General features: G+C 65.1%; 787 protein-coding genes, 9 tRNA genes, 6 rRNA genes, 2 other RNA genes, 11 pseudogenes, 3 CRISPR repeat arrays and 1 riboswitch (2 of these 819 running past the window's edge). Of the genes and pseudogenes, 431 read left to right on the plus strand and 384 right to left on the minus strand.

What is annotated here, in order from left to right:
- The 3 genes and pseudogenes from choX (CCZ28_RS16240) to CCZ28_RS16250 all read right to left on the minus strand — a co-directional run.
- Window positions 1-112 carry the beginning of a choline ABC transporter substrate-binding protein gene (choX, locus tag CCZ28_RS16240; protein WP_140219620.1) on the minus strand. Its footprint begins 812 nt before the window's first position, so only the first 112 of its 924 coding nucleotides appear in the window; its start codon is at window positions 110-112; its stop codon lies beyond the left edge, outside the window.
- Window positions 113-131: 19 nt separating this feature from the next.
- Entirely contained in the window at window positions 132-1640 is a 1509-nt protein-coding gene (gene betC, locus CCZ28_RS16245; protein ID WP_140219622.1) for a choline-sulfatase, read from the minus strand.
- Window positions 1641-1758: 118 nt separating this feature from the next.
- Window positions 1759-3105, minus strand: a pseudogene (locus tag CCZ28_RS16250) (methyl-accepting chemotaxis protein); the annotation flags it as partial.
- A gap of 224 nt (window positions 3106-3329) precedes the next feature.
- On the opposite strand from CCZ28_RS16250, the gene CCZ28_RS16255 reads away from it, so the two are divergent.
- Window positions 3330-4271 (plus strand): choline sulfate utilization transcriptional regulator, encoded by a 942-nt coding sequence (locus tag CCZ28_RS16255; RefSeq protein WP_140219626.1) that lies wholly within the window; start codon window positions 3330-3332, stop codon window positions 4269-4271.
- 70 nt (window positions 4272-4341) lie between these two features.
- On the opposite strand, the gene CCZ28_RS25155 is transcribed toward CCZ28_RS16255, so the two are convergent.
- From CCZ28_RS25155 to prlC, 7 genes and pseudogenes are all read right to left on the minus strand, one after another.
- Window positions 4342-5205 (minus strand): methyl-accepting chemotaxis protein, encoded by an 864-nt coding sequence (locus tag CCZ28_RS25155; RefSeq protein WP_437179229.1) that lies wholly within the window; start codon window positions 5203-5205, stop codon window positions 4342-4344.
- Window positions 5197-5982: pseudogene (locus CCZ28_RS25160) on the minus strand (MCP four helix bundle domain-containing protein); the annotation flags it as partial. The pseudogene CCZ28_RS25160 and the gene CCZ28_RS25155, both read right to left, overlap by 9 nt.
- 150 nt (window positions 5983-6132) lie before the next feature.
- Entirely contained in the window at window positions 6133-6522 is a 390-nt protein-coding gene (gene gloA2 / locus CCZ28_RS16265; protein WP_140219630.1) for an SMU1112c/YaeR family gloxylase I-like metalloprotein, read from the minus strand.
- Window positions 6522-7688 (minus strand): lactonase family protein, encoded by a 1167-nt coding sequence (locus CCZ28_RS16270; RefSeq protein WP_140219632.1) that lies wholly within the window; start codon window positions 7686-7688, stop codon window positions 6522-6524. Before CCZ28_RS16270 ends, gloA2 begins: the two co-directional genes overlap by 1 nt.
- 263 nt (window positions 7689-7951) lie before the next feature.
- Window positions 7952-8416: an anti-virulence regulator CigR family protein gene (locus CCZ28_RS16275; protein ID WP_140219635.1), complete on the minus strand. Its 465-nt coding sequence runs from the start codon at window positions 8414-8416 to the stop codon at window positions 7952-7954.
- 353 nt (window positions 8417-8769) lie between these two features.
- Window positions 8770-9042 (minus strand): YheV family putative zinc ribbon protein, encoded by a 273-nt coding sequence (locus CCZ28_RS16280; RefSeq protein ID WP_140219637.1) that lies wholly within the window; start codon window positions 9040-9042, stop codon window positions 8770-8772.
- A complete protein-coding gene (gene prlC, locus CCZ28_RS16285; RefSeq protein WP_205894595.1) occupies window positions 9039-11135 on the minus strand; it encodes an oligopeptidase A in 2097 nt (698 codons plus the stop codon). Before prlC ends, CCZ28_RS16280 begins: the two co-directional genes overlap by 4 nt.
- A 44-nt stretch (window positions 11136-11179) precedes the next feature.
- Between prlC and CCZ28_RS16290 the strand changes: the two genes are divergently transcribed.
- The gene (locus CCZ28_RS16290) at window positions 11180-11737 is read left to right on the plus strand and encodes a gamma carbonic anhydrase family protein (protein ID WP_140219641.1); all 558 of its coding nucleotides are present in this window, start codon (window positions 11180-11182) and stop codon (window positions 11735-11737) included.
- 215 nt (window positions 11738-11952) lie between these two features.
- On the opposite strand, the gene CCZ28_RS16295 is transcribed toward CCZ28_RS16290, so the two are convergent.
- Window positions 11953-12303, minus strand: a complete 351-nt coding sequence (locus CCZ28_RS16295; RefSeq protein ID WP_140219643.1) for a MerR family transcriptional regulator — start codon at window positions 12301-12303, stop codon at window positions 11953-11955.
- A gap of 71 nt (window positions 12304-12374) precedes the next feature.
- Between CCZ28_RS16295 and CCZ28_RS16300 the strand changes: the two genes are divergently transcribed.
- Window positions 12375-12800 carry a hypothetical protein gene (locus CCZ28_RS16300; protein ID WP_140219645.1) on the plus strand — a complete coding sequence of 142 codons (426 nt, stop codon included), beginning with the start codon at window positions 12375-12377 and terminating at the stop codon, window positions 12798-12800.
- Between the two features lie 101 nt (window positions 12801-12901).
- On the opposite strand, the gene aroE is transcribed toward CCZ28_RS16300, so the two are convergent.
- Window positions 12902-13717 carry a shikimate dehydrogenase gene (aroE, locus tag CCZ28_RS16305; protein WP_140219647.1) on the minus strand — a complete coding sequence of 272 codons (816 nt, stop codon included), beginning with the start codon at window positions 13715-13717 and terminating at the stop codon, window positions 12902-12904.
- Between the two features lie 4 nt (window positions 13718-13721).
- Window positions 13722-14651 carry an oxygen-dependent coproporphyrinogen oxidase gene (hemF, locus tag CCZ28_RS16310; RefSeq protein WP_140219649.1) on the minus strand — a complete coding sequence of 310 codons (930 nt, stop codon included), beginning with the start codon at window positions 14649-14651 and terminating at the stop codon, window positions 13722-13724.
- 116 nt (window positions 14652-14767) lie between these two features.
- Between hemF and CCZ28_RS16315 the strand changes: the two genes are divergently transcribed.
- The gene (locus CCZ28_RS16315; RefSeq protein ID WP_140219652.1) at window positions 14768-15745 is read left to right on the plus strand and encodes an NADPH:quinone reductase; all 978 of its coding nucleotides are present in this window, start codon (window positions 14768-14770) and stop codon (window positions 15743-15745) included.
- 158 nt (window positions 15746-15903) lie between these two features.
- A complete protein-coding gene (locus CCZ28_RS16320) occupies window positions 15904-19290 on the plus strand; it encodes a PAS domain S-box protein (protein WP_140219654.1) in 3387 nt (1128 codons plus the stop codon).
- A 3-nt stretch (window positions 19291-19293) separates the two neighbouring features.
- Here CCZ28_RS16320 and CCZ28_RS16325 read toward each other — a convergent pair whose 3' ends face one another.
- The 3 genes from CCZ28_RS16325 to CCZ28_RS16335 all read right to left on the minus strand — a co-directional run bounded on the left by CCZ28_RS16325 (window position 19294) and on the right by CCZ28_RS16335 (window position 22084).
- Entirely contained in the window at window positions 19294-19848 is a 555-nt protein-coding gene (locus tag CCZ28_RS16325; RefSeq protein WP_140219656.1) for an L-threonylcarbamoyladenylate synthase, read from the minus strand.
- A gap of 64 nt (window positions 19849-19912) precedes the next feature.
- Window positions 19913-20998, minus strand: coding sequence for a DNA-processing protein DprA (gene dprA, locus CCZ28_RS16330; protein WP_140219658.1), 1086 nt, complete (start codon window positions 20996-20998; stop codon window positions 19913-19915).
- A gap of 54 nt (window positions 20999-21052) precedes the next feature.
- Window positions 21053-22084: a LysM peptidoglycan-binding domain-containing protein gene (locus CCZ28_RS16335; RefSeq protein ID WP_140219660.1), complete on the minus strand. Its 1032-nt coding sequence runs from the start codon at window positions 22082-22084 to the stop codon at window positions 21053-21055.
- 231 nt (window positions 22085-22315) lie between these two features.
- Between CCZ28_RS16335 and def the strand changes: the two genes are divergently transcribed.
- Genes def through rsmB form a run of 3 tightly spaced genes read left to right on the plus strand, consistent with a single transcriptional unit; the run spans window position 22316 to window position 25123 of the window.
- Window positions 22316-22822 carry a peptide deformylase gene (gene def / locus CCZ28_RS16340; protein ID WP_140219662.1) on the plus strand — a complete coding sequence of 169 codons (507 nt, stop codon included), beginning with the start codon at window positions 22316-22318 and terminating at the stop codon, window positions 22820-22822.
- A 58-nt stretch (window positions 22823-22880) separates the two neighbouring features.
- On the plus strand, window positions 22881-23825 hold the full coding sequence (fmt, locus tag CCZ28_RS16345) for a methionyl-tRNA formyltransferase (protein WP_140219664.1): 945 nt from the start codon (window positions 22881-22883) through the stop codon (window positions 23823-23825).
- Window positions 23822-25123, plus strand: coding sequence for a 16S rRNA (cytosine(967)-C(5))-methyltransferase RsmB (gene rsmB / locus CCZ28_RS16350; protein ID WP_140219666.1), 1302 nt, complete (start codon window positions 23822-23824; stop codon window positions 25121-25123). Before fmt ends, rsmB begins: the two co-directional genes overlap by 4 nt.
- Here rsmB and CCZ28_RS16355 read toward each other — a convergent pair.
- The 3 genes from CCZ28_RS16355 to CCZ28_RS24750 are packed head-to-tail and all read right to left on the minus strand — an operon-like array spanning window position 25107 to window position 26785.
- On the minus strand, window positions 25107-25553 hold the full coding sequence (locus tag CCZ28_RS16355; RefSeq protein ID WP_140219668.1) for a bactofilin family protein: 447 nt from the start codon (window positions 25551-25553) through the stop codon (window positions 25107-25109). The genes rsmB and CCZ28_RS16355 overlap by 17 nt on opposite strands.
- Before the next feature lie 16 nt (window positions 25554-25569).
- Window positions 25570-25917: a hypothetical protein gene (locus tag CCZ28_RS24480; RefSeq protein ID WP_167509250.1), complete on the minus strand. Its 348-nt coding sequence runs from the start codon at window positions 25915-25917 to the stop codon at window positions 25570-25572.
- On the minus strand, window positions 25910-26785 hold the full coding sequence (locus CCZ28_RS24750) for a M23 family metallopeptidase (RefSeq protein ID WP_346764001.1): 876 nt from the start codon (window positions 26783-26785) through the stop codon (window positions 25910-25912). Before CCZ28_RS24750 ends, CCZ28_RS24480 begins: the two co-directional genes overlap by 8 nt.
- Window positions 26786-27094: 309 nt before the next feature.
- Here CCZ28_RS24750 and CCZ28_RS16370 point away from each other — a divergent pair, with 309 nt between their 5' ends.
- The gene (locus tag CCZ28_RS16370) at window positions 27095-27412 is read left to right on the plus strand and encodes a tetratricopeptide repeat protein (RefSeq protein WP_140219672.1); all 318 of its coding nucleotides are present in this window, start codon (window positions 27095-27097) and stop codon (window positions 27410-27412) included.
- Here the strand turns inward: CCZ28_RS16370 and CCZ28_RS16375 are convergent.
- The 3 genes from CCZ28_RS16375 to CCZ28_RS16385 form a co-directional block, all read right to left on the minus strand.
- Window positions 27403-27675 carry a PilZ domain-containing protein gene (locus tag CCZ28_RS16375; RefSeq protein ID WP_140219674.1) on the minus strand — a complete coding sequence of 91 codons (273 nt, stop codon included), beginning with the start codon at window positions 27673-27675 and terminating at the stop codon, window positions 27403-27405. The two genes, CCZ28_RS16370 and CCZ28_RS16375, sit on opposite strands and share 10 nt — an antisense overlap.
- Window positions 27676-27868: 193 nt before the next feature.
- Window positions 27869-28756, minus strand: coding sequence for a lysophospholipid acyltransferase (locus CCZ28_RS16380; RefSeq protein ID WP_140219676.1), 888 nt, complete (start codon window positions 28754-28756; stop codon window positions 27869-27871).
- Between the two features lie 105 nt (window positions 28757-28861).
- A complete protein-coding gene (locus CCZ28_RS16385; protein WP_140219678.1) occupies window positions 28862-29422 on the minus strand; it encodes a DNA-3-methyladenine glycosylase I in 561 nt (186 codons plus the stop codon).
- 356 nt (window positions 29423-29778) lie between these two features.
- On the opposite strand from CCZ28_RS16385, the gene glyQ reads away from it, so the two are divergent.
- Genes glyQ through CCZ28_RS16405 form a run of 4 tightly spaced genes read left to right on the plus strand, consistent with a single transcriptional unit; the run spans window position 29779 to window position 34096 of the window.
- Window positions 29779-30744 (plus strand): glycine--tRNA ligase subunit alpha, encoded by a 966-nt coding sequence (gene glyQ / locus CCZ28_RS16390; protein ID WP_058761351.1) that lies wholly within the window; start codon window positions 29779-29781, stop codon window positions 30742-30744.
- Entirely contained in the window at window positions 30744-32801 is a 2058-nt protein-coding gene (gene glyS / locus CCZ28_RS16395; protein ID WP_140219680.1) for a glycine--tRNA ligase subunit beta, read from the plus strand. The genes glyQ and glyS overlap by 1 nt, the downstream gene beginning before the upstream one ends.
- 3 nt (window positions 32802-32804) lie before the next feature.
- Window positions 32805-33347, plus strand: coding sequence for a D-glycero-beta-D-manno-heptose 1,7-bisphosphate 7-phosphatase (gene gmhB, locus CCZ28_RS16400; protein WP_140219682.1), 543 nt, complete (start codon window positions 32805-32807; stop codon window positions 33345-33347).
- The gene (locus CCZ28_RS16405; RefSeq protein ID WP_058778008.1) at window positions 33347-34096 is read left to right on the plus strand and encodes a lysophospholipid acyltransferase family protein; all 750 of its coding nucleotides are present in this window, start codon (window positions 33347-33349) and stop codon (window positions 34094-34096) included. Before gmhB ends, CCZ28_RS16405 begins: the two co-directional genes overlap by 1 nt.
- Before the next feature lie 387 nt (window positions 34097-34483).
- Here CCZ28_RS16405 and gyrB read toward each other — a convergent pair whose 3' ends face one another.
- Genes gyrB through dnaA form a run of 4 tightly spaced genes read right to left on the minus strand, consistent with a single transcriptional unit; the run spans window position 34484 to window position 40622 of the window.
- Entirely contained in the window at window positions 34484-36904 is a 2421-nt protein-coding gene (gyrB, locus tag CCZ28_RS16410) for a DNA topoisomerase (ATP-hydrolyzing) subunit B (RefSeq protein WP_140219684.1), read from the minus strand.
- Window positions 36901-38010 (minus strand): DNA replication/repair protein RecF, encoded by a 1110-nt coding sequence (gene recF / locus CCZ28_RS16415; RefSeq protein WP_058761356.1) that lies wholly within the window; start codon window positions 38008-38010, stop codon window positions 36901-36903. Before recF ends, gyrB begins: the two co-directional genes overlap by 4 nt.
- 10 nt (window positions 38011-38020) lie before the next feature.
- A complete protein-coding gene (gene dnaN, locus CCZ28_RS16420) occupies window positions 38021-39124 on the minus strand; it encodes a DNA polymerase III subunit beta (protein WP_058766998.1) in 1104 nt (367 codons plus the stop codon).
- 28 nt (window positions 39125-39152) lie between these two features.
- A complete protein-coding gene (dnaA, locus tag CCZ28_RS16425) occupies window positions 39153-40622 on the minus strand; it encodes a chromosomal replication initiator protein DnaA (protein WP_058761358.1) in 1470 nt (489 codons plus the stop codon).
- 524 nt (window positions 40623-41146) lie between these two features.
- Between dnaA and rpmH the strand changes: the two genes are divergently transcribed.
- The 21 genes from rpmH to glmS all read left to right on the plus strand — a co-directional run bounded on the left by rpmH (window position 41147) and on the right by glmS (window position 61247).
- Window positions 41147-41281 carry a 50S ribosomal protein L34 gene (rpmH, locus tag CCZ28_RS16430; protein WP_007160134.1) on the plus strand — a complete coding sequence of 45 codons (135 nt, stop codon included), beginning with the start codon at window positions 41147-41149 and terminating at the stop codon, window positions 41279-41281.
- A 12-nt stretch (window positions 41282-41293) separates the two neighbouring features.
- On the plus strand, window positions 41294-41695 hold the full coding sequence (gene rnpA / locus CCZ28_RS16435; protein ID WP_058761399.1) for a ribonuclease P protein component: 402 nt from the start codon (window positions 41294-41296) through the stop codon (window positions 41693-41695).
- Complete coding sequence (yidD, locus tag CCZ28_RS16440) at window positions 41688-41936, plus strand: membrane protein insertion efficiency factor YidD (protein WP_058761359.1); 249 nt, start codon at window positions 41688-41690, stop codon at window positions 41934-41936. Before rnpA ends, yidD begins: the two co-directional genes overlap by 8 nt.
- Before the next feature lie 2 nt (window positions 41937-41938).
- Window positions 41939-43654 carry a membrane protein insertase YidC gene (gene yidC, locus CCZ28_RS16445; protein WP_140219686.1) on the plus strand — a complete coding sequence of 572 codons (1716 nt, stop codon included), beginning with the start codon at window positions 41939-41941 and terminating at the stop codon, window positions 43652-43654.
- Between the two features lie 63 nt (window positions 43655-43717).
- The gene (gene mnmE, locus CCZ28_RS16450; RefSeq protein ID WP_140219688.1) at window positions 43718-45082 is read left to right on the plus strand and encodes a tRNA uridine-5-carboxymethylaminomethyl(34) synthesis GTPase MnmE; all 1365 of its coding nucleotides are present in this window, start codon (window positions 43718-43720) and stop codon (window positions 45080-45082) included.
- Between the two features lie 444 nt (window positions 45083-45526).
- Window positions 45527-47419, plus strand: coding sequence for a tRNA uridine-5-carboxymethylaminomethyl(34) synthesis enzyme MnmG (gene mnmG / locus CCZ28_RS16455; protein ID WP_140219690.1), 1893 nt, complete (start codon window positions 45527-45529; stop codon window positions 47417-47419).
- The gene (gene rsmG, locus CCZ28_RS16460; protein WP_140219692.1) at window positions 47419-48063 is read left to right on the plus strand and encodes a 16S rRNA (guanine(527)-N(7))-methyltransferase RsmG; all 645 of its coding nucleotides are present in this window, start codon (window positions 47419-47421) and stop codon (window positions 48061-48063) included. The genes mnmG and rsmG overlap by 1 nt, the downstream gene beginning before the upstream one ends.
- Window positions 48064-48071: 8 nt before the next feature.
- Window positions 48072-48866, plus strand: coding sequence for a ParA family protein (locus CCZ28_RS16465; protein ID WP_140219693.1), 795 nt, complete (start codon window positions 48072-48074; stop codon window positions 48864-48866).
- A gap of 9 nt (window positions 48867-48875) precedes the next feature.
- The gene (locus CCZ28_RS16470) at window positions 48876-49748 is read left to right on the plus strand and encodes a ParB/RepB/Spo0J family partition protein (RefSeq protein ID WP_140219695.1); all 873 of its coding nucleotides are present in this window, start codon (window positions 48876-48878) and stop codon (window positions 49746-49748) included.
- 146 nt (window positions 49749-49894) lie between these two features.
- On the plus strand, window positions 49895-50299 hold the full coding sequence (locus CCZ28_RS16475) for a F0F1 ATP synthase subunit I (RefSeq protein ID WP_140219697.1): 405 nt from the start codon (window positions 49895-49897) through the stop codon (window positions 50297-50299).
- A 17-nt stretch (window positions 50300-50316) separates the two neighbouring features.
- On the plus strand, window positions 50317-51180 hold the full coding sequence (atpB, locus tag CCZ28_RS16480; protein WP_058761367.1) for a F0F1 ATP synthase subunit A: 864 nt from the start codon (window positions 50317-50319) through the stop codon (window positions 51178-51180).
- A 139-nt stretch (window positions 51181-51319) separates the two neighbouring features.
- Window positions 51320-51577, plus strand: coding sequence for a F0F1 ATP synthase subunit C (gene atpE / locus CCZ28_RS16485; protein WP_003097235.1), 258 nt, complete (start codon window positions 51320-51322; stop codon window positions 51575-51577).
- A 55-nt stretch (window positions 51578-51632) separates the two neighbouring features.
- Entirely contained in the window at window positions 51633-52103 is a 471-nt protein-coding gene (locus tag CCZ28_RS16490; RefSeq protein ID WP_059228655.1) for a F0F1 ATP synthase subunit B, read from the plus strand.
- 12 nt (window positions 52104-52115) lie between these two features.
- Entirely contained in the window at window positions 52116-52652 is a 537-nt protein-coding gene (locus CCZ28_RS16495; protein ID WP_140219699.1) for a F0F1 ATP synthase subunit delta, read from the plus strand.
- Between the two features lie 18 nt (window positions 52653-52670).
- Window positions 52671-54215 carry a F0F1 ATP synthase subunit alpha gene (gene atpA, locus CCZ28_RS16500; RefSeq protein ID WP_140219701.1) on the plus strand — a complete coding sequence of 515 codons (1545 nt, stop codon included), beginning with the start codon at window positions 52671-52673 and terminating at the stop codon, window positions 54213-54215.
- Window positions 54216-54263: 48 nt separating this feature from the next.
- The gene (gene atpG / locus CCZ28_RS16505) at window positions 54264-55127 is read left to right on the plus strand and encodes a F0F1 ATP synthase subunit gamma (RefSeq protein WP_058761371.1); all 864 of its coding nucleotides are present in this window, start codon (window positions 54264-54266) and stop codon (window positions 55125-55127) included.
- A 30-nt stretch (window positions 55128-55157) separates the two neighbouring features.
- Window positions 55158-56534, plus strand: a complete 1377-nt coding sequence (gene atpD, locus CCZ28_RS16510) for a F0F1 ATP synthase subunit beta (RefSeq protein ID WP_140219704.1) — start codon at window positions 55158-55160, stop codon at window positions 56532-56534.
- 38 nt (window positions 56535-56572) lie between these two features.
- Entirely contained in the window at window positions 56573-56998 is a 426-nt protein-coding gene (locus tag CCZ28_RS16515) for a F0F1 ATP synthase subunit epsilon (RefSeq protein WP_140219706.1), read from the plus strand.
- A gap of 153 nt (window positions 56999-57151) precedes the next feature.
- Window positions 57152-58519, plus strand: a complete 1368-nt coding sequence (glmU, locus tag CCZ28_RS16520) for a bifunctional UDP-N-acetylglucosamine diphosphorylase/glucosamine-1-phosphate N-acetyltransferase GlmU (protein ID WP_140219708.1) — start codon at window positions 57152-57154, stop codon at window positions 58517-58519.
- A 33-nt stretch (window positions 58520-58552) separates the two neighbouring features.
- Window positions 58553-59344, plus strand: a complete 792-nt coding sequence (locus CCZ28_RS16525) for a DeoR/GlpR family DNA-binding transcription regulator (RefSeq protein WP_437179230.1) — start codon at window positions 58553-58555, stop codon at window positions 59342-59344.
- A 67-nt stretch (window positions 59345-59411) separates the two neighbouring features.
- The gene (gene glmS, locus CCZ28_RS16530) at window positions 59412-61247 is read left to right on the plus strand and encodes a glutamine--fructose-6-phosphate transaminase (isomerizing) (protein ID WP_140219711.1); all 1836 of its coding nucleotides are present in this window, start codon (window positions 59412-59414) and stop codon (window positions 61245-61247) included.
- Between the two features lie 18 nt (window positions 61248-61265).
- Here glmS and CCZ28_RS16535 read toward each other — a convergent pair whose 3' ends face one another.
- Entirely contained in the window at window positions 61266-61616 is a 351-nt protein-coding gene (locus CCZ28_RS16535) for an NADH:ubiquinone oxidoreductase (protein WP_140219713.1), read from the minus strand.
- 50 nt (window positions 61617-61666) lie between these two features.
- Between CCZ28_RS16535 and CCZ28_RS16540 the strand changes: the two genes are divergently transcribed.
- Complete coding sequence (locus CCZ28_RS16540) at window positions 61667-62623, plus strand: CobW family GTP-binding protein (protein ID WP_140219715.1); 957 nt, start codon at window positions 61667-61669, stop codon at window positions 62621-62623.
- A 65-nt stretch (window positions 62624-62688) separates the two neighbouring features.
- Window positions 62689-63717, plus strand: a complete 1029-nt coding sequence (locus CCZ28_RS16545; RefSeq protein ID WP_240795172.1) for an energy transducer TonB — start codon at window positions 62689-62691, stop codon at window positions 63715-63717.
- Between the two features lie 164 nt (window positions 63718-63881).
- Here CCZ28_RS16545 and CCZ28_RS16550 read toward each other — a convergent pair whose 3' ends face one another.
- The 4 genes from CCZ28_RS16550 to CCZ28_RS16565 all read right to left on the minus strand — a co-directional run bounded on the left by CCZ28_RS16550 (window position 63882) and on the right by CCZ28_RS16565 (window position 66681).
- A complete protein-coding gene (locus CCZ28_RS16550; protein ID WP_140219717.1) occupies window positions 63882-64364 on the minus strand; it encodes an acyl-CoA thioesterase in 483 nt (160 codons plus the stop codon).
- Window positions 64365-64424: 60 nt separating this feature from the next.
- On the minus strand, window positions 64425-65183 hold the full coding sequence (locus CCZ28_RS16555) for an SDR family NAD(P)-dependent oxidoreductase (RefSeq protein ID WP_058783812.1): 759 nt from the start codon (window positions 65181-65183) through the stop codon (window positions 64425-64427).
- Between the two features lie 53 nt (window positions 65184-65236).
- Window positions 65237-65638, minus strand: coding sequence for an SMI1/KNR4 family protein (locus CCZ28_RS16560; protein ID WP_140219720.1), 402 nt, complete (start codon window positions 65636-65638; stop codon window positions 65237-65239).
- A gap of 179 nt (window positions 65639-65817) precedes the next feature.
- Window positions 65818-66681, minus strand: a complete 864-nt coding sequence (locus CCZ28_RS16565; protein ID WP_140219722.1) for a Tim44 domain-containing protein — start codon at window positions 66679-66681, stop codon at window positions 65818-65820.
- A 271-nt stretch (window positions 66682-66952) separates the two neighbouring features.
- Between CCZ28_RS16565 and CCZ28_RS16570 the strand changes: the two genes are divergently transcribed.
- Window positions 66953-68713, plus strand: a complete 1761-nt coding sequence (locus CCZ28_RS16570; RefSeq protein ID WP_140219724.1) for a cation:proton antiporter — start codon at window positions 66953-66955, stop codon at window positions 68711-68713.
- Window positions 68714-68894: 181 nt separating this feature from the next.
- Here the strand turns inward: CCZ28_RS16570 and CCZ28_RS16575 are convergent, their stop codons facing one another.
- The 3 genes from CCZ28_RS16575 to CCZ28_RS16585 form a co-directional block, all read right to left on the minus strand.
- Window positions 68895-69323, minus strand: a complete 429-nt coding sequence (locus CCZ28_RS16575; protein WP_140219726.1) for an EamA family transporter — start codon at window positions 69321-69323, stop codon at window positions 68895-68897.
- Window positions 69324-69325: 2 nt separating this feature from the next.
- Window positions 69326-71494: a DNA helicase II gene (gene uvrD, locus CCZ28_RS16580; protein WP_140219728.1), complete on the minus strand. Its 2169-nt coding sequence runs from the start codon at window positions 71492-71494 to the stop codon at window positions 69326-69328.
- 154 nt (window positions 71495-71648) lie between these two features.
- Window positions 71649-72167, minus strand: a complete 519-nt coding sequence (locus CCZ28_RS16585; protein WP_017639168.1) for an Hcp family type VI secretion system effector — start codon at window positions 72165-72167, stop codon at window positions 71649-71651.
- Between the two features lie 344 nt (window positions 72168-72511).
- On the opposite strand from CCZ28_RS16585, the gene hexR reads away from it, so the two are divergent.
- Both hexR and CCZ28_RS24755 read left to right on the plus strand, forming a co-directional pair.
- Complete coding sequence (gene hexR / locus CCZ28_RS16590) at window positions 72512-73381, plus strand: transcriptional regulator HexR (protein WP_140219730.1); 870 nt, start codon at window positions 72512-72514, stop codon at window positions 73379-73381.
- 74 nt (window positions 73382-73455) lie between these two features.
- The gene (locus CCZ28_RS24755; RefSeq protein WP_140219732.1) at window positions 73456-73677 is read left to right on the plus strand and encodes a PA3496 family putative envelope integrity protein; all 222 of its coding nucleotides are present in this window, start codon (window positions 73456-73458) and stop codon (window positions 73675-73677) included.
- Here CCZ28_RS24755 and CCZ28_RS16600 read toward each other — a convergent pair.
- Entirely contained in the window at window positions 73607-74581 is a 975-nt protein-coding gene (locus CCZ28_RS16600; protein ID WP_140219734.1) for a LysR family transcriptional regulator, read from the minus strand. The two genes, CCZ28_RS24755 and CCZ28_RS16600, sit on opposite strands and share 71 nt — an antisense overlap.
- A 135-nt stretch (window positions 74582-74716) precedes the next feature.
- On the opposite strand from CCZ28_RS16600, the gene CCZ28_RS16605 reads away from it, so the two are divergent.
- The 8 genes from CCZ28_RS16605 to CCZ28_RS16635 all read left to right on the plus strand — a co-directional run bounded on the left by CCZ28_RS16605 (window position 74717) and on the right by CCZ28_RS16635 (window position 82300).
- A complete protein-coding gene (locus CCZ28_RS16605; protein WP_058761387.1) occupies window positions 74717-76132 on the plus strand; it encodes an acetyl-CoA carboxylase biotin carboxylase subunit in 1416 nt (471 codons plus the stop codon).
- Between the two features lie 13 nt (window positions 76133-76145).
- Window positions 76146-77951: a sodium-extruding oxaloacetate decarboxylase subunit alpha gene (gene oadA / locus CCZ28_RS16610; RefSeq protein WP_140219736.1), complete on the plus strand. Its 1806-nt coding sequence runs from the start codon at window positions 76146-76148 to the stop codon at window positions 77949-77951.
- A gap of 149 nt (window positions 77952-78100) precedes the next feature.
- The gene (locus CCZ28_RS24855) at window positions 78101-78232 is read left to right on the plus strand and encodes a hypothetical protein (protein WP_276613501.1); all 132 of its coding nucleotides are present in this window, start codon (window positions 78101-78103) and stop codon (window positions 78230-78232) included.
- Between the two features lie 210 nt (window positions 78233-78442).
- Entirely contained in the window at window positions 78443-79333 is an 891-nt protein-coding gene (locus tag CCZ28_RS16615) for a metal ABC transporter substrate-binding protein (RefSeq protein WP_140219738.1), read from the plus strand.
- Complete coding sequence (locus tag CCZ28_RS16620; RefSeq protein WP_140219740.1) at window positions 79330-80100, plus strand: metal ABC transporter ATP-binding protein; 771 nt, start codon at window positions 79330-79332, stop codon at window positions 80098-80100. The genes CCZ28_RS16615 and CCZ28_RS16620 overlap by 4 nt, the downstream gene beginning before the upstream one ends.
- On the plus strand, window positions 80100-80954 hold the full coding sequence (locus CCZ28_RS16625; RefSeq protein WP_140219742.1) for a metal ABC transporter permease: 855 nt from the start codon (window positions 80100-80102) through the stop codon (window positions 80952-80954). The genes CCZ28_RS16620 and CCZ28_RS16625 overlap by 1 nt, the downstream gene beginning before the upstream one ends.
- Entirely contained in the window at window positions 80954-81799 is an 846-nt protein-coding gene (locus CCZ28_RS16630; RefSeq protein ID WP_140219744.1) for a metal ABC transporter permease, read from the plus strand. The genes CCZ28_RS16625 and CCZ28_RS16630 overlap by 1 nt, the downstream gene beginning before the upstream one ends.
- A 66-nt stretch (window positions 81800-81865) precedes the next feature.
- Window positions 81866-82300: a CBS domain-containing protein gene (locus CCZ28_RS16635; RefSeq protein ID WP_140219746.1), complete on the plus strand. Its 435-nt coding sequence runs from the start codon at window positions 81866-81868 to the stop codon at window positions 82298-82300.
- Window positions 82301-82372: 72 nt separating this feature from the next.
- On the opposite strand, the gene CCZ28_RS16640 is transcribed toward CCZ28_RS16635, so the two are convergent.
- Genes CCZ28_RS16640 through CCZ28_RS16655 form a run of 4 tightly spaced genes read right to left on the minus strand, consistent with a single transcriptional unit; the run spans window position 82373 to window position 84639 of the window.
- Window positions 82373-83053 carry a GNAT family N-acetyltransferase gene (locus CCZ28_RS16640; protein WP_140219748.1) on the minus strand — a complete coding sequence of 227 codons (681 nt, stop codon included), beginning with the start codon at window positions 83051-83053 and terminating at the stop codon, window positions 82373-82375.
- Window positions 83050-83499 (minus strand): GNAT family N-acetyltransferase, encoded by a 450-nt coding sequence (locus CCZ28_RS16645; RefSeq protein WP_140219750.1) that lies wholly within the window; start codon window positions 83497-83499, stop codon window positions 83050-83052. Before CCZ28_RS16645 ends, CCZ28_RS16640 begins: the two co-directional genes overlap by 4 nt.
- A 17-nt stretch (window positions 83500-83516) precedes the next feature.
- The gene (locus tag CCZ28_RS16650) at window positions 83517-83993 is read right to left on the minus strand and encodes a GNAT family N-acetyltransferase (RefSeq protein WP_140219752.1); all 477 of its coding nucleotides are present in this window, start codon (window positions 83991-83993) and stop codon (window positions 83517-83519) included.
- A gap of 13 nt (window positions 83994-84006) precedes the next feature.
- Complete coding sequence (locus tag CCZ28_RS16655) at window positions 84007-84639, minus strand: FMN-binding negative transcriptional regulator (protein ID WP_140219754.1); 633 nt, start codon at window positions 84637-84639, stop codon at window positions 84007-84009.
- Between the two features lie 82 nt (window positions 84640-84721).
- Between CCZ28_RS16655 and CCZ28_RS16660 the strand changes: the two genes are divergently transcribed.
- A complete protein-coding gene (locus CCZ28_RS16660) occupies window positions 84722-86146 on the plus strand; it encodes a PLP-dependent aminotransferase family protein (RefSeq protein WP_240795173.1) in 1425 nt (474 codons plus the stop codon).
- A gap of 4 nt (window positions 86147-86150) precedes the next feature.
- Here the strand turns inward: CCZ28_RS16660 and CCZ28_RS16665 are convergent, their stop codons facing one another.
- Window positions 86151-87005: a LysR family transcriptional regulator gene (locus CCZ28_RS16665; RefSeq protein ID WP_140219758.1), complete on the minus strand. Its 855-nt coding sequence runs from the start codon at window positions 87003-87005 to the stop codon at window positions 86151-86153.
- Window positions 87006-87131: 126 nt separating this feature from the next.
- On the opposite strand from CCZ28_RS16665, the gene CCZ28_RS16670 reads away from it, so the two are divergent.
- Window positions 87132-88664 (plus strand): MFS transporter, encoded by a 1533-nt coding sequence (locus tag CCZ28_RS16670; RefSeq protein WP_140219760.1) that lies wholly within the window; start codon window positions 87132-87134, stop codon window positions 88662-88664.
- Between the two features lie 23 nt (window positions 88665-88687).
- Here CCZ28_RS16670 and CCZ28_RS24760 read toward each other — a convergent pair whose 3' ends face one another.
- From CCZ28_RS24760 to CCZ28_RS16685, 3 genes are read right to left on the minus strand one after another with little or no spacing between them, the layout of a single operon-like run.
- Window positions 88688-88897, minus strand: a complete 210-nt coding sequence (locus CCZ28_RS24760) for a DUF6434 domain-containing protein (RefSeq protein WP_140219762.1) — start codon at window positions 88895-88897, stop codon at window positions 88688-88690.
- Window positions 88898-88945: 48 nt separating this feature from the next.
- Window positions 88946-89752, minus strand: coding sequence for an amino acid ABC transporter permease (locus CCZ28_RS16680; protein ID WP_140219764.1), 807 nt, complete (start codon window positions 89750-89752; stop codon window positions 88946-88948).
- A complete protein-coding gene (locus CCZ28_RS16685) occupies window positions 89749-90576 on the minus strand; it encodes an ABC transporter substrate-binding protein (protein WP_140219766.1) in 828 nt (275 codons plus the stop codon). Before CCZ28_RS16685 ends, CCZ28_RS16680 begins: the two co-directional genes overlap by 4 nt.
- Window positions 90577-90676: 100 nt before the next feature.
- Between CCZ28_RS16685 and CCZ28_RS16690 the strand changes: the two genes are divergently transcribed.
- The 4 genes from CCZ28_RS16690 (at window position 90677) to CCZ28_RS16705 (ending at window position 95951) form a co-directional block, all read left to right on the plus strand.
- A complete protein-coding gene (locus tag CCZ28_RS16690; protein WP_140219767.1) occupies window positions 90677-91579 on the plus strand; it encodes a homocysteine S-methyltransferase family protein in 903 nt (300 codons plus the stop codon).
- 327 nt (window positions 91580-91906) lie between these two features.
- The gene (locus CCZ28_RS16695) at window positions 91907-93241 is read left to right on the plus strand and encodes a CitMHS family transporter (protein ID WP_140219770.1); all 1335 of its coding nucleotides are present in this window, start codon (window positions 91907-91909) and stop codon (window positions 93239-93241) included.
- A gap of 119 nt (window positions 93242-93360) precedes the next feature.
- Window positions 93361-94113, plus strand: a complete 753-nt coding sequence (locus tag CCZ28_RS16700; protein WP_140219771.1) for a TerC family protein — start codon at window positions 93361-93363, stop codon at window positions 94111-94113.
- A gap of 164 nt (window positions 94114-94277) precedes the next feature.
- Window positions 94278-95951 (plus strand): Na/Pi cotransporter family protein, encoded by a 1674-nt coding sequence (locus CCZ28_RS16705; RefSeq protein WP_140219775.1) that lies wholly within the window; start codon window positions 94278-94280, stop codon window positions 95949-95951.
- A 131-nt stretch (window positions 95952-96082) separates the two neighbouring features.
- Here CCZ28_RS16705 and ampC read toward each other — a convergent pair whose 3' ends face one another.
- A complete protein-coding gene (ampC, locus tag CCZ28_RS16710) occupies window positions 96083-97243 on the minus strand; it encodes a class C beta-lactamase (RefSeq protein WP_140219777.1) in 1161 nt (386 codons plus the stop codon).
- Between the two features lie 170 nt (window positions 97244-97413).
- Between ampC and CCZ28_RS16715 the strand changes: the two genes are divergently transcribed.
- Window positions 97414-98316 carry a D-hexose-6-phosphate mutarotase gene (locus CCZ28_RS16715; RefSeq protein ID WP_140219779.1) on the plus strand — a complete coding sequence of 301 codons (903 nt, stop codon included), beginning with the start codon at window positions 97414-97416 and terminating at the stop codon, window positions 98314-98316.
- A 390-nt stretch (window positions 98317-98706) separates the two neighbouring features.
- On the opposite strand, the gene CCZ28_RS16720 is transcribed toward CCZ28_RS16715, so the two are convergent.
- Together CCZ28_RS16720 and CCZ28_RS16725 are read right to left on the minus strand one after the other, a co-directional pair.
- Entirely contained in the window at window positions 98707-99690 is a 984-nt protein-coding gene (locus CCZ28_RS16720) for an asparaginase (RefSeq protein WP_140219781.1), read from the minus strand.
- Window positions 99691-99841: 151 nt separating this feature from the next.
- Window positions 99842-101296, minus strand: coding sequence for an alanine/glycine:cation symporter family protein (locus tag CCZ28_RS16725; RefSeq protein WP_140219782.1), 1455 nt, complete (start codon window positions 101294-101296; stop codon window positions 99842-99844).
- Between the two features lie 272 nt (window positions 101297-101568).
- Here CCZ28_RS16725 and CCZ28_RS16730 point away from each other — a divergent pair, with 272 nt between their 5' ends.
- Entirely contained in the window at window positions 101569-102357 is a 789-nt protein-coding gene (locus CCZ28_RS16730; RefSeq protein WP_140219783.1) for a helix-turn-helix domain-containing protein, read from the plus strand.
- Here CCZ28_RS16730 and CCZ28_RS16735 read toward each other — a convergent pair.
- Window positions 102354-103562 carry a GGDEF domain-containing protein gene (locus tag CCZ28_RS16735; protein ID WP_140219784.1) on the minus strand — a complete coding sequence of 403 codons (1209 nt, stop codon included), beginning with the start codon at window positions 103560-103562 and terminating at the stop codon, window positions 102354-102356. The two genes, CCZ28_RS16730 and CCZ28_RS16735, sit on opposite strands and share 4 nt — an antisense overlap.
- 316 nt (window positions 103563-103878) lie before the next feature.
- A complete protein-coding gene (gene aspA / locus CCZ28_RS16740) occupies window positions 103879-105312 on the minus strand; it encodes an aspartate ammonia-lyase (protein WP_140219785.1) in 1434 nt (477 codons plus the stop codon).
- 154 nt (window positions 105313-105466) lie between these two features.
- Between aspA and CCZ28_RS16745 the strand changes: the two genes are divergently transcribed.
- From CCZ28_RS16745 to CCZ28_RS16795, 11 genes are all read left to right on the plus strand, one after another.
- Complete coding sequence (locus tag CCZ28_RS16745; protein WP_140219788.1) at window positions 105467-106372, plus strand: LysR substrate-binding domain-containing protein; 906 nt, start codon at window positions 105467-105469, stop codon at window positions 106370-106372.
- A gap of 106 nt (window positions 106373-106478) precedes the next feature.
- Complete coding sequence (locus tag CCZ28_RS16750) at window positions 106479-107417, plus strand: 4-hydroxyproline epimerase (RefSeq protein WP_140219791.1); 939 nt, start codon at window positions 106479-106481, stop codon at window positions 107415-107417.
- Entirely contained in the window at window positions 107414-108529 is a 1116-nt protein-coding gene (locus CCZ28_RS16755; protein WP_140219793.1) for an NAD(P)/FAD-dependent oxidoreductase, read from the plus strand. Before CCZ28_RS16750 ends, CCZ28_RS16755 begins: the two co-directional genes overlap by 4 nt.
- Complete coding sequence (locus tag CCZ28_RS16760; protein WP_140219795.1) at window positions 108523-108759, plus strand: (2Fe-2S)-binding protein; 237 nt, start codon at window positions 108523-108525, stop codon at window positions 108757-108759. Before CCZ28_RS16755 ends, CCZ28_RS16760 begins: the two co-directional genes overlap by 7 nt.
- Complete coding sequence (locus tag CCZ28_RS16765) at window positions 108756-109991, plus strand: NAD(P)/FAD-dependent oxidoreductase (RefSeq protein WP_140219797.1); 1236 nt, start codon at window positions 108756-108758, stop codon at window positions 109989-109991. The genes CCZ28_RS16760 and CCZ28_RS16765 overlap by 4 nt, the downstream gene beginning before the upstream one ends.
- Window positions 109988-110779: an AraC family transcriptional regulator gene (locus tag CCZ28_RS16770; RefSeq protein ID WP_140219798.1), complete on the plus strand. Its 792-nt coding sequence runs from the start codon at window positions 109988-109990 to the stop codon at window positions 110777-110779. The genes CCZ28_RS16765 and CCZ28_RS16770 overlap by 4 nt, the downstream gene beginning before the upstream one ends.
- Window positions 110776-111696, plus strand: a complete 921-nt coding sequence (locus tag CCZ28_RS16775) for a dihydrodipicolinate synthase family protein (RefSeq protein ID WP_140219800.1) — start codon at window positions 110776-110778, stop codon at window positions 111694-111696. The genes CCZ28_RS16770 and CCZ28_RS16775 overlap by 4 nt, the downstream gene beginning before the upstream one ends.
- Window positions 111697-112334: 638 nt before the next feature.
- Window positions 112335-112829, plus strand: a complete 495-nt coding sequence (purE, locus tag CCZ28_RS16780) for a 5-(carboxyamino)imidazole ribonucleotide mutase (protein WP_140219802.1) — start codon at window positions 112335-112337, stop codon at window positions 112827-112829.
- A complete protein-coding gene (locus CCZ28_RS16785; protein ID WP_140219804.1) occupies window positions 112826-113908 on the plus strand; it encodes a 5-(carboxyamino)imidazole ribonucleotide synthase in 1083 nt (360 codons plus the stop codon). Before purE ends, CCZ28_RS16785 begins: the two co-directional genes overlap by 4 nt.
- A 128-nt stretch (window positions 113909-114036) precedes the next feature.
- Complete coding sequence (locus CCZ28_RS16790) at window positions 114037-114285, plus strand: GlsB/YeaQ/YmgE family stress response membrane protein (protein WP_140219806.1); 249 nt, start codon at window positions 114037-114039, stop codon at window positions 114283-114285.
- Window positions 114286-114452: 167 nt separating this feature from the next.
- Window positions 114453-115001, plus strand: coding sequence for a DUF3299 domain-containing protein (locus CCZ28_RS16795; RefSeq protein ID WP_140219809.1), 549 nt, complete (start codon window positions 114453-114455; stop codon window positions 114999-115001).
- A 38-nt stretch (window positions 115002-115039) separates the two neighbouring features.
- Here the strand turns inward: CCZ28_RS16795 and CCZ28_RS16800 are convergent, their stop codons facing one another.
- A complete protein-coding gene (locus CCZ28_RS16800) occupies window positions 115040-116011 on the minus strand; it encodes an IS110 family transposase (protein ID WP_140219811.1) in 972 nt (323 codons plus the stop codon).
- A gap of 273 nt (window positions 116012-116284) precedes the next feature.
- Window positions 116285-116662: a glutaredoxin family protein gene (locus CCZ28_RS16805; RefSeq protein ID WP_140219813.1), complete on the minus strand. Its 378-nt coding sequence runs from the start codon at window positions 116660-116662 to the stop codon at window positions 116285-116287.
- Between the two features lie 139 nt (window positions 116663-116801).
- On the opposite strand from CCZ28_RS16805, the gene CCZ28_RS16810 reads away from it, so the two are divergent.
- Window positions 116802-117473, plus strand: a complete 672-nt coding sequence (locus tag CCZ28_RS16810; RefSeq protein ID WP_140219815.1) for a uracil-DNA glycosylase family protein — start codon at window positions 116802-116804, stop codon at window positions 117471-117473.
- A 104-nt stretch (window positions 117474-117577) separates the two neighbouring features.
- Here CCZ28_RS16810 and CCZ28_RS16815 read toward each other — a convergent pair whose 3' ends face one another.
- The 20 genes from CCZ28_RS16815 to radC form a co-directional block, all read right to left on the minus strand.
- Window positions 117578-118099 (minus strand): hypothetical protein, encoded by a 522-nt coding sequence (locus tag CCZ28_RS16815; protein ID WP_140219817.1) that lies wholly within the window; start codon window positions 118097-118099, stop codon window positions 117578-117580.
- Window positions 118080-120491 (minus strand): N-acetylmuramidase domain-containing protein, encoded by a 2412-nt coding sequence (locus CCZ28_RS16820; protein WP_140219819.1) that lies wholly within the window; start codon window positions 120489-120491, stop codon window positions 118080-118082. Before CCZ28_RS16820 ends, CCZ28_RS16815 begins: the two co-directional genes overlap by 20 nt.
- 58 nt (window positions 120492-120549) lie before the next feature.
- A complete protein-coding gene (tssI, locus tag CCZ28_RS16825) occupies window positions 120550-122589 on the minus strand; it encodes a type VI secretion system Vgr family protein (protein WP_140219821.1) in 2040 nt (679 codons plus the stop codon).
- 27 nt (window positions 122590-122616) lie between these two features.
- Complete coding sequence (locus tag CCZ28_RS16830) at window positions 122617-123582, minus strand: serine/threonine-protein kinase (protein WP_140219823.1); 966 nt, start codon at window positions 123580-123582, stop codon at window positions 122617-122619.
- Window positions 123579-124310, minus strand: coding sequence for a PP2C family protein-serine/threonine phosphatase (locus CCZ28_RS16835; RefSeq protein WP_140219825.1), 732 nt, complete (start codon window positions 124308-124310; stop codon window positions 123579-123581). Before CCZ28_RS16835 ends, CCZ28_RS16830 begins: the two co-directional genes overlap by 4 nt.
- Entirely contained in the window at window positions 124310-127753 is a 3444-nt protein-coding gene (tssM, locus tag CCZ28_RS16840; RefSeq protein WP_140219827.1) for a type VI secretion system membrane subunit TssM, read from the minus strand. The genes CCZ28_RS16835 and tssM overlap by 1 nt, the downstream gene beginning before the upstream one ends.
- Window positions 127754-127767: 14 nt before the next feature.
- On the minus strand, window positions 127768-128655 hold the full coding sequence (icmH, locus tag CCZ28_RS16845; protein ID WP_140219829.1) for a type IVB secretion system protein IcmH/DotU: 888 nt from the start codon (window positions 128653-128655) through the stop codon (window positions 127768-127770).
- Between the two features lie 2 nt (window positions 128656-128657).
- Window positions 128658-129989 carry a type VI secretion system baseplate subunit TssK gene (gene tssK, locus CCZ28_RS16850; RefSeq protein ID WP_140219831.1) on the minus strand — a complete coding sequence of 444 codons (1332 nt, stop codon included), beginning with the start codon at window positions 129987-129989 and terminating at the stop codon, window positions 128658-128660.
- A 3-nt stretch (window positions 129990-129992) separates the two neighbouring features.
- The gene (tssJ, locus tag CCZ28_RS16855) at window positions 129993-130463 is read right to left on the minus strand and encodes a type VI secretion system lipoprotein TssJ (RefSeq protein WP_140219833.1); all 471 of its coding nucleotides are present in this window, start codon (window positions 130461-130463) and stop codon (window positions 129993-129995) included.
- Window position 130464: 1 nt separating this feature from the next.
- Complete coding sequence (tagH, locus tag CCZ28_RS16860; protein WP_140219835.1) at window positions 130465-131655, minus strand: type VI secretion system-associated FHA domain protein TagH; 1191 nt, start codon at window positions 131653-131655, stop codon at window positions 130465-130467.
- Window positions 131656-131669: 14 nt separating this feature from the next.
- On the minus strand, window positions 131670-131798 hold the full coding sequence (locus tag CCZ28_RS16865) for a type VI secretion protein (protein WP_140219837.1): 129 nt from the start codon (window positions 131796-131798) through the stop codon (window positions 131670-131672).
- 11 nt (window positions 131799-131809) lie between these two features.
- Window positions 131810-133309 carry a sigma-54 interaction domain-containing protein gene (locus CCZ28_RS16870; protein WP_140219839.1) on the minus strand — a complete coding sequence of 500 codons (1500 nt, stop codon included), beginning with the start codon at window positions 133307-133309 and terminating at the stop codon, window positions 131810-131812.
- Complete coding sequence (gene tssH, locus CCZ28_RS16875; RefSeq protein ID WP_140219842.1) at window positions 133306-135834, minus strand: type VI secretion system ATPase TssH; 2529 nt, start codon at window positions 135832-135834, stop codon at window positions 133306-133308. The genes CCZ28_RS16870 and tssH overlap by 4 nt, the downstream gene beginning before the upstream one ends.
- A gap of 15 nt (window positions 135835-135849) precedes the next feature.
- Window positions 135850-136860 (minus strand): type VI secretion system baseplate subunit TssG, encoded by a 1011-nt coding sequence (gene tssG, locus CCZ28_RS16880; protein WP_140219844.1) that lies wholly within the window; start codon window positions 136858-136860, stop codon window positions 135850-135852.
- Window positions 136824-138608 (minus strand): type VI secretion system baseplate subunit TssF, encoded by a 1785-nt coding sequence (gene tssF, locus CCZ28_RS16885; protein ID WP_140219847.1) that lies wholly within the window; start codon window positions 138606-138608, stop codon window positions 136824-136826. The genes tssG and tssF overlap by 37 nt, the downstream gene beginning before the upstream one ends.
- A 4-nt stretch (window positions 138609-138612) precedes the next feature.
- Window positions 138613-139017 carry a type VI secretion system baseplate subunit TssE gene (gene tssE, locus CCZ28_RS16890; protein WP_140219849.1) on the minus strand — a complete coding sequence of 135 codons (405 nt, stop codon included), beginning with the start codon at window positions 139015-139017 and terminating at the stop codon, window positions 138613-138615.
- Between the two features lie 6 nt (window positions 139018-139023).
- A complete protein-coding gene (gene tssC / locus CCZ28_RS16895) occupies window positions 139024-140502 on the minus strand; it encodes a type VI secretion system contractile sheath large subunit (RefSeq protein WP_140219851.1) in 1479 nt (492 codons plus the stop codon).
- Window positions 140503-140516: 14 nt separating this feature from the next.
- Window positions 140517-141011: a type VI secretion system contractile sheath small subunit gene (tssB, locus tag CCZ28_RS16900; protein WP_140219854.1), complete on the minus strand. Its 495-nt coding sequence runs from the start codon at window positions 141009-141011 to the stop codon at window positions 140517-140519.
- A 29-nt stretch (window positions 141012-141040) separates the two neighbouring features.
- Window positions 141041-142576 (minus strand): type VI secretion system protein TssA, encoded by a 1536-nt coding sequence (gene tssA / locus CCZ28_RS16905; RefSeq protein ID WP_140219856.1) that lies wholly within the window; start codon window positions 142574-142576, stop codon window positions 141041-141043.
- A 349-nt stretch (window positions 142577-142925) separates the two neighbouring features.
- Window positions 142926-143600, minus strand: a complete 675-nt coding sequence (radC, locus tag CCZ28_RS16910) for a RadC family protein (protein WP_140219858.1) — start codon at window positions 143598-143600, stop codon at window positions 142926-142928.
- 138 nt (window positions 143601-143738) lie between these two features.
- Here radC and coaBC point away from each other — a divergent pair, with 138 nt between their 5' ends.
- The 4 genes from coaBC (at window position 143739) to argB (ending at window position 148982) form a co-directional block, all read left to right on the plus strand.
- Entirely contained in the window at window positions 143739-144962 is a 1224-nt protein-coding gene (gene coaBC, locus CCZ28_RS16915; RefSeq protein WP_140219860.1) for a bifunctional phosphopantothenoylcysteine decarboxylase/phosphopantothenate--cysteine ligase CoaBC, read from the plus strand.
- Window positions 144955-145410: a dUTP diphosphatase gene (dut, locus tag CCZ28_RS16920; protein WP_140219862.1), complete on the plus strand. Its 456-nt coding sequence runs from the start codon at window positions 144955-144957 to the stop codon at window positions 145408-145410. Before coaBC ends, dut begins: the two co-directional genes overlap by 8 nt.
- A 45-nt stretch (window positions 145411-145455) precedes the next feature.
- Entirely contained in the window at window positions 145456-148005 is a 2550-nt protein-coding gene (locus tag CCZ28_RS24885; RefSeq protein WP_140219864.1) for a phosphomannomutase/phosphoglucomutase, read from the plus strand.
- A gap of 74 nt (window positions 148006-148079) precedes the next feature.
- Window positions 148080-148982 (plus strand): acetylglutamate kinase, encoded by a 903-nt coding sequence (argB, locus tag CCZ28_RS16930; protein ID WP_058762313.1) that lies wholly within the window; start codon window positions 148080-148082, stop codon window positions 148980-148982.
- 62 nt (window positions 148983-149044) lie between these two features.
- On the opposite strand, the gene CCZ28_RS16935 is transcribed toward argB, so the two are convergent.
- The 4 genes from CCZ28_RS16935 to pyrE form a co-directional block, all read right to left on the minus strand.
- Entirely contained in the window at window positions 149045-149896 is an 852-nt protein-coding gene (locus CCZ28_RS16935) for an urea carboxylase-associated family protein (RefSeq protein WP_140219866.1), read from the minus strand.
- Window positions 149897-149912: 16 nt separating this feature from the next.
- The gene (locus tag CCZ28_RS16940) at window positions 149913-150578 is read right to left on the minus strand and encodes a GntR family transcriptional regulator (RefSeq protein WP_140219868.1); all 666 of its coding nucleotides are present in this window, start codon (window positions 150576-150578) and stop codon (window positions 149913-149915) included.
- A 229-nt stretch (window positions 150579-150807) separates the two neighbouring features.
- Window positions 150808-151404 carry a DUF4124 domain-containing protein gene (locus tag CCZ28_RS16945; protein ID WP_140219870.1) on the minus strand — a complete coding sequence of 199 codons (597 nt, stop codon included), beginning with the start codon at window positions 151402-151404 and terminating at the stop codon, window positions 150808-150810.
- Between the two features lie 16 nt (window positions 151405-151420).
- Entirely contained in the window at window positions 151421-152062 is a 642-nt protein-coding gene (gene pyrE / locus CCZ28_RS16950) for an orotate phosphoribosyltransferase (RefSeq protein WP_058762317.1), read from the minus strand.
- An 80-nt stretch (window positions 152063-152142) separates the two neighbouring features.
- On the opposite strand from pyrE, the gene CCZ28_RS16955 reads away from it, so the two are divergent.
- Window positions 152143-152922: an exodeoxyribonuclease III gene (locus tag CCZ28_RS16955; RefSeq protein WP_058762318.1), complete on the plus strand. Its 780-nt coding sequence runs from the start codon at window positions 152143-152145 to the stop codon at window positions 152920-152922.
- Between the two features lie 53 nt (window positions 152923-152975).
- Here CCZ28_RS16955 and CCZ28_RS16960 read toward each other — a convergent pair whose 3' ends face one another.
- From CCZ28_RS16960 to CCZ28_RS25170, 3 genes and pseudogenes are all read right to left on the minus strand, one after another.
- Window positions 152976-153404, minus strand: coding sequence for a universal stress protein (locus CCZ28_RS16960; protein WP_140219872.1), 429 nt, complete (start codon window positions 153402-153404; stop codon window positions 152976-152978).
- Window positions 153405-153486: 82 nt separating this feature from the next.
- Window positions 153487-154086, minus strand: a complete 600-nt coding sequence (locus CCZ28_RS25165) for a methyl-accepting chemotaxis protein (RefSeq protein ID WP_437179231.1) — start codon at window positions 154084-154086, stop codon at window positions 153487-153489.
- Window positions 154075-154845, minus strand: a pseudogene (locus CCZ28_RS25170) (PAS domain-containing protein); the annotation flags it as partial. The pseudogene CCZ28_RS25170 and the gene CCZ28_RS25165, both read right to left, overlap by 12 nt.
- Before the next feature lie 213 nt (window positions 154846-155058).
- Here CCZ28_RS25170 and glyA (CCZ28_RS16970) point away from each other — a divergent pair.
- The 6 genes from glyA (CCZ28_RS16970) (at window position 155059) to purU (ending at window position 162572) form a co-directional block, all read left to right on the plus strand.
- Entirely contained in the window at window positions 155059-156312 is a 1254-nt protein-coding gene (gene glyA / locus CCZ28_RS16970) for a serine hydroxymethyltransferase (RefSeq protein WP_140219876.1), read from the plus strand.
- A gap of 79 nt (window positions 156313-156391) precedes the next feature.
- Window positions 156392-157642, plus strand: coding sequence for a sarcosine oxidase subunit beta family protein (locus CCZ28_RS16975; RefSeq protein ID WP_058768398.1), 1251 nt, complete (start codon window positions 156392-156394; stop codon window positions 157640-157642).
- An 11-nt stretch (window positions 157643-157653) separates the two neighbouring features.
- The gene (locus tag CCZ28_RS16980) at window positions 157654-157953 is read left to right on the plus strand and encodes a sarcosine oxidase subunit delta (protein WP_140219878.1); all 300 of its coding nucleotides are present in this window, start codon (window positions 157654-157656) and stop codon (window positions 157951-157953) included.
- Window positions 157950-160970, plus strand: a complete 3021-nt coding sequence (locus CCZ28_RS16985; RefSeq protein ID WP_140219880.1) for a sarcosine oxidase subunit alpha — start codon at window positions 157950-157952, stop codon at window positions 160968-160970. The genes CCZ28_RS16980 and CCZ28_RS16985 overlap by 4 nt, the downstream gene beginning before the upstream one ends.
- Before the next feature lie 14 nt (window positions 160971-160984).
- Entirely contained in the window at window positions 160985-161614 is a 630-nt protein-coding gene (locus tag CCZ28_RS16990) for a sarcosine oxidase subunit gamma (RefSeq protein ID WP_058768396.1), read from the plus strand.
- 100 nt (window positions 161615-161714) lie between these two features.
- On the plus strand, window positions 161715-162572 hold the full coding sequence (gene purU, locus CCZ28_RS16995) for a formyltetrahydrofolate deformylase (RefSeq protein ID WP_058763072.1): 858 nt from the start codon (window positions 161715-161717) through the stop codon (window positions 162570-162572).
- Window positions 162573-162998: 426 nt separating this feature from the next.
- Here purU and choV read toward each other — a convergent pair whose 3' ends face one another.
- The 4 genes from choV to choX (CCZ28_RS17015) all read right to left on the minus strand — a co-directional run bounded on the left by choV (window position 162999) and on the right by choX (CCZ28_RS17015) (window position 167344).
- Window positions 162999-164234, minus strand: coding sequence for a choline ABC transporter ATP-binding protein (gene choV, locus CCZ28_RS17000; RefSeq protein ID WP_140219882.1), 1236 nt, complete (start codon window positions 164232-164234; stop codon window positions 162999-163001).
- A 3-nt stretch (window positions 164235-164237) separates the two neighbouring features.
- Window positions 164238-165080 carry a choline ABC transporter permease subunit gene (choW, locus tag CCZ28_RS17005; protein WP_140219885.1) on the minus strand — a complete coding sequence of 281 codons (843 nt, stop codon included), beginning with the start codon at window positions 165078-165080 and terminating at the stop codon, window positions 164238-164240.
- A 109-nt stretch (window positions 165081-165189) separates the two neighbouring features.
- Window positions 165190-166125, minus strand: coding sequence for a choline ABC transporter substrate-binding protein (locus CCZ28_RS17010; RefSeq protein ID WP_140219887.1), 936 nt, complete (start codon window positions 166123-166125; stop codon window positions 165190-165192).
- 280 nt (window positions 166126-166405) lie between these two features.
- Window positions 166406-167344, minus strand: a complete 939-nt coding sequence (gene choX / locus CCZ28_RS17015) for a choline ABC transporter substrate-binding protein (RefSeq protein ID WP_140219889.1) — start codon at window positions 167342-167344, stop codon at window positions 166406-166408.
- A gap of 464 nt (window positions 167345-167808) precedes the next feature.
- On the opposite strand from choX (CCZ28_RS17015), the gene CCZ28_RS17020 reads away from it, so the two are divergent.
- Window positions 167809-168906 carry a GlxA family transcriptional regulator gene (locus tag CCZ28_RS17020; RefSeq protein ID WP_140219891.1) on the plus strand — a complete coding sequence of 366 codons (1098 nt, stop codon included), beginning with the start codon at window positions 167809-167811 and terminating at the stop codon, window positions 168904-168906.
- Window positions 168907-168971: 65 nt separating this feature from the next.
- On the opposite strand, the gene CCZ28_RS17025 is transcribed toward CCZ28_RS17020, so the two are convergent.
- The 3 genes from CCZ28_RS17025 to CCZ28_RS17035 all read right to left on the minus strand — a co-directional run bounded on the left by CCZ28_RS17025 (window position 168972) and on the right by CCZ28_RS17035 (window position 172343).
- Window positions 168972-169757 carry an N-acetylmuramoyl-L-alanine amidase gene (locus tag CCZ28_RS17025; RefSeq protein ID WP_140219893.1) on the minus strand — a complete coding sequence of 262 codons (786 nt, stop codon included), beginning with the start codon at window positions 169755-169757 and terminating at the stop codon, window positions 168972-168974.
- 26 nt (window positions 169758-169783) lie between these two features.
- The gene (locus tag CCZ28_RS17030) at window positions 169784-171538 is read right to left on the minus strand and encodes a GGDEF domain-containing protein (RefSeq protein WP_140219895.1); all 1755 of its coding nucleotides are present in this window, start codon (window positions 171536-171538) and stop codon (window positions 169784-169786) included.
- A 175-nt stretch (window positions 171539-171713) separates the two neighbouring features.
- Complete coding sequence (locus tag CCZ28_RS17035; RefSeq protein WP_140219897.1) at window positions 171714-172343, minus strand: thiol:disulfide interchange protein DsbA/DsbL; 630 nt, start codon at window positions 172341-172343, stop codon at window positions 171714-171716.
- A 202-nt stretch (window positions 172344-172545) separates the two neighbouring features.
- Between CCZ28_RS17035 and yihA the strand changes: the two genes are divergently transcribed.
- On the plus strand, window positions 172546-173184 hold the full coding sequence (gene yihA / locus CCZ28_RS17040) for a ribosome biogenesis GTP-binding protein YihA/YsxC (protein WP_140219899.1): 639 nt from the start codon (window positions 172546-172548) through the stop codon (window positions 173182-173184).
- Window positions 173185-173372: 188 nt separating this feature from the next.
- Here yihA and argC read toward each other — a convergent pair whose 3' ends face one another.
- On the minus strand, window positions 173373-174326 hold the full coding sequence (argC, locus tag CCZ28_RS17045) for an N-acetyl-gamma-glutamyl-phosphate reductase (protein WP_140219901.1): 954 nt from the start codon (window positions 174324-174326) through the stop codon (window positions 173373-173375).
- Window positions 174327-174585: 259 nt separating this feature from the next.
- Here argC and CCZ28_RS17050 point away from each other — a divergent pair, with 259 nt between their 5' ends.
- The 5 genes from CCZ28_RS17050 (at window position 174586) to CCZ28_RS17070 (ending at window position 177904) form a co-directional block, all read left to right on the plus strand.
- Complete coding sequence (locus CCZ28_RS17050) at window positions 174586-174795, plus strand: DUF1127 domain-containing protein (RefSeq protein WP_140219903.1); 210 nt, start codon at window positions 174586-174588, stop codon at window positions 174793-174795.
- Window positions 174796-174868: 73 nt separating this feature from the next.
- On the plus strand, window positions 174869-175189 hold the full coding sequence (locus CCZ28_RS17055) for a DUF2388 domain-containing protein (protein WP_058794409.1): 321 nt from the start codon (window positions 174869-174871) through the stop codon (window positions 175187-175189).
- Between the two features lie 102 nt (window positions 175190-175291).
- Complete coding sequence (locus CCZ28_RS17060; protein ID WP_140219905.1) at window positions 175292-175591, plus strand: DUF2388 domain-containing protein; 300 nt, start codon at window positions 175292-175294, stop codon at window positions 175589-175591.
- Between the two features lie 34 nt (window positions 175592-175625).
- Window positions 175626-175946: a DUF2388 domain-containing protein gene (locus CCZ28_RS17065; protein ID WP_058763100.1), complete on the plus strand. Its 321-nt coding sequence runs from the start codon at window positions 175626-175628 to the stop codon at window positions 175944-175946.
- A complete protein-coding gene (locus CCZ28_RS17070; protein ID WP_140219907.1) occupies window positions 175943-177904 on the plus strand; it encodes a DUF7844 domain-containing protein in 1962 nt (653 codons plus the stop codon). Before CCZ28_RS17065 ends, CCZ28_RS17070 begins: the two co-directional genes overlap by 4 nt.
- Window positions 177905-178051: 147 nt before the next feature.
- Here the strand turns inward: CCZ28_RS17070 and CCZ28_RS17075 are convergent, their stop codons facing one another.
- A complete protein-coding gene (locus CCZ28_RS17075; protein WP_140219909.1) occupies window positions 178052-179515 on the minus strand; it encodes a YdgA family protein in 1464 nt (487 codons plus the stop codon).
- Between the two features lie 266 nt (window positions 179516-179781).
- Between CCZ28_RS17075 and CCZ28_RS17080 the strand changes: the two genes are divergently transcribed.
- Window positions 179782-180447 (plus strand): nucleoside/nucleotide kinase family protein, encoded by a 666-nt coding sequence (locus CCZ28_RS17080; RefSeq protein WP_140219911.1) that lies wholly within the window; start codon window positions 179782-179784, stop codon window positions 180445-180447.
- A gap of 76 nt (window positions 180448-180523) precedes the next feature.
- A CRISPR array of direct repeats spans window positions 180524-181091; the repeat unit is 28 nt; unit sequence TTTCTAAGCTGCCTATACGGCAGTGAAC.
- A gap of 186 nt (window positions 181092-181277) precedes the next feature.
- On the opposite strand, the gene CCZ28_RS17085 is transcribed toward CCZ28_RS17080, so the two are convergent.
- A complete protein-coding gene (locus CCZ28_RS17085) occupies window positions 181278-181811 on the minus strand; it encodes a DUF924 family protein (RefSeq protein WP_140219913.1) in 534 nt (177 codons plus the stop codon).
- 202 nt (window positions 181812-182013) lie between these two features.
- Here CCZ28_RS17085 and CCZ28_RS17090 point away from each other — a divergent pair.
- Window positions 182014-182324, plus strand: a pseudogene (locus tag CCZ28_RS17090) (type II toxin-antitoxin system RelE/ParE family toxin).
- Window positions 182325-182329: 5 nt separating this feature from the next.
- Window positions 182330-182617 (plus strand): helix-turn-helix domain-containing protein, encoded by a 288-nt coding sequence (locus CCZ28_RS17095; RefSeq protein WP_140219915.1) that lies wholly within the window; start codon window positions 182330-182332, stop codon window positions 182615-182617.
- 16 nt (window positions 182618-182633) lie between these two features.
- A CRISPR array of direct repeats spans window positions 182634-183142; the repeat unit is 28 nt; unit sequence TTTCTAAGCTGCCTACACGGCAGTGAAC.
- Between the two features lie 130 nt (window positions 183143-183272).
- Here the strand turns inward: CCZ28_RS17095 and cas6f are convergent.
- The 8 genes from cas6f to CCZ28_RS17135 all read right to left on the minus strand — a co-directional run bounded on the left by cas6f (window position 183273) and on the right by CCZ28_RS17135 (window position 194529).
- Complete coding sequence (gene cas6f, locus CCZ28_RS17100; RefSeq protein ID WP_140219917.1) at window positions 183273-183833, minus strand: type I-F CRISPR-associated endoribonuclease Cas6/Csy4; 561 nt, start codon at window positions 183831-183833, stop codon at window positions 183273-183275.
- Window positions 183834-183835: 2 nt separating this feature from the next.
- On the minus strand, window positions 183836-184861 hold the full coding sequence (gene csy3, locus CCZ28_RS17105) for a type I-F CRISPR-associated protein Csy3 (RefSeq protein WP_140219918.1): 1026 nt from the start codon (window positions 184859-184861) through the stop codon (window positions 183836-183838).
- A 12-nt stretch (window positions 184862-184873) separates the two neighbouring features.
- A complete protein-coding gene (csy2, locus tag CCZ28_RS17110; RefSeq protein WP_140219920.1) occupies window positions 184874-185848 on the minus strand; it encodes a type I-F CRISPR-associated protein Csy2 in 975 nt (324 codons plus the stop codon).
- On the minus strand, window positions 185835-187151 hold the full coding sequence (gene csy1 / locus CCZ28_RS17115; RefSeq protein WP_140219922.1) for a type I-F CRISPR-associated protein Csy1: 1317 nt from the start codon (window positions 187149-187151) through the stop codon (window positions 185835-185837). The genes csy2 and csy1 overlap by 14 nt, the downstream gene beginning before the upstream one ends.
- Before the next feature lie 155 nt (window positions 187152-187306).
- The gene (cas3f, locus tag CCZ28_RS17120; protein WP_140219924.1) at window positions 187307-190552 is read right to left on the minus strand and encodes a type I-F CRISPR-associated helicase Cas3f; all 3246 of its coding nucleotides are present in this window, start codon (window positions 190550-190552) and stop codon (window positions 187307-187309) included.
- Window positions 190549-191517, minus strand: coding sequence for a type I-F CRISPR-associated endonuclease Cas1f (cas1f, locus tag CCZ28_RS17125; protein ID WP_140219926.1), 969 nt, complete (start codon window positions 191515-191517; stop codon window positions 190549-190551). Before cas1f ends, cas3f begins: the two co-directional genes overlap by 4 nt.
- Window positions 191518-191711: 194 nt before the next feature.
- Window positions 191712-192521: direct repeats of the CRISPR family, unit length 28 nt; unit sequence GTTCACTGCCGTGTAGGCAGCTTAGAAA.
- Window positions 192522-192653: 132 nt separating this feature from the next.
- A complete protein-coding gene (locus CCZ28_RS17130; RefSeq protein ID WP_140219928.1) occupies window positions 192654-193412 on the minus strand; it encodes an SDR family oxidoreductase in 759 nt (252 codons plus the stop codon).
- A 481-nt stretch (window positions 193413-193893) separates the two neighbouring features.
- On the minus strand, window positions 193894-194529 hold the full coding sequence (locus CCZ28_RS17135; RefSeq protein WP_140219930.1) for a glutathione S-transferase family protein: 636 nt from the start codon (window positions 194527-194529) through the stop codon (window positions 193894-193896).
- A 76-nt stretch (window positions 194530-194605) separates the two neighbouring features.
- On the opposite strand from CCZ28_RS17135, the gene CCZ28_RS17140 reads away from it, so the two are divergent.
- The 9 genes from CCZ28_RS17140 (at window position 194606) to CCZ28_RS17180 (ending at window position 215845) form a co-directional block, all read left to right on the plus strand.
- The gene (locus CCZ28_RS17140; protein WP_140219932.1) at window positions 194606-195196 is read left to right on the plus strand and encodes a TetR/AcrR family transcriptional regulator; all 591 of its coding nucleotides are present in this window, start codon (window positions 194606-194608) and stop codon (window positions 195194-195196) included.
- Window positions 195197-195234: 38 nt separating this feature from the next.
- Window positions 195235-195723 (plus strand): GNAT family N-acetyltransferase, encoded by a 489-nt coding sequence (locus tag CCZ28_RS17145; protein WP_140219934.1) that lies wholly within the window; start codon window positions 195235-195237, stop codon window positions 195721-195723.
- Window positions 195724-196056: 333 nt separating this feature from the next.
- A complete protein-coding gene (locus CCZ28_RS17150; RefSeq protein ID WP_276613594.1) occupies window positions 196057-197724 on the plus strand; it encodes a ShlB/FhaC/HecB family hemolysin secretion/activation protein in 1668 nt (555 codons plus the stop codon).
- A gap of 40 nt (window positions 197725-197764) precedes the next feature.
- Complete coding sequence (locus tag CCZ28_RS17155) at window positions 197765-212740, plus strand: hemagglutinin repeat-containing protein (protein ID WP_140219938.1); 14976 nt, start codon at window positions 197765-197767, stop codon at window positions 212738-212740.
- A complete protein-coding gene (locus CCZ28_RS17160; RefSeq protein ID WP_140219940.1) occupies window positions 212737-213342 on the plus strand; it encodes a hypothetical protein in 606 nt (201 codons plus the stop codon). The genes CCZ28_RS17155 and CCZ28_RS17160 overlap by 4 nt, the downstream gene beginning before the upstream one ends.
- A gap of 250 nt (window positions 213343-213592) precedes the next feature.
- Entirely contained in the window at window positions 213593-213910 is a 318-nt protein-coding gene (locus CCZ28_RS17165; RefSeq protein ID WP_140219942.1) for a hypothetical protein, read from the plus strand.
- A gap of 572 nt (window positions 213911-214482) precedes the next feature.
- A complete protein-coding gene (locus CCZ28_RS17170) occupies window positions 214483-215178 on the plus strand; it encodes a transposase (protein ID WP_140219944.1) in 696 nt (231 codons plus the stop codon).
- 102 nt (window positions 215179-215280) lie between these two features.
- Complete coding sequence (locus tag CCZ28_RS17175) at window positions 215281-215592, plus strand: hypothetical protein (protein ID WP_140219946.1); 312 nt, start codon at window positions 215281-215283, stop codon at window positions 215590-215592.
- On the plus strand, window positions 215573-215845 hold the full coding sequence (locus CCZ28_RS17180; RefSeq protein WP_140219948.1) for a hypothetical protein: 273 nt from the start codon (window positions 215573-215575) through the stop codon (window positions 215843-215845). Before CCZ28_RS17175 ends, CCZ28_RS17180 begins: the two co-directional genes overlap by 20 nt.
- On the opposite strand, the gene CCZ28_RS17185 is transcribed toward CCZ28_RS17180, so the two are convergent.
- The 4 genes from CCZ28_RS17185 to CCZ28_RS17200 form a co-directional block, all read right to left on the minus strand.
- Entirely contained in the window at window positions 215839-216795 is a 957-nt protein-coding gene (locus CCZ28_RS17185) for a DUF3829 domain-containing protein (protein ID WP_140219950.1), read from the minus strand. The two genes, CCZ28_RS17180 and CCZ28_RS17185, sit on opposite strands and share 7 nt — an antisense overlap.
- Complete coding sequence (locus tag CCZ28_RS17190; protein WP_140219952.1) at window positions 216792-218552, minus strand: J domain-containing protein; 1761 nt, start codon at window positions 218550-218552, stop codon at window positions 216792-216794. The genes CCZ28_RS17185 and CCZ28_RS17190 overlap by 4 nt, the downstream gene beginning before the upstream one ends.
- On the minus strand, window positions 218549-220261 hold the full coding sequence (locus tag CCZ28_RS17195; protein ID WP_140219954.1) for a molecular chaperone HscC: 1713 nt from the start codon (window positions 220259-220261) through the stop codon (window positions 218549-218551). The genes CCZ28_RS17190 and CCZ28_RS17195 overlap by 4 nt, the downstream gene beginning before the upstream one ends.
- 156 nt (window positions 220262-220417) lie before the next feature.
- Entirely contained in the window at window positions 220418-222991 is a 2574-nt protein-coding gene (locus tag CCZ28_RS17200; protein ID WP_140219956.1) for an autotransporter family protein, read from the minus strand.
- A gap of 374 nt (window positions 222992-223365) precedes the next feature.
- Here CCZ28_RS17200 and CCZ28_RS17205 point away from each other — a divergent pair, with 374 nt between their 5' ends.
- Complete coding sequence (locus tag CCZ28_RS17205; protein ID WP_346764002.1) at window positions 223366-224010, plus strand: alpha/beta hydrolase; 645 nt, start codon at window positions 223366-223368, stop codon at window positions 224008-224010.
- Window positions 224011-224030: 20 nt separating this feature from the next.
- On the opposite strand, the gene CCZ28_RS17210 is transcribed toward CCZ28_RS17205, so the two are convergent.
- From CCZ28_RS17210 to CCZ28_RS17225, 4 genes are all read right to left on the minus strand, one after another.
- Window positions 224031-224459, minus strand: a complete 429-nt coding sequence (locus tag CCZ28_RS17210; RefSeq protein WP_140219960.1) for an RDD family protein — start codon at window positions 224457-224459, stop codon at window positions 224031-224033.
- A 68-nt stretch (window positions 224460-224527) separates the two neighbouring features.
- Window positions 224528-225199 (minus strand): DUF799 domain-containing protein, encoded by a 672-nt coding sequence (locus CCZ28_RS17215; RefSeq protein ID WP_140219962.1) that lies wholly within the window; start codon window positions 225197-225199, stop codon window positions 224528-224530.
- Between the two features lie 10 nt (window positions 225200-225209).
- The gene (locus CCZ28_RS17220) at window positions 225210-225578 is read right to left on the minus strand and encodes a DUF4810 domain-containing protein (protein ID WP_074529062.1); all 369 of its coding nucleotides are present in this window, start codon (window positions 225576-225578) and stop codon (window positions 225210-225212) included.
- A gap of 14 nt (window positions 225579-225592) precedes the next feature.
- Window positions 225593-226261: a CsgG/HfaB family protein gene (locus CCZ28_RS17225; RefSeq protein ID WP_140219964.1), complete on the minus strand. Its 669-nt coding sequence runs from the start codon at window positions 226259-226261 to the stop codon at window positions 225593-225595.
- A 481-nt stretch (window positions 226262-226742) separates the two neighbouring features.
- Between CCZ28_RS17225 and CCZ28_RS17230 the strand changes: the two genes are divergently transcribed.
- Window positions 226743-227612 (plus strand): LysR family transcriptional regulator, encoded by an 870-nt coding sequence (locus CCZ28_RS17230; RefSeq protein WP_140219966.1) that lies wholly within the window; start codon window positions 226743-226745, stop codon window positions 227610-227612.
- 3 nt (window positions 227613-227615) lie between these two features.
- Here CCZ28_RS17230 and CCZ28_RS17235 read toward each other — a convergent pair whose 3' ends face one another.
- The 8 genes from CCZ28_RS17235 to CCZ28_RS17270 form a co-directional block, all read right to left on the minus strand.
- Entirely contained in the window at window positions 227616-228842 is a 1227-nt protein-coding gene (locus CCZ28_RS17235) for an aspartate aminotransferase family protein (RefSeq protein WP_140219968.1), read from the minus strand.
- Between the two features lie 27 nt (window positions 228843-228869).
- Window positions 228870-230156 carry a TRAP transporter large permease gene (locus tag CCZ28_RS17240; protein WP_140219970.1) on the minus strand — a complete coding sequence of 429 codons (1287 nt, stop codon included), beginning with the start codon at window positions 230154-230156 and terminating at the stop codon, window positions 228870-228872.
- Window positions 230153-230647, minus strand: a complete 495-nt coding sequence (locus tag CCZ28_RS17245) for a TRAP transporter small permease (protein WP_140219972.1) — start codon at window positions 230645-230647, stop codon at window positions 230153-230155. Before CCZ28_RS17245 ends, CCZ28_RS17240 begins: the two co-directional genes overlap by 4 nt.
- A gap of 3 nt (window positions 230648-230650) precedes the next feature.
- The gene (locus CCZ28_RS17250) at window positions 230651-231652 is read right to left on the minus strand and encodes a TRAP transporter substrate-binding protein (protein ID WP_140219974.1); all 1002 of its coding nucleotides are present in this window, start codon (window positions 231650-231652) and stop codon (window positions 230651-230653) included.
- Between the two features lie 108 nt (window positions 231653-231760).
- A complete protein-coding gene (locus CCZ28_RS17255; protein WP_140219976.1) occupies window positions 231761-232669 on the minus strand; it encodes an alpha/beta hydrolase in 909 nt (302 codons plus the stop codon).
- Between the two features lie 101 nt (window positions 232670-232770).
- Window positions 232771-233073: a HigA family addiction module antitoxin gene (locus CCZ28_RS17260; RefSeq protein ID WP_140219978.1), complete on the minus strand. Its 303-nt coding sequence runs from the start codon at window positions 233071-233073 to the stop codon at window positions 232771-232773.
- Window positions 233074-233165: 92 nt separating this feature from the next.
- Window positions 233166-233444 carry a type II toxin-antitoxin system RelE/ParE family toxin gene (locus tag CCZ28_RS17265; protein WP_058760161.1) on the minus strand — a complete coding sequence of 93 codons (279 nt, stop codon included), beginning with the start codon at window positions 233442-233444 and terminating at the stop codon, window positions 233166-233168.
- Window positions 233445-233669: 225 nt separating this feature from the next.
- Window positions 233670-234005, minus strand: coding sequence for an I78 family peptidase inhibitor (locus tag CCZ28_RS17270; RefSeq protein ID WP_140219980.1), 336 nt, complete (start codon window positions 234003-234005; stop codon window positions 233670-233672).
- 395 nt (window positions 234006-234400) lie between these two features.
- On the opposite strand from CCZ28_RS17270, the gene CCZ28_RS17275 reads away from it, so the two are divergent.
- Genes CCZ28_RS17275 through CCZ28_RS17285 form a run of 3 tightly spaced genes read left to right on the plus strand, consistent with a single transcriptional unit; the run spans window position 234401 to window position 238341 of the window.
- Window positions 234401-235864, plus strand: coding sequence for an alginate export family protein (locus tag CCZ28_RS17275; RefSeq protein ID WP_140219982.1), 1464 nt, complete (start codon window positions 234401-234403; stop codon window positions 235862-235864).
- A gap of 10 nt (window positions 235865-235874) precedes the next feature.
- The gene (gene mhpT / locus CCZ28_RS17280; RefSeq protein WP_140219984.1) at window positions 235875-237104 is read left to right on the plus strand and encodes a 3-(3-hydroxy-phenyl)propionate transporter MhpT; all 1230 of its coding nucleotides are present in this window, start codon (window positions 235875-235877) and stop codon (window positions 237102-237104) included.
- On the plus strand, window positions 237097-238341 hold the full coding sequence (locus tag CCZ28_RS17285; protein ID WP_140219986.1) for a thiolase family protein: 1245 nt from the start codon (window positions 237097-237099) through the stop codon (window positions 238339-238341). Before mhpT ends, CCZ28_RS17285 begins: the two co-directional genes overlap by 8 nt.
- 163 nt (window positions 238342-238504) lie before the next feature.
- Here the strand turns inward: CCZ28_RS17285 and CCZ28_RS17290 are convergent, their stop codons facing one another.
- From CCZ28_RS17290 to CCZ28_RS17310, 5 genes are all read right to left on the minus strand, one after another.
- Window positions 238505-239902 carry a sensor histidine kinase gene (locus CCZ28_RS17290; RefSeq protein WP_140219988.1) on the minus strand — a complete coding sequence of 466 codons (1398 nt, stop codon included), beginning with the start codon at window positions 239900-239902 and terminating at the stop codon, window positions 238505-238507.
- Window positions 239899-240579, minus strand: a complete 681-nt coding sequence (locus tag CCZ28_RS17295) for a response regulator transcription factor (RefSeq protein WP_058778954.1) — start codon at window positions 240577-240579, stop codon at window positions 239899-239901. The genes CCZ28_RS17290 and CCZ28_RS17295 overlap by 4 nt, the downstream gene beginning before the upstream one ends.
- A gap of 80 nt (window positions 240580-240659) precedes the next feature.
- Entirely contained in the window at window positions 240660-241211 is a 552-nt protein-coding gene (locus CCZ28_RS17300; protein ID WP_140219990.1) for a chorismate mutase, read from the minus strand.
- Between the two features lie 256 nt (window positions 241212-241467).
- Complete coding sequence (gene zapA, locus CCZ28_RS17305) at window positions 241468-241764, minus strand: cell division protein ZapA (RefSeq protein ID WP_205894596.1); 297 nt, start codon at window positions 241762-241764, stop codon at window positions 241468-241470.
- Entirely contained in the window at window positions 241761-242030 is a 270-nt protein-coding gene (locus CCZ28_RS17310) for a hypothetical protein (protein WP_058766094.1), read from the minus strand. The genes zapA and CCZ28_RS17310 overlap by 4 nt, the downstream gene beginning before the upstream one ends.
- Window positions 242031-242330: 300 nt before the next feature.
- Between CCZ28_RS17310 and arnB the strand changes: the two genes are divergently transcribed.
- The 9 genes from arnB to CCZ28_RS17355 are packed head-to-tail and all read left to right on the plus strand — an operon-like array spanning window position 242331 to window position 252804.
- The gene (gene arnB / locus CCZ28_RS17315) at window positions 242331-243479 is read left to right on the plus strand and encodes a UDP-4-amino-4-deoxy-L-arabinose aminotransferase (RefSeq protein WP_140221378.1); all 1149 of its coding nucleotides are present in this window, start codon (window positions 242331-242333) and stop codon (window positions 243477-243479) included.
- Window positions 243476-244465: an undecaprenyl-phosphate 4-deoxy-4-formamido-L-arabinose transferase gene (gene arnC / locus CCZ28_RS17320; protein ID WP_140219992.1), complete on the plus strand. Its 990-nt coding sequence runs from the start codon at window positions 243476-243478 to the stop codon at window positions 244463-244465. Before arnB ends, arnC begins: the two co-directional genes overlap by 4 nt.
- 14 nt (window positions 244466-244479) lie before the next feature.
- Window positions 244480-246459, plus strand: a complete 1980-nt coding sequence (gene arnA, locus CCZ28_RS17325) for a bifunctional UDP-4-amino-4-deoxy-L-arabinose formyltransferase/UDP-glucuronic acid oxidase ArnA (protein WP_437179179.1) — start codon at window positions 244480-244482, stop codon at window positions 246457-246459.
- Between the two features lie 11 nt (window positions 246460-246470).
- The gene (arnD, locus tag CCZ28_RS17330; RefSeq protein WP_140221380.1) at window positions 246471-247352 is read left to right on the plus strand and encodes a 4-deoxy-4-formamido-L-arabinose-phosphoundecaprenol deformylase; all 882 of its coding nucleotides are present in this window, start codon (window positions 246471-246473) and stop codon (window positions 247350-247352) included.
- Window positions 247349-248992 (plus strand): lipid IV(A) 4-amino-4-deoxy-L-arabinosyltransferase, encoded by a 1644-nt coding sequence (arnT, locus tag CCZ28_RS17335; RefSeq protein WP_140219994.1) that lies wholly within the window; start codon window positions 247349-247351, stop codon window positions 248990-248992. The genes arnD and arnT overlap by 4 nt, the downstream gene beginning before the upstream one ends.
- Window positions 248989-249330 (plus strand): EamA family transporter, encoded by a 342-nt coding sequence (locus CCZ28_RS17340; protein ID WP_140219996.1) that lies wholly within the window; start codon window positions 248989-248991, stop codon window positions 249328-249330. Before arnT ends, CCZ28_RS17340 begins: the two co-directional genes overlap by 4 nt.
- Window positions 249327-249728 carry a 4-amino-4-deoxy-L-arabinose-phosphoundecaprenol flippase subunit ArnF gene (gene arnF, locus CCZ28_RS17345; RefSeq protein ID WP_140219998.1) on the plus strand — a complete coding sequence of 134 codons (402 nt, stop codon included), beginning with the start codon at window positions 249327-249329 and terminating at the stop codon, window positions 249726-249728. Before CCZ28_RS17340 ends, arnF begins: the two co-directional genes overlap by 4 nt.
- Window positions 249725-251122, plus strand: coding sequence for a UDP-glucose dehydrogenase family protein (locus tag CCZ28_RS17350; protein WP_140220000.1), 1398 nt, complete (start codon window positions 249725-249727; stop codon window positions 251120-251122). The genes arnF and CCZ28_RS17350 overlap by 4 nt, the downstream gene beginning before the upstream one ends.
- On the plus strand, window positions 251122-252804 hold the full coding sequence (locus tag CCZ28_RS17355) for an ArnT family glycosyltransferase (protein ID WP_140220002.1): 1683 nt from the start codon (window positions 251122-251124) through the stop codon (window positions 252802-252804). Before CCZ28_RS17350 ends, CCZ28_RS17355 begins: the two co-directional genes overlap by 1 nt.
- A gap of 20 nt (window positions 252805-252824) precedes the next feature.
- Here the strand turns inward: CCZ28_RS17355 and CCZ28_RS17360 are convergent, their stop codons facing one another.
- The 3 genes from CCZ28_RS17360 to CCZ28_RS17370 all read right to left on the minus strand — a co-directional run bounded on the left by CCZ28_RS17360 (window position 252825) and on the right by CCZ28_RS17370 (window position 256290).
- Entirely contained in the window at window positions 252825-253691 is an 867-nt protein-coding gene (locus CCZ28_RS17360) for a hypothetical protein (protein ID WP_140220004.1), read from the minus strand.
- A 98-nt stretch (window positions 253692-253789) separates the two neighbouring features.
- On the minus strand, window positions 253790-254971 hold the full coding sequence (locus CCZ28_RS17365; protein ID WP_205894597.1) for a M20 aminoacylase family protein: 1182 nt from the start codon (window positions 254969-254971) through the stop codon (window positions 253790-253792).
- A gap of 11 nt (window positions 254972-254982) precedes the next feature.
- On the minus strand, window positions 254983-256290 hold the full coding sequence (locus CCZ28_RS17370) for an MFS transporter (RefSeq protein ID WP_140220006.1): 1308 nt from the start codon (window positions 256288-256290) through the stop codon (window positions 254983-254985).
- A gap of 267 nt (window positions 256291-256557) precedes the next feature.
- Between CCZ28_RS17370 and CCZ28_RS17375 the strand changes: the two genes are divergently transcribed.
- From CCZ28_RS17375 to CCZ28_RS17405, 7 genes are all read left to right on the plus strand, one after another.
- The gene (locus tag CCZ28_RS17375) at window positions 256558-257529 is read left to right on the plus strand and encodes a PstS family phosphate ABC transporter substrate-binding protein (RefSeq protein ID WP_140220008.1); all 972 of its coding nucleotides are present in this window, start codon (window positions 256558-256560) and stop codon (window positions 257527-257529) included.
- 94 nt (window positions 257530-257623) lie between these two features.
- On the plus strand, window positions 257624-259909 hold the full coding sequence (locus CCZ28_RS17380) for an ABC transporter permease subunit (RefSeq protein WP_167509251.1): 2286 nt from the start codon (window positions 257624-257626) through the stop codon (window positions 259907-259909).
- Window positions 259896-261608: a phosphate ABC transporter permease PstA gene (gene pstA / locus CCZ28_RS17385; RefSeq protein WP_140220010.1), complete on the plus strand. Its 1713-nt coding sequence runs from the start codon at window positions 259896-259898 to the stop codon at window positions 261606-261608. Before CCZ28_RS17380 ends, pstA begins: the two co-directional genes overlap by 14 nt.
- Window positions 261609-261630: 22 nt before the next feature.
- A complete protein-coding gene (gene pstB, locus CCZ28_RS17390; protein WP_140220012.1) occupies window positions 261631-262458 on the plus strand; it encodes a phosphate ABC transporter ATP-binding protein PstB in 828 nt (275 codons plus the stop codon).
- A gap of 58 nt (window positions 262459-262516) precedes the next feature.
- Window positions 262517-263242 (plus strand): phosphate signaling complex protein PhoU, encoded by a 726-nt coding sequence (gene phoU, locus CCZ28_RS17395; protein ID WP_140220015.1) that lies wholly within the window; start codon window positions 262517-262519, stop codon window positions 263240-263242.
- Between the two features lie 72 nt (window positions 263243-263314).
- Window positions 263315-264235 carry a response regulator gene (locus tag CCZ28_RS17400; protein WP_140220017.1) on the plus strand — a complete coding sequence of 307 codons (921 nt, stop codon included), beginning with the start codon at window positions 263315-263317 and terminating at the stop codon, window positions 264233-264235.
- 77 nt (window positions 264236-264312) lie between these two features.
- Window positions 264313-265212 carry a peptidoglycan DD-metalloendopeptidase family protein gene (locus CCZ28_RS17405; RefSeq protein WP_140220019.1) on the plus strand — a complete coding sequence of 300 codons (900 nt, stop codon included), beginning with the start codon at window positions 264313-264315 and terminating at the stop codon, window positions 265210-265212.
- Window positions 265213-265398: 186 nt separating this feature from the next.
- Here the strand turns inward: CCZ28_RS17405 and CCZ28_RS17410 are convergent, their stop codons facing one another.
- Window positions 265399-266202 (minus strand): AraC family transcriptional regulator, encoded by an 804-nt coding sequence (locus CCZ28_RS17410; RefSeq protein ID WP_140220021.1) that lies wholly within the window; start codon window positions 266200-266202, stop codon window positions 265399-265401.
- Window positions 266203-266551: 349 nt separating this feature from the next.
- Here CCZ28_RS17410 and CCZ28_RS17415 point away from each other — a divergent pair, with 349 nt between their 5' ends.
- Window positions 266552-267436, plus strand: a complete 885-nt coding sequence (locus CCZ28_RS17415) for a M23 family metallopeptidase (RefSeq protein WP_140220023.1) — start codon at window positions 266552-266554, stop codon at window positions 267434-267436.
- 187 nt (window positions 267437-267623) lie between these two features.
- Window positions 267624-269519 carry a sensor domain-containing diguanylate cyclase gene (locus tag CCZ28_RS17420; protein WP_140220025.1) on the plus strand — a complete coding sequence of 632 codons (1896 nt, stop codon included), beginning with the start codon at window positions 267624-267626 and terminating at the stop codon, window positions 269517-269519.
- 15 nt (window positions 269520-269534) lie between these two features.
- Here CCZ28_RS17420 and CCZ28_RS17425 read toward each other — a convergent pair whose 3' ends face one another.
- On the minus strand, window positions 269535-270899 hold the full coding sequence (locus CCZ28_RS17425; protein WP_140220028.1) for a hemolysin family protein: 1365 nt from the start codon (window positions 270897-270899) through the stop codon (window positions 269535-269537).
- A 146-nt stretch (window positions 270900-271045) separates the two neighbouring features.
- Window positions 271046-271813 carry a transcriptional regulator GlcC gene (gene glcC, locus CCZ28_RS17430; RefSeq protein ID WP_140220030.1) on the minus strand — a complete coding sequence of 256 codons (768 nt, stop codon included), beginning with the start codon at window positions 271811-271813 and terminating at the stop codon, window positions 271046-271048.
- 207 nt (window positions 271814-272020) lie between these two features.
- Here glcC and glcD point away from each other — a divergent pair, with 207 nt between their 5' ends.
- The 9 genes from glcD to CCZ28_RS17475 all read left to right on the plus strand — a co-directional run bounded on the left by glcD (window position 272021) and on the right by CCZ28_RS17475 (window position 282963).
- Window positions 272021-273520 (plus strand): glycolate oxidase subunit GlcD, encoded by a 1500-nt coding sequence (glcD, locus tag CCZ28_RS17435; RefSeq protein ID WP_140220032.1) that lies wholly within the window; start codon window positions 272021-272023, stop codon window positions 273518-273520.
- On the plus strand, window positions 273520-274566 hold the full coding sequence (glcE, locus tag CCZ28_RS17440) for a glycolate oxidase subunit GlcE (RefSeq protein WP_140220034.1): 1047 nt from the start codon (window positions 273520-273522) through the stop codon (window positions 274564-274566). Before glcD ends, glcE begins: the two co-directional genes overlap by 1 nt.
- 12 nt (window positions 274567-274578) lie before the next feature.
- Entirely contained in the window at window positions 274579-275811 is a 1233-nt protein-coding gene (gene glcF, locus CCZ28_RS17445) for a glycolate oxidase subunit GlcF (RefSeq protein WP_140220036.1), read from the plus strand.
- A 13-nt stretch (window positions 275812-275824) separates the two neighbouring features.
- Complete coding sequence (locus CCZ28_RS17450) at window positions 275825-276229, plus strand: heme-binding protein (RefSeq protein WP_058760429.1); 405 nt, start codon at window positions 275825-275827, stop codon at window positions 276227-276229.
- A 33-nt stretch (window positions 276230-276262) separates the two neighbouring features.
- The gene (locus tag CCZ28_RS17455; protein WP_140220038.1) at window positions 276263-278437 is read left to right on the plus strand and encodes a malate synthase G; all 2175 of its coding nucleotides are present in this window, start codon (window positions 276263-276265) and stop codon (window positions 278435-278437) included.
- A gap of 345 nt (window positions 278438-278782) precedes the next feature.
- Complete coding sequence (locus CCZ28_RS17460; RefSeq protein WP_240795305.1) at window positions 278783-280000, plus strand: Fic family protein; 1218 nt, start codon at window positions 278783-278785, stop codon at window positions 279998-280000.
- A gap of 88 nt (window positions 280001-280088) precedes the next feature.
- Window positions 280089-280361 (plus strand): DNA-directed RNA polymerase subunit omega, encoded by a 273-nt coding sequence (rpoZ, locus tag CCZ28_RS17465; protein WP_058760426.1) that lies wholly within the window; start codon window positions 280089-280091, stop codon window positions 280359-280361.
- Window positions 280362-280364: 3 nt separating this feature from the next.
- Window positions 280365-282524: a bifunctional GTP diphosphokinase/guanosine-3',5'-bis pyrophosphate 3'-pyrophosphohydrolase gene (gene spoT, locus CCZ28_RS17470; protein WP_140220042.1), complete on the plus strand. Its 2160-nt coding sequence runs from the start codon at window positions 280365-280367 to the stop codon at window positions 282522-282524.
- Between the two features lie 58 nt (window positions 282525-282582).
- Entirely contained in the window at window positions 282583-282963 is a 381-nt protein-coding gene (locus tag CCZ28_RS17475) for a RidA family protein (protein WP_140220044.1), read from the plus strand.
- Between the two features lie 155 nt (window positions 282964-283118).
- On the opposite strand, the gene katE is transcribed toward CCZ28_RS17475, so the two are convergent.
- Window positions 283119-285248 carry a catalase HPII gene (gene katE, locus CCZ28_RS17480; RefSeq protein ID WP_140220046.1) on the minus strand — a complete coding sequence of 710 codons (2130 nt, stop codon included), beginning with the start codon at window positions 285246-285248 and terminating at the stop codon, window positions 283119-283121.
- A gap of 283 nt (window positions 285249-285531) precedes the next feature.
- Between katE and CCZ28_RS17485 the strand changes: the two genes are divergently transcribed.
- The 4 genes from CCZ28_RS17485 (at window position 285532) to CCZ28_RS17500 (ending at window position 288866) form a co-directional block, all read left to right on the plus strand.
- On the plus strand, window positions 285532-286539 hold the full coding sequence (locus CCZ28_RS17485) for a methionine ABC transporter ATP-binding protein (protein WP_140221383.1): 1008 nt from the start codon (window positions 285532-285534) through the stop codon (window positions 286537-286539).
- Window positions 286539-287204, plus strand: a complete 666-nt coding sequence (locus tag CCZ28_RS17490; RefSeq protein WP_058760422.1) for a methionine ABC transporter permease — start codon at window positions 286539-286541, stop codon at window positions 287202-287204. Before CCZ28_RS17485 ends, CCZ28_RS17490 begins: the two co-directional genes overlap by 1 nt.
- 39 nt (window positions 287205-287243) lie before the next feature.
- Window positions 287244-288023: a MetQ/NlpA family ABC transporter substrate-binding protein gene (locus CCZ28_RS17495; RefSeq protein ID WP_205894683.1), complete on the plus strand. Its 780-nt coding sequence runs from the start codon at window positions 287244-287246 to the stop codon at window positions 288021-288023.
- A 66-nt stretch (window positions 288024-288089) separates the two neighbouring features.
- The gene (locus CCZ28_RS17500; protein ID WP_140220050.1) at window positions 288090-288866 is read left to right on the plus strand and encodes a MetQ/NlpA family ABC transporter substrate-binding protein; all 777 of its coding nucleotides are present in this window, start codon (window positions 288090-288092) and stop codon (window positions 288864-288866) included.
- Between the two features lie 67 nt (window positions 288867-288933).
- Here CCZ28_RS17500 and CCZ28_RS17505 read toward each other — a convergent pair whose 3' ends face one another.
- From CCZ28_RS17505 to CCZ28_RS17515, 3 genes are all read right to left on the minus strand, one after another.
- Window positions 288934-289491, minus strand: a complete 558-nt coding sequence (locus tag CCZ28_RS17505; RefSeq protein ID WP_140220052.1) for a DUF5384 family protein — start codon at window positions 289489-289491, stop codon at window positions 288934-288936.
- Between the two features lie 4 nt (window positions 289492-289495).
- Complete coding sequence (locus CCZ28_RS17510; protein WP_240795175.1) at window positions 289496-290053, minus strand: glycine zipper 2TM domain-containing protein; 558 nt, start codon at window positions 290051-290053, stop codon at window positions 289496-289498.
- Between the two features lie 156 nt (window positions 290054-290209).
- Entirely contained in the window at window positions 290210-291358 is a 1149-nt protein-coding gene (locus tag CCZ28_RS17515; protein WP_140221385.1) for an MFS transporter, read from the minus strand.
- A gap of 176 nt (window positions 291359-291534) precedes the next feature.
- Between CCZ28_RS17515 and CCZ28_RS17520 the strand changes: the two genes are divergently transcribed.
- Window positions 291535-291702 (plus strand): rubredoxin, encoded by a 168-nt coding sequence (locus CCZ28_RS17520; RefSeq protein ID WP_058760417.1) that lies wholly within the window; start codon window positions 291535-291537, stop codon window positions 291700-291702.
- A gap of 98 nt (window positions 291703-291800) precedes the next feature.
- Here CCZ28_RS17520 and CCZ28_RS17525 read toward each other — a convergent pair whose 3' ends face one another.
- From CCZ28_RS17525 to CCZ28_RS17535, 3 genes are all read right to left on the minus strand, one after another.
- Entirely contained in the window at window positions 291801-292076 is a 276-nt protein-coding gene (locus tag CCZ28_RS17525) for an HU family DNA-binding protein (RefSeq protein WP_058760416.1), read from the minus strand.
- 587 nt (window positions 292077-292663) lie between these two features.
- Window positions 292664-294223, minus strand: a complete 1560-nt coding sequence (locus CCZ28_RS17530; protein ID WP_140220054.1) for a SulP family inorganic anion transporter — start codon at window positions 294221-294223, stop codon at window positions 292664-292666.
- Between the two features lie 365 nt (window positions 294224-294588).
- The gene (locus tag CCZ28_RS17535; protein ID WP_140220056.1) at window positions 294589-295299 is read right to left on the minus strand and encodes a carbonic anhydrase; all 711 of its coding nucleotides are present in this window, start codon (window positions 295297-295299) and stop codon (window positions 294589-294591) included.
- A gap of 668 nt (window positions 295300-295967) precedes the next feature.
- Between CCZ28_RS17535 and CCZ28_RS17540 the strand changes: the two genes are divergently transcribed.
- Window positions 295968-297593, plus strand: coding sequence for a methyl-accepting chemotaxis protein (locus CCZ28_RS17540; protein WP_140220058.1), 1626 nt, complete (start codon window positions 295968-295970; stop codon window positions 297591-297593).
- Between the two features lie 44 nt (window positions 297594-297637).
- Here CCZ28_RS17540 and CCZ28_RS24860 read toward each other — a convergent pair whose 3' ends face one another.
- The 4 genes and pseudogenes from CCZ28_RS24860 to gloA all read right to left on the minus strand — a co-directional run bounded on the left by CCZ28_RS24860 (window position 297638) and on the right by gloA (window position 300244).
- Entirely contained in the window at window positions 297638-297760 is a 123-nt protein-coding gene (locus CCZ28_RS24860) for a hypothetical protein (RefSeq protein WP_257787163.1), read from the minus strand.
- 147 nt (window positions 297761-297907) lie between these two features.
- A complete protein-coding gene (locus tag CCZ28_RS25175) occupies window positions 297908-298612 on the minus strand; it encodes a methyl-accepting chemotaxis protein (protein ID WP_437179232.1) in 705 nt (234 codons plus the stop codon).
- A gap of 159 nt (window positions 298613-298771) precedes the next feature.
- A pseudogene (locus CCZ28_RS25180) lies at window positions 298772-299536 on the minus strand (HAMP domain-containing protein); the annotation flags it as partial.
- A 183-nt stretch (window positions 299537-299719) separates the two neighbouring features.
- Entirely contained in the window at window positions 299720-300244 is a 525-nt protein-coding gene (gloA, locus tag CCZ28_RS17550; RefSeq protein ID WP_140220062.1) for a lactoylglutathione lyase, read from the minus strand.
- Window positions 300245-300490: 246 nt separating this feature from the next.
- Between gloA and CCZ28_RS17555 the strand changes: the two genes are divergently transcribed.
- Window positions 300491-300682, plus strand: a complete 192-nt coding sequence (locus CCZ28_RS17555; RefSeq protein WP_058760409.1) for a CsbD family protein — start codon at window positions 300491-300493, stop codon at window positions 300680-300682.
- Between the two features lie 51 nt (window positions 300683-300733).
- On the opposite strand, the gene CCZ28_RS17560 is transcribed toward CCZ28_RS17555, so the two are convergent.
- Window positions 300734-301465 carry a glutathione S-transferase family protein gene (locus CCZ28_RS17560; RefSeq protein WP_140220064.1) on the minus strand — a complete coding sequence of 244 codons (732 nt, stop codon included), beginning with the start codon at window positions 301463-301465 and terminating at the stop codon, window positions 300734-300736.
- 188 nt (window positions 301466-301653) lie between these two features.
- On the opposite strand from CCZ28_RS17560, the gene CCZ28_RS17565 reads away from it, so the two are divergent.
- From CCZ28_RS17565 to CCZ28_RS17580, 4 genes are all read left to right on the plus strand, one after another.
- Entirely contained in the window at window positions 301654-302730 is a 1077-nt protein-coding gene (locus tag CCZ28_RS17565) for a glycosyltransferase (RefSeq protein WP_140220066.1), read from the plus strand.
- Window positions 302723-303760 carry a hypothetical protein gene (locus CCZ28_RS17570; RefSeq protein WP_140220068.1) on the plus strand — a complete coding sequence of 346 codons (1038 nt, stop codon included), beginning with the start codon at window positions 302723-302725 and terminating at the stop codon, window positions 303758-303760. Before CCZ28_RS17565 ends, CCZ28_RS17570 begins: the two co-directional genes overlap by 8 nt.
- Window positions 303757-304599, plus strand: a complete 843-nt coding sequence (locus CCZ28_RS17575) for a glycosyltransferase family 2 protein (RefSeq protein ID WP_140220070.1) — start codon at window positions 303757-303759, stop codon at window positions 304597-304599. Before CCZ28_RS17570 ends, CCZ28_RS17575 begins: the two co-directional genes overlap by 4 nt.
- A 128-nt stretch (window positions 304600-304727) precedes the next feature.
- Window positions 304728-305693 carry a YihY/virulence factor BrkB family protein gene (locus tag CCZ28_RS17580; RefSeq protein ID WP_140220073.1) on the plus strand — a complete coding sequence of 322 codons (966 nt, stop codon included), beginning with the start codon at window positions 304728-304730 and terminating at the stop codon, window positions 305691-305693.
- A 231-nt stretch (window positions 305694-305924) separates the two neighbouring features.
- Here CCZ28_RS17580 and gpmA read toward each other — a convergent pair whose 3' ends face one another.
- The 3 genes from gpmA to CCZ28_RS17595 all read right to left on the minus strand — a co-directional run bounded on the left by gpmA (window position 305925) and on the right by CCZ28_RS17595 (window position 308377).
- Entirely contained in the window at window positions 305925-306671 is a 747-nt protein-coding gene (gpmA, locus tag CCZ28_RS17585) for a 2,3-diphosphoglycerate-dependent phosphoglycerate mutase (RefSeq protein WP_058772319.1), read from the minus strand.
- 128 nt (window positions 306672-306799) lie between these two features.
- Window positions 306800-307027, minus strand: coding sequence for a hypothetical protein (locus CCZ28_RS17590; protein ID WP_027598119.1), 228 nt, complete (start codon window positions 307025-307027; stop codon window positions 306800-306802).
- Between the two features lie 360 nt (window positions 307028-307387).
- The gene (locus tag CCZ28_RS17595; RefSeq protein WP_140220075.1) at window positions 307388-308377 is read right to left on the minus strand and encodes an aldo/keto reductase; all 990 of its coding nucleotides are present in this window, start codon (window positions 308375-308377) and stop codon (window positions 307388-307390) included.
- A 101-nt stretch (window positions 308378-308478) separates the two neighbouring features.
- Here CCZ28_RS17595 and CCZ28_RS17600 point away from each other — a divergent pair, with 101 nt between their 5' ends.
- Window positions 308479-309393, plus strand: a complete 915-nt coding sequence (locus CCZ28_RS17600) for a LysR family transcriptional regulator (protein ID WP_167509252.1) — start codon at window positions 308479-308481, stop codon at window positions 309391-309393.
- A gap of 1 nt (window position 309394) precedes the next feature.
- On the opposite strand, the gene CCZ28_RS17605 is transcribed toward CCZ28_RS17600, so the two are convergent.
- The 5 genes from CCZ28_RS17605 to CCZ28_RS17625 all read right to left on the minus strand — a co-directional run bounded on the left by CCZ28_RS17605 (window position 309395) and on the right by CCZ28_RS17625 (window position 316594).
- The gene (locus CCZ28_RS17605) at window positions 309395-310984 is read right to left on the minus strand and encodes a gamma-glutamyltransferase family protein (protein ID WP_140220079.1); all 1590 of its coding nucleotides are present in this window, start codon (window positions 310982-310984) and stop codon (window positions 309395-309397) included.
- A 12-nt stretch (window positions 310985-310996) separates the two neighbouring features.
- A complete protein-coding gene (gene oxlT / locus CCZ28_RS17610; RefSeq protein ID WP_140220081.1) occupies window positions 310997-312262 on the minus strand; it encodes an oxalate/formate MFS antiporter in 1266 nt (421 codons plus the stop codon).
- A 437-nt stretch (window positions 312263-312699) separates the two neighbouring features.
- Window positions 312700-314064 (minus strand): c-type cytochrome, encoded by a 1365-nt coding sequence (locus CCZ28_RS17615; protein ID WP_437179180.1) that lies wholly within the window; start codon window positions 314062-314064, stop codon window positions 312700-312702.
- 11 nt (window positions 314065-314075) lie between these two features.
- Window positions 314076-315863, minus strand: a complete 1788-nt coding sequence (locus tag CCZ28_RS17620) for a GMC family oxidoreductase (RefSeq protein ID WP_058777868.1) — start codon at window positions 315861-315863, stop codon at window positions 314076-314078.
- Window positions 315863-316594 (minus strand): gluconate 2-dehydrogenase subunit 3 family protein, encoded by a 732-nt coding sequence (locus CCZ28_RS17625; RefSeq protein ID WP_140220085.1) that lies wholly within the window; start codon window positions 316592-316594, stop codon window positions 315863-315865. The genes CCZ28_RS17620 and CCZ28_RS17625 overlap by 1 nt, the downstream gene beginning before the upstream one ends.
- Window positions 316595-317149: 555 nt before the next feature.
- Between CCZ28_RS17625 and gabP the strand changes: the two genes are divergently transcribed.
- The gene (gene gabP, locus CCZ28_RS17630; RefSeq protein ID WP_140220087.1) at window positions 317150-318538 is read left to right on the plus strand and encodes a GABA permease; all 1389 of its coding nucleotides are present in this window, start codon (window positions 317150-317152) and stop codon (window positions 318536-318538) included.
- Between the two features lie 354 nt (window positions 318539-318892).
- Window positions 318893-319102 carry a DUF1127 domain-containing protein gene (locus tag CCZ28_RS17635; RefSeq protein ID WP_058760394.1) on the plus strand — a complete coding sequence of 70 codons (210 nt, stop codon included), beginning with the start codon at window positions 318893-318895 and terminating at the stop codon, window positions 319100-319102.
- A gap of 130 nt (window positions 319103-319232) precedes the next feature.
- Here CCZ28_RS17635 and CCZ28_RS17640 read toward each other — a convergent pair whose 3' ends face one another.
- Window positions 319233-319460, minus strand: coding sequence for a hypothetical protein (locus CCZ28_RS17640; protein ID WP_140220089.1), 228 nt, complete (start codon window positions 319458-319460; stop codon window positions 319233-319235).
- 307 nt (window positions 319461-319767) lie between these two features.
- Here CCZ28_RS17640 and CCZ28_RS17645 point away from each other — a divergent pair, with 307 nt between their 5' ends.
- From CCZ28_RS17645 to garD, 10 genes are all read left to right on the plus strand, one after another.
- A complete protein-coding gene (locus CCZ28_RS17645) occupies window positions 319768-320874 on the plus strand; it encodes an efflux RND transporter periplasmic adaptor subunit (RefSeq protein WP_140220091.1) in 1107 nt (368 codons plus the stop codon).
- A complete protein-coding gene (locus CCZ28_RS17650; RefSeq protein WP_140220093.1) occupies window positions 320871-321941 on the plus strand; it encodes an efflux RND transporter periplasmic adaptor subunit in 1071 nt (356 codons plus the stop codon). Before CCZ28_RS17645 ends, CCZ28_RS17650 begins: the two co-directional genes overlap by 4 nt.
- The gene (locus CCZ28_RS17655; RefSeq protein WP_140220095.1) at window positions 321938-324988 is read left to right on the plus strand and encodes an efflux RND transporter permease subunit; all 3051 of its coding nucleotides are present in this window, start codon (window positions 321938-321940) and stop codon (window positions 324986-324988) included. The genes CCZ28_RS17650 and CCZ28_RS17655 overlap by 4 nt, the downstream gene beginning before the upstream one ends.
- Before the next feature lie 223 nt (window positions 324989-325211).
- Complete coding sequence (locus CCZ28_RS17660) at window positions 325212-326153, plus strand: LysR family transcriptional regulator (protein WP_205894598.1); 942 nt, start codon at window positions 325212-325214, stop codon at window positions 326151-326153.
- 245 nt (window positions 326154-326398) lie between these two features.
- On the plus strand, window positions 326399-326563 hold the full coding sequence (locus CCZ28_RS24490) for a hypothetical protein (RefSeq protein WP_167509253.1): 165 nt from the start codon (window positions 326399-326401) through the stop codon (window positions 326561-326563).
- A 123-nt stretch (window positions 326564-326686) separates the two neighbouring features.
- A complete protein-coding gene (locus CCZ28_RS17665) occupies window positions 326687-328498 on the plus strand; it encodes an aminopeptidase P family protein (protein ID WP_140220097.1) in 1812 nt (603 codons plus the stop codon).
- Complete coding sequence (locus CCZ28_RS17670; protein ID WP_140220099.1) at window positions 328495-329535, plus strand: threonine aldolase family protein; 1041 nt, start codon at window positions 328495-328497, stop codon at window positions 329533-329535. Before CCZ28_RS17665 ends, CCZ28_RS17670 begins: the two co-directional genes overlap by 4 nt.
- A gap of 327 nt (window positions 329536-329862) precedes the next feature.
- Window positions 329863-330900 carry a LacI family DNA-binding transcriptional regulator gene (locus CCZ28_RS17675; RefSeq protein WP_140220101.1) on the plus strand — a complete coding sequence of 346 codons (1038 nt, stop codon included), beginning with the start codon at window positions 329863-329865 and terminating at the stop codon, window positions 330898-330900.
- Window positions 330901-331067: 167 nt separating this feature from the next.
- Window positions 331068-331286 carry a hypothetical protein gene (locus CCZ28_RS17680; RefSeq protein ID WP_140220103.1) on the plus strand — a complete coding sequence of 73 codons (219 nt, stop codon included), beginning with the start codon at window positions 331068-331070 and terminating at the stop codon, window positions 331284-331286.
- 20 nt (window positions 331287-331306) lie between these two features.
- The gene (garD, locus tag CCZ28_RS17685; RefSeq protein ID WP_140220105.1) at window positions 331307-332863 is read left to right on the plus strand and encodes a galactarate dehydratase; all 1557 of its coding nucleotides are present in this window, start codon (window positions 331307-331309) and stop codon (window positions 332861-332863) included.
- A 64-nt stretch (window positions 332864-332927) separates the two neighbouring features.
- On the opposite strand, the gene CCZ28_RS17690 is transcribed toward garD, so the two are convergent.
- From CCZ28_RS17690 to rph, 3 genes are all read right to left on the minus strand, one after another.
- Complete coding sequence (locus CCZ28_RS17690; RefSeq protein ID WP_240795176.1) at window positions 332928-334220, minus strand: hypothetical protein; 1293 nt, start codon at window positions 334218-334220, stop codon at window positions 332928-332930.
- A 277-nt stretch (window positions 334221-334497) separates the two neighbouring features.
- Window positions 334498-334860, minus strand: coding sequence for a DUF4870 domain-containing protein (locus CCZ28_RS17695; protein ID WP_140220107.1), 363 nt, complete (start codon window positions 334858-334860; stop codon window positions 334498-334500).
- A gap of 15 nt (window positions 334861-334875) precedes the next feature.
- Window positions 334876-335598, minus strand: a complete 723-nt coding sequence (gene rph, locus CCZ28_RS17700; RefSeq protein WP_058760384.1) for a ribonuclease PH — start codon at window positions 335596-335598, stop codon at window positions 334876-334878.
- 172 nt (window positions 335599-335770) lie between these two features.
- Between rph and CCZ28_RS17705 the strand changes: the two genes are divergently transcribed.
- Together CCZ28_RS17705 and gmk are read left to right on the plus strand one after the other, a co-directional pair.
- Window positions 335771-336631, plus strand: a complete 861-nt coding sequence (locus tag CCZ28_RS17705) for a YicC/YloC family endoribonuclease (RefSeq protein WP_140220109.1) — start codon at window positions 335771-335773, stop codon at window positions 336629-336631.
- 10 nt (window positions 336632-336641) lie between these two features.
- The gene (gene gmk / locus CCZ28_RS17710; protein WP_058766043.1) at window positions 336642-337262 is read left to right on the plus strand and encodes a guanylate kinase; all 621 of its coding nucleotides are present in this window, start codon (window positions 336642-336644) and stop codon (window positions 337260-337262) included.
- A gap of 19 nt (window positions 337263-337281) precedes the next feature.
- Here gmk and CCZ28_RS17715 read toward each other — a convergent pair whose 3' ends face one another.
- The gene (locus CCZ28_RS17715; protein WP_140220111.1) at window positions 337282-337881 is read right to left on the minus strand and encodes a LysE family translocator; all 600 of its coding nucleotides are present in this window, start codon (window positions 337879-337881) and stop codon (window positions 337282-337284) included.
- Window positions 337882-337990: 109 nt separating this feature from the next.
- Here CCZ28_RS17715 and CCZ28_RS17720 point away from each other — a divergent pair, with 109 nt between their 5' ends.
- Window positions 337991-338449, plus strand: coding sequence for an Lrp/AsnC family transcriptional regulator (locus CCZ28_RS17720; protein WP_140220114.1), 459 nt, complete (start codon window positions 337991-337993; stop codon window positions 338447-338449).
- A 62-nt stretch (window positions 338450-338511) separates the two neighbouring features.
- Here CCZ28_RS17720 and CCZ28_RS17725 read toward each other — a convergent pair whose 3' ends face one another.
- The 20 genes from CCZ28_RS17725 to CCZ28_RS17820 form a co-directional block, all read right to left on the minus strand.
- On the minus strand, window positions 338512-340005 hold the full coding sequence (locus tag CCZ28_RS17725) for an aldehyde dehydrogenase (RefSeq protein ID WP_140220116.1): 1494 nt from the start codon (window positions 340003-340005) through the stop codon (window positions 338512-338514).
- Window positions 340006-340109: 104 nt separating this feature from the next.
- Window positions 340110-340721, minus strand: coding sequence for a hypothetical protein (locus tag CCZ28_RS17730; protein WP_140220118.1), 612 nt, complete (start codon window positions 340719-340721; stop codon window positions 340110-340112).
- A gap of 80 nt (window positions 340722-340801) precedes the next feature.
- Window positions 340802-342172: an exopolysaccharide Pel transporter PelG gene (gene pelG, locus CCZ28_RS17735; protein ID WP_140220120.1), complete on the minus strand. Its 1371-nt coding sequence runs from the start codon at window positions 342170-342172 to the stop codon at window positions 340802-340804.
- A 1-nt stretch (window position 342173) separates the two neighbouring features.
- Entirely contained in the window at window positions 342174-343697 is a 1524-nt protein-coding gene (gene pelF / locus CCZ28_RS17740; RefSeq protein WP_140220122.1) for a GT4 family glycosyltransferase PelF, read from the minus strand.
- The gene (locus tag CCZ28_RS17745) at window positions 343694-344683 is read right to left on the minus strand and encodes a HEAT repeat domain-containing protein (RefSeq protein ID WP_140220124.1); all 990 of its coding nucleotides are present in this window, start codon (window positions 344681-344683) and stop codon (window positions 343694-343696) included. The genes pelF and CCZ28_RS17745 overlap by 4 nt, the downstream gene beginning before the upstream one ends.
- Window positions 344661-346034, minus strand: coding sequence for a PelD GGDEF domain-containing protein (locus CCZ28_RS17750; protein ID WP_140220126.1), 1374 nt, complete (start codon window positions 346032-346034; stop codon window positions 344661-344663). Before CCZ28_RS17750 ends, CCZ28_RS17745 begins: the two co-directional genes overlap by 23 nt.
- Complete coding sequence (locus CCZ28_RS17755; RefSeq protein WP_140220128.1) at window positions 346034-346549, minus strand: penicillin-binding protein activator LpoB; 516 nt, start codon at window positions 346547-346549, stop codon at window positions 346034-346036. Before CCZ28_RS17755 ends, CCZ28_RS17750 begins: the two co-directional genes overlap by 1 nt.
- A 22-nt stretch (window positions 346550-346571) precedes the next feature.
- Window positions 346572-350168: a tetratricopeptide repeat protein gene (locus CCZ28_RS17760; protein ID WP_140220129.1), complete on the minus strand. Its 3597-nt coding sequence runs from the start codon at window positions 350166-350168 to the stop codon at window positions 346572-346574.
- The gene (locus CCZ28_RS17765) at window positions 350149-352872 is read right to left on the minus strand and encodes a bifunctional glycoside hydrolase 114/ polysaccharide deacetylase family protein (RefSeq protein ID WP_140221387.1); all 2724 of its coding nucleotides are present in this window, start codon (window positions 352870-352872) and stop codon (window positions 350149-350151) included. Before CCZ28_RS17765 ends, CCZ28_RS17760 begins: the two co-directional genes overlap by 20 nt.
- A gap of 363 nt (window positions 352873-353235) precedes the next feature.
- Entirely contained in the window at window positions 353236-354348 is a 1113-nt protein-coding gene (locus CCZ28_RS17770; RefSeq protein WP_058760370.1) for a polysaccharide biosynthesis/export family protein, read from the minus strand.
- A gap of 286 nt (window positions 354349-354634) precedes the next feature.
- The gene (locus CCZ28_RS17775) at window positions 354635-355669 is read right to left on the minus strand and encodes a glycoside hydrolase family 5 protein (protein ID WP_140221388.1); all 1035 of its coding nucleotides are present in this window, start codon (window positions 355667-355669) and stop codon (window positions 354635-354637) included.
- A gap of 28 nt (window positions 355670-355697) precedes the next feature.
- Window positions 355698-356966, minus strand: coding sequence for a flippase (locus CCZ28_RS17780; protein ID WP_240795177.1), 1269 nt, complete (start codon window positions 356964-356966; stop codon window positions 355698-355700).
- Window positions 356967-357036: 70 nt separating this feature from the next.
- Complete coding sequence (locus CCZ28_RS17785; protein WP_140220131.1) at window positions 357037-358314, minus strand: hypothetical protein; 1278 nt, start codon at window positions 358312-358314, stop codon at window positions 357037-357039.
- Window positions 358315-358398: 84 nt separating this feature from the next.
- Window positions 358399-359139 carry a WecB/TagA/CpsF family glycosyltransferase gene (locus CCZ28_RS17790; RefSeq protein ID WP_140220132.1) on the minus strand — a complete coding sequence of 247 codons (741 nt, stop codon included), beginning with the start codon at window positions 359137-359139 and terminating at the stop codon, window positions 358399-358401.
- Window positions 359132-360007, minus strand: coding sequence for a glycosyltransferase family 2 protein (locus CCZ28_RS17795; RefSeq protein ID WP_140220135.1), 876 nt, complete (start codon window positions 360005-360007; stop codon window positions 359132-359134). The genes CCZ28_RS17790 and CCZ28_RS17795 overlap by 8 nt, the downstream gene beginning before the upstream one ends.
- Window positions 360008-360211: 204 nt before the next feature.
- Window positions 360212-362428 carry a polysaccharide biosynthesis tyrosine autokinase gene (locus CCZ28_RS17800; protein ID WP_140220137.1) on the minus strand — a complete coding sequence of 739 codons (2217 nt, stop codon included), beginning with the start codon at window positions 362426-362428 and terminating at the stop codon, window positions 360212-360214.
- Window positions 362429-362443: 15 nt separating this feature from the next.
- A complete protein-coding gene (locus CCZ28_RS17805; RefSeq protein ID WP_074529110.1) occupies window positions 362444-362881 on the minus strand; it encodes a low molecular weight protein-tyrosine-phosphatase in 438 nt (145 codons plus the stop codon).
- A gap of 157 nt (window positions 362882-363038) precedes the next feature.
- Window positions 363039-364448, minus strand: coding sequence for an undecaprenyl-phosphate glucose phosphotransferase (locus tag CCZ28_RS17810; RefSeq protein ID WP_140220139.1), 1410 nt, complete (start codon window positions 364446-364448; stop codon window positions 363039-363041).
- A gap of 469 nt (window positions 364449-364917) precedes the next feature.
- Window positions 364918-365130 (minus strand): hypothetical protein, encoded by a 213-nt coding sequence (locus CCZ28_RS17815; RefSeq protein ID WP_140220141.1) that lies wholly within the window; start codon window positions 365128-365130, stop codon window positions 364918-364920.
- 136 nt (window positions 365131-365266) lie between these two features.
- Window positions 365267-366475, minus strand: a complete 1209-nt coding sequence (locus tag CCZ28_RS17820; RefSeq protein ID WP_140220143.1) for a methyltransferase — start codon at window positions 366473-366475, stop codon at window positions 365267-365269.
- A 355-nt stretch (window positions 366476-366830) separates the two neighbouring features.
- Between CCZ28_RS17820 and CCZ28_RS17825 the strand changes: the two genes are divergently transcribed.
- A complete protein-coding gene (locus CCZ28_RS17825; protein WP_140220145.1) occupies window positions 366831-367694 on the plus strand; it encodes an isocitrate lyase/PEP mutase family protein in 864 nt (287 codons plus the stop codon).
- A gap of 3 nt (window positions 367695-367697) precedes the next feature.
- On the opposite strand, the gene CCZ28_RS17830 is transcribed toward CCZ28_RS17825, so the two are convergent.
- The 16 genes from CCZ28_RS17830 to lptM all read right to left on the minus strand — a co-directional run bounded on the left by CCZ28_RS17830 (window position 367698) and on the right by lptM (window position 386037).
- On the minus strand, window positions 367698-368897 hold the full coding sequence (locus CCZ28_RS17830; protein WP_140220147.1) for a glycosyltransferase family 4 protein: 1200 nt from the start codon (window positions 368895-368897) through the stop codon (window positions 367698-367700).
- A 320-nt stretch (window positions 368898-369217) separates the two neighbouring features.
- Window positions 369218-370306 (minus strand): glycosyltransferase family 4 protein, encoded by a 1089-nt coding sequence (locus tag CCZ28_RS17835; protein ID WP_140220149.1) that lies wholly within the window; start codon window positions 370304-370306, stop codon window positions 369218-369220.
- A 29-nt stretch (window positions 370307-370335) separates the two neighbouring features.
- Window positions 370336-371583: a glycosyltransferase family 4 protein gene (locus CCZ28_RS17840; protein WP_140220151.1), complete on the minus strand. Its 1248-nt coding sequence runs from the start codon at window positions 371581-371583 to the stop codon at window positions 370336-370338.
- Complete coding sequence (locus CCZ28_RS17845; protein WP_140220153.1) at window positions 371580-372578, minus strand: glycosyltransferase; 999 nt, start codon at window positions 372576-372578, stop codon at window positions 371580-371582. The genes CCZ28_RS17840 and CCZ28_RS17845 overlap by 4 nt, the downstream gene beginning before the upstream one ends.
- Before the next feature lie 27 nt (window positions 372579-372605).
- On the minus strand, window positions 372606-373136 hold the full coding sequence (rfaH, locus tag CCZ28_RS17850; RefSeq protein ID WP_140220155.1) for a transcription/translation regulatory transformer protein RfaH: 531 nt from the start codon (window positions 373134-373136) through the stop codon (window positions 372606-372608).
- 44 nt (window positions 373137-373180) lie between these two features.
- Entirely contained in the window at window positions 373181-375394 is a 2214-nt protein-coding gene (locus tag CCZ28_RS17855) for a polysaccharide biosynthesis tyrosine autokinase (protein ID WP_140220157.1), read from the minus strand.
- Window positions 375395-375451: 57 nt separating this feature from the next.
- Window positions 375452-376387 (minus strand): glycosyltransferase family 2 protein, encoded by a 936-nt coding sequence (locus CCZ28_RS17860; protein WP_140220159.1) that lies wholly within the window; start codon window positions 376385-376387, stop codon window positions 375452-375454.
- A 1-nt stretch (window position 376388) separates the two neighbouring features.
- Window positions 376389-377924, minus strand: coding sequence for a lipopolysaccharide biosynthesis protein (locus tag CCZ28_RS17865; protein WP_140220161.1), 1536 nt, complete (start codon window positions 377922-377924; stop codon window positions 376389-376391).
- Between the two features lie 19 nt (window positions 377925-377943).
- Window positions 377944-379116, minus strand: a complete 1173-nt coding sequence (locus CCZ28_RS17870; protein WP_140220163.1) for a DegT/DnrJ/EryC1/StrS family aminotransferase — start codon at window positions 379114-379116, stop codon at window positions 377944-377946.
- Window positions 379117-379160: 44 nt separating this feature from the next.
- Entirely contained in the window at window positions 379161-380474 is a 1314-nt protein-coding gene (locus CCZ28_RS17875) for a pyridine nucleotide-disulfide oxidoreductase (RefSeq protein ID WP_240795178.1), read from the minus strand.
- 1038 nt (window positions 380475-381512) lie between these two features.
- Window positions 381513-382223, minus strand: a complete 711-nt coding sequence (locus CCZ28_RS17880; protein WP_140220167.1) for an HAD family hydrolase — start codon at window positions 382221-382223, stop codon at window positions 381513-381515.
- On the minus strand, window positions 382220-383113 hold the full coding sequence (gene xerC / locus CCZ28_RS17885) for a tyrosine recombinase XerC (protein WP_140220169.1): 894 nt from the start codon (window positions 383111-383113) through the stop codon (window positions 382220-382222). Before xerC ends, CCZ28_RS17880 begins: the two co-directional genes overlap by 4 nt.
- A 15-nt stretch (window positions 383114-383128) precedes the next feature.
- Window positions 383129-383815, minus strand: coding sequence for a DUF484 family protein (locus tag CCZ28_RS17890; protein WP_140220171.1), 687 nt, complete (start codon window positions 383813-383815; stop codon window positions 383129-383131).
- On the minus strand, window positions 383812-384642 hold the full coding sequence (gene dapF, locus CCZ28_RS17895; protein WP_140220173.1) for a diaminopimelate epimerase: 831 nt from the start codon (window positions 384640-384642) through the stop codon (window positions 383812-383814). Before dapF ends, CCZ28_RS17890 begins: the two co-directional genes overlap by 4 nt.
- Before the next feature lie 12 nt (window positions 384643-384654).
- Entirely contained in the window at window positions 384655-385902 is a 1248-nt protein-coding gene (gene lysA / locus CCZ28_RS17900; protein ID WP_140220175.1) for a diaminopimelate decarboxylase, read from the minus strand.
- A 9-nt stretch (window positions 385903-385911) separates the two neighbouring features.
- Window positions 385912-386037, minus strand: coding sequence for an LPS translocon maturation chaperone LptM (gene lptM, locus CCZ28_RS17905; protein ID WP_007161378.1), 126 nt, complete (start codon window positions 386035-386037; stop codon window positions 385912-385914).
- Between the two features lie 171 nt (window positions 386038-386208).
- On the opposite strand from lptM, the gene cyaY reads away from it, so the two are divergent.
- Together cyaY and rnk are read left to right on the plus strand one after the other, a co-directional pair.
- Window positions 386209-386538: an iron donor protein CyaY gene (gene cyaY, locus CCZ28_RS17910; RefSeq protein WP_140220177.1), complete on the plus strand. Its 330-nt coding sequence runs from the start codon at window positions 386209-386211 to the stop codon at window positions 386536-386538.
- A gap of 190 nt (window positions 386539-386728) precedes the next feature.
- Entirely contained in the window at window positions 386729-387112 is a 384-nt protein-coding gene (gene rnk / locus CCZ28_RS17915) for a nucleoside diphosphate kinase regulator (RefSeq protein ID WP_140220179.1), read from the plus strand.
- Here the strand turns inward: rnk and CCZ28_RS17920 are convergent.
- Window positions 387109-387387, minus strand: coding sequence for a hypothetical protein (locus tag CCZ28_RS17920; protein WP_140220181.1), 279 nt, complete (start codon window positions 387385-387387; stop codon window positions 387109-387111). The genes rnk and CCZ28_RS17920 overlap by 4 nt on opposite strands.
- Window positions 387388-387442: 55 nt before the next feature.
- On the opposite strand from CCZ28_RS17920, the gene CCZ28_RS17925 reads away from it, so the two are divergent.
- A complete protein-coding gene (locus CCZ28_RS17925; RefSeq protein WP_140220183.1) occupies window positions 387443-388429 on the plus strand; it encodes a magnesium transporter CorA family protein in 987 nt (328 codons plus the stop codon).
- Window positions 388430-388532: 103 nt separating this feature from the next.
- The gene (locus CCZ28_RS17930) at window positions 388533-389408 is read left to right on the plus strand and encodes an NAD(P)-dependent oxidoreductase (RefSeq protein WP_140220185.1); all 876 of its coding nucleotides are present in this window, start codon (window positions 388533-388535) and stop codon (window positions 389406-389408) included.
- 8 nt (window positions 389409-389416) lie between these two features.
- Here the strand turns inward: CCZ28_RS17930 and CCZ28_RS17935 are convergent, their stop codons facing one another.
- Window positions 389417-390181 carry an endo alpha-1,4 polygalactosaminidase gene (locus CCZ28_RS17935; RefSeq protein WP_240795179.1) on the minus strand — a complete coding sequence of 255 codons (765 nt, stop codon included), beginning with the start codon at window positions 390179-390181 and terminating at the stop codon, window positions 389417-389419.
- A 343-nt stretch (window positions 390182-390524) separates the two neighbouring features.
- On the minus strand, window positions 390525-391919 hold the full coding sequence (gene argH, locus CCZ28_RS17940) for an argininosuccinate lyase (RefSeq protein ID WP_140220187.1): 1395 nt from the start codon (window positions 391917-391919) through the stop codon (window positions 390525-390527).
- 129 nt (window positions 391920-392048) lie between these two features.
- Between argH and CCZ28_RS17945 the strand changes: the two genes are divergently transcribed.
- The 8 genes from CCZ28_RS17945 to rsd all read left to right on the plus strand — a co-directional run bounded on the left by CCZ28_RS17945 (window position 392049) and on the right by rsd (window position 399221).
- Complete coding sequence (locus CCZ28_RS17945; RefSeq protein WP_140220189.1) at window positions 392049-393125, plus strand: sensor histidine kinase; 1077 nt, start codon at window positions 392049-392051, stop codon at window positions 393123-393125.
- Between the two features lie 4 nt (window positions 393126-393129).
- Window positions 393130-393876, plus strand: coding sequence for a LytR/AlgR family response regulator transcription factor (locus tag CCZ28_RS17950; protein ID WP_007161369.1), 747 nt, complete (start codon window positions 393130-393132; stop codon window positions 393874-393876).
- Between the two features lie 93 nt (window positions 393877-393969).
- Complete coding sequence (gene hemC / locus CCZ28_RS17955) at window positions 393970-394908, plus strand: hydroxymethylbilane synthase (protein WP_437179181.1); 939 nt, start codon at window positions 393970-393972, stop codon at window positions 394906-394908.
- A complete protein-coding gene (locus CCZ28_RS17960) occupies window positions 394905-395663 on the plus strand; it encodes a uroporphyrinogen-III synthase (RefSeq protein WP_140220193.1) in 759 nt (252 codons plus the stop codon). The genes hemC and CCZ28_RS17960 overlap by 4 nt, the downstream gene beginning before the upstream one ends.
- Window positions 395664-395680: 17 nt before the next feature.
- Window positions 395681-396856 (plus strand): uroporphyrinogen-III C-methyltransferase, encoded by a 1176-nt coding sequence (locus tag CCZ28_RS17965; protein ID WP_140220195.1) that lies wholly within the window; start codon window positions 395681-395683, stop codon window positions 396854-396856.
- Window positions 396853-398061, plus strand: a complete 1209-nt coding sequence (locus CCZ28_RS17970; protein WP_140220197.1) for a heme biosynthesis HemY N-terminal domain-containing protein — start codon at window positions 396853-396855, stop codon at window positions 398059-398061. The genes CCZ28_RS17965 and CCZ28_RS17970 overlap by 4 nt, the downstream gene beginning before the upstream one ends.
- A gap of 87 nt (window positions 398062-398148) precedes the next feature.
- On the plus strand, window positions 398149-398634 hold the full coding sequence (locus tag CCZ28_RS17975) for a disulfide bond formation protein B (protein WP_140220199.1): 486 nt from the start codon (window positions 398149-398151) through the stop codon (window positions 398632-398634).
- Between the two features lie 110 nt (window positions 398635-398744).
- Window positions 398745-399221, plus strand: a complete 477-nt coding sequence (gene rsd / locus CCZ28_RS17980; protein ID WP_140220201.1) for a sigma D regulator — start codon at window positions 398745-398747, stop codon at window positions 399219-399221.
- 11 nt (window positions 399222-399232) lie between these two features.
- Here the strand turns inward: rsd and CCZ28_RS17985 are convergent, their stop codons facing one another.
- Window positions 399233-399697, minus strand: a complete 465-nt coding sequence (locus tag CCZ28_RS17985) for a TIGR02444 family protein (RefSeq protein ID WP_140220203.1) — start codon at window positions 399695-399697, stop codon at window positions 399233-399235.
- A gap of 47 nt (window positions 399698-399744) precedes the next feature.
- Between CCZ28_RS17985 and CCZ28_RS17990 the strand changes: the two genes are divergently transcribed.
- The 3 genes from CCZ28_RS17990 to CCZ28_RS18000 are packed head-to-tail and all read left to right on the plus strand — an operon-like array spanning window position 399745 to window position 402876.
- Complete coding sequence (locus tag CCZ28_RS17990) at window positions 399745-401658, plus strand: ATP-binding cassette domain-containing protein (protein WP_140220205.1); 1914 nt, start codon at window positions 399745-399747, stop codon at window positions 401656-401658.
- Window positions 401658-402236 carry a mechanosensitive ion channel family protein gene (locus CCZ28_RS17995; protein WP_140220207.1) on the plus strand — a complete coding sequence of 193 codons (579 nt, stop codon included), beginning with the start codon at window positions 401658-401660 and terminating at the stop codon, window positions 402234-402236. The genes CCZ28_RS17990 and CCZ28_RS17995 overlap by 1 nt, the downstream gene beginning before the upstream one ends.
- Before the next feature lie 4 nt (window positions 402237-402240).
- Window positions 402241-402876: a LysE family transporter gene (locus CCZ28_RS18000; protein ID WP_140220209.1), complete on the plus strand. Its 636-nt coding sequence runs from the start codon at window positions 402241-402243 to the stop codon at window positions 402874-402876.
- A gap of 10 nt (window positions 402877-402886) precedes the next feature.
- Here CCZ28_RS18000 and CCZ28_RS18005 read toward each other — a convergent pair whose 3' ends face one another.
- Window positions 402887-403651 (minus strand): SDR family NAD(P)-dependent oxidoreductase, encoded by a 765-nt coding sequence (locus CCZ28_RS18005; protein ID WP_140220211.1) that lies wholly within the window; start codon window positions 403649-403651, stop codon window positions 402887-402889.
- A 100-nt stretch (window positions 403652-403751) separates the two neighbouring features.
- Between CCZ28_RS18005 and CCZ28_RS18010 the strand changes: the two genes are divergently transcribed.
- A complete protein-coding gene (locus tag CCZ28_RS18010; protein WP_140220213.1) occupies window positions 403752-404213 on the plus strand; it encodes a YaiI/YqxD family protein in 462 nt (153 codons plus the stop codon).
- Between the two features lie 6 nt (window positions 404214-404219).
- On the opposite strand, the gene CCZ28_RS18015 is transcribed toward CCZ28_RS18010, so the two are convergent.
- Entirely contained in the window at window positions 404220-406334 is a 2115-nt protein-coding gene (locus CCZ28_RS18015; RefSeq protein ID WP_140220215.1) for a putative bifunctional diguanylate cyclase/phosphodiesterase, read from the minus strand.
- Between the two features lie 295 nt (window positions 406335-406629).
- The gene (locus CCZ28_RS18020; protein ID WP_058760324.1) at window positions 406630-407184 is read right to left on the minus strand and encodes a DedA family protein; all 555 of its coding nucleotides are present in this window, start codon (window positions 407182-407184) and stop codon (window positions 406630-406632) included.
- Window positions 407185-407446: 262 nt separating this feature from the next.
- Here CCZ28_RS18020 and hemB point away from each other — a divergent pair, with 262 nt between their 5' ends.
- Both hemB and ppk1 read left to right on the plus strand, forming a co-directional pair.
- Window positions 407447-408469 carry a porphobilinogen synthase gene (gene hemB, locus CCZ28_RS18025; protein ID WP_140220217.1) on the plus strand — a complete coding sequence of 341 codons (1023 nt, stop codon included), beginning with the start codon at window positions 407447-407449 and terminating at the stop codon, window positions 408467-408469.
- Window positions 408470-408478: 9 nt separating this feature from the next.
- Window positions 408479-410707: a polyphosphate kinase 1 gene (ppk1, locus tag CCZ28_RS18030; RefSeq protein WP_140220219.1), complete on the plus strand. Its 2229-nt coding sequence runs from the start codon at window positions 408479-408481 to the stop codon at window positions 410705-410707.
- Between the two features lie 397 nt (window positions 410708-411104).
- Here ppk1 and CCZ28_RS24865 read toward each other — a convergent pair whose 3' ends face one another.
- From CCZ28_RS24865 to CCZ28_RS18055, 6 genes are all read right to left on the minus strand, one after another.
- Window positions 411105-411239 (minus strand): hypothetical protein, encoded by a 135-nt coding sequence (locus CCZ28_RS24865; RefSeq protein ID WP_276613520.1) that lies wholly within the window; start codon window positions 411237-411239, stop codon window positions 411105-411107.
- 382 nt (window positions 411240-411621) lie between these two features.
- A complete protein-coding gene (gene ppx, locus CCZ28_RS18035) occupies window positions 411622-413121 on the minus strand; it encodes an exopolyphosphatase (protein WP_140220221.1) in 1500 nt (499 codons plus the stop codon).
- A 112-nt stretch (window positions 413122-413233) separates the two neighbouring features.
- A complete protein-coding gene (locus CCZ28_RS18040) occupies window positions 413234-413965 on the minus strand; it encodes an amino acid ABC transporter ATP-binding protein (RefSeq protein WP_140220223.1) in 732 nt (243 codons plus the stop codon).
- On the minus strand, window positions 413952-414602 hold the full coding sequence (locus CCZ28_RS18045; RefSeq protein WP_205894684.1) for an amino acid ABC transporter permease: 651 nt from the start codon (window positions 414600-414602) through the stop codon (window positions 413952-413954). Before CCZ28_RS18045 ends, CCZ28_RS18040 begins: the two co-directional genes overlap by 14 nt.
- Window positions 414599-415264 (minus strand): amino acid ABC transporter permease, encoded by a 666-nt coding sequence (locus tag CCZ28_RS18050; RefSeq protein ID WP_140220227.1) that lies wholly within the window; start codon window positions 415262-415264, stop codon window positions 414599-414601. The genes CCZ28_RS18045 and CCZ28_RS18050 overlap by 4 nt, the downstream gene beginning before the upstream one ends.
- A gap of 13 nt (window positions 415265-415277) precedes the next feature.
- Window positions 415278-416060 carry a transporter substrate-binding domain-containing protein gene (locus CCZ28_RS18055; protein WP_140220229.1) on the minus strand — a complete coding sequence of 261 codons (783 nt, stop codon included), beginning with the start codon at window positions 416058-416060 and terminating at the stop codon, window positions 415278-415280.
- 264 nt (window positions 416061-416324) lie between these two features.
- Between CCZ28_RS18055 and CCZ28_RS18060 the strand changes: the two genes are divergently transcribed.
- The 5 genes from CCZ28_RS18060 (at window position 416325) to CCZ28_RS18080 (ending at window position 421757) form a co-directional block, all read left to right on the plus strand.
- Window positions 416325-417020, plus strand: a complete 696-nt coding sequence (locus CCZ28_RS18060) for a FadR/GntR family transcriptional regulator (RefSeq protein WP_140220231.1) — start codon at window positions 416325-416327, stop codon at window positions 417018-417020.
- A 355-nt stretch (window positions 417021-417375) separates the two neighbouring features.
- Window positions 417376-417702 carry a thioredoxin TrxA gene (trxA, locus tag CCZ28_RS18065; protein ID WP_058760317.1) on the plus strand — a complete coding sequence of 109 codons (327 nt, stop codon included), beginning with the start codon at window positions 417376-417378 and terminating at the stop codon, window positions 417700-417702.
- 226 nt (window positions 417703-417928) lie between these two features.
- Window positions 417929-419191 (plus strand): transcription termination factor Rho, encoded by a 1263-nt coding sequence (rho, locus tag CCZ28_RS18070; protein WP_140220233.1) that lies wholly within the window; start codon window positions 417929-417931, stop codon window positions 419189-419191.
- A 119-nt stretch (window positions 419192-419310) separates the two neighbouring features.
- Window positions 419311-420777, plus strand: coding sequence for a 4-hydroxy-3-polyprenylbenzoate decarboxylase (gene ubiD, locus CCZ28_RS18075; RefSeq protein ID WP_140220236.1), 1467 nt, complete (start codon window positions 419311-419313; stop codon window positions 420775-420777).
- An 11-nt stretch (window positions 420778-420788) separates the two neighbouring features.
- Entirely contained in the window at window positions 420789-421757 is a 969-nt protein-coding gene (locus CCZ28_RS18080) for a CDP-6-deoxy-delta-3,4-glucoseen reductase (RefSeq protein ID WP_140220238.1), read from the plus strand.
- Window positions 421758-421877: 120 nt separating this feature from the next.
- Here the strand turns inward: CCZ28_RS18080 and glpT are convergent, their stop codons facing one another.
- Window positions 421878-423218, minus strand: coding sequence for a glycerol-3-phosphate transporter (glpT, locus tag CCZ28_RS18085; RefSeq protein ID WP_140220240.1), 1341 nt, complete (start codon window positions 423216-423218; stop codon window positions 421878-421880).
- A gap of 195 nt (window positions 423219-423413) precedes the next feature.
- Between glpT and CCZ28_RS18090 the strand changes: the two genes are divergently transcribed.
- Together CCZ28_RS18090 and CCZ28_RS18095 are read left to right on the plus strand one after the other, a co-directional pair.
- Entirely contained in the window at window positions 423414-424439 is a 1026-nt protein-coding gene (locus tag CCZ28_RS18090) for a DUF5924 family protein (RefSeq protein ID WP_140220242.1), read from the plus strand.
- 44 nt (window positions 424440-424483) lie between these two features.
- Window positions 424484-424891 carry a flagellar basal body-associated protein FliL gene (locus tag CCZ28_RS18095; protein ID WP_140220244.1) on the plus strand — a complete coding sequence of 136 codons (408 nt, stop codon included), beginning with the start codon at window positions 424484-424486 and terminating at the stop codon, window positions 424889-424891.
- A gap of 9 nt (window positions 424892-424900) precedes the next feature.
- On the opposite strand, the gene CCZ28_RS18100 is transcribed toward CCZ28_RS18095, so the two are convergent.
- A complete protein-coding gene (locus tag CCZ28_RS18100) occupies window positions 424901-425356 on the minus strand; it encodes an EVE domain-containing protein (protein ID WP_140220246.1) in 456 nt (151 codons plus the stop codon).
- A gap of 181 nt (window positions 425357-425537) precedes the next feature.
- Between CCZ28_RS18100 and CCZ28_RS24495 the strand changes: the two genes are divergently transcribed.
- The gene (locus tag CCZ28_RS24495; RefSeq protein WP_167509254.1) at window positions 425538-425687 is read left to right on the plus strand and encodes a hypothetical protein; all 150 of its coding nucleotides are present in this window, start codon (window positions 425538-425540) and stop codon (window positions 425685-425687) included.
- A gap of 5 nt (window positions 425688-425692) precedes the next feature.
- On the opposite strand, the gene CCZ28_RS18105 is transcribed toward CCZ28_RS24495, so the two are convergent.
- From CCZ28_RS18105 to CCZ28_RS18120, 4 genes are all read right to left on the minus strand, one after another.
- Window positions 425693-426307 carry a 5-formyltetrahydrofolate cyclo-ligase gene (locus CCZ28_RS18105; protein ID WP_140220248.1) on the minus strand — a complete coding sequence of 205 codons (615 nt, stop codon included), beginning with the start codon at window positions 426305-426307 and terminating at the stop codon, window positions 425693-425695.
- A 10-nt stretch (window positions 426308-426317) separates the two neighbouring features.
- Window positions 426318-426495, minus strand: a non-coding RNA gene (gene ssrS, locus CCZ28_RS18110) — 6S RNA.
- Between the two features lie 79 nt (window positions 426496-426574).
- Complete coding sequence (locus CCZ28_RS18115) at window positions 426575-426883, minus strand: cell division protein ZapA (protein WP_140220250.1); 309 nt, start codon at window positions 426881-426883, stop codon at window positions 426575-426577.
- On the minus strand, window positions 426880-427110 hold the full coding sequence (locus tag CCZ28_RS18120) for a TIGR02449 family protein (protein WP_140220252.1): 231 nt from the start codon (window positions 427108-427110) through the stop codon (window positions 426880-426882). The genes CCZ28_RS18115 and CCZ28_RS18120 overlap by 4 nt, the downstream gene beginning before the upstream one ends.
- Window positions 427111-427208: 98 nt before the next feature.
- On the opposite strand from CCZ28_RS18120, the gene CCZ28_RS18125 reads away from it, so the two are divergent.
- From CCZ28_RS18125 to CCZ28_RS18140, 4 genes are read left to right on the plus strand one after another with little or no spacing between them, the layout of a single operon-like run.
- The gene (locus CCZ28_RS18125; RefSeq protein WP_140220254.1) at window positions 427209-427763 is read left to right on the plus strand and encodes a UPF0149 family protein; all 555 of its coding nucleotides are present in this window, start codon (window positions 427209-427211) and stop codon (window positions 427761-427763) included.
- A gap of 6 nt (window positions 427764-427769) precedes the next feature.
- A complete protein-coding gene (pepP, locus tag CCZ28_RS18130) occupies window positions 427770-429119 on the plus strand; it encodes a Xaa-Pro aminopeptidase (RefSeq protein WP_140220256.1) in 1350 nt (449 codons plus the stop codon).
- Window positions 429106-430287 (plus strand): 2-octaprenyl-6-methoxyphenyl hydroxylase, encoded by a 1182-nt coding sequence (gene ubiH / locus CCZ28_RS18135; RefSeq protein ID WP_140220258.1) that lies wholly within the window; start codon window positions 429106-429108, stop codon window positions 430285-430287. The genes pepP and ubiH overlap by 14 nt, the downstream gene beginning before the upstream one ends.
- A gap of 19 nt (window positions 430288-430306) precedes the next feature.
- Complete coding sequence (locus CCZ28_RS18140) at window positions 430307-431536, plus strand: 2-octaprenyl-3-methyl-6-methoxy-1,4-benzoquinol hydroxylase (protein WP_140220260.1); 1230 nt, start codon at window positions 430307-430309, stop codon at window positions 431534-431536.
- Window positions 431537-431593: 57 nt separating this feature from the next.
- On the opposite strand, the gene CCZ28_RS18145 is transcribed toward CCZ28_RS18140, so the two are convergent.
- Both CCZ28_RS18145 and CCZ28_RS18150 read right to left on the minus strand, forming a co-directional pair.
- Window positions 431594-432853 (minus strand): OmpP1/FadL family transporter, encoded by a 1260-nt coding sequence (locus CCZ28_RS18145; protein WP_140220262.1) that lies wholly within the window; start codon window positions 432851-432853, stop codon window positions 431594-431596.
- A gap of 149 nt (window positions 432854-433002) precedes the next feature.
- Entirely contained in the window at window positions 433003-433299 is a 297-nt protein-coding gene (locus CCZ28_RS18150) for an ArsR/SmtB family transcription factor (RefSeq protein ID WP_205894599.1), read from the minus strand.
- Window positions 433300-433642: 343 nt separating this feature from the next.
- On the opposite strand from CCZ28_RS18150, the gene CCZ28_RS24890 reads away from it, so the two are divergent.
- The gene (locus CCZ28_RS24890; RefSeq protein ID WP_346764004.1) at window positions 433643-433897 is read left to right on the plus strand and encodes a YeeE/YedE family protein; all 255 of its coding nucleotides are present in this window, start codon (window positions 433643-433645) and stop codon (window positions 433895-433897) included.
- 4 nt (window positions 433898-433901) lie between these two features.
- Window positions 433902-434327, plus strand: a complete 426-nt coding sequence (locus CCZ28_RS18160) for a YeeE/YedE family protein (RefSeq protein ID WP_140220264.1) — start codon at window positions 433902-433904, stop codon at window positions 434325-434327.
- A 50-nt stretch (window positions 434328-434377) separates the two neighbouring features.
- On the opposite strand, the gene cysQ is transcribed toward CCZ28_RS18160, so the two are convergent.
- Entirely contained in the window at window positions 434378-435211 is an 834-nt protein-coding gene (gene cysQ, locus CCZ28_RS18165) for a 3'(2'),5'-bisphosphate nucleotidase CysQ (RefSeq protein ID WP_140220265.1), read from the minus strand.
- Window positions 435208-435774 (minus strand): ADP compounds hydrolase NudE, encoded by a 567-nt coding sequence (nudE, locus tag CCZ28_RS18170; RefSeq protein ID WP_058779417.1) that lies wholly within the window; start codon window positions 435772-435774, stop codon window positions 435208-435210. Before nudE ends, cysQ begins: the two co-directional genes overlap by 4 nt.
- A gap of 63 nt (window positions 435775-435837) precedes the next feature.
- Between nudE and yrfG the strand changes: the two genes are divergently transcribed.
- The 5 genes from yrfG (at window position 435838) to CCZ28_RS18195 (ending at window position 441289) form a co-directional block, all read left to right on the plus strand.
- A complete protein-coding gene (gene yrfG, locus CCZ28_RS18175; RefSeq protein ID WP_140220266.1) occupies window positions 435838-436497 on the plus strand; it encodes a GMP/IMP nucleotidase in 660 nt (219 codons plus the stop codon).
- Window positions 436498-436566: 69 nt separating this feature from the next.
- Window positions 436567-437460, plus strand: coding sequence for a LysR family transcriptional regulator (locus CCZ28_RS18180; protein WP_140220267.1), 894 nt, complete (start codon window positions 436567-436569; stop codon window positions 437458-437460).
- A 93-nt stretch (window positions 437461-437553) separates the two neighbouring features.
- Window positions 437554-438369, plus strand: a complete 816-nt coding sequence (gene fdhD / locus CCZ28_RS18185) for a formate dehydrogenase accessory sulfurtransferase FdhD (protein ID WP_140220268.1) — start codon at window positions 437554-437556, stop codon at window positions 438367-438369.
- A gap of 16 nt (window positions 438370-438385) precedes the next feature.
- Window positions 438386-440710: an FdhF/YdeP family oxidoreductase gene (locus tag CCZ28_RS18190; RefSeq protein ID WP_140220269.1), complete on the plus strand. Its 2325-nt coding sequence runs from the start codon at window positions 438386-438388 to the stop codon at window positions 440708-440710.
- Between the two features lie 36 nt (window positions 440711-440746).
- Window positions 440747-441289 carry a nucleotidyltransferase family protein gene (locus tag CCZ28_RS18195; RefSeq protein ID WP_140220270.1) on the plus strand — a complete coding sequence of 181 codons (543 nt, stop codon included), beginning with the start codon at window positions 440747-440749 and terminating at the stop codon, window positions 441287-441289.
- A gap of 19 nt (window positions 441290-441308) precedes the next feature.
- Here CCZ28_RS18195 and CCZ28_RS25185 read toward each other — a convergent pair whose 3' ends face one another.
- The gene (locus CCZ28_RS25185) at window positions 441309-442184 is read right to left on the minus strand and encodes a methyl-accepting chemotaxis protein (RefSeq protein ID WP_437179233.1); all 876 of its coding nucleotides are present in this window, start codon (window positions 442182-442184) and stop codon (window positions 441309-441311) included.
- Window positions 442167-443201: pseudogene (locus CCZ28_RS25190) on the minus strand (methyl-accepting chemotaxis protein); the annotation flags it as partial. The pseudogene CCZ28_RS25190 and the gene CCZ28_RS25185, both read right to left, overlap by 18 nt.
- Window positions 443202-443629: 428 nt before the next feature.
- Between CCZ28_RS25190 and CCZ28_RS18205 the strand changes: the two are divergent.
- The 5 genes from CCZ28_RS18205 to CCZ28_RS18225 all read left to right on the plus strand — a co-directional run bounded on the left by CCZ28_RS18205 (window position 443630) and on the right by CCZ28_RS18225 (window position 453624).
- The gene (locus CCZ28_RS18205) at window positions 443630-444619 is read left to right on the plus strand and encodes an LLM class oxidoreductase (protein WP_140220272.1); all 990 of its coding nucleotides are present in this window, start codon (window positions 443630-443632) and stop codon (window positions 444617-444619) included.
- 294 nt (window positions 444620-444913) lie between these two features.
- A complete protein-coding gene (gene putA, locus CCZ28_RS18210) occupies window positions 444914-448882 on the plus strand; it encodes a trifunctional transcriptional regulator/proline dehydrogenase/L-glutamate gamma-semialdehyde dehydrogenase (RefSeq protein WP_140220273.1) in 3969 nt (1322 codons plus the stop codon).
- Between the two features lie 298 nt (window positions 448883-449180).
- Window positions 449181-450926: a type I secretion system permease/ATPase gene (locus CCZ28_RS18215; RefSeq protein ID WP_140220274.1), complete on the plus strand. Its 1746-nt coding sequence runs from the start codon at window positions 449181-449183 to the stop codon at window positions 450924-450926.
- Window position 450927: 1 nt separating this feature from the next.
- A complete protein-coding gene (locus CCZ28_RS18220) occupies window positions 450928-452253 on the plus strand; it encodes an HlyD family type I secretion periplasmic adaptor subunit (protein WP_140220275.1) in 1326 nt (441 codons plus the stop codon).
- A 3-nt stretch (window positions 452254-452256) separates the two neighbouring features.
- Window positions 452257-453624, plus strand: a complete 1368-nt coding sequence (locus tag CCZ28_RS18225) for a TolC family outer membrane protein (RefSeq protein ID WP_140220276.1) — start codon at window positions 452257-452259, stop codon at window positions 453622-453624.
- Window positions 453625-453646: 22 nt separating this feature from the next.
- On the opposite strand, the gene CCZ28_RS18230 is transcribed toward CCZ28_RS18225, so the two are convergent.
- The 4 genes from CCZ28_RS18230 to CCZ28_RS18245 form a co-directional block, all read right to left on the minus strand.
- The gene (locus CCZ28_RS18230; protein ID WP_140220277.1) at window positions 453647-454621 is read right to left on the minus strand and encodes a serine/threonine protein kinase; all 975 of its coding nucleotides are present in this window, start codon (window positions 454619-454621) and stop codon (window positions 453647-453649) included.
- 110 nt (window positions 454622-454731) lie between these two features.
- Window positions 454732-456621 (minus strand): PhoX family protein, encoded by a 1890-nt coding sequence (locus tag CCZ28_RS18235; RefSeq protein ID WP_140220278.1) that lies wholly within the window; start codon window positions 456619-456621, stop codon window positions 454732-454734.
- Window positions 456622-456686: 65 nt separating this feature from the next.
- A complete protein-coding gene (locus CCZ28_RS18240) occupies window positions 456687-457424 on the minus strand; it encodes a ComF family protein (protein WP_140220279.1) in 738 nt (245 codons plus the stop codon).
- A gap of 58 nt (window positions 457425-457482) precedes the next feature.
- A complete protein-coding gene (locus CCZ28_RS18245; protein WP_058768042.1) occupies window positions 457483-457779 on the minus strand; it encodes a hypothetical protein in 297 nt (98 codons plus the stop codon).
- A 112-nt stretch (window positions 457780-457891) separates the two neighbouring features.
- Here CCZ28_RS18245 and CCZ28_RS18250 point away from each other — a divergent pair, with 112 nt between their 5' ends.
- On the plus strand, window positions 457892-458593 hold the full coding sequence (locus CCZ28_RS18250; protein WP_140220280.1) for an alpha/beta fold hydrolase: 702 nt from the start codon (window positions 457892-457894) through the stop codon (window positions 458591-458593).
- On the opposite strand, the gene CCZ28_RS18255 is transcribed toward CCZ28_RS18250, so the two are convergent.
- Entirely contained in the window at window positions 458590-459426 is an 837-nt protein-coding gene (locus CCZ28_RS18255; protein WP_140220281.1) for an isocitrate lyase/PEP mutase family protein, read from the minus strand. The genes CCZ28_RS18250 and CCZ28_RS18255 overlap by 4 nt on opposite strands.
- 117 nt (window positions 459427-459543) lie before the next feature.
- Here CCZ28_RS18255 and CCZ28_RS18260 point away from each other — a divergent pair, with 117 nt between their 5' ends.
- A complete protein-coding gene (locus tag CCZ28_RS18260; protein ID WP_140220282.1) occupies window positions 459544-460128 on the plus strand; it encodes a cupin domain-containing protein in 585 nt (194 codons plus the stop codon).
- Here the strand turns inward: CCZ28_RS18260 and CCZ28_RS18265 are convergent.
- Both CCZ28_RS18265 and CCZ28_RS18270 read right to left on the minus strand, forming a co-directional pair.
- The gene (locus CCZ28_RS18265; protein ID WP_140220283.1) at window positions 460125-460547 is read right to left on the minus strand and encodes a DUF1810 domain-containing protein; all 423 of its coding nucleotides are present in this window, start codon (window positions 460545-460547) and stop codon (window positions 460125-460127) included. The genes CCZ28_RS18260 and CCZ28_RS18265 overlap by 4 nt on opposite strands.
- 71 nt (window positions 460548-460618) lie before the next feature.
- A complete protein-coding gene (locus tag CCZ28_RS18270; RefSeq protein WP_140220284.1) occupies window positions 460619-461953 on the minus strand; it encodes an MFS transporter in 1335 nt (444 codons plus the stop codon).
- A 164-nt stretch (window positions 461954-462117) separates the two neighbouring features.
- Here CCZ28_RS18270 and CCZ28_RS18275 point away from each other — a divergent pair, with 164 nt between their 5' ends.
- The 15 genes from CCZ28_RS18275 to CCZ28_RS18345 all read left to right on the plus strand — a co-directional run bounded on the left by CCZ28_RS18275 (window position 462118) and on the right by CCZ28_RS18345 (window position 479917).
- Window positions 462118-462441 (plus strand): thioredoxin family protein, encoded by a 324-nt coding sequence (locus CCZ28_RS18275; protein WP_140220285.1) that lies wholly within the window; start codon window positions 462118-462120, stop codon window positions 462439-462441.
- Between the two features lie 123 nt (window positions 462442-462564).
- Window positions 462565-464370, plus strand: a complete 1806-nt coding sequence (locus CCZ28_RS18280) for a phenylacyl-CoA dehydrogenase (protein WP_140220286.1) — start codon at window positions 462565-462567, stop codon at window positions 464368-464370.
- Window positions 464371-464556: 186 nt separating this feature from the next.
- Window positions 464557-466326: an acyl-CoA dehydrogenase C-terminal domain-containing protein gene (locus CCZ28_RS18285; RefSeq protein ID WP_140220287.1), complete on the plus strand. Its 1770-nt coding sequence runs from the start codon at window positions 464557-464559 to the stop codon at window positions 466324-466326.
- A gap of 359 nt (window positions 466327-466685) precedes the next feature.
- Window positions 466686-466844 carry a YqaE/Pmp3 family membrane protein gene (locus CCZ28_RS18290; protein WP_007159763.1) on the plus strand — a complete coding sequence of 53 codons (159 nt, stop codon included), beginning with the start codon at window positions 466686-466688 and terminating at the stop codon, window positions 466842-466844.
- A 232-nt stretch (window positions 466845-467076) separates the two neighbouring features.
- Complete coding sequence (locus tag CCZ28_RS18295) at window positions 467077-470610, plus strand: response regulator (RefSeq protein ID WP_140220288.1); 3534 nt, start codon at window positions 467077-467079, stop codon at window positions 470608-470610.
- A gap of 3 nt (window positions 470611-470613) precedes the next feature.
- Window positions 470614-471432, plus strand: coding sequence for a CheR family methyltransferase (locus tag CCZ28_RS18300; RefSeq protein WP_058760278.1), 819 nt, complete (start codon window positions 470614-470616; stop codon window positions 471430-471432).
- A 1-nt stretch (window position 471433) separates the two neighbouring features.
- Window positions 471434-472021, plus strand: coding sequence for a chemotaxis protein CheB (locus CCZ28_RS18305; RefSeq protein ID WP_140220289.1), 588 nt, complete (start codon window positions 471434-471436; stop codon window positions 472019-472021).
- The gene (locus tag CCZ28_RS18310) at window positions 472014-473210 is read left to right on the plus strand and encodes a hybrid sensor histidine kinase/response regulator (protein ID WP_140220290.1); all 1197 of its coding nucleotides are present in this window, start codon (window positions 472014-472016) and stop codon (window positions 473208-473210) included. The genes CCZ28_RS18305 and CCZ28_RS18310 overlap by 8 nt, the downstream gene beginning before the upstream one ends.
- 92 nt (window positions 473211-473302) lie before the next feature.
- A complete protein-coding gene (locus CCZ28_RS18315) occupies window positions 473303-474121 on the plus strand; it encodes an NAD-dependent epimerase/dehydratase family protein (protein WP_140220291.1) in 819 nt (272 codons plus the stop codon).
- Between the two features lie 10 nt (window positions 474122-474131).
- Window positions 474132-475010: an SMP-30/gluconolactonase/LRE family protein gene (locus CCZ28_RS18320; protein WP_140220292.1), complete on the plus strand. Its 879-nt coding sequence runs from the start codon at window positions 474132-474134 to the stop codon at window positions 475008-475010.
- Window positions 475011-475181: 171 nt separating this feature from the next.
- Complete coding sequence (locus CCZ28_RS18325) at window positions 475182-476441, plus strand: acyltransferase family protein (protein ID WP_205894600.1); 1260 nt, start codon at window positions 475182-475184, stop codon at window positions 476439-476441.
- Window positions 476442-476517: 76 nt separating this feature from the next.
- Window positions 476518-477690 carry a Fic family protein gene (locus tag CCZ28_RS18330; protein ID WP_140220293.1) on the plus strand — a complete coding sequence of 391 codons (1173 nt, stop codon included), beginning with the start codon at window positions 476518-476520 and terminating at the stop codon, window positions 477688-477690.
- A 66-nt stretch (window positions 477691-477756) separates the two neighbouring features.
- Entirely contained in the window at window positions 477757-478338 is a 582-nt protein-coding gene (locus tag CCZ28_RS18335; RefSeq protein WP_140220294.1) for a DUF4337 domain-containing protein, read from the plus strand.
- A gap of 137 nt (window positions 478339-478475) precedes the next feature.
- The gene (locus CCZ28_RS18340) at window positions 478476-478727 is read left to right on the plus strand and encodes a helix-turn-helix transcriptional regulator (RefSeq protein WP_059229708.1); all 252 of its coding nucleotides are present in this window, start codon (window positions 478476-478478) and stop codon (window positions 478725-478727) included.
- Complete coding sequence (locus CCZ28_RS18345; protein ID WP_140220295.1) at window positions 478727-479917, plus strand: type II toxin-antitoxin system HipA family toxin; 1191 nt, start codon at window positions 478727-478729, stop codon at window positions 479915-479917. The genes CCZ28_RS18340 and CCZ28_RS18345 overlap by 1 nt, the downstream gene beginning before the upstream one ends.
- Here CCZ28_RS18345 and CCZ28_RS24765 read toward each other — a convergent pair.
- A pseudogene (locus tag CCZ28_RS24765) lies at window positions 479914-480199 on the minus strand (topoisomerase DNA-binding C4 zinc finger domain-containing protein); the annotation flags it as partial. The gene CCZ28_RS18345 and the pseudogene CCZ28_RS24765 sit on opposite strands and share 4 nt — an antisense overlap.
- Window positions 480200-480457: 258 nt before the next feature.
- Here CCZ28_RS24765 and CCZ28_RS18355 point away from each other — a divergent pair.
- The gene (locus CCZ28_RS18355; RefSeq protein ID WP_240795180.1) at window positions 480458-483610 is read left to right on the plus strand and encodes a tetratricopeptide repeat protein; all 3153 of its coding nucleotides are present in this window, start codon (window positions 480458-480460) and stop codon (window positions 483608-483610) included.
- Window positions 483611-483616: 6 nt separating this feature from the next.
- Entirely contained in the window at window positions 483617-485392 is a 1776-nt protein-coding gene (locus CCZ28_RS18360; RefSeq protein WP_140220297.1) for a hypothetical protein, read from the plus strand.
- Window positions 485393-485566: 174 nt separating this feature from the next.
- Here the strand turns inward: CCZ28_RS18360 and CCZ28_RS18365 are convergent, their stop codons facing one another.
- The 5 genes from CCZ28_RS18365 to rpsU form a co-directional block, all read right to left on the minus strand.
- The gene (locus CCZ28_RS18365) at window positions 485567-486448 is read right to left on the minus strand and encodes a hypothetical protein (protein WP_167509255.1); all 882 of its coding nucleotides are present in this window, start codon (window positions 486446-486448) and stop codon (window positions 485567-485569) included.
- Window positions 486449-486606: 158 nt separating this feature from the next.
- Window positions 486607-486683 (minus strand) — tRNA-Ile (locus tag CCZ28_RS18370).
- A gap of 104 nt (window positions 486684-486787) precedes the next feature.
- A complete protein-coding gene (gene rpoD, locus CCZ28_RS18375) occupies window positions 486788-488641 on the minus strand; it encodes an RNA polymerase sigma factor RpoD (RefSeq protein WP_140220298.1) in 1854 nt (617 codons plus the stop codon).
- Between the two features lie 76 nt (window positions 488642-488717).
- Window positions 488718-490631, minus strand: coding sequence for a DNA primase (gene dnaG, locus CCZ28_RS18380; RefSeq protein ID WP_140220299.1), 1914 nt, complete (start codon window positions 490629-490631; stop codon window positions 488718-488720).
- A gap of 163 nt (window positions 490632-490794) precedes the next feature.
- Window positions 490795-491010, minus strand: coding sequence for a 30S ribosomal protein S21 (gene rpsU / locus CCZ28_RS18385; RefSeq protein WP_007159750.1), 216 nt, complete (start codon window positions 491008-491010; stop codon window positions 490795-490797).
- 206 nt (window positions 491011-491216) lie between these two features.
- On the opposite strand from rpsU, the gene tsaD reads away from it, so the two are divergent.
- Complete coding sequence (tsaD, locus tag CCZ28_RS18390; protein ID WP_058768025.1) at window positions 491217-492242, plus strand: tRNA (adenosine(37)-N6)-threonylcarbamoyltransferase complex transferase subunit TsaD; 1026 nt, start codon at window positions 491217-491219, stop codon at window positions 492240-492242.
- Between the two features lie 45 nt (window positions 492243-492287).
- On the opposite strand, the gene plsY is transcribed toward tsaD, so the two are convergent.
- Window positions 492288-492857, minus strand: coding sequence for a glycerol-3-phosphate 1-O-acyltransferase PlsY (plsY, locus tag CCZ28_RS18395; RefSeq protein ID WP_140220300.1), 570 nt, complete (start codon window positions 492855-492857; stop codon window positions 492288-492290).
- A gap of 105 nt (window positions 492858-492962) precedes the next feature.
- On the opposite strand from plsY, the gene folB reads away from it, so the two are divergent.
- Entirely contained in the window at window positions 492963-493316 is a 354-nt protein-coding gene (folB, locus tag CCZ28_RS18400) for a dihydroneopterin aldolase (RefSeq protein ID WP_058768023.1), read from the plus strand.
- Window positions 493313-493843, plus strand: a complete 531-nt coding sequence (gene folK / locus CCZ28_RS18405) for a 2-amino-4-hydroxy-6-hydroxymethyldihydropteridine diphosphokinase (protein WP_140220301.1) — start codon at window positions 493313-493315, stop codon at window positions 493841-493843. The genes folB and folK (CCZ28_RS18405) overlap by 4 nt, the downstream gene beginning before the upstream one ends.
- Before the next feature lie 229 nt (window positions 493844-494072).
- Here folK (CCZ28_RS18405) and CCZ28_RS18410 read toward each other — a convergent pair whose 3' ends face one another.
- From CCZ28_RS18410 to CCZ28_RS18460, 11 genes are all read right to left on the minus strand, one after another.
- Entirely contained in the window at window positions 494073-495200 is a 1128-nt protein-coding gene (locus tag CCZ28_RS18410; protein WP_140220302.1) for a multifunctional CCA tRNA nucleotidyl transferase/2'3'-cyclic phosphodiesterase/2'nucleotidase/phosphatase, read from the minus strand.
- Window positions 495201-495252: 52 nt separating this feature from the next.
- Window positions 495253-496794, minus strand: coding sequence for a SpoVR family protein (locus CCZ28_RS18415; protein WP_140220303.1), 1542 nt, complete (start codon window positions 496792-496794; stop codon window positions 495253-495255).
- The gene (locus CCZ28_RS18420; RefSeq protein ID WP_140220304.1) at window positions 496791-498062 is read right to left on the minus strand and encodes a YeaH/YhbH family protein; all 1272 of its coding nucleotides are present in this window, start codon (window positions 498060-498062) and stop codon (window positions 496791-496793) included. Before CCZ28_RS18420 ends, CCZ28_RS18415 begins: the two co-directional genes overlap by 4 nt.
- A gap of 76 nt (window positions 498063-498138) precedes the next feature.
- Window positions 498139-500061, minus strand: a complete 1923-nt coding sequence (locus CCZ28_RS18425; protein WP_140220305.1) for a PrkA family serine protein kinase — start codon at window positions 500059-500061, stop codon at window positions 498139-498141.
- A gap of 541 nt (window positions 500062-500602) precedes the next feature.
- Complete coding sequence (glpE, locus tag CCZ28_RS18430; protein WP_140220306.1) at window positions 500603-500929, minus strand: thiosulfate sulfurtransferase GlpE; 327 nt, start codon at window positions 500927-500929, stop codon at window positions 500603-500605.
- A complete protein-coding gene (locus tag CCZ28_RS18435) occupies window positions 500926-501747 on the minus strand; it encodes a symmetrical bis(5'-nucleosyl)-tetraphosphatase (protein WP_140220307.1) in 822 nt (273 codons plus the stop codon). Before CCZ28_RS18435 ends, glpE begins: the two co-directional genes overlap by 4 nt.
- Window positions 501748-501755: 8 nt before the next feature.
- Window positions 501756-502142: a Co2+/Mg2+ efflux protein ApaG gene (apaG, locus tag CCZ28_RS18440; protein ID WP_140220308.1), complete on the minus strand. Its 387-nt coding sequence runs from the start codon at window positions 502140-502142 to the stop codon at window positions 501756-501758.
- Window positions 502143-502175: 33 nt separating this feature from the next.
- Window positions 502176-502967, minus strand: a complete 792-nt coding sequence (gene rsmA / locus CCZ28_RS18445; protein ID WP_140220309.1) for a 16S rRNA (adenine(1518)-N(6)/adenine(1519)-N(6))-dimethyltransferase RsmA — start codon at window positions 502965-502967, stop codon at window positions 502176-502178.
- A gap of 88 nt (window positions 502968-503055) precedes the next feature.
- Window positions 503056-504051 (minus strand): 4-hydroxythreonine-4-phosphate dehydrogenase PdxA, encoded by a 996-nt coding sequence (gene pdxA, locus CCZ28_RS18450; protein ID WP_140220310.1) that lies wholly within the window; start codon window positions 504049-504051, stop codon window positions 503056-503058.
- 51 nt (window positions 504052-504102) lie between these two features.
- Complete coding sequence (surA, locus tag CCZ28_RS18455) at window positions 504103-505398, minus strand: peptidylprolyl isomerase SurA (RefSeq protein WP_140220311.1); 1296 nt, start codon at window positions 505396-505398, stop codon at window positions 504103-504105.
- Window positions 505379-508099: an LPS-assembly protein LptD gene (locus CCZ28_RS18460; protein WP_140220312.1), complete on the minus strand. Its 2721-nt coding sequence runs from the start codon at window positions 508097-508099 to the stop codon at window positions 505379-505381. Before CCZ28_RS18460 ends, surA begins: the two co-directional genes overlap by 20 nt.
- A gap of 119 nt (window positions 508100-508218) precedes the next feature.
- On the opposite strand from CCZ28_RS18460, the gene CCZ28_RS18465 reads away from it, so the two are divergent.
- Genes CCZ28_RS18465 through CCZ28_RS18475 form a run of 3 tightly spaced genes read left to right on the plus strand, consistent with a single transcriptional unit; the run spans window position 508219 to window position 510664 of the window.
- Entirely contained in the window at window positions 508219-509241 is a 1023-nt protein-coding gene (locus tag CCZ28_RS18465; protein ID WP_140220313.1) for an aminoglycoside phosphotransferase family protein, read from the plus strand.
- On the plus strand, window positions 509238-509903 hold the full coding sequence (gene murU, locus CCZ28_RS18470) for an N-acetylmuramate alpha-1-phosphate uridylyltransferase MurU (RefSeq protein WP_140220314.1): 666 nt from the start codon (window positions 509238-509240) through the stop codon (window positions 509901-509903). Before CCZ28_RS18465 ends, murU begins: the two co-directional genes overlap by 4 nt.
- Entirely contained in the window at window positions 509900-510664 is a 765-nt protein-coding gene (locus CCZ28_RS18475; protein WP_140220315.1) for a DnaJ domain-containing protein, read from the plus strand. The genes murU and CCZ28_RS18475 overlap by 4 nt, the downstream gene beginning before the upstream one ends.
- Here CCZ28_RS18475 and CCZ28_RS18480 read toward each other — a convergent pair.
- A complete protein-coding gene (locus CCZ28_RS18480) occupies window positions 510639-511667 on the minus strand; it encodes a DUF3530 family protein (RefSeq protein WP_140220316.1) in 1029 nt (342 codons plus the stop codon). The two genes, CCZ28_RS18475 and CCZ28_RS18480, sit on opposite strands and share 26 nt — an antisense overlap.
- Window positions 511668-511821: 154 nt before the next feature.
- On the opposite strand from CCZ28_RS18480, the gene rpe reads away from it, so the two are divergent.
- The 3 genes from rpe (at window position 511822) to trpE (ending at window position 514889) form a co-directional block, all read left to right on the plus strand.
- The gene (gene rpe / locus CCZ28_RS18485) at window positions 511822-512499 is read left to right on the plus strand and encodes a ribulose-phosphate 3-epimerase (protein WP_140220317.1); all 678 of its coding nucleotides are present in this window, start codon (window positions 511822-511824) and stop codon (window positions 512497-512499) included.
- Entirely contained in the window at window positions 512496-513176 is a 681-nt protein-coding gene (locus CCZ28_RS18490) for a phosphoglycolate phosphatase (protein ID WP_140220318.1), read from the plus strand. Before rpe ends, CCZ28_RS18490 begins: the two co-directional genes overlap by 4 nt.
- A 234-nt stretch (window positions 513177-513410) precedes the next feature.
- Entirely contained in the window at window positions 513411-514889 is a 1479-nt protein-coding gene (gene trpE / locus CCZ28_RS18495; RefSeq protein WP_140220319.1) for an anthranilate synthase component I, read from the plus strand.
- Between the two features lie 115 nt (window positions 514890-515004).
- Here the strand turns inward: trpE and CCZ28_RS18500 are convergent, their stop codons facing one another.
- Genes CCZ28_RS18500 through CCZ28_RS18520 form a run of 5 tightly spaced genes read right to left on the minus strand, consistent with a single transcriptional unit; the run spans window position 515005 to window position 521178 of the window.
- Window positions 515005-516729 (minus strand): acetyl/propionyl/methylcrotonyl-CoA carboxylase subunit alpha, encoded by a 1725-nt coding sequence (locus tag CCZ28_RS18500; RefSeq protein WP_140220320.1) that lies wholly within the window; start codon window positions 516727-516729, stop codon window positions 515005-515007.
- Window positions 516726-518330, minus strand: coding sequence for a 5-oxoprolinase/urea amidolyase family protein (locus CCZ28_RS18505; protein ID WP_140220321.1), 1605 nt, complete (start codon window positions 518328-518330; stop codon window positions 516726-516728). Before CCZ28_RS18505 ends, CCZ28_RS18500 begins: the two co-directional genes overlap by 4 nt.
- Window positions 518331-518339: 9 nt before the next feature.
- Window positions 518340-519146, minus strand: coding sequence for a putative hydro-lyase (locus tag CCZ28_RS18510; protein ID WP_140220322.1), 807 nt, complete (start codon window positions 519144-519146; stop codon window positions 518340-518342).
- Window positions 519143-519913: a LamB/YcsF family protein gene (locus tag CCZ28_RS18515; protein WP_140220323.1), complete on the minus strand. Its 771-nt coding sequence runs from the start codon at window positions 519911-519913 to the stop codon at window positions 519143-519145. Before CCZ28_RS18515 ends, CCZ28_RS18510 begins: the two co-directional genes overlap by 4 nt.
- 23 nt (window positions 519914-519936) lie before the next feature.
- Window positions 519937-521178 (minus strand): NRAMP family divalent metal transporter, encoded by a 1242-nt coding sequence (locus tag CCZ28_RS18520; RefSeq protein ID WP_140220324.1) that lies wholly within the window; start codon window positions 521176-521178, stop codon window positions 519937-519939.
- A gap of 256 nt (window positions 521179-521434) precedes the next feature.
- Between CCZ28_RS18520 and CCZ28_RS18525 the strand changes: the two genes are divergently transcribed.
- The 5 genes from CCZ28_RS18525 to CCZ28_RS18545 all read left to right on the plus strand — a co-directional run bounded on the left by CCZ28_RS18525 (window position 521435) and on the right by CCZ28_RS18545 (window position 526853).
- Window positions 521435-522097 carry a GntR family transcriptional regulator gene (locus CCZ28_RS18525; protein WP_140220325.1) on the plus strand — a complete coding sequence of 221 codons (663 nt, stop codon included), beginning with the start codon at window positions 521435-521437 and terminating at the stop codon, window positions 522095-522097.
- Between the two features lie 258 nt (window positions 522098-522355).
- Window positions 522356-522949: an anthranilate synthase component II gene (locus CCZ28_RS18530; RefSeq protein WP_058772631.1), complete on the plus strand. Its 594-nt coding sequence runs from the start codon at window positions 522356-522358 to the stop codon at window positions 522947-522949.
- Complete coding sequence (trpD, locus tag CCZ28_RS18535) at window positions 522950-523999, plus strand: anthranilate phosphoribosyltransferase (RefSeq protein ID WP_140220326.1); 1050 nt, start codon at window positions 522950-522952, stop codon at window positions 523997-523999. It abuts the gene before it with no gap.
- Entirely contained in the window at window positions 523996-524820 is an 825-nt protein-coding gene (gene trpC, locus CCZ28_RS18540; RefSeq protein WP_140220327.1) for an indole-3-glycerol phosphate synthase TrpC, read from the plus strand. The genes trpD and trpC overlap by 4 nt, the downstream gene beginning before the upstream one ends.
- Before the next feature lie 257 nt (window positions 524821-525077).
- On the plus strand, window positions 525078-526853 hold the full coding sequence (locus CCZ28_RS18545) for a BCCT family transporter (RefSeq protein WP_140220328.1): 1776 nt from the start codon (window positions 525078-525080) through the stop codon (window positions 526851-526853).
- Window positions 526854-526909: 56 nt separating this feature from the next.
- Here CCZ28_RS18545 and crp read toward each other — a convergent pair whose 3' ends face one another.
- Complete coding sequence (gene crp / locus CCZ28_RS18550; protein WP_027597530.1) at window positions 526910-527554, minus strand: cAMP-activated global transcriptional regulator CRP; 645 nt, start codon at window positions 527552-527554, stop codon at window positions 526910-526912.
- 207 nt (window positions 527555-527761) lie between these two features.
- On the opposite strand from crp, the gene CCZ28_RS18555 reads away from it, so the two are divergent.
- Window positions 527762-528184 (plus strand): OsmC family protein, encoded by a 423-nt coding sequence (locus CCZ28_RS18555; RefSeq protein WP_058769129.1) that lies wholly within the window; start codon window positions 527762-527764, stop codon window positions 528182-528184.
- A gap of 296 nt (window positions 528185-528480) precedes the next feature.
- Window positions 528481-529275, plus strand: coding sequence for an adenosylmethionine decarboxylase (gene speD / locus CCZ28_RS18560; RefSeq protein ID WP_058769149.1), 795 nt, complete (start codon window positions 528481-528483; stop codon window positions 529273-529275).
- A gap of 53 nt (window positions 529276-529328) precedes the next feature.
- Here speD and CCZ28_RS18565 read toward each other — a convergent pair whose 3' ends face one another.
- From CCZ28_RS18565 to CCZ28_RS18575, 3 genes are all read right to left on the minus strand, one after another.
- A complete protein-coding gene (locus CCZ28_RS18565; protein WP_140220329.1) occupies window positions 529329-530588 on the minus strand; it encodes a cation:proton antiporter in 1260 nt (419 codons plus the stop codon).
- 195 nt (window positions 530589-530783) lie between these two features.
- Window positions 530784-530975 carry a hypothetical protein gene (locus CCZ28_RS18570; protein ID WP_140220330.1) on the minus strand — a complete coding sequence of 64 codons (192 nt, stop codon included), beginning with the start codon at window positions 530973-530975 and terminating at the stop codon, window positions 530784-530786.
- An 86-nt stretch (window positions 530976-531061) separates the two neighbouring features.
- Window positions 531062-534568 (minus strand): bifunctional diguanylate cyclase/phosphodiesterase, encoded by a 3507-nt coding sequence (locus CCZ28_RS18575; RefSeq protein WP_140220331.1) that lies wholly within the window; start codon window positions 534566-534568, stop codon window positions 531062-531064.
- A 370-nt stretch (window positions 534569-534938) separates the two neighbouring features.
- On the opposite strand from CCZ28_RS18575, the gene CCZ28_RS18580 reads away from it, so the two are divergent.
- A complete protein-coding gene (locus CCZ28_RS18580; protein ID WP_140220332.1) occupies window positions 534939-535298 on the plus strand; it encodes a BON domain-containing protein in 360 nt (119 codons plus the stop codon).
- A 58-nt stretch (window positions 535299-535356) separates the two neighbouring features.
- Window positions 535357-535809, plus strand: a complete 453-nt coding sequence (locus CCZ28_RS18585; RefSeq protein ID WP_140220333.1) for a PA2169 family four-helix-bundle protein — start codon at window positions 535357-535359, stop codon at window positions 535807-535809.
- Between the two features lie 51 nt (window positions 535810-535860).
- On the opposite strand, the gene acs is transcribed toward CCZ28_RS18585, so the two are convergent.
- From acs to CCZ28_RS18630, 9 genes are all read right to left on the minus strand, one after another.
- A complete protein-coding gene (acs, locus tag CCZ28_RS18590) occupies window positions 535861-537804 on the minus strand; it encodes an acetate--CoA ligase (RefSeq protein ID WP_140220334.1) in 1944 nt (647 codons plus the stop codon).
- A 127-nt stretch (window positions 537805-537931) separates the two neighbouring features.
- Window positions 537932-539596, minus strand: coding sequence for a glucose-6-phosphate isomerase (gene pgi, locus CCZ28_RS18595; protein WP_140220335.1), 1665 nt, complete (start codon window positions 539594-539596; stop codon window positions 537932-537934).
- 169 nt (window positions 539597-539765) lie between these two features.
- Window positions 539766-540623, minus strand: coding sequence for a pantoate--beta-alanine ligase (panC, locus tag CCZ28_RS18600; RefSeq protein ID WP_140220336.1), 858 nt, complete (start codon window positions 540621-540623; stop codon window positions 539766-539768).
- On the minus strand, window positions 540620-541420 hold the full coding sequence (panB, locus tag CCZ28_RS18605) for a 3-methyl-2-oxobutanoate hydroxymethyltransferase (protein WP_140220337.1): 801 nt from the start codon (window positions 541418-541420) through the stop codon (window positions 540620-540622). Before panB ends, panC begins: the two co-directional genes overlap by 4 nt.
- 132 nt (window positions 541421-541552) lie before the next feature.
- On the minus strand, window positions 541553-542056 hold the full coding sequence (folK, locus tag CCZ28_RS18610) for a 2-amino-4-hydroxy-6-hydroxymethyldihydropteridine diphosphokinase (RefSeq protein ID WP_167509256.1): 504 nt from the start codon (window positions 542054-542056) through the stop codon (window positions 541553-541555).
- On the minus strand, window positions 542053-543444 hold the full coding sequence (locus CCZ28_RS18615; protein ID WP_140220339.1) for a polynucleotide adenylyltransferase PcnB: 1392 nt from the start codon (window positions 543442-543444) through the stop codon (window positions 542053-542055). The genes folK (CCZ28_RS18610) and CCZ28_RS18615 overlap by 4 nt, the downstream gene beginning before the upstream one ends.
- 861 nt (window positions 543445-544305) lie before the next feature.
- Complete coding sequence (locus CCZ28_RS18620) at window positions 544306-545721, minus strand: sigma-54-dependent transcriptional regulator (protein WP_058769137.1); 1416 nt, start codon at window positions 545719-545721, stop codon at window positions 544306-544308.
- A 115-nt stretch (window positions 545722-545836) separates the two neighbouring features.
- On the minus strand, window positions 545837-548785 hold the full coding sequence (locus CCZ28_RS18625; RefSeq protein ID WP_140220340.1) for a sensor histidine kinase: 2949 nt from the start codon (window positions 548783-548785) through the stop codon (window positions 545837-545839).
- A complete protein-coding gene (locus tag CCZ28_RS18630) occupies window positions 548769-548945 on the minus strand; it encodes a hypothetical protein (RefSeq protein WP_007159707.1) in 177 nt (58 codons plus the stop codon). The genes CCZ28_RS18625 and CCZ28_RS18630 overlap by 17 nt, the downstream gene beginning before the upstream one ends.
- A 104-nt stretch (window positions 548946-549049) precedes the next feature.
- Between CCZ28_RS18630 and CCZ28_RS18635 the strand changes: the two genes are divergently transcribed.
- Window positions 549050-549466, plus strand: coding sequence for a VOC family protein (locus tag CCZ28_RS18635; protein ID WP_140220341.1), 417 nt, complete (start codon window positions 549050-549052; stop codon window positions 549464-549466).
- On the opposite strand, the gene gluQRS is transcribed toward CCZ28_RS18635, so the two are convergent.
- Together gluQRS and dksA are read right to left on the minus strand one after the other, a co-directional pair.
- On the minus strand, window positions 549463-550353 hold the full coding sequence (gene gluQRS / locus CCZ28_RS18640; RefSeq protein WP_140220342.1) for a tRNA glutamyl-Q(34) synthetase GluQRS: 891 nt from the start codon (window positions 550351-550353) through the stop codon (window positions 549463-549465). The genes CCZ28_RS18635 and gluQRS overlap by 4 nt on opposite strands.
- A 68-nt stretch (window positions 550354-550421) precedes the next feature.
- Window positions 550422-550865: an RNA polymerase-binding protein DksA gene (gene dksA, locus CCZ28_RS18645; protein ID WP_058763290.1), complete on the minus strand. Its 444-nt coding sequence runs from the start codon at window positions 550863-550865 to the stop codon at window positions 550422-550424.
- A 290-nt stretch (window positions 550866-551155) separates the two neighbouring features.
- Between dksA and CCZ28_RS18650 the strand changes: the two genes are divergently transcribed.
- The 6 genes from CCZ28_RS18650 to deoA all read left to right on the plus strand — a co-directional run bounded on the left by CCZ28_RS18650 (window position 551156) and on the right by deoA (window position 557282).
- Complete coding sequence (locus CCZ28_RS18650) at window positions 551156-552331, plus strand: pyridoxal phosphate-dependent aminotransferase (RefSeq protein ID WP_140220343.1); 1176 nt, start codon at window positions 551156-551158, stop codon at window positions 552329-552331.
- Entirely contained in the window at window positions 552328-553035 is a 708-nt protein-coding gene (gene sfsA / locus CCZ28_RS18655; protein ID WP_140220344.1) for a DNA/RNA nuclease SfsA, read from the plus strand. Before CCZ28_RS18650 ends, sfsA begins: the two co-directional genes overlap by 4 nt.
- A gap of 107 nt (window positions 553036-553142) precedes the next feature.
- On the plus strand, window positions 553143-554405 hold the full coding sequence (locus CCZ28_RS18660) for a NupC/NupG family nucleoside CNT transporter (RefSeq protein ID WP_140220345.1): 1263 nt from the start codon (window positions 553143-553145) through the stop codon (window positions 554403-554405).
- 203 nt (window positions 554406-554608) lie between these two features.
- Window positions 554609-555532 carry a nucleoside-specific channel-forming protein Tsx gene (locus CCZ28_RS18665; RefSeq protein ID WP_240795181.1) on the plus strand — a complete coding sequence of 308 codons (924 nt, stop codon included), beginning with the start codon at window positions 554609-554611 and terminating at the stop codon, window positions 555530-555532.
- A gap of 13 nt (window positions 555533-555545) precedes the next feature.
- Window positions 555546-555959 carry a cytidine deaminase gene (locus tag CCZ28_RS18670; protein WP_140220346.1) on the plus strand — a complete coding sequence of 138 codons (414 nt, stop codon included), beginning with the start codon at window positions 555546-555548 and terminating at the stop codon, window positions 555957-555959.
- 12 nt (window positions 555960-555971) lie between these two features.
- A complete protein-coding gene (gene deoA, locus CCZ28_RS18675) occupies window positions 555972-557282 on the plus strand; it encodes a thymidine phosphorylase (RefSeq protein ID WP_140220347.1) in 1311 nt (436 codons plus the stop codon).
- A gap of 179 nt (window positions 557283-557461) precedes the next feature.
- Here the strand turns inward: deoA and CCZ28_RS18680 are convergent, their stop codons facing one another.
- Both CCZ28_RS18680 and CCZ28_RS18685 read right to left on the minus strand, forming a co-directional pair.
- The gene (locus CCZ28_RS18680; protein WP_140220348.1) at window positions 557462-558274 is read right to left on the minus strand and encodes a cyclic nucleotide-binding domain-containing protein; all 813 of its coding nucleotides are present in this window, start codon (window positions 558272-558274) and stop codon (window positions 557462-557464) included.
- 131 nt (window positions 558275-558405) lie between these two features.
- The gene (locus CCZ28_RS18685; protein ID WP_140220349.1) at window positions 558406-559953 is read right to left on the minus strand and encodes an AAA family ATPase; all 1548 of its coding nucleotides are present in this window, start codon (window positions 559951-559953) and stop codon (window positions 558406-558408) included.
- A gap of 153 nt (window positions 559954-560106) precedes the next feature.
- Here CCZ28_RS18685 and mrcB point away from each other — a divergent pair, with 153 nt between their 5' ends.
- The 3 genes from mrcB to CCZ28_RS18700 are packed head-to-tail and all read left to right on the plus strand — an operon-like array spanning window position 560107 to window position 563554.
- Entirely contained in the window at window positions 560107-562449 is a 2343-nt protein-coding gene (gene mrcB / locus CCZ28_RS18690; protein WP_140220350.1) for a penicillin-binding protein 1B, read from the plus strand.
- A gap of 11 nt (window positions 562450-562460) precedes the next feature.
- The gene (locus CCZ28_RS18695; protein ID WP_167509257.1) at window positions 562461-563228 is read left to right on the plus strand and encodes a tetratricopeptide repeat protein; all 768 of its coding nucleotides are present in this window, start codon (window positions 562461-562463) and stop codon (window positions 563226-563228) included.
- Window positions 563228-563554, plus strand: coding sequence for a YqcC family protein (locus CCZ28_RS18700; RefSeq protein ID WP_140220351.1), 327 nt, complete (start codon window positions 563228-563230; stop codon window positions 563552-563554). The genes CCZ28_RS18695 and CCZ28_RS18700 overlap by 1 nt, the downstream gene beginning before the upstream one ends.
- Window position 563555: 1 nt before the next feature.
- On the opposite strand, the gene CCZ28_RS18705 is transcribed toward CCZ28_RS18700, so the two are convergent.
- Window positions 563556-564020, minus strand: coding sequence for a DUF4124 domain-containing protein (locus CCZ28_RS18705; RefSeq protein WP_140220352.1), 465 nt, complete (start codon window positions 564018-564020; stop codon window positions 563556-563558).
- Window positions 564021-564416: 396 nt separating this feature from the next.
- Here CCZ28_RS18705 and CCZ28_RS18710 point away from each other — a divergent pair, with 396 nt between their 5' ends.
- From CCZ28_RS18710 to CCZ28_RS18755, 10 genes and pseudogenes are all read left to right on the plus strand, one after another.
- Window positions 564417-566141 carry an acetolactate synthase 3 large subunit gene (locus CCZ28_RS18710; RefSeq protein WP_140220353.1) on the plus strand — a complete coding sequence of 575 codons (1725 nt, stop codon included), beginning with the start codon at window positions 564417-564419 and terminating at the stop codon, window positions 566139-566141.
- A 2-nt stretch (window positions 566142-566143) separates the two neighbouring features.
- Window positions 566144-566635, plus strand: coding sequence for an acetolactate synthase small subunit (gene ilvN / locus CCZ28_RS18715; RefSeq protein WP_007159690.1), 492 nt, complete (start codon window positions 566144-566146; stop codon window positions 566633-566635).
- A 26-nt stretch (window positions 566636-566661) separates the two neighbouring features.
- A complete protein-coding gene (gene ilvC / locus CCZ28_RS18720) occupies window positions 566662-567678 on the plus strand; it encodes a ketol-acid reductoisomerase (RefSeq protein ID WP_017638576.1) in 1017 nt (338 codons plus the stop codon).
- Window positions 567679-567843: 165 nt separating this feature from the next.
- Window positions 567844-568698, plus strand: coding sequence for a CDP-diacylglycerol--serine O-phosphatidyltransferase (gene pssA / locus CCZ28_RS18725; protein WP_140220354.1), 855 nt, complete (start codon window positions 567844-567846; stop codon window positions 568696-568698).
- A 542-nt stretch (window positions 568699-569240) separates the two neighbouring features.
- Window positions 569241-570777 (plus strand): 16S ribosomal RNA (locus CCZ28_RS18730).
- A 96-nt stretch (window positions 570778-570873) separates the two neighbouring features.
- Window positions 570874-570950 (plus strand) — tRNA-Ile (locus CCZ28_RS18735).
- A gap of 6 nt (window positions 570951-570956) precedes the next feature.
- Window positions 570957-571032 (plus strand) — tRNA-Ala (locus tag CCZ28_RS18740).
- A gap of 332 nt (window positions 571033-571364) precedes the next feature.
- A 23S ribosomal RNA gene (locus CCZ28_RS18745) occupies window positions 571365-574257 on the plus strand.
- 158 nt (window positions 574258-574415) lie between these two features.
- Window positions 574416-574531: ribosomal RNA gene (gene rrf, locus CCZ28_RS18750) — 5S ribosomal RNA — on the plus strand.
- The 16S, 23S and 5S rRNA genes sit together here with 2 tRNA genes alongside, the layout of an rRNA operon.
- A gap of 237 nt (window positions 574532-574768) precedes the next feature.
- A pseudogene (locus tag CCZ28_RS18755) lies at window positions 574769-575982 on the plus strand (IS481 family transposase).
- A gap of 569 nt (window positions 575983-576551) precedes the next feature.
- Here CCZ28_RS18755 and uvrA read toward each other — a convergent pair.
- Window positions 576552-579386, minus strand: a complete 2835-nt coding sequence (gene uvrA, locus CCZ28_RS18760; protein WP_140220356.1) for an excinuclease ABC subunit UvrA — start codon at window positions 579384-579386, stop codon at window positions 576552-576554.
- A gap of 269 nt (window positions 579387-579655) precedes the next feature.
- Here uvrA and CCZ28_RS18765 point away from each other — a divergent pair, with 269 nt between their 5' ends.
- A complete protein-coding gene (locus CCZ28_RS18765) occupies window positions 579656-581044 on the plus strand; it encodes an MFS transporter (protein WP_140220357.1) in 1389 nt (462 codons plus the stop codon).
- A 25-nt stretch (window positions 581045-581069) separates the two neighbouring features.
- On the plus strand, window positions 581070-581612 hold the full coding sequence (gene ssb, locus CCZ28_RS18770) for a single-stranded DNA-binding protein (protein WP_140220358.1): 543 nt from the start codon (window positions 581070-581072) through the stop codon (window positions 581610-581612).
- Between the two features lie 54 nt (window positions 581613-581666).
- Here ssb and ssrA read toward each other — a convergent pair.
- Window positions 581667-582019, minus strand: a transfer-messenger RNA (tmRNA) gene (ssrA, locus tag CCZ28_RS18775).
- An 82-nt stretch (window positions 582020-582101) separates the two neighbouring features.
- Complete coding sequence (gene smpB / locus CCZ28_RS18780; protein WP_140220359.1) at window positions 582102-582578, minus strand: SsrA-binding protein SmpB; 477 nt, start codon at window positions 582576-582578, stop codon at window positions 582102-582104.
- Between the two features lie 173 nt (window positions 582579-582751).
- On the opposite strand from smpB, the gene CCZ28_RS18785 reads away from it, so the two are divergent.
- Both CCZ28_RS18785 and CCZ28_RS18790 read left to right on the plus strand, forming a co-directional pair.
- Window positions 582752-583186: a type II toxin-antitoxin system RatA family toxin gene (locus CCZ28_RS18785; RefSeq protein WP_140220360.1), complete on the plus strand. Its 435-nt coding sequence runs from the start codon at window positions 582752-582754 to the stop codon at window positions 583184-583186.
- A complete protein-coding gene (locus CCZ28_RS18790; protein ID WP_140220361.1) occupies window positions 583179-583484 on the plus strand; it encodes an RnfH family protein in 306 nt (101 codons plus the stop codon). Before CCZ28_RS18785 ends, CCZ28_RS18790 begins: the two co-directional genes overlap by 8 nt.
- Window positions 583485-583491: 7 nt before the next feature.
- On the opposite strand, the gene CCZ28_RS18795 is transcribed toward CCZ28_RS18790, so the two are convergent.
- The gene (locus CCZ28_RS18795; RefSeq protein ID WP_140220362.1) at window positions 583492-584028 is read right to left on the minus strand and encodes an outer membrane protein assembly factor BamE; all 537 of its coding nucleotides are present in this window, start codon (window positions 584026-584028) and stop codon (window positions 583492-583494) included.
- 94 nt (window positions 584029-584122) lie between these two features.
- Here CCZ28_RS18795 and fur point away from each other — a divergent pair, with 94 nt between their 5' ends.
- Window positions 584123-584527, plus strand: coding sequence for a ferric iron uptake transcriptional regulator (gene fur / locus CCZ28_RS18800; protein ID WP_140220363.1), 405 nt, complete (start codon window positions 584123-584125; stop codon window positions 584525-584527).
- A gap of 62 nt (window positions 584528-584589) precedes the next feature.
- On the opposite strand, the gene recN is transcribed toward fur, so the two are convergent.
- Window positions 584590-586257, minus strand: a complete 1668-nt coding sequence (recN, locus tag CCZ28_RS18805) for a DNA repair protein RecN (protein ID WP_140220364.1) — start codon at window positions 586255-586257, stop codon at window positions 584590-584592.
- 167 nt (window positions 586258-586424) lie between these two features.
- On the opposite strand from recN, the gene grpE reads away from it, so the two are divergent.
- The 9 genes from grpE (at window position 586425) to CCZ28_RS18850 (ending at window position 597255) form a co-directional block, all read left to right on the plus strand.
- Window positions 586425-586991, plus strand: coding sequence for a nucleotide exchange factor GrpE (gene grpE, locus CCZ28_RS18810; RefSeq protein WP_140220365.1), 567 nt, complete (start codon window positions 586425-586427; stop codon window positions 586989-586991).
- 93 nt (window positions 586992-587084) lie between these two features.
- A complete protein-coding gene (dnaK, locus tag CCZ28_RS18815) occupies window positions 587085-589010 on the plus strand; it encodes a molecular chaperone DnaK (RefSeq protein WP_058764350.1) in 1926 nt (641 codons plus the stop codon).
- A gap of 112 nt (window positions 589011-589122) precedes the next feature.
- Entirely contained in the window at window positions 589123-590256 is a 1134-nt protein-coding gene (gene dnaJ, locus CCZ28_RS18820) for a molecular chaperone DnaJ (RefSeq protein WP_058764348.1), read from the plus strand.
- Window positions 590257-590311: 55 nt separating this feature from the next.
- Complete coding sequence (gene dapB / locus CCZ28_RS18825) at window positions 590312-591118, plus strand: 4-hydroxy-tetrahydrodipicolinate reductase (protein WP_140220366.1); 807 nt, start codon at window positions 590312-590314, stop codon at window positions 591116-591118.
- 176 nt (window positions 591119-591294) lie between these two features.
- Window positions 591295-592431: a glutamine-hydrolyzing carbamoyl-phosphate synthase small subunit gene (gene carA / locus CCZ28_RS18830; RefSeq protein ID WP_140220367.1), complete on the plus strand. Its 1137-nt coding sequence runs from the start codon at window positions 591295-591297 to the stop codon at window positions 592429-592431.
- 21 nt (window positions 592432-592452) lie between these two features.
- Window positions 592453-593109, plus strand: a complete 657-nt coding sequence (gene leuE, locus CCZ28_RS18835; protein WP_140220368.1) for a leucine efflux protein LeuE — start codon at window positions 592453-592455, stop codon at window positions 593107-593109.
- A gap of 21 nt (window positions 593110-593130) precedes the next feature.
- Complete coding sequence (carB, locus tag CCZ28_RS18840; protein ID WP_140220369.1) at window positions 593131-596352, plus strand: carbamoyl-phosphate synthase large subunit; 3222 nt, start codon at window positions 593131-593133, stop codon at window positions 596350-596352.
- Entirely contained in the window at window positions 596349-596825 is a 477-nt protein-coding gene (gene greA / locus CCZ28_RS18845) for a transcription elongation factor GreA (RefSeq protein ID WP_058764336.1), read from the plus strand. Before carB ends, greA begins: the two co-directional genes overlap by 4 nt.
- Window positions 596803-597255, plus strand: a complete 453-nt coding sequence (locus tag CCZ28_RS18850; RefSeq protein WP_140220370.1) for a hypothetical protein — start codon at window positions 596803-596805, stop codon at window positions 597253-597255. Before greA ends, CCZ28_RS18850 begins: the two co-directional genes overlap by 23 nt.
- Here the strand turns inward: CCZ28_RS18850 and yhbY are convergent.
- The gene (yhbY, locus tag CCZ28_RS18855; protein WP_058764332.1) at window positions 597243-597554 is read right to left on the minus strand and encodes a ribosome assembly RNA-binding protein YhbY; all 312 of its coding nucleotides are present in this window, start codon (window positions 597552-597554) and stop codon (window positions 597243-597245) included. The genes CCZ28_RS18850 and yhbY overlap by 13 nt on opposite strands.
- Window positions 597555-598138: 584 nt before the next feature.
- Here yhbY and ftsH point away from each other — a divergent pair.
- From ftsH to pnp, 14 genes are all read left to right on the plus strand, one after another.
- Window positions 598139-600058: an ATP-dependent zinc metalloprotease FtsH gene (gene ftsH / locus CCZ28_RS18860; protein ID WP_140220371.1), complete on the plus strand. Its 1920-nt coding sequence runs from the start codon at window positions 598139-598141 to the stop codon at window positions 600056-600058.
- A gap of 7 nt (window positions 600059-600065) precedes the next feature.
- Window positions 600066-600923, plus strand: a complete 858-nt coding sequence (gene folP, locus CCZ28_RS18865; protein ID WP_140220372.1) for a dihydropteroate synthase — start codon at window positions 600066-600068, stop codon at window positions 600921-600923.
- A 3-nt stretch (window positions 600924-600926) separates the two neighbouring features.
- Window positions 600927-602264 carry a phosphoglucosamine mutase gene (gene glmM, locus CCZ28_RS18870; RefSeq protein WP_140220373.1) on the plus strand — a complete coding sequence of 446 codons (1338 nt, stop codon included), beginning with the start codon at window positions 600927-600929 and terminating at the stop codon, window positions 602262-602264.
- Between the two features lie 66 nt (window positions 602265-602330).
- Entirely contained in the window at window positions 602331-603089 is a 759-nt protein-coding gene (gene tpiA, locus CCZ28_RS18875) for a triose-phosphate isomerase (protein WP_140220374.1), read from the plus strand.
- Window positions 603089-603469, plus strand: coding sequence for a preprotein translocase subunit SecG (secG, locus tag CCZ28_RS18880; protein WP_140220375.1), 381 nt, complete (start codon window positions 603089-603091; stop codon window positions 603467-603469). Before tpiA ends, secG begins: the two co-directional genes overlap by 1 nt.
- A gap of 16 nt (window positions 603470-603485) precedes the next feature.
- Window positions 603486-603571: transfer RNA gene (locus tag CCZ28_RS18885), tRNA-Leu, on the plus strand.
- Window positions 603572-603656: 85 nt separating this feature from the next.
- Window positions 603657-603733 (plus strand) — tRNA-Met (locus tag CCZ28_RS18890).
- Between the two features lie 128 nt (window positions 603734-603861).
- Entirely contained in the window at window positions 603862-604320 is a 459-nt protein-coding gene (rimP, locus tag CCZ28_RS18895; RefSeq protein ID WP_058764318.1) for a ribosome maturation factor RimP, read from the plus strand.
- Between the two features lie 49 nt (window positions 604321-604369).
- The gene (gene nusA / locus CCZ28_RS18900; protein WP_058764316.1) at window positions 604370-605842 is read left to right on the plus strand and encodes a transcription termination factor NusA; all 1473 of its coding nucleotides are present in this window, start codon (window positions 604370-604372) and stop codon (window positions 605840-605842) included.
- Window positions 605843-605868: 26 nt separating this feature from the next.
- On the plus strand, window positions 605869-608433 hold the full coding sequence (gene infB, locus CCZ28_RS18905) for a translation initiation factor IF-2 (RefSeq protein ID WP_140220376.1): 2565 nt from the start codon (window positions 605869-605871) through the stop codon (window positions 608431-608433).
- A 132-nt stretch (window positions 608434-608565) separates the two neighbouring features.
- On the plus strand, window positions 608566-608949 hold the full coding sequence (gene rbfA / locus CCZ28_RS18910; RefSeq protein ID WP_140220377.1) for a 30S ribosome-binding factor RbfA: 384 nt from the start codon (window positions 608566-608568) through the stop codon (window positions 608947-608949).
- 2 nt (window positions 608950-608951) lie between these two features.
- Window positions 608952-609866 (plus strand): tRNA pseudouridine(55) synthase TruB, encoded by a 915-nt coding sequence (truB, locus tag CCZ28_RS18915; RefSeq protein ID WP_140220378.1) that lies wholly within the window; start codon window positions 608952-608954, stop codon window positions 609864-609866.
- Window positions 609867-609961: 95 nt separating this feature from the next.
- Entirely contained in the window at window positions 609962-610231 is a 270-nt protein-coding gene (rpsO, locus tag CCZ28_RS18920) for a 30S ribosomal protein S15 (RefSeq protein ID WP_140220379.1), read from the plus strand.
- Window positions 610232-610405: 174 nt separating this feature from the next.
- Window positions 610406-612508 carry a polyribonucleotide nucleotidyltransferase gene (pnp, locus tag CCZ28_RS18925; RefSeq protein ID WP_140220380.1) on the plus strand — a complete coding sequence of 701 codons (2103 nt, stop codon included), beginning with the start codon at window positions 610406-610408 and terminating at the stop codon, window positions 612506-612508.
- A 243-nt stretch (window positions 612509-612751) separates the two neighbouring features.
- On the opposite strand, the gene CCZ28_RS18930 is transcribed toward pnp, so the two are convergent.
- The gene (locus CCZ28_RS18930) at window positions 612752-613636 is read right to left on the minus strand and encodes a LysR substrate-binding domain-containing protein (protein ID WP_140220381.1); all 885 of its coding nucleotides are present in this window, start codon (window positions 613634-613636) and stop codon (window positions 612752-612754) included.
- 117 nt (window positions 613637-613753) lie between these two features.
- Here CCZ28_RS18930 and amaB point away from each other — a divergent pair, with 117 nt between their 5' ends.
- From amaB to CCZ28_RS18985, 11 genes are all read left to right on the plus strand, one after another.
- The gene (gene amaB, locus CCZ28_RS18935) at window positions 613754-615244 is read left to right on the plus strand and encodes an L-piperidine-6-carboxylate dehydrogenase (RefSeq protein WP_140220382.1); all 1491 of its coding nucleotides are present in this window, start codon (window positions 613754-613756) and stop codon (window positions 615242-615244) included.
- A gap of 26 nt (window positions 615245-615270) precedes the next feature.
- Entirely contained in the window at window positions 615271-616548 is a 1278-nt protein-coding gene (amaA, locus tag CCZ28_RS18940; RefSeq protein ID WP_140220383.1) for an L-pipecolate oxidase, read from the plus strand.
- 493 nt (window positions 616549-617041) lie between these two features.
- On the plus strand, window positions 617042-618163 hold the full coding sequence (locus CCZ28_RS18945; protein ID WP_140220384.1) for a branched-chain amino acid ABC transporter substrate-binding protein: 1122 nt from the start codon (window positions 617042-617044) through the stop codon (window positions 618161-618163).
- A 96-nt stretch (window positions 618164-618259) separates the two neighbouring features.
- Window positions 618260-619174 carry an ABC transporter permease subunit gene (locus CCZ28_RS18950; protein ID WP_059231854.1) on the plus strand — a complete coding sequence of 305 codons (915 nt, stop codon included), beginning with the start codon at window positions 618260-618262 and terminating at the stop codon, window positions 619172-619174.
- Window positions 619175-619177: 3 nt separating this feature from the next.
- Window positions 619178-620458 (plus strand): high-affinity branched-chain amino acid ABC transporter permease LivM, encoded by a 1281-nt coding sequence (livM, locus tag CCZ28_RS18955; RefSeq protein WP_058766933.1) that lies wholly within the window; start codon window positions 619178-619180, stop codon window positions 620456-620458.
- The gene (locus CCZ28_RS18960) at window positions 620455-621330 is read left to right on the plus strand and encodes an ABC transporter ATP-binding protein (RefSeq protein WP_058764293.1); all 876 of its coding nucleotides are present in this window, start codon (window positions 620455-620457) and stop codon (window positions 621328-621330) included. The genes livM and CCZ28_RS18960 overlap by 4 nt, the downstream gene beginning before the upstream one ends.
- The gene (locus CCZ28_RS18965) at window positions 621327-622043 is read left to right on the plus strand and encodes an ABC transporter ATP-binding protein (protein ID WP_058764291.1); all 717 of its coding nucleotides are present in this window, start codon (window positions 621327-621329) and stop codon (window positions 622041-622043) included. The genes CCZ28_RS18960 and CCZ28_RS18965 overlap by 4 nt, the downstream gene beginning before the upstream one ends.
- A 2-nt stretch (window positions 622044-622045) precedes the next feature.
- A complete protein-coding gene (lhpI, locus tag CCZ28_RS18970; protein ID WP_140220385.1) occupies window positions 622046-623770 on the plus strand; it encodes a cis-3-hydroxy-L-proline dehydratase in 1725 nt (574 codons plus the stop codon).
- 247 nt (window positions 623771-624017) lie between these two features.
- On the plus strand, window positions 624018-624776 hold the full coding sequence (locus tag CCZ28_RS18975) for an SDR family oxidoreductase (RefSeq protein ID WP_140220386.1): 759 nt from the start codon (window positions 624018-624020) through the stop codon (window positions 624774-624776).
- Window positions 624777-625080: 304 nt separating this feature from the next.
- Window positions 625081-626709 carry an ArnT family glycosyltransferase gene (locus tag CCZ28_RS18980; RefSeq protein ID WP_140220387.1) on the plus strand — a complete coding sequence of 543 codons (1629 nt, stop codon included), beginning with the start codon at window positions 625081-625083 and terminating at the stop codon, window positions 626707-626709.
- Between the two features lie 10 nt (window positions 626710-626719).
- The gene (locus CCZ28_RS18985; protein ID WP_140220388.1) at window positions 626720-627976 is read left to right on the plus strand and encodes a metallophosphoesterase; all 1257 of its coding nucleotides are present in this window, start codon (window positions 626720-626722) and stop codon (window positions 627974-627976) included.
- 4 nt (window positions 627977-627980) lie between these two features.
- Here the strand turns inward: CCZ28_RS18985 and CCZ28_RS18990 are convergent, their stop codons facing one another.
- The 5 genes from CCZ28_RS18990 to CCZ28_RS19010 all read right to left on the minus strand — a co-directional run bounded on the left by CCZ28_RS18990 (window position 627981) and on the right by CCZ28_RS19010 (window position 631340).
- Window positions 627981-628553 carry a HupE/UreJ family protein gene (locus CCZ28_RS18990; RefSeq protein ID WP_140220389.1) on the minus strand — a complete coding sequence of 191 codons (573 nt, stop codon included), beginning with the start codon at window positions 628551-628553 and terminating at the stop codon, window positions 627981-627983.
- 202 nt (window positions 628554-628755) lie between these two features.
- Window positions 628756-629370: an urease accessory protein UreG gene (gene ureG, locus CCZ28_RS18995; protein WP_140220390.1), complete on the minus strand. Its 615-nt coding sequence runs from the start codon at window positions 629368-629370 to the stop codon at window positions 628756-628758.
- Between the two features lie 10 nt (window positions 629371-629380).
- On the minus strand, window positions 629381-630052 hold the full coding sequence (locus tag CCZ28_RS19000; protein ID WP_140220391.1) for an urease accessory protein UreF: 672 nt from the start codon (window positions 630050-630052) through the stop codon (window positions 629381-629383).
- Window positions 630049-630549 (minus strand): urease accessory protein UreE, encoded by a 501-nt coding sequence (gene ureE / locus CCZ28_RS19005; protein WP_058764268.1) that lies wholly within the window; start codon window positions 630547-630549, stop codon window positions 630049-630051. The genes CCZ28_RS19000 and ureE overlap by 4 nt, the downstream gene beginning before the upstream one ends.
- Window positions 630550-630647: 98 nt before the next feature.
- Entirely contained in the window at window positions 630648-631340 is a 693-nt protein-coding gene (locus tag CCZ28_RS19010; protein WP_140220392.1) for a TetR family transcriptional regulator, read from the minus strand.
- A 116-nt stretch (window positions 631341-631456) separates the two neighbouring features.
- On the opposite strand from CCZ28_RS19010, the gene pcaQ reads away from it, so the two are divergent.
- The 3 genes from pcaQ to pcaG all read left to right on the plus strand — a co-directional run bounded on the left by pcaQ (window position 631457) and on the right by pcaG (window position 633828).
- On the plus strand, window positions 631457-632380 hold the full coding sequence (gene pcaQ / locus CCZ28_RS19015) for a pca operon transcription factor PcaQ (RefSeq protein WP_140220393.1): 924 nt from the start codon (window positions 631457-631459) through the stop codon (window positions 632378-632380).
- Between the two features lie 100 nt (window positions 632381-632480).
- Entirely contained in the window at window positions 632481-633206 is a 726-nt protein-coding gene (pcaH, locus tag CCZ28_RS19020) for a protocatechuate 3,4-dioxygenase subunit beta (protein ID WP_058764262.1), read from the plus strand.
- A 10-nt stretch (window positions 633207-633216) separates the two neighbouring features.
- On the plus strand, window positions 633217-633828 hold the full coding sequence (gene pcaG / locus CCZ28_RS19025; protein WP_140220394.1) for a protocatechuate 3,4-dioxygenase subunit alpha: 612 nt from the start codon (window positions 633217-633219) through the stop codon (window positions 633826-633828).
- Window positions 633829-633888: 60 nt separating this feature from the next.
- On the opposite strand, the gene coq7 is transcribed toward pcaG, so the two are convergent.
- The 4 genes from coq7 to hemJ all read right to left on the minus strand — a co-directional run bounded on the left by coq7 (window position 633889) and on the right by hemJ (window position 636246).
- Complete coding sequence (gene coq7 / locus CCZ28_RS19030; RefSeq protein WP_140220395.1) at window positions 633889-634536, minus strand: 2-polyprenyl-3-methyl-6-methoxy-1,4-benzoquinone monooxygenase; 648 nt, start codon at window positions 634534-634536, stop codon at window positions 633889-633891.
- Between the two features lie 39 nt (window positions 634537-634575).
- Window positions 634576-634917, minus strand: coding sequence for a histidine triad nucleotide-binding protein (locus tag CCZ28_RS19035; RefSeq protein WP_017642985.1), 342 nt, complete (start codon window positions 634915-634917; stop codon window positions 634576-634578).
- Window positions 634918-634997: 80 nt separating this feature from the next.
- Window positions 634998-635786: an SDR family NAD(P)-dependent oxidoreductase gene (locus CCZ28_RS19040; protein ID WP_140220396.1), complete on the minus strand. Its 789-nt coding sequence runs from the start codon at window positions 635784-635786 to the stop codon at window positions 634998-635000.
- A 34-nt stretch (window positions 635787-635820) separates the two neighbouring features.
- Window positions 635821-636246 carry a protoporphyrinogen oxidase HemJ gene (hemJ, locus tag CCZ28_RS19045; RefSeq protein ID WP_140220397.1) on the minus strand — a complete coding sequence of 142 codons (426 nt, stop codon included), beginning with the start codon at window positions 636244-636246 and terminating at the stop codon, window positions 635821-635823.
- 187 nt (window positions 636247-636433) lie between these two features.
- On the opposite strand from hemJ, the gene erpA reads away from it, so the two are divergent.
- Entirely contained in the window at window positions 636434-636784 is a 351-nt protein-coding gene (gene erpA / locus CCZ28_RS19050) for an iron-sulfur cluster insertion protein ErpA (RefSeq protein ID WP_058766943.1), read from the plus strand.
- Between the two features lie 18 nt (window positions 636785-636802).
- On the opposite strand, the gene CCZ28_RS19055 is transcribed toward erpA, so the two are convergent.
- Both CCZ28_RS19055 and CCZ28_RS19060 read right to left on the minus strand, forming a co-directional pair.
- Complete coding sequence (locus CCZ28_RS19055) at window positions 636803-637888, minus strand: anhydro-N-acetylmuramic acid kinase (RefSeq protein ID WP_140220398.1); 1086 nt, start codon at window positions 637886-637888, stop codon at window positions 636803-636805.
- Window position 637889: 1 nt separating this feature from the next.
- Window positions 637890-639329, minus strand: coding sequence for an OapA family protein (locus CCZ28_RS19060; protein WP_167509258.1), 1440 nt, complete (start codon window positions 639327-639329; stop codon window positions 637890-637892).
- 166 nt (window positions 639330-639495) lie between these two features.
- Between CCZ28_RS19060 and tyrS the strand changes: the two genes are divergently transcribed.
- From tyrS to rrf (CCZ28_RS19090), 6 genes are all read left to right on the plus strand, one after another.
- Window positions 639496-640695 carry a tyrosine--tRNA ligase gene (gene tyrS, locus CCZ28_RS19065; protein WP_140220400.1) on the plus strand — a complete coding sequence of 400 codons (1200 nt, stop codon included), beginning with the start codon at window positions 639496-639498 and terminating at the stop codon, window positions 640693-640695.
- A gap of 505 nt (window positions 640696-641200) precedes the next feature.
- Window positions 641201-642737: ribosomal RNA gene (locus CCZ28_RS19070) — 16S ribosomal RNA — on the plus strand.
- Window positions 642738-642833: 96 nt separating this feature from the next.
- A tRNA-Ile gene (locus tag CCZ28_RS19075) sits at window positions 642834-642910 on the plus strand.
- Between the two features lie 6 nt (window positions 642911-642916).
- Window positions 642917-642992, plus strand: a tRNA-Ala gene (locus CCZ28_RS19080).
- 331 nt (window positions 642993-643323) lie between these two features.
- Window positions 643324-646216 (plus strand): 23S ribosomal RNA (locus CCZ28_RS19085).
- A gap of 158 nt (window positions 646217-646374) precedes the next feature.
- Window positions 646375-646490: ribosomal RNA gene (gene rrf / locus CCZ28_RS19090) — 5S ribosomal RNA — on the plus strand.
- A gap of 454 nt (window positions 646491-646944) precedes the next feature.
- On the opposite strand, the gene mksF is transcribed toward rrf (CCZ28_RS19090), so the two are convergent.
- From mksF to mksB, 3 genes are read right to left on the minus strand one after another with little or no spacing between them, the layout of a single operon-like run.
- Window positions 646945-649746, minus strand: coding sequence for an Mks condensin complex protein MksF (gene mksF, locus CCZ28_RS19095; protein WP_140220401.1), 2802 nt, complete (start codon window positions 649744-649746; stop codon window positions 646945-646947).
- Window positions 649743-650432: an Mks condensin complex protein MksE gene (mksE, locus tag CCZ28_RS19100; protein WP_140220402.1), complete on the minus strand. Its 690-nt coding sequence runs from the start codon at window positions 650430-650432 to the stop codon at window positions 649743-649745. The genes mksF and mksE overlap by 4 nt, the downstream gene beginning before the upstream one ends.
- Window positions 650422-651684 carry an Mks condensin complex protein MksB gene (gene mksB / locus CCZ28_RS19105; RefSeq protein ID WP_140220403.1) on the minus strand — a complete coding sequence of 421 codons (1263 nt, stop codon included), beginning with the start codon at window positions 651682-651684 and terminating at the stop codon, window positions 650422-650424. Before mksB ends, mksE begins: the two co-directional genes overlap by 11 nt.
- A gap of 152 nt (window positions 651685-651836) precedes the next feature.
- Here mksB and CCZ28_RS19110 point away from each other — a divergent pair, with 152 nt between their 5' ends.
- Window positions 651837-652655, plus strand: coding sequence for an energy transducer TonB (locus CCZ28_RS19110; RefSeq protein ID WP_140220404.1), 819 nt, complete (start codon window positions 651837-651839; stop codon window positions 652653-652655).
- Window positions 652655-653107, plus strand: coding sequence for a ribosomal protein S18-alanine N-acetyltransferase (gene rimI / locus CCZ28_RS19115; protein ID WP_140220405.1), 453 nt, complete (start codon window positions 652655-652657; stop codon window positions 653105-653107). The genes CCZ28_RS19110 and rimI overlap by 1 nt, the downstream gene beginning before the upstream one ends.
- 13 nt (window positions 653108-653120) lie before the next feature.
- On the opposite strand, the gene CCZ28_RS19120 is transcribed toward rimI, so the two are convergent.
- Complete coding sequence (locus tag CCZ28_RS19120; RefSeq protein ID WP_140220406.1) at window positions 653121-653654, minus strand: hypothetical protein; 534 nt, start codon at window positions 653652-653654, stop codon at window positions 653121-653123.
- A 127-nt stretch (window positions 653655-653781) separates the two neighbouring features.
- Here CCZ28_RS19120 and otsB point away from each other — a divergent pair, with 127 nt between their 5' ends.
- Both otsB and otsA read left to right on the plus strand, forming a co-directional pair.
- On the plus strand, window positions 653782-654540 hold the full coding sequence (otsB, locus tag CCZ28_RS19125; RefSeq protein ID WP_140220407.1) for a trehalose-phosphatase: 759 nt from the start codon (window positions 653782-653784) through the stop codon (window positions 654538-654540).
- 1 nt (window position 654541) lies between these two features.
- Window positions 654542-655990: an alpha,alpha-trehalose-phosphate synthase (UDP-forming) gene (otsA, locus tag CCZ28_RS19130; protein WP_140220408.1), complete on the plus strand. Its 1449-nt coding sequence runs from the start codon at window positions 654542-654544 to the stop codon at window positions 655988-655990.
- A 212-nt stretch (window positions 655991-656202) separates the two neighbouring features.
- Here the strand turns inward: otsA and CCZ28_RS19135 are convergent.
- Window positions 656203-656279, minus strand: a tRNA-Met gene (locus tag CCZ28_RS19135).
- Between the two features lie 269 nt (window positions 656280-656548).
- On the opposite strand from CCZ28_RS19135, the gene CCZ28_RS19140 reads away from it, so the two are divergent.
- Complete coding sequence (locus CCZ28_RS19140) at window positions 656549-656848, plus strand: hypothetical protein (RefSeq protein ID WP_140220409.1); 300 nt, start codon at window positions 656549-656551, stop codon at window positions 656846-656848.
- On the plus strand, window positions 656848-657126 hold the full coding sequence (locus CCZ28_RS19145; RefSeq protein WP_140221395.1) for a helix-turn-helix domain-containing protein: 279 nt from the start codon (window positions 656848-656850) through the stop codon (window positions 657124-657126). Before CCZ28_RS19140 ends, CCZ28_RS19145 begins: the two co-directional genes overlap by 1 nt.
- A gap of 283 nt (window positions 657127-657409) precedes the next feature.
- Here CCZ28_RS19145 and CCZ28_RS19155 read toward each other — a convergent pair whose 3' ends face one another.
- Window positions 657410-658321: a MurR/RpiR family transcriptional regulator gene (locus CCZ28_RS19155; RefSeq protein WP_140220410.1), complete on the minus strand. Its 912-nt coding sequence runs from the start codon at window positions 658319-658321 to the stop codon at window positions 657410-657412.
- 226 nt (window positions 658322-658547) lie between these two features.
- Here CCZ28_RS19155 and CCZ28_RS19160 point away from each other — a divergent pair, with 226 nt between their 5' ends.
- The 16 genes and pseudogenes from CCZ28_RS19160 to CCZ28_RS24895 all read left to right on the plus strand — a co-directional run.
- The gene (locus tag CCZ28_RS19160) at window positions 658548-660485 is read left to right on the plus strand and encodes a bifunctional 5-dehydro-2-deoxygluconokinase/5-dehydro-2-deoxyphosphogluconate aldolase (protein ID WP_140220411.1); all 1938 of its coding nucleotides are present in this window, start codon (window positions 658548-658550) and stop codon (window positions 660483-660485) included.
- Between the two features lie 25 nt (window positions 660486-660510).
- Window positions 660511-661413, plus strand: a complete 903-nt coding sequence (gene iolE, locus CCZ28_RS19165; protein ID WP_140220412.1) for a myo-inosose-2 dehydratase — start codon at window positions 660511-660513, stop codon at window positions 661411-661413.
- Window positions 661414-661424: 11 nt separating this feature from the next.
- Window positions 661425-662240 (plus strand): 5-deoxy-glucuronate isomerase, encoded by an 816-nt coding sequence (gene iolB, locus CCZ28_RS19170; RefSeq protein ID WP_140220413.1) that lies wholly within the window; start codon window positions 661425-661427, stop codon window positions 662238-662240.
- 49 nt (window positions 662241-662289) lie between these two features.
- The gene (locus CCZ28_RS19175) at window positions 662290-663789 is read left to right on the plus strand and encodes a CoA-acylating methylmalonate-semialdehyde dehydrogenase (protein WP_140220414.1); all 1500 of its coding nucleotides are present in this window, start codon (window positions 662290-662292) and stop codon (window positions 663787-663789) included.
- Between the two features lie 13 nt (window positions 663790-663802).
- Window positions 663803-665740 carry a 3D-(3,5/4)-trihydroxycyclohexane-1,2-dione acylhydrolase (decyclizing) gene (iolD, locus tag CCZ28_RS19180; protein WP_140220415.1) on the plus strand — a complete coding sequence of 646 codons (1938 nt, stop codon included), beginning with the start codon at window positions 663803-663805 and terminating at the stop codon, window positions 665738-665740.
- A 229-nt stretch (window positions 665741-665969) separates the two neighbouring features.
- Window positions 665970-666140: a hypothetical protein gene (locus CCZ28_RS24500; protein ID WP_167509259.1), complete on the plus strand. Its 171-nt coding sequence runs from the start codon at window positions 665970-665972 to the stop codon at window positions 666138-666140.
- Between the two features lie 645 nt (window positions 666141-666785).
- Window positions 666786-668339, plus strand: coding sequence for a sugar ABC transporter ATP-binding protein (locus tag CCZ28_RS19185; RefSeq protein WP_140220416.1), 1554 nt, complete (start codon window positions 666786-666788; stop codon window positions 668337-668339).
- Window positions 668340-668382: 43 nt separating this feature from the next.
- Window positions 668383-669408 carry an ABC transporter permease gene (locus CCZ28_RS19190; protein ID WP_140220417.1) on the plus strand — a complete coding sequence of 342 codons (1026 nt, stop codon included), beginning with the start codon at window positions 668383-668385 and terminating at the stop codon, window positions 669406-669408.
- Window positions 669409-669619: 211 nt separating this feature from the next.
- Entirely contained in the window at window positions 669620-670729 is a 1110-nt protein-coding gene (locus CCZ28_RS19195) for a Gfo/Idh/MocA family protein (RefSeq protein WP_140220418.1), read from the plus strand.
- A 49-nt stretch (window positions 670730-670778) separates the two neighbouring features.
- Window positions 670779-672047 carry a DUF445 domain-containing protein gene (locus CCZ28_RS19200; protein WP_140220419.1) on the plus strand — a complete coding sequence of 423 codons (1269 nt, stop codon included), beginning with the start codon at window positions 670779-670781 and terminating at the stop codon, window positions 672045-672047.
- 277 nt (window positions 672048-672324) lie between these two features.
- Window positions 672325-673383: a UV DNA damage repair endonuclease UvsE gene (gene uvsE / locus CCZ28_RS19205; RefSeq protein ID WP_140220420.1), complete on the plus strand. Its 1059-nt coding sequence runs from the start codon at window positions 672325-672327 to the stop codon at window positions 673381-673383.
- Between the two features lie 616 nt (window positions 673384-673999).
- The gene (locus CCZ28_RS19210; protein ID WP_140220421.1) at window positions 674000-674917 is read left to right on the plus strand and encodes an aldo/keto reductase; all 918 of its coding nucleotides are present in this window, start codon (window positions 674000-674002) and stop codon (window positions 674915-674917) included.
- The gene (locus CCZ28_RS19215) at window positions 674918-676210 is read left to right on the plus strand and encodes an NTP/NDP exchange transporter (RefSeq protein WP_140220422.1); all 1293 of its coding nucleotides are present in this window, start codon (window positions 674918-674920) and stop codon (window positions 676208-676210) included.
- Between the two features lie 97 nt (window positions 676211-676307).
- Window positions 676308-677426 carry a metallophosphoesterase gene (locus tag CCZ28_RS19220; protein WP_140220423.1) on the plus strand — a complete coding sequence of 373 codons (1119 nt, stop codon included), beginning with the start codon at window positions 676308-676310 and terminating at the stop codon, window positions 677424-677426.
- A 206-nt stretch (window positions 677427-677632) separates the two neighbouring features.
- Window positions 677633-678586 (plus strand): GlxA family transcriptional regulator, encoded by a 954-nt coding sequence (locus CCZ28_RS19225; RefSeq protein ID WP_205894602.1) that lies wholly within the window; start codon window positions 677633-677635, stop codon window positions 678584-678586.
- A gap of 179 nt (window positions 678587-678765) precedes the next feature.
- Window positions 678766-679737 (plus strand): annotated as a pseudogene (locus tag CCZ28_RS24895) (winged helix-turn-helix domain-containing protein); the annotation flags it as partial.
- Between the two features lie 342 nt (window positions 679738-680079).
- Here CCZ28_RS24895 and CCZ28_RS24770 read toward each other — a convergent pair.
- The 4 genes from CCZ28_RS24770 to CCZ28_RS19250 form a co-directional block, all read right to left on the minus strand.
- Window positions 680080-680529, minus strand: coding sequence for a helix-turn-helix domain-containing protein (locus tag CCZ28_RS24770; RefSeq protein ID WP_140220425.1), 450 nt, complete (start codon window positions 680527-680529; stop codon window positions 680080-680082).
- 113 nt (window positions 680530-680642) lie between these two features.
- Window positions 680643-681230, minus strand: a complete 588-nt coding sequence (locus CCZ28_RS19240; RefSeq protein ID WP_140220426.1) for a DedA family protein — start codon at window positions 681228-681230, stop codon at window positions 680643-680645.
- A 179-nt stretch (window positions 681231-681409) separates the two neighbouring features.
- Window positions 681410-682132: a pirin family protein gene (locus CCZ28_RS19245; RefSeq protein ID WP_140220427.1), complete on the minus strand. Its 723-nt coding sequence runs from the start codon at window positions 682130-682132 to the stop codon at window positions 681410-681412.
- 163 nt (window positions 682133-682295) lie between these two features.
- A complete protein-coding gene (locus CCZ28_RS19250) occupies window positions 682296-683519 on the minus strand; it encodes an MFS transporter (RefSeq protein WP_140220428.1) in 1224 nt (407 codons plus the stop codon).
- A gap of 98 nt (window positions 683520-683617) precedes the next feature.
- Here CCZ28_RS19250 and CCZ28_RS19255 point away from each other — a divergent pair, with 98 nt between their 5' ends.
- Complete coding sequence (locus CCZ28_RS19255; RefSeq protein ID WP_140220429.1) at window positions 683618-684538, plus strand: LysR family transcriptional regulator; 921 nt, start codon at window positions 683618-683620, stop codon at window positions 684536-684538.
- Between the two features lie 37 nt (window positions 684539-684575).
- On the opposite strand, the gene CCZ28_RS19260 is transcribed toward CCZ28_RS19255, so the two are convergent.
- Entirely contained in the window at window positions 684576-684986 is a 411-nt protein-coding gene (locus tag CCZ28_RS19260) for a DoxX family protein (RefSeq protein ID WP_140220430.1), read from the minus strand.
- Window positions 684987-685282: 296 nt separating this feature from the next.
- On the opposite strand from CCZ28_RS19260, the gene CCZ28_RS19265 reads away from it, so the two are divergent.
- The 7 genes from CCZ28_RS19265 to CCZ28_RS19295 all read left to right on the plus strand — a co-directional run bounded on the left by CCZ28_RS19265 (window position 685283) and on the right by CCZ28_RS19295 (window position 692287).
- Window positions 685283-685708 carry a DoxX family protein gene (locus CCZ28_RS19265; RefSeq protein ID WP_140220431.1) on the plus strand — a complete coding sequence of 142 codons (426 nt, stop codon included), beginning with the start codon at window positions 685283-685285 and terminating at the stop codon, window positions 685706-685708.
- 105 nt (window positions 685709-685813) lie between these two features.
- The gene (locus CCZ28_RS19270) at window positions 685814-686335 is read left to right on the plus strand and encodes an antibiotic biosynthesis monooxygenase (protein ID WP_240795182.1); all 522 of its coding nucleotides are present in this window, start codon (window positions 685814-685816) and stop codon (window positions 686333-686335) included.
- Window positions 686332-687150, plus strand: coding sequence for an alpha/beta fold hydrolase (locus tag CCZ28_RS19275; protein WP_140220432.1), 819 nt, complete (start codon window positions 686332-686334; stop codon window positions 687148-687150). The genes CCZ28_RS19270 and CCZ28_RS19275 overlap by 4 nt, the downstream gene beginning before the upstream one ends.
- 52 nt (window positions 687151-687202) lie before the next feature.
- On the plus strand, window positions 687203-689044 hold the full coding sequence (locus CCZ28_RS19280; protein WP_140220433.1) for an amidohydrolase: 1842 nt from the start codon (window positions 687203-687205) through the stop codon (window positions 689042-689044).
- Between the two features lie 11 nt (window positions 689045-689055).
- Entirely contained in the window at window positions 689056-690651 is a 1596-nt protein-coding gene (locus CCZ28_RS19285) for an MFS transporter (protein WP_140220434.1), read from the plus strand.
- Window positions 690652-690697: 46 nt separating this feature from the next.
- Entirely contained in the window at window positions 690698-691321 is a 624-nt protein-coding gene (gene ycaC / locus CCZ28_RS19290; RefSeq protein ID WP_140220435.1) for an isochorismate family cysteine hydrolase YcaC, read from the plus strand.
- Window positions 691322-691375: 54 nt separating this feature from the next.
- A complete protein-coding gene (locus tag CCZ28_RS19295) occupies window positions 691376-692287 on the plus strand; it encodes a LysR substrate-binding domain-containing protein (RefSeq protein WP_140220436.1) in 912 nt (303 codons plus the stop codon).
- Here CCZ28_RS19295 and CCZ28_RS19300 read toward each other — a convergent pair.
- Window positions 692265-693506 carry an MFS transporter gene (locus CCZ28_RS19300; protein ID WP_140220437.1) on the minus strand — a complete coding sequence of 414 codons (1242 nt, stop codon included), beginning with the start codon at window positions 693504-693506 and terminating at the stop codon, window positions 692265-692267. The two genes, CCZ28_RS19295 and CCZ28_RS19300, sit on opposite strands and share 23 nt — an antisense overlap.
- A gap of 247 nt (window positions 693507-693753) precedes the next feature.
- On the opposite strand from CCZ28_RS19300, the gene CCZ28_RS19305 reads away from it, so the two are divergent.
- The gene (locus tag CCZ28_RS19305) at window positions 693754-694110 is read left to right on the plus strand and encodes a hypothetical protein (RefSeq protein WP_140220438.1); all 357 of its coding nucleotides are present in this window, start codon (window positions 693754-693756) and stop codon (window positions 694108-694110) included.
- Between the two features lie 149 nt (window positions 694111-694259).
- Here CCZ28_RS19305 and CCZ28_RS19310 read toward each other — a convergent pair whose 3' ends face one another.
- Window positions 694260-695231 carry an IS110 family transposase gene (locus tag CCZ28_RS19310; protein WP_140219811.1) on the minus strand — a complete coding sequence of 324 codons (972 nt, stop codon included), beginning with the start codon at window positions 695229-695231 and terminating at the stop codon, window positions 694260-694262.
- 708 nt (window positions 695232-695939) lie between these two features.
- Window positions 695940-696815, minus strand: coding sequence for a LysR substrate-binding domain-containing protein (locus CCZ28_RS19315; RefSeq protein WP_140220439.1), 876 nt, complete (start codon window positions 696813-696815; stop codon window positions 695940-695942).
- 104 nt (window positions 696816-696919) lie between these two features.
- On the opposite strand from CCZ28_RS19315, the gene CCZ28_RS19320 reads away from it, so the two are divergent.
- Complete coding sequence (locus CCZ28_RS19320; protein ID WP_140220440.1) at window positions 696920-698107, plus strand: MFS transporter; 1188 nt, start codon at window positions 696920-696922, stop codon at window positions 698105-698107.
- Window positions 698108-698214: 107 nt separating this feature from the next.
- A complete protein-coding gene (locus CCZ28_RS19325; protein ID WP_140220441.1) occupies window positions 698215-698502 on the plus strand; it encodes a hypothetical protein in 288 nt (95 codons plus the stop codon).
- A gap of 5 nt (window positions 698503-698507) precedes the next feature.
- Here CCZ28_RS19325 and CCZ28_RS19330 read toward each other — a convergent pair whose 3' ends face one another.
- The 9 genes from CCZ28_RS19330 to CCZ28_RS19370 form a co-directional block, all read right to left on the minus strand.
- Window positions 698508-699386, minus strand: coding sequence for a LysR family transcriptional regulator (locus tag CCZ28_RS19330; RefSeq protein WP_140220442.1), 879 nt, complete (start codon window positions 699384-699386; stop codon window positions 698508-698510).
- 168 nt (window positions 699387-699554) lie between these two features.
- Complete coding sequence (ychF, locus tag CCZ28_RS19335) at window positions 699555-700655, minus strand: redox-regulated ATPase YchF (protein ID WP_140220443.1); 1101 nt, start codon at window positions 700653-700655, stop codon at window positions 699555-699557.
- A gap of 42 nt (window positions 700656-700697) precedes the next feature.
- Window positions 700698-701282: an aminoacyl-tRNA hydrolase gene (gene pth / locus CCZ28_RS19340; protein WP_140220444.1), complete on the minus strand. Its 585-nt coding sequence runs from the start codon at window positions 701280-701282 to the stop codon at window positions 700698-700700.
- A gap of 34 nt (window positions 701283-701316) precedes the next feature.
- The gene (locus tag CCZ28_RS19345; RefSeq protein WP_058760669.1) at window positions 701317-701931 is read right to left on the minus strand and encodes a 50S ribosomal protein L25/general stress protein Ctc; all 615 of its coding nucleotides are present in this window, start codon (window positions 701929-701931) and stop codon (window positions 701317-701319) included.
- Window positions 701932-702054: 123 nt separating this feature from the next.
- Complete coding sequence (locus CCZ28_RS19350; RefSeq protein WP_017641089.1) at window positions 702055-702996, minus strand: ribose-phosphate pyrophosphokinase; 942 nt, start codon at window positions 702994-702996, stop codon at window positions 702055-702057.
- Between the two features lie 41 nt (window positions 702997-703037).
- A tRNA-Gln gene (locus tag CCZ28_RS19355) sits at window positions 703038-703112 on the minus strand.
- A gap of 25 nt (window positions 703113-703137) precedes the next feature.
- Window positions 703138-703998 carry a 4-(cytidine 5'-diphospho)-2-C-methyl-D-erythritol kinase gene (gene ispE, locus CCZ28_RS19360; protein WP_140220445.1) on the minus strand — a complete coding sequence of 287 codons (861 nt, stop codon included), beginning with the start codon at window positions 703996-703998 and terminating at the stop codon, window positions 703138-703140.
- Complete coding sequence (gene lolB, locus CCZ28_RS19365; protein WP_437179234.1) at window positions 703995-704609, minus strand: lipoprotein insertase outer membrane protein LolB; 615 nt, start codon at window positions 704607-704609, stop codon at window positions 703995-703997. Before lolB ends, ispE begins: the two co-directional genes overlap by 4 nt.
- The gene (locus CCZ28_RS19370; RefSeq protein WP_140220447.1) at window positions 704609-706333 is read right to left on the minus strand and encodes a tetratricopeptide repeat protein; all 1725 of its coding nucleotides are present in this window, start codon (window positions 706331-706333) and stop codon (window positions 704609-704611) included. Before CCZ28_RS19370 ends, lolB begins: the two co-directional genes overlap by 1 nt.
- Before the next feature lie 245 nt (window positions 706334-706578).
- On the opposite strand from CCZ28_RS19370, the gene hemA reads away from it, so the two are divergent.
- The 6 genes from hemA to CCZ28_RS19400 all read left to right on the plus strand — a co-directional run bounded on the left by hemA (window position 706579) and on the right by CCZ28_RS19400 (window position 711969).
- Complete coding sequence (hemA, locus tag CCZ28_RS19375; protein WP_140220448.1) at window positions 706579-707847, plus strand: glutamyl-tRNA reductase; 1269 nt, start codon at window positions 706579-706581, stop codon at window positions 707845-707847.
- Window positions 707844-708926 carry a peptide chain release factor 1 gene (prfA, locus tag CCZ28_RS19380; RefSeq protein ID WP_058773252.1) on the plus strand — a complete coding sequence of 361 codons (1083 nt, stop codon included), beginning with the start codon at window positions 707844-707846 and terminating at the stop codon, window positions 708924-708926. Before hemA ends, prfA begins: the two co-directional genes overlap by 4 nt.
- A gap of 3 nt (window positions 708927-708929) precedes the next feature.
- Window positions 708930-709760: a peptide chain release factor N(5)-glutamine methyltransferase gene (gene prmC / locus CCZ28_RS19385; protein ID WP_140220449.1), complete on the plus strand. Its 831-nt coding sequence runs from the start codon at window positions 708930-708932 to the stop codon at window positions 709758-709760.
- Window positions 709754-710509 carry a molybdopterin-synthase adenylyltransferase MoeB gene (locus CCZ28_RS19390; RefSeq protein WP_140220450.1) on the plus strand — a complete coding sequence of 252 codons (756 nt, stop codon included), beginning with the start codon at window positions 709754-709756 and terminating at the stop codon, window positions 710507-710509. The genes prmC and CCZ28_RS19390 overlap by 7 nt, the downstream gene beginning before the upstream one ends.
- Window positions 710502-711293 (plus strand): glutamate racemase, encoded by a 792-nt coding sequence (gene murI, locus CCZ28_RS19395; protein WP_140220451.1) that lies wholly within the window; start codon window positions 710502-710504, stop codon window positions 711291-711293. Before CCZ28_RS19390 ends, murI begins: the two co-directional genes overlap by 8 nt.
- 151 nt (window positions 711294-711444) lie before the next feature.
- The gene (locus CCZ28_RS19400; protein WP_140220452.1) at window positions 711445-711969 is read left to right on the plus strand and encodes an acyloxyacyl hydrolase; all 525 of its coding nucleotides are present in this window, start codon (window positions 711445-711447) and stop codon (window positions 711967-711969) included.
- A gap of 26 nt (window positions 711970-711995) precedes the next feature.
- Here the strand turns inward: CCZ28_RS19400 and CCZ28_RS19405 are convergent, their stop codons facing one another.
- From CCZ28_RS19405 to CCZ28_RS19420, 4 genes are all read right to left on the minus strand, one after another.
- Window positions 711996-713420 carry a cryptochrome/photolyase family protein gene (locus CCZ28_RS19405; protein ID WP_140220453.1) on the minus strand — a complete coding sequence of 475 codons (1425 nt, stop codon included), beginning with the start codon at window positions 713418-713420 and terminating at the stop codon, window positions 711996-711998.
- On the minus strand, window positions 713417-714361 hold the full coding sequence (locus tag CCZ28_RS19410) for a MerR family transcriptional regulator (protein ID WP_167509260.1): 945 nt from the start codon (window positions 714359-714361) through the stop codon (window positions 713417-713419). The genes CCZ28_RS19405 and CCZ28_RS19410 overlap by 4 nt, the downstream gene beginning before the upstream one ends.
- Complete coding sequence (locus tag CCZ28_RS19415) at window positions 714351-715322, minus strand: YbgA family protein (RefSeq protein ID WP_140220454.1); 972 nt, start codon at window positions 715320-715322, stop codon at window positions 714351-714353. The genes CCZ28_RS19410 and CCZ28_RS19415 overlap by 11 nt, the downstream gene beginning before the upstream one ends.
- A gap of 125 nt (window positions 715323-715447) precedes the next feature.
- On the minus strand, window positions 715448-716434 hold the full coding sequence (locus CCZ28_RS19420; protein WP_058760682.1) for an NAD(P)/FAD-dependent oxidoreductase: 987 nt from the start codon (window positions 716432-716434) through the stop codon (window positions 715448-715450).
- Between the two features lie 176 nt (window positions 716435-716610).
- Here CCZ28_RS19420 and CCZ28_RS19425 point away from each other — a divergent pair, with 176 nt between their 5' ends.
- Together CCZ28_RS19425 and hemH are read left to right on the plus strand one after the other, a co-directional pair.
- Window positions 716611-717519, plus strand: coding sequence for a TIGR01777 family oxidoreductase (locus CCZ28_RS19425; protein WP_140220455.1), 909 nt, complete (start codon window positions 716611-716613; stop codon window positions 717517-717519).
- Window positions 717516-718571: a ferrochelatase gene (gene hemH, locus CCZ28_RS19430; protein WP_140220456.1), complete on the plus strand. Its 1056-nt coding sequence runs from the start codon at window positions 717516-717518 to the stop codon at window positions 718569-718571. Before CCZ28_RS19425 ends, hemH begins: the two co-directional genes overlap by 4 nt.
- Before the next feature lie 22 nt (window positions 718572-718593).
- Here hemH and CCZ28_RS19435 read toward each other — a convergent pair whose 3' ends face one another.
- Window positions 718594-719859: a uracil-xanthine permease family protein gene (locus CCZ28_RS19435; protein WP_140220457.1), complete on the minus strand. Its 1266-nt coding sequence runs from the start codon at window positions 719857-719859 to the stop codon at window positions 718594-718596.
- Between the two features lie 2 nt (window positions 719860-719861).
- A complete protein-coding gene (gene upp / locus CCZ28_RS19440; protein ID WP_058760685.1) occupies window positions 719862-720500 on the minus strand; it encodes a uracil phosphoribosyltransferase in 639 nt (212 codons plus the stop codon).
- Between the two features lie 216 nt (window positions 720501-720716).
- Between upp and CCZ28_RS19445 the strand changes: the two genes are divergently transcribed.
- From CCZ28_RS19445 to CCZ28_RS19455, 3 genes are all read left to right on the plus strand, one after another.
- Window positions 720717-721271, plus strand: coding sequence for a hypoxanthine-guanine phosphoribosyltransferase (locus tag CCZ28_RS19445; protein ID WP_058760686.1), 555 nt, complete (start codon window positions 720717-720719; stop codon window positions 721269-721271).
- Window positions 721268-721738: a WbuC family cupin fold metalloprotein gene (locus tag CCZ28_RS19450; protein WP_140220458.1), complete on the plus strand. Its 471-nt coding sequence runs from the start codon at window positions 721268-721270 to the stop codon at window positions 721736-721738. Before CCZ28_RS19445 ends, CCZ28_RS19450 begins: the two co-directional genes overlap by 4 nt.
- A gap of 117 nt (window positions 721739-721855) precedes the next feature.
- Window positions 721856-722143, plus strand: a complete 288-nt coding sequence (locus tag CCZ28_RS19455) for a PA4642 family protein (RefSeq protein ID WP_058760688.1) — start codon at window positions 721856-721858, stop codon at window positions 722141-722143.
- A gap of 81 nt (window positions 722144-722224) precedes the next feature.
- Here the strand turns inward: CCZ28_RS19455 and CCZ28_RS19460 are convergent, their stop codons facing one another.
- From CCZ28_RS19460 to ahcY, 3 genes are all read right to left on the minus strand, one after another.
- Window positions 722225-724111, minus strand: a complete 1887-nt coding sequence (locus CCZ28_RS19460) for a DEAD/DEAH box helicase (protein WP_140220459.1) — start codon at window positions 724109-724111, stop codon at window positions 722225-722227.
- A gap of 183 nt (window positions 724112-724294) precedes the next feature.
- The gene (gene metF, locus CCZ28_RS19465) at window positions 724295-725131 is read right to left on the minus strand and encodes a methylenetetrahydrofolate reductase [NAD(P)H] (RefSeq protein WP_140220460.1); all 837 of its coding nucleotides are present in this window, start codon (window positions 725129-725131) and stop codon (window positions 724295-724297) included.
- 52 nt (window positions 725132-725183) lie between these two features.
- A complete protein-coding gene (ahcY, locus tag CCZ28_RS19470) occupies window positions 725184-726590 on the minus strand; it encodes an adenosylhomocysteinase (RefSeq protein ID WP_058766228.1) in 1407 nt (468 codons plus the stop codon).
- Window positions 726591-726612: 22 nt separating this feature from the next.
- Window positions 726613-726754: riboswitch (S-adenosyl-L-homocysteine riboswitch) on the minus strand.
- 151 nt (window positions 726755-726905) lie between these two features.
- On the opposite strand from ahcY, the gene CCZ28_RS19475 reads away from it, so the two are divergent.
- The gene (locus tag CCZ28_RS19475; protein WP_140220461.1) at window positions 726906-727301 is read left to right on the plus strand and encodes an acyl-CoA thioesterase; all 396 of its coding nucleotides are present in this window, start codon (window positions 726906-726908) and stop codon (window positions 727299-727301) included.
- On the opposite strand, the gene CCZ28_RS19480 is transcribed toward CCZ28_RS19475, so the two are convergent.
- The 12 genes from CCZ28_RS19480 to CCZ28_RS19535 form a co-directional block, all read right to left on the minus strand.
- Entirely contained in the window at window positions 727285-730059 is a 2775-nt protein-coding gene (locus CCZ28_RS19480) for a hybrid sensor histidine kinase/response regulator (protein ID WP_140220462.1), read from the minus strand. The genes CCZ28_RS19475 and CCZ28_RS19480 overlap by 17 nt on opposite strands.
- Before the next feature lie 93 nt (window positions 730060-730152).
- Complete coding sequence (purD, locus tag CCZ28_RS19485) at window positions 730153-731436, minus strand: phosphoribosylamine--glycine ligase (protein ID WP_140220463.1); 1284 nt, start codon at window positions 731434-731436, stop codon at window positions 730153-730155.
- A gap of 89 nt (window positions 731437-731525) precedes the next feature.
- Entirely contained in the window at window positions 731526-733118 is a 1593-nt protein-coding gene (gene purH, locus CCZ28_RS19490; protein ID WP_140220464.1) for a bifunctional phosphoribosylaminoimidazolecarboxamide formyltransferase/IMP cyclohydrolase, read from the minus strand.
- A 66-nt stretch (window positions 733119-733184) separates the two neighbouring features.
- Window positions 733185-733505 (minus strand): DNA-binding transcriptional regulator Fis, encoded by a 321-nt coding sequence (fis, locus tag CCZ28_RS19495; protein WP_058764995.1) that lies wholly within the window; start codon window positions 733503-733505, stop codon window positions 733185-733187.
- Complete coding sequence (gene dusB, locus CCZ28_RS19500) at window positions 733502-734494, minus strand: tRNA dihydrouridine synthase DusB (RefSeq protein WP_140220465.1); 993 nt, start codon at window positions 734492-734494, stop codon at window positions 733502-733504. The genes fis and dusB overlap by 4 nt, the downstream gene beginning before the upstream one ends.
- Before the next feature lie 156 nt (window positions 734495-734650).
- A complete protein-coding gene (locus CCZ28_RS19505) occupies window positions 734651-736051 on the minus strand; it encodes a DUF3426 domain-containing protein (RefSeq protein WP_140220466.1) in 1401 nt (466 codons plus the stop codon).
- 110 nt (window positions 736052-736161) lie between these two features.
- On the minus strand, window positions 736162-737037 hold the full coding sequence (prmA, locus tag CCZ28_RS19510) for a 50S ribosomal protein L11 methyltransferase (RefSeq protein WP_140220467.1): 876 nt from the start codon (window positions 737035-737037) through the stop codon (window positions 736162-736164).
- Between the two features lie 224 nt (window positions 737038-737261).
- Window positions 737262-738608, minus strand: a complete 1347-nt coding sequence (accC, locus tag CCZ28_RS19515) for an acetyl-CoA carboxylase biotin carboxylase subunit (RefSeq protein ID WP_140220468.1) — start codon at window positions 738606-738608, stop codon at window positions 737262-737264.
- Between the two features lie 16 nt (window positions 738609-738624).
- Window positions 738625-739089 carry an acetyl-CoA carboxylase biotin carboxyl carrier protein gene (accB, locus tag CCZ28_RS19520; RefSeq protein WP_058764986.1) on the minus strand — a complete coding sequence of 155 codons (465 nt, stop codon included), beginning with the start codon at window positions 739087-739089 and terminating at the stop codon, window positions 738625-738627.
- Between the two features lie 55 nt (window positions 739090-739144).
- A complete protein-coding gene (gene aroQ, locus CCZ28_RS19525) occupies window positions 739145-739591 on the minus strand; it encodes a type II 3-dehydroquinate dehydratase (RefSeq protein WP_058777378.1) in 447 nt (148 codons plus the stop codon).
- A gap of 116 nt (window positions 739592-739707) precedes the next feature.
- Complete coding sequence (gene dsbD / locus CCZ28_RS19530) at window positions 739708-741471, minus strand: protein-disulfide reductase DsbD (protein WP_140220469.1); 1764 nt, start codon at window positions 741469-741471, stop codon at window positions 739708-739710.
- A 56-nt stretch (window positions 741472-741527) separates the two neighbouring features.
- Complete coding sequence (locus CCZ28_RS19535) at window positions 741528-743147, minus strand: GGDEF domain-containing response regulator (protein ID WP_140220470.1); 1620 nt, start codon at window positions 743145-743147, stop codon at window positions 741528-741530.
- Between the two features lie 260 nt (window positions 743148-743407).
- On the opposite strand from CCZ28_RS19535, the gene CCZ28_RS19540 reads away from it, so the two are divergent.
- From CCZ28_RS19540 to CCZ28_RS19570, 7 genes are all read left to right on the plus strand, one after another.
- The gene (locus tag CCZ28_RS19540; protein ID WP_240795184.1) at window positions 743408-744430 is read left to right on the plus strand and encodes a DUF2333 family protein; all 1023 of its coding nucleotides are present in this window, start codon (window positions 743408-743410) and stop codon (window positions 744428-744430) included.
- Window positions 744430-744981, plus strand: a complete 552-nt coding sequence (locus CCZ28_RS19545; RefSeq protein WP_140220472.1) for an NUDIX hydrolase — start codon at window positions 744430-744432, stop codon at window positions 744979-744981. Before CCZ28_RS19540 ends, CCZ28_RS19545 begins: the two co-directional genes overlap by 1 nt.
- 158 nt (window positions 744982-745139) lie before the next feature.
- Window positions 745140-745484, plus strand: coding sequence for a translation initiation factor Sui1 (locus tag CCZ28_RS19550; RefSeq protein WP_140220473.1), 345 nt, complete (start codon window positions 745140-745142; stop codon window positions 745482-745484).
- An 85-nt stretch (window positions 745485-745569) separates the two neighbouring features.
- Window positions 745570-747483: an arginine decarboxylase gene (gene speA, locus CCZ28_RS19555; RefSeq protein WP_140220474.1), complete on the plus strand. Its 1914-nt coding sequence runs from the start codon at window positions 745570-745572 to the stop codon at window positions 747481-747483.
- 63 nt (window positions 747484-747546) lie between these two features.
- A complete protein-coding gene (locus tag CCZ28_RS19560; RefSeq protein ID WP_058764974.1) occupies window positions 747547-747801 on the plus strand; it encodes a hypothetical protein in 255 nt (84 codons plus the stop codon).
- Window positions 747798-748361 carry a lipocalin family protein gene (locus CCZ28_RS19565; RefSeq protein ID WP_140220475.1) on the plus strand — a complete coding sequence of 188 codons (564 nt, stop codon included), beginning with the start codon at window positions 747798-747800 and terminating at the stop codon, window positions 748359-748361. The genes CCZ28_RS19560 and CCZ28_RS19565 overlap by 4 nt, the downstream gene beginning before the upstream one ends.
- Before the next feature lie 16 nt (window positions 748362-748377).
- Entirely contained in the window at window positions 748378-748872 is a 495-nt protein-coding gene (locus CCZ28_RS19570) for a YbhB/YbcL family Raf kinase inhibitor-like protein (protein WP_140220476.1), read from the plus strand.
- A gap of 16 nt (window positions 748873-748888) precedes the next feature.
- Here CCZ28_RS19570 and CCZ28_RS19575 read toward each other — a convergent pair whose 3' ends face one another.
- Window positions 748889-749695 (minus strand): hypothetical protein, encoded by an 807-nt coding sequence (locus CCZ28_RS19575; protein ID WP_140220477.1) that lies wholly within the window; start codon window positions 749693-749695, stop codon window positions 748889-748891.
- A gap of 127 nt (window positions 749696-749822) precedes the next feature.
- Between CCZ28_RS19575 and pip the strand changes: the two genes are divergently transcribed.
- The 4 genes from pip to mdoH all read left to right on the plus strand — a co-directional run bounded on the left by pip (window position 749823) and on the right by mdoH (window position 755546).
- Window positions 749823-750788 carry a prolyl aminopeptidase gene (pip, locus tag CCZ28_RS19580; RefSeq protein WP_140220478.1) on the plus strand — a complete coding sequence of 322 codons (966 nt, stop codon included), beginning with the start codon at window positions 749823-749825 and terminating at the stop codon, window positions 750786-750788.
- Complete coding sequence (dtd, locus tag CCZ28_RS19585; RefSeq protein WP_140220479.1) at window positions 750785-751222, plus strand: D-aminoacyl-tRNA deacylase; 438 nt, start codon at window positions 750785-750787, stop codon at window positions 751220-751222. Before pip ends, dtd begins: the two co-directional genes overlap by 4 nt.
- A 168-nt stretch (window positions 751223-751390) precedes the next feature.
- Window positions 751391-752956 carry a glucan biosynthesis protein G gene (locus CCZ28_RS19590; protein WP_140220480.1) on the plus strand — a complete coding sequence of 522 codons (1566 nt, stop codon included), beginning with the start codon at window positions 751391-751393 and terminating at the stop codon, window positions 752954-752956.
- Window positions 752949-755546, plus strand: coding sequence for a glucans biosynthesis glucosyltransferase MdoH (mdoH, locus tag CCZ28_RS19595; RefSeq protein ID WP_140220481.1), 2598 nt, complete (start codon window positions 752949-752951; stop codon window positions 755544-755546). The genes CCZ28_RS19590 and mdoH overlap by 8 nt, the downstream gene beginning before the upstream one ends.
- Before the next feature lie 320 nt (window positions 755547-755866).
- On the opposite strand, the gene CCZ28_RS19600 is transcribed toward mdoH, so the two are convergent.
- A complete protein-coding gene (locus tag CCZ28_RS19600) occupies window positions 755867-756775 on the minus strand; it encodes a LysR family transcriptional regulator (protein ID WP_140220482.1) in 909 nt (302 codons plus the stop codon).
- A 69-nt stretch (window positions 756776-756844) separates the two neighbouring features.
- Here CCZ28_RS19600 and lysA (CCZ28_RS19605) point away from each other — a divergent pair, with 69 nt between their 5' ends.
- The gene (gene lysA, locus CCZ28_RS19605; RefSeq protein WP_140220483.1) at window positions 756845-758095 is read left to right on the plus strand and encodes a diaminopimelate decarboxylase; all 1251 of its coding nucleotides are present in this window, start codon (window positions 756845-756847) and stop codon (window positions 758093-758095) included.
- A gap of 28 nt (window positions 758096-758123) precedes the next feature.
- Window positions 758124-759491, plus strand: coding sequence for an ISL3 family transposase (locus tag CCZ28_RS19610; RefSeq protein ID WP_167509261.1), 1368 nt, complete (start codon window positions 758124-758126; stop codon window positions 759489-759491).
- Window positions 759492-759549: 58 nt separating this feature from the next.
- Here CCZ28_RS19610 and CCZ28_RS19615 read toward each other — a convergent pair whose 3' ends face one another.
- The 9 genes from CCZ28_RS19615 to ubiE all read right to left on the minus strand — a co-directional run bounded on the left by CCZ28_RS19615 (window position 759550) and on the right by ubiE (window position 765706).
- Complete coding sequence (locus CCZ28_RS19615) at window positions 759550-760260, minus strand: 16S rRNA (uracil(1498)-N(3))-methyltransferase (RefSeq protein ID WP_140220485.1); 711 nt, start codon at window positions 760258-760260, stop codon at window positions 759550-759552.
- Entirely contained in the window at window positions 760257-761054 is a 798-nt protein-coding gene (gene tatC / locus CCZ28_RS19620) for a twin-arginine translocase subunit TatC (RefSeq protein WP_140220486.1), read from the minus strand. Before tatC ends, CCZ28_RS19615 begins: the two co-directional genes overlap by 4 nt.
- On the minus strand, window positions 761051-761407 hold the full coding sequence (tatB, locus tag CCZ28_RS19625) for a Sec-independent protein translocase protein TatB (RefSeq protein ID WP_140220487.1): 357 nt from the start codon (window positions 761405-761407) through the stop codon (window positions 761051-761053). Before tatB ends, tatC begins: the two co-directional genes overlap by 4 nt.
- Window positions 761408-761416: 9 nt before the next feature.
- The gene (locus CCZ28_RS19630) at window positions 761417-761677 is read right to left on the minus strand and encodes a twin-arginine translocase TatA/TatE family subunit (RefSeq protein WP_140220488.1); all 261 of its coding nucleotides are present in this window, start codon (window positions 761675-761677) and stop codon (window positions 761417-761419) included.
- 27 nt (window positions 761678-761704) lie between these two features.
- On the minus strand, window positions 761705-762037 hold the full coding sequence (locus tag CCZ28_RS19635; RefSeq protein ID WP_058764950.1) for a phosphoribosyl-ATP diphosphatase: 333 nt from the start codon (window positions 762035-762037) through the stop codon (window positions 761705-761707).
- On the minus strand, window positions 762030-762431 hold the full coding sequence (gene hisI / locus CCZ28_RS19640; RefSeq protein WP_140220489.1) for a phosphoribosyl-AMP cyclohydrolase: 402 nt from the start codon (window positions 762429-762431) through the stop codon (window positions 762030-762032). Before hisI ends, CCZ28_RS19635 begins: the two co-directional genes overlap by 8 nt.
- A gap of 274 nt (window positions 762432-762705) precedes the next feature.
- Window positions 762706-764304: a ubiquinone biosynthesis regulatory protein kinase UbiB gene (ubiB, locus tag CCZ28_RS19645; protein WP_140220490.1), complete on the minus strand. Its 1599-nt coding sequence runs from the start codon at window positions 764302-764304 to the stop codon at window positions 762706-762708.
- On the minus strand, window positions 764301-764936 hold the full coding sequence (locus CCZ28_RS19650; protein WP_058764945.1) for a ubiquinone biosynthesis accessory factor UbiJ: 636 nt from the start codon (window positions 764934-764936) through the stop codon (window positions 764301-764303). The genes ubiB and CCZ28_RS19650 overlap by 4 nt, the downstream gene beginning before the upstream one ends.
- Entirely contained in the window at window positions 764936-765706 is a 771-nt protein-coding gene (gene ubiE, locus CCZ28_RS19655; RefSeq protein ID WP_058764943.1) for a bifunctional demethylmenaquinone methyltransferase/2-methoxy-6-polyprenyl-1,4-benzoquinol methylase UbiE, read from the minus strand. The genes CCZ28_RS19650 and ubiE overlap by 1 nt, the downstream gene beginning before the upstream one ends.
- Before the next feature lie 150 nt (window positions 765707-765856).
- Here ubiE and CCZ28_RS19660 point away from each other — a divergent pair, with 150 nt between their 5' ends.
- Complete coding sequence (locus tag CCZ28_RS19660; protein WP_140220491.1) at window positions 765857-766135, plus strand: polyhydroxyalkanoic acid system family protein; 279 nt, start codon at window positions 765857-765859, stop codon at window positions 766133-766135.
- 9 nt (window positions 766136-766144) lie between these two features.
- Here CCZ28_RS19660 and CCZ28_RS19665 read toward each other — a convergent pair whose 3' ends face one another.
- From CCZ28_RS19665 to CCZ28_RS19690, 6 genes are all read right to left on the minus strand, one after another.
- Window positions 766145-766516 (minus strand): gamma-butyrobetaine hydroxylase-like domain-containing protein, encoded by a 372-nt coding sequence (locus tag CCZ28_RS19665; RefSeq protein WP_140220492.1) that lies wholly within the window; start codon window positions 766514-766516, stop codon window positions 766145-766147.
- A 181-nt stretch (window positions 766517-766697) separates the two neighbouring features.
- The gene (gene hslU, locus CCZ28_RS19670) at window positions 766698-768047 is read right to left on the minus strand and encodes an ATP-dependent protease ATPase subunit HslU (protein ID WP_140220493.1); all 1350 of its coding nucleotides are present in this window, start codon (window positions 768045-768047) and stop codon (window positions 766698-766700) included.
- A gap of 19 nt (window positions 768048-768066) precedes the next feature.
- The gene (gene hslV, locus CCZ28_RS19675) at window positions 768067-768600 is read right to left on the minus strand and encodes an ATP-dependent protease subunit HslV (RefSeq protein ID WP_140220494.1); all 534 of its coding nucleotides are present in this window, start codon (window positions 768598-768600) and stop codon (window positions 768067-768069) included.
- Between the two features lie 101 nt (window positions 768601-768701).
- Complete coding sequence (locus CCZ28_RS19680; protein WP_140220495.1) at window positions 768702-769445, minus strand: SPOR domain-containing protein; 744 nt, start codon at window positions 769443-769445, stop codon at window positions 768702-768704.
- An 18-nt stretch (window positions 769446-769463) separates the two neighbouring features.
- Window positions 769464-771221: an arginine--tRNA ligase gene (gene argS / locus CCZ28_RS19685; protein WP_140220496.1), complete on the minus strand. Its 1758-nt coding sequence runs from the start codon at window positions 771219-771221 to the stop codon at window positions 769464-769466.
- A gap of 96 nt (window positions 771222-771317) precedes the next feature.
- Window positions 771318-773531: a primosomal protein N' gene (locus CCZ28_RS19690; protein ID WP_140220497.1), complete on the minus strand. Its 2214-nt coding sequence runs from the start codon at window positions 773529-773531 to the stop codon at window positions 771318-771320.
- Between the two features lie 157 nt (window positions 773532-773688).
- On the opposite strand from CCZ28_RS19690, the gene rpmE reads away from it, so the two are divergent.
- The 3 genes from rpmE to CCZ28_RS19705 all read left to right on the plus strand — a co-directional run bounded on the left by rpmE (window position 773689) and on the right by CCZ28_RS19705 (window position 776112).
- The gene (gene rpmE / locus CCZ28_RS19695) at window positions 773689-773904 is read left to right on the plus strand and encodes a 50S ribosomal protein L31 (RefSeq protein WP_140220498.1); all 216 of its coding nucleotides are present in this window, start codon (window positions 773689-773691) and stop codon (window positions 773902-773904) included.
- Window positions 773904-774731 carry a thermonuclease family protein gene (locus CCZ28_RS19700; RefSeq protein ID WP_140220499.1) on the plus strand — a complete coding sequence of 276 codons (828 nt, stop codon included), beginning with the start codon at window positions 773904-773906 and terminating at the stop codon, window positions 774729-774731. Before rpmE ends, CCZ28_RS19700 begins: the two co-directional genes overlap by 1 nt.
- A gap of 112 nt (window positions 774732-774843) precedes the next feature.
- The gene (locus tag CCZ28_RS19705; protein ID WP_140220500.1) at window positions 774844-776112 is read left to right on the plus strand and encodes a malic enzyme-like NAD(P)-binding protein; all 1269 of its coding nucleotides are present in this window, start codon (window positions 774844-774846) and stop codon (window positions 776110-776112) included.
- A gap of 197 nt (window positions 776113-776309) precedes the next feature.
- Here the strand turns inward: CCZ28_RS19705 and CCZ28_RS19710 are convergent, their stop codons facing one another.
- Window positions 776310-778736 (minus strand): penicillin-binding protein 1A, encoded by a 2427-nt coding sequence (locus CCZ28_RS19710; protein ID WP_140220501.1) that lies wholly within the window; start codon window positions 778734-778736, stop codon window positions 776310-776312.
- Between the two features lie 167 nt (window positions 778737-778903).
- On the opposite strand from CCZ28_RS19710, the gene CCZ28_RS19715 reads away from it, so the two are divergent.
- From CCZ28_RS19715 to CCZ28_RS19805, 19 genes are all read left to right on the plus strand, one after another.
- On the plus strand, window positions 778904-779968 hold the full coding sequence (locus CCZ28_RS19715) for a pilus assembly protein PilM (RefSeq protein ID WP_140220502.1): 1065 nt from the start codon (window positions 778904-778906) through the stop codon (window positions 779966-779968).
- The gene (locus CCZ28_RS19720) at window positions 779969-780562 is read left to right on the plus strand and encodes a PilN domain-containing protein (protein WP_140220503.1); all 594 of its coding nucleotides are present in this window, start codon (window positions 779969-779971) and stop codon (window positions 780560-780562) included.
- Entirely contained in the window at window positions 780559-781209 is a 651-nt protein-coding gene (gene pilO, locus CCZ28_RS19725; protein WP_140220504.1) for a type 4a pilus biogenesis protein PilO, read from the plus strand. Before CCZ28_RS19720 ends, pilO begins: the two co-directional genes overlap by 4 nt.
- Window positions 781206-781724 carry a pilus assembly protein PilP gene (locus CCZ28_RS19730; RefSeq protein WP_140220505.1) on the plus strand — a complete coding sequence of 173 codons (519 nt, stop codon included), beginning with the start codon at window positions 781206-781208 and terminating at the stop codon, window positions 781722-781724. The genes pilO and CCZ28_RS19730 overlap by 4 nt, the downstream gene beginning before the upstream one ends.
- 17 nt (window positions 781725-781741) lie before the next feature.
- The gene (gene pilQ, locus CCZ28_RS19735; RefSeq protein WP_167509262.1) at window positions 781742-783964 is read left to right on the plus strand and encodes a type IV pilus secretin PilQ; all 2223 of its coding nucleotides are present in this window, start codon (window positions 781742-781744) and stop codon (window positions 783962-783964) included.
- A gap of 5 nt (window positions 783965-783969) precedes the next feature.
- Window positions 783970-784488 (plus strand): shikimate kinase AroK, encoded by a 519-nt coding sequence (aroK, locus tag CCZ28_RS19740; protein ID WP_140220507.1) that lies wholly within the window; start codon window positions 783970-783972, stop codon window positions 784486-784488.
- Window positions 784489-784540: 52 nt separating this feature from the next.
- A complete protein-coding gene (gene aroB, locus CCZ28_RS19745) occupies window positions 784541-785635 on the plus strand; it encodes a 3-dehydroquinate synthase (RefSeq protein ID WP_140220508.1) in 1095 nt (364 codons plus the stop codon).
- Between the two features lie 18 nt (window positions 785636-785653).
- The gene (locus tag CCZ28_RS19750) at window positions 785654-787249 is read left to right on the plus strand and encodes an AAA family ATPase (RefSeq protein ID WP_140220509.1); all 1596 of its coding nucleotides are present in this window, start codon (window positions 785654-785656) and stop codon (window positions 787247-787249) included.
- 216 nt (window positions 787250-787465) lie between these two features.
- On the plus strand, window positions 787466-791914 hold the full coding sequence (gene gltB / locus CCZ28_RS19755) for a glutamate synthase large subunit (protein WP_140220510.1): 4449 nt from the start codon (window positions 787466-787468) through the stop codon (window positions 791912-791914).
- Window positions 791915-792004: 90 nt separating this feature from the next.
- Window positions 792005-793423, plus strand: coding sequence for an FAD-dependent oxidoreductase (locus CCZ28_RS19760; protein WP_140220511.1), 1419 nt, complete (start codon window positions 792005-792007; stop codon window positions 793421-793423).
- Between the two features lie 191 nt (window positions 793424-793614).
- Window positions 793615-794055, plus strand: a complete 441-nt coding sequence (gene cynS, locus CCZ28_RS19765) for a cyanase (protein ID WP_058762929.1) — start codon at window positions 793615-793617, stop codon at window positions 794053-794055.
- 96 nt (window positions 794056-794151) lie between these two features.
- The gene (gene hemE / locus CCZ28_RS19770; RefSeq protein WP_140220512.1) at window positions 794152-795219 is read left to right on the plus strand and encodes a uroporphyrinogen decarboxylase; all 1068 of its coding nucleotides are present in this window, start codon (window positions 794152-794154) and stop codon (window positions 795217-795219) included.
- A gap of 92 nt (window positions 795220-795311) precedes the next feature.
- Entirely contained in the window at window positions 795312-796325 is a 1014-nt protein-coding gene (locus CCZ28_RS19775; protein WP_140220513.1) for an Ldh family oxidoreductase, read from the plus strand.
- 94 nt (window positions 796326-796419) lie between these two features.
- Entirely contained in the window at window positions 796420-797961 is a 1542-nt protein-coding gene (locus CCZ28_RS19780; RefSeq protein ID WP_205894603.1) for an MFS transporter, read from the plus strand.
- A gap of 191 nt (window positions 797962-798152) precedes the next feature.
- Window positions 798153-798626 carry an RNA pyrophosphohydrolase gene (locus CCZ28_RS19785; RefSeq protein WP_007161635.1) on the plus strand — a complete coding sequence of 158 codons (474 nt, stop codon included), beginning with the start codon at window positions 798153-798155 and terminating at the stop codon, window positions 798624-798626.
- 111 nt (window positions 798627-798737) lie between these two features.
- Complete coding sequence (gene ptsP / locus CCZ28_RS19790) at window positions 798738-801017, plus strand: phosphoenolpyruvate--protein phosphotransferase (protein WP_058787896.1); 2280 nt, start codon at window positions 798738-798740, stop codon at window positions 801015-801017.
- 76 nt (window positions 801018-801093) lie between these two features.
- On the plus strand, window positions 801094-801876 hold the full coding sequence (locus CCZ28_RS19795) for a sulfite exporter TauE/SafE family protein (protein ID WP_140221399.1): 783 nt from the start codon (window positions 801094-801096) through the stop codon (window positions 801874-801876).
- Window positions 801877-801895: 19 nt separating this feature from the next.
- Window positions 801896-802708 (plus strand): prolipoprotein diacylglyceryl transferase, encoded by an 813-nt coding sequence (gene lgt / locus CCZ28_RS19800; protein WP_140220514.1) that lies wholly within the window; start codon window positions 801896-801898, stop codon window positions 802706-802708.
- 85 nt (window positions 802709-802793) lie between these two features.
- Entirely contained in the window at window positions 802794-803153 is a 360-nt protein-coding gene (locus CCZ28_RS19805) for a multidrug transporter (RefSeq protein ID WP_140220515.1), read from the plus strand.
- Between the two features lie 16 nt (window positions 803154-803169).
- Here CCZ28_RS19805 and CCZ28_RS19810 read toward each other — a convergent pair whose 3' ends face one another.
- The 6 genes from CCZ28_RS19810 to CCZ28_RS19835 form a co-directional block, all read right to left on the minus strand.
- Window positions 803170-803421 carry a YfhL family 4Fe-4S dicluster ferredoxin gene (locus tag CCZ28_RS19810; protein ID WP_058762937.1) on the minus strand — a complete coding sequence of 84 codons (252 nt, stop codon included), beginning with the start codon at window positions 803419-803421 and terminating at the stop codon, window positions 803170-803172.
- A 99-nt stretch (window positions 803422-803520) separates the two neighbouring features.
- The gene (coaD, locus tag CCZ28_RS19815) at window positions 803521-804006 is read right to left on the minus strand and encodes a pantetheine-phosphate adenylyltransferase (protein ID WP_058766192.1); all 486 of its coding nucleotides are present in this window, start codon (window positions 804004-804006) and stop codon (window positions 803521-803523) included.
- Window positions 804007-804105: 99 nt separating this feature from the next.
- Complete coding sequence (locus CCZ28_RS19820) at window positions 804106-805110, minus strand: hydrolase (protein ID WP_140220516.1); 1005 nt, start codon at window positions 805108-805110, stop codon at window positions 804106-804108.
- Window positions 805107-805676, minus strand: a complete 570-nt coding sequence (gene rsmD / locus CCZ28_RS19825) for a 16S rRNA (guanine(966)-N(2))-methyltransferase RsmD (protein WP_140220517.1) — start codon at window positions 805674-805676, stop codon at window positions 805107-805109. The genes CCZ28_RS19820 and rsmD overlap by 4 nt, the downstream gene beginning before the upstream one ends.
- A gap of 1 nt (window position 805677) precedes the next feature.
- Window positions 805678-807117: a M16 family metallopeptidase gene (locus tag CCZ28_RS19830; protein ID WP_140220518.1), complete on the minus strand. Its 1440-nt coding sequence runs from the start codon at window positions 807115-807117 to the stop codon at window positions 805678-805680.
- Complete coding sequence (locus CCZ28_RS19835) at window positions 807114-808475, minus strand: M16 family metallopeptidase (RefSeq protein ID WP_140220519.1); 1362 nt, start codon at window positions 808473-808475, stop codon at window positions 807114-807116. The genes CCZ28_RS19830 and CCZ28_RS19835 overlap by 4 nt, the downstream gene beginning before the upstream one ends.
- Before the next feature lie 202 nt (window positions 808476-808677).
- On the opposite strand from CCZ28_RS19835, the gene ftsY reads away from it, so the two are divergent.
- The 4 genes from ftsY to rpoH all read left to right on the plus strand — a co-directional run bounded on the left by ftsY (window position 808678) and on the right by rpoH (window position 812769).
- Window positions 808678-810075 carry a signal recognition particle-docking protein FtsY gene (gene ftsY, locus CCZ28_RS19840; RefSeq protein ID WP_140220520.1) on the plus strand — a complete coding sequence of 466 codons (1398 nt, stop codon included), beginning with the start codon at window positions 808678-808680 and terminating at the stop codon, window positions 810073-810075.
- Window positions 810072-810746 (plus strand): cell division ATP-binding protein FtsE, encoded by a 675-nt coding sequence (ftsE, locus tag CCZ28_RS19845; RefSeq protein WP_058762944.1) that lies wholly within the window; start codon window positions 810072-810074, stop codon window positions 810744-810746. The genes ftsY and ftsE overlap by 4 nt, the downstream gene beginning before the upstream one ends.
- Complete coding sequence (ftsX, locus tag CCZ28_RS19850; protein ID WP_140220521.1) at window positions 810743-811753, plus strand: permease-like cell division protein FtsX; 1011 nt, start codon at window positions 810743-810745, stop codon at window positions 811751-811753. Before ftsE ends, ftsX begins: the two co-directional genes overlap by 4 nt.
- A gap of 161 nt (window positions 811754-811914) precedes the next feature.
- Window positions 811915-812769: an RNA polymerase sigma factor RpoH gene (rpoH, locus tag CCZ28_RS19855; protein ID WP_058762946.1), complete on the plus strand. Its 855-nt coding sequence runs from the start codon at window positions 811915-811917 to the stop codon at window positions 812767-812769.
- 254 nt (window positions 812770-813023) lie between these two features.
- On the opposite strand, the gene mtgA is transcribed toward rpoH, so the two are convergent.
- Complete coding sequence (mtgA, locus tag CCZ28_RS19860; RefSeq protein ID WP_140220522.1) at window positions 813024-813725, minus strand: monofunctional biosynthetic peptidoglycan transglycosylase; 702 nt, start codon at window positions 813723-813725, stop codon at window positions 813024-813026.
- 68 nt (window positions 813726-813793) lie between these two features.
- On the opposite strand from mtgA, the gene CCZ28_RS19865 reads away from it, so the two are divergent.
- From CCZ28_RS19865 to CCZ28_RS19885, 5 genes are all read left to right on the plus strand, one after another.
- Entirely contained in the window at window positions 813794-814171 is a 378-nt protein-coding gene (locus CCZ28_RS19865; protein WP_140220523.1) for a DUF423 domain-containing protein, read from the plus strand.
- A 93-nt stretch (window positions 814172-814264) separates the two neighbouring features.
- Window positions 814265-814465, plus strand: a complete 201-nt coding sequence (thiS, locus tag CCZ28_RS19870) for a sulfur carrier protein ThiS (protein WP_140220524.1) — start codon at window positions 814265-814267, stop codon at window positions 814463-814465.
- A gap of 19 nt (window positions 814466-814484) precedes the next feature.
- Window positions 814485-815267, plus strand: coding sequence for a thiazole synthase (locus CCZ28_RS19875; RefSeq protein WP_140220525.1), 783 nt, complete (start codon window positions 814485-814487; stop codon window positions 815265-815267).
- 106 nt (window positions 815268-815373) lie between these two features.
- The gene (gene trmB, locus CCZ28_RS19880; RefSeq protein WP_240795310.1) at window positions 815374-816045 is read left to right on the plus strand and encodes a tRNA (guanosine(46)-N7)-methyltransferase TrmB; all 672 of its coding nucleotides are present in this window, start codon (window positions 815374-815376) and stop codon (window positions 816043-816045) included.
- A gap of 162 nt (window positions 816046-816207) precedes the next feature.
- On the plus strand, window positions 816208-817932 hold the full coding sequence (locus CCZ28_RS19885; protein ID WP_205894604.1) for a putative bifunctional diguanylate cyclase/phosphodiesterase: 1725 nt from the start codon (window positions 816208-816210) through the stop codon (window positions 817930-817932).
- Here the strand turns inward: CCZ28_RS19885 and CCZ28_RS19890 are convergent.
- The 9 genes from CCZ28_RS19890 to CCZ28_RS19930 form a co-directional block, all read right to left on the minus strand.
- Window positions 817929-818255 (minus strand): DUF3392 family protein, encoded by a 327-nt coding sequence (locus CCZ28_RS19890; protein WP_059229783.1) that lies wholly within the window; start codon window positions 818253-818255, stop codon window positions 817929-817931. The two genes, CCZ28_RS19885 and CCZ28_RS19890, sit on opposite strands and share 4 nt — an antisense overlap.
- Window positions 818256-818269: 14 nt before the next feature.
- Window positions 818270-819421, minus strand: coding sequence for a radical SAM family heme chaperone HemW (gene hemW, locus CCZ28_RS19895; RefSeq protein WP_140220527.1), 1152 nt, complete (start codon window positions 819419-819421; stop codon window positions 818270-818272).
- Window positions 819418-820011, minus strand: a complete 594-nt coding sequence (gene rdgB / locus CCZ28_RS19900) for an RdgB/HAM1 family non-canonical purine NTP pyrophosphatase (RefSeq protein ID WP_140220528.1) — start codon at window positions 820009-820011, stop codon at window positions 819418-819420. Before rdgB ends, hemW begins: the two co-directional genes overlap by 4 nt.
- 73 nt (window positions 820012-820084) lie before the next feature.
- A complete protein-coding gene (metW, locus tag CCZ28_RS19905) occupies window positions 820085-820705 on the minus strand; it encodes a methionine biosynthesis protein MetW (RefSeq protein ID WP_140220529.1) in 621 nt (206 codons plus the stop codon).
- Between the two features lie 5 nt (window positions 820706-820710).
- A complete protein-coding gene (gene metX, locus CCZ28_RS19910; protein ID WP_140220530.1) occupies window positions 820711-821850 on the minus strand; it encodes a homoserine O-succinyltransferase MetX in 1140 nt (379 codons plus the stop codon).
- A gap of 233 nt (window positions 821851-822083) precedes the next feature.
- Window positions 822084-824042, minus strand: a complete 1959-nt coding sequence (locus tag CCZ28_RS19915) for a dynamin family protein (RefSeq protein WP_140220531.1) — start codon at window positions 824040-824042, stop codon at window positions 822084-822086.
- A 131-nt stretch (window positions 824043-824173) separates the two neighbouring features.
- Complete coding sequence (locus CCZ28_RS19920) at window positions 824174-824767, minus strand: YggT family protein (protein WP_140220532.1); 594 nt, start codon at window positions 824765-824767, stop codon at window positions 824174-824176.
- Between the two features lie 9 nt (window positions 824768-824776).
- Window positions 824777-825595, minus strand: coding sequence for a pyrroline-5-carboxylate reductase (gene proC, locus CCZ28_RS19925; protein WP_140220533.1), 819 nt, complete (start codon window positions 825593-825595; stop codon window positions 824777-824779).
- A 9-nt stretch (window positions 825596-825604) separates the two neighbouring features.
- On the minus strand, window positions 825605-826303 hold the full coding sequence (locus tag CCZ28_RS19930) for a YggS family pyridoxal phosphate-dependent enzyme (protein WP_140220534.1): 699 nt from the start codon (window positions 826301-826303) through the stop codon (window positions 825605-825607).
- Between the two features lie 126 nt (window positions 826304-826429).
- Here CCZ28_RS19930 and pilT point away from each other — a divergent pair, with 126 nt between their 5' ends.
- Together pilT and CCZ28_RS19940 are read left to right on the plus strand one after the other, a co-directional pair.
- Window positions 826430-827464 (plus strand): type IV pilus twitching motility protein PilT, encoded by a 1035-nt coding sequence (gene pilT / locus CCZ28_RS19935; RefSeq protein ID WP_140220535.1) that lies wholly within the window; start codon window positions 826430-826432, stop codon window positions 827462-827464.
- On the plus strand, window positions 827464-828606 hold the full coding sequence (locus tag CCZ28_RS19940) for a PilT/PilU family type 4a pilus ATPase (protein ID WP_140220536.1): 1143 nt from the start codon (window positions 827464-827466) through the stop codon (window positions 828604-828606). Before pilT ends, CCZ28_RS19940 begins: the two co-directional genes overlap by 1 nt.
- Here the strand turns inward: CCZ28_RS19940 and CCZ28_RS19945 are convergent.
- From CCZ28_RS19945 to CCZ28_RS19955, 3 genes are all read right to left on the minus strand, one after another.
- The gene (locus CCZ28_RS19945; RefSeq protein ID WP_140220537.1) at window positions 828603-830048 is read right to left on the minus strand and encodes a UdgX family uracil-DNA binding protein; all 1446 of its coding nucleotides are present in this window, start codon (window positions 830046-830048) and stop codon (window positions 828603-828605) included. The genes CCZ28_RS19940 and CCZ28_RS19945 overlap by 4 nt on opposite strands.
- Entirely contained in the window at window positions 830049-831260 is a 1212-nt protein-coding gene (locus CCZ28_RS19950; RefSeq protein ID WP_140220538.1) for a putative DNA modification/repair radical SAM protein, read from the minus strand.
- A gap of 132 nt (window positions 831261-831392) precedes the next feature.
- Entirely contained in the window at window positions 831393-832160 is a 768-nt protein-coding gene (locus CCZ28_RS19955; protein ID WP_140220539.1) for a C40 family peptidase, read from the minus strand.
- 226 nt (window positions 832161-832386) lie between these two features.
- Here CCZ28_RS19955 and CCZ28_RS19960 point away from each other — a divergent pair, with 226 nt between their 5' ends.
- On the plus strand, window positions 832387-832791 hold the full coding sequence (locus CCZ28_RS19960) for an NINE protein (RefSeq protein ID WP_140220540.1): 405 nt from the start codon (window positions 832387-832389) through the stop codon (window positions 832789-832791).
- A gap of 48 nt (window positions 832792-832839) precedes the next feature.
- Here the strand turns inward: CCZ28_RS19960 and CCZ28_RS19965 are convergent, their stop codons facing one another.
- The 7 genes from CCZ28_RS19965 to gshB all read right to left on the minus strand — a co-directional run bounded on the left by CCZ28_RS19965 (window position 832840) and on the right by gshB (window position 838646).
- Window positions 832840-834117, minus strand: coding sequence for a dihydroorotase (locus tag CCZ28_RS19965; protein ID WP_140220541.1), 1278 nt, complete (start codon window positions 834115-834117; stop codon window positions 832840-832842).
- Entirely contained in the window at window positions 834114-835112 is a 999-nt protein-coding gene (locus CCZ28_RS19970; protein WP_058762969.1) for an aspartate carbamoyltransferase catalytic subunit, read from the minus strand. Before CCZ28_RS19970 ends, CCZ28_RS19965 begins: the two co-directional genes overlap by 4 nt.
- Window positions 835113-835127: 15 nt before the next feature.
- Entirely contained in the window at window positions 835128-835637 is a 510-nt protein-coding gene (pyrR, locus tag CCZ28_RS19975) for a bifunctional pyr operon transcriptional regulator/uracil phosphoribosyltransferase PyrR (protein WP_140220542.1), read from the minus strand.
- Window positions 835638-835639: 2 nt separating this feature from the next.
- On the minus strand, window positions 835640-836092 hold the full coding sequence (gene ruvX / locus CCZ28_RS19980; protein WP_140220543.1) for a Holliday junction resolvase RuvX: 453 nt from the start codon (window positions 836090-836092) through the stop codon (window positions 835640-835642).
- Entirely contained in the window at window positions 836089-836658 is a 570-nt protein-coding gene (locus tag CCZ28_RS19985) for a YqgE/AlgH family protein (RefSeq protein WP_140220544.1), read from the minus strand. Before CCZ28_RS19985 ends, ruvX begins: the two co-directional genes overlap by 4 nt.
- A 55-nt stretch (window positions 836659-836713) precedes the next feature.
- Window positions 836714-837592 carry an energy transducer TonB gene (locus tag CCZ28_RS19990; protein WP_140220545.1) on the minus strand — a complete coding sequence of 293 codons (879 nt, stop codon included), beginning with the start codon at window positions 837590-837592 and terminating at the stop codon, window positions 836714-836716.
- 103 nt (window positions 837593-837695) lie between these two features.
- Window positions 837696-838646: a glutathione synthase gene (gshB, locus tag CCZ28_RS19995; protein ID WP_140220546.1), complete on the minus strand. Its 951-nt coding sequence runs from the start codon at window positions 838644-838646 to the stop codon at window positions 837696-837698.
- Between the two features lie 222 nt (window positions 838647-838868).
- Here gshB and pilG point away from each other — a divergent pair, with 222 nt between their 5' ends.
- The 8 genes from pilG (at window position 838869) to CCZ28_RS20035 (ending at window position 851988) form a co-directional block, all read left to right on the plus strand.
- A complete protein-coding gene (pilG, locus tag CCZ28_RS20000; RefSeq protein WP_007161679.1) occupies window positions 838869-839276 on the plus strand; it encodes a twitching motility response regulator PilG in 408 nt (135 codons plus the stop codon).
- 40 nt (window positions 839277-839316) lie between these two features.
- Window positions 839317-839682 (plus strand): twitching motility response regulator PilH, encoded by a 366-nt coding sequence (gene pilH / locus CCZ28_RS20005; RefSeq protein WP_007161680.1) that lies wholly within the window; start codon window positions 839317-839319, stop codon window positions 839680-839682.
- 49 nt (window positions 839683-839731) lie between these two features.
- A complete protein-coding gene (locus CCZ28_RS20010; RefSeq protein ID WP_058762975.1) occupies window positions 839732-840268 on the plus strand; it encodes a chemotaxis protein CheW in 537 nt (178 codons plus the stop codon).
- 161 nt (window positions 840269-840429) lie between these two features.
- Window positions 840430-842460, plus strand: coding sequence for a methyl-accepting chemotaxis protein (locus tag CCZ28_RS20015; protein ID WP_140220547.1), 2031 nt, complete (start codon window positions 840430-840432; stop codon window positions 842458-842460).
- A 61-nt stretch (window positions 842461-842521) separates the two neighbouring features.
- Entirely contained in the window at window positions 842522-843370 is an 849-nt protein-coding gene (locus tag CCZ28_RS20020) for a CheR family methyltransferase (RefSeq protein WP_140220548.1), read from the plus strand.
- 11 nt (window positions 843371-843381) lie between these two features.
- A complete protein-coding gene (locus CCZ28_RS20025) occupies window positions 843382-850494 on the plus strand; it encodes an Hpt domain-containing protein (protein WP_140220549.1) in 7113 nt (2370 codons plus the stop codon).
- Entirely contained in the window at window positions 850487-851506 is a 1020-nt protein-coding gene (locus CCZ28_RS20030) for a chemotaxis protein CheB (protein ID WP_140220550.1), read from the plus strand. Before CCZ28_RS20025 ends, CCZ28_RS20030 begins: the two co-directional genes overlap by 8 nt.
- 11 nt (window positions 851507-851517) lie before the next feature.
- Window positions 851518-851988, plus strand: a complete 471-nt coding sequence (locus tag CCZ28_RS20035; protein ID WP_140220551.1) for a chemotaxis protein CheW — start codon at window positions 851518-851520, stop codon at window positions 851986-851988.
- Here the strand turns inward: CCZ28_RS20035 and CCZ28_RS20040 are convergent.
- From CCZ28_RS20040 to CCZ28_RS20050, 3 genes are all read right to left on the minus strand, one after another.
- A complete protein-coding gene (locus CCZ28_RS20040; RefSeq protein WP_140220552.1) occupies window positions 851985-852644 on the minus strand; it encodes an HAD-IA family hydrolase in 660 nt (219 codons plus the stop codon). The two genes, CCZ28_RS20035 and CCZ28_RS20040, sit on opposite strands and share 4 nt — an antisense overlap.
- Before the next feature lie 82 nt (window positions 852645-852726).
- Window positions 852727-853455 carry a 16S rRNA (uracil(1498)-N(3))-methyltransferase gene (locus CCZ28_RS20045; RefSeq protein ID WP_058766164.1) on the minus strand — a complete coding sequence of 243 codons (729 nt, stop codon included), beginning with the start codon at window positions 853453-853455 and terminating at the stop codon, window positions 852727-852729.
- Between the two features lie 13 nt (window positions 853456-853468).
- Window positions 853469-854869 carry an adenosylmethionine--8-amino-7-oxononanoate transaminase gene (locus CCZ28_RS20050; RefSeq protein WP_140220553.1) on the minus strand — a complete coding sequence of 467 codons (1401 nt, stop codon included), beginning with the start codon at window positions 854867-854869 and terminating at the stop codon, window positions 853469-853471.
- A 172-nt stretch (window positions 854870-855041) separates the two neighbouring features.
- Between CCZ28_RS20050 and CCZ28_RS20055 the strand changes: the two genes are divergently transcribed.
- The 7 genes from CCZ28_RS20055 to CCZ28_RS20085 all read left to right on the plus strand — a co-directional run bounded on the left by CCZ28_RS20055 (window position 855042) and on the right by CCZ28_RS20085 (window position 864865).
- Complete coding sequence (locus tag CCZ28_RS20055; protein WP_140220554.1) at window positions 855042-856640, plus strand: flavin monoamine oxidase family protein; 1599 nt, start codon at window positions 855042-855044, stop codon at window positions 856638-856640.
- Window positions 856641-856811: 171 nt separating this feature from the next.
- Window positions 856812-857366 carry a cytochrome b gene (locus tag CCZ28_RS20060; protein ID WP_140220555.1) on the plus strand — a complete coding sequence of 185 codons (555 nt, stop codon included), beginning with the start codon at window positions 856812-856814 and terminating at the stop codon, window positions 857364-857366.
- Between the two features lie 32 nt (window positions 857367-857398).
- Window positions 857399-857977, plus strand: coding sequence for a YceI family protein (locus tag CCZ28_RS20065; RefSeq protein WP_140220556.1), 579 nt, complete (start codon window positions 857399-857401; stop codon window positions 857975-857977).
- A gap of 350 nt (window positions 857978-858327) precedes the next feature.
- Window positions 858328-859518 carry an efflux RND transporter periplasmic adaptor subunit gene (locus CCZ28_RS20070; protein WP_140220557.1) on the plus strand — a complete coding sequence of 397 codons (1191 nt, stop codon included), beginning with the start codon at window positions 858328-858330 and terminating at the stop codon, window positions 859516-859518.
- A gap of 12 nt (window positions 859519-859530) precedes the next feature.
- A complete protein-coding gene (locus CCZ28_RS20075; RefSeq protein WP_140220558.1) occupies window positions 859531-862668 on the plus strand; it encodes an efflux RND transporter permease subunit in 3138 nt (1045 codons plus the stop codon).
- 1 nt (window position 862669) lies between these two features.
- On the plus strand, window positions 862670-864157 hold the full coding sequence (adeC, locus tag CCZ28_RS20080) for an AdeC/AdeK/OprM family multidrug efflux complex outer membrane factor (RefSeq protein WP_140220559.1): 1488 nt from the start codon (window positions 862670-862672) through the stop codon (window positions 864155-864157).
- Between the two features lie 120 nt (window positions 864158-864277).
- A complete protein-coding gene (locus CCZ28_RS20085) occupies window positions 864278-864865 on the plus strand; it encodes a YajG family lipoprotein (protein WP_140220560.1) in 588 nt (195 codons plus the stop codon).
- A 58-nt stretch (window positions 864866-864923) separates the two neighbouring features.
- On the opposite strand, the gene CCZ28_RS20090 is transcribed toward CCZ28_RS20085, so the two are convergent.
- A complete protein-coding gene (locus CCZ28_RS20090; protein WP_140220561.1) occupies window positions 864924-866084 on the minus strand; it encodes a 1-acyl-sn-glycerol-3-phosphate acyltransferase in 1161 nt (386 codons plus the stop codon).
- A 106-nt stretch (window positions 866085-866190) separates the two neighbouring features.
- Here CCZ28_RS20090 and CCZ28_RS20095 point away from each other — a divergent pair, with 106 nt between their 5' ends.
- From CCZ28_RS20095 to CCZ28_RS20105, 3 genes are read left to right on the plus strand one after another with little or no spacing between them, the layout of a single operon-like run.
- A complete protein-coding gene (locus tag CCZ28_RS20095) occupies window positions 866191-866373 on the plus strand; it encodes a CPXCG motif-containing cysteine-rich protein (RefSeq protein ID WP_140221401.1) in 183 nt (60 codons plus the stop codon).
- Entirely contained in the window at window positions 866373-866633 is a 261-nt protein-coding gene (locus CCZ28_RS20100) for a putative signal transducing protein (protein ID WP_140220562.1), read from the plus strand. The genes CCZ28_RS20095 and CCZ28_RS20100 overlap by 1 nt, the downstream gene beginning before the upstream one ends.
- Window positions 866634-866643: 10 nt before the next feature.
- Window positions 866644-867261 (plus strand): SOS response-associated peptidase, encoded by a 618-nt coding sequence (locus tag CCZ28_RS20105; protein ID WP_140220563.1) that lies wholly within the window; start codon window positions 866644-866646, stop codon window positions 867259-867261.
- A 15-nt stretch (window positions 867262-867276) separates the two neighbouring features.
- Here CCZ28_RS20105 and CCZ28_RS25195 read toward each other — a convergent pair whose 3' ends face one another.
- Together CCZ28_RS25195 and CCZ28_RS25200 are read right to left on the minus strand one after the other, a co-directional pair.
- Window positions 867277-867990 (minus strand): methyl-accepting chemotaxis protein, encoded by a 714-nt coding sequence (locus CCZ28_RS25195; RefSeq protein ID WP_437179235.1) that lies wholly within the window; start codon window positions 867988-867990, stop codon window positions 867277-867279.
- 144 nt (window positions 867991-868134) lie between these two features.
- Window positions 868135-869403 (minus strand): annotated as a pseudogene (locus CCZ28_RS25200) (HAMP domain-containing protein); the annotation flags it as partial.
- 145 nt (window positions 869404-869548) lie between these two features.
- Between CCZ28_RS25200 and CCZ28_RS20115 the strand changes: the two are divergent.
- A complete protein-coding gene (locus CCZ28_RS20115) occupies window positions 869549-870370 on the plus strand; it encodes a M48 family metallopeptidase (protein ID WP_140220565.1) in 822 nt (273 codons plus the stop codon).
- Window positions 870371-870536: 166 nt separating this feature from the next.
- On the opposite strand, the gene CCZ28_RS20120 is transcribed toward CCZ28_RS20115, so the two are convergent.
- Complete coding sequence (locus CCZ28_RS20120; protein WP_140220566.1) at window positions 870537-871538, minus strand: class I SAM-dependent methyltransferase; 1002 nt, start codon at window positions 871536-871538, stop codon at window positions 870537-870539.
- A 28-nt stretch (window positions 871539-871566) separates the two neighbouring features.
- A complete protein-coding gene (locus CCZ28_RS20125) occupies window positions 871567-872526 on the minus strand; it encodes a 2-hydroxyacid dehydrogenase (protein WP_140220567.1) in 960 nt (319 codons plus the stop codon).
- 96 nt (window positions 872527-872622) lie between these two features.
- Here CCZ28_RS20125 and CCZ28_RS20130 point away from each other — a divergent pair, with 96 nt between their 5' ends.
- Window positions 872623-873213, plus strand: a complete 591-nt coding sequence (locus tag CCZ28_RS20130) for an ACP phosphodiesterase (protein ID WP_140220568.1) — start codon at window positions 872623-872625, stop codon at window positions 873211-873213.
- Here the strand turns inward: CCZ28_RS20130 and CCZ28_RS20135 are convergent.
- Together CCZ28_RS20135 and CCZ28_RS20140 are read right to left on the minus strand one after the other, a co-directional pair.
- Window positions 873153-873953: a lysophospholipid acyltransferase family protein gene (locus CCZ28_RS20135; RefSeq protein ID WP_140220569.1), complete on the minus strand. Its 801-nt coding sequence runs from the start codon at window positions 873951-873953 to the stop codon at window positions 873153-873155. The genes CCZ28_RS20130 and CCZ28_RS20135 overlap by 61 nt on opposite strands.
- The gene (locus CCZ28_RS20140) at window positions 873950-874678 is read right to left on the minus strand and encodes a GNAT family N-acetyltransferase (RefSeq protein WP_140220570.1); all 729 of its coding nucleotides are present in this window, start codon (window positions 874676-874678) and stop codon (window positions 873950-873952) included. The genes CCZ28_RS20135 and CCZ28_RS20140 overlap by 4 nt, the downstream gene beginning before the upstream one ends.
- Before the next feature lie 225 nt (window positions 874679-874903).
- Here CCZ28_RS20140 and CCZ28_RS20145 point away from each other — a divergent pair, with 225 nt between their 5' ends.
- The gene (locus CCZ28_RS20145) at window positions 874904-875389 is read left to right on the plus strand and encodes an FKBP-type peptidyl-prolyl cis-trans isomerase (RefSeq protein WP_058768114.1); all 486 of its coding nucleotides are present in this window, start codon (window positions 874904-874906) and stop codon (window positions 875387-875389) included.
- 221 nt (window positions 875390-875610) lie between these two features.
- Here the strand turns inward: CCZ28_RS20145 and attM are convergent, their stop codons facing one another.
- The 5 genes from attM to cysZ form a co-directional block, all read right to left on the minus strand.
- Window positions 875611-876402 carry an AttM family quorum-quenching N-acyl homoserine lactonase gene (attM, locus tag CCZ28_RS20150; protein ID WP_167509263.1) on the minus strand — a complete coding sequence of 264 codons (792 nt, stop codon included), beginning with the start codon at window positions 876400-876402 and terminating at the stop codon, window positions 875611-875613.
- A gap of 134 nt (window positions 876403-876536) precedes the next feature.
- Window positions 876537-877985 (minus strand): NADP-dependent succinate-semialdehyde dehydrogenase, encoded by a 1449-nt coding sequence (gene gabD, locus CCZ28_RS20155; protein ID WP_140220571.1) that lies wholly within the window; start codon window positions 877983-877985, stop codon window positions 876537-876539.
- Window positions 877986-878036: 51 nt separating this feature from the next.
- Window positions 878037-879185, minus strand: coding sequence for an iron-containing alcohol dehydrogenase (locus tag CCZ28_RS20160; RefSeq protein WP_140220572.1), 1149 nt, complete (start codon window positions 879183-879185; stop codon window positions 878037-878039).
- A gap of 162 nt (window positions 879186-879347) precedes the next feature.
- Complete coding sequence (locus CCZ28_RS20165; RefSeq protein ID WP_140220573.1) at window positions 879348-880700, minus strand: sigma-54 interaction domain-containing protein; 1353 nt, start codon at window positions 880698-880700, stop codon at window positions 879348-879350.
- 46 nt (window positions 880701-880746) lie between these two features.
- Window positions 880747-881502 carry a sulfate transporter CysZ gene (cysZ, locus tag CCZ28_RS20170; RefSeq protein WP_140220574.1) on the minus strand — a complete coding sequence of 252 codons (756 nt, stop codon included), beginning with the start codon at window positions 881500-881502 and terminating at the stop codon, window positions 880747-880749.
- 302 nt (window positions 881503-881804) lie between these two features.
- Here cysZ and trxB point away from each other — a divergent pair, with 302 nt between their 5' ends.
- Complete coding sequence (gene trxB / locus CCZ28_RS20175) at window positions 881805-882779, plus strand: thioredoxin-disulfide reductase (protein ID WP_058760179.1); 975 nt, start codon at window positions 881805-881807, stop codon at window positions 882777-882779.
- Window positions 882780-882980: 201 nt separating this feature from the next.
- Here the strand turns inward: trxB and glyA (CCZ28_RS20180) are convergent, their stop codons facing one another.
- Both glyA (CCZ28_RS20180) and CCZ28_RS20185 read right to left on the minus strand, forming a co-directional pair.
- Window positions 882981-884234 carry a serine hydroxymethyltransferase gene (gene glyA / locus CCZ28_RS20180; RefSeq protein WP_140220575.1) on the minus strand — a complete coding sequence of 418 codons (1254 nt, stop codon included), beginning with the start codon at window positions 884232-884234 and terminating at the stop codon, window positions 882981-882983.
- 124 nt (window positions 884235-884358) lie between these two features.
- On the minus strand, window positions 884359-888552 hold the full coding sequence (locus tag CCZ28_RS20185) for a sensor domain-containing protein (RefSeq protein WP_140220576.1): 4194 nt from the start codon (window positions 888550-888552) through the stop codon (window positions 884359-884361).
- Window positions 888553-888763: 211 nt separating this feature from the next.
- Between CCZ28_RS20185 and ettA the strand changes: the two genes are divergently transcribed.
- The gene (gene ettA / locus CCZ28_RS20190; RefSeq protein ID WP_140220577.1) at window positions 888764-890428 is read left to right on the plus strand and encodes an energy-dependent translational throttle protein EttA; all 1665 of its coding nucleotides are present in this window, start codon (window positions 888764-888766) and stop codon (window positions 890426-890428) included.
- Between the two features lie 103 nt (window positions 890429-890531).
- Here the strand turns inward: ettA and CCZ28_RS20195 are convergent, their stop codons facing one another.
- Window positions 890532-890966: a TOBE domain-containing protein gene (locus tag CCZ28_RS20195; protein WP_140220578.1), complete on the minus strand. Its 435-nt coding sequence runs from the start codon at window positions 890964-890966 to the stop codon at window positions 890532-890534.
- A gap of 83 nt (window positions 890967-891049) precedes the next feature.
- On the opposite strand from CCZ28_RS20195, the gene CCZ28_RS20200 reads away from it, so the two are divergent.
- From CCZ28_RS20200 to modC, 4 genes are read left to right on the plus strand one after another with little or no spacing between them, the layout of a single operon-like run.
- Window positions 891050-891862, plus strand: coding sequence for a TOBE domain-containing protein (locus CCZ28_RS20200; protein ID WP_140220579.1), 813 nt, complete (start codon window positions 891050-891052; stop codon window positions 891860-891862).
- A 23-nt stretch (window positions 891863-891885) separates the two neighbouring features.
- Window positions 891886-892641 carry a molybdate ABC transporter substrate-binding protein gene (gene modA / locus CCZ28_RS20205; protein WP_140220580.1) on the plus strand — a complete coding sequence of 252 codons (756 nt, stop codon included), beginning with the start codon at window positions 891886-891888 and terminating at the stop codon, window positions 892639-892641.
- A 4-nt stretch (window positions 892642-892645) separates the two neighbouring features.
- The gene (gene modB, locus CCZ28_RS20210) at window positions 892646-893323 is read left to right on the plus strand and encodes a molybdate ABC transporter permease subunit (RefSeq protein ID WP_140220581.1); all 678 of its coding nucleotides are present in this window, start codon (window positions 892646-892648) and stop codon (window positions 893321-893323) included.
- On the plus strand, window positions 893320-894396 hold the full coding sequence (gene modC / locus CCZ28_RS20215; protein ID WP_140220582.1) for a molybdenum ABC transporter ATP-binding protein: 1077 nt from the start codon (window positions 893320-893322) through the stop codon (window positions 894394-894396). The genes modB and modC overlap by 4 nt, the downstream gene beginning before the upstream one ends.
- Here the strand turns inward: modC and CCZ28_RS20220 are convergent.
- Window positions 894388-895314 (minus strand): LysR family transcriptional regulator, encoded by a 927-nt coding sequence (locus CCZ28_RS20220; RefSeq protein WP_140220583.1) that lies wholly within the window; start codon window positions 895312-895314, stop codon window positions 894388-894390. The genes modC and CCZ28_RS20220 overlap by 9 nt on opposite strands.
- A 137-nt stretch (window positions 895315-895451) precedes the next feature.
- Here CCZ28_RS20220 and CCZ28_RS20225 point away from each other — a divergent pair, with 137 nt between their 5' ends.
- Window positions 895452-896345 (plus strand): DMT family transporter, encoded by an 894-nt coding sequence (locus CCZ28_RS20225; protein ID WP_140220584.1) that lies wholly within the window; start codon window positions 895452-895454, stop codon window positions 896343-896345.
- Window positions 896346-896380: 35 nt separating this feature from the next.
- On the opposite strand, the gene CCZ28_RS20230 is transcribed toward CCZ28_RS20225, so the two are convergent.
- Entirely contained in the window at window positions 896381-897763 is a 1383-nt protein-coding gene (locus tag CCZ28_RS20230) for an APC family permease (protein WP_140220585.1), read from the minus strand.
- 153 nt (window positions 897764-897916) lie between these two features.
- Between CCZ28_RS20230 and CCZ28_RS20235 the strand changes: the two genes are divergently transcribed.
- The 5 genes and pseudogenes from CCZ28_RS20235 to CCZ28_RS25210 all read left to right on the plus strand — a co-directional run bounded on the left by CCZ28_RS20235 (window position 897917) and on the right by CCZ28_RS25210 (window position 902676).
- Entirely contained in the window at window positions 897917-898681 is a 765-nt protein-coding gene (locus CCZ28_RS20235; RefSeq protein WP_140220586.1) for a LuxR family transcriptional regulator, read from the plus strand.
- Between the two features lie 87 nt (window positions 898682-898768).
- Complete coding sequence (locus CCZ28_RS20240; RefSeq protein WP_140220587.1) at window positions 898769-899239, plus strand: DUF1348 family protein; 471 nt, start codon at window positions 898769-898771, stop codon at window positions 899237-899239.
- Window positions 899240-899424: 185 nt separating this feature from the next.
- Window positions 899425-900339, plus strand: coding sequence for a glutaminase B (gene glsB, locus CCZ28_RS20245; protein ID WP_205894688.1), 915 nt, complete (start codon window positions 899425-899427; stop codon window positions 900337-900339).
- Between the two features lie 393 nt (window positions 900340-900732).
- Window positions 900733-901818: pseudogene (locus tag CCZ28_RS25205) on the plus strand (methyl-accepting chemotaxis protein); the annotation flags it as partial.
- Between the two features lie 153 nt (window positions 901819-901971).
- On the plus strand, window positions 901972-902676 hold the full coding sequence (locus tag CCZ28_RS25210; protein ID WP_437179236.1) for a methyl-accepting chemotaxis protein: 705 nt from the start codon (window positions 901972-901974) through the stop codon (window positions 902674-902676).
- Window positions 902677-902713: 37 nt separating this feature from the next.
- Here CCZ28_RS25210 and CCZ28_RS20255 read toward each other — a convergent pair whose 3' ends face one another.
- A protein-coding gene (locus CCZ28_RS20255; RefSeq protein WP_240795185.1) for a hypothetical protein crosses the window boundary here: on the minus strand, window positions 902714-903104 show its end. It continues 491 nt past the right edge of the window; the window shows 391 of its 882 coding nt (coding positions 492-882); its start codon lies beyond the right edge, outside the window; its stop codon occupies window positions 902714-902716.

Here is a 903104-nt window from a genome sequence, read left to right on the forward strand (position 1 = left end):
TCCAGCCCGGATCGGCCAGGCGAACGGTAGCGCAAGCCTGGTCCTCGGCGCGGGCCGACAGGCTACCCAAGGCGAGGCCCAGCGTGAGCGTAGCGATGATTCCTTGTTTCATGGCCGTGTTCCTTCGAGCTTCAGGGTTGGGGGTAGCGGGCACGACGCTCCAGGTCGTCGAGGTCGATGTGGTTGCGCATGTATTGCTGGCTGGCATCGACGAAGGGCTGGTGATCCCAGCTGGTCCGCTCGCCCTGCGCCAGGGCCGTGGCGACGAAGCGCCGCCGCCGCTGGCTGGCCAGGACCTCGCCGTGCAGACGCTCCAGGTCCCAGCGCTGGCGCACCTCCGCCTGGAAGGCGGCGAGCAACTCGGCGTAGTCGGGACTGCCGGCCAGGTTCTCGCGCTCCAGCGGATCGTTGTCCAAGTCGAACAGCAGTGGCGGGTCCAGTTCGCAATGGATGTACTTGTAGGCACCGCGACGGATCATCAGCAGCGGGCTGAGGGTGCCTTCGGCCAGGTACTCGCCGATGACCTCGTCGTGCCCGCCCTGGCCCTGCAGGTGCGGCAGCAGCGAGCGGCCATCCAGCGGCAGCTCGGCGGGCAAGGAGCCGCCGGCCAGCTCGACCAGGGTGGGCAGCAGATCCATCGTCGACACCGAGGCCTGCACTCGCGCCGGGGCGAAGCGGGCCGGAGCATGGATCAGCAGCGGCACCCGGGCGGCCATCTCGAACCAGTGCATCTTGTACCAGAGCCCCCGCTCGCCGAGCATGTCGCCGTGGTCGCCGGAGAAGACGATCACGGTATCCTCGGCGAGACCGCACTCCTCCAGGGTCTTGAGCAACAGCCCGACCTGGGCGTCGACATAGCTGCAGGCGCCATAGTAGGCCTGGCGGGCGTCACGGATCTTGGCCTCGGGCAGCGGCTTGTCCCAGAGATCGATCACCTTGAGCAGGCGCTGGCTGTGGGGGTCCTGCTCGGCCTGGGGGATGGCGTCGTCCGGCAGGGGGATGTCGACCTCGTCGTAGAGATCCCAGTACTCCCGGGGAATGGTGTAGGGATCGTGGGGATGGGTCAGGGAGACGGTCAGGCAGAAGGGCTTGGCATCCCCCCGGCGCACATGATCATAAAGATACTGGCGCGCCTTGAAGACCACCTCTTCGTCGAAGTCCAGCTGGTTGGTGCGCACGCAGGGACCGGCCTGCAGCACCGAGGACATGTTGTGGTACCAGCTCGGCCGTACCTCCGGTTCGTCCCAGTTCACCGCCCAGCCATAGTCGGCCGGATAGATGTCGCTGGTCAGGCGTTCCTCGTAGCCGTGCAGCTGATCCGGGCCGCAGAAGTGCATCTTGCCCGACAGCGCCGTGCGATAGCCGAGCCGGCGCAGGTGGTGGGCGTAGGTGGGGATGTCGGCAGCGAAATCGGCGGCGTTGTCATAGGCGCCGATCTTCGACGGCAGCTGGCCGCTCACCAGGGTGAAGCGCGAGGGGGCGCACAGCGGGCTATTGCAATAGGCCGAATCGAAGACCACGGCGCCTGCGGCCAGGCGCTGCAGATGCGGCAGCTTGATCGGCGAGTCGGCGTCGTACAGCGGCAGGATGGGCGCCGCCATCTGGTCGGCCATGAGGAAGAGGATATTCGGCTGTTGCACGGAGGTCTCCTGCCGGATCAAGTTGACTTATGGGTCCCATGATCGACAGGAGATATAACGCGGTAAAGGTCAGCCAGACTGATGCTTCGGATAAGACAGGCTTATCCGAAGCCGGGATTCATAGCTGGAACCGCGCGACCAGCTGATTGAAGGACATGGCCAGATTCGACAGATCCTGGCTGGAGGCACTGGTCTGGTTGGCACCGGCGGCGGTCTGGGTCGAAAGGTTCTGGATGTTGCTCAGGTTACGATCCACCTCGCGAGCCACCTGGGCCTGCTCTTCCGCGGCACTGGCGATCACCAGGTTGCGTTCGTTGATACCGGCCACCGCCTCGGTGATACGCACCAGGGCCTGATCGGCGGCCTGAGCCAACTGCTGGGTGTCCTGGGCGCGTGCTTGGCTGCTGTCCATGGCCCGTACGGCCTGATCGGCGGTTTGCTGCACGCCTCCGATCATGTCCTCGATCTCGCCGGTGGACGCCTGGGTGCGTGCGGCCAGGGCGCGGACCTCGTCGGCCACCACCGCGAAGCCACGGCCTTGTTCACCAGCGCGGGCGGCCTCGATGGCGGCGTTGAGCGCCAGCAGATTGGTCTGCTCGGCGATGCCGCGGATCACGTCCACCACCTTGCTGATGTCGCGCACCTGGCCAGCCAGGTGCTGCACGGTCTGGCTGGAGTCGCCCAGCTCGTGGGCCATGGCGTCGATGGCGCCCACGGCCTGCTGCACCTGGCCCCGACCAGTCTCGGCCGCCTGACTGGTTTCGCGCGAGGCGGCGGAGGTGGAGGTGGCGTTGCGCGCCACCTCTTCCACGGCACTGGTCATCTGGTTCACCGCGGTCGCGGCCTGTTGGATCTCATCGTTTTGCCGTACCAGGCCGCGCGAGCTCTCGTCGGTCACCGCGCTGAGCTCCTCGGCGGCCGAGGCAAGCTGGTCGGAGGCGCTGGCGATTTCTTGCAGGGTGTTCTTGAGATTGGCCTGCATACCGGCCAGGGCATCGAGCAACTGGCCGGGCTCATCACGCCGCTGGCTGACGATGGCCTGGGTCAAATCTCCCTCGGCAATACGACGGGCGCTACCCACGGCCTGACTGATGGGCTTGGTGATGGCGCGAGTAATGAGAACGCCCAAGCCGATGGCCATCAGCAAGGCCACCAGAATGCCGGATAGGAGCTGCATATTGACAAGATGGGCGCTGGCGTTGGCAGCCTGGGCTCCCTCGCCGATTTGGCGGTTGTTGGAATCCACCATGATCTTCAGTTCGTCCAGCACCCTTTGATAGTTGGTCTGGACCTCGCCATTGAGGAGGTCGCGGACCTTGCCCATGTCGCCCTGCTGCAGGCTGGCCTGGTACAGCGGCCAGTCTTTTTCCATCTGGTCCCAGGCCAGACGCTCGTCTTCTTCCAGCGGGGTGGCGCGATAGAGGGCGAAGGCCTTTTCGCTGGCCAGTTGATTGGCCTTCATGCTCTCGTGCACCGGGCCACGTCGCTGGCGTCGGCACCGACGGCGGTCAGGCAGACCAGGCGATAGATAAACAACTCCCAGAAGACGCTGCAAATTCGATAAACGGATTCGAGGACGCATCCTAGAGCAGTATTTTGTGAATTGGATCACAAAAATCTCCGAGTGGCGGTGCTTCCCCAGTGACCGGAATGGTTCTGGTTACCGCTCGCTCACCCTATAGTTATTCGATGAACACCCTGCCCCCCTCTCTGGATAGCCTGCGAATCTTCGCCACCGTTGCCCGGCGCCTGAGCTTCACCCTCGCCGCCGTGGAGCTGGGTACTACCCAGCCAGCGGTGAGCCAGCAGATCAAACGCCTGGAAGCCCAGCTGGATACCCGGCTGTTCGATCGTATCCATCGCGGCATCGTGCTGACCGCAGCCGGCCAACTGCTCCAGCACCATGTGGAGGCCGGACTCGCCAGCATCGACGAAGGCTTGCGCGCCATCACCGCCCAGCCGGCCCATGAGGTACTGCAGGTGGCGACCGACTTCGCCTTCGCCGCCTATTGGCTGTTGCCTCGTCTGCCACGCTTCCATGCCCGTCATCCCCAGCTGGACGTCAGCCTGATCACCAGTGATCGATTGCCGGCCGTGGGTGCCGAGGTGGATGTGGCCCTGACCTTCGGGGATGGCCGCTTCAAGCACGGCGAAGCCTGGCCGCTGTTTCGCGAAGAGGTCTTTCCGGTGTGCAGCCCGCGCCTGGTGGCGGATCAAGCGGTACCCGTGCCCCGCGATCAACTGTCGCGCTGGCCCTTGCTGCATCTGAAGGCGGCGCCCAACAGCCGCTGGTATGACTGGCCGGCCTTGCTGGCGGCTCTCGACTGCCCGCCGCCGGCCGGTAGTCCGAACGGCGCGGTACTCAGTTTCGACAACTACACCCTGGTGATCCAGGCCGCCATCGCCGGGCAGGGCGTGGCCATCGGTTGGCGGCACCTGGTGGACGACCTACTGGCCCAGGACCTGCTGTGCCGGCCCTGCGCGGGCGCGGCGACCTCGGACTACGGCTATTACGCGGTCCTGCCGGAGCGCAAGCGACGCCAACGGCTGCTGCAGCCATTTCTCGACTGGCTCCTGGAGGAATTGGAAACACCGCGCGAATCCCTGGCCGGGGCACGGCTGGCGACCTGAGCGACGCCCTCCCTCACCCTGGCCGTATCGACGGGCGCCGTTCGATAAGGCCGGGTAAAGCGTCTTTTCCTCACAGCCGAAAACGGCCCACCATCTGGGTCAGGCTGGCGGCCAGATCGGCCAGTTCGTGGCTGGCCCGGCTGGTCTGTTCGGCGCCTTCGGCGGTACGTAGCGCGGCATCCTGGATATTCACCAGGTTACGATCCACCTCGCGGGAGACCTGCGCCTGCTGCTCGGCCGCGCTGGCGATCACCAGGTTGCGATCATTGATCCCGACGACGCTCTCGGCGATCTGTTCGAGGGCCTGCCCAGCCGCAGCGGTCGAACGTTGCGAATCACCGGCCAGGGTCCGGCTCTGGCTCATGGCAGCCACCGCTTCGTCGGCACTGTTGCGGATGGCGACGATCATGCCCTCGATTTCACCGGTGGAATTCTGGGTACGATGGGCCAGGGCCCGTACCTCGTCGGCCACCACGGCGAAGCCGCGCCCCTGCTCGCCGGCACGGGCGGCCTCGATGGCCGCGTTGAGTGCCAGCAGGTTGGTCTGCTCGGCGATGCCACGAATCACCTCGAGCACCTTACCGATCTCGCGGGCCTGGCTGGCCAGACCATCGACCTTGTGAGTGGAGACCTGGATGACGCTGGCCATGGAGTTGATGGTGGCGATCGATTCTTGCGCCTGACGACGGCCAAGCTCGGCCTGCTCGCGGGCACCGCGCGACGCTTCCGAGGTGGACACCGCATTGTGTGCCACCTCTTCCACCGCGGTGGTCATCTCGGTCACGGCCGTGGCCGCCTGCTGAATTTCCGCGCCTTGCCGAGACAGGCTATGGGTACTGTCTTCGGTGGCCGAACTCAGCCCCTTCGCGGCCTGGGCCAGTTGGGTCGAAGCCCCGGTGATCTGCTGCAGGGTATCGCGCAGGCTACTTTGCATACCTTCCAGGGCAGTCAGCAGTTGGCCGGTTTCATCACGGGCGTCGCTATGCAGCGACTGACTCAGGTCGCCCGCGGCGATCTGTTGCGCATTACGCACCGCGCTGCGCAGCGGCGCGGCGATCAACCGCGCAATCAAGGCGCCCAGGCCCAATGCCAGGACGAAGGCCAACAGCACCGCCCCACCCAGTTGCCATTTCAGTTGCGCCAGGCCGCTGCTGGCCGTCGTCATGCTCACGGCAGATGCCTGGGCGTTGCCTTCGATGAGGATGTCCAGACCCGCCATCATCTGCCGGTATTTGGGAAAGGTCTCCTTGACCATGAGCGTGCGCGCCGAGAACAGATCACCGCGCCCGAGTTGCTCGACCAACTGATCGGCACTGCTCAGATACGCCGGCAAGGCGATGGCCAACAGTTGCAGCCCCTCGCGATCCCGGTCGACCAAGCCCGGACGCTTCTCGTAGGCGGCGAGAATCCGTTCCATGGTGGCGCGGTTGGCGGCCAGTTGCTTGATCAAGGCATCGCGTGCATTGGGATCGGTGCCGAAACCGGAGATCGACAGCAATTGGTACAGATCCCGGTTGTGCTCGATGGCACTGCTCTTGAGCGAACTGACCTCGCTGATCCCATGCAGATTGGTGAACACCGAGTTGAGCTGTTGGCCCAGACGCTCAGCGCCGATCAAACCTAATCCTCCCACCAGCAGGGTGATGAACGCACAACAGGAAAAGGCCAATAGCAGCTTGTTGGCCAACTTCAGATGAGAGAAGACCTTCATTTGACTTTCCTTAAGTCCAGAGAAGCAGTGATCGTCAAGTGACGAGCGGTATTTCACTGTTCCTATCGACCCCGTTCAGGCAACTGAAGAGCATTCCGCGCAGTGGCATAAAAAAGGCGCCAACCGGTCTAAACGGCGGCTTTCGTCTTACTATCCCTCGTAGATTTCCAGCGGTAAATCGTCAGGGTCGGCGAAGAAGGTAAATCGCTTGCCGGTCAGCTCGTCGGTGCGGATTGGCTCGGTGATCACCCCATGCCCTTGCAGGTGGGCGACGGCAGCCTCCAGATCGGCCACTGCGAAAGCCAGGTGACGCAGGCCCTGGGCCTCAGGACGCGAAGGCCGCGGTGGCGCATCGGGAAAGGAGAACAGCTCCAGCTGGGCATGGGTGCCCACCGCCAGATCCAGCTTCCAGGAGCGCCGGGCTTCGCGATAGGTCTCGGCGATCACCGGCAGGCCGAGGATCTCGGTGTAGAAATGTCGGGAGCGTTCATAGTCGGCGCAAATCAGCGCCACGTGGTGCAGACGGTCGAAGAGGGTCATCAAGGTACCGCGACGAATTTCAGGTCAGCCGGCGCCCCCACATCCAGGCTCTGCAATTCGTTGCCGAGCTTGCCGCTGTCGGGGTCGCGGGCGAAGACCTTGAGTTGGTTGGACTTCTGGTTGGCCACCAGCAGGAAGCGCCCGGAAGGGTCGATGGCGAACTCCCGCGGCGCCACGCCGTTGACCGGGTGTCGCTCGACGAAGGTGAGGGTGCCATCGGGATTCACCGCGAACACCGCCAGTTGGTTGTCGGTACCGCGGCTGGCGACGTAGAGGAAGCGGCCATCGCCGGACAGGTGCAGGGCGCCGGCATCGCGCTCGCCGGTGAATTCCTGGGGCGTCAGGCTATAGGTCTGCAGTTGGCGCAGCATGCCGTCCTGATGGGCGAAAGCCATCACCTGGCCGGACAGTTCCAGGGTCAGGTAGGCGTAGCGGCCATCGGCGCTGAACACCAGGTGACGCGGGCCGCTGCCTTCCGGCACCGGGACGAAGGGCGTCTCTGCAGCCACCAAGGGCCGCTCGGGCTGTTGCGGCACATAGCGATAGACGAACACCTTGTCCGCGCCAAGGTCCGGGGCAAAGACGAAGCGGCCATCCGGGGTGGTCACGGCGGCGTGTACATGGCTGGATTGCTGCCGCGCATGCTGCTCGCTGGGCTGGTGGAACTCGATCTGCGCCACCGGACTGAGCACCCCGCCGTCCTGGATCGGCAGTACCGCCAGAGAGCCTTCCGGCAGGCTGGAATAATTGGCCACGAACAGATATTTGCCGTCTTGGCTCAGGCTGGAATGGGTCGGTTCATCCCCCAGGCTCTTGACCTGGCTGATCTGCTGCAGACGGCCGTTGCCCGGCTCGAAGCGATAGGAGGTGACCCGACCTATGGTGTCGCCGGCCGAACCGCGACCGTTCTCGTTGACCGCGAACAGGGTACGGCCATCCCGCGACAGGGTGATGAAGGAGGGATTCGAGGCCTTGACGATCCGTAGCGGACCGTCGATACGGCCATCGCGGCTGTTGAAGCGATAGACGTACAGCCCCTGGCTACCACCGGTGGTGTAGCTGCCGACCAGCAGATTGAACAGACCCGGTTCGGCCCAAACGAAGGCCGCCTGCCCCATGAGCAGGGCGAACAGGGCCGGCAGCAGCAGACGGGGCAGAACTCTCATGGAAAATCCTTGGCGAGCGAATGGCGTTGAGACCGATGGAAGAGGGTCCGGTTTCGTACCCGACCAGGAGCCTGGCCAGATGCGCGCGGTCGCCATTCTACTGAAAACCAAGCTGGCACTGTGCCAGGGAGGTTTCCATCAATGTCCGCGGCGGGCCTCGGCAGACGCCCGAATCGGTCGGGCGCAGGCGAGGGTGCCCACGCCAGAGCTGCCCACCGCCTGCCGCACCGTTCGTCATCGGCGACGCAGGAAGATCGCTGGGGCTAGTCCAACACGCCCTGCAGGATGGCGTAGACCAGTCCGGTGCCGACGGCGATCAACACCACATCCGTGCCCAGCTGTCGCCATGCGTAGCCGGGATAGTCCGGCAGCTGCTTCACGATGCCAGGCGGCAGTGGCCGACCATAGCCGGGCGGCAACGGTCGACCGCGCTCCAGACGCAGCCCCGGCGGCAGGTCGCCGCCACGCCCGATCTGCCCGCGCAACGCCTCGAGACGCGCCCGCGCCGGCCCCAGGTCGCCTGGCCCCCTGGCCGCCGGCCCGCCATCAGCACGGCCCGGTGGCCCCTGATCGGGACCGTGCCCCTTGCCGTGTCCCTTACCCGGCTCCTGCCAGGCTGGACCTCGCGGTCCATGATCGTCGGGGCCACCGGGCCCACCCCCAGGCGGTGCGGCCAGCGCCAGGTTGCTGAACAGACAGAGCGTCGCGATGGACAGGGCAGTACGCATGGAGCCTCCTCGACTGGCGAAAGAGCGTATTCAGGACTTGGATTGCGGTTCAGCGTTGAAGACTCCCAGTCACGGCCAACTTCGCGTCCTGTGGATAAATCCGGGATAAAAACGGTATAAATCTCTGAGGAAAGTCCCTCGCCAGCTAATATCCCTTTAAAAATCTTTATATTTCAATGAATTAAAAAGATGATCGGCTGGCTAACGAATTCCGTTTTTGTGGATAACCTTTTGGGCCCGCGTTTTTCCAAGACGCTTTAGCCTTGCAGGTAGAGCATTATTTGCCTTCGTCCTGACAGAAAAAACCGCGCCAGGTCAGGTGCCGGGCGCGGTCTTCTACGGCGAGGTCCAGCCTAGTCCGGCTTCTTCAGCTTGGGATTGGGAAAGAACTGCACCGCCTGCACGGTGGGATCAGCCTTCTTGGGCTTGAGCGCACTGATATTGACCCGCGTCGGCAATTCCTTGGGTACCGAATTACCGCGTTCGTCCAGGGTGTCGCTATAGCCGCAGGACACGCACTCGCGATGCGGCGTGCCCTCCTGGGTCCACATCTTCAGGGTGTCCTGCGCCTGGCAGGCGGGGCACACGGCCCCGGCGATGAACCTCTTGCGGACCGGCTCGCTCACGCCGCCTCCTCACTCAGCCCGGAATGGCGGAGCAGGGCGTCTATGCTCGGCTCGCGACCGCGGAAGTCGACGAACAGCACCATGGGGGCCTGGGAACCGCCACGCGCCAGGATGGCTTCGCGGAAGGCGCGCCCGGTTTCGGGGTTGAAGACACCTTCTTCCTCGAACTTGGCGAAGGCATCGGCGGACAGCACCTCGGCCCACTTGTAGCTGTAGTAACCCGCCGCGTAACCACCGGCGAAGATGTGGGCGAAGCTGTTGGGGAAGCGGTTGTAGGCGGGCGGACGCACCACCGAGATCTCGTCGCGAATACCTTCCAGTACCTCGCGCACGCTACGTCCATCGCCGTGGCTGGCGTGCAGCTCGAAGTCGAACAGCGAGAATTCCAGCTGGCGCAGCATCATCAGGCCGGACTGGAAGTTCTTCGCCGCCAGCATCTTGTCCAGCAGCTCCTGGGGCAGCGGCTCACCGGTCTCGTAGTGACCGGAGATCAACGCCAGGCCCTCGGGCTCCCAGCACCAGTTCTCCATGAATTGGCTGGGCAGCTCCACCGCATCCCAGGCCACGCCGTTGATGCCGGAGACGCTGGCGTGCTCGACGCGGGTCAGCAGGTGATGCAGGCCATGGCCGAATTCGTGAAAGAGGGTGGTCACCTCGTCATGGGTGAGCAGCGCCGGCTTGCCGGGGCTGGCCGGGGTGAAGTTGCACACCAGGTAGGCCACCGGATCGATCAGCCGGCCCTGGGCGTCGCGGCGCTTGTCACGGGCGCCGTCCATCCAGGCGCCGCCACGCTTGTTGGCGCGGGCATAGAGGTCGAAGTAGAAGCGGCCGATGGAGCTACCGTTCTCCTTGATCTCGAACAGGCGCACGTCCGGGTGCCACTTCTCGAAGTCGCGCAGCTCGGCGATCTCGATGCCATAGAGCTTCTGTACGGTGGCGAAGAGGCCGGACAGCACCTTGTCCACCGGGAACCAGGCGCGCACCTCTTCCTGGGATAGCGCATAGCGCTGCTGGCGCAGCTTCTCGGCGAAGTAGCCGGTGTCCCAACTCTGCAGATCGGTCACGCCCTGTTCGGCGGCGAAGGCGCGCAGCTCGTCCAGGTCACGCTGGGCGAAGGGCTTGGAGCGTACGGCGAGGTCGCGCAGGAAGCCCAGCACCTGGTCGCTGCTCTCGGCCATCTTGGTGGCCAGGGACAGCTCGGCGTAGTTGGCGTAGCCCAGCAGGCGGGCCAACTCCTGACGCAGGTCGAGCAGTTCTTCCATCACCGGGCCGTTGTCGAACTGGCCGGCATTGGGGCCCTGCTCGGAAGCGCGGGTGGCGTAGGCGGCATAGACCTCTTCACGCAGGGCGCGGTCATCGGCGTAGGTCATCACCGCGTAGTAGCTGGGGAATTCCAGGGTCACCAGCCAGCCGTCCAGCTCCTTGGCCTGGGCGGCGGCGGCCAGTTGCGCCTTGGCCGATTCGGGCAGGCCGGCCAGGGCCGCTTCGTCGGTGAGGTGCTTGGTCCAGGCCTGGGTGGCGTCGAGCAGCTGGTTGGAGAACTTGCTGCCCAGCTCGGACTTGCGCGCCTGGATGGCGGCATAGCGCTGCTGTTCGGCCGGCGGCAGATCGATGCCGGACAGACGGAAGTCGCGCAGGGCGTGTTCCAGGGTGGTCTTCTGGCCGACGTCGAAGCCCTTGGCTTCTTCGCTCTCGGCCAGGCGGCTGTAGGCCTGGAACAGGTCCTTGTTCTGGCCGATCTCGGTGGAATAGGCCGACAGCTTGGGCAGGCAGGCCTCGTAGGCGGCACGCAGCTCGGCGCTGTTGCACACGGCATTGAGGTGGCCGATAGGGCTCCAGGCCTGACCCAGCCGATCGTTCAGCTCGTCCATCGCCAGTACCAGACCGGCCCAGGTGGGCTGCTCCTTCTGGGTCTCGAGCAGCTTGGCCAGGGCCGCGCGGTTCTCGGCGAGGATGGTGTCGATGGCCGGCTCGACGTGCTCAGGCTTGATGGCAGAAAAGGGCGGCAGGTCGTAGGACTGAAGCAGCGGATTGCTGGCGCTCACGGCGTTCCCCTCGGGGCGATGGCTTTGACAGGTATATATGGAGCCCATCCTAATAGGTCTCAAGACCCTTCCGACGAGAAAAGGTATCTATCGTGACCATAAGGACCTTCCAGGGTAAGACCCCGCAACTGGGCGAGCGCGCCTTCGTCGACGCCACCGCCGTGGTGCTCGGCGACGTGACTCTCGGTGCAGACAGCTCGGTATGGCCGCTGACGGTGATCCGCGGCGACATGCACCGTATCCAGATCGGCGCCCGCGCCAGCATCCAGGACGGCAGCGTGCTGCACATCACCCATGCCGGCCCCTTCAATCCGGACGGCTATCCCTTGCTGATCGGCAACGACGTCACCGTCGGCCACCAGGTGACCCTGCACGGCTGCAGCATTGGCGACCGGGTGCTGGTGGGTATGGGCAGCATCGTCATGGACGGCGCGGTGGTGGAAGACGATGTAGTGATCGGCGCCGGCAGCCTGGTCCCGCCGGGCAAGCGGCTGGAGAGCGGCCATCTCTACGTCGGTCGTCCGGTGAAGCAGATTCGCCCGCTGGAAGATAAGGAACGGGCCTTCTTCACCTACAGCGCCGGCAACTACGTGAAGCTCAAGGACCAGCACCTGGCGGAAGGCTATGGGGAAGAGGGGTTTAGCGTTTGATCGCGGCCATGGCGGTCCGCCGATGCGGCCGCTCCCGATGGGCTTCGGCGTTTTGCTGATCGCGGCCATGGGCCGCTCCTCCTACAGATTAGCTCGTAGCCGTAGGAGCGGCCCATGGCCGCGATGGGAGTTCCCTCGGCGAAACGTCACGACAGCGAATGGCCCTGGGTTGGCTGAGACATTTCCACCATCGAAGCCCAACATGCCCAAAGCCGCTAACCCCGCAGCGGACAGGACTCTCCCATCCGCGCCTGGAGCGTCTGACGCAAGACCTGCAATTCCTCAATACGCGCCTCGATGACCGCCACCTTGTCGCGCAGCAACCCTTGCAGATAGGCGTCGGGATCGGCGGCGCGCTCGACCTCTTCAAGGTTGGCGGCAATCTCCTGCAGGCTGAAGCCCAGGCGCTGGGCGGTACGCAGGTAGCCCAGCCATTCCACGGCCTCGGGTGGATAGTCGCGATAGCCGTTGGCCCGACGACGAGCCTTGAGCAGCCCCTGGCGCTCGTAGAATCTCAGGGTGTCGCGGGTCAGGCCGGTGGCCTGGGCGAGGGTGCCGATACGCATCCGTTCTCCTTGACCTTGGACCTTACTCCAGGGTCGACACTGGGCTTCCTCTCATTCAAGGAAGTCCGTCTATGTGGAATAGCTCTGCCTATCTGCGGCTAGTGCGCGTCAGTGCTCTCTATGATCTGCTGGTCACCGTGCCCTTCGCCACCCCCTGGAGTCTCGCCTGGCTGTTGCGGCAACTCGATGCCCTTGGGCAGACCTTGGGACTTGCGCCGCTGCCCGTTTTCCCTCCGGAAGCCCTGTTGCTGGGCAATCTGCTGGGTTCCGTGGTGTGCGTCTGGTCGGTGCTGCGGCTGGCCAGGCCTTCGCTGCTGCTAGGCCGCCATGATGCCGTGGCCAGGGGCCTGTTCGCCCTCTGGATGGCCTGGGCGCTGTCCCAGGGCGCCAGCCCCTTGCTGATGGCCTTTCTGGTAGTCGAAATCGGCTTCGGCATCGCTCAGGCGTGGCCGGTGTCTCCTGCCATCCGCCACGCTCAGGCTCAGTTGGCCTGCTGACCGTTGGGCTTCGGCGATAAGGCCGCCTCAACCCAACCTACGACGAAGCTCCCGTAGGTTGGGTTGAGCGCAGCGAAGCCCAACACCGCCAGACACCAACCTCACCCCAATTGCCGCCGCAACTCCGCCAGCACCGGGGCGCTGTCCGGGCGCACACCGCGCCAGAGTTCGAAGGCCTCGGCCGCCTGTTCCACCAGCATGCCGAGGCCGTCGAGGCTGTGGAATGCGCCTTCGTCCAGGGCCCAGCGATTGAAGGGGGTGAGGTCCTTGCCGTACATCATGTCGTAGGTCACCGTCTGCGGGCCGATCACCGCCTCCGACAGCGGCGGGCGACCGCCGCCCAGGCTGGCGGAGGTGCCGTTGATGATGACGTCGAAGGGCTCGCGCAGGGTGGAGAAGGCCGCGACCTCGATGACGCCCAGCTCGGCGAATTCCCGCGCCAGTTGCAGGGCCTTGAGTTCGGTGCGATTGGCCAGTACCAGGTGTCCGGGATTACAGGCCAGCAGCGGCTGAAGCACGCCGCGCACGGCACCGCCGGCGCCCAGTACCAGGACGCGCCGGCCTTCCAGTTGCAGGCCGGCATTGACCGTGAGATCCCGCACCAGGCCGGCACCGTCGGTATTGTCGCCGAGCAGGCGGCCATTGGCCTGGCGCTTCAAGGTGTTGACCGCCCCGGCGCGGCGCGCGCGCGGGGTGAGTTCGTCGCACAGCCGGTAGGCCTCTTCCTTGAAGGGTACCGTGACGTTGGCGCCCAGGCCGCTCTGGAAGAAGCTGCGGGCGCTTTCGGCGAAACCGTCCAGCGGCGCCAATAGGGGGCCGTAGTGCAGACGCTGGCCGGTCTGGTCGGCGAACAGGCTGTGGATCAGCGGCGACTTGCTGTGGGCAATGGGGTTGCCGAAGACGGCATAGCGATCCATGGGACTATCCTGCGGACGAAGGTTCGAGCGCGAGCCAGTCGCGGTCGGTAAGGAAGAAATCGGTCAGCCGCGCCTCGGGCGAACCCGGTTCGGGTTTCCAGTCGTAGCCCCAACGCACCTGCGGCGGCAGCGACATGAGGATGGACTCGGTGCGCCCACCGGATTGCAGGCCGAACAGGGTGCCGCGGTCGTAGACCAGGTTGAATTCCACGTAGCGGCCGCGGCGATAGGCCTGGAATTCCCGTTCGGCTTCGCTGTACGGCTGATGACGCCGGCGCTGGACGATGGGCAGGTAGGCGTCGACGAAGGCATCGCCGATGGCACGCTGGAAGGCGAAGCAGGTGTCGAAGTCCCAGTCGTTCAGGTCGTCGAAGAACAGCCCGCCGATGCCGCGCGGCTCGCCGCGGTGCTTGAGGTGGAAATAGCGATCGCACCAGGCCTTGTAGCGCGGATAGACGTCGGCGCCGAAGGGCGCGCAGGCGTCATGGCAGACCTGGTGCCAGTGCACGCAGTCGGCCTCGTTGCCATAGTAGGGGGTCAGGTCCAGACCGCCGCCGAACCACCAGACCGGCGCTTCGCCGGGCTTTTCGGCGAGGAAGAAGCGCACGTTGGCGTGGGCGGTGGGGATATGCGGATTGCGCGGATGCATGACCAGCGAGACACCCATCGCCTCGAAACTACGCCCGGCCAGTTCCGGCCGATGGGCGCTGGCCGAAGGCGGCAGGCTGTCGCCGTGGACATGGGAGAAATTCACGCCGCCCTTTTCCAGCACGGCGCCCTCGGCGATCACCCGGGTACGGCCACCGCCGCCGGTCGGCCGGGTCCAGGCGTCTTCGACGAAACGCGCCGCGCCATCCTCGGCTTCCAGTGCCGCGCAGATGCGCTCCTGCAGAGCGAGCAGATAGGCCTTGACGGCCTCCAGGGAGGGATTCATCGCGGAGAGTTCCAGACCAGCGGGGAGGGCAGAGCATAACACCGGCATCCGACCGGTTGACGCGGCCCGCGGTTGCGGCTTGGATGGAGGATCACGCCAACCAGGAAAACGACAACATGGCCCAGCGCATCCAGTTCAGCCAAACCGGTGGTCCCGACGTACTCGAACTCGTGGATTTCGAACCCGCCGCTCCCGGCCCCGACGAGGTACGGGTGCGCAACCATGCCATCGGCCTCAACTTCATCGAGACCTACTACCGCAGCGGTCTCTATCCGCCGCCGTCGCTGCCGTCGGGCCTGGGCACCGAGGGAGCCGGGGTAGTGGAGGCGGTCGGCAGCGCCGTGCAGCGTTTCAAGGCGGGTGATCGGGTGGCCTATGCCACCGGGCCGCTGGGTGCCTATGGCGAGGTGCATGTGCTGCCCGAGCGCCATCTGGTGCACCTGCCGGAAGCGGTGTCCTTCGAGCAGGGCGCGGCGGTGATGCTCAAGGGACTGACCGTGCAATACCTGCTGCGCCAGACCTATCCGCTGCAGGCCGGCGATACCGTGCTGTTCCATGCCGCCGCGGGCGGCGTCGGCTCCCTGGCCTGCCAGTGGGCCAAGGCCCTGGGCGTGCGCCTGATCGGCACCGCCGGCTCGGCGGAAAAGCTGGAGAAGGCCAAGGCACTGGGCGCCTGGGCAGTGATCGACTATCGAAAGGAAGACGTCCCGGCCCGGGTACGTGAACTGACCGACGGCGCCAAGGTACCGGTGGTCTACGACGGCGTCGGCAAGGATACCTGGGAGATGTCGCTGGATTGCCTGGCCCCGCGCGGCCTGCTGGTCAGCTTCGGCAATGCCTCCGGTGCGGTGACCGGGGTCAACCTGGGTATCCTCTCGCAGAAGGGCTCGCTGTACGTCACCCGCCCGACGCTGGGGACCTACGCCGCCTCGCCCGAAGCCCTGCAGGACATGGCCGACCAGCTGTTCGAGCTGATCATCGATGGCCGCATCCAGGTGGACATCGGGCGGCGCTATCCGCTGGCCGAGGTACAGGAAGCGCACCGGGCACTGTCGGCGCGAGAGACCAGCGGCTCGACGATCCTGTTGCCCTGAAACGAGGCCGCTGGCCATCCGTTTCGGTGAAATCGTGACGGCCATTAAGTTTCCTCACGCAAGGCGGCACGACGGGAACAAAAGCCTGTCTATTTCGGACAGTTGAACCCTCATGGGCTCGACACTCCTCACGAATCGGCCGGATCGCTGCCCTTGCCATGCCTACCTCCAGCCCCCTCGCCAGCCTGCTCGACGGTGCCACGGAAACGGCGCTGATCACCCTGACCCCCGAGGGACGGATCGGGCAGTGGTGTCCGGCCATTGCCCGATTGCTGGGCTGGAACGCCGAGGACAAGCTGGGCGAACCCATCGCCGGCCTTCTGGTGCCGGAGCCGCCCGTCGACCAGTGGCTGGTCACGCTCGAACGCTGCCAGAGCCAGGGCCTGCGCCATCGCGACGGCCATGTCGTGCGTCTCGATCTGCACCTGGTGCCCCTGCGCCGCGCGGAGATCGCGGTGGGTTGGCTGTTGCATGTCTGGCAGGCGCCGGCCAGCCGCACGCGCTTCGCCGCCCGCAGCAGCGCCGAACGGGATCTGGCGCAGCGCCTGCAAGCCCTGGGCGAGTGGTCGCGGCGACTCAGTGGCGCCCAGGATCTCGCCGCCGTCCGCCTGTGCGCCACCCAGGCCCTGCGGGATCTCGCCAACGATCCCCAGGCCCGACTGTCGGCGGCAACCGAGACCGCGAGCCTGATAGCCGATCCACACCTCATTCCCCTGGGCCCGTCAGCGCAGTCGTTGGGCTACCTGCAACTGAGCAAAGCCCCGGTCGATGCCGACACCCGCCTGTTGCTGGACCAGTTGGCCCTGCTGCTCGGCGCCCTGCTGGAGCGTCATCGTCAGCGCGAGCAGGTGCAGCAACTCGAACAGCGCCTCTCGCTGGAACAGGGCCTGCTGGCCAGCGTGTTGCAACAGGCGCCGCTGGGCATCTCCATCACCGAGGCGGGCAGCGAGAAGGCGGTGATGCTCAATGATCGCGTCAAGGTGCTGCTGGGCAAGTGTCCGCAAGGAGAGACGCTGGATGAGCGCTATCAAGCCATCGGCGCCCTGCATGCCAATGGCCAGCCCTATGCGGTGGACGACTACCCCACCGTGCGGGTGCTGCGCAGCGGCCAACCGGTGGCTCCCGAGCTGATGCGCTATCGCCGCCCCGACGGCAGTATCCGTTTGCTGGAAGTCTCCAGTGCACCGGTCCGCGCGCCGAACGGCAAGGTGATCGCCTCCGTTACCCTGTTCGACGATGTCCAGCAGCGAGTGGATGCCGAAAATGCCCTGCGCGAACATAGCGCACGCCTCGCCAGCCTGATCAACCAGGCGGCGGTCGGCATCTGCCAGACCGATGCCAGCGGGCGCCTGCTGCTCGCCAATCGGCGCTATTGCGAGTTGCTCGGGCGCCACGAAATGGGCGTGCTGGAGCAGACTCTGCAGGCCCAGACCCATCCCGATGATCGCGCAGCCCTGGAAAGCAGCCTGGCCGTACTGCGCGAGCGGGGTGACAGCTTCAAGCTGGACCAGCGCTTCCAGCGTCCCGATGGCGCGGTGGTCTGGGTCAGCCTGCACGGCTCGCCCCTGCAATCGGAAGTCGGCCAGGAGCTGTCGGTGAGCCTGGTGGTGGTCGACCTGACCCAGCGCAAGCAGGCCGAAGCCGCGTTGCACCTGTCCAACCAGCGCTTTCGCAATGCCGTGGAGGCGGTTCAAGGGGTGGTCTGGACGACCAATGCCGAGGGTTATCTGCTGGGTAACCAGCACGCCTGGAGCGAGCTGACCGGCCAGAGTTATGCCCAGTACCAAAAGGAAGGCTGGGCCGCCGCCCTGCATCCCGACGACGCGCCCCGCACCCTGCGCCGCTGGCGGCTGGCCGTACAACAGCAGGTGGACTTCCACGACGAGCACCGCCTGCGCTGCCGCGATGGCCAGTGGCGCACCTTCAGCGTGCGCGCCTTGCCGGTGCGCGAAGGCGGGGTGGTGCGCGAGTGGGTCGGGGTCCATACCGACGTCAGCGAGATGCGCATGGCGGAGCATCGCCTGCGGCGCCTGGCCGAGTTGCTCGAACAGCGCGTCCACGAGCGCACCGTCGAACGCGACCGCATGTGGCGGGTGGCCGATGACCTGCTCGGGGTGATCCAGGGCCAGCGCTGGCTCAGTCGCAATCCGGCCTGGGGTCGCGTGCTCGGCTGGGACGACGAGGAACTGCGCCACCAGCCACCCACGTCCCTGGAGCATCCCGACGATCCGCCGGTATTTCCGCGCCTGGCCGCCCTGCGCCATGGCGAGGCCCTGAGCGATCTACCCGGGCGCCTGCGCACCCGTGACGGTCACTGGCGCCACATGATGTGGAAGGCCACCGCCGACCATGACGGCCGCATCTATGTCTTCGGTCGCGATATCACCACCGAACACGAGGCATCCCTGGCCCTGCAGAACGCCGAAGCGGCGCTGCGCCAGGCGCAGAAGATGGAAGCCATCGGTCATCTCACCGGCGGCATCGCCCACGACTTCAACAACCTGCTCACCGGTATCAGCGGCTCGCTGGAGTTGCTCAGGCGCCGGCTGGATCAGGGACGCCACGACAATCTGCAACGCTACCTCGACACCGCCGAGCAATCCGCCACCCGCGCCGCCGCCCTGACCCACCGGCTACTGGCCTTCGCTCGCCGCCAGACCCTGGACCCGCGCCCGGTGGACGTGAACGAACTGATCCTGTCCCTGGAGGAGTTGTTCCAGCGCACCCTGGGCGAGCGGATCACCCTGCGCAGCCACCTCAGCCCCCAGTTGCCGCCCGCGCGGACCGATACCAACCAGCTGGAAAACGCCCTGCTGAACCTGGTGATCAATGCTCGCGACGCCATGCCCGAGGGTGGCCGCCTGACCCTGGAGACCGCGCTGGACCACCTCACCGACCTGGCCGCCGAGCACGAATTGGCGCCCGGCGACTATGTTCGCCTGACCATCGCCGATACCGGCAGCGGCATGCCCGCCGAGGTGGTGGACCGCGCCTTCGATCCCTTCTTCACCACCAAGCCCATTGGCCAGGGCACCGGACTGGGGCTGTCCATGCTCTATGGCTTCATCAAGCAGTCGGGCGGCCATGTCACTCTGGAAAGTGCGCCCGGCAGCGGCACCCGGGTCAGCCTCTGGCTACCCTGCGCCCCCGCCGAGTCGCCGGCCGCGGACCGCGAACCCCAGGCGGCCATCGCCCAGAGCCGTGGCGAACGGTTGCTGTTGGTGGAAGATGATGTCTCGGTACGGCTGCTGCTGCGGGAAATGCTCACCGAACTGGGCTATCGCGTCCGCACCGCGGCCAGCGCGTCGGCCGCCCTGACCCTGGTCGACGGCGGGCTGCCGTGCGATCTGCTGATCACCGATCTCGGCCTGCCCGATCTCGACGGCGGCGAACTGGCCGCGCGCCTGCGCGAGCGCTGCCCGGACTTGCCGGTGCTGTTCGTCAGCGGCCACGCCGAGCGCCCCACGCCCAATGGCGAACCGGCACTGGCCAAGCCCTTCCAGATCGAGGCCTTGGCGCGTCAGCTGCGTCAGTTGCTGGATTGAAATCTAGGGCCGGAACACCTTGCCGGTCACCAGATCGCGGATCACGCTGGGATTCTTGCGCCCGCCCAGCTCGCCGCTGAGGATGCCGTCCAGGCCGTCTGGAAAGTATTGCTGAACCCGCAGTCGCGAGCGCGCCGCCGGGCGTCCCGCCGGATTGGCCGAGGTGGAGATCAGCGGACCGGTCAAGGCACAGAGCTCACCTACCAGCGGATGCTCGGAGACCCGTAGCGCCACGGTGGCGTGGGCGCCGGTCACCCAACCGGGCAGGCGATTGTGGTGGGGTACCAGCCAGGTATTGGGTCCCGGCCAGGTACTGGCCAGCTTGGCCAGGGCCTCTTCCGGCAGGTCATGGAGCAGAAAGTCGAACTGGCGGATGTTGTCGGCGACCAGGATCAGCCCCTTTTCCATAGGCCTCCGTTTGAGCGTCAGCAGGCGATAGACCGCAGCCTGATCCCAGGGATCGCAGCCCAGTCCCCAGACGGCCTCGGTGGGATAGGCCAGCACGCCCCCCTCACGTACGACCCGCGCCGCCTGCCGCACTCGCCAGCTGTTGTGCATCGCCTTGCCTCCGCTAAATCCCTGAAGTCTACCCGAGCGCGGCGGCGTTGCCAGTCGTGTGCATTCAGCCCAGCCGACTCCAGCTGCCCTGCATCGCCGCGACCCGCCCCTCAAGCTCCAGCTCGGTCAGCCGCATCAGCACCTCGGGCAGCGCCAGTCCGCTGAGGTGGGTCAATTCCTCGCTATTGAGCGGACCGGCAGCGAGGTGCCGCAGCAGGACGTCATCCTCGCTCGGCGCGGGCGCCGCGACTGCGGGCAGGCTGCGCCATCCCTGCAAGGCCTCGAGGATATGTTCCACGCTTTCCACCAGTTGCGCGCCCTCGCGAATCAGCTGATGACAGCCGCGGGCGCCGGGATGATGGATAGAGCCGGGCAGGGCGAACACCTCGCGGCCCTGCTCGGCGGCCAGGCGCGCGGTGATCAGCGAGCCGCTGGAGGGGCTGGCCTCCACCACCAGGGTGCCCAGGCTGAGGCCGCTGATGATGCGATTACGCTTGGGAAAATTGGCCGCCTGGGGCGTGCAATCCAGGGGCAGCTCGGATACCAGTGCGCCGCCTTCGGCCAGCAGGCGCCGGGCCAGGCCCAGGTGGCGGCGGGGATAGAGCTGTTGCAGCCCGGTCCCCAGGACGGCCAGGGTAGCGCCCCCGGCATCCAGCGCGCCCTGGTGCGCGGCGCCATCGATGCCCAGCGCCAGGCCGCTGGTCACGCAGAAGCCGGCGGCGGCCAGGCTGTGGGCGAAGCGTCGCGCGTTGTCCAGGCCCTGGGCGCTGGCCTGGCGACTGCCGACCAGGGCCAGCTGGGGCTGATCGAGCAGTTCTACCCGGCCTTCGACGAACAGCAGCGGCGGCGGGTCGGCGATTTCGCCGAGCAGGGCCGGATAGCCGTCCTCGCCCAGGCAGAGCAGATGGCGGTCGGGCGCTTCGAGCCAGGCCAGGGCACGCGCCGCGCGTTCGCGGGTCTCGGCACTGCGACGGGCGTCGGCGGCCACGGCCGGTAGACGCAGGGTACGCCAGGCCGACGCCGGCGCACTGAGGGCCGCGGCGGCGCTACCGAAGGCCTTCAACAACAGCCGGTGACGCACCGCGCCGATCTCCGGCAGGGCGTGCAGACGGAGCCGAGCTTCCTGCTCGGCGGGGGAGAGGCTAGCCATGGGTGTCGTCCTTGAGAGTCGAAGGTCGCCGTCCTGGCGACCTGCAGAAAGCGCTTAGGGGTTGCGCACCTTGTCCATGATCGATAGTTGTCGCGTCGCCAGCAGGACCAGGCCGTAGCTGATCTTGTCGTAGGTGCGGAACACCATCAGCAAGCCGGCGCGCTCATCGGGAATCTTCACCTGCTCGCCGGTGATGCGGTCGCGTACCGTTTCGCCGGTCTTGTAGACCGCCAGCACGTTACCCTCCACCAGGCCATCGCGCGCGCCCTTGTTCAGGGTCACCACATCGAATTGGCCCACCTGGGTCACGCCCCGGGGCACGTCGAGAATCAGGCCACTGATCGGGCGATCCGGCGCACTGGGCATGAAGGAGGAGTTCACCAGCCGCTCTTCGGTGGGGAAGAGCCGGTCGCCGATACGGACCTCCTGGTTGGTCCGGGTCAGCCTGAGGGTGGCGATATCGCCTTCCTCAGCGACCAGCACGGCATTGCCGATGAAATCGCCATTGATACCGAGGAAGGCACCGGTCTTGGGATCGATATAAGTCTTGCCCTGCCGATAGATACCGAAGGCCGACACCCCCGGCTGCAGCTTGCCGCGCACATAGATGCGGTCGCCAGCGCCACTCACCACGCGCTCGGCGTTGCCGGCCACCACATAGGGCGCGCGTTGGAACTGCTCCACCGCGTCGAAGGCGCGGTTCTGCAGCAGGAAGCTGTTCACCGCTTCCAGCGGAATGGCCGGGACGGCTTCGGTGATGGGCGTGCTGCGCACCGTGGGCGACAGCTTGATGGTCCCGCGCGAGGCGCCGCGGTTGAGCTGCAGGCGAGGCTGGCCATCGACATAGCTCAGCACTAGCGTATCGCCAGGATAGATGAGGTTGGGATTCTTGATCTGCGGATTGGCCTGCCAGATCTCCGGCCATTCCCAGGGCTTGCTCAGAAACTTGCCGGAGATGTCCCAGAGGGTGTCGCCGCGTACCACCGTGTAGCTGTCGGGGTGATCCGGGCGCAGGGTGACAGCTGCATACGCCGACTGCAAGGCGCCCGCTGCGACCAGCAGCAGGGCGAACAAAGATTTCCTCATGCGCCGAATCCCTTTACACTCTTAGCCTTGAAGAACCGTCTTCACGCAAACGTCGGGGAATCGCCCCAGTCGTGCCCTGAGCGCCACCTCGAGTCGGCCCGGGCAGCGCAGGCGCTCATCCCCGTCGACCGACGTCATCCGCCCTCTGGAACTACCCAGATCCGGGTGGATACAACGCTGCGGCATCTTAGCAGCGCCCCTTGACTGTATTCCACAAGTGCCCTCAACGCCATGGCGATCCTAGACATCCTCGAATTTCCCGATCCCCGCCTGCGCACCGTCGCCAAGCCCATTGCCACGGTGGACGATGCCCTGCGCCAGACCATCGACGACATGTTCGAGACCATGTACGAAGCGCCTGGCATCGGCCTTGCCGCCACCCAGGTCAACGTCCATCGGCGCCTGGTGGTGATCGACATCAGCGAAGACAAGAGCGAGCCGCTGGTCTTCATCAACCCGGAAGCCGAGCCGCTCACCCAAGAACTGGGCGAGTATCAGGAAGGCTGCCTGTCGATCCCCGGCTTCTATGAAAAGGTCTGCCGCCCCGAGCGGGTCCGGGTGAAAGCCCTGGATCGCGACGGCAAGCCCTTCGAGCTGGAGTGCGACGGCCTGCTGGCGGTGTGCATCCAGCATGAGATCGATCACCTCGACGGCAAGCTGTTCGTCGACTACCTGTCGCCGCTCAAACGCGACCGCATCAAGAAGAAGCTCGAAAAGCAGCAGCGCCACAAGGCCTGATCGCCCTGGCGGACGGCGTCATCGGCGTCCGCCGCTCGCCCTTTCCGCCAGGTCCGCCATGTCCAGATCCCTTCGCCTCGTCTTCGCCGGAACTCCGGAATTCGCCGCCGTGCACCTGCAGGCGCTGATCGACTCCGGCTATCCCATCGCCGCTGTCTACACCCAGCCCGACCGCCCCGCCGGGCGCGGCCAGAAATTGGCCATGAGTCCGGTCAAGCAACTGGCCCTGGCCCACGGCATTCCCGTCGAGCAGCCACCGACCCTGCGCGATCCCGCCGCCCAGGCCACCCTGGCGGCGCTGGAGCCCGATCTGCTGGTGGTGGTCGCCTACGGGCTGATCCTGCCCCAGGCGGTGCTGGATATCCCGCGCCTGGGTTGCATCAATAGCCATGCCTCGCTGTTACCGCGCTGGCGCGGCGCGGCGCCCATCCAGCGGGCGCTGGAGGCGGGCGATGCCGAATCCGGCGTCACCGTGATGCGCATGGAAGCCGGCCTGGATACCGGGCCGATGCTGAGCAAGGTGACGACGGCGCTCACCGCCGAGGATACCGGTGGCAGCCTGCATGATCGCCTGGCTGCCCTGGGCGCCGCAGCGGTGGTCCAGGCGCTGCCCGGTCTGGCTGACGGCAGTCTGGCGGGCGAAGTCCAGAACGATGACCTGGCCACCTACGCCCATAAATTGAACAAGGACGAAGCCCGGCTGGACTGGGAACGTCCGGCCGTGGAACTGGAACGCCGCATCCGCGCCTTCGATCCCTGGCCGCTGTGTCATACCGCCCTGGCCGGTGAGCCGCTCAAGGTCTGGGCCGCCGAGCTGGCCGAAGGGCAGGGAGTACCCGGCATGGTGCTCGATGCCGATCGCAGCGGCCTGCTGATCGCCTGCGGCAAGGGCGCCCTGCGCCTGACCCGTCTGCAACTGCCGGGCGGCAAGCCCCTGGCCTTCGCCGACCTCTACAACGCCCGCCGCGAGCGCTTCGCGCCCGGCCAGGTGCTGGGCCTATGAACCCCCGGCTGGCGGCGACCCGCGCCCTGGCGGCGGTGCTCGCCGGCCGCGCTTCCCTGGGCAGCAGCCTGCCCGAGCAACTGGCCAAGGTGGAGCCACGGGATCGCGCCCTGGCCCAGGACCTGGCCTTCGGCACCGCCCGCTGGCAACCGCGGCTGTCGCTGCTGGCGGAAAAGCTGCTGCAAAAGCCCTTCAAGGCCGGCGACCGGGATCTCGAAGCCCTGCTGCTGATCGGTCTCTACCAGCTGTTCTACACCCGCATCCCGGCCCACGCCGCCATCGGCGAGACGGTGGGCTGCGTCGACAAGCTGAAGAAATCTTCGGCCAAGGGCCTGCTCAACGCCGTGTTGCGCCGCGCCCAGCGCGAATACGACAGCCTGCTGCCGGCCCTGGAACACGACCCGGCGGCGCGCCTGGCCCATCCGCGCTGGCTGCAGAAAGCCCTCAAGGCGCGCTGGCCGGAGCACTGGGAAGCCATAGCCACCGCGAACAACCTGCATCCGCCACTGATCCTCCGGGTCAATCGACGCCAGGGCAGTCGCGACGCCTATCTGGCCGAACTGGCCGCCGCTGGTATCGAGGCCGTACCCTGCACCTTCAGCGCCGACGGCATCCGCCTGTTGCAGCCCCAGGACGTCACCGCCCTGCCGGGCTTCGCCGCGGGTCGCCTGAGCGTGCAGGACGAAGCCGCCCAGCTGGCCGCCGAGTTGCTGGAGCTGGCGCCTGGCCAACGGGTACTGGACGCCTGCGCGGCGCCGGGTGGCAAGACCTGTCACCTGCTGGAGCGCGAACCGGGGCTGGCCGAGGTGGTGGCGCTGGACGCCGATGCCGGGCGGCTGCAACGCGTCGAACAGAATCTCGCCCGCCTGGGTCTCGCGGCCCGTACCCTGGCCGCCGATGGCCGCGCCGTGGCCGACTGGTGGGACGGCAAGCCCTTCCAGCGCATCCTGCTGGACGCACCCTGCAGCGCGACCGGGGTGATCCGCCGCCATCCGGACATCAAGCTGACCCGCCAGGCCGCCGACATCCCGCCCCTGGTGCAGTTGCAGGGCGAATTGCTCGACGCCCTCTGGCCGACCCTGGAGGTGGGCGGCATCCTGCTCTATGCCACCTGTTCAGTACTGCCGGAAGAAAACAGCGACAACCTGGCCGCCTTCCTCGCCCGCACGCCGGGCGCCCGCGAACTGGATATCCCCGCCCCCTGGGGGATCGCTCAAGCCCATGGCCGCCAGCTACTACCCCAGGCGGAAGGCCAAGATGGCTTCTATTACGCCAAACTGATCAAGATCGCTCGCTAGCTTCGGGCGATTGTGGCAGGAGGGCCGCCGCCGGCTGGGGTAACTCCAATACCGCAGCGCCTTCGTCGAGGCGGCGCAGGGTACCTTCCACCACGGCACCGTTCTCCATGCTCAACTGGCGATAGGTGATGTTGCCACTCACCCGGGCGTTGGAGTGCAGCTCGAGCAGGTGCTCGACCCGCAGGTCACCGATGATGGTGCCATCGATCAAGGCGTCGTAGCTACTCACGTCACCTTCCACCACGCCATTGACGCTGACTGCCAACAGGCTGGTGGTGCCCGGCTTGAAGCTGACGCGACCACGGATCCGGCCATCGACCTTGAGGCCATCGCTGAACTCCAGATCACCCTGGACCGACAGATTGTCGGCGATCAGGCTGGAAAAGCCATTCACCGCGGGGCGGGGTGCCGCCTTCTTTCGATTGAACATCCGTGCTGCTCTCCGATTAGGGTTTTTGATTCTGGCGGCGGAAAAAGGCCAGCTCCGCGGTCAGGCGCTCGATCTGCGCCAACAGGGCGGCATTGCGCTCGGTCAGCTGGCGCTCGGTGGCCGTGCCCAACTGCAGATCCACCGCCTGTTTCTTCAGGCTGTCGCGCAGTTGCTGATTCTCGACCTGCAGGCGTTGCCGTTCGGCCTGGTGCTCCCGCTGCATGCCGTAGCCGACGACCAACAGCACCAGGGGAAGCAGCAGGAGCAGCCCGAGTCCCAGCCAGCGAAGCAGACGCCGCTGCGGCGCCAGCTGCAGGCGCAGCTCGCCACGTAGCAGCTCGCGGCTCGACGCCCCCTTAGTCACGCGCCGAACCATCGACCTCAGGCTCCAACTGACCCAGGGCGAGGAAGCGCTGGGGATCGACGAACTGGCCGTCGCGCAGGACCTCGAAATGCAGATGAGGTCCGGTGGAGCGCCCGGTGGAGCCGACCGCACCGAGTGCCTGCCCCGGGGTGACTACCTGGCCTTCCTTGACGAAGATGCGACTCAGGTGGGCATAGCGGGTGGCCAGACCATTGCCGTGGTCGACCTCCACTTGATTGCCGTAGCCACCCAGGGCACCGACCGCCTGTACCCGGCCCCCGGCGGCGGCGCGGACCGGGGTCCCGGTGGGAGCGGCGAAATCGACGCCAGAATGGAAGGCCAGGTGACCATTGAAGGGATCGATCCGATTGCCGAACAAAGAGCCGAGGCGCGCATGCTCCACCGGACGCCACGAGGGAATCGCCATCAGCGCGGCGTTACGGCTGGCCACCCGGTTCAACAACTGATCCAGCTGCTGGCGCAGGCACAGCGCCACCTGTTCGCTCGCGGCGAGCTTACGTAATGGGGGACCCTGTTCGGCGCCGCTGGCATTGCAGGACCGGGGAGGCAGCCAGGCACCACCCTGGGCACCCTGGACCCGCGGTTCGGCCAGCAGCGCCGGCAGCAAGGCGGGATCGACCGCCGTCACCTGGTCGCGCAAGGTCTGGTTCTGTTCCAGCATGCGCTGCAAGGCCTGGGTATCGGCTTCCAGCGATTGGAGGCGGCCAACCAGCGTGCCCATTCGCTCCAGCGCCAGGGGATCGCTCACCGTCGACGAAGAGACCGGGATCGCTGTAGGCAGCGTCACGGCAGGCGACATCCGGCCACCGAACCAACAGCCCAGGGCGAAGGTAGCGAGGGAGCTCACTACCAGCAGCAACCAAGGCCCACACGCATGCCGCGGTTCGACGACGCAAGCACCCTCGCGCACGAGTTTGCGACTGGAGGAAGAAAACAATTTCATAGGATCCTGCGGCCATCCTGATGCCGAAAGATCCACCAGCTTAAGGTGAAACTCATCACAGAATGATGGCAAAAGGCCCATTCCAGACCAACTCGACCGTCCACCGGACATATGGCACCCGGCCCCCGGGTCGCCAGTCAGCCCTGGCGCCAGGCAGAATATCCGGCTCGCGGCTAGAAGTGGCCCCTCGTCATCCGTCTACCGGAGTTCGCCATGCTCGAATCCCTGGAAAAACTGCTCGCCCGTGGTCAGGACAATGCGCTGCTGAGATTCGGCCTGGGCAAGGGTTATCTGGATGCCGGCGAGCCGGAGCGGGCGGTCGAGCACCTGGCGCGCTGCGTGGAGTTCGATCCGACGTATTCGGCAGCTTGGAAATTACTGGGCAAGGCCCACGAAGGCAGCGGCGATCTGGCCGCGGCGGAGAGCGCCTGGATGCGGGGTCTGGAAGCCGCCCAGGCCAAGGGCGACAAGCAGGCGGAAAAGGAAATGACGGTCTTTCTCAAGCGGCTGGCGCGGCGCACTCAATCCTGATCGCGTAGGAACCTAAGGCCGGCTCCCTCGCTATCAGTGCGCATGACTTCCATGTCCACCTTGGGCGCTTCCACGGGCAGATCGAGCACCTGGCCGACTACCCGGGTCCCGCGCGGCAAGCGGGCCAGCTCGGGATGCACCACATAGACGCCCCCATCGGACAGGTCGCGCGTCTCACCGATGATCTCGCCATCCGGATAGGCGATCCAGAGCCGGCATTTGAAGGGGGTACGGGTGTAATGGCGCTGATCGCGCGAATTCATCGCCTGACTCCCTGAATAAAGGCTCCCTGAGGTCCAGGCAGCTTCCAGCAAAGGCGGATGACTGTCAGCCATACGACTGCCGAACGGTTCCGGCGGACCGCCGAGCGATCAGCCTGCGAGCACCGGTGCAGGCACTGCAGCCCTTCAGCCCAGCCCTGGAGGAATGGGGCTCAAGGACGCGGATCGCCTGGGTTCAGTACCACTTCGCCTCGCCATCCGGGCGATTCTTGAATCTCTTCATGCTCCACATGTACTGGGTCGGATAGCGCCGCACGTAGCCGGCCAGCACCTCGCTCATGGCCGCTACCGAGACCTCGGGATCCGGGTCGTACATGGCCGGGGGCGCCGCTTCCAGGATCACCTTGTAGCCGCTGCCGTCTTCCAGGCGCACCGCGTGGAAGAACACCCCACGCGCCTTGCCCCGGGCCAGCAGCGAGGGGACGAACTTGCTGGTCAGCGCAGTGGTGCCGAGGAAGGGCACGAAGAGCCCGGCGCTGCGGCTCGGCTCGGGATCGGCCGGGATACCCACGGCGCCACCGCGGCGGACTTCCTTGATCACGCTGATGATGCCTTCCGGGGTAGAGGGCGCCACCCGGTTGCCCAGTTGCACCCGCTGGCGCTTGAGCAACTCGTCCACCGCCTTCAGCTTGGGAGGTCGGTAGAAGATGATCGGCTTGGCATGGGAGCAGTAGAAGTGGTTGAGCAACTCCCAGTTGCCCAGGTGGCTGGTGATACCCACCACGCCATCGCCGGAGGCCAGGGCTTCCTGCAGCACGTCCATGCCTTCCACCTCGCGCACCAGGCCCAGGGAGCGCTGCGGCGACCAGATCCAGGCGCAGGCGCTCTCGGTCAGGGTCTTGCCGATGCCGCGCAGGCACTCGCGCGACAACCGCTCGAGGCCGGCAGCATCGAGTTCGGGAAAACAGTGGGCGAGATTGATGCGGGTGACGGTGCTGGCGCGGGTCGGCAGCTTCCACATGCACCAGCCGATGAATCCGCCCAGGCGCTGGACCAGGGGCCAGGGCAGCAGGGCGAAAAGGCGCAGGAAGGCGATTATCAGCGCGCCTTTGAATCTTTCCAAAAGAGGGGCTCCTGTCTGAATGCGCCGACAGTTTAGCGTCTACAGGCCCCGAAAACGTTAAGAAAACGTGAGGTCCTAGATGACTGACGGCCTTACATTCGGCCCTCACGCCGACGAATGGGCCAGCTCTGCATAGCGATCACAGTCAAGGGTATGGTCCATCACCAACCCCATGGCTTGCATGAAGGCGTAGCAGATGGTCGGCCCGACAAAGGTGAAACCGGCCTTCTTGAGCGCCTTGCTCATGGCCTCGGCTTCCGGGGTGATGGCCGGCACCTCGCTACGGTCGCGGAAATGATTGAGTTTGGGTACCCCACCGACGAAGGACCACAGCCAGCCGGCAGGATCTTCCAGCCTGAGCCAGGCCTGGGCGTTCTGCCGAGCGGCGCGCAGCTTGGCGCGATTGCGGATGATGCCCGGGTCCTGCATCAGTGCCTCGATCTCGGCGTCGGTCAGGCGCGCCAGCCGCTCCGGGTCGAAGCCGTGCAGCACCTCGCGATAGCGTTCGCGCTTCTTGAGGATGGTGATCCACGACAGACCCGCCTGGAAGCCTTCCAGCAAGAGGAATTCGAAGAGCACCGCCGGATCGCGCTGGGGCACACCCCATTCGCGGTCGTGATAGTCGATGTACAGCGGATCGGCGGTGCACCAGAAACAACGCGGCATGGCGACGGCTCGGACGAGGGCGGAAGGCGATACCTTAGCGCAATTGCCTGATCCGGGAGACGAGCCCAACGGCCTCGTCAGGCGTTTTTCCACGCTACCAGGTTACAAGCGTATCGCGGCCATGGCGGCGATAGACCGTAGGTTGGGTTGAGACGGCTCTATCGTCGAAGCCCAACATGGCCTGTGCCCCGAGCCAATGTTGGGCTTCGCTACGCTCAACCCAACCTACGACGGCCCATGGCCGCGATAAGGCGAGCAGGCAATTTCCCGCCGGGCAGCCCACACGCCCCATGCGGTCACCCCCGGCTTTCAGCTATACTCCCCGGCTTTTCGTCGCAGCCGAACGGGTATCTTTCGTGAGCCAGTCCAAGCCCACCGTGCGCACCTTCCAAGACTTGATCCTGGCCTTGCAGCAATACTGGGCCGAGCAGGGCTGCGTGGTACTCCAGCCCTATGACATGGAAGTCGGCGCCGGTACCTTCCACACCGCCACCTTCCTGCGCGCCATCGGTCCGGAGACCTGGAACGCCGCCTATGTGCAGCCCAGCCGCCGCCCCACCGACGGCCGCTACGGCGAGAACCCCAATCGCCTGCAGCACTACTACCAGTTCCAGGTGGTGTTGAAGCCCAATCCGGACAACTTCCAGGAACTCTACCTGGGCTCCCTGGCCGCCATCGGCCTGGACCCACTGGTGCACGACGTGCGCTTCGTCGAGGACAACTGGGAATCGCCGACCCTCGGCGCCTGGGGTCTGGGCTGGGAAATCTGGCTCAACGGCATGGAAGTCACCCAGTTCACCTACTTCCAGCAGGCTGGCGGTCTGGAGTGCTATCCGGTGACCGGCGAGATCACCTATGGCCTCGAGCGCCTGGCCATGTACCTGCAGGGCGTGGACTCGGTCTACGACCTGATCTGGGCCGACGGCCCCTTCGGCACCGTCACCTACGGCGACGTCTTCCACCAGAACGAGGTGGAGCAGAGCACCTACAACTTCGAGCACGCCAACGTGCCCAAGCTGTTCGAGCTGTTCGACTTCTACGAGTCCGAGGCCAATCGCCTGATCGCGCTGGACCTGCCGCTGCCCACTTACGAAATGGTGCTCAAGGCCTCCCACACCTTCAACCTGCTGGACGCCCGCCGCGCCATCTCGGTGACCGAACGCCAGCGCTACATCCTGCGCGTGCGCACCCTGGCCCGCAGCGTGGCCCAGGGCTACTTCAAGGCCCGCGCCCGCCTGGGCTTCCCGCTGGCCACCCCCGAGCTGCGTGACGAGGTCCTGGGTCGCGACGATGTCCAGGCGCTGCTCAAGGAGGGCGAATGATGAGCACCAACCTAGATTTCCTGGTCGAGCTGGGTACTGAAGAACTGCCACCCAAGGCGCTCAAGACCCTGGGTGACAGCTTCCTCGCCGGCATCGAGAAGGGCCTCAAGCAGGCTGGTCTCGGTTACGCCAGCGCCCGCGCCTATGCCGCGCCGCGCCGCCTGGCGGTTCTGGTCGAGGCCCTGCAGACCCAGCAGCCCGAGCGTAGCGTCAACCTGGACGGCCCGCCGGTACAGGCTGCCTTCGGTGCCGACGGCCAGCCGACCCAGGCGGCCCTGGGCTTCGCCCGCAAGTGCGGTGTCGACATCAGCGCCATCGACCGTAGCGGTCCCAAGCTGAGATTCTCCCAGAGCATCCCCGGCCAGCCGGCGGCCAGCCTGCTGCCCGGTATCGTCGAAGCCTCCCTGGCCGAGTTGCCGATTCCCAAGCGCATGCGCTGGGCCGCGCGCCGCGAGGAATTCGTGCGGCCGACCCAGTGGCTGGTGATGCTGCTGGGTGACGAGGTCATCGACTGCGAGATCCTCACCCGCCGTGCCGGGCGCGAATCCCGCGGCCATCGCTTCCACCATCCCGATGCGGTGCGCATCAGCGCTCCGGCCAACTACGCCGCCGACCTGCGCGCCGCCCATGTGCTGGCCGATTTCGCCGAGCGCCGCCAGCTCATCGAGACCCGCGTAGCCGAATTGGCCGCCGCGGAGCAGGGCAGTGCCGTGGTACCGCCGGCACTGCTGGACGAGGTGACCGCTCTGGTGGAGTGGCCGGTGCCGCTGGTCTGCGCCTTCGAGGAACGCTTCCTCGAGGTGCCCCAGGAAGCCCTCATCACCACCATGCAGGACAACCAGAAGTATTTCTGCCTGCTGGACGCCCAGGGCAAGCTACTGCCGCGTTTCATCACCGTGACCAACCTGGAAAGCAAGGACCCGGCGCAGATCGTCGCCGGCAACGAGAAGGTGGTGCGCCCGCGCCTCACCGACGCCGAGTTCTTCTTCAAGCAGGACCAGAAGCAGCCGCTGGAAAGCTTCAACGAGCGGCTGAAGAACGTGGTCTTCCAGGCCCAGCTCGGCACCGTCTACGACAAGGCCCTGCGCGTCGCCGCCCTGGCCGCCTTCATCGCCGAAGGTATCGGCGGTGACGCCGAGCGCGCCCGCCGCGCCGGCATCCTGGCCAAGTGCGACCTAGCCACCGAGATGGTCGGTGAATTCCCCGAAATGCAGGGCATCGCCGGCTATTACTACGCCAAGAAGGGCGGTGAAGCCGACGACGTGGCCATGGCGCTCAACGAGCAGTACATGCCGCGCGGCGCCGGCGCCGAGCTGCCGCAGACCCTGACCGGTGCCGCCGTGGCCCTGGCCGACAAGCTAGACACCCTGGTCGGCATCTTCGGCATCGGCATGCTGCCCACCGGCAGCAAGGACCCCTTCGCCCTGCGTCGCCAGGCCCTGGGCGTGTTGCGCATCCTCATCGAGAAGGGCCTGGAGCTGGATCTGCCAGCGGCCGTCGCCTTCGCCATCGCCGGCTATGGCGAGCGGGTCAAGGCCGAAGGTCTGCAAGAGCAGGTGCTGGACTTCATCTTCGATCGCCTGCGTGCCCGCTACGAAGACGAAGGCGTCGATACCGCGGCCTACCTGGCCGTGCGTGCCCTGCGTCCGGCGTCCGCGCTGGACTTCGACCAGCGCGTCCAGGCCGTGCAGGCCTTCCGTCGCCTGCCCGAAGCCGAAGCCCTGGCCGCCGCCAACAAGCGCGTTTCCAACCTGCTGGGCAAGTTCGAAGGCCAGGTCGCGACCCAGGCCGATGCCGCGCTGTTCGAGACCGACGCCGAGCGTACCCTGGCCACGGCCATCGCCGCCGCCGAGCAGGACGCCGCCCCCCTGGCCGCAACCCGCCGCTATCGCGAAGCCCTGGAACGCCTGGCCAGCCTGCGCGCGCCGGTCGATGCCTTCTTCGACGAGGTGCTGGTCAACGCCGAGGACGAACGCGTCCGCGCCAATCGCTATGCGCTGCTCGCCCATCTGCGTGGCCTGTTCCTCGGCATCGCCGATATCTCGGTGCTGGGCTAGGGCATGAAGTTGATCGTGCTGGACCGCGACGGTGTCATCAATGTCGATTCCGATGACTACGTGCGCAGCGCCGAGCAGTGGCAACCGCTGCCCGGCAGCCTCGCGGCCATCGCCCGGCTGAACCGGGCCGGCTGGCAGGTGGCCGTGGCCACTAACCAGTCGGGCCTGGCGCGCGGTTACTTCACCGCCGAGGATCTGGCGGCCATGCACGAGAAACTGCAGCGTCTGCTGGCGGAGGAGGGCGGTCGAGTCGATCTGATCCTGCACTGTCCCCATGGCCCGGAAGCGGCCTGCGATTGCCGCAAGCCACTGCCCGGCCTGTTTCGCGCCATCGCCGCCCACTATGGTCGCAACGAGCTGACCGGCGTGCCGGTGGTCGGCGACAGCCTGCGCGACCTGGAAGCCGGCGTGGCCCTGGGCTGCACGCCTTACCTGGTCCGTACCGGCAAGGGCGAGCGCACCCTGGCCAAGCCTTTGCCATCCGGCACCCGGGTCTTCGCCGACCTAGCCGCGGTGGCCGATCACCTGCTGGAGGAAGCGCCCTGATGCGGCTCTTGCGTACTCTGCTGTTCTATCTGCTGCTGGGCACCAGCGGTATCCTCTGGTCCTGCGTCAGCCTGCTGATCGCGCCCTTCCTGGCCTATCGCGCCCGCTATCGACTGGTGGTCAAGGCCTGGACGGGTTTCGCCGTCTGGCTGGCCAAGGTCATCTGCGGCATCCGCTACGAAATCGAAGGCCTGGAAAACGTCCCAGCGCAGCCCTGCGTGATCGTGGCCAATCACCAGAGCACCTGGGAAACCTTCTTCCTCTCCGCCCAGTTCGAGCCCACCTCCCAGGTGATCAAGCGCGAACTGCTGCGGATTCCCTTCTTCGGCTGGGCCTTCTCCCTGCTCAAGCCCATCGCCATCGACCGTGACAACGGCAAGCTGGCCCTGCAGCAGTTGACCGAGCAGGGCGGTCGCTACCTGGCCCAGGGTTGCTGGGTGCTGATCTTCCCCCAGGGCACCCGCATCGATCACGGTCAGATGGGAAAGTTCTCTCGCGGTGGCGCTGCCTTGGCCTGCAGCCTGAACGTGCCCATCCTGCCCATCGCCCACGATGCCGGCGCCTACTGGCCGAATCGCTCCTGGATCAAGTCGCCAGGCACCATCAAGGTCACCATCGGCCCGCTGCTCCATCCCCAGGGCCAGGATCCACGTGCCATCGTCGATCTCAACTCCCGTTGCTTCGCCTTCATCGAAGCAGCCCTCGCACCCAAGACTGGTGCCAACCCCGACCAGCGCTGCGTCGCCTGATCGCCAGGCCGCAAGGGCCTGGCGTTTGCTCTGGTTTTCCTCCGTTTTCCCACAGACTTATCCACAGCACTTGTACCCATTCCCGCGATCCCAGATCGGCGGTCGCTAGCGCGCATACCAGGAAATCCACAAGTACCGGCAAGCTTATTCCCAGGCTTATCCACAGGGCCTATCCTTATAGCCTGTGTCTCTATGCCGCATGGCACGGCCTCTTTGCTTGCACCAACGGATGTCGGCAAAAGGCACTGAGCAAAAATATCCACAGAACGTCTGGCTATAAGATGAGTGGCCTCATTGCGTAGGGAACGAAACGGCGACCCTGCCTACCGCAAATGTTTTCCACAAAAAAAGCCCCGCATCGCGGGGCTTGTGCATAACAGCTTTCGATCAGACGTCGAGGTTGGAAACCGCCAGGGCGTTGCTCTCGATGAATTCGCGACGCGGTTCCACCTGATCCCCCATCAGGGTATTGAAGATCTGGTCGGCGGCGATGGCGTCCTCGATGGTTACCTTCAACATGCGGCGCACGTTCGGGTCCATGGTGGTTTCCCACAGCTGATCCGGATTCATCTCACCCAAGCCCTTATAGCGCTGGATGTTGAATCTCTTGCTGGTCTCGTTCATCAGCCATTCCCAGGCTTCCTTGAAGGTGCTGACCGGGCGCCGGCGTTCGCCGCGCTTGGCGTAGGCACCTTCTTCCAGCAGGTTATCCAACTGGGCGGCCAGCTCGGTCACCAGGCGGTAATCGTTGCTGCCGAAGAAGTCCCGGTTGAAGGTGACGTAGCTGGACAGGCCATGGGCACGGGTCTCGACTTCCGGCAGCCACAGGCTGCGCTCGCGATCCTCGCGCAGGCTGATGGTATAGGTGGTGCCGTTACGCTCGGCGGACTTCAGGCGTGCCTCGAAGCCGGCCAGCCACTGGCGCATGGCTGCCTCGTCGCCCAACTGTTCCAGGCCCACGCGGGGCAGGTACAGCAGGTGCTCGCTGATGTCGGCCGGATAGAGGCGCGACAGGCGCTTGAAGGTCTTCATCACCTGGCGATAGCTGTTCACCAGCTTCTCGAGTTCCACGCCGGACAGGCCCGGAGCGTTCTCGTTGACGTGCAGGCTGGCTTCCTCGAGGGCGGTCTGGGTCAGGTATTCCTCCATCGCCTCGTCGTCCTTGATGTACTGCTCCTGCTTGCCACGCTTCACCTTGTACAGCGGCGGCTGGGCGATGTAGATGTAGCCGCGCTCGATCAGCAGCGGCATCTGGCGGAAGAAGAAGGTCAGCAGCAGGGTACGGATGTGCGAACCGTCCACATCGGCATCGGTCATGATGATGATGTTGTGGTAGCGCAGCTTGTCGATGTTGAATTCTTCGCGACCGATGCCACAGCCCAGCGCGGTGATCAGGGTGCCCACCTCCTGGGAAGAGAGCATCTTGTCGAAGCGCGCCTTCTCCACGTTGAGGATCTTGCCCTTGAGCGGCAGGATCGCCTGGGTACGCCGGTTGCGGCCCTGCTTGGCCGAACCACCGGCGGAGTCACCCTCCACGATGTAGAGTTCGGAGAGCGCCGGATCCTTCTCCTGGCAGTCCGCTAGCTTGCCCGGCAGGCCGGCGATGTCCAGGGCGCCCTTGCGCCGGGTCATCTCCCGCGCCTTGCGCGCCGCTTCACGAGCGCGCGCCGCGTCGATCATCTTGCCGACCACCGCCTTGGCTTCGTTGGGGTTCTCCAGCAGGAAGTCGGAGAAATGCTTGCCCATCTCCTGTTCCACCGCGGTCTTCACCTCGGAAGAGACCAACTTGTCCTTGGTCTGGGAGGAGAACTTGGGATCCGGCACCTTGACCGAGATGATGGCGGTCAGGCCTTCGCGGGCATCGTCACCGGTGGTGGCGACCTTGAACTTCTTCGCCAGGCCCTCGGCCTCGATGTAGTTGTTCAGGTTACGCGTCAGCGCCGAGCGGAAGCCGGCCAGGTGGGTACCGCCGTCGCGCTGCGGGATGTTGTTGGTGAAGCAGAGGATGTTCTCGTTGAAGCTGTCGTTCCACTGCAGGGCCACTTCCACGCCGACGCCATCGTCTTCGCGCTGCACCTGGAAATGGAACACCTGGTTCACCGCGCTCTTGTTGGTGTTCAGGTAGTCGACGAAGGCACGCAGGCCGCCTTCGTACTTGAACAGCTCTTCCTTGCCGGTGCGCTCGTCACGCAAGAGGATGCCAACGCCCGAGTTGAGGAAGGACAGCTCGCGAATCCGCTTGGCCAGGATGTCCCAGCTGAACTGGATGTTGTTGAAGGTCGCGGCCGACGGCTTGAAGTGCACCTGGGTACCGGTGCTGTCGGTCTCGCCGATCACCGCCAGGGGGGCCTGGGGCACACCATGCACATAGACCTGCTCCCACACCTGGCCGGCGCGGCGAATGGTCAGCCGCAGCTCTTCGGACAAGGCATTCACCACCGAGACGCCCACGCCGTGCAGGCCACCGGAGACCTTGTAGGTGTTGTCATCGAACTTACCGCCAGCGTGCAGCACGGTCATGATGACCTCGGCCGCCGAGACGCCTTCTTCCTTGTGGATGTCCACCGGGATGCCGCGGCCATTGTCGCGCACGGTGATGGATTCATCCATGTGGATGGTGATGCTGATTTCGCTGCAGAAACCGGCCAGGGCCTCGTCGATGGAGTTGTCCACCACCTCGAAGACCATGTGGTGCAGGCCGGTGCCGTCATCGGTGTCACCGATGTACATGCCGGGGCGCTTGCGCACGGCATCCAGTCCCTTCAGCACCTTGATGCTGGAAGAGTCGTAGGTATTGGTCTCGCTCATGCTTGGCTCCCGCTAGTGTGGGTCTGCTTGATATGGCCGTGTTCCACGTGGAACACGCTGACCTCTGTCTCCGGCCGCCAGGCGGCCTGTAGCGTCTCGCGCTCGACACAGGTGATGAAGACTTGGCACTCCAGTGCCTCCAGCAGCCGGCACAGGGCCAGCCGGTGTCCCTCGTCCAGTTCCGAGGGCAGGTCGTCGATGAGATAGACGCACTGGCCTCGCTTGACCTGGTTGACCAGCCGGCCCTGGGCGATGCGCAACGCGCACACCACCAGCTTCTGCTGGCCGCGCGACAGGATGTCCGCCGCATTGTGATTGCCGATGCGAATCCGCAAATCGGCCCGCTGCGGTCCGGCCTGGGTATGCCCCAGCTGCAGATCCCGCGCCAGGCTGTCCGCCAGCACCTCGCGCAAATCGCGCTCGCGATCCCAGCCGCGGTAGTAACTCAGGGTCAGGCCGTCGAGCTGGATAAGCTCGGCCAGCACCGCCGTGAATTCCGGCTTCAGCCGCTGGATATAGGCCTGGCGAAAGCCATCGATTTCGGCGCTGGCCAGGGCCAGTTCCTGATCCCAGGCAGCCTGGGCCGCAGGGTCGATTTTACCACGTCTGAGCCAGTGATTTCGCTGTCTGAGCGCCTTTTGCAGGCGTTGCCACAGTGGCAGGAAACGCTGTTCCTCGTGGAACACTCCCCAGTCGAGAAACTGCCGTCTGATCTTGGGGCTACCCTCCAGCAGGCGGAAGCCGTCCGGGTTGATCAGTTGCAGCGGCAACACCTCGGCCAACTGTGCTGCACTGCGGGCATTCTCGCCGTTGATGCGGATCTGGTAATCGCCACCGCGCTCGCGCTGGATGCCCAGGTTGCAGTCCTGCCCACCCGGCAGCCGCACCTGGCCGAACACCGTGCAACTGGCCTGCTCGTGCTGGATGACCGGCGCCAGCTTGGTACTGCGAAAGGAGCGTGCGAGTCCCAGCAGGTGGATGGCTTCGAGCAGGCTGGTCTTGCCGCTGCCGTTGGCGCCATGCAGCAAGTTGACCCGCGGCGAGGGCTGAAGCGCGACCGCCTGCAGATTGCGCAGGCGGTCGGCGTTGAAGCGGATCAGCGTCATCGACAGTCGATCAGAGGCGCATCGGCATCACGACATAGGAGGAATCGTCGTTGCCCGCCTCTTGCAACAGCGCACTGCTGCTGGAATCGGACAGGGTGATGCGCACCTGGTCGGTGGTCATCACGCCCAGCACGTCGAGCAGGTAGCTGACGTTGAAGCCGATCTCCAGGCTGCCGCCGTCGTAGTCGACCTGCAGCTCTTCCTCGGCCTCTTCCTGCTCCGGGTTGTTGGCCTGGATCTTCATGAAACCGTTTTCCAGCTGCAGGCGAATACCGCGGTACTTCTCGTTGGAGAGAATGGCGGTACGGCTGAAGGCCTCGCGCAGGTGCTGGCGCTCACCCAGGACCAGCTTGTCGCCATGGCGCGGCAGTACCCGCTCGTAGTCGGGGAACTTGCCGTCCACCAGTTTGGAGGTAAAGGTGAAGTCACCGGTGGTGGCACGGATATGGTGCTGACCCAGGACCACGTTGACCGGCTCTTCCGGCTCGGTGAGCAGGCGCGACAACTCCAGGATGCCCTTGCGCGGTACGATCACCTGGTGCTTCTCGGCCTGTTCCACCTCAGCTTCCAGCATGCACATGGCCAGCCGGTGACCGTCGGTGGCTACGGCGCGCAAGCGCCCGGTGCTGGCTTCCAGCAGCATGCCGTTGAGGTAGTAGCGTACGTCCTGCTGGGCCATGGCGAAGCCAGTGCGCTCGATCAGGCGGCGCAGGCGGCCCTGGGGAATGCTGAACTTCAGCGAGCCCGGGCCTTCCTCCACGGTGGGGAAGTCATTCGCCGGCAGGGTGGACAGGGTGAAGCGACTGCGCCCGGAACGGATCAGCAGCTTCTGCTCTTCGGTGCGGATGTCGATCAGCGCATCGGGTTGCAGACTCTTGCAGATGTCCATCAGCTTGCGCGCCGGCACGGTGATCTCGCCGGCCTCGGCGGCTTCTTCCAACTCGACCCGGCCAACCAGCTCGACTTCCAGGTCGGTACCGGTCAGCGACAGTCGCTGGCCTTCCACGACCAGGAGTACGTTGGACAGCACCGGCAGCGTTTGCCGACGTTCCACGACACCGGCCACCAGCTGCAGCGGTTTCAACAGGGCTTCGCGTTGAATGGTGAAATGCATGGTCAGGTCCTTGCCAGGGCCGCGTCCGTCAGGTCGTCAGGGTACGCAGCAGGTTCTTGTAATCCTCGCGAATATCCGCGTCGGATTCCCGAAGTTCGGCGATCTTGCGACAGGCGTGCAACACCGTCGTGTGATCGCGTCCGCCAAAGGCGTCGCCGATTTCCGGCAGGCTGTGGTTGGTCAGTTCCTTGGACAGCGCCATGGCGACCTGCCGCGGCCGGGCCACCGAACGCGAGCGGCGTTTGGACAGCAGATCGGCGATCTTGATCTTGTAGTACTCGGCCGCCGTGCGCTGGATATTGTCGATGCTGACCAGCTTGTCCTGCAGCGCCAAGAGATCCTTGAGCGATTCGCGGATCAGCTCGATGGTGATGTCGCGGCCCATGAAGTGGGCATGGGCGATCACCCGCTTGAGCGCGCCTTCCAGCTCGCGCACGTTGGAACGGATGCGCTGGGCGATGAAGAAGGCGGCGTCGTGGGGCAGGTCGACCTTGGCCTGGTCGGCCTTCTTCATCAGGATCGCGACCCGCGTTTCCAGCTCCGGCGGTTCCACCGCCACGGTGAGACCCCAGCCGAAGCGCGACTTGAGCCGCTCCTCCAGGCCATCGATCTCCTTGGGATAGCGGTCGCTGGTGAGAATCACCTGTTGTCCACCTTCGAGCAGGGCATTGAAGGTGTGGAAAAACTCTTCCTGCGACCGCTCCTTGCGAGCGAAGAACTGGATGTCGTCGATCAGCAGCGCATCCACCGAACGGTAGAAGCGCTTGAATTCGTTGATGGCGTTCAGCTGCAGCGCCTTGACCATGTCGGCGACGAAGCGCTCCGAATGCAGATAGACGATCTTGGCGTTCGGATTGCGCTTGAGCAGATGGTTGCCCACCGCGTGCATCAGGTGAGTCTTACCCAGACCCACGCCGCCATAAAGGAAGAGTGGGTTGTAGCCGTGCTTGGGATTATCCGCTACCTGCCAGGCCGCGGCGCGGGCCAGCTGGTTGGACTTACCCTCGACGAAGTTCTCGAAGGTGAAGGTACGGTTGAGATAGCTGGTGTGCTTGAGCGCACCTTCCACCTGCACGGTGCGTTCGGTCTTGACCGCCGGCTCGTCGGCCTCGGCCAGTTCCGCCGTCACGTCTTCCAGGGCGACACCCGCAGTGACGATATCCGACTGGATCGGCTGCGGTGCCTGCACCGGCGGCGGCAGCGGCGTGCTTTGGCTGCTGGGCGTCTGCGCCGGACGCGGCTTGTTGCTGCGCTTGCTACCTATCAATAAGGAAAGCACCGGGGCGATGCCGTCGTCGGCGTGCTCCTCGAGCAACTCGAGAACCCGGCTCAGGTATTTCTCGTTGACCCAATCGAGCACGAAGCGGTTGGGCGCGAACACCCGCAGCTCATCCCCTTCCGCTTCCACCTGCAGTGGCCGGATCCAGGTATTGAATTGTTGCGAGGGCAACTCGTCGCGCAGTACATCCACGCAACGTTGCCAGAGTTCGACCGACACAGCGTCTCCCGGGACTTTCGCGGCCCAGACGGGCCATGAGCAAACGCCCATTGTATCCCTCCCCACCCAGGTTATCCACATGACCGCGCAGTTTCCCCGTGAGAGCCATACGTGTCCCTTGCCCAGCCCAGGCTACCGTCAGCTCTGTGGATAACGCCGTCTGACCTCTCTGGACATCTACCGATTTTTCGCTGTGGATAAGCGCGATGTGTGTAACCCTCACTCTTATCCACAGCCTCTCTTCAGGCTAGCCACCCGTGCCCCACCTGTTGAAAACAGAGTTTCCGACCTCGCTCCAGCCAGAGCCCATCTGTCCTGGCACGATCTATCCACAGAAATCGGCTGCATCATACATATTCACTTCAACCATCTTTTAAAACCTTCTGACCTGTTGATTTTGTTTACGTGTTCTCTTGTCAATGGACGCTGGTTGGAAATTGACCTGTTCCGCGGCTTTCTCTAGAATCCCCGGTCTCTTTGCGCGGGGCGCTCATGCCTTGCCGCTTACACCTAGGTAAAAGTCCATGAAACGCACCTTCCAACCCAGCACCCTGAAGCGCGCCCGTGTCCACGGTTTCCGTGCTCGTATGGCAACCAAGAACGGCCGTCAGGTTCTGTCCCGTCGCCGTGCCAAAGGCCGCAAGCGTCTGGCAATCTGATTGCCCGGTCAGGTGGTGAGTCAGGGTTTCGGTCGGGACAGGCGCTTACTGAGCTCCCAACAGTTCCAGACGGTCTTTGACTCTCCCACCCACAAGGCATCCGGCAAGCACCTGCTGCTGCTCGCCCATGCCAATGGGCTCGACCATTCCCGTCTGGGACTGGTGATCGGCAAGAAAAGCGTCAAGCTTTCCGTCGAGCGCAATCGCATCAAGCGGGTCATCCGTGATTCCTTTCGTCTGAATCAGGACCGCCTCGGCAATTTCGATTTGGTCTTCGTCGCCCGCAAGGGACTTGGCGAGGTCGACAATCCGGAATTGCACGATCAACTGCTGCAACTGTGGAAACGCCTCAATCGCCAGGCGACCAAGGCCGTTGTCCAGCCAACCGACAGTCCCGACGGTGCTCATGCGTAAACCGGCCCTGCTGCTGATTCGCTTCTACCGTTATGCCATCAGTCCCATGATGGCCAGTCGCTGTCGTTTCTATCCGACCTGTTCCGGTTACGCCCTCGAAGCCATCGAGAGCCATGGCCTGCTGCGTGGTGGCTGGCTGACCACACGGCGTCTGTGCCGGTGCCATCCCTGGCATCCAGGCGGATACGATCCCGTTCCTCCCGCAAAGAACCCAGCCCCGACCTCTTCGATGGCCGAGTAAACATGGATATCAAGCGCCCGCTACTCATTGCCGCTCTGGCGATCGTGTCCTACACCATGGTTTTCCAATGGAACAAGGATTACGGCCAGGCCGAATTGCCCACGGCCAAGACGCAAACCAGCGTCCTGCCGGGTGATACCCCCAACGTACCCACGGATGTCCCGGCCGAAGCCAAGGCCGCTGCGCCGGTGGATAACGCGACTGCCAAACCGAGCACTGCGCTCATCAAGGTCCGGACCGACGTTCTGGATCTGGCCATCGACCCCCGCGGTGGCGATATCGTCCAGCTCGGTCTGGTGCAGTATCCCCAGCGCCAGGACCATCCCGACGTGCCCTTCACGTTGTTCGACAACGGCAACGGGCATCTTTACCTGGCGCAGAGCGGTCTGACCGGTACCGACGGCCCCGACGCCAACAGCGCTGGTCGTCCGCTGTACACCTCGGCGCAGTCCAGCTACGTGCTCGCCGACGGCCAGCAGCAACTGGTGGTGGATCTCAAGTACCAGGCGGGTGGCGTCGACTACCTCAAGAGATTCACCTTCCATCGCGGCCTGAAAGCCGATTGCACCGCGGTGGAAAAGGCTCAGAAGAAGATCAATTGCATCAACCCGGATGCCTACGAGATCCAGGTCAGCTACCTGATCGACAACAAGGGCGACAAGCCCTGGCAGGGCGTGCTCTATGCCCAGATCAAGCGCGATGACAGCAAGGATCCTTCGGCAACCACCGCCACCGGCGTGTCCACCTACCTGGGAGCCGCCGTCGGTACACCGAGCGAGCCCTACCGCAAGGTGTCCATGGGCGACATGGACAAACACCGCCTGCAGGAAAACGTGCAGGGCGGCTGGGTCGGTTGGCTGCAGCACTATTTCGTCACCGCCTGGGTGCCGACCAAGGACCAGCAGCACCAGATCTATACCCGCAAGGACGGCCAGGGCAACTACATCATCGGCTTTACCGGTCCCCAGCTGACCGTTGCGCCGGGTGGTGAAACCCAGACCTCCCTGACCCTGTATGCCGGACCCAAGATCCAGTCCTACCTCAAGATGCTGTCGCCTGGTCTGGAGCTGACCGTCGACTACGGCTTCCTGTGGTTCATCGCCCAGCCGATCTTCTGGCTGCTGCAACATATCCACAGCATCCTGGGTAACTGGGGCTGGTCGATCATCGTCCTGACCATCATCATCAAGATGCTGTTCTTCCCGCTGTCCGCTGCCAGCTATCGCTCCATGGCGCGCATGCGCGCCGTCGGTCCGCGGCTGCAGGCGCTGAAGGAACAGTACGGTGACGATCGCCAGAAGATGTCCCAGGCGATGATGGAGCTGTACCGCAAAGAGAAGATCAATCCGCTGGGTGGCTGTCTGCCCATCGTGGTGCAGATGCCGGTATTCCTGGCGCTGTACTGGGTGCTGCTGGAAAGCGTGGAGATGCGCCAGTCGCCCTGGATCTTCTGGATCACCGACCTGTCGGCCAAGGATCCCTACTTCATCCTGCCGATCATCATGGGCGGCACCATGCTCGTGCAGCAGATGCTGAACCCGGCACCGCCGGATCCCATGCAGGCGCGCGTGATGAAGATGATGCCCATCGTCTTCACCTTCTTCTTCCTGTGGTTCCCGGCCGGTCTGGTGCTGTACTGGATCGTCAACAACTGCCTGTCGATCCTGCAGCAGTGGTACATTACCCGGAAGATCGAGGCGGCCAGCAAGAAGGCCTGATCTCGCTCACCTTATCCACACGACGCCCCTTGATTGGGGCGTCGTGCTTTCTGGAGGATCGTCATGTCCCTGCCTTCCGACAGCATCGCTGCCATCGCTACCGCCACCGGCCGCGGCGGCGTCGGCATCGTTCGCGTCTCCGGGCCCCTGGCCGCCCCGCTGGCCAAGGCGATCTGCGGCCGCGAGTTGCCGCCGCGGCATGCCCACTACGGCAACTTCCTCGCCGCCGACGGCAGCGTGCTGGATGCCGGCATCGCCCTGTTCTTTCCCGGGCCGAATTCCTTCACCGGCGAAGACGTGCTGGAACTGCAGGGCCACGGCGGGCCGGTGATCCTCGATCTGCTCTTGCGCCGCACCCTGGAAGAGGGCGCCCGTCTGGCCCGCCCCGGTGAATTCAGCGAACGCGCCTTCCTCAACGACAAGCTCGACCTGGCCCAGGCCGAGGCCATCGCCGATCTCATCGAAGCCAGCACCGAACAGGCCGCACGCAATGCCCTGCGCTCGCTGCAGGGCGAATTTTCCCGCCGGGTGGAGAGCCTGGTCGAGCAGTTGATCCAGCTACGCATCTATGTCGAGGCGGCCATCGACTTTCCCGAGGAGGAAATCGATTTCCTCGCCGACGGCAAGGTGCAGGGACTGCTGGAAGGCGTGCAGGCCGAATTGCGCGACGTCCAGCGCGAAGCCAATCGCGGCGCCCTGCTGCGCGACGGCATGACGGTGGTGATCGCCGGCCGGCCCAATGCCGGCAAGTCCAGCCTGCTCAACGCCCTGGCCGGGCGCGAAGCCGCCATCGTCACCGACATCGCCGGCACCACCCGCGACGTGCTGCGCGAACATATCCACCTCGACGGCATGCCGCTGCATGTGGTCGATACCGCCGGCCTGCGCGATACCAGCGACCGCGTGGAGCAGATCGGCGTGCAGCGCGCCCTGGACGCCATCGCTACGGCCGACCGGGTGCTGCTGGTGGTCGACGCCAGCGCCCCGGAAGCCCGGGATCCCCAGGCGCTCTGGCCTGAGTTACTCAGCACCCGACCGCCGCTGGACAAGTTGACGGTGATCCGCAACAAGGCCGATCTCACCGGCGAGGCCACCGGCCTGTTCGAATCCTCCGGACCGGTGGAAATCGCCCTGAGCGCCACCGATGGCCAGGGCGTCGACGCCCTGCGCGAGCACCTCAAGGCCTGCATGGGCTTCGAGCAGACCACCGAGGGTGGCTTCAGCGCCCGGCGTCGCCATCTGGACGCGTTGCAACGGGCCGCCAGTGCGTTGGATCACGGCTATCGTCAACTCACCCTGGCCGGCTCCGGTGAGCTTTTGGCCGAGGACCTGCGCCAGGCGCAACAGGTGCTCGGTGAGATCACCGGTGCCTTCAGCTCCGACGATCTGCTCGGCCGCATCTTCTCCAGCTTCTGCATCGGCAAGTAATCCCCTATCTGCTGTTCCAGGCCTGTGCAACACAGGCCTTGTCTATCCTCATCCCTCCCTTCCAGAGCTCTGTTGATAACCCTGCCTGAGGTCTGCCCATAAATCGGTGCATGACCGGTTCATGGCTGCCGCTGTGGATAAGCCAGTAAAGGCTCCACAGGATGCTGAGAGCTTGTATTCATCCACAGCACAGGACACACACTAGGTTCAAGTTGTCCCCAGCCCAGAGCTGACAAGGGCTACATAAGCTTATCCACAGCGAAGGGCCTGCATATACATAAGCTCTATATCAGTCCTTTTAAACATTTCTTCCCTATTGTTTATATTGGGTGTCTCCGCCGCCGACTGGTCATTTTTTGGCCAGAGCCCCTTCTGCAAGCCGGGTCCAAGCCTTATACTTGCCGGCTTTCCTTTGAATTCCTGCCAACAGGCACGAGGTGCGTGGTGGACTTTCCTTCCCGTTTCGACGTCATCGTGATCGGCGGCGGCCATGCCGGTACCGAAGCGGCCCTGGCGGCCGCCCGCATGGGGGTGCGTACCCTGCTGCTCACGCATAATGTGGAAACTCTCGGCCAGATGAGCTGCAACCCCGCCATCGGCGGCATCGGCAAGAGCCATCTGGTCAAGGAGATCGATGCCCTGGGCGGCGCCATGGCCGCGGCGACGGATCTCGCCGGCATCCAGTTCCGCATTCTCAACAGCCGCAAGGGCCCTGCCGTGCGTGCTACCCGCGCCCAGGCCGATCGCGTGCTGTATAAGGCCGCCATTCGCTACACCCTGGAAAACCAGCCGAACCTGTGGATATTCCAGCAGGCCTGCGACGACCTCATCGTCGAGGGCGACCGCGTCGCTGGCGTGATTACCCAGATGGGCCTGAAATTCCATGCCGACAACGTGGTATTGACTGCGGGGACCTTCCTCGGTGGTCTTATCCACATAGGTCTGCAGAACCACAGCGGTGGACGAGCAGGAGATCCGCCGGCCATCGCCCTGGCTCAGCGCCTGCGTGAATTGCCGTTGCGCGTCTCCCGGTTGAAGACCGGCACGCCGCCGCGCATCGACGGCCGTTCGGTGGATTTCTCGGTGATGACCGAGCAGCCGGGGGATACGCCGCTGCCGGTGATGTCCTTCCTCGGCAATCGCGAGCAGCATCCCGCCCAGGTCAGCTGCTGGATCACCCACACCAACGCCCGCACCCACGACATCATCCGTGCCAACCTGGATAGATCGCCGATGTACTCGGGCGTGATCGAAGGGGTGGGGCCGCGCTACTGCCCGTCCATCGAAGACAAGATCCACCGCTTCGCCGACAAGGACAGCCATCAGGTCTTCCTTGAGCCCGAGGGCCTGACCACCCACGAGCTCTATCCCAACGGCATCTCCACCTCGCTGCCCTTCGATGTGCAGCTCGAGGTGGTGCGCTCCATGCGCGGCATGGAGAACGCCCACATCCTGCGGCCCGGCTACGCCATCGAATACGATTTCTTCGATCCGCGGGATCTCAAGTACAGCCTGGAAACCAAGGTCATCGCCGGGCTGTTCTTCGCCGGCCAGATCAACGGCACCACGGGTTACGAAGAGGCCGGTGCCCAGGGTCTGCTGGCCGGTGCCAATGCCGCGCTGCGCGCCCAGGGTCGCGAGGCCTGGTGTCCGCGCCGTGACGAGGCCTACCTCGGCGTGCTGGTGGACGACCTCATCACCCTGGGTACCCAGGAGCCCTACCGGATGTTCACCTCGCGCGCCGAGTACCGGTTGATCCTGCGCGAGGACAACGCCGACCTGCGCCTGACCGAGAAGGGCCGCGAGCTGGGTCTGGTGGACGACCAGCGCTGGGCGCTGTTCGAAGCCAAGCGCGAAGGCATCGCTCTGGAAGAACAACGTCTCAAGGCGACCTGGATTCGTCCGGGCACGCCCCAGGGCACTGCGGTGGCCGAACGCTTCGGCGCCCCGCTCAACCACGAATACAACCTGCAGAACCTGCTGGCCCGTCCGGAGATCGACTACGCCGGCCTGATGGACGCGGTGGGCGAGACGCCGGCCGAGGCCCAGGTCGCCGAGCAGATCGAGATCAAGACCAAGTACGCCGGCTACATCGATCGCCAGCAGGACGAGATCCAGCGCCTGCGCGCCAGCGATGCCGTGGCGCTGCCCGCCGAGCTCGACTACGCCGGCATCTCCGGCCTGTCCAAGGAGATCCAGCACAAGCTGGCCCAGGCTCGTCCCGAGACGCTGGGCCAGGCTTCGCGCATTCCCGGGGTCACCCCGGCGGCGGTCTCGCTGCTGCTGATCCACCTGAAGAAGCGCAGCGCCGGTCGCAGCCTGGAGCACAGCGCCTGATGGCCAGCGCGATCCAAGCCAAGGAACTGCGCCAGGGCGCCGAGACCCTGGGCGTGGCGCTCTCCGCCGAGGTGGAAGAGCGCCTGCTGGGTTACCTGGACCTGTTGGTCAAGTGGAACAAGGCCTACAACCTCACCGCGGTGCGCGATCCGGACGAAATGGTCTCGCGGCATCTGCTCGACAGCCTCAGCATCGTTCCCTACGTTACCGCAGGGAATTGGCTGGACGTCGGCAGCGGCGGTGGCATGCCGGGCATCCCCCTGGCGATCCTCTTTCCCGATTCGCGCTTCACCCTGCTCGACAGCAACGGCAAGAAGACGCGCTTCCTGACCCAGGCCAAGATCGAGCTGGGCCTGGCCAATCTCGAGGTGGTCCACGGCCGCGTCGAGGCCTTCCAGCCGGCCGCGCCCTTCACCGGCATCGTCTCGCGGGCGTTCAGCGCCATCGATGACTTCGCCAACTGGACGCGGCACCTGGGCGACGACCAAACACAGTGGCTGGCGATGAAGGGGCTGCACCCCGACGACGAACTGGCCAAGCTACCAGCGGACTTCCGGGTTGCGGCGGCGCACGTCCTCGCGGTTCCCGGTTGCCAAGGCCAGCGGCACTTGCTGATACTGCGCCGCACGATTGGAGAGGGGTAAGGCGGTACATGGCCAAGGTTTACGCGATAGCCAACCAGAAGGGCGGGGTGGGCAAGACCACGACGTGCATCAATCTCGCCGCTTCCCTGGCCGCCACCAACCGGCGCAAGGTGCTGTTGATCGACCTCGATCCCCAGGGTAACGCCACCATGGGCAGCGGGGTGGACAAGCACGCCCTGGAGCATTCGGTACTCGACGTGCTCACCGGCGGTTGCGGCCTGCTGGACGCCATGCACTTCTCCGAACACGGCGGCTACCAGCTGCTGCCCTCGAACCGCGACGTCACCGCCGCAGAGGTCGAACTGCTGGAACTGCCTGGCCGCGAAAGCCGCTTGCGCGACGCCCTGGCCCCGGTGCGGGACAACTACGACTACGTGCTCATCGATTGCCCGCCGTCGCTATCGATGCTGACCATCAACGGGCTGGTGGCCGCCGATGGCGTGATCATCCCCATGCAGTGCGAATACTTCGCCCTGGAAGGCCTGACCGACCTGATCGGCAGCATCCAGCACATCGCCCAGCGGCTGAATCCGCAGTTGAAGATAGAGGGCCTGCTGCGCACCATGTTCGATCCGCGCATCGGCCTGGCCAACGACGTCGCCGCCCAGCTCAAGCAGCATTTCGGCGATGAATTGTACGAAACCATCATTCCGCGCAACGTCCGCCTGGCCGAAGCCCCCAGCTACGGTATGCCCGTGCTGGTCTACGACAAGAGCTCGAAGGGGGCCGCGGCCTATCTGGAACTGGCCAGTGAGCTGGTCAAACGTCAGCGCAAGGCGGCTCGTACCGCCAAGACTGCCTAAGGAATTCCCATGGCTGTGAAGAAACGAGGACTGGGCCGCGGCCTCGATGCCCTACTCGGTGGCGCCAGCGTCAAGGTCCTGCAGGAACAGGCTGCCGCCACCCCGGTCAGCGAATTGCAATCGCTGCCGGTGGATATCATCCAGCGCGGCAAGTACCAGCCCCGCCGGCACATGGATCCGGTCGCCCTGGAAGAGCTGGCCAATTCCATTCGGGTCCAGGGCCTGATGCAGCCCATCGTGGTGCGCGCCATCGGCGAGGGTCGCTACGAGATCATCGCTGGCGAGCGCCGCTGGCGCGCCAGCCAGCAAGCCGGTCTGGAGCGTATTCCCGCATTGGTCCGTGATGTGCCCGATCAGGTGGCCATCGCCCTGGCGCTGATCGAGAACATCCAGCGACAGAATCTCAATCCGCTGGAAGAGGCCATGGCCCTGCAGCGGCTGCAGGACGAATTCGAACTGACCCAGGCGCAGGTGGCCGAGGCCGTCGGCAAGTCGCGCTCGGGGGTCACCAACCTGCTGCGTCTGCTGGCGCTGGCCGAGGAGGCCAAGGAACTGTTGGCCAAGGGCGAGCTGGAAATGGGCCACGCCCGCGCCTTGCTCGGTCTGCCGAAGGCACGCCAGGCCGAAGGGGCGCGGCACGTTGTCGCACGCGGCCTGACGGTCCGTCAGACCGAGGCCCTGGTGCGCCAATGGCTCAGCGGAGCGGAGTCCAGTGAAAAGGTTCCCGTGGTGGATCCCGATATCAGCCGCCTGGAGCAGCGTCTGGCCGAGCGTTTAGGCGCCAACGTACAGATTCGCCATGGCGAGAAGGGCAAGGGCCAGTTGGTGATCCGCTATACCTCTTTGGACGAACTTCAAGGCGTACTGGCGCACATTCGCTGACACAAATGGCTGTCAGCCTGGGCCGCAATCTGTCCGGGGTGGCTTGAACCACCCCTGGCGCGCCCCTATACTTTGCCCGCTTTTTGTCGGCACAAAGCATGCCAGTGAAAACAACTATTAAGCCGACACCAGAGGACTTCGAGCCGATGGACCGCCGCACGCCCAAACGCCTGCCTTTCCATCATCAGCCTGCCTTTCGCCTGCTGCTCGTCCAACTGGTGGTCGCGTTATGTGCCGCCGTTGTCTTGTTTTGCTTCGTCGGTAAGGTCGCCGGGTATTCCGGATTGTTGGGCGGGCTGATTGCCTGGCTGCCCAACCTGTATTTTTCGTTCAAGGCGTTCCGCTACCGCGGCGCCCACGCCGCCCAAGACATCGTCCGTTCTTTCTATTCGGGCGAGGCGGGCAAACTGATTCTCACGGCAGTGCTCTTTGCACTGACGTTTGCCGGGGTAAAACCGCTTTCGGCTCCTGCACTGTTCGGCGTCTACCTGTTGACGCTGATGGTCAATGCCGGCGCACCCCTGCTATTGAAAAAACCGACTAGACCTTAAAGGCATTCGAGGCACACATGGCAGCAGACTCCGCTTCGGCTTACATCCAGCACCACCTGCAGAACATGACCTTTGGTCTGGATCCGGTGAGAGGCTGGACCCTGGCCCACACCCCCGCCGAGGCCAAGGCCATGGGCTTCTGGGCCTTCAACCTGGATACCCTGGGCTGGTCGGTCGGTTTGGGCGTGATCTTCCTGCTCTTCTTCCGCAGCATCGCCAAGAAGGCCACCAGTGGCCAACCTGGTCGCCTGCAGAGCCTGGTCGAGGTCCTGGTCGAGTTCGTCGACGGTAGCGTCCGCGATACCTTCCATGGCAAGAACGATTTGATCGCCCCCCTGGCTTTGACCATCTTCGTCTGGATCTTCCTGATGAACATGATGGACCTGGTGCCGGTGGACTGGCTGCCGATGCTGGCCATGGCCATTGGTGGCGACCATACCTACTTCCGCGTCGTGCCCACCACCGATCCGAATGCCACCTTGGGCATGGCTCTGTCGGTGTTCGCCCTGATCCTGTTCTACAGCATCAAGATCAAGGGTATCGGCGGCTTTGTCGGCGAACTCACCCTACATCCGTTCAGCAGCAAGAACACCCTGGTACAGATCCTGCTGATCCCGATCAACTTCCTGCTCGAATTCGTCACCCTGGTCGCCAAGCCGATTTCCCTGGCCCTGCGACTGTTCGGCAACCTGTATGCTGGCGAGCTGATCTTCATCCTCATCGCCATCATGTTCGCCAACGGTCTGGCGCTGGGTGGTCTGGGGATCGTGCTGCAGTGGGCGTGGGCGGTGTTCCACATCCTGATCATCGTCCTGCAGGCCTTCATCTTCATGATGCTGACCATCGTCTACCTGTCGATGGCGCACGAAGAAAGTCACTGAGGAATGGCCCGCGGACGCTACTGACGGTGTCTGCGGGCGGTTCTGTCGTGAGTCCCGGGGGGCCCTGTCCACCGGGGGACTTGGGAAAACTCTTTCGCTTCAACCTTAACCAAGACGACTAAAAAAGTCGGGAGGAAAAATGGAAACTGTAGTTGGTTTGACCGCGATCGCCGTTGCTCTGCTGATTGGCCTGGGCGCTCTGGGTACCGCCATTGGCTTCGGTCTGCTGGGTGGCAAGTTCCTCGAAGGCGCCGCTCGTCAGCCGGAAATGGTTCCGATGCTGCAGGTCAAGATGTTCATCGTCGCCGGTCTGCTCGACGCCGTGACCATGATCGGTGTTGGTATCGCCCTGTTCTTCACCTTCGCTAACCCCTTCGTTGGTCAGATCGCCGGCTGATCACCCCCAGGGGTGTAGGCAGGACTGATGGACAACGAACGAGCGAGGTGTTGGCGTGAACATTAATGCAACCCTGATAGGCCAGTCCGTTGCCTTCTTCATCTTCGTGCTCTTCTGCATGAAGTACGTTTGGCCGCCGATCATCTCGGCGCTGCGTGAGCGTGAGAAGAAGATTGCCGATGGCCTTGACGCTGCCAACCGCGCGGCTCGTGATCTGGAAGTGGCACAGCAGCAAGCCAACCAGAAAGTGAGCGAAGCCAAAGGCCAGGCAGCCGAGATCATCGAGCAAGCCAACAAGCGTGCCGCCCAGATCGTCGAAGACGCACAGGCCAAGGCCCGTGTTGAAGGCGAGCGGATCAAGGCGCAGGCTCAGGCTGAAATCGAGCAGGAAATCAACAGCGCGAAGGACGCCCTGCGTGCTCGCGTCGGTCTGCTGGCCGTGGCCGGCGCCGAGAAGATCCTCGGATCGACCGTTGATGCCAATGCTCATGCCCAGTTGGTCGACCGACTGGCAGCGGAAATCTAAGCGAGGCCACCAATGGCAGAACTGAACACGCTGGCCCGGCCCTATGCCAAGGCGGCTTTCGAGTTCGCACAGGCCCAGCAGCAGCTGACCCAGTGGTCGGCCGCGCTTGGGCTGCTCGCCGCGGTATCCCAGGACGGGACCGTGCGCCAGCTGCTTCAGCAGCCGCAGTTGACCGCGGAAGCCAAGGCCGGATTGCTCATCGACGTATGTGGCGATCAGCTGGATGCACAGTCCCAGAACTTCGTTCGGACCGTGGCAGAAAACAACCGGATCGACCTGTTCCCGGCCATCGCCGAGATCTACGAGGCGTACAAGGCCGAGCAGGAAAAATCCATCGAGGCGGAAGTCACCAGTGCTTTCGCCCTGAGCGAAGAACAGCAAGACAAACTCGCCAAGGCTCTCAGCGCAAGGCTAGGTCGCCAGGTGCGACTAAATGCATCCGAGGATGCGAGCCTGATCGGTGGTGTGGTTATCCGCGCCGGCGACTTGGTAATCGATGGCTCCGTTCGCGGCAAGCTCGCGCAACTGGCCGAAGCGTTGAAACCTTGAGTTTGAAGGGGCAGTAGCATGCAGCAACTCAATCCTTCCGAAATTAGTGAAATCATCAAGGGTCGCATCGAAAAACTCGACGTGACCTCGCAAGCCCGCAACGAAGGCACCATCGTCAGCGTGTCCGACGGTATCGTGCGCATTTTCGGTCTGGCCGACGTCATGTACGGCGAAATGATCGAATTCCCCGGCGGCATCTACGGCATGGCGCTGAACCTGGAGCAGGACTCCGTCGGCGCCGTGGTCCTGGGTAGCTACCTGGGTCTGGCCGAAGGCATGAGCGCCAAGTGCACCGGCCGCATCCTGGAAGTCCCGGTTGGTCCGGAACTGCTGGGTCGCGTTGTCGACGCCCTGGGCAACCCCATCGATGGCAAGGGTCCGCTGAACGCCAGCGCCTCCGACGCCGTCGAGAAGGTCGCACCGGGCGTGATCTGGCGTCAGTCGGTCGACCAGCCGGTGCAAACCGGCTACAAGGCCGTCGATGCCATGATCCCGGTTGGTCGTGGTCAGCGTGAGCTGATCATTGGTGACCGTCAGATCGGCAAGACCGCCATGGCGATCGATGCCATCATCAACCAGAAGAACAGCGGCATCCGCTGCGTCTACGTGGCCATCGGTCAGAAGCAGTCGACCATCGCCAACGTGGTGCGCAAGCTGGAAGAGAACGGCGCCCTGCAGAACACCATCGTGGTGGCTGCCAGCGCGTCCGAATCGGCTGCCCTGCAGTTCCTGGCGCCCTACTCGGGTTGCACCATGGGCGAATACTTCCGCGACCGCGGTGAAGACGCCCTGATCGTCTATGACGATCTGTCCAAGCAGGCCGTGGCCTATCGCCAGATCTCCCTGCTGCTGCGTCGTCCGCCGGGCCGTGAAGCCTATCCCGGCGACGTGTTCTATCTCCACAGCCGTCTGCTCGAGCGCGCTTCCCGCGTCTCTGCCGACTACGTCGAGAAGTTCACCAACGGCGCCGTGACCGGCAAGACCGGCTCGCTGACCGCGCTGCCGATCATCGAGACCCAGGCCGGCGACGTGTCCGCCTTCGTTCCGACCAACGTGATCTCCATCACCGACGGCCAGATCTTCCTGGAAGCCGGCCTGTTCAACTCGGGCATCCGCCCGGCGGTCAACGCCGGTGTCTCGGTATCCCGTGTGGGTGGCGCGGCCCAGACCAAGATCATCAAGAAGCTGTCCGGTGGTATCCGTACCGCGTTGGCCCAGTACCGTGAACTGGCGGCCTTCGCCCAGTTCGCCTCGGACCTGGACGAAGCCACCCGCAAGCAGCTCGAGCATGGTCAGCGCGTTACCGAGCTGATGAAGCAGAAGCAGTACGCGCCCATGTCCATCGCCGAGATGTCCCTGAGCCTGTACGCCGCCGAGCGTGGTTTCCTGAGCGACGTATCCCTGGACAAGATCGGTAGCTTCGAGCAGGCCCTGATCGCCTACTTCAACCGCGATCACGCCGACCTGATGGCCAAGATCAACGTGAAGGGCGACTTCAACGACGAGATCGACGCCGGCATCAAGGCGGGAATCGAGAAGTTCAAGGCCACGCAAACCTGGTAAGCCGCGACGGGGGCGCCAGCCCCCGTTTGCCAACCCGATAGGTGTCACATGGCAGGCGCAAAAGAGATTCGCGGCAAGATCGCGAGCATCAAAAGCACACAGAAGATCACCAGCGCCATGGAAAAGGTTGCGGTCAGCAAGATGCGTAAGGCTCAGGCCCGCATGGCTGCCAGCAAGCCTTATGCCGAGCGCATCCGCGCTGTGATCGGCCACCTGGCCAACGCCAACCCCGAGTACCGCCATGCCTTCATGGTGGAACGCGAGGTCAAGCGCGTCGGTTACATCGTGGTCAGCTCCGATCGGGGTCTGGCCGGTGGTCTGAACACTAACCTGTTCAAGGCTCTGGTCCGCGACATGAGCGACCAGCGCGGCAAGGGTGTGGAAATCGATCTGGCGGTGATCGGGGCCAAGGGTGCCTCCTTCTTCCGCAGCTTCGGCGGCAACGTGGTCGCGGCCATCAGCCACCTCGGCGAAGCCCCGGCGATTGGCGATCTGATCGGCAGCATCAAGGTGATGCTGGATGCCTACCTGGACGGCCGTATCGACCGTCTGTACGTGGTGTCCAACGTCTTCGTCAACACCATGACCCAGAAGCCGACCATCCAGCAGCTGGTGCCGCTGGTTGCGACCGAGGGTGGTGAGCTGCAAGGCAAGCATTGGGACTACCTCTACGAGCCCGACGCCAAGACCCTGCTCGACGGTCTGCTGGTGCGCTACGTGGAATCCCAGGTGTACCAGGCCGTGGTCGAGAACGCTGCCAGCGAACAGGCCGCGCGGATGATCGCGATGAAGAACGCCACCGACAACGCTGGCGATCTCATCAAAGAGCTGCAGCTGGTCTACAACAAGGCTCGCCAGGCTGCGATCACCCAGGAAATTTCGGAAATCGTCGGCGGCGCCGCCGCGGTCTGACGGACAGCTTAAACATTCGAGGAACGCGAAATGAGTAGCGGACGTATCGTACAAATCATCGGCGCCGTGATCGACGTGGAATTCCCGCGCGACGCGGTACCGCGCGTCTTTGACGCCCTCAAGGTGCAGGGTGCCGAAACCACCCTGGAAGTTCAGCAGCAGCTGGGCGACGGCGTGGTTCGTACCATCGCCATGGGTAGCACCGAAGGCCTCAAGCGTGGCCTGGACGTGGGCAACACCGGCGAGGCCATCAAGGTCCCGGTCGGCGTCAAGACCCTCGGTCGCATCATGGATGTGCTGGGCAACCCCATCGACGAAGCCGGTCCCATCGGCGAGGAAGAGCGTTGGGAAATCCACCGCAAGGCCCCGTCCTATGCGGAGCAGGCCGGTGGTAACGATCTGCTGGAAACCGGCATCAAGGTCATCGACCTGGTCTGCCCCTTCGCCAAGGGCGGTAAGGTCGGCCTGTTCGGCGGCGCCGGCGTGGGCAAGACCGTCAACATGATGGAACTCATCCGTAACATCGCCATCGAGCACAGCGGTTATTCCGTGTTCGCCGGCGTGGGCGAGCGTACCCGTGAAGGGAACGACTTCTACCACGAGATGAAGGATTCCAACGTTCTGGACAAGGTCGCCCTGGTCTATGGCCAGATGAACGAGCCGCCGGGCAACCGTCTGCGCGTGGCCCTGACCGGCCTGACCATGGCCGAGAAATTCCGTGACGAAGGCCGTGACGTCCTGCTGTTCGTCGACAACATCTACCGTTACACCCTGGCCGGTACCGAAGTGTCCGCGCTGCTGGGTCGTATGCCGTCCGCGGTGGGCTACCAGCCGACCCTGGCCGAGGAGATGGGTGTCCTGCAGGAGCGCATCACCTCCACCAAGCTGGGTTCGATCACCTCCGTACAGGCCGTCTACGTCCCTGCGGATGACTTGACCGACCCGTCCCCGGCGACCACCTTCGCCCACCTGGACGCCACCGTGGTTCTGTCCCGTGACATCGCCTCCCTGGGTATCTACCCGGCAGTCGATCCCCTGGACTCCACCTCGCGCCAGCTGGACCCGAACGTGATCGGCCAGGAGCACTACGACACCGCTCGCGGCGTCCAGTACGTGCTGCAGCGCTACAAGGAGCTGAAGGACATCATCGCGATCCTGGGCATGGACGAACTGTCCGAGTCCGACAAGCAGCTGGTATCCCGCGCGCGTAAGATCCAGCGCTTCCTGTCCCAGCCGTTCTTCGTGGCCGAAGTCTTCACCGGTTCGCCTGGCAAGTACGTGTCCCTCAAGGACACCATCGCCGGCTTCTCCGGGATTCTGCGCGGCGACTACGATCACCTGCCCGAGCAGGCGTTCTACATGGTCGGCAGCATCGACGAAGCCATCGAGAAAGCCAAGAAACTGTAACTGCCGCGCCCGGCGACGGGCGCTCTTAGAGGCACGCTATGGCCAAGACAGTCCAATGCGACATCGTCAGCGCGGAAGGAGAGATCTTCTCCGGAGCGGTGGAGATGGTCATCGCCCACGGCCACCTGGGTGATCTGGGTATTACCCCGGGCCATGCGCCGCTGCTGACCGACCTGAAACCGGGCCCCATCCGCCTGGTCAAGGCAGGGGGCGCCGAGGAGGTGTTCTACATCTCCGGTGGTTTCCTCGAAGTGCAGCCGAATGTCGTCGAAGTGCTGGCCGACACCGCCAGTCGCGCCGCTGACATCGACGAAGCTGCCGCGGTGGCAGCCAAGCAGCGCGCTGAGGCAGCCTTGAGCGACAAGGGCACGGAGTTCGATTACACCGCTGCCGCCGCTCAACTTGCCGAGGCCGCCGCCCAGCTGCGCACCATCCAGCAGCTCAAGCGGCAAGCCAAGCGCTAAGCGCAAGGTTAGCTGTAACGACAAGGGTAGCTTCGGCTACCCTTTTCTTTTTCCACCTGGAAAGTTGCGCGAAAACCTTTGGATGGTCAGCGTTCAGGGGTGCCTTGCCGGCCAACGTCCAGCCTGTCATTTCTCCTTGTCCCCGAGGTTCCGATGTCCCTGGAAATCGTCATCCTGGCCGCTGGCCAAGGTACCCGTATGAGATCCACCCTGCCCAAGGTGCTGCATCCCGTGGCTGGCCGCAGCATGTTGGGACATGTCCTCGATCGTGCCCGCGAGCTGGAACCTGTGGGTATCCACGTCGTGATCGGCCACGGCGCCGACCAGGTTCGCCAGCAGCTGGCGGCGGACGACGTGAGCTTCGTGCTCCAGGCCGAACAGCTCGGTACCGGTCATGCGGTGGCCCAGGCGGCGCCGGCGTTGACGGCGGAGCGGGTGTTGATCCTCTACGGTGATGTGCCGCTGATCCAGACCGAGACCCTGCAGCGTCTCCTGCAGCAGGTGGATGATGACCATCTGGCACTGCTGACGGTGGAGCTGGACGATCCCACCGGCTATGGCCGTATCCTCCGTGATGCCGAGGGCCGGGTGACCGCCATCGTCGAGCATAAGGATGCCAGCGACGCCCAGCGCGCCATCCGCGAAGGCAACACCGGAATTCTTGCCGTCCCGGGCTGGCGGCTGATGGATTGGCTGGGCCGGTTGTCCAACAGCAATGCCCAGGGCGAGTACTACCTGACCGACGTCATCGCCCTGGCGGTGGCGGATGGCCTGACCATCGCCACCAGCCAGCCAGCGGATGCCATGGAAGTGCAGGGCGCCAACGATCGTCGGCAACTGGCCCAACTGGAGCGTCATTTCCAGCAGCGCGCTGCCGACCGCCTAATGTTGCAAGGCGTGACCCTGCTGGATCCGCAGCGCTTCGATCAGCGCGGCCAGGTCGAGGCCGGGCGGGACGTCTGCATCGATATCAACGTGATCTTGGAAGGCCGGGTGGTGCTGGAAGAGGGCGTGAGCATCGGTCCGAATTGCGTGATTAAGGACAGCGTGCTCAAGCGCGGTGCCATCATCAAGGCCAATAGCCACCTGGATGGCGTGGTGGTGGGAGAGGGCGCCGATGTGGGGCCCTTCGCCCGGCTGCGGCCCGGTAGCGAGCTGGGCGCCAAGGCTCATGTGGGTAACTTCGTCGAACTGAAGAACGCTCATCTACAGGATGGCGCCAAGGCTGGCCACCTCACCTATCTGGGTGACGCCAGCATCGGTCCAGGCAGCAACATAGGAGCGGGCACCATCACCTGCAACTACGACGGAGCCAATAAGTTTCGAACCGAAATAGGCGCGGATGTCTTCGTTGGCTCCAATAGCTCCCTGGTAGCGCCAGTCACCCTGGGCGCGGGGGCTACTACGGCTGCAGGTTCGGTCATTACTGCCGATGTACCGGCTGAAGCTCTGGCCTTGGGACGGGCACGCCAGGTCAACAAGACCGGCTGGCAACGACCGAAAAAAGCACCGAAGGCTTGACGACTGCTCGTCATTAGGTTTTGATTCGATCCAATATCTTTCGAATCGAAATTTATGACGCGTCGTAATACCGCTCAGCGCCGCCATGCCATCCTCGCCCAGCTCCAGCAGCAGGGTGAGGTGAGCGTCGATGAACTGGCCAGGCAGCTGGAGACGTCGGAGGTGACCATCCGCAAGGACCTGGCCGCCCTCGAGCGCAATGGCCTGCTCTTGCGTCGCTATGGCGGTGCGGTGGCCATGCCTCAGGAGCTACTGGCCGAGGTGCCGCCCCAGGCGTCGCCCTGGAAGCAGGCCATCGCCCGGGCCGCTGCCCAGCGGCTGCGCGAACATGCGCGGATCATCATCGACTGTGGCAGCACGACCGCCGCGCTGATCCCCCAGCTCGACCGCCGTCCCGGCCTGGTGGTCATGACCAATTCCCTGCAGGTAGCCACGGCCCTGCGCGAGCTGGAGCAGGAGCCCATGCTGCTGATGACCGGCGGGACCTGGGATCCGCACTCGGAATCCTTCCAGGGCCAGGTGGCCGAGCAGGTACTGAGATCCTACGACTTCGACCAGTTGTTCATCGGCGCCGATGGCCTTGACCCCGAGCGGGGCACCACGACCTTCAATGAACACCTCTCGCTATCGCGGGTGATGGCCGAGGTGGCGCGCGAGGTGGTGGTCATGGCCGAAGCGGACAAATTGGGCAGGCGAATTCCGAATCTGGAACTACCTTGGGAAAAGGTGGACGTCCTCATTACCGATGACCGTTTGCCGCCCGAGGCGGCTCAGGCAATCGAAACGCAGGGTGTGCAGGTCGTCCGCGCCGCTGTGGAAAACTAGACAATCAGGTCATCCACAGTCGACGCGGTCATGTCGCTGTGGATAAGACAGGCAACGGGAGGTAAGCATGTGTGGAATCGTCGGCGCCATTGCCGAGCGTAACATCACCGCCATTCTGGTCGAGGGCCTCAAGCGCCTGGAGTACCGCGGCTACGACAGCGCCGGCCTGGCACTGCTGGATGCCCAGGGTGAGCTACAGCGGCTGCGCCGTATCGGCAAGGTCAGCGAACTGGAGGCGGGTCTGCTCGCCGACCCCCTGGCCGGTCGCCTGGGCATTGCCCATACCCGCTGGGCTACCCATGGCGCGCCTACCGAAGCCAATGCCCACCCGCATTTCTCCCAGGGTGACGTGGCCGTGGTGCACAACGGCATCATCGAAAACCATGAAGCCTTGCGCACCCAGCTCAAGGCGAAGGGCTATGTCTTTACCTCCCAGACCGACACCGAGGTCATCGTTCACCTGCTGCATCTCAAGCTGCAGGACAGCGGCGACCTGACCAAGGCGCTGAAGGCAGCGGTTAAGGAGCTGCACGGTGCCTATGGCCTGGCCGCGGTCTGGCGGCATCAGCCGGATCGCCTGGTGGCGACCCGTAGCGGCAGCCCCCTGGTGATTGGTCTGGGGCTGGGTGAGAACTACCTGGCCTCCGACCAGTTGGCCTTGCGCCAGGTGACGGATCGTTTCGTCTATCTGGAAGAGGGTGACGTCGCCGAGATCCGCCTGGATCAGGTCAACCTGTGGGACGTCGACGGCCAGCCGGTGCAGCGGGAAACGGTGCAGTACCATGAAGGCAGCGAGGCCGCCGACAAGGGCGCCTATCGTCACTTCATGCTCAAGGAGATCCACGAGCAGCCCAGCGTGGTCCAGCGCACCCTGGAAGGCCGGCTGGGCGATGGTCAGGTCTTGCCAGAGGCCTTTGGCCCTTGCGCAGCCGAGCTGTTCGCCAAGGTCCGCCAGGTGCAGATCGTCGCCTGCGGCACCAGCTTCCATGCCGGCTCGGTGGCGCGCTACTGGATCGAAGAGTACGTGGGGATTCCCTGCCAGGTGGAAGTGGCCAGCGAATTCCGTTATCGCCGCGTCGCCGTCAGCCCGGACACCCTGTTCGTCACCATCTCCCAGTCCGGCGAGACGGCCGACACCCTGGCCGCCCTGCGCATGGCCAAGCAGTCCGGCTATCTGAGCAGCCTGGCGATCTGCAACGTAGCCACCAGCTCCCTGGTGCGCGAATCCCAGCTGAGCTTCCTGACCCAGGCCGGTCCGGAGATCGGCGTAGCCTCCACCAAGGCGTTCACCACCCAGTTGGTTTCTCTGCTGCTGCTGACCCTGAGCCTGGGACGCTGCCAGCAGCGGCTGGATGCCGGTATCGAAGCCGAACTGGTCTCCGAGTTGCGCCGTCTGCCGGCACGGCTGGACGAAGCCCTGGCCATGGACAAGATCGTGGAGAAGCTGGCGGAGTCCTTCGCCGAGAAGCACCACACGCTGTTCCTCGGGCGTGGCGAGCAATATCCGGTGGCGATGGAAGGCGCACTCAAGCTCAAGGAGATCTCTTACATCCACGCCGAGGCCTATCCGGCCGGTGAACTCAAGCACGGTCCCTTGGCCCTGGTGGATGCCGACATGCCGGTGGTGACGGTGGCGCCCAACAACGAGCTGCTGGAAAAGCTCAAGTCCAACCTGCAGGAGGTACGGGCTCGGGGTGGTCAGCTGATCGTCTTCGCCGACGAACGTGCCGGCTTCGAGGACGGCGAAGGTACCCGCATCGTGACCATGCCGCACATCCACGATGCCCTGTCACCGATCCTCTACACCATCCCGTTGCAGCTGCTGTCCTATCACGTCGCCGTGTTCAAGGGCACCGACGTGGATCAGCCGCGCAACCTGGCCAAGTCGGTCACGGTGGAGTAATAGGTTCCACGTGGAACTTCAGGGTACCCGCCAGGTGCCCTGATTCTGCTGGGTGCAGGCCATGGCTAGGAAGCGGCCGTCCCCGGGTACCCCGTAGTAGTGGATATCCTGCCGATAGGGTACGCCCGGTGAGCGGGCCCCCTGGCAGATGCCGATCTCGCCTACCGGACACCGCTCGACGAAGCGCACCTCGGTTTGTTGATCCTTGAGTTGCGGCTGGCAGAAGCCCTCGCGGAATAGCTTGGCGGGGATGTCGATATTGCTCTGGCAGATCTGTACGTCCACACTGCCCTGGCGACTGCGGATCACGCAGGCGTCGGCGAGCGCCAGTGAAGGCAACAGCAGCAAAGAGATCAATAGTCGCCGCATTCCAGCCAGCCTTTCGCAAAAAACGCCACTCTAGCATTCGACCTTTCGCCATGCGCCTAGCCGATATCAAGACTCATGTGATCGCCGGTCCCCTGGGTGCCGGCAAGACGACGCTGATCCGCCAGTTGTTCGCCCAGCGGCCCGGCGCTGAACGGTGGGCGATTCTGGTCAATGAATTCGGCCAGGTCGGTATCGACGCTGCGCTCATGACCCAGGACGACGAGGGGCTTAGTATCGCCGAGGTTCCCGGGGGCTGCCTGTGCTGTGTCCAGGGCGTACCCCTGCAGGTGGCCTTGACGCGACTGCTTAGGCGGGCGCAGCCCCAACGGTTATTCATCGAGCCTTCCGGCCTGGGCCATCCCGTCAGTCTGTTCCGACAACTCCAGGCGCCGCCCTGGACCGGGGTGCTGGCCCTGCAACCCCTGGTCTGGGTAGTGGATGCCCAGCACTTGCTCGAAGGGCAGTCTCTGCCAGAGGCTCAGCAGCAGGCGCTGGAGCAGGCTGGGCTTATCGTGCTCAACAAGAGCCAGGGATTGGATCGCTCGCCGCTACCCTCAGCCTTGCAGACCAGGCCGCTGTATTGGACCGAGCAGGGGCGGATCACGCTGGAAGACCTACCGCAGGCAATTGCCGCCGAGGGCTTGGCAGGAGCGCTGAGCGAGCCGCCAGCGGATACCACGCCACGTGAGCTGTTGCTGCCCAATCGTCCGCTACGTTTCTGTCGTACCCAGGAGGGACATCATGCCCTTGGTTGGCGTTGGCATCCCCGTCACCGCTTCGACGGACCGGCGCTATTGGCGGTATTGGCAGAGCTGCCGGGTCTCGTTCGGCTCAAAGCCTGTCTGCAACTGCTGGATGGCTGGCAGGCCTATAACGGTCTGGCGCATCCCGGCGACTGGGAGCCGACCCTCTGGCGCCGCGATAACCGGCTGGAACTGATTCTGGAGCAGATGCCGGATATAGAGGCCTTGGAAAAGCGTATCCGCGAGACCATTCGCGACATTTGAGGTTGCGAAATTTATCCAGTTAATGATAATGATTATTAAATTTACTTTCTCTGCGTATAGCTCCCATGGCGCCAACATCCCTTGCCAAGCCTGAACCCACCGTCATTGCCGCGCGTTCCGAGGGTGATGAAGTGGAGTCCATTCAGGGCCCGGTCAGGGCTGCGCTGACGGCCGATGTAGAGCCGGTCGCCGGCGTCAATGCCAAGCGTGGCGAACCCTCCGCGACCATCCTGTCTTTCCGCATGCCCGAGCGACACGAGGATATCGTGACGCCGGCCATGATGCCGGTAGGGGCCGCCGAGCCAGGCGAGCAGCCGCCGCGCGGCCGGGGTTGGGGCCTGGCGTCCGCCTTGTCGCTGATCATGCATGCCAGCATGGCCGCGGCACTGTTCTTCGTGGTTCAGGCCCCGCCGGAGCTGAAGATCGCCAAGGGTGACGAGCCCATGCAGGTCAGTTTCATCCAGTTGCCCAAGCCGGTACCGGAGCCGCCAGCACCCACCCCGGCACCGCCCGCTCCACCGCCGCCGCACCCTGAACCACCGCCACCAGAGCCGCCTAAGCCCGTGGAACCGCCGAAACCGGTGGAGCCGCCCAAGCCGGTGGTGGAAAAGCCCAAACCGAAGCCGAAACCCAAGCCTGTCGAGCACAGCCAGCAGAAGCCTTTGCCAAAGAAGGTCGAGCCCACGCCGGAACCGGCCGCTGAGGCCACCCCGTCGCCGACTCCAGCGCCTGCTGCTACGGCTGCGCCCAGTCAGCCCGCCCCGGCAGCAGCGCCTGCCGGTCCGCCGAAGACCGCTGGCATTCCTACCGGTAGTCTCGACGACGCCGATATCCGGCCGATCAAGATGACGGCGCCGGAATACCCGGAAATGCTGCGTAGACGCGGTGTTAGTGGCGAGGTGCGGGTGATGTTCACCGTTACCGCCGATGGCCGGTTGGCTGACATCCAGGTGCTGGAAGCTTCCAACAAGCAACTGGAGCGAGCGGTACTCGATGTGCTCGGTGAGTGGCGCTTCGCGCCGCGCGTCTCGGGTGGCCAGATTGTCCCGCGCAAGGCGACCAAGACCTTCAACTTCAAGATCCAACGCCGCTAGGCCAAGAAGCTCCTGGCCTGCACCGGGTTCGCGTCAACCAAGCTGCCAAGCAAGCCATGGGCGATGTCCTACTCGCCCATGGCTTGCTCATGGACAGGGCAAATCCTCTTGTCCTGCCAGGTGCGAATGCAACCGTCGAACGACGGCGACCTAGCCGCTAAAACTCAAAAGGTTTCCTTCAGTGCCTGGTAGCGCTCTTGCAGTTCCCGGCGGATCTGCCGGCGCTGTTGGGCCTGTACACAGCGGCGTTTCTCGTCCGCCGTTACCGGTTCGAGCTGGGGAACCTGGCAGGATTTACCATCTTCGTCCACGGCGACCATGGTGAAGAAGCAACTGTTGGTATGGCGTACCGAGCGCTGCTGGATATTTTCGGTGATGACCTTGATGCCGATTTCCATCGATGTGGTGCCGGTGTAGTTCACCGAGGCCAGAAAGGTCACCAACTCGCCGACATGGATGGGTTCGCGGAAGATCACCTGGTCCACCGACAGGGTGACCACATAGCGTCCGGCATAGCGGCTGGCGCACGCGTAGGCCACCTCATCGAGGTACTTGAGCAGGGCGCCGCCGTGGACCTTGCCGGAAAAGTTGGCCAGGTCCGGGGTCATCAGGATGGTCATGCTCAACTGGTGGTTGCCGGGTTCCATGGGCGAATCCTTGAGGGATAAAACCGGTAGACGGTGCGTCGGCGCCGTCTGTCACAGCCGTCAACGACCGGCCGACAGTCCGAAGTCGATCGGCAAATCGGCACCGGAGATGGCCGCCGCCTGGGGTTGGCAGAGGAAATAGACGAACTCGGCCACTTCCTCGGGCTGGATGAAGCGTGCGGTATCCCCTTGCGGATAGCGATTGAGCAGGTTGCGTCGATAGCCGGCGGGATCACCGCTGCCATAGCGGGCGGCCTGGAAGTCCAGCATGGGGGTATCGATGTCGCCAGGGGAGACGGCATTGACGCGTACCCCATCCCGGGCGAGCTCCACGGCCAGATTCTGGCTAAAGAATCGTACCGCGGCCTTGGCCGCGCCATAGGCCGCAGCGCCGGCGATGGGCTGGCGACCGGCGCCACTGGCGACATTGATGATGACGCCGCGGTTTTCCTTGAGGAAAGGAATGGCAGCCGAACACATGAAGAAGGTCGACTTGAGGTTGACCGCCATCACCAGGTCGTAATCTTCCTCGCTGAAGGTCTCCACTTCGCCTTCACGCCAGATACCGGCTGCGTTGATCAGGGCATCCAGGCGCCCGGTACGGGCCATCACCTTGCTGACCAGATTGCGACAACCCTCGGCGCTGGAGAGATCGGCGGTGACGCTGGAGTCCAGGCCGACGATGCCATTGAGTCCGTGCAGGCCCTCGGCATCGCGGTCGGCCGCGGCGACCCGCCAATGGCTCTGGGCGAAGCGTTGCGCCAGGGCACGGCCGAGGCCGCCCGCGGCGCCGGTGATCAGGACGACGGGAGTGCTCATGACGCATCCTCCGGAATGATGGCCTTATCCAGACCCAGACGAGGCGGGGTCGTTCAGCTTTCCAACCAGACGTCGCGGGCCCAGACCCATACCGAATCCCAGGATTCGTCGGTCAGGTCGCCATCTTCCCACAGCAGTACCTCGCCTTCCTGGCTGACGCAATAGTAGCCGTCTTCGCTGGCACAGAGGGGAATGTACTCTCGCGGCAGACCCTCGTCCCAGGCGGTCGCAGCGACTTCCGGCAAGTAGGTATGGGATTGCGGATCGGTGACGGTGACCGGCTCGATACGGCCGTAGACCACGTCGCTGACGGTCAGCAGGAACTCACGGAATTCCGGCGGCAGGCTGATGAGCAGCTCTTCCTCGATCTCGACCAGCAGGTCTTCGTCGGGCAGCTCCAGGGGCACCGGGACGGGTTCGTTTTCTTCACGCAAGCGTTCGATGACGTCTTCCATAGCAGGCCTCTCTCGAAATGCGCACCGGATGGAGTAGGAAGGAGGCGCGCAAGGTTAGCAGTTCAGTCCGGGATAACGGCAGCTTCCGTCCGGACTTGATAGCGGTTTCGCGAGATGATCGGCAACGCTACAGACGAAAAAGCCCGGCATAGAGCCGGGCTTTCGGTTGGGCAGTGGTATCAGGCGTTCTGACGGATACCGGCCAGCAGCCAGGGCTGGTTCTCGCCCGCCATGCGCTCCATGCGCCAGCTTTCGCTGAAGGGCTGGCCCTGGTCGAAGCGCGATTCCTTGGACACACCATTGAAGGTGATGGTGGCGATGGTCTTGCCCTGCAGGTCTTCCACTCCGTCCAGGGTGGCGTTCAGGTTCTCGATGTAGGTGGACTGGAAACCTTCGCCCAAGGCAGCGCGCTCGTCACGCAGCCACTGCAGCATCTGCGGGGTGACGAACTCGGCGATCTTGTCCATCTCGTTGGCGTCCCAGTGCTGCTGCAGGCTCATGAAGTGCTCGCGACCGGCGGCCACGAAGCGCTCGGCATTGAACCAGCTCGGCGCATTGATCACCGGTGCGGCACCAGCCGCGGCGCCACCGAACAGACCACCGTTGTTGTTGGGCTGGTTCGGCATCTCGCGCTGCAGGGGGGCATGGCCGGCGACAGCGGGTTGCGGACCGGCCTGCTGCTTGCGACGGGCAATCAGACGGAAGATGACGAAGGCGATGAGCGCCAGGATCAGGAAGTCGAAGAACTGGAAGCCTTCGAAGCCGTCACCCATGAACATGGAGGCGAGCAGACCACCGGCGGCGATACCGGCCAGCGGGCCGAGCCAACGGGAGGCACCACTGGCGGGGCGAGCGGCGGCAGCCGCTCCGGCACCGGCGGCAGGCGCGGCCATGCCCGGCTGCTGGGTCGGCGCGGCCTGGCGGGTCTGGTGGATGGGCGCGGCGCCAGCGGACTTGCCGGCGCCCATGCGTTTGGCATTGGCATCCAGGCTGAGCGTAAGGCCCAGGCAGAGGATCATGAAGAAGCTCATCAGGCGTTGCATGTGGTGTTCTCTCAGTGAAGAGTCTGGTGTTGGATACATCTTGCGCTGCCCGGTCAAGTACAGCCAGCGTGAATTGTTTCGGTATTTTGCCCTGTCGCGGTTGCTATGCCAGGAGCGGGCGCTGCCTCGTATGACGAGAAAATTTCTAGGCACATCAATCTATTACAGTTTTTTGCAGAATCCGTCACAAGAGGTTGCAGGTGCTAGTCTTGGATTCCAGTCAGCGCAGGTGTCGGGAGATTACCCGGCCCGTCAAAGGAGGGCCCGGCCGATGCATGCTCTAGCTTTCATCCAGGACATGGCGGTCATCATGCTGGTGGCTGGCGTGGTGACCATCCTCTTCCACCGCTTCAAGCAACCCGTGGTCCTCGGCTATATCCTCGCCGGCTTCATCATCGGACCCCACACCCCGCCCTTCGGTCTCATCCACGACGAAGAAAGCATCAAGACCCTTGCCGAGGTGGGGGTGATCTTCCTGATGTTCAGCCTTGGCCTGGAGTTCTCTCTGCGCAAGCTGTTCCGGGTGGGCGCCACGGCCTTCATCGCCGCCTTCCTGGAAATCAGCCTGATGCTCTGGCTGGGCTATCAGGTGGGCCAGCTGTTCGGCTGGTCACACATGGATTCGCTGTTCCTCGGCGCCATCCTGGCCATCTCTTCGACCACCATCATCGTCAAGGCGCTCAACGAGCTGAAGATGAAGCACGAGCGCTTCGCCCAGCAGATCTTCGGGGTGCTGATCGTCGAGGACATCCTCGGCATCGGCATCATCGCCCTGCTGTCGGGCCTGGCGGTGAGCGGTTCGGTGGAGCCGGGCGCGGTGGCCGCGACCCTGGGCAAGCTGAGCCTATTCATGATCGTGGCGCTGGTGATCGGCATCCTGCTGGTACCGCGACTACTGGCCTACGTGGCCAAATTCGACAGCAACGAGATGCTGCTGATCACGGTGCTGGGGCTGTGCTTCGGCTTCTGCCTGCTGGTGGCCAAGCTGGAATACAGCGTGGTGCTGGGCGCCTTCCTGATCGGCGCCATCATGGCCGAGTCGCGCCAGCTGCTGAAGATCGAAAAGCTGGTCGAGCCGTTGCGTGACATGTTCAGCGCCATCTTCTTCGTCGCCATCGGACTCTTGCTCGATCCCAAGGTACTGATCGAATACGCCTGGCCGATCACGGTGATCAGCGTGGCCGTGGTGCTGGGCAAGATCCTCGCCTGCAGCCTGGGTACCCTGATCGCCGGCAACGATGGCCGTACCTCGCTGCGCGTAGGGATGGGCCTGGCGCAGATCGGCGAGTTCTCCTTCATCATCGCTACCCTGGGGATCACCCTGGGCGTCACCAGCCACTTCCTCTATCCGGTAGCGGTGGCCGTGTCGGCGATCACGACGCTGCTCACGCCCTATCTGATCAAGGCCGCCGATCCGTTGGCCGTCTGGATCGGCGGTTGGCTACCGCAGCCGGTGCAGCGGGTGCTGGGCATCTATGGCGAGTGGTTGCGCAGCATCCAGCCGCAAGGCGAGAAGGCGGTGCTGGCTGGGATGATGAGGCGCATCCTGTTGCAGGTGGGTATCAACCTGTCCTTGGTCATCGCCATCTTCCTGGGCGGTGCCTATTTCGCCAATGGCCTGGCGGGGTGGCTCAGCGCCTGGATCCAGGATGCCGACCTGCAGAAGGCTTGCATCTGGGGCGGGGCGCTGCTGCTGTCGTTGCCTTGCCTGATCGCTGCCTACCGCAAGCTCAAGGCGCTGGCCATGCTGATGGCCGAACTCAGCGTGCGGCAGAATCAGGCCGGTCGCTACACCCAGCCGGTACGGCGCCTGGTCAGCGAACTGATCCCGTTGCTGTCGCTGGCCGGCATCCTGGTGCTGCTCGCCGCCCTGAGCAGCAATATCCTGCCGCGCGGCGAGTTGCTGCTGCTGATCGCAGTGGTGGCGGTGGTGGTGATCGCGGTGCTGTGGCGCTGGTTCATCCGCGTGCATTCGCGCCTGCAGATCGCCTTCATCGAGACCCTTGAGCAGGACAAGGGCGGACAGCACTAGGCCACATTTTCCTGCCCTTGGGCATTGCCGACAGGGGATCGAGGGGGCAGAATCGCTCTAAGTCGGTCGTTTGAATGAGCGTATCGATGGCAAGGGAATGCGCAATGCAGGAAATGGGCTTGGCCGCCTTCTGCCATCCGGCAATCTCCCACTGGTGGTCAGGCCTGTTTCCTGCGCCCTTTCAGGGCTTCCAGGCCAGCAGCAGAACGCCCCCGCCAATAGCTGCGATACCGCACCATTGGCGCAGATCCAGGCGCTCACCCAGTAGCGTCACGCCGAAGATGGCCACCAGCACCACGCTCAACTTGTCCACCGGTGCCACCAGCGAGGCCGGGCCCAGCTTGAGCGCCCGGTAGTAGCACAGCCAGGACAGACCGGTGGCCACGCCCGATAGCAACAGAAACAGGTAGGTACGGCCGCCAATGCTGGCCAGCGGTTGTACCTGGCCGGTGGCCGCGACGATGGCGGCGAGCACCACGACCACTACCAGGGTACGCAGCAGGGTGGCGAAGTCGGCGTTGACGTGCTCCACCCCCAGCTTGCCGAAGATGGCGGTGAGGGCGGCGAAGGCCGCCGCCAGCAGCGCCCAGAACAGCCAGGACGCGGTCATGGCTAGAGCGGCTCGAGCTTGGCGTAGCTCACCATCAGCCACTTGCTGCCTTCTGAGGTGAAGTTCACCTGTACCCGTGCATGGGCACCGGAGCCTTCGTAATTGAGGATGACACCCTCACCGAACAGGGCATGGCGCACCGGCTGGCCGAGGCTGAAGGTGGTTTCCGGGACCGGCGCCTGGGCGAAGGGGTTGGGGCGGTTGCCGGCGAAGGGCTGCTTGACCGCATTGGACAGCCGCACCTCCTGGATCAGGCCGTCCGGTACTTCGCGGACGAAGCGCGAGACTTTGTTGTAGGTTTCGCTGCCATAGAGCCGGCGGGTTTCCGCATAGCTCATCACCAGCCGGCGCATGGCGCGGGTGATGCCCACATAGGCCAGGCGGCGCTCCTCTTCGAGGCGGCCGGGTTCTTCCAGGCTCATCTTGTGCGGGAACAGCCCTTCTTCCATGCCAGCCAGGAACACCAGGGGGAATTCCAGGCCCTTGGCGCTGTGCAGGGTCATCAGCTGGACGCTGTCTTCGTGGCTGTCGGCCTGGGTATCGCCGGATTCCAGGGCCGCATGGTCGAGGAAGGCCGCCAGGGGCGTCATCTCCTCGTCGCCGCTGAAGTCGAAGGAGCGCGCGGCGCTGACCAGTTCTTCCAGGTTCTCCACCCGGGCTTGGCCCTTTTCGCCCTTTTCTTCCTTGTGGAAGGTGACCAGACCGGTCTGCTCGATGATCTGCTGCACCAGGTTGTGCAGGGACAGGTCCTCGGCCTTGAGTGCCAGGGTGTCGACCAGTTCGACGAAGGCATTGAGTGCCGAGGCGGCGCGACCCGACACGGCGCGGGCGCCGACCAGATCGTGCAGGGCCTGCCACAGCGAGGTGTTCTGGCCCCGCGCGGCAGTACGCAGCGCATCGACGGTCTTCTCGCCGATGCCGCGCGGCGGCACATTGATCACTCGCTCCAGGGCGGCATCGTCGTGACGATGCTGGATCAGCCGCAGATAGGCCATGGCGTTCTTGATCTCGGCGCGCTCGAAGAATCTCAGGCCGCCATAGATGCGATAGGGGATCTTCTCCCGCAGCAGGGCCTCTTCCAGCACCCGTGACTGGGCATTGGAGCGGTAGAGGATGGCCATCTCGCTGCGCCGGATGCCCTTCTTGAATTCGCTCTCGATGGTCTCGACGATGTAGCGCGCCTCGTCGTGCTCGTTGAAGCCGGCGTAGAGGGTGATGGCATCGCCTTCGCCGGTATCGGTCCACAGCTCCTTGCCGAGCCGGCCGAAGTTGTGGGCGATCAGGCCGTTGGCGGCCTTGAGGATGGTGTCGGTGGAGCGGTAGTTCTGCTCCAGGCGGATGATCTCCGCCGAGAAATCCTCGTTGAACTGCTGGATGTTCTCGATCTTGGCACCGCGCCAGCCATAGATGGACTGGTCGTCGTCGCCCACCACCATGAGGCTGGCGCCATTCTGGGCGAGCAGCTTGAGCCAGGCGTACTGGACGGCGTTGGTATCCTGGAATTCGTCCACCAGCAGGTGCTGGAAACGCCGCTGGTAGTGCGCCAGCAGATCCGGATTGTTGCGCCAGAGGTCCAGGGCACGCAGCAGCAACTCGGAGAAGTCGATCACCCCGGCGCGGGCGCAGGCCGCCTCGTAGGCTTCGTAGATGCTGCGCATGGTGCTGAGGAAGAGGTCACCGGCGGCCTGGATATGTTGCGGCCGCAGGCCTTCGTCCTTCTGGCCGTTGATGAACCATTGCGCTTGGCGCGCCGGCCAGCGCTGCTCGTCGAGACCCAGCTCGCGGATCACCCGCTTGACGATGCGCTGCTGGTCGTCGCTGTCGAGGATCTGGAAATTCTGCGTCAGGCCCGCTTCCTGCCAATGGGCGCGCAGCAGACGATGGGCCAGGCCGTGGAAGGTCCCCACCCACATGCCCTGCGGACTCATCCCCAGCAATTGCTCGATGCGATGGCGCATCTCGGCGGCGGCCTTGTTGGTGAAGGTCACCGAGAGGATGGAGTGCGGCGAGGCGTGCTCGACCTGGATCAGCCAGGCGATGCGGTGCACCAGCACCCGGGTCTTGCCCGAGCCGGCACCGGCCAAGACCAGTTGGCGACCCAGGGGCGCGGCCACGGCCTGGCGCTGGGCGTCGTTGAGGGAATTGAGCAGCAGGGAGATGTCGTCGTTCATCGCCGCATTCTACCGATGCGGCGAAAGGAGCGCCAAACCAGACGGATGGGAGGCGAGGGCGGTTTCAGGGGGGCGCAACAGCAGAGGGACCTCCGACCAGACAGGCTGGCCGGAGGCGGGGCAGAGGACCGAACAGGCCCACGCGGGCCTGCCGTCAGGCGGCGATCGGCGAACGCCAGTCGTCGGAGCCGGAGGTGCCGGAAACCTCGTGGGTCCAGACGATCTTGCGATAGGTGAAGTAGACGTCTTCCAGATGGGTGAAGTGCGCCATGCTCGGATCCTGGCAGTTCGGCATGCGCGACTGGACGTCGACGATGATGGCGTCTTCCAGTTCGATGGTGAAGTAGTGCTCCTGGGTGCCGGTGGCCGAGGTGCGGTACCACTCCAGACGGCACTTGCCCAGCCGCTCACCGGAGGTGAGGGCGTTGAAGATCAGCGGCGAGGCCTTGTCGAAGACCTTGGTGATCATCAGTGGCTTGTGCACACGCTGACCGGTGGGCTGGCCGGATTGGGGATCGCGGGGAATGATCACTTGGTGATTGAAGGCCTGGACCAGGATCTGGTCTTCGTGGCCTTCCTGGAAGATGTTGCCGACCGAGTCTTCGGTGAAGGTGCCGGCGGTGATCAGACCTTGCTTGGTGCCTTCGAGGGACAGATACGCGGGTGTTGGCATGGTGCTCTCCTTGCCTGGTTGATGGGCTTCATGGCCCGGGTGAGCCATACCAAGACAAGGCTCGTGCCAGATTCTAAAAATTCCTTTCCAATCAATTGGCTAGGAGCTCACTGGCGGGAGTGGCCAGGCCCACTGTGCGCGACTGCTCAAAGAGTTGCGCAGAAGCTTGCGCGCAAGAGGAGAAAAGCTGTCTGGTGCAAGGTAGTCAGGTGTCCAGATGACTACCGGAACGCCGTTTTCGATGCGAGAGGGGACGTGCTGAATCGTAATGACCAGAAGCCTTGCCAACGGTTATGTAGTATAAGTACGACGCACTACATCCGCCCGCTAGACGAGATACGCCTGTGAACCTCATGCAACATATTGCTCAATCCCGCCACCTGCTGCGCAAGTCGGAGCTCAAGGTCGCCGAGCAGGTCATGGTGGATCCGGCAGCCGTCATGCACAGCTCCATGGCCGATCTCGCCCACAACGTCGGCGTGAGCGAGCCCACCATCGTGCGCTTCTGCCGGGCCATCGGCTGTGATGGCTTCCAGGATCTCAAGCTGCGCCTGGCGCAGAGCCTGGCGGCGGGGGCCAGTTTTGGCCAGTTCGCCATCCACGAGAACGATGCGGTGGAAGACTTCAGCCTGAAGATCTTCGACACCACCCTGCATACGCTCATGGACGTGCGCGAGCGGCTCGACATGCGCGCCCTGGAGACGGCCATCGAGGCCATCGCCAATGCCCAGCGGGTGATGTTCTACGGCTTCGGCGCCTCGGGCTCGGTGGCCAACGACGCCCAGCACAAGTTCTTTCGCCTGCAGCTGAGCGCCACCGCCTATTCCGATCCACACATGCAGGCCATGTCGGCGGCGACCCTGACGCCTTCCGATGTGGCCATCTGCATTTCCCAGTCGGGGCGCTCCAAGGACCTGCTGATCACCGCCAACCTGGTGCGCGACAACGGCGCCGCCCTGATCACCATCTGCCCGGGGCAGACGCCGCTGGCCGATCTGTCCACGGTGAACATCGCCATCGATGTCCACGAGGACACCGATATCTATGTGCCCCTGACCTCGCGCATCGCCCACCTGGTGGTGATCGATGTGCTGGCCATGGGCGTGGCCATGTCGCGTGGGCCGGCGCTGGTCGAGCACCTGAAGAGTGTGAAGCGCAGCTTGCGCAGCCTGCGCCTGTCGTCGAAATCGACCAAGCACAGCGACACCCAATAGTCGTCTTACTGTCGCCAAACGGTCACCTGCAAGGGGGAAGCTGCCCATTCCGATCCCAGCCCGGAGGAATTGGCATGACCGCTCTCGTCCAGGAATCCAGCGTTCGTCTCGACAGCAAGACTCGCAGAAAGCTACAGGATCAACGGCGTATGAAGTTTCGCCGTGCCATCGAGGCGCGTGCCGAAGAGCAGCGGCTCGCGGTCGAACTCGATGAATCGCTGTTCCTCAATCAGCTGCTGGACGAACGCCAGGCGCAGCGCTTGCAGCAGGTTCCAGGGCGATACCTAACGCATTGATCAGGCTGCGCTGGCTGCGCAGGTAGTCGACGAAGGCCTGGGCCACCGGCGAGAGCGGCTTGCCGCGCGGATGGACCACGCACCAGGAGCGCCGCAGTGGCAGCTCGGCGACGTCCAGCTCGATCAGGCTGCCGGCGACCAGATCGCTGCGAATGGCCTGACGCGGCAGCAGGGCCAGGCCCAGGCCGGCGCGGACGGCTTCGCGTTGCGCCTCGAAGGCACCGATCTCCAGCTGCTCGGCGAAGTGCGCGCGCTTCTGCTTGAGGTAGTCCTCGCAGGCCTGGCGCGTGCCGGAGCCGGGTTCGCGGACCAGCAGGGGATAGGCCGTCAGCTCGCGTAGGGTCAGTCCCTTGCGCCCCGCCAGAGCATGACCAGGACGCGCCACGGCGACGATGGCATTGTCCAGCAAGGGCAGGAACTCCAGGTCCGAACCGCTCGGTACGACGGACATCAGGGCTACGTCCTCGCGATTTTCCGTCAGCCGCCGCAGCACCCGGACGTGGTTGCCCACGGTCAGCGCCAGGTTGACCTGGGGGTGGCTGTTGCGGAACTGGCTGAACAGATGCGGCGCCAGGTACTGGGCGCTGCTTTCCACACCCAGGCGCAACTGCCCGTGCAGGGCGCCGCGTAGATTCGACAACTGCATGTCCAGGCTGCCCAGCCGTGCGAACAGATCACGACCAGTCTGGCGCAAGGCCTCACCGGCCTCGGTGAGATAAAGGGTGCGATTGAGGTAGTTGAACAGCGGCGCGCCCACCACCTCTTCGAGCTGACGCACCTGCAGGCTCACCGCGGGTTGAGTTAGCGCCATGATGTCGGCGGCACGGCTGTAGGAGCGCGCCTCGCACACGGCTTCGAATACCTGCAGTTGGCGAAAGGTGAGCCGCATCAAGGGTTTACGCATGGGCTGGTGCCATCCATAAGTGGGAGCTTATGTAGTATCCAATAATTATTTATTTTCCATAAGAGAGACCCTGGCGTAGCGTCGAGACACGGCAATAAAAGCAGGCTGCAACAAGCCGTGAATAAGGAGCCAGGTGTGATCAAGAAGATACTCATCGCCAACCGGGGCGAGATCGCGGTTCGTATCGTCCGGGCATGTGCCGAGATGGGCATTCGCTCGGTGGCGGTCTATTCCGATGCCGATCGCCAAGCGCTCCACGTGAAACGTGCTGACGAAGCCCATGGCATCGGCAGCGATCCGCTCGAGGGCTATCTCAACCCGCGCAAGCTGGTGAATCTGGCGGTGGAGACCGGTTGCGATGCGCTGCATCCCGGCTACGGTTTCCTCTCCGAGAACGCCGAACTGGCGGAGATCTGCGCCCAGCGTGGCATTCGCTTCATCGGGCCGTCCGCCGAGGTGATTCGGCGCATGGGTGACAAGACCGAGGCGCGCCGCAGCATGATCGCCGCCGGGGTGCCCTGCACGCCCGGCACCGAAGGTAACGTGGCAGATCTGGCCGAGGCCCTGCGCGAGGGCGATCGCATCGGCTATCCGGTGATGCTCAAGGCCACCTCCGGCGGAGGCGGTCGCGGTATCCGCCGCTGCAATTCGCGCGAGGAGTTGGAACAGGCCTATCCGCGGGTGATTTCCGAGGCGACCAAGGCCTTCGGTTCGGCCGAAGTGTTCCTCGAGAAATGCATCGTCAATCCCAAGCACATCGAGGCGCAGATCCTCGCCGACAGCCATGGCAACACCGTGCACCTGTTCGAGCGCGACTGCTCCATCCAGCGGCGTAACCAGAAGCTGATCGAGATCGCCCCCAGCCCGCAGCTCACCCCCGAGCAGCGCGCCTACATCGGCGACCTGTCCGTGCGCGCGGCCAAGGCGGTGGGCTACGAGAACGCCGGTACCGTGGAATTCCTGCTCGCCGAAGGCGAAGTGTACTTCATGGAAATGAACACCCGGGTGCAGGTGGAGCACACCATTACCGAGGAAATCACCGGCATCGACATCGTCCGCGAGCAGATCCGCATCGCGTCCGGCCTGCCGCTGTCCTTCGCCCAGGAAGATGTCCAGCACCGCGGCTTCGCCCTGCAGTTTCGCATCAACGCCGAAGACCCGAAGAACAACTTCCTGCCGAGCTTCGGCAAGATCACCCGCTACTACGCACCGGGTGGCCCGGGGGTACGGACCGACACGGCCATCTATACCGGCTACGTCATCCCGCCGTACTACGACTCCATGTGCCTGAAGCTGATCGTCTGGGCGCTGACCTGGGAAGAGGCCATGGATCGTGGCCTGCGCGCCCTGGACGACATGCGCGTGCAGGGGGTGAAGACCACCGCGCCCTACTACGAGGCCATCCTGCGCGATCCGGAATTCCGCAGCGGACGCTTCAATACCAGCTTCGTGGAAAGCCATCCGGAGCTGACCCAGTACTCGATCAAGCGCAACCCGACGCACCTGGCCATCGCCATCGCCGCCGCCATTGCCGCCCATGCCGGTTTGTAAGGACGACAGAACAATGAAAACCATCCAGATCACCGACACCATCCTGCGTGACGCCCACCAATCGCTGCTGGCGACCCGCATGCGCACCGAAGACATGCTGCCGATCTGCGCCAAGCTCGACCAGGTCGGCTACTGGTCGCTGGAAGTCTGGGGCGGCGCCACCTTCGACGCCTGCGTGCGCTTCCTCAAGGAGGATCCCTGGGAGCGCCTGCGCCAGCTGCGCAAGGCTTTGCCCAATACCCGCCTGCAGATGCTCCTGCGTGGCCAGAACCTCCTGGGCTACCGGCACTACAGCGACGACGTGGTCGAGGCCTTCGTCGAACGCGCCGCGGCCAATGGCACCGACGTCTTCCGCATCTTCGATGCCATGAACGATGTGCGGAACCTGGAAACCGCCATCCGCGCGGTCAAGGCCACCGGCAAGCACGCCCAGGGCACCCTCTGCTACACCACCAGCCCGGTGCACACGGTGGCGGCCTTCGTCGACCAGGCGCGGCGCATGGCCGACCTGGGCGTGGATTCCATCGCCATCAAGGACATGGCCGGCCTGCTCACGCCCTATGCCACCGGCGATCTGGTGAAGGCGCTCAAGGAGGCCCTGTCGCTGGATGTGGTGGTGCATTCCCACGACACCGCCGGCGTGGCTTCCATGTGCCAGCTCAAGGCGGTGGAGAACGGCGCCGACCGCATCGAGACGGCGATCTCCAGCATGGCTTGGGGCACCAGCCATCCGGGTACCGAATCCATGGTCGCCGCCTTGCGTGACACCCCCTACGACACCGGGCTGGATCTGGAGCTGCTGCAGGAGATCGGCCTGTACTTCCATGCGGTGCGCAAGAAGTACCACCAGTTCGAGAGCGAATTCACTGGCGTCGACACCCGGGTGCAGGTCAACCAGGTGCCGGGCGGCATGATCTCCAACCTGGCCAACCAGTTGCGCGAGCAGGGTGCCCTCAATCGCATGAACGAGGTGCTCGAGGAAATCCCGCGGGTGCGCAAGGATCTGGGCTACCCACCCCTGGTGACCCCGACCTCACAGATCGTCGGCACCCAGGCGTTCTTCAACGTGCTGGCCGGCGAGCGCTACAAGACCATCACCAACGAGGTGAAGCTCTATCTGCAAGGCCGCTACGGCAAGGCCCCGGGCGAGATCTGCGAGCAGCTGCGCAAGCAGGCCATCGGTCAGGAAGAGGTCATCGACGTCCGTCCCGCCGATCTGCTCAGCCCCGAACTGGCGCGCCTGCGGGCCGACATCGGTGACCTGGCCCAGAGCGAAGAAGACGTCCTGACCTTCGCCATGTTCCCCGACATCGGGCGCAAGTTTCTCGAAGAGCGCGCTGCCGGCACCCTGGTGCCGGAAGCCTTGCTGCCCATCCCCAGTGCGGATGGTGTGGCGGCCGTGGGCGGCCAGGGCGTGCCGACCGCCTTCAGCGTCGACGTGCATGGCGAGACCTACCAGGTGGACATCACCGGCATTGGCCTGAAGACCGAGGGCAAGCGGCACTTCTATCTGTCTATCGACGGGGTGCCGGAAGAGGTGGTGTTCAAGGCCAGTGGCGACTTCGTCGCCGAGGGTGGCCAGCGGCGGCGCCAGGCGGAGCGTCCGGGCGATGTCAGCACCACCATGCCGGGCAACATCGTCGAGGTACTGGTGAAGGAAGGCGATCAGGTCAAGGCCGGGCAGGGCGTGCTGGTCACCGAAGCCATGAAGATGGAAACCGAGATCCAGGCGCCCATCGCCGGTACCGTTACCGCGGTACGGGTGGCCAAGGGCGACCGGGTGAATCCGGGTGAAGTTTTGATTGAAATCGAAGGCTGAGATCACTTCGATTTCCCTTGGGGGCCAAGAGGCCCCCTTTTTTATGGGGACTCTCTATCCGTTCGATTGATAAAAAGCACTAACACCTTCCGATAGGGTCTGCTATTAAATATAGCCATGGCTATAACGATCCCTTCGGAGGATTCGCGATGCTGAAGCAAATGAAGAGACGCGCTCTGCGTGGCCTGCTGGACCTCCTGCTCGACCAGCCTGCCCAGCAGCGCCCGGCACAGCCCAGCCAGGCGCGCCACCCCCAAGGCGCAGGGGTCCAGCCGCGCTAACGCCGTTCGCGCCCTTGCCCGAGGCGAGGGCGCACCAAGCCCCACCGATCCCATCCCAGGCCACTCGGCAATCGGCAGAGTGACCTTGTCTTGTCTCCCAACCCACAGCGAAGCGGGCCTTCATCCAAGGTTACAAAGTCTCCGCGCACTCTCGATAGGTTGTGCTATCTAATTTAGCCAAGGCTATACATTTGGCGAGAGGCGGAGCGGATGCTGAAAGAGACGAGACGCTGGGCGCTGGCGGGTCTGCTGGGATTGCTGTTGGGCAATGCCCAGGCCGCCGAGCCATTCAAGGTGGTGACCACCTTCACGGTGATCGCCGACATGGCGCGCAATGTGGCCGGGGACGCCGCCCAGGTGGAGTCCATCACCAAGCCCGGTGCCGAGATCCACAACTACCAGCCTACCCCGGGCGATCTGCTCAAGGCGCGCGATGCCCAGCTGGTGCTGTGGAATGGCCTGAATCTGGAGCTATGGTTCGAGCGGTTCTTCAGTCGTATGAAGGAGGTGCCCAGCGCTGTGGTTTCCCAGGGCATCACGCCCATTGCCATCGCCGAGGGGCCCTACGCCGGCAAGCCCAATCCGCATGCCTGGATGTCGCCCACGGCGGCCTTGGTCTATGTCGACAACATCCGCGATGCCCTGGCCGAACACGATCCGGCCAATGCCGACACCTACAGACGCAACGCCGAGGCCTACAAGGCGCGCATCACCGCGACCCTCGAACCCCTGCGCCAGCAATTACAGGCGATTCCCAAGCCGCGTCGCTGGCTGGTGTCGAGCGAAGGCGCCTTCAGCTACCTGGCCCGCGATCTCGGGCTCAGGGAGCTCTATCTGTGGCCGATCAACGCCGATGGGCAGGGCACGCCGCAACAGGTACGGCGGGTGATCGAAACGGTACGCGCCGAGCGCATTCCGGCGGTGTTCAGCGAGAGCACGGTCTCCGCCGCGCCGGCCGAGCAGGTGGCGCGGGAAAGCGGCGCGCGTTACGGCGGGGTGCTCTATGTGGATTCCCTCAGCGCTGCCGACGGTCCGGTCCCCACCTATCTGGAGCTGCTGCGGGTAACCACCGCGACCCTGGTGCAGGGGTTGGCGCCATGATCGCCCTCGACGGGGTCAGCGTGACCTATCGCAACGGCCACAGCGCCTTGCGCGATGCCAGCCTGGTGGTGCCTGGTGGCTCCATCACCGCGCTGGTCGGAGTCAATGGCAGCGGCAAGTCGACGCTGTTCAAGGCGATCATGGGCTTCGTGCCCCTCCGCAGCGGCCAGGTGCGGGTCGATGACTTGCCCGTCGCCCAGGCGCTCAAGCGCAATCGGATCGCCTATGTACCCCAGAGCGAGGACGTGGATTGGGACTTTCCGGTACGGGTGGAGGACGTGGTGCTCATGGGGCGTTACGGCCGGATGAATTTCCTGCGCCTGGCGCGGGCTGCCGATCACCAGGCGGTGGACGCCGCCCTGGCCCGGGTCGGGCTGACCGAGCTGCGCAAGCGGCAGATCGGTGAACTCTCCGGTGGCCAGAAGAAGCGCGTCTTCCTGGCGCGCGCCCTGGCCCAGGACAGCCGGGTGATCCTCCTGGACGAACCCTTCACCGGGGTGGACGCCACCTCCGAGCGCGCCATCATCGAGTTGCTCCAGGCGCTGCGTGCCGAGGGTCGCGCCATGCTGGTCTCGACCCATGACCTGGCCAGCATCGAGCGCTTCTGTGACCGTACCGTGCTGCTCAATCGCACCGTGCTGGCCCAGGGGCCGACGACCGAGGTGTTCACCCGGGAAAATCTGGAGCGCACCTTCGGCGGTGCCCTGCGCCTGTTCGACGGCGGTCGCCCGGCGTCGCAGCCGCCCCGGTGGCGGGAGCGGGCCTGATGGAGGTGCTGCTGGAGCCGCTGGCCTACGGCTACATGAGGAATGCCCTGGGTGCCGCCGCCCTGGTGGGCGGACTCTGCGCCTTTCTCTCCGCCTACCTGATGCTCAAGGGCTGGTCGCTGATCGGCGATGCCCTGTCCCATGCCGTGGTGCCGGGTGTGGCCGGCGCCTATCTACTGGGGCTGCCGCTGGCCCTGGGCGCCTTTGTCGCCGGTGGCGCGGCGGCGGGGGCCATGCTCGGGCTACGGCAATACACCCGGCTCAAGGAGGACGTCATCATCGGCCTGATCTTCAGCGCCTTCTTCGGCGGCGGCCTGTTCCTGGTGTCCCTGGCGCCAGTGGCGGTGGACATCCAGACCATCGTCTTCGGCAACATCCTGACCATCACCCCGGAGGCCAGTCGCCAGTTGCTGATCATCGCCACCCTTTCCCTGCTGGTACTGCTGCTCAAGTGGCGCGATCTGCTGCTGGTGTTCTTCGACGAGGGCCAGGCGCGTGCCTGTGGACTCAATCCCACGTTGTACCGGCTGCTGTTCTTCACCTTGCTGGCGCTGAGCACGGTGGCGGCGATGCAGACGGTAGGTGCCTTCCTGGTCATCGCCCTGGTGGTGACGCCGGGTGCCACCGCCTATCTACTCAGCGACCGCTTCGCGCGGGTGGTGCTGATCAGCGTGGCCATCGGCGTCGGCAGTGGCCTGCTGGGCACCTACCTCAGCTACTTCCTCGATGGCGCCACCGGTGGCTGCGTGGTGGTGCTGCAGACGCTGATCTTCCTGTTGGCCTTCGTGCTGGCGCCACGCCATGGCCTGCTGGCCAACCGGCGGCGGGCGCGGCAGACGGCGGAGGAGGGCTGATGGACTGGCTGCGACTGGTCCTGGAAGTCGACTTCATGCGCCAGGCGCTGCTGATGGCCGTGCTGGTGGCCGTGCCCACGGCGCTGCTGTCGTGCTTTCTGGTACTCAAGGGCTGGGCGCTGTTGGGCGATGCCATCGCCCATGCGGTGTTTCCCGGCCTGGTGCTGGCCTCGGCGCTGGGTGCGCCACTGGTGGCCGGCGCCTTCGTCGCCGGGCTGGGCTGTGCCCTGGCCACCGGTTACTTGAAGCGTCATAGCCGGGTGAAGCAAGACACCCTGATGGGGGTGGTCTTCTCCGGCATGTTCGGCCTGGGGCTGGTACTGCACGCCAAGTTGGCCACCGACTTGCACCTGGACCATATCCTGCTCGGCGATCTGCTGGGGGTGACCCCGGCGGCCTTCTGGCAGATGGCGGTGATCGCGGCCGTGGTGACGGTGGTGCTGGCCTGCAGTTGGCGCGATCTGCTGGTGCTGGCCTTCGATCCGGCCCAGGCGCGGGCGCTGGGTCTCCGGGTGGGTCTGCTGCACTACGGCTTGCTCGGGCTCATTGCCCTGACCGTGGTCGGTGCCTTGCAGACGGTTGGCATGGTGCCTGTGGTGGCGTTGTTGATCGCGCCCGGCGCCACGGCTTTCCTGCTCACCCGCTCCTTTGGTGGGATGCTGCTGGTGGCCACGACCTTGGCGGTGGCGGCGGCCGTAGGTGGCGTGCTGCTGAGCTTCGTCTGGGACAGCGCCCCGGCGCCGACGCTGGTGGTATTGCTGACCGCCGGCTTCCTGCTGGCCCTGACATGGCGTCTGTGGCGGGATCGACGTCGCTCGGACGATAAGGGTGTTCAATCGGCCTGATGTAATCGGCTCACTGGCCCTGCCAGGCGTTCCCGGTCACGCTCGCCTTCCCTCAGGAGAACAATCATGAAAACCGTCGCCCAGTTGCTCGCTGCCAAAACCCAGCAAACCGTCTACACCACCACGCCGGAAGCCTCGGTGCTCGAGGCGCTGCAACTGATGGCGGACAAGAACGTCGGTGCCCTGCCGGTGTTGCGCGGTAACGAACTGGTCGGCATCGTCAGCGAGCGTGACTATGCGCGCAAGATGGTGCTGCAGGGGCGCTCTTCCTACGCCACCCCGGTGAGTACCATCATGACCGCCGCGGTGATCATCATCCTGCCGCAGCAAACGGTCGCCGATTGCCTGGAGTTGATGACCGAGCATCGCCTGCGCCACCTGCCGGTGATGGGTAATGGTCAACTGATCGGCTTGCTGTCCATCGGCGACCTGGTCAAGGAAACCATGGTCGAGCAGGCCGAGTTGATCCGGCAGCTGGAAGGCTACATCCGCGGCGAATGAGCCTCCCCAGGCCAGCGCTGAGCGGCGCTGGCCTCCTCCGTGGTAAACCTCCTTCGCCCGCCCCGCTCCGGCCTAGACGGCCGAAGCGGCGACTACCGCCAGGGCGTTGCGTTGCCGGCCCTTGGTATCGAAGTTGTCCACGGCCAGCCAACGCCGGAAGCCGGCAGCCACCGCCGGCCATTCGTGGTCCAGCAGGCTGAACCAGGCGGTGTCGCGATTGCGGCCCTTGACCACCCGGTGCTGGCGGAAGAGGCCTTCATAGCGAAAGCCCAGGCGCTCGGCGGCTCTTTTCGAGCGGGCGTTGGCGGCATCGCACTTCCATTCCAGCCGGCGATTGCCCAGGGCGAAGGCTTCCTGCATCAGCAGATACACGGCCTCGGTGGCCAGGGGCGTACGCTGCAGGCGCCCACCGAAGGCGACATGGCCGATCTCGATGCTGCCGTGTTCGGGGACGATACTCATCAGGCTAAGCTGGCCCAGGGCGCGACCGTCGCGTGGGTCCACCACTGCATAGAACAGCGGATCGCGGCCCGGGGCCAGTCCCGCCAGCCAGGTCGCGAAGGCCGCCTGGTCGGCGAAGGGGCCGTAAGGCAGGAAGTCCCAGAGCGTCGGATCGGCCCTTTCGCCGGCCTGCAGCTCCAGCCAGAGATCGGCGCCATGGCGCGCCGGATCGAGGGGCTCCAGGCGTACGTACTGGCCTTGGAGTGGGCGAGGCTGGGGTGGGCGGGCAGGGCTCCAGGCGAGGGTGGTCATGGGCGCTCTCCCAAGAGCTGGCGGTACTGGATGAAGCCGGAACGGGCGGCGATACGGTCGTAGAGCTGGCGCCCCGGATAGTTGGTCTCCTGGGTGAGCCAGTGCACCCGGTCGCAGCCGTCCGCTTCGGCACGGGCATAGACGTGTTCGATGAGCTTGCGACCCAGGCCACCGCCACGATGGCCCTCGGCGACATAGAGATCCTGCAGGTAGCAGTAGTCGGTCTCGGTCCAGCAGGAGCGGTGATAGATGAAATGCACCAGTCCTAGCGGCCGTTCACCCTCCCAGGCGAGGGCGCCGTGGATGGGCTCATTCGGATCGAGCAGGCGCTGCCAGGTGCGGGCGTAGGTGATCTCCGGCAGGACGGTTTCGTAGAAGGTCAGGTAGGCCTGCCAGAGGTCGTGCCAGACGGCGTGGTCGTGCTGGGTGAGGGGGCGAATGGTCATGGGGGCTTTCCACAGGCTCAGGGTTCTTCGGGGGTAGAGATCGATGATGGCGTGGCGGCACAGAGGTGCTGGTATTGGAGATAGCCGGAGCGCTCTGCTAGCCCATCGTAAAGCCGTCGAGCGCTGCGGTTGGTCTCGTGGGTGAGCCAATGGACACGATCAGAGCGGACCTCGTCTGCCTGGCGATAGACCTCGGCGATCAGTTGCCTACCGATGCCTCTTCCCCGGCTGTCGGCGGCGACATAGAGATCTTCCAGGTAGCACGACAGCCCCTCCGTCCAACAGGAACGGTGATAGATGAAGTGCACCAGCCCCAGCGCACGGTCGTCCTCCCAGGCGAGGGCGCCATGGATGGGCTCGCGCGGATCGAGCAGGCGCCGCCAGGTACTGGCGTAGGTGGTCTCCGGCAGGACGGTCTCGTAGAAGGCCAGGTAGGCCTGCCAGAGGTCGTGCCAGGCGGCGTGGTCGGCCGGGGTGAGGGGGCGGATGATCATGGGTGGCTCCGCTTTAGGAAGGATCGCTCATCAGCTCGCCCAGGGCCCGCGCGCTGGGATCGGCGCTGGTGGCCAGGCCTTGGCGCACCCCCTCGCGGTCGGCGGCGTTGCGATTCTGGCTGAGCTTGGCGATGCCCTGAAGGCTGTCGATGGGCAGGCGCAGGCCGCGGATGGCGCGCAGCATGCCCTGCAGGTAATCCGCCGGGGCATCCGCTACCTGCCAAGGTTGGGCGCGGCGGGCTTCGTGCTGGTCGGTAAGGCGCTCCAGCAGCGGCAGCAGGCGCTCGGGCTCATCGAATACCTCCACCGTGCCGCGGGCATGTACCGCCTGGTAGTTCCAGGTCGGGACTACCCGTCCATGCTCTGCCTTGCTCGGGTAGAAGGCCGGGCTGACATAGGCCTGCGGACCCTGGAATACCGCCAGTACCCTGCCATCCTCGACCAGCGCCTCGGCCTGGGGATTGCTGCGTGCCAGATGGCCGTAGAGGGTGCCATAGGGGCCTTCGCTCGGGTCCAGCCAGAGCGGCAGGTGGCTGACCAAGGGACCGGTCGCGCTCTGGCTCATTAGCAGTGCCAGGGCGTGGGCCTGCAGGTGCTGATGCAGGCTGGGCAGGTCGTCGAGACGGAAGGCGGGATTGGGGTACATGGGAGCGATCTCTCCAGCGGTGTCTCGCCATGCTAAGGTCGGCTTTGGCTCTCTGTAAGAGCCAATTCCTGCCATTTTCAGGGTGCCAATCATGCTGGGTTTCGATCCTTCCGGTCTGCTGCTGGAACCTGGGCAGGGCCTGGCGCGGCAGCTCTACCAAGGCCTGCGCGGGCGCATCCTGGCCGGCGCGCTGGCGGCTGGCGTGCGGCTGCCGGCCAGTCGTGAATTGGCGCGGCTGCTGGGCGTCTCACGCAACACCGTGACCGTCGCCTACGAACAGCTGCTGGCCGAAGGTTTCCTCGACAGCCGCCCGGGTGACGGGACCTATGTCGCCGGCGCGACCCAGGCGCTGTCCGATCAGACCGGCACGCCACCGGTGGCGCCACAAGCCCCTGTCAGCGCGCCGTCCGGTGCACCACGCGCCTTTCAGGTCGGCATTCCAGCCATGGATCTGTTTCCCTTCGCCACCTGGGCACGGCTGCAACAGCGCTTCTGGCGCCATCCAGAGGCGGCGCTGCTAGGCTATCGCGCGCCAGGCGGCGAGCCCCGATTACGGCGGCTGCTTTGCGCCTATCTGCGCCAGGCGCGCGGACTGGTCTGCACGCCCGAGCAGATCCTGATCACCACGGGCGCCCAGCAGGCCATCGAATTGTGCGCTCGCTTGCTGTTGGCGCCTGGGGCGCTGGCGGCGATGGAGGATCCCGGCTACCGCGCGGCGGGCCTGGCGCTGCAGAGTGGCGGGGCGCGCTTGCAGGGGGTACCGGTGGATGGTGCGGGGCTGGTAGTGGACCGGTTGGCCCATCAGCGCGACTGCCGGCTGGTCTATGTCACCCCCTCGCACCAGTATCCCACCGGCGCCGTGCTCTCCCTGCCGCGGCGGCTGGCGCTGCTGGACTGGGCACGGCAAACGGACGGCTGGATCGTCGAGGACGACTATGACGGCGAATATCGTTATCAGGGTGCCCCGCTGGCGCCCCTGGCCGCGCTGGATCGCCACGGTCGGGTGCTCTATGTCGGCACCTTCTCCAAGATCGCCTTTCCCGGCTTGCGCCTGGGCTATCTGATGGCCCCGCCGGCCCTGGTGCCCGAACTGCTGGCCTTGCAGCGGGCCGGCATCCGCCATCTCGACAGCGCCACCCAGACGGTCATGGCCGATTTCATCGAGCAGGGTCACTTCCAGCGCCACATCCGCCGCATGAGACGCGCCGCCCGCAGCCGCCGCGACGCCCTGCTGGCCGGCTGGCCCCAAGTCACCGGTTGCGCCGTACCGAGTGTCCCCGTGGCCGGCTTGCACCTGTGCCTGCCGGTAGAGAGCCTGGCCCGCGAAGCCGAGCTGGTGGCCAAGGCGGCGGCGGTCGAGGTAGAGCTCAATCCCCTGTCGCGCTACTGGCTAGCCGAAGGCCCGACCCCGCCCGACGCCCGCGCCGGCTTGGTGCTGGGCTTTGCGGCGGTGCCGGAGGAACGGATCGGCGAGGCGCTGGCGAGGTTGCAGGAGGCCTGGAGCTAAGAGGCTAGCCCTGGCGCCGATGCTCACCGAAGGCGGCGGTGATGGCCCTCAGCGTCGCCCGGGTGCGGGGATCGGTCAGCGACGAGTGCAGCTCGATGGCCTGGGAGGGTATGGCGGGTAGCCCCAGGGCAGGGCCGACGTCCACCAGCGCGGCGGTCGCCAGTCGGCGGGGAAAGGCAGCCACCGCCAGGCCTGCTGCGAGTGCCGCGGCGACTGCCGAGGTACCGCCGACGAAGACGCTTGTCCAGGGAATGCCGGCCGCATCCAAGAGGCGGTTGGCCGGGTCTCGTACGGCGCACCGTGTCAGGTAGCTGGCGAGGCGCAGGGGTTCGCCGGGGCGCGGGGCGAAGTCCGCCGCGGCGTACCAGCCGAAGTGCTCGGGACCGAGCACCTCGCCCTGCCGGCTATCGTCGTCGCTGCGGATGATGACGGCATCGAACTCGCCCCTGTCGTAGGCGCCCAGCAGGGCCGGTGCGTCGTCCACCGAGACCTCCAGGGTCAGGCAAGGATCGAGCGCCTTGAGCCGCGCCAGCAAAGTTGGCACCTCGGGACCGAAGAGGTGGATGGCGATGCCCAGAGTGAAACGGCGGCTCGTCTGGTCGTTCAAGGCCGCGAGGGCCTGTTCGTGGGCGGCGAGAAAATCCCGGGCCCGCGGGAGGAAGCGTTCTCCGCCGACCGACAGTCGCACCTGGCGCGGCGTCCGCTCGAGGAGTCGTTCGCCCAGACGGTTTTCCAGCCGCTTGAGCTTGACGCTGAGGGCGCCCTGGGTCGAGCCGAGGACTTCTGCCGCCCGGGTGAAGCTGCGCAGCTCGGCGATGGTGACGAAGGCCTGCACCGCATCGACATCGAGACTCTTCACTCAGCCATCCTTTTTTGTTGTCACTGAAATAGCCAACCATACGATTGTTAAATAAATCGTGGGGCGGCATGTTCGCAACCTCTAGCCGATCGCCCTTGGCGGCCATTACCCGGAGGTCTTGCCGCGATGCCGTCCCTGTCTCTGTCCCGCAATGGTCTGGCGCTGATTGCCATCTGCCTGGCGGCCTTGATGCTGGGCCTGGAGATCACCAGCGTTCCCGCCATCCTGCCGCTGCTGGAAAGGGCGCTGCCGGCCAGCTTCCGGCAACTGCAATGGATCATGAACGCCTACACCCTGGCCATGAGTGCGGTGCTGATGGCGATGGGGACACTGGGCGATCGCTTCGGTCGCAAACGCATCTTCATCCTGGGCACCCTAGTCTTCGGGGCTGCCTCCCTGGCCTGTGGCCTGGCCACCACGGCGCCGGTACTGATCGTTGCACGTTTCCTGCAGGGCCTGGCCGCGGCGGCGATGCTGGCCTGCCAGATCGCCTTGCTGTCGCAGCACTTTCCCGCGGGCGCCGCGCGTGGCCGGGCGTTCGGCTGGTGGGGGATCGTCTTCGGCGCCGGGCTCGGTTTCGGGCCGATCGTCGGGGCTGCACTCGCGACCCTGGCGAGCTGGAGCTGGGTGTTCCTGATCCACGTGGGTCTCGCCGGGGTCACCGTCGCCTGTGCCCTGCGCGGGATCGAGGAATCGGCCAATCCTGTCGCGAAGCACCTCGATCTGGCGGGCATGCTCACCCTGTCCCTGGCGGTGTTCGGTCTCGTCTACCTGATCACCCAGGGGCAACTCGGCGCCGCCGCTACTCCGGCCGCACGACTGGGGTTGATCCTGAGCCTGGGTTGCCTGCTGCTCTTCGTCGTTATCGAGCGCCGTCGGGCCCAGCCTATGTTCGATTTCGCAGTGTTGCGCGTCCGGCGTTTCAGTGGCGCACTGCTGGGCGCCAGTGGCATGAATTTCAGCTTCTGGCCCTTCGTCATCTATTTGCCGCTCTATCTGCACGCCGTGGTGGGCCTGGACGCCCTTGCGACGGGTGGGATGGTGCTGGCCTACACCCTGCCCACCATTCTGGTACCACCGCTGGCGGAGCGCCTGTTGCTGCGCCTTGGTCCCGGCGTGGTCATTCCCCTGGGGCTTGGCCTGATCGGGCTGGGCTTCGCGCTGCTCAGCCTGGCGGTGACCCTGGGGGCTGGCCAGATACCAGCCCTGTTGCCCGGGTGCCTCCTGGCCGGTATCGGCGTGGGTCTGACCAATACGCCGGTGACCAACACGGCCACGGCGGCGCTACCCGTGGAACGCAGCGGCATGGCTTCGGGGCTGGACATGAGCACGCGGATCTTTGCCCTGGCGCTGAACATCGCGCTCATGGGCGCCATCCTGCTGGGCGGCGTCGCGGCGCACTTGGCTACGGCGGCGACCACGCTGGATGGCAGCGGACGCGAGTCGCTGGCGGCGGCCATTGCCGCCGGTAACCTCGGACTGGCACAGGCCCATGGGGTCGACCTAGCGCTGGCCCGCGCCGCGCTCGGCCAGGGAGTCGGTTGGGTGACCGGCTATGCCGCGGTCTGCGCCTGCGGCTTCGCGCTGCTGAGTTTTCTGTTGTTGCGCCCGGTAGGGAAGGGGCAGCGGAAGTGTTCGACGGCAGGTGGTGAGGCCTAACGCCGTCGAGATGCCGGAATGCTCTAGCGTGGATGCCGGCGCCTCCACTCGTCGACAACGTCGCCCAGGGTTTTGGGGGCATCGCTCCGTATCCACGCCATGAATTCACGGTCGAATCTGAAGGCTTCGCCACATTGCTCGATCATGAAGCGCCGAACGTTTTGGGTACTTTTGTAGTTCTCGTCGATAACAGTGGCGCGTGTCAGTAAGGCGCTATGCCAGTCCGTTTTCAAATTACTCACTCCCGTGACGAGTGGTTTGTCGGGACAGGGTTAGGCGCCCTAACGCCCCTGATACGCCTTCCCATAGTGCCTTTCCAGGCGCGCCTGCATGAACTCCATCGCCAGCGACATCAGCCAGTAGAGCACCGCCGCGGTGGTCAGCATCTCCAGGTAGCGATAGCTGGAGCGGCCATAGGACTGGGCGAGGAACATCACCTCCCAGACGCCCATCACCGAGACCAGGGAGGAATCCTTGAGCATGGAGATGAACTGGCTGGTGGTGGGCGGGATGATGCTGCGCATGGCCTGGGGCAGGGTGACGCGCCAGAAGATCACCCGCGGCGAAAGACCCAGGGCCAGGGCCGCCTCGCGCTGGCCGGGCGGCACGCCGAGCAGGCCGGCGCGGAAGATCTCGCTGAGATAGGCGCCGTAGTTCAGCGACAGGGCGAGGATACCGGCGCTGATGGCGCCTGGTACCACGCCGATCTGCGGCAGCCCCAGGTAGATCAGCAGGATCTGGATCAGCAGCGGGGTGCCGCGGAAGAAGGAGGCGTAGAAGGTGGCCACGCCATAGGCCAGGGCGCTGGACGACAGCCTGGCCAGGGCCGCGGCGAAACCCAGCAGCACCGAGACGGCGATGGAGCAGAGACTGAGGAACAGCGTCAGCGCCGCGCCCTGCAGGAAGCCGTTGGGCCCCAGCCGCCAGCCCACCAGGTTGGGCAGGCGTGGCCAGACGCTGGCGAACTTGAGATCGAAACCCAGGACGAAGACCACACCCCCGGCCAACAGTGCCAGCCAGGTCAGCCAGACGCGGGTACGAAAGCTCAGCAGGGGGCGGCGCTGGGGCGGGGGTGGTAGGTCACTCATGGGGCTTGGGTAATGTCCGCACCAATCCACTTCTCGGAGATGCGCTTCAAGGTGCCGTCCTGACGTAGGCCGTCGATGATCTCGCGCAGCTTGGCGGCGAATTCCGGATCGCCCTTCTCGATGGCCACGGCGTTGGGCTCGGCATAGAGCGGGGCGCCGGCCAGCTTGAACTTGCCGTCCTGGGCGATACGCGGCTGGGCGGTCACCAGGTTGGTCAGTACCGCGTCCAGGCGCTTGCCGGCGCCCAGGCCCAGGTCCTGGAAGGCGACGTTGTCGTCGGGGTAGGGCACCACCTGGACGTTGTCGAAGGGATAGCTCAGCGGCTTATCTTCCTGGCCCTCGATGGTCAGGTCCTTGTTCAGGTAGCTCTCGTAGGAAGAGGCGCTGGTGACGCCAACCTTCTGGCCCGAGAGATCCTTGGCGCCATGGATTCGCTCGTCACCGGCGTTGACCACGATGACCGCCGGCGAGGCGTAGTAGTTGACCGGAAAATCGAACACCTGGGCGCGCGCCTGGCTGGGCGTCATGGAGCAGATGCAGACATCGTAACGGCCGCTCCAGCGACCCGCGGCGATCACGTCCCAGGACGGCGTCTCCAGGCGCAGCTTGACGCCCAGCTTGTCGGCCACCGCCTTGGCCACGTCCACGTCGAAGCCTTCCAGCTGGTTCTGGGCATTGAGCTGGGAGAAGGGCGGATAGCTTTCCATGAGCACGTTGACCAGCTCGCCCTTGGCCTTGATGCGATCCAGGGTAGCGCCGGCCGTGGCCGAGGTGGCGACCAGCGCCAGGGTCAGGCCGAGGGCCGATAGCAGAGCGGTTCTCATGAGGGCGTCCTTTGCAAAGGGATAGAGGGCCTGGTATTAGAGAGATATGAGAACCGATATTGAACTCTGTTTTAGTTATAAGGAAAAGTGAAAAAACGCTATGGCCAAGATGAATCTCGTTCTTCTCGACGGTGGCATGGGCCGCGAGCTTCAACGGCGCGGGGCCCCTTTTCGTCAGCCGGAGTGGTCGGCCCTGGCGCTGAGCGAGGCGCCGGAGCAGGTGGAGGCGGTGCATCGCGCCTATATCGAGGCTGGCGCCCAGGTGATCACCAGCAACAGCTATGCGGTGGTGCCCTTCCATATCGGCGAGACCCGTTTCGCGGCCGAAGGCGAGTCCCTGGCCGCGCGCGCTGGCCAATTGGCACGGCAGGCGGTGACCGCCAGCGGCCAGCCGGTGCGGGTGGCGGGTTCCCTGCCGCCGTTGTTCGGCTCCTATCGCCCCGACCTGTTCGAGCCGGCGCGGGTGGACGAGGTGCTGCAGCCGCTGATCCGCGGCCTGGCGCCCCATGTCGATCTCTGGCTGGCGGAAACCCAGAGTTCGCTGGCGGAGGTACGTGCCATCGCCGCCGGGCTGCCGGACGACGGCAAGCCGCTGTGGCTGTCTTTCACCTTGAAGGACGAAGACGTCGACGAGGTGCCGCGGCTGCGTTCGGGCGAGCCGGTGGCCGAGGCGGCGCAATTGGCCGTGGAACTGGGCGCTGGGGCGCTGCTGTTCAATTGCAGCCAGCCCGAGGTGATGGCGGCGGCGCTGGACAGCGCCCGTGAGACCTTTGCCACCGCGGGTATCGAGATTCCCTTTGGCGCTTATGCCAATGCCTTCCCGCCCCAGCCGGAAGAGGCCACCGCCAACGACGGTCTCGATCCCCTGCGCCCGGACCTCGATCCGCCTGGCTACCTGAGCTTCGCCCAGGACTGGCAGGCGCGCGGTGCGAGCCTGATCGGCGGCTGCTGCGGCATCGGCCCGGAACACATCGCCGTGCTCGACCAGCGGCTGCGTGGCTGATGAGACCAGGCCACTTCGCCGCCCGAGCGCGGCTGCGTGGCCTGGTCCGTGCGCAGGCGCGAGTGACCGGCCATCTCTTCGGTGACATCCCGCAATATCCCCTGGCCACCACGCAAGGCTGGCGAAAGGTTGACCTCTTAGGATTCCTGCAAGACCCGCCCCCGTGAGCGGGCGACGTGCCTACAAAAATAACCAGGATCCTTGCCATGTCGTACCTGTCCCCCCGGGCGTCGCTGCACGCCTCCGTCCCCTGGATTTTCGCCCTCACCGCGCCCCAACGCCGCGGCTGAACCCTCTCCCTTTCGCGAAATTTCCAGAGGTATTCCCATGCTGACTTTCCTCGGCTTCGCCATGGTCATGACCTTCATGTACCTGATCATGACCAAGCGCCTCTCGCCGCTGATCGCCCTGACCATGGTGCCGATCGCCTTCGCCGTGCTGGCCTGGGCACTATCCAGCGAATTCGCCAGCCTCGGCCACGTCAAGCTCGACGCCCTCGGCCCGATGATGCTCGATGGCATCCGCAAACTGGCGCCCACCGGCGTGATGCTGCTGTTCGCCATCCTCTATTTCGCGGTGATGATCGACACCGGCCTGTTCGATCCGGCGGTGCGCTGGATCCTCCGGCTGGTCAAGGGCGATCCGCTCAAGGTGGCCCTGGGCACCGTGTTCCTGACCCTAGTGGTCTCCCTGGACGGTGACGGCTCGACCACCTACATGATCTGCGTGGCCGCCATGTTCCCGCTGTACAAGCGCCTGGGCATGAATCCGCTGATCATGACCTGCCTGATGCTGCTCTCCAGCGGGGTGATGAACCTGACCCCCTGGGGTGGCCCGACCGCCCGCGCCGCCAGTGCCCTGCACGTCGACCCGGCCGACGTCTTCGTCCCCATGATCGCGCCCATGCTGCTGGCCATCGCCTGGCTGTTCTTCCTGGCCTACCTCTATGGCCGCCGCGAGCGGGCGCGCCTGGGCATCCTGCAGATCGGCGAGACCGAAGGCGCCAACGTCACCGTATCCCAGTGCGAAGAGGCCCGCCGGCCGCAACTGCGCTGGTTCAACGGCCTGCTGACCCTGGCGCTGATGGCCGCGCTGATCGTCGGCGTGCTGCCGATGCCGGTGCTGTTCATGATCGCCTTCGGCATCGCCATGATCGTCAACTATCGCTGCCTGAACATGCAGAAGCAGCGCATCGCCGCCCATGCCGAGAACGTGCTGGCGGTGGTCTCGCTGATCTTCGCCGCAGGCATCTTCACCGGCATCCTCTCCGGGACCGGCATGGTCGACGCCATGTCCAAGGGCCTGCTGGCGGTGATCCCGGACGCCCTGGGGCCGTACATGGCGGTGATCACCGCCCTGGTCAGCCTGCCGTTCACCTTCTTCATCTCCAACGACGCCTTCTACTTCGGCGTGCTGCCGGTATTGGCCGAGGCCGCCGCGGCCTACGGCATCAGTCCGGTGGAGATCGCCCGGGCTTCCATCGTCGGCCAGCCCGTGCATCTGCTCAGCCCCCTGGTGCCCTCCACCTACCTGCTGGTGGGCCTGGCCAAGGTGGAGTTCGGCGACCATCAGCGCTTCACCCTGAAGTGGGCCACCGTGACCTGCATGTTCCTGCTGTTCGGAGCTTTGTTACTGGGTGTGTTTCCGCTGTACAGCCGCTAGAGTTTTACCAATTGTACGACTAGCCTTGCCGGCTGTTCGAAAACGGCGCGTCGTCCGGCGCGCCTTTTCTTTTAAAGCGCGCTGCTATTAGACGCGCCTTAGCGATGAGAGGATTTGCAATGGAGTGGTTGACCAACCCGGAAATCTGGGTCGCCTTCTTTACCCTGACGGCCCTGGAGATCGTCCTGGGCATCGACAACATCATCATGATCTCCATCCTGGTCAGCCGCATGCCCAAGCACATGCAGGCGCGGACCCGCTTCTTCGGCCTGGCCCTGGCCATGGTCACCCGCATCCTGCTGCTGCTGTCCATCACCTGGGTGATGCGCCTCACCGCCGATCTGTTCTTCGTCTTCGGCCAGGGCATCTCCGGGCGGGATCTCATCCTCTTCTTCGGTGGCCTGTTCCTCTTGTGGAAGAGCAGCGCCGAGATCTACCACGGCCTGGAAGGCGAGGAAGAGCAGGACGAGGACGCGCCGGCGAAGAAGGGCAGCGGCTTCATCGGCACCATCATCCAGATCGCCATCATCGACATCGTCTTCTCGCTGGACTCGGTGATCACCGCGGTCGGCATGGTCAGCCACGTCCCGGTCATGGTCGCGGCGATCATCGTCGCGGTGCTGGTGATGATGCTGGCGGCCGGTGCCATCAGCACTTTCATCGACAAGCACCCGAGCCTGAAGATGCTGGCGCTGTCCTTCCTGATCGTGGTCGGTACCGTGCTCATCGCCGAAGCCTTCGAAGTCCATGTGCCCAAGGGCTATGTCTACTTCGCCATGGCCTTCTCGCTGGCGGTGGAAGCCATCAATATCCGCCTGCGTGGCAAGGCCAAGGCGCGCGCGGCGGTCAAGCTGCGCAAGGAGCAGATCTGAGCCCAGCGGCGGAACCCGACTCGGTCCACGCCGCCTAACTCAGCAGGTCCCCGCGAGCCCGAAGGTGCCCTACCTTCGGGCTCGCGCGTCTGTGCAGGACGGTCATTAAACTTTTATGACAAGCTCGCCAGGAGTTCTTGGACACGCGCCGGGAGGGCGCCGCGATGCTGACACTGCTCAACCTGCTATCCGCCGTGTCCCTGCTGGTGTGGGGCACCCATATCGTGCGTACCGGCATCCTGCGGGTGTACGGCGCCAGCCTGCGCCGGGTGCTCAGCCGCAGCATGCAGCGCATGCCGCTGGCCTTCCTCTCCGGCATCGCCGTCACCGCCCTGGTGCAGAGCAGTAACGCCACCGCGCTACTGGTCACCTCCTTCGTCGCCCAGGGCCTGGTGCCCCTCACCCCGGCGCTGGCCATCATGCTCGGCGCCGACGTGGGTACGGCGCTGATGGCGCGGGTGCTGACCTTCGATCTCTCCTGGCTGTCGCCACTGCTGATCTTTCTCGGCGTGGTGTTCTTTCTCGGTCGCAAGCAGACCCGCGCCGGCCAGCTCGGCCGGGTCGCCATCGGCCTGGGCCTGATCATCCTGGCGCTGCAGCTGATCGTCGAGGCGGCTTCGCCCATGACCCACGCCGCCGGGGTCAAGGTGCTGTTCTCCTCGCTGACCGGCGATGAACTGCTCGACGCCCTGACCGGGGCGGTCTTCGCCATGGTCTCCTATTCCAGCCTGGCGGCGGTGCTGCTGACCGCCACCCTGGCCGGTTCCGGGGTCATCTCGCTCAAGGTGGCGCTGTGCCTGGTGGTGGGCGCCAACCTGGGCAGCGGCGTGCTGGCCTTGATGGGCGCGGCCAAGCAGGGCGTCGAGGCGCGGCGGGTGGCGGTGGGCAGCCTGCTGTTCAAGCTCGCCGGCTGCATCCTGGTGCTGCCGTGGATCGGCCTCTTGGCCGACTGGCTGCAGGGCTACGACTTTAACGACGCCGAGGTGGTGATCGGCTTCCACGTCGCCTACAACCTGGTGCGCTGCCTGCTATTCCTGCCCCTCACCGGGCCCCTGGCGCGCTTCTGCACCGCCATCCTGCCCTCCCAGGAGAGCGCCGAGACCATCCTGCGGCCGCGCCATCTGGACACCGCGGCGCTGGACACCCCGGCCCTGGCGTTGACCAATGCCTCCCGCGAGCTGTTGCGCATGGGCGACGTCATCGAGCAGATGCTGCAGCACCTGCTGGTGCTGGTCAGCGGTGCTGGCGACAAGCAACTGGCCCGCGAGGTGCGCCGCCTCGACGACGACGTCGACGCCCTCTACACGGCGATCAAGCTGTACCTGGCGCGCATGCCGCGCGAGGACCTCGACGAGCGCGACAGTCGGCGCTGGGCCGAGACCATCGAGCTGGCGATCAATCTGGAGCAGGCCGGCGATCTCATCGAACGCATGGCCAGCGACGTGGAGAGCAAGAAGATCGCCGCCCGGCGTTCCTTCTCGGCCTCCGGGGTGGAAGAGCTCACGTCCCTGCACCGGTTGCTGGTCGACAGCCTCAAGCTGTGCCTGTCGGTCTATCTCTCCGGCGACCTGGATGCCGCCCGCCGCCTGCGCCGGCTCAAGCAGCGCTTCCGCCTGTTGGAAAGACGCTACGCCCATGCCCACGTCGAGCGGCTGCACCAGCAGGTGGTGGAAAGCTTCGAGACCAGCTCCCTGCACCTGGGCCTGCTCAGCGACATGCGCCGGGTCAACTCGCTGTTCTGCAGCATCGCCCACGGCGTGCTGGAGGCGGCCGACGCCGGCTATGCCACCGAGCATGAATTGCCGATGGAAGGGCGGGACGAGGCGGGCGAGGCCTGAGGTTGGGTTGAGACAGCTCCATCGTCGAAGCCCAACATCGCCCGGGCCCCGAGACGATGTTGGGCTTCGCTGCGCTCAACCCAACCTACGGCGGCATCGGCGCGCCGCCATGGCCGCGATAGCACGTTCGCTTACTGCACCCGGCTATCGAGCTGCTGCAAAATCCGCCACGCCGCCTCGATCCGTGCCGGGATGGGGTAGTTGCGGTTGGCCAGGATCACTACGCCGATCTGGCGTTCCGGGATGAACAGCGCATAGGCGCCGAAGCCGTTGGTGGAGCCGGTCTTGTTCAGCAGCCGTGCGCCGCTGGCAGGCAGCGGCGGGTGCTGCCACTCCACCGGTTGCGGTTCCAGAGCCATCGCCGGGGTGTTGCCGGCCAGCAGCTGGGTCTTGGCCAGCGGATAGGCATAGGCCTCCCAGCCCAATCCCTGGGTCATGGGACCGCTGCGGTAGTAGCCCTGCTGGGTGGTGGTGATCGCCTGGGCCAGGGATTTCGGCAGGCGCGTGGGATTGAGGTTGGCTTCGACGAAGCCGAGCAGATCGCTCGCGGTGGTCTTGATGCCGTAGGCCTCTTCGGCATAGACCCCAGGATTGACCCGCAGTGGCTCGCCGTTCTTGCCGTGGCCCCAGGCGTAGTGCGCCTGTTCGGCCGTCGGCACCTGCAGATAGGTGTGGCTGAGGCCCAGGGGCGTCAGGAGGTGGCGCTGCAGCGCCGTGGCGAAGGGCTCGTCCAGACGCTGGGCGGCCAGGGCGCCGAACAGGCCGATGCTGGGATTGGAATAGAGGCGCCGGCTGCCGGCGGGGAAGGGCGGCTGGAAGGCGCGGTAGAAGGCCGTCGCCTGATCTTCCGTGGTGACGCTGTCGGGAAACTGCAGGAGTAGCCCGCCGGCGGTATAGGTGGCCAGCTGCAGCAGACTGGCGCGGCCGATAGGACTGCCGGCCAGGGCAGGACGCACCTTGGCCGCCGACTCGTCCAGGCGCAGGTGGCCGGTGACGGCGGCATAGGCGCCCAGGGTCGCGGTGTAGGTCTTGCTCAGGGAACCGATCTCGAACAGGGTGGCGGCGTCCACCGGCTGGCCGCTGCGGCGGTCGGCGGTACCGAAGTAGTAGAGCCGGCGCAGGCCTGGGGCGGTGATGCCTACCGCCAGGCCCGGGATGTCCTGCTCGGCCATGACCGTTTTGACGGCTGCCCGCACCTCATCGTCGAGGCTGGGAGCGGCCTGGGCAAGGAGGGGCAGTCCCAGCCCGAGACAGAGGCCGAACGCGAGGTGACGGCGGGGGATACCTGACATGGCCGGTCAATTCCTGAGCATAGGGGCTGGCAGTCTAGCCGAGCCTTGTCCGCTGGACCTGAGAACCGGACGACGCTGTGAGACTTTGCCGTCGCTGCGGTCTATGCCTGGCTGGAGCCCGGTCATGGACTGGACTACAGTCGCCTCTCACCTTTTCCAGGAGTCATCCTATGTCCGCTGCCCCCCTCGTCGAACAGATCCAACTGGGCAAACTGCCCGTCTGGCGCATCCGCGTCGGCCAGGCCGAAGCCCTGGTGGCCTGCCAGGGCGCCCACGTCCTGCGCTATGGCTTCGACGGCGAGCCGGACATCGTCTGGGGCAATCCGGAAGCCGTGTTCGAGCCCGGTACCCCGATCCGCGGCGGTATCCCGATCTGCTGGCCCTGGTTCGGCGACCTGCTGAAGAATCCGGCCGAGGTCCAGGCCATGTGCACCACCACGGCGGACGCCCCGGCCCATGGCCTGGCGCGTCAGGTGGCCTGGCAGGCCGGGGGCGTCGAGGTGGACACGGACCGCGTGCGCCTGGACTTCCACCACCGCACCTCCGCCGAGACCACCCCCGGTTGGCCCCATGCCACCGAATTGACCCTGAGCCTGAGCGTCGGCGAGCGCCTGGAGCTGACCCTGAGCGTGAGCAACCTGGAAGATCACCCGTTGGTGCTGAGCCAGGCGCTGCACACCTATTTCGCCGTGAGCGACGTGCGCGAGGTGGGCATCGAAGGCCTGGCCAACGCCGACTACTACGACTGCCTGGACGGCTGGACCCGCAAGCGGCAGAACGGCGAGCCGACCATCACCGCCGAGACCGACCGAGTCTATGTCGGCCTGCCAGCACGCCTGGCGATCCGTGATGCCCAGTGGCAGCGTCGGCTGTTCGTCGAGACCCGCAATAGCCATTCGGCGGTGCTGTGGAATCCCTGGATCGACAAGGCGGCGCGCCTCAGCCAGTTCGCCAACGACGCCTGGCCCGGCATGCTGTGCATCGAGACCGCGCGGGTGATGGACGATGTCTTGACCGTGGCGCCGGGGGCCACGGCGGAGATGGCGGTGAGCCTGTGGCGCGAGGCGCTGTAGGGGCTGGTTAGGCGCTAGGGGTTGCCCTCACCCCGGCCCTCTCCCTGAGGGAGAGGGGGCGCTCAGAAGGAGTTTGGTGCGAAGGGCTTGGGGCTGTCAGGCTTCAAGCGCACCCTCACCCCGGCCCTCTCCCTGAGGGAGAGGGGGCACTCAGATGGACTTCGGCGCTATGGGTTGGGGCTGTCAGGCTTCAAGCGCACCCTCACCCTGGCCCTCTCCCAGAGGGAGAGGGGATGCTCCGATAGGCTTTGGCGTGCTGGGTGTTAGCGCGTGCGCACGGCTCACGCCTGGCTTGGCAGGGTCACTGCCTTGCTGCGGCGTCTACCCAAGCGCCCCCTCTCCCCCTGGGAGAGGGCCGGGGTGAGGGAGCAGCCGGCACCTAGCCGACGATCACAGCTCCTCGCACAGATTACGCCCGACCCACTCGGCTGCCGCAGCCCGGTCCAGACCGGCGCCGAGCAGGGCGTGCAGCTTGCCCAGGGCAGCCTCACGAGTCATGCCACGACCGGAGATGACCCCCGCATCGGCCAGGCCGCTGCCGGCGGCATAGGTACCCAGTTCCACCGTACCCCGGGCACCTTGGCTGACCGCGACCACCAGGGTACCCGCGTCGCGCAGCTCGGCCAGGGCGGCAAGGAAGTCGGCGTCATCCGCCGGCCCCGTGCCGCTGCCGTAGCACTCCAGCACCAAGCCGTGCAGTCCGCTACCGGCCAGGCCGCGCAGGGTCGTGCCGTCTACCCCCGGAAACAGTGGCAGTACCGCGACGCGCACCGGTTGGCGCGGCTGGTCGAATCCCAGCGCTGCAGGCGACGCGACCAGGGGCTCGCCACTGCGCGGCCGTGCGCTTTCCACGAAGGCTTTCCAGCCGCTGCTGGCCTGCTTGGTGCAGCGCGCGGCGGGCAGGCGCTCGCCATGGAACTGCACCTGCACGCCCGGCGCTAGACCGCTGGCGAAGGCGGCGAAGCTATCGGCCAGGTTGCCGTCGGCGTCGCTGTCCGGCACGCCGGCCGGCAGCATGGAGCCAGTGAGCAGCACCGGAATGCGCAGTCCCAGCAGGCGGAAGGCCAGGGCGGCGGCGCTGTAGGCCAGGGTGTCGGTGCCGTGCAGCACCAGCACGCCGCGGCAGGCCGGATCGGCGGCGGCAGCGAGGATGGCCTGGGCCATGCGCTCCCAGGCGGCGGGATTCATGTTGGCGCTGTCGATCAACGGCAGCAGCTCCTGCAGCTGCCAGGCCGGCGTGCCCAGTTCCGGGCGACTCGCCAGCAGGGCATGGATGCGGGCCTCGAAACCGGCGGCGGGGGCCAGGCCGGCGGCGGTCTGTTGCATGCCGATGGTGCCGCCGGTGTAGAGGATGTGCAGGTAGGGAGCGCTCATGGGAATTCCTGGAGATCTGGCCGTGCAGGATTATCGCGGGGTCGTGGTTCGGGGGTTGTTGGGCTTCGGCGGTGGAGCCGCCTCAACCCAACCTACGGCAGTGCGTAGGTTGGGTTGAGCGCAGCGAAGCCCAACGTCAGCGCGGACTCGCTCAGTGCGCCTGGCGCGGCTGTGCGGCGCGGGCTTCGGCGACGGTGTCTTCCAGGCGATCCGGCGACGGCCAGGCCTGGCGATCCAGGTCCAAGTCGCGGAACTGCTCGGCGTCGAACACCGGCTGGTCGACACCGGCGCGGCGCTGGGCGTCGTAGTCGTTGAGCACGCGCATGCCGACCTTGATCAGCAGAGCCAGGGCGATCAGGTTGACGAAGGCCAGGCAGGTCATGGTGATGTCGGCGAAGGCGAACACCGTGGTCAGGTTCTGCATCGAGCCCCAGCAGATCAGCACCAGCACCAGGCCGCGATAGCCGAGCAGCACGGCCTTGCCGCGGCCGAGCAGGTAGCGCAGGCCGTTCTCGCCCAGGTAGATGTTGTAGAGGATGCAGGTGAAGACGAACAGCGACAGGGCGACGCTGATGAAGATGCGGCCCCAGTCACCGACCACCGCGGCCAGGGAGTTCTGCGTCAGGACGATGCCGTCGCCTTCGAAACCCGGGGTGTAGAAACCCGACAGCAGGATCAGCAGGGCGGTACAGGTGCAGATGACGAAGGTATCGAGGAAGACACTGAAGGCCTGCACCACGCCCTGGGCAGCCGGGTGCTTGACCGCGGCCACGGCGGCGACGTTGGGCGCCGCGCCCAGACCGGCTTCGTTGGCGAAGACGCCACGCTTGACGCCCATGGTGATGGCGGCGCCGAGCAGGCCGGCGAAGGCCGGCTCCAGGCCGAAGGCGCTCTTGACGATGGTCAGCAGGGTGCCGGGCACCAGGTCGATCTGGGTGACGATCACATAGAGGGTGACGGCGATGTAGGCCAGGGTCTTGATCGGCACCAGGATGTCGGAGACCGCGGCGATGCGCTTGATGCCGCCGATGAACACCAGGCCCAGCAGCACGGCGAGGGCGATCCCGGTGTACTGCACCGGCAGGCCGAAGGCGTTCTCCAGCGAATGGGTCACGGTGAAGGATTGCAAGCCGACGAAGGCGAAGCCGTAGGTCACCAGCAACAAGCCCGAGAAGATCAGCGCCATCCAGCGCTTGTTGAGGCCGTGCTGGATGTAGTACGCCGGACCACCCACATAGAGGCCGTCGCCGTCGGCGCGCTTGTAGACCTGCGCCAGGGTGCACTCGAAGAAGCTGCTGGCCATGCCGACCAGGGCAGTCACCCACATCCAGAACACCGCGCCGGGGCCACCCAGGGTCACGGCCAGGCCCACGCCGGCGATGTTGCCGGCACCCACGCGGCCAGCCAGGCTGAGCATCAGCGCCTGGAAGGAGCTCAGGCCGTCACCGCTGTTGCGCAGGGATTCCTTGAACACGGTGAACATGTGCCGGAAATGGCGGACCTGCACGAACCGCGAGCGCAGGGTGAAATAGCTGCCCAGGCCGACGATCAGCACGATGAGCACATGGCCGGACAGGAAGTCGTTGAGCATTTCTAGGTAGTGCATGGAGAATCCTCGAGCATGCTAGTGATGCCCCAAGGCCGGCTCGCACGCCGTGGGGCTATTATTGTGGGATAGCCATGCCAGAACCGCTTCCCGTCATGGGGATATGACCGGAATGGGCTCTGGCATGGATCGGTCCGCGCGGATCGGGCAGTGAATCGGACCGGGCGTCTAGGTTCGGCTATCCCACCGGCGTGGACAATTCCGCGCCTCGCTTCAAAATGGCGCGACTTGATGCTAGTTTTCCGGCCGTCTGTCAAGTTCGGGCAGGGTTCATGAGCGATTTTTCCGCCAATCTGCAACTGCTCTGCCGGCATCACCGCTCGATTGCCGCCGTCTGTCGCGCCGTGGGCATCAATCGCGCCCAGTTCAATCGCTACCTCAATGGCCAGAGCCGTCCGTCGCCCTACAACCTCCAGCGGCTGGCCGATTTCTTCGCCTTGCCGGCGGCCGAACTGCACCTGCCGCATCGCCAGTTCGCGGCCCGGCTGGGCGAGCCGGCTGGCGTCGAATCCGGTTGGGCCGGGCAGACCCTGGCGCTGCTGGCGAGTCGCCAGGAAGGCCTGGCGCGCTACCAGGGCTACTACCATGAGTACTATCCGTCGCTGTCCACGCCGGGGGTGGTGCTCTGTGGCCTGGTGCGGCTGTTCGAAGAGGACGGGGTCTTTCGCTACGTGCGCTTCGAGCGCCTGCGCCGGCAGGGCGAGGCCACCAGCCAGGCGCGCTTTCGCTACCTGGGCCTGGCCATGAGCCTGGAAAGCCGGCTGTTCTTCACCGACTACGAGTCCTTGACCGGCAACGAGCTGTCGCAAACGGTCCTGCTGCCCAGCGCGCGCAACCGCATCGACCGCCTCAATGGCCTCAAACTGGGCGTCAGCGCTTCCGACCGGCGCGAGCCGGCCTGTACCCGCGTGGTCTGGGAGTATCTCGGTACCCGCCCGCGCCGCGGGGAGGCCTATGGCCGCATCGGCCTCTACGACTGGCGGGACCCCAGGCTGGACGACGATCTGCGCCAACGCCTGGCCAGCGCGATGCTCGTCGACCGGGTCTATCGCCTGGGTTAGGAGATCCCCGCGGGGAGCGCCAGCTCCTCATCGCAGCGCTCCAGCCGCGCCTGATCGCGGCCGGCTTGCTTGGCCCAGTAGAGCTGGCGATCGGCGGCCTCGATGAAGGCTTCGACGCTGGTGTGATGAGGCCCAGCGCAGGCGCCGCCGATGCTGACGGTGACCCGTCGTCCGGCCCCGGTATTGCCCGGGTGGGGAATCTCCAGTTGGCGCACCGCGTCGAGCAGCCGCTGGATGATCTGGTCGAGGTCTTCATCCGCGGTCGGGTTATAGAGGACGGCGAATTCTTCACCGCCATAGCGCGCCAGGCAATCACCGGTGCGCAACTGTCCGGCGAGGGCGGCGGCGACCCTCCTCAGGCAACGGTCGCCGGCCGGATGCCCGTAGCGGTCGTTGAAGGCCTTGAAGTGGTCGACATCGATCATCAACAGCAGCAGTGACTGGCGGTGCCGACGCGGCAGCGCCGTGGCGAGTACCTGCATCAGCGCCCGGCGGTTGGCCACGCCGGTCAAGGGATCGGTCGCGGATTGCTGTTCCAGGATGCGATTGGTGGCCGCCAGCTCCTCGTTGTGCAAGCGGTCGCGTAGTACCAGCAGATAGCCCCGTCGCTGCGCCCGCTCCATCCAGAAATTCGCCAGCAGGGTGAAGAGGGTGGTGGCCAGGGCCAGGGTGAATACCAGGGAGGCTTCCAGGACCGGCAGGGCGTGGATATGGATCGCCAGACCGATGGCCAGCAGGGCGATGGCGCTGTGTACCGCAGCCTGGCGCAATGGCGGTGCGATGCAACTATTGGTGTAGAGGATCAGCAGCGGCAGGATCGCCAGCCAGAGGGCGCGATGGGCGGCATCGCTGGCGTCGACCTGCAGCAGGGGCGGGCCGTAGGCCAGCACGCTGGGCAGGATACCCAGCCACTCGCGTAGGGGATGCTCCGCCGGCAGCACGCGCAAGGTGAGCAAGACGCCGCTCCCGCCCAGTACCACCAGGAGGCTGTGGATGGTGACGGCCCAGAAGGTGTCCGTCAGCAGAATCCAGTCCCAGATCGAAAAGCAAGCGTAGGCCAGGATGGCCACTGTCAGGCTGATGCGTAGATGACGGCGCCGTGACCAGGCGATGTCGTGCTGATAGTGCTGTTCCAGCTCGGGCTCGAAGCGCAGGGCCCAGAAAGGTTGCTCCAGCGCTCGGGCGAGAGTGAGATTGAGAGGCATCGGCCGTACCTGGCAGAGGGATCTGGTTGGATCTCTTAAGCAGGGTCAGTCCCTTGGCGCCCGCGTTGGTTCCTGGCCAGGGTGAAGAAGGCGCCGAATGGTAGCCATTGGCTACCATTCGGTCTGTTTTGGGTGCTGTGGTCCTCAACCGCCAGCTTTGATCCGGCTCCAGGCCTGCTTTGGAAACCTTCGGCGGTCTGCAACGCTCAGGACATGCTAGGGGGCTCAGGTGGCCGGCAGCCGAACCAGCGCCTGCAAGGATTCACCGGGGTGGCAGCCTTTCGGTCGAGTAGGCTACTGCCCCTGAGCATTGCCGTCAGACCTTGGCCTTCAACGGCACCAGTCGCGGCGCGATCATGTTTTCCGGGCGCAGGATGTCGTCCAGGGTCGCCTCGTCCAGCAGATTCTCCTCGCGTACCAGTTCCAGCACGCCCCGGCCGCTTTCCAGCGCCGTCTTGGCGATGCGGGTGGAGGTCTCGTAGCCGAGGTAGGGGTTGAGCGCGGTGACCAGGCCGATGGAGTGCTCCACCTGGCGGCGGCAATGCTCCACGTTGGCGGTGATGCCGGTGATGCAGTGCTCGCGCAGCATGTCCATGGCGCGCTGCAAGAGGCGGATGGAGTCGAAGATCTTGTAGGCGATCAAGGGCTCCATGACGTTGAGCTGCAACTGGCCGCCCTCGGCCGCCAGGGTCAGCGCCAGGTCGTTGCCGATGATCTCGAAGGCCACCTGGTTGACCGCCTCGGGAATCACCGGATTGACCTTGCCCGGCATGATGGAACTGCCCGGCTGGCGTGGCGGCAGGTTGATCTCGTTGATGCCGGTGCGCGGACCGCTGGAGAGCAGGCGCAGGTCGTTGCAGATCTTCGACAGCTTCACCGCGGTGCGCTTGAGCATGCCGGAGAACAGCACGAAGGCGCCCATGTCCGAGGTGGCCTCGATCAGGTCGGCGGCGGGCTTGAGCGGCTGGCCGCTGATCTCCGCCAGGCGCTGCACGGCTAGCAGCTGGTAGCCGGGGTCGGCGTTGATGCCGGTGCCGATGGCGGTACCGCCCAGGTTGACCTCGGTGAGCAGCTCCGGCGCCAGGCTCTTCAGCCGCGCCAAGTCCTCGCCCAGGGTGGTGGCGAAGGCATGGAATTCCTGGCCGAGGGTCATGGGCACCGCGTCCTGCAGCTGGGTGCGGCCCATCTTCAGCACCTCGGCGAATTCCACCCCCTTGGCGGCGAAGGCGGTGATCAGGCTGTCCAGGCTGGCGAGCAGGGCGTCATGACCGAGCAACAGGCCCAGGCGGATAGCGGTGGGGTAGGCGTCGTTGGTCGACTGCGCCATGTTGACGTCGTTGTTCGGGTGCAGGTAGCGATACTCACCCTTGGCATGGCCGAGGATCTCCAGCGCCACGTTGGCGATCACCTCGTTGGCGTTCATGTTGGTCGAGGTGCCGGCACCGCCCTGGATCATGTCCACCACGAACTGGTCGTGGAATTCGCCGCGGATGATGCGCGAGCAGGCATCAACGATCGCCTGGTGTTTCTCTGCCGGCAGATGGCCGAGGCGGTAGTTGGCGTCGGCCGCGGCCTGCTTGACCATGGCCAGGGCCACCACCAGCTTCGGATAGTGCCCGAGCGGCACGCCGGAGAGGCGGAAGTTCTGCACGGCGCGCAGGGTCTGGATGCCGTAGTAGGCGTCGGCGGGGACGTCGAGAGTACCGAGGAGATCTTTTTCGAGGCGGACGGGTGATGCAGAGATGGACATGATGGCCTTGGGCTTCGATCAAGCGGCGAGCGCCGCGATGGCTTAGAATCTAGGCCTCTCAGCCGATCCCGGCCAATGCCGTTCCGCCAAGGCTCATGCCGGATCGGCATAACTCCCGGTGTGACCTCGCGCAAGTCGACGACGTATAGGTGCCATGAACATCGAATTCAAATGGCTGGAAGACTTCATCGCCCTGGCCGCCACCCACAGCTTTTCCCAGGCCGCCGAAAAGCGCTTCGTCACCCAGCCCGCCTTCAGCCGCCGCATCCGCGCGCTGGAGGAAAGCGTCGGCCTGACCCTGGTGGACAGATCCCATACGCCGGTCAGCCTCACCGAAGCCGGTCAGCTGTTTCTGGTCACGGCGCGCAGCGTGGTGGAGCAGCTGGGCGAGACGGTACGCCACCTGCACCACCTCGAAGGCGGGCAGGGCGAGGTGCTGCAATTCGCCGCCGCCCATTCCCTGGCGCTGGGCTTCTTTCCGCAGTGGATCGCCGGTCTGCGCGGCCAGGGCCTGGCGCTGGCCAGCCGCCTGGTGGCGACCAACGTCGGCGACGCCATCCACGCCCTGCGCGACGGCGCCTGCGACCTGATGTTGGCCTTCCATGATCCCGATGCCGCCCTGCAGATGGATCCGGAGCTGTTCCCCTCGCTGCACCTGGCGCACACCGCCATGCTGCCGGTCTGCGCCACCGATGGCGAAGGCCGGCCGCTGTTCCAGCTCGACGGGCAGAGCAGCGTGCCGCTGCTGGCCTACAGCGCCGGTGCCTTTCTCGGTCGCTCGGTGAATCTGCTCTTGCGCCAGCGCAAGTTGCGCGCCGTGACCCTCTACGAAACCGCCATGGCCGACAGCCTCAAGACCATGGCGCTGCAGGGCCTGGGCGTGGCCTGGGTGCCGCAGCTGTCGGTGGCGGCGGAACTGGCCCGTGGCGAGCTGGCGATCTGTGGCGATGCCGCCTGGCAGGTCAGCCTGGAGATCCGCCTCTATCGCTGTGCCCTGTTGCGCAAGCGACTGGTGCAGCAGGTCTGGCGGCATCTGGAGACGCAAAGCCACAGCGGCTGATCGGCGGTATTGAATTATGCTGATTTCGGCATTTCGATAGCCGACGTCCTGCAAGCCTTTTGCCGTCATCTGCGCGACACTGGAGCCTCTCTCACGGAGGTCAGCCATGCAGCGCATCCGCGTCATCGACTCCCACACCGGCGGTGAACCCACGCGCCTGGTGCTGGACGGTTTTCCCGAGCTCGGCCACGGCAGCATGGCCGAACGCCGCAGCCGCCTGGCTAGCGAGCACGATGCCTTCCGCCGGGCCTGCATGCGCGAACCGCGCGGCAACGAGGTGCTGGTGGGTGCGCTGCTCTGCGAGCCGGTATCGCCTGCCGCCAGCGCTGGCGTGGTGTTCTTCAACGAGGTCGGTTATCTCGGCATGTGCGGCCACGGCACCATCGGTCTGGTGGTGTCCCTGGCCCATCTCGGCCGGATCGGCCCGGGCGACCACCTGATCGAGACGCCGGTAGGGGACGTCACCGCCACCCTGCACGAGGACGGCAGCGTCAGCGTGCGCAATGTGCCGGCCTACCGCTACCGCCAGGCCGTACAGGTAGAGATTCCTGGCCACGGCGCTGTCAGCGGCGACATCGCCTGGGGCGGCAACTGGTTCTTCCTCTGTGCCGATCACGGCCAGCGCGTTGCGCCCGACAACCTCGACGGCCTGCTCGCCTTCAGCCTGGCCTTGCGCGGTGCTCTGGAAGCCGCCGGCATCACCGGCGCGCAGGGCGGCCATATCGATCACATCGAACTCTTCGCCGACGACCCGGACGGCGCCGACAGCCGCAGCTACGTGCTCTGCCCGGGCCGCGCCTACGACCGTTCGCCCTGCGGCACCGGCACCAGCGCCAAGCTGGCCTGCCTGGCGGCTGACGGCGACCTGGCGCCCGGTGCCGTCTGGCGCCAGGCCAGTGTCATCGGCAGTCGCTTCGAAGCCCATTATCAGCCCGGCGATGAAGGCCGCATCCTGCCGGTGATCCGTGGCCGTGCCCACGTCATGGCCGAAGCGACCCTACTGTTGGCCGAAGACGATCCCTTCGCCTGGGGTATTCCGGGGTGAAGAAGGTGGCGGACGTCCTCGTCGTCGGCGGCGGCATCGTCGGTGCCAGCTGCGCCGCGGCCCTGGCCGCGCGTGGCTGCCGCGTGCGGGTGCTGGACGCCGGCCTGCCCGGCGCCTCCGCCGCTGGCATGGGCCACCTGGTGGTGATGGACGACGACCCCGCCGAACTGACCCTGAGCGCCCGCTCCCTGGCGCTCTGGCGTGAGCTGGTGCCGCAATTGCCGAGCGCCGCCGACTACCGCAACTGCGGCACCCTCTGGCTGGCCCGCGATGCCGCTGAACTCGACCTCATCGAGCAGAAGCGTGCCCGATTGGATGCCCAGGGTATCGCCAACCAGCCGCTGGACGCTGCGGCGACCGCCGCCGCCGAGCCGGCGCTGACTGCCCTGGCCGGCAGCCTGCAAGTACCCGGCGACGGTCTGCTCTATGCCCCGGTGGTCGCCGCCTGGCTGCTGCAGCGCTCGCCACTGATCGAGTGTCAACGTGCCCGAGTGACTGCCGTCGAAGGTCAACGCGTGCGCCTGGACGACGGGCGCTGGCTGACCGCCGATGCCGTGGTGCTCGCCGCTGGCCTGCAGGCCGCGAGTCTCTGCCCGGAGCTGCCGCTGGTGCCCAAGAAGGGCCACCTGCTGATCACCGATCGCTATCCTGCGCAGATCCACCATCAGTTGGTGGAGATCGGCTACGGCGCCAGCGCCCATGCCAGCAGCGGTGCTTCGGTGGCCTTCAACGTCCAGCCGCGGCCCTCCGGACAACTCTTGATCGGCTCCTCGCGGCAATTCGAGCGCCCGGATAGGGACGTGGAGCCCGCCGTGGTCGGCCAGTTGCTGCGCCGCGCCCTGGACTTCCTGCCCGGCCTGACGCATACCTCGCTGATCCGCGGCTGGACCGGCCAGCGCGCCGCCAGCCCCGATGGCCTGCCCTTGATCGGCGCCCATCCCGACCAGCCGGGGCTGTGGCTAGCGGTCGGTCACGAAGGCCTGGGCGTCACCACCGCGCCCGCCACTGCCGAAGCCATAGTCGCCAGTCTGTTCGGCGAACAGCCGGGGTTCCACGTGGAACCCTTCGCGCCCAGCCGTTTCGTGACCACCCCGAGGAGCCAGGCATGCTGACCCTGACCATCGACGGCGAACGCCTGGAGGTCCGCCCCGGCAGCCTGCTCACGGCGGCCCTGGCCAAGAGTCGCGATCCCGCGGCGCGGCGCTCGGTAGGCGGTGAAGCCCGGGCGCCCTTTTGTGGCATGGGCATCTGCCAGGAATGCCGGGTGCAGGTCGACGGCGTACGCCGCCTGGCCTGCCAGACCCCTTGCCAGGACGGCATGCAGGTGGAGCGACTGCCATGACGACCCAACATTGCGACCTGCTCATCATCGGCGCCGGCCCGGCTGGTCTCGCTGCCGCGCGTGCTGCCAGCGGCCGGGGCTTGAACCTGACGCTGCTGGACGACAACCCCCTGCCAGGCGGGCAGATCTGGCGTGCCCGAGCGGGCCAGGTCGCCGCCGAAGTCGGCCAGCTGCCGGCAGACGTCACTCTGCTCACCCAGACCCGCGTCGCCGCTGTCCTAGGCACGCACCAGCTACTGCTGGAGGACGCGACGGGCAGCCGCCCCCTGACTTTCGACACCCTCATCCTCTGCACCGGCGCCCGCGAATTGCTGCTGCCCTTCCCGGGCTGGACGCTGCCCGGCGTGACCGGGGCCGGCGGCTTGCAGGCCTTGATCAAGGGCGGTGTCGAGGTCGCCGGTGAGCGCCTCGTCGTCGCCGGCACCGGGCCGCTGCTGCTGGCCAGCGCCGCCACGGCGCGCCAAGCCGGCGCACGGGTAGCCCTGGTCGCTGAACAGGCCGAACGCCGCGCCGTGCTCGACTTCGGCCTGGGACTCTGGCGCTGGCCGAACAAACTGCGCCAGGCGCTGACCCTGGCCACGCCCCGCTACAGTCCCGCTACCTGGGTCGAAGCCGCCCTCGGCACCGACCGCCTCGAAGCCGTGCGCCTGCGCCAGGGCGAACGGCGCTGGGAGATAGCCTGCGACCGCCTGGCCTGTGGCTACGGCCTGGTGCCCAATGTCGAACTGGCCCAGAGCCTGGGCTGCACGACCCTGGACGGCGCCGTGGCCGTGGATGACCTGCAGCGCACCGCTCAGCCGCACATCCTGGCCGCCGGCGAATGCACTGGCATCGGCGGCAACGAACTGGCCCAGGCCACCGGCCGCATCGCCGGCCTGGTCGCCAGCGACCAGCTCGAGGCCGCCCGTGCCGCGCAGCCTGAAGCCCGCGCCTGGCGCCGCTTTGCCGCCCAACTGGCGCAGACCTTCGCCCTCAATCCCGCCATCGCCCGCCTGGCCCGACCGGACACCCTGGTCTGCCGCTGCGAGGATGTTTCCCTCGGCGCCCTGGTCGGCCATGCCGACTGGACCCAGGCCAAGCTGCGCAGTCGCTGCGGCATGGGCGCCTGCCAGGGCCGCATCTGCGGCCAGGCCACCCGTGTCTTGCTCGGCTGGACGCCACCGGCCCCACGCTTTCCGCTGCAACCCACCCGTATCGACAGCCTCCTGACCCTGACCGAGGACGACGCATGACCCCCGCCGCCCACCTGGACGCCCTGAGCCGCGCCCGGCCCGCCGACCTGCCCGCGCTGCTCGCCAGCCTGAGCCTGGTGGCACCGCTGCTCGACGCCATCCCCGGCGTGGTGTTCTTCGTCAAGGATCTGGAGGCGCGCTATGTGCTGGTCAACCTGACCCTGGCCCAACGCTGCGGCTACGAGAGCGTCGCCGAATTGCTCGGCAAGACCGCCGAGGAAGTCTTTCCCGCGCCCCTGGGGGGCGCCTACGCCGAGCAGGATCGCCGCGTGTTGCGCGAAGGCCTGGCGCTGGACGACCAACTGGAGCTGCACCTCTACGCCGGTCGCACCCCCGGCTGGTGCCTGACCCGCAAGCTGCCGCTGCACGACGCCCAGGGCCAGCTGATGGGCATGGCCGGCATCTCCCACGATCTGCAGGCGCCGGCCGCCGATCATCCGGCCCACGCCAAGGTGGCCGAGGTCGATCGCTATCTGCGCGAGCACTATGCCCAGCCTCTTTCGGTGGGCGAACTGAGCCAGCGGGTGGGACTGTCGGTCTCCCAGCTGGAGCGCCAGTGCAAGCGCATCCTGCGTCTCACGCCCCAGCAGCTGCTGCACAAGGCCCGGCTCGACGCCGCCTCGCGCCTGCTGGCCCGCGATCTGCCCGTCACCGAGGTGGCCCTGGCCTGTGGCTACACCGACCACAGCGCCTTCAGCCGCCAGTTCCGCCGTCTCACCGGCCTGTCGCCCCGGCAATACCGCGACTCTCTCAAGCCCCGTTCCCGTCTGGAGGAAACCCCCGCATGAGCACTCCCCGCGTCAACTGGAGCGGCGTCTTTCCCGCCGTCACCACCCAATTCAACGATGACTTCTCGGTCAACCTGGAGAAGACCCATGGCGTGATCAGCAACCTGGTACGCGATGGCGTCTCCGGTCTGGTGATGTGCGGCACCGTGGGCGAGAACACCTCCCTGACCCTGGAAGAAAAGATCTCCCTGGTGGAGGTCGCCAAGGACGCCGCCGGCGGGCGCGTACCGGTGATCTGCGGCGTGGCCGAATTCACCAGCCTCAATGCCACCCGCACCGCCCAGGCGGTAGGGCGCGCCGGCGCCGACGGCATCATGCTCATGCCGGCCCTGGTCTACTCGGCCAAGCCCCACGAGACCGCGGCCCACTTCCGCAGCGTGGCCAGCGCCCTCGACCTGCCGCTGATGGTCTACAACAACCCGCCCATCTACAAGAACGATGTCACCCCGGACATCCTCATCTCCCTGGCCGACGTCGACAACATCGTCTGTTTCAAGGATTCCTCCGGCGACACCCGCCGCTTCATCGACGTGCGCAACGAGGTGGGCGACCGCTTCGTGCTGTTCGCCGGTCTCGACGACGTGGTGCTGGAGAGCATCGCCGTGGGCGCCGAGGGCTGGGTCTCGGGCATGTCCAACATCTTCCCCACCGAAGGCGAAACCATCTTCCGCCTGGCCAAGGCTGGCCGCTTCGCCGAAGCCATGCCGCTCTACGAATGGTTCATGCCGCTGCTGCACCTGGATGCCCGCCCGGATCTGGTGCAGTGCATCAAGCTCTGCGAAGAACTCGCCGGCCGCGGCAGCGCCCTGACCCGTCCGCCGCGCCTGGCTCTGCCAGAAGCGGATCGCACTTTCGTCGAACGCCTGATGGCCAAGGCCCTGGAAACCCGTCCGACACTGCCGGACGTAGGGATCTGAGGCCAGGCTTTATCCGGCCATGGCGGTCCGCCGACGCGGCCGCTCTGTATTAACCGCCATGGCCGCGAGAGACCGTAGGTTGGGTTGAGACGGCTCCATCGTCGAAGCCCAACATTGCCCGGGCTCCGAGACACTGTTGGGCTTCGCTGCGCTCAACCCAACCTACGGTGGCCTGTAGGAGCGGTCGCCGCAGCGAACCGCCATGGCCGCGATAGACACCAACGCCCTCATTCCACGCCGATCCACCCCCTCTCCCGTCTGCGGGAGAGGGCTGGGGTGAGGGCGCTCTCCCCCCGATCCCACCTCATTCACCCAGAAACCCGGCCACGTTTTTCGTCCCGTGCCGCCGTCCATACCCAAGACGTCACTCTCGGTCTTCCAGGCGACGGGAGATACCCGGTACAAGGGCACTGTACGCAACGCTTTCGTCTATACTAGGCCGCTCATTTCCCAAGCCACGTGGTAGAACGCACGAAAGCTACTGCGCTCGACCGAGCGGCGTTGAAAATCGTCTCAAAATGCTCATTTACCCGGCGTAAACTGCGCTTTTTCGACGATTTTCGCCTGGCTCGTCCTTCGCTCGCGACGCTTTCGCACGCTCTACCTCCGCGTGGCTTCTTCATTTCAGAGGCACGACGATGAGCGCACTCGTAGGCGTGATCATGGGCTCCAAGTCCGACTGGTCCACCCTGAGCCACACCGCCGACATGCTGGACAAGCTGGGCATTCCCCACGAAGTGAAGGTGGTCTCCGCCCACCGCACCCCCGATCTGCTGTTCCAGTACGCCGAAGAGGCGGCCGGTCGCGGTATCGAAGTGATCATCGCCGGAGCCGGAGGCGCCGCCCACCTGCCGGGCATGTGCGCCGCCAAGACCCACCTACCGGTGCTCGGCGTGCCGGTGCAGTCGTCCATGCTCTCGGGCGTCGACTCCCTGCTGTCCATCGTGCAGATGCCCGCCGGCGTACCGGTCGCCACCCTGGCCATCGGCAAGGCCGGTGCGATCAACGCCGCCTTGCTGTCCGCCAGCATCCTCGGCGGCAAGTATCCCGAGTACCAAGAGCGGTTGAACGCCTTCCGCGAAGAGCAGACCCGCACCGTGCTGGACAACCCCGATCCGAGGGACCAGGCATGAAGATCGGCGTCATCGGTGGCGGCCAGCTGGGCCGCATGCTCGCCCTGGCCGGCACCCCGCTGGGCATGAACTTCGCCTTCCTCGATCCGGCCCCGGACGCCTGCGCTGCGGCGCTCGGTGAGCACCTGCGCGCCGACTACGGTGACCAGAACCACCTGCGCCAGCTGGCTGACGAAGTCGATCTGGTCACCTTCGAATTCGAGAGCGTTCCGGCCGAGACCGTGGCCTTCCTCTCGCAATTCGTCCCGGTCTATCCGTCCGCCGAAGCCCTGCGCATCGCTCGCGATCGGCTGTTCGAGAAGTCCATGTTCCGCGACCTGGGCATCCCCACCCCGGCGTTCGCCGACATCCTCTCCCAGGCTGACCTGGACGCCGCCGTGGCCCGCATCGGTCTGCCGGCGGTGCTCAAGACCCGCACCCTGGGCTACGACGGCAAGGGCCAGAAGGTCCTGCGCCAGCCGGAAGACGTGGCCGGCGCCTTCGCCGAACTGGGCAGCGTGCCCCTGCTGCTGGAAGGCTTCGTGCCCTTCACCGGAGAAGTCTCCCTGGTGGCCGTGCGCGGTCGCGATGGCGAGGTGCGCAGCTATCCGCTGGTACACAACACCCACGAGAGCGGCATCCTGCGGCTGTCGGTGGCCAGCTCCGACCATCCGCTGCAAGCCCTTGCCGAGGACTATGCCCGTCGCGTGCTGGAGCAACTCGACTACGTTGGCGTGCTGGCCTTCGAATTCTTCGAGGTCGAGGGTGGCCTCAAGGCCAACGAGATCGCCCCGCGGGTGCACAACTCCGGGCACTGGACCATCGAAGGCGCCGAGTGCAGCCAGTTCGAGAACCACCTGCGTGCCGTGGCCGGCCTGCCGCTGGGCTCCACCGCCAAGGTCGGCGAGAGTGCCATGGTCAACTTCATCGGTTCGGTCCCCCCGGTAGCCGCTGTCACCGCCCTGGAAGACTGCCACCTGCACCACTACGGCAAGGCCTTCAAGGCCGGGCGCAAGGTCGGCCATGCCACCCTGCGCAGCGCCGACTTAGCGACCCTGCAGACCCGCATCGCCACCCTGGAAGCCCTGATCCAGGACTGATGCCAAACGGTTTCCGCATGCGGAAACCGTTTTTCCCTGAACCTCGACGGACCACCGACTGTCGGAGAGTACAACGACGCCTGCTGACGCGCGTCGTCCTACCAGCACTCAAACAGGGGATTCTTCACATGGGCATCATCGCAACCATCATCATCGGTCTCATCGTCGGCCTGGTTGCCCGCTTCCTCAAGCCGGGCGACGACAGCATGGGCTGGATCATGACCATCATCCTGGGCATCGTCGGCTCCGTGGTCGCCACCTACCTGGGCCAGGCCCTGGGCATCTACCAGGCCGGTCAGGGCGCAGGCTTCATCGGTGCCGTGGTCGGTGCCGTCATCGTGCTGTTCATCTACGGCATGATCACCAAACGTCGCTAAGACGGTGCTTCGCCTCGGCGAAGCCCTAGCAGCACAGGTTTCAGCCCTCGGAGTCGCCCGTCGACCCGGGGGCTTTTTTATGGACACCGCTCTGGCTCGCAGCGCAACACTGGACCCTAGGCCCGCCGCACCGCACACTCGATCTTTTGCGCCGCCGCTACCTGCCCATGTCCAGACTGCTCATCACCCTGCTGCTCGCCAGCCTGCCGCTGCTGACTCACGCCGCCAAGGGCGAACCGCCGGAAACCAACTGGCTCGACCTGCTCACCGCGGAAGACCGTCGAGCCCTGGAAACCATGCCCGAGATCACCCATGACACACCCGAAGCGCCCGGCGGCTTCGGCGCGCCGGGTGGACTCAAACAGAAGGACAGCCGCCTGCCCGCGGTAATGCACTCCACTCGTACCGTGGCGGCCTTGAATGGCAAGACCATCCGCCTGGGTGGTTTTCCGGTACCCCTGGAGACCGACGCCAAGGGCAATTTCCGCGAATTCTTCCTGGTGCCCTATCCGGGCGCCTGTATCCATGTCCCGCCGCCACCGCCGAACCAGATTGTGCTGGTGCGCTATCCCAAGGGCGTGCCGCTGCCGGATATCTACGAACCCTACTGGGTCATCGGCACCCTGCACACCGAGGCGGTCGACAACGACCTGGCCCAGGCGTCCTACACCCTGGATGCCAGCAAGGTACGCAAGGTCGAGGAGAGCGACCTTTAGATTGGGCTGAGACGGACGGTAGATACCGTCTTTGTTCCTCAGTGTGCAATCGCTAAAGCAGGGTCGAAAGGCTTGCCCGATTTGAGCACGCCATAGGCGATGGTCAGCAGCTTACGCATGGCGGCGCAGACGGTTTGTTTACCTCTTTTGCCCCTGGCTTTCAGACGCTCGGCTTGCGCCTTGATAGCCGGGTTGTAGGTCAGCGCCACGACAGCGGGTAGGTATAGCGCACTTCGTAAGCGGACTGATCCCATGCGCGAGAGGCAGGCATGGCCGCGCGCGAGACCGGATTCCTGTAGGCGTGGGTTCAAGCCAGCAAAGGCGGTAACGGCGCGGGCATTGGCGAAGCGGTCGATATCGCCGAGCTCCGCCAGGATCAAAGCGGCGGTCTTGTCGGCGATGCCGTCGATACTCACCAGCAGGTCGCGCTTACCACGTAAGTCTGGATCGTCGTCGATATGGCGTTTGATCTGTTCAAGCGTCCAGGCGATCTGCTCATCGAGCCGCTGCAAGACTGCCCGGATGGAGTCCTGGACTTTTTCCGGGCTGACCTCGAGCCGATTGAACTCCATCTGTCGTAGCGATTGGAGGTCCTCCAGGCGCCGGGTCAGCGCGCGAAGCGTGCGGATGGACACAGATTCCGGGTGCCAGTCTCGCAGACTATCCTCATGCCGCTGGCCATAGGTGGCGATCAGCTTGGCGTCGAGTTTGTCCGTCTTGCTGCGTTGCAACTGGCTTTGCGCATAGCGGGCGATCTGTGCTGGATTGAGCACTGCGATTCGGTAGCCCAGAGCATGGAAGTGCTCGGCGAGCGCTTCGTGGTAGATGCCCGTGGCCTCCATCACGATCCAAGCGCCTGGCTCGGCATGCTGTTGCAGCCAGTCTGCAAAGACCGCGAAGCCTGACGGGTCGTTGCTCAGCTTGCCCTTGGTCCGGTACTTGCCGTTGGACTGCAGGACCGCCAGATCGAAGCTGCGCTTGGCGATATCAACGCCCACCACTACGGCCATGATGTCTCCTCCTTCAGATGAGTCACGATCACGTCATCCCGTCCAACCTTGTGCAATACGAGCTCTAGAGGCTCTAGATACCGTTCGAACTTGGGGATGAGTGTGGCGGAGGCAGCCTATCTACGTTGCAAGCTCAAAGGCCTAAGGGTGGACACGGCTTGCCATCCTCCCCCGATGATCAGTCGGGGACTATGACCTCCTGAGGAGGCTGTAGTCGAGATACAAGGGTGGACAACGGCGCAGCCTTGTCCACCTCTGCATGTCTCCGAACCCTTAGGCCGCCGGCCGCTCGCCGTAACGCTGCTCCAGATAGGCGATGATGTCGTCCGACTCGTACATCCAGACGCTCTGATGGCCCTCGTCGATGCGCAGGCAGGGCACCTTCACCCGGCCGCCGCCCTGTTCCAGCTCGGCACGCAGCTGCGGGTCCTTCTTGATGTCCTTGAGGCGGATCGGCAGGTTCAGCCGATGCAGCGCCCGACGCGTCTTCACGCAGAAAGGGCAGGCCTGGAACTGATAGAGCGACAGATGCGCCAGCTCCGCCTCGATGGCAGCCTGGGCCTGCTCACTGCGCTTGAGCTTGCGTGGCCGGGTCACCAGATCCAGGCCGACGATCACCTGGCCGAGGCCGTTGCGTAGCAGATTGATCAACGGGATTCACCTTGAGGTCGTTCGAGCCGGGCAGTCTACCCTATCGCTTCGAGGCTGCCTTCCCGCCAGTCGTTACGGAACGTCAACCGCAGGGCAGAGCTCTACAGGAGGGATTAATTCCTCGATGGAGACCTGTTGCATGCCGCTGTCTTCCGCAGAGCGCGAGGCCTTCCGCCAACTCGCCGCCGATCTTCCGGGTGTCGATCTTCCGGTCTACGAACAATTCGCCAAGGACCCGCTGGACCCCATCATCGGCCTGGGCGATCCCGATGCGCCCCTGGGCTTCTTCGGCCGCGATCCGGGGCGGGACGAGGTCAAGTACGGCGAACCCTTCATCGGCAGCGGCGGCCAGATCGCCCGCAAGGTCCTCTACCAGCACCTGCACGGCCAACCCCCGGCCGACTTCGAAGCCACCCGCAGCCTGAGCCAGCAATTCTTCTGGGCCAACACCGTGCCCTACAAACCCCTGGGCAACAAAGCCTGGTCGGAACGGGTGAAGAAAACCTTCCATCCCTTGATGCGCCACCTGCTGGTGGAGCACTGGCATGGCACCCAGCTCATCACCTTCGGCCGCGAAGCCTTCCTCTGGTTCGGTATCGGCCAACCTAAGGAAGAACGCGCCCGCCTGGAAGCCTTCTGGAAGCACGAAGACCGCTTCGAAAACAGCATCGAGGTCACCCTGGAAACGGAGGAGGGCAACCGCAAGACGTTGACGCTCTATCCGCTGCCGCATCCGTCGCCTTTGAATCAGACCTGGTATACGAGGTTTCCAGGATTGTTAGAAAGTAGGGTTAATTTGCTTCTAAAATAAATAGTTTGTCAGAATATATTGCTTTAATAGATTATCTATCTCGCATTATTTTGACTTGGCACTATAGGTGCTTTACATTTAGGTTTCAAATATCTGACACTTTTCTATTGTTGGTTAGCTAACAAATCCTCAAAGCCTTCGAGCCGCGAAAGCGATCCAGTTTGGCTTTTGGAAATACCCAATATTTTATAATTTTTTCCTTTGTCGTTAATTATAATGCCGACCTCATAGTCGCTCTTCGACCCCCAGTCTTGATAGATAGAGTACTCTGTATTATTATTAGTAAATGCAATTTCATAATTTCCTTTAGGATCATTCGATTCTCCTGCTGCTCTTGTATAGCTGCTGAAGGAGAAATTTTTCCATGACTCGGAATCCTGCGCTTTAGGATAGGTGAGCTCTACGCTGTCTTGATTTCCATACCTATAGACAAGGTAGCTATTTTCAGGGCCTGCACAAATTGATGCGAGTTTTTTCTTTTGTGCTGTTTTAAACGATAGAATAATGCGTTCTTTCTGTAAGCATAGGCTGCTTTCTATGTAGGTGGGTTGATTTTTAGCAAGTGAGCTGTTGCAGAGGAGAGCTAGTATGAGACTCGCTGCAGCCTTAGCTTTTTTTGTATTCATTATAAAAAGCCTCTATATTCTTTGCGTAGTCTGGGTTTATTTCTTTCCAGTTTTTCCCGTTGTGCCCCTGTGCAATTGTTTCGAAGTTCTTGGTTCTTAGCCCCCTCAAAAGTACAGTATTGCTCTTTGCGAATTTCAAAAAAGCTTTGATGTGCTCGCCATCACCCATCGACATAGCCCTCGTAAAATCTTTGACAGTTTCATAACCTGCTGCTTTATGGTTAAAGCCCATTATCTGAAATTTACCCCAAGAAGAAGCTTGTAATGCGGCGTCTTTATTTAGTCGGTATGCACGAATTAGACGTTCGTACTGAAATCTCCCGGAAGGCCCGTATGTGTCTGCCAACTGTATCTTTTCTAATGTCTTGCTGTCTATGTAACTGCCATCCCTTAGTTTTTTAGCCCTCCTATAAGGGGAGCCATAAATATCGCTATGAGAGCTCTGCAAGGCTTCGTTTTGAGCCAGCCTCTTAAAATGATGGCGCTCATAGAGAATTGATGGGATTTTTTCCCCATCCATCTCAATAAATGAAGAGTGAGAGGACTCTTGTTTTGCAATTGCATATATCAGCCCAGGTTCGCATTCCAAGTCTGCCGCCGCCTCTCTAATGTCTTTGTCTTCTAAATGTTTTCCTTGATACTTTAGTAGAAAATCAAGCTCTACCTTTTCACCAAAAATAGTTACGATAGGATGAGTCCTAGGTTTAAAAAATTGAATCTCCAGGCCTAGGCCCTGAATGTGCCAGCACTTTGCCGGTGTAGATAGGTGCGCTATTGGACTCGCTTGCTTCCACCAAGATAAATTTTCTATTTTTTTCTTTTCCTCTTCCCACTCGATGTTTTCTGTTTGTGCATTAGGATTCAATAGCTCGTCTAAGGAGTTCCAGTTATCAGGATTCCAGTCCCACTCGCTGTCACATAGCACTATAACCTTCTGATGTTTCTGAGCTAACCAAGGCTTCGAAAGGAAATTTCTTAGCTCACTGGTACTGAGTATCCTGTCTTTGTTTTCATCGATGAGTTTGTAGAGGTTGGAAACCACAGGGTTTTGACTGCCTTTTTTAATTTCGTACTCATAGCGAAATTTTTCATCGGGCGTTAGAAGACTCAAAGCTTCCAAATGATAAGCAAGTCTAGATCTAGGAGTGGTTGAGTCCTGGATCGACGTATAACCCACCCACTCCCACGGACTATGCCGACTGGTAATAAAGTCCCGCTCACAAAGCCACCCTTCTATCGGTTGTCCTTCAGCGTTCGCCAACAGACCTTTCAGATGCCACCAGCGCTGTTCCGGCGTGTGAATACCGCCCTCATTTCGCGCGGGTACGACAATCTTGTCGGCAGCGGGCAGGGCATCCAGCTGGGCTTGACTGAGGATAAGGTCCACACCTACCTGAACGCCTGGATCGCTAATCAGCGGCGGATGACTGGCATCGATATCCGGGCGGTGGGTGATCAGCTTGCTGGCGCCGGCATGGATTTTCAGCAGGGTTCTTTCGCTGTCCGGCAAACGAGCAGCCCAGGCGCGGCTGCGGTCGATGAAGGCGGGGAGGTCATCGCAGCTGAAGGTTTCCAGGTGGATCTGCTGGCTGCCTTCATAGAGGCCGGGGTGGCCGAGCAGGGTGCCGGCCTTGATGGGGAAGGGCTGGTCGAGGACCACCACGGTGTTCTGGGCCTTAGGGGCTGCTTCTGGCTTGAGATAGCGCCTGGCGACATAGCCAAGTCCGACTTGGGTTCGTTCCGGTAGGGGCTTCAGGCCGTTATCGAGTACCTCGACGAGCCGGCACCAGTCGCCGTTTCCCTCGATACGGATCTGGCTGCCATTGTCTAGTTCGGCCTGGACGGGGGCTTGGCTGCGCGGCTCCTGGCGGACGTTGAGCTTGCCGCCCTGGGTCTGCACGCGGTAGCGGTCATTACCCCAGAAAGCCGGGCGGGTGAGTGCGGGGTCGGCCTCATAGCCGGCCCAGTCCAGCAGGTGCATGTAGAGACTGAAGAACACCAGCGAAGGCGGTGTCTCATTACCGCCGGGCAGTTGTGGCGCTTCCAGGCGGTGGCGGACCAGCACGAAGCTGGTGGAGTAGGTCTTGCCCTCGGCCGACGAGCCGTCGTCCGGTGCGAAGCGATGGACCTTGTCATCGATACGATAGGCAACCACCTCGCCATCGGCGATGCAGTGGATACATGATTGGTCCAGGTAGGCGGCGGTGCCTTCGTCAAAATGCACGCCGCCGTGCCAAAGGCCATTGCTGCCCAGCAAATAGGTACCGCCGTGAGCATGGGCCAATGCCTGTTGGTAGACCTGGGGATCGGTGACGTCCTGGCCGCCTTTCGCCTTGAAGGGGTAGGCCCAGTTTTCCACCTTGGGTTGTTGCGTAGTGGTGGGAGTGGTCATGTTGCTGTCCTTGGCAAAGGCCGCGTCGTTGCGGCCGGTCCTGTGAATGGCGTTGAGGTCATACGGAGAAGTCGAGCGAGCGCTGTGGCTTCACGTCTTCATGTTCGGTCTCGTTGGCGAGCGCCAATTGATTCGGGTCCCCAGCGATTCCCTGCTGGGTACTGCCCGGGGGCCGCGGCAGTTGCAGGGCGATGCCCGAGCCCCTGCCGGGGGAGCCGCCGGCATTGAGGCGGGCCACGGGGCCGACCAGGGTGATGCCGCTGGGGTCGAGCTTGATGAAGCTGCCGCCGGCGGTCAGGGTCAGTTCGGTACCGGCCTCGATGACCACCTTGTCACCGGCCTTGATATGGATTTCCTGGCCGGCTTCGACGAATTGGCCGGTGCCTAGCTTGAGGTGCTGGCTGCCGCCAATCAGCAGGTGGTCGCTGGCCTTGACCTCGGCCTTGCGCAGGCCGTGGACGAGGCGGTGCTCTTCGGCGTGCAATTCGCTGTGGCTGTTGCCGTGAATACGCTGGTGGCGTTCGTGGCCGATCTCGCTGTGGTGGTCGTGGCAGATGTGTTCGTCCCAATCGCGCTGGGCGTGGACGTGGATTTCCTCCTGGCCTTGGCGATCCTCGATGCGCAGCTCGTTGTAGCCCCCGCCGCCCGGACTGCTCAGGCTCTTGAAGCTGCTGCGGGTCTTGTCCTTGGGCAGCTCTAGCGGTGGACGATGCTCGGCGTGGTACAGGCAGCCAAGGATCAGCGGCTGGTCGGGATCCCCTTCGAGAAAGCCGACCAATACCTCCATGCCGATGCGTGGCACGGCCAGGGCGCCGTGGCGATTGCCCGCCCAACCGCTGGCGACGCGCAGCCAGCAACTGGTGCGCTCATCCGCCTGGCCTTCGCGATCCCAATGGAATTGCACCTTGACCCGGCCAAGGGCATCGCAGTGGATTTCTTCTCCAGCCGGACCGGTGACCACGGCGCTCTGTTGGCCGAGCAGCCGCGGTTTGGGATGGCGCGGCAAGGGCCGGAAGGGCAGTTGCCAGGGAATGGCATGGAAGAGGTTGCGATAGCCCTGGGTCCAGTCGGCGTCGTCCGGGAGTGTCAGCAACTGCGGGGTACCGAGACCTTCCTCCAGCACCTGGGGTTGGCGGCCCTGGTGTTCGATACGGGTGAGCAGCCACAGCTGGTTCCAGTCCGTCCGCGGATGCTCCGTCAGCGGCAGGAAGTGGCCGGTGGACAGGCTGGGTTGATCGCCCTGGCCCTGGGCCGTCTGGCTGTCGACGCGCAGGGCTTCCAGCCTACGGCTGCTGAGTTGCTTGCCACGGGTGCGGTCGTGGAAGCCGGCGGGAAAGACGTAGTGCTCCAGCGTCGGCTGCTGCTCGGCGTCGCTGCGGCTTTCCAGGCGCAGCCGCGGTTGCAGCGGATCCTGGTCGCGCAGGGTCAGCTGGGTGCTGCGGGTCTGCAGGCCGACCTGCAGGCGGCGGATGACCGGGCGGTCGGCGACCTGGCCGCTGCCTGGGTGATAGGCGGTGGCGTCCAGGCGCGGAAAACTGGTGGCGTCGTCGCCGAACACCAGCACGGCGCCCTCGGGCTGGTGTTCGAAGTGGTAGTGAATACCTTCTTCCTCGCACAGGCGATCGAGGAAGTGCAGATCGCTCTCGCCGTACTGCACGCAGTAGTCCCGCGCGGGATAGGGCGTCGGGCCCAGGGCGAGGCGATAGGCGCCTTCCAGGATGCCGTGTTCTTCGAGGAGCTGGCCGAGGATCTGCGGCACCGTGAGGTTCTGGAAGATGCGCGAGTTGGTGCGCTGCGCCAGATAGGCGAGCCGAGGGACCAGCTCTAGGCGATAGCGGGTCAGCCGCCGGCCCGAATCGCCCTGGACGATGGCGCCGAGCAGGCCATGGATGCCGGGCCCGCCGGGCGCGAGACCCAGCCAGGCTGGGCGATGCAGTAGCTGGGCGAGATCCCAATCGCTTTTTTCGCTGATGAGTTCGATCTCGAAGCGATAGGGCTCATTGAGCGCTTCCCAGCCCTGGAAGGCCAGGACCTGGAAATCATGGGCGAGACCCGGGAGGGTCAGGGTGAAGCGCGGGATATTGGCCGGGCTGAACATGGGGTGTCTTCCTGACAATGAAGGGTTTCACGTGGAACGCGAGAACAGTCGTCGCCATCCGCGAGACGGCGGCATCGCGCTCTGCCAGGCGGTGAGCCACTCGACGAGGTCCTGTTGGCGCTGTGCCGGATCGATCTCCAGGGCCTTGCGCAGGACCTGCCAGGCGGTGGTGGGCATGTCCGCTGGGCGCTCCGGCTCGATCCGCAGGTTGCGCGCCTGCTTGGCGCTGAGGCGGCGGTAGGGATGCTTGCCGGTGGCCAGCTCATAGAGCACGCAGGCGCAGGCATAGAGATCGCCGGCCGGGGTCAGCAGGCCTTCTTCGAGCAATTCGAGGGGGGCGTAGCGCACCGTCCAGGCATTGAAGCGTCCGCGACTCAGGCGCGGCAGGCCAGGCAGCAGGTCTTCGCAGGGCTGGCCGAGACCGAAGTCGAACAGGCGCAGTCCACTCTCGGTGAGGATCACGTTGCTGGGCTTGAGATCGCCGTGCAGCACGCCGTTGGCGTGGGCGAACCGCAGGGCGTCGAGCAGCGGCAGGGCGATTTCCTGCAGTTCGGTCCAGGCGAGCCCCTCGGGACGATCACAGAGCAGGGCGTCGAGGGTCGGGCCGCGCATCAGTTCGAGGGTGATGAAGGCTCGCTCGCTGTCGCGGTCGACCTCGAAGCCGTGCAGCCGGACGATATGCGGATGGCGTAGCCGTACGGTCAGGGCGAATTCGCCATAGAGCAGGGCATTGGCATCGCTGTACTCGGCGAAGTCGTCGTTGAGCACCTTGACCGCGACGTGGGGTGCCGGATCGCCGTACTGCTCACGCAACAGATCGCGCGTCCGGTAGACGGCGCCCATGCCGCCGACACCCAGCAGGGTTTCCAGCCGGTAGCGGCCGCCGAGCAGTTCGGGCAGGGGCGCCAGTTGGCGGATGACGGGTGTAGCCGTGGGCGGGGCGAAGGCGAAGTGGGTGAGGCCGTCGTCGACGGCGAGCTCCTGGCTGGTCATGCGACCTCCTGAGGGTGGATGACGATCGCCGTGAGGTTGTCCCGCGCGGGGCCCTGCAGCACGCCATCGAGCAGGCGCTCCAGCGTCAGGGTTGGCGACGGCAGGGAAAGGGCAGCACCCAGGGCGCGCTCTTCCAGGGCGCCGTGCAGGCCATCGCTGCTGAGCAATAGACGATCGCCGGGCAGCAGCTCGAAGCGCACGATGTCCAGCGCCAGTTCTTCCTGAGCGCCCAGCGCGCGGGTCAGGGCACGGGCGCCGGGATGGCGGGTCGCCTGGCGTGGGCTGAGGCCTTCGATCTCTATCAGGCGCTGCAGCAGGCTGTGGTCGCGGGTCAGTTGGTAGAGTTGGTTGCCGCGCCAGAGATAGGCCCGGCTGTCTCCGGCCCAGACGCAGGCGGCTTCGTCATCGGCGACCAGCAAGGCCACTATGGTGGTGCCAATCAGGCGCTCCATGCCGTCGGCGATCACCGTGAGGTCGCGGGTGAGCTGCCGATTCACACCGTGCAGCACCTGGCGAAGCTGTTCCAGGCGCTGGTCCAGGCTACCGTTCAATGGCAATTCGGCGAGCCGCTCGACCACCAGGCGACTGGCCAGTGCTCCCTCTTGGTGGCCGCCCATGCCGTCGGCGATGGCCCAGAGACCGTCGGCCGGGCGCTCCAGCAGGGCGTCTTCGTTCTGCGCCCGCACCTTGCCGGGATGGCTGCGGGCACCGCTCAGGGCCAGGCTCATCACAGCCGCTCCGGTAGCTTGAAGCCGCGCAGGGTGGCCAGGTCGAAGGGGTTGGGCGAGCGCTGGCTGGACAGCAGGTAGCCGGCATGGCGACCGTCCAGATCGGCCTGCACCAGCATCACGTCGCGGGCGCTGTGCTGTTGCAGCTTCAGGCGATCCAGCAGGCGGAACAGCGACCAGGCGCTGCCATCCTGTTCCAGGCCGACGCGGCGGCCGCCCAGCTCTTCCAGCACCAGGGTGGTTCTCAGGGCATCGTTCTGTGGCCAGCGGAAGGTGGCGGCGACGATGGGGCCGTGGCGGTATTCCAGGCGTTCCTTGCCGATGTTGAGATCGGCGCGGGTCAGACTCGGATCCAGCGAATAGGGCTCGAGCTTGAAGACGATGCCCGGCTCGGCCGGATTTTCGGCGAAGAAGCCGCGACGGATCTGCTGGGTGCGACTCATCTGGGCGAGGAATTCGCGCGACAGCGGCAGGCTGTGGCCGTCGATGGCGCGCGGACGGTAGGCGTCGCCGTCGCCGCGGATCACGAAGGGCTTGAGGTAGGTGTCGAAGAAGGTGTCGGCGGTGCCCTGGGCCTTGAAGAATTCGCGGAAGTCGACCAGAGAGACGTCGCTCTCGCTGTCGGCCTTGAACGGATAGCGCTTGTCCAGGCCGTTGCGATAGCTCGCCAGCAATTCGCTCTGGTAGCGACCGTTGAGGTAGTCGTAGGCGCCGGCCAGGATCAGGTTCCAGCTGTCGTCCACCAAGAGGCCGAGCCAGCCGTTGATCGGCGTGGGCAGGCGGCTGGACGCATTGCGCAGGCTGTTGAGGGCATCGCGGTTGCCGGCCATGCGGGCCTTGGCCAGATCGAAGGCGGCCTGTTCCGGAGCACTGGCATGGGCCAGGCCGGCCAATTGCTGCTGAAGGTCGTTGAGCGCGGCCATGACCGGAGCGAGATCGGCCACCGCGGCGCCCTGGTCGTCGAGCAGCCGATGCAGATTCTCGAAGCGGGTCTGCAGACTGCGGCGGGCGGTGTCCGGCAGGGGTTCACCGCCACCGGCCGTATCGCTGGCGACGGCGGCGAGGCGGGTGTTGTCGCGGACTTCCACCAGCACCTGCAGCAGCGGCGAATTGGCCGAGGTCAGCCCGGCCAGCAGGGTGGCGCCCTGGTTGGCATCGCCCACGGGTTGCAGGGTCACGCGGGCGAGGGCTTCGCTCCACTGGTTGGCGTAGTCGCGGAAGTAGAGCTGTTCGAGCTCCACTTGCAGCCGGCGCAGGTCCATGCCGGTGATGCCGTCGCCATCGCCCAGTACCCAGTTGTCGGCGGCCAGCTCGCGGATCGTGGCGAGGCCCTGGGTGGAGAAGGTCTGGGTGTAGCCCTGGCGGGTATAGAAGCCGGGGATGGGGTAGTCGGCGCCTTCGAAGGCCAGCGCCTGGGGGCCCAGGTGTTGGCTCAGGCGATAGACCGGCAGGCCGCTGGCCTGGTCGCGCAGGATGCGATAGACCACCGCGGCGAGGGATTCGCTGCGCAGCACCTGGCGTGCCTGGCTGACCAGTTGCGCATCCACCGGATAGCTGCCGAAGCCCTGTTCGAGCAGTCGGGCCAGGTGGGTATCCAAACTATTCTGGGTAAGGGCGTCGCCGGGATAGCGTTGCGACCAGTCCGCCGCGGCCCAGTCGCGCAGGGCGCGGGTATCGCGGCGCTCGGGTAGTTGCAGCATCAGGTAGGCGCGTAGGTGGACGATCAGGCGTTCGCGATCGTTGAGGCTGCCGCGAATGCGCTCCTCCAGTTGCACCTTGAGGCGGGGCAGCAGATAGGCATCCAGGGCCTGGCGATAGGCGGCCTCGGTGGTGGGGCGTACCGCGTCGCCCTGATAGAGCCCGGTGCGCTCGCGCAGGGGCGTGGCGCCGGCGGCGGGAAAGACCTGGGTACCGGCGTAGGCGTTGTCCAGCACTGGTAGCGCCGCGTGGGCATCGGCGCCGGCCTTGAGCTGGCTACGGGCTTGCAAACCGGTCTGCGCCAATTCGCGCAGGCGCTCCAGACGTTCATGGTTGCCACCGAAGCTAGTGGTCCAAAGTGCCGCGCCCAGGGCCAGGCCGGCGAGGGCCGCGGCATAGAGACCGCGTTGGGCCCAGCTGAGCCGGCGCACCTCGCGCTGGTCGAGGCCGGCCAGCGCGGCTTCGGGGAAGATCACCCGGCTGAACAGCTGGCGAATGAAGCGCGCCTGGCCACTGCGGTACTGGGGCAGCAGGGTGCTGGGTAGGCCGAGCTGATCACCGATGCCCTGGGTCTGGGCATCGAGATGTTGGGTCAGGGCCGGGGTACTGGTCAGGTAGAAACCACGCAACTGGGCCGCACGCTGGTAGCGGTTGCCGGAAAAGGCCAGCTCGACGAAGAGGATGAGGCCGTCGCCCAGACGTCCCAGCTGATGCGGGAAATCGAGGATCTGGCCGCGGCGCTGGCCGTCGCGCTCCTGATGGAGGCGCGGGATGACCTGGCTATTGAGTCGCCGCAGCAGTTCCTCGAATTCCTGGCGCAGGGTGGCGGTGTCGGTGCCGTTCTGGGCTTCGCGGAAGGTGGTCCCGAGCACCTGCTCGCTTTCCTCGCGGGAGAGGCCGTCGAAGAAGGCGCTGAAGCCGGAGAGACGATCCGCCTGGGTCAGCACCAGGTAGACGGGTACCTCCACCCGCAGTTCGCGGCTGACGTCCTGCAGCCGGGCGCGGACCTGGCGCGCCAGGGTTTCCAGCTCGACCTCATTGCCGCTGGCCAGACGCTCCACCGGCACGGTGACGAGGATGCCATTGAGCGGGCGGGTGCGGCGTTGGCGGCGTAAGAGCTGCAGGAGGGTCAGCCAGGCGCTGCCGTCCACCGGGGCGTCGCCCTGGGTCAGGTAGCGGCCGGCGGTGTCCAGCAGCACGCCCTGTTCGGCGAAGTACCAGTCGCAGTAGCGGGTGCCGCTGACATTCCGCGTCAAGCGGGAACGTTCCACGTTGAGCGGGAATTCCAGGCCGGAGAAATCCAGCAGCGAGGTCTTGCCGGCGCCTTCGGGGCCCAGCAGCAGATAGTGCGGCAGTTCGCGGCGCCAGCGCTGGCTGCGGCCACGGTAGAGACCGGCGCCGAGCAGGGTGCGGCGGGCGTCGCGGGCCCGGGATTGCAGTTCGTGGGCCTCGTCGTCGATGCGCTCGGCGCGCAGTTGGTCGTGCTGGCCTTCCTCGGTGGCGAGGCGCTGCCGGCGCCGGCGATTCTGCCAGCCTTGCAGCAGCACCATGATCAGGCCCCAGGCCAGGAACAGGCCGCAGAGGGTGGCCAGGCGATGGGTGACCGAGGCCCAGGGGCTGTGGCCGGCGAAGGCCAGCAGCGGGCCGACGGTCCAGATCAGGCCGCCCAGGCCGAGGGCGATGAGCAGGGTCCAGGTCCAGGCGCGGCGCAGGCTGCGCCCGAGTGCGATGATGAATCCTTTCATGACGGCCATCCGTGTCAGGCGTGGGGAGCGGTGGTGGGGGTCGCGGTGGCGGCAGGGCGACCGGGGTAGCCTTGCAGCAGGCTGTCGCGCTGCTGATCCAGTACCAGGCGGAAGCCGCCGTAGAGACTGCCCAGGCAGATCAGGGTGAAGAGGCCGACCAGCCACCAGGGCACCAGACGCACCAGGCGCCGCGGCCGGGCGTCCAGGCCCTGCCAGTGCGGCGACAGCTCGCGGGGCACGTCACCACGTAGCTGGCGAATCTGCCGGTAGAGGCTGTCGCGGATGGCTTCCAGTTCGAGCATGCCGCGCGGCAGGACGCGGTACTTGCCTTCGAAACCCAGGGCCAGACAGAGGTAAAGCAGTTCCAGCAAGGCCAGGTGCTTGGCCGGATTACGGCTGAGGCGCTCGAGCAGCAGGAAGAATTTCTCGCCGCCGAAGGTCTCGTTGTGGAAGCTGCTCAGCAGGCTGACTTGCGACCAGTCGCCGGCATTGCCCCAGGGGGTGGTGACCACGGCTTCGTCGACGGTGGTGCACAGGGCGTAGCGCGCGGCCATGACTTCGCCGCTGTCCATGCCTTCGGCCAGGGCGCGCTGTTCGAACCGGCGCAGGGTGGCGGCCAGGCGTTCCTTGAGCACGTGCAGGTCCTCGGCGGTGTAGCTCTGGCGCAGGCGCACCACGTCGGAGAGCAGCGGGGCGGCCGCGCCCACCAGGGGGTTGAGACTGAGATTCAGCGCCTCGCCCGGACGCAGGCGGGCGGCCTGGACCATGCGCTCTTCCAGCTGGGCGTAGCGCGGCGGTTCGGTGAAGTCGGTGAGCGGACTGCGCGGCGCGTCCGCGCCCTGGGCGTGGCGGCTGAGGACGACGGTCTTGTCGTCCCGGCCATAGTCGGTGGTGGTGTGCATGCTTAGCTCCTGATTGCCCAGAAGGCGAGGTCGAGGCCCGGGAAGGTGCCGGAGACATGGAAGGCGAAGCCGCCGGACTGTTCGAGCTGGGCGAGGTCGGCGGGGGTGAGTTCGAGGGCGAAGTAGGCCTTGTCGGTATGGAAAGGCAGCTGACGCGGCGCCACCGGCAGTGGCTTGAGCGCCAGGCCCGGCAGGTGCAGGTTGACCAGTTGGCGGATGCGTTCCACCGGCCCCACCTTGAGGTGTGCCGGCAGGCGCTGGCGCAGTTCCTCGGTGCTGCAGTCGGCCCCGGCGATGAGCACGAAGCTGGCCGTGGCCAACAGACCGTGGTCTTGCAGCGGCGACACCTGGATGCCGTACTGGCGTTGCTGCAACGGCAGTGGCAGGGCGTGCTGTTCGAGCACCATGGACAGCGCCTGGCGCAGGGCCTGGAACAGCGGTTCGAAGCTGCCGGCCTGGTCGGCATGGCGGTAGTACAGGTCCTGGCTGGGGCGCTTGTCCGCCGCGGCGAAGGTGGCCAGCTCGCCGTGCAGGGCGAGCAGCTCGCGGAACAGGCTGCGCGGGTGCAACTGTTCGTAGTCCAGGCAGTGCCGCAGCACCGCCTCGTGGCGGTTGACCAGTTGCAACAGCAGGAAGTCGCCGATTTCTGCGGTTCCCAGGCTGCCGGCCTGGCGCAGCCGCTGCGCCAGCACCTCGCCTCTATGGGCGAGCAGGGTGACAACCTCCTTGAGGCCTGCCAGCAATGGCTCTGCCGCGCGCACCTGGATGACGCTGGGGGTGAAGGCGGGGTCCAGTTCCAGGCTGCCGTCCGGCGCCGTCTCCAGGACGTGGCAGACCTGCAGGCGGACATAGGCGTCCAGCCGCGGATGGTCGTCGAGCAGCAGGCGGAAATCGGGACGGCCACAGGTGACCGCGCCTGGCTCGCCGAAGCCGGCATGGGAATCGGCAATCTCGCTGTCGACGCTGAGATAGCGGGCGATGATCTCGCCCTGGTCGGCCGGGCGGCTTTCCAGGCGCTGGCCACTGGTGAGCGGCAGGGCCAGCCACACCGCACTGTCGCGGCTGTTGGCGGGCACATCGAGGGCCAGGGGTTCGCTGTCGGCGCCCAGTTCGAACAGGGTGCCGTCGGGCAGGATGCCGCTGGCTTCGCTCACCACCACCTTGCCCATGGCGAGGAATTGGCGGTCGAGGGTCAGCTCGAAGAAGCCCCAGGCCGGCTCGCCCAGGCGCCGGGTACGGGTCTGCAATTGCTGGGCGAGATAGCGGTCGTTCTGCTGGAAGTGCTGCGGCCTTAGCAGCATGCCTTCCTGCCAGATCACCTTGAGCTGCTGCATGGCCTACTCCTTGGCTGCCGGCGCGGCCTGGATGCCGTCGGCCGAAAGCTGCAGGCGGACCTGGGCCAGGGCGTTGGGCTTGAGTTGGATGACCTGGCGCCACTGGCTTTCGCCCAGGTTGCGGTAGGCGCCATAGATACCGACGTAGCGGCTGTCGCCCTGCACCCTGAGCTTGAGTTCGCGAGTCTCACCCGGGCGCAGCTCGATCTCTTCCTCGGCGACCCAATCCGGCGCCAGGGCCTGCTTGGCGTTGTCGTAGAGGGGAAAGAAGTCGGCGTTCTCGAAGCCCACCGGATTCTTCAGTTCGATCAACCGCACCACCAGCGGCGAGGGGCGTCCGTTGAGATCCGGGTTGAGGTCTTCGCCGCCGTTCAGGGTGAGGTCCAGGCGGGTGGGGTCCGGGACTTTCTGGCTGGTGCAGGCGCCCAGCAACAGGGCCAGGCAGAGGGCGCCGAGGCGCAATAGGTTGGTCATGTCAGCGTCCTTGCTGGGTGGGGTTGAGGGTAGCGATGAGGCGCACTTGGTCGGCGTAGGCCTGGGCGAAGTCCTTGGCGAACAGCCGCTCGCGCCAGTCTTCGTCCTGGCGCAGGTCGCGGTACTGGCGCTGCCAGGCGCGCCAGAGCGTGGCGTCGCGGCTCCAGCGTGGGCGGCGGCCTTCGCGTTCGAGACGCGCCTCGCACTGCTCCGGCGCCAGTTGCTCGAGAGTGGCCAGCACCGCTTGGCGGCTGGCCGCGACCAGACCGACCTGATGGGCCTGTAACTCGCGACAGGCGCGCAACAGGGCTTGGTCCGCCGGCAGCTGACCGGCCGCGTTCGGGCGCAGCAGTTGGCCCAGGGCCGCATCGCCATCGGCGGCGAACTTGAGCGGGTTGTTGCCATTGCTCTGCACCGTGGTGAGCGGCAGGCGCAGTTCGTTGCGTGTCTCGTTGCGGGTACGCAGACAACCGTGCAGACCCTGGGCGGCCAGGCGCAACAGCCTGGCCGCTTCCAGGGCCAAGGCTTCGCGGGCGCCATCGTCGAGCGTGGACAGGTCCAGGCCGAGGGCGTCGCCGAAGCTCTTCCAAAAGGCCAGTGTCTGCCGCTGCGGTGCGGGTGCCGGACGCTCCATCGGCGCGGGCGCGGCCTCCCTGACCAGGGTGGGAACGCCGAGGCTGTCCAGGTCGACGCGGGCATAGTCGCTACGCGTGGTATCGGTGGCGAAGGGATCCAGGCCATCGAATTCGTCGAGTCCGTGGGGATCGCGGCGTTCCAGCGCTCGGAGCGGATCCAGTTCGAGAAAGGCATCGTCCGGGATCAGGCCATGGGCGCCGTCGGGCATGGTGAACTCATCGGTGAAGCCGGCCGGGTCGCGGATCAGCCGGGCGGCGAGGGCGAAGCTGCCGAGGGTGAAGGTCTGGCCGTGCTGGATGCGCCAGGGCTCGCCCTTGGCCAGGCGCTGGCCACCGCTGAGTTGGACGCCGTTGCTGCTCAGGTCGGTGAGGAAATAGTCGCCGTCGCTGTAGCTGATCCGCGCGTGCTGGTTGGACAGCAGGCGCTGCGGATCGGGCAGGTACCAGTCGCAGTCCTCGCTGCGGCCGATGAGTCCGCCGACGTGGCGAAAGGTCTTTTGGGTGAGCAGTCCGGGCGTGTGCTGACGGCTGCCGACCAGGTCGAATACCAGTTCCATGGTGACTTCCTGTCCTAGGTGAGGCGGTGGGGTGTCTGGGGTTCGCCCAGGGGGCGATAGTCCTGCAGGTCCTTGGGCGCCGAATGGCAGGCGGTCAGTGCCAGCAGGATCAGCAGCGATAGGGCGCGAAGCGGCAAAGGCATGGGGCTATCCCTCAAGACAGCTGCAGGTCTGAGCTGCGGATGCTCAGCCGCTGTAGGCGATAGAGCAGGGTGCGGCGCGGCAGGCCCAGTTCCTGGGCGGCCTGGGTCTGGTTGCCGCGGTTCTTGCGCAGGCAGTCCACCAGCAGGCCGCGTTCGAGCTGGTCCAGGCGCTCGCGCAGGGTCAGGCTGCTGGTGGCGGTGGCCAGGGTGGTGGGGCGGATGGCGAAGTGCTCCGGCAGCAGCTCGTTGCCGTCGCACAGCAGCACGGCGCGCTCCACCAGCCCCTTGAGTTCACGCACGTTGCCGGGAAAGGCATGGCCGGCGAGCAGGTCCAGGGCTGCACTGGACCAGCGGCAGCGTGAGCGCTGCAGGCAGGCGCAGGCCTGGTCGGCGAAATGGCGGGCCAGCAGCGGCAGGTCCTCGCCGCGCTCGCGCAAGGGCGGCAACTGGATGGGGAAGTGGGTCAGGCGGTAGTAGAGGTCTTCGCGAAAGGTGCCCTGTTCGACCAGGCGCAAGAGGTTGCGGTGGGTCGCCGCGACGATGCGCACGTCGACCTTATGGGTCTCGGCGCTGCCCAGCGGGCGCACCTCGCCTTCCTGCAACACACGCAAGAGCTTGGCCTGCAGGGTCAGCGGCATGTCGCCGATTTCGTCGAGAAACAGCGTGCCGCCATTGGCCGCATCGAACAGACCGGCGCGATCACGCTCGGCGCCGGTGAAGGCGCCTTTGCGATAGCCGAAGAGTTCGCTTTCCAGCAGATGTTCGGGTAGTGCCGCGCAGTTCTGCACCACAAAGGGCTGGGTGCGCCGCGAGCCGCGCTCGTGGATGGCGCGGGCCACCAGTTCCTTGCCGGTACCGGTCTCGCCGGTCAGCAGCACGGTGATGGGGGTGTGCAGTACCTTGCCGATCAGGCGATGCACCTGGCGCATGGCACCACCGTCGCCAAGCATGCCGAAGCCGTCGGCAGGCGTGCCTGCGGTTGCCGGGTGCGTTGGCCCTTGAGTCATAGGCAGCGCCTGGGCCCGCTCCAGCAACTGACTCTGTGCCAGGGCGAAGCGGCCAAGCGGTGCCAGTGTCTCGGCGTGGGCTTCCAGATCGCGGCGGGTACGACTGGCCTGGACCAGCAGACCTTCGATCTGGCCCGCGGGACCGCTCAGGGGTAGGCAACCCAGGCTGCGCCAGCCTTCGCCGGGCAGGAAGGCGGTGGCGTGCAGCAGCGGATCCAGTTCGCGCAGGTGCAGGCTGCGATTCTGCGTCAGGCAGTAGTGCAGCAGGCTTTCCTGCTCCAGGGGCAGCGTGGCACCACTCAGTGCGGAGCGGCCGTCCAGGCCTTGGGCGAGGAGTACCAACTGGGTATGGGTGGCGTCCAGGCGGTAGTACTGCACCAGATCGAGACTGGCCAGCAGGCGAATGCCTTCGACCAGCCCGAGCGCGAGTTGGGCAGTGTCTTCGCACTGGCCGAGTTCGATGAACAGCGGCAGGGCGTTGTCCGGCGTGGCGGGCAGGGTCATGCCGTCACCTCGCACTGCAACTCGCCAGCGGCGGAGACGTCGAGGTGTAGCTGGCGGAGCGTCCGGCCCTGGGCCAGGGCATCGAGCAGGTGGTCGGTCAGCAGTGGCAGCACCCGCTGCTCCAGCAGCAGATCGATCCGCCGCGCGCCGCTGTCGTCGTCCAGGCAGCGCGCCGCCAGTTCGTCCAGCAGGGCGGGGGCATAGCTGAAGGCGATCCGCCGTGCGGCCAGGCGCTCGCCGAGGCGCGCCAGCTTCAGCACCACCAGCTCGCGCAGCAGGACGCTATCCAGCGGGTAGTAGGGCACCACGCGCATACGCGCCAGCAGCGCCGGTTTGAAGTGCCGGGTCAGGGTGGGCCGGATCGCCTCGGTGAGGCTGGCCACGTCCGGTTGGGTATCGGCGCACAGGCGCTGGATCTCGGCGCTGGCCAGGTTGGAGGTGAGCAGGAAAAGCACGTTGCGAAAATCCACCAGGCGGCCTTCGCTGTCGGTGGCCTGGCCGCGGTCGAAGATCTGATAGAAGAGGTTGAGCACTTCCGGATCGGCCTTTTCCACCTCGTCCAGCAGCACCACCGAATAGGGCTGGCGGCGAACGGCTTCGGTGAGCAGGCCGCCCTCGCCATAGCCGACATAGCCGGGCGGGGCGCCGATCAGCCGCGAAACGCTATGTCTCTCGGCGAATTCCGACAGGTTGAAGGTGGTGAGAAAGCGCTCGCCGCCATAGAGCAGCTCGGCCAGGGCCAGGGCGGTTTCGGTCTTGCCGACGCCGCTGGGGCCGACCAGCAGGAAGACGCCGACCGGTGCCTCGGGGGCATTGAGGCCAACCGCAGCCGCGCGCAGGGCACGATCCAGGGCGACCACCGCCTGCTCCTGGCCACGTAGACGGCCGCGTAGATCGTTAGCGAAGCGAGCGATGCGCTGGTCATGCCGGCGGGCGAGTTGGTCGACGGGAAGACCGGTCCAGGCGCCGATCACCTCGGCCACCAGTTGCGGGCAGACCTCCAGGCTGACCAGGCGCTCGCCCTGCCGTTGCAACTGCGCCAGCTCGGCCTGGGTGGCGGCCAGTTCCTCGCCAGCGGCGGCGGCGCGCAACGCCAGGATGCGTTCGGCCAGCGTCCGTTGGCGCTCCCATTCCCTCTGCAGTGCGGTGACCGCGAGCCGATCGCTTTCACAGGCGGCGACGAGGCTATCCAGGGTGGCTTGTTCGACCGGCAGGCCGTGGCCGGCATCGCGCTGGGCCGCGCTCAGACTGCGCTCGGTAGCAGCCAGACGGGCCCGCAGCTGTTCCAGCGCGGCGGGCGGACTGGCCAGGCTGATGCGCACCCGGGCGCAGCAGGTGTCGAGCACGTCCACCGCCTTGTCGGGCAGCTGGCGACCGCTGAGGTAGCGCGCGGCCAACTCGGCCGCGGCCACCACGGCATCGTCGCGTAGATAGACGCCGTGGCTCTGGGCATAGGTCGGTGCCAGGCCGCGCAACACGGTGATGGAGGTGGCGACGTCGAATTCGTCCAGCTTCACCGGCTGGAAGCGCCGCGCCAGGGCCGGATCCTTCTCGAAATACCTTTTGTATTCGCTCCAGGTGGTGGCGGCGATGGTGCGCAATTCGCCGCGGGCCAGGGCCGGTTTGAGCAGGTTGGCCGCATCAGAGCCGCCGGCCTGGCCGCCCGCGCCGATCAGGGTATGGGCTTCGTCGATGAACAGGATGATCGGCTCCGGTGCCTGGCGCACGGCGTCGATCACGCCCTGCAGGCGGCGCTCGAACTCGCCCTTGACGCTGGCTCCGGCCTGTAACAGGCCGAGGTCGAGGGTCCGTACCTCTACCCGCCGCAGGCTCTCCGGGACTTCGCCGACGGCGATGCGCAGCGCCAGGCCCTCGACGATGGCGGTCTTGCCGACCCCGGCCTCGCCCACCACGATGGGGTTGTTCTTGCGCCGTCGCGAGAGGATGTCCACCAGTTGCCGGATCTCGGCATCGCGCCCCAGCACCGGGTCGAGACGACCAGCGCGGGCCTGGCCGCTGAGGTCGTGGGTGAAGCGGCTCAGCGGCGATTCGTGGGTGACGGGAGCCGCCAGCGGTTGCGCCGCCTTGACGAACTCCAGGAGCTGCATGGCATCCACCCGCTCCAGCAGGCGGCCATAGCGGGTACCCAGCTGGCGCTCGGGATGCCGCAGCAGGGCCAGCAAGAGGGCGGCGCTGCTGACCTCCTGCTGCTCCAGTTCCAGGCGGGCGAGCAGTACGGCGTCCTGCAACCACAGCAGCAATTCGGGCGCGAATACCGGATCGCCACCTTCACCCGTGCCGGCCCGGGGTTGCAGGGTGGCGGCGAACTCCGCGAGGTCGACTTCGGCGGCGCTCAGGGCGCGACCGAGCAAGCCGTCGCGGGATTCCAGCAGCACGGCGAGTAAGTCTTCGATGAGAATCTGCCGGCCGCCACGGCGGACACAGCGTTGCGCGGCCTGTTCCAAGTCCTGGCGCATCGCCGCGGACAGGCTGTTGATGAGGTGTTGCAGGTCCAGGGTGAGCATGTCGATCGTCCTTGATTAACGGTGGCAGGCCAGGGTGACCTGACCGTTGGCATGGGGGAGGCCGAGCCAGGTGGTCCAGCCGAGGCGGCAGGGGCTGGCGGCGCCGAGGCGCCATTCCCGGAGCGCCTCCCGGCGCAGGTGGAGGCGCAGGTCGTAGTCGAGCTGGTCGCGCAGGGTGAAGCGCAACAGGGCGCCCAGGGCGGCGTGCTGGCTGCCAGAGGGCAGGAAGCTGTGGAAGGCGTCCCAGTCCAACTCCAGCAGGTGCAGTCGGAACTTGCCGCCACGATCCCGTACCTGCGTGCCCAGCACCGCCGTCTGGCTGAGTTGGGCGCTGGCCCGGCCCAGATGCGTTTGCTGCTCGGCAGGAATGGCCACCGCACGTTCCAGGCACTGCTCCAGTTGCAGCGCGGGCTGCGCGAAGTAGTAGCGCAGCACCGCTTCGATCAGCGTCGCCGAATGCACCTTGAGACTGAGCAGGCCGAGATAGGGCAGCAGCCGTTTCCAGTTCAGTTCCGGTGCCTGGCGCAGGCTGCTGTCGCCCAGGCCGATGAGGCTGAACAGGCGGGCCGACAGTTCGTCGCGCGCGCCTTCGCGAAAGCGCGCGTGGTAGCGGTACTTGCGCCAGATCGGCAGCAGCAGCCGGTGCAGCCGGTGGTTGAACAGGTCGAGGAAATCGCGGGTAGTGCGGCCCTGTTCGCCATCGCCCAGGGCTTGCTCGCTGTAGAAGGCCGGCAGCGGTGAACCACTGCCCATCAGCGCGCCCAGATTGAGTTGCAGGCGGGCGCGCAGGCCATCGGCGTCCGCAACGAACTCCAGCCGCTCGATGTCGCTGCCGGGAAAGGCCAGGCTGGGATTGGCCTGGAACTCCAGCCGCTCATAGAGTTGCTCTTCAGCGAGCGTCGGCTCCAGGCGATGCAACTGCCGGAGCACCTGCCCGACGCCTTGGAACAGCGAGTACTCGCGAATCTCGCGGCACAGCGCCGAGCGATTCAGATCAGCGGCTGCTGACCCATGCGCGGTGTCCATAGATACACCTCTCCCTGCAGGCTGCGAACGCTGAGTTGATGGAAGGAGTTCAGACTGGCGTAGAGCGCGAAGAACTCGTTGAGCACACTGGCGAACAGGTACAGCTCGCCTTCGCTGCGAAAGCCGCTGGCGTCCATGTCCAGCTGGGTGGCGATGCCGCGGATCGGCAGGCCGCGATAGAGGCGATCCACCGGGCGGTGGCTGATGGCCTGCAGCGCGGCCAGGCGCTGGCGGCTGACGCGTTCGGCCTGACGGTCGTGCTGGCGGGGCAGGTCGTAGCTGGCCAGTACCGTACGCAGTGCTTCCACGTCGGTGAGCGACAGGTAGTTGAGCGACAGATTGGAGACCAGCTGCCACAGCCGGTCGCCGGACAGCACCGGGGCATGGCTGGCGGTCGGCGCGGCCAGATTGCGAAAGGCCAGGCCGCCCGGGGTGTTTTCGGTGGGCAGACAGAGATCGCCAGCGCGTAGGCGCAGCGGCAGATTCTGGTTGGTGCAGGTCAGTTCGATGGACAGGGTATCCGGCTCGTTGCCCGGGTCGCCGAAAGCCAGGTAGGTGTCGATGCCGCCATGCAGCAGGGCGGTGCGTTGGCGCACGGCGTAATGCGGCCTTCCGCCTTGGCCACCAAAGCTCAGGTCATGGGCGAAGGATTCGAACGGCAGGTACTCGCGGTGGCCGAGCCCACCCGGTTGCCAGCCGGTCACCCGCTCCACGGCGAAGACGCCCAGGTGCTCGCGACCATGGCCGGCAGGGAACAGCGGGTACTCGTCGCGTTTGCCGTCGAGGCGGATCGGCAGGGCATCGTGGCGGAATAGATTGACCACCGGGACGCAGTGCAGTCGCAGGTTGTCGCGGGTCGGCAGTCGCGGCTGCCGGGCGATCCGGCCGATGTCGAAGCGCAGTTCCAGGCCGCGGGCCTGGCGCCGCACCGCGCGGGGCAGCGTCTCCAGCCTGGCCAGGCCCTGCACACTGACGAAGAGGAATTTCTCCGGGAAGGCGAAGTATTCCTGCAGATGCCGATAGCCACGGAAGGCATTGGCTGGATAGGGCAGCAACGCCTCCTCCTCGCCAAAGCCCAGTGGTTGGACCTCATCGGTGGCCAGCGGCAGCAGGCGTTCGCGGCCCTGGTCGTCAATCAGCGGCTGCCCCTGGGCGTCGACCGGCACCAGGCTCAGGCCGGCCAGGTTATGCAGCAGCGCCAGATAGAGATCCTGGCTGAGCGTGCGGTCACCCGTCAGGTGCAGCGGTAGCTGGCTCAGTGCGAGATCGTCGAGGGTGCCATTGCCGGTGAGCGCTAGCCGTAGCGTCAGCAGTGCGCCGGTGCCCCGCGAGGCGAAGGTCAGGTCTTCCAGGCGCAACGGCTGGATTTCGAGGTGAGAACAGGTACGGAAGCGGCAGCTCACTTCGTCCAGCGGGCGGGACTCCACTTCCGTTCCACGTGGAACCTGAACGGCAACGCCCGGCGCGGGCAGCGGATCGAACTCAAGGATGGCGCAGCTCGGCAGCGGCCGTAGGTAATGCGGCCAGAGCAGGTTGAGCAATGAATGGGTCAGCTCCGGCAGTTCGTCATCCAACTTTTGCCGCAGGCGCCCGGTAAGGAAGGCGAAGCCTTCCAGCAGCCGCTCGACATCCGGGTCTTGGCCGCCCTGGCCGAGAAAGGGCGCCAGGGCCGGATTGCGCTCGGCGAAGCGCACGCCCAGCTGGCGCAGCTCGGCCAGTTCGCTCTGGTAGTAGTGATTGAAGGACATGGACCTATCCCTGGCTGACCTTGACCTGACCGCTGCCATCCAGGCGCGCGGTGAAACGAATGGGTCGCCGCTGACCGTCGAATTCGAGCTGGCCTTCCAGCGCGAAGGCCAGCGTCGTGCCCTCGCGTGGCAGCGGCAGCACCTTCACGCCAGACAACCGCGGCTCGTAGGTGGCGATGAAGCCCTCGATGGCCAGGCGCGCCCGCTGGAGCGAGTCATGCAGCGACAATCGCAGGTCGTTGAGATCGGGCAGTCCGTAGTCGGCGTGGAGGGGCACGCTGCCCGCCCGGGTGCTGAGCATCTTCGCCAGGTGATTCGCCACCGAGGTGCCAAGGGCGTCGGCGGATGAACCTTGGGCGTGCGGTGCACCGGTATCGGCGAGGCGTTCGAACAGACTGCCGTAGCTCATGGCCCGTTACTCCTTGTCCAGCTTGCCGACCAGTGAGAGGGTGAAATCGGCGCCCTGGTACTTGAAGTGGGGCCTCACGCTCAGGCCGACGCGGAACCAGCCCGGATTGCCCTCGACATCGCTGACGCGGATGCTGGCCGCGCGCAAGGGCCGGCGGCCGCGCACCTCGGCGCTGGGGTTCTCCTGGTCGGCGACGAACTGGCGGATCCACTTGTTGAGTTCCAGTTCGAGGTCGGTGCGCTCCTTGGTACCGCCCAGTTGCTCGCGCTGCAGTACCTTGAGGTAGTGCGCCAGGCGGCTGACGATGAACAGATAGGGCAGTTGGGTACCCAGCTTGTAGTTCAGCTCGGCGGCGCGGCCTTCCTCGCTGTTGCCGTAGAACTTGGGCTTCTGCGTCGAGCAGGCGGAGAAGAAGGCGGCGTTGTCGCTGCCCTTGCGCATGGTCAGGGCGATGAAGCCGGCATCGGCCAATTCGTATTCGCGGCGGTCGGAGATCAGCACCTCGGTGGGGATCTTGGTCTCGATCTCACCCATGCTCTCGAAGTGGTGCAGCGGCAGGTCCTCCACGGCGCCGCCGCTCTGCGGGCCGACGATGTTCGGGCACCAGCGGTACTTGGCGAAGCTGTGGGTCAGGCGGGTGGCGAAGGCGTAGGCGGTGTTGCCCCAGAGGTAGTGGCCGTGGCTTTGGGCGACGTTCTCGCGGTAGGCGAAGGTCTTTACCGGATTCTCTTCCGGATCGTAGGGCGTGCGCAGCAGGAAGCGCGGCAGGGTCAGGCCGACGTAACGGGCGTCTTCCTGTTCGCGAAAGCTCTGCCACTTGGCGAATTGCGGGCCATCGAAGTGATCCTTGAGATCTTTCAGATCCGGTAGGCCGGTGAAGCTCTCCAGACCGAAGAAGCGCGGCCCGGCAGCGGCGATGAAGGGCGCGTGGGCCATGGCCGAGACCGCCGCCACCTGCTGCAGGGTACGGATGTCCGGGGCGGTGGGATCGAAGTCGTAGTTGGCAATGATGGCGCCGACCGGTTCGCCACCGAACTGGCCGAACTCGGCGGTGTAGACGTGCTTGTAGAGTCCCGACTGGACGATATCCGGCGAATCCTCGAAGTCTTCCAGCAGGTCCTGCTTGGAGACGTTGAGCATCTCGATCTTGTTGTTCTCGCGGAAGTCGGTGCGGTCCACCAACAGGTGCAGGCCGCGCCAGGCCGCTTCCAGCGACTGGAATTCGGCGTGGTGCAGGATCTCGTCGACCTGGCGACTGAGCTTCTCGTCGATCTCGGCGATCATGCGGTCGACCAGCGCCTTCTTTACCGGTTGCTGGGCGTTGTGCGGCTTGAGCAGCTCTTCGATGAAGGCGGAAATGCCGCGCTTGGCCACGCCATAGCCTTCGTCCTGGGGTGCCAGGCGGGTCTCGGCGATGATGCGGTCGAGAATGCCGCTGTCGTAGGTGGCGTCGGCGGTACGGTGCTGGAGCAGGGTATCGGTCATGGTGGTCTTCCTGGTCAGACGTCTTGAGTCGGCAAGCCGAGTTCGCCGAGTACCGTGGCGCGGGCGACCGGATCGGCGAGTACCTGCTCGATGGCTTTGCGGAACGCCGGGGCGTTACCGAGCGGGCCCTTGAGCGCCACCAGGGCATCACGCAGATCCATCAACTGCTTGAGTTCCGGAACCTGCTGGACCAGGCGCGCCGGGCTGAAATCGGCCATGGCCTTGATCTCGAGCTGTACGGCCAGGTCTTCTTCGCTGCCGTCCTGCAGGCGGTTGGGTACCGCCAGGGTCAGGCCCAGCTGCTGCTTGGCCATGACCTCGTCGAAGTTGTCCTTGTCGACGGCCACTGGCCTACGGTCTTCGAGCTTGCGGTCGTCGGCGCGCTGGGTGAAATCACCCAGCACCATGAGCTTGAGGGGCAGCTCCAGTTCTTCTTCGGCGCTACCGGTGGCGGGCCGGACCGTGACATTGATGCGTTCTTTCAGGGCAACCGAGCCTTCTTTGGCCATGTCTTTCTCCTTGGGTGCGAGGGCGAGCCTCAGTCGAGCGCCGCTTCGAGATCGAGACGGCAGAGTCTTGGGCGCAACTGTTGCAGCTGCGCCCGGCTATCGGCGGTGACGGGTAGGGCTTCCAGGCACTGGCGGCGGGCCTGGAGGATCTCCAGCGCCAGTTGCGGCTCCCAGCGTGCCAGCAGGGCGCCGTGCTCGGCGTCCAGAGCGGCGAGTTGGAAATGCGCCAGTTCGAATTGGCGGGCCTGAAGCAACAGCTGGACGCTGGCCAGATCCCAGAGCAGACGCTGACGCTCGCCCTGGGCATGGAGCCGACCTTGTTGCAGGCGGCGCACGGCGGTCTTGAGTCCGCTGCCGCGCAGCTCCACCAGGGCTTCGGCGAGTGCGACCGTCCAGGCGTCCTGGCTCGACTCGTTGGCAAGGGCGGCGGGCTGGGGTGCGGTCCGGCTCGCCAGACCTGCCAGCCAGAGCCGGGTCTGGGTGTCGGCGAAGGGTTGACCGTCATGGAAGGCCAGGGCTTCGAGTCCGGGCAGCCGCTCCAGCAAGAGGATCAGCGGCCATTCGATCTCCCGGCAGCTGGCTTCGGCCGCCAGACTCTGCAGGCACTCCCAGGCCAGGCGCTGGCCGTCCAGCCAGAAAGGTGCCCGTGCCAGGCTGATTTCCAGTTCGCCCAAGAGCGTCGCGGCATCACCCGCGGCCTGGCGCTCCTGGAAGAATCTCAGGCGATCGGCCGGCAGGCCGCGCAAGCCGGTGATCCCCTGGGCATCGTGGGCGGGCAGGCTGTCGATGCCGCTCCACAGCAGCGCTCGATTCAGCCGCAGGGCGCGCGGATCGCCGGCACGCTGCCGCAACCACCAACCGCTCAGGCCACGGGCAGCTTCTTGCAACTGGCGCAGCAGACGATGGGCGTCCTTGTCCGATTCCACCGGGCCCTGGGTGAGCGGCTGAGCGGCGGGGGTGGATACGCTGGCCGGGGTGACGGCAGCAGGCGACGAGACGCTCTGCGCCTGGCGTCGCTGCTGTTCGTCCAGACGCCGAACCAGCGGCAGCAGCAGCGGTGCCTGATCGCCCAGCCGCGGTTGCAGCAACTGCTCCAAGCGGGCGAGCTGAGTGCTGAAGACCTCCAGCCAAGAGGCCTCAAGGCTGTTGAGCGTGGCGGTGTCGAAGAGGCCGTCCAACCGGCCGCACAGCCAGAGGCACGCCGCTGCGCGGGTACGGTCCTTGCGCGGATGCAGGACGTCCCAATAGCTTTCCACCAGCCGTTCGAGTAGCGCCAGCCCGGCCTGCAGTCCGGCCCAGCTCTGAGTCTGCTGCAGCGCCCAGGTCAGCCAGGCGGCGACACGCAGATCCTTGGATTGCTGCCGCAAAAACATCGTGGCCTGCTCCGCAGTGGCGGCCCAATCGGTCTTGAGGTCGCGGTGCAGCGCCTGGGTATCGTGGCAGGCCGTCTCGAGTCGCTCGAACTCCAGGCTATAACGACAGTCTTCGCCTGCGAAGTTGTCGGCTTTAATAGGCTGATCGGCAATACTTATATAATCGAGTGCGAGCGGGGGCAATAAAGTCATCCATGACCTCACTGAGTTTGAAGTTCTGATCCTTGAACTTCTCTTAGGTGAAACCTTTATGTGAAAGTTTTCGGCCGCCGCTGCGCAGTTAATGGCACAGCGGGGTGTGAGGCGCATCCTAAAGCGGATGCTGGCCTTTGGATAGCACGAAAAATGTGATGGATGCCCGATTTTTAACGAGGAAATAACGCTTAAAAATCAGATCTTTTAATGGGGTGACAAATTTTGTCCCAATTAAACTTTAAAAGTGACAGTTGGTGTCATTTGTATAAGGGCTGTATTTTTGACTGACGAAAACATGACATCTAGTTGCGCTGGCTTTAGTTGGCAATAAGTGACCCTTGCTGTCTCAGAGCCAGCCATATTCCGCCATGGACAGCGGCTCGCCATCCCCTACGATGAAATGATCCAGCACCCGCACATCCACGAAGCCCAGTGCCTCCTTCAACCGGGTGGTGAGCAGGCGGTCGGCCTGGCTGGGTTCGGCGACGCCGGAGGGGTGGTTGTGGGTCAGGATGACGGCAGCGGCGTTGTGGGCGAGGGCACGCTTGACCACTTGGCGGGGATAGACGCTGGCGCCGTCGATGGTGCCGTGGAACAAGACTTCGAAGGCCAGCACCCGGTGACGGGTGTCGAGGAACAGGCAGCCAAAGATTTCGTGGGGCTCATGGCGTAGGCGCGCCTTGAGATAATCGCGGACCTGCTGCGGGCTTTCCAGCGCCGAATCGCGCCGGAGGCCTTCGGCCAGGTGGCGCCGGCCCATTTCCAACACCGCCTGTAACTGGCTGTACTTGGCCGGGCCCAGCCCCAGGTGGCTGCTGAAGGCGGCGAGATCGGCCTCCAGCAAGGCCCTCAAGCTGCCGAATTCACCGAGCAACTGGCGGGCGAGGTCCACCGCGCTTTTGCCCGCCACGCCGGTGCGCAGGAAGATCGCCAGCAACTCGGCGTCGGTGAGCGCCTGGGCACCCTGTTCCAGCAATTTCTCCCGCGGCCGCTCCTGGGCCGGCCAATCCTTGATGCTCATGTACACCTCCTTGTCTGGCGCTGAACCTGCGTCCTGCAGGCGCTGTGCTATCTTAATCGGATCGTTTCCAGGCATCCGTGAACCGCGTTTGGCCACGTGATGCCCGTCCTAGACAGTTTTACAACGGATCAAGGCAATATGCAGCGGCTCCATCGTAAACGCATCCTGTTGGGCGTCGGAGGTGGCATCGCCGCTTACAAGAGCGCCGAGCTGGTGCGCCGGCTCAAGGATCAGGGCGCCGAGGTGCGGGTGGTGCTGACCCGCGGTGGGCGCGAATTCATCACACCGCTGACGCTACAGGCACTGTCCGGCCTGCCCGTGCATCTGGATCTGCTGGACCCGGCTGCCGAAGCGGCCATGGGTCATATCGAACTGGCCCGCTGGGCCGATCTGGTGCTGGTCGCCCCGGCCACCGCCGATATCATGGCCCGCCTGGCCCAGGGCGTGGCGGACGACTTGCTCACCACCCTGGTGCTGGCCACCGATGCCCGGGTCGCCCTGGCACCCGCCATGAACCAGGCGATGTGGCGCGATCCGGCCACCCAAGCCAATGCCGAGTTGCTGCGCAGTCGTGGCATCACGCTGTTCGGTCCGGCCAGTGGCAGCCAGGCCTGTGGCGACGTCGGTCCTGGCCGGATGCTGGAGGCCACCGAGCTGGCCCAACTCGCCGCGGATTGCTTCCAGCGCCTGGACCTGACCGGTCGCCATGTGGTCATCACCGCCGGCCCGACTCAAGAAAACATCGATCCGGTGCGCTATATCACCAACCACAGCTCCGGCCGCATGGGCTTTGCCTTGGCGGAAGCAGCGGCGGAGGCGGGCGCGCGCGTCAGCCTGGTGAGCGGTCCGGTGCACCTGGCAACGCCCGATCGCGTCGAGCGCATCGATGTGGTCAGCGCCCGCGACATGCTGGCCGCCTGCGAGGCGCTGATGCCCTGCGACGTGCTCATCGCCTCGGCGGCGGTGGCGGACTATCGCCCCGAGGTGATCGCCCCGCACAAGCTGAAGAAGGACCCCACCCGCGGCGACGGTCTGCTGCTGGAGCTGGTGCGCAACCCAGACATCCTCGCCACCCTGGCGGGGCGCCCGGATCGGCCCTTCAGCGTCGGCTTCGCCGCTGAGACCCAGAATCTGCTGGAGTACGCCCAGCGCAAGTTGCGCGACAAGAACCTCGATCTCATCGTCGCCAACGACGTGGCCAACCCGGCCATCGGCTTCAACAGCGAAGACAACGCGGTTACCGTGATCGACCGTGGTCTGCACGAGATCCGCTTCGAGCAGACCAGCAAGGGCAAGATCGCCCGCCAGCTCATCGCGCTGATTTCCATCCATTTGAAAGACACCGCCAAGACTCATGCATAGCCTTCAAGCCAAGATCCTCGACCCGCGCCTGGGGCGCGATTTCCCGCTGCCGTCCTACGTCACCCCCGGTTCGGCCGGCCTCGACCTGCGCGCCATGCTGCAGGAGGATCTGGTGTTGGAGCCGGGGCAGACCGCGCTGATCCCTACCGGGCTCGCCATCCACATCGCCGATCCGTCACTGGCCGCCCTGGTGCTGCCGCGTTCGGGGCTGGGCCACAAGCACGGCATCGTGCTCGGCAACCTGGTCGGCCTGATCGACTCGGACTACCAGGGCGAGCTCATGGTGTCCTGCTGGAATCGCGGCCAGACCACCTTCACGGTAAGCATTGGCGAACGTATCGCTCAGCTGATGCTCGTACCTGTGGTGCAGGCGCATTTCGATATCGTGGAGAGCTTTAGCGAGACCGAGCGCGGTAGCGGCGGCTTCGGTCACTCCGGTACCCGCTGACGCCAGGCAGGCAAGGCACGCCGTGACATAAAGGAGAAGAGCGGCATGGCAAGCAAGGAGCGATACAAGATCACGTCTCGCAACGCCGCGCTGCCCGGTTTGGGCGGCGGCCTGTTGCTGGCCTTGGCCGGGCTGCTGCTGGCCGCAGTAGTGCTGTGGTTCCTGGTGCTACAGCCGCAGGGCGAGCGCAACCAGGAGCAGCAGGCCGACCAGGCGCTGCAGGCTCAGGCCGCCTCGCTCAACCAGTTGCTGGTCGCCTTGACCCGTCGCCTGCAGGGCGTCGCCGGGGATGCCCTGGTGCTCCAGGCCTTGCAGGGCGACGATCCCACAGCTTGTACGGCGGCGGAAACCCAGTTGCGCGAGCGGCTGGGCGTGGTCGATGTGCTGGTCGTGCCGGCCGGCATGCGCCAGATCGATAACGACCGCCCCGGCCCACTCAACTACGCCGCCCTCGATCTGCTCAAGCGCCTGGAAAGCGGCCAGCGGACACCCCCGGAAGCCTATCGGATAGGCGATCGCTGGCTGGTCTATAGCGCCCAGCCCTTGCGCCGTGGCGATCAGCTGCTGGGCAGCGTCGTGCTGGTGGAAGACCTGGCGACGGTCCTGCAGGGCTGGGCCACGCCGCCGGCGAATATCGGCCACTGGCGCCTGCTGCAGCAATTCCCCGGTGGCGCCGTCCAGCAACTGGCCAGCGGCGGCGCGCCTGGCGACGCCGCGCTGAGCCGCCGCCTCGCCACGGGCAGTGCGCTCTGGACGCTGGAGCTGGCACCCGCTACGGAGATTAACGACGACCTGGCGCTGGGCGCTCCCCTGGTTGCCTTCGCCTTCGCCCTGTTCGGCGTGCTGGCGGGCTTTTGGCTGGTTTCCCGGGAAATGTCACGACGGCTCCGTGACGACGTCCGCACTCTGGCTGTCTATGCCGAGGAACTTGATTCCAATCAAACAGCCAAAAGCCCGGCCTTACGCCTAGCGGTAATGGAACCCGTGGCCAAGGCGATGGCTCGATTGGCCGGCCGACCGGCCGGTTCGTCGCCGGACCTCTATGCCACGGCACCCAGTGATGCCGTGGCCAAGACCCTGGCGGAGTTTGCCGACAGAGGCCGCCCTCAACAGAGCGAGCCGCTGTTCCAGACCACCGACATCCTCGACATCAGTATCCTCGACGAAGACCAGGATCTCCTGGGATTGGAGAAACCCCCGATGAGCACTACCCCGCAAGCCCCCCAACTCAACGCCAGCATCTTCCGCGCCTACGACATCCGTGGCGTGGTCGGTGACTCCCTGACCGCCGAAGCCGCCTACTGGATCGGGCGTGCCATCGGCTCGGAAAGCCTGGCGCGTGGCGAGCCCAACGTGGCCGTCGGCCGTGATGGCCGCCTGTCCGGTCCCGAACTGGTCGCCCAACTGATCAAGGGCGTGGCCGACAGCGGCGCCAATGTCAGCGACGTCGGCATGGTGCCGACCCCGGTGCTCTACTACGCGGCCAATGTGCTCGAAGGCAAGTCCGGCGTCATGCTCACCGGCAGCCACAACCCGCCGGACTACAACGGCTTCAAGATCGTCATCGCCGGCGAGACCCTGGCCAACGAATCCATCCAGCGTCTGCGCCAGCGCATCGAGACCGGCGACGTGGCCAGCGGCCAGGGCCAGATCAAGCAGGTCGACGTGCTCAAGAGCTACGCCGACTACATCCGCAACGACGTGGTGCTGGCCAAGAAACTCAAGGTGGTGGTGGACGCCGGCAACGGCGTGGCCGCGGTCAACGCGCCCCAGCTGATCGAATCCCTGGGCTGCGAGGTCATCCCGCTGTTCTGCGAGGTGGACGGCAACTTCCCCAACCACCATCCGGATCCAGGCAAGCCTGAGAACCTCGAAGACCTCATCGCCAAGGTCAAGGAAACCGGTGCCGACCTGGGCTTGGCCTTCGACGGCGACGGCGACCGTGTCGGCGTGGTGACCAACGAAGGCAAGATCATCTATCCCGACCAGCTGCTGATGCTGTTCGCCAAGGACGTGGTCTCCCGTAATCCGGGCGCCGACATCATCTTCGACGTCAAGTGCACCCGCCGCCTGAACAACCTCATCGCCGGCTACGGCGGTCGTCCCATCATGTGGAAGACCGGCCATTCGCTGATCAAGAAGAAGATGAAGGAAACCGGCGCCCTGCTGGCTGGCGAGATGAGCGGCCACGTGTTCTTCAAGGAGCGCTGGTTCGGCTTCGACGACGGCATCTACAGCGCCGTGCGTCTCCTGGAGATCCTCAGCCAGGAGAAGGGCAGCGCCCAACAGGTGTTCGATACCTTCCCGGTAGACATCTCCACCCCGGAGATCAATATCCAGGTGACCGAAGAGAACAAGTTCGGCATCATCGAAACCCTGCAGCGCGACGCCCAGTGGGGCGATGCCCAGATCACCACCCTGGATGGCGTCCGCGTCGACTACCAGAACGGTTGGGGCCTGGTGCGTGCGTCCAACACCACGCCGGTGCTGGTGCTGCGCTTCGAGGCGGAAACCCTCGAAGAGCTGGAGCGCATCAAGACGGTGTTCCGCAAGCAACTGCTGGCGGTGCAGCCGGATCTGAATCTGCCGTTCTGACCTCGGGTCAGCGGTAGCACAGAGGGCGCCTAGGTGCCCTTTGTCTTTTCTATGTCGACCTTGAGAGGTGAGCCATGACCCTGAGCCGCGAGGATGCCTCGCACGTCGCCGAGGTACTGTCCGAGGCGCTGCCCTATATCCGCCGGTTCGTCGGCAAGACGCTGGTGATCAAGTACGGCGGCAACGCCATGGAGAGCGACGAGCTCAAGGCCGGCTTCGCTCGGGACATCGTGCTGATGAAAGCGGTGGGCATCAACCCGGTGGTGGTGCACGGCGGCGGTCCGCAGATCGGCGATCTGCTCAAGCGGCTGTCCATCGAAAGCCACTTCATCGACGGTATGCGCGTCACCGACGCCCAGACCATGGACGTGGTGGAGATGGTGCTGGGTGGCCAGGTCAACAAGGACATCGTCAACCTGATCAACCGTCATGGCGGCAAGGCCATCGGCCTGACCGGCAAGGACGCGGGCCTGATCCGCGCCACCAAGCTCAAGGTCAGCCGGCAGACGCCGGAGATGACCAAGCCGGAGATCATCGACATCGGTCACGTTGGCGAGGTCACCGGGGTCAACACCGACCTGATCAACATGCTGGTGCGTGGCGACTTCATCCCGGTCATCGCCCCCATCGGCGTGGGCCAGGACGGCGAGTCCTACAACATCAACGCCGACCTGGTGGCGGGCAAGGTGGCCGAGGCGCTCAAGGCCGAGAAGCTGATGCTGCTGACCAACATCGCCGGCCTGATGGACAAGCAGGGCCAGGTGCTCACCGGGCTGTCCACCGAGCAGGTCAACGGCCTGATCGCCGACGGCACCATCTACGGCGGCATGCTACCGAAGATCCGTTGCGCCCTGGAAGCGGTGCAGGGCGGCGTGCAGAGCGCTCACATCATCGATGGCCGGGTACCCAATGCGGTGCTGCTGGAGATCTTCACCGACGTCGGCGTCGGTACCCTGATCACCAATCGCAAGCGCTGAGCCCTGCTCTCGCTAGCTGAAAACGGCGCCCACGAGGCGCCGTTTTCTTTGCTGGCCTGGACTCACTGCTCCCAGCTGGGCTTGGGCAGGGTCAGTCCGTGCTGGCCGTTGTAGGACGCCCGCTCGGGCGACGCCCAGCCTTCCAGTAGGCTGTCCTCGACCCGGTAGATCTCCACCCCCAACGGCCGGCAGACACTGAGCGGATCCTCGGCCTCGGGCCCCCACATCGCCAGCGACAGGTCGCCTCCCGGGCAGGTGGACAGGGCGCAGAGCACGTCGATCTCGGCGAAGAATTCCAGGTAGTCGCCAGGCTTGGCCGGGCAGGCCTTCATGAAATACAGGTCGTCGTGATTCAGGCCGGTGCACTGGAAGATGTTCAGCACGTCGTGCACGTCGAATTCGGTCAGTCCGTGGGGCAGCACCGCGCGGGTCAGATTCGAGTGGCAGTGGTGATGGAAATCCTCGCCAGTGAGCATCTTGTTGACGTAGGGATCGCAGCGAGTGCCGAGCAGGTCGTGCAGGCGGCCGCCGTGTTCGTCGATGCCGTAGCTGGCCAGGCTGTCGTCGGTGATGGTCAGCAGCGGGCGCAGGAAGGGTAGGTTCGACCAGAGGCGGTCGTAGGTGCTGACATGGGCGCCTTGCAACTGCCGGGTGCGCGCGGCCCACATCCGCTCGCGCGGGTCATGGGCGTTCCACACGTTGAAGTCGCCCACCTGGGGGCCGTGCGGGGTGGTGACGCGGAACAGGTGGCCAGCCGGGACCTTCCAGGCGCGACCGGTACGGATCGGGATCTCGAATTGCTCGATCAGGGTACGCGCCTCCTTGCGTTCACGCAGGCGCGCGTAGAAGGCCTGGTCGACCTGCAGGGCGGAGCCCTTGGTGGTCTGGTAGGCGGCGGGATAGTCCTTATACATGGGCGGGTCTCCTCGGTCAGAGTGGTTTGGCTGAACTCAACAGGTCCAGCAGTCGGTTTTCGGAATCCTCGAGGTAGCTGGCCATGGCCTCGGCTGCTTCGTGGGGGCGACCGGCACTGAGCAGGTCGTGGATCTCGCGGTCGCGCTCCAGCCAGGGGCGCTGGAAGTGTTCTTCATCGGGGGCGAGGGAAAACAGCAGGCGCATCTGGGCGGCGACGTTGGCGAAGAATTCATCGAGCAACGGACTGCGCAGCAAGCCGACGATGTGCCGATGGAACTGCAGGCTGTGGGTACCGCAGGCGCGCCAGTCTTCACGCGACTGCGCCAGCTCGGCCGCCTCCAGGGCGTCCAGCATGAGATCGGACTGATATTCGCGCAGCGGGCGGCTGCCGCGGATGGCCTGCAGTTCCAGGGTACGGCGTACCAGAAAGAGGTCGCGCACTTCCGCCAGTCCCAGGCGGCGCACCATCACGCCCTTGTGGCGCACATAGGTGGCCAGGCCCTCGCGGTCCAGTTGGTGGAGGGCTTCACGAATGGTGTTGCGCGAGGCGTTGTAGGCCTTCACCAGATCGGCCTCGACCAGGGCAGTACCAGGCAACAGGCGACCGCCGATGATGTCTTCGCGCATCTCCTGGAGCAGCTGCGCGCCCAGGGACAGTCCTCCCGCATCCTTGCCGCTCATGGGGCCTCGCCCACTGACGGCGGTTGTGCAGACTGCTCAGGTCTTCGCTGGATCATTGCTCGCTACCGCCAAGTCGCTATTCGATTGTTCAACAATGAGTTGAAGTTCAATTAGCACGGTGCGTGCCACATAGCTGGGGGCTGGCAGGGCGATTAGTCTTGAGGAAGGCCAGAAGGCGCATTGCCGCCCCGAGAGAGTGGACGGCTGGTGCCGAGGAGCGCTTGTAGAACTAGCGGGTCGTACCCTGGCTAGCTTCCAGCCGCTGCATGCGCGCCCGGTCGGCGTCGAAGGCGGCGATGGTGCTAAGACGCAGCTCGGCGTAGCGCTGCAGATCGGCCTGGAGGCGAACCTGATCGGCGGCGGCGGCATCGAGGCGTGCCTGCAGGTCGGCGGGGAGCGCCTGGCCATTACGCTGCTGCACCGCGGCCTGCTCCATCAATTGGTTCTGCAGCTGGTGCGCGGAATCCAGATTGGCTTTCTTGATAGCCACCAGGCCATCCAGCTCCGCCAGCTTGCGCGTCTTGGCGCGGTCGACATCCTCGACGCTGCTGTAGAGCTTGAGCAACTGGGCGTCGGCGGCGGCCTGCTGGCGTTCCCGCTCACGACGTTCCAGTTCCGCAGCGGGCAGAGCGGGGGCGACCTTGCGGATCACCCGGCCCTGTTCGTTGAGCACGTCGTAGCCCTTGCCGGCATACTCCGGCGGCACGCCCTGGCGATCGATGACCAGGGTCCCGTTGCGATCCAGATACCGATACAGCTCGGCCGCCGGACTGGCCAACGGCAGGGCGAGCAGCAACAGGCTGGCGATAGCGCGGCGTACCACCATGGCCGTCTCTCCTGGGCTAGATGCCGTATTGAGCGCGATAGTCCTGCACGGCCGGCAGATGCCGCTTGAGCTCGGCGTCCTCGGCCAGGTACTCGAGCACCTGATCCAGCGCCACGATGCTCAGCACCGGAATGCCGTAGTCACGCTCGACCTCCTGGATGGCCGACAGCTCGCCGCGCCCGCGCTCCTGGCGGTTGAGGGCGATGAGCACCCCGGCGGCGCTGGCACCCTGCGCCTGGATGATCTGCATGACTTCGCGGATGGCCGTGCCGGCGGTGATGACGTCGTCGATGATCAGCGCCTTGCCGGTCAGGGGAGCGCCCACCAGCAGGCCGCCTTCGCCGTGATCCTTGGCTTCCTTGCGGTTGAAGCACCAGGGCGTGTCCTGACCATGATGCTCGGCCAGGGCCACCGCGGTGGCGGCAGCCAGGGGAATGCCCTTGTAGGCCGGGCCGAACAGCACGTCGAAGGGCAGCTTGGCCGCGACCAGCGCATCGGCATAGCAGCGCCCGAGCTCGGCCAGCGCCGAACCGCTGTGGAACAGGCCGGCATTGAAGAAATACGGGCTGACACGACCCGATTTCAGGGTGAATTCACCAAAACGCAGAACTCCGCGCTCGATGGCGAAACGAATGAAATTACGCTGATACGCCTGCATATAAGTCCTTGCGCGGCTTGTATTTAGCTAAACCGGTTTAGCTCGGGTATCATACATCCACGATTTTTTGGGGGCCATTTATGCGGATCATCAGCTTGAACGTCAATGGTATTCAGGACGCTGTCGAGCGGGGCCTGTTGCCCTGGTTGAAGGCGCAGAATGCCGACGTGATCTGCCTGCAGGATACCCGCGCCTCTTCCTACGACATGGACGACCCGGCCTACGCTCTGGATGGCTACATCCTCTACGCCTGCGATGCCGAGGTCCCGTCCCAGGGTGGAGTCGCGCTCTACACGCGGGTCCAGCCGAAAGCGGTGATCAGCGGCCTGGGCTTCGAGTCGTGCGATCGCTTCGGTCGTTACCTGCAAGCGGACTTCGACAAGGTCAGCATCGCGACCCTGCTGCTACCGTCGGGCAAGCGTGGCGATGAGGACTTGAACATGAAGTTCAAGTTCATGGACGACTTCACCCACTACCTGAACAAGCAGCGCCGCAAGCGCCGCGAGTACATCTATTGCGGCTCGCTGTACGTGGCGCACCAGAAGCAGGACGTGAAGAACTGGCGCGACTGCCAGCAGATCCCCGGCTTCCTCGCCCCGGAGCGGGCCTGGATGGACGAGGTGATCGGCAACATGGGCTATGTGGATGCCCTGCGCGAAGTGAGCCGCGAAGGCGACCAGTTCAGCTGGTGGCCCGACAGCGACCAGGCCGAGCACCTGAACCTGGGCTGGCGCTTCGACTACAACATCCTCACCCCGGGCCTGCGCCGCTTCGTCCGCTCGGCGCGCCTGCCGCGGCAACCGCGCTTTTCCGAGCATGCCCCGTTGATCGTCGACTATGACTGGACGCTGAGCATCTAAAAGCCGCTACCCCATAAAAAAACCAGCCTGAGAGCTGGTTTTTTTATGGGCACTCACTTCACCAGGATCACCGGCAAAGGCACCTGATGCACCACCCGGTGGGCCACCGAACCCAGCAGTAGTCCGCTGAGCGACCCCAGGCCGCGGGTACCCATCACCACCGTATCGACGTCCAGGTGGCGCGCCATCTCGCCGATGGTCTCGGCGATGCCGCCGAAGCCCACGTGGGTCTGCGCCTCGATACCGGCGTCCAACAGCGCCGGACGCGCCTTGGCCAGGATGTCATCGGCCTTGTCTCTCAGACTGCCGCGCCACTCGCGCAGGATGCGGTCATCGAAGGGTGCGCCATAGATCTCCGGTTCGTTCTGCACGTTGAGTAGGTGCAGCTCCAGCGCCAGACCCGCCTTCACCAGGTCGAGGACGTAGCGCAGGGCGTTGTCGGCGCTGGGCGAACCGTCATAGGCAACCAGGATGTTACGCATGGCACATCTCCACGAGAGGGATATGCCTTCATGCTAGACCGTCCATGTCCGGGTTGCCTGATCCAGATCAAGGGGCGTGGTCTCAATGCCCTACCCAGTTGAGCGCCGCCTTGGGAATCACCTCGGATTCGTCCAGCTTGCTGGCGAACATGCTGACCGCTTCCACGGCGTCGCTGGCGCCATCGCGAATCTGCACGATCACCGCGCCGGCCTGGTCGGCCAGCTCGACGCCCTTGATCGCCCGGCCCTGGGTGGTTTCCATGCTGGCGATGGCCTGCTGTGTCTCGCCGAGAATCTTGCCGATCATCTCGGCGATCTCCGCCGTGGCACTGCTGGTGCGGCCCGCCAGTTGGCGTACTTCATCGGCCACGACGGCGAAGCCACGGCCCTGATCACCGGCACGGGCGGCCTCGATGGCGGCGTTGAGCGCCAGCAGATTGGTCTGGTCGGCAATGCCGCGGATGGTGTTGACGATGGCGGTGATCTGCTCGGAGCGCTGACCCAACTGGCCGATCACCTGGGCGGAGGCACTGACGGTCTGGGCGATCTCGCGCATCTCCTGGGTGGCGGCCTGGATGATCTGGGTGCCGTGCTCGGCGACTTTCTCGGTCTCGGCGGAGATATGGTAGGCGCGGGAGGCACTGCGGCCGTCGCTCTCGTGCTTTTCGACCCGCTCGCTGATGTCACTGGCGTACTTGACGACCTTGTAGAGCTTGCCGGCGGCATCGTAGACCGGGTTGTAGCTCGCCTCCAGCCACACCACGCGCCCGTGCTTGCCGAGGCGTTTGAATTGGCCGCGAAAGAATTCACCCGCGTTCAGCCGGCGCCAGAAATCACCGTACTCGCTGCTGTTGACCAGGCTCGGCTCGCAGAACAGCCGATGATGCTGGCCCTGGATCTCGCCGAGGCTGTAGCCGAGGGTCGCGAGGAAGTTGTCATTGGCCGCGAGAATGCGACCGTCCAGATCGAACTCGATACGCGCCAGGGCGCGATCCAGCGCCTTGAGCTTGCTCTGGGCTTCACTGTCGCGCTCGACCTGACGGGTGACGTCCAGGGCGTATTTCACGACCTTGACCACCCGGCCGCTGGCGTCGGGTATCGGGTTGTAGCTGGCCTCCAGCCACAGGGTACGCCCTTGGGCGTCGAGTCGCTGGAAGGTCCCGGAGACGAAATCGCCACGCCCGAGCCGATTCCAGAAGTCGCCGTAGTCGCGGCCCTGGACGATCTTCGGCGGGCAGAGTTGGCGATGGTGCTGCCCTACCAATGCATCGGCGCGGTAGCCCGTCAGCCGGAGAAAGTTGTCGTTGGCGCGCAAAATCGTGCCCGACACGTCGAATTCGATCACCGCCATGGAGCGTTCCAGCGCCTGGGTCAGCCCTTGGCTTGCACCCAGCTCGCCTTGCAACTGAGAAATAGTCTTCTTGTAGTGGGCGTTGAACATGGCAGAGCTCGCTGTTCTGGGGATATAGGACGACTTATCGGCCCTCACTAAGAAGACTTTATCGACGCCGAGGAGCGGTAAAAAAGGGGCACTCGACGGCTGTCGCAAACGCGCCGGCCTGCGGCGTAAACAGGCATCTTGGGGGAAGTTCCCAGGCCTACCATCGCCGCCAAGGGGGTGGTTTTCACCGCCACACAATTTAGGAGCGCCGCGATGTTCAGTAAGCAGGACCAAATCCAGGGCTACGATGATGCGTTATTCGCCGCCATGGGCGAGGAAGCGCGGCGCCAGGAGCATCACCTGGAGCTGATCGCTTCGGAGAACTACACCAGCCAACGCGTCATGGAAGCCCAGGGCAGCGTGCTGACCAACAAGTACGCCGAAGGCTATCCGGGCAAGCGCTACTACGGTGGCTGCGAGTACGTCGACAAGGTCGAGCAACTGGCCATCGAGCGCGCCAAGCAACTGTTCGGCGCCGACTACGCCAACGTCCAGCCGCACTCGGGTTCCCAGGCCAACGCCGCCGTCTACCTGGCCCTGCTGCAGGCCGGCGATACCATCCTCGGCATGAGCCTGGCCCACGGTGGTCACCTGACCCACGGTGCCAAGGTCAGCTCTTCCGGCAAGCTCTACAACGCCGTGCAGTACGGCCTGAATACCGATACCGGCCTGATCGACTACGACGAAGTCGAGCGCCTGGCCCAGGAGCACAAGCCCAAGATGATCGTGGCGGGCTTCTCCGCCTACTCCAAGACCCTGGACTTCCAACGCTTCCGTGACATCGCCGACAGCGTGGGTGCCCTGCTGTTCGTCGACATGGCCCACGTGGCCGGTCTGGTCGCCGCCGGTGTCTACCCGAACCCGGTGCCCTTCGCCGACGTGGTCACCACCACTACCCACAAGACCCTGCGCGGTCCGCGCGGTGGCCTGATTCTCTGCAAAGCCAACGCCGACATCGAAAAGAAGCTCAGCGCCGCGGTCTTCCCGGGTGCCCAGGGTGGCCCGCTGATGCACGTCATCGCCGGCAAGGCCGTGTGCTTCAAGGAAGCCCTTGAGCCCGCCTTCAAGACCTACCAACAGCAGGTGATCAAGAACGCCCAGGCCATGGCCGGCGTGTTCAAGGCGCGTGGCTTCGACGTGGTTTCCGGCGGTACCGACAACCACCTGTTCCTGGTCAGCCTGATCAAGCAGGGCATCACCGGCAAGGACGCGGACGCCGCCCTGGGTCGCGCCTGCATCACCGTGAACAAGAACGCCGTACCCAACGATCCCCAGTCCCCGTTCGTGACCTCGGGTCTGCGCATCGGCACCCCGGCCCTCACCACCCGCGGCCTTGGCGTCAGCGAGAGCGAGCGCGTGGCCGGCTGGATCTGCGACATCCTCGACCACCTCGGCGATGCCGACGTGGAAGCCCAGGTGGCGCGCCAGGTTGCCGAGCTGTGCCGGGATTACCCGGTCTATCGCTAATCCCGCCGTCCGGGCCTAGCCCCTATCCCACCCCTTTCCCCTTCGCCGGGAAAGGGGAGTCGTCTGTAGGAGTCTCCAGATGCAACGCTATTCCGGCTTCGGCCTCTTCAAGCACTCCCTGAGCCATCACGAGAACTGGCAGCGCATGTGGCGCACGCCGACGCCCAAGCCGGTCTACGACGTGGTCATCGTCGGCGGTGGCGGCCATGGCCTGGCCACCGCCTACTACCTCGCCAAGCAATTCGGCGTGAAGAACGTCGCGGTGATCGAGAAGGGCTGGCTCGGCGGTGGCAACACCGCCCGCAACACCACCATCGTTCGCTCCAACTACCTGTGGGACGAATCCGCGCAGCTCTACGAGCATGCCATGAAGCTGTGGGAAGGCTTGTCCCAGGACCTCAACTACAACGTCATGTTCTCCCAGCGTGGCGTCTACAACCTCTGCCACACCCTGCAGGACATGCGTGACTCCGAGCGCCGGGTCAGCGCCAACCGCTTGAACGGCGTGGACGGCGAGTTGCTCGACACCCGCCAGGTGGCCGAAGAGATCCCCTACCTGGACTGCAGCAAGAACACCCGCTATCCGATCCTCGGCGCCACGGTGCAGCGCCGCGGTGGTGTGGCCCGTCACGATGCCGTGGCCTGGGGCTTCGCCCGCGCGGCCGATGCCCTGGGCGTCGACCTGATCCAGCAGACCGAAGTCACCGGCTTCCGCAAGCAGGATGGCAAGGTGATCGGCGTGGAAACCACCCGTGGCTTCATTGGCGCCCGGCGCGTCGGCGTGGTCACCGCCGGTAACTCCGGCCACATGGCCAAGCTCGCCGGCTTCCGTCTGCCGCTGGAATCCCACCCGCTGCAGGCGCTGGTGTCCGAGCCGATCAAGCCCATCATCGACAGTGTCATCATGTCCAACGCGGTGCACGGCTACATCAGCCAGTCCGACAAGGGCGACCTGGTGATCGGTGCCGGTATCGACAGCTGGGTCGGCTACGGCCAGCGCGGCTCCTACCCGGTGATCGAGCACACCCTGCAGGCCATCGTCGAGATGTTCCCGATCCTCTCGCGGGTGCGCATGAACCGCCAGTGGGGCGGCATCGTGGACACCTGCCCGGATGCCTGCCCGATCATTTCCAAGACCCCGGTGGAGAACCTGTTCTTCAACTGCGGTTGGGGCACCGGTGGCTTCAAGGCTACCCCCGGTTCGGGCAACGTCTTCGCGGCGTCGCTCGCCGCGGGCGAGATGCATCCGCTGGCCAAACCCTTCTCCATCGACCGTTTCCACACCGGTGCGCTGATCGACGAACACGGCGCTGCGGCCGTCGCGCACTAAGGAGCCCGAGCATGTTGTACATCCGTTGTCCCCACTGCGGGGAGTTGCGCTCCGAAGAAGAATTCCACGCGGCCGGCGAAGCTCACATCGCGCGCCCCCTGGATCCCGAAGCCTGCAGCGACAAGGAGTGGGGCGAGTACATGTTCTTCCGTACCAACCCGCGCGGTCTGCGTCATGAACTCTGGGTGCACGCCTCGGGTTGCCGCCAGTACTTCAACGTCACCCGTAATACCGAGACCTACGAAATTCTCGAAACCTATCCGATCGGCGAGCAATCCCGCTTCACCGCCGAGCGAGGAGAGCGCACATGAGCCAGGTCCATCGACTCACCCAGGGCGGTCGCCTGGACCGCAGCCAGGCCATCACCTTCACCTTCAACGGTCAGACCTACCAGGGCTTCAAGGGTGACACCCTGGCCTCGGCCCTGCTGGCCAACGGTGTGGACATCGTCGGCCGCAGCTTCAAGTACTCCCGGCCGCGCGGCATCGTCGCTGCGGGCGCCGAAGAGCCCAACGCCATCATGCAGATCGGCGCGACCGAAGCCACCCAGATCCCCAACGTCCGCGCCACCCAGCAAGCCCTCTACCAGGGCCTGGTAGCCGCCAGCACCAATGGCTGGCCGAGCGTGAACAATGACCTCATGGGGATCCTCGGTAAGGTCGGCGGCAAGATGATGCCGCCCGGCTTCTACTACAAGACCTTCATGTATCCGCAAAACCTCTGGATGACCTACGAGAAGTACATCCGCAAGGCGGCGGGTCTGGGTCGTGCGCCGACCCAGGTCGATCCGGATACCTACGACAACTTCAACCAGCACTGCGATGTGCTGGTGGTCGGTGGTGGTGCCGCCGGCCTGGCTGCCGCTCTGGCTGCCGGTCGCAGTGGCGCCCGGGTGATCCTGGCCGACGAGCAGGAAGAATTCGGTGGCAGCCTGCTGGACAGCCGCGAGCGTCTCGATGGCGCGCCGGCGGTGGAGTGGGTGGCCAAGGCAGTTGCCGAGTTGCAGGCCCTGGACAACGTGGTGCTGCTGCCGCGCGCTACCGTCAATGGCTATCACGACCACAACTTCCTCACCATTCATGAGCGCCTGACCGACCACCTGGGCGATCGCGCCCCCCATGGTCAGGTGCGTCAACGCCTGCACCGCGTCCGCGCCACTCGCGTGGTGCTGGCCACCGGCGCCCATGAGCGTCCGCTGGTGTATGCCAACAACGATCTGCCGGGCAACATGGTGGCGGGCGCCGTTTCCACCTATATCCGTCGCTATGCCGTGGCGCCGGGCCAGCGTCTGGTGCTGTCCACCAACAACGATTACGCCTACCGCGTGGCCCTGGACTGGCTCGAAGCCGGTCGCCAGGTGGTGGCCATCGCCGATGCGCGTCCCAATCCGCGTGGCGCATGGGTCGAGGAAGTGCGCAAGCGTGGCGTGCGCGTCATGGGCGGCACCGCCGTCAGCGAAGCCCGCGGCAGCACCCGGGTGACCGGTGCCAAGATCGCCACCATCGACCTGACCGCCTTCCGTACCCTGGGTGCGGGCGAGTGGCTGGACTGCGACCTCATCGCCACCTCCGGCGGCTACAGTCCGGTGGTGCACCTGGCGTCGCACCTGGGCGGCCGTCCGCTGTGGCGTGACGACATCCAGGCCTTCGTGCCCGGTCCGGCGCCGCAGAAGCGCGTGTGCGCCGGTGCCGTGAATGGCGTCTTCTCGCTGGGCGACGTCCTGGCCGATGGCTTCGAGGCCGGCGCTACCGCTGCCGCCGAGGCTGGTGCCCAGGTGGTCAGCGGCGAACTGCCCCAGGCCGAATACCGTCAGGAAGAGCCGACCCTGGCCCTGTTCCAGGTGCCCCACGACAAGCCGTCCTCGCGGGCGCCCAAGCAGTTCGTCGACCTGCAGAACGATGTGACCGCCGCTGGCATCGAGCTGGCCTGCCGCGAGGGCTTCGAGTCCATCGAGCACGTCAAGCGCTATACCGCCATGGGCTTCGGTACCGACCAGGGCAAGTTGGGCAACATCAACGGCCTGGCCATCGCCGCTCGCGTGCAGAGCAAGGCCATCCCGGAAGTCGGCACCACCATGTTCCGCCCGAACTACACCCCGGTGACCTTCGGCGCCATCGCCGGTCGCCACTGCGGTGCCCTGTTCGAACCCAAGCGCTACACCGCGCTGCACGCTTGGCACCTCAAGCAGGGCGCGCTGTTCGAGGACGTCGGCCAGTGGAAGCGGCCCTGGTACTTCCCCAAGGCGGGCGAGGACCTGCATGCCGCGGTCAACCGCGAGTGCCTGGCCGTCCGCCGCAGCGTGGGTCTGCTCGATGCCTCCACCCTCGGCAAGATCGACATCCAGGGCAAGGACGCGCGGGAATTCCTCAACCGCGTCTACACCAACGCCTGGACCAAGCTGGACATCGGCAAGGCGCGCTACGGCCTGATGTGTAAGGAAGACGGCATGGTCTTCGATGACGGCGTCACCGCCTGTCTCGCCGACAACCACTTCCTGATGACCACCACCACCGGTGGCGCGGCACGCGTGTTCGAGTGGCTGGAGCTGTACCACCAGACCGAATGGCCGGAGCTGGAGGTGTACTTCACCTCGGTCACCGACCACTGGGCGACCCTGACCCTGTCCGGCCCCAACAGCCGCAAGCTGCTGGCCAAGCTGACCGATATCGACCTAGACAATGCCGCCTTCCCCTTCATGGCCTGGAAGGAAGGTCAGGTGGGTGGCGTACCGGCACGGGTGTTCCGCATCTCCTTCACCGGCGAGCTCTCCTACGAGATCAACGTGCCGGCCAACTACGCCATGGGCGTACTGGAGCAGGTGGTTGCCGCGGGCAAGGAGTTCGATCTCACCCCCTACGGCACCGAAACCATGCACGTGCTGCGGGCGGAGAAGGGCTTCATCATCATCGGCCAGGACACCGATGGTTCGGTCACGCCGCAGGACCTGGGCATGGGCTGGGCCGTCAGCCTGAACAAGAGCTTCTCCTTCATCGGCAAGCGCGGCATGCATCGCCAGGACTGCGTACGGGAGAACCGCAAGCAACTGGTGGGCCTCAAGCCGCTGGATGCCCGCGATGTCCTGCCGGAAGGCGCTCAGCTGGTGTTCGAGCGCAACCAACCGATCCCGATGGACATGGTGGGCCACGTCACCTCCAGCTACTACAGCGCGACCCTGGGTTATGGCTTCGCCATGGCCATGGTCAAGGGTGGCCTGAGCCGCATGGGCCAAACCGTCTATGCCCCGCTGGCCGATGGCCGCTACGTCGCTGCCGAGATCGTCTCGCCGGTGTTCTACGACCCCAAGGGTGAGCGGCAGAACGTCGCCTAACGAGGATTGCGCCCATGAACGACATCAATGTTTACGATCAATACTCCGCCAAGGCGCGCGCCGAGTCCCCGCTGTTCCACGCCGAGCTGAGCAAGCTGGCTGGACGGGGTCCGGCCAGTGCCGGGGTTACCCTGCGCGAGCGGGCCCTGTTGGGTCACCTGGTCATCCGTGGCGATGCCCATGACGAGGGTTTCACCGGCGCGGTGACCAGTGTGGTCGGTCTGGAAGTGCCCGGGCCGCTGGCGATCACCCAGAAGGGAGAGAGCTCGCTGCAGTGGCTCGGCCCGGACGAGTGGCTGCTGGTGGTACCCGGTGGCACCGAGTTCGCCACCGAGCAAGCCCTGCGCCAGGCGCTCGGTGAGCGCCATGTCGCCATCGTCAACGTCGGTGGTGGCCAGACGCTGGTCGAACTCAAGGGCCCCAAGGTCCGCGAAGTGCTGATGAAGTCCACCTCCTATGACGTCCATCCGAACAGCTTCCCGGTCGGCAAGGCGGTAGGTACGGTATTCGCCAAGTCGCAGCTGGTGATCCGCCACACGGCAGAAGACACCTGGGAACTGGTGGTGCGCCGCAGCTTTGCCGACTACGTCTGGCTGTGGCTGCAGGACGCGAGTGCCGAGTACGGACTGCGCATCGAGGCCTGATCGGTCGCTGCGTTCAGTCGCGCTCTATCGAACCCGACCTGCGTGATGCGCAGGTCGGGTTTTGTGGTTTTGGCTTCATCTCTATGCAAAGGAATTCATCATGAGCCGCACGCCCGATACCTGGATTCTCACCGCCCAGAGCCCGAGTCGCCTCGGCACCGTGGACGTGGTCACGCGCTATCTGTTCGAGCAGGGTTGCTACGTGACCCAGCATCACAGCTTCGATGATCGCGAAGCCCAGCGCTTTTTCATCCGGGTCGAATTCCAGGTGCCCGCCGACTTCAACGAAGGCCTGTTCCGGGTAGGGCTGGATCTGCGCTTCACGCCCTTCGACATGACCTTCGAACTGGTGCCGCCGGGCTATCGGGCCAAGGTCGCCATCATGGTTTCCAAGGCGGATCACTGCCTCAACGACCTGCTCTATCGCCAGCGTATCGGCCAGTTGCCCATGGATGTGGTCGCGGTCATCTCCAATCATCCGGATCTCGAGCCGCTGGCGGCCTGGCATGGCATTCCCTATCACCATTTCCCGCTCGATCCGCAGGACAAGCCGGCCCAGGAGGCCAAGGTTTGGCAGGTGTTGCAGGAGACGGGTGCTGAGCTGGTCATTCTCGCTCGTTACATGCAGGTGCTATCCCCCGAGCTCTGTCGACAACTCGACGGCTGGGCGATCAACATCCATCACTCCCTGCTGCCAGGCTTCAAGGGTGCGCGCCCCTATCACCAGGCTTATGCCAAGGGCGTGAAGCTGGTGGGCGCCACGGCGCACTACATCAACAATGACCTGGACGAGGGCCCGATCATCGCCCAGGGTGTCGAACCCGTAGACCATGCGCACTATGCCGAAGATCTGGTGGCCAAGGGGCGAGATATCGAATGCCTCACCCTGGCACGGGCCGTGGGTTATCACCTGGATCGGCGAGTCTTCCTCAATACCGGCAGGACAGTGGTGCTTTAAGGCGCTCGGTCGCCCTTGATGGTTCTGCCAGGGCCGCGTTGCGCCTGCCCTGGCAGAGGCCCCCTTCCTTCCGCTCGTCCGATCTCGCCTTCATCTTCCTATGCCGTTCCCGTCACTCGCATGGCGAGCGGCATCGTCCGCGCGCACGGTGGGAAAGCGCTCGCGCCTCGAGCGGCCGTGAATTGCGCTGGCAGCGGCTCTTCATCCCGTACCCCAAAGGTACCTTGCCCAAGACCAATGGAAGGCTAACGTCGCAACGCAGTAGTTCTGACGCAGGCGGACGCAGCAACGAACCTTGCGTTTTGCCAAGCGGATGAGGGAGCGGCTATCGCGAGATGGCTGGCCATCAAGTGGCCAAGAGAAGAGGACTTCGGTGTGGGGTTTTAAGCGCCCCAGCATGACAGGCTGGGGCGCTTGCGACGGCGATCAGCCCGCCTGGGACAGCTGCGAGCGAACTGCTGGCGGCGCGACGTCTTCTTCGCCGGCCTTTTCCAGATTCTTACCCAGCAGGGCGTGGTACAGCTCCTTGTCGCCCAGGATGCCGACGGCACGGCCATCGGTTTCCAGCACCAGCTTGTGGCCGGTGTGATAACGGATCTCGAGGGCATCGCGCATGCGGATGTCGGCCGGCGCCAGGGTCGGTTGACGCTGCAGGTTGCTGATAGGCATATCCGGGGTCCAGCGCTGCAGGGACAGGCTCTCGCCGCCGCGACGCAGTGCCTTGACTACCTGGCCATCCAAGGCCAGCCAGATGTCATGGCTGCGCTCCAGGCAGATCTCGTTACCTTCACGACCGCACTTGTCCAAACCACGCATCAGGCTGTAACCGCTGAGCACGTTGAGCGGGTTGGTGTGGGCGACGAAGGTCCGCACGTATTCGTCAGCCGGATTGAGCACGATATCCTCGGGGCGGCCGTGCTGGATGATGCGACCGTCCTTCATGATAGCGATGTTGGTGCCGATCTTCAGCGCCTCGTCCAGGTCATGGCTGACGAAGACGATGGTCTTGTTGACCTTGGCTTGCAGCTGTAGCAATTCATCCTGCAGCTGCTGGCGGATCAGCGGGTCGAGGGCGGAGAAGGGCTCGTCCATCAGCAGGATGTCGGCGTCCATGGCCAGGGCGCGGGCCAGGCCGACGCGCTGTTGCATGCCGCCGGAGAGGGAGTCGGGTTTCTTGTTGCGCCATTGCGTCAGACCGACCAGCTCCAGCTTCTCGTCGACCAGCTTCTTGCGCTCGGCAGCCGAACGGCCCTGCATTTCCAGGCCGAAGCCCACGTTTTCGGCCACGGTCAGCCAGGGCATCAGGGCGAACTTCTGGAACACCATGGCGATGCGGGTGGTGCGCATGTCCTTGAGGACGGCGGGGGAGCAGTTGGCGATATCCACCTGGCTGCCTTGATGCTCGATCAGCAGCTTGCCACGGCTCACGGTGTTCAGGCCGTTGATGCAGCGGAGCAGACTGGATTTTCCCGAGCCGGACAGGCCCATCAACACGCAGATCTCACCCTTCTGGACTTCCAGGCAGGCGTCCTCGACGCCCAGTACCTGGCCAGTCTCCTGCAAAATCTCGTTGCGGCCCTTGCCCTGGTCGAGCAGCTCCAGGGCACGCTTGTTCTGCTTGCCGAAGATGACATCGACATGTTCGAAACGAATAGCGGTCATGACTTATTTAACCTCGCGTGGGGCGGGTTGCTTGCACACCCGGTCGAGCAGGATGGCGATCAGGACGATGGACAGCCCGGCTTCGAAGCCCAGGGAGATGTCCGCGGTGTTGAGCGCGTTCACCACCGGCTTGCCCAGGCCATCGGCACCCACCAGGGCGGCGATCACCACCATGGACAGCGAGAGCATGATGCACTGAGTGATACCGGCACCGATGCTGGGCATGGCGTGCGGGAGTTCGATACGGGTCAGCAACTGCCAACGCGAGCAGCCAAAGGCCTTGCCGGCGTCCATGAGTTCGGCCGGGACATCCTGGATGCCCAGGTAGGTCAGGCGGATGGGGGCGGCCACGGCGAAGACCACGGTGGAGATCAACCCCGGCACTACACCCAGGCCGAACAGTGTCAAGGTGGGGATCAGGTAGACGAAGGTCGGCACCGTCTGCATCAGGTCGAGCACCGGACGCAAGCCGGTGTAGAACCAGGGCTTGTGCGCGGCGAGGATGCCCAGGGGAACGCCGACGGCGATGCAGACCAGCGTGGCGAACACCACCTGGGCCAGGGTTTCCATGGTTTCCTGCCAGTAGCCCAGGTTGAGGATCAACAGCAGGGCGGCGAGGGCGAACACGGTGAGTCCGATGCTACGTTGCAGCAGATAGACCCCGACCACCACCAGGCCGATGAAGGCCAGCGGGTGGAACCACATCAGGCCGGCGGTAAGGCCATGGATGAGGGTGGAGAGCACGTCGGAGATCTTGTCGAACACGCTGGCGCCGTGCAGCGTCAGCCAGTCGATGAAGTCGGCGATGTACTTGCCCAAGGGGAGTTTGTGATCTGTTAACAACATAGCGATGCCCGTCAGCTGGTCAGGATAAGGAAGGAGCGGAAAACTCCGCTCCGGCTGCGGCAGTTCCCACCCGAGCCGGCGTGGGACGGTCGAAGGTCAGTCTTGCTTTCTACAGGCCGGCGGCCTTTACGGCGGCGAGGCCCGGCTTGCCGTCACGTGTGGTCACTCCGTTCAGCCACTGCTCAAGCTGCTGCGGATGGGCCTTGAGCCAGACCTTGGCGGCGGCACTCGCCGTCTCTTTCTCGTTGAGGACCTTGTCCATGAGCTGGTTTTCCATGTCCAGGGTGAAGGACAGATTGGTCAGCAGCTTGCCCACGTTCGGGCATTCCTGGACGTAGCCCTTGCGGACGTTGGTGTAGATGGTGGCGCCGCCGTAGTTGGGACCGAAGACGTCGTCGCCGCCCGAGAGGTACTTCATCTTGAAGCGGGTGTTCATCGGGTGGGGTTCCCAGCCGAGGAAGACCACCCACTGCTGGCGTCGCTCGGCGCGCTGAACCTGGGACAGCATGCCGGCCTCGCTGGATTCCACCAGCTTGAACTTGCCCAGATCGAAGGTGTTCTTGTCGATCATGCCCTGGATCAGGCGGTTGCCATCGTTGCCCGGCTCGATGCCGTAGATCTTGCCGTCGAACTTGTCGGCATACTTGGCGATGTCGGCGAAGGTCTTCACCCCGGCGTCGTAGACGTAGTCGGGTACGGCCAGGGTGTACTTGGCGCCTTCGAGGTTGGCGCGTAGCGTCTCGACGCTGCCGTTGTCGGTGTAGGGCTTGATGTCGGCGGCCATGCTCGGCATCCAGTTGCCGAGGAAGACGTCGATATCCTTGTTCTGCAACGACTTGTAAGTGACGGGCACGGAAATCATGTTGGTCGTGGTCTGGTAACCGAGGGCGTTCAGCACCTCGCTGGTTACCGCCGTGGTGACCGTAATATCGGTCCAGCCAACGTCAGCAAAGCGGACCTTGTCACAAGAAGCTGGCTCGGCTGCCAGCACGGCCAGCGGCGCTGACAGCGCAACACTCAAGAGCCAACGGGAACGACCTTTCATGACAACTCTCCTTGAGTTTGGCGGGTGGCTTTTCGCTGAGCCCCGCGTGTATTTATCTGTAACCTATCCCCCCAGGCTCGCCTACCGCCTGCGTCGCTAGCAGTGTACGCGGCGTCGTAACCAGAAGCGGAAATGTCGCATCCAGCTTGAACTCCGTGAACCTCGGCACAGCCTGGAGGCAACGGTGGGAAATTTTCGTGATCCGCCTGGATGTCCCGGCGGGAAAACAGCGAGGGAATAGCCGAAACGGCACCTCTGCAAGGCTTGCCAAGGGTGATGGTCAATTGGCCAGGCCGGCCTTGACCGCGGCATTTCCCGGGTTGCCGCTGCGCGTATTGACGCCCTTGAGCCAGGCCTCCAGCTGCTCGGGGTTCTGCTTGAGCCAGGTGCGCACCGCACGCCGCGGATTCTCTTGCTCGTTGGCCACCCGATCCATCAGGGTGTTCTCCATGGCCGGGGTGAAGACCAGATTGCCGAGCAGTTTGCCGACATTTGGGCACTGTTGCGTGTAACCCTTGCGGACGAGGGTGTAGACCGTCGCACCGCCCTGGTGCGGACCGAAATAGTCATCCCCACCGTCCAAATAGGCCAGCTTGTACCTGAGGTTCATCGGGTGTGGCTCCCAGGCGAGGAAGACGATCCACTGGTTGTTCAGCAAGTGCTTCATTCGCACCTGATTCAGCATGCCCTGTTCGCTGGATTCGTCGAGCTTGAAGCCGCCCAGGCCAAAGGCATTGCTGGCGATCATCTTTTTGACCAGAGCGTTGCCATCGTTGCCCTTCTCGATGCCGTAGAGGGTGTGGTCGAAGCGATCGCCGAAGCGGGCGATGTCGGCAAAGGTCTTTACGCCGGCGTCGTAGACGTACTGAGGAACGGCGAGGGTGTAGCGGGCCCCTTCGAGATTGCTGTGCAGTCGCTCGATGCTGCCGTTGTCGATGAAAGGCTGGCTGACTTTCGCCTGCGCCGGCATCCAGTTCCCGAGGAAGACATCGACATCGTTCTGGGCCAGGGCGGTATAGCTGTTCGGCAGGGATAGCCGGATGACCTCAGTGTCATAACCGAGCGCGCCGAGGAGATAGCGCGCCATCGAGTTGGTGATCGCCAGATCGCTCCAGCCGACGTCGGCGAAGCGCACGTTATGGCAGCTTTCGGGTTCGGCGGCCCTAACGGTCGTGCACAGCAACAGACCAGACAGAACGATGCAAGAGGAGATCTTCATCCAGTACTCCATGGATAAGAAAGGTTGAAAACCTCACTGCTGCACTTACCGAGCCGTCTAGTACGGATATTTGCCGCTTGGCGCTGCAAGTAAGTAGAAGCGCGACAGGCGGTTGGGAGCCTGACCTAGAACCGTGCTCGCTGGGTCGAGTTGCCACATTTTGGCGCGTGTTCGTTACGTTGTGGTGTTACCGAAGTAGCAGACGTGGCCAAAGGCCATTGTCAAAAGGTCGGTCTCAGATCTGTTTGGTCGCAACTAAAAACCCTATTCAATCAAGGCCATTTCGCCCTGCGACGTAGCTTGCCCGGCGCAGACAGCTTCAGAAGTGAAAGGTTCTTCTCATTCCGGCATGGGATTTGCGACATAACTTATGTGTCCGCGACACATTGCCTGGCTCAGGCCATTTGCCGGACTTCAAAAGAGCCCAAAAAGGGCCTTCAGCCTGCGTGAAGGAGAGTCCTACCATGTCGCCCGTTCAGTCCCCGTCACAGCCTCGTGCCATGCAGTCCATTGGTTTCCTGCTACTGGATAATTTCACGCTCATCTCCCTGGCTTCGGTCGTGGAGCCGCTGCGCATGGCGAATCAGCTGTCGGGGCGGGAGCTCTATCGCTGGTGCACCCTGAGCCTGGATGGGCGTCCGGTGCGGGCCAGCGATGGTTTGCAGATCACTCCCGATAGTGCCGTGAGCGCAGCTCCGGTAATGGACATGGTGATCGTCTGCGGTGGCGTGGGGATCCAGCGGAGCGTGTCGCGCGAACACTGCACCTGGCTGCAGAGCCAGGCACGCCAGGGGCGTAAACTGGGCGCGGTCTGTACCGGTAGCTGGGCGCTGGCCCGTGCCGGGCTGCTCGACGGCTACGACTGCAGCGTGCACTGGGAGACCCTGGCGGCACTGCAGGAAGCCTATCCGCGCGTCGTGCTGAGCACGCGCCTGTTCACCATCGACCGTAATCGCTGCACGGCCTCCGGCGGTACTGCGCCGATGGACATGATGCTGCACCTGATCGGGCGCGAGCATGGCCGCGAGTTGTCCGCCGCCATCTCGGAAATGTTCATCTACGAGCGTATTCGCAACGAACAGGATCACCAGCGCGTCCCCCTCAAGCACATGCTGGGCACCAACCAGCCCAAGTTGCAGGAGATCGTGGCGCTGATGGAAGCCAACCTGGAAGAGCCCATCGATCTCGACGAGCTGGCCGTGTACGTGGATGTGTCTCGGCGGCAGTTGGAGCGACTGTTCCAGAAGTACCTGCACTGCTCGCCGTCACGTTACTACCTCAAGCTGCGTCTGATCCGCGCGCGGCAGCTGCTCAAGCAGACCACGCTCTCGATCATCGAGGTCGCGTCGGTATGCGGCTTCGTCTCCACCCCGCACTTCTCCAAGTGCTATCGCGAATATTTCGGTATCCCGCCGCGTGACGAGCGCCAGGGTCCGACCATCCAGCAGCCCATCGCCCTAATGCCACTGTCTCAGGAACTGTCCTTGATGCCAGCTTCCTCGGCGCTGGCGGCTCTGAGCCAGGCGCAGGGCGAATCGACTTTCGCCAGCGTACGGCTGTAGCGGTTCGATGGGGCTACGCCTATTCCGAAGCGAGTAGGCGGCCGTCTCTTTTGGGTTGAAAACGCTCAGCGACCGCTGGGCAGGCTGAGCAATAGAGCCGCTGTCTGCAGGTCCGGTTGGCCATCGAAACGTCCTGGCCGGTATTTCATCTGGAAGGCGCCGATGACGTCGCGGGTGGCAGGATCGAGCACGCCAGTGCGAGGCACTGCATAACCAATACGCGCCAGCTGGTCCTGGAACCACGCCGGTGGCGGCAGCACGCCGCCCAGGCTGGCCTGGCGCTGGGCGACCACGGCGGGGTCCGGCCAGTTGATCAGGCCGGCGGCGGCCAGCCGTGACCAGGGAAATAGCGGACCGGGGTCCTGCTTGCGCCCCGGGGCGATGTCGCTGTGGCCGACGATGGCCCTGCGATCCAGGCCATGCCGCTGTTCGATGTCCTTGAGTAGCGGAATCAGTGCCTGGATCTGGGCTTCGGTGAAGGGATACCACTGGCGCCCGGCTGGGGTGTCGCGAAAGCCCAGGTTGACCATCTCGATGCCGATGGAGGTGGAGTTGAGCCAGGTACGGCCTTCCCATTCGCTGGCGCCGGCATGCCAGGCGCGGCGATTCTCGTCCACCAGGCGATAGATGGTGCCGTCCGTATCGATCAGATAGTGGGCGCTGACGCCGGCCTGGGTCAGCAGCTTGAGCGACTGCTTGGAGTCGGCGGCGGTGTAGTGCAACACGATGTATTGCACCCGACTGTCCTGATCGCGGGAGGTGTAGTCGTCATTGATGCGTGGACCGCTGGCGCAGCCGGCCAGCAGCAGGCCACAGAGTAGCCAGGGAAGGAGCTTGAACGGGTTTCGCACGATTACCTCGCGAGCGGCGGAAGGGGTCAGGCTACTTCCAGGCGATCGCGTCCGGCGCGTTTGGCGCGGTAGAGCGCCTGGTCGGCACGCTCGAATACGGTATCGGCATCTTCGCCCGGCGCAAAGGCCGCAAGACCAGCGGACAGGGTAATGACCACGCGCTCGCCTTTGAAGTGGAAGGGGCAGGCCGCCACGGCGGCGCGTAGCTGTTCGAGCAGCGTAACGCCACCCGCGATGGGCGTGGCGCCCAGCAGTACGACGAATTCTTCGCCACCGAAGCGGGCGATGAAATCGGTCTTGCGCAGGCGGCGCTGCAATTCGCCACCGATGATCTTGAGCACCTTGTCGCCGGCCAGATGGCCATAGCCATCGTTGATGCGTTTGAACAGGTCCACATCGAGCACGGCCAACAGCAGGTCGCCACCTTGGCGTTGCCAGCGGGCCACCTCCAGCTCCAGGCGCTCGCTCCAGGCGGCGCGATTGGGCAGGCCGGTGAGTGGATCGCACAGCGCCTTTTGCCGCTGCTCTTCCAGATGGCCGCGATACTGTTGGGCTTCGCGCTCCATAGCGGTGACCCGTTGGGTAAGAGCGGTCAGGCGTTCGTTGGCTGCCTGCTCGCGGGTTTCCCGCAGGGACTGCTGGTCGGCCAGGCTGGACAGCAGGCCTTCGAGACGGGCATCCAGCGACAACTTGAGGCTGTCCAGATCGGTGGCGCCCTGGACTTCCGTCTGTAGCTCGTTCACCTGGCCACGCAGGGCATCGCCGAAGGCGCGCTCCTGGGTCTGGCCGTCCTGGCGCTCGACATGGACATCCTGCAGACCGGTCTGGAAGGCCGAAAGGCGCTCATTGAGTTGGCGCAGGTAATGCTGGAATTCGCTCTGACCGGAATGGTTGAGGGCGAGCACCAGGATCGACAGGTCATCAAGCACCGGGACCAGTTCGTACCAGTTCAGGCTGCCCTGGATCCGCTGGCGCAACTGTTCGGCCTGCGGCTTGTGGCTGTCGGGCAGGGCCAGGTCGTCGAGCAGGCGCAGCAGGGTGGCCTCGAGGTGCGGGGCGATGGCGCTGTAGCCAGGTTCGGGAACGGGTGGCAGGGCATAGGCGGGGTCGGCGGAGGCGGCCGGCTCCAGCGAGACAGGCGTGGACTCAGCGAGCGCGGGCTGTTCGGCGGGCGCTGATGGTTCCGTGACGGCTGGAGCTGTAGCGACCGAGGTCGCGGGCTCTGTTAGCGGAGTAGCGGAATTTTCGGGCTGATCGCCACGACCGCCGAGCAGCCGTTGCAGAAAACCGGGCCGCGCCGGTTGGTCGGGTTGCAGGGCATTCAAGGCTTGTTGCTGGAGCCGGCTGAACTCACCCAGCAGTGCAGGCAGCTCGCCCGGTTGCCCGGCCGCAGCCTGGGCACGCTTGGCGAACGTCTTGAGCGCCTTGCGCTGTTCACGCGGCAGTTCCAGGTTCAGGAGTAGCCGGCAGAGTTCGGCGAAGGCCTCAGCGACTTGGCGCGCCCGCGCTTCACGGCGTTGCTCGGAATCGAGCACCGTACGCTCCAGGCGCGGGATGAGCTTGGCCAGGTCGGCGTCGCTGTCGTCACGGCGCAGGATGTCGCGCAACTCGACCAGACATGCGTCCACTGCCGTGTCGTTGCCTTCGGCGGCCAGGCTGCTGCGCACGAGGCCCCGGCGCACCAGGTCGAGACGGTTTTCCCACCGGCTTTCCAGGCGCTCCAGATTTTCGAGGCTTTCGAGGTATTTGTTTTTCCAGCGTTCGACGTCCGCGCGCTCCATCCGCCTGCTCCATAGGCTCAAGGTGGCTAGAAGGCAGGCACGACGAGGCGCCTAGCCGACTTGATAGTCGCTAGGGTATCGACCGTTACGGGGAAAGTTTGTGCAGGACGACCGGAGGCCGCTTGGGAGGGACGAGCTGAGGAGTCGCCGCCGCAGGATGCGGCGGCGGCGGAGCTTACTTGGCGGCGCGTTCTTTCTGGATCAGGTAGTCGGCGACTTTCAGCGCCTCGTCCGGACCACCGGCGGAGCCCAGGTCGAAGCGGTACTTGCCGTCGACCACCATGGTCGGTACGCCGGTGATCTGGTAGGCCATGGCCAGCTTCTTGTCCTTTTCCACCTGACCCTTCACGGCGAAGGAGTTGTAGGTGCTGAGGAATTTCTCGCGATCCACACCCTGGGTGGCGAGGAAGTCGGCCATTGCCTCGGGGGTATCCAGCTTCTTGTGCTCCTTGTGGATGGCGGCGAAGACGGCGTCATGCACCTTGGCTTCCACGCCCATGGCTTCCAGGGTCACGAACAACTGACCGTGCACGTTCCAGATGCCGCCGAACATGGCCGGTACGCGCTTGAAGTCGACATCGGCGGGTAGCTTCTTGGCCCAGGCGTTGAGGGTGGGCTCGAAGGCATAGCAATGTGGACAGCCGTACCAGAACAGCTCCACCACCTCGATCTTACCGGGTGTGGAGGTGGGCACCGGGCTGCTCAATTCCACGTATTGCTTGCCGGCTTGGATGTCGTCGGCATGGGCGACCGCACCGAACAGGCTGGCGGCGGCGAACACGGCGGAGAAAAGCAGGTTGCGCATGGGGCTACTCCTAAAGAATGAGACGCCCACCAACCGGGCGTGACGAACTGCGGGCATTGTAGCCGGGCGCATCGCCACGCCTAGTCGCCCGCTCAGCGGACGCCGGCCATGTTCAGGCTTCGTTCAGGTTACCGGTGGGCAAGGCCCTCATCTGGCGCATCCGATATACTGCTGGCTTTGCCGCGCGGTCGCGAGTACGCCCATGTCCAGCTTCAAGAATCCCATCGTCGGTCTGTGCCAGCAGGCGTCCTTTCTCATCAGTGCCGCCAAGGTCGAGCAGTGTCCGACCGACAGCGGCCGGGAAGTCGCCTTCGCCGGGCGCTCCAACGCCGGCAAATCCAGTGCGCTCAATACCTTGACCCATGCGAGCCTGGCGCGTACGTCCAAGACGCCTGGACGTACCCAGTTGCTCAACTTCTTTTCCCTGGATGAAGAGCGGCGCCTGGTGGACCTGCCCGGTTATGGCTACGCCAAGGTGCCGATCCCGCTCAAGCAGCACTGGCAGGAGCACCTGGAAGCCTATCTGAGCAGCCGTCATTCGCTCAGCGGCGTGGTGCTAATGATGGACATCCGCCATCCGCTGACCGAGTTCGACCGTTTGATGCTGGACTGGGCCCAGGCCAGTTCCATGCCGCTGCACATCCTGCTGACCAAGGCCGACAAGCTGGCCTTCGGTGCCCAGAAGAATGCCCTGCTCAAGGTGCAGCGCGACGTGCGCCAGGGCTGGGGCGATACCGCCAGCATCCAGCTGTTCTCGGCGCCCAAGCGCCAGGGTGTGGAAGACGCCCAACGGGTGCTGGCCGCTTGGCTGGGCCTGGGCGAGCCCGCCGCCGAGGCATAAAAAAACTCCGGACTTCCATCGGGGGAGGGGAGAAGTCCGGAGTCCAAGTCTGGTCCGCCCAAGCGGGGGCCAGAATCTGCCAACACTAAACAGCAAAGGAGCAGAACGGCTATCCAAACCGTTCAGCTGTTCAGACGGGGCACCGTGAAAAAGGTTCGCCCCGGCCGAGAATAAAGCGCGTGTCCGGATCAGCGGCCGCTGGCGAGGCCCAGGCCCTCGTCGACACCCAGGTGCACGTTCATGCACTGGACCGCCGCCCCGGCCGCACCCTTGCCCAGATTGTCCAGGCGCGCGACCAGGGTCAGCCGCTCGGCGTTGCCGAAGACGAAGAGGTCGGCACGGTTGGTGTCGTTGCTGGCCTGGACGTCGAAGAAGCCATTGTCCAGCTCCTCCTCGGCCGCCACCGGTGCGACGCGAATGAAGGCTTCGCCCTCGTAGTGGCGCGCCAGGGCGGCCTGCAGGTCGGCAGCAGTGGTGCCGGGACGCAATTGGCTGGCGTGCAGCGGAATGGTCACCGCCAGGCCCTTGAGGAAGGGACCGACGATGGGGCTGAACACGGGAGCCGCGGCCAGACCGCTCTGCACGCGCATTTCCGGCAGGTGCTTGTGGCCCTGGGCCATGGCGTAGGGCCGCGGGCTCTGCAGGCGCGCATCGCCACCCGCTTCGTAGGCGGCGATCATCTGCTTGCCACCGCCGCTGTAACCGGTCAGGGAAAAGGCCGACAGCGGCGTCTCCGGGGCCAGCAGGCCGGCGTCCACCAGCGGGCGGGCCAGCAGGATGAAGGCGGTGGCGTGACAGCCAGGGTTGGCGATGCGCTTACTGGCGCGGAGCGCCTCGCGCTGACCCGGAGCCAGCTCGGGCAGGCCGTAGGTCCAGCTGCTGTCGGTGCGGAAGGCGGTGCTGGCGTCGATGATGCAGGTGTTCGGATTGGTGACCAGGCTGACCGCTTCACGGGAGGCGGCGTCGGGCAGGCACAGGAAGGCCACGTCGGCGGCATTGAGGAAGCGTGCCCGCTCGGCCGGGTCCTTGCGCTTGCTTTCGTCGATGCGCAGCAGCTCGATGTCCGGGCGACCGGTCAGGTAGTCCAGCAGACGCAGGCCGGTGGTGCCTTCCTGGCCGTCGACGAAAACTTTGAAGCTCATGGCGGTGCCTCTCGCGGATGGGCGCTGAAAAGCCGATTGTAGCGATTCGAGCAGTTCAGGGGTACGCCGGAGGTCAGGGATACAGCTGCATTCCGCGCGACCGGCGCAGTAGGGCGGGCCAGAGCTGTTCGGCCAGGTTTGACAGGTACAGATTGAAATCTAAATATTTTGTATAGATACAGTAATGCATGGCTGTAGGTGTTGCGCTTGCCTGTTACCGGTGAAGCTGGGTCTCCCTGCCGCTTCACTGGAATCTGCCATGGACCGCCTTTCGTCTAGTACTCCGTTCACCGGCCTGCGTACCTGCCGCCTTGGACTCGGCCGTCTGCTGGGGCTGTTGGCCCGCTGGCGGCACCGCATGGTTTCGCGTCGGCAGCTGCAGCAACTGGACAGCCGAGCGCTGGCCGATCTGGGGCTGAACCAGGCAGATCAGTATCGGGAAGGCGACAAGCCGTTCTGGCGGGAGTGAAATTCCGCGCCGGGATGCGACTTACTGGCGCTGACGGTAGTCTCACTCAGGCCTATCCAGACGGGAGTCATCCATGAAAACGCTACACCTGGGCGCCGCCGCGGCGCTGTTCTGCCTGTCCTCCGCCGCTTCGGCGTCGAGTTTCTATGTCACCACCGACATCATCGTCAACGCCATCGACGCGACCTCCGATGCCACCTCGGCCATCACCGGTTCGTTCAAGAACGACAAGCTGGTGCTCGAGGCGCGTGACGACGCCGCCAGTTTCGTCGGCAGTGCCGGCGATATTCGCGGGGTACGCCTGGAGGCGGCGCTGGATCATCTGCGCACCCAGGCGCCACAGCTGCGTCAGGCCAGCGATGCACAGCTGGCCCAGGCGATCCTGGCGATCTAAAGCGCAACACCGCGAAACGCTAGGCGCGCCGCTTGGCGGCTAGCCCGCGGCGGGGTGCTGCGTTAGCCTTGGCGACCATCTGCCACCGGAGGGTCGCCAACCATGTTTTTCCGCCGTTCTGCCGGGCTGCTGCTCGGTCTCTCTCTTGCCGCACCGGCGTTTGCCTTGGACTCCACCACCGAGAGTCTGGTCAAGACCCTCTATGGCACCAGCCAGCTCACCACCGCGCCCTTCCAGAACAAGCTGGTCCTGGCGGCGCGGGACGATGCCGCGACCTTCGTCGCCACCGACGGCGTCGTGCGTGGCGCGCAGCTGGAAGAAACCCTGAGAGCCCTGCGCGCGGCCGATCCCGGCTTGCACGCTTCCGATCGGGAACTCGCCCAGGCCATTCTGAGTCAGTAATCCGTTTCAATTCCGTGACATCCCTGGAGTATCCATGCGCCGTTCCCTGCTTATCGCCGCTGCCCTGACCCTGGGCGTTTCGAGCCTGGCTCAGGCCCAGACGCTGGTGGCCACCAGTAACATCGTGGTGCGGGCGCTGCAGCGCAGCATCGACTTCACCTCCGATACCACCACGTCCATCCGCGATGCCAAGATGATCCAGGCGGCGCGTGGCGATGCCGCCAGTTTCGTCGCCAGCAATGGCGACATCCGTGGCGTGCAGCTGGAAGAAGCCTTCCGCAGCCTGCGCGATCAGCTCCCGGCCGCCCGCGAGGCCAACGATCTGCAGCTGGCTCAAGCCATCCTCGCGCTGTGAACGGCCGTGCCGGCCGGCTGTGGGTGTGGCTGGCCGGCCTTGCGGCCGGGTTGGCCCTCGGTGGGGCCCAGGCCGCCCTGCGCCTCGAACTCGATACCCAGGGGCTGACGCCGGCCCAGGTCCAGGCGACCCAGCACCTGCTGGATGAAGCCCAGGCGTTGCTGCCACCGACATTCAAGGCGGCGCTGGATGAGCGTATCCAGGTGCACTGGAGTGATGAGTTATTGCAGGAGGCCTATGGCGAGGCCGACCGCTACACCCTGCAACTCAACCGCCGCCTGTTGCCGAGCCTGGTGGATGGCAGCGATACCCGGATCCAGACCGGGCGTCCCCACGGCACCCAGCATCGCGAGCTGCTGGCCACGGTGCTCCATGAGCTGACCCACTTCTACGACCGTGAGCAGGTCTGGACGCCTGCGCAGCGCCAGCTGATCCTGTACTGCGGTGGCCTGGACCTGACGTCCGACAAATTGCCGCTGAAATGCCAGGGGCAGGCCGGGCGCAGCTATACGCTGTCGGATGATCCGCGGCTGCTGGACCTGGCTGGTTGGCAGGTGAAGACCCGCAAGTACGGTAATCGCGAATCCAAGAATCTGTTCGTTGCCCGCAGTCCCGATCTCTATGAGCTCACCAACCCGAAGGAATTCGTGGCGGTGAACATGGAGTACTTCCTGCTCGACCCCAGCTACGCCTGCCGGCGACCGGGGTTGCAGCAGTATTTCGCCGAGCATTTTGGCTGGTCGCCGCCCCACGACGCCTGTCCCGGTCGCTATCCCTATCTCAACGCCGGCAACGACTTCGGCGAGGCGCCCCTGGGCTGGCTCGATCCGGAGCGGGTCTATGCGGTGGACTACCTGCTCGCCGAGGGTAACGAGAAGGTCATGAGCCGCTGGGGGCACAGCATGCTGCGCCTGGTGGTCTGCGCGCCCGGGCGGCCGCGTGGGCCGGATTGCCGGCTGGATCTGCAATACCATCTGGTGCTGTCGTTCCGCGCCTTCGTCAACGATGTCCAGCTCTCCAGCTGGCGCGGCCTGACCGGCTCCTACCCCTCGCGGCTGTTCGTGTTGCCGCTGGCCCAGGTGGTGGACGAATACACCAAGGTGGAGCTGCGGGGCCTGCAATCGGTCCCCCTCAAGCTGACCCGCCCGGAGATCGCCGACTTCCTCGAGCGCACGGCCCAGGTGCACTGGAGCTATGACGGCCAGTACTACTTCATCACCAACAATTGCGCGGTGGAGACCTTCAAGCTGTTGCACGATGGGGTACCGCGTTTGGCGGCTGCCCAGCTCGACGTCATCACCCCCACTGGGCTGATGGATGCCCTGAGGATCAAGGGGCTGGTGGATACCTCGGTGCTGGACGATCCGCGCGAGGCGCTGCGCCTGGGCTATCGCTTCGACAGCTTCCGCGAGCGATTCCAGGCGATGTTCAAGGTGGCCAAGGAGCGCCTGAGCCTCCCTCAGCCGGATGTAGAGGCCTGGCTGGCGCTGACCCCGCAACAGCGCCGCGCCTACTTCGCCCACGCCGACCTGCGCGGCAGTGCTGCCCTGTTGCTGCTGGAGCAGGCGGCCTATCGCCGGGCGTTGCTGCAGGCCCAGACCGAGCTCAAGGACCGCTACCTGGGTGAGGACGCGGTGGACAAGGCGCGCTTCGGCAAGGCCGGCAATGCCCTGGAACAGATCCTCAAGGACAGCGGCTACCTGAGCCGGCCCGCCGAATTGCTGGGTACCACCGGCTATGGCCTGCCGCAGCCGGGCGAATGGCAGCAACTGACCGCCGAGAGCCAGAAGCGCCAGGCCCAGCTGCGCAGCCTCAGGGACACGCTGAACAATGAGGTCCGCCAGCTGCTCTCGCCCGAGGCACGGGATGGCCTGGATCTGACCGAGGCCAACCTGGACCTGCTGGGCAAGCATCTGCGTGAGTTGAACAAGGCCAGCGGTGGCCTGGAGCTGAAGTAGGGCGGTTGGGGCTGTGTTGGGGCTTCGCTGCGCTCAACAGTGCCCAAGGCCTAGCTTGCACTATTGGGCTTCGACGATGAAACCGTCTCAACCCAACCTACAAGTCCCGTAGGTTGGGTTGAGCGTTATCGAAGCCCGACACTGCACTTAGCGCTTCGGCGCCTTGTTCTGGGGCTTGGCGGGAGGCGCCGGTGGCTGTGGTGGCTGCAGCAGGGCCAGCAATTGCTCCGGTGGGACTTCCTGGCCGTTGAGCAGCAGGCGACCCGCCGCGTAGTTCAGCGTGGCCACCAGATCCTTGCCTTCGGCTTTGAGCAGGCCGCTGTTCAGGCCGATGTTGGCCAGGGCTTCCGCGGTCGCCTGGGCCTGTTGCTGCATGGCAGGTTGCTCGCGCTGGCCACCGGCCTGGAACAGTACGCCGTCCACCAGGCTGCTGCGCGCCACCGCCAGGCGAGCGTCGAGCCGGGACAGCACCTGGGCACCGAGTTGCGCTGGCGGCAGGTCATAGGTCGTGGGCTTGTCCAGCGTCAGGTCGAGGCGCAGATGGTTGCTGCCGCTTGCCGTGTCGAAGCGCAGATCGTCCACCACCAGTTGCGGACGTGTCGCGAGGACGTCGCTCAGGTGCTGTTGCAGGGTCGCCTGGGTAGTGGGATCGAGGCCTTCGTCGGTATCCAGCGGCAGGTGCTGCAGCAGGGTATTCAGTTGGGCGAGAGCGGGGCTGTCGAGATGGCTGTAGCGGGCGCTCAGGGTCGCCTTGCCCAGCGTCTGGCCGGCCACGGCGAGGCGACCCAGGCTGGCGTCGAGCGTGCCGGAGAGCTGCTGGCCCTGTTGCTGAGTATCGCCCTTTAGCTGTAGGTCCTGCAATTGCACCTCTGGCTGGCCGGGCATGGCCAGGACCAGCCCCGTCAGGCGCAAGGCGCCCGGGCCGAGCCAGAAGCCATCGGCATTGCGGCGGTTGTCGCCGGTCAGGCTGAGGCCTTGCAGTTCCAGCTTGGTCCAGCCGTCGGGCGTGCGGACGTTGAAGCTGAAGTGCCCCACCGAGCCCTCCAGGCGGAACTGCTGGGCCTCCAGATCGGTACGGAAGCCGGCGTTCAGGCCGGAGAAGGCGACTGCGCCCTGGGGCTGGTCCATCTGCAGCGGGGCGACGATCAACTGGCCGTCGACCGCCCGGTCGTAGCCGAGCGTCGCGTCGAGCTGCACCGGCTCGGCGCCCTTGGCCAGGGTGAACAGCTCCGCCACGATGGGAGTGCGTATCAGGGTGAGGCGGTTGACCGCCATGACCGGCGCCAACTGCAGGGACTTCAGGCGCGTGAGCGGGAAGGGGCCGTGTTGGATCTGGTCTGCCACCCGCAGCACCTCGACCGGGGAGCGGTCTTCCGGTTGCATGCTCAGGCTAAAAATGGCGCTGCTGCTGAACAGGCCACGGTGGAACTCGGCCAGCTGGATCTGCGGGCGATACTCCGGCATCTCGGCTTGCAGGGCTGCCTGGGCCTGGCTTGCGGCCTGGCGCAATTCGCCTTCCAGGCGACCCCCGGTATACCAGGCGCCACCGACGCCGATGCCGACGGCCACCAGGGCAAGACCAGCCAGGGTGGTGAAAAGAGGTTTCTTCATGGGGCGACAAATCCCTTTGCAAAGGTCACGCGGGAATTGCCCACGCAAATCGGAAGCGAGTGTACGAAAGCGCCGAGCCAATGCCGAGGGGGATAACGGGTCCGCTACGATGGGTTTGTGATCCCTTTCCACTGCGGCTCGCCCTGAGTCGACGACTCAGGCAACGGGTGCTAGCGTGCCGCGGTCCCCTCTGCCGGAGAATCCGCCATGACCGCCCCTGTATCCCTGCCTGCCATCCCTTCGGTTTCGCTGCGGGAGGTGCTGGCATGAGCAGTCAGCGTCCGGTGGAAGGTCTGCAGCTACCGGCCGAGCTGCTGGCCCGCGCCGAGGCGCTGCTGGCCCGCGGTGGCCGGCGCCTGCTGGGCATCGCCGGCACGCCCGGCGCGGGCAAGTCGACGGTGGCCGAACTCCTGGCGGCAGCCCTTGGCGAGCGGGCCGTGGTAGTGCCCATGGACGGCTATCACCTGGCCAACCGCGAACTGGCCCGCCTGGGCCGCGCCCAACGCAAGGGCGCGCCGGACACCTTCGACGCCCGCGGCTATCGCGCCCTGCTGCAGCGTTTGAAAGACCCGGTAGCGGGCGAGACCGTCTATGCCCCGCTGTTCAATCGCGAGATCGAAGAGCCCATCGCCAATGCCATTCCCGTCCATGCCGACACCCAGTTGGTGATCAGCGAGGGTAACTACCTGCTGCTGACCCAGGCGCCCTGGAGCGATGTGGCCGAGGTGTTCGACGAATGCTGGTACGTGCGCGTCGACCCCGAAGAGCGCCGCGAACGCCTGGTCGCACGCCATATGCATTTCGGGCGTAGCCGCGCGGACGCCGAGGCCTGGGTGGAGAGCACCGATGAGCCCAATGCGCGGTTGATCGACGGGGACAGGGCGCGGGCGGATCTGGTGGTGGAGTGGCGGGATGGGGCGGGGAACGGGTAGGCCGAGAGAGATACGGGTGTTTGCTGCCTTTGCGGCAGTGAACACCGAGGGTATCGGCCCGGCTGATCATGGCGTATTTCTAAGCTGCCTATGCGGCAGTGAACTTGGCACCGCGCAGGTCGGCACCGCGCAGGTTTTTCTAAGCTGCCTATACGGCAGTGAACCTGGTGTCCTTCGGCCAGGGCTATCAGTCCATTTTCTAAGCTGCCTATGCGGCAGTGAACGACCGATCCGGTTGCAGCCACGGCCGACTTACTTTCTAAGCTGCCTATGCGGCAGTGAACGATTCGAATTAGCGCGCCCAGCCTCGGCGAATTTTCTAAGCTGCCTATACGGCAGTGAACTACGTCCGCCGCAAATTCCGCCGGCTCTTCAATTTCTAAGCTGCCTATACGGCAGTGAACCGAGGATCAGGCGGTAAAGCTCGGCATTCTCGTTTCTAAGCTGCCTATACGGCAGTGAACGCCGCCTGCTCCTCGCTGAGGGAGACGCCGCATTTCTAAGCTGCCTATACGGCAGTGAACGACTACTTCTTCTTCCAGCACGAGAAGCGCCATTTCTAAGCTGCCTATACGGCAGTGAACCCCAAGCTAAAGCTGCGCGGCCACGACGTAGATTTCTAAGCTGCCTATACGGCAGTGAACTAGAGCGTTTTCTGCATAACGCCTTGATATATCGAAGACTAACCGGATTTTCCTCGCAAAACCCTTTTTTCGTGCCTTTTTCCAAGTCATTGATTTTTATCGTTGTAAGGCGGGTATCAAAAAAGAGGGTATGAATGCAGCGTCATCCACCGAGACCGGACAGACGCTAGCCTGAACCCTGCCTGCTTAGAATCCGCCGCCTGCATCCAGCCACGTCTGCTCTTCCGCTGTATTGATCCGCCCTAGCGCCCGGTTACGGTGTGGAAAGCGCCCGAAGCGGACAATTACGTCCAGATGCGCCTGGGCATGGCTGCGGTAGTGCTCGATGCCTAGCGCCTCGAACAATTCGAGAGAGCGGCGCTGATCGGCCAGGGCTTCGGAATGCTCGAACGGCAGATAGAAGAAGGCGCGCAGCTCGGGTTCGATCTGTAGATCCAGGCCGGCAGCGATCGCCTGTTGGGCGTAATGCAGGGCCAGGGCGTCGGTGGCGAAGGTGTGGCCGCTGTGGCGGAAGATATTGCGTGGGATCTGGTCGAGCAGCAGGCAGAGGGCCAGGGCGCCTTCGGCCTTGTCGGCCCAGCTATCGAATTCGCGGCGGCTCGCGTTGAAATGCGCCGCCTCGAAGCGCGTACGGCATTCGGTGTCGAACTCGGCGCCGCCGCTGAACCATTTGCGTCTACCGGCGGAGCGCCAGAAGGTTACGACCTCCCGTGGTTGCATGCTGTCTTCCTCCGATCGATTCCGGCTCGCCTGGGCGGTGGCTCCACCAACAAGAATAGCCTGGGGACTTGCGCCCAACGACCGCTCGGTATGGTGAAACATAGCTATCCATGTACGGCTGCACCAGAGTGAATAGTGCGTCATTGACTCACATAGCGACCGCGGTATGATCGTGGTACGCCAATGACGCATGGATCGCGACATGATCTTTATCGAAACGCCGGTCTTCACCCGGCTCGTCAAAAAGTTGCTTGAGGATGATGCCTACGCTGCTTTCCAGCGCTGGCGCAAAACCCGACAGCAGGCGATGTCATCAAGGATACCGGTGGCCTACGCAAGATCCGTGTCGCCAGCGGTGGCCATGGCAAGCGTGGCGGCTCTCGGGTGATCTACTATCACTTCGCTGCCGATGCTCGCATTGCCCTGCTACTGATCTACCCCAAGAGCGAGAAGGACGACCTCTCAGTCGAGGACCGGAAAGCCTTGAAGGCCATGATCGAAAAGTGGAGATAGACAGCATGACCAAGTTCTTAGATGACCTCATGGAAAGCGTTACCCAAATGGACGAGATCGTCCGGGGTGAGCGGCAACCTTCCCGTGAGTTCCACGTCGATGCCTTGCAGATCAAGCAAATCCGCAAGAGCACCGGACTTAGCCAGGTGCAGTTCGCCAGGAAGCTCAATATCGACGTCGGTACGTTGCGTAACTGGGAGCAAAGCCGGCGCGAACCCACCGGCCCGGCGAAGGCCCTGTTGGTGGCGCTCAGGAACGATCCCGTGCATGTGCTGGCGGCGCTGGAGGCTTAGCCGTCTTGGGTGCTGGTTTCTGGGCTGCCTGCGCGGCAGTGAATCGATACTCGGTCGGTACGCCAGATGGCATGCGTTTCTAAGCTACCTGCACGGCAGTGAACGCTCCGAACATCCGAGACCGGCTCTACTGGTTTTTCTAAGCTGCCTACGCGGCAGTGAACCTGACCAGGGCGAGCAGGGCCTCCTCCTGGACTTTCTAAGCTGCCTACACGGCAGTGAACGTCATACAGCGCGGCGCCGCAGTTGCGTTCCCATTTCTAAGCTGCCTACACGGCAGTGAACCCGTTGAGCACCCAGACGCGCGCGCCCGGGACTTTCTAAGCTGCCTACACGGCAGTGAACACCCGTTTTCACAAGTATGCCGATGACGAAATTTTCTAAGCTGCCTACACGGCAGTGAACCCAGGGCGAAGCTGAAGAGCGGCCCCCGGAAATTTCTAAGCTGCCTACACGGCAGTGAACGGCAAGCTCGCCGCGTTCGTCTCCGCCGACAATTTCTAAGCTGCCTACACGGCAGTGAACTAGACCCCAAACCACCCAAGTCCTTGATTCCAAAGACTTAGGTGGTCTACTACCCTCTCCAACCCTTTTTTCTGCTCTCTTCGTAACCCCTTGATTTTAAAAGGTGCTTTTAGGTGCTCGAAAAAGAGGGTCAAAACCAGGGCACGGTGGCCGTGGTGCTCAGGCCGTAGCGGTTGAAGGTCCCTGGGAGGGGCGCGTCCAGCAGCGGACCGTGGCGGATGAAGAGGCGGAAGCGTTGGCCGTTGCCGCTGCTGCGCAGGGTGACGAAGGGCAGGGTGCTGCGTTTGGCGGCACTGTCGGGGATGCGCTGGCGCGCCTCTGCTTCGCTGAGGCCGTGGCGTTTCATCAGGCGGCGGCGGAGGCGGTCCGGGTTGCTGTCCACCTGGACGCGGTTGACCTGGCGCCAGCGGACCTGGGCCGGTATTGGCGCCGGCGCCCCCAGGTGCAGGTGGTCGCGCATGCCGGTGAGCCAGTCCAGTGCCAGCAGTCGGTCCAGGGCCTCGACCGGGCCATGCAGGCGCAGCCGGGTGCCCAGGGTCGGGCCGGCGTCCACTTCGGGAAAGCTGATGCCCACGTCGTCGCGCCGCAGATCGTCGAGCCCGCGGTGCAGTTTGGCGAACAGGGCGCTCATCAACTGGGTGGCGGGGAATTCCGGGTCCGGCAACAGCCGGAGGTCGAGGTAGTGGTCCATGGCTACTTCTCCTCGGCGGCCCCGAAGACGCCACCGCGGATCAGGTTGGCGATCACGAAGTGCTGCTGGTCGAGTTCCGGCACCTGGTCATGCAGCACCCAGTTGTCGAACAGGCTGTAGAAGTCGAGCTTGTCCTTGGGCTGGCGGTAGGCCTTGCCCTGGGAGGTGACGGAGCCATAGGGCTCGACGGCGATGGGGCCCAGCTCGCCCGCGCCGGGATACCAGGTATCCAGGGTGCGCAGGGCGTTGCCGATCTTCTGCGAGTGGATCGCCGCCACGTCCCGCACCTGATAGAGGGTCTTGCTCTTGCCGCCCTTGTCGCCGCGGTCGAGGATCAGTTCCTGGGAGGGGAAGACCTCCTGGCCGTCGCCGATGCGAACGAAGGCCACCACCTCCAGCAGCAGATGGCCTTTGCCGGCCAGGCCGTCGGCGATCACGGCGCCGAGGCTGTCGACCTGGGCGTCGGCGGTGAAGCTGCGCAGCGGCACGGCCAGGCCGTCGAAGCGCCAGCTTTGCGCGGCGGCGCCGTCCTGCAGGCGGGCGATGCGCACCTCGACGGCTTCGGCACCGACCCGGTTGCGCCAGAGGAAGCGGCCATTGGCCAGGTTGGCGGCGTAGCGCCGGCCCAGTTCGCTGAAGCCCTGAGCGCTCACGTAACCCTGGACGGTGGCCAGCAGCTTGGCCTGGTAGTCGACGTCGTTGCAGGCCGCGGGGGTACCGGCGCCGCCCAGAACGCGCAGGGTGAAGCGCACCTTGAGGGTGTCGGCCTCGGCGGGTAGGGCGGCGACGTCGACGGTCTGCAGGTTGGGCGCCTGGATGGAGGCGTCCAGCTTGGCCGGATCGCGGTCCTTGGTCTTGAGGCGGTTGGAGATGGTGCCGCGCACGGATTTCTCGCGGATGGCGATGGGCTGCCAGGCGCCGGCCTCCCGCTCGTTCCAGCGCCCGGCATAGAGCAGGGCATCCGAGGGGTCGAGCTTGCGTTCGAAGGCGAGGACGGAGGCGGTGTTCAGGGTAGCGATCTTGGCCATGGTCGGATGTCCTTATGCGAGGGCTTCGAGGTCGAGGAAGGGCGTGGTGCAGCGATACAGGCCGGCGTCGGGTTCGGCCTGGTGATACCAGAGCAATTGGCGGATGTCGGCGAAGCGGTGCGGGCTGCGCCATTCGCCGAGGCCGTAAAGGCTTTCGACGAAGTGGAAGGGCAGGCTGCGGTCGCGGGCATTGCGCACGCTGCCGGGCGGGTGGGCCGCCAGGGAGCGATAGCCCAGCGGGATGGGCACCAGCCAGCCGCTACGGGGGCGCAGGTGCCAGTCGGCCTGGGGCTCGCCGTGCTCGTCCTCGGTGCCGGGCGGATCGATGTTCAGGCGCGTGAGGTCGAGCAGGGCCTCCAGGCTGGTCAGGCCAGCGTCCTTGGCTTGCAGCGCGGCGGTGCGTTGGATGAGCAGGTCGTCGCGGGGGATCAGGGCGAAGCCGGGCAGCAGGCGGCGGGTGAGGCGACGGCTGAGCTGGAATTCTTCCTCGGCCGTGCCGGGCCAGAATTCCAGCAGTGGCCGCTGGCGCTCGCCCAGCGCCCAGGTCGGCGGCAGCAGGCTGCCACCGGCCAGACGCATGCCCAGCGCTATGTCCCAGGCCCGCTGGGCGATGGCGGTCAGGTCCAGCAGGCCGTCATAGAGGGCGTTGCCGGAGACCCCGATCAGCAGGCTGACGTCCAGGTGGATGCGCCCCTCTTCGACGATGGCGGCGGTGGCGCCGTCCTTGCCGACCGGATTGCGCGTCAGGTGGAACACTCGAGTGCGCTTGCCGGCCGGTACGGAGGTCTGCGCCTGGTGGTGGTGACAGACGATGGCCACCCCGGCGAGTTGGATGTCCAGCTCCTCGCGCAGCTTGAGTTCCAGGGCCTGGACGAAGCCGGTGAAGGCGGTGACCGCCGGAAAGCCCCAAGTCAGGGGGCCGGAGATGGCGTTGGCGTTCTGCACGCGCAGGCGCGGCAGCAGGAGCAGGGCTTCAGGCGCGTCCATCGTCGAGCATCTCCTTGAACAGCTTCAATTCGTCGTGCAGCACCCCGCGCCAGTGGTCGGCCTCGGCTTCGCCCAGGCGCAAGGTGTCGTGATCCAGTTTGGCGTTGAGCCAGTTGCCGAAGCGCTGGCTGGCCTGCGCCGGCCAGTCGCGCCACAGGTGGCTGCTGCGAAATTCCGCATCCGTATGGGCGCGCAGGGGGTCGAGCCAGTGCCGTTCGCTGTCATCCAGGCGGCAGTCAGGATGGGCGCTCCAACCGGGGGCCAGGACGGCGTTGCGGTTGGCCTCCAGCAGCTCGGCGGCGTACTGGTGGAAGGCGTCGGTGATGTCGCCGAGCAGGCGGGCGCGCTTGCGACGGATCTGCCAGTTGTTGTGGGCCGTCACCCGCAGGAAGTGCTGCAGCTCGGCCACCCGGGCGCGCAGAGACTTGTCGTTGCGATAGAGGAATTCGAAAGCCGAGTCGCGGCGCAACGGCGGGCGCAGGTCGAGGCTGCGCCAGGCGGGCGGTAGCGAGGCGAGTAGCCAGTTTTCGCCATAGCGTTCGCTGTTGAGCTGGCTGATGTTCTGCGGCTTGGTTCCGCCGAATTTCTGGATCGCCAGGTCGAGGTATTCGCAATAGCCCTGTGTGGCCGGTTGGCCGCTCTTGCGGGCTTCGCGCGCCGCCTTGGCGGTTGCGCCGAAACGATCCTCTCGCAGGCGTCGCTGCACCCGGTGCACCAGGCTGGTGGGGAACAGCGGCGCCAGCAGGTGATAGCCACCGTCCGGCAAGGGGAAATAGACCTGCTTGGCCAGGCTATGGGAGGCCGCTGGGCCACGGCTGGTAGTGATGGCGGCGAAGCTGGCGCACCAGGCCTGGGCCTGCTCGGCATCGTCGCTCAGAGCGGCGAGCAGGTCGGCGTCCTGTTCCAGCACGCGTTGCAGCAGGCTGCGCCCTTGATATTCCAGCTTGAGCAGCTTGAACACATCCAGGGCCGCCGCGTTGCCTACCACGTCGTCGTCCCACTGGCCGGCCAGGCAGTGGCTGGAGACCAGCCCCGGCAGGTCGACAGCGGCCGGTGGCACATGCAGGTTGCTGCCCCGGGCGTCCGGGTGGAGGGGCTTGAGGGTATGGGTGGCGAGCTGGATCTGGGCGACGCGCCGGGCGGCATCGGCGAGCCAGGTGTCCGGGCGGTGGGCGTCGAGCAGCGGCTGGCGCTTGGGATCGTCGGCGGCCAGCTTGTCGAGCTTGGCCTCCAGGCGGGTGCGGATGAAGTCGTGGATCAGGTCGCGCAGGGCGATGGAGGTGGATGTGCTACTCGTCGCCATGAAACCTCCTGTCTAGGCGAAAGCATACGAGTGTCGGAGGACAACCTGTCCTTCGAGTAGGGGCTGATCGGTCCAAAGCCGGTCAACGACCGGCCTGGCCTGCTGAATCAGCATCGCAAGGCCTGGGCAGACAAGTAAACCGCCGGTTCGCAAAATCATTTGCCACGAGCAAACCCCAACCATGGATGCCAACGCCAGGGCCGATCCGTCAGGGTGCCGCTGTCGTTGCGGTCGCAGTCGAGGCTGAGGCGGCCATAGCGCTGGGCACAGGCGCGCAGGCTGAGGCCTTGGCGTTCGGCCAGGGCGTGCAGTTCGGCTTCGTAGCCGGTATGGCCCCAGCTGTGGACGCGGGCGCCCAGGCTGAGGCGCATGTCCGTCTTGAGGTTACCCACCGGCCGCCAGGTGCCGTCCTCTTCGTCGCGTTGGAAGGTGAAGGGCGGTTCGTCGTCCAGGTCCGGCAGCAGGGCATAGTCGAGCTGGGGCTGTCGCTTGCGGAAGGGTTGGGCCTTTTGCAGCAGGCCGGTGAGGGCGGCTGGGCTTTGCCACCAGAGCGGTGCCGTATAGGCGGTCTTGCTGGCGCCTTCGCCCAGTAGCTCGGCGCGTAGCCGGGCGTGTTCCAGATCCACCAGGCGAGTCGTGGGTTGCAGGGCGGTGGCCTCCTGGATACGGGGCGCGGCATCGATGGCGAAGCCAGGGGAGGGCAGCAAGGCGTGCAGGTCATGGCTGGCCAGGCGCCAGGCCTTGGCCTCGAAGCCGGGGCGCTCGAAGGCGGGAGCGATCCCTTGTAGCGCCTTGAGGTTGTGCGAGAGCAGATAGAGGTTGTCCGCTGTGCAGGCGCAGGGGCGATGGCGGCGGATGCGGCCGGCCAGTTGGATGATGGAGCGCATGGACGATGGCTCGACGATGGCCCAATCGTAGTCGTGATCGCGGCCCACCTCGGCCACTGGCGAGGCGAGCACCACGAACAGGTGATCGGCTTCCGGGTAGCGGGCAAGAGACTCGCGGACCACGGGGTGCGCGAATACCGCCTGGGGATCATGGCGGCGCAGCAGGGTATCCAGCTGGCGTTCGATGGCCGAGCGCAGCAGCAGTGGAAAGCGCGAGTGATAGACGCACAGATGCAGGCGCGTGCCCGTGGGTGCATCCAGGGCGTGGAGTGCCTGGGCCAATTCGATCAGCGGATCGATGTTGGCCATTCGCAGCAGCCCGAAGCTGACGCGTCGACCGTCGGCGGCCGGGCTGTGATGGTGCTGGTGCAACTCGCTCATCCAGCCGGGCAACTGGGCGGCCAGTTCGGTACAGAGGGCGCCGCGTGCGCGGCTGCTGGCTTCGAGGGGTTGGATGCGCGCCCGGCGCCGCACGGGCTGCTGCCCCAGGGCCGCCAGGCGCCGGTCGATGAAGGCCGCGTGTTGGTGGGCGAAGGCGTCGCCGTCCGCTTCCTGGGCGCTACTGCAGCCGAATTCGTCGAACCAGGCGCAGCAGATGGCGGCCGAGGTGCCCGGTTCGCCGCGATGTTGGCGATAGGCGGCGCGGCCGGCGGCATAGGCTTCGAACAGGCCGCGCACCAGGGCCGGTGGCAGGGTGGCCGAGGACAGCAGCACGCGGCTGCCGAGCAGGCCGGCCCAGTGCACCAGGCGGGTCAGGGCCGGCAGGTCGGCCAGGTCGAAGTCGTCCGGTTCGTCCAGCACCAGGTCGGCGGTGAGCAGGCGCAGCATGGGCGCGATCTGCCGGCCGCCGCGGATGCTTTCGCAAGCTGGCATGAGGTGGTCGAGGGTACAGACCAGCACGGGCGCGCTGACCAGCCGGTGCGTCGGCGGATCGTGCTGTAGCCACTCCTTGAGCGGGCCGTCTTCCAGGTTGGCCGCGTAATGGACGTGGCTGTTGTCCAGCAGGGCGGCGGCCGACTCACTGCCTTGCGCGGCGGCGCGCCGCTCCTGGGCGTCCAGCTCGAACAGCTCGCGCACCGCTGGGCCGCCGACGCGGATGGCCAGGTCGTCCTCGTCCAGGCCGAGCTGTTGCCGATAGGCCTCGCCGGTCTGCAGGGTGAGGGTGCGCAGGCCGAGGGCGATGCTGAAGCGGGCACCGCGCTGCGGATCGGCCAGGGCATAGAGGATGCGACCGTTGGCGAGGGTCTTGCCGCAGCCGGTGGAGGCCAGGTTGACGCCGAAGAAGCCCTGCCGGGCCGCGGTGTCGCGCAGGCCGCTGGCCAGGTCGAAGGCGCGGTCCTGCCAGCGGAAGCGTTCCTCGGTGGCGCGGCGCTTGAAGCCCTTGTGCCGGGCGATGCGCGGCAGGCTACGTTCCAGGCGCGGCAACAGGCCAGCGATGCGCCGGGCGCCCTGGGCGACTCCGAGCAGGTGTTCGTCGAGGCGCTGCTTGAGGCGCCCGTCGCGGTCGGTGTTGGCGTAGGCGGGAAAGTCCGCCTCGCCCAGGCGCGGCTGGCTGGGCAGGCTCGAATAGTGGTGGTCGGCGAGCATCAGCACCAGGCGCGACAGATGCAGGAGATAGGGATCAGTCAGCAGGCGCTCGGCACCCGACAGCAGGCCCGGCCGTGCGAGTAGGGCCTGGGCACAGGCCGCGCTACGCCGGCGCCAGGCAGCGCTGACGAAGGGCAGGTGGCCCGCCGGAAATTGCCAGCAGGCCGCTTGCTCGGCCGGCGTCGCATCGCTACGGGCGCCGCACCAGTCGGCCGTGATCGGAATGGGTAGCCGCTTCACACCGGGCGTTGGCAGCGATTGAGTGCCGAGGGGCAGGCGATGGTGGCTGACGATCAACCAGCCGATCGCCTGGGCCAGGGGCGGTAGGTGTTGCTGGATGAAAGGGCCGGGCTGGGGCTGATGATCCGCCCGCAGCCGGGTGAGCCAATCCTCGGTGGGGCCGTCGGCCAGGCGTTGCAGCCAGTCCGCATCCCGGCTGCCGCTGCCGACGAAGGCTTCGAACAGGCGCAGCGATACCCACTCGTGGCGGTAGGCGTCGGCCAGGGGGCCCTTGCCGCGCAGCTTGGCCTGGAAGGCGGCGTTGGCCTTGCCGATGTCATGGAACAGGGCCGCCATTTGCGCCAGCAGCTTGATGTCCTCGCCGCTGTGCCAGTCGTTCTCGCCGTCCCGGCGCAGCACGTCGCGGCGGGTGGTGTTGGTCGGTACCGCGCCCTGGTCATTGAAGCGGCTGGCGTCGCCGACGATCCACAGCAGTTCGCTGTGATCGCGGCCCCGGATCCAGTGACAGGCCACGGCGGTGTTGCGGCGGGCGGTCTTCTTCAGCAGCTTGCGCAGGGTGTCCAGGCCGGCCTGGGTGATGGGCGTCTGCCAGGTACGTTCGCCGCGACGCTCGGCGAACTGGTCGAGGATGCGCCGGCTTTCCACCAGGGCGCGCTTGTCGCACTGGCTGATGAGCAGGACGTTCACGCGCCGATCTCCTCGGCCACCGCCTTCAGGGTGTCGATCATGAAGTCCAGGGCCTCGCCGCGGGTCAGGCGCTCCAGGCAGGCCTGGCGGAACTCCTGTTCCTCGTCGCCGCGCACGGCGCTGACGAAGGCCTGGGGCAGGATGCTGGCGTCCTTGACCAGATCGGCCACATCGAACACCAGACCGCCGCGGCGGGTCTTGCCGTGCAGCACCGCCAGGCCATGGGGCAGGCCGAGCACCCAGGTGGCGCTGGCGGCCAGGCCGTAGGCCAGGTAGTTGCCATGGTCGAGGAAGCGATTGGCCGGGTCGCTGCCGGAGCCGTGCTTGGCGCGGGTGAAGTCGCCATAGCCGACGGCCCGTGCCGCCAGGGCATAAAGCTGCTTGCTCAGGCGGGCTTCCTCGGTGAGCAGGAAGGTGTTGTCGGGCGCTGCCTGGATGGCGTTGCGCGATGCGGCCAGGGCCGCTTCCAAGGCCGCCGGATCGATCTGGAAGCCGGCCTCCTGCAGGGCACGCTCCTGCAGCCAGCCCAGGCGAATCCGCTCCAGGCGCGCCAGTTGGAAGGCCTTGGCCGCGGCCAGCCGCTTGGCTTCGTCGAACCAGAAGCCGACCCAGCGTTGCAGGTACTCGGTGGGGCGGTACTCGCTCTGGGGCGAAAACCAGGCCACTTCCACATCCATCTCGTTGGCCGAATACAGCGGCGTGCCGCCACCGCCGCAGAAACCCACCAGCACACCCGCCCGAGCCAGCTCGCGCATCGCCGCCTGGGTGATGGAAGTCCCTGTGCCGAGCAGCAGGGTAGTGGTATTGGCGATGGGAATGTTCCAGTACAGCGACTGCTGGCCCGCCTCGGTCACGTACTCCACCCGGCCGCCGTTCACCAGCACGCGGCAGTGCTGCAGGTAGTAGAGATTGGCGCGCTTGGAATGCAGGATCGACTTGAGATCGGAAGGGCTGAAATCGTCCATGACAGCGTCCTTGATGTCGGTGGCGGGCTGGCCGTCATCTTGGCGTGGCGGGTGGCTGGGCGGAACCCTTTTTTTGCGGCGCTTGGTGGGGCCTTTGAAATCAAGGGGTTAGGGGAGGGGATAAAAAGAGGGTCAGGCGGCGAAAAAGCGGGTGGAAAGCTGTTGTATCAAGGGGTTGGGCGGGAAATACTCTAGTTCACTGCCGTGTAGGCAGCTTAGAAAAGTGGCAATGCCCGCTTGCCGAGGCTCCAGAAGTTCACTGCCGTGTAGGCAGCTTAGAAAGCAGAGCGTGAGCCCGCCACGCCGGCTGGCAAGTTCACTGCCGTGTAGGCAGCTTAGAAAAGGCCGGGGTCCTTGCGGTACCAGGGATCAATGTTCACTGCCGTGTAGGCAGCTTAGAAATGGGCGGACATCGCGTCGGGATCGACGAAGCCGTTCACTGCCGTGTAGGCAGCTTAGAAATCGATGCGGCCGTCCTCATGCACAGAGATCTCGTTCACTGCCGTGTAGGCAGCTTAGAAAACCAGGTTTCCCCCGGCAGTATCTGGCCGTGAGTTCACTGCCGTGTAGGCAGCTTAGAAAAACACCGGGGACCAGTCGGCAGCGACCAACACCGTTCACTGCCGTGTAGGCAGCTTAGAAAAGGCGCTGGAGATCGACCTGCCACAGCAGTCCGTTCACTGCCGTATAGGCAGCTTAGAAAAGCAACACCGGCTACCGCTCGGCGGCCAGCAAGTTCACTGCCGTATAGGCAGCCTAGAAATTGTAGATCAGGCCGTCGATGGGCTGGGCCTCAGTTCACTGCCGTATAGGCAGCTTAGAAAATGGATCAGCAACGTAAGGGCTTCGGCGTCTTGTTCACTGCCGCGTAGGCAGCTTAGAAATCAACGCCGAGCAGTTGAAGGCGTTGCAAGACGTTCACTGCCGCGTAGGCGGCTTAGAAAATGGCCCGGCTGTTCTGGCGCGTCATCGACGGGTTCACTGCCGCGTAGGCAGCTTAGAAATTGCAGAACTCCCCAAGCAGCCGCGCCACTCCGTTCACTGCCGCATAGGCAGTCCGAATAGTCCGCTTGCGAGCCAGTCGTCTCGACCGGCTTCCCTGCAATGCCACGGCCCGTGGCCGTTCCACGTGAAACCTACCCCCTACCCACATACGGCATCTTGGTCGCCATCACAGTCAGGGTCTGGACGTTGGCATCCAGCGGCAGACTGGCCATGTAGCGGACGGCGTCGGCCACGTGTTTGACATCCATGCGCGGCTCCACCGCGGTGCTGCCATCGGCCTGCAGGACACCATTGGCCATGCGCTCGGTCATCTCGGTGGCGGCGTTGCCGATGTCGATCTGGCCGCAGGCGATGTCGAAGGTGCGGCCGTCCAGGGCCAGGGCCTTGGTCAGGCCGGCGACGGCGTGCTTGGTGGCGGTGTAGGGCGCGCTGAAGGGTCTTGGCGTATGGGCGGAGATGGAGCCGTTGTTGATGATGCGGCCGCCGCGGGGCGACTGTTCGCGCATCAGGGCGAAGGCCGCGCGGCTGCAGAGGAAGACGCCGGTGAGGTTGGTGTTGACCGCCCGGTGCCAGGCGTCCAGCTCCAGTTCGTCGATGGACACCGCCGGGGCGCCGACGCCGGCGTTGTTGAACAGCAGGTCGAGGCGGCCGTAGGTGGCGCGGATGCGGTCGAAGAGCGCCTCGACGCTGGCGGCATCGGTGACGTCGCAAGGGACCGCCAGGGCTTCGCCGCCCTGCTGGCGGGCTGCTTCCGCCAGGGCTGCCAGGGGCTCGGCACGGCGGGCGGCGAGGACCACGCGGAAGCCGTCCTGCAGCAGGCCGAGGGCGACGGCGCGACCGATACCCTGGGAGGCACCGGTGACGAGGGCGATGGGGCGAGCGGTGGTCATGGCTGGTCCTTGGAGGCCGGGAGGATGCCCAAGGCTAGCAGGTCGTGGTGATACAGACAGTCGCCTAGTGCGTGGGGCGGCCCTCACCCTAGCCCTCTCCCAGAGGGCGAGGGGATGGCTGGGTGGTTTGGGGAGGATTTGTAGGCAGCCGGTGGGTGCGGAGCTGGGTGGCCCTCACCCTAGCCCTCTCCCAGAGGGAGAGGGGATGGTTAGGTGGTTTGGGGAGGGTTTGTAGTCAGGCGATGGGTGCGGAGCTGGGCGGCCCTCACCCTAGCCCTCTCTCGGAGGGAGAGAGGATGGTTTGGGGGATAGGGATCGTGGCCAGACGGTGGCTAGGTCACTGCGAGCCGTCACCCGGTCCTCCCAGGGGATGGTTAGGTGTTCAAGGTAAGGTTTGTAACCGGCCGGCGACTATGGTGTCGTCAGCATTCTTCCTGGCGGCAGCGTGAGGTAATGGCCACAAGAATGAGGCTCGACCGGCTCACCGCAGGGCGAAGTCGGGCGGCACCAGGATCACCTGGCCGGATGGTCGCTCCCTCAGCCGGGTGAGATAGGCATCCAGACGTGGCCAGGCGGCCAGCCAGCGTGGCTCCGGCAGTCGTTCCAGGTAGTCCAGCATGGGTGCCAGCAGGGCATCGGCCAGCCCGAAGTCGGGCGTGCAGAGAAAGGCGTCTTCGCCCAGTTGGCGGTCGAGCACCGCCAGGGTCGCGCTGACCTCGGCGGCGGCGCGGTCATGCTCTTCTGCCGTGAAGTGCGGATCGGGGCGGGGCCCGGCGACGCGTAGCAGGTAGCGGCGGATCAGGCGGCTATCCACGGTGGTGAGCAGGGCGCTGGTCCAGGCGTCTTGCTCGGGATCGTCGAGGGGGTCGGCAGTGGGTAGCAGGTGCCGGCCGAGGTAATGGCAGATGGCGAGCGTCTCGAAGATGCGGTGCTCACCGTGCAGCAGCACCGGCACCTGACCGAAGGGATGCAGCGCCAGATGGGCTTCGCTGCGCCAGGCGATCGGTTGGCCGGCGGGCGCGAGGCCACAAGGGAGGTCCAGCCCCCGTTCCAGACTGTAGAGCCGCACGCTGCGTACCAGGCTGCTGAAGGCGGGACCGAAGAGATAGGGCGTCATGGTTCAGGCTCCTTGCAAAGAAGCCTGCATGCTGGCAAAGGGGACCTTATGTTCAAGAACATAATCTGGAGTCCCCATGGCCTGGCCCCTCGATCAACGCGAGCAGACGCGTCAGCGCATCCTCGATAGCGCCGCCCGCCTGTTCGCCCTGAAAGGCTTCGACGCCGTCGGCCTCGACGACCTGATGGCCGATGCCGGCCTGACGCGCGGTGCCTTCTATCATCACTTTCGTACCAAGACCGACGTCTACGACCAGGCCATCGGTCACGCCGCCCGGGTGGGCAGCGCCCGGCTCGACAGCCTGGGTGGCGCAGGCCTGAGCCACTTGATCGAGCACTATCTCAGTCGCGAGCATGCCGAAGGCGAGTCACTGCGCTGTCCGCTGGCCTTCCTGGCGGCAGACGTGACTCACCGAGAGGCCGCCATTCGCGGCAGCTATACCCGCTTCTTCGAGCGTTTCGTGCAGCGCCTGGAGCGTGATCTGCCAGGGCACTCGGCGCAACGCCGCCGCCGGGCGCTGCAACTGGCCACCACCCTGATCGGCGGCGTGGCCCTGGCGCGGGCGCTGGATGACGAGGATCTTGCCGAGGAGCTTTTGGCGGCCTGCCGCCAGAGCGGTCAGGGACTCCTGGCCGAGGACGAGGATTTGGCAGGCTCGGCCGGCTAGGGGACACTGGCGTCCCCCCCTGTCCGCCGAGGTAACCCATGCTTATCCGTCCGCTCGAAGCCGCCGATTTTGACCAGGTCTGGCCGCTCATCCAGCAAGTCGTGCAGGCGCAGGAGACCTATGCCTACGCTCCCGACATGACCCGCGAGGAGGCCTGGCGCCTCTGGGTAGAGATGCCGCGAGCGACCTACGTCGCCGAGCGCGAGGGGCAGATCCTTGGCAGCTACTACCTCAAGGCCAACGCCATGGGCCCGGGCGACCACGTCTGCAACTGCGGCTACATGGTCGCCCCCGCCGCCCGCGGCCAGGGCGTGGCCGGTGCCCTCTGCGAGCACTCGCTGCAGGTGGCGCGCGAGCTGGGCTTCCTGGCGATGCAATTCAACTCGGTGGTGGCGAGCAACAGCGTGGCGGTACGGCTGTGGCAGAAACACGGCTTCCAGATCGTCGGCACCCTGCCCAAGGCCTATCGGCATGGGAGCCTGGGACTAGTGGATTGCTATGTGATGTATCGGTGGCTTGGTGAATAATTATAGTTAAAATCTATTGAAATTCCTCATTAGGTGTCTTTTTTTCGAGTCGTAAAAATGGCGAAGTCAGAACCGGCGACAATTTTTGGACAAGCTGTAATTACTGAATTAGAGCGATGTTGATTTGAAAAGAAACTTGGAGTGAGTCTTAAGAAAGCACCTTTCATCATCATTTAGGTGCCGTCTGTCACTAGAAATAAGTTGTTACTATTTGACAATTGATTGAGTAGATTTATCGTTCCTCCCGCGTATTCGGCATCGGCTAGGCCAATATCTGGTCAGGGAACGATCATGCGTTTGTCATTCTTTCGCTCAGGTTTAGGCTTTGGCCTGATGTTCTGCCTGGCCAGTGCCCAGGCCCAGGTGGTCCCCACCAATCCCGGCGATACCGACCTGATCCGCAATCGGCAGGAGCGCTTGCTTCAAGAGCAGCAAAAGCGCCTGCAGGATCTCCAGGAGCTGCCAGGGGCAACCGTTCAACCGGCGCCCCCGCCGCCCACCGCCGAAGGGCGCTGCTTCACCATCCAGCACATTGAGCTCAAGGGCGCCGAGCATCTCTCCGCTCAGGACCAGGCAACCCTGACACAGCCCTATATCGGCCAATGCCTGGGTGTGAACCAGCTCAACGCGCTGCTCAAAACCATCACCGATCACTACATAGGGCGTGGCTACGTCACCAGTCGGGCCTACCTGCCGCAGCAGGATCTCGCCAAGGGCACCCTTACCATCCTGGTGGTGGAGGGCAAGCTGGAAAGCCTCAAGCCCGCGGCGGGCAGTGGCTTGACGCCCCGCGAGCTGATGCAGGCCTTTCCCGGTGCGCCGGGCGAGTTGCTCAACCTGCGCGAGCTGGAGCAGATGGTCGACCAGCTCAACCGCCTGCCTTCCAACCAGGTGCAGATGGACCTGGTACCGGGCAAGGCGGTCGGTGGCAGCGATGTCGAGGTCAAGAACACCCCGAGCAAGCCCTGGCGTGCCTCTCTGTCGCGCAACAATAACGGTCAGCGCAGCACCGGCGAACAGCAGTGGGGTCTGGGTCTGGACTGGGACGACCCGCTGGGCCTGGCCGATCAGTTGGTGCTGCGGGGCGGTCATGACGCGGTGAGCGACCACATCCAGCTGTCACGCAACGGCTACCTGGGTTACAGCCTGCCGTGGGGCTGGTGGACCTTCAACTACAGCTACAGCCGCAACGACTACCGCTCCCAGGCCAAGGCCAACGGCTTCGCCTTCCAGCAGAGTGGCGACAGCCAGAACCAGCAATTCAAGGCCGAGCGGGTGGTGCATCGCGACGCGGTGAGCAAGACGGCGCTCAACTCGGGGCTGTCGCTGCTGAGCACCAATAACTACATCGAGGACAGTCGCCTCGGGCTGAGCAGCAACCGTATCAGCGAGCTGCAACTAGGCTTCAACCACGGCCGGCGCTTCGGCAGCGCCTTCGTCAACCTGGATCTGGGCTGGCAGCGCGGCGTCGGCATCTTCGGCGCCCAGAGCGATCCCACCTCCGGCCCCGGCCAGCCCACCGCCCGCTACCGCAAGTACACGGGGACCCTGAGCTATCTGCAGAACTTCCAGCTGTTCGGCGAGAACCTCAGCTTCAGCAGCCTGGCGACCGGCCAATACACCGATGACGTGCTCTACAGCCCGCAACGGATGAGCCTAGGCGGCCTGGCCTCGATACGGGGCTTCAAGGACCAGTCGCTGTCGGGCGACACCGGCGGCTACTGGCGCAATGACCTGCGCTGGACGCGGGCGGTGACCTGGGGCTGGTTGCAACCGCTGTTCAGCCAGTACGGCATCGGCCTGGGCTATGACCAGGGCGTCATCCATCACGGTCGCTACAACCCCGAGATGCACGGCCGGCTGTCCGGCGACTCCCTGGAACTGTTCGCCCGCGGTCGCTACCTGTCCGCCAGCCTGACCTTCGCCCAGTCGCTTGAGCGCCCCGCGGCGCTGCCCGAGCGCGAGCACCCGGTCTATTTCAGCGTCGACCTGTTTCTGTAAATCACCCGTTTCGCTACACCGCACTACCTGAGGAGCTGACATGGACGTCCGCCAATTCGACTTTCTCGCCGCCCAACCCAGCGCCGAACTCAAGCCGCGTGACACCTTCTGCGGCATTTCCAAGCGCGCCTTGGCCCTGCTGCTGGTCAATGCCCTGTTCTGGCAGCCGATCTGGGCTCAGGCCGAGGGCATCGTGGTCAGCAACGGCAATGGCGCCCGGCTCGATCAGGCGGGTAATGGCGTCCCCATCGTCAACATCGCCACGCCCGGTGCCAATGGCCTGTCGCATAACCAGTTCCAGGACTACAACGTCGACAGCCGCGGGGTCATCCTCAACAACGTCACCGACCGCACCGGCAATACCCAGTTGGGCGGCATCATCGTCGGCAACCCCAACCTCCAGGGCCGGGCGGCCGGCGTCATCCTCAACGAGGTGGTGGGCGGCAGCCCCAGCCAGCTCAGGGGCTATACCGAGGTCGCCGGCCAGGCGGCGCGGGTCATCGTCGCCAACCCCTATGGCGTGACCTGCAACGGCTGCGGCTTCATCAACACGCCGCGGGTGACCCTCACCACCGGCAAGCCGATCCTCGACGGCAATCGCCTGGATCGTTTCCAGGTCGATGGCGGCAGCGTCACCATCGAAGGCAATGGCCTCAACGCCGACAACGTCGACCAGTTCGACCTCGTCACCCGCTCGGCCAAGATCAATGCCGAGCTGCATGCTCGCCAGCTCAACATCGTCGCCGGCCGCAACGACGTCGCCGCCGATAGTCTCGCCGCCACGCCGCGCCCCGCCAGCCCTGGCGACGCCCCGCAACTGGCCATCGACTCCTCCGCCCTGGGTGGCATGTACGCCAACACCATCCGCCTGGTCGGTACCGAAGCCGGCGTAGGGGTGAAACTGGCCGGCAACCTGGCCGCCAGTGCCGGGGATATCCAGCTCGATGCCAACGGCCAACTGACCCTGGCCCAGGCTGCCGCCAGCGGCAACATCGCCTTGAAAGGCCAAGGCGTCGACGCCCAGGGCCCGGTCTATGCCTGCGGGAACGTCAACGCCCGGAGTGGGGGCAATCTCACCATCCACCAGAGCGTGGCGGCCCGTAACGCCATCACCCTCAACGCTGCCGGGCAACTCACCAATGCGGGTGTCATCGAAGCCGGGGTAAATCCGGACAACAGCCGCAATGCCACGGGCGATGTCAGCCTGCAAGGCGCCGGGATCACCAACCGGGGCTCGGTGATCGCCAGCCGCAATCTCAGTGCCACCGCGTCCGATACCCTCGACAACACTGGCGCCACCCTGAGCGCCGGCAGCCAGGCGCAACTCCAGGCCAGCACCCTCGGCAACGCTCAGGGCCGTATCCAGAGCCAGGGCAGCCTGGCGGTACAGGCCGCCAGCCTCGATAACACCCAAGGCCTCGTGACCAGTGCGGGCGCGCTCACCGCGACCCTTGGGCAGACCAGCAATGGCAAGGGCGAGATTTCCAGTCAGGCGCGCCTGACGCTGCAAGGCCAAGGCCTCGACAACCGCCAGGGCAAGCTCATCGGTACCTCGGGCCTGGACCTGACCCTGAATACCCTGGACAACCGTAGCGGCACCCTCGTCAGTCATGGCGACCTCCAGGCACGCCTCAGCGGCACCTTGGACAATCGCCAGCAGGGCAACCTCCAGGGCGCCGGCAATACCACCCTGAGCTTCGGCCAACTGCTCAATGCCCAGGGCGTGCTCACCAGCGCCGCTGCCCTGAGCCTGAGCGGCAACCAGGTCAACAACGACGGTGGCCAACTCGGCAGCCAGGGCAACCTGACCGCCACCCTGGGTAGTCTCGACCAGCTCAATGGCCAGTTCATCAGCCAGGGCCAACTCAGCCTCATCGCCGACCGGCTGGGCAACACCGGCAACAGCCTGGTCGGTGGCCAGAACGGCGTCGAGTTGCGGGTAACCGCGATCGACAACCGCGTCGGCGAAGTGTCCAGCCAGAGCGGCAGCGTCAGCCTCACCGGGCAGAGCCTGCTCAATAGCGGCGGCAAGGTCATCGCCGGGAGCGATCTGACGGCCAGCATCACCACCCTCGATAACAGCGGTAGTGGCTTGCTGTCGGCCAAGCAAGGCTTGCGCCTGAGCGGCCAGACCCTGGCCAACGGCGCTGGCGGTGTGTTGAACGCGGGCGGTGACCTCCAGGCGACCCTGAGCGGCGCGCTGAACAATGCCGCGGGTAAGCTCCTCGCCCAGGGCGGCCTGACGCTCGGTAGCGCCAGCCTGAATAACCTCGGGGGCCTCCTCAGCGCCCAGGGTGCCCTGGCCGTGACGACCGGAGACCTGGGTAATACCCAGGGTCGCCTCGTCGGCCAAGCCGCCCTGAGCCTCACGGCCGCCAGCCTGGATAATCGCCAGGGCCTGGTGTCCAGCGTCGGCCAGCAGACCCTGACCGTCACCGGCGGCGCGGTGCAGAACGACGGCGGTCAGCTGGTTACTAACAGCGGCCTGACCCTCAGCAGCGCCAGCCTGACCAACGGCAGCGGCACCTTGAGTGCCAAGGGTGCCGTGAGCCTGACCACCACCGGGGCGCTCAGCAACGCCCAGACTGGTCGCCTGATCGGCAGCGACACCTTCAGCGTCACTGCCGGCAGCCTGACCAATGCCGGTCGCCTGGCCAGCGCCAAGGACCTGCAGGTCACCACTACCAGCCTGACCAACAGCGGCGAACTGTTCAGCCAGGCCGGCCTGACCCTGGACCTCAAGAATGGCACTCTGACCAACGCCGGCGGTGGTCTGATCACCGCCCCCGGCGCTCTGGTACTGAAGAACCTGGGCGATGTCCGCAATGCCGGCGAACTCAGCAGCGGCCAAGCCTTCACCCTGGCCGCCACCAGCCTGGACAACAGCAACGGCAAGCTGATCAGCAACGCCAGCCTGACCTTGCGCATTGCCCGCGCCTTGACCAACGCCAAGGGCAATCTATCTGCCGCCGGCCTGGATATCGCGGCAGCCAGTCTCGACAACAGCACCGGGGTGCTCACCAGCCATCAAGACCTGAAGGTGATGCTGGCGGGTGACCTGCTCAACGGCCAGGGCCAACTGCTCAGCGACGGTACCCTGGGCATTACCGCGGCCAACCTGGACAACCGCCAGGGCCTGGTTTCCAGCGCCGGTCAGCAAACCCTTACCGTCGCCAATGGCAAGGTTCGAAATGAGGGCGGCCAACTGGTCACCGACGGCGGCCTGACCCTCAGCAGCACCAGCCTGGATAACGGTGCCGGCACCCTCAGCGCCAAGGGCGCCGTGACCCTCACCACCGGCGAACTGAACAACGCTCAGCAGGGCAGCCTTGTCAGCGGCGGTCCTCTGGCGATAGCGGCCCAGCGCCTGGATAACACCACTGGCCTGATCTCCAGCGGTCAGGCCCTGCAACTGGACCTGAGCGGCGCCCTCGACAATACCCAGGGCCGCCTCCTCGGCCAATCCACCCTGGACCTCAAGGCCACTGGCCTGGATAACCGCCAGGGCCGGGTGTCCAGCGTTGGCCAACAAACCCTCGCGCTCACCGGCGCGGTGCAGAACGATGGCGGTCAACTGGTCACCGACAGCGGCCTGAGCCTCAGTAGCGCCAGCCTGGATAACGGCGTCGGCACCCTCAGCGCCAAGGGCGCCGTGAGCCTGAGCACTACCGGGGCTATCACCAACGCCCAGAATGGCCGCCTGATCGGCAGCGATACTTTCAACGTAGCCGCTGGCAGCCTCACCAACGCCGGTCGCCTGGCCAGCGCCAAGGACCTACAGGTCAGCATCGCCAGCCTGACCAATAGCGGCGAACTGTTCAGCCAGGCCGGCCTGACCTTGGACCTGCAGCACGGCAGCCTGACCAACGCCAGTGGTGGCCTGATCACCGCCCCGGGCGCCCTGGTACTGAAGAACCTGGGTGATGTCCGCAATGCCGGTGAACTCAGCAGCGGCCAGGCCTTCACGTTGGCGGCGACCAGCCTGGACAACAGCGGCGGCAAGCTGATCAGCAACGCCAGCCTGACCCTGCGCATCGCCCGTGCCCTGAGCAATGCCAAGGGCGCTCTGTCGGCTGCCGGCCTGGATATCGAGGCAGCCAGTCTCGATAACAGCGCTGGTGTGCTCACCAGCCATCAAGACCTGAATGTGACGCTGGCGGGCGATCTGCTCAACGGCCAGGGCCAACTGCTCAGCGAGCGAGCCCTGGGCATTGTCGCTGCCAATCTGGACAACCGCCAGGGCCTGGTCTCCAGCGCCGGCCAGCAGACCCTTGCCGTCACCAATGGCAAGGTGCAGAACGACGGCGGGCAACTGGTTGCCGATGGCGGCCTGACCCTCAGCAGTGCCAGCCTGGACAATGGCGCCGGTACCCTGAGCGGCAGGGGCGCCGTGAGCCTGACCACCGCCGGGGCGCTCAGCAACGCCCAGACCGGTCGCCTGATCGGCAGCGACGTCTTTACCATCAATGCCAACAGCCTGACCAACGCCGGTCGCCTGGCCAGCGCCAAGGATCTCTCGGTCACCACCGCTAGCCTGACCAACAGCGGTGAACTGTTCAGCCAGGCCGGCCTAACCCTGGACCTCAAGAATGGCAGCCTGACCAACGCCAGCGGTGGCCTGATCACCGCACCGGGTGCGCTGCTGCTCAAGAACCTTAATACGGTGCGCAACGCCGGTGAGCTCAGCAGCGGCCAAGCCTTTACCCTGGCCGCGACCAGCCTGGACAACAGCGGTGGCAAGCTGATCAGCAATGCCAGCCTGACCCTGCGCATCGCCCAGGCCCTGGCCAATGCCAAGGGCGCCCTATCCGCGGCGGGCCTGGACATCGAAGCCGCCAGCCTCGACAACAGCGCCGGCCTGCTGACCAGCCATCAGAATCTGCGAGTAACGCTGACAGGCGCCCAGGTCGACGGCCAGGGCCAGTTGCTCAACGGCCAGGGCCAACTGCTCAGCGACGGTACCCTGGACCTCACCGCGGCCGACCTGGACAACCGCCAGGGCCTGGTCTCCAGCGCCGGCCAGCAGACCCTTACCGTCGCCAATGGCAAGGTACGAAATGAGGGCGGCCAACTGGTTACCGACGGTGGCCTGACGCTCAGCAGCTCCAGCCTGGACAACGGCACCGGTACCCTCAGCGCCAAGGGCGCCATGAGTCTCACTACCGGCGTCTTGGATAACAGCCAGAAGGGCCGTCTGGTCGGTGGTGATCGCCTGACGGTCAGCGCCCTGCGCCTGGACAATACCGCTGGCCTGATCTCGGCGGCCAAGGGCCTGCAACTGACGCTGAGCGATGGCGTGAGCAATGGCCAGGGAAAACTCCTCAGCGAAGGTACCCTGGGCATCACTGCGGCCAACCTGGACAACCGCCAGGGCCTGATCTCCAGCGCCGGTCAGCAGACCTTCACCGTCACCGGCGGCGCTGTACAGAACGACGGTGGCCAACTGGTTACCGACGGCGGCCTGACCCTCGGTAGCGCCAGTCTGGACAACGGCACCGGTACCCTCAGCGCCAAGGGCGCCGTGAGCCTGACCACCACCGGTGCCTTGAGCAATGCCCAGGGCGGCCAACTGGTCGGCAGCGACCAGGTCAGCGTCACCGCTGGCAGCCTCACCAACGCCGGCCGCCTGGCCAGCGCCAAGGACTTGCAGGTCACCACCGCCAACCTGACCAACAGTGGCGAGCTGTTCAGCCAGGCCGGCGTCACGCTCGACCTGCAAAACGGCAGCCTGACCAACGCCAGCGGTGGCCTGATCACCGCCCCCGGCGCACTGCTCCTGAACAACCTGGGTACCGTCCGTAACGCCGGTGAACTGAGCAGTGGCCAAGCCTTCACCCTGGCGGCGACCAGCCTGGACAACAGTGGCGGCAAGCTGGTCAGCAACGCCAGCCTGACCCTGCGCATCGCCCGCGCCCTGGCCAATGCCAAGGGCACCCTGTCCGCGGCCGGTCTAGACCTCCAGGCCGGCAGTCTGGCCAACGCCGGCGGTACCCTGGTGAGCCGTGGCGCCCTGAGCGTGACCACCAGCGGTCTGCTAGACAACAGCGCCGACGGCCTGCTCAGCGCGGCCACCACCCTCGATGTCACGGCCGGCACCTTGGATAACGCGGGCGGTAGCCTGCTGGCCAAGGGTGCGGCGACGCTCACCACCGGGCAGCTCGACAACACGGCCAAGGGCCTGATCAACAGCCAGGCCAAGCTGACCCTCACCGCCGACCACCTGGACTCCAGCAATGGCGGCGAAGTCTCGGCCAAGGGTGACCTGCAACTGACCCTGGGTGAACTCAAGCAACAGGGCGGTCGCCTGATCGGCGAAAGTACCCTGGTCCTAGACCTGGGGCGTAGCGGCGGTACCGGCAACCTCGACAACACCGGTGGTCTCATCGCCAGCAGCGGAGCCCTGGGCTTCGCCCACCTGAATCAGGTCACCAACACCGGTGGCGAGATCAGCAGCGCCCAGTCTTTCGACCTCATTGCCCGGGCGCTGGATAACAGCAAAGGCAAACTCATCAGCCAGGGCCTGCTCAAGGTCCAGGCCGGCCAACTGACCAACGACGGTGGCCTGCTTTCCGGTTGGCAGGGCCTGACCGTCACCGGCGGCAACCTGAGCAACCGCCAGAGCGGCACCCTGTCGAGCAAGGCCGGCGACCTCACGGTCGCCCTCAGCGGCACCCTGGAAAACGGCGACAACGGCGCCCTGGTCAGCCAGGGTGCGCTCGCTGTCACCGCCGGCAACCTGAACAACACCGGTGGCTTCCTCTCCAGCAGCGGCGCCCAGACCCTGAGTGTGACCGGTACGCTACAAAACGGCACCAAGGGCCTGATCGACGCCGGGACGGGCCTGACCGTCAACGCCGGCCAGTTCAGCAACGCTGGCGGCCTCACCCAGGCCAAGCAGGCGCTGAGCGTCAACACCGGCAACCTGGATAACCGTGGTGGCACCCTCAATGGCCAACAGACGGTCACCCTCGACCTGCTCGGCGCCCTCACCAACACCAATGGCGCCGTACTGGCCCAGGGCGACCTGCTGCTCAAGCGCGCCACCCAGGTCAGCAATGCCCAGGGTCGTCTCAACAGCGGGGGCCTGCTGACCCTATTGGTCGGCGGCCTGGACAATAGCAATGGCGGCACCCTGGCCAGCCAGAGCGAGCTGAGCATCACCGCCAGCGGCCAGGTCAGCAATGGCGGCGACGGCCTGCTCGCCAGCCAGGGCGGGGCCCTGAGCGTCACCGCCGGCGGTCTCGACAACAGTGGCGGCACCTTGCAGAGCGCCACCGGCCTAACCCTCGCCACCGGCTCCGGCACGGTAGGCAACGCGGGCGGCAAGCTCCTTGCCCAGAACGGCGACCTCAGCATCACCGCCGGCAACCTGGACAACCGCGGCGGTATCCTGGCCAGCCTCCAGGGCGCCTTCATCGCCGGCATCGGCGGGCTGCTGGCCAACGGCGGCCAGGGCCAGACCGGTGGCACCATCCAGGCACAGCGCCTGGACCTCAACGCCGGGACCCTGAGCAACTACAACGGCAAGCTCACCGCCCTGGGCGGCGATGCCCTGTTCCAGATCGGTAGCCTGGACAACCGCAACGGCAGCCTCTACGGCAAGGGCCTGGTGCGCGTCCGTGGTGGCAGCTTCGATAACAGCGGTGACAACGACGGCCAGGTCTTCGGCAACCAGATCGACTTCAGCCTGAGCGGCGCCCTCAACAACCGCCTGGGCATCATCGAAAGCACCAGCACCCTGAGCCTGTCCGCCGCCAGCCTGGACAACACCAATGGTCGACTGCGCGCCCTGGGCAGTGGCGGTACCACGCTACTCAACCTCGGCGGCACCCTGGACAACACCAACGGCCGGCTGGAAAGCGCCAACCAGAACCTGCAACTCAACCTCGGCGGCCTCATCAACGCCAATGGCACCCTGCTGCACGTCGGCAACGGTACCTTCGGCCTGGGCCTGCCCCTGCTGCAGAACGCTGGCGGCAGTGTCGTCAGCAACGGCACCCTGACCCTGAACGGCAGCAGCTGGACCAACAGCAGCACCCTGCAGGTGGCCAACCTGGTGGTCAACGTCGACAACCTGACCCAGACCGGTAGTGGCCAACTGCTCGCCCGCAACAGCTTCAGCGGCAACGGCGGCAACTGGACCAACGACGGCCTCATCGCCAGTGGCGGCGCCTTCAACCTGCACCTGGGCGGTACCTACCAAGGGGCGGGCCGGCTGAGCAGCGCTGGTGACTTCACCCTGGGCGCCGGGCAATTGCTGCTCGACAACCCCAACGCGCGCTTGAACGGCAGCGGCACCACCAACATCAACATCGGCGGCCTGCTGCGCAACCGGGCGCGAATCTCCGCCGCCGGCGACTTCAACCTCAGCGCCGGACAGGTGGACAACCAGGGCACCTTGGGCGCTGCGGGCAACCTGTCGATCACTACCGCCAACCTGGCCAACCAGAACAGCAGCCTGATCTTCAGCGGCGGCAACATGGGGCTGTGGGTCGGTGACTTCACCAACCGCTATGCCGACGTCTACAGCCTGGGCGACCTGTCGATCGCGCGCTCAGGCGACGGCAGTTGGGCGAACAGCATCGTCAACCGCTCCGGTACCCTGACCAGCGACGGCAGTCTGTGGCTCGCGGCCAGCACCATCCAGAACGTCCATGACATCCTGGCCGTCAACAATATGGGCGTCTACACCGGCCAGATCACCGAGCTGCCCTGCGGCTATGGTGCCGGCGACTGCGACGGCGGCAAACGAAACCACGTCTGGCAGGTCCTGCAGCGTGACAAGCTCGAAGTGACCCAGGCCAGTGCCGCGTCCAGCATCACCGCCGGCCGCAACCTGATGGTGAACGGTGGCGACCTGCTCAACAGCAGCAGCACCCTCGCGGCCGGTGGCTCCCTCACCGCCAACGTCAACAACCTCTACAACCAAGGCGTCGAGACCGGCGATACCCAGACCACCCGGGTGTTCATTTCCGAGCGCACCCGCAAGGCTGGCGCTTGGTACGACACGGCCAACGATTTCAATGATCGCTACTGGTACCAGAGCCCCAACTACAATGCCCAGGACCTGAGCGGCCTGGGCGCGGCGATGAGCAAATTCATCGCCATGACCGAAAGCGAGCAGACCGCCTACCGCAAGACCGAACGGCTCTCCACCGGCGACCAGAGCTATGCCGCGGTCATCCAGGCTGGCGGTGCCGTCAACGTGCGGGCCAACAACAACATCGACAACAGCGTGGTGCGTCCCGGCTACACCTACGTCGGTGGTGGCCGCCGCACCGACACCAGCGCCCCGGGCACCGCCTACGCCACGGTCGTCACCCTCAACCCCCAACTACCCGCCAACCTGGCCCAACAGCAGGTCAATCCCACCACGCTTCCCGGCTTCAAACTGCCCACCGGGCAGAACGGTCTGTTCCGCCTCAGTGGCCAACAGAACAGTGACACGGACATTAAAATCGGCAGCCAGGTCCAGTGGCTGACCAGTAGCCAAGTCACCGTCGACAATCAGATCGGTGCCCAGAACACGACCTATACCGCGGGCCGTACCCAGGATACCTCCAAGGCCCTGGAGAGCAGTCAGGTAGCGGCTATCACCCCGCTGCAGGTGCAAAAACACACCAACAGTCCCCTGGCCAACCAGGTAGCGCTCGATGGCGTGATGTCCACGCAGCCCACTACTCAGACGCTGCTGTCCGCCCAGCTCGCCGCGCCCTCTACCCTGACTGGCAAGGTCGCGCTCGATAAGACGCCGCAAGCGGCCAAGGCGATGGATGCGACCACCAGCCAACAGCGCGAGGCCACCGTCGCCGAGGGATTGCTCAAGGACGTCAGTACCCAAGGCGTCACCACGCCCATGGTCTCCGTGGCCCTGCCCACCACCGTCGGCCATGACCTGCCGCACCGCTACCTGGTGGAAACCAACCCGGCGCTGACCGACCTCAAGCAATTCCTCAGCTCCGACTACCTGCTGGGCAACCTCAACTACGACCCGGACACCAGCTGGAAGCGCCTGGGCGATGGCCTCTACGAACAGCGCCTGGTGCAGCAGGCCATCGTCGCCCGCACCGGGCAGCGCTTCATCGACGGCCTGACCAGCGACGAAGCCCAGTTCAAGTACCTGATGGACAATGCCATCGCCAGCAAGCAGGCGCTGGGCCTCAGCGTGGGCGTCGGCCTGACCGCCGAGCAGGTGGCGGCCCTGACCCACGACATCGTCTGGATGGAAGACCAGGTGGTGAACGGCCAGCACGTACTGGTCCCGGTGCTCTACCTGGCCAACGCCAACAATCGCCTATCGCCCAACGGCGCTCTCATCCAGGGCAGCGACGTCACCCTGATCGCCGGCAACGACCTGAACAATGCCGGCACCCTCAAGGCCACCAACAGCCTCAGCGCCACGGCCACCAATAACTTGGTCAACAGCGGCCTGATCCAGGCGGGTGATCGGCTGAGTCTGTTGGCCGGCGATAACTTGACCAATCGTGCTGGCGGCATCCTGTCCGGCCGCGATGTCGACCTGACGACGATCCGGGGTGACATCCTCAACGAGCGTACCGTCACCAGCCACCAGAGCGCCTCGGGCGCCAACAGCTGGCGCGAGGACTTCGCCGACAGCGCGGCACGCATCGAGGCGGCCAACAACCTGACGGTGCAGGCCGGTCGTGACTTCAGCAACGTCGGTGGCGTTCTGAGCAGCGGCCGCGACCTGAGCATCACTGCCGGTCGCGACGTCAACCTGAGCAGTGCCCAGACCCAGACGGGCCGCAGCAGCGGTACCCAATTCAATACCTCCAGCATCACCCAGCTGGGCAGTAGCACGACGGCCGGCCAGAACCTCAGCATCCACGCCGGTCGAGACCTGAGCGCCACGGCCAGCACCCTCAGTGCGGGCAAGGATCTGGACCTGAGTGCCAAGCACGACCTGACCCTTAGCTCCGCCGTTGACGAAAGCCACAGCTACAGCACGAGCAAGAAGGTCACCAGCAAGGAAGACCACGTCAGCCAGCAGGGCACCAGCCTGACTGCTGGAGGCGCGGTCACGCTGAGTGCCGACCATAATCTCAAGCTCGTCGCGAGTTCCGTCACGGCCGGCACCGAGGCCTATCTCTATGCCGGCAAGGACCTGGACATCCTGGCCGCGACCAACAGCGACGACTCCTTCTTCTCCAAGACCAAGAAGGGCTCTTTCGGTCGCAAGAGCAGCCAGATGGCTGAAAGCTCCAGTGACCTTGCGGTTACCTCCTCTCTCTCTGCCGGGACCAAGCTCACTCTCTCTGCCGGGCAGGACATCAACACCCAGGGTGCACAGCTGTCCGCCAAGGGGCTGCTCCGCGCCGATGCTGGCCGCGACATCAATCTCGACGTGGCGGAAAACAGTGCCAGTAACGCGACGGCCACGTCGAAGAAAGGCTTCTTCTCCGGCAAGGCCAACAGCGCCTCCAGCAGCCAGACGACCGTCACCAGCACCACGCTCAACGCCGACAGCATCAAGCTCACGGCCGACAACGACATCAATCTCAGAGCGGCGGCGCTACGCGCGAACAATGCCGTACAACTGGACGCCGGGCGCGACATTACCCTCGGTACCGCCCAGGAATCGTCCTCCTCCAGCCAGGCCAGCAGTTCGAGCAAGCTGACGCAGCACTGGACCGGCTCCCTGACCCAGACGCAAAAAGCCCAGGGCAGCCAGGAGGCGTCCACCCAGGCCATCGGCAGCAGCATCAGCGCTGGCAGTCTGAACATGCACAGTGGCCGGGATACCACGATCAGTGGCAGTACGGTCGTTGCCGACAAGGACATCCGCATCGATGCCGGTCGCAACCTGAGCATCGTCAGCGCCCAGGATAGCGACGCCTCCAGTTCCAGCGGCAAGAATCGCAAGGCAGGTGAAATCGGAACCTGGTGGCAGGGCGCCACCGGCGTGGTCTCCACCAAGCAGAACAGCCAGGAAAACAGCACTCGCCAGGTCGGCAGCCAGATCGCTTCCCTGGGCGGCAACGTTTCCCTCAGCGCCGGTGAACACTACACCCAGACCGCCAGCCAAGTGGTCGCGCCCCAGGGCAACATCGCCATCGCGGCTAAGCAGGTCGATATCCAGGCCGGCTACGACACCCTCAGCGCGGATCACAGCGCCAGCTCCAACCGCACGGCGGTAGGGGGCTCGGTGAACATCCCCCTGGTGAACGCCGTTCGCGATATCCAGCAGATGAAGGCTGCCGCGGGCAAGACCAAGGATCCACGCATGCTCGCCCTGGCCGCAGTGAACGCCAGCATGAACGCCGGCGCGGCGGTCGACAGTGCACAGAGCCTGGCAAACGGCGAGCTGACCGGCATCAAGGTCAGCGTCAACCTGAGTAACAGCCAGAGCAAGCACCAGAGCCACGAGTCCGGCCAGAACGTGGTCGGCAGCAGTATCGCCGCCGGTGGTGACGTCAGCATCACTGCCAAAGGCGCGGGCAAGGACAGCCACATCAACATCGTCGGCAGCGACATCAATGCCGGGCGCGATGTGGCACTCAAGGCCGATGGCGATATCAACCTGGTATCCGCGCAAAACACTGCCGTTCAGGAGGGCAGCAACAGCAACAGCGGCTGGAGTGCCGGGGTTGGCTTCAACCTGGGGCAAAAGAACGGATTTACGATTGATCTTGCCGCCAACAAGGGCTGGGGCGACTCCAAGGGCCATAGTGTCACCCAGACCAACACCCACATCACTGCCGGCAAAGGCGTCCAGCTTGTCAGTGGCAACGACACCAACATCCGTGGTGCCGTGGTCAGTGGCGATCAGGTGCGTGCCGACGTGGGCGGTGATCTGAACATCGCCAGCCAGCAGGACCGCAACGACTACAAGTCGCGACAGCAGAGTGCCAGTGCAGGCGTCAGCCTCTGCATACCGCCGTTCTGCTATGGCGCCTCATCGGCCGGCGGGTCCGTCAGCCAGCAGAAGATCGAGAGCACCTACGCCAGTGTCATCGAGCAGTCCGGTATCAAGGCGGGTGACCACGGCTTCCAGATCAAGGTTGGCGGAAATACGGACCTTAAAGGCGCCAGCATTGCCAGCAGCGACAAGGCCGTCGCCGAAGGCAAGAACCGTCTTACTACCGGCACGCTGACGCATTCCGACCTCGAGAACAAAGCCGAATACAAGGGCTCCAGCATCAGCCTGAGCGGCAGCTACAGCACCGCTGCGCACGATAAGAAAGGCAACGTAATCAAGGATAAGGACGGAAAACCTGTCCAGGACGCCGCTACAAACCTAGGCACCCCCATCGCGCTAAGTGCCAGTGGCAAGGACAAGAGCACTACGTCTAGCGGTATCAGTGGTGGCGCTATCACCATCACCGACGAGGCGAAGCAGCAAGCGCTTACTGGGCAGACCGCTGAGCAGGCCGTTGCCGAGGTCAATCGAGACGTCTCCAGTGACAGAGACGGCAGTAACGCTCTCAAACCGATCTTCGATCGAAAGGAAGTCGAAGCGGGCTTTAAGATCACCGAGCAGTTCGTGCGGAACGTGGGCACCTTCTTGGAGCAGCGCTCGCTCGTCTCGACTGATGCCAAGAAGCAGTTGGCCGAGGAGAACGCCAAGCCTGCTGAACAGCGCGACCCAGCAAGAATCGCTCAGCTTGAGAACCTCATCCAAAGCAACGCCACCTGGGAGATTGGGGGGCTGGGGCGCACCTTGGTTTCCGCGATCAGTGGTGCGGCGGGGGGCAATGTCACGGGGGGTGGAGCCCAGCTGCTTCAGGGCGCCGCGGTAAGTTATCTCCAAAGCCTGGCCGCCGAACAGGTCAAGGGCATTGCCGATGAGTTGAAATCCGAAACCGCACGTGCGGCCTTGCATGCCATCGTCGGCTGCGCGGGCGCCGCTGCGCAAAGTCAGAGCTGCGGTGCCGGCGCCTTGGGCGGCAGCGTAAGCGTGGTGCTGAACAACCTGATCGATCAATTGAGTGATCAAACTGCCGAAGGCATGACGGATGCCCAGAAGCAGAATCGCCTGAACCTGATTGGCAGCCTAGTGGCGGGTATTACCGCTGCTGCGGGTGGCGAGGCTGCGGTCGCGGCGAATGCGGCGCAGATCGAAACGGGAAATAACTATCTACACCGCACCGAGGCGCAACGACAAGCTGTTCTGGAGCGTAGGCAGAAGGATGGCAGCTTAACGACGGATGAGGCTAAAGAGCTTGCTGATATCCGTAAGGTTGATAAGGCACGTGACCAAGCAATTCGAGATATTTGTACCAAAGGGAACAAATCTGATGGTGCGTGCTCGGCCTTGGTAGCCGAAGCCAAACAAGCGTTGGCGTCTTATGATGAGCCTATTAGCTACAGTCTTGCGTGGAAAAGCGTCTATCCAAAGGACGCAGCAAATGTAAGCAAGATCCTGGAAGGCCTCGATGAGGGGAACATCACACGTGATGGTGCTATAGCGGCGATAGCGAAGGAGTCAGGCAAGAGCTGGGATGAAGTAGCGGAGCGATATGACACGGTCATGGCGGTCCAGTCAGTTGTTGCCGCCTTGGCGGGAGCGTATGGTGGAGGAGGTGTTCTTGGCGGTGCAAAAAGTTCCGGTACATCGGGTGCAAAAGCGGCGCCTAAGACTGAAACTTACTTTAGAGTAGAAGGCGGTGGTTCAGGTTCAGCGACGAGCCAAAATCGCATTACTGTGAATGCGGATGGCAGTATTAAAATCAACCCTGGGTGCTCTGGGCAGCTTTGTGTAAGTGTAGGGAGTGCTGAGCATGCTAGCTACTTCTTAACTAACAAACGTCCGGATGGGTCGGTAGTAGTTTTCGAGGTAGATGCCGGCCTTCATAAGCAGATAATGGATAGTTCGATACCTCAGCGACCGGTTCCGGGCATTCCACGAGATCCATCGGCACCCAAAATCGTAGATCCGAACCAACCGGGTATTGCTTTAGAGCTGCCCAAGATATGGGAGTCGTTACTTGAAAAGCATTCAAGCAATGCACGTGTATACTCTCACGAAGAGTTTTTGAAGGAGTTTGGGAGATGACTTGGCGGCAGTCGTTGGTTGATGATTTATGGAGCGGCGAAAAAAGTATATGTTTTTTTGTTCATTCAGGGAAATGCTTCTGGGTTGCAGATGATAAGTTTAACTTTAGCTTGGATGCGGAGAGAGATTATCGGGCATACCTTGATAAGGGGCATATAAATCTGGAGCAATATACGTCAGCATGCATTTCGTTCAGAGGAGGGATTCTTAAGCTAACTGCTGAGAGTTTTTTGAAGTACTTAATGGCAGAGGGGCGGCAGGTGTTATCAAAGCAAGAGCTTAAAGATATTTTCACGTGCGGGCTTGGTTTGAGCGAATCTTTGTATGGAAAAATCGAGGGGTACTATTTTTCCGGAGCAGAATTAAGCGCGAAAGATTTTGGTGAGGCTAATGCTGTTGCCTCCAGGCTTCCGATGTTCTATGTGAATTTCGATCGAAAAATTTACATGCACATGGATTATGGTCGGGGGCATGAAGACTTGGCCTACTCAGACTGGTTCGCCAAGTGTTCGGACTTTTGTTATTTAGTGCCAGATAGGGAGAAGTATTGGGTTTTAGGGGGTATGGACTTTTGGAAATATAGGTTTTTACAGTTGATATAGGGTGGGAAAGCAACAGGGAGTGCTCTCGGCAATTTAGGAAGAGGCGTGCTGACAGAGGCTGATTTCGCTCAGAACAGAATAAATCTGATAAGCGTTGGGAGACGGAATAAAACGTGAGCTGAAGGGGGGCGACCAAGCTGGCCCAGTTGCGGTGCGCTTTTCGAGAACTGATCCTGCGTCAGCACGACCGGACTCGTTGGTAATTGACTACTCAATTGGTGGAGAGAAAATGCGTAAATGAGGCAGGGCAATGAGCATTGAGCAACAAGTGGAAATCTTAAATGCACTCGTGAAGATCATGCATGGCTCTGCGCATGGGCAGTATGACGAGATGTGCTGTGAATTTGGGTATGAGATTTATGATGGAGGATGGTCTGCAGACTCTAAATATTCGTTCGTTCGAGATGGCTTAATTGTCAGCGAGCTTTTAGATGATCCTGAAGATAGGGTTTCTGATTTTGTTCATAAATTACACGAGCTCATGAAGTCACATACGGGCGGTGACTGGAAAAAATTTGTGCTTGCTATTGGGCCTAGTGGTAAAGCGAATACGAAATTTATTTATTGATCAGGTGTAAAAGAAACTGGGACTGCTGTAGTTCCTCTGCAAGGAATTGTTTCCTTCGAGAGCGGAAAGACATTTGAGAGCCTCAATGCTTCGGAACAGAAAGGACCGAAAGCTATTCAGAAGCTTGGTTACGATGTTCACGTGTCCTTGTGGTCGAGTGAGAAAGGCATGTCTGGCCTACCTAATGCTGAGTTCAAAATTCAGGGACTAGAGAAGGTGAAATTTTGGTCGCATGATGGTCCTTCTGGTGAGAGCTGGCCAAGCTTGGCGGTCTGGATTAAAAAGGTTTGGATTGATGAAGAATAAAAATAGCCCCGGCATTTCCGGGGCTATTCGTTTCACTAGTGGTACTCACCAAACAGCTCCGCATGCCTCCGGATACGTTTCCGCTCGTTGACCTCAAGCCCGCCTGTTGTAATCAGTAGCCGCGTAGCTTGATCCCCGAATGCGTTGATCCCTGTTGTGGGACAGTTTCTAAGTGATCAAACTGCTGAAGGCCTGACGTGGGACAATAGGGGACAGACCACGTTTTATCGATTTAGGATTACGGAGCTCTATGGAGGGAGATCCTTATGCCACGTCGAGCACGCGTTTCTTTGCCAGGATGTTCACTTCATCTGATTCAGAGAGGTAACAATCGCTCAGCGTGCTTTTACGCTGACGAGGACTGTCTCTTTTATTTGGATGTATTGGTGGATCAAGCAAAGAAGCATGGATGTGCGATCCATGCCTGGTGCTTGATGACCAACCATGTTCATTTGTTGGTCACGCCCGAAAGCCCTGATAGTTCAGGGCTCATGATGAAGGGACTAGGGCAGCGTTACGTACAGTATGTGAATCGCACTTACCGCCGTAGCGGTACGCTGTGGGAAGGTCGCTTCCGCTCCTGCCTCATGCAGGAGGAAGCTTATGTGTTGGCTTGTTATCGATACATTGAGATGAACCCTATCCGCGCCTGTATGGTTGAGCACCCGGCGGAATATCGCTGGTCCAGCTATCGGGTTAACGCACAGGGTGAGCCTTCGGTGCTGGGTTGCTCCCACCCGCTCTACCAAGCGTTGGGTCGAGATGAGTTGCTCAGGGCTGAGGCTTATAGGGAGTTGTTCCGTTATCAGCTAGATCCAGGGCTAGTTGATCAAATACGTGCTGCGACGAATGGGAACTACGCACTGGGAAGTCCGAAGTTTTTAGCCGAAGTGGAGGCCGCGTTGGGGCGAAGAGTCACAAAAGGTAAGCCAGGGCGCCCTAAGAGCGCGTCCGATCTCTAGTAGAAAAACGTGGTCTGTCCCCTATTGGGTCATATAGAGTACAGTATTGGTGGTAATCGTCCGGTTGAGGTTGTTTTCTATAATAGGCCGGGAGGCTTTTAAATGAATGAAGATCAGATATATTTAAATATCTCTGAATTGCTTTTTAGTATCGCGCCTTCTGACGTGGCTGCAATTAAGATGTCTGCAGCGCTCTCTCCAGAAACAGGTTCTTGCAAGCTAGAGTACGATGCTGTAAGGCCGGATGGTTCTGTATTTTGGTTAGTGGGCGGAGGGGAAGTGAATAGTAAAATGTTAGACCTTTTGGTGGGTTTGCGTAGAATTTATTTGGATAGAAACAGTGACTGCCTTAAATGTATTGCTGAGCTTGACGTCGTGAAAGGAAAGATTAAAGTTGATTTCCTTTATTCCTGATATATGTGGGCTTGGTGAGCTTGGAAAGGCGCACGGGTACTCCACCGGCAGCCTGACTACCTCCGACATCAAGAACGAGGCGCGCTACGACGGCTCCAGTGTCACCCTGAGCGGTGGCTACCAGACCGGCGATCAAGGCTCCACCGTCGGTCGTGGCGCGGATGGCAACGCCCAGGCGGGCGCGCTGGGCAAACCCCTGATTCCTGATCTGTGGGGGAAAAACGTTGGGAGCACTATGAGGTGGCATCAGTAACGACTACCTACCTTGGCATTGTATTGAGCGAGCAACTGGTCATAGTCCTGTTGGACGATATGCAAGTCCATATCCAGCTGCACGGGTTTGGCTTTGGCGGACCACTGTTGTTGCAGGTTACCGAGGTGTTCCAGCCAGCGTTGCGAAAGAGGTTCTATATCCAGCCAGACGGCTTGGCTACCGCCTACCGAACTCAGGTGCGGGTAGGCCTGATGGTAGATGTGTGCAGCCTGCCAGATGTGCTGCAGTTCGTCTTGCATCATGGCCAGTTCTGTCGCCGTAATGGTGCCTTCGTCTACCTGGTCCATGGCACTACGCGCGAGGAGCATGAATTTCAGCGTGTACCAATGTTGGTCATGACCGAAGCGTTGCTCGATCTGGGCAAGCTGCTGTTCGCGTAACTGTAGTTGGGCCTTTTCGAAAGCTCGGCGAAAGGGAATCTCGGCTTGTTGCAGCGTGCGCAGGCGTTGCTCGAACGCTGCGTCCAGTTGCCTAGCGCGAGAGACGTCGATGTCTGGCGCGCGCTGGACATAGAAGGCTTCGATGGCTTCCGCCTCCGGGCGCAACGCGTCGAAGGCGGCGATATAGGCCCGTCCGGTCGCTTCCAGCGAGTTGGTGGGCACCTGGTCGGAGTCTAGATAGAAGAAGCGCAGGCATGCCGAAAGGTGCTGTCCACTATTGGGAGATATATGGGCAGAACCCATGTCGAAACCTGGAAAGTAAATAGCCGTCCTGCTTACTGGTCCTTGCTCGATGACTTGGCGCGAGAGCTTTTGGTACTTCGCTAGTCTGTCCTTGAATGTGGTGTCCATATAGGCCAGGCAAGGGCCGGAACGCTCGGTGCCAGCGGTGGCGTAGGACATCTCAAGAGGCTTGACCATGCCCTTGAGCAGCAAGATGACACCGAGAAAGAGGCCAACCGCGACGAGGAAGGTACGGGTGCTGATCATGGCTGCTCACCCTGTTGCGGGGGATACCACTGGGGTGGTCGGCAAGGCGTGTCCGTTTCGGCCCGTGCTGCGCACAGGCGTTCAGGCCAGGCTTGCAGGCCATAACCAGGGGGTACAGGACGATAGTTGGCGCTAACGGTCATCACCGTGATCAGGGAGGCCGCTAGGCCGATGGCGATGCCGAGCCATACTTCGCGCCGCACGGATGCCGGAGGCCCCGTTAACCATTGGACTGCTAGTTGTAAATGCCGGGTTCGGCTCAAGAGCGCCATGACCACAAGGATGGTGCTGTACACCAATAGGGGGCCGAGCCCCTGCACGAGATACAGCAAGCCTCCCAGCAACCCGCTCGGGAGGCTTTCGCGGATGGGCAACGGAGGTGGGCGACGCAGGCTCAGCCAGTGTCCGTAACGCTCCTGCAGCCGGGTATCGAGGCGCCAGTGGCCAAGACCGAGGGATCGGCAAAACCTGCTCAGTAGCCAGCCGAAGGTGCCTAGCACGATGGCGATGAGCACCCAGATCAGCAGGGTGTCATAGAGGTTGCCACCGAGCCGGTAGAAGTCGCGATAAGCGATGAAAGTGCTTGCGCTTAGGATCGCCAGTACCAGGGGTACGACCGGGGGGGTCCGATGTAGCGGTCTCCAGGTTCTGGGAGCGAGGCCCGGTAGCTCGACCAAGAGTTCGGGATAAAACTGCTGGGCAGTCTGCACGAGCTTTTCGCAAAGCGCCCAGTCCTCCGTGTTGAAGTGTGCAGCCATCTTCATCCGCTCATCTTCGGTCGCGGGTAGAAAGAGGAAGCGTGCTGCGCGCCTAGCGCTGGAGTCGCTTTTTTGGTTGGCGATGCGCTGTTGTTCCGCCAGGAAGATGCTCCGATGCTTGCGGGCCAGGAGTTGGCTCCAATAGCGGTCAGCGCAGCGCAATGGCGGGCGGGGCTGTTTCCAGCCCAGCTGATTGCTCAGGGCTTCAAACAGCTCGTCGGACCAGAAGGACGACTCGAGCAGCGTCTGGGCAATGCTGTCGTGCAGCCATTGGGCATTGTCTAGCGACTGCAACCAGGATTGCTTGCCCAAGTGTTGGCAGAGGTCGAGAAAGGATTGCGTATCGGCTCCGCGTAGAGACTCCGCCATTCCTGTCTGGGCGTAGCCCTTAAGGTTGCGCAGGACGTTTTGCAGCGCCTCTCGAGAGAGGTGATCATTTTGCCAGGGCGTAAGCCAATGAAAGTGGTTCGTGACCTGTTCGGTGAGCCTTGTGTTTTCGATATTGAACGCCTGGCAATGGTGGAGAACGATGTCTTCGAATTCCCTGGCGCAGGCGTAGCGTTGCGCCTGCTCGAGACGATCATCGAAGCAATTGGCATCCAGTCCGTCTGCCAGTCGCTCTGCGAGTTGCCAGGCCGGCGTAGGGCCTGCAGCCGGGATGGGGTCGGGCAGTGGCACCAATAGCGGCGCGCTGTCGGCTGTGTCGTCCTGACGCGCATCGGCCAGTTGCTCGGCAAGTTGCCAGGTAGGCGTAGGACCTGCAGCCGGGATGGGGTCGGGCAGTGGCACCAATAGCGACACGCTATCGGCTGAGCGATCAACTGTATCGTCCTGGCGGGCATTGGCCCATTCGAGTGCCTGCTCGTACGCCTCGCGCAACCGCTGGAAGCCCTCGGGGTCTTCGTCCGGGCGGTAGCGCTTGAGCAGGGCTGCGTATTGGCGCTTGATGGTACGCGCATCGGCCTCGTGCGAGATGCCCAGGACGGACCAGCAGCTCATTCGAAGCTACCCTTTTCCAGATGGTCCAGCTCTTCATTGAGGCGGAGCCGCAGGGTGCGAATCTCATGGGCATCTTGGTGTTCCAGGGTGTGGGTGAAATGCGTGGCCATGGCATCGATGCGCTGGCGCAATTCGCCGCGTCCTTCCTGGTACAGCCGCTCCAGACGAGCTAGCAACAGGGTGTTGGGTTGTTGCTCGCGCGGATGGATCTTGAGTTCGGCGAGCGCGGCGAGACGGGTCGCGATCTCCGCGGGTGACAGGACACCGGGATTGTTGGTGATGACGACCTGGCGCTTTTCCCCCGTGAGCGGGATATGGGCTTCGGCCTCGAGTAGGCCATTAGTGTCATAGGTGAAGCGCACGTCGACCTCCGCCTGGCCTGCCGGCAGGGGCGGAACCTGAACCTCCAGTTCGCCCAGGAAGATGTTTTCGCTGACTCTACGGCTCTCGCCTTGGTAGATCCCAAGCCGAACGTGCGTCTGCTGATCGCGTAAGGTGACTACGCGCTTCACCTTGCTTACGGGGACCACGCAGTTGCGCTCGATGATGGGTAGGTAGTGCCCGGACTCGTAGCCATAGCCACAGGCGACGCTGGTCTCGATGCCCAAGGAGTAGGGGCAGACATCGGTCAGGACCACTTCCTCCAGCGCGGCATCGCGTGCTTTCAGGCCAGCCTGGACCGCGGCGCCCAGCGCCACGGTTTCGTCCGGGTTTAGCTGGATGGACGGGAAGCGGCCGAACAGGCTGGCGGCCAGCCGCCGGATTAGAGGCATGCGGGTGGTACCGCCAACCAGCAGGATCTCGTCCAGCTCGCTGGCCTTGATCCGAGCATCGCGCAGGGCGGTCTCGATAGGGGCCCTTAGGCGGGCGAGCAGAGGCGCATAGAGGTTGGCCAACTGGGTCTGGTCGAAAGACTGTTGCCACTGCGCGTTGTCATGGCGGAGGGTGAAGGTGGCCTGGCTTTCCTGGCCGAGCGCCTTGCGCACGCGCTCGGCTTCGCGGCGGAGCCGACCGAACAGCTGCGGGTCGGCCAGATCGAGAGTGCTGGTCGGCTGGGGTACGTCGGCTTGCGCGGCGACGAAGGCCTGCACCAGGACGGTATCGAAGTCTTCGCCCCCCAGGAAGTTGTCGCCCGCACTGGCGCGCACCTCCATGACGCCGTCGAAGAGTTCGAGGATGGAAACGTCGAAGGTGCCGCCGCCCAGGTCGAAGACTAGGAAGGTACTGGTACTGTCGCGCTGGTGCAGCCCATAGGCCAGGGCGGCTGCAGTGGGTTCGTTGATCAGGCGTTCGACCTTGAGACCGGCCAGTTCGCCGGCGATGCGCGTGGCCTTGCGCTGGGCATCGTTGAAGTAGGCCGGGACGCTGATGACGGCTTCCTCGACCGGCTCGCCGAAATGTCGCTCGGCGTCTTCCCGTAGGCTACGTAGCACCATGGCCGAGAGTTCTTCGGGGCGAAACTCCCGATTGCCCAGGGTGGTGGTCCGGGCGCTACCCATGTAGCGCTTGAACAAGGCGGCGGTCTGGCGGGGGTGGGTCTGTAGGCGTTCGCGTGCGGCCCGGCCGACGATGATGCGGTCCTCATCATCCAGACCGACCACGCTCGGCGTGAGCAGCTCGCCTAGGGCATTGGGAACGAGGTGGGGGGCGCCATCACGCCAGACGGCAATCAGGCTGTTGGTGGTGCCAAGGTCGATGCCGACGATCATGATGCGGTCGCTCTCTGTGGAGCCGGCTTGGGGCCGGCGTCCCTACATGTGGTGAAGGACAGGCACGCGTGGCGTGTTCGAATGTCTGCCGGGACGTCTGTCGCGGTATGGCCTGCCCCGATGTTTGGTGAGCACAAGGGCAGGCCGTCACGGCACTCAGAAGTCGTAGCGTGCTTTCAGTACCATAGAGTTGGCGTCGTAGCCCGACTTCGCCTGATAGCCATAGGTGGCACCGAAGGTGAAGGCGTCGATGGCATAGTTGACTCCCAAGGTGCCTTCGTAACTGTCGCGGACGGGGGAGGCTCCGGTCACGATGAAGCTGTTGCCACCGCGCACGAAGGCCGAGGTCTGGCTGATGCGATCACCGATCAGGTCGTGGTAGGCCATCAGGGTTGCCTCGGGTTTGAGCGTGCCCTGGAACAGTGGCAGGTCTGCCGCGAGGCGCAGGCCGGCACCGACTTCACCCTGCTCGTATCTCTGGCTGCCGTTACGCAGCGCCGCCACCGAACCGTGCTCGGTGTAGGCATCCGTCTGCACGTTGGCGTAGCGCGCCGCGACGCGCGGTTCGAGGACCAACTGGCGATTGAGCTGGAAGGTGTAGCCGCTCAGGGCGTTGAGGGCTATCAGGTCGCCGTCGTAGTCGCCCTTGGCCTCGGTGCCGACGATGTAGCGCTTGCCTTCGTTGCTGCTGCGGCCATAGGACAGGTTGCCGTCGGTGAACCAGTTGCCCGAGGTCCAGGAGCCGTAGAGGGTGAACAGGTGGCTCTGGACGTTGGTCTTGTTGCCGTTGTCAGAGCCGACATTGGTGTTGGCGTAGCTGTAGGCCAGGCCCAGGGTGGTGGCGGGGTTGAGCTTGCCATCGGCACCGATGGCGATGCCTGAGGTGTTGGAGGAGTAACCAGCGATACCGTCCCGGGTGCTCTGATCGGCGCTACCGGTGAGGCCTTGGATCCAGATACCGGTGTCGGTGAGGACATCACCTGAGGAGAGACCGTTGCGCTGACCACTGAGACGACCACCGATAGCGGCGCTGGTCGCCGACTGACCGGCCAGGGCGGCACTGACGGCACCGCCGTTGCTTTCTGGAGTCAGGCTTTCGCTCAGCCGCGCCAGGGTTTGAGGCGAGGAAGTCGAGGTGAAGGCCTGGAAGAGCGGGTCGGTCGACGAGAGCGTGCCCAGCACGCCGTTCTTGAAGGCGTTCAGGGCGCGAACGTCGTTGGGCGAGGCGCCTGCCGCGCCGAGCTCCTGGCTTACCTGCTGGTCCGATTGGACGGTGACCACGGCCTTGACCGTCTTGTTGTCACTGGAATAGCTGCTGACCGCGAGCAGTGGGCTGCTACTGGCAACCGTCAGGCCGCTGTTGGTGACCTGATTGGCGCTGACCAGGGTGTACTGGGTACCGGCCGCGGTGGCAGTGAAGTTACCCGGCTCCGCTGTAAGCTGGATGCGTGAGCCATTGGCGAAACTGGCATTGCCGCCGACCGTCAGGTAGGGGGTCGTCGGCTGGGTGGCGTTGGACAGTTGCAGGCCCAGAGCCGCGCCGTTGGCGACCGCCAGGTTGCCGCCGATGCTGGCGCCCTGGGTGGTGAGGCCGAAGGTGCCGCTGTTGACGTTCACATCGGAGTCGATGTGATGGGCACCGACGAAGGTGGCGTTGCCGGCTACCGTGGTTCCGGTGACGCCCAGGATATCGCCCTGGATCTGGCCGCCGGTCCAGTTCAGGCTGGCGACATTATGGCCGGAGATGGCGGTACCGCTGGCGCTAGTGATGGAGCCGGCTTGCTGGTTGATTTCGAACGGGGAAGTCTGGGTATCGGTAGCCAGGATGGCGGTGCCGTCCGAATAGATGGTGCCCTGGTTGATCAGGCCGCGTGAGCCGCTGGGATTGGTGGTGGTGAAGTTGGCTTTTTCGATATGGATAGCCTGGGCATTCTGGCCGCGGGCATCGATGGTGCCGGTGTTGAGGATTTGATCGAAGGGACCTTCGAATAGCGATACAGCTTGCGAAGCCTGCCCTACGGAGGAGATCGTTGCCCGGTTTTCAATCGTGACACTCTTGTTGGCCGTGGCTTCGAAGTCGAACGCCTCAGCTTTCTCACCTTCCGCATGGATGGTTCCGGTATTGATGATCTTGCCACCAATGGATAGGTTTCCGGGGCCGTCAAATATCAATCCAGTAGAATCCTTGCCAAAAGCATTTATGGTTCCGTTGTTAATAACATCGCCGGCAATCTGAGCTCCGTGGATGTAGATGGCCTCGGGTTCGCCATAGCTAGTTGCAGTGGTTCTGGTGGCCGAAATCTTCCCGTTATTTATGACGGATCCGGAAATAATGGCATTGCCAACTTCGAAAATTTCCGCAGACCCGGCATTGCGCAGGTCGATATTGCCATTGTTTATTACATTGCCATTTATTTTAGATTGATTTTTATTGTTGTATTGGTAGTTTTGCACTCCAATTACAAAGGTCGTAAAACCATTTGCATCTAGAGAAATATTCGAGTTATTTACGACGTCGCCGACGATAGAGCTGTTGTCGACCTGAAAGCCTTGATCTCTAGCTGAAAGGGTAGCGGTCCGTGAACCTATGAGCTGGAGCGGGCCGCTGATCGTCTGGTTGGCGAACGTCCTGGGGCCATTGGATACATCGTAGTCCAGAGCGAAGGCGTGCTGTGCAAGGGTACCAATAACGATAGCGAGAGATGTTTTCTTGAATAGATCAGGTTTCATGGGTATGTCCTTAATAGTCATGAATACGAATTAAATTTCAGGATTGAATGTCTCTGGCTCCGAGGTCGAAAATCTCCATGAAGGCAAATAATTGGTGATGGATGGCGTGCTTGCATGAACTCTGGCGGAAGTAGAGGCGACCTAAGGGTTTCGCTACTCTTGGGTAGCGGTTGGCAAAAATTAGGGAACATTGGATGACGCACTACGGATTGGCCTTGCTGCTCGGCGTCTGCCTGAGCTTTGTCGGCTGCACTTCGCCCCAACAGCGATTGACCAACTTGGCGGCTAGTAGCGATCTGCAAGTCGAGAGCCTGGGCAACCCAGCGCTGCCTGTCCTTGGGCTGGTTCCGGCCCGGCCGCAGGCTGACGGTCGTATGCGTATCTATCTGGAGGGGGATGGCCACGCCTGGGCCACCGCGACCCAACCCAGCCTCGACCCCTCGCCGCGCAACCTGTTGGTGCCTCGCCTGGCCTTGGACGATCCCGGCTACGTCGCCTACCTGGGCCGTCCCTGCCAATACGTCAAAGGAACTGGCTGCACCATCGCTATCTGGACGTCGGCCCGCTTCGGTAGCGCGGTGGTCGCCAGCCTGCAGACAGCGCTGGACGAGCTGAAAAGGCGCTATGGCGTTCGGCAGTTCGAGCTGGTCGGCTATTCGGGAGGGTCGGCCATCGCACTGTTGCTGGCCGAGCGGCGCCAGGACGTGGTGGCTATCCAGACCTTGGCAGGTAATCTGGACCCCTATGCCTGGACGGCCATGCAGCATCTGCAACCGCTGTCCGAGTCGCTGGACCCCTTGGCCAAGCCCGAGGCCTTGCGCGCCATCCCTCAGCGGCATCTGGTGGGGCGCCTGGATACCGTGGTGCCCGCCGCGTTGGCCGATGGCTATCGACGCAAGGTGGGTGGCGACTGCGTGAAAGTGGTCGAGGTTGAAGCCGATCATGCCCAAGGTTGGGAGCAGGCCTGGCGAAGTTGGCGTGGCCAGCCGTTGCCGTGCACGTCGGGCGCGATCAGGTAGCTTGGATAGGTCCCTAGCTATCATGGGCGGGCCGACCGTTTTTCTTTGAGGACGACGGTATTGGCCAGCATGTCGCCCAGCCGCTTCCGGGAGCCGAAGAAGATGAAGATCCAGTCGAGGAAGCTTAAAAATGGGGTCGTGATATTACGCAGGAAGGACTGCAGCGGATTGCAATTTAAATAACTGCGCTCGTCGACCACGACGATACCCAGTAGTCTTTTCCCCAGGCTCTGGCCGTTCGGCAGGCTGTCGCTGAAGAGGTAATAGGCGACAGCCAGGATGAAGGCCAGTAACTGGTTGTATGTACCTATCCGGGGCAGGAAGAAGACAGCTTGCTGAACCAGGAAAAGGATCAGCACTATTACCAAGCAATCGATCAACTGGGCGGCGAGCCGGCTGCCCAGACTAGCCAGGTTTGCCGGTTTCACATAGGTCTCAGGAGTATTCATTCACTTGCTCCCTAGGCGCCCCGCGGCGCCTCTCGACTAGTTGTTGCGATCTATCCGTATGGCAAAGCTCAGCGCGCCGCCAGGTCCTTCCCATACAGCGGCGAATGCGGCCCTGGCAGGACGCCGTTCGGTCGCAGGGTGAGCAGGCGGACTCCGGCGATACCGGCCATTTCGTGACCACGGTCACTGACGGAGTTGATGATCTGGGTGACCGCGGCGGTGATCAGCATGCCGACCAGACTGCCACCGCTGTTCTGTTGCTGTTCGGCGGTGCTGGCGCCGGCTGCTCCTTCCCAGAGCAACTTGCCGCTGCGCAGGTCCACGAGCTTGGCGGTCACTACGACAGCGGTTTCGCTGCTGACCACGTGGTAGGAGGTGCCATAGCGGGTGACCTCGGTGTAGAGGGCAGCATCGGCGCCGAAGATCTCGCGCAGCTTGGGCAGCGGCGCGGCCTGCATCTCGTCCGGGTTGAGCAGACCGTTCTGTTTGAAGGTTTCGTCGACCAGGGCGACCGGCAGGACGTAGTAGCCGGCTTCGCCTAGCGGATAGCTGAGCTGGGAGAGGACGCTGTAGGTGGCCTTGACGTCTGGTGACTTGTTGATCGGCGGCAGGATGACCACCGAGGTGGGCTTGCTCTCGCGGAAGGCGGTGTAGTCATAGGCCTTCTGCTGGTTGGCGCAACCACCGAGCAGGGCGAGGGCCGCCAGCAGGGTCAGGGCTTTGAGGATGAGCTTGGGCATGGTCGGCTCCTTACTTCTTGGCCAGGTTGCGCATGAGGAAATCCATGTAGGCGGTCGATTCGGGGAAGAGGGTTTTCTCCGTCTCGAACTGCTGGCGGACCTGATCGGTCTTGCCGACTTCGGCGTAGAGCATGCCGAGCTGAGCGTGATAGCCCGGGGCGGGCGTCAGGCCGGCGGCACGGGCTTTCTGTAGCCCCGCCTCAAGCTCGGCAATTTGCTGCTCGGGCGCGCTCTGCTTGGTGAAGTGACCGTAGACCTGCTCCTGATAGCCTGGCCAGTAGTAAAGCGGGCGTGGCTGGCTGGCGGCGCAGCCACCGAGCACTGCTGAGGCGAGGAGAAGCGACATCATCGCGGCGCGAGGCCGAAATACGCTGTTCATGGTGGCTTCCTTGCTTAGGGGGCGGGGCGCCAGGCGCCACTGTCGATGCCGTTGACCAGCCTCGTCACGGCTTCACGGATGGCGAGGTCCAAAACCTTGCCGTTGAGGGTGGAGTCGTAGCTGGCGGTGCCGCCGAAGCCGATGATTTCGCGGTTGGATAGGCTGTATTCGCCTGCGCCCTGGACCGAATAGACGACTTCCGAGGTGCGCACGTCGACGATGTTCAGGTCGACCTTGGCGTAGGCGATCTGCGACTTGCCGCGCCCGAGGATGCCGAACAGCTGTTGGTCACCGACTTCCTTGCGGCCGAATTCGGTGACGTCGCCAGTGACTACGTAACGGGCGCCCTTGATCTGCTGGGCCTGCTTCGCGAAGCCGCTCTCCTGGGCGATCTCGGCCAGGTTGTCGCGATCGAGCACATTGAAGCGGTTGGACTGCTGCAGATGGGTGACCAGGATGGTCTTGGCCTGGCCACCGAGGCGATCCACGCCGTCGGAGAACAGCCCGCGCATGTAGCTGGAGCGGTTATCGAACTTACCTACGGCGATGGGCTGACGCACGCCCTGATACTGGGTATTGGCCGAGGTGACCTGCTGGACTTCCAGCGAGCGCGAGGATTCGGTGGCACAACCCATGAGGGTAGCCAGGCCGGTGGCGACGGCGAACATCAGTGTTTTTTTCATACATCCCTTGTGTTGAGCAGTGGCATAAGGGCGCCGAGACACGCCCTCCGCGTGGGCTCGACACGAATCTCGCTGACTCAAAAAGGGATGCGCGCCTCACGTAGCCGGCTTGCGGGCGTTTGGTCACGGTAAGACGCCGATGGATCTCCGGCAGAGAAGACTTGAAGGCCGGTCCTTGGCGAAGCGAGCATCCTTGCTGATCAAGTCAAAAGACTGACTCAAGTGTAACAACAGATTTGTGACACCTTTAACAGGCGGCTCGACGAACGTGAGACTGACACGTATCAGCGGTCCTTTCAGGAATCTGGTTTTCAGCGGCTGCCTAAGCCTAATTCCAGAGGCTCCTGTGGCGGAGACGGGCGAGTGCTAGCCGCCATCAGGTTCTTACACTGACTCGACAATAGCCAAGAGAAGGCCTGCCCACTAAGGAACGCAATTTGCGTGCTAGAGCCCATCAGCCTCCCGCCGTAACGAGCCCGCCATGCGCCATTTAGATACCGATGCCCTCGCTACCTTCATCGCGGTGATCGATCACGGTGGTTTCACGGCGGCGGCCGAGCGGATCGGCAAGACCCAGGCGGCGGTGAGTTTGATCGTCAGCCGGCTGGAGGAACGGGTGGGCAAGCGGCTACTGGAACGCAGTCGCAAGGGGGTGAGCCTGACCGCCCACGGCGAGATCCTGATGGGCTATGCGCGACGCATGCTGATCCTGGAAGACGAGGCGCTGTGCGCCCTGGAGTGCAAGTTGGAGGCGACGCGGGTGCGCATCGGCATGCCCGACGACTACCTGGACAGCCTCGGCGCCTGGCTGCTGCAGACTTTCGCGGCGCAGCATCCGGAGATCCAGGTGGAGATCCTCTGCGACTTTTCCAAACGCCTGGAGCCCCAAGTGCAGGTGGGCGATCTGGATCTGGCCATCGTCACCCGCGAGGCCGGGCGGCCCAGCGGCGAGCTGCTCTGCGCGGAAGCCCAGGTATGGTGCAGCATGGTGGGAAAACGTCCGGAACGGGAGCAGGTGTTACCGTTGTCGCTGTTCGCCGATAGCTGTCGTGCGCGACCCGGCATCCTCGCGGCGCTGGACGAGGCCGGGCGGCCCTGGCGCATCGTCTCGTCGTCGTCGCATCTGCCTGGGGTGCTGGCCGCGGTGCGCCTGGGCGCGGCGGTGACGGTACTGCCGGCCTCGGTGGTACCGGACGGCTGGCGCGTGCTGGGAGCGGCCGAGGGCTTGCCGCTGCTGCCGCAACTGGAGCTGGCGCTGCTGGTACCGTCCGGGGCTCGGCTGAGCACCCGGCGGCTGGCCAATTTCATCCGGGATCGCTATCAGGAGCGGCAGCGCGCCGCCATCGCCTGAGCCCTATGCCCAGGTCCGGGCCACGTCGGTGAAGGCTTCTTCCAGTTCTGCCAGGACCGCATCGGTGTGGGCGAAGGTCAGGTACAGGCGGCCATAGGCGACAGGCATCATCAGTACGCCACGGGCGCGCAGGGCGAAGTGCAGGGCACGGGTCCATTCGGCATCGACGCTGGTTTCGGCCTGGGCATAGTCGGTGGGCGCCTGGGCACGGTCCCAGGGGGTGAAGACGCTGCCATAGCCGCTGCTGGAAAAGGTCAGGCCCTGGGCGGCGAAGGTGCTGGCCAGCCGGGCGCGCAGGGCGTCGCCGCGGGCCAGCAGGGCGAAGTAGTCCTTCTTGACCAGCTGCTCGAGGGTGGCGAGCACCGCCGCGCAGGCTGGCGGATTGCCGCTGTAGGTGCCGGCGCGCACCACCTGGCCGCGCTCGAACAGCTCCATGATGGGCGGTTTGCCGAGCAGGGCGGCGACCGGAATGCCGCTGCCGATCGCCTTGCCCACCGCCGCCAGGTCAGCGTCCACGCCCAGATAGTGACCGGTAAGGCCGGCGTGCAGGCGAAAGCCCATCAGCACCTCGTCGAGGATCACCAGGGCGCCATTACGATGAGCGCGGTCGGTGACGTACTGCAGATAGCCAGGGGCTGGTTCCAGGCAGCCGGCATTGGCCAGCACCGGTTCCATGAGGATGGCGGCGATGTCGTCGTATTCGGCGAACAGTCGCTCCACGTCGGCGAAGTCGTTGTAGCGCAGCAGCAGCATGCCGTCGCGTTCGGGACGGGCGCCGGTCATGCGCGCGGCCGGTGACTGGGCGTTGCCGAAGGCCACCGGGTCGTACCAGCCGTCGTAGGCCGCGGCGAATTTGACGATGCGACCGCGACCGGTGGCGATGCGTGCGGTGCGGCAGGCCAGGTGCACGGCCTCGCTGCCGGTGTTGAGGAAGATCACCTGCGACAGGTCACCGCAACGGGCGGCCAGGGCGGCGGCGGCGGCTTCCTCGCGGGCATGGGCGAAGGAGGGCATGGGGCCCTCGGCCTGGGCCTGGGCGACCGCCTCCAGCACCTGGGGCGGGGCATGGCCGAGCAGGGTGGCGCCAAAGCCCATTGCGGTGTCGAGATAGCGCTGGCCACGGTCGTCCCAGAGGTAGGCACCCGCGGAGCGGGTGACCCGGAAGGCGTGGCCCTGGAGATCGGGCAGGGCGCGTCCTGCGCTGGAGATGCCACCCACGAGAAAGGTCATGACGGAGGTACTCGGATTGCGGGTTGATCAGTAACCGAGCAGGCGGGGTAACCAGCCGCTCAGGGAAGGGAAGAACACGAGCAGGGCGACGGCCACGGCGGTAGCGATCCAGAAGGGCACCAGGCGCCAGGAGACCTCGCCAATGGACAGCCGGGCGACGTTGCAGACCACGAAGATGTTGGTGCCGATGGGTGGGGTGAACAGGCCCCAACCGAGGGTCACGGTGAAGATCAGGCCGATCTGGTAGGGCTCGAAGCCGGCGGCCTTGGCGATGGGCACCAGGATGGGCGCGAGGATGATCATGGCCGGGCCGAGGTCGAGCCAGAAGCCCACCACCTTGAGCGCCAGCACGATCATCAGCATGGTCAGCAAGGGGCCGGTATGGAGGTCGACGATCCAGCCGGCCACGGTGTGGGGGACCTGCTCGACGGTGAGGATCCAGCCGAAGGGCATGGCCACCGCCATGATGATCATCACCGAGCCGGTGGTGACCACGGCTTCGTGGATCGCCGGCAACAGGTCGCGCCAGCGCAGTTCGCGATAGACCAGGGCGCCGGCGCCCAGGGCGTAGAGCACCGAGACGGCGGCGGCCTCGGTGGCGGTGGCGAAGCCGCTGACGATGGCGCCGAGCACCAGCACCGGCATCAGCAGCGCCGGCAGGGCGTAGCCGAGGTCGCGCAGCAACTCGCGCAGTGGCAGGCGCTCGTCGACCTTGGGGAAGTTCTCGCGTACCCCGACCACATAGGCGGTGACCATGAAGGTCAGCGCCAGCAGCACGCCGGGGATCAGGCCGGCGACGAACAGGCCGCCGATGGAGGTGTTGGTCAGCACGCCATAGAGGATGAGGATGACGCTGGGCGGCACGATGATGCCCAGGGTGCCGGAGGCGGCGGTGACCGCGGCGGCGAAGGCGCGCGGATAGCCACGCTCTTCCATGGCCGGGATCATCACTTTGGCCACCGCGCCGGTGTCGGCGGTGGCGGAGCCGGTCAGGCCGCCGTAGACGAAGGCGGTGGCCACGTTGACCAGGCCCAGGCCGCCGCGGAAGCGGCCGAGGAAGTGCTCGGCGATGCGCATGATGCGCCGGGTCAGGCCGCCGCGGTTCATCAGCTCGCCGGCCAGCAGGAACAGCGGGATGGAACTCAGGGTGGCGGAATCGGCGCCGCGGATGGTCTGCTGGGCGAGCCAGGCCAGGGGCATGCTCAGGTCGCCCACCAGCAGGGCGACGATGCTGGCGCCGGCCATGGCCCAGACGATGGGGATGCCGGCCAGCAGCAGCACGATGAATGCGAGGAACAGCGCGAGGACGGTCATGCCTGGGGCTCCCGACGGACGAGGAGGCGCCATAGCCGCAGCAGGGCGATGACGACGAGCAGGGCGGCCGCGCTGACCAGCGCCAGGGTCATCAGGCCGGAGGGCCAACGCAGCACCGGGGTGGGTACCCGACCGGAGCGTTCCAGCACCGCCCAGCCGCTGGTCAGCAACCAGAGGCTGACGCCCAGCAGCACCAGGCAGCCGAATACCTGCAGGGCGCGCTGGCCGGCTGGCGGCAGGAGCAGCAGGGCGCCGACGAAGCGCACGTTCTCGCCACGCAGCTCGGCCAGTACGCAGCCGATGAAGGTGACCCAGACGAAGCTCAGGGCGGCGATCTCAAAGGACCACTCGAAGCCGGGCAGGTGGAAGTAGCGCGCCACCACCCCGCCGGTGATGGCGCCGAAGGTGGCGAGGAACAAGAGGACGCCCACGGCCTGCAACAGGCGCTCGGGTCGCGAGGGACGGTGCGGGACGTGGGTCGGATCGCTCATGACTCAGCGGGCCTCGCGCGCGGCGCTGCGGGTCTGGTCGACGAAGGCCTGGCCCCATTCACCGGCGAAGCGGGTGTAGACCGGATCGACCAGGGCCTGGAAGGGCTCGGTGTCGACGCTGTTGACCTGCACGCCCTTGGCCTTGAGTTCGGCGAGGACCTTGGCGTAGGTGGCGTCCAGCTGGCCGCGATACCAGGTCACGGTGTCCTGCGCCGCCTTGCGTAGCGCCTCGCGCTGGGGCTCGCTCAGGCTGTCGTAGGTGTCCTTGTTCATGAACCAGTAGTTGGCCGACCAGATGTAGTTGGACAGCGACAGGTACTTGGCCACCTCGAACCACTTCTGATCGTAGAAGTCGCGCATTTCCGGTTCGACGCCATCCACCACGCCGGATTGCAGGGCGCTGTAGACCTCGCCGAAGGGGATCGACTGGGCCAGGGCGCCGAGTTGCTTGAGGGTGGCGAGGATCACCGGATTCGGCGGCGTGCGGATCTTCAGGCCGGCGAGGTCGGCCGGGGCGACGATGGGGTGCTTGCTGTTGGCGAACTGGCGGAAACCCGAATCCAGGGCGCCCAGCAGCACGTAGCCGTGATCCTGGCCGAGGCCCAGCAGGGCCTTGCCCTGGGGACCGTCGAGGAAGGCGTGGACGTTGGCCGCGTCGCGGAACAGGAAGGGCAAGGAGACCACGTTGAGGCGCGGATCGATGGCATCCACCGCGCCCCCCAGGCCGATGTCGATGGAGCCGTTGCCGACACCCTCGGCGATGGGGCCTTCGTCACCGAGCTGGCCATCGGGGAAGACCTTGACGGTCAACTCGCCCTTGGACTCGGTCTTGAGCTCTTCGGCGAAGCGCTGCACCGCCTGGTTGATCAGACTGTCGCTGCTGGAGGCGTGGGCCAGGCGCAGCGCACGGGCGGCGGAGGCGCTCTGCAGGTCGAGCAGACCCAAGGTGGTGGAGAGGGCGATGGCGAGCCAGCTGAGGCGCGCCTTGGTCCGGCGTTGCGGCATGATGCTGCTCCTGAAGGAGGGTGCCGGAAGTGGCGCCCCTGTTCAGGGATACTGCCAAGCTTTGCCGCTGCGCTGGATAAAGATGCGTAATGCTGTGATAAGCGGGCGTTAGAGGGTCCCGTGCTGCACTACCCAACGCAGCGAGGCCGCTAGCATGGGTCCGTGGCCGAGACCCGGCAGGGTCGCGAAGTGCACCGTCAGGCCCGGAATACGGGCGAGACGTTCAGCCAGGCGCGGGGTGGCATCGGCAGGGACCGCGCTCTGGAACTGCGCGGGCAGGTCGTGCTCGGCACCGCCTTGCAGCAGGATGAGTTCGGCGGGGTGTCCTTGCAGACGTTGCGCCAGGGCCCGGTCATCCTGGGGCAGGGCGTCGGGACTCCACCACAGCGAGGGGCTGACGGCGTAGCCCCGGGCGAAGGCGTCCGGCCGGGTGAGCAGGGCATGGAGCACGAACAGACCGCCCAGGGAATGACCCCAAAGCGCGCGCTGACCGCGATCGAGGGGCACCTGCTGCGCCACCGCCGGTTCCAGGCGGTCGAGCAGCCAGGCGAGGAAGACATCGGCACCACCAGTGGGCATGGCCCGAAAGTGCTCGCTGGTGGGCTTTGATGGGGTGTAGTCGTAGGCACGTCCGGGCCCGTCGATGCGCTTGCCGCCGGCATAGCCCACCGCCACCAACACCGGTGGCTGCGGACGGCGGGCCAAGTCGTCGAGCAACTCGGCGTTCAGGCCGCCCAGGGCGGCATTGCCGTCGAGCAGGTAGAGCACCGGATAGCCCGCCGCGGGCGCCGGGGTCGCGGGCCGGGCGATCCATACCTGGTAGTGGCGGGTGCCATCGGCGGAATCCAGCTGCACTTCGCTGAAGGCATAGCCCTGGCCGGGCTGAGCGAGGACGCTGGCGTCCATCGGTTGATCGATGGGACGGGCCTGGCCTGGAACAGCCAGGGCCAGCAACAGCGGCAGGACCAACCAGGCACGCAGCGGCGTGAGGCGAAGCGAGAGCGGCAGCAGGGACATCGGCGAACAAGACTCATTTTCAGTAGAGCCAGGCAGCCTACCGGGCTCCGCCCAGGGTCGCCATACTGGCCAGGTGTCTTCGCCGCCCAGGCCGCAAAAGATCAGGCGACCTGCAGAGGTTTTACCTGCGCACGGATCTGTTCACCTTTCGCTATCTCTGCCTTTCTCAGTTCATAGGTAGCCTGCAGGCCTACCCAGAAACCAGGGGTAGTATCGAACGCAGCGGCGAGGCGTAGCGCCATATCGGCCGTCACTCCGCGACGCTCCAGAACGACATCGTTTACGGTAGGGGCCGAGACGCCCAGGGCGCGGGCCAGCGCGGAAGCGCTTATGCCCATGGGTACCAGGTACTCTTCCCGCAGGATCTCGCCGGGATGAACCGGGCGCATTCCGTTGGTCAGCATGGCGTTACCTCTTTCACTATCATCTAGGGCTAGTGGGACGGGGTATTACGTTCGAGGCGAGTTACCGCGCCGGTGGCGTCTAGCCGACCCTTTTAGTGATAGTCGACGATCTCTACATTGACCGGCCCGTGTGCGGTCCACTCGAAACAGATGCGCCACTGATCGTTTATGCGAATGCTGTGCTGGCCTTTACGATCCCGCTCCAGCTGCTCCAAGCGGTTGCCGGGAGGAGACCTGAGGTCTCGCAGCTCAATGGCCTCGTTCAACATCGCCAGCTTCCGCGTCGCCACGGCAGCTATCTGGCTCCACTGCCGGTTCTGTCCAGTCGTAAACAGCTCTTCGGTATCGCTACAGCGAAAGCTGCGGATCATTGCAGCTCCTTAACGAGGCTCGTTAAGAAAATATTAACGCCTAACGTTAGGCGTTTCAACTGGGGTCTTGGCAAGAGAGTATCCGACAGTTGATACCCGGCGGCTCTTGCCGATCAATTGTTCACGCAGTACGCATTGGCCTAGCGTTGCGCCAGGGCTTCGGCTGCTAGCGGGACGCCGCGACCGGCGTGGCGGTGGCCGGCCGGTCGACGGTCACAGGTGCGCTCAGCCGCAGGTCGCAGTTTGCACCACCAGACTGGCGCTGGTGGTGATGGTCAGGCGCTGGGAGTTGAAGTCCATGGTCATGGGGTCCTGCGGACGCACCACGCGGACCACCTGGGCACCGGCGCGTTGACGGCTTTCTTCGGCGAGGGCCGGGGTCAGGGCCTTGCCCACCAGGTCCTGGACTGCATCGGAGTTGCAGCGGCCACTGCTGGTGGTGGTGGTGCTCGCGGTCGGCTTGGCGGCCGCTGGACTGTCCTGCGTTTCATGCGAGCCGCAACCGGCCAGCAGGCTGAAGAGGGCGGCGCCGGCCAGCAGGAGAGGGGTCTTGAAGCTCATGGGTTTGCCTTATCGATTCGTGAGAGAAGAAACCTTAACCCGTACGGGCCTCTGCATGGACCCCTCTAGGGTGGGCATTGTTACAAATCGCGATCCGGGCGACGTCGACGGCTATTGGAACCAGTCGTCTTCTCGATGAGAAAGTTAACAAATATAACGTTCGGTAATCGGCCAGATTTGGGTTGGATGGCTTGATCCATTTCTGCCATCGACCATCATCGAACTAGGGCCGCACGGCCCCTCACGGTGACGACAACAACAAAAAAGGAACACCCGCCATGTCAGCTCGCTATCCTATCGCGCCACCTCCTGACGATCCCCGATCCGTGCCCGCTAGGCCCTGATCCCTGCGCCCCCGTGGCGCCTTCCGCCTTCTTCGTCAGGATGGTCAACCCATGTTCGCATCGCGCTCGCCCCAGGCCTGCGCACGGGCCCGCTCGTGCCTTGCCTTTGCTTCCCTCAGCTCCCTGCTGCTCAGCCAGGAGGCCTTCGCCGAGCCTTCCACTACCCTGGAACGCGCCCGGCCCAAACCGCTCAACAGCCTGGAGGTGGCGCGGCCGCTGCCGCCCGGACCGCCGCGCTGGATCGAGAACTATCGCTTTCTCGACGAGCCGGCCAAGCGCACCGATCCCTTCGACGGGCTGCGCTACCAGCGCCTGGGCGACTCGGCCTGGCTGCAGACCGGCGGCGAGGCGCGCTACCGTTTCGACACCTACCACAATCCGGTCTTCGGCCGCCGTGGGGTGAACACCGACCACTACATCCAGCAACGCCTGCAACTGCACGCCGACCTGCACCTGTTCGACGATGCCCTGCGCACCTTCGTCCAGCTGGAGAACACCCGCGCCTGGAACAAGGCGCTCTATGGTCCCTACGACCAGAGCCGTACCGAGGTGCACCAGGCCTTCATCGATCTCAACACGCCGCTGGCCGGCGGCAAGCTGATGACGCGGGTGGGGCGCCAGGAACTGGGCTATGGCAACCAGGCCTTCGTCACCTACCGCGACGCCCGCAACATCCGCCTCAACTTCGACGGGGTACGCCTGGCCTGGACCCGCACGGATGGCTATCGGCTGGACGCCTTCGGCCTGCGGCCGGTGGTGACGGGGGAGGACAGCTTCGACGACGGCTCCAACAACGCGGTCAAGTTCTATGGCCTCTACGGCACCCTGCCACTCGCCGGGCCGCTCAAGCTGGATGTCTACGGCTTCGGCCTGGAGACCGACCAGCGCACCCTGGACGGCCGGACCGGTGCGGAAAAGCGCTATACCGCCGGCATCCGCCTGTTCGGTAACGCCGGGCCCTGGGACTGGAGCTGGGACCTGGCCGGGCAGGGCGGCCATCTGGCCGGGGCAGAGATCCGTGCCTGGGGCCTGAGCAGCGAGACCGGCTATCGCCTGGCCGGCGCCTGGAAACCGCGCCTGGCCCTGCGGCTGGACGCGGCCAGCGGTGATCACGGCCTGGGCGACGACCGCGTCGGCACCTTCGATCCGCTCTATCCGAAGAATGGCTTCTACGGCGATTCCGGCCTCACCACCCTGGCCAATCTCTATCTGGTCGGCCCGCTGCTGACCCTGGCGCCGCGCCCGACCCTGCAGCTGGAGAGCGGGCTGTTCGCTGTCTGGCGGCAGAGCACCGCAGACGGCGTCTACCTGCCGGGCATGACCACGGTGCCGGGCACCACGGCCAGCTCGGCGCGCAAGGTCGGCAACCTCTGGCGCAACAACCTGCGCTGGATGCCCATCGCCAACCTGACCCTGGACCTGGAATACAGCTACTTCCAGGCCGGCCCCGCCGTCCGCCAGGCCGATGGCGACGACACCAGCTTCTTGATGATCGCCACCACCTTCCGCTTCTGAGGAGTCCATCATGCGTCTGCTTTCCACCGCCCCGCCCGGGGCCCGCCTGACCCTCGTGCTGTGCTTCATCGTCGCCCTGCTGGAGGGCATGGACCTCCAGGCCATGGGCATCGCCGCCCCGGCCACGGTCAAGGCCTTCGGCTTCCAGCCGGGGCAGATGGGCCTGGTGTTCAGCGCCAGCATCCTCGGCCTCTTGCCCGGCGCCTTCATCGGCGGCTGGTGCGCCGACCGCATCGGCCGCAAGCGTGTGCTGATCGCCTGCGTGCTGATCTTCGGTGTGTTCTCGGTGGCGACCGCCCATGTCTGGAGTCTGGAGAGTCTGCTGCTGGCGCGGCTGCTCACCGGTATCGGCCTGGGTGGCGCCTTGCCGAATTTGATCGCGCTCTCCGCCGAGTCGGTAGGCGAGCGCGCCCGCGCCACGGCGGTCAGCCTGATGTACTGCGGCGTGCCCCTGGGCGGTGCCTTGGCAGCGGTGGTGGGGCTGCTGGACGTCGGCCGCTGGCAGACGGTGTTCTATGTCGGCGGCCTGGCACCGCTGCTGGTGGCGCCGCTGCTCGGCCGCTACCTGGTGGAGACCGCCGGCTTTCTGCGCAGTCGAGGCGGGCCTCAGGCGGGAGGCCCGCGCGGGGCCTGGCTGGGCGCCATCCCGCTGTCGACCACCCTGCTGCTGTGGCTGGGTTACTTCTTCACCCTCACGGTGATGTACATGCTGCTCAACTGGCTGCCCTCGCTGCTGGTGGGGCAGGGCTTCAGCCGGGGCCAGGCAGTAGGGGTGCAGATCCTCTTCAACCTCGGCGGCGGCATCGGCTCGGTGCTGTTCGGCCTGCTCATGGACCGCTGGCGGCCACGGCTGACGGTGCTGGCCATCTACCTGGGCATCCTGCTCGGCCTCGCCGGGCTGGGCCTGGCCAAGGCCTATCCGCTGGTGGCCCTGGCTGGTTTCGCCGCCGGGCTGTTCGTGGTCGGCGGCCAACTGGTGCTCTATGCCCTGGCGCCGCAACTCTATCCAGCGGCGGTCAGGGCGACCGGGACCGGCGCGGCGGTGGCCGTGGGGCGGCTGGGCGCCATGGCCGGCCCCCTGCTGGCCGGCCAGGTGCTGACCCTCGGCGGCGGCGCGGCGACCCTGGTGGTGGCCACCACCCCGGCGGTGCTGGTGGCGGCGGGCGCGGTGCTGGCCCTGCTGCAACGGCGGGCGCCGGCTGCGGCTGCCGCCACGGCTGAGGCTGCCGGCCATGCGTAACGGCCAGAGCACCCTGTACGACGATGTCCTGCTGCTGGATGGCGTACGCACTCCCTGGGCCGACCTGGGTGGCGCCCTGGGCCAGGTGTCGCCCACCGACCTCGGCATCGCCGTGGCCCGGGCGCTGCTGGCGCGGGGGCACGACGCCGGGGCGGTGGACTCGGTACTGGCTGGCTGCGTGGCCCAGGCCAGCTTCGACGCCTATCTGCTACCGCGCCACATCGGCCTCTACGCCGGGGTACCCGAGGTGGTGCCGGCGCTGCAGGTGCAGCGCGTCTGCGGCACGGGCCTCGAGTTGCTGCGCCAGGCCGGCGACCAACTGCAGAGCGGCCAGGCCAGCCGAGTGCTCTGTGTGGCGGCCGAATCCATGACCCGCAATCCCATCGCGGCCTATACCCACCGCAGCGGCTTTCGCCTGGGCGCGCCGGTGGAGTTTCACGATTTTCTCTGGGAGGCGCTCAAGGACCCGGCGGCGGGTCTGGACATGCTCGGCACGGCGGAGCGCCTTGCCCAACGCTTTGGCATCGTCCGTGAAGATGTCGACGCCTGGGCGCTGTGCAGCTTCGAGCGGGCCCTGGCGGCCCAGCGGCAGGGCTGGTTCCACGAGGAGATCGTACCGGTGGCGGCGGCACGCTTCGAATCCGCTGGCCTGGCGCCACGGGAGCTGCGCCTGCCGCGGGGCTGTGCGGTGGTGGAGCGCGACAGCCATCCGCGGGAGACCTCACTGGAGGCCCTGGCACGACTGACGCCGGTGCATGAGGGAGGCGTCCAGACCGCCGGCAACAGTTGCGCGGTGGCCGATGGTGCGGCGGCCGTGCTGCTGACACGGGGTGCGGATGCCGTGCCAGCGCGCGCCCTGGCCTGGGTGCGCGGCAGCTGCGTGGTGGGGGTGCCGCCCGAGGTCATGGGCAGCGGGCCGGTCCCGGCGATCCAGGGACTACTGGAGCGCGCCGGTCTGCCGCTGGCTGCCATCGACCGCCTGGAGATCAACGAGGCCCAGGGCGCCCAGCTGCTGGCGGTCCAGCGCGCCCTGGAACTGGACCCGGCGCGCCTCAATGTACACGGCGGCGCCATCGCCCTCGGTCATCCGCTGGCGGCTACCGGCCTGCGCCTGGCCATCACCCTGGCCCGGCAACTGCGCGCCGAGGGGCTGCGCTATGGCGTGGCGGCGGTATGCATCGGCGGCGGCCAGGGCATGGCGGTGTTGTTGGAGAATCCGGGGTGGCGGGAGCGGTAGGGGGGTTGGGCCTGGGTGTGTCGGGCTTCGCGGTGCCTAGCGCCAACCTAGGGGAGCGAGCGGTGCGCCGGAGCAGCCCCCTCTCCCCTGGGGAGAGGGTTGGGGTGAGGGTGGTGCAGCGCCTTGGTCTGGGTCTGTTGGGCTTCGCTGCGCTCAACCCAACCTACGGGGCCGCTTCCACGGCAGGGGTGACCAACGGCGGGAAGTGGATCGCCACCCTCAGGCCGTGGCCGCTGGCCGGGGTGGCCAGTTCGATGCCGGCGTCGTGGGCGGTGGCTATGTCGCGGACGATGGCCAGGCCCAGGCCGGTGCCGTGGATGCCCCGGTCGATGCGATAGAAGCGCTCGAAGATACGGGCACGCTCGGCCTCGGGGATGCCCGGGCCGTTGTCTTCCACTTCCAGGACGGTCGCCCCCGCCTGGCTGTGCAGCCGCACCGTGACCTGACCGCCACGCGGGGTGTATCTCAGGGCGTTATCCACCAGGTTGTCGAGCAGGTCGCGCAGCTGGAAGGCGTTGCCCAGGACCGTCTGCGGTTCCAGTTCGTAGCCCAGATCGATGCCATGGCAATCGGCCTGGGCCAACTGGCTGGGGATGGCATCGCTGACCAGTTCGTCCAGGCGCAGGGGTTCGCGTGGCGGACTCTCCAGCCGCGCGGTAGCGGCGCGGGCCAGGGTCAACAACTGGTTGGTCTGGCGGGTCATGCGTTTAGTGGCGGCCTCCAATTGCGCCAGGGCGGCGGCGCTCTCGGCATCGCCGGCGTGGCGCTGGCGCAGCCACTGGGTCAGGGTGCTGATGCCAGCCAGGGGGGTGCGCAACTGGTGCGCCATGTCGTCGAGAAAGGCGCGCTGGTTGCGCGCGCCCTCGCGGACCCGCAGCAGCAGGCCGTTGAGCGCGGCGACGAAGGTACTCAGCTCGCGCGGCGCCCCCTCTTCGCGCAGCGGGGCGAGGTCATCGTAGTGACGGCTGTCGAGCTGGCGTTCCAGGCGCTCCAGCGGGCGCAGGCCGCGGCGCACCGCCCAGAGCAACTGGGCGGCGATGAGCAGGGCGACGATCAGTTGCACCGCCACCAGGGTCAGCACCATGCGCTGCAGGGCGGCGGTGTGGCGACTCAGGGTCTGGGCGACGCTGGCCACCACGGGCTGGCCTGCGATATTGCCCAGTTGAGCGACCATGAACACCGAGCGCTCATTGATGCGGGCGCGCTGCGCCGTGGTGTGCCCGTCGCGCATCTCGTCGGTAATCGCCTGCACCGGCATGGCGCCGTCGCCGAACAGCAGCCGGCCATCCAGGGTGCGGACCGCCAGCCAGACGTGGTCATGGCTGTTGTGGCGTAGTAGGTACTCCGCTTCGGGGGGCAGCGATAACCGACCATCGCCGTCCACCCGCAGTTGTTCCAGCAGCAGGGTCGCGGAATCGGTCAGGTCACTGTCCAGGGCGCTGAACGCCGGCTTGCGGGCGAACTGATAGCTGACCACCGCGCCCCCGAGGTTGACCAGCAGCACCGGCAGCACCAGCCATTTCAGCAGGCGCCGGCGCAGGCTGCGGTCGGGCGTGCTCATGGGCCGCTGGCCTCCTCCAGGCGATAGCCGAAGCCACGCACGGTGCGGATGCCGACGCCCGAGTCGGTCAGTTTCAGCCGCAGTCGCGAGACGTAGACTTCCACGGCGTTGTGGGTCAGATCCTCGCTGCCCCAGGGCGCCAGGGCATCGATGATCTGCTGCTTGGAAACCACCTTGCCGGCCTGGCGCAAGAGGTGTTCGAGCACCGCCCACTCGCGGGCCGAGAGATCCAGCGGCGTCTCGCCGAGGCGTGCCTGGTGGGCGGCGGTGTCGAGGCGCAGGGCGCCCAAGCTGAGGTCGGCGCTGCTCTGGCCACCGGCGCGGCGGGCCAGGGCCTTGATCCGCGCCACCAACTCCGGCACGGCGAAGGGCTTGACCAGATAGTCGTCGGCGCCCACCTCGAAACCGTGTACCCGGTCGTCGATGGCGTCGCGGGCGGTGAGCAGCAGCACCGGCTGGTCGCTGCCACGCTGGCGCAGCCGCCGGACCACCTCGAAGCCATCCAGGCCGCCTGGCAGGCCGATGTCCAGCACCACCACGGCGAAGCGGGTGGTGCGCAGCCAGGTGTCGGCCTCGGCGCCGTTGCGCAGGAGGTCGACCTGCATGCCATGGCCCTCCAGAACGCGGCGGATACCGTCGGCCAGGGTGGCATCGTCCTCGACGAGCAGGATGTGCATGGGGAGAGTCCTTAGCGCCTGGCGATCCAGGCCATTGTCACTGCAGTTTGGCCGACGCGCCGCGGATTTTGAACTGGCGCTCAGCGCGGCAGGGCGCAGAAATCACCGAGCGCACGCAGCAGCGCCAGGCGATGGAGGTCGTCGGGCTGGGCCGTGGCGAGGTGGGCGGTCAGGGCCTGGTCCAGCTGCGCCGGACAGTCCGCGGCCGCGCGCAGTTCGCCGGTGGCAGCGAGCCCGGCGAGCAGGCGGGTTTGCAGGGTATCGAGGCGGGTCCTGAGTCCGGCCAGGTCCGGGGTGGTGGCCGGTAGCGGTCGCATGCCGCGCCGCCAGGCGTCGAGCAGACCGTATTGCACCAGCTTGTTGGCTTCCATCTGGGCAGCGAAGAAGGTCTGGGCGGTGGCTGGGCTGACAGCGGCACCCTGCGCGGCCTGGCTGACACTGTCGAGTACCTGGCGCTCGCGGGTCTCGTCGAGCACTGGCTTGCCGCTGTCATGCTTGCTGCGGGCGACCTGGTCGGCCACCGTCAACCGCTGCGCCATGGCGTCCAGCAGCTCCGGCAGGGGCGAGGGCGCGGCCTGGGCGCCTAGGGCGACGCTCAGGAGCGGGATGGCGAGCCAGCGAATGCCAGGCATGACGACCTCCAGGGCAGGGGAAAGGGCACCGAAGCTCGCACGGGGCGGCGGGGTGGTCAAGCTGGGCGGGAGGGGGCGGTTGGGGCGAGGGGCGCAAGTCCGGCGTAGGGTGGAAAACCGCAGAGCGTTTTCCACGCGGGTACCGTGCCTCCGTGGATGAGGCTGCGCCGTCATCCACCCTACGGAGTCCAGCGCAGGTCGGTAGCTTCGAGCGGCGCGGTTCCCTCACCCCAACTCTCTCTCGGGGTAAAGGGGGCTACGCCTCCTGCGACGCGCGGACCTCGGCGGTCAGCGCCTGGAGGCGGGCGTCGAGGGCGCTCAGGGCGCCGGCGTCGGCGGCGGTGTCCAGGCTCAGGCGCAGGGCGGCCAGCACCAGCAATTCGGTGGCGTCGCCGCGGCGGCGGTCACCCTGGATGGCGACCAGTTCGTCGCGCAGGCGGGCGGCGGCCTGTTGCAGCGCGGCGCGATCGCCTTCGGCGACCTTGAAGCGATAGCGACGCCCGAGCACCTCCACCTCGTCGTGGGCGCTGGCGATCGCGTCCGAGTTTTTCACTCGACGTCAGCCGGGACGGGCTGTTCAGCGACGGCGTGCGCGACCGGTGCGCCAGCGGCCAGCAAGGCCAGTAGGCCTTCCACGCGCTGACGGGTGCTGGCGCCGGCTTCTTCCTGCTCCAGCAGGCTCAGCTGCAGGGTGTCGTTTTCCTCGCGCGCGGCCGCCAGGGCCTGTTCCAGCTCTTGGGTCCGGGCGGTCAGGCGTTGGTTGCGCTGCAGCAGGTCGCGGATCGCGGTTTCCAGTTCGCTCAGGGTGTTGTCCAGCATGGGCGCGGTCGTCTCTCGTGTCAGGTTCGGGGCTGCCGGGAGCGGCAGGGGCTGCATTCTAGGCTTCTCGGCGACCACCGGCACCCCCTTCGTCGCAGGCTAACCCCTTGTTTTGCCAAGGGGTTCACGGGGGTGCACGACGAGCCGACCGGCTGTCAGGCAGTTGTCAGGTTGCGCTAAGGGGGCCGTAAGGCGTCTCGCTTTAGCCTGCGCTCATCCTGTCCGGTACCTCTGTGCCGGCGCCCCCTTTTTGGATGAGCCGCCATGACCGATCTGTCCCAGAGCTCTACCCCGCGTGTGGTGGATGAACCTTTCCTGCCGTTCTCCCGCCCCAGCATCGGCGCCGAGGAAGTGGCCGCGGTGAGCCAGGTGCTCACCTCGGGCTGGATCACCACCGGGCCCCAGGCCAACCTGCTGGAGGAGCGCTTCGCCGCCTCGGTGGGCGCTGCCCACGCGGTGGCCCTCTGCTCGGCCACCGCCGCCATGCACGTGACCCTGCTGGCACTGGACATCGGCCCCGGCGACGAGGTGATCACCCCTTCGCTGACCTGGGTCTCCACCGCCAACATGATCACCCTGGTCGGCGCCACCCCGGTGTTCGTCGACGTCGACCGCGACACCCTGATGGTCTCCGCCGAGCAGGTGGCCGCCGCCATCACCCCGCGCACCAAGGCCATCATTCCGGTGCACTACGCTGGCGCCAGTTGCGATCTGGCGCCGCTGCGCGCCCTGGCCCAACAGCACGGCATCGCCCTGATCGAAGACGCCGCCCACGCCGCCGGCACCCGCTACCAGGGCGAGCCCATTGGGATGCGCGGCACGGCCATCTTCAGCTTCCACGCCATCAAGAACCTGACCTGTGCCGAAGGCGGCATGCTGGTGACCGACGACGCCACCCTGGCCGAGCGGGTGCGCCGGCTGAAATTCCACGGCCTGGCGGTGGATGCCTTCGACCGCCACTCGCTGGGCCGCAAGCCCCAGGCCCAGGTGCAAGAGCCCGGCTTCAAATACAACCTCTCGGACATCCACGCCGCCCTGGCACTGGTCCAGCTGGATCGCCTGGGCGACATCAACAGTAGCCGCCGGCTGCTGGCCGAGGCCTACACCCAGCGCCTGGCGGCCCTGCCGGTCGCGCCCCTGACGCTGCCGGACTACGCCCAGACCCATGCCTGGCACCTCTACATCCTGCGCATCTGCCCCGAGCGCTGCGGGCTGGATCGCGAAGCCTTCATGGCCGGCCTCAAGGCGCGCGGCATCGGCACCGGCATCCATTTCACCGCCACCCACCTGCACCCCTGGTACCGCGAGCGCTGGCCCGAGCTGGCGCTGCCCAACAGCGAATGGAACTCCGCCCGGCTGTGCTCCATCCCGCTGTTCCCCGACATGACCCTCGCCGACGTCGACCGCGTGGTCGGCGCCATCGAAGACCTGCTGGAGAAAGGCGCATGAAGCCCTATGCCATCGACCGCGTATCCGTAGTGATCCCCGTCTACAACGAAGAAGCCAGCCTGCCGGAACTCTTGCGGCGTACCCGCGCCGCCTGCCGCCTGCTGGATTGCCAGGTGGAGATCATCCTGGTCGACGACGGCAGCCGCGACCGCAGCGCCGAACTGCTGCAGCAGGCTGCCAGCGAGCCGGACAGCCCGGTGGTGGCGGTGCTGCTCAATCGCAACTACGGCCAGCACTCGGCCATCCTCGCCGGCTTCGAGCAGGCCAGGGGCGACCTGATCATCACCCTGGACGCCGATCTGCAGAATCCGCCGGAAGAGATTCCGCGCCTGGTGCACACCGCCGCCCAGGGTTACGACGTGGTCGGCACCGTGCGCCAGCAGCGCCAGGATTCCTATCTGCGCACCCTGCCGTCGCGGCTGATCAACCGCGCCGTGCAGCGCTCCACCGGGGTCGCCATGCGTGACTACGGCTGCATGCTGCGCGCCTATCGCCGCCAGGTGGTGCAGTCCATGCTCGCCTGCCACGAGCGCAGCACCTTCATCCCGATCCTGGCCAACAGCTTCGCCCGCCACACCACCGAGATCGAGGTGGCCCACGCCGAGCGCGAGCACGGGGATTCCAAGTACAGCTTCCTCAAGCTGATCAACCTGATGTTCGATCTGCTGACCTGCATGACCACCACCCCGCTGCGGCTGCTCAGCTTGTTCGGCGGTGGCCTGGCGCTGTTCGGCTTCGCCTTCGCCGCGCTGCTGCTGTTCCTGCGCCTGACCCACGGCGCCGAGTGGGCGGCCGATGGTGTGTTCTCGCTGTTCGCCATCCTGTTCATCTTCACCGGCGCCCAGTTCGTCGGCCTCGGTCTGCTCGGCGAGTACCTCGGCCGGGTGTACCACGATGTCCGCGCCCGGCCCCGGTTCCACGTGGAACAAGTGATCCGCGCGTCCAATTTCTCCCCTTCGCCGGCGCCGCTGCGCCAGGTCCAGTGACAGGAATGCCCCTGATGAAAACCGCTATCGTCTTCGCCTACCACGACATCGGCTGCGCCGGCCTCGCCGCGCTGATCCAGGCCGGCTATCCCATCGCTGCCGTCTTCACCCATCCGGACGATCCGGGCGAGAACCGCTTCTTCGCCTCGGTCGCCCAGCTCTGTGCCCGCCACGGCATCCCGGTGCATGCGCCGGAAGACGTCAACCACCCGATCTGGGTCGAGCGCATCCGCGCCCTGGAGCCGGACTTCATCTTCTCCTTCTACTACCGCAACCTGCTCTCCGAAGAGGTGCTGGCCTGCGCCAAGCGCGGCGCCTACAACCTGCACGGCTCGCTGCTGCCGCGCTATCGCGGTCGCGCCCCGGCCAACTGGGTGCTGGTCAACGGCGAGACCGAGACCGGCGTGACTTTGCACCGCATGGTCAAGCGTGCCGATGCCGGCGCCATCGTCGCCCAGCAACGCGTCGCCATCGCCCCGGACGACACCGCCCTGACCCTGCACGGCAAGCTGCGCGAAGCCAGCCAGGAACTCCTGCGCGACGCCCTGCCGGGGCTGGCCGCCGGGACCCTGGAAGAGCGTGAGCAGGACGAAAGCCAGGCCAGCACCTATGGCCGTCGCAGCCCCGCCGATGGCGAGCTGGAGTGGAGCCGTCCGGCCACCGAGCTTGCCAACCTGGTCCGCGCCGTGACCCAACCCTATCCGGGCGCCTTCGGCTGGATCGGCGATCGCAAGCTGATCGTCTGGAGCGCCCAGGCCCAGACCGAACACCACGGCCAGGCCCCCGGCAGCGTGCTGAGCCTGGAACCCCTGCGTATCGCCTGCGGCGAAGGTGCCCTGGAAGTACGCGCCGGCCAGCTGGGCGATGCCGGGCTGTATCTCGCCGGCCCGCAACTGGCCCGCGAAGCCGGCCTGGTGGTCGGTGCCCGCCTGCATCGCCAGGAGCGCCGTGCCAAGCGTCGCACCCGGGTACTGATCCTCGGCGTCAACGGTTTCATCGGTAACCACCTGTCCGAGCGCCTGCTGGCCGATGGCGAGTACGAGGTCTATGGCCTGGACATCGGCTCCGACGCCATCGAGCGTCTCAAGGCCGATCCGCACTTCCATTACGTGGAAGGCGACATCTCCATCCACACCGAGTGGCTGGAGTACCACATCAAGAAGTGCGACGTGGTCTTGCCGCTGGTGGCCATCGCCACCCCCATCGAATACACCCGCAATCCGCTGCGCGTGTTCGAACTGGACTTCGAGGAAAACCTCAAGATCGTTCGCCACTGCGTGAAGTACGGAAAGCGCGTGATCTTCCCGTCCACCTCCGAGGTGTACGGCATGTGCCAGGACGAGCGCTTCGACGAAGACCGCTCCAACCTGGTGGTCGGTCCGATCAACAAGCAGCGCTGGATCTACTCGGTCTCCAAGCAACTGCTCGACCGGGTGATCTGGGCCTATGGCGCCAAGGGTCTGAAATTCACCCTGTTCCGTCCCTTCAACTGGATGGGCCCACGCCTGGATCGCCTGGATTCCGCACGCATCGGCAGCTCCCGCGCCATCACCCAGCTGATCCTCAACCTGGTGGAAGGCACCCCGATCAAGCTGGTCGACGGCGGCGCCCAGAAGCGTTGCTTCACCGACGTCGACGACGGCATCGAGGCGCTGTTCCGCATCATCGAGAACAAGGGCGGTCGCTGCGACGGCCAGATCGTCAACATCGGCAACCCGGACAACGAAGCGAGCATCCGCGAGCTGGCCGAGGAGCTCCTGGCCCAGTTCGAGGCCCATCCGCTGCGCCATGAATTCCCGCCCTTCGCCGGCTTCCGCGAAGTGGAAAGCAAGAGCTTCTACGGCGATGGCTACCAGGACGTGGCGCACCGCAAGCCCAGCGTGGAGAACGCCCGTCGCCTGATCGACTGGCAGCCGACCACCGCCATGGCCGCCACCGTCGGCAAGACGCTGGACTTCTTCCTGCGCGAAGCCCTGGCCCAGCGGGAGGCGTGATGAACCCTGTGATCCCGGCCAGCCTGCGCATCGACGTGGACACCTATCGCGGCACCCGCGAAGGGGTGCCGCGGCTGCTCGACCTGCTGGATGAAGCCGGGGTCAAGGCGACCTTCTTCTTCAGCGTCGGTCCGGACAACATGGGGCGCCACCTGTGGCGCCTGGTGAAGCCCACCTTCCTGTGGAAGATGCTCCGCTCCAAGGCCGCCAGCCTCTATGGCTGGGACATCCTCCTGGCCGGCACCGCCTGGCCGGGCCGGCCCATCGGGCGCGACCTCGGCCACCTGATGCGCGAGACCCGCGCCCGCGGGCACGAGGTTGGGCTGCACGCCTGGGATCACCACGCCTGGCAGGCCCATACCGGGCACTGGAACGTGGAGCGCCTGGGCGAGGAATTCGGCCGTGGCCTGCACGCCCTGGAAGACATCCTCGGCGCCAGGGTCGACTGCTCCGCCGCCGCTGGCTGGCGCGCCGATCCCCGCGTGGTGCAGGCCAAGGAGGCATTCGGCCTCAGGTACAACAGCGACTGCCGTGGCAGCGCCCTGTTCCGTCCGCGCCTGGGCAATGGCGGCCACGGCACGCCGCAGATCCCGGTGGACATGCCGACCTTCGACGAGGTGGTCGGCCCCGACCTCGCCGCCGGCGACTGGAACGACTATCTGCTCAAGCTGTTCCGTCCCGGTGCGCTCAACGTCTACACCCTGCACGCCGAGGTGGAAGGCATCGCCTTCGCCGAGGACTTCCGCGCCCTGCTCAAGGCGGCGCGGGAGCAGGGCGTCCTCTTCCTGACCCTGGGCGACCGCCTGCCGGGCGATGCGCGCCAACTGCCCGCGGGCAACTTGGTACGGGGCAGTCTGGCCGGGCGCCAGGGCTGGCTCGGAGTGCAGGCATGACCCGGCGTTGTCTGCTGGCGCTGCTACCGCTGGCCTTGCTGGCCTATGCGCTGCCGCTGGAATGGCGCGGCCTGTGGATTCCGGACGAGTCGCGCTATGCGCAGATCGCCCAGGAACTCTGGCGCAACGGCGACTGGGTGGTGCCGCATTTCCTCGGTCTGCCCTATTTCGAGAAACCCATCGGCGGCTACTGGACCCAGGCGCTGGCCCAGGCCTGGCTGGGCGATTCGCTGCTGAGCGTCCGCCTGGTGCCGTTGCTGGCGAGCCTGGCCACCGCCGCCTTGGTCGCCCGCCTGACCCAACTGATCTGGCAGGACCGCCTGCTGAGCCTGCTGGCCGGGGTGTTCTACCTGTCCTGCCTGGCCGTGGCGGGCCTGGCCACCTATGTCACCCTGGATTCCCAATTCGCCTTCTGGATGACCCTGGCGCTGCTCGCGCTCTGGCAGGCCCAGGCCGCCGAGACCCGTACCGCGGCCCTCGGCCAGTGGGCGCTGTTGGGGTTCGCCTGCGGCTGCGGTCTCTTGACCAAGGGCTTTCTTGCCCTGGTGTTGCCGGTGCTGGTGGCGGTGCCCTTCTTCCTCTGGCAGCGGCGTTTCGGCGAGCTGCTCTGGCGCGGTCCGCTGGCAGTGCTGGTGGCGGTACTGGTAGTGGCCCCTTGGGCGCTGCTGGTGGCCCACCGCGATCCGGACTTCTGGAATTTCTTCTTCTGGCACGAGCACATCCAGAGATTCGCCGGCCAGGATGCCCAGCACGAGCGGCCCTTCTGGTTCTATGCGCCCATCCTGCTGGTGGCCATCCTGCCCTGGGCCGGTTTGCTGCCGCGCACCCTCGGCGCGACCTGGCGCGAGCGGCGGCAGGTCGGCACGGCCTTCCTCGGCCTGGCCTTCGCCAGCCAACTGGTGTTCTTCAGCCTGAGCCGCGGCAAGCTGCCCACCTATCTGCTGCCGAGTCTGGCGGCGCTGGTGCCGCTGCTGGCGCGCAGCCTGCTGGACGGCTATCGCCGTGGCGACTTCGGCGCCCTGCGCCTGAACGGCCTGTGCAACCTGCTGCTGGGAGCGGCCGGCCTGGTGGCGCTGCTGGTGTTCGGCAATCAGCTCTATCACCCCGGCGAGGGCCTGACCCATGCCCTGGCCCTGCTGGCCCCCCTGGGCCTGGCGCTGGCCGGTCTCGGGGCGCTGCTCTGGCCGCGCCGCACGGTACTGGCCCCGGCCCTGGCGCTCTGGCTGATCCTGCCGCTGCTGTCGGTGGCGCTGCCGATCAGCGTGGTCGACAACAAGCTGCCGAGCACCTTCATCGAGTCCCAGCTCGGCCATCTGCAGCATGCCGGTCTGCTGGTGAGCAACGACCTCGGCGTGGCCGCCAGCCTGGCCTGGGCCACCGATCGCCAGGATGTGGTGGTGGTGGGTGGTCCGGGTGAACTCAAGTACGGCTTCGCCCGCGAGCCCGACAGCGGCCGGCTGATCCCCGAGCAGGAACTGGCCGCCTGGCTCGCCGCCCATCGCGATCAGGGACCGGTGGACATCCTGCTGCGGGTGGACGGCCCCAGTGACCGCCAGTTGCTCGACAGCCTGCCCGAGCCCGGCGAGAGCATCGCCAGCGAGCGGCTGGTGCTGCTGATCTATCCGCGGGTGGCGAAATGACCCTCGTCAACGGCCTGCTGATCGCCCTGGTGATCCTGCTCACCTGCGCCGGCCAGCTGGGCCAGAAGCGCGCGGTGACGGATGGTGGCGCCCTGGTCGAGCGGTTGCGCTCGCCCTGGTTGTGGGGCGCGCTGGTCTGCCTGGGTCTGGCCCTGCTGCTGTGGTGCGCAGTGCTGCAGCGAGTGCCGGTGGGCGTCGCCTATCCCTTGCTGTCGCTCAATACCCTGGCGGTGACCCTGGTGGCCCGCCTGGTGTTCGGCGAGGCGGTCGACGCCCGCGCCTGGTGCGGCTGCCTGTGCATCGTCGCGGGCGCCGCCCTGCTGGGAGGCCAGCTATGAAGGGGCTCTTCCCACTCGGCCTGAGCATCCTGCTCACCACCCTGGCGCAACTGCTGCTGCGTGCGGCCCTGGTGCGGCTGCCCGCCATGTCCAGCTGGCTGGGCCAGCCGACCGCGCTGCTCGACACGGCCGGCCTGCTGCTGGTCCTGGGCATCCTCTGCTATGGCCTGTCGTTGCTGGCCTGGCTGGCCGCCCTGGCGCGCCTGCCACTGGGGCGCGCCTATGCGGCGCTCGGCCTTTCCTACGTCTTCGTCCACCTCGGCGCGGCCTGGCTACCAGGCGCCGCCGAGTCCTTCACCCCCTGGAAAACCCTGGGCATCGTGCTGGTCGTGGCCGGCGTCGCCCTCGTCGGCGGGCCGCGGCCCACCGCCGCTCCCACCCTGAGGAATACCCTATGAACATCAGCGTTTTCGGCATCGGCTACGTGGGCCTGGTGCAAGCCGCCGTGCTGGCGGAAGTCGGTCACCAGGTGGTGTGCATGGACATCGACCGCGCCAAGATCGACAAGCTCAAGCGTGGCGAAGTGACCCTCTACGAGCCCGGTCTCGAAGACCTGGTGCGCAATAACCTGGCCGCCGGCCGCCTGGTGTTCACCCACGACGCCGCCGAGGCCGTGGCCCATGGCGCCGTGCAATTCATCGCCGTGGGCACCCCGCCGGCCGCCGATGGCTCGGCCGATCTGTCCGCCGTCTTCGCCGTCGCCGAGACCATCGCCCGGCTGCGCCGCGAGCCGCTGGTCGGCCAGCCGGTGTCGCGCGATCCGCTGCTGGTGGTGAACAAGTCCACCGTGCCGGTGGGCACCGGTGACCGCGTCCGTACCCTGATCCACGAGGTGCTGGCCGAAGAAGGCCGCACCCTGCACGTGGAGGTGGTCTCCAACCCGGAATTCCTCAAGGAAGGCGCCGCCATCGCCGACTGCAAGAAGCCCGATCGCATCGTGGTCGGCACCGACTCGGCAGTGGCGCGCGACGTGATGCGCGAACTCTATGCGCCCTTCAACCGCAACCATGACCGCATCCAGTGCATGGACCTGCGCAGCGCCGAGCTGGCCAAGTACGCCGCCAACAGCCTCTTGGCGGTCAAGATCAGCTTCATCAACCAGATCGCCGAACTGGCCGAGCGCGTCGGCGCCGACATCGAGGCGGTGCGCCAGGCCATCGGCGCCGATCCGCGCATCGGTCACCACTTCATTTATCCCGGTTGCGGCTACGGCGGCTCCTGCTTCCCCAAGGACCTGCAGGCGCTGATCCGCACCGGCGAGGAAAACCAGGTGGAGCTGGATCTGCTGCGCGCGGTGGAGGCGATCAACGTGCGCCAGAAGACCAAGCTGTTCGAGCGCATCCACACCTACTTCGATGGCGATCTCAAGGGCCGCACCTTCGCGCTCTGGGGGCTGGCCTTCAAACCCAATACCGACGACATGCGCGATGCGCCCAGCCGGGTACTGATGGAAGCCCTGTGGGAAGCCGGTGCCAAGGTGCGCGCCTTCGATCCGGTGGCCATGGCCGAGGCCCAGCGCCTCTATGGCCACGACGAGCGCCTGGCGCTGATGGGCACTCCCGAAGCTGCCCTGGCCGGCGCCGATGCCCTGGTCATCTGCACCGAGTGGCAGCAGTTCAAGGCTCCGGACTTCGACCTCATCGCCCAGCAGCTCAACCAGCCGGTGATCTTCGACGGGCGTAACCTGTTCGATCCGGAGCGCATGGAACGGCGTGGCTTCGAGTACTTCGCCATCGGTCGCGGCGCCCCCCTGAGCGGTCCCCAGGTCACCCGCCGCGTGGACGCCGCTTGATGGCAGCGCCCCTGGCCCTGACCCCGCAGGGCGGGCGCCTGGCCACCCTACCGGCGGCCAACCGGTTGCGACTGGAAAGCCTGCTGGTCGGCCTGGTCGCCGTGCTGATGTTCACCCTCGGCATCTGGAACCAGGCCCCCCAGGGCTTCGATGGACGCTGGGCGGTGTTCCTGGAGGAGATGTTCCGCCACGGCCCGGCCTTTTTCCCCACGACCTACGGTCAGCCCTATCCGGACTATCCGGCTACCGCCACCTGGCTGAGCTGGTTGGCTGCGCGGGCGATAGGGGCGCCCAACCATTTGGCCAATGTGCTGCCCACTGCCCTGGCCTCGGCCGGGGTGCTGGCGCTGACCTACCGGCTCTTGGCCGACACCCGCCGTGCCTGGGCGCTGCTCACGGTACTGCTGGTGGCCCTGACCCCGCAGTGGCTGGAAAAAGCCCGCGCGGTCTGCCTGGACCAGCTGGTCGCCCTGGTGGTGCTGAGCTGCTTCTACCTGCTCTACAGCGCCGACCGCGACGCTCGTCCCTTGCGCCGCCTGCTGGTGCTGCCGCTGTTCGCCCTGGGCTTCGCCATCCGCGGGCCGTTGGGGCTGATCGAGCCCTGCGGCGTGGTCTGTCTCTACTGGCTGGTGGTGGCCTGGGGTGAGCCGGCGTGGCGCCGCTTCGCCCTGCAGCGGCTGTTCGGCTACGGCCTGGTCGGCCTGGCGCTGCTCGTTCTCTGCTGGTGGACGCTGATCCAGCTGGCCCACCACGAGGGCGGCGCGGATTTCGCCGCCGAGGTCTGGCACATGCAGGTCAGTGGCCGCCTGGACGAGAGCGGCAAGCCGTTCTGGTTCTATCTGCAACTGGGGCTGTATCGCTATCTGCCGGTGGTGCCGCTGGCGCTGTTGCTGCTGGCTGCCCAGCACCGCAGCCTGCGCAGCTGGCCGGATACCGCCCAGCGCCGGCTGCTGCTGGGCCTGGCGGGCAGTGGTCTGCTGATCCTGATCGGCCTGTCCATCCCGCACTTCAAGCGGGCCTACTACGTGGTGCCCATGGTGCCCTTCCTGGCCGCCCTCGCTGCCCACGGCCTCCTGCGTGCGGAAAGCTGGTTCCGCCGGGTCGTCCCCGTCTACCTGGCCCTGGTGCTGGCGCTGCCGGGGCTGGCCCTGGTGGCGCTGCTGGTCTGCCGGCATCTCTGGCAACGCCACGGCTACTGGCCGGATGTCTCCCTGGCGCTGCTGGTAGCGGTCTTCGTCGTCCTCCAGCTCGCCGCCTTGATCGGTTGGCGGCGCCTGACCGGTACGCGCCGGCTGCTCGCCCTGAGCGCCCTGGCGCTGGCCGCCCAATGGCTGATGCTGGTCGCGGTGGTGGAGCCGGCCCAGGACCTGGAGTACGACAGCCGCGGCTTCGTGCAGCAGGTGGAAGGCCTGCGCCAGGAGCATCCGGGGCCGCTGGTGTTCTTCGGTCTCGGCCAGGACAGCTGGGCGATTCGCTACATCATGAACCTGGACCACGACGAGCAGCCGATCTTCGTCGCCCGGCCCCAGGTCGCCGACCTCGCCCATCTGCCGTCCGGCGCCTGGGTCATCCTGGCCCGCGCCGACCGCGACCTGCTGAGCGGCACGCTCCTGGCCAATCAGCAACCCGTGGTGGAGCGCCGCCTCAACGGCAATCCCTGCCTGGTGTACCGGTTGCCGTGAGGCCTCTGGAGCCGATCGCCCTAGCGGTCGGCTCCGGCTTCTCGAGAGAGCTCCAAGATGCGCTTACGCCCCTGTTCGGCGACCAGATAGTGGCCGTCACCCAGGGCGATCAGGGTCTGCGCCGAGCGCAGGTGCGACAGCACCGTGACCAGGCTGCCGTCGGGTCGCAGTAACAGGACGCGGGCGCCGTGGGTGGCGTCCTCGGTGATCCACAGGCCGTCGGCCGAGCACTGCACGAAACCGGGGGCGTCGAGTCCCGTGGCGACCAGGGTGTCCGCGCCCTGCGGCTGCCACTGCTTGACCCAGCCCTTGGCCTTCTCGGTATAGAACAGCCGACCATCGGGGCAGCGCGCTACTCCTTCGCCTTGCTCCAGCCCTTCGCGCAGCACCTTGAGTTCCCGACGCTCCGGCTGATAGCTGAGCAGGCGGCCCTGGGGCAGATCCTCGATGGCATAGAGGGTCTGGCCATCGGTGGCGACGCCCTCGACGTCAGTGCCGTCGAACAGGGCCTGGCGCTGGCCGTTGCGCAGGAGAAATACCGGCAGCGGTCCGCCTTCCTGGCTGACCACCAGGCCACCCTGGAACATCACCAGGCCATCGGGTTTGGACAGTTCGCCCAGGACCGGCTGGCGCTTGCCCGTGGGCAGCAGGCGCAGGAGACTGCCGCGGCGATTGGAGAATTCCTGGGTGACGAACAGGCTGCCATCGGCCGCCAGGGCCAGGGCACTGACCATGGGGATGTCCGTGGCGAATTCGCGGTAGCCCCAGCCCGCGGCGGCGCTGACCGGATGGAAATGCCGCCAGGCCGGATAGGCGAAGCCGAGCACGACCACGGCGACGCCCAGCGCCAGACCCTGACGCCAACCCAGGCGTGAAAAACGTCGCATGACGACCTCGCTAGCTATGAAGGGACTCCACAGCTTAGCGGGCAGGGAGTGAAGATTCCGTCGCCGGCCCGGGCGGCCGGCGCGGAAGAGGAGGCGCCTCAGGCGGTGAGGAAGGCCTCGGTCAGCTTGACCCAGTAACGCGCGCCGACCGGCAGCAGGGCGTCGTTGAAGTCGTAGGCCGGGTTGTGCAGGTTGGCGCTCGGGCCATTGCCGACGAACAGATAGCAGCCGGGCACCTGTTGCAGCACATAGGCGAAGTCCTCGCTGGCCGGAATGGGCGCGAAGGGGTGCAGGGCGTCGGCGCCGAAGTGGTCGATGGCCACCTGGCGGGCGAAGGCGGTGGGGCCGTCGTGGTTGACCAGCACCGGATAGCCGCGCTGGTAGTCCAGCTCGGCGGTGGCGCCGAAGCTTTCCGCCTGGGCGCGGACCAGAGTACCGATGCGCTGCTCCAACAGGTCGCGGGTGCTGTCCTGGAAGGCGCGGATGGTGAGTTTCATCTCCACCGCATCGGGGATGACGTTGGAGGCCTCGCCACCGTGGATGCTGCCGACGGTGACCACGGCGGTGTCCAGCGGTGCCACGTTGCGCGAGACCACGGTCTGCAACGCCATGACCGTGGCGGCGCTGGCGACGATGGGATCGACCGCCTTGTCCGGCACCGCACCATGACCGCCCTGGCCGCGGATGCGCAAGAGGGCGGTGTCGGAAGAGGCCATGGCGGCACCCTCGACGAAGCAGAACTTGCCGGTGGGTACGCCGGGCATGTTGTGCAGGCCGAACACCTGGTCGCAGGGGAACAGCTCGAAGAGGCCGTCCTGCATCATCTTCAGGGCGCCGCCCAGGCCTTCCTCGGCCGGCTGGAAGATCAGGTGCAGGGTGCCGTCGAAGGCGCGGGTCTCGGCCAGGCAGCGAGCGGCGGTGAGCAGGGTGGTGGTGTGGCCGTCGTGGCCGCAGGCGTGCATGCGCCCGGGGTGCTGGCTGGCGTAGTCGAGGCCGGTGGTCTCCAGGATCGGCAGGGCGTCCATGTCGGCGCGGATGCCCAGCACCTTGCTGCCGCTGCCGGCACGCAGGGTACCGACCACCCCGGTGCCGCCCAGGCTGCGATGGACCTCGTAGCCCCAGCCCTCAAGGGCGGCGGCCACCAGGTCGCTGGTGCGCTGTTCCTGGTAACCCAGTTCGGGATGGCGGTGGATGTCGCGGCGCAGGGCGACCATCTCCGGCAGGTAGCCGGCGATATGACGGGCGGTGGCGTCTTGATCCGCAGCGGTGGCAAGGCTCATGGCGATCTCTCTCAATCCAGGTGACGTTCGGGATAGCTCAGCAGTGCCACCCATCCTATCAGCAGCATGGCGATCAGGTACCAGGCCGGGGCGAGCGGACTGCCGCTGGCCTGGATCAGCCAGGTGGCGATGAACTGGGCGGTGCCGCCGAACAGCGTCACCGCCAGGGCGTAGGTCATGGCCAGGCCGGTGGCGCGCACCGGGCGCGGCAGGCCGGCGAGGATCAGCAAGAGCCCAGCGGTCATGTTGACGCTCATGGCGGTGATCACCACGAAGCGGGCGACGAAGGCCAGGCCCTGGGTGGTCGGGTCATTCAGCCAGACGAAGGCCGGATAGATACCCAGCACGGCCACCGCCAGGCTGACCAGGGCCACCGGCTTGTAGCGCCCGTAGCGATCCAGCAGCAGCCCGGCGGCCAGGGCGGCGGCCATCTGCACGGCGCTGGAGGCCACCCCGGCAAGGTAGGCGCTGGTCGCCGGCAGGCCGACGATACGGGTCATGTAGGTGGGCATGTAGAACTGCATCAGGTAGGTCAGCAGGGTGGCCGACATCACGATCAACAGGCCCAGGCCGAAGCGCCGCGGGTGCTCGCGCAGGAAGGCGCGCACCGGGCCGCCCTCGGTCGCGCCGGCGCCGCTCCAGGTCTCGTCCACCTGGCGACGGATATAGAGGCCGACCGGGATGATCAGCAGCCCGACCAGGAAGGGAATGCGCCAGCCCCAGGCGTGCAGGTCCGCCTCGGACAGGCTGCGGGTAAGCAGGGCGCCCAGGCCCGCGCCGAGCAGGGCACTGCCGCCCTGGCTGATCACCTGCCAGCTGACATGGAAGCCACGCCGGCCGGGGCTGGCGGACTCCAGCAGCAGGGTGGTGGCGGCACCGATCTCACCGCCGGCGGAGAAGCCCTGCAGCAGGCGTCCCAGCAGCAGGATCAGCGGTGCGGCGAGGCCGATCTGGGCGTGGGTCGGGGTGAAGGCGATCAGGGCGCTGCCCAGGCCCATCAACGAGATGGTCAGCAGCATGGCCTGCTTGCGCCCGTGGCGGTCGGCATAGGCGCCCAGCACCATGCTGCCCAGCGGCCGCATGACGAAGCCGACGCCGAACACCCCGACCGCCATCAGCAGCGAGCCATAGGGCGTATCCGAGGGGAAGTACAGCTGGCCGATGATGGCGGCGAAGAAGCTGAACACGGTGAAATCGAACATCTCCAGGCCGTTGCCGAGACTGGCGGCGGCGATCAGCTTGGCCCGCGAAAGATGGGCGACCGGCACGGCGCTCGCGCGGTCGGGCGGGGTGGAGGACGTCGGAAGGGCCTGGGCCATGAAGCGCTCCTCTGGTTCAGGTGAATGCTTAGCTATGCAAGTAGTGGTCCGGCTCGGCCAGCCCCTGTGCCAGAGGCGTTGGCAGGCAACGAGCGGAGGGTCCTTGCGCCAGCCTAGTGCACGGCGCTGCTGTCTGCCGCCTGACTGAACGCCTTCCCGCGGCTGGCGAGCCTTCATAAATCCGTCACAATGCCCGCCTAGAGTGCCAGCTCGCGCCTGCGCGTCGCCGGCCCAGGCCCGTCTTTTCCATCCCGCGAGGAATCCGGCATGCATCTCAAAGGCCCGCTGACCGCGGTGGCGCTCGTCCTGGCGCTGGGTGGCACGACCGCTCGGGCGGCGGACGTCGACCCGGCCATTCCCCAGTACCAGAAGGTGAGCGGGATCTCCGGCAACCTGTCGAGCGTGGGCTCCGATACCTTGGCCAACCTGGTCACCCTGTGGGCCGAGAGCTTCAAGCGCGAATACCCCAATATCAACATCCAGATCCAGGCGGCCGGCTCGTCCACGGCACCGCCCGCGCTCACCGAGGGCACCGCCAGCATCGGCCCCATGAGCCGCAAGATGAAGGATGCCGAGGTGCAGGCCTTCGAGCAGCGCTTCGGCTATCGCCCCACGGCGGTGCCGGTGGCCATCGACGCCCTGGCGATCTTCGTGAACAAGGACAACCCCATCCAGCACCTCACCCTGGAGCAGGTCGATGCGCTGTTCTCCAGCACCCGCCTCTGCGGTGGTCCGCGTGAACTCAAGACCTGGGGCGACCTGGGCCTGACCGGCGACTGGGCCAAGCGGCCGATCCAGCTGTTCGGCCGCAATTCGGTGTCGGGCACCTATGGCTACTTCAAGGAGGCGGCGCTGTGCCACGGCGATTTCCGCGCCAACGTCAACGAGCAGCCCGGCTCGGCCTCGGTGGTCCAGGCCATCAGCCAGTCGCTGGGTGGCATCGGTTATTCCGGCATCGGCTACCAGACCGCCAGTGTCCATACCGTGGCCCTGGCCAAGCCGGGCACCACCGACTATGTCGCCGACAACCAGGAGAACACCCTGTCCGGTCGCTACCCCCTGGCGCGCTATCTCTATGTCTATGTGAACAAGGCACCCAATCGTCCGCTCAATCCGCTGGAAGGTGAATTCCTGCGGCTGATCCTGTCCCGCACCGGCCAGGAAGCGGTGATCAAGGATGGCTACCTGCCGCTGCCGGCGCCGGTGGCGCAGCAGGCGCTCAAGAGCCTCGGCTACTGATCGGCGCGCGTCCGCCGCCCGTTCCGGGCGTGGCGCGCACGGCTGTCCATTCGCTGTAACCTTTCTGTCATAAGACGTGATTAGGCTCTGCGCCATGAAATCCCCGGTACCCCCGTCCATGCCCGACCCTCGCGGCCCCGCCCGGCTGGACTTCAACACGCCTGCATTGCGCCGGCGGCGCCGGTGGCGGGCCCTGCAGGATCGGCTCTTGCGCGGCTCCGTGCTGGTGGGCGGGCTCGCCGTCCTGGCCACCATCACCCTGATCTTCTTCTACCTGGCCTATGTGGTGCTGCCGCTGCTACGGGGCGCCAGCCTGGAAAGCCAGCCGCTGCCGCAGCCGGATTGGCTGGCCAGCGCCGGGGCGCCCTTGCTGCTGGGGCTCGACGAGCAGAATCGCATCGCCCTGCACCTGGCCGACAGCGGCCAGGCGACCTTCTTCACCCTGGCCGACGGCCAACCCGTGTTGCGTGAGCAACTGCCCTTGCCGCCTGGGGTATCGATCACCAGCCAGGCCCAGGACGCTCCGCGCAGCCTGATCGCCCTGGGCCTGTCCGATGGCCGCGTGCTGGTGGCGCACAAGCGCTATGTGTCCAGCTATCCCGAGGGCAGCCGGGTGATCACGCCCGAACTCGATTTTCCCTATGGCCGCGAACCCCTCGACCTGGGTGCCCCCGCGATCGCCCTGGACCGGGTAGCCATCGCCGGCACCGATGACCTGCTGGTGCTGGCGGGCGCCCAGGGCAAGCGGGTGACGGCCCTGCGCCTGGCGCGTCCCACCGCGCCACTGGGCGGTGGCGCGGCTTCCAAGGTGCGCATCGTCACCGCGCTCGCGCCGCTCAACGCCGCGGTCAAGGCGCTCTACCTCGATCCCCGTGGCCAGTGGCTCTACGTCCTCAATGGCCGTGCCCAGGCGGATGTCTTCAACCTGCACGACGGCAGCCTCAACGGGCACTACAAGTTGCTCGACACCGCCGACGACGAAGTCACCGCCAGCGCCCAGTTGCTCGGTGGCGTGTCCCTGCTGGTGGGCAGCGCCAAGGGCGGCATCGCCCAGTGGTTCCTGGTCCGCGGCCAGGATGGCGAGCCCGTGCTGAGGCACATCCGCAGCTTCCAGCTCGGCACTGCGCCCATCGTGCAGATCGTCCCCGAGCAGCGCCGCAAGGGCTTCCTGGCGCTGGACAGCCAAGGTTGGCTCGGCGTCTTTCACAGCACCGCGGGGCGCACCCTGTTGCGCGAGCGGATCGCCCCCGCCGCCGGCGTACTGGCCCTGTCGCCGCGGGCCGATCGCCTGCTGCTGGAGCAGGGTGGGCAGTTGCAGGGTTTCATCCTGACCAATCCGCACCCGGAGATCTCCTGGTCGGCGCTGTGGGACAAGGTCTGGTACGAAAACTACGAGGCACCGGCGCGGGTCTGGCAATCCAGCGCGACGACCACCGATTTCGAACCCAAGCTGAGCCTGGCCCCACTGACCTTCGGCACCCTCAAGGCGGCCTTCTACGCCATGCTGTTCGCCGCGCCCCTGGCCGTGGCCGCGGCCATCTATACCGCCTACTTCATGGCGCCGCGCATGAGGCGCACGGTCAAGCCGGTGATCGAGCTGATGGAAGCGCTGCCCACGGTGATCCTCGGCTTCTTCGCCGGCCTGTTCCTGGCGCCCTTCGTGGAAAACCACCTGCCAGGTCTGTTCAGCCTGTTGCTGCTCTTGCCGCTGGCCATCCTGGCGGCGGGCTTCGGCTGGGCGCGCCTGCCCCTGGCCTGGCGCGAGCGGGTGCCGGAGGGCTGGGAAAGCCTGCTCCTGCTACCGGTGATCCTGCTGACCAGCGCCCTGGCCCTCAGCCTCAGCCCCTGGCTGGAGAGCCTGCTGTTCGCCGGCGACCTGCGTCTCTGGCTGAACCAGGAACTGGGCATCGCCTACGACCAGCGCAATGCCCTGATCGTCGGCATGGCCATGGGCTTCGCCGTCATCCCCAACATCTTCTCCATCGCCGAGGACGCCCTCTACAGCGTGCCGCGCAGCCTGACTCTGGGTTCGCTGGCGCTCGGCGCCACGCCCTGGCAGACGCTGACGCGGGTGGTGCTGCTCACCGCCAGCCCCGGCATCTTCTCGGCGCTGATGATCGGCCTGGGGCGTGCCGTGGGCGAAACCATGATCGTGCTCATGGCCACCGGCAACACCCCGATCATGGACGCCAACCTGTTCGAGGGCATGCGCACCCTGGCGGCCAACATCGCCGTGGAAATGCCCGAGTCCGAGGTGGGCAGCACCCATTACCGGTTGCTGTTCCTGGCCGCCCTGGTGCTGCTCAGCTTCACCTTCCTGATGAACACCCTGGCCGAGCTGATCCGCCAGCGGCTGAGGAAAAAGTATGCGGCGCTCTGAGGTGCGGGCACCGCAAGGGCAGGGCGCCGCCAAGCGGCGCTCCCTGGGCCGCTGGCTACAGGGCGGCGCGCCCGGCATCTGGCTCAGCGCCGGCGCCGTGACCCTGGCCGTGCTCATGACCCTGGGGCTGATCGGCATCATCGCCGTGCGTGGCCTGGCGTACTTCTGGCCGGCCGAGGTGGTGCAGGCGCGCTATGCCCCGCCGGGCCTGCCGGAGCGGCTGGTGCTGGGTGAGGTGGTGCAAACCGAAACGGTACCCGTGGAGCGGCTGCGCAGCGCCGGGCTGCCGCTGCCGACGAGCGCTGGCGAGACCCTGACCCGCGAACTGTTCAAGGTGGGCAACCGCGACCTCTCTGGCAGCGACTTCGTCTGGCTGATCGGCAACTGGCTGCAGGATCGCCGTACCCCGGCCGAGGTACTGGTGCTGGAGCGCCGTGGCTGGGGCAACTTCTACGGCTATGTCGTGGCGGTGCGCGAAGACGGACGGCAGATCGCCACCGGCGCTGCGGCCTTGCCCGAACTCCAGCGCCGGCTGCAACGCACCCAGGCCCTGAGCGAGCGCCTGGAACGGCTGGAAAAGCACGACATCGGCAGCGTCAACCATGCCCTGGAGCGCCTGCGCCTGGAGGGCCGCGCCCTGCAACTGGACGGCCACCTCGATGCCGCCGCCCAGGCCGATCTCGCCAGCCGCCGCGCCGAGCTGGAGGCACGCTACGGCGAGCTGGAAGAGCAACTCGCCAGCCTGCGCCAGGAGCGCCGCCGCGACAGCGTGGTGGTGCGCGACGTCGAGGGTCGCACCCTGGAGCTGAATCTGGATCGCGTCGTACGCGCCTATCAGCCCAACGCCATGGGCCTGGGCGCCAAGCTCGGCTTCTATGGCACCAAGCTGTGGGAATTCCTCAGCGCCGATCCGCGCGAGGCCAACACCGAGGGCGGCGTCTTCCCGGCCATCTTCGGCACCGTGATGATGACCCTGCTGATGGCGGTGATCGTCACCCCCTTCGGCGTTATCGCCGCCATCTACCTGCGTGAATATGCCCGGCAAGGCCTGTTGACCCGCATCATCCGCATCGCGGTCAACAACCTCGCCGGGGTGCCGGCCATCGTCTACGGCGTCTTCGGCCTCGGTTTCTTCGTCTATGTGCTGGGCGGCTCCCTGGACCAGCTGTTCTTCCGCGCCAGTCTGCCCACGCCCACCTTCGGCACCCCGGGCCTGCTGTGGGCCTCGCTGACCCTGGCGATCCTCGCCATGCCGGTGGTGATCGTCGCCACCGAAGAAGGGTTGGCGCGGATTCCCCGGAGCATTCGCGAGGGCTCCCTGGCACTGGGCGCGACCCAGGCCGAGACCCTGTGGAAGGTGGTACTGCCGCTGGCCAGCCCGGCGATGCTGACCGGGCTGATCCTCGCCGTGGCCCGCGCCGCGGGCGAGGTGGCGCCGCTGATGCTGGTGGGGGTGGTCAAGCTGGCGCCGGCGCTGCCGTTGGACGGTAACTATCCCTATCTGCACCTGGAGCAGAAGATCATGCACCTGGGCTTCCACATCTACGACGTCGGCTTCCAGAGTCCCAATGTGGAAGCCGCCCGCCCGCTGGTCTACGCCACCGCGCTGCTGCTGGTGCTGGTGATCGCCGGGCTGAACCTGTCCGCCGTGTTCCTGCGCAACCGGCTGCGCGAAAAGTATCGGCTGCTGGAAGACTAGCGCCCGCGGCCGAGGAGAACCCATGCCTTCCGATTCCTCCATCTTCAGAACCGCCGCCGCCTACGCGGCCAGTGCCACGCCCGCGGCGAGCGAAGGTGGCGTGGCGCTGTCGGTGCCGCGGCTCAATCTGTTCTACGGCAAGAAGCAGGTCTTGCAGGACATCGCCCTGGAGATCCCGCGCCAGCGGGTCACCGCCTTCATCGGCCCCAGCGGCTGTGGCAAGTCGACCCTGCTGCGTTGCTTCAACCGCCTGAACGACCTCGTGGAAGACTGCCGCATCGAGGGCGAGATCCTGCTCGATGGCCAGAACATCTATGCGCGCGGCACCGAGATCGCCGAATTGCGGCGACGGGTGGGCATGGTGTTCCAGAAGCCCAACCCCTTTCCCAAGAGCATCTACGAGAACGTGGTCTACGGCCTGCGCATCCAGGGCATCAAGCAGAAGCGGGTGCTCGACGAGGCGGTGGAATGGGCGCTGCAAGCCGCGGCGCTGTGGGACGAGGTCAAGGACCGCCTGCACGAATCGGCCCTGGGCCTCTCCGGTGGCCAGCAGCAGCGCCTGGTGATCGCCCGCACCATCGCCGTGCAGCCCGACGTGCTCTTGCTCGACGAACCCTGCTCGGCGCTGGACCCCATCTCCACCCTCAAGGTGGAAGAGCTGATCCACGAACTGAAACAGCGCTACACCATCGTTATCGTCACCCACAACATGCAACAGGCGGCGCGGGTCTCCGATTACACCGCCTTCATGTACCTGGGCCAACTGGTCGAGCATGGCGATACCGATACCCTCTTCACCAACCCGGCGAAGCGGCAGACCGAAGACTACATCACCGGCCGTTACGGCTAGCTCCAGGCAGGCCGGTGCCCCACCCGGCGACTCGATCCTCTCAGGCAGGACTGACAGCATGATCAACAAAGACGGTCACACGCAGCACATCTCCCAGCAATACAACGTCGAACTGGAGGAGGTCCGCAGTCACCTGCTGGCCATGGGCGGTCTGGTGGAAAAGCAGGTCAGCGACGCTGTGCGCGCGGTGATCGACGCCGATGCCGGCCTGGCGCGCCAGGTACGGGCCATCGATGACCAGATCGACATCATGGAGCGCGGCATCGACGAGGAATGCCTGCGCATCCTCGCCCGGCGCCAGCCGGCGGCGTCCGACCTGCGCCTGATCATCAGCATCTCCAAGTCGGTGATCGATCTCGAGCGCATCGGCGACGAAGCCTCCAAGATCGCCCGCCGCGCCATCGAGCTGACCGAGGACGGCGAGGCCCCGCGCGGCTATGTCGAGGTGCGCCACATCGGCGAACAGGTGCGCAAGATGGTCCATCAGTCCCTGGACGCCTTCGCCCGCTTCGATGCCGAGCTGGCCCTGTCGGTGGCCCAATACGACAAGCTGATCGACCGCGAGTACAAGTCCGCCCTGCGCGAGCTGGCCACCTACATGATGGAAGACCCGCGCTCCATCTCCCGGGTGCTGAGCATCATCTGGGTCCTGCGCTCCCTGGAGCGGGTCGGCGACCACGCGCGCAACATCGCCGAGCTGGTCATCTACCTGGTCCAGGGCACCGATGTCCGCCACCTGGGCCTGAAGCGCATGGCCGAAGAGGTCAATCGGTCGCGCGAATGATCCATCCGGTCACTCCCCGGGTGGTGTCCCGGAGCCTCCTGCTATGCTGCAAGACTTGGCATGGAGTGACCGATGAGCAAGCTGAACGTACTGGTAGTGGACGATGCGCCCTTCATCCGCGATTTGATCAAGAAGGGCCTGCGCAACCTGTTTCCCGGGCTGACGGTGGACGAAGCTGCCGATGGCCGGCGCGCCCAGACGCTGCTCGGCAAGCAGCGCTTCGACCTCATCCTCTGCGACTGGGAAATGCCCGGCATGACCGGTCTGGAACTGCTGAGCTGGTTCCGTGCCCAGCCAGACCACCAGGGCGTGCCCTTCATCATGGTGACCAGCCGGGGCGACAAGGAAAACGTCGTCCAGGCCATCCAGGCCGGGGTGTCCGACTACATGGGCAAGCCGTTCTCCAACGAGCAGCTCGCCGCCAAGGTCAAGAAGGCTCTGCAACGCACCGGCAAGCTGGCCGAATTGCAGGCCAATGCCCAACCGCGCCCGGCGACCGGGTTCGCCAACGATTCCCTCGGCGCCCTCACCGGTAACCGCAGCGACGTGGTCCAGCCCAGCCCGGCTGCGGCTGCAGCGCCGGCTAGCTCCAGTGCCGGGCTGCTCACCGGCTCGCTGCCGCCGGCCGCGGCGACCAAGAGCAAGTCCTCCGCCAACTTCGGCCAGGGCCAACTGCGCCTGCCCGACGCCAGCATGGCCTGCCTGATCAAGGCCATCAGCATCAAGGAGGCGCTGCTGGTGGTGCGCCGGGGCGATCCCTTGCCCCAGGTGCTGGAAACCGCCGTGCTCGACCTGGAGCAGGGCGACGCGGGCAACGAGGTGGCCCGCCTCAATGGCTATCTGCATTCGCTCACGGCGGTGGAGCCCACCCCGGCCAGCGAATGGCTGCAGGTCAATTTCCGCTTCATCGACCGCGACCCGGCCAAGCTCGACTACCTGTCGCGGCTGATCGCCAAGGGCACCGCCCAGCGGCACTACGTGCCGGGCGCCTAGGGCAAGGCACGGCCATGAGGGGACTGGCACGCCGCCTGCTTGGATCCGCTCCACCGCGGATTTCTGACGCCCTGCCCATGCCCTTCGCTCGTCACCTGCTGGTCCTTGCGTTCGCCCTGGCGGGTCCCGTCGGGGCGGCGCCCATCTACAAGTACGTCGATGCCAATGGCGTGGTCACCTACACCGACAAAGCGCGCCAGGGCGCCAAGGTGATGACCTTCAGCGACGATCCCATCGAACGGCTGGACCAGCGGGTCAAGCTGCAGCCGCGGCACTATGCTGGCGGCACGGTGCTGGAGGTACGCAACGATAGCTTCCTGCCGGTGACCGTCACCCTGCGGCTCTCCGCCTTGCAGAACGTCAGCGGCGTGGGCGCTGCGCCCATCCGCAAGGTGCTGCCGGCGCGCAGCCTGACGCGCCTGGCCACCCTGATCGCTCCCGATCCGAGCCGGCCGCAGCGCTATACGCCCCAGCTCACCACCCTGATGGGCAGTGCCACGCCGGTCTTCGCGTCCGGCTTCGCCTATCCGCTGCCCTGGCTGGGCGGGCCCTTCAGCGTCAGCCAGGGCGCGAACGGCGGCTTCAGCCACAACACGCCCAAGAGCCGCTATGCAGTGGACATCGCCATGCCCGAGGGCACGCCCATCGTGGTCTCCCGCAGCGGCCAGGTGGTGGAGGTGGAAAACGACCAGGACGGGCGCGGCAATCATCCCTCCGGCAACTTCGTGCGCATCCTCCACGACGACGGCACCATGAGCGTCTACCTGCACCTGCAACGGGGCTCGATCAAGGTCACCGAAGGCCAATGGGTCCGCACCGGCCAGGCCCTGGCAGCGTCGGGCAACACCGGACGCAGCACCGGTCCGCACCTGCACTTCGTGGTCCAGCGCAATACCGGCGAGGCCGTCGAATCCATTCCCTTCCGCTTCGCCCAGGCGGTGGACAGCCTGCCGAACTTCGCCGTCGGCGGCCCCTGAGAGCCTGTTCAAAGGCTGCTGCGCGTCGGCCAAACGGCGTTGAAAAGCCCTTCGGAATGCTCATTTACCATCTGTAAACCCGGGCGCGGGTCCGATCCGCTTCCTCAGGGCTTTTCGTGGGGCCGCCTAGGCCTTGTTTGGCTCTAGCTCGCGAGCCTTTGAGCAGGCTCTGACCCTTGCCTAGTTTCAGCCCTGGGCGTCGAGGTATTCGCTGGGTGACACCCCCAGCACCCGGCGGAACATCCGGGTGAAAGCCGATGGCGAGGCGTAGCCCAGATCCAGGGCCACCCGCATCACCGGCTCGCCGGCGGCCAGGCGCGGCAGCGCCAGCATCAGCCGGGTGTGCTGGCGCCAGGTAGAGAAACTGGTGCCGGTTTCCTTGAGAAACAGCCGGGCCAGGCTGCGCGAGCAGAGGTGCAACTGCTGCGCCCAGGTCGCCAGGGCCGTGTCGTCGGCGGGGTCGGCATGCAGACTGGTCTGGATGGCGCGCAGCCGACGGTCGGCCAGCGCCGGCAGATGCAGCGCACTCTCGTCATGGAAGACCAGCTCCGCGAGCATCAGGGCGCGGACATGACTGCCCAGCTCCGCCTCGCCATAGGCGTGGTTACCCCGGCGCAGGCAGCGCAACAACTCCCGCAACAGCGGCGAGATGAGCACCATGCGAGTGGCCGATTGCGGTGCCGGCAGGCCACGTGGCAGTTCGATCATCACCACCTGCAAGGTGGCTTCGCCGTTGGCGCGTGCCTGATGCTCGATCCCCGGCGGAATCCAGATCGCCTGCTTGGGTGGCACGAACCAGGCGCCTTCCTGGGTGGTGACCTCCAGCACGCCGTTGACGGTGTACATCAGGTGCGCCTGAGCGTGGGCATGCGGTGGCCAGACCTGGCCATGGGCGAAGGTATTGAGCACGGACACCAGCGGGGTGGACGCTGACGCGGCGGGCGGACCCGCTACCGGGGTGCGGTACCGGTCGATTGTCTGTTCCTGCATAACGGCTGTCCGTTTCGGTTGGGCATCGACGAGGCGCAAGGGCCTAACCTGCAGCACTATGGCCGGAGCATCGTGCGTGCTCGTGAGAACGGCTTCGCGCACGTCGCGGACCTGTCTTTCCCGGGAGTGTCGCATAGAACGTCTGCCGCTTGGCTGCCAAGCCTGCAGAGCCGGTATCGCATTTGAACTACCGTCCGATCGGTGGCAGCGTGGCACAGGGATTTAGTGCCACGCTTTTTTATTCGCGACGATGCTTTGCCAGCGGCTTCACAAAGCCGCGCTTTGCTCATCGCCGCCCAGCCGGGGCTTTGTTAGGTTCGGTCCTTGCCCATCATGGTGGCCCTATGCCATGGACCGACGCCTGACCGCCCTGATCACTTGCCTGACCCTCGCCCTGGCCGCGCCCGCCGCCCTCCAGGCCGCCGAGACCGCGACCCTCACCAAGGCCGCCAAGAGCACCGCCCGCAAAGGGCAGGTCAAGCTCAAGGTACGCACGGCCAGTGAAGGCCGCATCTTCGAGGTGCGCAACGATTTCGACGTCCCCGTGCGCGTGGAGCTGCGCCTGCAGCGTACCGTCAACGTGGCCGGCGCCGAACGGCCGATCCGCCAGGTGGTGGAGCCGCGCTCCACGGTGCAGCTGGCGGTGATCCGCAAGCGGCAGCAGGGCTTTCCCATGCACTTCGACCAGTCGTTCAGCTACAGCCCGCAGCTACCGGTCGGGACCCTGCCAGCGGGTGCTGAAACCGCGCTGGACGCTACGGGTGGCGGCATCGGCTACGGCTATGCCTGGCCCTGGCGCCAGGGTATCTACTACGTGACCCAGGGCGCCGGCGGCGACTTCAGCCACAACACGCCCAAGGGGCGCTATGCGGTGGACATCGCCATGCCCGAGGGCACGCCCATCGCCGCTGCCCGCGCCGGTACGGTGATCGATGTGGAGAACGGTCAATTCGGCCATGGTCCCAGTCCATCCGGCAACTTCGTGCGCATCGCCCATGAGGACGGCAGCCAGAGTGCCTATCTGCACCTGCGCCGGGGTTCGGTCAAGGTACGCCCTGGTGAACGGGTCGAGGTAGGTACGCTGCTGGCGGAGTCGGGCAATACCGGACGCAGTACCGGGCCGCACCTGCACTTCGTGGTGCAGGCCTATGAGGGCGGCGACCTGGTCTCCATTCCCTTCCGTTTCATCCGACCTTTGGCGGCCCTGCCCAACATGGCATTGGGTGACCGTTAGGTCCTCTTGCGGACAGTTCTTGCCCCTATGAGCGTCAAGGCTCTAATCCGGCACTAAAAGCGTCGTCCTGGTCGGAAATTCATTGCCAGCAGTCAGGTCGGTGGCGTTATGCTATCACCTGTTTTTTGGCTCTAACTCTGCTGTATCACCAGCTGTCTTCCCGCCGTATCAGCTGTGGACGATGCCCATGAATGGATTCTTAACCGTCCTCTGTGCCTGCGGGCGCAGCGGTCTATTGTGGTTGGCACTGCTCGTCGCCAGTCCCTGTGGTGCCCAGATACTGACGCTCGACGATCCAACGCGCACCTACGATCCACGCGCCGTGCTGGAGATCCTCGAGGCACCGGCCAGCCTGAGCTTCGCCGAAGCGGCCGCTCGGCCGAGCGACTCGGCGCAGGGCTGGCATAAGCCCCGACTCCTCGAAACCCTGTTCTACGATGGCCGCCAGGGACTCTGGCTGCGCTTTCGCGTGCAGACCCGCGAGGACCAGGCCTGGTGGTTGATTCCCAGTTGGCCGGTGCTGGATCGCCTCGAGTTGCGGACCCGCAGCGCCGCCGGTGTCTGGAGCGCGCCGCAGCAGAGCGGTATCGCCCTGCCGGCCAGTGAACGAGCACTGCCGGGGCGCCAGGCGATGTTCGCCCTGGCGCCCACCGCTGGCGCCGTGGAAGAGGTCTACCTCCGGCTGGATTCCCGCGAAACCTTCGTGCTGCCGCTGCGCCTGGTGACACCTGCCGCCTACCTGACCGAAGCGCAGCGGGATGCCTGGCTGATCGGCAGTTTCTTCGGCTGCCTGTTCACCATCCTGCTGCTGACCCTCACGCTGTGGAGCTTCGGACGCCGCTCGGGCTTCGGCTGGTATGCCCTCTATCTGCTCAGCGTCATCGGCTACCAGGCGGTGACCACCGGGTACGGTGCCTGGCTGCTCTGGCCGGACAGCCCGGGCTTCGCCTTGCGCGCCCATCTGGCCTTTGCCGCCCTGTGTTTCCTGAGCGCCGGGCTGTTCGTCCGCTATCTGCTGAGTCTTTATCACAGCGAGCGCTGGATCGATATCGGCAACCGTCTGCTGATCGGTTACTGGTCGCTGGGCCTGGTCATCGCCCTGGTCTGGCCGAGTCTGCTGAGCTTCCAGGGCTTGCTCGGCATGATGGCGCTGAGTTGCCTGATCCTGCTCGGCACCACGGCGCACCTGGCGCTGCGTGGCAGTCGCATGGCCCTGTGGTTCAGCGCTGCCTGGGGGTTGCTGCTGCTGGGCAGCCTGGCGCAGCTGCTGGCCTTGACTGGCGTACTGGCGGCGGCAAGCCCGGCGCACTATGGCCAGTTGATCGGCTTCGCCCTGGGCTTCGTGATGCTCTCGTTGGGGCTCACCGAGGGGCTCAGCCTGCAACGCCGCGAGCGGATCGAGGCGCAGCGCCAGGCGCTGGAAGCCTCCGCGGCGCTGGCGCGGGAGCGCGAGGCTTCGTTCGTCGAACTGGAACTGCGGGTGGCCTTGCGCACCGTGGAGTTGCAGCAGGCCAAGGCCGCTCTGGAGCGACTGAACCGCGAGCTGCTGCACCAGAGCCAGACCGATCCGCTGACCGGGCTCAGCAATCGCCGGCATTTCGAACGGGTCTTCCAGCAGGAGATTCGCCGGGCCACCCGGGCGGAAGCGCCGCTGGCGGTGCTGCTGGTGGACATCGACCACTTCAAGGCGGTCAACGACACCCATGGCCATACCCTGGGCGACGAATGCCTGAGATGCGTGGCCGAGGTGCTGCGCCAGCATGCCCAGCGCGCGGGGGAGGCGGCGGCGCGCTACGGCGGCGAGGAATTCGTCATCGCCTTGCCCGGCAGCGATCCGTTGTCGGCCTACGGGGTGGCAGAGCGTATCCGGCAGGAAGTGGCGGCGCTGGAGTTGCAAGGCGAGCAGGGCATGCTGCGGCTCTCGGTCAGTATCGGCATCGCCGTAGCCGTGCCGAGCAATCTCGATCACGGCCTGGGCTTACTGGAAGATGCCGACCGGGCGCTCTACACGGCCAAGCGCAGCGGGCGAAATCGCGTCTGCCTGAGCGATGGTCTACCCGGGCTGTGGAGCAGCCGCGGCTGAGACCACCGCGCGCCGTCAGCGCTGTTCCGGCTGGCGCCGGCGCTTGTCCTGGGGGTCCAGCTTGATAACCTTGGCCAGCACGATCTTGGGGCCCTTCATCTTCTTGACGATGATGCGCAGGCCCTCGGCCTCCAGCACCGTCTCCTCTTCGGGGACGCGCTTCAGGCTGTCGTAGATCAGGCCGGCGAGGGTCTCGGCCTCGACGTGGTCCAGGTCGATACCGAGTAGCCGCTCGACCTTGAACAGCGGGGTATCGCCGCGTACCAGCAGCTTGCCCGGCTGGTAGGCGACCACGCCACGTTCGGTCTTGCGGTGTTCGTCCTGGATGTCGCCCACCAGCACCTCGAGCACATCCTCCATGGTCAGGAAGCCGATGACCTTGTGGTCGGCTTCCTCCACCAGCACGAAGTGCGCGCCACCGCGGCGGAACTGCTCCAGCAGCTCGGACAGTGGCATGTGCTTGGTCACCCGCTCCAGCGGATGCACCAAATCGTCGAGGTCGAAGGAGGCGGCTTCGCTGTCCAGACCGGCGATGGCCAGGAGCAGATCCTTGATATGCAGCACCCCGGTGAAGGTCTCGCTCTCTTCGTCGTAGACCGGATAGCGGCTGTACTTGGAGCGGCGAATCTGGGTGAGGATCTCGTCCAGGCTGGCCTTGCTGTCCAGGTAGATGAGGTCTTCGCGGGAGTTGGCCCAGTCCACCACCTCCAGTTCGCCCAGCTCCACGGCCGAGGCCAGCACGCGGCTGTCCGGGTCGGTGGCGCGGTTGGAGTGCAGGATCAGCTTGAGTTCGTCACGGCTGTAGTGGTGCTCGTGGTGCGCGCCCGGCTCGCCCTGGCCGGCGATGCGCAGGATGCCGTTGGCGCTGGCGTTGAGCAGCCAGATGGCCGGGTACATCAGCCAGTAGAAGAGGTACAGCGGCACCGCCGTCCACAGCGACAGCAGGTCGGGCTTGCGGATGGCCCAGGACTTGGGTGCCAGCTCGCCGACCACGATGTGCAGGTAGGAGATGATGAAGAAAGCGGTGAAGAAGGCGATGCCGTGGATCACCTCCGGACTCTTGACCCCGGCGGCGGCCAGCAGCGGTTGCAGCAACTCGGCGAAGGCCGGCTCACCGACCCAGCCGAGGCCCAGGGAGGCCAGGGTGATACCCAGCTGGCAGGCGGAGAGGTAGGCGTCGAGCTGGTGGTGCACCTTCTTGAGGATGCGCCCGCGCCAACCGTGCTTCTTGGCGATGGCCTCCACGCGGGTGGCGCGCAGCTTGACCATGGCGAACTCGGCGGCGACGAAGAAGCCGTTGAGCAGCACGAGGAAAAAAGCGAAGAACATGAGGCCGAGATCGGCGAACAACGTCGAGGAAAGACTAGTGGAAGGATCCATTAGGGCCGAGAGCTGGAAAAAGGTCGCTTAAGCATGGGGGCGGGGCAGAGCAGTTGCAAGATATTGCGTCCGACGGATGGTCGGGTGGTCATGCGCGGGACATGACAGACGCTCTGGCATGGGCCCTGGCACTCGCTGCCTTTCATCTAAGTCCAGCCCTCCAGACGCATGGTCGCCCGTACCAGGCGCTGCTCTTCCTGTTCGATCTCGCGCAGATTGTCCCTCACGCTGTGGATGTGCTCGCGGGCGGCGGCGTGCGCCTCGTCGGGCAGGCGCTGGCTCACGGCCGCATAGAGGCGGGCGTGCTGGGCATCGATCTCCTGGCGCTGCGGCGGGCGATGGTAGAGGTTGGCGATGCAGGCGAACACCGACCCCAGCAGCAGTTCGTTGAGCGATTGCAGGGTGTGCACCAGCACCGGGTTGTGCGAGGCCTCGCTGATCGCCAGGTGGAAGGCGTGATCGAGGCGGGCGTGGGCCTCGGCGGACAGGGTGGTCAAATCCTGAGCGGCGGCGCAGAGCTCGTCATAGCGCCGACCGATCAGCACCAGATCGGCGGTGGTGGCGCGCAGCGCGGCCAGGCGCGCCGCTTCGCCTTCCAGCAGGGCGCGCACTTCCAGCAGGTCGTAGAGGGTGCGTGGCTGGCTGCTGAACAGGTGCAGCAGAGGATTCTCCGCCGCCGGCGCGGCCAGGCGGGCGACGAAGCTGCCCTGGCCGTGGCGCGTCTCGATGATGCCGCGGGCGCGCAGCAAGCCCAGGCCCTCGCGCAGGGCGGTGCGGGAGACGCCGAGTTTGTCGCACAGGCGGCGCTCGGAGGGCAGCGGCTGGCCGACCTTGAGCACCCCGTCCACCACCAGGCGTTCGATCTGCTGGCTGACGTTCTCGGCGACGGGAAGGCGGGCGGTGGCGACGGACATGGTGGCTTCCTGCTGGTATGACCACGGGATTTTTGGCTAGTGAGCCACTGGTAGAAGAGGCCGTCAAGCCTCATGGGACGGCCTAGTCCTTTGGTCGAAGAGTTGCAAAAACTGGTATGACCAGTGGTCTGGGCAATGGACTCGCCGGCAAGTCTCGGGGTACAACGAAGCCTCTTCAGCCAGAACAACAACAATGGCGGTTACCCGATGAGCCTGGTCTACGATGAACGTCTCGACGGCGCCTTGCCCCGCCCGGACAAGGCGCAGCTGCTGCAGCGCCTGCGCGCCGAGCTGCCCGAGCACTGCCTGCTGCACGCCAGGGAAGACCTCAAACCCTACGAATGCGATGGCCTGGCGGCCTACCGCACCACCCCCTTGCTGGTGGTCCTGCCGGAGACGGTGGAGCAGGTACAGGCGACCCTGCGCCTCTGCCACGAACTCAAGGTGCCCCTGGTGGCACGCGGCGCCGGTACCGGGCTGTCCGGTGGCGCCCTGCCGCTGGAGCAGGGCGTGCTGCTGGTGATGGCGCGCTTCAATCGCATTCTGGAAGTGGACCCCGATGGCCGCCGCGCCCGGGTGCAGCCCGGGGTACGCAACCTGGCCATCTCCCAGGCCGCCGCGCCCCACGACCTCTACTACGCCCCCGATCCCTCGTCGCAGATCGCCTGCTCCATCGGCGGCAACGTGGCCGAGAACGCCGGTGGCGTGCACTGCCTGAAATACGGGCTGACCGTGCACAACGTGCTGGCGGTGGAGATCGTCACCTTGGAAGGCGAGCGCCTGACCCTGGGCAGCGCGGCGCTGGACAGCCCCGGCTTCGACCTGCTGGCGCTGTTCACCGGCTCCGAGGGCCTGCTCGGGGTGGTGGTGGAGGTGACCGTCAAGCTCCTGCCCAAGCCGCCCTGCGCCCGGGTGGTGATGGCCAGCTTCGCCGACATCGAACGCGCCGGCTCGGCAGTGGCGGACATCATCGCCGCCGGCATCATTCCCGGCGGCCTGGAGATGATGGACAACCTGACCCTGAGAGCCGCCGAGGACTTCATCCACGCCGGCTACCCGGTGGACGCCGCCGCCATCCTGCTCTGCGAACTGGACGGGGTAGAGGCCGACGTGGCCGCCGACATCGAGCGCGTCAGCGCCCTGCTGGCCGCGGCCGGCGCCACCGAGATCCGCCTGGCCCGCGACGAAGCCGAGCGGCAGAAATTCTGGGCTGGGCGCAAGAACGCCTTTCCCGCGGTGGGGCGGCTGTCGCCCGACTACTACTGCATGGACGGCACCATTCCGCGCCGCGCCCTGCCCGAGGTCCTGCGCGGCATCGAGGCGCTGTCGGCGGAGTACGGCCTGGCGGTGGGCAATGTCTTCCATGCCGGCGACGGCAACCTGCACCCGCTGATCCTCTTCGATGCCAATCGGCCCGGCGAACTGGAGCAGGCCGAGGCCCTGGGTGGGCGCATCCTCGACCTCTGCGTGGCGGTGGGCGGCACCATCACCGGCGAACACGGCGTCGGCCGCGAGAAGATCAACGCCATGTGCACCCAGTTCCAGCCGGGCGAGCTGACCTTCTTCCACGCGGTGAAGGCGGCCTTCGACGCCCCCGGCCTGCTCAACCCTGGCAAGAACGTGCCGACCCTGCATCGCTGCGCCGAATTCGGCGGCCTGCACGTGCACCACGGCCAGTTGCCCCACCCCGAACTGGAGCGCTTCTGATGGATAGCCTGGAATTGCTCCTCGACCAGGTCCGCGAGGCCCTGGTCCGCCGCCAGCCGCTGCGCATCCACGGCGGCGACACCAAGGCCCACCTGGGCCGCGCGGTGGACGGCGAGCCGCTGGACGTCAGCGGCCACCGTGGTCTGGTGCGCTACGACCCCACCGAGCTGGTGGCCACGGTGCGCACCGGCACGCCGCTGGCCGAACTCAACGCCGCCCTGGCCGAACAGGGGCAGATGCTGCCCTGCGAACCGCCCCGGCTGGGGGAGGGCGCCACCGTCGGCGGCACCCTGGCCTGCGGCCTTTCCGGTCCGCGGCGCCCCTGGGCCGGCAGCCTGCGCGATTTCGTCCTGGGCACCCGCCTGATCACCGGTACCGGCGAGCACCTGAGATTCGGTGGCGAGGTGATGAAGAACGTCGCCGGCTACGACGTCTCCCGGCTGCTGGCCGGCAGCCAGGGCTGCCTGGGGGTGATCACCGAGGTGTCCTTCAAGGTGCTGCCCAAGCCGCGTTGCACCCAGAGCCTGAGCCTGGAGCTGGACGCCGAGCGCGCCCTGCAGCGGCTGGCCGTCTGGGGCCGTGAAGCCCTGCCGATTTCCGCCGCCTGCCATGACGGCCAGCACCTGCACCTGCGCCTGGAAGGCGGCGAGGGGTCGGTGCGCTCGGCGGCCGATCGCCTGGGCGGTGAAGCCCTGGGCGAAGGCTTCTGGGACGAGCTCAATGAGCAGCGCCTGACCTTCTTCGAAGGGCCCGCGCCCCTGTGGCGGCTGTCGGTGCCGGTCAACACCCCCTTGCTCGACCTGCCCGGCACCCGCTTGCTGGATTGGGGCGGCGCCCAGTACTGGCTCAAGAGCGATGCCCCGGCCACGGTCGTGCGCGAGATCGCCGAGCGGGCCGGTGGCCATGCGCTCTGCTATGCCCCGGATGCCGAGCGCGAGGCCCAGCATCCGCTGCCGGCCGCGCTGCTGGACTACCACCGCCGCCTCAAGGCGCGCCTGGACCCCCAGGGGATCTTCAATCCGGGTCGGCTGTACGCCGGGCTGTAGGGGAAAGACGTCATGCAAACCAATCTGAGTCCTGCCGCCCGTGAACTGCCCCGCGCCGCCGACGCCGAGCGGGTGCTGCGCAGCTGCGTGCACTGCGGCTTCTGCAATGCCACCTGCCCGACCTACCAACTGCTCGGCGACGAGCTGGACGGTCCGCGCGGGCGCATCTACCTGATCAAGGGCATGCTCGAAGGCGGCGAGGTCAGCGAGAAGACCCGCGAGCACCTCGACCGCTGCCTGACCTGTCGCAACTGCGAGACCACCTGTCCCTCGGGCGTGTCCTACCACGAATTGCTCGATGTCGGCCGCGCCGAGGTGGAGCGCCGGGTGCCGCGGCCGCTTGGCCAGCGCCTGCTTCGCGCCGGCCTGCGCCAGGTGCTGCCGCAGCCGCGGCTGTTCGGTGCCCTGCTGAAAAGCGGCCAGGCGCTGAAGCCGCTGCTGCCGGCCAGTGTCCAGGCCAAGTTGCCGGCGCGCATCGCCGCCCCTGGCGTACGGCCGGCGCCGCGCCATGCCCGACGCATGCTGATCCTCGAAGGCTGCGTGCAGCCGGGACTGTCGCCCAATACCAATGCCGCCGCCGCGCGGGTGCTGGATCGCCTGGGCATCAGCCTGGAGGCCGCCCCCCGCGCCGGTTGCTGCGGCGCGGTGGATTACCACCTCAACGCCCAGGAGGCCGGTCTCGACCGCGCCCGGCGCAACATCGACGCCTGGTGGCCGGCGCTGCAGGCCGGCGCCGAAGCCATCATCCAGACCGCCAGCGGCTGCGGCGCCTTCGTCAAGGAATACGCCAGCCTGCTCAAGGACGATCCGGCCTATGCCGCCAAGGCGCGGGCAGTCTCGGCGCGCACCCGCGATTTGGTGGAGGTGCTGCGTGAGCTGCCGCTGGAAGAATTGCGCCTGACCAACACCCCGCGGCTGGCCTTCCACTGCCCCTGCACCCTGCAGCACGCCCAGCGCCTGGGCGGTGCCGTGGAAGGCGTCTTGCAGCGCCTCGGTTTTCCGCTGGCGCCGGTACCGGACGGCCATCTCTGCTGCGGTTCGGCCGGTACCTATTCGCTGACCCAGCCGGACTTGTCGCGCCGGTTGCGCGACGCCAAGCTCGAAGCCCTGGAGAGCGGCCGGCCGGAGGTGATCGCCACCGCCAACATCGGCTGCCAGAGCCATCTCGACGGCGCCGGGCGTACCCCGGTGCGCCACTGGATCGAAATCCTCGACGCGGCCCTGGCCGCCCCGACCCCCGCCTGACCCTGGAGGCCCCATGAAGACCAAAGCCGTGCTCACCCTCGCCGAGATCGACACCCTGCTGGCCGCCGGCCGCGCCGAAGCCGAGCGCCAGGGCTGGGCCGTGTGCATCGCCGTGGCCGACGACGGCGGTCATCCGCTGGCCCTGTTGCGCCTCGACGGCGCCGCGCCCAACAGCGCCTACATCGCCCCGGAGAAGGCCCGCAGCGCCGCCCTGGCGCGCAAGGAGTCCAAGGCGCTGGAAGAGATGATCAACAATGGCCGCACCGCCTTTCTCAGCGCGCCGCTGATGCAGGGCATGCTCGAAGGCGGGGTGCCCATCCTGGTGGACGGCCAGGTGGTGGGCGCCGTCGGCGTCTCGGGCGTCAAGGCGCCGGAAGATGCGCAAGTCGCGAAAGCAGCTATCGCGGCCCTCAACTGAATTCACAGCTTCACACTACTAAGGAAAGCCATCATGACCGACCGTACTACCCTGGGCCGCCTGCAGGTGGCCACCGAGCTGCAGCGCTTCATCGACGAGGAAGTGCTGCCCGGCACCGGGCTCGACACCGCCGCCTTCTGGTCGGGCGTGGACCAGCTGGTGCACGAGCTGGCGCCGCGCAATCGCGAACTGCTGGCCGAGCGTGATCGCCTGCAGGTGGAACTGGACAACTGGCACAGCGCCCATCCCGGCCCGGTGACCGACCTGGCCGCCTACCAGAGCTTCCTGGAACGCATCGGCTATCTGCAGCCGGTCCCAGGCCAGGTGCAGGCCTCGACCTCCGGCGTCGACCGCGAGATCGCCGAGCAGGCCGGTCCGCAACTGGTGGTGCCGGTGCTCAACGCCCGCTACGCCCTGAACGCCGCCAATGCCCGCTGGGGTTCGCTGTACGATGCCCTCTACGGCACCGACGCCCTGCCCGAGACCGACGGCGCCGAGCGCGGCAAGGGCTACAACCCCGCCCGTGGCGCCAAGGTGGTGGCCTTCGCCCGCCAGGTGCTGGATGGCGTGGCACCCCTGGCCGGTGGGTCGCACCAGGACGCCACCGCCTACCGGGTGCAGGACGGTCGCCTGGTGGTGGACCTCAAGAGCGGTACCAGCGAACTGGCCGATCCGGCCGCCTTCGTCGGCTACCAGGGCGATGCCGCCGCGCCCTCGGCCGTGCTGCTGCGCCATAACGGCCTGCACCTGGAGATCCAGATCGACCGCGACAGCGCCATCGGCAAGACCGACGCCGCCGGGGTCAAGGATCTGCTGATGGAGGCTGCGGTCAGCACCATCATGGACCTGGAAGACTCCATCGCCGCGGTGGACGCCGCCGACAAGGTGCTGGCCTATCGCAACTGGCTGGGTCTGATGAAGGGCGACCTGGCCGAGGAAGTCAGCAAGGGCGGTGAGACCTTCATCCGTCGGCTCAACCCCGACCGCGAGTACCAGGGCGCCAATGGCCAGCCGCTGACCCTGCACGGGCGTTCGCTGCTGTTCATCCGCAACGTCGGCCATTTGATGACCAATCCGGCGGTGCTGCTGGAAGACGGGCGCGAGATTCCCGAGGGCATCCTCGATGCCGTGGTCACCGTGACCATCGCGATGCACGATCTCAAGCGCCAGGGCAATTCCCGCAGTGGCTCGGTGTACGTCGTCAAACCCAAGATGCATGGTCCGGCCGAGGTGGCCTTCGCCGTCCAGTTGTTCGACCGCGTCGAGGCCCTGCTGGGGCTGCCGGCCAACACCGTCAAGCTGGGCATCATGGACGAGGAGCGCCGCACCAGCGTCAACCTCAAGGCCTGCATCCATGCCGCCGCGGCGCGGGTGGCCTTCATCAACACCGGCTTCCTCGACCGTACCGGCGACGAGATGCACACCGCCATGCTGGCCGGTCCCATGCTGCGCAAGGGCGACATGAAGACCTCCAAGTGGATCACCGCCTACGAGCGCAACAACGTGCTGGTGGGCCTGGCCTGTGGGCTGCGCGGCAAGGCGCAGATCGGCAAGGGCATGTGGGCCATGCCCGACCTGATGGCCGCCATGCTGGAGCAGAAGATCGGCCATCCCAAGGCCGGCGCCAACACCGCCTGGGTACCGTCGCCCACCGCCGCCGTGCTGCACGCCCTGCATTACCACCAGGTCAACGTCCAGCAGGTACAGCAGGAGCTGGAACGCAGCGACGTCGATGCCGCCCGTGGCGACTTGCTCGCCGGCCTGCTCAGCGTGCCGGTAGCCGAGTCGCCGGACTGGTCCGCTGAGGCCATCCAGCAGGAGCTGGACAACAACTGCCAGGGCATCCTCGGCTACGTGGTGCGCTGGGTCGACCAGGGCGTGGGCTGCTCCAAGGTGCCCGACATCCACGACGTCGGCCTGATGGAAGACCGCGCCACCCTGCGTATCTCCAGCCAGCACATCGCCAACTGGCTGCACCACGGCGTGGTCAGCGCCGAACAGGTGGACGAGACGCTGCAGCGCATGGCCAAGGTGGTGGACGGCCAGAATGCCGGCGACGCCCTCTACGAGCCCATGGCCGGCCACTTCGATAGCTCCTACGCCTACCGCGCCGCCCGCGACCTCATCTTCAAGGGCCGCGAACAGCCCAGCGGCTACACCGAACCGCTGCTGCACGCCTGGCGCCTGAAGAAGAAGGCGGGGGTCTAGGTCTGAGACGACAGGTGCCCAGGCTGATTGTGGATGGGCACCTGCTGAGTTAATTATCCGTCGCCACCGCCGAAATTTTGGATTCCGTGAACTTTGGCTAAACCTTGTCCAATGAGCTCCAATGAGCTCCAATGAGCTCCAATGAGCTCCAATGAGCTCCAATGAGCTCCAATGAGCTCCAATGAGCTCCAATGAGCTCAAAAAAGGCCAAGGGTAGACGGAAATCGCGCAATGGCAGTGAAAGAGGAGCTTCTCCAGGTACTGCGGGGGCGGGCGGATACCGAGCGTCCTTGGATGAGTTCCACTGAGTTGGCAGTACGCCTCGGTACGACTAGCTTGGCGACCGTGAAGCGTCATTTGGATGCTCTGGTTCGATCAGGTGACGTGCTACGGGCAGGACAGCGCCGGGGTACGCGCTATAGCCTGAACCTGGAATCGCACGTCGATCCTGCTGCTGAGGCACCACCTCCGGTACTGTCGGCAGCGCAGGCGTTGAAGAGTCAGCTCCTGCAACCGCTGGCGAGCCGTCAACCGGTCACCTATCAAGCCGACTTCGTGGTCGACTATGTCCCGAATCAAAGCTTCCTGCTCCCAGAAACGCTCGCGCACGCCCTGGCCGCCGAAGGCGGCATGCAGGGGCAACAACCAGCGGGTACCTATGCCCGGCGCGTCCTTGAGCCGTTGTTGATCGACCTGTCCTGGTCTTCATCGCGTCTTGAGGGCAACCCCTTCTCCCTGCTCGCGACCGAGGCGCTGTTCAGGAAGGGGACGGCAGACGGGGATCTGGATGCGGTGATGCTGCTCAACCACAAGGCGGCCATCGAATTCCTGATCGATGCAGTGCCCGAGTACGGTCTGACCTCTGGCGTGATCCACAACCTGCATGCGCTGCTGATGCAGGATCTGTTGATGGACAGCGCTGGCCTGGGAGTCATCCGGCACAAGATCGTCAGTATCTCGGGGACCACCTACTACCCCTCCCACGTGCCTACCCAGCTGCAGGAGATGTTCGAACTCATCCTCGGCAAGGCGCGACAGATCAACAACCCCGTTGAGGCCGCCTTTTTTCTCTGGGTAAACCTGGCTTACCTGCAACCCTTCGAGGATGGCAACAAGAGGACCAGTCGGCTCGCCGCAAACATTCCGCTGATGCTCTACAACTGCGCGCCCCTCTCTTTCCTGGATATCGAGGCGCAGGACTACGCCTACGCGATGATGGGGGTTTATGAACACCGCAACGTCGCCCTGGCGATCGAATTGTTCGAAAGCGTCTATCGGCGCTCGATCACCAAGTATGGCGTGCAACTAGCGGCCGTGGGCATTCCTGACCCTGTGCGCTTGCGGCTGCGCAGCGCACTTGGCGATGCGGTGGGAATGGTGGTGCGTGAGCGTCGATCGCTTGAGCAGGCTGTGGCCGCCGTTCAGCTAGCGAAGGCCGATGCCGTAATCTTTCGGCAAATGCTGGTCGAGGAGCTGCGCACCCTGGGCATGCACAACTGCGCCCGCTATCGGCTGACGATCAGCCAGACCCAGCACTGGATAGACGCTGGACGGCCCCAGTAGCCGACCACCGCCCCTTCCCTTGCCACTGGCGAATTTTTATACTGTCTGGTCCCCCGTTCCCGGGATCATCATCGCCACGAGGAAGACCATGGCCCGCGTTACTGTCGAAGACTGCCTGGATAACGTAGACAACCGATTCGAGCTGGTCATGCTCGCCACCAAGCGCTCGCGTCAGCTGGCCACCGGTGGCAAAGAGCCCAAGGTACCGTGGGACAACGACAAGCCCACCGTCGTCGCCCTGCGCGAGATCGCCGAAGGCCTGGTCGACGAAGAAGTCATCCGCCAGGAAGACATCGTCGAGGAAGAGCCCCTGTTCGCCGCTTTCGAAGTCAACGACGAAGCGGACGGCGAGGCCCTCTAAGCCATGGCCGCCGAGCCTGCGTATGGTGACGTCCGCCCGACCGGCATCGACCTGCTGGCCGAGCGTCTGGCGGACTACCTGACCCCCGACCAGGTCAATCTGGTGCGGCGGGCCTACTACTACGCCGAGCAGGCTCACGACGGGCAACGCCGCCGCAGCGGCGAGCCCTACGTCACCCATCCGTTGGCGGTCGCCAACATCCTCGCCGACATGCACATGGACCATCAGAGCCTGATGGCGGCCATGCTGCACGACGTGATCGAGGACACCGGCATCGCCAAGGAAGCCCTCGCCGGCCAGTTCGGCGAGACGGTAGCGGAGCTGGTGGACGGGGTCAGCAAGCTGACCCAGATGAAGTTCGAGACCAAGGCCGAGGCCCAGGCGGAGAACTTCCAGAAGATGACCATGGCGATGTCCAAGGACATCCGCGTCATCCTGGTCAAGCTGGCCGACCGGCTGCACAACATGCGCACCCTGGACGCCATGCCGCCGGACAAGAGCCGGCGCATCGCCAAGGAAACCCTGGAAATCTACGCGCCCATCGCCAATCGCCTGGGCATGCACGATTTCTACGTGGAATTCGAGGACCTGGGTTTCCGCGCCATGCACCCGATGCGCGCCGAGCGCATCCAGCGGGCGGTCAAGACGGCCCGGGGCAATCGCCGCGAGATCCTCGGCAAGATCCAGGAATCCCTGGCCAACTGCCTGGCCCGCGACGGCCTCGACGGCGAGGTGGTCGGCCGCGAAAAGCACCTGCACAGCATCTACCAGAAGATGCGCGGCAAGCGTAAGTCGTTCAACGAGATCATGGACGTCTACGGCTTCCGCATCATCGTCGACAAGGTCGACACCTGCTACCGGGTGCTCGGCGCGGTGCACAATCTCTACAAACCGTTCCCGGGGCGCTTCAAGGATTACATCGCCATCCCCAAGGCCAACGGCTATCAGTCGCTGCATACCACCCTGTTCGGCATGCACGGCGTGCCCATCGAGATCCAGATCCGCACCCGCGAGATGGAAGAGATGGCCAACAACGGCATCGCCGCCCATGGGCTGTACAAGGCCGGTGGCGACGAGCCGCGCGCCAGCCACCTGCGGGCGCGCCAGTGGGTGAAGGGCATCCTCGAGTTGCAGCAGCGTGCGGGCAACTCCCTGGAATTCATCGAGAACGTGAAGATCGACCTCTTCCCGGACGAGGTCTACGTCTTCACCCCCAAGGGCCGCATCATGGAGCTGCCCAAGGGCTCCACGGCCGTGGACTTCGCCTACGCGGTGCACACCGACGTCGGCAACAGCTGCATCGCCTGCCGCATCAATCGCCGCCTGGCGCCGCTGTCGCAGCCGCTGGGCAGCGGCGAGACGGTGGAAATCGTCACCGCACCCGGCGCCCGGCCCAATCCGGCCTGGCTCAACTTCGTGGTCACCGGCAAGGCACGCACCAACATCCGCCATGCGCTCAAGCAGCAGCGCCGCTCCGAGTCCATCAGCCTTGGCGAGCGCCTGCTGAACAAGGCGCTATCCGGCTTCGGCACCCAGCTGTCGAAGATCTCTCCCATGCGCATTCTCTCGGTGCTCGGCGAGTACAAGGGTGTGGTACTGGAAGACCTGCTGGAAGAGATCGGACTGGGTAATCGCATGGCCTACGTGGTGGCGCGGCGCCTGGTGTCCGGCAGCGAGCAGGAAGAGCCGCTGGAACCCCAGGCCAGCACCACGCCCCAGGGCCCGCTGGCGATCCGCGGCACCGAAGGCCTGGTGATCAGCTATGCCAAGTGCTGCACGCCGATTCCGGGCGATCCCATCGTCGGCCACCTCTCGGCCGGCAAGGGCATGGTCATCCATCTGGAAAATTGCCGGAACATCGCTGAGATTCGCCACAACAGCGAAAAATGCATCGTGCTCAACTGGGCCAAGGACGTCACCGGCGAATTCAGCGTCGAGTTGCGCGTCCAGCTGGAGCACCAGCGCGGCCTGATCGCCATGTTGGCCAATAACGTCACCGCGGTGGACGCCAACGTCGAGAAGATCGGCATGGACGAGCGCGATGGCCGGGTCAGCGTGGTTCAACTGGTGGTCAGCGTACGCGACCGGGTCCACCTGGCGCGGGTGATCAAGAAGCTGCGTACCCTCAAGGGCGTGGCCGGTATCACTCGGGTTCGCAGCTGAGGTTGCAGCGGTCACCACCGGCTTGCAGAATCGGGCCTTTCCCGCACAGGAGCGACCCATGAGCAAGCAAGTGATCCACACCGACAAGGCGCCCGCCGCCATTGGTACCTATTCCCAGGCGATCAAGGTCGGTGACACCGTCTACCTCTCCGGGCAGATCCCGCTCAATCCGGCCAGCATGGAGCTGGTGGACGGCTTCGAGGCCCAGGTGGTGCAGGTGTTCGAGAACCTCAAGGCCGTTGCCGAAGCCGCCGGTGGTTCGCTGGCCGATATCGTCAAGCTGAACATCTTCCTGATTGACCTGGCGCACTTCGCCACCGTCAACGAGATCATGGGCCGCTACTTCCAGCAGCCCTATCCCGCCCGCGCTGCCATCGGCGTGGCCGCGCTGCCCAAGGGTGCGCAGGTGGAGATGGATGGGGTGTTGGTGCTGGGTTAATTGGCGGTCTATCGCGGCCATGGGCCGCTCCTACGGTCGTGCCTGTACCTGTAGGAGCGGCCCATGGCCGCGATAACCAGATTCGCATCTGGCCACGAAGCCCAAGCAAGAAAGCCGACCGTCTCGCGACGGTCGGCTTTTTCGTGCCCGCTCGATCAGGCCGGAATGGACTTGATCTTCGGCATCCGCGCCCAGCAGCGATGCTTGGCGATGGCGGCGAAGAAGTCCTGCTGCACCGCCTTGAAGTCGCTACCGGTCAGCAGCGCCTCGTCGGGGCTCAGGTAGACCGCCTTGAGCAGCTGCTCGGCTTCACCGGTGAGGGCGATGGCCTTGAGGTGCTTGTAGGCTTCCAGCAGGTAGTGCTTGATCACGCCGTCGTCGAGCATGGCCTTGACGCTCTCGGCGCCGCCCGGCACATAGACCGCATCCAGCGCCACCGAAGGCATGCCCTCGGCCGAACCGTCCACGGCGACCTCGCTGCCATCGGCGGCCTTGACCGGGCCGGCGGTGGGGCCGAGCACCTTCACATGCGCGCCTTCGGCCTTGAGCGCTTGCTTGATGGCGTCCACTTCGCTGGCGATGACGCCATCACCCACCAGTACCGCCACCTTGAAGCCCTTGATGTTGCCGGACAGCAGGTTGAGCTGGCTCAGCGCCGGCGACTTGTCGATGGAGATTTTGCGCGGTTGTACGGTGGGTGCGGTCGGTGGGGTCACGCCGATCTTCTTGGCCACCTTCTGCGCCAGCTCCAGATCGATGTTGGCGAGGATCTCGTTGACCTGGCGCTCACGAATCCACATGCGCTCGACCTTGCCCAGCTCGAAGCTGTAGGCGTCGGCGACGTGGGCCTGTTCGGCCTCCGACAGGCTGTTGTAGAACAGCGTGGCCTGGGAGAAATGGTCGCCGAAGGACTCGCTGCGCTCGCGCACCTTGTAGCCATCGATGCGCTCGTAATAGCTCTCGAAGCCACCATCCTGGGGCGCCGGCGGGGTTTCCTTGGGCCAGCCGCCGTCGATGGAGTTGGGCTCGTAGGAGGCCCGGCCCTTGTCGATGGTCATGCGGTACTTGGCGTCGCGCTGGCCGTTATGGTTCGGCACCACCGGACGGTTGACCGGCAGTTCGTGGAAGTTCGGCCCACCGAGACGGCTGATCTGGGTGTCGGTGTAGGAGAACAGCCGGCCCTGCAGCAAGGGGTCGTTGCTGAAGTCGATACCGGGGACGATATGACCGGGGCAGAAGGCCACCTGCTCGGTCTCGGCGAAGTAGTTGTCCGGGTTGCGGTTGAGCATCAGCTTGCCCAGCGGCGTGATGGGCACCAGCTCCTCAGGAATGATCTTGGTGGCGTCGAGGATGTCCCAGTCGAACTTGTGCTCATCTTCCTCGGGAATGATCTGCACGCCGAATTCCCACTCGGGATAGTCACCGGCCTCGATGGCTTCCCAGAGGTCGCGGCGGTGGGCATCGGTGTCCTTGCCGGCCAGCTTCTGGGCTTCGTCCCATACCAGGGAGCGCACGCCACCGGCGGGCTTGAGGTGGATCTTGACGAAGACACCCTTGCCGGCGGTGTTGATCATGCGGAAGGTGTGGATGCCAAAGCCCTGCATGCTGCGCAGGTTCACCGGTATGGCGCGGTCGGTCATGGTCCAGAGCACCATGTGCGCCGACTCGGGCACCAGGGAGACGAAGTCCCAGAAGGTATCGTGGGCGCTGCCGCCGGTGGGGATCTCGTTGTGCGGCTCGGGCTTCACCGCGTGGACGAAGTCCGGGAACTTGATGGCGTCCTGGATGAAGAAGACCGGCATGTTGTTGCCGACCATGTCCCAGTTGCCTTCCTCGGTGTAGAACTTGATGGCGAAGCCACGCACGTCACGCACGGTATCGCCGGAGCCGCGCGGGCCCTGTACGGTGGAGAAACGCACGAACACCGGGGTTTGGTGGTTGGGATCGCGGAAGAGGGCGGCCTTGGTCAGGTCGGACCAGTCCTGGTAGGGCTGGAAGTAGCCGTAGGCACCGGTGCCCCGGGCATGGACGATCCGCTCCGGAATACGCTCATGGTCGAAGTGGGTGATCTTCTCCCGCATGATGAAGTCTTCGAGCAGGGAAGGGCCGCGGGTGCCGGCGCGCAGGGAGTTCTGGTTGTCGGCGATCTTCACGCCGTGATTAGTGCGCAGTGCCTGGCCGGTGGCGTCGGAGCGGAATTGCTCCAGTTGCTCGAGTTTCTTCGAGGTGTTCTGGCGATCCAGGGTGTCGGTACCGGCGAGTTCACTCTTGGGGGGCGTAGCCATGGAAAGTCCTCATCAGGCGCCTTTGCGGCGTTCTTTGCTACCCCTACGGGATGTGGGGCGAATTCAGGCAGTCCTGTAATGACTCGCCGCCGTGCGCCGGTGTTCCGTTCGGCTGAGGCGAAGCGACGGGCTGTTTCCTTGTGCGTCGGCTTCGCCCTGGCGCTGGCCATATGCCTTTATGGGCTTAACATCCGATAACAAGTGCTAAGCAGATATAAGCGCGCACGTTAAACTGCGCGCCGGGGTCACCCTCCTGTTGTCTGCTACCCACAAGGTTCCTGCATTGATCGAATTCCATGCTGTCCACAAGACGTACCGCACGCGCGGTCGCGAGGTCGCGGCGCTCCAGCCGGTCGACCTGAGGATCGAAGCCGGCGAGATCTTCGGCCTGATCGGCCATTCCGGCGCCGGCAAGAGCACTCTGCTGCGCCTGATCAACCGGCTCGAAGCCCCCAGTGGCGGCCGCCTGCTGGTCGACGGCGCCGAGGTCACCACCCTGGGCGCGACCGAGCTGCGTGATTTTCGCCGCCGCATCGGTATGATCTTCCAGCACTTCAACCTGCTCTCGTCCAAGACCGTGGCGGCCAATGTGGCCATGCCGCTGGAACTGGCCGGCGGCCGTTCGCGGGCGCAGATCGCCCAGCGCGTCGAGGAGTTGCTGGCGCGGGTCGGCCTGTCCGACCAGGCACGCAAGTACCCGGCGCAACTCTCCGGCGGCCAGAAGCAGCGCGTCGGCATCGCCCGCGCCCTGGCCACCGAGCCGAAGATCCTGCTCTGCGACGAGGCCACCAGCGCCCTCGACCCCCAGACCACCGCCCAGGTGCTGCAACTGCTGGCCGAGCTCAATCGCGAGCTGGGGCTGACCATCGTGCTGATCACCCATGAGATGGACGTGATCCGCCGCGTCTGCGATCGCGTCGCCGTGCTCGACGGTGGCGCCGTGGTGGAGCAGGGCACCGTTGCCGATGTCTTCCTGCATCCGCAGCACCCCACCACCCGCCGCTTCGTCTTCGAGGCCGAGCACCAGGACGAAAGCGACCTGGCCGACGCCTATGCCCATGTCGAAGGCCGCATCCTGCGCCTGACCTTCCGTGGCCAGGCCACCTATGCACCGCTCTTGGGCCACGTCGCCCGGGAGACCGGTGTGGACTACAGCATTCTCGGCGGCCGTATCGACCGCATCCGGGACGAGCCCTACGGCCAGCTCACCATCGCCCTGGTGGGCGGGGACCTGGACGCCGCCCTGGCCCGCTTCCACGCCGCCGACGTCACCGTGGAGGTCCTGCGCTGATGGACGAACTCTTCACCAACATCGACTGGGCCGAGATCGGGCAGGCCACGCTGGACACCCTGTCCATGCTCGGCTGGTCGATGCTCTTCACCCTCATCCTCGGTCTGCCGCTGGGCGTGCTGCTGTTCCTCACCAGCCGCCGCCAACTGCTGGAGCAGCCGCTGGTCTACGGCATTCTCTCCTTCGTGGTCAACGTGCTGCGCTCGGTGCCCTTCATCATCCTGTTGATCCTGATGATCCCCGTCACGGTCTGGCTGATCGGCACCTCCCTGGGCGTCGAAGGCGCCATCCCGCCGCTGGTGGTGGGCGCCGCGCCCTTTTTCGCCCGGCTGGTGGAGACCGCCTTGCGCGAGGTCGACCGCGGCATCATCGAGGCCACCCAGGCCATGGGCGCCAGCCTCTGGCAGATCGTCACCCGCACCCTGTTGCCCGAGGCCCTGCCCGGTCTGATCGCGGCCACCACCGTCACCGCCATCGCCCTGGTGTCCTACACCGCCATGGCCGGGGTGATCGGTGGGGGCGGCCTGGGCGACCTGGCCATCCGTTTCGGCTACCAGCGCTTCCAGACCGACGTCATGGTGGTCACGGTGCTCTTGCTGCTGGTGCTGGTCCAGGTACTGCAGATGGTCGGCGATAGACTCGTCGCCCATTTCAGTCGTCGCTGATCCCACCTGAAGGTTTGCATAAGGAAAATCCAGATGTCGCTGAAACGTACCCTGCTGTCCCTGGCCTTCGGCCTCGGTATCGCCACGGCTGCCCAGGCCGAGACCCTGACCGTCGCGGTCAATCCGGTCCCCCATGCGGAGATCCTGGAATTCATCAAGCCGCAACTGGCCAAGGAAGGGGTGGACCTGAAGATCAAGGTCTTCACCGACTACATCCAGCCCGATCGCCAGACCGATCAGAAGCAGGTGGATGCCAACTACTTCCAGACCAAGCCCTATTACGCCAGCTACCAGAAGAGCAATCCGAGCAGCGACCAGGTGCCGGTGGTGGCGGTGCACGTCGAGCCCTTCGGCGCCTACTCGCAGAAGATCAAGGACATCAAGGAGCTCAAGGACGGCGCCACCGTGGCCATCCCCAACGACCCGAGCAACTCCGGTCGCGCGCTGCTGCTGCTCGCCAAGCAGGGCCTGATCACCCTCAAGGACCCGAGCAATGTCACCGCCACCCCGCGTGACATCGTCGCGAATCCCAAGCACCTGAAGTTCAAGGAGCTGGAAGCCGCGACCCTGCCGCGCGTGCTGAACCAGGTCGACCTGGCGCTGATCAACGCCAACTACGCCCTGGAAGCCAAGCTCAATCCGACCAAGGATGCCCTCTTCATCGAGAGCGGCGAGTCGCCCTACGCCAACCTGCTGTACACCCGCGCCGACAAGGCCAACGACCCGGCCATCCAGAAGCTGGCCAAGGCCCTGACCACGCCCGAGGTGAAGCAATTCATCGAGCAGAAGTACCAGGGCGCCGTGATTCCGGCGTTCTGATTTCCCTGGCCAGCCGGTCCGCCATGTACGGGCCGGCGGCTACGTTCTTTCCTTTAGGAGACTGCCATGAAAAAACTGTTCGCCACCGCCGCCCTGCTGGCCGCCAGCCTGACCGCCCACGCCGCCGAGACCCTGACGGTCGCCGCCACCCCGGTGCCCCACGCCGAGATCCTCGAATTCGTCAAACCCCAACTGGCCAAGGAAGGGGTGGACCTGCAGATCAAGGTCTTCACCGACTACGTGCAGCCCAACCTGCAAGTGGCCCAGAAGCGCCTGGACGCCAACTTCTTCCAGCACCAGCCCTACCTGGACGAATTCAACAAGAGCCGCGGTACCGACCTGGTGACCGTCGCCCAGGTGCACGTCGAGCCCTTCGGCATCTATTCGCAGAAGATCAAGAAGCTCTCCGAGCTCCGCGACCGCGCCGTCGTGGCCATTCCCAGCGACGCCACCAACGGTGGTCGCGCCCTGCTGCTGTTGGAAAAGGCTGGCCTGATCAAGCTCAAGGACAGCGCCAACATCCTGGCCACGCCCAAGGACATCGTCGAGAATCCCAAGCACCTGAAGTTCAAGGAACTGGAAGCCGCGACCCTGCCGCGCGTGCTCAATCAGGTCGACTTGGCGCTGATCAACACCAACTACGCGCTGGAAGCCAAGCTCAACCCGACCAAGGACGCCCTGCTGCTGGAAGGCAAGGAATCGCCCTACGCCAACATCCTGGTCGCCCGTCCGGACAACAAGGACAGCGACGCCGTGCAGAAGCTGGCCAAGGCGCTGAACACCCCGGCGGTGAAGCAATTCATCGAACAGAAGTACCAGGGCGCCGTGGTACCGGCGTTCTGAGGTTAGGCTGAATGAGAAAACGCCGGCCTTGCGCCGGCGTTTTTCGTGGCGAGAAGGCGTGGCAGGGTCATTTGAACCAGTTACTCGCCTCTTTTTCCCGAGCAACACCTTCGCTCTGCATCAGCGCCTTGCCACCTTCGGAGAGGTTGCGGTTGGCGTCGGCGTTGGACTGCACCACATCGGTCAGGGCCGCCTGCTGACGCAATTCCTGATCGATGAAGTCGTTGCTTCGTTCAGTGCGGGCCTTGATCTGCGCCAGCTTGAGCTTGCGCTCTTCAATTTCCAGCTGACGCAGTTCGTCCTCGAAGCCCTGGTCACGCTGCTTGTCGGCCAAACGCTCGGTGTTGCGAGCCTGCTGGTCAGCCCGGGCCTGGGCGGCACGAGCGGCGGTAGCCCGTTGTTGCTCGGCGCGGGCCGCTTCGGCTCGGCGCTGTTGCTCCGCGCGCTGCCGCTCAGCCTGGGCCAACGCCGCTTCGTATTCGCGGCGCGCACGTTCGGCCTCTGCCTGACGCACCGCCTGCTGCTGTAGCTCCGCCTGGTGTACCGCGTTGATCTGGTCCTGGAGGCTCGCCGCCTGGACACTACCGCCAAGCAGCAGGCCCGCTATCAGAAGTTGGGCGCGCATGGGCTCACTCCTTGGCGGCAACCGGACAGGTCGCGTTCGGCTGGATACGGGTTTCCTGGGCATCGGTGGAGACCACGATGGCCGTGCCAGGGGTGAATTGGCAGCTCAAGCCGACCTGAGCTGAGTTGAAGGTCTCGCCGGCTTCGAGGTAGGTGATGGAAACACCTTCCACCAGGCGCTTGTCATTGACCAGAGAGCCAGCGGCAGCGCCTGCCACTCCGCCTGCCACGCCACCGATGGCGGTATTGGATCCACCACCCGAGCCAATGTTGTGGCCGAGCACGCCGCCGGCTACCGCGCCAAACACGGCGCCCAGAACCTGGGCCGACTGCTTGGCTTGGGCGTTGTCAACTTCGATCTTGGCGGGCATCACGGCCAGGATCTGGACCGTCTTGGCGGCTTGGCGCGAATTGACCTGACCGGCCTTGTATACGTTGGCGGCATAGTTTTCACCGGTTGCCTGGCAGCCCGTCAGCGAAGCCAACGCCGTGAAAATGCCTGCGACCACCCATCCGTTGTGTTTCATCTGCTTTTTCCCTGAAGTGGTTCGAACATACGGCAAGAGCTTGGGCTCCTCCGCAACTACGGTTCAGTCAGGGCAGGCACAACGGTCGCGAGCAGCTAATGATCGCTGACGGACGTCCATTCCGTTAAAGGCCTACCCTGGCTGTGATCAGGTTAACAGTAAAACCAAAGTATGGCAGCAAATCGCTCCGTCTTATGAAACGGACTCTGCCTGTACCGGCACGCTCCCCCGACGCCCAACGATCACCAGCAGTACCGCCGCCCCCGCCGCCATCAACAGCGGCAGGGCATGGCCGGTGAGCCATTGGCTGGCGGCACCGGTGACCAGCGGGCCGACCAGGCAGCCGAGGCCCCAGAGCTGGGCGATGCAGGCGTTGGCGCGGACCAGTTCAGCGTCACGATAGCGCTCGCCCACCAGGATCAGGCCCAGGGTGAAGAGCCCGCCGGCGGTGGCGCCGAACAGCACCAGCAGCGGCCAGACGCCCAGGGTATGGAGCAACAGGGGCAGGGCCAGGCTGACCGCCAGCAGGCCCAGGGTGCAGCCGACGAACAGGCCCTGGCGCGAGAGACGATCGGCGAGCAGGCCCAGGGGTAGCTGCAGCAGGGCGTCACCCACCACCACGGCGCTGACCATGTAAAGCGCCAACTGCTGGCCGAAGCCCTCGTTGAGGGCATAGACCGGCATGAGGGTGAGGATCATCGACTCGAAGCAGGCGAACAGCGCCACCGCCCAGGCGATGGCCGGGGCACTGCGGCAAAAGTCCAGCAAGGCACGCCAGGCCGCGGTATGGCCACCGGCCGCTGGAGCGCCCTGGCGGCCCAGCAGCAGGAGCGCACCGCCGAGCATGAGCAGGGCGCCTAGCCAGAAGCCCTGGTCGCCCTCGGTGCCGAGCGCGCCCAGGAGCAGCGGCCCGGCCAGTTGGCTGAGGGCGTAGGCGCTACCGTAGAGGGCCACCAGACGCCCGCGCCACCGATCGGTGATGATCTGGTTCATCCAGCTTTCACCGAGCACGAAGATCAGGGTGAGGATGGCGCCCAGGGCCAGGCGCAGGAGCAACCACAGCGGATAGCTGGGCAGCAGCGACAGCAGGATCAGGGAGCCGGCGCCCCCCACCAGGCACAGTCGCATCAGCCGTGGGGTGCCGATCCAGGTGGCCAGGCGTCCGGCCAGACTGGCACCGGTCAGGATACCGAGCGCGGGAGAGGCGGCCATGACGCCAATGGCGAAACTGCCGTAGCCCCAGCTTTCCAGGCGTAGCGAGACCAGCGGCATCGACAGGCCGATGGCCAGCCCCACGCTGATGACGCTGCCTAGCACTGCGAAATAGGTGGCCCAGGGCATGGGCGAGGAGGAGGCATTCATCGGCCCAAGCTTACCTGAACTCGACGGCTCAGCATCGCTGGCGAGAGGCCCGGTGCGGGGCGCGACGGCGGTCACGCCGGGTTCCGGTGCGGTTGGCCTTTGGCAGGCTTTCGCGTAGCGTGCGCCTTACCTGAAGCTGGTGAGAGAGATAAGCAATGCGGAAATGGCAGTGCATCGTGTGCGGCTATATCTACGACGAAGCCCTGGGCTGGCCCGATGACGGCATTGCCCCGGGGACGCGCTGGGAAGATGTACCCGAGGATTGGCTCTGCCCGGATTGCGGTGTGGGCAAGGGCGACTTCGAGATGATCGAGATCGGCTGATCGTCGACTGCCTGCCTTCGATAAATAGGTGGCCATAAAAAAAGGCATCGCACGAGCGATGCCTTTTGGCTGCAGCGGCCATCCTTGCCGTCTGATCCTCAGCCTTCGATGCTGTCCTTCAGTGCCTTGCCGGGCTTGAACGCCACCGTGTTGCTCGCACGGATCTTGACCGGCTCGCCGGTCTGGGGATTTTTCCCCATGCGGGCACCGCGATGACGCGGCAGGAAGGTACCAAAGCCGACCAACGTCACGCTGTCCTTGCGGTGCAGCGCATTCGCGATCTCGTCCAACAGCGTGTTGAGCACGGCGTTGGCCTGTTCCTTAGGAAGTCCGACTTTTTCAGCGATTACATTCGCCAATTCAGGCTTGCGCATAGCTACCTCTCGTGGAGTCATTTTTAGCGGTGCGGGCCTCGCATGGCTTTCCTGGCAAAACGATTCCCTCGCGCTAGAGGGCGGCCCGACACAAAGAGCGTTGGTGCGACAAAAGTCGAACCAGATGCCGTTATAAGGCAAAGTACGCACGAGCGAAAGTTAATTAGCAGACTATTAGCTGTTGGTAGGATGACTGACCCCGACTTCGCCAACTGCGCGGCATTTTAACCACCCTTTGTGGACGGTCTGTCCACCGTTTGGCGGAAGCCGGGCTTCCAGCGCGGGCTCGCCAAAGGCTCTAGCTGGCCGCTGTGAATGGTCCGACGAGGTGGTCTGGGGCGGGGCAAGGATGCACGGGCGGGGTGCGGTAGTCCGACCGCATCCTTCTCGTCAGACGAACGCAGCCGGAATGAGGACGAGAAGGAGTGCAGGCGTGGGATCGGCTGCGACGTCGGGTCACTGCCGGCGAAGGCCCGTATCGCGTTCCAGCGCAACCAGGCCTTGCCGAGCAGCGTAGCGGACACGGGCCGAGGCCCGAGCGAGAGAGCGACCGGAGTCCGGCGCCTGGGCTCCGGTCGCGACGCTGGTCAGGCTGGCGCCTGGACCGGCATCACCGGCTGGCTCGCGGGTGCCTGGCCTTCCAGGCGTCGTTCCAGCGCCTTGGGTTCGATCACCAGCCGCATGCCATTGCTGGCCTGGGTCCGGCCCCAATCCTCCAGCAATTCCATGCAGGCATGATCGATGTAGGAGACGCGATCCAGCGGTACGTGCAGGGTCGTCCCCGGCTTGATCTGCTCCAGTACCTTGGTCAACTGGGGTACGCGCAGGAAGGTGGCAGCGCCCACCAGGCGTAGTTCGGCTTGCTGCGGATCGTCTTCGCGGTAATTGAGGCTGATCTTCAGTTGCGCTGCCTTGACGGCCAGGAAGGCGATGGACAGTCCGAAGCCTACCAGCACGCCGGTCAGCAGATCGGTGGCGACGATCATCAGCGCGGTCAGCGCATAGATGGCCATGGGCGCCCGACCGTAGCGCTTGAGACCGGTCAGCGACTTGGGGTCGGCCAGCTTGACGCCGGTGAACACCAGCACGCCCGCCAGACTCGCCACTGGTACCAACTTGAGTACGAAGGGCAGGGCCGCGACGAAGGCCAGCAGCCAGAGGCCGTGGAAGATGGTGGAGGCGCGGCTGGTGGCGCCGGCCTGGACGTTGGCCGAGCTACGGACGATGACGCCGGTCATCGGCAGTGCCCCGACCGCACCGCACAGCAGGTTGCCAATGCCCTGGGCGCCCAGCTCGCGGTCGAAGTGCGAGCGTGGACCATTGTGCATGCGGTCCACCGCGGCGGCCGAGAGCAGGGTCTCGGCGCTGGCGATGAAGGCCAGGGCCAGGGCGGCCACCACCAATTCGGCATTGGCCAGCATGCCGAGGTCAGCGAAGGTCACCCAGTCGATGGCATCGGCCAGGTTGTTCGGTACCTCCACGCGGCGGATATCCAGTGCCAGCCAGAGACTGGCCAGGGTCGCCAGGGTCACGCCGATCAGGGCGCCGGGCAGGAAGCGCAGCGTCTGCGGCCGGAATTTCTCCCACAGCCACATGCTGGCGATGGTCAGCAGGCCGATCAGCGCTGCCTGGGCGCCGCTGCCGCTGCCGTTCCACTGACTGGCGGCCTCGACGGCGGCACCGGGGAAGGCCAGCAGGTTGGACAGGCCCGAGGCCGCGGGCTTGGCATCGAGCATCACATGCAGTTGCGAGAGCACGATGAGGATGCCGATGCCGGCCAGCATGCCGTACACCACTGCCGGTGAGGTGACGCGGAACCAGGCGCCCAGCCGGGTGAAGCCGGCGATGAGCTGCAAGAGGCCGGCGAGCAGCAGCACCGGACCCAGGGCCTCGATGCCATGGCGGTTGATCAGATCGAAGACCAGCACCACCAGGCCGGCGGCCGGACCGCTGACCTGCAGCGGCGAGCCGGCGAGAAAGCCCACCACCAGGCCGCCGACAATGCCGGTGATGATGCCTTTCGCCGGCGGCATGCCGGAGGCGATGGCGATCCCCATGCACAGCGGCAGGGCGACCAGAAACACCACGAGTGAGGCCAGGGCATCGCGCGACAGGCTGCGCCCCGGGGTCTGTTGATTGGCAAGCATGGTCCTAGTCCTCCAGCGACTCGGGATAAAACGGTGCCTAGGTTCTGTAAGAAAAGTGCCTGCGCTCGGTGATGCTTCGTTGAAAAACGCTTCGGAATGCTCATTTACCCTTCGTAAACTCCGCTTCCTCAGCGCTTTTCGCCTCGCCTGACCGTCGCTCGGCGACTTTTCATACAGAACTTGGCGTCATATCACGTCATATGACACGGTGCGGTTTCAGGCAGTTATCAGGTCGATGGGCAAGCCCCGTGGAGCCCCAAGCGAAGGCGCCCTGCGCGGTGCGCTTTAGTTATGTCGGCAGGACGAAGACCTGCCGTTCGGGCCGCCGCCCGGGCAGCAGCGCTGCGCCGGGCAGAGGCGCCGGATCAAGCCTGTTGCAGGCGCGGACGCGGGGTGGCGACCGGCATGTTCTCGCCGTCCAGCGGCAGGAAGCGTTCCTGCTGGGCATCGTAGGCCTTGATCTCGCTGGTCTCGATGGAATAGACCCAGCCGTGGATCTGCAGCTGGCCGCTGGCCAGGCGCGAAGCCACCGACGGATGGGTGCGCAGGTGGACCAACTGGGCGACCACATTCTCTTCGGTCAGAAAGCCCAGGGTGCCGCCGTGGCCGCAATCGCAATGGCTGTGGTCCTCGACCACGGTGCGGGCGACCTCGGCATGGCGCAGCCAGGCCTTTACGGTGGGCATCTTTTCCAGCGGGTCGGGGTTGAGTACCGCCTTCATGGCCCCGCAGTCGGAGTGACCGCAGATGATGATGTGCTTCACCCCCAGGGCGACCACCGCATATTCGATGGCGGTGGAAACGCCACCGTTCATCTGGCCATAGGGCGGCACCACGTTACCGACGTTACGGGTCACGAACAGGTCGCCCGGCGAACTCTGGGTGATCAGCTCGGGCACGATGCGCGAGTCGGCGCAGGTGATGAACATGGCCTTGGGCGCTTGCGCATTGGCGAGTTTCTTGAACAGCGCTTCTTGCTCGGGAAAGACATCCTGGCGGAAACGCTTGAAACCATCGACCAGTTGCAGGAGCGCCTCGTCGGGCGCGCCGTGGGTGGTATCCCTGTTGTCGCTCATCAGTTCTGACCTCTTCTCAAATACGCAATGGCAGCGGCAAGCGCTGGTTAGTGGCTAGACGCCCCCAGGCATCGCTTCGATACGCCCCGGCGCTGTTCAGGCTCGGGTGGCTTGGTTATCGGGCATTCCATCGCGTTCCGGGCGGCATCTTGATGCCCGCCTTCGCAGCTTGTGAAAACAACCTTAATCCACGCTGAAAGAATCTCCCGTGACCGACAACGCAGAAGATATTTCAAACTTATACTGAGATCATCCCGCCATTATCGCTACACGATCAAAGCATTTAGCACTTTTATCGGCACGAACCCGGCAGTTCGCCGCTGATTCGCTCCTTTCGCCGTGAAAAAAACGTGAATCGCGCTACTCGGAAAGATTCCTTTGTCGATCAGTGGCTTGCAGCGGATGTACGAAAATGTGAACGCCATGCCGCTGCTGGAACCTGGGTAACATTTCAGGCGTTTTGGCCCAGGCTGTGATCTGCGGCACAGTGTCGCAGATCACAGGGTTCGCCCGGCTTTCAATAGCACCTATGCCCTATGGGACAAGGGTTGCTCGCTTTTGCTGCATCGCCAGAGGTCGGCGCGGTTTGTCAGAGGTCCGACATTCGGCCTCAGGATTGGCGCGGCTTGGTCGATAGGGAGCTCTCCCGGCTCAACGGAAACACCCCCATGTCCTTTCGCAACTTCTCCATCGCCCGTCGTGCCACACTCGGATTCGCTTTCATCGGCTTCTTGTTGTTGCTGCTCGGCGGCACCGCCCTGGTCAAGATGAACGATATCCGCGCCTCGGGTCTCGCCATCGAAGAACGCGCCATGCCCCGCGTCGCCGCGCTCGACGAGCTGACCGCCCTGACCCTGCGTCTGCGGGTGCTCTCCTATCGGCTGTTGCTCAATCGCGAACCTGACATCATCGCCAAGACCCAGGCGCTGTTCCAGCAGCGCAACGGCCAGATGCGCGCCGCCCAGCAGCGTTATGAAGCCCTGATCCAGTCCCCGGAAGAGCGCACCGCTTACGGGCGCTACGGGCAACTGATCGCCCAGTACGACGGCCTGCAGCAGCGCATGCTGGCGTTTTCCGCGGCCAATCAGCTGGAGCCCTTGCGGCAACTGCTCAACGAAGACCTGCTGGCCAACTCCGACGCGGTCAACGCCGTGCTCAAGCAGCTCACCGATCTGGTCGACCAGCAGACCGCTGCCGCCAACGCCCTGGCGGCCACGGACTATCGCCACGCCATCCAGTGGCTGGTGCTGTTACTGGCCGCCACCGCGGTGCTGACCGTGGTCTTCGCCTGGCTGCTGATCCGCAGCATCACCCAGCCCATCGCCCGTGCCGTGCGGGCGGCCGAAGTGATAGCCACCGGCGACCTCACCGAAGAGATCCACAGCGAAGGTCGCGACGAGGCCGCGCGCCTGCTGCAGGCCATGAAGACCATGCAGGGCCAGTTGCGCCATACCCTGCAGGGCATCCTCGGCTCCGCTACCCAGCTGGCCTCGGCAGCCGAAGAGCTCAATGCCGTGACCGAGGAATCGAGCCGCGGCCTGCAGCGCCAGAATGCCGAGATCGAACAGGCCGCCACGGCGGTGAACCAGATGTCTTCGGCGGTGGAGGAGGTGGCGCGCAATGCCGTCAATACCTCCCAGGCTTCCCAGGAGTCCGCCGGCGTCGCTCGTGACGGTCGCGACCTGGTACAGGAAACCGTGGGCGCCATCGCCACCATGAGCGAGGACGTCCAGCAGGGCGCCACCTTGGTGGGCGATCTGGCGCTGCAGGTCAACGATATCGGCAAGGTGCTGGACGTGATCCGCAACGTGGCCGAGCAGACCAACCTGCTGGCGCTCAATGCCGCCATCGAAGCCGCCCGCGCGGGCGAGGCCGGTCGTGGCTTCGCCGTGGTAGCGGACGAGGTACGGGCCTTGGCGCACCGCACCCAGGAATCGACCCGCGAGATCGAGACGTCCATCGGCACCATCCAGCAAGGCACCGGTCAGGCCGTGGCGGCGATGCGCAGCAGCACCGAGCGCGCCCAGGCCACCTTGGAGGTGGCGCGTGGCGCCGGTAGCGCTCTGGAACGTATCCATGGCGCCATCGGTGGTATCAACGAACGCAACCTGGTGATCGCCAGCGCCGCCGAAGAACAGGCCCAGGTGGCCCGCGAGGTGGACCGCAACCTGGTGAACATCCGCGAGCTGTCGATCCAGACCGCGGCAGGTGCCGAGCAGTCCAATGCCGCCAGCGCCGAGTTGTCCCGACTGGCCATCGATCTCAATGGGTTGGTAGCGCGCTTCCAGCTCTAAGCCAACAGCGGCGGCGCACGGAGCGCCGCCGCCGGGTCACGGCTTCAGTTGGGGGACAGCAGTTGCAGCACCGCGGTCAGCGCCAAGAGCAGGCCGAACGGCGTGAGTACCGCGGAAAGCAACAGGGACAGCGCCTTGCCGGCGCCGGGACGCAGAGTGGTCGGCATGACGGTTCTCTCAAGCTCGGGAAGGAGTCGGGAGCCACAGGGCTCCGCAGGAGGAATTGTCGCCCAGCGGAGCCCCAGCGTCATGTCAAGAAAGTGCAAAGGTGCGTAAAGCGCAGCGTGATAAAAGGTCGCAGCCGGCGACGCCTGTCAGACCCGGAAGCGCGCCGCCAGGCCGTGAATCTCGCGGGTCAGCCCGGCCAGTTGGCGACTGGAGGCCTCGATCTGATCGGCACCCTGCTTGGAGGCGCCGGCCAGTTCGCGGATGTTGATCAGGTTGCGATCCACCTCGCGGGCCACCTGCGCCTGTTCTTCGGCGGCACTGGCGATCACCAGGTTGCGCTCGTTGATGTCGCCGATGGCGACGAAGATGCGTTCGAGGCTCTGGCCGGTGCGCTCGGTGGTTGTCAGGGTGGTGCCGGCCAGGGCGTTGCTGCGCTGGATGGCCGCCACCGCCGAGTCGGTACCGGTCTGGATGCTGTCGATCATCTTCTCGATTTCCAGCGTCGACTCGCGGGTGCGTTGGGCCAGGCTACGCACCTCATCGGCCACCACGGCGAAGCCACGTCCGGCGTCGCCGGCCCGCGCGGCCTCGATGGCGGCGTTGAGTGCCAGCAGGTTGGTCTGCTCGGATACCGCGCGGATCACGTCCAGCACCTTGCCGATCTGGGAGGCCTGTTGCGCCAGGCTGGCGATGACGGCTTCCCCTTCGTGGACCGTGGTCTGCATGTTGTGCAGCTCGCTGAGCACCTGGGCCACCTGGCTGCGGCTGCCGTTGGCCAATAGATCCGATTCGCGGGCGGTATCCGAGGTAGAAGCGGCGTTGCGCGCCACCTCTTCCACGGCGGTGGTCATCTCGGTCACTGCCGTCACCGCCTGTTCCAGCTCCTGTTGCTGCTGGTTGAGGGTGCGGTTGCTCTGGGCAGTGACCTGGCCCAGCTCCTGGGCGGCGCTGTCGAGTTGCTCGGCGGTACGGTTGAGCTGGGCCAGGGTATCGCGCTGGCGGGTCTGCAAGGTGGCGAGGCCGGCGAACAGTTGGCCGATCTCGTCGTGGCTGCGGACCTCGATGCGCTGGGTCAAATCACCCTCGCTCATGGCGGCGAAGTGCTCGCCGGCCTGGTACAGAGGCGCCAGCACCCGGCGGGCGATGAACCAGCCGGCGAGCAAGGCCAGCAGCAGGGTCAGGCCCATCAGCACCAGGGTGCCGAATTCTGCCTGCAGCACTCGGCTTTCGGACGCGGCGAGGGTCGCGTCGATACGGGCGTTGATCTCGTCGGTGAAGACCTTGCGCGTATCGGCGAAGGCGGTACTGGCATCTTTGGCGCCATCGCTGATGCGAATGTAGCCCGCCAGGTCACCGGCACGGCAGGCCTTGATCTGGCCTTCGACGATGACCTTATAGGCATCGAAGGCCTTGAGCATGGCTTCGATCTGGCCGCGCAACTTGGGGTCGTTGGCGCTCGCCAGCATGTCGGTGATCAGCCTGCGGGCGATGTCCAGGCGCTCCAGCGCCAGGGCGGTGCCTTTCTCGGCCTTGGCCGCATCGCCGTTGACCCGGTCGAGCATGGCGGTGTGGGAGTTGGCGCTCGCCCGGCTGATCCAGGTGGCGGCGTTGTTGACCTTGTCGAGCTGCTCCATGGTCAGACTATCCAGCTCGCGAAGCTGTTGGGCACTGGTACGAGCGCTGGTCCAGCCATAGAGGCACGCCAGCAGCAGACAGGCGACGAACACGCTGAGCACGCTGTACATCCCGGTACGAATTCTTGTTGTTTTGGACATGGCCTTCTTCCTGATGACGGCATACGGCGAAGGTGCAATACGCCTTTCGTATAGCTATTCGTCAGCAGTACGCGAAGACAGGCGCTATCGTCGACGGCCAAGAGCCAGTCGGTATGAGGAATGCGCCGAGAAGTTGTCTGATGTCTTGTAGGGATGGGCCCGACGACGTCGGGCCCGGAGGGATCAGGACAGCGGGGTGAACTGGATGACCTCGACCCAGTAGCCGTCCGGATCCTTGATGAAGGCGATTTCCTTCATGCTGCCGTCGGTCAGGCGCTTCTGGAAGGCCACGCCCAGTTGCTCGAAACGCTCGCAGGCGGCGCGGATGTCCGGCACCGCCACGCAGGTGTGGCCGAAGCCGCGCGGATCGCTGTTGCCGTTGTGGTAGCTGAACTCGGCATCGTTCTCGGTGCCGTGATTGTGGGTCAGCTCGAGGATGCCCGGGGTGGACTTGCGCCAGCGCTGGCGGGCTTCCGGATCGGTCGGCACCTGGGCGCGGTCGACCAGGGCGAGGAAGGTCAGGCTGAACTTGGCGTCCGGGAAGTCCTTGTGGTCGACCACGGTGAAACCCAGCACGCGGGTATAGAAGTCCAGCGAAGTCTCCAGGTTCTTGACCCGCAGCATGGTGTGGTTGAAGACGAACTCACGGGTGGCGGCGTCGGGCTGGGCGGTCACGCCCGGTAGGTTATCGAATTGGCTCAGCGACATCAGGATTCTCCGGTGAGGGTGTGGCAATTGGAGAGACGGCCCTGCGCAACGTTCCCGCAGGAAGCGGCGCCTGGCGCGGTCGCTCACGAAAAAGGCGGGAAGTCTAAAGGCTTCGGGAGTAGGTACCCAAACACACCTTGACATCTCTTGCCGCTGCGCTCTGCGACGAATGGTCGAAACCCCGACGCTAGAGCTGGAGTCGGATTTTACAAGCACACTGCCTGTGCGAATCGAAGGAGACTTGATATGAGCAGCACCAGCGACAAAATCAAGGGTACCGCCAAAGAAGTGGCTGGCAAGGTCAAGCAAGGCATCGGCGAAGCCACCGACAATTCGCGCATGAAAGGCGAGGGTCGCGCCCAGGAAGCCGAAGGCAAACTGCAAAAGAACGTCGGCAAAGGTAAAGAAGCGATCAAGAACACCGTCGATCGCGCCTAAGCCAAGGTTTCACGGAGAAGGCCGCCCCAGGGCGGCCTTTTCTTTTGCCCGTCAGGCCGGATCCAGCTCCGGATAGTGGCGGAAGATTCCTTTCTCGCTGAACGGCAGGCGTCGGGGCGAAGCCAGATAGGCGGCGATGTTCGGCAGGGCGGCTACACGCTCGGCCACGGCTAGTACCCGTGGAATCTCCGGGGCCAACCGGCGCATGGCGTTGGGGAAGGCGTAGGTCAGGCCGGCTACTACCTGGAACAGCGACAGGTCGACATAGGAACGGCGGTCGCCCACCAGCCAGGTATCGCCTGCCGGGTTGTAGCCGAGCACGCGCTCGAAATAGCTCAGGTAGGTACGGATGCGCTCGCCGGCGAAGGCCTTGGCCCGGCGTTGCGCCTCTGCCCTCTGCTCTTCGTAGGTCAGGGAAATGGCCACCGGGTGATGGACATCATGGGCTTCGGCGGTGAGATCGGTGATGGTCAGTTGCAGGCCATGCACCCAGAACTGCGACTCCTCGTCGGCGGGGACCAGATCCAGCCGCGGTCCGAGGAACTGCAGGATGTTGGCGACATGGGAGATGACCTCGTCGCCTGCCTTGAGAAAGGGCGGGGCGAAGGGTGGGCGGCGAGTCTTCTGGCCTTCCAGGTAGGCCTCCATGGCCGGTACGCCTAGACCCTCGCCCTCCGGGGCGTTGCCGACATCGAGATAGTCCGCGCCAGCCTCTTCGAGCGCCAGCCGGACGAATTCGCCGCGACCCTGGATGCTGGGCCAGTAGTGCAGTTCGTAACGCATGGGCACCTCCATCGTCTGCCAGATTGACCGATCCAGGAGTCGTGACCGCTTGGTCGGTTCGAAGGTTTGCCCGCCGCACGCCTTTGGCGACGAAGCGCACAACCAATTCCCATCCGTGAGACTCCTATCAACCAGCGACTGGCTCTTAGGACGGTGGAATGACGGGGCAACAGCGGGCGGACGGTTCCATGCGCATAGGCATTCTCTCTCACCTGAAGCACCCGGTGCGGCAGCCCTTCGCCGGCGGTCTGGAGGCCTTCACCTACGACACCACCCTGCAGTTGCGCGCGCGTGGTCATGACGTGACCCTGTTCGCCAGCTCGGCCTCGGCGCCCGAGCTGAACGTGGTGCCCATCCTCGACGATGGCAACTACGGCGCGGATGGCTGCCGCCGCAAGCGCAACGTGTTGAGCTCCGAGTATCTCGACGAGCACCACGGCTATCTCGACTGCCTGCAACGCATCGACAGCCATGGCTTCGACGTCATCTTCAACAATGCGCTGCACTATGTGCCGGTGACCATGTCCGGGTTGATCCGCACCCCGATGCTCACCGTGCTGCACACCCCACCGTTCTTCGAGCTGATCAACGCCATCGGCGAGCTGCATCGGCGCGGCGGAGGCCATTACTGCACCGTGTCCCAGGCCAATGCCGACAACTGGGCAGAGTTGGCACCGGCCTGCCACGTGATCCCCAACGGCATCGATCTCGACGCTTGGCGCCCGGGCACGGCGCCGGTGGGCGAGCATGCGCTCTGGTTCGGCCGGCTGGTGCCGGACAAGGGCCCGCACCTGGCACTGGATGCCGCGCGGGAGGCGGGGGTGCCCCTGCGTCTGGCCGGCCAGGCCACCGACGAGCGTTATTTCCGCCAGGAAATCGCCCCGCGGCTGGGCGAGCAGGCGGTCTACCTTGGCCACCTGGGCCGTACCGCCCTGGCGGCCGAGGTAGCCCAGGCCCGCGCCTGCCTGGTCACGCCCTGTTGGGATGAACCCTTCGGCCTGATCGTCGCCGAATCCCTGGCCTGTGGCACGCCGGTGGCCGCCTTCGCCCGTGGCGCCCTGCCGGAACTGCTCACCGCCGAGACCGGCGCCCTGGCCCCACCCGGCGACGTACCCGCCCTGGCGGTGGCCCTGCGCGAGGCCTTGTCGTTGTCCCGCGAGGCCTGCCGGGCGCGCGCCGAGGGCCAGTGGAGCCAACAGCTGATGATCGATCGCTACGAGTCCCTGCTCGCCGCTGTCGCCGCCGGTCGGGTAGCCCGTGGCTGAGCTAAGCATCGGTTACTACGCCCACCATCACGGCGCCGGCCACGTGACTCGCGCCCTGGCCATCGCCGCGGCCTTCGATGGCCCCCTGACCCTGTTCGGCAGTCGCCTGCCCGCGTCCGTGGACCTGCCCAATGTCGAGCTCTGCCCGCTGCCGGCCGATGTGGCGCCCGGCGTCGAAGGCGAGGCCTTCGCCTGCCTGCACTATGCCCCGCTGGGGGTAGCGGGCCTGCGCGAGCGCATGGGGCTGCTGGTGGACTGGTTCCGCCGCGCCTGGCCCTGCCTGCTGGTGGTCGACGTCTCGGTCGAGGTGGCCTTGCTGGCGCGCCTGTGCGGCGTCCCGACTGTCTATCTGCGCCAGCGCGGCAGTCGTTTCGATGCAGCCCATGAAATGGCCTATGCCACCGCCAGCCGCCTGCTAGCGCCCTATTCAGAACTCCTCGAAGAACCTGGCACACCGGCCGCCTGGCGCGCCAAGACCTGCTATGCCGGCAGCCTGTCGCGCTATGCCGGGCAGCCAATCATGCCTCAGCCTGAGCCCCGGACGGTCACGGTCATCGCCGGCCATGGCGGTACCGCCTTCAGCCGCGCGCGCCTGGCCGTCGCGGCGCGGGCCTGTCCCGACTGGCAGTGGACGGTCCTGGGCCCGGTAGCGGACGACGCCACGCCGGCCCTGGCCAACCTCAGTTTCGCCGGCAGTGTCGCCGACCCCGCGCCCTGGCTGACCAGGGCCGAGGTGGTGGTCGGCTCCGCCGGCGACAGCCTGGTGGCGGAGCTCGCCGATCTGCGCTGCCGCTTCGTCTGCCTGCCGGACGCCCGCCCCTTCGACGAGCAACTGTCCACCGGCCGGCTGCTGGCCGCCCAGGGCCTGGCGATCACCTGCGAAGCCTGGCCCGCCGACGGCGATTGGCCGGGGCTGCTGGCCAAGGCACGCCAGCTCGATCCCCAGCGTTGGTCTCAGGTGAGCGACGGCAAGGGTGCCCGCCGCGCCGCTGCCTGCATCCAGGCGGTCGCCAGGGAGGTGCTGGCATGATCGTCCTGACCCTGGTCCACGGCCGCGAGCGGCAGCTGGCCAACCTCATCCGCGGCCTGGAGCTGGCGCCCACGCCACCCACCGCCCTGGTGGTGGTGCAGATGAATGAGGCACCGCGCCCGCTGCACAGCGCGCACTTTCCGATCCAGGTACTCGGCGTCATGGGCGACGGCATCCTGCCCCTGGCCGCCGCGCGCAATACCGCCGTGGCCGCCGCGCCGGGTGAGGAACTGGTGTTTCTCGACGTGGACTGCATCCCCGCGCCCGACCTGCTCGACGGCTATCGCCAGGCACTGGCGGCGCGCCCCGAAGCCTTGCACCAGGGCTTCGTCCACTACCTGCCGGCCGGGGTCGCCGAAGGCGAGTGGACGCCGGCTGAACTGCTGGCCAAGGGCGTCGTACATCCTTTGCACCGGAATCGTCCGCCCGGTGCCGAGGTGCCCCATCCGCTGTTCTGGTCGCTGAACTTCGCCTGCCGCCGCGCCACCTTCCAGCGTATCGGCGGGTTCGACGAGGGCTATCGCGGCTATGGTGGCGAAGACACCGACTTCGCCTTTCGCGCCCGCGAGGCGGAGGTGCCCGTGTATCAGGCCGACGCTCGGGCCTTCCACCAGTACCACCCCACCTACCATCCGCCGCTCAATCACTTCGCCAGCATCCTGGCGAATGCCCGGCGTTTCCAGGCGCGTTGGGGGATGTGGCCCATGGATGGCTGGCTCCACGACTTCGCCGCTGCCGGCTACATTCACTTCGATGAAAGTCGCGGCATAGAGGAGCTCAGGGTGCCCAGCACCGCCGAGATCGCCGCCTGCCGGGATGCCTCCGGGTCGGGCTTCTGACGCCTTGGCGCAACCAACCCGGCCAACGCTACTCTGAAGGTAGGGCTTGTCTGAAAAGCCGCCGGGCGTAGGCACCTTCAGACAACCTCCAGGAATCCTTCCCGAGGAACGTTCGTCAGGAGCCGCCAATGTCCTTGTTCGCCTTCAGCCTGCGCGGTGTTTCGCCGTTCACTCTCATCAAGCGTGCCGTCCAGGAATTCGTCGCCGACGACATGCCCACCTATGCGGCGGCGCTGGCCTACCAGATGCTGTTCTCGCTGTTTCCCTTCCTGTTGTTCCTCATCGCCCTGATCGGCTTCCTGCACCTGCCGGACTTCTTCACCTTCCTGCGGGAACAGGCCGCCTACCTGCTGCCGGTCACCGCGCTGGACACCGTCAATCCCATCATCGACCAGTTGCAGACGCAGAAGGGCGGCCTGCTGTCCTTCAGTATCATCGTCGCGCTCTGGTCCGCCTCCGGCGGCTTCCGTTCGCTGATGACCGCCATGAACAGCGCCTACGACGTGGTGGAAAGCCGCCCCGCCTGGAAGCGCATTCCCCTGTCGGTGCTGCACACCATAGGCCTCGCCGGCCTGCTGCTCAGCGCCGCGGCCCTGATGGTACTCGGTCCCCAGGTGATGAACTGGCTGGCCGCCTACGTCGGTCTGGAAGACTACATGGTGACCCTCTGGGCGCTGATCCGCTGGCCGCTGGCGGTATTCATCCTGATGATCGCCGTGGCCGCGCTCTACTACGTCACCCCGGACGTGAAGCAGAGCTTTCGCTTCATCACCCCCGGCTCGGCGCTGGCCGTGGTGGTCTGGATCCTGGCGTCCCTGGGCTTCGGCTACTACGTGCAGAACTTCGCCAACTACAACGCCACCTACGGCAGCATCGGCGCCATCATCGTGCTGCTGCTGTATTTCTACATTTCCTCGGCGGTGCTGCTGTTCGGCGCGGAGATCAATGCGGTGATCGAACACCACAGCGAAGAGGGCAAGGAGAAAGGTGAGAAGACACCGGGTGACGGTGGTGTGGAAGCCGACGAGGAAATCCAGGCGGGTCAGGCGGAAGAAGAGGGCGTGCTGGGCGAGGCGCGGGTGGTGAGGCGCTAGATCGTAGGTTGGGCTGAGACGGCTTCATCGTCGAAGCCCAACATGGCCAGCACCCTGAGGCGAGACCTGTTGGGCTTCGCTGCGCTCAACCCAACCTACGGCGACCCGTGGCCGCGATAAGTCGGCAGTCCGTAGGGTGGATAACGGCATCAGTGTTATCCACCGCTTACGCCGCGTCCTCCCTGTGGAAAACCTTGCAAGGTCTCCACCGGAGGACGGACAAAAGATGCCTTACTTCGCCTTGCCCTGATTGGCCACCGCCGCCATCTTGGCGGCGACCTCGTCCGGGTCGGCCAGATAGTAGTGCTTGGTGGGCTTGAGGTTATCGTCGAACTCGTACACCAGCGGCACGCCGTTGGGGATATTGAGGCTGACGATGTCGCTGTCGGAGATATTGTCCAGGTACTTGATCAGGGCGCGCATGGAGTTGCCGTGGGCGACCACCAGCACGCGCTGGCCACTGCGGATGGCCGGGGCCAGGACTTCGTTCCAATAAGGCAGGACGCGCTCAACGCAGTCCTTCAGGCATTCGGTACGCGGCACCTGATCCAGCGACAGACCGGCATAGCGCGGATCGGCAGCCAGCGCCTTCTGCTCTTCGACGCTCTGCTCGGGCGGCGGCACGTCGTAGCTGCGGCGCCACACCAGCACCTGCTCCTCGCCGTACTTGGCCGCGGTCTCGGACTTGTTCAGTCCGGTCAGGCCGCCATAGTGACGCTCGTTGAGGCGCCAGTCGCTCACCACCGGCAGCCACATCTGGTCCATGCCTTCCTGGACGTGCCACAGGGTACGGACGGCGCGCTTGAGCACCGACACGTGGGCCACGTCGAAGAGGAAACCGGCGTCCTTGAGCGCCTGGCCGCCCTCGTGGGCCTCGCGGATCCCCTGTTCGGTCAGATCCACATCCGCCCAGCCACTGAAGCGGTTTTCCAGGTTCCACGCCGACTGGCCATGGCGGATGAATACGACTTGCGACATGCGACCTCCATCTTGGGATTCATTGTTTGGCTCACGCCTACGCGAAGCTGTGCCAAACATACCGCAGATGGAGGTTTCCGGCATGGGCATCACGGAATCCGTGATGCGTCCGGCACTCGTAGCGCGTCTCAGGCCGCCAGGGCGCGCCGGGTACGGGCGATGACTCGCTCCAGCCCGTCGGCAGCGCTGTACTGCTCGGGATAGAGGCGCTCGCTGCGACAGGCCACGCCGCGCTCGTCGACCACGGTGAAGCTGAAGCCGCCCTTGCGCGAAGCCGGGGTGGTGATGCAGTGGAACGGCGCGAAGGCCGCTTGGAGATGTTGCATGGCCGCGATGGCCTGGTTTTGAATGTTCATACGTCTATCCTTGGGATCCACGCTCAGTCGGCGCGGTGAAATAACTCCAGCAACCTCGTGCCCATAACGGCCGACGGCTGAATCTCTGGCTGGAGGAAGGCAGCGTGTGGGCGAGACGCCCAGGCATGCAGGTAAGTACTTGGGAAGGCAGGCAACCGGCCGGGCACGAGATTCAGAGGCCACGGCGGCAGATCCTGAACAATCGAGGGATCTTGCGATCCAGGTGACGCGGATTTCACGCTGTTCTGAGGAGCGGAAGGGCGTCCGGCGATTGGGGACAGCTTGGTACTAACCCGATCAAGCTAGCAGGATCGATGCCAAGAGCGCAAGCCCGTCGGTCGGCGACGGGCTTGGTGGTGCCTAACGCTCGACCAGTTGCATCCAGGCCGCCGGATAACGCGTCCCGGCCACGGCGTCCGCGGTGAAAAGGCTATCCAGCTCGGCCTTTTCGCCTGCGCTCAACCGCACCTCGAGCGCACCGAGATTTTCCAGCAGATAGTGCCGGCGCCGGGTGCCCGGGATGGGGACGATATCCTCGCCCTGGGCCAGTACCCAGGCCAGGGCCACCTGGCCGGGCGTCACGCCCTTGGCCTCGGCCAGGACCCGTACCCGTTCCACCAGTTCCAGGTTGCGCTGGAAGTTTTCGCCCTGGAAGCGGGGGCTCAGCCGGCGATAGTCGTCCGCGGCGAAATCCTCCGGTGACTTCAGGGCACCGGTGAGAAAGCCGCGACCCAGGGGGCTGTAGGCCACTAGGGCCACACCCAGCTCGCGGCAGGTGGTGAGGATGCCGTGCTCCAGCGGATCGCGGGACCATAGCGAGAATTCGCTCTGCAGGGCGGTGATGGGGTGTACCTGCTGGGCACGCCTGAGGGTGTCGCTGGACGCCTCGCTCAGCCCCAGGTAGCGCACCTTGCCGGCTTGGACCAGCTCGGCCATGGCGCCTACGGTGTCCTCAATGGGCACCTCGGGGTCGACCCGGTGCTGGTAATAGAGATCGAGATGATCGACCGCCAACCGGCGCAGACTGCCTTCCACCGCCTGGCGCACATAGTCGGGTCGGCCGTTCACGCCACGGCTGGTGGGGTCGGCGCTGCGCACCAGGCCGAACTTGGTCGCCAGGAACACCCGCTCGCGGCGTCCACGCAGGGCCCGGCCGATCAGTTCTTCGTTACGGTGCGGGCCATAGGCGTCGGCGGTATCCAGCAGGGTCACGCCCCGCTCCAGGGCGAGGTCCAGGGTGGCGAGGGCTTCGCTCTCGTCCGTCGCCCCATAGAACTCGCTCATGCCCATGCAGCCCAGGCCCAGGGCGGATACCAGGGGGCCGTTATAACCCAGTCGTCGTTGCAGCATGACGTGCGCTCCTCAGTGAATGACCCCTTCAGACTAGGTGTTGAGTGAGAGCGAACAAAGCTGGTATCAGGGCAGACAGTATTCAGCCTAGGTGAATAATCTTGGACCAACTGGCAGCCATGCGTGGCTTCGTGCGTATCGTCGAGCGCCGCTCCTTTACCCGGGCAGCGGCCGACCTGGGCCTGTCACCGGCGATGGCGACCCTGCTGGTGCAACAGCTGGAAGCTCATCTGGGGGTGACGCTACTGCATCGCACCACCCGCCGGGTCAGTCCGACCCTGGATGGCGCGGCCTACTACGAGCGTTGCGTACGCTGGTTGGCCGAGCTGGACGACATCGAGGGGGCTTTCAGCCAGCGGCGTCGCCAGCCCCGTGGTCGACTGCGCGTCGATCTGCCCGGCTCCCTGGGGCGGGTGCTGGTGATGCCCGCCCTGCCGGATTTCTGCCAGCGCTATCCGGACCTGGAGTTGGTGATCAGCGCCGACGACCGCCCGGTGGACGTGATCGGCGAGGGCATCGACTGCGTGCTGCGCAGCGGTCCCCTGCTCGACGAGGGTCTGGCCGCCCAGCCGCTGGGCGAACTGGTACAGGTGACCTGTGCCAGCCCGGATTATCTTGAGCGGCATGGCCAGCCGACGACCCTCGCCGATCTGGCCGAGCACCAGGGGGTGCACTATCGCTCCCAGCGCAGCGGTCGGCGGCTCCCCTTTGAGTTCGTGCAGGCAGGCGACGTGCTCTGCCCGGAAGTGCCGGGTCGGCTGGCGCTCAGTGGCGCCGATATCTATGTCGGCGCCGCCCTGGCCGGCCTGGGCCTGATCCAGGCGCCGCTCTATCACGTGGCGGCGGACCTGGCTGCGGGCCGGCTGTGCGAGGTCCTGCCCGACCAGCGCCCGCCAGGCCTGCCGCTGGCGGCGGTCTATCCCCTGACCAGCCAGACCTCGCCACGGGTGCGGGCCTGGGTGGAGTGGCTGGATGAGGTGTTCGCCGCGGTCGATCCGGCCTGGTTGCGGCGTTGAGCTAGTAGCCCGCCGCCGCCCCGTTGCTGCGCGGATCGAAGGCCCCTTCGAACAGCCCGTTGGCATGGCGTACCGCCGCGCCCGCGTGGCCCATGGTCTCGCTGAAGGGCGGCAGCAACTCGACCTCGTGGCCAAGGGCGCGCAGTTCTTCGATCACCGCGGCGGGGAAGCGATTTTCCAACTTGAGGTTGTCGCTGCTCTCGCCCCAGGTGCGGCCCAGCAGCCAGCGTGGCGCGGTGATCGCCTCCTGCAGGCGCTGGCCGAACACCGCATAGCGACTGAACACCGCCGCCTGGGTCTGGGGCTGGCCGTCGCCGCCCATGGTGCCATAGACCAGGGTACGGCCATCGGCCAGGCGGGCAGCGGCCGGGTTGAGGGTATGGAACGGCTGCTTGCCTGGCGCCAGGGCCAGGATGTGCGCGGGGTCCAGGCTGAAGGAGGCGCCGCGGTTCTGCCAGTTGAGGCCGCTGTCCGGCAGCACCACGCCACTGCCGAACTCATGGTAGATGCTCTGGATGAAGGACACCGCCAAGCCGTTGCCGTCGATCACGCCCATCCAGATGGTGTCACCCGGCCCCTTGCCACGCCCCCAGGGGCGAGCCCGCTGCGGATCGATCTGGCCGGCCAGGTCGGCGAGCCAGGAGGGCTCCAGGCAGGCCTGGGCATCGAGGGTCATGTGCGCCGGGTCGGTGATGTGCTCGTCGCGCACCTTGAACGCCAGCTTGGTGGCTTCCACCAGGGTGTGGACGTGGGCGCTGCCATCGGCCGTGCAGCCGCCGAGGCCGGCGTGATCGGCGAGGCCGAGGATCAACTGGGAGACCAGGCCTTGGGACGGCGGGGCCAGGTTGTAGACACTGCCCGCGCTGTGGGCGAGGTGCAGCGGCTTGACTCGCTTGGCACGATAGGCCGCAAGGTCGGCGGCGGTGACCGGGGCGCCCAGCGCGGTCAGGTCGGCAGCGATGCGGGCGGCCAGGTCGCCGCGATAGAAGTCGTCGAGGCCACGCTCCGCCAGCTGGCGCAGGGTGGCCGCCAGGCGCGGCTGGGTGAACAGGGCGCCTTCGGCGGGGACGGCGCCGTCGGGCAGAAAGGTCGCGGCGAAGCCGGGAAGGTCTTCCAGTTCGGCGCGCTTGGCCAGGGTCGCCAGGTGTTGGGATCCGGTCACCGGGATACCGGCCTCGGCGTAGTGGATGGCATCGGCCAGCAGGCGCGGCAGCGGCAGGCGCCCGCCGAATTCCGCGGCCACCTCCAGGGCGGCCTGCCAGCCGCCGACGGTACCGGCCACGGTGAGCGCGGCGCGCGGACCGCGGGTGGGGATGGCGCTCAGGTCGGCATAGGCGGCCAGGGTCGCGCCGCTGCCAGCCGGGCCGCTGGCGTCGAGGGCGATGGGCTCGCCCTCGGGCGGCACGATCAGCCAGAAGCCATCACCGCCCAGGCCGTTCATGTGCGGATAGACCACGGCGATACTGGCCGCGGCGGCGACCATGGCCTCCACGGCATTGCCGCCTTCACGCAGGACCGCCAGGGCGGACTGCGCCGCCAGGCTGTGGGGGGCGACGGCGATGCCGCGGGCGGCGACGGTGGTGTTGAGCATGGGGTTTCCTCGTTAGCGAGCGTGACGGGCCAGCCAGCGCTGGCGCAGGCGCTTGAGCACCAGCAGGGCCAGGGCGGCGGTGATGAGATCGAAGGCGATGGCGGTGGCGAATACCGGCAGCCAGCTGCCGCTGGACTGGTGCAGCAGGGCCGCGACCGGTCCGCCGAAGATCGAGCCGATGCCCTGGGCCATGTACAGGAAACCGTAGTTGGTGGTGGCGTGGCGGGTGCCGAAGGTGTCGGTGAGGGTCGAGGGGAACAGCGAGAAGATCTCTCCCCAACCCAGGAAGACGACGCCCGACAGCAGCACGAAGAGCACCGGGTTGTCACTGGTCAGCAGCCAGAGGGTCATGGCGATGCCTTCGAAGCAGAAGGCGAAGGCCATGGTGTTCTCGCGGCCCCAGCGATCGGAGATCCAGCCGAACAGCGGGCGGGTCAGGCCATTGCAGATGCGGTCGATGGTCATGGCCAGCGGCAGGGCGGCCATGCCGAACACCATCACCTCGGTCATGCCGAAGTCCTTGGCGAAGCTGGCCATCTGCGAGGTGACCATCAGGCCCGAGGTGGACATCAGGGTGAACATGAGGAACATCAGCCAGAATAGCGGCGTCTTGAGCATGGCCTTGGGCGCGATGTCCGGGGCCGTGCTGACCTCGGCTGCCAGGGCTTTGGCCGGCGCCGGCGGCTGGCGCAGGAACTGGGCGGCGAGCAGGCCGACGATGCCCAGCACCACGCCGAAGGTGACCAGGGTGGTCTCCAGCCCCAGGCTCTTCAGACTGTTGGCGATGGGAAAGGTGGTGACCATGGCGCCCATGCCATAACCGGCCGCCACGGCGCCGGCGGCGAGGCCGCGGTGATCGGGGAACCAGCGCACCATCAGCCCGACGACGCCGACGTAGACGATGCCGGTGCCGAGGCCACCGAGCACGCCGTAGGTCAGGTAGAGACTGGCGAGGCTGTCGGCGCGACTGGCCAGGATCCAGCTCAGGCCGCTGAGGGCGCAGCCACAGGCGATCAGCTTGCGGATGCCGAAGCGGTCCACCAGGAACCCCTGGACCGGGGAGAAGAAGGTCTGCAGGACGATCAGCAGTGAGAAGGTGACCTGCAGCGAGGCCAGCCCGGAACCTAGCTTGGCGCTCAGCGGGCCGGTGAACAGCGTCCAGACGTACTGGGGGCTGGAGATGGCCATCATGCAGAGGACGCCGGCGCACAGCTGGAACCAGCGCGAGGTGGAAGAGACGACGGGGGTCGAGGTCGCGATGAGCGGCTTGGTGGTCATCGGGTGCAATCCTGTCAGGGCAAGACGAAGTGAGGGCAGGATGGCTAAGGGATGCAGCGATCATCGTTATGGGCTGCGACTGCGGACACGAAAGTCGAGTCGGCCTGATTTCCCGAAAAAGTAGCACCCACGATGTCCGTCGGACTCGCGCCAAAATCCCAATGCATAGCGCGAAACGGACAGCTATGCAGTAAGCGTTCGGACGCTCTGGTGTCGAAGGCGTCCTGTCTGGTGGCCTGACGAGGGAAGGCTAGGCGTCTAGGACTCGGCTTGGCGAGCGCCTGGGGTGTGTACTGAGGGATGGCGTGGCACCGCCCAGGCGCGATCAGGATGGGCCGCGCCAGCCGCTACCGCTCGTCAGGTCTGGAAAAGCCCCTGGCGAGCGTGCGGTGGGATCGGCGACCGCGACCCGGCCCTACAGGGAACTGGGCATTGGTTCAGTGCGCCCCGGCCGGGGTATCGCCCCCGGCGGTCGCGGGTGCCGGTTGCCGATGGCCGAAGGCCTGGCCGAGATCGTCGCCGGAGGTGGTGCGGTTGTCGTCGGTGCGCCACTTGGCGACGTCGGCGGCGCTAACCGGCGGGGCGTCGTTGCCCCAGCTGGCGCGGATGAAGCTGACGACGTCGGCCACCTGGGCGTCGTCCAGGCGCCAGCCGAAGGGCGGCATGACGATCATCGAGGGCGCCGTGTGCAGGCCGGGCAGGGTGCCGCCCTTGAGCACTATGTTGATCAGCGAGCTGGCATCGGCCGTGCGCAACACTGGATTGCCGGCCAGGGCCGGGAAGACCCGGTCGTAGCCCTGGCCGTCGGTGCGGTGGCAGGCGGCGCAGTTGTCGACATAGACCTGGGCACCGCGGGCGCTGTCGTCGCCGCGCCAGAGGGCGGCAGCGGCGCGGCCATCCGGCTGGAAGGGCGCATCGTGCGGGTCCTTGGGTGGCAAGGTCTTGAGATAGCGGGCGATGGCGTGCAGATCGGCGTCGCTCAGGTACTGCAGGCTGTGCTGCACCACCTCGGTCATGCCGCCGAACACGGCGCTGTCGGCGGAGCGACCGATCTTGAAGAATTGCACCAGTTGCTCCTCGCTCCAGCGGCCCAGGCCGTCGCGCTGGTCGCCACGCAGGTTCTTGGCGATCCAGCCTTCCAGCGGCGCGCTGCCGGCCAGGAAATCCGCGCCATCTGCGGGGGATAGCGCCTTTTCCTGCATGGTCAGGGCGCGTGGCGTGTGGCAGGCGCCGCAGTGACCGAGGCCTTCCACCAGGTAGGCGCCACGCGCCACCACCGGGTCCTGGTCCGGGGCCGGCTGGAATTGCACTACCGCAGGGGCGAACAGCTGGCGCCAGATCGCCAGGGGCCAGCGCATGGACAGCGGCCAGGGGATGTCGCTGTCACGATTGGCCTGGGCGACCGGGGTCACGCCGTGCATGAAGTAGGCATAGAGGGCGTGCATGTCGCCCTCGCTGACCCGGGCGTAGGAGGGATAGGGCATGGCCGGGTAGAGGGTATGGCCCTCCTTGGCGATGCCCTGGCGGATGGCGGCGTCGAAGTCGGCGAAGCTGTAGTCGCCGATGCCGGTCTGCCGATCCGGGGTGATGTTGGTGGAATAGAGGGTGCCGATGGGCGTCTGCATGGGCAGGCCGCCAGCGAAGGGCTGGCCGCCCGGCGCGGTGTGGCAGGCCACGCAGTCACCGGCGCGCGCCAGGTATTCGCCTTTCTTGATCAATGCCGGGTCATTGTCGTCGGCGGCCTGGACGCCCAGCGTAAGGCCGGCGCCCAGCAGCAGGGTCGCGAGGGTACGGAGGATCATGGGCGCGTCTCTCATGCCTGCACCAGGGGGCCGGGGTTCTTCAGGTATTGCTCGCGGATGGCCCGCGCCGACCAGTAGGTCAGTGCCGCCACCAAGCCGGTGGGGTTGTAGCCCAGGCCCTGGGGAAAGGCCGAGGCACCCGGCACGAAGACGTTGTGCACGTCCCAGCTCTGCAGGTAGCGATTCACCGCGCTGGTCTTGGGATCGGTGCCCATGATGGCGCCACCGTTCAGGTGGGTGGTCTGGTAGCTGGCGGTGTTGAAGTGACCACCGAAATCCTTGACCGCGACGCTGATGTGCTCGGGATTCATGGCCTCGGCGATCTTCTTCATCTTGGCCGCCATGAAGCGGGTCATGCGGATGTCGTTGTCCTTCCAGTCGAAGGTCATGCGCAGCAGCGGCTGGCCATAGGCGTCGCGGTAGGTGGGGTCCAGGTCCAGGTAGTTGTCGCGATAGGACTGGTGCGCCCCGTGGGCGTCCATCGACAGCTGGTGGTTGTAGTAGCCGGCCTGGGCCTTTTTCCAGGCGCTGCCCCACTGCGGCGTGCCGGGCGGATTGGCCGCCCCGGCGATGGGTCGGGTGCCGGCCTGGTTGACCCACATGGGCGAGCCGCCGACGAAGCCGTGGGGGCCGTGGTCGAAGTTGTCGGCGTTGAAATCGTCCACCGCCACGCCATTGCCACCAGCGCCGATGAAGGGATTGGTGTGGTGCTGATCCTTGCGGAAGAAGGCCTTGATGGTGGCCATGTTCTGGTAGGCGAAGTTGCGGCCGACCACGCCTTCGCCGGTCTTGGGATCATAGGGCTGGCCGATGCCCGAGAGCAGCATCAGGCGCACGTTGTTGAATTGGAAGGCGGCGAGCACGACGATGTCGGCCGGCTGCTCCAGCTCCTGGCCCTGGGCGTCCAGGTAGGTCACCCCGGTGGCCTTCTTGCCGGTACTGTCCAGGTTCACCTTCAGCACATGGGCCTGGCTGCGCAATTCGAAGCGCGGTTCCTGCTTGAGCGCCGGCAGGATGTTCAGATTCGGCGAGGCCTTCGAATACATGTAGCAGACATAGCCGCTGCAATAGCCACAGAAGTTGCACGGGCCCATCTGGCAGCCGTAGGGGTTGGTGTAGGGCCCCGAGGTGTTGGCCGAGGGCAGGTTGTAGGGGTGATAGCCCACCTCCCGCGCGGCCTGTTCGAACAGCTGTGCCGAGACGGTGTTCTTCTGCGCCGGCAACGGGAAGTCGCTGGAGCGATCCGCGGCATAGGGATTGCCGCCCTTGCCGTCGCCCACCACCTGGCCCTTGATCGTCCAGGCGGTGCCCGAGGTACCGAACACCTTCTCGGCGAAGTCGAAGTAGGGCTCCAGCTCGGCGTAGCTGACGCCGAAGTCCTGGATGGTCATGCCCTCGGGAATGAATTTCTTGCCGTAGCGCTCCTCGTAGTGGCTGCGCAGGCGCAGTTCCACCGGATCGACGCGGAAGTGCACGCCGGACCAGTGCAGGCCGGCGCCGCCGACGCCATCGCCGGGCAGGAAGACGCCGAGCTGGCGATTGGGCAGGGCGACGTCATTGACGCTGTGGCGGATGGTGACGGTTTCCTTGGAGACATCGACGAACAGCTTCTTGCGGATGCTGTAGGTGAGTTCGTCGATCACCTGGGGATAGGAGCCATCGGGATAGGTGTCCCGGTAGCTGCCGCGTTCCAGGGCCACCACGTCCAGCCCGGCTTCGGTCAGTTCCTTGGCCATGATGGCGCCGGTCCAGCCGAAGCCGACGATCACCACGTTCTTTCTGGGCAGTACCTTGGCCATCAGCCGCGCTCCCCGCGAATGGATACCGGCGGCAGGGGATAGCGTTCGTCGCGCTCCACCCAGTCCATGAAGTCGGCGCGGGCACCGGGGAAATTCACCAGCTTCCAGCCGACCAGTTCCTTGTTGCCGCCATGCAGCGGATCGCAATAGAAGCCTTCCTTGGTGTTCTGCAGCAGCTGGGCGAAGAACAGCTTGGCCGGCACGCCGTCTAGCTGGGCATCACCGCTTTCCAGGGCCTTGAGTGCCTCGTCCTGTTGGGCGGGTGCGAGCTCGGCGAAGGGCTTGCCGTGTTGCTGACCCGTCCAGCGATCCACCGCGGCGATGCCCAGGCGATAGAGGTCCTGGGGCACCAGCCGACTCTGGTAGCCCATTTCCGGCGCGGCATCGGCGGCGAAGGGGCCCTGCATGTACCAGAGGCCACCGCGGGCATAGGCGGTCTGCATCTGGCGGTCGATGAACTCAGAGGCGCCGGCTTCCAGCGCCCCCGGCCCCAGCTCGTCCGCCGGAATCAGCCGGGCCACCGCCGCTTGCACGAAGGCCCATTCCTCTGCCGTGAAGAACACCGGCTGATAGTGATCCGCGCGTGGGCTGCTGCCGGGCTTGTCCACCGGCGTCGGGGCGGCGAGGGCCAGGCTCGGCGCGGCACTGCCGGCCAAGGCCACCACGGGAATCAGGCTCAGGGACTTGCGCAGGAAGTCGCGACGGGCCGGGACAGAGTCGTCTGCGGACATGCTTGGGGTCTCATCAGGGGCCCGACGTGGAACCGCAGGGCTTATGGTTAGCTAGCTAATCTGTTGGAATATTACCAACATCTCCGGGCGCCGGTTACATTTTGTCGCAGAGGTGCAGAGGCCTGGCGCCACGCCAAGTTCCCGACCCTGCGACTAAGACCCATGCCCGAACGCTTACCGAGGCGGCGCAGGGGAGCACCCTGGCGCGCTGGAACACCCAGAGCGGCTGTGGTCCAGTCGCCAGCCCGATTGGTCATTGCCAGCCAAGGCACCATGCGCGTGACAGGCCTAGGGTTACCTAAGGTTTCACCCAATGACGCCTCATATTGGTGCAAGTTGCACCAAGTGATACCTAATGAAGCAGGGCTGAGGTCTGGCGTCGTCAATAAAAAATGTACCTATTAGTCAAATATTTATTGCGATATTGAAAATAAGTGCCGTGTTTTCGCCCTTTTTCGCGAGGTCTTGCACCATTTGAGTTCGTGTTGTGCCGATTTCAGCGAGACTGGCGCGCATGTTGCACTTAGGAGGCTTTCCGTTGTCAGGTAACACCTTATGTCCAACGTAGAATGCAACCTTTCCCCGGAGCTCAAACCGCGCCATGTGACCATGTTGTCCATCGCTGGCGTGATCGGTGCCGGTCTGTTCGTCGGCTCCGGGCATGCTATCGCCGCGGCCGGTCCTGCCGTGCTGCTGGCCTACGCCCTGGCCGGTACCCTGGTGGTGCTGGTCATGCGCATGCTGGGTGAGATGGCCGTCGCCTCGCCCGATACCGGCTCCTTTTCTTCCTATGCCCAGCAGGGCATCGGTCGCTGGGCCGGCTTCACCATCGGCTGGCTGTACTGGTGGTTCTGGGTGCTGGTGATCCCACTCGAGGCCGTGGCCGCCGCCGCCATCCTCAATGCCTGGTTCCCGGCCGTCGCCACCTGGCAATTCGCCCTGGTAATCACCGGCATCCTGACCGTGACCAACCTGTTCAGCGTCGCCAAGTACGGCGAGTTCGAATTCTGGTTCGCCCTGCTCAAGGTGATCGCCATCGTCGCCTTTATCGCCCTGGGCGCGGCCGCCTTGGTCGGTGCGCTGCCGGGTCGCGAAGTCAGTGGCCTGAGCAATCTCATGGCCCATACCGGTGGCTTTATGCCCAACGGTTTCGGCGCGGTGATGGGCGCCCTGCTGACCACCATGTTCAGCTTCATGGGCACCGAGATCGTCACCATCGCCGCGGCCGAGTCCAAGGACCCGTCGCGGCAGATCAGCAAGGCCACCAACTCGGTGATCTGGCGGATCGCCCTGTTCTACCTGGTATCCATCTTCCTGGTGGTGTCCATGGTGCCGTGGAACGATGCCCAGCTGCCGCTCGTCGGTTCCTACCAGCGCGCGCTGGAGGTACTGTCGATTCCCCACGCCAAGCTGATCGTCGATTGCGTGGTGCTGGTCGCCGTGGCCAGCTGCCTCAATTCGGCGCTCTACACCGCCTCGCGGATGCTCTATTCCCTTGCCCGTCGCGGCGATGCCCCGGCCAAGCTGGGCCGCGCCTCCAGCGCCGGTGTACCGCGCGCCGCCGTGCTGGCCAGTACCGCCGTGGGTTTCCTGACCACCATCGCCAACTACACCATGCCCGAGGCGGTGTTCAGCTTCCTGCTGTCCACCTCCGGTGCCGTGGCGCTGCTGGTGTACCTGGTGATCGCGGTGACCCAGCTGCGGCTGAGACGCAAGCTGATCGCCCGGGGTGAACAGTTGGAATTCCGCATGTGGCTGTTCCCCTGGCTGACCTGGGCGGTGATCCTGTTCATCGTCGGTGCCCTCACCGTGATGCTGTTCAGCGAAGCCCACCGCTTCGAGATCATCGCCACGGGCCTGCTGGCCCTGGCGGTCATGGCCATCGGCACCTGGGTGGGGCGGCGTCAGCCCCAGGCTCCCGCGCTGGTAGCTGCGGCGCCTTGACGGCCAGGCGACCCCGGCAACTACGGTGCCGGGGTCGCACCCTGGTGGGGCAAAATTGGGGCGTGGTGCTGGACAGAAAGGGCGGTAACAGGTAGAACAGCACCTCTGTTTGCAAGGCTTCAGCGGAACTGTACAGGCCAAATTCTCTAGTCTGTTCCCTCTGGTAACCGAAAAATGCACTGTAATGGTGCTAAACGTTACAGAATGACCCATATTGCAGCAGTACAGTTGCAATTGTGTGCTGAGTGACCCGCGAACCTTTCCCTGGACTGTTACTGGTGGTAGCACTCGCCTGGCGAGACAATGGCGCCATTCGATGACCAGTACCCGTCATAAGCGGGAAGGAAAGCCACCATGGAACGCACCTTCAGTTCCTCGCTGTACCAAGCCGAACCCAGCACCCGCGTCCCCTTCGTTCTGCGCGTGCTCTCCACGCTGGCCACCTGGCAGCGTCGCATCGCCAGCCGTAACGAACTGGCTCGTCTCGACACCCGCATGCTGGCCGACGCCGGCATCACCGAGGCCCAGCGTTACCAGGAAATGCACAAGCCTTTCTGGCGCTAAGCCCGGCGGCTGCACAGCTTCCACGAACCCCGCTCCGGCGGGGTTTGTTTTGTCTGCGGCCTGACACCCGGACAGCAAAAAGCCCCGGCATGCCGGGGCTTTTTCGTTACCGCCCGCGTGGGGCAGGCCGTTACTGCATGTTGTTCTGATTGCGCGCGTCGACCTTGTTGGGCTTGTCGCTTTTGAAGGGCACCTTGGCGCCACCGTCCGCACCACCCTCGACGGTGGTCTTGCCCGGCACCGGCGCGGTGGCCGAGCCGCTGACCGCGGTGTTGCTCTTGGAGGTGTCGGCCGCGAAGACACCCGTGGCCATGGACAGCATCACAACAGCGGTAGAGGTAATCAGCAGCTTTTTCATGAATATCGGCCTCGTGGCTAGGAACCCGTGAATTCGTTGTTTGGCCCGCTCCGCGCGGCGGCGGGCCTCAGCTACAGACACACAGCTCTGTAGTGCACGTCTTAGTTGACTGCCGCCCGGAATGAGGGGTTCCAGGGTATTTGTGAACATTTTGTAGGCAGGTTGAGCGACGAGGGACTCGATGCGCAGCGGAATCGGCTACGGCGCTTCCCAAGTTCGGCCATGCGTCTGACAATTGCCCAGGCGAACCCTCTGCATCAGGTGTGGTCAGTTCGCGAGCGCTCCTCCTCTACCAATAAGGACAATCATGAGGGCTTCCCGCTTCGTCACCTGCAGTCCGGTCATCGCCCTGTGGGGGTTGGTCGCACTGTCAACGGGCTGCTCGCAGGAGCAGCCGCCTGCCCAGGAACTGGCACGGGTGGTGGTGACCCAGGTGAGTCCCGTGAACGATACCCAGCCCATCACCTTCACCGGCGATATCCAGGCGCGGGTCCAGACCCCCCTCGGTTTCCGGGTGAGCGGCAAGATCAGCGAGCGGTTGGCGGACGTCGGCAACCGGGTGCGTGAAGGCCAGGTGCTGGCGCGACTGGACCCCCAGGACCTGCGTAACAATCTGGCCGCCGCCCAGGCCCAGGTAGACGCCCAGGAAGCCCGCACGCGATTGGCGCGGGTGGATTTCGAGCGCCAGGCCGCGCTGTTGCCCAAGGGCTATACCAGCCGCAGCCAGTACGATCAGGCCCAGGCGACGCTCGACGGTGCCCGCAGCGCCCTGCAGGCCGCCGTGGCCCAGCGCGACGATGCGCGCAAGCAACTGGGTTACACCGAATTGCGCGCCAGTGCCGCAGGGGTGCTGACCGCTCGCCATGCCGAGGCGGGGCAGGTGGTGCAGGCCGGGGCGGCGATCTTCGACCTGGCAGTGAGCGGCGAGCGGGATGCGGTCTTCGATCTCTACGAATCCCTGTCCCGCGAATTGAAGCTCGGCCAGACCCTGCCCGTTTCCCTGCAGGCGCAACCCGCGGTGACCACCCGGGGCACCCTGCGCGAGATCGCCCCGACGGTGGCGGCAGCTACCGGCACGGTGCGCATCAAGGTGCAACTCGATCAGCCACCACCCGCCATGACGCTGGGCGCGGTGGTCAACGCCCAGGTGCCGAGCACGGCGGCGCAGGGCTTCGCCTTGCCCTGGACGGCGCTGAACGGCACCACCGACCAGCCGGCGGTGTGGCGCCTGGACGATGACGGACGGGTGAGTCTGCAACCCTTGCACATCGAGCGTTACACCCGTGACAGCATCATCGTCAGCGATGGCCTCAAGGCCGGCGACCGCATCGTGATCGCCGGGGGACAGTCCTTGAGTCCCGGGCAGCGCGTCGAGGTCGCCGAGCGCTCGACCTTCGCCGAGGTGCGCCCATGAAGCGCCTGCTGACGCTCTTGCTGCTGCTGGCGCTCAGCGGCTGCTCCGACGACGAGGCCCCGCCGCCGCCCGTGCGGCCCGTGGCGACCCTGACCCTGAAGGCGCCAGCGCCACAGCGGGAAGTCTTCGCCGGCAGCATCCAGGCGCGCTACGAAAGCGTGCTCGGCTTTCGCGTCGGTGGACGCATGACCCGTCGCCCGCTCGACGTGGGCGCAGCGGTACGCCGGGGCCAGTTGCTGGCAGCGCTGGACCCCACCGACCAGGACAACGCCCTGCGCAGCCGCGAGGGCCAGACCGCCGATGCCGAGGCCCAGTGGCGCGATGCCAAGGCGGATGCCCGGCGCCAGCAGCAATTGTTCGATCAAGGGGTTGGCTCGCGCTCCCAGCTGGATCAGGCCCTGACCCGGCTGCATACGCTGGAGGCCTCGCGCGAGCAGGCGCTGAGCGCCGAGCGCCAGGCCCGCGATCAGCGCGACTATGCCGAGCTCTACAGCGATTTCGACGGGGTGATCACCGCCTGGCAGGCCGAGGTCGGCCAGGTGGTGTCCGCCGGGCAGCCGGTGGTCCGGGTCGCCCGCCCGGACATCCGCGAGGCGGTGCTGGATCTGCCGGCCCAAGCCATTGGCCAGCTCGTACCGGAGCGCCAGATGACCGTCCGCATGGCGCTGGACCCGGAGGTCGCGGTGGTGGGCAAGGTCCGCGAGATCGAGCCCCAGGCCGATGCCACCACCCGCACCCGGCGCGTGCGTCTGACCCTGCTCGATCCGCCGGACGCCCTGCGCATCGGCAGCCTGGTACAGGGCGAGCTGGAGCTGCCCGCCGCCGAGGGCCTGGCGCTGCCGGTCCAGGCCCTGCGCCGCCAGGGCGAGCAGACGTCGGTCTGGGTGGTGGAGGGCCAGGGCCAACAGGCCCGCGTCCGCCAGCGCCCGGTCCAGGTCCTGCGCGAGGCCGACGGCCAGGCGTGGATCGGCAGTGGTCTGAAGGCCGGTGAGCGGGTGGTGGTCGCCGGCGTCAATAGTCTCGAGGAAGGGCAGCAGGTGAAGGATAGCGAGGGCGTGCGGCCATGAAGGGCTTCAACCTGTCGGACTGGGCGCTACGCCACCAATCCTTCGTCTGGTACCTGATGTTCGTCGCCCTGCTGATGGGCGTGTTCTCCTACATGAAACTGGGGCGTGAGGAAGATCCGTCCTTCGCCATCAAGACCATGGTCATCCAGACCCGCTGGCCGGGGGCGACCACCGAGGAGACCCTGCGCCAGGTCACCGAGCGGGTGGAGAAGAAGCTCGAAGAGCTGGATTCCCTCGACTACACCAAGAGCTTCACCCGGCCGGGGCAGTCCACGGTGTTCGTCTATCTGCGCGACACCACGCCGGCCAAGGCGATTCCCGACATCTGGTACCAGGTGCGCAAGAAGATCGCGGACATCCAGGGCGAATTTCCCCAGGGTATCCAGGGCCCGGCCTTCAACGACGAATTCGGCGACGTCTTCGGCAGCATCTATGCCTTCACCGGCGACGGCTTCAGCATGCGCCAGCTGCGCGATCAGGTGGAGCAGGTGCGCCGCGAGATCCGCAGCGTACCGGGTATCGGCAAGGTGCAGGTGCTCGGTGCGGAGAACCAGGTCATCTACTTGGACTTCTCCACCCGCAAGCTGGCCGCCCTGGGCATCGACCAGCGGCAGGTGATGCAGAGTCTGCAGCAGCAGAACGCCGTGACCCCCTCGGGCACCATCGAGTCCGGGGCCGAGCGCATCAGTGTGAGAACCAGCGGCGAATTCCGCTCCACCACCGATCTCGCCGCGGTGAATCTGCGCATCGACGACCGCTTCTACCGCCTCACCGATCTCGCCGACATCCGCAGCGGCTACGCCGATCCGCCGAGTTCGCTATTCCGCTACAACGGCCAGCCGGCCATCGGCCTGGCCATCGCCATGAGCAGTGGCGGCAACATCCAGACCTTCGGCGCGGCCCTCACCGAGAAGATGCAGGAGATCACTGGCGATCTACCGGTCGGCATCGGCGTGCACATCGTCTCCAACCAGGCGCAGGTGGTGGAGAAGGCCGTGGGCGGCTTCACCCGGGCGCTGTTCGAGGCGGTCATCATCGTGCTGGTGGTGAGCTTCATCAGCCTCGGCGTGCGCGCCGGCCTGGTGGTGGCGCTGTCGATTCCGCTGACCCTGGCGCTGGTGTTCGTCTTCATGGAGTACAGCGGCATCACCATGCAGCGGATTTCCCTGGGTGCGCTGATCATCGCCCTGGGCCTGCTGGTGGACGACGCCATGATCACCGTGGAGATGATGGTGACCAAGCGCGAGGAGGGCGAGTCGCTGCACCGCTCGGCGACCTTCGCCTACGAGTCCACCGCCTTTCCCATGCTCACCGGCACCCTGGTGACGGTGGCCGGCTTCGTGCCCATCGGCCTCAACTCCAGCAGCGCCGGCCAGTACACCTTCACCCTGTTCGCGGTGATCGCCGTGGCGCTGCTGTTGTCGTGGATCGTCGCGGTGTTCTTCTCGCCGGTGATCGGCGTGCACATCCTGCCCAAGCAGGTGAAGAAAAAGGATCACGACCAGCCCGGCCGCCTGGCGCGCTGGTCCGATGGCCTGCTGCTGGGCGCCATGCGCCATCGCTGGCTGACCATCGCCCTCACGGTGCTGCTGTTCGCTGCGGCCCTGTTCGCCATGAAATTCGTGCAGAACCAGTTCTTTCCGTCCTCGGATCGACCCGAGTTGCTGATCGACTTCAACCTGCCGCAGAACGCCTCCCTCGACGCCACCCGCGCGCAGATGGACAGGTTCGAGCAGACCCTCGCCGACGACCCGGACGTGGCTCACTGGAGTTCCTACGTCGGCCAGGGCGCGGTGCGGTTCTATCTGCCGCTGGACCAACAACTGGAGAATCCCTTCTACGGCCAGGTCATCCTGGTGGCCAAGGACCTGGAGGCGCGCAATCGCCTCTTGCCCAAGCTCAAGCAGCGGCTGCGCCAGGACTTCGTCGGCCTGTCCGGCTACGTCCAGCCGCTGGAGATGGGCCCGCCGGTGGGTCGGCCGATCCAATACCGCATCAGCGGTCCGGACGTCGCCGAGGTACGCCGCCAGGCCCTGGCGCTGGCCAGCGTGCTGGGCAAGAGTCCGCAACTGGGCGACTTCCTCTACGACTGGAACGAGCCGGCGCGGATGCTCAAGGTGGAGGTCAACCAGGACAAGGCGCGGCAACTGGGCTTCTCCTCTCAGGACGTGGCGCAGATCCTCAATGGCGTGGTGACCGGCACCCCGGTGACCCAGGTACGCGACGACATCTATCTGGTCAACGTGGTGGCGCGTGCCAGCGAGGCCGAGCGGCGCTCGGTGGAGACCCTGGAAAACCTGCAGATCATGACGCCCCAGGGCACCGCGGTGCCGCTCAAGGCCTTCGCCCGCATCGACTACGCCCTGGAGCAGCCGCTGGTGTGGCGGCGCGACCGCCTGCCCACCATCACGCTCAAGGCCTCGATTCTCGGAGACATCCTGGCGCCGGACCTGGTCAAGCAGTTGCAACCGGATGTCGATGCCTTCATCGCCAAGCTACCGCCGCGCTATCACGTGGCGGTGGGGGGCACGGTGGAGGAGAGCAGCAAGGCCCAGGGACCCATCGCCGAGGTGGTGCCGCTGATGCTGTTCCTCATGGCCACCTTCCTGATGATCCAGCTGCACAGCATCCGCAAGCTATTCCTGGTGGCGAGCGTGGCACCCCTCGGGCTGATCGGCGTGGTCCTGGGACTGATCCCCTTCGGCCAGCCGCTGGGCTTCGTCGCCATCCTCGGGGTGCTGGCGCTGATCGGCATCATCATCCGCAACTCGGTGATCCTGGTGACCCAGATCGATGCCTTCGAACGCGACGGTCGCTCGCCCTGGGACGCCGTGGTGGAAGCCACCCGGCACCGTCGCCGACCGATCCTGCTGACCGCCGCGGCCGCCAGCCTGGGCATGATCCCCATCGCCCGCGAGGTGTTCTGGGGGCCCATGGCCTACGCCATGATCGGCGGCATCGTGGCCGCGACGCTCTTGACCCTGCTGTTCCTGCCGGCGCTGTACGTCGCCAGCTATCGCATCCGCGAGCCAGGGCGTGAGGGCTGAGGGGGTAGGATGAAAGAGGGCAAAAAAAACGGCCCCCTGGTCGAGGTCTTCGCTGAAGACATCGGCCAGGAGGCCGCAAGGAGCTATCCAAGGAGCCACTGCCGGAGGGAAGGATCCAGCGGTCGAACGCCGAATCCACAGCAGCTCACTGCACCACTATCGGGCGTCCGACTTTTTCAATAAAGTGACGGCTTGACGAAACTCCATTGCGAAAAAGGCAATAATGGATATTTTCCAAGGCATGCGCATCTTCGTCCGGGTCGTGGATCTGGGCAGTCTCACGGCTGCTGCCAATACCCTCGACCTGTCCACCGCCCAGGTGTCGCGCCTGCTCGCCGAGCTGGAAAGCCATCTGCAGACCCGCTTGCTGCACCGCACCACGCGGCGGCTGGCGCTGACCGAGGCGGGTGAACGCTACCTCGAACGCTGCCGGCGCATCCTGCAGGACGTCGGCGAGGCCGAGGCCGAGGCCAGTGGGGCGCACCTCAAGCCCCATGGCCATCTGCGCCTGCACTCCATGACCGGCCTGGGCACCCAGCTGCTGGCGCCGCTGGTGTCGAGCTTTTGCGCGCGCTATCCCCAGGTGGAGATCGTCATGAACCTGTCGCAGAACCATCCGGCGCTGCTGGAGGACGGACACGACATCGCCATCACCCTGGATACCGAGCTGGCCGATTCGGATTTCGTCGCCCAGCGCCTGGGTGGGGTCTACAGCGTGGTCTGCGCCGCGCCCAGCTACCTGGCCAAGCACCCGGCGCCCAAGGTGCCGGCTGATCTCGCCGAGCACGATTGCCTGCGCCTGCTCGATCCGAATTTTTCCGAACGCTGGGTCTTTGCCGGCGAAGAGGGCGAGCAGCAGGTGGCGCCGCGCTATGTCTTCCAGGTCAATGTCGCCGAGGCCATGGCCAGGGTCGCGAGCCAGGGCATGGGGATCTGCCTGCTGCCCAGCTACATCGCCGTCAATTACCTGCGCGATGGCAGCCTGGTACGGCTGCTGCCCCACTTTCGCCTGCGCGAGCGCAACATCCATGCGCTCTATCCCTCCCGGCGTTTCCTCGACGCCAAGATCAAGACCTGGATCGACTTCCTCAAGGAAGAAATCCCCGCGCGCCTGCAACTGGAGAATCGGGTGATCGAGGATCAGCGCTACTGGGCCAAGGACTAGCAAGGTGTTGCACCGGTCAGCCGGCTGAGCGGTGAAGGTCGGCAGCAACCTTGCCTTGCTCATCGCGGCGGTTGATTCCTGCCTCAGGGTGCTCGTCTATCCACTGGAGACCAGCAAGGCCCTCGCTAGAGCGGTTATTACAGATTTCGCAATACTGAATTAGTTAGCATGCTATTTATTAGGTTGCGAACACTTCCTAGAATGGACCCGTACCCCGATGAACACATCCTTATAAGGAGTTCGACATGAAACGTTCTCTGACCGCTCTACTCTTGGCTGTCGCTGCCCTGTCTTCCGCTCAGTTCGCCTTCGCCGACGAGAATCCCAGCCTGCGTTACAAGCTGGTCAATCAGAATTACGCGGCAATGCAGCACTACCAGGACCAGTCCGCCGCCGACGCGCATCGCTGAGTCACCCCCGCTTTCGAAAGACCACCCCCCCTCTTTGCTCCTTTGGTCTTTCTCCGCCGCACCCTTGGGTGCGGCTTTTTTATATCTGCGGCACACTGAGCCTCTGACCTTGTCGAGGTGTTCATGACCGCCACTCCCGCTCAACGACTTGCCCGCCTGCGCGCCTTCCTGGCCGAGCAGGGCGCCGACGCCTGCCTGATCCCCAGCGCAGATCCCCACCTGTCCGAGTACCTGCCCGAATACTGGCAGGGACGCGCCTGGCTGTCCGGCTTCACCGGCTCCGCCGGGCTGCTGCTGGTCACCCATGACGCCGCCGGCGTCTGGACCGACAGCCGCTACTGGGAGCAGGCCACCCGCGAACTGGCCGGCAGCGGCATCGACCTGATGAAACAGGTCGCCAGCCAGCCCCAGGCCCATCTGCACTGGCTGGCTGCCCAGGTTCCCGCGGGCGGTACGGTGCTGGTGGATGGCCAGGTGCTGTCCCTGGGCGCCGCTGCCGCGCTACGCCAGGTGCTTGAGCCCAAGAACATCCAGCTGCGCACCGAGCGCGATCCGCTAGCGGCGATCTGGAGCGAGCGGCCGGAGCTGCCGACCGCGCCGGTCTTCGTGCATGCCCCGCCCTTTGCGCCCCAGGCGCGCACCGCCAAGTTCGCCCAGGTCCGCCAGGTTATGGCCGAGGCGGGTGCGGATTGGCATTTCATCTCCTCGCTGGACGACATCGCCTGGCTGCTCAACCTGCGCGGCGCGGATGTCCCCTACAACCCGGTATTCCTCGCTCATCTACTGCTGGGCCAGGACAGCTGCCAACTGTTCATCGATCCGGCCAAGGTCTCCGCCGAGATCCGCGCCGCGCTGGTGGCCGATGGCGTGACCCTGGTCGACTACGATCAGGCGGCTGCCGAATTGGCGCGCCTACCTGCGGGCAGCCGCCTATTGGTAGATCCGGCGCGGGTCACCCTGGGGCTGGTCGAGGCCGCGCCTACGGGTGTTAAGCGCCTGGAGCAGATCAATCCTTCCACCCTGCTCAAGGCCTGCAAGACTGCCGGGGAAGTGGCCCAGGTGCGCACGGCCATGGAAGAGGATGGCGCGGCGCTGTGCGTCTTCTTCGCCCGCTTCGAAGCGGCCCTGGCCCGCGGCGAACGGCTCACCGAGTTGACCGTGGACGACTGGTTGACCGAGGCGCGTGCCGCCCGGCCGAATTTCGTCTCCCTGAGCTTCGCCACCATCGCCGGTTTCAACGCCGGTGGCGCCCTGCCGCACTACCGTGCCACCGAAGAAGCCCATGCCGAACTCCAGGGCGACGGTCTGCTGCTGATCGACAGCGGCGGCCAGTACCTGGGCGGCACCACCGATATCACCCGGGTGGTGCCCATAGGCACGCCCAATGCGGCGCAGAAACGTGACTTTACCCTGGTACTCAAGGGCATGCTGGCGCTGTCGCGGGCGCGCTTTCCCGCCGGGGTCGCCGCGCCCATGCTCGACGCCCTGGCCCGCGAGCCGATCTGGGCGGCCGGCATTGACTACGGCCATGGCACCGGCCACGGCGTGGGCTACTTCCTCAACGTGCACGAGGGGCCCCAGTCGATTTCCTTCTATGCCACCATCACGCCGCACCATGAGCTGCGCGAGGGCATGATCACCTCCAACGAACCGGGCATCTATCGCCCCGGACAGTGGGGCGTGCGCCTGGAAAACCTGCTGCTGTGCACCCGGGCGGAGAGCACCGAGTTCGGTGATTTCCTGACCTTCGAAACCCTGACCCTCTGCCCGCTGGATACCCGCTGCCTGGATCTCGCCCTGTTGCGCGCCGACGAGCTGGACTGGCTGGATAGCTATCACGCCGAGGTGCGCCGCCGCGTGCTGCCGCGGGTTGAGGGTGCCGCGCGCGATTGGCTGCTCGCACGTACCGAACCCGTGGCGAGGACCGCCCCATGAGCAGCAATGCCCAGCAATTCGCCAGTGACAACTACTCCGGCATCTGCCCGGAAGCCTGGGCGGCCATGGCCGCGGCCAACGTCGGTCACGAGACCGCCTATGGCAACGACAGCTGGACGGCACGCGCCGCTGATCGCTTTCGCCAACTGTTCGAGACCGACTGCGAGGTGTTCTTCGCCTTCAACGGCACGGCGGCCAACTCCCTGGCCCTGGCCGCCCTGTGCCAGAGCTATCACAGCGTGATCTGCGCCGACACCGCCCACGTCGAGACCGACGAATGCGGCGCGCCGGAATTCTTCTCCAACGGCTCCAAGCTGCTGCTGGCGCCGTCGCATCACGGCAAGCTGACACCCGGCGCCATCCAGCAGATCGCCACCAAGCGCGCCGACATCCACTTTCCCAAACCACGGGCGGTGACCGTCACCCAGGCCACCGAGGTGGGTACCCTCTATGGGCTGCATGAGCTGCACGCCATCAGCGCCACCTGCCGCGACCTCGGTCTGCACCTGCATATGGACGGCTCGCGCTTCTCCAACGCCGTGGCCAGCCTGGGTTGCACGCCGGCCGAGGTGACCTGGAAAGCCGGCGTCGACGTGCTCTGCTTCGGCGGTACCAAGAGCGGCATGGCGGTGGGGGAGGCGATCCTGTTCTTCAACCGCGACCTGGCCGAGGACTTCGAATACCGCTGCAAACAGGCCGGCCAACTGGCCTCCAAGATGAGATTCCTCTCCGCGCCCTGGCTCGGCGTACTGGAGAACGACACCTGGCTGCGCCATGCCCGCCACGCCAACGGCATGGCCCAACTCCTCGCCGAGCGGGTCCGCGATGTGCCCGGGGTGGACTTCATGTTCCCGGTGGAGGCCAATTCGGTGTTCCTGCAACTCTCGGAGCCGGCGCTGGAGTTCCTGCGCAGTCGCGGCTGGCGCTTCTACACCTTCATCGGCAGCGGCGGGGCGCGCTTCATGTGCTCCTGGGATACCGAGGAAGCCCGGGTGCTGGAGCTGGCGGCGGATATTCGGACGGCGATGGGCGGGTAGGGCGCCTCGCGGCCAAGGATGCGATAGACCGTAGGTTGGGTTGAGACGGTTCTATCGTCGAAGCCCAACATGGCCGGCTCCGAGGCAATGTTGGGCTTCGCTGCGCTCAACCCAACCTAAGGTGGCTCTCAGGAGTGGCCGCTTTGGCGGACCGTCGTGGCCGTGGTAAGCGCACGTGTAGGGTGGATGACGGCGCAGCCTCATCCACCACTGCCGTACCGCTCGATGTGGAAAACGCTCTGCGGTTTTCCACGCTACGGTGTTCTTGCGGGACGCTACTCCCGGCACCCGTTACCATGGCCGCTTCTTCGTCGTCCCCGGCGTTCCATGGCCAAGAAGTCCAGCAAAGCCTCCGCTACCGCGGTCAATCCCGGCGCTCCCACCCTGATTGATGTCGCCCGCGTCGCCGGGGTGTCGCCGATCACCGTTTCGCGGGCGCTGAACCGGCCGGAGATCGTCAGCGAGGCGGCGCGCACCAAGGTGCTGGCGGCGGTCCAGGCCACCGGCTACGTGCCCAATCTGCTGGCGGGCGGCCTGGCCTCCAAGCGCAGTCGCCTGGTGGCGCTGTTCGTGCCGACCATCGTCCACTCCATCTTCGCCGAGACGGTGCAGGCGCTGATGGATCGCCTGGCCCAGGCCGGCTACCAGACCCTGTTGGGCCTGACCGGCTACAGTGCCGAACAGGAGGAACAGCTGCTGGCCGCCGTACTGGGGCGCCGGCCCGATGGCATCGTGCTGACCGGCACCCTGCATACCGCGGCCAGCCGCGAGCGCCTGGCGCAGGCCGGCATTCCGGTGGTGGAATCCTGGGACCTGAGCGAGGCGCCGCTGGACATGCAGGTGGGCTTCTCCCACGAAGCCGTGGGCCGGGCCCAGGCTGAGCACCTGCACGCCCGCGGTTATCGCCGCTTCGCCGTGGTGTCGGTGGACGATCCCCGTGCCCTGCGTCGCTGCCAGAGTCTGGTCGACCGCCTGGCCGAGCTGGGTGTGGCGGAGCCCGCCGTGGAAATCCTGCCGGCACCCGCCCTGGTGGAGTCCGGACGGATCGGGCTGCAGCGGTTGCTAGCCCGAGGTGAGCCCCAGGACGTGGTGGTCTGCAGTTCCGATACCGTCGCCCAGGGCGTGATGGCGGAAGCCGCGAGTCGCGGTCTTGGCGTGCCCGAGGATCTGGCGGTGCTGGGCTTCGGCAATCTCTCCAGCGCGGCCCAGATGCATCCGGCGCTGTCATCGGTCAGCGTGGCGGGGGAGCGCATGGGCACCCTGGCGGCGGAGGCGCTGCTGCAGCGTCTTGGCGGGGGCGAGCGGCCCCAGCAGCCCATACGCCTCGATACCGGCTTCCACATCATCGACCGCGCCACGACCTGACTGTCGGCGGTAGTGTCGTTAGACGTCGTACTTGTTTGGTTGCGCAATCATGGCTAGTCTTGGGTCAAGCGCGGGCTGCGCCGGATGATTGCGTCTCGTGATGATTGCGCAATCATGCTGCAGCCAGGCCGCGCTCGATAACAACAATCAGGCGAGAGGACTCCACCATGGACGCCGCAAGACCTACCGGTAGGTGCTATCCAACCCTGTCGCTGCCTTTCGCGGTGGCCGCCAGCAGTCAGGAGGTCCGCCAGGCTCAAGGGGGGGATTTCATGATCCTGGCACCCCTGACCCTGCCCCGCGCCGGGCGCATCCCACGCGTCGAACGGCGTACCTCCCGCGGCGAATTCCTGGGCGCACCTCAGCCTGACCCAGTCCGGGCCTGATCCCGACGGAGAATAAGACCATGCACCTGATCGATCACCGAGATTCGCCGCGCTACATCAAGCTCCATCCCCAGGACAATGTCGGGGTGGTGGTCAACGAACCCGGCGTGGCCGCTGGCAGCGCCTTCGCCGACGGCCTGACCACCGTCGAGGCCATTCCCCAGAGTCACAAGGTTTCCCTGGTGGATTTCAAGGAGGGCGCCAAGGTAGTGCGCTATGGCGAGGTCATCGGCTACGCCCTGCAGGATATTCCCGCCGGCAGTTGGATCACCGAGGCCCTGCTGCGCATGCCGGAACCGCCAGCGCTGGACAACCTGCCCAAGGCCACCGCGCCTGGCCAGGTCGGCGAACCCCTGGAAGGCTATACCTTCGAGGGCTTTCGCAATCCGGACGGTAGCGTCGGCACCCGCAACATCCTGGCGGTGACCACCACCGTGCAGTGCGTGGTGGGGGTGCTGGAACTCTGCGTGGAGCGGGTGCGCAAGGAGATCCTGCCGCGCTATCCCAACGTCGACGACGTGGTGCCCCTGTCCCACAGCTACGGCTGCGGCGTGGCCATCAATGCACCCGATGCGGTGATTCCGATCCGCACCCTGCACAACATCAGCCGCAATCCCAACTTCGGCGGCCAGGCGTTGGTGATCGGTCTGGGCTGCGAGAAGCTGCAGGCCAGCCAACTGATGCCGGGCGACGATCTCACGGCCGGGCAGGATGAAGAGGCCTGGCTGTTCCGCCTGCAGGATTCGGCCAACGGCTTCGCCGGCATGGTCGAGCAGATCATGGGGCTGATCGAGGCGCGGCTGGAAGTGCTCGACCAGCGCCGCCGTGAAACGGTGCCGGCGTCCGAGCTGGTGGTGGGCATGCAGTGCGGCGGCAGCGACGCCTTCTCCGGCATCACCGCCAACCCGGCCCTGGGCGTGGCCGCCGATCTGCTGGTGCGCGCGGGTGCCACGGTGATGTTCTCCGAGAACACCGAGGTGCGCGACGGCATCCACTTGCTGACCCCGCGCGCCGCCACCCCCGCGGTGGCCGACGCCCTGATCCGCGAAATGGACTGGTACGACCGCTACCTGGAGCGGGGCATGGCCGACCGCAGCGCCAATACCACCCCTGGCAACAAGAAGGGCGGGCTGAACAACATCGTCGAAAAGGCCATGGGCTCCATCGCCAAGTCCGGCACCAGCCCCATCGCCGGGGTCATAGCACCCGGCGAGAAGATCAAGGGCAAGGGCCTGTACTTCGCCGCCACCCCGGCCAGCGACTTCATCTGCGGCACCCTGCAGCTGGCGGCGGGCATGAACCTGCACATCTTCACCACCGGTCGCGGCACGCCCTATGGGCTGTCCATGGTGCCGGTGATCAAGGTCTCGACCCGCACCCAGTTGGCCGAGCGCTGGCCCGATCTGATCGACATCGATGCCGGGCGGGTGGTGAGCGGACGCTTGTCGCTGGAGGAGATGGGCTGGGAAATCTTCCAGTGCTACCTGGACGTGGCCAGCGGCCGGCGCCAGACCTGGGCCGAGCGCCATCGCCTGCACAACGACCTGGCGCTGTTCAATCCGGCGCCGGTGACCTGAGCCGAGCGCCCATAAAAAAGGCCGATCTCGCGAGGGATCGGCCTTTTTCGTTAGCCGCCAGCGCTCAGTCGGCCAGGGCGCTACCGCTGACCGGTCGCAGGCGCTGCTGCTCATCGTCTGCTGCATCGCGCATCAGCACGTAGCCGAGGATGATGCCGACGAAGAGGTTGCCGACGCCGATATCGAAGAGGTCGGTGGTCCAGCCGATCAGGCAGAGGCAGAAGGCGATGGCCAGCAGGGTGTGGCTCAGGCGGTCGGGCGCGGTGTGCAGGCGGATGAACACCGGCAACTGCAGGGCATAGCCAAGGATGCCGACGACCCCGAACACGCACCAGAGATAGACCACGCTGCTGTCGCTGGTGACGAAGAGGTCGATCCCCGGGACGGGGAAGGCGGCCATGGAGCTGCCGAACAGGCCGAAGCCGGCACCCTCGACCGTCCAGCCGTGGCGGCTCATCTCCGCGACGACATTGGGCCAGGTGTTGACCAGGCGATCGTAGAAAGAGGCCAGGCCGCTGTCGCTCATCACCACCAGGGGATCGAAGTCGCGGACCAGGCCGAGCACCGGCAGCAGCATGCCACCCACCACGGCCAGCAGGATCAGGGCGTAGGTCGGCCACTGGAAGCGGCGGGTCATCATCAGCACCAGGGTAAAGGCGAAGGCGGCGGCGGGCGCCTTGCTGGTGGTGAGCAGGATGCCGAAGAAGCCGACCAGGGCGACCACCAGCCAGAGCGCCTTGGAGCGGGCGAATTGCGCGAGGAACAGGCAGTAGACGGCGATCAGCGCCGCCAGCACGTTGGATACCCGGGCGAAACCGGCGATGCGGTCCTCTTCACCGGCGACCCACTGGGTATTGCCGGCGATGTCGTTGCCGCCCAGGTTGTAGCTGTAGCCCTTCCAGGGAACCGAGGTGAATTTGTCCAGGGCGATGCCGATCAGGCAGGCGACCAGCAGCAGGAACATGGCCCGCGCCAGCAACCGGCGCTGCTTGAGCAGCTCGCGGCCGCAGAGCAGGCCGAACAGCAACGGGCTGTAGACGAACAGCGAGAACAGCACGTTGTTGAAAGTGCCACCGTGGAGCAGGGCGAGGGCGGCGTAGGCCAGGCCGGCGAGCAAGCCGACCCAGATCACCTTGGGGATCCTGACCGTGGCCAGCTGCAGGGCGAAGAGCGCCAGGCAAGCGATCTTGGGCAGATAGACCAGCGCCGAGGCGCCGACCATGTCCAGGGCGTAGCGCAGAAAACCGGAAAAGGTCTCGACGAACAGCAGGCCTATCGCCGTCCACACCATCAGGGTGGAATAGCGCCATTCGAGCACGCGCTGGAAGGCATTGGGGGTAGCGGTGGCAACCGTCATGATGATCATCCCTGTTGTGCTGCCGATGGCGTCGTGGGCCACCGTGAGAAGCGAGGCGCACCGGCGACACGCCACCTTGGCGTTATCGACGGGCTGCAGAGGCAAAGGCGGAAAGGCGGGCACGCTACCGCTAGCGACCGCAAGAAAGGGTCGCTGCAGCAGCGTGAAAGAAGTCAGCCGAAGGGATGATAGCGGAGGGCTTCCGGCGCCTGTCAAACGGCGCCGGCGCTAGCGGAAATCCTCAACGCGGGAATCGGAAGCAGGCCACAAAAAGCCTTTAACTCACCATCCGCCAGGTCAGGGGATATCGGTAGTCGCGGCCCTGGTTGGCCTTGATGCCGGCGATCACCGTCAGCACGAAGGCCACGCAGGCCACCAGCAGCATCAGCGGAATACCGATCAGCACCCACGCCAGCAGCGCGCAGATCATGTGCACCAGGGTGACGGTGAGCTGGAAGTTCAGCGCTTCCTTGCCCTGGCGATCGATGAAGGGGTCGTCCTCGCGCTTGAGCTGCCAGACCACCAGCGGACCTATGACGTTGCCGATGAAGGGCACCACGAAACCGAAGAAGGCCGCGTAGTGGCAGAGCATGGCCCAGCGCCGGGCATCGGCACTGGGAGCGGGGACGAGATCATGCATGGCGTGGGCCTTCGGTCATTCGCCGCGCAGGGCGGCTTGCTGGATCTCGAACAGGTCGCGCAGACCGGTCTGGGCCAGTTCGAGCATGGCGTTGAGTTCGGCCGGCTGGAAGGGCGCACCTTCGGCGGTGCCCTGAACTTCGATGAAACCACCGGCATCGGTCATGATCACGTTGAGATCGGTCTCGGCGGCGGAGTCTTCCAGGTAGTCCAGGTCGAGCACCGGGGTACCCTGGTAGATACCCACGGAGATGGCGGCCACCATCTGCTTGAGCGGATTGCCCTTGAGATTGCCCCGGCGCTTGAGGGCGCCCAGGGCGTCGACCAGGGCAACACAGGCACCGGTCACCGAGGCGGTACGGGTACCGCCATCGGCCTGGATCACGTCGCAGTCGATATAGATGGTGTTCTCGCCCAGCTTGGAGAGGTCGACCGCGGCGCGCAGCGAGCGCCCGATCAGTCGCTGGATCTCCAGCGTCCGACCACCCTGCTTGCCCTTGGCGGCTTCGCGCTGGTTCCGCTCGCCGGTCGCGCGCGGCAGCATGCCGTATTCGGCGGTGAGCCAGCCCTGGCCCTTGCCCTTGAGAAAGCGCGGCACCCCGGCCTCGACGCTGGCGGTGCAGATCACCTTGGTGTCGCCGAACTCCACCAGGACCGAGCCTTCGGCGTGCTTGGTGTAGTTGCGGGTGATGCGGATGGGGCGCAGCTGATCGGCGGCGCGGCCACTGGGACGCTTCATTGGGGCTTTCCTGTAGGGCGTAGAAATCTGGCCCCATAGTATAGGGAGCGCCCGGTTCGTGCACACGGATGCATTGGGCGCCCCGATCAGGTGCGTTAGAATCGTGCGTTTTACGTGCGGGGAACGGCCGGATCGCCTGGTCTTCCGCGCATCGCCAGACGAGGATCCTGCCATGGTGCACAGCATGACGGCGTTCGCCCGGGTCGAGCGACCGGGGCCCCAGGGCACCCTGAGTTGGGAGCTGCGCTCCGTCAACCACCGCTATCTGGAACCGCACCTGCGCCTGCCCGAGACCTGTCGTGACGCCGAACCGGGGGTGCGCGAAGCGCTGCGCCGGCGGCTGTCGCGCGGCAAGGTGGAGTGCGTGCTGCGCGAAGAGCGCGACGAGGCCATGGCCCTGCGCGTCGACGCCCGCCGGGCGGCTCAGCTGGTATCCGCCGCCGAAGACGTCGCGGCGCTGATCGCCCGGCCGGCCAAGCTCGACCCGCTGGCCGTGCTGGCCTGGCCCGGCGTGCTGGTCGGGGCCGAAGTGGATGACGCCGAACGCAGGGCGCAGGTGCTGGCGCTGTTCGACGCGGCGCTGGACGAGTTGCTGGAAAGCCGCCTGCGCGAGGGCCGGGAGTTGAGCCGCCTGATCGAGGAACGACTGGTCCAGGTGCTGGCGGAAGTGGCGACGCTACGGGCGTTGCTGCCGGAGCTGCTGGCGCTGCAGCGGCGGCGTATTCTCGAGCGCTGCGCCGAGGCGGGCGTCGAGTTCGAGCCGACGCGCCTGGAGCAGGAATTGGTGCTGCTGGCGCAAAAGAGCGACGTGGCCGAAGAGCTGGACCGCCTGGAGACCCATGTGGCCGAGGTGCGGCGGGTCCTGGCCGGCAGCGGCGCGGCGGGCCGGCGCCTGGACTTCCTCATGCAGGAACTCAATCGCGAGGCCAACACCCTCGGCTCCAAGGCCATCGATGCCCGCGCCTCTCAGGCGGCCATCAATCTCAAGGTGCTCATCGAACAGATGCGCGAGCAAGTGCAGAACATCGAATAGGCGGACTTCCATGACAGCCCTTCCCGGCACCCTCTACATCGTTTCCGCGCCCTCCGGCGCCGGCAAGACCAGCCTGGTCAAGGCCTTGCTGGACGCCCTGCCCGAGGTGCGCGTGTCGGTTTCCCACACCACCCGCGCCATGCGGCCAGGTGAAGCGGATGGGGTGAACTATCACTTCGTCGACTGCGCGACCTTCACCCAACTGCTCGAACACGGGGATTTCCTCGAACATGCCGAGGTGTTCGGCAACTACTACGGTACCTCTCAGGCGGCGCTGGAGCGCACCCTCGCCGAAGGCCACGACCTGATCCTGGAGATCGACTGGCAGGGCGCCCAGCAGGTACGCCGCAAGCTGCCCCATGCCCAGTCCATTTTCATCCTGCCGCCGAGCCAGGCCGCCCTGCGCCAGCGCCTGGACAACCGTGGCCAGGACAGCGCCGAGATCATCGAGCGCCGCATGCGCGAGGCGGTGAGCGAGATGAGTCACTACGTCGAGTACGACTACCTGATCATCAACGACGACTTCGCCAAGGCCCTGGAAGACCTCAAGTCGATCTTCCGCACCCGCCAACTGCGCCTGGACCGGCAGCAGCGACGCCATGACGATCTGTTGGTGGATCTGCTGGGCTGAGCGGACCGCCAGGGGCCGCTCAAAGGCTACGCAGCAGGACGAACAGCCCCAGGCCGGCCAGTCCCAGCGCTGCCAGCAGATCGATGCGGCGCTGCCAGCGGGGCTTCAGCGTCTGCCTGAGGCTGCCGCAAAGCCCTGCCAGCGCTAGCCACCACAGCAGGGAGCCGAGGAAGAGACCGGCTGCCAGGGTCAGTTGACTGCTCAGCGAGGCCGCGCTCGGGGGGAGGCCCATGAACAGGGTGGCGAAACTGAGGATGGTGAGGGGGTTGGCCAGGGTCAGCGAGAATCCCGTGGCGATCTCCCGATAGCCACCCGGCGTTGGCGCCTGGGCTGGCGCCGCTGCTCGCGCGGCTTGCCAGGTCCGCCAGGCCAGATAGCCCAGATAGAGCGCGGCCAGGCGTTGCAGCCAGGGCTGCAAGGTGCCGAACAGCGTCGCCAGGGCGGTGGCGCCCAGTGCCCCGGCCACGGCGAAGAGGCCGTCGGCCAGGGCGATACCCAAACCGAACCTCAAGCCGGCGCCGAAGCCGCCGGCGAGACTGCGCTGCATGCACAGCAGGCTGATCGGACCCACCGGTGCGGCGATGGCGACACCCAACAGCATTCCTTGCAAGACGATCATGGGGCTTTCCTCCGGATGAAGGAGGCCAGTCTGGCTACCCGGAGGTCGGCGGCTCCATGGCCTTTCGCAGGTATGCTGCTGGGTAAACCGAAGGAATGAAGGTTCGTCGATGACCAAGCCGCTGGATCGCCTCGATCGCCGTTTGCTCAGGGAATTACAGACGGATGCCAGACTCAGTCTCGCCGAGTTGAGCCGGCGGGTAGGGCTGTCCAGTCCGGCGCTGGCGGAACGTCTCAAGCGGCTCGAGGAACGTGGCGTGGTCCGTGGCTATCGAACCGAAATCGACAGCCATGCCGTGGGCTATCCGGTCACCGCCCTGATCCGGCTGTTCGTGCCGGCCGAGCGTTATCCGCGGATCGAAGCCTTGCTGGCCGACATGCCCGAGGTGCGCGAAGCCTTCCATGTCACGGGAGAAGCGGCCTTCGTGCTCAAGGTGGTGGCGCCCTCGTTGGCCGCGCTGGAGAACACCCTCGCGGTGTTCGATCCTTATGGGCGGACCGAGACGGCGGTGGTGCTGTCGACCCGGCTGGCGCCACGGCCGTTACCCATCGCAGAGGTCGCTGGCTGATGTGGAGCGGCTGTCCAGGTTAGGATCGGGGACGCGCGAACCGCTTGGCGCCCCCTGCGCCCTTACAACTTGATCCAGGTCGCCTTGAGCTCGGTGTACTTGTCGAAGGCGTGCAGGGACTTGTCGCGACCGTTGCCGGATTGCTTGAAGCCGCCGAAGGGCGCGGTCATGTCACCGCCGTCGTACTGGTTGACCCAGACGCTGCCGGCGCGCAGGGCGCGGGCGGTCTTGTGGGCCTTGGAGATGTCGCGGGTCCAGACCGCGGCGGCCAGGCCGTACTGGGTGTCGTTGGCGATCTGGATGGCTTCCTCGGCGGTGTCGAAGGTGATCACCGAGAGCACCGGGCCGAAGATCTCTTCCTGGGCGATCTTCATGGCGTTGCTCACGCCGTCGAAGATGGTCGGCTCGACGTAGACGCCGCCGGTCTCTTCCAGGGTGCGCTTGCCCCCGGCCACCAGGGTGGCGCCTTCGGCATGGCCGGCCTCGATGTAGCGCAGCACGGTGTCCAGCTGGGTGGTGTCCACCAGGGCGCCGACGTTGGTCTCCGGCTCCAGGGCGTGGCCGGGCTTCCAGCCCTTGAGGGCCTCGATCACCAGCGGCAGGAATTGGTCCTTGATGGAACGCTCCACCAGCAGGCGCGAGCCGGCGGTGCAGACCTCGCCCTGGTTGAAGGCGATGCCGCTGGCGGCCGCAGCCGCGGCGTCCTTGAGGTCGGGGGCGTCGGCGAAGACGATGTTGGGGCTCTTGCCGCCCGCCTCCAGCCAGACGCGCTTCATGTTGGATTCGCCGGAGTAGGCCAGCAACTGCTTGGCGACCCGGGTGGAGCCGGTGAAGACGATGGTGTCGACGTCGGGGTGCAGGCCCAGGGCCTTGCCGACGTTATGGCCGTAGCCCGGCAGCACGTTGAACACCCCGGCGGGAATGCCGGCCTGCTGCGCCAGCTGGGCGACGCGGATGGCGGTCAGCGGCGACTTCTCCGAGGGCTTGAGCACCACCGAGTTGCCGGTGGCCAGGGCCGGGCCGAGTTTCCAGCAGGCCATCATCAGCGGGAAGTTCCAGGGCACCACGGCAGCGACCACGCCGACCGGCTCGCGGGTGACCAAGCCCAGTTGGTCATGGGGCGTGGGGGCGACTTCGTCGTAGAGCTTGTCGATGGCCTCGGCGCTCCAGCGGATGGCATTGGCCGAGCCGGGCACGTCGATGGTGAAGGAGTCGGCGATGGGCTTGCCCATGTCCAGGGTTTCCAGCAGCGCCAGTTCCTCGGCATTGGCCAGCAGCAGGTCGGCGAAGCGGATCAGCACGCGCTTGCGCTGGGCCGGTGCCAGTTGCGACCAGGTGCCCTGCTGGAAGCTGGCGCGGGCGGCGGCGACGGCGCGGTCGGCGTCGGCGGCGTCACAGCTGGCGACCTTGGCGAGGAAGCGCCCGTCCACCGGGCTCAGGCAATCGAAGGTGGCGCCGGAGAGGGCGTCGACATAGGCGCCGTCGATGAAGGCGCGACCTTCCAGGGTGAGACCTTGGAAGCGCTGCTCCCACTCGGCGCGGCTGGGCAAGCTCATGGGTGACTCCTCGCTAATGGCGGTGAGCAGCCACCCTAAACCAGGGTCGGAAGGGTTATCAATATATTTGACACTCGGCCGTCGAAAGCGCCGAAACGTGCGTTTTATCGAACGCTGCGTTGCCGCTGGCGGCTGCGAGTCAGGGCGCTTGGCACGCACGCCGGGGCGCCACGCCGCTGCCGCGGCTGGAAGCACTGGCGCGTCAGCCGGGGCTCGACGCTGGCGTCCAGATCGTCGAGCCAACCATCCACCGCATCCTCCAGCGCCGCGACGGTGAGTTGGCCCAGCACCTGGTGGGCGATGAGATTGCCCAGGCTGGGCGCCGCCGGCGCACAGGCCGCGCCCCACCAGGCGGCCAGGCGGTCATGCAGGCCTTCGAGCAGGCGATGGAAGCGATAGGCCGCGGCGAGCAGCGCCAGGCTGGCCGAGGGCGCCTGGGCCAGCGCGGCGGGCGCGAAGCCGGCCAGGGCCCGTTCCAGCACGAGCGCCAGGGGCGCTTCGAAGGCCACGGCCCGTGCCTGGTGCAGCAGGGCATCCAGCGCATCGGGCACGCGCTCGACATAGGCGCTGGCGAAGCGTTCCAGCGCCGGGCCACGGCTGGCGCCGTCGCTGGCGTTGCGCGCCGCCTGATCGGCATAGGTGCGGCTGGCCTCGCCACTGTCCCGGGCCCGCACCTGGGTAGTCTGGATCACGAGGCGCAAGGCGGCGGTATTCATGGCAGGGTCCTGCAGGGGTGAGCTGCTTTGGACGCCCGTGCTTGAGCCGGGTCACACCGTTCGTCCGGTGTCGGCTACCGTCAGTGGCGGAGCATGAAGGTGTCGTACTCCAGGTCGTCCAGTACCCGGTCCAGCCGGTGCAGGCCGAGCAGCACGCAACAGGCCAGGGAGACGGTGAAGCCGTAGCCGAAGAAGCTCGGACCCAGCTCGATGCTGAGCAGGGTCAGCGCCAGGTTGAGGCCGAGAAACAGGGTGCAGAGCATCAGTACCGTGTCGCGCCGGTCCAGGTAGAAGAAGACGTTGAGCAGGGCCATGAACACCACCTGGATGCTCACCCCCACCACGTCGATGTAGAACAGCGGCAGGTAGTAGTGCGACATGCCCAGCCAGGCCAAGAGCTGCGGTGCCAGCAGGAACACCAGCACCAGGGTCAGGCCCTGCACCTTGCAGATCTCCAGCAGGCCCTGGCGGATGGCCAGGATCATCTGTTCCTTGAGCTGGCTGATGTGCTGCAGCGTCTCGCCGCCGCGCACGGCGTTGAACACCCGTTCGTACCACTCGGCGAAGTCGGTCTCGATGCGCACCAGGAACACCGCCATGCCGGGGATGATGGCGAGGTAGGCGAGAAAGATCGGCAGGTCGTAGAGGATGGAGGCGCGCAGCGGGCCGATGACGGCGTCGGAGGTCAGGGGGTCGAACCAGAAGATGAATTTGTCGACCCAGATGCCCAGGTTGTAGAAGAAGCCGGTCACCAGCAGGCTGATGAAGATCTGCTTGCGGTCGAGGAAGTCGAAGGCCACCAGGCGCTCGGCCGGGTACTCACGGATGATGTCGTAGAGAAAGATGAACAGCAGGGCGGCGTGGCCCAGCAGCAAGGCCATCAGCAGGCCGTTCATGCCGAGGAAGCGCAGCACGAAGGCCGCGGCGATCATGATGCTGTAACCCAGGGTCATCACCACCAGGATGCGGTTGTAGGCCTTCATCCCCGACAGAAAGATGATCACCAGCCAGAGGTCGCAGAGGGTGACGAAGTTGGCCAGCACCAGCAGGCGATAGGCGAATGGCTGGCTGAACAGGGTCGCCAGCAGCACCAGGCCCAGGGCCCCGGCCACCAGGGTGACCAGGAGCAGGATGCCCACCAGGTTGGGCAGGATGCTGGCCTGTTTTTCCTCGAACAGCCGGTCCGAGACGAAGCGGGTGAAGTACAGCTGCAGGCCGCCGGTGAGGATCAGCGAGCTGGCCATGAGGTAGGTCACCGTGACCAGGAACTGGCGGATCAGCACGCTGGGGGTGACGATGCCGGTGGCCAGCACGCCGATCAGCATGACGCTGATGATCGACAGTACCCAGGGACCGGAACTGATCAGGCCGGCGTAGACATAGGCGCGCAGGGTGGCGGTGTAGGAGTCGCGAGCGAGGATCTTGCGCAGTTCGAAACCAATGCCGGCCATGTCAGACGACCCTCCCGATGGCGTCCTGGTAGAGCTCGCGATAGCGTTCCAGCATCAGCGGCTCGGTGTAGTAGCGATTGACCCGGGCGAGGCCAGTGCGCTGCGCGGCCTGCCAGCGGCCAGGGTTGCGCAGCAGGGCGAGGATGGCGCGGGCGGTGGCCTGGGGATCGGCGATGGCGACCACGCTGCCGCCGGTGCCCAGGGCGCGATCCTCGGGCGTGGAGCCCTCGATGAGTTCGCGGCAGGAGCCCACGTCGCTGCTCACCACCGGCACCCCGGCGGCCCAGCCTTCGAGGATCACCAGCGGCTGGGCCTCGCTGATGGAGGTCAGCACCATCAGCCCGAGCTTGGGCAGGATGTCGCCGATCTTCTGGAAACCGAGGAATTTCACCTTGCCCTCCAGGCCCAGGCTGGTGACCAGGCTGTGGCATTCGGCGGCGTATTCCTCGTCTTCGTCCTCGGGGCCGACCACCCAGGCCTCGGCCTCGGGCATGGCACTGATCACCCCGCGCATGGCGCGGATGAAGGTCTTCACGTCCTTGATCGGCACCACCCGGCCGAGTAGCCCGACCACCGGCGGCACGCCCTCGGGACGCCGCTCCAGGGCGTCCTGCCACTGGGTGAGGCTGATGCCGTTGGGGATCACCCGGCAGCGCGTCGGATCGGCGCCGTCCTGGATCTGCCGGCGACGGTTGCCGTCGTAGAGCGAGATGATCGGGTTGGCGGCCTTGTAGGTGAGCAGGCCGATGCGCTCGAAGAAGCGGATCCATAGCCGGCGGATGTAGCTGACGTCCACGTCCAGGCCGGTGCGCAGGGCCTCGTCGGGGCCTTCGGCGATCCACTTGGCCTGGGCCAGGTCGATCTTGCGTTCCTTGGTATAGATGCCGTGCTCGCTGAGTAGGAAATTACAGCCCCAGCGCCGCTGCAGGACGGCGCCGAGCATGCCGGCGTAGCCGGTGGAGATGGAGTGGATCATCCGCGGCCTGGGCAGGCGGCGCGCGGCCTCGGCCAGCATCAGCAAGGGCGCCTGCATGGCGCGCAGGGTCCAGAGGTAGTCGACGAAGGAGGGGTCGGTGCAATAGCGCTCGTAGCCTTCGGTGATGGCCTCCCAACTGGCGCGGCTGTACATGAAGTCGTCCAGGGTTACGCTGCCCTGGGCGAAGGCGTCCACCAGGGCGTCGCCCTGGGCGGCACTGGGTTCGTCGGGGTGGTGCAGGAAGGCATGCAGGTCGCGCAGCAACTGCACCGGCGCCTGCCGTCGCGGGCTGATGGGCACGGCCTTGGGCACCCAGGAGCCGGCGAGGAAGTGTTCCTCGATATGCACCACGTTGGGCGGGATGGCGTAGTGGCGCTTCTCGTAGTTCTCGCGCTGGCCGCCGATGAAGAACACCGAGAAGGTCAGCTCGGGCAAGCCGAGGATCAGCTGGTTGACCCAGCTCGACACCCCACCACGCACATAGGGCCAGGTGCCCTCCAGCAGCAGGCAGACATCGGGCGTGACGGTGGCGGCAGGGGCGTCTTTCATAACCAGTACTTCACCAGGGCGGCGAACGGCGGCCGCTTTTTCAGATCCGCCGGCAGGCTGTCGAGCAGCGCCGGGATGACCGTGTAATCGCGGCGCAGGAAGGCGATCTCGGCGCGGAAGGGCGCCAGCTGGGCCGGTGGCACGCCGGCCGCCTCGGCCGCCTGGAAGAACTCCAGGGCCCGCTCGGGCTCGCCCTGCTCCAGGGCGATACGCCCGGCCAGGATGCGCAGCTCTTCGTTCTCCTCGCCGGCCAGCGCCAGCTCGATGTGCTCGCGGGCCTGCCCGAGCACGTGGCGCAGGACGCTACCCTGGGCCAGGCCCAGGTAGGCCAGCTCCCAGTAGCCACGGGCCAGGGTGCCGTGCAGCGCCGCCTGGCGGTCGGCCGGGGTGCTGGCCAGCTCGCCGAGTTGGGTCTCGATGCGCTGGTTGATCTGGCTTTCCTGCTGGTCGAGCATCGAATAGGCGAGCAGTCGCACGTCGTCGGCTGGATCGCGCAGGGCCAGCTTGAGGATGGGGATGGCGTCGCGCCCCGGCATGCGCCGGGTGGCGAACAGGGCGGTCAATCGCTTGTCGGTACTGGGCGCGTGGCGCAGCACGTCCTGCAGGCCGCCGTCGCTGAACAGCATCTCTTCGCGGCGCTCCAGCGGACGGAACGGCAGGTTGGGCACGCTGCGCGCCTCCCAGGCGATCTCGCGTCTCTTGCGCGGCAGGTAGAGCGCCGGGAAGACCGCGGCGATCACCCCGGCCGCGCCCACCAGGGGAATGAAGAAGGCCAGGGCGAAGAGGAACAGCGGACTCCAGGGCAGCGGTCGCTGGTAGCGCCGGGGCAGCAGCAGCCAGGCACCGCCGGCCAGCAGGGCGCTGCCGGCGGCGTGGGCGGTGGCGAAGGCCAGGGCGGCGGCCGCCACCGGCAGGTTGGCGAACAGCAGCGCCCAGCTGCTGGCCTCGAAGGCGAAGGCGCCGCTAAACAGCCACTTGCTGTTCATGCAGGCCACACTCGTTGAATAGGAAGACGCGCAGTTCCTGGGCGCGGGTCTTGGGTAGCAGCTCGTGCTCGTGGCTGCGCACGCCCAGGCTCTCCAGGGTGCTGTCTTGGCCGTAGCGCTCGGCCAGCAGCTGGCGCAGGCGACGGCGATAGCCCTCCAGGCCGTCGGAGGAGGTCAGCGGCAGCAAGACCAGCAGACAGGGATGGCCGGCCCCATTGGTCAGGCGCAGTTGCAGGTCGAGACCGCGGCGGCTGCCTTCCAGTAGCGCCAGGGCGCGTTCGCCGCCGTCGGCCTCGGTCATCTCGAAGCAGAACAGGCAGGCCGGCAGGGCGTGCTGCTGGGCGTCGCGCAGCGAGCGTTTGAGGTGCTGGGAGAATTGCTGGGCGTCGTCGTCGGCCAGGGCCAGCGCCTGGGGATCGCTGCCCAGCAGGTCGGCGATGTGGCCGGCGAGGATGGTCAGCAGGTTGAGGGTGCGCTCGTTGAAGGAGAAGAACGGCATCTGCTCGATGGCCAGCACCGCCAGCAGGCGCTCCTCGGTGTCCAGCAGGGGTACGCAGGCCTGTAGCGCCGAATGCTGGGTCTCGCCGCGTTCCAGCAGGGCCTGGCGGATGCTCAGGGTCTCGCCGCGTTCGAGGGTCAGGCGCACCAGCAGGTCGTCGGGATCGATGCCGGGCATCTCGCCCTGGCTGGCCAGGGCGCGACGATCCACCTGGCCGTCCGCCAGTACCCGGTACAGTCCCGCCACCCGCAGCGAGCCGTACTGCGTCAGCAGTCCGACGATGGGCTCGGCCAGGGCTTGCAGCGCATCCTGTTCGCGGGGCACTTCGCGCAGTTGCCGGCGCAGGTCCAACAGCGAACTGCGCAGGCTCAGGTCATTGCCGGCGACGCGCTGCTCCAGGCGGTCGTGGGAGATCCGCAGCAGGTGGTGCGCGCGGGTGAATTCGTCCAGACGCAGCTGGCGATAGTCGTTGGCCAGGTCCAGGCGCTCCAGGCGACGATCCCAGAGATCGCGGAATTCGCCCACCAGCATGGCGCTGAGCAGCACGCCGACGATGAAGGACGGCGGAATCTCCGCGTAGGCCGGATAGCCCTGATAGTGCAGATAGAGCAGTGCCGCCACCAGCAGGCTGGCACTCACCAGCCCGCGCATGAAGCCATAGCGGACTCCCATGAGGATGGGCGCGAACACCACCCAGGGAAAGGCCAGCCCCACCATCAGTGGATCGTCGGGCACCAGCCAGAAGCCCAGGCCCAGGGCAGCCGCCGTGACCAGCAGGGTCTCCAGCCAGGACAGGCGGCCACTGGCGCGGGGCGCCAGGGTGAAGTCCTTGTGGACGGATTGCAGGGCCATCAGTTCAGCCGCAGCTCGTCGAAGGTGCCGCGCAGGACCTTCTGCGCGGTGGCCGCCAGGCTCTCGCGCGACCAGCCGGAACGTGCCCCGCTATTGCTCCACAGCACCTTGCCGCTGGCGGGATCCAGCACCTGCAGGGTCACGCCCACCGCCGGCTCGCCGTCCAGGCCATTCTTGTATTGCCACTCGTCGACGCTGCCGGTGAGCACGTATTGCAGATTCTGCTGACGCGCCCAGTCCAGGGCCGCGCGCTGCCGGGCCTTCTCGTCGTCGGTGGGACTGCCGGCCTGGCTGTCGTCATAGACCTGGGGGTGGACACCGCGCTCGCCGAGCACGCTGACCAGGATCTGCGCCGCGCGATCGCCGGCCATGGGCGCCTGGGCATAGTTGGCCAGGGGCACCAGACCCCAGCGGGCATCCTTGGGCAGGGTCTCGCCGCTGGGGCGGGTAAAGCTCGAGCAGCCGACCAGGAGCAGGGTGGCGACACTGGCGGCGAGCAAACGCGTGATCTTCATGAACTCTCTCCCTTGAAGCGGCCTAGCGACCGATTCTGTTGCTGTATTGAATGCCCAGGGTGCTGCCGGCCTGGCCGCCGCTGCCCTGGGGCGCGGACTGGTAGCCGGCGGTGAACGCCAGTTCGTCGTCGCCGAGCACTGCCATGCCCAGGCCGACATTCAAACCGTAGTTGAATTCGCGTTCGGTCCACTGCCAGCCGACCAGGGTGTCCACCAGCCAGGTGTACTGGGGATGGGTGCGGTTGAGCGAACCGGGAATGCCGCGCCGCCAGCTGCTGCCGACATAGAGCTGGCCATAGCGATCCTGCAACAGTTGGGTCCCGCGCAACGCCTCCAGATCCGCGGCGGTGATCTCGCCGTTCTCGCCGCTGCCGACCAGGGGTTGCAGGTAACGGGTCACGCTGTCGGGCAGGGTGCTGCGTGCCTTGTTCTGCTGGTAGGTCACGCCGCTGCGCACCTGCCAGGTGGGGCCTTCGAAGAAGAGCAGGTGGCTCAGCTCCAGGTTGAAGGCGAAGCCGCTGCCCAGGGCATCGCCATCGCGACTCGAATAGCGGTTGTGCGACGCCCGCCAGCTCAACTGGTCCCGCGGGGTCAGGTTGTGACGGCCCGCCAGACTGACGCTGTCGCGGCGACCGAGGGCACGCAGATAGCCGCTCTCGTCCGGTTGCCGATGCCAGTCCAGCGCTGCCTCGATCTCGGTGTTGCTGTCCAGCCGCCAGGTCCGGGCGACGCCCAGGCCGATACGATGGCTGTCGCTGCGCTGGCTGGCATCCACGGTGGTCTCCAGGCCGCCGTCGGCCAGGTTCTTGAGCACCTTGAGCAGCATCTGGTGTTCGTTGCCCAGGGCATCGGATTGCAGACCGCTGCTCGTCACCCGGTCCTGCTTGAGCTGGACATCGGCATAGACGTCGTCGGCGAGACGGCGAGCCGCGCGGACTTCCGTACCCTGCTCGACCAGGCCGCCATAGTCGCGTCTTTCCCAACCGGCCTGGACGCCGTTGGGCGTGCGCTCGGCCTGCTCGGTGGCCTGGCGCAGCAACTGTCGCTGGATGACCTCCGGTGGCTCATCGCCGGCTGCCGTCAGGGCCGCCGCCTGGGCGTCGCCGGCCTGGCCGAGGCGCTGCAGCACCTCGACGCGCTGCGCCGGGTCCAGGTCGCCCGCCGCCAGCACCTTCTCCAGCTCGCCGCGATTCTGCCGGCGCAGCACTTCCTGCAACTGCTCGTACTGGCGGACCTTCAGGCCGCGGCTCTTGGCCCAGGCCAGCCACTCGCCCTTGAGGCCGTCGTCATTGTTCTGGCTGAGGGCATCCAGCCACTGGTCGAACCAGAGTTGCAGCATGCTCGGCGAGCCATCCTGCCAGGCACGGGCCTGGGCCAGTGCCGCCTGGGGCCCGCGCAGGCTGGTCAGCAGCCGCAGGTAGGTGGCGTAACGCTCGGGGGTCGCCGGTAGCTCGTCACCGGCCAGATGCGGGGTTACCGCCTTACGCAGGCGCAGGGCCGCATCCTGGTGCCCGGCAGCGTCGAGGGCATCGGCGTAGGCCGCCTGCACCAGCCAGTCCTGGGGATGGGCAGCGAGATAACGGCGATACCAGACGAGACCTTCCTCGGCTTGACCCAGCAGCACCAGGCCACTGCCGAAGGGCAGCCAGAGTACGTCGCTGTCACGGGCGCGGCCTTGCCAGTCGCGCAACAGGGTAGCCAGCTCGACCTGGCGATTCTGGTCGATGAGCAGCCACAGCAGGCGTTCGCGGAATCTGTCGTCGTCCGGGAAGCGCTCCAGGGCCTGCCGATAGCCGGTTTCGGCCTGGCTGACGCGACCACGCTGGAAGTCGAGGCCCGCTCGCGCCAGCCACACCGCGGGGTTGTCGGCGGAAGCTGGCACGCGGGCGGCGCTGGCCAGCAGCCGCTCCAGGGCCACGCTGTCCTTGAGTTGCTCGGCCCATTGCAGCGCCTGGGTCAGACGATTCTGGTCCTTGCCTTTCTCCCAGCTTTTTTCCAGCAGGACGAGCGCCTTCTGCGGTGCGGTCCGCTGATAGAGCTCCAGCAGCCGTTCCTCGTCGGTTCTGGTCAGCCCCTTGCTGCTCGCCGCCAGGCGTTCGAGCGCCTGCTGGGCCTCGGTATCGCGCTCCAACTCCCAGGCCAGATCGGCGCGCAGCCGCCAATAGTCGTCGCCTTGCCGCTGTTTGGCAGGCATGCGTTCCAGCACTGCCCAGGCTTCCTCCGGCTTGAAGAGCTGCAGCAGGTTCTGGGCCCAGGTCAGGTATTCCTCGGTGCTCAAGGGGAAGCGCTGGCCGAAGACGGCCCACTGCGCGGCGGCGGCTTCGTCCTGTTCGGTACGGCTCAGCAACTGTTGCAGGCGTTCCCAGGCCAGGCGCTGCTTGGGCTGGCGCTTGATGTAGCCGCGCAGCCATTGCTCTTCCGCCACGGGGTCGCCGAGGGATTCATAGGCGAAGATCAGTGAATCCAGCTCGGTCTTGTCCAACTGGCGGGTCTGGGAGGCGCCGCCCAGCAGTTCCACCACCGCGTCGAAGCGGAAGGCGCGGGCGGCCAGCTTCCAGGCGTGATCACGCCGGGCGGGATCGTCTTGCCGGGCGAGCAGCCGCAGCCAGAGGTCGAGCGCCTCGTCCACATGGCCGTTCCATTCGCCCAGTTGCGCCAGCTGGGCCAGCAGCTCGTCATCCTCCGGTCGCAGGGCCAACAACTGCTGACCGTCTGTCCAGGCGCTCTGCGTATCGCCACTGGCCAGGGCCAGGCGGAAGGCGGCCTCCAGGGCGGCGGGATTGTCCGGCTCCCATTGCCGCCAGCGCTCGATGATCCGTTGTGCCAGATCCAGGCGTCCACTGCCCTGGGCTGCGGCGACGCCGGCCTTGAGCCAGGCCAGCCCCGCGGCATCGGGTTGCAATCGGGGCAGCTCCTGCTCCAGCAGCGCCGCGGCCTCTGCGCCCTGGCCGGCCGCCAGCCAGGCATCGAACGCCTGGTGCCGATAGCCCTGACGTTGCTCGGCGGTAGTGGCGAGGCTGGCCAAGCTCAGATAGAGCCGTGCCGCCTCCCGTTGCTGACCGCTGGCGAGACTCCAGCGTGCTGCCTGTTCCAGCCATTGCCGCTGGCGCGGGGTATCGCGCTGCGCCAGCTCGAGGTAATAGCGTGCCGCTGTGCCCGGCGCGGCCAACTGCAGAGCGCGCTCGGCCAACCGTTGCAACCGGGGAATGCTCAGGGTCTGGATATCCAGGGTGCCCAGTCGCTGGGCCAGGCGGTCGCGATCAGCGTCGGTGAGGCCCTGCGGACGGGACTCCGCCTGCAGGATGTCCAGTTCCACGGCATAGAAGGGCGTCGACGCCAGTGGGCGCGGCAGCAGCTCGAGTTGATGCTGTGCTTCTTCGAGCCGGCCCAGGGCGATCAACTGATCGATCAGCTTCATGCGCAGCTCGGTGTCTTCCGGCGTCGCCTTGAGCAACACCTGGGCATAGCTGATGGACACCTGGTCCGCCGGCTCCTCGCCCGGCATGAACACGTCCTTGCCATGAAAGGTCAGCACCAACACCAGGGCGGTGAGGAGCGTGACCCCCAGCAGTGTCCAGCCACTCAGCAGCCGGGTTTTCTTAACCGCAGACGATCTCACCGTCACTCACTCGTGTTAGCGGAAGTTTGAACGTCCAGAGTCCAGCCTGTCCCGGCTGACCCTTGTAGCGGTCACGACCGACCCGGACCTCGCAGGCCGCGGCCGCCCGCACGGTCATCTCCAGCGGGAACTGACCGGCGAAGGCGAAGCGGATCCGCGTCGGCGAGAGGTATTCCCAGCGTTGCAGCGGGATGTTGGCCTCTTCGAGGGCCGGCGAGTTGTCGCGGCTGTCGCGCAGGACCAGCAGTGCCTGATCGTCGGACAGATGCACATAGCGGCCCTGCGGCAGGTCGCGGACACCGGCGACGCCCTGGGAACGCTGCAGGTCTGGCCAGCCCAGGCGCGGGTCCAGTCGTAGGGTCCGCAGGCCGTCGAGCGCCTTGATCGACCAACTGCCGTCGTCATGCCGGGCGAGACTGGCGGTGTAGAAACCATGCAGCCGCTTGATGTAGTCGCTCATCCACAACGACAGCGGTCGCTCGGCGGCCATGCTGCGGTAGATCTCGTCCATCACCTTCAGCGAGGCCTGCTTGGTGGCGGAATAGAAGTGATAGTAGAGATTCAGGCCGCGCAGCCGCCGGGGATTTTCGGTGCGGTCGAAGGTGTAGAGCAGGTCGCGGAAACCGTAATAAGGGCCGCGCCAGAGATTGGTGTAGACGTTCTCGTTGATGATGGGCGCATAGAACTGCAGCCCACCGGGCGTGGGGCGGATGAAGGGATAGAGACCGCTCACCGAAGGCTGCGAGCGGGTGATGTGCGAGTTGCCGCCGTTCACGTTCAGCAGATTGTTGTCGTAGGCGAGCTTGAGCGTGGCGGCGTCCGGCTGGGCATCACCGGACCAGAAGATCAGCTTCACCGGCTTCTGCGGAGTGGTCAGGCGTTCGTTGATGTAACGCGTCGAACCCACGACCTCCCGGGTGTAGTCCACCTTGTCGTAGCCGGGGATCTGCATCATGTAGCCGTATTGGGCTTCGAAGTTCTCGCTCTGCTCGGAGACCGCCGGCTGCCAGAAGAAAGGATGGCTGAAGGTATGGGTCGCCACTTCCACCTTGGGATCGGCGAACAGCCGGCGGGCGATGGGTTCGAGCTGCGCGGTCAATTCTGGATAGCGGCCCTTGGGCCCGACCTCGCCTTCGATGATCGAGACCGAGGTCAGGAAGGGGTTGGGCTGGATGAAGTGCTCCAGCACCATCTGGCCGGCGTAGGGCGCGCCGGGCACCTCGGCCTTGGATACGAAGGCGTCGCCATCGATATGCACCGTGGCGATCCGCCGCCCGTTTTCGGTGGTGGGATCGGGCACGGGCAGGGGCGGCAGGCGCAGGGTCTTGGCGGTGAAGGCGAAGGGGTCGATGATCCAGCGATTGGCTTCGGGACCCTCTTCCATCAGGTGCGGACTGAAGGCAAAACCACCCCAGCTGGCTACGCCGACCGGCACGTAGCTCTCGCCTTGGCTGGAGAGGGACACCACCGGCGTCGGGCCGTCCGGGAGGACCTGCACGGCTGGCAGGCCGCGCGTGCGCAGCTTGGCCGGTGCCTCGAAGTTGCCGGTCAGGCTCGGGTCGAGCACCTTTAAGGTCAGCTTCTCCGGCAGCGGCTTGCGGCTGATGCTGAGGCCCAGCCGCTTGAGCAGGGCCTGGTTATCCAGCGGCAGGCCACCGAGGATCAACAGGGGTGTGTTCTCGTCCAGGCGCTGGTCGAGCCAGTCGCTGAAGCTGCGCGCGTTGGGCGGCGGTCCGCTGGTCATCCAGACCACTACACCGGCGTAGAGCGCACTGGGCCAGGCCTCGGGCAAGGGCTTGGAAGCATCGAAATAGTCCAGGCGATAACCCTGGTACTCCAGCACGCTACCCAGGAACCGATGCACCGCCGACTGCCGCAGGGCGCCTTCGCGACCGTCGTACAGCAGGGCCAGTCGCCGCGGCTGCAACGCCACTGAACTGATACCGAGGGTGTTGAGATCAGGAGTGGTGACGTAGGGGACGTAGCCTTCTTCGCGCAGCCGCTTGACCAGCCGCTGGGCTTCGTCGCGTCGCTCCGGCGGCAGGTACTCGATGGCGATCACCGGAATACCGGTGCTGCGGGCGGCCTCGATGCGGGGTTTGAGCCACTCGCGATCCTGTTCACTGACGGGGCGGTAGCTTTTCTTGCCGGCATCCCAGCCGGCATAGATGGACTCCACCGCCATGGCCGCCGCGACCCCAGGCAACTCCGGTTGCACTTCGAAGCCGCGGTTGAAGAACAGCTTGAGCGCCGGCTGGCTGCTATGCAGCTCGGCGAGCAGGCTCTTCAGCGCCAGGCGCTGGGTTTCGCGCTGGTTCTCCGCGACCAGTTGAAAGCTGTCCAGGGTGTCCAGGAACAAGCCGGTGTAGCCGGCCTTGGCCAGCTCCGCGGCGCGTTCGAGCAGGTGTCGCCGCCAGATTGGCGAGGCCAGGTCCATGACCTGACTGCCCCAGGCCTTGTTGGCGACCGGACTGGCCGCAGCGCTGAGGCCAGCCTGCTTCAGCGCCGCGGCATCGCCGGCGAACTCGCCGATGGAGAGATAGGCGAAGGGCTCGGCCCCGGCCTGGCGCAGGCTGCGGACATCGGCGGCATTGGCATGGCCCGGCTCGAGAACCACCCAGTCGAACTGGGCGAGTTCGGCGATCGGCGGTTTTTCCGCATACCAGAAGGCCACGCTGGCGGGTGCGGCCAACGCCGTACCCATGAAGGAAAGATAGCCAAACAACCAGACGGTGAGCTTGCGCCACCAGCCTGAGGTGGAGATTGCTTTCGTTGCCTTACCTGACGCCACACCCAGTCCTTACGCGTGCCCGACTATCCCTATCAGGGTAGCTACATTACGCAAAAACGTGATGAAAAACCGTCGTTTCCAAGCCGAGCGGCAGTAATAAAAGGCGCGACAGGTATGCAGGCAAACAGCGCTTCGCTCGGAAAGTTCTCTAGGTCGCGGATTTCGGGCGTTTCGAAGGATGTGGTGATTCGGAGGGAATTTCGGCGGGGGCGATAAAAGGTCAGAGTAATTGCCGCCATGCGCGGTCGTCACCGGCATGACGGCAAGGCAGTGCCGTTACTTGAAGCTACTGTTCAGGTTGGCGCTGGTGGAGAGGATATTGGTCGAGCCCAGCAACTGGCTGACGAAGCGGTTCCAGCGGGTGATACCGGCCGGGCCGACGAAGACCACGTCCTGCGGCTGCAGATGGAAGTTCTGCGCCAGCACATAGGCGGTGGGGTTCTTGGCGGCCAGGTGGAATACCTGGGCGGTGGCACCCGGTGCCTTCAGGTCTTCCGGACCGCGGATGACGTAGACGGCATCGGCGTTGGCGGTCTCCTGCTGGATGCCGCCGGCTTGGCTCAGGGCTTCCATCAGGTTCAGGTTGGTGATCTTGTAGCTGACCGCAGCCGGAGCGCGGACTTCACCAACCACGTAGACCTTGCGCGCGTCGTTGTAGGGCAGGTGGATGCTGTCGCCGTCCTTCAGGTAGATGCCGTACAGCTTGGAATCCTTGCGGTTCAGGCTGTCGGTATCCAGGCGGTATTCCTTGCCGTCGCGCACCAGGGTCACGCCGGTCAGGTCGGCACCGCCGGTGTTGGCCACGCCGACCTGGCCCAGGGCTTCCACCAGGGTGATGGGCTTGGTGGTCAGCGGGATGGCGTCGCCTTTGTTCACGGCGCCGGAAATGGTGACCTTCTGGCTACCGAACTTGAGCACGCTCACGTCGACCTGGGGATTGTCGATGAAGGTGGCCAGGCGGCGGGAGATGTCGGAGCGGATCTCTTCGAGGGTCTTGCCGGCGGCCTTGACGGTGCCTACGTAGGGGTAGAACAGGGTGCCGTCCGGACGCACCAGGCGACCGTTGGCTTCCAGTTGCTGCTGGGCGCCGGACGGGGCGGTCAGCTCGGGGTGATCCCAGACGGTGATGTAGAGCAGGTCGCTCGCACCGACGCGGTAAGCCTGCGGCTTGTAGTCCAGCAGGGGCTTGAGGTCGGGCGCCTTGGACAGGGCGGCAGAATCCTGGCTCATCAGCAGCGAGCTGGTGATGGGGATCAGCTGGACCTTGGTGCCCTGGATGCTCGGATCGTTCTTGAGGTCGTCCTGGTCCAGGTATTGACCCGGGGAATAGGCACAACCCTGCAGGACGATGCCAGACAGCAAAGCCAGAGCGGTAAATTTGGTTTTCATGTCATTCGTCCTTGATTGCTGATTGAGTGAGAGCAAGAGGGGTAAAACGCAAGGCAGATGCGACGAGCCGGTTGTTCATGGTGTTCCTTCGCAAGACGTGGCGGCCCTTGGCAGCGGACCGGGTTCCATGCGGCGAGCATGTCTTGTGTACGGGTGAACTCGGAGACTCCCTCGGGAAGTTGTACGAGCACTGGAGTCTGCTGGTCTGAGACTGGCCCTTAGCCATCGAGTTCAGGACGTCCACGCCGCAAAAAGGTGATGCCGTTCGAAATCTGTCGTAATTCCACTAACGAGGCCCGATGACTTCGCAGTCATCTTTCTTCAGGTGTTTTTCCAACAGCGCAACCTGGGGCTTTTCCATCCCCCCCTTGGGTTCGATGGACAAGGGATAATCACCCCAGCCCGGGCCTGCCGCCCAATAGGCGCTCGGCACGCACTGCTCGCCCAGGTAGCTGAGCAGATTGTCCATGGCTTCCAGCCACTGTGGCTGTGCAGGTATCCCATATTCGCCAATGAAACCGCGCAAATTGTGCTTTTTCAGCCACTCGATAAAGGGCTTGGTGCGTTCCACCCCGATCATGGGATGGACACCCTTCATGCCGGTGGCGTAGTTGCCGCTGGAGTCCGCGTCGAAGTAGATGTGGGCCTCGTAGATCAGGTTGTTCGCCGGATCCTTGATCAGCAGGTCGCCGTTCACCTGGGGCCAGCGCTGGGCACTGGCCCAGCTGTCGCCTTCGATGAGGATCGGGGTCTTCATGTCGACGGTGCGGATGCTGTCCACCGCCGTCTGCGCGGCCTTGGGCCAGAGGCCCTGGGTGTCATGGGGCTCGTTCATGACGTCGTAGCCGTACAGCGCCGGATGGTCCTTGAACGTCGTCGCCAGGCGCTTCCAGGCGTCGGCGTAGCTGGTATAGGGCACCTGGTAGGAGCCGATCAGTTGGCCGCGATAGCGCGCATAGTTGTGCATGTCGAGGATTACGCGCATCCCGTACTGGTCGGCGAAGTCGAGGGTGCGCTTGAGCAGGGCGACCTGTGCCTGGTCCAGTTCCCCGCCGAGTTGCGGTTGCACGCGCTCCCAAAGAAAGGGGAAGCGAATGAAGCGAATGCCCTTGGCGCTGTAGCGGCGGAAATAATCCTCGGTGGGATAGAAGTAGTTGGTGCCTTCCACACCCGGCAACACCTGGCCGGCGAAACCGGCAGCGGACATGTTGATGCCGATGAGGTCCACCTTGGCGGCCGCCGGCGCTGCCTGGACATTTCCATAAAGCGCCGCGGAAAGTAATGCGGTAGCCAGCAGGCTACGACCGATACGACGTTTCACTCGGGACACGGGCGGCACCTCTATCTGTTCAAGGGCTCTGTTGATAAACGGGGGTTGGCAGTGGCGGAGTGCGCCGGGCGAAGTACTCCAGGGCCAGGTAATCCACGGTCACCCGGATCGTCCAGGCGATGGCGGCGCCCAGGATGGAGAAGTGCTGGATGCACACCACCAGCAGGCCCAGGTAGGGCAACAGTTCGGCCAGGTGGATCATCGCCGTGGTACGCGAATGGCCGCGGGCCTGGATCTTGGCGAAGGGAATCTGCGCCAGGGCGTTGAAGATGAAGCCGACGACCAGGGTGCGCAGGATCTGCGCCGCCTCGCCGCCATATTCGGGACCCATCCACACGGTCATGATCCAGGGCGCGAGGATAAGGATCGGCAGCACCATCGCCAGGCTGATGAGCAGCAGGCCCCAGAAGGCCTTGTTGGCCTGGCGGGCAGCGTCCTCGCCGCTCTTGCTCAGCAGCGGGAAGACCACCCGGGCCACGGCATTGGGGATGATCAGCATCCGCGACACGGCTTCGGCGGGGGCGGTATAGAAGGACACGCGCCCGGCACCGACCATGTGCGACAGCACGAAGCGGTCGAAATACACCATCAGCGGACTGATGATGTTGCTCACCGTCATCCAGCTGCCGAATTTCAGCAGCTCCTTGAACACCAGGACCTTGAAGGTCCGGATGCCCTCGGGGAAATCCTTGTACAGCGGCCAGTAGGCCAGCGCCATCGACACGACCCGGGCCAATACCAGGCCGATCACCGTGGCGGAGAAGCTGGGCTCGATCAGCACCGCGATCAGCGGCGCGATGGCGAGCAGGCTGTTGGAGAAGGTACGCAGGACGTTGAATTCACCGAAGCGCTCGTTGCCTTCCAGATAGGCGAACCATACCGTCGCCAGCAGGAAGGGCGGCACGCAGAGGCTCAGCCAGCGAAAGCCGGCCACGGCATTGTCGAAATGCTCGGGTGAGACGTGCAGCAGGCTCACCACCTTGCCCGCGCCGAACCAGAGCAGCAGGGTGGCCAGCAGGCTCAGGCCGATCACGGCACCGGTGGCCGTCCCCATGACCAGGCGATTGAGTGCCTTGTCGCCATGGTTCATGGCGACGGCACGGATCACCGCGCGCGACAGGCCGGCATCGAACAGCGTCGCGTAACCGACGATGGCGAAGGCCAGGGTGAAGAGGCCGAACTGCTCGATGCCGAGCAGACGCGACAGCACACCCATGGTGGGTAGCGCGATGGCACTGGGGATGACGACACCCAGGATGTTCCAGGTGCTGTTTTTGATCATCGACATCTTTGGGGTGAAAACTCCGTAGGGCCACCCGGCGATCATCGCGGGGATGATCGCCGGGCCGCGCGAGGGATCAGGCCGGGCGCGGCAGCGGGCTGCTCGAACGCGGGTAAGGTCTGCTGACGTAGGTTTCCTGGACGGGCGCAGAGCGATAGTCATGCAGGGCGCGCAGGGCTTGGATGACCAGCAGGTAGCAGATGGTGGCCTGGATGTATTCGAAGAAGCCGGCCAGCGGCCAGATCACCAGTTGCGCCAGCACCGCCGTGACCACGAAGCCGGTATCGGGATGCAGCATCTTCGCCCAGCGGTAGTAGAGGAACAGCGAGACCGGGATGATGATGAAGGCCAGGAAGCCGAAGCGGAACAGGGTGCCGAACACGCCCACGTCGGAGAGGAAGAAGTACTCGCCGAAATAGGGGATGAAGCCGTTGTTCCACATCAGCGACAGCGAGCCGCTGGGCAGCCAGTGATTCTGGCTGAGGTGGGAGAAGATGTAGCCGATGGTCTGCTCACGCACCCCGTCGGTGGGACCGTCCTGCACCGATTGGGCATAGAAGTCCACGTTCAGCCCCAGTACTTTCATCAGGTCGGGGAAGATGAAGAATGGCGACAGCAGCAGCCCGGCCACGCAGATCCAGACGATCGACTTGCTCTTCAGGCAGAACACGGTGAAGCACAGCGCCAGCACGATCAGCTGACGGGTCTGGGTACCGAACACCAGGGTCAGCAGGAAGAACATGGCCAGCACGATATGGATGGTCTTGCTGCGCGCCGAGCCGTCGATCGGCGAGATGCCCTTGTTCCAGGTCTGGATGCAGTAGAAATAGGCCAGGCACAGCGCCGGCGCACCGATGGACGAACGGTCCGGGCGGTCGAAGGAGGACTGCTTGTCGCGCAGGTCGGGCAGTACGCCGAACTTGAACATCCAGGCCATGACCGCCGCCAGCAGGGCGGTGATCAACAGCGCCTTCTCGAACTGGGAGGCGCTCATGTTGCGGCCCAGGAACATCAGGGTGGCGAAGCCGAAGCTGAACAGGATCCGGCGTTCCTCGATCAGGCCATAGACCAGCGGCTGACCGTAGAAGAGGAAGGAAAAGATCGCCGGCAGCCCGATGAACACGACCGATGAATAGACGGCGTAGGTCATCAGGATCTTGAATTCGCGCTGCTGGGTGCCAATGCTGGTCAGCAGGTAGAAAAAGGTGAAGGCCATGCAGATGGCCAGGTACAGCTCGTTCAGATAGAGGATGCCGACCGGGTTGTGCGGGCTTTCGCCAAACACGTCCAGGTGCAGGATCAACAACGGGATCAACAGAACGAAGGAAACGGTACTTTTACGGAGAATGCTCATAGACCTACCCATCCAGACGGGATCACCGGCCCAGGCGCCCGGTGATCATCTTCCTTGTTGCCCAAGGCGTTGCGCGGCAACGCCTCAGGTACGGCGACTGCTGCGTTCCTTGAGGTAGATGGGCAGGATGCTCAGGGCATCGTGCACGTAACGCTTGGCCAGGCGCTTGGGCTCCGAACACATGCGGTGCAACCACTCCAGCTTGGCCTTCTGCATCCAACGCGGAGCGCGCTTGACCGTGCCGACGGCGAACAGGATGGAGGCGCCGATGCACAGGCCGACGCCGGTGCGCTTGCTGCTGTCGATCTGCCGCGCCAGCTTTTCCTGTCGCGGAGCACCCACGGCGTAGAGGATGAACTCGGAAGGGTTCTGCATCACGAAGTCCACGCATTTCTGCGTTTCCAGCGGATCGTTGATGAAGCCCATCGGCGGGTTGTAGTGCGCCAGCTGCATGTGCGGATACATCCGCCGCAGCTTGCCCACGTCGTTCTCGCTGGAGCCGATCAGGACGACGGACAGACGCTCGTCGTTGGCCTTGCGCAGGACACTCAGGGTGAGATCGCTGCCGGTGATGACCTCGGGCACGGCGACGCCCAGCGACTTGAGGATCGGCAGCAGGATCCGGCTGTCGCAGATGCGCTTGCCGGCCCGCTGGTAGGACTCGCGCATGTCCGGGTTGCTCTGCAACTGCACCACGTGGTCGATGTTCGGCGTGACGATATAGCTGTAGGGCCGGTGGATGTCCTGGGCGATTTCGCTCAGCAACTGGTCCTTGGTACCGGTGAAGAAGTCGATACCGAAGGCCTGGGTGCGTAGGTTAGACATGCATCGTCGCTCCCTTGAAGGCACCCTTGACGCCGGACCAGGCCAGTTTCGGATTCTTGAATTCCTTGAGCACGGTGATGCCGGACAGCAGCACCGCGGAAACCAGGGCGAACGGGGTACCGTGGAATTTGCGGTTGAAACGGGTCGCCGCGCGATTGCGGAAGTAGTGATAGAAGGCGCTGCGCCCACCCGAGCTCATCGAGCCGTAATGGTAGAGCTGGCTCTCGCGGCAGACCTTGAGGGCGACGCCCTTGCGCTTGGCCTGGTGCTGCCAGTCCACCTCTTCGGAGTACATGAAGTAGGCCTCGTCCATGAATCCGACGTCGGTGAGCAGGCTGGCGCAGAACGCCATGCTGCAGCCCATGATGTAGTCGGGCTCGCGTTCCAGCTTGGCGATGTCGGCGACGTCGATGTCCTTGCCGAGCAGCTTGGACTTGCCCAGCAGCGGATAGAGGATGCCGCCGCCGTAGCATTCCAGGCGCCCGGTCTGGGAGCTGAGGATCACCGAGCCGACGATGGTCTTAGGCGCGCGCTGCAGTTCGGCCAGCAATGGGGCGAAGGCATCGTCCTTGACGTAGGCGTCGTTGTTCACGACCCAGAAATGCTGCACCGGCAGGTTGTCCAGGGCCCAGCGCATGCCGTAGTTGTTGCCGCCGGCATAGCCATCGTTACGCGGACTGGCGAGCACGGTGACCTGGCTCAGGCCGTTTTCGGCCTGCCAGCGCTGCAGGACGTCGCTGGAGCCATCCTGGGAATCATTGTCCACCACCACCGCATGATCGATGGAGGGGCAGTGCTTGAGGATGCTCTCCACGCAACTGATGGTTTCGTTGGGAGCCTTGTAGTTGAGCACCATGACTACGTTCATTGGCATGTTCCTATTCTTCAGAATCATCAATCCGGTACAGCGTCGAGATCCAAGGCTGCCAAGCGTGGCCGGGCTCTAGGTCGAGCCCTTCGAAATCGCTGTGTGAGGTAGTTTCTTGTCGTTCGATACGTCTGTACGAATACTGCCGCGATCCCTGAAGGGACGGGCTGGACGGCCCACGGGCCGTCCAGCCGGGGTGTTTCCTTAAGCCTTGCTACCCTGCTCGTAGGAGTAGTGGTAGTTGCCATAGGAGCCGTAGTTGCTGGCTTTGCGTTCCACGGCGTTGAAGATCACACCCTTGAGCGGAATGCCGTTGAGGTCGAAGCGGCGTTTGGTCGCTTCCAGCTCCTTGACACTGTTCATGCCGAAACGGGCGACGATCAGGCTGGTACCGGCATGGCTGCCGATGATGCCGGCCTCGGTCACGGCCAGGATCGGCGGGGTATCGATGATCACGATGTCGTACAGCTCGCTGAACTTCTTCAGCACAGTGGTGAATCTCAGGCTCATCAGCAGTTCCGACGGATTCGGCGGGAACTGACCGCAGGAGACGAAATCGAGGCTGCCGACTTCGGTCTTCTTGATGGCGTCGTTCAGCGCGATGCGACCGCTGAGCAGATCGGACAGGCCGTCCTGCTGCTTGGTGCTCATCAGCTTGTGCAGGTAGCCCTTGCGCATGTCGCCGTCGATCAGCAGCACCCGCTGGCCGGATTCCGCGATTACCGCCGCCAGGTTCGAGGACACGAAGGACTTACCGACGCCCGGGCTCGGACCGGAGATCATCAGGATGTTGTTCTTCGCCTCGATCATCGCGAAGTGCAGGCTGGTACGCAGGCTGCGCAGCGCTTCGGTGCTCAGGTCGGTGGGATGGGTGAGGGCGGTCAGCGAGGACTCGCCCGGCTTCTTGTTACCCAGACCCTTGGCGGCATCCGCCTGGTTCTTGCTGAAGGGAATCGAGGCATAGACCGGCAGACCGATCTGCTCGATGGCTTCCGGAGTCTCGACACCACGACGCAGGGTATGGCGGGTATAGACCACGGCCAGGCCGACGATGGCGCCCAGGATGATGGCGACGGCGATGATCAGCGGCTTGTTGGGGGCGGACGGGTCATCGACGTTGGCGTTGGCGTTGTCGATGATGCGCACGCTACCCACGGTACCGGCGCGGATGACTTCCAGTTCCTGCGCCTTGTTCAGCATCAGCGCATAGGTCTGGCTGGTCACTTCGATGTCGCGGTTCAGACGCAGCAGTTCCTGTTGGGTTTCCGGCAGGACTTCGACGCGCTTCTGCAGCTTGGCGCGCTCGGCCTGCAGCTGGCCCAGCTGGCTCATCAGCGCCTGGTAGGCCGGGTGCTGACGGGTGAACTTGCGATCCATCTCGGTACGCTTGAGGTTCAGCTCGGAGATCTGGTTGTCCAGGGCCACGGACTGTTCCAGTACGCCCTTGGTCTCGCTGTCGATATCGACCGACTTCTTGTTGGTCTGATAGTAGTTCAGCGCGGACTGGGCCTTTTCCAGATCGGATTTCACGACCGGGATCTGGGCGCGCAGGAATTCCAGGCTCTGGGTGGATTCGGCGGCGTTGCGGTCGATGTTCTGCTGAACATAGATGTCCGCTACTTCCTGCACGATGGCCTGGGCGCGCAGCGGATCGGAATCCTGAATGCCGATCCCGATGATGCCCGACATCTTGCCGCGCTCACCGGCAACCAGACGACCCTGGTATTCCTGGATGGTCTTGGAGAAGCGCTGCTTCATGATGGTGAATTCGGTACCCGGGCGTGCCTGCAGGGTCGACACCTGGATCTGGTACCCGTCATTGCTCACCGGCTGGCCGAGGCTACCGTGCAGCACCACTTCTTCATCGTTGTTGAAGACGGTGAAGTTCTGGTTGTCCTCGACCTTCAGCTTCATCGGCTTGTCGAGGTTGCTGTCAGGCACTTCCAACTGGTCGATGACCAGCTTCTCGCCACCCCAGGCAAAGCTGTTCAGGCCCAGCAGGGGAGAGGCGACGTCGGTGTCGTTCTGCGGCTGGAAACGACGGGCGACGAAGTTGCCGATGATCGGGAAGTAGCGCGGCTTGACGACGATGTCCAGCTTGAGGTTTTCGATCGCCTTGCCGATCACCGAGCGCGACTTGAGCAGCTCGATCTCGGTCACCGCTTCGGGCATGGGCGGCGGCATGCCAGAGGTCTGATCAGTCAGGCGGGTCACGCCCTTCTTTTCCATTTCGATCTGGATCATGGCGTTCGACGAATACATCGGCGTCGCCAGGACGGCATAGCCGATACCAAGCGCAGCGAAGATACCGATGATCGACAATAGCTGCCATTTATAGTCGATGAGCATGCCGAAGAGTGCGGAGAAGTTGATGTCCGACTCGTTCTTAAGTTCGGGAGTAAAGCGAGGCATCGTAGTCATGAAATTCCTTCTTCCCTATTTGATGTATGGAAGCCAACTGTTTACACAGCGCGTCAAAAGTATGTGTACATTTTGGAACATCTCTTTAGAAAGGCGATAAGGGTCTGGTACTTCTTGATTGCTCAACCATTTCCCGATCAGAAAAACCTTACCCCTGACTTCAGGAGCAATACTTTCGACGGAGCGTGAGTGAAACTCTTCCATGGTCAAAATCAAATCTGCCTTGCGCAGCATCTCTGCATCCGCTTGGCGAGCTTTGTGGGTAGTGAAATCGATGCCGTTCTCGCGCAATACCTCCTGAGCGGTCTTCTCGATGCCATGGCCGACGAGCGCACGGATGCCGGCGGAGCCGACCTCGACGTCACGACCTTCCAGTGCCTTGGCCAGTAGTGCTTCCGCGACTGGGCTGCGGCATATGTTCCCTTCGCATACAACCAATATCGACTTGATCATTCTTCAAAACCTTCCTGTTGCCCGGACAACAGGTATTGACGGCAGATGTTCAAGCAATACCTGGTCCTCAGGATCACTTCCTGCCGGTGTCATTAAATTCAGGAGTCTCGGCTCCAGATCGTCGTCCTGAGGGACGGGTAATTAAAGCCCGTCGATCTCAGTATGCGTTCTTATTGATGAAGCCTTTGAACAGCGTAAGGAAGATGATCTTGACGTCCCACCAGAAAGACCAGTGGTGGATATAGTCCAGATCGAACTCGACCCGCTTCTGCATCTTGTCCAGCGTATCGGTCTCGCCGCGCCAGCCGTTTACTTGAGCCCAGCCGGTAATGCCGGGTTTCATCTTGTGGCGGAGCATGTAGCCCTGCACCAGCTTGCGGTACTGCTCGTTGTGAGCGACGGCGTGGGGACGGGGACCGACGATGGACATCTCGCCGCGGAGTACATTAATGAATTGAGGCAATTCATCGAGAGAAGTACGTCGTAAAAATGCACCGAACGGGGTGATCCGGGAGTCATTCTTGGTCGCCTGCGTGACCTTGGCCCCGTTTTCCATGACCTTCATGCTGCGGAATTTCCACACCTCGATCGGCTTGCCGTCCATGCCGTAGCGCTTCTGCTTGAAGAAGACCGGGCCGGGCGAGGTGATCTTGATGCCGATGGCGATGGCCAGCATGGGCAGGGAAATCATGGCCAGGATGATGGACGACAGCACGATGTCTTCGATGCGCTTAACGATGTGGCTGGCGCCGTCCATCGGGGTATCGAAGATGCTGATGCTGGGCAAGCCATCCAGGCTTTCGCTGCGGGCATGCAGCAGGTGGAACATGAAGATGTCCGGGATGATGTAGACGGAAGCCGTGGTATCGCTCAGCTCCTGCACCAGCCAGTTGATCTTGTTCTGATCGGCCATGCCCAGGGTGATGTACACCTTGTCGACCTGGCCCGAACGGACGTCCTGCATCAGGCGGTCGAGATCGCCGTTCAGGGTGGGGCTGGGCACGCCTTCTTCGCCGGTTTCCTGGTTGTCGCTGTAGAAGCCGGCGATGCGCAGGCCCATCCAGGGCGCCTTGCTGATGGTGTGCGCCAGACGCTGCGCCACCATGCCATTGCCGGCGATGGCGACGTTGCGGGTATTGATGCCGGCCTTGCGCAGCGAATGCATGAGCGAACGCAGCACTAAGCGGTAACCACACAGGGTGCCCAGGGTGAGACCGAGCCAGGTCTGCATCACGCCGGGCGAGAGATAGGATTGGTCGAAGAAGAAGTAGTCGACCATGAACACGGTAGCGAACGTCAGTACCCAGTAGGTGGCGATCTTGAGCAGTTCGTCGGTGACCCGCTCACCGCGCCAGGAGCCATAGACGTGATTCAGCTCCGTGAGGAAATGAAAGATCAGCAGGGAAAGGAAGATGATGACCCAGTGCTCGGGACGCATGCCGTGCTCGGACGCCCAGGTACCGGCCACGTAGGCGCTCAGGGTGATCACGGCGAGGTCGAGCAAGCGGTGCGCGAGCGATATTGCCGAGGAGTTCGTATGCAAAATGCCGCGTTCTTTCAAATTCATGGTTCCATCCTTGTGCCTGTACCGATGCACGAACTTTCAACTGGGCAAGCTGCTACCAGCGTCTGAATGTTCACTATGGCGGCGTGGGAGCGGTAATTGGTCACCGATCGCCAAGTGCCATGATGGCTGTAGCGTCGTTAGGACTCGGCACCGATTAAGAGGTTCACACGGTAGAGAAGGCGGGAAAGTGCTGTCGAGCTAGCCCAAATCAGGGCAAATAGCACGCCAGACGAACTGCGGGAGGGGAGAGGCGGGTGAGAAGAGCAGACTGCGTCACACTACGTGCGGACGAGAGGCACACTTCTTCGGCGTTTCGGGGGGACGAAAGGTAAATCCGGGCAGCGGGAGCACTCGAAACGTTCCGTCGGGTCCCAAAATAGGATGCGGAATCTGTGGAGTGCATCACCAAACAATGAGACAGCTCAAAGGCTTAGCGTCTTAGAGGCCAGTCCTTGGCCTGCAGAGCGACTCAATGACGCTGATGGGACTGGAAGCTGAAACGAGGATCGACTGGGAGGGTGGAAATCTTGGAATGCCAGGCCGAGTTTCTTGAGTGGTCATGCGAGAACAGCAAGAAAGACCAGCTGACGAGGAGGGAGGCAACCGCAAGCCAGGGCAATTGAGCTTGGGCGAAGGCGAGGCAACCGGCAACGCCGGTCCAAACGGGCAGGTAGTAGCGCATTTTTGTTATTCCTGCTTATTGCGAGATTGCAACCTAACTATTGTGCAGACTTTGTGAGAAGTCCATCACCAAAAGGCATTTTTTTCATTTCCTCCGGTAGATTCCGACAAACGTGCAGCCTAGAGCGGCTGTTCGATCAGGCCAGCGGGTCTTTTTCTGCTACCAGCATCAGATTTCTCGGTGTCAGGTCGGCCGCGCAAAAAGTCCCCAGTTGCACGGCATAGCCGCGCTGTTGCAGGAACAGCGCCTGGTCCAGCACCAGCCAGAGCTCCAGCGGACGTCGGAACAATCCCCTTACCAGTTCCAGGTTACGAACCTGTGCCAGGCGCTGGAAACCTTGCGCTTCCCAATGGGGCCAGTCGACGTCTCGCGGCAGTGTGAGGCCCTTGAGGCGCGCCAATTCCTGGCCGAAGGCCGCGAAGGGTTGCCGCAGCCACTGGACGGGTAGCGGCGGGGTGTTGAGGTAGGCATCGCGGCCGGTAACCTTACGCTGCAACAGATCGAAGCCCAGCCGCCGGGCCATGGACAGGTCCCGGTCGCGGCGGACGCGCTGGCCGCCGGTGACGGTTTCGCACAGGGCCAGCCGCAGGTCCTCGCGCTCCAGCTGCAGGGGGGATGCCTGGGCGACCTCGGATAGGGGGCCATAAAGAGGAGCGGCGATGCGGTCATAGCAGCAGGGCGCCAGCGCCAGTTGCCGGCACTCCCGCTCCACCGTCACGCGGAGCAGTTGCCGATGCAGGTCGCCGCAGGCATGCAGGGCGACCGGGGTGTCGCCGGTGCCGAGGTGGGCGGCGGGCAGGGGTTGGAGCACGTCTGCCTGCCGATGGCCTACCGGAGCCCGGACTTTCTGACTGAGTTGTTCGCCGGCGCTGACGAGGGCGTCATCCACTTCCAGGCACAGGGCGGGCGTGTCGGGTTGCGCCAGGCGTCGGGCCAGGTGGCCCTTGCCCGCGCACCAGTCGACCCAGCGCTGCACGGGTCGCTGGAAATTCAGTTTGCTGCCGAAGGCCTCGATCTGCTGCCATTTCCGCCCGGGAACGGCGACATCCTGCCGCTCCAGCGGCGGAGGCATGACGATCTCCGCGAGTTCAGCGACCTGGGTCAAGGCCCAGGCGGCTTGCGCCAGCGAGGAAAAGGGTTCTGGCGCGGCGAGGGTGTGGGGCGCCGTGTGCACCGCTTCGGCATCTGCCAGACTGCGGGCGCGTAACCAGGCGGCCAGCTCCGGATAGGTCGCCTCCCACGGCAGTTGCAGTTCGACGAAGGGTCTTGGGCGCCACAGGTCCTGATGCTCGGTGAGGAAAAGGTCCAGGGCGCGGAAACGATCTATGAAGGCGTCGGCTTGCATGATGACGGTGGGCAGTGGCGAAGGGGCAGTGAAGCGGAACCTGTCCTCCTATTGTCGCTGGGCCCGGGCATCCATGGATATCGAAATTTCCCGAGCGACCGGTGCCCTGTGCCAGGTCTCGAATGGCCCGGCGCTTGCCTGTTGATCGACACCCGGGCGAGTGGCTGGCAAGGCGCAAACGAAACTGCCGGCTTCAGGCAAAGGTAATATCAAGCCGGTAGTCTGGGGCCGATCTTTCCATCGATCGAGAGTCGGATGGGTGAATCGATTTATCTTAAAGCCGGACATCCGGTCGTGTGACCTCTACCTGTCGCGCTAACATTGCCTGTCCGGTATATCCCTGAAGGAAAATTTCATGAAGCCAACCTCCCCGCACAAGCTGCGTCTAGCATTCAGAGCCCTGCTGAAATCGGAAAGCTGCTACCACACGGCCTCCGTGTTCGATCCCATGTCGGCGCGTATCGCCAACGACCTGGGCTTCGAGATGGGCATCCTGGGCGGGTCGGTGGCCTCCTTGCAGGTGCTGGCGGCGCCGGATTTCGCCTTGATCACCCTGAGTGAATTCGTCGAGCAGGCCACCCGGATCGGTCGGGTCGCACGGCTGCCGATCATCGCCGATGCCGACCATGGCTACGGCAATGCCCTCAACGTGATGCGGACCATCACCGAGCTGGAGCGCGCGGGTGTGGCGGCGCTGACCATCGAGGACACCGTGTTGCCCGCGGGCTACGGGCGCAAGTCCACCGACCTGGTGAGCGTCGAGGAGGGGATCGGCAAGATCAAGGGAGCGTTGGAGGCCCGTATCGACGAGGCCCTGAGCATCTTCGCCCGGACCAATGCCACCGAGCTGAGCACCGAGGATGTCATCGCGCGGGCCAAGGCCTACGAGGCGGCGGGTGCGGATGGTATCTGCATGGTGGGTATCCGGGATTTCGACCATCTGGAAGAAATCACCCAGCACCTGAGCGTGCCGGTGATGCTGGTGACCTACGGCAATCCCCAACTACGGGACAACGCCCGTCTGGCGAAGGCCGGGGTACGGGTGGTGGTGAACGGCCACGCCGCCTACTTCGCCGCGATCAAGGCCACCTACGATTGCCTGCGCGAGCAAAGACACATCAACGCCTCGGACCTGTCCGCCTCCGAGTTGTCCACCAAGTACTCGACCTTGCAGGAATATCGCGCCTGGGCGCGGGACTTCATGGACGTGAAGGAGTAGCGATCAGGCGGTATTCAGCGAGCTCGGTTGCAACCCCTTGCTCGGGAAGGGCGTGACGATGTCGAGATCCAGGTCGGTGGGCAGGTGCAGGGCGGCCACGCGGGCTTCGACGAAGGCGCGCATCTCCTGGCGGAAACGCTTGATGGCGAAGCGTTCGGCGTTGTGTCGGCAGGCCTGCTGGCTGATGGGCGTTTCCAATGCCTCGAATTGGCGCACGGCCGCACACAAAGACGCCACACTCTGTTCGGGATAGAAGACTCCCGTGGGATGTTGCACATCCAGCCCCCGGACGGTTTCCAGCACCCCGCCGCGGCCAAAGGCGATGACGGGCGTGCCGCACGCCTGGGCTTCGATGGGCGTGATGCCGAAATCTTCCTCCGCCGCGAAGACGAACGCCCGGGCTCTCCTCATGTGATCGAGGAGGCTATCGAAATCCTGATAGCCGAGCAGGGTGACGTTGGGGCCGGCGACTTCCTTGGCCTTCTCGAATTCGGGTCCGGCACCTATCACCACCAGCTTCTTGTCGGGCATGGCGCTGAAGGCTTCGACGATCATGGGCATCCGCTTGTAGGGCACCATGCGTGAGGCGGTCAGGTAGAAGTCGTCCTTGCCGCCAGCCGGGGTGAAGCGGCTGATGTCGACGGGGGGATAGATGACCTTAGCCTCGCGGCGATAGGCCTTGCTGATCCGCCGGGCGATGAAGTGGGAGTTGGCCACGAAGGCATCCACCCCCGCCGCGGTGCGCTGATCCCAGATGCGTACGTAATGGAGGATGATGCGCGCCAGCTTGCCCTTCAGCCCGGTATTGAGGCCGGCTTCCTTGAGATACTGGTGCTGGAGATCCCAGGCGTAGCGGATCGGCGAATGGACGTAGCTGATGTGCAGCTGGTCCGGTCCGGTCAGGACGCCCTTGGCCACGGCATGGCTGCTGGAGATGATCAGGTCGTAGCCCGACAGGTCCAGTTGCTCGATGGCGTGGGGCATGAGCGGCAGATAGGTCTGATAGCGCTTCTTGGCTTGCGGCAGTCGCTGGATGAAGGTCGTAGTGGCGTGCTTGCCCTTGAGGTGGGCCCGATCTTCATCCGACAGGAAGTCGATCACGCTGAACAGGTCGGCCTCTGGCCAGATCTCGAACAGCTCGGCGAGCACGCGCTCTGCGCCAGCAAAGGTTACCAACCAATCGTGGACGATGGCGATTTTCATGTCGTCTTCCTTAAGCGAGAAATGAAATCAACGGCTGGTGCTGATTCATGAAGTGCTGGTTGTTCTGGTCACGGCATAGCCCCAGGGCAGCCGGGTGATCTCGATGCCGTCCAGCGTGCGGTCGAGTTCGGGCAACGGGATGGCTGGGTTGGGGGCCGGCTCGGGCTCCCCTGGTGAGGTCTCGGTGGTCAGGTCCGCAGAGGGGACGTCTCGGCCTGCCCTGGCTGTGCGTGTCTCTTCCATGAGTGCTCTGGGTTCTGGGGTTGGAGTGAAATCGAGCGCGCTCCACCTTCATCGCGGGCGGCGTCGAGCCGGTCGTATCAGGCGGCCTTGGCCGCGGTTTTCGGTGCTGCGGCCAGGGCCGTATCCAGGAGTTCGGAGACCTTCCCGGCGGAGGCTTTCCAGCTGAAGCGCTGGGTATTGGCCAGGCCCTTGGCCTTGAGCGTCTCTCTAAGCCGCGGGTCGCGCAGGATGGTCAGCATCGCCTGGGTGATGCTCGATGCCTCGTAGGGATCGAAGTAGAGAGCGCTGTCCTGCAGGACTTCCGGCATGGAGGCGGTATTGGCCGAGATCACCGGGCAACCGCAGGCCTGGGCTTCCAGTGGCGGAATGCCGAAGCCCTCATAGAGCGAGGGAAAGACGAAGGCCGTGGCATGGCGGTATTGCTGCGCGAGCGCCTGGTCGTCGATCCTGCCGAGCAGCTTTACCCGGCGATCGCGGGCCGCCAGGGTCGCCAGATCGCTCTGGCCGAAGACGGCGTGGCTGTCGCCGACGATGCGCAATTCGACAGCGAGGTCCGGCGGCAGCGCGGCGAAGGCTGCCAGCATCCGCGCGAAGTTCTTGTGATAGCTGGGCGAGGAGACGGCCAGCAGATAGGGCTTGCCCGCCGCGGCAACCGGGCCATCCAGGGTGAAGGCCTCGGCGACGGCGTTGGGCACGACGGTGATCGAGTCGCCTGGATACCGATAGAAGCGCGAGATTTCCGCCTTGGAGAATTCACTCACGGTGATCAGCGAACGCGTGCGCCTGAGCAGCAGCGGAATCAGGCAGCGATAGGAGGTGCGGAATTTCCAGGAATAGCTTTCCGGGAAGCGCACGTAGTTGATGTCGTGGTGGGTGGCGATCTGGTTGGCGTAGCGCAGCGGCGCCGTGCTGCACAGCGAGAGCAGCAGGGGATTGCCCTGGGTGCGCAGCCAATTCGGCAGGTCCCATTGCTCCCAGCGCTGGCCCTGGTGGGTGCCGATGATCTCGATGTTCAGGCGCTTGGCGACCTCCGGCCGCACGCTGCCCGGCGGGGCGACGAAACGCAGGTCGCCTCTCAGCTTCGCCAACTCCAGCGAGATGCATTCGGCGAAGCGTTGGACGCCGCGAAGGTCCTGGGTGATGAAGCGGGAATTGACGATGATCATGATTCTGCCCGTGGCCTTGAACCTGTGGCTCAGTTGGAAAGCTGCGTCTGTGCGGGGTGAAGCGTGCCGGCGGCGCCGTGCCGGGCCTGGCCCAGAACCTGTTCGAACAGGCGGTGATAGTCATCGAGCATGGGTTCCAGGCTCAGCAGCGGCGCCACCGCGCTGCGGCTGAGCAGGCTCAGGCGTTGCCGCAGTTCGGCGTCGTCATGCAGACGCTGCAGGGCCCGGCCCAGGGAATCGCGGTCCGCGGGATTGCACAGCAGGCCGTTCACGCCGTCCCGGACGATTTCCGGCAAGCCGCCCATGCGGCTGGCGATGACCGGTTTCTGGAAGGCGCAGGCCTCGACGGCGACCATGCCGAAGGGCTCGGCCCACAGCGAGGGCACCACGAAGACGTCGATGCCGCTGAAGAAGTCCTGGGGCCGCTGATAGCCGACGAAGCTGACCCTGCTGGGATCGGCCATGGCCTTCAGTTGCTCTTCGTAGGCGAGCTGGCCCTTGCCGGCGATGGTCAGGGTGGCGTTGAGCGACAGGCGCTGGAACTGCTCGATCAGCCAGCCCACGCCCTTGTTTTCCGACAGGGTACCCAGGTAGCCGAAGCGCAGGGGGTTGCCCGCGGGAGACGGTGGCAGCGCCTCATGATTGCCGTCGATGAGGCTACTGTTATGGATGACCTGGGCCGGGACGCCTTGGAAGTAGCCCTTGTCCCGGATCGTTTCCAGCAGGTAGCGGCTGACCCCGACCACCGCATCCACCTGGGCGGATTGCGCGGCGTGGGGCCGGCGCAGGGCCGCGCAACTGCCGCAGCGCTGCTGGCAGCTCTGGCCCTTCTTGAACAGGGTGTTCTTCGGGCACAGCAGGTACATGTCGTGCAGCACCTGCACGAGGGGCGTGCCGCTGGCGCGGATTTCGTCCCAGGCCGACACCGACCAGCCGGACAGGTTGTGGCACACCACCAGGTCCGGCTGTTCCCGTTGCAGCACCTCCCGCAGGGGCGTGCGCATGGATTTGTTGTATTGGTCACGGAAGTGCCAGCCGAAGCGCGCCAGCGGACCGGGCCGCTGCTGGGTCAGGGGCCAATAGAGATTCTTCAGGCCGGCGCGATAGACCCGCACGCCATTCACCTGCTCCTGCACAAGGCCCGCTTCGGGCCCGGTGACCAGCACGCAGACCTCGTCGCCGCGCTGCTGGAAGCCTTCCACGCTGCGTTGCAGGATGAGCTCCGCCCCACCGCCCACATGGGGTGGATAGAAGCTGTTGAGAAAGAGCAGTTTCATAGCGGATAGCTACGGTTGATACCCAGCGCCCCGGTCTCGCCGTCCTGCACCGCCTGGCGGATCAGGGCCAGGCGCTGGCGACTTTGCTCATCGCGGGCGAACAGCTTGAGCAGGGTATGGAAGACGTAGCGGTTGAGGCTGTACATCGGCTGCGAGCGGGCCCAGACGTTCTTGTCGAACCAGGCCTGGTTGCGCGCGGCGTAGTAGGCGCGGAAGTCCGAGCCCGCCTTCAAGTAGTTCTGATAGACATTGCTGGTGTTCTCCTTGATGTTCCAGGAGTGCTCGAGTTCTTCGAGTTCGGCGCCGGTGACCATGAACAGCTTTCCGCCGGCCTGGGTGATGCGATAGGTGTACTCGGTGTCGTCGGAGTAGAGCACCAGCTCGCGCAGCGGCAGACCGATCCGCTCGTACAGGCTGCGGTGGGCGAGCATGCCGCCGTAGGGGGCGAAGGGCAGTTCCACCAGGGCGGCCGGGGTACCCCCGCGTGGCCGGCCCCAGGGCAGGCGGCGCCAGATCTTGTAGGGGATGCGCGCCACGTGGAAGCCGAAGTAGCTCGACCGCGGCTGGGTGATCATCCTGGTGGGGATGCACTGGGCGATGTCGGCCTGCTGGGTGGGCCGATAGCCGAGCACGGCGACCTTGTCCTGGCCATAGCGGGTGGCGAGAGCGTCCAACTGCCGATGCAGCACGTCCAGGGCGTCGCCTAGGGGTGCGTTATCGTCGTCCATCATCCAGATGTGGGTGGTCTCGCTGGCCAGAGCGGCTTCCAGCGCCACGGCGTAGCCATTGGCGGAGCCGGTGTTCTCGCTCAGGGCGATGACCTTAACCTGGCCGGGCCAGCGGGCCTCCAGGCTGTCCAGCGCGACCGTCGCCGCGTTGCTGACGACGATGACCTGGTGGACGCAGCGCTCGGCCAGGGCACGGCTGACGAGTTGTTCCAGATAGCAGAGGCGATTGCCGTAGGTGACGGTAACGACCGTGGTTTTGCAGTGCATGGGAAAGTCCTCCGAGAAACCTTACGGTCAGGCGCGTAGCCGTTGGTTGGCGGGGGTGGCCGCCGACAGTTGATCGAGGGCAACGCTGACCCGCTGCTCGCGCTGCAGGATGCGCAGCAGAATGATGGCCCGCTCGTTGCCATCGGGGCTGAGGAAGACGGCGTCCATTTCCAGCTCCGGGCTGTACTGGACGCGGACCGCCGCGCCTGGCTGGTGCGCCGGCGGCGCCTCGACCGGGGTGGCGAGCCGCTGGCGGATGGCGTCGATGATGTCCTCGCCCACGGCGGTCGGTTGGGCGCCGAAGCTGACGATCCGATTGACGCCGCGGGTCGAGCGAATCGGGTACCAGTTGTCGTTCACGTCATTGAGGTGAATGAAGAGGTAGCCCGGAAACAGCGATTCCTGGGTGGCGACGCGGCTTCTGCCCGCCGCCTGGCGCTCGCGCTGGGGCCGGAAGCAGACGAAGCCTTGGCGGCTCAGGTTCTCTTCGGCCCGGACTTCCTGATTGGGCTTGGTTTGCACCAGGTACCAGTGGCTGGAGCGAGTGGCGAGCGTCATGGGCTGAGGTCCTTCTCTGGGAAGCCGAGGGGCAGGGCGGTACGTCAGGTACGGGGGCCGTATTCGTAGTAGCCGTAGGCACCGTCGTCTTCGATGGCCATCGAGGCCTTGCGCTGGACGCCGTTCAAGATGGCGCCCTTGATGGTGATGCCGTTCTGGGCGAAGCGGCGCCGCGAGTTCTCCACCGCCTTGAGGGTGCTCTGGCCGAAGCGGGTGACCAGCAGGGTGGTACCGGCGAGGCGGCCCACCAGGGCGGCGTCCGTCACCGCCAGGATCGGCGGCGTATCGACGATCACCAGGTCGTAGAGGCTGCCTACTTCGTCCAGCAGGCGGGAGAAGTTAGCGTGCATCAGCAATTCGGAAGGATTCGGTGCCGCCTGGCCGCAACCGATGATGTCCAACTGGGCCACGCCGCTCGGCAGGATGGCGTCGCGCAGCTTGCTGCGCCCGGTCAGGACTTCGGACAGCCCCGCCTGCGGCTGCAGGCCGAACACCCGGTGCAGATAGCCCTTGCGCATGTCGGCGTCGATCAGCAGGACGCGCTGGCCGGACTGGGCGACCACCGTGGCGAGGTTGCTGGAGACGAAGGACTTGCCCACGCCCGGGGTCGGGCTGGAGATCATGATCACCCGGTTCTTGGCTTCCAGCATGGCGAAGTGCAGGCTGGATCTGAGGCTGCGCAGGGATTCCACCGCCAGGTTGGCGGGTTGCACCACGCTCAGCAGCAGGGGTTCGCCGTGGCGGGTCTTCTTCTTCAGGCGCCGGTTCAGCCGCTCCTGGTCCTTGGTGAAGGGCAGGGTGGAATAGACTGGCAGACCGATCTGCTCGACGGTATCGGGATTCTCGATGCCTTTCTGGAAGGCCTGGCGGACGAAGACCACGATGACCGAGGTCACCAGGCCCAGCAGCAGCGACAGGATCAGCGCGATCTTGCGGTTGGTGGCCGGCTCGTCGAGGTTGACGTCGGCGTTGTCGACCAGGCGGACGTTGCCGATGGTGCCGGCGCGGATGATGTCCTGTTCTTGGGCCTGGTTGAGCAGCAACTGGTAGGTCTGGTTGGTGACCTTCATGTCCCGGTTCAGGCGCAGCAGCTCCTGCTGGGTACTGGGCAGGGCTTCTACCTTGCGCTGCAGGCTGCGCTTCTCCACCTCGAGTTGTTCGAGCTGGTTCAGCAGGGTCTTGTAGGTCGGGTGATCGCGGGTGTAGAGACGATCGTATTCGGCCTGCTTGAGCTTGAGCTGGGAGATGGAGGTGTCGAGGGCGACGATCTTGTCCAGGACCGCCTTGGTCTCCAGGCTGATGTCCACCGAGCGACTGTTGGTCTGGTAGTTGTTGAGCGCGGCCTCGGCGCTTTCCAGGTCCTTGCGTACCCCCGGCAGCTGGCTGCGCAGGAAGTCCAGGCGCTGCGCCGCTTCCGCCGAGCTGCGCTCGACGTTCTGCAGGACGTACAGGCGGCTGATCTCGGCCAGCACGCTCTTAGCCAGGTCGGGATTCTCGTCCGCCAAGGACAGGTAGATGATGCCCGACTCCTTGCCGGCCTCACTGGTCTTGATGCGGTTCTGGTAGAGCTGCGCGGTGGTGATGACGCGGTTGCGTGTCACCTTGAATTCGGTGCCGGCGCGCGCCGTCAGCGTCTTGATCTGCACGCGATAGCCGTTGCCGGTCGCCAGCTGGCCGACCTGGCCTTCCAGGACCGGCTGCTTGTCCTTGTCCAGCAGCCGATAGCGACCGTTGCTGCCGGCCACCACCGTCAGGGGCTCGCCGTACATCTCGTCCGGCACGTCGAGCTGGAAGACATCGATCTTCTCGCCACCCCAGGCGAAGCGGCGCAGTTGCGGCCAGCTGTCCGCCAGTTGTCCGGGATGATCGGCATCGTAGGTGCGCCAGAGGTAATGGCCGATCAGCGGGAAGAAGCGCGGCTTGGCCTCGATGTCCAGGCGCAGGTTCTCCACGGTCTTGGCGAGCACCGCGCGTGACTTGAGCAATTCGATCTCGGCCACCGCCGGCGACGCCGAGTTGGGCCGCACCACGGTTTCCGCGACGGCGGTGAGGGCGTTCTTCTTGGGTTCGATCTGGATCATGGCCCCGGCGACGTATTGCGGGGTGGACAGCACGGCATAGGCGATGCCCAGGGCCAGGAAGCCCCCGGTGATGCCCGCGATCAGCTTCTTGTGATCGAGCAGCGTGAGCGCCATCGTCTTGAGGTCCAGGTGTTGTTCTTCGTGTTGTTCGAACGAAGATCGCTGCATGGCGGTCATTGGGGTCCCTTCCTAGTGGCTGGATACGTCGCAGTAGGAAAACTGCTATGGGTTGATTCAGTAGGTGACGCGCTTGGGGGCGAAGCGGCGGCCGGTGTTGACCGCTATGTTGCACACCGCCCGCGCCAGCGCCTTGAGCTTCTGTGCTGGCGGAATCGAGGACAGCGACAGGCTGAGCACCTGGCGCAGGAAGAAGATGTGCAGGTCCCGCTCGCCCAGCCGGTAGTAGTAGTTGGCCAGGCAATACTGGGTGTGCAGATCCATCTGCAGGCGCTTCTGGCTGGCCCGCATGGAAAAGATCCCGCCTTCATGGACGCGGTAGGCGGCCGGGCGGATCTCGGCCATGAACTTGCCCTTGCCGTGGGCGCCCAGCAGCGACCACCAGACGATGTCCATGAGCGCGGCGGTCTGCAGTTCCGGTGGCAATTCACGCAGCACGTTGCGGAAGCAGGCCGTCAGGGTGGACAGCGGCAGCGCCTTCTTCAGGTCGGTTTCGCTGCGGTCGAAGTGATCACGACCGTCGAAACGCTGGGGATTGACGATGCCCTGGCTGTTGAAGGCATAGGAGGCATGGAAGGTCAGGGCGTAGTCGCGGTTGGCCTCCAGGAAGTCCACCTGCAGTTGCAGCTTGCGCGGATCGTTCCAGTAGTCGTCGCCTTCGCAATAGGCGATGTAGTCGCCACGGGCCTGCTGGAACACCGGCATGCCATAGGGTTTGCCCTGGCTGTACTGGTTTTCCTCTTGCAGGATCAGGCGGATCAGCCGGGGATAGCGCTGTGCGTAGTCCCTGAGGATGTCCCGGGTGCCGTCGGTCGAGACATCGTCGTTGATGATGATCTCGAAGGGAAAGTCGGTCTGCTGGCGCAGGAAGCCGTCGATGGCCTGGGCGATGTAGTCGCGGTGATTGAAGGTCAGGCAGACGATGCTGAGGACGGGCCGAGTGGCGTCGGTCGGCCAGCGTTTCATGATGTCTGTTTCGGTCCGAGCGTCCATGTCAGATACCTGCTTTGTAGAGGTGGGAAAACAGGCGCGTACGGGTCTGTTTCGGTGAACAGAGCACGTAACCCAGCGCCACCAGCATCAGGGTCAGGCCCCCGCTCAGGGCGAGGGTGGCCAGGATGGCGAACCGCTCCTGCGGTTGAATCTGTTGGTACAGCAACTTGCTCAGGCCCACGCCGAGGGCGGTCACCACCACGGCCACCAGCAGATCCTGGTTCCAGTAGCGCTGCAGATTCGGCGCGAAGCGGCCGTGGATGATCGCCGGCCAGATCACGAAGGGGATCAGGCGCATGCAGAACCAGGCCAGCGCCGCGCCATAGGCGCCGTAATGCAGGACCACCAGGATCACGATGGGCACCGAGATGACCGCCGAGACCAGGCTGTACCAGACGTGCAGGCGCAACTTGCCGTAGGCGTACTGCAGGTAGAACTGGAACTGGCTGAGCGCCAGCAGCGCCGCGCCCAGGGCGTACCAGAACAGGATCGGCTCGCTCCAGTGGGCGGAGACCCGGTCGCCGGTCCAGGCATAGACCAGCGCCTCGCCATGGAAGGCCACCATGGCCGCCAGGGGCAGCAGGATGGCGAAGGCGAAGCGGGCGGCGTTGCGGTAGAGCCGTTCCAGCTCCAGCGCCTGGCCCTGGGAGACCAGCACCGTCATGCGCGGCAGTAGGGCCTGCACCAAGGGGTTGGTCAGGGTGACGATGCCGGTGGAGATCAGCGCCACCAGGCTGAAGTAGCCGTATTCGGCGAGCGGCAGCGCCTTGGACAGCACCAGCTTGTCGAGCTGGGTCAGGGCGATCCACAGGATCGAGGTGAAGGACATGCTGGCCGCGAAGGGTACGATGGGCTTCACCCGTTGCCAGTCGAAGCCGCTCCACCACGCGGGGTTGGGCAGCAGGCGATAGGCCTTGAGCGCATAGACCAGCATCTCGAACACGGCGACGCAGGCCTGGAACACGAAGAAGTCCAGCGGCTCCTGGGAAATCCACATCACCAGGATCAGGCCGCCGAAATAGCGCACCGTGGCGATCAGCACGTTGACCAGGTTCAGCCAGCCATGCAGCTCGACGCCCTGGACACCGCTCTTGTACAGCGTCGACAGCAGGCGAAAGGCGATCATCAGCCCCATCAGGCCGATGCAGTGGGCCACGGTTGCCTCGGGCAGCCCCTGGACGTTCAGCCAATGCCCCGCCATCCACGCCGAGTTCAGCTCGATGGCGACGAAGGCCAGGGTCGCCAGCGGAATGAAGACGAATTCCAGCGACCGCAGCAACTGGCCACGGGTACGCCCGGCGCCCGTCTGGCCACGACCATGGGCGACATCCCGCACCAGGGAGGCGGAAATGCCGACGTCGAGGAGTTGCAGCCAGGTCTGCAGCACGGCGAAGAAGCCGATCAGACCGTAGGTTTCAGCGCCCAGATGGCCAAGGTACAGCGGCTGGATCAGGATGCCGATCAGCAGCGCATAGGCCTGACCGGCATAGTTGATCAGGGTGTTGCGCAGCACCGACACTTTCGCGGGACGGGTCATGGGAGAGGGTCGGCCAGGATCAGGTTAGCGCGGGAGAGGAGTCGCCGGGAAAGTCCCAGCTCGGCAATAGCTGTGCCGGCGTGATGAGCGCCCGCAGGGATTCCAGGCTGGTCTTTTTCTGCTGTACCGAGAGCAGGGTCTCGAGCAGCAGGTCCTGGGTGGTCTCGGGCAGATCGGGATAGATGGGCACGCAGAGGATGCGTTGGCTCAGCTTGCGCGAGATCGGCTTGATCACCTGGGGTTGCAGGTAGTCCAGCGTCTCCAGCGACGGATAGAAGTAGCGGCGCGGATTGATGCCGACGGCGTTCAGCGCCTGCTTGGTGTCCAGCAGCGCCGTCTCGTCGCGCAGGGCCACCGGGAAGTAGCTGTAGTTCAGCTGGCTGCTGTAGGTCGGCCGTTGCAGGTCGAAGGTGCCTTGCAGGCGTGCTTCATAGTACCGGCCGATGCTGGCGCGGCGAGCCAGGATGTCTTCCAGCTCATCGAGGATGCACAGCCCCATGGCGGCGGATACCTCGTTGAGCTTGGCGTTGATGCCCATGCCTTCGATGCGCTCGGCATCGACGATGCCGAAATTGATCATGCGGCGGACGCGTTCGGCCAGCTCGTCATCCTCGGTGATGATCGCGCCGCCCTCGATGGTGTGGAACAGCTTGGTGGCGTGGAAGCTGACCGTGGTGATGTCGCCCCATTGCAACACCGAGCGGCCTTCGTAGCGGGTGCCGAAGGCGTGGGCGCCGTCATAGACCACCTTCAGGCCGTGGCGCTGGGCGACCTGCTGCAAACCCTGGACATCGCAGGGGTTGCCGAACACATGGGTGGCGACGATGGCCGAGGTATCGGGCTCGATCACCGCTTCGACATTGGCCGGGTCCAGGTTCCAGGTTTCCGGGTGGATGTCGGCGAAGATCGGCCGGATCCTTTCCCAATGCAGGGTGCTGGTGGTGGCGACGAAGCTGAAGGGCGTGGTGATGGCGCTGCCGGTCAGCCCGAGCGCGCGATAGGCGACCTGCAGCGCCAGGGTGCCGTTGTTGACCAGGATGATGTTCCTGACCCCCAGATAGTCGCGCAGGCGCTCTTCGAGCTGGGCGTGCAGCGGACCCTGATTGGTGATCCAGTTGTTGGCGTAGATCTTGTCGATGTACGCCTTGAAACGTTCCTTGTCACCCAGATAGGGCTTGGTCACATTGATCATGATCCGGTACCTGCTTATCGAGTCCTTGATAGGTGTCGGTGCGGTCAGGCGTGTTCGACGACCGCATCGCCCGCTTGCCGGAAGGTCGCGCCCGGCTTGTCCAGGCGGTCGAGCACCGATTCGAGGGCCTCGCGACTGGCATCGTTGTGGAACTGCCAGACCCCGTAGATGCGCCCGGAGAAGGACGCCTCGCTGCCCAGCCGCGGATCCACCGCCAGGCCCGAGCCGAGCCCGAAGAGATGCAGGCCCTTGAGGCGCTGGCCATGCTGGTCCAGGGGGCAGCCGGCGGCGTCGGAGTCCAGGCCGCCGCGCAGGGTTCGCAGCGACAGCGGACGACCGTCCTCGCCGCGCAGTTCGGGCAGGATCGGCTGGTAGCCCAGGCCCTGTACCAGCAGGGCGGCGTTGTCGAACAGCCGCTGAGCACGTTCGAGCCGCTCGTGACTGCCATCCAGCTGCAGCGTGTTGACCTTGACCGGCGTACCGCCGATGCCCTGCCCGGCGAGGACCTGGCGCCCGATCTCGTGGGCCCGGTAGCGCAGGCCGCCGGAGCGGTTGACCCGCTTGGAGATGGGGCAGATGTCCTGCATGGGATCGAAGTCATAGCCGGCGGCCAGGGCCTCGGCCGCCGTCTCGTAGAACAGCCGGATCGGCGAGCGATGGACCAGCGTCAACTCGCGCAAGCCGTCGTGATGCAGGGCGCTGGCCAGATTGTCCAATGCGGAGAAGGCGCTGTGGGAGCCACCGACCACGCAGATGGGGCCGCCATCCTTGAGGTGGGCGCGATAGCGCTGGCGCAGGGCTTCGGGTTGCAGGCGCAGCAGGTTGTCCGAGCTGTCGATCGGCGCACGCTGCGGCAGTTGCAGGCCCATGGCCTGGGTACCTTCGGCGAAGCTCTGCCGCGTCTGCTTGCCACCCAGGTTCAGGACCAGACTGGAGGTCCGCACGCGTCTGATGGCCCCCGCCTGTTCGAGCCAGACCACATAGCTCGACCCCTCGCAGGTGACTTCGGTGATACGGGTCTGGCGCCAGGTGGGAATACCGTACTGACGTTCCAACCAAGGCAGCACCAGGGCGGCGGCCTGCTGGAAGAGCTGGCCGACGATGGGCAGCGCCGGTGCCTCCTGGGCATTCAGCTTGAGGTGCCTGTAGGTGGGCGAAGCGTGCAGGGGCGCCAGGATGGGGGCCAGCAGCGGATCGCGTAGACAGTCGAGAAAGACGTCGCTCACCGAGTTGGCGATGATCTGGTAGTCGCCCAGTTTGCCAGCCCCTAGTTCGGTGCCGGCATCGACGATGATGGTGCCGGCCTGGGCGAGTTGTTCCACTGCGCCACGCTTGATGGCATTGAACAAAAATCCCAAGCCTGCCGGGCCTGCGCCACCAATCAAACATCCCAATGTCGATTCCGATAGATCATTCCGTGTCATCGGGCCCATCCTCTGTATGCGCTGTCGAAGCGCGAGTTGAAAGTTGAAACTAAGTTCTTGGGTGCCCGGCAGTGACAAATAAAAGCCAAGGGTCGCTGGTTAGACGTATCTATTAAGAAACCGAAATTTGGCTGCCGGTCGATTGGGCAGGATTAATAGCGAGACCCTTAGTCGTTATTACAAAGCGCTTGCGTCAAGAACTGAATGGAAGATGTTTTTTATTGTTGATCGCGAAAAGACGCGTTCCTGTCATGCCGCCGTTTCGCGCTGGGCCGTGCCATCCTGCATAGGGCAAGGGATGTCATGACTGACTGCTGCACGGCACCGCGAAAGCGAGAGAGTGGAGCTACAAGAGGCTGAGAGAGGGCTGGCTGACATCCGTGTGCTCCTGCAAGTGCTCGCTTGGCTGGTCAAAGCCCTGTCCTTGAACGCCGTTCACGCATGGCTACCGCACAGGTTTACCGTGTTGGAGTGGCGAGCCATTCGCAAGACATGGCTACCGCACGGGTTTGCACCTGGACGTTGTGAAACGGAAGTTGGGTTACCGATATCAAGGCCTGCTGAGATGAATAACAGGCACTTGAACGATCATCGGCGAGACGCAAAGGAGGGGGAGGTTATTGCATCTTCCCTGACCTATACGGCAGTAGACTCAGCGCGCAATCCCAGCGCTACCACGAGTCAGGGGCAATGATTGTCAAAAGGTTTTGTACTGTCAACGCGAGGTCGGACGAGGGTGTTTGTCAGGCGAGACGGCTATTAACGACCTTGTTCTTGAATAATCGCCGGGTAAATGAGGCTTGCTTGGCAAAACTCGTTTGGTTATCAAATTTTTAGTGAAGGGCGTCGCAAAGAATGAGCGAAAAGCTAGCAGAAGTGTGACGAGTATTTTGGTGATTGGTTAACGGAATAGTCGAGGCGTATGGACGCTTGGCGAGGCCGCCGAAGAGCGTTCGCGGCCCGCGGTAAGACTTATCGTTTTGCTACGGATGACCAGGCCGCCAGCAGCTCCGGCAACTCGCTCAACGAACGGATCTCCGCATCCGGTTGCCCCGTGCCCTGCCAGGCCGTTTGCAGCGGATTGAACCAGACCGCGCGAATACCGGCTTGCTGCGCGCCCTGGACGTCATCCACCGGGTTGTCGCCGACATGGACGGTGGCCTCGGCGGGAATGCCGGTGAGCCTCAGTGCCTCGCGAAAGGGCATGGGGTCGGGTTTGCCGATGCCGAGTTGCTCGGCATTCAGGGCGAAGCGGAAGTAATCGGCCAGGCCGATGGTGTGGACATCGGCATTGCCATTGGTCAGGACGCCCAGGGTATAGCGGTCGGCGAGCTGTTCCAGCGTCGGATGGACGTCCTCGAACAGGGTGACCTGCTGGCGGGCCGCCAGGTAGACGGCGAAGCCGGCCTCGGCCAGTTGGGCCGCCTCGGGCTCCACATAGCCGGCATCCAGCAGCGCCTGGTGGATGACGCGCCGGCGCAGTTCACTGACGCGATGCTTGAGGCCGGCATCCTGGTGCAGGAGTCGGTCGCGGATCGCCCAGAGGTGTTCGACCGGGACACTCCCCAACCGCGGCGCGGATTCGGCGAACCAGTCGCGCAGCAGGGCTTCGGCGGAATGGATGACGGGCGCGATTTCCCAGAGGGTGTCGTCGAGATCGAAGGTAACGAGGCGAATCGTCATCGGCTAACCTTGCGCTTGGCGCGGGGATGGGCTTTGTCGTAGACCTCGGCGAGCTGGCCGAAATCCAGGTGGGTATAGATCTGGGTGGTGGCGATGTCCGCGTGGCCGAGCAGCTCCTGCACGGCGCGCAGATCGCCGGAAGCGCTGAGCATGTGGCTGGCGAAGCTGTGCCTGAGCATGTGTGGATGCAGGTGCTGGCCCAGTTCGCGGACGCCGGCCTCGCGGACCCGCAGTTGCACCGCCCGTGGCGTCAGCCGCAGGCCGCGCTGGCCGATGAACAGGGCATCGTCGCGCGGTGCCGCCTGGGTTCGTACCTTGAGCCAGGTGTCCAGGGCGTCGCGCGCCTTGCTGCCGATGGGCAGCACCCGTTCCTTGTTGCCCTTGCCGCGCACCTGCACCAGGCCCTGGGCCAGATCGACATCCGCAAGGTCCAGGCCGACCAGCTCGGACAGGCGCAGGCCGGAACTGTAGAACAGCTCCAGCAGGGCCTGGTCGCGCAGGCCGAGGAAGTCGTCTTCCACGGCGCCATCGAGCAACTGCATGGAGCGGTCGACGTCGAGCACCTTGGGCAGCGGCTTCTGCGCCTTGGGCGGCGATAGCCCGTGCGCCGGGTCCTGGCTGCAGTGGCCCTCGCGGATCAGGTAGAGATAGAAGCCGCGACAGGCGGAGAGCAGCCGGGCGAGGCTGCGACTGGAGGCGCCGGCCCGGTGCAACTGGGCGATCAGGGCACGCAGCCGCCGACCGTCGAGCGCGCCCCAGTCAGCCATGCCTTCGGCTTCGGCGAAGGCCAGCAGCTTGCGCAGGTCGCGGCGATAGCCGTCGAGGGTATGGGGCGACACCTGGCGCTCCAGGCGCAGGTGATCGAGATAGGCGTCGAGCTGGACCTGCATGCTCCGCTCCTCGGCTCAGCGCACCGTACGCAGGGGAACGGGGAAGCGCGGCAGGACTCGCGCCAGGACTTCCGCCACATGACTGAGGAACAGGGTGCCCAGGCTGCTGCGGTAGTGCTGGGGATCGGGGCTGCCGATCGCCAGGACGCCGTGCAGGCCCTGGTGGGAGAGGGCGGCGACGGCGGCGGAGCCGACTTCTTCCTTGGCCGAATCACCGAACAGGAAGGCCAGCTCATGGGCGCGTAACACGCCGCTGGTGGTCTTCTCGCCGCCCAGCAGGCCACCGATGACCTTTTGCGCCTCGGCGGGCGTGACGCTGCGACCGACCGGCAGGGGATGTTCGTGGAACAGGATGAGGCCGACGTAGGGCACCTTGAATTCATGGCGCAGGCTGTCTTCGACCGTGCCTATCACCTCTTCGAGGCTGTTGGCATCCAGCAGGCCGATGATCAGCCGACGGGTCTTGTCGAACAGCCGGTCGTTGTCCCTCGCCACGTCCATGAGGTGGGCCAGGCGCTGGCGCATCTCACCGTTGCGATCGCGCAACAGTCCGAGTTGCCGCTCGACCAGGGAAATGGCGGTCCCCCGCTGATGGGGCACGCGCATTTCCGCCAGCAGCTCTTCGCGGTTGGCGAAGAAGTGCGGATGGTCCAGCAGCCAGTCGGCGACCTGGTCCGGGGTCAGTTCGGGGGTCTCGCTCATACTCTCACCTGGCCCTCGTAGACGCGGGTGGCCGGGCCGGTCATGAGCACCGGCTGGCCGACGCCGTCCCACTCGATGTTGAGCAGGCCGCCCGGCAGTTCGATGCTGACCGGCGACTTCAGCCAGCCCTGGCGGATACCGGCCACCGCGGCGGCGCAGGCGCCGGTACCGCAGGCACGGGTTTCGCCGACGCCACGCTCCCAGACCCGCAGGCGGGCGCGCTGGGTATCGATGACCTGCAGGAAGCCGATGTTGGCCTTTTGCGGAAAGCGCGGATGGCATTCCAGCTTGGGCCCCAGGGTGAGGACCGGTGCCTGGTCGACATCGGCGACGCGCAGCACCCCATGGGGATTGCCCATGGAAACCACCGAGAGTTCGACCGTTTCGCCGTCCACCTGCACGGCGTGGCTCAAGGCTTCCGCCTCGGCGACGAAAGGAATATCGGCCGCCTGCAGGCGCGGGGCGCCCATGTCGACGCGGACTTGGCCGTCGCCCTTGAGCTGCAATTCGATGATGCCGCTCTTGGTTTCGACGCGGATCTGCTTCTTCACCGTCAGGCGCTTGTCGAAGACGAAACGGGCGAAGCAGCGCGCACCGTTGCCGCATTGCTCGACCTCGGAGCCATCGGCATTGAAGATGCGATAGCGAAAGTCGACGTCCGGCTTGGTAGGGGTCTCGACGATCAACAGCTGGTCGAAGCCGATGCCGGTGTTGCGGTCACCCCACTGGCGGACGTGCTTGGGCTGGATATGCGCGTGCTGGCTGATCAGGTCGAGGACCATGAAATCGTTGCCCAGCCCGTGCATCTTGGTGAAGCGCAATTGCATGGAGCGCTCCCCTCAGCTTGGCAGCCGGCTTTCGCCCGCGAAGAGTTCTTCCAGCGTTTCACGCCGACGCACCAGGTGGGCCTGGTCGCCATCCACCATCACCTCGGCCGCGCGGCCACGGGTGTTGTAGTTGGAACTCATGGTGAAGCCATAGGCCCCGGCGGAACGAATGACCAGCAGATCGCCTTCGGCCAGCACCAGTTCACGATCCTTGGCGAGGAAGTCGCCGGTCTCGCAGATGGGGCCGACCAGATCGTAACGGCGGGCCTCGCCCTGGCGCGCGGCGACCGGCTCCACCGCCATCCAGGCCTGGTAGAGGGCCGGGCGGATGAGGTCGTTCATCGCCGCGTCGACGATGGCGAAATCCTTGTGCGTGGTGTGCTTGAGGTACTCCACGCGGGTCAGCAGCACGCCGGCGTTGGCCACGATAAAGCGGCCGGGCTCGAACACCAGGGTCAGTTGGCGACCTTCGATGCGTTCGCGGATGGCCTGGATGTAGTCACCGGCCAGTGGCGGCTGCTCATCGCGATAGCGCACGCCCAGGCCGCCACCGAGGTCCAGGTGGCGCAGCACGATACCGCGCTCGGCGAGGCGATCGATCAGCGCCAGCAGGCGGTCGAGGGCGTCGAGGAAGGGCGGCAGGCTGGTGAGCTGGGAGCCGATGTGGCAGTCCACCCCGAGGATCTCGAGATTCGGCAATTCGGCGGCGCGGGCGTAGACCGCCTCGGCGTCGGCGATGTCGATGCCGAACTTGTTTTCCTTGAGACCGGTGGAGATGTAGGGGTGGGTACCGGCGTCGACGTCGGGATTGACCCGCAGCGAGATCGGCGCGACCACGCCCAGCTCGGCGGCCACCTGTTGCAGCCGCTCCAGTTCGTCGGTGGATTCGACGTTGAAGCAGTGCACCTCCACTTCCAAGGCGCGGCGCATGTCGTCGCGGGTCTTGCCGACACCGGAGAACACCACCTTGTGCGGATCGCCACCGGCGGCCAGCACGCGCTCCAGCTCGCCGCGGGAGACGATGTCGAAGCCGGCACCGAGGCGCGCCAGGGCGTTGAGCACGCCGAGGTTGGAGTTGGCCTTGACGGCGAAGCAGACCAGGTGCGGCAGGCCGGCCAGCGCATCGGTATAGGCGCGGTACTGGCCCTCGATGTGGGCCCGGGAATAGACGTAGGTGGGAGTGCCGAATTGCTGCGCCACGGCGCTCAGGGACACCCCTTCCGCATGCAGTTCACCTGCACGGACAGCGAAGACTTCCATGCTGGCTCCTTAGAACACGTCGTGGCGATGTTCTTTGGCGGCTTTCTGGTCGTCGGGCAGGTACAGCGGGCCTTTCTGACCGCAGCCGGCCAGCAGGCAGGCGCAGGCGATGAAGAGGAGGGACAGGCGCTTCATGACGCTAAACCTATACGAAAAGATGATATTGCACCGAGTATACCGAGGTTAAGCGACTCTTTGACACGCCCGGATGGGCTGAGACACACGCGCTGGCGAAAGCCGCGACTGGACGCCATCTGGGCGGCCCGCTACCGTGCGTCGATTGTTTCCCTTCTTTCGAGGATCGTCATGAGCCGGCTCAGCGAAGCGCAATTCCACCACCTCGTCGACCAGACCCAGCGCCAGGTCGAGGACGCCTACGACGACAGCGGCCTGGACCTCGATCTGGAAAACGGCGGTGGCGTGCTGACCGTGAAGTTCGACAACGGCAGCCAGGTCATCCTCAGCCGCCAGCCGCCGCTGGTGCAGCTGTGGGTAGCGGCGCGCTCGGGTGGCTATCACTTCGACTGGGACGGCCAGAACTGGATCTGCGACAGCTCGCCCGAGACGCTCGGCGCCCTGCTGGTGCGGGTGACCCTGGAGCAGACCGGCGAAAGCGTGGCCTTCCCGGGACTTTGAGGGTTGCCGGTCGGCCCGGCTTGACCGCGAGCCGAGACCCTGTGCTAGCGTGACCTGACGGCGCCTTTCGAGCGCCGTTTTCTTTGCCGCCGCCTTGCGGCTTCCCAATGGGCGTCCGTCGCCCGTCATCCCGAGGGGCCTCCGCAGTTCGCGGCCGGGTCCGCGTCGTCTCGTCCTCCAGGAGTCCGCCATGCGCCATGCATCGCCCATCACCGTTTCCGCTGCCGATCTGCCCCGTCTCGAGCGCCTGCTCGACGACTTGCCGGAGTTCGGCCCCGTGGCCGCCGCCCTCGACGAGGAGCTGGCACGGGCCCAGGTCGTGGCGCCCGAGGACGTCGGCGCCGTGGTCACCATGAATTCCCGCGTGCGCTGCCGCGAGACCGACACGGGCAAGGAATATCAGGTGGTGCTGGTGTATCCAGAGGATGCCGGCGAAGCGGGGCGGGTATCGGTGCTTGCACCGGCGGGCAGTGCCTTGCTTGGCGCCACCCCTGGCGAAAGACTCAGTTGGCCGGTGCCCGGCGGCAAGGAGCAGCAGGTGGAATTGCTGGCGCTGGAGCCGGCCGCGGGCTAGTCCGTGTCGGTTTCCGGCAGTTCCGGCAGGGCGCGCAGTAACTGCTCGTAGTGAGCGCTATCGAAGGGTCGATCCGCCTGCAGCATGGCGTCTATCTCGAAAGCCAGCGCCTGGGCCATGAGCAGGACCGCATCGTCGCGCTCGTAGCCGACCAGGGTGAGCTTGTTGAGCACAGCCTGGACGTAGACGGGTTCGCCGGCGGCGAGCTGGTTCTCCACCGCTTCGATGAGATGAGAGGAAACGAAGGATTCTTCGTCGTCGTCGTGGTCAATCATGTCTGGATATCCCTTGTTACAGTCCGACCCCTGATGCCGGCCCGGAGTCTATCGAATGATCACCTGCTATCGCCTGTCCGCCAACGAGCTGGTCGCGCAGCCGCTGTCGCCGGGAGACGCGCTGCCCGAGGACCTGGTCTGGGTGGACTTGCTCGATCCCAGTGAGGAGGAAGAGCGCTATCTCGAACAGACCCTGGCGATGGACATCCCCACGCGCGAAGAGATCGCCGAAATCGAGGAATCGTCGCGACTCTACCAGACCGGTCAGGCCCTGCACCTCACCACCACGGTGGTCAGTGGCTTCAGCGAGCACCAACCCAAGGCGACGGTGGTGAATTTCGTGCTGACCCCCGATTGGCTGGTGACGGTGCGCTACGCCGAACTGGCCGCCTTCAAGACCTTTCTCGGCAAGGCCCGCCAAGAGGCCCGCCAGCACTGCCGGAGCGACGTGATCTTCGCCTCGCTGCTGGACAGCCTGGTGGACCGGGTGGCCGATATCCTCGAATCGGTCCAGGCGCATCTCAATCGCCTGGCCCAGGCGGTATTTCGCGAGCCCGTCGATTCCCAGCAGGAAAAGCACCAGCCGAAGACGGACCTGCAATCCATCGTCAAGCAATTGGGACGCACCAACCAGTTGCTGGCCCAGCTCAGCGAGAGCCTGCTGGGCATCAACCGGATCGTCTCCTACCTGAGGCGCACGGGTGCAGCCTGGATTTCCGGTACGGCCAAGACCTGGTTCAAGACGCTGGAGCGCGATGTGCGCTCGCTCAGCGATTACCAGGCGAAGATGAACGGCGAAATCGGTTTCCTGCTCGATGCCACCCTGGGGCTGATCAGCGTGGAGCAGAACAACATCGTCAAGGTCTTCACCATCGCCTCGGTGCTGTTTCTGCCGCCGACCCTGGTGGGGACCATCTACGGCATGAACTTCAAGGTCATGCCGGAACTGGATTGGCACTTCGGCTATCCGCTGGCACTGGGCGCCATGGTGGTGTCGGCGCTGATTCCCTATGGCTGGTTCAAGTTTCGCCGCTGGCTCTAGAGCGACTGACAAGACTACTGCGCACCCGCCAGACGGGCGCTCGCTACGTTTTGTCAGCCGCGCTTGGCCGGCGTTTCACAGCACTGCATGAGAGGACATACCAATGCGCGTTGGATTCATAGGCCTGGGTGGCATGGGGCAGGGCATGGCGGCCAATCTACTCAAGGCCGGGCACGAGGTGGTGGTCTGGAACCGCTCCCAGGCGCCGGTAGCGGCGCTGGTCGGCCAGGGCGCGGTAGCCGCGGCGACGCCGGCGGAGGCCTTCGATACCGAGGTGCTATTCAGCATCCTGGCCAACGATACCGCCACCCGCGAGGTGATCCTCGACAGCGGTGCCCTGCAGGGCGCGCGGGCCGGGCTGATCCACGTCAGCATGGCCACCCTGTCGGTCGCCTTGGTCGACGAACTGGTCGCGCGCCATGCCGAAGCGGGGTTGGGCTATGTGGCCGCGCCGGTATTCGGGCGCACCGACGTGGCCGCCAGTGGCCAGCTCAACATCGTGGTGGCGGGTGATCCGGCGGCCATCGAGCGCGTTCAGCCGCTGCTCGACGTCCTCGGGCGCAAGACCTGGCCGGTGGGCCAGGAGCCACGCCAGGCCAACGTGGTGAAGATCGCCGGCAATTTCATGATCGCCAGCGCCATCGAGACCATGGGCGAGAGCACTGCACTGGCGCGCAGCTATGGCGTGGAGTCGGCCGCGTTGCTGGAGATCCTCACCAGCACCCTGTTCGCCGCCCCGGTGTACCAGAACTACGGTCGCCTGCTGACCGAGCGGCAATTCTCGCCCGCCGCCTTCAAGCTCAGTCTGGGTCTGAAGGATGTCGGTCTGGCGCTGGCCGCGGGTCAGGAGAAGGCGGTGCCGCTACCCTTCGCCAGCGTCTTGAGAGACAACCTGCTGGAGGCCGTCGCCCAGGGCGAGGGCGAGTTGGACTGGGTAGCGCTGGGGCAGAGGTCCCATAAAAAAGCCGGGCTCGACTGAGCGCCGGACTACTTGCAGGCGGTCCCCAGGGCCGCCAGCGACAGCGGATAGAACTGCAGGTTGTAGCCGGAGGTCTTGGCCTGGCTGCAGCGCTTGGTGCTGTAGGGGCCGTAGTCGATGATCATCACCGGCTTCTTCTGGGTCCGGAAGTAGCTATAGGCATTGCACTCGGCGTAGTCGTAGCAGCTCTCATTGAGGGCGAAGTCGAACTTGCCGTAGACGCTGGGGATCAGCTCGATGGCATTCTTCAGGCCTACCAGCAATTGACGCTTGTGGGCTTCGTCGGCCAACCAGTTGAGGAAGTCCAGCTGCTGGGCCTTGGTCAGCTTGAGACCGTTCGGGTTGGTGTAGCCGTCGACGTTGTCCGGGTCCACACCCTGGCAGCCCTTCTGCACGGCCAGATCCAGGCGCTTGGCCAACAGGGCGCGGACATCGGCACGGCGGATGTCCAGCCAGCGCTCACCCGGCCAGGCGTCCAGCGCCTTGCCCAGGGCGGCCTTGGGGTAGAGGGCCGCATCGGTGCGCCAGTCTTCCCAGGTGCCGGCGCTGAAATAGCAGATCACCGTCTTGCCATTGCCCTTCAGGTTGGCGATCACCGCCTTGCTGGTGTCGTAGAGGTCGATGTCGTAGAAGGTCCGATTGGGCTTTTGCAACACGCCATTCAGCTGGACATGCCAGGTGAGCGTCTGGGGCAGCGGAGCGGGCGGGGCCGCATGACTGGAAGCGGCGGCGGACAGTCCGCACAGCAGGATGGAACAGGCTGAAAGGCGCATGAGGCTTGACTCGAAAGGCTGGTCAAGTCCTCAGTATCGGCTGACTTTTCGGGGGCCTGAGTGCCGGTCGTCGTACCCATTCGCGGCTGGTCGGTACCCAGTTAGCGGGCACTCCAGAGTGCTCGTTCAAAGAGCCTTGTCCTAGAGCTGTCGCCGATAGAGCAGCCGCTGTTCCGGTCGTGCGGCCAGCCTTTTTCGCCCGCTGGTGCTGCCGATAGACGGCATGGCGCGGCCAGCGAGCGAGGGGTCGCTGGCCGCGCGCCGAACGAACGCCGGGCTAGGCTTGCCCGCTCCTGCGCAGGCCACCACCTGGAGGCGGCGGCCGCAGGGAGCGTGCTGGCTCTCAGCGCTTGGCCAGCAACTCGCGACCGCGAGCCACGGCGGCGCGGACCTGGGCCGGTGCGGTGCCGCCGATATGGTCGCGGGCGTTGACCGAGCCTTCCAGGGTCAGGACAGCGAAGACGTCCTGCTCGATCTGGTCGCTGAAGCGGCGCAATTCGTCCAGGCTCATCTCGGCCAGGTCCTTGCCGCTGTCGACACCGTACTTCACCGCATGACCGACGATCTCGTGGCAATCGCGGAAGGGCAGGCCCTTGCGTACCAGGTAGTCGGCCAGGTCCGTGGCGGTGGAGAAGCCACGGCGCGCGGCCTCGCGCATGATCTCGCGCTTGGGCTTGATGGCCGGAACCATGTCGGCGAAGGCGCGCAGGGAGTCACGCAGGGTATCGGCGGCGTCGAACAGTGGCTCCTTGTCCTCCTGGTTGTCCTTGTTGTAGGCCAGCGGCTGGCCCTTCATCAGGGTCAGCAGGCCGGTGAGGGCGCCGAACACCCGGCCGGTCTTGCCGCGCACCAGTTCGGGCACGTCGGGATTCTTCTTCTGCGGCATGATCGAGGAGCCGGTGCAGAAGCGGTCGGGCAGATCGATGAACTGGAACTGGGCGCTGGTCCAGAGCACCAGCTCTTCGGAGAAGCGCGACAGGTGCATCATCGCCAGGGACGCCGCAGCGCAGAATTCGATGGCGAAGTCGCGGTCCGAGACGCCGTCCAGGGAATTGCCGCCGATGGCCTCGAAACCCAGCAGCTCGCAGGTGACCTGGCGCTGGATGGGATAGGTGGTACCGGCCAGCGCCGCGCTGCCCAGGGGCATGCGGTTGACGCGCTTGCGGCAGTCCACCAGGCGCTCGTGGTCACGGGAAAGCATCTCGAACCAGGCCAGCAGGTGGTGGCCGAAGGTCACCGGCTGGGCGGTCTGCAGGTGGGTGAAGCCGGGCATGATGGTGTCGGCTTCGGCCTCCGCCAGTTGCAGCAGGCCTTCTTGCAGGCGATTCAGCTCGACGAGGATGGCGTCGATCTCATCGCGCAGCCAGAGGCGGATATCAGTAGCCACCTGATCGTTGCGGCTGCGGCCGGTGTGCAGCTTCTTGCCCACCACGCCCAGGCGCTCGGTCAGGCGCGCCTCGATGTTCATGTGCACGTCTTCCAGGTCGACGCGCCACTCGAAGGTGCCGGCCTCGATCTCGCCGCGGATTTCGTCCAGCCCGGCGACGATGGCATCGCGCTCCGCCTCGCTGAGCACCCCGGCCTGGGCCAGCATGCGGGCATGGGCCTGGCTGCCGAGGATGTCGTGGCGGTAGAGGCGCTTGTCGAAGTCCACCGAGGCGGTGAAGCGGGCGACGAAGGCGTCGACGGGTTCGCTGAAGCGTCCGCCCCAGGACTGGTTGGTTTTTTCGCTGCTCATGGATCGGCCTGCTGCTGGGCTTGTCGGTGGAGGGTGAAGGGTGCCGATGATAGCAGTCCTGAGCGGGTTCCTGCCGGAATCAGCGGAGCCGACTTGCCGACGAGCGGTATCTGACCCACACTGCGGCTCATGATGCTCGAACGCCGCAAAACCCCCCGGCCGGTCAAGGTCGATGACTTCTTCGTCCCGGCGCTATGCGAACCGGAGGCCCTGCTCGTCCTGGTGGTGCTGGCGGAGTTGCTGGTGCTGGTCCTGGTGCTGGCCGAGCCCTTCACCCTGCAATTCAACTGGATCCGCCTGGCGCTGGTGTCGCTCTTCGTGCAGTGGATCGTGCTGCTGTCGGCGGCGCTGCTGTGTCGTCTGCGCCCCTGGCTCGCGCGCCATCGGCCGGTGGTGGCCGGCGGCCTCTGCTGCGCCATCGTGGTGGCGCTGACGCTGGGTTGCACTCTGGTGGCCGACTGGCTGCAACTGGCCGGCCCGCTACAGCGGGTGGGCGAGGTGCGGCTGTACATGAGGCACGCGCTGATCGCCTTCATCATGTCCATGCTGCTGCTGCGCTACTTCTGGCTGCAGAGCCAGTGGCGCCGCCAGCAGCAGGCCGAATTGCAGGCGCGCATCGAATCCCTGCAGGCGCGGATCCGCCCGCACTTCCTGTTCAACAGCCTGAACAGCATCGCCAGCCTGGTCGCCCTGGATGCCGACAAGGCCGAGCGCGCGGTGCTGGATCTGTCGGCGCTGTTCCGCGCCAGCCTGGCCCAGCCCGGTACCAAGGTGCGCTGGGTGGAAGAGCTGGAACTGTCGCGGCGTTATCTGGAAATCGAACGGCTGCGCCTGGGCGACCGGCTCAAGTTGCAATGGGACGTCGACGGCGTGCCGGCCGACCTGCCGATCCCCCAACTGACCCTCCAGCCGTTGCTGGAAAATGCCTTGATCTATGGTGTCGCGCCGCGCATCGAAGGCGGGCTCGTCACCATCTACGCCAACTATCTGGATGGGGTGTTCGAACTGGTCATCAGCAACCCCTACGATCCCGAGGTCGAGCAGCAGCCACGTCCCCCCAAGGGCACTCGTCAAGCTTTGAGCAATATCGAAGCGCGGTTGACGGCACTTTTCGGACCAGCTGCGAGTCTCAAAATCGAACGCCGCGACCAGCGGCATACAACGTCTCTTCGCTATCCATGCGAGCGACTCATGCGGGAAGCCTGAGCTTATGAATGTCCTGATCGTCGATGACGAACCCTTGGCGCGCGAGCGTCTGGCCCGTCTGGTGGGGCAACTGGACGGTTATACCGCCCTGGAGCCGACAGCCACCAACGGTGAGGAAGCCCTCGCTTTGGTTGAAAACCTCAAACCAGACATCGTCCTGCTCGACATCCGTATGCCGGGCCTGGACGGCTTGCAGGTGGCGGCACGGCTCTGTGAGCGTGAATCGCCGCCCGCGGTGATCTTCGTCACCGCCCACGACGAATACGCGCTCGACGCCTTCCAGGTGAGCGCCGTGGGCTATCTGGTCAAGCCGGTTCGCCAGGAAGACCTGGCCGCGGCCCTGAGCAAGGCGCAGCGCCCCAACCGCATGCAACTGGCTGCGCTGACCAAGCCGCCAGCCAGCGGCGGTCCAGGTCCGCGTAGCCACATCAGCGCCCGCACCCGTAAGGGGATCGAGCTGATTCCGCTGGACGACGTGGTCTACTTCATCGCCGACCACAAGTACGTGACCCTGAGACACTCCGGGGGCGAGGTGCTGCTGGACGAGCCGCTCAAGGCGCTGGAAGACGAATTCGGCGAGCGCTTCGTGCGGATTCACCGCAACGCGCTGGTCTCCCGCGAACGCATCGAGCGACTGCAACGCACGCCGTTGGGGCACTTCCAGCTGTTCCTCAAGGGCATGAACGGCGATGCGCTGACCGTCAGCCGCCGCCACGTCGCCGGCGTGCGCCGCCTGATGCACAGCATCTGACGTCGCTTCCACGTCGATGACCGGCGCTCAGCGGGGGAGAGGCGCCGGTCGACCTGCTATCATGGCCGGCAATCTGACGTGCTGGTAATGTCCATGCTCCGCGAAATTCGTATCGCTACGCGCCAGAGTGCTCTGGCGCTGTGGCAAGCCGACTATGTGAAAGCCCGCCTCGAAGCGGCGCATCCAGGGTTGCGGGTTAGCCTGCTGCCCATGACCAGTCGTGGCGACAAGCTGCTGGACGCGCCCCTGGCGAAGATCGGCGGCAAGGGGCTGTTCGTCAAGGAGCTGGAAAATGCCCTGCTCGACGGCAGCGCCGACATCGCCGTGCACTCCATGAAGGACGTACCCATGGAGTTTCCCCAAGGCCTCGGGCTGTACGCCATCTGCGAGCGTGAAGACCCGCGCGATGCCTTCGTCTCCAACCGCTATGCCCGGCTCGCCGATCTGCCCCAGGGCAGTGTGGTGGGGACCTCCAGCCTGAGGCGCCAGGCCCAGTTGCTGGCCCTGCGACCCGATCTGCAGATCCGCTTCCTGCGCGGCAACGTCAATACCCGCCTGGCCAAGCTCGACGCCGACGAATACGACGCCATCATCCTCGCCGCGGCCGGCCTGATCCGCCTGGGCTTCGCCGGGCGCATCCGTGAGTCCCTCACCGTCGAGGACAGCTTGCCCGCCGGTGGCCAGGGCGCCGTGGGCATCGAGTGTCGCACCGATGATGCCGAGGTCCATGCGCTGCTCGAACCGCTGCACCATGTCGACACCGAGCGCCGGGTCGCGGCAGAACGGGCACTGAATCGGCGCCTCAACGGTGGCTGCCAGGTGCCCATCGCCAGCTACGCGGTGCAGGAAGGCGAACTGCTCTGGTTGCGCGGCCTGGTCGGCCAGCCCGATGGTGGCCTGCTGCTGCGCGCCGAGGCTCGCGGCCCGCTGAATGACCCGGCCGGACTGGGCGTGGCGGTAGCCGAAGCGCTGCTGGGGCAGGGCGCCCAGGCCATTCTCGACGCCGTCTACGGAAGCGCCGGCGCATCATGAGCGCCTGGCGGCTGCTGCTGACCCGTCCGGCGGAGGAAAATCCACCGCTCGCCGCCGCCCTGGCCGCGGCGGGCATCGCCACCGCCAGCCTGCCGCTGTTGGAGCTCCAGCCACTGGCGGAGTCGCCGCCGCAGCGCAGCCTCTGGCTCGATCTCGACCGCTACGCCGCCGTAGTGGTGGTCAGCAAGCCGGCCGCCCGCCTCGGACTCGCTGCCCTGGATCGCTACTGGCCGCAGCCGCCGCTGCAGGCGTGGTTCGCCGTCGGCGCGGCGACCGCTGCGGTGCTCGACGACTACGGCCTGCTGGTGCATTACCCCGTGCGCGAAGACAGCGAAGGCCTGCTGGCCCTGCCGGCGCTGGACGCAGCCCTGCAACGCCCCGACCCCCAGGTATTGCTGTTGCGCGGCGAAGGCGGTCGCGACCTGCTGGTCGAGACCCTGACCGCCCGCGGCGTCCGGGTCGAGGTACTCGAACTCTATCGCCGGCAGTGTCCGGTTTACCCTGCGGGGCTGATCCTAGAGACTCTCGCAGCGGAACGCCTGAATGCCATCATGGTCAGCAGTGGGCAGGGTTTCGCGCATCTGCAGGCCTGTGCGGGTGCGGACTGGCCCGAGTTGCGCCGCTATCCCCTGCTGGTACCCAGCGCCCGCGTGGCCGAGCTGGCCCGCGCGAACGGCTGCCACCGCATGATCGAGTGCCAGGGCGCCAATGCCGGCGCCATCGCCGCCGCGCTAGCCCACCACCATCCGGATTGACCCTACAAGGAATTCCCGTGAGCGAAACTCAAGCCCCCCGCGCCGACGACGTCTCTCCCGATCCTGTCGTGACCGCCGCCACGCCCCCGCCAGCGTCGCCCCCTGCAAGCGCGCGCCGCAAGGGCTCGGGCAAGGCATCCGGTCTCGCACTGTTGGCCCTGCTGGTGGCCGCTGGCGGTCTGGGGCTGGGTGGCTGGAGCGTCTGGCAGTTACAGCAGGTGCGCCAGGCCGAGCAGAGCAGCGCCGCCCAGGCCGAGGATCTGCGCACTCAGCTGCGCCAACTGGAGACGCGCAACCAGGCGTTGAGTGCCGACCTGGCCCGTCTGCCTTCGGCCAGTGACTTGGAAGAGCGCCGCCGCCAGTTGATCGCCCTGCAAGGCGATCAACAACACCTCGCGGAGCAATTCAAGGAAGTAGTCGGCCAGAGCCGTCAGGCCTGGCGCCTGACCGAGGCCGAGCACCTGCTACGCATGGCGACCCTGCGGATGGTCGCCCTGCAGGATGTCCCCAGTGCGCAGAATCTGCTGCAGGGCGTCGACGACATTCTCAAGGCGCAGAACGACCCGGCTGCCTTCGCCGCCCGCCAACAGATCGCCAACGCTCAGCAGACGCTGCGCCAACTGCCCGATCTGGATCGCACCGGGCTGTTCGTCCAGCTCGCCTCGTTGCGTAACCAGGTGCAGAGCCTGGAGCCGCTGCCGCCGCGCTTCTCCACCACGGTGGCCGATCAGCCGGGTGTCGAGAAGCCCGCGCTGCCGCCGAGCAGCACCCTGCAGCAATGGTGGCAGGACTTCCGCCAGCGCATCTCCAGTTACTTCCGCATCGATTTCTCCGCCGACCAGCCGATCCGTCCGCTGCTGGCTGAGGAATCCCTGGCCCAGGTCCGCCTGGCCATGAGTCTGGCCTTGGAGCAGGCGCAATGGGCCGTGCTCAACGGCAACCAGGAGGTCTATCGCCTCTCCATCGAGCAGGCCGAAGACGTCCTCGCGGGCTACTTCAACAACCAGAATCCCGATAGCCGTGCGGTCAAGTTGCGCCTGCAGGAGCTGGCCGAGCGTCCGGTGACCTTCGAGGCGCCCGATCTGACGCCGGCGCTGACCGCGCTCCAGGCCTACATCGCGCAACGCCAGCAAATCCAGCCGAACATCCAGTCGAACAATGCCGCCGGCGCGGCTCAGGAGAATCGCCCATGAAGCGCCTGTACCTGCTGTTCCTGTTCGCCCTGCTCGTCGGCCTGGGCGTCGCCGTGGTGCTGGCCAAGGAGCCGGGCTATGTGCTGCTCTCCTATAGTAACTTCCGCTACGAATCGAGCCTCTGGGCCTTCCTGGCGCTGCTGGTGGCCGTCTGGCTGGCGCTCTACATCCTCAAGCTGGTGCTGAATGCCCTGGGGCTGACCGGCAAGGTGCTCAACCCCTGGTCGCGCCACAATCGCCAGCGGCGCCTGGAGCAGGCTCGCCACAAAGGCCAGCTGGAGTTGGCCGAAGGCAACTGGAGCAGCGCTCTCAAACACCTGAAAAGCGCCGCTGAACAGGCCGACCAGCCATTGTTCGTGCTGCTGGGCGCCGCCCGTGCCGCCAATGAATTGGGCGATCTCGAAGAGCGCGACCGGCTGCTGCGCCAGGCACGTGAACGCGAGCCCCATGCCGAGCTGGCCATCGGTCTCCAGCAAGCCCGCCTGCAGATTGACCGCGGCCAGTACCTGGAAGCCCGCGACAGCCTCGCACCGTTGCAGGCCAAGTACCCGAAGAACGGCGAGGTACTGCTCCAGCTGCAGCGTTTGCAGGTGACCCTGCGCGACTGGCCGGCGCTGATCGCCTTGCTGCCGCAACTGCGCAAGCAACAGGTGCTGCGTCCCCAGGAGCAGGACGACCTGGAGCGCAAGGTCTGGATCGCTACCCTGGACGAGGTGCCTGCACAGGGCGCCGAGTCCGCCTTGGATGCCCAGTGGCAGCAGGTGCCCACGGCGCTCAAGGGGGATTCCTCGGTCGTGCTGGCCTATGCCCGCCAACTGCGCGCCATCGGTCGTGACGACCTGGCCGAGGAGGTGCTGCACATCACCCTCAACCGGCAGTGGGATGAGCGGCTGATCGAACTCTACGGTCATCTGCGCCCGCGCGATGCCAGTCGGCCGCTGCATCACGCCGAAGGCTGGTTGCGGGAACGGCCTCAGGACCCGGTGCTGTTGCTGGCGCTGGGACGGCTGTGCATGAGCAACCAACTGTGGGGCAAGGCCCGCGAATACCTGGAGACCAGCCTGGCCCAGCGGCCTTCCGCCGTCACTGCCGGCGAATTGGCGCGGGTGGTCATGCAACTGGGCGACGTCACCCGCAGCCAGCAGCTCTTGCAGAGCCAATGGCATGAGCCGGCGCCTGGAGCTCTGCCGGCCACACGCGCCTGAGACGCCGCCGTCCAGCCCGGGTCCTTGAAAGGAGCCCGGGCTTTCACTACCGTAACGTCCCAATTCCTTGCTGGAGACGGCGCGTCCGTGACTAGTACCCGCTTCATCTTCCTGTTCATGGCCGCGACCTGCGCGGTACTCATGGGCGTCGGTCTCTACCTCGAACACGTGGTTGGCCTCGAGCCCTGCCCACTGTGCGTCGTGCAGCGAATTTTCTTCATCCTGGTCGGCGTGGTCGCCTTGATCGCCGGCATCCAGGCGCCAGGCAAGCGTGGAGCGCGTATCTATGGCGTGATCCTCCTGCTGCTGGCCGCCGGTGGCGCCGCCACGGCCGGCCGCCAGGTCTATCTGCAGACGGTGCCGGCGGAAGAGCTGGCGGCCTGCCTGCCGAGCCTGGACTACATGATGCAGGCACTGCCCTTCCAGGAGATCATCCGCCTGGTCCTGCACGGCACCGCCGATTGCGCCGAGGTCAACTGGACGCTGTTCGGCCTGAGCATCCCGGAATGGAGTCTGCTGGCCTTCGTCCTGCTCATGGCCTTGAGCCTGGTCAAGATCTTTCGCCGCCGCTAGGCCTTTCTCCGAGCAACGGCACTCGCGTGGCGAGACGATGTCGGTATAGTTCCTGATATCACCCGGGTGCTCGCGCCCGGACCGTCTCGCCCGTATAGAGAGCTGCCGTCATGCTAGAAACCTGCCGCAATGCCCAGGAACGCTGGGGTGGGGTCCACCAGCTGATCGACCGCTGGCTGATCGCCCGCCGCGAGCTGGTGACCGCTTACGAAACCCTGGACCTGCAACCCCTGCTGGCCCCGGTACACGAGGTGAGCGAGCTGGAGCGCCTTTGCGACCTGCTGGTCGACTACATGTCCACCGCGCATTTCGAGATCTACGAGCAACTGGTGGCCGAAGCCCGGGAGTTCCAGGACGAGCGCGCCATCGAGTTCTCCGACAGCGTCTATCCGCGCCTGCAGGCCCTGACCGACGCCGCTCTGAACTTCAACGACCGTTTCGAGCGCGGCGCCTACCGGGACCCTGGTCTGCTGACCATCGAACTCAAGCTGCTGGGCGAAACCTTGCGCGAGCGCTTCGAACTCGAAGACTGCCTGATCGAAGTCCTGCATACCGCACACCAGCAGCCGCGCCTGGCCTCCGTCTAAGGCCAGGCTATCTAGGGCCTGGCCATCCGCGCTGCCTCGGCCAGCAGGACGAGATCGCTGGCTGCCGCGTCAGGAGGTACCACGGCGTGCAGCCAGCTGGGGGCGCCTGTACCGGCGCGGCAGGGCCAATGCGCCGCGAGTCGTGCCAGGCGAGCGAGCTGTTCGCGTTCCGCGGAGAGCTCCAGGCCCTTGAGTTGGTCGCGGAGCGCCGCCAGATCCTCGTCCTCTCCAGCCGGAACCTTCCAGGCCTGACGCAGCTGACGCAAGGGCCGCACCACCGTTTCCTGCCAGTGCGTCGCGGCGGCCTGTAACCGGCCGAGGCCCCTGGCCTCCAGAGCGCAGCCGCGCCGGTCGAGCCAGAGCGCCGTCAGCACCAGGCAGACATCGGCTCCAGCCTCCTGCACACGCAAACAGGCACCCTCCACGCCAGGCCGGGCGTATACTGCCAACGCGAATTCCCACAGGTCCTCTTGCATATCCGCCTCCCCATTCGTGGGTGGTGGAGCTGCTACACTCCGCCGCCATGATCCGACTACAGAACCTTACCCTACAGCGCGGTCCGCAGCGCCTGCTCGAAAGCGCCGACCTGACCCTGCATCCCGGCCAGAAAGCCGGCCTGATCGGTGCCAACGGTGCCGGCAAATCCAGTCTCTTCGCCTTGCTGCGTGGCCAACTCGGCGCCGATGCGGGCGATTGCCACATTCCGGCCGCCTGGCGGATCGCGCACATGCGCCAGGAAGTGGACACCCTGGAACGCCAGGCGGTGGACTACGTGCTGGACGGCGACGTCGACCTGCGCCGCATCCAGCGCGAACTGGCAGCCGCCGAAGCGGCCCAGGACGGCAATGCCCTGGGCCGGCTGCACGCCGACTTCGAGGCGGCCGACGGCTATACCGCCGATGCCCGGGCGCGCAAGCTGCTGGCCGGGTTGGGCTTCACCGCGGCGCAGATGGAGCGCCGCGTCGGCGACTTCTCCGGTGGCTGGCGGATGCGCCTGAACCTGGCCCAGGCCCTGATGTGCCCCTCGGACCTCTTGCTGCTGGACGAACCCACCAACCACCTGGATCTGGACGCCATCCTCTGGCTGGAAGACTGGCTCAAGGGCTATCCCGGCACCCTGATCCTGATCTCCCACGACCGCGACTTCCTCGATGCGGTGGTCGATCACGTGGTGCACCTGGAACAGCAGAAGCTCACCCTCTATCGCGGCGGCTATTCCAGCTTCGAGCGCACCCGCGCCGAACGCCTGGCGCAGCAGCAGCAGGCCTACGACAAGCAGCAGGCCCAGCGCGCCCACATGGAGAAATACATCGCCCGCTTCAAGGCCCAGGCCACCAAGGCCCGCCAGGCGCAAAGCCGGATCAAGGCCCTGGAACGCCTGGAAGAACTGGCGCCGGCCCATGTCGACTCGCCCTTCGAATTCGCCTTCCGCGAGGCGGACAAGCTGTCCAGCCCGCTGCTGGATCTCGCCGAAGGCCGCCTCGGCTACGGCGAGACCACCATCCTGCACCCGGTCAAGCTGCAACTGGCACCAGGTGCGCGCATCGGTCTACTCGGCCCCAACGGCGCCGGCAAGTCGACCCTGATCAAGACCCTGGCCGGTGAGCTGGAGCCCCTCGGCGGCCGCCTGCAGCGTGGCGAGAACCTCGCCATCGGCTACTTCGCCCAGCACCAGCTCGACTCCCTGGACGCCAAGGCCAGCCCCCTGTTGCACCTGCAACGCATCGCCCCCGGCGAGCGCGAGCAGAGTCTGCGCGACTTCCTCGGCGGTTTCGATTTCCGCGGTCCCCGTTGCGACGAGGTGGTGCTGAATTTCTCCGGTGGCGAGAAGGCACGGCTGGCGCTGGCGCTGATCGCCTGGCAGAAGCCCAACCTGCTGCTGCTGGACGAACCCACCAACCACCTGGACCTGGACATGCGCCTGGCCCTGACCCTGGCCCTGCAGGAATTCGCCGGCGCGGTGCTGGTGGTCTCCCACGACCGCCACCTGCTCAAGAGCACCACCGACGAATTCCTGCTGGTGGCCGACGGCAAGGTGCAGGCCTTCGACGGCGACCTGGACGACTACAGCCGCTGGCTGGTGGACTTCCGTGCCCGCCAGGAGCCCAGCGCCACGCCGGGCGATAGCGCGGCGGTCGACAAGACCGACCGCAAGGCCCAGCGCCAGGCCGCTGCTGCCCTGCGCCAGCAGCTGGCGCCCCTGAAGAAGGCCGCCGACAAGCTGGAAGCGGAACTGGGCAAGGTCCAGGAAAAGCTTGCCGCCCTGGAAGCGCGATTGGGTGACAGCGGTCTCTACGACGCCGCGCGCAAGGAGGAACTGCGCCAGGCGCTGGCCGACCAGGCTGCCGCCAAGGCCCGTGAGGCCGAGTTGGAAGAGCAGTGGCTGGAGGCGCTGGAGCGTCTGGAAAGCCTGCAAGCCGAGCTCGAGGGGGCCTGATGAAGGAGTGGCTGCAGACCTGGCTGCCGGGGTGGAGTGCCTACCTGCTGGTGGCCGGCCAGGTCGCCCTGGTGCTACTCATCGGCTACGTCCTGCAGCGCTTCGTGGCGCGGGCCGTCACCGGCCTCGGCGAGCGCTATCCGCTACCGCCGCAGATCGTCCTCGGCCTGCGTGGCACCCTGCGCTGGCTGATCATGGGCAGCGCCATCCTCATGGCGCTGGAGCGCTTTGGGGTGTCCGCCGCGGTGCTCTGGACGGCCATTTCCGGCTTCGTCGCGGTGGCGGCGGTGGCCTTCTTCGCCATCTGGAGCGTACTCTCCAACCTGTTCTGCGCGGTACTGATCTTCACCGTCGGCCCGTTCCGCCTGGGCGATCGCATCGAGGTGCTGGATGCCTCCGACAAGCCCGGCATCAAGGGCCGGGTGGTGGCCATCAACATGCTCTTCGTGACCTTGCAGGAGCTGGACGAGCAGCAGGAAGGCGCCTTGGTACAGATCCCCAACACCCAGTTCTTCCAGAAGTCGGTGCGGCGCTGGCGCGACGCCGACGGTTCCTTCGATTTCCATCTCGACAGGTGAGTGCATGAGTTTGCAGGTCTGGACCGGTTTCTTCATTGCCTGCTGGATGATCAGCCTCTCGCCGGGTGCCGGCGCCATCGCCTCCATGAGCGCCGGCGTGACCCTGGGCTTTCGTCGTGGCTACTGGACGGCCATCGGCCTGCAACTGGGTCTGGCGTTGCAGATCGCCGTCGTCGCGGTCGGCGTCGGCGCCCTGCTGGCGACCTCCCAACTGGCCTTCACCCTCATCAAGTGGTTTGGCGTGGCCTATCTCGCCTACCTGGCCATCCGCCAGTGGCGCGCGGCGCCCATGGATCTGGGCGCCCAGGTGGCCGACGAGCGGGCGCCGCCACGGATCGGCGCCCTGGTGCTGCGGGGCTTCCTGGTCAACGTCAGCAACCCCAAGGCGCTGGTCTTCATGCTCGCGGTGCTGCCGCAATTCGTCGATCCCCAGGCGCCCCTGACTGCCCAGTACCTGATCATCGGGCTGACCATGGTCACCGTCGATCTGATCGTGATGGCGGGTTACACCGGCCTTGCCGCGCGGGTATTGACCTTGCTGCGCACACCCCGGCAGCAGCGGCTGACCAACCGGGTCTTCGCCAGTCTGTTCCTCGCCGCGGCGGCGTTGCTGTCCACGGTACGGCGCGCGGCGCTCTGATCTCAGGTCGCTACCAGACCACTTGCTGGCCCTGCCAGTCCCAGAAAGTGCCGGTCTCGGCCGGGGTTCGCGCGGCCAGGACGGCCAGCAGGCGCTCCGCCGCATAGCTCGGCGTGAACAGTTGCTCCGCCGGCACCCGCGCCTGGAAGGGGCGTGACAGGGCGGTATCCGTGGTACCCGGATGCAATGCCAGGACGCAGCTCTCGGGGTTGAGCCGGGCGAGTTCGATGCTGGCGCAGCGCAGGCCTTGGTTGAGGGCGGCCTTGGCCATGCGGTAGCCGTACCAGCCACCCAGACGGTTGTCACCGATGGAGCCGACCCGGGCCGACAGCGCCGCGACCTGGCAGGGATGGTGCCCCTTGAGCAGCGGGGTCAGCTGCTTGATCAACAGGATCGGCAAGACGGCATTGGCCAGATAGCTTTCCAGCAGGCCGGCCGGGGCTACCTGGGCCAGGCTCTTCTCGGCGCGGGCCTGCTCGCCCTGCAGCAGGCCCGAAGCGCACAGCAGCAGGTCCAGGCGCGGCGAGACGCCCGCCAGTCGTGCCAGCAGATCGGTCTCGTTCAGGACATCGACGTCGAGTCGCCGCAGGCGTGGACCATGGCGCCGTTCCAGCTCCGCCAGTTCCGCGTGGGCCTCTGCCTGGCGGGCGCAGGCCCAGACCAGCGCGATCTCGTCACGCGCCAGCAGCTGCTCGCACAGCGCCAGGCCCAGGCCGCCGCTGGCGCCGTACACCAAGGCATGGGCGGGGTGCTCCAGGCGTTGCCAGAAGGTCATGGACGGGCTCCAGTCGGTTCGCTATTCCTGTCCGACCACGCCGCTGCGCTGGGGTGCGCCGGCGGGGCGCGGTATCCTGGGCTTTTGCCGGAGAAGTCCCGTGATCCTGTGGATCGATGCCGATGCCTGTCCGCGTGCCGCCAAGGAGCTGGTCTGTAAATTCGCCTTGAAACGCAAGCTGGAGGTGGTCCTGGTGGCCGGCCAGCCGCAGATCAAGCCGCCTTTCGCCTGCGTGCGCCTGGTGGTGGTGCCCAGCGGGCCGGACGCCGCCGATGATCATCTGGTCGAGCAGGCGCAGCCGGGTGACCTGGTAATCTGCAGTGACATCCCGCTGGCCGATCGCTTGGTCAAGAAGGGCGTGGCCGCGCTCGATCCGCGTGGGCAGGAATTCGATGAACGCAACATGGGCCAGCGCCTGGCCATGCGCAACCTGATGGCCGACCTGCGCGACCAGGGACAGATGGGCGGCGGGCAGGCCGGCTACGGTGAGCGGGACCGCCAGGCCTTCGCCAACGCCCTGGATCGCCTGATCACCCGGCTCCAGCGCGGTGCCGTCGGTTAGGCCGGGCTAGGCGGCTGCGACCGGTCGCTGTTCCAGCCAGCTCCTGAGTTGCGCCAGCGGCACCGGACGGCTGAACAGGTAGCCCTGCAGGAAATCGCAGTCATTGGTATGCAGGAAGTGCCGCTGCTCGTTGGTCTCCACCCCTTCGGCCACTACCTTCAGCCCCAGCTTGTGCGCCATGGCGATGATCGCCGAGGCGATGGCCATGTCGTTGTGCTGGTTGGGGATGGTGCGGACGAAGGCGCGGTCCACCTTGAGTGAGTCCACCGGTAGCCGGCTTAGATAGGCCAGGGACGAATAGCCACTGCCGAAGTCGTCGATGGAAACCCGTACGCCCAGGCCGCGGATCTCGTCGAGCAGTTCGATGGCCACGTTGAGACTGTGCATCAGGGCGTTCTCGGTCACCTCGATGGTCAGCGCCGAGGGCGGTAGATCCTCGGCCTGCAGAGCCCGGGCGATAGCCTGGGGCAGCAAGCGATCGCTCAGGTTCAGGGCCGAACAGTTCACCGAGACGCGCAGCTCCGCATAACCTTCACGGTGCAGTTGGGCGAGATCGGCGCAGGCCTGGCGCATGACCCAGCCATCCAGGTCGGCGATCAGGCCGGTCTGCTCGGCGACGCGGACGAAACGCTCCGGGCTCAGGGCGCCCAGCGTCGGGTGCTGCCAGCGTACCAGCGCCTCCAGGGCCACGGGATGGCCGTCGGGATCGACGATGGGCTGATAGGCCAGGTGCAGGCCACCCTGGCTGAGGGCATGGCGCAGATCCATCTCCAGGCTGAGCAGGTCGTCGGCTTCGCGTTGGAGTTCGTTGGCGAATCTCTGGCTGCGATTGCGCCCACTGCGCTTGCAGTGACCGACCGCCAGCCCGGCACTGCGCAACAGCTGGCCCGCGTCGGCGCCATCCTGGGGATAGTGGGCGATACCCACGCTGAAGGTCATGGCGAAGCGCTGCCCGGCGAGCTCGAAGGGTGGGCGCAGCTGCTCCAGCAAGCGCAGGGCCAGGGGTTGGCTGTCTCCCCGGGTGCCGAGCGGCAGCAGCAGGCTGAATTCATCGCCGGCATAGCGCGCCAGCGGCAGGTCGTCGTCCAGCACCGCCCGGATCCGCTGTGCCACCTGTACCAGCAATTCATCGCCCAGGGCATGGCCGAGGCTGTCATTGATGCGTTTGAAGTGATCGACATCCAGCATCAGCAGCGCGAATTGTTCGCCACTGCGCGCCTGGCTCACGGCCCGGTCCACGGTCTGGATGAAGCTCGAGCCATTGAGCAGATGGGTGAGCGGATCGTGCAGGCTGATCTGATCGAGGGTGGTGGATACCCGCTCCAGGCGCAGACGCTGGGCGTGGAAGCGTTCTCCGGCCCAGGCGGCGAGGAGGCCGACCAGGATGATGAACAGGGTACCGAGCGCGACGGCCATCCCCAGTTCCAGGTGCTGGCTCACTTCCGCCAGACCGTCCGGCTCGAAGCCGATGGGTACTGCCAGCGTCAGCGCGGCCATGCCGGTGAAGTGCATCGAGACGATGGCGAAGCCGAGGCCCAGGCCGCCCAACAGGCGCAGCCAGATGGTCCTGAGTCCGGTCCGGCCCCGCAGGCGGAAGGCCAGCAGCAGCGCCGCCAACGACGCCAGGCTGGCGATCACTACCGAGACCACCACCAGCAGCGGATCGTAGAGCTGGATGGCGATCGAGTGCATGGCCAGCATGCCGGTGTAATGCATGGCCGCGATACCCACGCCGGCGGCCAGGGAGGCGAGCAGGTACTGGGCCACGGTGAGGGATTCGCGCCCGATCAGGTGCATCACGGTGTAGGACACCGCGATGGCGATCAACAGCGAAGCAAGGGTCTGCAGCGGATCGTAATGCACATGGATGCCGACCTTGAACGACAGCATGGCGAGGAAATGCATCGACCAGATGCCGCCACCCAGGGCGATGGCACCGATCAGCTTGGCCAGTTCGCTGCCGCGTCGGGAGCGGCTGGTGGTCACCCAGTCCGCCATGGCCAGGGCCGTGTAGCCGGCGGCGCTAGCGATCAGGTACGACAGGACCACGAGCAATCCTTCGTAATCGTTGGCCACGAATACCTGATGGCCAGGGGGAAGCAAGGTGGAGAAATTCAGCATGCTCAATCGCCAGCTTGCCGCACGAGGCACGAAGGAAGGGAAGGTTATTCAGAGCATCGGCAGAGATAACTCAGGCTTTAATTCTACCGACGGACGTAGGTACTCGGGAATCCAGCGTTCTAGGGCTTTTTGAAAAAGTTGCCGAGAGCCGATCGGGCAAGGCAAATCCCAGCCAGAAAGCTGGTCGGGCTAGCGTTTGAGTCTACGCAGGGCAGGGGAACAGGCCGCTGGGAGCGTCCAGCCGGTGTTCAGCGCTTTGCCACCGGTGCGCGGATGTTTTCAGGTCAAGCTGGGTCTAGACCTTGGGCGCACGACTGCGCCGCCAGAGCCAGAGCAGCAGCCCGATCACCACGAAGCCGCCCAGCACCATCAGCTCGTAACGCTTGAGATTGCCCAGCACGCCCTCGAGGACGGCGCCGAAGTGATAGGCCGCATAGCCCAGCACCGTCGCCCAGACGATGGCACCGATGCCGTTGAGAATCAGATAGCGCGCCGGGGGATACCCCGACAGGCCGATCGCCACCGGCATGACGGTACGCAGGCCATAGACGAAACGAAAGCTCAGGACCCAGAGGTCGGGATGGCGACGGATGTGCGCCAGCGCCTTTTCCCCCGCCGCTTCCCACTTGGGCTTGCGCGCCAGCAGCTTGCGGCCATGGCGGCGACCGAGGAAGTACCACAGCTGGTCGCCCGCGTAGCTGCCGCAGAAGGCCACCAGGATGACGGTCTGGATGTTCATGTAGTCGCGAAAGGCGAGAAAGCCGGCCAGCACCAGAATGGTTTCGCCTTCGAAGAAGGTGCCGAGAAAGAGGGCGAAATAGCCGAAATCATGGAGGAATTGCTGGAGCATTCGGCGCTACACGAGGTGGAAGAGATGGCGCAGCCTACCCCGGTTGCCGTCTGGAAAGAAAGTGTGACGGGCTTCCTTCCGCCGGATGCCAGACGGTCGTGAGCAGAATTCCCTGCGACCCTGTGTCACGCCGACTCCAGCCAGCGTCTGCCTTGGATAGGACCTATAGGCACACCATATTGTCATGTGCTGTTACCAATCGGTCATGATTGTGGCCTATAACCCATCACACTGACCCGTGATCCGGGTCTGGGAGTCGATCGTGAGTTTTACCCCTATCAGCCGCAGCTACCCCGCCACTCGCATGCGCCGTCAGCGTCGCGACGATTTTTCCCGTCGTCTGATGCGCGAGCATGTGCTGACGGTGGATGACCTCATCCTGCCGGTTTTCGTGCTGGACGGCGAAGGCCGTCGCGAAGCCATCCCCTCGATGCCCGGCGTCGAGCGGCTGTCCATCGACCTGCTGCTGGAAGAGGCCGCCGAGCTGGTGGCCCTGGGCATTCCGGCCGTCGCCCTGTTTCCGGTCACCCCCGCCGAGCGTAAATCCCTGGATGGCGCCGAGGCCTACAACCCCGACGGTATCGCCCAGCGCGCCACCCGTGCCCTGCGTGAGCGTTTTCCCGAGCTGGGTGTTATCACCGATGTCGCCCTGGATCCCTTCACCACCCACGGTCAGGACGGCATCCTCGACGAGCGCGGCTACGTGCTCAACGATGTTTCGGTCGAGGTGCTGGTCAAGCAGGCGCTGTCCCATGCGGCGGCGGGGGCCCAGGTGGTCGCGCCGTCGGACATGATGGACGGTCGCATCGGTGCCATCCGCGCCGCGCTGGAAGACGCCGGCTATCACAACGTGCAGATCATGGCCTACTCGGCCAAATACGCCAGCGCCTACTATGGGCCTTTCCGCGATGCCGTCGGTTCGGCCGCCAATCTGGGCAAGGGCAACAAGGCCACCTACCAGATGGATCCGGGCAACAGCGATGAGGCCCTGCACGAGATCGCCGGCGACCTGGCCGAAGGAGCCGACTCGGTGATGGTCAAGCCGGGCATGCCCTACCTGGACATCGTCCGCCGCGTCCGCGAGGAATTTCGCGTACCGACCTTCGTGTATCAGGTAAGTGGCGAGTACGCCATGCACATGGCCGCGATCCAGAACGGTTGGCTGTCCGACGCCGTCATCCTCGAGTCGCTCTTGGCCTTCAAGCGCGCTGGAGCCAACGGCATTCTCACCTATTTCGCCAAGCGCGCCGCCCAACAACTTCGTCAGGGGCCTTCGCGTTCCTAAGGAGCTTCAATGAGTAGCCAGGGTTTCGTCGAAACCGATCTGCAACAACCGGCCACCGCCGAATCCCTGGGCGATGCCCAGGAAACGGTCGCGCTGGACGGCGAGGCGCAGCAGCCCGCGCCGGTGGTGGAAGCGCCTGCCGCGCCTGCCGTTCCGGCCGCCAACGTGGATGACAGCAGCCTCTATATCCATCGCGAGCTGTCGCAGCTGCAGTTCAACATCCGGGTGCTGGAACAGGCCCTCGACGAATCCTATCCGCTGCTCGAGCGGCTCAAGTTCCTGCTGATCTTCTCCAGCAACCTGGACGAGTTCTTCGAGATCCGCGTGGCGGGTCTCAAGAAGCAGATCGCCTTCGCCCGCGAACAGGCCGGTGCCGACGGTCTGCTGCCGCACCAGGCACTGGCGCGGATCAGCGACATCGTCCATGGCCAGGTGGAGCGGCAGTACGCCATCCTCAACGATGTCCTGCTACCGGCCCTGGCCGAACAGCAGATCCGCTTCATCCGGCGGCGCTACTGGGATACCAAGATCAAGACCTGGGTGCGCAAGTTCTTCCGTGACGAGATCGCGCCGATCATCACCCCCATCGGCCTGGATCCGACCCATCCCTTCCCGCTGCTGGTGAACAAGAGCCTCAACTTCATCGTCGAGCTGGAGGGCATGGACGCCTTCGGCCGTGACTCGGGTCTCGCCATCATCCCGGCGCCGCGCCTGCTGCCGCGGGTCATCCGGGTGCCGGAGGAGGTCGCCGGGCCCGGCGACAACTATGTCTTCCTGTCGTCGATGATCCACGCCCACGCCGACGATCTCTTCCCCGGCATGAAGGTGAAGGGCTGCTTCCAGTTCCGCCTGACCCGGAACGCCGATCTCTCGGTGGATACCGAGGACGTCGAAGACCTGGCCCGTGCGCTGCGCGGTGAACTGTTCTCGCGCCGCTATGGCGACGCCGTGCGGGTCGAGGTGGTGGACATCTGCCCGAAACACCTCACCGACTACCTGCTCAAGCAATTCGGCCTCAGCGAAAGCGAGCTGTACAAGGTCAACGGCCCGGTCAACCTGACCCGGCTGTTCTCCATCACCGGCTTGGCCAGCCATCCGGAACTGCAGAACGCTCCTTTCACGCCGACCATCCCCAAGCTGCTGCAGAAGAAGGAAAACCTCTTCAACGTGCTGGGCAAGCTCGACGTGCTGCTGCTGCACCCCTTCGAATCCTTCACCCCGGTGATCGACCTGCTGCGCCAGGCGGCCAAGGACCCCAACGTCCTGGCCATCAAGCAGACCCTCTACCGCAGCGGCGCCAACTCCGAGATCGTCGACGCCCTGGTGGACGCGGCCCGTAGCGGCAAGGAGGTGACCGCGGTCATCGAACTGCGCGCGCGTTTCGACGAAGAGTCCAACCTGCAACTGGCCGGTCGACTGCAACAGGCCGGCGCCGTGGTCATCTACGGCGTGGTGGGCTTCAAGACCCACGCCAAGATGATGCTCATCCTGCGCCGCGAAAACGGCGAGCTGCGTCGTTATGCCCACCTGGGGACCGGTAACTACCACGCCGGCAATGCCAAGCTGTACACCGACTACAGCCTGCTGACCGCCGACCTGGCCCTCACCGAAGACGTGCACAAGCTGTTCAATCAGCTCATCGGCATGGGCAAGACCCTGCGCATGAAGAAGCTGCTGCACGCGCCCTTCACCCTGAAGAAGAACCTGCTGGAAATGATCAACCGCGAGGCGGTGGCCGCCAGCGAAGGTCGTCCGGCGCAGATCATGGCCAAGATCAACGGCCTGACCGATCCCAAGGTCATCCGCGCCCTCTACAAGGCCAGCCAGGCCGGGGTGAAGATCGACCTGGTGGTGCGCGGCATGTGCTGCTTGCGCCCCGGCGTGCCGGGCGTGTCGCATAACATCCAGGTGCGCTCCATCATCGGCCGTTTCCTGGAACACAGCCGGATTTACTACTTCCTCAACGGCGGCGACGAGAAGCTCTACCTCTCCAGCGCCGATTGGATGGAGCGCAACCTCGACATGCGCGTCGAGACCTGCTTCCCGGTGGAGGGCAAGAAGCTCATCGGCCGGGTCAAGAAGGAGCTTGAAGGCTATCTCACCGACAACACCCAGGCCTGGGTGCTGCAGGAGGACGGCAGCTACGTGCGCCAGTCGCCCACGGGTAACCAGAATGCCCGGAGCGTGCAGGCGACGTTGCTGGAGCGGTTGGCTAGTCCGGTGGTGAATACGCGCTGAGGGGCGGCGGGCCCATATCGCCATGGGCTCTGATCGGTTTCGTAGGTTGGGTTGAGCGGGAGCGAAGCCCAACGTTGCGAGGTTTTAACTGTGCACTTTGTGCGTATGGGTGCCCTAGCTGATTATCGTGTTTTGCTGATGGCTTTTGTTTCGCCTGGCCGGCGACTCACTTTTCTTTGTTTGCGCAAAGAAAAGTAAGCAAAAGAAAGCGCACCCCGACAGTTCGGCCCTCCGCTTCGCTCCGGGTCCCCTCGCTCCGGTGCCGCTTCAGGGGCACGGCACGAAGGGGCCTCCTGCCCCTCGCGCCTTGCTCGGCGTCCTGCCTCGCATCCCCCTCCGCGACACCTACACTCGGCCTCACTGACGGGGACGGGGCGCTAGCCTGAGACTACGGTGTTTACAGGCAAAGCCAGAGCGATTCGTAGCGTGGAAAACCGCGCAGCGTTTTCCACTGCTGGGCACCGAAGCGATCAGTGGACAAGGCTTCGCCGTTGTCCACGCTACGGGTTACGGGCTGTTTGTGGTTCTTCAACCAACACTTCCCGGCTGGCGAATTGCCCCGTCCAGGAGGGCGAACGCCAGTGCTGTGGAGTGGGTCGAGCCGCATGGATGCGGCGAGAGGTCCAGTGGGCCATGGACGGCTCATCTGGACCGACCCCGGAACGGCGCTGGTGTGAGCGGACCTGGAGCGAAGCGGAAGGCCGGATGGTGGGGCAAGCGTTTTTGGTTACTTTTGTCCGGGGCGCGCAGCCGCGACTGAAAAAAGTGAGTCGCCCGGGTGGGCGAAACAAGGAGTACCAGAAGACTTCGATAAAGAGCCAAGGCACACAAAGAGTTGGGTACTCAAGACTCCGAGTTGAAGCCCCACACCGTTGGGCTTCGCTCCCGCTCAACCCAACCTACGAAAAATCCCCTCAGCACACGCTCAACCGATACCCCACCCGCTCCAACCACTGGGCCTCCAGCTCGAAATCCGCCTGGGTCAAGGGATTCTCCGCCAGCCAGCCATCGGGGAATTGCACGTCCAGGCTGCGCTCACCGGCGCTGAGCTGCACGTCCGGGATGCTCTTGTGGCGGATGTGGTGGAAGAGGATGGCGAAGCGCAGCAGCAGCGTCAGGCGCAGCAGCGGTTCGCCTTCCGGGCCCAGCTCCTGCAGACGTTCCAGCGGAATGTTGCGGCGATGGCCGCGCACCAGCAGCGCCAGGGCCTGCTGATCGCGGCGGGAGAAGCCGGCCAGGTCCGAGTGCTCGATCAGGTAGGCACCATGCTTGTGATACTGGTAGTGGGCGATGTCCAGGCCGACCCCGTGCAGGCGCGCCGCCCAGCGCAGCAGTTCGGCGTGGTTCTCGTCGGTCAGGTTCCAGGCATCGGCTACCTGGGCCAGGGATTTCAGCGCGCGCTTCTCCACGCGCTCGGCATGGCGCTGGTCCACGTGATAGCGCTCGGCCAGCGCCTTGAGGGTACGCTCGCGCACGTCCTCGTGGCTGTGGCGGCCGATCATGTCGTAGAGCACCCCTTCGCGCAGGGCGCCTTCGGAGAGGTGCATTTCCTGCAGTTCCAGGGCCTTGAACAGGGCTTCGAGGATGGCCAGGCCACCGGGCAGGATGGCGCGACGGTCCGGTTTCACACCGTCAATGGTCAGCAGATTGATGTCGCCCTGCTTGAGCAGCTTGCGCTTGAGCCACTCGATGCCGTCCGGGGTGATCTCGCCGTTGCCGCGGCCGGCGGCCTGGATCGCCATGGCCACCGCGCGAATGGTACCCGAGGCGCCCAGCGCCTGGTTCCAGCTCATCTCGCGCAGGCCCTGGTCGATGTTCATCAGCTCCAGGCGTGCGGCGGTATAGGCGCGGGCGTACTGGGCCGCGGTGATCTTGCCGTCGGCGAAGAATCTTTTGGTGAAGCTGACGCAACCCATCTGCAGGCTCTCGCGCTGCAGGGTCTCGAAGCGCTGGCCGATGATGAATTCGGTGCTGCCGCCGCCGATGTCGGTCACCAGGCGGCGTCCGGGCACGTCGGGCATGGAGTGGGACACGCCCAGATAGATGAGGCGAGCCTCTTCGCGGCCGGAGATGACCTCCACCGCATGGCCGAGCACGGCTTCGGCGCGCTGGATGAATTCAGCGCGGTTACGCGCTTCGCGCAGGGCGTTGGTGCCCACCACCCGCACGGCGCCACGCGGCATGCCGACGATCAGTTGCGCGAAGCGACGCAGGCAGTCCAGGCCACGCTGGATGGCTTCCTCGCTGAGCAGTCGCGACTCGTCCAGGCCGGCGGCCAGCTGGATCTTTTCGCCCAGCCGCTCAAGGATGCGGATCTCTCCATGGGAGTTGCGGGCCCGAACGATATGGAAGCTGTTAGAACCCAGGTCGATGGCGGCGATCAGTTCATGGGGCTCGGCTGGCGAAGGCTGCATCTGGAGGCTCTCGGCGATAAACCGCGCCATCGTGCCAGCTAGCCGGTGACGGCTTCAAGCGCACAGCGGTTACGGTTGCGCAAAGCGGCAGAAAAAATAGGGTTTTTCCGGCTCAGGACGCCACCTGCCCAATGAATTGGGCCAGCTCCGGCGTTTGCGGCCTGGCGAACAGCTCCTGGGGATGACCGCTTTCATGCACCTTGCCCTGGTGCATGAACACCAGCTTGTCGCCCACTTCGCGGGCGAATCTCATCTCGTGGGTCACCATGATCAGCGTCATGCCCTCGCTGGCCAGTTGCTTGACCACGGCCAGCACCTCGTTGACCAGTTCCGGGTCCAGCGCCGAGGTGATCTCGTCGCACAGCAGTACCTTGGGTGACATCGCCAGGGCGCGGGCGATGGCCACGCGCTGCTGCTGACCGCCGGACAGGCGATCCGGGTAGCTGTCGAACTTCTCGGCCAGGCCGACCCGGTCGAGCATCTGCCGGGCCAGGGCGCGCGCCTCGTCCTTGTTGGTTTTCTTCACCACCTGGGGTGCCAGCATGACGTTCTCGCCCACGGTGAGGTGGGGAAAGAGATTGAACTGCTGGAAGACCATGCCGACCTTCTGCCGTAGCGAACGCAGGTTGGCGCGGGCGGCGTCGAGGTACTCGCCATCGACCTCGATGACGCCGTCGTTGATCGACTCCAGGCCATTGAGGGTGCGCAACAGGGTGCTCTTGCCCGAACCGCTCTTGCCGATGATGGCCACCACCTGGCCTTCTTCCACGGTCAGGTCGATGCCCTTGAGGACGTGGTGATCCCCGTAATACTTGTGCAGGGCGGTCACTCTAAGCAGCGGCATGCAGTCTCCTTTCCAGCCAGCGAGCGGCCAGCGACAGCGGGTAACAGAGGATGAAATAGCCCAGCGCGGCGAGGCCGTAGACGGTGAAGGGCTGGTAGGTGGCGTTGGCGAGCATGCCGCCGATCTTGGTCAGCTCGGTGAAGCCGATGATGGAGGTCACCGCCGTGCCCTTGACCACCTGTACCGAGAAACCGACGGTGGGCGCCACGGCGATGCGCAGGGCCTGGGGCAGGATCACATGGCGCAGTTGTTCGAAGCGGGTCATGGCCAGGCTTTCCGAGGCCTCCCACTGACCGTGGGGAATGGCCTCGACACAGCCGCGCCAGATCTCGGCGAGATAGGCGCTGGTGAACAGCGTCAGGGCCAGTCCGGCGGCGAGCCAGGCGGGTACTTCCAGGCCCAGCAACGACAGCCCGAAGAAGGTCAGGAACAGCTGCATCAGCAGCGGGGTGCCCTGGAACAATTCGATGTAGCCCCGCGCCAGCAGGCGCAGCGGGCGCCGGGTGGAGGTGCGGGCCAGCAATATCAGAACGCTGGCCAGGCCGCCGAACAGAAAGGTCGCCAGCGACAGCACCAGGGTCAGGCCAAGGCCGCTGGCCAGGCTGCGGAGGATATCGGCGAGGGTGAAGTCCATCAGCGCCTCCTGACGATGAAGAAGACGCCCAGCCAGTGCAGCGCCTGGCGGACGCCGATGGCCATGAGCAGATAGATCAAGGTGGTCAGCAGATAGGTTTCGAAGGCGCGGAAGTTGCGCGACTGGATGAAGTTGGCGGCGAAGGTCAGCTCTTCGGTGGAGATCTGCGAACAGACCGCCGAGCCCAGCATCACGATCACCACCTGGCTCGACAGCGCTGGCCAGACCTTGGCCAGCGCCGGACGCAGGATCACGTAGCGCAGCGTCTCGAAACGGGTCATGGCCAGGGCGGCGGCCGCTTCCAACTGGCCGCGCGGGATCGCCTGGATGCCAGCGCGGATGATCTCGGTGGAATAGGCGCCGAGGTTGATCACCATGGCCAGGACCGCCGCCTGTCCGGCTTCGATGCGAATGCCGATGGAAGGCAGGCCGAAGAAGATGAAGAACAGCTGGATGAGGAAGGGCGTGTTGCGAATCAGCTCGACGTAGACCCCGAACAGTTGGGCGAAGGGCCGTAGCTGCCAGGCTCGGCAGGTCGCGCCGACGATGCCGATGAGAATGCCGAAGAAGCCACCGACCGCGGTCAGCTCAAGGGTGTAGAGGGCACCCTTGAGCAGCAGGTCAGTGTGCGCGAGCACCGGTTGGAAGTCGAACTGATACGCCATGGCGCGGCTATCCTCAGATGTCCTTCGGCAGGGGATCGCCCAGCCATTTCTCGGAGTTCTTGCTCAGGGTACCGTCGGCCCGGCCTTCGTCGAGGATGGCGTCGACCTTCGCCTTCAATGCCGGCTCGTTCTTGTTGATGCCGATGTAGACCGGCGAGTCCTTCAGCTTGACCTTGAGCACCGGCTCCTTGGCCGGGTTGCGCGCGCCGATCACCTTCATCACCACGCTACCGCTGGCGATCAGGTCGGACTGACCGGCCAGGTAGGCGGCGATGGTGGAGTTGTTGTCCTCGAATCTCTTGATGGTGGCGTCCTTGGGTGCCACATCGGTCAGCGCCAGGTCCTCGATGGAACCGCGGGTCACCGAGATCGTCTTGCCAGCCAGTTGCTCGGGCGTGCTGATGGCGGCGTCCTTGGGCCCGAACACGCCGAGATAGAAGGGCGCATAGGCCTTGCTGAAGTCGATGACCTTTTCCCGGTCGGGGTTCTTGCCCAGGCTGGAGACGACCAGATCGACCTTGCCAGTGGTCAGGAAGGGGATACGGTTGGTGCTGTTGACCGGAGTGACTTCCAGCTTGACGTGCAGCTTGTCCGCCATCAGCTGGGCCGTATCGATATCCAGGCCGCGCGGCTTGAGGTCCGGTCCGATCGAGCCAAAGGGCGGGAAGTCCTGGGGTACGGCTACGCGCAGGACGCCGCGCTGTTGGATGTCGGCCAGTTGATCGGCCTGGGCGGGGGCGTGCAGGGCAGTCAGGCCCAGGGCGAACAGGGAGAGGGCGGTCCAGCGCTTGAGCATGACGAAACTCCGAAAGGGAAGGGTGGCCCAGCGCATTGCATTTCATGTGCCAGCGCTTCGTCGGCCCGCTACAGCGGGCGTCATGCCTGGCGATTGGTCTTACTGGTCTGAACAGTTGGCTATGCCTTGGTGGCGCAGCGCCACTCGCTGTGAGCCGCTTTGGTGCGCGCTTGTCGCCCTGTGCCCCGCCTTGGGGCTGCACTTGAACTGAGCTGAAATTGGGCATAAAAGGCGAGCTTCCGGACTGACTGGCCTGACCACGCCATGCCCCTCGCTGCTACCCGTGCCGTACCCCAATATGCCGTCGACGCCATTCGCCGACTGATCGAGACCGAAGGCTATGCGCCTGGTGCGGCGCTGCCGGCGCAGCGCGAGCTGGCCGAGCGGCTGGGTGTCAGTCGTGCCTCCCTGCGCGAGGCGCTGTCCACCCTCAGTGCCCTGGGCCTGGTCAGCGTCCAGCCCGGACGTGGGGTCTACGTGCAGGAAGCGCCCCCTGAGGCGGACGGCCTCTGGCCTTTCGCGGGCGAGGTCAGTGCGGCGCATGTCTTCCAGTTGCGTTTCGCCCTGGAGGGCTTCGCTGCTGGCCTGGCCGCGGTGACCCTCACGCCCGACGAGCTGGATCGGCTGGAGGACAATCTCGGTGCCCTGCACGCGGCGCTGCGGACGAACGAATTGGAGCAGGCTGCTGCCCTGGACTTCGACTTCCACCGCCAATTGCTGCTGGCGGCGGACAATCCGGCCATGCTCGCGGTGATCACCACCAGCCCCGAGCGCTTCCATGAAAGCCAGAAGCTGCCCTTCGTCCGCCCGGAGCGGGCGCTGGAGACCTGGCAGGAGCATCGCCGCATCCTGCGTGCCCTGGCCCGGCGTTCTCCGGTGGCGGCCCAGAAAGCCATGCGCGAACATATCCGCAATGCGGCGCTGCGCAGTGGAACCCCTTTCCCGGTGCCCGCTGTCTAAAAAGCTATCCACAATCGGCTGCGCGTCGGCCAAACTGCGTTGAAAAGGCCCTGGGAGGCCAGCCCCACCTAGGCGGCCACATCGGAATGCTCATTTACGCTTTATGTAAGCTCGAGCACGAGTCCGATCCGCTTCCTCAGGCCTTTGATTCGCTGGCGCTCACCCTTCGGGCCAGCCGTTGGCTGTCACTCCCGTTGGTCGTTGCGCCTTGTTTGTCTCTAGCTCGCCAGATTGTGAATAGCTTTCAGTATCAATGTCCGTCATAGCCATCATCAATGTTCGAGTGCTTTCGAAGTGGCGGCAGCAGGGCTATGATGGCCGCACTTCAAGTCGCACCCGAATTCGGAGAGAGTCAATGAGCGAATACATCACCAACGTCAGCGACGCCAGCTTCGAGCAGGACGTGCTGAAGTCCGAGAGCCCCGTGCTGGTCGACTACTGGGCCGAATGGTGCGGTCCCTGCAAGATGATCGCCCCCGTGCTGGACGAGATCGCCAAGGACTACCAGGGCAAACTCAAGGTCTGCAAGCTGAACATCGACGAAAACCAGGACACCCCGCCCAAGTACGGCGTGCGTGGCATCCCGACCCTGATGCTGTTCAAGAACGGTGCGGTCGAGGCTACCAAGGTCGGCGCCCTGTCCAAGTCGCAGCTGGCCGCCTTCCTCGACGCCAACGTCTGAGGTTAGGCCGAAAGCCCCGCTCTGCGGGGCTTTTTTATGACTGAACGGCTGGACGCGCACCGAGCTAGGTGCTAGATTCCAGCCCACGACCCCTGCTAGTGGGTCGTCTTCTCATCTGCTGTAGCCGTCAGTTCTCCTCTTCAGAACACATCTCGCGACGCTAATCTCGCATCCGGCCGCTCAGCTCGAATCCCTCCTTCGCCTCTTCTCACGTCAACATACGTCTATGAATCTGACCGAACTCAAGCAAAAGCCCATTACGGAATTGTTGGAAATGGCGGATGCCGCGGGCTTGGAAAACATGGCCCGGTCCCGCAAGCAGGACATCATCTTCGCCCTGCTGAAAAAACATTCGAAAGGCGGCGACGAGATTTCCGGCGACGGCGTCCTGGAGATCCTGCAGGATGGCTTCGGTTTCCTGCGTAGTGCCGATTCCTCCTACCTGGCCGGCCCCGACGACATCTACGTTTCTCCCAGCCAGATCCGCCGCTTCAACCTACGGACCGGCGACACCATCATCGGCAAGATCCGCCCGCCGAAAGAGGGCGAGCGCTATTTCGCGCTGCTCAAGGTCGACACCATCAACTTCGACCGTCCGGAAAACGCCAAGAACAAGGTGCTGTTCGAGAACCTCACGCCCCTGTTCCCCAACAAGCGCCTGACCATGGAAGCCGGCAACGGCTCCACCGAAGACCTCACCGGTCGGGTCATCGACCTCTGCGCCCCCATCGGCAAGGGTCAGCGCGGTCTGATCGTCGCGCCGCCCAAGGCCGGCAAGACCATCATGCTGCAGAACATCGCGGCCAACATCACCCGCAACAATCCCGAGTGCTACCTCATCGTGCTGCTCATCGACGAGCGTCCCGAGGAAGTGACCGAGATGCAGCGCACCGTGCGCGGTGAAGTGGTGGCCTCCACCTTCGACGAGCCGCCGACCCGCCACGTGCAGGTCGCCGACATGGTGATCGAGAAGGCCAAGCGCCTGGTCGAGCACAAGAAGGACGTGGTCATCCTGCTGGACTCCATCACTCGTCTGGCGCGCGCCTACAACACCGTGATCCCCAGCTCCGGCAAGGTGCTCACCGGTGGTGTCGACGCCCATGCCCTGGAGAAGCCCAAGCGCTTCTTCGGTGCCGCCCGTAACATCGAGGAAGGCGGCAGCCTGACCATCATCGCCACCGCGCTGGTGGAAACCGGCTCGAAGATGGACGAGGTGATCTACGAGGAATTCAAGGGCACCGGCAACATGGAGCTGCCCCTGGAGCGTCGTATCGCCGAGAAGCGCGTCTTCCCGGCCATCAACATCAACAAGTCGGGTACCCGCCGCGAAGAGCTGCTCACCGACGAGGAAGAGCTGTCGCGCATGTGGATCCTGCGCAAGATCCTGCATCCGATGGATGAGATCGCCGGCATCGAATTCCTGCTCGACAAGTTGCGTCAGACCAAGACCAACAACGAGTTCTTCGATTCGATGAAGCGCGCCAAATAAGGCGTAGTCGCTTGCGAAAGGCCGGGATTTCCCGGCCTTTCGCGTTTCTGGCGCCAAGCGTTCTCGATCCGCGACTCAGGCGGTAGACTGCCAGACTTTCCCCAGCGCCAAGAGGCCGCATGCAATACCGAGATCTGCGTGACTTCATCCGCAGCCTGGAGCAGCGTGGTGAACTGAAGCGCGTGACCGCCCCGGTCTCGCCGATCCTCGAGATGACCGAAATCTGTGATCGGACCCTGCGCAAGCAAGGCCCGGCGCTGCTGTTCGAGAATCCCGTGGGCTACTCCATGCCCGTGCTGGGCAATCTGTTCGGCACGCCGCAACGCGTGGCCTTGGGCATGGGCGCCGAGGACGTCGGTGCCCTGCGCGAGATCGGCAAGCTCCTGGCCTTCCTCAAGGAGCCCGAGCCGCCCAAGGGCTTGAAAGACGCCTGGTCGAAGCTGCCGATCTACAAGAAGGTCATCAGCATGGCACCCAAGGTGCTCAAGGACGCCCCCTGCCAGGAGGTGATCGAGGAGGGCGAAGCGGTCGATCTGGGCCGGCTGCCGATCCAGCATTGCTGGCCGGGCGACGTGGCGCCGCTGATCACCTGGGGCCTGACCGTTACCCGCGGACCGAACAAGGAACGCCAGAACCTGGGCATCTATCGCCAGCAGGTCATCGGCCGCAACAAGCTGATCATGCGTTGGCTGAGCCATCGTGGCGGTGCCCTTGACTTCCGCGAGTGGTGCCAGAAGCATCCCGGCCAGCCCTATCCGGTGGCCGTGGCCCTGGGCGCCGATCCGGCCACCATCCTCGGCGCCGTGACCCCGGTGCCCGATACCCTTTCCGAGTATGCCTTCGCCGGCCTTTTGCGTGGCAGTCGCAGCGAACTGGTCAAGTGCGTGGGCAACGACCTGCAGGTGCCGGCCAGTGCGGAAATCGTGCTGGAAGGGGTCATCCATCCGGGCGAGACGGCGCCGGAAGGTCCCTATGGCGACCATACCGGCTACTACAACGAGGTCGATACCTTCCCGGTGTTCACCGTGGAGCGCATCACCCGCCGCCGCGATCCCATCTATCACAGCACCTACACCGGCCGGCCGCCGGACGAGCCGGCCATCCTCGGCGTGGCGCTCAACGAAGTCTTCGTGCCCATCCTGCAAAAGCAGTTTCCGGAGATCGTCGATTTCTATCTGCCGCCGGAAGGCTGCTCCTACCGCATGGCGGTGGTGACCATCAAGAAGCAGTACCCCGGCCACGCCAAGCGCGTGATGCTGGGCGTCTGGTCGTTCCTGCGACAATTCATGTACACCAAGTTCGTTATCGTCACCGATGACGACATCAATGCGCGTGACTGGAACGACGTCATCTGGGCGATCACCACGCGCATGGATCCCAAACGCGACACCGTGATGATCGACAATACCCCTATCGACTACCTGGACTTCGCCTCGCCGATCTCCGGCCTGGGCTCGAAGATGGGCCTGGACGCCACCCACAAGTGGCCGGGCGAGACCACGCGGGAGTGGGGGCGGGCGATCGTCAAGGACGAAGCGGTGGTCAAACGGGTGGACGAGATGTGGTCCAGTCTCGGTATCGATTAACGGAGACACCTATGAAGGTCACCCTGCAGCCCTCGGGGGCGGTACTGGAAACCCTACCCGGGGAGGCGATCCTGGCGGCGGCGCAGCGCCTCGGCTACAGCGGGCCGCACAGCTGCCGCAATGGCAATTGCCAGCTCTGCGCCGCGCTGCTGGTGGAAGGCCAGGTCGACCAGCGCGGCCAGACTGCCGACCACGGCGAGATCTACGTCTGCGTGGCGGTCCCCCTGACCGATTGCCTGCTGCAGTGGGACGGGGTACTGGCGCCCGGCGAGTTGCCGGTGCGTAAGCTGGCCTGCCAGGTGGTGGCGCTGGATGATGTCGGAGGCGATGTGCGCCGCGTGCGGTTGCGTGCCCCGGCCGGACGTCCGCCGCGCTATCACGCCGGCCAGTACCTGATGATCGCCCGCGACGATGGCAAGCAGTCGGCCTTTTCCCTGGCCTCGGCCCCGCACCAGGAGCGTGAGCTGGAGCTGCACGTGCTGGCCCGCGAGGCCAGCAGCCAGGCGCTGTTGGCACAACTCGAGCGCAAGGGCATGGCCCAGGTCGAGCTGCCCTATGGCGATGCGCATCTGGCTGAGCTACCGGATGGTCCCCTGGTGCTGATCGCCGCCGGCACCGGCATGGCGCAGATGCACAGCCTGATCGAAGACGCTCGCACCCGTGGCTTCGCCCATCCGGTGCATCTGTACTGGGGCGTCCGTACGCCCGAGGACTTCTACGCCATCGAGGCCTGGGACGACTGGGCAAGCCTGCCCAATCTCGTCTTGAACCGGGTAGTGAGCGATGCCTGTGGCTGGGAAGGCCGCTGTGGCCTACTGCACGAGGTGGTGCGCGCCGACTTCGCCGACCTGAGCGGCCTGCACGTCTATGCCAGCGGCTCGCCGGCGATGGTCTACGCCACCCTGGATGCCCTGGTGGAAGCCGGCATGGACGCCCACCAGATGCGTGCCGACGTCTTCGCCTACGCGCCGCGGAGCTAGCCCCACCGGCATGGCTGCGATAAATACATCCGTAGGGTGGAAAACCGCGCAGCGTTTTCCACCTTGAGCCCCGGTTGATGAGGCTACGCCGTCATCCACGCTACGGGATCATGTCCAGGCTCAGCGCCCCGTCTTGGCTACCATCCCGGTGTGCCTCAGCGTCAGTGCCAGGAAGGCGATGGCCAGCACGCAGGAGCCGATCAGCAGCATGAAGCCGCCATCCCAGCCGAAGTGATCCACGGTGTAGCCCACCAGGGCATTGGCGGCCACTGAGCCACCCAGGTAGCCGAACAGACCGGTAAAGCCTGCGGCGGTACCGGCGGCCTTCTTGGGGACCAGCTCCAGCGCCTGCAGGCCGATCAGCATCACCGGGCCGTAGATCAGGAAGCCGATGCAGACCAGGGCGGCCAGGTCGACGCCGGGGTTGCCTTCCGGGTTGAGCCAGTAGACCAGGGTGGCGACCATCACGCCGAGCATGAACACCACGCCGGTGGCGCCACGATTGCCGCGGAACAGCTTGTCCGAGAGCCAGCCGCAGAGCAGGGTGCCAGGGATGCCGGCCCACTCGTAGAAGAAATAGGCCCAGGAGGTTTTGTCCACCGAGAAGTGCTTGGCTTCCTTGAGGTAGGTGGGCGCCCAGTCCAGCACGCCATAGCGCAGCAGGTAGACGAAGACGTTGGCGAAGGCGATGTACCAGAGCAGGCGATTCTTCAGCACGTATTCGACGAAGATCTCCTTGGTGGAGAATTCGCGCTCGTGGCCTTCGCTGTAGCCCTCGGGAAAGTCCTGCTTCCATTGCTCCACCGATGGCAGGCCACAGGATTGCGGGGTGTCTCTCATGGTGATGAAGGCGAACACGGCCACTGCCAGGGCGACCACCGCCGGGACATAGAAAGCCGAGCGCCAGTCGTCGAACAGGAACAGGCCGAGTAGGAACAGCGGGCCGATCAGACCGCCGCCGACATTGTGGGCGACGTTCCATACCGAGACCACGCCGCCACGCTCCTTCTGCGACCACCAGTGCACCATGGTGCGACCGCTGGGCGGCCAGCCCATTCCTTGGAACCAGCCGTTGAGGAACAGCAGGACGAACATGATGCCGACACTGGAGGTGGCCCAAGGTGCGAATCCGAACAGCAGCATCACCAGGGCGGACAGCACCAGGCCAGCGGGCAGAAAGTAGCGCGGATTGGAGCGATCCGAGACCAGACCCATGAGGAACTTGGACAGTCCGTAGGCGATGGCTACCGCGGAGAGCGCCACGCCCAGTTCGCCCCGGCTATAGCCTTGCTCCACCAGCGAGGGCATGGCCAGGGAGAAGTTCTTGCGCAGCAGATAGTAGCCGGCGTAGCCGATGAAGATTCCGGCGAAGATCTGCCAGCGCAGGCGGCGATAGATGGGGTCGATGCGATCAGCGGGCAGGGGCGGGCGATGAGCCGCAGGGGCGAAGATTCCAAGCATGAGTGCCTCGGTATTGTTATAGGTATTAAGCGAAATCGAACATTTCCAGTTCGTTTTCGAATATTACAATGATATTACAGCGTGACTAGGCTTTTCCGCTCTGTGGCAGCGGACCGGGGGTTTTGCCGCTTGATCTGCAGCGACGGCGCGCCTAGGGTTGCGCCTCTATGCCGTTGTCGTTTTTCGCGAGTCGCTATGCCTGCCTGGAAAGTCCTGTCCTCCCGTGCCGTGACGCTGGTTACCGCTCTGTTCGAGCGCTATCCGCGGCTGATCGCCCTCGCCGGTTTCATCTCGGGGATCTGCAGCTTCCTGCTGGTCGACCGGCAGAAGGGCTTCGCCCCGGTGATGGCCGTGGTCATGCTGGCGAGCTGGGTCTGGTTGATGCTGGAAAACGTGCTCCGTGGCTGGGTCAGCCGCCGCTTCGGCTGGGAGCTGCCACCGCCGTTGCTGCGCTACGCTACCCAATTGATCCATCAGGAAAGCCTGTTCTTCTGCCTGCCGTTCTTCGCCATCACCACCGCCTGGAACAGCGGCCAGGCGCTGTTCACCGGGCTGCTCGGCGCGGCCGCGCTGGTCTCCATCATCGATCCGCTCTACTACAAGGCGCTCGCCCCGCGACGCTGGGTGTTCCTCAGCTACCACACCCTGACGCTGTTCGCGGTGCTGCTCACGGCTTTGCCGATCATCCTGCACCTGACCACCACCCAGAGCTACGAACTGGCCCTGGGCGTCGCCGTGCTGCTGTCCTTTCCCAGTCTGGCAGTTGCCTTCCGGGTGCGGCTGGGCTGGCGCTGGCTGGGGCTGCTGGCGCTGTGCCTGGCCATTGGCGCCTTCGGCTGGGTGGGGCGCGCCTGGGTACCGCCGGCCACCCTGTGGCTGACCGACATGGGCATGAGCACCGACTTCGACAGTCTCAAGCGCGAGCCGGGTGAGGCGGTGAAGAGCCTGAGCGCTGCCCAACTGCGGGCCCAGGGACTCTATGCCTTCACCGCCATCAATGCGCCGCGAGGTCTGAACGAGCGCATCTATCACGTCTGGCGCCATGCCGGTCAGGAGGTGGATCGTATCCCCCTGGATATCAGCGGCGGTCGCGAGGCCGGCTATCGCGCCTGGACCCACAAGCAGAACTTCCCCGGCGACGTGACCGGCCGTTGGCAGGTGCAAGTGGTAACGGACGTCGGCCAGGTGATCGGAACCCTCAGGTTCGAGGTGACCCCTTGAGCCGTGCTGGCTATGCTGCAGCCATCCACCCGTGAGGATCCATCGTGAAAGCTGTCGCCGCCATTTTGTTGTCCTTCTGCCTGGCCTTGAATGTCTGGGCGAGCGAAGAGAAGAAGGAAGGGGAAGCCCCCAAGACCGAGTTCTACAATCTGACCCCGGCGCTGGTCGGCAACTACGGCAGTGGTCCCAAGCTCAAGTACTACAAGGCCGACATCGCCCTGATGATGACCGGCAAGGAAGCCAAGGAGAAAGTGGAATTCCACGAGCCGCTGATCCGCAATCAGCTGGTGATGCTGTTCGCCCAGCAGACCGACGAGTCCATGGCTGGTGTGGAGGCGCGCGAGAAATTGCGCCAGGAAGCGCTCAAGCAGGTCCAGCAGGTGCTTACTCAGGAAGAAGGCAAGCCCCTGGTGGAGGACCTGCTGTTCAACAACCTGATCGTCCAGCCCTGAGACGATGGCTCAGCCGCGGCCCGCGGCGACAATGGCCGCCCATTCGGCTGGGCTGACCGGCATTACCGACAGCCGATTGCCCTTGCGCAGCAGGGCGAAGTCGGCGAGTGCCGGCAGCTCGCGCAGGCGCGGCAGGGTCAGCACCCGTGGAAAGGCCTCGACGAAGGCGACCTGGCGCGCCGTCCAGGGGTTGTTCTCCGCCGTAGCCTTGGGGGCGTGGTAGGGGCTCTGCGGATCCAGTGCGGTGGGGTCGGCGAAGGCCTCGCCGAGGACCCGGCCGATGCCAGCGATACCGGGTTCGGCGCAGCTCGAATGATGGAAGAAGAACAGGTCGTCGGGCGCCATGGCACGCAGGAAGTTGCGTGCCTGGTAGTTGCGCACGCCATCCCAGCGGCCCTCGCCCAGGCGTTGCAGGTCGTTTAGCGAAAACTCATCGGGCTCGGATTTCAACAGCCAGAAGGCCACGGTTCGTCTCCTGACGAATGGAAGCTCGGGAGCTTAACGGAAAGGGGCTGGTCGATTGCAAGGGGCGACCGCTTGTCGCAGAATGCCGCGCATTCCAGATGAAGTCTGATCGTACGCGCTGAGCATACAGGGCGACGTCGTGTCCTGCCCAAAGGTGCCAGCAAGGGGGTGGCCCAGCTCGATGAAACGTAAACCTGATTTGCTATGGGTACTGGTCCTGATCTTCACCCTGGGTGTCGTTACCACGGGGTACACGCAGAGCCTCTGGGAGCAACGCCAGAGCCAGCAGCAGTATGGCCGCTACGCCAGCGAAATGCCGCCGGCGCGCTAGGTTCGTCAATCCGGCTGGCCGTACCAGCCGCCATCGCTGACTACGGCCGCCATGGGTACGTCCCAGGCCGCCAGTGCCAACCGCTCCACCTTCTGACATTCATGGGCGCAACCGATCAAGCGCGGGCTGCGCCAGTGCTGCCTGCGCGCCAAATAGGCCAGGTTGCGGTCATAGAAGCCCTTGCCCATGCCCAGGCGCCCGCCTTGGGGATCGAAGCCCACCAGCGGCATCAGGATGAGATCCAGCGCCCAGGTCGGTCGACCCAGCCGTCGATCCGGGCGCGGCTCGGCGATGCCGAAGCGATTGCGTACCCAGGATTCGCCACGGCCGACCCGCTGAAAGATCATCGCCGTGCGCGGCCAGCGGGAGAGCACCGGTAGATAGGTGGCCTTGCCGCGGCGCTGGGCTTCTTCGAACAGCGGGCGCGGATCGATCTCGCCATCGCTGGGGAGATAGAAGGCGATATGGCGGGCGCGTCGAAACAATGGATGCTGCGCGAGTTGCCGATAGAGCTGGCGAGCGGCCTGGCGTTGCTGGATGGGAGTAAGGGCACGGCGGCGCTGACGCAACAGTTTGCGCAGTGCGGGACGACTGAGGTCGGGGGAGGGAGGGGTGGTCATGGAAATCGATGAGCTCTCCGGAATGCCGCTGCCGGTGTAGCCCTTGAACCCTTGGTTCAAGGTGGGAGAAGTCGTAGACCTTTAGGCTTTCCGCCGTGGCGGACATGCACACCAGTCTTACGAGCAACCCCCGGGGTGTTGCTTATCGGCTCGGGGACATGACCGACTGGCGCACACACCAGAGAGTGGCCTTCAGTATACGCCCCTGAGCCGAGATGCAAACCCCCGCCTATCCCGGCACAGGCCAGCAGCCGCCAGGCCGACTGGTCAGGCGGTGGTGTCGTGTTCGGTGATCAGGGCGCGGTCGACCCGGTCCAGCAGGTCGCGTACCCGCTCACGGGTGCTGCTGACTTCCAGGCTGACATCGTCCTGGCGGTGCAGCAGTTCGTGGGTGATGTTGAGGGCGGCCATCACGGCCACGCGGTCGGCGCCGATGACCTTACCGCTGGCGCGGATCTCGCGCATCTTGCCATCGAGGTAACGGGCGGTGCTCTCCAGGTTGGCACGCTCGTCGGCGGGGCAACTGATGCGATATTCCTTTTCCAGAATCTGGACGGTCACGGTCTCGGTGCTCATGAGTCCTGCTCCAAGGCTTTCAGGCGTAAAATCATCGCTTCGACCTTCGATCTGGCCAATTCGTTCTTCTCGATCAACTCGGCGCGTTCCTGGCGCCAGTTGCGCTCGCTATGGCGCAGTTGTCGATTCTGCTGCTGGAGTTCCTCGAGACGCAGGAGCAGCCGCTCCACACGGTCACCGAGGGCGTCCAGATCGGCGTCGAGAGGCGTGTCGCGAGACTCGCGCATGAGGGCTACAGCTCCAGAAGGGTGCAACGAGATTGGCCGCCGGCGGGGTCAGCGCGTAGGATAAGGCTTCATTCTAGCCAGCACCTCACCTCGACGCCATGTCCAGCTCAGCATCCGCCTACGCCGCCTTCGCCACCCTGCTCGCCGAGGCCGCCCTGCCGGTCTCGCCCGCCGAACTCCACGGTCACCTGCTCGGACGGGTGTGCGGCGGTGCGGGCTTCGACGAGAACGACTGGCTGGCTGCGGCCAGTGAACTGCTCGGGGGCGCCCCGAACGAGCGCCTGCAGGCGGCGCTGTCGGGTCTGCTCGGCATGGTGCAGCAGGAATTCGCTGGCCAGCAGGTGGCGCTGGTGCTGCTGCTGCCATCGGACGAGACGCCGCTGGCCGAGCGTACCGCCGCCCTGGGCCAGTGGTGCCAGGGATTCCTTGGCGGCTTCGGCCTGTCGGGGCGTACTGGTGAGGTCTCCGGGGAGGCCCGCGAGGTACTCGAGGATCTGGCCGCCATCGCCCAGATCCAGGAGCCGGCCGAGGAAGGCGAAGAGGGCGAGAACGACTTCATGGAGGTGACCGAGTACCTGCGTGTGGCGCCCTTGCTGCTCTACGGCGAGTACGGTCGCGGCCCCATTCCCGAACCGGCTCCCGTGGTGCACTGAGCGGCCATGCCGCGGATCCACAAGGCTGAATTCGCCCGGCGCCGGCGTGCGCTGATGGCCGAGATCGGCAGTGGCGGCATCGCCTTGCTGCCGGCCGCGCCGGTGTGCCTGCGCAACCGCGACATCGAGCAGCCCTACCGTCAGGACAGTGATTTCCAGTACCTCACCGGCTTTCCCGAACCCGAAGCCCTGGCCGTGCTGATTCCCGGCCGCGCCCATGGCGAATACCTGCTGTTCTGCCGCGAGCGGGACGCCGAGCTGGAGCGCTGGGAGGGCCGGCGCGCGGGTCAGGAAGGAGCGCTGGCCGACTATGGTGCGGACGATGCCTTTCCCATCGGCGATCTGGACGACATCCTGCCGGGCCTGCTGGAAGGCCGCGAGCGGGTCTACTACGCCATGGGCGCCCACCCGGAATTCGAGCGGCAACTGCTCAACTGGATCGAACTAATTCGCGCCAAGGCCGACCAGGGTGCCTCGCCGCCGCGGGAACTCCTGGCGCTGGATACTCTGTTGCACGACAGCCGGCTGTACAAGTCGGCCGCCGAGGTGCGGCTGCTCAAGGCCGCCGCCGAGCTGACCTGCGCCGCCCACCTGCGGGCCATGCAGGCCTGCCGACCGGGCCTGCGCGAGTATCACCTGGAGGCGGAGTTGGACTACTGCTTCCGCCAGGGTGGGGCGCGCCTGGCCGCCTACGGCTCCATCGTCGCGTCTGGCGCCAATGCCTGCATCATGCACTACCAGGCCAACGATGCGCCCCTGCGCGATGGCGACCTGGTACTGATCGATGCCGGCTGCGAGCTGGAGTGCTATGCCAGCGACGTGACCCGTACCTTTCCGGTCAATGGCCGCTTCTCGCCCGAGCAGCGGCAGCTTTACGACATCGTGCTGGCCGCCAACCAGGCCGCCATCGCCTGCGTGGCGCCGGGACGGCACTGGAACGAACCCCACGAGGCCACGGTCAGGGTGATCACCGAGGGACTGTTGGCCCTGGGCCTGCTCGACGGCGAACTGGACGAACTGATCGAAGCGGGCGCCTGTCGCGACTTCTATATGCATCGCGCCGGCCACTGGCTGGGGCTGGATGTCCATGACGTCGGCGAGTACCGCATCGGCGAACAGTGGCGGATGCTGGAGCCGGGCATGGTGCTGACCGTGGAGCCCGGTCTCTATATCCCGCCGGATGCCGAGGTGCCGCGCAAGTGGCGTGGCCTGGGTATCCGTATCGAGGACGAGGTGCTGGTGACGCGCCAGGGTTGCGAGGTGCTGACCGCCGGTCTGCCCAAGGCGGCCGCGGAGATCGAGGATTTGATGGCGGCCGCGCGCGACCGCCGGGAGAACGCTCATGCAACGTCCTGATATCGCCATCATCGGCGGCGGCCTGGTCGGCGCCAGCCTGGCCCTGGCCCTGCAGGCCGGCGCCAAGGCGCGCGGTTGGCGCATCCTGCTGGTGGAGCCCTTCGCCCCCGGCGATACCTACCAGCCGAGCTACGACGCCCGCTCCTCGGCTCTGTCCTATGGCTCGCGGCTGATCTACCAGCGCCTCGGTGTCTGGGACGCCCTGGCCGAGCATGCCGAGGCGATCCGCGAGATCCAGGTGTCGGACCAGGGGCGCTTCGGCGTGACCCAGTTGCTCGCCCGCGACGAGAACCTGCCAGCGCTGGGCTACGTGGTGGAAAACGCCTGGATCGGCCAGGTGCTCTGGCAGGCGCTGGATCGCGAGGTGGTGGACTGGCGCTGCCCGGCCGAGGTGCGCCGACTCACCGCCATCCCCGACGGCTATCGCCTGGAACTGGACGACGGCGCGACCCTGGAGTGTGGGCTGGCGGTGCTGGCCGATGGCGGACGCTCGGCGCTGCGCGAAGCCCTTGGTATCGAGGTGCGGCGGACGGTGTACGAGCAGACTGCGTTGATCGCTAACGTCTCCACCAATCTCGGTCATGGTGGGCGTGCCTTCGAGCGCTTCACGCCCCATGGCCCCCTGGCGCTGCTGCCCTTGCCGGGCCAGCGTAGCGCCCTGGTCTGGACCCAGCCGGACAGCGAGGCCCTGCGGCTGCAGCAGGCGCCGGAGGCGGTCTTCCTCGCCGAACTGCAACGCGCCGTGGGCTATCGCCTGGGCAGCTTCACCCAGGTCGGTACCCGGCATGCCTATCCGCTGACGCTCTTGGAAGCCAGTGAGCAGGTGCGGCCACACCTGGTGGTGCTGGGCAATGCCGCTCACAGCCTGCATCCCATCGCCGGCCAGGGCTTCAATCTGTCGCTGCGCGACGTCGACAGCCTGGCCGAGTGCCTGTTGGATAGCGCCACGGCGCCCGGCGACTTCGCCGTCCTGCAGGACTATTTGCGGCGCCAGCGCCTGGACCAGCAACTGACCATCGGCTTTTCCGATCGTATCACCCGGCTGTTTTCCAACAGCCGGCCCTGGCTGAGTGCCGGACGCAACCTGGGCCTGGTCGGCCTGGAGCTGTGCCCGCCGGCCAAGAGTGCCTTCGCCCGCCAGGCCATGGGCCTGGGCACCCGTCCCTGACCTGCGAGGAGAAACGAGAATGCTGACCCATGCGGATCTGGTGATCGTCGGTGCCGGCATGGTCGGCAGCGCCCTGGCCCTGGCCCTGGCCGACAGCGGCCTGTCGGTGGTGCTGCTCGACCGCGGCCCGCTCAAGCCCGGAGCGGTCGAAAGCGATTTGCCCTTCGAACCCCGGGTCAGTGCCCTGTCGCTGGCCAGCCAGCGCATCCTGCAGCGCCTCGGTGCCTGGGATGGCATCCTGGCGCGCCGCGTAAGCCCCTACCAGGCCATGCACGTCTGGGACGGCTCTGGCACCGGTGCGGTGCATTTCGAGGCGGCCAGCGTGCACGCCGAGGTGCTCGGCCACATCGTCGAGAATCGTGTGGTGCAGGACGCCCTGCTCGAACGCCTGGCCGAAGCCAACGTTCTGCTCCTGCCCGAGGCGCGCCTGGAATTGCTGCGCCGCTCGGGCGACCAGTGGCTGGTGCAACTGGCCGGCGACCGCCAGATCCGCGCGCCGCTGGTGGTGGCTGCCGATGGCGCCACCTCCGCCGTGCGCCGCCTGGCCGGGCTGGAAACCCGCGAATGGGACTATCTGCACCATGCCATCGTTACCAGCGTGCGCTGCGCCGAGTCGCACCAGCGCACCGCCTGGCAGAGATTCACCGATGATGGCCCCCTGGCCTTCCTGCCGCTGGATCGCGGTGGCGATACCCGCTGGTGCTCCATCGTCTGGTCCTGCACGCCCAAGCAGGCCGAGCGGCTGATGGCCCTGGACGACGCGGCCTTCTGCCAGGCTCTGGGCGAGGCCTTCGAGCATCGCCTGGGCAAGGTGGAATGCAGCGATACGCGGCTGTGCATTCCGCTGCGCCAGCGTCACGCCAAGCGTTATGTGGAACCGGGCCTGGCGCTGATCGGCGATGCCGCTCACGTCATCCATCCACTCGCCGGCCAGGGCGTCAACCTGGGCTTTCTCGACGCCGCGGTGCTGGCCGAGGAATTGCGCCATGCCCAGGCGCGTGGCGAATCCATCGCCGAACAACGAGTGCTGGAGCGCTACGAGCGTCGGCGCATGCCGCACAACCTGGCGATGATGGCGGCGATGGAAGGCTTCCAGCGCCTGTTCCAGGACGACCGCCTGCCGCTGCGCTGGCTGCGCAACGCCGCCCTCAAGCAGGTGGATCGCCATTTCGAAGCCAAGGCGCTGTTCGTCCGTCGCGCGCTGGGCCTCTCCGGCGATGTGCCGGAGTTGGCGCGGGTGGTGGCCTGAGGCGCGAGCTGGCTAGGAAGGCTAAGCCAAGTGGCTCATCTCGTAACGAGGTCGCGCTCAGAATTTCCAGCCGTAGGCCAGTCCGACGATGTCCTGCTTCATCTTCAGATCAGCCTCACCGCCGCCGAAGGCGGCTGGAATCGAGCCTTTACCGTCGACCTTCTTCTCGAAGCCGTGGGTATAGGCGAGGCTGAGTTCGCTCTTCGCGCTGGTGGCCCAGGTCAGTCCCAGGCTCGCGTGATCCTGGATGACGCCGGGGGCGAGGATGTTCAGGAAGGTCTGACTGCGGGCGACGGGTTGGTCCGCATGGCTGTAGCCCGCGCGTAGGGTGAGTGCCGGCGTCAGGGCATAGCTCGCGGCGAACTTGTAGACGGTGACGTCGCGCCAGCCGAACCCCGGTCCTTGCGCTGAGCCGAGGGCGTTGCCCGCGAACACCGATTGCAGGGAGAAGGTGTTGGCGATCGAGCGGACGCTGCCGTACTTGATCTCCTGGACATCGGCGCCGAGTGTCAGGCGGGGCGTCGCCCGGTAGGACAGGCCGATGCCGTAGTTCTCCGGAATGTCGAAGCTGCCGCCGTCGGCGAAGAGTCCGGCGTAGCGGTCGAATTTGCGGGCCTCGATCTTGGACGACCAGGTCAGCCCTAGGGTCAGGCCGTCGAACACTTCGCCCTGCCAGCCCAGGCGAAAACCGACACCGGTGGAGGTGTCGTGGCCGCGGTCGGTCAGGTTATCACTATCGGAAGAGAATCCTGGGGCGCGGAAGGCACTCAGTCCCTTGGCCGCGAAGCGCTGGTACACCAGGTTGAGGCCGATGCCGACCGATTGCCGTTCGGTGAAACGGTAGGCAATCGACGGGGTGATGAATACCTGGGCGAGGTCCACGCCAGCGCTGCCGCTGCTACCGAAGGCGCCGTAGGGATTCTTCCGGTAATCGGTGTTCATGCCGCCATTGCCGTAAACCGCCAGGCCCACCCCGAGGCGGTCGGACAGCTGCTTGCTTACGCCGAATTCCGGAAGCAGGAAGACGTTCTTCGCGTTGCCGTTGTAGTGGCCGTCGGCGCCAGCCGCGTTGCCACTGATCTCGGACTGCCGGTCCGGGGCGAACAGAGTGGCCCCTAGGTCCAGGCGATCTCCGATCCAGGCGATACCGGCCGGATTGTTAGCCCCCGCCAGGGCATCCTGGGGTTGGGCGATGGCTACGCCTGCCTGTCCTTGCGCCTTGATGCCGTTACCGTGGGTGAAATAGCCATTGGTGGCCAGCGCCTGGCCTGTGCCTATGGTGAGCAACAGGCCGCAGAATCGTCTTCCCCATTTCATCGCCTTGGCTTCCCTCTCGTTGATGGCTGGTCGCCAGCCTTGGAGAGGTCAATTTAATATAATAAATATTGTTTAATTATAATATTAACGGAAATAGTTAGCTGTTCTAGTTATAAAGGAGCCGGCTCCCAGGCCGACGCGCCGGGTCATCAGCGTGGACAATAGAGCAGGTAGAGGGTGCTGAGCAGGTGCAACGCCCGGGGGTCCTGGACCGAGTAGAAGATGCGCTTGCCTTCGCGGCGGGTGTTGACCAGTCCTTCGGCGCGCAGCACTCCCAGTTGTTGAGAGAGGTTGGGTTGGCCGATGCCAAGCAGCTCTTCGAGTTCGCTGACGGCACGCTCGCCTTGGCTCAGCTGGCACAGCAGCAGCAGGCGATCCGGATGGCTGAGGGAGCGCAGCACGCCGGCGGCTTCGGTGGCGGCGGCGCGCATCTGCTGGATATCCATGGAAAACCTGTTGGGGGAGAAGAGCGCCGAGTATAGGGAATCGCCGTCCCCGAGAGAACGGCGCTGCTGGACGGTTGTGAAGGGGCGTCCGCTTATTGTGGAAATGGGGCTTACATTATATAAAATAATATATTGTTTATTGCGTCGTTCGTCGTGAGGTCCGCCTGTGTCCCTGAATTGGAGTGACCTTTCATTCGCGTCTGCCCTAGCCGGTGGCCTACTCATCGGACTGGCCGCTGCCTTGCTGCTACTGGGCTGCGGGCAGGTCGCGGGGATCAGTGGCATGCTCGGCCGACTATTACGCGGGCCCTGGGCTGGCACTGCTTGGTGCTGGAGTTTTCTGTTGGGCCTGATCCTGGCGCCGGTGCTGGCGCGATTGGTCGATGCCTTGCCGGCCGCGCCCATCCAGGCCGGTTGGCCGCTGCTGGTGGTAAGCGGCGCGCTGGTCGGCGTGGGGACGGGCATGGCCAATGGCTGCACCAGCGGACATGGGGTCTGCGGCCTGGCGCGGGGCTCCCGACGCTCCCTGGCCGCTACCCTGACCTTCATGGCGACCGGCATGCTTACGGTGTTCCTGGTCCGTCACCTGGGGAACTGACGGCATGACCACCCTTCTCGCCTTCGCCTGCGGGCTGGTCTTCGGTTTCGGCCTGTTGCTGTCGGGCATGAGCCAGCCCAGTCAGGTGCTTAGCTTCCTCGACGTCACCGGCAACTGGTCACCCCAACTGGCGCTGGTGATGCTCGGTGCCCTGGGCGTGGCGGTACCCGCCTACTGGCTGGCGCGTCGGCGCGGGCGCACGCTGCTGGGAGAGCCCTTGCGGTTGCCGACGACTCAGCGCATCGATCGTCGCCTGCTGCTGGGCGCCGCCCTTTTCGGGATCGGCTGGGGCCTGGCGGGCATCTGCCCGGGGCCGGCAGTGGTGCTGTTGGGCAGCGCTTCGCCTCAGGGCGCGTTGTTCCTGCTGGCCCTATTGGCTGGCAGATGGGCCTTCGAGCAGTGGGCTAGGCGGTGCTCGGCTGCCGACTAGCAGAGCTACCGCTTTCGAAGTCCGCAAAGTGGAGCGTCACCGAGGGCAGGTCAGGTCTGGCGGGCGAGCTCCAGTACCGTCTCCCGCCATTCCACGCCGCGGGGCAGGGCGAGGAAGTGCGGGTTGAGGAAGGATTCGCGCATCTCGTAGGTGAGGGGCTGGCCGTCCAGGGTCAGCACCTCGCCGCCAGCGCCTTCCAGCACGCCCTGGGCGGCGGCGGTGTCCCATTGGGAAGTGGGGGCCAGGCGCGGATAGAAGTCGGCCTTACCCTCGGCCAGCAGGCAGAACTTGAGCGAGCTGCCGACGCTAACCAGCTTGGGTTCGCCCACCGTGTTGCCCAGTTCGTCGAGCAGGCGTTGCTGGGTCGGACTGCTGTGACGACGACTGGCGACCACGGTGAAGGCCTCTTCCGGGTGGCTGCGCACGCCGATTTCGATGCCGTCCTCGCCTTGGATGCGGAAGGCGCCCAGTTCGCGCCCGCCGCTGAAGCAGACATCGCGGGTCGGGATGCCGACCACGCCGAAGATCACCTGGCCACGCTCGACCAGGGCCACGTTGACGGTGAATTCTTCGCTGCCGTCGATGAATTCCTTGGTGCCGTCCAGGGGATCGACCACCCACCAGACGTCCCAGGCGCTGCGCGCCGCGAAGGGAATGTCACAGGCCTCTTCCGACAGCACCGGCACCTCCGGCGTCAAACGCGCCAGGCCCTCGGCCAGTACCCGGTGGGCCGCGAGGTCGGCGGCGGTCACCGGCGAGTCGTCGCTCTTCTGCCGCACCGCCACGTTCTGCCGCCAGAAGGGCAGGGTGGCCGCGCCGGCCTGGCGCACCAGATCGATGACATTGAGCACCAGGGGCGCGGTGATGGAAACGGGAGCCATCATGCCGGCAGTTCTCCGCGTTGGGTGAGCAGGTCGCGCACCAGATAGAGGGCGGCCAGGGCGCGGCCTTCGGAGAAGCGTGGATTCTGCACCAGTTGCGAGAGCTCGCGCAGGTCGACGCTGCTGACCTCGATGGGTTCGGGTTCGTCCCCCGGCAGGCGCTCGGGATAGAGGTCGCGCGCCAGCACCACATGGATGCGCTGGCTCATGTAGCCGGGGCTCAGCGACAAGGCGGTGAGGTATTCCAGCTTATGGGCACCGAAGCCGGCTTCTTCCTTGAGTTCGCGATTGGCGGCGTCGAGGATCTCTTCGCCCGGCTCCACCAGGCCCTTGGGCAGCGACAGCTCGTAGTCTTCCACGCCGCCGCAGTATTCTTCGATGAGCAGGGCGCGGGTGGCGTCCTGCAGGGCCACCACCATTACCGCGCCATGGCCGGTGCCCTTGTTGGCCAGACGCTCGTAGGTGCGCTCCTCGCCGTTGGCGAAGCGCAGCTGCATCTCCTCGACGGTGAACAGACGGCTCTTGGCCACGATCTGCCGGGCGAGGACAGTGGGTTTCTGGCGCATGGACGGCTCCTGGGCTGGGCGGACGGGTATGATAACCCGCCTGTTACATGATCCGGAGTCACCATGACCCCTCTCGACTGGAGCCGTATCGACACCGTGTTGTTGGACATGGACGGCACCCTGCTCGACCTGCACTTCGACAACCATTTCTGGCTGGAGTACCTGCCGCAGCGTTATGCCGAGCGCCATGGCCAGTCCCTGGCGCTGGCCAAGGCCGAGCTGGAGCCTTTGTTTCGTAGCCACCAGGGCAAGCTGACCTGGTACTGCCTGGACTTCTGGAGCGCCGAGCTGGGCTTTTCCATGCGCGAGCTCAAGCAAGAGATCGCCCACCTCATCGCCCTGCGGCCGGACGCCGACACCTTCCTGGCCGCGCTGCAGCGTGCCGGCAAGCGCGTGGCGCTGATCACCAACGCCCATCGCGATTCCCTGTCGCTAAAGCTGGAGCGTATCGAGCTGGCGCCCTATTTCGACCGGCTGATCAGCTCCCACGACTACGGCTTCCCCAAGGAAGAGCAGCAATTCTGGCACGCCCTGCAGGCCGACTTCGCCTTCGATCCGGCGCGCACCCTGTTCATCGACGACAACCTGCCGATCCTGCGCAGCGCCCGCGACTATGGCGTCGCCCACCTGCTGGCGATCCATGAGCCGGACAGCCGCCGCGGACCCAAGGACAGCGAGGAGTTCGAGGCGGTGCGGGATTATCGGGAGATACTGCCCGCTTGAAGAAAGACCCTCACCCCGGCCCTCTCCCAGGGGGAGAGGGGGTTAAGCAGGCGAGAGCGGAGTAGACCGGTGGATATCAAGCAGCTGCGCTTTCTCATCGCCCTGGACGAGACGCGCCATTTCGGCCAGGCGGCAGCGCGCTGCCATGTGACCCAGCCGACCCTGTCCATGCGCCTGCGTGGCCTGGAGGACGAACTGGGCGTGGAGCTGGTGCGGCGCGGCCAGCGTTTCGAGGGCTTCACCGAGGCCGGTCAGCGCATCCTCGCCTGGGCGCGGACCCTGATGGCTGCCCACGACGGCCTCTATGCCGAGGCCCAGGCCTTCCAGGGACAGTTGGTGGGCACCCTGAGGGTCGGCCTGGTACCGCTGGCCAGCTTCGACCCCATGCCGCTGCTCCAGCACCTGCGCCAACTGCACCCGAAGCTGCATTTCCAGCTCCAGGTACTGAGCACCGAGCGCATCCTCGAGGCGGTGGCCAGTAACCGCCTGGAGCTGGGCATCTCCTATCTGGAACACCTGGACCCGGCCCGCTTCGACAGCCTCATCCTCACCGAGACCCGCATGGGGCTGCTCTATGACGAGCGCCATTTCACCTTCGACCAGGCGGCGCTGGATTGGCAGGCGGTGGCCGGGCTGCCGCTGGGCCTGCTCACTGGTGCCATGCATTTCCGCCAGTCGGTGGATCATGGCTTTCGCAGTCTCGGGCTGACGCCCCAGCCGGTACTGGAGACCGATGCCGTCTATCTGTTGCTACAGGCGGTCAACGCCGGGCTGTGCTGCGCCGTGGTGCCTCTCGCCGGCGGCTTCGACCGCCTGACGCCCCATGCCCGGCTGATTCCCATCGATACCGCCCGTACCCTGACCCCGCTGGGATTGCTCATTCGTCGGACCGAACCCCGACTGGCGGTCGCCGATGCCTGCTTCCAGGCGATCAAGGCCCTCTATGCCGCCAGTGATAGATAGGGCTTATCAAGGCATCGGTCATAGCGATTAGACGCCCTGGGGTCTGCTGGTTAATCTTTGATCTGTGTCAAACCGCCGCAGGTCGTTTTGCCCATGTCCCAGGACTCGCCAGATCCCGTTGCCCCGCTGCCCGCCGGCTATGCCTTCGCCGAGCTGGAGCAGCCCGCCGTGCGCGGCGAGCAGCCACTGGCCGAGGAAGTGGCGCTGGCCATCGCCTACAACGGCATCAGCCATGCCGTGATGATGGCGACCCCGGCCGACGTGGAAGACTATGTGGTCGGTTTCAGCCTCAGCGCCGGCATCGTCGAGTCCATCGACGACATCTATGGCATCCAGGTGCGCCGGGTCGGTGAAGCCTTGAATGTCGACGTCGAGATCAGCAGCCGTACCTTCTGGGCACTCAAGCAGCAGCGCCGCCAATTGGCCGGTACCAGCGGCTGTGGCCTCTGCGGGGTCGAGGCTCTGGAGCAGGCGCTGCCGCAGCTGGACCGGCTACGCAAGGTGCCCCTGCCGCCGGCCAACCACCTGCACGACCTGCGCCAGCGCATCGATGCCGCCCAGGACCTGGGCCAGCGCAGTGGCGCGGTGCATGCCGCGCTGTTCATCGACGGCCAAGGCGAATTGACCCTCTGCCGCGAGGATATCGGCCGGCACAACGCTTTGGACAAGCTCATCGGTGCCCTGCTGCGCCAGCGCCAACCGGTGCGCGAAGGCTGCGTGGTGGTCACCAGTCGCTGCAGTCTCGAACTTATCCACAAGGCGGTGCGCGCCGGGCTCGCCACCCTCATCACCCTGTCGGCCCCCACCGGGCTGGCCGTGGAGTGGGCCCGTCGCCATCGTCTCAACCTGATCCACCTGCCACACCGGTCGCCGCCGCGGGTCTATGCCCCGGCGCCCGTCGCCTCCTGAACCCACAGGTATCGCCATGAACAAACCTCAGCAGTCCTTCAAACCCTATCAAGGCCCCGCCGCCGGCTGGGGCGCCCTGAAGAGCGTGGTGCACTTCTGGCTCGACAGCGGTAACGCCTTCAAGAATCTGCGTACGCTGCTCAAGACCAACCAGGACCACGGCTTCGACTGCCCCGGCTGTGCCTGGGGCGAGGCGCCGGAAAACGGCTTGGTGAAGTTCTGCGAGAACGGCGCCAAGGCGGTCAACTGGGAGGCCACCAAGCGCCGCGTCGATGCGGCCTTCTTCGCTCGTCACAGCGTGACCTCGCTGCTGGAGCAGAGCGATTACTGGCTGGAATACCAGGGCCGGCTCACCGAGCCGCTGCGCTACAACGCGGCCACTGATCGCTACGTGCCCATCGCTTGGGACGAAGCCTTCGCTCTCATTGCCAAGGAACTCAAGGCCCTGGCCAGCCCCGACGAGGCCGAGTTCTACACCTCCGGTCGCGCCAGCAACGAGGCGGCCTTCCTCTATCAGCTGTTCGTGCGCGCCTATGGCACCAACAACTTCCCCGATTGCTCGAACATGTGCCACGAGGCCAGTGGCGTGGGGCTGGGCCGCAGCATCGGCGTCGGCAAGGGCACCGTGACCTATCACGACCTGGACGAGGCCGACGCCATCTTCGTCATCGGCCAGAATCCCGGCACCAACCACCCGCGCATGATCGAAACCCTGCGCAACGCGGTGAAGCGGGGCGCCCAGGTGGTCTGCTTCAACCCGCTCAAGGAGCGTGGCCTGGAGCGCTTCCAGCACCCGCAAAGTCCGCTGGAGATGCTCACCAACGATTCGCGGCCGACCAATACCGCCTATTTCCGCCCGGCCCTGGGTGGCGACATGGCGGCCCTGCGCGGCATCGCCAAGTACCTGCTGCAATGGGAGCGCGAAGCGGCCGCCAAGGGCGCCAAGCGCGTCTTCGATCACGACTTCATCGCCGCCCATACCCTGGGCGTGGACGACTACCTGGCCCAGGTGGAAGCCACCTCCTGGGAGCTGATCGAGCGCCAGTCGGGGTTGTCGCTGCACGAGATCGAGCAGGCCGCGCGCATGTACGTGAAGGCCGAGAAGGTCATCATCTGCTGGGCCATGGGCGTCACCCAGCATCGCCACTCGGTGGCCACGGTGCAGGAGATCGCCAACCTGCAGCTGCTCTGCGGCAACATCGGCAAGCCCGGCGCCGGCCTCTGCCCGGTGCGCGGTCACAGCAACGTGCAGGGTGACCGCACCATGGGCATCGACGAGAAAGCCCCGGCCTGGCTCAGCGACGCCCTGGCCAAACGCTTCGCTTTCGAGCCGCCGCGCAATCGCGGCCACAACACCGTGGAGGCCATCGCCGCCATGGAGCAGGGCCAGGCCAAGGTCTTCATCGGGCTGGGTGGCAATTTCGCCCAGGCCACTCCGGACACGCCGCGCACCCACAAGGCGCTGCGCAAGTGCAACCTGACCGTGCACATCGCCACCAAGCTCAACCGCAGCCACCTGGTGACCGGTCGGCAGGCGCTGATCCTGCCCTGCCTGGGGCGTACCGAGCTGGACGTGCAGAAGGGCGGCAAGCAGGCCATCACCGTGGAAGACAGCTTCAGCATGGTGCACGCCTCGGCGGGCATCCTGAAGCCGCTGTCTTCCCAGATGAAGTCCGAGCCGGCCATCGTCGCTGGCATCGCCAAGGCCACCCTGGGCAACCATCCGGTGGACTGGGAGTGGCTGATCGAGGATTACGACCGCATTCGCGAGCTGATCGCCGACGTCATTCCTGGCTTCCAGGACTTCAACGCCCGGCTGCAGGCTCCCGGTGGCTTCTACCTGGGCAACAAGGCCGGGCGCCGGGAGTGGAACACGGCCAGCGGCAAGGCCAACTTCGCCGCCAATGCGCTGCTGCATGACCTCTTGCCGGAGGCGGTCCGTCGCCAGGGCGTCAAGCCGGACCTGATCCTGCAGACCATGAGATCCCACGACCAGTACAACACCACCGTCTACAGTCTCGATGACCGCTATCGCGGTGTGAAGGGCCAGCGCGACGTGGTCTTCGTCAACCAGGCCGATCTGGATCGGCTGGGCGTGGCCGCGGGCGAAAAGGTCGATCTGGTGGCCCTGTGGGACGACGGCATCGAGCGCCGGGTACGCGGCTTCACCGCCCTGCCGTTCGACATCCCGGTCGGCCAGGCCGCCGGCTACTATCCGGAGACCAATCCGCTGGTGCCCCTGGAGAGCTACGGCGAGGGCAGTTTCACGCCCACTTCCAAGTTCGTCGCCATCAAGGTCGAGAAGGCCAGCGCCGGCAACCGTATCGCCTCGGTCGCCTGACCGGGGTAGGCTGCCTTCTCCAAGGGGAGGGCAGCCATGCAGCGTATCGTCACCTGGCTCGGCGAGGATTCGGTCCGGTACCGGTTGCTCGCCGTGCTAGCCGAGTTCGGGCTGCCAGATGCCTGGCTGGCGGCGGGATTCGTGCGCAACCTGGTCTGGGATCGGCTGCACGGCTATGTCGAAGCGACGCCGTTGGCGGATCTGGACGTCATCTATTTCGATCCGGCCGATTGCCGGCCCGAGCGGGACAGGGATCTCGAAAGGTTGCTGGCTGAGCGGGCGCCGGGGTGGCTTTGGTCGGTACGCAATCAGGCCGCCATGCACCAACGAAACAATGACGAGCCCTATGCGAGCAGTATCGACGCCATGCGTTACTGGGTAGAGGTCGAATCGGCGCTGGCCGTCCGACTCACGGCGGCTAGACAAATCGAAGTGGTCAGCCCCTTCACCCAGAACGGGCTCTTCGCCCTGCACCTCACGCTCAATCCCTGGCGTCCGCGCCCTGAGGCTTTTCACCAACGCCTGACCAGCAAAGGCTGGCTCGAGCGTTGGCCGCGGTTACAGGTGCAAGTGCCCTGACCACGGCCGTAGGCTTGATCTAGCTGACCTTGAAGCGTCCCGCCAACTCCTGCAACTGCAGACTCAGGCGTGCCAGTTCGCCGCTGGAGCGAGCGGTTTCCTCGCTGGCGGCGGCGGTCTGGTCGGTCACCTCATGGACCTTGACCACGCTGCGGCTGATGTCTTCGCCGGCGGCGCTCTGCTGTTCCACCGCCGCGGCGATTTGCTCGTTCATCGACTCGATCTCGTTCACTGCGGTGCTGACGCTGCCGAGCACGGCGCCAGCCTGGCGGGTCAGGTCGACGCTACTGGCGGTCAGCTGGATATTGCGATCCAGGGCGGCGCTCATCTGATCGGTGCTGCCATGCAGGCTGGCGATCAGAGCAGCGATCTCGTCGGTGGAGGAGCGGGTGCGCTGCGCCAGGCTGCGCACCTCGTCGGCCACCACGGCGAAGCCACGGCCCGCCTCGCCCGCGCGCGCGGCTTCGATGGCGGCGTTGAGGGCCAACAGGTTGGTCTGTTCGGCCACCGCCTTGATCACGTCCAGCACGCCGCCGATGCGGTCGGCGTCCTGCTTGAGCGATTCCATGGTGGCCTGGGTGGTATCCACCTCCTGGGCCAGGGCTTCGATCTGGGTGATGACCTGGCCGACCGCCTGGTCGCCCTCGCGGGTCTTGAGGGTCGCTTCGCGGGCTGCTCCCGAGGCTTGGCCGGCATTGCGGGCCACCTCGCCGATGGTGGCGGTCATCTGCTGCATGGCGGTAGCGATCTGCTCGGTCTCGACCTTCTGCGCCGTGGCGCCGGCCCGGGTCTGCTCGGTAATGGCGGAGAGCTCCTCGGCCGCACTGGCCATCTGCACCACGCCGTCGCGCAGTTCGCTGATCAGGGCACGTAGATTCCCGGTCATGCGTTGCATGGTGCTCTGGAGCATGCCGAGTTCGTCTTTGCGCGTGACCGCGACATGTGCGGTCAGATCGCCGCTGGCGACCTGTTCGGCCAGGCGTATCGTCTCGCGCAGGGGCGTCACGATGGAGCGGGTGATGATCCAGGCCGTGGCCAGGCTGAGGGCGATGATGGCGAGCAGCCAACCCAGCAGCGAATACTTGGCGCTACTCATGTCGGCCTGGCGTAACTCGCTTTGGAAATTCTTGAGCTCGTTGGAGATATCCAACAGCTTTTGGATGTTCTGGTCGAGTCCCTGGCGCGTCTCGGCCACCTTCGCCTGCAGGTCGACCTGCTGCGCGAAGTAACGGGCATAGGCTTCGATCAGGTCCTGTATTGTCTGGAATTGCTCGGCGGACACGTAGGTCACCACGTCCTGTAGTTCAGTCCTGGCCTGATCGAGGCTCTGATTGACGCGCTGCTGCTGAGCGGCACTGGGAGCTGCTCTGTAGGAACGCAGTTCCAGGCGCATCTTTTGACTGGCGGCGAAGAGTTCGCTGAGTTGCTGCTGGGCTGCTACCTGTTCCGTTTCTTGCTGAGCGTGCAGCAGCGTCTTGAGGCGTTCGGTAAGGTCATCGCCGATCTTGGCTCCTCCCTCGCGACTCTTGCTCTGCTCCGCTGACAGGCTCATCCGGGTCTGCTGCAAGGCCCGATAACGCTTGAGCAGCTCTTCTGCCTGTTGAGTGAGCTGTTGATTCCGCGGGATTTTGGAGCCTGCGCCGATGCTCTGCAATTCGCCCGCGAAAAGATTGGTGACCTTCAGCCATTGACTTGCCTGCTCCGGCGTATCGTCAAGAGAGAAGGCCTGGCCTTGGATACGCATGTCCCGACTGTAGAAGCCCAACTGATCGATGGACTCGATACGGGCGCTGCGTCGATTCAGGGACTCGATGCCACCCCAGCCGCTATAGGCGACCAAGAGTGTCGGAATGATGAGCAGGGTGAAGCCAATGAATAGCTTCGAGCGAACACTGATGTTTTTCAATTGCATGACAACGCCTTTGCCGCGATACCGCAGTCGATGAACAACCTAATTAGTAAGGTGATGAATAAATAGGAGCCTTACCAATGATGTCAATGATTTTTATTTGACGTTGGTTATTAGGTTGATTTTAAAGTTTGACGTACGGATGGTGGAGAGTAGGATTTTCTAGTCTAATTAGATAAATACAGCTGGTTGCCGGGGTCGAATTTTAATTTCTGTCTTAGTATTGCTCTGTATAGTAATACTATAATGATAAAATAAATTAGCCTCGCTTGAGTTCAGATGCGCGGCGATTGTAGATTGGTTGGATCTTCAGTTCCTTTGCCGTGCTGAAGGTGCTGAAGGTGCTGAGCGGCGGTGGGCTGGTCGAACCCTGCGGATTCATTAGACTCCATAGGGAACGTTGCACCCCCTTATCGCTGGCAAGGAATCCAATGTCCCCTTCGGACCGTCGCCTCGCCGTCGCCCGCCATCCGGGCTTCTCCCGCCTGTTCGCACCGGGTCGGCTGACCCTGGGCTTCCTCCTGCCGCTGGAGGGCTATCCCGACGATCCGATGCCGACCTTGCGCGACCACGCCCGGCTGGCGCAGCTGGCGGATCGGCTCGGCTTCGCCGCGCTCTGGGCGCGCGACGTTCCCTTCTACGATCCAGGCTTCAACGATGCCGGGCAGGTGTTCGATCCCTTCACCTATCTCGGTTATCTCGCGGCCATTACCCAGGACATCACCCTGGCCACCGGCAGCGCCGTCATCACCCTGCGTCATCCGTTGCACCTGGCCAAGATGGCGGCCTCGGTCGACCAGCTCAGTGACGGGCGTCTGGTGCTGGGTGTGGCGTCTGGCGATCGGCCGGTGGAATATCCGGCCTTCGGCCTGGAAAGCGAGTTCGAGCGGCGTGGCGAGCGCTTTCGCGACGCCTTCGAGATGTTTCGCCTGGCGGGCGAGACCCATTTCCCGCTGGGTGAATTCCGCCGCTTCGGCGATTTGCAGGGGGTGGCCGATCTGGTGCCCAAGCCGGTGCACGGCCGCATCCCGGCTCTGGTGACCGGGCGCAGCCGGCAGACGGTGGACTGGATCGCCGCCAAGGCCGATGGCTGGTTCTACTATTTCGTACCTGCCGAACACGTACCGGCGTTGACGCGGGTCTGGCGCGAAGCGCTCGACGAGATCGGGGGGCGCGAACTGTTCAAGCCCTTCGCCCAGGGGTTGTTCTTCGAGCTGGCCAGCGATCCGGCCCAGCCACCGCGGCCGATCCATGCCGGTCTCTCCTGCGGTCGCCGGGCGCTGGTGGACTATCTCGGTCAGTTGCAGGAGGCGGGGGTCAATCACCTGGCCCTCAACCTGAGGCCGTCACGCCGGCCGGTCAGCGAGATCGTCCAGGAGCTGGGCGAATTCGTCCTGCCGCATTTCCCTTCGCTGGGGTAGCTGGATCACGGAGCCTGGGAGTCAGGTCGCCGTCACTCGGTGTGAAGCCAGGTAACACTTGCCTGGCTAACAATCTTTCGCCGTCGCCATCCTTCCGTTCGGGTCGCTCCTGCTGGAGGTTGGACCTCGTCGCAACCCTGGCCTGATCTCTGCATAGTTTTGCGATCTGTTACTCCATCCTTGGTGCAACCGGATCGGCGGTAGAGTGCTGTGGGTTGCACTTGGTTGCACTTTTCTTTCGGGCAGCGCTAAGCTGCGCCGAATTTCGACGCCTTCTTGCTTGAGGACCTGCGCATGGCCACCACTACCACCCTGGGCGTAAAGCTCGACGAAGCCACTCGCGATCGCCTCAAGGAAGCGGCTCGTCGTATCGACCGGACGCCCCACTGGCTGATCAAGCAGGCCATCTTCACCTACCTGGAAACCCTGGAAAGCGGCGCGACCCTGGCCGATCTGCAGGGCATCGCCCAGCGCCTGGCCGAGGGTGACAACGAAGCCGTCGAGGCGCTGGCCGATCCGGTCTACCAGCCGTTCCTGGAATTCGCTGAGAGCATCCTGCCGCAGTCGGTGCTGCGCTCGGCCATCACCGCGGCCTATCGCCGTCCGGAAGAAGAGCTGCTGCCGCTGCTGCTGGAGCAGGCGCGTCTACCCGCCGCCCAAGCCAAGGCCACCCATGAGCTGGCCCATCGCATCGCCGAGAAGCTGCGTAATGCCAAGGGTGCAACCGGGCGCTCCGGAATGGTGCAGAGCCTGCTCCGGGAATTCTCCCTGTCGTCCCAGGAGGGCGTCGCCCTGATGTGCCTGGCCGAGGCCCTGTTGCGCATCCCGGACAAGGGCACCCGCGATGCCCTGATCCGCGACAAGATCAGCACCGGCAACTGGCAGCCGCACCTGGGCAACAGCCCCTCGCTGTTCGTCAACGCCGCCACCTGGGGCCTGCTGCTGACCGGCCGCCTGGTGTCGACCCACAACGAGGCCGGCCTCACCAGTTCGCTCAACCGCCTCATCGGCAAGAGCGGCGAGCCGGTGATCCGCAAGGGCGTGGACATGGCCATGCGCCTGATGGGCGAGCAGTTCGTCACCGGCGAGACCATCGCTGAGGCCCTGGCCAACGCCAGCAAGTTCGAGGCGAAGGGCTTCCGCTACAGCTACGACATGCTCGGCGAGGCGGCCCTCACCGAAGCCGACGCCCGCCGCTATCTGGCCTCCTACGAGCAGGCCATCCATTCCATCGGCAAGGCCTCCCATGGCCGTGGCATCTACGAAGGCCCGGGTATCTCCATCAAGCTCTCGGCCTTGCATCCGCGCTATAGCCGCGCCCAGTACGACCGGGTGATGAGCGAGTTGTACCCGCGCCTGCTGGAGTTGACCCTGCTGGCCAAGCGTTACGACATCGGCCTGAACATCGACGCCGAGGAAGCTGATCGCCTGGAAATCTCCCTGGATCTGCTGGAGCGGCTGTCCTTCGAGCCGCAACTGGCCGGCTGGAACGGCATCGGCTTCGTCATCCAGGCCTACCAGAAACGCTGCCCGCTGGTGATCGACTACCTGATCGACCTGGCCAAGCGCAGCCGGCGCCGCCTGATGATCCGCCTGGTCAAGGGCGCCTACTGGGACAGCGAGATCAAACGCGCCCAGGTGGAGGGCCTGGAGGGCTATCCGGTCTACACCCGCAAGGTCTACACCGACGTGGCCTACCTCGCCTGCGCGCGCAAGCTGCTGGCGGCGCCGGAATCCATCTATCCGCAATTCGCCACCCACAACGCCCACACCCTGGCGGCCATCTACCAGCTCGGCGGGCAGAACTACTACCCCGGCCAATACGAGTTCCAGTGCCTGCACGGCATGGGCGAGCCGCTGTACGAGCAGGTGGTGGGTAGCGTCAAGGATGGCAAGCTGGCGCGGCCGTGCCGCATCTATGCCCCGGTGGGCACCCACGAGACGCTGCTGGCCTACCTGGTCCGCCGGCTGCTGGAAAACGGCGCCAACACCTCCTTCGTCAACCGCATCGCCGACCATTCCATCTCGCTGGATGAGCTGGTGGCCGATCCAGTGGTGCAGATCGAGCAGCAGTCCGCCAGCGAAGGCGCCATCGGCCTGCCGCATCCGCGCATTCCCCATCCGAGCGCCCTGTACGGCGCCGAGCGCCGTAATTCCAGCGGCCTGGACCTGTCCAGCGAGCACCGCCTGGGCTCGCTGTCGGCGGCCCTGTTGGCCAGCGGCAGCACCGCCTGGGAAGCCCGTCCGCTGCTGGGCCGTGCCAGTGAGCCGGCGATTCCCCAGCCGGTGCTCAATCCGGCGGATCGCCGCGACCGCGTCGGCCAGGTGAGCAACGCCACCCGCGCCGATGTCGACATCGCCCTGGAAGAAGCCCTGGCCGCCGCGCCGATCTGGCAATCCACCCCGCCCGCGCAGCGCGCCGCCGCCCTGGATCGTGCCGCTGAATTGATGGAGGCGCAGCTTCAGCCGCTGATGGGCCTGTTGGTGCGCGAAGCTGGCAAGACCTACGCCAACGCCATCGCCGAGGTGCGCGAGGCGGTGGACTTCCTGCGCTACTACGCCGCCCTGGTGCGTCGCGACTTCGCCAACGACAGCCACCGCCCGCTGGGGCCGGTGGTCTGCATCAGCCCCTGGAACTTCCCCCTGGCCATCTTCAGCGGCCAGATCGCCGCGGCCCTGGCCGCCGGCAACACCGTGCTGGCCAAGCCGGCCGAGCAGACTCCGCTGATCGCCGCCCAGGCCGTACGTCTGCTGCTGGAAGCCGGTATTCCCGAAGGCGTGCTGCAACTGCTGCCGGGCGAGGGTTCCACCATAGGCGCCGCCCTGGTCAACGACGTGCGGGTCAAGGGCGTGATGTTCACCGGCTCTACCGAGGTGGCCCAGATCCTGGCGCGCAACATCGCCGGCCGCCTGGACGCCCAGGGCCGGCCGATCCCGCTGATCGCCGAGACCGGCGGCCAGAACGCCATGATCGTCGACTCCTCGGCGCTGGCCGAGCAGGTGGTCACCGATGTGGTCGCCTCCGCCTTCGACAGCGCCGGCCAGCGCTGCTCGGCCCTGCGCGTGCTCTGCGTACAGGAAGACGTGGCCGACCGGGTGCTGGAGATGCTCAAGGGCGCCATGGCCGAGTGCCGGCTGGGCAACCCGGAGAACCTGGCCATCGACATCGGCCCGGTGATCGACGGCGAGGCCAAGGCCACCATCGACAAGCACATCCAGACCCTGAAGGGCAAAGGCCGGCGCGTGCACCAGGGCGGTCGCGTGGAAGGCGATGCCATCCACCGCGGCACCTTCGTCATGCCCACCCTGATCGAGCTGGAGAGCCTGGCCGAGCTGGGTCGCGAGGTCTTCGGTCCGGTGCTGCACGTGGTGCGCTACGCCCGCAAGGACCTGGACAAGGTCATCGACCAGATCAACGCCACCGGCTACGGCCTGACCTTCGGCGTCCATACCCGCATCGACGAGACCATCGCCAAGGTGGTGGAGCGCGCCCATGCCGGCAACCTCTACGTCAACCGCAACATGGTCGGCGCCGTGGTCGGGGTGCAACCCTTCGGCGGCGAAGGCCTCTCGGGCACCGGTCCCAAGGCGGGTGGTCCGCTGTACCTCTATCGCCTGCTCAGCACCCGGCCCGATGGCGACCCCGCCGTGGCCCTGGCCAAGGGCAGCGCCGGCGAGACCGAATGGCAGGTGCGTGACGCCCTGCGCCAGCAGGCTGGCAATCCGCTGGGCGCCCTGCAGGACTGGGCTAAGCAGCAAGGCCTGGGCGAGCTGGAGCAGGCCTGCCTGAGCTTCGCCGAGGAATCCCTGAGCGGCCTGACCCGCCTGCTGCCCGGCCCGACCGGCGAGCGCAACAGCTACAGCCTGCTGCCGCGCAGCCGGGTGCTGTGCTTGGCGGCGGACGAAAGCGATCTGCTGCTGCAACTGGCGGCAGTCATGGCGGTGGGCAGTACCGCCCTGGTCGAGGAGGGCCACAAGGCCACCCTCAATCGCCTGCCGCAAGCGGTACGGGCACGGGTGCAGAGCACAGCCGACTGGCGCAAGGACGAGGTCGCTTTCGAAGCCGTCCTGCACCACGGCGATTCCGACCAGCTGCGCCAGGTCTGCCAACAGGTGGCCAAACGCAACGGCCCCATCGTCGGCGTCCAGGGCCTGGCCCGCGGCGAGACCGCCATCCCGCTGGAGCGCCTGCTCATCGAGCGCGCGCTGAGCGTGAATACCGCGGCAGCGGGAGGCAACGCGAGCCTGATGACCATCGGGTGAGGAATCGCTAGGTCGCTCTGTTGGGCTTCGCCGAGGGAGCTGTCTTAGCCCAACCTACGGGGTATGTAGGTTGGGCTGAGCAGCGCGAAGCCCAACATCAGGGCGTTGGGTGCCAAAGATGCAGCCTTCCAGGCTCTCCCGTGATAGTGAGCCCTTCGCTCCTTCTCGTTGCTGCTGCACAGGGCCTCATTCTGTAGCGGACTTCTCGTATTGATCGCTTCGGTAGCTGGCCATATCCAGTGCCATGCTAGAGTTCCGTATCTTCTGCTCCGTGCTTCGGTTTCCAGCTGGTACCTGCATGCCCTACAACGATAAGACGGATCTCGAGCAGGTACTGGCCGCGTGCAAGGGCAGCTTTCTGTCGGTCGGCTTCTTCAGTCTGTTCATCAACCTGCTGCTGCTGGTGCCTGCGTTCTACATGCTGCAGGTGTATGACCGGGTACTCTCCAGCTACAGCATCACTACGCTGATCATGTTGACGCTGATCATGCTGCTGTTGATGTCGACCTACGGCGCCCTGGAGTGGGTCCGCTCCCGTATTCTGATCCGAGTATCCACCCGGCTCGACCTGTTGCTGAATCGCCGTTTCTACGAAGCGAGTTACCAGCAGGCCCTGTACAGCGGCGGCGTGCTAGCGTCGGCTCAAGCGCTCAGTGACCTGACTGGCCTACGTCAGTTTCTTACTGGTCCAGGCTTGTTCGCCTTCTTTGACGTGCCTTGGCTACCGCTTTACATCGCAGTGATGTTCTTCTTTCATCCGCTGTTCGGCGCCCTCACCATCATGGGTGCCTTGCTGCTGATCGGCTTGGCTTACGCCAACGAACGGCTGACCAGCAGGCCTCTGGCCGAGGCCAACCAGGAGCATGGCCGAGCGACGCAGTTCACTAGCAAGAATCTGCGAAACGCCGAGGTCGTGACGGCCATGGGCATGCTGCCCAGTCTGTTCGAGCGTTGGCGTCAGCGTAACAATCGTGTACTGGCGCTGCAGGCCAAGGCGAGCGAGCGGGGCGGTGTCTTGAGTACCCTTTCCAAGACTATGCGCATGATCCTGCAATCGCTGATCCTAGGGTTGGGCGCCTGGCTGGTCATCGATCACCAGATCACTCCAGGTTTGATGACCGCGGGCTCTTTGTTGCTGGGACGTGCTCTGGCGCCGATAGATCTTATGATCGGCAGCTGGAAAGGTTTCGTTATGGCACGGGGCCAGTACGACCGCCTTAATACCTTGTTGCGCCAAATACCGGCCGAACCGCAGCGAATGCCCTTACCCAAGCCCAAAGGTAACTTGGCCGTAGAACAGATTTTCCTGACACCACCCGGGGCCAATCAACCTGTGCTCAAGGGGCTGACCTTTACCGTGGCTGCTGGGGCGTCGGTGGGTATCCTCGGCGCCAGTGCTGCCGGCAAGTCGACCCTGGCCAGAGCATTGCTGGGTATCTGGCTACCTCAGACCGGCAAGATCCGGCTCGATGGGGCCGACATCGCCCAGTGGCCGCGGAATGAACTAGGGCCTCATCTTGGCTATCTACCCCAAGACATCGAACTCTTCGAGGGTAGCATCAGCGACAACATCGCCCGTTTCGGTCCTGTCGACCCCGAGGCGGTGGTCGAAGCGGCCGAGCTCGCGGGTGTTCACGAGATGATCCTGCGACTACCCCAGGGGTACGATACGCTCATCGGTGCTCAAGGCGGGGTCCTGTCCGGTGGACAGCGGCAACGGATTGGCTTGGCTCGTGCGGTATACGGCAAGCCAAGGCTGGTGGTGTTGGACGAACCCAACTCCAACCTGGACGAACACGGCGAGCGAGCCCTGGGGGTAGCTTTGACCCGGCTTAAACAAAGCGGAACAACGTTGCTAGTCGTGACGCATCGGGTCAGCGCCCTGGCCTACGTCGATCATCTCCTGGTGCTCAACGAAGGTCAGATCGTGCTCTCGGGGCAACGTGACCAGGTGCTGGCGCGGCTGCAGGGCCGTGTCGAGTCTTCCACGGAGTCTGGCGGACTGCCGGACGGTGGTGCGCTCGAGGCGGGTCGGGAGGCATGAGATGTTGAGGCATCCTGCCCTTATCGAAGCTGAAGCCCAGGGACTCAAGGTGTCCGACCGCTCTATCCGTTGGCTCGGCTTTGCCATTCTCCTTGTAGTATTTGGCCTTGGGGGGCTATGGGCGGCCTTCGCGCCGCTGAGCAGCGCCGTGCTTGCGCAGGGCTCGGTGATCGTCAAGAGCTCGCGCAAGACCGTACAACATCTGGAGGGCGGCATCCTGCGGGAGTTGCGCGTCAATGATGGTGACCGGGTGCGTGCTGGAGAGGTGCTCATGCGTCTCGATGATACCCAGGCCAGATCTCAGCTTGAGACAACGCGCAGCCAGCTTATTGCTGCCCAGGCCCTCGAAGCCCGGCTGATTGCCGAACGTGACGATCAGAAGGACATTGTCTTCGACGCTAGCGACTCCGGAGTCGACGACAAGCGTGTTCGCGAGGCGCGAAGCAGCGAGCGCCAGGTTTTCGAAGCTCGGCGTGCGGCAAGGCTGGGCGAGATCGAGGTGTTGCGGAGTCGCGGTGTCGAGCTGGAACAGCAGATCCGGGGACTCGAGGCGAACAGCCAGAGCAAGCTTAGCCTGGCGAGGTCCTACGATAGCGAAATCAAGGATCTGAGCGAACTGCTGAGGCAGGGTTTCGTCAGCAACGAGCGCCTGCGTGATCAGGAACGCAGTCTGTCCCGGCTGCAGGCGGAGATCGCAGATCAGCGATCAGCTATCGCCCGAGCTAAGGTGCAGCGTGGGGAGGCCCAACTGCAGATGCTCCAGATCACGCAGAAGTTCAAGTCCGAGGTCGCCAATCAACTGGCTGACATCCAATCCCGTATCTATGAGCTGCGTGAGCAACTGCGGACATTGCAGGATACCTTGGACCGTACCGAGATCAGGGCGCCCGTGGATGGCATGGTAATGGGGCTTACCGTCCATACCCTTGGCGGGGTAGTCGCCCCCGGTAGCCATCTGCTGGACATCGTCCCAGGCGCCGCGGACCTGTTGATAGAGGTGGAAGTCCAGCCGAACGATATTGATCGTATTGCCTTGGGTAAACCTGCTGAAGTTCGCTTCAGTGCTTTCAAGAGCGCAACCACGCCTATCCTGGAGGGGGAACTCGTCTATGTCTCCGCCGACCGCTTTACCAACGAGAAGACAGGCGCACCCTATTATCTGGCGCGAGTGGCCCTGACTGAACGAGGCCGCCAGGAGTTGGGTCGACGCGAATTGCTGCCTGGCATGCCGGCCGAGGTTCTCATCGCCACGGGTGACCGTACCTTGCTCAACTACCTCCTCAAGCCTGCTCGCAACGCCATGGCGCGTTCGATGATCGAGGAGTAAGGCATGCTCCAGCGATGGGTGTTGTTGGTCATCCTGATGTATGCGGGACGTTCAGCTATTTCAGCCACAGCGATAGACAGTTCCAACGCACTGGATATCTGGCAGCTCTATCAGGGCGTCATGGCGTCTGATCCGCGTATCCTGGGTGCGGATGCGCAAATCCAGGCAGGTGCTGGTCAGGAGCGTAGCGCTCTGGGCCAATTACTGCCCCAGCTCAGGGGCGGCGCTTCCACCAGCCGCATCAAACGCTCCGAGGGAACCCAAACGCTGTTCTACGATGGGCAGACCTATAACTTGAGCCTGACCCAGGCGCTTTACAACCCTGAAGCTTGGCGTAGCTTCAAGAAGTATGCAGAGCTCACCCAGCAGTATCGTTCTCAAGCGGAGGATGCGCGCATACAGTCAGCTGTTGATCTGGCCCAACGCTACTTTGCGGTTTTGGCCGCGGAAGATGAACTGCAGCTGGCAAAAGCCGAACGTGATGCGACACGCCGTAACCTGGATCGTGTCTCGGCGCTGTTTGAACGTCATTTGGCGACCATCACCGACAAGCTGCAGCTCGCCGCCCGCGTCGATAGTCTGGAGACGGCTGAGATCGAATCCAGAAACCAGATTCAGGTGGCGCGTGAAGCGCTTGCCGAGTTGCTTGGGCGCGAGGTCTACCAGCCTCTCAAAAGGATTGATGAGCGGACGCTGTTCACCGCTTTGCCAGGCTCGGAAATGGATTGGGTGAGCGCTGCGATCGCCCATAATCCTGCCTTGAAAGCTCGGCAGAGTGCGCTGAACTCCGCCGAGCAAGCGATCGATGAAGCCAAGGCGGGTCATTTACCCACCTTGAGCCTCGCATTCGGCGCCCAGCGTAGCGACTTCGCCTACGAGAACGTCATAGCACCTGACAAAGTGGATACTTTATCCGCCAGTGTTAACTTGCAGGTTCCGCTCTACAGTGGTGGCTCGGTCAGTGCCCGTACCCGTGGCCTTTACGGTTCGCGAGAGGTTGCTGAACAGGACTACGAGGCGCTACGTCGCCAAGTGGTCAAGGAAACCAAGACCGCCTATCTCAAGAGCTATGGCAACCTGCGCAAGATTGCCTCAGCGCGCAAAGCGTTGGAGTCGGCCGCCAAATCGAGGGAGGCCACCGAGATGTCCTTCGCCTATGGAACCGTCACGGCGGTCGACGTGCTTGACGCTGTACGCCAGGAATACCTCAGTAGGCGCGATTACCTCCAAGCGCAGTACGACTTCATTACCAACCAGCTCGTGTTATTGAGATGGAGTGGAGACTTTTCCACAGCCGACATTCAACGAGTCAATAGTTGGCTGGTTGCTCCTTCTGTAGCGAGCAACGGTGCGGACAAGAAAGGCCACTGACCTAAGCCACTAAGTCCATAACCTAGAACAACCTGAGCGGCGCCTCGTCCAGTGCGGCGCGCTGCTCGCGCAGGGTGAGGATCTGGTCGCCCCAATAGCGTTCGCTGCCGAACCAGGGAAAGCTCTTGGGAAAGGCCGGGTCGTCCCAGCGGCGTGCCAGCCAGGCGCTGTAGTGCATCAGGCGCAGGGTGCGCAGGCCCTCGATCAGCGCCAGCTCGCGCGGCTGGAAGTCGTGGAATTCTTCGTAGCCATCCACCAGTTCGGACAGTTGCGTCAGCCGCTCCTGGCGATCGCCGGCCAGGAGCATCCACAGATCCTGCATGGCCGGGCCATGACGGCAGTCGTCGAGGTCGACGATGTGGTAGGCGTCGTCCCGGCAGAGCAGGTTGCCGGGGTGGCAGTCGCCGTGCAGGCGGATAAGGTCGTAGCTGACGCCATCGAAGAGTTCGTCGAGCCGCAGCAGTAGGTCGCGCGCCACCGATTCATAGGCGGGCAGCAGGCTCTTGGGAATGAAATCGCCAGTCAGCAGCGTATCCAGGGAGGCATGGCCGTAGCCCTGCACATCCAGCGTTTCGCGGTGCTGGAAGGGGCGGCTGGCGCCTACGGCATGCAGGCGACCGAGCAACTGGCCCAGGCGGTGCAACTGGTTGAGATCGCCCGGCTCCGGCGCGCGGCCGCCGCGGCGGGGGAAGAGCGCGAAGCGAAAGCCGGCGTGGTTGAACAGCGTCTGGCCATCGCGCCGCAACGGGGCGACCACCGGTACCTCGTGCTCTTCGAGTTCAGCGGAAAAGGCATGCTCCTCGAGAATGGCCGCGTCGCTCCAGCGATCCGGGCGATAGAACTTGGCGATCAGCGGGGTCTCGCCCTCGATGCCGATCTGGTAGACGCGGTTTTCATAGCTGTTGAGCGCCAAGACCCGGGCATCGCTGAGATAGCCCAGGCTTTCGATGGCGTCGATGACGAGGTCGGGACTCAGATTTTCGAATGGATGAGACATGGCGCGCTCCTCGGTCACGGGGGACGATGGCGATTGCCACCCTACATCCGGGAGATGCTAGCGCATGCCCGAACCCCATGGCGAAGGCTCGGGCACTATCTGCCCGCCGGTCAGGCGCCGATCACTCCGCCGTCTTCGCGGGTGATGACCATCACCGACGAGCGTGGCTGGCCGTTCGGCTGTTGTTCCGGGAACTGGGAACCGCCTTCCTCCCCCGGATGCTGGATGCCGACGAACATCGTCTTGTAGTCCGGCGAGAAGGCCAAGCCGGTCACCTCGCATCCCACCGGGCCGACCAGGAAACGGCGCATCTCGCCGTTGCGCGGATCGGCGCAGAGCATCTGGTTGTTGCCCATGCCTTCGTAGTCGCCCTTGTTGCTGTACTTGCCGTCGGTGAGTACCCACAGCCGGCCAGCGGCGTCGAAGCCCAGGCCATCGGGGCTGTTGAACATGTTCTCGGCATTGATCTGCTGGGAGCCGGCTTCCGGCTTGCCCGGATGTACCTTGGGGTTGCCAGCGATGACGAACAGATCCCAGTCGAAGGCCTGGGAAGCGGCATCGTCGCCGTCTTCACGCCAGCGCACGATCTGGCCATAGAGGTTGTTGGCGCGGGGGTTGGGGCCACCCACCGGCATGCCGTCCTCGCCGCGCTTGGTGTTGTTGGTCAGGGTGCAGTAGACCTGACCGTCCTTGGGGCTGACGGCGATCCACTCGGGCCGGTCCATGCGCGTGGCGCCGACCTGGCTGCCGGCCTGGCGGGCATGGATGAGCACCTCGGCTTGGCTGGCGAAGCCATTGGCGGCGGTCAGGCCGTTCTCGCCATGCACCAGCGGCAACCATTGGCCGCGGCCCTTGGGGCGGTTCGGGTCGTGGTCGCCCTCGTCGAAGCGAGCGACATAGAGGGTGCCGTGGTCGAGCAGGTTGCGATCGGCCTTGGGATCGTTCTGGAGGCGATCGCGGCTGACGAACTTGTAGATGAACTCGCCACGCTCGTCGTCGCCCATGTAGACCACCACGCGACCGTCGCGGGTGCGGGTGACCGCGGCGTTCTCGTGCTTGAAGCGCCCCAGCGCGGTGCGCTTGACCGGCTTGCCTTGGGGATCGAAGGGGTCGATCTCGGTGATCCAGCCGTGGCGATTGAGTTCGTTGGGATTCTGCGCCAGATCGAAGCGATCGTCGTGCAGGTGCCAGTCGTTCTCCACGCTGGCGTGCTTGACGCTGTAACGCTTCTGGGCGGGATCGAACTTCAGGTTGGCGTCGCGGCTGCCGAAAACGTCGGTGAAGTTCTCTTCGCAGGTCAGGTAGGTGTGCCAGGGCGTGGCGCCGCTGGAGCAATTCTGGAAGGTGCCCAGCACCTCGCGCCCGTCCGGGTCGGCGGCGGTCTTGAGCAGCGCATGGCCGGCGGCCGGGCCGCTGAAGGCGATGGGCGTGTTGCCGTGGATGCGTCTGTTGTAGGGCGAGCCCTGGACGAAATGCCACTGGCCGTCCTTACGACGCACCTCGATCACCGAGACGCCCTCGGCGGCCTGGGCCTTGCGGGTATCTTCCAGCGATTTGGGCGGCGTGCCGTGGCTGAGCAGATAGCGATAGTTGGTGTATTCGTTGTTGATCGCCATCAGCGCCCGATCTGGATCGTCCGGGAAGGGGAAGAAGGCCATGCCGTCGTTGTTGTCGCCGAACTGCACGGCCTGGTCGGCAGCGCTGGGGCTGCCGTCGGGACGGAAGGCCGGGCCATCGGTGTGCAGTGGCTGGCCCCAACTGATGAGCACGCTGGCGCGATAGCCGGGCGGTACCACCAGGGTGTCGGCGGTGGAAGCCGGGATGTTGGCGAAGCCGATCAGCGGATCGCCATTGGCTGCACTCACCGCGTCGGCGAGGGCGCTACGGCCGAGCAGGCCGCCACCCAGGAACAGGGCGGCGCCGGCCAGGGCCCCGGCACCGATGAAGCGGCGGCGACTGAGATGGACGAGGCGTTCGAGATCGGTCTGTTCGTTGTGCATGCTTAAGGCTTCCTTACGGTGTGCACGCGAGGCTAGTCAGACTGAGTGACGTTTTGGTGACATCGCTATTCGCCGGGCGGCGGCGTACGGGCCAGGCAATAGACATCGACCCTTCGGACGCCGGCGCGCTTGAGCAGACGTGCCAGGCTATCCGCGGTAGCGCCAGTGGTCAGGACATCATCCACCAGAGCCACATGGCGACCGGCCAGCTCGGCCTCATCCAGCAGGGCGAACGCCTGCTTGAGATTGCGCCGACGTTCGCTGGCGGTCAGGCCCTGCTGGCTGTGCTGTTCCTGCACACGCTGTAACAATTTCGCGTTCACCGGCAGGTGCAGAGGCTTGCCGAGCCAGCCGGCTAGCAGGGCGGCCTGGTTGAAGCCGCGCTGCCGCAGCCGTTGGGGCGACAGGGGCACCGGCAGCAACAGTTCCGGGCGTGGCTGGCCTTCGTCGAACAGGTGTTGCAGATGGCGCGCCAGCAGCGCCCCGGCCAGGCGGCCATGACTGCCCCGATCGCGATGCTTGAAGCCGTTGATCAGGCTGTCGACCGGAAAGGCATAGCGCCAGGGCGCCAGTACCTGGTCGAAGGCCGGCGGCTCGGCCAGGCAGCCGCCGCAGACAAGTCCGTCCACCGGCAGTGGCAGGGCGCAGCACTGGCAGTGCGACCCGAGCCAGGGCAGCTCGCTTTCGCAGCCTTCGCACAGGGCGAGCCCAGGCGGTAGCCAGGTACCGCACAGGGCACAGGCCGTTCCGGGGCGCAGACGCTGCCAGTGACGCTGGAGATAGCGGTAGAGGGGGTTCGACATGCCGGCATCCGTGCCGTGAAGAGTCCCTACTGTGCCAGGCCGCGGCCTGGGCTACCAGTCAGCCGCGGATCAGCCAGCTCATCACCATCAGGCCGAGGATCAACCAGATGATGCCGCCCACCACCGAGCGCGCCATGAAGGCCCGCACCGCGGCGTAGAGCAGCAACAGGCCGATGGCCAGGACCACGAAGCTGATGTAGGAGTCGTCCATGCCGATGGAGCGGGCCATGCCATGGAGGAAGTCGTGCACGGCGTCGGCGATGCCGCCCAGGACCGAGCCGAAAAGGTCGATGATGAAACGGATGACTTGGCCGATCGCCGCGCCGAGCCAGTCGAAGAAGCCTTCAGTACGCATGGATGTTTCCGAGTCCTTGGCAATGTCCCTTGGAACCTGCAAAGCCCGCCGGGTTCGCCAGCGATCCGCGCTACACTGCGCGTTTTCCGCCGTGTCCCTCAAGTCCTCTGTGATGACAGCTACCGATTCGCTACCTCTGGTCCTGCTGCCCGGCCTGCTCTGTGACGAGCGTCTCTGGGCCACCCAGGCCGCCGACCTGGCCGATACCTGCCCCGTGCAGATTCCCGATCTCACCCGGGATGACGGTATCGCCGCCATGGCCCGCCGGGTGCTGGCCGAGGCGCCACCGCGCTTCGCCCTGGGCGCCCTGTCCATGGGCGGCTACGTGGCCTTCGAGATCCTGCGCCAGGCCCCGGAGCGGGTGGCGCGGCTGGCCCTGTTCGATACCATGGCCAGCCCGGACGCCCCCGAGCGCGCTACCCAGCGCCGCGCCATGCTCGAACTGGCCGAGCGCGGTCGCTTCCTCGGCATCAGCCCGCAGCTCCTGCCCCGCTTGATCCATGCCTCGCGCCTGGGCACCCCGGTGGCCGACACCGTCCTGGCCATGGGCAAGGCGGTGGGCAAGGAAGCCTTTCTGCGCCAGCAGCGGTCGATCATCGAGCGTGTCGACTCGCGTCCGACCCTGGCGCAGATCCAGATACCAACGCTGATCGTGGTCGGCGCCCAGGACCAACTCACCCCGCCTGCCGAAGCCGAACTCATGCACGCCGGCATCCAGGGCTCGCGCCTGGTGGTGCTGGACGACTGCGGTCACCTGCCACCGCTGGAGTTGCCGGAGCGGACCACGGCGCTGTTGCGGGAGTGGTTGGCCTAACCCTTCTGCTCTTCCGCTGCAAGCAAAGCGGCCAGCGTAGCGCCCGGAATGGCCTCCCGGGCGTAGCCGAAGGTGCCCTGGGTGCGCACCTCCTGGGCCGCCCTCAGCAGGGCACCGAAGGCTGCCCGAGCGAAAGATCCGCCCACGCTGATCCGCCGCACACCCACGGCGCTGAGTTCTGCGACCGAAAAGGTCGGGCCGGCAAGGCCCATGACCACGTTCACCGGCTTGTCGACGGCCGCACAGACCATCCTGATCGACTCCAGATCCGGCAGGCCTGGGGCATAGAGCACATCCGCCCCCACCGCGGAGAAGGCTTGCAAGCGCCTGATGGTGTCGTCCAAGTCCGGGCGACCGCATAGGTAATTCTCGGCGCGTGCCGTCAACAGGAAGGGGCGTCCCCGCGCCGCTTCCGCCGCGGCTTGAATACGCTCCACCGCCAGGGAAAAGTCGTAGAGGGGGCTGACCGGATCACCAGTCGCATCCTCGATGGAGCCACCGACCAGGCCTACGTCACAGGCCAGGCGGACGGTCTCGGCGCAGGTCTCCGGCGCGGCGCCAAAGCCTGCCTCCAGATCGGCCGATACCGGCAGGTGGGTCGCGGCAACGATTTCCGCGGCATTGGCCAGCAGCTCCTCGCGGCTAAGGGTGGCGCTGGAGTCGCGCTTACCCTTGGCGAAGGCATAACCGGCACTGCTGGTGGCCAGCGCCTCGAACCCCAGGCTGGTCAGCAGCCGTGCAGAACCTGCATCCCAAGGGTTGGGAATGACGAAAGCCTCGTCGAGGGCGTGCAGATGCTGGAAGCGGGCGAATTTTTCGCGTTGGTTCGTCATGGGCGTTCCCTCTCGATGACGCAGGGACTATAGCCAGGGAAAGGTACGTTTCGTCCAGCGACAGGAACCCGCTGTCGCCCAGACCCTCCACTGGACGAGCCCTGTCGAGGAATCGTCATGCGTCGCCAATCCTTATCCATCCTGTCCTTGGTGCTGGGCCTCGCGCCCACCGCCGTCGCTCTGGCCGCGCCAGCGGGTAATGGCCAGCCCGAACAACTGCACTTCGCCGATGATGGCCTTATTCCCAACAGCCGCCTGCCCGTGCTGCTCTATCGCCAGGTGCCCCTGGACGGCGCCGACCGTGCGGCGGCCCTGGAGCGGCTGTTCGCCGACCATGACTGGCCACCGCAGTGGCGCTATGGCGTCTACGATTACCATCACTACCACCCCAATGCCCACGAGGTACTGGGCGTGGCGCGTGGTCAGGCGACCCTGCGGCTGGGCGGTGAACAGGGCCAGGACGTGGCCGTGGCGGCCGGTGACGTGGTGGTGCTACCCGCGGGTACCGGTCACCGCAGCCTGGCGTCCAGCCCGGACTTTCTGGTGGTGGGCGCCTATCCACCTGATCAGCAGGACTTCATCACCCAGCACGCCGATCCCGCAGCCCATGCCCGCGCGCTCCAGGTGATCGCCCAGGTACCCTTGCCGACGACCGATCCGGTGACTGGTCGTGATGGCGCACTACCCGAACTCTGGCGCTAACAAAGCCGCGTCAGGGTGGCCTCGTCCGGCTGGCCGGCGAAAAAGGTCTTCAGTGCCTGGCGAAAGGGTTCGGGATCTTCGGCCACGGCGGCGAAGAGGGTGAGGCTGGAGTGGAACTTGAGATCGTCCGGCTGCCCGAACAGAGTCGTGGCGGACAACTCTGGATGTTCCAGCGTCGCTGCAGTGATCTCTCGCAGGCGCGGGCCCAGGACGGGGTGCGCCAGGTAGGCGCTGGCCTCGTCGCGAGAGGCGATGGCGTAGCGCTGCGCCGTCTCGCTACGGCCGAGCCCGGCGAGCTGTGGAAAGACGAACCACATCCAGTGGCTACGCTTGCGGCCGGCGCGGATCTCCGCCAGGGCGGTTGCATAGGTGGTCGCCTGGGCATCGATGAAGCGTTGCAGATCGGGTGAGGCGGGCATGGGGGAAACTCCGGGCCTTTTGCCTATCGGCAGGCCGGCCCGGAGGAAGTGCCGGCGATGAGACGAGCGGTCTAGCCACGTACCGCGCGGTAGCCGGTCTCGCCGCCCTCGGCGACCTCGTCCAGATCGACCCGCGAGGTTTCCGGCAGGCTCAGGCCGCCGACCAGGCCGAGCAGGGCGATCAGGATCAGATAGAGCGCCGGCGAGAGGTTGCTGCCGGTGGCGCCGATCAGCCAGGTGGCCATTAGCGGCGCGGTGCCGCCGAAGATGGTGTAGGCCAGGTTGTAGGTGATGGCGCCAGCGGTGTAGCGGGTGCGGGTCGGGAAGACCTCGCTGAGCAGCGGCGCCGTCACCACGTTGCACAGCACCGCACCGGCGCCCAGCAGCAGGCAACCCAGCAAGGCGCTGCCGAATTGGCCGCTGCTGGCCAGCAGCAGGGCTGGATAGACCCCTACGGCCAGCACCAGGCTGGCCAGCACCGTGGTCATGCGGCGGCCGATGCGATCGGTGACGCGCCCGAGCAGCGGGCAGGCGCAGGCGGCGGCGAACAGGCTGATCAGGCTGATGGCCAGCGCCGCGGCGCGGTTGAAGCCGCCGGCCACCTGCAGATAGGTGGAGAAGTAGGTGGTGAACATGTAGAAGGACAGCGCCGTCAGCGAGATGAAGGCGCCCAAACGCAGAATCGAGCGACCTTGCAGCCGTAGGGTTTCCCCCAGCGGCGAATGGCTGACTTCATGCTCCGACTCCAGGGCCTGGAAGGCCGGCGTCTCGTCGAGCTTCAGACGTAGATAGAGACCGATCAGGCCCAGTGGGGCGGCGGCCAGGAAGGGGATGCGCCAGCCCCAGTCGGCCATGGCGGCGGAGCCCAGCAGCCGTTCCAGGCCCCAGGCGGTCAGGGCCGCGCTGGCGAAGGCCAGGAAGGTGGACACCGGCACGAAGCTGCCGTAGCGCCCACGCCGATCGCGCGGCGAATGCTCCATCACGTAGGCGCAGGCACCGGCGTATTCACCGCCAGCGGAAAAGCCCTGGGCGCAGCGGATCGCCGTCAGCAGGATCGGCGCCCAGATGCCGATGGTGGCGTAGCTGGGCAGGATGCCGATCAGGGCGGTGGCGCCGGCCATGATCAGGATGGTCAGCGCCAGGGTGCGCTTGCGGCCGATGCGATCCCCGAGCAGGCCGAAGACGATGCCGCCCAGGGGGCGGAAGGCGAAGGCCACGGCGAACACGGCGAAGGTCTTGAGCAAGCCGGCGGTCGCATCGCCGCTCGGGAAGAAGTGCGCCGCGAGCAGGGTGGCGAGAAAGCCGTAGAGGGCGAAATCGAACCATTCGACGAAATTGCCGATGGAGGCGGCGGAAATGACCTTGCGCAGGGTGGCGGGTGAAACAGGAGTCGCTGTCTGGCTCATGGCGGGCCTCAGGAGAAGAAAGGAGACGGAGGCAGAAGGGAGGCGCCTTGTTATGGTTGTGGGATCGGGGCGTACCGCAGGATCGACGCTAGCCCTTTTCGCGTGACCGAGCAGTCCCCGCAACGACTTGTCCACCCTTGGAACCGACTTCAGGAGCTGCCCCAATGCCCATGACCTCCGACTACGCCGCCCAGGAGCCCGCCCGGGCCGACGTCGATGCCTTGCCCGGCGTGACCCTCGTCGAGTTCGGCGCCCCCTGGTGCGGCTATTGCCGCGCTGCCCAGCCACTGCTCGCCACCGCGCTGGCGGAGTACCCCACCGTGCGCCATCTCAAGATCGAAGATGGCTCCGGACGACGTCTGGGCCGCTCCTTCCGCGTCAAACTCTGGCCCACGCTGATCCTGCTCAAGGACGGCCAGGAACTGGCGCGACTGGTGCGCCCGAGCACGGTGGCAGAGCTGACCGAGGCCCTGGCCCTGGCAGACTGACCGGTCGCTCCGCCATGCTTGACAAGGCAAGGGCTAGAACATAAGTTTCAAACAACTGTTTAAACGCTTGCGGGCAGCGGCCCGCCTTCCTCGACAACAAGCATTCGCAAAGAGGTAACAGTCATGCCCGAATACAAGGCTCCCCTGCGGGACATCCGCTTCGTTCGCGACGAACTGCTGGGCTATGACGCGCACTACCAGAGCCTGCCTGGCTGCGGTGATGCCACCCCCGACATGGTCGCCGCCATCCTCGAAGAAGGCGCCAAGTTCTGCGAGCAAGTGCTGGCTCCTCTCAATCGCGTCGGCGATCAACAGGGCTGTACCTGGAGCGAGGAGGGCGTGAAGACCCCCGACGGCTTCAAGGAAGCCTATGCCCAATTCGTCGAAGGCGGTTGGCCGAGCCTGGCGCATAGCCCGGCCCACGGTGGCCAGGGCCTGCCCGAGTCCCTCGGTATTTCCCTGTCGGAGATGGTCGGCCAGGCCAACTGGTCCTGGGGCATGTACCCCGGCCTGTCCCACGGTGCCATGAACACCCTGGAACAGCATGGCACCGAAGAACAGAAGAAGGCCTATCTGGAAAAACTGGTCAGCGGTGAGTGGACCGGCACCATGTGCCTCACCGAGCCGCACTGCGGCTCCGACCTGGGTATGCTGCGCACCAAGGCCGAGCCGCGTCCGGACGGTAGCTACGCCGTCACCGGTACCAAGATCTTCATCTCCGCCGGTGAACACGACATGGCCGAGAACATCGTCCATATCGTGCTGGCTCGCCTGCCCGACGCCCCCGCTGGCACCAAGGGTATCTCGCTGTTCATCGTGCCCAAGCGCCTGCCCGACGCCAGCGGCGCGGCCGGTGAGCGCAACGCCGTGCATTGCGGTTCCCTCGAACACAAGATGGGCATCCACGGCAACGCCACCTGTGTGATGAATTTCGACGGCGCCACCGGCTTCCTGATCGGCCCGCCGAACCGTGGCCTGAACTGCATGTTCACCTTCATGAACTTCGCCCGCATCGGCACCGCCCTGCAGGGCCTGGCCCATGCCGAGGTGGCCTTCCAGGGCGGCCTGAAGTACGCCCGCGAGCGGCTGCAGATGAGATCCCTGACCGGTCCCAAGGCACCAGACAAGCCCGCCGACCCCATCATCGTGCACCCCGACGTGCGGCGCATGCTGCTGACCATGAAGGCCTTCGCCGAAGGCAGCCGGGCGATGATCTATTACACCGCCAAGCTGGTGGACATCCTCAAGTACAGCCAGGACGAGGAGCAGAAGCAGCAGGTCGAGACCCAGCTGGCCTTCCTCACCCCCATCGCCAAGGCCTTCATGACCGAGGTCGGCTTCGAAGCGGCCAGCCACGGCGTGCAGATCTATGGCGGCCACGGCTATATCGCCGAGTGGGGCATGGAGCAGAACCTGCGCGATGCCCGTATCGCCATGCTCTACGAGGGCACCACCGGCATCCAGGCTATCGACCTGCTGGGTCGCAAGGTGCTGATGACCCAGGGTGAATCGCTCAAGGCCTTCACCAAGGTGGTGCACAAGTTCTGCCAGGCCCAGGCCGAGAATGCCGAACTCAAGGCCTTCGTCGAGCCGCTGGCCAAGCTGAACAAGGAGTGGGGCGAGATCACCCTCAAGGTCGGCATGGCCGCCATGAAGGATCGCGAGGAAGTGGGGGCCGCTGCCGTCGACTACCTGATGTACTCCGGCTATTGCTGCCTGGCCTACTTCTGGGCCGACATGGCCCGGGTCGCGGCCGAGAAGCTGGCCGCCGGGACCGACGAAGCTGCCTTCTACCAGGCCAAGCTGGCCACCGCGCGCTTCTACTACCAGCGCCTGCTGCCGCGTACCCGCGCCCATGCCGAGGCGCTGCTGGCCGGCGCCGGCAGCCTGATGGCCCTGGCCGAGGAAGACTTCGGTCTGGGTTACTAAGAGGTCGAGGCTCTACTGAAAACCCCGCTCCGGCGGGGTTTTCGTGTTTTCGCGGGCGCGAAAATTCGGCGCTGGCGGACCTCTGATCGGCTGACCAGCGGGTCAGATCATGAACCTATGTCTCCCTTTCGGTTCGGTCTTACACTCGGGTCATACCGACAAGAATACCTTCCGAGGAGACTCGACATGGCCGACTATACCCCGCCGCTTCGCGATATCCGTTTCGTGCTGGATGCCGTCCTCAAGGTCAAGGAACGCTGGAGCCAGTGGCCCGCGCTGGCCGAGGTGGTCGACGGCGAGACCGCCGACGCCATCCTCGAAGAAGCCGGCAAGCTGTGCGCCCAGGAACTGGCGCCGCTCAATCGCAATTCCGATGAAGAAGGTTGCCATTGGCAAGACGGTGAGGTGACCACGCCCCAGGGCTTCCGCCAGGCCTACCAAGCCTTCGCCGAGGGCGGCTGGGTCGGTGTCGGCGGTGATCCCGTATACGGCGGCATGGGCATGCCCAAGGTGCTCACCGCCCAGGTCGAAGAGATGATGCACGCCAGCTGCCTGGCCTTCGGTCTCTATCCGATGCTCAGCGCCGGTGCCTGCCTGGCCCTGCACGCCCACGGCAGCGAAGCGCTCAAGCAGGCCTACCTGCCCAATCTCTACAGCGGCCAGTGGTCCGGCTCCATGTGCCTGACCGAGCCCCACGCCGGCACCGACCTGGGCCTGATCCGCACCCGCGCCGAGCCCCAGGCCGACGGCAGCTACCGCGTGACCGGCACCAAGATCTTCATCACCGCCGGCGAGCATGACCTCACCGAGAACATCATCCATCTGGTGCTGGCCAAGCTGCCCGATGCTCCAGCCGGGTCCAAGGGCATCTCGCTGTTTCTGGTACCCAAGATACTGGTGGACGAGGCGGGCAACCTGGGCGAGCGCAACGCCGTGGCCTGTGGCTCTCTGGAGCACAAGATGGGCATCAAGGGCGCCGCCACCTGCGTGATGAATTTCGATGGCGCCGTCGGCTATCTGGTGGGCGAGGTCAACAAAGGCCTGGCCGCCATGTTCACCATGATGAATTACGAGCGCCTGGGCGTGGGCATCCAGGGCCTGGGGTCGAGCGAACGCTCCTACCAGAATGCCCTGGCCTACGCTCGCGAACGCCTGCAAAGCCGGTCGCCGGCCGGTATCCAGCAACCGGCCAAGAGCGCCGATCCGATCATCGTCCACCCCGACGTCCGCCGCATGCTGCTGACCATGAAGGCACTCAACGAAGGCGGCCGCCTGTTCTCCAGCTACGTTGCGCTGCAGCTGGACACCGCCAAGTACAGCCCCGAGCCCGCCGAGCGAGAACGCGCCGAGGCCCTGGTGGCGCTGCTCACCCCGGTGGCCAAGGGCTTTCTCACCGACCTGGGCCTGGAGTTGTGCGTGCATGGCCAGCAGATATTCGGCGGCCATGGCTACATCCGCGAATGGGGCCAGGAGCAACTGGTGCGCGACGTGCGCATCACCCAGATCTACGAAGGCACCAACGGCATCCAGGCGCTGGACCTGGTGGGCCGCAAGCTGGCCGGCAGCCGCGGAGCCCTCTATCGCCCCTTCAGCGAAGAGGTCCATCAGTATCTTGCCGGTCTGGCGGCGGACAACGAATTCGCCGCGCCCCTGCGCCAGGCGCTGGATCAGTTGGACGGCGCGACCGAGTGGCTGTTGCAGGCCGGCGCCAGCGATCCCCATGAGCTCGGCGCTGCCTCGGTGGACTACCTGCACCTGTTCGGCTATGTCGCCTATGCCTATCTCTGGGCGCGGGCCGCAGCTGCCGCGGCGGATCAGGAAGCCAGCTTCGCCGAAGCCAAGCTCGCCACGGCACGTTTCTATTTCGCCCGCCTGCTGCCGCGCACCCTGAGCCTGGCGGCGGCCGTACGCAGTGGCGCGCAGTCGCTCTACGCCCTGGCCGAGGAGGCTTTCTAAATCTTTGAGTGACAAGGCAAAAAGCGCATCCGTGTAAGCCAAGGCTTACACGACGTCGCCGTGATACGCCATCGCCGAGGGGCCTGCGGCTGCGTAATCTACACCCATCGGATCGCGGTACAGGATGTGCCCAGCGCTCCAGATGATTTCAAGGAAATGTGGCCAGGATGGCCCCCCGGCAAGGATGTCGGGCAGAGACTCTCAGGGATAGATGGCCAAGGATTGGCGGCCCGACAAGGATGTCGGGTTAAGTCTACGAAACCCCGCTTCGGCGGGGTTTTTTATTGCCTGCCGGAACCTGATTAGGGGCCTGCCAGTCTTAGCAGCATCTTCTTGCCTGCCTTGTACTGGAGTCTGAAATGGACCTCATCCGCCTCATCTTCGCCATCATCCTGCCTCCGGTGGGCGTTTTCCTGCAGGTCGGCTTCGGCGGCGCCTTCTGGCTGAACATCCTGCTGACGCTGCTGGGTTACATTCCGGGTATCATCCATGCCGTCTGGGTGATTGCCCGCCGTTGATGTGATGCGCCAACGCGCTTTGCGCGCGTAGCGCCGGCTGCGCTGAAAGCGCTTGGGAAGCCGAATTTACGCAAGGTAAAGGCGTCTTCGCGGGCCTTTCGAGGTTAGCTGGCCGTGCGTGGCAGGTGCGTCGAACGGCCTTCGACCGCATAGCGGTCGCTGACGGCACACTCCTGCAGGTGGGGGCCCAGCCGTCGCCGACCGTTTCGTTCTGTACAAGGCTTTCAGACCCATGAATCGCGAGTCGCCCCTCGATCAGAAGCATTTCAGCCAGATCCTCAAACGCAATCTCTCGCTGCCTCTGAGCATCGGCGTCTTCAGCGCGATCTTCTTCATCGCCATCATCTATTACCTGCTGCGGGTCACCCAGTGGGTCGAGCACACCGACCGCGTCATCAGTACTGCCAATGCCAACTTCCGCTTGGTGGTCGACTTGGAAACCGGGATGCGCGGCTATCTGCTGAGCGGCAATAACAGCTTCCTGCAACCCTATGAGCGCGCCTTGCCCGATGTCGAGCCGCAGCTCGACGAACTCAAGGCCCTGGTCAGCGATAGTGCCGTGCAGGTCCGTCGGCTCGAGCGGATCGAAGCGGTGCACCGCGAGTGGCGTGACTATGCGAACCGGGTGATCGAGGCGAGGCGGCAGGGTGGCGATTTCCAGACGCCCCTGAACGACGGCCAGGGCAAGAATCGCATCGACAGCATCCGTCGCGACTACACCGACTTCATCGCCTACGAAGAGCAGATGCGCGCCGAGCGGACCGAGACCGCCAGCCGTATGACGGTGATCTTCGTCGCCGCCTTCCTCATCGTCAGCCTGTTGCTCTCGGTCATCATGGCCTTCTTCGGTCGCCGTGAACTCATGCGGCTCTCCGCAACCTACACCCGCCTGCTCGATCAGCAGGCCGATCACACCGAGAGTCTGGAGCGGCAGAGCTGGTTCCGCTCGGGCCAGAACCAGCTGTCCGAGGCGGTCATCGGCCAGGCCGCGCTCGCGCCCCTGGGGCAAAGCATCCTGCAATTCCTGGCGCGCTATCTGGGCGCTGCTGCCGGGGCCCTCTATGTGAGACTCGACGACGGCAGCCTCGAACGGGTCGCCGATTACGCCCTGGACGACGAAGGACGCCGCCGCCGCCAGCGCCTGGCGCCGGGCGAAGGCCTGGCCGGGCAAGTCGTGCTGGAAGGACGCAGCTTGGCGCTGGATCAACTGCCGGCCGACTACCTCAAGGTCAATTCCGCCTTGGGCGAGCGCGAAGCCAGCGCCGCGCTCATCGTGCCCATCGAGAACGACGGGCGGGTGAATGGCGTGGTGGAACTGGGCTTCCTGCGTGCCCTGCGGCCGCAGGATGAAGAGCTGATGACGCTGATCGCCGATTCCATCGGCTCTTCGGTGGAGGCCGCGCGTTATCGTCAGCGCCTGCAGCAGGTGCTGGCGGAAACCCAGCAGCTCAACGAAGAGTTGCAGGTCCAGCAGGAAGAGCTGCGCACCGCCAACGAGGAGCTGGAAGAACAGTCCCAGGCGCTCAAGGAATCCCAGGTGCACCTGGAGCAGCAACAGGCGGAGCTGGAGCAGACCAACGAGCAACTGTCCGAACAGGCCCAGGAACTCCTGCAGCAGCGCGACGTGCTGGACGACCGCAACAATCGCCTCAACGAAGCCCAGCAGCTGCTGGAAGAACGCGCCCGTGAGCTGGAGCGCGCCAGCCAGTACAAGTCCGAATTCCTGGCGAACATGTCCCATGAGCTGCGCACCCCGCTGAACAGCTCGCTGATCCTCTCAAAGCTGCTGGCGGACAATCCCGCCGGCAACCTGAGCGACGAGCAGGTGCGCTACGCCGAATCGATCTACTCGGCGGGCAACGATCTGCTCACCCTGATCAACGATATCCTCGACATCTCCAAAGTCGAGGCTGGCATGCTGGAGATCCGCCCCGAGCAGGTATCCATGCGTCGTCTGGTGGAAAGCCTCAAGACCGCCTTCGAGCCGATTGCCCAGAACAAGGGCGTCGCCTTCGTGGTGGAGCTGGATGCGCGGATGCCCCCGGCATTCTTCAGCGATCGCCAGCGGGTCGAGCAGATCCTCAAGAACCTGCTGTCCAACGCCTTCAAGTTCACCGAGCACGGCCAGGTCACCCTGCGCCTGTCCCTGGACGACGGCCAACCCAGCTTCGCGGTGAGCGATACCGGTATCGGCATCGCTCCGGAACAGCAGGAGTTGATCTTCGAGGCCTTCCGCCAGGCGGACGGTGCCATCACCCGTCGCTACGGCGGCACCGGCCTGGGGCTGTCGATCTCCCGTGACCTGGCACTCTTGCTGGGTGGCACCCTGACCGTCACCAGCCAGCCGGGCGAGGGCAGTACCTTCACCCTGCGCCTGCCGCTGGAGTACCAGGAAGCCGCCGCACCCAGCCTGCCGGTAACGCCGGTCACGGCTCCCGTGGCCGCTGTGCCTGTCGCGACACCTACCCCGGCGCCGGTCCTGGCCACCACACCGCGGCCGCCCGCCGCGCCACCGGTCACCGAGGCAGCGGCCCCTGTGGGGAGCGCCTTCACCGACGACCGGGACAGCTGGCCCTATCCGGATCGCCGGGTCCTGGTGATCGAGGATGAAGTGCCCTTCGCGCAGATCCTCTTCGATCTCGCCCATGAGCTGAAATACAGCTGCCTAGTGGCCCATCGCGCCGAAGAAGGCTTCGCCGCCGCGCTGGAGTACAGACCTGACGCCATCCTGCTGGACATGGGGCTACCCGACCATTCCGGCCTGACGGTGCTGGAGCGCCTCAAGGAAAATCCGCTGACCCGGCACATTCCGGTGCACGTGGTCTCGGCCTCGGATCGCATCGAGACCGCCATGCACATGGGCGCGGTCGGCTATGCCATCAAGCCCACCACCCGTGACGAACTCAAGGAGGCCTTCGGCCGCCTGGAAGCCAAGTTCGCCGCCGGCATCAAGCGGGTGCTGCTGGTGGAAGACGACGCCCTGCAGCGTGACAGCATCGCCAAGCTGATCGGCGACGTGGATGTGGAGATCACCGCGGTGGAGATGGGTAGCCAGGCCCTGGCCCTGCTGCGCGACGAGGTCTACGACTGCATGGTCATCGACCTCAAGCTGCCCGACATGGAAGGTGGCGAGTTGCTCGAACGCATGGCCAGCGAGGACATCTGCTCCTTCCCGCCGGTGATCGTCTATACCGGCCGCAGCCTGTCGCGTGACGAAGAAGCCTCCCTGCTCAAGTATTCGCGCTCCATCATCATCAAGGGTGCCCGTTCACCGGAGCGCCTGCTCGACGAGGTGACGCTATTCCTGCACAAGATCGAGGCCGACATGCCGATCGATCGCCAGCGCATGCTGGAGAGCGCCCGCAGCCGTGAGAAGGCCTTCGACGGCCGCACCCTGTTGCTGGTGGACGACGACGTGCGCAACATCTTCGCCCTCACCAGCGCCCTGGAGCAGAAGGGCGCCAAGGTGGAGATCGCCCGCAACGGCCTGGAAGCCTTGGAGAAGCTCGACAACAGCGACACCATCGACCTGGTGCTGATGGACATCATGATGCCGATGATGGACGGCTACGAAGCCATGCGAGAGATCCGCAAGCGGCCGCACATGAAGAAGCTGCCGATCATCGCCATCACCGCCAAGGCCATGAAGGACGACCAGGAGCGCTGCCTCGCCGCTGGCGCCAGCGACTACCTGGCCAAGCCCATCGACCTGGATCGGTTGTTCTCGCTGATCCGCGTCTGGATGCCGTCCCTGGAGCGGCTGTAGGTCATGAGCGAGCGGCTGCAGGACATCGAGCTGAGGTTGCTGCTGGAAGGCATCTTCCTCAGATACAGCCACGATTTCCGCAATTACTCCAAGGCCTCGCTCAAGCGCCGGGTACTCCAGGCGCTGACCCGCTTCGACTGCCCGAGCATCTCGGCGCTGCAGGAGCGGGTGCTGCGCGATCCGGCGCTGTTCGCCGAGCTGCTGCAATTCATCACCATCCCGGTGAGCGAGATGTTTCGCGATCCGGGCTACTTCCTCGCCCTGCGCCAGCAGGTGGTGCCGGTGCTGCGTACCTATCCCTCGCTCAAGGTGTGGATTGCCGGCTGCAGCACCGGCGAGGAAGTCTTTTCGATGGCCATCCTGTTCCAGGAAGAAGGGCTGCTCGACCGCACCCTGTTCTATGCCACCGACATCAATCCCCGCTCCATCGAGAAAGCCCGTCAGGGCATCTTTCCGCTGGAGCGGATGCGCGCCTATACCGCCAGCTACCAAAAAGCCGGCGGCACCCGCGCCTTCTCCGACTACTACACCGCGGCCTACGACGGCGCGCTGTTCGACAAATCGTTGATCGCCAACGTGACCTTCGCCGATCACAGCCTGGCTACCGACAGCGTCTTTTCCGAGACCCAGCTGGTGTCCTGCCGCAACGTGCTCATCTACTTCAACAAGAATCTGCAGAATCGGGCGCTCGGGTTGTTCCACGAGTCCCTGAGTCACCGCGGCTTTCTCGGCCTGGGCAGCAAGGAGTCGCTAGACTTCTCCGCCTATGCCAACCACTTCGAGCCGGTGGTGAAGCAGGAACGACTGTTCCGCAGGCTCTAGCATGTTCCCGCCCGTAAAGCCGTTGCGCCTCATCGTCATCGGAGCCTCTGCCGGCGGGCTGCAGGTGCTGCTGCGCCTGCTGTCGGCCCTGCCGGGCAGTTTCCGTCTGCCGCTGGCGGTGGTACTGCACCTGCCGGACGACCGCACCTCGCGGCTGGCCGAGTTGTTCCAGAACCGTCTGGCCCTGCGGGTGCGCGAGGCCGAGGACAAGGACGCTATACTGCCGGGCACCCTGTATTTCGCGCCGCCGGGCTATCACCTGCTGGTGGAGGATGACTTCAGCTTCTCGCTCTCGCGCGACGAGCCGGTGCAATTCTCCCGGCCGTCCATCGATGTCCTGTTCGAGAGCGCAGCCGACGCCCTGGGCGAGCAGGTCTGCGGCATCCTGTTGACCGGCGCCAACCACGACGGCGCCAGTGGGTTGCATACCCTGAGCCAGAACGGTGGCGTCACGGTCGTCCAATCGCCGAGCTCGGCCGAGGTGCCGACCATGCCCGAGGCGGCGCTGAAGAAATTCGACCCGGATTTCGTGCTGGATGTGCCGGGCATCCATCTATTGCTCACCGAGCTGGAACGCGACCATGGCTGATGTACCCGTCGAGCAGGCGAAGATCCTGCTCGTAGACGACCTGCCGGAGAATCTCCTGGCACTGGAAGCCTTGCTGCGCAGCGAGGAGTTGGAGATCTTCCAGGCCAGCTCCGCCGAGGCGGCGCTGGAGCTCTTGCTGATGCACGAATTCGCCCTGGCGATCCTCGACGTGCAGATGCCGGGCATGAACGGCTTCGAGCTGGCGGAGATGATGCGCGGCCTGGAAAAGACCCGGCACATCCCCATCGTCTTCGTCAGCGCCGCCGGCCGTGATCTGAACTATGCCTTCAAGGGCTACGAGAGCGGTGCGGTGGACTTCCTGCACAAGCCCCTCGACGTTCATGCGGTGAAGAGCAAGACCCGGGTGTTCGTTGACCTCTACTGGCACCGCAAGCGCCTGGCCGAGCAACTGGTGGCCCTGGAGCAGAGTCGCCAGGAGCAGGAAGTCCTGCTCGCCGAGTTGCGCCAGACCCAGGTGGAGTTGCAGCAGGCGGTACGTACCCGCGACGACTTCATGTCCATGGTCTCCCATGAGCTCAAGACGCCGCTCAATACCCTGATGCTCGAAGCTCAGTTACGGCGCATGTACCTGGACAAGGGCAAGCTGGAAGCCTTCACTCCCGACAAGCTGATGGGCATGGCCGAGCGCGATGAGCGCCAGATCCAACGCCTGGTGCACCTGATCGACGACATGCTCGACATCTCGCGCATCCGCACCGGCAAGCTCTCCATCCGCCCCTCGCAGTGCGATCTCACCAGCCTGCTGAACACCGTGGTGGACAGCTTCGCCTCGCAATTCGCCGCGGCTGGCTGTCCGGTGGAACTGCACGCGGACGGCCCGGCGCCCGGCTACTGGGATGAATTCCGCATCGAGCAGGTGATCACCAACCTACTGACCAACGCCATGAGATACGGCGCCGGCCGCCCGGTGGAAATTACCCTGCGTGGCGATGGCGCCGAGGTGGAATTGAGCGTCAAGGACCATGGCATCGGCATTCCGGTGGAACACCAGGCACTGATCTTCCGCCAGTTCGAGCGCGCCAGCGGCACCGAGAACATCGCTGGCCTGGGCCTGGGCCTCTACATCGCCGACCAGATCGTCAAGGCGCACAGCGGCAGCCTGCATGTGGAAAGCATCGCGGGGCAGGGCGCGACCTTCCGGCTGCGGCTGCCCTGTCTGCCTAGCTAGCATTGACAGGGCTCGAGGCGCCCGCGAGAATCGAAGAAAGAGGTGGGATGTCGTACCTCTTGTCAGATAACTCGATAAGAAGGCGCCTGCTCATGTCCGAAGTCCGTACCTCTCCCTTCCATCGTCTGCTGCTGACCGGCGCTGCCGGCGGCCTCGGCAAGGAGCTGCGCCAGCGGCTCAAGCCCCATGCCGAGATCTTGCGGCTGTCCGACATCGCCCCGATGGAACCCGCTCAAGGCGCGGCGGAAGAAGTGGTGACCTGCGACCTGGCGGACAAGGCCGGCGTTCATGCCCTGGTGAAGGGCGTCGACGCCATCCTGCACTTCGGCGGCATCTCCACCGAACATGCCTTCGAACCCATCCTCGAAGCCAATATCCGCGGCACCTTCAACCTCTATGAGGCGGCGCGGCGCCATGGGGTGAAGCGTATCGTCTTCGCCAGCTCCAACCACGTCATCGGCTTCTACCGCCAGGACCAACGCATCGACGCCAGTGTGCCCCAGCGGCCGGACAGCTACTACGGCCTGTCCAAGGCCTTCGGCGAAGACCTGGCCAGCTTCTATTTCGACCGCCATGGCATCGAGACGGTGAGCATCCGCATCGGCTCCTCCTTCCCCGAGGCGCAGAACCGCCGCATGCTCGCCACCTGGCTGAGCTACGAGGACCTGACCGATCTCATCCTGCGCAGCCTGACCACCCCGGACGTCGGCCATACCATCGTCTACGGCGCCTCCAACAACCGCGACAGCTGGTGGGATAACCGCCTGGCCGCGCACCTGGGCTTCCAGCCCAAGGACAGCTCCGAACAATTCCGCGCCAAGGTCGAGGCCCAGCCGCTGCCGGCGGCGGACGATCCGTCGCGGGTCTACCAAGGCGGCGCCTTCATCGCCACCGGCCCCTTCGACGACTGAGAGGCTGGCCATGAGTGCTGAACTACTGGTCGATGCCCGCAATGCCACCGGCGAGTGCCCAGTCTGGCATGTCGCCGAACAGGCGCTCTACTGGGTCGATATCCCCGCTAAACGCCTGCACCGCTGGACACCGGGGGGCGCGCTGGACAGCTGGACCGCGCCGGAAATGCTCGCCTGCATCGCTGCCCGCGTAGGTGGTGGTTGGCTGGCCGGCCTGGAAACTGGACTTTTCGCCTTGCAGCCCCAAGCCTCCGGCGAGCTGAGTGGCGAACGCCTGCTCACCCTCGACCACGCCCAGCCGGCCATGAGATGCAACGACGGCCGCTGCGACCGCCAAGGCCGTTTCCTGGTGGGCACCATGGTGCAGGACATGGCCCAGGGCGCCCCAGCGGGACGCCTCTACAGCCACACGGCAGGCGAGGATGCTCGGCTGTTGCTGGACGACCTCATCGTCCCCAACGGCCTGGCGTTGAGCCCCGATGGCCGCACCCTCTACCTCTCCGACTCCCATCCGAGTCGCCAGCTGATCTGGGCCTTCGACTACGATCCGGAGACGGGTACGCCCAGCAACCGGCGGTTGTTCGTCGACATGAACGCCCATCCCGGCCGCCCCGATGGCGCCGCGGTGGACGTCGACGGCTGCTATTGGATCTGCGGCAACGATGCCGGCCTGATCCACCGCTTCACCCCCGATGGCCGCCTGGATCGCTCCCTGGCCGTACCGGTAAAGAAACCCGCCATGTGCGCCTTCGGTGGGCGCAACCTGGACACCCTGTTCGTCACCTCCATCCGTCCGGGGGGAGACCTGAGCGACCAGCCGTCGGCGGGTGGGCTGTTCGCCCTCGATCCTGGGGTGCAGGGGCTGCCGGAGCCGATGTTCGCGGGCTAGATAATCCCGCTGCATCTCGGTGTGACGGAATATTCCAGCGATCAGCTCACTGGGGCCTGGGCGGCGTCTGGTACGCCGCGACACTCGCTGTCACGTTTTCGTCATATTCCAAATCGAGGGCAGCGCTTGAGCGACTTACAATAAGCCTTTAGCTGTCTTACCTCCGCTGCCATGACCACCTCGCCTGCACTGCGTCCCACCGCCCGTTACTACGGCCTGGAATGGCTGAGATTCCTCATGGCGCTGTACATGGTCGTCTACCACCTGGGCGGGCTCTACAGCGATCTGCCGGACGCCTTCCGCCGCCTGGCCGGCATGGGCTTCTTCGCCACCAGCACCTTCTTCCTACTCTCCGGCTTCCTGCTGGCCCACGTCAGCCTGGATCGCCAGGGTGCGCTCAAGGGCAGCTCGCGCGGCTTCGTGCTGCGTCGCCTGTGCAACCTCTATCCCATCCACCTGCTCACCCTGCTGGCGGCCTTGGGGATGGCCTACTGGCTGTCCCAGGATTCCTGGCTGGAACACGGAGTACCGGTCTACTATAACCAGCATCCCTACCTGCAGCTGGAGGAGGGCAGCGAGCTGGACGAATTGCTGCCGCTGTCCTGGCTGGCCGCCACCACCCATGTGCTCTTGCAACTGCTCTTGCTGCAATCCTGGGAGCCGCGCTTTCTCTGGCTCAACGGCGCCGCCTGGTCGATCTCGGCGCTACTGTTCTTCTATCTGCTGTTCCCGCTACTCGGTCCACGCCTGATGCGCCTGCGCCGCTGGGCCCTGGCCGCCGCCGGTCTCTGGGGGCTCTATCTGCTCGGTCCGCTGCTGGCCACCTGGGCCCAGGCCTTCGATACCGTCACCGTCGGTGTCATCCATCGCAATCCGCTGATCCGCCTGCCCGAGTTCCTGCTCGGTATCCTGCTCTATCGCGCCCTACAAGAGCCCTGGGTGGCGCAGACCACCCAGCGCCTGCGCGTACCCCTGCTGCTGTTTGGCCTGACTGGCCTCTGGCTCGGCGCCCTGCTGCTGGAAGGCGATGGTCGCCGTTGGTTCTATCTGGTCCACAATGGTCTGCTGACACCCTTCCAGGCCGCGGTGTTGCTGGCCTGCGCCACCTTCGGCGAACCCGACCGCGCCGGCGTGCGCCGCCTGGCCCAACACCTCGGCGAGGCCTCGCTGTGCATCTTCGCCGTCCATACTCCACTGATTGGCGTGCTCGAACCCTGGACCCGCACCCTGCTGGGCTGGATGCACCTGGCCGGCGACAGCCTCGAAGACCTGGCCGAAGACGTCGGCGAGGTACTGGCCCTGCCCATCCCCATTCCCGGCTGGATGCTGCCGCTGCACCTGGCGCTCATCGTCCTGCTCGGTCTGGCCCTGCAACGCTGGGTGGCCGGTCCGTTGCGACGTTGGCTGCAGGCGCGCCTGCCCAAGCTTTAACTTGCATAGGGCAAGGGCTTATTAAGGTTTGATTGGTTATCCTTTAATAAGTCGGCAGCCTATTAATGGATAGCGCATGCGAAAGCAGCATCTGAGTCCCGAGCGCCAGGCTTGCCTGGTTCGTTGTCCGGACTATCCCCATTGCTATGCACTGGTGCCACCGCCCGTGCCGCGGCGGCTGCCTGCCGGGGCCGAGTTGAGCCGGGCCTTGCGGGACGCTCATGAGGCCCTGGGTATGCTCAAGGCCTCCAGCCAGTTGCTGCCGAACCACGACCTGATCACCCGTACCCTGACGCGCCGCGAGGCGGTGCACAGCTCGCAGATCGAAGGCACCCGCACGCAACTTCCTGAACTCTTCGAGTATGAAGTGACGGGAGGCGAGGGCTTGCCCGCCGATGCAGGCATCACCCAGCGCTATGTGCAGGCGCTGGAGTTCGGGCTTGCCAGCTATCGCCAACAGGGCAACCGAGCGGCTTTGGATGAGCATCTGGTCAAGCAGCTGCACGCCGAATTGATGCATGATGCGGGGGAAGCCTATCGACCAGGTGAATACCGTCTCACCCAGGCCTGGATCGGTCAGAGTCGCCGGATCGAGGACGCCACCTTCGTCCCGCCGCCGCCTGAATACCTAGCGGAGTGCATGGCCGCCTTCGTCCGCGACGTGCTGCAGTACACGCCAGGTGAGGATGAGCAGGGCGAGCTCTCCATCGTTGCTCAGTTGGCGCTGGCGCATGCCCAGTTCGAGACCATCCACCCCTTCGTCGACGGTAATGGTCGGGTTGGGCGTCTGCTGCTACCGCTAATGCTGGCCACCGAGGGCTATCCCCCGCTGTATCTCTCGGGCTTCCTGCTACGCAATCGGCGGGACTACTACGATACCCTGGCGGCTACGCAGCTTCGCGGCGACTGGTCTCCCTGGTGCACCTTCCTGGCCGAGGCGGTCGCCCATGCCTGCCGCTCCGCCGTCACCATCGCCCAGGATATGACGGCGCTGGAGCAGCGCTGGCAAAGGCAACTCGAAGCGCTCGGATTACGCAGTGATGCCGCGGCGCTCAAGCTGCCTCGTCTATTACTGGCCCAGCCGGTCGTTACCGTGCGCCAGGTGCAGCTATGGCTCGGCGTGTCCTTCCCCACGGCCAACAAGGCGCTGGAGACTCTTGTCAATTGCGGCATCCTCAGCGAACCGGCGCAGCGTCGCCATCGGGTCTACCATGCTCGGGAGTTACTAGACAGGCTGAGCGAGAGCTAACACCTTAAGAAGGCCTTAAGCCACCCTGGCTAGCCTCGCCGCAGGAATCCGCAGCGGAGCTGAGCCTTGTCCAGCGAATACGAAGTCCACGGCCCCCACGACCACGAAGTGGAACACGCCGCCCACGGCGCCCATCGCCGCGATAGCCTCACCGGCCGCATTGCCGTCACCACCGCCATCCTCGCCACTCTAGGCGCCCTCTGCTCCTACCAGGGCGGCAACGCCGAGAGCCTGGCGCTCTACTACAAGAACGAAGAAGCCATCGCCAAGACCGAAGCCGCCAACCAATGGGGCTACTACCAGGCCAAGGGCGAAAAACAGAACCTTGCCGACCTGGGCGCGGCTCTCGCGACCAATCCCGACACCATCCAGCGCTTCACCCAGGACAGCCAGCGCTACGCCCAGCAAAAGACAGAAATCCGCACCAAGGCCGAAGCGCTGGAAGAAAAAGTCATGGCCAACGAAGCCCTGAGCGAAACCCAACTCCACCGCCACCACCGCTGGGCCCAGGCTACCATGCTCATGCAGGTCGCCATCTCCCTGGCCGCCATCACCCTGCTGACCCGGCGGCGTTGGTTGCAGGCGGCGGTGTATGGGGTAGCGGGGGGAGGGGTAGCGGTTGGGGTATTGGCTCTACTGCATGTTTAGCTATCAAGACATTGCTAGAGAGTGACCATCAAGTCGCTCTCAATGGTATAGCCCTCTCCGGCCATAGAATTAGCTTTACTGGATCTATGGAGTTTCGTATACGTAACAAATCATCGGCTTTGTTACGTATGTAGAACATGGATAGCGAGCTGATCGGCCAGCGTCTCGGCAGCCAACTCCGCCAGCGACGCCTCAATCGAGGCCTGACCCAAGCGAACCTTGCCGAGCTGGCAGGGCTTACCCGCCAGAAAATCATTGCCGTGGAGCGAGGAGACCCTCGCGTCGGTATGGCAGCCTATGCACGAGCACTCGCAGCCTTGGACTGCGAGCTGGCGGTAGTCCCCGCCGCGTTGCCGACACTGGACGAGATCCAGGGGGTGTTCGACTGATGAAGACCCGACTGCGCGTCGCAACCCCGTCAGGCGAGAGCGGAGCGCTCGTGGCCCAGGATGGCGACTACCTATTCCGTTACCAAGATGAAGCCTCTGCGCAGTCCGCGATCAGTTTGCTGATGCCGGTGCGCCTGGATGACTATCGCCGCCGCGAGCTGCATCCGATTTTCCAGATGAATCTGCCGGAAGGCTACGTGCTGGAACAGCTAAGAAACCGGCTGGCCAAGTTGGTCTCCCTGGATTCCATGGCCCTACTGGCACTGACTGGCAGCAGCTCGCCTATTGGCCGTGTGACGGTGGCCTCTCCCGAGATCGATACACTGCTGGAGCGCCAACGCTTTCCAGGCGAACGGCTCAGCGAGATCCTCGCCTGGGATGGTACGGAAGACCTGTTCGTCGAATTGGTGGATCGCTACATCCTGCGCGCCGGTATTTCCGGCGTACAGCCCAAGCTGTTGGTGCCCGAGCGAGAGGATGCCCGCTTCACCTCAAGGACCGCCGAGCTGATCATCAAGAGCGGCCGAGACGAGTTTCCGGGCCTGGCGATCAACGAATACCTCTGCATGTCCGTCGCGCGAGAGGCGGGTATCCCGGTGCCGGAGTTCCATCTTTCCAGCAACGCCAAGCTCTTCGTCATGCGTCGTTTCGACCGCGACGAACGTCTCGAACCCATAGGTTTCGAAGACATGGCCGCGCTGATGGGCCTGGCGGCGGAGCAGAAATACAGCAAGAGCTACTCAGCCATCGCCAAGGCCATTCGCCTGTTCTGCGCGCCCGAACACGTCCGCCCCTCATTGGCCCAGCTCTTTGCCACGGTGAGCCTGAGCTGCATCCTCGGCAATGGCGATGCGCATCTGAAGAACTTCGGATTGCTCTATGCCGACCCTACCCAGCGCGATACCTGCTTGGCGCCCGCCTACGACATCGTCAACACCACCGCCTACCTTCCCGAGGATGTGCTTGCGCTGGAGTTGATGGGCAACAAGTCGCTGTTCGCCTCGCGCCAGGGTTTGCTGGATTTTGCGGAAGTCTGCGATGTGGAGCGACCGGCCGAAGTGATTCGCTCCCAGCTGGAAGCGCTGGAGCGGGTACTGCAGCGTTCGACTGAGCTTTGCAGCCAGGCGCCTGGAGTAGCAGCTGCCATTCGGCAAAGTGCCGCGCCCTTTGTGCAGACGTTCGGCTATTAGAGGCGCTGCATCGTTCTGCATTTCGGAAATGCCGAGCAGCCGCAAAATTGCGGCCCCGCTTTTTCCCCGATTTCACGGTACGTATTAGCAGCGCGCTGCCGCACTTGGGGCAGCACCGCTCCGCCGTCGGATCGCTGCGGCGCTTGAGGTTTTGCACGTGCTCGCGATGAGTGGCGAGTGTCTGTGCGCGCGGTCGGATTGAAGGGCGCGCAGCATGGCTTCGACTTCGGCGTCGCTAAATACTGGCTGCTGGAATGACCGGATATAGAGAAAGAAACCGATGGCTACTGGCAGCAGACAGAAATAGATTTTGGGGCGAGAAGTATTCGGCGGGCGTACTATTATCAATCTCGCGAGATAAACATGGATGTCTTTGTTGAGGCCGCTCATGCTGCTATCGAGGAAATTCGGCTTCAGTTTGAATGATATAAATTTTGATAGTCAGAGGTGGCAATGACTAGGGGGCAGGATTCAAGATTATCGCCTTCGCATTTTATGCGGCAGCTGCGTCCGGAGTGCTACTCCGATAGTGCTGATCGAGTGTCCTACCTGCTGGACGCCAAGATGCTTGAGTACTGTCTGGAAAGCATTACCTCGCGTAATGAGATGCATGACTTCGAGATATTCTGTCGAAAATTGTGCGAACGGATGATCTGCCCCAACCTCAAGCCATCCACAGGGCCTGAAGGAGGAGGTGATAGTAAAGCGGATGCAGAGACCTATCCTGTTGCCGAGGAAATCGCCGAGCATACCTACATTGGCAATGTTGCGGCTGGCCAGGAGCGTTGGGCCTTCGCATTCAGCGCGAAAAAAAAATGGGCGGAAAAGGTACGCAATGATGTCGCTGGAATCGTTGCAACTCAGCGCGGATATAAGAAAATTATCTGCGTAACGGCACAATTTGCGCCTGCCAAGAAGCGTGCGCAATTGGAGGATGAGCTCTCAAGGCTGTACGGCGTCATCGTCACGATCCTGGACCGTAGTTGGATCGTTGATAAGGTCATTGATCATGATCATAGAGACTTGGCCTACCACTATCTGCATGTCGGGCAGGAGGTGGCCGATAGTCGCCGCCTGGGGCCGTCCGACTACTCGCGTAACCAGCAATTAGAAGACCTTGAGCAGGCGCTCGCACGTCCCGATGAGTTCGAGGGAATGGAGATGCAACGAGCGACGGAAGCGCTCGTAGCTGCCAAATTGTCACGTAACCTGGAGCGGCCTCGGACCGAAACAGATGGTCGGTTCGAAAGAGCCATCCGCCTGGCTGCACGCTACGGCAGTCACCGTCAGAAGCTTGAGGCTCACTACGAAAAGCTCTGGACTGCCTTTTGGTGGTTCGATGATATAGCTTTGATGAATGAGGGGTACGAGGCATTCGAGCAGTTGGTTCTGGATACCGACCATGCCAAGAACCTTGAGCTGCTTTGCAATTTGGCTCAGTTGCTTTTCAACTCAGTAATTCATCAACACCTGACAGCTAAGGAGGCTCAGCTCGTTGAGCGTGTTCGTCGTCTACGCGAAAGATTGACCTTGATGGCGGCGGAGCTAGAGCGACCGAATCACGCTTTGGAAGCGAGGACATCAATACTTGTCCTCGACGTCAATCGAGCCGCATTGGCTGATGACCAGCAACTATTAGCTGAGCTCTGGCCGCAGTTCTCAGATTTACTCCGACAAGCGCGAGGTCTAGGCGAGTTTTCCGCGGAGCGGTTAACGAACTTGATCGAGGTTTTCGGCAATGTCGCAGGCAATGACCCAGGCTATGCTGCGCTGGTAGATGAAATGGCCTTGTTCGTGACAGAGCGTACGGGCGAGGGGCAGGGGGCTCTGGTGCTTTTGAATCGGGCAAGGCAGCTCGATTTTAAGGATAATTTCGAGATGATAAGGCTGCTAGGTAAGGCAGTCCGACAATTGACAAAGAAAGAGTACTCCGAGGCCATGATTGAAGCATCACAGCTTCTCGCCTTGGCATATCGCAGTGCGGGGCTTCTATGGGCAGCACGCGCCAGTTGCATCTTTTCGCTTGCATCGATGTTTATTGCTGCTGAAGAAGACCATGATCTTCCCGCGTCGATTGTTCCGACATTAATGATCTTCGTCTGGATAACTGTCGAACTCCGCCATCTACCCGATCTACTGGAGGCCGTCCGCCTGGTACAAGGTTGCGCAAATGGACTACCGCTCGATGATGAGTCTCAGGGTAGAGTCCAGAAACGCTTGGGGGAGTTGGATCTGATTCTAACCTGCCAACTCGTTAACTTAGATGAGAATAGTCTCCGGCGAATTACTCAACTACCAGAAGTGTTGGAGCGGTTGGGTTTGATACATAGTCGTAATGCTCTGCTCTATGTTCTTGGCCACGAGGCGAAGCTACGAGAGGAAGGAACCATTCCTAAACAGGAGACGCCTGAGCAGGTTGCTGAACTTTTCTCCCAGATTGCCAGTCAGCCGGCTGGAACCAAATCGGATTACCCCATGATTTTCAATGAGGGGGTATCGCAGTATCTCGTCTCCCGGGTGCAGGGCATGCTGGTTTCGATTCAACATCCATGCACTGAGACATCGATTCCTCTGGCAGAGGTCATCTTAGGCATTATTGAGGCTCTTTTTGCCACCGCTCTCCAGCTTAGAGTTGCAGCTCACACCGAGTATTTCAAAGTTACCGTTCAGGAGGTTGACCAGAGTGCGGAGCCTGCATTCTATGTAAATGAGGAGGACATGACTGCTTCGGTGGCATGGCCTACCGGGCTGGCGGTGAGCTCGTACGCGAGAACGCAAGAAATTCAGCAGACGTTGATCCAACTGGCGGTCACCATCTTTGCCGCGACTTGCCATGTTCCTGATTTAGAGACCACCCTTGATCAGTTGTTCAAGAGCGAAGCAGTGCTGGATCGGATTGCCATGATCGTTGCGGTCGGCAACAGCCGGCAGCGTCTATTCAGCCGGTCCTTTTCTACTATCACTGCGTGGTCTGATATGGCCAATGCGGAGTTTGCTCTTGAGTCCACACGGCCTGTGATCAAGCGTGCTCCCCTAAGGGGGCATAGTGATGAAGTCGTCGGGGAAGGTGAGGGCACCCTGATGTCGTCCGGCTCGGTGAGTGATCATCGTCAACTAGGTGTGCGGTCGCTCATTGATGTCCATCTTTGGAATCAGGCTGGCTGGCGAGGTGTTGTCGTTGCTGACTTGGCTCCTAATGCCCCGCCAGCTTTGGCGCTGATGTTCACAGACGCGGGAGCTGCCAGAAAAATCTTTGCACGCTGGCGTGAGCGCCTAGGTAGTGTCGATCGTAATGATGAAATCTATGTAGCGGTAGTGCAGGGCATCTCTCGGGAATATCCAGCTCATTACCGGCTCCTCATTACGTCGACCCCTCCTGAGGCGGAGGAACCGTTGGATCGGAAGGCACATATGGTGGTTTCGCGTATGCAGACTATGGAAGCTTCCAGCGACGCCAATTTGCTGCGATTCTTGGCCGCTTACCAGCGGGCGGGCGCCTATCTTCTTCTTCCAGCCGTGCTCAATTCTGGGCAGCCAGAGCTTCTTTTTGAGACGGCGATCCTGAAGAGAAAGCTAGTAGTCAGATCCGCTGCGGATGTCGGGAAGAATGATTTGGAGGTAATGGCGCTCGGTTTGCAGTTATACCACGAGCGGTTTGGAGATTCTGGGGCGGGTGATGATTGGGTGGGCTAATATATTATGACTATTGATTACTTAGAAGCCTTTCCACTACCTCTGAGCTGTATGCCTGAACGCTTAAAGCAGCTCTTGGCTCCTGTAGGGATGTCTCCGCGGCAGATGGTAGAAGTGGCTGCGCTCTATGAACATGATCAGTATGGAGCGGAGGCCGAGCATCTTCGTTTGCTGATGGCTGTGGTGCCTCTTAGTCAAGAAGTCCCGTTAGAGGTTCTAGACGAGGGAGCCTATGGTGTCGTTGAGTACTCTGTCCCGGCAGGTAAGGTTCGTGGCTGCTCCGCAAGCTTTACGCCATCCATCTCAGGCTACGACTACATCGTAGCGTCATGGGGTGATGGCTCTTTCTACACCTTTAACCTTGCGGAGAAGGTTTGGATGACGCTGGGATTGGCCCCTCGCTGCGTTGGCAACGAGCACCAGCGTATGGTCTTTGATGATTTAGGGCTTCCAGAGTTTGGTGTGGCTGAGGGAGAGGTTTCTAGTGAGTATCACTGGAGCTTAAAGAGGCCCGTCAGTTGGCGCATGTCAAATGAGTACCTGCGTCGCTATCTTTGGCTTCGGGGCGCGCGGGGGGTACGAGTTTTCTACTACTCAGCTCAGTTGCCAGATAGCCCTGAGATACGATCGATTATGGGAGATGAGTCTCATGTAGTCCGCGTGCCTGCAGATGGCATTGCTTGGTACAAATTGGATATCCGCGAGCATAAGGGAGGTCTCCTGCTGCAGCTTTGGGCCTCAGTTGAAGCGATAACGCCAGAGCTCTGTCCAGAGCAAACTGCAGAGGGGATCCTATGGCCAGGTCATGCTCATGCGATGACTCGCGCACGTGCAGACGCATTAGTCGGCTCAGATTTGGTCTATCTCGACGATTGCTTCCTTCAGAAGTATGAGCAGAGTGCTTTCTACGACTCGATCCCGGTTCATGTATGGGGGCGATGGCAATGTAGTCCTTCATATCGGGGGCAGTGGAGCTTCACTGAATGCAGACGGATTGGAAGAAATCTAATCCAGGTGCCGATGCGTGAGTTATACAAACCGAAGCCAGATCGCGAGATAGTGCATGCTCGGTCATTCGCGGTCGATCCGGCCTATTTAGCGGATGTGGACCTGGATGAAGAGCACGTGGTTGCGAAGGTGCAACGGCTGCTTGACGTGCTTTTGCAGTTGGGTGACGGCCTTTCTGCACTAGGGGCCGTCGTTGGCCTTAGCAAGTCAGCAGAAGAGCTGACAGGCTTTCGGCGAGCAGAGGTGGAGGCTAATGGTTGGTTGGCCTATCCAGCGCTCAGTCGCCTTGCTCAGGTAGCACCCTCGAATATGACGCAACAGATGTTCCTCGCTCGCTGCAAAAGTTTGCACGAGGTCTGGCAGCGCGTTCCAAATGGATATCTCAAATCATTGTTAGAGCATGCAGGATGTCCGAGAGCCTCGGTCAAAGATCTCGGAAGTCTGAAGCTTCTGCAGGCACTTTTGAATGTTATCGAAAGGCTGAACGTGCATGAGGAGACCAGCGATGCGTTTGCCTCAGGTACTGAGCCTGAGGGCTGGAAAGATCGCAATGTAGCCGTAGCCGCCTTGTTCCTAAATAACGATCTCAGAATCGCTGATGCTCACGAGGCTATGGAGCAGTGCTTGAGCACACTGCAGCAGCTAGGTTTCGATATCGCAACTGTCAATGCAGGCTATGGACGAGCTTTAGACTTCGTTATGGACGGAGTTATTGACGCCCTGAGCAAAGTTTCTGTTTCTATCCAGTGCTTGATAAGGCGTAGTCGACCTTAGCCTTTTTTGTAGAGATTTCCTCATCAGGCTACAAAAGGCCCACCAATCGGCGTAATGCTGTCATTCAAGGCTGCGTGATTGGCGCCCTTCTCCAATTTATGGGAGAAGGGCTGAGAATAGGGCTGAAAATACTGGGGAATTGCCTGCTTTTCCTTCTCCCCTGAGGGGCGAGGGTTATGACAGTGCCGCCAAAAGCGGTAGCGCCTGTACGGCGATCACGCCTCCAGTCGCGTTTTCTAGAACTGCCTTTATGCTGCCTGCCGTCGCCTTGATGATTGCCCATTTGGGTTTCGGTGACGCAGCCTGTGCCTGCAGTGTTGCCAGTTCGGCTTGCAACTCCTCGCGAGCCTCCCCAGAGATGCGTCCCTGATGGATGGCATCACGTAGTAGTTCGATCAAGGCTGACAGTGCAGCCATACTACTATCTGATGGCATCTGGGTCTGGTTGGAGCCGTTTGATCCTATCTGGATTTGAGAGCCGCTCACGTCCCCGAAGTGGTAGTGCTGTTGTTGCACGATTTGCTTTTCCTCCTGAGAAAACGTCATGCCTTCGCCGATTACACCCTTGGTCTCTAGATCAAGCGCCCATTCAAGTACCCGGCTTCTCACCTTCTCGATGATTCCTTGTACCTGAACCGTGGAGAATCTGAGCGCCGGGCGCATCATCATGCCGTTCGTCTCACGCATCATATTTATCAGCGTGTGCTCCACGTCGGCCGGGAAATGGCTATAGATGCCAGTTGTGCTTTGGGCAAGCTGTATCAGTTCAGGCACTGATTGCCGAACCTCGAAGTCCGACAGCATCTCAGCAATTTCAGGAGGCGCGATGAATGGAATGGGACCACGAATAGGGCTCTCCGCCATCAACTGTCCCTGCACTCGGCGATAGTCGGGCACTTCGCCGGAGTAATAGCCGTTCAGCTCGCTGCTGATCCAGTCGATCAGTTCAGGTACGCCCAGCCGCCTGGCGGTGACTAAAGCGCGACGCAACAAATCAGCTGATGACACCGAGGTGTCAATTGCTGCATTCACTAGTTCGGTAACGAGCGCAGGCATTCATCCTCCCCCAATTGTGATGGCAAGGCATAGCATGCCACCTTTCTTGGTTGTTCTTTCCATGTGCATGTGAAGAGCAATAGAGGACTGAAGTGGGACTAAAATAGCTAAAAACGAAAAAGCCCATCGTTGTGATGGGCTTAATTCGTTGATTTATATGGTGGGCCCACACGGACTCGAACCGTGGACCAAAGGATTATGAGTCCTCTGCTCTAACCAACTGAGCTATAGGCCCTATAGCGCGGGAGAGTATACCGGGGTGACGGGGGATCGCCAAACCCTTGTCGGGCATAAAAAAACCGGAGCCTGAGCTCCGGTTTTTGATGCAGCGGCTGCGCCTTACTCGTCGAGGAAGGAGCGCAGGTGTTCGCTGCGGGAGGGGTGGCGCAGCTTGCGCAGGGCCTTGGCTTCGATCTGGCGGATACGCTCGCGGGTGACGTCGAACTGCTTGCCCACTTCCTCGAGGGTGTGGTCGGTGTTCATGTCGATGCCGAATCTCATGCGCAGGACCTTGGCTTCACGGGCGGTGAGGCCGGAGAGCACGTCGCGGGTGGCTTCCTTGAGGCTTTCGCTGGTGGCCACTTCGATCGGGGACTGCATGGTGCTGTCTTCGATGAAGTCGCCCAGGTGCGAATCCTCGTCGTCGCCGATGGGCGTCTCCATGGAGATCGGTTCCTTGGCGATCTTGAGCACCTTGCGGATCTTGTCCTCGGGCATCTCCATGCGCTCGCCCAGCTCTTCCGGGGTCGGCTCGCGGCCCATCTCCTGCAGCATCTGGCGGGAGATCCGGTTCAGCTTGTTGATCGTCTCGATCATGTGCACCGGAATCCGGATGGTGCGCGCCTGGTCGGCGATGGAGCGGGTGATGGCCTGGCGAATCCACCAGGTGGCGTAGGTGGAGAACTTGTAGCCACGGCGGTATTCGAACTTGTCCACCGCCTTCATTAGACCGATGTTGCCTTCCTGGATCAGATCGAGGAATTGCAGACCGCGGTTGGTGTACTTCTTGGCGATGGAGATCACCAGACGCAGGTTGGCCTCGACCATTTCCTTCTTGGCGCGGCGGGCCTTGGCCTCGCCGATGGACATGGCGCGGTTGATGTCCTTGATCTGGGCGACTTTCAGCTCGTAGTCACGCTCCAGCTCGGCCAGTTGAGCCTGCTTGGCCTGGATGTCGGCCTGGAAGCGCTCGAGACCTTCGGCGTACTTGGGCTTGCCCTTGAGCAGGCCGGCGGTCCACTCGGTGTTGGTCTCGTTGCCGGGGAAGTGGCGCAGGAAATCGGCACGCGGCATGCGCGCATCGCGCACGGCCAGCTGCATGATGGCGCGTTCGAGGCCACGGACGCGGTCCAGGGCTTCACGGACGCGGGTCACCAAGGCTTCGTACTGCTTGGGCACCAGCTTGATCGGCGAGAACAGCACGGCCAGGGCGACGAATTCTTCCACGGCGCGATCATCATCGCGGCCGTGCTTCTTCAGGGCCTTCTGGGTCTTTTCCAGCTGCTCGGCCACGGCGCCGAAGCGCAGGCGGGCTTCTTCCGGGTCCGGACCGCCGTCGCCTTCTTCCTCGTCGGCGTCGTCGCTTTCTTCCTCGTCGTCCTTCTCGTCGTCGACGGCCTTGGCATCGGTGGCCTTGTTCGGGACGGGCAGGTCATCGCTCTCGTTCGGCAGGCTGCCGTCGTCGGGATCGATGTAGCCGGCCAGGACGTCGGACAGGCGACCGCCTTCGGTGGTGACGCGGTTGTATTCGCTGAGGATGTAGTCGACGGTACCCGGGAACTGGGCGATGGCGCCCATGACTTCGCGGATGCCTTCCTCGATGCGCTTGGCGATTTCGATCTCGCCTTCGCGGGTCAGCAGTTCCACGGTACCCATTTCACGCATGTACATGCGCACCGGGTCGGTGGTACGGCCGACATCGCTCTCCACCGCGGCCAGGGCGGCGGCGGCTTCTTCGGCGGCGGCTTCGTCGGTATCGGTCTCCGCCAGCAGCAGGGCATCAGCGTCCGGCGCGGTCTCGAATACGTTGATCCCCATGTCATTGATCATGCGGATGATGTCTTCCACCTGTTCCGGATCTGAAATATCCTCCGGTAGGTGGTCATTGACCTCCGCGTAAGTCAGGTAACCCTGCTCACGACCACGGGCGATCAATTCTTTCAGACGGGATTGCTGTTGCGCTTTTCCGGACATAGGTACCCTTCCACTGAAGGCTTAGGCGGGCAAAAATAGCTGAACATTATAGCCGGTTAGACGCTGGTCGTGCCAGTTAGGTCACGGTGCCCGTCGGACGGCTGAGGAGTTCGCGTAGGCGGTCCTTGTCTTCGGAGCTCAGTTCGCTCTGTCGCGCCTTGCGTAGGAGTTGCTCCAGCGAGCGATCACGCTGGCTGGCGGCTAACCTCGTTATGGTGTCGAAAAACTGTTGTTCAAGGTTGTCGCCGGCAATCAACCATTCTTTTTCCGCCAGGGCGCGCAAAAGGCGTCCCTGTTCGGTGCCGTGCCAGCGAGCGATGAGTTGCAGGGTGCTCTGCCCCGGTTTCTTCTGCAACGCCTCGACCAGGGCGACCAGCAGCTGGGCGTACTGATCGCTTTCCTCGGCGAGGTTGCGGGCATCCTGCACCGCTTGGGCCAGGGTCGGGTGATGCAACAGGCTGCGTAGCGCCGCCAGTACCGGGGTCTCCACCTTGACCGGCGGTTGGCGCGGGATACGTTCGCCGCCGCCCTTGCCATTGAAGTCCTTTTTCCAGCCCTTGCCGTCGCGCCCGCCTTTGCCCTCACGGCGTGGCGTCCATTGCTGCGGCGCCGGGGCTTCCTCGGCCTGGGCATAGGCGTAGTCGCCATAGTCCATCGGCGGGGCGTCCTTCGCCGGCCCGGGAGCGGGCGGTGCTAGCTGGCTCAGGGCGTCGTTACCCAGGCCGGTGAGTTCACTCAGGCGCTGACGCATCAGTAGGCGCAGGTTGTTGCCGGGAATCTTCTCGATCAGCGGCGCCGCCAGGGTAGCCAGGTGCGCCTTGCCTTCCAGGGTGGCCGGGTCGGCCTCGATCATCAGCTGCTGGAAGAAATACTCGGCCAGCGGCTGGGCTTGCTGGACGAAGCGGGCCTGGAAGGCATCCGCGCCCTCGGCACGCACCAGGCTATCCGGGTCTTCGCCTTCGGGCAGGAACAGGAAGCGCACGCGGAAGCCGTCCTTGAGCACCGGCAGCGCCGATTCCAGGGCGCGCCAGGCGGCGCTGCGGCCGGCCTGGTCGCCATCGAAGCAGAACAGGATGCTCGGTACGATGCGGAACAGCCGCTTGATGTGCTCTTCGCTGGTGGCGGTGCCCAGGGTGGCCACGGCATTGCGGATGCCTTGCTGGGCCAAGGCGATGACGTCCATGTAGCCTTCCACGACGAGGATCTCGTCCAGGTCGCGGTTGTGCTTGCGCGCCTCGAACAGGCCGTAGAGTTCCTGGCCCTTGTGGAATACCGGGGTTTCCGGCGAGTTGAGGTACTTGGGCTTGTCGTCGCCCAGTACCCGACCGCCGAAGGCGATGACCCGGCCGCGGCTGTCGCGGATCGGGAAGATCACCCGGTCGCGGAAGCGGTCGTATCTCTTGCCGCTCTCGGCGTTCTCCACCAGCAGGCCGGCATCGAGCATGGCTTTCTGCTGCAGGTCATCGCCGCCCAGGTGCTTGCCCAGGTTGTCCCACCCCGGCGGGGCGAAGCCCAGGCCGAAATCGCGGGCGATCTCGCCGGTGAGGCCGCGTTTCTTCAGGTAGTCCACCGCGGCCTGGCGCTTGGGATGGTTGCGCAGCGCCAGGCGATAGTATTCGGCAGCGGCGGCCAGCAGCGGGTAGAGCGGGGAATCCGTGGGTTGCCGCGGCTTGCGCCGACCGCCGCTTTCTTCCCGTGGCACGTCCACGCCGGCGCGCTTGGCCAGTTCCTCGACCGCCTCGGGAAACTCGAGGTTGTCGTGGTCCATGATGAAGCCCAGGGCGTTGCCGCCGGCGCCGCAGCCGAAGCAGTAGTAGAACTGCTTGTCGGGGCTGACGCTGAAGGAGGGCGTCTTCTCGTTATGGAAGGGACAGCAGGCCATCCAGTTCTTGCCGGCCTTCTTGAGCTTCACCCGCGCGCCCACCACTTCGACGATGTCGGTGCGATTGAGCAGGTCGTCGATGAAGCCTTGCGGGATGAGTCCGGCCATGGTCAGCGTCTGGATAGGAGGGCGAGCAGCGGAAGATGGAGCAGGCCGGGTGGCCAGGAGGGCAGTCTAGCGCCAGAGGGCGGCTGGGCGAAGCAGGAGTATCAGAAACGAACAACCCGACCAGAGGTCGGGTTGTTTGATGACGCCAGGAGAGCGCTGTAACTCAGTACAGGCGCTCGCGACGGCGCTGCTCGCGCTGTACTTTCTTGGCGTGGCGCTTGACCGCGGCGGCAGCTTTACGCTTGCGCTCGGCGGTGGGCTTTTCGTAGAACTCGCGGCTACGAACTTCGGCCAGTACACCGGCCTTCTCGCAAGAACGCTTGAAACGACGCAGCGCTACGTCGAAGGGTTCGTTTTCTTTGACTTTGACGTTGGGCATCCAGGTCGTACCTTCAAAATTTACCGTGGTTTAATCCAACGCTAGCGGCAAAAGGGCACGGGAAGCGTCGGTTTTTAAGGGTTGCGGATAGTAACGCCTCAACCACCCCGCTGCCAAGCCCCGCTGGACGAAAAGCGCTGGCCGGTGCCGGAAGCGGGGCTTATCATGCGCGGCCTGACATCTTATACCCTCGAAGGCTTATCTCCATGCGTGTTCTGGGACTGGAAACGTCCTGCGATGAAACCGGCGTCGCGCTCTATGACAGCGAACGTGGCCTGCTGGCCGATGCGCTGTTCAGCCAGATCGATCTGCACCGCGTCTATGGCGGCGTGGTGCCGGAGCTGGCCTCGCGCGATCACGTCAAACGCATGCTGCCCTTGATCCGCGAAGTGCTGGACGCGGCGGGCAGCCGTCCCGACGAAGTGGACGCCATCGCTTACACCGCCGGTCCCGGTCTGGTCGGCGCCCTGTTGGTGGGCGCGGCCTGCGCCCAGGCGCTGGCCCTGGCCTGGGGCGTGCCGGCCCTGGGTGTACACCATATGGAAGGCCATCTGCTGGCGCCCATGCTCGAAGAGACGCCGCCGCAGTTTCCCTTCGTCGCCCTGCTGGTTTCCGGCGGCCATACCCAGCTGGTGCAGGTCGATGGCATCGGCCGCTACACCGTGCTGGGCGAGTCCCTGGACGATGCCGCTGGCGAGGCCTTCGACAAGACCGCCAAGTTGCTGGGCCTGAGCTATCCGGGCGGACCGGAAATAGCCCGCCTGGCTGAGCGCGGCGTGCCGGGTCGCTTCGTCTTCCCGCGCCCCATGACCGACCGGCCAGGGCTGGAATTCAGCTTCAGCGGTCTGAAGACCTTCACCCTCACCACCTGGCAGCGCTGCCAGGCGGCCGGGGACGACAGCGAGCAGACCCGTTGCGATATCGCCCTGGCCTTCCAGACGGCGGTGGTCGAGACCCTGGCGATCAAGTGCAAGAGAGCCTTGAAGCAGGCCGGTCTCAAGTCGCTGGTGATCGCCGGCGGCGTCAGCGCCAACCGCGCGCTGCGCGAGACGCTGGAACAGATGCTCGGCGAGCTGGGCGGCCATGTCTTCTATGCCCGCCCGCGTTTCTGTACCGACAACGGCGCCATGATCGCCTACGCCGGTTGCCAGCGGCTGCTGGCCGGTCAGCAGGAAGGCCCGGCCATCGCCGTCAAGGCGCGCTGGCCCATGGAGCAGTTGGCGGCGCTCTGAGACGGGCGGGCGACGTCACCGGGCAATCCTCGCAGGACGCCAGGGTCAAAAATGACGCTCGGTACCCTGGCGCAGGGCGCGCAGGTTGTGTCTATGGCGGATCAGGATCAGGACGGCGAGCAGTAGCATCGGTGCCAGCAGGTCCGGGCGCTGCCAGGCGAACAGCGGCAGGATGCCCAGCACGGCGACCAGGGAGGCCAAAGAGGCGATGCGCAGGCTGGCGAACACCGCGGCCCAGAGCAGCAGCCCCAGCAGGGCGGCAGGCGGATAGAGGCCCAAGAGCAGACCGGCCGCGGTGGCGACGCCCTTGCCGCCCCTGAAATGAAAGTACAGGGGATAGAGGTGGCCGACCACGGCGGCAAGGCCGATCCAGGCCTGCTGCAGGGGCGCGAACCCCAACTGGTGGGCGATGAGCACCGGAATAAGGCTCTTGGCGAGGTCGCCGGCCAGGGTCAGCAGCGCCAGCTTGCGTCCAGCCAGACGCAACATGTTGCTGGCGCCGGGATTGCCGGAGCCATCGTGACGCGGATCACGGGTGCCGAACAGGCGACTGAGTAACACGGCGAAGGACAGCGAGCCCAGCAGATAGGCCAGCAGGAGCAGCAGCCAGAACATGGTAGGGTTCCGCGCCAGAATATGGTTCGATTCTACCGATAGCCCGCCGCTTGACGATAGGCGGCGGCGACGATCAACAAGGCACGAAGGTGCGAGGCGAAGGCAGTGGACAAGGTTTTCATCGAAGGACTCGAGGTCGACACCGTGATAGGGGTTTACGACTGGGAGCGTGACATCCGCCAATGCCTGCGCATCGATCTCACCATGGGCTGGGACATCCGTGCCGCTGCCGAGAACGACGAACTCGAGCACACCCTGAACTACGCAGCAGTGGCCGAGCGCATCACCACCTTCGCCCATGAGACGTCTTTCGAACTGGTCGAAACCTTTGCCGAGCGCCTGGCTGCGTTGCTACAGGCGGAATTCGCCCTGCCTTGGCTACGCCTGCGCATCACCAAGCCCGGCGCGGTGCCGACCGCCCGCGGCGTGGGCGTGGAAATCGAGCGGGGGCAGGCGTGACCAGGGTCTATCTCGGACTGGGCAGCAACATCCAGCGCGAACGCCACCTGGGCATGGCCCTCGATGAGCTCGCGGCGCTACTGACCGATCTGCATTGCTCGCCAGTGTTCGAAAGCGAGGCTGTGGGTATCCGCAGCGCACCCTTCCTCAATCTGGTGGTAGGCGGCGATACCGAGCTCGATCCCGCGGCGTTGAGCCAGCACCTCAAGGCCATCGAAACCCGCAGCGGACGCTATGCGCCGGATCGTCAGGGTCTGCCACTGGATATCGACATCCTGCTCTATGGCGACCTGACCGGCGAGGTTGCCGGCCTGACCCTGCCGCGCGCCGAGATCCTGCGTAACGCCTTCGTGCTCTGGCCGTTGGCGCTGCTGGCCGGTGAGCGTCAGCATCCAGGCAGTGGCCGTAGCCTCAACGAGCTATGGCAAGAAATGCGCGGCCAGACGACCCAGGTGCTGCGGCCCGTGTCCTTCAGGTGGAAGGGTGCCGAACTCACGCCGGCGGCGCTGCTCGACGCTAACCTTTAGTAGCTTGCTGGTGTTGGACTTCGCTGCGCTCAGCGCCAACCTATGGGAACTCTTCCCTCTCTCCCTTTGGGAGAGAGGGCTGGGGTGAGGGCCGCTCAGGTGCATGGGGGCTTCGCTACGCTTAGCTCGAGCCTACTGGTGTAGGTTGGGTTGACACGGCTCCATCGTCGAAGCCCAACAGCGCTGCGTGGTGGATGAGGCTGTTGGGCTTCGCTGCGCTCAACCCAACCTACGAGAGGCGTGCCAGGGCGTCGAGACGGGCTTGCTTGAGCGCTTCTCCCAAGGCTGCGCCTTTGAAGCCCTGGGCGACCAGGGGCTCGACCGCCACCCCGCGCAATACCTCGGCTGCCAGGCTGAGCAGGGTCCGCGGTGGCTCGTCCTCGTCCGGTCGGGCGGCCGCTGCACAGGCGCAGGCCTGGAGGAATTCGTCGAAGCGCGCGGGTCTACGCAGCACGTCGAAACTCTGCAGTAACTCGAACCAGTCCTCCGCCGTCAACTGCTGTGCCCGCAGGGCCGTGGGCCAATGGCGGGCCAGTAACAGCGCCAGCTCGGCGGGTTCGCGCGGGACCTTGAGGCGAGCGGTGATGGCAGCGTGTCGCTCTTCGGGCACGTCCAGCAGCAGGCAGGCCCAGCGCACATTCAGCGAGGCCTGCACCTCGGCCGTCTGGCGCAGGGTGGCATAGAGGCGGGCGCCCGGTTCCGGCTGGCCGGGTTGGAAGCTCACCGCCAGTTCCGGCAAGAGCACGGCCAGGGCACCGCAGTCGTGCAGGACCTGGATGAAGACATCCGGGCGGTCTTCGAGCAGGGCGCGGGAGATTTCCTTCCACATTCGCTCGGCGGTCAGGGCGTCGAGTTCGCCACTGGCGACCATGTCCTGCATGAGCCGCAATGTCTCCGGTGCCACCTGGAAACCAAGGGGGCTATAGCGGGCGGCGAAACGGGCGACGCGCAGCACGCGCAGCGGATCTTCGGCGAAGGCCGGGGAGACGTGCCGCAGCAGACGTGCCTGGAGATCGGCGCGACCGCCATAGGGATCTATGACGTTGCCGTGATCGTCCTCGGCCATGGCGTTGATGGTGAGATCGCGGCGGATCAGGTCCTGTTCGAGGGTGACGTCCGGTGCTGCATGAAAGGTGAAGCCGCCATAGCCGCGCCCGCTTTTGCGTTCGGTCCGGGCCAAGGCGTATTCCTCGCCGGTCTGGGGATGCAGGAAGACCGGGAAGTCAGCCCCTACCGGGCGATAACCCTGAGCGGCGAGGGCTTCGGCGCTGGCGCCGACCACGACCCAGTCGACCTCGGTGACCGGACGACCGAGCAGGCGGTCGCGTACGGCGCCGCCCACCTTGAAGATTTGCATAGAAAAAGACCTCCTTGCGGAGGTCTAGGATAGCCTGAAAGACCGGGGTGGCTCAGATCGGCGAAGCCAGATCCAGGCGCCGGTCATGCTCGCGGCTCTCGTGACGCGGTGGAACGTGGAAGCTCTGGGCAACGTCTTCGCCCCTCATGCTTTCCAAGCGGATGTCGAAGCCCCACAGCCGGTGCAGGTGGCGCAGCACCTCTTCCGTCGAGTTGCCCAGCGGCTTGCGGTCGTGCTGGAAGTGGCGAAGGGTGAGGGAGCGATCACCGCGGCGGTCGACATTCCAGATCTGCACGTTGGGCTCGCGGTTGCCTAGGTTGTATTGAGCGGCGAGTTGCTCGCGGATCAGGCGATAACCGCCGTCATCATGGATGGCCGCCACTTCCAGTTCGTCGCGCTGGTCGTCATCGAGGATGCTGAACAGCTTGAGGTCGCGGATCACCTTGGGCGAGAGGTACTGCAGGATGAAGCTTTCATCCTTGAAGCTCTTCATGGCGAAGGTGACGGTGGCCAGCCAGTCGCTGCCGGCGATGTCGGGGAACCAGCGACGGTCCTCTTCCGTGGGGTTTTCGCAGATCCGGCGGATGTCGCGGAACATGGCGAAACCCAGGGTGTAGGGGTTGATACCACTGTAGTAGGGGCTGTCGAAACCTGGCTGATAGATCACCCCGGCGTGGGATTGCAGGAATTCGAACATGAAGCCGTCGGTGACCAGGCCCTCGTCGTAGAGGTCGTTGAGCAGGGTGTAGTGCCAGAAGGTGGCCCAGCCCTCGTTCATCACCTGGGTCTGGCGCTGCGGATAGAAGTACTGGGCGATCTTGCGCACGATGCGGATCACTTCGCGCTGCCAGGGCTCCAGCAGGGGTGCATGCTTTTCCAGGAAATAGAGGATGTTTTCCTGGGGTTCGGCGGGGAAGCGCGCGCCTTCCTCCAGCGCTTCCTTGCCCGGCAGCTTGGGAATGGTGCGCCAGAGGTCGTTGACCTGGCGTTGCAACTGCTCCTCGCGCTCCTTCTGCCGCTGGCGTTCCTCGGCGGCGGAGATGGGGTAGGGCCTTTTGTAACGGTCCACGCCGTAGTTCATCAGGGCATGGCAGGAGTCCAGCAGGTCTTCCACGGCATCGATGCCGTGGCGCTCTTCGCATTGGGTGATGTACTGCTTGGCGAACACCAGGTAGTCGATGATGGAGCTGGCATCGGTCCAGGTGCGGAACAGGTAGTTGCCCTTGAAGAAGCTGTTGTGGCCGTAGCAGGCATGGGCGATCACCAGCGCCTGCATGGTCACGGTGTTCTCTTCCATGAGATAGGCGATGCAGGGATCGGAGTTGATCACGATCTCGTAGGCCAGCCCCATCTGGCCGCGGCTGTAGTGCTTCTCGGTGTGCAGGAAGTGCTTGCCGTAGGACCAGTGGTTGTAGCCGATGGGCATACCGACGGAGGCGTAGGCGTCCATCATCTGCTCAGCGGTGATTACCTCGATCTGGTTGGGATAGGTGTCCAGCGCATAGCGCTTGGCGATCCGGGCGATCTCCCGGTCGTAGGTCTGGATCAGCTCGAAGGTCCACTCCGAGCCGGTGGAGATGGGTTCACGTTTCATGACACGAGTCTCCGCTGGAACAGTTCGCGGAACACAGGGTAGATGTCACCCGCCGAGACGATCTGCTGCTGCGAGAAGGAATCCGGGAAGCTGCCGCGGACGTTCTCGTATTCGTACCACAGGGCCTGATGCTCGCGCGGGGTGATCTCCACGTAGGTGTAGTACTGCATGAACGGCAGGATCTGCTTGGTCAGGATCTCCCGGCAGATGGGCGAGTCGTCGTTCCAGTTGTCGCCGTCGGAAGCCTGGGCGGCATAGAGATTCCACTCGTTGACCGGATAGCGCTCGGCCATGACCTCCTGCATCAGCTTGAGGGCGCTGGAGACGATGGTGCCGCCGGTTTCGCGGGAGTAGAAGAACTCCTCCTCGTCCACTTCCTTGGCGCTGGTGTGGTGGCGGATGAACACCACCTCGATGCGCTCGTAGTTCCGCTTGAGGAACAGGTAGAGCAGGATGTAGAAGCGCTTGGCGATGTCCTTGGTGGCCTGGGTCATGGAGCCGGAGACGTCCATCAGGCAGAACATCACCGCCTTGGAGCTGGGGCTGGGCTGCTTGGATAGCAGGTTGTACTTGAGGTCGAAGGTGTCGAGGAAGGGCACCTTGTCGATGCGCGCGCGCAGCCGCTCGATCTCGGCTTCCAGCGCCTGGATGTCGCCCAGGTTGTCGGGCTCCTCCACCCGCAGCCGCGCCAGTTCGGCCTTGGCTTCGCGCAGCTTGTTGCGGCTACCGCCGGACAGGGCGATGCGCCGGGCATGGGAGGCGCGCAGGGTGCGGATGATGTTGATGCGGGCGGGGTTGCCCTCGTTGCTGATACCTGCGCGCACCGTCTTGAAGGTGTCGGTGCCGGTGAGCTGCTTCTTGACCAGGTTGGGCAGCTCCAGGTCCTCGAACATGAAGTCGAGGAATTCGTCCTGGGTGATCTGGAAGGCGAATTCGTCCATGCCTTCGCCGCTGTTGCTGGCCTTGCCCTGGCCTTGGCCGCCACCGCCGCCCTGGGGACGGGGGATGCGTTCGCCGCTGACGAATTCCTTGTTGCCCGGGTGGACGATGGTCTGGCGTCCGCCCTTGCCCTGGTAGAGGGCGGGTTCGTCGATATCGCGGGCAGGAATGCTGATCTGTTCGCCGTGTTCCATGTCGGTGATGGAGCGCCGGCTCACGGCTTCCTCGACCGCCTTCTTGATGTGCTCACGGTAGCGCCGCAGGAAACGCGTGCGGTTCACCGTGCTCTTGTTCTTGCCGTTTAGACGCCGGTCGATGACGTAACTCATACAGGCCCTCCGGGCTATTGCAGGACGCCACGACGACGCGTCTGGCGCGCCGTCGCGGGTTCAGCCTCAGGCTGCCTTACTGCGACTTGCGTACCCGTGAATACCACTCGGACAACAGCCGTACCTGCTTCTCGGTATACCCGCGCTGGACCATGCGGGTGACGAAGTCGCTGTGCTTCTGTTGGTCTTCCTTGCTGGCCTTGGCGTTGAAGCTGATGACCGGCAAGAGCTCCTCGGTGTTGGAGAACATCTTCTTCTCGATCACCGCGCGCAGCTTCTCATAGGACAGCCAGCTCGGATTCTTGCCGTTATTGTTGGCACGGGCCCGCAACACGAAGTTGACGATTTCATTGCGGAAATCCTTCGGATTGCTGATGCCGGCCGGCTTCTCGATCTTCTCCAGTTCCTCGTTGAGCGAGGCGCGATTGAGGATCTCACCCGTTTCCGGATCGCGGTATTCCTGATCCTGGATCCAGAAGTCGGCGTAGAGCACATAGCGGTCGAAGATGTTCTGGCCGTATTCGCTGTAGGACTCGAGATAGGCGGTCTGGATCTCCTTGCCGATGAATTCCACGTAGCGCGGCGCCAGGTATTCCTTGATGAATCTCATGTAGCGCTCGCGGGTCTCGGCCGGGAACTGCTCGGCTTCGATCTGCTGCTCCAGCACATAGAGCAGGTGCACCGGGTTGGCCGCCACCTCGTTGGCGTCGAAGTTGAACACCCGGGAAAGGATCTTGAAGGCGAAACGGGTCGACAGGCCGTTCATGCCCTCGTCGACGCCAGCGCTGTCACGATACTCCTGGATCGACTTGGCCTTGGGATCGGTGTCCTTGAGGTTCTCGCCGTCATAGACGCGCATCTTCGAGTAGATGTTGGAGTTTTCCGGTTCCTTGAGGCGCGAGAGCACCGAGAACTGGGCCAGCATCTTCAGGGTGTCCGGGGCGCAATGAGCGTTGGCCAGGGAGCTGTTGATCAGCAGCTTGTCGTAGATGTGGATCTCGTCGGAGACGCGCAGGCAATAGGGCACCTTGACGATGTAGATCCGGTCGATGAAGGCCTCGTTGTTCTTGTTGTTGCGGAAGGTGTGCCACTCGGATTCGTTGGAGTGGGCCAGGATGATGCCGCTGTAGGGCAGGGCGCCGAGGCCTTCGGTGCTGTTGTAGTTGCCTTCCTGGGTCGCGGTCAGCAAGGGGTGCAGGACCTTGATCGGGGCCTTGAACATCTCCACGAATTCCATTAGGCCCTGGTTCGCGCGGCACAGGGCGCCGGAATAGCTGTAGGCATCCGCGTCGTTCTGCGGGTATTCCTCCAGCTTGCGGATGTCCACCTTGCCCACCAGGGCGGAGATGTCCTGGTTGTTCTCGTCGCCCGGTTCGGTCTTGGCGATGGCGACCTGGTTGAGGATGGAGGGGTAGAGCTTGACCACCTTGAACTTGCTGATGTCACCGCCGAATTCCTGCAGGCGCTTGGCCGCCCAGGGCGACATGATGCTGCGCAGGTAGTGGCGGGGAATGCCATAGTCCTCTTCAAGGATCTGGCCGTCCTCGTCCGGATTGAACAGCCCGAGGGGCGATTCGAACACCGGCGAGCCCTTGATGGCGTAGAAGGGAACCTTCTCGATCAGGTGCTTGAGTTTCTCCGCGAGGGACGACTTGCCGCCGCCCACCGGGCCGAGCAGATAGAGGATCTGCTTCTTCTCTTCCAGGCCCTGCGCCGCATGACGGAAGTAGGACACGATCTGCTCGATGCAGTCTTCCATGCCATGGAAGTCGGCAAAAGCCGGGTAGCGGCGAATGACCTTGTTGGAAAAGATGCGCGATAGACGTGAGTCGCTGGTGGTGTCCACCAGTTCGGGTTCGCCGATGGCCATGAGCATGCGCTCGGCGGCACTGGCAAAGGCGGTACGATCCTTCTTGCAGATCTCAAGGTATTCCTGAAGGGAATACTCTTCCTGACGAGTCGCTTCGAAACGCTCCTGGAAGTGACTGAAAATGCTCATGACGTCTCCTCGCTGGATACCCTGGACCAGCTTGGAATCGATGCCTGGAGCCTTGCCTTGCTGCCGGTGGGGAGCGGTCACGCCGGGCGACGAACGATAACGTCTGCACTACCTTCGCTGTCGTCTTGCCTAATCGATCCTTACAGCCTGCACAGTAGGGTTGGGTTTCGAGAGACGCACGAAGGAGACCGATGGAGACGGTCCCCCTGGAATTCCCCCGAATCTCCAGTGGTTACACCGATGGTCCAAAGCCGGTTATCGAGCCCGCCGTTTCCGGAGGGCCTGATTCCAGAATAGTCCTATCTGCGAGATGTGGAAGAGCCAATTCGGTTTATTCTTGTAACCACAACGTCAATCGTCTGTGTTAATGGCCCGCTCGTGCGTTCAGAGCCTGCTCAAAGGCTCGCGAGCTAGAGCCAAACAAGGCGGAAATGGCTAAGGAAGCGGAGTTTACATAGGGTAAATGAGCATTCCGACCGGGCTGGCGACCCAGGCCATTTCCAACGCCGTTTGGCCGACGCGCAGCAGCCTTTGTGTAGGCTCAGGCCTGACCGCTGGCGGTCTCGTCGGGATAGAGGGTGCGCCAGTTTTCGAAGCCGCCGTCGACGCTGTAGACCTGGCTGAAGCCCTGGCCGGCGAAGAAAGCTGCGGCGCTCTGGCTGGAATGTCCGTGGTAGCAGAACACCAGCAGCGGCTCGTCGAGATCGGCCGCGGCGATGAAATCGTGAATGTTCTGGTTGTCGACTCGCTGCGCCCCGGCGACGTGCAGGGTGGCGTAACTGTGCGGATCGCGAATGTCGACGATCCGCGCGCCCTGGCTGCGCAGTTCCAGGGCTCGCTCGGGGGAGATACAGGTGAATTCGCTCATTTCTTCTCCTTGCAACTGCAGAGATGACGGTGATTGCCGTCGACGTCGAGCAGGGTCATGTCGCCGCCCCAGACGCAGCCGCTGTCGAGCGCTTCGACATTGGGCGCTGCGCAGCGACCCTTGAGCGCGGCCCAGTGGCCGAAGAGGATCCGCACGTCGCGGGTCAGCCGGTGTTCGTGACTGAACCAGGGGGCGAAACCGACCGGGGCGCTGTCCAGGCCTTCCTTGCTCTTGAATTCCAGACGACCTTCCGGGCTACAGAATCTCATGCGCGTCAGGTAATTGGTGATCAGGCGCAGGCGCTCCTGGCCCTGCAGTTCATCTTGCCAGAGCGCCGGCTCGTTGCCATACATCTGTTCGAGAAAGGGCACATGGGCCTGGTCATCGCGCAGCACGGCTTCCACTTCGCCGGCCAGACCCAGCGCCTGGCCGAGCGTCCACTGCGGTGGCAGGCCAGCGTGGACCAGCACGCAGTTGCGCTCGGCATCGTGCTGGATCAGGGGCAGATGGCGCAGCCAATGCAGCAGTTCGTCGCGATCCGGTGCGGCGAGGATGTCGGCCAGGGTGTCCTGCTTCTTCAGCTTGGCGCCGCCGAGGGCTACCGCCAACAGGTGCAGGTCGTGGTTGCCCAGGACGCTGACCACCGAATCGCGCAGGGCGTACAGGTATCTCAGGGTTTCCAACGACTGCGGGCCGCGATTGACTAGGTCGCCCACCAGCCAGAGGCGGTCCTGCGCGGGATCGAAGCGGACCTCGTCGAGGAGGCATTTGAGCGGGTCGAGGCAACCCTGGAGGTCGCCCACGGCGTACAGCGTCATCGGGACTCCTAGTGCAGCGAGCCGGGTACGGCCAGGCGGAAGGTGGGGATGGCGGCCTCGAAGCGGTGGCCATCGCTGGCGACCATCTGGTAGCTGCCGCTCATGCTGCCCACCTGGGTCGGCATCAGGGTGCCGCTGGAGTAGCTATGGGTCTCTCCCGGCGCGATCAACGGCTGCTCACCCACTACGCCCGGTCCGCGGACTTCCTGTACCTCACCGTTGCCATCGGTGATGATCCAGTGGCGGCTGAGCAACTGCGCCGGCAGGCTGCCGTCGTTGCGAATGCTCACGTCGTAGGCGAAGGCATAGCGTTCCTGGCTGGTGCTGGATTGCTCGGGCAGGTAGCGGGTGGTGACCTGCACGGTGATGAGGTAGCGCGGATCGGGCTCGGTCACGGCGGGGATCTCTGCAAGGATTCGGGGAAGGACTCAGTGGGTCGCCAGCTGATTGGCCAGGCGTACATAGGCTGCCAGGTCCAACTGCTCGGGGCGCAGGCCGGGATCGACATCGGCGGCCTCGATGGCGGCGCTGTCCAGGGTGCCCTTGAGGGTGTTCCTGAGCGTCTTGCGGCGCTGGCCGAAGGCTTCGCGGACGACACGTTCGAGCAGGGCCGGATCACGGGCCACGTGGGGCCGCTCGGTATGGGGCACCAGGCGCACGATGGCCGAGTCCACCTTGGGCGGAGGATTGAAGGCGCCGGGACCTACGTTGAACAGGTGCTCCACCCGGCAGTGGTACTGCACCATGATCGACAGCCTTCCCCAGTCGCCATTCCCGGGCACCGCGGCCAGGCGTTCCACCACTTCCTTCTGCAGCATGAAGTGCATGTCGGCGATGACGTCGGCGAAGCTGAGCAGGTGGAAGATCAGCGGGGTGGAGATGTTATAGGGCAGGTTGCCCACCACCCGCAGGCGATCCTTGCCGGCGATGCTGGCGAGGTCGTACTTCATGGCGTCGCCCTGGTGCAGGGTGAACAGCGGGTTGAGGCCGAACTTGAGCTTGAGCAGCGGGATCAGGTCCTGGTCCAGCTCGATGACGTCGAGATGGGCACCGCTGCTGAGCAGGCCTTCGGTCAGGGCGCCCTGGCCCGGGCCGATTTCCAGCAGCCGCTCACCGGGTCGCGCGTGGATGGCGCGCAGGATGCGATGGATCACCCCTGCGTCGTGCAGGAAATTCTGGCCGAACCTCTTGCGGGCGCGGTGTTGGTAGAGCTCGGTCATCAGGTGCTCCGGCGCAGGCACCGGGCCTGCGATTTCAAGACGGCAAAGACCTGCCAGTTTAGCAGACCCTTGGTCGCAGCCGGAGCGGTCAGGTCGCCGAACGGCGATGGGCTGCCATGCTATAGGCGGTATCGAGGGCGACCTTGAGGCTACCGGTATCGATCTTTCCACTGCCGGCCAGGTCCAGGGCGGTGCCGTGGTCGACCGAGGTACGGATGATCGGCAGGCCGAGGGTCACGTTGACCGCCGCACCGAAGCCCTTGTACTTGAGCACCGGCAGACCCTGGTCGTGGTACATGGCCAGCACCGCATCGCAGTGATCAAGATGCTTGGGGGTGAAGAGGGTATCCGCCGGCAGCGGACCGACGAGGTCGAGGCCCTCGGCACGCAAGCTTGCCAGCGCCGGCTCGATGATCTCGATCTCTTCGCGCCCCAGATGCCCACCTTCGCCGGCATGGGGATTGAGCCCGCAGACCAGGATGCGCGGGCGCTGGACGCCAAAATAGCGTTGCAGGTCGCCGTGCAGGATGCGGGTCACCTCGAGCAGGGTCTTGCGGTCGATGGCATCGGCCACGTCGCGCAGCGGCAGATGAGTGGTGACCAGGGCCACCCTCAGGCCGGCGGTCGCCAGCAGCATCACCACTTGCGGAGTGTTGGTCAGCTCGGCGAGGAATTCGGTATGGCCGGAGAAGGCCACGCCGCCGTCGTTGATCACGCCCTTGTGCACGGGGGCGGTAATCATGCCGGCGAAGGTCCCGTCGAGGCAGCCCTGGCCGGCGCGGGTCAGGGTTTCCAGGACGTAGGCGGCATTGGCTTGGTCGAGCCGGCCCGCGCTGACCGGTGCGCCCAGTGGTGTATCCCATACATAGAGCGCACCGGCCGGAGCCGGACTAGTCGGCCAGGTTTCTGGCCCCACGCCGATCAACTCGATGGTCAGTCCCAGCTCGCCGGCACGCGCGGCCAGCAATTCACGGCTGGCGATGGCGATCAGGGCATGCGGCTGGGCCTCACGGGCGAGCAACAGGCAGAGATCGGGACCGATACCGGCGGGTTCACCGGGGGTGAGGGCGAAGCGCAGGACCATGCACAGCTCCTGAAACGAAAAGGCCGCAGGGGATGCCTGCGGCCTGGGGGATTACTGCTTGATCTCGACGTAGGCTTCGTCGCGAATCTGGCGCAACCAGGTCTGTAGCTCCTGGTCGTACTTGCGGTTACGCAAGAGATTGAGCGCCTGCTGCTCGCGGGCCTGCTGGGTGTTGTCGGTCGCCCGACGCCCCAGGACCTCCAGGATGTGCCAGCCGAAGGAGGTCCGGAACGGCTGCGACAGCTGGTTGACCGGCGAGTTGTTCATGATTTCGCGGAATTCCGGGACCAGGGATTCCGGATTGACCCAGCCCAGGTCGCCGCCATTGAGCGCGGAACCCGGATCTTCCGAGAAGCTCTTGGCCAGGGTGGCGAAGCTTTCACCGTTCAGGATGCGCTCGCGCAGGCGCGCGGCCAGACGCTGGGTTTCCTCGTCGCTACGGATGGCGTTGGGCTTGAGCAGAATGTGACGGACGTGGACTTCGTCGACGATGGTCGCCTCGCCGCCACGTTTCTCTTCCACCTTGAGGATCACGAAGCCGCCAGGTACGCGCACGGGCTGGGTGATACCGCCGACGCCCACGCTGCCGATCAGACGGTCGAAGGGCGGCGGCAATTGGGCGGCCTTGCGCCAGCCGATCTCGCCGCCGTCCAAGGCGTTGTCACCGGCCGAATGGGCGATGGCCAACTGGTTGAAGTCGGCGCCCTGGCGCAATCTGTTGTACATATCCTGGGCCTGACGGGCAGCGGCATCCAGGCCGGCGGTACCGGCGTTGTCAGCCACCGGGATCAGGATATTGGCCAGGCGATATTCTTCGGACAATTGCAGCTTGCCCAGGTCCGAAGCGAGGAAGTTCTGCACTTCCTGCTGGGTGACCTGCACGCGCTGACCGACCTGGCGCTGACGCACCCGGCTGATCATCATCTCGCGGCGCACCTGTTCGCGGGCGGCGTCGTAGGAGAGACCGTCACGGGCCAGCGCCTGGCGGAATTCGGCCACGCTCAGGCCATTGCGTTGGGCGATGGTGGCGACGGCCTGGTTGAGCTCCTCGTCGGAGATCTTGATGCCCATGCGCTGCGCCAGCTGCAACTGGATGTCTTCCAGGATCAGGCGCTCGAGCACCTGCTGACGTAGTTCACTGTCCGGCGGCGCCGAAGCGCCACGGCGGGTGATGTTCTGCTTGACCTCGTTGAGACGCTGATCGAGCTGGCTCTGCATGACCACGTCGTTGTCGACGATGGCCACGACCTTGTCCAGCGGTACCACGGCAGCCTGAGCCAGAGGAGTAAGAACGAGCGCCGCGCCCAGGGCGAGCGGGCGCAGGGCGTTACATAGCTTGGTCTTCACGTTCACGATAGCCTTGAATGCCTCTGTCCAGGAAACCTTCGGTCTTGCCGCCGAAGACGTTGCCGAGTCCCTTGAGCACGATCTGCAGGAAGATCCCGCGGTCGGCTTCGGAGCTCTGCGATGTGTAGTAGACGTCGTCTTCGCTCTTGAGCCAGTAGCGGCTGATCAGACGTAGTTTCCAGCAGCAGTTGTCGTACTCGAAGCCGCCGAAGGCCTCCAGGGTACGGCTCTTGTTGTAGTCGAATTGCCAGCGGGCGATGGCCGACCACTGCGGCACGATCGGCCAGATGAAGGAGATGTCGTGCTGGTCGATCTTGTAATCGTTGCTGTTGTAGGTGAAGCGACCCAGGTTCGGATCGTAGACCCGTACATTGTCACGATAGCGATAGCCGACGTTCAGGATCTTGCCCGGCTGGGCCTCCGGCTGATAGTGAAACATCAGGCTGCCCGAGTCGGTGTGACGTAGTATCGGGTCCCAGTTGTATTCGCCATTCAAGCGCCAGTCGCGGTTGAAGCGATACATACCGGCCAGGGCATAGGGTGAGCGCGAGGTGGTGGCATCGTCAGGCAGGTTGTTTTCCAAGCCCGGCAGTTGGACCTCGCGATCTTGGAAGTAGAACAGTTCGCCGAGACTTACATTGGCACGCTCGAAGCCGTTGGGCTCGATGAAGCGGCTGGTGACACCCAGGCCGACTTGGTTGGCATCGCCGATGCGATCGGTACCAGTGAAGCGATTGTCGCGCCATAGAGCGTTGTAGCTGAAGGTGTTCTCGCCAGTATCGAAAATTGGGATGTCGCTCTGGTCGCGATAAGGTACATAGAGGTACTTGGCACGTGGTTCCAGGGTCTGCTTGCCGCCTTCGCCAAATAGGTTAGAGCTACGGTCGAAGTAGAGGCCGCTGTCCAGGCTGAACAGGGGGACTTCACGGCTTGGGGTCTTATCGTACGAACCGCCGAGATCTCTGACGCCTTTGCTATCCAGATCCAGATCGTACTGGGTGTAGTAGTAGCGTACTGCTGGCGTCAGGAAGCCCCAGCTCTGGGTCATGGGCAGGGCCATGCCGGGCGCCAAGTTATAGCGGTTGCCGTTGGCGCGGGCCAGACCAAAGATATTGACGTCGGGGCGAGTGCGGAAGTTGGTCCGATTGCCTTTTTCATCGATGTCAAAATAGGTGTTGTCGTCGAAGCTACGCTCGAAGCGCACCGCCTCGGTGTCGTAGGTGAAGTCCAGGCCACCCGGGTGGTAGGGCAGGGCGCCATTGACGGTCAGCTGCGGTAGGCGGTTGTAGGGCGTCACGTCGGAAACGGTCGCCAGCTGGTAGGCCTGCATGTTCAGCGCGGCGGTGAAGTTGTCGCCGCGATAAGTCAGGCGACCCTGCTGGTTCACGTAGGTCGGCTTGTTGATGCCGAGGTCGGTGTCCAGGTCCTGGAAGTAGTAGGGATCGCTGATGCGGGTGTAGTCCACCTCGGCCAGCAGGCGTGAATCCAGGCCACTGCGGTTCTTCCAGCCGTACAGCCAGCGGTTGTCGGTGGCTTCCGGTTCGCCCGCGTGCTCGGGATCGGTGTCCTTGAGGTAGGAGCCGTACACCTGGCCTTCGCTGCTATGGGTCAGGTAGCGGAACTCTCCCTCGGTCTGCAGGCCATGCTTGGCCATGTAGCGCGGATAGAGGGTGGCGTCGTAGTTGGGCGCCAGGTTGAAGTAGTAGGGCGTGGTGATCGCGAAGCCGGTGTCGCTGGAGGTGCTGATCGAGGGCGCGAGGAAACCGGACTGGCGGCGGTCATCGATGGGGAAATAGATGAACGGCGTGTAGAGGACCGGGATGTCCTTGACTCTCAGGGTGGCGTTGGTCGCGTAGCCCAGGCCCGTCGCCGGGTTCAGGGTGACGGTGTTGCCCTTGAGCTGCCAGGCGTTGCTGCCCGGTTCACAGGTGGTGTAGGTGCCATCCTTGAGGCGGATGATGGCGTCGTCGCCGCGCTTGGCGTAGAGCGCGCTGCCACGGGCATGGTTCTGGTGCATGACGAATTCGGCGTTGTCGATCTGGACCTGGCCGTTGTCCAGCTGCAGGTCGGCCTTGTCGCCCACCATCAGCACGCCGTTGTCGCGGAATTTGACGTTGCCCTTGAGCTCGCCGCGATTCTCCAGTTGGTGCAGGTTGGCTTCCTGGGATTCCACCTGCATGCCGCCCTGGCGCAGCACCACGTCACCGGCGAGGGTGGCGACCTGCTGCTCCTGCTCGTAGCGCGAGGCCTTGGCGGAGATGTAGGTCGGGGCCTTAGAGGTGGGGGTGTTGTCGTACATGCCCGGACGCTGCGGCTCGACATAGGCACCGCTGCAGTAGGGCGCGGTCTCGGCCAATTGGGCCGGTGTGAGCTGGTCGCGCGGGACCCAGTCCAGGTGACTGTAGTCGGCACTGCGGGACTTCAGGGCACGGCCCTTGCTCTCGGTGACCAGGACGGCGTCGTCACCCTGGCGAGCGGCCGGCTGCGCCGCGACGCCTTGGGTCTCGCCTTTGCTGGGGCGCGGCGGTAGTGCCGTCGTCGGCGCCAGGGTGCCGCATGACCAGCCACCACCCGCACCGGCAGTACAGTTGAACTGTTCGGCGGGCGCGGCGATGAGGGCGGTGACGGGCTGCATGGCGAGCAGGCTGCCGGTTACCAAGAGGGGAAATTTTCTGCGAAACGCGGGGGTTTTCACGGCCATCCTTAAAGTCGTCCTGCACGCCGGCCATTAAGGGGCCGCGGCCTCTCGATGGGCTCAAAAAGATAGCGGATAATAAAACATGACCTGCGCATCGGCTAGGGCCGGGGGATCCGCTGTAAATGACTGAAGATGTTCGCTTAAACCAGATAGAAGACTGGCTGACCAGCGTTTTGCCGGAAATTTTCCGGGAGCAGGCCTGGGGGGAGGTGCCTGTCGGCAGCCTGACCGCGGCCAGCAGCGATGCCAGCTTTCGCCGCTATTTCCGCTGGGCGGGCGAGGGACGCAGCCTGATCGTGATGGATGCCCCGCCACCGCAGGAGGACTGCCGTCCGTTCGTGCAGGTGGCCGGTCTGTTGGCGGCTGCCGGGGTCCATGTGCCGCGTATCCTGGCACAGGATCTGGAGCGCGGCTTCCTGCTCCTGAGTGACCTGGGCACCCTGACCTATCTGGAAGTGATCAACGCGACGAACGCCGACGATTACTTCCAGGCCGCCATCGAGGCGCTGCTGGCCTTTCAGACCAAACAACCGACGAACGGCAGTCTGCCGCTCTACGATGAGCCTCTGCTGGCGCGTGAGCTTGGCCTCTTTCCCGAGTGGTACGTCGGTCGCGAGCTGGAGCGGACCTTCAGTGCTACCCAGCTCGAGCGTTGGCAGGCCATCTGCCGGGTATTGATCGAAAGCGCCCTGGCGCAGCCGCAGGTGCTGGTCCATCGGGACTTCATGCCGCGCAACCTGATGCTCAGTACGCCCAATCCGGGCGTGCTGGACTTCCAGGACGCGGTCATCGGCCCGGTGACCTACGACATCACCAGCCTGTTCAAGGATGCCTTCCTGAGCTGGCCGGAACCGCTGGTGCAGCGCTGGTTGCTGGGTTACTGGGAGCAGGCGCGTAGCGCCGGGGTGCCGGTGCAGGCCGACTTCGCCGACTTCCAGCGCGCCTCGGATCTGATGGGCGTGCAGCGCCATCTCAAGGTGATGGGCATCTTCGCCCGTATCTGGCATCGCGATGGCAAGCCGCGCTATGTCGCCGATACACCGCGCTTTCTCGCCTATATCCGCACCGTGGTGGCGCGGCGGCCGGAGCTGGCCGACCTGGGCCGGCTGCTGGACGAATTGCATGCCGAGCGAGTTGACCCATGAAGGCCATGATCCTGGCGGCGGGTAAGGGCGAGCGGATGCGGCCGCTGACCCTGAGCCTGCCCAAGCCGTTGATCGAGGTGAACGGTCGCCCGCTCATCGAACATCACATCCGGGCGCTGGCCGCGGTGGGCATTACCGATTTGGTGATCAACCATGCCTGGTTGGGCGCGCAACTGGAAGCCGCCCTGGGCGATGGCAGCCGGTTCGGGGTTACCATCCGTTTCTCCGCCGAGGGGGAGCCGCTGGAGACCGGTGGCGGCATCTTCCAGGCGCTGCCATTGCTCGGCAGCGAGCCCTTCGTGCTGGTCAATGGCGATATCCGCACCGATTTCGACTTCGCCAGCCTGGCCCTGCCAGCCGGCTGCCTGGCGCATCTGGTGCTGGTCGACAATCCCGTCCATCACCCGGTCGGCGATTTTGGCCTGGTGGGTGGCCGGATTACCTCGGAGGCCACGACCAAGCTCACCTACAGCGGTATCGCCGTGCTGCATCCGCAGTTATTCGAAGGCTATACGGCCGGAGCCTTCAAATTGGTCGACGTGCTGCGCCCGGCCATCGCCGCCGGGCGAGTATCCGGTGAGCGACTGGACGGGCGTTGGGTGGACGTCGGCACCCTGGAGCGCCTGGCCGAGGCGGAGCTGCTGTTCGGGACCGCCCCGTGAGACTCTGGTTCTGGCCGCTGACGCTGCTGGGTTTCCTGGCCGGCTGGGCCGTGGCCAGCATTCCCGGGGCGCTGCTGGTGGCGCTGCTCGCCCATGCGGCGGAGCGCAAGCTGGGGCTGACCTCCCTGGTCGGCTGGAAGGCGCGTTGGCAGCGCCGCCCCGGCCGATTCGAGCACCAGGCGCAATTCCAGCTGCTCGGGCGGTTGGCCAAGCGTGGTGGCCGGGTACTTACCGCGCATATCCGCCAGGCCGAGGGGGAAATCGAGCGCCTGGGCCTGGGGACGGACGACCGCAAACGCGCCATCGCCGCCTTCGAGCAGGGCAAAGGCGGCACGCTGCCATCGGCGGACGAATTGCAGCGACTCAGCGAGCGTGGCGAGAACATCCTGAAATCCTGCTGGCGCATGGTCTGGATCAGCGGCAGCGTCAGACCTGGCGACCGCGACGAGATCCTTGGCTGGGGCCAGGCGATGGGCTTCGCCGAAGCCCAGGTGCTGGCCCTGCAGCCACCGGTGCAGACCGCGCCGCGGCAGCCCAGCAGCGCGGAAAACTATCGCCAGGCCTTGCAACTGCTCGGCGTCACCGAGGATGCCGACGCGGCCACGGTGAAGCAGGCCTATCGCCGGCTGCTCAGCCGTCATCATCCCGACAAGAAGGCCGGTGCCGGGGCGGGCCAGTCGGCGGTCTATGCCGCTGCCCAACGTACCGCCGAGTTGCACGCCGCCTACCAGTTGATCAAGACCCGGCGGGGCTTTCGCTAGCCGCGGGGGCGGCAGGCAGGTGGTCGAGCCAGCCACGCAGGCGGCGCATGATCTGCTGCTGTTCGTCGGCGCGGTCACCGAAGTGCACCGGCAACTCGATCTGGCGGTAGTTCTTGTTGGCCTTCTGCGAGGCGCGGTCCTTGCGATTCACGGCGGCCGCCACATCCGGATGGCGCACCAGGTCGGCGATCTGCAGATCTTTCTTGCCCATGGTGGCGACCAGCCGCGGCGGCATGCCCTGCGGCTCGCTACCGTCGATGAGCACCAGTTGATGAACGTCGCTCGGTTCCTTTTCCGCCAGGTAACGCGCGGCCCAGTAGGCGCCGGTGCCGTGGCCGACCAGGATGATGGGCTTGATGCCCTGTTGCAGGGCGAAATCGATGCCGGCGGCAACACGGGCCAAGACCTGCTCGGCATGGGCGTTGGCCAGGGCTTCCGGATCGACCGGCGCGGTGGCCGCCTGGGCCGGTTCGCCGGAGCCGGCTTCGGCCTGGGTCTGGGGCGTCGGCGCCGTACCGCTGCCGCCAGTCACCGGCGGCGCCGTCTGCTCGGCATTGGCCTGGGCGTCGCTGTCCGCCGGGGCGGTGGTGCGACGTAGCGCGGCCAGAGGGTCGTAGGGATCGGGCAGGCTGAGGCTGAGGGTGTCCCAGCCATAGTTGGGCAGGTCGTTGCGCAGCGGCGCCACCACGTTGGGCCAGTCAGCGGATTCGCCGTCGCCCGGCACCAGGATCAGGATGCCGCGGGCTTTGGCCGGGACCGACGGGCGCAGCAGCGCCAGAAAGCTCTCATCACCGGCGCGCAATTGCTTCTGCTGCTCGGCCGGCAGCTCGCGTTCCAAGGCCTGCTGCTGTTCGGCGCTGCGCGTCGGGGCGGGGGCGAGGGTAGCCGTCTGGGCGGGCGGGGCAGTTTCCGCTGCCGGCGGTGCCTCTTCGGCCTGCACGGAGGCGGCCAGGGCGAGCAGGAGCAAGGCTCCGGCGCGCAGCCGCAGGGATGACGATGACATCGAATGGACTTCCTCGAACGGATGGACGGCAGAGGTCAGCGATGGACCCCGCCGAGCCTACCGCCGTTCAGGCCGGCTGGGCAGCGGGAACGCGGCGGCATCCCGCGGATCTTCGTTACAATGCTGCCACTCACCCCAGCCGAGGCTCTTCCTCATGCAACCCTTCGCCATCGCTCCTTCGATCCTGTCCGCCGATTTCGCCCGTCTCGGCGAAGAAGTTGACAGGGTCCTCGCCGCCGGTGCCGACATGGTCCATTTCGACGTGATGGACAACCACTATGTGCCCAATCTCACCATCGGGCCCATGGTCTGCAAGGCGCTGCGCAACTACGGGGTGACCGCCCCCATCGACGTGCACCTGATGGTCAAGCCGGTGGATCGCATCATCGGCGACTTCATCGAGGCCGGCGCCACCGACATCACCTTCCACCCGGAAGCCTCCGAGCATATCGACCGCTCCCTGCAACTGATCAAGGACGGCGGTTGCCGCGCCGGTCTGGTGTTCAACCCGGCCACCTCGCTGGACGCCCTCAAGTACGTGATGGACAAGATCGACATGGTGCTGCTGATGAGCGTCAACCCCGGCTTCGGTGGCCAGAAGTTCATCCCCGGCACCCTCGACAAGCTGCGCGAGGCGCGGGCCCTTATCGACGCCTCGGGGCGGCCGATCCGACTGGAGATCGATGGCGGCGTCAACGTCAAGAACATCGGCGAGATCGCCCGCGCCGGGGCCGATACCTTCGTCGCCGGCTCGGCCATCTTCGGCCAGGCGGACTATGCTGCGGTGATCCAGGCGATGCGTGCTGAGCTAGCCAAGGCCCAGTCGGTATGAGTGCCCTGGTGCGGCTCGGCGGTGGTCATCCGCCCGAACTGGTGATGTTCGACCTCGATGGCACCCTGCTGGATTCCGCGCCGGACCTGGCCGCGGCGGTGGACGCCATGCTCGAACGGCTGGGCCGCGCGCCAGCCGGTCTGGCCAAGGTGCGCCTGTGGATCGGCAATGGCGCCCGGGTGCTGGTACGCCGTGCCCTGGCCGATGACATGCAGCACGACGCCGTGGACGATGCCGCGGCCGACCGCGCCCTGGCGCTGTTCATGGAGCTCTATGGTGGCAGCCATGCCCTGACCCGCGTCTATCCCGGCGTGCTGGACAGCCTGGCGCTGCTGCGCACCCTGGGCGTGCGCCTGGCGGTGATCACCAACAAGCCGGAGCGCTTCGTCGCGCCGCTGCTGGCCGACATGGGCTTGGGTGACTTCGACTGGATCGTCGGCGGCGATACCCTGCCGCAGCAGAAGCCCGATCCGGCGGGCCTGTTGCTGGTGATGGACAAGGCCGGCGTGTCTGCCGAGCAGGCTCTGTTCATTGGCGACTCGCGCAACGACATCCGCGCCGCCCGCGCGGCCGGGGTACGCTGCGTGGCGCTGAGCTACGGCTATAATCACGGTGAGCCCATCGCCAACGAGCAACCCGACCTGGTGGTCGACGATCTGCGCGAGCTGTTCATCTAGCGTCAGGCGTGGCCGGCCGGTTGCCTTGCCGCGCCGGCTAGGCTAACGTGGCCCTTCACCCCAAGAGCAAGAGATCGCATCGTGGTGGTCACCCGCACAGGCTCCTCGCGAGCATGGATGAAAGTCATCAAGGCCCTGGCCCGTTGGCGCTGGCGCGCCTGATTTCGTCTTGGCCGGTAGTAGACCGGCGCGCTGTGCACCCGACCTTTCGTTTTCCTCGCCACGAGGCTGATCATGACCCGCGACGACTTCCTGCGCCTGGCCGCTCAAGGCTATAACCGCATTCCCTTGGCCTTCGAAACCCTGGCCGACTTCGACACCCCCCTCTCCCTTTATCTGAAGCTGGCCGATGCGCCCAACTCCTATCTGCTGGAGTCGGTGCAGGGCGGCGAGAAGTGGGGGCGCTATTCGATCATCGGCCTGCCGTGCCGGACGCTGCTGCGCGTGCATGGCTACGAGGTGACCGTGCACGAGGGCGAGGAGCAGCTCGAAGCCTGCACCGTCGAGGACCCGCTGGCCTTCGTCGAGGCGTTCAAGACCCGCTATCGCGTGCCGGCGGTGCCCAACCTGCCCAAGTTCGATGGCGGTCTGGTGGGTTACTTCGGCTATGACTGCGTGCGTTACGTGGAAAAACGCCTGGGTGCCTCGCCCAATCCCGATCCGCTGGGCACGCCGGACATTCTGCTGATGGTGTCGGACGAGGTGGTGGTGTTCGACAACCTCGCCGGCAAGCTGCACTGCATCGTGCTGGTGGACCCGGCCCAGCCGGAGGCCTACGAGCAGGGCCAGGCGCGTCTGGCCGCGTTGCGCGAGCGCATCCGCCAACCCATCGCCCCGCGTCTGGGCCTGGATTTCAATGCCATGCAGGTGCCTGGCGAGCCGGCTTTCCGCTCCAGCTACAGCCGTGACGACTACGAAAATGCGGTGGCGCGGATCAAGGACTACATCCTGGCCGGCGACTGCATGCAGGTGGTGCCGTCGCAGCGCATGACCATCGATTTCCAGGCCGCACCTATCGACCTCTACCGGGCGCTGCGCTGCTTCAACCCCACGCCCTACATGTACTTCTTCAACTTCGGTGACTTCCACGTGGTCGGCAGTTCGCCCGAGGTGCTGGTACGGGTGGAGGACGGCGAGATCACCGTCCGCCCCATCGCTGGTACCCGCCCGCGCGGGGCTACCGAAGAGGCCGATCTGGCGCTGGAGCGCGACCTGCTGGCCGATGCCAAGGAGCTGGCCGAGCACCTGATGCTGATCGATCTGGGCCGCAACGACGTCGGTCGGGTCTCCGCCACTGGCAGCGTGACCCTGACCGAGAAGATGGTCATCGAGCGTTATTCCAACGTGATGCACATCGTCAGCAACGTCACCGGTCGGCTCAAGCCCGAGCTCTCCGCCATGGACGCCCTGCGCGCCATCCTGCCGGCCGGCACCCTGTCTGGCGCGCCGAAGATCCGCGCCATGGAGATCATCGACGAACTGGAGCCGGTCAAGCGCGGTATCTATGGCGGCGCCGTGGGCTACCTGGCCTGGAACGGCAACATGGACACCGCCATCGCCATCCGCACCGCGGTGATCAAGGACGGCGAGCTGCACGTCCAGGCGGGCGGCGGCATCGTCGCCGATTCCCAGCCGGCCGCGGAATGGGAAGAGACCCTCAACAAGAGACGCGCCATGTTCCGCGCGGTGAAGTTGGCGGAAGGGAAGGTTTAGGGCAGCGCCTCAGCTGTTAGCGGATCGCGGCCATGGCGGCCCGCCGATGCGGCCGCTCCTACAGGTTAGCTCCGTGCCCGTAGGAGCGGCCCATGGCCGCGATAAGGCACTCCGCCTAAACGTCTTCGATCCGCCCCAGGACGGCCCCGGCCGCCAGGTAGTCCCCGGCCGGCTGGGTGATCGCCAGGCGCCCGGCGCGTGGAGCGAGGACCTGGGTTTCCATCTTCATCGCCTCCATCACCGCGACCACCTGACCGGCTGCGACCGTGGCGCCGTCCTCCACCGCCCAGGCGTGCAGGTTGCCCGCCACCGGGGTGGTGAGGGCATTGGCGTCGGCTGCGGGAGCTGCCGCTACCGCTTCGCCGGCCGGGGCGCTCACGGCCAGGCCGCGTAGCAGGGCGCTGGGCAGGCCGAGGGCGTGGCGGCGGCCGTCGATCTCGACGAAGGTGCGCAGCACGCCGTCGTCAGCTGGCTCGCTGCGCGGCGCCAGGGCGATCTGCTCGGCGAATACCGTCTCGATCCAGCGGGTGTGCACGGCGAAGGCCGCGCCGGTGAAGTCGGCATGGGCCATCACCGCCTGGTGGAAGGGCAGGACCGTGGCGACGCCTTCCACGCTGAACTCCGCCAGGGCACGGCGGGCGCGGGCGATGGCCTGCTCGCGGGTGGCGCCGGTGACGATCAGCTTGGCGATCATGGAGTCGAAATTGGGCGCCACCTGGGAGCCGGCCGCCACGCCGCTGTCCAGGCGGATGCCGGGACCGCTGGGGGCGCGGAAGGCGGTGATGGGCCCTGGGGTGGGCAGGAAGCCGCGACCGGGGTCTTCGGCGTTGATGCGGAATTCGAAGCTGTGTCCGCGCGGCGCCGGCACCTCGGCGAAGGACAGCGGCAGGCCGTCGGCGATGCGCAGTTGCTCGACCACCAGGTCCAGGCCGCTGGTTTCCTCGGTGACCGGGTGTTCCACCTGCAGGCGGGTGTTGACCTCCAGGAAGGACAGGGTGCCATCCTGGCTCAGCAGGAATTCCACGGTACCGGCGCCGACGTAGCCGGCGGCGGCGCAGATGTCGCGCGCGGAGGCGTGGATGCGCTGGCGCAGGGCGTCGTCGAGGAAGGGCGCGGGCGCTTCTTCCACCAGTTTCTGGTTGCGCCGCTGCAGCGAGCAGTCGCGGGTACCCACCACTTCGACCCGGCCATGGCGGTCGGCCAGCACCTGGGCTTCGATGTGCCGCGGACGGTCGAGGAAGCGTTCGACGAAGCATTCGCCGCGGCCGAAGGCGGCAGTGGCCTCGCGGACCGCCGATTCGTACAGCTCGGCCACCTCGTCCAGGCGCCAGGCTACCTTGAGTCCGCGTCCACCGCCGCCAAAGGCTGCCTTGATGGCGATGGGCAGGCCGTGCGCCTCGGCGAAGGCCAGCACCTCGGCCGCGCCACTCACCGGGTCTTCGGTGCCGGCCACCAGCGGTGCGCCGACGCCCAGGGCGATGCGCCGGGCCTGCACCTTGTCGCCCAGGGCGTCGATGGTGTCCGGATTCGGACCGATCCAGGTCAGGCCAGCCGCCTGTACCGCGCGGGCGAAGTCGGCGCGCTCGGAGAGGAAGCCATAGCCGGGGTGGACGGCATCGGCGCCCGCGCGGCGGGCCACGTCCAGCAGCTTGGCGATGTCCAGGTAGGTCTCGGCCGGGCGCTGGCCATCCAGGCCATAGGCTTCGTCGGCCAGGTGCACGTGCAGGGCGTCGAAGTCGGCGTCGGCGTAGACGGCTACCGAGGCCACACCGTAGTCACGGCAGGCGCGGACGATGCGGACGGCGATCTCGCCGCGGTTGGCGATCAGGACTTTTTTCATGGGGTGTTCTCGGCAGCAGGAGAAGCGCTGGGACGCAGTTCAGCGAAGGGACCCAGCGGATTGAAGCGGATACGGGCACCGACCGGGATCTGTCCGGCCAGGTCCAGATGGTGACTGGCGACGGCACCGATCACCGGATAGCCGCCGGTGAGCGGATGGTCGGCGAGGAACAGCACCGGCTGGCCATTGGGTGGTACCTGGATGGCGCCCAGGGCGGTGCCTTCGCTGGGCAACTCGCCGGCCACCTGGCGTTCCAGGGGCGTCTCGCCAGCCAGGCGAATACCGACCCGGTCGGACTGGGGTGTGACGCGCCAACTCTGCCCGGCCAAGGTTTCCAGCGCGGCAGGGGTGAACCAGTCGCTACGCGGACCGAGGACCACGTCGAGCACCACCTCCTGGTCGGCGCTGGGCAGCGCCAGGGGTGCGGCTTCGCTGCAGGACACGGCAGCGCCACCGACCACGGGATAAAAGCCCAGGCGGTCGCCAGCGGCCAGGGGCGCCGGGCCGACATTGGCCAGGGTGTCGCGCGCCAGGCTGCCCAGCACCGGGGTCACGGCGAAGCCGCCGCGCAGTGCCAGGTAGCTGCGCAGGCCGGTGGGCGGACTGCCCAGGCTCAGGCGGTCGCCGTCTTCCAAGAGGAAGGGCTGATAGGGCGCGGGCTGCAACCGCCGTCCGGCGCGGGTCAGCACTTCCAGCGGCGCCGGGGCGCCGGTGACGGCGACCAGGGCCTGGCCGTGGCAGACGCAGCTGAAGCCGCCCAGCAGGATTTCCAGGCAGCCGCTGTCAGGCGCATTGCCCACCGCGCGATTGGCCGCGCGCAGGGCGCCGCGATCCAGGGCGCCGGAGGCGGAGACGCCCTGGCCGGTCTGGCCTGGGCGGCCGAGATCCTGCAGCAGGGTACGTAGGCCGGGGCTGAGGATTTCAAGGTAGTCGGCCGTAGCCGGCGCGGCAGGTGCCGCGACCGGCGCCTCGGGCAGGCCGCCTGCCGGCAGCGGGCCGGCGTCGCGGAAGCGCACCCGGTAGCCGGGGCGCAGCAGCGCCGGCTCCGGGCGCGTCAGGTCCCAGAGGTGCAGGGGCGTCACCCCCAGCAGTTGCCAACCACCGGGACTGGCCTGGGGATAGACGGCGGCGAAACCGCCGGCGATGGCCACCGAGCCGGCCGGCACCCGGGTACGCGGTGAGCTGCGCCGCGGCACCTGGAAGCCCGGCCCGCCGCTCAGATAGCCGAAGCCCGGGGCGAAGCCGCAGAAGGCCACCTGGTAGTCGCTGCCGGTATGGCGCCGGATCACCTCGGCCACGCTCAGGCCGAGCAGCCGGGCCACCTCGTCCAGGTCCTCGCCGTTGTAGTGCACCGGGATCTCGACCAATTTGCCGGCTTCACGGCCACCGCCGTCGAGGGGCAGGGCGGCGATGTGGTCGACCAGGTCGGCCGCTTTCAGGGCGCTGGGGCGGAACTGGACCAGCAGGGTGCGGGCCGCCGGGACGATCTCCTCGATCCCGGGCAGCGGCCGCGCCTGCAGGGCGTCGAACAGGGCCAGGGTCTCGTCGAGATCGGCCAGCTCCACCAGCAGCGCATCCAGGTTGACGGGCAGAAAACGCAAGGGCTTCTCCTAGACGTGATAGGTGCGATCGGGCACGTCGGTGATGAACATGTGGCCGGGCGCATGGGTGATGGCGAAGGGCACCTTGGAGGCCATGACCGCCGCCTGGGGGGTGACGCCGCAGCCCCAGAACACCGGGATCTCGCCCGGCTCGACGCGCACCGCATCACCGAAGTCCGGCCGCGCCAGGTCGGCGATGCCCAGCCGCGCCGGCTCGCCGATATGCACCGGGGCGCCATGCACCGCCGGATAGCGAGCGGTGATGGTGGCCGCCTCGGCGACCCGCTCGGCGGGAATGGGGCGCATGGACACCACCATCTCGCCATGCAGGCGGCCCGCCGGACGGCAGGCGCGGTTGGTGCGGTACATGGGCACGTTGCAGCCGTCGGTGATGTGGCGGATCTCGATGCCGGCTTCCAGCAGGCCGGTCTCGAAGGTGAAGCTGCAGCCGATCAGGAAGGTCACCAGGTCCGCGTGCTCGGCCCAGGCGGCGCGGCCATCGGCCACTTCTTCCACCAGCACCCCGTCGCGCCAGACGCGATACAGCGGCAGGTCGGTACGCAGGTCAGCGCCCTCGGCCAGCGGCGTGGCGTAGCTGCCGGCGTCGGTGACGTCCAGCACCGGGCAGGCCTGGGGATTGCGCTGGGCATAGAGCAGGAAGTCGTAGGCCCAGTCGCGTGGCAGGGCGATGAGATTGGCCTGGGTCATGCCGGGGGCGACGCCGGCACTGGGGGCGACCAGACCGTCGCGGTAGCGGGCGCGGGCCTCGCGGGCGGCGGCGATGGCGGCATCCTGGGCGGCTTTGAGCGGATTCATGAGGGGACCTCCGTGAAGGCGCGAGGGGTCACCCCGGCGAGTTCGAGATGACGACGCAGGGCACGGGCCATGTCCACCGCGCCGGGGCTGTCGCCGTGCACGCAGATGGACTCGGCCTCGATGGGCGTCAGGCTACCGTCGATGGCCTCCACCACGCCGTCCTGCACCAGGCGCAGCATGCGTTGGGCGACGAGTTCGGCATCGTGCAGCACCGCGCCAGGCAGGCGCCGCGAGACCAGGGTGCCCTCTGGCGTGTAGGCGCGATCGGCGAAGGCCTCGGCGACGCAGGTCAGACCGGCTTCCCGTGCCCAGCCGAGCAGCGGCGAACCGGCCAGGCAGACCAGCACCAGGCCTTCGTCGAGCTGGCGCAGGGCGGCGATCACCGCCTGCGCCTGGCGTGGGTCTTGGGCGATGGTGTTGTACAGGGCGCCGTGCGGCTTGACGTAGGTCACCCGCGTCCCGGCGGCGCGTGCCAGGGCCTGCAGGGCGCCGATCTGGTAGAGCACATCGGCGGTCAGCTCGTCGCTGGCGATGTCCAGGTTGCGCCGGCCGAAGCCCACCAGGTCGGGGTAGGCGACATGGGCGCCCACCGCGACACCCTTGGCGGCGGCGGCCTGCAGGGTGCGCAGGATGCCGGCCGGATCGCCGGCGTGGAAACCACAGGCGACGTTGGCGCTGGTGACGATGTCGAGCATGGCGGCATCGTCACCCATTCGCCACTGGCCGAAGCTTTCACCCAGGTCGCTATTCAGATCGATGGTTGGCATAGCGGGAGGCTCCTGTGACGTGATCAGGTGGCGCTGAGCAGGTGGAAGATGGGACCGGCGGACTTGACCGCCATGTACCACGACAGCAGGCAGGTTAGCCCGCCCAGCACCAGCAGCCAGCGAGGGTAATGGTAGCCCTCCATGAGGTCGGAGCGGCGCCAGCCCACGTACATGAACAGCGTCAGGCCGAGCGGCAGGATCAGGCCGTTGAAGCCACCGGCGAATACCAGCAGGGCCGCTGGCGGTTTGCCGATCGACAGATAGATGCCCAGGGCGATCAGCACGAAGACCACGGTGCAGAGATTACGCGCCCGTTCGGTGATGTTCTTGGAGAACACGGTGATGAAGGTCATGGAGGTGTAGGCGGCGCCGATGATGCTGCTGATGCCGGCGGCCCAGAGCACCAGGCCGAACACCCGCAGACCGTATTCGCCGAGACTGGCGTCGAAGGCCTGGGCTGCCGGGTTGGCGGCCTGGCCGGAGATGTCGATCACCACCCCGCTGGCGACCACCCCGAAGATGGCCAGGAACAGCACGTAGCGGGCGATGCCGGTGACCAGGATGCCGCTGAGCGCGGCCTTGGACACGGCGTCGATGTTTTCCACCCCGACGGTGCCGCGGTCCAGCAGGCGATGGGCGCCGGCATAGGTGATGTAGCCGCCCACGGTGCCGCCGACGATGGTGGTGATGGAGGCGAAGTCCAGCACGTCCGGGAACACCGTCTGGCGCAGGGCCTCGCCCACGGGCGGATGGGAGGCGAAGCAGGCGATGAGGATCAGCGCCACCTTGAACACGCCGAGTACCACCATGATGCGATCCATGGCGATCCCGGCGCGGTGCGACAGGAAGATACCGATCGCCATCAGCGCGCTGAGGGCACCGCCCCAGGCCGGGTCCAGGCCGAGCAGGGCATTCAGGCCGAGGCCGGCACCGGCGATGTTGCCCAGGCTGAACACCAGGCCACCGGAGATCACCAGCACCGCCAGCAGGTAGCCGCTGCCGGGAATGGCCGCGTTGGCGATATCCGAGGCCCGCATGCGGGTCAGGGCGACGATGCGCCAGACGTTCAGCTGCACCACGAAGTCGATGAGGATGGAAGCGAGGATGCCGAAGGCGAAGGCGGCGCCCAGCTTGGCGGTGAAGGTGGCGGTCTGGGTGAGGAAGCCGGGACCGATGGCCGAGGTGGCCATCAGGAAGATGGCGGCGATCAGTGAGGCTCGGCGGTCCTTGGCGAAAGCATGGGTGGCACTGGCGGTTTGGGTCACGGTGGCGGTCCTGGTGGGGAAGGCATGGCCCGGCTAACGCAACCTCTGTGCCACTGTCGACCAGAATCCAGATATTGTAGGTTCTGCCTGAATTTATTGTTCAACAAAAATATAATTATGGTTCTTTCATTTGCACCATTTTGTTACTCATATACTCAGAGATGCTACCTGCTGGTGCGCAGTTACTCAGGTTTCCTTGCCTAAGTGTTCGCCCTCGGACACCATCGGCAGCGCGCCTGCCTGCTCTGGAACATCCATGAAGAACCCCGTGCCCGCCAATGCCCGTACCCTCGGCGAATCCGTGACCGCCGAGATCCGCCGTCAATTGGTGGAGGGCGAGCTCAAGCCCGGCCAGCGCCTGTCCGAGGCGGCGCTGGCGGAGCGCCTGGAGATCTCCCGCAATACCCTGCGCGAGGCCTTCCGGGTGTTGACCCAGGAAGGTCTGCTCAAGCACGAGCCCAATCGCGGGGTATTCGTCTGCGTGCCCGACATGGCCTCGATCATCGATATCTACCGGGTGCGGCGCTTCATCGAATGCCAGGCGCTGGCCAAGGCCTATCCGCGGCATCCGGGCGCGCTGCGCATGCGCGAGGCGGTGACGGCGGCCCAGCGTGCCCGCGCGGCCCAGGACTGGGTGGCGGTGGGCACCGGCAACATGGCCTTCCACACCGCCATCGTCGAACTGGCCGACAGCCCACGGCTGTCGGCCTTCTATGACCAGCTTTCCGCCGAGTTGCGCCTGGCCTTCGGTCTGCTCAACGATCCGGAATTCCTCCATGGTCCTTACCTGGAGATGAACGTCGCCATCGTCGAGCTGCTGGAAGAAGGCAAGCCCGCCGAGGCCACGGCCGCCCTGGAAAGCTACCTGGTGCAGTCCGAGCGGACGGTGCTGGCGGCCTACGGTCGACTCAAGGCCTGAGCCGCCAGCGGTTGCGCCGGGCGGCGGGCTGGGCTACTGTGCGGAGAGAACCACGTCGGAATCCGTCCCGTGACCCGCAGCGCCGCCCTCTCGATGCCTCTCTTCAAGGCCCACGCCCGTTGGCGCTGGCGCGCCTGACATCCCCCTGCCGGTACGTCCGGCCCGCCTTGTCGTTCCAGCCCCCGGTCACCGTCCTCGGTACCGTGGCGAAGCTGAGTCCTTTTCAACAGCCGCAATCGATTCCAAGGGTGATCCGCCATGCTGCTGATGCTCGATAACTACGATTCCTTTACCTACAACCTGGTCCAGTACCTGGGTGAACTGGGCGCCGAGGTCAAGGTGGTCCGCAACGACGAGGTGCCGGTCGAGGCACTCGAAGACCTGGCGCCGGAGCGCATCGTCGTCTCTCCCGGCCCCTGCACGCCCAACGAGGCGGGCATCTCCCTCGCCACCCTGGAACGCTTCGCCGGCAAGCTGCCGGTGCTGGGCGTCTGCCTGGGTCACCAGAGCCTGGGCCAGGCCTTCGGTGGCGAGGTGGTGCGGGCGCGCGAGCCGATGCACGGCAAGACCAGCCCGGTCTACCACAATGGCGAAGGCGTCTTCGCCGGCCTGCCCAACCCCTTCACCGTGACCCGCTACCACTCGCTGGTGGTCAAGCGCGAGACCCTGCCCGACTGCCTGGAGATCACCGCCTGGACCCAGCATCCGGACGGCAGCATCGACGAGATCATGGGTCTGCGGCATCGCGAATTCATGATCGAGGGCGTGCAATTCCACCCCGAGTCCATCCTCACCGAGCATGGCCACGACCTGTTGGCCAACTTCCTCAAGCAGCAGGGAGGGCGCCGCTAGATGGACATCAAGCAGGCCTTGAACCGCATCAGCGGGCAACTCGACCTGAGCGTGGCCGAGATGCAGGCGGTGATGCGCCAGATCATGACCGGCGGTGCCGACGAGGCGCAGATCGGCGCCTTCCTCATGGGCATGCGCATCAAGAGCGAGACCATCGACGAGATCTGCGGCGCGGTCAGCGTGATGCGCGAACTGGCCACGCCGGTGGTGCTGCCCAGTCTCGACCACGTCGTCGACGTGGTCGGTACCGGGGGCGACGGTGCCAACATCTTCAACGTTTCGACGGCCTCGGTGTTCGTGGTGGCGGCGGCCGGTGGCAAGGTCGCCAAGCACGGTAATCGCGCGGTATCCGGCAAGAGCGGCAGTGCCGATCTGCTGGAGGCCGCCGGCATCTACCTGGAGCTGAGTCCCGAGCAGATCGCCCGCTGCATCGAGCAAGTGGGCGTCGGCTTCATGTTCGCCCAGGCGCACCACAGCGCCATGCGTCACGCCGCCGGTCCGCGCCGCTCGCTGGGGCTGCGCACCCTGTTCAACATGCTCGGTCCGCTGACCAACCCGGCCGGTGTACGGCACCAGGTGGTCGGGGTGTTCAACGCCGCCCTTTGCCGGCCGTTGGCCGAGGTGCTGCAGCGCCTGGGTAGCCAGCATGTGCTGGTGGTGCATTCCCGCGATGGCCTGGACGAATTCAGTCTGGCGGCCGCGACCCAAGTCGCCGAACTCAAGGATGGCAGCATCAGCGAGTACGAGGTGCTGCCCGAGGACCTGGGGATCAAGAGCCAGACCCTGGTCGGCCTCAGCGTGGATGGCCCCGAGGCCTCCCTGGCGCTGATCCGCGACGCCCTGGGTCGGCGCAAGACCGAGGCCGGGCAGAAGGCCGCCGACATGATCGTGCTCAACGCCGGTGCCGCGCTCTACGCCGCCGATCTCGCCCACAGCCTGCACGAAGGGGTTCTACTCGCCCACGATGCGCTCTACAGTGGTCTGGCTCGGGAAAAACTCGAAGAGCTGGCCCATTTCACTTCCGTCTATCGAGAGGAGAATCGCGCGTGACCGTGCCCACCGTGTTGCAGAAGATCCTGGCCCGCAAGGCCGAGGAAATCACCCAACTCAAGGCCCGTACCACCTTGGCCGAACTCGAGGCGCTGGCCCGCGCCGCCGATGCTCCACGTGGCTTCGCCCGCGCCCTGCAGGCCCAGGTGGCACGCAAGCAGGCGGCGGTCATCGCCGAGGTGAAGAAGGCTTCGCCAAGCAAGGGCGTGATTCGCGAACACTTCGTGCCGGCCGAGATCGCCCACAGCTATGCCCAGGGCGGGGCCACCTGCCTGAGCGTGCTCACCGACGTGGATTTCTTCCAGGGCGGTAACGCCTATCTGCAGCAGGCGCGCGCCGCCTGCCAGTTGCCGGTGATCCGCAAGGACTTCCTCATCGATCCCCACCAGGTGGTGGAGGCCCGCGCCATCGGGGCCGACTGCATCCTGCTGATCGTCGCGGCCCTGGAAGACGGCCAGATGGGCGAGTTGGCCGCCGTGGCCAAGGACGTCGGCCTGGACGTGCTGGTCGAGGTGCACGACGGTGACGAACTGGAGCGTGCGCTCAAGGTGCTGGATACCCCGCTGGTGGGCATCAACAACCGCAACCTGCACACCTTCGAGGTGACGCTGGACCACACCCTGGAGCTCTTGCCGCGCATTCCGGCGGACCGCCTGGTGATCACCGAGAGCGGCATCCTCAAGCGCGCCGACGTGGAGTTGATGGAAGACAACGAGGTGCGTGCCTTCCTGGTCGGCGAAGCCTTCATGCGTGCCGACGAGCCCGGCCAGGAGCTTCAGCGGCTGTTCTTCCCGGGGCGCAGCTTCCCGCTCGGCGCCTAGGCCTCAGCGGCGAGGTACACAAGGCCTCGGTGGATGACACCGGGGCCTTTTGCTTGGCGCTGCCGTGACTCAGGTCGACTCCTGCGCATGCCCGCACGGCGGGAGCGACCTCGGTGTGTCCACAGCCGACGCAGGGGTTTTTTCCGTATGCCTAAACCCGGTTAATGGCGTCCGATTCGCTGAACCGTGGCGAATCCGGAGCAGTTTGGCTGTCGCTCTCGAGCAGCGGCCATCCAACACTGGGGCAAGGTAGAACCATGGCAACGGAAGAAAAGAGCGCAACGCTCGACATCAGCATCACCGATCCCTCCCGCACCGAGGAGGCCCGGCGCGACCGGCGCCTGGCCGGTACCACCGACTGGGTCGTCTTCGGCGTCACCAGCATCGCCGCGCTCGCCTTCGTGATCTGGGGCTTCGTCAGCCAGGCGAGTCTCGCCACCAGCGCCTCCATCGCCCAGAACTGGGTCATCACGCGCTTCGGCTGGCTGTTCGTCCTGACATCCACCGGTTTCGTGGTCTTCGTCATCTGGCTGGCCGCCAGTCGCTATGGGCGGATTCCCCTGGGCCGGGACGATGAGCAACCGGAATTCCGTACCCTGTCCTGGGTGGCGATGATGTTCAGCGCCGGCATGGGCATCGGCCTGATGTTCTTCGGCGTGGCCGAGCCGCTGTCGCACTATCTCAACCCGCCTCCAGGTGGCGTAGCGGGGCAGACCAGCGCCGCGCTGCAGGTGGCCATGGCCACCACGCTATTCCACTGGACGCTGCATCCCTGGGCCATCTACGCCGTGGTCGGCCTGGCCATCGCCTATGGCACCTATCGCCGTGGCCGTTGCCAGCTGATCTCGGTGGCCTTCCGTCCGCTGATCGGCAGGCACGCCAACGGTCCCCTCGGCCGGGTCATCGACATGATGGCGATCTTCGCCACCCTGTTCGGCTCGGCGGCCTCCCTGGGCCTGGGCGCCCTGCAGATCGCCGGCGGCCTCGAGCACAACGGCTGGATCGAGCATCCCGGTAAGCTGCTCTACATCGGCATCATCACGGTGCTGACCGTCGCCTTCGTCATCTCGGCGGTTTCCGGCGTGGAGAAGGGTATTCAGTGGCTGTCCAACACCAACATGGTGCTGGCGGTGGCCCTGGCGCTGTTCGTCTTCATCGTCGGCCCGACCCTGCTGATGCTCAACCTGCTGCCCACCGCCATCGGCGACTACATCAACCTGCTGCCGGAGATGATGGCGCGCACCAGTGCCAGCGGTGGTGAAGCCATGGGCAACTGGCTGGCCAGCTGGACGGTGTTCTACTGGGCCTGGTGGATCTCCTGGACGCCCTTCGTCGGCATGTTCATCGCCCGCATCAGTCGCGGTCGCACCATCCGCCAGTTCGTCACCGGCGTACTGCTGGTGCCCAGCCTGGTCAGCGTGGTCTGGTTCGTCATCTTCGGTGGCGCTGCCATCGACGCCGTGCGGGTCGGCGCCTTCACCCTGGTCGATGGCACGGTGAACAGCAACTTCGCCCTCTATGACCTGCTGGCCAGCTATCCCTGGGTCTCGGTGACCTCGGTACTGGTGATGGTGCTGGTGGCGATCTTCTTCGTCTCCGGTGCGGACGCCGCCTCCCTGGTGATGGGTACGCTGTCCGAGCGCGGCACCACCGAGCCCTCTCAGCGCACGGTGATCTTCTGGGGCGCCCTGACCGGCGCCGTGGCGGCGATCATGCTGGCCATCGGCGATCCGAGCAATCCGGGCGAGGCGCTCAACGGCCTGCAGAATCTGACCATCGTCGTCGCCTTGCCCTTCGTGGTGGTGATGGCCCTGCTGTGCCTGGCGCTCTACCGCGATCTGCGCAGCGATCCGCTGATGCTGCGCCATCTGCGCGGGACCGAGTTGATCGAGAAGGCGGTGCTCTATGGCGCGGCCAAGCACGGCGAAGAATTCCACTTCGTGGTGGGCGAGCCGAAGTCGGCGAAGAGCGATGGCACCAGCGACAGGGTGCGGGTCGAGAAGAAGGCCCTGGAGCAGAAAACCGGGGTCTGAGACCGCGGTGGGGAGAGCGCTCCCCCGCCGCCTGGCAGGGGAGGGCGAGGGCGGCGTCAGCGGGTGCCGAACACCACCATGGTCTTGCCCTTGACGTGGACCAGACCCTGTTCTTCGAGCGACTTCAGCACGCGACCGACCATCTCGCGCGAGCAGCCGACGATGCGGCCGATTTCCTGGCGGGTGATCTTGATCTGCATGCCATCCGGGTGGGTCATGGCGTCGGGCTGCTTGCACAGGTCGAGCAGGGTACGGGCCACGCGGCCGGTGACGTCGAGGAAGGCCAGGTCGCCGACCTTGCGGGTGGTCTGGCGCAGCCGCTCGGCCATCTGGCGGCCCAGGGAGAAGAGCATGTCCGGGTCCTGCTGGCTCAGTTCGCGGAACTGGCTGTAGCTGATCTCGGCGACTTCGCATTCGGTGCGGGCACGGACCCAGGCACTGCGCTCGGGCTCGCTGCCTTCCTTGGAAAACAGACCCATCTCGCCGAAGAAGTCGCCGGCATTGAGATAGGCGATGATCATTTCGCGGCCTTCATCGTCCTCGATGAGGATGGTGACCGATCCCTTGAGGATGAAGAACAGGCTTTCGCTGTTGTCACCAGCGTAGATGATGGTGGTTTTTGCCGTGTAGCGGCGACGCGAGCAATGCGCGAGCAACTTGTCGATGTGCTGTAACTTCGCGGGAGGGATGATAGCGGCCATGCTGATTCCTGAGGTTGAAAGCTAACCTGAGTCGGGGCACCGATGTCCGAACCGGTACACGCATAAGCTACGCCGGTTCCGATTCAAGGACCGGATAAGAACATGCGTAGCTTAAATGCGAGCTGAATAACCCCGCACCACCAGCCAGTTTATGACATCCAACATGTTAAGCTGATCACCATTTGCATATTAAGTAGGACAAAATCGATGAAAGCGCGCATTCAGTGGGCCGGCGAGGCCATGTTTCTCGGTGAATCCGGCAGTGGCCATGTGGTGGTCATGGATGGCCCGCCGGAAAGCGGTGGTCGCAACCTCGGCGTCCGCCCGATGGAAACCGTGTTGATCGGCCTGGGTGGCTGCGCGAGCTACGACGTGGTCAGCATCCTGCGCAAGGCGCGGCAGCCGGTGGAGAGCTGCGAGGCCTTCCTCGAGGCCGAGCGCGCCGAGACCGAGCCCAAGGTATTCACCAAGATCCATCTGAAGTTCGTGGTCAAGGGCCGCGGCCTCAAGGACGCCCAGGTCAAGCGCGCCATCGAGTTGTCGGCGGAAAAGTATTGCTCGGCGTCGATCATGCTCGGCCGGGCCGGGGTCGAGATCAGCCACAGCTACGAGCTCGTCGAACTCGCCTGAGTCGTCCTGCGCGACGCCTGTCCGGGCGTCGCCTTCCGGCCGGGATGCGCAATGGCCGTGCCAGCGCCGCTGGCGTGTCCCCCGCCGACATCAATTCATCACCTGCGCCCGGCAGACTCTGGCCCCAGCCGCTGCCGATCTGCATAATGCGCCGCTCTTAAGGGGTCCCGACCCCGACAAGTACAGCCAATCGCCATCGCGAAGAGGTGTTCGCCGCCCTACGCAGCTTGCGCAATCCGCAACTGACGGGCATTCAGGACCGCGGTCAGAGACCGCACGACGGGAGCTTTACCACCGTGAAAAGCAAACTCAGGCTCCATGGGTTCAACAACCTGACCAAGACCTTGAGCTTCAATATCTACGACATCTGCTACGCCGAGACGTCGGAAGATCAACAGGCCTATGTCCAGTACATCGACGAGGAATACGACGCCGAGCGTCTGACCCAGATCCTGACCGACGTGGTCGACATCATTGGGGCCAACATCCTCAACATCGCCCGCCAGGACTACGATCCCCAGGGTGCCAGCGTGACCATCCTGATCTCCGAGCAACCGGTCGAGCCGACCGAGAGCCAGATCGAGGAGTCGCCCGGCCCGCTGCGCGAGACCATCCTCGGCCACCTGGACAAGAGTCACATCACGGTGCACACCTATCCGGAGATCCATCCGGACGACGGCATCGCCACCTTCCGCGTCGACATCGACGTCTCCACCTGTGGCGTGATCTCCCCGCTCAAGGCGCTGAACTACCTGATCCACCAGTTCGACTCGGACATCGTCACCGTGGACTATCGCGTACGCGGCTTCACCCGCGACGTCGAGGGGCGCAAGCACTTCATCGACCACGAGATCAATTCGATCCAGAACTACCTGTCCGAGGACACCCGCGCGGCCTACCAGATGACCGACGTGAACGTGTACCAGGACAACCTGTTCCACACCAAGATGCTGCTCAAGGAGTTCGAGCTGGACAACTACCTGTTCGGCGACGCCTCCCGCAGCCTTTCGGCGGAACAGCGCCAGCAGATCACTCAGCGTCTCAAGCACGAGATGCGCGAGATCTTCTCCGGGCGCAACCTGCCGCGCTGAAGACTGCGCCACGACAAGAACCCCGCCACGGCGGGGTTCTTGCGTTTCGGGGCTCAGTGAGGGTCCTTGGGGGCGACCGGCGCGCCACCGGTGACGCTCCTGACCACCCGGCCGATGGTCAGGCCCTGGCCGAGGATGGAGACCAGCACCACGATGTAGGTCAGCGCCAGGATCAGGTTGCGCTCCGGCCCGGGCGGCAGACTCAGTGCCAGGGCCACCGAGACGCCGCCGCGCAGGGCACCCCAGGTGAGGATGCGCGCGGTGCCGCGGGTCATGTTGCGCCAGTGCGGGCTGAGCAGCACCACCGGGACCACGCTGATCCAGCGCGCGAACAGGATCGCCAGGGTCACCAGCAGGGCGGCGCCCAGGTGGGTCCAGGTGAACGGCAGCACCAGCAATTCCATGCCGATCAGGGCGAACAGCAGGGCGTTGAGGATCTCGTCGATCAGCTCCCAGAAGCCATCCAGGTAGCGCCGGGTGAAGTCGTTCATGGCCTTGGTACGGCCCAGGTTGCCGATGATCAGGCCGGCCACCACCATGGCGATGGGACCTGAGACATGTAGGTGGCTGGCCAGGGTCGAGCCACCGATGACCAGCGCCAGGGACAGCATCACCTCGATCTGGTGCTGCTCGATGCTGAGCATCAGCCAGTAGCAGACGAAGCCGATCAGCAGGCCGAACAGGATGCCGCCGCCGGCCTCTTCGAGGAACAGCCAGAGCGCTGCATGGACGGTGGGCGCCTCGCCTAGCTGGATCACCCCCAGCAGCACCGAATAGACCACCACGGCCACGCCGTCATTGAACAGCGCCTCGCCGACGATGGTGGTTTCCAGCGACTTGGGCGCGCCGGCCGAGCGCAGGATGCCGAGCACGGCGATGGGGTCGGTGGGCGAGATCAGAGCGCCGAAGATCAGGCAGTAGAGCAGGCTGACGTGCCAGCCCAGCCAGTCGAAGATCCAATAGGTGAAGTAGCCGATCAGCACCGTGGAGATGAGCACGCCGAAGGTGGCCAGGCTGCCGATGGCCCACTTGTAGTCGCGCAGATCCTTGAGGCTGACATGCAGGGCGCCGGCGAACAGCAGGAAGCCGAGCATCCAGTTCATCAGCAGGTCGTTGAAGTCGATCTGCCCGAGCAGTTCGCCGATGTGCCGTTCCAGGTCGGGAAAACCCAGCCAGGAGAGGCCTTGCAGGCCGACCGAGAAGATCAGCGCGATGACCATGACACCGATGGTGGGCGGCAGGCCGACGAAGCGGTAGTTGAGATAGGTGAGCAGGGAGGTGAAGCAGATGAAGGCAGCGGCGAGTTCGAGCATGGCGTTCCAGATCCATCAGACGACGAGACCCCCGCGAAGGCGGGACCCAGAACTAGGATGGGGCGAAAGCCGTAAAAGTTACATAATTAATAGTGAGCTATCTAAGCGAGCGGCCAAAGGAAGCCAGGGCGCAGGCCCTGATCCATGGCTCCTATGCCAGAACAGGGCCGCACCTGGGAGAGAAACCGGCGGGTGTCAGAGCGGCGTGGCTACCGCAGGCAGGGGTTCGCGGAGGGGCAGCGGATGCGGCGCGGCGATGCGCGCCTCCAGGGTGGCCACATAACTGCGGGCGTCGGCTTCGTTGAGGAAGGTGATGGCCTGCTTATCGAGACAGACCTGCCAGGCACTGGTGGTGGACTTGCGCAACGGACGGACCACGATCTTCATACTGATGCCCTCGGGAACAGACGAAAGGTGGAGGTCCGATTCTAGGGCGGTTTTAGTTGCAGAACAGTGACGTTCGTCGGTCTGGCCTAGGCGCGTTCGCGCTGCCGGTCGGCGTACCAGGCCTCGAACTCCGGTGGCGGCAGCGGGGTACTGAACAGGAAACCCTGGCATTGTTGGCAGCCCAGCTTGCGCAGGATGTCCCACTGCTCGGTGGTTTCCACCCCTTCGGCGAGGACGTCCAGATCCAGGCCCTGGCCCAGGGCGACGATGGCCGCGGCGATTGCCTGGCTGCTGTGGGTCCCGCTATCACTGCGCAATTCGTGCATGAAGCTCTGGTCGATCTTGAGCTTGTCCAGCGGAAAGCGGCGCAGGTAGGCCAGCGACGAATAGCCGGTACCGAAGTCGTCCACCGCGATGCGCACGCCCAGTGTCTTGAGGGTGGCCAGGGACATCAGCGCCTCTTCGACATTGCTCATCAGGGTGCCTTCGGTAATCTCCAGCTCCAGGTGTTCGGCCGGCAACCGGCTGCGGGCCAGGGCGCGGGAGATGGTGCTGGCCAGGTCGCGCTTGGCGAATTGCCGCGGCGAAATGTTGATGGCCAGGGTATGGAGTTCCAGTCCGAGGGCGAGCCAGTTGTGCATCTGTTGGCAGGCCGTCTCGATGATCCAATCGCCCAGGGGCACGATCAGCCCGGTTTCCTCGGCCAGGGGAATGAATTCATTGGGTGGGATCAGGCCCAGTTCCGGGTCCTGCCAGCGGACCAGGGCTTCCACGCCGATCGCCTGCGCCGTGCTCACGCTCATCAGCGGCTGGTAGTGCAGCACGAAGTCACCACGCTTGAGCGCTGTGCGCAGCCGCGATTCGAGATTCAGGCGCCGCCGCGATTGCTCGGTGAGCGCCTGGGTGTAGAAGCGGAACGTATCGCGCCCCTGGTCCTTGGCCTGGTGCATGGCCGTGTCGGCATTGCGGATGAGTTCATCGGCGCTGGTGCCATCGTCGGGATAGAGGCTGATGCCGATGCTGGCGCTGAGATAGATGTCATGGTCAGCGAGGTGAAAGGGTTGTTCGAGCTTGGCGAGCATCGCCTGGGCGATCTGGGCGGCGAATTCCGGGCGGTCGATGCGCTCGACGATGATCAGGTACTCGTCACCGCCGATGCGCGCCAGGGTGATGTCCTCGCTGAGCAGGGCTCGCAGGCGGGCGGAAAACTCCACCAGCAACTCGTCGCCCAGCGCATGGCCATGGCCTTCGTTGACGGTGCGGAAATGGTCGAAATCGAGGATCAGCACCGCCACCAGGTATTCCTGGGGTTCGGCCAGCGCCAGGGCATGCTCAAGGTGGGTACGGGCCAACAGCCGGTTGGGCAGGTCGGTAAGGGGATCATGGTGGGCCAGGTGGCTCAGGCGCGCTTCGCTTTCCCGCAGGCGAGAGGTGTCGCTGACCGTCACGGTGTACTGGCGGCGATCCTGCGGGTAGAGGGTGTCGATGGTGGTCCAGGCGGGGAAGGTGTTGCCATCGACCCGCGGCCACAGCAATTCGCCTTCCCAGCGCCCGTCGCGACGGACCGTGCGCCACAGCTCGCGATAGAAACGCTGATCCTGCCGCCCGCCGCTGGGCAGCCCCAGACGCTGGCCGAGCAGGGTGGCTTCCTGGGTACCCAGCAGCCGGGCGAAGGCCGGATTCACCGCCAGGATCCAGCGGCGCTCGTCCAGCAACAGCAGGCCATCGCGGCTGTTCTGGAACATGGCCGCGGCCTGGCGCAGGCTTTCTTCCTGTTGCTTGCGCAGGGTGATGTCCTGGGCAGTGCTGATGAAATACAGCGGGACGCCCTGGTCGTCGCGAATCAGGCGGGTGGTGACATTGGCCCAGACCGGCTGGCCGTTGCGGTGCAGATAGCGTTTTTCCAGGGTGTAACGATCCTGACCACTGTCGACCAGTTGCCGCCTGAGGGCAGCGCTCAGGGCGCGTTCGTCCGGATGGGTGACCGCCGCCGCATCGCGCTGCAGCAGTTCAGGTTGCGAGTAGCCAAGCATCTGGCAGAAGTGATGGTTGGCGCTGAGCCAGCGCCCATCCAGATCGCTGAGCATGATGCCGGTGTAGGCCTGCTCGAAGATGCCCCGATAGCGTGCCTCACTGGCGCGCTGGGCCTGGACGACGCGCTGTTGCCGGATGGCCAGCACCGCCAGGCGGGTGAATTCGGTGATCAGCGCCTGGGTCTCGGGTTCGGGCAGGCGTGCCTCGCCGTAGTAGATCCCCAGGGCGCCGACGGCGCGCTGCTGTTCATCCAGCAGGGGCAGGGCCCAGGCACCGCGGATACCGGCCGCGAGGGCGGCGTGTAGCAGCGGTTGCCAGGCCGGGTCCAGTTCGACATCGACGGTAAACACCGGCGCCCGGGTGGTGACCGCGGTACAGCAGCCCTGGTCGTGACGCTGGCGGGGCACGCTTTCCAAGGCGGCCTGGAAGGCCGGCGGCAGACTGGGAGCGGCCGCTACGCGTAGATGCTCGCCTTGGTCGTCCAGCAGCAGGGCCACGCGCATCTCGGGATAGATCCGCTCCAGCCGCTGGGCGATGCCCTGCTGGATTTCCGCCAGCGGCAGGCCGGTGAGCAGGTCATCGAGCACGTCACTGCGGGCCTGCTGCAGCTGTTGCGCCTGGTAGTCGTGATGGATGTCGGTCAAGGTGCCCTGGATCTCGCCATCCAGACCGGCGCGCAACTCCATCTGCATCCAGCGATGACTTTCCACCGACAGCCGCAAGCGGACCACGCCACTCCAGTGCAGCCGCTGACCGGCGGCGAAATCCGCCACCAGCTTTCGGAGCTTGGCGCCGTCCTGCGGATGGAAGGCCTGATCCAGCGGCTGGTTGAGCGACTGGGTCGCGGATTGCCCGGTCAGATTTTCCCAGGCCGGATTGAGAAAGCGCCAGCGGCCCCGCGGATCGCTGGCGAACACCACCAGCGGCAGATGCTGGACCAGCTCGCGATAACGCCGCTGGCTGTCCTGCAGGGCCTGCTCGGCGAGCTTGTGGCTGGTGATGTCGACCAGCGCGCCGCGGGTGATGCCGGCTTCGTCGAAATCGCTCTGCCAGTTGAGCCAGCGCCAGCTGCCCGCGCCGTCGTCGAAATGGGCCGAGAAATTCAGCGGCCCCTGCATGTGCTGCAGGCGTTCGAGCATGCTGCGCACATGGTCGCGATCGTCGGCCCAGGCGCAAGAAGCGATGGTGGCGACTTCCAGCGGCTTGCCGGTGTTGGGCTGGCGCAGCATCACCAAGGCGCGCTCGGAACAGAGCAGGCGACCATCGGGCAGCAATTGCCAGTCACCGGTGTTGGTCAGCCGCTGGACGAAATCCTGGGTCGCGCGTTGCGCCTGCAGGGCTTCGATGATGTCTTCGCGGTGTTTGAGCTGCCGACGCATCAGGTCATACAGCGCCAGCGCCACCAGGCTGACAAAGCCCAGTCCCTTGAGGGTCTGCCAGGGATAGTGGCTGGCGGACTCGCCAACCAGCGCCTGCAACAGCGCATCACTGCCGATCACCCAGAGGGCGCTCAGTATCAGATATATCAGGGCAATGCGCGCAGGGGAGGGAAGCCGCATCCCGGATCCTCAAGGGCCCCGAGCTTGGGTGTCGGGTTCAATCCAGAATTGACCTGCCAAACGTGCGGCAGTTCTGGTTTCGCTTGCGAGAAAAGCGCGGAATCTCATCGTCAGCGAGATCGCCGTCCCGGCAGGAAAAGCATCGCTGCAGACGCTGGCAGCGTTGTTGTCTGATCTCGTGCAATTTACCCGCATTTCTGCCGCCGGATTGCATTTTGCCCGCTGCTTATTTCCTGGGTTTTTCTATAAGTATTTGATTTTTAACGTATTTAAAAAGGTCTGGAATTCGCCGCCAACGTTGCGCTCTACATAAAAGTCGCTGCTGCCAGGACTTAGGCGCAGTACAACCAAGGAAAACAGGAGTCATCTCATGAAAAAGACTTTCGGTACCTTTGCCCTCGCTGCCGTCACCGCTTCCGTACTGAGCCTGCCGCTGGCCGGCGGCGCCTTCGCGGCCACCAGCCAGAATATGACCCTGGCGGCCAACAACTCCGTGGACAAGACCGAAGAAGCCGTGTCCGACACCTGGATCACCAGCAAGGTGAAGGCGTCCTTCCTGGCTGACGAACACATCAAGGGCACCGCCATCAAGGTCGAGACCAACAAGGGCGTCGTTTCCCTGTCCGGCACCGTGGCCACCGAGGCCCAGCGCGACCTGGCCATCAAAGAGGCCAAGGCTATCAAGGGCGTCAAGGCTGTCTCGGCCGATGCTCTGAAAGCGGCTCAGTAACCCTGAGCACGATGGCAGCGCCGGTCGCTGCCATCGCCCTTCACCCCGGAGAACTCTGATGACCGACACGACCGAAACCCTCAACGATCTGATCGAGATCGCCCGTGATGGCAAGAATTTCTACGAGCACGCCCTCACCGAAGTGAAGAGCCCCGAGCTGAAGGCGCTGTTCACCGAAATCGCCCAGAGCAAGGCTGAAATCATCAGCGCGCTGAGCAGCCAGGTATCGGCTGCGGGCGAAAAGCCAGCCGAGCAAGGCACCTTCGCCGGCAGCTTCCGCAAGTACTACACCGACGTCAAAACCTCCTTCGCCAGCAAGGAGCGAGAAGAGGTTACCTACGTCAGCGAATTGGAAGAGCAGGAAGACCGCCTGCTGCACGCGCTGGAGCGTGCCGTGAACGAACACGCCACGCCGGATGCCCAGGCCAGCCTGCGCAGCCAGCTGGAAAAGGCCCGTGCGACCCATGATCGCATGCGTGACCTGAAGCACCGTATGCAGGCCGCCCACTAAGGCAGCCGGTACGAAAAGCCCCGCCAAGCGGGGCTTTTTTTCGCCCTGGGTTCAGCTTTTGGTCGCGCGGTTGAGGCGTGCCTCGATCAGACTGTCGACCACCGAGGGGTCGGCCAGGGTCGAGGTATCGCCCAGGCTGTCCAGCTCGTCGCAGGCGATCTTGCGCAGGATGCGTCTCATGATCTTGCCCGAGCGGGTCTTGGGCAGCGCCGGCGCCCACTGCAGGAATTCCGGCTTGGCGAAACTGCCGATCTGGTCGGCTACCTGTTGGCGCAGTTGTGCCTTGAGTTCATCGCTCGGGGTCACTCCGCCCTTGGTGGTGACGAAGGCATAGACCGCCTGGCCCTTGACCTCATGGGGGCAACCCACCACCGCCGCCTCGGCCACGTCCGGGTGCTCGGTGAGCACGCTTTCCACCTCGGCGGTGCCGATTCGGTGGCCGGAGACGTTGAGTACGTCGTCCACCCGCCCGGTGATCCAGTAGTAGCCGTCCTCGTCCCGCCGGGCACCGTCACCGGTGAAGTAATAGCCTGGATAGGCGCTGAAGTAGGTATCGATCAGCCGCTGGTGATCGCCGTACACGGTACGGATCTGGCTGGGCCAGCTGGCCTTGATCGCCAGCACGCCGCTGCCGGGACCCTCGATCTCCCGGCCCTGTTCGTCCAGCAGCACCGGCTGCACGCCGAAGAAGGGCAGGGTGGCCGAGCCCGGTTTTAGCGCCAGGGCGCCGGGTGGCGGGGCGATGAGGATGCTGCCGGTCTCGGTCTGCCACCAGGTGTCGACGATGGGGCAGCGCCCTTCACCCACCACCCGGTGATACCACTCCCAGGCCTCCGGGTTGATCGGCTCGCCGACGCTGCCCAGCAGCCGCAGACTCTGCCGCGAGGTACGCTGCACCGGCGTATCACCTTCACGCATCAGGGCGCGCAGGGCGGTCGGGGCGGTGTAGAAGATGTTGACCTGGTGCTTGTCCACCACCTGCCACAGACGACTGGCATCGGGATAGCTCGGTACCCCCTCGAACATCAGGGTGGTGGCGCCGTTGGCCAGCGGGCCGTAGACGATGTAGCTGTGCCCGGTCACCCAGCCGACATCGGCGGTGCACCAGAAGACCTGGCCCTCGTGGTAGTCGAACAGGTACTTGAAGCTCAGGGTGGCGCCCAGCAGATAGCCGCCGGTGGTGTGCAGCACCCCCTTGGGTTTGCCGGTGGAACCCGAGGTATAGAGGATGAACAGCGGATCCTCGGCGTCCATGGGTTCCGCCGGGCAGTCGGCGGTCACGTCAGCCACCGCCTGGGCGTAGGAGAGATCGCGCCCCTCCACCCGGGCTACCGCGGCGCCGGTGTGCTCCACCAGCAGCACCGTATGGACCTCCGGGCACTTGGCCAGCGCCTTGTCGACGTTGGCCTTGAGCGGGATGTGCTTGCCGCCGCGTACGCCCTCGTCGGCGGTGATCACTACCTGGCAATCGGCGTCGAGGATACGGTCACGCAAGGCCTCGGGCGAGAAGCCACCGAATACCACCGAGTGCACCGCGCCGATCCGCGCGCAGGCCAGCATGGCGTAGGCCGCTTCGGGAATCATCGGCAGATAGAGGCAGACCCGGTCGCCTTTTTTCACCCCGCGCGTCTTGAGCACATTGGCCAGCCGGCAGACCTGTTCGTGCAGCTGGCGGTAGCTGATGGCCTGGCTGTCGGCGGGATCGTCGCCTTCCCAGAGGATGGCGGTCTGGTCGCCACGCGCGCCCAGGTGGCGATCGATGCAGTTGTAGGCGACGTTGAGCTGGCCGCCGCTGAACCAGCGGGTGCGGCCCTGGCGCATATCGCCGCTGTGGACCTCGTCCCAGGTGCGGAACCAGTCGAGCAGGGCACTGGCCTGCTCGCTCCAGAAGCGCTCCGGCTGCTCCACCGAGCGCTGGTAGAGTTCGCGATAACGGGCTTCGTCGAGATGGGCACGGGCGCCCAGGCTCTCGGGCACGGGGTAGCGTTGGCTCATGGCCGGCTCCTTCTTGGTGTTGTTGTGCTCACCAGTTTAGGCCGCGAAAGGCGAGGCGGGGTTCAGCCGGGCGACAAAACGAAAAAAGCGCCGCAGAGCGGCGCTTTTCAGGGGGAACGAGAGACGATTAGCCGCGGTGGCGACCGCGGAAGTAATCAATCAGACCCTGGGTGGAACCATCGTCCGCCTTGCCTTCGGCACGACCGATGATGTGCTGGTAGACGTCCTTGCCCAGCTCCTTGCCCAGCTCGACACCCCACTGGTCGAAGCAGTTGATGCCCCAGATGACGCTCTGTACGAACACCTTGTGCTCGTACAGGGCCACCAGCGCACCCAGGCGCCGCGGCGAGATACGCTCCAGCACCAGGGTGTTGCTCGGGCGGTTGCCCGGGATCACCTTGTGCGGCGCCAGCTTGGCGATCTCGGCTTCGCCCAGGCCCTTCTCGCGCAGCTCGATCTCGGCTTCTTCGCGGGTCTTGCCCAGCATCAGCGCCTGGCTCTGCGACAGGCAGTTGGCATAGAGCCACTGCTGGTGATCAGCCACCGGGTTATGGCTCACCACCGGGACGATGAAGTCGCCGGGGATCAGCTGGGTGCCCTGGTGGAGCAACTGGTGGTAGGCGTGCTGGCCGTTGCAGCCGACGCCGCCCCAGATCACCGGGCCGGTCTCCAGGCTCACCGGCGAGCCGTCCTGGCGCACGCTCTTGCCGTTGGACTCCATGTCCAGCTGCTGCAGGTGCTTCACGAAGTTACGCAGGTGGTGGTCGTAGGGCAGGATGGCGTGGCTGGTGGCGCCCCAGAAGTTGCCGTACCAGACCCCGAGCAGGCCCAGCAGCACCGGCATGTTCTCTTCGAAGGGCGCGCTGGTGAAATGCTGGTCCATGGCGTAGGCGCCGGCCAGCAGGTCCTTGAAGTTGGACATGCCGATGGCCAGGGCGATGGGCAGGCCGATGGCCGACCACAGCGAATATCGCCCGCCGACCCAATCCCACATCGGGAAGATGTTCTCTTCGGCGATGCCGAATTCCACCGCCACCTTCACGTTGCTGGAGACGGCGATGAAGTGCTTGTGCAGCTCCGGCTCCGGGCAGCCCTGGGCCAGGCACCAGGCGCGAGCGGCCTGGGCGTTCTTCAGGGTCTCCAGGGTGCCGAAGGACTTGGAGGAGACGATGAACAGGGTGGTATCGGCGGCCAGCTTGGAGGTCACCTCGCGGAATTCGCTGCCGTCGATGTTGGCCAGGTAGTGGCAACGCACGCCGCGCTGGGTGAAGGGCACCAGCGCCTCGGACACCAGTTGCGGGCCGAGGAAGGAGCCACCGATGCCGATGTTCACCACGTCGGTGATGGGCTTCTCGGTGTAGCCGCGCCAGAGGCCGTTGTGGATGCGGCTGACCAGCTCGGTCATCTGGTTCAGGACCCGGTGCACCTCGGGCATGATGTCCTGGCCATCGATCTGGACGCTGTCGCCCACCGGACGGCGCAGCGCGGTGTGCAGGGCCGGGCGGTGTTCGGACGAGTTGACGTAGGCGCCGTCGAACAGGGTGCGGATGGCCCCTTCGAGACCCGCTTCACGGGCCAGGTTGACCAGCAGCTCGCGGGTCTGCTCGGTGATGAGGTTCTTGGAGTAGTCGAGGAACAGACCACTGCTGCTCAGGGAGAAATGCTTGAAACGCTGCGGATCGGCGGCGAAGGCATCGCGCATGCGGAAGTTCTGCATGGCCTTGCGGTGATCCTGCAGCGCTTTCCAGGAGGCGAGCTGGGTCACATCGAGAGGCTGTTGATAGTACTCCATGGGTCGGCTTTTCCTTGGTGGCTCTTGTTTGCTGTTGTGCCCCACAAGCCAACGGCTTGCAAGGGAAAATCGGACGCGGCGCGGCGATGCGCTTCGAGCATGAAAAAGCCCGGTATGTTCCGGGCTTCCTGGGTACGGGCAGGCTGGGGTGCGCTAACCTTCGGTTGCGTCACACTCGGTGCTTGCGGCGAAAGCTCAGATTGTCGATCAGGCGGGTCTGGCCGAGATAGGCGGCCACCAGCAGGACCAGGTCGCGGTCCTCCGCGCCGGCGGTTTGCAGACTAAACTGCCGGCGCAGTTCCAGATAGTCGACTTTAAGCCCAAGAGCTTGCAATTCGGCGACACCGGCGGCCAGGGTCGGCTCGATCGCGGCACCCGCGCCGAGCTGGTCGGCCAGGCGTTTCAACAGGCTGTACAGGCAGGGCGCGCTGGCCCTCTGGCTGTCATCGAGATAGCCATTGCGCGACGACAGCGCCAGGCCGTCGGTCGCCCGCACCGTGGGCTGGGCGACGATCTCGATGGGCATGTCCAGGTCCTGGACCAGCTTGCGGATCACCGCCAGTTGCTGATAGTCCTTCTCGCCGAAGACCGCCACGTCCGGTTGTGCCATCTGGAACAGCTTGGTGACCACCGTCGCCACGCCCTCGAAATGGCCCGGACGCCGCGCGCCGCACAGGCCCTCGGACACCAGGGGTACGTTCACCCGGGTCAGGCCGTCCATGCCGTGCGGATACATCTCCGTTACCGCGGGGGCGAAGAGCAGATCGCAATGGGCCTCGTTGAGCTGGCGGCTGTCTTCCGCGAGGGTGCGCGGATACTTATCCAGATCCTCGCTCGGGCCGAATTGCAGCGGGTTGACGAAGATGCTCGCCACCACGAAATCGGCGTGGCGCCGGGCGGTGTCCACCAGGGCGATGTGGCCGGCGTGGAGATTGCCCATGGTGGGCACCAGGCCGATGCGCAGACCTTGGCGGCGTGCAGCGGCCACGGCGGCACGTAGTTCACGTACGGTATGCACCGTCTTCATGCGGAAAATCCGTGTTCGGGAGCGGGGAAGCTGCCGTCCTTGACGGCGGCCACGTAGGCCGCGAGGGCAGCCTGGATGCTGTCCTGGCCGGCCATGAAATTGCGCACGAACCTGGGCGTGCGACCACGTAGCGCCAGGCCGAGCATGTCGTGCAGCACCAGCACCTGGCCGTCGGTGGCGGCACCGGCGCCGATGCCGATCACCGGCACACGGGCGGCGCGGGTGATTTCTTCGGCCAGCGCCGAGGGTACGCATTCGAGCAGCAGCATGGCGGCGCCCGCGTCTTCCAGTTCCTTGGCCGCGTCACGCAGTTGCTGGGCGCGTACCGGATCGCGCCCCTGCACCTTGAAGCCGCCGAAGACGTTGACCGACTGGGGCGTCAGGCCCAGGTGGGCGCAGACCGGTACACCATTGGCCGCCAGACGGCGGATCGGCTCGGCCAGCCAGCCATCGCCCTCGAGCTTGACCATCTGCGCGCCCGCCTGCATCAGGCGGCCGGCGCTGGTCAGGGTCTGCTCCAGGGTGGCGTAGGTCATGAACGAGAGGTCGGCGACGATGAAGGCCCCGGCCTGGCCGCGCTTGACGCAGGCGGTGTGGTAGACCATGTCGTCGAGGGTCACCGGCAGGGTGCTGTCGTGGCCCTGCAACACCATGCCCAGCGAATCGCCGATGAGCAGCATCTCGACGCCGGCCTGGCTGGCGGCCTGGGCGAAGGTGGCATCGTAGGCCGTCAGCATGGCGATCTTCTCGCCACGTTGCTTGAGGCCCTGAAGGGTCGTGAGGCTGATATCAGGCATGCAAAAGGGTCCTCATGGGACGGCGCTATGGTTATTGTCTGGCGCCGCGAGCGCGGTTTCGCACCGCGCAAAAAACGGCTGCTATAGTCTCGGCGCATCCGGTACAAGTCAATGACCGTTGTTACCGCCGTGTTACCGGGTGGGTAACGACGGTACCAGCCGCTCCAGGCCTTCGAAAGGGCAGGCGGATAGCAGGTCGGACAACTGGCGGCCGTCGGGCAGGCGCAATCCGGGCGCGAGATCGGCCAGCGGATAGAGCACGAAGGCGCGGGCGTGCAGGTGGTAATGCGGCACCTGCAGACGGGGCTCGTCGATCAGCCGCTCGCCGAACAGCAGGATATCGATGTCCAGGGTGCGTGGCCCCCAGCGCTCGTCCTTGCGCACCCGGCCCTGCTGCTGCTCGATGGCCTGGGTGGCGTCGAGCAGGTCCAGTGGGGCGAGGGCGGTATCCAGGGCCGCCACGGCATTGACGTAGCGCGGCTGGTCGGGCGGTCCCAGCGGATCGCTGGCATAGAAGGCCGACACCGCCACCAGGCGACTCTCAGGCAGCCCGGCCAGGGCCTCCAGGGCAGCGTCCAATTGGCGCCGGGGCTCGGCCAGGTTGCTGCCCAGTCCGAGATAGACCCGCTCCATCATTCGTCGCCGGACGAGGGCGCATCGGAGGTGCGCCGCTTGCGACTGCTGCCGCCACGACGGCGACGCTTGGCGGGAGCACCTTCTTCGCGGCTCAGGTTCTTGATCATCTCGCGCCGCTGGCTGTCGCCGACCTCCTGGTAGCGGGTCCACCATTCGCCCAGGCCACCGGTTTCCTCGCCGGCGCTCTCGCGCAGCAGCAGGAAGTCGTAGCCGGCGCGGAAGCGCGGATTCTCCAGCAATTGATCGGCGCGCTTGCCCTGGCGACGTGGCAGGCGCTCCTGCATGTCCCAGATCTCCCGCATGGGCAGGGTGAAGCGCTTGGGTACGGCGGTGCGCTGGCACTGTTGCTGCGTCAGGTCATGGGCAGCTTCCTGCATGGCCGGAATCGGCGGCAGGCCCCGCTCCTGGTGATAGCGAACGCGCTCGGGCAGCGCCGGCCAGAGCAATGCGGCGAAGAGGAAGGCTGGGGTGACCGGCTTGCCTTCACGGATGCGCGCATCGGTATTGGCCAGCGCCTGGCGAATCAGGCTGCCGGCGTATTCAGGGTCTCGTTCCAGGGCTTCGCCACTGGCGGGGAAGAGCGGCGCGAACAGGCCGTATTGGCACAGCAGTTCGAAGGTGCGCTCGGCCTTGCCGCCGAGCAGCAGCTTGATCACCTCGTCGAACAGCCGCGGCGCCGGGATATCGCGCAGCAGGGGTGCCAGGCGACTGATGGGTTCAGCGGTGGCCGCCTCGATCTGGAAATCCAGCTTGGCGGCAAAGCGCACGGCCCTGAGCATTCGTACCGGATCTTCCAGGTAGCGTTGCTCGGGATCGCCGATCAGCCGGATCTGCCGCAGGCGGATATCCTGGGCGCCGTTGGCATAGTCGAGGATGCGTTCGCCGCTGGCATCGTAGTAGAGCGCGTTGATGGTGAAGTCGCGGCGCTGGGCATCCTGTTCCTGGTTGCCATAGATGTTGTCGCGCAGGATACGGCCGCTTTCATGGCGCGAACCCTGGGCATCGTCCTCGGCATCGCCCGTCGGATGATTGGCCCGGAAGGTGGCGACCTCGATGATTTCGCGGCCGAAGTGGACATGGACCAGCTTGAAGCGCCGACCGATCACGCGAGCATTGCGAAATTCGGCGCGGACCTGTTCGGGCGTGGCGCTGGTGGCGACGTCGAAGTCCTTGGGGGTGAAGCCCAGCAGCAGATCCCGCACACAACCGCCGACCAGATAGGCCTGATAGCCGGCCTTTTCCAGCCGGTCGACCACGTTAAGGGCGTTGCGACTGATCCGCTCTCGTTCCAGAGCATGCTGACTGCGCGGCAGTTCGATGGGCAAGGCAGGGGCGGGCGGGGTACGTCGCAGGGGCGAGCGCAGGGTCTGGATCAGCTTCTTCAGCATGCGAGTTTCTGTTCGGGAAGACGGCTATACGCAACCTGGACCATAGCTTGGGCCATTGCGCAATAGATAAGGAGGGGATCTTGAACGAGGGAGGGGAGGCTGTCAAAGGCACTGGGGGAGCCGAAGCTCCCCCCCAAAGTGGTACGTGCTTTGTTTTTATTGTTTATCCAGACCTCTTGTTTTTCTTGTGTGGTCTGTCCCGTGCGGATACCGGCCGCCGGGAGGGCTCTGAAGTCTAGAGCCAAGAGCAAACGGATTATTTTGGAAGCTGATGCCGTCAGGATCATTCCTGCTCTGCCTGGTACGGGTGCTGCCTCGGGGCAGTTTTGTTGTTCTCTGTCCTGACATCGCGCGGAACATCCCGCAAGACGACTCTTCTCCAAAATGATCAGTTAGCTACGCCTCCGCCTGCTTGTTCTTATTGTGCTGGAGCCGCTGCGTCTTGTTTTTGTTATGGAGTGGGTACGTTTTTATTGTTCTTGTGCCAGAACATAAAGCAGATGCCGTGCCAGTTTTTAAAAAGTCTTTAATTTCAATGCTTTGCGAAAAATGTAGCCTTTTCATGAGTAGGCTACAGGCAAGATTTCGTTACCGCTGAACCCGCTTCCTGTTACGGCGGTAACACATTGCAAAGGATGGGGCGGGTGGGAGAGGGGTGTTACCGCAGGAGCGCGAAGAGGTTCCCGCGCTCCTGTAAGAGCCTGTTCATAATCTGCTGCGCGTCGGCCAAACTGCGTTGAAAACGCCCTGGAAGGCCAGCCCCGTCGGAATGCTCATTTACCACTCGTAAACTCCGCTTCCTCAGGCGTTTTCGCCTTGTTTGGCTCTAGCTCGCAAGATTTTGAACAGGCTCTAAGGACCTCAGGAGGCGTCGCTGCTGGCACTGGCCTTGCGGCGTGGGATGCCCAGGCGCTGACGGCGCTCCCACAGGCACTTGCGGCTGACACCGAGCTTGCGGGCGAGCTCGGTTTCGGTCATGTGGTCCTGGTGCTCGAGGACGAAGTGCTGGAAGTAGTCCTCCAGGGACAGATCCTCGGTGGGCTCGTGGGCGCCATTGCCGTTACCCAGGCCGGTCGCGGGCAGCGGGTCCAGGTAGCTGTCGGCCAGATCGAGTTCGCCGAGTTCGACATCGATGCCCAACTGGTCGGCATTGATTTCCTGGCCTTCGCTGAGGATGACCGCGCGCTCGATGGCGTTTTCCAGCTCGCGGACGTTACCCGGCCAGCTGTAGTGACGGATGGCCGCTTCGGCCTCGGCGCCGAACTTGAGCCCCGGGCGACTCATGCGCGCGGATTGCCGGGCGAGGAACACCCGGGCGATCTCCATGACGTCACCACCGCGCTCGCGCAGGGCCGGCAGGCGCAGGGAAATGACATTGAGGCGATAGAACAGGTCTTCGCGGAACTGGCCAATCTTGGACAAGCCCTTGAGATCGCGGTGGGTCGCAGCGATCAGGCGTACGTCGACCTTCTGCGACTGCACCGAGCCGACCCGGCGGATCTCGCCTTCCTGCAGCACGCGCAGGAGGCGCGCCTGGGCTTCCAGGGGCAATTCGCCGATCTCGTCGAGGAACAGGGTGCCGCCATCGGCCGCTTCCACCAGGCCGGTACGGCTGGCGCTGGCGCCGGTGAAGGCGCCCTTCTCATGGCCGAACAACTCGGATTCGATCAGGGTTTCGGGAATGGCCGCACAGTTGACCGAGATTAGCGGCGCCTTGGCCCTGCGCGACAGGTTGTGCAGCGCCCGCGCCACCAACTCCTTGCCGGTGCCCGATTCGCCCTGGATGAGCACGGTTGAATCGGTGGGCGCGACCTTGCGGATCTTGCCGAACAGATCCTGCATCGGCGCGCAGTTGCCGATGATGCCGATCTCGCCGGTGGCGGGCGGCGGCGCGGCGCTTTCCTCGACGGCGGCGGGCGCGCGCTGTTCGCGCTCCACCAGGATGCGGGCCACGGCCTGCAGCATCTCGTCGTGATCGAAGGGCTTGGCGATGTAGTCCACCGCGCCCTGCTTCATAGAGTCGACCGCCGATCTCAGGCTGGCGTAGCTAGTCATGATCAGCACCGGCTTGCCCTTGGCGAGGTCGATCATCTCGGTGCCGGGCGCACCGGGCAGGCGCAGATCGCTGATGACGAGATCGAAGCTCGCGACGTCGTAGAGATCCTGGGCCTCCTGCACGGAGCCGGCTTCACTGACGCGGAACTGGTTGCGCTCGAGCAGGCGGCGTAGCGCCGAGCGGATGATCTTCTCGTCTTCGACAATCAGAATATGGGCCATCAAGTGCGCTCTCTTACGGGAAGGCAGGCCGACCCACGCCAGGCAGCGTGTCTTGTCGCGGTCGTCTGGGCTTCCGAATGCTTTAGCAGAGCCAGCCAGCAGGCGGCTGGCTCCGTCACGGCGCCTCCGACAACCCGAGATAGCGCGGTAGCAGCACCCGAATGCGGGTGCCCTGGCCGGTCACGGGGTCGGTAGGACTATCGATCATTATCTGACCATAATGCTCTTCTACGATCGAATAGACCAGAGCCAAGCCAAGCCCCGTCCCCTTGCCCGGATCCTTGGTGGTGAAGAAGGGTTCGAACAGGCGGCTGACGATGGCCTTGGGGATGCCGCTGCCCTCGTCCTCGACGCTCAGGGTCACGGTTTGCGCCTGGGCCTCGCTGCGTACCCGGATCGGCGCGCCGGGTGGCGAGGCATCGCGGGCGTTGGACAGCAGGTTGATCATGACCTGCACCAGCCGCTGCGGATCGCCCTGGACGAAGTGCTCGGGATCGCAGAGGTTGAAGAAGTCGACGTCCACGCTCTGGCGGTTGAGCGAGAGCAGGGCGATGGCCTCCTGTGCCGCCTCGGCCACGCACACCGCCTCGTGGGCCTGCTGGCGACCGCCGGCGTGGGCGAAGCTCATCAGCGATTGGACGATGCGGGTGATGCGCCGGGTCTGCTCGATGATCTGGCTGCTGATCTCGTCGATTTCCTCGTCCGCCTCGCGTTCTTCACGCAGATTCTGCGCGAGGCAAGCGATGCCGGTGACCGGATTGCCGATCTCGTGGGCCACGCCCGCGGCTAGTCGACCGATGGAGGCGAGGCGCTCGGAGTGGATCAAGCGGTCTTCCAACAATTGGGTCTCGCTGATGTCTTCCACCACCAGCACCGTGCCGTTGCTGCCCACTGCCAGGGGTTCGTCGATGGTCGCCTTGTGCAGGTTGAGCCAGCGCTGCTCGTGTTCCTGGGGCAGGCGCTGCTTATAGAGGTGCTGCTGCGCCGGCTCGGCGAGGAAGCGTTCGAACAGGTCCTGCCAGGGATCGGGTAGGGCATTGAGGCGCGAACCGACCACCCGCGCGCCGTCGATGCCGGTGAGTTCCTCCATGGCGCGGTTCCACATCAGGATCTCGCGGTCGCGGGCCAGGGAGCAGACGCCCATCGGCAGCTCCTGCAGGGTCTGGCGGTGGTAGCGGCGCAGGGCGTCCAGTTCGGCGGCCAGACCGGTCAGGCGGGACTGGTAGTCTTCCAGGCGGTTTTCGATGAAGTGGATGTCTTCGGTGGCATAGGCCTCGCTCTCCGCCTTGAACGGCAGGAAGGTCTCGACGATGTCCTGGGCGACCCGTGGCCCCATCAGGCCGGAGAGGTTGGCTTCGATGCGGTCGCGCAGGCGGCGCAGGGCATAGGGCCGGCGCTCGTCGTAGGGCAACAGTAGGTCGGCCAGGGCGCGTTCGACCTCCTTCTGGGCGGTCTTGGCGCCGAGCGGCTTGGTCAACTGGGCGGCGAAGTCCTGCGGCGAACTGGCCGCCAGTTCGCGACGCTGCGGCCGGCGCACGTTATCGACGGCGCAGGCTTCGGCGGCGCTCTTTTCCTCATCGCTGGCCTCGGTGAAGAGCGAGACCAGGGCGAACACCAGCACGTTGACGGTCAGCGAGGCCACCGCTGCCAGGTGCCAGTTGCTGGCGCTGATGCGATAGCCGAAGGCACCGATCTGCAGCGGATTGATGTCGGCCACCAGCGGCATCAGCATGCTCAGGAACCAGAGGCCCAGGCCGCACAGCAGGCCGGCGATGAAGCCCTTGCGGTTGGCGGTCTGCCAGTAGAGTACCGAGAGCGCCCCGGGGAGGAATTGCACGGTGGCCACGAAGGAGACGATGCCCAGGCTGGAGAGATCGCCATGGCCATGCAGCAGGCGATAGAAGCCGTAGCTGCCGAGGATGATGGCGGCGATCAGCATCCGCCGCGTCGTGCGCAGCCAGCGATAGATGTTGCCGTCGGTGGGTGGCTGGTAGAGCGGCAGCACGATGTGGTTGAGCAACATGCCCGACAAGGCCATGGTCACCACGATGATCAGGCCGCTGGCCGCCGACAGGCCGCCGACGAAGGCCACCAGCGCCAGCAGCGGATTGTCCAACGCCAGGCCCACGCCCAGGGTGAAGTATTCCGGTGGGGTCGGCGAACCCAGTGCCAGGCCGCCCCAGAGGATCGGCGGCACCGCCAGGCTGATCAGCAGCAGGAACAACGGCAGACCCCAGCTGGCGCTGACCAGGGCCTGGGGGCTGAGGTTCTCGGTGAAGGCCATGTGGTACATGTGCGGGGTGACGATGGCTGCGGCGAAGAACACCAGCAACAGGATTCGCCAGGGGCCTTCCTGCAGCGGGGTGTGCAGGGTGGAAAGGGCGCTCTGGTTCTGTTGCAGCCAGTTTTCCAGACCATTGGGCCCGCCGAATACGGTATAGAGGGTGACGCCGCCGACGATGCCCAGGGCCAGCAGCTTGACCAGGGACTCGAAGGCGATGGCTACCACCAGGCCTTCATGGCGTTCCTTGGAGTTGATCTGGCGTGCGCCGAAGAGCATGGCGAACAGGGTGATGAGCAGGCAGAAGCCCAGTGCCGGGGCGTCCTGGGCGCGGGCTTGCACCAGGATGCCGGCACTGGTGGCCACCGCCTGGATCTGCAGGGCCAACAGCGGCAGTACCGCGATCAGCATGCCCAGACTGGTCAGGGCGCCGGCCCAGGTGCTGCGAAAGCGGAAGGCGAAGAGATCGGCCAGGGACGCCAACTGGTAGGCGCGGGTCAGGCGCAGGATGGGATAGAGCAGCACCGGCGCGAGCAGGAAGGCACCGCACAGCCCCAGGTAGTAGGCGAGAAAGCCGTAGCCATAGTCGTAGGCCAGGCCCACCGTGCCATAGAAGGCCCAGGCGCTGGCGTAGACCCCCAGCGACAGGGTGTAGATCAGCGGATGGCGTACCAGTCGGCGCGGCACCCAGCCCTTCTCGGTCATCCAGGCGACGCCGAAGAAGATCAGCAGGTAGCCGGCGCTGATCAGCACCAACTGGGACAGACTAAAGCTCGTCGGCATCGCGTTGGCTCTGCAGGATGAAAGTTACCACGATGAGGATGAGCCACAGCAGGTAGGGGCGATACCAGGCGCCGCTGGGGGCGATCCACCAATCCATGATGGCGGGGGAGAACAGATAGATGCCTACCACTAGGAGCAGGACCAACCGGTAGATGTACATGCGCGGTTCCCGAGCGGCGATGGCGCCATGGTAAAGCAAAAGCGATGTACCCCGGCGACCCCTCCGCTTTACCTTGAAGGCTTCTTTGCCGTTGGAGATCGCCGATGACCACGCCCCGGCTTCAGGCCGTCCTGGAAACCGCGCTCTACGCCATCGACCTGGCCAGGGCCAGGCGCTTCTACGAGGAGGTGCTGGGCCTTGCGCCGATGTTCGCCGACGCGCGCCTGGCCGCCTACGCGGTGGGTGCCAGCGTGCTGTTGCTGTTCCAGCGGGGCACTACCGAGCAGCCGGTGAAGCTGCCGGGCGGCAGCATTCCACCCCATGGCGCCCAGGGCTGCCAGCATCTGGCCCTGGCGATCGCGGCGGCCGAGCTGGACCTATGGGCGACACATCTGGCCAATGCCGGGGTGCCCATCGAAGAGCGTACCCAGTGGCCGCGTGGCGCGGTCAGTCTGTATTTCCGCGATCCAGATGGGCATCTGCTGGAGTTGGCCACGCCGGGGCTGTGGCCCAACTACTAGTCCGGTAGCTGAGCCTCGGCCAGGTGGAGCACCCGTGGGATCAAGGCCGCATCCCAGTGGGCGACGCCCCAGGCGAGGACGCTGGCGGGAGGCTCTTGGGCCAGCTCCTGGTGGATCGGCTGGCCCAGGGTACGCAGGGCGCGTACCAGCAGCGCCCCGGCCTGTTCCGGCGGCAGCGGTGGCGAGCGATAGCTCTTGCCCAGTTTGTGGCCGTCGGGTTGGATCAGCAGGGGCACGTGCAGATAGCGTGGCGCCGGATGGCCGAGCATTTCCTGCAGATAGAGCTGGCGCGGCGTCGAGTCCAGCAGGTCGGCACCGCGCACCACGTCGGTCATGCCCTGCAGGGCATCGTCCATCACCACGGCGAGTTGATAGGCGATCAGGCCGTCGCGCCGCTGGATGACGAAATCGCCTACCTCGCGGCCCAGGTGCTGGCGGAATTCGCCCTGTACCCGGTCGACGAAGCGGTATTCCAGCTCCGGCACCCTGATGCGGATGGCGGCGTCCGTTTCCGGCAGGCCGCGGTTGCGGCAGTAGCCGGGATAGAGGCCACCGCTACCTTCGAGCTGTTTGCGCGAACAATCGCAGGCGTAGGCCAGGCCGCTGGCCAGCCACTGCCCGATGATCGCTCGATAGGCGTCCAGGCGCTCGCTCTGGCGCAGCACTGGGCCGTCCCACTCGAAGCCATAGGCTTCCAGGGTCGCGAGGATGGCGGCCTGGGCGCCGGGGACTTCGCGTGGCGGGTCCAGGTCTTCCATGCGCACCAGCCAGCGACCACCCGCAGCGCGGGCGTCCAGGTAGGAGGCAAGGGCGGCGACCAGGGAGCCGAAATGCAGATAGCCGCTGGGGGTGGGGGCGAAACGGCCGACATAGGGGCGCCTGGACATAGCTCATCCTGTGAATGCCGGATAGAACAAAGGGCGCCGTAGCGCCCTCGTCGAAGAGGCAGGAGGACTCAGGTCCCGGTCTGCTTTTCGCGGATCTCGGCCAGCGTCTTGCAATCGATGCACAGACTGGCGGTCGGGCGGGCTTCCAGGCGACGGATACCGATTTCCACGCCGCAGGAGTCGCACCAGCCGTATTCGTTGTCCTCGATCAGTTGCAGGGTTTCGTCGATCTTCTTGATCAGCTTGCGCTCGCGGTCGCGGGCACGCAGTTCCAGGCTGAATTCCTCTTCCTGGGTGGCGCGATCGGCCGGATCGGCGAAGTTGGCCGCCTCTTCCTTCATGTGGTGCACGGTGCGATCGACTTCTTCGCGCAGCTCCTGCTTCCACTTGTTGAGGATGGCGGTGAAGTGGGCGCGCATGCGCTCACTCATGTATTCCTCGCCCTTGGTGGGCTCATAGGGTTCGTAGCCACGGGCCAGATGATTGTTCTGCTGATTTGCTTCGCTGGGCATGATTGACCCTCTCACTTTCGCTGATCCTGTCCACAGGCTGGATGCGTTTCCAGGCCTCTCCATGATGGAACGCCCGGGGTCTGTGGCTGCCGATGGCGTCCCGCGCAATGCCGACGCCAGGCTGAATATGTTCTCGACTGGCCAGTCGCCCTGCGGATGCAAGCCGGCGAACTTACCAGAAGCTTCCTGGGGGCGCTACTACCGGGCCCCCGCTCCGTCGGACACGGCGGGTGCCGGCCTGCGAAGCCTTGGTTAGAATCCCGCCTTCGCCACAAGTTCGGACCCCGTCCATGTCCAATTCCTACAGCGCGCGTAGCCAAGCCATCGAGCCCTTCCATGTGATGGCCCTGCTGGAGCGCGCCAACCAGCTCCAGGCCGCCGGGCACGACGTCATCCACCTGGAAATCGGCGAGCCCGATTTCACCACTGCCGCCCCCGTGGTCGCCGCTGGCCAGGCCGCGCTGGCCGCGGGCCAGACGCGTTACACCGCTGCCCGTGGCCTACCGGAGCTGCGTCGCGCCATCGCGTCCTTTTATGGCGAACGCTATGGGGTCGACCTGGACCCGGAGCGCGTCTTGATCACCCCCGGTGGCTCCGGCGCCCTGTTGCTGGCCAGTGCCCTGCTGGTCGATCCCGGCCGCCACTGGTTGCTGGCCGATCCCGGTTACCCCTGTAATCGCCATTTCCTGCGGCTGGTGGAAGGGGCGGCCCAGTTGATTCCGGTCGGTGCCGATACCCGTTACCAACTCATCCCGGACCTGATCGAGCGGCACTGGCAGCCGGCCAGCGTGGGTGCCCTGGTGGCCTCACCGGCCAATCCGACCGGGACCCTGCTCGACCGCGACGAACTCGCCGCCCTGTCGGCCAGCCTCCAGGCGCGTGGCGGCCATCTGGTGGTGGACGAGATCTATCACGGCCTGACCTACGGCCTGGATGCACCCAGCGTGCTCGAGGTGGACGACTCGGCCTTCGTGCTCAACAGCTTCTCCAAGTACTTCGGCATGACCGGCTGGCGACTCGGCTGGTTGGTGGCGCCGCGCGCCGCCGTGCCGGAGCTGGAAAAGCTGGCGCAGAATCTCTACATCAGCGCCTCCACCGTCGCCCAACAGGCCGCGCTGGCCTGTTTCACGCCAGAGGCCATGGCTATCTTCGAAGAGCGCCGCGCCGAATTCGCCCGGCGCCGCGACTATCTGCTGCCGGCGCTGCGTGGGCTGGGCTTCGAGATCGCCGTCGAACCCCAGGGTGCCTTCTATCTCTATGCCGATATCTCGGCCTTTGGCGGCGATGCCTACGCCTTCTGCCAATTCCTGCTGGAGAGCGAGCACGTGGCCATCACCCCGGGGCTGGATTTCGGTCGCCACCGTGCCGACACCCATGTGCGCTTCGCCTATACCCAGTCGCTGCCGCGCCTGGAAGAGGCCGTCGCCCGCATCGCCCAGGGCCTGCAGCGCTGGAGTGCCCGGTGAAATTCGATCCGCCGCTGGAAGAAGGTCGCCTGCTGCGCCGCTACAAACGCTTTCTCGCCGACATCGAGACCGCCAATGGCGAGGTGCTGACCCTGCACTGCCCCAACACCGGGTCCATGCTCAACTGCCAGCCGGCCGGGGCGCGGGTGTGGTTCAGTCGGGCCAGCGGGCCCAAGCGCAAGCTGCCCGGCACCTGGGAGTTGGTGGAGACGGATCACGGCCGCCTGGCCTGCATCAATACCGCCCGTGCCAATCGACTGGTGGAGGAAACCCTGCTGGCTGGCGGCATCCCGGAACTGGCGGGCTTCACCGCCCTGCGTCGGGAGGTGGCCTACGGCCTGGAAAACAGCCGTGCCGACTTCCGCCTGAACTATCCTGCCGGACCGCTGTACCTGGAGGTGAAGAGCGTTACCCTCGGGTTCGCCGATACCGCGGTCGCTGCCTTTCCCGATGCGGTGACCACCCGCGGCGCCCGTCATCTGCGAGAGCTGGCAGCCCTGGCCGCGGCGGGTGAGCGGGCGGTGCTGCTCTATTGCGTGCTGCTCGACGGCATCGAGGCGGTGCGCCCGGCGGCGGAAATCGATGCCGCCTATGCCCTGGCCCTGGGCGAGGCACGCCGGCAGGGGGTGCAGGTGCTGGCCTACGGCGCCCGGCTCTCGCCCGCCGGATTGCAGTTGGACCGAGCTCTGCGCCTGGCTGACTGACGGGACATCCCTGAAGCTGATCGTTCGGACAGGATCTGGCAGGCGCTTTGCTTGCGCTTGTCGCCCATCGATCGCCGCTACCGGCGATCCTGTTGAGGAGTTCGTCGATGATCTCTGTGCTGGGCATGCTGTTGCTGGTGGCGATCGCCATCCTCTTCTCTCGTCAGCGGCGCGCCATTCGGCTGCGTACCGTGCTCACGGCCTTCCTGTTGCAGGCCGGTCTCGGCCTGTTCGTGCTCTATATCCCCTGGGGCCAGCAGGTGCTCGGCAGCGTGTCCGGCGCCGTCGCCTCGTTGCAGCTCTATGCCGACAAGGGCATCGAGTTCCTCTTCGGCGGCCTGGCCGGGCCGAAGATGTTCGAGTACTTCGGTAACGGCGGCTTCGTCTTCGCCGTGCGGGTACTGCCCCTGATCGTCTTCTTCGGCAGCCTGATCGCGGTGCTCTATTACCTGGGCATCATGGGCTGGATCATCCGCCTGGTCGGCGGCGCCCTGCACGCCTTGCTCGGCACCAGTCGGGTGGAGTCCACCACGGTGACCGCCACCCTGTTTCTCGGCCAGTCGGAAATGCCCCTGGTGGTGCGGCCCTTCATCGCCGAACTCACCCGCTCGGAGCTGTTCGCCATCATGGTCGGCGGTTTCGCGGCGGTGGCCGGTTCGGTGCTGCTGGGTTACGCCGGCATGGGCGTGGACTTGAAATACCTGATCGCCGCCAGCTTCATGGCCGCGCCGGGTGGCCTGCTGATGGCCAAGCTGATGGAGCCGGAAACCGAGCAGCCGCGCGACCAAGCCATGAAGACCCTGGGGGAAGGGGAGGAGCGGCCGACCAACGTCATAGACGCGGCAGCGGAGGGCGCCCAGGTCGGCTTGCGCATCGCCCTGGCGGTTGGCGCCATGCTGCTGGCCTTCATCGCCCTGATCGCCTTGCTCAACGGCATCCTCGGCTGGTGCGGCGCCTGGTTCGGCGTGCCGCAGCTGAGCATGCAGCTGGTGCTGGGCTATCTGCTGGCGCCGGTCGCCTTCCTCATCGGCGTGCCCTGGAGCGAGGCGGTGCAGGCCGGCGGCTTCATCGGCCAGAAGCTGGTGCTCAACGAATTCGTCGCCTATGCCGATCTGTCAGCCTACCTGGACCCCGTCAAGGCGGCGGCTGCCGGTGTCCAGCCGCTCTCGGCGCATACCCAGGTCATCGTCACCTTCGCCCTCTGCGGCTTCGCCAACCTATCGTCCATCGCCATCCAGCTCGGCGGCCTGGGCGGTATCGCGCCCCAGCGCCGTCACGAGCTGGCCCAGCTGGGGCTGCGCGCCATGCTGGGCGGCACCCTGGCCAATCTGATGAGCGCGGCCCTGGCGGGCTTCTTCATCAGCCTGTAGTCGGGAGCATCTTCGAACCGTTCGGTCTGTTCAGGTGCGAATGGTCCGATTCGGTGCAAATAATCCTCAGCGTGCGCCAAAGGGATACCGCAGATACCGCGATGGCGGGCTCTGCGACCGGCGCACCGCTCCATTCCCGCCCAGAACTTCAGTTGGCACAACCTCTGCTGACCCGCTCCCGCCCCCTATCAACAGGAGTTGTCATGCCTTCGTTTTTCTACCGTTGCCTTCCGGGTTGCCTGGCCCTGCTCGCCGCCCACCTCTGCTTTGCCGATACGCCGCCGGAAGACAGCGCCCAGGGGGAAACCGCCAGTACCGCTGCCCAGCCGACGGCCAACCGCTCGCCCTATCTGTCGTCCTGGTACAACCAGAACCTGACGCTGATCGGCAGCAAGGACATCAGCTTCGGCCCGCAGCCTGTGGATGACGTTTATCTGGAGTACGAATATTTCGGCCGCAAGGGTCCCTTCGAACTCTATGGCTACGTCGATGTGCCCAGGGTGCTGGGCATCGGCAACAGCCATGACTCCGGCGTCTGGGACCGCGGCTCGCCCCTGTTCATGGAGCACGAGCCGCGGATCTCCATCGATCAGCTAACGGGCCGCTCGCTGGCCTTCGGGCCGTTCAAGGAGTGGTACCTGGCCTTCGACTGGATCTACGACCATGGCAGCAGCCGGGCCAGTCGGCAGAACACCCTCTATGCCGGCTTTGGGACCGATATCGAGACCCATACCCCGGTATTGCTCTCGGCCAATCTGTATGGTCGCCGCCAGTGGGACAACTATGGCGCCGCCAACGAGGGCTCCTGGGATGGCTACCGGACGCAGCTCAAGTACATCTGGCCGCTGGGCAAGTTCGACAATGGCGCCTCTCTGACCTACGTCGGCTTCACCAACTTCGATTTCGGCTCCAAGCTGGGCGAAGAACCAGGCCGTACGGCTAACGCCACCGTGTCCACCAACGTGCTGCTGTATGCCTTCACCCACCTGCGCTTCATGTTCGCCGCACGCCACTTCCACAATGGCGGCAACTGGCGCGACGGTACCGAGCTGAACTTCGGTGATGGACCCTTCGAGGGCCGCTCCAACGGCTGGGGCTACTATCTGGGGGTGGGCTATCAATTCTGATCTGGAGACTGTCATGAGCACCCCTTTGCCCGCGCATCTCGCTGCGCTTCTTCCGGAAGCGGTCGCCGCCGCCCAGCGCGCCTACTGCCCGCACTCCGAGTTTCCCGTGGGCGCCGCCCTGCTGACCGCCGAGGGCGCGGTCGTCCACGGCTGCAACGTGGAAAACATCTCCTACGGCCTGACCAACTGCGCCGAGCGCAGCGCCCTGTTCGCCGCCATCAGCCAGGGCCTGCCACCACGCAGCTTCACCGCCATGGCCATCCATGCGCCGGGCGTGCCCCTGATCAGCCCCTGCGGCGCCTGTCGCCAGGTGCTGCTGGAGCTGATGTCGCCCGATGCGACCATCGTCTGCAGCGGCAGCGAGCCGGGGCTGACCCGTACCTGGACCCTCGCCGAACTGCTGCCCGGCGCCTTCGACGACTTTTAAAGGAGCCCGCCCATGTGGCTCGCCCAGGAAGTGATCCGCCAGAAACGCGATGGCCTGGAGCTGTCGGCGGCGGACCTCCAGCGCTTCGTCCAAGGTATCGCCGACGACAGCCTCAGCGAAGGCCAGATCGCCGCCTTCGCCATGGCCACCCTGCTGCGCGGCATGACGCTCGCCGAACGCACCACCCTGACCCTGGCCATGCGTGACAGCGGCCAGGTGCTGCCCTGGGACCTGCCCGGGCCGGTGGTGGACAAGCATTCCACCGGTGGCGTGGGTGACCTCACCAGCCTGGTGCTGGCGCCGCTGCTCGCCGCCTGCGGTTGCCATGTGCCCATGATCTCCGGTCGCGGCCTGGGCCACACGGGCGGCACCCTGGACAAGCTGGAAAGCATTCCCGGCTATCGCATCCGTCCCGGACTGGCGCGCTTTCGCCAGGTGGTGGCCGAGGTGGGCTGTGCCATCGTCGGTCCCGACGCCGATCTCGCCCCGGCCGATCGCCGGCTCTACGCCATCCGTGACGTCACCGCCACGGTGGAATCCCTGGACCTGATCACCGCCTCCATCCTGGCGAAGAAACTCGCCGCCGGCCTCGACGTGCTGGTCATGGACGTCAAGACCGGGGGTGGTGCCTTCATGGCGGAGGAGGGGGACGCCTTCCGCCTGGCCGACAGCATCGTCGAGGTCGCCGAGGCCGCGGGCGTGCGCACGCGAGCCCTGATCACCGATATGGACCAGCCCCTGGCGCGTTCGGCCGGCAATGCCCTGGAAGTGGAAGAGGCCATCGCCCTGCTGGCGGGCGAGGTGCGTAGCGAGCGCCTCTGGCAGGTGGTCCAGGCCCTGGCTGAAGAAGCGCTGCAACTGGCCGGCTTGGCCCGTGATGCCGCCACGGCCAGGGGCCTGGTGCTGGACGCCTGGCACAGTGGCGTGGCGCTGCAGCGCTTCGCCGCCATGAACCAGGCGCTGGGCGGTCCCGCCGAGCTGACTGCCCAGCCCTGGCAGCATCTGCCGCGGGCGCCAGTCGTCCGTGCCATCTCTCCGCTGAAGCCTGGCTGGGTACAGCGTGTCGACACCCGGGCGCTCGGCTTGCTGGTGGTTAGGTTGGGCGGCGGCCGGCAACGACCGGAAGACGTCATAGACCCTGCGGTGGGGCTGGCCGGGTTGGCGCTGCCGGGCGAGCGGGTGGACGAGTTGCGGCCGCTGGGCCTGATCCATGCCCGTGATGCCGCCACGGCGGAGTGGGCCGCGGTAGCGCTACGGGCAGCCTATGAGATCGGTGACGGCATTGCCCAAGCTAGCGCGGAGCCAGTGGTCGCGCGGCGTTAGGCCCGAATGCCAGACAAAAAAAGACCCGGCAGAGCCGGGTCCAAAACCGTGATTAGCCTGATGAGGAGATAACCCGAAAGACCAACTGCTGGACCTTCAGTTATCGACCAGTCTCGCGACCGGCTGAGTTGAATAATAACAATTCTCATTCCATCGTCAAGCGTATTCGAGAATATTTCTTAATTGCTGGCTGGGGGTCTCTCCGAGGCTCCACGCAAGCGGGTGACTTCCTTGTTCAGCGAATCGATATGGCGGGCCATGTTCTCGATCAGGCTATGGGCAATGCGCGGGGTGGACTCCATCAGCTGCACGAACTGGTCCTGTGGAATCACCAGCACTGTGCAAGCGGTCTTGGCGATCACGCTGGCGGTACGGGGCGTATGGCTGAAGACCGCCAGCGCTCCAACGATCTCGTCCTGGCAGACCTCGCCGACCTTGCAACCGTCCACCCAGGCTTCGGCATGTCCCTCGGTGATGACGAACACATGCTCGGCGGCGTCGCCCTGGCGAATGATTTCTTCGCCGGCGGCGTAGCGTTGGAAACCGGTCGCCGGCTGGGTCACCGGCGGCTTGAGGCGGGTCAGGGCATCGGCCAGCAGGGCCTGCTGGCCGAGCAGATAGCGCAGCAGGGCATCGCGCAGGGCGGGGGTGGCGGTCGCCGCCTTAAGGAAAGCTTCCCGGCCATAGGGCTGCACCAGGATGTCGGTATCGCCTTCATAGGCAAGCGGGGGCAGGTCGAGCGCCTGGCCCAGGCCGATCAGATCGCCGTCGCCGAGCACGAACAGCGCCCGCTGGTCCAGCACCACCCGCAGCGGGCCCTGCTGGATCAGATAAACCTCATCGTCGTGCATCCAATTCTGCGAGAGCTCCGCAGCGCTCAGCTGCAAGGGTTGCCGGCTCGGCGAGACGCCACTGAGCAATTGCGCAGGAATGGCCTGCAACGCCTGGCGCAACTGATCGACATAGGGAGGCTGGTCGCCGATGAGGTACATGGTGCCAATTCCTTCTTGTTACGCAGAGGTTGTGACGTGAGTCTCACGATAAGCCGCTCGTCGGCAACCGTAAATCCACAACGCCAGGAGCTGTGACGGAACGCTTGTTCTGGCCCCCGAGAGGTCGAGGGTCATGCCTGCTGGCGACCCAGCCGACGAGTGATGCGCGCGGGCAAGGCCTCCAGTTGTCCGCTCCGACCCAGCTCTACGACCAGGGCACGTGCCTGCTCGACAGGTTCCAACGGATCCTGCGCCTGGCGCTGCGCCGCCACCACCGCAAGCGTCGCCTCGGACGGATCGGTACCCTGGGCCTGGCGCTCCTGCAGCCATTGGGCGATCAGTTCGTCATCGGCCTGGCAGTCGATGATCAACAGCGGTGCGCCCTGGGCCTCGGCCAGGGCCAGGGCTGCCTGGCGCTGCGTCTGTTTGAGATAGGTGGCATCGAGCGCCAGCGCATAGCCGGCCGCCAGCACCTGGGCACCCAATTCATGCAGGCGGGCATAGGTGGCCTCACCGGCAGCAGCGCTGTAGCGCACCGCCTCGTCGCTGTCGGCATAGAGGCGCTGGCGCTCCACGTCCGATCTCAGGCGAATGGCGCCGAGCGCCTCGACCAGCCCCAGGGCCACGGTGCTCTTGCCGATGCCCGATACCCCGTGCATCACCGCCACGAACGGCTGCGGGACCTGGGTATAGCCCTCGGCCAAGGCGGTATAGCTGCGATAGCTGGCCAGGATCTCGGCGCGCAGCTCAGGCTCCTCGGCCTGGCCCAGGCGGAAGAGGGCGATCTTCGCCCGTACCATGGCGCGATAGGCCTTGTAGAAGTCCAGCAGCGCGAGTCCAGCGTAGTCGCCGGTGGCCTCGAAGTAGGCGTTGACGAATCTATGGCTCAGCGCCTTGAGGCCACGATCCTCCAGATCCATGGCCAGGAAACCGGCATCGCCCAGGGTATCGGTCAGGCGGAAGGGCTCGTTGAATTCGATGCAATCGAACAGCACCACCTCGCCGTCGAGCAGGGTGGCGTTGGCCAGATGGATGTCACCGTGGCACTCGCGGATGTAGCCGTCGCGGCAACGTGCCTCGAACAACGGCAGCAGACGGGCATAGCTGGCCTCGGCCCAGGCTTCGAGTTGCGCCAACTGTTTGAAGTCGGCTGGCTCGCTCAGCATGGCGCGGATCTGTTCGAAGTTCTGCCGTACCGGCGCCATGGCGGCATCCGGCGTACACAGCGGATGGTCGGTGGCGACCCGTGGCGCCGCCAGATGGAAGCGCGCGATCTGTTCGGCCAGGGCGTCGATGTGCTCGGCGCTCAATTCGCCGCGCTTCTGGAGTTCGCTGAGCAACTGGCTCTGCGGGAATTCACGCATGCGCAGGGCGTACTCGATTACCGGTCCCTCGCCACCCAGTTGCGGTGCGCTCTCGCTACCGGTGATGGCTACCACGTCCTGGTAGAGATCGCGCGTCAGGCGCTGATTGAGCCGCAGCTCCTCCCGGCAGAAATGGCCACGCGCTTCCAGATCGGTGAAATCCAGGAAGCCGAAATTCACCGGCTTCTTGATCTTGTAGGCGACGTCGCCGGTCAGCACGACCCAGGAAATGTGGGTTTCGATGACCCTGATCGCCGACGTCGGATGGGGATAGAGCGCCGGGTTCTGCAGGGCGGAAATCAGGAGCTGGCTCACGGGCGATCCTTGTAGGGAATGGATGCCGGCATTATCGCTGCCGGGGCTGCCCATGCAAGCGGCCATCCTGGGCTGAATCCGCGTTGAATGAGCGCTGACGAAGCGCTGGTTGGCCGGTGTCGACGCTGGGCAACCTGCGTATAATGCGCCGCCATGAAGCGACCCCGATCCTCTCGTTCCCGCAAGCGCAAGACCTTCGACTGGCGCCGCCTTTCCGGCTGGGCAGTCAAGCTTGGCCTGGTTGCGCTGGTAGCCCTCGCGGGCCTGTGCATCTATCTCGATGCCGTGGTCCAGGAAAAATTCTCCGGCAAGCGCTGGACCATTCCGGCCAAGGTCTATGCCCGACCGCTGGAGTTGTTCAACGGCGTCAAGCTCAGCCGTGACGACTTCCTCACCGAACTCGATGCCCTCGGCTATCGCCGCGAGAAGACCCTGGATGGTCCGGGTAGCGTCTCCGTGGGCGCGTCCACGGTCGATCTCGATACCCGGGGTTTCCAGTTCTATGAAGGCATGGAGCCGCCGCGGGCGATCCGTGTGCGCTTCGCCGGCGGTACCGTCTCCAGTGTCACCTCCCTGAACGGCACCAATGTCGCCGTGGCTCGCCTCGAGCCGCTGATGATCGGTGGCATCTATCCGGCGCACAACGAAGACCGCATCCTCATCAAGCTCGACCAGGCACCCCCGCATCTGATCGATGGCCTGGTCGCGGTCGAGGATCGCGAATTCTGGCATCACCACGGCGTCTCGCCCAAGTCCATTGCCCGGGCCATCTGGGTCAACGCCACCAGTGGCCAGGTACGCCAGGGTGGCAGTACCCTGACCCAGCAGTTGGTGAAGAACTTCTATCTCACCAACGAGCGCAGCATCACCCGCAAGGGCACCGAAGCCCTCATGGCACTGCTCCTGGAGCTGCACTACAGCAAGCAGGAAATCCTCGAGGCCTATCTTAACGAGGTGTTCCTCGGCCAGGATGGCGCGCGCGCCATCCACGGCTTCGGCCTGGCCGCCCAGTACTTCTTCGGGCAGCCCTTCAGCGAGCTGAAACTGCAGCAGGTCGCCCTGCTGGTCGGCCTGGTGAAGGGGCCGTCCTACTACAATCCGCGGCGTTATCCCGAGCGCGCCCTGGCCCGCCGTAACCTGGTGCTCGACGTCATGGCCGAGCAGGGTGTCATCACCCCCACCGATGCGGAGGCCGCCAAGGCCAAGCCGCTCGGCATCACCAAGGCCGGCAGCCTGACCAACAGCTCCTTCCCGGCCTTCGTCGACCTGGTCAAGCGGCAGCTCAAGCAAGACTACCGCGACGAAGACCTCACCGAAGAAGGCCTGCGCATCTTCACCAGCTTCGATCCTATCCTGCAGACCAAGGCCGAAGCGGCCATGGCCGAGGCCATGAAGCGCATCGACGGGCGCAAGGGCGCGGAGAACGTCGAGGCGGCCATGGTGGTGAGCAATCCGGAAACCGGCGAGGTCCAGGCCCTGCTCGGTGGCCGCGATCCCCGCTTCGCCGGCTACAACCGGGCCCTCGACGCGGTTCGCCAGGTCGGCTCGCTGATCAAACCCTCGGTGTACCTCACCGCCCTGGAACGACCCAGCAAGTACACCCTGACCACCCTGATCCAGGACGAACCCTTCTCGGTCAAGGGCGCCGACGGCCAGGTCTGGCGACCGCAGAACTACGAGCACAAGGCCCACGGCACCATCTTCCTCTATCAAGGCCTGGCGCACTCCTACAACCTGTCCACCGCCAGGCTGGGGCTGGACCTGGGCGTGCCCGAGGTGCTCAAGACTGTCCAGCGCCTGGGCGTGAGTCGCGAGCTTCCGCCCTATCCGGCCGTGCTGCTCGGCGCCGGTGCCCTAACGCCGATGGAAGTGACCACCATGTACCAGACCATCGCCAACGGCGGCTTCAACACCCCGCTGCGCAGCATCCGTAGCGTGCTCGACGCCAATGGCGAGCCGCTCAAGCGCTATCCCTTCCAGATCGAGCAACGCTTCGATTCGGGCGCCATCTACCTGCTGCAGTACGCCATGCAGCGGGTCATGCGCGAGGGGACCGGGCGTTCGGTCTACAACCAGATCCCGGCCAGCATCAACCTGGCGGGTAAGACCGGTACCACCAACGACTCCCGCGACAGCTGGTTCGCCGGCTTCAGCCAGGATCTGCTCTCGGTGGTCTGGCTCGGTCGTGACGACAACGGCAAGACCCCCCTGACCGGCGCCACCGGCGCCCTACAGGTGTGGACCAACTTCATGCGCCGCGCCGATCCGGTCTCGCTGGACATGCCGGTACCGGACAACATCACCCAAGCCTGGGTGGATGCCACCACGGGTCGTGGCACGGATCCCTCATGTCCCAATGCCGTGCAGATGCCTTATATTCGTGGCAGCGAGCCGCCGCCGGGTGCCTCCTGTGGCGCCCCGACCGCACCCGCTTCTGGCGGGAATGGCAACGGCGGTAATCCGGTCATGGATTGGGTCAAGGGTTGGTTGAATTGAGAGGTCGCAAGGTGACGAAAGCAGTTTGGCCGGTCCTGATCGCCGGCGTTCTTCTCGCCGGTTGCGCCGCGCCCCAGCGTGGTGCCATCCCCGTGGTCGATTCCGGCGCTCCCGTCTCCAATGGCGAACTCTATCGCCAGGGCAACAACCGTCCTCTGCCGGTCCAGCGTCAGGCACCCGTGGCAGCAGCCCCGGCGGACTCCGGCGTGACCGTCATGGTGCCGAAGGGCGATTCCGCGCCGCTGCAAACCTATGCCGCTCCCGTCGCCTCCACGCCCCTGATCACCTCGTCCAGTTCCAGCGCACCCGCCACCCAGGCACCGGCGCAGCCGAGCTATTCGCAGCCGGTCTATCCGCCGGCCAACCAGGGTGGCTACACCGCACCCAGCACGGCGCCTACCGGCATTCCGTCGACGAATACCTCTAACGGTAGTGGTCTTGCGGCCGACGAGCAGCTCGACGGTCCGGTGCTGTCCCTGCTGACCACGGCGCAGCAACAACAGACCGGTGGTGACCTCAATGGCGCCTCCTCGAGTCTGGAGCGGGCCATGCGCATCGCGCCACGCGAGCCCCAGGTGCTCTATCGCCTGGCGCAGGTGCGTCTGGCGCAGAACGATCCCGCCCAGGGCGAGCAACTGGCCCGCCGTGCCCTGACCTATGCCAACGGTCGGCCCGCGCTGCAGGCCAGTCTCTGGCAATTGATCGGCCAGGCCCGCGAGGCCCAGGGCGATGCATCCGGTGCCGCCCTGGCCCGGCAGAAAGCCCAGGTGGGCACCTGATGGACGGGCGTCTGCCGGCACTGGCCGATCAGCTGCTGCAGATCGAGCGTGAGCTTCGGCTGCTCGGCTGGTGGTCGGCGCAAGCCCCCACTGCCGAAGCCCTGGCCAGTCAGGAGCCCTTCTGTGTGGATACCCTGAGCTTCGCCCAATGGCTGCAGTGGATCTTCCTGCCGCGGATGAAGCTGATCATCGAAAGCGACGCGGCGCTGCCCGCGCGCTCGGGGATAAGGCCGATGGCCGAGGTCGTCTATCAAGGCAACCTCGATCCCGTGCTGCCGCTGCTCGCCACTCTGGCCGAATTCGACCGGATCATCGAGAGCGCCTGAGCTACTTGCCGCAGTTCTGCTCGATCGATAGTTGGGTCTCGGCCAGCCTCTGCTGGCGTTCTTCCTCGGTCAGGCGACGGGTCTCGCCACGTCCCGACTGCACCAGGATGCGCGGATTGTTGCGCAGCTGCGCCAGATTCTGGCGTGCCTGATCGCACTGCGCCTTGAGCTTGGCCTGGTCTTCGCGCACCTGGGCCTTGACCTTGCGATCCAGCTCTTGCTGCTGGGCATCGTTGGAGACCGACGGCTGCTGGGCGCCATTGGGCATCTTGTAAGTGGGCGCGCTGCCACCGCCATTGATCTGCGGCGCCACCTTCACGTCCACCTCGTTGGCCTTCTGATTGTCGGGCGGCTGAGCGCTGAAGTGAGTGACACCCTTGTCGTCGGTCCACTTGTAGACTTGAGCGGCCTGCACGGACAGGCTGCAGGCAAGGGCCAGGGCGGAAAGCCAGAAGATCGGGCGCATGGGAATCCTGGAGGCGAAAGGACAAGACCTCACTATAAGAGGTGGCGTCGACCTTTTCATCCGCGCCGACTCCCCGTAGCCGATTGAGTGCTGCCACACCTTTCGGCTTGACTTGCGCCGGTCGAATGCGAACAATCCAAAGTTCGCTGTAGCGAATCGGCCCAAAGCTGACTCCTCGGCAGACCATGAGGTGCCTACCCGCGCCGCCACAGTCAAATACCCTGCACCGCGTTACCTCGCGTCGGGTGGAAGCTCCAGCATTCATCGGAACCTTCCAACAAGGCTTTCTAGGCAGCTGAATCGTCGGTGATCACCGTCGCCCGTGCTCTGCCTTGCAGTCAACCGAACCTTGAACGTCCCTGATGGGCGTTCGCCACGCGTGGAATGAGGTGATACGTGGAGCTATTAACTGGCGCTGAGATGGTCGTCCGCTTCTTGCGCGACGAGGGCGTGAAACACATCTACGGGTACCCGGGCGGTGCCCTGCTGCATATCTATGACGCCCTGTTCAAGGAACCGGCGCTCAACCATATTCTGGTTCGCCACGAGCAGGCCGCGACCCACATGGCTGACGGCTATGCCCGCGCCACCGGCAAGGCCGGTGTGGTGCTGGTAACCTCCGGCCCCGGCGCGACCAATGCCATTACCGGTATCGCCACGGCCTACATGGACTCCATCCCCATGGTGGTCCTGTCCGGCCAGGTACCGAGCAACATGGTGGGTACCGACGCCTTCCAGGAAACCGACATGGTCGGTATCTCCCGGCCGATCGTGAAGCACAGCTTCATCATCAAGCATCCCTCCGAGATCCCCGAGGTCCTCAAGAAGGCCTTCTACCTCGCCGAATCCGGTCGTCCCGGCCCGGTCGTGGTGGACATTCCCAAGGACATGGGCGATCCGACCAAGAAGTACGAATACGTCTATCCGAAGAAGGTCAAGCTGCGCTCCTACAACCCGGCGCAACGGGGCCATTCCGGCCAGATCCGCAAGGCCGTCGAGATGCTCGTGGCCGCCAAGCGCCCGATCCTCTACGCGGGCGGCGGCGTCATCCTCGGCGGTGCCTCGGGCGCCCTTACCGAGCTGGCCCGCCTGCTTAACCTGCCGGTCACCAACACCCTGATGGGCCTCGGCGCCTATCCGGGCAGCGATCGCCAGTTCCTCGGCATGCTCGGCATGCACGGCAGCTACCCGGCCAACCTGGCCATGCACCACAGCGACGTCATCCTCGCCGTGGGTGCGCGCTTCGATGACCGCGTCATCAACGGCGCCAAGCGCTTCTGCCCGAACGCCAAGATCATCCACGTCGACATCGATCCGGCCTCCATCTCCAAGACCATCAAGGCCGACGTGCCCATCGTCGGTCCGGTGGACAGCGTCCTCGCCGAGATGGTCGCCGTCGCCCGTGAGCTGAACGAGAAGCCTCATGCCGAAAGCCAGGCCACCTGGTGGAAGCAGATCGAGGAGTGGCGCGGCAATCGCGGCCTGTTCCCCTACAACAAGGGTGACGGCAGCATCATCAAGCCGCAGACCGTCATCGAAACCCTGTACGACGTCACCGCGGGCGATGCCTACATCACCTCCGATGTTGGCCAGCATCAGATGTTCGCCGCTCAGTACTACCTGTACGACAAGCCCAATCGCTGGATCAACTCCGGTGGCCTCGGCACCATGGGCTTCGGCTTCCCGGCGGCCATGGGCGTCAAGCTCAACTTCCCCGATGCCGACGTCGCCTGCGTGACCGGTGAAGGCAGCGTGCAGATGAACATCCAGGAACTCTCCACCTGCCTGCAGTACGACCTGCCGGTGAAGATCGTCTGCCTCAACAACGGTGCCCTGGGCATGGTTCGTCAGTGGCAGGACATGCAGTACAGCAGCCGTTACTCCCACTCCTACATGGAATCCCTGCCGGACTTCGTCAAGCTGGCCGAGGCCTATGGCCACGTCGGCATGCGCATCCAGCGTCTGGAAGACCTCAAGCCGATGATGGCCGAGGCTTTCGCCATGAAGGATCGCCTGGTCTTCCTCGACATCGCCGTGGACAACACCGAACACGTCTACCCGATGCAGATCAAGGATGGCGCGATGCGCGACATGTGGCTGAGCAAGACGGAGCGGACCTGAACATGAGACACATCATCTCCTTGCTACTGGAAAACGAGCCCGGCGCCCTGTCCCGCGTGGTCGGCCTGTTCTCCCAGCGCAACTACAACATCGAAAGCCTCACGGTCGCCGCGACCGAGGATCCGACCCTGTCGCGCCTGACGCTGACCACCATCGGTCAGGAAGAGACGGTCGAGCAGATCACCAAGAACCTCAACAAGCTCATCGAGGTGGTGAAACTGGTCAACCTGTCCGAGAGCGCCCACATCGAGCGCGAACTCCTGCTGATCAAGGTCAAGGCCACCGGTGCTCAGCGCGCCGAGGTCAAGCGCACCACCGATATCTTCCGCGGCCAGATCGTGGACGTCGGCAGCAGCGTGTATACCATTCAGCTGGCCGGCACCAGTGAGAAGATCGACAGCTTCATCCAGGCGATCGGCGCCGCGTCCATCCTCGAGGTGGTGCGTAGCGGCGTGACCGGAATATCCCGTGGCGACAAAGCCCTGAGCATCTGATACCCCCTTTTCCAGGAGAACCTGCAATGCGCGTTTACTACGACAAAGACTGTGACCTTTCCATCATCCAGGGCAAGAAGGTCGCCATCATCGGCTACGGCTCCCAGGGCCACGCCCACGCCTGCAACCTGAAGGACTCCGGCGTCGACGTCGTCGTCGGTCTGCGCAGCGGCTCCGCCACCGTGGCCAAGGCCGAAGCCCATGGCCTGACCGTCAAGCCGGTGAAGGACGCCGTTGCCGCCGCCGACGTGGTCATGATCCTGACCCCCGACGAATTCCAGTCCAAGCTGTACAAGGACGAGATCGAGCCGAACCTGAAGCAGGGTGCCACCCTGGCCTTCGCCCACGGTTTCGCCATCCACTACAACCAGGTCGTGCCCCGCGCCGATCTGGACGTCATCATGATCGCCCCCAAGGCCCCGGGTCACACCGTGCGCTCCGAATTCGTCAAGGGCGGCGGCATCCCTGATCTGGTCGCCGTTCACCAGGACGCTTCCGGTAACGCCAAGAACGTCGCCCTGTCCTACGCCTGCGGCGTCGGCGGCGGTCGTACTGGCATCATCGAGACCACCTTCAAGGACGAGACCGAAACCGACCTGTTCGGCGAGCAGGCCGTCCTCTGTGGTGGTGCGGTCGAACTGGTCAAGGCCGGTTTCGAAACCCTGGTCGAAGCCGGCTACGCGCCGGAAATGGCCTACTTCGAGTGCCTGCACGAGCTGAAGCTGATCGTCGACCTCATGTATGAAGGCGGCATCGCCAACATGAACTACTCGATCTCCAACAACGCCGAGTACGGCGAGTACGTGACTGGCCCTGAGGTCATCAACGCCGAGTCCCGCGCTGCCATGAAGAATGCGCTCAAGCGCATCCAGAACGGCGAATACGCCAAGATGTTCGTGGCCGAAGGCGCTTCCAACTACGCCTCCATGACCGCCTACCGCCGCAACAACGCTGCTCACCCCATCGAGCAGGTCGGCGAGAAGCTGCGCGCCATGATGCCTTGGATCGCGTCGAACAAGATCGTCGACAAGACCAAGAACTGATCGGGCAGGGCGCCTGCCCTGTAACGAACGGTAAAGGACGCGGCCTCGGCCGCGTTTTTTATTGCACTGCCCATGCCCTCGGCAATGCCTTAGCATGGGAGGTTAGGCTGAACCCTGCCCGCATGGGGTCAGTCCAATCCGTCAGGTAATGCCCAAGGAAAATCCATGAGCGAGCATCCCGAAGAAAATCCGTCCAACACCACCACCGACGGCATCCTCCCCGTGGATGAGCACATCGAAGAGACGCAAGACGCCCAGGGGCGCAAGATCAGGCGCCGTGGCGTGTACCTGCTGCCCAATCTCTTCACCACGGCCGCACTCTTCGCCGGCCTTTATTCCATCATCAAGGGTGTGGCGGCCCAGACCGCCTTTACCCAGGGGCAATATGAAGTCGCCTCGGCAGGCTTCTCTGCCGCCGCCGCCGCGATCTTCATCGCCATGGTCCTGGATGGACTGGATGGACGTGTCGCCCGTATGACCAACACCCAGAGCGCCTTCGGCGAACAATACGATTCGCTGTCCGACATGGTCGCCTTCGGTGTCGCTCCGGCGATCCTGGCCTACCAATGGGCGCTCAGCGGCCTGGGCAATGTCGGCTGGGCCGTCGCCTTCATCTATGTAGCTGGCGCTGCCCTACGTCTGGCGCGCTTCAATACCCAGATCGGTTCGGTGGACAAGCGCTACTTCATTGGCCTGGCCAGTCCTTCGGCTGCCGCTCTGGTAGCCGGTACCGTCTGGTGCTTCAGCGATTTTGGCATCCTAGGTTCCAAGCTGTCCTTACTCGTTGCCCTGATGGTGGCCGCTGCCGGCATGCTCATGGTCAGCAACTTCAAATATTGGAGCTTCAAGACCCTAGGCCTCAAAGGCCGGGTACCTTTCGTGGTCATCCTGATCGCCGTACTCATCTTCGCCGTGATCTTCACCGATCCGCCACGCGTCCTGCTGCTGGGCTTCCTGGCCTATGCCGTCTCCGGCCCTGTCATGACCCTCTGGCGGGGCCGCCGCACAGGTCGGGTCTGAGCCTGAAAAGAAGGGGCTGCGCAAGCAGCCCCTTCTTTTTTGAAAATAGCTGTTGACCTGCTCCGAAACTCCCCTATAATGCGCCCCACTTCCGGCGCAGACGCTGAAGGGGCTTGAAAATCAAGCACTTAGGTCTGAGTCGGGCGAGGGGTTTACGGATTCCTCGCCATTGGGTCTTCACCCCAGGGTGCTGACGAAATGAAGGGGAGGGGTTGACAGCGTCTCAGGATGCTGTAGGATTCGCCTCCCGCTGTCGCGATCGGTTGATCTGGTCGCGGTGGTGCAAGTGGTTGAGTTGAAACGAAAAAGTTCAAATCAACGCTTGACAGGATGTGAGGCTGGCGTAGAATGCGCGCCTCGGTTGACGACACGGTCGCAACCAACTGCTCTTTAACAAGTTGAATCAAGCAATTCGTGTGGGTGCTTGTGAGATAAGTCTGATGTCGCAAGATTATCAGCAACACAAGTAACTCGTGAATTCATGAGTTTTTTGCGATTGCTGAGCCAAGTTTAGGGTTTTCTCAAAACCCGATCAGTCTACTTAACTGAAGAGTTTGATCATGGCTCAGATTGAACGCTGGCGGCAGGCCTAACACATGCAAGTCGAGCGGATGAGAGGAGCTTGCTCCTCGATTCAGCGGCGGACGGGTGAGTAATGCCTAGGAATCTGCCCAGTAGTGGGGGACAACGTTTCGAAAGGAACGCTAATACCGCATACGTCCTACGGGAGAAAGTGGGGGATCTTCGGACCTCACGCTATTGGATGAGCCTAGGTCGGATTAGCTAGTTGGTAGGGTAACGGCCTACCAAGGCGACGATCCGTAACTGGTCTGAGAGGATGATCAGTCACACTGGAACTGAGACACGGTCCAGACTCCTACGGGAGGCAGCAGTGGGGAATATTGGACAATGGGCGAAAGCCTGATCCAGCCATGCCGCGTGTGTGAAGAAGGCCCTCGGGTCGTAAAGCACTTTAAGTTGGGAGGAAGGGCTTACAGCGAATACCTGTGAGTTTTGACGTTACCAACAGAATAAGCACCGGCTAACTTCGTGCCAGCAGCCGCGGTAATACGAAGGGTGCAAGCGTTAATCGGAATTACTGGGCGTAAAGCGCGCGTAGGTGGCTTGATAAGTTGGATGTGAAATCCCCGGGCTCAACCTGGGAACTGCATCCAAAACTGTCTGGCTAGAGTGCGGTAGAGGGTAGTGGAATTTCCAGTGTAGCGGTGAAATGCGTAGATATTGGAAGGAACACCAGTGGCGAAGGCGACTACCTGGACTGACACTGACACTGAGGTGCGAAAGCGTGGGGAGCAAACAGGATTAGATACCCTGGTAGTCCACGCCGTAAACGATGTCAACTAGCCGTTGGGATCCTTGAGATCTTAGTGGCGCAGCTAACGCATTAAGTTGACCGCCTGGGGAGTACGGCCGCAAGGTTAAAACTCAAATGAATTGACGGGGGCCCGCACAAGCGGTGGAGCATGTGGTTTAATTCGAAGCAACGCGAAGAACCTTACCTGGCCTTGACATGCTGAGAACTTTCCAGAGATGGATTGGTGCCTTCGGGAACTCAGACACAGGTGCTGCATGGCTGTCGTCAGCTCGTGTCGTGAGATGTTGGGTTAAGTCCCGTAACGAGCGCAACCCTTGTCCTTAGTTACCAGCACATAATGGTGGGCACTCTAAGGAGACTGCCGGTGACAAACCGGAGGAAGGTGGGGATGACGTCAAGTCATCATGGCCCTTACGGCCAGGGCTACACACGTGCTACAATGGTCGGTACAAAGGGTTGCCAAGCCGCGAGGTGGAGCTAATCCCATAAAACCGATCGTAGTCCGGATCGCAGTCTGCAACTCGACTGCGTGAAGTCGGAATCGCTAGTAATCGTGAATCAGAACGTCACGGTGAATACGTTCCCGGGCCTTGTACACACCGCCCGTCACACCATGGGAGTGGGTTGCTCCAGAAGTAGCTAGTCTAACCTTCGGGAGGACGGTTACCACGGAGTGATTCATGACTGGGGTGAAGTCGTAACAAGGTAGCCGTAGGGGAACCTGCGGCTGGATCACCTCCTTAATCGAAGATGTCAGCTTGCTGACAAGCTCCCACACGAATTGCTTGATTCACTGATAGAAGAGCAATTGAGTTAGATAGACTCAAGGTAAGACGATTGGGTCTGTAGCTCAGTTGGTTAGAGCGCACCCCTGATAAGGGTGAGGTCGGCAGTTCGAATCTGCCCAGACCCACCAATCGATGGGGCCATAGCTCAGCTGGGAGAGCGCCTGCTTTGCACGCAGGAGGTCAGGAGTTCGATCCTCCTTGGCTCCACCATTTCCTTGGTGGCCCATGCGCGTCACTGCCAGTCACCTGACTAACACAATTGCTTGAAAGCTCAGAAGTGAGCCTTTGACTTCCTTCATCACCTAGTGAAGAGGGAAGGGCACAAAAGCTGACTTCTGGTCTTTGATCAGAACTGTTCTTTAAAAAATTGGGAAAGTGATAGAAGTAGACTGCATTGATTGTTTTCACTGGCAATCAATGTCGTCAAGGTAAAATCTTGCGAACTCAAGCGCAAGTTTTCGGCGAAATGTCGTCTTCACTCATCTAACGCTTTGCAGATCGGTAGCATCCTTGGATGCCAGCGAGATTGCTTGGGGTTATATGGTCAAGTGAAGAAGCGCATACGGTGGATGCCTTGGCAGTCAGAGGCGATGAAAGACGTGATAGCCTGCGATAAGCTTCGGTGAGGTGGCAAATGACCTGTGACCCGGAGATCTCTGAATGGGGGAACCCACCTAGGATAACCTAGGTATCTTAACCTGAATCCATAGGGTTAAGAGGCGAACCAGGGGAACTGAAACATCTAAGTACCCTGAGGAATAGAAATCAACCGAGATTCCCTTAGTAGTGGCGAGCGAACGGGGACCAGCCCTTAAGTTGATTTGAGAGTAGCGGAACGCTCTGGAAAGTGCGGCCATAGTGGGTGATAGCCCTGTACGCGAAACGCTCTTATCAATGAAATCGAGTAGGACGGGGCACGAGAAACCCTGTCTGAATATGGGGGGACCATCCTCCAAGGCTAAATACTCCTGACTGACCGATAGTGAACCAGTACCGTGAGGGAAAGGCGAAAAGAACCCCGGAGAGGGGAGTGAAATAGAACCTGAAACCGTATGCGTACAAGCAGTGGGAGCCTACTTTGTTAGGTGACTGCGTACCTTTTGTATAATGGGTCAGCGACTTATTTTCAGTGGCGAGCTTAACCGAATAGGGGAGGCGTAGCGAAAGCGAGTCTTAATAGGGCGTCTAGTCGCTGGGAATAGACCCGAAACCGGGCGATCTATCCATGAGCAGGTTGAAGGTTAGGTAACACTGACTGGAGGACCGAACCCACTCCCGTTGAAAAGGTAGGGGATGACTTGTGGATCGGAGTGAAAGGCTAATCAAGCTCGGAGATAGCTGGTTCTCCTCGAAAGCTATTTAGGTAGCGCCTCATGTATCACTCTGGGGGGTAGAGCACTGTTTCGGCTAGGGGGTCATCCCGACTTACCAAACCGATGCAAACTCCGAATACCCAGAAGTGCCGAGCATGGGAGACACACGGCGGGTGCTAACGTCCGTCGTGAAAAGGGAAACAACCCAGACCGTCAGCTAAGGTCCCAAAGTCCTGGTTAAGTGGTAAACGATGTGGGAAGGCTTAGACAGCTAGGAGGTTGGCTTAGAAGCAGCCACCCTTTAAAGAAAGCGTAATAGCTCACTAGTCGAGTCGGCCTGCGCGGAAGATGTAACGGGGCTCAAACCAGGCACCGAAGCTACGGGTATCACCTCTGGTGATGCGGTAGAGGAGCGTTCTGTAAGCCTGTGAAGGTGAGTTGAGAAGCTTGCTGGAGGTATCAGAAGTGCGAATGCTGACATGAGTAACGACAATGCGAGTGAAAAACTCGCACGCCGAAAGACCAAGGGTTCCTGCGCAACGTTAATCGACGCAGGGTGAGTCGGTCCCTAAGGCGAGGCTGAAAGGCGTAGTCGATGGGAAACGGGTTAATATTCCCGTACTTCTAGTTACTGCGATGGGGGGACGGAGAAGGCTAGGCCAGCTTGGCGTTGGTTGTCCAAGTTTAAGGTGGTAGGCTGATCGTTTAGGTAAATCCGGACGGTCAAGGCCGAGAGCTGATGACGACCCTTCTTTTAGAAGGGGAAGTGGTTGATGCCATGCTTCCAGGAAAAGCCTCTAAGCTTCAGGTAACTAGGAACCGTACCCCAAACCGACACAGGTGGTCGGGTAGAGAATACCAAGGCGCTTGAGAGAACTCGGGTGAAGGAACTAGGCAAAATGGCACCGTAACTTCGGGAGAAGGTGCGCCGGTGAGGGTGAAGGGTTTACCCCGTAAGCTCATGCCGGTCGAAGATACCAGGCCGCTGCGACTGTTTATTAAAAACACAGCACTCTGCAAACACGAAAGTGGACGTATAGGGTGTGACGCCTGCCCGGTGCCGGAAGGTTAATTGATGGGGTTAGCGCAAGCGAAGCTCTTGATCGAAGCCCCGGTAAACGGCGGCCGTAACTATAACGGTCCTAAGGTAGCGAAATTCCTTGTCGGGTAAGTTCCGACCTGCACGAATGGCGTAACGATGGCGGCGCTGTCTCCACCCGAGACTCAGTGAAATTGAAATCGCTGTGAAGATGCAGTGTATCCGCGGCTAGACGGAAAGACCCCGTGAACCTTTACTGTAGCTTTGCACTGGACTTTGAGCTTGCTTGTGTAGGATAGGTGGGAGGCTTTGAAGTGGGGACGCCAGTTCCCATGGAGCCATCCTTGAAATACCACCCTGGCAACCTTGAGGTTCTAACTCTGGTCCGTCATCCGGATCGAGGACAGTGTATGGTGGGCAGTTTGACTGGGGCGGTCTCCTCCTAAAGAGTAACGGAGGAGTACGAAGGTGCGCTCAGACCGGTCGGAAATCGGTCGCAGAGTATAAAGGCAAAAGCGCGCTTGACTGCGAGACAGACACGTCGAGCAGGTACGAAAGTAGGTCTTAGTGATCCGGTGGTTCTGTATGGAAGGGCCATCGCTCAACGGATAAAAGGTACTCCGGGGATAACAGGCTGATACCGCCCAAGAGTTCATATCGACGGCGGTGTTTGGCACCTCGATGTCGGCTCATCACATCCTGGGGCTGAAGCCGGTCCCAAGGGTATGGCTGTTCGCCATTTAAAGTGGTACGCGAGCTGGGTTTAGAACGTCGTGAGACAGTTCGGTCCCTATCTGCCGTGGACGTTTGAGATTTGAGAGGGGCTGCTCCTAGTACGAGAGGACCGGAGTGGACGAACCTCTGGTGTTCCGGTTGTCACGCCAGTGGCATTGCCGGGTAGCTATGTTCGGAAGAGATAACCGCTGAAAGCATCTAAGCGGGAAACTTGCCTCAAGATGAGATCTCACTGGAGCCTTGAGCTTCCTGAAGGGCCGTCGAAGACTACGACGTTGATAGGTCGGGTGTGTAAGCGCTGTGAGGCGTTGAGCTAACCGATACTAATTGCCCGTGAGGCTTGACCATATAACACCCAAACAATCTGACCGTGTGTCAGAGCGTGAGGAAGACGACGCCGAAAACGGCGCGTGGGTTCGCAAGACCCAAGACGACACGTTTACTTCTGTCACCGACCCAATTGGGCCAACCAGGCAGCGTCATCGCCTGGCCAGCCAACCGAATTGCTTGACGAACATAGAGCATTGGAACCACCTGATCCCTTCCCGAACTCAGAAGTGAAACGATGCATCGCCGATGGTAGTGTGGGGTTTCCCCATGTGAGAGTAGGTCATCGTCAAGCGCCTAATACCCAGCACCCCCGCTCAGTTCATTCTGGCGGGGGTGTTGTCTTTGGGGCGGGAAAAGTTTGGCTGTGGTGCTAAGAACGCTTGGGGTCGAAACCTGTAGGTCACGTGGCTGGGGTTGCCCTCACCCCAGCCCTCTCCCGGGGGTGTATAGCCCGGAGACATGGTGGACACCTGTTCGGAGACAGGGTGGACACATCAAGCTGTGGCATTTGGCAGGTGGGAGCAGGCCGATGCCGTGGCAGGGGAGGTCCACGATGGAGTTACGCGAGGAATTCGTTGGCTTGGCGCAACAGGCGGGAGCGAACATACGCTTGCTGTGCCGCCGTTTCGGCATTAGCCCGACGACGGGATACAAGTGGCTGGCGCGTGCCAGGGCCGGCGAGGCGTTGACGGACCGTTCGCGCCGTCCGGCGACGTCGCCAAGCCGCTGTGCACCGGAACAGGAGGCGCAGGTCATGGCCTTGCGCGCGCAACACCCGGCTTGGGGAGCACGTAAGCTGGCGCGTCGGCTGGAAGATCAGGGCGTGCCGATGCCGGCCATCAGCACGGTGCATGCAATCCTGGTCCGCCACGGCGCAGTGAGCGCGGCGGCTTCAGCGGCGGCCAAGCCCTGGCAGCGCTTTGAACACCCGCACGCCAACGATCTGTGGCAGATGGACTTCAAGGGTCATGTCCCCCTATTGCGGGGACGCTGTCATCCGTTGACCGTATTGGACGACCATTCGCGCTACGCAGTGGTGTTGCAGGCCTGCGGCGACGAGCGGGAAAGCACCGTGCGTCAGTGCCTGATCGCCGCATTCGAGCGCTATGGCCTGCCGGCGCGAATGACCATGGACAACGGCAGCCCCTGGGGCACGGACGGCCAGCATTACACTCGGCTGGACGTCTGGCTGATGGCCCAGGGTATCCGGGTCAGCCATTCGCGGCCCTATCATCCGCAGACGCAGGGCAAGGACGAACGCTTCCACCGCACGCTCAAGGCCGAAGTCTTGCAGGGCCCGCCGTGGGCAGACCTGGACAAGGCGCAGCGGGCCTTCGACCACTGGCGACAGCTCTACAATGCCCAGCGGCCGCATCAGGCGCTGGGCATGCAGGTGCCCCAGACACGCTATCAACCCAGCCCCCGCGCCTATTGCCCCGCGCCATCCGCGCCGTTGTACGCTGAAGGCGGTATCGTCCGCACGGTACGCGATCAGGGGCTCATCAACTGGCGAGGCCATCAGTGGCACGTGGGCAAGGCCTTCATCGGCGAACCCATGCTGATCCGTCCTGAGGGCGTGGACGGCCAGTACGACGTGCTCTGGCGGACCTGGCGCATCGCGTGCCTGAACTTACATACCCGGACGGCGACGACGGGACGTTCCGTTGCCTGACACCTGTCCACCTTGTCCTCGAACAGGTGTCCACCATGTCTCCGGGCTATACAGGGGGGAAAGGGGGCTAGGAGCGGTGCACCTGGCGGCTTAGGTGTAGCCGGTCAGGAAAGGTGCCGTTTGGAGCCTGTCAAAGAGCAAGAGCAGCAACAGCACGGCTGCGCCGGGCTGTTGTGGCCATGGCGGTCCGCCGATGCGGCCGCTCCTACAAAGCGTCTCGGCGTAGGAGCGGCCCACGGCCGCGATCGGATACGTAGGTTGGGCTGAGCTGTGAAGCCCAATATCCGAGCGCTATGCGTGGGTGCAGAGCTTTGGGAGAGTCCGGATGTTGGGCTTCGCTGTGCTCAGCCCAACCTACCGAGACGAAAACATGAAAAAGCCCGGCATTGGCCGTAATGCTGTTCACTTAAGCATTTGAGGTTTGACGGGAGTCCTTCAAAAAATCGCTGCCTGGAGGCTGGCAGCGATTTTTTGTATGGTTTTGGGCAATGAGGGGGGGCTCCGACGCCTAAATCACCCCGCACAGGATAGAAATCAGGCCACGAAAAACGCCACGGCTCTCATGGAGTCCGTGGCGTTTCTTAAGTAAACAGCATTACGGCATTGGCCGGGCTTTTTGCGTTCTGGTAGGTAGTCGGGATTACTCCCGGTCGCGTTCCAGCAAAGGCTTGAGGAAGTGACCGGTATAGGACTTTTTGTTCGCCGCGACCTCTTCGGGTGTACCCGTAGCGATTATCTGGCCCCCCTTGGAGCCGCCTTCCGGGCCCAGGTCCACCAGCCAATCGGCGGTCTTGATGACGTCCAGGTTGTGCTCAATCACCACCACGGTGTTGCCGTGGTCTCTCAGGCGATGCAAGACGTCCAGCAGTTGCTGGATATCGGCGAAATGCAGGCCGGTAGTGGGTTCGTCGAGGATATAGAGTGTCTTACCGGTATCCCGCTTGGACAACTCCCGTGCCAGCTTCACGCGTTGTGCCTCGCCACCCGACAGGGTCGTGGCGCTCTGGCCCAGGCGGATGTAGGACAGGCCCACATCCATCAGGGTCTGCAGCTTGCGCGCCAGGGCCGGAATTGACTCGAAGAAGGCGTGGGCCTCCTCGATTGTCATGTCCAGGACCTCGGTGATGGTCTTGCCCTTGTACTTCACCTCCAGCGTCTCGCGGTTGTACCTCTTGCCCTTGCAGACGTCACAGGCGACGTAGACATCCGGCAGGAAGTGCATCTCCACTTTGATGACTCCGTCGCCCTGGCAGGCTTCACAGCGGCCGCCCTTGACGTTGAAGGAGAAGCGCCCCGGGGTATAACCACGGGAGCGTGACTCTGGAACGCCGGAGAACAGCTCGCGGATCGGGGTGAAGAGGCCGGTATAGGTCGCCGGGTTGGAACGCGGCGTACGGCCGATGGGGCTTTGGTCGATATCTACGACTTTGTCCAGGTGCTGCATGCCGTCGAAGCTGTCGTGCGCAGCGACCTCCAGTGTCGTCGCGCCATTGAGCGCCGTGGCGGTCAGCGGGAAGAGGGTGTTGTTGATCAGGGTCGACTTGCCGGAGCCGGATACCCCGGTCACGCAGGTCAGCAGGCCAACCGGAATTTCCAGATTGACGTTCTGCAGGTTGTTGCCGCGCGCGCCCTTCAGCTTCAGCAGCTTCTTTTTGTCCCGTGGCGTCCGCTTGGCCGGCACTGCGATTTTCTTGCGGCCCGACAGGTACTGGCCGGTGACCGAGTCAGGATGCTTCATGACCTGGTCCGGGGTACCTTCCGCGATGATCTGGCCGCCATGCACGCCTGCGCCGGGACCGATGTCGATGACGTAGTCCGCCAGGCGAATGGCATCCTCATCGTGCTCGACGACGATGACGGTGTTGCCCAGGTCGCGCAGGTGGGTAAGGGTGCCTAGCAGACGCTCGTTGTCGCGCTGGTGCAAACCGATGGAGGGCTCGTCGAGAATGTACATGACGCCTACCAGACCTGCGCCGATCTGGCTGGCCAGGCGGATACGCTGGGCTTCACCCCCCGATAGGGTGTCAGCGCTGCGATCCAGAGTCAGATAGTCCAGGCCTACGTTAACCAGGAACTGCAGGCGCTCGCGGATCTCCTTGAGGATCTTGTCGGCGATCTGTTGCCGCTGGCCCTTGAGGGTGAGGTCCTGGAAATACTGGGTGGCATCGCCGACCGGAAGGCGGGTAACCGCCGGCAGCGTCTTGTCGCCGACCCAGACATGCCGGGCTTCGCGCCGCAGGCGGGTGCCGTTGCAATCGGGGCAATGCTGGGTGCTCAGGTACTTGGCCAGCTCTTCGCGCACGCTTTGGGATTCGGTCTCGCGGTAGCGGCGCTCCAGATTGGGCAGGATCCCTTCGAACGGATGAGCACGCTTGACGATGTCACCACGGTCGTTGAGGTAGCGGAAGTTGACGCTTTCCCGTCCCGAACCACTGAGTACCGCCTTGCGGTGTTTGTCATCGAGGCTTTTGAAGGGCTCATCCAAGCTGAAGCCATAGTGACTGGCCAGCGAACCCAGCATCTGGAAGTAATAGACGTTACGTCTATCCCAGCCACGAATGGCACCCTCGCTGAGGCTAAGCTCCTCGTTGACTACTCGTCGGGCATCGAAGAACTGCTTCACGCCCAGGCCATCGCAGGTCGGACAGGCACCGGCTGGGTTGTTGAAGGAGAACAGCTTGGGTTCGAGCTCGCCAATGGAGAAGCCGCAGACCGGGCAGGCGAAGCGCGCGGAGAAGACGATCTCCTCGCCGCTCTCGCCTTCCATGGGCGCAATGATGGCGATGTCGTCGGCCAGCTTCAGGGCGGTCTCGAAGGACTCCGCCAGGCGCTGCTGGAGATCTTCGCGCACCTTGAATCGATCCACTACCACTTCGATGGTGTGCTTCTTCTGCTTGTCGAGCTTGGGTAGTTCGTCCATCTCGTGCAGGCGGCCGTTGACGCGCACGCGCACGAAGCCCTGGGCGCGCAGCTCGTCGAAGACCGACAGATGCTCACCCTTGCGCTCGCGCACGATGGGGGCGAGCAGCATCAGCCGCTGGCCCTCCGGCATGGCCAGCACCTGGTCAACCATCTGGCTGACGGTCTGGGCTTCCAGGGGCACGTCATGCTCCGGACAGCGCGGCGTGCCGACCCGGGCATAGAGCAGGCGCAGGTAGTCGTAGATCTCGGTGATGGTCCCGACCGTGGAGCGCGGGTTGTGCGAGGTGGACTTCTGTTCGATGGAAATCGCCGGGGACAGGCCTTCGATGGTGTCCACGTCGGGCTTTTCCATCATCGACAAGAACTGGCGGGCATAGGCCGACAGGGATTCCACGTAGCGGCGCTGGCCTTCGGCATAGAGGGTGTCGAAGGCCAGGGAGGATTTGCCGGAACCGGACAGCCCGGTAATGACGATGAGCTTGTCCCGGGGGAGGGTAAGGTCGATGTTCTTCAGATTATGGGTGCGGGCCCCACGGATGAGGATTTTATCCACGTAGACTTCTGCCTCGTTTTGGCGACGCTTCAATAGGAAAGAGGTCTCGTCTCAGGCTGCGGCTATCTGCCGCGCCTGTGAGAGAGGGGTCAAGACTGGTAAAATTGCTGGCCCGACAGCGGTTATCGGGCGTTCGTGGTCCTGGCGGTCGGGAATGTTCGGACGAGCGCTCGGCTATCTTCACCGCTTCCTCCCTAAATGGTCATTGTCACGACTGTTTTAAAGCTGTGTGGCGACACAAAAACCTGTCGCCGACGAGAGGATTATCAATGCTCGACAAGCGCAGCGAAGCCATGAACGGCGTTGAACGCCGTGCCGCCCTGGGGCTGGCCCTGGTCTTCGCCTTTCGTATGCTCGGTATGTTCATGGTGCTCCCGGTCCTGGCTACCTATGGTCAGGAGCTGGCGGATGCCACTCCGGCACTCATCGGCCTCGCCATCGGTGCCTATGGTTTGACCCAAGCGGTCTTGCAAATTCCCCTGGGGACGTTGTCCGATCGCATCGGTCGGCGCCCCATCATCATAGGTGGACTGCTGGTGTTCGCCCTTGGTGCCGCCATCGCCGCCAATGCCCACTCCATCTGGGGGGTGATCGCCGGTCGTATCGTACAGGGTGGCGGAGCCATCTCCGCGGCCATCATGGCGCTGCTGTCGGACCTGACGCGTGAGCAGCACAGGACCAAGGCTATGGCGACCATCGGCATGAGCATCGGGGTGTCCTTCGCCGTGGCGATGGTGGCCGGACCGCTGCTGACCCGTGCCTATGGCCTATCCGGACTGTTCTGGGCGACCTGCGGCCTGGCCCTGGTCGGCCTGGTTATAGTGCTGTTCCTGGTTCCGCGCCATACGTCCCCCTTCTCTCATCGGGAGTCGAACCTGGCGCGCCAAGCGCTCGGAGCGACCCTGCGCAACCGCGATCTGCTACGGCTGGACTTCGGTATCCTGTCGCTGCACGCCGTGCTGATGGCCAGTTTCGTGGTCCTGCCGCTGGCATTGGCCGGAAACGCCGGCTTGCCCAAGGAAGAGCACTGGTGGGTCTATCTCACGGCGCTGGTGGTCGGCTTTTTCGCCATGGTTCCCTTCATCATCTATGGTGAAAAGAAGCGACGCATGAAGCGGGTGCTGGTAGGGGCCATCAGCGTGCTGGTGCTGTGCGAGCTGTACTTCTTTTTCTTCAGCAGCAGCCTCGTGGCCTTGGTCATCGGCATCGTGATCTTCTTCACCGCCTTCAATTTGCTGGAAGCCTCGCTGCCTTCGCTGGTAAGCAAGGTGGCGCCGGCAGGTGGCAAGGGCACCGCCATGGGGATCTATTCCACCAGTCAGTTCCTTGGCTCCGCATTGGGCGGTATCCTGGGCGGCTGGCTGTTCCAGCATGGTGGCCTGTCCACTGTCTTCCTGGGGTGTGCTGCGCTTTGCCTGGGGTGGGCGGTGATTGCTGGTACGATGCGTGAACCGCCCTATGTCACCAGCCTGCGATTGCCGGTCACGCCCGCGCTAGTCAACGACCAGGGACTGGTCGAACGCCTGTTGGCCCTGGCCGGAGTGACCGATGCGGTGGTGGTGGCGGAAGAGCAAGCCGTCTATATCAAGATCGATACTAAAATCGTCGATCGAGCGCAACTGGAGCGACTGGTAAGCCAAACGCCAGTCGCCGCTTGATCGCCAGTCTCATCAGGAGATTCATATGGCCCGTGGCGTCAACAAAGTCATCCTCGTCGGCAATGCCGGCGCCGATCCCGAAACCCGTTACATGCCCAATGGCAATGCGGTGACCAACGTCACCCTCGCCACCAGTGAGAGCTGGAAGGACAAGCAGACTGGCCAGCAGCAGGACCGTACCGAATGGCACCGCGTGGTGTTCTTTGGCCGCCTGGCCGAGATCGCGGGCGAGTACATCCGCAAGGGTTCCCAGGTCTACGTCGAGGGCTCGTTGCGTACGCGCAAGTGGCAGGGGCAGGACGGTCAGGATCGTTACACAACCGAAATCGTGGTCGACATCAACGGCAACATGCAGCTACTGGGCGGCCGGGGTGGCAATGCCGGTGGCAACGATGAATACAACCAGAGCGCACCAGCGCCCCAGCAGCGTGCGCCCCGTCCGCAGCAATCGGCGCCGCAGTACGACAATGGCGGCAGCAACAATAGTCGTCCCCAGCAGCAGCCCAAGCCGCAACAGCAGCCGGCGCAGCAGGACTACGACAGCTTCGACGACGACATCCCGTTCTAAGGGGCTCGATCGCCGGACAAAGAAAAAGGGCAGCCAGTGGCTGCCCTTTCTTTTTGGTGGAGGCGGGGGGATTTGAACCCCCGTCCGCCAGCTCTCCGCTATCGGTTCTACATGCTTAGCCCTGTCTACTGAGTTAACCCATTGCGGCCCGACGGGCAGGGTGCTTTGGGCGAGCTGTATAAGTTTTAGCCGTTACGTCTACAGCGAACTTGGCGGCGATCCTGTTCTATCTGACAGTCGTTTCGGGTTTACAGGCATCCCCTAGCGACTGCTAGCCGCATTAAGCAGCTAGAGCGTAGTTGTCGTCGTTGGCAACTATAAGTTTGCAGCAGCGAATTTACGAGTTCTGCTACCAGCTCGGCATGCCCCTCAAGTTTCGTTACCGGCGTCGAATCCTAATCGCCCCCAAAACTTGCTGGTCGTTCACTATAGAAACTCCGGCCGCCCTACGCAAGTCATTGTCGACGAAACGTTTTTCGGCGGCTTCGATTACTTGGCATCCTTGCGGATGGCGCGCTGGATCTCACGATCGGAGTCGCGCTCGCGCTCGGTGGCGCGCTTGTCGAATTCCTTCTTGCCCTTGGCCAAAGCGATCTCGCACTTGACCAGATGCCTCTTCCAATAGAGCGACAGGGCCACGCAGGCATAACCCTTCTGCTGCACGGAGCCGAACAGCTTGCCCAGCTCGCGCTTGTTCAGCAGCAACTTGCGAGTCCGCGTCGGGTCGGCGATGACATGGGTACTGGCGGTCTGCAGCGGGGTGATGTGGCTGCCAAGCAGCCAGGCTTCACCGTCCTTGAGCAGCACGTAGCTGTCGGTCAGCTGCGCCTTGCCGGCTCTCAGGCTCTTGACCTCCCAACCTGCCAGGGAAACACCGGCTTCGAAACGGGTGTCGATGAAATATTCGTGTAGCGCTTTTTTATTCTGCGCGATGCTGCCGGGGGAGACTTTCTTTTGCTTGGCCATGATTCCAGGGTACAGCGTGTCAGGGGAAATGTCGCCACGCGCTTGAGCGGGTATGAGCAAACACGGACAATACCGCGGCTTTGGGCTACGGCAGGCTGGTGCGGGAGTAAAATGCGTGCGCCGCCCTCGAATTCAAGGTCCGACACCGATATTCGCTATTCTACGAGGTTACGATGACCACGCACATCCAACGTTCGGCGTTGCTGCCCTATCCTGCTTCGGCGCTCTATGCGCTGGTCAATGACGTGGCCCGCTATCCGGAATTCCTGCCGTGGTGCTCGTCCGCGCAGATCCTGGAGCAGGATGAAGGGCAGATGCGTGCCGGTTTGACCGTGGCCAAGGGCGGCCTCAGCCAGCAGTTCGTGACCCGTAATACCCTGGTGCCGAACGAGTCCGTCACCATGGACCTGGAAAAGGGGCCCTTCAAGCAATTGCATGGCGTCTGGTCCTTCAAGGCGCTCGGTGACAAGGCCTGCAAGATCTCGCTGGATCTCTCTTTCGAATACGAGGGTGCCATCGTCCGGGCTACTCTGGGCCCGCTATTCAATCAGGCCGCCAATACCATGGTGGATGCTTTCTGTCAGCGTGCCCGAGCCCTGTATGGCTGACAGCCTCACCATCGAAGTGGCATTGGCGCTGCCGGAGCGGCAATGGCTGCTGAGCCTGCAGCTGAGTGAGGGCGCCACTGCCGAGCAGGCGGTGTTGCGTTCGGGGCTGCTCGAGCACCTGACGCCTACGCAGCGTGAGAACTATCAGGTCGGCATATTCGGCAAGCTGGTCGCCAAGCCGGCTGAGCGCAAGCTGGCGCAAGGGGATCGTGTGGAGATCTACCGGCCGCTGCTCGCGGATCCCAAGGAAAGTCGCAAGCGGCGCGCAGAAAAGGCCAGGCTGAAGGCTGGCCTCTAGTCGAGGGTCACTGGGCGTCGGTGCGAATGCGCTCGGGAGTCGGCACGGCTGCCGGGCGAGCACTGTCGATCTCTTTTTGGATGGTGTCTTCGGTCGAGCCGGGAGCAGCCGAGGTCTCGGGAGCAGCGGTAGGTGCAGCGGGCTCGGCGGGAGCGGCGGTTTCCACGCTGGTACCGCTGTCGGTACCCATGATCCGCTGTTCACGGCTGGCGCCCGGCATGAAGTCGCCGGAGAGTCCACTCAACTGGTTGTTGCCGTTGAACACCAGGCTGACACGCTCCTGCTTACGCTGGCCACCAGCCGCCTGCATGCTATAGAGGTAATCCCAGCGATTGGGATGGAAGGTGTCTTGGATCAGCGGCGTACCCATGATAAACCGGACTTGCTGTCGGGTCATTCCGGGGCGCAACTGGTCTATCATGTCTTGGGTGACGACGTTGCCCTGTTGGATGTCGATCTTGTAAACCCCCGGCAGAGAGCAGCCGGCGAGCATGGCTAGGCTGATCAGAGAGAGCCCGGTCAGCGTTTGCTTGAGGTTTTGCATCGGTGGGAGACTTCCACTATCTTGCTGGGCAACGAAGCCCCGATCATACCCGTATTCCCGAGAGCTGCGAAAGCACTCGGCACCGAGAAAGAGCATGGTAGAGAACAACGAACTCCGCAAAGTGGGTCTGAAAGTGACCCTGCCGCGCGTCAAGATATTGCAGATGCTGGACACTGCAGAGCAACGCCACATGAGCGCTGAAGACGTTTACAAGGCGCTGATGGAGGCCGGCGAAGACGTGGGTCTGGCGACGGTCTACCGTGTCCTCACGCAGTTCGAGGCCGCTGGTCTGGTGGTGCGCCACAATTTCGATGGTGGCCACGCCGTGTTCGAGCTGGCTGATACCGGGCACCACGATCACATGGTGGACGTGGATACCGGCGAAGTCATCGAGTTCACCGACGCGTCCATCGAGAAGCGTCAGCGTGAGATCGTCGAAGAGCACGGTTTCGAGCTGGTCGACCACAACCTGGTGCTGTACATCCGCCAGCGCAAGTGAAGATCCAGACATGAAAAAGGCGACCTCTGAGTCGCCTTTTTCATGTCTGGTGGCTGCCTGGGTTAGCGGCTGACCACCAGCTTGCGAGCGTGGGCCAGGGATTCGCGGGTCAGGTCGACACCACCCAGCATGCGCGCCACCTCTTCCACGCGCCGTGCGCGGTCGAGTTTGGCCACGGCGGTGCGCGTCTCGTCGGTGCCGCGTTCCTTGTGCACGAACAGGTGCTGATGCCCTTGGGCGGCGACTTGGGGCAGGTGGGTCACCGTCAGTACCTGACCCCGCTCGCCCAGTTGCCGCAGCAACTGACCGACGACCTCGGCGGTCGGGCCGCCGATACCGACGTCCACTTCGTCGAAGACCAGCGTGGGCGTGCGTGAGGTCTGGGCGGTGATGACCTGGATCGCCAGGCTGATGCGCGACAGCTCACCGCCGGACGCCACCTTGGCCAGCGGGCGCAACGGTTGCCCGGGGTTGGCACTGACGCGGAATTCGATGCCTTCGTTGCCCAGCGGCTGAGGTTCACCAGAGGCGCCTGGGGTGAGGGTGATGCTGAAGCGACCCCCGGGCATACCCAGGCGCTGCATTTCGGTCTCTACCGCAGCAGCGAGCTCCGGAGCGCGCTGCTCACGCAGACGGCTCAGTTCACCAGCCTTTTCCTGATAGTGGCGCTCGAAGGCGGCCAGCTCTTCCTGCAGGCGTTCCAGGGCGACGTCGTCGGCATCCAGCGACTGCAATTCAGTGCGCAGTTGCTCATGCAGCTCCAGCAGTGCTTCGGGCTGGACGCGGTGCTTGCGGGCAAGACTATAGACGCTGTCCAGGCGCTCCTGCACAGCCTGTTGGCGCTCGGGGTCGGCTTCGAAATGGTCGACGAAGCGATTAAGTTCATTCATCGCCTCCTCGATCTGGATCTGGGCGGAGGCCAGTAGGTTGCTGGCTTCTTCGATCTGCGCCGGGGGGCGGTCGAAGGCGGTCAGCCGAGCCATGCTGGCGTTGAGGGCGGACAGCGCATTGCCCTGCTCGTTTTCGGTACAGAGGTCCATGGCCTGGCGGCAGGCCAGCAGGATGTGCTCGGCACTCGCCAGGTCGCTCTGTTCCTGCTCCAACGCCTGAAGTTCGCCTTCGGCCAGGGCGAGATTGTCGAGTTCTTCGAGTTGGTAGCTCAGCAGCTGGTGGCGGGCGCGCTGTTCGTCGCCATTTCGGGTCAGGCGCTCCAGGGTCTGGCGCACCTGCCGCCAACGCTGCGCGGCGAGTTGGACCTGACGGACCAGCTCGCCGGCGCCGGCGTATTCGTCCAGCAGCCGGCGATGGGTGTCGAGGCCCAGTAGCGACTGGTGTTCGTGCTGACTATGGATGTCGATCAGCAGGCCACCCAGGGTCTTGAGATCGGCCAGCGGGCAGGGCGAACCGTTGATATAGCCGCGCGAGCGCCCTTCGCGGGTGATGACGCGGCGCAGCAGGCAGGGGCCGTCCTGCTCCAGGTCGCGCTCGGCGAGCCACTGGCGCGCTTCGGGGATATCGGTGGTGTCGAAGCTGGCCAGGACATCGGCCTTGTCGGCGCCGGGTCTGACCGCATCGCTGTCGGCGCGATCGCCCAGGGTGAGGCCGAGGGCGTCGAGCATGATGGACTTGCCGGCGCCGGTTTCGCCGGTGATCACGGTCATGCCGCGCTCGAGGTCGAGGTCGAGGTGTTCGACAATGGCGTAGTTGCGGACGGACAGGTGCACCAGCATGCGACGATCTCCGAGGGCGATTTTCTGGTTGTTTATACAGTGCCTCTCGAGCACTGGCAATCCATACAGCTCTTGAAGCGTCGGCCGGTGGCCCCATATAGGCGCCATCGATCAAGGCGTCGTCCATTAGAGGGCGCGCCTACCGACATTATCTACAGGAGGACCCCATGGCCGACGAACAGAACTCCCAGACCCCCGAGCACGAGGCCGCGGCCCAGGGCGATGTCCAGCACGAAGACCTTACCGCGCGCGTCGCCACGCTCGAAGAGCAACTGGCCGCGGCCCAGGACCAGTCGCTGCGCAGCGTTGCCGAACTGCAGAACGTGCGTCGCCGCGCCGAGCAGGATGTGGAGAAGGCACACAAGTTCGCCTTGGAAAAATTCGCCGGCGACCTGCTGCCGGTACTGGATAGCCTGGAGCGTGGCCTGGAACTGTCCAATGCCGCGGACGAAACCTTGAAGCCCATGCGCGAAGGCATGGAGCTGACCCTGAAGATGCTGCAGGACACCCTCAAGCGCTATCAGGTCGAGGCCGTCGATCCCCACGGCGTGCCCTTCAATCCCGAACATCACCAGGCCATGGCCATGGAAGAGAGCGCCACCGCCGAGCCGGGCAGCGTGCTCAAGGTGTTCCAGAAAGGCTATCTGCTCAACGGTCGCCTGCTGCGGCCGGCCATGGTGGTGGTCAGTAAGGCCCCCGCGGCACAGCAGCCGAGCATCGACGAAAAGGCTTGAAATTCTTTCGCTCGGCCCCATTTGGTAGGCAAGCGAACATCAAAGGCCCCCTGAGTGGGCCGCGCGGAATCTGAGATTTCTGGAGAAGATTACATGGGCAAGATTATCGGTATCGACCTGGGGACCACCAACTCCTGCGTCGCGATCCTCGAAAACGGCAACGTCAAGGTACTGGAAAACGCCGAAGGCACCCGTACCACGCCGTCCATCATCGCTTACACCAACGATGGCGAGACCCTGGTCGGCCAGCCGGCCAAGCGCCAGGCGGTGACCAACCCGCAGAACACCCTGTACGCGGTCAAGCGCCTGATCGGTCGGCGTTACGAAGAAAACGTCGTGCAGAAAGACATCCAGATGGTCCCCTACAAGATCGTCAAGGCGGACAACGGTGACGCCTGGGTCGAGGCTAAGGGCCAGAAGATGGCACCACCGCAGGTCTCCGCCGAAGTCCTGAAGAAGATGAAGAAGACCGCCGAGGACTACCTGGGCGAAGCCGTGACCGAAGCGGTTATCACCGTCCCGGCCTACTTCAACGACAGCCAGCGCCAGGCCACCAAGGATGCCGGTCGCATCGCCGGTCTGGACGTCAAGCGCATCATCAACGAGCCCACCGCGGCTGCCCTGGCCTATGGCCTGGACAAGGCCAAGGGCGACCACACCGTGATCGTCTATGACCTGGGTGGCGGTACCTTCGACGTCTCGGTCATCGAGATCGCCGAGGTCGACGGTGAGCATCAGTTCGAGGTGCTGGCCACCAACGGCGATACCTTCCTGGGTGGTGAAGACTTCGACATCCGCCTGATCGACTACCTCGTCGAAGAATTCAAGAAAGAAAGCGGCATGAACCTCAAGGGTGACCCCCTGGCCATGCAGCGTCTGAAGGAAGCGGCCGAGAAGGCCAAGATCGAGCTGTCCTCGGCTACCCAGACCGACGTCAACCTGCCGTACATCACTGCCGATGCCAGCGGTCCCAAGCACCTGAACGTCAAGGTCTCCCGCGCCAAGCTGGAGTCCCTGGTGGAAGAGCTGGTCGAGCGCACCATCGAGCCGTGCCGTACTGCTCTGAAGGACTCCGGTCTGGACGTCTCCGACATCCACGAAGTCATCCTGGTGGGCGGTCAGACCCGCATGCCGCTGGTGCAGAAGCGTGTGGCCGACTTCTTCGGCAAGGAAGCGCGCAAGGACGTCAACCCGGACGAAGCCGTCGCCATCGGTGCCGCCATCCAGGGCGCCGTGCTGGCCGGTGACGTCAAGGACGTGCTGCTGCTGGACGTCACCCCGCTGACCCTGGGCATCGAGACCATGGGTGGCGTGATGACCGCGCTGATCGAGAAGAACACCACCATCCCGACCAAGAAGTCGCAGGTGTTCTCCACCGCCGACGACAATCAGGGCGCCGTGACCATCCACGTGCTGCAGGGCGAGCGCAAGCAGGCCGCGCAGAACAAGTCGCTGGGCAAGTTCGACCTGGCCGAGATCCCGCCGGCGCCGCGTGGCGTACCGCAGATCGAGGTGACCTTCGACATCGATGCCAACGGTATCCTCAATGTGTCCGCCAAGGACAAGGCCACCGGTAAGCAGCAGTCCATCGTCATCAAGGCGTCCTCCGGTCTGTCCGAGGAAGAGATTCAGCAGATGGTGCGTGACGCCGAGGCGAATGCCGACGAGGATCGCAAGTTCGAAGAGCTGGCCGCGGCCCGCAACCAGGGTGATGCCCTGGTGCACGGCACCCGCAAGATGCTGACCGAGGCGGGCGACAAGGCCACGGCCGAAGAGAAGACCGCCATCGAGAAGGCCATCGGCGAACTGGAAACCGCCGTGCGCGGCGATGACAAGGACGCCATCGAAGCCAAGATGAACGCGCTGTCCCAGGCTTCCGCGCCGCTGGCTCAGAAGCTCTACTCCGAGCAGGGCGCTGCCGGTGCCGAAGGCGCCTCGGCCAAGGCGGATGGTGAGGCCAAGAAGCCCGGCGACGACGTGGTCGATGCCGAGTTCGAGGAAGTGAAGGACAACAAGTAAGCCCTGTGCTTACCGCACCTGGCGGGCTCCGGCCCGTCGGTTCTGCCGCGCGGGAGCCTGCTCCCGCGTTGGCGTGTCTGGAGGGTGAGAAAATTTAAGGTGCAGAAAGTCTATGGCCAAACGTGATTACTATGAGGTGCTCGGGGTCGAGCGCGGCGCTAGCGAAGCCGAGCTCAAGAAGGCCTATCGACGCCTGGCGATGAAGTACCACCCGGACCGCAACCCAGGTGATGCGGCTGCCGAGGAACAATTCAAGGAGGCCGCCGAGGCCTACGAAGTGTTGTCCGATGCGGGCAAGCGCTCGGCCTATGACCAGTACGGCCATGCTGGCGTCGACCCGAGCATGGGTGGCGGTGGTTTCGGTGGCGCGGCCGGCGGCGCGAGTTTTTCCGACATCTTCGGCGACGTCTTCAGCGACTTCTTCGGTGGGCGCGGCGGCGCCGGTGGTCGGGGCGGTCCGCAGCGCGGCGCCGACCTGCGCTATACCCTGGACCTGGATCTGGAAGAGGCGGTGCGCGGGACCACGGTCACCATCCGCGTACCCACCCTGGTCGAGTGCAAGGTCTGTGACGGCAATGGCGCCAAGCCTGGTACCTCGGCATCCACCTGCCCTACCTGCGGCGGCATCGGCCAGGTGCGCATGCAGCAGGGCTTCTTCTCGGTGCAGCAGACCTGCCCGCGCTGCCATGGCAGCGGCAAGATCATCCCCGAGCCCTGCACGGCCTGCCATGGCCAGGGTCGCGTGGAAGAGCAGAAGACCCTATCGGTTAAGGTGCCGGCAGGTGTCGATACCGGTGACCGCATCCGCCTGAGTGGCGAGGGCGAGGCCGGCACCCTGGGTGGTCCCAGCGGCGATCTCTATGTCGTGGTCAACGTGCGCGAGCACTCGATCTTCCAGCGTGACGGCAAGCATCTCTACTGCGAGGTGCCGATCAACTTCACCGACGCTGCCCTGGGGGGCGAGCTGGAAGTGCCGACCCTGGATGGCCGGGTGAAGCTGAAGATCCCCGAGGGTACCCAGACCGGCAAGATGTTCCGCCTGCGTGGCAAGGGCGTGACGCCCGTGCGCGGTGGTGGTGCTGGCGACCTGATGTGCAAGGTAGTGGTGGAGACTCCGGTCAACCTGAGCCGCCGCCAGCGCGAGCTGCTCGAGGAGTTCCGCAACACCTTGCAGAGCGACAGCTCCCATTCGCCCCGGGCCAGTGGCTGGTTCGACGGCATGAAGCGCTTCTTCGACGACCTCTAACCCGGCCTTGGGCGTCGTCGTCAGGCGGCGCCCGGCCAGCAGCCTGGAGCTGATGATGCGACGTATAGCTGTAATGGGCGCCGCGGGGCGCATGGGTAAGACTCTGATCGAGGCGGTCCAGCAGACCCAGGGCGCCGCCGGCCTGACCGCCGCGGTGGATCGACCGGAGAGCAGTCTGGTCGGTGCCGATGCCGGCGAGCTCGCTGGCATCGGCCGCAATGGGGTGATGCTGTCGGGCGATCTGGCGCGCGTGCTGGATGATTTCGATGTGCTGATCGACTTCACCCATCCCAGCGTCACCCTGCAGAACCTGGCGCTGTGCCGCAAGGCCAAGAAGGCCATGGTGATCGGTACGACCGGCTTCACCGCCGAGCAGAAGCTGACCCTGTTGGAAGCGAGCAAGGAAATCCCCATCGTCTTCGCCGCCAACTTCAGCGTGGGCGTCAATCTGTGCCTCAAGCTGCTGGATACCGCCGCCCGGGTGCTGGGCGACGAGGTCGACATCGAAATCATTGAGGCCCATCACCGGCATAAGGTCGATGCGCCCTCCGGTACTGCGCTACGCATGGGTGAGGTCGTTGCCCAGGCGCTGGGTCGGGATCTGGAAGAGGTCGCCGTCTACGGACGCGAAGGCCAGACCGGTGCCCGCGATCGCCAGACCATCGGTTTCGCTACCGTGCGGGCCGGTGACGTGGTGGGCGATCACACCGTGCTGTTCGCCAGCGAGGGAGAGCGGGTGGAGATCACCCACAAGGCCTCCAGTCGCATGACCTTCGCCAAGGGCGCGGTCCGTGCGGCGCTGTGGCTCAAGGACAAACAGCCGGCGCTATATGACATGCAGGACGTGCTGGAGTTGCGCTGATCCCCTTGCGGGGGTGCCAGCCGTGATCAATTCGTGTACAATGCAGCTTTAGTGTATCCACTAAAAGCTAGCGCAGAATGAAATCACAACATTAAAACGGGATGACTCTTCGAGATGTCATCCCGTTTTTTTGCACCCTGCGTTTGCCCGCCAAGGCTTGATTTTCGGAGGTCTTCTTGACTAAGCCAGCCATACTCGCACTTGCCGATGGCAGCATCTTTCACGGTGAATCCATCGGTGCCGACGGCCACACGGTCGGCGAAGTGGTGTTCAACACCGCCATGACCGGCTACCAGGAAATCCTGACCGATCCTTCCTATGCGAAGCAGATCGTCACCCTGACCTATCCGCATATCGGCAACACTGGCACCACGCCGCAGGACGGCGAGGCCGCCCAGGTCTGGGCTGCAGGTCTAATCATTCGTGACCTGCCGCTGCTGGCCAGCAACTGGCGCAACAAGCAGTCGCTGCCGGAGTACCTCGAGGAAAACGGCACCATCGCCATCGCCGGCATCGACACCCGTCGACTGACCCGCATCCTCCGCGAGAAGGGCGCCCAGGATGGTTGCATCCTCACCGGTGCAGATGCCACCGAAGAGCGCGCCCTTGAACTGGCGCGCGCCTTCCCCGGTCTCAAGGGCATGGACCTGGCCAAGGAAGTCAGCGTCAAGGAGCGCTACGAGTGGCGTTCCAGCGTCTGGTCGTTGGAAACCGACAGCCATGCCGAGATCCCGGCCGAACAGCTGCCCTATCACGTGGTGGCCTTCGACTACGGCGTCAAGCTGAACATCCTGCGCATGCTGGTGGCCCGTGGCTGCCGCATCACCGTGCTGCCAGCCCAGACCCCGGCCAGCGAAGCCCTGGCGCTGCAACCCGACGGCATCTTCCTGGCCAACGGCCCGGGCGATCCCGAGCCCTGCGACTACGCTATCAAGGCCATCCAGGATGTCCTAGAGACCGAGATTCCGGTGTTCGGCATCTGCCTGGGCCATCAGCTGCTGGCCCTGGCTTCCGGCGCCAAGACGGTGAAGATGCCCAACGGTCACCACGGCGCCAACCATCCGGTGCAGGATCTCGACAGTGGCGTGGTGATGATCACCAGCCAGAACCATGGTTTCGCCGTGGACGAGGCCAGCCTGCCCGCCAACGTACGTGCTACCCACAAATCGCTGTTCGACGGCACCCTGCAGGGTATCGAGCGCACCGACAAGGTCGCCTTCAGCTTCCAGGGTCACCCCGAGGCGAGCCCCGGTCCGCACGACGTGGCGCCGCTGTTCGACAAGTTCATCCAGGCCATGGCGGCGCGCCGCTAAGACGGGAGGAGGGTAAGGCTCATGCTGGCGAATCTGGGTGTCATCGACTTCTGGACCTACGTGGTCGGGACCCTGTTCGTCATCCTGCTGCCCGGTCCCAACTCCTTCTTCGTGCTCGCCACCAGCGCCCAGCGCGGCATTCGCAGCGGCTACCAGGCGGCCTCGGCCGTGTTCCTCGGTGACGCCGTGCTGATGCTGCTTTCGGCCCTGGGAGTGGCGTCGCTGCTCAAGGCGGAGCCGCTGTTCTTCCAGATCCTCAAGTATCTGGGCGCGGCCTACCTGTTCTACCTCGGCTGGAGCATGCTGCGTGGCGGACTCAAGTCCTGGCGTAGCCCGGCCCAGGGCCAGGTCGAGGCGACCCTGCGCGAAGATGTCCACCAGCCGTTCCGCAAGGCGCTGCTGCTGAGCCTGTCGAACCCGAAGGCGATCCTGTTCTTCGTCTCCTTCTTCATCCAGTTCGTGGACCCCGGTTACGCCCATCCGGCGCTGTCCTTCCTGGTGTTGGGCGCGGTACTGGAAGCGATCAGCTTCTGCTACCTGTCGTTCCTGATTTTCTGTGGTGTGCGCCTGGCGGCCTGGTTCCGTCAGCGGCGGCGCCTCAGCGCCAGCGCCACCGGTGGCGTCGGCGCCCTGTTCGTGGGGTTCGGTGTGAAGTTGGCCACCGCGACCCTGACCTGATTACCTGCATTCGAGAAGCCCATGCCTAAGCGTACAGACATCAAGAGCATCCTGATCCTCGGGGCTGGCCCCATCGTCATCGGCCAGGCCTGCGAATTCGACTATTCCGGCGCCCAGGCCTGTAAGGCCCTGCGCGAGGAAGGCTTCCGCGTCATCCTGGTGAACTCCAACCCGGCCACCATCATGACCGACCCGGCCATGGCCGACGCCACCTACATCGAGCCGATCAAGTGGGCCACCGTGGCCAAGATCATCGAGAAGGAGCGGCCCGACGCCCTGCTGCCGACCATGGGCGGCCAGACCGCGCTGAACTGCGCCCTGGATCTGGAGCGTCATGGCGTGCTGGAGAAATTCGGCGTCGAGATGATCGGTGCCAATGCCGATACCATCGACAAGGCCGAGGACCGCTCGCGCTTCGACAAGGCCATGAAGGACATCGGCCTGGCCTGCCCGGTCTCGGGTATCGCCCATACCATGGAAGAAGCCTACGGCGTGCTGGAGAAGGTCGGCTTCCCCTGCATCATCCGTCCGTCCTTCACCATGGGCGGTACCGGTGGCGGCATCGCCTACAACCGTGAAGAGTTCGAGGAGATCTGCACCCGCGGTCTGGACCTGTCGCCGACCAACGAGCTGCTGATCGACGAATCCCTGATCGGCTGGAAGGAATACGAGATGGAGGTGGTCCGTGACAAGAAGGACAACTGCATCATCGTCTGCTCCATCGAGAACTTCGATCCCATGGGCGTGCACACCGGTGACTCCATCACCGTGGCTCCGGCCCAGACGCTGACCGACAAGGAATACCAGATCATGCGCAACGCCTCCCTGGCGGTGCTGCGCGAGATCGGCGTCGAGACCGGCGGCTCCAACGTCCAGTTCGGCATCTGCCCCAACACCGGACGCATGGTGGTGATCGAGATGAACCCGCGGGTATCGCGTTCGTCCGCCCTGGCCTCCAAGGCCACCGGCTTCCCCATCGCCAAGATCGCCGCCAAGTTGGCCGTCGGCTATACCCTGGACGAGTTGCAGAACGACATCACTGGCGGTCGCACCCCAGCGTCCTTCGAGCCGGCCATCGACTACGTGGTCACCAAGATCCCGCGCTTCGCCTTCGAGAAATTCCCCAAGGCCGATGCCCGTCTGACCACCCAGATGAAATCCGTGGGCGAAGTCATGTCCATCGGCCGTACCTTCCAGGAATCCCTGCAGAAAGCCCTGCGTGGCCTGGAAGTCGGCGTGGTCGGCTTCGATCCCAAGCTGGACCCGGCCGATCCCGAAGCCGATGGCACCCTCAAGCGTGAGCTGACCGTGCCGGGCGCCGATCGTATCTGGTACATCGGCGACGCCTTCCGTCAGGGCTACAGCCTGGACAAGGTCTTCGAGCTGACCCGTATTGATCCGTGGTTCCTGGTGCAGATCGAAGACCTGATCAAGGACGAGGAGCGCATCAAGACCCTGGGTCTGGCCGATCTCGACTATGACCTGATGCGCAAGCTCAAGCGCAAGGGCTTCTCCGATGCGCGCCTGGCCAAGCTGCTCGGCGTCACCGAGAAGAACCTGCGCGCTCATCGCCACAAGCTCAAGGTGCTGCCGGTCTACAAGCGGGTGGACACCTGCGCCGCCGAATTCGCCACCGATACCGCTTACCTCTACTCCACCTACGAGGAAGAGTGCGAGGCCAAGCCCAGCGGTCGCGACAAGATCATGATCCTCGGCGGCGGTCCCAACCGTATCGGCCAAGGCATCGAGTTCGACTACTGCTGCGTGCACGCGGCTCTGGCGATGCGTGAAGACGGCTTTGAAACCATCATGGTCAACTGCAACCCCGAGACCGTTTCCACCGACTACGACACCTCCGACCGCCTGTTCTTCGAGCCGGTGACCCTGGAGGACGTGCTGGAGATCGTCCGCGTCGAGCAGCCCAAGGGCGTCATCGTCCAGTATGGTGGCCAGACCCCGCTCAAGCTCTGCCGCGCCCTGGAAGAGGCCGGTGTGCCCATCATCGGCACCAGCCCCGACGCCATCGACCGCGCCGAAGACCGCGAGCGCTTCCAGCAGATGGTGCAGCGTCTCAACCTGCGCCAGCCGGCCAACGCCACCGCGCGCAGCGAAGACGAAGCCCTGGCCCTCTCCAAGAACATCGGCTATCCGATGGTGGTGCGTCCGTCCTACGTGCTGGGCGGCCGGGCGATGGAAATCGTCTACCAGGAAGAAGAGCTCAAGCGCTACATGCGCGAAGCGGTGAAGGTATCCAATGACAGCCCCGTGCTGCTCGACCACTTCCTCAACTGCGCCATCGAGGTGGACGTGGATGCGGTGTGCGACGGCCAGACCGTGGTCATAGGTGCCATCATGCAGCACATCGAACAGGCCGGCGTGCACTCCGGTGACTCCGCCTGCTCGCTACCGCCCTATTCGCTGCCCAAGCACATCCAGGACGAGATCCGCGAGCAGGTCAAGAAGATGGCCCTGGAGCTCGGCGTGGTCGGCCTGATGAACGTGCAGATGGCCGTGCAGGGCGAGGACATCTACGTCATCGAGGTCAACCCGCGCGCCTCCCGGACCGTGCCCTTCGTCTCCAAGTGCATCGGCGAGTCGCTGGCCAAGGTGGCCGCTCGCGTCATGGCCGGCAAGACCCTGGCGGAAGTGGGCTTCACCGAGGAGATCATCCCGCCGTTCTTCAGCGTCAAGGAAGCGGTGTTCCCCTTCAACAAGTTCCCCGGCGTCGACCCCATCCTCGGCCCGGAGATGAAGTCCACCGGCGAGGTGATGGGGGTCGGCGACAGCTTCGGCGAAGCCTTCGCCAAGGCCCAGCTGGGTGCCAACGAGATCCTGCCGAACTCCGGTTGCGCCTTCATCAGCGTGCGTGACGACGACAAGCCCGAAGCCGTACAGGTCGCCCGCGATCTGGTCGGTCTGGGCTTCGAGGTGGTCGCCACCGCCGGTACCGCCCGGGTGATCGAGGCGGCCGGCCTGCCGGTGCGGCGCGTGAACAAGGTTACCGAAGGCCGCCCCCATGTGGTCGACATGATCAAGAATGACGAAGTCACCCTGATCATCAACACCACCGAAGGCCGGCAGTCCATCGCCGATTCCTACTCGATCCGTCGCAACGCGCTGCAGCACAAGCTCTGCTGCACCACCACCATTGCCGGCGGCCAGGCCATTTGCGAAGCTTTGAAATTCGGCGCCGAGAAGACCGTGCGCCGGCTGCAAGATCTGCATGCAGGAGTTAAGGCATGACCAAGTACCCCATGACCGTCCAGGGCGCCCGCGCCCTGGAAGAGGAGCTCAAGCACCTCAAGACCGAGCTGCGCCCACAGATCACCCAGGCGATCGCCGAAGCGCGTGAACTGGGTGACCTCAAGGAGAACGCCGAATACCACGCTGCCCGCGAACAGCAGGGCATGGTCGAGGCGCGTATCCGCGATATCGAAGGGCGTCTGCAGAACGCCCAGGTGATCGACGTCACCGCCTTGCCGCATACCGGCAAGGTGATCTTCGGCACCACCGTGGAGATCGCCAACACCGAGACCGATGAAGCCGTGACCTACCAGATCGTTGGTGACGACGAGGCGGACATCAAGCAGGGCAAGCTGTCGGTGGGCTCACCCATCGCCCGCGCCCTGATCGGCAAGGAAGAAGGGGACGTGGTGCTGGTGAAGACCCCGGGTGGCGATGTCGAATACGAAATTGTCGCCGTCCGCCACGTCTGATCGGCGCACCGGAGGCTGGCTCGCCAGGCTGCTCGCCGCCGCCTGGCAGCTGGCCCAGGTGTTCTGGGTCGGCCCGCTGGTCGCCCTGCACCTCTGTATTCCGGTGGCGCTCGCCCAGGCGGGCTGGGCGCCGCTGCTGATCCAGTCCGGGCGCGAAGAATTGCTGCGCATGATGCTCAGCGCCGCGGCGGGTGGGGTCTTCACCCAGACCGTGGTGTTGGTATGGTGGGCGGGTTTCGCGGCCCTGTGGCGTGACCTGCGCGGCCAGCTGCTGCTGGCCAGTGCGCTGGCCGTGCTCCTGCAGAACGAGCTGGCGCGCTTCTGGAGCGGACCGACCGCCCTGGCCGGCTACGTGGTTTTGCTGCTCTGTGGTCTGATCCTGGTACTGCAACCCGTTCCCGGGCGCTCCCCTGGGGCTCAGACGGTATAGCGCACTACGTTGGACAGATTGCGGTTCTGTTCACGCGCCTTGCGATAGATCAGGGCCATCTTGCCGATCACCTGCACCAACTCGGCCTTGCTCGATGCACAGAGTTCGTCGATCAGGGCGCGACGGTCTTCGCGCTCGGTGACTGCCAGCTTGATCTTGATCAGCTCGTGATCGTTCAGGGCGCGGTCGAGCTCACCCAGCACGCCTTCGCTCAGGCCGTTCTCGCTGATGGTGACCACCGGCTTGAGTTGATGACCGATCGCCTTGAACCGCTTTTTGTGCTCGTTGTTGAGCGCCATAATTCACCCCAGATAAAAGCCGCACAGTTTATCCCAGCTGTCCTGTGCCGCCCAGCGATACGAGAAAACTTACAGTGGCGCGATCTCGAACCAGCACCAGATGGCCAAAGGAGCATTTCGACAGCTCCTGGGTCAGGCTAGCGCAGAAAGGCAGCTGTCGCGACGATCATCCGGCAGGCCTTGTTATTTCTCGCGGGGCCCCCATATGACTGGGCAGAATGCAGTGGGCCAGTCCCAGAAATCTCCGCTCATGAGGGCTGACCGTGAACCTCGCGTGCGAGGCGTTACGCCCGTGCGGGATTGCGTGATCGAGATCTGCCACTGCTCGGCTTCGAAGGCGGGCTTCGCTTCGCGGGACAGACCGCGCGAGCAGTCTCTATTGGGTCGCGATTTCAGGGGCAATTGAGAGAATTGATGGCTGCAACGTCTGCCTTGGCATAGAGTCAAAGGCAGAAGACTCATATAGCGTTACAGACGATGTCTGCCGTGGGCCAGGCTTTGTGTAGTAACTTACCGGTCACTGCCGGTTTCGCTTCGAACGGTTTACCCACGAAACCGGCGCAGAGGGTAGTCAATTGAACGATATGGCAAAGAATCTGATCCTGTGGCTGATCATCGCCGCGGTGCTCGTCACCGTGATGAACAACTTCTCCAGCCCCAACGAGCCCCAGACGCTCAACTATTCCGACTTCATCCAGCAGGTGAAGGACGGGCAGATCGCGAACGTGACCGTGGATGGCTATGTCATCACGGGCAAGCATCGTGACGGCGACCCCTTCAAGACCATTCGTCCAGCGATCCAGGACAATGGTCTGATCGGCGATCTGGTGAACAACAACGTCACCATCACCGGCAAGCAGCCTGAGCAGCAGAGCATCTGGACTCAGCTGCTGGTGGCCAGCTTCCCGATCCTGGTGATCATCGCGGTGTTCATGTTCTTCATGCGCCAGATGCAGGGAGGAGCGGGTGGTCGCGGTGGGCCCATGAGCTTCGGCAAGAGCAAGGCGCGGCTACTCTCGGAAGACCAGGTCAAGACCACCTTCGCTGACGTCGCCGGCTGCGACGAGGCCAAGGAAGAGGTCACCGAGCTGGTGGAATTCCTGCGTGATCCCGGCAAGTTCCAACGCCTGGGTGGCCGGATTCCCCGTGGCGTCCTGATGGTCGGCTCGCCCGGTACCGGTAAGACGCTGCTGGCCAAGGCCGTCGCCGGTGAGGCCAAGGTACCCTTCTTCACCATTTCCGGTTCAGACTTCGTCGAGATGTTCGTCGGTGTCGGCGCCAGCCGTGTTCGTGACATGTTCGATCAGGCCAAGAAGCATGCCCCCTGCATCATCTTCATCGACGAGATCGATGCCGTCGGCCGCCATCGTGGCAACGGCATGGGTGGTGGTCATGACGAGCGTGAGCAGACCCTGAACCAGCTGCTGGTCGAGATGGACGGCTTCGAGATGAACGATGGCATCATCGTCATCGCGGCCACCAACCGTCCCGACGTGCTCGACCCGGCGTTGCTGCGTCCCGGTCGTTTCGACCGCCAAGTCGTGGTCGGCCTGCCTGATATCCGTGGTCGCGAGCAGATCCTCAAGGTGCACATGCGCAAGGTGCCGGTCGGCGAGCGCGTCGATGCCGCCGTCATTGCCCGTGGTACTCCGGGATTCTCGGGTGCCGACCTGGCCAACCTGGTCAACGAAGCCTCGTTGTTCGCCGCTCGTGCCAACAAGCGCATCGTCGACATGCGCGAGTTCGAACTGGCCAAGGACAAGATCATGATGGGCGCCGAGCGCAAGACCATGGTCATGTCCGAGAAGGAGAAGCGCAACACCGCTTACCACGAAGCCGGTCATGCCATCGTCGGTCGTCTGGTGCCCGAGCACGATCCGGTCTACAAGGTTTCCATCATTCCCCGTGGTCGCGCCCTGGGGGTGACCATGTTCCTGCCCGAGGAAGATCGCTACAGCCTGTCCAAGCGAGCTCTGGAAAGCCAGATCTGCTCGCTGTTCGGTGGTCGTATCGCCGAAGAGATGACCTTGGGGTTCGAGGGGGTCACCACCGGTGCTTCCAACGATATCATGCGTGCTACCTCCCTGGCGCGGAACATGGTGACCAAGTGGGGGCTGTCCGAGAAACTCGGCCCGCTGCTGTATGGCGAGGAAGAGAACGAAGGCTACCTGGGTCGCTCGGGTGGTGGTGGCAACGGCAACATGTCAGGTGAAACCGCCAAGCTCATCGATCTGGAAATCCGTCGCATCATCGATGACTGCTACAACACCGCCAAGCGCATGCTCGACGAGAACCGTGACAAGCTTGAACTCATGGCCGATGCCCTGATGAAGTACGAGACCATCGATTCCGATCAGATCGACGACATCATGGCTGGCAAGGTCCCGCGCGAGCCGCGTGACTGGCATGATCGTGGCGGTCCTACTGGGGATGCGCCTGCATCGCCGCAAAGCGGTAGTGATCGTCCTGAAACCCCCCTCGGCGGTCCGGCCGGAGAGCACTGATACCTCCATGTTCAATCCGTTTCCTTCGACCCGATTGCCTTGCGGCAATCGGGTTCTTGTTTTTGATGTGCCCAAAGTCATGGGCATTCTCAACGTAACCCCCGACTCTTTTTCCGATGGTGGTCGCTACACGGCGGTCGAAGCCGCTTTGCAGCATGCCGAACGAATGGTCGCGGCCGGTGCAACTATCATCGATGTCGGTGGCGAATCCACTCGCCCAGGTGCACCGGCGGTATCCACTGCGGAAGAGCTTGATCGCGTCGTCCCGGTGGTCGAGGCGATCGCCCGCGAGCTTGATGTCGTCATCTCGGTGGATACTTCAACGCCCGAGGTCATGCGTGAGAGTGCTCGAGCGGGCGCTGGCCTGATCAATGACGTGCGCTCGCTGCGCCGTCCGGGTGCTCTCGAGGCTGCTGCCGCGACCGATCTGGCGGTCTGCCTCATGCATATGCGCGGCGAGCCGAGCACCATGCAGCAATCGCCCGTCTATGCCGATGTGGCTGGTGAGGTCGGGTCCTTTCTCGCCGAGCAGGTCGCTCGCTGTGAGGTGGCAGGCATTTCTCGCGAGCGTCTGGTACTGGATCCGGGCTATGGCTTCGCCAAGACCCTGGAGCACAATCTCGAGCTGTTCCAGCGGCAACCCGAATTGCTCGCCTTTGGGCTACCCTTGCTGGTAGGTGTCTCGCGCAAAAGCATGATCGGCGCAGTCACTGGACGGTCAGTGGAAGGACGCTTGGCGGGCGGCTTGGCCTTGGCGGCTCTGGCGCTGACCAAGGGGGCCCAGATTCTCAGGGTCCATGATGTGGCGGAAACGGTGGACGTGGTGAAGATGATCGCCGCGGTCGAAGGCTTCAGGCAGGAATAGCACATGGCAAGAAAGTATTTCGGAACCGACGGCATTCGCGGCAAGGTCGGTCAGTACCCCATCACCCCTGATTTCATGCTCAAGCTGGGCTGGGCGGCGGGTATCGCCTTCCGCAGTCGCGGGGGTTGTCGAGTACTGGTAGGCAAGGACACGCGTAACTCCGGCTATATGTTCGAATCCGCGCTGGAGGCTGGGCTGTCCGCCGCGGGCGCGGACGTCATGCTGCTCGGGCCCATGCCGACGCCGGGTATCGCCTATCTGACTCGGACCTTCCAGGCCAGCGCCGGGATCGTCATCAGTGCCTCGCACAATCCCTACTACGACAATGGCATCAAGTTCTTTTCCGGCGCCGGTACCAAGCTGCCCGATGAGCTGGAAACCATGATCGAGGAATTGCTCGATACGCCGATGACCGTGGTCGATTCGGCGCGGATCGGCAAGGTCTCGCGCATCAACGATGCCGCCGGCCGCTATATCGAATTCTGCAAGAGCAGCGTGCCCACCGGTACCAGTTTCGCCGGCATGAAGATCGTCCTGGATTGTGCCAATGGCGCGACCTACAAGATTGCGCCCAGCGTCTTCCGCGAACTGGGTGCGGACGTCAGTGTGCTGGCCGTACAGCCCGATGGCCTCAACATCAACAAGGATTGCGGTTCCACCCATCTCGATGGCCTGCAGCAGGCGGTGCTCGACCAGCATGCCGACATCGGTATCGCCTTCGATGGCGACGGCGATCGGGTACTGATGGTGGATCATACGGGCGCGGCCGTGGATGGCGACGAACTGCTCTATCTGATCGCCCGTGACCTCAAGCGCCGCGGCCGCCTCGAAGGCGGTGTGGTGGGTACGCTGATGAGCAATCTGGGTCTTGAGCTGGGTCTGGCCGAGCTGGATATCCCCTTCGTGCGGGCCAAGGTCGGTGATCGCTATGTCATGGCGGAGTTGCTGGAGCGTAACTGGGTGCTGGGCGGCGAGAACTCCGGTCATGTGGTCTGCTGTCAGTACACCACCACGGGCGACGCCACCATTGCTGCCCTGCAGGTACTGATTGCCCTGCGCAATGCGGGCCAGACCCTGGCGCAGGCGCGTATGGCGCTGCGCAAGTGTCCGCAGGTGCTGATCAACGTCAGGTTCGGCGGTGGGCAGGACCCGCTGGAGAATCCTCGAGTGAAGCAGGCCAGTGCCGAAGTCACCGAGAAAATGGCGGGTAAGGGGCGGGTGCTGCTGCGCAAGTCCGGCACCGAGCCACTGCTGCGAGTGATGGTCGAGGGTGAGAACGAGCGTGAGGTACGAGCTCACGCCGAGGCCCTGGCTCAACTGATAACCGAGGTATGTGCTTGATTTGCTTGCATGCCTGTTTTCGATTGAGTAACATCTGCGCCCACTTCGCTCCCTGAGGTAAAACGCATGCGTCGTTCCCTGGTTGCCGGTAACTGGAAAATGCATGGCTCGCTGCAAAGTGTGTCGGCATTGGTCGCAGGCTTGAAAGGGTTGGACGGTATTGCGGGTGTCGATGTCGTGGTCATTCCGACATTGGTGCATCTGCCCGGGGTGGCTGAAGCGCTGGCGGCGACATCGCTGGCTATTGGGGCTCAGACCTGTGCTCCTGTCGCGGGTGAGAAGGCCCTGACGGGCGAGGTATCCTCGACGCAGTTGGTAGAGTTCGGTTGTCGTTACGTACTGGTGGGGCACTCCGAGCGACGTGCGCTGCTGGGCGAAGATGATGAAGTGGTGGTGAAGAAGTTCGCCGCCATCCAAGAGGCGGGGATGCTTCCCGTACTCTGCATCGGCGAGACGCGTGAAGAGCGCGAAGCCGGGCGCACGCTGGATGTAGTGGGTGGCCAGCTGAAGGCGGTCATCGATGCGGTTGGCGTTGAAGCCTTTGCCAAGGCTGTGGTGGCATACGAGCCAGTTTGGGCGATAGGCACCGGGCTCACGGCCACACCAGAGCAGGCGCAAGAGGTTCATGCGGCGATTCGCGCCTTGGTGCGCGAAGCCGATGCTGAGGTCGCAGAAGGGCTTCAGTTGCTGTATGGCGGTAGTGTGAAGGCCGCCAATGCTGCCGAATTGTTCGGCATGCCGGATATCGATGGGGGGCTGGTAGGTGGAGCCTCCCTGAATGCTGAAGAATTCAGTGCGATTTGCCGCGCTGCGGGACGTGGATAATGTTGGAAACGGCAATTGTAGTGATCCACCTGCTGATGGCGCTGGGCCTGATCGTGCTGGTGTTGATGCAGCAGGGCAAGGGCGCCGAAGCGGGTGCTTCCTTTGGTTCGGGTGCCTCGGGTACGGTGTTCGGTAGTCAAGGTTCTGCTACCTTTCTGAGTCGCTTTACTGCTATACTGGCTGCGGTTTTTTTCGCGACTAGCCTGGGTCTGGCGTACTACGCCAAAGATCGTGCGCTGGGTCTGCGTGAAGTGGGTCTGCCCACTCAGCCGGTCCAGCAGGCTCCTCAGCCTAAGCAGGACGGTAACGATGTTCCCTTGACGCAGCCGCGTGCTGCTCAGGGCGGTACTTCCGGGGATGTCCCCCAGGAGTCCAAGTAAGTTTCAAAGGTTTCATGCCGAAGTGGTGGAATTGGTAGACACGCTATCTTGAGGGGGTAGTGGCCACAGGCTGTATGGGTTCGAGTCCCATCTTCGGCACCAAATAGCAAAGACGTCCTGCAGGACGCGGCGAGAGAGTTGGTTGACTCCTAGAGTTCAGTTGAATATACTCTCGCTCCAGCTTTGACGCGGGGTGGAGCAGTCTGGTAGCTCGTCGGGCTCATAACCCGAAGGTCGTTGGTTCAAATCCAGCCCCCGCAACCAGTTTTTTAAAGCCCCTTTTTAGGGGCTTTTTGTTGGCTGGACAGTTCGGGTCGCGCTTTCTCGCGCAGACCTCTTAGGGATGGGCGTAATGCCCATTTTTTATTCTCCAAAAAACGCGAGGCAATCAGGTGTCGAGCAAGCTAGAACAGTTGCAGGCCTTGCTGGCCCCCGTCGTCGAGGCGCTTGGCTACGTCTGCTGGGGTGTCGAGTACATCTCCCAGGGGCGGCACTCGCTGCTGCGCGTCTATATCGATCATCCCAACGGCATTCTCGTGGAAGACTGCGAGAAGGTCAGCCGCCAAGTCAGTGGCGTGCTCGATGTGGAAGATCCCATCACCAATGAATACACCCTCGAGGTGTCTTCCCCCGGTATGGATAGACCGCTGTTCACGCTGGAGCAATTCGCAGCCCACGTTGGTGAACAGGTGAAGATCAAACTTCGGTCGCCTTTCGAAGGGCGACGTAATTTCCAGGGTTTGCTGCGCGGTGTGGAAGACCAGGACGTCGTGGTGCAGGTGGATGAGCATGAATATCTGCTACCCATCGAGATGATCGACAAGGCCAACGTCGTTCCCCGTTTCGAGTGATTTGAGCGCGAGACCGCGGATCCCAAGGATTGCGAATACGAGGCGTAAGATGAGCAAAGAAGTTCTGCTGGTAGTGGAATCTGTTTCGAACGAGAAGGGTGTTCCACCCGGCGTCATCTTCGAGGCACTGGAGTTGGCACTCGCCACGGCTACCAAGAAACGCTACGAAGAAGATGTGGATCTGCGGGTGTCGATCAACAGACACAACGGCAGCTACGAAACCTTCCGCCGCTGGACCGTGGTGGAAGACCAGGACTATCAACTGCCCGATTCGCACCTGACGGTGGAAGACGCGCAGGAAGAGCATCCCGGCGCCAAGGCCGGTGATGTGATCGAAGAAAAGATCGAGTCCATCGAATTCGGTCGCATCGCCGCCCAGACCGCCAAGCAGGTGATCGTGCAGAAGGTGCGCGAAGCCGAGCGGGCTCAGGTGGTGGATGCCTACCGCGAGAAGGTCGGTGAGATCATCTCGGGTACCGTCAAGAAGGTCACCCGCGACAGCGTGATCGTCGATCTGGGCAACAATGCCGAGGCCTTGCTGCCGCGCGAGCACATCATTCCTCGCGAGACCTTCCGCATGGGCGTGCGTCTGCGGGCGCTGCTCAAGGAGATCCGTACGGAGAACCGCGGTCCTCAGCTGATGCTGTCGCGCACCGATCCGCAGATGCTGATCGAGCTGTTCCGCATCGAGGTGCCGGAGATCTCCGAGCAGCTGATCGATGTGATGGCCGCTGCTCGTGATCCGGGCTCCCGGGCCAAGATCGCCGTTCGCTCCAAGGACAAGCGTATCGATCCCCAGGGTGCCTGCATCGGCATGCGCGGTTCGCGCGTCCAGGCCGTGTCCGGTGAACTGGGTGGCGAGCGCGTCGACATCGTCCTCTGGGACGACAACCCGGCGCAGTTCGTCATCAATGCCATGGCCCCGGCCGAAGTCGCCTCGATTATCGTCGACGAAGACAGCCGTACCATGGACATCGCCGTGGCCGAGGACAACCTGGCCCAGGCCATCGGTCGTGGTGGTCAGAACGTACGTCTGGCCAGTCAGCTGACCGGTTGGACGCTCAACGTGATGACCGAAGCGGACATCAACGCCAAGCAACAGGCCGAGACCGGCGACATCATCCAGCGCTTCATCGACGAGTTGGATGTCGACGAGGAACTGGCCCAGGTGCTGGTGGAAGAAGGCTTCACCTCCCTTGAGGAAGTGGCCTATGTCCCCATGGAAGAGATGCTCAACATCGATGGTTTCGATGAAGACATCGTCAATGAGCTGCGGACGCGGGCGAAAGATCGTCTGCTGACCCGGGCCATCGCAACTGAAGAACAGAAGAGCCCCAGCGAAGATCTGTTGACCCTCGACGGCATGGATCCCCAGCTCGCCAATGCGCTGGCCCAGCGTGGTGTGGTGAATCGCGAAGAGCTCGCCGAGCAGTCGATCGACGACCTGCTCGACATCAACGGCATGACCGAAGAGCGTGCCGGCAAGCTGATCATGGCTGCCCGTGCCCATTGGTTCGAGTAGGCGGCGCAGCCTGAGGAGAGAAGTGCATGACGCAAGTCACGGTGAAAGAACTGGCCCAAACGGTCAATACGCCGGTGGAACGTCTGCTACAGCAGATGCGCGAGGCAGGTCTGACGCACAGCAGTGCCGAGCAACTGGTGAGCGACGCGGAAAAGCAGGCGCTGCTGACGCATCTGAAGGGGACGGCGAAGCTCGATGAGCCCAGCAAGATCACCCTGCAGCGCAAGACCCAGACCACGCTGAAAGTGGCCGGCAGCAAAACGGTAAGTGTCGAGGTGCGCAAGAAGAAGACCTTCGTCAAGCGCAGCCCCGCCGAGCTCGAAGCCGAGCAGCGCCGCGAGCAGGAAGCCCAGCGCGCGGTTGAAGAAGCCGCCGCTCAGGCCCAGGCCGCGGAAGAAGCTCAGCGCGCCGCCGAAGAGGCTGCGCGGCAGCAGGCCGAAGCCGCCGCTCAGGCCGAGCAGCAGCCGGTAGCCGCCGAAGCCGCTACCCCGGTCGCCGCGGAAGCGCCTGCCGTGGTGGCCGAGCAGCCGGCCCCGGTCGTTGCCGAGCCGGTCGCCGAAGCCAAGAAAGCGGATCCCGCCGCTGCCGAGCGCAAGCGTGAAGAGCCGCGTCGTCCCGTACACCCTGCGCCCAGCAGCAAGCGTGACGACGACGAGCGTCGCGAGCGCAAGAATGCCCAGCACCGGCCGTCCATCAAGGACAAGGCCGCGGCTCCCCGTACCGTACGCACTGGCGACGACGAGGAAGAAGGCTTCGGTCGGCGTGGCGGTCGCGGTGGCAAGTCGCGACTCAAGAAGCGAAACCAACACGGGTTCCAGAGCCCGACAGGACCTGTAGTGCGCGAAGTCAATCTAGGCGAGACCATCACCGTCTCTGAGCTTGCTCAGCAGATGTCGGTGAAGGCCGCCGAAGTCATCAAGTTCATGTTCAAGATGGGGTCTCCCGCCACCATCAACCAGGTGCTCGATCGCGAGACGGCGCAACTGGTGGCCGAAGAGCTGGGCCACAAGGTCAAGCTGGTCAACGAGAACGCCCTGGAAGATCAACTGGCCGAATCCCTCAAGTTCGAGGGTGGCAAGGCTATGCACCGTGCGCCGGTGGTGACCGTCATGGGTCACGTCGACCACGGCAAGACCTCGCTGCTGGACTACATCCGTCGCGCCAAGGTCGCCTCGGGCGAGGCCGGTGGCATCACCCAGCACATCGGTGCCTACCACGTGGAAACCGAGCGTGGCATGGTGACCTTCCTGGATACCCCCGGCCACGCCGCGTTCACCGCGATGCGCGCCCGTGGTGCCCAGGCCACCGACATCGTCATCCTGGTGGTGGCGGCCGACGACGGCGTCATGCCGCAGACCGAGGAAGCCATCCAGCACGCCAAGGCGGCGGGTGTACCCATCGTCGTGGCGGTCAACAAGATCGACAAGCCCGATGCCGATCCGGATCGCGTCAAGCACGATCTGGCCGGTCGTGAAGTAGTCCCGGAAGAGTGGGGCGGCGATACCCAGTTCGTCCACGTCTCGGCCAAGGCCGGTACCGGTGTGGACGATCTGCTCGAAGCCATCCTGCTGCAGGCCGAGGTTCTCGAACTGACCGCTACCCCGGAAGCGCCCGGTCGCGGTGTGGTCATCGAATCTCGCCTGGACAAGGGGCGTGGTCCGGTTGCCACCGTGCTGGTGCAGAACGGCACCCTGCGTCAGGGCGACATGGCGCTGGTCGGTGTCAACTTCGGCCGTATCCGCGCCATGCTCGACGAGAATGGCAAGCCGATCAAGGAAGCCGGCCCGTCCATCCCGGTCGAGATCCTCGGCCTGGACGGCACCCCGGATGCCGGTGACGAACTCACCGTGCTGACCGACGAGAAGAAGGCCCGTGAAGTGGCGCTGTTCCGTCAGGGCAAGTTCCGCGAGATCAAGCTGGCCCGCGCTCACGCCGGCAAGCTCGAGAACATCTTCGAGAACATGGGCCAGGACGAGAAGAAGACCCTCAACATCGTGCTCAAGTCCGATGTGCGTGGTTCGCTCGAAGCGCTGCAAGGCTCGTTGTCCGGTCTGGGCAACGACGAGGTCCAGGTGCGGGTGGTCGGCGGTGGCGTCGGTGGTATCACCGAGAGCGATGCCAACCTGGCGCTGGCCTCCAACGCCGTGCTGTTCGGCTTCAACGTCCGGGCCGATGCCGGGGCGCGGAAGATCGTCGAGCAGGAAGGCCTCGACATGCGCTACTACAACGTCATCTACGACATCATCGAAGATGTGAAGAAGGCGCTGACCGGCATGCTGGGCAGTGACGTCCGGGAGAACATCCTGGGTATCGCCGAAGTGCGCGATGTGTTCCGTTCGCCGAAGTTCGGCGCGGTCGCTGGCTGCATGGTCACCGAAGGCATGGTGCACCGCAACCGTCCGATCCGCGTGCTGCGTGAAGACGTGGTCATCTTCGAAGGCGAGCTGGAATCCCTGCGTCGCTTCAAGGATGACGTGGCCGAGGTACGGGCCGGCATGGAGTGCGGTATCGGCGTGAAGAGCTACAACGACGTCCGCGTCGGCGACAAGATCGAAGTGTTCGAGAAGGTCCAGGTAGCCCGTTCGCTGTAACGGCGACTCCGCCTCAGGACGGCAGGTCGCGGGTCTGGCAGAGGGTTGCCAGGCTCGGACTTGCCGTTCGCGTTTCCAAGATTCATGGCTGGCAGGCCTGGTGTCTGCGGCCTTTCGTACGAGAGTTTCGACATGGCCAAAGAATTCAGCCGTACCCAGCGCATCGGCGATCAGATGCAGCGTGAACTGGCACTGCTGATCCAGCGCGAGATCAAGGATCCGCGGCTGGGCATGGTAACCATCACCGGCGTGGACGTCGCGCGTGACCTGTCCCATGCCAAGGTGCACATCACGGTCCTGGGCAAGGACGACGACGCCGAGGCGATCAAGCAGAATCTCAGCATCCTCAAGGACGCTGCGGGCTTCCTGCGCCAGCAGCTGAGTCGGGTGATGAAATTGCGGACCATCCCGCAACTGAGCTTCCAGTATGACGAGAGCATCCGTCGCGGTGCCCAGCTGTCGGCCCTGATCGAGCGTGCGGTTGCTGAAGACCGTCGTCACGAAGGGGAGGAGTAGGGGTGGCTCAGGTCAAGCGTATTCGCCGCCAGGTCCATGGCGTGCTGGTACTGGACAAGCCACGCGGCTTTTCCTCCAATGCGGCGCTGCAAAAGGTTCGCTGGTTGCTCAACGCGGAGAAAGCGGGGCATACCGGTAGTCTGGATCCCCTGGCCACTGGCGTGCTGCCGTTGTGCTTCGGTGAGGCGACCAAGTTTTCCCAATACCTGCTGGATGCCGACAAGGGCTACCGCACCGTGGCCCAGCTGGGCGTCACCACCACCACCGGCGATGCCGAGGGTGAGGTACTGGAGCGACGGGCGGTCAGTGTCGACGAAGCGGCCATCCAGGCGGCCTTGCCGGCCTTTCGCGGTGAGATAGAGCAGATTCCGCCGATGTACTCGGCACTCAAGCGCGATGGCCAGCCGCTCTACAAGCTGGCACGTGCCGGCGAAGTAGTGGAGCGCGAGGCGCGTTCTGTTACTATTGCCCGTCTGGAGCTTCTGGCGTTGCAGGAAGATCGCGCGACGCTGGAAGTGGCCTGCAGCAAGGGGACCTATGTGCGCACCCTGGTCGAAGACCTCGGCGCCCGTCTCGGTTGCGGGGCTCACGTGGCTGAGTTGCGCCGTACCCAGGCCGGTCCCTTTGGCCTGACCCAGGCGATCAGCCTGGAAGAACTGGAAGCGGCACACGCCGAAGGTGGTGCCGAAGCTCTGGATCGCTTCCTGCTGCCAGTCGACAGTGGCTTGGAACATTGGCCGCTGGTGCAGTTGACCCAGCACAGTGCGTACTACTGGTTGCACGGTCAGCCCGTCCGGGCGGCCAATGCGCCGAAATTCGGCTTGATGCGGGTGCAGGACGACCAGGGTCGTTTCATCGGCATCGGCGAGATAGATGACGAGGGGCAGGTTGCCCCGCGTAGACTGATTCGGTCCTAGACCGATACCGAGGATGGCTGTCAGCAGGCACGGTCATTCCTCTTTTCCTAAGCACGGGAATTTTCCCGGCCTGTTACCTCAGAGGAGCCCTAATCATGGCACTGAGCGTCGAAGATAAAGCCCAGATCGTAAACGAGTTCAAGCAGAGCGAAGGCGACACCGGTTCCCCGGAAGTGCAGGTTGCCCTGCTGTCCGCCAACATCGACAAGCTGCAAGGTCACTTCAAGGCCAACGGCAAAGACCACCACAGCCGTCGTGGTCTGATCCGCATGGTCAACCAGCGCCGTAAGCTGCTGGACTACCTGAAGTCCAAGGACACCACTCGTTACAGCGCGCTGATCGCTCGCCTGGGCCTGCGTCGTTAATACGATGCAGACCTGCTGCAAGCAGTCTGAAGCTGGAGGTCGGCTCGCGCCGGCCTCCAGCTTTTTTGCTTGAGCGGCCGACAGAATCGGCCTGCGTTACCCGGAGATCAGCGAGGGTCCGAATCCCTCTGGTCGCCCCTGTTTCCCCCAAGGCAATAAAGAGAAGGAAAGACTGTGAATCCAGTAATCAAGCAATTCAAGTTCGGTGAGCAGAACTTCACCCTGGAAACCGGCCGCATCGCGCGCCAGGCGACCGGTGCGGTACTGGTCTCCACCGACGACGTCAGCGTGCTGGTCACCGTGGTCGGTGCCAAGCAGCCCGCAGCCGGCAAGGACTTCTTCCCGCTGTCCGTGCACTACCAGGAGAAGACCTACGCCGCTGGCCGCATCCCCGGTGGCTACTTCAAGCGTGAAGGTCGTCCTTCCGAGAAGGAAACCCTGACCTCGCGCCTGATCGATCGCCCGATCCGTCCGCTGTTCCCCGAAGGCTTCCTCAACGAAGTCCAGGTGGTCTGCACCGTGGTCAGCACCAACAAGAAGTCCGATCCGGACATCGCCGCCATGATCGGCACCTCCGCCGCCCTGGCCATCTCCGGCATCCCCTTCGCCGGCCCCATCGGTGCGGCGCGCGTGGGTTACCACAGCGAACTGGGCTACCTGCTGAACCCCAGCTACGAGCAGCTGCAGAGCTCCAGCCTGGACATGGTCGTGGCCGGTACCCGTGACGCCGTGCTGATGGTGGAATCCGAAGCCGACGAACTGACCGAAGACCAGATGCTGGGTGGCGTGCTGTTCGCCCACGAAGAATTCCAGGTGGCCATCGAGGCCATCAGCCAGTTCGCCGCCGAAGCCGGCAAGCCGAGTTGGAACTGGCAGGCGCCTGCCGAGAACACCGCCCTGGTCGAGGCCGTCAAGGCCGAGGTCGGCGAGGCCGTGTCCCGTGCCTACACCATCACCATCAAGCAGGATCGCTATGCGGCCCTGGGTGCCCTGCGCGACCAGGCCGTCGCCAAGCTGGCCGGTGAGAACGGTCAGTACAGCGAAGCCGAGGTCAAGGAGACCTTCGGTCTGCTGGAATACCGCACCGTGCGCCAGAACATCGTCGACGGCAAGCCGCGTATCGACGGTCGCGACACCCGCACCGTACGCCCGCTGCAGATCGAAGTCGGCACCCTGAAGAAGACCCACGGTTCGGCGCTGTTCACCCGTGGTGAAACCCAGGCCCTGGTCACCGCGACCCTGGGCACCGCCCGTGACGCCCAGCTGCTGGACACCCTGGAAGGCGAGCGCCGCGACAGCTTCATGCTGCACTACAACTTCCCGCCCTTCTCGGTCGGCGAGTGCGGCCGCATGGGCAGCCCGGGCCGTCGCGAGATCGGCCATGGCCGTCTGGCCCGTCGTGGCATCCAGGCCATGCTGCCGACCCAGGAAGCCTTCCCCTACAGCATCCGTGTGGTCTCCGAGATCACCGAATCCAACGGCTCCAGCTCCATGGCGTCGGTGTGCGGTGCCTCCCTGGCACTGATGGATGCCGGTGTGCCGGTCAAGGCGCCGGTGGCCGGTATCGCCATGGGCCTGGTCAAGGAAGGCGAGAAGTTCGCCGTCCTGACCGACATCCTGGGTGACGAAGACCACCTGGGCGACATGGACTTCAAGGTAGCCGGTACCGCCAAGGGCGTCACCGCCCTGCAGATGGACATCAAGATCAACGGCATCACCGAAGAGATCATGGAGATCGCCCTGGAGCAGGCGCTGGAAGCGCGTCTGAACATCCTGGGTCAGATGAACCAGGTCATCTCCGAGTCGCGCGCCGAGCTGTCGGAAAACGCGCCGACCATGCTGTCGATGAAGATCGACCAGGACAAGATCCGTGACGTGATCGGCAAGGGTGGCGCCACCATCCGCGGTATCTGCGAAGAGACCAAGGCCTCGATCGACATCGAGGACGACGGCACCATCAAGATCTACGGCGAGACCCGCGAAGCCGCCGAGGCTGCCAAGCAGCGCGTGCTGGGCATCACCGCCGAGGCCGAGATCGGCAAGATCTACGTCGGCAAGGTGGAGCGCATCGTCGACTTCGGCGCCTTCGTCAACATCCTGCCCGGCAAGGATGGTCTGGTGCACATCTCGCAGATCAGCGATCAGCGCATCGAGAAGGTCACCGACGTCCTCAAGGAGGGTCAGGAAGTAAAGGTGCTGGTACTGGACGTGGACAACCGCGGCCGTATCAAGCTGTCGATCAAGGACGTAGCGGCGGCGGAAGCCTCCGGCGTCTGAGACGACCCCTGCTAAGAAGAAACCCGGCCTCGGCCGGGTTTTTTTGTTTTTGGTGGGGTGAAGAGTTCGCCGGATATTTCATCGCGGCCATGGCGGTCCGCCGCTGCGGCCGCTCCGTAGGTTGGGTTGAGCACAGCGAAGCCCAACATCGCCCCGGGGGCTGGCAATGTTGGGCTTCGACGATAGAGCTGTCTCAACCCAACCTACCGTATATCGCCACCCCGGCCGCGATTGGCCGCTTGATCAGACCTTCTCACGAATCCATTCGATGAAGCTGCGCACCTTGGGCACCTCGGCCATCTGTTCCGGATAGGCCAGCCAATAGGCGTGGGGGCTGGCCAGGCGGTGTGGCCAGGCGAGCACCAGGCGGCCGGAAGCCAGTTCCTCGGCAACCAGGAATTCCGGTAGTAGCGCTACCCCACAGCCTTCCTGGGCGGCGCGGGCGCAGAGGGTGAAGGTGTCGAAGCGCGGGCCGTGGTGGCTGTGGACTTCTTCGCGGCTGAGGCTGGCGTACCAGTCATGCCAGGATTCCGGGCGGGTGGTGTTCTGCAGCAGGACGAAGTCCACCAGTTGCTCGGGGCCGTCGATGCCGTCGGCAGGCAGCAGGTCCGGCGCGCAGACCGCGACCATGTGCTCGTGCAGCAGCAATTCGCACTCGGCGCCCGGCCAACTGCCATGGCCATAGAACAGCGCCACGTCGTGGCGCGGATCGCGAAAATCCACCGGCTCCAGGGCGCTGGAGACATCCAGGTGGATGTTGGGATGGCGTAGGCGCCAGCCCTTCAGGCGCGGCACCAGCCAGCGCTCGCCGAAGGTTGGCGGGGTGGCGACCCGCAGCACCTCGGTCTCGCCGCCATAGGACCTCAGGTAGCGTGCCGACATCTCCAGCTGATTGAGAATCTTGTCCACCTCGGCCAGGTAGAGGGCGCCCGCCGGGGTCAGTTGCAGGCGTCGACGGACCCGGCGGAACAGACTGTGCTGCAGCAGATCCTCGAGCTGGGCGACCTGCTTGCTGACCGCGCTCTGGGTCAGCGCCAGTTCATCGGCCGCACGGGTGAAGCTCAGGTGGCGCGCGACCGCCTCGAAGCACTGCATGGCGGTGATGGACGGCAAATGGCGACGTTGCATGAGCGCACTCGCGGCATGAAAAAAGGGAATGATATGCCGAGCAAAGGTCGGTTGTCCGGCGCCGCCGCCCTGACCATACTCAAGGTCGATTCCTTTGATCTTCGCGGAGACCTCAGCATGAGCAAGGCCCTGTTGGAACGCCTCGGCGTTCCTGCCCAGCACTACACTCAAGGCGACCACCAGGTGCATTCCCCCATCGACGGCAGCCACCTGGGCAGCGTCGCGCTAGAAAGCGCCGCCGAGGTGGAGCAGAAGATCTCCCGTGCCGAGCGGGCCTTCCAGGCCTGGCGTGCGGTGCCGGCGCCGCGCCGTGGCGAGCTGGTGCGCCTGCTGGGCGAAGAGCTGCGCGCGCACAAGGCCGATCTCGGTGAGCTGGTGTCCTGGGAAGCCGGCAAGATCACCCAGGAAGGCCTGGGTGAAGTGCAGGAGATGATCGATATCTGCGACTTCGCTGTCGGTCTATCGCGTCAGCTGTATGGTTTGACCATTGCCTCCGAGCGTCCCGGCCACCATATGCGCGAAAGCTGGCAGCCGCTGGGTGTGGTGGGCATCATCAGTGCGTTCAACTTCCCGGTCGCGGTCTGGTCTTGGAACGCTGCCCTGGCGTTGGTCTGTGGCAATCCGGTGGTCTGGAAACCCTCGGAAAAGACGCCGCTGACCGCCCTGGCCTGCCAGGCGCTGTTCGAGAAAGCCTTGTCGCGTTTTGGCGATGCCCCGGCGGATCTCAGCCAGGTGATCATCGGCGATCGCGTGGCCGGTGAGGCCCTGGTGGACGATCCGCGGGTGGCGCTGGTGAGCGCCACGGGTAGCACCCGCATGGGTCGCGAGGTAGGACCGCGGGTTGCGGCGCGCTTCGGTCGCAGCATCCTCGAATTGGGTGGCAACAATGCCATGATCCTGGCGCCGAGCGCCGATCTGGACATGGCGGTGCGTGCCATCCTGTTCAGCGCCGTGGGTACCGCTGGCCAGCGTTGCACCACCCTGCGCCGGCTGATCGCCCATCGCTCGGTCAAGGACGAGATCGTCGCGCGGCTCAAGACCGCCTATGCCAAAGTCCGCATCGGTCATCCGCTGGAAGGCAATCTGATCGGTCCGCTGATCGACGCCGCCAGTTTCCACGCCATGCAGGGCGCTCTAGAGCAGGCGCGCGGCGAGGGCGGGGTGGTCTTCGGGGGCGAGCGCCAGCTGGCTGACCAGTATCCCGAGGCCTATTACGTGACGCCGGCCATCGTCGAGATGCCCGAACAGAGCGAAGCGGTGCGCCACGAGACCTTCGCGCCCATTCTCTATGTACTCACCTACGACGACTTCGCCGAGGCGGTGGCGCTGAACAACGCTGTGCCCCAGGGGTTGTCTTCCTGCATCTTCACCACCGACGTGCGCGAGGCCGAGGCCTTCATGTCGGCGACCGGCAGTGACTGCGGCATCGCCAACGTCAATATCGGACCCAGCGGCGCCGAGATCGGCGGGGCCTTCGGTGGCGAGAAGGAAACCGGTGGCGGTCGTGAATCCGGTTCGGATGCCTGGAAGGCCTACATGCGCCGCCAGACCAACACCGTCAACTACTCCCGCGAACTGCCGCTGGCCCAGGGTATCGTCTTCGACTGAGCCGTTCGCCAAGGAGCGCGCAGAACATGCAGTTGCGTCAGGAATGCCTGTGGGAGCGGCTCTATCCAGCGGTGCCGGGGGCACCGCTGGAGGGGGAGATCGACACCGAGGTGTGCGTCATTGGCGGTGGCTTCACCGGTCTCTCCACCGGCCTGCACCTGGCGCAAGCCGGGCGCCGGGCAGTGGTGCTGGAGGCCCATGGCGTTGGCCATGGTGGCTCCGGGCGTAATGTCGGGCTGGTCAATGCCGGCATGTGGATCCCGCCGGACGAGGCGGTGGCCACCCTCGGCAGCGAGGTCGGCGAGCGCCTGCTGGCGGTGATGGGCGATGCGCCGAGCCAGGTGTTCGCCCTCATCGAGCGCTACGGCATCGATTGCCAGGCGCGCCGGGCCGGGACCCTGCACATGGCGCACAGTGCCAAGGGGCTGGCCGACCTGGGGCGGCGCGCGGAGCAGTGGCAACGCCGCGGGGCCCGGGTCGAGTTGCTGGAAGGCGAGGCCTGCTATACGGCATGCGGTACGCGCGACATCAGCGGAGCCCTGCTCGATCATCGTGCGGGCACCCTGGTGCCCATGGGCTATGTGCAGGGCCTGGCCAAGGCCTTGCGGCAGGAAGGTGGCCAGCTGTTCGAGCGAACCGCGGTGCGCCGGTTGCAACGCGTCGGCGAGCGCTGGCTGGTGGAAACCGCCCAAGGGCGGATCTTGGCGGATCAGGTGGTCATAGCTTCCAATGCCTACACGGAAGGCGAATGGACCACCCTGCGCCAGCAGTTCTTCACCGGCTACTACTACCAGGTGGCTTCGCAGCCGCTGGGGCCGGAAGCGGACTTCATCCTGCCCCAGGGGCGTGGCTCCTGGGATACCCGCACGGTGCTGAGCAGCATTCGCCGCGATGCCGAGGGGCGCCTGTTGCTGGGCAGCCTCGGCAACATGGCGGGGCGCCCGGCAGGCTTCATCCGCGCCTGGGCGGATCGGATCCAGCAGCATTATTTCCCGTCGCTGGGTCGCGTCGAGTGGGAGTGCACCTGGACGGGCCGGATCGCTTTCACGCCCGATCATCTGATGCGACTGTTCGAGCCGGCGCCGGGGTTGCTCGCGGTCACCGGTTACAACGGGCGCGGGGTGACGACCGGCACGGTCGTGGGGCAGGCCTTCGCCCGTTATCTGTGCAGTGGCGATCAGCGGGATCTGCCCATGCCCTTGGCGTCGCTAGCTGCCAATCCGGTTGGGCAGTGGCGCAGCCTGATGTACGAAGCCGGCTTTACCCTATATCACGCCGGGCAGTGTTTGCGGGTCGTGCTCTGATAGCCACCCGCTAGTGCCTGCCCATGCTGGGTCCGCTCCTTTCACGCACTGTAAAAGCGGCTGATTTGCGCATCTCGCGCTGCCAAGTCAGCCGCTTCGTCAGGTCTTGTTCATACCGCGTGATAGCCTCTCGAATGGCCTGATTCGCCAAGGGTTGCGCCCCGCCAAGGTTGGTTACTTTGGTGGCACGCTGCGCGGCCGATGTTACGTTTTGGTGCGAAACAGGTGCAACCGGGTTGCTATCAGGTAACAAACCTCCTGGTTTTCCTTGGCTGATTGTCACCGGGACGAGCGGATCCTGGCGCCGGGCGGTCGCCTGGGCTCGGGACAAAAAGACTGCCAAATGCACTGATGGCGCGGTCTGCTCCAGCTGCCGCGGTGATTTCCGGATGTGCAGCCCAGGCAAATCGTCTTTGCCCAGCTCGCACAACTGACCTCTGGCACAGGCTTTGCTGAAGCCGAAGGGCCAACCACCCTCTGGAGCAAACCTCCCATGTCGAAGATTTACAGAAAAGGCATTCTGGCTCTCGCTATCGGTTCTGCGTTCACTCTCTCCTCCCTGGCACACGCCGATATCCTGATCGGCGTCGCGGGTCCCTTCACCGGTGCCAGCGCAGCCTACGGCGAGCAGTTCTGGAAGGGGGCGAGCCAGGCCGCGGACGACATCAACGCCGCGGGCGGTATCAATGGCGAGAAGATCAAGCTGGTGCAGGGCGACGACGCCTGCGAACCCAAGCAGGCCGTGGCCGTGGCCAACCGCCTGGTGGACTCCGACAAGGTCAAGGCCGTGATCGGCCACTTCTGCTCCTCCAACACCATGCCCGCCTCGGAGATCTACGACGAAGCCGGCATCATCTCCATCACGCCGGCGTCGACCAACCCCAAGATCACCGAGCGTGGTCTGACCGGCGTGTTCCGTATGTGCGGACGTGACGACCAGCAGGGCATCGTCGCCGGCGACTACATCGTCGACGTGCTCAAGGCCAAGAAGGTCGCCATCGTCCACGACAAGGACACCTATGGTCAGGGCCTGGCCGACGCCACCAAGGCGCAGCTCAACAAGCGCGGCGTGAAAGAGGTGCTCTACGAGGGCCTGACCCGCGGCGAGAAGGACTTCAACTCCCTGGTCACCAAGATCCGCGCCTCCGGCGCCGACGTGGTCTACTTCGGCGGTCTGCACCCCGAAGCTGGTCCGCTGGTCCGCCAGCTGCGCGAACAGGGCGTGACCGCCAAGTTCGTCTCCGGCGACGGCATCGTCTCCATGGACCTGGTCACCACCGCGGGCGGCCCGCAGTACACCAAGGGCGTGCTGATGACCTTCGGCGCCGATCCGCTGCAGAACCCGGCCGGCAAGACCGTGGTGGAAACCCTGCGCAAAGCCGGTTACGAGCCCGAGGGTTACACCCTCTACTCCTACGCTTCGCTGCAAGCCGTGGCCGCTGCCTTCAACGGCATCAAGGGCACCGACGGCGCCAAGGCCGCCGAATGGCTGAAATCCCACACCGTGCCCACCGTTCTCGGCGACAAGAGCTGGGACAGCAAGGGCGACCTCAAGGTCTCCGACTACGTGATGTACGAATGGGACGACAAGGGCAAGTACCACCAACTGCCCTGATCCTCGCGTGAATCCGCCGGCTCCCGTCTCGTCTCCGCCCCAGGACGAGGCGGGGGGCGGCGGCCCTCGTCATCCTTCCAGCGCGAGACTGCAAACGTGGACGGTATCTTCCTGCAACAACTGGTCAACGGCCTGACCCTGGGTTCGGTCTACGGACTCATCGCCATCGGCTACACCATGGTCTATGGCATCATCGGCATGATCAACTTCGCCCACGGCGACGTGTACATGGTGTCGGCCTATCTCGCCGCCATCGGTATCGCCGTGCTGAGTGTGTTCGGCCTGCATTCCTTTCCCGTGCTGATCCTCGGCACCCTCATCTTCACCGTGGTGGTCACCTCCGTGTACGGCTGGGCCATCGAGCGCATCGCCTACAAGCCGCTGCGCAACTCCACGCGCCTGGCGCCGCTGATCTCCGCCATCGGCATGTCGCTGATCCTGCAGAACTACGTGCAACTGGCCCAGGGCGCGCGCCAGCAGGGCGTACCGACGCTGCTCGACGGCGCGCTGCGGCTGCACATCGGCGATGGCTTCGTGATCATCACCTACACCAAGATCTTCATCATCCTGGCATCCATCATCGGCATGGGCCTGCTGACCTACGTGATCCAGAAGACCACCCTCGGCCGCATGTGCCGGGCCACCCAGCAGGATCGCAAGATGGCGCAGATCCTCGGCATCAATACCGACCGGGTGATCTCCTACGTCTTCATCATCGGCGCGGCCATGGCGGCCCTGGCCGGAGTGCTCATCACCCTCAACTACGGCACCTTCGACTTCTATGCCGGTTTCATCATCGGCATCAAGGCCTTCACCGCGGCGGTACTCGGCGGCATCGGCTCGCTGCCTGGCGCCATGCTCGGCGGCATCATCCTCGGCATTTCCGAAGCCCAGTTCGCCAGCCTGGTGAACTCGGACTACAAGGACGTCTTCAGCTTCTCGCTGCTGGTGGCGATCCTGATCTTCCGGCCCCAGGGGCTGCTCGGCAAACCCCAGGTCACGAAGGTGTAATCCATGAGTCAGACGTCTTCCTCCTTCGACCTCAAGGTCGTGCTGCGTGACACCCTCATGGTCGGCCTGGTCTCGCTGATCCTGTTCGGCCCCATCGTCGGCATCGTGCTCGACGGCTATGGCTACAACCTCGAGCCCGGTCGCGTCGGCATCATGGTCGCCGTGGTCATGGCCGGGCGCTTCCTGCTCAGCCTTTTCGGCCAGACAGCCAAGGGCCGCGACTGGATCGAGTCCTTCAAGCGCAACGACGGCGGTGTCCACGTGCTGCCGCCGGGACACAAGTCCAACCTCAGGTTCATCCTCCCCATCGTCATCCTGATCGCCATCGCCTTTCCCTTCCTGGCCACCAAGTACTGGCTGACGGTGATCATCCTCTGCCTGATCTACGTGCTGCTGGGGCTGGGCCTGAACATCGTGGTGGGCCTGGCCGGTCTGCTCGACCTCGGCTACGTCGGCTTCTATGCCATCGGCGCCTACGGCCTGGCGCTGGGCTACCAGTACCTGGGCCTGGGCTTCTGGACCATGTTGCCGCTCGCCGCGGTCATGGCGGCGGTGGCGGGAGCGATCCTGGGCTTCCCGGTGTTACGCATGCACGGGGATTATCTGGCCATCGTCACCCTCGGCTTCGGCGAGATCATCCGCCTGGTGCTCAACAACTGGCTGGAAGTGACCAAGGGCCCCAACGGCATCGCCGCGCCTTCGCCGACCTTCTTCGGCATCGAATTCGGTCGTCGGGCGAAGGAGGGCGGGGTGCCCATCCATGAGCTGCTGGGCATCAGCTACAACCCCAACGCGACCATGATCTTCATCTATACCGTGCTGTTCCTGGTGGTGCTGCTGGTGCTCTACATCAAGCACCGGCTGACCCGCATGCCGGTCGGTCGCGCCTGGGAAGCCCTGCGCGAAGACGAGATCGCCTGCCGGGCCATGGGCCTGAACCATGTGCTGGTCAAGCTCTCCGCCTTCATGATCGGCGCCTCCACGGCGGGCCTGGCCGGGGTGTTCTTCGCCACCTACCAGGGCTTCATCAACCCGGCCTCCTTCAACTTCTTCGAGTCGGTGCTGGTGCTGGCCATCGTGGTCCTGGGCGGCCTGGGTTCCACCGTCGGGGTGGTGGTCTCGGCCTTCGTCATGACCCTGCTGTTCGAGCTGCTGCGCGAATTCGGCGACATCCGCATGCTGGTGTTCGGCGTGCTCATGGTGGTGATGATGATGTGGCGGCCGCGTGGCCTGATCCGTATCGCCCGCAGTGGCTTCGCGATTCGCAAGGGAGTGGCGCCGTGAGCGACAACATTCTGACCGTCAGCGGTCTGGGCATGAGATTCGGTGGCATCAAGGCGCTCTCGGACGTGTCCTTCGATATCAAGCGGCATTCCATCACCGCGCTGATCGGCCCCAACGGCGCCGGCAAGACCACGGTGTTCAACTGCCTGACCGGCTTCTACAAGGCTACCGATGGCGAAATTCGCCTGGATACCGCCGATGGTCGTTCGACCCGGGTCGGCAAGATCATGGGCGAGCGCTTCCAGGCCAGTGACTTCGTCAATCCGGTGCAGTTCGGCAGCCGGCTCTGGTACAAGATGTTCGGCGGCACCCACCTGGTGAACCGCGCGGGGCTCGCCCGCACCTTCCAGAACATCCGTCTGTTCAAGGAGATGTCGGTGGTGGAGAACCTGCTGGTGGCGCAGCACATGCAGTGCAACCGCAACCTCATCACCGGCATCCTCAATACCCCCGGCTATCGTCGTGCCGAGGAAAAGGCACTGGATACGGCCTTCTACTGGCTGGAAGTGGTGGACCTGGTGGACCACGCCAACCGCCTGGCCGGCGAACTCTCCTACGGCCAGCAGCGCCGCCTGGAGATCGCCCGCGCCATGTGCACCCGTCCGGAGATCGTCTGCCTGGACGAACCCGCCGCCGGTCTCAACCCGGCCGAGACCGAGGCGCTGGCCGGGATGATCCGCCTCTTGCGCGACCAGCACCGCATCACCGTGGTGCTGATCGAGCACGACATGGGCATGGTGATGAACATCTCCGACCACATCGTGGTGCTGGACCATGGCCAGGTCATCGCCCGCGGCCTGCCGGCCGATATCCGCAACGATCCCAAGGTCATCGCCGCCTACCTCGGCGCCGAAGAAGAGGAGGTGGCATGACCACGCCGATCCTGGAGTTTCGCAACGTCGACGTCTTCTACGGACCCATCCAGGCCCTGAAGGGCGTCTCCCTGACCATCAACGAAGGCGAGACGGTGAGCCTGATCGGCGCCAACGGGGCCGGCAAGTCCACCCTGCTGATGTCCATCTTCAGCCAGCCCCAGGCGCGCAATGGGCAGATCCTCTATCGCGGCGAGGACATCACTCGCAAGAACGCCCACTACGTGGCCTCCAACGGCATCGCCCAGTCGCCGGAGGGGCGCCATGTGTTCCCCGACATGAGCGTGGAAGAAAACCTGTTGATGGGCACCATTCCCATCGGCACCCGTTGGGTGGACGAGGACATGCAACGCATGTTCGACCTCTTCCCGCGGCTCAAGGAGCGCCGCAACCAGCGCGCCATGACCATGTCCGGTGGCGAGCAGCAGATGCTGGCCATCGCCCGTGCCCTGATGAGCCGGCCCAAGTTGCTGTTGCTCGACGAGCCCAGCCTGGGTCTGGCGCCCATCGTGGTGAAGCAGATCTTCCAGATCCTGCGCGAGCTGGCGCAGAGCGGCATGACCATCTTCCTGGTGGAGCAGAACGCCAACCATGCCCTGCGTCTGTCCGACCGCGCCTACGTCATGGTCACCGGCGAGATCCGCATGACCGGCAGCGGCCAGGAACTGCTGGCCAATCCCCAGGTACGCGAAGCCTATCTGGGCGGTCACTAGCGATGGACCCGGTCCGCGGGCGCACACTGGTCGCGGGCCGGGCCCAGGGTCGCTTGGCCTGGGCGCCCATCGGGCTTAGCTTCTGGGGTGGCGTCGATCCGGCCAGTGGCCGGGTGATCGATCACCACCACCCGTTGCATGGCCTGGAGTTGGCTGGGCGTGTCCTAGCCATCCCCAGTGGCCGTGGGTCCTGCACCGGCAGCGCCGTGCTGCTGGAGCTGTTGCTCGCCGGGCGTGGTCCGGCGGCACTGTTGCTGGCCGAACCCGATGAAATCCTCAGCCTGGGCGCCATCGTCGCCGAAGAGCTGTTCGGCCTGTCCCTGCCGGTGGTCAGCCTCGGCGCCGAGGCCTTCGCGGCGCTGGCCGAGCACGATGAGATCGCGGTCAGCGACGGCTGGGTCGGAGCGCCGGGAAGCCTATTACCTGCGACCGGTCAGGATGAAATCGCCGAACTCCAGCTGAGCGCGACCGACCAGGCCATGCTCGACGGTGCCCAAGGCCGCGCCGCCCAGGCGGCCATGCGCATCCTGGTACGCATGGCGCACTTGCAGGGTGCGCCTGAGTTGCTCGACATCACCCAAGCCCATATCGACGGCTGCATCTACACCGGTCCGGCCAGTCTGGCCTTCGCCCAGCGACTGGTGGAGTGGGGCGGCAAGGTGCGGGTGCCCACCAGTCTCAACGCGGTGTCCGTGGATCAGCGCCGCTGGCGCGAGCAGGGCGTGGCTCCGGCACTCGGCGAACCGGCCAGTGCCCTGGCCGAGGCCTATGTGGCCCTGGGCTGTCGACCCACCTTCACCTGTGCCCCCTATCTGCTGGACAGCGCCCCGGCGCTGGGCGAGCAGGTGGTCTGGGCCGAATCCAATGCCGTGGTCTTCGCCAACAGCGTGCTGGGCGCGCGGACCCAGAAATACGCCGACTTCCTCGATATCTGTACGGCCCTGACCGGCCGGGCACCGCTGGCCGGTTGCCACCTGGATAGCGGTCGCCGGGCCGCCAAGGTGCTGCGGGTGAGGGTGCCCGAGGGGCATGACGATGCCTTCTACCCGCTGCTCGGCTACTGGATCGGGCTGCGTTCGCCCACCCGTATCCCCGCGGTGCTCGGCCTGGAGCACGCCCGGCCCAGCCGCGATGATCTCAAGGCCTTTGGCGCCGCCTTCGCCACGACATCGGCAGCGCCGCTATTCCATCTGGTCGGGGTGACGCCCGAGGCGCCGACCCTGGCGGCGGTGGCTGCAGCTGAGCTGGAGATCGAAGACATCAGCCTGGCCGATCTGCGCCAGGCCTGGACCGAGCTGGACAGCGCCGCTGCCCGAGAGGTGCAACTGGTGGCCCTGGGCAATCCGCATTTCTCCGCCGAGGAATGCCAGCGCCTGGCTGAACTCTGCCGTGGTCGGCGCAAGCATCCCCAGGTGGCCTTGGTGATCACCCTCGGGCGTGAGGTGCGCACGGCAGCCGAGCGGGCTGGCAACCTGGCTGACCTGGTGGCCTTCGGTGCGCAACTGGTGGGGGACACCTGCTGGTGCATGCTGGGCGAACCCCTGGTTCCGCCCCAGGCCCGCACCCTGCTGACCAATTCCGGCAAGTTCGCCCACTACGGTCCGGGCCTCACCGGTCGCGCGCTGCGCTTCGCCGGCCTGGCCGCCTGCGTGGAAGCGGCGTGCACCGGGCTAGCGCCGGCCGGACCTCCTGCCTGGCTCAGCGCGACGGACTTATCCACCGGATGACGGAGCCGAGTTCTGTACAGGAATTCCGTGGATCGTCCTGTGGATAAGCTTGGCATAGCCGGGCGTGAGGCCCAGGGCGCCTGGCCTGGCAGGAACTGCTCAAAAAATCACCAGTGTGCGGAAAACCTTGCAATACCAAGGCGTTATAACTGATCCGCGGGATTCCCGGCGATCTAGGTATTCGCCTGACGAATGCCCCTGAGCTATCGTGGGGCTCGGCCAAACTCCCTCGCAGAAGGAATCTTTCATGTCTTCGATCTTCATCACCGGCGCCACCTCCGGCTTCGGCGCCGCTACCGCTCGCCGCTTCGCCAAGGACGGCTGGTCGATCGTCATCACCGGCCGCCGCGAGGATCGCCTGCATGCCCTGGCCGAGGAGCTGTCCGGCCAGGCCAAGGTGCTGCCGCTGGTGCTGGACGTCCAGAATCGTGCCGCCGTGGAAGCGGCAATCGCCGCTCTGCCTGAAGAATTCAACCAGCTGCGCGCCCTGGTCAACAACGCCGGCCTGGCGCTGGGCACCACTGCCGCGCAGGACTGCGACCTGGACGACTGGGACACCATGGTCGATACCAACATCAAGGGCATGCTCTATTGCACCCGGCTGCTCCTGCCGCGGCTGATCGCCCACGGCGCCGGGGCCGGCATCGTCAATCTGGGCTCGGTGGCGGGGGACTATCCTTATCCGGGCAGCCACGTCTATGGCGCCACCAAGGCCTTCCTCAAGCAATTCAGCCTGAGCCTGAGATCCGACCTGCTGGGCACCGGGGTGCGGGTGACCAACATCGAGCCGGGCCTGTCGGAAAGCGAGTTCTCGGTGGTGCGCTTCGGTGGCGACCAGGCCAAGGCCGACGCCGTCTATGCTGGTACCGAACCCCTGACCCCGGACGACATCGCCGAATCCATCCACTGGACGCTGAACCAGCCCAAGCACGTCAACATCAATCGCATCCAACTGATGGCGACCTGCCAGGCGTTCAGCAACTTCAATATTCACCGCAAGAGCTGAGGGCGCTCGAACTGAGGATCGGCCGCCAGCGGCGGTAGCCGATCCTGCGACCCTTGCAGGATCCCCTCGGGCTCGATCAGGCACAGCGCCAAGCGTTGCCAGTGGGTGATCGCTGCGCGCCGGCTGCTGCTGTCATGAAGGTTTTTTAGTTTGTCGGCATAGTGGCCGCCCGTCACCTGACGAACCGCTCTGGAATGCGGCTTTGTCAGCTTGCCGTCAGCCTGCTTTCAGCGATTCCTAAGGTTGTTCGGCGATAGTGGCACCGGGCCCAAGCCCGTCCCCCAGCCTGCCGGAGTCCTGCCGCGTGTCGTCCATCCCGAGCCCGGCGCGTCTGCGCCTCGAAAGTCTGGCGCTGTTCCTGCTGGCGATACCGCTGTTCACCCTAGGCCTCTGGGAGCAGTCCTTCATTGGCTTCGACGGCCGCTTCGCGCTGTTCGCCCAGGAAATGTTCCGCCATGGCGCCAGCGCCTTCCCGACCAGCTACGGCCAGCCCTATCCGGATTATCCGGCGACCTCGACCCTGCTGATCGACGTCTTCGCCCATCTGTTCGGCGAGGTCAATCGCCTGGCCACGGTGATCCCCACCGCCCTGGCCTCGGCGGCTGTCGTCGGCTTGCTCTATCGCCTGCTGGCCGATCATTCGCGGCGTTGGGCGCTGCTGGCGGTGCTGATATTGCTGCTGACCAACGGCTTCCTGGCCAAGGCCCGCTCCATCTGCCTCGACCAGTTCGTCACCCTGGCCGCGCTAGCCTGCTTCTATCTGCTGTGGAGCGCCGACCAGCGCAACCTGCCGCGGCGACGCCTGCTGGTGTTTTTCTGCATGGTCGCTGGCTTCGCCGTGCGCGGGCCGCTAGGGCTGGTCGAGCCGTGCGGGGTGGTCTGCCTGTACTGGCTGTTGCAGGGTGATTGGCGGCGTACCTTCGGCTACGGCCTGGTCGGCGCTCTGTTGCTGGCCCTGTGCTGCGCCGTGCTGTTTGGCCTCGCCTGGCATACCGGTGGCATGACCTTCGTCGAGGACGTGATCCGCATGCAGGTCTCCGGGCGGCTGGACGACACCGACGGCGCCGGCTATCCCTGGTGGTACTTCCTGCAACTAGGTCTGTATCGCTACGCCCCAGCGTTTCCCCTGGCACTGTTCGCCCTGCCGACGTTGAAGCGTCACTGGCGCCTGCGGCATCAGCAGGTGGAGAGTCGATTGCTGATCCAGTTGGCCGGTTTCGCCGTGCTGATCGTAATGGCCCTGTCCATCCCCACCTTCAAGAAGCCCTATTACATCCTGCCGGCGATCCCCGCCTGCGCTGCTCTCGGCGCCTGGGTGCTGCTGCAGGGGCAGGGTGCCCTGGTTTGGGTGCGCCGCCTGTTCCTGCCGCTGCTGGTGGTCTTCCCCGTGATACTCGGGGTACTGGTCAAGCTGCAGCAACCGAAACTCCAGGCTGCCGGCTGGTGGCCGCCTCTGGATATCCGCCTGTTGCTAGGGGCCTTCGCCGTCCTTGCGCTGCTCGCCTTGCTCGCGACCTGGCGCGGACGCGGCGCCTTCCGCCTGGGCCTGCCCTTGGCAGCGGCGGCCCTGGCGCAGTGGCTGCTGGTGGTGCTGGCGCTGGATCCCATGCAGGCGCTGCGCTACGACACCCGCGCCTTCGTCACCCGCCTGGAGAGCTTGCGCCAGGGGCAGCCCGGGCAGTTGGTGTTCTTCGGCCTGGGCCAGGACACCAAGGCCTTCCGCTACATGATGAATCTCGACTACGACGTGCCCATGCCGACCTTCATCGACGTCGGCCAGCCCGCACAGCTCGAGCATATCCCCCGACCCGCCTATGTGCTGCTCGATGCCGACAGCCAGGCAGCCCTGGCCGGCACCCCGCTGGCCGGGCGCCCGCCGCTGCTAGAGGGTCGCTTCAACGACAACCGCTGGCAGGCCTACTACCTGCCCTGAGGCACGCGTCATGACCGATTCGCCCGATTTCCATCGTCGCCGGCTGTGCATGGCCCTGGCCGGTCTGCCGCTGCTGGCCGGCTGCAAGCCGACCCTGGGGTATGGCCTGGCGGAGCACCGGGGCCGTTGGTTCGATGCCCATTCGTTCAAGCCGGTGACGCCGCTGCCCTCGACCAGCAGCTTCGTGCTCGGCGTCTTGCCAGACACCCAGTACTACAGCGAGAACAACTTCGAGATGACCCGCACCGGCAAGCGCATCGAGCGCTATCCGAAACTGGGTTATCCACCGGCCCTGGCCTTCCATGCCCAGACTCATTGGCTCGCGCACAATGCGGCGGCGCTGAACATGCCCTTCGTAGTGCACCTGGGCGATCTGGTGGAAAACGCCGAGCAGCACGGCGAGTGGAAACTGGCCAGCCGTGCCATGGCGCGGCTGGAACGGGCCGGGGTGCCCTACAGCGTCATGACCGGCGATCACGACGTGGTCGCGCTTTATACCCAGGATCGGCTGCGCGATGACCGGGAACTCTTCACCCAGTACTTCGGTCGCGAGCGGGCGGCGCGCCAGGCCACTTTCGTCGAGCGCGATGTCTCCGGGCTTAACGCGGTCCATCGCTTCTCGGCGCTTGGCCAGGACTTCTTGCTGCTGACCCTCGACTGGAGCCCGTCGGACCAAACCCTGGACTGGGCCCAAGGCGTGCTGGATCGCTATCCGCACCTGCCGACCATCCTCGCCTCGCACAACATCGTCGATCTGGTGAATGGCCAGGCGGTACTTTCGAGCCGCCGCAACGACACCGGTGTGCGGCTGTGGAATCGGCTGATTCGCCGCAACGACCAGATCTTCCTCACCCTCAATGGGCACAACCACGGCAGCGCCCACCTGCGGCTGGCCAATGACTTTGGCCAGCCGGTGGACCTGCTGCTGATCAACTATCAGACCGAATACGCCGGCGGTAACGGCCTGCTACGGCTGCTGGAGCTGGATCTGGCGCGTGGGCGGCTGGAAGCCTTCACCTATTCGCCCTGGGTCGCCTATCGCCAGCAGAGCGGCGACCTGCCGGTGCGCCTGGGCAGCGATCCGCGCGATACCTACACGGCCGAGGTACTGGCACCCCTGGCCTCGCCGCAGTTCGACAGCCGATTCGTGCTGGACGTGGATTTCGCCAGCCGCTTCGCCAGCTTCGGCGGCTATACCGCCCAGGTGCAGCCGACGGCGGAGGAAGGCGTGCTGGCGCGGTTGCGCCAGCAGCTGGGGATTGCTTAAGCCGTCAGGCCGCGAGCAGCCAACCACCTGCCACGGCGGTGGCCACACCGGCCAGCCGCACCAGCGGCGCGGCGGCCTGAGGCAGGTAGCGCACCACGGCATAGCCCAGGGCATGCAGGGTAGCGGTGGCGGCGACGAAACCCAGGGCATAGGCCCAGGGATTACCCATCTCCGGCAGCTCCAGACCGTGGGCCACGCCATGGAACAGGGCGAAGGCCGCGGTCAGGCCAACGGCGGCCGCTACCGGCGGACGGGCGGCCAGGGCCACCAGCAGCCCCAGGGCCAGCACCGAGGCGGCGATGCCGGTCTCCATGAACGGCAGCTCCAGCCCGGTGAAGCCCAGCAGGCCGCCGATCAGCATGGTGCCGACGAAGGTGCAGGGCAGCGCCAGGCGCGCCTTGCCCTGCTGCTGGGCTGCCCAGAGGCCCACGGCTACCATGGCCAGCAGGTGGTCGAGACCGGTCAGGGGGTGCAGCACACCGGCGGCCAGGCCGTTCTCGGCATGACCGGGGTGGGCGAAGGCCAGTGCCGGGGCGAGCAGCAGGGCGGCGGTGGCGAGGATCTTGGCGTGTTTCATGGGGGCTCCTTGAGGGTTAAATCCTGGGGTCAGAACCTGTTCACGACCTGCTGCGCGTCGGCCAAACGGCGTTGAAAAGTCCCTGGAGGGCCAGCCCCGTCGGAATGCTCATTTACCACTCGTAAACTCCGCTTCCTCAGGTGTTTTCGTGGGGCCGCCCAGGCCTTGTTTGTCTCTAGCTCGCGAGATCGTGAACAGGTTCTTAGGCGGCGGTCAGCAGACCCTGCTTTTCGATGAAGGCGATGATCTCTTCCAGGCCCTTGCCGGTCTTCTGGTTGCTGAAGACGAAAGGCTTGTCGCCGCGCATCTTGCGGGTGTCGCGATCCATCACCTCCAGAGAGGCGCCGACCATGTCGGCCAGGTCGACCTTGTTGATCACCAGCAGATCCGACTTGCAGATGCCCGGACCGCCCTTGCGCGGCAGCTTGTCACCGGCCGAGACGTCGATGACGTAGAGGGTCAGGTCGGACAACTCCGGGCTGAAGGTGGCCGAAAGGTTGTCGCCACCGGATTCCACCAGGATCAGATCCAGACCGGGGAAGCGGCGATTGAGCTGGTCCACCGCCTCCAGGTTGATGGAGGCGTCTTCGCGGATGGCGGTGTGCGGACAGCCGCCGGTCTCCACGCCGAGGATGCGTTCGGGCGCCAGGGCTTCGTTGCGCACCAGGAAATCGGCGTCCTCGCGGGTGTAGATGTCGTTGGTCACCACCGCCAGGTTGTAGCGCTCGCGCAGGGCGCGGCAGAGGGCCAGGGTGAGGGCGGTCTTGCCGGAGCCGACCGGACCGCCGATACCGACGCGCAGGGGTTGGGTAGTCATCAAGGGTCTCCTAGGAACGGAACAGGCGGCTGTATTGCCGCTCGTGGGCCATGCTGGTGAGGGCGAGGCCGAAGGGGGCACCGCCCCAGGCCGCTTCGGGCAGGCCGGCGGCCTGCTCGGCGGTGGCAGCCAGGGTCGGCAGCAGGGTGGTGGTGAGGCGCTGGGCGGCTTGCTGGCCCAGCGGCAGGGTTTTCATCAACACGGCCAGCTGGTTCTCCAGCCAGGTCCAGAGCCAGGCATCCAGTGCGGCCCGCGGCGCTATGTCCCAGGCGCGAGCGGCCAGCGCCCAGCCCAGGGCGAAGGTCGGGGGCAGTTCGACCAGCAAGGCACGACTCTCGTCGTCCAGTTCTGGCAGGCCGAGCAGCAGTTGCGCCAGGGAATAGCCGGTCTGGCGGCTTTCCAACTGGAATTCCGCGGTCTCGCGACTGGCGCGGTGGCGGTCCGCCAGTTCGCTCAGGCGCGGCCAGTCGCCCACGGCGGCGGCGGTGCAATGGGCCAGCAGCAGCGGTGCCTCGAAACGCGCCAGATTGAGTTCGAGATTGTCGCGCAGCCAGCTCTCGGCATCCGCCGCGCTGCGGATCAGGCCGCTGTCGATGGCTAGCTCCAGGCCCTGGGAATAGCTGTAGCCGCCAATCGGCAACTGGGGGCTGGCCAGGCGCAACAGGGCGAAGGGCGGATTCACGTGCGGACGCCGAAGTGGTGCAGCTTGGGTGCGTAGTTGAAGCCTTCCTCGCCGTGATGCGAGTGGTGATGACCGCCGCCGTAGGCACCGTGCTCGGGTTGGAAGCCGGCCTCGATCTCGCTGACCTGGGCGCCCAGCTGTTCCAGCATGGCCTTGAGCACATAGTCGTCCAGCAGCCGCAGCCAGCCATCGCCGATCTGCAGGGCGACGTGACGGTTGCCCAGGTGGTAGGCGGCGCGGGTCAGCTCGAAGGCGCTGGCGCAGGTCACGTGCAGCAGCTTTTCCGGCCGGGCGACGATACGCACGATGCGGCCATCGCGGGCTTCGAGAAAGTCGCCATCGGCCAGCGGCGGTTGCCCGCGTTCGAGGAACAGGCCGACGTCTTCGCCCGTGCTGCTCGTCGCTCTAAGGCGGCTTTTGCTGCGGGCATCGAAGGTCAGATGGAGTTCGGCGTCCCAGGTGTCACGGGCCGCACAACGGTGATGGATGACCAGCATGGCAGAACTCTTGGCAGTTATAGCCGAGCACTACAGCAAGGGGCCTGCCAAACCGGCCGATTCCCCAGCTGCCAGGCCAAGCAAAGCTGACCGGTCGCTCAGGTTGCGCTTATTTGGTGCGCCATGGCATTTGACAGGCGCTCAATGCACTCTTTTGGTGCTTCTTCGCCCAGTGTGCGCCGCCAGTGCTTGCTGCCGATCAGAATGAGCTTGAGCTGCTGCACCATCTTCGCTGCCGGCCATAGGTGGGGTGGCGTAGCGGCGGGGGAAGGATCGATGAGCTCTGGCAGGGTGGCGAACACTGTCTTGACCACCAGATCGGCCAGGATGTCGATCTGCGCCGAGGTCAGCTGCGGCAGCCGACCCAGGGCGAGCAGGTCACGGGCCAGGTCCTGGGTGACGCGCTGACGCAAATCGGCGATCGCCTGGCGCACGGCCAGGGAACCGCCATATTGCTCGCGGGCGAGAAAGAGGAACTGATCGCGGTTATCGCCCACGGCGCCGAGAAAGATTTCCACCGAGGCTTCGATCATGCCGCGCTGCTGCAACTCGTGATGCCGCACCTGGCGCAGGGCGTCGCGAAAGGTGTCGCCCACCTCCGCCACCAGCGCCAGCCCGAAGCTCTCCATGTCGGCGAAGTGGCGATAGAAGCCCGCCGGCACGATCCCCGCCTGGCGACTCACCTCCCGCAGGCTGAGGCTGCCGAAGCCGCGACCGCTGTTCATCAGCAGGCGTGCCGATTCCAGCAGCGCCTGGCGCGTTTGCAGCTTCTGCTGGGCACGAATGGACATGGGGGTATTCCAAGGGGCGAGGCGGCACTGTAGCAAAGGATGCCCGTGCTGACTGCACGGGTTTTGGCTGACCGCCGGGTGGTAGTCTCTGGTCCGAGCCTTGCCTTGAGGGCACCATGAATCTCGACAACCGTATCAAGTTCCGGCACCTGCTGTGCTTTCTGGAAATCGCGCAGCAGCGCAGCTTCGCCAAGGCGGCCGATGCCATTGCCGTGTCCCAGCCGGCCATTTCCAAGACCATTCGCGAACTCGAGGAAATCCTCGAGGTACGGCTGTTCGAGCGTGGCAAGGGCGAGGTGACCCTCACCGAGGCCGGTCTGCTGTTCCTGCGTCACGCCGGCCCCTGCGTCCAGGCGCTGCGCGAGGGGATGCAACTGGTGCGCGGTGGCGAGGCCGGTGGCCTGGTCCGGGTCGGCGTGCTGTCGACGGTGGAAAGCCAGGTGCTACCCGAGGTGCTGGCACGGCTGCACGATCGCCACCGCCAGCTCATCGTCAATGTCGCCACCGGTCCCAGCGCCTATCTACTCGGCCAGTTGCGCGTCGGCGACCTGGATCTGGTGGTCGGCCGCATGACCGACAGCCCCGACATCCATGGCCTCGACTTCGAGCACCTCTATACCGAGGCCCTGACCCTGGTGGTCCGTCCCGGCCATCCGTTGAGCCAGAACCTGCCGGCGGACCTCGCGACCCTGGCACGCTATCCCCTGGTCCTGCCGCTGCCCGGTACCACCATTCGCCGTCACGCTGAAAGCCTCTTCGTGCAATGTGGCATCCCGCTCAGTGCCCAGCGGCTGGAAACCCTGTCGCCCACCCTGAGCCGCCAGTACGTCCGCCAGAGCGATGCCCTGTGGATCGCGCCGCTGGATGCGGTCCGCCGCGACCTGGCGACGGGCGAGCTGGTCGAGGTCAGGCTCGGGGTACGTGAAGCGGGCGGCTCGGTGGGCATCTGCCGCAATGGCAGCGTGCCCCTGTCCCTGGCCACCGAGCGCTTCTGTGTCGTCCTGCGCGAAGTCGCCGGGGAGCTCAGCCATAACCAATAGGTTATGGGGCGTGGCGTAGCTTTCAATTCAGCCAGACGGCGGTCTGGGCCACACTGAGATCAGCCAGTTTCTGGCTCCGATCCTTCCGTGGAGCATTCCAATGCATAACAAGCCCCACGACGTACGCTACGTCGCCCGTGATCGCACCTGGCATCCCCAGGCCTATACCCCTGCCTACAAGTCCTCGATCCCGCGTTCGCCGCGGCAGGCGCTGGTCAGCCTGCAGCACCAGACCGCCTCCGAGCGCAGCGGTCCCGACTTCTCGCGGCTGCCCCTGGGCCCGCACGACAACGATCTGCTGCTCAACTTCGGCACCGGCCAGCTGCCCCAGGGCGAGCGCATCATCCTGTTCGGCACCCTGCGCGACCAGTTCGGCAAACCGGTACCCAATTCCCTGGTGGAGATCTGGCAGGCCAACGCCGGCGGCCGCTACCGGCACAAGAACGACGTCTACCTGGCGCCGCTCGATCCCAACTTCGGTGGCGTCGGCCGCACCCGCACCGACAGCCAGGGTAACTACGTCTTCCGTACCATCCGCCCGGGCCCCTATCCCTGGCGCAACGGCAGCAACGACTGGCGTCCGGCGCACATCCACGTCTCGGTCATGGGCCCGGCCATTGCCACCCGGCTGATCACCCAGCTGTACTTCGAGGGCGATCCGTTGATTCCGCTGTGTCCCATCGTCAAGTCCATCGCCAATCCCGACGCCGTCCAGACCCTCATCGCCCGCCTGGACATGAGCATGGCCAATCCCATGGATTGCCTGGCCTATCGTTTCGACATCGTCACCCGCGGCGCGCGGCAGACGTTCTTCGAACATCACTGAGGACGCGCAGATGACGCCCAACCGCCAAGACTTGCTGCCGGAAACCCCTTCCCAGACCGCCGGCCCCTATGTGCACATCGGCCTGGCCCTGGCCGCGGCCGGCAACCCCACCCGCGACGTCGAAATCTGGAACGAGCTGGCCAAGCCCGGCGCTCCCGGCGAGCACATCCTGCTCACCGGCCAGGTGTTCGACGGCAACGGCAACCTAGTGCGCGACTCCTTCCTGGAATTCTGGCAGGCCGACCACCAGGGCCACTACGATCCGGTCTACGACGTCGAGAAGGCCTTCAACGGCTTCGGCCGCACCGCCACCACCTTCGATGCCGGTGACTGGACGTTGCATACCGTCAAGCCCGGCCAGGTCACTGACCAGCGTGGCCAGCCCATGGCGCCGCACATCAACGTCACCCTGTTCGCCCGCGGTATCAACATCCACCTGCAGACGCGGATCTATTTCGACGACGAAGCCGACGCCAACGCCCGCTGCCCGGTCTACAACCTGCCGGAACCGGAGCGCCGGGGCACCTTGCTGGCGCGTCGCTGCGAGATCGACGGCCGCCTGGCCTATCGCTTCGACATCTACCTGCAAGGCCCCAAGGAAACCGTCTTCTTCGATATCTGAAGCGCCAGACGGCAAAAAGCCCTGCCAAGGCAGGGCTTTTTCATGGGCGCGAGTGCCGTCTCAGAGACGGTAGGTGGTCTTGGTCATCACCTTGGCCACCAGGCTCATGCCCTGCTTGATCGGCGAGGGGAAGCGCCAGCCACCGGCCGCCAGGGCGTGCTCGGCATGCTGCTCCTCGTCGATACGCATCTGCTCCAGCACAGCCCGCGACTTGGCATCGGCCGGCGGCAGCTTTTCCAGGTGCTCGTCCAGATGACGGCACACCTGATCTTCGGTGGCGGCGACGAAACCCAGGCTCAGGCGATCGCTGATCAGCCCGGCACCGGCGCCGATACCGAAGGACAGACCATAGAACAGCGGATTGAGCAGGCTGGGTCTTTCACCCAGGGCGCGAATGCGCTGCTCGCACCAGGCCAGGTGATCGATCTCTTCATCCGCCGCGCGTTCCATTTCCTCGCGGACTTCCGGCAGCTTGGCGGTCAGCGCCTGGCCCTGGTATAGCGCCTGGGCGCAGACCTCACCGGTATGGTTGATGCGCATGAGCCCCGCTGCATGGCGCCGTTCCTCGTCGCTCAGCTCGGCTTCCTTGAGCGGAATGGCCGGCGAGCTGCGGGTCGGGGCGCCGCTGAAGGGCGTCAGGGTACGCAAGGCGGTATCGGCCTGGATCAACAGCCGATCGAGCGGGGAGTAGAGACGCTTGGATCTCACGATGATCTCCTTGGCAGGCAATGAAAGGGCGAGGGATACCTAGCCCGGTGGCCAGGTCATCTGCCGCTTGCCCAGCACATGCATATGGATGTGATAGACCGTCTGGCCACCCAGGGCGTTGCAATTCATCGCCACGCGGAAGCCTTCTTCGCAGCCCTGCTCCTGGGCCAGGCGCTGGGCGGTGAAAAGGATGTGCCCGGCGAGTTGCTTGTCATCGGCCTCGCTGAGGTCGTGGAGGGTCGCGATGTGCTTCTTGGGAATGACCAGGAAGTGCACTGGCGCCTGCGGGGCGATGTCATGGAAGGCCATGACCTGATCGTCCTCGTAGAGCACCTTGGCCGGAATGTCCCCGGCGACGATCTTGCAGAACAGACAATCCACGTCGATCTCCTGCTGGCTGGATAGACCCCGAGTGTACCAGCGCCCACCCCTGGGGTCAGGTGCCGGTGGTGGGATGACCGTTACGCCGGCTGGAACAGTTTGCCGATCCGCACCGTCGCCGAGCGAATGAGGGCGCGTGGGAAGAAGCGCGGCAACAGGCTGCCCAGTCGATTGCGCCATCCGGGGATGATCACCGCCTGGCGTCGCTCCAGCCCCTTGACCGCTGCCAGCGCGACCTCCTCGGCGGACATCAGCAGCTTGCTCTGCTCCAGGCGACCGGTATGCAGCCCGGCGTTCTTGAAGAACGCGGTGCGGGTCGGGCCGGGGCAGAGCACCGACACCGACACTCCTCGTCTCTTGAGTTCTTCGCGCAGACCCTCGGAGAAATGCAGCACATAGGCCTTGGTCGCGGCATAGCTGCTCATATAGGGAATGGGCTGGAAGGCGGCGGTGGAGGCCACGTTGAGAATCTGGCCACCCCCCTGGATCGCCATGTGCTGGCCGAGGGCATGACACAGGCGGGTGAGTGCCAGGATATTCAGTTCCAGCTGCTCCTGTACCTGGGGCCAGTCGGCGGCGAGAAAATCGCCGCCACTGCCGATCCCGGCGCAGTTGACCAGCAGGCCGATGGCGCGCTCGCTCTGCTCCAGTTCATGCAACAGGCCGGTCAGGTGCAAGGGCTCCGACAGGTCGCAGACGCGATAGAGCACCTCCACGTCGAAGCGCTGGGCCAGCTCGGCAGCGATGCTTTCCAGCTTGTCCTTGCGCCGCGCCAGCAGGATCAGCGGCTGGCCACGTCGCGCCAGGGCCTCGGCCAAGGCCAGGCCGATCCCACACGAAGCACCGGTTACCAGGGCATAACGCTGCATACTGCTTTCTCCAAGCGCGAGCCGTTCGACCGCTTTAGTAGGGTTTGACCACTGCCAGGATGACGACGGCGATGAGGATGAGCACGGGTACCTCGTTGAACCAGCGATAGAACACATGGCTACGCTGGTTTTCCCCGCGCTCGAACTTCTTGCGCATGGCGCCGCAGACATGGTGATAACCGATCAACACCACCACCAGTGCCAGCTTGGTGTGCATCCAGCCCTGGGTCAGCCAGCTCGGGTTGATCACCAGCATGCCGATGCCGAACACCAGCGTCAGGATCATCGACGGCAACATGATGCCCCGGTACAACTTGCGCTCCATCAGGCAGAAACGCTCATGGCTCACGGCATCGCTGCTCTGGGCGTGATAGACGAACAGCCGCGGCAGATAGAACAGACCGGCGAACCAGCACACCATGGCGATCAGGTGGAAGGCTTTGAACCAAAGATAGAGCATCGGGGCGTTCTCCTTGTCAGTTGGCTTCATCAGGCGGCGCGATATTAGAGTGGCGCCGCTGGCAAGTCATTCACTCCAGTCGTCTCGGCTGGTATCACGCGGTCGCTCAATAGTTGACCCTTTTGCTGGGGCAAGCGGATAATTTCGCCATTGAATTGTGTTCGGCGCGAGCCGGGAGACTACGGCAATGACCATTGAAACCTTCACCCCGACCCCCCTGCAGTTCACCCTGGGCGCGGCGACCAAGGTGAAGAACCTGATCGAGGAAGAGGGCAATCCCCGCCTGAAGCTGCGCGTCTTCGTCACCGGTGGTGGCTGCTCGGGCTTCCAGTACGGCTTCACCTTCGATGAAGATTCCGCGGACGACGACACCGTCATCGAGCGTGACGGCGTGCATCTGGTCGTTGATCCCATGAGCTTCCAATACCTGGCCGGTGCCGAGGTGGATTACCAGGAAGGTCTGGAAGGCTCGCGTTTCGTCATCAAGAACCCCAACGCCGCCACGACCTGTGGCTGCGGTCAGTCCTTCTCCATCTGAGCCGACACTGCGCTCCGTCTAGTGCGGATAGAGCGCACCCAGCACCCGGAGCCCTCGGGCTCCGGTGACTTCGGGGCAGTTGCCAGGCAGCCGCTCGCAGAATCTATGGGCCAGCCAGGCGAAGGCCATGGCCTCCATCCAGTCCGGCGATACCTGGTAGACCTCGGTGCTGACGACCTGCGCCGGTGCCAGGTGCCTGGCCAGGCGCTCCATCAGATCCCGGTTATGCGCCCCACCGCCGCAGACCAGTACCTCGTCCACTGCCTGGGCAGTCCGGATGCTGTCGGCGATGCTGCGCGCGCTCAACTCGGCCAGGGTGGCCTGGACGTCCACCGCTGCCAGGGCGGGATGCTGCGCTAGCTGCTGCTGCAACCAGCGCAGATTGAAATGTTCGCGCCCGGTACTCTTCGGGCCACTCTTCCCGAAGAACGGATCGCTCAACAACTGCTTCAGCAGCGCCGGTACGACCTGCCCTTGCGCCGCCCAGGCGCCGTTCGCATCGAAGTGCGACCCCTGGCTGTGCTGGATCCAGGCATCCAGCAAGACATTGCCCGGTCCGCAGTCGAAGCCGCGCACCGGCAGGCCCGGCGCCAGCAGGGTCACATTGCTGAAACCGCCGATATTGAGCACCGCGCGCGGGCGCTCCTGGCCGAAGAGATCGGCATGGAAGGCCGGTACCAAGGGGGCGCCTTGGCCGCCAGCGGCCAGGTCGCGACGCCGGAAGTCGGCCACCACGTCGATACCGCTCAACTCGGCCAGCAAAGCGGCATCGCCGATCTGCAGCGTATAACCCTGCGCCGGCAGATGGCGGATGGTCTGGCCGTGACTGCCCACGGCGCGGATATCCGCTGGCATCAGTCCCTGTTGTGCCAGCAATTCCGCGATGCCTTGGGCGGCGAGCTTCACCCAGGCCTGTTCGGCCTGGGCGATGCGCTCGATCTCGTTGTCCCCTGGGGCACATAGCGCCAGCAGCTCGCTGCGCAGCGAATCGGGCATGGGTATGCCCAGCGCCGCGACGAAACGGGTCCGCTCATCCTGTTCGATCAGCGCGATATCCAGCCCATCCAGGCTGGTGCCGGACATCACCCCCAGGTAACGCTGCATCCTAGCGCTTGTTCATCGCCAGGAGCGAAGCACGTTCCTGGTCCATGCGGGCCATGAGCGGCTGGCTCTGCGCCAGGAAGCGCGAGATCTCGTTCTTGGCGATGGGATCGGCCATGGGCAGCTTCACTCCCAGCGGATCGACATGGTTGCCGTTGATACGGAATTCATAATGCAGGTGCGGGCCGGTTGCCAGGCCGGTCATCCCCACGTAGCCGATCACCTGGCCCTGCTTCACCGCGACACCGGCCCGCATGCCCTTGGCGATCCGGCTCATATGGCCGTAGACCGTGGTGTAGGTCTTGCCATGCTGGATCATCACCACGTTGCCATAACCATTCTCCGTGCCGGCCTTGGCGATCTTGCCATCGCCGGTGGCATGGATCGGCGTACCGGTGGGCGCGGCGTAGTCGACGCCCTTGTGCGCCCGCATCTTGTTCAGCACTGGATGGAAGCGGCCCATGGTGAAGCGCGAGCTGATCCGTGAGAACTCTACGGGGGTACGGATGAAGGCCTTGCGCATGCTGCCGCCTTCCGCCGTGTAATAGTTGGTGGTGCCGTTCTTCGCGGTGTAGCGCACGGCCGTATAGGCCTTGCCCTTGTTCACGAAGCGCGCCGCCAGGATATTGCCGTAGCCCACGTGCTTGCCGTTGACCACCTTGTCCTCGTACACCACCTCGAATTCGTCGCCTTCCTGGATGTCCAGCGCGAAGTCGATGTCGTAGCCGAAAATGTTGGCCAGGGCCATGGTCATGTCATGGGACAGTCCAGCTTTCTGCGCCGCGGCGAACAGCGAACTGGTGATCCGTCCCTGTGCATAGGCCTTGCGGATATCCGGGGTGACGGTCTTGTGCTCGACCTCGTAACCCTGGTCCGACTTGACCAGCGATAGCGTCTGCAGCGCGGTGAGCTTGGTACGCACCGCCAACAGCGCGCCAGAAGGCTCGCGCTGGAATTCGATCTTCTGGCCCACCCGCAGGCGGGTCAGCTTCTTCGCTTCCTTGCTGCTGGCCAGGACCTCATGGACCACGGCGGCGGCCAGGCCGGCGCGCTCGAACAGCGTCGAGAGCGTGTCGCCCTTGCGTACCGTCTCTGTGATCCATTGCGGCTCGGGCGTCTCGGCGACGGTCTCGGCCTCTTCCGTGGCGGGCGTCTCTTCAGCGGTCTGTTCGGCCGGCTGGTCCGGCGCAATCTGAGCGAAAGGGGAAGTGGTCTGGGTATCCGCAGCTTGAGTATCGGAGAGCACTTGCTCCTTTAGATCGTCCTGACCTTGCACGGTGCTCGCGGCATCGTGCTCAACATCCAAGTTGATGGAAGTACGTTTCGCCTCGACCTGCTGAGAGGGAAACACGAGCAAGGCCAGACTCAAGAGTGCGGCTACCCCGCTGGCGGCCACGAGGTGGCTTTTGGGGTAAAACGGACTGTTGGCGATTGGCTTCGTCATTTAGATAAAGTGATGATGTGACGTTAAAAGAAGTGAATAACTGCCTAAAATATAATCAAAATCTGGCTGTCACAACCCTTTGCGGCCTTGATCCGACGTGCCGGCTGGCGGCTGCTAGGGGCATCTTGATAAGGTTCACGCTTTCGAAATTCAGAGGCGAAGCCCCATGAAAACGGTCCAGGAGCAGCTGGCGGTCATCAAGCGTGGAGCAGATGAGCTGCTCGTCGAGTCAGAGCTTGTAACAAAACTGGAGCGCGGCACCCCGTTGCGCATCAAGGCAGGCTTCGATCCGACTGCCCCGGACCTGCACCTCGGGCATACCGTCCTGATCAACAAGCTGCGCCAGTTCCAAGAGCTGGGTCACCAGGTCATCTTCCTGATCGGCGACTTCACCGGCATGATCGGCGACCCCAGCGGCAAGACCGCCACCCGCCCGCCGCTGACTCGCGAGCAGGTCCTGGAAAACGCCGAGACTTATAAAGCTCAGGTCTTCAAGATTCTCGATCCGGCGCGTACCGAGGTGGCTTTCAACGCCTCCTGGATGGATCAGCTGTCCCCGGCCGACTTCATTCGTCTCTCTTCGCAATACACCGTGGCCCGTATGCTCGAGCGCGACGACTTCAGCAAGCGCTATGCGAGCAACCAGTCCATCGCCATCCATGAGTTCCTCTATCCCCTGGTGCAAGGCTACGACTCCGTTGCCCTGCGTGCCGACGTCGAGCTGGGTGGCACCGACCAAAAATTCAACCTGCTCATGGGGCGTGAGCTGCAGCGTGCCTATGGCCAGGAAGCCCAGTGCATCCTCACCATGCCGCTGCTCGAAGGTCTGGACGGCGTGAAGAAGATGTCCAAGTCCCTGGGCAACTACGTCGGCATCCAGGAAGCCCCGGGTGTCATGTACAACAAGCTGGTCTCCATCCCCGACACCCTCATGTGGCGTTACTTCGAGCTGCTCAGCTTCCGCAGCCTGGAGGAGATCGCTCAATTCAGGGGCGACGTCGAGAAGGGCGCCAACCCCCGCGATATCAAGATCAAGCTGGCCGAAGAGATCGTCGCCCGTTTCCATGGCGAGGAAGCGGCGCAGAACGCCCACCGTTCCGCGGGCAACCGTATGAAGGATGGCGAGCTGCCCGAAGATCTGCCCGAAGTCGAGCTGGAGACCGATGCGGCGCTGCCGGTCGCTGCCGTCCTTAACAAGGCGGGCCTGGTAAAGAACGCTGCCGCTGCGCGCGACCTGCTGGCTGCTGGCAGCGTGAAGGTAGATGGCGAGGTGGTCGACCGCGGCTTCCAGTTCGAGATCGGCCGTACCTATATATGTCAGGCCGGCAAGAAGGCTTTTGCCCGCATCAACGTCCGTCAGCAATAAATTTGAAATAACCTGTTGACCTGCTCCGAAACTCCCCTATAATGCGCCCCACTTCCGGCGCAGACGCTGAAGGGGCTTGAAAATCAAGCACTTAGGTCTGAGTCGGGCGAGGGGTCTACGGAGTCCTCGCCAGTTGGTCTTCACCTCAGGGTGCTGACGAAATGAAGGGGAGGGGTTGACAGCGTCTCAGGATGCTGTAGGATTCGCCTCCCGCTGCCGCGATCGGTTGATCTGGTCGGGGTGGTGCAAGTGGTTGAGTTGAAACGAAAAAGTTCAAATCAATGCTTGACAGGATGTGAGGCTGGCGTAGAATGCGCGCCTCGGTTGACGACACGGTCGCAACCAACTGCTCTTTAACAAGTTGAATCAAGCAATTCGTGTGGGTGCTTGTGAGATAAGTCTGATGTCGCAAGATTATCAGCAACACAAGTAACTCGTGAATTCATGAGTTTTTTGCGATTGCTGAGCCAAGTTTAGGGTTTTCTCAAAACCCGATCAGTCTACTTAACTGAAGAGTTTGATCATGGCTCAGATTGAACGCTGGCGGCAGGCCTAACACATGCAAGTCGAGCGGATGAGAGGAGCTTGCTCCTCGATTCAGCGGCGGACGGGTGAGTAATGCCTAGGAATCTGCCCAGTAGTGGGGGACAACGTTTCGAAAGGAACGCTAATACCGCATACGTCCTACGGGAGAAAGTGGGGGATCTTCGGACCTCACGCTATTGGATGAGCCTAGGTCGGATTAGCTAGTTGGTAGGGTAACGGCCTACCAAGGCGACGATCCGTAACTGGTCTGAGAGGATGATCAGTCACACTGGAACTGAGACACGGTCCAGACTCCTACGGGAGGCAGCAGTGGGGAATATTGGACAATGGGCGAAAGCCTGATCCAGCCATGCCGCGTGTGTGAAGAAGGCCCTCGGGTCGTAAAGCACTTTAAGTTGGGAGGAAGGGCTTACAGCGAATACCTGTGAGTTTTGACGTTACCAACAGAATAAGCACCGGCTAACTTCGTGCCAGCAGCCGCGGTAATACGAAGGGTGCAAGCGTTAATCGGAATTACTGGGCGTAAAGCGCGCGTAGGTGGCTTGATAAGTTGGATGTGAAATCCCCGGGCTCAACCTGGGAACTGCATCCAAAACTGTCTGGCTAGAGTGCGGTAGAGGGTAGTGGAATTTCCAGTGTAGCGGTGAAATGCGTAGATATTGGAAGGAACACCAGTGGCGAAGGCGACTACCTGGACTGACACTGACACTGAGGTGCGAAAGCGTGGGGAGCAAACAGGATTAGATACCCTGGTAGTCCACGCCGTAAACGATGTCAACTAGCCGTTGGGATCCTTGAGATCTTAGTGGCGCAGCTAACGCATTAAGTTGACCGCCTGGGGAGTACGGCCGCAAGGTTAAAACTCAAATGAATTGACGGGGGCCCGCACAAGCGGTGGAGCATGTGGTTTAATTCGAAGCAACGCGAAGAACCTTACCTGGCCTTGACATGCTGAGAACTTTCCAGAGATGGATTGGTGCCTTCGGGAACTCAGACACAGGTGCTGCATGGCTGTCGTCAGCTCGTGTCGTGAGATGTTGGGTTAAGTCCCGTAACGAGCGCAACCCTTGTCCTTAGTTACCAGCACATAATGGTGGGCACTCTAAGGAGACTGCCGGTGACAAACCGGAGGAAGGTGGGGATGACGTCAAGTCATCATGGCCCTTACGGCCAGGGCTACACACGTGCTACAATGGTCGGTACAAAGGGTTGCCAAGCCGCGAGGTGGAGCTAATCCCATAAAACCGATCGTAGTCCGGATCGCAGTCTGCAACTCGACTGCGTGAAGTCGGAATCGCTAGTAATCGTGAATCAGAACGTCACGGTGAATACGTTCCCGGGCCTTGTACACACCGCCCGTCACACCATGGGAGTGGGTTGCTCCAGAAGTAGCTAGTCTAACCTTCGGGAGGACGGTTACCACGGAGTGATTCATGACTGGGGTGAAGTCGTAACAAGGTAGCCGTAGGGGAACCTGCGGCTGGATCACCTCCTTAATCGAAGATGTCAGCTTGCTGACAAGCTCCCACACGAATTGCTTGATTCACTGATAGAAGAGCAATTGAGTTAGATAGACTCAAGGTAAGACGATTGGGTCTGTAGCTCAGTTGGTTAGAGCGCACCCCTGATAAGGGTGAGGTCGGCAGTTCGAATCTGCCCAGACCCACCAATCGATGGGGCCATAGCTCAGCTGGGAGAGCGCCTGCTTTGCACGCAGGAGGTCAGGAGTTCGATCCTCCTTGGCTCCACCATTTCCTTGGTGGCCCATGCGCGTCACTGCCAGTCACCTGACTAACACAATTGCTTGAAAGCTCAGAAGTGAGCCTTTGACTTCCTTCATCACCTAGTGAAGAGGGAAGGGCACAAAAGCTGACTTCTGGTCTTTGATCAGAACTGTTCTTTAAAAAATTGGGAAAGTGATAGAAGTAGACTGCATTGATTGTTTTCACTGGCAATCAATGTCGTCAAGGTAAAATCTTGCGAACTCAAGCGCAAGTTTTCGGCGAAATGTCGTCTTCACTCATCTAACGCCTGCAGATCGGTAGCATCCTTGGATGCCAGCGAGATTGCTTGGGGTTATATGGTCAAGTGAAGAAGCGCATACGGTGGATGCCTTGGCAGTCAGAGGCGATGAAAGACGTGATAGCCTGCGATAAGCTTCGGTGAGGTGGCAAATGACCTGTGACCCGGAGATCTCTGAATGGGGGAACCCACCTAGGATAACCTAGGTATCTTAACCTGAATCCATAGGGTTAAGAGGCGAACCAGGGGAACTGAAACATCTAAGTACCCTGAGGAATAGAAATCAACCGAGATTCCCTTAGTAGTGGCGAGCGAACGGGGACCAGCCCTTAAGTTGATTTGAGAGTAGCGGAACGCTCTGGAAAGTGCGGCCATAGTGGGTGATAGCCCTGTACGCGAAACGCTCTTATCAATGAAATCGAGTAGGACGGGGCACGAGAAACCCTGTCTGAATATGGGGGGACCATCCTCCAAGGCTAAATACTCCTGACTGACCGATAGTGAACCAGTACCGTGAGGGAAAGGCGAAAAGAACCCCGGAGAGGGGAGTGAAATAGAACCTGAAACCGTATGCGTACAAGCAGTGGGAGCCTACTTTGTTAGGTGACTGCGTACCTTTTGTATAATGGGTCAGCGACTTATTTTCAGTGGCGAGCTTAACCGAATAGGGGAGGCGTAGCGAAAGCGAGTCTTAATAGGGCGTCTAGTCGCTGGGAATAGACCCGAAACCGGGCGATCTATCCATGAGCAGGTTGAAGGTTAGGTAACACTGACTGGAGGACCGAACCCACTCCCGTTGAAAAGGTAGGGGATGACTTGTGGATCGGAGTGAAAGGCTAATCAAGCTCGGAGATAGCTGGTTCTCCTCGAAAGCTATTTAGGTAGCGCCTCATGTATCACTCTGGGGGGTAGAGCACTGTTTCGGCTAGGGGGTCATCCCGACTTACCAAACCGATGCAAACTCCGAATACCCAGAAGTGCCGAGCATGGGAGACACACGGCGGGTGCTAACGTCCGTCGTGAAAAGGGAAACAACCCAGACCGTCAGCTAAGGTCCCAAAGTCCTGGTTAAGTGGTAAACGATGTGGGAAGGCTTAGACAGCTAGGAGGTTGGCTTAGAAGCAGCCACCCTTTAAAGAAAGCGTAATAGCTCACTAGTCGAGTCGGCCTGCGCGGAAGATGTAACGGGGCTCAAACCAGGCACCGAAGCTACGGGTATCACCTCTGGTGATGCGGTAGAGGAGCGTTCTGTAAGCCTGTGAAGGTGAGTTGAGAAGCTTGCTGGAGGTATCAGAAGTGCGAATGCTGACATGAGTAACGACAATGCGAGTGAAAAACTCGCACGCCGAAAGACCAAGGGTTCCTGCGCAACGTTAATCGACGCAGGGTGAGTCGGTCCCTAAGGCGAGGCTGAAAGGCGTAGTCGATGGGAAACGGGTTAATATTCCCGTACTTCTAGTTACTGCGATGGGGGGACGGAGAAGGCTAGGCCAGCTTGGCGTTGGTTGTCCAAGTTTAAGGTGGTAGGCTGATCGTTTAGGTAAATCCGGACGGTCAAGGCCGAGAGCTGATGACGACCCTTCTTTTAGAAGGGGAAGTGGTTGATGCCATGCTTCCAGGAAAAGCCTCTAAGCTTCAGGTAACTAGGAACCGTACCCCAAACCGACACAGGTGGTCGGGTAGAGAATACCAAGGCGCTTGAGAGAACTCGGGTGAAGGAACTAGGCAAAATGGCACCGTAACTTCGGGAGAAGGTGCGCCGGTGAGGGTGAAGGGTTTACCCCGTAAGCTCATGCCGGTCGAAGATACCAGGCCGCTGCGACTGTTTATTAAAAACACAGCACTCTGCAAACACGAAAGTGGACGTATAGGGTGTGACGCCTGCCCGGTGCCGGAAGGTTAATTGATGGGGTTAGCGCAAGCGAAGCTCTTGATCGAAGCCCCGGTAAACGGCGGCCGTAACTATAACGGTCCTAAGGTAGCGAAATTCCTTGTCGGGTAAGTTCCGACCTGCACGAATGGCGTAACGATGGCGGCGCTGTCTCCACCCGAGACTCAGTGAAATTGAAATCGCTGTGAAGATGCAGTGTATCCGCGGCTAGACGGAAAGACCCCGTGAACCTTTACTGTAGCTTTGCACTGGACTTTGAGCTTGCTTGTGTAGGATAGGTGGGAGGCTTTGAAGTGGGGACGCCAGTTCCCATGGAGCCATCCTTGAAATACCACCCTGGCAACCTTGAGGTTCTAACTCTGGTCCGTCATCCGGATCGAGGACAGTGTATGGTGGGCAGTTTGACTGGGGCGGTCTCCTCCTAAAGAGTAACGGAGGAGTACGAAGGTGCGCTCAGACCGGTCGGAAATCGGTCGCAGAGTATAAAGGCAAAAGCGCGCTTGACTGCGAGACAGACACGTCGAGCAGGTACGAAAGTAGGTCTTAGTGATCCGGTGGTTCTGTATGGAAGGGCCATCGCTCAACGGATAAAAGGTACTCCGGGGATAACAGGCTGATACCGCCCAAGAGTTCATATCGACGGCGGTGTTTGGCACCTCGATGTCGGCTCATCACATCCTGGGGCTGAAGCCGGTCCCAAGGGTATGGCTGTTCGCCATTTAAAGTGGTACGCGAGCTGGGTTTAGAACGTCGTGAGACAGTTCGGTCCCTATCTGCCGTGGACGTTTGAGATTTGAGAGGGGCTGCTCCTAGTACGAGAGGACCGGAGTGGACGAACCTCTGGTGTTCCGGTTGTCACGCCAGTGGCATTGCCGGGTAGCTATGTTCGGAAGAGATAACCGCTGAAAGCATCTAAGCGGGAAACTTGCCTCAAGATGAGATCTCACTGGAGCCTTGAGCTTCCTGAAGGGCCGTCGAAGACTACGACGTTGATAGGTCGGGTGTGTAAGCGCTGTGAGGCGTTGAGCTAACCGATACTAATTGCCCGTGAGGCTTGACCATATAACACCCAAACAATCTGACCGTGTGTCAGAGCGTGAGGAAGACGACGCCGAAAACGGCGCGTGGGTTCGCAAGACCCAAGACGACACGTTTACTTCTGTCACCGACCCAATTGGGCCAACCAGGCAGCGTCATCGCCTGGCCAGCCAACCGAATTGCTTGACGAACATAGAGCATTGGAACCACCTGATCCCTTCCCGAACTCAGAAGTGAAACGATGCATCGCCGATGGTAGTGTGGGGTTTCCCCATGTGAGAGTAGGTCATCGTCAAGCGCCTAATACCCAGCACCCCCGCTCAGTTCATTCTGGCGGGGGTGTTGTCTTTGGGGCGGGAAAAGTTTGGCTGTGGTGCTAAGAACGCTTGGGGTCTAAACCTGTAGGTCACGTGGCGGGGGTTGCCCTCGCCCCAGCCCTCTCCCGCGGGGCAAGGGGGCTAGGAGCGGTGCTCCGGAGGCTTGGGTGTGGCCGGTCAGGAAAGGTGCCGCTTGGAACCCGGCAAAGAGCAAGCGCCACAACAGCCCGGCTGCGCCGGGCTGTTGTGGCCATCGCGATTAGGCTGCTGTAGGTTGGGCTGAGCTTGCGAAGCCCAACATTCGAGCGCTATGCGTGGGCGTTGCGTTTTGGGTGGAGGCTGGGTGTTGGGCTTCGCTGTGCTCAACCCAACCTACCGAGACAAAGATACGAAAAAGCCCGGCATGTGCCGGGCTTTTTGCGTTCTGGCAGGGGCTCAAGCGGGTTCGGGAAGAGCCAGGTCGCGTTTGGCGATGTATTTCCAGTCGGCTTCGTCGATGTAGATGCCGCCTGGGCCGCTGCCGCCTTCGAGGTCGATGGCGACCTGGGCGCTGACCTGGGGTTTGACGCTGGCCAGGATGGGCACGAAGCCTAGTTGCTGGCTGGTCTCGATCAGGGCCTGCTGGTTGCGTTCGTCGATGTCGGCGGCTTCGTCCAGGTAGTAGGGCAGGCGGATCTTGGCGGCCTGTTCCCGATCCATCAGGTGCAGCAACAGGTACATGTTGGTCAGCGCCTTGATGGTCATGGTGGTGCCGTTGGAAGCCGCGCCGTCGATGTCGGTGTGCAGGATCGGCTGGCCACCCTGCTTGGTGATCTCGAAGGCCAGTTCGAACAGGTCCTTGAGGCCGAGCTGGTTGCCGTTGGCGGCGACCAGGCGTGCCAGGTATTCCTTGGCTTCCTCGTTCTTCTGGTCCTGGCTGCTGTCCTGGGTGAGATCGAATACCGAAAGGGTCTCGCCTTCTTCGTATTGGCCAGCGCTGTGGATGATCTGGTCAATGTGCTTGAGGGCATCCTTGTTCGGTGCCAGCACGATGCGGAAGCTTTCCAGGTTGGAGACCTGCTTGCGGTTGATCTCGCGGTTGAACAGCTGCAACTGGTGTTCGAGGTTGTCGTAATCGCTGCGGATGTTTCTCAGGGTGCGGGCGATGTCGGTGACGGCGGCGCGGCGCGCCTTGGCCAGCGTCAGGGCTTCGTCCTGGCGGTGGGCATAGGCGTTGACCAGTAGTTGCAGGCGGCGCTCGGGATCTTCCTCGTTGTCGAACTTGGCCACGCCCTTGAGGCGCACCTGGGCATAGAGCGCCTCGATCTGGGTGTCGGCGCGCTGCAGGGCTTGCCAGGTGTCCTGGTAGTCGTTGAGTAGCGGCAGCAGGTTTTCCAGGGAGTCGTCCACCGCTTCCATGAAGGGCGTGCCCTGGGGCAGGTCGGTGGGCAGCAGCTGGCGGCGGCGCAGGGCGTCGGCCAGGGTGCGGTCCTTGGCTTCCAGGTCGGCCAGTTGGCGGCCGATCAGTTGCAGCTTGGCGGAGAGTTGCTGGACGCGTTCGGTGAAGGCGTCGCCGGCCCGACGTAGCTCGTCCTGGGCGGCTTCCAGCTGGGCCAGTTGTTCGAGCTTTTCGTTTTCCTCGGCGCTCAGGGTCTGGCAGCGACGGAAGTCTTCCAGGGCCTTCTGGGCGTCCAGCACCTGTTGGTAGAGGGCTTCGGCCTGGGCCTTGCTGGCCTGGCGGTCGGCGATGACGCCCTGCTGGGCCTTGAGTTGCTTGAGTTCGCGCTCAAGACGATCCTTTTGGTCGCGCAGAGCGGCACGGTCGGCCAGGGCCTGGAGAGTGGGCGGTTCGATGCCCGAAAGGTCGAGGGACAGGCCGGGGAGTTCGAAGCGGTCCCCGTGGAAGCGTTCCAGTACCCCTTCGAGGGTCTTCAGCCAGCTACCGTCTTCGGCCAATTCGACGCCCTTGGGCCCCAGCGGCAGGCTGAACAGTTGGCCGTTGAACAGGCGCATCAGACGGTCCACGTCGGCCTGGCTGAATTCCTCGCGCAGGCGGGCGTAGCTGTTGTTGTCGGCATGGTCGAGTTGCTGTCGTAGGCCCTTGAGGCGCTGCTCCAATTCGCGGACGCGCTGGTCGAGGTCTTCGCTGCTGAACTGGCGCGACTGGGAAAGGGCGCCGGCCAATTCGTCGTGGGCATCCTTGGCCGCCAGGAGCTGGGCTTCCAGGGGCGCGGTGGACTCCACCAGGGCGAAGCGGTGCTTGAGCTGGGCCAGTTCGGCCAGCCAGCGTTGCAGGCCGCTGATCTCGCGTTCCAGGCGCATCAGTTCGCTGGTGCCGTCGCGTTGGTTCTGCTGCAGGCTGTCCTGCTCCAGGCGATAGTGTTCGCTCTGGGCCAGGAGCTCGTCGCGACGGTCGATGGCGTAGTGCTGCCAGGTGCCGAGCAGGCTGTCGAGCAGCGGCGAGAGGCGATGCAGCTTGCCTCTCAGGCGGTCGCGCTGTTCCACGCCATTGGCCAAGGCTTCCACCAGGGGACCAGCGGCGACCAGGGACTGGTAGTCCTGCTCCATGCGGCGCACGTCGCGGAAGGCCTCCTCGCAGGCGGCGATGTAGTCGACGCTACCGGATCTTAGGCTGTGCTCGAAGGCATCGAGGAACAGCTGCTTGAGCTTGGCCGCGGTGATCTCGCGCATGTGCAGCAGGTTGATGAACAGGGCGCGGAAGGTCTTGAGGCTCTGCTCGCTGGTGGACCGGAGTGGAATGAGGGTGAGGTCCAGGGGGATGCTGGTGTGACCGCCGACCAGTAGCCGACGCAGTTCCTCGGGCTTGACCTCGTAGGCCTTGAGACCGGCGCGTTCCAGGTTGGCGAAGAGTTCGCGCTGGCGCAGGCAGGTGCCGTCGCGCTGGTAGTGGGCCAGGTCCAGCTCGCCGGCATAGGCGAAGAACTGGTGGCCAAAGCCACCGCCCGGGCCACGGCCGGCCACGCCGATGACGTGGGGGCCGTGGGCCAGGCGCAATTCGATGAGGATGTAGCTGGTATCGGTGGCGAAGTAGAACTTGCGCGACTGCTCGTTGCTGTACTTGCCGAAGCTCATGTCCGAGAGCCGCGCCAGGATGGGGAATTGCAGGGCGTTGATCGAGGCGCTCTTGCCCAGGTTGTTGGCGCCGTAGACCGACAGCGGCTGCTCCAGCGGGAACAGGCCCAGGCTGTAGCCGGCGGTGTTGAGCAGGGCGAAGCGGCTGATGCCGTAGCGGATCATAGGTCGAACTCCCGTTCTTCGGCGATGGCGCGGGCCAGGGCGGCCTCTTCGTCATCCTCGGCGCCTTCTTCGTCGGGGCCATCCTCGTCAGGGCTGTTTTCATCACTGGCGAGGGTCGGCGCTGGCAGCGGCAGGTCGCTGGCGTGCAGGCTGGCGGCCAAGTCGCGGTCCTGCTGCACGGCCAGGCAGACATCAAGGAAACGGTGCATGGGCGGCAGGAAGCGGTAGCTACCATTGCTGTCCAGCGCAAAGCCGAGCTGGGTCAGGCGGCGCAGGATCTTTTCTTCCAGCTCGTCCTGGGTGGTGACCTCGGCCTGCAGGAAGAGGTCGCGGTACTTGTCCAGCAAGGCTGGCAGTTCGGGCCGGCCAAGGGTGCCGCCGTCGAGCACGGCCAGCGGATCGCGACCCTGGTCGGCGAGATGCTCCACCAGGATGAAGGTGAACAGCGCCAGGCGCTGGGCGGTCTTGTTGACCTGGGTGCCCATCTGCTCGGGGACGAAGTAGTAGAAGCCGCGCGGATCGCAGACCAGCTCGAAGCCGAGGGCGCGGAACAGGGCGCGGTACTGGTCCTGCTGCTGGCTGAGCTGGGCGTAGCACTCAGGCTCGCTGCGGGACAGGTGATAGCCCTTGAACAGCTCGCGGAAGATGGGCGCGAGCTGGGTCATTTCGTTGAGATCAAGTTGCATGGGCATCGCTCGCGGGGGATCGGGCGGCCAGGGCGTAGGAGCACAGGCTGACGCGGTGTTCGAGGGTGTCGTAGTGGCGGCGGTCCAGGCGCTCGCGCTGGAAGCGCGCATCGCGGGACAGGCGCGAGAACCAGTAGAGCAACTCGTCGGTATCGCCGGCCGGTTCCTGTTCCAGCAGCCAGGCCATGAGGTCGGGCAGCGGCAGGGCGTCCTGGCAGAGGTCGAGCATCTCGCGGGCGGTACGAGGCGCGGCGGGGCGCTCGGCGTCCCGTTGCCGATTGCTCTGGCTGGGGAAGCGCGCCGGCTTGGGTTCGAAGCGGGCCAGGGCGTAGACGTAGCTTTCCACCTGGGCGGCGCTGCCGAGGAAGACGCTTTGCGGCCGGCTGAACAGTGGCAGGGCGGCCTGGGGCACGGCGTCGAGGCCGCGGCGGCGGATGGCGGCCAGGGCCAGGGCGGCGCCGCGGGTTACGGCGTTGTGCCGGCGGGCTTCTTCGCGCAGCGGCAGCAGCAGTTCGCGGGCGCGTCTCAGCGCCAATTGGGCGGCGTTGTGCATCTCCAGGATGCGCGCCTGGGTGCGCAGCAACAGGTCGTCGTCGACCAGGTGGCCGAGACGCTGCTGTTCGCCCAGCAGGTGCAGCAGTACCTGTTCGACGCGATGCACGCCGCGCTCGAAGGCGCCGTCGGCGGCGACCAACTGGATCATCGGCTCGACGTATTCGTCCCAGGTGGCCAGCACCTCGGCATAGCGCTGCCGTAGGGGGATCTGGCGATCACTGGTCTTGGCGCGCTCGGCGACGCCTTCCAGGGCGTGGCCGTCGTTGGCCAGCTTCTTGAGGACGTCGCGCACGCGCATGTCCAGCAGGCGCAGTTGGCGCGCCAGGTCCGGACCGTCGCGATTGTCGAAGGCTTCGCGGATATGGCCGGCGAGGCGTTCCAGGTGGCGCAGGTAGGCCTCGATCTCCAGGCACAGGCCGAGGCGGTGCTCGCGCCTGAGATAGCCGAGGAAGTCGTGGATCTGGCCGTTGAGTTCGAAGCGGTTGGGGCTCTTGGCTACCGGTACCAAGATATCGAGGCGAATCCAGGTGTCGAGCAGGGCCGTGAGGTCGGCCGGCGTGCGCTCGGGCAACTGCTCGGCCAGGCGGGCGCGCAACTCGGCCAGGCCCAGGGTGCCGCTGTCGAAGTGGGCGCACAGCGGGTCGATGAGGTGCCAGTGTTCGGCAAGGGTACGCAGGACGCGTTTGGGGTCGATCATGGCGGGGACCGCACCAGGCAAAAGCGCCATTGTACTCCAGACGCCAGAGCCTTCGATGTGACAGCGGTGGGACCGATGGGCAGGGCGGCCTTTCGATCTGGGACGATCCGCGCGACAATGCCGCCCCCGCCGCGTATCCCAAGGATCCGCCCATGCCCGACACCGCTGCCTCCGCTTCCCCGTCGCTCGCCGCCGAGGCGCGTCGTCGCGCCTATCTGCAGGCGCTGCAACTGGATGTCTGGGTGCCGCGCACGGCCTTGCCCTTCGCTGCACCTTCGCGGCCGGAGGCACTGTGGGTAGAGGTGCCGGAAGAGACGCCGGTCGTCGCCAGGGTGGTCAAGCCGGAGCCGGTGCCCCAGGCGGCGCCGACGGTCGAGGCGCCTCCTGCGGTCCGGCCGCGGATCGAGATCGCCCGTCCCAGCCCGGTCAAACCGGCACCGACCGCCGTGGTCGAGCCGGAACCGGAACGGGCGCCTCCGCCGCCACGCGAACCGGCGCCACGCTTCGCCCTGCAACTGTTGCAGGCGGGGCGTTGCCTGTTGCTGCTGGAATTGCCGACCGGGGACATCCTGGGGTCGCGCGATCCGGCCGCCTTGCTGCTCAAGGATCTGCTGCGCGCTGCCGGCCTGCCGGACACGCCGAAGATCATCAGCGAGGAGCCCATTCGCTGGCCGCTGCTCAACAGCGGTCAGCTCGATCAGGGCCCGGCGGCGGCCTGCGAGTTCGTGCAGAGCTATGTGTCGGGACACCAGGAGCGGCTGGGCGAAGGCCTGGGCCTCTGGTTGATCGGTACGGCCGCCCGGCGCTGCGCTGGGGTCGAGGATCTACAGGCGACCGGGGTGGAACGGGAGACGGCCCTGGGCTCAGCCTGGCTGGTGCCGGGGCTGGATGTATTGATGGAAGAGCCGGCCGCCAAGGCCGCGCTCTGGCAAGCCATGCGCCCCTTGCGGCGCCGCTGGATGGAACAGTAATGAGCGATGCGGTGCGCTTTCGGCGAATGACCGAAGCCGATCTGAACACGGTATTGAAGATCGAATACCAAGCCTTCAGCCACCCCTGGACCCGCGGCATCTTCCTGGATGCGCTCAAGTCCTACGACTGCTGGGTGATGCTGGTGGGAGAGCAACAGGTGGGGCATGGGGTGATCAATGTCATCCTCGATGAGGCCCATCTGCTCAATATCACGGTCAAGCCGGAAAACCAGGGGCGCGGACTCGGGCTGCGCCTGTTGGAGCAACTGATGCAGGAAGCTCGGCGGGCCAAGGCCAACGAGTGCTTCCTGGAGGTGCGGGCCAGCAACCAGTCGGCCTATCGCCTGTACGAACGCTATGGCTTCAACGAAATCGGCCGCCGGCGGGACTACTACCCCGCGGTCGGCGGCCGGGAAGATGCGCTGGTGATGGCCTGTACCCTGCTGGACTAGGCCTTCAGCCGCTTTAGTGATCGGCGCGCTTCTCGTCAAGATCCAGGGCGGCATCGCCGGCGAGATCTTCGTCGTTGGCGTCCAGATCGGCGTAGCGGGCGTCCCGCCGCGTTTCGGCCTCGTTGGGCTCGCTGGCGTCGCCATCCCAGGTCTGGCCATCCAGCGGATGGCTGCGGCCCAATTCGGCTTCGTCCTGGCCTGAGCCGCCGCCGATCTCACTGTCCTCGACCACGCTCAGGTCCTTGTCGTTGGGCCAGGCGTCGCCGTAGTCGCTGGGCGAGCGGGCGCCGGTTTCGTCCAGTAGGGTTTCCGGGCTGGCATCGTCCATGGTCGGCTGATGATCGAGGGTCTCGCCGCCGGTCAGCCCGGCCTGGCGGACGCGCTCCTCGGGGAATTGCCCCTGGTAGTCACGCTCGTCCATCTCGTCGCCGGCACGGCCCTGGCGATCGTCCTTGCGGTCACTGAAATCGAGTTCGCGCATGTCTCCCATGCGATCCTGGATGTCGTCGATCTCTTCGGGGGTCTTGGTAATGTCGGGCTTGTTCATTATGGTCTCCAAGGGCTTGGCTGCTAGAGCGTCTCCCTGATTCCGACTACGAGCCGGCCGGGGGAATTCCTCTGCGCCGCTGGAAGGTGTGAACGAACGATACGGTTACCCGGCAGTCGTACTTTTCATGATCGACCTCGACAGCTTCACCTCATCGGGCCAGCCTTTGGCCTTCTTCTTCGATCTGGATGGCACCCTGGCAGAACTGCAGCCACGTCCGGAACAGGTTTTCATTCCCGCCGAAACCCTCGCCGCGCTGGACCTCCTGGCGCGCCAGCATGGCGTGGCCGTGGTATCCGGGCGGCCCTTGGCGGAGATCGACCGCTTCACCGCACCGTTGCAGCTCCCGGCTGCGGGCGTCCATGGTGCCGAGTGGCGCGATCCGCAGGGCAATACCCATAGGGTCGAACTGGATGCCGGCCTGCTGGCCCAGGTCGGCCAGCGGTTGGAGAGCGCCCTGGCGGACCATCCGGACCTGCTGCTCGAACGCAAGAGTGTGGCCTTCGCCCTGCACTATCGCCAGGCGCCCGAGAAGGAAGCGCTGGTACGAGAGCTGGCGGAAGGCATCGCGGCCGAGCACCCGGAATTCAAGCTGCAACCGGGCAAGTGCGTCTTCGAGCTCAAGCCTGCAGGCGCGAGCAAGGGCGAGGCCATCAGCCGATTTCTAGAACTGGAACCCTTCGCCGGCTGCCTGCCGGTGTTTCTCGGTGACGATCGCACCGATGAAGCGGGGTTCGCTGTCGTCAATGCGCGAGGCGGTCTGTCCATCAAGGTAGGGGAGGGGGAGACGGTCGCCAAGACCCGCCTGCCTTCGGTTGCAGCGGTAGCCCTCTGGCTGCAGCAACTGAGCCGTGACCTCGCGCGAAATTATAAGCAAGGAGATTAGGATGAGCCGTTTAGTGGTGGTATCGAATCGGGTGGCCCCGATCGAGGAAGGCAAGGCGACCGCGGGCGGTCTGGCGGTGGGCGTTCTGGATGCCCTGCGCAAGTCGGGTGGCATCTGGTTCGGCTGGAATGGCGAGACGGTCAAGGAAAACGGGCCGGCCAAGACCCAGACCAAGGACAACATCGACTACGTGACCTTCGGCCTGACCAAGCGCGATTACGACCACTACTACCGGGGCTTCTCCAACGCCACCCTCTGGCCGATCTTCCACTACCGGATCGACCTGGCGCGCTACAACCGCGAGGAATACGACGGTTATCGGCGGGTGAACATGGCCATGGCCGAGCGCCTGAAGCCGCTGCTCCAGCCCGACGACATCATCTGGGTGCACGACTACCACCTGATTCCCTTCGCCGAAGCCTGCCGCATGCTGGGTATCCGTAACCGCATCGGCTTTTTCCTGCACATTCCCTTCCCGGCGCCGGAAATCCTCACCGCCATCCCGCCGCACAACGAGCTGCTCAAGACGCTGTGCTTCTACGACCTCATCGGCTTCCAGACCGATACCGACCAGCTGGCCTTCCAAGACTACATTACCCGCGAGGTGCGCGGGGTACTGGAAAAGGATGGCAGCCTGACCGCCTATGGCCACAACTTCCGCGTGGGCGTCTATCCCATCGGGGTGATGCCGGACGTGATCCAGAAGCAGGCCGAGTCCTATCGCACGCGGCGCCAGTTCATCTCGCGCAGCATCGAGGGCGTGCCCTACAAGACCATCGTCAGCGTCGACCGACTCGACTATTCCAAGGGACTGGTAGAGCGCTTCCAGGCCTTCGAGAAGCTGCTGGAGAATTTCCCCGAGCACCACAAGGCTGTGCAGTTCGTGCAGATCGCGCCGTCCTCGCGGGCGGATGTGGTGTCCTACCAGAACATCCGTCGCCAGTTGGAGAGCCATGCCGGCCATATCAACGGCCACTTCTCCGAGCTGGACTGGACGCCCATTCGTTATCTGAACAAGAGCTATGACCGCCGCACGGTGATGGGGCTGTTCCGCTCCTCCGACGTGGGTCTGGTGACGCCGCTACGCGACGGCATGAACCTGGTGGCCAAGGAGTACGTGGCGGCCCAGGACCCGGAAAATCCCGGGGTGTTGGTGCTGTCGCGCTTCGCCGGCGCGGCGCGGGAACTCAATTCCGCGCTGATCGTGAATCCCTATGACCACATCGGCATGGCCGAGGCGCTGGACCGGGCGCTGCGCATGTCGCTGGAAGAGCGCAAGGCGCGCTACGAGGACATGATGCGGGTGATCCGTCAGGCGGACCTGGCATCCTGGCGCGACAACTTCCTGCGCGACCTGCGAGCTTTCAGCTCCAAGACGCTGGTGCAGTCCATCGACAGCAAGGCGGTCGATAGCGAAGAGGTGGACAGCAAGCAGAAGGTTGCCCTGTAGCGGCTGCTGTTTCGATGGAGCCCGGCTTTGGCCGGGCTTTTTCATGGCGGTAAAAAGGCCGGCCATTGGCAATGGACGGGGTGGCGGTACCCTCTCCCTAGCCCTCTCCCGGAGGGAGAGGGGACTAAGAGCGACGCCGCCTGGAGTTTTCATGCCTGGAAAAAATCCAGGCAATAAAAAAGGGTCAGCTTACGCTGACCCTTGGAAATAGGTGGTGGCTACGCAGGGACTTGAACCCCGGACCCCAGCATTATGAATGCTATGCTCTAACCAGCTGAGCTACGTAGCCATCCGAGGCGCGCATTATTGGCAAGAGGCGGGTGGCTGTCAAGTCTGACATCCAAGATTTTTCATCGAGCGATCAGAGGCTTAGGCGAAAGGTGGCCGGGCGGTCGAGCGGTTTACCGAACGCCCCTCGTTGGCAGGAGATAACACAACCGTACAATTCTATTTTAATGTGATTTTTTAAGCTTTAAGCGTGCTGATTTTCAATTTATTGATAAATTGGAAGCGCGTCGCTAGGATAATTTTCATTAAATTGAATATTCGAGTCCTGGCATGAAGCTCAAGGTACAGTCGTTTCTCGATAGGCGCTGGCAGGATGCACTGTCGCTCACCTTCGCGCAGCCGGAGCGACTGGCGGAATCCTCGTGTACCAGTGGCTACGAGCTGAGCTATCTGGCCGAGCATTACGAACGGCTGGATTCGCCCTTCGCGGTATCGATCAGCGGCGCGCAACGCCTGAGCTGGAACGGGCAATACGGTACTGGCCTGCCGGCCTTCGTCTACGACCTCTTGCCCACAGGCGCGGCGCGCCGCTGGTTGGAGCAGCGGCTGCAGGAGTGGGGGCTATGGTGATGCCGCTGGAGGTGGCGGAACGCGATCAACTGATCACCGACATCTGCCAGGGCGTGATCGACGGCGAACTCGATTTCGCCACCGCCGTGCGCCGGCTGCGGGTCGAGGTGACCGGACTCAATCAGGCGCCTTTCGCGCGAATGTGCAAGATTTCCCTGGGCGCCTTGCTGCAGCTGGAGCATGGAACCGGCAATCCGACGTTGAAGACGCTGGATTCGGTGTTTCGGGTGTTTGGTCTGCGGTTGTCATTGGCGCTACGCACCGATACCCGGCCCTGAGCAAGGTGCCTCGCCTAGCGCTAGTGACATTCCGCAACGTCGAGTTGCAGGGGCAGCAGTTTGTAACCCCGTTGTCCGAGCGCGCTGCCACCAGAGTGTCCAAGGCGCGGCGTGCCAGTTTCTCGCCTGGCTGGGACAGGACGGTAGGCTTCGAAGGCATCGTCACCTCCTGCGTGTTCGGCTGGGCGGGGCGCGCCGACGAGTCCGGCACCTTCATGCGCCAAGAGATCCAGAAGTACGTGGACAGGTACTGGCCTGGCGCTCCGCCGAGTGCCGCGGCGGCTCAGTCTTCGTCCGGACCCGGCTGGATGTCGTCCATCTTCAGTTCGAGGCGATAGGCCAGCGCCAGGAACAGCGCCTGGCAGAGGCACAGGGTGGCGGTCAGCGAGCGGAAGGCGAAGGCACTGCCCTCGCTGACCAGCAACAGGCCGTCGGCGCGCTTGGCCAGCGGTGAGAGGGTGCTATCGGTGATGATCAGCGTCTTGGCCTTGTGGTGCTGGGCGATGCGCACGCACTGCTGGCTTTCCTTGCCGTAGGGACTGAAGCTGATGGCGATGAGCAGGTCGCCCTGGGCGATGCTGCGCATCTGCTCGCGATAGCCGCCACCCAGGCCGGTGATGAGGTGGATGCGCTTCTTGGTGTGCTGGAGGTTGTAGACCAGGTAGTCGGCCACCGCGAAGGAACGGCGCACCCCCACCACATAGATGTTGTCGGCATTGACCAGCAGTTCGATGGCCTGGTCGAAGGCCGCGTCGTCAAATTCCTCGCCCAGTCGCTCGATGCCGGAGCGGGTGGCATTGATGCACTCCCGCGCCAGATCGCTACCGCTCTCGTTCTTGCTCTTGTTGGCGATCAGGTTGCGGATGCGTTGCTGGTAGTTCTGCACCGGCGTGGTCTTGTGGGTGTAGGCCTCGCGAAACAACGCCTGCATCTCGCTGAAACCGCGGAAGCCGAATCTCTGGCAGAAGCGCACGATGGCCGAGGGGTGCACCTCGCACTGGCTGGCGATGTCGCTGATGCGATCGACCATCACCCGGTCGCTTTGCTGGCTGACATAGGCCGCCACGCGCTTGAGCTGGCGCGGCAAGCTCTCGTAGTCGTTGGCGATGGCGGCCAGCAGGGATTCGACGCTGGCGGGCGGTTCGGCGTGGGGGCCACCAATAGGCAGGTCGTCGGGCAATGTCTCGGCGGACATGGAGGGTCTCTCTTATCGGTACTGTCGGCAAGGTAACCCATTCGCCGGATGGCGTCGAAGCGCCGAACCCGAAAGCCCAGGGTGGTTGATTGGAAAATTAATTCTATAAAATTGCATTTGAAAAAAATATTGATTTTTGCATTTTCGCGTTCTAGCCTGGGTTCATTCCGAACACGCGCGATCCTGCTGCAGCGATCGCGGCGATAACAATAAACAGGAGCCACCCATGGGTGATCAATTCTTCGCCAGCGGGCGCCAGTTGGACGTGATCTGCCTCGGACGCCTGGGTGTCGATCTCTATGCCCAGCAGATCGGCGCCCCGCTGGAAGATGTCGGCAGCTTCGCCAAGTACCTCGGGGGCTCCTCCGCCAACATCGCCTTCGGCACCGCACGCCTGGGGCTGAAGTCGGCGATGCTGACCCGGGTCGGCGATGACCACATGGGCCGCTTCCTGACCCGCGCCCTGGAGCGTGAAGGCTGCGACACCCGCGGCATCACCGTGGATCGCGAGCGGCTGACCGCCATGGTGCTGCTGGGCATCAAGGACCGTGAGACCTTCCCCCTGGTGTTCTACCGCGAGAATTGCGCAGACATGGCGCTCTGCGCGGAGGACATCGACGAAGCCTTCATCGCCAGTGCCAAGGCGCTGCTGATCACCGGCACCCATTTCTCCACCGAGGGCGTGTTCCAGGCCAGTAGCCAGGCGCTGGATTACGCGGAAAAGCATGGGGTGAAGCGGGTACTGGACATCGACTATCGCCCGGTGCTCTGGGGTCTGACCGGCAAGGCCGATGGCGAGACCCGCTTCATCGCCAGCGCCGAGGTCAGCGCCCACGTGCAGCGTATCCTGCCGCGCTTCGACCTGGTGGTGGGCACCGAAGAGGAATTCCAGATCGCCGGCGGCAGCGAGGACCTGCTCAGCGCCCTGCGTCGGGTGCGCGAGGTGACCGCGGCGACCCTGGTGGTCAAGCTCGGTGCCCAGGGCTGCACGGTAATCCATGGCGCCATCCCGGCCCGGCTGGAAGACGGTGAGATCCATCGCGGCATCCGCGTCGAGGTGCTCAATGTGCTGGGCGCCGGCGATGCCTTCTTGTCCGGCTTCCTGCGCGGCTGGCTCACCGGCGGCGATGATGCCCAGTGCTGCCGCCTGGCCAATGCCTGCGGCGGCCTGGTGGTGTCGCGCCATGCCTGCGCCCCGGCCATGCCGACCCTGGCGGAGCTGGACTACCTGTTCGCCAGCCCGGTGCCCATCACCCGGCCGGATCTGGATGCCATGCTCAATCGCCTGCACCGGGTCGGTACCCTGCAGCGCGACTGGCGCCAGCTGTTCATCTTCGCCTTCGACCACCGCTACCAGCTGGTGGAGGCTGCCCAGCAGGTGGGCGCCGATCCGGCGCGGATTCCGGCGCTCAAGGCGTTGTTCGTCCAGGCCATCGAGCAAGTCGAGGCGGATTTGACCCGGCAGGGCGTGGCGGCGGATGTCGGGCTGCTGGCCGACGAGCGCTTCGGCCAGGACGCCCTGAATGCCGCCACCGGCCGCAGCTGGTGGGTGGCGCGGCCGGTGGAATTGCAGAATTCGCGGCCGCTGGCCTTCGAGCATGGTCGCTCGGTGGGCAGCAATCTGCTGAGCTGGCCGAGCGAGCAGATCGTCAAGTGCCTGGTGCAATTCCACCCCGACGACGAACCCCTGCTGCGCCTGGAGCAGGAGGCCCAGCTCAAGGGCCTGTACCAGGCGGTCCAGGCCAGCGGCCATGCGCTGCTGCTGGAAGTCATCCCGCCGAAGCAGCATGCCTCCCAGCGACCGGACGTGCTCTACCGGGCCATCAAGCGACTGTACAACCTGGGCATCTACCCGGAGTGGTGGAAGATCGAGGCCCAGCCGGCGGCGGTCTGGCAGCAACTCGATGACCTGATCGCCGAACGTGATCCCCATTGCCAGGGCGTGGTATTGCTGGGGCTGAATGCGCCGGCCGAGGACCTGGCCGAGGGCTTCCGTCAGGCGCGCAGCAGCTCGACCTGCCGCGGCTTCGCCGTGGGCCGGACCATCTTCGGCCAGCCGAGCCGGGCCTGGCTGGCCGGTGAGCTCGACGACGCCGGGCTGATCGCGCAGATCCGCAGCAATTTCGAATTCCTGATCCAGGCCTGGCGTGACGCCCGCGCCTGATCGCCACCCGACGAGCCTTCCCGACATGACCGCACAACAACAAAGACTCAAGATCGGCATCAATCCCATCTCCTGGGCCAACGACGACCTGCCGGCCCTGGGCGGTGATACCCCGCTGGAGACCATCCTGCGCGAGGGCAAGGAGATCGGCTTCCAGGGCTTCGAACTGGGCGGCAAGTTTCCCAGCGAGCCGAAGGCGCTGGGCCAGGTGCTCGGCCAACATGGCCTGGAGCTGGTGTCCGGCTGGTATTCCAGCGGCCTGGCGCACCGTGACGTGGAAGCCGAGATCGAGGCGATTCGCCCGCACTGCCGGCTGCTGGCCGAGAACGGTGCCAAGGTGCTGGTGTACGGCGAGGTGGCCGGCTCCATCCAGGGCCAGCGCGTGCCCCTGATCGAACGGCCGCGTTTCCATAGCGACGCCGCCTGGCAGGCCTACGCCGAGAAGCTCGACCGCCTGGCTGCCTTCACCCTCAGCCAGGGCCTGCGCCTGGCCTATCACCACCACATGGGCGCCTATGTGGAGTCGCCCGAGGACATCGCCCGCTTGATGGCGCTGACCTCCAAGGATGTCGGCCTGCTGTTCGACGCCGGCCACTGCTACATGGGCGGTGGGGATCCCCTGAGCGTGTTGCAGCAGCATCTAGACCGGGTCTGCCACGTGCACTTCAAGGATGTGCGCAAGGCCGTGGTGCAGCTGGCGCGCAACAACCAGTGGAGCTTTCCGGACTGCATCCTCAACGGCACCTTCACCGTGCCTGGCGATGGCGATATCGACTTCTCGGCGCTGCTCAAGGTGCTGGTGGCCGGCGGCTACCAGGGCTGGCTGGTGGTGGAAGCCGAACAGGACCCGGCCGTGGCGCCGGCCTACGAATACGCCAAGAAAGGCTACGACCATCTGCGCCAGCTGGTGGCGCAGGCCACCGCCTGAGGAGGCCCGCGATGAATCTGCTCGTCAAAGCCGACCGTAGCGCCCGCGACCTCGTCAGCGTTCCGGCCGGTGCCCTGGAATACGTCGGCTTCGCCGCCCATCGCCTGCAAGCGGGCGAGTCGCTGCCGGTGGTGGCTGGCAGCCTGGAAGTCTGCATCGTGCTGCTCAGTGGCGGCGCCAGTATCGAAGGCGGTCATCCGCAGCTGGGCGACTTCGCCTGGCGTGGGCTGGCCGGTCGCCAGAGCGTGTTCGAGGACGTCTCGCCCTATGCCGCCTACCTGCCCCCGGGCAGCGAGGCGCGGGTGACCGCCGACAGCCCCGCCGAGATCGCCGTCTGTACCTCGCCGGGCAATCCGCTGGCCAGCGAGTGGCTACCGCCGCGGCTGATCGAGCCGGCGAGCATGGCGCGTTCCACCCGCGGCAAGGGTGCCAATACCCGCTATGTCTGCGACATCCTGCCGGACACCGCAGCAGCCCATTCGCTGCTGGTGGTGGAGGTGCGCACCCCGTCCGGGCATTCCTCCAGCTATCCGCCCCATCGCCATGACCGCGACAACCTGCCGGAGGAGAGCCTGCTGGAGGAGTCCTACTACCACCGCATCGATCCGGGCCAGGGCTTCGTCTTCCAGCGCGTCTACACCGACGAGCGCGACCTGGACCAGGCCATGGCGGTGGAAGACCACGACGTGGTGCTGGTGCCGCGTGGCTACCACCCGGTCAGCGTGCCCTATGGCTACGAGTCCTACTACCTCAACGTGATGGCCGGGCCCAAGCGCATCTGGAAATTCCACAACGATCCGCAGCACGAGTGGCTGCTGAGCCGCTAACCCTTTCGCACCCGCCATGGCGGCGACCCAGGACACGAGGATTCAGGACATGAGCGACACCCCCGTCATCGGGCACTACATCAACGGCGAGGTCTCGACCCAGGCCGAGCGCTTCAGCGATGTCTTCAATCCGGCCGAGGGCGTGGTCAAGGCGCGCGTGGCCCAGGCCACGGTGCAGACCGTGGACCAGGCCGTCGCCGCCGCCAAGGCGGCCTTTCCCGAGTGGTCCGAGCAATCGGCCCTGCGCCGGGCGCGTATCCTGTTTCGCTTCAAGGAATTGCTCGACCAGCACCACAAGGAGCTGGCGGCCACCATTACCAGTGAGCACGGCAAGGTCTTGTCCGATGCCATGGGCGAGGTGACCCGCGGCATCGAGGTGGTGGAGTTCGCCTGCGGCGCGCCGCACCTGGCCAAGACCAGCTACACCGACAACATCGGTGGTGGCATCGACAACTGGAATCTACGCCAGCCGCTGGGCGTCTGCGCCGGCATCACCCCCTTCAATTTCCCGGTGATGGTGCCGCTGTGGATGATTCCCATGGCGCTGGCCACCGGTAATACCTTCATCTTGAAGCCCTCCGAACGCGATCCCTCCGCCAGCCTGCTGTTGGCCGATCTGCTCAAGCAGGCGGGGCTGCCCGATGGCGTGTTCAACGTGGTCCAGGGTGACAAGGTGGCAGTGGACGCCCTCCTGCAGCACCCGGATGTGGAGGCCATCTCCTTTGTCGGCTCGACGCCCATCGCCGAATACATCCACCAGGAAGGCACCCGCCGCGGCAAGCGCGTCCAGGCCCTGGGCGGCGCCAAGAATCACATGATCGTGATGCCCGACGCCGACCTGGACCAGGCCGCCGACGCCCTGATCGGCGCCGGCTACGGCTCGGCCGGGGAGCGCTGCATGGCCATCTCCATCGCCGTGGCGGTGGGCGAGGTGGGCGATGCCCTGATCGAGAAACTGCTGCCGCGCATCGACGCCCTGCGGGTGCGCAACGGCGTGGAAGCCGATGCCGACATGGGCCCGCTGGTGACCGGCCAGCACAAGGCCAAGGTCGAGGGCTACATCACCAAGGGTGTGGAGGAGGGCGCCAGGCTGCTGGTCGATGGGCGAGGCTTCAAGGTGCCCGGCGCCGAGAACGGCTTCTTCGTCGGCGCCACCCTGTTCGACGGCGTCACCCCGGAGATGACCATCTACAAGGAAGAGATCTTCGGCCCGGTGCTGGGTATCGTGCGGGTGCCGGACTTCGCCAGCGCGGTGGCGCTGATCAACGCCCACGAATTCGGCAATGGCGTGTCCTGCTTCACCAGCGACGGCGGCATCGCCCGCGCCTTCGCCCGCACCATCAAGGTGGGCATGGTCGGCATCAACGTGCCCATCCCGGTGCCCATGGCCTGGCATTCCTTCGGCGGCTGGAAGAGATCGCTGTTCGGCGATCACCACGCCTATGGCGAGGAAGGCCTGCGCTTCTACACCCGCTACAAGAGCGTGATGCAGCGCTGGCCCGACAGCATCGCCAAGGGCGCCGAATTCAGCATGCCCACCGCCAAGTGAGCCGGGAGAAGCCATGAGCACCCAACGTCTGACCATGGCCCAGGCCCTGGTGAAATTCCTCGATAACCAGTACCTCAGCGTCGACGGTGTCGAGACCAAGTTCGTCGCCGGCATCTTCACCATCTTCGGCCATGGCAACGTGCTCGGTCTGGGCCAGGCGCTGGAGCAGGACGCCGGCGAGCTGGTTGTGCACCAGGGCCGCAATGAGCAGGGCATGGCCCATGCCGCCACCGGTTTCGCCAAGCAGAAGCTGCGTCGGCAGATCTATGCCTGCACCTCCTCGGTGGGCCCGGGCGCGGCCAATATGCTGACCGCCGCCGCCACCGCCACCGCCAACCGCATCCCGCTGTTGCTGCTGCCAGGGGACGTCTACGCCAGCCGCCAACCCGATCCGGTGTTGCAGCAGATCGAGCAATTCCACGACCTGTCGATCAGCACCAACGACGCCTTCCGCGCGGTGAGCAAGTACTGGGATCGCATCAATCGACCTGAGCAGCTGATGAGCGCGGCGATCAACGCCATGCGCGTGCTGACCGATCCGGCCGAGACTGGCGCCGTGACCCTGGCGCTGCCTCAGGATGTGCAGGGCGAGGCCTATGACTATCCCGACTACTTCTTCGCCAAGCGGGTGCACCGCCTGGATCGCCGGCCACCGGTGGTTGCCGCCATCGAGGACGCGGTGCAGCTACTCAAGCGCAAGCGCAAGCCGCTGCTGATCTGCGGTGGCGGGGTGAAGTACTCCGGCGCCGCCGAGGCCCTGCAGCGCTTCGCCGAGCGCTTCGAGATCCCCTTCGCCGAGACCCAGGCCGGCAAGAGCGCCATCGTCTCCAGCCACGAACTCAATGTCGGCGGCATCGGCGAGACCGGCTGCCTGGCCGCCAACCTGCTGGCCAAGGAGGCCGACCTCATCATCGGCGTGGGCACCCGCTACACCGATTTCACCACCTCCTCGAAATGGCTCTACCAGCATCCCGAGGTGGAATTCCTCAACCTCAACGTGGCCGCCTTCGACGCCGGCAAGCTCGACGGCCTGGCCGTGGTGGCCGATGCCCGCGAAGCGCTCCTGGCCCTGACCGAGGCGCTCGCTGCCTCCGACTATCGCGCCGGCTGGGGTGCCCAGGTGGGCGAGGCGCGCGAGCGCTATCGCCAGGAGGTGGAGCGGGTCTACGCGGCTGGCTATACCAGCGCCGACTTCGTCCCCGAGATCGACGACGACCTGCCCCGCGCGGTGCTGGAAGAATTCGTCCGCCTGACCGGCTCCTCCCTGACCCAGAGCCAGGTGCTCGGCCGCCTCAACGAACGGCTGGACGACGACGCCATCATCGTCGCGGCCGCCGGCAGCCTGCCGGGTGACCTGCAGCGCGCCTGGCAGAGCAAGGGCGTCAATACCTATCACCTGGAGTACGGCTACTCCTGCATGGGCTACGAGATCAATGCCGCCCTGGGGGTGAAGCTGGCCGAGCCCGAGCGCGAGGTCTATGCCCTGGTCGGTGACGGCTCCTACCAGATGCTGCACTCGGAGTTGGCCACCTCCATCCAGGAGCGGCGCAAGATCAATGTGGTGCTGCTCGACAACATGACCTTCGGCTGCATCAACAACCTGCAGGTCGGCCACGGCATGGGCAGCTTCGGCACCGAATTCCGCTATCGCAATCCGGAGACCGGCAAGCTCGATGGCGACTTCGTGCCGGTGGACTTCGCCATGAGCGCCGCCGCCTACGGCTGCAAGACCTACCGCGTGCGCAGCCTGGAGGAACTGGAGGCGGCCCTGGCCGATGCCCGCCGGCAGACCGTCTCTACCCTGATCGACATCAAGGTGCTGCCCAAGACCATGCTGCACGGCTACCTGTCCTGGTGGCGGGTGGGCGGCGCCGAGGTGTCCACCAACGAGAAGGTCACTGCGGTGGCGCGGCTCCTCCAGGACAATATCGCCAAGGCCCGGCAGTACTAGGCGCGGCCTGGTCAGCGACACCACCGGACGTTGGCCCGAACCGCGTCCGGTACGATTTGCGCGCCGGGTTCTGGTCGGCACTCCGCACGCACGTTGATTCGAATTTGGCTTCCAATCAGATCTTGTTGTGGAATTGAATTTCCAATAGAGTCGATAGTAGTCGCTGTAACGAGTCACCAGGGGCTAACGCCATGCCGCGCGTCCCGACAACAATAAAAGGTGCCGTAACATGAACAACGCCCTGCATTCCCCCCGTCTCGCCCTGTCCGCCGTTCACCGCGCTCCCGCGCACAAGGCTTCGCGCCTGCTCGCCTTCCTCGGGCGACTGTTCTGCCACGAACGTGGCGGTGCCGTGCTCTGCGCCTCGCCGGGCGCGACTGTGCTTTATCGCGCCTCCTGAGTTCGCGCCGCACCCTTCATTGAGGCATCTACCGCCCGGTTCGTCGCCAGGCGGTGTCGCAGGGGCGTCGCCGCCTTTCCTCGGCACTGGTAAGCAGGCCGTGCTGATCCCCTTCCGCTCGATCACCCTGGCGCCCCGTTCGCGGGCGTCGGCGCGTGCCCCTGTTCCGTGGAACGTCGCCAGATAGCCGCACGGCTCTCCTATCGTTTCCTGGTGCTTCACGGCGGAAGCCGTCAATGACGGGCATTCCGGCCAGGGGATGCCCGTTTGCCTTTCAGGCCATGCCATGCCGAACCGAGCTGGGCGACCGGTCATCGTCGAATGATCTGTGGGCCGTGCATATCACCTTAAAAATTCCAGAAAACAATTGACTGGAATTTTTTTTCCAATAAAGTCGAATCCAAGCTGAGACGAACACGGATGCCTCGCCCCTGGGTGAGGACATCGCTGAACAAGAATAAAAGGTGCCGTCATGCCATCCCGATTCCCCCGTGCTGCCGGGTCACCGGTCGCTCTTCCGGCCAGCGCCCCTCGCGCCGGCTTTGGTTCATCGAACCCGCATTCCGGGCTCTCTTCTTCGCATAGCTCCCTTCACTGACCAGCGGCCCGCGCCGGCTGGTCGGCGCCCGCGAGGAGATCGTGATCATGCTCAATTCCGCTACTTCCCTGACTGCCGGCTCCGTCCCGGTTGCCACGCCGCCCAGCGACTACCTGCTCGAGATCGTCGACGTCACCAAGGAGTTTCCCGGCGTCAAGGCGCTGTCCCACGTCCAGCTGCGGGTGCGGCCGGGCACGGTGCTGGCGTTGATGGGCGAGAACGGCGCGGGCAAGTCCACGCTGATGAAGATCATCGCCGGCATCTACCAGCCCGACGCCGGCGAGATCCGCCTGCGCGGCGCGCCAGTGCGCTTCGAGACGCCGCTGCAGGCGCTGCAGTCGGGCATCGCCATGATCCATCAGGAACTCAACCTGATGCCCTTCATGACCATCGCCGAGAACATCTGGCTGGGCCGCGAGCCGCTCAATGCGCTGCACCTGGTGGATCACGGCAAGATGCGCCGCCAGACCCAGGCGCTGCTCGACCGGCTGCGCATCCGCCTGGACCCCGACGAGGCGGTGGGCGAGCTGTCCATCGCCGGGCGGCAGATGGTGGAGATCGCCAAGGCGGTGTCCTACGACAGCGACGTGCTGATCATGGACGAGCCGACCTCGGCCATCACCGAGACCGAGGTGGCGCACCTGTTCTCGATCATCGCCGACCTCAAGGCCCAGGGTAAGGGCATCGTCTACATCACCCACAAGATGGACGAGGTGTTCAAGATCGCCGATGAGGTGGCGGTGTTCCGCGACGGCCAGTACATCGGCCTGCAGCGCGCCGACAACATGAATGGCGATGGCCTGATCACCATGATGGTGGGCCGCGAGCTGAACCAGTTGTTTCCCGAGCGCACGGCGCCGCGCGACGAGGTGTTGCTGTCGGTGCGCGACCTGGGCCTAGCCGGGGTGTTCTCCGGCGTCTCCTTCGACCTGCATGCCGGCGAGGTGCTGGGCATCGCCGGGTTGATGGGCTCGGGGCGCACCAATGTCGCCGAGACCCTGTTCGGCGTGACCCCGGCCACGGCGGGGGAGATCCGCATCGACGGCCAGTCGGTACGCATGAGCGATCCCTGCCTGGCGATCCAGAAGGGCCTGGCGCTGCTCACCGAGGACCGCAAGGACACCGGCATCTTTTCCTGCCTGACGGTCGGCGAAAACATGGAGGTCGCGGTGCTACCCGGCTTCGCCCACGGTGGCTTCGTGCAGCAGCGCCGGCTGGACGATCTCTGCGAAGAGATGCGCCAGCAATTGCGGGTGAAGACGCCCTCGCTGGACCAGTGCATCGCCAATCTCTCCGGCGGTAACCAGCAGAAGGCGCTGATCGCCCGCTGGCTGATGACCCAGCCGCGCATCCTGATCCTCGACGAGCCCACCCGCGGCATCGACGTGGGCGCCAAGGCCGAGATCTATCGGCTGATCGCCAAGCTGGCCGCCGAGGGCCTGGCGGTGATCATGATTTCTTCCGAGTTGCCCGAGGTCCTGGGCATGAGCGACCGGGTGATGGTGATGCACGAGGGCACCGTCACCGGCTTCCTCGACCGCAGCGAAGCCACCCAGGAGCGGGTTATGCACCTGGCTTCCGGCAACCCCGTCTTCCATTGAACCGGCCATCGACTCCTGCTGACGTATCCCGAGGTAGCACGCTATGAGCGCCATCCTGGACAAGAAAACCGCGGAATCCCCCGCACCGCGCAGCCGCCGCAGGATTCCTACCGAGGTGGGGATCCTGCTGGTATTGCTGGGCATCGGCCTGGCGTTCGAAGCCTTTGGCTGGCTGCTGCGCGACCAGAGCTTCCTGCTGAATTCCCAGCGCCTGGTGCTGATGATCCTGCAGGTGGCGGTGATCGGCCTGCTGGCCATCGCCGTGACCCAGGTGATCATCACCACGGGGATCGACCTCTCGTCCGGCTCGGTGCTGGCGCTGTCGGCCATGGTGGCGGCGAGCCTCGCCCAGACCTCCGACTTCGGCCGGGCGGTGTTTCCCTCGCTGACCGACCTGCCGGTCTGGGTGCCGGTCATGGCCGGCCTCGGCGTGGGGCTGCTGGCCGGCGCCATCAACGGCAGCATCATCGCCTTCACCGGCATCCCGCCGTTCATCGCCACCCTCGGCATGATGGTCTCGGCCCGCGGCCTGGCCCGCTACTACACCGAAGGCCAGCCGATCAGCATGCTGTCGGACAGCTACACCGCCATCGGCGCGGGCGCCATGCCGGTGATCATCTTCCTTGCCGTGGCGGTGATCTTCCACATCGCCCTGCGCTACACCAAGTACGGCAAGTACACCTACGCCATCGGCGGCAACATGCAGGCGGCGCGCATCTCCGGGATCAACGTCAAGAAGCACCTGATCATCGTCTACAGCATCGCCGGCCTGCTCTCGGGCCTGGCCGGGGTGGTGGCCTCGGCGCGTGCCGCCACCGGCCAGGCCGGCATGGGCATGTCCTACGAGCTGGACGCCATCGCCGCGGCGGTGATCGGCGGCACCAGCCTGGCGGGCGGGGTGGGGCGCATCACCGGCACCGTGATCGGCGCCCTGATCCTCGGGGTGATGGCCAGCGGCTTCACCTTCCTCGGCGTCGACGCCTACATCCAGGACATCATCAAGGGCCTGATCATCGTGGTCGCCGTGGTCATCGACCAGTACCGCAACAAGCGTAAGGCCAAGCGCTGAGACTCGGCTCAGGCGCAGGGCTGCTCTTCTCCCCCCTCTCCCCTTGGGGGAGGGCTGGGGTGAGGGCCAAGCCTGCACCCGACCGCTTTTCACCCCTCTCCCCCTGGGAGAGGGACGGGGAGAGGGTACTACCACCGCTCACCCACCCTTTTACCCGGCAGGCTGATGGCTTGGGCTGCCGGGTCTTTCTACCACCCTGACGGAGAACGACATGCGCGACCTCGGTATCGGCCTGATCGGCACCGGCTTCATGGGCCACGCCCACGCCCAGGCCTTCCAGCACGCGGCGAGCAGCTTCACCCTGCCGGTGCGTCCGCGGCTGGTGGCCCTGGCCGACGCCGATCCAGAGCGCGCCGCGCGTTGCGCCGATGACTGGGGCTTCACCCGCAACTGCGACTGGGAACGCCTGATCGCCGATCCGCAGGTCGAGCTGGTGGCCATCACCACGCCCAATCTGCTGCACGCGCCCATGGCCCTGGCCGCCCTGGCGGCGGGCAAGGCGGTCTATTGCGAGAAGCCCCTGGCGGTGAGCCTGGAGGAGGCGACGCGGATGCGCGACGCCGCGCGCCAGGCCGGGGTGGTCAACCGGGTCGGCTACAACTACCTGCAGAACCCCATGCTCAAGCAGGCGCGCGAGCTGATCGAAAGTGGCGAACTGGGCGAGATCGTCAGCTTCAGCGGTGAATTCAGCGAAGACTTCATGGGCGATCCCCAGGGGCCCTTCACCTGGCGCTGCGAGACCCGCCAGGCCGGTGGTGCCCTGGCCGACTTGGGCAGCCATATCCTGTCGCTGGCGCGCTTCCTGCTCGGGCCGGTGGCGGCCCTGTGCGCCGATCTGCACACTGCCCATGGCCAGCGGCCGCACCAGGGTGGCACACGGGCGGTGGAGATCGACGACCAGGCGCACCTGCTGCTGCGCTTCGCGGGTGGCGCCCGCGGCACCCTGACCACCAGCTGGCTCAAGCACGGCCGCAAGAATCGCCTGGCGGTCGAGGTCTGCGGCACCCGCGGCACCCTGGTCTTCGACCAGGAGCGGCTCAACGAACTGCGTCTCTACCAGGTAGGCGACCGCCCGGGCCTGGCCGGCTTCCGCACCCTGCTGGCCGGTCCCCACCTGGCGGACTACGCCGCCTTCTGCCCGGCGCCCGGCCACCAGCTCGGCTACAACGAACTCAAGACCCTGGAGGTCCGTTCGCTGCTGGAAGCCCTGGGCGGTAACCCCGGCCATACCGGGGTCGACTTCCAGGAAGCCTGGGAAGTGGAACGCCTGGCCCAGGCCGCGCGCCAGTCGGCGCAGGAGGAGCGCTGGGTGAGGTTGTAGTCTGGGTTAGGATGCAAGGACCTTTCTTCACGAGGATACCCCTGCGTCCATGACCACGCTCTCCCGCGACGGCCTTACCCCGGTCCGGCGCATGAAGCTCATCGCCCTGCTGCTGTTGTGCCTGGCAGCGGCGCTCTATTGCCTGGCCACCGCCCTGGAAGCGCGCCATCCGGCCTGGGGCTACGCCGCCGCCTTCGCCGAGGCGGCCATGGTCGGCGCCATCGCCGACTGGTTCGCGGTGACCGCGCTGTTCCGCCATCCCCTGGGCCTGCCGATCCCCCATACCGCCATCATTCCGCGCAACAAGGCGGGGGTCGGGCGCAAGCTGTCGGACTTCATCTGCCTGCACTTCCTCGCCACGCCCCAGGTGCTGGCCAAGCTGGAAGAACTGGACGCCGCCGGACGCCTGGCTGGCTGGTTGCGCCAGCCGGACAACGCCGCCGCAGTGGCCAATCAGGCCACCGGTGTCGCCCGCTATTCCCTGGAAGCCCTGCGCGAGGTGCGGGTGCAGGCCTTCATCCGCCGAGTGGCGGTGGAGCGGCTGCAACGCCTGGACGTGGCGGCGCTCTCCGGCGAATTGCTCGATGTGCTGACCGCCGACGGCCGCCACCAGGCGGTGCTCGACGAGGTGCTGCAGGAGATCGACCGGCTGTTGCAGGACGAGGACACCCAGGCGTTGATCGCTCGCACCATTGGCGGCGAGTTGCGCACCCTCAAGTACCTGGGCCTGGACGAGCGAGTCGGGCGCTGGTCGGCGATCAAGGTGGTGCAGGCGGTGTCGCGGCTGATCGGCGAGATCAGCCAGGATCGCGAGCACGAGTTGCGCCGGCACTTCGATGGCTATCTGGTGGGTTTCATCGAACGCCTCAAGCAGGACCCGGCCTTTCGCCTGCGTGGCGAGCAGTTGCGCGACCGCCTGTTGGAGCACCCGGCGCTGGCCGGCTATCTGCAGGAACTGTGGGACGAGCTGGTGAACTGGCTGCAGGCCGATCTCGCCGCCCCGGATTCCCGCATCCGCCGCCGCCTGGGCCGGCTGCTGGCCGAACTGGGCGAGACCCTGAGTCGCGACGAAGCCATGCGACACTGGATCAACGAGCAACTGATCGCGGTGGCCCCGCCCTTCATCGACCGCAACCGCCAGCGCATCGGCGACTACATCGCCGCCCGGGTGGCCGCCTGGGACACCGACGAGCTGGTCCAGCAACTGGAGCAGAGCGTCGGCAAGGACCTGCAGTTCATCCGCATCAACGGCACCCTGGTAGGCGGCCTGGTGGGGTTGGTGCTGCATGCCCTGACGGTCTGGTTGGGGCCGGGGTAGGGCGGGAGGCCAGCTGGAGTACGCGTGGAAAAGGCTGCGCCGTTTTCCACCCTACCTTGGCGTCCCGTAGCGTGGAAAACCGCAAAGCGTTTTCCACTGGCTGCCTACTGTGCTGAGGGTGCAGGCCCATGCCGGACCGCCCCCTCTCCCTCCGGGAGAGAGCCAGGGTGAGGGCAAACCCGGACGCCAAAAGCCAAAGCCCCTCCACCCATCACCCCACCCGCACCCAAGCGGCGCCGCGATGACTAATCCCTATAGTCATCGTCCCGAGCGTCCCATGTATCGAATCGGCTTCGCCTGCATGTACCGTCACCCCGAGCGCAGCCTGTCGCTCAAGGAGCTGGAGCAGGTCGAGCGGGCCTTCAACACCCGCACCACCACCCTGCGCTGGTTGGGCAGCGTCGAGCGCGCCGCCGCCGAGGCCAAGCTGCTGGACGTGGTCACCCATAACCTGGACGCCCAGCTGAGATTCGTCGAGCACGTCGCCGATCTGCCGGAAAACCTGCGCATGCTGCGCCTGAGCAGCGACCTGCTGCCCTTCTACAGCCACGCCGAGTTCGCCTACTTCTATCGCTCCCAGGAGTTGCAGGCACTGCTGGAAGATCGTTTCGGCCGCCTGGGCGAACTGGCGCGCCGCCGCGATGTTCGGCTGTCGCTGCACCCCGGGCAATTCTGCGTGCTGGGCTCGGATCGCCCGGAGGTGGTGGAGAACAGCCTGGCGGAATTCGAATACCACGCCGACATGATCCGGCTAATGGGCTACGGCCAGCGTTTCCAGGACTTCAAGTGCAACGTGCACATCGCCGGTCGCCTGGGCGTGCCCGGCATCCGCGCGGTCTGGCCACGGCTGTCCAGCGAGGCGCGCAACTGCATCACCTTCGAGAACGACGAAAAGACCTACGGCGTCGACGACTGCCTGCAACTGGCCGACCTCGCCCCGGTGGTGCTGGACATCCACCACTGCTGGATCCACGAAGAGGCCTACATCGATCCCTGGGAACCCCGGGTGGCGCGGATCATCGACAGCTGGCGCGGCGTACGCCCGGCCATGCACTACTCCCAGCCGCCGGAAGCCCTCATGGAGATGGGCGTCTCGCCGAGCGAGCGCATCGACATCAAGTTCCTGCTGCAGCAGATCAGCAAGCGGCTGCTCTATGCCCACAGCGACATGATGTGGAACGACTGGTGTAACCGCTACGCCTGCCAGTTCCTCGACCGCTTCGACATCATGTTCGAGGCCAAGCACAAGAACGTAACGGTGCGGGATTTTTATGATCGCTATCTGGGTGGCGATGGGACTTTGCCGCCGGCGGATTACGGCATTCTTGCTGGGTAGAAGCTAGATTGTGGAGGCGATGATGTTGGGGGGGCATCAGCTGGTTATCGAGCGTCTGGATGCCCTTGTTTCGCCCAGCCGGACGACTCACTTTTCTTTGTTTGCGCAAAGAAAAGTAAGCAAAAGAAAGCGCACCCCGACAGTTCGGCCCTCCGCTGCGCTCCGGGTGATTCGCTTCGCTCACCCTTCGGGCCAGCCTGCGGCTGTTACTCCGCTTCGCTACGTTTCCCTCACTCCGGTGGCGCTCCGGGGGCACGGCACGAAGGGGCTTCCTGCCCCTCGCGCCTTGCTCGGCGTCCTGCCTCGCATCCCCCTCCACGACACTTGCACTCGGCCTCACTGACGGGGACGGGACGCTAGCCTGAGGCTACGGTATTTACAGGGAGAGCCAGAGCGATTCGTAGCGTGGAAAACCGCACAGCGTTTTCCACAGGTGAGCGCCAACGCCATTGGTGGACAAGGCTGCGCCGTTGTCCACGCTACGGGAGCCAGCCGAGCAGGCGGCTTCGACTGTCATCTCCTCGCAACATGCCGCAATGAGCCCAGTAGGCGATCGGCAGGAGGAATGGCTTAACTCAAAGGTCATCCTTCCTAACTGTCCGTCGCGAGGCCCGTCATGCCGACCCGTCGCCATTTCCTGCAGACCACTACCGTCCTGGCCGCCGCCATGACGGCCGCGCCCTGGCTGTGGCAGAGCGCCCAGGCCGCTGAGCCGTTGCTGACCCGCAAGATCCCCCGCACCGGTGAAGCGCTGCCCGTTATCGGCCTGGGTACCTCCGGCAATCTCGATGTCGAGCTGAACGACGCCGCCCTGGCGCCGCTGCAAGAGGTGCTCCAGGCGCTGCTGGATGGCGGTGGCAGCCTCATCGACACGGCCCCCAGCTATGGCAACTCCGAGCGGGTGGCCGGCGAGCTGGTCAAGCGGGCCAAGGCCCGAGACAGGGTCTTTCTCGCCACCAAGATATCCTCCACCGGGCGTGAGCGCGGTGCGGCGCAACTGGCCGCCAGCTTCCAGGCCCTGCAGACCGACCGCCTGGATCTGGTTCAGGTGCACAACCTGCAGGACACCGCCAACCAGCTCGCCCTGCTACGCGAGCAGCAGCAGGCCGGCAGGGTGCGCTACGTGGGCGTCACCCACTATCGTGAGGCGGCGCTGGACGAGCTGCTGGCTACCCTGAAAAAGGAGCAGGTCGACTTCGTGCAGTTCAACTACTCGGTGGGCGAGCGCGAAGCCGAGCGGCACCTGTTGCCCTATTGTCGCGACCAGGGCATCGCTGTGCTGATCAACCGACCCTTCCAGCGCGGCAACCTGCTCTCCGGCACCCGTGGCAAGCCACTGCCGCCGCTGGCGGCCGAACTGGGCGCCACCAGCTGGGCGCAACTGCTGCTCAAGTTCATCCTCGCCGACCCGGCAGTGACCGCGGTGATCCCGGCCACCAGCAATCCGCGCTACATGGTCGACAACCTCCAGGCCGGTCGTGAGCGCCTGCCGGATGCGCGCCAGCGCGAGGCCATCATCGAGCTGTTCGCCTAGATGAAGGACTGGCTCGGTCGCGTCCTCGACGCCCGCGCCGGCGAGTCGTCCGCGGCCCTGGCGGGTTTCGCGCTGTTCCTCTGCCTGTTCGCCGGCTACTTCATGCTGCGGCCGATCCGCGAGGCCATGGGCATCGCCGGTGGGGTGGACAATCTGCAGTGGCTGTTCACCGCCACCTTCGTGGTCATGCTGCTGGCCGTACCGCTGTTCGCCTGGCTCAATTCGCGGGTGGCGCGGCGGCGCTTCGTCGACTGGGTCTACGGCTTCTTCGCCCTCAACCTGCTGGCCTTCGCCGCCTGCTTCGCAAGCTTAGGCGACAGCGTCTGGCTGGCGCGCACCTTCTACGTCTGGATCTCGGTCTACAACCTCTTCGTGGTCTCGGTGGCCTGGAGTCTGATGGCCGATGTCTTTGACGGCGCCCAGGCGCGGCGGCTGTTCGCCTTCATCGCCGCCGGGGCCAGTGTCGGTGGCCTGCTCGGCCCGGTCTTGGCCGCGGCCCTGGCGCCGCTGATTGGCGAGGCGGGCCTCGCGCTGCTGGCCGCCGCGCTGCTGCTCCTGGCCCTGGCACTCAAGGCCTATTTGATGGGCTGGCGCGAGACCCGCGGTGCCGGGCGACCGGGCGCAGCACCGACGGAGAGTCCGCGGCGGCCGGTGGCTGGCAATCCCTTCAGTGGTCTCACCCGGGTGCTGGCCTCGCCCTACCTGCTGGCGGTGAGCGCCTTCGTCATCCTGTTGGCCACGGTCAGCACCTTTCTCTATTTCGAGCAGGCGCGGCTGGTGGCCGAGCTGTTTCCCGACCGGGCGCGCCAGGTGCAGGTGTTCGGGCTGCTGGACTTCGTGGTCCAGGCCGGCGCCCTGGCCAGCCAGGTGCTGATCACCGGCCGTCTGGCCCAGCGCCTGGGCGTGCGCGTCCTGCTGGCCGGGGTGCCGCTGCTGATGTGCGTGGGTTTCCTGGGGCTCGCGCTGCTGCCCACCTTCGCCATGCTGGCGGGCTTGATGATCGTGCGACGCATCGGCGAATACGCCTTCATCCGCCCCGGTCGCGAGATGCTCTTCGCCCCGCTGGACGCCGAAACCAAGTACAAGGCCAAGAACTTCATCGATACCGTGGTCTACCGCGCTGGTGACGCCGCCAGTGGCTGGGCCAAGAGCCTGCTGGACCTGCTCGGCCATGGCGCCTGGCTACCGGCGCTGGTCGGTGCTGCCTGCGCAGCGCTCTGGGCCTGGCTGGGCTTCTACCTGGGTCGGCGGGCCGACCAGGCCGTCCAGATGGGGGAGATGAAGCCGCGCTGAATGCAGGCTGAATCGTTGTAGCTGGAAACAACCAGGGCGCTGGAGCCCGGTCGGTAGGGTGCTAAGGTAGAACCCTCTCCTCGCCCCAGGGCCCTCCATGTTTCGTTCCCGTACCGCGATGTACCTGGTCCTTCTCGCCCTGCACCTGTTTATCGGGGTCAGCCTGATCGGCGATCTCGGTCTGTCGCTGGCCGGACAGCTGCCGTTCTGGCTCCTGCTGATCCTGTCCTTCGTCCTGGTGCCCCTGGGCTTTCGCTCGCGGGACATGCGTTCGCGACTCCTGGCCTGGGCGGCGCTGATCGCCATGGGCGTGTTTTCCAGCCTGGCGATCTTCAGCCTGCTGCGCGGCCTGGTCATGGCCCTGGCCAGTCTGGTTGGCCACCCGCTGGACGCAGCCTGGCGCAGCGGCAGCGCCTGGGCGGTGCTGGGTCTGGTGCTGCTGGTGGCGCTGAGAAGTGTCTACAACGCCCGACGCACGGCCAAGGTCAAGGAGGTGGAGCTGGCTCTGCCAACGCTGCCCGCCGGCCTGAACGGGCTGCGCATCGTCCAGCTCAGCGACCTGCACATCGGCCCCACCATCAAGGCCGGCTACCTGCAGCGCATCGTCGACCGGGTCAACGGCCTGGACGCCGATCTGGTGGCCATCACCGGCGACCTGGTGGACGGCAGCGTGGCCGAGCTGCGCCATGAATTCCTGCCGCTGCAAGGGCTCGAGGCGCGCCTGGGCACCTACGCCATCACCGGCAATCACGAGTACTACTCCGGTGCCGAGGCCTGGGTGCGTGCCTGGCGCGAACAGGGGCTGGCGATGCTGATCGACGAGCACCGGGTGCTGGAACACCAGGGCACACCCTTCGTACTGGCCGGCATCACCGACTACTCGGCGCCGCTTTACGTCCCTAGCCACAGGAGCGACGCCGCGGCCGCCTTCGCCGGCGCCCCGGAGGGGCTGTTCCGCCTGCTGCTGGCCCACCAGCCCCGCTCGGCCCCCAAGGCCGAGGCCGCCGGCGCCGACCTGCAACTCTCCGGTCATACCCACGGCGGCCAGTTCTGGCCCTGGATGTACTTCGTCCGCTTACAGCAACCCTGGGTGGCCGGCATCCACCGCCTGGGCCGGCTGACCGTCTACATCAGCCGCGGCACCGGCTACTGGGGCCCGCCGCTGCGCTTCGGCGCGCCGAGCGAGATCACGCTGATCCGGTTGCGGCGGGCTTAAGGGGCGCAACAGTTTCCCAGCTGGCCAAGAACCGCGCGCTAAAGGGGGAGCTGGCGTTCAGGCTTGGCAGCGGTCCCGTGGCGCCCGACGCCTGGCGTTATGCCAGTCCTTGCCCCCTGGGCCTGAATCCTTATCCTCACCCCAAACCTACCCGGATGGCGCCGCCTTCCAAGGACAAACTGTTGCACGGATAAGGATGTATCGCCATGACGAGGACAGTGGCTTTCTTGCTGGTCCCCGAGGTGTTGATGCTGGATTTCGCCGGGCCGGTGGAGGTGTTTTCCATCGCCAATCGCTATCTGCCAGCCGCCGATCACTATCGCCTCGTGACCATCGCCGCCGGGCGGCGGCGCACCTTGCGCTGCTCGAATGGCATGACGATACGCACGGACCTCACCACCCAGCAGCCGCCCGGGGCCTATGACCTGCTGCTGGTGCCCGGCGGGCCGGGGGCCTACCTGGAGCCGCACCCGGACGTGGCCGCCTGGCTGCGCCAGGTGCCCGAGCATTGCGTCCGGTATGGCGCGGTCTGTACCGGCACCTTTCTGCTCGGCAGCGCCGGGCTGCTCGATGGGCGCCAGGTGACCACCCACTGGAATTATCGCGAGCGCCTGGCGCGTCGCTTTCCCCGGGCCCAGGTGACGGCCGACGAGATCTATCTGAGCGACGGGCCACTGCTGACCTCGGCCGGGGTCACCGCCGGCATCGACCTGGCGCTGGCACTGGTGGCCGAGGATCACGGCAAGGTCATCGCCCGCGAGGTGGCCAAGGTGCTGGTGGTGGTCACCCAGCGCCAGGGCAAGCAGGCACAATTCAGCCCCTTGTTCGACGAGCCCGAGGCGGCCACCGCGATCACCCGGGTGCAGCGCCAGGTGCTGGCGAACATCGACCAGGCCTATTCCATCAGCCGGCTCGCGGAGCTGGCGACCATGGGCACCCGCAACTTCGCCCGGGTGTTCAAGCGCGATACCGGCATGACGCCCCTGGAGTTCGTGCTGCGGGCGCGCATCGATCACGCCCGTGGATTGCTGGAGACCAGCGACCTGCCACTGAAGACGGTGGCCTTTCGCAGCGGCTTCGCCAGCGACAGGTGCATGCGCGCCGCCTTCCAGGGCCATCTGGGGCTGACGCCGGCGCAATACCGCTACCAATTCAGCTGACGGCGGCGCCGATGGCGGTATCACGCCCATCGATGGCAGCTTCCGGCCGTAGATCGTCATCCCTTCTGCCAGGGTAGCGGCCAGAATGGTATGACCTATCGGCGAAGGAGAGGCGCAGACGCCTGACGGGTCCGCCGGCGCGAGCCGCGGCAGGCCTGGCGGTGTGGCGCAGCATGGTCATGCATGAACTCAAGCCCTTGGCAGAGGCGGGTGCCTTTCGTTTCTGTGGTCTGACCCTGGACCCCCGGCGGCGCCTGCTGCTCGACGGCGAGCGGCCGCTGCCGCTCGGTGGGCGGGCCCTGGACATCCTGCGGGTGCTGCTGGAGCAGCCCGGCGAGTTGATCGACAAGCAGACCCTGATGGCGCGGGTCTGGCCCGGCAGCGTCGTCGAGGACATCAATCTGCGGGTGCACATCGCGGCCCTGCGGCGGGTGCTGCGTGCCTACAGCGTCAGGGACCCCATCCTCAGCGTGCGCCAGCGCGGCTATGGCTTCGCCCTCGCGGTGGAGCGCCTGGGCGAGGAAGAGCTCCTGCCGCTGGCCGAGACGGCGCTACCGCTCACGCCCCTGGAGGGTCGCGAGGCCAGCCTCGTCGAGCTGCGCCGGTCGCTCGTCCAGCGACGGCTGGTCTCGGTGGTCGGTCCCGGCGGAGTCGGCAAGTCGCTGCTGGTCCAGCACCTGCTGCCCCTGCTGGCGGACAGCTTCCCCGACGGTATGCATAGCCTCGATCTCGCCGCCGTCGGCACGGTCATGGAGTTGGTCGAGCGACTCGCCGGCGAGCTGGGCGTGGCCGCCGGAGCGGGGCTGCCGGCCCTGCAGGAGGCCCTGACCGCACGGCGGCTGCTGCTGGTGCTGGACAACGCCGAGCGCCTGGTCGAGCCCTGTGCCTGGTTGGTGGAGCGGCTGCTGCAGGGCTGCCCGGCACTCAAGGTGCTGGTCACCAGTCGCGAAGCCTTCCGCGTGGAAGGCGAGGCGGTGCTGCGCCTGACGCCCCTGACGGTTTCGCTCCCATCCTCGCCACGCCTGCGCGATGCCATGCGCGAGCCGGCCTTTCGCCTGTTCGTCCGCCGTGCCCGGGCGCGACTGCCGGGGCTGCAGTTGCGGCCGAGCGATGTGCAATTGATCGGTGACATCTGTCGGCGCACCGAGGGGGTGCCGCTGGCCCTGGAGATCCTCGCCGAACAGGTGGCGGCCCAGGGCCTGAGCGGCGTGCTGGCGCAACTCGAAGGTGGCTATTACCTGGATGTGCAGGGCCGGCGTACCGCGGCGCAGCGGCAGCGCAGCCTGGGTGCCATGCTGGATTGGAGCCTGCACAGCCTGAGCGAAGCCGAATTTGCCGTGCTGGCGACCCTGGCCGAGGCGGGCGAGCGCTTCAGTCGCCCGCAGGCGCTGACGCTGGCCGCCCAGCGTGGCCTGGAGGAGGCGCACTTCATCCCCCTGCTGGGCCAACTGGTGGACAAGTCGCTGATCCTGGTGGAGGACGCTGGCGAGCGCCTAGGCTACCGCCTGCTGGCCATGCTGCGGCTGCACCTGCGTCAGCTCCGCCAGCAGCCGCCGTTCCAGGGCCTGCTGTTGCCAGGCCAGCGGTGGCACACCCACGGCGCGGGTGAACACCCGGCTCAGATGCGCCTGATCGAAGAAGCCGCATTCCAGGGCGATCGCCGCCAGGGGTAGCCGGTGTTCGGCCAGCAGTTGCTGGGCGCGGACGATGCGCTGGTGGCGCAGCCATTCCAGCGGGGCGAGCCCGGCGCTGAGCTTGAACTGTCGGGTGAAGTGGCTGCGCGACAGCCCGCAGACAGAGGCGACCTGGCTGACGCTGATCCCGCGCTCCAGGTGCTGCAGCAAGACTTCCTTGGCCAGGCGTTCCTGCCAGGCCGCCAAACCGACCAGACGCGTATCCGGCCGCCTGGATAGAGCTACGGTGCTATCGACGGTCATGGACATGGCGCTCTCCCTATCGAACCAACCCTGAAGCGGCGGTCTGGATGAGAATGATTCCGTGCGGTTGTCTGACGTGCGAGTTGCCTATCGTTAATTAGCGTTAAGACGGTAATTTGTTAGGCGCAGCAGTGTCGCGGATCGGGGTGACGAGCGCGGCGCTGGGAGAGGAGGTGCCAACCGAGCAGGGCGATCGCGAGTGCAGCAGCGAGCAACAGCGGGGCCGGACCATAGCCTTCGAGTTCGTCCCGCAGGGCCAGGATGTGGGCTTCGAACAGGCGGCCCAGGGCCAGGCCGGAGCCGATCCACAGGGTGGCGCCGCCGAGGTCGTAGGCGAGGAAGCGCCGCAGGGGCATGGCGCTGGCCCCTGCGCTCAGGGTCGCCAGGGCGGCGGCGCCGGGTAGGAACTTGGCCATCAGCAACAGGCCGGGCAAGCGGGGGGCGGCCGGGACGTGCCCCGGCAGATGACTCAACAACCAGGCGCCGTGCCGGCGGCCGGCCCAGTACCAGAGCAGATCGGCCAACCCGGTGACCGCGACGCTGGCCAAGAGCGCCAGGAGCAACTCGGCCTCGTCGGCCGCCGCGCCCATCACCACCAGCGAGGGATAGGCCGGTACCGGCAGGCCCAGCTGTTCGCCAAAGACGTTCAGCGTCAGCCAGAGGGTGGCGTTACCGGCCACCAGGGAGGTCAGGGCTTGGGTGCTCATGGCGCGTTCTCGGCAAGGGGAGGCCGTGGGAGCGGCCTCCTAGCGCAAACGGGGCCTACGATTTCGCGAGCTAGAGCCAAACAAGGCGAAAAGACCTGAGGAAGCGGAGTTTACGAGTGGTAAATGAGCATTCCGAAGGTCTTTTCAACGCAGTTTGGCCGACGCGCAGCAAATCGTAGTCAGGGCATTTGCGGCAGTTCGTTGGGCCGCAGATCAAACACCAGCACCTCGGCGTCGGTGCCGTGGGCCAGCTGCAGTTCACGCTCGCCGCGCAGCCGGACGCCGTCGCCGGCCTGTAGCAGCACCCCGTTGAGCTCCAGACTGCCGCGGGCGACGTGCACATAGGCATAGCGCTCGGGGGCCAGCTGCAGGGTGGCGCTTTCGGCACCGTCGAACAGACCGGCGTAGACGCGGGCGTCCTGGCGCACTTCCAGCGAACCTTCGCTGCCGTCCGGCGAGATGATCAGGGCCAGGCGACCACGCTTGGCCTCGGCGCTGAAGTGCTGCTGCTGGTAGCGCGGTTCGGCGCGGCGCACGTTGGGCACGATCCAGATCTGCAGGAAGTGCACCCGCTCCTGCTCGGAGTGGTTGTACTCGCTGTGGCTGACACCGCTGCCAGCACTCATCAGCTGGACGTCGCCGGGGCGGATCACCGAGCCGGTGCCCAGGCTGTCCTGATGCTCCAGGGCGCCTTCGAGCACATAGGAGAAGATCTCCATGTCGCGGTGCGGATGCTCGCCAAAGCCGCGTGCCGGCGCCACGGTGTCGTCGTTGATCACCAGCAGGTCGGAGAAACCCTGCTCCGCCGGATTGCGATAGTTGGCGAAGGAGAAGGTATGGAAGGACTTGAGCCAACCGTGGTTGGCGGCGCCGCGATCGGAAGCTTTACGAATGGCCAGCATGATGAGGCTCCTTGTCTGAGGGAGGGCGCGGTCGGTGCCGACGCCATGGAAGTCATCCTACTGTGCAGCCGGACTTTGATTAACGAGCTGAAAGCGGAATGGTCGTCCTGTTTTGGTTGACGATCTCTGGACGGCGCGTCACCACTCCCGCCCGGTGCGATCCTCAGGTTCGACGCGCAGCTGCGGGCCAGAGCCGTACCAGCAGCGCCAACAGCGCGGCGGTGAGCGCGAGGGCGGCGACGCCGCTCCAGCCCAGGCGTACCAGCAGCAGGCTGCCCAGGGCCGCGCCACTGGCCATGCCGATGAACATGCCGGTGAAGAGCACCGCGTTGAGCCGGCTGCGGGCCTCGGGTTCCAGGCCATAGACCTGGGCCTGGTGGGCAATGAGACTGGCCTGGACACCGAGGTCGAAGACCACCGTCGCCACCGCCAGCAGGACCAGGCCGGCCACCCCGGGTAGCCAGGGCAGGGCGAGCAGGCTGGCGAAGGCCAAGGCCGCGAGGCCGATGCCCAGCCGCGTTACCCATTCCGAGCCGTGACGATCCGCCAGGCGTCCAGCCCAGGGCGCGGCCAGGGCTCCGGCGGCCCCGGCCAAGCCGAAGGCCCCGGCGGCGGCGCTGCCCAGTTGGAAGGGGCCGGCATGCAGATAGAGGGCGAGGGTCGACCAGAAGGCGCTGAAGCCGACGGACAGCAGGCCCTGGGCCAGGGTCGCCCGGCGCAGGGCGGCATGCCGACGCCAGAGGGTGCCCAGCGAGCCGAGCAGCGCCGGATAGCTCAGCTGGGTGGTCGCCGCAAAGCTCGGCAGCCCGCGCCAGACCGCTACGCCGATGGCGGCGATGCTGGCTGCGGCCACTAGATAGAGCGTCCGCCAACCGAACAGCTCTCCGACCAGGCCGCTGACCACCCGCGACAGCAGGATGCCCAGCAGCAGCCCGGTCATCACCGTGCCGACGATGCGGCCACGCTCGGCCGGTGGCGCCAGGGTCGCGGCGGCGGGCACCAGGTCCTGGGCCACGGTGGCGGCCAGACCGGTGACCAGGCTGGCCAGCAGCAGGGCGTGCAGCCCCGGTGCCAGGCTGGCACCGAGCAGGGCCAGCAGCAGGATGCCGAGCTTGGCCAGGATGATACGGCAGCGGTCGAAGCGATCCCCCAAGGGCGCGAGCAGCAGCAAGCCCAGGGCATAGCCGAGTTGGGTGAGGGTAGGGATCAGCCCCACGTCGGCGGCGGTCGCCGGCAGGTCGCTGGCCAGGGTGCCTAGCAGCGGCTGGCTGTAATAGAGGTTGGCCACGCTCAGGCCGGCGCCGGTGGCCAGCAGGCCCAACAAGGCTGGGGAGAGGGTGGCGGTGCGCGGCGGGGTCTGGCTATGCGAAAGCGGCATGTCGTTCATGCTGAAGCTCCGGGTCGGGATGCGATGGGCTGCATTCTTCGCCAGAAGGATGGCAGGTTGTAGCCGAACACCCGGTACAGGGGGTATACGTAAGACGTATGAACACCACCTTTTCCCATGACCGCCTCGATCTGCTCGAGACCTTCGTCCGCATCGTCGAGGCCGGCAGCCTGTCGGCGGCGGCGCGCCAGCTCGGCACCACCCAGCCCACCGTCAGCCGCCGCTTGCAGGCGTTGGAAGCGGCCCTGCAGGTGCGCCTGGTTCAGCGCTCGACCCACGCCCTGAGACTCACCGAGGACGGCCAGCGCTGCTATCGCCAGGCCCAGCAACTGCTCGGCGACTGGCAGGCCTTCGCCGCCGCCCTGCACGGCGCCCATGCCGAACCCGAGGGGCGCCTGCGGGTGGTGATGCCCCATGCCTTCGGCCAGGAGCAACTGCTCGATCCGCTGGAAGCCTATCTGCGCCGCTATCCGGGCATGCAGGTGGATTGGGTGCTGAGCGACCGCGCGCCCAATTTCGTCGCCGATGGCGTGGACTGCGCCATCCGCGCGGGCGAAGTAGAAGACCCGGACACGGTGGCGGTGCGCCTGGGCGACGTCCAACGCATCCTGGTGGCGGCGCCGGAGCTGGCGGGGCCGCTCACCGGTCCCGAGGACCTGGCGGTGCTACCCTGGATCGCCATGAGCCAGTTCTACCAGAGCGAGCTGCACCTGGAGCGCCGGGCCTCGGGCGAGCGCCATATCGTGCCTCTGCGCCCCCGCCTGGCCACCGAAAGCCTCTTCGTGGCGCGCAATGCCGCAATACGCGGCCTGGGCTGCGCGGCGCTGTCGCACTGGATGGTCCGCGAGGATGTCGCCGCGGGGCGGCTGGTGCACCTGCTCCCCGACTGGCAGGCCGCGCCCCTGCCGATCTACCTCATCTACCCCTACGCCCGGGTCTATCCGGCGCGGCTGCGGCTGTTCCTCGACCTGCTGCGCGAGGCTTGCGCCCGGATGTTGGATGTGACGGCGCCCGTCTGACCGCGAGGATCAGGCGGGCGCGCAAGGGGCGATGGAGTCAGGCCAACCGCGCCTGCCGCACCGGCCGCCGCCCATCCACGCTCAAGGCACCAGCACCGAAGGCCGCTACCTGCAGCAGGCCACCGGCGATGGCCAGGTTCTTGAGGAAGTGGATCAGCTGGTTCTGGTCGGCGAAGTGGTTGTGGAACACCGCGGCGGTGACCAGGGTGAAGGCGGCCATGGCCAGAGCCACCGGACGGGTGCGATAGCCGATGAGCAGCAGGCTGGCGAGGCCCAGCTCGACTGCCAGGGCGCCGAGGTAGGCGAGGTCCGGGAAGGGCAGGCCCATGGCGGCGATGTAGCCCTTGGTGGCGGCCGGAGCGAGCAGTTTGCCCACGCCGCTGAACAGGAAGAGGCTGGCCAGCAGCAGGCGGCCGGTGGTGGCGGTGAAGGCTTGGGGGGTGTTCATCGTCAGCTGTCCTTTCAAGGTCTGGCATCCGGCTTGGATGCGATGGGCGCAGATTACTGTCCACCTTTAACTCGATTAAGTAGCTGATCGGCGTTTTACCGTCACGCATGAGTTGACTGTTCAACACGTTCAGGCCGTTGTTGTGACCTGAATCCTTTCACCTGCACGCCACAGCACAGACGTACAAAAACCAGCACAGACGTCCAAGGCCTCCCCCCAGCGTCCGGGCGAAAGTCCGCCCCATCGACGGCGCGGGGCCTTTCTCGCAGCCGACTCTCTCCTCAGGAGGATGGGCCATGCGCGAGGCGCTGCTGGATCTGGGACTCTTGTTCCTGCGCCTGGGCGGCGCCGGGTTGTTGTTGGCGGTGCATGGCCTGCCCAAGGCGCTGAACTTCCGCCAGCAACTCGGCTTGATCGAGGACCCGCTGCACCTGGGCGCCTGGCCGACACTGGCCTTCGCCGTCTTCGCCGAGGTGCTCTGCCCGCTGCTGATCGCCCTGGGCTGGGCGACCCGGCTGGCCTGCCTGCCGATCCTGCTGCTGCTGCTCATCGCGCTGGTGGCGGTGCATCCGGAGTGGTCGCTGGAGCAGGGCCAGTTCGGCTGGCTGCTGCTGGTGCTGTTCGGCACCCTGGCGCTCACCGGGCCGGGGCGCTATTCGCTGACGGCCTGGCTGGCCAGCCGCCGCGCGCCCCAGGGCGGCTTCGCGAGGGCGCTGTCATGACCGCCGCACTCGGGCAAGGCCCGCAACCGGCCCACGGCCGCATCGTCACCCTGGTGATCCGTCACCAGCCTCGGGCCGGCCAGCACCAAGGCCTACCAGCGCTGGTTGCAGCGCGCGGTCACCGCCGCCCGCGCGGCCTGTGGTCATCTCGGTGTGGACGTCATCCCGCCGGCCGAGGAGGGCGCCGCCTTCACCACCCTGGTGCGCTTCGCCGACGTCGACCAACTGCAGGCTTGGCTGGCTTCGCCAGAGCGCCAGGCGCTGATCGCCGAGGTAGCGCCGCTGCTGCGCGAGGCCGATGCCCCCGAGGTGCATGCCGACGCCGAATTCTGGTTCAACCCGCCACGCCCCGGCGTGCGCCAGCCACCGGCCTGGAAGCAGGCGGTGCTGACCTACCTGGTCATCGCGCCCCTGACGATGCTGATCCCGCCGCTGTGGCAGCCGCTGTTCGCGCGCTATCCGCTGCTGGCCAGCCCGGTGCCCAGCAACCTGCTGATCACCCTGTGCATCGTGCCGCTGGTGGTGTTCCTGATCATGCCGAGGGTGAGCCGCCTGTGCGCGCCCTGGCTCAACGCCCGCTCGGGCGCCTTTTCCACTCCCCCCACCGCTAGAGGCGAACAACCATGAGCACCTTCACCACCCGCGACGGCGTCGAGATCTATTTCAAGGACTGGGGCAGCGGCAAGCCCGTGCTGTTCAGCCACGGCTGGCCGCTGGACGCCGACATGTGGGACTACCAGCTGCACCATCTGGCCGCCAACGGCTATCGCGCCATCGCCTTCGATCGCCGCGGCTTCGGCCGCTCCAGCCAGCCCTGGAACGGCTACGACTACGACACCTTCGCCGACGACATCAAGCAGCTGATCGAGCACCTGGATCTGCGCGACGTCACCCTGGTGGGCTTTTCCATGGGCGGTGGCGACGTCAGCCGCTACCTGGCGCGCCACGGTTCGGCGCGGGTCGCCAAGCTGGCGCTGCTGGGCGCCGTCACCCCGCTGTTCGGGCAAAAGCCCGACTTCCCCCAGGGCGTCGAGCAGGGCGTCTTCGACGGTATCCGCGCTGGACTGCTCAAGGACCGCGCCCAGTTCCTCGCCGACTTCGCGCCGATCTTCTATGGCACCAACCAGGGCCAGGAGGTCTCCGCGGGCGTCTTCACCCAGACTCTCAACATCGCCCTGCTGGCCTCGCTGAAAGGCACCCTGGACTGCGTCACTGCCTTCTCCGAGACCGACTTCCGCCCGGACATGGCCAAGATCGACGTGCCCACCCTGGTGATCCACGGCGACGCCGACCAGGTGGTGCCCTTCGCGACCACCGGCAAGTTGGCCGCCGAGTTGATCCGTGGCGCCGAACTCAAGGTGTACGCCGGCGCGCCCCATGGTTTCGCGGTGACCCACGCCGAGCAGCTGAATCGCGACCTGCTGGCCTTCGTCGCCCGCTGAGCCTTCCCGGGCGCCCTGCGCCCGGGCTTCTGACCCTGGTCCCGGAGGCCACATGCAACACGCCGATCTGATCCTGCACAACGGCAAGCTCCACACCGTCGATCCCGAGCGCCCCGAGGCCACTGCGGTCGCCATCAAGGACGGCGTCTTCCTCGCCGTGGGCAGCGACAGCGCGGCCATGGCCCATCGCGGTCCGGCCACCCAGGTGGTCGACCTGCGCGGCCGCCGCGCCATTCCCGGCCTCAACGACTCCCACCTGCACCTGATCCGCGGCGGCCTCAACTACAACCTGGAGCTGCGCTGGGAAGGCGTGCCCTCGCTGGCGGATGCCCTGCGCCTGCTCAAGGACCAGGCCGAGCGCACCCCGGCGCCCCAGTGGGTGCGGGTGGTGGGCGGCTGGAACGAATTCCAGTTCGCCGAGCGGCGCCTGCCGACCCTGGACGAACTCAACCAGGCGGCGCCGGACACCCCGGTGTTCATCCTCCACCTCTACGACCGGGCGCTGCTCAATCGCGCCGCCCTGCGGGTGGTCGGCTACACCAAGGACACCCCCAATCCGCCGGGCGGCGAGATCCAGCGCGACGCCCGCGGCGAGCCCACCGGCATGCTCATCGCCCGGCCCAACGCCATGATCCTCTATGCCACCCTGGCCAAGGGGCCCAAGCTGCCGCTGGAGTACCAGGTCAACTCCACCCGCCAGTTCATGCGCGAACTCAATCGCCTGGGGCTGACCAGCGCCATCGATGCCGGCGGCGGCTTCCAGAACTACCCGGACGACTACCAGGTGATCCAGGAGTTGGCCGATGCCGACCAGCTCACCGTGCGCATCGCCTACAACCTCTTCACCCAGCGACCCAAGGAAGAGCTGACCGACTTCAAGAACTGGACCGGCAGCGTCACCCTGCACCAGGGCACCGACTTCCTGCGCCACAACGGCGCCGGCGAGATGCTGGCCTTCTCCGCGGCCGACTTCGAGGACTTCCTCGAACCGCGCCCGGATCTGCCAGCCACCATGGAGGCCGATCTGGAACCCGTGGTGCGCCACCTGGTGGAGCAGCGCTGGCCGTTCCGCCTGCACGCCACCTACGACGAATCCATCTCGCGCATGCTCGACGTCTTCGAGAGGGTCAATCGCGACGTGCCCTTCAATGGCCTGCCCTGGTTCTTCGACCACGCCGAGACCATCAGCCCGCGCAACATCGAGCGGGTCAAGGCGCTGGGCGGCGGCATCGCCATCCAGGACCGCATGGCCTTCCAGGGCGAATACTTCGTCGACCGCTACGGCGCCCAGGCCGCCGAGCAGACCCCGCCGATCCAGCGGATGCTCGCCGCCGGCGTGCCGGTGGGCGCGGGGACCGACGCCACCCGGGTCTCCAGCTACAACCCCTGGACCTCGCTGTACTGGCTGGTGAGTGGCCGCACCGTCGGCGGTCTGGCGCTTTACCAAGAGGGCCTGCCGCGGGCCACCGCCCTGCAGCTGTTCACCCAGGGCAGTGCCTGGTTCTCCTCGGAACAGGGCAAGAAGGGCCAGCTGCGGGTGGGCCAACTGGCCGACGTGGCGGTGCTCTCGGCGGATTTCTTCAGCGTCGAGGAAGAGGCCATCAAGCACCTGGAATCGGTGCTCACCGTGGTCGGTGGCCGCATCGTCTATGGCGCCGAGGAATTCGATCGCCTGGGGCCGGCGCCCTTGCCGGTCACGCCGGACTGGTCGCCGGTGGTCAAGGTGCCTGGTCACTGGAAACCCGGTGCACCCTTGCAGACCGCCGTGCACCAGTGCGCCGGTGCCTGTTCCGTGCATGGCCACGGCCATGAGCGGGCGCGCCAGAGCCGGGTGCCGGTAAGCGATTTCAGTGGCTTCTGGGGCGCCTTCGGCTGCTCCTGCTTCAGCTTCTGAGGACCGCCGCCATGACCGCCGCCACCCTCACGCCAAACACTGCCTCGCCCTGGCAGCCGCTGCGCCAGCGCACCTTTCGTTGGCTGTGGCTGGCCAGCATCGCCTCCAACATCGGTACCTGGATGCACGAGGTAGGCGCCGGCTGGCTGATGACCTCGCTGTCGGCCAGCCCGCTGGCGGTGGCCCTGGTGCAGGTGGCGGGGGCGCTGCCGATGTTCCTGCTAGCGCTGCCGGCCGGCGCCCTGGCCGACATCGTCGACCGGCGCCGCTACCTGCTCGGCGTGCAGCTGTGGATGGCCGCGGTAGCCCTGGCCTTGGCCAGCCTGACCCTGGCCGGCTGGATGAGCGTGCCGCTGCTCTTGGGCCTGACTCTGGCCATGGGCGTGGGCACCGCGCTGATGCTGCCGGCCTGGTCGGCGCTCACCCCCGAGCTGGTGGATAAAAGCGAGCTGCCCGCGGCCATCGCCCTGTCCAGCCTGGGCATGAACGTGGCCCGCGCCCTGGGGCCGGCGCTGGCCGGGGTGCTGGTCAGCCTGGCCGGCCCCTGGCTGACCTTCGCCCTGAATGCCGTGTCCTTCTTCGCCGTCATCGTCGCGCTCCTGACCTGGCGGCGCCAACCTGCAGCCGCCGTGCTGCCCGCGGAGCGCCTCTTGGGCGCGGTCCGGGTCGGTTTCCGCTACGCCCGCAGCTCCCCCCAGCTGCAGGTGGTGCTGGCCCGGACCGCCGCGTTTTTTCTCGGCGCCAGCGCCGGCATGGCTCTGCTCCCGCTGCTGGTCCGCCAGGCCCTGCAGGGCACTGCCCTGGATTTCGGCATCCTGCTCGGTTGCGTGGGCCTGGGCGCCATCGGTGGCGCCATGCTGCTGCCGCGGCTGCGCGAAAGACTCTCTAGCGACCTGCTGGTGGCCGGCGCCAGTGCCCTCTATGCGATCGTTTTGCTGGGGCTGGCCTGGGTCCGTGACTTCGCCTGGCTGCTGCCGGTGATGCTCGCCAGCGGCCTGGCCTGGATCGCCGTGCTCTCCAGCCTGCAGGTGGCGGCCCAGACCGCCGTCCCCGGCTGGGTGCGCGCCCGCGCCCTGGCCGTCTACATCCTGGTGTTCTTCGGCACCAGCGCCCTGGGCGGCACCCTCTGGGGCGCCGTGGCCAGTCACTTCTCCCTGACCGTCGCCCTGAGCGCGGCCGCTGCGGTGCTGCTGGCCGGCATCGTCCTGACCTGGCGCCTGCGCCTGCCGGTCACCCCGGCGGCGGACATCGCCCCCGCGCTGCACTGGCCGACACCCCTGCTCGACGACTCCCTGGACCGCGAGCGCGGCCCGGTGATGGTCACCCTGGAATACGACATCGCCCCCGAGCACGGCCCGGCCTTCCGCCAGGCCATGCAGGCGGTCGGCGGCATGCGCCGGCGCAATGGCGCCTTCTCCTGGGCGCTGCTGCAGGACAGCGCCGAGCCGCGACTCTGGCAGGAATTCTTCTGCGACGAATCCTGGCTGGAGCACCTGCGCCACCACCACCGCGTCACCCAGGGCGAACAGCTCCTGGAAGCGGCGGCGCGTCAGTACCAGACCCCCGGCGTACCCATCGCCATCCGCCATCTCCTGGGCGGCGCCTAGCGCGGCCCTTCCTCTCAACCCACCACCACTCCCTGAGGACTCCACCATGAGCAAGCCCTACAACCGTCTCGACAAGAACGATGCCGTCGTCCTGCTGATCGACCACCAGGCCGGTCTGATCTCCCTGGTGCAGGATTTCACCCCCAGCGACTTCAAGAACAACGTCCTGGCCCTGGCCAACAGCGCCAAGTTCTTCGGCCTGCCCACCATCCTCACCACCAGCTTCGAGCAGGGCCCCAACGGTCCCCTGGTGCCCGAGCTGCTCGAGCTGTTCCCCGAGGCGCCCTATATCGCCCGTCCGGGGCAGATCAACGCCTGGGACAACCAGGACTTCGTCGCCGCCATCAAGGCCACCGGTCGCAAGCAGCTGATCATCGCCGGCGTGGTGACCGACGTCTGCGTGACCTTCCCGGCGCTGGCCGCCATCGCCGAGGGCTTCGACGTCTTCGTGGTGACCGATGCCTCCGGCACCTTCGACAAGACCGTGCAGCAGGCCGCCTGGGCGCGCATGAGCGCCGCCGGGGTGCAACTGATGAACTGGTTCAGCGTGGCCTGCGAACTGCACCGCGACTGGCGCAACGACATCGAGGGCCTGGGTGCCCTGCTGTCCAACCACATCCCCAACTACCGCAATCTGATGACCAGCTACGCCAAGCTAGCCGCTAAATAATGGAAGAGGCAGTCCGGCGCCCGATCAGGCGCCGGACCGTCGCGGAGGGATGCCGTGAACCGCAACGACCTGCGCCGCATCGACCTGCACCTGCTGGTGGTGTTCGAAAGCCTGATGCACGAGCGCAACCTCACCCGCACCGCGGAAAAGCTCTTTCTCGGCCAGCCGGCCATCAGCGCCGCCCTGGTGCGCCTGCGGCAATTCTTTGACGATCCGCTGCTGGTGCGCAGTGGTCGCGCCATGGAGCCCACGCCGCGCGCCCTGGCCATTCTCGAACGGCTGCGTCCGGCGCTGGACGGCCTGTCCAACGCCCTGAGCGAGGTCGACGACTTCGATCCCGGTGCCAGCCGGGCGGTGTTTCGCATCGGCATGTCCGACGATGTCGAGTGTGGCCTGCTGCCGCCGCTGCTGAACCATCTGCGCGAGGTGGCGCCCCACTGCGTGCTGGTGGTGCGCAACGCCAACTTCCTGCTCTTGCCCGGCCTGCTCGCCAGCGGCGAGGTCTCCCTGGGCATCAGCTACACCACCCAGCTGCCGGCCAATGCCAAGAGTCGCACCCTGAGGCACATCCGCGCCCTGGTGGTGCGCGCCGACAGCGATCCCGCGCCCCTGAGCCTGGACGACTACTGCCGCAGACCCCATGTGCTGGTGTCCATGTCCGGCGATCTCTGCGGCAACATCGACGACGATCTGGCGCGTCTCGGCCGCTCCCGCAGGGTGGCCCTGGGCGTGCCACACTTCAACGGCCTCGGCGCCCTGCTGGCCGGCAGCGACCTGCTCGCCACCGTGCCTGACTACGCCGCCCGGGCACTGGCCGCGGGCGGCGGTTTGCGCTTCGAGGAGCCGCCCTTTCCCATCGTGCCGGCTCGGCTGTCGCTGGTCTGGCGCGCCGCCCAGGATCAGGACCCGGGCGAGCGCTGGTTGCGCGGGGAGATCCTCAGGTTCATGGGCGAGCCGGCGACGTAGCCGGGGCCGGGTCGGCCACCGCCCCGGAAATCCGCATGCCGCGGGTCTCCTTGCCGAAGGCCGCGAACACGGCGATCAACACGGCGACGGTACCGGCGACCAAGGCCATGGCCAGGCCATAGTTGCCGCCATGGACCGCGGCGATATGCGCCTGCAGGGTGGCGTTGACCGAGGCCAGCAGATTGCCCATCTGGTAGACGAAGCCCGGCAGGATGGCACGGGCATTGCCCGGCACCAGCTCGTTGAGATAGCTCGGCACTACGCCCCAGGCGCCCTGCACCATGAACTGCATCAGGAAGGCGCCGATGCCCAGGCTCCAGGAACCGCTGGAGAAGGCCCATAGCGGCAGCACCGGCAAGGACAGCAGGGCGGCCAGCATGATGGCTTTCTTGCGCCCGATGCGTTCCGACAGCGAGCCGAAGAACACGCCGCCGAGCATCGCCGCGATGTTGTAGCCGATGGCGATCAGGCTCACGGTGTGGGGATCGAACTGGTGCTGCACCTTGAGGAAGGTGGGGTAGAGATCCTGGGTGCCGTGGCTGAAGAAATTGAAGCAGGCCATCAGCAGCACCATGTACAGGCAGATCTTCCAGTGCTGGCGCAGGATCGGCAGCAGGGCGATGCTCTCCTTGCGCTCCCGTGCGGCCAGCCACACCGGCGACTCCGGCACCTTGAAGTAGATGAAGGGCAGCAGCAGGATCGGCAGGGCGCCGATCAGGAACATGCCGCGCCAGCCCACCGAGGAGAAGAACAGCCCGAAGACGATGGACGCCAGCAGGTAGCCGCAGGGATAGCCGGCCTGGAAGATCCCCGACATCAGTCCGCGCGAGCGATCGGGAATGGTCTCCATCGCCAGCGACGAAGCCACGCCCCAGACACCGCCCATGGCCACACCGTAGAGAATCCGGAAGGCCATGAACGCCATGAAGGTCGGCGACCAGGCGGACAGGAGCTCGAACAGCGAGAACAACACGATGTTGAGCATCAGGACCGGCCGGCGCCCATGCCGCTCGGCCAGCCGCCCGAAGATCAGGGCACCCAGCGGCCGCACCGCCAGGGTCAGCATGATCGACAGGGAGACGTCCGTCACCGAGTTGTGAAAGTACTGCGCCAGGTTGCTGAGGACGAACACCAGGATGAAGAAGTCGAAGGCATCCATAGTCCAACTGGCAAAGGTGGCGAAGGCCACGTTGCGCTGTGTCGAAGTCCAGGTAGACATGGCGATCTCCTTGCTCGAAAGGCTTCCGACCTCTGGCGGGTTCGCGGCTCAAGAGACAGGAAGCGGCGGGTTTGTAGTGGTTGTGTTCACAGCCTCCACCCGGAGCGCTTACGAAAGCCTTAAGGTTCGGTGGAAGGGGCGGTAGCGGTCACCATCAGCCGCATCGATAAGCGCTATCCGCCGGTACGATTTATGGGCGAGGGGGTTGGCTTCTTAGGATGGCTGCATACCTTCTGGAGCCTCGCCCATGAACCTCGCCATCTTCCGCCTGCTGGCCTGCGCCAGTTTCTTCGCCCTCCTGGCCGGCTGTGCCAGCTCCCACACAGCCTACCTGCAGGATGGCCGCACGGCCTACCTGGTGCAGTGCAACGGGGTATTCGGCAGCTGGTCCGGCTGCGCCGGCGAGGCAGCCGAACGCTGCACCACCGGCAGCTACCAGGTACTCGCCCGCAACCACCTCGACGGCGCCAGCGAAGCCCAGGCCGACGCCAGCGTCGCCGGCCAGTCCTACCCGGTGCGCAACCTGCTGGTGCAGTGCCAGGGCGAAAGATTCGCCTGGCGCGTCGGCACCTTCGTCCGCCGCCTGCCGGTGAGCGAGGGGTGAGGGGCGATCAGGAGGCTACCGGGCGTTTGGCGGTTGGTTGGAGGCAAGGGGCGGAGTTGCCATGCCTACAGGCACCGATGTGACCGCAGGAGCGACCGCATCGGCGGACCGCCATGGCAGAGATAGACCGTAGATACCGTCTTTGTTCCTCAGTGTGCAATCGCTAAAGCAGGGTCGAAAGGCTTGCCCGATTTGAGCACGCCATAGGCGATGGTCAGCAGCTTACGCATGGCGGCGCAGACGGTTTGTTTACCTCTTTTGCCCCTGGCTTTCAGACGCTCGGCTTGCGCCTTGATAGCCGGGTTGTAGGTCAGCGCCACGACAGCGGGTAGGTATAGCGCACTTCGTAAGCGGACTGATCCCATGCGCGAGAGGCAGGCATGGCCGCGCGCGAGACCGGATTCCTGTAGGCGTGGGTTCAAGCCAGCAAAGGCGGTAACGGCGCGGGCATTGGCGAAGCGGTCGATATCGCCGAGCTCCGCCAGGATCAAAGCGGCGGTCTTGTCGGCGATGCCGTCGATACTCACCAGCAGGTCGCGCTTACCACGTAAGTCTGGATCGTCGTCGATATGGCGTTTGATCTGTTCAAGCGTCCAGGCGATCTGCTCATCGAGCCGCTGCAAGACTGCCCGGATGGAGTCCTGGACTTTTTCCGGGCTGACCTCGAGCCGATTGAACTCCATCTGTCGTAGCGATTGGAGGTCCTCCAGGCGCCGGGTCAGCGCGCGAAGCGTGCGGATGGACACAGATTCCGGGTGCCAGTCTCGCAGACTATCCTCATGCCGCTGGCCATAGGTGGCGATCAGCTTGGCGTCGAGTTTGTCCGTCTTGCTGCGTTGCAACTGGCTTTGCGCATAGCGGGCGATCTGTGCTGGATTGAGCACTGCGATTCGGTAGCCCAGAGCATGGAAGTGCTCGGCGAGCGCTTCGTGGTAGATGCCCGTGGCCTCCATCACGATCCAAGCGCCTGGCTCGGCATGCTGTTGCAGCCAGTCTGCAAAGACCGCGAAGCCTGACGGGTCGTTGCTCAGCTTGCCCTTGGTCCGGTACTTGCCGTTGGACTGCAGGACCGCCAGATCGAAGCTGCGCTTGGCGATATCAACGCCCACCACTACGGCCATGATGTCTCCTCCTTCAGATGAGTCACGATCACGTCATCCCGTCCAACCTTGTGCAATACGAGCTCTAGAGGCTCTAGATACCGTTCGAACTTGGGGATGAGTGTGGCGGAGGCAGCCTATCTACGTTGCAAGCTCAAAGGCCTAAGGGTGGACACGGCTTGCCATCCTCCCCCGATGATCAGTCGGGGACTATGACCTCCTGAGGAGGCTGTAGTCGAGATACAAGGTTGGGTTGAGACGGCTCTATCGTCGAAGCCCAACATTGCCGGCGCCCGAGGCCCTGTTGGGCTTCGCTACGCTCAACCCAACCTACGGACTGGGGCACGACGGCTGATCGCGATCTTGCCGGGACTGATGGAGATGAACGCCTGCTCCGATAGCCCCCTCTCCCCTCGGGAGAGGGCTGGGGTGAGGGCGTGCCCCGCGCCACGAAGTCACCCGTGGAAAAGGCTGCGCCGTTTTCCACGCTACGGCTCTGATCGCGATCCTGCGGGTGCAGAGGATATGAAGGCTTGCTCGGATAACCCCCTCTCCCCTCGGGAGAGGGCTGGGGTGAGGGCGTGCCCCGCCACGAAGTCCCAGTGGAAAAGGCTGCGCCGTTTTCCACGCTACGGCTCTAAAGGTATTAGGGGTATAAGCTCAATGTCCTTATCAGCCAGACTGTAACCATCACTCGCCAAGTCCTTTGCGAGCGTCTGAAACATCTCGCTAATCCGCCAAGGCCTCTTCCAGCACCCGCAGGAACTCCCGCGTTGCCGGTGTTGGCAGGGGCGACCAGATGGCATAGACGTTCCGCTGCGGCGCATCGCTCACCGGCACGCTGGTAAGGCCGGCGAGGGTGGCGGCGATACTGCGCGGCACTAGGCCGATGGCCAGGCCGCGGCGCACGAAGCGCTCCAGGAGCTGCATGTTGCTGGTCTCGAAGCGAACGCGATGGGGCAGGCCCAGGGCGGCGAAGGCCTCGTCGGTCTGCCGTCGCGCGCCGCTGCCGGCCGGCAGGTCCACCAGCGGCAGCTCCACCAGCTCATGCAGCGACAGCCGTTCCCGCCCGGCCAGCTCATGCTCCGCCGGCAGCACCGCCACCAGTTCTTCGCTGAGCAGCAGGCGGTGCTCCACCGCCTCGAGCGTCACTTGCCGGGAGACGCCGATCAGGGCGAAATCCAGTTGCCGCTCGCGTACCGCCGCCAGCAGCGTCTCGCTCTTGTCCTGGCGCAATTGGATGTCCACCTGGGGATGGCGGGCATGGAAGGTGGCCAGCAGCTCGACGATATCCAGCCGAGGCACCGAGGAAATCAGGCCCACCGTCAGGGTGCCGCGAATATCGCCCACGGCCGCCGCCACGTCCTGCTGCAGCCGCGCCACCGCCGCCAGCGCCTGGCGCGCATGGACCAGCAGGGCCTCGCCTGCCGGGGTGATGCGTACCTGGCGCGGTAGCCGCTCGAACAGGGTGGCGCCCAATTCGGCCTCCAGCCGGGCGATCTGGTGGCTGAGCGCCGACTGCACCACGTGGCAACGCTCGGCGGCGCGGGTGAAGTGCCGCTCCTCGGCCAGGGCGACGGCGAATTTCAGCTGCTTGAGATTCATGGCTGCTATCTTGAAACGAGATGGTATTCATCTTAACGATTCATTTAACCGATCGTCAGCCTTGCCCGATACTGGCTGGCCCTTCCCGTCATGGACCGCCGCGGATGTCGACCCCCACCCCACCCCTGAGTCGCTGGCTGACCCTGCTCATGGCCGTCGCCACCGGCATCGCCGTGGCCAGCAACTACTACAACCAGCCACTGCTGCACACCATCGCCCAGCGCTTCGAGCTGAGCTACATCCAGGCCGGCAGTATCGTCACCACCGCCCAGCTCAGCTATGCCGCCGGCCTCTTGCTGCTGGTGCCACTGGGCGATCTGCTGGAGCGGCGACGCCTGATCGTCAGCATGTCCGTCATCGCCGCGGCCGGCCTTGCCCTCAGCGCCACGGCCACCAGTCTGCCCTGGCTGCTGCTGGGTACTGCCATGACCGGACTCTTCTCGGTGGTGGCCCAGGTACTGGTGCCCTTCGCCGCCACCCTGGCCGCACCGAAGCAGCGGGGCAGGGCGGTGGGCACCGTCATGAGTGGCCTCATCCTCGGCATCCTGCTGGCCCGTACCGTGGCCGGAGCGCTCTCGTCCCTGGGTGACTGGCGCACCGTCTATGCCGTGGCCGCCGGCCTCATGCTGGCCACCGCCCTGGCCCTGCGCCTGGCCCTGCCGCGCTACCAGCAGTCGGCGGGCCTGAGCTATCCACGCCTGCTGGGCTCGGTGTTCGTCCTCCTGCGTGACGAACCCCAGCACCGGCTGCGTACCCTGCTGGGCTGCCTGGGCTTCGCCGTCTTCGCGGTGTTCTGGACGCCCCTGGCCTTCCTGCTCGCCGCCGAGCCCTATGGCTTCGGCGACGGCACCATCGGCCTGTTCGGTCTCGCCGGGGCGGTGGGGGCCCTGGCCGCCAACCTGGCCGGACGCATGGCCGACAAGGGGCAGGGCAATCTTGCCACCAGCATCGGCCTGGCGGCCATGACCCTCGCCTGGCTACCCCTGGCCTTCGCCCAGACCTCCCTGGCAGCGCTGCTGCTCGGCATCCTGGTGCTGGATCTCGCCGTGCAGCTCACTCACGTCAGCAACCAGAACGTGGTCTATCGCCTGCGTCCCGAAGCTCGTAGCCGTCTCAATGCCGGCTACATGACCGGCTACTTCCTCGGCGGCTCCCTGGGCTCGCTGCTGTCGGCGCGGCTGTACGAGCACTTTGGCTGGACCGGTGTGAGCCTCGCCGGCTGCCTGCTGGCCGCCACGGCGCTGGCCGTCTGGTGCCTGTTTCTATTGCGGCAACGCCAAGCACGGGGGTGAGCCGGGATCATCAGCGCGGTCGATGATCGCTATCCCGCAGGACGATTTCTAGGCGAGCACCTGGGTGGGGACAATGACTCCACACCCACCCGACACAGGTACTCGCCATGAAAACCCTCACCGCCCTCTTCAGCGCCACCCTGCTCACCCTTGCCATCGGCCAATCCGCCCAAGCCGAGGAAAGCGCCCTGCGCCCCCTGGGTTCGCTGATCGAAAAACACCAGCAACAGGTTGATCGCACCCTGGCCGAGAACGGCGCCGACCGCAGCCTGCAGCCGTCGATCCAGCGTCAGCAGCAACGCCTGGATGGCCAACGTCTCGTCGCCTCCGGTGCCGAGCGCACTATCCAGCAGATGCCCCAGCGTCAGCCGACTCCCCAGGGCGCCTTCGCTTGAGGCCGCTAAACCGTCAGTCGGTCGCGCAGATAGTCCGAGAACAGCTGGACGATGCGCGCCGACTGACGATGTTGGGGATAGACCGCATAGACCGCCGCACTGGGCAGAGCGAAATCCTCCAGCACCTGCACCAGCGCACCCGAGGCTAGCGCCGCGCCGATGATGAAGGTCGGCAGCACCGCAATCCCCTGGCCAGCGATAGCCGCATCCCGTATCACCTCTCCATTGTTCGCCCTGAGTTGCCCCTGCATGGGCAGCACCAGCGGCTTGCCCCCGCGCTGGAAGCGCCACTCCACCTGCCGGCCATGCCCATACAGCAGACAACTGTGCTCGGCCAGATCCTCCGGCTGCACCAAGGGCGGCGCCTGGCGCAAATAGTCCGGGCTGGCGCAGGTCACCAACTGCATCTCGGTCAACCGCTTGGCGATCAGGCTGGAATCGGCCAGGGTGCCGATGCGGATCGACATGTCGTAGCCTTCCGCCAGCAGGTCCACCGCGCGGTCGTTGAGATCCAGTTCCAGGCGTATCTGCGGATAGGCCGAGAGAAAGTCCGGCAAAAGCGGACTCAGGTGCAGCGTCCCAAAGGTCATGGGCGCACTGACCCTCAGCACGCCCTGGGGCACCGTCCGCCGGCTGGAGAGCAGTTCCTCGGTATCGTTGACGTCCTCGAGGATCTTCACCGCCCGCTCATAGAGCAGCACCCCCAACTCCGTCGCCTGCAGGCGACGCGTGGTGCGATTGATCAACCGCACCCCCAGACTCTCCTCCAGCAACAGGGTCCGCCGGCTGACGAACTGCTTGGACAGCCCCAGCTTGTCGGCGGCGGCGGTGAAGCTGCCCTCGTTCAGGGTGGTGACGAACAGGCGCAGGTCTTCGAAATTCATGGCGGCATCCAGGCAGCGGAAAGAGCCCTCGCGGGCGGTCGAGCGACGGTCATTGTGCCAAATCGACGCCCCGCCAGCCGTGCCTTTGCGCTGCGACAGCCAATCGCCGCCCAAAAGAAAACCCCCTCGACACCAGGGGTGCGGAGGGGGTTTTGGCGTTCGCTTCGATCAGACGTTGAAGCGGAAGTGCATGACATCACCGTCCTTGACGATGTAGTCCTTGCCTTCCAGGCGCCATTTGCCGGCTTCCTTGGCGCCGTTCTCGCCCTTGAAGGCGATGAAGTCGTCATAGGCCACCACTTCGGCGCGGATGAAGCCTTTCTCGAAGTCGGTGTGGATCACCGCAGCGGCCTGAGGCGCGGTGGCACCGATACGCACGGTCCAGGCGCGGACTTCCTTCACCCCGGCGGTGAAGTAGGTCTGCAGGTTGAGCAGTTCGTAGCCGGCGCGGATCACCCGGTTCAGGCCCGGCTCTTCCATGCCCATGGATTCGAGGAACATCTGCTTTTCCTCGTCGTCGTCCAGCTCGGCGATCTCCGCCTCGATCTTGTTGCACACCGGCACCACCACGGCGCCTTCTTCTTCGGCGATGGCGCGGACCACGTCCAGGTGCGGATTGTCTTCGAAGCCGTCTTCGGCGACGTTGGCGATGTACATCACCGGCTTGCTGGTCAGCAGGTGGAAGCTGCGTACCAGGCGCTTCTGCTCGTCGTCCAGGCCCTTCATCAGGCTACGGGCGGGCTTGCCGGCCTCGAAGTGCGGGATGAGCTGTTCCAGCAGGGCCTTTTGCGCCAGGGCTTCCTTGTCGCCGCCCTTGGCGTTGCGGGTGACGCGCTGCAGTTGCTTCTCGCAGCTGTCGAGGTCGGCGAAGATCAGCTCCAGGTCGATGACCTCGATGTCCCGCTTGGGGTCCACCGAATTGGCGACGTGGATGACGTTCTCGTCTTCGAAGCAGCGCACCACGTGGGCGATGGCGTCGGTTTCGCGGATGTTGGCGAGGAACTTGTTGCCCAGGCCCTCACCCTTGGAGGCACCGGCCACTAGCCCGGCGATGTCGACGAATTCCATGGTGGTGGGGATCACCCGCTCGGGCTTGACGATCTCCGCCAGCGCATTCAGCCGCGCATCGGGCATGGGCACGATGCCGCTGTTGGGCTCGATGGTGCAAAAAGGGAAGTTTTCCGCCGCGATACCGGATTGGGTCAGGGCATTGAACAGGGTGGACTTGCCAACGTTGGGCAGGCCGACGATGCCGCAATTGAATCCCATGGTGTGTGTCCTCGCGGAAGAAAAGGAAGAGAGTAGGGTGGATCAGGTCTTGCGGCTGTGCAGGCGCTGCATGGCCCGGGTCAGGTCACCGGCCAGCAGCTCCGGAACGATTTCGAGCGCGGCGTCGATGCTGTTGTCGAGCAGTTCCTGCTCACTGCGCGGTGCCCGGCCCAGCACGAAATTGGCGACCAGGCTGGCATGCCCAGGATGGCCGATACCCAGGCGCAGGCGTTGGAAGCCGTTCTGATTACCGAGCTGGGCGATGATGTCGCGCAGCCCGTTGTGACCGCCATGGCCGCCGCCGGTCTTGAGGCGCGCGGTGCCGGGTGGCAGGTCGAGTTCGTCATGGGCCACCAGGATGGCCGCCGGCGGGATGCGGAAGAAGCCGGCGAGCGCCGCCACGGCCTGGCCGCTGCGGTTCATGTAGGTGGTGGGGATGAGCAGACGAACGTCGTTGCCCGCGTGGCGGAAACGCCCCACGAGGCCGTGATACTTGCGCTCGACCGCCAGACTTGCGCCCTGGGCGGCGGCGAGTCGCTCAACGAAAAGGGCCCCTGCATTATGCCGGGTCTGGTCGTATTCAGGGCCTGGATTACCCAGGCCGACGATCAGTTGGACGGCAGTCATGTCAGGGGCCCTTCTCGGTCAGGCGTGCGCGAACTTACTCGGCAGCGCCTTCTTCACCGGCAGCTTCCTCACGGATGCGCGGCAGGTGGATGCTGGCAACCGGCAGATCGCTGCCGTGCGCCAGGGACACCAGCTCGACGCCAGCCGGGAGTTTCAGGTCGCTCAGGTGCACGGTCTGGTCCAGCTCGACCTTGGCCATGTCGACTTCGATGAATTCCGGCAGGTCTTTCGGCACGCAGGAAACTTCGACTTCGTTGATGGTGTGCAGGATCTCGCCACCCTGCTGCTTCACGCCCACGGAGGTTTCCTGGTTCATGAAGTGCAGCGGGACGTGGGCGGTCAGCTTCTGGCCGGCGACGACGCGCAGGAAGTCGGCGTGCAGGACGTAGCCCTTGGAGGGGTGACGCTGCAGGGCCTTGACCAGGACGCTTTCGTTGTTGCCATCGACCTTCAGGGTGATGACGCTGGAGTAGGCGGCTTCGCTTTCCAGCATCTTGGCCAGGTCTTTGCCGACCAGGGTGATGGAAGTCGGGGCCTTGTCGCCACCGTAGATCACGGCGGGAACGTTACCGGCATTACGACGCAGGCGGCGGCTCGCACCTTTCCCCAGGTCGGAACGCACTTCGGCATTCAGAGTGAAATCAACCATTGTGAATCTCCAGGATAAGGAATCGGTGGGAGGAGAACTTGCGACCAGTTCTACGACCCTACCGACTAAAAAGCCCCGGTAGGCCGTCATGGCCTTCCGGGGCGCTTCCAGAGCGGCTGTTCCTTAGCGGAACATCGCGCTGATGGATTCTTCGTTACTGATCCGGCGTACGGCCTCGGCCACTACCGGAGCGATGTCCAGTTGGCGGATCCGGCTGCAGGCCTGGGCCGCAGCGGACAGCGGAATGGTGTTGGTCACCACCAGCTCGTCCAGCACGGAGTTGTCGATGTTCTCGATGGCACGACCCGACAGCACCGGGTGGGTGCAATAGGCCAGTACCTTGGCGGCGCCGTGTTCCTTCAGGGCCTTGGCCGCGTGGCACAGGGTGCCGGCGGTATCGACCATGTCGTCGACCAGCACGCAGGTGCGGTCCTGGATGTCACCGATGATGTGCATCACTTCCGACTGGTTGGCCTTGGGACGACGCTTGTCGATGATCGCCAGGTCCACGCCCAGGCTCTTGGCCACGGCACGCGCACGCACCACGCCGCCGATATCGGGGGAGACGATCATCAGATTTTCGAAACGCTGATCTTCGATGTCGTCCACCAGGGCAGGGGAGCCGTAGATGTTGTCCACGGGAATATCGAAGAAGCCTTGGATCTGGTCGGCGTGCAGATCGACGGTGAGCACCCGGTTGATGCCCACCACGGTCAGCATGTCGGCCACGACCTTGGCGCTGATGGCGACCCGCGCGGAACGCGGACGGCGATCCTGGCGCGCATAGCCGAAATAGGGGATGACTGCGGTGATACGGGTAGCCGAGGAGCGGCGGAAGGCATCGGCCATCACCACCAGTTCCATCAGGTTATCGTTGGTCGGCTCGCAGGTAGGCTGGATGATGAAGACATCCTTGCCGCGCACGTTCTCGTTGATTTCGACGCTGATCTCGCCATCGGAGAATTTTCCGACGGAGACGTCACCGAGAGGGATGTGCAGCTGGCGCACGATGCGCCGTGCCAGATCGGGGTTGGCGTTCCCCGTGAAGACCATCATCTTGGACACGCTGCAGTTCCTGCGGCTTGAGGTGGGTCTTGGAAGGAAAATGGCAGGGGCGGCTGGATTCGAACCAACGCATGGCAGGATCAAAACCTGCTGCCTTACCGCTTGGCGACGCCCCTGTATCTTGCAGAGTACTAGCTGTACTCATTCTCTGGTCAGACTTGCCAGCGCTCGGTGCAACATCGAAACGTTGCTGCCCTTGGCTACGAAGCCTGGAAGTGATGCTGGTAGCTGGCTCGCTACTGTATCAGCTTCGGTCTTATTTGGAAAGCTTCCAAATATGCAACCTCCAGTGCCGGTTAATCTAGCTGAAACAAATTTGTTTAGCAAGATCAAAGCGTTACGAATTTCTGGGTAACGCTTCTCGACCGTACTCTGGCAGTCGTTTCGACCTGACCACTCGAGAACGGCGCAAACTTTAATGGCGGGAGTGTCACGTGTCAACAGCGGATCGGAAAAAATTTCTGCTGTACTTACAGAGACTTGCGGTACGGCCACGAGATACCAGGGTTCCGGTGGCATAACCGGCGTGAGCTTTTCGCCCACGCCCTCGGCGAAGGCGGCCTGGCCGCGGACGAACACCGGGACGTCGGCGCCCAGGCGCAGGCCCAGGGCCGCCAGGTCATCCAGACTGGCGCCGAGGCCCCAGAGATGGTTCAGGCCGAGCAGGGTGGTGGCGGCGTCCGAACTGCCGCCGCCGATCCCGCCGCCCATGGGCAGGCGCTTGGTCAGCCAGAGGTCGGCGCCTTGCGTGGTACCGCTTTCCTGTTGCAGCAGGCGGGCGGCGCGCAGGATGAGATTCTGCTCGGGGGCGACGCCGGGCAGGCCGTCGTGCAGGTGCAGGGTCCCGTCGTCACGTCGGGCGAAGCCCAGGTCGTCGCCCCAGTCGAGGAATTGAAAGAGCGTCTGCAGTTCGTGATAGCCGTCCGGCCGCCGACCGAGGATGTGCAGGAACAGATTGAGTTTGGCCGGTGCCGGCAGGGTGAAGGCAGGAGCCGCGGTCATTTGCCCAGCTCGCGCGGCTGCCAGCTCTTCACTACCAGGATGACTTCCAGGTCCTTGCCGGAGAGTTTCAGGCGCTCGGGCAGGGCGAAGCCGTCCTGCTCGGTATAGCGGGTGTATTCGACGGTCCAGCCGTCCTGTACCAGGCGCGCCAGGTGGCTGTCGGCATCCAGGGTGATCTGGCTGCGGCTGTCCGGCGCGGGCAGGCCGCGCACCCACCAGAACAGATGGGAGACCGGCAGGCGCCAGCCAAGCTGCTGTTCCAGCAGGGTCTCGGGCGAATCGGCCTCGTAGCGGCCCTGACCGGAGACGTCCAGGGTCACGGCGCCCGGGCGCCCGGTGAGGCGGGTGGCGCCGCGCCCCAGGGGGCCGGCGAGGCGGATGTCGTAATAGTCCTGGCGCTGTAGCCAGAACAGAGTGCCGCTACCGGAATCGCGGGGGGAGCGGATGCCGACCTTACCGTCGATCTGCCAGCCGTTGATGGCGGCGACGCGTTGCTTGTGGGCCTGCCACTGGGCGGCGTTGCCCTGGCCTTCCACGGTCTCCTGGCGAGAGGTGGCGCAACCGGCCAGCAGGGCGAGCAGGAACAGGGTGAAGAGAGTGCGCACGCGGATCATCTGAGGGTTTCGCTTCCGGTCAGGCGTTTGAGGGTACTGCGCAGGACGGGGTTGTCGGCGTCGGCGTCGAAGCCGGCGCGCCAGACCTTGCGCGCTTCGCTGCGCTTGCCCTGGGCCCAGAGCACTTCGCCCAGATGAGCCGCCACTTCCGCATCGGGAAAGCGTTCGAAGGCCTGGCGCAGGTAGCTTTCGGCGTCGGCCAACTGGCCCTGGCGATAGCGGATCCAGCCCATGCTGTCGAGGATGGCCGGATCGTCCGGGCTCAGTTGATGAGCCTTGTCGATCAGTTGGCGTGCCTCGGCCAGGCGCGGCGTGCGGTCGGCCAGGGTGTAGCCCAGGGCATTGAGCGCCATGGCGTTGTCCGGATCATGGGCGATGATGTAGCGCAGGTCGCTTTCCAACTGGCCGAGATCGCCGCGCTTTTCCGCCAGCATGGAGCGGACGTAGAGCAGGTTGAGGTCGTTGGGATACTGCTGCAGCGCCTGTTGCACGGTCTGACCGGCGAGGGCGGTCTGGTCGACGGCGGCCAGGCCCTCGACTTCCAGCAGATAGAGGGGCACGGCGTATTCGCTCTGGCGCTTGCGGGCCTCGGCCAGGCGCTGGCGCGCCTCGGCGGTGCGCCCGGCTTCCAGCAGGATTTCCGTCTGGCGCTGCTGGGCGGCCAGGTAATCGGTGCCCGGACCGACCTGGGCGTATTCGGCCATGGCCTGTTCGGGCTGGTCGAGTTCTTCGTAGCTGCGTCCCAGGTTGAGGTGGGCGGCGTCCACATGGCTGCCGCGGGCGATCAACTCCTTGAGATAGACCTGGGCTTCCTGCCAGGCCTGGGCCTCCAGGCAGACCAGTGCCAGGGAGAATCTCAGGTCGTCGTCATCCGGGAATTGGGTGACCAGTTCGGCGAATTCGCGCTTGGCTTGGTCTAGGCGATCCAGTTCGACCAGCAGGCGGGCGTGGGCCAGGCGCAGGCGGCGATCTTCCGGATGCTGGCGGATGCCGGCTTCCAGCAGCGGCAGGGCCTCGACACTACGGCCCTCGCTTTGCAGCAGGCGCGCGCGCAGGAGCAGCGGGGCGACTTCGCGCTTGGCCGCCGGATTGCGCTCCAGCAATTTCAGCGCCTCGTCGGGGCGGCCGTCCTGCTGCAGCAGCAGCGCCTTGCCGAACAGCAACTGGCCGTTGTGCGGGTACTTGGTCAGTAGGCGGTCGAAGCTCTTGAGCAGACCGGCGCGGGTGGTCTCGTCGGTTTCCGCGGCGGACAGGGCGAGGAAATCGAAGTGGGTATCGCCCTGGCCCTGGAGCACCTTCTCCATATAGGCCATGGATTCATCGTAGCGCCCGGCGCGGGCCAGCATGATGGCGGCGGCGCGCTGGGCATCGAGGTTGTCCGGCGCGTTGCGGGCCCAGATCTGCGCGGTTTCCAGCGCCGGGGTATCGGCGCCGAGGTACTCGGCGATGCGGAAGGCGCGCTCGGCGACACCCGGGTCCTGGGTCGACTTGGCCTGTTCGACGTAGTTGGTCAGGGCGATGTCGAAGCGGTTGCGCTGGCCGGCCAGCTCGGCGACCAGCAGGTCGTAGAGGGTGTCTTCGCGGAAGGAGCCGGCCGGTTGCGGCGTGCTCGTCTTGGCGGTGGGCGGCGGGATGGCGGCGGCGGGCGTCGGTTGACGGCCGAGGTTCTGGCAGCCGGCGAGCAGCAGGGCGGTCGTCAGCAGCGCAAGGTATCTGGTCATAGGGTCGGGGCGGCCTTTTTACAGTCGGTCCATCATGCCACAAGAGTTGTCGTGGCCGCGTCTCGCAAGCGTAGCGACGGGCTACACCGTGCGGTGGTCGAGGCTGTTGACGCCTTTTGTCCGGCAAGATTCATTTGCCCAGGCTATGAGCGCCATTGTCCGACGGCTCGTCGCTGCTGGTTGTCGCCACCGCTCGCGCGTAGGACAATGTCCGGCTTTCCTCCTTCGCTCGACTGCTTGCGTCCATGGCCTTTCTCGCGCTCGGCATCAATCACAAGACCGCCTCGGTTGAGGTGCGCGAACGCGTGGCTTTTACCCCGGAGCAAACGGTCGAGGCCCTGCGTCAGCTGGAGCAGGCCACTCACAGTCGCGAAGCGGCCATTCTCTCCACCTGCAACCGCAGCGAACTCTATCTGGAGCTGGAGCCCGCCCTGGCGGAAGCCGTGCTGGCCTGGCTCGCCCAGTATCACCGGGTGCCGCTGGAGGAGCTGCGCGCCAGCATCTATCTGCATCAGGATGAGGCCGCGGTACGGCACATGATGCGGGTGGCGGCGGGCCTGGATTCCATGGTGCTGGGCGAGCCGCAGATCCTCGGCCAGCTGAAGTCGGCCTATGCCGTGGCGCGCGAGGCGGGTACCGTCGGCCCGCTGCTGGGACGGCTGTTCCAGGCCACCTTCAACACCGCCAAGGCGGTGCGCACCGACACGGCCATCGGCGAGAACCCGGTGTCGGTGGCCTTCGCCGCGGTCAGCCTGGCCAAGCAGATCTTCAGTGACCTCAGCCGCAGCCAGGCGCTGCTGATCGGCGCCGGCGAGACCATCACCCTGGTCGCCCGTCATCTCCACGAGCAGGGCGTGCGCCGTATCGTCGTCGCCAACCGCACCCTGGAGCGGGCCAGCCATCTGGCCGAGGAATTCGGCGCCCATACCGTGCTGCTGGCCGATATTCCCGACGAACTGGTCAACAGCGACATCGTCATCAGCTCCACCGCCAGCCAGTTGCCCATCCTCGGCAAGGGCGCGGTGGAGCGGGCGCTCAAACAGCGTCGGCACAAGCCCATCTTCATGGTCGACATCGCCGTGCCGCGCGATATCGAGCCCGAGGTGAGCGAGTTGGAGGACGTCTACCTCTATACGGTGGACGATCTGCACGAGGTGGTGGCCGAGAATCTCAAGAGTCGCCAGGGCGCTGCCCAGGCTGCCGAGAAGCTGGTGCTGGCCGGGGTCGAGGATTTCATGCAGCGGCTGCGCGAGCGCGCCGCGGTCGACGTGGTGCGTGCCTATCGCCAGCAGGGCGAGCAGATCCGTGACGACGAACTGGCCCGCGCCCAGCGGCAACTGGCCAACGGTGCCGATCCCCAGGAAGCCCTGGCGGCCCTGGCGCGTAGCCTCACCAACAAGCTGATGCATGCCCCCAGCGTGCAGCTCAAGAAACTATCCGCCGAGGGGCGCGTCGATGCGCTGACCCTGGCCCAGGAACTCTTCGCCCTCGACGAGGGTTTGGACAAGACATGAAGACCTCTCTGTTGCACAAGCTCGATGGTCTGCAGGACCGCTTCGAGGAGCTGACCGCGCTGCTGGGCGACGCCGATGTCATCAGCGACCAGACCCAGTTCCGCGCCTATTCCAAGGAGTACGCCGAACTCGAGCCGGTGAGCCAGGCCTTTAGCGAATACCGCAAGGTGCAGGCCGACCTGGAGGGCGCCCAGGCGCTGCTCAAGGACAGCGATCCGGACCTGCGCGAGATGGCCGAGGAAGAGGTGGCCAGCGCCAAGGCGCGCCTGCAGGAGCTGGAAGACGAGCTGCAGCGGATGATGCTGCCCAAGGACCCCAACGACGGACGCAACGTCTTCCTGGAAATCCGCGCCGGCACCGGTGGCGACGAGGCGGCGATCTTCGCTGGCGACCTGTTCCGCATGTATTCGCGCTACGCCGAGCGCCAGGGCTGGCGCCTCGAGGTGCTCTCGGAGAACGAGGGCGAGCATGGCGGTTTCAAGGAAGTCATCGCCCGGGTCGAGGGCGACAACGTCTACGCCAAGCTCAAGTTCGAATCCGGTGCGCACCGGGTGCAGCGGGTGCCGGAGACCGAGTCCCAGGGCCGCATCCACACCTCGGCCTGTACCGTGGCGGTACTGCCCGAGCCCGACGAGCAGCAAACCATCGAGATCAATCCGGCCGATCTGCGCGTCGACACCTATCGCTCCTCCGGCGCGGGCGGTCAGCACGTCAACAAGACCGACTCCGCCGTGCGTATCACCCACCTGCCCACCGGCATCGTGGTGGAGTGCCAGGAAGAGCGCTCGCAGCACAAGAATCGCGCCAAGGCCATGGCCTGGCTGTCGGCCAAGCTCAACGACCAGCAGGAAGCGGCGGCGCACAAGGAAATGTCCGACACCCGCCGGTTGCTGGTGGGTTCCGGCGACCGCTCCGAGCGCATCCGTACCTACAACTTTCCCCAGGGCCGGGTGACCGATCACCGTATCAACCTGACCCTCTATTCCCTGGGCGAGGTGGTGAATGGCGATGTCCAGCAGGTGATAGATCCGCTGCTGCAGGAATACCAGGCCGATCAGTTGGCCGCGCTGGGAGACTGAGCCATGGCCACCATCGGCGCCCTGTTGCGCGAGACCCAGTTGCCGGATTCGCCCAGCGCGCGACTCGACGTGGAGTTGCTGCTCGCCGCCGCCCTGGACAAGCCGCGCAGCTACCTGCGCACCTGGCCGGAAAAGCTGGTGCCACGCGAGGCCCTGGCGCGCTTCCAGAGCGATCTCGAACGACGCCGCCAGGGTGAACCGGTGGCCTATATCCTCGGGTACCAGGGCTTCTGGTCGCTGGATTTGGAAGTGAGCCCCGACACCCTGATTCCCCGCCCCGACACCGAGATCTTGGTGGAAACCGCCCTGGCGCTGCCCTTGGCCAAAGATGCGCAGGTTCTGGACCTGGGCACCGGCACCGGGGCCATCGCCCTGGCCCTGGCCCACGAGCGGCCGCGCTGGCAGGTCAGCGGCGTGGATCGCATCCCGGCGGCGGTGGCCCTGGCGCAGCGCAATGCCGAGCGGCTGCGCCTGGGCAATGTCCAATTCGCTGAGAGTCACTGGTTCGCCACCCTCACCGGGCAACGTTTCGCGCTGATCGTCAGCAATCCACCCTACATTGCTGGTAGCGATCATCATCTGGACCAAGGCGACGTGCGCTTCGAACCGCGCAGCGCCCTGGTGGCCGGTGCCGACGGCCTGGACGACATCCGCGAACTGATCACGACAGCCCCTGCTCACCTGCAGCCCGGTGGCTGGTTGTGGCTGGAGCATGGCTTCGAGCAGGCCGCCGCGGTACGCGAGTTGCTGGTGCGCCAGGGCTTCGCCGAGGTCGAGAGTCGCCAGGACCTGGGCGGTCACGAACGCATCAGCGGAGGTTGCTGGCCATGCTGAGCGACGGCGAACTGCTGCGTTACAGCCGGCAGATCCTGCTCGCCCAGGTGGACATCGCCGGGCAGTTGCGACTCAAGGAGTCCAAGGTGCTCATCGTCGGCCTCGGTGGTCTGGGCTCGCCGGTGGCGCTCTACCTGGCCGCTGCCGGGGTCGGCGAGTTGCACCTGGCCGACTTCGACCGCGTCGACCTGAGCAATCTGCAACGCCAGGTGCTGCACGATGAAACCCTGATCGGCCAGGGCAAGGTGGATTCGGCGCTGCAACGTCTGACGGCGCTCAATCCCGAGGTGCGCCTGGTGCCGCTGCGCGAGGCGCTGGATGCCGACAGCCTGGCGGCGCGGGTAGCGGCGGTCGATCTGGTGCTGGACTGCTCCGACAACTTCACCACCCGCGCCGCGGTGAACGCCGCCTGTGTCGCCAAGGGACGGCCCCTGGTGAGTGGCGCGGCCATCCGCCTGGAAGGCCAACTCAGTGTCTTCGATCCGCGCCGCGCCGACAGCCCCTGCTACCACTGCCTCTATGGCGAGGGCAGCGAGGCGGAACTCAGTTGTAGCGAAGCCGGGGTGTTGGGCCCCGTAGTCGGGTTGGTGGGCAGTCTGCAGGCGCTCGAAGCGCTGAAACTGCTGGCCGGATTCGGCGAGCCGCTGGTCGGCCGCCTGCTGCTGGTGGATGCGGCGGGTAGTCGCTTCCGCGAGTTGCGGGTCAAGCGCGATCCGGGCTGCCCGGTATGCGGCGCGCGCCATGGCTGACGAGGCACCGGTCGGGGTCTTCGACTCGGGCGTCGGCGGCCTGTCGGTGCTGGCGGAGATCAGGCACCAGTTGCCGGCGGAAACCCTGCATTACGTGGCCGATTGCGGCCATATTCCCTATGGTGAGAAAACCCCCGCCTTTATTCGCGAACGCTGCCAACTGATCGCGGCACGGCTGCGCGAGCAGGGTGCCAAGGCGCTGGTGGTGGCCTGCAATACCGCGACGGTGGCGGCGGTCGCCGATCTGCGCGAGCGCTATCCCGACTGGCCTATCGTCGGCATGGAGCCGGCGGTGAAACCGGCGGCGGCCGCCACGCGCAATGGCGTGGTAGGGGTGCTGGCGACCACCGGCACGCTGCAGAGCGCCAAGTTCGCCGCCCTGCTGGACCGCTTCGCCCACGGCGTCCAGGTGCTCACCCAGCCGTGTCCGGGTCTGGTGGAGCAGGTCGAGCGCGGTGATCTGTACGGCCCCGAGACGCGCCTGTTGCTGCAGGGCTTCCTCGAGCCGTTGCTGGCTGCCGGCTGCGACACCCTCATCCTGGGCTGCACCCACTATCCCTTCCTGCGGCCGCTGCTGGCCGAACTGGTACCGCCCGAGGTCATCCTGGTCGACACCGGTGCCGCCGTGGCGCGCCGATTGCGTAGCCTGCTGGAGGCGAGCGATCGCCTGGCGACAGGGCCGGTGGGGCCGACACGCTTCTGGACCTCGGGCGATCCCCACGCCCTGGTCGCGGTGCTGCCCCAACTGTGGCCAGCAGGTGCCGAGGTAAAGGCGTTCGTCTGACTTTTTTGCCAGGGTTCCGCTCGCCAAAGCCCCTGCCAGCGGCTAGCATCCAACCCTGTAGGTAAAATACCGAAGCCTGTGAACCCCTTCACGACTTCACGGTCAATGCTGACAGTTCGTAAAAACTAGAAACATTCACAAGGGCACTCTCATGAACAAATTGCTTTCCTTCGCAGTAGCCACCGCGCTTTCGCTGGGTGGAGTGGCGTCGGTACAGGCTGCCGAGATCACCGGTGCGGTCGGAGCGACCAGCCAGAGCGGCATGACCTATCGCATCGGTGCCGGCTGGAACTGGGACAAGAGCTGGTGGGAAAGCTCCACGGGCCGTCTGACCGGTTACTGGGATGCGGGCTACACCTACTGGGAAGGCGAGAGCGGTCATTCCTCCGGCGAGCACTCGCTGTCCTTCGCGCCGGTGTTCGTTTACGAGTTTGGCAAGGGGTACGTGAAGCCCTTCGTCGAAGCCGGTATCGGCGTCGCCCTGTTCTCCAGTACCAAGGTCGGTGAGCAGGACCTGGGGTCCGCTTTCAACTTCGAGGACCGTCTCGGTCTGGGTCTGAAGTTCGGCGAGACCCAGCGCGTCGGCATCCGCGCGACCCACTATTCCAACGCGGGCATCAAGCAGCCCAACGAGGGTATCGAGTCGTACGCGCTGTTCTACAGCCACAGCCTGTAAACCGGCTGGGATGGAGAAAGCCGGACTTAGTCCGGCTTTTGCGTTTCTGTCTTCTTGCGCGCCATGCCGCGATAGGCGGCCAGGGCGCGCTCACGACTCTCGCCCAGATCCACCAGCGGGCTCAAGTAGCGCGCACCCGGGGTATGCACCGCCTTACCCTTGAGCGCAGCCAATTCCGGTACCCAGGTGCGCACATAGTCGCCTCGGGCATCGATCTTCAGCGCCTGGGTGTGGGGATTGAATACCCGGAAGTAGGGCACCGAGTCGGTACCGGTGGAGGCGCTCCACTGCCAGCCGCCATTGTTGGACGCCAGATCGCCATCGATGAGGTGCCTCATGAACCAGCGTTCGCCTTCGCGCCAGTCGATCAGCAGGTTCTTGCAGAGGAACATGGCGGTCAGCATACGCATGCGGTTGTGCATCCAGCCGGTCTGTAACAGCTGCCGCATGGCCGCATCGATGATGGGAATGCCGGTACGTCCCTGTTGCCAGGCCGCCAGGCCCGCGGGATCGTCGCGCCAGGGCAGGGCGGCGAGTTCCCGGTTGAAGGGTTGATGGCGCGAGACCCAGGGATAACCCACCAGCACATGGCGATAGAACTCGCGCCAGAGCAATTCGGTGATCCAGGTGGTCGCCCCCTGGCTGCCGCCGCTGAGTTGCCCCTGATTGGCCTCGACCGCCGCGTGCAGGCATTGGCGTGGCGACAGCACACCGGCATTCAGGTAGGCCGATAGCTGGCTGGTGCCAGGCTCGGACGGGATATCACGGGCCTGGTGGTAGTCGTACAGGTCATCGCGGATGAAGGCCTGTAGTCGCTCGCGTGCTGCCGTTTCGCCGGCTGGCCAGAGCTTCTTTAGCTCCGCACTGGTCGCTGCGAAGCCGTCGATAGTGTCTGGCAGGGTGTCCGCCGGAGTGCTGGGTGATTTCTGCTTGCGCGGTGCCGATAGGGGTGTGGGGAGACCCATTTCCAAGCGGCTCAGGCAGGTCTTCTTGAACTGGCCGAAGACCTTGAAATAGCCGCCGCTCTTGGTCAGCACGGTACCCGGGGCGAACAGGGTCTGGTCCAGGTAGCGATGGACCTTCAGGCCGGCCTCTGCGAAGGCCTGAGCGGTGGCCTCGTCGCGCGCCGCTTCGTTCAGGCCGTATTCATCGTTGAAATGCAGCTGGTCGAGGCTCAGTTCCTGGGCCAACTCGAGCAACACCTGGGGTGCTTGCGCCCAGCGCTCCGCGGTGCGGATCAGTAGCGGGATACCCAGGACCTGCAGTGCCTTGCCCAGCTCGGCAAGGTTGCGCAGCCAAAAGTCGACCTTGACCGCTGCCTCGTCGTGTTCCTGCCATTGCGCTGGGCTCAGCAGGAAGACGGCGGTCACCGGACCGCGTTCGGCGGCGGCATGGAGGGCGGGGTGGTCATGAACGCGCAGGTCGGTGCGAAACCAAACGAGCTGACTCATGCATAGCGTTCCTGACGCAACAGCCCCGCACTCTGCAGGCGATCGAAGGCTTCGCCCGGACTGCGCGCCGGCGCGGCGTCGGCGGTCAGGGACTCGCCCAGGGCGCCCAGGGTGAGGCAGGGCCGGGCATGCCGATTGGCGAATGCCTGCAATTGGCGCCGCAGATCGCTGTCGGGACGGCTGTCGCGGCAGAGGATCAGCGCGCGGGGATCGAGTTGCTCGACCAGGCGATCCAGATTGGCGGCCGGGATCGACCACTCCACCAGTTCGACCGGGCAATCCGCCGCGCTGATCAGCCAGGCGCACAGCCAGAGCGAGACGTTCATCGGCGTCTCGTCGAGGTTCAGCAGCACCAGCGGCGAACCGCGCAGGCTGTGCTGGCTGTGATAGATGCGGGCGCCCAGCTTGCTGCGCAGCCAGGAGTGGAAGAACACCTGTTGCAGACGACCATCGTCGGTGGCTTGGCAGAGGCGTTCCAGCTCCCGCAGGAGCGGTGACAGCAACTGGTCCAGCAACACGCGGGGTGGATAGAGCGAGGCGGCACGGTTGTAGGCCTCGTCCAGGGTCCGGGAAGCCAGGCGGCCGATGGCGTCCATCATTTCCTGGTGGATGCCCTGCCAGGGCGTGTCGCTGGGAATCGCCGCGGGGCGTTGTTCGTCGAGCAGCCCCTTGACCTGGCTGACCGCCACCCCGCGAGCGATCCAGGCAAGGATCTGCTGCACCCGCACCACATGGGCTTCGCTGTATAGCCGATGCCCCTTAGGGGTGCGCTTGGGCACCAACAGGCCGTAGCGGCGCTCCCAGGCGCGCAGGGTCACGGCGTTCACGCCGGTCCGCCGGGCAATCTCGCGAATGGGGAGCCACCCTTCGTGCAGGGCGGAGTCATAGTCCTGATCTTCACTGCGCGGCGGCGAAGACGAAGGGGTAGCGCTAGATAGCATTTCGCAGACTCAGACGTTCGGGATGCGGTTGTAGATAGGCCTGCTCGTTCACGTAACGATCCGGATGCTGGCGGAAGTGATGCTTGAGCAGCGTCAGGGGGACGACCAGCGGGACGGTCCCCTCGTGGTACTGCTCGATCAACTGTTGCATCTCCTGCTTCTCACTGTCGCTCAAGGCACGGCGCAGGTAACCGAACAGATGATAGAGCACATTGCAGTGGGTGCCACGGGTCGCGCACTTTTTCAGTGCACTCATCAGGCCACTGAAGTACTCCTGACCCAGCTCGTCCAGGTTGCGCTGGCCGAGGCTGCCGACCAACTGGCCGAGGGCTCGGGCCCGATGCGGATCATGGGCCATGAGCTGGTACTTGTAGCGGGAATGATAGGCCAGCAGCGTCCGTGGCGTCAGACCTTGTTGCTTCAGTTGTAACCAGTGGGCATGGGCGAACACGCGGGTGACGAAGTTTTCCCGCAGCACGGGATCGTTGAGCCGACCGGCCTCTTCGACCGGCAGGTCCGGTCGTAGACGCATGATGGCGGCGGCGAAGAGTCCGCGGCCGTCGCTGTCGCTCCCCTGGCCGTTGGCGTGATAGACCTTGACCCGCTCCATGCCGCAGGAGGGCGATTTCTGCATGAAGATGAAGCCGGACAGGTCGGTGAGTTCGGCGGCCATCTTCTCGCCGTAGCCGGTGAGCGCCGCGGTCACGTCGAGACTGGGATCGACGGTGCCGACGGCGCGCGGCGCCTGGGCGTCACCCACCAGGCGGATGGGTTCACGCGGCGTACCGAGACCCACGGCCATTTCCGGGCAGACGCGTACGAAGTCGAAGTGTTCGGCGAAGGTCTGGCTGCAGAGACGGGATTCCTTGTGCCCACCGTTGTAGCGGACCTCGTCACCCAGCAGGCAGGCACTGATGCCCAGACGCGGACGCGGCAGGCTGGAAGGAGAGGTGTTGAGCATGGCAGTCCCCTGTCGTGGATTTTCTTGTACAAGGCTTATCTATTTGTACAAGTTTCGTGAAACTTTCGACAGGGGTCTACACCAAAAGATTCGCCACAGATTACAGACGGCGTGCGCTTCGTCGTTTATTCCAGACTGCCCAGGAGCTGTTGCGCCGCCTCATGACCACTCAACCAGGCACCTTCCACGCGCCCACTGGAGCACCAGTCGCCACAGGCGAAGACGCCCATGTCGGGATCGGCCAGGGCACCCCATTGATGGGGTTGCGCCGGGCGGGCATAGAGCCAGCGGTGCGCCAGGGTGAAGCTCGGGGCCGGCAGCGGGCAGCCGATCAGCTCGGCGAAGGCGCCGTGCAGCCGCTCGATCACCTCCTCCTTGGAGGCATCGATGTGCGCCTTGCTCCAGGCACTGGTGGCATGCAGCACCCAGGTGTCGAGGGTGGCATCACGCTCGGGCTTGCAGCGATTACGGGCCAGCCAGTCCAGCTCGCTGCCCTGCACGAAGCAGCCTTCCACCGGCGTTTGCAGCGGAGTGGCGAAGGCCAGGGCCACCGACCAGGTCGGCTCCATGCCGACGCCGGCCACGGTCGCCGCCAACTTGGGCACGCTGGAGAGCAAGGCGGTCGCCTGGGGGGCCGGCACGGCGATGATCACCTGGGCGAAGGGGCCGTGGGTTTCGCCGTTGGCATCCAGCAGGTGCCAGTGACGCGCACCACGAAAGACCTCGGTGATGCGGCAATCGAAGGTGGCGGGTAGGTCGGCTACCAGGTGGCGGGTGATGGCGCTCATGCGCGGCACCCCGACCCAGCGCGGCTGTTCATCCTGGGACGGACTCAGACGGCCGTCGCGATACTGGTAGAGCACCGGATTCCATTCGGCCACGCAACCGGCACGCCGCCATTCGTTGAGGGCGTCGATGAAGCGCCGATCGCGGGCCGTGAAATACTGGGCACCCAGATCGAGGGCACCGGCCTCGCTTCTCTTGCTGGCCATACGGCCGCCGCTGCCGCGGCTCTTGTCGAAGATCTGGACCTGCTGCCCGGCGCGAATCAGCGTCTGGGCGGCGGAAAGTCCGGCTATTCCTGCGCCAACGATGGCGATAGGGGCAGTCATGATGGACCTCGCTTATCTGACGAATCGCCCTTGTCGAACGTTTGCGTGTGCAAGGGCTCTACGGCTACGACTGGCAACCGTTCTGGATCTTTCGACCCACGACCATACCAAACAATCCTCATCCCTTCGTTCAGTTGCCTACGAGCGGCGGGGCATTACGAGAAGGAAGTGACAACATGCATATCCTGCTGACGGGTGGCACCGGACTCATCGGCCGCGCCCTGTGCCACCAATGGGCGGCTGCCGGACACCAACTCACCGTCCTCAGTCGCGATCCGGCGCGGGTCGCCCGGGAATGCGGGCCCCAGGTGCGTGGCATCGCCCAGCTGGAGGCGCTGGATAACGAGCATCTGGATGCCGTGGTCAACCTGGCCGGCGCACCCATCGCCGACAAGCCCTGGACCCGGGCGCGCAAGGCCGAACTCTGGCGCAGTCGTATCGGCACCACCGAACGGCTGATCGAATGGTTGCGCGGGCGGAGCCAGAAACCCGCGGTACTGCTCTCCGGCTCGGCGACGGGTTTCTATGGCGACAGTGGCGAAAAACCGGTGAGCGAGGCTGATGGCCTGGCCGGTCCGGATTTCGCCGGCGAGCTGTGCCTGGCCTGGGAGCAGGTGGCCAACGAGGCCGAGGCCCTGGGTATCCGCGTGGTCAATCTGCGCACCGGGCTGGTCCTGGCCGCCGACGATGGCTTCTTGCTGCGCCTGCTGCCCCCCTTCCGCTTCGGCCTGGGCGCGCGCCTGGGCAGTGGACGCCAATGGATGCCCTGGATTCATTTGCAGGATCAAATCGAGGCCATCGATTTTCTTCTCAACCGCAGCGACGCCCAGGGTCCCTATAATCTCTGTGCTCCCCAGCCCGTGCGCAATAGAGACTTCACCGAGGCGCTGGGACGGGCCTTGCGGCGCCCGGCGCGATTGCTGATCCCCGCCTTCGCCCTGCGCCTGATGGGAGAGCTGTCCATCCTGCTGCTGGGTGGCCAGCGCGCCCGCCCCGAGCGCCTGCTCGCGGCCGGGTATGTCTTTCGCTATCCCGAGCTGGATCAGGCCCTGGCCAATCTGCTCGCTGCCAAGGATTCACGATGACTGCCAACGCTCTGCTGCTCGCCAACCTGGGTTCGCCCGATTCGCCCCACGTCCCCGACGTGAAGCGCTATCTGAACCAGTTCCTGATGGACCCCTATGTGGTCGATCTGCCCTGGCCACTGCGCCGGCTGTTGGTGTCGCTGGTGCTGATCAAGCGACCGGCCGCCTCGGCCGAGGCCTATGAGTCGATCTGGTGGGACGATGGCTCGCCCCTGATCGTGCTCAGCCGCCGCCTGCAGGAGGCGGTACGACCGCATTGGCCGCACGGGCCGGTCGAGCTGTGCATGAGATACGGCGAGCCCTCGGTGGAGTCGGTGCTCAAGCGCCTGGCCAGCCAGGGTATCCGCGAGGTGACCTACGCACCGCTCTATCCGCAATTCGCCGACAGCACCACCACCACCGCCATCGTCGAGGCCCGGCGGGTGATCGAGGAGCACCAGCTGCCGCTGACGCTGAAGATCCTGCCGCCCTTCTATGACCGCCCGGAATACCAGGCAGCGCTGGCAGCCAGCGTCGAGCCCTATCTGGCGGAGCCCTACGATCACCTGCTGCTGTCCTTCCACGGCCTGCCCGAACGGCACATCCGCAAGCTGGTGAAGGACCGCAGCCATGACCTGCGCGCGCCCGACAGCAGCAAAGTCAGCGCCAAGGCCCTGGCGGTGTGCTACCGCAGCCAGTGCCAGCGCACCGCCGAATTGGTCGCCAAGCGGCTGGGTATTCCCGACGGCAAGTGGTCGGTGTCCTTCCAGTCACGCCTGGGCAAGGACAAGTGGATCGAGCCCTACACCGAGGCGCGGCTGGACGAACTGGCCAAGGCCGGCGTGAAGCGCCTGCTGGTGATGTGCCCGGCCTTCGTCGCCGACTGCATCGAGACCCTGGAAGAGATCGGTGATCGCGGTCGCGAGCAATTCATCGAAGCCGGGGGCGAGGAACTGGTGCTGATTCCCTGCGTCAACGACCACCCGGCCTGGGTAGAGGCGCTGGTGGAATTGTGCGAAGAGGTGGCGGAGCGGCCGCCGCAGCCCGTCGAGCAACCCAAGATGCCGGCCTAGACCGACATCTTGAGCGGTGCCGTCAGAGCAGCGGGCGCTCTGGCGGTTCGGCGTCCTTCTTCCAGGCGTTGTGGCCCGGCAGAACGAGGTTGAGACCGATGGCGATCAGGCCGCACAGGGAGATGCCCTTGAGGCCGATCTCGCCGTTGCCGAAGACGATGCCGCCAATGCCGAATACCAGGGTGACGGAGACGATCACCAGGTTGCGCGCCTCGGCCAGATCCACCTGGTGGCGGATCAGGATGTTCAGGCCCACCACCGCGATGGAGCCGAACAACAGGCAGAGGATACCGCCCATCACCGGGACCGGGATGGTCTGCAGCGCCGCGCCGAACTTGCCGACGAAGGCCAGCACCATGGCGAAGCCCGCCGCCCACAGCATGACCCGCGGATTGTGGTTCTTGGTCAGCATCACCGCGCCGGTCACCTCGGCGTAGGTAGTGTTGGGCGGTCCGCCAAATAGGCCAGCGGAGGAGGTGGCCAGGCCGTCACCCAGCAGGGTGCGGTGTAGACCGGGTTGCTTGAGATAGTTCTTGCCCGTCACGCCACCGACCGCGATCACCCCGCCGACATGCTCGATGGCCGGCGCCAGGGCTACCGGCACCATGAACAGGATGGCGCCCCAGTGGAATTCGGGAGCGACGAAGGCCGGGATCGCCAGCCAGGGCGCGGCACCTATGCTCTCGGTATGGACGATGCCGAAGACGAAGGCCAGCGCGTAGCCGACGAACACGCCGGCGAGAATGGGCACCAGGCGGAACATGCCCTTGCCATAGATGGCCACCAGCAGGGTGGTGATCAGCGCCGGCATGGAGATCAGCATCGCCGTGGCGTAGGGCACCAGTTGGGCACTGCCGTCACCGGCCTTGCCCATGGCCATGTTGGCCGCCACCGGCGACAGCCCCAGGCCGATGGAGATGATCACCGGCGCGATCACCACCGGTGGCAGCAGCCGGTCGATGAAGCCCACGCCGCGCAGTTTCACCGCCAGGCCCAGGAAGGTGTAGACGAAGCCGGCCGCCACCACGCCGCCGAGCACCGCCGGCAGGCCGAATTCGGCCTTGGCGGCGATGATGGGGGCGATGAAGGCGAAGCTCGACGCCAGGAATACCGGAACCTGGCGGCCGGTGATTAGATGGAACAGGAGGGTGCCGAAGCCCGCGGTGAACAGGGCCACGTTGGGATCCATGCCGGTGATCAGCGGCATCAGCACCAGGGCGCCGAAGGCCACGAAGAGCATCTGGGCGCCGACGAGGATTTCCCGCCAGAGGGGTTCTTTGGCGACCACGCTCAGGCGTCCTTCTGCTTGGTGCCGAAGATCTTGTCACCGGCATCGCCCAGCCCCGGCAGGATGTAGCCGTGCTCGTTGAGGCGCTCGTCGACGGACGCGGTGTAGAGCCGCACGTCCGGATGGGCCTGGGTGACCGCGGCGATGCCCTCGGGCGCGGCGACCAGTACCAGGGCGCGGATTTCCTTGGCGCCGGCCTTTTTCAGCAGGTCGATGGTGGCGATCATGGAGCCGCCGGTGGCCAGCATCGGATCGATGATCATGGCCAGGCGCTGGTCCAGTTCACCGACCAGTTTTTCCAGATAGGTGTGGGCCTGCAGGGTGGATTCGTTACGGGCCAGGCCCACCACGCTGACCCGGGCACTGGGGATCAGGCTGAGGACGCCATCAAGCATGCCGATGCCGGCGCGTAGGATGGGCACCACGGTGACCTTCTTGCCGGAGATCTTTTCCACCTGCACGGTGCCGCACCAGCCTTCGATGTCCACTGTCTCCACCGGCAGATCCTGGGTCGCCTCGTAGGTGAGCAGGGCGCCCACTTCCTGGGCCAGCTCGCGGAAATTCTTGGTGCTGATGTCGGCGCGACGCATCAGACCCAGCTTGTGGCGGATGAGCGGATGGCGGATTTCATGGACGGGCATGGGGTTCTCCAAAGACGATGGGGCAGCGGATCGGCGCGAACGGAGGGCGGGCCAGAAAAAAATCGCGGTACATTAAAGCATCCGACCGCGACTGGGCAGTAGCCTGACCAGACTAGCCGCCTGGTGGCGCTTGAGCTCGGCGGGCGGTGTCTGTACCTTTGCCGCCTTTTATCCGCGCCGCCCGCGAGGCTGGCGCCCCGTCCCCGGAGAAGCCCCATGTCCGCCGATCTCGCCCACATCCGCCAGGTCATGCAGGAGGCCGACTGCCTCTATGACGAAGCCCAGGTCGAAGCGGCCATCGACCAAGTCGCCGCGGCGATCACCGCCGATCTCGCCGAGCGCAACCCGGTGGTGTTCTGCGTGATGAACGGCGGCCTGATCTTTACCGGCAAGCTGGCCACCCGGCTGAATTTCCCGCTGGAAATGTCCTATCTGCACGCTACCCGCTATCGCAACGAGACCACCGGCGGCGAGCTGTTCTGGAAGGCCAAGCCGGAAGTCTCCTTCATCGACCGCGATGTCCTGATCGTTGACGACATCTTCGACGAGGGGCACACCCTCAAGGCCATCATCGATTTCTGCCGCCATGCCGGCGCCCGCCAGGTGCATACCGCCGTCCTGATCGACAAGACCCATGACCGCAAGGTCAAGGGCCTGGAAGCCACCTACGTGGGCCTGCCCTGCATCGATCGCTACATCTTCGGCTACGGCATGGACTACAAGGGCTACTGGCGCAACGCGCCCGGCATCTATGCCGTGAAGGGCCTATGAGTCTGAGGCTGTTCGATCAGGCGCTGTTCGCCGACCTGCTGCGGCAGGCGGCGCTCAGCCCACGGCGACGGGCCCATCACAACCTGCACGCCATGGATGAGCCCTGCCATCGCCTGGTAGTCGGCATGTGCGAAGACAGCTACGTGCCGCCCCATCGCCATCTGGACCCGCACAAGGCCGAGAGCCTGTTGGTGTTGCAGGGGCGCCTCGGGTTGCTGACCTTCGATGAACAGGGCCAGGTGCTGTTGCGTCGCGAACTTTCCCAGGCCGCCGGTTGCCTGGGCGTCGATCTGGCGCCGGGTCACTACCATGCGCTGGTCGCCTTGGGCGGCGATTGTCTGTTCTTCGAATGCAAGGCCGGTCCCTTCGCGCCCCTGGGCGAAGGCGAGCGACCCGCCTGGGCGCCGCTGGAGGGCGCGGCGGATGCCGATCGTTATCGAGCCTGGATGCGTGCTCAGTTCGATTGAACTTCTAGTCGGTTGCGCGGTATAGACTTGCTATTGTCACTGGCGACCAGGCGAAGGGCGGGGTTAGAATCGACGCCGCCCTTTTCCAACAAATCCCCCAGCACAGGTAGCTAAAGGATGCGCAAGGACAAAAAGCAGGTCATCGGTGAAGAGATCAGCGACGAGCAGATCAAGCTGTTCCTCGACGTCGAGCCGGCCGACGACACCCCAGCGTCTCTACACAAGCTGGTCAAAGCCTACCGTGGCCTCCGTCCGGACGATTTCGAGCGTTTCGTCGGTTTCTTCGTCGAAGCCGGTTACGATCTCGATGCACGCAATGCCGACGGCGAAGATTTCATCGAACTGATCCGCAGCCATCGCCAAGCCGAGCCTTATATTGATGCCCTACGCGCCGCTCATGCCTAATTTGCGGTAGCAAAAATAAACCCCGCCATGGCGGGGTTTATTTTTGCCTGGAAAATGGGCCGCTTGAGCGGCCCGTGCCCATCAGGCTTCGCGATTGCGCGTCAGCAGCGCGGGCTTCTCGCTACGCGGACGGCTTGGCAACTCTTCCAGTTGCTCCAGCGTAGGCAGGCGGTCGGCGCGCGACGGCTTGTGCACGATCTTCGGCTGCGGCTTGCTCGGCGCCCGCTCTTCGGCGGCGTAGGAGCGTGCCTCGTTCGGTGCCGCTTCGTAGGGACGTGCGGCACGGGGCTGGCCGTTCTGGCCGCGGCGCTTGCCCGGCTGCTGCTGTTGCTGACCGCGAGGACCGCGCGCGGCACCGGCACCCTGGCCTTGACCCTGACGGGGCTGGCCGTTGCCGGCGGCAGCGGCCGGACGAGCGCCATTGCCGCTGTTGCCGCGACGCTGACCGTTGCGGCCCTTGCCCTGGTAGGGGCTCACGTAGTCGACGCTGTTGCCGAAGTTGTCGTAATCGTCGTCCAGGAATTCTTCCGGATCACGATTGCGCGGCTGCTGGACAACGGCCTGGCCGGGTTGAGCGGCGGCCTTGTCCTGGCCCACGTCATCGCGGTCGCGACGATTACGGCGGTTGCGGGTGCGGCCCTTGCGCTCGCCCTGGGGCTGCGCGGCGGCCTGGTCGCCCTTGTTGCTGGGCTTGCCCTGGCCTGCGCCCTGGCTCTGACCTTCGCTGCGTGCCGGCTTGTCGGCTTTCTTCTGGCGATTCTGCTGCGGCTTACCACGGGGTTCGCGCGGCGCGCGCACTTCCGGTTGCTCCGGCGGCACGCTGGCAGGGTCGAAGCCCTGCATGTCGCCGTCGGGGATGCTCTGCTTGGTCAGGCGCTCGATGGCCTTGAGCAGCTTCTCTTCGTCCGGCGCCACCAGCGAGATGGCCTCGCCGTTACGGCCGGCCCGGCCGGTACGGCCGATGCGGTGGACGTAGTCTTCTTCGACGTTGGGCAGCTCGAAGTTGACCACATGGGGCAGTTGATCGATGTCCAGGCCGCGAGCAGCGATGTCGGTCGCTACCAGCACGCGGATGTCGTTGCTCTTGAAGTCGGCCAGGGCCTTGGTACGGGCGTTCTGGCTCTTGTTGCCATGGATCGGCGCGGCCGGCAGGCCATGCTTGTCCAGGTACTCGGCCAGGCGGTTGGCACCGTGCTTGGTACGGGTGAACACCAGTACCTGTTCCCAGGCACCCTGGGTGATCAGGTGGGCGAGGAGGGCACGCTTCTGGTTGGCCGGAATGCGGAACAGCCGTTGCTCGATGCGCTCGACGGTGGTGTTCGGCGGGGTGACCTCGATTCGCTCGGGATCCTGCAGCAGCTTGCCGGCGAGGTCGGTGATGTCCTTGGAGAAGGTCGCCGAGAACAGCAGGTTCTGCCGCTGCGCGGGCAAGCGGGCCAGGACCTTCTTCACGTCATGGATGAAGCCCATGTCGAGCATGCGGTCGGCTTCGTCCAGCACCAGGATTTCCACGGCGGACAGATCGACGCTCTGTTGGCCGGCCAGATCCAGCAGGCGGCCCGGGCAGGCGACGAGAATGTCGACGCCCTTGGCCAGCGCGGTGACCTGCGGCTTGAGGCCGACGCCGCCGAAGACGCAGGCGCTGCGCATGGGCAGGTCGCGGGCATAGACCTTGAAGCTGTCATGGACCTGAGCGGCCAGTTCGCGGGTCGGCGTCAGCACCAGCACGCGAGGCTGCTTGGCGGCGTAGCCACGGCCATCGGGATGACCATTGGGAAACAGCCGCTCGAGTACCGGCAGGGCGAAGCCGCCGGTCTTGCCGGTGCCGGTCTGGGCGGCCACCATCAGGTCACGACCCTGCAGGACGGCCGGGATGGCGCGTTGCTGAACAGGGGTAGGCGTCACATAGCCGGCGTCTTCCACGGCGCGGGCAAGGGCCTCGGAGAGACCGAGGGAAATGAAGGACATGCGGGGTTCCTGTCTCTGTCGGCGTCCCGCCGACGTGGGGGCGCGGTTGCGCTCCTGGTTGACGTCCGGAAGATCCGAGCGTCTCGCCCGCACTCGTCATCCTGCGCTGGATGAAGAGCCGGGCGATGACCGGAAGCGGTAATCACGATTGGTCGAAGCCGCCATCCTTAGGTATGGCCAGCCTCAAAAGCCAAGATTTCGCCAAATGGCGATACAAGGCTCCGCTTGGTTCAGGGTATAGAAGTGCACACCGGGTGCCCCGCCTTCGAGCAGACGCTCGCACAGGGCGGTCATGACTTCTTCGCCGAAGGCCTGGATGCTCTGGGTATCGTCCCCATAGGCTTCCAGTTGCTTCCGCAGCCAGCGAGGCAATTCTGCGCCGCAGGCATCGGAAAAACGTGCCAACTTGCTGTAGTTGGTGATCGGCATGATGCCAGGAATCACTGGAGCTTCGACTCCTAGTTTGCGGACACGTTCCACAAAATGGAAGTAGCAATCGGCATTGAAGAAGTACTGGGTGACCGCGCGGTCAGCACCGGCCTGCATCTTGTACACGAAATTGCGCACGTCGTCCGTAAAGCTGCGCGCCTGCGGATGGGTTTCCGGATAGGCGGCGACCTCGATATGGAAGTGATCGCCGGTTTCCTCGCGGATGAAGGCGACCAGGTCGCTGGCATGGCGCAATTCGCCACCGCCCGACAGGCCCATACCGGAGGGCAGATCGCCACGCAGGGCGACGATACGGTTGATGCCGGCTTCGCGGTACTGCTGCAGCAGTTCGCGCAGCTTGGCCTTGCTGTCACCCACGCAGGACAGGTGCGGCGCGGTCGGCACGCCGACCTCGTCGTTGAGCTGGCGCACGGTGCGATAGGTACCGTCGCGGGTGGAGCCGCCAGCGCCGTAGGTGCAGGAGAAGAACTCCGGCCCATGGCTCGCCAGTTCCCGCGCCGTGGCGATCAGCTTCTCGTGCCCGGCCTCGGTCTTGCAGGGAAAGAATTCGAAACTCAGACTGGGTTTCACGTCGTCTCTCTCGTGAGCAGCCTCCCGCTCCGGGGAGCGAGAGGCTTGGCCATCAGTAGCGGTAGCTATCCGGCTTGAAGGGGCCGTCCTGGGTCACGCCGATGTAGCTGGCCTGGGCCGGGGTCAGACGGGTGACGACGCCACCGAAGCCTTTCACCATTTCCAGTGCCACTTCTTCGTCGAGCTTCTTCGGCAGGACCATGACGGTGACATTGGCGGTCTTCTCGGCGACCGGCAGGTCGGCGAACTTCTCCTGGTACAGGTGAATCTGCGCCAGCACCTGGTTGGCGAAGGAGCCGTCCATGATGCGGCTGGGGTGGCCGGTGGCGTTGCCCAGGTTCACCAGACGGCCTTCGGCCAGCAGGATCAGGTAGTCATCGTTGGCCGGATCGACGGTCACGCCGGTACGGTGGATCTTGTGTACCTGCGGCTTCACCTCTTCCCAGCCCCAGTGCTTGCGCATGAAGGCGGTGTCGATCTCATTGTCGAAGTGACCGATGTTGCACACCACGGCGCGCTTCTTCAGCGCCTTGAGCATATTGGCGTCGCAGACGTTGACGTTGCCGGTGGTGGTCACGATCAGGTCGATCTTGCCCAGCAGGGCGCGGTCGACGGAGGCTTCGCTGCCGTCGTTCAGGCCGTCGACGTAGGGCGAGACCAGCTCGTAGCCGTCCATGCAGGCCTGCATGGCGCAGATCGGGTCGACTTCCGAGACCTTGACGATCATGCCTTCCTGGCGCAGCGAGGCGGCCGAGCCCTTGCCCACGTCGCCGTAGCCGATCACCAGCGCCTGCTTGCCGGAGAGCAGGTGGTCGGTGGCGCGCTTGATGGCGTCGTTGAGGCTGTGGCGGCAGCCGTACTTGTTGTCGTTCTTGCTCTTGGTGACCGAGTCGTTGACGTTGATCGCCGGAACCTTGAGGGTGCCGTCCTTGAGCATGTCCAGCAGGCGGTGCACGCCGGTGGTGGTCTCTTCGGTGATGCCGTGCACGCGCTCCAGTACCTGCGGGTACTTGTCGTGCAGGATCTGGGTCAGGTCACCGCCGTCGTCCAGCACCATGTTGGCGTCCCAGGGCTGGCCGTCCTTGAGGATGGTCTGCTCGATGCACCACTCGTACTCGGCTTCGGTCTCGCCCTTCCAGGCGAACACCGGGATACCAGCGGCGGCGATGGCGGCGGCGGCCTGGTCCTGGGTGGAGAAGATGTTGCAGCTGGACCAGCGCACTTCCGCGCCCAGGGCCACCAGGGTCTCGATCAGCACGGCGGTCTGGATGGTCATGTGGATGCAGCCGAGGATCTTGGCGCCAGCCAGCGGCTGCTCGCCGGCGTACTTGCGGCGCAGGCCCATCAGGGCGGGCATTTCCGATTCGGCGATGATGACTTCGCGACGACCCCAGGCGGCCAGGGAGATGTCGGCGACCTTGAAATCGTTGAAAGCGGCAGGCGTGAGGACAGCGCTCATTGAAGAGTCTCCATTCGTTAGGTGCGAATGGGCGCCGTTGATGCGTTCTGATGACGCTCCGCTCGAGCCTGACAACGTCTGGCGTCATGCCCGCCGACTGTCCGCGCCTGCGGCGGGTCGGCTAGGATGGGATAACGCAGCGTGCTGCAGCGCCCCTCGAACGGAAGGCGGGGCGGCCTGGTGGCCGCGGTGCGCGGGCAGTATAACGAGGATCGCGATAAACCCAAAGGGTGGCGCTGTGCCTCATGTCGACCGGAATCTCCCGCGCACACCCTGATCTGATGCTTCAACCGCCTAGACATTCAAGGAGCCCTGATGAACTTCCATACCCGCAAGTGGGTGAAACCCGAGGACCTCAATGCCAATGGCACCCTGTTCGGTGGCAGCCTGCTGAAGTGGATCGACGAGGAGGCGGCGATCTACGCCATCGTCCAGCTGGAAAATCCCAAGGTGGTGACCAAGTACATCTCGGAGATCAATTTCATTAGCGCCTCGCGCCAGGGCGACATCATCGAACTGGGTATCACGGCCACCGAATTCGGTCGTACCTCCATCACCCTGAGGTGCGAGGTGCGCAACAAGATCACCCGCAAGAGCATCCTCACCATCGACAAGATCGTCTTCGTCAACCTCGACGAGGAGGGCAATCCCGTGCCGCACGGCAAGACCGAGATCACCTACGTCAAGGACAGGTTCAAGGATTCGCCTTGAGTCCCTGGGCGGTCACGTCCAGCCGGCGTCGCTCGGCCCAGTAGAGCAGCAGTTCGCGCAGTTGCGAGAGTTCGATCGGCTTGCCCATGTGGCCATCCATGCCGGCCTCCTGGGCGCGATCCTTGTGCTCGGCGAGGATGTGCGCGGTCAGGGCTACCACCGGGGTGCGCGATCTATGGTTCTGCTGCTCCCAGGCCCTTAGCCGGCGCGTCGCGCCGAAGCCGTCCAGCAGGGGCATCTCGCAGTCCATCAGGATGAGGTCGTAGCTGTTCTGCTGGATCTTCTCGAAGGCTTCCAGGCCATTGCTCACGGTGTCGGGTTCCACGCCGAGCTTCTTGAGCATGCCGCGGATCACCTTGACCGAGATGCTGTTGTCCTCGGCCACCAGCACTCGGAAATCGGCCGGGATGCCGCTGGGCTGTTCCTGGGGCTCGGGTTCGTTGGTGCGCTGGCCGCGCCGGGACAATTCGTCGGCGAGGGTGGCCCTCAGGGTATAGCCGGCCACGGGCTTGGCCAGGATGCGCTTGATGCCGGCGTTGCGGGCGATGACCTTGCTCGGGGCGTTGCTCAGGCCGGTGAGCATGATCAGCAAGAGGTCGTGGTTGAGATTCTCGTCTTCGTTGATGCGGGCGGCGAGCTGCATGCCGGTCATGCCCGGCATCTGCTGATCGAGCAGCACCACGTCGAAATACTCGCGCAGGTGCGACTGGGTACGCAGCAGCGCCAGGGCCTCGCGACCCGAGGCCGCGGTGACCACCTGCATGCCCCAGGCGCTGCACTGCTGCTGCAAGACCTTGCGGCAGAGTTCGTTGTCGTCCACCACCAGCACGCGCACGTCCTGCAGGGGATAGTCGCTGTCACCGCGGGATAGCACCAGCGCCTGGGCCGGGATGGGCAGGCTGATCCAGAAGCTGGAACCCCCTTCGGAGTTGTTCTGGATGCCGAATTCGCCTTGCATCAAGAGCACCAGCTGGCGAGCGATGATCAGGCCGAAGTCCAGGCTGTCGGTGTCGCCGCTGAGGAAGTCCCGGCTGTTGAGGTGGCTGGACAGCAGCTGACGGCTCAGGGCCGCGTCCAGTGGCGTACCGCTGTCCTGGACCGCGATGCGTAGCCGGGGCGCCTGGCCGGTGGCCTCTTCCAGGGACATCACCAGCAGGATCTCGCCTTCCTCGGTGCGTTGGAAGGCGTTCTCCAAGAGGTTGAGCAGGATCTGGCGCAGGCGGGTGGGATCGCCGATGAAGCGGCGGGGCACCTGGGGCTGGATGAAGCTGAGCAACTCGACCCGGTGTTCTTCGGCACGGGGCCGGAAGATGTCCAGGCAGTCGTCGAGCAGGGCGTTGAGATCGAAGGTCACCTCTTCGAGTTCGATCTGGCCGCTTTCCAGGCGGGTGATGTCGATGATCTCGTTGATCAGGTTGAGCAGTTCGGCGCCGGCGCTGTGGATGGTCTGCACGTAGTCGCGCTGCTTGGCCGACAGCGCCGTGCCCTGCAGCAATTCGGTCATGCCCAGCACGCCGTTCATGGGCGTGCGGATCTCGTGGCTGATGCGCGAGAGGAATTCGGCCTTGCCCTTGAGTTCCGCATGGTTGGCGGCGTGATCGCGGGTCTTGGCGAAGTGTTCTTCGCGCAGGTAACGGCGCCGCTCTTCCAGTGCCAGGGTCAGCAGGATACCGCTGAGCATACAACTGCTGATCAGGGCGCGACCCAGCCAGATGGGGGCGTTGGCGTAGCCGGCCAGGATCGGCAGGGCGATCAGGCCGGACAACCCCAGTAGAGCAAAGGCCGCCATCAGCAGGCGGGCGTAGCGGGCGCCCTGATGCCAGCGCTCGATGGCGATGACCAGGCAGGCGAGCAAGACCAGGGCATTGACCGCCATCAACCAGTCGCCCAGGTAGACGTCGCCCGCGGCGATCCGCATCAGGGCGGCCAGACCGACCAGCACCAGTAACCCCTTGATCAAGCGACGGGTCCAGACCGGTAGCCTGAGCCAGCCGAAGAAGGCGCCGATCAGATTGAGCCCTGCAGCACTACAGCCGAGTACGGAGAGGTCGGTCAATAGCGGCGCCTGTCCCTTGAAGGCGCCGAGCAGGAATTTGCTCAGGCCGAACAGGTTCATGGCCACGCAGACCAGCATCACCAGCACCAGGGTAAGGGCGCTGGTGGCTCGGCTACGGTAGTAGAACAGCTGCACCCCGTTATACAGCGCCAGCATGGCGAGACAGCCGAGCAGGACGCCGAACATCACCAGGCGATGGGTGACCTCGGCTTCGGCGCTGTTGCTCAGCGTCAGCGAGATACGCATCGGCTGGGACGATTCGAACCTCAGGAACAGATCCAGCGTTTCAGTGCTGGGCGGAACCGGAAAGACGAAGTCGCGGCTGATCTGCTGTGGCGTCAGCAGTGGTCTGGCCAGGCCATCGCGAATCTCGCTGATGAGCTGAGCTTCGCTGTAGGCGTAGAAGTCCAGGTAGGCGACGTTGGGCGAGACGATACGCAGCAGGCGTTGTTGGGGGGAAGGCTGGATGCGGGTATGCAGCCAAAGCGCGCCGGGCCCTGCCGGACGGTGCGTCTTGTTGGTGGTCAGCGGCTTGAAGGCGGAAAGGCGGTCACGGACATCGTCCAACCGGAACTCGCCCGTGGCATCCTCGTATTGCGCCCAGCCCGCATCCAGCGGGCTCTCGGCCTGTACGGAATTGGTCACCAGCAGCAACAGTAGCCAGGTGACCACAAAGCCTAGGGCGATCCAAAGCCGGTGCACGAGAGTTCCCTTCGCGGATGCAGGAGTCGAGTATAGATCAGACCGCCGTGGCTGCTAACGTTATCGTCAGGGCGGCCTGATCCTGGGCGAACGTCACTGTCGTTCGCGGGCGATGGCACGGTAGCCGATGTCGCTACGGAAGAAACAGCCATTCCAGGAAATTTCGTGAGCCAGGGCATAGGCGTTCTGCTGGGCAGCGGAAACCGTATCACCCAATGCCGTGGCGCACAGCACCCGACCGCCGGCGGTTACCACCTGACCATCGCGCAGTGCGGTGCCGGCATGGAACACCTTGCCCGGCAAGGCGGCGGCAGCGTCGAGACCGGCGATGGCGTCGCCCTTGGCGTAGTCGCCCGGGTAGCCACCGGCCGCCAGGACGATGCCCAGGCTCGGCCGCGGATCCCAGCAGGCTTCGATCTTGTCCAGCGCCTCGGCCAGGGCGGCTTCCACCAGCAATACCAGGCTGGATTGCAGGCGCAGCATGACCGGCTGGGTCTCGGGATCGCCGAAGCGGCAGTTGAATTCGATGACCTTGGGCGCGCCGCTCTTGTCGATCATCAGGCCGGCGTAGAGGAAACCGGTGTAGACGTTGCCTTCGCTGGCCATGCCGGCCACGGTGGGCTCGATGATCTCGCGCATGACCCGCGCGTGGATGTCGGGAGTGACCACCGGCGCCGGGGAGTAGGCACCCATGCCGCCGGTGTTGGGGCCGCTGTCGCCATCGCCGACGCGCTTGTGGTCCTGGCTGGTGGCCATGGGCAGCACGTTCTGGCCATCGACCATGACGATGAAGCTGGCTTCCTCGCCGTCGAGGAATTCCTCGATCACCACCCGCGCACCGGCATCGCCGAAAGCATTGCCGGAGAGCATGTCACGTACCGCGTCCTCGGCTTCGGCGAGGGTCATGGCGACGATCACCCCCTTGCCGGCGGCCAGGCCGTCGGCCTTGATGACGATGGGCGCACCCTGCTCGCGCAGATAGGCCAGGGCCGGCTCCACCTCGGTGAAGTTGGCGTAGGCGGCGGTGGGGATGTTGTGGCGCGCCAGAAAATCCTTGGTGAAGGCCTTGGAGCCTTCCAGTTGCGCGGCGCCGGCGGTAGGGCCGAAGCAGGGCAGACCGCGACTACGGAACAGGTCGACCACCCCGGCCACCAGCGGCGCCTCGGGGCCGACGATGGTCAGCTCGACGTTGGCCGCGGCGAAGTCGGCCAGTTGCTCCAGGGCCAGGACGTCGAGGGCGACGTTCTCGCACTTGGCTTCGGTGGCGGTGCCGGCGTTGCCCGGAGCGACATAGACCTTGGTGACCCGGGTGTCCTGGGCGACCTTCCAGGCCAGGGCGTGTTCACGACCACCGCTGCCGATGATGAGTACGTTCATGAGGCTTTCCTCTGGGCGGATGCCAGGAGCATCCGCCATGCAAAGTGGGATCGACGGCGAAGACCCCCTGGCCCTCGCCGCGGCGGGCCTTAGTGGCGGAAGTGGCGCATGCCGGTGAAGACCATGGCGATGCCCGCTTCGTCGGCGGCGGCGATGACTTCGGCATCGCGCATGGAGCCGCCCGGCTGGATCACCGCGGTGATGCCGTTGGCCGCGGCGTTGTCGATACCGTCACGGAAGGGGAAGAAGGCGTCCGAGGCCATGACCGCACCGGCCACGGCGAGACCGGCGTGCTCGGCCTTGATGGCGGCGATGCGCGCCGAGTTGACGCGGCTCATCTGGCCGGCGCCGATGCCCACGGTCTGCTGGCCCTTGGCGTAGACGATGGCGTTGGATTTGACGAACTTGGCCACCTTCCAGGCGAAGATCAGATCCCGCAGCTCCTGCTCGCTGGGCGCGCGATGGGTCACCACCTTGAGGTCGGCGGCGGTGATCATGGCGATATCGCGGCTCTGCACCAGCAGGCCACCGTTGACGCGCTTGAGATCCAGGCCGGGCTTGCGCTCGGCGGGCCACTCGCCGCACTCCAGCAGACGGACGTTGGCCTTGGCGGCGACGACCTCACGGGCTTCGGCGCTGACGCGCGGGGCGATGATCACCTCGACGAACTGACGCTCGACGATGGCACGGGCGGTCTCGGCGTCCAGTTCGCGGTTGAAGGCGATGATGCCGCCGAAGGCCGATTCGCTGTCGGTGGCATAAGCCAGCTCGTAGGCCTGGCGGAGGTCGCCGGCCACGGCCACGCCACAGGGGTTGGCGTGCTTGACGATGACGCAGGCCGGCTCCGCGTAGCTCTTCACGGTTTCCAGGGCGGCGTCGGTGTCGGCGACGTTGTTGAAGGACAGTTCCTTGCCCTGCAACTGGACGGCGGTGGCCACGCAGGCTTCGCTGGCGTGCTCGACGTAGAAGGCCGCCTGCTGGTGGGGGTTCTCGCCATAGCGCATGTCCTGCGCCTTGATGAACTGGGCGCTGAAGGTGCGCGGGAAGGCGGCGCGGCCCTCGGTGGACAGGGTCTCGGCCTGCTGGTCGATGCTGCCCAGGTAGTTGGCGATCATGCCGTCGTAGGCGGCGGTGTGCTCGAAGGCCTTGAGCGCCAGGTCGAAACGCTGGGCGTAGGTCAGGCCGCCGGCCTTGAGGTCGTCGATGATGGCCTCGTAGTCGCTGGCATTGACCACGATGGTGACGTCCTTGTGGTTCTTGGCCGCGCTGCGGACCATGGTCGGACCGCCGATGTCGATGTTCTCGATGGCATCGGCCAGGCTGCAACCGGGCTTGGCCACGGTGGCGGCGAAGGGGTAGAGGTTGACCGCGACCAGGTCGATGGGACGGATGCCGTGCTCGCTCATCACCTCATGGTCGACGCCGCGCCGGCCGAGGATGCCGCCATGGATCTTGGGATGCAGGGTCTTGACCCGGCCGTCCATCATTTCCGGAAAGCCGGTGTAGTCGGCGACTTCCACAGCGGGGATGCCTTCGTCGCGCAGGAGCTTGTAGGTGCCGCCGGTGGACAGGATTTCCACGCCGATGGCCGCGAGTTCACGGGCGAAGTCGACGACGCCCGTCTTGTCGGACACGCTGATCAGCGCACGGCGGACGGGGAGGCGAGAGGTCTGGTCGGTCATGGTCATGTCCATCAGGAGAAGAGAGGCCGCCGGCCGGGCCCCCTGGCCCGTCGGCGAGGAGGCGGATCAGAGCAGGTCGTACTGCTTGAGCTTCTTGCGCAGGGTGCCGCGATTGAGCCCGAGCATTTCCGAGGCCTTGGTCTGGTTGCCCTTGACGTAATTCATCACGCTTTCGAGCAGCGGTGCTTCCACTTCGCAGAGCACCATGTTGTAGACGTCGGTCACCGGCTGCCCATCGAGATGGGCGAAGTAGTTGCGCAGCGCCTTTTCCACGCTGTCGCGCAGCGTCTGGCCCTCCTGCAGGGGTGCGGTCAGATGCTGCTTGAGATCGCCGTTGTCGCTCACGGGCGCTATTCCAGTCAAAGAGGTCTCGGTCATCGAATTCATGCCACCTGCTTCCCGATCGGGGGCTGCGCGAAGAACGCCCGAATACTGGCGTGCTGCGCCTGGGTGTCTTGCAGTCGGTTGAACTGGGCGCGCGATTCCGCTGCGCCGGAACGGTCGGCGAGGTACCAGCCGACATGCTTGCGGGCGATGCGGACACCCATTTCCGGGCCATAGAAGGCGTGCAGGGCGTCCAAATGCTCCAGCAGGATGGCTGCTACTTCGGCGTCACTAGGGGGCGGCAGGTGTTCGCCGGTCGCCAGGTAGTGGGCGATCTCGCGGAAGATCCAGGGGCGGCCCTGGGCCGCGCGGCCGATCAGCAGGCCGTCGCAACGGGTATGCTCGAGCACCGCGCGGGCCTTTTCCGGGCTGTCGATGTCGCCATTGGCGAACACCGGGATGCCGACCGCCTGCTTGATGGCGGCGATGGTGTCGTACTCGGCCGTGCCGAGGAATCTATCGTCCCGGGTCCGGCCATGCACGGCCAGGGCCTGGATGCCGGCAGCTTCGGCCAGCTGCGCGATGCGCAGGCCGTTGCGATTCTCGGGGTTCCAGCCGGTGCGGATCTTCAGCGTCACCGGCACGTCCACCGCGGCCACCACGGCGGCGAGGATCTCGGCCACCAGGGCCTCATCCTTCATCAGCGCCGAGCCGGCGGCCTTGTTGCAGACCTTCTTGGCCGGGCAGCCCATGTTGATGTCGATGATCTGGGCACCCAGTTCGACGTTGCGCTGGGCCGCTTCGGCCAGCATCGCCGGATCGCCCCCGGCGATCTGCACCGAGCGCGGCTCCTGCTCGCTGGCGTGGATCAGGCGCAGCCGCGATTTGCGGCTGTCGTAGAGCCGCACGTCGCTGGTCACCATTTCCGACACGGCCATGCCTGCGCCGAGTGCCAGGCACAGTCGACGGAAGGGCAGGTCGGTGACCCCGGCCATGGGCGCGAGGATCAGCGGATTGGGCAAGGTATAAGGGCCGATGCGTACCATCGACATATCTTTTTCCCTGGCGAATAGGCGCCTGTTCCGCCTGCGCCGGGAACCGGCCGCGGACAGGGGCTGCTGTGCTTGAAAAGGGTTGGGAATGATACCCGCTCGCCGCCTCGGGATAAAGCGCGAGTTGGCTAGTTTATGAGCAATTCGCCCCTGGGCTCACTCCGGCGAGAAGAAGCTCAGGCTGTAGTTCACCGCCCGCGGACCGGGGTCGAGGATGTCCAGGGCGATGTGGATCGGTGTCTGCGGCGGCATCTCGTCCTGGCCCTTGAGTTCGCCGCTCAGGTATTCGCTCGGCTTGAAGCGGCGACTGGCGATCAACTGGCCATTGAGGTCGGCGAAGCGCAATTCGAGCAACGGAAAGGGCTGCGAAAAGGGCGCCCGGTTGTAGAGGATGGCGTCGACGCGCAGGGCGCCGGAGAATTGCGGATGGCTGCGCACCACCAGGTTGCTGCTGCGGATCTGCGAGACATCGACCCTGGAGGGTACCTTGCAGCCGAGGTTGGCGCAGGCCTGGACGAACAGCGGTCGATAGTCGTCCTGACGCGCCAGTTCGTCGAAGTGGTAGTAGACGTACTGGCCGGCCAGGCCGAGCAGCGCCAGCAGGCACAGCAGCATCCACAGCAGACGCCGGCCCCAGCGCGGCCGTTCGCGGCGCGTATCCAGCTGCAAGGGCTCGTCGTGCAGATCGACCAGGGGGTCGTCCTGCCATTCCGGCTCGCTACGCAGGGCGGCCGCCGGCTTGGCTGTCACGCTGTCATCTTCGCCGTCGCGATCGGCGCTGAGCGGCTCGACGGTGGGCTCCTGCCAGTCGTCCAGCCGCCCCAGTCCGGGTTCGGCCCGGTCATCTTCGTCGGCATCGACCCGTCCGAGCGCCGGCTCCTGGCGTTCGTGCGGCGGCGCGGTCAGGGGGGCAGGCGGTGGGGCGGGCGCGGGGCGCAACGGAGCGCGGGGCGTGGCGAGTGCTGCCGGCTCGGCGGTTGGCGCGGGTTCCACGGCGGGTTCGCGCCGGGACTCGGTTTCGCGAGCGGTTTCGAGCGAGGGTTCGTCTGCGGGCAGTCGTTCGGGCTCCGCGTGCAGGCCCAGGGGTTCCGGTTCGGGCTCCCGCTCGGCGGTGACGGCACCTAGGGCGGGCAGTTCGAGCAGCTCTTCGTCGTCCTGCGGGCGCCGCGCGGCCAGGCCTGGCTCAGGCGCGGGCTCTTCCTGCGGTGTCGTCACGGCGGATGCGGATGCGGGTGCTGGCGCGGCCGGAGGCGTCCGGCGTTGCTCCTCCAGCGCACCCAGGCGGGCGACCTCGGCGTCCAGTTCCAGATGGCTCAGGTCGAGTTCGTCGTGCGGCCAGTTGGCTTCGCGGGGAGACGGTGCTGCCGTTGGCGCGGGTGTCGCCGCGGTGGCGGGTGTCGCTTCCGGCGCGGTCAGGGGCGCTGCCTGGTTGGTGGCGTTGAACACTTCCAGGCAGACGCCGCACCTCACGTCACCGTCCGCAGCGGCCAGATGTTCTTGGGTGACGCGGAAGCGAGTGTGGCAATGCGGGCACTGGGCGACGAGAGAATCGGTCATGGCGAGGCGACAGCCAGGGAATTTAAGCGCGCTAGTGTACCCGAAGGCCCTGGCGAAAGAAGCGCCTCCGCCAGGCCGCCGGGTGAGCGGCTCGGCGGTGGGACAACGGCTTAGCGGCGGCGGGTACCGCTGATGCGCACCCAGCCGTCCAGGGTGGCGGTTGGCTCCAGGTCGAAGCAGCCGGCGTAGGCGGCACGGACGTCCTCGGCCTGTTCGGCGAGGATGCCGGAGAGGGCCAGGCGTCCGCCGATGCGGGTGAGGCGGGTGATCTGCTCGGCCAGGCCGACCAGCGGACCGGCGAGGATGTTGGCCACCACCACGTCGGCCGGCTCCGCCGGCAGGTCGGCGGGCAGATAGAGGGGGAAGCGCGCCGGATCGATGCCGTTGCGGTTGGCATTCTCCCGCGAGGCTTCCAGGGCTTGGACGTCGATATCGGTACCCACCGCGCGCTCGGCGCCCAGCAGCAGGGCGGCGATGGCGAGAATCCCCGAGCCGCAGCCGAAGTCCAGTACCTGCCGACCTTCGACCGGCTCACCGTCCAGCCACTGCAGACAGAGCGAGGTGGTGGGATGGGTGCCGGTGCCGAAGGCCAGGCCCGGGTCCAGCAGCAGATTGACCGCGTCCGGCTCCGGCGCCTCGTGCCAGCTGGGCACGATCCACAGCCGCTGGCCGAAACGCATGGGCTGGAAGTTGTCCATCCAGCTGCGTTCCCATTCCTGGTCTTCCAGGCGCTCCACCTCGTAGGTCAGGCCGTTGGCCAGCAGCTGCACGCGCTGCTCCAGGGCCGTGGCGTCGGTGTCGCCTTCGAACAGGGCCAGCAGGTGGGTCTGGGACCACAGCGGGGTGGTGCCGAGATCCGGCTCGAAGATCGGCTGGTCCTCGGCATCCATGAAGGTCACCGAGACGGCGCCCAGTTCGAGCATGAGGTCTTCGTAGGTTTCCGCCTGGGCGGGGGTGAGGGCGAGGCGGACTTGCAGCCAGGACATGGTGGGCTACCTGAATCGGGTCAAAGCGGGGAGGGTAAATGAAAACGGGCTGCCCGAGGGCAGCCCGTCTTTTGGGTAAGAAGCCGGCGGGACGAGCGAGCTAGGTCAGGCAAGGCGGAAATCGCCGAGGAAGCCCATTTCACCTAGGGTAAATGGGCATTCCGACCGGGCTGGCGATCCAGGCGATTTCCAACGCAGCCTGGCCGACGCGCAGCCGTCACGTCTTAGTGGCGCATGCCGAGCTTCTTCTCCAAGTAGTGGATATTCACCGCACCCTGGCCGAAGGCCTGGTCGCGGGTCAGCATCCGGTGCAGATCGGCGTTGGTCTTGATGCCGTCGACGATCAGTTCGTCCAGGGCGTTGCGCATCCGGGCCATGGCCTCGTCGCGGGTCTTGCCCCAGGTGATCAGCTTGGCGATCAACGAATCGTAGTTCGGCGGAACCTTGTAGCCGCTGTACAGGTGCGAATCCACCCGTACGCCGTTGCCGCCCGGTGCATGGTAGTGCTTGACCAGGCCCGGGGAGGGCATGAAGGTCTTGGGATCTTCGGCGTTGATCCGGCACTCGATGGCGTGACCGGTGATCTTGATGTCTTCCTGCTTGATCGACAGTTTGTTGCCCGCAGCGATGCTGAGCATCTCCTTGACGATGTCGACGCCAGTGATCATCTCGGTCACCGGATGCTCCACCTGCACGCGGGTGTTCATCTCGATGAAATAGAAGCGGCCGTCTTCGTAGAGGAATTCGAAGGTGCCGGCGCCGCGGTAGCCGATGTCGATGCAGGCCTTGACGCAGCGCGCCAGGACTTCTTCACGGGCCTTTTCGTCGATCTGGGGCGCGGGCGCCTCCTCGATGACCTTCTGGTGGCGACGCTGCAGCGAGCAGTCGCGGTCGTAGAGGTGCACGGCGTTGCCCTGGCCATCGGAGAGCACCTGGACTTCCACGTGACGCGGATTGCCGAGGAACTTCTCCATGTAGACCATGGAGTTGCCGAAGGCGGCACCGGCTTCGGTCTGGGTCAGCTTGATCGACTTGATCAGCTCGGCCTCGTCCTCGACCACGCGCATGCCGCGACCACCACCGCCACCGGCGGCCTTGATGATCACCGGATAGCCGACTTCGCGGCCGATGCGCAGGCACTCGGCCTCGTCATCCGGTAGGGCGCCGTCGGAGCCCGGGACGGTGGGGACGCCGGCCTGCTTCATGGCGTTCTTGGCGGACACCTTGTCGCCCATCAGGCGAATCACGTCGGCGGTGGGGCCGACGAAGGCGAAACCGGACTGCTCCACCTGCTCGGCGAAGTCGGCGTTCTCGGCGAGGAAGCCGTAGCCGGGGTGGATGGCGGTGGCGCCGGTGACTTCCGCGGCACTGATGATGGCCGGGATGTTCAGGTAGGACTGGGGCGAGGGGGCCGGGCCGATGCACACCGATTCGTCGGCGAGGGACAGATGCATCAGTTCGCGGTCGGCGGTGGAGTGAACCGCCACCGTCTTGATGCCCAGCTCCTTGCAGGCACGCACCACGCGCAGGGCGATTTCCCCGCGGTTGGCGATCAGGACTTTTTCCAGCATCGTGGGCTCCACGGGCTTAGACAATGGTGAACAGCGGCTGGTCGAATTCGACGGGCTGACCGTTCTCGACCAGCACCTGGCCGATGGTGCCGCTGGCTTCGGCTTCGATGTGGTTCATCATCTTCATGGCTTCGACGATGCACAGGATGTCGCCTTTCTTCACCTGCTGGCCGACTTCGACGAAGGGCGGGGTGGTGGGCGAGGAAGCGCGGTAGAAGGTGCCGACCATGGGCGAACGCGCCACGTTACCGGTCAGTTGCGGAGCGGCGGCTTCGGCGGCGGGGGCAGCAGCGGCCGGAGCGGCAGCCGGAGCCGGGGCAGCGACCGGAGCGGGTGCGGCGGCGTAGACGGTCTGCATGCCCTGGCCACGGCCGGTGTTGCGGCTGATGCGGACGGATTCTTCGCCTTCGCGGATTTCCAGCTCGTCGATACCGGACTCTTCCAGCAGCTCGATCAGTTTCTTGACTTTACGGATGTCCATTGGCGTTGGCTCTCCCCTCGGGTTCTTGATGATGTTCTAGAGAATCAGGTCGCGTTCAGCTGCGGTTGGCGAGCTGTTCGCAGGCGGCTTCCAGCGCCAGGCGGTAGCCACTGGCGCCGAGCCCGCAGATGACCCCGACCGCCACATCGGAAAAGTAGGAGTGGTGGCGGAAGGGTTCGCGCTTGTGCACGTTGGATAGGTGCACCTCGATGAATGGGATGCTCACCGCGAGCAAGGCGTCACGTAGGGCGACACTGGTATGGGTGAAGGCGGCCGGATTGATCAGGATGAAATCCACCCCTTCGTCGCGCGCGGCGTGGATGCGTTCGATCAGCAGGTGCTCGGCATTGCTTTGCAGGTATTGCAGGCGATGCCCGGCGGCGTTGGCACGCGACTCGAGGTCGGCGTTGATCTGCGCCAGCGTAGTGGCCCCATACACGCCCGGCTCACGGGTGCCCAGCAGATTCAGGTTGGGCCCATGCAGTACCAGCAGATGCGCCATAGCCGCTCGCCTCACGTTTTCGCAACCAGATTGGCCGCGGACTATGCCGTAACCGGAGGTGACTGTCCAGTCGCTGGACGTTTGCCGGAAATGCCGGCACGTTGGGCGAAATTTCTTTAGTCGCTGGCGATCAGCCTTTTTGCCTGGTCCAGCCGGGCAAGAAAGGCAGCGGCGTCGATTTCGCCGACGATACGACTCGCATAGCCCTCCTTGCCGTGCCGATCGTAGAACAGCACGGCGGGTGGACCGAACAGACCCTGGCGTTCCAGCCATTGCCGTTGTTCCCGGGTGCTTTGCGTCATATCGAAGCGAATCAGCGTGAAATCGCGCAGTTGCGCCTGCACCGCCGGGTTATCGAAGACCTCGCGTTCGAGCAGCTTGCAGCTGATGCACCAGTCGGCGTAGACATCGACCAGCACCGGACGACCCTGGCCGAGACTGGCGGCCAGGGCCTGCGGATCGCTCAGGGTGCGCATGCCTTCCTGGCGTGCGGTTGCCGAAGGCGCGGGGGCTTCGCCCAGCGGCCGCAGTGGATCGCTGGCACCGCGCAGGGCACCGATGCCACAGGTCACGCCGTACAGCAGCAGGGCCAGGCCGGCCAGTTGCGACAGCCGCTGGCGGGGGGGCTTGGGCACGAATTCCAGGGCGCCGAGGAAGAGACCGACACCGGCGGCCAGCAGACCCCAGGCGGCCAGCGCCAAGGGCCCCGGCAGCAGGCGTTCGAGCAGCCAGAGCGCCACGGCCAGCAGGAGCACGCCGAAGGCGTTGCGCATGCCCACCAGCCAGGCGCCACTGCGCGGCAACAGCGCCCCGCCGCCCGCTGCGACCAGGATCAGCGGGGTACCCATGCCCAGGCCGAGGGCGAAGAGGGCAAGCCCCCCACCCAGCCAATCGGCAGTGCTGCTGATATAGAGCAGCAGCCCTGCCAGGGGCGCGGACACGCAGGGCGAGACGATCAGGCTGGACAGCACGCCCAACACAGCGGCGCCGCCGACCGAGCCGCCGCGGGTACCGCTGGCCAGGTGTTCCAGGCGATCACGCAAGGCGCCCGGCAGGCGCAGTTCGAAGAGGCCGAACATGGCCAGGGCGAACAGCAGGAACAGCATGGCGAAGGGGATCAGCACCCAGGGCGATTGCAGTTGCGCCTGCAGGTTGAGACTGGCGCCGAAAACGCCCATGAGCGCGCCCAGTGCGGCAAAACTCAGGGCCATGGGCACCACATAGGCCAGCGCCAGCAGCAGGCCACGTCCCGGGCGTGCCTTGCCGGCCAGCACCACGGCCGACACGATGGGCAACATCGGCAGTACGCAGGGTGTGAAGGTCAGCCCGAGTCCGGCGAGAAAGGCGAACAGGATCCGTGTGCGCCAACCCTGCTCGGCGACGGAGGATGATGCTCCTTGCGTGGCCGTCGGGGAGGGCGTCGCCCCAGCGATCTCCAGGACGCGGGTTTCCGGTGGATAGCAGAGTCCGCGATCGGCGCAACCTTGATAGGTGACCTTGATCTGGCCACCGCGGTTGGGAGCCAGGGGCAGGGGTATGTCCACTCCGGTGTGATAGACCTGGACGTCGCCGAACCATTCGTCGTGCTTGGGCTCGCCGGGTGGCAGCGGTACCGGGCCGGTCAGCAGGCCGGGAGTGGCGTCGAAGGCGAAGCGCTGGCGATAGAGGTAGTAGCCTTCGGCGATGGTGAAGCGCACCACCGTGTGCCCCTCGGCGTCGCGGTGCTGCTCCAGGCGAAAGGCCTGGTCCACCGGCAGGAAGGCCTGGCTGGAGCGCTGGCCGTTCAGCCCCAGGTCGGCGGCCGGCCGCGGCGCATCGAACAGGCCGGCCGCGGCGGGCAGGGTCAGCAGGAGGGTGAGCAGGAGCAGCAGGACACGCATGGGCTTCTCAACGGTCGGCAGCGGCCGATCATAGCAGAGGTGCCAGCAGCGTCCGGCTAGTCCTGGCCGTACTGGCGTACGCAGTTGCGCCCGGCCCGTTTGGCACTGTAGAGCGCTTCGTCCGCCTGCTTGGCCAGCAGCGTAATCTCCTGGTCGGGTTGCAACTGCGCCAAGCCCGCGCTGAAGGTGCAGCTGAGTTCCTTGGGCGGGGCGGGAAAGCAGATCTCGGCGAAGCGCTGGCGGATTTCGTCGATCAGCCGGGTGGCGGTGACCAGATCGGTATCGGGCAGCACCACGGCGAATTCTTCGCCGCCGTAGCGGCCGATGTGGTCGGACTTGCGCAGCCGCTGCTTGAGAAACAGCGCCAGGCTCTTGATCACCCGATCGCCCATGGGATGGCCATAGTGGTCGTTGACCTGCTTGAAATGGTCGATGTCGAGCATGGCGAAGGTGATCGGTCGCTGGGTGCGCCGGGCGCGGAAGCAGGCGTCTTCGAGCAATTGCAGGGTGTGGGTGTGGTTGTACAGACCGGTGAGGCTGTCCTGGACGATGCGGGCCTGGAGGCTGCGGGCGCGAGCGGCGCGGGTGCGCACGGTGGCGATCAGGTGGCGCGGCTTGATCGGCTTGGTGAGGAAGTCGTCGCCGCCTTCGCTCATGGCATCCAGCTGCTTGTCGAGATCGTCCTCGGCCGACAGATAGATGATGGGCACGCTGACATAGCGCTCGTGCTGGCGGATGACCTTGGCCAACTCGGTCCCGATGCACTCGGGCATGTACATGTCGAGGATGATCAGGTCGGGGGCGAATTCGGCCAGGTGGGCCATGACCGCGCCCGGTTGCATCAGGGTACGGGTGACGATACCGGCACTGTTGAGCGCCATTTCCGTGGCCATGGCCTGGGCGCGGGAGTCGTCCACCACCAGGGCGCGGATTGGGTCGTAATAGACGGTGCGGGTGAGGGTTTCGATCTTCTCCAGCAGGCGCGCCGAATCCAGGGTACCGGTGTAGAACTCCTGACCGCCGGCCCGTACCGCCGCCAGGCGAAACGGCGTATCGGCTTCCTGATGGCTGTAGAACAGCACCGGCAGCTTGCGCTCCAGGCCGACCTGGGCCTCCAGGGCCAGCTGGATGCCGGCGCCCGTGCCACCGAAGTCCACATCCATGACGATCACTGCGGGGTGACGGCTGTCCATCATCAGACGGAATTCATCGGTATCGCGGCTGATCTGGATGATGACGCCGAAATATTCCATCTGCTGCGCCAGTCGTTCGGCGCGCTCGATATCGAGCAAGGCGATGTAGATCGGCTTGCGCAGCGGCGGCAGACTGGTGGTTTCCAGTTGATCGCCCTGGCGCAGGCCGGTGTGCGACAGGCTCTGCATGGCCTGGCTGAGTTCGGTGATGGCCTGACTGTTGAGCCGGCCCCGGTTGGCGACCACCTGGGCCAGGGTACCGCCTATGGCTTCGGCGAGGTCGGCATGCCCCTGCTGCTCGAAGCGCTTGGCGTATTGCAGCAGACGCGCGTTGGCGTCGGTCAGTTCGGCGAGGCTGCTGGCATTCCACTCGTTTCGTTGCAGCCGCTGCCAGATCTCCAGGACCTGACGCGATTGATGAATGACCCGCTGGGCGAAGTGCAGCTTGAGGCGGTCTCGATTCGGGTCGTCATGCTCGCTCACGAAATGATCCGTCATTCTGGAGGTGGTGGCCCTATGCTACCAATTGCTGACTGGCAGGGGGGAGGCGGTACCCTGGTTAGCGGCGGCAATGCCGCGGGGACGGACACTGCCGGTCGCTTCTGGAGTAGCGTTCGTCGCTTGCTGCTCTAGTCTGGAAGGTGGCGGCTGACGCGGCCTTGGGCCTTTTCCTGGAAATCCCGGCGCAACCGGCGCCCTTGCCAGGAGTCCAAGCGCAAACCCTTTTGAAATCACGCAAGGAAATGTTCATGCGGTCGTGGAATGTGAAGTCGGGTTGGCTCCGGCTGGTAGCGGTGCTGGTGGCTCTCTATCTGCTGGTCACCTTGGCGCTCGGCTGGTACTGGAGTCGCGAGCCGGATTTCTTCCCGGTACAGCAACATGCCCAGGAAGCGGCCGCGGCCAGCGGGCGCAAGCTGGTGCTTGGCTACACCACCGTCGAGACGCTCAAGCAGGTGGCCTCCACCCTGCTCGACAAGCCGGGTGGCTACCTGTCCAACGACATCATGCCGCCGGGCGTCTGGCTCGACGACATGCCCTCCTGGGAATATGGCGTGCTGGTGCAGACCCGTGACCTGGCCCGCGCCTTGCGCAAGGACTTCGCCCGCTCCCAGTCGCAGTCCACCGAGGACGTCGACCTGGCCCAGGCCGAACCGCGCTTCAACTTCGACAACCACAGCTGGGCCATGCCCTCGTCCGAGTCGGAATACCGCGCCGGCATCGCCTCGCTGGACCGCTATCTCGCCCGCCTCGGTGGCCAGAACGTCCAGGGGCAACCCACCGCCTACTTCTATTCGCGCGCCGACAACCTGCGCAACTGGCTGGGTGACGTCGAGACCCGTTTGGGTTCGCTGTCCCAGCGACTCTCCGCCAGCGTCGGTCGGGTACGCCTCGACGCCGAGGTAAGGCCGAATCAGGACATTCCTGCCGGCCAGGTGCCGGAGGTGCACGAGCAGCGCGTCGAGACGCCCTGGCTGCAGATCGATAACGTCTTCTACGAGGCCCGCGGTCAGGCCTGGGCGCTGTCGCACATCCTGCGCGCCATCGAGGTGGATTTCGCCGACACCCTGGCGAAGAAGAACGCCACGGTGAACGTGCGCGAGATCATCCGCGAACTGGAAGCGGCGCAGCAGCCGGTCTGGAGTCCGATGATCCTCAATGGGAGCGGCTTCGGCATCCTGGCCAACCATTCGCTGGTGATCGCCAACTACATCTCCCGCGCCAATGCCGCCATCATCGACCTGCGCCAGTTGCTGGAGCAGGGCTGATGGCGATCAGCGACCGGGAAGCGGCGCATCGTGCCGCGTCGGATCGCGAACTCGTGGTCTGGGTGGATCGCGAGGATCGCGAGCAGGGCAACCTGCCTCGGGCCGAGTTGCGCGCCCGCGGCCTGATCGGTCGCTGTACCTTCATCCTGCTGTTCAATACCGCCGGAGCGTTGTGCGTGCATAGGCGCACCTTGAGCAAGGCACTCTATCCGGGTTACTGGGACGTGGCGGCCGGCGGCATGGTGGCGCCGGGGGAGAGCTATGCCGAGTCGGCGGCGCGGGAGTTGGCCGAAGAGCTGGGCGTGAGCGGCGTACCGCTGCGCGAGCATGGCACCTTCTATTACGAGGAGCCGGGCAACCGGCTCTGGGGCGGGGTATTCAGCGCGTGTTGGGACGGCCCCTTGCGCTTGCAGCCGGAAGAGGTGCTGGAGGCGCGCTTCCTGCCGCCCGCGGTCGTTCTGCAGCAGGCTCGTGCCCTGCCGTACTGCCCCGATTCCCTTGAGGCACTGCGGCTGGTCGTCGGGCGCGACGATGTCGCATCCTTGCCTTAATTTCTCGCATTCGTCCCTTAGCATCCGGCGGCGATGCTGCTACATTGCGCGGCCCCGGAATAGCGCGGCTCGTGTCGGCTGGCGCTGCATCCAAGGTTTCCTCCAGGCGCCCTACGCCTGATGCCCGACGCCTGTCCCCAAGCTGGGAGGACCGCCCCATGAGCAAGAAAACCGCATCCCTGTCGGACCTCAGCCGGCTGGTGTACTCCACCGATGTCGGTCGCATCCGCCCGGAAGAGCCGCAGGCTCCGGCACCGGCTGGCGATGGCATCGCCCGGGTCCGGCGCGAGACCAAGGGGCGTGGTGGCAAGACGGTGACCACTGTCACCGGCGTGCCATTGACGGGTGATGAGCTCAAGGAGCTGGCCAGCGTGCTCAAGCGCCGCTGCGGAACCGGCGGCGCACTCAAGGATGGCGTCATCGAGATCCAGGGTGATCACGTCGACCTGCTGGTCGGCGAACTCGAAAAGCGCGGCTTCAAGACCAAGCGCGCAGGCGGCTAGGCCGTACCTTCGGGCCCCTGCGTACAACTTACCGCCCCTGCCGGCGGTCCATCCAAGCAAGATTCCTTACAGGAGATTCCCGCGAATGTCCCCACGACGCACGCGCAAAGACGATGGCAGCCAGTGGACCGTGGCGGACAGCCGCAGTGTCTACGGTATTCGCCACTGGGGCGCTGGCTATTTCGCCATCAGTGACGCTGGCAACGTGGAAGTCCGGCCCCATGGCCCGGACGGTCAAGCCATCGACCTGCACGTCCTGGTCGGCCAGTTGCGCGAGGCGGGGCTGTCCTTGCCGCTGCTGGTCCGCTTCCCCGATATCCTGCAGGGCCAGGTGCGTCATCTGACCGGTGCCTTTGATCGCAACATCGAGCGACTCGACTACCAGGGGCGCTATACCGCGCTCTATCCGATCAAGGTCAACCAGCAGGAAGCGGTGGTGGAAAACATCATCGCCACCCGCGATGTCTCCATCGGCCTGGAAGCCGGCTCCAAGCCCGAGCTGATGGCGGTGCTGGCCCTGGCGCCCAAGGGCGGCACCATCGTCTGCAACGGCTACAAGGACCGCGAATTCATCCGCCTGGCCTTGATGGGCCAGAAGCTCGGCCATAGCGTCTTCATCGTCATCGAGAAGGAATCCGAGGTCCAGCTGGTGATCGAGGAGGCGGCCGAGCTCAAGGTCACGCCCCAGGTCGGCCTGCGGGTCCGGTTGTCGTCCCTGGCGTCGAGCAAGTGGGCCGATACCGGTGGCGAAAAGTCCAAGTTCGGGCTCTCCGCCGCCCAGCTGCTGTCGGTGATCGAGCGCTTCCGCGCCGCCGGCCTGGAGCAGGGCGTGCGCCTGCTGCACTTCCACATGGGCTCGCAGATCGCTAACCTGGCCGACTACCGCCAGGGCTTCCGCGAAGCCATCCGCTACTACGCCGAGCTGCGCGCCCTGGGGCTGCCGCTGGATCACATCGATGTCGGGGGTGGCCTGGGCGTGGACTACGACGGTACCCACTCGCGCAACGCCAGCTCCATCAACTACGACATGGACGACTACGCCAGTACCGTGGTCGGGATGCTCAAGGAGTTCTGCGACCAGCAGGAGCTGCCGCATCCGAACATCTTCTCCGAAAGTGGCCGGGCCATGACCGCCCACCACGCCATGCTGGTGATGCAGGTCACCGACGTCGAGCGCCACAACGATACCGTGCCCACCATGGAGCGCTTCGAGGGCAAGGCCGAGGTGGTGCAGTGGTTGGCCGAGCTGCTCGGCGACACCGATCCGGAGATGGTCACCGAAACCTACTGGCGCGCCACCCAGTACGTCAGCGAGGCCGCCGCCCAGTATGCCGCCGGCACCCTGAGTCTGAGCGACAAGGCGCTGGCCGAGCAGTGCTATTTCGCCATCTGCCGCCGCCTCTACAACCAGCTCAAGGCCCGCCAGCGCTCCCATCGCCAGGTGCTGGACGAACTCAACGACAAGCTGGCCGACAAGTACATCTGCAACTTCTCGGTGTTCCAGAGCCTGCCCGACACCTGGGCCATCGACCAGATCCTGCCCATCGTGCCCCTGACCCGGTTGGACGAAGAGCCGGTGCGGCGCGCCGTGCTGCAGGACCTGACCTGCGACTCCGATGGCAAGATCAAGCAGTACGTCGACGAGCAGAGCATCGAGACCAGCCTGCCGGTGCACGAGGTGCGCGAAGGCGAGGACTATCTGCTGGCGGTGTTCCTGGTAGGGGCCTACCAGGAGATTCTCGGCGACATGCACAACCTGTTCGGCGACACCGACTCGGTGAACGTCTATCAGGATGCCGATGGCAGCGTGCGCCACGGGGGGATCGAGACCCACGACACCATCGAGGACATGCTCAGGTACGTGCACCTCTCGCCCGAGGAGCTGATGACCTACTACCGCGACAAGGTCGCCGGCGCCCGTCTCACCGCCCGCGAGCGCACCCAGTTCCTCGATGCCATGCGCCTGGGCCTGACCCGTTCTTCCTACCTGGCGGGCTGACGAAGCGAACCCTGACGGCTGGGTGGGCTCTATAGCCTTGCCGTCAGGATGGAGGAAAAAGGTATGAAGCTGCGCATGGCGCTTCTTCTGGCAGGCAGCCTGGCCTTGGTTGCCTGTGGCAAGGTCACCCAGGAGAACTATTCCCGGCTCAAGGCCGGGCAGACCAAGGCTGAAGTGGAGCATATCCTGGGCGCGCCTACCGAATGTGCGGGTGCCCTGGGCGTCACGACCTGTACCTGGGGGGATCGCGGTTCCTTCATCAGCGTGCAGTATCTCAATGACAAGGTGGCGATGTTCGCCGGGCAGGGTCTGCGATGAAAACCTCTACCAAATTGTTGCTGCTGGTCGGCGCCGCGGGTCTGCTCGCGGCCTGCGCCAGTGGCCCGAAGCCGGTACCGCCGCTCACGGCAGGCAACGTCGATTTGCAGCGCTACCAGGGCCACTGGTACGAGATCGCCCGGCTGCCGATGTTCTTCCAGCGCAACTGCGCCCAGTCCGAGGCCAACTACCACGTCATGGCCGATGGCAAGGTGGCGGTGTTCAATCGTTGTCGCACCCTGGATGGCAAGGTCGAAGAAGCCACCGGCACCGCGACACCGATCAAACCCGGCGTGACCGATCGCCTGGACGTGCGCTTCGACACCTGGTTCAGCGGCGTGCTGCCCAATATCGCCAAGGGTCCGTACTGGATCCTCTATGTCGATGACGACTACAAGACCGCCCTGGTCGGCAGTCCGGATCGCAAGTACCTCTGGGTGCTGGCCCGCAAGCCCGAGCTTTCCGCGGCAGAGCGTGAAAAGCTGCTGCGCATCGCGCGCGAGAAAGGCTACGACCTGAACCGTCTCGTCTGGCGCGAGACCGACGCCAACATGCCCTGAGCCCAGGAGACCGCCCGTGAAACTCTGGACCGACGCCTTCGCCGACCAAGGCTTCATGCCCAAGCGCCACGAATTCGACGTCGCCGATTTCGGCGCCCACGGCGAGAACATCTCACCTGCCTTGCAGTGGTCCGATCTGCCGGCCGACACCAAGAGTCTGGCGCTGACCGTCTACGATCCCGATGCCCCCACCGGTAGCGGTTTCTGGCACTGGGTGGTGGTCAACCTTCCGGTGACCACCCAGGGCCTCGCGGAAAACGCCGGCCGCGCCGATGGTTCGGGCCTGCCGGCTGGTGCCCTGCAACTGATCAACGACTACGGCACCCGCGGCTTCGGCGGCGCGGCGCCACCCAAGGGTGACAAGCCGCACCGCTATATTTTCCAGCTGCATGCGCTCAAGGTCGAACACCTGCCGGTGCCGGCGGAAGCGACCAATGCGGTCGGCCGCTTCATGATCCACCTCAATCAACTGGCCGCGGCGACCTATACCGGACTCTACGAGATCAAGTGAACCCCTGACGGGCGGGCTAGTAGAGCTCGTCCGTCGAGGTCGCCAGGCGAACGCCAGCGGCGCGCATCTCGTCCAGGAAGGCAGTGCCCTGGGCTTCGAAGCCGGGCACCGAATGACTGCAATCGGTCAGCAGCACCACATCCTGGTGCCGACTCGCCGGCCAGAAACCCAGCAGGTCGCGCAGGGTGCTGGCCACGCAGTGCGACAGGGCTTCGCCAGCGACCAGCAGCGTACCGGCCTGCGCCAGCCGCGCGATCAGTCCGGCATCCACCGAGGTCTTGGGATCCTTTGGATCCGGCACCTCGGCACGTAGCGCCGAATAGTGCTCGGTATGGGGATTGCCGCCCTTGGCGACGAAGTCCACCAGCCGCCCGTGAGTGCGGCCCCAGGCGTTGAGGGCCTGGTGCACGTCCTGCTGCACACCATGTCCCCAGCCACCGACCAGGCAATGCTCCGGCCAGATCACCAGCCGATAGCGCCCGCCCGCTTCCAAGGCCTGCACATAAGCCAGGCCGCGGGCCCGTTCGGCTGGATCGCGGGTTTGCCAGCGCCCACTGGCCACCTCGTCGGCGCCTATCTGGGTGAAGGGCGCCGGCGGCTGGCCCGTGGCGTCCTGCCACCAGTGCGGGTGGGCGATGTGCAGCGGCTGGTGCGAATCCAGCGTCACATGAATCTGGTCGAGTCGCGCGCCGAGGCGCTCGATCAGGCCGGCGACGCGCTGCAGGCCGGCGACCGCGCCGGGCACTGGCAGGGCGGCCCCCGGCAGATCACAGAAGTCGTTCTGGGGGTCGATCAGCAACAACTGCAGGGTGGAACGGGACATGGCGGGCTCCTCCGGCGATCAGGGAGATGGTGCGGTGCGAGCCGATGCGAGGCAAGTCCAGGCGGCATAGAAACCCGGTAAGGTGCAGGTCTATGATGAAGGGGCAGACCTGCCTGTGGAGCGTGATATGTTGAATCTGTATCCGGAAATCAAGCCTTACGCCCGCCACGAGCTGGCCGTGGAGGCGCCCCACGTGCTCTACGCCGATGAGAGCGGCTCGCCCGACGGCCTGCCGGTATTGTTCATCCACGGTGGGCCGGGTTCCGGATGCGATCGCCTCAGCCGGCGCTTCTTCGATCCCAATCTCTACCGCATCGTCACCTTCGACCAGCGCGGCTGTGGTCGCTCCACGCCCTATGCCAGCCTGGAAAACAACACCACCTGGCAGTTGGTCGAGGACATCGAGCGGCTGCGCGAGCACCTGGGCATCGAACAGTGGGTACTGTTCGGCGGCTCCTGGGGCTCGACCCTGGCGCTGGCCTATGCCCAGCGCCATCCCGAGCGCGTCCGCGCGATGATCCTGCGCGGCATCTTTCTCTGCCGCCCGGTGGATCTGCACTGGTTCTACCAGGAGGGGGCGAGCCGGCTCTTCCCCGACTTCTGGCAGGACTACCTGCACCCCATCGCCGAAGAGGAGCGCGACGACCTGATCAACGCCTACTACCGGCGCCTGACCGGGCCGGACGAGCTGGCGCAGATGTCCGCCGCCCGCGCCTGGTCCTGCTGGGAGGGCCGTACCGCCACGCTGAGGCCCAATCCCGATGTCTTGGAGAAGTTCAGCGAACATGCCCTGGCCATCGCCCGCATCGAATGCCATTACTTCGTGAACGACGCCTTCCTCGAGCCGGACCAGCTGTTGCGTGACATGCCGAAGATCGCCCATATCCCGGCCGTGATCATCCATGGTCGCTACGACATGGTCTGTCCGCTGGACAACGCCTGGGCCCTGCACCAGGCCTGGCCCGGCAGCGAGTTGCAGATCATCCGCGATGCCGGCCATGCGGCGAGCGAACCCGGTATCTGCGATGCCCTGGTGCGCGCGACCGACCAGATCGCCCGGCAGTTGCTCGACCTGCCCCAGGAGGCCGAGTGAAGGCGCTGCTGCAGCGGGTCACCCGCGCCAGTGTCGAAGTCGAGGGTGCCACGGTCGGCGCCATCGGCCCCGGCCTGCTGGTGTTCGTCGGTATCGAGCCGCAGGATGACGAAGCAGCCTGTGCCCGGATACTCAAGCGCCTGCTGGAGTACCGGGTGTTCGCCGATGGCGAGCAGCGCATGAACCTGTCGCTGCAGGATGTTGGCGGCGGTCTGCTGCTGGTGTCCCAGTTCACCCTAGCCGCCGATACTCGCAGTGGGCGGCGGCCGAGCTTTTCCACCGCCGCGCCACCCGCCCAGGGCGAGCGCCTGTTCGGGCACCTGGTGAGCCTCGCTCGCGACCTGCATCCCGAGGTTCAGACCGGCCGCTTCGGTGCCGATATGCAGGTTTCCCTGATCAACGATGGGCCCGTGACATTTTTATTGTCGATTTAGTGAGGGCGCCCCTTACAGCGCCCTGCCAAGTGTCTATGATTGCGCAGTTCGAGTTTGAACGGTCGTCCAACCGGGGAATCATTGCTCTCAGGGGGAGTCGGACCACTGCCTATCCGTTTCGCGACCGCGAGTCGCCGAACGTATTCGTACGCTGATTTAGGAGGCTGCGTGTTATCCAATTCCAAAGTTAAGCTGGGCCAGCAGGGCTTCGCCCTCGTCGGGCTATCCGTCGCACTTGGCCTGTTCAGCGCTCAAGCCCTGGCCTTCAGTCTGGACGATGTGGCCGCCAAGGCCAAAGAACTCTCCGACCAGAAATTCGTCGCGCCCAAGAGCAACCTGCCCGCATCCTTCAGCGGCATGAAGTATGCCGACTATCAGCAGATCACCTTCAATCAGGACAAGGCCTACTGGAAGGATGCCAAGACCCCCTTCCGCCTGAATTTCTATCACGAGGGCATGCAATACAGCGTGCCCGTGAAGATCAATGAGGTCACCGCCACCGGTGTCGAGGAGATCAAATACGATCCGTCGATGTTCAATTTCGGCAAGCTGCAGATCGACCAGTCGCAGCTCAAGGACCTCGGCTTCGCCGGCTTCAAGGTGCTCTATCCGCTGAACAAGGCGGGTAAACAAGACGAAGTCATGACCATGCTGGGCGCGAGCTACTTCCGCGTCATCGGCAAGAACCAGGTCTACGGCCTGTCCGCACGTGGCCTGGCGATCGACACCGCGCTGCCGTCCGGCGAAGAATTCCCGCGCTTCACCGAATTCTGGATCGAACAGCCCCAGCCGGACCGTCGTAACCTGGTGATCTATGCCCTGCTGGATTCGCCACGGGCCACCGGCGCCTACCGCCTGGTGCTGACCCCCGGTTCGGACAGCACCGTGGACGTCGAGTCCAAGGTGTTCCTGCGTGACAACGTCAACAAGCTCGGCATCGCTCCGCTGACCAGCATGTACCTGTTCAGCCCGACCCAGCCGAGTCACCAGGTCAATTACCGTCCGGCCCTGCACGACTCCGACGGCCTGGCCATCGCGGCGGGCAATGGCGAATGGCTGTGGCGCCCGTTGAACAACCCACGCCGTCTGTCGGTCAGCACCTATACCATCGAGAATCCCCGTGGCTTCGGCCTGTTGCAGCGGGGTCATCACTTCTACCAGTACGAAGACCTGGATGAGCGCTACGACAAGCGTCCCAGTGGCTGGGTGGAGCCCAAGGGCGACTGGGGCAAGGGCCGTATCGAGCTGGTGGAGATCCCGACACCGGATGAGACCAACGACAACATCGTGGCCTTCTGGACGCCGGAAAAGCTGCCGGAGAAGGGCCAGTCGATCGATATGAGCTATCGCATCAACTTCACCGTCGACGAGCCAAAGTTCCACACCAAGGATCTGGCCTGGGTCACCCAGACCCGGATGTCCACTGGCGATGTGCGTCAGCCCAACCTGGTTCGCCAGGCCGATGGCAGTCTGGCTTACATCATCGACTTCGCCGGTCCGAATCTCGAAGACCTGCCGGACGATTCCCAAGTCGGCTCCCAGGTCAGCCTGGACGCCAACGGTGAACTGGTCGATCACTCGGTGCGCTACAACCCGGTTACCAAGGGCTATCGCCTGACCTTGAAACTCAAGGTCAAGGATGCGACCAAGCCGGTGGAAATGCGCGCCAACCTCGCCCAGGGCGACAAGCCGCTCAGCGAAACCTGGACCTACCAGCTACCTGCCAATGAATAACAGTACCCGCGATACTTCGGTCGCCGCGACCGGCGACTACCTCGAGCACCTGCCGCTGCCCGCTGGGCAGCGGCAGGTGCTGGACACCACGACCGACATCGAGACGTTGCACCGGCAACTGGCCGGCGCCCGGGGAGAGAGTGCCCAGGGTGCCGAAGCGGTGATCGCTTCCACCGAAGCCCGCCTCGCCGCTGGCTGGGGCGACACCCTGGAAGACGGTGAACTCCTGGGCAGCGATGCCCAGGGGCGTGTCTTCATCAAGGCCACGCCGCCCATGACCCGCTCCATGATGGTGCCCGATCCCTGGCGCACCAATCCCGTGGCGCGGGGCTGGAAGCGGCTGCTCGGCCGCAAGGATCACAGCCGCTGGCAACCCGATCCCGACGCCGATGCCCATGCCAATTGGCGCAAGGTAGGCTCCTTCCGGCGTTTCATCCTGCTCATCCTGATGCTGGTGCAAACCGGCATCGCGACCTGGTACATGAAGGCCGTCTTGCCCTACCAGGGCTGGGCGCTGGTTGATCTGAGCGAGGTCTATCGCCAGGGCTGGGGCGAGTCCATCCGCCAGGTACTGCCTTATGTGGTGCAGACCAGCATCCTGCTGCTCTTCGCCCTGCTGTTTTGCTGGGTCTCCGCCGGTTTCTGGACCGCCCTCATGGGCTTCTGGCAACTGCTGAGCGGGCGCGACAAGTACAGCATCTCGGCCAGCTCCACTGGCACCGAGCCGATCGATCCCCAGTCCCGTACCGCCCTGGTGATGCCCATCGCCAACGAAGACGTGCCGCGGGTGTTCGCCGGTCTGCGTGCCACCTATGAATCGGTCAGGGCCAGCGGCGAGCTGGAACACTTCGACTTCTTCATCCTCAGCGACAGTAACGATCCGGACAAATGCGTGGCCGAGGAAAAGGCCTGGCTGGAGCTGTGCCGCGAGGTCGGTGGCTTCGGGCACATCTTCTATCGTCGTCGCCGCCGTCGGGTGAAGCGCAAGAGCGGCAACATCGACGACTTCTGCCGGCGCTGGGGCAGCCAGTACAAGTACATGGTGGTGCTCGACGCCGATAGCGTGATGAGCGGCGAATGCCTGGCCAGCCTGGTCCGGTTGATGGAGGCCAACCCGCGTGCCGGCATCATCCAGACCGCGCCCAAGGCATCCGGCATGGACACCCTCTATGCCCGCCTGCAGCAATTCGCTACCCGGGTGTACGGGCCGTTGTTCACTGCGGGCCTGCATTTCTGGCAGCTGGGCGAATCCCACTACTGGGGCCACAACGCCATCATCCGGGTCAAGCCGTTCATCGATCACTGCGCCCTGGCACCGCTACCAGGCAAGGGCTCGTTCGCCGGTGCCATTCTTTCTCACGACTTCGTCGAAGCGGCGCTGATGCGGCGCTCCGGTTGGGGCGTGTGGATCGCCTACGACCTGCCGGGCAGCTACGAAGAACTGCCGCCCAACCTGCTGGACGAGCTCAAGCGCGACCGCCGTTGGTGCCATGGCAACCTGATGAACTTCCGGCTGTTCCTGGTCAAGGGCATGCACCCGGTGCACCGCGCGGTGTTCCTCACCGGGGTGATGTCCTACCTTTCGGCGCCGCTGTGGTTCCTCTTCCTGGTGCTGTCCACGGCGCTGCTGGCGATCCACAAGCTGCTGGAACCCCAGTACTTCTTCCAGCCGCGGCAACTGTTCCCGGTATGGCCGCAGTGGCATCCGGAACAGGCCATCGCCCTGTTCTCCACCACCCTGGTACTGCTGTTCCTGCCCAAGCTGCTCAGCGTGGTGCTGATCGTCGCCAAGGGCGCCAAGGAATTCGGTGGCGGCCTGCGCCTGTTCATCTCCATGCTGCTGGAAATGCTCTTCTCGGTGCTCCTGGCACCGGTGCGGATGCTGTTCCACACGGTGTTCGTCACCGCTGCCTTCCTCGGCTGGTCGGTACAGTGGAATTCGCCCCAGCGTGACGACGATGACACGCCCTGGAGCGAAGCCTTCCGTCGCCACGGCTCGCAGATGCTGCTCGGCTTGATCTGGACCGCAGGCGTGGCCTGGCTGGATCCGCGATTCCTCTGGTGGCTGTCGCCCATCGTGGTGTCGCTGATCCTCTCGGCGCCGGTCTCGGTGATTTCCAGCCGGACCAACCTCGGTCTGGGCAGCCGCCGGCATCATTTGTTCCTGATTCCGGAAGAGTACGCCCCGCCGCGAGAGCTGGTGGCGACCGACGAGTACCTGCACCTGAACAACCGCAATGCCCTGACCAAAGGCTTCCTGCGCGCCGCTGTCGATCCGGTGCTCAACGCCCTGGCCATCGGCATGGCCCGTGCACGCCATGGCAAGGTGGTGGAGCCGGCGCGACGCCTGCGCGAAGAGCGGGTGGCGCGGGTGCTGGCAGCGGGTCCGGACAAGACCAAGGGCGACGACCAGTGGCGTCTGCTCAGCGATCCGGACGGCATGGCGCAATTGCACCTGCAGGTCTGGAAGGCTGAAGAGCACCGCAATTGGCGCGAGGCCTATGCCACGCTCAGGCCGCGCTCGCACAGCGACTCGGCGGCGGATGCGGTATCCAACCCGGCCAAACTAAACCCGCGGCCTGCCTCCTGACGAGCTAGCGTCGCAGCATGAAAAAGCCCCGGTGTCGAAAGACGCCGGGGCTTTTTCATTAGCGGGCATCCGGATTTTCCGGTGGACAGGAGCCGCTGAAATAGCGCCCCTGTAATTTCACTCTCCGGATTTTCCGGTGGACGCACTGTTTTTCAGCTGAAGTGTTGGATGCTGATTCGTGAGCAACAAGAACAGTTTCTATGCTGCCAGCGGGATGGCTCTATTCCCCCTAGCAAACGCTTTAGCGTTTGCGCTTCCGCTAGCATCCTGCGAGGCGACAAGACTTGGGGTATGGCCGGGATGGCCGCCTGCTATGGAACTCATAGCGAGTAATGGGGGTTCAAGGCGGCACAGGCTTTGCGGACGGTGTCTGCGAGAACGCCCTGCAGGGGGTGCGGCGCTGCGATTTCCGGAAGAAGCATATTCACCTGATAATCGATGGCAACGGTCAGCGGCCGCACTACCAGGTCCGGTCCGCTGAGTTCCAGTGCGGTGAAAGGGTTTACGATGGCAACGCCCAGGCCCTGACGCACCATGGCGCAGACAGCCACTGCGCTCGTGGTTTCAAGCAGGGTTGCGCGATGTACTTTAGCCTCCTCGAATATCGCATCAATAGCGGTTCGATACGGGTCGCCAACCGCGAGACTGATGAAGCGCTCGCCTGTAAAGTCGCGTGGTTGCAGTCGCGCCTTGCGGCACAGGCTGTGATCACGTGGCAAAACAGCCACTTCATTGACTTTCAGTAAGGGCTGCAAGGCAACGCCAGCAGGTGCCTCTTGGGTTTCACTCAGTCCCAGGTCAAAACGCTGTTCACTCATGGCTTGCTCCAGCCAGGGCGACTCCAAGGGATGCACGCTGACGCCTTGTTCAGGGTGTGCATGTGAGAGATCTACCAGTGCGCGGGGTACCAAGGCATGGGCCAATGCCGGCAAACACGCAATGCGCAGGCGACCTGTCGTTTGCGTGCGCAATTCGCTAGCGCGCGCTGCGATCTGTTCCAAGCCGATAAACGAGCGTTCTACTTCCTTCATCAGCGCAAGTGCCCGCACGGTAGGTCGTAATCGGCCCCGCACCCGATCAAAAAGGTTAAACCCCAGTAACTGCTCCAGACGAGCCAGCTCGCGACTCAAAGTGGGCTGGCTTGACGCGCACGCGTCAGCTGCACGCCCCAGGTTGCCGTGGAGCATGATGGCGCGAAACATTGTCAGCTGGCGATGAGTTAAATTCATATCAATATTGTATAGCTACACAACAAGAATGGCATTGATTGAATAGACCATGAAGGAGATCATCCACCCATGAACCCTTTTACTCCCGCTACCATCGCTCCTTTGGCCCAGCAGTTCGGTACCCCGCTGTGGATCTATGATGCCGACACCATTACGCGCCAGATTGCCGCTCTGCGGTTGTTTGACGTCGTGCGTTTCGCTCAGAAAGCCAACTCCAATACACACATCCTTCGCCTCATGAAGCGACAGGGCGCAATGGTGGACTCGGTGTCTTTGGGTGAAATCGAACGCGCGTTGGCTAGTGGTTTTACGCCGGGCTTGCACAACGGGCACGCAGACATCGTGTTCACGGCCGATCTGCTGGACCGCGCTACGCTTGCGCGCGTGGTGGAACTCAATATTCCCGTGAACTGCGGCTCCATGGACATGCTGGACCAATTGGGTGCGGTCACCGCGGGGCACCCGGTGTGGCTACGCATCAACCCAGGTTTCGGGCATGGCCATTCCAAGAAAACAAATACTGGTGGCGAGCATAGCAAGCATGGCATCTGGCATGGCGACCTAGTACGCGCCTGCGAAAAGATAAAGTCCAACGGCCTGGCCTTGCAGGGCCTGCACATGCATATCGGCTCAGGCGTGGACTACGCGCACCTGCAGGAAGTGTGCGGTGCCATGCTGAAGCTGGTAGAGGTAGTGAATACGCAGGGTTTGGACCTGCACGCCATCTCCGCAGGCGGCGGTCTGTCCGTTCCCTACCAGGCCGGTGAACCCACGATTGATACGGCGCACTACTTTGCATTATGGGATGCAGCGCGCCATGCCGCGGAACAACTGCTGGAGCACCCAGTGAAACTGGAAATAGAACCGGGCCGCTATTTAATGGCCGAGTCCGGCGTGCTGGTCACTGAGGTACGCGCCACGAAGCAACAGGGCGCCAACCATTTTGTGATGGTGGACGCCGGCTTCAGTGATCTGGCTCGCCCGGCCCTATACGGCGCGTACCACGGCATGGAGTTGATCCGCTCTGATGGCACAGCGGTTAATGGCCTGCAGTTTGACACGGTGGTTGCCGGACCTCTGTGCGAGTCGGGAGATGTGTTTACGCAGGGAGAAGGTGGCGTGGTGTTGCACCGGTCCTTGCCGCAGGCGCAGGTGGGAGATCTGCTGGTGTTGCACGACACCGGCGCGTATGGCGCCTCCATGTCATCGAACTACAACGCGCGCCCGCTGATTGCCGAAGTGCTGATGGAAAATGGTGAGCCCCGGCTTATTCGACGAAGGCAGACTGTGGCTGAGTTGCTCGCGCTGGAGGCGGTGTAAGGCGCACACAATGGCCTTGGCAACGCAAATGCCCGTCAATGTCCTCAATCTCCCTGGCCTGCAGGTGCTCGACTTCAAGGAAACCGATACCGACTACCATGTGAAGGCAGCGCCGACCATCGTTTCCAAGCTCTGCCCACACTGCGGGCGCTCCAACGAAACCGTTACCCACGCTCAGAAAACGTTGTTCATCCGCGACCTTCCGTCCCACGGCAAGAGCGTAGCGGTTCACCTCGATGTGCCGCGTCTGCGCTGCAAGCCCTGTGGCAAAACCTTCACGGCAGCGGTGCCCGAAGTCGATACCGCCCGCCAGATGACAGAGCGCCTGGCCAAGTGGGTTGGGCGTCAGGGGCTGGAATACACCTACGCCGAGATTGCCAAGCAAGTAGGGATCGACGAAAAGACCGTCCGCAATGTCTTCGATGAGTATGTGGCGGAACTGGAGAAAGAGTTCAAGCGAGAAACGCCGGTCTGGCTGGGCATCGACGAAATCAAGCTGGGCCGCTTCCGGGCAGTCTTCACCAACATCCAGGGCCGGGCACTGATCGACATGCTACCCGACCGCTACGGCACGTCCATTGTTGCTTTCCTGCACTCCCTGCCGAACAAGGAACGGATCACGCACGTTGCCACGGATATGTGGCGTCCATACCGGATCGCCGTCCAGCAAGCCTTGCCGGATGCCAAGCTCGTGGTGGACAAGTTCCACGTCGTCAGCAAGGCCAATGCCTCGTTTGATGCGGTCAGGCGCAGCATCGGCAACCAGGACAAGAAACGCCACGCCCTCGGACTGAAACGCGCCCACAAGCTCTTTGCCAAGCGCCAAGCCGATCTGGATGATGAACAGCACCTGACTGTTTCCGGATGGCTCAACAGCTTCCCGCTGCTGGCCGCTGCTTATGACTTGAAGGAACGGCTCTACAAGGTCTATGAGGTAGAAACGAAGGAAGAGGCATGGGGCGAGTATCTGGCTTGGGAAGCCAGCATCCCGGATGAGCTTGCCCAACCCTTCCGGCCCGTGAAGACGGCTTTCCGGAACTGGAAGACCTACATCCTGAACTACTTCGACGATGAGCGCGTCACGAACGCCTTTACCGAGTCGTTCAACGCCAAGATCAGGCGGGTATATCGGGATGGGCGGGGCTACACCTTCGAGCGGCTGCGGGCCAAGGTGCTGTTCACCGACAAGCTGCAAAAGCGGGTGCACATCCAGGAGAAGGTCAAGGTCAGGAAAAAGCCGAAGTTCGAGGAAGTCGGCATGGCTCGCATGTACCTCATGACGCGCATGGTCTGTGAAGAAAGAGCGGAATACGAGCTACGGATACAGATCCGGCAGGGCAACCTCGGAACTGACCTGACCACCTTGGAGGCTCTTTTCGACTCAGGGCTGTTTTAGGCCGTTACCCCCGTCCGTCCACCGGAAAATCCGGATACCCTCATTAGCGCTACCGGATTCAGAAGAGGCGGGCGAGTAGGGCGGGTACGGCGTTCTCCACGCGCAGGATACGCTCACCCAGCTGGACCGGCTGCAGGCCGGCTTCCTGGAGCTTGGTGACCTCATAGGGAATCCAGCCGCCTTCCGGACCTATCGCCAGGGTCACGGGCTCGTTCAGGGCGCGGGGGCAGGCCGGATAGTCGCCTGGATGGCCGACCAGGCCGCGCGTATGGGCTGCCAGAGCCGGTAACCGATCCTCGACGAAGGGCTTGAAGCGTTTTTCGATCAGCACCTCCGGCAGCACCGTATCTCGTGCCTGTTCCAACCCCAGGCGCAACTGCTCCTCGATAGCAGCGGGCTCGAGAAAGGGCGTCTGCCAGAAACTCTTTTCCACCCGGTAGCTGTTGAGCAGCACCAGACGCTCAACACCCATGGCGGCAACGGTCTGCAGCACGCGGCGCAGCATCTTGGGCCGGGGCAGGGCGAGCAGCAGGGTAAGCGGCAGCTTGGCCGGTGGCGGCTGATCGAGGGTCACCTGCAGGCGGGCCTGGGTGGCATCCAGGGCCTCGAGCTGACCGGTACCCATCAGCCCATCCAGCAGGCCCACCCGCAGCTGATCTCCGGCCTCGGCCTGGTGGACTTCACGAAGATGGGCGAGGCGGCGCTGATCGCGCAACACGACCTCGCCAGCGGCCGTGAAATCGGCCGCGTCGAGCAGAATTAGATTCACGGGCGTTCGGCGGGCGGTTGCGGCTCGGGGGTGGCGTCTTCATCGTCCAGAGGGCGTTCGCGCTTCTGTACGAAGCGGCCGAACAACAGGCCGATCTCGAACAGCATCCACATGGGCACGGCCAGCATGGTCTGGGAGAAGACATCGGGAGGCGTCAGCAGCATGCCGACCACGAAGCAGCCGATGATGACGTAGGGTCGAATCTTCTTCAGATAGGCGACATCCACCACGCCGATCCAGATCAGCAGTACCGTAGCCACGGGGATCTCGAAGGCGACGCCGAAGGCGAAGAACAGCGTCAGGATGAAATCCAGGTAGGCGTTCAGATCCGGCATCATCATGGCGCCTTCCGGCGTGATGCTGCTGAAGAAGTGGAAGATGAGCGGGAACACCAGGAAGTAGGCGAAGGCCATGCCGGCATAGAACAGGATGATGCTGGAGATCAGCAGCGGGATGGCGATCTTCTTCTCGTGGCGGTAGAGACCGGGCGCCACGAAGCCCCAGACCTGGTGCAGGATCACCGGCATGGCGATGAACAGGGACACCACCAGGGTCAGCTTGAAGGGTGCCAGGAACGGCGAGGTGACGTCCGTGGAGATCATGGTCGCGCCTTCGGGCAACACGCGACGGATCGGCTCGGAGGCGAAGGCGTAAATCTTCTGGGCGAAGTAGAACAGCCCAAGAAAGATCAGAAAGGTTGCCAGTACGCAGCGCAGGATGCGCGTACGCAATTCGGTCAGGTGCGAGACCAGGGGCATTTCCTGGTCGTCGTGTTCGGAAGGCTTGTCGCTCATGGTGCTCTTGGCGGCGTCTGGGGCGGATCCTGCGGGCGTTCGGCAACCACGTCCTGGGGCATGGGCGGAGCAGCGGCGGCGGGCGGCGTCGGGGCTTCCGGGGTGGCGGCAGCGGGCTTGGGCCGGTTATCGCGCTGTTCCATGGACAGGATATGCTCGTTGCGCAGTTGCTGGCGAATTTCGTCAGCCCCTATCTCCCGCTCGACCTCCTGGCGGATGTTGTTGAAGCTCCGCCGCAAGCGACCGATCCACAGGCCCGCGGTGCGCGCCGCACCAGGCAGGCGCTCTGGACCCAGCACCAGCAGGGCGACGAACCCCACCAGCATCATCTCGGGAAAGCTGATTCCGAACATGTGGGGGCCTTAGTCCTTGCGTACCACCGGCTCTTCGACCTTGCGGTGCTCGGCGTCGAAGGTCTGGGGGCGGCTCAGGGGCGCATTGGGGTTGGCCGTGGTGGTGGACGGCTGCTCGGGCTTCTCGTCTTCATCGCTATGCATGGCCTTGCGGAAGCCCTTGATGGCTTCGCCGACGTCGGAGCCGAGGTGCTTCAAGCGCTTGGTGCCGAAGACGACCACGACGACGAGCAAGATGACGAGCCAGTGTTTCCAGTCGAAGATACCCATGGTTTTTCCTCGTTGCGAAGCTTGTGGTCAGGATTGAGTGCGGGCCGCCTTCTCGGCGTGCCCGGAGAGGCCGAAGCGGCGGTCCAGCTCGTCCAGCACGGCCTGCGGGTGCTGGCCAAGCGCCGAGAGCATGATCAGGCTGTGGAACCAGAGGTCGGCGGTCTCGTAGATGAGATCGTCGCACTGACCACTGACGGCAGCGTCCTTGGCGGCAAGAATGGTCTCGACGCTTTCCTCGCCGACCTTTTCCAGGATCTTGTTCAGACCCTTGTGATAGAGGCTGGCCACGTAGGAGGAGTCCGGAGCGGCCTGCTTGCGTTCTTCCAGCACCTGCGCCAGGCGCGCGAGGGTGTCAGTCATGGCCGTGACCTCCGGCATAGATGGCGCTGGGGTCCTTGCGCACGGGATCGACGATTTCCCACTGGCCGTCGCGCAGTACACGATAGAAGCAGCTTTCCCGGCCCGTGTGGCAGGCGATGCCACCGAGCTGTTCGACCTGCAGCACCACCACATCGGCATCACAATCCAGGCGCAGCTCGAGGACGCGCTGGATATGCCCGGATTCCTCGCCCTTGCGCCACAGTCGGTTGCGCGAACGCGACCAGTAGACGGCACGGCCTTCGGCGGCGGTCAGGGCCAGGGATTCCCGGTTCATCCAGGCCATCATCAGGATACGCCCCGTGGCGGGGTCCTGGGCAATGGCCGGTACCAGGCCATCGCTGTTCCAGTGGATCTCGTCTAACCAGTTGCTCATGTGTCTGTTCGATACTACGAATTAGGGTACTGGGCTCTGTCTGAAAAATGCCTGCGCTCGGTCATGCGGCGTTAAAAATCCGTTCGGAATGCTCATTTACCACTCGTAAACTCCGCTTCCTCACGGATTTTTGCCTTGCCTGACCTTCGCTCGGCGACTTTTCAGACAGGCCCTAGCCTCGCACAAGACGCGGTCCGAATACAGCGGCAAGGCACCAGTGGCTAAGGGGTTGTATGTCGCCCGATGAACAGGGCGGGTGACAGCTTAAAGGAGTTCAGCGCCTGATCACCAGAACCAGGCCGCCGACCAGCATGGCCCAGGCGGGCCAGGCCTGAGCGTGGGGTTCCAGGCCCAGCTGGGTGGCGCCGACCAGCAATACGGCACCTATCACCCGGACGATCCAGTCGTCGTTGCGGCTGCCCCAAGGATTGGGCGGGTCCTTGCGGTGCGGTTGGGTGATCCGTTCCAGGGTATCGCGAGCCATCTGCGCCAGGTGCGGGATCTGCTCCAGTTGCTGCTGGATATTGCGGGCGATCTGCGGCGGGCTGAGCCGCTTGCGCATCCACTTTTCCAGATAGGGCTTGGCGGTGGACCAGAGGTCCAGGTCCGGATAGAGCTGGCGACCCAGGCCTTCGATGTTGAGCAGGGTCTTCTGCAGGAGCACCAGCTGGGGCTGGATCTCCATGTTGAAGCGGCGGGCCACCTGGAACAGCCGCAGCAGCAGCTGGCCGAAGGAGATGTCCTTCAGCGGCTTCTCGAAGATGGGCTCGCAGACGGTACGGATGGCCGCCTCGAGCTCGTTGACCTGGGTATTGGCCGGCACCCAGCCGGAGTCGATGTGCAGCTGGGCGACCTTGCGGTAGTCGCGCTGGAAGAAGGCCCAGAGGTTACGCGCCAGGTAGTCCTGATCCTCGGGGGTCAGGCTGCCGATGATGCCGCAGTCCACCGCGATATAGAGCGGGTCCCAGGGCTTGGCGGTGCTGACGAAGATGTTGCCGGGGTGCATGTCGGCATGGAAGAAGCTGTCGCGGAATACCTGGGTGAAGAAGATTTCCACCCCACGCTCGGCCAGCAGCTTGAAGTCGGTCCCCTGGTCGCGCAGCGCGGCCAGATCGGTCACCGGAATGCCGTAGATGCGCTCCATGACCAGCACCCGCTCGCGGCACCAGTCCCAGTAGATCTGCGGCACATAGAGGCGCTCGGAGCCCTCGAAGTTGCGCCGCAGCTGGCTGGAGTTGGCGGCTTCGCGCAGCAGGTCGAGTTCGTCGTAGATGGTTTTCTCGTAGTCACTGACCACGTCCATCGGATGCAGCCGGCGCGCTTCCGCGGAGAGCTTTTCAGCGGTGCGGGCCAGCAGGAACAGCCAGGCGATGTCCTGGCTGATGATGCCTTTCAGACCGGGGCGTACCACCTTGACCACCACTTCCTCGCCGGTACGCAGCTGGGCGGCATGCACCTGGGCCACCGAGGCCGAGGCCAGCGGCTGATGGTCGAAGCGGGCGAAGGCCTGTTGCAATGGCACCCCGAGCTGGGACTCGATGAGTGCCACGGCTTTTTCCGGAGGAAAGGGTGGAACCTTGTCCTGCAGGAACATCAGCTCGTCGGCGATATCCTCGGGCATCAGGTCGCGCCGGGTGGAGAGGATTTGGCCGAACTTGATGAACACCGGCCCCAGGCCTTCCAGGGCCAGACGCAGCCGGGCGCCGCGCGGCAGGGTCTTGCTCGGGCGCGGCAGCCAGCGCCAGGGCATGAAGTAGCGGGTGGCGCGCAGGTACCAGGGCAGCGGCAGGGCGAAGACGATATCGTCGAGCCGATAGCGGATGACCACGAAGAGGATCCGCAGCAGGCGGCTGAGAGCAGCGAACAGCTTCATTCGTCGGGGTTATCCCTGGCGTTGCGGGCGGCGCCCAGGCGGTCGAGACGGGCTTCGAGGCGGTCCACGTCCAGGCGCAGGGCGTCGATCTCGGCGAAGCGCGCTTCGCCTTCGAGACGACCGACGAGATGGCGGCTTTCCTCGTTCAGCCAGTTGGACAGCGTCAGTTGCAGACTGTCACGACCCTGCTGGCCGAGTGCCTGACCGCGGCGTGCCAGATCACCCAGCAGCGCTGCCGGTAGCGGACCCAGCCAACGGCTGACCTCGTGCTGCCAATCCAACTCCAGGTTTTGCAGGATGTCGGCCAGCTCGATCAACAGGGTGCTGTCGCCTTCCAGGCGTACGTCCGGCTGGTGCAATACGCGCTGCTTGTCCCGGGCGAGAGCCAGTTCGGCCAGGCGCGTCGCCGGGGCGCTCAGGGTGCAGTCGATGTCACCCTCGTGATGGGCGGCAAAGTGCAGGCCGTCACCCGCTGGCAGGACATAGAGGCGCAGGCTGGGCTGCCGGGCCTGCACGGCTATGACGCGCCCCGTCAGGCCTGCCAGGCGCGGCAGGGCCACCGGATCGAGTGCCAGCAAGGGATTCAGGCCACGCTCGAGCGCGGCGAGCAACGCCTGGGTGACGAGCGCCATCAGGGTTTGATACCGCGATGCAGGGCGACCACGCCACCGGTCATGTTGTGGTAGGAGACACGGGCGAAGCCGGTCTCTTCCATCATGGCCTTGAGGGTCTGCTGGTCGGGGTGCATGCGGATGGATTCCGCCAGGTAGCGATAGCTGTCGGCGTCACCGGCCACCAGCTTGCCCATCAGCGGCAGGAAGCCGAAGGAGTAGGCGTCATAGGCCTTGGAGACCAGCGGATTGGTCGGCTTGGAGAACTCCAGCACCAGCAGCCGGCCACCGGGCTTGAGCACGCGCAGCATGGAAGCCAGGGCCTGGTCCTTGTGGGTGACGTTGCGCAGGCCGAAGGCGATGGTGATGCAGTCGAAGTGGTTGTCGGGGAAGGGCAGCTTCTCGGCGTCCGCCTGGACGAAGCGCACGTTGCTGGCCACGCCTTCGTCGAGCAGGCGATCGCGGCCGACCTTGAGCATGGAGTCATTGATGTCGGCCAGGACCACCTCGCCGGTGGGGCCGACCAGGCGGGCGAACTGCTTGGTCAGGTCGCCGGTACCGCCAGCGATGTCCAGCACCCGATTGCCCCGGCGCACGCCGGAGAGTTCGATGGTGAATCTCTTCCACAGCCGGTGGATGCCCGCCGACATCAGGTCGTTCATCACATCGTACTTGGCGGCCACCGAATGGAAGACTTCCGCGACCTTGTAAGCCTTCTGGCTTTCCGGAACGCTCTGGTAGCCGAAGTGGGTCTGGGATTCGGCCTCGGGGCCTTTGCGCGGATCGCTCATGGGGCTACACCTGGGACAGGGACAAGAGGGCATTCTAGCAGGGGGATCGCCCGGCTTGCCTGGCTAAAACCTGGCTGACCGCTCGGTTCTCGCGATTGGCGACGTGGCGGGCCCTCGCTATAGTCATGGCCCTTTATCCGGAGTTCCCCGATGTCCCAGATCACCATCGAACGCAGTCATTCGCTCGGCCTGGAAAGCGTGCGGCAAAAGGCCAACCAACTGGCCGAGAAACTCACGAGTGACTATGGCGTTGCCTGTACCTGGGAAGGCGATACCCTGAAGTTCGCCCGCAGTGGCGTGGATGGCCGGATCGAGGTGGCGGAAGACCGCGTGCGGGTCGCGGCCACCCTGGGGATGATGTTCTCGATGCTCAGCGGCCAGATCGAGAAAGAGATCGAGCGCAAGCTGGACAAGGCGCTGGCGAGCTGATCCGGGGGCTCAGAGCATCAGCTTGACCGCGCTGACATGCGGATCCCGCGTCTTGCCGGCGCGGGCTAGTTTTTCCAGGTAGTCGGCCCAGAGCTGGTCGCGGCGGCTGCCGAGTTCGTAGAGATAGTCCCAACTGAACAGACCGCTGTCGTGGCCATCGTCGAAGGTCAGCTTGATGGCGTAGCGTCCGGCCGGTTCCACGGCGGTGATACCGACGTTTTGTTTGCCGAATTGCAGCACTGGATTGCCGTGCCCCTGGACCTCGGCTGAAGGCGAATGCACCCGCAGGAATTCGGCGGGCAGGTCGAAGGCTTCCGCGCCATAGCTGACGCTAAGGGTCTTCGAGGCCTTGTGGAGCTGGATGGCGGTGGGGGTGCGCATATTGGGTTCTCTTGGCGGCGTTTTGGCCCTGCCCGGGCAGAGCCATCGCGGCCATGGGCCGCTCCTACAGCAGCGTCATTCCCCGTAGGAGCGGCCCATGGCCGCGATCAGGTAAGTATCGGGGCCCTTAGGAGCGGCCGCATCGGCGGACCGCCATGGCCGCGATCAACCAGGCCTACCGTCACAGTATATAGCGCGACAGGTCTTCGTCCTGGGCCAGTTCGCCGAGATGGCCGTTCACATAGGCCGCATCGATGACGATGGGCTCGCCATTCTGCTGACCGGCCAGATCCGCGGCGCTGAAGGACACCTCTTCCAGCAGGCGCTCCAGCAGGGTGTGCAGGCGCCGGGCACCGATGTTCTCGGTCTTCTCGTTGACCTGCCAGGCGATCTCGGCGATGCGGGTGATGCCGTCGGCGGCGAAGTCCACGTGCAGCCCTTCGGTCTTGAGCAATTCGCGATACTGCTCGGTGAGGGAGGCATGGGGCTCGGTGAGGATGCGCTCGAAGTCGTGCGGGGTCAGCGCCTTGAGTTCGACGCGGATCGGCAGGCGGCCCTGCAGTTCCGGCACCAGATCGCTGGGCTTGGACAGGTGGAAGGCGCCCGAGGCAATGAACAGGATGTGGTCGGTCTTGACCATGCCCAGCTTGGTGTTGACGGTGCAGCCTTCGATCAGCGGCAGCAGGTCGCGCTGCACGCCTTCGCGGGAGACGTCGGCACCACTGGTGTTGCCACGCTTGGCCACCTTGTCGATCTCGTCGATGAAGACGATGCCGTGCTGCTCGACAGCCTCCAGGGCCCGGCCCTTGAGTTCTTCCTCGTTGACCAGGCGCGCGGCTTCTTCGTCGCGGACCAGCTTGAGGGCTTCCTTGACCTTGAGCTTGCGCTGCTTGGTCTTGCCCTTGTTCATGCCGGCGAAGAGACTCTGCAACTGGCTGGTCATCTCCTCCATGCCGGGCGGGGTCATGATCTCGACACCGGCCGGGGTATCGGCCACCTCGATCTCGATGTCCTTGTCGTCCAACTGGCCTTCGCGCAGGCGCTTGCGGAACAGCTGACGGGTATTGCTATCGGTCGCGGCCGGCTGGGGCTCGTTGCTGAAGCCCACCGAGGGCCGGGCGGCGGGCAGCAGGGCATCGAGGATGCGCTCTTCGGCGGCGTCTTCGGCACGGTGGCGATTGCGCACCATTTCCTGCTCGCGCAGCATCTTCACGGCCGCGTCGGCGAGGTCACGGATGATGGACTCGACGTCACGGCCGACATAGCCGACCTCGGTGAACTTGGTGGCTTCCACCTTGAGGAAGGGCGCGTTGGCCAGCTTGGCCAGGCGTCGGGCGATCTCGGTCTTGCCCACGCCCGTGGGGCCGATCATCAGGATGTTCTTGGGCGTCACCTCGGGGCGCAGCTCGGCGGGCAGCTGCATGCGCCGCCAGCGGTTGCGCAGGGCGATTGCCACGGCGCGCTTGGCGTCGTCCTGGCCGATGATGTGGCGATTGAGCTCGTGGACGATCTCGCGGGGGGTCATGGACATGGTCGGTCTCTAAACCGGATCACGCCTGGGGCGCGTCCAGCTCCTCGATGGTCAGGTTGCGGTTGGTGAACACGCAGATGTCACCGGCGATGTTCAGGGCGGTCTCGGCGATCTCGCGGGCACTCAGCTCGGTGTGCATGAGCAGGGCGCGGGCGGCGGCTTGGGCATAGGCGCCACCGGAGCCCATGGCGATCAGGCCCTCTTCGGGCTCCACCACGTCGCCGTTGCCGGTGATGATCAGGGAGGCGTCCTTGTTGGCCACGGCCAGCATGGCTTCCAGGCGGCGCAGGGCACGATCGGTGCGCCAGTCCTTGGCCAGCTCCACGGCGGCGCGGACCAGATGACCCTGGTGCTTCTCGAGTTGCGCCTCGAAGCGCTCGAAGAGGGTGAAGGCATCGGCGGTACCGCCGGCGAAACCGGCCAGCACCTCGCCCCGGTACAGCCGCCGGACTTTCTTGGCGTTGCCTTTCATGACGGTATTGCCCAGGGAAACCTGGCCGTCGCCGCCGATCACGACCTTGCCGTTGCGGCGTACAGAAACGATGGTGGTCAAGGGAATCTCTCCGCGTTGCTTGGGGCCGTCAGCCCCGGTTACGCGGAGATATGGGGATGGCCGCGACGCCCTTCAAGCGTCGCGGGGGGTGATTCGCCGAATCAGTGACCGCGGCGCTGTTGCAGCAACAAATTCTTGAAGCCGCTGCCGGCGAGTTGCTTCTGCGCCTGGGTCAGTTGGTCGCGATCGCTGTAGGGGCCGACCAATACCCGATACCAGGTGTCGTCCTTGACCTTGCCCGACTCCACGCGCACGTCCTGGCCGAGCATGATGATCTGGGCGCGGACCCGGTCGGCATCGGCCTGGGTACGGAAGGAGCCAGCCTGCAGGAAGAACAGGGTCACCGGCGGCTGGGCCTTGGTGGTCGCTTCCTTGGCTGGGGTGGCCGCGGTCTGGCCTGGGGCGGTACCCGGCGTGGCCGGGGTCGCGGTGGTGGACTGGCCCGGCTGTCCGGGTTGGGCTGTCGCCGTCGCGGCATCGGGTTTCGCCGGGGTGGTCGGCTTGGCGGCTGGCGCGCGCGGCACGGCGTCCGGCGGCACTATCACCTCGGATTCCGGCAGCAGGGTGTAGAAGTCGTACTTGGGCTTAATCGGCGTCGGCGGCGTGCCTTCGGTCTTGGCTGCGGCAGCCGGCGTCTTGCCATTGCCCGCGCTGGCCGCGGGGCGACCTTCTTCCGGCTTGGCGCGCTGCACCGCCTTGTTGCCCGGTTCCAGCTTCATCAAGAAGACCACGAAGGCGCCGATGGCCAGGCCCGACGCGAGCCAGACCCAGCCGGGCAGCGGCTGCTTCTTGGGGGCCGAGGTATTGCGACTGGCGCCGCGCTTGGGTGGGGCTTTCTTGGCCATCGGGCGGTGATCCGTCTCTTACATGCGGTCCAGGGTGTGCAGGCCGAGGAGCTCGAGGCCCTGCTTGAGGGTGCGTCCGGTAAGGGCGGCCAGGCGCAGACGGCTCTGGCGCAGCGCCTGATCCTCGGCGGTCAGGATCGGGCAGTTCTCGTAGAAGCTGGAGAACAGGCCGGCCAGGTCGTAGAGGTAGCTGCACAGCAGGTGCGGGGTGCCCTTGTCGCCGACGCTGGCGAGGATCTCGCCGAATTGTGCTAGACGCCCGCCGAGGTCCTGCTCCTGGGGGGCATCCAGGCGGATGCTGCCGGCGGGTTCGCTCTGCCCGGCCTTGCGCAGCACGCTGGCGACGCGGGTGTAGGCGTACAGCAGATAGGGCGCGGTATTGCCCTCGAAGCTGAGCATCTGCTCGAAGTTGAAGCTGTAGTCACTGGTACGGTGCTTGGAGAGGTCGGCGTACTTGACCGAGGCGATGCCCACCACGCGACCGATGTGGCGCAGTTCCTCTTCGCTGAAGGGTGTCTCGCCGCGCTCGGCGCGTCCGGCGTTGCGCTCCTTGACCAGTTGGTAGGCACGCTCCTCAGCTTCGTCGAGCAGGTCGACCAGCTTGACGGTGCCGCCGTCACGGGTCTTGAACGGGCGGCCGTCGGCGCCGTTCATGGTGCCAAAGCCCATGTGCTCCAGGTCCATGGCCGGATCGACGAAGCCGGCGCGGCGCGCCACCTCGAAGGCCATCTGGAAGTGCAGGGCCTGGCGCTGGTCGACGAAGTAGAGCGCCCGGTCGGCATGCAGCTGGCGGCTGCGATAGCGCATGGCGGCGAGGTCGGTGGTGGAGTAGAGATAGCCGCCACCAGCCTTCTGCACGATCACCGGCAGGGGGTTGCCCTCGGCGTTCTTGAATTCATCGAGGAAGACGCAGCGGGCGCCATCGCTCTCGGTGAGCAGACCGGCGGCGTCCAGATCGGCCACCACCTGGGCCAGGTCATCGTTGTAGGCGCTCTCGCCCTTGACGTCGGCCGGGGTCAGCTTGACGTTGAGGCGGTCGTAGACCTCCTGGCAGTGGGACAGGGAAACGGCGTTGAATCTCTCCCACAGGCGCAGGCAGTGAGCATCGCCGGCCTGCAGCGCCACCACCAGCTCGCGGGCGCGGGCGGCGAATTCCGGCGAGGCATCGAAGCGGCCCTTGGCGGCGCGATAGAACACCTCCAGGTCAGCCAGTTCGCCCTCGGCGGCCTGGGGCTGCTCTTCCATGTAGGCCAGCAGCATGCCGAACTGGGTGCCCCAGTCGCCGACGTGGTTCTGGCGAATCACCTCGTCGCCGAGGAATTCCAGCACCCGTGCCACGGCATCGCCGATGATGGTGGATCTCAGGTGGCCGACGTGCATCTCCTTGGCCAAATTCGGCGAGGACAGGTCCACCACCACGCGCTGCCGCGGATCGTGCTTGGGCACGCCCAGGTGCGGATCGGCAAAGGCTGCGTCCAGCCGCGCGGCCAGTTGCGCGTGATTCTGGAAGAAATTGAGGAAGCCGGGGCCGGCGATCTCCACCTTGCTCACCGCCGGATCGGCGGGGAGGGCGGCCAGCAGTTTCTCGGCCAGGTCGCGCGGCTTGGCCCGGGCCGGCTTGGCCAGCAGCAGGGCGACGTTGCTGGCGAAGTCGCCGTGGCTCTTGTCCTTGGTGTTCTCGACCTGGATGGCCGGGGCGACGTCGGCCGGCAGGGTGCCGTCGGCGATCAGGCGGTCGAGGGCGTGCTGGATGAGCTGGCGGATGCTGTCTTTCATGGTCGTTGGCCTTCGGCGTGCGCCGAGCGCGCACTGCGATGAAAACCCGGCATTATCCGTGGCTGGCCCGGCCTTGCCAATGGTAAGCCGAAATCGCTAGAACAGATCGATGGGATCGACGTCCAGTGACCAGCGCACCTGGCGCGCTTCCGGCAGGCTTTCGAGCTGGACCACCCAGATCCCCAGCAGTCGATGCAAGGGCGCGCGGCTACTGCTTTGCAGCAGCAACTGGGCTCTATGACGCCCCGCGCGCCGCTCCATCGGTGCCGGCACCGGGCCGAGCAATTCCACCTGGGGCAGGGCGAGATTCACCGCCAGTCCCTCGGCGACGTGGTAGGCCGCTTCCAGGAAGTTTTCCACCTGATCCTGGCGATGCGCATCGGCGCGCAGCAGCGCCAAATAGGCGAAGGGTGGCAGGCCGGCGGCGCGACGCTCCTGCAGGGCCTGGCGGGCAAAGGCCGGATAGCCTTCCTCGGCCAGTTGCACCATCAGCGGATGATCGGCCAGGTGGGTCTGGATCAGCACCTGGCCGGGTTCCTCGGCACGACCCGCGCGGCCGGCCACCTGGACGATCTGCTGCGCCATGCGCTCGCTGGCGCGGAAGTCGGCGGAGAACAGGCCGCTATCGGCATCGAGCACGGCCACCAGGGTCACCTTCGGAAAGTGATGCCCCTTGGCGAGCATCTGGGTGCCGACCAGGATGCAGGGCGCACCGCTGTGGATGGTGCGCAGCAGTTTGCCCAGGGCGTCCTTGCGCGCCGTGGTGTCGCGGTCGATGCGCAGCACCGGAATATCCGGAAACAGCAGTTGCAAGCGCTCCTCGGCGCGCTCGGTGCCAGCCCCCACCGGGCGCAGGTCGAGCTTGCCGCAGGACGGGCAATGCCGCGGCGGTGCCTGGCGGTGATCGCAATGATGGCAACGCAATTCGCCGGAGCCGCGATGATAGGTCATGCGCGCATCGCAGCGCGGACACTGGGCCAGCCAGCCACAGTCGTGGCAGAGCAGGGTAGGGGCGAAACCGCGGCGATTGAGGAAGACCAGTACCTGCTGGCCGCGCTCCAGGGTCGCGCCTATGGCTTTCAGCAGCGGCTGCGACAGGCCACTGTCCAGCGGACGGCTGCGCACGTCCAGTCGCTCGAAGCGCGGCGGTTGGGCCCCGCCGGCACGCAGCGACAGGCGCAGATGGGCGTAGCGCCCCTGGTCGGCGTTGTGCAGGCTTTCCAGCGAGGGCGTGGCCGACCCCAGGACCACCGGCAGATTCTCGAAGCGGGCGCGGACCACCGCCAGATCGCGGGCGTGATACCTCAGGCCTTCCTGCTGTTTATAGGAGGCGTCGTGTTCTTCGTCGACGATGAGCAGGCCGGGGTGCTTGAGTGGGGTGAACAGCGCCGAGCGGGTACCCACTACTATGTCCAGTTCGCCATCGCGGGCGGCCAGCCAGATGTCCATTCGCTCGCGATCGGTCAGCGCCGAGTGCAGCAGGGCGATGCGGGCGTTGAAGCGCTGCTCGAAGCGGCCCAGGGTCTGGGGCCCCAGGTTGATCTCCGGGATCAAGAGCAGCGCCTGGCGGCCCGCCTCCAGGGTGGCGCGGATCAATTGCAGATAGACCTCGGTCTTGCCGCTACCCGTCACGCCCTCCAATAGATAGCAATGAAAGCCGCTGCCGGCGCGAACCGCCTCGTAGGCCAGGCGCTGTTCGCTGTTGAGCGGCAATTCGGCCTGGGCCAGCCAGGCGCCCTGATGGCGAGTCGGCTGGTGATAGCGGGTCTCCACCTTGACCAGACCCTTGGCCTGTAGGAGGTCGAGACTATCCTTGACCAGCCCGAGCTGGCCGAGCAATTCATGCAGCACGCCATGGGGGTGCTGGCGCAGGGTCTTGAGCGCCTCGCGCTGTCGCGGTGCCCGGGCCAGGCGCGGGTCTTCCGGACGGGCATCGGGCTGGGCGATCCAGAAGCGCTGGAGACGCCGCTCCGCCGGTTCCCCCTGACGCAAAAGGGCAGGAAGTGCCCAGCTCAAGGTGTCACCGAGGCTGTGCTGATAGTACTGGGCGGACCACTGGCAGAGTTCGAACAGGGCGCTCGGCAGCGGCGGACGCTCATCGAGCAGCTGCAGGGCCTTGCGCAGCTTGTCCGGCGGTACCTCGGTCTCCTGGGCGACCTCGATCAGCACCCCGACCACCTCGCGGCGGCCGAAGGGTACCCGCAGCCGCACGCCCGGACGCAACTGCTCCTCGGCCGCACCCTTGGGCGGCAGGTAGTCGAACAGGCGACGCAGCGGGGAAGGCAGCGCCAGGCGCAGGATCAGGGGCACGGCAAGGCTCGCAGGGCTAAAGCCCGATGGTAGCAGACGGGCGGTGTGGGGGTTGCTTGCACGTCCTACCTGCTCTGGTATGATTCGCAGCCCAAATCTGTGCGGTATCCGGCAATGGCGCCGGGTGGCGGCACAGCTAGACCCCGAGGATAGTTCCATGAAAGCTGATATCCATCCGCAGTACGATGCCATCGAAGCCAACTGCAGCTGCGGCAACGTCATCAAGACCCGCTCTACCCTGAGCAAGAACATTCACCTGGACGTCTGCTCCGAATGCCACCCGTTCTACACCGGCAAGCAGAAGGTCCTGGACGCTGGCGGCCGTATCGACCGCTTCAAGCAGCGCTTCGGCGTGTTCGGCAGCAGCAAGTAATGCGCTGCCGTCGACCATCTCAGTATGGCTCGACACTGAAGAAGGCGTCCCTCTGGGGCGCCTTTTTCGTTTCGGCCCTGGTAACCGCACCTTTGGCCCTGGCCGCGGAGTGCCCCCTGCTGCCCGGCGGACAGGAGGTCGAGGTCCGGCAGGTGGTGGACGGTGATACCCTGCGCCTGGTCGATGGTCGCTCCGTGCGCCTGATCGGGGTCAATGCCCCCGAGCTGGGCAAGTCCGGCGGTACGGCGCAGCCCTATGCCGAGGCTGCGCGTCGACGCCTGCAGGCGCTGGTCGATGCCAGCGATGACCGCCTGCGGCTGGTGCCGGGCGTTGAGGACGCCGACCGCTTCGGACGCACCCTGGCGCATGTCTATGACCGACAGGGGCATAATCTCGAAGCACAACTGATCGCCGAGGGTTTGGGCTACGCCGTCGCCATCGCGCCCAACACCCGGCTGGCCGCCTGTCAGGCGGTAGCGGAAGGCGTGGCGCGCAAGGCGCGACTGGGTGTCTGGAAGCAGGATCCGGCCATTGCTTCCACCGCTATCGTGGAGGGTGGTTTCGCCGTGGTGCACGGCCGTCTGCAAGACGTCGAGCGCAATCGGGGTGGGCTCTGGCTGCAGCTCGACGGCGATCTGGTGGTCAGGGTGCCAGAGCGCTTCGCGGATGCCTTCGAGGGCGTGCCGCTACGGCAATGGATCGGCCGCACCGTCGAGGCGCGGGGCTGGATTTCCGATCGCAGCAGAGGCAAGGAGGCGGGTCGGGCGCGCTGGCAGATGACCCTGAGCGACCCGCACATGCTGGGTTTGCGAGTTGAATCGTTTTAGCCGAAAGTCGTATTGCGATTGATTTCAGGCATGTGGGCGATTGCTTGTGGCACCTTGAGTCTTTGCGTATTCTCGCCCGACCCAAGACCCACACCACGCGGATATACCAATAATGTCTGATCTCAAAACCGCCGCCCTCGAATACCACGCTCAGCCGCGCCCCGGCAAACTCAGCGTCGAGCTGACCAAGCCCACCGCGACCGCCCGCGACCTGTCCCTGGCCTACAGCCCCGGCGTCGCCGAACCGGTCCGCGAGATCGGCCGCGATCCCGAGTTGGCCTATCGCTACACCGGCAAGGGCAACCTGGTCGCCGTGATTTCCGATGGCACCGCCATCCTCGGCCTGGGCAACCTCGGCCCGCTGGCCTCCAAGCCGGTGATGGAAGGCAAGGGCGTGCTGTTCAAGCGCTTCGCGGGTGTGGACGTCTTCGACATCGAGGTGGACGCCGAGAGCCCCCAGGCCTTCATCGATACCGTCAAGCGTATCTCCATCACCTTCGGCGGCATCAACCTGGAAGACATCAAGGCACCCGAGTGCTTCGAGATCGAGCGCGCCCTGATCGAGCAGTGCGACATCCCGGTGTTCCACGATGACCAGCACGGTACCGCCATCGTCACCGCCGCCGGCATGCTCAATGCCCTGGAAATCGCCGGTAAGCGTCTGGAAGAGGCCAAGATCGTCTGCCTGGGTGCCGGTGCTGCCGCCATCTCCTGCATGCGCCTGCTGGTCAGCATGGGGGCCAAGGTCGAGAACATCTACATGGTCGACCGTCAGGGTGTGGTCCACAGCGGCCGCAACGACCTGAACCAGTACAAGGCGACCTTCGCCACCGAGACCGAAAAGCGCACCCTGGACGATGCCCTCGACGGCGCCGACGTCTTCGTCGGTCTGTCCGGCCCCAACCTGCTGTCGGCCGAAGGCCTCAAGCGCATGGCGGCCAACCCCATCGTCTTCGCCTGCTCCAACCCGGATCCGGAAATCACTCCCGAGCTGGCCCACGCCACCCGCGATGACGTGATCATGGCCACCGGTCGTTCGGACTATCCGAATCAGGTCAACAACGTCCTGGGCTTCCCTTTCATCTTCCGTGGTGCCCTGGACGTACGCGCCCGGGTCATCAACGAAGAGATGAAAATCGCCGCCGCCCTGGCCCTGCGCGATCTGACCAAGCTGCCAGTACCCAAGGAAGTCTGCGAGGCCTACAAGGTCGACAGCCTGAGCTTCGGTCGCGAGTACATCATTCCCAAGCCGATGGATGCCCGTCTGATCACCCTGGTGTCCGATGCCGTGGCCAAGGCCGCCATCGAAACCGGCGTGGCCACGCTGCCCTATCCGGCGAACTACCCGCTGAAGTCGGTAGACGACGTCTTCGCCAAGTAAGGCGATACCCAATAAAAACCCCGCCGCGGCGGGGTTTTTATTGGGCCGAGAATCTCAGAGGCTGTCCAGAATATCGCGAGCTAGAGCCAAACAAGGCGAAAATGCCTGAGGAAGCGGAGTTTACAGATAGTAAATGAGCATTCCGAAGGCATTTTCAACGCGGTTTGGCCGACGCGCAGCGGATTATGGGCAGCCTCTCAGAAGAGATCCATCGGCGCCGTCTCACTCGAGGGCAACGGCGTGCCCGGGGCAGTGCCACGGGGCAGTTCGTCCAGGCTCGGCGGGGTGTCCTCGCTCTTGAACAGTTCAAAGTAGGCGTTCGGCGTGCCGGGTGGTGCGGCGCGTCCGGTGACCGGATCGATCCGTACCGAGACGATGCCGTCCGGTTCCTTGAGCTGATGCGCCGGTTTGCCCTTGAGCGCAGCGCCCATGTACTTCATCCAGATCGGCAGGGCCACGGTGCCACCGAATTCCTGGCGGCCCAGGGTCTCCGGCTGGTCGAAGCCGGCCCAGACGGTGGTCACGTAGTCGCCGTTGTAGCCGGAGAACCAGGTGTCCTTGGATTCGTTGGTGGTACCGGTCTTGCCGGCCAGGTCGGTCCGGCCCAGCTCCAGTGCCTTGCGGCCGGTGCCGCGCTTGATCACGTCCTGCAGCATGCTGTTCATGATGTAGGCATTGCGCGGGTCGATGATCTGGGGTGCGAACACCGGCGCGGGATTGGCCGGATCGGCATTGATGCCATCGGTGGTCGGCGCGGCCGAGACCTCGACGCCAGCGTTGGGCTTGGCTTCGGCCTGTTGTGGTACCCGCGGCGGATTGGCGCGATAGACCACCTTGCCGTCGCGATCGACCACGTGGTCCACCACATAGGGCGTGACCTTGTAGCCTTCGTTGGCGAACGCCGACCAGCCGGTGGCCACTTCCAGGGGCGTCAGGCCCGGTGTGCCCAGTGCCAGCGACAGATTGCGTGGCAACTGATCGCGCTCGAAGCCGAAGCGGCTGACGTAGTCCAGCGCATAGTCGATGCCGATGGCCTGCAGCACCCGGATCGACACCAGGTTGCGCGAGCGATAGAGCGCCTCGCGCAGGCTGATGGGGCCGAGGAAGGTGTTGTTGTCGTTCTTCGGTCGCCAGGCTTCGTCCGGATTCTCGTCCATGAACACGATGGGGGCGTCGTTGACCAGGCTGGCCGCGGTGAAGCCCTTTTCCAGCGCCGCACTGTAGATGAACGGCTTGAAGCTGGAGCCCGGCTGGCGGCGTGCCTGGGTGGCGCGGTTGTAATTGCTCTGTTCGAAGGAGAAACCGCCGACCAGGGCGCGGATGGCGCCGTCCTGCGGATCCAGGGAGACCAGGGCGCTCTGGGCTTTGGGGATCTGCGAGAACTTCAGACTGCCATCGTCCTGCCGCTCGACGCGGATCAGGTCGCCGACCTTGACCACGTCCGCCGGTCCATTGGGACGCGGGCCCATGCTGTTGGCGCTGAGATAGGGGCGGGCCCACTTCATGCTGTCCCAGGGCACGGCTTCTTCCTTGCCATCGCGGGTCAGGACCAGGATGCCGCTCTTCTCCACCTGGGTGACGATGGCCGGGTCCTGGCCGCCGACCGTGCGCTGCTTCTGCAACTCGGCGAGCCAGTCGCTGCGGCTGCGGCCGGGGAAGCGGGCTTCCGGGCCGCGATAGCCGTGGCGCTGGTCGTAGTCGGTCAGGCCGTCACGTACCGCTTCGAAGGCGTCCGTCTGCAGGTGGCTGTCGACGGTGGTGTAGACCTGGTAGCCGTCGGTATAGGCGTCGCTGCCATAACGGCCGACCATCTCGGCGCGGGCCATCTCGGCGATGTAAGGTGCGTTGAGCTCCGGCACGGCCACGTGATGGTAGGCCTCCAGGGGCTCCTTGACGCTCTCCTGATAGGTAGCCTGGTTGATATAGCCGAGCTTGAGCATGCGCTCGAGAATCCAGTTGCGTCTTTCCAGGCTGCGCTCGGGGTTGGCCACCGGGTTGTAGCGCGAAGGCGCCTTGGGCAGGCCGGCGATCATCGCCATCTGGGCTATGCTCAAGTCCTTGATGGACTTGCCGTAGTACACCTGGGCGGCGGCCTCGATGCCGTAGGCCCGGTTGCCCAGGTAGATCTTGTTGACGTAGAGCTCGAGGATCTCGTCCTTGGTCAGGTGGCGCTCTATTTGCAGGGCGAGCAGGATCTCGGTGAATTTGCGCGAGAAACTGCGTTCGCTGGTGAGGAAGTAGTTCTTGGCGACCTGCATGGTGATGGTGCTGCCGCCGGTTTGTATATGTCCGGTGGTGACCAGTTGGCTCAGGGCGCGCGCCAGGCTTTTCAGGTCCACGCCATAGTGATTGGCGAAGTTGTCATCCTCGGCGGAGAGCAGGGCATGGATGAAGTCAGGGGGGATTTCATTGAAACGCAGCGGCGAGCGGCGCATTTCGCCAAATTCGGCGATGAGTTTGCCATCCGAGCTGTACACCCGCAGCGGGATCTGCAGTTGCACGTTACGCAGGGCATCGATGGAGGGCAGGCTGGGGCTGAGGTAGAGGAAGGTGCCGCTCAGGCCCAGTAACAGGCTGCAAATCAGGGCGACCAACGACCACCAGAAAAATTTCAGAACACGCATCAAGAGACTTTTCGAATGGAAAGAGGGAAAAGGCGACAGGTGACGGTCAGCCTACACGGCGTCGCCATTATAGGCGCGTTTGGCGGTTGGCCGCTATTTGCTCGGGTGTCAAGTCTGTTATCTAATGCCCGTCCGCGGAAAACCACCGTCGCTCATAGGGAGCTGATGTGCTAGGGCTATTCAGAAAGAAGGCGAATACGCTGCTGGGTATCGACGTCAGTTCGACATCGGTCAAGCTCATCGAGTTGAGCCGTGCAGGCGGGCGCTATCGGGTGGAAGCCTATGCGGTCGAGCCTCTGCCGGCCAATGCCGTGGTCGAGAAGAACATCGCCGAACTCGAAGGTGTCGGGCTGGCCATCGGCCGGGTGCTGGTCAAGGCGCGTACTTCCGCGCGCAGCGCCGCCGTGGCGGTGTCCGGTTCGGCGGTGATCGCCAAGACCATCGAGATGGACGCCGGCCTGTCCGACGACGAGCTGGAAAACCAGATCAAGCTCGAGGCTGACCAATACATTCCCTATCCCCTCGATGAGGTCGCCATCGATTTCGAAGTGCAGGGTCCGTCGCCGCGTAACGCCGAGCGCGTCGAGGTGCTGCTGGCCGCCTGCCGAAAGGAAAACGTCGAGGTCCGTGAGGCGGCGCTGGCACTGGCCGGGGTATCGGCCAAGGTGGTCGACGTCGAGGCCTATGCGCTGGAGCGCGCCTATCAGTTGCTCGCCAATCAGCTGGGCGGGCACGTGGACGACCTGACCGTGGCGGTGGTCGACATCGGTGCCACCATGACCACCCTGAGCGTGCTGCATAACGGCAGGACCATCTATACCCGCGAGCAGTTGTTCGGCGGTCGCCAGCTCACCGAAGAGATCCAGCGTCGCTATGGCCTCTCGGTGGAAGAGGCTGGGCTCGCCAAGAAGCAGGGCGGTCTGCCGGACGATTACCAAAGCGAGGTTTTGAGCCCCTTCCGCGAGGCCGTGGTCCAGCAGGTCGCCCGTTCGCTGCAGTTCTTTTTCGCCGCCGGTCAGTACAACGATGTGGACTACATCTTGCTTGCCGGAGGTACAGCGTCAATTTCCGGACTGGACCGTTTGATTCAACAGAAAATCGGCACCCCGACGGTCCTGGCCAATCCCTTCGCGGACATGGCCGTCAGCAGCAAGGTCAATGCGGCAGCCCTGGCCGGCGACGCCCCGGCGTTGATGATTGCCTGCGGCCTGGCCATGAGGAGTTTCGACTAGATGGCCCGCATCAACCTCTTGCCCTGGCGGGAACAGCTGCGCGAAGAACGACGCAAGCAGTTCCTGGTGATCCTGGGCGGTATCTTCGTGTTGTCGTGCGGCGCCGTGTTCCTGGGGGACCAGTACCTGTCCGGGGAAATCGCTCGTCAGGAGGCGCGCAACGCCTTTATCCAGCAGAACATCGCCCAATTGGACGTGCGCATCAAGGAAATCAGCGAACTCAAGACCCGGCGGCAACAGCTGCTGGCGCGCATGAAGATCATCCAGGACCTGCAGGGCAACCGGCCGGTCATCGGTCATGTCTTCGATCAACTGGTGCGAACATTGCCGGATGGCGTCTATTTCCGCGAAGTGAAGATGCTCGGCGACACCCTGTCGATCAGCGGCGAGGCGGAATCCAACAATCGGGTCTCCAATCTGATGCGTAATCTGGATGCCTCGGATTGGTTCGCGTCGCCTACGCTGATCGAGGTGAAGGCGACTACGGCCGGTGCCGTGGATCAGGCCAATACCTTCCAGCTCACCGTCAAACAGACCCAGCCCGGTGCGCCCACGGCCACACCTGCACCGGTCGCCACGGGAGACAAGCCATGAGTCTCGCCGATTCCCTGGCCAGTCTGCGCAAGATCGACATCAACGAACTCAGCCTTGAGAACCTGGGCTCCTGGCCCAAGCCGGTCAAGGTTATCGCCTGCCTGTTGATCGTGCTGGTGGTACTGCTGCTTGGCTACCAGTTCCACCTCAGCGACATGGAGGCGCAACTGGAAAGTCAAAGATCCCAGGAAGAAACCCTCAAGCAGCAATATTCCAGCAAAGCCTTCCAGGCGGCCAATCTGGACGCCTACAAGCAGCAGATGGTGGAAATGGAGGAATCCTTCGGTGCGTTGCTGCGGCAGTTGCCGGGCGATACCGAGGTGCCGGCGCTGCTCGAAGACATCACCCGCACCGGGCTCGGCAGTGGGCTGGAGTTCGAGCAGATCAAGCTGCTGCCGGAAGTGACGCAGCAGTTCTATGTGGAGCTGCCGATCCAGATCACCGTGGTGGGCAGCTATCATGACCTGGCGACCTTCGTCAGCAGCGTCTCCAGCCTGCCGCGGATCGTCACCCTGCACGACTTCGACCTCAAGCCGGTGGACGACAAGACCGGGAATGGCGGTTCGGTGTCCGGTGTCGGTGGCAAGCTGCGCATGAACGTGCTGGCCAAGACCTACCGCTACAACGACAAGGGGCTCGGCAAATGAGAAAGCCCCTGCTGTTTTGCCTCCTGACCACTGTACTGACCGGTTGCGGGTCCGGTGATACCAGCGATCTGCAGGCCTTCATGGACGAGACGCGCGCCAAGCCGCGCGGTTCCATCGAACCGCTGCCGCAGTTCCGGGCCTACGAACCTTTCACCTATGCCGCAGCCGCGCTGCGCAGCCCCTTCCAGGCGCCGGTGCGGATCGATCCCACAGCGCGACAGCGGGGAAATGGCAATATCAAGCCGGACGTGAATCGGCCCAAGCAATTCCTCGAAGGCTTCAACATCGAAACCTTCAATATGGTCGGCACCTTGGCCAACGCCGAGGGGCGCTACGCGCTGGTCAGCGGCGCGGGCGGCGTGCATCGCGTCAAGGTGGGGGATTACCTGGGGCGTAACGACGGCCGCATTACCAAGATCACCGACGGTGAGATCGACGTGATCGAAATCGTCCCGGATGGCGAGGGTGGCTGGCTGGAACGGCCGCGCACCATCACCTTGAAGGAAAAGACTTAATGGGCAGGGCGAGCACTGTGAACACTACTATCGCGCGACTGGGGCTGGGCTTGGCCATGCTGCTGAGCAGTCTGGCCGGCCAAGCCATGGCCGCGGATCTGCAATCCTTGAACGTCGCTTCCTTGCCTGGCGATCGCGTCGAACTCAAGCTGACCTTCGATCAGCCGGTTGCCGCGCCCAAGGGCTATACCATCGAGCAACCGGCGCGGATTGCGCTGGACCTGCCGGGGGTGGCCAACAAGCTGGGCACCAAGAGCCGCGAGCTGGGCAATGGTAATGCCCGCAGCGTGACCGTGGTCGAGGCGGGCAATCGTACCCGGCTGATCATCAATCTCACCTCCCTGGCCGATTACAGCACCCGCGTCGATGGGCGTAACCTGTTCGTCACCATTGGTGGGTCGGTAGCTCGTCAGGTGACCAATGCCCAGGCCAGCTTGACGCCGGATTTACCGCGTTCCCCAGCGCCCGCTACCGTGAGCGCGACGAACGTCATGTCCGCTAACGCGGCGCGGACGACCCTGCCACCTACCCCGGCTGCCTCGACCGTGGCGGCCATGACCGCGGCTCGTCCGCAATTGCGCGGCAAGGCGATCCGCCACATCGACTTCCAGCGTGGCCCCCAGGGCGAGGGCAACGTGGTCATCGACCTGAGCGAGACCGGCATCAATCCCGATATCCAGGAGCTGGGCGGCAAGATCCGCCTGGCCTTCGCCGGTACCCAGCTGCCCGAAGAGTTGCGCGTACGGCTGGACGTCAAGGACTTCGCCACGCCGGTGCAGTTCGTCAATGCCTCGGCCGACAACGGCGGTGCGACCATCGTCATCGAGCCGACCGGCACCTACGACTACCTGGCCTACCAGACCAACAATCGGCTGACCTTGAGCGTCAAACCGCTTACCACCGAAGAAAAGGAAAAGCGCGCGGCTGATCGTTTCACCTACACCGGTGAAAAGCTGTCGCTGAATTTCCAAGACATCGATGTCCGCTCGGTACTGCAGCTGATCGCCGATTTCACCAACCTCAACCTGGTGGCGAGTGACACCGTACAGGGCAACATTACCCTGCGCCTGCAAAACGTACCCTGGGACCAGGCGCTGGATCTGATCCTCAAGACCAAGGGCCTCGACAAGCGCCAGATCGGCAACGTGCTGCTGGTGGCGCCGGCCGACGAGATCGCCGCTCGCGAACGTCAGGAGCTGGAGTCGCAAAAGCAGATCCAGCAACTGGCTCCGCTGCGGCGTGACCTGATCCAGGTCAATTACGCCAAGGCCGCCGACATCGCCAAGCTGTTCCAGTCGGTGACCAGTGCCGACAAGACCGCCGACGAGCGCGGGTCAATCTCGGTGGACGAGCGGACCAACAGCATCATCGCCTACCAGACCCAGAATCGCCTGGACGAGCTGCGCCGTATCGTCTCGCAACTGGATATCCCGGTGCGCCAGGTGATGATCGAGGCGCGTCTGGTGGAAGCCAACGTCGACTACAGCAAGCAGTTGGGGGTTCGTTGGGGAGGTGCAGCTACCTCAGGTAACTTCGCCGTTTACGGTAAGGATGGTGCCACTACGGTTGATTCGACCACGGGCAAGGTCTACCTCCCGGGCACCACCACCATCGGCAACTACACCGCGACCAGTGGCGTGGCGCCGACGCCCTTCGTCGACATGGGTGTCAGCGGCAGCACTTCGGGCATCGGTGTCGGCTTCATGGTCGGTGGCAAGATGCTGGACCTGCAGCTATCCGCCCTCCAGGCGAGCGGTAACGGCGAGATCATCTCCCAGCCCAAGGTCGTCACCTCGGACAAGGAGACCGCCAAGATCCTGCGCGGTACCGAGATTCCCTATCAGGAAGCCAGCTCCAGTGGCGCCACCAGCACCAGCTTCAAGCAGGCGGCGCTGTCGCTGGAAGTCACGCCGCAGATCACGCCGGACAACCGCATCATCATGGAGGTCAAGGTCAACAAGGATGCGCCTGACTACCAGAACGCCCTGAATGGCGTGCCGCCGATCAGCAAGAACGAAGTGAATGCCAAGGTGCTGGTGAGCGATGGCGAGACCATCGTACTGGGTGGGGTATTCTCTAATACTCAGACTCGATCTACTACCAAGGTACCGATGCTGGGCGATATTCCCTATATAGGTCGCCTGTTCCGCCGTGATGCTGTCACCGACAGCAAAGTGGAGCTGCTGATCTTCCTCACGCCGCGTATCATGAACAACCAGGCGATAGCGGTTGGTCGATGACATAAGTGCGTAATCTGTTTCTCGTAGGACCGATGGGCTCGGGCAAGAGCACCATCGGTCGGCTCCTGGCAAAGGAATTGCGGCTGCCGTTCAAGGATTCCGACAAGGTAATCGAAGAACGCACCGGTGCCGCTATTCCCTGGATCTTCGATATGGAAGGCGAGCAAGGCTTTCGCGAGCGTGAGCGCGCCGCGATAGCCGAGCTGTGCGCCGAGAACGGCCTGGTCATGGCGACCGGAGGCGGTGCCGTGCTGCGCGAAGACAACCGCCGGGCGCTCAAGCGCGGCGGACGGGTCATCTATCTGCATGCCTCCATCGAGCAGCAGATCGAACGGACCGCCCGGGATCGCAATCGGCCGCTGTTGCAGACAGCGGATCCGGCCGCGGTGCTGCGCACACTCATGACCATGCGTGATCCTCTGTATCGCGAGATCGCTGACATCATCGTCGAAACCGACGAGCGGCCACCGCGGCTGGTGGTGCTGCAGATACTCGACCGTCTGAAAGCCCTGGCGCCGCATTAAAGCCTTGGGCGTTCTGCGCTATGCTAGGCGCCCTTTGAATCAAGGTGACGGCATGCGGACTCTTCACGTCGAGCTCGGTGAGCGCAGCTACCCGATCTACATCGGTCAGGGCCTTCTGGATCGGCCGGAATGCTTCCTGCCCCATCTCGCCGGGCGCAAGGTGGCCATCGTCACCAACGAAACCATCGCGCCGCTCTATCTGGAGCGCCTGATCAAGACCCTGGGCGACCGCTCCATCAGCGCCATCGTGCTGCCCGATGGCGAGGCGCACAAGAATTGGGAAACCCTGCAACTGATCTTCGACGGTCTGTTGCAGGACCGCCATGATCGCAAGACCACCCTGATCGCCTTGGGCGGCGGAGTGATCGGCGACATGGCTGGTTTTGCCGCGGCCTGCTATCAGCGCGGGGTGGACTTCATCCAGGTGCCGACCACGCTGCTGTCCCAGGTGGATTCCTCGGTCGGCGGCAAGACCGGCATCAACCATCCCCTCGGCAAGAACATGATCGGCGCCTTCTATCAACCGCAGGCCGTGGTGATAGATACCGACAGCCTCGCCAGTCTGCCGCCCCGCGAGTTGTCGGCCGGGCTGGCCGAGGTCATCAAATACGGCCTGATCTGTGACGAACCCTTCCTCGGTTGGCTCGAGGAGCACGTCGAGGCGCTGCTGGCGTTGGATCAGCTGGCGCTCACCGAGGCAATCGAACGCTCCTGTGCGGCCAAGGCCCAGGTAGTGGGTAGCGACGAGCGGGAGTCTGGGCTGCGCGCCATTCTCAACCTGGGCCATACCTTCGGCCATGCCATCGAAACCCACCAGGGTTATGGTGTCTGGCTACACGGCGAAGCCGTTTCCGCCGGGATGGTGATGGCGTTGCAGATGTCCCTGCTGCTCGGCTGGCTGAGCCCGGAGCAGCGTGATCGCGCGATACGGCTACTGCTGCGGGCCAAGCTGCCCGTGGTGCCGCCGGCGGATATGCTGCCGGCTGATTTCGAACGCCTCATGGCGGTGGACAAGAAGGTCCTGGACGGACAACTCCGGCTGGTATTGCTCAGTGACCTGGGCCAGGCCGTGGTCACCGCCGACTTCGCCCGCGACATTCTCGAGCAGACGCTGCGTACCGATTACCAAGCGCTGACCGCCCAGTAAGGAGAGCAAGAGAGTCCCATGTCCAATCTGCACGCCGATGAAGCCTTTCTCGGTCACTACCAGTTCACCCACGATCCCTTCGCCCCGCGCGTTCCCGGTTTCAAGTTCTTCCCGGCGCAACGCAAGCCGGTCCTGGGCCAACTGCACCACCTGGCGCGTTACAGTCAGCTGCTGCTGGTGGTCACCGGCCCCGAGGGCAGTGGCAAGACGCTGCTGCGCCAGGCGCTGGCGGCCAGCACCAAGAAGGAAGCCGTGCATTGCGTGGTGATTTCCGCGCAGAACGGCGGCGACGCCCGTACCGTGCTGGCGCAGGTCGCCAAAGGCGTAGGGGCGAGTAGCCAGACGCCCGCCGCCATCCTCGAACAGGCGGCAGAGGTGCGCCTGGCCGGTCAGGAGGTCTACATCCTGGTCGATGACGCCGAGGCGTTGGCGACTCCCGCCCTGGAGGCCCTGCTGGAGTTGGCCGGTGGCGCCGAGCGGGAGCGCCTGCACGTCTTCCTGTTCGGAGAGGCGGAAGTGGTCATGCGGCTCGAAGACATCGCCCAGGGCGAAGAGCGCTACCACGCCATCGAATTGCTGCCCTACAGCGAAAGCGAGGCCGAGGAGTATCTGGCCCAGCGTCTGGAAGGTGCCGGTCAGGGCCTGGAGATTTTCACCGACGAGCAGCTCGCGACCATTCATGAGCGCTCCGAAGGTTGGCCCGGGCGTCTCAACGAAGAAGCGCGCGACGTGCTGGTGGCGGGCATGAGCGCCCGCCGCAAGAAGGCGGCCGCTCCGGCGAAAGCCTCGCGCAATCTGCTGGCGGCCCTGCCGCGCAAGCACCTGGTCATCCTCGGCGTCGTGGTGCTGGCCGTAGGCGCTGCCGCCCTGTCGCTCAAGGGTGGCAAGAGCGAAGCGCCGGCCACCACCGCCAGTGGTCAGGATCTACCCATGAGTGGTCAGAACGCCGCTGCTACTGGCAAGGATGCCCAGAGCGCCCCCATTCAGTTCGACGGTTCTTCCAAGCCGTTGCCCTTGCCGTTGGTAGGGGAGTCGCAACCGGTGATCCGCGAACCGCTCGCCGAAGCGGCGGGTGGGCGCCAGGCCGGTACGGCCACGGGTAATGACGCGGGCGCAGGTGGTGTGCCTCCGACCGTCACGTCCGAGGCACCGCCCATCAGTGACGAAGACGAACTACCCAGCCGCACGCCGTCCCGGGCTCCGGCGCCCAGCGCACCCGCCGTCGCGGCACCCACCACCCGGCATACGGCACCCGCTGCGACGCCAGCTCCGGCTCCGGCCAAGCCGGCACCGGCTGCAGCCCCCACTCATGCTGCAGGGGGGGCTGGTTGGTACGGTACCCAGTCCGGTAGCAAGTATGCGTTGCAGGTAGTGGGGACCAGCACGGAGAAGGCCGCTCAAGCCTTCATCGCCGGGCAGGCCGACAGTGGCGAGTTCCACTACTTCAAGAAGATCCACCAGGGCAAACCCCTGTACGTGGTGACCTACGGCGACTTCGCCAACCGCGCAGCGGCCGAGGCGGCGGTAAAGCGACTGCCGGCCAAGGTACAGGCCAGCAAGCCCTGGCCGCGGACCTTCGCCAGCATTCAGCAGGACATAGCTACCAGCCGCTGATTGTTGTCTGGCAGGAAAAGAAAGCCCCGGCGCTATCACGAGAGTGGCGCCGGGGCTTTCTGTTTTGCGTCATCGAATTTTCATCAGGTGTCATCGGTATTTGTCGCAAACGATTTTTTCGATACACTGGTCAGCCTTTGACTGTCCGAAAAAAGTTCAAATAAACGTACAGTTTTGTGATGCCTTCGCAATAACCTGATTGCCGGTGAGAGCGCTATGAAAGCAGGCCTGTTCAATCCCGATAGCTTCAAGGACAACTGCGGCTTCGGCCTGATCGCCCATATGCAGGGCGAGCCCAGCCATGACCTGCTGGAAACGGCCATCGAAGCCCTGACCTGCATGACCCACCGGGGCGGTATCAACGCCGACGGCAAGACCGGCGACGGTTGCGGTCTACTCATGCAGAAACCGGATGCCTTCCTGCGGGCCATCGCCCAGGAGCAGTTCGGTGCCGAGCTGCCCGAGCAGTACGCTGCCGGTGTGGTGTTCTTCAACCAGGACGAAGCCCGCGCCGAGCAGGCCCGCGCCAACATGGACCTGGAGATCGAGGCCGCCGGCCTGACCCTGGTGGGTTGGCGCAAGGTGCCCATAGACACCTCCGTGCTGGGTGAACTGGCCCTGGCGCGCCTGCCGCGCATCGAGCAGGTATTCGTCGCCGGCCCCGGCCTGGACGACCAGCAATTCGCCGTCAAGCTGTTCTCCGCTCGCCGCCGTTCCTCGGTGCGCAATGCCGAGGACAGCGAGCATTACATCTGCAGCCTGTCCTCCCGGGTCATCGTCTATAAAGGCTTGATGATGCCGGCGGATCTCGCCGCCTTCTATCCGGACCTCGGCGATCCGCGCCTGGCCACCGCCATCTGCGTGTTCCACCAGCGCTTCTCCACCAACACCCTGCCGAAGTGGCCGCTGGCGCAGCCCTTCCGCTACCTCGCCCACAACGGCGAGATCAACACCATCACCGGCAACCGCAACTGGGCCCAGGCGCGGCGGACCAAGTTCGTCAACGAACTGATCCCGGACCTCGACCAGCTCGGTCCGCTGGTCAACCGCGTCGGTTCCGATTCCTCCAGCATGGACAACATGCTGGAGCTGCTGGTGACCGGCGGCATGGACCTGTTCCGCGCCGTGCGCATGATCATTCCGCCGGCCTGGCAGAACGTCGAGACCATGGACGCCGATCTGCGCGCCTTCTACGAATTCAACTCCATGCACATGGAGCCCTGGGACGGTCCGGCCGGCGTGGTGCTGACCGAAGGTCGCTACGCGGTCTGCCTGCTCGACCGCAACGGCCTGCGCCCGGCGCGCTGGGTGACCACCAAGAACGGCTACATCACCCTGGCCTCGGAAGTCGGCGTCTGGAACTACCAGCCCGACGACGTCATCGCCAAGGGTCGGGTCGGCCCGGGCCAGATCCTCGCGGTGGACACCGAGACCGGCGAGGTGCTGCAGACCGACGACATCGACAACCGCCTCAAGGCGCGCCACCCCTACAAGCAGTGGCTGCGCAAGAACGCCATGCGCATCCAGGCGACCCTGGACGACAACGATCACGGCTCGGCCTTCTACGACCAGGATCAACTGCGCCAGTACATGAAGATGTTCCAGGTCACCTTCGAGGAGCGTGACCAGGTCTTGCGCCCGCTGGGCGAGCAGGGCCAGGAAGCCGTGGGCTCCATGGGTGACGACACCCCCATGGCGGTGTTGTCGCGGCGCATCCGTTCGCCTTACGACTATTTCCGTCAGCAATTCGCCCAGGTCACCAACCCGCCGATCGACCCGCTGCGCGAGTCCATCGTCATGTCCCTGGAGACCTGCCTGGGTGCCGAGCGCAACGTCTTCGAGGAAACCGCCGAGCACGCCGATCGCGCCATCCTGAGCAGCCCGGTGATCTCGCCGGCCAAGTGGCGGACTATCCTCAACATGCCCAAGCCCGGCTTCGAGCATGTGAAGATCGACCTCAACTACCCCGAGTCCCTGGGGCTCGAGGCGGCGCTGCGCAACATCGTCGAGCAGGCCGAGGAAGCCGTGCGCGCCGGCAAGGTGCTGCTGGTGCTGACCGACCGCCATATCGAGCCGGGCAAGCTGCCGGTGCATGCGGTGCTGGCCACCGGCGCCGTGCATCACCACCTGGTCAACCTGGGCCTGCGCACCAGCAGCAACATCCTGGTGGAGACCGCCACCGCCCGCGATCCGCACCACTTCGCCGTGCTGCTGGGCTTTGGCGCCACCGCGGTCTATCCGTTCCTGGCCTACGAGGTGCTGGGCGACCTGATCCGCACCGGCGAGGTGCTGGGCGATCTCTACGAGGTGTTCAAGTACTACCGTAAGGGCATCACCAAGGGCCTGCTCAAGGTGATCTCCAAGATGGGCATCTCCACCGTCGCCTCCTACCGCGGCGCCCAGCTGTTCGAGGCCGTGGGCCTGGCGGACGAGGTTACCGACCTCTGCTTCCCTGGCGTCACCAGCCGCATCAAGGGTGCGCGCTTCGTCGATCTGGAGGCCGAGCAGAAGCTGTTGGCCGGGGAAGCCTGGAACAACCGCAAGCCGATCCAGCCGGGTGGCCTGCTCAAGTTCGTCTATGGCGGCGAGTACCACGCCTACAACCCGGACGTGGTCAATCTGCTGCAGGCGGCCGTGCAACAGGGCGACTACGCCAAGTTCCGCGAATACACCGCGCTGGTGGACCAGCGCCCGGTAGCTATGATCCGCGACCTGCTCAAGGTCAAGACCAGCGACCAGCCCCTGGCGCTGGAAGAGGTCGAGCCGCTGGCCAACATCTTTACCCGCTTCGATGCCGCCGGCATCTCCCTGGGTGCCCTGTCGCCGGAAGCCCACGAGGCCCTGGCCGAGGCCATGAACCGCCTGGGCGGTCGCTCCAACTCCGGTGAGGGCGGCGAAGACCCGGCGCGCTACGGCACCGTCAAGAGCTCCAAGATCAAGCAGGTGGCCACCGGCCGCTTCGGCGTCACCCCCGAGTACCTGGTCAACGCCGAGGTACTGCAGATCAAGGTGGCCCAGGGCGCCAAGCCGGGCGAGGGCGGCCAACTGCCCGGCGGCAAGGTCAATGGCCTGATCGCCAAGCTGCGCTACGCGGTGCCCGGCGTGACCCTGATCTCGCCGCCGCCGCACCATGACATCTACTCCATCGAAGACCTGGCCCAACTGATCTTCGACCTTAAGCAGGTCAACCCCAAGGCGCTGGTGTCGGTCAAACTGGTGTCCGAGCCTGGCGTGGGCACCGTGGCCGCCGGTGTGGCCAAGGCCTATGCCGACCTCATCACCATCTCCGGCTACGACGGCGGTACCGGTGCTTCGCCGGTCACCTCCATCAAGTACGCCGGCTCGCCCTGGGAACTGGGCCTGGCCGAGGCGCACCAAACGCTGCGCGGCAACGACCTGCGCGGCAAGGTGCGGGTACAGACCGACGGCGGCCTGAAGACCGGCCTGGACGTGATCAAGGCGGCTATCCTCGGCGCCGAGAGCTTCGGCTTCGGCACCGCGCCGATGATCGCCCTGGGCTGCAAGTACCTGCGCATCTGCCACCTGAACAACTGCGCCACCGGCGTGGCCACCCAGAACGACCGACTGCGCAAGGAGCACTTCATCGGCACGGTGGAAATGGTGATGAATTTCTTCACCTTCATCGCCGAGGAAACCCGCGAGTGGCTGGCCAAGCTGGGCGTGCGCAGCCTGGGCGAGCTGATCGGCCGTACCGATCTGCTGGAGATCCTGCCGGGCGAGACCGCCAAGCAACAGCATCTGGACCTGACCCCGCTGCTGGGCAGCGACCATATTCCGGCCGAGAAGCCGCAATTCTGCCAAGTGGAAAAGAACCCGCCGTTCGACCAGGGCCTGCTGGCCGAGGAAATGGTGCGGCTGGCGCTGCCGAGCATCGAGCAGCTCGAGGGCGGTGAGTTCAGCCTGAGCATCGGCAACTGCGACCGCTCCATCGGCGCCCGTGTCTCCGGCGAGATCGCCCGGCGCCACGGCAACCAGGGCATGGTCAAGGCGCCGGTGACCTTCCGCTTCAAGGGCACTGCCGGCCAGAGCTTCGGCGTCTGGAACGCCGGCGGTCTCCATCTCTATCTGGAAGGCGATGCCAACGACTACGTGGGCAAGGGCATGACCGGCGGCAAGCTGGTCATCACCCCGCCCCAGGGCGCGGGCTTCAAGAGCCAGGAGTCGGCGATCATCGGCAACACCTGCCTCTACGGCGCCACCGGTGGCAAGCTGTTCGCCGCCGGCACCGCCGGTGAGCGTTTCGGGGTGCGCAACTCCGGGGCCCATACCGTGGTGGAAGGCACCGGCGACCATTGCTGCGAGTACATGACCGGCGGCTTCGTTTGCGTGCTGGGCAAGACCGGCTACAACTTCGGCTCGGGCATGACCGGCGGCTTCGCCTATGTGCTGGACCTGGACAACGGTTTCTACGATCGGGTCAACCACGAACTGGTGGAAATCCAGCGCATCAACAGCGAGGCCATGGAGGCCTACCGTAGCCACCTGGAAGGGGTACTGGCCGAATACGTGCGCGAGACCGGCAGTGCCTGGGGCAGCCATCTCCATGAGAACCTGGACGACTACCTGCGCAAGTTCTGGCTGGTGAAGCCCAAGGCCGCAAGCCTGGCCTCGCTGCTGGTCAGCACCCGCGCCCGTCCGGAATAACGACTTCGATACCGGCTCCCGAGGGAGCCGGTTTCACCGTGCTAGCTCGTGGCGCCCAGCTGATGGGGCGTCGCTTCAAGAGGTTTGGAAATGGCTGAACGTCTGAACAACGACTTCCAGTTCATCGAGGTCGGTCGCAAGGATCCGAAGAAGAAACTGCTGCGCCAGCGTAAGAAGGAATTCGTCGAGATCCACGATCCCTTCAAGCCGCAGCAGGCCGCCGAACAGGCGCACCGCTGCCTGGGCTGCGGCAACCCCTATTGCGAATGGAAGTGCCCGGTGCACAACTTCATTCCCAACTGGCTCAAGCTGGTGTCCGAAGGCAACATCCTGGCGGCGGCGGAACTGTCGCACCAGACCAACACCCTGCCCGAGGTCTGTGGCCGGGTCTGCCCGCAGGATCGTCTCTGCGAGGGTGCCTGCACCCTCAACGATGGCTTCGGCGCGGTGACCATTGGCTCGGTGGAGAAGTACATCACCGACACCGCCTTCGCCATGGGCTGGCGCCCGGACATGTCCAAGGTCAAGCCCACCGGCAAGCGCGTCGCCGTGATCGGTGCCGGCCCGGCCGGCCTGGGTTGTGCCGACATTCTGGTGCGCAATGGCGTGACCCCGGTGGTGTTCGACAAGAATCCCGAGATCGGTGGCCTGCTGACCTTCGGCATCCCCGAGTTCAAGCTGGAGAAGACCGTGCTCAGCCGCCGCCGCGAGGTGTTCGGCGGCATGGGCGTGGAATTCCGTCTCAACACCGAGGTGGGCAAGGACGTGACCATGGAACAGCTGCTCGAGGAATTCGATGCGGTGTTCCTCGGCATGGGCACCTACACCTACATGAAGGGCGGCTTCCCCGGTGAAGACCTGCCCGGCGTGCACGATGCCCTGGATTTCCTGGTGGCCAACGTCAATCGCAACCTGGGCTTCGAGAAGGATGCCGCCGACTTCATCGACATGAAGGGCAAGCGCGTGGTGGTCCTGGGCGGCGGCGACACCGCCATGGACTGCAACCGTACCTCCATCCGCCAGGGCGCCAAGAGCGTGACCTGCGCCTACCGCCGCGACGCCGCCAACATGCCGGGCTCGCGCAAGGAAGTGAAGAACGCCAAGGAAGAAGGCGTGAAATTCCTGTTCAACCGCCAGCCCATCGCCATCATCGGCGAAGACAAGGTAGAAGGCGTCAAGGTGGTGGAAACCCGTCTCGGTGAGCCCGATGCCCGTGGCCGCCGCAGCCCCGAGCCGATTCCCGGTTCCGAGGAGATCCTGCCGGCCGAGGCGGTGGTCATCGCCTTCGGTTTTCGCCCGAGCCCGGCGCCCTGGTTCGAGCAGTTCGGTATCGACGTCGACAGCCAGGGCCGCGTGCTGGCGCCCGGTCTGGGTGAGTTCAAGCACCAGACCAGCAACCCGAAGATCTTCGCCGGTGGCGACATGGTGCGCGGGTCTGACCTGGTGGTGACCGCCATCTTCGAAGGCCGCAATGCCGCCGAGGGTATCCTCGACTACCTGGGCGTCTAAGCCGCCGCGGGTGGACAAGAGCCGACCGGCGCCAAGCCGGTCGGCTTTTTTCTTGGGCGTCGTTCAGGGGTGGGGCTGCTTTCTGGTGCAGTGACAGGTGGGGTGGACGCTGAGAGGCACGTGCTAGAGCCCTCGTCGCCGCTGGCACAGGGTCTGCAAAGATCCCGGCTCTCTCCCTGTGAGGTACTGCCATGAACAAGCCCGAAATGACCGCCGCCATTCTCGCCGCCAAGCAGCGCCTGGGCCTGAGCTGGGCCGCGATCGCCGCCAGCCTGGAAATGTCGCCGGTCTGGACCACCTCCGCCTGCCTGGGCATGAACAGCATGGCGCCCGAGGTGGCGGAGCGCCTGTGCCAGGTACTGGAGTTGCCGGCCGAGGTGTCCCTGGCCCTGCAAGCCTTCCCGCACAAGCACTGGGACAAGGCCGTGCCGACCGATCCGCTGATCTATCGCTTCTACGAGATGATCAACGTCTACGGCGATACCATCAAAACCCTGATCCACGAAGAGTTCGGCGACGGCATCATGAGCGCCATCGACTTCAGCATGGACATCTCGCGGGTGGCCGATCCCAAGGGCGACCGGGTGCAGATCGTCCTCAACGGCAAGTTCCTGCCCTACAAGAGCTGGTAAGCCGATCGCCGCGATAGACAAAAGGCACGCGCTGGCGCCGTGCCTTTTGCCAGCCGCTTTGCGACAATGCCGGCACTTTTGCTGCCGGATGTCGCCATGACCGCCCTGAAGAACGACCGTTTCCTGCGTGCCCTGCTCAAGCAGCCGGTGGATGTCACCCCGGTGTGGATGATGCGCCAGGCCGGGCGTTACCTGCCCGAGTACCGCGCCAGCCGGGCCCGTGCCGGGGACTTCATGAGCCTGTGCAAGAACCCGCAGTTCGCCTGCGAGGTGACCCTGCAGCCGCTGGAGCGCTATCCGCTGGATGCGGCCATCCTCTTCTCCGACATCCTCACCATCCCCGATGCCATGGGCCAGGGTCTGTATTTCGAGACCGGCGAAGGACCGCGCTTTCGCAAGGTGATCGATACCCCGGCCGACATCGAGGCGCTGCCGATTCCCGATGCCGAAAGCGATCTGGGCTACGTGATGGACGCCGTGCGTACCATCCGCACCGCGCTGGATGGGCGGGTGCCGCTGATCGGCTTTTCCGGCAGCCCCTGGACCCTGGCGACCTACATGATCGAAGGCGGCTCCAGCAAGGACTTCCGCAAGGCCAAGGCCATGCTCTACGACACCCCCGCGGCCCTGCACCTGCTGCTGGACAAGCTGGCCCAGGCGGTCACCGCCTACCTCAACGGCCAGATCCGCGCCGGCGCCCAGGCGGTACAGATCTTCGATACCTGGGGCGGCAACCTCTCGGCGGCGGCCTACCAGGAATTCTCCCTGGCCTATATGCGCAAGATCGTCACCGGCCTGATCCGCGAGTACGAGGGGCGCCGGGTACCGGTGATCCTCTTCACCAAGAACGGCGGACTCTGGCTGGAAAGCCTGGCCGACAGCGGCGCCGAAGCCCTGGGCCTGGACTGGACGTGCGATATCGGCGACGCCCGCCGGCGGGTGGGCACCAAGGTCGCCCTGCAGGGCAACATGGACCCCAGCGTGCTCTATGCCAAGCCAGCGGCCATCCGCGCCGAGGTCGGGCGCATCCTGGCAAGCTACGGCCAGGGCAGCGGCCACGTCTTCAACCTGGGCCACGGCATCACTCCCGAGGTGGATCCGGCCCACGCGGGCGCCTTCATCGCAGCGGTCCACGAACTGTCGGCACGCTACCACCAGGGTTGATTGTGCCGGAATCGGCACTACCGCTCCCAGGTCGGGCAAGCGGGGCGCTAGCGATTGCGGCATAGTCGGGGTTTTCCCGACGGAGCGCCGCCATGGCCCAGATGACCCCGGAAGACCTGCAGCACCTGGCCGAGGAGGTGCTCGCGGCCCATGGCTTCAGCCCGGCCCAGGGAGCGGCCATCGCCACTACCATGGTGGCCGGCCAGCGTGACGACTGCGCCTCCCACAGCATCTATCGGCTGCTGGGCATCATCAAGACGCTCAAGGCCGGCAAGGTGGTGCCGGATGCCGAACCCCAGGTCGAGGACGTGGCCCCGGCCATCGTCCGTGTCGATGCCCACGGCGGCTTCTCGCCGCTGGCCTTCGCTGCCGGTCTGCCACTGCTCGAAGCCAAGGCGCGTGCCTGCGGCCTGGCGGCGATGGCGATCAACCGTTGCGTACATTTCTCGGCGCTCTGGGTGGAAATGGAAGCCCTCACCGCTCGGGGGCTGGTGGCCCTGGCCTGCAATCCGACCCAGGCCTATGTCGCTCCGGCAGGTGGTCGCCGCCCGCTGTTCGGCACCAATCCCATCGCCTTCGGCTGGCCGCGACCGGAAGGACAACCCTTCGTCTTCGATTTCGCCACCAGTGCGGTAGCCCGCGGCGAGATCGAGCTGCACCGCCGCGCCGGCCAGGCGTTGCCGGAAGGCTGGGGAGTGGATGCCGAGGGTACTCCCAGCACCGATGCCCAAACCGTGCTGGAGGAGGGCGCCATGCTCACCTTCGGTGGGCACAAGGGCTCAGCCCTGGCGGCCATGATCGAGTTGCTCGCCGGTCCGCTGATCGGCGATCTGACCAGCCCCGAATCCTCCGACTTCGACGCTGGAGCGGGTGGGCTGCCCTATCACGGCGAACTCATCCTGGCGTTCGATCCCCAGCGTTTTCTCGGCGGCGCGGTGGCCGAGTACCAGCAGCGCGCCGAAGCCCTGTTCGCTGGCATCGAGGCCCAGGGCGCGCGCCTGCCCTCGCAGCGGCGCTATCAGGCGCGAGCGCGCAACGAGGCGCGCGGCTGGATAGAGGTGCCGGATAGCCTACTGAGCGACGTTCGGGCGCTCCTGCCCAACTGACCGGTGAAGGCGACCGGGTTCACCTCGACGACATTGCAACCACGAGGGCGCTGAACCCCGCCGCCGGCTCAGGGGTCCACGGCTGGCTACTTCCGTGCCAGCCTGGGTCTCCATGTACGCCGACGATACCGACCGCCCTCATCATCGAGGCCTGCTCCTGCTGAGCATCACCCTCATGGTGCTGGTGTACTTTCTCGACAACCTGTCCATCGCCCTGGCCAATCGCTACGTCTACGGCGGCCTGGGCATCGACCAGCGCAGCTATAGCCTGGCCACGGCCTGCTACAGCGCCGCGGTGATCCTGACCAGCGCGCCGCACCAGTGGTTCGCCCAGCGCCTGGGCTATCGCAACCTGATCTTCGCCGCGGTCGGCATTCACCTCGTCGGCCAGGTGTTCTGCCTGATCGCCACCGACCTGCCGCTCTTCATCGCCGGCCGCGCCCTGATGGGCGCCGGTGCCGCCACCTTTTTCGCCGGCGCGCGGGTACTGGTGCAGATGTACTTTTCCGGCCCCCAATTGCCGACCGGCATCCGTGCCTTCGCCTCGGGTGTGCCCCTGGGCGGGGCGCTGGCCTCCTTCACCACCGCGGAGCTGCTGGAAGGGCATCAGTGGCGTGCCATCTTCATGGTGCCGGCCCTGGCCTGCCTGCTGGTGGCGGTGTGCGTCTGGCTGTCCCTGCCACGGCGCTCCCATCCGCTGCAGAATTCCGGGGCGCCTTCATTGCTTTCCATGGTGCTGCTCGCCGCCGGTAGCCTGCTGCTCACCACCACCACCCAACGGCTGGCCTTCGATTTCTTCAGCGATGGCCTGCGGCTGGCCCTGGAGCTACTGCTGGGGGCGGCCATCCTCGGCCTGTACGTCTACTACGAACGCGGACTGGCGCGGCCGACCCTGGATTTCAAGAACGCCATCACCCCCGGCTTTCTCGCCGGCATGCTGTTCATGATGCTCAACTACTTCCTGCTGGGGGCCTACAACTTCGTCATCCCCCAGTATGTGGTCAACGGCCTGCAACTGCCGGTCTACACCGCCGGCGGCGTCATGGCGCTCGGCTGGCTATGCGGCCTGGTACCGCTGTTGATGATCACCTCGGTCTGGCTACGCGACCGCTTTCCCTGGGGCGGCTTTCGCAAATACCTGGTGGCCGGCTATCTGCTGCTGGCCGGCTATGGCTTCTGGATGGTGCGCCAGCACGCCGACGTGCCTCTCCATCAGCAACTGGTCCCCGGCCTGATGATGCACGGCACCTACCTGATCGGTACCTTCGCGGTGATCATCATGTACACCTTCATGCGCGTGGAACCGGCCTATTTCAGCCAGGCCTACCAGATCAAGAACATGACCCAGCAACTGGTCATGCCCATGGGCATCGTGCTGTCCAATGTCTTCCTGCAATGGCGCGACGCCTTTCACGCCGCAGTCCTCAGTGCCTCGGTCAATCCCTATGCCCAGGCCTACCAGGCCTATGGCGAGCGCTATCGGCAGGCCACCGGCGCGGACAACGCCCTGGCACAGATTTCCAGCCTGGTCACCCGGCAGAGTCAGGTGCTGGGCTATCTCGACTATTTCTGGCTGGTGGGCTGGATCGGCCTGGCCCTGGCCGGCTACATGGCGCTGCAGCGGCATTTCCGCTAGTTCACGACGATTGCCCGTCCTTAAGCCCGTGTTCAGCAAGCACTCACCATAATGCGGGCCTTTGCCAGCACTATCGCCTGCCTGGAGACGGCGCCGGTCGGCCGCCGCTTAGTCGGTCCGGAGCTTGCATTGCTGGGCTGTCGGGCTTTGTGGAACAATGCGGGCAACGACATTTTTCAAGGGTGGCAGCCGTGATCGACGCTGATGGTTTTCGCCCCAATGTCGGCATCATTCTCGCCAACGATGCCGGCCAAGTACTGTGGGCCCGTCGCATCAACCAAGATGCCTGGCAATTCCCTCAGGGTGGAATCGATGACCGGGAAACGCCGGAAGAGGCACTGTACCGGGAGCTGAACGAAGAGGTGGGGCTGAGCCCCGATGACGTCCGTATCCTGGCCTGTACTCGGGGCTGGCTGCGCTATCGTCTACCGCAGCGCATGGTGCGCACGCACAGCCGTCCGCTGTGCATCGGCCAGAAGCAGAAGTGGTTCCTGCTGCGGCTGACGGCGGAAGAGCAGCGTGTACGGATGGATGTCACGGGCAAGCCGGAATTCGATGGCTGGCGCTGGGTGAGCTACTGGTATCCGCTGGGCCAGGTAGTGACCTTCAAGCGCGAGGTCTATCGGCGGGCGCTCAAGGAGTTGGCACCCCGCTTGCTGGCCTGACTGCCGGCACAGCCGGTGCGAAAGAGGTGAGGAGAAGCTGTGGTCATGCAGGATGAACGACACGTGATGCACGCCGGCGGACCCGCCGGGTGTCAGCTGCGGAGGCTCTAGATGCTGGGAGTCCTGCGCAAGATCGTCCAAGAGGTCAATGCCGCCAAGGACCTGCGGTCGGCATTGTCCATCATCGTGCAGCGCGTCCGCGCGGCCATGCAGTCGCAGGTCTGCTCCGTCTATCTGCTCGACCCGGACACCAATCGTTTCGTGCTCATGGCCACCGAAGGCCTGAACAAGAAGTCCATCGGTCGGGTCAGCATGGCGCCCAACGAGGGCCTGGTCGGCCTGGTCGGCACGCGCGAAGAGCCGCTCAATCTCGAAGACGCCGCCAGCCATCCCCGCTTCCGTTATTTTGCCGAGACCGGCGAGGAGCGCTATGCGTCTTTCCTCGGTGCCCCCATCATCCACCACCGGCGCGTCATGGGCGTGCTGGTGGTGCAGCAGAAGGAACGTCGTCAGTTCGACGAAGGCGAGGAAGCCTTTCTGGTCACCATGAGCGCCCAGCTCGCGGGAGTGATCGCCCACGCCGAGGCCACCGGGACCATCCGCGGTCTGGATCGGCAGGGCAAGGGCATCCAGGAAGCACGCTTCGTCGGTATTCCCGGTTCGCCAGGGGTCGGTGTCGGCAAGGCGGTGGTGGTATTGCCGCCCGCCGATCTCGAGGTGGTCCCCGACAAGACCGTGACCGACATCGAAGCCGAGCTGCAGCTGTTCCGCTCCGCGCTGGAAGGCGTGCGGGCGGACATGAAGGCGCTGTCCAAGCGGCTGTCCACCCAGCTGCGCAAGGAAGAGCGGGCGCTGTTCGACGTCTACCTGATGATGCTCGACGACGCCGCCCTCGGTAACGAGGTGACCACCATCATCAAGAGTGGCCAGTGGGCCCAGGGCGCGCTGCGCCAGGTGGTGATGGAGCATGTCCAGCGCTTCGAGCTGATGGACGACGCCTATCTGCGTGAACGCGCCGCCGATGTCCGTGACCTCGGCCGCCGGTTGCTGGCCTATCTGCAACAGGCCCACCAGGCCTGTCTGATCTATCCGGAAAACACCATCCTGGTCAGCGAGGAACTCTCGCCGGCCATGCTCGGCGAGGTCCCGGAAGGGCGCCTGGTCGGCCTGATCTCGGTACTCGGCTCGGGCAACTCCCACGTCGCCATCCTGGCGCGCGCCATGGGCATCCCGACCGTCATGGGCGCGGTGGACCTGCCGTATTCCAAAGTGGACGGCATCGACCTCATCGTCGATGGCTACCACGGCGAGATCTTCACCAATCCGTCGCCGACGCTGATCAAGCAGTACGGCGACGTGGTGGAGGAGGAGCGCCAGCTCACCCAGGGCCTCGACGCCCTGCGCAGCCTGCCCTGCGAGACCCTCGACGGCCATCGCATGCCGCTGTGGGTCAACACCGGCCTCATGGCCGACGTGGCCCGCGCCCAGCAGCGTGGCGCCGAAGGGGTAGGGCTGTACCGCACCGAAGTCCCCTTCATGGTCAACGAGCGCTTCCCCAGCGAGAAGGAGCAGCTCTCCATCTATCGCGAGCAACTGGCGGCCTTCCATCCGGCGCCGGTGACCATGAGAACGCTGGATGTGGGCGGCGACAAGGCGCTGTCCTATTTCCCGATCAAGGAAGACAACCCCTTCCTCGGCTGGCGCGGCATCCGCGTCACCCTGGATCACCCGGAAATCTTCCTGGTGCAGACCCGCGCCATGCTCAAGGCCAGCGAAGGGCTGAACAACCTGCGCATCATGCTGCCGATGATCTCCGGCGTGCATGAGGTGGAGGAATCCCAACACCTGTTGCACCGCGCCTGGTGCGAGGTGCGCGACGAAGGCGTCGACATCCCCATGCCGCCGGTAGGCGTCATGGTCGAGGTGCCTTCGGCGGTCTACCAGGCCCGCGATCTGGCGCGCCAGGTGGATTTCATCTCGGTGGGCTCCAACGACCTCACCCAGTATCTGCTGGCTGTGGATCGCAACAACCCGCGGGTGGCCGACCTCTACGATTATTTCCATCCGGCAGTGCTGCAGGCCCTGCAGCAGGTGGTGGACGGGGCCCACGCCGAAGGGGTGCCGGTCAGTATCTGCGGTGAGATGGCCGGCGATCCGGCGGCGGCGGTGCTGCTCATGGGCATGGGTTTCGACACCCTGTCGATGAATGCCACCAACCTGCCCAAGGTGAAGTGGCTGCTACGCCAGGTCACCCTGGAAAAGGCCAAGGAACTGGTGCAGCAGATGCGCCAGATCGACAATCCCCAAGTCATCCATAGCGCCCTGCACCTGGCCTTGCGCAACCTCGGACTGGGCCGGGTGATCAATCCGGCAGCCAGCGTCCAGAGCTGAGCGTGCCGGGCGGGAAGGTCGCTTCCCGCCCGGCAGGTAGCGGCGTACCATGCCGCTTCTTTCGCCCGAGGTGATGATGGATCTCTTGCTCTTCCTGGTTCTCGGCGCCTGCGCCGGGGTATTGGCCGGTCTGTTCGGGGTCGGTGGTGGCCTCATCATCGTGCCGGCGCTGGTCTACAGCTTCACCGCCAAGGGGCTCGATCCGGACATCCTCACCCATCTGGCGGTGGGCACGTCGTTGGCCACCATCGTCTTCACCTCGCTCAATTCGGTCTGGGCCCATCACCGCCGCGGCGCCGTGCGTTGGCGGCTGTTCCTCTGGATGGCGCTGGGTATCGTTTTCGGTAGCGCCCTGGGCGCGGTGACCGCGGCGGCCATCCAGGGTCCGCTGTTGCAGAAGATCATCGGTACCTTCGCCATCTTGATCGCCATCCAGATGGCGCTGGATCTGCGGCCCAAGGCCCAGGCCCGCGAGCCGGGCAAGCCGACGCTGAGCGTGGCGGGCGTGGTGATCGGCTGGGCTTCGGCCATCTTCGGTATCGGCGGCGGCTCGCTCACCGTGCCCTTCCTGGTCTGGCGCAGCGTGCCGATGCAGCAGGCAGTGGCCACCTCGGCGGCCTGTGGCCTGCCCATTGCCGTTTCCGGTGCACTGTCGTTCATCGTCGTCGGCTGGCAGGAGCCCGGTCTACCGGCCTGGAGTCTGGGCTATGTCTATCTGCCGGCGCTGCTCGGCATCGCCCTGACCAGTACCTTTTTCGCCCCCCTTGGCGTCTGGCTGGCCCATCGCCTTTCGCCCCGGCTGCTCAAGCGGCTGTTCGCCCTGCTGCTATTCGGCGTCGGGCTCAACTTCCTACTCTGACCCTCTTCAAGGAGGCACCATGCTGCCGTATCCGCAAATAGACCCGGTGGCCCTGTCACTGGGCCCGCTGAAGATCCACTGGTACGGCCTCATGTACCTGGTGGGGATCGGTGGCGCCTGGTGGCTGGCCAAGCGCCGGCTGAATCGCTTCGATCCGAGCTGGACCAGCGAGACGCTTTCCGACCTGGTGTTCTGGGTGGCGTTGGGGGTCATCGCCGGGGGACGGTTAGGCTATGTGCTGTTCTACAACCTGGAGGAGTACATCGCCAATCCGACGTTGATCTTCGAGGTCTGGAAGGGCGGCATGTCCTTCCACGGCGGCCTGATCGGGGTGATCCTGGCGGTCTGGTGGTTCGGCAAACGCCACAACAAGGGCTTCTTCGAGCTGATGGACTTCATCGCGCCGCTGGTACCCATCGGCCTCGGTGCGGGGCGTATCGGTAACTTCATCAACGCCGAACTCTGGGGCAAACCCACCGATCTGCCCTGGGCGATGATCTTCCCGCCCTACAGCGATCCGGCCCAGCTGCCGCGCCATCCCTCGCAGCTCTATCAATTCGCTCTGGAAGGGGTGGCGCTGTTCGTCATCCTCTGGCTCTACTCGCGCAAGCCGCGGCCGACCATGGCCGTGTCCGGCCTGTTCGTGCTCTGCTACGGCATCTTCCGCTTCCTGGTGGAGTTCGTCCGGGTGCCCGATGCCCAGCTCGGTTATCTGGCCTGGGGTTGGCTGACCATGGGCCAGGTGCTTTGCGTACCCATGGTGCTGGGCGGTATAGCGCTGATGATCTGCGCCTATCGTCGCGCGCCGCAGCCGGTCGTCCGCGCCGAATGACGTCTGGGGGCCACCCGCATGACAAGTGCGGGTGGCCTGTTATAGTTCAGGGACCCCCACAACCATCGCGCAAGGGATCAGCCGTATGAATCCGTTCCGTAGCCTGGCGGCCATGCTGGCCCTGGCGCTGACCTTCCAGGTCTTGCCGGCGCAGGCGCAGCAGGCTCAGGGTGAAGTCACCGAGTATCAGACCGCCGACCAGGCGTTCGGTGAGGCCCAGGCGCCCGCTGCCTTTTCCATGATCGGTGATCTGTTGATCGCGCGACCATTACTGATCGCCGCCACGGTGATCGGCGCGGGCGCCTTCGTAGTGAGCCTGCCGTTCACCGCGGCGGGAGGCAATATCGGCAAGGCCGGCAAGGCGCTGGTGGTCGAGCCGGGCAAGGCGGCCTTCGTGCGCTGCCTGGGTTGCACCCAAAGCGGCTACGGTCGTACCAACGACTAGGGCGTGAGGCCGGGGGTCAAGCCTGGCCGCTGATCTTCAGATACTTCTCGTGCAACTGCTCCTTGGTCTCGACATGATTTTCGTCGAGGGGGATGCAGTCCACCGGGCAGACCTGCTGGCACTGGGGTTCGTCGTAGTGGCCTACGCACTCGGTGCACAGGTTCGGATCGATCACGTAGATCTCCGCGCCCTGGGAGATGGCGCCGTTCGGGCACTCGGGCTCGCACACGTCGCAGTTGATGCAATCGTCGGTAATGATGAGGGACATCGTCGGCTCCTCGCCACGCAGGCGCGCGGCGACTCAAAAGTCAGGCGCGCATTTTGCCCCATCCGCGCGCCGGCTGCACCCGACAGTCCTTGGGGTTAATCAGCCCTCCGGCGGAAAACGCTCCAGTAGCGCCTGGTGCACGGTGGGATGGACGAACTTGGTCACGTCGCCGCCGAGCGCCGCGATTTCCCGCACCAGGGTAGAGGACAGGTAGGAATAGTGTTCCGACGGGGTCAGGAACATGCTCTCCGCCTGGGGCGCCAGCACCCGGTTCATGTTGGCCAGCTGGAATTCGAACTCGAAGTCCGAGACCGCGCGCAGGCCGCGCAGGATGATGGTCGCCTGCTGTTGCTCCACCAGCTTGGCCAGCAGGCAGCTGAAGCCGATCACCTCGACGTTGGGCAGGTGCGCCGTCACCGCCTTGGCCAACTCCACCCGCCGCTCCAGGGGAAACAGCGGATTCTTCTTTGGGCTGGCCGCCACCGCCACCACGACTTCGTCGAACAGCCGCGAGGCACGCTCCACCAGATCGCCATGGCCCTTGGTGATGGGGTCGAAGGTGCCGGGGTATAGCACTCGGTTCATGACGCTGTCCTGGGGGCGAAGCTGTTGGGGCTTGGATGGTAGCTCAGGGGCGGGGAGAGGCCAAGGCGAGCGCGGCCAGGATCGCCGACCCCTGGGCGTTTATCGGCCGGATGGCCGCGGCAGCTGGCTGACCAGCCAGTCGGGGATGCGCCGCTCCAGGTAGTAGTCCGGGTTGCGGAAGGCGCCGCCGACGAAGCCCACATGGCCGCCATGGGGCAGGCGCTCGAAGAGGGTGCCGGGGGCCAGTTCGGCTCGCGTCGGCAGGGCGTCCGGGCCGATGAAGGGATCGTCTTCGGCCTGGATCAGCAGGGTGGGGATGCGGATGTCGCCCAGGTAGTAGCGGCTGGAGGCCTGGCGGTAATAGTCGCGGGCATCGCGAAAGCCGTGCAGCGGCGCGGTGTATCTGTCGTCGAAGTCCCAGAACGTCTTGAGGCCTAGCGGCGGGCCCAGGCGCGCGAGGATCTCATGCTGCTCGGGATGCCGCTCGCGGTCGAATAGCGCCTGCTTGTCGCGCACGTAGCGCGCCAGTTCGCGGATGAAGTGCCGTTGGTAGATGCGCGAGAAGCCGATGCCGATGCGATCGGCACAGAGATCCAGGCGAAAGGGCACCGACACCGCCGCCGCGGCGCTTAGGCCGCAGTCCGCACCGCGCTCGCCCAGGTACTTGAGCAGCACGTTGCCGCCGAGAGAAAAGCCCACGGCGAACAGCGGGGCCTGCGGGCGACTGGCCTGCAGATGGCGGACCACCGCAGCCAGGTCGTCGCTGACGCCGGAGTGATAGCCGCGCGGTAGGCGGTTGGGCTCACCGGAGCAGCCGCGCCAATTGAGGCCGACACTGGCCCAGCCGCGGGCGGCGAGGGCGAATTGCAGGCCGAGCACATAGTGCGAACCGGAGCTGCCGGTGAGGCCGTGGGCGATCAGCACCAGGGGCGCCCGCGGGTCCTCGGCGTGGTACCAGTCGAGATCGAGGAAATCGCCATCCTCCAGCCACAGCCGTTCCCGCGGGCGGGTGATGGGCGGCAGCCGGCGCCACAGCGAACCCCAGAGGGTCTGCAGGTGCGGGCCGGGCAGCCAGCGTGCCGGCTTGAAGGGCGCGCTGGTCACGCCTGGCGGTGCCAGAGGGCGTAGTGGACGTTGCCGGTCTTCTTCTCGCGGTGCAGTTGCCAGGTCGCCGGCAGGGCAAGGCGTGAAGGCTGGGTTTCGCTCTCGGTGTAGATCCAGGCGTCCGCGGCCAGCCAGCCATGGTCTTCCAGCGCCTGGCAGGCCGGCTCCAGCAGCGCCTTGCCGAAGGGCGGGTCGAGAAAGACCAGGTCGAAGGTCGCCTCGACCGGCTTGGCCAGGGCCTGCAGGGCATCGGTCTGGCGCACCTCGGCCCGGGTGCAGTCGAGCGCCTGCAAATGGCTGCGCAAGGCATTGGCCGCCTGGGCGTTGAGGTCGAAGGCCAGCGCCTGGCTGGCACCGCGCGAGAGGGCTTCCAGCAACAGGGCGCCACTGCCGGCGAAGGGATCGAGTACCCGGGCGCCGGGGGTGACGGGAGCCAGCCAATTGAACAGGGTCTCGCGGACCCGGTCCGGCGTGGGCCTCAGACCCAGGGCATCGGGAAAGACGAAGCGCCGGCTGCGCCAGTCGCCACCGATGATGCGCAATTGGTTGGCGGTCTTCTGGGCCATGCTAGTGCTCCGGAATGCCGCGGGGCGGCAGGGTGGAAAGAGGGCGAGGTGGCGGCAGCGGCTGCTGGGCGACCCGCGGGCCGGCGCTGACCACGACGAATGTCGTCGGGTCCAGGTGGCGCTGCAGGGCGCTGTGAACCTGGTCGACCGTTAGGCTGCGGACCTGCTGGAGGAAGTCGTCCAGGTAGCTGCTCGGCAGGTCGTAGAAGCCGATGTTGCCCAGTTGGGCGACGATGGCGCCGTTGCTGGCGTTGGCCAGCGGGAAGCTGCCTTCGATCTGCCGCTTGGCGCGGTCCAGTTCGGCCTGGGTGGGGCCCTGGGCCAGGTAGTCGCGCAGCAGTTCGCGCACCAGCACAAGGGTGGCGTCGCCCAGTTCGGCGCGGGTCTGCAGGCTGATGGTGAAGGGGCCCGGTTGGCGCATGGGCGTGAAACCCGAGCTGACGCCATAGGTGAGGCCACGGCGCTCGCGCAGCTCAGTCATCAGGCGACTGCCGAAGCCGCCGCCACCAAGGATCTGATTGCCGACGAACAGCGCAGCATAGTCGGGATCGCTGCGGGTAATGCCAAGCTGGCCAAGCAGCAGGCGCGTCTGCTGGGCCGGCACCTCCAGTTGCACGAGCTCCGGTGCGGCGGGGGTAGGCGCCGGCAATGGCGGCAGGGCTGGGCCGCGCGGCAGAGCGCGGGACAACTGGGCGGCGATGCGCTCGGCGCGGGCGCGATCCAGGTCGCCGGTGATGGCGATCACGGCATTGCCGGCGGCATAGGCGCGGGCATGGAAGGCCTGGAGGGTCGCGGCATCGATGCGTGCCAGGCCGGCCGCCGTACCGCGCGGCGAGTGGGCATAGGGATGCTGGCCATACAGCCGTTCCTGCAGGGCGTCGCCGGCCAGGCTGGCCGGTTCGCGCCGGCTGGCGGCGATCAGGGTCAGCAACTGGTCGCGGATGCGCTGGATGGCTTCGGCAGGAAAGGTGGGCCGGCCGACGACGTCGGCGAGCAGGGCCAGGGCGGGTTCGCTGATCGCCGGATCGGCGAGGGTGCGTAACCCCGCCACCGCCTGGTCGCGATAGGCGCCGTTGCTGAAATCGGCGCCCAGGCGCTCGAAGCCGTCGGCGATGGCGCCGGCATCGCGGCCCGGCGTGCCTTCGTTGAGCAGGCCGTTGGTCAGCATCGCCAGGCCCGGGGTGGCGCCATCCTGGCTGCTGCCGGCGGCAAAGATCAGGCGCACGTCGAACATCGGCAATTCCGGCGCCGGCACGAACAGCACCTGGGCACCCTCGGCGGTGCGCCAGCGCTGGATGTCCAGCTGGCGGCCCAGGGGTGGCGCGTCCTTGAGTGTTTTCAGGCTATCGACGGCGGGATAGGCGCGGGCCAGCTCATTGACCGGCGAAGTGGACTGGCAGCCGGCGAGCAGGCACAGCGATAGACAGAGCAGGCGCTTCATCGACTGGCCTCCGCAGCGGGTTCTGGCCGCAGCTGGGCCAGGGTCAGGCGCTCGCGGGTGAAGTAGGTACGGGCCACGCGACGCAGGTCGTCCGGGGTGACCTTGCCCAGCTCGTCGAGCAGCCGGTCGCCCTGGCGCCAGCCGAGGTCGATGCTTTCCAACTGACCGATGCTGCTGGCCTGGGCGGTGATGGAGTCGCGGCCGTAGACCAGGCCGGCCACCAGCAGCGCGCGGACCCGCGCCAGTTCCGCGGCGCTGGGCGCCTCGCGCTTGAGCAGCTCGAGTTGCTCCCAGAAGGCCGCCTCCAGTTGCTCGAGGGTCTTGCCACGCTGGGCGTTGGGAATGCCGCTGAGCAAGAAGAGGCTGTCGCCATTGGTATAGGCGCCGTAGGCGGAGCGGACGCTGGTGGCCAGTTCCTGGCCGCGTTCGAGACGACTGGGCAGGCGCGCCCCCGCGCCACCACCGAGCAGGGCGGCGAGCAGTTGCAGGGCGTAGGCGTCGCGGGGGTTCGCGGCAGTAGCTAGGCCCGGTACGTTGAAGCCCATCAACAGACTGGGCACCTCGCGGGCCTGCAGCGCCAAGCGGCGCTCACCCGGTGCGGGCAACTCCAGCGGCCGTTTGGACGCGGGCAGGTCGCTACGGGGGATGGCGCCGAACCAGCGCTGCACCTCGGCCTTGACTGCCTCGGGCGCGACATCGCCCACCACCACCAGGGTGGCGTTGTTGGGGGCGTACCAGGTCTGGTACCAGCGCTGGAGTTCTGCCGCACTCAGACGCTGCAGATCCTGGGGCCAGCCGATGGTGGGGTTGCGATAGCCGCTGGCGGGATAGGCCGCCGCCTTGAAACGTTCGAAGGACAGCGCCTCCGGCCTATCGTCGGTGCGCAGCCGGCGTTCCTCCTTGATCACCTCGAGTTCGCGGGTGACCTCATCTGGCGCCAGGCGCAGATGGGCCATGCGATCGGCTTCCAGCTCCAGGGCGACCGGCAGCCGGTCGCGGGCGAGCAGTTGGTAGTAGACGGTGTAGTCGTCGGTGGTGAAGGCGTTTTCCTCGGCGCCCAGGTCGCGCAAGAGATGCGAGGCCTCGCCGGCGCCGAGTTTGCGGCTGCCCTTGAACATCAGGTGTTCCAGGGCATGGGAGAGCCCGGTGGCACCCGGTGCCTCCTGGCTCGAACCCACGCGATACCAGAGCTGCACCACGGCGACCGGCGCCCGGTGATCTTCACGGACCACCAGCTTCAGACCGTTGTCGAGGGTGAACTCCTCGGTGTTCTGCCGGCTGGCCTCGGCCAGGGCTACGGCGGGGAGCAGACAGAGCAGGCCGATCAGGGGGGCACGCAGGGAGCGGGGGGCGGGCATCGCGAGAGCAGGCCTTGGGACGCGGTAGAGGACGAAGCGGTGGCGTCCTGGGGACGGCCGCGCGTTTTTCGCCGACGGGGAGGTCTTCCGCCCGGCAGGCTGCTAGGATACGCATCCCTTTTCCCGACGGCCATGCCTGACGGTCGAGCGCCGCCTGGCGGAGCTCCCGCAGCTGGCTCGTCCGTTCGATACAGAGTCCTGCATGTTTGGATCCGACGACAAGAAGTCTCCCGCCACGGAGAAGAAAGGCCTGTTCGGCTGGTTCCGCAAGAAGACCGCCGAACCCGTAGAGACGCCAACCGAAGCCCCGGCGGCCGCTCCTGAGGAGCACACGCCCGAGCCAACGGCCAGCGAGCCGGTGCGACATCCGGAGCCGGTGCCCGAGCCGCCCGAGGCCATCCCCTCGCTGACGCCGGTACCGGCGCCCGAGGAAGAGGCGCCGTCGCCGGTCGCCCTCACGGCGCTGGTCGAGCCACTGGTGATAGATCCCATCGTGCCGCCGGTCGAGATCGAACCCGAGCTGGAGCCCGAGCCGCAACCTGCGCCCGAGCCCGAGCCCGAGCCAGTCGCACCTGTTGCGCCCGTTGCTCCGGTTCGTCCGGAGCCAGTAGTGGCAGCGCCCGAGCCCGCTCCGCAACCGGTCGCCGCCGCTGCGGCCGAGCCGGCCAAGCTGGGTTTCTTCGCCCGCCTGCGCCAGGGCCTGTCCAAGACCAGCGCCAGCCTCGGCGAGGGCATGGCCAGTCTGTTCCTCGGCAAGAAGGCCATCGATGATGACCTGCTCGAAGAGCTGGAAACCCGCCTGCTGACCGCCGACGTCGGGGTCGAGGCGACTGGCGTGATCATGCGCAACCTGACCCAGAAGGTGGCGCGCAAGCAGCTGGCCGACAGCGAAGCGCTGTACCAGGCGCTGCAACAGGAACTCACCGAGATGCTGCTGCCGGTGGAGCAGCCGCTGGTGATAGATACCTCGCACAAGCCCTATGTCATCCTGGTGGTCGGCGTGAACGGCGCCGGCAAGACCACCACCATTGGCAAGCTGGCCAAGCGGCTGCAGAACGAAGGCAAGAAGGTCATGCTGGCCGCCGGTGACACCTTCCGCGCCGCTGCCGTGGAGCAACTACAGGTCTGGGGCGAGCGCAACCGTATCCCGGTGATCGCCCAGCACACCGGCGCCGATTCCGCCTCGGTGATCTTCGATGCCGTCCAGGCGGCCAAGGCCCGCGGTATCGATGTGCTGATCGCCGACACCGCCGGCCGCCTGCACACCAAGGACAACCTCATGGAGGAGCTGCGCAAGGTGCGCCGGGTGATCGGCAAGCTGGACGAGGCGGCGCCCCACGAGACCCTGCTGGTCCTGGACGCCGGCACCGGCCAGAACGCCCTCAACCAGGCCAAGCAGTTCCACAATGCGGTGCCCCTGACCGGCCTGGCCCTGACCAAGCTCGACGGCACCGCCAAGGGTGGGGTGATCTTCGCCCTGGCCAAGCAGAGCGCCCTGCCGATCCGCTACGTCGGCGTCGGCGAAAGCATCGATGACCTGCGCCCGTTCGAGGCGCGGCCCTTCGTCCAGGCCTTGTTCGCGGAGCGTGGTGTCTCATGATCCAGTTCGACCGCGTCTCCAAGCGCTATCCCAACGGTCACGTCGGCCTGCAGGAACTGAGCTTCCGTGCCGAACGCGGCGAGATCCTCTTCGTCACCGGCCACTCCGGTGCCGGCAAGAGCACCCTGATGCGGCTGATCCTGGCCATGGAAAGGCCCACCGGCGGCAAGCTGACCCTGGCCGGCCAGGACATCTCGCGCATCACCAATGCGCAGATTCCCTTCCTGCGCCGGCAGATCGGCGTGGTCTTCCAGAACCACCAACTGCTGTACGACCGCACCGTGTTCGACAACGTCGCCCTGCCGCTGCAGATCCTCGGCCTGTCCAAACCCGAGATCGCCAAGCGGGTGGCTGCGGCGCTGGAGCGCGTCAGCCTCAAGGACAAGCTCGACGACTACCCGGCCGAGCTCTCCACCGGCCAGCAGCAGCGGGTTGGTATCGCCCGCGCCGTGGTGCATCGTCCGGCCCTGCTGCTGGCCGACGAACCCACCGGTAACCTCGATCCCCGGCTGGCCTCGGAAATCATGGGTGTCTTCGAAGACATCAACAGCCTCGGCACCACGGTGCTGATCGCCAGCCACGACCATGCCCTCATCGCCCGGCTGCGCCATCGCATGCTCACCCTGCAGCGCGGCCGCCTGATCGGCGACGAAGAGGAGAGCCAGCCATGAGTGCCAACGAACTCCCGCGCGGCCAGGAGCAGGGCGGCAAGCCCCAGCGTCCGCAACGCCAGGCCCCGAAGAAACCCAAGAGCGACTGGCGCGGTCCGCTGCACGCCTACCTCGAAGCCCACCGTACCGGCCTGAGGGACAGCCTCAGACGCATGGTGCAGCAACCCATAGGCACCTTCCTCACCTGCCTGGTGATGGGCATCGCCCTGGCCCTGCCCATGGGGGTGTCGCTGCTGCTGAAGAACGTCGAGCGCCTTGGCGGCTCCTGGCAGCGCGCGGCGCAGATCTCGGTATTCCTCGACCTGCGCACCGGCCAGGACCAGGCCGAGGTGCTGATGAGCCAGATCAAGGTGCTGCCGGATGTGGCCGAGGCGCGCTGGATCAGTCCGGACGATGCCCTGAAGGAATTGCAGCAAGACGCCGGTATCGGCGAGGCGCTGCGCGAATTGCCGCAAAATCCGCTGCCCGGGGTCATCGCCGTGACGCCCAAGGAAATCGACAAGAGTCGCCTCGACATGCTGCGCAGCCAACTGGCCGAGATGAACGGCGTGCAGCAGGTACAGCTGGACATGCAATGGGTCGAGCGCCTCACCGCCATCCTCAAGCTGGGCGAGCGGTTCGTCTTCGGCCTGACCGTGGTGCTGGTGATCGCCCTGCTGCTGGTGATTGGCAACACCATCCGCCTGGCCATCGAGAACCGCCGTACCGAGATCGAGGTGGTCAAGCTGGTGGGTGGCACCGATGGCTACGTGCGCCGTCCCTTCCTCTACATGGGTGCGCTGTTCGGCCTGGGCGCCGGCATCGCCGCCTGGGCACTGCTGGTCTTCGGCCTGAACTGGCTCAACGCGGCGGTGATCGACCTGGCCGGTCTCTACGGCAGTGATTTCGCCCTGGGCAGCGTCGCTGTGGAAGACGGTCTACAACTGCTGATCGGCGCTGTGCTGCTCGGTTACATCGGCGCCTGGCTGGCGGTCGCCCGCCATTTGCGCGAACTCGCCCCGCGCTGACGAACGGCCGTTTCCGACACCTTTGGAAACGGTCTAAACCCCTGATGAAACAAGCCTTTCGCGGGCATTTTCAGCTGGGGTTAAGGGAACCTCGGCTAGTCTAGCGCTGTCCAAAAAATCAGTGTTAGACTGCCCAGTGCTTAGTGAATCGGAGGATTCGCATGACCACTTCGTTGCAACCTGTTCCTACATTGGTTCCCGGCGCCAGCCTGGAAGCCTATGTGCACTCGGTGAACAGCATTCCGCTGCTCACTCCGGAGCGGGAGCGTGAACTGGCTGAGCGCCTCTTCTACAAGGAAGACGTCGAGGCCGCCCGGCAGTTGGTACTCGCGCACCTGCGTTTCGTGGTGCATATCGCCAAGAGTTATTCCGGCTATGGCCTGGCCCAGGCCGATCTGATCCAAGAAGGCAACGTCGGCCTGATGAAGGCCGTGAAGCGCTTCAACCCCGAGATGGGCGTGCGCCTGGTGTCCTTTGCCGTGCATTGGATCAAGGCCGAGATCCATGAATTCATCCTGCGCAACTGGCGCATCGTCAAGGTGGCCACCACCAAGGCCCAGCGCAAGCTGTTCTTCAACCTGCGCAGCCAGAAGAAGCGGCTGGCCTGGCTGAACAACGACGAAGTCCATCGCGTAGCCGAAACCCTGGGCGTCGAGCCACGGGAAGTGCGCGAGATGGAAAGCCGCCTGACCGGTCAGGACATGGCCTTCGATCCGGCCAGCGATGCCGATGACGATACCGCCTACCAGTCGCCGGCCCAGTACCTGGAAGACAGCCGCTATGATCCGGCCCGCCAGTTGGAAGAAGCCGACTGGAGCGACAGTTCCACGGCCAATCTGCACGAGGCCCTGGAGCGTCTGGACGACCGCAGCCGTGACATCCTCTACCAGCGCTGGCTGGCCGAGGAAAAGGCCACGCTGCACGAGCTGGCGGCCAAGTACAACGTCTCGGCGGAGCGTATCCGCCAGCTGGAAAAGAACGCGATGAACAAGCTCAAGGGCAACATCGCTGCCTGATCCAGACGTTGATCGAGAAGCCGCGCCTTAGGGCGCGGTTTTTTTATGTCCGCAAGTTCGTGTGCTGTGGTCCAGGGCGCAGGTTTCAGGCTAGCGCGGCCATGGCTGCGATAATCTGGGAAAGACCCAACCCGGTAGGGTGGAAAACCGCCCAGCGTTTTCCACGCGTGAGTGCTTCAGATCGCGAGGGTCGTGTTGGGCCGAATAGCTCAGTGGAAAAGGCTGCGCCGTTTTCCACGCTACGTCGCCTTGCTCTACTGCCCGGTCATCCGCCGCAAATACTCGCTGCCGCCCAGCTGGCGTTCCTGCTGGCGGATCCAGGCGGCGCGTTCGGCGACGTAGGCGCTGGGGCGGCTCGGGCTCCATTCGCGCGGATTGGGCAGCACCGCGGCCAGCAGGCTGGCCTGGCGTTCCGATAGCGCATCGGCGTCCACGCCGAAATAGTGGCGCGCCGCGGCCTCGGCGCCGAACACGCCGTCGCCCCATTCCACGCTGTTGAGATAGACCTCGAGGATGCGTTGCTTGGACCAGAAGGTTTCCAGCAGCACGGTGAACCAGGCCTCGAAGGCCTTGCGCAGGTAGCTGCGACCGCTCCAGAGAAAGAGATTCTTGGCGGTCTGCTGGCTGATGGTGCTGGCGCCGCGCAAGGAACCGCCCGCCTCGTTATGGTCGAAGGCCTGGCGGATCGCGGTGAAGTCGAAACCCCAGTGCTCGGCGAAATGCTGGTCTTCGCCGGCGATGACCGCCATCTTCAGATCGTCCGGTAACTCCTTCCAGGGGCGCCAGTCGCGCTGCAGGTCGATGGGCTTGCCATCGATCCAGGATTCGATCTTGCGTTCCACCATCAGCATGCTGCCCGGCGGCGGCACCCAGCGCAGGACCAGCACCACGGCGGCGCTGAGGGCGGCGAACCAGAGGGCAACACGCAGGAGACGGCGGAGGAGGGTACGCAGCATCGGCTTGGTCTTTGGCGATTAGCGGGCCATTATAACCAACGCTTGCCTTCCATCGCCCGGGAAAACCCATGTTGCGTCTCTTCCTGCTGTTCGCCGCTCTGGCCAGTTTCACCGGTGTCGGCCTGGGGGCCTTCGCCGCCCATGGTCTAAAGGAGCGTCTGTCCGCCGAGTATCTGGCCGTCTTCCAGACCGGTGTGCTCTATCAGCTCATTCACGCCCTGGCGCTGTTCGGCGTCGCCCTGTTGTCACTGCATTTCCAGGGGCGCCTGGTGGCCTGGGCAGGGGGCTTCTTCATCGCCGGCATCCTGTTGTTTTCCGGCAGTCTCTATCTGCTGACGCTCACGGGAGTGTCTCGGCTGGGCATCGTCACGCCCTTCGGTGGACTGTGCTTCCTGCTGGGCTGGGCCTGCCTGGCCTTGCTCGCCTGGAGACTCAATAGTCTCTGAGCGGTGACAGGCCGTCGTCTGCGCTTGGTCGCCGCTGCAATGCACGGCCGACCGGCGTAGAATGCCGGCTCACCCCGCGACGATGCTTTTTCCATGCAGATCCTGTTGAACGGCGAATCCCTTGAGTTGCCGGACGGTACCACCGTCGCCGACCTGCTCGTGCGTCTCGAATTGACCGGGCGGCGGGTAGCGGTGGAGCGCAACCTCGACATCGTGCCGCGCAGCCAGCACGCCACCACCGCCCTGGCGGACGGCGACCGGCTGGAAGTGGTCCACGCCATTGGCGGCGGCTAGCCGCGAAAGAGGAATCCAGATGAAAGACACTCCCTTTACCCTGGCCGGGCGCACCTATGAGTCGCGCCTGCTGGTCGGCACCGGCAAGTATCGTGATCTCGAAGAGACCCGCGTGGCCATCGAGGCCTCGGGTGCCGAGATCGTCACCGTGGCGGTGCGCCGTACCAACCTCGGCCAGAATCCCGGCGAGCCCAATCTGCTCGACGTGATCTCGCCCGAGCGCTACACCATCCTGCCCAATACCGCCGGCTGCTATGACGCCGTGGAGGCGGTACGTACCTGCCGTCTGGCCCGCGAGCTGCTCGACGGTCACAACCTGGTCAAGCTGGAAGTCCTGGCCGACCAGAAGACCCTGTTCCCCAATGTCATCGAGACCCTCAAGGCGGCCGAGACCCTGGTGGCCGACGGCTTCGACGTCATGGTCTACACCAGCGACGACCCCATCGTCGCACGCCAGCTGGAAGCCATCGGCTGCATCGCCGTGATGCCGCTGGCCGGCCTGATCGGCTCGGGCCTGGGCATCTGCAACCCCTACAACCTGCGCATCATCCTCGAAGAGGCCAAGGTGCCGGTGCTGGTGGATGCCGGCGTGGGCACCGCGTCGGACGCCACCATCGCCATGGAGCTGGGTTGCGAGGCAGTGCTGATGAACAGCGCCATCGCCCATGCCCGCGAGCCGGTGTTGATGGCCGAGGCCATGAAGCACGCCATCGTCGCCGGCCGCCTGGCCTATCTGGCCGGCCGCATGCCGCGCAAGCTCTATGCCACGGCCTCCTCGCCGCTGGACGGCCTGGTCAACTAAGACCTGGCGCCCTCTATCACGCGCCCGGCTTTGCCGGGCGTCTCTTTTTCTCACTATCGATAACACCATGACCGATCATCAAGACGACCAGACTCCCGACCGCCCCCTGCGCACCATCAAGAGCTTCGTGATGCGGGCCGGCCGCATGACCGAGGGCCAGCAACGCGGTCTCGACCAAGGCTGGCCGCGCTTCGGTCTGGAATTGTCCGACGGCCCCCGGGATTTCGACCAGGTATTCGGACGCCAGGCGCCGCGCACCTTCGAGATCGGTTTCGGCATGGGCCATTCCACCCTGGAAATGGCTGCCGCCGCGCCGGAGCAGGATTTCATCGGTGTCGAGGTGCATCGTCCTGGCGTGGGGGCACTGCTCAACGGCGCCATGACCCAGGGGCTGACCAACCTGCGGGTCTACAGCTGCGATGCCCTGGAAGTACTGCGCCACAGCGTTGCCGACGCCAGTCTGGACCGGGTGTTGCTGTTCTTCCCCGATCCCTGGCACAAGAGCCGCCACCACAAGCGGCGGATCGTGCAGCCGGCCTTCGCCGAACTGGTCCGGCAGAAGCTCAAGGTCGGCGGCGTGCTGCACATGGCCACCGATTGGCAGGCCTATGCCGAACACATGCTCGAGATCATGAGCGCCGCGCCCGGTTACCGTAATCTGGGCGACGCTTCGGGCTACGTACCCCGCCCCGAAGAGCGCCCCATCACCAAGTTCGAGCGGCGTGGCGAGCGCCTGGGGCATGGCGTCTGGGATTTGAAATTCGAGCGGCTGGACTGACCGCGCGTCGCGGATGAGCAGTGGTTGAGCTGTAAATAGCCTATTGGCATGATGGCAGTTTGCCGTGATGGACCCTCACCATCGGGGTACGTACGTAGGGACGAGCACCATGTCTGCCGACCACCACAGTGAACCAGGGCGCCGTTCGCCAGGTACCGCTCAGTGACTCTGGGCGCGGACAGCGAGCTGGACGCCCTCCGTCAGCTGGAAGCCGAGCGTAGCGCTCGCCAGCGTACCGAGCGCTCGCTGGACCTGATGGCCTCGGCTTTCGCCCTGTGCCGTGATGCCATGGCCGTGTTGAGCGAGAATGGCCAGATCATCGAGGCCAACGAGGCGCTGTGCAAATTGATGCTGAGCGCTGGCAAGAGCGTTTCCGGCCAATACCTGTCGCATTATATCAAGCTGCCGGAGGCGGCGATCCAGGCCTTCGAGCGCCACGGCTATGCCTTGTCCGAGGCCAGTTTCCACGTTTCGGCCAAGCGCGTGACGCCGATGGAGATCAGCCTCAGCCGTTTCGCTGGCGAAGGTGGCGCCGAGGGCTACGTCATCGCCAGCCTGCGTGACATCACCGATCGCAAGCGTGCCGAACAGGCGCTGGAGCGCCTGGCGCTGAGCGACGGCCTGACCCAGCTACCCAACCGCTCCGGTTTCTATCGCCGCTTCGAGGACTGCCTGCGGGACCTCGCCACGGGGCGCAACCTGGCCGTACTCTTCATCGATGTCGATGGTTTCAAGGAGGTCAATGACTCCCTGGGCCATGAGGCGGGCGATGAACTGCTCAGAGTCCTGGCCGCGTCCCTGCAGGACAGCCTGGGCGAGGGCGAACTCCTGGCGCGTTGGGGTGGCGATGAGTTCGTCGCCGCCATCGTGGTGGACAGTCGCAGCCAGGCCCGCCAGATTGCCGAGCGCCTGTTGCAGGTGATCGGCCGGCCGCGACGTATTGCCGAGCACGATATCCGGGTATCCGCCAGCATCGGTCTGAGCCTGACCCCCGAGGATGGCCAGAACGCCGAGACCCTGCTCAGCAATGCCGATGCCGCCATGTACGCGGCCAAGAGCGCCGGCAAGAGCCGAGCGCGCTTCTACGACCCAGAATTCACCGCCGAGGCGCTGCGCAAGGTCACCCTGCTGGCCCACCTGCATGCCGCCATCGAGGCGGAAGACATCAAGTTCGTCCTGCAACCCAAGTTCGATGCCGAGCGCCGCCTGGTCAGTGCCGAACTGCTGGCGCGCTGGGAATGCCCCAATGTGGGAGCGGTACTGCCCAGCGTCTTCGTCGCCCTGGCCGAGCAGAACGGCATGGCCTCGGCCCTGGGCCGCCTGGCGATCCGGCGCGCGGCGGCCTATGCCCGCGACCTGCAGCAGGCGGGGGTGAGCATCCCGGTGGCGGTGAACATTTCCGCGCGCCAGGTGGCGGATGATGAGCTGGGCCTGGTGCTGGAGCGTGCCTGCGCCGAATTCGGCGTGCGGCCGTGGGCGCTGGAGCTGGAGGTGACCGAATCGGTGTTCCTGCAGCGCGGCGCGCCGGAGCGGCGCCTGGGCCGCCTGCGTGACCAGGGGTTCCGGGTGGCCATGGACGACTTCGGCACCGGTTATTCGTCCCTGAGCTATCTGCATCGCCTGTCCTTCGACACCATCAAGATCGACCGCAGCTTCCTGCTGTCGGTGGACCGCGACGCCCGCTCACGGCAACTGTTGGCAGGGATTGTCAGTCTGTGCCGGGCGCTGAACATGCAGATCGTCGCCGAGGGCGTGGAAACCCAGGCGCAATTCGAACTGCTCAAGAGCCTGGGGGTGGATACCTTTCAGGGCTTCCTGCTCGGTCGGCCGCAATCGCTGGAGAGCCTGTTGCTGCTGGCCGGCGTTGTGGACTACGCGCCGCTCTAGCTGCGACGTTCGGCCAGGACACCCAGCAGGCAAACACCGATCAGCAAGACCGGCGCCAGGGCGTAGTTGTTGAACTGCGCCAGGCCCTTCACTACCCAGGGCGTGAGGAAGGTCATGGCGGCGCCGTAGATCGCCAGGCACGCCAGGGCGAAGGCCGGTACCCGGATGGCGGTGGGCAGGCTGCCGAGGCGCGCCTGGATGAAGGCGTTGACCTGGCTGCCGAACAGCACCAGCAGGGTGGCGGTGACCGCCAGGGCCACTTCGTCGAGATGGCTGCGGCTCCAGCGGGAGAGGTCGGCGATATGGTTGAGCACGAAGTCCAAGGCAGAGCTCCTCGTCAGTCAGGCAGAAAGGATTGCAAGAGGTCGTTCAGGAACAGCTGGCCGCGGGCGGTGGGCCGCAGGCGCTCCGGGTCGTCCGCCAGCAGGCCGTCGCTCCGCGCCGCGGCCAGGGCGGGCGCCAGTTCGTCCAGCGATTGACCGGTCCGCTGCGGATACCAGGCGGCCGGTACCCCGTCCACCAGGCGCAAGGCGTTCATCATGAACTCGAAAGGCAGGTCGGCCGCTTCCAACCGCTTCTCGCCGGCCTGGAAGGGTTTGGCCGGGTCGAGGTAATCCTTGGGTAGGCGGGTCTTCCAGCTGCGCAGCAGGCGGCCGTCCGGCGCGCTGAGCTTGGCGTGGGCACCGGCGCCGATGCCGAGGAAGTCACCGAAGCTCCAGTAGTTGAGATTGTGCCGCGCCTGGCGCCCGGGCTGGGCGTAGGCGGAGGTTTCGTACTGCCGATAGCCGGCGGCGGCCAGACGGGCCTGACCAGCTTCCTGGATGTCCCAGAGCACCTCGTCCTCGGGCAGTTCCGGTGGCTGGCTCCAGAACACCGTATTGGGTTCCATGGTCAACTGGTACCAGGACAGGTGCGTCGGCGCCAGGGCGATGGCTTGCTCCAGATCGCCCAGGGCATCGGCCAGGCTCTGCTCCGGCAGGCCGTGCATGAGGTCCAGGTTGAAGTTGTCGAAGCCGGCGGCGCGCGCCCGGTCGGCGGCGCGGATGGCTTCTTCACGCCCATGGATGCGCCCCAGCGCCTTGAGTTTTTCGTCCTGGAAACTCTGGATACCGATGGACAGCCGATTGATGCCAAGCCCGCGATAGGCGACGAACTTGGCCTGCTCGAAGGTACCCGGATTGGCTTCCAGGGTGATCTCGATATCGGGCGCGAAGTCCAGGCGCCTGGCCACGCCTTCCAGCAGCCGACCCAGGGCCGTGGCCGAGAACAGGCTGGGGGTGCCGCCACCGAAGAAGATCGAGGTCAGCGTCCGGCCATGGACGTGGACCAGGTCGTTATCGAGGTCGGCCAGCAAGGCGTCGACATACTCCACTTCCGGCAGGTTCGGGCCGGCGGCGTGGGAGTTGAAGTCGCAATAGGGGCACTTGCGCACGCACCAGGGGATATGGATATAGAGCGCCAGCGGCGGTAGGGCGAAGGCGTGCGTCACAGGCCGAGCCGTTGCTTGAGCTGGGCCATGGCGCGGGCGCGATGGCTGCGCTGGTTCTTTTCCGCGGGCGCCAGTTCGGCCGCGGAGACCGCCTCGCCGTCGGGCTGGAACAGCGGATCGTAGCCAAAGCCATGCTCGCCCTGGGCGGCATGCAGGATGCGCCCGGGCCAGAGGCCTTCGCAGAGGATCGGCAGCGGATCGTCGGCGTGACGTACCAGCGCCAGCACGCAGACGAACTGGCCGGTGCGTTCGGCGTCGGGGACGTCGCGCAGGGCGTCGAGTAACTTGGCGTTGTTGGCCGCATCGCCCTGGCCATCGGCGTAGCGCGCGGAATAGATGCCGGGGGCGCCGCCGAGGGCGTCCACTGCCAGCCCCGAATCGTCGGCCAGGGCCGGCAGGCCGGACAGACGCGCGGCGTTGCGTGCCTTGAGGATGGCGTTCTCGACGAAGGACAGGCCGGTTTCCTCGGGCTCCACCTGGCTGAACTCGCCCACTGAGCGCACCCGCACCTGGCCGCCGAGCATGGCCTGGAGTTCCTTGAGCTTGCCGGCGTTGTGGCTGGCGAGGACCAGTTCGGTAAGGTCGGACATGAGGACACCGCGTCGCGTGATGAAGGGCGGCGTATTGTACGCGAAGCCGGGGCTACGCTGGCCGCGCCGCCGGTCACACGGCGACGCGATGCTCCTGCAGGCGCGGCGCGCTGACCCGGTAGATGCCGATCTCGCCGAGCAGGTTGGGCCACAGCTTGCTGGCCCAGCCGTGGCGGTGCTGACGGTCCACGGCGAGGCGATCCAGCACCTGGGCGCGCTGCTCGCGGCAGAGGCGCTCGAAGTCCTCGAAGGTGCAGAAGTGGATGTTCGGCGTGTTGTACCAGGTGTAGGGCAGGAAGTCCGAGACCGGCATGCGGCCCTTGGTGCCCAGGTACAGCCGGCAGCGCCAGTGGCCGAAGTTGGGGAAGGTGATGATGCACTGGCGACCGACCCGCAGCATCTCCTGGAGGATGCGGTCGGGGTATTGCAGGGCCTGCAGCGACTGGGTCATGACCACCACGTCGAAGCTGTCGCTGGCGAAGTTGGCCAGGCCACCGTCGAGATCCTGCTCGATGACATTGACGTCCTTGAGCAGGCATTCGGCGATCTTGTCCGGGTCGATCTCCAGGCCGTAACCGGTGACCTGCTTGTGGTCGCGCAGCCAGGCGAGCAACTCGCCGGTGCCGCAACCGAGGTCGAGCACCCGGCTGCCGGCGGGGATCCATTCCTGAATGATGTCCAGATCGGCGCGCACGGCAGCTATACCTCGATACGGGTCATGTAGTGGGAGAAGGCCTGCAGATAGCGCGGGATGGGGATGAGGAAGGCGTCATGGCCCTGGGGCGCGTCCACCTCCAGGTAGCTGACGTCCTTGCGCGCGGCCATCAGGGCGTTGACGATCTCCTTGGAGCGCGCCGGCGAGAAGCGCCAGTCGGTGGTGAAGGAGACGATCAGGAAGCGCGCCTGCACCCCGGACAGGGTCTTGGCCAGGTTGCCGCCATGGGCGTGGGCCGGATCGAAGTAGTCCAGCGCCTTGGTCATCAGCAGATAGGTATTGGCGTCGAAGCGGCCGGAGAATTCCTCGCCCTGGTAGCGCAGGTAGCTCTCCACCTGGAATTCGACGCTGTGGAAGTCATAGTTGAGCTGGTCGGTCTTGAGTTCGCGACCGAATTTCTCGCCCATGGCCTCGTCGGAGAGGTAGGTGATGTGCCCGACCATGCGCGCCAGCATCAGGCCGCGCTTGGGGATCACGCCCTTTTCCTGGAAGTGGCCGGCATGAAAATCCGGGTCCGAGAGGATGGCCTGGCGCGCCACCTCGTTGAAGGCGATGTTTTCCGCCGACAGCTTGGGCGCCGAGGCGATGGCCAGGCAGTGGCGGATGCGCTCGGGGTAGCTGATGGCCCATTGCAGCGCCTGCATGCCGCCCAGGCTACCGCCGATCACCGCCGCCCACTGCGCGATGCCGAGGCGGTCAGCCAGGCGCGCCTGGCTGTGCACCCAGTCTTCCACGGTGAGTACCGGGAAGTCGGCGCCATAGGGGCGGCCGGTCGCGGGATTGGGACTGCTCGGTCCGGTGGAGCCATTGCAGCCGCCCAGGTTGTTGAGGGCGACGACGAAGAATTTGCGGGTATCGATGGGCTTGCCCGGGCCGATGCAACTGTCCCACCAACCCGGTTTGCGATCTTCGAGACTGTGGTAGCCCGCCGCGTGGTGATGGCCGGAAAGCGCGTGGCAGATCAGCACCGCGTTGCTGCGGCTGGCGTTGAGTTCGCCATAGGTCTCGACCATGAGGTCGTAGGCCGGCAGGGTGCGACCACAGGCCAGGGGCAGGGGCTCGCTGAAATGCAGCAGCTCGGGGGTGACCAGGCCGACGGAATCTTCGGGGATGACGCTGGGCATTGACGGCTCGTCCGGTGCGGGGCTCGCCAGTCTAAAGAGCACCGCGAGGAGCGGCAAGGGCAGGCGCGCCGGCGCCGCCGCGCGCCAGGTTCTGTACGAAAAATCGCCGAGCGAAGGTCAGGCGAGGCGAAAAAGGCTGAGGAAGCGGAGTTTACGCGTGGTAAATGAGCATTCCGAAGCCTTTTTCAACGAAGCATCACCGAGCGCAGGTATTTTTCGTATAGAACCTAGGCTCAGCTCACCCGCGCGAGGGGTAGGGGCACCACGTTGTCATGGCGCTGGGAGGGGGCTGGGCGCGCGATCTGCTTGAGCATGTCGCTGACTTCGCTGAGCTGCTTGTGCAGCACTTCCTCGTGCACCTGCAGGCGGCGCACCTGCTCCTGACTGTTGAGGTTCTGCTGGGTGAGTTGCTTGAGCGCCAGCATGCTGGTTTCCAGCAACTGCTTCTGCTCGCGGGTGTGCTGGACCAGCGGGGTCAGGGCGCCGTCGTTCCAGCGCAGCACCTGGGCATGGGCGCCTTCCTGCAGGGCCTGGACTTCCTGGGCGACGGTGGCGAAGAAGCGGCGGGCCAGGGCGCTCTGCTCGGTGAGCAGGGTCTTGACCTGGCGCTGCACTTCCTCGGTCTTGAGCTGCAACTGGCGCAACTCGCGCACATAGGGGCGAATGCGCAGGCGCGGCGCCTCCAGCGGATGCAGGGGATTCTCGGCATTGTGCCGCTGGTAGACGGCGCTTAGCACCTTGTTGGCGCGATCGGCCTCGTTGTCCAGGGCCAGCAGGTCGTGCTCGACCATGCGGAAGAACTGCGCGATGGACTGATTGATGCCAATTGTGGTGAGGCTGGTACGAAATTCGCGGCGGGCGGTTTCCAGGTGGCTGTCCAGGCGTTGCGGAGCGACCAGGTCGACGAGCAGCTTGCGCTGGCCGGCCAGCATGTTCTGGGTGGTGCGCAGGTCCAGCAGGCGGCGGTGGTACTGATCGTATTCCTGACGCGTGCGGGCGGTCTGCAGTTCGAGACCGGCGCCGGGCATTTCCTCCTCGGCCAATTGCTCGTACTGGCCGCGGATGGCCTCCAGGCGCTGTTCGATGAGCGTCTGACTGGCGCCCAGCAGGCTGCTGGCCTGCTGCACGATGCGCTGTTGCAGCAGTCGTTCGCGCGACCCGACAATGCGGTCGGCGAGCAGGTGCTCCAGGCTGTCCAACTGGCTGCGCGCCAGCAATTCCAGATCGCCGCGCACCTTGCCCAGCAGCGCCTGTTTGGCGGACAGCGGCAGGATATGCTCGGCCGGCAGTGCCAGCTGGCGGGCGCTGGCCTGGCGGACGTTTTCCAGGGATTGGGCGACGTGGGCGCTACCGCCGAGGTCGTCCCAGAGGCTGTCGATCTTGTTCATCACCGCGAACAGCCGCTCGGAGCTGTCGCCCAGCGCTGGCTTGACGCATTGCTCCCAGAGCGCTAGGTCCGAGGCGGTCACCCCGGTATCGGCGCCGATGAGAAAGAGCACGGCCTGGGCATGGGGCAGCAGCGACAGGGTCAACTCGGGCTCGGCGCCCAGGGCGTTGAGGCCGGGAGTGTCGAGGATGCGCAGGCCCTGGCGCAGCAGGGGGTGGTCGATGCTGATCAGCGCATGGCGCCAGGCCGGGACGCTGACCAGACCGGCCTCCCCGGTCTGCTCCAATTGCGCAGGATCGAAGCCCAGTTGCGTGGCGAAAGCCGGTTCGACGTCGCGGGTTTCGGTGACCTTGGCCAGCAGCGTGGCCATGGCATCCGGTTGCCGTTCATCGAGGGGCAGGCGTTGCCAGGCCTCCGGTGTCTTGCGCCAGGCGACCAGGCTGCGGTCGTCCAGCCGACTGTCGATGGGCAGCAACTGCAGGTAGGGGCCGTCGGCCTGAGCGTCGAAGAAGATCTCGGTGGGGCACATGGTGGTGCGCCCGGCCTGGGACGGCAGCATGCGCTGGCCGTAGTCGGCGAAGAAGAGGGCGTTGATCAGCTCGGTCTTGCCACGGGAGAACTCGCCGGCGAAGGCCAGGGTGATGCCGTCGGCCTGCAACTCGCTCTGGCAACTGGCCAGGGCGGCGTCCAGGGCTGGGGAGGCGAGACGGTTACGCTGCAACCAGTCGCGGTAGCGGCCCAATTGGGTATCGAGCTCGGCTTTCCACGCGGCATAGGCATCGACGTGGCGGAACAGGCGTTCCATAGGTGGACTTCCTTGACCTGAACAGCTAAAGGCAGGACGTTGCCCCAGCATCCAGAGGAGGTCAATGCCACCTCGGTCACGGCGCGGCGGGCGGTCGTGACCGAGGGGCGAGTGGTGCTAATGATCGGATATCAGAGGAAGGGCGCGAGGATCTGCGGCATGCCGGTGGCCGCGGCCAATTGGCCGATGACGAAGCGATCCAGCAGATTGATCACGATGAAGGCGAAGATCGGCGACAGGTCCAGGCCACCGAGGCTGGGCAGCAGGCGGCGGAAGGGCGCCAGCAGCGGCTCGCAGATCTGGTTGACCAGTTCGGCGGCGGGGTTGTGGGTCTGGGGCGCTACCCAGGAGAGGATGACGCTGATGATCAGGGCGAAGAAGAACACCTTGAGGAACAGCGAGGCCACGCCCAGCAGGGCCCAGATCAGCAGGGCGGGGAACAGGCCGGCGATGCTGGCGCCGAGCAGGACCACCACGATCATCATCAGCGCCAGCTGGACCAGGACGGCCAGCACCAGCGCCGCCAGATCGACGCCGCCGAAGCCGGGAATGATGCGCCGCACCGGCTTGAGCAGCGGCTGGGTGGCGCGCACGGTGAATTGCGAGAGCGGATTGTAGAAGTCGGCGCGGACCAGCTGCAGGATGAAGCGCAGCAGGATGATCAGCAAGTAGAGGCTGCCGAGGGTCTGGATGACGTAGACGAGAGCTTGCGCGAGAGCGGACATGGATACTCCTTATCGATCCGGCAACTGGGCCAGTTCCGCGGCCCGGTCGGCCGCGGCAGTGAGGGCTTCCTCGACCAGGTCTTCAAAGGCCCCGGCTTGGAAGGTTTCGATGGCGCGCTCGGTGGTGCCCTTGGGGGACATCACCGAGCGGCGCAGTTGTTCGGGGGTGCGATCGCCCTGGCAGGCCATGGCGGCGGCGCCGCGGGCGGTGTGCAGGGTCAGTTGCTCGGCGACTTCGGCCGGCAGGCCCAGCTTGATGCCGGCCTGGGTCATGGCTTCCATCAGCAGGAAGAAATAGGCCGGACCGCTGCCGGAGACGGCGGTGACCGCATCCAGCTGCTGTTCTTCGTCGACCCAGAGCGCCAGGCCGACCGCGGCGAGGATCTCCTGGGCACGGGCGCGCTGTTGGTCGTTGACCTGCGCGTTGGCGAACAGGCCGCTGGCACCCAGGCGCAGTTGCGAGGGCACGTTGGGCATGCAGCGCACCAGGGGGCGCTCCCCCAGCCAGCGCGTCAGGCTGGCGCAGGTGATGCCGGCAGCGACCGAGACGATCAACTGGTCCGGACGCAGGTGCGGCGCCAGTTCCTGGCAGACCTCGCCCATCACCTGGGGCTTCACGCCCAGCACCACCACGTCGGCGTTATCCAGGACGGCGACATTGCTGGCTTCGACCCGGATGCCATGCGCCTGGGCCAGCGCCTCGCGCTTGGCCGGATTGCGATTGCTGGCGCTGAGCTGCTGGGCCGGTACGCCCTGGGCGAGCAGCCCGCCGATGATGGCGCCGGCCATGTTGCCGGCACCGATGAAGGCGATGCGGGTGTCGTTCATCGAGACTTCCTAGGTTGAAGAGGCGGCGGCGCCATAGTCGCGGGCGCCAAAGAGAGCGGTACCGATGCGGACCCAGGTGGCGCCCTCGGCGATGGCGGCTTCCAGGTCCTGGCTCATGCCCATGGACAGGGTGTCCAGATCCAGGTTCAGCGCTTCGCTCAAGGCCCGCAGGCGGGCGAAGGCGGCGCGCTGGCTGGCCGGGTCGTCGGTGGGTTCGGGGATGGCCATCAGGCCACGCAGGCGCAGGTTGGGCAACTGGCTCACGGCGGTGGCCAGGGCCGGCAACTCGTCGGGGTGGCAGCCGGACTTGCTGGCCTCGCCGCTGACGTTGACCTGCAGGCAGATGTTCAGCGGCCCACGCTCGGCGGGGCGCTGTTCGGCCAGGCGCTGAGCGATCTTCAGGCGATCCACCGAGTGCACCCAGTCGAAATGGCTGGCGATGGCGCGGGTCTTGTTGGACTGGATGGGGCCGATGAAATGCCACACCAGCGGCAGGTCGGCCAGCGTCGCCTGCTTGTCCAGCGCCTCTTGCAGATAGTTCTCGCCGAAGTCGCGCAGCCCGGCGGCGGCCGCCTCGCGCAAGGCCGCGGCTGGCTTGGTCTTGCTCACGGCCAGGAGGCCGACAGTCGCGGGATCGCGGCCTGCCGTCCGGCTGGCGGCGGCGATGCGTTCGAGTACGGTTGCGCTATTCTCGGCTATCGTGGACATTCAGCCCCTGCTTGCGTCGGCGCATCCGGCAGGCCTTGGCGTACCGGATGAATAAGTGGCGGTAACCAGGTCAGACCGCCAATGCTGCGCGGCATTCTACCTGCTTGCTCGACATCTGGGAGTCCCATGGATATCACCGAATTGCTGGCCTTTTCCGCGCGGCAAGGCGCCTCCGACCTGCACCTCTCCGCCGGCCTGCCGCCGATGATCCGCGTCGATGGCGACGTGCGCCGCATCAACCTGCCGGCCTTCGAGCACAAGCAGGTGCACGCGCTGATCTATGACATCATGAACGACAAGCAGCGCAAGGACTTCGAGGAATTCCTGGAGACCGACTTCTCCTTCGAGGTGCCGGGCGTGGCGCGCTTCCGGGTCAACGCCTTCAACCAGAATCGCGGCGCCGGCGCGGTGTTCCGCACCATTCCCTCCAAGGTGCTGAGCATGGAGGAGTTGGGCATGGGCGAGGTGTTCAAGAAGATCACCGACGTCCCCCGTGGCCTGGTGCTGGTGACCGGGCCGACCGGCTCGGGCAAGTCCACCACCCTGGCGGCCATGCTCGACTACCTCAATAACACCAAGTACCACCACATCCTCACTATCGAAGACCCCATCGAATTCGTCCACGAATCCAAGAAGTGCCTGGTCAACCAGCGCGAGGTGCACCGCGACACCCTGGGCTTTTCCGAAGCCCTGCGCTCGGCGCTGCGCGAAGACCCGGACATCATCCTGGTGGGCGAACTGCGCGATCTGGAGACCATCCGCCTGGCACTGACCGCGGCCGAGACCGGGCACCTGGTGTTCGGCACCCTGCACACCACCTCGGCGGCCAAGACCATCGATCGGGTGGTGGACGTCTTTCCGGCGGAAGAGAAAGCCATGGTGCGCTCCATGTTGTCGGAATCCCTGCAGGCGGTGGTCTCCCAGACCCTGCTCAAGAAGGTCGGCGGCGGCCGGGTAGCGGCCCACGAGATCATGATCGGCACCCCGGCCATCCGTAACCTGATCCGCGAAGACAAGGTGGCGCAGATGTATTCGGCGATCCAGACCGGTGGTGGCCTGGGCATGCAGACCCTGGACATGTGCCTCAAGGCCTTGCTGTCCAAGGGCTTGATCAGCCGCGACGCGGCGCGCGAGAAGGCCAAGACGCCGGAGAATTTCTGATGGAGTTCGACAGATTCCTGCAACTGATGGTGGACAAGGGGGCGTCCGACCTCTTCATCACCACCGGTGTACCGCCCTCGATGAAGATCAACGGCCGCATGACGCCGGTCACCAAGGACTCGCTGTCGCCGGACCAGTGCCGGGCCATCGTGCTGGGGGTGATGACCGACGAGCAGCGCCAGGAATTCCAGCAGAAGCGCGAGTGCAACTTCGCCCTCAGCGCCCGCGGCATCGGCCGCTTCCGGGTCAGCGCCTTCTACCAGCGCAACCTGGTGGGCATGGTGCTGCGGCGCATCGAGGTCAACATTCCCACCGTCGAGCAGTTGCGGCTGCCGGAGATCATCAAGAAGCTGGCCATGACCAAGCGCGGCCTGGTGATCTTCGTCGGCGCCACCGGCACCGGCAAGTCTACCTCGCTGGCGGCCATGATCGGCCATCGCAACAAGAACTCGGCCGGCCACATCATTTCCATCGAAGACCCCATCGAGTACATCCACCAGCACCAGGGCTGCATCGTCACCCAGCGCGAGGTGGGTATCGACACCGAATCCTTCGAGGTGGCGCTGAAGAACACCCTGCGCCAGGCGCCGGACGTCATCATGATCGGTGAGATCCGCAGCCGCGATACCATGGAGCACGCCCTGGCCTTCGCCGAGACCGGCCACCTGTGCCTGGCGACCCTGCACGCCAACAACGCCAACCAGGCGTTGGATCGCATCATCCACTTTTTTCCGGCGGATCGGCACAGCCAGATCTGGATGGACCTCTCGCTCAATCTCAAAGGCATCGTCGCCCAGCAACTGGTCCCCACCACCGACGGTCAGGGCCGCCGCGCGGTGATCGAGGTGCTGCTCAACACCCCGCTGGCCGCCGATCTGATTCGCAAGGGCGAGGTGCACGAACTCAAGGCCCTGATGAAGAAGTCCGTCGAGCTGGGTATGCAGACCTTCGACCAGTCGCTCTATGGCCTCTATAGCGAAGGCGAGATCAGCTACGAGGCCGCCCTGGCCCATGCCGATTCCGCCAACGACCTGCGGCTGATGATCAAGCTCGGCTCGGAGACGGATGCCGATCACCTCAACCAGGTTACCCGTACGTTGACGGTGGACATGGGCGACGAGCCGCCCAAGCGTTTCCGCTAACTTTCACCAGCGGTGGCTGCCAGCGTCCTGGCCTCGCGCAGAGCGGCGACCAGGGCCTGGCGCGCCTGCTCCTGCTGTCGGGCATCCGGAGTGCGCAGGATGTAGGAGGGGTGATAGGTGGCGATGATCCAGCGCTCGTCCAGGCGCAGCGGCCGGCCCATGAATTGCGCCAGGCCTCTTGGCTTGCGCCGGAGCAGGGCTTCCAGCGCCGTCGAGCCGAGCGCGACCACCACTGTCGGCTGGATATCGCGCAGTTCCTGCTCCAGCCAGTAGCGGCAGGGCGCGATCTCCGGGCCCGGGGTGACGTGCTTGCGTCTGAGTCCCTGGGGAATCCATTTGAAGTGCTTGACCGCATTGGTGAGGAATACCTCGTCACGGCCGAGTCCCGCCTCGGCGAGCGCCGCCATCAGCACCTGGCCGGCTGGGCCGACGAAGGGGCGACCCGCCAGGTCTTCCTGATCGCCAGGCTGTTCGCCCAATAGCAGGATGCGCGCCGTACGTGGACCTTCGCCGGCCACCGGCTGGGTGGCCTTTTCCCAGAGGTCGCAGCGGCGACACTCGTCGAGGGTAGTGGGCAGCGGTCGCTCCGGCTGGGCGCGTTCGGCGGCGATCAGCACCTCGCGACCGGCCTGGCGGCCAACGGCTTCGGCCTGAGCCAGGCGCTGGGCGCCCGCGCGGGCTTCGCTGAGCAGCGCCGGGATCAGTGGACCTTCCGGCAGATCCTTCCAGAAGCGTGCCGGCATGTTGCCTCTCAGAGTCCGCGGATTGGCCCGTGCCGGATTGAAGGTGCTGCGGTAATAGGCGCGCCAGAGTTCGTCGCCGGCGTTGCGGTCGTCATCCTCCGGCGTTTGGCGAGCCAGCTGCTGCAGGTCGGCGGGGCAGGGCTGCACGATATTGAGCGCCTGGCCGTCCCAGAGCGCGGCGGCTTCGGGCGTGGCGATCAGCCAGCTGCTGTTGCCCATGCGGTCGCAGAAGTGCGGCGCCGCCAGGGCCAATACATCGTGGGCCGGCTGGTGCCAGGCTACCCAGGCCGGCGGGCCGGCACTTTCCGCACGCGGACGAAATCTGAGGAAGGCGTGCACATGGTGGATCTCGCGGCGGATCGCCTTGACCCGGCGCTGCAATTCGCTGCCGTCCTCGTCACCGGCCAGCATGGCTGCCCGTTCGCCGCGGGCGACGCGCCAGAGCACCTGGTAAAGCAGCGCCCAGCGATCGTCGCTGCGAAAGCAGGCGGCGTAGGTCAGGGCTTCGGCCAGTTGCGGCGGGATGCGTATGGCGCCGCTGGGCGGGGGCGCCACGACTTCGGCCGGTTCGTCGAACAGATCGCCCAGGCCGCGACTCTCCTGCCAGCTCACCTGGGCCGGCGGGATACCGGCCTGCAACAGCCGCCGCGCCTCCTTGCGCCAGCCGGCGAAGGTGCCGTCGAAATCGACTCTCTGCATCTAGAGCAGGGCGAGCTGGGCGGGCGGTTCGGCGAGCTGCCGGCGCAGGTCCAGGGACTCGGCCAGGCGCGGTTGCGGGCGATAGTCCTGGGTGACGATGAAGGGGCGCGCCTTTTCCACGCTGCATTTCAGGCGGATCAGGTCGGCGTAGCGGATGCGTCGCTCGCGTCTGAGCTCCACCAGCCGCTTGGCCGAGAGCACGCCGATGCCGGGTACCCGGGCGATCAGCGCCTGGTCGGCGCGATTCAGGTCCAGCGGGAAGATGGCGCGATTGTGCAGCGCCCAGGCCAGCTTGGGGTCCACGTCCAGCGGCAGCTGGCCGTCTTCGGTGGGGAGTTCCGCCGCCTGGAAGCCATAGCCGCGCATGAGGAAGTCGGCCTGGTACAGCCGGTGCTCGCGCAGCAGCGGCGGTGGTTGCAGCGGTACGGAGCCCGGGCTTTCCGGGATGGGGCTGAAGGCCGAGTAATAGACCCGCTTCAGGCGATAGGCGCCATAGAGCGTCTGGGCGGTATCGAGGATGGTGCGGTCGTCGGTGGCGTCGGCGCCGACGATCATCTGGGTGCTCTGCCCGGCCGGGGCGAAGCGCGGTGCCTTGGCTTCGGCCTCGGCCTCTTCCAGGCCCAGGCGGATGTTGCCCATGGTCTTGCGGATGCTGCTGCCGTTCTTTTCCGGCGCCAGCTTGACCAGGCTGCTTTCGGTGGGCAGCTCGATGTTCACCGACAGGCGATCGGCATAGAGACCGGCCTGGGCGATGATCTCGGGATCGGCGTCGGGAATGGTCTTGAGGTGGATGTAGCCGCGGAACTGGTGCTGCTCGCGCAACAGCTGGGCCACCCGGGTCATCTGCTCCATGGTGTAGTTGGAGGAACGGATGATGCCGGAGCTGAGAAATAGCCCGCTGATGACGTTGCGGCGGTAGAAGTCGAGGGTCAGCTGCACCACTTCCTCGGGCGTGAAGCGCGCCCGCGGTACGTTGCTGCTGCGACGATTGACGCAGTACTGGCAGTCGTACTGGCAGAAGTTGGTCAGCAGCACCTTGAGCAGTGCCACACAGCGGCCATCGGGCGTGAAGCTGTGGCAAATGCCCATGCCATCGGTCGAGCCCAGGCCGTCCTTGCCTTTCGAACTGCGCTTGGGCGCGCCGCTGCTGGCGCAGGACACGTCGTACTTGGCGGCGTCGGCGAGAATGATCAGCTTGTCGGCGAGCTCCATCGAGATCTCCTGGACTGTGATTGCATACAGTATCCAGGAAGCGGAGCGTCGTTCAATGGCTTTGCGCCGGGCGGCGCCGAGTGGAGCGACAGTCCGCCGGGCGGCAGGGGCCCGGCGGAGCGAGGGGCGGGATCAGGACTTGCGGGTACGCTTGGTACGCGGCTTGTCGGCAACGGGGGAGCTTTCCGCGGCCAGGGTGGTGGGTTGTTGCAGCACCCGCTTGGCCGAGGCGAATCTCTTGTTCCAGTACGGCTTGCTCAGGTGGTCGACCCGGACGCTCTCGCCACTGCGCGGGGCATGGACGAATCTATCGTTGCCCAGGTAGATGGCCACGTGGTCGATGCCGCTACGCTGACCGGTCTTGAAGAACACCAGGTCACCGGCCTTGAGATCGCTGCGCGCGACCTTGGGGCCCTTGAGCTGGGCCAGCTCACGCGAGGTCCGCGGCAGCTTGACGTTGTGCACGTCACGATAGACGTAATTGACCAGGCCGCTGCAATCCAGCCCGTTCTTTGGACTGTTACCGCCGAAGCGGTAGGGCGTCCCAACCAGGTCCATGGCGCGGGTAGCGACCTGGGCGCCAACGCTACGCGTCGCCGCCTGGGCGGTGGCCTGCTTACGGTGCAGGGCACTGGTGGCCCGCGCCGCGCGCTTGGCGCGAGCATTGGAGGCGGCTTGGGTATGGCTGTCCGCAGCGGCAACATGCCGGGCTGCGGTCTTGTGAGTTGTAGCGACGGCGACGTGCCGGGCTGCAAGCTTGTGATGTGGAGCGGCGGTAACATGCCGTGCTGCGACCTTATGGACCGGAGCGGCAGTGCGCGCTGCAGAGTTCTCTTTCGCTTGCGCGGCCACTGGCAGCGCAAGACAGGCGGAGAGCCATGTCAGAAGAAATAGACGCATTGTCGTAGGGGTGTCTGAAGATCGAAGCGAGGGATTCTATACCAACCCTGTGGATATTTTGTGCACCTCTCATCAAGAAATTATGTAATTTTTAGCGGAAAGTGAGGTCCTTAGAGCGCCAACCAGTGAGACTCCCTGGGCATTCATCCAGTTTTCGACAGAAAATCATGGTGAAGGTAAGGGTGTAGGTATAGGCATCCTGTCAGCATTCAGCGAGGTAGTAGGCATGAGGTATCAGGACACCCACAGCAAGGTCATGGGCTATCTGTTGTGGATCTTCGGTTTTCTCGGCGCTCATCGCTTCTACTATGGCAAGCCGGTCACCGGCACTATCTGGTTCTGTACCCTCGGCCTGCTGGGCATCGGCTGGCTGATCGACCTGTTCCTGATTCCGGCCATGGATCGCGAAGCGGACCTGCGCTTCCAGGCGGGATCGATCGACTACAGCCTGGGCTGGATTCTGCTGACCTTCCTCGGCGTCTTCGGTGCCCATCGCCTTTACCTGGGCAAGTGGATCACCGCGGTCCTCTATTTCTTTACGGCGGGTTTCTTCCTGCTGGGTGTGCTCTATGACTTCTGGACGCTGAACTCGCAGATCTCCGAAGAGAATCGGCGGCGGCTGGTGCGCTAGAGCAGACTGTTCGGCAAAAGCAGAAGGGGCTCCGTGGAGCCCCTTTTTTCATGCATCGCGCCGGTAGGTCGCGCGACCGCCCACCAGGGTGCGCTCGACGCGCCCCGGTAGCGTCAGGCCCTGGAAGGGGCAATTGCGTCCGCGCGAGAGCCACGGCGTGTCTGCCTGCCGGGTCGCCTCCTGGGAGAACAGCACCAGGTCGGCCGGCTGGCCCTTGGCCAGGCGGCCGAAGGGCAGGCGCAGCGCGCGAGCCGGACCGGTGGTCAGGCGCGCCAGCAGGGTCGGCAGGTCCAGCAGGCCGTCAGCCACCAGGCTCAGGGCCAGTGGTAGCAGCAATTCGACGCTGCTGATGCCCGGCTCGGTGGCGGCGAAGGGTGCCAGCTTGGCGTCCGCCTCGTGGGGCTGGTGATGGCTGGAGATGGCGCCGATCACGCCGTCACGCACCCCTTCGCGCAGGGCGTCGCGGTCGCGCGCGGTGCGTAGCGGCGGCTTGACGTGATAGAGGCTGGAAAAGCCCTGCAGCGCCTCATCGGTGAGCAGCAGCTGGTAGAGCGCCACGTCGGCGGTCACCGGCAGGCCACGGGCCTGGGCAGCGGCGATCATCTCCACGGCGCGGGCACTAGTCAGTTGAGCGAAGTGGGCTCGTACGCCGCTCTGTTCCACCAGCAGCAGGTCCCGGGACAGGGCGATGGTTTCGGCTGTCTCCGGGATGCCGGTGAGGCCGAGGAAGCTGGCGGTAGGGCCCTCGTGGGCGAGGCCGCCTTCGGCCAGATCGGCGTCCAGGGCGGTGAAGATCACGGTCAGGTCGAAGGTCGCCGCATACTCCAGGGCCCGCCGTTGTACCCGCAGGTTCTCGAATGGCTGCAGGCCATTGGTGAAGGCGACGCAGCCGGCGTCACGCAGCGCCATCAGTTCGGACAGCTGCTCGCCGCCCAGCCCCTTGGTCAGGGCGCCGACGGGATGGACCCGGACGTGATCGGCCGTGCGGGCACGGTCGAGGATGAGTTCGGCCACCGCCGTGGTATCCAGCACCGGGCGAGTGGTCGGCGGGCAGCACAGGCTGGTGACGCCACCGGCCGCAGCGGCGCGGGTCTCGCTGTCGACGTTGCCCTTGCGGGTCAGGCCCGGTTCGCACAGGGCGACGTCCAGGTCGACCAGGCCTGGGGCCAGGATCAGACCGCGGGCCTCCAGCTGCTCGGCGGCCTGGAAGCCCTTGGGTGCTTCACCCAGCGCCAGGATGCGCCCCTCGTCGATATGGACGTCGCTGACCTGATCGAGGCCGGTGGCCGGGTCGATCACCCGGGCATTGCGGATGCTCAGGCTCACTGCGCATTCTCCTGTAGCTGACGCTGGGCCGTCTGCCCGCTCATGGCCATCGACAGCACCGCCATGCGGACCGCGATGCCGTAGGTGACCTGGTTCAAGATGACCGATTGCTCGCCGTCGGCGACCGCGGACTCGATCTCCACGCCACGGTTGATCGGGCCGGGGTGCATGACGATGGCGTCCGGTCGCGCCCGCGCCAGGCGCTGGCGGGTCAGGCCGAACAGCCGGTAGTACTCGCCCTCGCTGGGCAAGAGGCCACCCTGCATGCGCTCGCGCTGCAGGCGCAGCATGATCACCACGTCGACGCCTTCCAGGCCGTCGGCCAGGTCGGTGTAGGTGCGTACGCCATAGAGTTCTTCGAGGCCGACCGGCAGCAGGGTACGCGGGGCGATGACGCGGATGTCGCGGCAGCCCAGGGTGCGCAGCGCCAGCATGTCGGAACGGGCGACTCGCGAGTGCAGGATGTCGCCGACGATGGCCACCGACAGGTTGGCGAAGTCGCCCTTGTGCCGGCGGATGGTCAGCATGTCGAGCATGCCCTGGGTAGGATGGGCATGGCGACCGTCGCCACCGTTGATGATGGCGACGTCGGGGCAGACGTGCTCGGCGATGAAGTGGGCGGCACCGGAGTCGGCGTGGCGCACCACGAACATGTCGGCGGCCATGGCCTCCAGGTTGCGCAGGGTGTCGAACAGCGTCTCGCCCTTGCTGGTGGAGGAGGTGGAGACGTTGAGGGTGATGACGTCCGCCGACAGCCGCTTGGCGGCCAGTTCGAAGGTGGTACGGGTACGGGTCGAGTTCTCGAAGAAGACGTTGCACACCGTCTTGCCGCGCAGCAGCGGCACCTTCTTCACCGCCCGGGCACCGACTTCGAGGAAGGAGTCGGCGGTATCGAGCAATTCGGTCAAGAGTTCGGCGGGCAGGTCATCGAGTGACAGGAAATGGCGCAATTGGCCCTGAGCATTGAGTTGCAGCGAACGCGTAGCGTCGGTCATGGCAGCGAATCCAGGTCAGGCGGCGGGGACGTCGCGGTATTCGAGGGCGAGCGGAACGGGGCCGGTCAGCTTGACGCGTTGGGTGCGGGCGAGGGTCAGGGTGGCGCCCACCACGTCGGGCTGGATCGGCAATTCGCGGGCATTGACGTCGAGCAGGCAGACCAGGGTCACACTGGCGGGACGGCCATAGTCGAAGAGTTCGTTGAGCGCCGCGCGCACGGTGCGCCCGCTCATCAGCACATCGTCCACCAGCACCAGGTGCCGGCCGTCGATCTCGAAGGGCAGCGCCGAGGGGCGTACCTGGGGATGCAGGCCCTTCTGGGTGAAGTCATCGCGGTAAAAGGACACGTCCAGGCTGCCCAGCGGGGTATCCAGGCCGAGTTCGGCCAACAACGCCTCGGCGACCCACAGGCCGCCGGTATGGATGCCGATGAAGCTGGGATCGGTGATGCCGCGACGATCCAGCGACAGGCGCAGGTCCGCGGCCAGCCGCGGCAGGAGCTCGGCGGGGGTGGGCAGGTGCATGGCTACTCCGATTGCGGGCGCGCGGCCCGTTCCAGTTGTTGGGTCAGCCAGCCTTCCAGCAGGAGGGCGGCGGCGAGGGCATCCACCGGGCGTTCGCGATAGCCATCGCGTTGGCCGCCCTGCAGGCGTTCGCCCTTGGCGGCGTAGGTGGTGAGGCGTTCGTCATGGGTGTGCACGGGCAGGGCGAAACGCCCGTGCAGCCGACGGGCGAAGCGCTCGGCGCGTTCGCTCATCTCGCTGGGGGTGCCATCCATGTTCAGTGGCAGGCCGACCACCAGGGCGGTGGGGCGCCATTCGTCCAGCAGGCGCTGGATCTGCTGCCAGTCCGGCACGCCGTTCTGCGCCTTGAGGGTCAGCAGTTCGCGGGCCTGGCCGGTGACGGCCTGGCCGATGGCAACGCCGATCTGCCGGGTGCCGTAATCGAAACCCAGGTAGAGCCCCGTGGGCGTGCTCATGCGTGGCCCGCCTGGCGCGAGAGCAGGCGCAGGTCGATGCCCAGCAGGGCAGCGGCGGCGCCCAGGCGCTGCTCGGTCGGTGTCTCGAATAGTAGGGCGGTGGTCGCCGGCGTGGTGAGCCAGAGATTGGCAGCCAGCTCTTCCTCCAGCTGGCCGGGGCCCCAGCCGCTGTAGCCCAGGGTGATCAGGTGTCGCGCCGGGCCACTGCCGTCGGAGATGGCGAACAGCACGTCCGGCGAGGTGGTCAGGCTCAGCTCCTCGAGTTCCAGGGTGTTCTGGAACGTCGGGCCGGCATCGTGCAGCACGAAGCCGCGGTCGTTCTGCACCGGGCCGCCCGAATAGAGCGCTAGCTGAGTATCTTCCAGGGTGGCCGGTACCTCGGGCCTGAGCTGTTCGAGCAGGTCGTCCAGGTGCAGGCCGTTGGGGCGGTTGATCACCAGGCCCATGGCGCCGTCCGGACCGTGGTCGACGAGGTAGATCACCGTCTCGGCGAAATGGGGATCGTCCATCTGCGGCATGGCGATCAGGAGTTGGTGCTGTAGGGTGGTGCTGGGGGTCGGCTTCATGACCGGCAAGTTTCCCGGTTGCGCGGCCCGGCTTCAAGTACAACGACATGCGCGGCTATTGACTGGACAGGCGGTCGCCACGCTCGAAGCGCCAGGTACGGATGATCTCCAGCCGGTCGATGTCGGCGAGATCGCCACTGAAGGGCGCGAAGGGCGCCGCCAACCGGACGATGCGTAGCGCCGCCTGGTCCAGGATCGGACGCCCCGAGGACTCCAGTACCTGCACCTCGTAGAGCGAACCATCCTTGTTGATCGCCACCAACAGTCGCAGGCTGCCATAGAGCCGATCACGCTTGGCCTGCTCGGGATAGTTGAGGTTGCCGATCCGCTCGATCTTGCGCCGCCATTCCTCCTTGTAGCGGGCGCCCTTGTCCTTTTGCGTCGAGGCGGCGTTGATGCGCCAGATCTTCGGGCGTTTGGCGTACTGCTGGCGCTCCTCGGCGAGCTGGGCTTCGAGGCTGGCGAGTTCGGCGGCCTGGCTGTCGGCCTCGGGGCTCGGTGCGTCGCGCTGCTCTTGCTCGGGTGTCTCGCGGCTGGGCTCGGCCTTGGTCGGGCGCGCGGCGCGGGTGGTCACCGCCGCCTTGGGCGCCTGGGTCCGATCCGTGGCGGCCTGGCGGGCGGGTGGCGCGGCCTCACGGATCTCGCTGTCGTGAAACGGCGCCTGCACCGGCGTGCTCGGCGCGGCTGCCTTGTCCAGGGTGCCGCTGCCCTGTTGGTTTTCCTGGGCCAGGAAATCCGCCTGCTTGGGGGCTTCGTCGCTCTTGAAGCTGGCCAGTGTCACTTCCAGGGTACGGCTGATCTGGGTGGGTTCGGGCAGCGCAAAGCCGACGCCCAGGATCAGCACGACGTGCAGCAGGGTCGCGATGAACAGCGTGAAGCCCAGGCGGTCGGCGGAGCGAACCTGGGCATTGCGAGAGGGGGCGGTGCTGGGCATTGACTGGGTCGACAAGGGCAGAGGACGCGCGGCAGGGCTGGCGTCAGTCTGCGGATTGTGTCAGCGATTGTCCATGCCGCTCGGGGCGGCATGGACGGCCGCTTCAGCCCGCGCGTTTCTGCGCGATCACATCCATCAGTCGCTCGGCGATCCGGGTGTCGTAGGCCGCATCGATCTCGCGGATGCAGGTCGGGCTGGTGACGTTGATCTCGGTCAGGTGCTCGCCGATCACGTCGAGGCCGACGAACAGCAGGCCACGCTTGCGCAGCTCCGGCCCCACCGTGGCCGCGATCTCGCGATCCCGCGCCGACAGCGGCTGGGCCACGCCCCGCCCACCGGCGGCCAGGTTGCCGCGCGTCTCGCCCTGCGCCGGAATCCGTGCCAGGCAATATTCCACCGGCTCGCCATCGACCATCAGGATGCGCTTGTCGCCGTCCTTGATGCCCGGCAGGTAGCGCTGGGCGATGATCTGCTGGGTGCCGTGCGCCGTGAGGGTTTCCAGGATGACCGAGAGATTGGGGTCGCCTTCGCGATGACGGAACACCGAGCTGCCGCCCATGCCGTCGAGCGGCTTGAGGATGACGTCGCCGTGCGCGCGGGCGAATTCGCGAATGATGTCGGCGCGACGACTCACCAGCGTCGGCGGGGACAGTTCGGGGAACAGGGTGGCGAAGAATTTCTCGTTGCAGTCGCGCAGGCTAGCGGGGCGGTTGACCACCAGGGTGCCACCCCGCTCGGCCTGCTCCAGCAGATAGGTGGCGTAGACGAATTCGTTGTCGAAGGGCGGGTCCTTGCGCATCAGGATCACGTCCAGTTCACGCAGCGGCAGATCGACGCTCTCACCGAAGGCGAACCAGCGCTCCGGGTCCTGGAACACGTCCAGCTGCCGGCCTCTACCACGGGCTTCCCCGTCGACCTGGTACAAGTCCTGCATTTCGAAATAATGTAGTGTCCAGCCGCGTGCCTTGGCCGCCCACAGCATGGCCATGGAGCTATCCTTCTTGTAGGAGATGCGTTCGATGGGATCCATGACGATCCCCAGGCGGATACTCATTGGCGCTAGACCTCGGCTATACGTGGGCAAGGCGCCAGGATAGCCTCTGGATCCCCTTGAGTGCCAATGCTCGCGCGATCGTCGCAGGCTGCGGGCCGATGGTCCGCGACCAGGGGATCTGCGTGGTAGGTCACGGTATTGTGTGCTACAAAGAGGCGCCGCCACGGTGCCCTCTGATCGACATTATTCACGTTTCATCGACGATGAGCCGGTAGCTTGAACATGGAACAGTATTCGGAAGGGCTCAAGGTCATGGTGATTGACGATTCGAAGACGATTCGTCGCACCGCCGAGACCTTGCTCAAGAAAGTTGGCTGCGAGGTCATCACCGCCATCGATGGCTTCGATGCCCTCGCCAAAATCGCCGACAGTCATCCGCACATCATCTTCGTGGACATCATGATGCCGCGACTGGATGGCTATCAGACCTGCGCGCTGATCAAGAACAACAGCGCCTTCCGCGCGACACCCGTCATCATGCTGTCATCGCGTGACGGCCTCTTCGACAAGGCCAAGGGTCGCATCGTCGGCTCTGACCAGTACCTCACCAAACCCTTCAGCAAAGAAGAGCTGATCGGTGCGATCAAGACCCACGTCCCCAGCTTCACACCGCTCGAACAAGCGTCCTGAGTGCCCTGGGACGGGTGATTCAATCTAGTAGGAAATTTTCATGGCTCGAATTCTGATCGTCGACGACTCTCCCACCGAGATGTACAAGCTCACCGCCATGCTCGAAAAGCATGGCCATCAGGTACTCAAGGCCGAGAACGGCGCGGATGGGGTCGCCCTGGCGCGGCAGGAGAAACCGGATGCGGTGCTGATGGATATCGTCATGCCGGGTCTCAATGGCTTCCAGGCCACCCGTCAGTTGACCAAGGATGCCGAGACCAGCCACATCCCGGTGGTCATCGTCACCACCAAGGACCAGGAAACCGACAAGGTCTGGGGCAAGCGCCAGGGCGCCAAGGATTACCTGACCAAGCCGATCGACGAAGATACATTGCTGCGCACCCTGGCCGGTGTATTGCAGGGCTGACGTCTTACGTCCGTTTTCCGCGGCTGCGCCCTGATGGGCAGGGAATCCTATGAGCGACGCCACCACCCCCTATGAACTCCTGCGCCTGATCGATCTACGTTGCCGCGAGCGCGCAGCGGGTTTGCCGGCGCAGCAGGAAAACCAGCAGACCTGGAGTGGCATCGGCTTTCGGCTGGGTGAATTACGCTTCGTGATTCCCATGGGAGAAGTCAGCGAAATCCTGCCGGAGCCGCGTTTCACGGCGCTGCCCGGGGTGAAGCCCTGGCTCAAGGGCGTGGCCAATGTGCGCGGTCGTCTGCTGCCGATAGCCGATCTCGGTCAGTTCCTGGGGGTGAAGATCCAGGCGTTGCGCAAGCAACGGCGCATCCTGATCGTCGATCATGGCGATCTCTTCGTCGGATTGGCGGTTGACGAAGTCCTGGGCATGCAGCATTTCGACATCGGAGCCTATCGCGAGCACGACGACAGCGTGCCGCCGGGCCTGCAATTCTTTCTGGAAGGCATCTTCCAGCGCGACGTGCCATGGCTCGTGTGCAGCCCGCGCGCCCTGGTTGCGCATCCCGAATTCATGGACGTTGCAGCGTGAGGCCCAGGGCTTCACCACGACCTCGGTAGGATCGGCATCGGGATGGCAGGAACCGTCACCGACGGATGGGGGTAGGACGGCGCAGACTGGTTTCGAACGAAGCAGCGCGTCGGCCGACAAGGATAGAACTAAAGGAACCAAGGTCCAGGCGGGGGCCGCTGATGAACAAACTCAATACCGGGAAACTCAACGCGTGGGTCGCGGGCATGTTCGTGGTGCTGATCGTCGCGATCGTGCTGCTGTTCGCCAACTTCGCCTACCTCAGCACCCAGGCCGGCTACGACAGCCAATACCAGGCCCAGGCGACCGAGCTGCGGATTCTTTCGCAGCAGCTCGCCAAGAGCGCCAGCGAGGCCTCGACCGGCAAGGCCGATGCCTTCAAGGACCTGCGCGTGGCCCGGGCCGAGTTCGAGCGGCGCTGGAACATTCTGCGTAACGGCGATCCGCAAACGGGGCTGCCGCCGTCGCCAGCCTTGCTCGGCGCCCGTATGGACACCGTGGAAGGGCAATGGAGTACCTTGCGTAGCCAGGTCGATACCATGCTGAAAAGCGAGCAGACGGTGCTGTCGCTGCACCAGCTCGCCAGCGCCCTGGCCGATACCATTCCCCAGCTACAGGTCGAGAACGAAGAAATCGTCGACATCCTGATCGAGCGGGGTGCGCCTGCCAGTCAGGTAGTGGTCGCTCAGCGCCAATCGCTGCTCGCCGAGCGTATCCTGGGTTCCATCAACAAAATCCTCACCGGCGACGAGGCCGCGGTGCAGGCCGCCGACAGCTTCGGCCGCGATGCCAGCCTGTTCGGCCGGGTACTGAAGGCCATGCGTGACGGCAATGCCTCCATGGGTATCGCCAAGGTCACCGACCCCGAGGCGGTCGGGCGGCTGAACGAGGCCAACAAGCTATTCGAATTCGTCTCCGGTAACGTCGACGAGATCCTGGCCACCTCGCCCGAGCTGCTGCAGATCCGCTCTGCCGTGGGCCAGATCTACACCGGCTCCCAGGCGTTGCTCGGTTCCGTATCCGAGCTGAACGCCGGCTACGCCGCCCTGGCCCAGAGCCGCAAGATCAATACCGTGGGCAGCTATCTGCTGGTGTTCATCGCCCTCGGCGCCATTCTGTGCATCGGCTATATCCTGGTGCGCGACACCCGCCGGCGCCTGGCCGAGACCGACGAGAAGAACCAGCGCAACCAGACCGCCATTCTGCGCTTGCTGGACGAAATCGCCGACCTGGCCGATGGTGACCTGACCGTGCAGGCCACGGTGACCGAGGACTTCACCGGCGCCATCGCCGACTCCATCAACTACTCCATCGACCAACTGCGCGAACTGGTGGAAACCATCAACCAGACCGCCGTGCAGGTGGCCGCCGCCGCCCAGGAATCCCAGGACACCGCGACCGTGCTGGCCGAGGCCTCGGAGCACCAGGCCCAGGAGATCGCCGGGGCTTCCGCGGCGATCAACGAGATGGCGGTGTCCATCGACCAGGTGTCCACCAACGCCTCCGAATCCACCGCGGTGGCGGAGCGCTCCGTGGCCATCGCCAACAAGGGCAACCAGGTGGTGCACAACACCATCATCGGCATGGACAACATCCGCGAGCAGATCCAGGACACCGCCAAGCGGATCAAGCGACTGGGTGAGTCCTCCCAGGAGATCGGCGACATCGTCGGCCTGATCAACGACATCGCCGATCAGACCAACATCCTGGCACTCAACGCGGCGATCCAGGCCTCCATGGCCGGTGACGCTGGCCGTGGTTTCGCCGTGGTCGCCGACGAGGTGCAGCGACTGGCCGAACGCTCTTCGGGCGCCACCAAGCAGATCGAAGCCCTGGTCAAGGCGATCCAGACCGATACCAACGAGGCGGTCATCTCCATGGAGCAGACCACTTCGGAAGTGGTGCGCGGTGCCGCTTTGGCACAGGACGCCGGGGTTGCGCTGGAGGAGATCGAGAAGGTGTCCCAGATCCTGGCCGGCCTGATCCAGAACATCTCCAATGCCGCCCGGCAGCAATCCTCGTCCGCCAGCCACATCTCCAGCACCATGAACGTCATTCAGGAGATCACCTCGCAGACCTCGGCCGGTACCACCGCTACGGCGCGCAGCATCGGCGAGCTGGCCAAGCTGGCGAGCGAGATGCGGCGTTCGGTATCGGGTTTCAATCTGCCGAACGAGCAGCCGCTGGGCTGAACGCATCAGCCACAGCGGTGCGTGGCGAGGGGGAGACGTGGAAAGGGAGTCGAGTTGGGCGTTGTGCCGTGCTCCCGAGCTGCCGGATGCGGACTTCCAGCGCTGGCGGGAACTGCTCGAATCGCGCGCCGGGATGGTACTGGATGATCGCCAGCGCAGTTTCTTGCAGATCCACCTGGCCGCCCGCATGCGTGAGTTGGAAATTTCGGACTACGACGGCTACTACCGGATCGTCTGCGGCGGGGTCAGCGGACGGATCGAGTGGGTCCGCCTGCTCGATCGGCTGACCATCCAGGCGACCCGCTTCTTTCGTCACCCGCCGTCGTTCGCCCTACTGGAAGCCTATGTGAGCGAATTCGCCCAGGCTGCCGGAGGCAGCAGTCTGGCACTGTGGAGTCTAGGCTGTGCCAGTGGAGAGGAAGCGTTTTCGATGGCCATCAGCACCGCCGAAGTATTATCCCGGCAGGGGCACCCCATGACATTCGCGCTGACCGGTACGGACATCAGCAGCGAGGCCCTGCGTCAGGCCCGGCAGGGCACCTTCAGTCGTCAGCGCCTGGACGGCGTGCCCGTTCCGTTGCGCGAGCGCTATTTCCGGGCCCGCGAAGACGGCACCTTCGAGATTTGTTCCCGGCTGGCCGATCGACTGTGTTTCGCCCGGCTCAATGTGCTGGAGCTGAGCCAGGCTCCGTTGCAGGGTTTCAATGTCATTTTTTGTCAGAATTTGCTGATTTATTTCCGCCGCTGGCTGCGTCGAGACCTGCTCAACCAGCTGGTCCAGCGGCTTGCACCGGGTGGGCTGTTGGTTCTGGGTGTCGGTGAGGTGAGCAATTGGAGCCATCCGCAACTGATACCCGTCGAGCATCCCGAGGTCCTGGCCTTTACCCGCCAGGCGGACTGCCCGGCATGACAGGAGCCGAGATGATCGATCGACACGACTACGTAGCTCTCGAGTGGGTCAAGGGAGAGATCGCCGAGACCTTGCAGCAGGCCCGCAAGGCGCTCGAGGCGTTCGTCGACAACCCTCAGGACCGTAGCCGCCTGGGCTTTTGCCGGACCTACGTGCACCAGGTCTACGGCACCCTGCAGATGGTGGAGTTCTACGGCGCCGCCCTGCTGGCCGAGGAAATGGAGCTGCTGCTGCAGGCGCTCTACGAAGAGCGCGTGACCAGTACCGACGAGGCGCTGGAAGTGCTGATGCAGGCCATCCTGCAGGTGCCGCCCTATCTCGAACGGGTACTGGAAGCCCGGCGCGACCTGCCGCTGGCCATTCTGCCGCTGCTCAACGATCTGCGTTCGGCGCGTGGCGAAAAGCTGCTGTCGGAAACCAGCCTGTTCTCGCCAGACCTGTCCGCCACCCCGCTGTCGCTGAGCGAGGCGGAGCTGGCCGACCGGGCGTCGCCGGATTGGCTGCCCAGGCTGCGCAAGTTGCGCCAGGCCCTGCAAGGTGCTCAGGTTGGGCTGTTCCGCGACCATGACGTCCCGCTGCACCTGGATTATCTGTCCCGGGTATTCGAGCGCCTGGACCAGCTCTGCGCCGGTTCGCCCTTCGGCGCGCTCTGGCCGGTGGCCGCGGGACTGATCGAGTTGCTCAAGGCCGGCGAGTTGGACAACAGCAGCTCGATCCGCGGCCTGTTGCGACAGCTTGATCGCGAGTTGAAGCGCCTGATCACTGATGGTGTGGTGACGCTCAACCAGCCGGCGCCGGCGGACCTGCTGAAGAATATGCTGTTCTATCTGGCCAAGGCGCCGGTACAGAGTCCGCGCATCGCCACGCTAAAGGCCCATTACCGCCTGGACGAGGCGCTGCCGGATGCCGAGCTGGTGGGCTTCGAGCGGTCGCGGATCGTGGGACCGGATCGCGAGGCCATGCGTTCGGTGGTCACCGCGCTCTGCGAAGAGCTGGTGCAGATCAAGGATAACCTCGACCTCTTCGTGCGCAGCGACCGCGGGGAGATCGCCGCCCTGCGCGGCCTGCTGGCACCGCTCAAGCAGATCGCCGATACCCTGGCGGTGCTGGGCTTCGGTCAGCCGCGCAAGGTGGTACTCGAGCAGTACGAGGCCGTCGGCGAATTGGCCGAGGGCGTCCGCGATCCCAGCGATGCCGCGCTGATGGATATCGCCGGAGCGCTGCTCTATGTGGAGGCCACCCTGGCCGGCATGGTCAGTGGCAACGAGGTGGGGGATGCCGAGGAAAGCCGGCTGCCCACCACGGATATCGATCAGTTGCACCGGGTGGTGATTCGCGAGGCGCGCAATGGGCTGGAGCAGTCCAAGGACGCCATCATCGAATTCATCGCCTCCCAGTGGAACCATGTCCATCTGGAGCCGGTGCCGCTGTTGCTGACCCAGGTACGGGGTGGTCTGGCGATGATCCCCCTGGAGCGGGCCGCCGCCCAGGTGCAGGCCGCCAACGACTACATCGGTGAACAACTGCTGGGCAAGCAGGCGGTTCCTGATTGGCAGAGCCTGGACACCCTGGCCGATGCCATCACCAGCGTCGAGTATTACCTGGAGCGGCTGGCCGAGGATCCCTCCACACCCCACGACATGATTCTCGACATCGCCGACGAAAGCCTGATCGCGCTCGGTTATCCGCCCAGGGCGGCAGGGGAGGAATCGCCGCTGGAGGCTGCATCCCAGGCGTCCAGCGCGGTCGACGTGCCCTTGCCGGACGTCTCGGAGATCGAGAGCGAAGAGTCCTGGGAGCTCACCGAGCCGCCCGCCGCGGATCGCGAGGAGCGCCAGGAAGAGGGGCTGGAGCCTCTCCCGCTCAGCGAGGCGGCGAGCGACGAAGACGAGCTATTGATGCTCGACCTTCCGAGCGAGACGACGGCGCTCGACCACGAGCCGCCGGTCAGCCACCACGCGGATAGCGAAGAGTCCGAAGAGTTGTTGGCCGGGCTCGAACTGGAGGCCTTGGCACCGGCGAGTTCGGCGCCGGGCTCGGTCGCCGAGGTGTTGGCCGCCTCGGTCGATCCCATCAATCCGCCGGCGGCGCAGGTGCCGCTTGCGCTGCTGCCGCCCCCCGCCGATGCCGAGCCGGTGGAGGAGGAACTGCGCGAGGTCTTCATCGAAGAGGCCGGTGACGTCCAGGCGGAGCTGGAGCACTGGTTACCCGTCTGGCACGCCGATCCCGAGGCCCGGCCCGCCCTCGCCGAATTGCGGCGCAACTTCCATACGCTCAAGGGCAGTGGCCGCATGGTGCAGGCGCTGGTCATCGGCGAGCTGGCCTGGGCGCTGGAGAATCTGCTCAATCGCCGGCTGGACCACAGTGTTGCCCATAGTCCCGCCGTGCAACGGGTGGTGGACGATGTCTGTGCGCTGTTGCCGGAGTTGGTGACGGAGTACGCCGAGCAGCGTCAGCGCCAGCGTGACGACGTGGACTGGCTGGCCCAGGCGGCCCATGCCTTGGCCCTCAACGAGGCGCTGCCCGAGCGCAGTAGTGCGCTGCCCGCCGCTGCCGAGCTGGCGGAGCTGCCCCTGGTCGAGGTGGAGCTTGCCGAGGCCGAGGATGCTGCCCAGGCCCCGGACGAGGTCACCAATGAGGCGGATACCCAGTTGCTGGATATCTTCCGGACCGAAGCCGAGGCCCATCTCGAGACCGTTCGCCGCTATTTGGAGCACGGCGAGGCCGATACCAGCCTACCGGTATCCGACAATCTCCTGCGGGCGCTGCATACCTTGAAGGGCAGTGCCCACATGGCCGGCAGTTCGCCCGTGGCCGAGCTGGCCTCGGCGCTCGAGCGGCTGGCCAGGGAATACAAGGTCGCCCATGTGCCCTTCGCCGCGCCGGAGCGAGCCTTGCTGGACGGCGGTGCGACCCTGCTGGAAGGGCGGCTGGCGACCCTCGAAGACGGCACTTTGGCCGAGCCCTTGACCGGGGCGCCGGAGCTGATCGCCGAATGCGAGACCTTGCTGGAACAGCTGAATCTGGCCTTGCCGGTACCCGAGGCGCCAGTGCCGGAGCGTGGCGATACGCTGCGCCTGGACGATTTCCTCATGCCGGCGATGGACCTATTGCTGGAGGTGGACGAGCATCTGAGCGCCTGGCGCCTGGGCGGTCCGACCGAGGCCTGCCCAGATCTGCTGGCCGAGCGCCTGAACACCTTCGCCGACTGCGCCGCACGGGTCGGCCTGGTCGATGTCGAGCAACTCGCCGAAGCCTTGCAGGCGGTCTTTGCCGCCGTGGCCAGCGGTTCGCTGCCCGCCGATGACGCCTTCTTCCGCGAGGCGGAAGACGCCCAGGAAGCCCTGATCAGCATGCTCAACCAGTTGGCCGGTGGCATGCGGGCCACGCCCTATGACGAGCGGATCGAGGCCCTGCGCGCCTTGCTGGTGGGTATTCTTGGCGACCTGCCCATCATGGCGACCACGCTGCTGGCGGAGGCGGAGCCCGAGTCCTCTTTCGACGCCGAAACCGCAACGCCAGTGGCATCTGCGCTCGAGCTCGACGTCAATCCCGAAGCCGAAGCCGAAGCCGAAGCCGAAGCCGAAGCCGAAGCCGAAGCCGAAGCCGAGCCTGAAACCGAAGTCGATCGCGAATCTGCAGAGCGACACGCTGCGGCTGAGGATGCTCCGGCAGCAGAGGCGTCGGAGCCGGCTGCGGACGCGCCGGAAGACTTTGATCACGAAATCCAGCTGATCTTCCTGGAAGAAGCCCTGGATCTGCTGGATAGCGCCGACCGGGCCTTGGAGCGCTGGTTGGTGGAGCCGCAACAGCCTTTCCACCTCGGCACCCTGCAACGGGATCTGCATACCCTCAAGGGCGGTGCCCACCTCGCCGAGATTGCCCCGATAGCCGCGCTGGCCGGGGAGCTGGATGCCATCTACGAAGGCCTGCTCGACGGTCGCCTCGCGGGTGGCGCCGAATTGAGCGCTCCGCTGCGCGGGGCCCATGCCTGCCTGGCCGAACAACTCGAGGAATTGGCCGCAGACCAGCCGGTCAGCGACTGTGGCGAATGCATCGCCAGACTCCAGCGCATCCGGGCCGGACACCCCGAAGACCTGACGCCTGTAGCGGAGGAGGTTCCGGCGCCTCAAGAGACCGAGCCGAGCCCGCCCGAGGACGCGAGTGCCGCCCTGGCTGAGGAGTCGGTCACGGAGCCGCGGCCCGAAGCGGCGGCCTTGCCCGATGAAGAGGGACCGGACGCCGAGTTGCTGGCCATCTACATCGAGGAAAGCCGTGACCTGCTGGACAGCATGGCCGCCTCGCTACGGGCCTGGGAGGCCGATCCGCGCAATGGCCTGGAGCTGGAATCCCTGTTGCGAGATCTGCATACCCTCAAGGGAGGGGCACGCCTGGCCGAAGTGGATGCCATCGGCGATCTCGCCCACGCCCTGGAAGCCTTCTACGAGGGCCTGGCCCGGGACCGGATCAAGGCCGGGCCGAACCTGGTTGGCCTGCTGCATCTTTGCCATGACCGCCTGCACGAGCAGCTCGAAGCGCTCGCCCAGGGCCTGCCGCCAGAATCCGCCGGGGACTTGATCGAGGCCCTGCGCGATTACCGTGAGCAGCCGGTCGCCGCCAGCGAAACCGTGGTCGCGACCACGCCCGCTGCTCCTTCCGCTCCGCTCTTCGACGCAGACACGGATCCGGAAATCCTCGAGATCTTCATCGAGGAGGCCCAGGATCTGCTGGCCAGCATGGATGGTGCCCTGAGTCACTGGGCCAAGGCGCCCGACCTGGCGGTGGACGAACTGTTGCGTTGCCTGCACACCCTCAAGGGTGGTGCGCGCCTGGCGGGTCTGCCTGAGTTGGGCGAGCAGGCCCACGGCCTCGAGCAGCAACTGGCCGAACTGCGTTCGCTCGCAATGGCGGAGGGCGAGGGTGCCCAGGTTCGCGACCTGGCGGTGAAGGGCGTCGATCAGCTGCAAGCGGCCGTTGCCCAGCTATCGGCACCCGGCCAGGCCGCCGCAGCGGTTGCCGAGACGCCAGGCGATCACGAGGCGGATGACGACATCGCCGCGCTGCCGGCGGTCGAGACCCTGGGCGACGAGGTCTCAGGCGCGGCCGCGCCCGAGAGCATGGCCGCCGAGTCGTTCGACGAAATCCCGCCCGAAACGGCGTCCGAGCCCGCCGCAATCACCGAGATCGCGCCGGTCATGGTCGCGCCGGAGCCATCCAGCGCTACGCCCGCCGTCCTGCCCTTCGTCCAGCGCCTGCAGCAGGCTCGCCAGCAGGCGACGCAGCGGCGCGCCTCCCAGGAGCTGGTGCGCGTCCCGGCGGCACTGCTGGAGCAACTGGTCAACCTGGCGGGCGAGACGTCGATCTTCCGCGGTCGCGTCGAGCAACAGGTGAGCGATATCGGCAGCACCCTGGGCGAGATGGAAGCCACCATCGAGCGGGTCCGCGATCAGTTGCGGCGTCTGGACACCGAAACCCAGGCGCAGATCATCAGTCGTCACCACGAGGACGTCGACCGTGTTGGCTACGAGGATTTCGATCCGTTGGAGCTGGATCGCTACTCCCAGCTGCAGCAACTGTCCCGGGCGTTGTTCGAGTCCGCCTCCGACCTGCTGGATCTGAAGAACACCCTGGGCCAGCGCAACCGCGATGCCGAAACGCTGCTGCTGCAGCAGGCACGGGTCAACACCGAGTTGCAGGAAAGCCTCATGCAGACGCGCATGGTGCCTTTCGAGCGCATGGTGCCGCGACTGCACCGGGTGGTCCGCCAGGTCAGCGGCGAACTGGACAAGCCGGTCGAGCTGCGGGTGGGCAACGCCGAGGGCGAGCTGGATCGCACGGTGCTCGAGCGGATCATCCCGCCCCTGGAGCACATGTTGCGCAACGCCATCGACCACGGCATCGAGGACGCCGCCGCACGCCAGCGCGCCGGCAAGCCGGCCGAGGGCGTCATCAGCCTGGACCTGCGTCGCGAGGGGGGGGACATCATCCTCACCCTGGCCGACGATGGTCACGGAATCGATCTGGCCGCGGTGCGTCGCAAGGCCATCGAACGCGGCCTGATGGCGGAAGACTCGATGCTTGCCGATCAGGAGCTGCTGCAGTTCATCCTCGAATCCGGCTTCTCCACGGCGCCGACGGTCACCCAGATTTCCGGGCGTGGCGTGGGCATGGACGTGGTGCACCAGGAGGTGAAGCAACTCGGCGGCAGCATGGATATCCATAGCGTGCCGGGCGAGGGGACGCGCTTCACCATTCGCCTGCCGTTCACCGTGTCGGTGAACCGGGCGCTGATGGTGCATGCCGGCGACGATCTCTACGCCGTGCCGCTGAACACCATCGAGGGCATCGTCCGCATCACCGCCGCCGACCTCGAACGCTACTACCGTCCAGGGGCCGGCGCCTTCGAATACGGCGGCCAGCAGTACGACCTGCGCTACCTCGGTCACCTGCTCGGCAATGGCCAGCATCCCAAGCTGACCGGTCAGAGCCTGCCGTTGCCGGTGGTACTGGTGCGCTCGGCTGAATACGCCGTGGCGGTGCAGGTGGATGCGGTGGCCGGCTCGCGCGAAATCGTGGTGAAGAGCCTGGGGCCGCAGTTCGCCGGGGTGCCGGGACTGTCCGGCGCCACCCTGCTCGGCGACGGTCGGGTGGTGGTGATTCTCGACCTGCTGGCCATGATCCGCAGCCAGCACGGTGCCGACGAGGGCCAGCGGCTGGCGCACAGCCTGCCGTCGACCACCCAGGCCACCCGCCCGGCGCTGGTCATGGTGGTGGACGATTCGGTCACGGTGCGCAAGGTCACCAGCCGCCTGCTGGAGCGTCACGGCATGGAAGTCTTCACCGCCAAGGACGGGGTGGATGCCATCGCCCAGCTCCAGGAACGCCAACCGGACATCCTGTTGCTGGACATCGAGATGCCCCGCATGGACGGCTTCGAGGTCGCCACCCTGATCCGCCACGATGCGCGCCTCAAGGACCTGCCCATCGTGATGATTACCTCGCGTACCGGCGAAAAACACCGGGAGCGTGCCCTCAGCCTGGGCGTGGACGAGTACCTGGGCAAGCCTTACCAGGAGAGTGAACTCCTGGCTCATATTCATCGACTGGTCAGGGAACATGACTGAGATGCCTACCGCCCGCGTCGCCATCCTGGCCGACAGCCCGCTGCAGCGCCATGTGCTGCAGCAGGTGCTGGCCGACAATGGCTATAACGTCGTCCTCAACAGCGATCCCGAGCGTTTCGACGAAGCCGCATGGCCCGGGGTAGAGACCGATCTGTGGCTGATCGACCTGAGCCAGACGGAGGAATCGCCGCTGGTGGACGTCCTGCTGGAAGAGGCCGAGGTGCCCATCCTGTTCGGTGAGGGGCAGGCGCCGGAGCGCTTCACCGATCCCTTCACCCAATGGGAAAGACGCCTGATCGGCAAGCTCAAGCGGCTGATCGGCGATCCGGTTGCCGCGGTCGGGCCCGCATTGGAGAGCCTGCTGCAGGATCAGCCGCGCCCGCCGCGCCTGACCCTGCCCGAGCCGCTGGCCAACCTGCCGTTGCCCGCTGGCGATCCGGCGCCCGAGGTCTGGTTGCTGGCCGCCTCCATCGGCGGTCCGGCCGCGGTGAAGGCGTTTCTCGATGCCTTGCCAGGTGGATTGCCGGTGGGCTTCCTCTATGCCCAGCACATTGGCGATGGCTTCGCCGCCAGCCTCTTGCGCGCGGTGGGTCGTCACAGCCAATGGCATATCCAGGGCGTCCGTCCGGGGGAGCCGATACGCTGTGGCGAGGTGGTGGTGGTGCCGACGCAGCAGGAGCTCAATTTCAGCGCCAAGGGCGGCCTCGAGATCATCGAGCGGGCCTGGCCGGAGCCCTATACCCCCTCGATCAGCCAGATGATGCTCAACCTGGCGCAACATTTCGGCGCGCGCTGTGGCGTCATCGTCTTCAGCGGCATGGGCAATGACGGCACCGCCTCGGCGCCCTACGTCCGCCGCCGTGGCGGTACCCTGTGGACCCAGTCTGCCAGTACCTGCGTGGCCTCCAGCATGCCGGAAAGCCTGCGTGAATCCGGTCTTGCGACCTTTACCGCCGATCCCCGCGGCCTGGCCGAAGCGCTGGTGGCGCGACTGGCCGAGCAGCACAGCTGAAGGACATCGCCATGTCGACCGCCACTCCCGCCGCCGAACATCTGACCGGTCTGCTGTTGACCCTGGCCGATCGCACCCTGCTGCTGCCCAACGCAGCGGTCGCCGAGCTGGTGCCGTGCCGCGAGATCCGTCCGCTGCCGGTGCAACCCGACTGGTGCCTGGGCCAGGTGGCCTGGCGCGACCTGCGGCTGCCGTTGATCAGCTTCGAGGCGCTATCCAGTGGCAGCGCCGCGCAATTCGATGGTGACCGCCATGCCCGCGTGGCCATCCTCAATGCCCTGGGTGGGCGTGACCGGGTGCGATTCCTCGCCCTGCTGATCCGCAGTATCCCGCGCTCGCTGCGCATCACTCCCGAGCTGGCCGCTGCCGAAGTGCCCCTGGCCGCCCTGGAGTTGGGCGCCGTCGCCTACGAAGGCGGCACGGCGCGCATCCCCGACCTGATCGGGGTGGAAGAGCGACTCGCCGCGGCAGGCGTCTTCTAGTCCTGCTGGGAGAGCCGCATGGCGCCCGTTTCATCGAGCCTGATGCTGACGCCGCGATAATCGCGGAGTGTCGGCAGACCCAAGTCCAGCGGCTCGCGATGGGTGGCGGTAATGGCCACGGCATCGGCGCCGGCCGCCTTGGCCGCGGCGAAGCCGGCATGGGCATCCTCGAATACCAGGCAATCGGTAATGTCCACGCCCAGCTTGCGCGCGCCCGCCTGGAAGCAATCCGGCGCGGGCTTGCCCTGGGTGACGTCTTCGGCGCAGATCATCACCGGTGGCAGGGCCATGCCGGCCGCCGCGAGACGAACCTCGGCCAGACGGCGCGAGGCGGAGGTCACCAGCGCCCAACGGCCGGCTGGCAGGCTGGCCAGGAAGGTGGCGGCGCCAGGGATTTCCTGGATGTCGGCGACATCGGCAATCTCCAGCTCGGTGATGGCCTGGACCTCGGCGGCGATATCGGCTCCCGCGGGCGCGAAGCGTTTTACCGTCTCCACCGCCCGCACGCCGTGCATGACGGCGAGGACGGCCGCGGGGTCTATCCCGTGGCCGAGTGCCCAGGTGCTCCAGGCGCGCTCGGCGGAGGCCACGCTGGTGAGCAGGGTGCCATCCATGTCGAACAGGAAGGCGGCGTAGGGGCGAGAAGGCAGGGTCATCCAGAGCTCCGGGAACATCCGTTGGGGAAGAGTTGGACCACGTTACACGACCCGGTTCGCCGGTGCTGGACCTGCGTCCAGCTCACGGCGTCTGGAAATCCCCCCAGAGTTGCTGGGCGACGCTCAGGGCCACCACCGGCGCGGTCTCGGTGCGCAGTACCCGCGGGCCCAGGCGCGCGGGTTGGAAACCAGCGGCGCGTGCCGCGGTGACCTCGGCATCGCTCAGCCCGCCTTCCGGGCCGATCAGCAGCGCCAGGCGGGCGGGGCGGGCATGGCTTTCCAGGGGTTCGGCTACCGGGTGCAGCACCAGCTTGAGGTCGGCGGCCACGCTGGCCTGCCAATCGCTCAGCAGTTGCGGCGGATGGATCAGCGGCACGCTGGAGCGCCCGCACTGCTCGCAGGCGCTGATGGCCACCTGGCGCCAGTGCTGCAGGCGCTTGTCGGCGCGTTCGTCCTTCAGGCGGACCTCGCAACGTTCGCTGACCAGCGGGGTGATCTCGGCCACGCCCAGTTCAGTGGCCTTCTGGATCGCCCAGTCCATGCGCTCGCCACGGGACAGGCCCTGGCCTAGGTGGATCTGCAGCGGCGAATCGGGCTGGCCGGCCAGTTCTTCGGTGAGCTCCACGCTCAGGGTCTTCTTGCCCACCTCGGCGACCTGGCCCAGGTATTCCCGGCCGCTGCCGTCGAAGAGTTGCACGGCATCTCCCGGCGCCAGGCGCAACACGCGGCCCAGGTAGTGGGCCTGGGCTTCGGGCAGCTCCAGACGGCCGAGGGCCAGGGGCAGGTCGAGGTGGCAGCGGGTGAGACGCATGGCGGACTCCAGATCAGCCGGGATCGCGGTGGTTGGGGTGCAGATCACTCAGGGCGACGCTGACCGAGGTGCGGGTTGCCAGGTCGATGCCCTGGGTCGCCACCTCGGCGAGGAAGTCGATCTGCTCCGGGGTGATCACATAGGGCGGCAGGAAGTAGACCACGTTGCCCAGCGGGCGCAACAGGGCGCCACGGGAGAGGGCGTGCTGGTAGACGGCGAGGCCGCGTCTTTCCTGCCAGGGATAGGGCGTGCGGCGGGCCTTGTCGGCGGTCATCTCGATGGCCAGGGCCATGCCGGTCTGGCGTACCTCGCCGACCTGGGGATGCTCGACCAGGTGCGCGGTGGCCTCGGCCATGCGCCGGGCCAGCGGCTGGTTGGCCACGATGACGTCGTCCTCGGCGAAGATGTCCAGGGTCGCCAGGGCGGCGGCGCAGGCCAGCGGATTGCCGGTGTAGCTGTGGGAATGCAGGAAGGCGCGCAGGGTGTCGTAGTCGGCGTAGAAGGCCTGGTAGACCTCGTCGGTGGTCAGGCAGGCGGCCAGCGGCAGGTAGCCGCCGGTCAGGGCCTTGGACAAACAGAGGAAATCCGGGCGGATGCCGGCCTGTTCGCAGGCGAACATCGTCCCGGTGCGGCCGAAGCCCACGGCGATCTCGTCGTGGATCAGGTGCACACCATAGCGGTCGCAGGCCTCGCGCAGGAGGCGCAGATAGACCGGATGGTACATGCGCATGCCGGTGGCGCCCTGGATCAGCGGCTCGACGATGACCGCGGCGACGCTCCGGTGATGCTCGGCCAGGGTGCGTTCCATGTGCGCGAACATCTGCCGCGAATGCGTTTCCCAGTCCATGCCCTCAGGGCGCAGGTAGCAGTCCGGACTGGGCACCTTGAGGGTGTCCAGCAGCAGGCCCTGGTAGGTCTCGGTGAACAGCGCCACGTCCCCCACCGACATGGCTGCCACCGTCTCGCCGTGATAGCTGTTGGTCAGGGTGACGAAGCGGCGTTTCTCCGGCTGGCCCACGTTGCGCCAGTAGTGATAGCTCATCTTCAGCGCCACCTCGATGCAGGAGGAGCCGTTGTCGGCGTAGAACACCCGGTCGAGGCCGGCCGGGGTCAGGGCGACCAGGCGTTCGGACAGCTCGATCACCGGCTGGTGGCTGAAGCCGGCGAGGATGACGTGCTCCAGCTGGTCGACCTGGGCCTTGATGCGCGCGTTGATGCGCGGATTGGCATGGCCGAAGACGTTGACCCACCAGGAGCTGACGGCGTCCAGGTAGCGCTTGCCGTCGAAGTCCTCCAGCCAGACCCCCTCGCCACGGCGGATCGGGATCACCGGCAGTTGCTCGTGATCCTTCATCTGGGTGCAGGGGTGCCAGAGCACCTCCAGGTCGCGGCGCATCCAGTCTTGATTGGTCATGCTCGACTCCTGCCGGGTGGCCCGTCGGAAAAAGGGGGCGCAAGCCTAAGGCAGGCCGCACGACGGGAGCAAGGCGCGGGCCGATTGCCGGTCGTGGCGCCGGCTAGTTGCTCCGGAGCCGCTCGCGTATGCTGCGCCACCGCCGTTTCCCGGTCCCAGGAGTCTAGAAAAGATGTCGTCGCGTTGGACAGGTTTTACCGTCTGCTTGGCAGCCGGCGTATTCGCTACCAGCCTGAGCGCAGGCGCCGCCGAGAAGGCGCATAAAGAAGCGCACAAAGAGGTGCACAAGGCACCGGAAAAGGCCGCTGCCGCGCCGGCCGCGCCCAGCGGCCCCTCGGTGATCGTGGTCGGTGCCGGCATGGCCGGTCTGGCTTCGGCCTATGAACTGCAGCAGGCCGGCTGGAACGTGACTCTGTTGGAAGCCGGCCCGCGGGTGGGCGGTCGCTCGGGCCTGGCCTCCAGCGAATGGATCGGCGATGCCAAGGCCCAGCCGGTGCTCAACCATTACCTGGACACCTTCAAGCTCAAGACCGTGGACGCGCCGTCGTTCGTGCGCACCCCGGGCTACCTGATCGAAGGCCAGTACTACTCCCAGGACGACCTGGCGCAGAAGCTGCCGGCCGTGGCCGATGCGCTCAAGCGCGTTGACAAGTCACTGGACGACTTGGCCGCCGCCATCAGCGATCCGCTGCAGCCGATCGCCACCCCGACCCTGCACGCTCTCGACCAGATCAACGCCGCCACCTGGCTGGACAAGCAGAACCTGCCGCCGCTGGCGCGTCAGCTGATCAACCAGCGCATCCGGACCCGCTACGACGAGCCCTCGCGACTGTCGTTGCTCTACCTCGCCCAGCAGACCCGCGTCTATCGCGGCGTCGACGACAAGGACCTGCGCGCCGCCCGCCTGCCCGGTGGCAGCGAGGTCCTGGCCCAGGCCTTCGCCAAGCAGATCAAGACGATCAAGACCGACAACAAGGTGTCGAGCATCGTCCAGGACAAGGACGGCGTGACGGTCAAGACCGGCCCTACCGGCTACAAGGCCGACTACGTGGTCATGGCGGTGCCGCTGCGCGCCCTCGGCCAGGTACAAATGACCCCGGCGCTGGACGCCACCCAGCAGGCGGCGATCAAGGGCACCACCTACGGCTGGCGCGACCAGATCCTGCTCAAGTTCAAGACCCCGGTGTGGGACAGCAAGTCGCGCATGAGCGGTGAGATCTACAGCGACCAGGGCCTGGGCATGCTGTGGGTGGAGCCGGACGTGAAGGGCGGCGCCAATGTGCTGGTCAACCTGACCGGCGACAGCGCGCGGCTGGTACAGGCCTTCGGCGACAAGCAGATGGTCGACCAGGTGCTGATCCGCTTCCATGCCTTCTATCCCAAGGCGCGGGGTGCCTTCTCCGGCTACGAGGTGCGTCGCTACAGCCGCGATCCGGGCGTGGGCGGGGCCTATCTGGCCTATGGTCCGGGGCAGATCACCCGCTACTGGCGGCTGTGGGAAAAGCCCACCGGCCGGATGATCTTCGCCGGCGAGCACACCGATCCGCTGCATCCGGGCACCCTGGAAGGGGCCCTGGCCAGTGGTCAGCGCGCTGCGCAGCAGGTCCGCGACCTCAAGGCCGGCAAGGCCGTGGTTCCGGTGGTCGCCGGTGCCGATACCAAGGCGCCGGCGCAACCGGCGGCCGCTGCGCCCAAGGCCGCCGAGGCCGCGCCGGCCAAGGCCAGCAGCGAGCACGGCTTCTTCTGGAAGCTGTTCCACTGGTCGTTCTGATCCCCGCCTGACCGCAGGCGCCCATCCCGCGGCGCCGCCGATGGATCGGGCGCCGCTCTAGGGCGCCGTCCGATCCATCGATTCCTTCGATATTGCCTCGCCAGTTTTTCCGCTTTCATTCGATACGTTTGCCGCTAGTCTTAAGCAAGGCTTTTTCAGGAGAGAAAAGCGATGCACTGGCGCAACGACGGCCTTCGCTACGGTCTGGTCAGTCTGGTTCTGCATTGGGTCATGGCCCTGGCGATCATCGCCATGTTCGCCTCCGGCCTCTGGATGCGGACCCTGGACTACTACGACAGCTGGTACCACACCGCCCCCGAATTGCATAAGAGCGCTGGCATCCTGCTACTGATCGCTCTGGTGCTGCGCCTGCTCTGGCGTCTGGTCAGCCCGCCGCCACCGGTCGAGGGTAGTCCCCTGGTACGCCGCGCCGCGGGTGCCGGCCATTTGCTGCTCTATGCGCTGATGCTCACCGTGATGGTGGCCGGCTATCTGATTTCCACCGCCGATGGCGTGGCCATCGATGTCTTCGGCTGGTTCAAGGTTCCCGCGACCCTGAGCGGTCTGCAGGATCAGGCCGATATCGCCGGCAAGGTCCATCTCTGGTGCGCCTGGACGCTGATCATCCTCGCCGGTCTGCACGTGCTGGCCGCGCTCAAGCACCACTTCGTCGACCGCGACGGCACCCTGGTCCGGATGCTCGGCCGGGTCCATACACCGCATTGATCCTTCCTTTCCACCACTAGGAGCTCCATCCAATGCTGAAGAAAACCGTTGCCGCCCTGGCCCTGGGTACCGCTCTGCTGGGCGCTGGTCAGGCCATGGCCGCCGATTACAAGATCGACAAGCAGGGCCAGCATGCCTTCATCCAGTTCCGTATCCAGCACCTGGGTTACAGCTGGCTGTACGGCACCTTCAAGGACTTCGACGGCGCCTTCACCTTCGATCCCAAGGATCCGGCTGCCGACAAGGTCAAGGTGACCGTCAACACCGACAGCGTCGACACCAACCACGCCGAGCGCGACAAGCACCTGCGCAGCGCCGACTTCCTCAACGTCGCCGCCCACCCGCAGGCCACCTTCGTGTCGACCAAGGTCACCCCCACCGGCGAAGGCACCGCCGACGTCGCGGGCGACCTGACCCTGAACGGCGTGACCAAGCCGGTCGTCATCAAGGCCCACTTCCTGGGCGAAGGCAAGGATCCCTGGGGTGGCTACCGCGCCGGCTTCGAGGGCACCACCACCCTCAAGCTCAAGGACTTCAACATCCAGAAGGACCTCGGGCCGAAGTCCCAGGACGTGGAGCTGATGATGTCCTTCGAAGGTGTTCGCCAGTAACACGGCACCTTCAATCGGTACCCCAAGATGCCGGATTCGTCCGGCATTTTTCTGTGCGGTTATTTTTGCTGGCCCGGTGGCCGCTCGTCTGAGCGAATGGGTAGAACTCGCCTCGAGCCCCATGGTCTGCTGCCCAGGTCGCACGGTTCCTACTCCGCGCTGTGTGCGAAGCGCTATACCAAATAGTCTGATTACAGTCGCTGAAAATGCTCAAGTGCAGCGCTTGGGTTATTTACAAACAGATCTGAATGTAAGTATATTGGCCTGATAACAATTCCTATGCTCGAGCCGGTGCGAATCCCCAAGGCGCGCTGCGCATGCTCATTACCCAGCTTTCAAGGACTTCTGATATGCAGATCAAGCCGGCGCATGCCTACTTCGCTCCCGCCCTGCTGGCCATTGCCTTGGCCCTGGGCGCCTGTGGCAAGCAGGAGAACAAGGAACAGCAACAACCGCAGAAGCCTGTCGCAGTCGGCGTGGTCACCATCGAACCGCGGACCGTGACGCTGACCGACGAATTGCCCGGCCGCACCTCGGCCTTCCGTATCGCCGAGGTCCGTCCCCAGGTGAGCGGCATCCTGCTCAAGCGCAACTTCGTCGAAGGCGGTGACGTCAAGGCCGGGCAGCAGCTCTACCAGATCGATCCCCGTACCTACGAAGCCAACGTCAACTCGGCCAAGGCCTCGCTGGCCCAGGCCCAGGCCACGCTGGCCTCCAATCGGCTCAAGGCGCAGCGCTATGCCGCCCTGGTCAAGGAGCAGGCGATCAGCAAGCAGGAGGCCGACGATGCCCTGTCCATGCAGCGGCAGAACGAGGCCCAGGTGGAGTCGGCCAAGGCCGCGCTGCGCAACGCCGAGATCAACCTGGCCTACACCAAGGTCGCCGCGCCCATCTCCGGCCGTATCGGCCGTTCGATGATGACCGAAGGCGCCCTGGTCACCGCCGACCAGACCAGCGCCCTGACCAGCATCACCCAGCTCGATCCCATCTACGTCGACGTGACCCAGTCCGCCACCGACCTGCTGCGCCTGCGCCGTGAGCTGGACAGCGGCCAGCTGCAGCGCGTCCAGGGCGAGAACGCCGCCGAGGTCAAGCTGGTGCTGGAAGACGGCAGTGCCTACAGTCGCCCCGGCAAGCTGAAGTTCGCCGAGGTGTCGGTGGATCAGGGCACCGGCTCGGTGGTGATTCGCGCCGAATTCCCCAACCCCGACAAGCTGCTGCTGCCCGGCATGTTCGTGCGCGCACGGCTGCAGGCCGGGGTCCGTCAGGATGCCTTGCTGGTACCCCAGCAGGGCGTGACCCGCGACATCAAGGGCCAGCCCACCGCCATGGTGGTCACCGCCGAGGGCAAGGTCGAGCAGCGGGTGCTCAAGACCGAGCGCACCGTCGGCAGCGATTGGCTGGTTACCGATGGCATCAAACCGGGTGACAAGGTCATCACCGAAGGCCTGCAGAAGGTCCGCCCCGGTGCCACCGTCACCGCCACGCCGGCGAGCAATGTCGCCTCCGCCGGGCAACCGCCGGCGGGTCAGGGTCAGTAAGGGGAGCGCCTGATGTCCAAGTTCTTCATCGACCGGCCCATCTTCGCCTGGGTAATCGCCCTGGTGATCATGCTCGCCGGCATCCTGTCGATCATCAATCTGCCGATCAACCAGTATCCGAACATCGCAGCTCCTGCGGTCTCGATCCAGGTTACCTACCCGGGCGCTTCGGCGCAGACGGTGCAGGACACCGTGGTCCAGGTCATCGAACAGCAGATGAACGGGATCGATAACCTCAGGTACATCTCCTCGGAGTCCAACTCCGATGGCAGCATGACCATCATCGTGACCTTCAACCAGGGCACCAACCCTGACATCGCCCAGGTCCAGGTGCAGAACAAGCTGCAGCTGGCCACTCCGTTGCTGCCCCAGGAAGTGCAGCAGCAGGGCATGCGCGTGGCCAAGTACCAGCGCAACTTCATGATGGTGGTGGGCCTGGTGTCCATGGACGGCTCCTTGACCAAGGAGGACCTGTCCAACTACATCGTCTCCAACCTGCGCGATCCCCTGGCGCGGACCAGCGGGGTCGGTGACTTCCAGGTGTTCGGCGCCCAGTACGCCATGCGTATCTGGCTGGACCCGGAGAAGCTGGTGAAGTACCAGCTGACCCCGGTCGACGTGACCAGCGCCATCCAGAGCCAGAACGTGCAGATCGCCTCCGGTCAGCTCGGTGGCCTGCCAGCGGTCCCGGGTCAGCAGCTCAACGCCACCATCATCGGCAAGACCCGTCTGACCAGCGTGGAGGAGTTCGGCAAGATCTTCCTTAAGGTCAACCAGGACGGCTCCCAGGTACGCCTGCGTGACGTGGCGCGGATTGAGCTGGGCGGCGAGAACTACGCCATCGATGCCCAGTTCGACGGCAAGCCGGCCTCCGGCATGGCCTTGCGCCTGGCCACCGGGGCCAACGCCCTGGACACCGCCAAGGCGGTACGCGCCACCATCGACCGGCTCAAGCCGTTCATGCCGGCCGGCATGGAGGTGGTCTATCCCTATGACACCACGCCGGTGGTGACCGCCTCCATCCACGAGGTGGTCAAGACCCTGGGCGAGGCCATCCTGCTGGTGTTCCTGGTGATGTTCCTGTTCCTGCAGAACTTCCGGGCCACCCTGATTCCCACCATCGCCGTACCCGTGGTCTTGCTGGGCACCTTCGCGGTGCTGCTGGCCGCCGGGTTCACCATTAACATCCTGACCATGTTCGGCATGGTGCTCGCCATCGGCCTGCTGGTGGACGATGCCATCGTGGTGGTGGAAAACGTCGAGCGGGTGATGGCCGAGGAGGGGCTCTCGCCCAAGGAGGCCACCCGCAAGTCCATGGGCCAGATCCAGGGCGCCCTGGTGGGCATCGCCCTGGTGCTGTCGGCGGTGTTCGTGCCCATGGCCTTCTTTGGCGGTTCCACCGGGGTGATCTATCGCCAGTTCTCCATCACCATCGTTTCGTCCATGGTGTTGTCGGTACTGGTGGCCTTGATCCTCACGCCGGCACTTTGCGCCACCTTGCTCAAGCCGGTGGAAAAGGGGCATCACGAGAAGCGCGGCTTCTTCGGCTGGTTCAACCGCACCTTCGAGAAGGGCCAGCACCGCTACGAGCGCAGCGTGGCTGCGGTAGTCCGCCATAAGGTGCCCTTCCTGCTGATCTACCTGGCGATCGTCGCAGTGATGGCCTTCTTGTTCACCCGGGTGCAGACCTCCTTCCTGCCGGAAGAGGACCAGGGCGTGATCTTCGTCCAGGTCACCACGCCACCGGGCTCTTCGGCCGAGCGCACCCAGCAGGTGCTCGACACCATGCGCGAGACGATGATGAAGAACGATGCGGGCGCCATCAGCTCGATGTTCACCGTCAACGGCTTCAACTTCGCCGGTCGCGGCCAAAGCTCGGGCCTGGCGTTCGTCCAGCTCAAGCCTTGGGACCAGCGGACGGCGGCCAATGAAAGCGCCAGTGCCGTGGCCGGTCGAGCCATGGGCTATCTGTCGCAGATCAAGGACGCCATCATCTACGCCGTCGTTCCGCCGGCGGTGATGGAGTTGGGCAATGCCACCGGTTTCGACTTCTACCTGCAGGACCAGGGCGGCGTCGGCCACGAGGCCTTGATGGCCGCGCGCAACCAGTTGCTCGGCATGGCGGCGCAGAATCCCAAGCTGAGCCAGACCCGACCCAATGGCCTCGACGACGAGCCGCAGTACCGACTCATCGTCGACGACGAGAAGGTCCGGGCACTGGGCGTGTCCCAGAGCGACGTCAACCAGACGCTGTCCATCGGCTGGGCCTCCAGCTACGTCAACGACTTCATCGACCGTGGTCGGGTGAAGAAGGTGTACGTCCAGGGCGAAGCCAGTTCGCGGATGAATCCCCAGGACTTCGACAAGTGGTATGTGCGCAATGGCTCGGGCGAGATGGTGCCGGTCTCGGCCTTCGTCCGTGGCGAGTGGACCTATGGCTCGCCCAAGCTGGAGCGCTATAACGGGGTCTCCTCGGTGGAAATCCTCGGCTCGCCCGCGCCGGGCTACAGTTCCGGTGATGCCATGGCCGAGATCGAGCGCATGGCCAAGGACCTGCCGCAGGGCGTCGGTGTCGCCTGGACCGGCCTGTCCTACGAGGAACGCCTGGCCGGCTCCCAGGAGCTCTATCTCTACATGCTCTCGATCCTGGTGGTGTTCCTCTGCCTCGCGGCGCTCTACGAGAGCTGGTCGATTCCCGTGGCGGTCATCCTGGTGGTACCGCTGGGGGTAGTGGGTGCCATCGCCGCTACCTATTTCCGTGGTTTGGGCAACGACGTCTTCTTCAAGGTGGGCCTGCTCACCACCATCGGCCTGGCCGCGAAGAACGCCATCCTCATCGTGGAATTCGCCAAGGAACTGCACGAGAGCGGCAAGAGCGTCGTCGACGCCGCGGTCGAAGCTGCGCGGATGCGCTTGCGCCCCATCCTCATGACCTCCATGGCCTTCATCCTGGGCGTGGTCCCGCTGGCGATCTCCTCGGGTGCCAGCTCGGGTAGTCAGCACGCGGTCGGTACCGGCGTGATCGGCGGTATGCTGACCGCCACGGTGCTGGCGATCTTCTGGATTCCGATGTTCTACGTGTTGGTCAGCAGTCTGTTCAAGGACAAGGCCAGCAAGGAGCAGGAAGCCCATGGCAAGGAAGGACACTGATATGAAGAAGTCTGTCTTGGCGATGATCATGGGTACGCTGGCCGTTTCCGGCTGCACCCTGATCCCCGATTACCAGCGGCCCACTGCGCCGGTCGAGAATGCCTGGCCCCATGGCCAGGCCTACGACGCCCTGACGGTGAACCGCGACCAGCAGGCCGCCGACATCGGCTGGCGCGACTTCTATCGCGACCCGGCCTTGCAGCGGCTGATCCAGCTATCGCTGGACAACAACCGTGACCTGCGCCAGGCCGCGCTGAACGTGCGGCTGTACCAGGCGCAGTATCGCGTGCAGCGGGCCGAACTCTTTCCCGACATCAGCGTGAGCGGCACCGGCAGTCGTACCCGCACCCCAGCGGATCTGAGTACCGCTGCGGCGATTCAGCAGATCCTGAATCCCCAGGCGGGCAGTCCAGGCGGTTCCATTGGCAGCCAGTACAGCGTCACCCTGGGCTTCACCTCCTACGAACTGGACCTGTTCGGCCGTTTGCGTAGCCTGAACGAGCAGGCACTGTTCAACTACTTCGCCACCGCTGAAGGGCGCCGCAGCACCCAGATCTCGCTGGTGTCGGAAGTGGCCAATGCCTACTACGCCTGGCTCACCGATCAGCGCATGCTGCAACTGACCCGCGAGACCTTGGCGGCTTACCAACGCTCCTACGACCTGACCCAACAGACGGTCGACAACGGGGTGGCCAGCGGCCTGGACCTGCGCCAGGCGCGTACCGCCCTGGAAGGGGCGCGGGCGAACCTGGCGCAATACACCCGCCAGGTGGCCCAGGATCGCAACGCCCTGGCCCTGCTGCTGGGCACCTCGATCCCGGCGGACCTGCCCCAGGGCAAGGGCCTGGATGGCAACGACCTGCTCGCCGAGCTGCCGGCCAACCTGCCGTCGGATCTCTTGCAGAAGCGTCCGGACATCCTTCAGTCCGAGCTGCAACTGCGCGCCGCCAACGCCAATATCGGCGCGGCGCGCGCGGCGTTCTTCCCGCGCATCAGCCTGACCGCCCAGGGTGGTACCGCCAGTCGTGACCTGGATGGCCTGTTCAAGGGCGGTTCGGGCTACTGGACCTTCTCGCCGAGCATCAGCATCCCGATCTTCACCGCTGGCAGCCTCAAGGCCAGCCTGGATGCGGCCAAGATCCAGAAGGACATCAATATCACCACCTACGAGAAGTCGATCCAGACCGCCTTCCGCGAAGTGGCCGATGCCCTGGCTGCCAAAGGCACCTACGACGATCAGCTCCAGGCCCAGCGGGACCTGGTGCAGGCCAGCCAGGAGTACTATGACCTGGCCAACCTGCGCTATCGCCAGGGGATCGACAACTACCTCACGGTACTCGACGCCCAGCGCTCGCTGTACAGCTCCCAGCAGCAGCTGATCACCGATCGACTGAATCAGCTCAACAGCTCGGTCACCCTGTACAAGGCGCTCGGCGGTGGCTGGCTGGAGCACAGCCAGACGCGGCCGCCCTTGGCGGCGCAACCCTAAGGTCTTGGTCGAACAACCGCCTGCCCCGTGCAGGCGGTTTGCCCTGGGGGCCTTGCGTCTATCGACGCCGGTTAGGGGCTGGGTATACTGCGCCCTGTCCCCTTTTTCCGGAGTCTTTGCATGCGCTATCGCCTGTTGCTTGGCCTGCTCGCCGCCGCTGGTCTGACCCTGGCCGGTTGTGCCAGCAGCCCCCAGCAATTGAGTCCGCAACCCCAGATCACCGCGCCCATCGCTCCGGTCGGTCAGGGCCAGCCGGTTTCGGTCCGGGTGGTCGACGGTCGCTCCTCCTTCACCCTGGGCACCCGCGGCGGCCTCTATCCCGACACCAGCGTGGTGGTGGTACAGACGCAAGACGTGATTCCCAAACTGCAGGCCGCCGCCGACAAGGCCGTGCGCGAGATGGGCTTCACCCCCTCGCCGAATGCCGGGCCGGGTGCGCCCCGCCTGACCCTGACCCTGGCCGATCTCAGCTACCAGTCGCCCAAGGAGTTGTACGTCACCTCGTCCAGCGTCGGGGCGACCTTCCAGGTCGACGTGGGCAACAGCCAGCGCAGCTACCGGGGCCGCTACAGCGCGAGCCTGGACCAGCGCTTCGGCATGGCGCCCAATGCCGAGGCCAACACCAAGCTGGTCAGCGACGTCCTGAGCGATGCCCTGACCCGGGTGTTCAAGGATCCGACCGTGGTGCAGGTACTCAGCGGTCACTGAGTCCATCGCCCATGAAAAAGCCCGGCATTGGCCGGGCTTTTTCATGGGCAGTTAGCCGCTATTCCAGACCAGCCGCTACCCGGTATTTGTTCAGCACCGGCTGGGCATATTGGCGCACCAGCTGCGCGCGGTATTCCGCCGGGCACTCGGCCAGGCGTCTTTCCCACTCGGCACGGGCGACTTCGATTTCTTCGGTCGGAAACAGCGCGTCCACGGCGGGCACGACCAGCTCCGGGTCGCGGCCTTCCCAGGCGGCATAGGCCAGGTAGCTGGCCGGGAACAGCCGGTAGTGGCCGAGGATCTGCCGATCCATCTCCTGGGCCAGCGCCTTGGCGTCTTCGAACTCGCCACTGACCGGCTCGCCGAAGGCCACGTGCACCCGGCCCTTGTAGCCGGTGATGCCCAGGGCGATGCTGACGTCGTCCTCGCCCGGTGCCTTGGTGTAGCTGCCGGTGGTGGCGCGGATGTGCAGTTCGCGGGCCTTGGCCTGGTCGCAGGGGTCGAATTCGTAGCTGATGGACACCGGGACGATATTCAACGCCTTGACCAACTCGGCGAAGGGTTCGTCCTTGCAGCTCATGTGGAACATCTTGAGGATGGCCGAATCGGTACGGTCGTCGCCGTCCTTGGCCCGGCCCTCGGCCTGGGCGATCCAGATGGACTGGCCATCCTGGCGGATCGAATGATTGATGTAGGCGGACAGCTGCTGGTAGGCCGCCAGCTTCTCGCGCCGACCGCTGATGGAGCGGTGCACGATGAAGCTCTTGTTCAGCCGCATCAGGTCGCTGACGAAGGGCTTCTGCAGCAGGTTGTCGCCGATGGCGATGCGCGGCGTTGGCAGACCGGCGTGGTAGACGGCATAGTTGACGAAAGCCGGGTCCATCACGATGTCGCGGTGGTTGGCCAGGAACAGATAGGCACGGCCACTGCGCAGGCGGTCGATGCCCGAGTAGGTCACGCCGTCCGAGGCCTTCTCGATGGCGCGATCCACATAGGGTTCGAGCTTGTCCTGCAGGGCCGCGACGCTGCGGATCTCGCCCAGCTCCTGGCGCAGGCGGGTACGCAGCATGGGGCGTACCAGCCAGCCGAGTCCCTTGGACAGCCGCGGAAAGCGGTAGCCGGACAGGATGGCGATGAAGTGGTCGTCGTCGATCAGGCGGGCCAGAACCCCGGGGACTTCCGCGTCGTTATAGGGTCGAATGGCTTCGAACTCGCCCATGGTGTTCTCTTGTAGAAATTCCGGCGGCCATAGTAGAGCGCGTGACGCCAGATGCAAGCGCCAGGGGCTGGATGGGCGGTAGGTGGTGGTCGAGGAGAAGGTGCAGATGCTGGAAAGCCAGGAATACGATTGCCCCTATTGCGGTGAACCGGGCGAGGTGGTGCTCGATCTCAGCGGCGGTGACCAGGACTACTACGAGGACTGCGCCGTCTGTTGCCGACCGATCCGCTTCGGCCTGCACACCGATGGCGAGGACTGGAACCTCGAGGTTCGCCGGGAGGACGATTGATGCGGCGCATCTACGAGCCGGCCTCCCTGCACGAGGCCGAGCTGCTCCTGGCGGTGCTGGCCAGCGAAGGCATCAGCGGCTTCCTCGCCGGTCGCCATTTACTGGGCGGCATCGGCGACCTGCCGGCGGTGGGCCTGCTCGGCCTGCTGGTCGAGGATGAGGAGGCGGCGCGGGCGCAGGCCTTGATCGCCGCGTACAATGCCGCCACGCCCCTGCCGGGAGAGGATCATTCGTCGGAGCAGGGCACTCTGGTTTGCTAGAAAGGTTTTCATGTCCGGACGCTACGCCCTGTTCCGCTGGCCCGCCGAATTCGCCGCCCTGCCTGGTTTTCCCGAGCGGCATCCGCCCCGCTGGAACATCTCGCCCCACCAGCAGGTGCTCTTGCAGCGGCGCATGGCGGAGGGCGAGCGCGTCGACAGCGGCCGCTGGGGGCTGACCCCGCCCTGGCTCACCGATTTTTCCCGTACCCCCACCCACGCCCGCGCCGAAAGCCTGGCCACCCAGCCGATGTTCCGCGAGGCCTTTCGCCTGCGGCGTTGCCTGCTGCCGGCCAATGGTTTCTACGAATGGCGCGGCACCCATCGCAAGCGTCCCTTCTGGATGCTCAACGGCGAGCCGCTGGCCTGGTTTGCGGCGCTCTGGGAAGCCTACCCGGCCGGAGACCAGGTCTGGCTGTCGGTGGCCATGGTCACCCAGGCGGCCGGCCCGCTGCGGCGGCCGATACTGCTCGACGCGCCAGCACGAGAGCTCTGGCTCGACCCGGACAGTCCGCCCGAGGCCTTGCAGACCCTGCTCGCCGCCGGCGGCATGCCGCTGCGCGAGCGGGTGCTCGCCGATATCGTCAACCGGCCCGAGGTGGACGGGCCTGAGTGCCTGACGCCGCTCTAGCCCCAGGCCTCGTCGTCAGACCTTGAAGCGCGCCGCCAGCTGCCTTTGCCGCTCGGCCAGTGCGCTCAGGTGGCCACCGGCGCGAGAGGCCTGATCGGCCTGCTCGTGCACGCCGTTGGCGGCCTGGCCGATGTTGACCACGTTGCGGTTGATGTCTTCGGCCACGGCGCTTTGCTCCTCGGCCGCACTGGCGATCTGCAGATTCATCTCGGTGATCTCGCCGACGGCGGCGAGGATGGCCTCCAACGCGCGGCTGGCCGCCTGGGTCTGTTCCACCTGCTTGCCGGTGTGGGTGCGACTGTTCTGCATCACCGCCACGGTCTCGCGGGTGCCGCTCTGCAGGCGCTGGATCATGGTCTGGATCTCACCGGTGGCGACCTGGGTCTTCTGCGCCAGGCTGCGTACCTCATCGGCCACCACGGCGAAGCCGCGGCCCTGCTCGCCGGCGCGCGCCGCCTCGATGGCGGCGTTGAGCGCCAGCAGGTTGGTCTGTTCGGCGATGCCGTTGATGGTGGTGAGGATGGAGCCGATGTTTTCGCTGTCGTCGGCCACCAGGCGCACCTGGGTTACCGCGCGCTCGATCTCCTGGGCGAGGGTGGCGCAGTCGTGCACGTTCTGCTGTACCACGCGCTGGCCTTCACCGACGGCCTGGTCGGCCTGGGTCGCGGCCTGGGCGGCACGCCCGGCGTTGCTGGCGACATCCTGGGCGGTGGCGGTCATCTCCTGCATGGCGGTGGCCACCTGGTCGATCTCCTGGAGCTGGCGCTGGACGCCGTCACGGGTGCGCTGGGCGATGGCCGAGGTCTGGGTGGCGGCGGTATTCACCTCGCGGACCGAATTCACCAGCTGACCGATGAGGCCCTGCAGCGAATCCAGGAAGGCGTTGAAGCCCGCGGCGATGGCGCCGAGTTCGTCGCGGCGGTTCACCGTCAGGCGGCGGGTGAGGTCACCGTCGCCCTGGGCGATGTCGTCCAGCATGCCCACCATCTGCCGCAGGGGCCGGGCGATGCGCAGGCTGACCAGCCACAGCAGCACCAGGCCGCCACCCGCCACGGCCAAGCCAACCAGCAGCATGCCGATCAGGTCGCTGCGGCGCTGCTCGCCGAGCGCCTGCTGCAATTGTTGCAGGTCGCTGAGTACCGCTGAGCGGGGCAGTTGCAGGATCAGCGTCCAGGCGCTGGCGTCGCCGCCCATGCGCAGCGGCAGATACACCTGGTAGAGATCGTGCTGGCTATCGAAGCGATTGGTCACGCCCGCGGCGAGTTGCGCCAGGTCCTTGGCTGCGTCACCGAGCACCTGGACAGCGGGCTGGCCGAGGACCTGGCTATCCCGGGTGTAGGCCACCAGGGTGCCATGGCTGGCGACCAGCGCCATGCTGCCGGCGCCCTGATAGAGGCCGGCGTTGGCTTGCTTGAGTTGCTCCTGGATGAAGGCCAGGGAGAGATCGGCACCCACCACGCCCTTGAAGGCCCCCTGCACCAGGATGGGCACGTTGAAGGACGACATCAGGATCTTCTGCCCATTCATCTCATAGGGCGCCGGATCGACGATGCAGGGCTTGAGGCTCTGCCGCGGGCAGAGATAGTACTCACCCTCGCGGACCCCGGTGGGCAGGATGGTCTGGCTTTCCATGGTCGGCCCCAGGGGCTCTACCTTCAGGCTGCCGTCGGGCTTGCGGTACCACCAGGGCATGAAGCGGCCCGTGGCATCGTAGCCGGCCTCGCTGCGTCCGGCGTACTGGGCGTCCTGGCCATCGAAGGCATTGGGCTCCCAGCCGGCGTAGACGTCGAGCAACTCCGGGTTGTCCAGCAGGGTCTGCTGGAGCAGGTTGGAAAGACCGTCGCGATCGACATGGAGCGGACGTTCGGCCGTGGGAGCCGTCTGGGCGTTGAGCTGGGCGATGCCGCGGGCAATGGTCAGCGGCAGCTCCAGCTTCTGCTTCAGGGCGCCCGCGATCGCCTGGGCCTGGGCATCCAGCCGGGCCTGGGCGCCGCGTTCGGCGAGTACCGTGGTATGGGTATCCACCAGGCTTTGGGTACGCATCCCGGCGAAGAGGCCGTAGCCCACCAGCGCCATGACGACGGCGAGGACGCAACTGCCAGACAAAAGCGTAATGCTCGTACGGACTGAGCGGAAAGACATCGATGGCACTCCATTGGCCTAGGTTGCGCAGGTTTATCGTCCAAAAGGCGCGCCACCTGATAGCTGCTCGTCAGGGATGGACGGCACGTTGCCGGTCCCGCCGGGCCTCTCTATCCTGTAACCGCCTCGATACCTGGAGATTTCCATGCGCCGTATCCTTCCCCTCGCGGGCCTGTCCTTAAGTCTGCTGCTGGTCGCCTGCCAGACCGTCAACACCACTTCGGGTGGCGCGGTCGGGGTGCAGCGCAAGCAATACATGTTCAGCATGTTGTCCGAGCAACAAGTCAATCAGATGTACGCCCAGTCCTATGCCAAGACGGTGAGCGAAGCCAAGGCGGCGGGCAAGCTGGCCAACGACAGCGCCGACGGCAAGCGCGTCGCCGCCATCGCCAAGCGGCTGATCCCGCAGACCGCGGCCTTCCGCCCGGATGCGGTGAACTGGGACTGGCAGGTGAATCTGGTCGAGAGTGATGAGCTCAACGCCAACTGCGGGCCGGGCGGCAAGATCTTCGTCTACAGCGGGCTCATCGATCAGCTCAAGCTGACCGACGACGAACTGGCCGCGGTGATGGGCCACGAGATCGCCCACGCCTTGCGCGAGCACAGCCGCGAGCAGATGTCGCGGGCCTATGCCATCCAGATGGGCGAGAACCTCGGGGGCTCCCTGCTGGGCCTTGGCCAGGGGGGCATGCAGCTGGCGGACCAGGTGTCCCAGGTGGCCCTGACCCTGCCGTTCAGCCGCGGCAACGAGAACGAGGCCGATCTGATCGGCCTGGAACTGGCGGCCCGCGCCGGCTACAACCCCAACGCCGCCATCACCCTCTGGCAGAAGATGGCCCAGGCCAGCCAGGGTAAGCAGCCGGCGGAATTCCTCAGCACCCACCCCTCGGACGCCAATCGCACCAAGGCCTTGCAGGCGGCGATTCCCAAGGTGATGCCGCTGTACGAGGCGGCGAAGAAGGGCTGAGGTCTTTTGCTCCTGGGGCTGGGGGATCCCTCACCCCAACCCTCTCCCGGAGGGAGAGGGGGCTGCTTTGGTGCAGGGGGGCACCACTGCTCGGGTTCAACTGCGACTTGTCTACGGCTGCTGCTGGAGATTGGGTTGAGCGCAGCGAAGCCCAACATTGCCCGGGCTAGCGCCGCCGTGCGCTATAGACCTTGAAGCCGTCGCGCTCGGCCAGGGTGCGGCAATTGCCGAAGGCGGCCTCGATCAGCGGTGGATAGCGCAGGAAGCTGTTGGCCACCAGGCGCAGCTCGCCGCCGGGCCGCAGGTGGCGTACGGCTTCGGCGAGCAAGGTTTCGGTGGTGCGGTAGTCGGTCTTCACGCCGCTGTGGAAGGGCGGATTGCTGACGATGGCGGCCAGCCCGGTGGGCGCCGCGGCGATGCCGTCCCCGGCGCTTACCGTTCCGGCCAGGCCATTGGCTGCCAGGGTCTGGCGACTGCTGGCGACGGCGAAGGCGTCCACGTCCAGGAGGTGCAGGGTGCTGGCGGGATAGCGTCGGGCCAGGGCCGCGCCGACCACGCCGGCGCCGCAACCGAAGTCCAGCACCGTGCCCTCGGGTAGAGCCTCCAGATGCTCCAGCAGCAGCGCCGTGCCCACGTCCAGCCGACCGTGGCTGAACACGCCCGGCAGGCTGAGGATGTCCAATTCCAGGCCGGCTTGCGCCAGGCGCTGGCGTTGCAGCCAGGCCTCCGGGCGCGGGTCGGCTTCGCTGCGCGGCCCCTGCACTAGCCATAGCTGGCAATGCCGGGCGCTGTCGAGCTTGCTGGCCGGGCCGAAGGCGCCCAGTTGGCGGGCAGCGCGCTCGATGCCGGCTTTCTTCTCACCCACCAGATAGAGGTGGCCATCGGCGGGCAGCCGGCGGGTCAGGGCGGTGAGCAGGAAGTCGGTGGCTTCGCGGGATTTGGGCAAGAACAGCACGGCGCCAGCGAAGTCGCCCGGTGGCGGCTCGATGCCGAAGTGGCTGCGCTCTGGATAGCGCTTGGCCAGGTAGTCCGCCTCGCCGGCATGCCAACTCCAGCCCCGTGCCGCGGGCAGGGCGCCGAGCAGATCGTCGGCCGGTAGCCCGGCCAGCAGCAAGGCGCCGCCGAAGCGCTCGGGGTGACGGAGAAGGACTTCGCTGCGCGGATCCATGGGGCTACCTGGCGAAAAAGCGCGAACTTTAGCAGACCACCCGCTGCGGTGTGCCGGCGAAATGGCCGCGGGCGTTTTCAGTGAGCTGGGCGACGATGCGCTGGCGGGCCTCGCGGCTGCCCCAGGCGTTGTGCGGCGTGACGATCAGCCGCGGAATGTCGCCGGCCAGCAGCGGATTGCCCTCGCGCGGGGGTTCCACCGTGAGCACGTCGGTGGCGGCGCCGCCCAGGTGGCCGCGTCTGAGGCAATCGGCCAGGGCCTGTTCGTCGACGATGCCGCCGCGTGCGGTGTTGACCAGGAAGGCGGTGGGCTTCATCGCCGCCAGTTCGGCGGCCCCGAGCAGGCCACGGGTCTGCTCGGTGAGCGGGCAGTGCAGGGTCAGGGCGTCCACCTGCGGCAGTAACTCGGCCAGCGGCAGACTACCCGGGCGCGCCGGCCGGCCGGGCAACTGGCCCACCAGGGTTCGCATGCCGAAGGCTTCGGCCAGGCGCTGCACCGCGCTGCCCAATTCGCCCAGGCCGAGCAGGCCGAGGGTCTTGCCCTCCAGTTCGACGATGGGGTGATCCAGCAGGCAGAAGCGACTGGCGCTCTGCCAGCGGCCGGCGCGCACGTCCGCCTGGTAGTCCGGCAGTCGCGTCGCCAGGGCCAGCAGCAGGGCCAGGGTGTGCTGGGCGACGGCAGGCGTGCCATAGCCCTGGCAGTTGCAGACCCGCACGCCCTGGGCGCGGGCCGCTTCCAGGTCGATGTTGTTGGTGCCGGTAGCGGTCACCAGGACCAGTTCCAGCGCCGGGCAGGCGGCCAGGACCGCAGCGTCCAGCACCACCTTGTTGACGATGGCTACCTGCGCCCCGGCCAGCCGAGCGGCCACCTCCGCCGGTGCCGTGGCGTCATGCAGCTCAAGTTCATCGAACACGGCGCGCAGTGGAGCCAGATCCAGATCACCCAGGTCGAGGGAGGCATAGTCGAGGAACACGGCGCGAACGGGCATGACGACTCCAGCGTGAGCGAAAGGATGGAGTCCGAGCCTAGCAGCCGCGGGTCGTCCAGGAAAACCGGCGGGGTTGGGCTGGGGTATGCTGGAGGGATGAATTATCTCGCTCATCTGCACCTCGGCGGGCCTGGCCGCGAGGATCGACTCGGCAGCCTCTATGGCGATTTCGTCAAGGGCTCGCCGGATGCCTGGCCGGCAGGCATCGCCGCTGGCATCCGCCTGCATCGGCGCATCGACGTCTATACCGATGACCATCCCCAGGTGGCCCAGGCCAAGGCGCGCCTGCCCGCGGCGCGGCGGCGGGTGGCCGGGCTGCTGGTGGATGTGTTCTTCGATCACTGCCTGGCGCGGCTCTGGCACGATTACGCCGACCAGTCCCTACCGAGTTTCGTCGCGGACTGCTATCGGACCCTGCTCGACGAGCCGGAGCTACCGCCACGCCTGGCCCGCATCGCTCCCGTGATGGCGCGCCAGGACTGGCTCGGCAGCTACCGGGACTTCGCCGTGCTGGAGCGGGTGGTGGAGGGCATGGCGCGGCGGCTGTCGCGACCGGAACTACTGGCCGGGGCCTTCGCCGAACTGGAGGCCGCCTATGACGGCCTGCTGGACGACTTCCGCCGCTTCTATCCGCAGCTACAGGTCTTCGCCGCGGCCGAGCGCGCGGCGGCGCGGCTGATCGGCTGAATCCCCAGCCGCTCGGCGATGGCCGCCTGGCACTGACCGGCCAGCACCTGGCGCGGTCGGTCCTGGCATGCCACGGGCGGCAGGAATTCGATCCTCAGGGTGGTGCCGCCGTTGTCCAGCAGCCGGCGCAGGTGGCTGACCAGATCATCGTCGCCGATGAAGGCCGCGCCCTGGTCGCGGATGCCGTCACGCCAATAGCTCAGCGCTACGGGTTGCAGCGGGGTGCCGGTGGCGATGGCCGGGCTCAGTAGGCGACCGTGGAAGGTCCTGAGCTGGCTGCCGTCGGTGGTGGTGCCCTCGGGAAAGAGCGCCAGTGACAGCCCCGAGGTCAGCCGGTGCGTCAGGGCTTCGCTCAAGACATCGCCGCGTTCGGCGCCACGCTGGATGAACAGGGTACCGGCCTGACGGGTCAGCCAGCCGGCGAAGGGCCAGTCCGCCACCTCCGCCTTGGACAGGAAGCTCAGCGGCCGCAGACTGCCGAGACCGACGATGTCGAGCCAGGACACATGGTTGGCTAGCCACAGGTGGGTGCCCTGGGGCGGCGCGCCGTGAACCTCCAGCCGCAGGCGCAACGCGCGGCTCAGGGCCTGGAAGAAGCGTCGGGTCAGGTGCTGGCGCACTACCAGGCAGGGGTGGCGGGTGAGGGCCGTCGCCAGCGCCACCGTGAGGGCGAACAGTGCCCCCAGCAGTAGCGCAGCGAGCACCGGCAGCAAACGAATGGCGAGGCGCACGCGCCTCATACCGCGGCCTTGAAGTGACGCGCGTAGCGCGGGCAGAGGTCTTCGCGCTGCAGCAGGATGAAGACATCGGCCACGCCGAACTCGGGGTCCCAGCAGGGCGCGCCGCAGACCTGGGCACCCAGGCGCAGATAAGCCTTGAGCAAGGGCGGCAACTGCACCACCAGGTTGTCCGGTACGGCGACGAAGGGCAGCGGGCGGCGCGGCGTGGCACGGATCGCCGGGGTGCGCTCGTCACGCGCGGCCTGGCGCAGCAGGGCGGCGGCCTGCAAGCCGCCGTCGGACATGGGCACGCTGGCGCAACCCATCAGGTAGCGATAGCCGCCGCTGTCCATGATCTCGGCCAATTCGGCCCAGAGCAGGGCGATGGCCGCGCCGGTACGGTGCCCGTTGGCGACGCAGGTGCGACCGATTTCCAGGATCGGCCCTTGCAGCTCGTCCAGGCCGTCCAGCTGGAATTCGCTTTCGCTGTAGAGTCTGCCGACCTGAGTCCGGCGCCGCCCATCGAGCAGGCGCGTGGTGGCGATCAGCTCGCCGCTGCGCAGATCGCGCACGCCCAGGTGCAGGCAGTGGGAATCGAAGGCGTCCTGGTCGAGGTTGTCGGCGAAATGCACCCCATAGGTACTGCCGAACACGGTTGCTCGCAGGTGCTGGGCGGCGCGGATGTCGGCCGCGGTCGACAGGCGTTCGGCGCGGAGAGCGGGCGGTGCGGACACGGGACTCGGCATGGCAGGGCTCCTGCAACGGGTGTGCAGCAAACCCTAGGTAGCCGGCATGACAGCGCCGTGAAGCCGCTATGGCGATTGTGTGACGAGCGGTCGGTCACGGTTGCAGGGACGCCGTTCGGATGCCTCATCGCGCCACTGGGCTGACCGAACGCATTCGCAATTGCTAGGTTGGACGCGTAGACTGATGCGTCAATCCTATTTTTTCCCAGCATGAAGGTTCTGGCCATGCAGATCGCGGCGAACACGGCGGTATCCATCGACTACACCCTGACCAACGACGCCGGTGAAGTCATCGACAGCTCCGCTGGCGGTGCCCCGCTGGTCTACCTGCAAGGCGCGGGTAACATCATTCCTGGCTTGGAGCGTGCCCTCAGCGGCAAGCAGGCCGGTGACGAACTCAAGGTCGCCATCGAGCCGGAAGACGCCTACGGCGAATACAGCCCCGAGCTGGTCGCCACCCTGGGCAAGGAAATGTTCGAAGGCGTGGACGAGCTGGAAGTGGGCATGCAGTTCCATGCCTCCGGCCCGGACGGCGCCATGCAGATCGTCACCGTGCGTGACATCGACGGCGACCAGGTCACCGTCGACGGCAACCATCCCCTGGCTGGCCAGCGCCTGAACTTCGCCGTCAAGGTGGTCAACGTGCGTGCCGCCAGCGACGAAGAGATCTCCCACGGCCATATCCATGGCGAAGGTGGTCACCACCACTAAGTCTGGCGACAGGCTTCCACGACGCCCGTGTCCGGTCTTGCCGGCACGGGCGTCGTCGTTTCTGGACGGTATGAGTTCGGGCGGCCCTCACCCCAACCCTCTCCCGGGGGAGAGGGGGCTGAAGAGCCTCTCTTGGGTTTCGGGTAACGCGTGGAAAGCGCTGCGCGGTTTTCCACCCTACCGATAGGCCGTCATCCGGCCTTTCGTCCCCGCGATTGCACTCAGGCGTAGTAGTCGGGCGCCTGCCGGAATTCCGGCCAGGCATCGGGGTCGTGCCCGGTCACCACTCGCGCCCCGGTCTTTTCCGCGAGCTGTCGCAGTTTCTGCACCGAATGCACGGTATCGATGGTCGACGAGAGGAAGCCCGGCAGGGCCTTTTCGTCCCAGTGATCGGTGGTGTAGGCGGCGTCGATGGTGAGCAGTAACGGTCCGCTCTCGGGCAGCCGGACCAGCATCGACTGGTGGCCGGGCGAGTGCCCCGGGGTGAACACCGTGGTCAGCACGCCGTCGCCATAGAGGTCGTAGAAGTCGTCGGCGTGGCCATTGAGGAAGGACCACTTGAGTCCGGGCTTGTCGAAGTCCTTGCGGATGTAGCCGCCCGCGGCGAACCAATCCGGGGCGAAGGCGTATTGGTACTCCAGGCGCTGCACGATATGGGTGGCGTTGGGGAAGCGACCGATGGCGCCGGTATGGTCGAGGTGCAGGTGGGATTGCAGTACGTAGCGCACGTCTTCCGGACGGATACCGATGCGCTTGAGCTGGTCGACGCAGCCCATGTCAGGCGCCAGGACCGGCTGGTAGATGTCGCAGATGCTGCCCCAGTGGCCACGGGGATCGGTCGCCACCTCGATGGCATTGCCGCCGTCGATGATGGTATGACCCTGGGGATGGGTCAGCACGTAGAAGGGCACCGGGATTTCGTAGTCGGCGCCATTACCCTGGTTCATCTTGATGTTATGGACCTTGCACCTCAGGGATCCCGATTGGAACATGTAGAGTCGGATATCCGTCATGGTTCATTCCTTCTTGGTAGCTCTTGTTGTCGGAAGGTCGCCGCGAAACGGACGGCGAACCAGGTGGTGCCTGCCCACCGCCTATCGCGGCAGGTCGCGCGCGGGCCGTTCCCCGCGCCTTGCAGTTCTAACGGCTAGACGCCCAGGCAGAGGTACTTGATCTCCAGGTAGTCCTCGATGCCGTACTTGGAGCCTTCACGGCCCAGGCCCGAAGCCTTGACGCCGCCGAAGGGGGCGACTTCGTTGGAAATCAGGCCGGTGTTGATGCCGACCATGCCGTACTCCAGCGCCTCGGCCACGCGGAACACGCGGGACAGGTCGCGGGCATAGAAGTAGGAGGCCAGGCCGAACTCGGTGTCGTTGGCCAGCTCGATGACCTCGGCCTCGTCCTTGAAGCGGAACAGCGGCGCCAGCGGGCCGAAGGTCTCTTCCTTGGACACCTTGGCGCTCTTGGGCACGTCGGCGAGGATGGTCGGCTCGAAATAGCTGCCGCCATTGGCGTGGGCCTTGCCACCAGCGATGACCTTGGCGCCCTGGCTCACGGCGTCGTCGATGTGCTCCTGGACCTTGGCGGCGGCCTTGGTATCGATCAGCGGGCCGATGGTCACGCCTTCCTCCAAGCCGTTACCGACCTTGAGCTTGGCCACGGCGGCCTTGAACTTCTCGGCGAAGGCCTCGTAGACCCCGTCCTGGATGTAGAGGCGGTTGACGCAAACGCAGGTCTGGCCGGCATTGCGGTACTTGGAGGCGATGGCGCCTTCCACGGCCTTGTCCAGGTCGGCGTCGTCGAAGACGATGAAGGGCGCGTTGCCGCCCAGCTCCAGCGACAGCTTCTTGATGGTCGGCGCGCTCTGTTCCATCAGCTTGGCACCGATCTCGGTGGAGCCGGTGAAGGACAGCTTGCGCACGATGGGGCTCTCGGTCAGCTCGGCACCGATCTCGGTGGCGGAACCAGTGACCACGCTCAGCACGCCCTTGGGAATGCCGGCGCGCTCGGCCAGCTCGGCCAGGGCCAGCGCCGAATACGGGGTCTGGCTGGCGGGCTTGATGACCATGGTGCAACCGGCGGCCAGGGCCGGCCCAGCTTTACGGGTGATCATCGCGGTGGGGAAGTTCCACGGCGTGATGGCGGCGGTGACGCCGATGGGCTGCTTGATCACCAGGATGCGCTTGTCGGCCTGGTGGCCGGGGATGGTGTCGCCATAGATGCGCTTGGCTTCCTCGGCGAACCACTCGATGAAGGAGGCGGCATAGGCGATTTCGCCCTTGGCTTCGGCCAGCGGCTTGCCCTGCTCCAGGGTCATCAGGCGGCCCAGGTCGTCCTGGTTCTCGATCAGCAGTTCGTACCAGCGACGCAGCTTGGCCGAGCGCTCCTTGGCGGTCAGGGCACGCCAGGCCGGCAGGGCGCGGTTGGCGGCGTCGATGGCGCGCTTGGTCTCGGCGCGGCCGAGCTTGGGAATGGTGCCCAGGGTCTCGCCGGTGGCGGGGTTGTCCACGCTGACGGTGGCGCCGCTGTCGGCGTCGATCCAGGCACCGTCGACATAGGCTTGCTGGCGAAACAGGGAAGCATCTTTGAGCTGCATTAGGGGCTCCTTGGCAAGGGACGAGCGGGCGGCACGGGGCCGCCGACGGCATCAATAGGCAGCGCGATAGATCTGCTCGATGTCGCTCACGCTGAGCTTGCGCGGGTTGTTGCGCATCAGGCGGTCGATCTTGCTGGCCTCCTCGGCCATGGCTGGAATGGCCTCTTCCGGCACCGCGAAGTCGCGCATTCCCTTGGGGATCTCCACGGCGGCGCACAGGGCGCGCATGGCCGCCACCGCCACCTCCGCGGCCTCCCGGTCGGACAGGCCGGTCACCGTCTCGCCCATGGCCTCGGCGATGTCGCGGAAGCGCTCCAGGCAAGCCAGCTTGTTCCAGGCCATTACGTGGGGCAGCAGCAGCGCATTGCTCACCCCATGGGCGATGTTGAAACGTCCGCCCAGGGGATAGGCCAGGGCATGCACGGCGGCGACCCCGGCATTGCCGAAGGCCATGCCGGCCATCAGGCTGGCGTTGGCCATGTCTTCACGAGCCTGCAGGTGGTCGGGATTGGCATAGGCCTTGGGCAGGGCCTGGCTGATCAGGCGGATCGCGCCGAGGGCCAGGGCATCGGTGATCGCCGAGGCGTTCAGCGACAGATAGGCCTCGATGGCATGCACCAGGGCGTCGACGCCACTGGCCGCCGTTACCCCGCGCGGGCAGGTCAGGGTCATCAGCGGAGAGACCAGGGCCACGTCGGGCAGCAGGAAATCCGAGGCTATGCCTTTCTTGAGGTGGGCCTGCTTGTCGGACAGCACCGCGACGTTGGTCACCTCGGAACCGGTCCCGGCGGTGGTGGGAATGGCGATCAGCGGCGGACCCTTGCGCTTGACCTGATCGGTGCCGAACAGCGTTTCGAGCGGGCCGTCATGGTTGACGTAAGCGGCAACGCTCTTGGCGATGTCGATGGCGCTGCCGCCGCCGACCCCGATCAGGCCGTCGTAGCCGCCCTCGCGATAGACCTGGGTGCAGTCCTCGGCGATGGCGATCTCCGGTTCGGGCTGGACCCGGTCGTAGACCCCGTAGCCACGGCCCTCCAGGCGCTGGATCACGTGCTCGACCGTGCCCGAGCGCAACAGAACGGCATCGGTGACGATCAGCGGATGGTGGATGTTCAGGCGGCTCAATTCGAGCGGCAGACGGTCCAGTGCATCGGTGCCGGTCAGCAACCGGCCGGCGATACGGAAGGCGGAAAGGGACATGGGATACCTGCTTGTTCTTGTGGGTGGTCTCCCGGTCATAGCCAAAGCCGTGCCACTACTGCGCAAGCCGCGCCAGCCCTGGCCAGGCCGGTGCCAGAGCGGATCGCCACCCGTAGTTGGCGAATCGTTTCCCAATCGCCACGACCGGCTTTGATCGGAAAGCTAATCGCGCTCCCAGCGCTTCATCTTCTGCACTACCGTCGCCTGGCTGATGCCCAGGGCCTTGGCCGCCAGCCGGGTGGTCTTGAAGCGTTGCAGGGCCTGGCCGATGGCCTGGCGCTCGGTGCGTTCGAGCAGGCGGCGCAGGCTGAGAGGATTGGTGTCGTCTTGCAGCGGGGCCTGGCATTCGCTGGGCAGGTCGAGGCTGCCGATCTGCTCGCCCACGCAGAGGGCGACCAGCCGCTCCACCACGTTGATCAACTCGCGGATGTTGCCCGGCCAGGCGTACTGTTCGAGCAGCTCCAGGGCCTCCAGGCTCCAGTGCAACTGCCGGCCATGGCGCTGGTTGAAATGTGCCAGGTAATGCTCCAGCAGCGGACGGATCTCATCGCGCCGCTCGCGCAGGGGTGGAATGCAAAGTGGTACCACGTTGAGGCGGTAGAAGAGATCGGCGCGGAATTGGCCCGCCGCGACCATGCGCTGGAGATCCCGGTGCGTGGCGCTGATGATCCGCACATCGACCTCCTTGAGTTCGAGACCGCCCACCGGGATGAAGCGGCCTTCCTCCAGCACCTTGAGCAGCTTGACCTGCAAGGCCAGCGGCAGATCACCGATCTCGTCGAGGAACAGCGTGCCGTGGTTCGCCAGCTCCAGCAGGCCGCGCTTGCCCTTGCTCGAAGCACCGGTGAAGGCCCCCGGCGCATAGCCGAACAGCTCGGCCTCGACCAGGGGTTCCGGCAGGGCGCCGCAATTGAGCGACAGGAAGGGCTCGGCGGCGCGGCTGCTCTGGTTGTGGATGAACTGGGCCACCAGGGTCTTGCCCACCCCCGTCTCGCCCTGCAGCAACACCCGCACATCGCGACCGGCGACCCGATAGGCCAGGTCGAACAGCTCGTCGGTGGCCACGCCGGCGTTCAGCAGCGAGGAGGGTAGCTGGCGCGCATGCAGTTGCGCCGTGCTGTGGCGCAGCTGCTTGAGTTGCTGCAGTTCATCGCGCTCATGCTTCATGCGCAGCAACTCGGTCATGTCGCGCACGGTGCTGATGACATAGCGGATCTCGCCGCTGGCGGCAAAGATCGGCGAGGCACTGACCAGCAATTGCTTGCCGTTGACCAGGCGCTGCATCAGGGAGAAGGGCTGCCCCTCCGCGATCACCTTGAGCGAGGCCGAGCGCGAGATCACCCCCTCGCGCACCAGATCCTGCATCCAGCGCCCGACCAGTTGGCTGCCGTCCAATCCGGTGAGGCGTTCGTAGGCTCGGTTGACCTTGAGGGTGCGACCCTCGTGGTCGGTGATGTAGACGCCATCATGCAGGGCATCCAGCAGTTCGGCGAAGCCTGGATCGTTGAAATCCATACGGCGCTCCTCGTTTGGCCAAGGCCTGCCCAGCAGGTCGAAAGGTTCAGGCGCCGGCTTGCGGCAAGGCCTTGTTGCCTTCTTCCCGTACCCAGAACAGTGTCGCCCCGGCCACCGCGGCGGGCATGAACAGGGCGTTCAGGCCGGGTACCAGCAGGGCCAGGTAGGTCACCCCGCCGAAACCCAGGCAGCGCAGGCGACGGGTGCGCAGCCAGGCGAGCATGTTGCGGAAGTCCAGCTTGTGGTTGTCGGCGGGGAAGTCGATGTACTGCACCGCCATCATCCAGACGCCGAACAGAATCCACAGCGGCGCGGCGATCAGGTTGATGCCGGGGATGAAGGTCAGCACCAGCAGGCCCAGGGCCCTGGGCAGGTAGTAGCCCAGCTTACGCAACTCGCGCTGCAGGGTGCGCGGCACCATGGTCACCAGTTCGGTGAGGCTGAAGGGCGGGAAGTCGTCCTGGCCGCGCACCAGCACCTCGACCTTTTCCGACAGCAGGCCGTTGAAGGGCGCCGCCACCAGATTCGCCAGCAGGGTGAAGGTGAAGAAGATGATCGCCAGCAGCAGCACGACGAACAGTGGCCAGAGCAGCCACTCGACGAAGCCGGCCCAACTGGGCAGGGTGGGCATCAGTTGCGTCATCCAGCCGTTGAACTGGCGTACGGCGAAGGTGAGGATGGCCGCGTAGAGCAGCAGATTGATGGTCAGCGGGATGACCACGAAGCGGCGCATGCCGGGGCGGGTCACCAGGCGCAGACCTTCGGCGAAGTAGGCGGAGCCGGACAGCGGAGCGACAGCCATGGACTTTCCTGACGAGTGGCGGGAATGCACAGCTTACCTCAGGGCTCCATTGCCGCAGCGGTCGACATAGGCGCGCCCTATGGTCTGGATTTAGAATGGTCGCTTCTATGGAGCGGCTGCGCCCGTTAGGCTGAGCTCCATCCCTGGACCCGGTGTCCGCCTCGATCGGCGCCGGTCGCGCCATCGCTAGGAGCGATGGGCGCTGCGGAACGGCTCCGCACGAACCCCGGCCGGCGCGCCCCTCAAGGCGCGCGGGCCATTTCACTCTTAGGTCTGCCGGAGACCCCGGCAGGGAGAATGTCATGTCAGAAGCCAGCACCTCGCGCCATTCGCGCCTCATCATCCTCGGTTCCGGTCCGGCCGGTTACACGGCCGCGGTCTATGCCGCGCGTGCCAACCTCAAGCCGCTGCTGATCACCGGCATGCAGATGGGCGGCCAGCTGACCACCACCACCGAAGTCGACAACTGGCCGGGCGATCCCCACGACCTGACCGGTCCGGCGCTGATGGAGCGCATGCGCGAGCACGCCGAACGCTTCGAGACCGAGATCGTCTTCGATCACATCAATGCCGTGGACTTCGGCGGCAAGCCCTACACCCTCAAGGGTGACAGCGCCACCTACACCTGCGATGCCCTGATCATCGCCACCGGCGCCAGCGCCCGCTACCTGGGCCTGGCCAGCGAAGAGGCCTTCATGGGCAAGGGCGTCTCCGCCTGCGCCACCTGCGACGGCTTCTTCTATCGCAACCGTGAGGTGGCGGTGGTCGGCGGTGGCAACACCGCGGTCGAGGAAGCCCTGTACCTGGCCAACATCGCCAGCAAGGTGACCCTGATCCACCGCCGCGAGACCTTCCGCGCCGAGAAGATCCTGCAGGACAAGCTGCGTGCCCGGGTCGCCGAAGGCAAGATGGCGCTCAAGCTCAATGCCAGCGTCGACGAGGTGCTGGGCGACAACATGGGCGTCACCGGAGTGCGCATCAAGAACAACGACGGCAGCACCGAAGAGCTGCAAGTAGCCGGTCTGTTCGTCGCCATCGGCCACACGCCCAATACCGGGCTGTTCGAGGGCCAGCTGGAGACCCACGACGGCTACCTGGTGGTCAAGGGCGGTCGCGAGGCCAATGCCACCGCCACCAACGTGCCGGGCGTGTTCGCCGCCGGCGACGTGGCCGACCACACCTACCGCCAGGCCATCACCTCGGCCGGCGCCGGCTGCATGGCTGCTTTGGACGCCGAGCGCTATCTGGACGGCCTGGGTGATCTGCAGGTCCTCTAAGCTCAGCTGCAAACAAAGAACCCCGGCACTGGCCGGGGTTTTTCTTTTTCGGAGGTTTCCGGTGGGCGGCAAGATCTGGCTTGTCTGCCTTGACGACCCTTCTGGAAACGCAAAGAGCCCCGATCTATTGGTCGGGGTTCTTTGTTTGGGGCTTCCCTCACTCCGACCCTCTCCCGGAGGGAGAGGGGGACGACGTGCCTCTTACTTGCCGTACACCGGCAGGCGGGCGCAGACGGTCTGGACCTTGGCGCGTACGGCGTCGATCACCGACTCGTCGCCCATGTTGCCGAGGATGTCGCAGATCCAGCCGGCCAGTTCCTGGCACTCGGCTTCCTTAAAGCCACGGGTGGTGACGGCCGGGGTACCGATGCGCAGGCCGGAGGTGACGAAGGGCGAGCGCGGATCGTTCGGCACCGAGTTCTTGTTCACGGTGATGAAGGCGCGACCCAGGGCGGCGTCCGCGTCCTTGCCGGTGATTTCCTGCTTGATCAGGCTGAGCAGGAACAGGTGGTTGTCGGTGCCACCGGAGACCACGTCGAAGCCGCGCTCGATGAAGACGCTGGCCATGGCCTGGGCGTTCTTTATCACCTGCTGCTGGTAGGTCTTGAACTCGGGCTGCAGGGCTTCCTTGAAGCACACGGCCTTGCCGGCGATGACGTGCATCAGCGGACCGCCCTGGGCGCCGGGGAAGACCGCCGAGTTGAGCTTCTTCTCGATGGCTTCGTTGGCCTTGGCCAGGATCAGGCCGCCGCGCGGGCCGCGCAGGGTCTTGTGGGTGGTGCTGGTGACCACGTCGGCGAAGGGCACCGGGTTGGGGTAGATACCCGCGGCGACCAGGCCGGCGAAGTGGGCCATGTCGACGAACAGGTAGGCGCCCACGGCATCGGCGATGGCGCGGAAGCGGGCGAAGTCCAGGACTTGGGAGTAGGCGGAGTAGCCGGCAACGATGACCTTGGGCTTGTGCTCCTGGGCCAGGCGCTCGACCTCGGCGTAGTCGATCAGGCCCTGCTCGTCGATGCCGTACTGCACGGCGTTGTACAGCTTGCCGGAGGAGGAGACGGTGGCACCATGGGTCAGGTGGCCGCCGTGAGCCAGGCTCATGCCGAGGATGGTGTCACCGGCTTCGATCAGCGCCAGGTATACGGCCGAGTTGGCCTGGGACCCGGAGTGCGGCTGGACGTTGGCGTAGTCGGCGCCGAACAGCTGCTTGGCGCGGTCGATGGCCAGTTGCTCGACCACGTCGACGTATTCGCAACCGCCGTAGTAACGCTTGTGCGGATAGCCTTCGGCGTACTTGTTGGTCAGCACCGAGCCTTGGGCTTCCATGACCGCCGGGCTGGTGTAGTTTTCCGAAGCGATCAGCTCGATGTGATCTTCCTGACGCTGGGCTTCCTGCTGCATGGCGGCATACAGGTCGGCGTCGAAGCGGGCGATGGTGGTTTCACGGCTGAACATGGCGGCAGGGTCCCCTGAGGCATGGCGAAGAGCGAGCCCGGTCCGGGCTCGTGAAGGGCCGCATTCTACCCCATCGCGGGAAGCCTGAGGTATGAGCGCCGGTCATGTGCCGGCGCCATCGGTCTCATGTGAGAACCGGAAACAGACCCTGGTGCTCGACGCGCTTGCGCAACTGGTCCGGCGGCAGCGGACGGTCGAAGAGGAAGCCCTGGACCTCGTCGCAGCCATGGGTGCAGAGGAAATCCAGTTGCTCCTGCTGCTCCACGCCCTCGGCGATCACCGACAGGTTGAGGCTGTGCGCCATGGCGATGATGGCGCGGGCGATCTGGGCGTCCTGTTCGCCGTGGGGCAGGCCGTCGACGAAGCTGCGGTCGATCTTGAGGATGTCGATGGGGAATTGCTTGAGGTAGTTGAGCGAGGAATAGCCGGTACCGAAGTCGTCGACCGCGATGCACAGGCCCAGGCCCTTGAGCTCGCCCAGCAGTTGCAGGGCTTCACCGACGTCGCGCATCAGGATGCTCTCGGTCAATTCCAGCTCCAGGCAGGCGGGGGGCAGGCCGGTCTCGGTGAGGATCTTGGCGATGCGCTGGCCGAGCTGGCCGTCGCTGAACTGGCGGGCGGAGAGGTTCACCGAGACCTTGGGGATACGCACCTTGGCCGCGTGCCATTCGCGCATCTGGCGGCAGGCCTCGCGGATCACCCAGTCGCCGACCTGGACCACCAGGCCGATTTCCTCCAGCACCGGGATGAACTCGGCAGGGGAGACGTGGCCGCGCACCGGATGCTCCCAGCGCAGCAGGGCTTCGACACCGGTCAGACGGCGGTTGTCGCAGCGGTATTGCGGCTGGTAGTGCAGGCGGAATTCGCCCTGCAGCAGGGCATGGCGCAGATCGGCTTCCAACTCCAGGCGTTCCAGGGCGCGGGCGTTCATCTCGGCCTGGTAGAACTGGAAGTTGTTCTTGCCCATTTCCTTGGCGTGGTACATGGCCGTGTCGGCGTTCTTCATCAACTGGCTGAGTTCCTGGCCGTCCTGGGGCGACAGGGCGATGCCGATACTGGCGGAGACGAAGAATTCGCGGCCTTCGAGGATGAAGGCATCCGAGAGCTGGGCGAGGATCTGCTCACCGACGCGGATCGCCTGGGCGAGGGCGGCCTCGCGGGTCTCCAGGCCCGACAGCAGCAGGGTGAACTCGTCGCCACCCATGCGCGCCACGCTGTCCTCGGTGCCGACGCAGGCGGTCAGGCGCATGGCCACTTCCTTGAGCATCCGATCACCCGCGGCATGGCCGAGGGAGTCGTTGATCGGCTTGAAGCGGTCCAGGTCGAGGAACATCAACACCACCCAGCTGTTGTTGTGCCGGCTCTGCTGCAGGGCATTGTGCAGGCGGTCCTGGAACAGGGTGCGGTTGGGCAGCAGGGTGAGGGCGTCGTAGTAGGCCAGGCGGTGAATGCGCCGCTCGCTGGCCTTGCGTTCGCTGATGTCGACGAAGAAGCAGACATAGCTCATCAGATCGCCGTCATCATCGCGGATGGCGGTGATGCCGACCCAGGAGGGATAGGGCTCGTTATCCTTGCGGCGTTGCCAGATTTCGCCTTCCCAACTTTCCTCGGTGCGCAGCTGCTGCATCACGTGCTGCAGCTGGTTGGCTTCCTGCTTGTCGGCGCAGATCATCATCGGCTGTTGGTCGAGAACGTCGGCGGCGGCGAAGCCGGTGATACGGCTGAAGGTGCGGTTGACGCGTACGATGTAGCCGGCCGGGTCGGTGACCAGGATGGCGCCAGCGGAGTGGTCGAACACCGTGGCCGCCATGCGCATGTCCTTTTCCGTACGGCGCTGGGCGGAGATGTCGCGGCAGACGCCGAGCAGGCCGGCGAAGCGCTCGTGGTCATCCCAGAGTGGCTTGAGGCGCAGCTCGATCTGCAGGGTATGACCCTCGGCGTGCAGGCAGTCGAGCACCAGGGGGGCGAAACTCTCGCGGCGCAGGGCGGAGAGCGCGCGTGGATCGTCGAGGCTGCGCAGCAGATGCTGCAGGGCACGGCGGAACTCCTGCAACTGGCGCGAATGCACCACCAGGTCGGCCAGCGGGCGCTGTTGCAGCTCGGCGATGGAATAGCCCAGCAGTTCCTCGACGGACGGGCTGATGTAGCTGAGTACCAGCTGGGCATCGGTGGTGAAGATGACGTCGCTGATGCTTTCCGCCAGTTGTCGGTAGCGGTTCTCGCTGTCGCGCAGGCGATCGCTGGCCAGCACGGTGTCGGTGACGTCCAGCGCCAGGCCGACGATGCTGGCGGCGGCGCCGTCAGGGCGGCGTTCCAGGCGCTGCTCGCGGATATCGAACCAGCGCCAGCTACCGTTGCGGTGCTGCCAGCGCAAGAGGCTGCTGCTGGGCTGGTCGGACAGCGTCTGGCGCATGTTCACCACCCGCGCGTGCAGTTCGGTGTCGTCCGGATGCAGGCGTTCGGTGCCGAGACTGGTGAAGGCCTCCGGGGGATAGCCGAGCTTGAGCGCCAGTGGATGGCTCTCGTAGGTCAGCTGGCCACTGGCGACGTCGTAGGTGTAGAGGGTGTCGGGGGTGGCGCTGATCAGGTTGGACCAGAAGGCGTCGCGCTGGATCAGCCGCAGTTCGCCGAGTTTGCGCTGGGTGATGTCGTTGAGGCTGAGCAGGGTGGCGTCGAGGTGCTGGGGATCGGTCGGCAGATGCATGCTCAGCCAGAGGTGCCGCTCGCCCGTCGCGGTGGCGATGCAGGTTTCCAGCTCCAGCACCTGCTGACCGGACAGCATGCCAGCCAGCAGGCGATAACGCTTGCCACCGACCTGGAGGCGGGAGTTACCCACGAGGCGATCCCAGGCCTGGTCGAGATGCTCGATGCCGAGCATCTCCAGGGCGCGTTGGTTGATTTCGGTGATCCGCACCTGGCGGCCCAGCTCGTCCAGCGCGTCGGGTTGGCTGGCGAGTATCGCGGCGAGCTGTTCCGGTCGCTGCAGGCCGCGTACGGTCATGGCTTCGTACAGGGGGCGCAGGTCGACCACGCAGATGCCGGTGTGTACCCCGTTGAAGATGTTCTCGTAGCGTTGCCGGGTGGTCTGGATGGTTTCCAGGTTGCGCTGCTGCTCGGTGACATCGCGCAGGACCCAGACGAATCCATCCTGCGTCTGGGTGCGGTCACGCAGCACGCGCGCGCTGGGCTGACTGTCGGCCAGGGCATGGCAGCTCACCGCGAAGCAGCGGGGGCGGTGGTCCACCAGGAGGGAGATCAGGCCATGGTTGCCCTGTTCGGCGCCTGTTGGGGAGACCAGTTGTGGCAACAGGCCCGCCAGGAAATGTTGCGGGGCTTCACTCGGGGCGATGCCGAGCAGGCGCGCCGCGGTGGCGTTGACGTAGACCAGGCGGCCGTCGGCCTGGGTCATGCAGACGAATTCTTCGATACCGTTGAGGGCGGTTCCGGCCAGCCGCAGGCTGCGGCGCGAGGCCTGGGTGAGGGCGCGCAGGCCCTGTTCCTCCTGCAGCAGCAGATGCAACAGGATGCCGCTCATCAAGCCGAAGAGGGTGAACAATACCAGGCGGCCCAGCGCACCCTGGATGGGCAACCCTGGCGCGGTATCCGGTGGGTAGGTGCCGACCACCTGCCAGTCGCTGTGGGCGAGCGGCTGGCTGACCTGGTCCTGGCTGGTCGCCGCATCCGCCGCGCTGGTAGAGAACAGCAGCGTACCCTGGTCGCGGTCTTCCAGGCGCCAGTTGAGCCCTTCCAAGACCTGGGTCTGTCGCCAGAGCGGCTCGATCAGTGGGGCGCTGGTCAATAGCCACCAGCCCTGTTGCCGGTTCGCATCGCCCGCCAGCAGGACATAGAGGGGAGCGTCGCTGGCCTTGGGCTGGTAGGCATAGGTGAATTCCGCCTGACCGGCGCGCTGGATCAGTTGCTGTACGAAGGTCGCGTCGGGCGCATCGGCCAGGCGCGCGGCGCGCTGCGTGGCATCGGCGGGCAACCAGCGCACCTCGCGCAGGCCGGGAAAGAATTCCTTGAGGCTGAGCAGCCGTTCGGTGGTCACTGGCAGGGAGGGATCGCTGGACCAGCGCAGGGTGCTGCGCACCGCCTGGGCCTTGAGCGCCATCCCGAATTCGAGGGTATTGGCCAGTTGCCGGGTCATGCCCTCGAGCTGTTCGTGGCGCAGTGCCTTGCGCTCGGCCAGTCCGGCGAAGGCCTGCCAGAACATCATCGCCAGCATCACCACCAGTGACAGGATCAGCAAGCCACGGGTGAAGCGCCTTGGTGAGGAGGCGAGCGACTCTTCCGGCAGGGTGGAGGGCGAGCTATTCACGTCGGACTGCTTTCCTGCGGGAGCCTTGGCCATTCGACTGCGCCCGATTCCGCGGGGCAGGGGAGGCCTATGATAATGTGCCAGACAGTGCGTTTGCCTGCTTTTTCCGCGCCTTCACCACCGGCGATTTCGTCGCCCGGGGTTTCGACAGCGTTGCCCGCTGACGCCATACTGTGTGCCCTGTTTTTCATTCCGCTCCCAAGGTCCAACCATGGCTCAATACGTCTACACCATGCATCGGGTCGGCAAGGTCGTGCCGCCCAAGCGTGAAATCCTCAAGAACATCTCCCTGTCCTTCTTCCCGGGCGCCAAGATCGGCGTGCTCGGTCTGAACGGTGCGGGCAAGTCCACGCTGCTGCGCATCATGGCCGGCGTCGATACCGAGATCGAAGGTGAAGCGCGTCCGATGCCCGGTATCAATGTGGGTTATCTGCCGCAGGAGCCGAAACTTGACCCCGAGCAGACGGTTCGTGACGTAGTCGAAGAAGCCGTCGGTCAGATCAAGCAAGCCCAGGCGCGCCTGGACGAAGTCTATGCCGCCTACGCCGAGCCGGATGCCGATTTCGACGCCCTCGCCGCCGAGCAGGCCAAGCTGGAGGCCATCCTCCAGGCCGCCGATGGCCACAACCTGGAACGCCAGCTGGAAGTCGCCGCCGACGCCCTGCGCCTGCCGGCCTGGGACGCCAAGGTCGGTCACCTCTCCGGTGGCGAGAAGCGCCGCGTGGCGCTGTGCCGCCTGCTGCTGTCGGCGCCCGACATGCTGCTGCTGGACGAACCCACCAACCACCTGGACGCCGACTCGGTAGCCTGGCTGGAGCACTTCCTGCACGACTTCCCCGGCACCGTGGTGGCCATCACCCACGACCGCTACTTCCTCGACAACGTCGCCGGCTGGATCCTGGAACTGGACCGCGGCCAGGGCATCCCCTTCGAGGGCAACTACTCCGGCTGGCTGGAATCCAAGGCCGCGCGCCTGGCCCAGGAAGCCAAGCAGGAAGCCGCCCACGCCAAGGCCATGAAGGCGGAACTGGACTGGGTGCGCTCCGGCGCCAAGGCTCGCCAGTCGAAGTCCAAGGCCCGCCTGCAGCGCTTCGAGGAAATGCAGTCCCAGGAATTCCAGAAGCGCAGCGAGACCAACGAGATCTACATCCCCGCCGGCCAGCGCCTGGGCGACAAGGTCATCGAGTTCAGGAACGTCAGCAAGGGCTACGGCGATCGCCTGCTGATCGACGACCTCAGCTTCGTGGTGCCCAAGGGCGCCATCGTCGGCGTGATCGGCGGTAACGGTGCGGGCAAGTCGACCCTGTTCCGCATGATCATGGGCAAGGAGCAACCGGATTCGGGCACCATCGAGATCGGCGACACCGTGCAACTGGCCAGCGTCGACCAGAGCCGCGAGAACCTGTCCGACACCAAGACCGTCTGGGAACAGGTGTCCGATGGCTCGGACGTGATCAAGATCGGCAACTACGAGGTGCCCTCGCGCAGCTACGTCGGTCGCTTCAACTTCAAGGGCGCCGACCAGCAGAAGTTCGTCAAGGACCTCTCCGGCGGTGAGCGCGGTCGTCTGCACCTGGCGCTGACCCTCAAGCAGGGCGGCAACGTGCTGCTGCTGGACGAACCCTCCAACGACCTGGACGTGGAAACCCTACGTGCCCTGGAAGACGCCCTGCTGGACTTCCCCGGCGCGGCCATCGTGATCTCCCACGACCGCTGGTTCCTCGACCGCATCGCCACCCACATCCTTTCCTACGAGGATGACTCCCACGTGGTGTTCTTCGAAGGCAACTACACCGAGTACGAAGCCGATCGCAAGAAGCGCCTGGGTGAAGCCGCGGCGCAGCCCAAGCGGGTGAAGTACAAGAAGCTGGCCTAAGCGTCAGCACGAACGCCGGTGGGGAAACCTGCCGGCGTTTTCTTTTGTCCCTCGCTATATACTTGATGCTATAACGCTAGCGGCGGGCAAGGTCCGCTTGTCTTCAAGAGTCGGTCGGTACGCCGAGGATCACATGGGACGCCTTGAACACCGCCGTGGCGGCAACGCCCGGCGCCAGCTGCAGCTCCCGCACCGCATCGCGGCTGATGAGGGCTACCACGCGTTCGTCGCCGGGCAGGGCGATGCTGACTTCCGCATGAATGGCGCCGTCGCGGATGGACTCCACGGTGCCGACCAGGCGATTGCGGGCCGACAGGTGCAGACCGCTGTTGGCCGCCATGACCATCACCCAGGGCGCCTTGACCAGGGCCACCACCGGCTTGCCCGGAGCCAGCGCGAGGTGCTGCAGACTTTCCCGGGTGATCACCGCCACCAGCTCGGTGCCGCCGCGCAGCTGCAGCCTGACCTCGGCGTTCACCGGGCCTTCGCTCACCGCACTGACGATGCCCTGGAAGACATTGCGGGCACTGATGTTCATCGCGCTACGCTCCTGGGGGCTGAATCCCGCCACTCTAGGCGGCACCGACGGTATCGTCCAATACACCTGTTGCAGAGGCTGGCATGAGCGCCTCGCCCTTCGTCGCCCATCTCTCCCTGGAAAGCAGCGTCGGCGCCGAGCTGACCGAGACCCGCATTCGCTTGCTGGAGGCCATCGCCGCGACCGGCTCCATCAGCCAGGCGGCCAAGCGGGTGCCGCTGTCCTACAAGGCGGCCTGGGATGCGGTGGACCAGATCAATAATCTCTCCGCCCAGCCGCTGGTAGCGCGCAGCACCGGCGGCAGCGGCGGTGGCGGTACCCGGCTGACCGCCTATGGCCAGCGCGTGGTGGCCTTCTATCGCGCCCTGGAGCAGCACTACCAGAGCACCCTGGACCAGGTGGCGGCTCGCCTCGACGAAGCCAGCCGCACCGAGGTCGACGATTTCCGCCAATTGCTGCTCAACCTCAATTGGCGAAGCAGCGCCCGTAATCAATTTTCCGGCGCGGTGGAGGCGCTCGAGCACAGCGACGTGGAAAGCGCCGTGACCCTGCGCCTGGACGACACCACCCGCCTCACCGCCCTGGTCACCCGTGAGAGCGCCGAACAGCTGCAGTTGGCGCCGGGGCGCGCCGTGGTGGCGCTGGTCAAGGCGTCGGCGGTGGTGATCGGCACCGATCCGGGGCTGCGGCTGTCGGCGCAGAACCTGTTGTGGGGCGAAATCGAGCGGGTCCATGCCGGCCCGGTCAACCACGAGGTGGTCCTGGCGCTGCCGGCCGGCCGCAGGATCACCGCCACCCTTACCGCGGGTAGCAGTCGTCAACTCGGGCTCGCTCCCGGGGTGGCGGCCTGCGCCTGTTTCAGCGCGGCCAGCGTGCTGTTGCTGAGTGCATCCTGATGTCCAAACCAGAGAGAACCCCGATGACCTCCTTTTGCTTGCGCCTGTCCTTGACCCTGCTCGCGGGCGTCGTCGCCACACCCGTACTGGCCGACGAGGTCCAGGTGGCCGTGGCCGCCAACTTCAGCGCCCCGCTCAAGGCCATCGGTGATCGCTTCGCCCAGGACACCGGCCATCACCTGGTGATCGCCAGCGGCGCCACCGGCCAGCTCTATACCCAGATCAGGAATGGCGCGCCCTTCGCGGTCTTTCTCGCCGCCGACGACAGCACCCCGGCCAAACTGGAAGCCGAGGGCGCGGCGGTCAAGGGCTCGCGTTTCACCTATGCCATCGGCAGCCTGGCGTTGTGGTCGCCCAAGACCGACTATGTCGACGACGAGGGCGCGGTGCTAGGGCGCAACGCCTTCGCCCATCTGGCCATCGCCAATCCCAAGACCGCGCCCTATGGCCTGGCCGCCACCCAGACCCTGGCCAAGCTGGGGCTGACCGACGCAGTGAAGGCCAAGCTGGTCGAAGGCCAGAGCATCACCCAGGCCTATCAGTTCGTCGCCACCGGCAATGCCGAGCTGGGCTTCGTCGCCCTGTCGCAGATCTACCAGGACGGCAAGCTCAAGGAGGGCTCGGCCTGGATCGTGCCGGCCGATCTCTATCAGCCGATTCGCCAGGACGCCGTGTTGCTGGAACCGGGCAAGGACCAGCCAGCGGCCAAGGCGCTGCTGGCCTACCTCAAGGGACCCCAGGCGGCCGCGGTGCTCACCGCCTACGGCTACCGGCAGTGACCCCATGAGCCTGACCGCGGCGGATTGGGCGGCGATCCGCCTGACCCTGGAACTGGCCAGCGTGACCACCGTGCTGCTCTTGTTGCTGGGCACGCCCATCGCCTGGTGGCTGGCGCGCACCCGCTCCTGGCTCAAGGGGCCGATAGGCGCCCTGGTGGCCCTGCCACTGGTGTTGCCGCCCACGGTGATCGGCTTCTACCTGCTGCTGGCCATGGGGCCGGAGGGGTGGGTAGGGCAGGCGACCGAGGCCCTGGGGCTGGGCCGGCTGCCCTTCACCTTCGCCGGGTTGGTGGTGGGCTCGCTGTTCTATTCATTGCCCTTCGTGGTGCAACCGCTGCAGAACGCCTTCGAAGCCATCGGCCCGCGCCCCCTGGAGGCGGCGGCCACCCTCAGGGCCGGGCCGCTGGATACCTTCTGCCATGTGGTGCTGCCGCTGGCCCGTCCGGGCTTCGTCACCGCCGCCATCCTCGGCTTCGCCCACACCGTGGGTGAATTCGGCGTGGTCTTGATGATCGGCGGCAACGTACCCGGGCGCACCCAGGTCATCTCCACCCAGATCTTCAACCACGTGGAAGCCATGGAATATCCCCAGGCGCACCTCTTGGCCGGCGGCATGCTGGTGTTTTCCTTCGTGATCCTCTTGCTGCTCTATGGGCGCCGCGGGCGGTCGGCCTGGACATGAGTCTGACGGCCCGCTTCGCACTCACGCACCCCGGCTTCACGCTGGACGTGGACCTGGCATTGCCCGCCAGCGGCGTCACCGCGCTGTTCGGCCCCTCGGGTTCGGGCAAGACCAGCTGCCTCAGGTGCGTGGCCGGGCTGGAGCCCACTGCCCGCGGGCGCCTGGTGGTGGCTGGGGAGACCTGGCAGGACAGCGAGCGCGGCTTCTTCCTGCCACCGCACAAACGCGCCCTGGGCTACGTCTTCCAGGACGCCAATCTGTTCGAGCACCTGGATGTGCGGCGCAATCTGTTGTTCGGCTGGCAGCGGGTGGCGCCGGCCGAGCGACGGCTGGAGCTGGCGCGGATCGTCGAGCTGCTGGGGATCGAGGATTTACTCCAGCGCATGCCGGCGCGACTGTCCGGCGGCGAGCGCCAGCGGGTCGGCATCGCCCGGGCCTTGCTGACCAGTCCGCGCCTCTTGCTGATGGACGAACCCCTGGCGGCGCTGGACGCCGAGCGCAAGGCCGAGATCCTGCCCTACCTGGAACGCCTGACGGGCGAATTGGCGCTGCCGATCCTCTACGTCAGCCATGCCCCGGACGAGGTGGCGCGGCTGGCCGATCACCTGGTGCTGCTGGAGCGGGGGCGGGTGCTCGCCAGTGGGCCGACGACCGAGGTATTGGCGCGGCTGGACCTGCCCATCGCCCTGGCCGAGGACGCCGGGGTGGTGCTGGAGGGACGGGTGCTGGGCCATGACCCGGACTACGGCCTGCTCAGCTTGGGCCTGGCCGGCGAGCAGCGGGTACTGCTGGCCCATGCCCCCTTGCCCCCCGGCCAGGCGCTGCGCATCAAGGTGCTGGCGCGGGACGTCAGCCTGAGTCTGGAACGCCAGCACAGCAGCATCCTCAATGTGCTGCCGGCCACCCTGGTGGAAATCGCCCCGACCCGCTCGCCGGCCCAGGTGTTGCTGCGCCTGGACTTGGGCGGTAGCCCGCTGCTGGCGCGGATCACCCGTTATTCGCTGGAGCGCCTGGCGCTGCAGCCGGGGAGTCGGGTCTGGGCGCAGCTCAAGTCGGTGGCCGTTCTAGCCTGAGCCTGGGGCTGGCTTGAGCCGTTCCACCAGAAAATCCACCACTACCCGCACCGCCTGCGGCAACTGGCGATCCGGGGGATAGAGCAGCCAGGCGGTGCCTTGGTAGGGGCCGAGGTATTGCCAGTCGGGCAAGACACGCAGCAGCCGGCCTTCGGCCAGGGCGGTCTCGGCGGCGAAGGCCGGCAGGCAGGCGATGCCGAGGTCGGCGAGGGCGGCGTCCAGGCGCACGCCGCTGTGGTTGCAGGCCAGCCGGCCGCGTACCGTCACGCTTTCCACGCGGTCGTCGCGGCGCAGTTGCCAACGCTGGTCGCCCGGGGTTTCGCCCAGGTAGAGGCACTCGTGCTCGGCCAGCGCCTGGGGCTGCTGGGGCGCGCCGCGGCGCCCTAGATAGGCGGGGCTGGCGCAGAGCACGAAATCCATCCGCCGCAGCGGTCGGGCGACGAAGCCGGCCGGCGGCTGCTCGGTGATGCGCACCAGCAGGTCCTGATCGTCGGCGATGGGGTCCAGCGGGCGGTCGTCCAGGCGCAGTTGCAGATCCACCTCGGGATAGCGCTGGAAGAGTTTCGGCAGCAGCGGGGCGATCAGCCGGTAGCCGACCGCCTTGGGCACCGCCAGGCGCACTTGGCCGCGGGGTTCCTCGCGATGCTGCTGGCCGCTGTCCAGCGCAGCGCCAGCAGCCGCCAGCAGCTGGCGACAGTGCCCGAGCACCTCGCGGCCGGCGTCGCTGAGGCGCAACTGGCGGGTGGTGCGCTGTAGCAGGCGCACCCCCAGCTCCTGCTCCAGCCGGGCGACCTGGCGGCTGACCGCCGAGGGCGTGGCGTCCAGCAGCCGGGCGGCGGCGGTGAAACTGCCGGTTTCCACCACCTTGGCGAAGGCGACCATGCAGGGCAGCAAGGGCAAGGCGCGGAGCAGATCCATGCCTGATTCCAGGGAAGCAATAGGGCCTCGGATGCTGGCATTGCTGCGCTGAGGGAACAAGAGCTGTGCCGACCGTTTGGCTTATGGTCGAGGTCGACTCGGTGCACACTGGCGCTCTAGTTCGGGGAGAAGAGCTCATGTCACAACGTTCCACCTTCGGCCTCGCCGAAGGCTTGCTGCTCGCCACTGCCATGGTTTGGGGCACCAGTTACGCCGTGGTCAAGGATGCCGTGCTGCTCTATCCGGTGCTGGGTTACCTGGCGCTGCGCTTCTGCCTCACCGCGCTGCTGCTCGCGCCGACCCTGAGGGGCGAGGGACGCCGCGCCTGGGCCCCGGGGATACCGACCGGTCTGCTGCTGCTGGCGATCTTTCTCTGCGAGACCTTTGGCGTGGCCCTGACCAGCGCCAGCAACGCCGCCTTTCTCATCAGTCTATGCGTGGCCCTGACGCCCTTCGCTGAGTGGTGGCTGCTCGGTCAACGACCGGAAGCCCGTGCCCTGGGCGCGGCGGCCCTGGCGGTCGTCGGCGCCGGCTTGCTGACCCGCGGGGTGAATCTGAACTTCAACCTGGGCGACGGCCTGATCCTGCTGGCGGCCGTACTGCGTGCGGTCAATGTCTGCGTGGTGCGGCGCCGCCTACAGCGGGCCAGCGTGCCGGTGCCGGCCCTGGCGCTGACCGCGGTGCAGACCGGGGTGGTGGGGCTGGCCTGTCTGCTGCTGTTCGCCCTGGGCCCGGGCCTAGCGCCTCTGCCGGTGCAAGTGGGCTTCTGGCTGTCCACCGCTTACCTGGTGCTGTTCTGCACCCTGGGCGCCTTCCTGGCGCAGAACTATGCCCTGGGGCGTACCAGTGCCACCCGGGTCGCCCTGCTGATGGGCGTGGAGCCCCTGTTCGGCGCCCTGTTCGCCGCCTTCTGGCTGGACGAGCACCTGGGCCTCTGGGGCTGGCTGGGCGGCCTGCTGATCGTGGTCGCCTCGTTGTGGGGAACGCTGCCGCGGCGGGCCCTGGGCGAAGCCAGGGCCGTCAGCGGCTGACCGCTGCGGCTCCCGCCTGGTGCTCTGTGCCGTCCTCAATGGACGGCGTCGTTGGCCTTGAATTCCACGGTCCGGCCGCTGAGCTTGAGGAAGGCCAGCACGGCCAGGCCCACCACCATCCAGCAACTGCCACCGACCTTGGCGTAGATGTCGGCGTTGAACAGCACATAGGCGAGGATGATGAAGCCGATCAGCGGCACCAGGCCGTAGAGCAGTGGGCGACCGGCGCCGCGGTAGTGCCAGACCACTGCCACATGCAGGAGCAGGAAGGCGGTCAGCGCACCGAAATTGCACATGGACGCCAGCAGATTGATCTGGCCGACGAAGAACAGCCCCAGCACCAGGCTCAGCACCGCCACCAGCAGGATGGCGCGCTGGGGGATACGGGTGACTGGATGGATGTGGCGCAGGAACTGTGGCAGCTGGCGGTCGCGGGCCATGGCGAACAGCAGGCGCGAGGTGGCGGCCTGGGCCACCAGGGCGTTGGCGATGGCGGCGCCGATGGCCACGGCGAGGGCGATCACCACCTGCAGCCAGGGCCCGGCGATCAGCCGACCGATCTCGTAGAAGGCATTGTTGGAGGCGTCGGCGTCGGGGTACTGGATGAGGTTGGGTTGCAGTAGTGCCGCCAGCCAGGTCTGCACCATGAACAGCGCCGCCACCAGGGTCAGCGCCAGCAGGGTGGCGCGGCCCACCACGCGGCTACCGCCACGGGTTTCCTCGGAGAGGGTGGAGATGGCATCGAAGCCGAGGAAGGACAGCACCGCCACCGAGAGGGCGCTGAAGATCAGCGGCAGGGAGAATTCCTGCGGGTTGTACAGCGGCTTCATGTTCCATTCGGCGCCATTGACGCCGCGGCTGATGGCGAGCGAGGCCAGCACCACGAACACCAGCAGCACCGCCAGTTGGCCGTAGAGGAACAGGCGGTTGGCGCGGGCGGTGGTCTCGATGCCACGCAGATTGACCAGGGTGTTGAGGCCGACGAAGAAGACGATCCACAGCGGCTGCGGAATGGCCGGGATGACGTTGGCCATGGCGGTGGCACCGATCACATAGAGCAGGGTGGGCACCAGCAGGTAGTCCAGCAGGATGGCCCAGCCGGCGAGAAAGCCCAGCGCCGGGTGCAGGCCGCGTCCAACATAGGTGTAGACCGAGCCGGCCATGGGGAAGGCGCGGGACATCTGCTGGTAGCTCACCGCGGTGAACAGCATGGCGACGAAGCCGATCAGGTAGGTGAGGGGCACCATGCCGTGGCTGGCGTCGAACACCCCGCCGAAGATGGAAAAGGGTGCGATGGGCACCATGAACACCAGGCCGTAGATGAGCAGGTCCTTGAGCCCGAGCTGGCGCTTGAGTTCCTGGGTGTAGCCGAAACGGGCGAGTTCGGCGCTGTCGCCGGACGGAGCGGGTTGAGTCATGGGGGCATCCTCGAAGGGGCGGGGTAGGCTCGACTCTAGGCCAGGGGACACGACGGCCCTATCCACAAAAATGCTAGGTTTGCAGGAGATCTCCAGGCTCTGGCAGAGCCTTTGCTTTCTTTCCCTTATCGCCATCCCAAAGGGAATTCCAAGATGCATGCCGATCTGGTCACCTTCAGTAGCCGGCTCGCCGGACTGGCCAGCCTCGACGCCTGCCTGGACGCCGTGCAGGACACCGCCGACGGCTTCGGCTGCAAGGCGCTGATCTACGACTATGCTCCGGTACCCCTCAGCCACGAGGGGGTGCTCATCACCCCTTCGGTGTTCAAGGTGCGCAATGCCCCGGCGGACATGCAGGCCTTCTGGTGCGAGCGCGGCTACTACCAGATTGACCCCGTGCAGCAGTGCGCCAGCCGGCGGGCGACGCCTTTCGTCTGGTCGTTTCGCAGCGAAACCCGCAGCGCCCTGCGCGAATACCTCGGTGACAGCCATCGCCCGGTGACCTGCTACGTACGCGACAGCGGCCTCGCCACCGGGGTGACGGTGCCCTTGCACCTGCCGGGCGGCGCCTTCGCCACCCTTACCGGCATCCTCGATGCCGACGCCCGCGATGCCGAGGCCGCCGGCGAGGCCTGCCTGGGCGCCTTCCTGGTGCTGGCCCATGCCTTCCAGGCCCGCGCCGACGAACTGCTGGCCCCGGCCGAGCGTCGCTGCGGCCAGATCCGCCTGACGCCCCGGGAGCGTGAATGCCTGCAGTATTCGGCCAAGGGCCTGACCGCCAAGCGCATCGCCGCGACGCTCAACAGGTCCACCGCCACGGTCAACCTGCACCTCAACTCCGCCGCCCGCAAGCTGGGGGCACGCAATAGAGTCGAGGCGGTGGTGCGGGGGCTGCACTATCGGCTGGTGGAAGTGTGAGGGCATGGCGCGATCCGTGGGCTCCTCGACCTTGCGACGAATCTGGTCCACGCCGACACTGGGGTTTCACCTTCCAAGGAATGCCCCATGAGCGCTGCCCGTCCCCCGTTACCCCCCTTCACCCTGGAGACCGCCCGGCAGAAGGTCCGCGCCGCCGAAGACGGCTGGAACGGTCGCGATCCGGCCAGGGTGGCGCTGGCCTATACGGCCGACAGCCGTTGGCGCAACCGCGCTGAATTCTTCCAGGGCCGCGCCGCCATCGAGGCCTTCCTCACCCGCAAGTGGCAGCGCGAACAGGAATATCGGCTGATCAAGGAGCTCTGGGCCTTCAGCGAGGCGCGCATCGCCGTGCGTTTCGCCTACGAATGGCACGACGAGCACGGTCAGTGGTATCGCTCCTACGGCAACGAGAACTGGTATTTCGACGACCAGGGCCTAATGGCCGAGCGTCACGCCAGCATCAACGACCTGCCCATCGACGCGACCGAGCGCCTATTCCACTGGCCCCAGGGGCGGCGGCCGGATGATCATCCGGGGTTGAGTGAGTTGGGGTTGTGAGAACGGCGTAGATTGGGCGTAACGTTGCTCAGCCCGATCTACCTCAGCGATGTTACGCCCGGAGCGTTTCCACCTTCGACAAGCCCAGCGGCAGGCGGGTCTCGCCTGAGGCACTGCCGCGTCCTACACTTGGCGCCCCCGCCCGCTTCGGACCCGCCATGCCAGAGCTCTTCGACCGTCACCAGCTGCAACCCCTGCTCGACCGTATCGCCGCCGCCGCGCCGCGTCATTTTGGCGAAGGCAAGGTGGCCGACTACATCCCGGCCCTGGCCGAGGTAGCGCCGGATCAGTTCGGCATCGCCGTCTGCGACGTCAACGGCCAGGTCTGGCGCGCCGGGGCAGCCGACACGGCGTTCTCCATCCAGTCCATCTCCAAGGTGCTCAACCTGGTGATCGCCATGCAGCGGCTGGACGAGCCGGACATCTGGACCCGCGTCGGTCGCGAGCCCTCCGGTCAGGCCTTCAATTCCATGGTGCAGTTGGAAGAGGAGAAGGGCATCCCGCGCAATCCCTTCATCAACGCGGGGGCGGTGCTGATCTGCGAGTTGCTGGTGTCGCGCATCATGTCCATCCACTGGATGATGCGCGAGCAGGCGCGGCGTCTGGCTGGCAATCCGGCGCTCAATTTCGACGACCGCGTGGCCCGCTCGGAGATGGAACACAAGGCACGCAACGCGGCCCTGGCCTATCTGATGAAGGCCTATGGCAACCTGCACAGCGAGGTGAACGACGTCCTCGACGTCTATTTCCACGGTTGCGCCCTGGCCATGAGCTGCGTCGACGTGGCGCGGGCCTTCGCCTTCCTGGCCAACGGAGGGATCAATCCCCAGGACGGCCAGCCGGTAGTGACGCCCCAGCAGACCCGCCAACTCAATGCCCTGCTGCTGACCTGCGGCCTCTACGATGCCGCCGGTGACTTCGCCTGGCGCGTCGGCCTGCCGGGCAAGAGCGGGGTAGGGGGCGGCATCGTTGCCATCGTGCCAGGGCAGATGAGTATCTGCGTCTGGTCGCCGCGGCTGGACAGCTACGGCAACTCGGTGGCCAGTCTGCGCGCGTTGGAGACTCTGGTCGAGGGGCTCGGCGTCGCGCCCCTGGGCTAGGGCGAGGCTGCAGCCGTTGGCTGTGCGGAGTGGGTGGCCTAACCCGGCAGTGCCTCATTGTGATGCTGCCCAGTGCCACACCGAACCACGTCCCGAAGTCCTATCGATGCTTGCGTGAGCGACCGAAACGTCACACTAGTGGTTTATCACTGCGGTAATCGGCTCCTAGCGGGTAGTGCTTGGTCGAGCGTAGCGGTGAGACATGAAGCGGCTTCGCGGCTCTCTGACCTCGCACGGTGTCTGACCCTAGGCTCCTCCATCGCCGCTATGGACGTACTTTTAGCCAGGTAAATCATCAGCGATGCCCTCAAGATCGGCGGTTTCCGGTCGATAGCGCTCGGGAGCCCATGCACCTTCCTGGATCCCTGAGTGCTCGAATCAAAGGACGCCGCAATGAGTAGATGGTTTGGCAATATTTCCGTAGGCCGGAAGTTGGCCTTGGGGTTCAGCGCAGTCTTGCTGCTCTGCCTGGTCGTGGGCCTGGTGGGCTGGAGCGCCATCGACAAGCTATCCCGGCGTATGGAAATCATGGGCGAGGTCAATGTCCTGCAGCAGGGCGTAGCCACGCTGGGTCAGGATCATGTCGAGTATTTGCGTAGTGCCGGCGCGCCAGAAAAGGGCGGGGCGGTGCAGGACACGCTCAAGCGGGTCGATGCCGGCTACGCCGTGTTGGATGTCGTGATGAACAATCCCGTGAATCGCGAGCTCCTCGAGCGTTTCGCCAAGGCGCTGGCGGAGTACAAAGACAACTTCAAGCTCACCGAAGACGGCTATCGCGCGAGCGGCAGCCGCCAGAGCGGTGATGGGGCCCGCGCCTTGCTGGGCAAGAATGCCGATGCGGCGATGCAGGTGCTGGAGGGTCTGCAGAAGGAACTCACGGCAGATAACTCGGCCGATCTCGAGACCCGGTTCCGCCGCAGCCAGATCCTGGCCCAGGTCAAGGAGCAATTCCAACGGGCGCGCTTCGAAACCCGCGGCTATACCTACAGCGCCGAACCCAAGTTCTTCCAGAAGGCTGCCGAACAGGTCGAGCTGGCCATCAACGGACTCGGCAGCCTCAGCGCGGCGTTCGGTACCCTGGACTCTACCGCCATCAGCCAGCTCGAGACCTATCTGAAAGGCTACCGGACGGCTCTGGACGTCAATCAGGCGGCCTTGCTCAAGATCACGCAAGCCAGCGAAGCCTTGACCGCCAGCAGCCATCACCTGCTCACGCTGAGCAACGAACTCTATGACTCCCAGTTGGCGTTGCGCGCGCGCGACATTCAGCAAGCCTCCTGGTGGCTGATCATTTGCCAGCTCGCCGCCCTCGCCATCGGGGTGGCTGCGGCCTGGACGATCAATCGCCAGATCGTCCCCGCGTTACGCCGGGTGGTGCAGGATGTTGTCCTGCTGGGTCGGGGCGATCTCGCCGAGCGTAACTACGCTCCCCGACGCGACGAGATCGGTCAGTTACAACAGAGCCTGAACCAGACCACCGCCGGCCTGCGCGAGCTGATCGGCCACATCGGCGAGGGTGCTGACCAAGTCGCCAAATCCAGCGAAGACTTGTCGGCCATCACCGATACCAGTCTGCGCGGCACCCAGGAGCAGAAACAGGAAATCGAGCGGGTCGCCACCGCCATGCACCAGATGGCCACCTCGGTGCAGGACGTGGCTCGCAACGCCGTGCAAACCGCGGAAGCGGCGGATAGCGCGGTGCAGCATGCCAGCGACGGTACTCAGGTGGTGAGGCAGACGGTGCAGCAGATCGACCAACTGTCCGCCGAGGTCGAGCAGGCCGCTCTGGCGATGAACCAACTGGAGGCGGAAAGCAGCAAGATCGTCAACGTCCTGGACGTCATCAAGTCAGTCGCCGAGCAAACCAACCTGCTGGCCCTCAACGCCGCCATCGAGGCGGCCCGGGCCGGGGAAGCCGGGCGGGGTTTCGCGGTCGTCGCCGATGAGGTTCGCGCCCTGGCCCAGCGGACCCAGCAGTCCACCCAGGAGATCCAGCAACTGGTCGAGGCGTTGCAAACCGGAACCCTGACCGTGGTGGAGCGCATGAGCGCCAGTCGCAACCTGACGTCCAACAGCGTCGCTCTGATACGCGACACCGGTACGGCGCTCGAGCATATCTGCGCGGGCATCGCTGGGGTCCAAGTCATGACGCAACAGATCGCCACGGCTGCCGAGGAGCAGAGTTCGGTCGCCGAGGAGGTCAATCGCAGCGTGTTGAACGTGCGTGAAATCGCCGATCAGGCGGCGACCTCCAGTGCCCAGACCAATCAGGCGTCCGCCGATCTCGCCCTGCTCGGCCAGGGCCTGCAGACGCAGTTGCGGCACTTCCGCGTCTGATCGGCGCGCGGACGCCGGTCGTTCGGGCGCCCGTGGGCTAGTAGGCCATGGACAGGCTGAGGGTCACCTGGGGCACCAGGCTGTCGGTTTCGCCGTCCGGGCCGCTCAACTCGCGCAAGGCGCCGTCGCGATAGAGCGCCAGGGCCTCGGCGCGGGCGCTCCAGCGCGTCTCGCCCCAGCGAAAGGGCTGCTCCAGCGCCAGGCCGGTGCGGGCATAGAGGCGGTCGCCGGAATCCGGGCCATAGAAGCCGTTCCAGCCCACCCCCAGGGCGCTGGGAAAACTCAGGCGCAGGCCATTCGGCGAGAGATCCAGCCCCGGCTCCAGGCTGCCCTGGGTATAGAGGCCGCCATCGCCCTGGGTACGGGTGGTCACCGCCAGGCCCGGTCGCCAGGCGCCCAGGCCCGAGTCGGCCTGGTAGGCCAGGGTC

Source organism: Pseudomonas oryzihabitans, from assembly GCF_006384975.1.
In the GTDB taxonomy this organism is placed as follows: domain Bacteria; phylum Pseudomonadota; class Gammaproteobacteria; order Pseudomonadales; family Pseudomonadaceae; genus Chryseomonas; species Chryseomonas psychrotolerans_B.

Excerpts from the sequence above, each read along its gene's own strand:
- CCZ28_RS16255 (WP_140219626.1), top strand. The coding sequence starts at position 3,330 with ATGAACACCCTGCCCCCCTCTCTGGATAGCCTGCGAATCTTCGCCACC.
- CCZ28_RS25155 (WP_437179229.1), bottom strand. The coding sequence starts at position 5,205 with ATGCAAAGTAGCCTGCGCGATACCCTGCAGCAGATCACCGGGGCTTCG.
- gloA2 (WP_140219630.1), bottom strand. The coding sequence starts at position 6,522 with ATGACCCTCTTCGACCGTCTGCACCACGTGGCGCTGATTTGCGCCGAC.
- CCZ28_RS16270 (WP_140219632.1), bottom strand. The coding sequence starts at position 7,688 with ATGAGAGTTCTGCCCCGTCTGCTGCTGCCGGCCCTGTTCGCCCTGCTC.
- CCZ28_RS16275 (WP_140219635.1), bottom strand. The coding sequence starts at position 8,416 with ATGCGTACTGCCCTGTCCATCGCGACGCTCTGTCTGTTCAGCAACCTG.
- prlC (WP_205894595.1), bottom strand. The coding sequence starts at position 11,135 with ATGGGCTCCATATATACCTGTCAAAGCCATCGCCCCGAGGGGAACGCC.
- CCZ28_RS16295 (WP_140219643.1), bottom strand. The coding sequence starts at position 12,303 with ATGCGTATCGGCACCCTCGCCCAGGCCACCGGCCTGACCCGCGACACC.
- CCZ28_RS16300 (WP_140219645.1), top strand. The coding sequence starts at position 12,375 with ATGTGGAATAGCTCTGCCTATCTGCGGCTAGTGCGCGTCAGTGCTCTC.
- aroE (WP_140219647.1), bottom strand. The coding sequence starts at position 13,717 with ATGGATCGCTATGCCGTCTTCGGCAACCCCATTGCCCACAGCAAGTCG.
- hemF (WP_140219649.1), bottom strand. The coding sequence starts at position 14,651 with ATGAATCCCTCCCTGGAGGCCGTCAAGGCCTATCTGCTCGCTCTGCAG.
- CCZ28_RS16315 (WP_140219652.1), top strand. The coding sequence starts at position 14,768 with ATGGCCCAGCGCATCCAGTTCAGCCAAACCGGTGGTCCCGACGTACTC.
- CCZ28_RS16320 (WP_140219654.1), top strand. The coding sequence starts at position 15,904 with ATGCCTACCTCCAGCCCCCTCGCCAGCCTGCTCGACGGTGCCACGGAA.
- CCZ28_RS16325 (WP_140219656.1), bottom strand. The coding sequence starts at position 19,848 with ATGCACAACAGCTGGCGAGTGCGGCAGGCGGCGCGGGTCGTACGTGAG.
- dprA (WP_140219658.1), bottom strand. The coding sequence starts at position 20,998 with ATGGCTAGCCTCTCCCCCGCCGAGCAGGAAGCTCGGCTCCGTCTGCAC.
- CCZ28_RS16335 (WP_140219660.1), bottom strand. The coding sequence starts at position 22,084 with ATGAGGAAATCTTTGTTCGCCCTGCTGCTGGTCGCAGCGGGCGCCTTG.
- def (WP_140219662.1), top strand. The coding sequence starts at position 22,316 with ATGGCGATCCTAGACATCCTCGAATTTCCCGATCCCCGCCTGCGCACC.
- fmt (WP_140219664.1), top strand. The coding sequence starts at position 22,881 with ATGTCCAGATCCCTTCGCCTCGTCTTCGCCGGAACTCCGGAATTCGCC.
- rsmB (WP_140219666.1), top strand. The coding sequence starts at position 23,822 with ATGAACCCCCGGCTGGCGGCGACCCGCGCCCTGGCGGCGGTGCTCGCC.
- CCZ28_RS16355 (WP_140219668.1), bottom strand. The coding sequence starts at position 25,553 with ATGTTCAATCGAAAGAAGGCGGCACCCCGCCCCGCGGTGAATGGCTTT.
- CCZ28_RS16370 (WP_140219672.1), top strand. The coding sequence starts at position 27,095 with ATGCTCGAATCCCTGGAAAAACTGCTCGCCCGTGGTCAGGACAATGCG.
- CCZ28_RS16375 (WP_140219674.1), bottom strand. The coding sequence starts at position 27,675 with ATGAATTCGCGCGATCAGCGCCATTACACCCGTACCCCCTTCAAATGC.
- CCZ28_RS16385 (WP_140219678.1), bottom strand. The coding sequence starts at position 29,422 with ATGCCGCGTTGTTTCTGGTGCACCGCCGATCCGCTGTACATCGACTAT.
- glyS (WP_140219680.1), top strand. The coding sequence starts at position 30,744 with ATGAGCACCAACCTAGATTTCCTGGTCGAGCTGGGTACTGAAGAACTG.
- gmhB (WP_140219682.1), top strand. The coding sequence starts at position 32,805 with ATGAAGTTGATCGTGCTGGACCGCGACGGTGTCATCAATGTCGATTCC.
- CCZ28_RS16405 (WP_058778008.1), top strand. The coding sequence starts at position 33,347 with ATGCGGCTCTTGCGTACTCTGCTGTTCTATCTGCTGCTGGGCACCAGC.
- gyrB (WP_140219684.1), bottom strand. The coding sequence starts at position 36,904 with ATGAGCGAGACCAATACCTACGACTCTTCCAGCATCAAGGTGCTGAAG.
- recF (WP_058761356.1), bottom strand. The coding sequence starts at position 38,010 with ATGACGCTGATCCGCTTCAACGCCGACCGCCTGCGCAATCTGCAGGCG.
- dnaN (WP_058766998.1), bottom strand. The coding sequence starts at position 39,124 with ATGCATTTCACCATTCAACGCGAAGCCCTGTTGAAACCGCTGCAGCTG.
- rpmH (WP_007160134.1), top strand. The coding sequence starts at position 41,147 with ATGAAACGCACCTTCCAACCCAGCACCCTGAAGCGCGCCCGTGTCCAC.
- yidD (WP_058761359.1), top strand. The coding sequence starts at position 41,688 with ATGCGTAAACCGGCCCTGCTGCTGATTCGCTTCTACCGTTATGCCATC.
- yidC (WP_140219686.1), top strand. The coding sequence starts at position 41,939 with ATGGATATCAAGCGCCCGCTACTCATTGCCGCTCTGGCGATCGTGTCC.
- mnmE (WP_140219688.1), top strand. The coding sequence starts at position 43,718 with ATGTCCCTGCCTTCCGACAGCATCGCTGCCATCGCTACCGCCACCGGC.
- rsmG (WP_140219692.1), top strand. The coding sequence starts at position 47,419 with ATGGCCAGCGCGATCCAAGCCAAGGAACTGCGCCAGGGCGCCGAGACC.
- CCZ28_RS16465 (WP_140219693.1), top strand. The coding sequence starts at position 48,072 with ATGGCCAAGGTTTACGCGATAGCCAACCAGAAGGGCGGGGTGGGCAAG.
- CCZ28_RS16470 (WP_140219695.1), top strand. The coding sequence starts at position 48,876 with ATGGCTGTGAAGAAACGAGGACTGGGCCGCGGCCTCGATGCCCTACTC.
- CCZ28_RS16475 (WP_140219697.1), top strand. The coding sequence starts at position 49,895 with ATGGACCGCCGCACGCCCAAACGCCTGCCTTTCCATCATCAGCCTGCC.
- atpB (WP_058761367.1), top strand. The coding sequence starts at position 50,317 with ATGGCAGCAGACTCCGCTTCGGCTTACATCCAGCACCACCTGCAGAAC.
- atpE (WP_003097235.1), top strand. The coding sequence starts at position 51,320 with ATGGAAACTGTAGTTGGTTTGACCGCGATCGCCGTTGCTCTGCTGATT.
- CCZ28_RS16495 (WP_140219699.1), top strand. The coding sequence starts at position 52,116 with ATGGCAGAACTGAACACGCTGGCCCGGCCCTATGCCAAGGCGGCTTTC.
- atpA (WP_140219701.1), top strand. The coding sequence starts at position 52,671 with ATGCAGCAACTCAATCCTTCCGAAATTAGTGAAATCATCAAGGGTCGC.
- atpG (WP_058761371.1), top strand. The coding sequence starts at position 54,264 with ATGGCAGGCGCAAAAGAGATTCGCGGCAAGATCGCGAGCATCAAAAGC.
- atpD (WP_140219704.1), top strand. The coding sequence starts at position 55,158 with ATGAGTAGCGGACGTATCGTACAAATCATCGGCGCCGTGATCGACGTG.
- CCZ28_RS16515 (WP_140219706.1), top strand. The coding sequence starts at position 56,573 with ATGGCCAAGACAGTCCAATGCGACATCGTCAGCGCGGAAGGAGAGATC.
- glmU (WP_140219708.1), top strand. The coding sequence starts at position 57,152 with ATGTCCCTGGAAATCGTCATCCTGGCCGCTGGCCAAGGTACCCGTATG.
- glmS (WP_140219711.1), top strand. The coding sequence starts at position 59,412 with ATGTGTGGAATCGTCGGCGCCATTGCCGAGCGTAACATCACCGCCATT.
- CCZ28_RS16535 (WP_140219713.1), bottom strand. The coding sequence starts at position 61,616 with ATGCGGCGACTATTGATCTCTTTGCTGCTGTTGCCTTCACTGGCGCTC.
- CCZ28_RS16540 (WP_140219715.1), top strand. The coding sequence starts at position 61,667 with ATGCGCCTAGCCGATATCAAGACTCATGTGATCGCCGGTCCCCTGGGT.
- CCZ28_RS16545 (WP_240795172.1), top strand. The coding sequence starts at position 62,689 with ATGGCGCCAACATCCCTTGCCAAGCCTGAACCCACCGTCATTGCCGCG.
- CCZ28_RS16550 (WP_140219717.1), bottom strand. The coding sequence starts at position 64,364 with ATGGAACCCGGCAACCACCAGTTGAGCATGACCATCCTGATGACCCCG.
- CCZ28_RS16555 (WP_058783812.1), bottom strand. The coding sequence starts at position 65,183 with ATGAGCACTCCCGTCGTCCTGATCACCGGCGCCGCGGGCGGCCTCGGC.
- CCZ28_RS16560 (WP_140219720.1), bottom strand. The coding sequence starts at position 65,638 with ATGGAAGACGTCATCGAACGCTTGCGTGAAGAAAACGAACCCGTCCCG.
- CCZ28_RS16565 (WP_140219722.1), bottom strand. The coding sequence starts at position 66,681 with ATGCAACGCCTGATGAGCTTCTTCATGATCCTCTGCCTGGGCCTTACG.
- CCZ28_RS16570 (WP_140219724.1), top strand. The coding sequence starts at position 66,953 with ATGCATGCTCTAGCTTTCATCCAGGACATGGCGGTCATCATGCTGGTG.
- CCZ28_RS16575 (WP_140219726.1), bottom strand. The coding sequence starts at position 69,323 with ATGACCGCGTCCTGGCTGTTCTGGGCGCTGCTGGCGGCGGCCTTCGCC.
- uvrD (WP_140219728.1), bottom strand. The coding sequence starts at position 71,494 with ATGAACGACGACATCTCCCTGCTGCTCAATTCCCTCAACGACGCCCAG.
- CCZ28_RS16585 (WP_017639168.1), bottom strand. The coding sequence starts at position 72,167 with ATGCCAACACCCGCGTATCTGTCCCTCGAAGGCACCAAGCAAGGTCTG.
- CCZ28_RS24755 (WP_140219732.1), top strand. The coding sequence starts at position 73,456 with ATGACCGCTCTCGTCCAGGAATCCAGCGTTCGTCTCGACAGCAAGACT.
- CCZ28_RS16600 (WP_140219734.1), bottom strand. The coding sequence starts at position 74,581 with ATGCGTAAACCCTTGATGCGGCTCACCTTTCGCCAACTGCAGGTATTC.
- oadA (WP_140219736.1), top strand. The coding sequence starts at position 76,146 with ATGAAAACCATCCAGATCACCGACACCATCCTGCGTGACGCCCACCAA.
- CCZ28_RS24855 (WP_276613501.1), top strand. The coding sequence starts at position 78,101 with ATGCTGAAGCAAATGAAGAGACGCGCTCTGCGTGGCCTGCTGGACCTC.
- CCZ28_RS16615 (WP_140219738.1), top strand. The coding sequence starts at position 78,443 with ATGCTGAAAGAGACGAGACGCTGGGCGCTGGCGGGTCTGCTGGGATTG.
- CCZ28_RS16620 (WP_140219740.1), top strand. The coding sequence starts at position 79,330 with ATGATCGCCCTCGACGGGGTCAGCGTGACCTATCGCAACGGCCACAGC.
- CCZ28_RS16625 (WP_140219742.1), top strand. The coding sequence starts at position 80,100 with ATGGAGGTGCTGCTGGAGCCGCTGGCCTACGGCTACATGAGGAATGCC.
- CCZ28_RS16630 (WP_140219744.1), top strand. The coding sequence starts at position 80,954 with ATGGACTGGCTGCGACTGGTCCTGGAAGTCGACTTCATGCGCCAGGCG.
- CCZ28_RS16635 (WP_140219746.1), top strand. The coding sequence starts at position 81,866 with ATGAAAACCGTCGCCCAGTTGCTCGCTGCCAAAACCCAGCAAACCGTC.
- CCZ28_RS16640 (WP_140219748.1), bottom strand. The coding sequence starts at position 83,053 with ATGACCACCCTCGCCTGGAGCCCTGCCCGCCCACCCCAGCCTCGCCCA.
- CCZ28_RS16645 (WP_140219750.1), bottom strand. The coding sequence starts at position 83,499 with ATGACCATTCGCCCCCTCACCCAGCACGACCACGCCGTCTGGCACGAC.
- CCZ28_RS16650 (WP_140219752.1), bottom strand. The coding sequence starts at position 83,993 with ATGATCATCCGCCCCCTCACCCCGGCCGACCACGCCGCCTGGCACGAC.
- CCZ28_RS16655 (WP_140219754.1), bottom strand. The coding sequence starts at position 84,639 with ATGTACCCCAATCCCGCCTTCCGTCTCGACGACCTGCCCAGCCTGCAT.
- CCZ28_RS16670 (WP_140219760.1), top strand. The coding sequence starts at position 87,132 with ATGCCGTCCCTGTCTCTGTCCCGCAATGGTCTGGCGCTGATTGCCATC.
- CCZ28_RS16680 (WP_140219764.1), bottom strand. The coding sequence starts at position 89,752 with ATGAGTGACCTACCACCCCCGCCCCAGCGCCGCCCCCTGCTGAGCTTT.
- CCZ28_RS16685 (WP_140219766.1), bottom strand. The coding sequence starts at position 90,576 with ATGAGAACCGCTCTGCTATCGGCCCTCGGCCTGACCCTGGCGCTGGTC.
- CCZ28_RS16690 (WP_140219767.1), top strand. The coding sequence starts at position 90,677 with ATGGCCAAGATGAATCTCGTTCTTCTCGACGGTGGCATGGGCCGCGAG.
- CCZ28_RS16695 (WP_140219770.1), top strand. The coding sequence starts at position 91,907 with ATGCTGACTTTCCTCGGCTTCGCCATGGTCATGACCTTCATGTACCTG.
- CCZ28_RS16700 (WP_140219771.1), top strand. The coding sequence starts at position 93,361 with ATGGAGTGGTTGACCAACCCGGAAATCTGGGTCGCCTTCTTTACCCTG.
- CCZ28_RS16705 (WP_140219775.1), top strand. The coding sequence starts at position 94,278 with ATGCTGACACTGCTCAACCTGCTATCCGCCGTGTCCCTGCTGGTGTGG.
- ampC (WP_140219777.1), bottom strand. The coding sequence starts at position 97,243 with ATGTCAGGTATCCCCCGCCGTCACCTCGCGTTCGGCCTCTGTCTCGGG.
- CCZ28_RS16715 (WP_140219779.1), top strand. The coding sequence starts at position 97,414 with ATGTCCGCTGCCCCCCTCGTCGAACAGATCCAACTGGGCAAACTGCCC.
- CCZ28_RS16720 (WP_140219781.1), bottom strand. The coding sequence starts at position 99,690 with ATGAGCGCTCCCTACCTGCACATCCTCTACACCGGCGGCACCATCGGC.
- CCZ28_RS16725 (WP_140219782.1), bottom strand. The coding sequence starts at position 101,296 with ATGCACTACCTAGAAATGCTCAACGACTTCCTGTCCGGCCATGTGCTC.
- CCZ28_RS16730 (WP_140219783.1), top strand. The coding sequence starts at position 101,569 with ATGAGCGATTTTTCCGCCAATCTGCAACTGCTCTGCCGGCATCACCGC.
- CCZ28_RS16735 (WP_140219784.1), bottom strand. The coding sequence starts at position 103,562 with ATGCCTCTCAATCTCACTCTCGCCCGAGCGCTGGAGCAACCTTTCTGG.
- aspA (WP_140219785.1), bottom strand. The coding sequence starts at position 105,312 with ATGTCCATCTCTGCATCACCCGTCCGCCTCGAAAAAGATCTCCTCGGT.
- CCZ28_RS16745 (WP_140219788.1), top strand. The coding sequence starts at position 105,467 with ATGAACATCGAATTCAAATGGCTGGAAGACTTCATCGCCCTGGCCGCC.
- CCZ28_RS16750 (WP_140219791.1), top strand. The coding sequence starts at position 106,479 with ATGCAGCGCATCCGCGTCATCGACTCCCACACCGGCGGTGAACCCACG.
- CCZ28_RS16760 (WP_140219795.1), top strand. The coding sequence starts at position 108,523 with ATGCTGACCCTGACCATCGACGGCGAACGCCTGGAGGTCCGCCCCGGC.
- CCZ28_RS16765 (WP_140219797.1), top strand. The coding sequence starts at position 108,756 with ATGACGACCCAACATTGCGACCTGCTCATCATCGGCGCCGGCCCGGCT.
- CCZ28_RS16770 (WP_140219798.1), top strand. The coding sequence starts at position 109,988 with ATGACCCCCGCCGCCCACCTGGACGCCCTGAGCCGCGCCCGGCCCGCC.
- CCZ28_RS16775 (WP_140219800.1), top strand. The coding sequence starts at position 110,776 with ATGAGCACTCCCCGCGTCAACTGGAGCGGCGTCTTTCCCGCCGTCACC.
- purE (WP_140219802.1), top strand. The coding sequence starts at position 112,335 with ATGAGCGCACTCGTAGGCGTGATCATGGGCTCCAAGTCCGACTGGTCC.
- CCZ28_RS16785 (WP_140219804.1), top strand. The coding sequence starts at position 112,826 with ATGAAGATCGGCGTCATCGGTGGCGGCCAGCTGGGCCGCATGCTCGCC.
- CCZ28_RS16790 (WP_140219806.1), top strand. The coding sequence starts at position 114,037 with ATGGGCATCATCGCAACCATCATCATCGGTCTCATCGTCGGCCTGGTT.
- CCZ28_RS16795 (WP_140219809.1), top strand. The coding sequence starts at position 114,453 with ATGTCCAGACTGCTCATCACCCTGCTGCTCGCCAGCCTGCCGCTGCTG.
- CCZ28_RS16800 (WP_140219811.1), bottom strand. The coding sequence starts at position 116,011 with ATGGCCGTAGTGGTGGGCGTTGATATCGCCAAGCGCAGCTTCGATCTG.
- CCZ28_RS16810 (WP_140219815.1), top strand. The coding sequence starts at position 116,802 with ATGCCGCTGTCTTCCGCAGAGCGCGAGGCCTTCCGCCAACTCGCCGCC.
- CCZ28_RS16815 (WP_140219817.1), bottom strand. The coding sequence starts at position 118,099 with ATGAATACAAAAAAAGCTAAGGCTGCAGCGAGTCTCATACTAGCTCTC.
- CCZ28_RS16820 (WP_140219819.1), bottom strand. The coding sequence starts at position 120,491 with ATGACCACTCCCACCACTACGCAACAACCCAAGGTGGAAAACTGGGCC.
- tssI (WP_140219821.1), bottom strand. The coding sequence starts at position 122,589 with ATGTTCAGCCCGGCCAATATCCCGCGCTTCACCCTGACCCTCCCGGGT.
- CCZ28_RS16830 (WP_140219823.1), bottom strand. The coding sequence starts at position 123,582 with ATGACCAGCCAGGAGCTCGCCGTCGACGACGGCCTCACCCACTTCGCC.
- CCZ28_RS16835 (WP_140219825.1), bottom strand. The coding sequence starts at position 124,310 with ATGAGCCTGGCCCTGAGCGGTGCCCGCAGCCATCCCGGCAAGGTGCGG.
- tssM (WP_140219827.1), bottom strand. The coding sequence starts at position 127,753 with ATGAAAGGATTCATCATCGCACTCGGGCGCAGCCTGCGCCGCGCCTGG.
- icmH (WP_140219829.1), bottom strand. The coding sequence starts at position 128,655 with ATGCACACCACCACCGACTATGGCCGGGACGACAAGACCGTCGTCCTC.
- tssK (WP_140219831.1), bottom strand. The coding sequence starts at position 129,989 with ATGCAGCAGCTCAAGGTGATCTGGCAGGAAGGCATGCTGCTAAGGCCG.
- tssJ (WP_140219833.1), bottom strand. The coding sequence starts at position 130,463 with ATGACCAACCTATTGCGCCTCGGCGCCCTCTGCCTGGCCCTGTTGCTG.
- tagH (WP_140219835.1), bottom strand. The coding sequence starts at position 131,655 with ATGGAACTGGTATTCGACCTGGTCGGCAGCCGTCAGCACACGCCCGGA.
- CCZ28_RS16865 (WP_140219837.1), bottom strand. The coding sequence starts at position 131,798 with ATGCCTTTGCCGCTTCGCGCCCTATCGCTGCTGATCCTGCTGGCACTG.
- CCZ28_RS16870 (WP_140219839.1), bottom strand. The coding sequence starts at position 133,309 with ATGACCCTGCCCGCCACGCCGGACAACGCCCTGCCGCTGTTCATCGAA.
- tssH (WP_140219842.1), bottom strand. The coding sequence starts at position 135,834 with ATGCTCACCCTGGACCTGCAACACCTCATCAACAGCCTGTCCGCGGCG.
- tssG (WP_140219844.1), bottom strand. The coding sequence starts at position 136,860 with ATGGACACCGCGCATGGGTCAGCAGCCGCTGATCTGAATCGCTCGGCG.
- tssF (WP_140219847.1), bottom strand. The coding sequence starts at position 138,608 with ATGTCCTTCAATCACTACTACCAGAGCGAACTGGCCGAGCTGCGCCAG.
- tssE (WP_140219849.1), bottom strand. The coding sequence starts at position 139,017 with ATGAGCTACGGCAGTCTGTTCGAACGCCTCGCCGATACCGGTGCACCG.
- tssC (WP_140219851.1), bottom strand. The coding sequence starts at position 140,502 with ATGACCGATACCCTGCTCCAGCACCGTACCGCCGACGCCACCTACGAC.
- tssB (WP_140219854.1), bottom strand. The coding sequence starts at position 141,011 with ATGGCCAAAGAAGGCTCGGTTGCCCTGAAAGAACGCATCAATGTCACG.
- tssA (WP_140219856.1), bottom strand. The coding sequence starts at position 142,576 with ATGACTTTATTGCCCCCGCTCGCACTCGATTATATAAGTATTGCCGAT.
- radC (WP_140219858.1), bottom strand. The coding sequence starts at position 143,600 with ATGAGCATCAAGGATTGGCCGGCCCAGGAGCGGCCGCGGGAGAAATTG.
- coaBC (WP_140219860.1), top strand. The coding sequence starts at position 143,739 with ATGCAGCGGCTCCATCGTAAACGCATCCTGTTGGGCGTCGGAGGTGGC.
- dut (WP_140219862.1), top strand. The coding sequence starts at position 144,955 with ATGCATAGCCTTCAAGCCAAGATCCTCGACCCGCGCCTGGGGCGCGAT.
- CCZ28_RS24885 (WP_140219864.1), top strand. The coding sequence starts at position 145,456 with ATGGCAAGCAAGGAGCGATACAAGATCACGTCTCGCAACGCCGCGCTG.
- argB (WP_058762313.1), top strand. The coding sequence starts at position 148,080 with ATGACCCTGAGCCGCGAGGATGCCTCGCACGTCGCCGAGGTACTGTCC.
- CCZ28_RS16935 (WP_140219866.1), bottom strand. The coding sequence starts at position 149,896 with ATGTATAAGGACTATCCCGCCGCCTACCAGACCACCAAGGGCTCCGCC.
- CCZ28_RS16940 (WP_140219868.1), bottom strand. The coding sequence starts at position 150,578 with ATGAGCGGCAAGGATGCGGGAGGACTGTCCCTGGGCGCGCAGCTGCTC.
- CCZ28_RS16945 (WP_140219870.1), bottom strand. The coding sequence starts at position 151,404 with ATGGTGGTACGCCGCGCTATCGCCAGCCTGTTGCTGCTCGCCCTGCCG.
- pyrE (WP_058762317.1), bottom strand. The coding sequence starts at position 152,062 with ATGCAGGCGTATCAGCGTAATTTCATTCGTTTCGCCATCGAGCGCGGA.
- CCZ28_RS16955 (WP_058762318.1), top strand. The coding sequence starts at position 152,143 with ATGCGGATCATCAGCTTGAACGTCAATGGTATTCAGGACGCTGTCGAG.
- CCZ28_RS16960 (WP_140219872.1), bottom strand. The coding sequence starts at position 153,404 with ATGCGTAACATCCTGGTTGCCTATGACGGTTCGCCCAGCGCCGACAAC.
- glyA (WP_140219876.1), top strand. The coding sequence starts at position 155,059 with ATGTTCAGTAAGCAGGACCAAATCCAGGGCTACGATGATGCGTTATTC.
- CCZ28_RS16975 (WP_058768398.1), top strand. The coding sequence starts at position 156,392 with ATGCAACGCTATTCCGGCTTCGGCCTCTTCAAGCACTCCCTGAGCCAT.
- CCZ28_RS16980 (WP_140219878.1), top strand. The coding sequence starts at position 157,654 with ATGTTGTACATCCGTTGTCCCCACTGCGGGGAGTTGCGCTCCGAAGAA.
- CCZ28_RS16985 (WP_140219880.1), top strand. The coding sequence starts at position 157,950 with ATGAGCCAGGTCCATCGACTCACCCAGGGCGGTCGCCTGGACCGCAGC.
- CCZ28_RS16990 (WP_058768396.1), top strand. The coding sequence starts at position 160,985 with ATGAACGACATCAATGTTTACGATCAATACTCCGCCAAGGCGCGCGCC.
- purU (WP_058763072.1), top strand. The coding sequence starts at position 161,715 with ATGAGCCGCACGCCCGATACCTGGATTCTCACCGCCCAGAGCCCGAGT.
- choV (WP_140219882.1), bottom strand. The coding sequence starts at position 164,234 with ATGACCGCTATTCGTTTCGAACATGTCGATGTCATCTTCGGCAAGCAG.
- choW (WP_140219885.1), bottom strand. The coding sequence starts at position 165,080 with ATGTTGTTAACAGATCACAAACTCCCCTTGGGCAAGTACATCGCCGAC.
- CCZ28_RS17010 (WP_140219887.1), bottom strand. The coding sequence starts at position 166,125 with ATGAAAGGTCGTTCCCGTTGGCTCTTGAGTGTTGCGCTGTCAGCGCCG.
- choX (WP_140219889.1), bottom strand. The coding sequence starts at position 167,344 with ATGAAGATCTCCTCTTGCATCGTTCTGTCTGGTCTGTTGCTGTGCACG.
- CCZ28_RS17020 (WP_140219891.1), top strand. The coding sequence starts at position 167,809 with ATGTCGCCCGTTCAGTCCCCGTCACAGCCTCGTGCCATGCAGTCCATT.
- CCZ28_RS17030 (WP_140219895.1), bottom strand. The coding sequence starts at position 171,538 with ATGGAGCGCGCGGACGTCGAACGCTGGAAAAACAAATACCTCGAAAGC.
- CCZ28_RS17035 (WP_140219897.1), bottom strand. The coding sequence starts at position 172,343 with ATGCGCAACCTGCTTTTCTCCGCCGTGTTCGCCGCCGCCAGCCTGTTC.
- yihA (WP_140219899.1), top strand. The coding sequence starts at position 172,546 with ATGTCCAGCTTCAAGAATCCCATCGTCGGTCTGTGCCAGCAGGCGTCC.
- argC (WP_140219901.1), bottom strand. The coding sequence starts at position 174,326 with ATGAGCTTCAAAGTTTTCGTCGACGGCCAGGAAGGCACCACCGGCCTG.
- CCZ28_RS17050 (WP_140219903.1), top strand. The coding sequence starts at position 174,586 with ATGGACCGCCTTTCGTCTAGTACTCCGTTCACCGGCCTGCGTACCTGC.
- CCZ28_RS17055 (WP_058794409.1), top strand. The coding sequence starts at position 174,869 with ATGAAAACGCTACACCTGGGCGCCGCCGCGGCGCTGTTCTGCCTGTCC.
- CCZ28_RS17060 (WP_140219905.1), top strand. The coding sequence starts at position 175,292 with ATGTTTTTCCGCCGTTCTGCCGGGCTGCTGCTCGGTCTCTCTCTTGCC.
- CCZ28_RS17065 (WP_058763100.1), top strand. The coding sequence starts at position 175,626 with ATGCGCCGTTCCCTGCTTATCGCCGCTGCCCTGACCCTGGGCGTTTCG.
- CCZ28_RS17075 (WP_140219909.1), bottom strand. The coding sequence starts at position 179,515 with ATGAAGAAACCTCTTTTCACCACCCTGGCTGGTCTTGCCCTGGTGGCC.
- CCZ28_RS17080 (WP_140219911.1), top strand. The coding sequence starts at position 179,782 with ATGAGCAGTCAGCGTCCGGTGGAAGGTCTGCAGCTACCGGCCGAGCTG.
- CCZ28_RS17085 (WP_140219913.1), bottom strand. The coding sequence starts at position 181,811 with ATGCAACCACGGGAGGTCGTAACCTTCTGGCGCTCCGCCGGTAGACGC.
- CCZ28_RS17095 (WP_140219915.1), top strand. The coding sequence starts at position 182,330 with ATGACCAAGTTCTTAGATGACCTCATGGAAAGCGTTACCCAAATGGAC.
- cas6f (WP_140219917.1), bottom strand. The coding sequence starts at position 183,833 with ATGGACCACTACCTCGACCTCCGGCTGTTGCCGGACCCGGAATTCCCC.
- csy3 (WP_140219918.1), bottom strand. The coding sequence starts at position 184,861 with ATGGCCAAGATCGCTACCCTGAACACCGCCTCCGTCCTCGCCTTCGAA.
- csy2 (WP_140219920.1), bottom strand. The coding sequence starts at position 185,848 with ATGGACGCGCCTGAAGCCCTGCTCCTGCTGCCGCGCCTGCGCGTGCAG.
- csy1 (WP_140219922.1), bottom strand. The coding sequence starts at position 187,151 with ATGGCGACGAGTAGCACATCCACCTCCATCGCCCTGCGCGACCTGATC.
- cas1f (WP_140219926.1), bottom strand. The coding sequence starts at position 191,517 with ATGGACGATTTCAGCCCTTCCGATCTCAAGTCGATCCTGCATTCCAAG.
- CCZ28_RS17130 (WP_140219928.1), bottom strand. The coding sequence starts at position 193,412 with ATGACCACCGCTCGCCCCATCGCCCTCGTCACCGGTGCCTCCCAGGGT.
- CCZ28_RS17135 (WP_140219930.1), bottom strand. The coding sequence starts at position 194,529 with ATGACGCCCTATCTCTTCGGTCCCGCCTTCAGCAGCCTGGTACGCAGC.
- CCZ28_RS17140 (WP_140219932.1), top strand. The coding sequence starts at position 194,606 with ATGGCCTGGCCCCTCGATCAACGCGAGCAGACGCGTCAGCGCATCCTC.
- CCZ28_RS17145 (WP_140219934.1), top strand. The coding sequence starts at position 195,235 with ATGCTTATCCGTCCGCTCGAAGCCGCCGATTTTGACCAGGTCTGGCCG.
- CCZ28_RS17150 (WP_276613594.1), top strand. The coding sequence starts at position 196,057 with ATGTTCTGCCTGGCCAGTGCCCAGGCCCAGGTGGTCCCCACCAATCCC.
- CCZ28_RS17155 (WP_140219938.1), top strand. The coding sequence starts at position 197,765 with ATGGACGTCCGCCAATTCGACTTTCTCGCCGCCCAACCCAGCGCCGAA.
- CCZ28_RS17160 (WP_140219940.1), top strand. The coding sequence starts at position 212,737 with ATGACTTGGCGGCAGTCGTTGGTTGATGATTTATGGAGCGGCGAAAAA.
- CCZ28_RS17165 (WP_140219942.1), top strand. The coding sequence starts at position 213,593 with ATGAGCATTGAGCAACAAGTGGAAATCTTAAATGCACTCGTGAAGATC.
- CCZ28_RS17170 (WP_140219944.1), top strand. The coding sequence starts at position 214,483 with ATGCCACGTCGAGCACGCGTTTCTTTGCCAGGATGTTCACTTCATCTG.
- CCZ28_RS17175 (WP_140219946.1), top strand. The coding sequence starts at position 215,281 with ATGAATGAAGATCAGATATATTTAAATATCTCTGAATTGCTTTTTAGT.
- CCZ28_RS17185 (WP_140219950.1), bottom strand. The coding sequence starts at position 216,795 with ATGATCAGCACCCGTACCTTCCTCGTCGCGGTTGGCCTCTTTCTCGGT.
- CCZ28_RS17190 (WP_140219952.1), bottom strand. The coding sequence starts at position 218,552 with ATGAGCTGCTGGTCCGTCCTGGGCATCTCGCACGAGGCCGATGCGCGT.
- CCZ28_RS17195 (WP_140219954.1), bottom strand. The coding sequence starts at position 220,261 with ATGATCGTCGGCATCGACCTTGGCACCACCAACAGCCTGATTGCCGTC.
- CCZ28_RS17200 (WP_140219956.1), bottom strand. The coding sequence starts at position 222,991 with ATGAAACCTGATCTATTCAAGAAAACATCTCTCGCTATCGTTATTGGT.
- CCZ28_RS17205 (WP_346764002.1), top strand. The coding sequence starts at position 223,366 with ATGCGTATCTATCTGGAGGGGGATGGCCACGCCTGGGCCACCGCGACC.
- CCZ28_RS17210 (WP_140219960.1), bottom strand. The coding sequence starts at position 224,459 with ATGAATACTCCTGAGACCTATGTGAAACCGGCAAACCTGGCTAGTCTG.
- CCZ28_RS17215 (WP_140219962.1), bottom strand. The coding sequence starts at position 225,199 with ATGCCCAAGCTCATCCTCAAAGCCCTGACCCTGCTGGCGGCCCTCGCC.
- CCZ28_RS17220 (WP_074529062.1), bottom strand. The coding sequence starts at position 225,578 with ATGAACAGCGTATTTCGGCCTCGCGCCGCGATGATGTCGCTTCTCCTC.
- CCZ28_RS17225 (WP_140219964.1), bottom strand. The coding sequence starts at position 226,261 with ATGAAAAAAACACTGATGTTCGCCGTCGCCACCGGCCTGGCTACCCTC.
- CCZ28_RS17230 (WP_140219966.1), top strand. The coding sequence starts at position 226,743 with ATGCGCCATTTAGATACCGATGCCCTCGCTACCTTCATCGCGGTGATC.
- CCZ28_RS17235 (WP_140219968.1), bottom strand. The coding sequence starts at position 228,842 with ATGACCTTTCTCGTGGGTGGCATCTCCAGCGCAGGACGCGCCCTGCCC.
- CCZ28_RS17240 (WP_140219970.1), bottom strand. The coding sequence starts at position 230,156 with ATGACCGTCCTCGCGCTGTTCCTCGCATTCATCGTGCTGCTGCTGGCC.
- CCZ28_RS17245 (WP_140219972.1), bottom strand. The coding sequence starts at position 230,647 with ATGAGCGATCCGACCCACGTCCCGCACCGTCCCTCGCGACCCGAGCGC.
- CCZ28_RS17250 (WP_140219974.1), bottom strand. The coding sequence starts at position 231,652 with ATGCCGCAACGCCGGACCAAGGCGCGCCTCAGCTGGCTCGCCATCGCC.
- CCZ28_RS17255 (WP_140219976.1), bottom strand. The coding sequence starts at position 232,669 with ATGTCCCTGCTGCCGCTCTCGCTTCGCCTCACGCCGCTGCGTGCCTGG.
- CCZ28_RS17260 (WP_140219978.1), bottom strand. The coding sequence starts at position 233,073 with ATGCTGACCAACGGAATGCGCCCGGTTCATCCCGGCGAGATCCTGCGG.
- CCZ28_RS17265 (WP_058760161.1), bottom strand. The coding sequence starts at position 233,444 with ATGATCCGCAGCTTTCGCTGTAGCGATACCGAAGAGCTGTTTACGACT.
- CCZ28_RS17270 (WP_140219980.1), bottom strand. The coding sequence starts at position 234,005 with ATGAGCTTCAAGACCCCTCTCCTGCTGGCCGGCGCCGCCCTCTTCAGC.
- CCZ28_RS17275 (WP_140219982.1), top strand. The coding sequence starts at position 234,401 with ATGTTCGCATCGCGCTCGCCCCAGGCCTGCGCACGGGCCCGCTCGTGC.
- mhpT (WP_140219984.1), top strand. The coding sequence starts at position 235,875 with ATGCGTCTGCTTTCCACCGCCCCGCCCGGGGCCCGCCTGACCCTCGTG.
- CCZ28_RS17285 (WP_140219986.1), top strand. The coding sequence starts at position 237,097 with ATGCGTAACGGCCAGAGCACCCTGTACGACGATGTCCTGCTGCTGGAT.
- CCZ28_RS17290 (WP_140219988.1), bottom strand. The coding sequence starts at position 239,902 with ATGAGCACGCCCGACCGCAGCCTGCGCCGGCGCCTGCTGAAATGGCTG.
- CCZ28_RS17295 (WP_058778954.1), bottom strand. The coding sequence starts at position 240,579 with ATGCACATCCTGCTCGTCGAGGACGATGCCACCCTGGCCGACGGTATC.
- CCZ28_RS17300 (WP_140219990.1), bottom strand. The coding sequence starts at position 241,211 with ATGCCTGGCATTCGCTGGCTCGCCATCCCGCTCCTGAGCGTCGCCCTA.
- CCZ28_RS17310 (WP_058766094.1), bottom strand. The coding sequence starts at position 242,030 with ATGCTGGACAACACCCTGAGCGAACTGGAAACCGCGATCCGCGACCTG.
- arnC (WP_140219992.1), top strand. The coding sequence starts at position 243,476 with ATGAAGCCCTATGCCATCGACCGCGTATCCGTAGTGATCCCCGTCTAC.
- arnA (WP_437179179.1), top strand. The coding sequence starts at position 244,480 with ATGAAAACCGCTATCGTCTTCGCCTACCACGACATCGGCTGCGCCGGC.
- arnT (WP_140219994.1), top strand. The coding sequence starts at position 247,349 with ATGACCCGGCGTTGTCTGCTGGCGCTGCTACCGCTGGCCTTGCTGGCC.
- CCZ28_RS17340 (WP_140219996.1), top strand. The coding sequence starts at position 248,989 with ATGACCCTCGTCAACGGCCTGCTGATCGCCCTGGTGATCCTGCTCACC.
- arnF (WP_140219998.1), top strand. The coding sequence starts at position 249,327 with ATGAAGGGGCTCTTCCCACTCGGCCTGAGCATCCTGCTCACCACCCTG.
- CCZ28_RS17350 (WP_140220000.1), top strand. The coding sequence starts at position 249,725 with ATGAACATCAGCGTTTTCGGCATCGGCTACGTGGGCCTGGTGCAAGCC.
- CCZ28_RS17355 (WP_140220002.1), top strand. The coding sequence starts at position 251,122 with ATGGCAGCGCCCCTGGCCCTGACCCCGCAGGGCGGGCGCCTGGCCACC.
- CCZ28_RS17360 (WP_140220004.1), bottom strand. The coding sequence starts at position 253,691 with ATGCGACGTTTTTCACGCCTGGGTTGGCGTCAGGGTCTGGCGCTGGGC.
- CCZ28_RS17365 (WP_205894597.1), bottom strand. The coding sequence starts at position 254,971 with ATGAGCCTTGCCACCGCTGCGGATCAAGACGCCACCGCCCGTCATATC.
- CCZ28_RS17370 (WP_140220006.1), bottom strand. The coding sequence starts at position 256,290 with ATGGCCCAGGCCCTTCCGACGTCCTCCACCCCGCCCGACCGCGCGAGC.
- CCZ28_RS17375 (WP_140220008.1), top strand. The coding sequence starts at position 256,558 with ATGCATCTCAAAGGCCCGCTGACCGCGGTGGCGCTCGTCCTGGCGCTG.
- CCZ28_RS17380 (WP_167509251.1), top strand. The coding sequence starts at position 257,624 with ATGAAATCCCCGGTACCCCCGTCCATGCCCGACCCTCGCGGCCCCGCC.
- pstA (WP_140220010.1), top strand. The coding sequence starts at position 259,896 with ATGCGGCGCTCTGAGGTGCGGGCACCGCAAGGGCAGGGCGCCGCCAAG.
- pstB (WP_140220012.1), top strand. The coding sequence starts at position 261,631 with ATGCCTTCCGATTCCTCCATCTTCAGAACCGCCGCCGCCTACGCGGCC.
- phoU (WP_140220015.1), top strand. The coding sequence starts at position 262,517 with ATGATCAACAAAGACGGTCACACGCAGCACATCTCCCAGCAATACAAC.
- CCZ28_RS17400 (WP_140220017.1), top strand. The coding sequence starts at position 263,315 with ATGAGCAAGCTGAACGTACTGGTAGTGGACGATGCGCCCTTCATCCGC.
- CCZ28_RS17405 (WP_140220019.1), top strand. The coding sequence starts at position 264,313 with ATGCCCTTCGCTCGTCACCTGCTGGTCCTTGCGTTCGCCCTGGCGGGT.
- CCZ28_RS17410 (WP_140220021.1), bottom strand. The coding sequence starts at position 266,202 with ATGCAGGAACAGACAATCGACCGGTACCGCACCCCGGTAGCGGGTCCG.
- CCZ28_RS17415 (WP_140220023.1), top strand. The coding sequence starts at position 266,552 with ATGGACCGACGCCTGACCGCCCTGATCACTTGCCTGACCCTCGCCCTG.
- CCZ28_RS17420 (WP_140220025.1), top strand. The coding sequence starts at position 267,624 with ATGAATGGATTCTTAACCGTCCTCTGTGCCTGCGGGCGCAGCGGTCTA.
- CCZ28_RS17425 (WP_140220028.1), bottom strand. The coding sequence starts at position 270,899 with ATGGATCCTTCCACTAGTCTTTCCTCGACGTTGTTCGCCGATCTCGGC.
- glcC (WP_140220030.1), bottom strand. The coding sequence starts at position 271,813 with ATGTCCGTCGCCACCGCCCGCCTTCCCGTCGCCGAGAACGTCAGCCAG.
- glcD (WP_140220032.1), top strand. The coding sequence starts at position 272,021 with ATGAGCCTGGTCTACGATGAACGTCTCGACGGCGCCTTGCCCCGCCCG.
- glcE (WP_140220034.1), top strand. The coding sequence starts at position 273,520 with ATGGATAGCCTGGAATTGCTCCTCGACCAGGTCCGCGAGGCCCTGGTC.
- glcF (WP_140220036.1), top strand. The coding sequence starts at position 274,579 with ATGCAAACCAATCTGAGTCCTGCCGCCCGTGAACTGCCCCGCGCCGCC.
- CCZ28_RS17450 (WP_058760429.1), top strand. The coding sequence starts at position 275,825 with ATGAAGACCAAAGCCGTGCTCACCCTCGCCGAGATCGACACCCTGCTG.
- CCZ28_RS17455 (WP_140220038.1), top strand. The coding sequence starts at position 276,263 with ATGACCGACCGTACTACCCTGGGCCGCCTGCAGGTGGCCACCGAGCTG.
- rpoZ (WP_058760426.1), top strand. The coding sequence starts at position 280,089 with ATGGCCCGCGTTACTGTCGAAGACTGCCTGGATAACGTAGACAACCGA.
- spoT (WP_140220042.1), top strand. The coding sequence starts at position 280,365 with ATGGCCGCCGAGCCTGCGTATGGTGACGTCCGCCCGACCGGCATCGAC.
- CCZ28_RS17475 (WP_140220044.1), top strand. The coding sequence starts at position 282,583 with ATGAGCAAGCAAGTGATCCACACCGACAAGGCGCCCGCCGCCATTGGT.
- katE (WP_140220046.1), bottom strand. The coding sequence starts at position 285,248 with ATGGCTACGCCCCCCAAGAGTGAACTCGCCGGTACCGACACCCTGGAT.
- CCZ28_RS17490 (WP_058760422.1), top strand. The coding sequence starts at position 286,539 with ATGGACGAACTCTTCACCAACATCGACTGGGCCGAGATCGGGCAGGCC.
- CCZ28_RS17500 (WP_140220050.1), top strand. The coding sequence starts at position 288,090 with ATGAAAAAACTGTTCGCCACCGCCGCCCTGCTGGCCGCCAGCCTGACC.
- CCZ28_RS17505 (WP_140220052.1), bottom strand. The coding sequence starts at position 289,491 with ATGCGCGCCCAACTTCTGATAGCGGGCCTGCTGCTTGGCGGTAGTGTC.
- CCZ28_RS17515 (WP_140221385.1), bottom strand. The coding sequence starts at position 291,358 with ATGCCCTGGGCCACCTATTTCGCAGTGCTAGGCAGCGTCATCAGCGTG.
- CCZ28_RS17520 (WP_058760417.1), top strand. The coding sequence starts at position 291,535 with ATGCGGAAATGGCAGTGCATCGTGTGCGGCTATATCTACGACGAAGCC.
- CCZ28_RS17525 (WP_058760416.1), bottom strand. The coding sequence starts at position 292,076 with ATGCGCAAGCCTGAATTGGCGAATGTAATCGCTGAAAAAGTCGGACTT.
- CCZ28_RS17530 (WP_140220054.1), bottom strand. The coding sequence starts at position 294,223 with ATGCTTGCCAATCAACAGACCCCGGGGCGCAGCCTGTCGCGCGATGCC.
- CCZ28_RS17535 (WP_140220056.1), bottom strand. The coding sequence starts at position 295,299 with ATGAGCGACAACAGGGATACCACCCACGGCGCGCCCGACGAGGCGCTC.
- CCZ28_RS17540 (WP_140220058.1), top strand. The coding sequence starts at position 295,968 with ATGTCCTTTCGCAACTTCTCCATCGCCCGTCGTGCCACACTCGGATTC.
- CCZ28_RS24860 (WP_257787163.1), bottom strand. The coding sequence starts at position 297,760 with ATGCCGACCACTCTGCGTCCCGGCGCCGGCAAGGCGCTGTCCCTGTTG.
- CCZ28_RS25175 (WP_437179232.1), bottom strand. The coding sequence starts at position 298,612 with ATGACCACCGCCGTGGAAGAGGTGGCGCGCAACGCCGCTTCTACCTCG.
- gloA (WP_140220062.1), bottom strand. The coding sequence starts at position 300,244 with ATGTCGCTGAGCCAATTCGATAACCTACCGGGCGTGACCGCCCAGCCC.
- CCZ28_RS17555 (WP_058760409.1), top strand. The coding sequence starts at position 300,491 with ATGAGCAGCACCAGCGACAAAATCAAGGGTACCGCCAAAGAAGTGGCT.
- CCZ28_RS17560 (WP_140220064.1), bottom strand. The coding sequence starts at position 301,465 with ATGCGTTACGAACTGCACTACTGGCCCAGCATCCAGGGTCGCGGCGAA.
- CCZ28_RS17565 (WP_140220066.1), top strand. The coding sequence starts at position 301,654 with ATGCGCATAGGCATTCTCTCTCACCTGAAGCACCCGGTGCGGCAGCCC.
- CCZ28_RS17575 (WP_140220070.1), top strand. The coding sequence starts at position 303,757 with ATGATCGTCCTGACCCTGGTCCACGGCCGCGAGCGGCAGCTGGCCAAC.
- CCZ28_RS17580 (WP_140220073.1), top strand. The coding sequence starts at position 304,728 with ATGTCCTTGTTCGCCTTCAGCCTGCGCGGTGTTTCGCCGTTCACTCTC.
- gpmA (WP_058772319.1), bottom strand. The coding sequence starts at position 306,671 with ATGTCGCAAGTCGTATTCATCCGCCATGGCCAGTCGGCGTGGAACCTG.
- CCZ28_RS17590 (WP_027598119.1), bottom strand. The coding sequence starts at position 307,027 with ATGAACATTCAAAACCAGGCCATCGCGGCCATGCAACATCTCCAAGCG.
- CCZ28_RS17595 (WP_140220075.1), bottom strand. The coding sequence starts at position 308,377 with ATGCTGCAACGACGACTGGGTTATAACGGCCCCCTGGTATCCGCCCTG.
- CCZ28_RS17605 (WP_140220079.1), bottom strand. The coding sequence starts at position 310,984 with ATGCTCAACACCACCGTCGCCGCCCGCGGCATCGCCGTCGCCCCCCAC.
- oxlT (WP_140220081.1), bottom strand. The coding sequence starts at position 312,262 with ATGACCACCAAGCCGCTCATCGCGACCTCGACCCCCGTCGTCTCTTCC.
- CCZ28_RS17615 (WP_437179180.1), bottom strand. The coding sequence starts at position 314,064 with ATGATCCTCCGTACCCTCGCGACCCTGCTGCTGGGCGCCGGCCTTACG.
- CCZ28_RS17620 (WP_058777868.1), bottom strand. The coding sequence starts at position 315,863 with ATGGCCAAGGTACTGCCCAGAAAGAACGTGGTGATCGTCGGCTTCGGC.
- CCZ28_RS17625 (WP_140220085.1), bottom strand. The coding sequence starts at position 316,594 with ATGTCCGCAGACGACTCTGTCCCGGCCCGTCGCGACTTCCTGCGCAAG.
- gabP (WP_140220087.1), top strand. The coding sequence starts at position 317,150 with ATGTCCAACGTAGAATGCAACCTTTCCCCGGAGCTCAAACCGCGCCAT.
- CCZ28_RS17635 (WP_058760394.1), top strand. The coding sequence starts at position 318,893 with ATGGAACGCACCTTCAGTTCCTCGCTGTACCAAGCCGAACCCAGCACC.
- CCZ28_RS17640 (WP_140220089.1), bottom strand. The coding sequence starts at position 319,460 with ATGAAAAAGCTGCTGATTACCTCTACCGCTGTTGTGATGCTGTCCATG.
- CCZ28_RS17645 (WP_140220091.1), top strand. The coding sequence starts at position 319,768 with ATGAGGGCTTCCCGCTTCGTCACCTGCAGTCCGGTCATCGCCCTGTGG.
- CCZ28_RS17650 (WP_140220093.1), top strand. The coding sequence starts at position 320,871 with ATGAAGCGCCTGCTGACGCTCTTGCTGCTGCTGGCGCTCAGCGGCTGC.
- CCZ28_RS17655 (WP_140220095.1), top strand. The coding sequence starts at position 321,938 with ATGAAGGGCTTCAACCTGTCGGACTGGGCGCTACGCCACCAATCCTTC.
- CCZ28_RS17660 (WP_205894598.1), top strand. The coding sequence starts at position 325,212 with ATGGATATTTTCCAAGGCATGCGCATCTTCGTCCGGGTCGTGGATCTG.
- CCZ28_RS24490 (WP_167509253.1), top strand. The coding sequence starts at position 326,399 with ATGAAACGTTCTCTGACCGCTCTACTCTTGGCTGTCGCTGCCCTGTCT.
- CCZ28_RS17665 (WP_140220097.1), top strand. The coding sequence starts at position 326,687 with ATGACCGCCACTCCCGCTCAACGACTTGCCCGCCTGCGCGCCTTCCTG.
- CCZ28_RS17670 (WP_140220099.1), top strand. The coding sequence starts at position 328,495 with ATGAGCAGCAATGCCCAGCAATTCGCCAGTGACAACTACTCCGGCATC.
- CCZ28_RS17675 (WP_140220101.1), top strand. The coding sequence starts at position 329,863 with ATGGCCAAGAAGTCCAGCAAAGCCTCCGCTACCGCGGTCAATCCCGGC.
- CCZ28_RS17680 (WP_140220103.1), top strand. The coding sequence starts at position 331,068 with ATGGACGCCGCAAGACCTACCGGTAGGTGCTATCCAACCCTGTCGCTG.
- garD (WP_140220105.1), top strand. The coding sequence starts at position 331,307 with ATGCACCTGATCGATCACCGAGATTCGCCGCGCTACATCAAGCTCCAT.
- CCZ28_RS17690 (WP_240795176.1), bottom strand. The coding sequence starts at position 334,220 with ATGACGGTTGCCACCGCTACCCCCAATGCCTTCCAGCGCGTGCTCGAA.
- CCZ28_RS17695 (WP_140220107.1), bottom strand. The coding sequence starts at position 334,860 with ATGCATGATCTCGTCCCCGCTCCCAGTGCCGATGCCCGGCGCTGGGCC.
- rph (WP_058760384.1), bottom strand. The coding sequence starts at position 335,598 with ATGAAGCGTCCCAGTGGCCGCGCCGCCGATCAGCTGCGCCCCATCCGC.
- CCZ28_RS17705 (WP_140220109.1), top strand. The coding sequence starts at position 335,771 with ATGGTGCACAGCATGACGGCGTTCGCCCGGGTCGAGCGACCGGGGCCC.
- gmk (WP_058766043.1), top strand. The coding sequence starts at position 336,642 with ATGACAGCCCTTCCCGGCACCCTCTACATCGTTTCCGCGCCCTCCGGC.
- CCZ28_RS17715 (WP_140220111.1), bottom strand. The coding sequence starts at position 337,881 with ATGATCGTCTTGCAAGGAATGCTGTTGGGTGTCGCCATCGCCGCACCG.
- CCZ28_RS17720 (WP_140220114.1), top strand. The coding sequence starts at position 337,991 with ATGACCAAGCCGCTGGATCGCCTCGATCGCCGTTTGCTCAGGGAATTA.
- CCZ28_RS17725 (WP_140220116.1), bottom strand. The coding sequence starts at position 340,005 with ATGAGCTTGCCCAGCCGCGCCGAGTGGGAGCAGCGCTTCCAAGGTCTC.
- CCZ28_RS17730 (WP_140220118.1), bottom strand. The coding sequence starts at position 340,721 with ATGAATACCGCCGCCTTGCGCCTCGTGATCCAGACTACCCAGGTGCGG.
- pelG (WP_140220120.1), bottom strand. The coding sequence starts at position 342,172 with ATGGCCGGCATTGGTTTCGAACTGCGCAAGATCCTCGCTCGCGACTCC.
- pelF (WP_140220122.1), bottom strand. The coding sequence starts at position 343,697 with ATGAAAGACGCCCCTGCCGCCACCGTCACGCCCGATGTCTGCCTGCTG.
- CCZ28_RS17745 (WP_140220124.1), bottom strand. The coding sequence starts at position 344,683 with ATGAACAGCAAGTGGCTGTTTAGCGGCGCCTTCGCCTTCGAGGCCAGC.
- CCZ28_RS17750 (WP_140220126.1), bottom strand. The coding sequence starts at position 346,034 with ATGGCCCTGCAATCCGTCCACAAGGACTTCACCCTGGCGCCCCGCGCC.
- CCZ28_RS17755 (WP_140220128.1), bottom strand. The coding sequence starts at position 346,549 with ATGAAGATCACGCGTTTGCTCGCCGCCAGTGTCGCCACCCTGCTCCTG.
- CCZ28_RS17765 (WP_140221387.1), bottom strand. The coding sequence starts at position 352,872 with ATGGGTACGGCGTTGGCCGCACCCGCCAGCGTGGCCTTCTGGTATGCG.
- CCZ28_RS17770 (WP_058760370.1), bottom strand. The coding sequence starts at position 354,348 with ATGAAAACCAAATTTACCGCTCTGGCTTTGCTGTCTGGCATCGTCCTG.
- CCZ28_RS17780 (WP_240795177.1), bottom strand. The coding sequence starts at position 356,966 with ATGTCGATGATCAAAAACAGCACCTGGAACATCCTGGGTGTCGTCATC.
- CCZ28_RS17785 (WP_140220131.1), bottom strand. The coding sequence starts at position 358,314 with ATGAGCATTCTCCGTAAAAGTACCGTTTCCTTCGTTCTGTTGATCCCG.
- CCZ28_RS17790 (WP_140220132.1), bottom strand. The coding sequence starts at position 359,139 with ATGTCTAACCTACGCACCCAGGCCTTCGGTATCGACTTCTTCACCGGT.
- CCZ28_RS17795 (WP_140220135.1), bottom strand. The coding sequence starts at position 360,007 with ATGAACGTAGTCATGGTGCTCAACTACAAGGCTCCCAACGAAACCATC.
- CCZ28_RS17800 (WP_140220137.1), bottom strand. The coding sequence starts at position 362,428 with ATGACTACGATGCCTCGCTTTACTCCCGAACTTAAGAACGAGTCGGAC.
- CCZ28_RS17805 (WP_074529110.1), bottom strand. The coding sequence starts at position 362,881 with ATGATCAAGTCGATATTGGTTGTATGCGAAGGGAACATATGCCGCAGC.
- CCZ28_RS17810 (WP_140220139.1), bottom strand. The coding sequence starts at position 364,448 with ATGAATTTGAAAGAACGCGGCATTTTGCATACGAACTCCTCGGCAATA.
- CCZ28_RS17815 (WP_140220141.1), bottom strand. The coding sequence starts at position 365,130 with ATGCGCTACTACCTGCCCGTTTGGACCGGCGTTGCCGGTTGCCTCGCC.
- CCZ28_RS17820 (WP_140220143.1), bottom strand. The coding sequence starts at position 366,475 with ATGCAAGCCGACGCCTTCATAGATCGTTTCCGCGCCCTGGACCTTTTC.
- CCZ28_RS17825 (WP_140220145.1), top strand. The coding sequence starts at position 366,831 with ATGAAGCCAACCTCCCCGCACAAGCTGCGTCTAGCATTCAGAGCCCTG.
- CCZ28_RS17830 (WP_140220147.1), bottom strand. The coding sequence starts at position 368,897 with ATGAAAATCGCCATCGTCCACGATTGGTTGGTAACCTTTGCTGGCGCA.
- CCZ28_RS17835 (WP_140220149.1), bottom strand. The coding sequence starts at position 370,306 with ATGATCATCGTCAATTCCCGCTTCATCACCCAGGACCTTCGCGGCGTC.
- CCZ28_RS17840 (WP_140220151.1), bottom strand. The coding sequence starts at position 371,583 with ATGAAACTGCTCTTTCTCAACAGCTTCTATCCACCCCATGTGGGCGGT.
- CCZ28_RS17845 (WP_140220153.1), bottom strand. The coding sequence starts at position 372,578 with ATGCACTGCAAAACCACGGTCGTTACCGTCACCTACGGCAATCGCCTC.
- rfaH (WP_140220155.1), bottom strand. The coding sequence starts at position 373,136 with ATGACGCTCGCCACTCGCTCCAGCCACTGGTACCTGGTGCAAACCAAG.
- CCZ28_RS17855 (WP_140220157.1), bottom strand. The coding sequence starts at position 375,394 with ATGACCGCCATGCAGCGATCTTCGTTCGAACAACACGAAGAACAACAC.
- CCZ28_RS17860 (WP_140220159.1), bottom strand. The coding sequence starts at position 376,387 with ATGGACGCTCGGACCGAAACAGACATCATGAAACGCTGGCCGACCGAC.
- CCZ28_RS17865 (WP_140220161.1), bottom strand. The coding sequence starts at position 377,924 with ATGACCCGTCCCGCGAAAGTGTCGGTGCTGCGCAACACCCTGATCAAC.
- CCZ28_RS17870 (WP_140220163.1), bottom strand. The coding sequence starts at position 379,116 with ATGATCAATGTGACCAAGCCCTATCTGGGTGACAAGGAACGTTTCAAG.
- CCZ28_RS17880 (WP_140220167.1), bottom strand. The coding sequence starts at position 382,223 with ATGACGATTCGCCTCGTTACCTTCGATCTCGACGACACCCTCTGGGAA.
- xerC (WP_140220169.1), bottom strand. The coding sequence starts at position 383,113 with ATGCAGGTCCAGCTCGACGCCTATCTCGATCACCTGCGCCTGGAGCGC.
- CCZ28_RS17890 (WP_140220171.1), bottom strand. The coding sequence starts at position 383,815 with ATGAGCGAGACCCCCGAACTGACCCCGGACCAGGTCGCCGACTGGCTG.
- dapF (WP_140220173.1), bottom strand. The coding sequence starts at position 384,642 with ATGCAATTGCGCTTCACCAAGATGCACGGGCTGGGCAACGATTTCATG.
- lysA (WP_140220175.1), bottom strand. The coding sequence starts at position 385,902 with ATGGAAGTCTTCGCTGTCCGTGCAGGTGAACTGCATGCGGAAGGGGTG.
- lptM (WP_007161378.1), bottom strand. The coding sequence starts at position 386,037 with ATGAAGCGCCTGTCCCTCCTCTTCATCGCCTGCGCCTGCCTGCTGGCC.
- cyaY (WP_140220177.1), top strand. The coding sequence starts at position 386,209 with ATGAGCCGGCTCAGCGAAGCGCAATTCCACCACCTCGTCGACCAGACC.
- rnk (WP_140220179.1), top strand. The coding sequence starts at position 386,729 with ATGCGCCATGCATCGCCCATCACCGTTTCCGCTGCCGATCTGCCCCGT.
- CCZ28_RS17920 (WP_140220181.1), bottom strand. The coding sequence starts at position 387,387 with ATGATTGACCACGACGACGACGAAGAATCCTTCGTTTCCTCTCATCTC.
- CCZ28_RS17925 (WP_140220183.1), top strand. The coding sequence starts at position 387,443 with ATGATCACCTGCTATCGCCTGTCCGCCAACGAGCTGGTCGCGCAGCCG.
- CCZ28_RS17930 (WP_140220185.1), top strand. The coding sequence starts at position 388,533 with ATGCGCGTTGGATTCATAGGCCTGGGTGGCATGGGGCAGGGCATGGCG.
- CCZ28_RS17935 (WP_240795179.1), bottom strand. The coding sequence starts at position 390,181 with ATGCGCCTTTCAGCCTGTTCCATCCTGCTGTGCGGACTGTCCGCCGCC.
- argH (WP_140220187.1), bottom strand. The coding sequence starts at position 391,919 with ATGAGCAGCGAAAAAACCAACCAGTCCTGGGGCGGACGCTTCAGCGAA.
- CCZ28_RS17945 (WP_140220189.1), top strand. The coding sequence starts at position 392,049 with ATGATGCTCGAACGCCGCAAAACCCCCCGGCCGGTCAAGGTCGATGAC.
- CCZ28_RS17950 (WP_007161369.1), top strand. The coding sequence starts at position 393,130 with ATGAATGTCCTGATCGTCGATGACGAACCCTTGGCGCGCGAGCGTCTG.
- hemC (WP_437179181.1), top strand. The coding sequence starts at position 393,970 with ATGCTCCGCGAAATTCGTATCGCTACGCGCCAGAGTGCTCTGGCGCTG.
- CCZ28_RS17960 (WP_140220193.1), top strand. The coding sequence starts at position 394,905 with ATGAGCGCCTGGCGGCTGCTGCTGACCCGTCCGGCGGAGGAAAATCCA.
- CCZ28_RS17970 (WP_140220197.1), top strand. The coding sequence starts at position 396,853 with ATGAAGCGCCTGTACCTGCTGTTCCTGTTCGCCCTGCTCGTCGGCCTG.
- rsd (WP_140220201.1), top strand. The coding sequence starts at position 398,745 with ATGCTAGAAACCTGCCGCAATGCCCAGGAACGCTGGGGTGGGGTCCAC.
- CCZ28_RS17985 (WP_140220203.1), bottom strand. The coding sequence starts at position 399,697 with ATGCAAGAGGACCTGTGGGAATTCGCGTTGGCAGTATACGCCCGGCCT.
- CCZ28_RS17990 (WP_140220205.1), top strand. The coding sequence starts at position 399,745 with ATGATCCGACTACAGAACCTTACCCTACAGCGCGGTCCGCAGCGCCTG.
- CCZ28_RS17995 (WP_140220207.1), top strand. The coding sequence starts at position 401,658 with ATGAAGGAGTGGCTGCAGACCTGGCTGCCGGGGTGGAGTGCCTACCTG.
- CCZ28_RS18000 (WP_140220209.1), top strand. The coding sequence starts at position 402,241 with ATGAGTTTGCAGGTCTGGACCGGTTTCTTCATTGCCTGCTGGATGATC.
- CCZ28_RS18005 (WP_140220211.1), bottom strand. The coding sequence starts at position 403,651 with ATGACCTTCTGGCAACGCCTGGAGCACCCCGCCCATGCCTTGGTGTAC.
- CCZ28_RS18015 (WP_140220215.1), bottom strand. The coding sequence starts at position 406,334 with ATGCTGAATTTCTCCACCTTGCTTCCCCCTGGCCATCAGGTATTCGTG.
- CCZ28_RS18020 (WP_058760324.1), bottom strand. The coding sequence starts at position 407,184 with ATGCTCCAGCAATTCCTCCATGATTTCGGCTATTTCGCCCTCTTTCTC.
- ppk1 (WP_140220219.1), top strand. The coding sequence starts at position 408,479 with ATGAGTAGCCAGGGTTTCGTCGAAACCGATCTGCAACAACCGGCCACC.
- ppx (WP_140220221.1), bottom strand. The coding sequence starts at position 413,121 with ATGCAGCCTTCGCCAGCCGAGCCCCATGAACTGATCGCCGCCATCGAC.
- CCZ28_RS18040 (WP_140220223.1), bottom strand. The coding sequence starts at position 413,965 with ATGCCGCTGCTTAGAGTGACCGCCCTGCACAAGTATTACGGGGATCAC.
- CCZ28_RS18050 (WP_140220227.1), bottom strand. The coding sequence starts at position 415,264 with ATGGCGTATCAGTTCGACTTCCAACCGGTGCTCGCGCACACTGACCTG.
- CCZ28_RS18055 (WP_140220229.1), bottom strand. The coding sequence starts at position 416,060 with ATGCTCAAGCGCTGGACCGCCCTCTCCCTGTTCGCCCTGGGCCTGACT.
- CCZ28_RS18060 (WP_140220231.1), top strand. The coding sequence starts at position 416,325 with ATGCCCCTCGCTGCTACCCGTGCCGTACCCCAATATGCCGTCGACGCC.
- trxA (WP_058760317.1), top strand. The coding sequence starts at position 417,376 with ATGAGCGAATACATCACCAACGTCAGCGACGCCAGCTTCGAGCAGGAC.
- rho (WP_140220233.1), top strand. The coding sequence starts at position 417,929 with ATGAATCTGACCGAACTCAAGCAAAAGCCCATTACGGAATTGTTGGAA.
- ubiD (WP_140220236.1), top strand. The coding sequence starts at position 419,311 with ATGCAATACCGAGATCTGCGTGACTTCATCCGCAGCCTGGAGCAGCGT.
- CCZ28_RS18080 (WP_140220238.1), top strand. The coding sequence starts at position 420,789 with ATGAAGGTCACCCTGCAGCCCTCGGGGGCGGTACTGGAAACCCTACCC.
- glpT (WP_140220240.1), bottom strand. The coding sequence starts at position 423,218 with ATGCTTGGAATCTTCGCCCCTGCGGCTCATCGCCCGCCCCTGCCCGCT.
- CCZ28_RS18090 (WP_140220242.1), top strand. The coding sequence starts at position 423,414 with ATGCCTGCCTGGAAAGTCCTGTCCTCCCGTGCCGTGACGCTGGTTACC.
- CCZ28_RS24495 (WP_167509254.1), top strand. The coding sequence starts at position 425,538 with ATGAAACGTAAACCTGATTTGCTATGGGTACTGGTCCTGATCTTCACC.
- CCZ28_RS18105 (WP_140220248.1), bottom strand. The coding sequence starts at position 426,307 with ATGACCACCCCTCCCTCCCCCGACCTCAGTCGTCCCGCACTGCGCAAA.
- CCZ28_RS18115 (WP_140220250.1), bottom strand. The coding sequence starts at position 426,883 with ATGAGCACCGAGACCGTGACCGTCCAGATTCTGGAAAAGGAATATCGC.
- CCZ28_RS18120 (WP_140220252.1), bottom strand. The coding sequence starts at position 427,110 with ATGCGCGAGTCTCGCGACACGCCTCTCGACGCCGATCTGGACGCCCTC.
- CCZ28_RS18125 (WP_140220254.1), top strand. The coding sequence starts at position 427,209 with ATGTCCAGCTCAGCATCCGCCTACGCCGCCTTCGCCACCCTGCTCGCC.
- pepP (WP_140220256.1), top strand. The coding sequence starts at position 427,770 with ATGCCGCGGATCCACAAGGCTGAATTCGCCCGGCGCCGGCGTGCGCTG.
- ubiH (WP_140220258.1), top strand. The coding sequence starts at position 429,106 with ATGCAACGTCCTGATATCGCCATCATCGGCGGCGGCCTGGTCGGCGCC.
- CCZ28_RS18140 (WP_140220260.1), top strand. The coding sequence starts at position 430,307 with ATGCTGACCCATGCGGATCTGGTGATCGTCGGTGCCGGCATGGTCGGC.
- CCZ28_RS18145 (WP_140220262.1), bottom strand. The coding sequence starts at position 432,853 with ATGAAATGGGGAAGACGATTCTGCGGCCTGTTGCTCACCATAGGCACA.
- CCZ28_RS18150 (WP_205894599.1), bottom strand. The coding sequence starts at position 433,299 with ATGGATATCCAGCAGATGCGCGCCGCCGCCACCGAAGCCGCCGGCGTG.
- CCZ28_RS18160 (WP_140220264.1), top strand. The coding sequence starts at position 433,902 with ATGACCACCCTTCTCGCCTTCGCCTGCGGGCTGGTCTTCGGTTTCGGC.
- cysQ (WP_140220265.1), bottom strand. The coding sequence starts at position 435,211 with ATGATGGCTCCCGTTTCCATCACCGCGCCCCTGGTGCTCAATGTCATC.
- nudE (WP_058779417.1), bottom strand. The coding sequence starts at position 435,774 with ATGCGCCAGAAACCCACTGTCCTCGCCCGGCAGATCGTGGCCAAGAGC.
- yrfG (WP_140220266.1), top strand. The coding sequence starts at position 435,838 with ATGACCCCTCTCGACTGGAGCCGTATCGACACCGTGTTGTTGGACATG.
- fdhD (WP_140220268.1), top strand. The coding sequence starts at position 437,554 with ATGTCCCAGGACTCGCCAGATCCCGTTGCCCCGCTGCCCGCCGGCTAT.
- CCZ28_RS18190 (WP_140220269.1), top strand. The coding sequence starts at position 438,386 with ATGAACAAACCTCAGCAGTCCTTCAAACCCTATCAAGGCCCCGCCGCC.
- CCZ28_RS18195 (WP_140220270.1), top strand. The coding sequence starts at position 440,747 with ATGCAGCGTATCGTCACCTGGCTCGGCGAGGATTCGGTCCGGTACCGG.
- CCZ28_RS25185 (WP_437179233.1), bottom strand. The coding sequence starts at position 442,184 with ATGCAACGCATGACCGGGAATCTACGTGCCCTGATCAGCGAACTGCGC.
- CCZ28_RS18205 (WP_140220272.1), top strand. The coding sequence starts at position 443,630 with ATGTCCCCTTCGGACCGTCGCCTCGCCGTCGCCCGCCATCCGGGCTTC.
- putA (WP_140220273.1), top strand. The coding sequence starts at position 444,914 with ATGGCCACCACTACCACCCTGGGCGTAAAGCTCGACGAAGCCACTCGC.
- CCZ28_RS18215 (WP_140220274.1), top strand. The coding sequence starts at position 449,181 with ATGCCCTACAACGATAAGACGGATCTCGAGCAGGTACTGGCCGCGTGC.
- CCZ28_RS18220 (WP_140220275.1), top strand. The coding sequence starts at position 450,928 with ATGTTGAGGCATCCTGCCCTTATCGAAGCTGAAGCCCAGGGACTCAAG.
- CCZ28_RS18225 (WP_140220276.1), top strand. The coding sequence starts at position 452,257 with ATGCTCCAGCGATGGGTGTTGTTGGTCATCCTGATGTATGCGGGACGT.
- CCZ28_RS18230 (WP_140220277.1), bottom strand. The coding sequence starts at position 454,621 with ATGTCTCATCCATTCGAAAATCTGAGTCCCGACCTCGTCATCGACGCC.
- CCZ28_RS18235 (WP_140220278.1), bottom strand. The coding sequence starts at position 456,621 with ATGCACAACGAACAGACCGATCTCGAACGCCTCGTCCATCTCAGTCGC.
- CCZ28_RS18240 (WP_140220279.1), bottom strand. The coding sequence starts at position 457,424 with ATGTCGAACCCCCTCTACCGCTATCTCCAGCGTCACTGGCAGCGTCTG.
- CCZ28_RS18245 (WP_058768042.1), bottom strand. The coding sequence starts at position 457,779 with ATGCGTACTGAAGGCTTCTTCGACTGGCTCGGCGCGGCGATCGGCCAA.
- CCZ28_RS18250 (WP_140220280.1), top strand. The coding sequence starts at position 457,892 with ATGACAGCTACCGATTCGCTACCTCTGGTCCTGCTGCCCGGCCTGCTC.
- CCZ28_RS18255 (WP_140220281.1), bottom strand. The coding sequence starts at position 459,426 with ATGACGAACCAACGCGAAAAATTCGCCCGCTTCCAGCATCTGCACGCC.
- CCZ28_RS18260 (WP_140220282.1), top strand. The coding sequence starts at position 459,544 with ATGCGTCGCCAATCCTTATCCATCCTGTCCTTGGTGCTGGGCCTCGCG.
- CCZ28_RS18265 (WP_140220283.1), bottom strand. The coding sequence starts at position 460,547 with ATGCCCGCCTCACCCGATCTGCAACGCTTCATCGATGCCCAGGCGACC.
- CCZ28_RS18270 (WP_140220284.1), bottom strand. The coding sequence starts at position 461,953 with ATGAGCCAGACAGCGACTCCTGTTTCACCCGCCACCCTGCGCAAGGTC.
- CCZ28_RS18275 (WP_140220285.1), top strand. The coding sequence starts at position 462,118 with ATGCCCATGACCTCCGACTACGCCGCCCAGGAGCCCGCCCGGGCCGAC.
- CCZ28_RS18280 (WP_140220286.1), top strand. The coding sequence starts at position 462,565 with ATGCCCGAATACAAGGCTCCCCTGCGGGACATCCGCTTCGTTCGCGAC.
- CCZ28_RS18285 (WP_140220287.1), top strand. The coding sequence starts at position 464,557 with ATGGCCGACTATACCCCGCCGCTTCGCGATATCCGTTTCGTGCTGGAT.
- CCZ28_RS18290 (WP_007159763.1), top strand. The coding sequence starts at position 466,686 with ATGGACCTCATCCGCCTCATCTTCGCCATCATCCTGCCTCCGGTGGGC.
- CCZ28_RS18295 (WP_140220288.1), top strand. The coding sequence starts at position 467,077 with ATGAATCGCGAGTCGCCCCTCGATCAGAAGCATTTCAGCCAGATCCTC.
- CCZ28_RS18300 (WP_058760278.1), top strand. The coding sequence starts at position 470,614 with ATGAGCGAGCGGCTGCAGGACATCGAGCTGAGGTTGCTGCTGGAAGGC.
- CCZ28_RS18305 (WP_140220289.1), top strand. The coding sequence starts at position 471,434 with ATGTTCCCGCCCGTAAAGCCGTTGCGCCTCATCGTCATCGGAGCCTCT.
- CCZ28_RS18310 (WP_140220290.1), top strand. The coding sequence starts at position 472,014 with ATGGCTGATGTACCCGTCGAGCAGGCGAAGATCCTGCTCGTAGACGAC.
- CCZ28_RS18315 (WP_140220291.1), top strand. The coding sequence starts at position 473,303 with ATGTCCGAAGTCCGTACCTCTCCCTTCCATCGTCTGCTGCTGACCGGC.
- CCZ28_RS18320 (WP_140220292.1), top strand. The coding sequence starts at position 474,132 with ATGAGTGCTGAACTACTGGTCGATGCCCGCAATGCCACCGGCGAGTGC.
- CCZ28_RS18325 (WP_205894600.1), top strand. The coding sequence starts at position 475,182 with ATGACCACCTCGCCTGCACTGCGTCCCACCGCCCGTTACTACGGCCTG.
- CCZ28_RS18330 (WP_140220293.1), top strand. The coding sequence starts at position 476,518 with ATGCGAAAGCAGCATCTGAGTCCCGAGCGCCAGGCTTGCCTGGTTCGT.
- CCZ28_RS18340 (WP_059229708.1), top strand. The coding sequence starts at position 478,476 with ATGGATAGCGAGCTGATCGGCCAGCGTCTCGGCAGCCAACTCCGCCAG.
- CCZ28_RS18345 (WP_140220295.1), top strand. The coding sequence starts at position 478,727 with ATGAAGACCCGACTGCGCGTCGCAACCCCGTCAGGCGAGAGCGGAGCG.
- CCZ28_RS18360 (WP_140220297.1), top strand. The coding sequence starts at position 483,617 with ATGACTATTGATTACTTAGAAGCCTTTCCACTACCTCTGAGCTGTATG.
- CCZ28_RS18365 (WP_167509255.1), bottom strand. The coding sequence starts at position 486,448 with ATGCCTGCGCTCGTTACCGAACTAGTGAATGCAGCAATTGACACCTCG.
- rpoD (WP_140220298.1), bottom strand. The coding sequence starts at position 488,641 with ATGTCCGGAAAAGCGCAACAGCAATCCCGTCTGAAAGAATTGATCGCC.
- dnaG (WP_140220299.1), bottom strand. The coding sequence starts at position 490,631 with ATGGCCGGACTCATCCCGCAAGGCTTCATCGACGACCTGCTCAATCGC.
- rpsU (WP_007159750.1), bottom strand. The coding sequence starts at position 491,010 with ATGCCCAACGTCAAAGTCAAAGAAAACGAACCCTTCGACGTAGCGCTG.
- tsaD (WP_058768025.1), top strand. The coding sequence starts at position 491,217 with ATGCGTGTTCTGGGACTGGAAACGTCCTGCGATGAAACCGGCGTCGCG.
- plsY (WP_140220300.1), bottom strand. The coding sequence starts at position 492,857 with ATGTTCTGGCTGCTGCTCCTGCTGGCCTATCTGCTGGGCTCGCTGTCC.
- CCZ28_RS18410 (WP_140220302.1), bottom strand. The coding sequence starts at position 495,200 with ATGCAAATCTTCAAGGTGGGCGGCGCCGTACGCGACCGCCTGCTCGGT.
- CCZ28_RS18415 (WP_140220303.1), bottom strand. The coding sequence starts at position 496,794 with ATGAAACGTGAACCCATCTCCACCGGCTCGGAGTGGACCTTCGAGCTG.
- CCZ28_RS18420 (WP_140220304.1), bottom strand. The coding sequence starts at position 498,062 with ATGAGTTACGTCATCGACCGGCGTCTAAACGGCAAGAACAAGAGCACG.
- CCZ28_RS18425 (WP_140220305.1), bottom strand. The coding sequence starts at position 500,061 with ATGAGCATTTTCAGTCACTTCCAGGAGCGTTTCGAAGCGACTCGTCAG.
- glpE (WP_140220306.1), bottom strand. The coding sequence starts at position 500,929 with ATGAGCGAATTCACCTGTATCTCCCCCGAGCGAGCCCTGGAACTGCGC.
- CCZ28_RS18435 (WP_140220307.1), bottom strand. The coding sequence starts at position 501,747 with ATGACGCTGTACGCCGTGGGCGACCTCCAGGGTTGCCTCGACCCGCTC.
- rsmA (WP_140220309.1), bottom strand. The coding sequence starts at position 502,967 with ATGACCGAGCTCTACCAACACCGCGCCCGCAAGAGGTTCGGCCAGAAT.
- pdxA (WP_140220310.1), bottom strand. The coding sequence starts at position 504,051 with ATGGTCCTGCGCTTCGCCCTCACCCCCGGTGAACCCGCCGGTATCGGT.
- CCZ28_RS18460 (WP_140220312.1), bottom strand. The coding sequence starts at position 508,099 with ATGGCCGTGAAAACCCCCGCGTTTCGCAGAAAATTTCCCCTCTTGGTA.
- CCZ28_RS18465 (WP_140220313.1), top strand. The coding sequence starts at position 508,219 with ATGACTGAAGATGTTCGCTTAAACCAGATAGAAGACTGGCTGACCAGC.
- murU (WP_140220314.1), top strand. The coding sequence starts at position 509,238 with ATGAAGGCCATGATCCTGGCGGCGGGTAAGGGCGAGCGGATGCGGCCG.
- CCZ28_RS18480 (WP_140220316.1), bottom strand. The coding sequence starts at position 511,667 with ATGTCATCGTCATCCCTGCGGCTGCGCGCCGGAGCCTTGCTCCTGCTC.
- rpe (WP_140220317.1), top strand. The coding sequence starts at position 511,822 with ATGCAACCCTTCGCCATCGCTCCTTCGATCCTGTCCGCCGATTTCGCC.
- CCZ28_RS18490 (WP_140220318.1), top strand. The coding sequence starts at position 512,496 with ATGAGTGCCCTGGTGCGGCTCGGCGGTGGTCATCCGCCCGAACTGGTG.
- trpE (WP_140220319.1), top strand. The coding sequence starts at position 513,411 with ATGACCCGCGACGACTTCCTGCGCCTGGCCGCTCAAGGCTATAACCGC.
- CCZ28_RS18500 (WP_140220320.1), bottom strand. The coding sequence starts at position 516,729 with ATGAAAAAAGTCCTGATCGCCAACCGCGGCGAGATCGCCGTCCGCATC.
- CCZ28_RS18510 (WP_140220322.1), bottom strand. The coding sequence starts at position 519,146 with ATGAATCCGCTCAAAGCCGCCCAGGATGCCGCCATCGCCGCCGCCCGC.
- CCZ28_RS18515 (WP_140220323.1), bottom strand. The coding sequence starts at position 519,913 with ATGCCAACCATCGATCTGAATAGCGACCTGGGTGAAAGCTTCGGCCAG.
- CCZ28_RS18525 (WP_140220325.1), top strand. The coding sequence starts at position 521,435 with ATGAAGAACCCCGTGCCCGCCAATGCCCGTACCCTCGGCGAATCCGTG.
- CCZ28_RS18530 (WP_058772631.1), top strand. The coding sequence starts at position 522,356 with ATGCTGCTGATGCTCGATAACTACGATTCCTTTACCTACAACCTGGTC.
- trpD (WP_140220326.1), top strand. The coding sequence starts at position 522,950 with ATGGACATCAAGCAGGCCTTGAACCGCATCAGCGGGCAACTCGACCTG.
- CCZ28_RS18545 (WP_140220328.1), top strand. The coding sequence starts at position 525,078 with ATGGCAACGGAAGAAAAGAGCGCAACGCTCGACATCAGCATCACCGAT.
- crp (WP_027597530.1), bottom strand. The coding sequence starts at position 527,554 with ATGGCCGCTATCATCCCTCCCGCGAAGTTACAGCACATCGACAAGTTG.
- CCZ28_RS18555 (WP_058769129.1), top strand. The coding sequence starts at position 527,762 with ATGAAAGCGCGCATTCAGTGGGCCGGCGAGGCCATGTTTCTCGGTGAA.
- CCZ28_RS18565 (WP_140220329.1), bottom strand. The coding sequence starts at position 530,588 with ATGCTCGAACTCGCCGCTGCCTTCATCTGCTTCACCTCCCTGCTCACC.
- CCZ28_RS18570 (WP_140220330.1), bottom strand. The coding sequence starts at position 530,975 with ATGAAGATCGTGGTCCGTCCGTTGCGCAAGTCCACCACCAGTGCCTGG.
- CCZ28_RS18575 (WP_140220331.1), bottom strand. The coding sequence starts at position 534,568 with ATGCGGCTTCCCTCCCCTGCGCGCATTGCCCTGATATATCTGATACTG.
- CCZ28_RS18580 (WP_140220332.1), top strand. The coding sequence starts at position 534,939 with ATGAAAAAGACTTTCGGTACCTTTGCCCTCGCTGCCGTCACCGCTTCC.
- CCZ28_RS18585 (WP_140220333.1), top strand. The coding sequence starts at position 535,357 with ATGACCGACACGACCGAAACCCTCAACGATCTGATCGAGATCGCCCGT.
- acs (WP_140220334.1), bottom strand. The coding sequence starts at position 537,804 with ATGAGCCAACGCTACCCCGTGCCCGAGAGCCTGGGCGCCCGTGCCCAT.
- pgi (WP_140220335.1), bottom strand. The coding sequence starts at position 539,596 with ATGGAGTACTATCAACAGCCTCTCGATGTGACCCAGCTCGCCTCCTGG.
- panC (WP_140220336.1), bottom strand. The coding sequence starts at position 540,623 with ATGAAGACGGTGCATACCGTACGTGAACTACGTGCCGCCGTGGCCGCT.
- panB (WP_140220337.1), bottom strand. The coding sequence starts at position 541,420 with ATGCCTGATATCAGCCTCACGACCCTTCAGGGCCTCAAGCAACGTGGC.
- folK (WP_167509256.1), bottom strand. The coding sequence starts at position 542,056 with ATGATGGAGCGGGTCTATCTCGGACTGGGCAGCAACCTGGCCGAGCCC.
- CCZ28_RS18615 (WP_140220339.1), bottom strand. The coding sequence starts at position 543,444 with ATGCTGAAGAAGCTGATCCAGACCCTGCGCTCGCCCCTGCGACGTACC.
- CCZ28_RS18620 (WP_058769137.1), bottom strand. The coding sequence starts at position 545,721 with ATGGCCCATATTCTGATTGTCGAAGACGAGAAGATCATCCGCTCGGCG.
- CCZ28_RS18625 (WP_140220340.1), bottom strand. The coding sequence starts at position 548,785 with ATGCCGACGAGCTTTAGTCTGTCCCAGTTGGTGCTGATCAGCGCCGGC.
- CCZ28_RS18630 (WP_007159707.1), bottom strand. The coding sequence starts at position 548,945 with ATGTACATCTACCGGTTGGTCCTGCTCCTAGTGGTAGGCATCTATCTG.
- CCZ28_RS18635 (WP_140220341.1), top strand. The coding sequence starts at position 549,050 with ATGACCACGCCCCGGCTTCAGGCCGTCCTGGAAACCGCGCTCTACGCC.
- gluQRS (WP_140220342.1), bottom strand. The coding sequence starts at position 550,353 with ATGTCCAGGCGCCCCTATGTCGGCCGTTTCGCCCCCACCCCCAGCGGC.
- dksA (WP_058763290.1), bottom strand. The coding sequence starts at position 550,865 with ATGCCCAGCGAAGCAAATCAGCAGAACAATCATCTGGCCCGTGGCTAC.
- CCZ28_RS18650 (WP_140220343.1), top strand. The coding sequence starts at position 551,156 with ATGTCCAATTCCTACAGCGCGCGTAGCCAAGCCATCGAGCCCTTCCAT.
- CCZ28_RS18660 (WP_140220345.1), top strand. The coding sequence starts at position 553,143 with ATGATCTCTGTGCTGGGCATGCTGTTGCTGGTGGCGATCGCCATCCTC.
- CCZ28_RS18665 (WP_240795181.1), top strand. The coding sequence starts at position 554,609 with ATGCCTTCGTTTTTCTACCGTTGCCTTCCGGGTTGCCTGGCCCTGCTC.
- CCZ28_RS18670 (WP_140220346.1), top strand. The coding sequence starts at position 555,546 with ATGAGCACCCCTTTGCCCGCGCATCTCGCTGCGCTTCTTCCGGAAGCG.
- deoA (WP_140220347.1), top strand. The coding sequence starts at position 555,972 with ATGTGGCTCGCCCAGGAAGTGATCCGCCAGAAACGCGATGGCCTGGAG.
- CCZ28_RS18680 (WP_140220348.1), bottom strand. The coding sequence starts at position 558,274 with ATGTACCTCATCGGCGACCAGCCTCCCTATGTCGATCAGTTGCGCCAG.
- mrcB (WP_140220350.1), top strand. The coding sequence starts at position 560,107 with ATGAAGCGACCCCGATCCTCTCGTTCCCGCAAGCGCAAGACCTTCGAC.
- CCZ28_RS18700 (WP_140220351.1), top strand. The coding sequence starts at position 563,228 with ATGGACGGGCGTCTGCCGGCACTGGCCGATCAGCTGCTGCAGATCGAG.
- CCZ28_RS18705 (WP_140220352.1), bottom strand. The coding sequence starts at position 564,020 with ATGCGCCCGATCTTCTGGCTTTCCGCCCTGGCCCTTGCCTGCAGCCTG.
- ilvN (WP_007159690.1), top strand. The coding sequence starts at position 566,144 with ATGAGACACATCATCTCCTTGCTACTGGAAAACGAGCCCGGCGCCCTG.
- ilvC (WP_017638576.1), top strand. The coding sequence starts at position 566,662 with ATGCGCGTTTACTACGACAAAGACTGTGACCTTTCCATCATCCAGGGC.
- pssA (WP_140220354.1), top strand. The coding sequence starts at position 567,844 with ATGAGCGAGCATCCCGAAGAAAATCCGTCCAACACCACCACCGACGGC.
- CCZ28_RS18765 (WP_140220357.1), top strand. The coding sequence starts at position 579,656 with ATGCTCGACAAGCGCAGCGAAGCCATGAACGGCGTTGAACGCCGTGCC.
- ssb (WP_140220358.1), top strand. The coding sequence starts at position 581,070 with ATGGCCCGTGGCGTCAACAAAGTCATCCTCGTCGGCAATGCCGGCGCC.
- smpB (WP_140220359.1), bottom strand. The coding sequence starts at position 582,578 with ATGGCCAAGCAAAAGAAAGTCTCCCCCGGCAGCATCGCGCAGAATAAA.
- CCZ28_RS18785 (WP_140220360.1), top strand. The coding sequence starts at position 582,752 with ATGACCACGCACATCCAACGTTCGGCGTTGCTGCCCTATCCTGCTTCG.
- CCZ28_RS18790 (WP_140220361.1), top strand. The coding sequence starts at position 583,179 with ATGGCTGACAGCCTCACCATCGAAGTGGCATTGGCGCTGCCGGAGCGG.
- CCZ28_RS18795 (WP_140220362.1), bottom strand. The coding sequence starts at position 584,028 with ATGCAAAACCTCAAGCAAACGCTGACCGGGCTCTCTCTGATCAGCCTA.
- fur (WP_140220363.1), top strand. The coding sequence starts at position 584,123 with ATGGTAGAGAACAACGAACTCCGCAAAGTGGGTCTGAAAGTGACCCTG.
- recN (WP_140220364.1), bottom strand. The coding sequence starts at position 586,257 with ATGCTGGTGCACCTGTCCGTCCGCAACTACGCCATTGTCGAACACCTC.
- grpE (WP_140220365.1), top strand. The coding sequence starts at position 586,425 with ATGGCCGACGAACAGAACTCCCAGACCCCCGAGCACGAGGCCGCGGCC.
- dnaK (WP_058764350.1), top strand. The coding sequence starts at position 587,085 with ATGGGCAAGATTATCGGTATCGACCTGGGGACCACCAACTCCTGCGTC.
- dnaJ (WP_058764348.1), top strand. The coding sequence starts at position 589,123 with ATGGCCAAACGTGATTACTATGAGGTGCTCGGGGTCGAGCGCGGCGCT.
- dapB (WP_140220366.1), top strand. The coding sequence starts at position 590,312 with ATGCGACGTATAGCTGTAATGGGCGCCGCGGGGCGCATGGGTAAGACT.
- leuE (WP_140220368.1), top strand. The coding sequence starts at position 592,453 with ATGCTGGCGAATCTGGGTGTCATCGACTTCTGGACCTACGTGGTCGGG.
- carB (WP_140220369.1), top strand. The coding sequence starts at position 593,131 with ATGCCTAAGCGTACAGACATCAAGAGCATCCTGATCCTCGGGGCTGGC.
- greA (WP_058764336.1), top strand. The coding sequence starts at position 596,349 with ATGACCAAGTACCCCATGACCGTCCAGGGCGCCCGCGCCCTGGAAGAG.
- yhbY (WP_058764332.1), bottom strand. The coding sequence starts at position 597,554 with ATGGCGCTCAACAACGAGCACAAAAAGCGGTTCAAGGCGATCGGTCAT.
- ftsH (WP_140220371.1), top strand. The coding sequence starts at position 598,139 with ATGGCAAAGAATCTGATCCTGTGGCTGATCATCGCCGCGGTGCTCGTC.
- folP (WP_140220372.1), top strand. The coding sequence starts at position 600,066 with ATGTTCAATCCGTTTCCTTCGACCCGATTGCCTTGCGGCAATCGGGTT.
- glmM (WP_140220373.1), top strand. The coding sequence starts at position 600,927 with ATGGCAAGAAAGTATTTCGGAACCGACGGCATTCGCGGCAAGGTCGGT.
- tpiA (WP_140220374.1), top strand. The coding sequence starts at position 602,331 with ATGCGTCGTTCCCTGGTTGCCGGTAACTGGAAAATGCATGGCTCGCTG.
- secG (WP_140220375.1), top strand. The coding sequence starts at position 603,089 with ATGTTGGAAACGGCAATTGTAGTGATCCACCTGCTGATGGCGCTGGGC.
- nusA (WP_058764316.1), top strand. The coding sequence starts at position 604,370 with ATGAGCAAAGAAGTTCTGCTGGTAGTGGAATCTGTTTCGAACGAGAAG.
- infB (WP_140220376.1), top strand. The coding sequence starts at position 605,869 with ATGACGCAAGTCACGGTGAAAGAACTGGCCCAAACGGTCAATACGCCG.
- rbfA (WP_140220377.1), top strand. The coding sequence starts at position 608,566 with ATGGCCAAAGAATTCAGCCGTACCCAGCGCATCGGCGATCAGATGCAG.
- rpsO (WP_140220379.1), top strand. The coding sequence starts at position 609,962 with ATGGCACTGAGCGTCGAAGATAAAGCCCAGATCGTAAACGAGTTCAAG.
- CCZ28_RS18930 (WP_140220381.1), bottom strand. The coding sequence starts at position 613,636 with ATGCAACGTCGCCATTTGCCGTCCATCACCGCCATGCAGTGCTTCGAG.
- amaB (WP_140220382.1), top strand. The coding sequence starts at position 613,754 with ATGAGCAAGGCCCTGTTGGAACGCCTCGGCGTTCCTGCCCAGCACTAC.
- amaA (WP_140220383.1), top strand. The coding sequence starts at position 615,271 with ATGCAGTTGCGTCAGGAATGCCTGTGGGAGCGGCTCTATCCAGCGGTG.
- CCZ28_RS18945 (WP_140220384.1), top strand. The coding sequence starts at position 617,042 with ATGTCGAAGATTTACAGAAAAGGCATTCTGGCTCTCGCTATCGGTTCT.
- livM (WP_058766933.1), top strand. The coding sequence starts at position 619,178 with ATGAGTCAGACGTCTTCCTCCTTCGACCTCAAGGTCGTGCTGCGTGAC.
- CCZ28_RS18965 (WP_058764291.1), top strand. The coding sequence starts at position 621,327 with ATGACCACGCCGATCCTGGAGTTTCGCAACGTCGACGTCTTCTACGGA.
- lhpI (WP_140220385.1), top strand. The coding sequence starts at position 622,046 with ATGGACCCGGTCCGCGGGCGCACACTGGTCGCGGGCCGGGCCCAGGGT.
- CCZ28_RS18975 (WP_140220386.1), top strand. The coding sequence starts at position 624,018 with ATGTCTTCGATCTTCATCACCGGCGCCACCTCCGGCTTCGGCGCCGCT.
- CCZ28_RS18985 (WP_140220388.1), top strand. The coding sequence starts at position 626,720 with ATGACCGATTCGCCCGATTTCCATCGTCGCCGGCTGTGCATGGCCCTG.
- CCZ28_RS18990 (WP_140220389.1), bottom strand. The coding sequence starts at position 628,553 with ATGAAACACGCCAAGATCCTCGCCACCGCCGCCCTGCTGCTCGCCCCG.
- ureG (WP_140220390.1), bottom strand. The coding sequence starts at position 629,370 with ATGACTACCCAACCCCTGCGCGTCGGTATCGGCGGTCCGGTCGGCTCC.
- ureE (WP_058764268.1), bottom strand. The coding sequence starts at position 630,549 with ATGCTGGTCATCCATCACCGTTGTGCGGCCCGTGACACCTGGGACGCC.
- CCZ28_RS19010 (WP_140220392.1), bottom strand. The coding sequence starts at position 631,340 with ATGTCCATTCGTGCCCAGCAGAAGCTGCAAACGCGCCAGGCGCTGCTG.
- pcaQ (WP_140220393.1), top strand. The coding sequence starts at position 631,457 with ATGAATCTCGACAACCGTATCAAGTTCCGGCACCTGCTGTGCTTTCTG.
- pcaH (WP_058764262.1), top strand. The coding sequence starts at position 632,481 with ATGCATAACAAGCCCCACGACGTACGCTACGTCGCCCGTGATCGCACC.
- pcaG (WP_140220394.1), top strand. The coding sequence starts at position 633,217 with ATGACGCCCAACCGCCAAGACTTGCTGCCGGAAACCCCTTCCCAGACC.
- CCZ28_RS19040 (WP_140220396.1), bottom strand. The coding sequence starts at position 635,786 with ATGCAGCGTTATGCCCTGGTAACCGGTGCTTCGTGTGGGATCGGCCTG.
- hemJ (WP_140220397.1), bottom strand. The coding sequence starts at position 636,246 with ATGCTCTATCTTTGGTTCAAAGCCTTCCACCTGATCGCCATGGTGTGC.
- erpA (WP_058766943.1), top strand. The coding sequence starts at position 636,434 with ATGACCATTGAAACCTTCACCCCGACCCCCCTGCAGTTCACCCTGGGC.
- CCZ28_RS19055 (WP_140220398.1), bottom strand. The coding sequence starts at position 637,888 with ATGCAGCGTTACCTGGGGGTGATGTCCGGCACCAGCCTGGATGGGCTG.
- CCZ28_RS19060 (WP_167509258.1), bottom strand. The coding sequence starts at position 639,329 with ATGACGAAGCCAATCGCCAACAGTCCGTTTTACCCCAAAAGCCACCTC.
- tyrS (WP_140220400.1), top strand. The coding sequence starts at position 639,496 with ATGAAAACGGTCCAGGAGCAGCTGGCGGTCATCAAGCGTGGAGCAGAT.
- mksF (WP_140220401.1), bottom strand. The coding sequence starts at position 649,746 with ATGATCCGCTACGGCATCAGCCGCTTCGCCCTGCTCAACACCGCCGGC.
- mksE (WP_140220402.1), bottom strand. The coding sequence starts at position 650,432 with ATGCAACTTGATCTCAACGAAATGACCCAGCTCGCGCCCATCTTCCGC.
- mksB (WP_140220403.1), bottom strand. The coding sequence starts at position 651,684 with ATGATCGACCCCAAACGCGTCCTGCGTACCCTTGCCGAACACTGGCAC.
- CCZ28_RS19110 (WP_140220404.1), top strand. The coding sequence starts at position 651,837 with ATGCCCGACACCGCTGCCTCCGCTTCCCCGTCGCTCGCCGCCGAGGCG.
- rimI (WP_140220405.1), top strand. The coding sequence starts at position 652,655 with ATGAGCGATGCGGTGCGCTTTCGGCGAATGACCGAAGCCGATCTGAAC.
- CCZ28_RS19120 (WP_140220406.1), bottom strand. The coding sequence starts at position 653,654 with ATGAACAAGCCCGACATTACCAAGACCCCCGAAGAGATCGACGACATC.
- otsB (WP_140220407.1), top strand. The coding sequence starts at position 653,782 with ATGATCGACCTCGACAGCTTCACCTCATCGGGCCAGCCTTTGGCCTTC.
- otsA (WP_140220408.1), top strand. The coding sequence starts at position 654,542 with ATGAGCCGTTTAGTGGTGGTATCGAATCGGGTGGCCCCGATCGAGGAA.
- CCZ28_RS19140 (WP_140220409.1), top strand. The coding sequence starts at position 656,549 with ATGAAGCTCAAGGTACAGTCGTTTCTCGATAGGCGCTGGCAGGATGCA.
- CCZ28_RS19145 (WP_140221395.1), top strand. The coding sequence starts at position 656,848 with ATGCCGCTGGAGGTGGCGGAACGCGATCAACTGATCACCGACATCTGC.
- CCZ28_RS19155 (WP_140220410.1), bottom strand. The coding sequence starts at position 658,321 with ATGTCCGCCGAGACATTGCCCGACGACCTGCCTATTGGTGGCCCCCAC.
- CCZ28_RS19160 (WP_140220411.1), top strand. The coding sequence starts at position 658,548 with ATGGGTGATCAATTCTTCGCCAGCGGGCGCCAGTTGGACGTGATCTGC.
- iolE (WP_140220412.1), top strand. The coding sequence starts at position 660,511 with ATGACCGCACAACAACAAAGACTCAAGATCGGCATCAATCCCATCTCC.
- iolB (WP_140220413.1), top strand. The coding sequence starts at position 661,425 with ATGAATCTGCTCGTCAAAGCCGACCGTAGCGCCCGCGACCTCGTCAGC.
- CCZ28_RS19175 (WP_140220414.1), top strand. The coding sequence starts at position 662,290 with ATGAGCGACACCCCCGTCATCGGGCACTACATCAACGGCGAGGTCTCG.
- iolD (WP_140220415.1), top strand. The coding sequence starts at position 663,803 with ATGAGCACCCAACGTCTGACCATGGCCCAGGCCCTGGTGAAATTCCTC.
- CCZ28_RS24500 (WP_167509259.1), top strand. The coding sequence starts at position 665,970 with ATGAACAACGCCCTGCATTCCCCCCGTCTCGCCCTGTCCGCCGTTCAC.
- CCZ28_RS19185 (WP_140220416.1), top strand. The coding sequence starts at position 666,786 with ATGCTCAATTCCGCTACTTCCCTGACTGCCGGCTCCGTCCCGGTTGCC.
- CCZ28_RS19190 (WP_140220417.1), top strand. The coding sequence starts at position 668,383 with ATGAGCGCCATCCTGGACAAGAAAACCGCGGAATCCCCCGCACCGCGC.
- CCZ28_RS19195 (WP_140220418.1), top strand. The coding sequence starts at position 669,620 with ATGCGCGACCTCGGTATCGGCCTGATCGGCACCGGCTTCATGGGCCAC.
- CCZ28_RS19200 (WP_140220419.1), top strand. The coding sequence starts at position 670,779 with ATGACCACGCTCTCCCGCGACGGCCTTACCCCGGTCCGGCGCATGAAG.
- uvsE (WP_140220420.1), top strand. The coding sequence starts at position 672,325 with ATGTATCGAATCGGCTTCGCCTGCATGTACCGTCACCCCGAGCGCAGC.
- CCZ28_RS19210 (WP_140220421.1), top strand. The coding sequence starts at position 674,000 with ATGCCGACCCGTCGCCATTTCCTGCAGACCACTACCGTCCTGGCCGCC.
- CCZ28_RS19215 (WP_140220422.1), top strand. The coding sequence starts at position 674,918 with ATGAAGGACTGGCTCGGTCGCGTCCTCGACGCCCGCGCCGGCGAGTCG.
- CCZ28_RS19220 (WP_140220423.1), top strand. The coding sequence starts at position 676,308 with ATGTTTCGTTCCCGTACCGCGATGTACCTGGTCCTTCTCGCCCTGCAC.
- CCZ28_RS19225 (WP_205894602.1), top strand. The coding sequence starts at position 677,633 with ATGACGAGGACAGTGGCTTTCTTGCTGGTCCCCGAGGTGTTGATGCTG.
- CCZ28_RS24770 (WP_140220425.1), bottom strand. The coding sequence starts at position 680,529 with ATGTCCATGACCGTCGATAGCACCGTAGCTCTATCCAGGCGGCCGGAT.
- CCZ28_RS19240 (WP_140220426.1), bottom strand. The coding sequence starts at position 681,230 with ATGAGCACCCAAGCCCTGACCTCCCTGGTGGCCGGTAACGCCACCCTC.
- CCZ28_RS19245 (WP_140220427.1), bottom strand. The coding sequence starts at position 682,132 with ATGCTGGCCATTCGTAAAGCTTCCGATCGCGGCGCCGCCAACCACGGT.
- CCZ28_RS19250 (WP_140220428.1), bottom strand. The coding sequence starts at position 683,519 with ATGAACGACATGCCGCTTTCGCATAGCCAGACCCCGCCGCGCACCGCC.
- CCZ28_RS19255 (WP_140220429.1), top strand. The coding sequence starts at position 683,618 with ATGAACACCACCTTTTCCCATGACCGCCTCGATCTGCTCGAGACCTTC.
- CCZ28_RS19260 (WP_140220430.1), bottom strand. The coding sequence starts at position 684,986 with ATGAACACCCCCCAAGCCTTCACCGCCACCACCGGCCGCCTGCTGCTG.
- CCZ28_RS19265 (WP_140220431.1), top strand. The coding sequence starts at position 685,283 with ATGCGCGAGGCGCTGCTGGATCTGGGACTCTTGTTCCTGCGCCTGGGC.
- CCZ28_RS19275 (WP_140220432.1), top strand. The coding sequence starts at position 686,332 with ATGAGCACCTTCACCACCCGCGACGGCGTCGAGATCTATTTCAAGGAC.
- CCZ28_RS19280 (WP_140220433.1), top strand. The coding sequence starts at position 687,203 with ATGCAACACGCCGATCTGATCCTGCACAACGGCAAGCTCCACACCGTC.
- CCZ28_RS19285 (WP_140220434.1), top strand. The coding sequence starts at position 689,056 with ATGACCGCCGCCACCCTCACGCCAAACACTGCCTCGCCCTGGCAGCCG.
- ycaC (WP_140220435.1), top strand. The coding sequence starts at position 690,698 with ATGAGCAAGCCCTACAACCGTCTCGACAAGAACGATGCCGTCGTCCTG.
- CCZ28_RS19300 (WP_140220437.1), bottom strand. The coding sequence starts at position 693,506 with ATGTCTACCTGGACTTCGACACAGCGCAACGTGGCCTTCGCCACCTTT.
- CCZ28_RS19305 (WP_140220438.1), top strand. The coding sequence starts at position 693,754 with ATGAACCTCGCCATCTTCCGCCTGCTGGCCTGCGCCAGTTTCTTCGCC.
- CCZ28_RS19310 (WP_140219811.1), bottom strand. The coding sequence starts at position 695,231 with ATGGCCGTAGTGGTGGGCGTTGATATCGCCAAGCGCAGCTTCGATCTG.
- CCZ28_RS19315 (WP_140220439.1), bottom strand. The coding sequence starts at position 696,815 with ATGAATCTCAAGCAGCTGAAATTCGCCGTCGCCCTGGCCGAGGAGCGG.
- CCZ28_RS19320 (WP_140220440.1), top strand. The coding sequence starts at position 696,920 with ATGTCGACCCCCACCCCACCCCTGAGTCGCTGGCTGACCCTGCTCATG.
- CCZ28_RS19325 (WP_140220441.1), top strand. The coding sequence starts at position 698,215 with ATGAAAACCCTCACCGCCCTCTTCAGCGCCACCCTGCTCACCCTTGCC.
- CCZ28_RS19330 (WP_140220442.1), bottom strand. The coding sequence starts at position 699,386 with ATGAATTTCGAAGACCTGCGCCTGTTCGTCACCACCCTGAACGAGGGC.
- ychF (WP_140220443.1), bottom strand. The coding sequence starts at position 700,655 with ATGGGATTCAATTGCGGCATCGTCGGCCTGCCCAACGTTGGCAAGTCC.
- pth (WP_140220444.1), bottom strand. The coding sequence starts at position 701,282 with ATGACTGCCGTCCAACTGATCGTCGGCCTGGGTAATCCAGGCCCTGAA.
- CCZ28_RS19345 (WP_058760669.1), bottom strand. The coding sequence starts at position 701,931 with ATGGTTGATTTCACTCTGAATGCCGAAGTGCGTTCCGACCTGGGGAAA.
- ispE (WP_140220445.1), bottom strand. The coding sequence starts at position 703,998 with ATGACCGCGGCTCCTGCCTTCACCCTGCCGGCACCGGCCAAACTCAAT.
- CCZ28_RS19370 (WP_140220447.1), bottom strand. The coding sequence starts at position 706,333 with ATGACCAGATACCTTGCGCTGCTGACGACCGCCCTGCTGCTCGCCGGC.
- hemA (WP_140220448.1), top strand. The coding sequence starts at position 706,579 with ATGGCCTTTCTCGCGCTCGGCATCAATCACAAGACCGCCTCGGTTGAG.
- prfA (WP_058773252.1), top strand. The coding sequence starts at position 707,844 with ATGAAGACCTCTCTGTTGCACAAGCTCGATGGTCTGCAGGACCGCTTC.
- prmC (WP_140220449.1), top strand. The coding sequence starts at position 708,930 with ATGGCCACCATCGGCGCCCTGTTGCGCGAGACCCAGTTGCCGGATTCG.
- CCZ28_RS19390 (WP_140220450.1), top strand. The coding sequence starts at position 709,754 with ATGCTGAGCGACGGCGAACTGCTGCGTTACAGCCGGCAGATCCTGCTC.
- murI (WP_140220451.1), top strand. The coding sequence starts at position 710,502 with ATGGCTGACGAGGCACCGGTCGGGGTCTTCGACTCGGGCGTCGGCGGC.
- CCZ28_RS19400 (WP_140220452.1), top strand. The coding sequence starts at position 711,445 with ATGAACAAATTGCTTTCCTTCGCAGTAGCCACCGCGCTTTCGCTGGGT.
- CCZ28_RS19405 (WP_140220453.1), bottom strand. The coding sequence starts at position 713,420 with ATGAGTCAGCTCGTTTGGTTTCGCACCGACCTGCGCGTTCATGACCAC.
- CCZ28_RS19410 (WP_167509260.1), bottom strand. The coding sequence starts at position 714,361 with ATGCTATCTAGCGCTACCCCTTCGTCTTCGCCGCCGCGCAGTGAAGAT.
- CCZ28_RS19415 (WP_140220454.1), bottom strand. The coding sequence starts at position 715,322 with ATGCTCAACACCTCTCCTTCCAGCCTGCCGCGTCCGCGTCTGGGCATC.
- CCZ28_RS19420 (WP_058760682.1), bottom strand. The coding sequence starts at position 716,434 with ATGACTGCCCCTATCGCCATCGTTGGCGCAGGAATAGCCGGACTTTCC.
- CCZ28_RS19425 (WP_140220455.1), top strand. The coding sequence starts at position 716,611 with ATGCATATCCTGCTGACGGGTGGCACCGGACTCATCGGCCGCGCCCTG.
- hemH (WP_140220456.1), top strand. The coding sequence starts at position 717,516 with ATGACTGCCAACGCTCTGCTGCTCGCCAACCTGGGTTCGCCCGATTCG.
- upp (WP_058760685.1), bottom strand. The coding sequence starts at position 720,500 with ATGCCCGTCCATGAAATCCGCCATCCGCTCATCCGCCACAAGCTGGGT.
- CCZ28_RS19445 (WP_058760686.1), top strand. The coding sequence starts at position 720,717 with ATGTCCGCCGATCTCGCCCACATCCGCCAGGTCATGCAGGAGGCCGAC.
- CCZ28_RS19450 (WP_140220458.1), top strand. The coding sequence starts at position 721,268 with ATGAGTCTGAGGCTGTTCGATCAGGCGCTGTTCGCCGACCTGCTGCGG.
- CCZ28_RS19455 (WP_058760688.1), top strand. The coding sequence starts at position 721,856 with ATGCGCAAGGACAAAAAGCAGGTCATCGGTGAAGAGATCAGCGACGAG.
- CCZ28_RS19460 (WP_140220459.1), bottom strand. The coding sequence starts at position 724,111 with ATGTCCTTCATTTCCCTCGGTCTCTCCGAGGCCCTTGCCCGCGCCGTG.
- ahcY (WP_058766228.1), bottom strand. The coding sequence starts at position 726,590 with ATGAGCGCTGTCCTCACGCCTGCCGCTTTCAACGATTTCAAGGTCGCC.
- CCZ28_RS19475 (WP_140220461.1), top strand. The coding sequence starts at position 726,906 with ATGAACTTCCATACCCGCAAGTGGGTGAAACCCGAGGACCTCAATGCC.
- purD (WP_140220463.1), bottom strand. The coding sequence starts at position 731,436 with ATGAACGTACTCATCATCGGCAGCGGTGGTCGTGAACACGCCCTGGCC.
- purH (WP_140220464.1), bottom strand. The coding sequence starts at position 733,118 with ATGACCGACCAGACCTCTCGCCTCCCCGTCCGCCGTGCGCTGATCAGC.
- fis (WP_058764995.1), bottom strand. The coding sequence starts at position 733,505 with ATGAATTCGATGACCGAGACCTCTTTGACTGGAATAGCGCCCGTGAGC.
- dusB (WP_140220465.1), bottom strand. The coding sequence starts at position 734,494 with ATGTCGATGGTACGCATCGGCCCTTATACCTTGCCCAATCCGCTGATC.
- CCZ28_RS19505 (WP_140220466.1), bottom strand. The coding sequence starts at position 736,051 with ATGACCGATTCTCTCGTCGCCCAGTGCCCGCATTGCCACACTCGCTTC.
- prmA (WP_140220467.1), bottom strand. The coding sequence starts at position 737,037 with ATGTCCTGGCTGCAAGTCCGCCTCGCCCTCACCCCCGCCCAGGCGGAA.
- accC (WP_140220468.1), bottom strand. The coding sequence starts at position 738,608 with ATGCTGGAAAAAGTCCTGATCGCCAACCGCGGGGAAATCGCCCTGCGC.
- accB (WP_058764986.1), bottom strand. The coding sequence starts at position 739,089 with ATGGACATCCGTAAAGTCAAGAAACTGATCGAGCTGCTGGAAGAGTCC.
- aroQ (WP_058777378.1), bottom strand. The coding sequence starts at position 739,591 with ATGGCGCATCTGCTGGTACTGCATGGGCCCAACCTGAATCTGCTGGGC.
- dsbD (WP_140220469.1), bottom strand. The coding sequence starts at position 741,471 with ATGCGTGTCCTGCTGCTCCTGCTCACCCTCCTGCTGACCCTGCCCGCC.
- CCZ28_RS19540 (WP_240795184.1), top strand. The coding sequence starts at position 743,408 with ATGTTCATGCGGTCGTGGAATGTGAAGTCGGGTTGGCTCCGGCTGGTA.
- CCZ28_RS19545 (WP_140220472.1), top strand. The coding sequence starts at position 744,430 with ATGGCGATCAGCGACCGGGAAGCGGCGCATCGTGCCGCGTCGGATCGC.
- CCZ28_RS19550 (WP_140220473.1), top strand. The coding sequence starts at position 745,140 with ATGAGCAAGAAAACCGCATCCCTGTCGGACCTCAGCCGGCTGGTGTAC.
- speA (WP_140220474.1), top strand. The coding sequence starts at position 745,570 with ATGTCCCCACGACGCACGCGCAAAGACGATGGCAGCCAGTGGACCGTG.
- CCZ28_RS19560 (WP_058764974.1), top strand. The coding sequence starts at position 747,547 with ATGAAGCTGCGCATGGCGCTTCTTCTGGCAGGCAGCCTGGCCTTGGTT.
- CCZ28_RS19565 (WP_140220475.1), top strand. The coding sequence starts at position 747,798 with ATGAAAACCTCTACCAAATTGTTGCTGCTGGTCGGCGCCGCGGGTCTG.
- CCZ28_RS19575 (WP_140220477.1), bottom strand. The coding sequence starts at position 749,695 with ATGTCCCGTTCCACCCTGCAGTTGTTGCTGATCGACCCCCAGAACGAC.
- pip (WP_140220478.1), top strand. The coding sequence starts at position 749,823 with ATGTTGAATCTGTATCCGGAAATCAAGCCTTACGCCCGCCACGAGCTG.
- mdoH (WP_140220481.1), top strand. The coding sequence starts at position 752,949 with ATGAATAACAGTACCCGCGATACTTCGGTCGCCGCGACCGGCGACTAC.
- CCZ28_RS19600 (WP_140220482.1), bottom strand. The coding sequence starts at position 756,775 with ATGAATTTAACTCATCGCCAGCTGACAATGTTTCGCGCCATCATGCTC.
- lysA (WP_140220483.1), top strand. The coding sequence starts at position 756,845 with ATGAACCCTTTTACTCCCGCTACCATCGCTCCTTTGGCCCAGCAGTTC.
- CCZ28_RS19610 (WP_167509261.1), top strand. The coding sequence starts at position 758,124 with ATGCCCGTCAATGTCCTCAATCTCCCTGGCCTGCAGGTGCTCGACTTC.
- tatC (WP_140220486.1), bottom strand. The coding sequence starts at position 761,054 with ATGAGCGACAAGCCTTCCGAACACGACGACCAGGAAATGCCCCTGGTC.
- tatB (WP_140220487.1), bottom strand. The coding sequence starts at position 761,407 with ATGTTCGGAATCAGCTTTCCCGAGATGATGCTGGTGGGGTTCGTCGCC.
- CCZ28_RS19630 (WP_140220488.1), bottom strand. The coding sequence starts at position 761,677 with ATGGGTATCTTCGACTGGAAACACTGGCTCGTCATCTTGCTCGTCGTC.
- CCZ28_RS19635 (WP_058764950.1), bottom strand. The coding sequence starts at position 762,037 with ATGACTGACACCCTCGCGCGCCTGGCGCAGGTGCTGGAAGAACGCAAG.
- hisI (WP_140220489.1), bottom strand. The coding sequence starts at position 762,431 with ATGAGCAACTGGTTAGACGAGATCCACTGGAACAGCGATGGCCTGGTA.
- ubiB (WP_140220490.1), bottom strand. The coding sequence starts at position 764,304 with ATGAAGCTGTTCGCTGCTCTCAGCCGCCTGCTGCGGATCCTCTTCGTG.
- CCZ28_RS19650 (WP_058764945.1), bottom strand. The coding sequence starts at position 764,936 with ATGGCGCTCGTCACCCAGGCGTTGCTCGCCGCGCTCGAGCGTGGCCTG.
- ubiE (WP_058764943.1), bottom strand. The coding sequence starts at position 765,706 with ATGAGCGATCCGCGCAAAGGCCCCGAGGCCGAATCCCAGACCCACTTC.
- CCZ28_RS19660 (WP_140220491.1), top strand. The coding sequence starts at position 765,857 with ATGTCCCAGATCACCATCGAACGCAGTCATTCGCTCGGCCTGGAAAGC.
- CCZ28_RS19665 (WP_140220492.1), bottom strand. The coding sequence starts at position 766,516 with ATGCGCACCCCCACCGCCATCCAGCTCCACAAGGCCTCGAAGACCCTT.
- hslU (WP_140220493.1), bottom strand. The coding sequence starts at position 768,047 with ATGTCCATGACCCCCCGCGAGATCGTCCACGAGCTCAATCGCCACATC.
- CCZ28_RS19680 (WP_140220495.1), bottom strand. The coding sequence starts at position 769,445 with ATGGCCAAGAAAGCCCCACCCAAGCGCGGCGCCAGTCGCAATACCTCG.
- argS (WP_140220496.1), bottom strand. The coding sequence starts at position 771,221 with ATGAAAGACAGCATCCGCCAGCTCATCCAGCACGCCCTCGACCGCCTG.
- rpmE (WP_140220498.1), top strand. The coding sequence starts at position 773,689 with ATGAAAGCTGATATCCATCCGCAGTACGATGCCATCGAAGCCAACTGC.
- CCZ28_RS19700 (WP_140220499.1), top strand. The coding sequence starts at position 773,904 with ATGCGCTGCCGTCGACCATCTCAGTATGGCTCGACACTGAAGAAGGCG.
- CCZ28_RS19705 (WP_140220500.1), top strand. The coding sequence starts at position 774,844 with ATGTCTGATCTCAAAACCGCCGCCCTCGAATACCACGCTCAGCCGCGC.
- CCZ28_RS19710 (WP_140220501.1), bottom strand. The coding sequence starts at position 778,736 with ATGCGTGTTCTGAAATTTTTCTGGTGGTCGTTGGTCGCCCTGATTTGC.
- CCZ28_RS19720 (WP_140220503.1), top strand. The coding sequence starts at position 779,969 with ATGGCCCGCATCAACCTCTTGCCCTGGCGGGAACAGCTGCGCGAAGAA.
- pilO (WP_140220504.1), top strand. The coding sequence starts at position 780,559 with ATGAGTCTCGCCGATTCCCTGGCCAGTCTGCGCAAGATCGACATCAAC.
- CCZ28_RS19730 (WP_140220505.1), top strand. The coding sequence starts at position 781,206 with ATGAGAAAGCCCCTGCTGTTTTGCCTCCTGACCACTGTACTGACCGGT.
- aroB (WP_140220508.1), top strand. The coding sequence starts at position 784,541 with ATGCGGACTCTTCACGTCGAGCTCGGTGAGCGCAGCTACCCGATCTAC.
- CCZ28_RS19750 (WP_140220509.1), top strand. The coding sequence starts at position 785,654 with ATGTCCAATCTGCACGCCGATGAAGCCTTTCTCGGTCACTACCAGTTC.
- gltB (WP_140220510.1), top strand. The coding sequence starts at position 787,466 with ATGAAAGCAGGCCTGTTCAATCCCGATAGCTTCAAGGACAACTGCGGC.
- CCZ28_RS19760 (WP_140220511.1), top strand. The coding sequence starts at position 792,005 with ATGGCTGAACGTCTGAACAACGACTTCCAGTTCATCGAGGTCGGTCGC.
- cynS (WP_058762929.1), top strand. The coding sequence starts at position 793,615 with ATGAACAAGCCCGAAATGACCGCCGCCATTCTCGCCGCCAAGCAGCGC.
- hemE (WP_140220512.1), top strand. The coding sequence starts at position 794,152 with ATGACCGCCCTGAAGAACGACCGTTTCCTGCGTGCCCTGCTCAAGCAG.
- CCZ28_RS19775 (WP_140220513.1), top strand. The coding sequence starts at position 795,312 with ATGGCCCAGATGACCCCGGAAGACCTGCAGCACCTGGCCGAGGAGGTG.
- ptsP (WP_058787896.1), top strand. The coding sequence starts at position 798,738 with ATGCTGGGAGTCCTGCGCAAGATCGTCCAAGAGGTCAATGCCGCCAAG.
- CCZ28_RS19795 (WP_140221399.1), top strand. The coding sequence starts at position 801,094 with ATGGATCTCTTGCTCTTCCTGGTTCTCGGCGCCTGCGCCGGGGTATTG.
- lgt (WP_140220514.1), top strand. The coding sequence starts at position 801,896 with ATGCTGCCGTATCCGCAAATAGACCCGGTGGCCCTGTCACTGGGCCCG.
- CCZ28_RS19805 (WP_140220515.1), top strand. The coding sequence starts at position 802,794 with ATGAATCCGTTCCGTAGCCTGGCGGCCATGCTGGCCCTGGCGCTGACC.
- CCZ28_RS19810 (WP_058762937.1), bottom strand. The coding sequence starts at position 803,421 with ATGTCCCTCATCATTACCGACGATTGCATCAACTGCGACGTGTGCGAG.
- coaD (WP_058766192.1), bottom strand. The coding sequence starts at position 804,006 with ATGAACCGAGTGCTATACCCCGGCACCTTCGACCCCATCACCAAGGGC.
- rsmD (WP_140220517.1), bottom strand. The coding sequence starts at position 805,676 with ATGGCCCAGAAGACCGCCAACCAATTGCGCATCATCGGTGGCGACTGG.
- CCZ28_RS19830 (WP_140220518.1), bottom strand. The coding sequence starts at position 807,117 with ATGAAGCGCCTGCTCTGTCTATCGCTGTGCCTGCTCGCCGGCTGCCAG.
- CCZ28_RS19835 (WP_140220519.1), bottom strand. The coding sequence starts at position 808,475 with ATGCCCGCCCCCCGCTCCCTGCGTGCCCCCCTGATCGGCCTGCTCTGT.
- ftsY (WP_140220520.1), top strand. The coding sequence starts at position 808,678 with ATGTTTGGATCCGACGACAAGAAGTCTCCCGCCACGGAGAAGAAAGGC.
- ftsE (WP_058762944.1), top strand. The coding sequence starts at position 810,072 with ATGATCCAGTTCGACCGCGTCTCCAAGCGCTATCCCAACGGTCACGTC.
- ftsX (WP_140220521.1), top strand. The coding sequence starts at position 810,743 with ATGAGTGCCAACGAACTCCCGCGCGGCCAGGAGCAGGGCGGCAAGCCC.
- rpoH (WP_058762946.1), top strand. The coding sequence starts at position 811,915 with ATGACCACTTCGTTGCAACCTGTTCCTACATTGGTTCCCGGCGCCAGC.
- mtgA (WP_140220522.1), bottom strand. The coding sequence starts at position 813,725 with ATGCTGCGTACCCTCCTCCGCCGTCTCCTGCGTGTTGCCCTCTGGTTC.
- CCZ28_RS19865 (WP_140220523.1), top strand. The coding sequence starts at position 813,794 with ATGTTGCGTCTCTTCCTGCTGTTCGCCGCTCTGGCCAGTTTCACCGGT.
- thiS (WP_140220524.1), top strand. The coding sequence starts at position 814,265 with ATGCAGATCCTGTTGAACGGCGAATCCCTTGAGTTGCCGGACGGTACC.
- CCZ28_RS19875 (WP_140220525.1), top strand. The coding sequence starts at position 814,485 with ATGAAAGACACTCCCTTTACCCTGGCCGGGCGCACCTATGAGTCGCGC.
- rdgB (WP_140220528.1), bottom strand. The coding sequence starts at position 820,011 with ATGTCCGACCTTACCGAACTGGTCCTCGCCAGCCACAACGCCGGCAAG.
- metX (WP_140220530.1), bottom strand. The coding sequence starts at position 821,850 with ATGCCCAGCGTCATCCCCGAAGATTCCGTCGGCCTGGTCACCCCCGAG.
- CCZ28_RS19915 (WP_140220531.1), bottom strand. The coding sequence starts at position 824,042 with ATGGAACGCCTGTTCCGCCACGTCGATGCCTATGCCGCGTGGAAAGCC.
- CCZ28_RS19920 (WP_140220532.1), bottom strand. The coding sequence starts at position 824,767 with ATGTCCGCTCTCGCGCAAGCTCTCGTCTACGTCATCCAGACCCTCGGC.
- proC (WP_140220533.1), bottom strand. The coding sequence starts at position 825,595 with ATGAACGACACCCGCATCGCCTTCATCGGTGCCGGCAACATGGCCGGC.
- CCZ28_RS19930 (WP_140220534.1), bottom strand. The coding sequence starts at position 826,303 with ATGTCCACGATAGCCGAGAATAGCGCAACCGTACTCGAACGCATCGCC.
- pilT (WP_140220535.1), top strand. The coding sequence starts at position 826,430 with ATGGATATCACCGAATTGCTGGCCTTTTCCGCGCGGCAAGGCGCCTCC.
- CCZ28_RS19940 (WP_140220536.1), top strand. The coding sequence starts at position 827,464 with ATGGAGTTCGACAGATTCCTGCAACTGATGGTGGACAAGGGGGCGTCC.
- CCZ28_RS19945 (WP_140220537.1), bottom strand. The coding sequence starts at position 830,048 with ATGCAGAGAGTCGATTTCGACGGCACCTTCGCCGGCTGGCGCAAGGAG.
- CCZ28_RS19950 (WP_140220538.1), bottom strand. The coding sequence starts at position 831,260 with ATGGAGCTCGCCGACAAGCTGATCATTCTCGCCGACGCCGCCAAGTAC.
- CCZ28_RS19955 (WP_140220539.1), bottom strand. The coding sequence starts at position 832,160 with ATGCGTCTATTTCTTCTGACATGGCTCTCCGCCTGTCTTGCGCTGCCA.
- CCZ28_RS19960 (WP_140220540.1), top strand. The coding sequence starts at position 832,387 with ATGAGGTATCAGGACACCCACAGCAAGGTCATGGGCTATCTGTTGTGG.
- CCZ28_RS19970 (WP_058762969.1), bottom strand. The coding sequence starts at position 835,112 with ATGACCGACGCTACGCGTTCGCTGCAACTCAATGCTCAGGGCCAATTG.
- pyrR (WP_140220542.1), bottom strand. The coding sequence starts at position 835,637 with ATGCACCTGCCCACCCCCGCCGAGCTCCTGCCGCGGCTGGCCGCGGAC.
- ruvX (WP_140220543.1), bottom strand. The coding sequence starts at position 836,092 with ATGAGCACGCCCACGGGGCTCTACCTGGGTTTCGATTACGGCACCCGG.
- CCZ28_RS19985 (WP_140220544.1), bottom strand. The coding sequence starts at position 836,658 with ATGAAGCCGACCCCCAGCACCACCCTACAGCACCAACTCCTGATCGCC.
- CCZ28_RS19990 (WP_140220545.1), bottom strand. The coding sequence starts at position 837,592 with ATGCCCAGCACCGCCCCCTCTCGCAATGCCCAGGTTCGCTCCGCCGAC.
- gshB (WP_140220546.1), bottom strand. The coding sequence starts at position 838,646 with ATGAGTATCCGCCTGGGGATCGTCATGGATCCCATCGAACGCATCTCC.
- pilG (WP_007161679.1), top strand. The coding sequence starts at position 838,869 with ATGGAACAGTATTCGGAAGGGCTCAAGGTCATGGTGATTGACGATTCG.
- pilH (WP_007161680.1), top strand. The coding sequence starts at position 839,317 with ATGGCTCGAATTCTGATCGTCGACGACTCTCCCACCGAGATGTACAAG.
- CCZ28_RS20010 (WP_058762975.1), top strand. The coding sequence starts at position 839,732 with ATGAGCGACGCCACCACCCCCTATGAACTCCTGCGCCTGATCGATCTA.
- CCZ28_RS20015 (WP_140220547.1), top strand. The coding sequence starts at position 840,430 with ATGAACAAACTCAATACCGGGAAACTCAACGCGTGGGTCGCGGGCATG.
- CCZ28_RS20025 (WP_140220549.1), top strand. The coding sequence starts at position 843,382 with ATGATCGATCGACACGACTACGTAGCTCTCGAGTGGGTCAAGGGAGAG.
- CCZ28_RS20030 (WP_140220550.1), top strand. The coding sequence starts at position 850,487 with ATGACTGAGATGCCTACCGCCCGCGTCGCCATCCTGGCCGACAGCCCG.
- CCZ28_RS20035 (WP_140220551.1), top strand. The coding sequence starts at position 851,518 with ATGTCGACCGCCACTCCCGCCGCCGAACATCTGACCGGTCTGCTGTTG.
- CCZ28_RS20040 (WP_140220552.1), bottom strand. The coding sequence starts at position 852,644 with ATGACCCTGCCTTCTCGCCCCTACGCCGCCTTCCTGTTCGACATGGAT.
- CCZ28_RS20045 (WP_058766164.1), bottom strand. The coding sequence starts at position 853,455 with ATGCGTCTCACCCGCTGCCACCTCGACCTGCCCCTGGCCCTCGGCCGT.
- CCZ28_RS20050 (WP_140220553.1), bottom strand. The coding sequence starts at position 854,869 with ATGACCAATCAAGACTGGATGCGCCGCGACCTGGAGGTGCTCTGGCAC.
- CCZ28_RS20055 (WP_140220554.1), top strand. The coding sequence starts at position 855,042 with ATGTCGTCGCGTTGGACAGGTTTTACCGTCTGCTTGGCAGCCGGCGTA.
- CCZ28_RS20060 (WP_140220555.1), top strand. The coding sequence starts at position 856,812 with ATGCACTGGCGCAACGACGGCCTTCGCTACGGTCTGGTCAGTCTGGTT.
- CCZ28_RS20065 (WP_140220556.1), top strand. The coding sequence starts at position 857,399 with ATGCTGAAGAAAACCGTTGCCGCCCTGGCCCTGGGTACCGCTCTGCTG.
- CCZ28_RS20070 (WP_140220557.1), top strand. The coding sequence starts at position 858,328 with ATGCAGATCAAGCCGGCGCATGCCTACTTCGCTCCCGCCCTGCTGGCC.
- CCZ28_RS20075 (WP_140220558.1), top strand. The coding sequence starts at position 859,531 with ATGTCCAAGTTCTTCATCGACCGGCCCATCTTCGCCTGGGTAATCGCC.
- adeC (WP_140220559.1), top strand. The coding sequence starts at position 862,670 with ATGAAGAAGTCTGTCTTGGCGATGATCATGGGTACGCTGGCCGTTTCC.
- CCZ28_RS20085 (WP_140220560.1), top strand. The coding sequence starts at position 864,278 with ATGCGCTATCGCCTGTTGCTTGGCCTGCTCGCCGCCGCTGGTCTGACC.
- CCZ28_RS20090 (WP_140220561.1), bottom strand. The coding sequence starts at position 866,084 with ATGGGCGAGTTCGAAGCCATTCGACCCTATAACGACGCGGAAGTCCCC.
- CCZ28_RS20095 (WP_140221401.1), top strand. The coding sequence starts at position 866,191 with ATGCTGGAAAGCCAGGAATACGATTGCCCCTATTGCGGTGAACCGGGC.
- CCZ28_RS20100 (WP_140220562.1), top strand. The coding sequence starts at position 866,373 with ATGCGGCGCATCTACGAGCCGGCCTCCCTGCACGAGGCCGAGCTGCTC.
- CCZ28_RS20105 (WP_140220563.1), top strand. The coding sequence starts at position 866,644 with ATGTCCGGACGCTACGCCCTGTTCCGCTGGCCCGCCGAATTCGCCGCC.
- CCZ28_RS25195 (WP_437179235.1), bottom strand. The coding sequence starts at position 867,990 with ATGCAGGAGATGACCGCCACCGCCCAGGATGTCGCCAGCAACGCCGGG.
- CCZ28_RS20115 (WP_140220565.1), top strand. The coding sequence starts at position 869,549 with ATGCGCCGTATCCTTCCCCTCGCGGGCCTGTCCTTAAGTCTGCTGCTG.
- CCZ28_RS20120 (WP_140220566.1), bottom strand. The coding sequence starts at position 871,538 with ATGGATCCGCGCAGCGAAGTCCTTCTCCGTCACCCCGAGCGCTTCGGC.
- CCZ28_RS20125 (WP_140220567.1), bottom strand. The coding sequence starts at position 872,526 with ATGCCCGTTCGCGCCGTGTTCCTCGACTATGCCTCCCTCGACCTGGGT.
- CCZ28_RS20130 (WP_140220568.1), top strand. The coding sequence starts at position 872,623 with ATGAATTATCTCGCTCATCTGCACCTCGGCGGGCCTGGCCGCGAGGAT.
- CCZ28_RS20135 (WP_140220569.1), bottom strand. The coding sequence starts at position 873,953 with ATGAGGCGCGTGCGCCTCGCCATTCGTTTGCTGCCGGTGCTCGCTGCG.
- CCZ28_RS20140 (WP_140220570.1), bottom strand. The coding sequence starts at position 874,678 with ATGCCGAGTCCCGTGTCCGCACCGCCCGCTCTCCGCGCCGAACGCCTG.
- CCZ28_RS20145 (WP_058768114.1), top strand. The coding sequence starts at position 874,904 with ATGCAGATCGCGGCGAACACGGCGGTATCCATCGACTACACCCTGACC.
- attM (WP_167509263.1), bottom strand. The coding sequence starts at position 876,402 with ATGACGGATATCCGACTCTACATGTTCCAATCGGGATCCCTGAGGTGC.
- gabD (WP_140220571.1), bottom strand. The coding sequence starts at position 877,985 with ATGCAGCTCAAAGATGCTTCCCTGTTTCGCCAGCAAGCCTATGTCGAC.
- CCZ28_RS20160 (WP_140220572.1), bottom strand. The coding sequence starts at position 879,185 with ATGTCCCTTTCCGCCTTCCGTATCGCCGGCCGGTTGCTGACCGGCACC.
- CCZ28_RS20165 (WP_140220573.1), bottom strand. The coding sequence starts at position 880,700 with ATGGATTTCAACGATCCAGGCTTCGCCGAACTGCTGGATGCCCTGCAT.
- cysZ (WP_140220574.1), bottom strand. The coding sequence starts at position 881,502 with ATGGCTGTCGCTCCGCTGTCCGGCTCCGCCTACTTCGCCGAAGGTCTG.
- trxB (WP_058760179.1), top strand. The coding sequence starts at position 881,805 with ATGTCAGAAGCCAGCACCTCGCGCCATTCGCGCCTCATCATCCTCGGT.
- glyA (WP_140220575.1), bottom strand. The coding sequence starts at position 884,234 with ATGTTCAGCCGTGAAACCACCATCGCCCGCTTCGACGCCGACCTGTAT.
- ettA (WP_140220577.1), top strand. The coding sequence starts at position 888,764 with ATGGCTCAATACGTCTACACCATGCATCGGGTCGGCAAGGTCGTGCCG.
- CCZ28_RS20195 (WP_140220578.1), bottom strand. The coding sequence starts at position 890,966 with ATGAACATCAGTGCCCGCAATGTCTTCCAGGGCATCGTCAGTGCGGTG.
- CCZ28_RS20200 (WP_140220579.1), top strand. The coding sequence starts at position 891,050 with ATGAGCGCCTCGCCCTTCGTCGCCCATCTCTCCCTGGAAAGCAGCGTC.
- modA (WP_140220580.1), top strand. The coding sequence starts at position 891,886 with ATGACCTCCTTTTGCTTGCGCCTGTCCTTGACCCTGCTCGCGGGCGTC.
- modB (WP_140220581.1), top strand. The coding sequence starts at position 892,646 with ATGAGCCTGACCGCGGCGGATTGGGCGGCGATCCGCCTGACCCTGGAA.
- modC (WP_140220582.1), top strand. The coding sequence starts at position 893,320 with ATGAGTCTGACGGCCCGCTTCGCACTCACGCACCCCGGCTTCACGCTG.
- CCZ28_RS20220 (WP_140220583.1), bottom strand. The coding sequence starts at position 895,314 with ATGGATCTGCTCCGCGCCTTGCCCTTGCTGCCCTGCATGGTCGCCTTC.
- CCZ28_RS20225 (WP_140220584.1), top strand. The coding sequence starts at position 895,452 with ATGTCACAACGTTCCACCTTCGGCCTCGCCGAAGGCTTGCTGCTCGCC.
- CCZ28_RS20230 (WP_140220585.1), bottom strand. The coding sequence starts at position 897,763 with ATGACTCAACCCGCTCCGTCCGGCGACAGCGCCGAACTCGCCCGTTTC.
- CCZ28_RS20235 (WP_140220586.1), top strand. The coding sequence starts at position 897,917 with ATGCATGCCGATCTGGTCACCTTCAGTAGCCGGCTCGCCGGACTGGCC.
- CCZ28_RS20240 (WP_140220587.1), top strand. The coding sequence starts at position 898,769 with ATGAGCGCTGCCCGTCCCCCGTTACCCCCCTTCACCCTGGAGACCGCC.
- CCZ28_RS25210 (WP_437179236.1), top strand. The coding sequence starts at position 901,972 with ATGGCCACCTCGGTGCAGGACGTGGCTCGCAACGCCGTGCAAACCGCG.